Consider the following 802,012-nt stretch of genomic DNA (forward strand, 5'->3'; position numbering starts at 1 on the left):
GAGTCCGGGTGAAGCGCATTTTCTTGCTCTGTAACGATGGGCCACCCTCGCGGCGGTCAACCTCACCCTCGCCGAACGACGCGGCGCCCCCGGTACCGGACGGGTCTACACCGGCGACTCCCGGCAGCTACCCGCCCTACTACCACCACAGATACACGGCAAGGTCACCCTCGTCGTCACCTCACCGCCATACGGGCCCTCCACCCACGGCCAGGTCCGCACCTCCGGCCCCCGACACGGGAAGGTCCAAAGGTTCACCACCGCTACGGCACCAGCGACAACCTCGCCTACCGCGACCACGACACCCTCGCCACCGGCTTCACCGACATCCTCACCGGCTGCCGAACCGTCCTACGACCCGGCCGGACACCTCGTCATCACCGCCCGCCCCTACCGTAGCCACGGCGAACTCATCGACATCCCCGGCATGATCGTCGCCGCCGGACACACCGCCGGACTCGAACTCGTCAAAGAGTGCATCGCCCTCATCGCCGCCGTCCGCAACGGCCGGCTCATACCCCGCGCCTCCTTCTTCCAAATCAAAAACGTCGGCGACGCCATCGACCACGGCGACCCACAGTGGCTCGTCCAGCACGAAGACGTGATCATCTTCAAGGTGAAAGGCGAATATTGATGAGTGATCGCCTGCCGGAGCAGACGATCACGACCTCCGCGTCGAGACCAACACCGACCGTCGAGTTTCGTATCGAACCAGTGTTAGCCGACACCGTGGCCTGCGCGCTCCTGACCTTGCTGCAACGCTCGTCAGCGACGAATAGTCAGGGGCCCGCCGAGTCCACAGACGCTTGATCCCTTAATGCCGGTATGCGTTGATCTGATAGCGACACGTCCACGGTCACCCCATTCCCGGGTGACCGTGGACGCGCACCCCACAACACCCGAGAGGCACTCTTCGTGACCACCGACGTACCTCGCATCGAAGATGCGACTGCCACCCTCGCTGACCACGAACATCAACGGTTCGCGTTTTACGGCCGCGTTTCCACCGAGGACCAACAGGACCCTGTAGCCTCTAGGAACTGGCAGCGCAACCGCGTCACCGGCCTCATCGAACCGGCCAGCGGCATCATCGTCGCCGAATTCTTCGACGTCGGCCTGTCGCGCTCCCTGCCGTGGAAGCGCCGGCCTCAGGCCGCCAAGCTTCTGGACGTTCTCGCCGACCGTAACCGCGGTTCGACGCCGTCGTGATCGGTGAGCCCCAACGCGCGTTCTACGGCAACCAGTACAGCCTGACCATGCCCGTCTTCTCGCACTACGGCGTCGGCCTGTGGGTGCCGGAAGTCGGCGGCGCGATCGACCCTGAGTCCGAAGCCCATGACTTGATCATGAGCGTCTTCGGCGGTATGTCCAAAGGCGAACGAACTCGGGTGAAAGTCCGCGTCCGCACCGCAATGACCTCCCAGGCAAAAATCGAAGGCAGGTTCCTCGGCGGACGCCCACCCTACGGATACCGCCTCGCCGACGCCGGACCACACCCCAACCCAAGCAAAGCCGCCGACGGCCGCCGCCTACACAAGCTCGAACCCGACCCGACAACCGCACCCGTCGTACGCCGAATCTTCGCCATGTACCTCGCCAACAACGGCTACGTCGCCATCGCCGAGGCACTCACCCGCGACGGCATCGCCTCACCATCAGCCGCCGGCCCCGCCCGCAACCCCCACCGCACCGGCGAAGGCTGGGCCAAAAGCGCCGTCAAAAACATCCTGTCCAACCCCCGCTACACCGGCCGCCAGGTATGGAACAAACAACGCAAGGACGAGGTACTCCTCGACGTCAACGACGTCGCCCTCGGCTACGAAGCCCGCATGCGCTGGAACGACAAGAACTCGTGGGTATGGTCCGACACGATCGCCCACCCACCACTCGTCACCGTCAACGACTTCGAACTAGCCCAAACGATCATGAACGCCAGCGGCAGCGGCCGCACCAGTACCCAACCACGTAAAGCGCGCTACCCCTACATCCTTCGCGGACTCATGCTCTGCGGGCTGTGCGGACGCAAGATGCAGAGCCACCAGGCACACGAGACCGCCTACTACCGATGCCGCTATCCCAACGAGTACGCCCTGGCCAACCACATCCAGCACCCCCGCAACATCTACGTCGCAGAACGAGACATCGTCCCCGCACTCGACAACTGGCTCCTCACCGTGTTCGCCCCACACCGACTCACCGACACGATCCGCCGGCTCCACGCCGCCCAACCCCACACCGAACCCGACACCACCACCCCGAACATCACCGCCGCCAACAAGATCATCGCTGCGTGCGCCGCCAAACTCCTCCAGTACCGCGCCATCGCAGACGCCGGAGGCGACGCCACCACCATCGCCACCTGGATCGCCGAGGTCAACGCCCAGCGCGCCGCTGCCCTCGCCCAACGCGACACCGCAACCGCACAGAAACAGTCTCCTGACCGCCTCACCGAGAACGACATCCGACGCCTCGTCGGCAGCTTCGACAACATCCGCAACACCCTGCGCGACGCCCGCAGCGAGGACAAACGCACCGTCTACCGCGAGCTACGGCTCACCCTCACCTACAACCCCGGCCAAAACAAAATCAGCGTCGAGGCCAAGCCCGACGCTGATTACTGTGGAGTAACTGTACGTGTCCGAGGGGGGACTTGAACCCCCACGCCCTATACGGGCACTAGCACCTCAAGCTAGCGCGTCTGCCATTCCGCCACCCGGACTTGCCTCGTCCAGCCTACCGTCGATTACCGAAGTGATCTTCTCACCTGTCGGCTACCCGGCGGGCCGCACGAGGATTTACTGTACACCGCCCGGATGGATCATGCACATCGGCTCTCGGCGGGTGGCAATACCGGACAGGAGGGCTGTTGCAGTAGCGTCGGGGCACGTCGGGCCGGCAGCATGGCCACGTGTCGTATCCCTCGCCCTCTACCTTGGCCGCGGTGCAGCATCGGGCTCTCGCTCTGCGTCACGCCGGTGACCTGGCCGGCGCGCGTCAACTCCTCACCGACATGGTGGAGTCGGCCCATCCGCCACCGTACGGCCCGGATCATCCCGAGGTGCTCGGCGCCGCGCACCTCCTGGCGCGGCTGCACCGGGAGGCCGGCGACCCGAGCGCCGCCCGTCGGGTGTTGGAGGAGACCCTCGCGGCGGCCGAGCGTCTCCGGTCGGACACCGATCCCCTGTTGCTGGCGCTCGTCTTCGAGCTGGCGACCGTCGCGGACGAGCTCGGCAACCGACACGAGGCCCGCCGCAACTTCCACCGGATCTTGGCCACCGGTCCGGCCGCGCTCGGCGCCGACCATTCGTCGGTCCGCGCGGCGCGGGCCTACCTCGCCGAGGCCGGCCCAGCTGATGGCTCCGGTACCCCGAGCTCTCCGTACCCCGCGCAGCACAGCCCCGGGGGTCCGGGGGCCGGGATGGTCGCGGCGCCGCCCTCGGATGTTCGACGGACGCAGCCACCGGTTCCACCGGAGGCCGCGCCGGCTCGACCGGGTCTGTCTCCCAATCCTGCCGGCCCTGCGACACCGCAGCGGCCGACGGTCGGACCGAGACCGGACGGGCACGGCAGCAGGCGACGGCCCCGACCACACCAGCCTTGGGGACCGCGATCCACGTACGGCACCTCCGGTGCCCGCCCCGCACCTGGGGTTCCGGCCGGTGAACCCACGCCGGACCCACCCCGGATGATGATGGACGACACGGTGGTCGGTCTGCTGCCTGCCGCACCTCCGGCACCGGAGCCGCGGCGGCGCGGCCGGAACTGGACCGCGATGGTCGCGGTGCTCGCCGCGGCGGGCGTGGCCGCGGTGGCGATCGTCGGCACGGGTGTGGTGGTATTTCTTCGGACCGATCCGGCGGTCGCTCCGCTACCGGAGGCGCCGCGGGCGTCGGCGGCGGGAACGCCGAGCGGGGTGCCGAGTGCGCCGCCGCCGACGGAGCTGAGTTTGCGGGATGACCTGACCTCGGTGACTCTCACCTGGACCGACCCGTCCGGCGGCGTTGTTCCATTCGTGGTTGCCGCCGGTCAGGCGGGGCAGCAGTTGGGGGCGAAGGATCGGGTGGAGCCGGGGCGGACCAGCTACACGCTCAATGGCCTGAGTGCCGAGGTGGACTACTGCTTCACGGTGCTGGCGGTGTATTCCACGGAGACGTTCACCACCTCCGGGCAGGTGTGCACCAACCGCGAGCGGTAACTCGCCAGGAAGTACGCTGCGTGCACACAGGTGGACGGTACGGGTTCCCCCAGCGTTGCACGCCAAATAGGATGGCACCCGACTTCCGGGAGGGCCGCCATTTCGGACCCGTCACCTGCTCAAACGATACGGGGAGGCAGTTGGTTGTGGCCACCGTCAACGATGTCGGGACTCCACGCCGCCGGTTTCGTGGTGGGCTGGTCACCATCGCCACGGTGACGGCACTGCTGGCCGCGATGGGGCTTACTGTGCTCGGGGTGGGCGCCGCTGACAACGCGGTGGCCACCTTCGACGCCAGTTCCTGGCTGTGGAGCAGTGTTCGCGGTGAGTTGGCTCGGGTCAACGGGGTGACGGCGCGGGTGGACACCCGGCTGGAGGTTCCGGGTGCGCGGCAGCATCCGGTGCAGGTCGCCCAGAGCGACCGGCTGCTCGTTCTGCGGGATCTGAGCACGGGCCAGGTCAGCTCGCTGGACCTCGCCACGTTGCGGATCCTCGCGACCTCCCCCACCACGCCCGGTCTCGGGGTGAACGTCGTGCTGCACGAGGAGGCGGCGTTCGTGGTGGACGCGGTGCAGGGCGTTGTCCGGCAGCTCGATCCGCGGTCGCTGACACCGATCGGCAACTCGGTCCACTTTCCCCCCGGCATCACCGGTGGCTCATTTGATGGTGCGGGTCGCCTGTGGGTTGCGGTGCCGAGTGAGGGAACCGTCTCGGCGATCAGCGCCGCGCCGCTGCCGTCGCCGTCGGCCGCCGCCGAGGGGGGCCTGAACCCAGAGCTGATCGAGACGTACGACATCACCGAGCCGCAGCACGAGTTAATGGTCTCGGCGCTGGACGACGGGGTGGCGGTGCTCGACCGGACGGCGGGCTCACTGATCATGGTGCGCCACGGGGATGTGACGCGGACACCGCTGGTGACCTCCGCGCCGGCGGTGCTGCCCGCCCGTACCAACGGGTCGGCGGTGCCGGTGACGGTGCCGTCACAACGGCAGGTGCACGTGGTCAGCGGCGGGGTGGTCACGAACTTCACGGTGCCCGGCGATGGGGATGACCTCAGCCCGGCGGTGTCGTGGGCGGGTCGGTTCTACTGTGCCGACGAGGCCACCGGCACCGTGTATGTGCTCGACGAGTCCGGCCGGCTGGTCGATTCGATGTCCGGCGCACCGGCTGGTCCGCTTGAGCTGGAGGTTCGGGAGAACCACCTGTTCATCAATGCTCCGGACGCGTCGACCGCCCGGGTGGTGGACGACCGGCACCGGATGCGGGAGGTCGACAAGTACGCCAACGACGTGCTGGGTGGTGACCCGCCGCCCGCTCCCCCACCGCCGCCCCCGCCCCCGAAGAAGCCGAAGGAGAGCCGGCCGGGTCCACCGCAGGCGGTCACCGCGGCGGCCGGGGACGCCCAGGCCCGGGTGAGCTGGCGGGCTGCCGCCGCCAATAACGCCGAGATCATCAAGTACGTGGTGTCTGGCGGTGGGCAGCGCGTCGAGGTCGGCGCCAACCAGCGGGCGGTGGAGATCAAGGGGCTGACCAACGGGGAGACGTACGCGTTCTCGGTGTTCGCGGTCAACGCCAAGGGGGACGGTCCGGCCCGCACCAGTAACCCGGTGACACCGACGGCGGAGGTGCCGGACCCGCCGGCGAGCGCGACCGCCGAGGCGCGCCCGGACGGGACGGTCGTGGTGCGCTGGCCGGCGGCGAACGGGCAGGGCAACACGATCGACCGGTACGTGGTGACGGCCACCTCGGCCGGCACGAACTCCCTGGCCGGGGAGGCGACCGGGACGGAGCTGGTGGTGCCGGCGGGCGAGTTGGAGTTCGGCCGGCAGTACGCGTTCTCGGTCGTCGCGGTCAATGACAAGGGTGCGGGTTCGACGGCCTCGCCGGTGAGTAACACGGTGGTGCCCTACGCGCCGCCGGGGGAACCGGTGGAGTTGCAGGCCACGACGGTGGCGGAGCAGCCGGGGACGGTCGCGGTGCAGTGGGGGCCGGCGGCGGAGAACGGCCGGCCGGTGACGGCGTACCTGGTGGACGTGGGTGGTCAGCAGAGTGAGGTGACCGACACTCGGACGACGGTCGGCGGGCTGGGTGACGGGCAGCAGGTCACGGTCAAGGTGCGGGCGGTCAACGAGGCCGGGCCGGGGCCGGAGGCGACGGTCACCGCGCGGACCGTGGCCGTGCCGAAGGTGACGGTGACCGGTTCGTCGGCGACTGCCACCTCGGTGACGGTGAGTTTCACTGTGGATGCCGGTGGCGGCAAGGCGACCTGCGCGCTAAGCACCAGCGGTAAGCCGGCCACCTCCGGTCCGTGTTCCCGGATCACGTTGTCCGGGCTGACGCCGAGTACGGGGTACACGTTCACGGTGACGGCGACGAACGCGGCCGGCCCGGGCAGCGCGACCCGGGCGCAGTCGACCGCGGTGCTGTACGGGACGGCGACCTGCGAGAACGGCGACTCCGGGGACCAGGCGACCTACTGTGACGCCGACGTTGACGGCCGCAACGGTAACGAGATCTTCTCGGTGCCGCAGCAGGATGACCCCCGGCAGGTCGGGTGGGCCAAGCCGGGCACGCGGTTGAAGGCGTACTGCCGGCAGGCGGGCGAAGAGGTGTACGCCTACGTCTACAACGGGCACAAAGAAAGCACGTGGTGGGTGCAGGTCGACTTCCAGGGGCGCAACTACATTCCGTGGGCCTGGTTGAACCTCGACGGTGGTGACGACATCAACGTTCTGCCAACCTGCTGAACCGACGCCAGGCAAGGAGCACCAGCGTGAGTTCCCCCGAGTTGCTCAGTCAGTCGGAGGTGCAGGGCTTCGCCGCCCTCGCCGCCCGGCTGGCCGAGAACATCAACGCGGTTGTTCTGGGCAAGCCAGAGGTGGTCCGGTTGGCCCTGACGGCCCTCTTCGCGCGGGGTCATGTGCTGCTGGAGGATGTGCCGGGGGTCGGCAAGACGACGCTGGCCCGGGCGGTCGCCGCCACGGTGCAGGGGCAGTGGCGGCGGATCCAGTTCACTCCGGACCTGTTGCCGTCGGACGTGTCCGGGGTGACGATCTACAACCAGGCCAGCCGGGAGTTCGAGTTTCATCCGGGGCCGGTCTTCGCCAACATCGTCATCGCCGACGAGATCAACCGGGCGTCGCCGAAGACCCAGTCGGCGCTGCTGGAGGTGATGGAGGAGCGCACGGTGACCGTGGACGGGGTGCGCCATCCAGTTCCGCAGCCGTTCCTGGTGGTGGCTACCCAGAACCCGGTGGAGATGGACGGCACGTACCGGCTGCCGGAGGCGCAGTTGGACCGGTTCCTGGTGAAGTTGTCGGTCGGCTATCCGGATGAGGCGGTGGAGGTGGAGGTGCTGCGGGGCGCGACGGCGCGTTCTCCGGAGGCGCTGACCCCGGTCACCGACACCGCGACGGTCGAGGAGATGGTGCGGATGGCACGCCGGGTGCACATCGCCGAGCCGTTGTACGCGTACGCGGTGCGGATCGCCGCGGCGACCCGGGACCATCGGCAGGTTCGGGTGGGGGTGAGCCCGCGTGGGGTGATTGCGTTGACGCGGGCGGCCTGCGCCTACGCGCTGATCGATGGACGGGGTTGGATAATGCCGGAGGATCTGAAGCTGCTCACGGAGCCCGTCTTCGCGCATCGGCTGCTCCTGACCCCGGAGGCGCAGGTGCGGGGGGTGACCCCGACGGAGGTGCTGCGCCAAGCCGTCGCCTCGGTGCCGGTGCCGCTGCCGTCCGGGCAGGCCGCCGCGGTCCGCGGTTGAGCTGTGGGGGTTACTGCCCGGGGCGTCGGGCTGGGTGTCGCTGCCGCTGCGCTGCTGGCGGCAGGCTTCCGGTTCGCGTACCCGGAGTTGGCCTTGTTGGGTGCGGCGGGGGCGACCGCGGGCGGTTACGCGTTAGCGGTAGCCGCGTGGCGGCCCCGGTTGTCGGTGGTTCGCCGGGCCGAGCCGGACCGGGTGGGGCGCGGTGAGCCGGCGACGATGACGGTGACCGTTCACAACAGTGGCCGGCTCCGGTCGGCGAACCTGGTCGCCGAGGACCGCTGTGGCGGGCTGCCGGTGCCGGTGCCGGTGTTGCGGCTGCGGCCGGGGAAGGACACCACCGCGCGGTACGACGTGCCGACGACCCGCCGCGGTGTGGTCCCGGTGGGGCCGCTGCGAGTGACCCGGCGGGACCCGCTGGGGTTGGTGTCGTTGTCGCGCCCGTACGGCGAGACGGTGCCGGTGTGGGTACATCCGCGGGTCCATCCGCTGAACGTGATGCCCACCGGCGCGGGGCGCAGCCTGGATGGTCGGGTGGATTCCGTCCCCCACGGTTCGATCACCTTCGACTCGCTGCGGGAGTACGTGGTCGGGGACGAGCTGCGTCGGGTGCACTGGCGGACCAGCGCGCGGGTGGGTGAGCTGATGGTCCGGGAGAACGTGGATACCAGCCTGCCTCGCCTGGTGGTGTTGCTGGACAACCGGGCGGTGGCTCATCCGCGGCGGTCGGCGGGGCTGGCGGAGTCGTTCGAGTCGGCGTGTGAGGCGGCGGCGTCGGTGCTGACCGCCGCGTACCGGGCCGATCTGCCGGTGGTGCTGGTGCTGGTGGCTCCGGAGGAGGAGGCCGACGCGACGAGTGCCGGGGGGACCGGCGGGGAGCAGGAGGTCGGCGCGGCGGGTGCCGCGGTGGCGGGCCCGCTGGACCGGTTGGCCGCGGCGGAACTTGGTGCCGACACCCTGGACGCCACGCTGACCCGGCTCCGGGGGGATCGTCTCGGCGACACGCTGATCGCGCTCACCGGCCCGGGCGGGCGGGCCACGCTCGGCCGGTTCGGTGCGCTCCGCGGCGCGTACCCGTCGGTGGTTGTCGGGGTTTTCGGGGCGGCGGAGCCGGCACAGTCGCCAACGACCGGCCTGGTGGTGATCGACGCTGTGGACGGGGCCGCGTTCGCCGCCGAGTGGGATCGGGTGCGACGGTGGTGAGGATGTCCGAGCGCGGTGCCCGCCGCGATGCCGTTCTCCCCGCGGGCGGGAGCCGCGGGGTTGCACAGATGTCCACACCCGGGTCGTTCCTGACCTCGGAGCTGCCGCTGGCGGTGGTGCTGGTCGTGCTGGTGGCGCTGGCTGGGGTGGTCCTCGGGCGGATGTACGCCGGGGGTCTGCTCCCGCTGCTGGTTGTCGGTGCCGCGACCGGCTCGGTGCTGGTGGGGGTGCTCTGTCGGCGGCTGCCCTCGTGGCTGGTGGCGCCGCTGTCGGTCCTGGGCCTGGCGGCGTGGACGCTGTGGTCCCTGCGGCTCGCCGCTGATCGCGCCGACCTGCCCGGCCCGCTCGTGGAGGTCGCGGGCGAGGCGGCCCGCAACGCCATTCCCCGACTGTTGACCGCCATGATTCCGGTGGAGCCGACGCCGGACACGGTCCTCGTGCCGGTGGTGGCCGCCTGGCTGGCCGGGCTGGCCGCCAGCGAGGTGACGCTGCGGGCAGGTCGGGTGCTGCTCGGGTACCTGCCGCCGGTGCTGCTCTTCGCGGGCGCCGTCTACCTGGTCGGGCCGAACGCCGCGCCGGCGGTCGGGCCGACGCTGGTCTTCGTGGCGGTGGCGGCGCTCGGGCTCGCGTTGCCGGGACAGGTCCGGCCGGCCAGTGCGGATCGGATGGCGGGGCTGCCGCCGAAGGCGCGCGCGGCGGCGCGGGTCCGGCTCGTCGGGGCGTCCACCGCTGGTACGGCGGTCGTGGTGGCACTGGCGGTCCTGCTCGGTCCAGCGCTGGCCGGCATGATCGGCGGCCGGCCGGTCGATCCGCGCCGGTACGTGGAGCCGCCCCGCGTGGACTCGCTGGACGAGAATCCGTTGATCCGCATCTCGGGTTGGGCGCTCTATCCGGAGCAGGAGCTGCTGGATGTGACGACCCTCGCCACCGACGGGGCAGACCCGGCGGGCGCCGAGGCAGACCCGGCGGGTGCCGGGGCGCGGATCCGGCTGGCGGTGCTCAGTGACTATGACGGGGTTACCTGGCAGGTCGGCGCGACGTACCGCAACGCCGGCCGGATCCTCCCGGCGACGGACCCGGCCCCGGGGAGCATCGTCGAGACGGTCCGCCAGGAGCTCACCGTCGCCGAGTTGACCGGGCGGTTGTTACCGGCCGTCGCCACCCCGCGGGAGGTGGCCGGGGCGCGGGTGGCATACGACCCGGCGACCGGGACCCTGATCCACCCGGAAGGGCTGGCCCCGGGGCTGCGCTACACGGTGACGTCCGCCCGGGAGCGGCCGGAGGCCAACCTGCTGGCCATCGCGGATGTGCCGGCCGGCGCGGAGGTGGCGCGGGTGCTGCGGGTCGCCGACGGGGTGCCGGAGTCGCTGAGCCAGCTGGCGGAGCAGCTCGGCGAGTCGGCCGGCGCCCCGTACCAACGGGCTGTTGAGGTGGAGCAGTTCCTCGCCGAGCACTACCGGCTGGTTCCGGACGCCCCGAGCGGGCACGCGTACCCGAATCTGGAGTTCTTCCTGTTCGGCCCCCGCGACGCGGGTGGGCAGCGGGGAACGTCGGAGCAGTTCGCGGCGGCGTTCGCGGTGCTGGGCCGGCTGGTGGGGCTACCGACCCGGGTGGTGGTCGGTTTCCGGCCGTCGGGCGACGGGCCGGTGCGGGCCGGGGACGCGTACGCCTGGCCGGAGGTGTTGTTCGACGGGCTGGGCTGGGTGCCCTTCGATCCGCTGCCCCGGCCGGACACCGAGCCCCGGCCGGTCGAGGAGGGGTTGCGTCCCCCACCGGACGAGCCGCCGTCGCCGACGCCGACGCCGAGCACGGGGCCGACGGCCACTCCGCAGGCCGCCGACGCACCGGTGGGACCGGCGGACGCCGCCGGCGATTCACCGTCGGTGCTGCTGGTCGCGGGTGTTGCGGTCGGGGCTGGGCTGGCTCTGGCGGTGATGCTGCTGCTGACGCTGCTGTGGCTTCGCCGGGCGCTGAGCCGGGGCCGGTTGGAGCGGGGCTCCCCCGGCGGGCGGGTGGGTGGCGCCTGGCGGGAGGTGACCGACGCGCTGCGGCTCGCTGGGCAGCCGGCCACCGGTGATCTGGCCGCCACCGAGGTCGCCGTGGTGGCGCGGGACGTGTTGGTGAAAGCCCGCGGGGCCGACGGAGAGCCGCCACCGGTCGCGGCGGTGGGGGTCACCGAGTTGGCGGACCTGCTCAACCGGGTGGCCTTCGCTCCGGGCACGCTCACCGAGCAGCAGGCGGAGCGGGCCGCGGCGATCGCCCGGGCGTATGTCACGGCGCTGCGGGTGGCCCGTCCCTGGTGGCGCCGTCTGCTGTGGCCGGTCCACCCTGGTCCGCTGGTTCGGGAGCGGGCGGATCGGCGCCGGCGGAGTGCCCGGACCTGACTGTCGTCCCGGTCAGCCGGCGAACAAGTTTACGGAGCCCGGCCTGCCAGCCGTCGGGATCCTCCGCGCGGCGGCGGGCGTACTCGGCGACCTCCGGGTGGGGCAGGATCAGGAACCGTTCCTCGGCGAGCCCGATGACCACCGCGTCGGCCACCTGATCCGGGGTGAGCACCGTGCCGGAGGCGGCGACGACCCGGGCGGCGAGGTGCCCCGCGGCCAGCCCTTCGGAGAGCATCGGGGTGTCTACCCCCTGCGGGCACAGCGCACTGACCCGGATGCCCCGGTCTCGGTAGGTGATGGCGAGCCATTCGGCGAAGGCGACCGCGGCATGTTTCGTGGCGGCGTAGGGCGCGTCCCCCACCGCGGTCAGCACACCCGCGGCCGAACAGGTCATGAGCAGGTGCCCACCGCCGCGGGCGAGCATCGCCGGCAGCACCGTCCGGGCGGTGTAGACGTGGGAGAGCACGTTGACCCGCCAGGCCCGATCCCAGTCGCTGTCCGGGGCGGCCACTCCCCCGCCGGTAGCCACGCCCGCGTTGGCGCAGAACAGGTCGATCCGCCCGTAGCGTCGCTCGGTCTCGGCGACCAGCGCGTGGACCTGCTCCTCGTCGGTGACGTCCACCTGGACGGGCCGGGCGACGGGGCCGACCGCGTCGGCGACCGTGCGGGCGGCCGTGCGGTCCAGATCCGCTACCACCACGGCCGCCGCTCCCTCCGCCGCGAACCGCCGGGCCAGCGCGGACCCGATCCCCCCGGCCCCGCCGGTGATCACCGCCACCCGGTCGGTGAGGTTCATCGGAGCTCACCCCCACCCAGCCCGGCGAGCACGTTGAGGAGTGCCGCGGCGTCGCCGGCTGCCAGCTCGGGCGTTGGCAGCAGCGCCAGTACGGGGACGTCCACCCCGGCCGCGGCGTACCGCTGCACCTGGACCCGGCACTCCTGCGGGCTGCCGTGCAGGACGAGCGCGTCCACCACCTCGTCCGGCACCGCCGCCCCGGCGCCCCGCCGGTCTCCCGCGGCCCAGGCCGTCCACATCGGGTCGAAGATCTCGGCGCGCCCCAGCCAGCGGTGGAACTCCGCGTACGCCGGGACGGTCAGGTAGCTGGTGATGAGCCGGCGGCCCAGCGCGCGGGCGTACCCGGCGTCCGTGGTCGGGCAGACGAAGATCCGCGCGACGACCTCGAAGCCGGGGCGAGCCTGGCCGAGCGCGCCCAGCACCTGCGGCAGGTCGGTGGCGGCGAGCCAGTTGAGGATCACACCGTCGGCTTCGGCGGCGGCGAGCCGCAGCATGCCGGGGCGCAGCGCGGCGAGCAGCAGCGACGGGGGGACGGCCGGCGGGCGTTCCAGGGTGAAGCGCCGGACGGCGAAGGTGTCGTACGCTCCGTCTACTGTCTCTCCGGCCAGGGCGGCGCGCAGGAAGCGAAGCACGTCGCGGGTACGCCGGTACGGCTCGCTGAACTCGCCGGCGTTCCAGTCCCGGACGATCACCGGCGACGAGGCGCCGATGCCAAGGGCGAACCGATCGGGGGCGGTCTCGGCGAGCGCGGCGGCGCTCATCGCGAGCAGGGCCGGTCCGCGGGTGAAGACCGGTGTTATCGCGGTGCCCAGCCGCAGCCGCGGCGCCCAGGCGGCGGCCAGCGCCAGCGGGGTGAAGGCGTCCGCCCCGTTCACCTCGGCCGACCAGACGTCGGTGAAGCCGACCTGGTCGAGTGCGCGGTAGACCGCGGCGTGGTCGGCCAGCGGGATTCCGCTCAACGGTACCGTCATGCCCCATCGCGTCGTCATCGGTCGATGATGTCCGGCCGGCGGGCGGTGGGCAAGATCTGGTCTGGCCTCCCGGCCCGGTCACCGCGCTACGCTGCGGCTCGTGACCTTCTCCCTCGTCGCCCGCTCCGCCGACGGCCGGCTGCACGGAGTGGTCGTGGCCAGCAGGTTCCTCGCGGCCGGGGCGCTGGTGCCGGCCGCGGAGGCCGAGGTGGGCGCGATCGCCACCCAGGCGCACGTGAACCTGGCCTACCGGCCGCAGGGCCTGGCGCTGCTCCGGACCGGGGTTGGCGCGGCGGGCGTGGTCGCCGGGCTGGTCGCCGCCGACGACGAGCGCGACCATCGCCAGCTTGGTGTCGTGGGTGCGACCGGCTCGGGTGCCGGTTGGACCGGGCCGGCCTGCCGCCCCTGGGCGGGCGGGCAGTCCGGGGATGGCTGGGCCGCGCAGGGCAACATTCTCGCCGGTCCGCAGGTGATCGACGAGGTCCGCGACGGCTGGCTCGGTGGCGGGGGGCTGCCGTTCCCGCAGCGCCTTGTGGCCGCGTTGCGCGCCGGGGACGAGGCGGGTGGGGACCGGCGCGGGCGGCAGAGCGCCGGGCTGCTGGTCGTCGAGCGTGGCGCCGGGTACGCCGGCACCGGCGACATCCTGATCGATCTGCGGGTTGACGACCACCCGGATCCGGTCACCGAGCTGGGCCGGCTGCTCGCCGCCCACACCCGACTGTTCAGCCGTCCGGACCCGGGCACCCTGCTGGAGCTCACCGGGCCGCTCGCGGTCGAGGTGGCCGGCCTGCTCACCGCGCTCGGGCATTCCGCCGATCCGGAGGCTCCGCAGGAGGCGCTGGTCGCTTGGGCCGGTCTGGAGAACCTGGAGCGGCGACTGGTGCCGGGCCGGATCGACCCGGTCGTGCTGGAGGAGCTACGCCGGGCCGCCCCGCAGATTCCCGCGCCCCGCGCTGCCCGCGCCCGGCCCGCGTCCTGAGCGAGCTGGCGCCCGGCCCGCGTCCTGAGCGAGCTGGCGCCGAGCCCAGCAGCACGGCGGTCTGCGGGCTGATCCGGACGCGACTCCACCAGCGGAGGCCTGGGAGCTGCACCGGCAGCGCTCAGGGCGCGAAGCTCAGCCAGCGGAAGTCGACGGCGGCAACGGTGGCCTGCTCGCCGGGGGTCAACGGCGACCGGCCGGTCGCCTTGCGGATCAGGGTCTGCCGATCCCAACCCAGGGCGGCCGGCACTGGATGTCCACAAGTGAGCAGGTCGGCCACCACGGTGGCGGCGGCCGGGGTCAGCCACGGCCGCCGGTCCAGCGCCGCGGCCAGGTCCAGGCCATGCACCCCCACCTCGACCACCCGGGTACGCAGGAACTCCACCATCGTCATCGCGTCACCGTGCCGGGTGCGGACCAACCGGCCGGGGGGCTGCGCGGCGACGGCGTCGAGGGTGGCCAGCAGAGCCCGGTCCAGGTCGGCGGCGAGCGTCGTGGCATCCAGGGACCGTGCCGCTCGGTGGCCACCTTCGATGCGGTCGGCGTCTACCGGCGGGGTGAACTTGGCCGCGCCGAAGTAGCCGGCGGCGTCAACCTGCACCCGCGGCGGGGCGGGGGCGGCGAGCATCCCGGCGAGCCGACCGACCCCGGTGTGCACGTGGGCGAGCAGCTCGCGGACGGTCCACGGCGGGCAGTTGGTGGGCCGCTCCAGGTCGGTCTCGGTCAGATCCCGTAGCTCAGCAGCGAGCTGGACGCATTCATCCCGAAACGCCGCCCGTACCGGCGTGAGCTCCGGCGGGCTTCCGACGGCCGCCTCCACCATGGTCGGTTCCACCATGGCTCAGCCCGCGTTTCGGGGGATGAGGCGGTACGCACTGACCAGGACCAGGGCCATCACGATGGCCATCGTACCGGCGATCTCGGCGGCACCGCCCGCGTAGCCGGCGAGGAGGGGCCGGCGGGCCAACTCGTTCGGGGCGATCTGGGGGCCGTCGGCGAGCCAGGCCAGGGCGAGACCGCCGGCGACGACCGCGAGCAGGCCGCCCGTGCCGAGTAACACGGCGGCGAGCGGGTGCGCGTCGCCGGGGTCGACCTTCGCCCGTTCTCGCTGCATGATCAATAGCATCAGCCCACCGAGCGCCGCCCAGACCCCGACCACCAGGTACGCGGCGATCGCGTCGCTGGGTCGGTGCCATCCGGCGGAGACGGTGGCCACTCCGACGGCGGCGGCGTAGCCGGTGCCGAGCAACGCGCCCAGGACTCGGGCCGTCGGTGGCAGAACGAGGACCAGCGCCACCGCGAACGAGGCGGCGACGGTGGCGTGGCCGCTGGGCAGGCTGTTGCCGGCGAAGATCCGTTGCGGGTCGATGCCGAGGTCAGGCCGGGCGAGGCTGTACTTGAGCGCCTGGGTGGTGAGATTGGCGCCGACGATGAGCAGAGTTGCGGTGAGCGCGAGCGCGACCCGGCCACGGATCAACGCGATGAACCCGATCACGGCGGTGGCGCTCAGCAGCGCCGCCAGCGACATGGCGTTGAGGATGTGGTTGACCGGTCCGTCGATGCGGTCCTGGCCGATCCGGTTACCGGTGAGGGCAACCGTGTCGAGCCACTGGCCGAGCTCGGTGTGCACGGCGACGCGCCACACCACGATGAGGGCGACGGCCTGTGCCAGTGCCAGCACGGCCAACCAGACCGCCGTCCCACGCCTCGCCGTGTCGTGCACCCGCACAACCTAACGGCAGGCGACATCGACTGCCCGCATAACCCACACCGTTACGACTTTCACCTGTTCAGCGGAGAACGGCGGGAAGTCGGAGCGTCAGCAGCCGAGACCCCAGATAGTTGACCCATGTCAGATCCGGCCGTGCGCTCGCGCCCGAGTGAAGGGAGGGCACTGCTGTCGGGGCCAGACCCGCTGCTGCCCGCGGGGCCGCACGGCAGGTCGGGCCGCCGGTACCCGCGAACCAAACGTTGACGGGGGCCGCGATGCCTACTCGCCACGTCGGGACTCTGATCGCGGTGGTGGTGACCCTCGGGTGGCTCGTGATCGGCGGTGTGGCCCACTCGTTCCCCGGCCGCCTCGACCAGGTCGAGATCGACAACTTTCAGACGTTCCTGCCCGCTGATGCGGAGTCGCAGCAGGCGCAGCAGGACAGCCGTGACATCACCGGTGCGGACACCACGCCCGCCCTGGTGGTCTACGAGCGTTCGGCCGGGATCACCATTGATGACCAGGAACGGGCGGACTCAGACCTGACCCGCTTCGGTCAGGTGCGGTGGGTTGTCGGGCCCATCGCGCCCCCCGTCCAGAGCCAGGACGGGCAGGCCCTGCTGGTGGTCGTCCCGATCGACAACGCCGTGGGACAGGCGGAGAACGACGTCATCGATCAGTTGCGCGCGATCACCGGCGGCGACCAGGGCGGACTGACCATCGAGGTCACCGGCCCCGCCGCCCTACGGGGCGACCTGATCACGGTATTGGCCGGAGTGGGCGGCGAGCTGCTGGTCGTCACCCTGGGCGCGGTGCTGGTAGTCCTGCTGATCATCTACCGTAGTCCGGTCTTGTGGGCGCTTCCACTGATCGCCGCCGGGCTCTCGTACGTGTTGGCCACGGTCTTCGTGTACTGGCTGGCCGACGCGGATGTGATCAAGCTGAGTGGGGAGTCGCGGGGGATCCTCACCGTGCTCGTCTTCGGTGCGGGCACCGACTACGCGCTGCTGCTCATAGCGCGTTACCGCGAGGAGTTGACCAGGAGGGCACGCCCCGTTGACGCGATGAGGGTGGCGTGGCGCGGTGCCGCTCCGGCGATCATCGCCTCCGGCTCGACGGTCATCCTCGGCCTGCTCGCCCTGCTGTTGTCGGTGCTCAGCTCCACCCGCTCCCTCGGACCGGTCTCCGCCATCGGCATCGCCTGCACGCTGCTGGTGATGCTCACTTTCCTCCCCGCGCTGCTCGTCCTGGGTGGTCGACGGGTGTTCTGGCCGCGGACTCCGCGCCCGGAGCAGCGGGCCGCGACCACCTCGCACCGCCTCTGGACCCCGGTCGCCCGCCTCATCGGCCGACGAGACCGACTGGTGTGGGTGATCGCCGCCATCGGCCTCGGCGTGGCCGCGATCGGGGTCACCCAGCTCGGAAAGCAGGCAATCAACCAGGATGACCTGCTCTTCTCCGGAAACCGGTCGTCGGTCAGCGGGCAGCGTCTGCTTGACCAGCACTACCCCGGCGGCACCGGCAGCCCGGCCATCATCGTGACCAACGCGGAGACCATCGACCAGGTCGCCGGCGCGGCCCGCCAGGTGTCGGGAATCGCCTCCGTGGCACCGGTCACCGCGGCGGGTGGGGCCTCAACAACAGCTGCGGAAGCCGGGGCCGCACCGAAGGTCGTGAACGGACGGGCACAGCTCAACGCGACCATGAGCGACGCACCGGACGGTGACAGCGCTGAGCAGACCCTGCGGCGGCTCCGTACCGCCGTTCACGCGGTGCCCGGCTCCGACTCCGTGGTCGGTGGCTTCACGGCAACAAATGTGGACACGGCCAACGCCGCCGATCGGGATCAACAGGTCATCTTTCCGGTCGTCCTGGCCGTGATCCTGCTCTGCCTGGCGGTGTTGTTGCGCGCTCTGCTCGCACCGATACTCCTGGTCCTGACCGTGGTTCTCTCCTTTACCGCCACCGTGGGAATCTGCGTGCTGATCTTCCGGTATCTGCTCAACGTCCCCAAGGTAGACCCGGAGTTCCTCCTGTTCGCATTCGTCTTTCTGGTCGCCCTGGGGGTGGACTACAACGTCTTTCTGATGAGCCGGGTTCGGCAGGAGTCAGAGCGGCTGGGCACCCGGCGGGGCGTACTGTCCGCACTCACCGTAACCGGCGGGGTGATCACGTCGGCCGGTGTCGTGCTCGCGGCGACCTTCGCGGCGCTGACCGTGCTCCCGGTTCGGATCCTGGTGGAGCTGGGCATCGCCCTTCCGGTCGGGCTTCTCATCGACACCATCATCGTGCGCTCCCTGCTGGTGCCGGCCCTCACCCATGACATTGGTCGCCGAATCTGGTGGCCGAGCCGGCTCGAGCGAAGCGGCGGCGGCCCGCCGGGCACCGGCTGAGGTTGTGATCAGCTTCGTAGCCCCCGAATGAGAAGCGCGCGTCACCACGATCGGGACCGAGTGACCAAGTCGATCAAAACAGCGGCAAACGCGATGACGAAGAAGCAGATAATGACCGCCAGCGGAATTCGGAAGGCGAGGAGCCAGTCACCGGTTCGGTCCAGGCTGGTGAAGAGGGCGGTGCCGACGACGGCGACCCCGAACCCGCCCCCAAAGCGCTGCCCCGTCTGCAGCATCCCACCGGCACTGCCGCCCTGGGCCGGTGGCACGTGCGCCAGGGCCAGGGTCTGGTTCGGAGCAATGACCAACCCGCCCCCGACGCCGGCAGTGACCAGTCCACCGCCCAAGCCGGCCAGGAGCAGAGGCAGGGTGGCCGCGTGCGGGGAGCGTGGATCCGGTAGGAACAGGTCTGCGATCAACAGCATGGCGAGCCCGACTGCTCCACAGGCCAGCCCGGCGGCGATCAATGGCCGCCCGATCCGTCCGGCCTTGGCGCCAGCGGCCACCGAGCCAAGGGCCGTGCCCAGAGCCAACGGCATGAGAGCGATGCCCGCCACCAACTCGTCGTGCCCCAAACCTTGCTGCAGATACTCGGATACCAGGTAGTAGATGGCCTCGTAGCCGGCGAAGTAGAACGTGGCGATAAACGCGCCCAGGGCGAATGACCGGATCCGGAACAGGCCCAGGTTGAATATCGGCTCGCCGCGGCGGGCATAGGACCGTTCCCAGTAGAAGAAGGCGACCAGCGTCGCCAAGCCGGCCGGCAGGAGCAGCCAGCGGAGCAGCCCCGGCCACTGCTCTCCCTGCATCAGCCACAGCAGCCCCAACCCGCAGATCAGTAGGAGGGCACCAATCAGGTCCAGGTCGGGTCGCTTCCCCCGCTCGGCGACGGGAAACAGCCGCCACCCGAAGACGGCGACGACGGCCCCAAGCGGAACATTGATCAAAAAAATCCACCGCCAGCCCTGCTCGCCGCCGAGGGTAACCAAGGCCCCGCCGAGTATCGGACCGGCCAGTCGGGAGGTACTGACTCCGACGGCTAACAGCCCGAGCGGGCGTCCGCGGTCACGGGGCGAGAACATCCGTTGGACCGTCCCGAAAACCTGGGGTAGCGCGACGCCGACGCCAACTCCCTGCGCCAACCGAGCGATGATCAGCCATTTTCCGGAGGGGGCGAAGCCGGAAACCATGCTCGCCACGACGAACACCATGACGCCGGCCACGAGTATGTTGCGCCGGCCACGCTGGTCGCCGAACCGGCCGGCCGGCACCAGCGTCAGTCCGAACGTAAGAAAGTAGCCGGAGACCAGCCATTGCTGACCGCTCGGGCTCAGGTCGAACACATCTCGGATCGTCGGCAGAGCGATCACGATCAGGGAGATGTTCAACCCGCCCAGAAACACCGCCAGCAGCCCGACGGTCGCCGCCGACCATGGTCGGACCGGCCGCCCCGACCCGGTCCGGGGCGCTTCCCCCACACCCAGCTCACCCTCGTTCATCCGGCTGTCCGGCACCGGAGAAAACCATCGTGGTCAAACTCCCCGAAGCCCACCATATGGGGAAACCAGCAGACGGCCGGATCATCGGCACCGACTCACCCCAACGTGCGGGCGAAGCGATGGCGTGACACCTGACGTATCCACCGGCCCTGCGCGCTGCCGCAGCCCGGTGCCCGTCTAGGGAGCTGGCCAGCTACCCGGCGGTGACCACCGGGAGGCGATTGGCACTCGGTCCATAGAAGGGCTCCACTATAGAATCACGATCATGGAGATCCTACGGTTCGCCGCGTTCACCACCGATCCCGCCGGCGGCAATCCGGCCGGTGTGGTGTTGGACGCGACCGGCGCTGACGACGCGGAGATGCAGCGCGTCGCGGCCGAGGTCGGGTATTCCGAAACGGCGTTCCTCGTGCCCGGCGACGAGGGACAGTTCGCGGTTCGCTACTTCAGTCCGAAAGCGGAGGTCCCGTTCTGCGGCCACGCGACCATTGCGTCAGCCGCGGCGTATGCCGAGCGACACGGCCCAGGGGTGTTGTATCTGAACACCCGCGCCGGCCCGGTCGAGGTCTCCACCACGGTACGGGCGGACGGCACCATCACCGCGACGCTGGTCAGCGTCGAGCCGCGCACCCAACCGATCGCCGCGGACGACTTCACGGCGCTGCTCGAAGCGTTGCGCTGGAAGTCGGAGGAGCTGGCGACGACGCTGCCACCACGGGTCGCCTTCGCCGGGGCGTGGCACCCGATCATCGCCGCTGGAAGCCGAGCACGCCTGGCTGATCTCGACTATGACATGACGGCGCTGACCAGCCTGATGGCCGAGCGCGACTGGACCACGATCAATTTGGTGTACCGGGAGTCCGCACAGGTCATCCACGCGCGGAACCCGTTCCCCCCGGGGGGCGTCGTGGAGGACCCCGCCACCGGTGCGGCCGCCGCGGCGCTCGGTGGCTACCTACGCGAGCTCGGCCTGGTCGCGCCTCCCACGACGGTTACCGTGCACCAGGGTCAGGAGATGGGCCGTCCGAGCCTGCTCACCATCGACATCCCTGCCCGATCCGGAGCCGGGATCGCGGTGACCGGCGCCGCGGTGGCCCTGACCCCGCTCGGAGCTGCCGGTACCGGCGCAGCGACGGATGCGGGCGCAGCGACTCGGGGCCGAACCCCAGCATGACCGGAACCGCACTCAGCCCCGTGAGGCCGAGCTAGCCCGCTGAGCGCCTCGAGCGTCGGCCTCAGGCCGGCCTGGGGCGGCCAGGAGGCGGCACGCCACCTGGCCGGCCCAGCACCTCTGGATCCGACAAGTCAGGGCCATCGGCCCTGACTCCAGCGGCATGCCAGCCGAGCCGGGCGGCGAGTGCTGCGGGATACATCCCCCCGTTGCGCTCCGATTGGAGCTGATCCATCCCGCTGGCAAACCCCGTTCGGGTCAGCGCCCCGTCACCAGATAGCCCTGGAAACGTGCGTTCGGCCTGTGACACTTTCACTAAACACACGTTTCTCAGCGCAGAGTCGATCTTACGCTCACGTTCGGTACTCCTGTCAACACCCGTGTCGCAGGCACCCGCGGTCTCGACACTGTCGTTTACATCACCAAAGGCAAATGTCACAGTGGACAACTGACACGGGGAGCGAATGTTACCGTCCAGCCTGCCGCCCCTACACCTTGACGAGCAGCGCTTCTGCGCCGACCGGTCGGAATCCCGCCGCCTGGAACGCACGTACGCTGCGGGCGTTGCCCGCGGCCTGCTGCGCCCAGATCGGCTGCCCGGTCGGCACCAGGTGCCGTGCGGCCGTGGCCAACGCCCGTCCGAGGCCCGCTTCACGTCGCCCCTCGTCAACCTCGATCGCCGCCTCCCAGCGGCCAGCCACGCCCCGGCCGAGGATGATCAATCCCCCGTCGGCTGCCCAGATCCGGATATCGTCCCGACGCTGGCGTGCCCTGACTTCCCGGGGATGCGCTGCGTCAGCGAGCTCGGTCAGCCGTAGCGGGGGTGCACCCGCCAGTGGGCTCGCGACTGTCAGTAGGTCGATCGTGTCCATGCGACGTCCGGTGCGCTCGAGCAGCGCGCCCAGGAAGCGTGGATGCATCGTGGTTGCCAGGCGGTCGCAGTCGAGTGCGGCCAGAGTTCCCCGGACCCAACGCGGATCCTCGTCGGTGAAGACCACGGAGTGAGCGGTGAACGCGATCACCCCGACATCCCGTTCGCAGGGCTGCGGCAGCACGGTCGTCCCGCCGTCCGGCGGCGGAAAGCGCCCGGCGGCCGCGGCGTCCAGGATCTCGGCCAGCTCACTTCCCATGGTCATGTCCTTCCGACGCTGCGCGGCCCAGGCTGGGACGGTGACCGACCACGCCTCCCCGGGGCAGGGGCCAGCACGTCCGATCCGGACGCATTAGCCGATGATAGGCAGCCCTCCCCAGCTGAAGGGGCTTCGCAGCCCGGCCCATACGGGCGGGACACAGCGAAGGGCCCCGGGAGGGGCCCTTCGTGCTGTCGGCTTACGTCGACCGCGGCCACTAACCGCGAACCGACCGCCGGCCACTCACCGCTTGTCGTACGCCTCCATCACGCCAACCGGGATGCGTCCGCGGTCCGAAACCTGATACCCGTTGGCCCGCGCCCAGTCCCGGATCTCCTCGTTCCGCGCGCGGGTGGAACGCTGCGCGGTCGCGGCGGCTCCCCGTACCGCCCTAGTGATCCCGCCGTGGCCGCTGGCCCTGCCGACGCGCTGACCAACGGCGATATAGGGGGCGAGCGCCTGCCGAAGCGTGGATGCGTTCTCGTCCGACAGTTCGATGGTGTAGGCCCTGCCGTCGAGACCGAACTCAATCGTCTGGTCGGCCTCACCACCGGTTAGGTCGTCAATCAGTTGGGTGATTACCTGTCGCGCCATGCTCGGGTTAGCTCCATTTCATGAGTACGAAGACGAGGACATTAGCATCCAGACAGGGTGGTTGCTAAAGGACCCACACGCAGGTTTCGCTCGACCACCAAATCTTTCCCGTGGGTAGCGGTTACCGCACCCGCCGTGGCTGTTCCTCAGACCACCGATCCGGACGCCCGACCATCGGAGTCAAACTTTCTGGAAGCGTCTATCCCCGCCCACACCCCGGACCGTGTCGAGAGCCGAGGCCACCAATTGCGGGCACGGCCGCTTTTGTCGTCGAGGCGCGGCCTCACATTCCCGCCGACACCCCGCCACCGCCGCCAGCTCCCGGCCACCGCGGTTCGGTACCCAGCACAGCACCGCCACCGAACCCAGTTCGGCCTGCCGTCCGGACTGCCCCGGCCACCTCTAGATTACAACCACCTCTTAGATGATTTTCCTATATTGTCCGGTTATGCACTCCCGGTCCCTCCGGTCATCGCCGTCCCGACGGGCCGCCCTGATCAGCCTCTGTACCGCCGCCATGCTGGTGTGGCTCGCGTTCTCCAACCTCGGCGTGGCGTTGCCGACCATCGCCACTGAGCTGAACGTCAATCTGACCGATATGCAGTGGGCGAACAACGCCCTGAGCATCGCCTGCGGAACTCTCCTGCTGGCCGGCGGTCGCCTCACCGACCTACACGGTCATCGAAAGATGCTGCTGCTCGGCTTGGTGATCTTCGGTGTCGCCGCCCTGGCGACCGCCTTCACGCCCAACCTCGCCGGCCTCATCGCCGGCCGGGCGTTGATGGGCGCTGGTAGCGCACTCATCCTGCCCTCCACGCTGGCGATGATCCCGGCGCTCTTCAAGCGGACCGAGCAGCCCACGGCCTTCGCCGCATGGGCCGCGGCGACCTGGGCCGGGCAGGCAGTCGGGCCCGCCATCGGTGGCACCCTGACCACGCTGCTCGGCTGGCGGTCGCTGTTCTGGTTGACCGCACCGGTGGTAGTCGTCTTGTACATCGTGACCAAACAAAACGCACCCGAGGCGCAGAAGGGCCGGGGGCGGGTCGACCTGATCGGGCTGTTCACCGGGGCCGGGGCCGCACTGTGCCTGCTCTTCGCGCTGACCGAGGGGCAACAGGTCGGCTTCAACGATCCGCTGATCATTGCTCTCTTCGGCGCCACCGCGGTGCTCACCATGGCATTCGTCTTCGTCGAACTGAAAGTCGCCGACCCGCTGGTGGATCTACGGCTGTTCCGCACCCGCAGCTTTGACGGCGCTCTCATCGTCAACCTGACGATGAACATGTCCTTCGCCGGCGCCCTCTTCGTGCTCTCCCTCTACCTACAGGACGTCCGGGGCTACAGCGCGTTCGCGGCCGGCCTGCTCCTGGTTCCGGCCGCCGGAACGATCCTGATATTCAACGCCGTCGGCGCTCGGATCGTCACCCGGCACGACGCCCGCTCCCCCTCGGTCTGGGGCCTCGTCCTGGTCGGCGTCGGCAGCCTCGCCATCAGCGCCCTGCTGCCCTCCCTGTCGGTGCTCGCGGTGATCCTGGGCCTGCTCATCATCGGTGTCGGGCTGGGCATACTCTCCGTGCCCGTGGCCGACACCATCGTCGGTGGCCCACCGGTCGCCCTCGCCGGCGCCGCGTCCGGGCTCTACAAGACCAGCAGCATGCTGGGGGGCGCGCTCGGCGTCGTCCTGCTCACCGCCGCGACCACCCGCTTCGGTCGGGCCGACGCCGCCCCGGTGAGCACCGCGGCCGGGCTTACCGAAGCCGAGTCCACCCAGGTCGTCAACGCGCTGACCAACTCCCAGACGGCGACCGCCGTCCTCGACAAGCTGCCAGCGAGCGAGCGGAACCTGGTGATCGCGGCCTATCATCAGGCATTCTCGGACGGAGTGTCGACCGCCCTCGTGCTCGGTGGGCTGATCGCGGTGATCGGCGCGGTGCTGGCCGCCTGGATCTGGCCCCGCCAGCGAAAGGGCCGTAGCCCGCGGCAACCCCAGCAGACCTGACCGCTCAGCCCAGGTCCTGTCGGCGGACGCTAAGTCCCTTACCCCCGAACTCCTGACAGACGAAAGCAGGCTGGCGGGGCTTACTGAGAGCCGGTGCGTAGCGGTAGCCGATCTCGGCGAAGTCGACGATGTCCGCCGGGTTCTCCACCTGAGCGGTCAGCAGCCACCGGGCGAAGGCACCGCGGGCGATCTTGGCGTGCACGACAACGAACCGCGGCTCCCCGGTCTTCGGGTTGACGGTCAGGAAGCGGGGGCTGACGAACCGGTCGCGGGGCAGAAACCGGGTGACGGTCCGGTTGTACTCGACGGCGGCCAGATCAATGATGACGCCGGTCGACGGTAGGCACCGGGCAACGGCATCACCCCAGAACTGGTAGAGGTTGGCATACGGCGGGTCCGGTAGGCGATAGCCCATCTCCAGCCGGTAGGGCTGGATGCCATCGTCCGGGCGCAGGATGCCGTAGAGCCCGGAGAGGATTCGCAACCGACCGTCGGCGTACGCCCGGTCGGCAGGAGTGAGGTCGGAGGCGCGGAGCCCGCTGTAGATGTCACCGGCGAAGCTGTCGATCGCCGGTGACTGCCGCTGCGGGTCGGTGCCCCAGTCGGCGAAGAGCCCGTGCGTTCGGTCGGCCAGCTCCGGGGAGAGCGCCATGACGGTGGCGAGCTGCTCCACCGAGAGGGTCTTGAGGTACGCCGCCAACTCCTCGGCCCGGTCCCGTAGGGCGGGCACGGTGAGGGTCGCGCCGCCCTGGGGTGCCGGTCGCATCGCCTTGGAGGTGTGAATCAGAATGATCATTTTCGCCTCGTGCCGAGATCAAGATCCCCTGAGCATAGCGGCCCGATCGGCAACTCCGCGGCGGCGAACCGGGAGGGCAGGGCCGGCCGGCGAGTTCTCCCGGCCACCGCGCCGCACCACGCGGCGACAGCAGCCTCTTGGTACGCCGACGGGGATTCGCTACCAACAATCTTGGCAGCGCGGATACGAATCCGGAAAACGCACACCCGGTCCACCTCCAGGTGACAGCAAGCCCGTCGGCGAGATCTCTTGCGTTACTCGGGTTCTAATGTGTATTCGCCTTCACCTTCGACGGTAGTGGCGTTGAGATGAAATGACCTTCTGGAGGCAACCGTATGCCGGGAACAAACCTTCAGGAGCGTACGACGACCCCCGCCGCCTCGCCGCGGGTATTGCAGGCTGCCAACACAGTGACCGCGGTACGCACAATCGGCGCGGTCACGCTCGCGATCGCCGCGGCCGCCACCCGGGACCCGGTCCTGGCGGTAGCCGCATATCTTGTGTACTGGGTCGGCGACATGTTGGACGGCTGGACAGCCCGCCGACTGAACCAGGAGACCCGCTTCGGCGCGGTCTTCGACATCCTGGCCGATCGGCTCTGCTGCGTCCTCTGCATCATCCCGCTGCTGCAGGCGCGACCCGAGATGGTGGCTCCTATCGCGGTCTTTCTGCTGCAGTTTGTCGTCGTCGATCTGGCGCTCAGCCTGTCGTTTCTCCGTTTCGGGCTGCTTAGTCCGAACTATTTTTTCCGCGTACACCGTGGCGTCTTTCAGTGGAACTGGTCCCCGTTGGCCAAGGCCGCCAACACCAGCGCGCTGGTGCTGCTCGCGCTCTTCGTGCCGAGCCCCTGGCCAGCGCTCACGCTGGCCCTGGCGGTGACCGTGATCAAGGTCGTCTCCCTGGTGGTGGTAGGGCGGCTGGTTCCGGTCCCCGGGTACCGGGCCGCACCATGATCGAGGCCGGGGTCGCTACCTTCCTGATGGCGCTCGCCTCGGCCTTCATCCCGGCGGTGCCGGTGGAGCCGTACCTCATCGGTGCGGCCGCCGTAACCGGACAGCACGCCGTCCTGCTGGGTGTCACCGCCAGCGCCGGGCAGACCCTCGGCAAGGCGCTGATGCTGCTGGGCCTCCGCGGCACCCTCCGCTCCGTGCGGCTGCGCCGCTGGTCACAGCGGCACAGCGCCCGCTTTGCCCGGACGCCGGAGCCGGCCGGGGTGACCATGGCGAAAGTGCCGTACGGGACAGGGCCGAGCGATCTGGGTTTCGGCGCTGGGGACCCGGCGGCCGTGCCGCCCCGAGCGACCGTCCGGACGATCCTCCGCCGGTCGATCCCCGCCGTTGTCGCGGTGGCCCGCCGCTGGAACAACCGACTCATCGCCCTGCTCGACCGGCCTTTCGTGGCGGTGCCGGTGGTGTTGCTGAGCGCGGCGGTGGGCCTGCCCCCACTCCTACTGGTCGTCTTCTGCATCAGCTCGAGCCGAATGTCGGTGGGCATGTTCGCGGTCACCTGTTTCGTCGGCCGCACGGTTCGATTCGCCGCGGTCAGCATGTTGCCGGAGTTCGCCCGCTTCCTGGGATAGGGCGTGGGGGCATCCGCCGTCCGCCGGATACCCCCAAGGCCCCTGGTCAACGCCGACGCCGCGCACGACAGCTACCCACCCAGCCGTCGGAGCTGGCGGCGACGCTCAGTCCCGGGCCATCATGGCGGCCGCCTCCCGCTCGACGTCAACGTAGGCCTCACCGGAGACATCCGCGATGACCTGCTTGATCGTGGCACCGGTCAGCTTCCAGGGACGGGCACCGGAGTAGTCATAGGTGACGGGCGCACCGCGGTCCTGGCCGACGTTGAAGCCTTCCCCGGCGAGGGCGAACTTGCCGAGTTGGGTCTGCATCCCCTTGCACTCACCCACCTTCTTCTTGCCGATGAACAGCGAGGCGTTGCCGATGCAGGCACTGGGCTGGTCGGAGCCGGGTGGAGAAATTAACTTCTCCTTCTCGAACGCGACGCCGAGCACCGCCTTTCCCTTCGGCACATCGATGTTCGAGGAGATGACCTGCTCCTTCTCCCCCAGGTAGTTGTAGACGTACTTCAGCTTGCCGTCCTTGAGATAGAGGGCGTGCCCGCCGAAGTTGGAGCCCTGCGCGAAGAGGACGCCTTCCGCGTCGGGACCATCGATGACCACGTCGGCCGCCAGGATGTAGGACCGCCCCCGGATGTTGACCGCTACCGCCTCCGGCACCTCCAGCGTGTTCGGATAGTAGACGTAGTGATCTCGCGGTGGCGCCACCTGCGGTCGCGGCGTGCTGAGCAACTCGGCGATGGGCCGATCGTCCACCGGGAGACCAAAGAACATGCCGGCCTGGTGATACCAGAGCGCCGCCAACTCTGCGGCCAGCTCGGGGTGTTGGTCGGCCACGTTATGGATCTCGGCACGGTCGACATCGGTGTGGTAGAGCGCCCACTGGTCCAGACCGAAATGACCCCAGTCCGCCGGTGAGCTCGGGTGCAGGGCGTCGACCTTCCAGCCGTCCCGCCACAGCGCCCGGGTACCCAGCATCTGATAGAACTGGCTTTGCTTCGCGGTCTTGGCCTTCGGCTTTTCGAAGGTGTGTTTGAGGCTGGAGCCCTCCAGTGGCCACTGGTTGAAGCCCTTGACCGTCTCCGGCAACTCGATGCCGAGGCAGTCGTACACCGTGGGCACGATGTCGGTCACGTGCGCGTACTGGTCGCGTAGCTCGCCTTTTGCCTTGATCCCGGCCGGCCAGTGCACGATCATCGGGTCGCAGATTCCGCCCTCCCACGCGTCCTGCTTGAACAGCTTGAACGGGGTGTTGAAGGCGAAGGCCCAACCCGTCGAATAGTGGTTGTAGGTGCCGGGCGAGCCAAGAATATCGAGCATCTTGATATTCTCGTCGATATTGCTCGGGACACCGTTGAAGAACGTGTTCTCATTGACAGCGCCGTCCGCCCCGCCCTCACCTGATGCTCCGTTGTCTGAGATCACGAAGATGAGGGTGTTGTCCAGCTCTCCGGTGTCCTCGAGGTAGGAGATCAGCCGGCCGATCTCGTGGTCGGCGTAGCTGGAGAAGCCGGCAAAGACCTCCGCCATCCGGATCTGCAGCTTCTGCTCGTCGGCATTGAGCGAATCCCACGGCCGTACGTCGCTCTGGGCGGGCGAGGGTTTGCCGTCCGCGCTGCGTACGTCGCTGAGCGGGTTAATCGGCGAGAGCTCGCTCCCCTTCGGGAGGATCCCCATCTTGATCTGCTTCGCCAGGATCTTCTCGCGGATCGCCTCGTACCCCATGTCGAACTTGCCCTTGTACTTGTCGGCCCAGGCCTTCGGTACGTGGTGCGGGGCGTGGTTCGCCCCGGGGCAGAAGTACATGAAGAACGGCCGGTCCGGAGCGACCTGCTTGGCGTCGCCGATCATGCCGATCGCCCGGTCAACGAGGTCGGCGGTGAGCAGGTACCCGTCCTTGCCTTCCTTCCACTCGTCAATACTGACCGGGTCGGTGGGCTGGTCGATGAACTGCTGGTCCTGAACGAGGTTCGGGTAGTACTGGTTAGCCTCTCCACCAAGGAAGCCGTAGAAGCGTTCGAAGCCCCGGTGGGTGGGCCAGTTCCGTTTGGAGGAGGCCATATTGGTCTCGTCTTCGGCGACACAGTGCCACTTGCCCAGCGCGTAGGTGTTGTAGCCCCGGTCGCTGAGGATCTCCCCGATAAGAGCCGCCTCCCCGGGGATGTGCCCGTTCATCCCCGGGAATCCCTGGGTCGCCTCGGCGACGCAGGACATGCCGACGGTGGTGTGGTTGCGCCCGCTCAGCAGCGCGGCCCGGGTGGGCGAGCAGAGCGCGGTGGTGTGGAACTGGGTGTACTTCAGTCCGTTGTTGGCGAGCTTGCTCATGTTCGGCATCTCGATGGGCCCACCGAAGAAGTCCCAGGAGCCGAAGCCCGTGTCGTCCCAGACCAGGAACAACACGTTCGGCGCGCCCTTCGGGGCCTGGGGTTGGGCGTAGGGGTCCCAGTCCGGCGTCGAATCCTTGGCGCCCAGGTTGATAACGCCCTTGAATGCTTTACTCATGAACGACTTCCCCTTCTCCCGCGCCAAGGGCGGGAACGCGACCTGTCCGTACTTTCCCGATCAGCTCTTCGCGGTGTCGGATGGCGCCACCTGGCCGGTGACCAACATTCGGATGCTCACCAGGAGAACCCAGGCGGGGAAGATGAGCGTGAACCAGAGATTCTGGTTGGTGAAGATCAAGAGCAGCACGGCCAGAATGTAGGTCAGTATCCAGAGCCACTTCGGCATCAGGCGGGTCTTCATCCCCACCGTTCCGAGCGCGATCATGAACACCGCCGCCATTCGTACCGCGTAGATCCCACTCGCCTCGAGCATGATCGAGCGACCAAACCCGACCGTCTCGGTACCCAAGGACTGGGAGCCACCTTCGGGAACACCATCAACAATGGCTCCCGCCACCACGACAGCGACGAATATCATGGCCAGGAAGAGAACCCCGCTCCCGATGAGCAGAGTGGAGAAGAACCAGTCTCCCAAATTGCCCATGTACTCGCGCACCACGCCCATGAACCAGAGGAAGAAGATTCCGGCGAACGGGATCAGGAACAGGGCCACCCGCATCCGGCCAGCTTCTTGACGCACCCACTCCACATCGGCAAATGGCTCCTTCGGGAGCGCCGACCGAAGCAGTATGATACTGATGGCAAAGACCACGGCGAAAAGTATGCCCGCGATCGCTACCCCGCGCGGATTTCGGAGCGCCCGAAACGTTTCTTGATCAGAACTCTTGCCCATCGGCAACACCCTTCACCAGCCGTTTCAACGGTCCCATGGAATGCACACCCCTCCTTTTCTCGTTCTACCAGAGAACGGGGCGCCCAGTGGCCGGAATGCGTCCGGCCACGAGCTGGATTCGGGAGCGCAGCCTCATGCCCGCCCCGGACCACCGATTCCCTGCCGGTCCGGCACCACGGCCCGGTCGTGGTCGACCTTGCCCCCGAAGCTCGCGGCCAGGCTCTGGTCCAGCCGGTCAAGCTCGGCGTCCACCGCCGGTCGCCGGTCGGCCGGAAGCACCTCGCGAAGGTCTTCGAGCATGGCGCGGAGCCGCCGCAGCACCTGGACGGAGCTGGCCCCGTACTCGCGGATCTCGGTGACTGCGAGCGTGAGGTAGTCCTCCCACGTCCGGCCGGGCACAGTCAGCCGTGGCTGGCCGGATTCGTCGCAGTACCGCATCGTGCCGAGGGGCTGCGCCCCGATCATCCGGAGCAGCTCCTCCAGGTAGTCCATCATCTGCACCGCTGTTGTCGGATCGTTGATGGCCGGGGAGAGCGCCCGCGCCGCGCTGTCCACCAGAATCCGTACCGGAAAGGCCGGATCACGCTCGATTGTCCGCTCGATCCCCAGGGCCACCATGGCGTGGATCTGCTTGGTGGAGTCACCCGACGGCCTCGTCCCGAATATCTCCATCACCGGTTGCCCGGCGATGATGTAGTCGCCGGCCGCCACCTTTGACCGGAGCTGACAGCCGTGCTGGCTGGCCCAGCGGACCAGGGCTATCTCATTCAACGCCTGCACCGACCCGGATCGTTGGGCCTGGAGCACCAGAGTTGGCTCCCCGGCCGGCTCCTCCTTGGTCACCACCGACCCGCCCGACTGGTCGCGCGCCGCCATCAGCTTCCGGGCTGTCTTGGTCACGTCGGCCGCGACCGCCACCGGTCGGAGTTGATGCACCAGATGGTTGAGGAAGACCACGAAGAGCACGAAGCTAACGATGAGGAAAATCCCCGAGATGCCGACACCGAGCGGCGGGATCTCCGCGGACCCACCAAGAGCCAGGAGCGTGAAGGCGAAGGAGACCGTCCCGAGGATAAATGTCACGACGGCCAGGTGGAATCGGTCCCGGTACAACAATCGCAGGTAGCGCGGAAAACTGTCGGCATGGAGTTCGAGCACGACCACGCTCACGGCCACCACAAATCCGGCCAGCACCCCCGCGACCTCGACCACGATCGTGAGGAGTTCCTGTGCCGCGGACGGCTCGAACTCCCACGCCGACGGCAGGGTGATGACGGCGTCAATCTCGCGGACCACGAGGGCGAGCAGCCCTCCCACCACCAGCCCCAGCAGCGGGAAGAACCACATGCTTCCCACCAGGTTCTGGCGGATTCGGAAGAACTTTGCCCACAGCATCATCGAACTCCTCACCGCTTCGGGTAGGGACCCGACCGGAGCTGCTGACGACCCGCCGCCGAACTGCGTAAGGGCAACCCGTGTCTGCGGTTGTCCGCAGCGGGCCGGAACCAGCCCCGGGGCCAAGCGGCTGCCGTCTGTGAGCCTTCCACACGTTCTGGCTCGGCTTGGGCGGAACCGTCAATCCGAGCTGCGGTGAACGCCGTTCCGCGCACCGAGTCGACCCGCGCCACCGGTGTCGGTGCATTTGGCGATTCCCACGGCGAGGTATCGCATCGGTGCCAGACTGTGAACACGGAGTGAACGGAGGGTCCGGCTCCCTCCCGGCCCGGACCACACCGAGTGCGGAGGCAGGGGTGGCGGAGGAGACGGAGACCCGCTGGCGGCGCCGGTACGCCGAGCTGTTGCAGGAGCTGCGCATCGCCCAGATGGGGGTGCAGATCCTCTTCGCCTTCCTGCTCGCCCTCCCGTTCAGCTCCGCGTTCGGCGAGACCAACGCCTTCCAGCGGACGCTCTACATCATCTCGTTCCTCTCCACCGCCGCCGCGGCGGTGGCAACCATCGCCCCGGTGGCGTTCCACCGGGCGCTGTTCCGGCAGGGGCGTGGCCCGGAGCTGGCCCGCTTCACCCACTCGATGACCAACACCGGCTTGTTGCTGTTGATCCTGGCCGTGATCGTCGCGGTGCTCCTCATCACGGATTTCGTCCTCGAGCTGCCGATCGCGCTCGCGCTGACCGGCCTGATCCTGCTCTGGCTGCTGCTGCTCTGGGTGCTCGTGCCGATCGGCCGCAGTCGGACCGGCAGCGACTCCGGCACTACCGGATGACGCACCGGAAGCCGAGGTGGCAGGTCGAGGTGTCGATCGCTTCGCCCTGCCGGGCCGCCGGCCGATACCGCATGCAGTAGTTGGGGGCGCACAGGTGGGATCCGCCCTTGATGACATGGCGGGGAATGACCGCGCTCGGTCCGTCGGCGGTGACCGGCGTCGTACAGCACGCCTTCGCCGACGGGTCAGCGGGGTACGTGAAGACGTCCCGGGTCCATTCCCAGACGTTGCCGGCCATGTCGTAGAGGCGGTGACCGTTGGGCGGGAAGGCTCCCACCGGAGAGGTCCCCGCGTACCCGTCGAGGAGCAGGTTCTGCCAGGGAAACGCGCCCTGCCAGGTGTTGGCCATCATCTTGCCCTCGGGGGCGAACTCGTTGCCCCAGGTGAAGGCGGCACCATCGAGCCCGCCACGGGCGGCGAGTTCCCACTCAGACTCGGTCGGGAGTTCCTTGCCGGCCCAGGTCGCGAAGGCCACCGCGTCGGAGTACGCGACGTGGGTGACCGGGTGCAGGTCTCTGCCGTCGATGGTGCTACCTGGCCCCTCGGGCTGACGCCAGGTCGCGCCCGGTGTCCACGACCACCAGTTGCGGTAGTCGGCGAGGCTGACCGGCCCGGAGGCCTTGCGAAACACGAGGGAGCCTGGGACGAGCAGCTCCGGGTCGGCGTCGGGATAGTCCGCCGCCGTCGGTGCCACCTCGGCCATCGTCACATGGCCGGTCTCCCGGACGAATCGAGCGAAATCTCGGACGGTCACCAGGTACTGATCGATCCAGAACCCATCGACCTCAACCCATCGGACGGGTCCCTCTTCCGGGTAGAAATCGATTGATCCCATGCGAAACTGACCGCCCGGGATCCAGACCATCTCCGGCCCCGGACGGGTCGTCGCTGGGGAGCTGAGCGCCTCGTGCACCACGCCCCTCACCCTAAACCAGCCAAAGCATGACAACTTGGCGATTATCCGATCACCTGGATGAGCACGGTGTTGCCGGGCGGGAAATCCACCAGCGCCACCGAGATAGGCGATCGCGCCGATTTAGACCTGTTTTGTCCGGCTATCTGAGCCAAGCTGGGGGGCGAGTCATCCCATCGGGTGTTCTCGCGGCCACCGGTGAGGAATGAGGCGAATGACGGGCACGACAGAGCACGCGAGCCGGGCTTTGCTGGCCGTGGGCGGCCTGGTCCGCCAGGCCGAGGTCGCCCCCGACGGCCGGGCCCTCTACCAGGTCGGTGGGCGGGAGGCGGATGCCTTCTACCGAGACCGATGGTCGTACGACAAGGTGGTGCGCTCCACCCATGGCGTGAACTGCACCGGTTCGTGCTCCTGGAAGGTGTACGTCCGCGACGGCATCATCACCTGGGAACAGCAGCAGACCGACTACCCGAGTGTCGGCCCGGATCGGCCGGAGTACGAGCCGCGGGGCTGCCCACGGGGGGCGGCGTTCTCCTGGTACACCTACTCGCCGACGCGGGTGCGCTACCCGTACGCCCGGGGTGTGCTGATGGAGATGTACCGCGAGGCCCGGCAGCGGCTGGGTGATCCACTCGCGGCGTGGGCCGAGATTCAGGCCGACCCGCAGCGGCGACGTCGGTACCAACAGGCGCGGGGCAAGGGCGGCCTGGTCCGGATCTCCTGGGATGAGGCGCTGGAGCTGGTCGCCGCGGCGCATGTGCACACCATCGCCGAGTACGGACCGGATCGGATCGCCGGCTTCTCCCCCATCCCAGCGATGTCGATGGTGTCGCACGCGGTGGGAGCGCGGTTCCTGTCGCTGATCGGCGGATCGATGCTGTCGTTCTACGACTGGTACGCGGACCTGCCGGTGGCATCCCCGCAGATGTTCGGCGACCAGACCGACGTGCCGGAGTCCGGGGACTGGTGGGACGCCTCCTACTTCATCATGTGGGGCTCCAACGTGCCGGTGACCCGCACCCCGGATGCGCACTGGATGGCCGAGGCGCGCTACCGGGGCCAGAAGGTCGTGGTGGTGAGCCCGGACTTCGCCGACAACGTCAAGTTCGCCGACGAGTGGATGCCCGCCCAGCCCGGCACCGACGGAGCGCTGGCGATGGCGATGGGGCACGTCATCCTCAAGGAGTTCTTCGTCGACTGGAACACACCCCGGTTCTTCGACTACGTGCGCCGCTTCACGGACCTGCCGTACCTGGTCGGCCTGGAGCCGGCAGCCGACGGCGGCTACCGTCCGGGGAAGTTCGTCACCGCCGCCGACCTGGGGGAAGACGACAAGGAAGCGGCCTTCCGGCCGGTGCTGTGGGATTCCGTAACGGACGGGCCAGTGGTGCCGAACGGGTCGCTCGGGGACCGCTACCGCGAGACCGGCGTCGGCCGGTGGAACCTGGAACTGGGCGAGATCGTGCCCCGGCTGAGCTGTACCGGCGGCGAGGCGGTGGAGGTGGTGCTGCCCCGGTTCGACACCGACCAGCCGGCGGTGCTGCGACGCGGCGTGCCCACCGCCCGGGTCGGCGAACGGCTGGTCACCACCGTGTTCGACCTGATGCTCGCCCAGTACGGCGTCGCCCGTCCCGGCCTGCCCGGTAGCTGGCCGACCGGGTTCGACGACGCGGCCGAACCGTACACGCCGGCGTGGCAGGAGCCGATCACGGGCGTACCGGCGGCGCAGGTGGCCCGGGTGGCCCGGGAGTTCGCGGACAACGCCGAACGCTCCGGTGGCCGCTCGATGATCGTGATGGGGGCCGGCACGAACCACTGGTTCCACTCCGACACCACCTACCGGGCGATGCTGGCGCTGACCACGCTGACCGGCTGCCAGGGGGTCAACGGCGGCGGGTGGGCCCACTACGTGGGGCAGGAGAAGTGCCGGCCGGTGACCGGCTGGCAGCAGCTAGCGTTCGCGCTGGACTGGGTCCGCCCGCCCCGGCAGATGATCGGCACCGCCTTCTGGTACGTCCACACCGACCAGTGGCGCTACGACACGTACTCCGCCGACGCCCTCGCCGCTCCCACCGGCACCGGCGCCTTCGCCGGCAAGCACACCATCGACCTGTTGGCTCAGTCGACCCGGCTGGGCTGGATGCCGTCAATGCCCACCTTCGACCGTAACCCGCTTGATCTCGCCGACGAGGCGCTGGCCGCGAACCCCGACGACCCGGCGCGCTACGTCGCCGACGCACTGGTCGATGGCCGACTCGGCTTCGCCGGCACCGACCCGGACGCCCCGGAGAACTGGCCCCGGGTGTTGACGGTGTGGCGGGCGAACCTGCTCGGCTCCTCCGGCAAGGGCAACGAGTACTTCCTGCGTCACCTGCTCGGCACCGAGTCGAACCTGCGGGCGGAGCAGGCTCCGGCCGAGAATCGCCCGGCCGAGGTCGTGTGGCGCGACGAGGCCCCGGAGGGAAAGCTCGACCTGCTGCTGAGCCTCGACTTCCGGATGACCTCGACCACGCTCTTCTCCGACGTGGTGCTACCGGCGGCCACCTGGTACGAGAAGCATGATCTCAGCACCACCGACATGCACCCGTTCGTGAACGCCTTCACCCCGGCGATCAACCCACCGTGGCAGACCCGCACCGACTTCACCGCCTTCCACGGGATCGCCAAGGCCTTCTCCGCCCTGGCCCGCCGGCATCTCGGGGTGCGCAAGGACCTGGTGGCGACGTCCCTACTGCACGACACCCCGGACGCCATGGCTACCCCGGGTGGGGTGGTGCGCGACTGGAAAACCGGCGACGCGCCCGCGGTTCCGGGCAAGACGATGCCGAAGTTCGTGGTCGTGGAGCGGGACTACGGCGCGGTCGCCGACCAGATGGCCGCTCTCGGCCCCCTCCTGGACCGGCTGGGCACCACGAACAAGGCGGTCACCGTCGATGTCAACCGGGAGATCGACTACCTGCGGCGGGTCAACGGCGCGGTGCGGGGTGGCACAGCCGACGGCCAGCCCCGGCTGGACTCCGACATTCGCGCGTGTGAGGCCATCCTGGCGCTGTCGGGCACCACGAACGGCCGCATCGCCACCGAGGGCTTCCGCTTCCTGGAACGGCGTACCGGTCAACGCCTGGCGGACCTCGCCGCCGAGGCGGAGGGGAAGCAGATCACGTTCGCGGACACCCAGTCCCGCCCGGTTCCGGTGATCACGAGTCCGGAGTGGTCGGGCAGTGAGCACGGTGGTCGCCGGTACTCGGCGTTCACGATCAACACGGAGCGGCTGAAGCCGTGGCACACGTTGACCGGGCGGCAGCACTTCTTCCTGGACCACGACTGGATCCACGAGACGGGCGAGGCACTGCCGATCTTCCGGCCACCGTTGGACATCCACCGGCTCTTCGGCGAGCCGCGACTCGGCACCAACGGTGAGTTGGAGATCACCGTGCGGTATCTGACCCCGCACTCGAAGTGGGCTATCCACTCGGAGTACCAGGACAACCTGCTCATGCTGACGCTGTCCCGCGGTGGGCCGACGATGTGGATGAGTGAGGCGGACGCGGCGAAGATCGGGGTACGGGACAACGAGTGGATCGAGGCGGTCAACCGCAACGGTGTGCTGGTGTGCCGGGCGGTGGTCAGCTACAAGATGCCCGAGGGCACCGTCTACGTCTACCACGCGCAGGAACGGGTGATAGACGTGCCGAAGGCGCAGCTCAACGGCCGCCGCGGCGGGATACACAACTCGCTGACCCGGCTGCTGGTCAAACCCACCCACCTGATCGGCGGATACGCGCAGTTCGCCTTCGCGTTCAACTATCTCGGGCCGACCGGCAACCAGCGCGATGAGGTGACGGTGGTCCGACGCCGTTCGCAGGAGGTGCGGTACTGATGCGGGTGATGGCGCAGATGGCGATGGTGATGAACCTGGACAAGTGCATCGGGTGTCATACCTGCTCGGTGACCTGCAAGCAGGCGTGGACCAACCGATCCGGGGTGGAGTACGTCTGGTTCAACAACGTGGAGACCCGCCCCGGCCAGGGCTACCCGCGCACCTACGAGAACCAGCAGCGCTGGCAGGGCGGTTGGGTGCGCACCCGCTCCGGGCGGCTCAAGCCCCGCTCGGGCGGGCGCCTGAAGCGGATGTTCACCATCTTCGCCAACCCGAAGTTGCCCTCCATGCAGGACTACTACGAGCCCTGGACCTACGACTACGAGCACCTGATCACCGCGCCGTCCAGCGACGACATCCCGGTTGCCCGGCCGAAGTCCCTGCTCACCGGCGAGGACATGAAGATCACCTGGAGTGCGAACTGGGACGACTCCCTGGCCGGCGGAAACGAGATCACGGCGGGTGATCCGGTGTTGGCGAAGGTGTCCGAGCAGGTACGGCAGGAGTACGAGAAGACCTTCATGTTCTTCCTGCCCCGGATCTGTGAACACTGCCTCAACCCGTCCTGCGCCGCGTCCTGTCCCTCCGGGGCGATCTACAAACGCAGCGAGGACGGCATCGTGCTGGTCGATCAGGACCGCTGCCGCGGCTGGCGGATGTGCATCACCGGCTGCCCGTACAAGAAGGTGTACTTCAACCACCGCACCGGCAAGGCGGAGAAGTGCACGTTCTGTTTCCCCCGCATCGAGATCGGCCAGCCGACGATCTGCTCCGAGACCTGCGTCGGCCGGCTGCGCTACCTCGGCCTCCTGCTCTACGACAGCGACCGGGTGGCCGAGGCCGCCGCCACCGAAGCCGAAGCGGATCTCTACGCGGCGCAACGCTCGGTCTTCCTCGACCCCCACGACCCCGCCGTCGTGTCCGCCGCGCGGGCGGGCGGAATACCCGAGGACTGGATCGAGGCCGCCCAGCAGTCCCCGATCTGGGACCTGATCATGAAGTACGAGGTGGCGCTGCCACTGCACCCGGAGTATCGGACCATGCCGATGGTCTGGTACATCCCACCCCTGTCCCCCGTGGTGGACGTGCTGCGTGACACCGGCCACGACGGTGAGGAGGCCGGCAACCTCTTCGGCGCGATCGACGCTCTCCGCATCCCCGTCGACTACCTCGCGGAGCTCTTCACCGCCGGCGATCCGGCGCCCGTCCGCGCGGCGCTCGGCCGGCTCGCCGCCATGCGCGCCTACCAACGCCGCGGCAACCTCGGTGAGACACCGGACGATGCCATACCCGCCAGCGTCGGCATGACCACCGACGAGATGGACGACATGTACCGCCTCCTGGCGGTCGCCAAGTACGAGCAGCGCTACGTCATCCCCGCCGCCCACGCCGAGGACGCCCACCGGCTGGAGAAGATCGCCACCGAGTGCTCCCTGGACTACGAGGGCGGCCCCGGGATGGGCGGCGGCGGACCCTACGGACAGGGCCCCTTCGGGGAATCCTCCGGCACGCCCGTACCGATCCAGGTGGAGACCTTCGACGCGCAACGCAGCCGGCAACGGGCCGACTCCCTGACCGAGGCCGGCGACCCGGCCCAGCGGACCAACCTGATCGACGCCGGTGGTGCGGGCAGCCGGACCGGTGCCCGGCCGCAGAAGGACCCGGCCGGCGAGGGCGGCGACGTGACCAGCCCCGGCGTCCTCGACATCAACCGGGACCAGCCATGACGACCGAACCGACGACCTGGCGGCCCGTCGCCGCCCGCGCCGCCTCGCTACTGCTGCGCTACCCCGACGAGGAGGTCCTCGCCGCGCTGCCGATCATCCGGGCCGCCCTCGACGCACTCCCCGATGCCGTGGCGAAGCCACTTCGACAGGTGCTGACCCATCGGGAAGCAACCGCCCCCGGCGAGCTGCGCGCCGCGTACGTGCAGCTGTTCGACTTCCGCCGCCGGTGCTGCCTGCACCTGAGTTACTACACCTGTGGCGACACCCGCCGCCGCGGGGAGGCGCTCGTCGGCTTCGCCGCCGCGTACAAGGCCGCCGGCCTGGTGGTGGTCGATGGCGAGTTGCCCGACTATCTGCCGGCGCTGCTCGACCTCGCCGCCGAGGACGACAGCGGATGGCGGCTGCTGCACGACAACCGGGTCGGCCTCGACCTGCTCGCCGAGTCGCTGGGCAAGGAGGAGTCCCCGTACCGGCACGCGGTCGAGGCGATCCGGGCCACACTGCCCGCCCCGCGCCCCGCCGACCTCGCCGCCGCGCTCCGGCTGGCCCGCACCGGCCCACCGGTCGAAGAGGTTGGCCTCGAACCGTACGGACTCGTCGACACCACCGGGGGGCGCAGATGAACACGGTGCACGTGCTGCTCTGGGTGGTCTACCCGTACCTGGCCATCACGATCCTGATCGGAGGGCTGATCTGGCGCTATCGCTACGACAAGTTCGGCTGGACCACCCGCTCCACCCAGCTGTACGAGACCGCCTTGTTGCGCTGGGGCAGCCCGCTGTTCCACTTCGGCGTACTCATGGTGTTGATCGGGCATGTGGTCGGCCTCCTCATCCCCAAGTCCTGGACCGAGGCCGTCGGCATCACCGAGCACAACTACCACTTCATGGCCGTCTTCATCGGCACCGTCGCCGGCTTCTGCACCCTCGCCGGAATGGTCATCCTGATCGCCCGCCGCCGCTTCACCGGCCCCGTCTTCGCCGCCACCACCCGCAACGACAAAGCGATGTACGTGTTCCTCGCGGCCGTCATCGTGCTGGGGCTCTGGAACACGGTGCGGGGCAACATCACCGAAGGGGGCTACGACTACCGCGCGGACCTCTCGCCCTGGTTTCGGTCGTTGTTCTATTTCAGCCCCGATCCCGAACTCATGACCAGCGTGCCGATCGGCTTCCAACTCCACGTCGTGGCCGCGTTCGCCCTCTTCGCGTTCTGGCCGTTCACCCGGCTGGTGCACGCCTTCAGCGCGCCGATCGGCTACGTCACCCGGCCGTACGTCGTCTACCGCAGCTACGGGACCCGATCGCGCCCAGCTCGGCCGGGCTGGGAAGGGCCGCCGACGTTGCCAACCCGCTCCTCGTCCCGAAGCCGACGGTGACGAGCTCTGCGCAGGATCCAGGACCTTCGGCCCTGATCTGGGCCGTTGTGTGTCTGTTCGGTGGAACCAGGTCACGTTTCCGCAGACTCGTCCGGGAGGCGAGCCGCAGAAACCACGACCTCTACGCCGATCGATGCTCAAAGGAGTGGTCTTGCTCTCGCAATCCTCAGCAGCAGTGGTTACGGCGACCCTGCCCGCTGTGCAGGCGCACGGTGAAGCGATCACCAGCCGGTTCTACCAGCGAATGTTCAAGGCCCACCCGGAGCTACTGAACATCTTCAACAAGGGCCACCAGGCCACCGGGGAGCAGCCAGCCGCGCTCGCCGCCTCCGTGGTCGCCTACGCCGAGCACCTCATTGACGGCGGCGACGAGAAGTCGTGGGAGCTGATCCTGAGCCGGATCGCCCACAAACACGCCTCGCTCGGCATCACCGCCACCCAGTACACGATCGTCGGCCGCCACCTGCTCGCCGCGGTCGGCGAGGTGCTCGGTGCGGCCGTGACCGACGAGGTCGCAGCGGCCTGGGACGAGGTGTACTGGCTGCTCGCCTGCGAGCTGATCGCCCGCGAGGCCCGGCTCTACACCCAGGCCGGGGTGGGCGAGGACGGGTCGGTGTGGCGGCACTGGCAGGTCGTGGAGTGCATTCAGGAGACCGCGGATGTCATCTCCTTCCGCCTGGTCCCCGCCGACGGTGGCCCGCTACCCACCTTCACGCCCGGGCAGTACGTCTCCGTCGCGGTCGACCTGGACGGCGGGGGGCAGCAGATCCGCCAGTACAGCCTCTCCGGCCGACCCGGCGAAGCCTACTGGCAGATCACCGTCAAGCGGGTACGCGCCACCGGCGACGCCCCCGAAGGCGTGGTCTCGACCCTCCTGCACGACCGGGTGACCGCCGGCGACACGCTCCGCCTCAGCCCCCCGTTCGGCGAGGTCAGCGCGGTCGGGGATGGGGGGCCGCTGGTGCTGGTCAGCGCCGGCATCGGGCTCACCCCGGCGATGTCGGCCCTGCACCACCTGGCCGCGACCGAGACCGACCGGGAGGTGGTGCTGGTGCACGCCGACCGCAGCGCCGCCGCCCACGCCCGCCGCCACGAACTCCCCGATCTGGCGGAGCAGTTGCCGAACCTGTCGGTGCTGCTGTGGTACGAGGATGCCGCCGCCGGCGAGTTGGACCGGCTGAAGGCGGAGGTCACCGCCGGCCAGCTGGACCCGAGCCGGGTCCCACTACCGGCCGAGGCCGACATCCACCTCTGCGGGCCGGTGCCGTTCATGTACCAGGTCCGCGCCGAGCTCCTCCGCCGAGGCGTACCGAAGGACCGGATCGGCTACGACGTCTTCGGCCCGGGAATGCTGCGCGACTGACTCCTTCGGGCTGGATCCCATGGTGGGACCCGGACGGGTTGACCCCACGGCCGCGCGGCCGTGGGGTCAACTCGTCAGGAGACCAACACCAGCGTGCCGAACACCAGGACCGAGCAGGCGATCTCGATCATGCCAACCGGGGCGGGACGCAGCGCCCGGCCGGGCAGTAGCCACGCCCGGACCAACAACACCAAAAAGATCGGGGCGAGCCCCACGTCGAGCAGGGTCGCCACGACGAGCGCCACCAGGTGGAAGCCGATGGACAGGCGCCGGTAGGAAGTGCTGCCGCGCTCCCGGATCATGGTCTTGACGTAGCAGACGGTGCCGGTCAGGTAGAGCAACAGCACCACGAAGGCCGGGACAACCCGCTCCGGCGACACCCCCGCGACCGTGGCCACGACAAAGATCAGCAGGCAGCTCTGCAGCACTGAGGCGAGGTCGTTGAGCAGGGCCCGCTCGCGCCGGCGCCAGGCGTACCCGGCGTTGACCGCCAGCAGCGCCGCGAAGGCCGGGGCGTACCAGAGCACAGCCGGCCGGATGACCACCACCGTCAGCGCCAACGGCGCCGCGACCAGGGCGTAGAGCCGGATCTGGGCGAGATAGCGACGCGGTCGACGGCTCTTGATGGCCTGAAAGACGTAGTAGGAGAGCAGGTAGCCGGCCAACCAGGCGCCGAGCAGCGGCAGCTGCGGCCAGCCCGGTCCGACCACGGCGACCCCGACCAGGTACGGCAGGAGCAGCATCGCCCAGGCACCGTGCTGCGGCGGCAGATAGCGGCGGAGCAGCCGCTGGCGGTTCACGGGCCGGCGGGCGGTGGCGGAGCCGGTGGTCCCGGGCGCCGCCGGCGACTGGGTGCTCATACCGGCTGGGTGGCGTCAGTCGGGAGCGAGAGCCGCACCACGCAGGCGGTGGGCGCGCCGAACGGCTCCAGCACGGCGTCGCTCGCCGGGGCGCCCGCCTGCTCCAGCGCGCCCCGGACGACGCCGACGTGCAGCCCGCAGATGGCGTCCGGATTCTGACTCACCAGCTCGAGGAAGGGACAGGTGTGCAGGTGGATCTCGGTGTGCCCGTCCACCGTCTGCTTCAGGTCCGGGTCGAAACCCAGGCCGCGCAGCACCGCTATCGCGGTGTCGACCGGTTTCTCCCCTGGGGGTGTCGCCGCCGCGAGATGCCGCCCCCAGTCGTGGCCGGCGCGGGCGGCCTCGGCCCGGGCGTCGCCCCGGCTCTGCCGAGACAGGTGATCGAGCAGGGCCGCGGTGAGGGCGCGGTACGGCGCCGGCGCGGGGGCCTCCTCGGGCACCGTCCGGTAGCGCCAGGCCGGCCGTCCCGGCTGGCCCCCGCTGGCGCGGGCCTTGACCAGCAGACCGGCGTTGACGAGCCGGTCGAGGTGGCTGCGGGCGGTGGAGGGGTGCAGGCCGGTCCGCGCGCTGATCTCGGCGATGGTGAGGCCGCCTTCCGCAGCGCGGGTCAGTTCCAGGATTGACGCCCGGCTGACGGTGCCGAGCGCCCGATGCCGGGTGGTGTCGATGGCCTGCCCGGTCGGCCCGATGTTCGCGGTTGTCACGCTTGACAATGTTACAACGTCAAACATCGTCAAAACCCGGAGGCGAATCCGCCTCGGGACACCACCACCGGCCGGGGCCGGAAGTCGGGACGACCCGGCCCGGCCCGTTCGGGGCGGGGGCCGGGAAGCCGGGACAGGCCGGCGGGCTACGGTCGGAGGATCCGACGCGCGGAGGGGTGGGCCGGTGCGGCTACTCAGCTGGTTGTCCGAGTCCGTTGACGAGCGGCCGGGCGCGGTCCAGATCAACGACCGGGGCGTGTCCTGGGTTGAGCTGCGGCGGCTCGCCGCGGCCGTCGCCGACGACCTGCACGGCCTGGACCGGGTGGCCGTTGAGGCCAGCACAGATCTGGCGACGGTGGTCGGTGTGGCCGGGGCACTGCTGGCGGGCACGGCGGTCGTACCGGTGCCGCCGGACGCCGGGCCGCGGGAACGGGACCACATCCTGCGCGACTCGGGCGCCGAGGCGGTACTGGTGCCAACACCCGGGCAACGTCGGGGGGATTACCCCGACCGACCCCTCATCCCGGTCGACCTCACCCGCCGGGCGGACAGCAGCCGCCCGGAGCCCGACCCCGCCGACACCGCGCTGATCCTCTACACCAGCGGCACCACCGGGGCGCCGAAGGGGGTGGTGCTCTCCCGCCGGGCCATTGCCGCCTGCCTGGATGGGCTCGCCGACGCCTGGGGCTGGACCCCGGACGATCTGCTGGTGCACGGCCTGCCCCTGTTCCACGTGCACGGCCTGGTCCTCGGTGCGCTGGGCCCACTGCGGCTGGGCAGCCGACTGCACCACGTGGGGCGACCCACCCCGGAGCGGTACGCGGGCGCGGCCGGCTCGCTCTACTTCGGGGTGCCGACCATCTGGTCCCGGATCGCCGCGGCGCCGGCGGCCGCCCGGGCTCTGCGCTCGGCCCGGCTGCTGGTTTCGGGCAGCGCCGCCCTACCCACGGCCGTCGGCACCGGTCTCGCCACGCTGACCGGCCGCCGCGTCGTGCAACGGTACGGCATGACCGAGACGTTGATCACGGTCAGCGCCCACGCCGACGGTCCGCACCGGCCGGACGCGGTGGGGCTGCCGCTACCCGGGGTGCGTACCCGCCTGGTTGACGACGACGGTGCTCCGTTGCCCGCCGGTGGGGAGACGATGGGCGAGTTGCAGGTGCGCGGCCCCACTCTCTTCGACGGGTACCTGCACCGGCCGGAGGCCGATGCGGCCAGCCGCACATCCGACGGGTGGTTCCGCACCGGCGACGTGGCCACGATTGGTCCGGACGGCTGGCATCGGATCGTCGGCCGGGCCGCCACCGACCTGATCAAGAGTGGCGGCTATCGGATCGGGGCCGGCGAGGTGGAGGACGCACTGCTGGCCCATCCAGGGGTCCGGGAGGCCGCCGTGGTCGGCATCCCCGACTCCGATCTCGGCCAGCAGGTGACGGCGTACGTGGTGAGCGACGGCGTAGCGGAGTCGGAGTTGATCGACTTCGTGGCCCGGCAGCTGTCGGTACACAAGCGCCCGCGGCAGGTACGGCGGGTGGATGCCCTACCCCGCAACGCGCTGGGCAAAGTGCAGAAGTCTCGCCTGCCGGAGTGATCGGTGGCACCGGACGGCCCAGAATTCGATCTGGTTGAGGTGTGGAAGCCACTCCTGACGCCACTCAGATCAAATAAACGACAATTAAGATCGTTAATCTCAGCGCAATAAATAGAATTGACATACATGTAAACAATAAGTTAACTTAACCGTGAGAGCGCTCTCGTGATCCCACCGCCACCACCCCCTGGAGGAGGTCACGCGAATGAGCCGCAAGCTGAGCGCGTTGATGGGGCTCGCCCTCGGCACCTGTCTCGTTGTCACCGCCACCCCCGCCGCCGCCCGCCCGACCGTCATCCCACCCGCGGGCGCGTCCGCCACCTCAACGAACCCCACCACGCCGACCGCCGCACCGGCGATGGTCCCCGCCGGCCAACTCGATGCACTGCGCCGAGACCTCGGCCTGACCGCCGAGGAGTTGGCCGCGCGACTCGCCGTTGACGTCACCGCGACGTCGATCGAGCCGCTAATGCGGGCCGAGCTGGCCGAGGCGTACGCCGGGACCTGGGTCACCGCCGACGGACGCACCACGGTGGTCGGGTTGACCGACCCCACGCTCGCCGACAAGGTTCGCGCCGCCGGGGCGAAGCCCCGGATCGTCACCCGCAGCCTCGCCGAGCTGCGCGGGCTCACCACCAAGCTGGACCGGCGGGCGGCGCTCGCCGGCGCCGCGGTACATGCCTGGCACATCGCTCTGCCCAGCAACACCGTGTCGATTGAGACCAGCAGCGCCGCGGCGGCCACCACGTTCGCCCGCGCGGCAGGGCTGCCCGACGACGCGGTCTCGGTGGTGGCCGGCACCGAGGCCTACCGCCCGCTCTACGACATCCGCGGCGGCGACCAGTACGTCATCAACAGCCGCCTCATCTGCTCGATTGGCTTCGCGGTCGCTGGCGGGTTCGTCACCGCCGGACACTGCGGCAACGTCGGCGAACCCACCACCGGCTCCGGGGCCGCGCAGGGGATCATCCGGGGCTCCTCGTTCCCCGGCGACGACCTCGGCTGGATCGAAACCAACGCCAACTGGATCCCCCGGCCCTGGGTGTCCACCTACGACGGCAATGTGGTCACGGTGACCGGCTCGCAGGAAGCCGCGGTCGGTGCCGCGGTCTGTCGGTCTGGCCGGACCACCGGTTGGCAGTGCGGCACCATCACCGCCAAGAACGTCACCGTCAACTACTCCGCCGGACCCGTCTACGGGATGGTCCGCAGCACCGCCTGCGCCCAACCCGGCGACTCCGGCGGGTCCTTCGTCGCCGGCTCCCAGGCACAGGGCGTCACCTCGGGTGGCTCGGGCAACTGCACCACCGGTGGCAGCACCGTCTACCAGCCGGTCAACGAGATCCTGTCCCGCTACGGACTGTCACTGACCACGTCTGGTGGCGGATCAACCCACCGGATCATCGGGCTCGCCGACAAGTGCGTGGACGTGCCGGGCGCCAACGGGGCCGACGGGCAGTACCTGAACCTGTGGCACTGCAACGGCACCAACGCCCAGGACTGGACCTTCCCGGGCGACGGAACGATCCGGGCGTTCGGCCTCTGCATGGACGTGGCCTGGGGTTCGATCCAGAACGGCGCAGTGGTGCAACTGGCCTACTGCAGCGGCAACCCGGCCCAGCAGTGGGTGCTCACCGGCGCGGGAGAACTCGTCAACCCCCAGGCGAACAAGTGCCTTGATGTCAAGAACGGAAGCAGCGCCGACGGCGCTCGGTTGCAGACCTACCAGTGCCACGGTGGGGCCAATCAGCAGTGGCGCCTCGGATGAGGAAGTCCGCACTCCAGTTCGCTGATATTGCGACCGGTGGACGATAGGAGCGCGGAACCGCGGTGAACGCGCCCGCGTTCACCGCAGTTCCGCGTGGGGAATCACCGTGGTGATGTCCCGGTCACTTGACCGAGATCTGTCCCAACCGATCGATCTCGCCGCGCAGCGCGGCACGTACCGTCGCCCACGTCTCGTCGCCGGGATAGAGCGTGCTGCGTAGGTACGCCGCGGTGAGCCGCTGGACGAGGGCGACCCGCTCGGGGCTTTCGTCGGTCGTTTCCGTGACGGTGTAGCCGGCGATTCCACCCAGGGAGTGCTCCGCCCCGTACAGGGTGAGCAGGCTCTTGGGGCCAGGGCTCAGGTGGTACGGATCGGTGAACCAGTCCGGCCCACGCACGGAGAGCGGCGACTGGTCCTTGTCCCCCGCGACCACGAGCGCCGGTGTTGTCATCTCCGCGAAGCTCGGGCTCATGAAGGGGAAGTGCTCGGCCGCGAAGGGACTCAGGTCGGCCCCGCCGGTGCCGGTCGTGGAGAGCAGCACACCGGCGGTGACTCGCGGGTCGGACATGTTCTCGCCGGGAAGGCCATCAGCGCCGAGGACCCGCGCGCCCAGCAGCATGCCCACCGTCTGTCCACCCCAGGAGTGTCCAACCGCGGCGATCCGGCTACGGTCGAGTCGTCCGGCGAGACCGGGAACGGCGGCTTCGATGAGGTCGAGGTGGTCGAGCGTGCGCTTCAGGTCGGCGACGCGGAAGCGCCAGATCTCCGGGTGTCGGGGATCGTCGGGCGCGATGTTCAGCGTGCGGGAGTCGAGGTGGGTGGGCTGGGCCACCACAAAGCCATGCGCTGCCCAGTAGTCGACCAGCGGGGCGTATGCCTGCATCGACTTGCCGAAGCCGTGCGAGAAGATGAGGATTGGCAGTTCGCGCCCAGCCACGGGGGCCGAGATCCGGATCCGCAGGTCCTCGCCACGGTCCGCGGCCGGCAGGGTAACCGGGCTGACCGAGACGATCGGGGTGGGCGCTCCTGCCGCTACGTCGCTGTTGAACATGGATGAAGCTCCTTGAAGTGCTGGGTGAGGCGCATACGTGGACCTGAGCGATCGGTCCGACACACAAGCAAGCGGAACACTGTTCCGCATGCCCCGCAACAATACGGAACTCGGCTCCGTATACCATTGATTGTGATGGAGGTAACAGCATCGTGAGCGCATCCGACCACGGGCCGCAGACGTCCACGCGGAAGCGGGCCGATGCCCGACGCAACGAGCGGAGCCTGCTCGACGCGGCGGCCGCCGCCTTCCTCGCCGCCGGCGTGGACGTGCCGGTACGCGAGATCGCCGCCCGGGCCGGGGTGGGTGTCGGCACGATCTACCGCCACTTCCCGACGCGCGCCGACCTCGTCATCGCCGTCTACCGGCACCAGGTCGAAGCCGCCGCCGAGGCCGGCCCGACGCTGCTGGCGACGAGCGACACCCCGTCCGCCGCCCTCGCGCAGTGGATCGACCTCTTCGTCGACTTCCTGGTCACCAAGCACGGCCTCGCCGAAGCGCTCCAGTCCGACGACACCGCCTTCGAGGCGCTGCACGCCTACTTCCTCGACCGCCTCGTCCCCGTGTGCACCCGGCTACTCGACGCCGCGGCAGCCGCAGGGGAGGTCCGGCCCGACGTGGCGGCCTACGAACTCATGCGCGGCGTGGGCAACCTCTGCATCGGCGCCGGTCGGGACCCCCGCTACGACGCGCGCCGCCTGGTTGAGCTCCTCATCGCCGGGCTGCGCCCCTGACCTGGTCACTCCCGCCCACAACCGCGCACCGGGAACGCTGCCCCGCGCCGCCCGGCCAACCGGTGTCATTCGCCATCGGGGACGGCGAACTCCCGTAGCTGCCCGTCGTCGATCCGCAACCACCGCCGTACCCCGATCTCGGTGAGGAACCCTTCGTCGTGGCTGACCACCACGAACGCCCCCCGGTATGCCTGTAGCGCGGTCTCCAGCTGTCGAATGCTGACCAAGTCAAGGTTGTTGGTCGGCTCGTCGAGCAACAACAGGTGCGGAGCCGGCTCGGCGTACAGGACGCAGGCGAGCGTGGCGCGCAGCCGTTCCCCACCGGAGAGCACCCCGATCGGCAGGTGCGCCCGCGCTCCCCGGAACAGGAACCGGGCCAACAGGTTCATCCGTTCCGACTGCGGTCGGTCCGGCGCGTACCGGCCGAAGTTCTCCGCCACTGTCATGTCGGGGTCGAGTAGGTCGAGGCGCTGCGACAGGTAGGCCAGCCGACCGTCTGCCCACCGTAGAGTTCCCGCGTCCGGGGGCAGGGAGCCGTCCAGCAGACGCAGCAGGGTCGACTTACCGACGCCGTTCGGGCCGGTGAGCCCGATCCGCTCCGGGCCCCGGATGGTCAGGTCGACGCCCTCGCCGGCGAAGAGGCCGCGGACCCGCAGCCCCTTCGCCGCGACGAGGGTACGCCCGGCGGGCACCGCCGTGTCGGGTAGTTCGACGGTGATGCTGGCGTCGTCGCGCAGCGCGCGACTGGCCACGTCGAGGCGGGCGCGCGCGTCGGCGACCCGAGCGGCGTGCGTCTCGTCGGCCTTGCCGGCCGACTCCTGGGCACGCCGCTTGAGGCCACCGGCGATGACTTTGGGCAGTCCGGCGTTCTTGACGTTGCGCGCGGCGTTGTTGGAGCGGCGCTCGGCCCGCTCACGGGCCTGCTGCATCTCCCGCTTCTCCCGCCTGACCTCAAGTTCAGCGGAGCGGACCTGCCGTTGGGCGGCCTCCTGGGCGGCCTGCGTCGCCTCCTGATAGGCGGTGAAGTTCCCCCCGAAGAACCGGACCTCACCCGTGTTCAACTCGGCAATCCGCTCCATCTGGTCCAGCAGTGCCCGGTCGTGGCTGACCACCAGCAAGGACCCGGACCAGTCCCGCAGGACGGCGTACAGGCGGTGCCGGGCGTCGATGTCGAGGTTGTTGCTGGGCTCGTCGAGCAGCAGTACGTCGGGGCCACGCAGCAGCTGGGCGGCCAGCCCGAGGGCGACGATCTGGCCGCCGCTGAGCGTGCCCAGCTGGCGGTCGAGGGCGAGCTCGCCGAGCCCGACCCGGTCCAGCTCGGCGCGGCTGCGCTCCTCGACATCCCAGTCGTCGCCGACCGCGGCGAAGTGTTCCTCGCGAGCATCACCAGCTTCGATGGCGTGCAGGGCGGCGACGGTCGTGGCGACGCCGAGCACCTCCGCGACGGTCACGTCACCGGCCAGCGGCAGGTTCTGCGCCAGATAGCCGAGGGTGCCGTTGACCGTGACGTGGCCGGCAGTGGGGTCGAGTTCGCCGGCGATCAGCCGGAGCAGGGTGGTCTTGCCGGCCCCGTTGGGCGCGACCAGGCCGGTACGCCCGGCGCTGACGGAAAAGGACAGGTCCTGGAAGACGGTGGTGCCATCGGGCCAGGCGAAGGAGAGACGGGTGCAAACGACGGAAGCATCGGACATCGACAGGACCTCGCGGGGTGAGGTGGGCACGCCGGGGCTGCCCAGGGAAGGTTTAACGACGACGAGACAGCCAGGGCGGCGGTGCCACAGATGTGCACCTGCTCACTGGCTGGACACTCCGAGATCACCCGGAGATGTCGTCGTCACCTACCACGTCTGCGCTCCCTGGTCCGAGCCGACGACTACCGCGTCAGCCCGATTCGATGCCGGCCCGATCAGACGCCGGCCCCACTCGATGCCGGCCCATTGGGTACCGGCCCGATTCGATGTCCGCATCCTAACAGCGGCGGGCCGTCAGCGCTTCCCGCTGCACCGACGGCCCAACCGCGGCATGGTCCGTCCCCACGAGGGTGCCCTGGCTCAGGTGCCGGCCGACGCACCAGCCTCGGGCCGGTCTTCGGCGGCCGTGCTGGTGTTCGCGCGGGTGCTGTGCAGACTCCACCCCGATGGAGACCGCGATGGTCGCCACGATCACGCAAAGGGTGACCGGGATGGGTAGCTTGCCTTTCCCCCGAACTGCGCTCTAGTATTCACGAAAAGAAGTTCCCATGTCAACTCCGTCGAGCCGTGGCCACGATGCTGCATTCGTGTCTTCGGGTGCCTATATTGGCGAGCAGCACACCGGACAACGACGGGATAGTGATCATGGCGCAGGCGGCCCAGCCCAGGGCGACCGACGGGGCGAAGGGGTGGACCTTCCTGACCAATCACGCGCATGTACTGCTGGCCATCGCCCGAGAGCCGACGACGCGACTGCGCGATGTCGCCACCGCTGTCGGCATCACCGAACGCGCCGCGCAGGCCATCGTCGCCGACCTGGAAGCCGCCGGCTACCTGCACCGAGAGCGGGTTGGCCGGCGCAATGCGTACACCGTCAACCCAACCGGCCCGTTCCGGCACCCCGCCGAGGCCGACCACCGCATCGGCGAACTGATCGACCTGTTCACCGACGCACCGAACCCCTGACCCTCGCCCCCCACACCTGCCCGTCTCATCCCTCGCCCACCGGCCGGCCCAGACCCGAGGAGCACGTACGAGATGAGGATCGGGGTCTCCGGGACGCACGGAACCGGAAAGACGACACTGGTCGAGGCGCTGTGCACTCGATTGCCGGGCCACGTGGCGGTGGACGAGCCGTACTACCTGCTCGAGGAGGAGGGGTACGAGTTCCAGTACCCACCATCGCCAGCGGACCACCGGATGCTGATGGCACGATCGGCCCGAAGTCTCTGCTCGCCGCCGTCACCGTCCGCCACGATCTTCGACCGCACCCCGTTGGACTACCTGGCGTACCTGGTGGCGACCGGTGCGGACCCGTCGGAGGAGGCGGGTCAGGCGCCTCTCCGAGCCGCCTTCACCCACCTCGACCTGCTGGTCATCACGGTGATCACACCCGAGACGGAACGACTGCTCCCCGGAACGGAATGGCCCGGCCTCCGGGCACGAATGAACGACGCACTGCTGGAACTCGTCTACGCCGACCCGCTCGACGCCTGGCCGGACACACCGGTGCTGGAGCTCAACGGCCCGCTGGATGGCAGAGCCGACCTGGTCCTCGGCGCCGTCGCGCAGCTCGGCTAACCGGGATCGGGAGCGGCGCCGACCGGGCCGGCGAGGGAGACCAGTTTCCGCACCGTGTTCCAACTGCGCAGCGTCATGTTCGCGCCGAGCTTGTGGGCGCGGATCGCCTTGCCGAGGGGGGAGTTCTGGGGCCCGTCGGCGAACCACAGGTAGCACGTACCGTCGCGGACCATGATTCGATCCGCGCCGAGCGTCGTGGCGTCGATCGAGTCCAGGCGTTCCTGCGGCGGCGCGGGGTCACAGAATCCCACGTGGAAATAGCTCGGTGCACGCTCCGCCTCCTCGGGCATGGGGTTGCGCGCGATGACCGCCTCAACCAGGGCACGACTGCGCACCATGACGGCGATCGACAGACCGAACGAGTCGCTGATCCCCTTCTGGATCCTGCGCGCAACTTCGGCCGAGTCCGCGTCCGGCGTCGTGACCACGGCGTTCCCGCTGTTGAGCAAGGTCCGCACCTCCGTGTAGCCGAGGTCGGTGAGCAGGGCTTTGAACTCGGCCATCGCGATCCGGTTGTGCCTACCGACATTGATCCCCCGCAACAGGACGATGTGTCTGGCCATAGCTCCCTCGACTCGTCAGATGATGGCCGGGCTGCGGCGTTCCAACAGCACCACGTCGCGCCACCGGCCGCGCTGACGGCCGACCCGCTCCCGGGTGCCAACGACCCGGAAACCCATTCGGGCGTGCAGGGCCAGGCTGGCGACGTAGCGGTGCTCGGGCAGCCGGCCGGCATCAAACTCCCTCCAGGCCGGGGCCATGGTTTCGAAGCTGGCGTCGCCGGAGTCGAGGCCCGCCTGGTAGATCGCCAGGATGGCCTCCGCGTCATCGCGCCGCATGGGCCGGACAGCGACATCCTCCATCAGCACCCCTCGACCCGGTCCGCCCGACGGCCCGGATCAGGCCTCGGACCACGGATCATCCCGTAGGCGCCTTGCTAACGTCTATCGAACCAACGCGTGGCGGACTGACCCGCATGCAGGCTGACTCACTTGCAGGCTGATTCGAGAAGTGTCAACCTAGACGAATGCCGAAGCAAGGGACACCACTCCCCCACACCGTCCTGGGCAGCGACACTCCCTGCTGCCCGCCCCTGGCGCAGCAGCGCATTCCCGCGGAAGTCGCCACCGCACTCGCTCCGGCGTTCAAGGCGCTCGGGGACCCGGTGCGGCTCCAGCTTATGTCAATGATCGCTTCGGCCGAGAACGGCGAGGCGTGCGTGTGCGACCTGACTCCCGCGTTCGACCTGAGCGGGCCAACGATCTCGCACCACCTCCGGACCCTGCGCGAAGCGGGACTCGTGGACGCCGAGCGGCGGGGCACCTGGGTCTACTACCGGGCCCGGAAGGCCGTCCTCAGCCAACTGGCGGCGCTACTCGCGAGCGGCGGTGGGACGACGGCCCCGTAGGCCGGAAGCACCACCGCACACAGCTCGGCTCCACCACCACCTCCCCCTGACAACGCCGTCACCCAGTCGCGAAACCCCGCTACCAGAGTCGACAAACTTGTCACACTCTTCTCATCTGGGCATGAACACCCTTCAGATGAGGAGCAGCCATCGTGCGCGACTGGAGCCACCTGGTACCAGGCTGGGCACTGTTCCTCACCTTCCTGACGTTCTTCGTCGGAATCGCGGTGCTGGGTGTGCTCCTGCTGCACGGGCGAGCCAGGCGGACGTTCAGCGCCGAACCGAAATGGCTGAACCTCATCACGCACACCATCATGATCACCGGCACCTTCTACGCGCTCCTGCTCGCCCTGACCGCCTTCTCCGCGTACGGGACCTACACCCAGGCCGGCCTCGCGGTCGCTACCGAGGCGGCGGACCTGAGTGCCCTCTACCGCACGGTGTCCAAGCATCCCGAGCCCGCCCGAACTCAACTTCAGGGCCTGCTACACGCCCATGTCGACTTCATGGTCGACGAAGCCTGGCCCGCCTACCAGCGAGGACACAGCGCGGATGGCGAGCTCAAGGCAGAGAACAACGTCCACGACGTGTTGCTGACGTTCAATCCAGAGTCAGCGAAGGACGGGCAGCTCAACAGTCTCGCCCTGGCGGAGCTGGAAAAGTGGAGCGAAGCGCGCCAACTCCGCTACACCTACACCACCGCCGCACTTCCGACGACGCTGTGGTTCGCACTCCTGTTCGGCGCACTGGTCGTCATTCTGCTGTCCTGCCTGATCCCCACCCGGACCCGACGTGCTCTCATGATTCTCGTATGCGCCGTCGCCACCATGATCAGCCTTCTCCTCTTCGTGGTCGAGGGCATTGACGAGCCCTTCCGAGGGTCGATGATCGTTTCTGTTGATCCCTACCTCAAAGCCGGCCAAACATTCAACTAACCCCACGCAACGACCTCACCGACGCAGTCGAGACCTGCGGCCGGATGGAGTCGTTGTACAGGCCGTGGTCGGACGCGGCCGGTGGCGGAGAGACAGAGGGTAGGGGTCGGTGGAGATTTCCTGGACCGGCACGGTCGCGAACGTGAGAGGAAGCTGGGTCCGGCCCGCGACTCTGTGGGGGCTGTTCGCGGTGCCGCTGATGGTGGCGATCATGCTGGGCATAACCTCGGTCGGCGCGGCACCCGTGCTCGCGCAGCGCGTTCCGGCGGCGGCAGCAAGCCCACCTGGTACCGGCCTGGCCTGGGGCGACAACGCCGATAGCCAGTTAGGCGATGGGACCACCACCAACAGCAGCACCCCTGTTGTGGTGGATCTGCCGGCCGGCACCACGATCACCGCCGTCGCCGCCGGCCAAGGCCACAGTCTGGCGGTGACCTCCACCGGCACCGTACTGGCCTGGGGCGCCAACAGTTCCGGCCAGCTGGGCGACGGGACCACCACCCCCAGCAGCACCCCCGTTTCGGTGGACCTGCCGGCCGGCACCACGATCACTGCCGTCGCCGCCGGCGACCGCCACAGTCTGGCGGTGACCTCCACCGGCACCGTACTGGCCTGGGGCCTCAGCCTCACCGGCCAGTTAGGCGACGGGACCACCACCAACAGCAGCACCCCTGTCGCGGTGGACCTGCCGGCCGGCACCACGATCACCGCCGTCGCCGCCGGCAACGCCCACAGTCTGGCGCTGACCTCCACCGGCACCATGCTGGCCTGGGGCGCCAACAGTTCCGGCCAGCTGGGCGACGGGACCACCACCCCCAGCAGCACCCCCATTGCAGTAGACCTGCCAACCGCCACCACCATTACCGCAATCGCCGCCAGCAGCAGCAGCCACAGTCTGGCGGTGACCTCCACCGGCACCATGCTGGCCTGGGGCGCCAATTTCACTGGCCAATTGGGCAACGGGACCACCACCCCCAGCAGCACCCCCATTGCAGTAGACCTGCCAGCCGGCACCACTATCACCACCGTAGCCGCCGGCCAGGGCCACAGTCTGGCGCTGACCTCCACCGGCACCATGCTGGCCTGGGGCGGCAACGGTTCCGGCCAGCTGGGCGACGGGAGCACCACCACCAGCAACATCCCCATAGCGGTGGATCTGCCAGCCGGCACCACGATCACCGCCGTAGCCGCCGGGGCCGGCCACAGCCTGGCGCTGACCTCTACCGGCACCATACTGGCCTGGGGCTACAACGCCTCAGGCCAGCTGGGCGACGGGACCAACAGCAACAGCAGCACCCCCATTGCGGTGGACCTGCCAGCCGACACCACAACCACCGCCGTCACCGGCGGCAGCTTCCACAGCCTGGCTATCGTCCCATCGGCATCAACATCGACCACGACCCTGCAGGTCTCCCCACCGAACCCGACACCGGATCAACCCGTCACACTCACCGCTACCGCGACCTGCACCGGCAGCACCCCCACCGGAACCGTGACCTTCCTCGACGGCACGACGGTCCTGGGCACGGAACCCCTGTCCGGCAACCCCACCGCCACCGCAACCCTCACGGTCGCCCGCCTGGCACCCGGCACACACCGCATCCAGGCGCGCTACAACGGCGACAGCAACTGCCCCGCCTCAACATCCAACTCCACGACAGTCACCGTCCCAGAGCCCACCGTCCCAAAGCCCACCATCCCAGTAACCGGCACCAGCCTGCCCACCATCCTCACCGCCGGAATCCTGCTCACCCTCACCGGCACGGCCCTGACCCTTGCCACCCGCCGACGCCGACCAACACACCGGCCCTGAGGACCATCCATGCCGGCCCGGCCGCCGCGGCCGGAGCGCTGATGGAACGCGATCCCGCCGCGGCGCACCGGCATCTTCCAGCAGCACGATGTAGCGTCGAGGTAGCGGCCGTCACGGTCGAGCGTGATCAGACGCGGTACGCGCACACCGGCGGCGGCAGCGCCGCGTGGTTGGCCGCGAACAGTTCTACGACTGTCCGACGTTCTCTGACTACAGATAGCGGCCGAGGCTGGTGCGATAGGTCGCGAAGGTCCACACATGCCCCTGCGGGTCACGGCAGGTGAACTCGTAGGAATCGTGGGGCTTGACCTCCGGCTCGAGCAGGATCTCCGCGCCGGCAGCCACCGCCTTACGGTGCAGCTCGTTGACCTCCGCATCAGTCTCCCGACGGACGAAGGTGCCGGCCGACGCCGCACCGAGCGTCAACGGCTCGCCGATTCGCAGCGCCGAATTGACACCGTTAATCATGATCAGCGCCTGGTCGCCGACCTGAAGCTCGGCGTGGTAGACGTTGCCCTGCCCGTCGTCGAAGACAGCCAGCTCGGTAAAGCCAAACGCGCTGATCAGCCACTCGATGGCTTTCGCCGGATTCTCGTAGGCGAGGTACGGAGCGACTGTCGGTGTGACGGAACCATCAGCCATGAGACTCTCCTCGGACTATCGTCACGCCGGAACGACGACACTCTACGCCTGCTCCATTCGCCATGTGATACTCCGCGCCATTCAGGCATGGAGAACGATTTGTCCGCTTCAACGGCATGGTGCCTGGGTCCGTTGTGGAGCAGGGCCGGTAGCCGGCCCAGCCCTGGAAGCATGTCAGCGCCCATGACACGGGAAGGTACCCTGACTGACCGGTCGCAGGTTCCCGCCCACACCCACTCTCCACCACCCTCAGGAGGGCAACACATGACAGACCTACCGCCGCCTCAGCACTCCTCGCCGACGCCGAACCCGATGCCGGGCCACCCGCCGTATCCGCCCCATGCATACCCCGCGCCATTCAACACCTATGCGATTCTCGCTTTGGTCCTCGGCGCGATGGTGTTCCCGCCGCTGGGTATCTACTTTGCTAAGAAGGCCAAGGAGCAGATTGCCTGGACAGGGGAACGCGGGGCAGAGCTGGCCACCGCTGGTGCCGTGGTTGGTTGGATCTTCACCATCTTCTACGGGTTGATGATCGTCGTTTGGTGCGGCGCGGCCGCGGTCTTCCTCAGCTCCGAATAAGGGGTGCAAACCTGAGACAGATCGCCGGCAACGCCGAACCCTCCAGCGCTCACCCGCCCCCCACTTTGGTTGTTGTGAGCGGACCTCCCGGCTCAGGAAAGACCACCCTCGCGCACACACTTGCCCGGACGATCGGCGCTCCGGCGATCTGCCGGGACGAGATCAAGGAAGGAATGGTGCGCGCGTTGACGTCCGCCTCCGGCCTGTTTACGGCTGGAGCGGACGACGCGTTGGCTTTGCGGACCCTACCGACGTTCTTTGGCGTGTTGGAGTTGCTGCTTCGCGCCGGGGTGACGACCGTGGCGGAGGCCGCGTTCCAGGATCGGCTCTGGCGGCCGGGCCTGCAACCGTTGGGGGAGGTCGCGGAGCTTCGGGTCCTGCACTGCGTGGTCGACGCGAGCACGGCGTGGACCCGGATTCAACAGCGGTGGGAGTCGAATCCGCTCCGCCGCGCCCACACCGACCTGCAAGACCCCACTGACCACCCGCTTCGCCACACAAATTTCGCTCGCGTCGCGCTGGATGCTCCATTCCTGGAGGTCGACACCACAGACGGCTACCAACCCCCACTGCCGGAGATCGTCTCGTTTGTGGATAGCTCGAAGTAGATCCCGTCGCGGAAACAGGAGCGCCGCACATACGCGCCTTGGGCAGGGCAGATGCGGAAAGGCAGCGCACTCCGGCGTGTTGCCGGAGTGCGCTGCCGGAGAGCCTTCAGGTTGTGGTGGTAGATGATGCCCGCCGGACCCAGGTCTTGCACGAAGATACCGAGGCCGTGGTTGATCGAGCCGACCGGCTTGCGGATCTCGGCCAGCAACGGGACGGGGAGCAGTGCGCCGCAATAGGGGGCGGCGAAGAAGACGTGGGCGGGCGGTCGGTATCACCGAGTTTGCGGACGCTGGCGCTGGCCACCCATTCGCCGTGCTCATCATTCAGGCGCAGCTGCAGTCCGGCGAAGCCGGCGTCGACGAACGCCTCGATGGCCTTGTGTAGATCTGGCCGGTACGGCCCGGTGGTCGTCGGATTAGCCATGGCGGATGCTCCTCAGCGGCTGGTGGCGGTGATGTCGCCGTGGGTGGTGGTGGCGTGGATCTTCAGGCTGGCGGCAGCGCCGTCGGTGTTGCGCAGCGCGTTGTGGACCCGGCCCAAGCTGGTGCCGGCGTCCAGGGTGGCGGATGAGTCGCGGGCGGCCGCGACGGTGATGTCGCCCTGGTCGGTGCACAGCAAGACGGTGCCATCGGTGGCCTCGGCGATCCGAAGGTCGCCCTGGTGGGTGCGGATCTGCGCCGAGCCGTTCAGTCGCCCGACCGTGATGTCACCGCTGGCGAGGGTCAGTCGGGCGGTCGCGGTCTCGTCAACCTTGATCGAGCCGGCCGCGCCCTCGAAGGTGACGTCGCCAAGGCGCCCGACGCCGCGGATATCGGCGCTGGCCGTCTTGCCCTCGATGTTCGACCCGGCCGGCAGCTGGACGGTCACCTCCACCGAACCGGACGAGCCGCGGAGCGGGTTGCTGGGCTTCGCGGCCTCGATGCGCAGCACGCCGTCGGCGTAGTTGACCTGGACCCGTTCGGCCGCCGTCACGTCGCGGTTCTTCGCGGCGTCCGTGGGCCGGACCTCGACCGTGGTGTCGGCCCGGTCGGCGGCGATGATCTGAATGCGGCCGGCAGGGATCGCGAACGTCGCCGAGACGGGGATGGGGGTGTCGAACTTCCGCATGACCAGCTCCTTCACTGCTTATTTCTGACACCGGAAACGCTACGTTGCCTTCACGGGTACAGCAACAAGAAAGTTGCAACAACAGGCAATAACTGCAGGTCAAGCCCGATGAAAGATTGCAATGAGAGCTGAAGTCAACGCAACACACGAGCGATCATCGTTGCAATGAATGAGGAGTGAACGCTATCGTGGCGGCATCGACGACGAAGGGGGCCACGATGCCGGGGGGCAGGCTCACGCAGCAGGACCGCCAGCAGATCGCCGCCGGTCTGGCCGACGGCCTCACCTACGCGGAAATCGCCCGGCGTCTCGGCCGGCCGACCTCGACCATCACCCGGGAGGTCATACGTAACGGCGGCGCGACGGCCTATCGAGGCGACCTCGCCCACCACGCCACCGAGCGTCGCGCGCGCCGACGCCGGAGCACCTCGCCGATTCGTACGAGCAACCCGCCGGCAGCGCCCGGACGCGACATCGAGGCGGTGCGGGAATACGAGGAGACCTTCGCCGGCGTGTTCATAGCGTCTGGGCTGCCGAAGATGACCGCGCGGACGCTGGCCTGCCTCTTCACCACCGACGCCGGGAGCCTCACCGCCTCGCAGATCGCCGGACGGCTGCAGGTCAGCCCAGCTTCGGTCTCCAAGGCGATCGCGTTCCTGGAGAGCCAGGGGCTGGTCCGGCGGGAGCGCGACGAGCGGCGGCGGGAACGCTACGTGGTCGACAACGACGTGATGTACGAGTCCACGATGGCCAGTGCGAAGGCCACCGCCCACCTGGGCGAGATCGCCCGGCAGGGGGTGAACGTCCTGGGCCCGGGCAGCCCGGCCGCCGCCCGGCTGGAAAACATCGCCCGCTTCATCGACTTCGTCTCGGAGAGCATCGCCCGCGCCGCCGAGCAGGCACGCGAGATCCTGCACACCAGGATCGGGGCCCCTCCGTCGGAAGAGACGCGCTGAGCCACCCGCACGGCTACACCCACGCCAGGAACCGGCGATACAGATCCGCGTTCCTGCCGACTTGCGACAGCTGCCCGTCGGCCTCTGCCATCAGCGCCGCAAGGTAGACCCGTAACGCGATGCGGTCGTTGTGGTATTCGGCCAACAGGGCGAGGCGAGCAGCAGGGCAGGGCCAATCGGCCCGACAGGTGTCGCAGCCCCACAAGGGCCGCATCGGCAGATGCCGCTCATTCGCCATCAGGAGGTCCGCATCCGCGCCAGCGCGGCGAGCAGAACTACCCGCAACGCGCGCTCATCGACTGTCGGCGGATAGCCGACCTGGGCTACACCGACCGCCCGGCCAACCAATGGCAGACGATCTACCGGCTGGGCCATCACCGCAGCGCCCCGATCACAACGGCGACGACGACAATCACCACGATCAGGATGGCCACCGCCTTCTGCCTGGTAGTCGGTGGCGGGGTGGGCACCGACGGGACGGCTCGCCGTACCCGATCACCGTCGGCCAACGGCGGCGTCCCGTGCGGATCATGGCTGGCCCGCACCTCGGCAGGCTTGTCGTCGTCGGCCATCACAACCTCCGTAGCCCCGCCAGCACGGCCGCAAGCACGTCGTCACTCGGACACACACAGCCGACACCAACGCAGCCGACAACACTGCCAGCGAGTAGCCGTCGCTCCGAATCGACTCCGGTCACGACTGCGAGCTGACCGCTACCGGTCGAATCAGGCGACGCAGTTCGGCGTGCGCGCTGCGGCAGTCGATCGAGGGATAGGTACTCAGTAGCTGTCCTCATGCTGCTCCTGTTTGAAGGGCACACTGCGGTGCTTGCTTTACCCCCGGGCGGTGGCATCCACCACTGCCCTGTAGCCCACGATCAGTGCAATCAATCTCAGATGCAACGTCTCGAGCTACGAATCTCTATGCAGGACGGCACCTTTAGGGAATGATGCGAATGCCATCTCATGACATGCCCCGCCAGCGCATCAGGATGAGACAGGAGAGACCCACCAATGACCGACGTCGGATCGACAGTGCCGAGGCGGCAACTTGGCAGGCTGCTTCGACAGGCACGGGAACAGGCCAACATAGGGCTGGAAGCCGCTGCCGCTGATCTTGAATGGTCCCGCGCCAAGATGTATCGCATCGAGTCGGGGCAGGCGCCCATCCGCGTGTTGGACGTTGATCAAATGTGCCGGCTGTATGGCGCGTCAGCCGAAATGACGGAAGTCATGAAGAGCCTCGCCAAGGAGTCGAAGGGTAAGGGCTGGTATCACTCCTACGGCGAGGCGATCCCCCGCTGGTTCGAGCTGTATGTCGGGCTGGAGTCAGCGGCCAGCCGGATCCGGACCTACGAGCATGCTGTCGTGCCGGGGCTACTCCAGACGCCGACATACGCCGAGCAGGCCATTCGCACCGAGCCGGGCAACCCTCCGGAGGAGGTGGCGAAGCTCGTGGAGTTACGCGCCGAGCGGCAGCGCTTGCTGCACCGCAAGCGGCCCACCGCCCCAACCCTGGACGTCATCCTGGAAGAGGCGCTACTGCACAAGAACGTGCCCGGGATGCGTACGCAGATCGAACGACTGCTCGACGCCAGCACGGCCCCGAACATCTCCGTGCGGCTGATGCCCCTCGGCGGCAAGCTCAGCCCGATGGTGACCTCGGGAAGCTTTGTCATCCTGGACTTCCCCAAAATCGGGCTTCGGCCCGCCGAGCCGACGACGGTCTACAATGAAGGGCTGTCCGGTGCCCTCTACCTCGATCAAATAGCGGAGGTGCGGACGTACGCCGACGCCTGGAATGCGCTGACCGCGCACGCGCTGGACATCGACGACTCCCGGAAAGCCCTACTCACGATCAAGGAGAAGTACTATGACTAGGCTCAGTGACGCGATGTGGCGCAAGTCCGGCCGGAGCTCGGGCCACGGGAACTGTGTGGAGGTTGCCGACAACCTTCCGAGTGTCGTGGGTGTTCGGGACTCCAAGGACCCGAACGGGCCCGCCCTCACCTTCGGGCCGGCGGCATGGCGCCGGTTCGTCACCTTCACCAAAGAGCGCTGACCCGCAGCCAGAGAGCAGGCCCGGTCTCCCCAGGGGGAGGCCGGGCCTGCTACCGCACTACCTGAGCTGCTGATCGTCGGCTGGGGCGGGCCACCGAATGGCGTTCGGCGCCCCGCCCCAGCCGATTGGATCAGTAGACGTCGACGCCGTAGGCGTTCAGGGCTTCGACGACCGGCTGGAAGAAGGTCGTGCCACCGAAGAAGCAGTTGCCGCTGCCGCCGGAGGTGAGGCCGACCGCAGTGGAGCCACTGAACAACGCGCCACCGCTGTCGCCCCGCTCCGCGCAGACATTGGTGCGGATCAGGCCACGAACCGTGCCCTCGCGGTAGTTGACGGTGGCGTTGAGCCCGGTGACCGAGCCGCTGTGCAGACCGGTGGTCCGACCAGAACGCCGCACGGACTGGCCGACGAAGGCGTTACCGGCGGTGGTGATGTCCTGGTATCCGCCATTGTAGAGGTAGACATTGCCCGGCTCGTAGCCGCTGAGGCGCACGATGCCGTAGTCGTTGCCGGGGAAGCTGGACCCGACCGTGGGGCCGAGATAGGTGTTCTGCGCGCTGTCTTCGTACCAGTTCGAAACGACGTCGGTGCAGTGCCCGGCGGTAAGAGCGTAGTAGCTGCTGCCGCTCCGGACGTTGAAGCCGAGCGAGCACACACCGCCGCCGCCCCAGATCGCCTCGCCTCCGGAGATCTGGGTGCTGTACACACCCGTCTCCGACTCGATACGCACCGCGCCGCCGATGCGGGCCACAACGGCCTCGACCCGCGCCAACTTGGTGCCGGTCACCGTGCTGTCGACGGAGACGACGACCTGGTTGGTCTCCGGGTCCGTCCACCATGCGGTGCCGGGAATCTTGGTCAGGCTCTCCAGCTTGGCGGTGGCACGCCGCAGTTCGGCGCCATCCCGCTTGACGATCTTCGGGGTAGCGCCGGCCTTGGCGACCTGCTGGGCGGCGGCGTCGTCGGTCACCGCGATGGTGACTTGGCCATTGGCGTCGGCGAAGACACCGGCGGCGCGATCGCCGAGCTGCTCGGCGAGGTCGACGGCGACCTCCGGTGAAGCGTTGGGAGTCGCGTGCGCCGGGCTACCAATGAGCGCGCCGACCACCAGGGTTCCGGCCACGGCCACTGCCGCGGCCCGACGCAACATGAACCTCGTGGGTCGCATGTAGTACCTCCGGTTGGGGGTTAGGGAGGAACGGCCCCACCGAGGTCGGCGGAGCCGGTGAACAACCTGACCAAGTGGCTCGGCGGTCAGGCTGAATGAAGTATTCAGATGTTCACATTGCTTGGCAAGACTGTTGGTTTCTAATTTGGATGGCTCGGCACAGCACTTTGTTCCGTTATGACCTTGCGTGTGGCGAAAAATCACTGGGCCTCATGCGGCGAGACCGGCACCAGCTGGGGCCGCGGCTGTTACGACGAAGTTAATTCGCCGCCAACGGGGCAATATTTGACAAAAGCCAAGCCATCATTTGATCGTCTCTCCAATGTCGGAGGTCGATGTCTGGGCATGAAGAGAGGGCGGACCTGGCCGGCTGGGCCAGCTACAGCTACTGCGCCCCCTCCCGGTTCTCCTAGCGACTGCGGCTGCACCTGGTGTGCACCCCGACTGGGATGCCGATCCGGTGAGCACCGGCCAACCCGAAGATCGGCCAACGGGAAGTACTCGCTTCGATGCCGCAGGCCAAGGCAGGCGTGGTCGCCGAAGATGACGGGATCCTGCTGACCTCGGACAAGGGCTTCGCCTCCACGCCGTTCGCGCAGCAACCGGCCGATCAGGGCAATCGAGCTGTGTCCTACGTCACGCAACAGGAGAAGGCCCGCCACGGCGAGGCGACACTTACGAAGGTCCGCCAGTTGACCGAGTCGGTCAACGACACCTTCTGGCACGACAACACCGCCGGCGCCCCCGTCACCCTGCCACTGACCGCCTACGGCCCACCGAAGGACTTCGGAACAACTCGTCTAGGTTTGGAGGCCGGTCCGCTGATTCGCCACGTCAGCATGGTTGTCCGTGCTGGTCGCGACGACACGGGAGGAGAGAGAGTGGGCAGCACTTCGGAGCACCAGGCGCCGACACCGGAGCCGGAGTCCCTCACCGACCTACTCGGTGGGCGACGTGGCGCGATCGACGCTACCGTGCCGCCGGTGGCGTTCGCGGCCGGCTGGCTCCTCGGCGGCGAGTCGCTGCAGATCGGGGTCGGCGCGGCGCTGGTGACCGGTACGGCCGTGGCGGGCTGGCGCTGGCGCCGTGGACATCGACCCAGGTCAGTACTGGTGGGCCTGCTCGCCGTCTGCGTCGGCGCGCTGATCGCGCTTCGGACCGGACGAGCCGAGGACTTCTTCCTGGTGCAGCTCCTCGCGAACGCGGCCAGCGCACTCGCCTGGATGGTCAGCATCGTGATCCGCTGGCCACTGCTGGGAGTGGTCCTCGGCGGCGTGTTGCGCCAGCGGACCCGCTGGCGCCGAGACCCGGCGCTCCTACGGGCCTACGGGCGCGGCAGTTGGGTCTGGACCGCCAGCTTCCTGCTGCGGGTTTCGGTCTTCCTGCCGCTGTGGCTCGGCGGTCAGGTGGTCGCGCTGAGCGTGGCCCGAGTAGCGCTGAGCTGGCCGCTGGTCGCCGCCGTCCTCGGCGTGAGTTGGGTGGTGGTGCGCCGTTCGCTGCCGGCCGACCATCCGGGATTACGGCATCCGGTGCTTCCGGGCGAGGCATCGGCGCAGGCCGAACAGGCGGCACAGCGCGAGTCGGCGGACAGCCCGAGCTAGACAGAAAGGGAGAGGCCGCCACGGGGGGAGCGGCCTCTCCGGTGACGTACATTACCCCGTCGGGATCCGCTCCGCGCCCCCGGGGGCACACTAATTTTGGCCAGTTTGCAGATTAAGCACACTCAGGCCAATCGGGCGCCCCCGGACCGCCCCGCCTCCTCTCGTATCGACTCAGCGATCCGGGGGTAATGTCCGTTACGCCACTAATATGTAGTTAGTTGTTCGGAAAGAGCCGCCCAAAGTCGGCGTACGCCATCGCGACATCGGCCTGAGCCCAGAACCGGTGGTAGCGGAACGTCGGCTCGGGTCCGCCGTCCAGGTAGGCCTGGACCTTCGGCCAGTCCGGATCGTTGAGGTAGAACGACCGGATCTCGACGAAGCTCCTGCCCGCCTCGATCACGTCGCCGTTGGGCATCGCGCCCGTCCAGTCCGACGGCAGGTAGAGACCCTGCCCGGTGCTGGCGTCGTAGACATCGTCGAAGCGCTCGTAGTCGCCCCGAGTCTCCACTGTCGATACACCCAGGGCGTCGCTGGCGGCGTGTAGCGCGTCCAACAACCCCTTGGCCGTGTTCTTCGCGGCCACGTTCCCCGACCTCGCCGCGTACGCGGTCAGGGTCCGGGCGTAGGCCGCGGCGGCACCGACGTCCTGGCCGGTGTCGGCTACCTCGACGTGCAGGTCGGTGTTTGGCTCCGGGTTGGTCGGGTTCCACGTGTTCGGCTGGCCCGTCCAGGTGAGCTCGGCCGGGATCGACCAGTCGGCGCCCAGCGTGGTGTTGGCGATCGCCCACGGCACCCACCGGTCCAGCAACGCCTCGGCCCGGGCGTCACCGGTCTCGAGGTACAGCTCGGCGATCCGGTGCATCGACCAGACCTGCATGCCGAACCACTGGTTCGACGGCGGGTCGTGGTAGACCGGCTTCTCGTCGTAGAACATGCCGTAGAAGGTCGGTGTGCCCGCCGGCGGCTGGCCGTACCGGCCGCCCCAGCTGTTGGTCGCACCACCGGCGATCGCGCCCTCGGCGGACTGGAGCCAGGTATACAGCTCCAGCTGCCGCTCCAGACTCTGGGCCCAGTCGGTGGTTGCGCTCGGCGACCTCGGCTCCAGCTCCGGCACGGTGGTCAGGGCCCAGGCGGCGAAGGGGTTCTGGTAGCCGAAGTGATTGTGGCTCGAGCCGATCCGCCACGACCAGTTCTGACCCTGCTCGTACGCACCGCCCCAGGCGTAGTACCAGGACAGGAGGTAGTGCGCCGACTCCCGGCCACTGCCGGCGGGGCAGGTGGACGCCCCGACACAGTTGCCGATCTGCTTGAAGTACTTGTCGAACATCGCGTACCGCAGGTAGTCGCCCAGCTTGGCGGCCTTGGCCACGGTGTCCGCCACCTCCGCGGCCCGGCCCTGCTGCGTGGCCCAGGTCAACGCCCAGTAGGCGGCCTGCACCGCCCGCGCGTCGGCGTCCGGCGCATTGGTGTACTTCCACTGCTTCGCCGGCGCGTTCTGCTCCTCCACGGAGATGTCCAGGAAGCCGTACTGCCCGCCGTGGGTGAAGGTCTCACAGGACGGCTGCGGGACGGTCTCCCAGACCGACTCCTGCTGCCCGCGCTGGAAGGTGTTGATATACGCCGGCCGGGTGGTGCCATCGCCGCACCGACCGAAGCCGTAGGTGTTGTCCACGTCGAGCAACCAGTGCATGCCGTAGATGTCACCGGTGCCGTAGGTGGACTGGAGTTCGGCCCGCAACGGGTCCTGGCCGACCGGGACACTCGGTTGCAACTGCGCCGGGTACTGGCTGGGCAGGTCGTACTCGGCGGCGTACTGGGCGGTGCCCGGGGCGCCCGCGGTCGGCTGGTCAGCAGAGGAGGGGATGATGTAGTTCTCCAACACCGTCCAGGCGTTGTTGAACGGCGCCCAGTCCTCGGTCACCCGGCCGTACTGCGCCTCCAACCAGAGCCAGAAGCTGAATGCCTCACTCGTGGTCTCGTGACCGTGGTCCGGCGCCTCGACGATCAGGGTCTCGATGGAGTGGTACGGCACCCCCTCGGGGCTGAAGTACCCAGAGTTCTTGATCTTGCCGTACTGGGTGAGGAACCGCGCGATGTACTCGTTGTCGCCGCCGGGAACGTCGTTGTCAATCTCCGTTGCGGTAACCGTCAAAGCGGAGAGGCCGGCGGCGGAGGCGGTGATCGTCGCGCTCCCCCCGGCCGTGTCGGCGTCCTCGGCCGCCGACACGGTCACGTCGACACCGGTGTTCCAGTTCCCGGTGGTCAACGTCAGCGAGGTGGGGGCGACGGTGAGGTCGGAGTCACCGGTACGGCCGAGGCTCACCACGACGTTCGCGGCCGGCGCCGCACTCAACGTCAGGGTCACGGTGGCGCTGCCGCCCTCCGGTACGCCCACCGTCGCAGGGGTGGCGACCAGTTGCGGACCGGTGGCGGGCGCGACGGTAAAGGACTGCTCCGCGATCGCGCTGAGCCCGGTGTCGTCGTACGCCCTGGCCTGCACGGTGTAGGAGCCGGCCGGCAGCCCCGGCAGGGTGTACGCGTACGGGGCGGTGGTGTCGGTGTTGACCAGCAGACCGTTGCGGTAGAACTCGACCTTGCTGATGCTCCCGTCCGGGTCGCTGGCGGTGGCCGTCAGCGGCACGTCGGCCGGCGCCTCGAAGGGCCCCGCCGGCACGTTCAGCGTCACCGTCGGCGGCTGCGGCGCACCACCGCAGGGAACGCCGTTGACGGAGAACGAGGTCGGGTCGGCGTTGGTACCGCTGTACGCGGCGTTGAAGCCGATCTGCGCGGTGCCGCCGGTGCCGAGACTGCCGTTCCACGACTCGTTGGTGGCGGTGACGTCGTTGCCGCTCTGGCTCCACTGCGCCGACCAGCCGTGGGTGATGGTCTGGTTGCCGGCGAAGGAAAACCGTAGGGTCCAGCCCGTGATCGGGTCGCCGAGATTGGTGAGGGTGATGTTCGCGGTGAAGCCGCTGCCCCAGTCGTTGGTGGTGTAGCCGACGTCGCAGGCCGGCGCGGCCGACGCGGCCGGCGCGGGTAGGGCCGCCCCGCCGGCTACCGCCAGCACCGCCGCGGTGACTATCGCCCAGCCGCGGCGTCGGTTCATGGGTCTCATGCGCGGTGTCTCCTCGGACCAGGCCGGAGCCGAGACTCCGGCGGGGCGCCTGGCCGTTCTTCCTGCTGCGGGCGAGGCACCCGGGGTGAAGGGAACCCGGCCAAGGCCGGGGCCGGTGACGTGGCGTGGACGGGCACCGTCCACCTCGGGTGCCGCACCGGACGTCCCGGCTGCCCTCGGCCCCGCGTTCCCGCGACGGCGGCTCACCCCATCAGCTTGCCACGTCTGGAAACGCTCCCACAAGGAGTAGGTGAATCGATCCAGTCGGATATTTCAATTTTGTTAAGCCACTTTCACAAGGCAGTTACGAGACGTTACAGTCGCACCAATTGGGAGCGCTTCCACCTCGCCTCCCACTTCCATAGTGGAAGGAGGTGAATCCACAAGCTACTCGCGTGACCCGGCTCCCAGGTGACACGTCGGCCAGACGCCACCGTCCGGCCGGCGTGTCCAGCACCGATGGGGGCGGGGGCTGCCCTCCCCCGCCCCCATCCCGCACCCTGGCAACAGTGCGACCGGGGCGCACCGCCCCACACCCTGCCCAGAATCCCCTCGCTCCCGGACTCCCGCCGGGAGAACCGAAGGCGTACTCTGTCCTTGGGAGCGCTCCCGGTCCGGTTCAGAACTAGCAGAGGAGACTCCCCCGATGTCGACACTCCCCCACCCCGCGCAGCCCGACCGCTCGGAGCACCAGCCGGCGGGCACCCTGCGCTTCCCACCGAACTTTGGCTGGGGAGCCGCCACCTCCGCCTACCAGATCGAGGGCGCGGCCAAGGAGGACGGCCGGGGCGAGTCGATCTGGGACACGTTCAGCCACACCCCCGGCCGGACCCGTAACGGCGACACCGGTGACATCGCCGCGGACCACTACCACCGGTACGACGCGGACCTCGATCTCATGGCCGAGCTGGGCCTGCGCAGCTACCGGTTCTCCATCGCCTGGCCCCGCATCCAGGCCGACGGCACCGGTGCGCCCAACCAACGCGGACTGGACTTCTACCGGCGCCTGCTCGACGGACTACACGAACGCGGCATCCAACCGGTGGCGACACTGTTCCACTGGGACCTCCCCCAGGCCCTCCAGGACCGGGGCGGCTGGGAATCCCGGGAGGTCGCCTACCGCTTCGCCGACTTCGCCGAACACGTCTTCCAGGCCCTCGGGGACCGGGTGCCGACCTGGCTAACCATCAACGAACCGAAGACCGTCGTGCAGAACGGCTACCTCTCCGGCCACCACGCCCCCGGCCGCCAGGACCCGCAGGCCGCGTATCTGGTCGCGCACCACCTGCAGCTCGCGCACGGACTCGCCGTTCGGACGTACCGGGCCGTCGGTGGGACCGGGCGGATCGGCCCGGCGTTCAACCTGCACCCGTGCTACCCGGCCGACTCCTCCCCCGACGCGACCGAGGCCGCCTGGCGCTACGACGGCTACGAGAACCGGCTCTACCTCGACTCGACGCTCACCGGCCGCTACCCCCAGGACGTGCTCGACGACCTCGGGCCCGACCACCGCATGGTCCGCGGCATCCACGACGGCGACCTCGGCATCATCTCCGCCCCCGTTGACCTGTTGGCGGTGCAGTACTACACCCCGTACTACGTCACCGCCGCGGGCACAACCGTGCGCCGCTGGCCCACCTCCGAGGCCTCCTGGCAGCAGATCTACCCCGAGGGCATGTACGACATCCTCACCCGGGTCACTCGGGACTACGGCCAGATCCCGCTGACCGTCACCGAGAACGGCCTACCCACCCCGGACACCCTCGCCGCCGACGGAACGGTTGACGATGGCGGGCGGATCCAGTTCCTCCGCGACCACCTGGCTGCCGCGCACCGCGCCATCGCCGCCGGGGTACCGCTGGAGAGCTTCCACGTCTGGTCCCTGCTGGACAACTTCGAATGGGCCGAAGGCTACGACCAACGCTGGGGGCTGGTCTACGTGGACTACCCGACCCAACGTCGAGTGCCCAAGCGCAGCGCGCACTGGTACCGCGAGGTGATCGCGGCAGGCGGGTTCTGACCGCGGGGCGCGCAGCCCACGCCCCGCTCGGAGAAGGTGCAACGGCGTCGGTGGCGCGGAAGTCAGGAAGGAACGGTCCGCTCGCCGGTCCGGTCCAGGTCGGCGACGCCGGCTGCGTCGCCGATCCGACCAAGGGCTACCAGCGCCGCGCCGGTCGCGCCGATCTCCGGGTTCCGCTGATACCAGACCGACCGGGGAGCGAGGGCCACGGCGAAGGCCCGACGCCACCACTCGGACGCCGCCATCGCCCCACCGCCCAGGACCACCTCGACCGGCCGCGAGCCCAGCTCCGACTCCAGAGCGGCCAGGTCCACCGCGACCAGCTCACTCAGGCCCCGCATCAGGCCGGCCAGAATCTCCACGGCGGTGGTGCCGAAGCCGAGCCCGGCCAACGCTCCGGAACCCGCCGGAGCCAGTCCGGGCGGCCGGTCGCCCCCGAAACAGACGTCCGCCGCCGGGCCCCCGCCGACGACGGGCACCCGGGCCAGGGCCGCGTCCAGCTCGGCCCGGTCAGGGAGCCGCAGCTCCCGGTTGGCCCAGGCGAAGAGGTTGCCGCCGGCAGAGTAGGCCTTCCCGGTGACGATATGCCGCTGGTCAACCCGGTAGCGCCAGAGGCCCGCTGCCAGCCGGGGCAGCGGCTCCCCCGGCGTGACGGCCCGCACCACCCGGAACGCCGCCGAGGTACCCACCGTCACCGCCGCCCGTCCTGGATCAACGCAGCCCGAGCCGACGTTCGACGCGGCCCCGTCCCCGATCGGGGCCGTCCACCGCGCCCCGGCCAGCGGCGGCCAACGGCGGGCGTACTCCGAGCGCAGCCGACCGTGCCAGCCCACCGGCGCCAACTCCGGCAACTCGCCCGGGCCGATGCCGGCCAGCGCACACGCCTCCGGGTCCCAGTCCATCGTGCCCAGGTCGAGCAGGCCGGTGCCGGACGCCTGCGACACCGACATCGGGACCGGGCCCAGCAGCACGCCGAGGACGTACTCGGCCAGCCCGGCGAAGCGGGTGGCGTGGCCACCGACTCGCGCCCGCAGCCAGGGCAGCCGGACCGACCAGTAACAGCGATGCCACCAGGTACCGGTGCGCTGGTGGAAAGCCCCCGGGTCGACCGGGCCGGGTTGCCCGGGTGCCGGCGCCGGCCGGGTGTCCAGCCAGGTGAGCACCGGGCTGATCGGGGTCCCGTCAGCCTCGAGCGCGACCACCGAGTGCCACTGCGCGGAGATCGCCACCAGTTCGACGCCGTCCAGGTGCCCGCCGGCGGCCAACTCGTCCAGGCACTGCCCCAGGCAGGTGAGGTAGCCCTGCGCGTCCAGCGTGCCGGCGCCGTCCGCACCGACGGCGAGGCCCACCCGCCGCCGGGCCAACGCCCCGGGCAGCAGCCGGGCTGCCTCGTCGAGCACCAGGCCACGTACCGAAGAGGTGCCCAGATCCAGCGCGAGTGTGGTCATCGTCGGTCACGCTATCCGGCCCAGCGGGGTGAAGCTCTCGCTTCCGCTCTCGATGACAACGCGTTAGGGTGGTGCGCATGCTCGCGCACCCGCACCGCTGGTGGCCCGCCGACCCGGCGGCCACACTCCGCGCGTAGCTTCACGCGGCCGCCCGTCGAGGCGGCCGCCGGTCTCTGACCGGCACCGGACCGCCCATCGGGTGGCACCGGAACCGAGGAGACCCGATGACCCACCTTTCCCAGCTACTCGCCGCCGTCGCGGCCGGCACCGACCCCGGCCCGTTCGCGCTCGTCCGTCGCGAGGGCGCCGACCACCTCGACCTCTACACCGGGTCGGTACGGGTGGTAGAACGACTCGCCGACATCCCGCTGCCGACCGGGGCAGCGGGACCGGCCACCCTCGCGCTGGTGCCCTACCGGCAGGTGACCGAACGGGGCTTCGACTGCGTTGACGATGGCGCCCCACTGGAGTGCCTGGTAATCGACCGGCATGAGGAGATCGACCTCCCGGTGGCGCTGGCAGCGCTGCCAGACGCCGCGGTGGTGACCCGGAGGGCGGGCTTCGACAGCTCCGACGAGGAGTACGCGGCCACCGTTGACCGGGTCCTGGCCGACGAGATCGGGCAGGGCGCAGGCGCCAACTTCGTCATCCACCGCACCCTGCGCGCCACCGTGCAGGGTGCGCCGCTGCAAGCGGCGCTGGCGGCGCTGCGCTCGCTGTTGCTACGCGAACGCGGTGCCTACTGGACGTTCGTGGTGCACACCGGCGCTCGGACGCTGGTGGGGGCGAGCCCGGAGCGGCACGTCAGCGTGGACGACGGGCTGGTCCTGATGAACCCGATCAGCGGCACCTTCCGCCACACCGGCGCCGCTGCCGACCGGGCTGACCTACTGCGCTTCCTCGCCGACCCGAAGGAGATCGAGGAGCTGTACATGGTCCTCGACGAGGAGCTGAAGATGATGGCCTCGGTGGCCGAGCGGGGAGGCCAGGTGGTCGGCCCGTACCTGAAGGAGATGTCCCACCTCGCCCACACCGAGTACCTGCTGGCGGGGCGGGGCTCGAAGGACGTCCGGGACGTGCTGCGGGAGACGATGTTCGCCCCCACGGTGACCGGCAGCCCGATGGAGAACGCGTGCCGGGTCATCGCGCGACACGAGCGCACCGGGCGCGGCTACTACGCGGGCGTGCTGGCGCTGCTCGGTCGGGACGAGGGCGGCCGGCAGACCCTCGACGCCCCGATCCTGATCCGTACCGCCGAGCTCTCCCCCACCGGTGAGCTGCGGGTGTCGGTCGGGGCGACCCTGGTCCGCCACTCGGTCGCCGCCGCGGAGGTCGCGGAGACCCACGCCAAGGCCGCCGGGGTGCTCGCCGCGCTGGGCCTCGGCCCGCAAGCCCCCGCGGCAGCCGCGGGGGCGGTGCCCCGGCTCGCCGACGACCCGGAGGTACGCGCGGCGCTGGCCGCCCGCAACGCGCCGCTGGCCCGGTTCTGGCTGGACCAACGGCCGGAAGACAACCCCGGCCGTCCCGGGCTCGCCGGCCACCGGGCATTGATCGTGGACGGGGAGGACACCTTCACCGGCATGCTCGCCCACCAGCTACGCGCGCTCGGCCTCAGCGTTACCGTACGGCCGTGGGACGCGCCCGGCCCGCGGGACGGATACGACCTGGTGGTGGTCGGCCCCGGGCCCGGCGACCCGGCGGAGCTGACCCAGCCGAAGATGGCGGCGCTGCGCCGGCTGCTCACCGAACTCCTCGCCACCGGCCAGCCAACCCTCGCGGTCTGCCTCGGCCACCAGCTCCTCTGCGGGCTGCTCGGGCTGCCCCTACACCGACGGGACGCCCCGTACCAGGGGCTGCAGCGGGAGGTGGAAATCTTCGGCGTCCAGCGGCGAGTTGGCTTCTACTCGACCTTCACCGCCCAAGCGGACACGGACCGCCTACCCACCCCGTACGGCTCGATGGAGGTTGCCCGGGACGACACGAGCGGCGCAGTACACGCGCTGCGCGGAGCCACCGTGGCCGGGGTGCAGTTCCACCCCGAGTCGGTGCTCAGCCCGGACGGCGTCGATCTCCTCGCCGACCTGTTGGGCGACCTGCTTCCCGCGGCGAGCCGCCAGTGCGTCTAGCGACGGGAACGGCGGCGGGAACCCCACGCGGGTTAACCGACGTACGAAAGGGAAGTCCACCGCGCGTTCTGCCAGGACTCGGGGGGTGCCAGTGCGGGATCCAGAACCGACCGTCTCACCGGTTGTCGACGCATGGACCAAATCTCGGACGTCATCGGCGCAGGATTGGCACATCGAGCGGCTGATGGAGGCGAAGGGGGAGAACCGGGTCAGCGTGGTGCTACCCGCCTACAACGAGGAGGCGACCACCGGGGCGATCGTCTCGACGATCCGCGAACACCTGATGGAGCAGGTTCCCCTCGTGGATGAGCTCGTTGTGGTCGATTCCCGATCCACCGACCGCACCGCGGAGGTGGCTCGGGCCGCCGGCGCGGAGGTGGTCAGCCAGGACGAGATCACCCAGGGCCTGCCCCGGCTGGCCGGCAAGGGCGACGCGCTCTGGGCCGGCCTGGCCGCCACTGACGGTAACCTCGTTGCCTTCGTCGATGCTGACCTGCGCGAATTCCGGCCGCACTTCGTCCGTGGTCTGCTCGGCCCGTTGCTGACTAACCCGTCGATCGACTTCGTGAAGGGCTTCTACCACCGACCGCTGGAAGACCAGTCCGGTCCCGAGGAGGACAACGAGGGCGGGCGGGTGACGGAGCTGATGGTCCGGCCGCTACTGAACCTCTTCTGGCCGGAGCTGGCCGGCTTCGTGCAGCCCCTGGCCGGCGAATACGCAGGGCGACGTCAGGTGCTGGAACAGCTGCCGTTCGTCACCGGCTACGGAGTGGAGACGGCCATGCTGGTTGACCTGCTGGAACTGGTCGGCCTGGACGCGCTGTCCCAGGTTGACCTGGGCATCCGGAAGCACCGACACCAGGACACCGAGGCGTTGGGCCGGATGTCCGCCCAGATCATGCACACCGTCTGGGCACGGTTGCAGCAGCAGGGCTGGGCGTTGCCGGACACCAGCCCAGCTACCCTGCTGGCCCAATTCCGCCGCGGCGACTCGGAGGAGTTGCCCAACCTGGACCGGGAGATCGTCGTCAACGACGTGTCGGTGCAGGAGCGGGCACCCTTACGGGAGCTGCGGCACCTGGTGCCGCGCCGGTAACGGCGTAGCTCGGTCGGTTGGGTCAGGGGATCCGGACCAGCAGCAGCGCGGCCACGGCGCTACCAGCCGCGGCTCCCAGGAGAACCCGCATGATGCCGGTGGCGAGGTTGCCCTGCTCGATCAGCGTGCCGGCCGTCGCGATCGCGATGCCCGAGCCGGCGGAGAGGATCGAGAGCGTGGTCCCGGATGCCTCGCCGGCTCGCTCGGCCGGGACCATGGCCTGGGTGCCGAGGTTGGTCAGGGTCAGCCCGGTCCGGTAGCCGAACCCGGCGACAGCCAGACCGATCAGGTACAGCCAGATCTCCCCGCCAAAGGCCACCACGACCAGGCCGACCGCGCCGACCAGGGTGGCCGCGGCGATCAACCGACGCACCGCGATCCGTTGGCTGAGCCGACCCGCGAACGGACCGGCGATGCCACCGCTGATCGAGGCGGCGAGGACCGCCAGGCCCGCGACGAACGGAGAGTAGCCCCGGACCTGTTGTAGGTGGATGGTGGTGGCGAAGATCGTGACCACGAAGGCGATGTTGGCGACCAGCCCCATCAGGGTCACCGCCACGAACTTGGCGTCATGGAAGAGATCCAGCCGGACCAGTGGACTCTCCGCGGCCCGTTCCCGGAGCACGAACGCGGCCAGCAGCACCAGCCCACCGACAGCGAGGGCGGTGGCCACCACCGGCCGCCAGGCGTTCATCCGGTCCGCCGCCACGGTGATCGCGAGGATCCCGAGCACCACCACGACCAGACCCGCCAGGTCAACCGCCCGCGACACCGTGGGGTCCCGCGACTCCGGCAGCCAGGCCACGCTGGCGACGATGGCGACTACGCAGAGCGGCACGTTCACCAGGAGCACGCTGCGCCAGCTGAGCCACTCGGTGACCCCGCCGCCGAGCAGCGGCCCCAGCGCCAGCGCCACCGCCCCGATGCCGTAGGCGTTGCCGATCGCCCGCTTCGCCCGCTTCCCCGGGTAGGCCTCGGTGATCACCGCGAAGGCGAGGGGGAACACGATGCCCGAACCCATCCCCTGCACGGCCCGGAAAGCGATCACGATCGGCGGGTCGGAGCCCAGACCGGCACCGAGCGAAGCCGCCCCGAAGATGAGCAGGCCGACCACCAGCATGCGGCGGCGCCCGAGGATGTCGCCGAGCTTGCCACCGGGGAGGAGAAACGCCGCCTGGGCCAGGATGTAGCCGCTGACCACCCAGTGCAGATCGGTGGTGGTCGTCCCCAACTCCGCCGCCATCGTCGGCAAGGCGAGATTCAACGCATAGAAGTCCAGCTGCACGAGGAAGATGCAGGCAGCCGCCGCGATCATGGTCAGCTCACGCCGCGGCCGGTCCGCTTCCCCCGCCGAAGCGTCACCTCGGCCATGGGGCCGGGGCAGACGCGGACGGAACGACACACCGAACCGTACCATTTATACGAAAATGTCTTCCTTGTTTCGAGAGACTCTGTACGTCGCCTGCGGCCAGCACGACCCGGACACGAAACATCGACAACCCTTCTGGAACTCCCTCCGCCAGAAGGCTGCCGAATAGGCTTGAACGTGATCTGTACCAGGTGTAGGTGTGGCCTGCCGCAGCTCGGCCAGGCTGATGACATCCACCCGGACGGTTACCCGAGGAGGTGACAGTACCGGCACACCTGCCCCATGACCGGTTTCGCCATAGTGAGTCGACATTTGTACGCGATTCTGACGTGTGGATCGAAGGTCGCGGGGCGGGACGGCAAACTGAAAATAGGGGAAATGGAACTGGTCGAGCTCGCCAACTCCACTTCGATCTCGGTTCGCGGCAGGAGTTCGACCGGGCCGGAGTGAACGCCCAGAAACCTCATCGCACACCCGGGCCTGACCCGCGGCGACCTACAGCTCCACCCCGTCGAACAGGGTGGAGGCGATTGGATCGGCTCTTTCTTCGCCTGGATGACGGCGGGTCAGCCAACCCGGAAACTCCTCGCCAGGACAGTCGCGGCCACGGCACTGCCGACCGCGGTCCCCAGGAGAGCCCGCATGATGCCGGTGGCGAGGTCGCCCTGCTCAATCAGTGTGCCGACCACCGCGACGGCGATACCCGCGCCGGCGAAGAGGATTGTGAACGTCACTCCGGATGCCTCGCCGGCCCGCTCGGCCGGGACCATGGCCTGCGTACCCAGACTGGTCAAAGTATACCCACTCTGGTAACCGAACCCGGCGACCGCCAGCCCAAGCAGATACGGCCCGATCTCACCCCCGACGGCCACCACGAGCAGACCGAGGGCGCCGACCAGGATGGCGATGCCGATCAACCGACGCACCGCGAACCGTTGGCTGAACCGACCCACGAACGGACCGGCAATTCCACCACTGATCGAGGCGGTGAGAACCGCCAGGCCCGCAACGAACGGCGAGTAGCCCCGAACCTGCTGCAGATGAATGGTCGTGGCGAAGATCGTAACCACCAAGGCAATGTTTGCGACCAGCCCCAGCAAGGTCACCGCCACAAACTTGGCGTTTCTGAACAGATCCAGCCGGACCAGTGGACTGTCGGCCACCCGTTCCCGAAGCACGAACACGGCCAGCAGCACAAGCCCACCGACAGCGAGGACAGCGACCACCATCGGTCGCCAGGCGTTTATCCGGTCCGCGGCCACGGTGATCGCCACAATCCCGAGCACCACCACGACCAGACCCACCAGGTCAATCCGGCGCGACACCGTGGGGTCACGCGACTCTGGCAGCCAGGCGACGGCGGCCACGATCGCCACGAGGCAGAGTGGCACGTTCACCAGGAGCACGCTTCGCCAACTGATCAGCTCCGTCACCCCACCGCCGAGCAGCGGCCCAAACGCCAACGCCACCGCCCCGATGCCGTACGCGTTACCGATCGCCCGCTTCGCCCGCCGCCCTGGGAACGCCTCGGTGATCACCGCGAAGGCAAGCGGGTACATGACTCCGGATCCCATCCCCTGCACAACCCGAAAAGCGATCACGATCGGCGGATCGGAGCCCAGACCCGCACCAAGCGAGCCCAGCCCAAAGATCACCAAACCCACGACGAGCATGCGCCGACGACCGAGGATGTCGCCCAGCTTGCCGCCAGGAATGAGGACCGCCGCCTGAGCCAGGATGTAACCACTGACCACCCACTGCAGATCAGTAGTGGAGGAACCCAACTCCGCCGCCATCGCCGGCAACGCAAGATTCAACGCATAGAAATCCAACTGCACCAGGAAGATGCACGCGGCGGCCGCGACCAACGTCAGCCGCCGTCGCGGCCGCCCACCGTGTCCCACCGACGCGACACCACAACCGGGCAGCCGAGGAAACCGCGGGCGGAACGACACGCCGACAAAAATACCATTTGCCCCAAAAGTCTCCTCTATTCCATCCGGCTCCACCAAGAGGACGCGCCTGCGGCACCGCCGCCACGCCAAAGGCGAAGGGATTGCGTCGTGCGTCGCGGATGACTCGACACAAACACTCTGGACAAGAATAGTTAACAATCTTAATAATTAGGGGCGTCATGACGTAGCTGCCGATGAACGCCTGCCAGCCGTGGAGGCTCTCATGAAGCGTTCCAGTCCCCTGATCCTGTCCCTGGTCACCGTCCTGACCGTCGCGCTCGGCGCGGCCTGGCTCGCGAAACCGGCGCACGCCGCCGGCCCAACCGCGACCTTCGCCAAGGTCTCCGACTGGGGCACCGGGTGGGAGGGTAAGTACACGATCACCAACGAAGGCAGCAGCAGCCTGACCGGCTGGCGCCTCGCGTTCGACCTGCCCGCCGGCACGACAGTCGGCACCTACTGGGAGGCGCTGCTGCACTCCTCGGGCCAGCGGTACACCTTCAGCAACCAGTCCTGGAACGGCACCATCGCACCGGGCGCTTCGATCTCCTTCGGCTTCATCGGCAGCGGACCCGGCTCGCCGACCAACTGCCAGCTCAACGGCGCGGAGTGCGGCAGCGCACCGCCGCCCACCACGCCGCCACCCACCACCACCCCACCGACCACCGCGCCGCCCACCACCAGCCCACCGACCACCGCGCCGCCCACGACCCCACCACCCACCACCACTCCCCCGAATGACGACCTGCCCGCGCACATCCTCACCGGCTACTGGCACAACTTCGACAACCCGGCGGTCGAGCTGCGCCTGCGGGAGGTCCCCGCCGAGTACGACGTGGTCGCTGTCGCCTTCGCCGAGGCGACCACCACCCCCGGCGAGGTGACCTTCGCCATTGATCCGGGCCTCTCCGCTGCCCTGGGTGGCTACACCGACGCGGACTTCTCGGCCGACGTACAGACGCTCAGGAGCCAGGGCAGGAAGGTCATCATCTCGGTCGGCGGCGAGACCGGACGGGTTGCCGTCAACGACGCGGCCTCCGCGGTCGCCTTCGCCGACTCCGTGTACGCCCTGATCCAGCAGTACGGCTTCGACGGGGTGGACATCGACTTGGAGAACGGTCTCAATCCGACGTACATGGCGCAGGCCCTACGGTCCCTGCGGGCCCAGGTCGGTGCGGGACTGATCATCGCGATGGCGCCGCAAACCATCGACATGCAGAACCCGGCCACCAGCTACTTCAAGCTGGCGCTCGACATCCAGGACATCCTGACGGTGGTGAACACCCAGTTCTACAACTCCGGCGCGATGCTCGGCTGCGACCAGCGGTTCGCCTACAGCCAGGGAACGGTGAACTTCATCGTCGCGTTGGCCTGCATCCAGTTGGAGGCGGGGCTGCGGCCGGACCAGGTCGGGCTTGGCCTGCCAGCCGGCCCGGGGGCGGCCGGTGGTGGAGTCGTCGCGCCCAGTGTGGTCAACGCCGCGTTGGACTGCCTGACCAGGGGGACGAGTTGCGGCAGCTTCCAGCCACCCCGCACCTACCCGGGGCTACGAGGCGCGATGACCTGGTCGGTGAACTGGGACGTGACGAACGGCAACAGCTTCGCGCAGACGGTCGGCCCGCACCTGGACACCCTGCCCTGACTCCGCTGAGGCGGGCAGCGGACGCACGAGGGCCGGCACCGCCGAATCCGATGGTGCCGGCCCTCGTGTTCCCACTGCCTGGGTAGTCGGTGCGCTGATTCGGTCCGCCGACGTCAGGCGACGAAGCTGAGGTAGCCCAGGAGAGCGCCGTAGCCGATGAAGGCGGCGCCCAGGACCCGAAGCCCCTGCGCTGACCCGCGCCCCTGTTCCGCGGGTCGGAGCACCAGTTGGGGGATCCAGTAGTAGCTGACACCGCGCAGGGTGAAGAAGACTCCCAGCAGGGTCACCAGCACCTCCGGCAAGCCACCCCACTCGAAGTGGGTGACCAGTACGCCGAAGCCGACGAAGAGGTGCACCATGCCGGAGATATTCACCGCCATCAGATCCGACCGGTCAGCCCGCTGGGTGAGTCGCAGATAGAACTGGGTGGCCACGATGAACGCGACTCCGGAGGTCAACAGATACAGCGAGAGGATTCTTCCGAGCGTCTGGGTCAGGTCCATGTTCGCCGCCTCAGGGGGTGAGTAGCAATTGATCAGGTGCGAAAGATCCCGTCGCTGAGTAGCTCCGACGCAACGCGCCCGTACGTTGACTCCACCGCTGCCGCACCGTCGAGGGCGGTCAGGTCAACGCCGAGCAGCCGCTGCACGTGTTCGTGGAGCGCGAGTGCACCCAGGGACCAGATCGCGAGGAGCGCCGCCCGTTCGTAGGGGTGATCCGTCGGTCGGACCAGGCCCGACGCGACTCCGTCGGCGAGGTAGCCGACCGCGTCATTGACCATCTCGTCAACCAGCGCGGCCGTGTGCGGGGAGCCGTCGGCCAGCGCCCGGGCCAGGTATCGCAGCAGTGGCGGCGCGGGGCGCAGGTCACGCAGCTCCGCCGGGTCGATTCTGCCGGCCCGCATCACCTGCTGCTTGTGCTCCCGCACGAAGGCCGCGACATGCTTGTCGCAGGCCACCCGCAGCCCGTCCTTCGTACCGAAGTAATGAATGATCAGTGATGGGTGGACGTCGGCTGCCGCCGCTATGGCACGGACCCCGGTGGCCGCCACGCCCTGATCGGCGAAGAGCGTGATCGCGGCAGCAAGGATGCGATTCTTTGTGGAGGACTTGTCGCCTTTCGGCGGCGATTCATCGGACACAGCAGACAGACTAAACGAACGTTCGATTAATGTCCAGCGATAACAATGATCGCCATGATCATTTCCGCTGCTCATGCCGACTGGGGCCATCGGGCGTGGTTGACGTCGATCAGCACGCGGTGGGTGTGCACCCACGCCACTCCATTCCACTCGGCATCGACCAGGTGCGCGCGGTCAGCGTCAACGCCATGCTGGTGCCGGAATACTTCGCGAAGGCCAGCGGGCCAGAGCCAGCGGGCGGAGAGTCCCGCCCCGAGCACCAAGCCCGCCAGGAGCGCCCATGCCGCGGTCAAGCCGCCCCCCGCGCCAACCCAGCCGACGAGGGGGTAGGTGAGCAGCCAGCAGAGGTGGGACAGGGAGAACTGGGCGGCGAACAACGCCGGCCGGTCGGCGGCCGCCGACGAGGCGCGCAGCACCCGGTTGACCGTGACGACAATCAGGCCACCGGCGAAGCCGATGAGCGACCAGACACCCATCGCCAACGGCCAGGACGGCACCATCGACAGCAGCAGTGCGCCGAAGAGGGCGAGCAGCGCCGTGCCAGCACCGATGAGCAGCACAGCCCGATCCTTGCGTCGGCGCAGCAGCAGCGGCGCGCCGAGCGCCGCCGCGACGCTGCCGAGGCCGGAGCCGGCGAGCAGAAGTGGCACCTGCGCTTCGGTGGCGTTCAGCAGGTCACGCACCACGTTGACCGTGCTGACCAGGGTGACGGCGCCGGAGCCGGCGACCACCATGTTCAGCGCCAGCACCGCCCGCAACCGCGGCGTGCCCACGAACATCCGCATCCCCGCGAAAAGGCGCTCGGCGAACCGGACCCGGCTGCTACGTTGCGCCCTGGGCACCGTTGCCATGCTGACAAACAACGCGGATACGAGAAAACCCACCGCCGTCCCCACGAACAAGTCTGTAAACCTGAGAACGAGCAACAACGCGGCGGCGATTACCGGGCTGGCGATATTCTCCAGGGAGACCGCAAGTTGCGATGCGGAGAGCGCCTTCGTGTAGTCCTCCTCATCCGGAATGATATCCGGGAGCACGGACTGGAAGGTGGGCGTGAAAGTGGCCGACGCGGCCTGCAGTACCGCGATGAGTAGATAGATCTGCCAGATCGCCTCGACCCACGGCAGCAGCAGGACGACACCGAACCGGACCAGGTCGGCGCCCACCATCACCGCGCCCCGCGGCACCCGGTCCAGCACCGCTCCCACCAGCGGCGACACACACACGTACGCGGCCATCTTGATCGCCAACGCGGTGCCGAGGACCGCCCCGGCCCGCGCGCCCGCGAGGTCGTAGGCGAGCAGACCGAGCGCCACCGTCGCCAGACCGCTGCCGATGAGTGCGACTATCTGGGCAGCGAAAAGCCATCGATAGGCTGGATTGCACAGCAGTTCACGCACAATATATCTGTCGCCTTCCTGAATCTCCCCGCCGAGGAGATTACCGACAGAGTTTGAATGCGACAATGCGGCTGTTGCCAGTTTGGTGCAACGAATAATTTGGCGTAACTGCGGCCCACCCACCGCCACCGGCGACACCCGCGACGGCGACGCCGAGGTTTCGTCCGCCCCGCCGCTACGGGGCGGACCCCCTGGCGTTGACGAAACGGAACACCGATCCGTATAGTTGCGGAACAACGCTCCGCTTTGTTGCCCGGGGCGAGCCCACGCGGGCAGCCGAGACGGGCTATCCAACGAGAGGACCAGACGAGATGAGTGAGCCGACCCAGCCTGCCCACACGTTCGGTGTCACCCCCACCCCTGTGCTGTCCGTCAGTCCAGTAGTGCTGCCAGCTCCCGGCCGGGCCGTGGACTTGCAGGTACGCGTCTCCGCTCCCACGACCGGAGGCGAGCTACCGATCCTCCTCCTCTCACACGGGCACGGCCCCTCGCACCATCTGTCCTCACTGAACGGCTACGCCCCGCTCGCGAACTACTGGGCGGCGCACGGCTTCGTCGTCATCCAGCCCACCCACCTGAACTCGAGAACGCTGAACCTGAGCCCAGGTGATCCCGAGGCCCCCCTGTACTGGCGGTCGCGGGGTGAGGACATGAAACGTGTCCTCGACCAACTCGACCAGATCGAGGTCGCCGTCGGCCAGCTACCCGGGCGCCTGGACCGAGACCGCGTCGCCGTGGCCGGACACTCGATGGGCGGACACACCGCGAGCCTGCTGCTGGGCGCACGGCTGACCGACCCGCGCGACGGAACGGAGGTGGACCTCTCCGAACCCCGGATCAAGGCAGGTGTGCTGCTCGCCGCGCCCGGCAGGGGAGGCGACGCCCTCACCGACTTCACCCGCGACAACTACGCCTTCTTCTCGACCACCGACTTTTCCACGATGACGACACCCGCGCTCGTGGTCGCCGGCGACCACGACACCTCCGCCCACCTGACGGTCCTGGGCCCGCAGTGGCACACCGACCCCTACTTCCTCGCCCCCGGCCCCAAGTCCCTGCTCACTCTCTTCGGTGCGGAGCACGGACTCGGTGGCGTCGCTGGATACGACGTGGCCGAGACCACAGACGAGAGCCCCGAGCGGGTCGCCGCCGTCCAGCGGCTCACCGCGGCCTACCTCCGCTCGACCCTCTACCCCGGGGCACCAGCCTGGCAGGAGGCACAGGACGAACTGACCGCCGGGCCCGACCCGGTCGGCCGGATCGAGTCCAAGTCAACGCTCGCACGGTAGCCTCGGCGCGCTATCCCCGCGCCGCCAGCGGAACGGCCGCGATCTGCCGCCAGAGGTAGGTGTGGCCGTCCCGCCGCAGCTCGACCAGGCTGACGGTCTCGACCTGGACGGCTACCGGCGGCAACGACCGCGCGGTCGCCACCTGCTCGATGACCGGTTTCGCGACGGTGGGTCGACGGTTGTAGGCGACGCTGACGTGTGGATCGAAGGTCGTGGGGTGGTCAGGTACGGCCTCGGCGCCTCGCACGTGCGCGGTCGCGGCGACCACGGCCTGCCGGAGAAGGTGAAACGGCCGGTGCGGACCCACGTTCAAAAAGACCGAGTTCGCCGATCCGGTGAGGGGGCCGACTGTCGCGGCGAAAGGCCGGATGGACGCACACCGCTCGCTGGCCGCGGCGGCCACCGCGAGCGCCTGCGAGCTGGTGATCTCGTCGGTGAAGGAGACCCGTTGCACGGTCAGGTGCAGACTCCCGACGGGTACCAGATCCAGGGTTTCCAGGTTCCCCAGCCGGGCCTGACAGCGCTCGGCGAGTCGCTGGACCGCCGGGCGCTCGTCAAACCGAACAATCCAGTGGTAGGAGCGTCGGCCCGCCTCCCAGCCGGGCCGCTCCCAGTGGTTGACGAGCCGGTCCAGCTGTCGATAACGGTGCCAATCCGACCGGATGTACTCGTTCTCGTCCGGGCGATCCTCCACGCCCTCAGCCGGTCTCATCGGTGGGCCTCTCCGGGCCGGGCATGCCGCGCCGCGAGTACCGCACCGACCACGGCGCTGGTATCTCGGAGGTCGGGAAGAACCGCGTCGGCTCCGCTGGCGGCCAGGGATTCGACATCGTACTCGCCGGTGGCCACCCCCACCGTGAATGCGCCGCTGGAGCGGCCAGCCCTGACGTCACGTGGGGTGTCCCCGATCAGCACCGTGGGGGCCGGCGGGAATGGAATCCCGTACTTCGCCGTCGCCTTCCTGCGCGCGACCGGCACCAGGTCGGCACGCACCTCGGTGTCCGAGCCGTACGCGCCCACCTCGTAGTCGAGGGCGCCGGCCAACCCGAATACGGAAACCTTGATCTGGGCGTTGTGCCGCGTGTTTCCCGTCAGCACGGACTGGACGACGTCACCCCGCCCAGCCAACGCCGCGATGGCCGCCCGTGCCCCCATCTTGGCGTGTCCCCGTTCCGCCAGCCGCGACGTGAGCGATGCGAAGACCCTGTTCATCACGTCAACCGCCTGTTCCAGCACGTCCGGGGTGGCGTCGATGCCGTGCTGTCGCAGCACGAGCCGCAGGACCGCGGGATCGGTCCTGCCCGCGGGAACAATCGGGTGCTCCGGGGGGCGGCCGGTCAGCCGGGTGAAGGTCAACGCGTACGCCTCCTTGCTCACCCCACCGTTGTCGATCAGGGTGCCGTCGATGTCCCAGAGCACCAGCAGCGCGCTGGCGACACCGGGCGCCCCGCGAGCAGGTTCCCGTCCGGTGTGGTCACCGTGCTCGACGGCGGGCGTTCGCTCACCCCTGGCTGTCACATAAGTCGTTGTAACACCCGGCCTGCCAGTCCCCGCCCGACTTGCCACATACCCGGCCCACCGAGTGTCAAGTCACGCTACCCCCACAACCTCCCTTTTGCACGAATAGATCTTTTTAGTTATTACAGTGCGGTAAATCATATTCCGTAACCCGCCGTAAGCGGCCAACCAGGCAAGTCGTACGGTGGTCACCGGAGGTTCACATGCGCGTATCGGTATTTAGCACGAAGCCATACGATCGGGAGTTCCTGTCGACGGCCAACTCGGCCGGCGACCACGAACTGGAATTCCTCGAGCCCCGACTGACCCCGCAGACCGCCAAGCTCGCCAGCGGCGCAGCGGCGGTCTGCGCGTTCGTCAACGACGACCTCGGCACCGAGGTACTGGAGCGGCTGGCCGCCGACGGCGTCCGCCTGATCGCGCTCCGCTCCGCCGGCTTCAACCACGTGGACCTGGCCACCGCTCGCCGGCTCGGCCTCACCGTGGTCCGGGTACCGGAGTACTCCCCGTACGCCGTGGCCGAGCACACGGTTGCCCTGATCCTCGCCCTCAATCGCAAGGTCTACCGGGCCTACAACCGGGTCCGGGAGCACAACTTCGCGCTCACCGGGCTGCTCGGCTTCGACCTGCACGGCCGGACCGTCGGCGTCGTCGGCACCGGGAAGATCGGGTTCTGCGTGGCCCGCATCCTGTCCGGGTTCGGCTGCCGGGTCATCGCCAGCGACCCGTACCCGGACGACGCGGTGGCCGCGGCCGGGATCGAGTACGTGCCGCTGCCACGCCTGCTGAGCGACTCGGACGTGATCACCCTGCACTGCCCGCTGACCCCGGACACCGAGCACCTGATCAACCCCGAACGGATCGCCCAGATGCGCCGGGGGGCAATGCTGATCAATACCAGCCGTGGGGCGCTGGTGGACACCCGGGCGGTGATTGACGGGCTCAAGAACGGCCAGATCGGCTATCTCGGTCTCGACGTGTACGAGGAGGAGACCGACCTGTTCTTCGAGGATCTCTCCGACCGGGTCCTCGATGACGACGACTTCTCCCGGCTCAACACCTTCCCCAACGTGTTGATCACCGGCCACCAGGCCTTCTTCACCGAGGACGCGATGCGCAACATCGCCGCCACCACGATCGACAGTCTCAGCACCCTCGAGCGGGAGGGGGCGGACGCCGTCTCCCAGTCGGCCCGGGTCTGCTGAGCGCGCTAACCGCACACCGGTGCACTGTGCGATATTGACTGGCATGTCTGCACTGCGCACTCCGGACAGCCGGTTCACCAACCTGCCCGACTTCCCCTACGAGCCCCACTACGTCGACCTGGACGGCCTACGGATGGCCTACGTCACGGCCGGCCCGGCGGATGGGCAACCGGTGCTGCTCTTGCACGGGGAACCCAGCTGGTCATTCCTGTATCGGAAGGTCATCCCGGTGCTCGCCGAGGCCGGGCTGCGGGCCATCGCACCGGATCTCATCGGCTTCGGCCGGTCCGACAAGCCGGCCGAGCACGGCGAGCACAGCTACGCCCGACACGTCGAGTGGATCCGCAGCTTCGCCTTCGACAAGTTGGACCTGACCGGGGTGACGCTGGTCGGGCAGGACTGGGGCGGCCTGATCGGGCTCCGCCTGGTCGCCGAGCACCCGGACCGCTTCGCCCGGGTGGTCGCCGCCAACACCGGGCTGCCCACCGGTGACCAGCCGATGCCGGAGCTCTGGTGGCAGTTCCGGCGGATGGTCGAGACGGCCCCCGAGCTGACGGTGTCCCGGCTGGTGCAGTCGGGCTGCCAGAGTGAGCTCACCGAGGCGGAGCTGGCGGCCTACGACGCGCCGTTCCCGGACGAGTCCTACCTCGCCGGCGCCCGCACCATGCCCACCCTGGTGCCGACCGCACCCGACGATCCGGCCAGCACCGCCAACCGCGCCGCGTGGACCGAACTCTCCCGTTGGGAGCGCCCGTTCCTGGTGGCGTTCAGCGACCAGGATCCGATCACCGGGGGGATGGCGCCAGTGTTGCGCCGCACCGTGCCGGGGGCTGCCGGACTCGACCACCCGGTGATCAAGGGGGCCGGGCACTTCCTCCAGGAGGACGCGGGAGAGCAGCTCGGCAAGGTTATCGCGGAGTTCGTTCGGTCCGCCTCGACCGCATCCTAGCCGGGCACCATCTCATCGAGTGAGCGAACAGTTACCCAGAGCGCGCCAGGTGGACTAACCTTACCTGCGCGTTCGCCAGCGACGTCGACACGCCTCGGCCAACCCTGCCCGCCCGATCGGCCGGTTTTCCAGCGAACCCACGCCGCTGCGTCGCTGATTGGGCAGGATCGTCCGCAACAAGGAGGTGCCGTTGTGCAGGACACCCGCGCTGTCGCCCTGACCGTCAAGGTGAGCGGCCTGCCACCGGTCAAAGCCGAAGCGCTGTCCATCTTCGCCGCCGGGCATCGGCAGGCGATGAGGGTCCGCGCCCTACTACAAGCGGCCTGCGCGGCGGCTCAGCAGGCCGGCTGGACCCCACTGTCCGGGCCGATCGAAGTGGACCTCGTGCTGCGCTGCCCGCCGGGGCACCGCACATCCGACGCCAGCACGCTACTTGGCGGGGTATGTGCGGTGCTCCAGGACAAGAAGCGGGTGGCCAGCATCGGTCTGGCCCACCTCGGCGTCCTGGTGGACGTCGCACTTTACGACGATGACCGGCAGATCAGAGCAATGACGTACCGGGAGGAACCGGCGGAGGACTACTCGTACGAGGTGCGGGTCGCCGCCGTGCCGGCCGCGGTGTAACCGACGCCGACGGCGGGGTACCCGGTCGCCGAGAAAGGGAGCGCCGATGTCCGAGCCACACGTCACGCTGGAGCCTCGGGACCCGGTACAGAAGAAGCTGCGTGGCCCGCTGGAGGAGCAGCTGACCTCGGCGCTTCAGGCCGCCACCGACCGGGTCCGGGAAAGCTACGACGGCGAGCCGGTCGAGCAGGTCTGCCAGCGGCTGCTGGACGAGACCCGCGCCGGTCTGCACCCAGACATCGCGGCCGGGTTCCAGCCCGACATGGACGAGTTCTGTCGGGTGGCGGTGGCTATCGTCCGCGGCACGGACATGTGAACGCTCTTGGGCCTCAGATGTCGCTCTTGGGCCTCAGATGTCGCTTGGCGCTCCGCGTCAGAAGTGGTGCAGCAGGTCGGGGAAGGCGGTGAGGTGCAGCACCGCCGCGTCGTCGTGGTCCAGGGCGTCGTGCTCCAACACCCAGGTGTTCTCGTTCGGGACGTAGACGGCGTTCATCCCCGCCGCGCGGGCCGGCAGAATGTCTGACTTCGGCGAGTTCCCAATCATCCAGGCACGAGACGGCGCGAAGTCGTGCTCGTTGGCCAGCCACCGGTAGGTGGTCACGTCCTTCTCCGGCACGATGTGCGCGGCCCGGAAATGGTGCAGCAGGTCCGAGGCGTCCAGCTTCCGCTGCTGCTCCTCCCGGTCGCCCTTGGTGAGCAGAAACAGCTCGTGCCGGCCGGCCAACTCGTCCAACGCCGCGGCCACCCCCGGCATCAGCTCGACCCGGTGCTCGACCAGGGCGACGGCCAGCTCCTCGATTCCCCGCCGCTCGGCGGGCGTGGCCGGCCGCTCCCGCAGCCGCTCGAAACACTCACCGAGACTACGCAGAAAGACCTTGCTGCCGTAGCCGTGCGCGACGGCATTGGCCTGCTCGATGTCGTCGAGGATCGTACGGATCTCGGTGCGCTCCAACGTCGGGTGTGCCACCCAGGTCAGAAAGTCCTCGATGACCCGCTCGAAGACGATGTTGTTCTCCCAGAGTGTGTCGTCGGCATCGAAGATCAGCACCTGCCCGTGTCGGCGTGCACCTGCCATGTCGCCCTCCCGTCAACAGTCAGCGCCACCGTAGCGGCCGCCACCAACCCGATCACCTCATTTCCCGCCCCACCGCCGGGCGGCTGACGGCTGACGGCTGACGGCTGACGGCTGACGGCCGGATCCGAGCTCCTCCGGGCCGTACCGTCTCTTTCGGAGTGGGTGCGGTCCCGGGCGGTGCCACCACTGCACTACAGTGACGTAGCTTCTGCGCGTCCAGGATCCGGGGAGGGTGAGCGGGCATGATGGGACCGTCGCACGCGCTGTCTGGCGCGACGGTGTGGTTGGCCGGCTCCTGGGCCCTGGACCACTTCGCCGGCTACGAGCAGTCGCCGCTCGCACTCGCCGTCGGCACCGCGGTCTGCGCGGGAGGTGCGCTCTTTCCCGACCTCGACCTCTCCGGCAAGGTCACCCGAAACCAGGGTGGCGCCACGGTCGCCCGCACCTTCGGCGTCTTCTCCCTCTTCGTCGCCGAGGTGACCGAGAAGGTGTCGCTCGGCGTCTACTATGCGACGAAGTTGAGTCGGGACCCGCGCCGCACCAACGGACACCGCACCCTGACCCACACCATCCCCTTCACCGTACTGGTCGGCTGGGGCACCACCGCGCTCTGCGCCGCGTACGGCAAGTGGGCGGTGATCGGCATCCTCTTCTTCATGTTCGGTCTCGCCCTGCGCGGCCTCTTCGACGATTGGGCCGAACGCGCCGGCTGGCTCGTGGTGACCCTCGCCTCGCTCGCCGCGGCGTGGTTCACCTTCGCCACCCTTCCCGGGGACCGCGGCTATCCGATGATCGGACTGGCCGTCGGCGTCGGCTGCTTCGTCCACATCCTCGGCGACATGATCACCCGGGCCGGGGTACCGATCCTCTGGCCAATCCCGATCAAACGTCGGATGTGGCGGATGATCAGTCTGCCGGACTCGATCGCACTTCGGGCGGGCGGCAAGACCGAGGTGGTCTTCGTCCGGACCGCGCTCACCATCGTCTCGGTGCTCTCCGCCATCGGGCTGATCGCCCCGCACCTGCTCGATCGCTTCAACATCGGGGCCTGACGGCCGTGCCGGTGTCCACCGACGACGCCGACGACGCCGACGTCCCGGCGTTCTGGCAGGGGCTCGGCCTCCCCGGCCTCGCCGACGTACACGTGCACTTCCTCCCGCCCCGGTTGCTGCGTCGGGTGTGGGCGTACTTCGACGCGGCCGGCCCACTCCTCGGCACCACCTGGCCCATCCGCTACCGGTGGAGCGACGCGGAGCGGCTGGCGCACCTGCGCCGGATGGGCGTGCGGGCGTTCAGTGCCCTGGCGTACGCGCACCGCCCCGAGATGGCCGCCGACCTGAACGCCTGGACCCTCGACTTCGCCCGCGCGAACCCGGACTGTCTCCCCTCGGCCACGTTCTTCCCCGAGCCGGCGGCGCCCCGGTACGTCACCGAGGCGCTCACCGCCGGCGCCCGGGTGTTCAAGGTGCACGTGCAGGTCGGCGGGTTCGCCCCGACCGATCCGCTGCTCGATCCGGTGTGGGGGTTGCTCGCCGACGCCGGGGTGCCGGTGGTGGTGCACGCGGGACACGCGCCGGCCGGCACCGCACACACCGGCCCCGACCCCTTCGCCGCCCTACTCGCCCGGCACCCGCGGCTCGCCGCGGTGGTGGCACACCTCGGCGCACCGGACTACGAGGCCTTCCTCGACCTCACCGACCGGTACGAGAACGTGCGGCTGGACACCACCATGGCCTTCACCCCGTTCTTCGACCGGGCCGTGCCCTTCCCCACCGCGGAGCTGCCCCGGCTACGCGAGCTGGGCCTGGCCGGCAAGGTGCTGCACGGCAGCGACTTTCCCAACCTGCCCTACGCGTACGCGGCGCAGCTCACCGCGCTGGCCCAGCTCGACCTGGGCGACGCCTGGTTGCGGGCAGTGTGCTGGACCAACGCCGCCGACCTGTTCGATCTGCCGGGCTGACTATGCGCCGACCCGCTGCGGTGGGACGGTCAACCCGTACAGGGCCACCAGCTCCGGGCTGTCGACCCGACTGCCGTCGGCGACGGTGTCACAGGAGATGTCGACGATCTGGTCCTTGTGCGCCAGCAGGTACGGACGGGCGCCGACATCCGCGCTGGCCAGCGTGGCGATGCCGGACCAGTGCCGGCGGCCGAAGAGCATCGGGTAGCCGCGCAGTCCGCCGTAGGTCGCGCAGACCAGCACGTCCGGGTACGGCAGTGCGGCGACCCGCTGGACCGCCGCCGCGGTCAGGCCCGGCATGTCCACCGGAACGACGACCACCGCCTCGATGGCGTCGTCGTCGATGGCCGCGAGGCCGGCCTTGATCGAGGAGCCCACTCCGGTTCCCCAGGCCCGGTTCACCACCACGGTGGCTCGGGTGAGGTCAGCGGTTTCCTGTACCTGGTCGGCGGCGGCGCCGAGGACGACTACGATCTGCTCGCAGCCGGCCGCCGTCATCGTGTCGATCATCGTGCTCACCAGTGGTTTCTCGCCCTGGCACAGCAGCGCCTCGGGGCCACCGATCCGGCGCCCGCCACCCGCGGCGATGATCATTCCTGCGGTCCGGTTCAGCGGGGCCACCTCCATCTTGGTAACGGACCGGGCAGGCCACCTGCCCGGTCCGGGACGCACAACCGACCCAACGAGCAGTCAGCGTTCAGGTTCCGGGCATGAATCGGATATTCCGACCATCAGGGACAAAAGGCTTGAGTCAGGCGGGTGGCCTGGACTGGCGTTGCCCTACCGGGCTCGGGGCCGAACAGCAGCTCAGGACGCGTCGGCGTAGCACTCAACGGTGGAGAGATCGAGCGGGAAACGTACCGGCGTCTGCCCGAAGAGCAACGCGCTCGCCCGCTCCCCGCACCGGGTCACCGCCGCGGCGACCGCCGCGGCCCGCTCGGCGCGACAGTGCACGATCACCTCGTCGTGCTGAAAGAAGACCAGCTCGGCGTCGCTACCGGCCAGCCCCACGTCGCTACCGGCCGGCCGGGCGTCGCTACCGGCCAACTCCCCCCGGAGCGTGGCCAACAGCGTCGCCGCCCACTCTGCGGCGGTGGCCTGGATGACGAAGTTCCGGGTGAACCGGCCGCGCGCCCGGGCCCGCGCCGACCGACCTCCCTCGCCCCCGGCCGGTACCGGATCCGCCTCAGCAAGCTCGACCGAGCCCGGTGGGCAGGTACGGCCGAGCCAGGAACGAACCAACTCGCCGGCCTCGCCGCTGCGCGCGGCTGACTCCACATAGCCGAAGGCCGCCGGATAGTTACGCCGCAGCACCTCCAACGCCGGTGCCGCCGAACCGCCGGTCTGCCCGTACATGGCGCCGAGCAGGGCCACCTTCGCCCGCGCCCGATCCCCACCGAACGCATCGGCGGCCAAAGCGGCGTACAGGTCTCCCGCCCGGGCCGCGGCGGCGAGCCGGGTGTCGCCGGAGACCGCCGCCAGGATCCGCGGCTCGAGCTGCCCCGCGTCGGCGACCACGAACGTCCACCCCGGGTCCGCCACCACCGCCCGCCGGATCACCTTCGGGATCTGAAGCGCCCCGCCACCTCGGGTCGCCCACCGGCCGGAGACGACGCCGCCGGGAACATACTCCGGACGGAACCGCCCCTCCCGCACCCAGGCGTCCTGCCAGGCCCAGCCGTGCGCCGTCCAGATCCGGTAGAGCTCCTTGTACGCCAGGACCAGCGGCGCCGCGGGGTGGTCAACGCCACGCAGCACCCAGGACCGGGTGTTCGGCACCTCCACCCCCGCCCGGGCGAACGCCCGCACCAGCTCCAGCGGCGAATCGACGTGCAGCTGCGGCACGTTGAAAGCGGCCGCGATCCGGGCGGCCAGCTCCGCCAGCCGACGTGGCGGCCCACCCACCGGTGAGGGGCCACCGAGCAGCTCGCCGAGGAGGGCGTCATGCACATCCACCCGCCACGGCAGCCCCGCCGCCCCCAACTCGACGGCGATCAGCGCCCCCGCTGACTCGGCCGCGACCAACAGCCGAAATCGGCCCGGGTGCTCGGTGGCGGCGATCCGGGCGAGCTGGTCGGCGTAGACCCGGGTCAGGGCCGCGATGCCGGGACCCGGCGGAGCCGGCGGCGACTCGAAGAGGGCGCCCTGGCCGTGGCCCGGGGGCTCGGCCAACCGCGGCGGCGGATCGGGCGGCACCGGCGCGCCGGTCAGGCGCGCCCAGGCGGCGGCGAAGGAACGCGGCTCACCCCACCGACCCGCGTGACCGAGAAGCAACGCCTCGGTCAGCTCGATGTCGTGGCACCGGTCGACCCGGACCCCGGCGCGCAGCAACACGGGGTAGAGCGCCGCGCCGGACGCCCAGACCCAGCGGGGGCGCTCCCTTCGCTCGCGGTCGGCCAGCGCGACAGCCAGGTCGGCGACCTGCTCCGGCGGCCCGGTCGGCGTCCCGGCAGCGTCGAGCGGCTGCAGCACTCCCCCGCCGACCCCGGAGCCCGCCCCCGGAGCAGCGGGGAGTCGAGGGTCCGCACCCGCCACCACCGCCACCACCGCCGCCATGATCACGATTCTGCCCGCCCGGTACGACATCCCCGGCCAGCCCGGCGACAAATCAGTCGCGAGACTGGCCGGCAGCGGATCCGCTGGCTGGTGAGGCGGCGGCGACGGGCGGGCCGGATTCGCCGGGCGGTCGGCGGTGCGCCGAGTTGGCGGCGGGCTACTTGCTGATGCCCGCGGTCAAGCCCGACTGCACCTGGCGCTGGAAGACGATGTACACGATCAACACCGGCAACATCGCCATGGTGACCCCGGCGAAGAGGCCGGACCAGTCAGACTTGTACCCCTGATTGACCGACAGCTCGATCAGGCCCTGGGCGATGACCTGGTTCTTCGGCTCACCGTCTGCGGACTGCATCAGCAGCGTCGGCAGATACCACTGGTTCCACTGCCCGAGCACGTTGAAGATCCCGATGCTGATCAGGCCGGGCTTCGCCATCGGCAGCATCACGCTGAAGAAGAGCCGGGTGTGTGAGGCCCCGTCAACCAGCCCCGCCTCGGCGATCGCGTTCGGCAGGGTCCGGAAGAAGGAGTGCATGAAGAAGACCGTGAAGGCCAGTGACCATGCCGCGTACACCAGGATCAGCATCAGGTGCTTGTTCGGCCCGAGCGGCGGGAAGAGCACCCCGGTGTTGTAGACGCCCTTGAACAGCGGTACGGCGGCGAGGTAGATCGGCAGCGTAAGGCCGGACAGGAACATGTAGTAGATCAGTCGGTTACCGGGGAACTCGTAGCGCGCCAACACGTACGCGGCCATCGAGCCGAGCAGCATGGTCAGCGTGACGCTACCGGCCAGCACGAGCACGGTGTTGAGGAAGAAGTCGCCGAGTTGCCCCTCGGTCCAGGCCCGGCCGAAGTTCTCCCAACGCAGCGTCTCCGGGATCAGCGAGAGCGGCTGCCGGATAACCTCCGCGTCGCTCTTCAAGGCCGACATGACCACCCAGATCAGCGGGTAGACGACCATGATCGCCCAGACCAGCAGGAACAGGTGGGAGAAGCCGTTGAAGAACTGCGCGCCGGGCCGTCGGCCGCCGGACCCGAACCGGCCGGCCGACGTGGGGCGGGCCGGCGGAGCGAGATCCGGCCCGACGGGACCGGGGTCGTGGGTCACCGTACTCATCGTCGACTCCTCAGTACTCAATCCGCTCGCGGCGGGTGATCTTCAGCTGCGCCGCGGCCAGGAGGATCGTGAAGATCGCCAAAGCCACACCCATCGCGCAGGCGTAGCCGAACTGGCCCTTCTGGAAGGCGGTGAAGTTGAGCACCGACGCGAAAATCTCGCTGGCGTGGTTCGGGCCGCCCTGGCTGGGTGTCATCACGAAGACCAGGGCATACATGTCCAGGGCGATGAAGCCCAGATAGATCCAGGCGACCGAGACGGTGTCCCGCAGCAGCGGGAGCGTGATCCGGAAGAACGTGTGGAACCGACCGGCACCGTCGAGGATGGCCGCCTCGAAGACATCCTTCGGAATCGACTGCATCGCCGCGGAGAAGAGCACCATGTAGAACCCGGCGCCGCTCCAGACCGCGATCAGCAACAGCCACCAGAGCACCGCGGGGACGCCGAGGAAGGGCTCCGGGTCGAACGTGAACAGGATCGGGTCCTCCGGATCAACCAGCCCGATCTTCATCAACACACCGTTGATCAGACCCTGCCCGTCGGCCCGGTAGATCTGCTGCCACATAACGGCGACGACGACCAGGGACAGCACCTGCGGGAAGAAGAAGATGACCTTGTAAAGGCCGGAGCCGAAGACACCCCGGATGCCGGCCCTGTCCTCGCGCCCGCCCACGTTGAGCAGGAACGCGAGAAACAGAGCCAGCGCGATCGTGAACAGCGGCACGGTGATCAGGAAGAAGACGTTGTGCCAGAAGGCCTTCCTGATCAGCTCGTCGGAGAAGAGCCGGACGTAGTTCTCCAGCCCGACGAACTGCTGCCGGTCGGAGTAGCCACCCCAGTCGGTCAACGAGTAACCAGCCGCCTGGGCGAAGGGCCAGACCACGTAGAAGAGGTAGAGCGCGACCGGCAGGGCCAGGAAGCCCATGACGAAACGCGCGACACCATGCCGCATGGGACTCACTCTTTCCGTTCGGCTCAGGCGGAGCGGGTCTGCTTCTTGATCGACGAGTCACTGGCGACCTTGTCGGCGGCGCCCTGCATCCCGTCAACGAACTGCTGGGCGGTCAGCCGACCCGCCATCAGCTCCGCGGAGAGGTTCTGGCTCTCCTTGTCCAGGTCGGCGTAGAAGTCCCAGAACTTGACCAAAATGAGGTCCTCCGGAGCGTTGCTCATCAGCTCGTTGGCGCTGGTCAACGCCGAGTCCTGGACGTTGTCCCCGGAGCCCTTGGTGGAGGCGAGGGATTTGGTCAGCTCGGCGAACTTCGCCGAGCCCTCCTTGGAGAGCACCGCCCGCAGGAACTCCTTGGCGGCGGCCTTGTTCGGTGCCTTCGACGGCACGACGATGCCCTCGCCCGCACCGGCGTAGACGTCGTTCGGCGCCTTGTCGCCCGCCCCCAGGCTCCAGTAGTCCGACAGCTTCATCTCGAACCCGGGGGGAATGGTCTCCGCCATCTCGTTCTTGAGCCAGGTGCCGACCTGGATGAAGGCGGCCTTGCCGTCGAGCCACGCCTGCTGCGACTGGGTGTGGTCGAGCTGGCCGGGGAGCAGCAGCTTGTCCTTGACCAGCTTCTCCCACGCCTCCAGGGCCGGCAGCACCCCGTCGGCCTTCCAGGCGTTCTCCTTGAGGTTGTCGATGTCGATCACGGCCTGCTTGCCGGCGGACTTCCAGATCGTCGCCATCAGCGCCCAACGCGGGTAGTAGCCGTGCACCGCGTCGTAGACGTACGGGGCCATGCCCTTCGCCTTGATCTTCGGCGCGAGAGCGAAGAAGTCGTCGAAGGTCTTCGGCGGCTGCCAACCCTCCTTCTCGAAGAGGGCGGCGTTGTACCAGTTGCCCCAAACCGTGTAGGCGACGTTGACCACATAGAACTTGCCCTGGAAGGTGCCCTTGTCGATGGTCCCCGGCAGCAGGGTGTCCGCCACCGCACCCTCGCTGTCCCACGCCGGGGCGGCGAGCAGATCCTCCAGCGGCTCGATCGCACCCTCGTTGACCAGGGTGCTGATATCCATAAGGTCAGCGCCCGAATTCATGATGACGTCGCTGGGCTGGGTCGCCATCTTCGGCTGCTCTTCGGTCTTGATCTTCTGGGTCGAGGACATGTTGACCGTGACATTCGGATGCTTGGCCTTGAAGACGGCCTCGTCCTCCTTGGCCCACTGGTCGCCCAGCCCGCCGTCGAAGATGACCACCTTGACCGAGCTGCCGTCCTGGACGCCGAACGGGTTGTCCTTGCTCTTCGCGGCACCGGAGTTGTCGTCCTGGGCCGGGTCGCTGCCGGCGCAGGCGCTGAGCAGGCCGGCGGCCGGGAGGGTCAGCAGACCCGCGGCGGCGGCACGACGTAGCAGGGCCCGGCGGTTGAGGTCGGGGGTAGCGGACATTGCGACTCTCCTTAGCGGTAGATCGGGGGTACCACTGCGGGTTGGTGTATTCGGCGTACGGCCTCGGTGGTCAGCGGGACCGCTTCGGCGTACCGAGGTGCGTTAGTCATGGGCTGGCCTCCTTCGCCGCCTTATGCCCCGCAACGGCCTGGGCGGTACGTCGCAGGGCCGCGTGGGCTCGGTCGTGGGTGCGCTGGGCGACGGCGATGTAGAGCAGGTCGAGTACGACCAGTTGGGGGTGCCGGGCGGACAGCGCGTCGGGGCGGAAGGTGGTGGCACCGCTGGCGGTGAGCAGCACGATCTCCGCCAGCTCGGCGAGCGGCGAGCGGGCGAAACCGGTTACCGCGACGGTGGTCGCGCCCCGGCTACCGGCCTCCGCCAGCATCTCGATGGTCTCCCGGGTCCGGCCGCCGTGCGAGACGCCGAGGGCGACGTCGCCGGCCCCCAACAGGGCCGCCGAGGCCAGCCCTTCGTGCACGTCGTTCCAGGCCCAGGCGGCGACTCCGATGCGGTGCAGCATGAACTGCATCTCCTCGCCGACCAGGGCGCTACCGCTGGCGCCGAAGACGTTCACCCGGCCCGCGCCGGCGATTGCCGTGGCGGCCCGCTCCACCTCGGCGAGGTCGAGCAGGGCGGCGGTGTCGTGCATCGCCCGGGTGTCGGCGGCGATGATCTGTTCGAGCACCCGGCGCAGTGGATCGCCGGGCTGGATCTCCCGGCCGATGTCGATGCTCCAACCGGCCAGGCGGGCCCGACCGCTCTCGGCGGCGATGCCGAGCCGAAGGTCCGCATAGCCCTCGAAGCCCATCGCCCGGCAGAAACGGGTGATGGTGGCCGGGGAGGTGCCACTGCCCTCGGCCAGCTCGACGATGGTGGCGCGGGTGACGGCCTCCGGGTCGCTGAGCACGTGTTCGGCGACCCGGCGCAGGGCCCCGGTCAGGTCGCCCACCCCGGCCCGGACCCGGGCTAACACCCCGTCGGCCGCATCAGCACGGACGCCGCGGCGGTCAAACCCGTCGGCGTCGGCCACCACGGTCTCCACGGTGGTGCCCACCTCGTGATCAACCATCCGAGACTCTTTCCGCAAAGAAAGTTTACTGTTGGTAAAATTTCTTACTGGACCCCGCTTCATGTCAAGACCATGGATGAAGTTTTCAAAACGTTATCTTTGGCACCGACCCGCCCCGGGTCGGCCGACACCCTCCCCGGACCGCACCGACCCGGCGTGATCACATCCGGACAACTCGGCAGACACACGCGTGGGGATTCGACCCGTTCTTAGGCCCGATAGATGGTACGCGTGATTCATTCCCGTTTGGGGGGTGACCGGGGTCACAGTGGTGGTGGAATCCCGGCGGGCGTGGGGGCGTTACACCCTGCGTACGGCCGTGGAGGTGCCCCGCCGGTGGCGGATGGCACCGGGTGCGGGTCGCCGGGAATGCCGGTGGCCGGCCGGTCGTTACATCTGGACCCGGCGCCGTGCGTGTGCCTGTGAGCCCCGCGGCCGCCGAGGATCTTCTCTTCCCGCTACTTTGAGCGCCGGACGGTGCTTGCACCCTGTTGCCGCCTGACCCCCTTTCGGGCGTGCGTATGTGGGTGTCGATCCCCGAATGGAGCAACCCCCATGATGAACACGATTCTGCGTCGTAGTGTCCTTGGTTTCGCTGGTCTGGCCCTGTCCACCGGTGTCGTCGCCGGCCCCCTGGACACCCTCACCGACACCACCACCCCCGCCGCCGCTGCCGCTGGCGTGGTGCAGGCGGACAAGCCGGACAGCGGCATGCTGATCCCGCACGGCACCCAGGGTGAGCAGTCCCGCATCGACCTGGGCGACGAGCAGACCGGCAACGTGAAGGCCATCATCGAGGCCACCAAGAAGGCCGGCATGGACGAGCGCGCCGCCGTGGTGGCGATCGCCACCAGCCTGCAGGAGTCGAAGCTGGAGAACCTGGGACACCTGGGTGACCGCAACGACCACGACTCGCAGGGCCTGTTCCAGCAGCGCCCATCCTCTGGTTGGGGCAGCGTGGAGCAGATCACCGACCCCGAGTACTCCACCACCGCCTTCCTCAAGGGCCTCAAGCAGGTCGAGGGCTGGCAGGAACTCCCGTTGACCGAAGCCGCGCAGAAGGTGCAGGTGTCGGCGTTCCCGTTCCACTACGCCCAGTGGGAGACCCAGGCCGCCGACCTCGTCGCCGAGCACTGGACCAGCTGACCCACAACCCCAGACGTAACCACCCCCCGCCCACAGACCTAACCCAGCCAAGGGGGAAAGAAACTGTTGGCCGGCACCCGAACCAGGGTGCCGGCCAACAGCCGTCTCTGGGCGAACGCCGACCGGTGAGCGGCACCGTCCCCTACGCTTGCGCTCATGGGCCGCCTGCGCCGACTCGCCGAGGCGACACCGGCGAGCCGGAACCGCTACCTCGACCTGCTCCGGGCCCTCGCCATCATCATGGTCGTTCTCGGTCACTGGAGCGTCGTGGACATCGGGCACGACGCCTCCGGGCAGCCCACCGCGCGCTCCGCGCTGCCCGACCTCCCCTGGGCCTACCCACTGACCTGGGCGGTCCAGGTCATGCCGATCTTCTTCCTGGTCGGTGGGTACGCCAATGCCGCGTCCCTGAGCTCGCACCTCCATCGGGGCGGTGACGCCACCGGCTGGCTGCTCGGCCGCAGCGCCCGCCTGCTCCGGCCCACCAGCATGCTGATCCTCGTGCTCGCCGCCGTTGGCCTCGCCGCCCGGCTCGGTGGCGCCGACCCGTCGTTGGTCCGGACCGTGGTCTACTTCGCCACCATCCCGCTGTGGTTCCTCGCCGCGTACCTCCTCGTGGTGCCGCTGACCCCGATGATGTACGCGCTGCACCGGCGGTACGGGCTCCTCGTACCGGTGGCGCTGGCCGCCCTGGTCGCGGCGGGGGACCTGACCCGCGAACTCGGTCTGCACGACACCGCCCTGCCGAACTATCTCTTCGGCTGGCTGGCCATTCACCAGATCGGCTTCGCCTGGTACGACGCGGACAAGAACGACGCTGACACTGCGGCACCGCGCGGCCGCTCGGTGAAGCTCCGGACCCGGCGGCTACCGCTTTCCCGGCGGGCGGGCTGGACGGCGCTGCTCGGTGGGCTGGCGGTGGCGGTGCTGCTGACCGGCCCTGGCCCGTACCCGGTCAGCATGATCAATATTCCGGGTGAGCGGCTGAACAACGCCGCCCCGCCCAGCCTCGCGCTCCTGGCGGTGAGCACCGCACAGCTCGGGCTCCTCCTACTGCTGCGCCGACCGGCGCAGCGCTGGCTACGCCGCGACCGCCCCTGGATGGCGGTGATCGCGGTGAACAGCGTCGTACTGACGGTCTTCCTGTGGCACCTGAGCGCGGCGATCCTGGCGATCGGGGCCCTGGACGCGGTGGGGTTGCTACCGACCCCGGCCGCCGGCACGGCCGCCTGGCTGGCCTGGCGGATCCCCTGGGTCCTGATCCTCGCTGTGTTCCTGGCCGTCCTGGTCGCCATCTTCGGTCCGATCGAGGCGCGCACCGGCCGCCCCCCGGCCGCCCGAGGACCCGCCCCGCCGTCGGACGACCGGGCGGAGCACCACTGGTGGGTCACCGGCCGCAGCGTGCTCGCCGTCGCCGCCTTCGTCGCCGTCGTCGCCGCGCTCGTCGTCAACGCGACGGCCCCACGGGACGCCCCGCTGCTGCTCGGGCTGCCCGTCCCGGCGCTGGTGGCCTACCTGGCCGGGGCGGGCACCCTGCGGCTGCTCAGGTCTGGGTGGGGAACCCCAGGTTGACCCCACCGTGTCGGGGGTCCAGCCAGCGGCTGGTGACCACCTTGCCCCGGGTGAAGAAGCGCACCCCGTCCTCCCCGTGCGCGTGCAGGTCGCCGAAGAGCGACGCCTTCCAGCCGCCGAAGGAGTAGTACGCCATCGGCACCGGGATCGGCACGTTGATCCCCACCATGCCCACCTCCACCTCGTGCTGGTAACGCCGGGCGGCGCCCCCGTCATTGGTGAAGATGGCCGTCCCATTGCCGTACGGGTTGGTGTTGACCAGGTGGACGGCCTCCTCGTACGAACCGACCCGGACCACCGACAGCACCGGGCCGAAGATCTCGTCGGTGTAGACCGACATCTCCGGGGTGACCCGGTCGAACAGGGTCGGCCCCAACCAGTAGCCGTTCGGGTCCCCGTCCGGACGCACGTCCCGACCGTCCACCACCGGCACCGCGCCCGCCGCCACGCCCGCCTCGACGTACGAGCGCACCCGCTCGGCGTGCGCGGCGGTGACCAGCGGGCCCATGTCGCAGCCGCGCCGGCCGTCGCCGGTGCGCAGCCCCGCCATCCGCTCGGCGATCTTCGCGACCAGCGCGTCCGCGACCGGCTCCACCGCGACCAGCGCCGAGATCGCCATACAGCGCTCCCCCGCCGACCCGAACCCCGCGTTGACGGCGGCGTCGGCGGCCAGGTCCAGATCCGCGTCCGGGAGCACCACCATGTGGTTCTTCGCCCCACCGAGGGCCTGCACCCGCTTGCCCGCCAGCGACGCCCGCTGGTGCACGTGCCGGGCGACCGGCGTGGAGCCGACGAACGACACCGCCCGCACCGCCGGATGATCCAACAGGGCGTCCACGGCCTCCTTGTCCCCGTTGACCACGTTGAGCACCCCCGGCGGCAGGCCCGCCTCGGCGAACCACTCCGCCAGCAGCAGCGCCGCGCTCGGGTCCTTCTCGCTGGGCTTGAGCACCACCGCGTTGCCCGTGGCCACCGCGACCGGCACGAACCAGAGCGGCACCATCACCGGGAAGTTGAAGGGGCTGATCACCGCCACCACCCCGAGGGGCTGGCGCAGGTTGTAGGAGTCCACCTCGGTCGAGACGTTCTCGCTGAACCCGCCGCGCATCGCCGCGGGGATGCCGCAGGCGTACTCGATCACCTCCAGCCCGCGCTGCACCTCGCCGGCGGCGTCGGCGAGCACCTTGCCGTGCTCCGCGGTGATCACCTCGGCGAGCCGGTCGCGCCGGGCGTGGACCAGCTCGCGGAAGGCGAAGAGCACCGCCGTGCGCCGCGACAGGGAGGCGTCTCGCCAACTCCGCGCGGCCCGGTCGGCGGCATCAACCGCTGCCGCCACCTCCGCCGCAGAGGCCAGCTCGACCTCCGCGGTACGCGCGCCGGTGGCCGGGTCGAAGACGTCGCCGCGACGCACCGCCGTGCCGGTGAGCAGCTTGCCGTCCACGAAGTGCCCGATGAGACTCACGCCGCCACCTCCGCCGCGGTCCCGCCGGACCGGATCGCGTCCACCAGAATTGCCAGGCCCTCCCGGGCCTCCTCCTCGGTCAGGGTCAACGGCGGGCCCATCCGCACCACGTTCCCGTACAGGCCGCCCTTGCCGACGAGCAGGCCACCGGCCCGGCACGCCTCGAACACCTGGGTCGCGCGCCCGGGATCCGGGTCCGCGGTGCCCGGAAGGACGAACTCGACGCCGAGCATCAGCCCCTTGCCGCGTACCTCGGCGACCCCGGGGAGCCCGCCGACCGCGGCGCGCAGCCCCTCGTTGAGGATCGTGCCGACCCGGTCCGCGTTGGCCTGCAGATCGTTGTCGAGCAGGTAGTCGAGGACGGCGTTGCCGGCGGCGGCGGAGATTGGGTTGCCGCCGAAGGTGGAGAAGCTGATCGCCGGCACCGACTCGACCACCTCGGCCCGCCCGACCACACCGGCGAGCGCGAACCCGTTGCCGACGCCCTTGGCGAAGGTGATCATGTCCGGGGTCACGCCGTGGGCCTGGTAGCCCCAGAAGTGCGTGCCGGTCCGCCCCCAGCCGGTCTGCACCTCGTCCGAGATGAGCAGGATGCCGTGCTCGTCGAGCACCTTGCGCCAGCCGGCGAGCAGCCCGTCCGGGCCGTGCACGAATCCGCCGACGCCCTGAATCGGCTCGGCGATCAGACAGGCGACATCACCCGAGGTCTGGGTGGCCAGAACCTCCCGCAGGTCCTCCACCGCCGCGTCGATCCGATCCGCCTCGGGAAGCCGGGCCAGCAGGCCCCGCAGCCGCTCCCCCGAGTGCAGCCAGGCCACCTGCAACGGGTTCAGCGGACTCGCCGACCAGCCCCGGTTGCCGGTGACCCCGATGGTCGCGTACGACCGGCCGTGATAGCTGTTGCGCACGGCGAGGATCTGGTGCGAACGCCGATAGTTGGTGGCCATCAGCAACGCGGCCTCGTTGGCCTCGGTGCCGGAGTTGGTGAAGAAGACCCGCGCGTCCGGGATGCCGGACAGCCGGGCCACCTTCTCAGCCAACTCCACCTGCTGCCGGATCAGGTAGAGCGTCGAGGTGTGCACGAGCCCGGTAGCCAGCTGGCGCTCCACCGCCGCGCGGATCTCCGGAATGTCGTAACCGATGCTGTTGGTCAGCACGCCACCGAAGAAATCCAGGTACGTGCGGCCCTGCGCGTCGGTGACCCGGCGCCCCTGACCAGCGACGAGTTCGAGCGGTTCGTCGTAGTAGAGCGGCATCCAGGACGGGAGCACCGCCCGGTGCCGGGCCAGCAGATCGTCGGTGGTCATAGTGACACCTCTCAACGAAGCGGGTGATGACGGCACGCTCTCACCACCGCGCACCGCGAACAACTGGCACCGTGTAGCGTCACCGCACCGTCCACCTGACACCACGTCAACCGGCCGGCGGTTGTCGCGTCCCGTGCGGATTGAGGACCCCATGATTGTCGAGCCGCGAATTTTTCGAGCAGTCTGAGACAGGGCCGTGACGGCTGCGGGAAGCAGCACAACGGCTCCGGTCACCGCGAAACACCAGGCCAATGAGAGGGGGGACAGCAGCAGGCCGATCCCGGCCGACCCCGCGGCATTTCCCGTGTTGAAGGCAGTATTCACCCAGGTACCGGCCTCCGTACTGCGGGCCTGGGAATCCACTTCGCCGGCAATCAGATAGGCCGTGGTCAGCGTCGGTGCCATCAGAAACCCAACGGCACCGGCCAGCGCAACCAGCCCGACCATTCCAGTGGCCTGGCCGGACAGCACACAGAAAACTCCGACAAAAGCGGCCAGAATCGGCAGCCGGGTGCGTGTGGACAGCCGCCAGCGCACCGCACCGTAGAGCAGCCCGCCCAGCGCGCTGCTGACCGCCAGCGCCGCCGACACCCAGGACACGGAGGCAGCGGCGCCGTGCCGGTCCGCGAAGGCGACGGCCAGGAGATTGAAGGCCCCCAGGCAGGCCCCCAGCCCGGCGGTGGCAAGAACCGGATCGGCCAGGGACGTCCACCAGCGTGCGTCCCGGCGGGGCGGGGCGGCCCCCTGCTCGCCGCCGGTGTCGGGCTGCGGCGCGGCTGAACCGTGGAAGGAGGCGGCGACCGGGGAACCCGCGAGGACAGCCGTGCCGCCGAACAGCAGCACCGCGCTCAGCGCGACTCCGAGGGCGGGCTCCGCGAGCGCCGTGAGCACCCCGGCCAGCAGGGGCCCGACGACGTAGAGCAGCTCCTCCGCGACAGTGTCCAACGAGTAGGCCCGCTGAAGCAGTTGCTCGTCGTCGTCCGGGACCAGATCACGCCACAGGGTGCGCATGAACGGTCCCAGCGGGGGCGCGCACGCGCCGGCCCCGGTGCCGAGCACCCACAGCGCCACACCGGGGGCACCGGGCTGCCAGGCCACCGCCGCGATCAGGCCGAGCAGCGCCGCACATGCCGCCGCCATGGGCAGCAGCGCCCGGTGCACGCCGTGCCGGTCGATGAGGCGGGCGCGGTACGGGGCCAGCAGGGAACTGGCGAGTCCGAAGACGGCCAGGACACCACCGGCGACGGCGTACGACCCCGTCGCGTGTTCGACGGTGAGCACCAGCGCCAGGAAGACGATGCCGTAGGCGAACCGGGCGACGAGCGCGGCGCCGAACGTGCGGGCCGCCTGCGGTAGGCGGAGGACGGTGAGATAGGAGGGGGCATGCGCAGGGGATGCGGATGACACGGGGGACTCCTGCGGGTTCGCGCGTCCCGATGGCGGGCACGGGACGGGCTGCGGATTAGGGGGTGCGGGATCGCGGACGGCGGGGTTCGTCCGGGTCCGGGGGCGGCCGTGGGCGGCTACGGACGGGGGCCCGTGACGGCGCCGGACGGAGCACCCGGCAGACGGGCAAGGGACAGGGCCACGGCGGCCTTGAGGGCGTCGGCCGTAGCCGTGCCCAGGCCATGGCGATCCAGAGTGGCCAGCGCAGATGGCCGACGCAGCACCGTAGAGTACGAAGGATTCCCTAACCGGGAAGACATATGACGTTCCTCATCGAACGTGGCGCGCGTACGCGCGCCAAAGGCAGGTCAAAGACAGCAGGGCCCTGATCCGCACCAGGGCAGAGGCAGTCTTTGGTCTACGCACGAAGGAAGAACATTCCGGTGACAGTAGCAGCACCCACGGGGCCGGCCCCGACGACGGGGTGGCCGACCGCCGGAGCAGCGGGAGTTCGCTGACGCCATCACCGTCGGTGCGCCAGTCCGACACCCCGGTCCAGCAGCCTCGCAGCAACGTCCGTACCCGATGGGTGTTTTCCTCCCCTATCACCGGTGAGTACACGTCAATGGTCTCCGGAGTGCTAGCCCTGCGCGGAGGCATACGCCGGGCGGTCACCCACGACCTACTCGGAGCACCACGAATCGCAAGACAAACCCGCAATGATGGAGTTCCCTACCCGCCTGGTCGACCGGAGAAAGGGTCCCCCTCCTGGTGAGAGACTCCTATCGCTCCCGCCGCTTTTTCAGTTCTCCATCGACAATATTTAGAACACCACCGATTGTGATTACTCCGATCAGAGCAACGGAAAGCCAGGATGATCTGAATCCGTTTAAAGTCATGGAGGTGAACCAGAAGGCGCCCCCGGTCGTTATAAGGATCCTGGCAACGTGGTTCAGTCGTCCCATACCGCGCTCCTCCTCGGTGGGCGGACTATCCTCAGTAGCAGCCCTTGTCCCCACTGCCTGTCTGCCTGCCTGCCTGCCTGGGGCACCGTCTGTCCGGCCATCGGATCGATCCACGACCCACCAGGACCGCCCTCGATCTGCTACCGCCCAGCGGCCGAGCGGTGTGCACGGGGGCTCACCCCACGGCGGCGCTTGAAGGCGGTGCTGAGCGCGAAGGAGCTGCCGTAGCCCACCCGGCGGGCGACCGCACCGACGGTGGCGTGCGGCTCCCGAAGCAGGTCGGCGGCGAGACTCAACCGCCAGCCGGTCAGATAGGACATGGGCGGTTCACCAACCAGTGCGGTGAACCGCCGGGCAAACGCCGCCCGGGAGACTCCGGCTTCGGCGGCCAGAGATGCCACGGTCCACGGCCGGGCCGGGTCGTGGTGCAGCATTCGCAGGGCGGGGCCGACGACGGGATCGCTATGCGCCTGGTACCAGCCGGGGGGCTCGGCACCGGGACGGGCGAACCATTCCCGCAGCACGGCGATGAGCAGCAGGTCCAGCAGCCGGTCGAGAACCGCCTCCTGACCGGGGTCATCCTTGACGATCTCGTCGGCCAGCAGTGGGATCAACGGAGAGTCCCAGGAGTCGCCGGGCACGATGAGCAGCGGCGGCAGTGCGGTCAGCAGCCGTTGGCTGACCGCACCCCGCATCGGGTACGCACCGGTCAGCAGCATCGTCGGGCCGTCCGCGCTGTTGCCCCAGGTCCGCACCCCCCACTCACTCATTCCGCAGAGTTCCCCACCATCCGGGCCGGTGCAGCGTTGGCCAGGATGGATGACGGCCTGCGGTGCCGTGGAGAGGTCGTCGGCGACCCGGTACGGGGCGGGGCCGCGGACGATCGCGATGTCCCCCGGGTTCAGCCGGATCGCCGTGCCCTCCTCCGGCGCGACCCAAGCGTCACCTCGGACCAGGGCCACCAGGGTGAGGGGCGCCTCGTCCCGGATCGCCAGGGACCACGGCGGGGTCAGGACCGAGCGCAACAGGAACGCACCCTGGGCTCGGGGTCCATCAAGGAGACCTACGACTGCGTCCATGTAGACGATTGAACACAAGCTCGCGCGGATTAGCTATGTCCCGTCTCAGGCTGGGGCACTTCACTGGGCGTATGACAGACCAACGAAAGCAACGACACACCCTGGTCCTCGGCGGCACCGGCAAGACCGGCCGACGCATCGTGGCCCGGCTGCGAGATCAGGGCGTACCGGTGCGGGTTGGCTCCCGCACCGCCCGACAGCCCTTCGACTGGACCGACCCGGCGACCTGGGCACCGACCCTGCGGGACGTGAACGCCGTCTACCTCTCCTACCACCCGGACCTCGCCGAGCCGGGCGCGCTGAAGACGGTCGCCGCGTTCACCGATCTCGCGGTGGCGGCCGGGGTCTCCCGGCTGGTGCTGCTCTCCGGGCGCGGGGAGGAGATTGCCCGGTCCGCCGAGGAGCACGTCCAGGCCGCCGGGGTGGAGTGGACGGTCCTGCGGTCGAGCTGGTTCAACCAGAACTTCAGCGAGGACTACCTCCTGGAGCCGGTCCGCGGCGGTGAGGTCGTTCTCCCGGTCGGGGCCGTACCCGAGCCGTTCGTGGACGCCGACGACATCGCCGACGTGGCCGTGGCGGCACTCACCGGCCATGGGCACGCCGGGCAGCTCTACGAGCTGACCGGGCCCCGGCTGCTCACCTTCGGCGAGGCGATCGCCGACATCGCCACCAGCACGGGCCGGACCATCGAGCTCGTGCAGGTCTCCTCCACGGAGTACGCGGACGGACTCGCCGCCGCCGGTGTCCCGGCTGGCACGATCGAGTTGTTGACGTACCTCTTCACGACCCTGCTGGACGGGCGCAATGCCCGGCTGAGCGACGGTGTTACGCGGGCCCTCGGCCGGCCGCCGCGCGACTTCGCCGACTACGCCACGAGCACCGCGGCCACCGGCGTCTGGGGCGGGGCATAACCTGCGGTGCCATGCGGATCGACTCCGGCCACGCCGCTGAGGACAGCGGCCCTGAGTCGATCCGCGTGGATCCAGCGGCGGAGTCACCGCCAGGGTCAAGCGGCGAAGCCACCGTCCACAGCGATGGCGGCACCAGTGACATGGCGGCCAGCGTCACCCGCGAGGTGGGCGACGGTCGCGGCGACGTCCGACGACTGGCCGAAACGACCGAGTGCGGTGAAGCTCTGCTGCACATCGGCGCCCTCGGCGTCGGCGGGGTTCATGTCGGTCTCCGTCGGCCCGGGATGGACCAGGTTGGCGGTGATCCCCCTGGCACCCAGCTCGCGGGCCAACGACCTGGTCAGGCCGATCAACGCGGTCTTACTCGTCGAATACAGCGAGACACCGGGGAGCGGCACCCGCTCGGCCAGGCAACTGCCGATATTGATGATCCTTCCGCCTTCGGTCAGGTGCCGCACCGCCGCCTGGGAAGCCACGAAGGGTGCCCGGACATTGACGCTCAACACGCGGTCGATGTCCTCCAGTGACATGTCTTCGACCAGACCACGCACCAGAATCCCCGCGTTGTTGACCACGATGTCGAGCCGCCCGAACTCCGCCACGGCCTGATCCACGGCCGTGCGCACAGCAGTCGGGTCCGCACTATCAGCCTGGACCGCCCAGGCCCGGCGCCCCAGCGCCTTGATCCGGTCAACGACATCCGCCGCGCGCTCCGCACTGTCCCGGTAGGTCAACGCGACGTCGGCGCCATCCGCTGCCAGCCTCAGCGCCACGGCCTCGCCGATGCCACGGCTGCCGCCGGTCACGAATGCCACCTTGCCGCCAAGTACCGCACTCATGTTCGCTCATCTCTCCTGTCGTGTTCGTGAACAAAGTTAGGTTCACATGCTGCGGGCAGGGAGTCTGGCGGCAATCCGACGTCGCGTTTCGGCCGAGAAGTGCCGAGCACCACCCCTTAACGTGACGTGGCGTCTTCGTCTTCCAGATAGGCCGCGGCGATCAGGGCCACCACCGGGTCGTCGTCGCGGGACAACCGTCTCAGCACCGGCTGCGCAACAGTTCGAGGCAGCTCCAGGATGGCCTGGGTGAGGCGGCTGCGGGCGGCGGAGTCCGCGGTCGGGGCGGCGAGTTCGTCGGAGAGTGCACTCACGATCTGTTCAGCGCGGGCTGGCTCCTCGGCCAGGGCACCCAAGTGCTCGGCCGCCTCGACGTCGTGCCCGCCCTCGACCACCAGGTCGACGAGGGCGGGCACGGCCGCCACCTCGCCGTGCGCACCCAGCGCCAGGGCCGCGTGTCGGCGGACCGTCGGGTCCGGGTCGTCGAGGGCGTCCACGAGCACCTCGGTCGCCTCGTCATCGGTCAACTCGGCAACCGCCTGGATCGCGCGGCGGCGGGTGTCCACGTTCTCGGAGCTGGCGCCGGACGTCAGGGTTGCCAGGGCGTCGCCGTCCGCCCGCCCGAGCGCCCAGCGCAGCGCGCCGGCCACATTCGGGTCAGCCTCGGCGAGGACCGCGCCGGCCAGCAGCTCGGCGGGGACCCGTACCTCCGCGGTAGGGGCCAGGGCGCTCCGCTGGCGCAGGGCGGCGCTGGGTGAGTCGAGCCCGGCGATGAGTTCGGTGATACGCAGGACGTCCGGCCATCCGGTGGGCGCCGCGGCGGCAACCGTACGCAGCCGGTCGAGTAGCTCCCGTTCCCGGTCCAGCCGCTCCTCGGTCCAGCGGATGAGGTCGCGAACCAGACCGGCGGGCGTGCAGGTGGGATCCTGGAGCACCCGAGCGATCTGGCGCAGCGACAGCCCCAGCGACCGCAGGCCCTCCACGTGAAAGAGCCGCCGTACGTCCTCGTCGGAGTATTCGCGGTAGCCGCCCGCAGTGCGACCGGTCGGTCCTACCAGCCCCAGCGAGTCGTAGTGCCGAAGCATGCGGGTGCTCACTCCGGAGCGGCGGGCCACGTCGCCGATCAGCATGGCGGTTTCTTCTCCCTCCCCATCGGGTCCAGCTTGCCGGCGGCGAGCCGTCGCGCCTCCTCGGCGAGTTCGTCGTAGTCGGCCTCCGGGTCGCGTAGCAGCAGCAGCGTGGCGTGGGCGTGTTCCCGCGCCGTCGGCGCCGAGCTGTTGACGCTGGCGGCGAGGGCCGGCAGGGCCGCCGTACCGAGGCCGACCAGTGCCCGACTGAGGCTCAGCCGCACGTCCCGGTCCCCGCGGCCAAGCTGGCTGACCAGCTCCACGGCCAACGCCTCCTCCTTGTCTTCGGGGACGAGAGCGACAGCGGCCCGCCAGGCAGTCCGCGCGACCTCGTCGTCGGGGTCGCGCAGCAGAGTCCCGACGATCGAGGGGTACACGCTCCGGTTATTGATCTTGGAAAGCGAGTGCAGGGCCTGACTACGGGCCTGGGCCTGCTCAGATGTGAGCTCGGCGAGGAGTTTGGGCAGCGTGACCGCCTCCGGCAGGCGGGTGAGTGCCCAGGTGAGCATGTCCCGCACAAAGAAGTCCGGCTCGACCGCGCACCGCTGCACCAGCGCGGTGACAACACTCGGGTCGGGGTGCCCGCCGAGCAGCATGGCCGCCCGCAGCCGGGTTGACGACGCCTCGGCGCTCAGGGCCGCCACCGCGCGGCGGGTGTTCTGGACCGGGTTCATGGGTAGTACCACCTCCCGGCACAGTCAAGACCTTGTCACGGTGTCAAGGTCAAACGGATCGGTCGAGCCGCCTCGGCTTCACCTGGAAACTGTGACAGGCTGCCGCCGGCACACCCGGACGAGGAGGTGCGGTGACGGAGCAGCCGACATCGGTGCTGATGCTCTCCCTCGGCGGCACGATCGCCATGACCGGCGGCGCTGGCGGCGTCGTGCCGACCCTCACCGCCGAAGACCTCATCGCCGCCGTCCCCGGTGCCGCCGACACCGGCATCGACGTACAGGTCCAGACCTTCTGCCAGCTGCCGAGCGCCTCCCTGCGCCTCGACGACCTCACCGCGCTCGCCGCCCTGATCGCCGAACGCACCACGACCGGGGAAGTGGACGGCGTCGTGATCACCCAGGGCACCGACACCATCGAGGAGACCGCATACCTGCTCGACCTGCTGCACGGCGGCGACACGCCCATCGTGGTGACCGGGGCGATGCGCAACCCGACCCAGGCCGGTGCCGACGGGCCGGCCAACGTCCTCGCCGCGATCCACACCGCCGCCAGCCCCACCGCCCGCGGCCTCGGCGCGCTGGTGGTCTTCGCCGACGAGATCCACGCCGCGCGGTACGTCCGCAAGACGCACTCCACCAGTGGCGGCACCTTCCGCTCGCCGAACGCCGGCCCGCTCGGCCGCGTCGTTGAAGGCGCGGTTCGGCTGCTCGCCTACCCGCCCCACCGGCTGACCGTGCCGCTGGCTGCGGTCACCCGAACACCCCGGGTCGGGCTGCACACCGTCACCGTCGGCGACGACGGAGCCCTGCTGGCCGGCGCCGAGCACCTGGACGGTCTCGTCGTGGCCGGCTTCGGTGTCGGCCACGTACCCCAACTGCTCATCAACCAGCTCACCGCCCTCGCGGCGACGATCCCGGTCGTGCTCACCTCCCGCATCGGCGCCGGCCCGGTCCTGGAAGCCACCTACGCCTTCCCCGGCTCGGAGAGCGACCTGCGGCAGCGGGGACTGATCGGCGCGGGCTTCCTCGACAGCTACAAGGCACGTATCCTGCTGCACACCCTGCTCGCCGCCGGCGCCGACCGCGACATCATCGCCGCCGGGTTCGCCGCCGCCGGTGGCACCGGAGAGCCCGCCCACTGGCCCTGGGCCAGCACCCCTGACGTCGGCCGGATTCGATAGAGGGATGGCTCACTGCCCACTCCTTTATGGAATGAGCAGGCACTGATCAACCTTGTTATGCTCATCTGGATGAGCCCCGCGCGACTCGAAACCCCCAGGTTCCGACCTGAACCCAGGCTGGGTCAAGACGTCCGCCGCCTGGCGGGGCAGCCGGTTACGTGATTCTCTTGTCAGATTTTTGACAACTGAACCCGGGGGTAACATTCTCAAGTAGAGTGTGACGCCCGACACAGAATGTCGGGCGTCCACCAGAGATAATTCGCTGGTCTTTGTCATCTACCGACGTGGCTAGCCGGCACATTCGGACGTTACATCCTCAGAAGGGTGTAGGCGCTTTGGTTGCGAAGCAGGTCTACGGCCGCCTGGATGCTGTGACATTGGTTCGGGCCCTGATGGAACGACCTCTCAACGTAGGCGGTCGCCCCACCACCACAAGGTCTCCGGTAATTGTCCTCGAAGCCCCGGCAGGTGGCGGCAAAACAGCCCTACTGGAGGCGATGGCTGAACTACTTCATCAGCGCGTACCCTACGCTTTTGTTGATCTGACCACGGTTACCACCCGAGCCGACCGTGACGCCACTGTCACCAATCTCCTGTCCGCGCTTGCCTTCGAACTGTCACGCAGGTGCCACAGATACGGAACACTTCGCTTTCCTCGGTTCGTTGTCGGTCAACTCGTGATGAGACTCGACCTGTCCCGCGACGATCCTGGCTTGGCCCGTAAGCAGGCAACCGACGCGCTGAAGGCGCACCGCCGCCTCGACCAGATGCTCGATATTTTGGAGGAGGCGGCTGGCACGGTAACCGGCCTCACACCGATTCAGCCCCAAATACCGAGCAGCATGGTGCGTGGAACCCTTTCACTGCTGGTGGACGGCATGACCCGATGGCTCCCCCGGCTCACCCTCGGCCGCTTCCAGGACTGGTACGGCCACCGTGACCGCGGGCTCCAGGATGACCCGATCAGCACCCTGGTTGGGCTGAATCGCTGGGCTCACTCCCACGCCACCGGGGGTGCTCAACAGCGCATCGACAACCTGATGTCAGCGGCCTTTCTCGCCGACCTTCGACATGAGTTCGCCAGTAGCCGGCGAAGTGTGGGCTGGTCGCTCAACTGTGTCGCCCTGCTGGACAACGCCGACTCTGACCTGGCCCGCGACCTCCTCGAAACACTGGTTCGGGTACGCGGCGACGACCTCGATCACGGCTACGCCGTTCCCGACCCACTCACGGTCGTCGCCACCAGTAGGGGACGCCTCCTCGCCAAGGTCAACCGCGCCGACCAGGTAGCGCTGTCCATACCGTTGGTCGATAGCTACAAGGCCCTCAACCGGCGGGTACAGCCGTGGTGGCTGCGGTGCCGGCTAGACGATCTCACCGTCGACGAGGTCAACCTCATGGTGACGGATCTGTCGCTGGACCGCGACGATGATCATCAACTCGCGGCCCTGATCCACCAGTTCACCGGGGGTCACCCGGGGGCGACCCGGATCATGCTTGAGGCGATCACCGCCATCACTACCCGGTGGCGGTCGCTGGCCGAGGTACTCGACGGCGATTCCGGCGGGGTAGCAGTGGAGGAACGGCTACTACAGCTCTTCCTGGACGGGGTCCCCGACGAGGCGAGAGAGGATCTCATCACCTGCTCGGCGGCGCGCACCCGGCACCAGGCCATCGAACTGGCGGTCAGACGGCGGGACCTTTTCACCGCGCCGGATCTGGTCATCGGCGAGTTGCGGGAGTCACCGATGTGGCTCCCTCGGGACGAGTGGGGCCCCACCGTACTGCGCCGGCTGCTGCTGCGCCGGCTGGCCGGGCGGCGGGATGGGGCAGCGACCTGGTCGGTGGTCCACCGCTGGCTACGAGAGGCAAGCCCGCTCGAGCACCGGGACGAGCGGGACACCCGTACCGCTCTCACAGCCGAGCTCGCCTACGCCCTCGCGGACGGCGACATCGAATTCGTGACTCGCAAACTCGATCAACACGCGGTGGGTCGTGCCACGACCTGGCTGGCAATGGTGGAGGCCGTGACGTCGGTACCCGGTCGGTTGGACCCGTACGTCGAGCACACCGTGCAGGCGCGTGGCTTGACCAGCTGGCTCGGGCCCGGCGACGAACGGCAGCTGGCCTGCATCGCCGGGCTGGTGGCCCGGTTGTGGATCGCCGCCGACCCGTTCCGCGACACCGGCCGCCGCGGATTACACCGGCAGATAGCCCGGGACTATGACGAGTTAGCGCTCTATCACCCGGAATGGGACGACGAGCTGTACACGCAGAAAAACCGCCACCAGCAGTTGGCTCGCGTCTGGAGCGCCGGGCTGCACCAGAAGGAGACACCGTGACCAGGTCACCCATCGCGCGTGTCCGGCCGGACATCTTCGAGCCACCCACCACACCGCTGGAGAGAAGGCGGCGCAGGCGCAGGCGTATCGCCGCTGTCCTGGCCCTGGTGATCGTCGCGCCGAGTCTGCTGTGGGGCGGAACCCTCGCGTACCGGGATCTGTCCTGCGGACCAATCGGTAATGGGATTTCCCGAGTCGACGGGCAGTGCGTCGGAGTAACCGACGGATCCTTTGTCTTCCATCCGTACATCGAACAGATACAACAGAAAATCAGGAAGGAAAACGAGAAGGTACGCAATGGCGGGTACGGCAATCTGCCCTACGTGCGAATTGCCGTGCTGATGCCCATGACGGCGGACGACCACAGCGCGCTGACAATGGCCCGGATTCGGTACAGCCTGCAGGGGGCGTACGCGGCGCAGCGGCGGGCCAACGGCGGGGCGGACGACGGGTTCGGCGATCCGACACCGCTGATCCAGTTGTTGCTAGCCAACGAGGGCAGCAACCAGCAACAGTGGCGTCCGCCGGTCAGCCGGTTGACCAGCATGACCACGGGGGCGCACCCGCTGGTTGCGGTGGTCGGTCTGGGAGTGAGCATTCCCGCGACGCAACTCGCGGCCGAGGAGCTGTCGAGACACCAGGTGGCCACGGTCGGTGCGGTACTCACCGCGGACACATTGCGGGCGGACAGCTTTGTTCAGGTTTCGCCGTCTAACGGGCATTACGCACTGGCGTTGAGAAATTATCTCGACCAGGAGTACCCCGAGGGGCACAGCGATCGTCGCCGAGGAATCGTGGTCTACGACCAGAACTCCGACATGTACACCCGGACACTCCGGGAGGCGTACGAGCAACACCTGGAAGACTTCATGGTCGAAGGTCCCGCACAGCAGTTCAACGGAATTCTGAACGAGGAGGAGCCCGTTCCACTATTCGACCACGTCAGCACGCAGGTCTGTGCAGCGAAAGCAGTCCGGATCTTCTACGCCGGTCGAGTGAAGGAACTAAAGAGTCACTTTATTCCCAGCCTCGCCAGGAAACACTGCGCCGACCGTGAGGAAAATAATGAGCAACTAACCATCATGCTCGGCAGCACCGGCCTGTCCTCACTCCGGGACGAAGAGACCGTGGACCTGCTCAAGCAGCACCGAATTCGAGTTGTCTACGCATCGTCAATCGACTCTGACGGCTGGAACGGACGCGCCGACGAAGTGTTGGGAAACGAGCAGGAGGATGGGTTACCAGATGTGCTTACTGGTATGCCGGTCGGGTACCCGAGCTTCTACCAGAAGCTGCACGCACTGTTTTCCACCCAGGAGGCCGACGACGCGCTCGCCGACGGCTACGCGGCGATGCACCATGATGCGGTCGCCACGGCTGTCCTCGCGACCCGGCAGGCAGCTCGAGAACGGAAGGAATCCGTCCCCACCCACAAGCATGTCGCGTCGGCACTGTGGAAACTCAACATCCTCGGCGAGGTTCCAGCGGCTGGCGGAACCCTGAGCTTCAGCCCGGAAGGGCTGGGCTGGCCCAGCGGCAAACCCATTCCGATCCTTTCGATCCCACCAGACGCACAGCCACCCCTGCCAACATCGGAGCCCTACATCACCTGAGGTGTCGGACTCGACCCCGTTCCTCGACAGCGGGTGGTCCGGCAGCGCCGGGCCGAGCCACGACGGTAGAGCTCCTCGGCCTCAGTCGGCGGTGTCGCGGACCGCCTGGGCGAAGACCTCGGAGCGGTGCTCGAAGTTCCGGAACCGCCCGTAGCTCGGCGCCGCCGGTGACAGCAGCACCACCCCGCCGGCCGGCGTGACCCGCCGGGCCAGCCGAACCGCCTCGACCAGATCGTCGGTGACCTCGCACCGGACCTTCGGCAACCCGTCCAGCGCGGCGACGATCCGCGCCCCGCTGTCCGGTACGCCGATCACGGTGACCTCCCGCTCGGCGAGGTGATCGCGCAGCGGCGTGTAGTCCAGGCCCCGGTCGGCACCGCCGACGATCACGGTGAGCGGCCGCCCGTCGTACGCGTCGATCGCGTGCATGGCCGCGTACGGGCTGGTGGCGAGGGTGTCGTCGACGAAGGTGAGACCGGACGGGTCAACGATCTCGGTGAGCCGGTGGGCCAGCCCCTGGAACCCGGCGACGGCGACCGCCAGGGTGTCCCGGCGCGCGAGCACGTCAACACCGAGCACGTCGAGCACGGCCAGCGCCACGCAGAGGTTGCCCTCGTTGTGCCGTCCGACCAGCGGCAGCACCGCCCGGGGGAAGAGCGGCTGGTCGCCGAGGTGGAACCAGGGCGCGCCGTCCGGGCCGCCCGCCACATGGGTGGTGTCGGGGGTGCCGGCTCGCACCACGGGCCGGTCACCGAGTTCGGCGGCGAGCCGGGGGTCGGTACCGTTGACCACGACGGTCTCCGGGCCGTGGGCCAGCAGGTTGAGCTTGTCGCGGTAGTACTCCCGTTCGCCCCCGTGGGCGTCCAGGTGCTCGGGGAAGAGCGCGGTCACCACCGCGACCCGGGGTGAGTCGGTCAGGTCGCTGCACTGGTAGCTGGAGAGCTCCAGCACGTAGAGGTCGGCCGCGGGCAGGTCCAACGTCGGCACCCCGATGTTGCCGCCGAAGACGTTGGGCTGGTCCACCGCGGCGAGCAGGTGGCTGATCAGGCTGGACGTGGTGCTCTTGCCCTTGCTGCCGGTGACCCCGACGGTACGGGCGGCGTGGTCGGCCATCCAGAGCGCGGTGCCCTGGGTAACCGGCACCTGGCGCCGCCGCAGCTCGGCCAGCCACGGGTGGGTGTTCGGCACGCCCGGCGAGCGGACCACCACGTCGGCGGCGGCCAGCCGTCGCGCCCCCGCGTCACCGGTGACCAACGGTGCCGCCGTCGCCAGGAAGCCGTCCCAGGGCGGGCTGACCGTCGAGCCACCATCGTCCACGGCGACCAGGTCCGCCGGGCCGTGCGCGGCGATCGCGATCACCGCCGCTCGTCCCTCCCGGCCGGTCCCCCAGACCGCGACTTTGCGTCCGCGCAGGTCAGACAGGCGCACTGGCTCTCCCTCGGAATATATCGACGACGTCGGTGGGTGGTCCGGGCGCACTCGGGCACGGCGGACGAACCAGGGCCTAGTATGGCGTGTGCCCAACGAGCAGCTGCGGCGGATGGACGCCTTCACCTTCCCGTCCTACTCCTTCGACCTGTCCACCGGGGAGGCGTTGTTCGACTACGCCCTCACCGGGCCGGACGGCGAGCAACGTTTCACGGAGGTGATCACCCTCCCGCTGCCCGCGTCACCCCCCTCAGCTGAGCGGGTAGCCACTTTGGGGCGGGTCCTGGAGCTGCTGCACGTGATCGCCGGGGTCAGCTACTACAAGACCGCCGCCCCGCACCGGCTGGTGCTGCCGGCTCCGCTGGGGCCGGCCGCCGTCGCGCTGGTCACCGCCGTCTACACCAAGGGCCTCGGCGAGTACGCGTACCGCAACGCGCTGCCGCACGTGCTGCGGCTGCGTCCCGAGGTGCCGCCCGGTGAGGTCACCCCGCCGGTCGGCTACGACACCGACAACCGGCGACCACTGTCGGCGGTGGGGGGCGGCAAGGACTCGATCGTCAGCCTGGAGGCGCTGCGCCGGGACGGGCTGGACCCGTTGCCGTTCTCGGTCAACCCCAACCGGGTGATCGAGGCGGTCAACGTCGCCTCGGGGTTGCCGGCGCTGGCCGCCCGGCGGCGCATCGACCCGGTGCTGTTCGACCTGAACGCCGCCGGCGCGTTGAACGGCCACATTCCGGTTACCGCGATCAACTCGCTGATCGCGGTGGCCACCTCGGTGCTGAACGGGCTGGGCCCGGTGGTGATGTCCAACGAGCGCTCGGCGTCGGACCCGAACCTGGTCTGGGAGGAGCACCAGATCAATCACCAGTGGTCCAAGGGCGTCGAGGCGGAGGGGCTGCTGCGCGGGGCGCTCGAGGAGCACGCCGGTCTCACCGACCCGTACTTCTCCCTGCTGCGCCGGCTCTCGGAGCTGCACATCGCCCGGACCTTCGCCCAGATCGACGGCTACGACGCCGTCGTGACCAGCTGCAACGCCGCGTTCAAGCTGCGCGGTGCGAGTGATCGCTGGTGCCGGGACTGCCCCAAGTGCCGCTTCGTCTTCCTCGCCCTGGCGCCGTTCATGCCGCGCGAGCGGATCGCCGGGATCTTCGGTGGTGACCTGTTGGCCGACCCGGCGCAGCTACCCGGCTACCGGGAGCTGCTGGGCGTGGACGGGCACAAGCCGTTCGAGTGTGTCGGCGAGGTCGAGGAGTCGGTGGTGGCGCTGAGCCTGCTCGCGGAGCAGCCGGGGTGGCGCGCGGCGCCGGTGGTACGCGCGCTGGTCGAGGCGGTCCCGGAGTCGGCCTGGAAGACGGCGGCCAGCTCGGCCGTCTTCACGCCGGGGGGACCCAGCTTCGTCCCCACCCGGTACGCCGACGCTCTCGACTCCCTTACCGGGCGGGTTCGGAACCTGCCCGGGTGACGTTGGCCGCCACGGGCCGGCGGATCGCGTCCAGCGCCAGCAGTGCCACGTGCAGGCCGAGGCAGGCGTCAACCGAGTCGAGGTCCACGTCGAGGATTCGACCGATCCGGGCCAGGCGTTCGTAGAACGCCGGGCGGGACAGGTGCGCGGCGACGGCGCCGGCCGACTTGTTGCGGCCCTGTTCCAGGTACGCGCGCAGGGTGCCGAGTAGCTGTTCCCGGGGGTGCTGCGCGTCGTAGGAGAGCAGGGCGCCCAGTTCCCGCTCGACGAAGGTCTGTAGGGACGGCTCGTCGCGCAGCAGGTGCAGCAGGCCGGCGAGCCCGACGTGCGGCAGCCGGTAGATCGGCAGGTCCCGCCGGTCCCGGCGGGCCGCCTCGGCCACCTGCCGCGCCTCGACCAGGGAGCGGCGCGCCTCCCGCAGGCTGCCCACGCCCGAGCCGGCGCCGATCACGGCGGTGCCGGCCGGGTCCGGGCGGCCCGGGCTCCGCCCGCCGTCCCGTTGGGCGTTGACCGGTCCGGGGAAGACGTCCGGGCGGGCCCGGGTCAGGGCGGTGACAAAGGCAGTGAGCGCCCGCTCCTCGCCGGAGCGGTCCGGCAACGCGAGCAGCACGCCGACCGTCTGGTCGTCGAGCGCGCTGGTCAACGCGGTCAGCTGCGCCTCGTGCACGGCGTCGCCGACCGCCTCGGCGAGTTCCCGCAGCCGGGCCGAGCCAGCCCGCGGGCCTCCCCCGGGGACGTGACCACTCTCGTCTGACCTGGCCAGCGCCGGATCGTCGACCCGGTAGCGGACCACCACCCCCACCAGGTGCCGCCCCGCCAACGGCACGCCGAGGGCGCGGGCCCGCAGCGCCACCTCGTCCACCGGCCGGGAGTGGTCGAGCAGGGCCGCCAGCAGGGTGCGGTGTAACTGCCGTTCCAGGCCTTCGGCGTCGCGCCGGATCAGCCGGCCCAGGGCGAGGCTGGACGCTGCCCGTTCCACGAGGATGGTTAGTCGGGTGGGCGGGGTGTCCGACCGGTCCCCGGGGGTCGCCGCGCCGGCACCGAGCCACCGCACCAGCAGCCGCCCCCAGTCCTGCCCCCGGGCGCCGACCATGGTCACCAGCCAGCCGTTGTCCACGTCGTACGCGGTCCGGCCCGCCGGCAGGATCCGTCGGGAGAGCTGCTCCCAGCCGTCGAGCAGCAGGGCGGCACTGCCCCCCGCCGGGTCGTACGCGAGCACCTGCCGGGACAGGTTCTCCAGCACCACCGCGCAGCCGGAGAGTTCGGCCGCCTGCTGGACCACCTCCCCCGGTCCCGCGCCCTCCATCGAGAGCTCGGTGAAGCGCTGATGGATCTCCTCGGTGGCACGTAGCTCGGTCAGCTGGGCATCCACGATCAGCGCGTGCACCGCCTCGGTGACCCGCACGAAGGGGGTGGCTCGGCGCAGCTCAACCAGGGGCAGCCCGTGCCGGGCGGCGGCGGCGATCATCGCCCGGGGCACCCCGCCGAAGTAGCGGCGGCCCAGCTCGACGACGAGGCCGGCGACGCCTACGGCGGCCAGGTCGGCGATGAACGCGCGCAGCCCGGCGTTGTCGGCGGGCAGCCCGATCCCGGTGGTCAGGACCAGTTCCGAGCCGCCGAGCAGGGAGGCGATGTCGGGCACCTCGGCCACGTGCACCCAGCGGACCCGTCGGTCCAACGCGGCTTCACCGGCGACGAGGCGGGGCGCGCCGGAACGCACCGGCTCCAACGCGAGCACTTCCCGAATGGTGGGGAACACGGGCGACACGCTACCTCGTATGACGTTGGTCACTAAACTCCCGTGCCCGGCGGCGGCTGGGGTTGAACCGGGGCGAGCGGCGCGGTGCGGGGTGACCGTTACCGGTGGTCAGAGCGGATCGTCCCGGCCGAGTTCCCAGCAGGCGACGGCGGTGGCGGCGGCGACGTTGAGGGAGTCGACACCGCGTCGCATCGGGATCACCACGCGGACGTCACTGCCGTCCATCGCCTCCCGGGTCAGGCCGGCGCCCTCCGCGCCGAGCAGCAGCGCCGCCCGGGCCCGCTGGTCCGGTCCGAGGCGTTGGATCGGCACCGCGTCGGGGGCGGGGGTCAGGGCCAGCACGGAGAAGCCGGCGGCGCGGACCTCGGCGAGCGCGTCAGGCCAGGGGCCGAGGGTCGCGTAGGGCACGGCGAAGACCTCCCCCATGCTGACCCGGACGCTGCGGCGGTAGAGGGGGTCGGCGCAGGTCGGGGAGAGCAGCACCGCGTCTACGCCGAGCCCGGCGACGGCCCGAAAGATCGACCCGAGGTTGGTGTGGTTGTTCACGTCTTCGAGGATCACCACCCGGCGGGCGGTGGCGAGCACGTCGGCCGCCGTCGGCTGCGGCCGGCGACGGAACGACGCCAGCACCCCCCGGTGTACGTGGAAGCCGGTCACCTGGCGCAGCACGTCCGGAGTGGCGGCGTAGACCGGGGCGTCCCCGTTGCCCAGGTCGGCGATCTGCTCCACCCGCTTGGCGTCCACCAGGTAGGACCGCGCCGGGTAGCCGGCGCGCAGCGCACGCCGCAGCACCAGCTCGCCCTCGGCGATGAAGAGGCCGTGCGGTGGCTCCCAGCGGGTCCGCAGCTCCACGTCGGTGAGGGCGCGGTAGTCGGCGATCCGGTCGTCGTCGGGGTCGGTGATCTGGTGGACGGGCACCGGACGATTCTGCCGGACGACGCGGACGCCGCCCAGTCCACCCACCTTGCCCGAGGAGCACCCCCAACTGGTGGCGCAACCGACGCGGCGTAGGTGCCGAGTATCGCGCCCACCCGGCGGCGTCGGACTGCCGACGCGCGGATCGGGCGTCGCGGATGATGACATCCTCCTGGGTCCCCGGGACAGGCCACAGCACCGGCCATCGGTGACCGGAGTTCCGTTACGCTGATCGATAGCCGCGCCTGGGGAGGAGCTGCGAGGTGACGGAGCAACTCGGACCGCTCTTGCGCCAACTGCGGAATCAGGCGGGATTGACGCAGGAGGCGGTGGCGGAACGGTCCGGGGTGAGTGTCCGCACGATTCGCCGGCTGGAGTCGGCGAGAAACATTGATCATCGCTTGGGAACGCTGAACCTGTTGGCTGACGCGCTTGAGCTCGGGTCCGCGGACCGCGAGCTCCTGGCGGCGAAGCTGGCGAGAGCCGGCACCCCGTCCACGGCCATGACTCAGGCCGCCCCCACGACTCCTGGCCCAACTGAGTCGGCGAGCAAGTCACCCCGGTCACCGTCGGATCGGGCTCCCGTGTCGGCACCGCCGGCCGCCGTGCTGGCGGCTGCGGACGCGTTGGCGAGGGAAACTTGGCGGCGGTGGCGACGTGAGGAGGAGCGGCGCCAGGTCCACGACCCGTTTCCGTTGCCGTTGCGCTGGCGGTCGGCCCCCGCACCGCTGGTGGACTACGCGGCGAACATCCAGCGCCTTCCACCGGGAGCTACGACGCAGCTGAACCTCGATGGTGAGCTGCGAAGTATCGCCGAGGTCTACCGGAGGATCCGGTCCGGACGGTTGGTGATCCTGGGCCGGGCGGGTTCGGGCAAGTCGATCCTGTTGATCCGGCTTGTCCTGGATTCCCTTGCGACCCTCACTCTGCCCGATCGAGTGCCGCTGATCTTCAACATCGGCACCTGGGACGCGACGGCCACCACCCTGCGGGACTGGCTGATCGGTCAGCTGTTGCGGGACCACCCACACCTGGCCCGCCGGACTCCGGGCGGGCCGACGCTGGCCGCCGCACTGGTCGACGCGGATCTCATCCTGCCTGTCCTGGACGGGTTTGACGAGATCGCCGAAGGCCTACGGCGGGACGCGCTCGAAGCCCTCAACGCGACCTCACTGCCGCTGGTGCTGACCAGCCGCCGGGACGAGTACGCCGACGCGGTGCGGGGAGCCGGGGCGCCGCTGAACTGGGCCGCGAGCATCGAACTTGTTGACCTCACCCTCGACGATCTCACGGCCTACCTGCCCCGAACCGCCCGCCCGGCCGGCCGCGACGAGACCGGGGCGGGGTGGGATCCCGTACTGGAACAGCTGCAGGCCCAGCGGTCCCCGGCGGCCACGGTCCTCACGAAGGTTCTGACCACTCCCCTGATGGTCGCCCTGGCGCGGGCGATGTACAGCGAGGCACCGCACCGCGATCCGGTCGAACTGCTGGACAGCGCCCGTTTCCCCAGCGCGGAGTCCGTCGAGAAGCACCTGCTGGCCGGCTTCGTCTCGACGGTGTACCGACCATCGTTGCCGGGGCGCAACGCCGGTGGCCGCTGGCGACAGAGCTGGGACCCGCAGCGCGCGGCGCACTGGCTCGGCTACCTCGCCCACCAGTTGGTACGGCCCCACCAACTCCGGCGAGACCTCGCGTGGTGGCAGCTCGGTGACTCCCTTCGTCGTTCGACGCGGATCGGAGTCGCGACCGTCGTCTCCGCGCTGTGTGTCGCCGGATCAACCTGGACGATCGGGCTGGTCGCGGCCCAGGCCAGCCGTGGGCAGGTCCTGCTGGAAGGGGCCATGCTGGGGCTGTCGGCCGGCCTCGCGTTCGGGACTGTCTACGCGGCGATTATCGCCTTCGGCGGCACCTTCCAACCGGCCCACGTGCGGCTCCGGCTACGTCGCGGCCGAAGCGGCAGCGCCCGCCCGCCCGCTCGGGCGTTCTTGCTCCGGTTCGCGGTGGTCTTGCTGGGCGGATTCGTGATGGGCGTCGGCTGCGCCTGCGCCGTCGCCGTCATCCGCGCGCGGTACTGGGAGACCCCGCTCACCAGTCCCGAAGCGATCCGGGCCACCCTGATCAACATGCTGGTCTTCGGGCTGATCTTTGGCTTGGCGGTCGGGCTGGTGTTCGGGCTCCTGGCCGCGCTGGAGGTGCCGGTGGACGTGTCCTTCGCCGCCACTCCGGTCCACCTCCTGTCGGCGAACCGGACGACTGTGGGCCAACAGGTCCTCATTCTCGCCCCCATGCTCACTCTGGCCATCGCCTTCGGTGGACGGCTGGTCGTCAACCTGCTCCAGGGACCTCTCGGGCCACTGAGCTGGGAGCTACCCGACACGCTGCTCATCGGTGCCGCCGGTGGCCTGGGCAGCGCTTTGTCGTACGCGTTCTGCTTCACCGCCTGGGGGCAGTGGGTGGTCCTGTGCCGGGTGTGGCTGCCGCTGACCGGCCGGCTGCCGTGGAACACGATTGCCTTTCTGGAACACGCCTACTACCGAGGTGCGCTCCGGCAGAACGGTGCGGTCTATCAGTTCCGCCATTTCCGGCTTCAGGAGCACCTCAACCACTCGTACCGCAAGCAGTAGGCGCTACCGTCCACATTCACCCGCGCCCTACACCGCGCAAGCATAACTGACCAGCCGATCGTCAGCAATCTTGCAGTTAATTCCCACAAACAGCATTTGTCGTACGGTGGAATGGCACTCGACACAAGGAGGTCCACATGAGAGTCATTCCATTCGGTCGGCGAACGCGAGTTCGATGGCTGGGTGCAGTTTCCGTGGGGCTGCTACTCGGCAGCACCCTCGGTGTTGGCACCGCCAGTGCGGTACCAGAAAAGCGTGTCCACAACGCGATGCAGATCAGCTTCAGCCCGACTGCGCCGGACGATTTCTGCACGATCGGCGCGGTGGGCACCGACGACTACGGTCGGAAGATCGCAATCTCAGCCGGTCACTGCATTAACGACCCGGATTACGCCGATCGCGAGATCCACGAGAACATCGCTCCCGTCTACCATCGACAGGATCCGGAATTCGGCCCGATTGGCCACATTCGCTACTTCAAAGACCCAGAGGGGTCTGGTACGGGCCACCTGACCAAGGACTACATGATCATCGAACTAGTCCCGGAGGTGACCCTCTCCGCCCAGGGCCCGTACCTGAAACAGACGGGTGAGGTGGAGGTCCCGGGCGGCACGGCAAGCCCGAACGCGTTGAGCCCCGCGCTGGATAACGAACGGCTGCTCGGTGCCGGGTGGCTCAGCACCAATGAAATCATCGTCATGGGCCAGCTTGGCATCTGGTATGCCGGCATAACTCACAACACGAATGGTATCTACCGGTCCTGGGCCCAACACTGGCCAGGCGACTCGGGGGGTCCGACGATCTGGCACGTGCCGGGCAGCGCCTACCCGTCCGAGGAGAATGGATTCCAGGCCGAGGGGCCGTGGGCTGGCATCACCAAGGGGATGGGTCTGCAACTTCCGCCGTACCAATACACCAGCTCCGCCAACATCCTCGCCGACCTTCGCGCGCGAGACGCCGCCGACCCCGCGGACATCTACGGTGCCGGCTTCGAGGTGACCCACAACCCGTGACCCCCGTTGACCGGTGACACCGGTTCCAGAAACGACGCGCCCGCCCCGAGGGGCGGGCGCGTCGGCGTCGGGTCGGTCAGCTGCCGTCGGGGAGTCGGGTGACGAAGGCCCGCCACGCCGCCGGGCCGAAGACCAGCGCCGGGCCGGCCGGGTCCTTGGAGTCCCGGACGCCGACGACGCCGGGGAGATTGTCGGCGACCTCAACGCACGAGCCACCGTTGTTGCCGCTCTTGCTGCTTTTGCGCCATCGCGCACCGGTCAAGTCCATGATCCCGCCGCTTCTCTGATCAGCTCCAAGGAGGAAGCTCGGGGGAGGGATTCGCCCCTGATGCGCTCCCACCTTCGGCTCAGGGTAGCAACGTCGGCGGCCTGCCGGAGGATCTGCGCGGGCGCCTGACTGTCGACGTGGGCGACGTGCTCGACCTCGGGCAGTTCGGCGAGGATGAAGCCGCCGCCGAGCCCCGGATACATCCCGATGTCCTTGGGCACCAGGTGGACCTGCACCGTGTCGTCGGTGGCGCGCTCGGCGAGGAACTCAAGCTGTTCGCGCATCAGCCGGCGGTCGCCGTAGGCCGACTGGTAGAGCACCCCCTCGAAGATGACGGCGGTCAGCAGCGGGGGGCGGTCGGTGCGGAGGATGGCCTGTCGACTGATCCGGGAGGCGACGAGCTCGTCGACCTCGCCCGGGGTCAGCGCCTCGCCGGCGAGGGTCGCGCGGGCGTAGTCCTCCGTTTGGAGCAGGCCGGGAATCCAGGTGTGCTCGAACCAGCGCACCGCGACCGCTTCACGCTCCCAGTCAACCCATTCCCGCAACCACTCCGGCTCGCGACGTTTGACGACATCGGGCCAGAGCTCCTCAACCTCCCGACCGAGGATAGTGGCCACCTGGAGGCGGCGACGGGGCCGCGGAACTCGCCCCGGCGTAATCCAACGCGCCGCAGTTTTCGGGTCGACGCCGGTCTGGGCAGCCAGGCTCTCCGCGGTCTCCCCCGCCTCCACCATGGCCCGCTGCAATGCATAGTTCATCCTGCCTCCATTCAAGGATGTTCTCGGACGTCCCAACAACGTGCACAAATGCTGTGTCTTCATCCCATGGCGTGTTGACAGAGTGTGCGTCATGGAGGCGCGTTGGGGGAAGACCCAAATTTCGGCGGAGGCACGGGCGGGGCATCCGTACCCGGAATGGGTGTGGACAGTTCGATCTAGAACGGGAAGGCGAGGATGATCGATGAGACCAAAACTGTCGGCCGTCAGCCGTCGGCCGTCAGTCGAGACTGTCGAGCGCCGCGCGCAGCTGGCGAAGCCAATTCGCGCCGAGCTGGCGTCCATTGGGAAGTCGATCCGCTCGATCCCAACGCCATGCGGCGATCATCGCCAGCACCAGGATCCGGCACTCGCGGAGCAAACGATTGTCGACACCGGGATAGTGCTCGCCGACTTCCTCGGGCGCGTGGGCGAGGTCGAATTCGACCGGTCCCCGGCAGCACGTCTCCAAGTCAATAAACAGCACCCCGTCCCTTGTCGCCAACGCGTTACCCGGGTGCGGCTCGCCGTGCAGTAATTGCTCGGCGCTGCCGTGCTCGCGGACGGCCCGGCTCAAGCCGCGTAATGCGTTGCCGAGAAGTTCCCGGTCCATATCGGTGAGCATCGGCGCGCGATGGCGGCTCGCCACGAGTTCCTGGGCCTGCCGGACGCGGTCGGTGAAGTGCGGCGTGGGGACCTCGAGCGTACGCATGCCGGCGTGCAGCCGGTGCAGCGCACTCGCGTAGTCGGCCGGGGAGACCACTGCCGATGGCACCGGTTCGTAGTAGGTCCAGAACGTCACCGCGTAGCCATTCTGCGGGTAGACACGCGGCTCGACCCGAGGGTCAGGAACAGCCACCGGGCTCCCGAAATCTGCAAGCTGTTGCGCGAGCTCGATTTCGAGCCGCGCCTCCTGGTGCCCGCCAGGGCCTACTCGGGCCAGGACATCGCAGGGCAGCAGGCGCAGCGTGAGCCGGTTCGAAGCCTGCAGGACGACCGCGTCGTCGGCCTTCAAGCCCAGTGCCGAGGCGATCGACCTGGCCGCCGCCACCGCAGGTGGGACCGCTGACACCGACATCGTCGGGTAACCCTCTGTTGAGTACCGCCGCCACCACCCAGAGCCCAGCCGTCCCTTCCCTCCGGTGTTCCCGCGCTGGTGCTGATCGCCCAGCGCTCCGGCTTTGGCTGCCCGGAGCTCACCACTCGCCGGCAGGTCCTCGGTGACCGTCTCACCATCGCTGAGGTAGGTTCTGGCCACATACCCCTCCATGACGCATACGCCGATCAATTCTCCGAAGGACGATGCCACGCGGAGATCGCGGCCCCGGATGGCGGAGGGTGACTCGACCGCTACCACCTCTTCGGCTGACGGAGGCCTGATGGGCAGATATGTGATTACCGGGGCCACTGGCGGCATCGGCGGAGCCGTCGCGGAGCTGCTGCATGAGCAGGGGCATCAACTGGTCCTGGTGGGTAGCCACCGCGGGCGTCTCGACGCAGCGGCCGGGCGACTGGGCGGATGCGAGACCCTGGTGCTCGATTTGCTCGACGTGGAGGGCATCGCCGCTCACGGATCCGCGCTGGCCGCCAGAGACAGCCCCATCGATGGTCTCGTGCACAGCGCGGGTCTGGCCCAGCTGGGCTCCATCGCCGACTCCGAGACCAACAGTTGGATGGATCAGTACAAAGTCAACGTGGCAGGCCCAGCTGAGCTCACCCGTTGTCTGTTGCCTGCGCTCCGGACCGCGCGCGGCCAGGTGGTCTTTGTCAACTCCGGTCAGGGCCTTCGCACCAGCCCCGGGTGGGGCCCATACTCCGCGAGCAAGCACGCGGCCCGCGCACTAGCGCAGGCGTTGCGCGCGGAGGAGGGCCCGCACGGGATTCGCGTGACGAGCGTCTACCCCGGCAGGACAGCCACCGAGATGCAGCGAGCCATCCATCGGCAGGAGGGCGCCGAGTACGTGGCGCAGGCGTATATCCAGCCGCGCAGCGTAGCCCGGACCGTGCTGGCAGCGCTCATGTCGCCCCCTGACATGGAGATCACCGACGTGTCCGTGGCCGTTCCTGGCTCGTGACGGGAGACAGCAGCCCACCCGCTGGTTCCACCCGCACCTCGGGTTGCAGCGCCCGGTACCACGTGGAGCGGCCCCCACCGAGCGTGGTCATGGCGAGTCGACCGGCTGTAGCGGCAGCCCACCGATGGATTCCAGATCCAGGGGCGCGGTCAGACCCGACAGCTCGACCAGCCGGACGCCGTGGCTGTCGCCGTCCCCGTCCGACAACCGGATCCACGGGTCCGCACCGTCGAGGAGTGACTGCCAGGCCGCGCGGGTGGCCGCTGGGACCGCGACGTGAACGCGCGCGACCGAGGTGGCTCCGTTGGCGTGCACGACCCGCTCCGGCCGGGCTGACGGCCGGTAGGCGGACATGGCGAACGGCAGGCTCGGGTCCTGTGGCACAGCGAGCTGCCAGCGCAGGGTGACGCCGTCCGGGGTCGCCCTGCGCATGTTCAGAATCCGGCTCATCGGCACGCCCGCGGCGACGAGCCGATCCCGTTCGGCACCGATCGACTCGTCGTCGGTCTCGACGGACACATCGATCCACGAATGGTCCAGTCCGGCCCACCGTTCCACCCGCCGCCGCAGGCCACGGCCGCCGTATAGCTGGACCGCCCACCGTAGCGGTAGAGACAGCCGCGGAACCCGAACCAGCTCAATAAACGGGCCCTCCTCGAACCAGATCAGCGCATTCGAACTACGGTCGGGCCGCCGACCGTACACGACCGTGAACCCGACCTGCTGGAACGCTCGCACAGCGGCGTGGATGTCATCCACCCGGTGCAGGATGTGGCTGCAACGCATGCGATTTCCCTACGAAGAAGCGGTTAGGAATCGGACAATATGGTTACGAAATAGGGGTGATCATCGCCGATTTGGCCTAGGCCTGGACCGGCTCGGCGTGTTCGTGTTCGTGTAGGTCACCCAAGTCCCACTCGGGAAACGGGTCGGGCAGTGCCCGCCACAAGGATTCCCCGGCGGCGACCTCCGAATCGGTGAGCAGGCAGGCGGTCAGGGCAGCCCGCAGCCCTTCGCTGTCCAGGTTGACGCCGATGAGGACCAGTTCCTGCTGCCGGTCGCCGAACACCGGATGCCAGCGAGACTCCAATTCCGCCCGTTCGACCGGGTCCTCCGGCCACTCCCCGGACACCGCGATCGGCACGCCCGCCGGGTCGCACCGCCCGGACGCACCGGCCTGTGACCAGAGGGCCATCACGTCCGGCCGGCTGGCCAGCCACAGGAACCCTTTCGATCGCACCACCCCGAAGGTATCCAAGCCGTCGGCGAGCAGCTCCCACAGGCGCTGCGGGTGGAACGGCCGGTGGTCGCGGAACACGATGCTGGAGATGCCGTATTCCTCGGTCTCCGGCACGTGCTCGCCGTTGAGCTCAGCCACCCAACCGGGCGTGGTCTCCGCCCGCTCCAGGTCGAACCAGCCAGTATTGAGGATCATCGCTGGTGGTACCCGGCCGTGCATTGCACGGACCTGACGGGCGGCCGGGTTGAGTCGGGTCAGCAGAGCCTCCACGACCGTCAGGTCCTCCGAGGCCAACAGATCGGTCTTGTTCACCACCAGCACATCGGCGAACTCGATCTGGTCAACCAGCAGGTCGGCGATGCTCCGGTCATCACCCTCGTACGCGGCCAGGCCGCGCGACTCAAGTGTCTCCCCCGCCTCGATCCGAGCCAGCAGGCCAGCGGCATCGACCACAGTGACCGTGGTATCCAGCCGGGCCAGGTCGTCCAGGATCTGTCCGGCTTCCACGCCGAAGGCGAACGTGGCGGCCACCGGCATCGGTTCGGAGATCCCACTGGACTCGATCAGCAGATAGTCGAACCGGCCCAGGCGCGCCAGCCGCGCCACCTCGTCGAGCAGGTCGTCGCGCAGCGTGCAGCAGATGCAGCCGTTTGTCAGCTCCACCAGCCGCTCTTCGGTACGCGACAACGCACCGCCGTCGCGGACCAACGCGGCGTCAATGTTGATCTCACTCATGTCGTTGACGATCACCGCTACCCGCAGTCCGTCGCGGTTCGCCAGAACATGGTTGAGCAGGCTGGTCTTGCCAGCCCCGAGGAACCCCGACAGCACCGTCACCGGCAGCCGGTCACTCACGGCGTATCCACCACCTGGCGCCCCTTGTACAGGCCGCAGTGCGTGCACGCCCGGTGCGGCACCACCATCTCCTTGCGTGGACAGGGGCAGGGGGTCAACTGCGGCACGCTCGCCTTCCACTGCGCCCGCCGGTGCCGGGTGTTCGACCGCGACATCTTCCGCTTCGGAACGGCCATGAGGATCTCCTTCTTCGACAGGTCGCACCAGAGCCTATCGGTAACGGTTGTCGTTTCCATAACCGCTGGTTCCGATCTTCGGCGTGAGGTGGGACACCGCGGCGGTCATCACGCTGCGCGTCGAGATGGCGACGTTGGTGGCTGGCGCCGACGGCCCCTACGCCGCCACTGGCCCTGCGGGCACCGAAACCTCGTCCGTCCTGGTGATGGCCGCCTAGATCACCGAGGTGGAACGCGACCCAGGCATTCGACTGGATCCGACCAAGGCGGCCGTTGCGGCTTGCCCCGGACAGTCGCGGACCGCGTTCCGTTCAGCTGCGCTGCCAGGTGAACAGCGCCCGATCAAATCGACGGTCGGTGAAATCCTCGGGGCGGATGAGCCAGTAGAGCATGCCGGCGTCGCCCCACATCATGGTCGCCTTTGTCATCGCTGGCGATCTGGGCCAGTAGCAGCTCCCGAGCGGGCGCTGTCTCAGCCGCGGTTCAGCCAGCGACGCAACTCGGCGAAGGGACCACGGTCATCGCCGGGCTCCGGCTGCTCACGGTCCGGCTCCGGCCGTTCGACCGGGCGCTGTGGATCACCGACCAGTTCCGGACTGGGCGCGACGAACCCCTGCTCCGGCTCCCCCTGCACAGCGGTGGAGATCACCTCGGCGACCGCGTCGATCACCTGCGCCTGCACCGCGCTGCCGACCGCGTCGGTGGTGTCGTCGGGGTTCGCGGCGATGCCGGCGACCGCGATCTGCGGGGTGAAGCCGACGAAGCTCTCCGTGACCTCCCGGTCCGAGGTGCCGGTTTTGCCGGCGACCGGCCGGCCATCCAGGATCCGGTCCACCGAGGTGGCGGTGCCGCCGTTGCACTGGTTGGTCGAGGACTGCTGGCCGACCGGGCAGCGGGCGGCATCGGTGGCGGCCCGCGCCACCTCCGCGTCGAGCACCCGCTCGCAGGAGGGTGCGACCGGCACCGCCGAGCCATCCGGCGCGGTCACCGAGACCACCGGTAGCGGCTCGCAGTACGTCCCCTCGGCCGCGACCGTGGCGTACGCGTTGGCCAGGTCCAGCGGGGTGGCGGCGGCCACGCCGAGGGTGAACGAACCCCAGTTCTCCGCGTTGTTCTCGGCGAACGCCGCGTCCGCCTCGGATCGGAAGGTGATGCCGAGACGCTGCGCCATCTCCACCACCTTCTCCGGGCCGACCTGCTCGGAGAGCCAGACGAAGTACGTGTTCACCGAACGGCCGAAGCCGTCCCACATCATCCGGTAGCCGTCCATCCACGCCGGGTTGGCGTTGCCCGGGCACCAGCTTCCGTCGCAGCTCGCGTCGCCCTCGGCCGGGTACCGGGTGGGCAGCTGGCTGGGCGCGTCGAAGCCGGTGGCGAGCGGCATCCCCGCCTCCAGGGCGGCGAGCATGGTGAACAGCTTGAAGGTCGAACCGGCCTGGTAGCCGGCGATGCTGCCGCCGCCGGAGATGAGCGGGTTCACCGTGTTCGGGTAGTTCGGCTGCCCGGCCGGGTTCTCCGCCAGGCTGTAGTGCCGGTTCACCGCCATCGCGAGCACCCGGCCGGTGCCGGGCTCCACCGCCGCGAGCGGCAGCGCGCGCTCGTTGTCGTACCCGTAGACGCTGATGACCTGCTGCTGCGCCGTCGCCTGCAGCTCCGGGTCCAGCGAGGTGACCACCGTGTAGCCGCCCCGGCGCAGCGCCTGCTCCCGCTCCTCAACGGTCTCCCCGAAGGCCGGCTGGGTCAGCCACCACTGGCGTACGTAGTCGCAGAAGAAACCCCAGTCGTCCTCGCCGCCGGACGAGGCGGTGCAGCCGTTCGGCTGGGAGGTGGGGTTCAACGTCAGCGGCTCCACCTTCGCGGTGTCGGCCTCGGCAGCGGTGATCTCGCCGGTGGCGACCATCGCGTCGAGCACGTACGCCCGCCGGTCCAGCGCCGCCTCCTGGTCGCCGTCGATCGGGTTGTACGCCTCGGGCGACTGCACCAGGCCGGCGAGCAGCGCCGACTCGCTGAGGGTCAGCTCCGCCGGGGTCTTGGCGAAGTACCGCTGGCTGGCCGCCGAAACGCCGTACGCGCCGGAGCCGAAGTAGGCGATGTTCAGGTAGCGGTTGAGGATCTCGTCCTTGCTGAGCTGCTGCTCGAGCGCGTTGGCGTACCGGATCTCCTGGAGCTTGCGTTCGACGGTCTGCTCGGTGGCGGCGGCGCGCTCCTCGGCCGTCAGTCCGGGATCCGTCTTGAGTACGTTGCGGACGTACTGCATGGTCAGGGTCGAGCCGCCCTGCGAGGTCTCGCCGCCGGTCACGTTGGCGACCAGGGCCCGGACCATCCCCCGTAGGTCCACGCCGCCGTGGTCGTAGAAGCGGCGATCCTCGGCCGCCACGATCGCCGCCTGCAGCGACGGCGCGATCTCGTCCAGCCCCACGTCGGTGCGGTTGACGTCGTAGAAGCTCGCGATCAGCGTCGTGCCGTCGTTGGCATAGAGGTAGGAGCGCTGCGGGGTGGCGGGGGTCCGCAGCACGTCCGGCAGGGACGAGTAGCTCGCGAGCGCCGACCGGGCCGCGAACCCGAGCACCAGGTTGCCCGGCAGCACGGCGACCGCCAGGACGAGACCAGCGAGCAGGCCGGCGAGCAGCACGGTGAACAGCCGAGACAGCGGCGTACGGGGCAGGGCCATGGCGTCCAGGATTGCCAGGGAGGCGGCCAACCAGCCAATCTGAGCGGCGACTGTCAGCCAATTCACCGGCTACTGCCAGCTGTTTCCCAACCTAACCGCCCCGGGTTGTCGTTTGGGTGGAGGAAACAGGCAGTGGGGAGCACTCCCACGACAGCACCCAGTCGGGACCTTCGGGAACGCCTCGTCATCAACCTTCGGCCGAGCGTCAGTATGACCGAATATACCTACTAAACCGATGCAATGTACGATTGTTCTACCTTTCAATCCAAAAGGTGAAGTTTGACCTTTTCGCGAGTTTGATCTACCCAATCCAGCATGCTCACGCACCGGCTGCTCCGCACTGAGTGCGGGCGGCCTCCCAGATCCGCCTGCCGCCGAGCCGCCCGCTTCCTGGCGCGACCCGCCGCGATCGGATGCCGCAGGGCGGAAGGTGCTGCTTCTCGACGCTCATCAGCGACTATGTCCGAACCATGGCCCCGGCCGATCCGCCACCTGGTGCAGGCGTTGCGTCCCCAGCAATTCACTGCGCAGCCGTTGGGGCACATCGCTTGATACGTCGCGTTTGCGACATGGATCATGTGCATCAGGCCCATCTCCACACTCCTCTTGTGGGGACCCGAGTGACGAAATGACGGATGCGTTGGAAGCGCATCCCGATCACACGGGGCAGCTCGCGGCTTCGAGTCCGCGCGCGAGGAAGGAGAGGTGTGACTGTACTCCCGGTAACAAACACCGGCTGCGCCACTAACGGCGACCGATTCCGACGGCCGCCAACTGGCACCCGCCCACCCTGTTACCGCACCTGAGGCAGTCAATGCCGACGGATCCCGGGCGCTGTCGCTGCCGTGCGCCACCACGCACCGCGTCCGGAGCCAACGGAGGAACCGCATCCCGACCCCCCCCCATGGAGAATCCACATGTCGTCACACCCTGCCGCCGCACCCGGCCCCGAGACCGCCACTCCACTGCACACGCTGGCACCCGAGCTCACGTTTCCCCAGTTCGAGCGAGCCACCCCGTTCGACCCCCCGGAGGCCTACACCGAGCTCAGCGGCCGCTGCCCCGTGGCACCGGTCAGGATGGCCGACGGAAAGCCATCGTGGCTGATCACCAGCTTCGAAGGGGTTCGCGCGGCGCTCAGCGACCCTCGCCTCAGTTCCGACATGTCGCATCCGGGCTTTCCCAACCGGACTGGCAAACCGGTCGACGACCTCCTCAAGGACACCCTCGGCGCCATGGACGGCGAGCGGCACAGGTACTACCGCCGCATGCTGACCGGCGAACTCACTGTCCGGCGGGCGAAGGCCATGCGGCCGGTCATCACCCAGATCACCGACGAGGCACTCGACCAGCTGGCAGCGGCCGGGCCCGGCGCTGACCTCGTCAAGCATGTCGCGTTGGTAGTTCCGTCGCGGGTGGCCTGCCACCTCGTCGGCATCCCGCTCAGCGAATACGAACTGTTCACCGGCATGGCGGCCAAGCTGATGGAAGCGACCAGCAGCGCCGATCAAATCGCCGCCCTGCAGGACATGGTCTCCTACTTCGACAAGTTGGTGACCGACCGGGAGCACCACGACCGAGACGACCTGCTGGGACACATGGTGCGCCGCTACCTGTCCACCGGCGAGCTGACCCGGGAAATGCTGATCAGGCTGGCCTGGACCACCATGGCCGCTGGGCAGGAGACCACAGCGCACATGATCGGTTTGGGCGTCGCGGCGCTGCTACGCCACCCCGACCAGCTCGAACTGCTGCGGCGCGAGCCCCACCTGATGCCCGGCGCGGTGGACGAGCTGATGCGCTACCTGCCCATGATCCAATTCGGCATACCCCGGGTGGCCATGGACGACGTGGAAGTCGACGGCCAAACAGTGACTGCGGGCGAAGGGGTGGTGGCCCTGCCACCCCTCGCCAACCGCGATCCCGCGGTGTTCGAACGGCCGGACGAACTGGATGTGCGACGCAACGCACGCCAGCATCTGTCCTTCGGCTACGGCCCCCACCAGTGTCCGGCGCACGCCCTGGCCCGGCTGGAGCTCGAGGTGGTCTACAGCCGGTTGCTGGAACGCTTTCCCACCCTGCGCCTCGCCGACGGCGACGCCGACCTGAAGGTGCAGGACGAGGACATCATGTACAACGTGTCAGAGTTGGCGGTGGCGTGGTGAGGGTGAACCTCGATCGGGACCGGTGCTACGGCCTCGGACAGTGCGTTCTCGCCGCCCCGGACGTCTTCGACCAGGACGACGAAGGCATCGCTTGGCTACTCGTGGAAGAGCCGCGACCCGAGCAGCACGATGAGGTCCGGCAGGCGGCGATGGCCTGCCCCCGTCAGGCCATCGGTGTGGCCGACTGACCACGGCCGCCACGTCTGACCCGGGGCTTCCAGCGCCCACCCGAACCGCCGCCTGTTCGCATCCAGATCGAATACGCGGCGGTTCGGAGGTCGGTACCGGGAGTGCCACGAAGCGATCTCAGCGTCCAGATCAGCCACCGGTCGGATCCCGCGTGATCCCAGTCGAAGCAGGTCAGCCGGCGGCCAATGGTCCGCCGGTTCCGGCCGGGCCGCCGGCCGCCGGCGCGGCCGTGGGCAGACTGGCGTTGGCGGCGTCGCGAATGATGTCGCGGGGCAGCAGGCGGCCGGAACGGTAGCCGATGCCGATACCGGCGATCAGTGCGAAGATCGCGCCGAAGGTCTGCAACGAACCAATCAGCGAACCCGCCAGGCCAAGCAGCGGCGCCGCGATCATCAACATCACACCGTCGCCGATGCTGAACATGCCGGAACGGGCGACCGCCCAACCGGTGGCCAGCCAACCCAGGCCGTAGCAGGCGGAGCCGACCAGAACCACGACCCGGGCGGTGGTGCCGAAGACCGGGGTCTGCGCGGCCAAGCCGGCGAACGGCAACATCAACACCAGGCCCGTGATACTGAACAGGAGCCCGGTCACCGCGGCCCGTCGGCTCCGGGTCGCCGCCAGCAGAGCAGCCAGCGCGAGCACCGCGAGCAGTCCCAGCCAGGTCGCCAGCAACCAGCCCACCAGGTATAGCGGACGGCCATCGCTCGGGTACGGCGCGTTGCCGATGCCCCGGTCGCTCGCCATCGCGACGATCCCGTAGAGGATCGCGTACGCGGGCAGCAGCCACACCGCCGCGCGGGCCAGCCGACGGATCGACCACGCCCAGGTCGCGTCGGTAGCCGGCGCGCCCGGCGGCGGGTCCCCGATGAACGGCAACACTCCGAATCCACCACCGGCGCGGCGGGTGCCCAGTGGCGCGATCGGGTCGTGCGCCCCAACTTCCGCTGCCGCGGAGTGGCGTTGCCTGTCCGCCTTCTTCATCCGTCACCTCGCTCCGCCCGAGCGGTGCGGGACGCGCCGAGGCGCCCCGAAACCTGGTCACCACCCGCCTTACGACCGATGGTGGCAGGCACCGGAGCGCCACATGAGGTGTTCTCGCGTTATCGCGCGAGGTTGGCGGTCAGCCCCGCTCGCGCTGCTCGGTGGAGTCGTTCAGCAGGTTCTCCGCGGGGACCGGCTCGGGCGCGGGCAGTCCCTTCGGCTCCGCGCCTCCGGCGGCCTGCGCCTCGGCGACGCGTGCCTCGTCGTGGACCTGCCGCGCGGCGTCCGCGGCGGCCCGTGCGGCCTCGTCGGCCTCCCGCTCGACCTGGCTGGCCCCTTCCGAGGCCTCCGGTGACGGTGCGTCACCGACCATCTGGCTCAGGCCCCCCAACGCGCCGCCCATGCCCTCCAGCGCCTTGGTCAGCTCGGCCGGAACGATCCAGACCTTGTTGGCGGAGCCGTTCGCGATCTGCGGTAGCGCCTGCAGGTACTGGTAGGCGAGCACCTTCTGGCTCGGGTTCGCCTGGTGGATGGCGTCGAAGACGGTCCGGACCGCCTTCGCCTGCCCCTCGGCCTCCAGGATGCGGGCCTGCCGGTCACCGTCGGCGCGCAACACCGCCGCCTGCTTCTCGCCCTCGGCGGTGAGGATCTGCGACTCCTTGTGCCCCTCGGCGTTGAGGATCGCGGCCCGACGGTCCCGCTCGGCGCGCATCTGCTTCTCCATCGAGTCCCGGATGCTCGGCGGCGGCTCGATCGCCTTGATCTCCACCCGGGTCACCTTGATGCCCCAGCGGCCGGTGGTCTCGTCCAGCACACCGGAGAGGTGCCGGTTGATCTCCTCCCGGCTGGTCAGCGCCCGCTCCAGATCGAGAGAGCCGATGACATTACGCAGCGTGGTCACCGTGAGCTGCTCGATCGCCTGCAGGAAGTTCGAGATCTCGTACGTGGCGCGGACCGAGTCCACCACCTTGAAGTAGAGCACGGTGTCGATCGACACCACCAGGTTGTCCGAGGTGATGACCGGCTGCGGCGGGAAGCTGACCACCTGCTCACGCATGTCGACCTTGGTGCGCACCGAATCGACGAAGGGCACCAGCAGGTTCAGGCCCGGGTCCAGGGTGCGCTTGTATCGGCCGAGCCGCTCCACCACGTCCTGGCGCTGCTGCGGCACGATCCGCACCGCCTGGGCCAGGGTCACCACGCCGATGATCGCCAGAGCTATCAGTAGGACCGGCAACAGGAAGTCCATCTACTCACCTTTTCGTCTCAGGTAGCTCGCCGGGCCGGGAAACATCATCCCGCCAGACCTGCGCGGTGGCGCCGCGCACCTGGATCACCTGCACCCGGTCCCCCGGCGCGAAGACCTGGGTCGCATCGTAGGAACGGGCCTGCCACAACTCGCCGTCGATTTTGACGAGCCCGTTGTCGGCGTCGACCCGCTCCAGCACGAGGGCCGCGCTCCCCTCGATCGCGCCGACACCGAATGGTGATTCCTCGGTCGAGGTGAGGGTAATCCGACGCCGCAACGCCGGACGGGCACCCAGCACGGTCAGCGCCGAGACCACGGCGAAGACAACCGCCTGGATCTCCACGGGCGCCCCGAGCGCGGCTGCGCCGGCAGCCGCGAACGCCCCGACCGCAAACATGATCAGGAACAGCGTCGTCGTAAAGATCTCGGCGACGGCGAGCACCGCCCCGACGACAATCCACAGCACCGCGTCCACCCCACGATCGTGACACGCCGGTGCACGTGTCATCGAATTGCCGTCTCGCCGTAGCCCGGCAGCACTTGTGCACACCCGCCCCCGGTCGGGTCTGCTAACCCGAACCAGGTCAGCCCGGGACGCCCGCCGGAATCGGATGAACCGGCTGGGTCAGAGCGCCGCCGCCGGGCTCGGCTAGCGCCAGGCTCCAGCGCCGCCGGCTCAGGGCGCCGGCTCGGTCACAAAATCGATCAACCGCTCCATGGAGTTGATCAACGGCGTCTCGACATCGGCGAAAGAGTTCACCCGGGACAGGATCCGCCGCCACAGCCCGGCGGGCTCGGCCACCCCGAGCGCCGCGCAGACCCCCTCCTTCCAGGGCTGCCCGGGCGGCACCACCGGCCAGGCCGAGATGTTCAGTACGGCCGGCCGTACCGCCTGCCACACGTCCACGTAGGGATGCCCGGTCACCAGCACATGCGGCGAGCTCACCCGGGCCACCACCCGACTCTCCTTGGAACCGGGGACGAGGTGATCAACAAGTACGCCGAGCCGCCGGCCCGGGCCGGGGGCGAAGTCGCGTACCCGGGCATCGAGATCGTCGATCCCGTCCAGCGGCTCCACCACCACCCCCTCGACGCGCAGGTCGTCGCCCCAGATCCGCTCCACCAGGGCGGCGTCGTGCACCCCCTCCACCCAGATCCGGCTCGCCTTCGCCACCTGGGCGGGGACGTTGTCGACGGCGATCGACCCGGAGGCGGTCCGTCGCCGAGCCGCCGGCACCGTTGGACGGGAGGGGCGACGCAGCGTCACCGGCTCCCCATCAAGCAGGAACGCCGCCGGTAGCAGGGGAAAGGTACGCCGCCGTCGGTGCCGGTCCTCGAGCAGCACCGCGCCGGCCTCAAACCCGACCACCGCGCCGCAGAACCCCGAGTCGGCGTCCTCGACCACCAGGTCGAGCTCCGCGGCCACCTCCGGGGTGACCCGGCGCCGCCGCCAGTCCCCCGCCAACACGTCATGGTCGTAACGCCCTGCCATGCTGATCAAGCTAGCCCCAGCGGGCCCCCGCCGCCGACCCGGCACGCCGGTCGGGGTGCGGGACGGCTGGGGCGGCAGCCGAGACAGAGGTGGGCGGGAGGACGTACCCTTTCGGCATGTCCACCCCCGCAGCGGGCGCGGTCACGGTCGCGCCACGCCGGTCCAGCCGGTTCGTTGCCTGGGTGCGCGCGTGGCGTGCCGGGCTGGTGCCGTTCGACGAGGTCGCCGACGCCATCGCCGGCGACGAGGAGCACCTGGTCGCCGACGCACCCGGGACCTGGACCGATGTCGCCCTGCCCGAGGCGCTGCCCACGCTCGCCAAGCTCTCGCCCGACGTGATCCGCTTGGTGCTGCCCGCGCCCGGCGACCCGCGCGGGCTGCCTGGCCCGGGCGACTTCGCCGGTGCCGCTCTACTCGCGGGCGAGGGGGTGGTCGCGGGTTCGCTCGGCCTGGTCCCACAGCTGCGCACGCACACCTCCGGCTCCGGGGATGTCTTCGAGACCGTGCTGTGGCGGGTCTACCCGCTGCCGGCCGACGCGCCGGCCGCATCGCTCCACCTCCCCGGCGCGGCGGAGGCAGAGGCGGAGCTCGCCGCCGCCCTCGCCGAGACCACTGCCACGCTGACCCGACTCGACGTGGCCCAGTGGCGGCCGGAGCTGGCCGGGGCGTTGGAGGCGCTGCGCCGCCCCGACGGCACCACTGACCTGCCGCCCGGCTTCGACCCCCGCGCCCGCCGGCTCTTCGCCCGGGCCGCCGTGCTGGATCGGGTACTCGCCCTGGCGGGGCAGGCCGCCCCGGGGGGCGCGGTCAACAACTACGAGGCCCAGCAACGCGACGCGGCGCTGCGCCCGTTGACCAGCGCCTGTCGCCAGGCGCTGGCCGCCGCCTGCAACGCCCCGCTACGCCCATAGCGGGGCGGGTAGCCAGCCCCGGGGCCGCGGCACCGGCCGACCGCCACCGCGGCGGCCGGGGCTCAGATCTCGTCGATCAGGTCGGCCACCGAGGCCACGATCCGCGACGGCCGGTACGGGTAGCGCTCGGCCTCCGTCCGGCTGCTGATGCCGGTGAGCACCAGGATCGTCTCCAACCCCGCCTCCAGCCCGCAGAGGATGTCGGTGTCCATCCGGTCGCCGATCATCGCCGTTGACTCGGAGTGCGCGTCGATGGTGTTCAACGCCGACCGCATCATCATCGGATTCGGCTTCCCGACGAAGTACGGCTCCACGCCCGTCGCCTTCGACACCATCGCGGCGACCGAACCGGCGGCAGGCAGCGCGCCCTCCATCGACGGCCCGGTCACGTCGGGGTTCGTACAGATGAACCGGGCCCCGTCGTTGATCAGCCGGATCGCCTTGGTGATCGCCTCGAAGCTGTAGGTACGGGTCTCTCCCAGCACCACATAGTCGGGCGCGAAGTCACTGAGCACGTAGCCGACCGCGTGCAGCGCCGTGGTCAGCCCCGCTTCGCCGATCACGTACGCGGTGCCGCCCGGCCGCTGATCGGCCAGGAACTGCGCGGTGGCCAACGCGGACGACCAGATCGCGGACTCCGGCACGTCCAGCCCCATCCGAACCAACCGGGCCTGTAGATCGCGCGGCGTGTAGATGGAGTTGTTGGTCAACACCAGGAACGGCCTACCGGAGGAGCGCAGCCGGGCGATGAACTCCGGCGCGCCGGGCACCGGCTGGCCCTCGTGCACCAGCACCCCGTCCATGTCGGTGAGCCAGCTCTGGACGGGCTTACGATCATTCATCTCTCGGATCCCTGGTGTCGGGCCGCCGAAGCGGTCAGGAGGGGCGGCGGGCCGGAACGCAGCAGGCTGTCGGGCAGGTGTCCCACATCGGCAGGTCACCGAGGCGCCGGCGCAACGTCGCGCCAGCCGGATCGGCCCGTTCCCGGACCAGTTCGCGCACCATCGCCACGAACCGGGGATCGGTGCCCGGCGTGGCGGCGCGAACAAAGTCCAGACCGAGCTGCTTGGCGGTCTCCCGGGCTTCGGTGTCCAGATCCCACACCACCTCAAGGTGGTCGGAGACGAACCCGATCGGGCTGACCACCACCGCGGTGACGCCCTGCCCGGGCAACTCCGCCAGGTGGTCGTTGACGTCCGGCTCCAGCCAGGGTACCTGTGGGGGCCCGGAACGACTCTGCCATACCAGGTCGTAGGCGAGGTCGGGGGCCGCGGCGGCGTGCACCAGCCGGGCGGTCTCCGCCAACTGCGCCTCGTACCGGCCACCGTGCGGGCCGGCGGCTGCCGCCGCGGAGGTGGGAATCGAGTGGGCGGTGAAGAGGATCCGGGTGCTGTCCCGTCGCGCCGGGTCCAACTGGGCCAACGCCGTCCGCACCGCATCGACGTGCGGCTCGACGAACCCGGGGTGGTCCCAGAACTGGCGCAGTTTCTCGATCACCGGGGCGTCCGGGCCGACCGCCGCCCGGGCCGCGGCGATGTCCTCCTGGTACTGCCGGCAGGAGGAGTATCCGCCGAGGGCACTGGTCACGAACGCCAGGGCCCGCTCGACCCCGTCGTCGCGCATCCGCGCCACGGTGTCGGCGAGCATCGGGTCCCAGTTCCGGTTACCCCAGTAGACCGGCAGGTCAACACCGTTGGCGGCGAAGTCGTCCCGAATCGCGGCAAGCAGCTCCCGGCACTGCTGGTTGATCGGCGACACCCCGCCGAAGTGCTGGTAATGCTCGGCGACCTCGGCCAACCGTTCCGGCGGCACACCCCGGCCCCGGGTCACGTTCTGCAGGAACGGCATCACGTCCTCGGGCCGCTCGGGCCCGCCGAAAGAAACCAGCACCACCGCGTCGTACGCCATGGCCCCATTCTTCCCCGCAGCCTCGGTGACCTTACGACGGCCCCGGGCCACCTGGTGACCTGGCGACGGCCCCGGCCGGGGCCGTCGGCCGGATCAGGCGCCGATGGCGTGGTAGCCGCCATCGACATGGACGATCTCGCCGGTGGTCGCCGGGAACCAGTCGGAGAGCAGCGCCAGACAGGCTCGGGCGGCCGGCTCGGAGTCGGTGAGGTTCCACCCCAACGGTGCCCGCGCCGACCAGGCATCCTCGAACTGCTCGAAGCCCGGGATCGACTTCGCGGCGACGGTACGCAGCGGCCCGGCCGCGACCAGGTTGCTGCGGATGCCCTTCGGGCCCAGGTGCAGGGCCAGGTAGCGGCTGGCGGACTCCAGGCCGGCTTTGGCGACGCCCATCCAGTCGTACACCGGCCACGCCTTGGTGGCGTCGAAGGTGAGCCCGACCACCGAGCCTCCGGGCGCCATCAGCGGCAGCGCCGCGGTGGCGAGGGCCTGGTACGAGTAGGTCGAGACGTGCACGGCCGTCGCGACGTCCTCCCAGGGCGCGTCGAGGAAGCCACCGCCGAGGCAGCTCTGCGGGGCGAAGCCGATGGAGTGGACGATCCCGTCGAGGCCGTCGACGTGCTCCCGGACCCGGTCGCCGAGCCCGGCGAGGTGCTCGCGGTTGGTCACGTCCAGTTCGATTACCGGAGCTGGCTCGGGGAGCCGCTTGGCGATCCGCTCGACCAGGGAGAGCCGACCGTAGCCGGTGAGCACCACCTGCGCGCCGTTCTCCTGGGCGAGGCGTGCCACCGAGAAGGCGATCGAGGCGTCGGTGATGACGCCGGTGACCAGCAGCCGTTTACCGGCGAGCAATCCTGACATGTCGATGTCTCCTCTCAGTGCCCCATGCCGAGGCCACCGTCGACCGGGATGACCGCACCGCTGATGTAGCCGGCGGAGTCCCCCGCCAGCCAGGTGACGGCGCTGGCCACCTCGTCCGTGGCGGCGAAGCGGCCCGCCGGGATGGCCTTGCGGTATTCGGTCTTGCGGTCCTCGGGTAGCGCGGCGGTCATATCGGTCTCGACGTAGCCGGGCGCCACCACGTTCGCGGTGATGTTGCGACTTCCCAGCTCCCGCGTGATGGAGCGGGCGACGCCGACCAGGCCGGCCTTGCTGGCGGCGTAGTTGACCTGCCCCGGGCTGCCGTAGAGCCCGACCACCGAGGAGATGAAGATCATTCGACCCCACCGGGCCCGGAGCATCTTGGTCGAGGCGCGCTTGGCGCAGCGGAACGCGCCGGTCAGGTTGGTGTCCAGCACCCCGGTGAACTGGTCTTCGGACATGCGCAGCAGCAGCGTGTCGTCGGTGATGCCGGCGTTGGCCACCAGCACCTCGACCGGGCCGAGCTCCGCCTCGATGGCGGTGAACGCCGCGTCCACCGAGTCAGAATCCGTCACGTCGCAGCGGACGCCGAAGAGACGGCCACCTTCGGTCCCCGAGTCGGCCGCGTCGGCGCCGGGCGCCGCCCCACTCCGGTAGGTCACCGCCACCCGGTCGCCCTGCTTGACGAAGGCCTGAGCGATCGCCAGACCGATACCGCGGTTGCCCCCGGTCACCAGCACGGTACGGGCCACGATTCCCCCTCAGCTCAGAAGATCTCCACGTCGGGTCGGAGCCTAGGGGTTACCGGCAGGTAAGCGCTAACGCGCCACGGCGGTGACCGTCACCGACAAGGCGAAATCCACCGCAACCACCCGGCGACGGTCACCCCCACCCCGGCCCGCTTCGAGATCCCACCGACCAAGGTGTACGATGGCGCCGTTTTGCGAGCCCGCCTTACGACTCGCATCCCTGGGCCCCGCCGACCGCAGGAGGTGATCGCTGTGCGAGATAGCGATCCTCCGAGTCGTGGCCGGGCCGACCGGCAGCCCCGCTAAGTTCCGTTAGCACGGCTGACCAGACCCGCTCCCTCGCGCCACCGGATGCCGGCCCACACCGGACCGATCACGGGGTGACGATCGGAGCTGCCGGCCACGACTTTGTGTGCGCGTTCTGACCACCCTCCCGCGGGCCCCGACGCCCGCGCCCAGTCGCCACCGGAGCCACTTCCCATGAGCCGTTACGTCGCCCCCCTGGGCTTCACCCTGGCCGCGGTCTGGGTGGCCGTCCTCTTCGTCCTGGCCGGTGGCGGTCACTGACCGCCACCGAATCCCAGCTCGGCCCGTTCCGCCGGCAGCGGCGGCGTCAGACGATCCGAGACGACCACAACAGACTGGTTGCCCCGGCGCAGAGCGCCAGCAGCAGCGCCACCCCGGCGTACCACTGGGTGACCTCGCGCGGCTCGGTCCGGAACCCGATCGACGATCCCATGTCCTGGTACACCTGCTTCAGCTCGCTCACCGAGGCCGCCTCGTAGAAGTACCCGTCGGTCGTCGCCGCCAGATCCGCCAGGGCGAGTCGGTCCACCGGCACCCGTTGGCGTTGGCCGCCGATGTCGACCTGACCGCCGTCGGTCCCGAAGGCGATCGTGGAGACCGCCACGTTCGCGGCCTGCGCCGCCGCGGCGGCCTCCTCCACCGACCGACCCGACGTGCGATAGCCGTCGGAGAGCAACACGATCCGGGCCGGCGGAATCCCCGCCGCGCCGTCGGCCGGCACCGACCGGATCGCCTCGAGGCAGGTGAAGACCGCCTCCCCGGTCGCCGTCGACTCGGCCAGCGCCAAGCCGTTGATGGCGGTGACCACGGCCTGCCGGTCCTTGGTCGGCGGCACCAGCACATTGGCTGCCTTCGCGAACGAGACCAGCCCGAGGTTGTAGCTGGCCGGCAGCTCGGCGACGAACTGCTGCGCCGCCTCCTGGGCCGCCGCCAGCCGGTTCGGGGCCACATCGTCGGCCTGCATGGAGAGGGAGACGTCGACAGCGAGCATGACGGTAGCCCGTTCCAGGGGCTGCCGAGTGTCGATCGACGGCCGGGCCAGCGCCGTGGCGAGCACCAGCAGACAGAGGAGGAACGCGGTCGCCGGTACGTGCCGACGCCACCCGACGCCCTTCGGCGCGATCGTACGCAGTAGCTCCACGTTCCCGAACTGCAGCGCGTACGCCCGGCGGTGCAGCTGCCGCCACACGTACAGCCCGGCGAGGGCGAGGACCGGCAGCACGGCCAGGAGCCACCACGGTTGCAGAAAGCGAATCATCGTGTCGTCCCCCGGGTGCGGGTGTGCCGCTGCGCGGCGACGAAGCGCACCATGTCCAGCAGCCAGTCTCGGTCAGTGCGCAGTCTCAGGTGGGCGGCGCCCCCGGCACGTAGCGCCGCGGCGATCTCCGCCCGCTGGGCGGCAGCCGCCTCGGCGTAGCGGCGGCGCAGCCGCGGATCGCCGGTCCGTACCTCGTGCAGTTCGCCGGTCTCCGGGTCAACCACCGGCAGTACGCCCACGTCGGGCAGCTCCAGCTCCCGCGGATCGAGTACCTCGATGGCCAGCACGTCATGGCGTACTCGCAGCTTGCGCAGCGGCCGGGCCCACTGGGCCGGTGGCGCCAGGAAGTCGGAGACGACGACCGCCACCCCGCGCCGCCGCGGCGGCCGGTTCAACCGGTCGACCAGGGCGCCGAGGTCGCCCCGGCCGGGCCGGATCTCGGTGCCGGCGACGGCCCGGACCAGGGCCTGCACCTCCCGGCGACCCGAGCGAGCGGGCAGCCGGGTGAACCGGCCGGGCCCGGACCCCGGTGCACCCCGACCGGCGGCGGCCGGCTCGCTCCCGGTGCCGATCACCGCGCCGACCCGGTTGCCACCCCGGCTGGTCAGGTGAGCCAGTGCCGCGGCGGCGGCCACCGCCACGTCCCGCTTGAGCCAGCGGCCGGTACCGAAGTCGAGGCTGGCCGAGAGGTCCACCGCAAGCCACGTCTCCAGCTCCCGGTCGGCCACCGTGCGCCGCACGTGCGGCATCGTGGTGCGCGCCGTGACCGGCCAGTCCATTCGCCGCACGTCGTCGCCCGGGCGGTATTCGCGGGAGTCCCCCGCCTCACTGCCGGGACCGGGTAGCAGTCCGACGTAGTCGCCCTGGAGCAGACCGTCAAGCTTGCGGGTGACGAGCAGGTGCAGCCGGGACAGGGTGGCCTCGGTGCGCTTACGGACGGTGGGGTCGACGGGATCATGGCCGGCGGCGTCGGTTGACCGACGGGCGGGTGGGGTCACGGCTGCTGCCCAGGCCACCCGGGGCCGGGGGGCACAGCGGCCGGGGTGGCCTGCTGGCGCGGTGCCACCGCGGGCAGTGGGATCGTCGCCAGCACCCGGCCGACGATGTGGTCGGCCGGCACCTCGTCGGCGAGCGCGTCGTAGCTCAACACCAGCCGGTGCCGCAGGATGTCGGGCGCGATGTCCTGGATGTCCTGGGGTAGCGCGTAGTCCCGGCCGCGTAGCAGCGCCAGGGCTCGGGTGGCGCGGACCAGGCCGAGCGAGGCCCGCGGGCTCGCCCCGTACTGGATGTGCTGGGCGACGTCGGGCATGCCGTGCTCGGCGGGACTCCGGGTCGCCAGCACCAGCCGGACCGCGTAGTCAACCAGGGCATTGTGCACGAAGACCTGGTCCGCCTTGCGTTGTAACGCGACCAGGTCGGCGGTGGTGAACACCGGGTCGGGTTCCGGCGGTGCCACGCCCATCCGGTACACGATCTCCCGCTCCTCGGCGGCTGTCGGGTAGCCGACGACGATCTTCATGAGGAAGCGGTCCCGCTGCGCCTCCGGGAGCGGGTAGACACCCTCCTGCTCGATCGGGTTCTGGGTGGCCATCACGAGGAACGGGTCCGGTACCCGGTGCGTCTCGCCACCGATCGAGACCTGCCGCTCACTCATCACTTCCAGGAGCGCCGACTGCACCTTGGCGGGTGCCCGGTTGATCTCGTCGGCGAGCAGAAAGTTGACGAACACCGGCCCCAGTTCGACATCGAACTTCTCACTCGACTGTCGGTAGATCCGGGTGCCCATGATGTCGGCCGGCACCAGGTCGGGCGTGAACTGCACCCGGCCGAACGACCCGCCGACCACCGTGGCGAGGGTGTCCACGGCGAGCGTCTTCGCCACCCCCGGAACCCCCTCTAGCAGGCAGTGCCCCCGCGCGAGCAGCGCGACGACCATCCGCTCGACCATCCGGTCCTGCCCGACGATCACCCGCTTGACCTCGAACAGCGCCCGTTCCAGCAAGGTGGCGTCCGCGGCCGGAGTGCTCTGCGGAGACGGCGGGGGGGTCGACCCGTCGGAGGTCCTGGCATCGGGCGTGCTCGGCTGGGCCACCGGTCCTCCACAGCATGATCGGTACTCGGGCGTGGTGCGGTACAAGACTGACATGATCGGTGGCGGTGCGCGGCGGCGCGAGCCCCCGTTTCCCGCCCCGCGGGCCGATCCACCGAAATCGCCCGTCAGCGGGGTGGACAGCGATCGGTACGGAACGTGTACGATTCATCCCGTCGCCGGGCGGCTCCCCCCGTGGTCGCCCGGCGCTCAAACTCTCCCTCGGCCACCCTTAGACTTGCCGGGATGGATACCCCCGCAAACCCCGCCCTGGTCTGTTCAGCCCGTGGCTGCACGGCCCCCGCCCAGTGGGCGCTGCGGTGGAACAATCCCCGCCTACACGACGCGGCGCGACGTAAGACCTGGCTCGCCTGTCCCGAGCACCGGGTGACGCTCGGCGACTTCCTCGGCGCCCGGGGCTTCCTCCGCGAGGTTGTTCCGACGGAAGAATCGCCTACTCTCGACTCGTGAACGCGCACAACGGAACCACACGGTGACCGGCGACGACCAGGCCGGGCTCCCGCCCGCCGCCCCGCCCCCGACCGGTCCACACCCCGGTCCGCTGGAGCCCTGGCCGGAGACTGTCCGCTGGCGGTCCGTCTCCACCGACCTGATCTGGGTGGAGCTGCTGCGGCTGGCTGTGCTGATCGTCATCGTGCTGGCCGGGCTGGCAGTGGGGTGGGCAGTCAGCGGCCTGGGTGCGTTCGGCGTGGCCCTCGCCGGGGTGCTCCTGCTGACCGCGCTACGGACGATCACCATCGTGCGGGCCGTACGCGCGTGGGGGTACGCCGAACGCGAGGATGACCTTCTGGTCCGACACGGGTTGCTGGTGCGCCGGCTCTCCATCGTCCCGTACTCGCGGATGCAGTTCGTTGATGTCAGCGCCGGCCCGCTGGAGCGGGCCTTCAGCCTGGCTACCGTTCAACTACACACGGCGGCGGCGGCCACCGACGCTCGAGTGCCGGGGCTACGCCCGGCCGAGGCGTCCCGACTCCGCGACCGCCTCACCGCGCTCGGCCGCGACCGGGCGGAGGGCTTGTGAGCGAGCCGGCCGCGCGAGACCCAGAAGAGACCCGGCCGCCCGACCCACAGCCACAGCCCGGCGGATATCCGCCCACCCCGCCACCGCACCCCGGCTGGTACCCACCCGCCGGCATGCCCCCGCCGCACCCCGGCGGATATCCGCCCACCCCGCCACCGCACCCCGGCTGGTACCCACCGGCCGGCATGCCCACCCCACCGGTGCCCCCGAACGGCGCCGAACGGCGGCAGCGGCTACACCCGCTCTCCCCCGCGCTGCACGGTGCCAAGTCACTGGTCGTGGTCATCGCTGGGCTCTCCTGGTCCACGTTGTCCCGGGTCGGCGTGGGTTGGTTCGCCGTGATGGCGGTGGTGCTGGCACTCGGTGCGACCGTGCTCGCGGTGGTCAGCTGGTACAACACCGGCTATCACATCGTGGACCGCGAGCTCCGGGTGTACGAGGGCCTGCTCTGGCGACGCATCCGGGCGATCCCGCTGGAGCGGCTCCAGGCCGTGGAGGTGGTCCGACCGCTACTCGCCCAGCTCACCGGGTTGGCGGAGCTACGCCTCGAAGTGGTCGGTGGCGGCAAGACCGAGGCGCCGCTGGCCTATCTGAGCGTGGCGGACGCCGCCGCCCTGCGACAGCGGCTGCTCGCCCTGGCTGGTCCACAACCGAAGGCCACCGCACCGGCACCGGACGCGCCGTTGGTCCGGCCGGAGTCGGCTCCGCCCGGCCAACCGCTACACGCCGTCCGGAACCAGGACCTGTTACTAAGCCAGCTGCTCACCCCACAGGCCTTCATGATCCCGTTCGGGGTGGCCTTCGTCGCGACGCAGTTCCTCTCCGGGGACTCCTGGTCGTTCGTCGCGGTGGCGAGCACGTTGACCGCGATGGCCGGGGTGCTGCTCCAGCCCATCCGCCGCGTGCTCGACGACTGGAATTTCCAGCTGGCTCGCGCTGCCGACACCCTGCGGATCCGCAACGGTCTGCTGGAGACGCGAGCGCAGACCGTGCCACTGCACCGGGTGCAGACGGTCGGTGCCACCTGGCCGCTGTTGTGGCGGGCGAAGGGCTGGCTGCGGCTGCGGCTGGAGGTGGCCGGCTACTCGACGGGGGAAGCTGACGGGCGCAACCGACCAGACCAGCTTCTCCCGGTCGGCAGGCAAACAGTGGCCGAGGCGATCCTCGCCGAGGTGCTGCCCGGAGTACGCCTTGACGAGCTGCCGCTGACCGCACCGCCGTCCCGGGCCCGCTGGCTGAACCCGCTGAGTCAGCCGGTACTCGGTGCTGGGTTGCACGAGCGGGTGTTCGCGGTCCGCTCCGGCCTGCTCACCCGCCAGATCGTCGTCGTGCCGTACGCGAGGATCCAGAGCGTACGAGTGGTGCAGGGGCCGGTGCAGCGGCGGCTGGGGCTGGCGACGGTGCACGCGGACACCGCCGGCGGCGCCGGGGCCGCCGCCCCCGACCGAGCAGTCGCCGAGGCGTGGGCCCTGGCCGCCGAGCTGACCGTACGCGCGCACCAGGCACGCCGTGCCAGCCGACCGCGGTAGCGAGCAGCTGATCCAGGTAGCGACGCTCGGCGCCGATCAGCGACCCGGCCGCAGCGGCAACCGCCACCAACGCAGTGGGAGAGGTTGGCGTAGCGGCGGAGGCAGGAGGCCCTGGGCGGTTCGGCTCAAGCGTGACCGGCGCCCCATCCGACGCATAGGCTGGTGACCATGCAGGAGCCCTTCTCCCCGGGCTCGACCGCCCGGGTGGAGCTGATCGTCACCGATGCCGACACCGCCCAGGCCATTGGCTCGGGCGACGTGCCGGTCCTGGGCACGCCGCGAATTCTTGCCCTGGCCGAGGCGGCGACGGTCGCGGCGATCGCCCGCCAGCTCCCCGGTGGCACCACAACCGTGGGCGTCCGAATCGAGCTGGACCACCGCGCTGCCACCCCGGTCGGCCGGACCGTGGTGGCGCTGGCCCGGCTGACGGAGGTCCAGGACCGGCGGCTGCTCTTTGCGATCTCCGTCACCGAGGGCGGCGCCACCATTGCCGAGGGGCGGGTGGAACGACTCCTGGTTGACCGAGAGCGCTTCCTCGAGCGGGCCGGGCGGTCGTCATGACCCTCCGCTTCGTTGAAGTCGCCGACCGGGTGCACGTACTACGCGAGCCGCTGTTACAGGTCAACGTGACCCTGCTCGTCGGCGACGGCGCGGCCCTGCTCGTGGACACCCTCTCCACGGCCGGCCAGGCAGCGGAGTTGGCCCGGGCGGCGCGGGCCGTCACCCCACACCCGTGGGTACTGGTGAACACGCACCACCACTTCGACCACTGTTTCGGCAACGCCACTCTGGCCGGCGATCCACCCAGCCCGGTCTACGCGCACCCGCTCGCCGCCGCCGCCCTAAGCGACCCGGACCGGCTGCGCCGGGAAGCATCTGCGGAGATGCGCGACGAGCAGCCCTACCTCGCCGACGAGTTGCTCGACGCCGACGTACTGGCACCGACGCACCTGGTGGACCAGCGGGAGGTGCTCGACGTGGGTGGCCGCCAGGTCATCCTGCGGCACCTGGGGCGGGCGCACACCGCCGCGGACCTGGTGGTGCACGTACCCGACGTGGAGGTGCTCGTCGCCGGTGACCTCGTGGAACAGAGCGGCCCGCCGGCGTTCGAGGATTCGTACCCGTTGCGGTGGCCGGAGGCGGTCGCCGAGCTGCTGCGGATGACGACCCCGACCACAGTGGTGGTGCCGGGCCACGGCGATCTGGTTGACCAGGAGTTCGTACACGTCCAGCACGGTCTGCTCAGCGACCTGGCCTGGCAGATCCGGGCTGGCCATGCCGGTGGGACGCCAGCGGAGCGGGTGGCCGCGGAGGCACCCTTCGGTGCCCGTCCCGCGCTGATCGCCACCCGGCGCGGCTACGCCGAACTCAACGGCGAGCTATGACCGAAGGTTAATCCGAAGGGTCCAGCAGGTCTGCCAGGCAGGTCAGGTACGGAGTGGCCGCCACGACCGCCGCGCGCGCCTCGGGAGACAGCCGGGACACCGCGGTGCCGAGCAGTGCGGCGCGCTGCTGCTCGTGTTCTGCGATCCGAGCACGGGCGGCGTCGGTGAGGCGCAGCCGGGCGGTACGGCGGTCGGCCCTACCGCACTCGCGGTGCAGCAGTCCAGCGGCCACCAGGTCCCGGACGAGGGTGCTCACCGTGTTGGGTGCCGCGTGCAGGCGGCACGCGGCGTCCTTCACACTGACATCCGGATGGGCCCGGACCAGCAGGAGCAGCTCGACCTGCGCCTCCGGCAACGGGAGGCAGTTGGCGTCGCGGGCGGCCACGCGCCGCAGCCGGCGGTGCAGCTCGCCCACGACGGCACCCAGCGCCGCTGTCGAAGCGGGGTCGAGGCCCGGCACCGGCCGCGCCGTCACGTCCTCGGTCGCCACTGTGTCGCCCACCTCACGTAAAAAGACTCTGGATACAGAGCTAAGGTTAGCCGGTTGATCGGCGAATCCCAGGGGACCTCAGTGACGCAGAACGCACAATTGACCGCACCCGCCGCGACGGCTCCCGCCGGCCAGCCGCAGCCAGCGGGGGTCGGTGGTGGGCTCGGTCTGCTGCTCCTCCTCGGGGCGATCACCGCGATCGGCCCACTCTCCCTGGACATGTACCTGCCGGCGCTCCCCACCATGGCCCGCGACCTGGACGCGAGCCAGGCCCAGATCCAGCTCTCCCTCACCACCTGCCTGGTTGGGCTCGCCCTCGGACAGTTCGTCACCGGCCCACTCAGCGACCGCTGGGGCCGGCGCCGCCCGGTGCTGATCGGCCTCGCGGCGTACACCCTGCTCGCCCTGGCCTGCGCCGCGGCACCCAGCGCATCGACGTTCACCGTCTTGCGGTTCGCCCAGGGCTTCGCCGGCGGCATGGCCGCCGTGGTGACCCGTGCCATCGTTCGCGACCTCTACTCAGGTCGGGCGGCAGCGAAGTACTTCTCCCGGCTCACCCTGGTCTTCGGTCTCGCCCCGATCGCGGCGCCGACCGTCGGCAGCCTGGTGCTGCGCTTCGGATCGTGGCGAACCCTCTTCGTCCTCCTCGCTGTCATCGGCGCCCTGCTCACCGCGGTGGTGGCGGCCCGGCTACCCGAGACCCTGCCCGCGCACCGGCGCAGCCGCGACGGTCTCGGCGGCACCGTCCGGTCGCTTCGCGAACTCCTGACCGACCGGGTCTACCTGGGGTACACGCTGACCCAGGGGCTCGCCTTCGCCGGGCTGTTCGCGTACATCTCCGGTTCGTCGTTCGTCTTCCAGGACGTGTTCCACCTCTCGGCGAGCACATTCGGTCTGCTGTTCGGCCTCAACGCGTTGGCCTTCGTGGCGGTCGGGCAGGCCAACGTCCGCCTGCTGGACCGGTTCTCGCCCCGCACCCTGTTGGTCAGCACCCTCGGGGTGAGTGCGGTGGCGGCCGCGGCCGTGCTGGCCGGCGCGATCGCCACCAGCCAGCTACTCCTCACCGGCGCGTTGCTGATCTTCATCGCGTCACTGGGCATGGTGATGCCGAACGGCACGACCCTCGCCCTCGACCGACACGCGCACCACGCCGGGACCGCGGCGGCGCTGATGGGCGCCCTCCAGTCGGTGATCGGATCGCTCGCCGCGCCCCTGGTCGGGTTGGGCGGGGAAGGCAGCGCGGTGCCGATGGCAGCGGTGCTCGCGGCCTCAGCCGCACTGTCACTCACCGCCGTTGTCACCCTGGCCCGCCCGCGCCCCTGATCGAGCACTCGCGGCCGCGAGGTTCGCACCCCCGCTCCCGCGAACTGCGCCAACTGAAAAGGACATTGGCTGTCGACTATTGCGATCGAGTACTGCACCGTGTTGCGATAACGGCGCCGGACGACGCAGGGCTTTCCGTCGCCGGCTCGGGCTCCACGCGAGGGCATCGGTCCGAAGACGGACCACAGGTTCGCGTGCCCGTCACCCCGCGCACGCCGCCTACACCGTGACCGCTCGTCGCCGCGGGCCGGCCGGGTGCCGCCCCGCGCCCGTCACCCGCGCGGGGTGGTAGGCGCCCCGCGAGTCAGGAGCTCCCGTGTCCTCCTATCGAACCCGAACCGTCGCGCTCCTCGCCGCGGCCATGACGCTCCTCGCCGCCGTCGTGGTGCTCACCACCAGGTCCGAGCCGGCGGCGGCACACGGCGCCGCCATGGCCCCCGGCAGCCGTACCTTCCTGTGCTGGCGGGACGGGCTGAGCCCCACCGGTGAGATCCAACCGCACAACCCCGCCTGCTCGGCGGCGGTGGACCAGAGTGGGGCCAACTCGCTCTACAACTGGTTCAGCGTGCTGCGCTCCGACGCCGCCGGTCGTACCGTCGGATTCATTCCCGACGGCCAGCTGTGCAGCGGAGGAAACTCCGGCTTCCTGGGCTACGACCTGGCCCGCAACGACTGGCCACTGACGCACCTGACCGCTGGCCAGAGCATGGAGTTCCGCTACAGCAACTGGGCACACCACCCCGGGACGTTCTACTTCTACATCACCAAGGACAGCTGGAGCCCAACCCGCCCGCTGGCCTGGAACGACCTGGAGGAGCAACCGTTCCTGACCGTCACCAACCCACCCAACCGGGGCGGTCCAGGCACCAACGACGGGCACTACTACTTCACCGGTACGCTGCCGGCTGACAAGAGCGGCCGACACCTCATCTACTCCCGCTGGGTCCGTTCGGACAGCCCGGAGAACTTCTTCGGCTGCTCGGACGTCACGTTCGACGGAGGAAACGGTGAGGTGACCGGCATCGGCCCCGGTGGAACCCTCCCGCCACCTAGCCCCACAACCGCACCACCGAGCCCGACCACACCGCCGCCGAGCGGCGACTGCATGGCGGTCTACAAGGTGATCAACGCGTGGCCGGACGGCTTCCAGGGGGAGGTCGAAGTCATGAACCACACCGCCGCCACCTGGAGCGGATGGACAGCGAGCTGGACCTGGCCCAGCGGTCAGTCAATAACCCAGCTCTGGAATGGCACGCACACCAACTCGGGATCGGCGGTAACGGTGACCAACGTGTCGTACAACGGCACCGTGGCCCCAGGAGGTAGGACCACGTTCGGCTTCCTCGCCAGCCTCGCCGGCTCGAACACATCACCGACCGTGACCTGCAGCGGCAGCTGAACCGCGGATCACATCCGGCGGTCAGCGGCGACGGTCGGCGCCGCCCTGCGCCGCGGCGCAGGGCGGTGCCGACATCGCTACGGCCTGACCGCTCGGATCACAAGGTCGTCCACTCGGTACAGATCGGACCGGAGTCAGCCAGGGTGCAGACCAACCGAGCCGGTCCCGGTGCGGTGCCGTCCAGCATGAAGCGTCCCAGACTGTCCGCGTCGGTGCCGACGGTCGACTCCGAACCCGGCTGCTCTACCTGCACCCGAGCCGGCTGTGGCGGCACCAACTGACCGACGATCCGGAGCCGATCACGAACGGGGATGACCTCCACCTCTATCGTGATCGATTCTGCCCGAAAGGTCAGCAGCCGCGCCTCGTCGCCGCGGACCTCGGCCACCCCGGACATGCTCTCCACCAACTGGGCAAGCTCGGAATCGGGCGAGCGCCAGCTGTAGCTGGCGACCGCGGCGGCGCGTACCGACTCCGGAACTGAATCGACCTCAGCCAACAGGCTCCCCAGCCGGACAAGCAGCTCCTTTTCTGATGTGGTTAATCGGTCGTCACTCATGCGTACGCACGCTCCCCTAGGTACGTCGCTGCGGTGCTGGTTGATTCAGCAGTGCCCGAAGCCTCGCCAAGCACCGGGCGCGAGAAGGGCCAAGACTGCCGATGGGCACCGAGAGCGCCGCAGCAGCGATCGCATAGCTGCCCACCGGCTCGAACACCAACAACCGCAGTAGCTCCTGACAGCGTATCGGCAACTGACGGTACGCACGCCACAGCTCCGCATCAGTTTCCTCGGCGACCAGCCGCTGCCAAGGCTCCGGCTGTAGCTCGTCCATGAGCTCGGAATTGGTGAACTCCGGTGACGGCACCTCCCACCGGTTGCGCAGCAGGGCAAGGGCCTCTCGACGCGCGGTGGTCGCAAGCCACGCCCCCACCGATCCAGGATCACGTAACTTGTCCAGGTTTTCCACAAGCCGTAACCAGGTCGCCTGGCTAACGTCCGCGACATCAGCATCGTCGAGTCGGAATCCCCGCGCCACCGTGTACACCAGTCGGGCGTACCGGTCTACCAGCGCTTCCCACGCCGCCTGATCACCGTTGGCAGCAGCACGCACCAGCCGACCCGCGTCGTCGTCGCTCATAGACAAGCATCGTACAGCGCTACCTGAGCGCATCAGATCAGCCCGAGGTGGCCTCCAAACCGCTGGTTGGCCGTCCTCAGGTCGGCCATCAGCTGGTTGGCAGCGGTCACCGCCCCGACCTCCGAGTCGATCCGCGCGGAGAGTTCGGCAACCACTCGTGGCGCGGCGAACGAAGTTCCGCTCCATTGTGCCCACCCTTCGGGGAAGAGCGCGTGGTCGATGTACGTGCTTCGCACGTCCGCACCCGGCGCGACGACGCTGACCCACGGTCCGGCGTTACTCCAGGAACAGAGGTTGCTGCCGTCGTGCGCAGCGACCGCCAGGACCTGTCCGCTCCACGACTCACCGGCATCGGCGAAAGCCGCTGGCCAGAACGGGTCGCTGCGGTTGCCGTCGTTACCGGCGGCAGCGACCACCACCCGGTCGACCCCGGACAGGGCCTGCTCCAACGCCGCCCGTACGCCGAGCGGTGCGGACCCGTCGGCGGTGAACCCGCCGAGGGAGAGGTTGATCACCTTGGTGTCCGGGTGTAGCCGGCCAAGTGCGGCAATCAGCTCATCCTCCGTGCAGACACCAAAAGTGTTCAATGCCCGAATCACCCGCAACGCCGCACGGTCCGTGTGGTTCGCGATGACACCACCGATGAAGTTGGCGTGCCCCACATCGCCGTCGAGCAACCCATCCTCATCGACATCGGTTTCCGTCTCGACCTCCACGCCGTCCGCGGCGAGGTAGCCGGCCGGAAGCGGGGTCTCGGTCCAGAACCCGGTGTCAACGATGGACACCGCAACACGATCGGTTTCGGCCGGCATCTTCAACGTTGCCGCGGCGACGGGCGCCGGCGGCCCGAACGGACCTCCGTGGTTGAACGGACTGGACAGGAAGACGTGGTTGGGGCTGACCACCTGGTTGCCGGTCGGGCGACCCGAGCGCAGCGCGCGGACCGCAGCCGGCACGTCCAGTCCCGGCGCCCGGTAGCGACGCAGGCCCGGCAGCAGCTCCTCGTCACCGGAGCCGGGCTGCGCGGCCCGAGCACGGCCAAGATAGCGTTCGGCATCCCGGCGGCTGTCTTCAACGACCAACAGCTCGTCGGCGACGAACCACGCCCGGGCGCTCCCGCCGACGGCGGTGTGCGCGAGCTTTGGAAGACGCTCCAGCCGCGCCCGACGGCGAGCGGCGAATCGGTTGACGCGTTCCGAGGACGGAGGCATCCATCTCTCCTTCAGTAGGGGAATCGATCACCACCACCTGCCGGGAACCGGCATGCAGGCGGTCGCACAGGAGAGAATGGTTCGCGGCTCGTTGATACAAGTCGCGCGCAGCGAGTTGAGTCAGGAATCTGACTGACACCCACCCGAGCTGGGGATTGCCAGAGTGGACGAAACGGAAGCTGCGTCGGACGGCTGTTCGGTCGTTCACCGCTGTGCCAAAATTCTTAGGTGATGGGCAGCGCCAACCAGATGGACGACAGTCCAGCAGGCAGGGCGCTACACCTCGTCACCGCCGACCCGGCTCGCGCCACCGAGCTGGCCGATGCCGCGCTCGCCGCTGCCCGTGCTGCTGCGGATCCCGACCAGGAGACCGTGGCGCTGCGGGCACTCGGTCTCGCCGCGCGGGAGCAACACAACGCAGATCACGGGCTCCGCCACCTGCGCCGCGCACGCCGCGTGGCCGAGGCAGCCAAACTCCCGGTCCGCGCGGCCGAAGCCCGGATGAGCCTGGCGCTGGTCCTGGCCGAGGCCGGCCAGCCGCAACAGGCGCTGCGCGAGATCGACGCCGCATCACCAACCCTCCGTGGGCTGCCCGCCGCGCGCCTACAGATGCAGCGGGCGCTGATCCTCGACCGCCTCGGCCGCTTCGACGAGGCGATGGCCGGCTACACCGACGCGCTGGCCGCATTCCGACGGAGCGGGGACCGGCTGTGGCAAGCCCGTGCGCTCACCAACAGAGGGGTGCTGCACACCTACCGGGGGAGCCTGCGCCAGGCCGAGGCCGACCTGCGGGCCGCGGAGCAGGGCTACGCGGAGCTTGACCAGGAGCTGGCTCTCGCCCAGGTCCGCCACAACCTCGGTTTCGTGCTGTCCCGCGCGGGTGACATTCCTGGCGCGCTGCGCTGGTACGACCTGGCCGACCAGTACTTCGCCCGGACCTCCCGCCCGGCGATCGCCCTGATGGATCGAGGCGAACTGCTGCTGGGGGCCCGGCTACTGCCGGAGGCACGCGCCGCGGCCGAGGCCGCCCTGGACGCGGCCCGGGCAAGCCGAATGGGGCTCTACGAGGCGCAGGCCCGGCTGATGCTGGCCGAAGTCGCGCTTGCCGAGGCCGATCTGCCGACCGCCTCGAAGCAGGCGCAGGCCGCACACCGCCTGTTCAGTCAACAGAACCGACCGACCTGGGCGGCGCTGTCCCGATACGTCAAGCTGCGGGCCAGCTCGCCGGAGGAACCGGCGCACCTGCGACAGGCCCGCTCCGTGGCACGTGCGCTGGCGGCGAGTAGCTGGCCGATACCCGCACTCGACGCCCGCCTCTACGCCGCCCGAGTCGCCCTCGACCGGGCGCTTCGCTCCGGGCGACGCGCGAAGGCCGCAGCCATCGCCGGGGAGTTGAGTGCCATCCGCGCCGCCAGCCGTGGTGGACCGGCCCAGCTCCGGGCACGCGCCTGGCATGCCGAGGCACTCCGCCGAATCGCCACCGGCGACACCACCGGGGCACGCCGGGCCCTCAACGCGGGAATGGCACTGCTGGACCGCTACCAGGCAGCCCTCGGCGCCACGGAGCTGCGGGTGATGGCCGGGGTTTACGCCCTGGATCTGGCCAGCACCGGCCTTCGACTCGCGGTTCGGGGCGGTAAGGCTCAGGCGGTCCTCCGCTGGAGTGAGCGGTGGCGGGCCGCCGCGCTGCGGCTGCCCCCTGCCCGCCCGCCGGACGAAGCCGGGCTCGCCGCCGACCTGGCCGAGCTGCGCCGCACCGTTGATGAAGCCAACCACACGAGTGCCGCGTTGGGATCGACCCTGCTGCGTCGACAGCGGATGATCGAGGAACGGATCCGGACCCGTAGCTGGCAGGCCAGCGGCACCGAGTCTGGTGCGGCGAGCGGAATATCGCTGGACCGAATCGCGGTCGAGCTGGCCGACCAGACGCTGGTCGAGCTGATCGACGTTGACGGGACGCTACACATCGTCGTGGTGCACGGTGGCCGGTTTCACACCCGGGCGCTCGGTGCGCTCGCCACCGTCACCGACGAGCTCCAGGCACTGCGGTTTGCGCTGCGACGCATCCTGACCAGCCGTGGCACCGATGACTCCCGGGCGGCGGCAGCGACCGCGGCCCGATTCGCGGTGCACCAGCTGGACAACTTGATCTTCGGCGCGATCCAGCCGTGGCTCGGTGCCGGCGGGCTGGTCCTGGTGCCGGTCGGCGCACTGCACGCCATGCCCTGGGCGCTGCTACCGACCTGTGCCGGGCGTCCGGTCACGGTGGTGCCGTCAGCATCGGAGTGGCTCACCGCGTCGGCCCGCCGCCAGGCCGCCCACCCCACAACGACCGCTCCGCCCCACCAACGGAATCCGGTGCTGGTCGCCGGCCCCGGCCTCGCCTACGCCGAAGCAGAGGTGCAGCGGCTGGCGGGAACACTCGCTCCCGTCAAGATGCTCCTCGGCCCCGACGCGACCGCTGAGGCAGCGCTCGCGGCGCTGGATGGCGCTCCCCTCGCGCACCTCGCCGCACACGGCAGGTTCCGCACCGACAACCCCATGTTCTCGCACGTACGCCTCGCCGATGGTCCGTTGACCGTCTACGACCTGGAACGGCTCGCCTGTGCACCGGCCACGGTGGTCCTCTCCGCCTGCGACGTGGGGCTGTCCGCGGTGCACCCGGGTGAGGAGCTGATGGGGCTGTCGACCGCGCTGCTCCAGCTGGGAACGGCGACGGTACTGGCCAGTGTCCTGCCGGCGCTGGACTCCGCGGCACAGGAGCTGATGGTGGAGATGCATCGACGGCTGGCCACCGGCGATGCACCGGGTGTCGCCCTCGCCGGCGCGCAGGCGGAATTCGGTGCTGGCCTGGACGCCGGCACCGCCACCGCCGCCTCGTTCGTCTGCTTCGGCGCCGGCTGACCGACCTCCCCGGCTTCGGCCGCGGGAACGAGCCCGCCCTGATGGTAGGCCGTCGGCTACCCGGATGAACCCCTGCGAACACGCTCCGTCGATCCACAGCGGACCGAGCTGTCACGCGCCGATCTGATACGTCGCCTTCGCGACATGAAACGTATGCATCAGGCGCGCCCTTAGCCCGCTCTTATCGGGGAACCGCACGGGGGACGACGAACAAAACACATCCCATCGCGCCCGACAGCTCGCAGGTTCGAGTCCGCGCGCGACGAAGGAGAGGTGTGAACGTGCTCCAGCTAACCACCACCAGCAATGGTGCGAGCAGGGTCCGAAGCCGCACCGGTCCCCTCATCGTCGGCATCGGCGGCACCATGCGCCCCGGCTCCTCCACCGAGCAGGCAGTCCGGGCGGCGTTGTCCGCCGCCGAGCGGGCCGGGGCCCGGACGCACCTGCTCGGTGCCACCGCGCTACAGCTACCGCTGTACCTGCCCGGCGAGAGCCGGCGGACGGCGGCGGCTCGGCAACTCGTCAACGCCGTACGCATGGCCGACGGAATCGTGATCGGAACACCGGCATACCACGGAGGTATCTCCGGCCTGGTCAAGAATGCCCTCGACTACATCGAGGACCTGAGCGACGCACCCCGCCCCTACCTAGATGGTCGGGCCGTCGGCTGCCTGGTCACCGCTCGCGGGTCCCAGGCCGCTACCACCCTGACCAGCCTCCGGGCGGTGGTACACGCCCTCCGGGGCTGGCCCACGCCGCTCGGCGTCGCGGTCAACACGGAGAACGTCGCGTTCGCCTCCGACGGCACCAGCACGGATTCGCACATCTCCGCCCAGCTGTCCCTCATGGGAGAGCAAGTCGTCGAGTTCGCCCTCGCCCGATCCACCGCTGCCTGAACACCGGACTGATCTGAAGTGGAGTACGACATGTTGGACAACGAGCGCTCCGCCGCAACCGCGGAAGTAGCTGACGGCACCGTAGACAACCTGGCGCCGGCGGTTGCCACCACGACAGCCACGTCCGTAGCGAGCCAGCTGACCGACGCCTCGTCGATCGATTCCGACGTGGATGGGCTCGACGACCTGGACAACGTCGACTTCGACCTCGACGAGGTGGAAAACAAGATCGCACCGCTCGCCCTCGCGTCGAATGAGGCGATCCAGTGGCGCCGGTGACCGTGGCCACCGGTGCCGCCGTCCGGGTGGATATCAACACCGGCCCCGCCAGCTCCTATGTCGGGCTGCGCGAATGTATCGCCGCGCTCCGCGCGGCAGGTGCCAGCTTTGGTGAGCTACCCCACCGCCATGCCGCTGAATGGTCGGAGCTGGCCCCCGACGACAAGCCACAGGAGAACCCGCCACCACTGGGCGAGATCGCACTCGCCGCCTCCGAGCGGCGGCTCCACCGGGAGAGCGAGCAGGTGTACCGAGTTCTCTCGGTCGCTGCCGCCGCGCTCTGCGCCGGCACCGCGGAGTTGGGTCGTCCACTGCTCGTCAGCGGCGCCGGCGGCACCGACCTGTCGTCCCTGCGTGGGCTGATGCGGGCCGTGGAGCACTCACGGGTCCACCCCGGCGCGGCACTGCTGCTGGATCGCCCCGAGTCGGTTCGGGCGCCGCTTGGACCGCACGCCGACTACCGCGCCGAGCGGGCTCGCTGCCTCCGTCGCATGGACCTGCCCATCACCGTCGACGATCTCGTGCTGGACCTACCGTCGGTCGCGGCCACCGCGGTAGCACCCGCCTCCGAAGAGGGCAAGCTCTACCAGCGGGCACGCGACCAGGACAGCTCCGCCGTCGACCGGGTCGCCGCCGCCATGGCCTACTGCCGGCGGGCCTTCTTCTCCGCGAACTGGGAAGGAATGGCGGTCGTTGCCACCGAGGCGATCGAGCTCCTGCCCGGGGTCCCCACGCCCGCCCTTCCCGAGCTTCTGGCCAAGGCGGAACGCGAGGACAGCCTGGTCCACGCCATCGAATTCGAAACCACAATCCTGCGCAGCACCGCTGATATCCGCGGCTTCCTCCTCAAGGTAATCGGTATCCAGGCCGGCTTCCGCGGGGACCAGGACGCGGCTGTCACCGCCTTTCGTGCCATGCGCGAGCACGACGACGGACTCTCTCCGGAGATCCGCGCCCAGTCCCACCTGTACACCGCGCTCACCCTCTCCAAGCGCAAGAACCGCCTGGGCGAGGCGGTGGCCGAGGTCGAGCAGGGGTTCGAGGTCGTCCGGGAACGCCCGAACGAGGCCGACAGCGTCCGCCGGGAGCGGGGTTGGCTGCACAACCTGCGCGGGCTGACCCTCTTCGCCGAGCGACGACTCGGCCCGGCGTTCGAGCATGAGAAGAAGGCGCTCGCCTGCCTCACGGGCCTCAACGATGCCAGCTCCGCTCACCTGCGCATCAATCTGTACTCCAACATCAGTGTGCTGCAGGAGAAAGCCGGCAAGTACTCGTCCGCGCTGGCGACCTGGGACAAGTTCCGGCAGGCCACCGGCTCCTCAACGGCGGGCTTCGCCAAGCACCACTCGTATCGCAGCGCCGGGCTGCGGCTGCTGGTCGGTGACCGGGAAGCCGCTGTTAAGGAGATCGATACAACCCTCACCAACGCCGCCGGACTCAACGACATCTTCCATCAGACCGAGGTCCGCCTCGAGCTGGGCATGCTGCACGCCACCGCGGGCGACCGCGAGGCCGCGGTCGCGGAGTACGAGCTGGCCGAGCAGGATGCTCGACTGCTCGGCGACCCCTACCGGATCGCCCTCGCCCAGGCCGGACAGGTGATGACGGGGGGAGCCGGCGCGGATGTCCCGGCCACCGTGGCGAACGCGGCACTGAGCCTGACCCGTCCGGTCGAGGCGACGGCCCTCGCGAAGGCGGTGTCCAGCTCAGCGGAGCTCGCCGAGCTCCTGCCGAAGCCCCGCACAAAGCTCAACCGTCCCTTCGACCTGATCAACTTTCAGGACTGACGATGGCTGAGCAACCAACCCCCTGGCAGCTCTACCCGCGGCTGCTCCTCCGTCGGGCGGGCTTCGGCATCGAGCTGTTGACCGCTTTGGCCGATGAACCCACGCGAGCGGGCGCCGCGGAGTACCGCACGGCGGCGAAACAGTTCGGGCGGTGCCGCACCGAGTTGATCGAGGGCATCGCCCGGGCTGTCGCCCGGACCGATCGGCAGTCGGACCGGTCGCGGCTGCGGGCGCTGTCCCGGGCCCGTAGCCGGGCGGGACGTGGCCTGTCGGTGAACCCGGAACAGCTGAGCCCTGACCTGGTGCCAGCGGCGGTGGCCTACGGCACGGCGCAGGCCGAGCTGGAGCAGGCGGGCCAACAGCTGACCGGTGTCCTCGCCCAGGAGGCGTTGCGCCGACCGGGCCGGGTGCGCGCCCTGCTGGGCAACGATCGGGTCTGCGACGCGTTGCTTCAGCTCTCACCCTCGTTCTACGGCGAGGTCGTGCGCTGGCGGCAGGGGTGGGCCACCCGGGGTGACGAGACGAACCGGAACCGGGCCAAGGACCGCGCCTTCTACCGCCGTGCCTACCTCTACGGCCAGCGCCTGGCCGCGAAGAACGAGACAACAAGTTTCTTCGGTCCGCTGGTGCACGGGCAGATCGACCACACGGCCAACGGAATTGCGTTGGGCCCCGAGACCGAGTCGGGAGTCCAGACCACGGAGGCGCAGACCGCGTTCTGGGCCGTGTGCGAGCTCGCCCGCAACCTCGGCACCGATCCCGCCGTCCGCGACCAACTGCCGGTGACCTGGGTGCCGGCCTGCCGTCGGCGGGCGGAGGCCGAAGCCGGAACAGGCACGGTCCAGACCAGTGCCGGGCGCCGGATCCGGCTCTCCGGCACCCACTGGAGACTCGTTCGCGACATCAACGACCACCGTTCGGTACGGGACCTCGCGGACCTCGCCGGGATCGAGGTCGCCGAGGCGCGCGCGGCCCTGGATCGGCTTCGCCAGGTCGGTGCCGTACGGCTGTGGCCCGAGCCGCCGTCCACCACCGCCCGTCCGCTGGACTGGCTGGTGGGCTTCGCCCAGCAGCACGCCGGTGGCACCGAGTGGCCGGCGCGGCTGCGCGAGCTCGCCGCCCTGGCGGAGCGGTACGCAGCCGCAGTCGGGCACCACCACCGGGCGGCCGTGCTGACCGAGGTGGAAGCGGGCTTCTCGGCGTTGACCGCGACCGACGCCCGCCGGGCCGGCGGCCAAATGTACGCCGACCGGTTGGTGGTGTCGCTGGACGCCAAGGGTGATCAGTCTCCGGTGGTGGTCGGCGGCGACGTCGCCCGACGCTGGGAGGAGCAGCTCACCCCGGTGCTGGATGTCGCGGCCCGCTACGGCGAGCTCCAGCAACAGATCGCCGCGCGGCTGTGCGCCAGGGTTATCAGCGAGTCGGGGACCGGTTCGTTGCCCTATGACGAGTTGATCCGCCGGGTGCTACCAGCAGTTGAGGCGGGGGCGCTGACTGCCCTCTCCGACCCGGTGCGGGAGTTCACCCAGACCTACACCGAGCTGGTGCGCGCCGGTCTGCGTGGGCAGGAGGCCCGGTTGTCTCCCGCCGCCCTGGCGACACTGGCGCCCACCCCGGGCCGGGACCGGTTCGTCAGCCCGGACCTGATGCTGGAGCGGCAGCCGGACGGTAGCGACCTGCTGGTCCTGGGGGAGCTGCACCCCTACGTCTTCGCCTGGGGTTCGCAGGGGCTCTTCTGCGACGACCAGGAGCGGATGCTGGCCGACTTCACCGCCGGGCTCGAGCCGTGGGGCGGCCCCGACCAGCTCGCCACGGTCATCCGTCGACGACGGCACAAGGGCCTGGTCGCCGACTGGTTTCCGGGACGCTTCGTCGAGGTCACCTCCGTGGCCACCGACGACCGGAAGCGGACCGTGGCGCTCGCCGACCTGACCGCCGTCCTGGTAGACGGGGTGCCGCGGCTGCACGCACCCGACGGTGAGTTGACCCTCTACGCCGGTGAGGACGACCACGTCCACCTCCGGGCCTTCGCCGCGCCGGGTGTGGCCCTGCCCCTGATCCGATTCGGTGACTTCGCGCCGCGGATCCGCGTGGGGGAGGTCATCGTGCAGCGGGCCCGCTGGTGGTTCAGCGCCGCTGACCTTGGCGTCGCCGAGGTCCGGGATGCTGCCACCGCGTTCCTCGCGGTGCAGTCCCTACGCGCCCGGCACGGACTGCCCCGCTTCTGCTTCGTCTCGGCGGCGCACGAACCCAAGCCGGTCGGGGTTGACCTCGACAATCCGCTGGCCGTGGACGCGCTGCTGGCGTTGACCCTGGCCGGCGACGGAAAGGTCTCGCTGGCCGAGATGCGACCCGCGCCAGACGCCCTGTGGCTACACCACGGCGACAAACCCGTGACCGCCGAGTTCCGGATCGCTATGAGAAGGGCTTCGTCGTGACCGTCCCCACCAGTGCCGGCCCGGCCGACCCCAGCTGGGAGCTGTTGCCAGACCTCGTGCTGCGCAGCGCCGGCTTCCCCTGGCAGTTGATCGAGTCCCTGACCTATCGGCAGACCGCGGCGCTGCTCGACGAGTTGGCCGTCCTGGAGGGAAAGGCCGCCGAGGTGGCCACCCGGATGCGGACCTCGGCACGCCTGACCCGCGGCCAGCAGAGCAAACTACGCAATGTCCGGCCGCTACCCCCGGCGGACAATTTCGACCGCGACTGGCTCGCCGAGTGGAACGACCTCGCCGAGCAGGTGACGCGGACCCGAGAGCGACTGGAGCCGACCGTCGCAGCGGACGCGGCGAAGGTAAACGCCGCGCTCGCGGAGATCCGGACCGATCCGCGGATCAACGATGCCATCGTCTGCTCCTCCCCCGCCGTCCACCGGGATCTGGTTCGGGGGGCGACCGGGGGCAGGATCCGCCGCCAGCTCGCCGCGTACGCGCAGCGCCTGGCTGCGAAGAGCGAGACGATGAGCTTCTTCGGGCCGATCAACTACGGCCGGGTGGACACCAGCTCGGACGCACCAACGACGCTGTCCTGGGCGGGTCACCGGGAGATCCGGGTACGCCAGGCGCACTGCGCCGCCCGGGTCAACGACGCCGTGCAGGCGATGATCATCGGTGATGACTCGCTGGTGACGCACCTGGTCCCCCTCCGCAAGACCACGGCCCGTCCACCGCGCCGAGACGACCCGTCGGCCGAGTTGATCCGGGCGGTGGACGGCGACCGCACGATCGCTGAGCTCGCCGCGGCCGGCGGCGACGAGGTGACCCGTACGGTGGGGCTGTTCCGCACGGCCGTCGCCAAGGGGGTGCTGACGCACTCCTGGTGCCCGCCGGCGACGACGGTGGATCCGTTGCGCTGGACCCTGGAGCGGATCGACGAGGCCGGTGTCGAGGTCGCCGGCCGCGCGGCGGCTGTCCGGTCGCTGCTGGTCAAGGTGCTCGACCTCCTCGACAGCTACCCCTGGACCTCGCCGGAGCGCAAGCTGGGCATTCAGGCCGAGGTGGAGGCCCTGCTCCCCACCGGTGGGCCGACCAACCGCAGCCGCTTCTACAACGACCGGGTGATCATCCACGAGGCCGCGGTGGGGACCGCCCAGCTGGAGCTCCGTGGGCGGCTCGCCCACGACCTGCGGGCGGCGGCCGCCCCCATCCTGGACCTGCTCGCGCATGAGGCGGAGCTGACCCGGGTGCAGACCAACCGGGCCGTGGCGCGGCGGCTCGGCCCGGGCCGCACTCCGCTGCTGCGAGCGCTGAGCGCCTGCGCGGACATGTCCATCGAGTACGGCGGTCAGCTCAGCACGGAGCTGGCCCGCGTCGTCGGCGAAGCCGGACCGGAGGCGAGTGAGCTCGACGTCGCCGGGCTGCTGCCCACCGTGCCCGCCCCCACCGCACCAGTTCTGTGCTCCATTGACGTCCTGATCGGCACGGCCAACCTCGCCGACTACGACCCGGGTACGACTCCGTTGGTGCTCGGCGACATCCACGACGCGGCGCTGCTCACCCCGTGGGCCCTTCAGTTTCATCCGGCGGCGGCGGCGCTGCTGGCCGAGCGGGACGCCGCCGTCCGGCGGGCCCTCGGCGACCAGATAGCCGTCAACGTGATCTCCCGGCGGACGACTGGGCTACCGCCGCTGGAATTCCCCGGCGTCGTACTCGAACTGGGCGGCTCCGCCACGGCGGGTCGAGACCGGATCGGTCTGGATGAACTCTGGCTCGACAGTGACGGGGAGCAGGTGGTGCTCCGGGGAGCCAGCTTCCCTGGGCGGAGTCTGCTGTTACACAACGGCGAGCTCGACACCGCGGTGCACACCGCGCTCGCGCTGCCCCGCATTCGTCGCGCCGTCCTCCCGACGCTGCCGTACCTGCCGCGACTGCGCTGGGGCAACGCGGTCTTCTCCCGACGCCGCTGGCTGGTGCCGAGCGCCGAGGTACAGACGTTGCTCCGCGGCCAGCGGGACCTGGACCTGCTGCTCGGTGCCGCCCGGCTGGCCACCGAACGCGCCCTGCCGAACCGCTTCTTCGTCAAGTCGCCCGCCGAACGCAAGCCGGTGTATGTCGACACCGCGAGTCCCGACCTGCTGAAGGGGATGGCGCGGCTGGCGGCCACCGCCGACCACCTCGCCGTCACCGAGGCCCTGCCCGCGCCGACCGACGCCTGGCTTCGCGACGGTGACCTGCGGTTCGCCTCGGAGCTGCGCTGCGTCTACCTGCGGGGCGGTGGACAGTGATGCGCCGGGTGATCCTGCCGCCCCTGTACGACCTGAGCCTGGAACCGATCCTGGGGCCCGCAGACGAGCTCTTCGACGCCAACGCCGAATTCCTAGACCGGCTCTGCGCTCCGGTGAGCCTGCACGGTTTGGCCGAGTCCGCGGCACGGCAAACATCCGGTATGGCCACCGCCGAGACGGCTACCAAGGCACTCTTCGCCGCGGCCGCCGCGACGATTCTGGAGCGCGGGCGCTACGACTGGGGCCGGCTCCGGGCGATGGGTCTGGCCCTGCGGCTGACCGCCGAAGCAGACCCGACAATCCGGTTGGCCGTGGACGATGTCGAGCTGGTCAACGGAACCACCGAGTCGGGCGCCGACGTGGTGTCCGCCGCGACCGGGACAGCACTTTTCGCGCCGGAGGCCGACCGGGCCCGAACCTGGGTACCGGGGGCTCGGGTGCACCTGCTGGTCGAGACGGACCAGCAGCTTCCGGCCGCCGCCGCGTTGGCGGGGGCGCTGGGTCCGCACCGGGTCACCCTCTGCGGCCGGTTCGCCGCCGCGCACCGGAAGGCCCTGCGCACGCTCGCACCGTTCGCCGGCGCCGAGATCGATGACTGGTCGCCATCCTGGCGCCTGCGGCGAGAGTGGTCCCCGGCGGGCGAAGACATCCGCTGGGTACGCGACGCCCACCAGTGGCACCCCGGGCAGCCCTGGGCGGGTTGGCTCGCCCCCGAGCAGGCCGTGCTGCTGCCGGCCCGAGCCTGGCGGGACTGCCGCGGGGTGGCGCTGACCGTGGCCCGTTTCTCCGCCTGGTCGGCGGTGACGGGGGTGAGTGGCGTCGACACCGACCTGGAGACGGTACGCCGGCTCGTCGGCGACGACCGGCTGGCCGTCGAGTTACTGGTCGGTGCCCCCGGGCTGGACGCCGACGCGACCACGACCGCCGCCCGGCGGCTGCGCTCCGGGCCTGGACCGCGGTTGGCGGGACTGAGCCCGTTCCGGCTGGCCAGCCGCCGCGGTTCGCGCGAAGCGGCAACATGGGGTGGGGTGCCGCTGACCCGACAGGACGCGCCGCGGCACGATCTCCCTCGCTGGGATCGTTTTCACGAGCCGGGGTCGCTCGACGACGCCGATCGACAGCGCATCACCAGCACCCTGACCGCCGAGTTCGGCTCCGAAACCGAGCTGTATCCCGGTCGGCTCGCCTGCTGCGCGCTCGCGCCCGGAAGCCAGCCCTCCGCCACGTGGGAACCCGCCGCCGCGGTCGTCGAGGCCAGCGGGGCCGGGCCCGATGGGCGCGGACCCGGATCCTTCGTGGTGAACCTCCGCACGGGTAGCGCCTTTCGGCTGCACCCGAGACTGACGCCGGTCGTACGGCGGTTGGCGAACGGCGACGCTGCCGTCTGGCAGCACCTCAGTGACACGGTCCGTACAAAACTGTCCGGTCAGCTGGTCCGGGCCGGGGCAATCCGGAGTACACAATGACGAGAAACTGGCGCATTGGCCGCGAATTCATCGTGCGCCACGCGGGAATGCCGTTCGACTGGCTGGAGGAGCTTGGCGCCCCCGGCGACCTGTTGGAGCTGGCCGACGAGGTGGTCCGGCGGGAGGATGTCCTCCTGGCCAGCGTCTCGACGCACTTCACCGGCGATCGAGCCGCCGGGATCCGGGCCGACGTGCTGCACGGTCGAATCGATCAGCTCCCCCGCTCCGCCGGACCGGACTGGCGGGCGGCGATCGATGCCTGGGGGGAGGCGCTGGCCCAGTACGTCCGCGCCTACCGGGAAGCAGACGAGCAGGTCGGCAAAGAACTCCGGGAACTGCTGGCAACGTCCCAGGTCTCCGAAGCGGTCTTCCTGTCCAACCCGGATGCCTACCGCAACATGCTGCAACCATTCTTGGCGTACCAGGGTGCACTGAACTCACGCTGGCGGCGGGTACGCCGACAGATGTACACCTACGTGCAACGGTTCTGCGCCAAGAACGAAACCGTCAGCTTCTTCGGCCCGATGGCGTACGGCACGATGGGCCCCGGAGACGACGCCCAGCTCCGCCGAGACGTTCCCCGTACCCGCCGGGTGTTTCTGTCCCACTGGGCGGCCCGGTCCCTGGCGTTGGCCATCGCCCGGGACTCCGCGATCCTGCCGCACCTCCGCTTCCACCGGACCGGCCGCGGCGCCGACCCGGGTGAGCCGATCCTGGCCCGGGTGCTCCCCGGCGGCACAACCGTGCGGCAGCTGATCCAGCATTCCGGCCGCCCCGCCGCCGAGGTGGTGCGGACGCTGATGAAGCTGGTGGCGACCGAGCACCTCACGATCGGACTCGGCGGCGGCGACTACGACCTGGACCCCCTAACGACCCTGCGCGAACAACTCGCCGCGCTGCCGGCCACACCCGCCCGCGACCAATGGCTCGCCCGGCTCGGCGATCTCGCCGCGCTCCTGGCCGAGCTGGGGGAACAGCCGCTGGAACGCAAGATCACGACGGTAGCCGCGCTGGAGACCCGGTTCACCGAGATCACTGGCAAACCGGCCCGCCGGGGCGCGGGTGCCGCGTACGCCGACCGGGCGGTCTTCTTCGAGGAGTGCGCGTCCCCCTTCGCCCTCACCATCGGAGCCGATCTGATTCGGCGCTGGGAGGAGCAGCTCACCCCGCTGCTGGAGGCCTGTGTCACGCACGGTCAAGCCACCCAGGCCGCGGCGGCCGAGGCCGTCCGGAAGAGCTTCGCCGGCAACGGCCAGGACATCGAACTGAACCTCCTCGAGTACGCGACCCGGGCCGCCGCGGACCAGTCCGACTCCACCAGCACCTACCAGGCGACCTACGCGCCCAGCTACCCGGGTGAGGACTGGCGGTCCGAGCTGACCCAGCTCATCGGCCAGGCCAACACCCTCGACGGCGAGCGGTACGCCGTCATCGACCTCTGCCCCGCGGCGGCGGACGTGGCGGGGCTGGACGCGGCACCGTTGGTCTTGTCCCGCGCCCACCACCACCTGCTGGTTGACAGCTGGCTCGCCACCATGCACCCGGATCCGCGACGGTTCGGCGCAGCCGCCGCCGAATGGGTCGCCCGGCGAGCTGACGGCCTGGTCGGCCTAGACCTCGGTCGCCGGAACAAGGGCTACTACCGATTCCCCGGCCGGGAGATCGCGATGCGTCCGCTCTCCTGGACCGACGAGGGCCGACCGGACCTACTCAAACCCGAAGACCTCCGGGTCTCCATCACCTCCGATGCGGTCACCCTCCGGGACCCGGACGGTCGCGTTGTCACCGCGTACATTCCGCTCAGCGACTTCGTCAAGTACGCACCGCTCGCCGCGCTGTCACACCCACAGGTCCTGCACCCCACCTTCCGGACCGCCACCGGCGGCGCGCTGCCCGAGGTCGTACTGGGGGCGGTGACCCTGCAACGCGCCCGCTGGCGGGTACCAACCCAGACCTTGGCGGCGGCGGAGCCGCACACCCGGTTCCTCGGGCTGCGTCGGTTGGCCCGGGACACCAACGTCCGGTTCCTCTTCGGGCGCAGCGCCCACGAACGCAAGCCGTACCTGATCGATCTCGCCTCCCCACTCGCAGCTGATCTGGTCAACCACATCACCCGGGGCTGTGACGAGATCGACGTGGAGCGGATGGCGCCGGGACCGGAAGGGCTGTGGCTCCGCGACGCCGAAGGGCGGCGCTACACCAGCGAGCTGCGGATGCAGGTCGTTGGCGAAGGCGGGCAGGCATGACGCCGACGATCTGGTTCAGCGAACACTCCCTACGGCTGCGGGTTGACGTACGGCCGGACGGCTCGTTCCCGACCCAGCGCTCGGCCGCCCGCGGGATGAGTGTGGAGCGGCACCTCGGGGACGGCCGCACCGAACACCGGTTCAGCGACGGCGACGCACTGCTCCAGACCGGTTGCGCCGGGCTGGCCGCACCGGCCGCCGACGTCCTGCGCGAGGTCCAGGGCCGACCGGTGTTCGGGGTAGCAGCGCAGCACCGCGCCCTGCTCACCGCGATCGCCGCCGAGACCGGCGCCGAACTCGTTCTCGGCGTCGCGGAGCAGCACGTCGCCGCCGGAGACCCGGACCAGGTCCGCTCCGCCCACCGCTTCGTCGCGACGCTGCTGCTCACCCTGACCGGCGCGGACGGCACCCGGCACACGCAGTCAGTTCGGTGGAATCCGACCGACGATCCCAGCACGCTGGCGCTGGCGGCGCGGCAGATAGCCAGCCAGATGCGCGGCCGACTCGCGCTGCCGCTGGCCGAGGAGCTACCCGCGAACGCCGACCTCGTCCTGCTGCCGGGGTTCGCCGGGGCGTTCTTCCACGAGCTCGTCGGGCACCCAATGGAGGCCGACGTCGTCGCCTCCGGCACCAGCTACCTGGGCCAGCAGCTCGGGCAGCGGGTTGCCCCACCCTGGCTGTCCATCCTCGACGGCGGCCACCTCGCCGGCGCCGGCTATCGGAGTGCCTTTGACGACGAGGGAGCCGACTCGGTGACCACCCGCCTGATCGACCGGGGCGTGGTTGGTCGGCCGATGAACGACCTCGCCCTGGCCCAGCTCCTGAACACCACCCGAACTGGCCACGGACGCCGACAGAACTACCGACACCCGGCGATCCCACGAATGACGCACACCGCGGCGGTGCTGGAGCCCGGCGCCGAGGTCGAGGAGCCGGCCGGGGACTGGATCGCTCCCCGCGGCCTACGGCTGGAGATGATGAACATCGCCTCGGGCGCGTTCGTCTTCCACGCGCCGATCTCCGTACTGCACCGGGCCGACGGCACCACCGCCCGGCTCGGCCCCCTGCGCATCGTCGGCGACGGCGCGCGGGTGCTGGCGCGCCTACGGCCCTACGCACACCGGGTCAGGGGGTACCTCCGGGCCACCGGCGGCTGCGGCAAGCTTGGGCAGTATCCGGTCCTGGTGTCCTTCGCCAACGCGGGCCTCCGGCTCCCCGCGGGATCGGTCGGGATCCGGGCGGTGCGTCATGCCTGAGCTTCGGCTGCGCGCCTCCGGGCTACTCGCCCCCACCTCCGCCGGCCCCCGACTGACCGTGTCGCTGGACCTCGTGCGGCTACGCCGGGACGCCTCCGGCCGGGTGCTCGGCTCGGAGCGGGTGAGCGGATCCGCGGCCGACGCGGCAGCGAAGAACGTGGCGCTGCTGCTCACCGAGGCCACCGCCCGGATCGGTGGCGCCCTCGACGGGCTACAGAGCGCGGTCGCCACGATCCACGAGTGGCGAGCCGGTGCCGACCTGCCGGTGTCGGGCCGCAGTGACCTGCTGGTTCGGGTCGAGACCGCGGGTGGGCCCGTCGTACTCGGCACCGCCGGTCACGGCACACCGCTCGATTTGGTGTCGGCCGTCGCGAGGCAGGACCTGGCGGTGCTGGCGCACCCGCCCGCCGCCGAACCGCCGGCGGGGTGGCGGGATCGCCCGCTCATCCTGCGCCCGGCGCCCGCGGCCGTACTCGTCGCCGGCACCGCGTTCTCCCTCTCCTCGCGCAAGGGCCGGCGGAGCGCGGCGCAACTCGCCGGCCGCCGGGTGCTGCCCGCGCTGACCATCCGGGATCTCCCCGTGGTGCCGTCCGGGTACGACCGGGACGACCTCGGTGAGCCCGCCCAGGCCAGCACGCTGGTGGACGCCGGCCGCATCTGTCCCCCCGGGCGGTGGCGCGACGGTGTGCCGCTGGGCCGGGCGGTCTGGGATCACGACACCGCCGCCTGTGGTCCGCCCCCGATCGTCCGGCTCGAGCTCGACGGGCCCGATGCGGCAACACCGCCGAACGCCATCGAGCTGCAGTGGTGTGTCGAAGGGCTCCAGCGCTACCACAGCGACGGCACGATCCGAGTCCACTGTGTAGCACGCCCGGTCGACCGCCCGGAGGAGAGCTTCGTGGTCGTGCTGCACGGCAAGCCCATCCACCTGCTCCGTCACACCCGCGGTCTGACGGGCCCCCGATCGGCTGTCTACGGCGACAGCGACATAACCACCCGCTCGCTGGTACTCGCCAGCGCAGCCGAACTGGAAGGTGCCGGACATGCAGTCGTTACCGTCAACTCCTGACGTCGCCATCGTCGGCGGCGGAATAGTCGGTGCGTGCCTGGCGGAGGAGTTGAGCAGCCAGGGTGCCTCGGTCCTGGTGCTGGACGCCGGCGCCGAGCCCGGACACGCAACCCATCGCGCCGCCGGGGTGGCGGTGCCCTCCCTTCGCTACCTGGACGACCACGAGTTCTACTCCTGGTTACGGAGCGCGAAGCGGGATCTGGACGCCGACGTGGCCCGCCTGGAGCCGGAGTTCGGCGCCTTCAGCGTGGTACGGCCGATTCTGCGCGCCCTGCGCGAGCAGGACATCGAAGCCTACGGCCACCTGTTGACGGCAGCGGGGGCCGGGACTCAGGTCAGCGGGGACGACCTCGCCGCTGTCGCGACCGGCCTGAAGCTCCCTACCAGCCGACACTACCTGCACACCGAGGGCGGGCTCATGATCGACGGACGGCGGTATCTGGCCGCGGTCCGCGGCCGTTGCCGAGAGCAGGGGGTCAACTGGCGGCAGGACTGCCGGGTACGCGAGGTACGCGAGGACGGGCACCGGGTGGTGCTGCGTACGGACCAGGAGACACTGCACGCCGACCGGGTGGTGATCGCCGCTGGCGCGTGGAGCTCCGGCACCGGGCTGGCCGAGTCCACCGGGATTCGGCCGCAACGCGGTCAGATGGTGGTGCTGCGCACCGACGAGAAGCTGACCAGCATCCTCTCCTCCGCCTACTACCTGGCCCCGGGGGTCAACGGCGACATCCTCGTTGGCGCCACCGAGGAGGATGCCGGTTTCGCCGACCACGTCACCGCCCAGGGCGTCGGCGCACTGCTGCGGTTCGCCACCGCGGCGATGCCCGGCCTCGCCGCCTCCGTCCCGCTGGAGCTGCGGGCGGGGCTACGGCCGGTCTCCGACACGGGTCGGCCGTTGGCCGGGGCGCTGCCGGGTCAGGACCGGATCTTCATCTCGGCCGGACACGCCGGCCACGGGCTGCTCTCGGCCCGTACCACCGCGAAGGGGATGGCGGCCGGGCTGCTCGGCGACGACTGGGACGCCCTGCCGTACCGCATGTGCCCGACGCACGCACAGGGAGGCACCGCGTGATGCGCATCGACCACGTGATTCTCGGCGCCCGCACGATCGCCCCGCTCCGGGAGTTGCTGTGGGAGCGGCACGGCTTCGGGATCACCGACGGCAGCCCCAACCCGGACGGCACCGCGAGCTGGATCGTGCCGTTCGACACCCCCGATGTCCAGTATCTGGAGCTTCTCGTCACCGACAACGAGCGGGAACTGGGCAGCACTGACTTCGGCCGGGCCTTCCTGGAGCGGACCGCGGACGGGCCGGCCTTCCTCAACTGGGCGGTCCTCACCGACGACATCGCCGCCACCGCGCAGCGGGTGGAACAGGTCACCGGCACCGACCCCGGCCTGCTGCGGGGGGAGTCGGTACGCGCCGACGGCCAGCGGGTGCCGTGGGCGGAGGCCGCGTTCGACCTGTCCTGGCGCAGCCGGGTGCTGCCGTTCTTCCTGAGCTACGGCAATCCCGCGGACCGGGCGGACCGGGTGGCGGGTGACCTGCGGGCAGCCGGACACCGGGTACGGCCGACCGCCCTCGCGGGTCTGGCGACCGGCCCGGCGCGGGAACGAGACTGGGCGCCACAATGGCCCGGCCTGGCGGGGCTCGCGGTAACGGTCCACGACGACGCGGGCGCCGAGATCACCGCGGTCCGGGTCGAGACCGGCGCGGGCGAGACCGTGGTGCGACTGCCATGAGTCGAAGCCGATCCGCTCGCGGGTGCCCGCCGCTACTGTGGGCTCGCCGTCAACGTGCCCCGCGCCCGGTGCAGGTCCAGCAGCCGCTGCCGGGCCGAGGGGTCCTGGGCGGCCTGGGCGGCGGTCCAGGCCAGCGCGACGGCGCCCTGCAGCAACGCCCGATCAGCACCGGGGGCCACACAGGCGGCCGCGAACTCGGGCTGATGGTTGACGGCGTCGCCGCTGTCGATCCCGATGCTCGGGTGCAGGCTGGGCAGGGCGCGACTCACGTTGCCCATGTCGGTACTGCCGGTGGGCAGTTCCCGCTCCTGCTCGCGGGAGACCAGCGGGCGGCCCAGCTCGATCGCCGCCGAGCGGTAGGCCTCGGACAGGAAAGGGTCGTGCACCAGTTCCGCGTAGGCGGGGGTGGCGCTCACCTCGTGGGTGCAGCCGCTACCGACGGCACCCGCGGCGAAGCAGGCCCGGATCCGCGACTCGAGCCGGCTCAGGGACTCCATGTCAGCAGCCCGCAGGTTGTAGCGGGCACGGGTGTGCGCCGGGACCACGTTCGGCACGTCACCGCCGCGGGTAACGATGCCGTGCACCTGTTGGCGCGGCTCAAAGTGCTGGCGCCCGACCCCCACGGCAACCTCGGCGATGGTCAGGGCGTCCGCGGCGTTGACGCCCAGCTGCGGCGCGAGCGCGGAGTGGGACTCCCGTCCGGTGTAGGTGACCTCCAACTCGACCAGTGCCAGCGGGCGCGGGGTGCAGTTGTCCTCCGGCGCGGGGTGGACCAGCATGGCCATCGAGACCTCGTCGAAGACCCCGGCCTCCAGCAGAGTGATCTTGCCGCCTCCGTCCTCCTCGGCGGGCGTGCCGATGACCACAATCGTGAGGTCAAGCTCCGCCGCCACCTCCCGCAACGCCAGGGCCGCGCCGACCGAGGAAGCGGCGATGATGTTGTGTCCGCAGGCGTGACCGAGCCCCGGCAGCGCGTCGTACTCGGCGCACAGGCCGACCACCAGCGGACCGTCGCCGAAGCGGGCGGTGAAGGCGGTGTCGAGGCCACCAACGCCGACGTCCACCGCGAAGCCCTCGTCGCGCAGCAGATCACTCACCTTGGCCACGCTGCGATGCTCCCGGAACGCCGTCTCCGGCTCCGCGTGCAAGCTGCGCGACAGGGCGAGCAGTCGCTCCTCGGCTTGGTCAACAGCGTCCGCACACCGACGCCGGACCTCGGGGCTGAGCCTCATCTGCGGCATGTTCCCTCCCGTCGCACCGGCCGGGCCGCGGTGACGTACCCGGCTCCTTCCGTTCCTACCCGAGCCGGCAACCGAAAGCGAGACCAGTCAGGAGGCTCGAGATGGCAGCACTGACCTGGACGGTGCCAGCCGGGCGAGGAGAGTTGACCGTCGAGACCGTACCGTCGGCGCTGCTCCGCAGCACCGGCTTTCCGGTCCAGCTGGTGGCGGGGCTCGCCACCGCGAACCTCATCGCCGCGGCCGACCGGGTGTTCGCCGCGGAGCAGGAACTCGAGGCCGCTCGCGTCCACTTTCTGCACGAGTGCTGGCCCGTCGCCCGCGAGGCCGTCCGGGAACTCGAGCCCCGCCAACGATCCCTGCGCGCGTTGCAGAGCTGTCGCCGACGGATAGCGGCCGGGGCGCGGTTGGACGAGCGGGGTGTCGAAATCCTGGCAGCCACCGGAGTGCCGGGTTGGGCCTCGCGGTGGAACGCCCTGGTCGACACGCACGCCGAACACCTGGCGACCGTCCGGGCGGAATTCGACGGGGCACTGCGCCAGGCCCGGCTGCGCACCGCGCAGGCCGCCAGCTCCGACGCCTTCCGGCACGCCGTGTTCGTATCCAACCCGGGCTTCTTTCACTCCGCGCTGCGGACGCCGCCGCTGGAGCACCCCGGCTGGGACGGTTCCGCGGCGGGTACCGACCTACCGCGGGCGCTGCGCCGCCGGCTCGACACCCTGCACCGCTACCTTCGCCGCTTCGCCACCAAATGCGAGACGGTCTCGTTCTTCGGCCCGGTGCTGTTCAGCAAGCTTCGCCCGGAACAGGACCAGCCGGTCCGGGTCGGGACACCCGCGCCCGAGCGCGTCGTGGTGGAGGCCAGTGCCTGGCTGGTCGAACAGCTCCGCGAGCAGGCTGCCGACAGCACTCCACTGCGGACCCAACGGGCCTGGCCCAGTCCCTTGTTCCGCCAGCCGGGCCCGGAGCACGTGCTGGAACGGGTCGTGGACGGCCGCCGCTTCACCGTCGCCGCCGCCGCGCTGGCACTGTGGCAGGCGGCGACGGCCAGCCCCGGATCCCACCTGGCCGACCTGCTGGCCGCCACCGGGGCGACGGACCAGTCCGACGAACGCCTGGCGCGACTGGTCCGGGCACTGGGGCCGGCGCTGACCGTCTCGCCCTGGCGCCTCCCGGCCACCGAGCTCCACGCGTTGACCCGGCTCGCCGCCGAACACCCCACACCCACGGTTGTCGAACTCGCCGACTGTCGGGACAGGTACGCCCAGGCCGGGTGGCCGGACCGCGTTGCGCAGCTCACCGCGGCGCAGCAGGCCAGTGCCCGGGCCGGCGGGGACGCCTCCCGCAACAGTGGACAGCACTACGCCGATCGAGAACTGTTTCACGAGGACAGATCCAGTCCGTTGAGCGAGCAGGTCAGCCTCGGCGCCCCCATCGTTGACCGGATCCGTCAGGTCACCGAGGCCGTCTTCCCGCTGACCTTCCTGGCCGCCCTGCTCGCCCGTGAGGACGCCCGGGACGCGCTGTGTACCGCGCTGCGGGGTACGGCGGCCCCGCTCGCGGCCCTCGCCGCCCGGGAAATCCCGGCCCGTACGGATCGGCGGGACCAGCTGGATGCCATCCTGCACGAGCTGACCACGAAGGCCGTCGGCGACCTGACGGTGGTCGCCGACCGTCCACCGGTCGTCGAACTCGACCCACAGGTACTCGCCGACGCCCTCGCCCCGTTGTGGGAGCTGGTCTCCCTCGACCCGGACGACACCTGCCTGCCCAGCCCCGACCTGATGGTCGCCGGTCCGGACCCCGCCACCGCCCCCTGGGTGCTCTCGGAGCTGCACGACGACTGCAGCTCCATCTTCGGCGGGCTGGAGCGCCCCCTGCACAGCGATCCGGACGGGCTCTGGGCGGACTTCGTGGCCCGGGTCGAACAGGCGGTGTCGCCGCGGACGGCCGCGACAATCGTCTCCCGCCGCCGTAGCGCCCACGTCACCCCGGAGCTACCGGGGGTGGCGATCGAACTCAGCGGACTGTCGAGCAAGGACCGCGCCGAGGTGGTGCCGATCGCTGCGGCTCAGGTCCCCGCCACGGCAGATGCCGTCCTGATCGACGGCGAACGTCGCCTGCTGTGGCCGGGAGATCTCTCCTCCACCCTGCACCGGGCACTCTCCCGCCCGGCGCTCGGCCCGGTCTCGATCGACCTCGGCGCCTACACGCCGCGCGTCGTCGTCGCCGGCGTCGTGCTGCAACGCGCCCGGTGGCGGGTACGGCTCCCGGAACGCACCGACGACGCGTACGGGCAGTGGCTGGCGCTCCACCGCATCCGGGCGCAGCACCGGCTACCGCGCCACGTCTATGTCCGGCATCCCGCCGAACCGAAGCCGCTGTACGTCGACTTCGCCGACCCGATGGCGGTGCTCGACCTCGCCCGTCTCACCTCGGCCGACGTCGTGGTCTCCGAGATGCTGCCCACGCCGGAGCAGCTCTGGTGGCGCCCCGACGACCAGCCGCACTGCGCGGAGCTCCGCCTCGGCGCGGTGGTACGACCGACGGCCTCCGCCCGCACCGACAACGACGTCATCCCCACCACCCGTAGCCACCACCCGCGACAAGGAGAAGACCATGTCTGAACAGAGCGACCTCACCGCCCGCGTCCGGGACGCCTACGACAAGTCCGCCGACCAGTACGATTCGGCCGGCCAACTCGTCTTCCACCCACTGGGCAAGATGGTCGCCGACCAACTGGAACTCAAACCGGGTGAGCGGGTACTCGACCTCGGCTGCGGCCGGGGCGCCTGCCTGTTTCCCATCGCCGCCCAGGTCGGTGCCGAGGGCTTCGTGCTCGGCATCGACCAGGCGCCGGGCATGGTGGAGGCGTGTGGGGCCGACCTCGCGGCCCGCGGAATGGCCGACCGGGCACAGGTGCGGCTCGGTGACATTCAGAGCTTCACCGTGGACCAGCCCTTCGACGCGATCAGCGCTGGCATGGTCCTGTTCCTGCTACCGGCGCCGCAGCAGGCGTTGACCGCTGCCGCGGCGGCGCTGCGCGGCGGTGGACGGTTCGTCGCGACGACCTTCCCCACGGAGAACGGCCGACTCGCCGCCGGCTGGGAATCGGCGGAGATTCTGGCCGAGGTGTTGGCCACCTATCTCCCGGAGGGCGTGGACGACCCGTGGCGGCTTGTTCTCGGTCTCAACGGACCGTTGGTCTCCGAGGAGTCGACCGCCGCGGCGGTTCTGGCGGCGGGCTTCACCGAGGTCGAGATTCGGCACGTACCAGCGGAGTCCCGATTCGAGTCGGTCGACGACTACCTCGCCTGGACCTGGACGGTCACCCCGCGAATGTTGTGGGAGCTGGTACCGCAGGAGCGGCGGGCCGAGGCGACCGATGCGGCCCGGAGCGCGTTGCAGAGCCTGGCGAGCACCGACGGTTCGCTGGAGTTCTCCTGCCCAACCCGGACCATCCGCGCCCTCCGTTGACCGGCGTCGCCCGTTGACCGGCGTCGTCCGCCCACACCTACCCCCAGCTTAGGAAGCCGAAAGGTACGAAGACATGCGTAGCGAGTTGATCCGGCCGCTGTCCGAGCTACTCGGCGGACACGCCGTTCAGCGCGGAGACAAGATCGCATTCGCCGACGGTACGCGTGGCGTCAGCTACGCCGACCTCGATCAGCGGACCGCTCGACTGGCCGGGCACCTGGCCGCCCTGGGGTTGGAGACCGGTGGGCGAGCCGTGATCCTGATGGGTAACAGCGTCGAGGCGGTCGAGAGCTGCCTCGCGGTTATCCGGGCCGGCGGCATCGCGGTGCCGCTCAACCCACAGTCCGCCGCGGCGGAGCTCGACCACCTCCTTGACGACGCCGAACCGACGGTCATCGTGTGCGACCCAGCCCGCTTCGGCCAGGTGGGCCGGCGACACCAGCCGGGCCAACGGATCATTTGCACCGGCGAGGTCGGAGCAGCGGAGCACGCCGGAGCGGAGCCGGTGGGCTATGCCGAACTGATGGGCACCGAGCCGAGCGGGCCGGCCCCCGAGGAGGCCCCGCTGGATGCCCCGGCGTGGATGCTCTACACGTCGGGGACCACCGGCCGGCCAAAGGGGGTGCTGTACTCGCTGCGCAGTTCGTTGTGGCTGGTGGCAGCGGGCCATGCGCCGGTACTGGGGCTGTCGGAGCAGGATCGGCTGTTGTGGCCGATGCCGCTGTTCCACGGGCTCGGGCAGAACCTGTGCGTGCTGGGGGTGACGGCGGTTGGCGCGAGTGCGCGGCTGATGAGCGGCTTCGCGCCGTCCGAGGTGCGTGACCTCCTGCACGAGGAGGCCATCACCTTCCTGGCCGGGGTGCCGACCACCTACCACTACCTGTTGGACCAGGGCACCGAGGCCACCGCCGGCCTTTCCGCGCTACGACTCGGTTTCGTGGCGGGATCGGCGAGCGGCGCCGCGCTGGGCAGCCGCTTCGAGGAGGCGTTCGGGGTTCCCCTGGTGGACCAGTACGGATCCTCCGAGACCGGCGCCATCACCTCGAACCGGCCCTTCGGGGAGCGGGTTCCCGGCTCCGTGGGACCGCCGCTGCCCGGCGTGGACCTCCGCCTGGTCAACCCCGACACCGAGCAGGACGTGCCGAACGGGGAGGAAGGTGAGGTCTGGGTCGCCGGACCGAACCTCATGCTCGGCTACCACCGGCAGCCCGAAGCCACCGCCGCGGTCCTGCGCGACGGCTGGTACCGCACCGGTGACCTTGGACGGCGGGACGCCCTGGGGCACCTGACCCTGACCGGACGACGCAAGGAACTGATCATCCGTGGGGGCGAGAACATTCACCCAGTTGAGGTCGAGGAGGTGCTGCGGGCCGCCGCCGGGGTAGCCGACGTAGCGGTGGGCGCCGAGCCACACGACGTGCTCGGTGAGGTGCCGGTGGCCTATCTGGTACCGGGCCCGGAGGGCGTGGACGCGGCGGCGGTCTTCGCGCACTGCCGGCGGCTGCTCTCCTTCTTCAAGGTTCCCGAGAAGCTCTACACCATCGAGCGCGTCCCCCGGACCAGCACCGGCAAGATCACCCGACGCCTGCTGGCGGAGGCGAGCCCCCAACTGCTGGGCGTAGCCACGCCGGACGGCGAGCCCGACGAGGCCGGACCAATCGACGGTACGGAGTGGGCAGCACGGTTGCGGGAGATGCCGGCGAGCGAGCGAACCCGGAACGTCCTGGAGCTGGTGCGCGCCGAGGTGGCCCGTACCGTGGGGCTGGACACCCCCGAGCAGATCCGACCTGACCAGCCCTTCGTTGACCTCGGGCTCGGCTCCCTCGCCGTCGTCGGGGTTGGTCAGCGGATCTGTGCGCGAGTCGGGCTGCGGCTGCCAGCGACCATCGTCTTCGACCATCCGACGCCCACCGCCCTTGCGGCCCGGCTGGTCGCCGAGGTGAGCGGAACGAGCGCGCCGGCCGAAACCGCCACTCCGGAGCGGGCCAGCTGGGCCAACGCCGACGAGCCGATCGCCATCGTCGCGATGGCCTGCCGTTTCCCGGGCGGAGTCGAGGATCCGGACCAGCTCTGGAGGCTGATCGCCGAAGGACGGGACGCCACCACGGGGCTCCCGGAGGACCGGAACTGGCCGCTGGACACCCTCATCGACCCGGACCCGGACCACCTCGGCACCAGCTATGTGACCCGGGGCGGGTTTCTCGCCGACCCCGCCGGCTTCGACGCCGCCTTCTTCGGGATCAGCCCGCGGGAGGCGACCGCGATGGACCCACAGCAGCGGATCCTCCTGGAGATCGCCTGGGAGGCGTTCGAGCGCGCCGGAATCGATCCCACCCGGGTGGCCGGTTCGCCGACCGGTCTCTTCATCGGCACGAAGGGGCAGACGTACAGCTCCCTCGCCGCTCCGGCCTCGGAGTACGAGGGCTACCTGGGCTTCGCCACCTCCGGCAGTGTGCTGTCCGGACGCGTCGCCTACACCCTCGGGTTGGAGGGTCCGGCCATCACGGTGGACACCGCCTGCTCGGCCTCGTTGGTCGCGCTCCACCTGGCCTGTCAGTCGCTGCGCTCCGGGGAGTCCCGCCTCGCCCTCGCCGGTGGGGTCACGGTGATGGCCACACCCGATGATCTGATCACGTTCAGCCGGCAGCGTGGCCTCGCCGCGGATGGCCGGGTCAAGGCGTTTGCCGCGGGAGCAGACGGCACCGCCTTCGGTGAAGGTGCGGGGGTCGTGCTGCTGGAGCGCCTCTCGGACGCGCGTCGGGCGGGACGGAGGGTGCTCGCCGTCATCCGGGGCAGCGCGGTCAACCAGGACGGCACGTCGAACGGGCTCACCGCCCCCAACGGCCAGGCCCAGCAGCGGTTGATCCGGCAGGCTCTCGCCGCCGCCCGGCTCGGTCCCGCCGACATCGACCTGGTCGAGGCGCACGGCACCGGAACCGCGCTCGGTGACCCGATCGAAGCCGAGGCGATTCTCGCCACCTACGGGCAGGGGCGTGCACCCGAGCGGCCGGTGTGGCTCGGATCGGTCAAGTCCAACATCACCCACACCCAGGCGGCCGCCGGCGCCGCCGGTCTCATCAAGATCGTGCAGGCGATGCGCCATCGGACTCTCCCCGCCACACTCAACGTCGACCAACCGTCGCCGCACGTCGACTGGACCTCCGGCCAGGTACGCCTGGCGACCGAGCCCCAGCCCTGGCAGGTGGCCGGGCGACCCCGGCGGGCCGGGGTCTCCGCCTTCGGGATCAGCGGCACCAACGCGCACGTGGTCGTGGAGGAGAGCCCGGTCGAGCCGCCGGGGTCGGCAAGCGATGCCGAGTCCCGGCGCCCCGCCGTCGTTCCCTGGCTGCTCTCCGCCAAGTCGCCGGCGGCGCTGCGGACGCAGGCTGCCCGGCTCGCCTCGATGGCCCGCTCCGCGCCAGAGCTCAACCCGGTGGCCGTGGGCCGCGCGCTGGCTCGCTCGCGCGCGGGCCTGGACCATCGGGCGACGCTGGTGGGTACGGAGACCAAGCAGCTCCTGGCCGGCCTGGAGGCCCTCGCCTCGGACGCCCCGGCGGCCGGGCTGACGACGGCACGCGCGATACCCGGTCGAGCCGTCGCTGCGCTCTTCACCGGCCAGGGCGCGCAGTACCAGGGCATGGGCCGCCACCTCTATGACAGCTTCGATGTCTTCGCCGACAAGCTGGACGAGGTCTGCCGTTATCTGGCACCGGAGGTACGGCCGGCCCTGCTGACGCCCACCGGCGCGACGGACGACGAGTCGATCCACCAAACCGGTCTCGCCCAGCCGGCCCTCTTCGCGCTGGGGGTCGCCCAGTTCGCCCTGCTGCGTTCCTGGGGGGTGCACCCCAGTGTGCTCGCTGGGCACTCCATTGGCGAGCTCACCGCGGCACACGTGGCCGGGGTGCTCTCGCTGCCGGACGCGGCTCGCCTGGTCAGCGCCCGGGGTGCCCTGATGCAGGCGCTGCCCCCGGGCGGGGCGATGCTCGCGGTCAAAGCCACCGAGAAGGAGCTACTGCCCCTGCTCGCCGGGGAGGAGGCGCGGATCGGAATCGCCGCGGTCAACGCACCCCGGTCGGTCGTCGTCTCGGGCGACGAGGAGGCCGTGACCGCGCTCGCCACCCGGCTGGCCGAGCACGGGGTCCGGGCCACCCGCCTCCGGGTGAGCCATGCCTTCCACTCCGCTCGCATGGATCCTGTCCTGGACGACTTCCGCGCCGTCGCGGAGTCCCTGACCTACCAGCGACCGACAATTCCGATCGTCTCCACCGTGACCGGTGTGGCCGCAGGTCCGGAACTGCTCACACCGGAGTACTGGGTCGGGCAACTCCGCCAGCCGGTTCGCTTCGCACCCGCGGTACACGCGATTCGTACGCAGGGGACCGACACCTTCGTCGAACTCGGTCCGGACGGGGTACTGACCGCGCTGGTGCGGGAGACCCTCGGTGCGGACGAGCACCACGCGGTCCCGTTGTGCCGTCGTAGCCGCTCCGGTGCCGAGGTCGCTGCCCTGGCTGTCCTACACGCCCTCGGTGTCCCGGTGGAGTGGGAGGGCTTCTTCCCACCGACCGGCGAACCCGAGGTCGACCTACCCACCTACCCGTTCCAACGACGGCGCTACTGGCTCCCCCCGGCCGCCGTACCGCCGCCCACCCGCCCGGGTCCGGCCCCCCGCGAGTTGGTCGGTGGGGCCGACTCGCCCCGCCTCCCCGCCGGCACCCGGCGGTCAACCGACACCGGGCCGTCGGCTGGTGCCACGGCGACGACCAACGGCGCGCAGGTGGCGGGCACCATGCTCGCCGCTCGCCTCGGCGACCTGGGCGAGGAGGAGCAGTTCCTGCACCTGGTCCAGACCGTCCAGACTCTGGTCGCCGCCGTGCTCGGTCACACCGACCCGGACGAGCTCGATCCGGACGAGTCCCTGCTGGATCTGGGCTTCGACTCCCTCACCGCGGTGGAGCTGCGAAACCAGATCCGCGACCTCAGCGGGGTCAGCCTCCCCGCCTCGCTGGTCTTCGAATACCCCACCGTTGCGGTCCTCGCCGACCACCTGCTGAGCCGGGTGCTCCACGCGGCCGACGACGATGCGGAGCGGGTGGACTTCGCCGCCGAGGTAACCCTGGCCGCGGACATCGTCTGCGCGGACCAGGTCATCACCGCCGCCACCGAGCCCCGAGAGGTCCTCCTCACCGGAGCGACCGGCTTCCTCGGCGCCTTCCTGCTTCGCGACCTGATGCGGAGCACGAACGCCGTCGTGCACTGCCTCGTTCGGTCCACCGACGGGAAGCCGGCGCTGGACCGGCTGCGGGACAACCTCCAGTGGTACCAGCTCTGGGACGAGATCGATCCGAGCCGGTTGTCCGTGGTGGTCGGCGACCTGGCCACCCCTGGGTTCGGCCTGCCGAAGCAGCAGTACGACGAGCTGTCCCGCCGGGTTGACGCGGTCTACCACGCGGCTGCCACCGTCAACGGTCTCTACCCCTACGCCTCGCTGAAGGCAGCGAACGTGACCGGCACCGAGGAGATACTGCGGCTGGCCGCCCGGCACCGCAGCGTTCCGGTCCACCACGTGTCGTCCACGGGGGTCTTCTCCGCCGAGGTCGTACCGGGGGTGGCCCTGAAGTCGACCGACCCGCCGGGGCCCGCCGCGGCCCTCTCCTCCGGGTACCGACAGACCAAACTGGTCGCGGAGCAGATCATCGAGATCGCCCGGGAGCGCGGGCTGCCGGTGTCGATCTATCGGGTCGATGAGATCTCCGGTGACTCGGAGCTGGGCCGCTGCCAGCGGCACGACTTCGTGTGGCTGAGCATGAAGGGCATCCTGCAGGCGGAGGCGGTCCCGGCCGACCCGGCCGGGATCTTCCACCTCGTGCCCGTCGACTACGTCAGCTCGGCGATCCTGGGGTTGTCCCGGAACCCGGCCGCCGTCAACCGCAACCACCACCTCGCCAACAGCACGCATCTGCCGTTCGTCGAGATGATGGACGCGCTACGGGCGCGCGGCTATCGCCTCGACGAGTTGGGCTGGGACCCCTGGGTCAGGCGGGTGCGGTCTAACCCCGAGAACACCATGGTGGCGATGGTTGACAGCTTCGAGTCCACCATCTACAGCGGACGTAATCACTACCTGACGGTCGACACCGCCGAGACCCGCGCCCTGCTGGCCGGCACCGGCATCGACTGCCCGCCCATGACCCAGGACCTGTTCGACAAGTACGTCGACTTCTTCGTCCGGGTGGGCTACTTCCCGCCGCCCGGCGCGCACCCGGCGGCCTCCCCCAGCGGTCGCCTCCACATCCGCCCGGCAACCACCGCCGACCTGCCGCGGTTGGCCCAGATCTGCTACCAGGCATTCGAGGACACCAACGCCTCGCTGGGGCTACCACCCGAGTGGTCCTCGGAGCAGGCGGTGCTGGAGATGCTCCAGGGGCGACTCGCCGCACCGAGCTGCGTGAGTGAGGTAGCGGTCGATGCGACGGGCTCGGTGGTGGGCTCCAACTTCCTGGTGCTGGGTGAGGAGGTGGCCGCCTTCGGACCGGTGAGCGTCGCCCCCGACACCCAGGGAGGTGGGGTAGGCCGGCTGCTGATGGAGTCAATAGTCACCGCCAGCAAGCGGCGCGGCTGTTCCTCCGTACGGGCTGTCCAGGTCGCCAACAACACCTGGGCCTACCGGCTGTACTCATCGCTCGGCTTTGTGCCACAGGAACAGCTCTCCCTCATGGTGGGGTACGCCCCGCCGACCCCCGGCAACATGGCGGGCTTCGAGGTGCGTCCCATGACCGAGGCGGACGTCGCCGGCTGCCAGACCCTGTACCGCAAAATCAACGGCCACTCCCGGGACAGTGAGATCCACATGGCGGCCAAACGGGCATTCGAGTGGTCAATGCCGTACGTGGTGCTGGACAAAACCACCGGTGAGCTCTCCGGCTACACCACCGGCCTGGCCGACCTGGGCCACTTGGCAGCGACATCGGAGGCGGCGGCGCGAGCGCTGTACGCCGGCGCGGGCGAGCTGACGCGCCGCCAGGATCCCAATGGCCCGGCCCCCCGGCTGCGCATCCCGGGCCGCCTGGCACCAGACCTGCTCAGCTGGGCCGCCCGCACCCGAGGGGTCTCGCTGCTCCGCCTGGAGACGCTGATCTCGCTGGGCAGCTACACGCCACCAGAGGGCGGGGTGTACTGCCCCGGGCTGTCCTACTGAGCTGCGCGCAGCGGAGCACCCTTCGCGAAATGGAGCGGAGCAGATCAGCCCAGCGAAACGTCGGGGCGGCGTCGGGGCGGGGCTCGTGCAGCCGCCCCGACCAGCCGGACGCGCCGGCCCAGCATCCCCTGGGTCGACCCGGTACACCCCCGGGTCGACCCGACGCTCCGCCACCGCTCAGCGGACCATGCTGTCCACGACCGGCTTCGTCAGCGGACCATGCTGCCCACGACCGGCTTCGTCAGCAGGGCCGACTGGTTGCGCTGGATGCCGGGGTCGAGCGTCTTGGCGACGAAGATCGCGTGCCAGATACAGAAGATCAGCACCGTCCAGACCTTGCGGGAGTTGTCGGCCTCCTCCCGCTTGTGCTCATCGAGCAGCCGCAGCGCGTACGGCAGATCGATCAGGTCACCGGCGCCGGAGGTGGCCAGCATGTGCCGGGCCCACTCGTACATCTCGCCCCGCAGCCACACCCGCGTCGGAGTCGGGAAGCCGAGCTTCCGGCGGTTGACGATGGCCGGCGGGACCACGCCCTGCAGCGCCTGGCGCATCGCATACTTGGTGGCGTCGGAGCGTGGGGGCAGCCGGAGCTCGACCGGGATCCGCGACGCCACGTCGAAGACCGCCCGGTCGAGGAACGGCACCCGCACCTCCAGCGAGTGCGCCATCGAGATCCGGTCCGCCTTGACCAGGATGTCGCCACGCAGCCAGGTGTAGAGGTCCACGTACTGCATCTTGGTGACATCGTCGAGTTCGGTGCACTCGGCATAGATCGGGGCGGTGATGTCGGTGTAGCGCACCGAGGGGTCGTAGCGGCGTAGCAGGTGCTGCTTCTCCTCCTCGGTGAACATTCGGGCGTTGCCGTAGTAGCGTTCCTCGATCGGGGTGGTGCCGCGTTCCAGGAAGCTCTTGCCCTTGACCCCCTGCGGGATCGCCTTCGACACCGCCCGCAGCCCCTTCTGCACGCCGTCGGGCAACCCGTTGACCGAGCTCAGCGAGAGCGGTTCCCGGTAGATGGTGTAGCCGCCGAAGAACTCGTCGGCGCCCTCACCGGAAAGCACCACGGTGACGTGTTCGGCGGCCTTACGCGCCACGAAGTAGAGCGGCACCAAGGCCGGGTCGGCGACCGGGTCGTCCAGGTGCCAGACGATCTTCGGCAACGCCGAGATCATGTCCTGCGGCCCGATCTTGGTGGGAATGGTGGTGACATCAAGGTGGCGAGCCGACTCCTGGGCCACGTCGATCTCCGAGTAGCCGGGCACGTCGTAGCCGACCGTGAAGGTCAGAATGTTCGGGTTGAACTCCCGGGCCAGGGCCACCACCGCGGTGGAGTCAATTCCACTGGAGAGGAACGAACCGACCGGGACATCCGAACGCATGTGAATCCGGACGCTGTCCCGCAACGTTTCCCGGATCTCGTGGTAGAGCTTCTGCTCGTCCGGCACGGGAGCGGGCCGGAACATCGGGCGGTACCACCGACGCACATCGATCCGCCCGCCGGGCGTCCAGGTCAGGTACTCCCCCGAGCCGATTCGGCGGATCCCCTGGTGCAGGGTTCCGGGCTCCGGCACGTACTGCAACGTCAGGTAGTGGCTGAGGCTGGCCGTGTCGATACCGGCGTCACCCTGGTAGTTGGCCGGCGCGAACGGCAGCAGGGCCTTCTTCTCCGAAGCTAGGTAGAGCCCGTCGGCCGTCTCCAGGTAGTGCAGCGGCTTGATCCCGAAGTAGTCGCGCGCGCCGAACGCGCGTCGCTCCTGCCGGTCCCAGATGACGAAGGCGAACATCCCCCGTAGCCGGGTGAGCACCTGCTCACCCCAGTAGTGGTAGCCGGCGACGATCACCTCCCCATCACCTGAGGTCGCGAACTGCGCCCCGTAGGTGCGGGCCAGCTCCTCCCGCAACTCGATGTAGTTGTAGATCTCGCCGTTGAAGGTCAGCAGGTAGCGCCCGTTCGCGTAGGGCAGCGGCTCGTGGCTGGAGGCTACATCGATGATCGCCAACCGCTTGTGGGCGAACACGCCATCCGCGTACTGGCCCGACGCGTCGCCGACAACCTCAACCCCGGCCTCGTCCGGGCCACGATGGTGCAGGCATTCCAACGCGTTGGCGATGTGGTCGCGGTGAGCCGCGGCGTCTCCGCGCGCGCTGAAAAAGGCCAGGAGTCCGCACATAGTTGTCATCTTTTCACGCCCCGGTGGCGGCCGTAGCGGCCGTCCGCGCAACCAGCTTCAGCCGCCGGCCCGGCCCCGTCGGATACCGTCGAGACCAGCGACAACGCGAAGGGGGCGGAGATGACCGAGGAACGCATCCACCGCGACCCGGGAGGCACCGAGTCGCATGACCCGAACTTCCCGGCGGCGCTCCTGACGTTCATGCGGCAGGGCTGGCGGGACAGTCCGCTGCCGGCCGTCCCGCACCCGGCGGCACCGAACCACGCCAAGCGCCGGGCGGACCTCTCCGCGGCTTTCCCCGGCGAGACCCTGGTGATTCCCACCGGCGGCGAGCAGGTACGCGCCAACGACACCGCACACCGATTCCGTCCGGGCAGCGACTTCGCGTACCTGACCGGCGATTACGAGCCGGACAGCGTACTCCTGCTCCGTCCGACCGGTTCCGGACATGAGCCCCTCCTCTACCTACGGCCGCACGCGTCCCGGCAGACCGACGAATTCTTCCGGAGTCGGCACGGCGAGCTGTGGCTCGGTCGACGGGGCACCCTCGCGGAGAAGTCGAACGAGTTGGGCATGCCCACCGCCGACCTCGCTGACCTGGACGCCGCCCTGGCCGACCTCGCCCCGGCCCGAACCCGGGTGCTGCGCGGCTTCGACGCCCGGGTGGATGCGGCCGTGCGCCCCTACGACGGCCGGCGGGAACGGGGACAGCCGGCTCGCGATCGGGAGCTGGCCATCGCGATCTCGGAGCTACGGCTGGTCAAGGACCGGTGGGAGATCGCCCAGCTCCAGGACGCGGTGGACGCCACGGTCCGCGGCTTCGAAGATGTGGCGCGAGCGCTCCCGGCCGACCGGGGGGTCTCCGAGCGGCTACTCGAGGGCATCTTCGCGCTGCGGGCCCGGCACGACGGAAACGACGTCGGCTACGGCTCGATCGTCGGTGCCAGCGAGCACGCCACGATCCTGCACTGGGTGCACAATCGCGGCACGACCCGCCCGGGTGAACTACTGCTGATGGACATGGGTGTGGAGAACAACCACCTCTACACCGCCGACGTGACCCGAGTGCTCCCGGTGAGCGGCCGGTTCACCGCGCTACAGCGCCAGATCTACGACATCGTGTACGCCGCGCAGCAGGCCGGCATCGAGTTCATCCGGCCGGGCGTGGCGTTCAAGGACGTACACCTGACCTGCATGCGGGTTCTCGCTGAGGGCCTGACGGAGCTGGGCCTGCTACCGGTCAGCGTTGACGAGGCGATGGACGAGAGGTCGTCGGTGTACCGGCGGTGGACCCTGCACGGCTTCGGACACATGCTCGGCATCGACGTACACGACTGCGCGAACTCGCGCAGTACGGTCTACCGCGACGGCACCCTGGGCGAGGGCTACGTGCTCACCGTGGAGCCGGGCCTGTACTTCCAGCCCGAGGACGAGTTGGTACCGGAGGAGCTGCGCGGAATCGGCGTCCGGATCGAGGATGATGTCCTGGTTACGGCGACCGGCACCCGGAACCTCTCCGCCGGGCTCCCCCGCACCGCCGGCGACGTGGAGACCTGGCTGGCCGAACAACGGGAAGCGGGCCCGCGCCTGCCGAGCTGACCTCGACGACCAAGCTTCGGCCCCGCCGCTGTGCCGCCGACCCGTTCGGGTCACCGGCCAGCGGCGGGGCCTTTCGTCTAGGTAACCCCTTTCGAGCTGACCCGCGCCAGCTGCGCTAGCCGCCCTGAGATGAGCCGAATGTGGGGATTTTTCGGATACATCCCCTCCATGAAACATCTTCTCATACGGTGGTCATCGGAGGCTGCAACCGTTTTGTAGCAGTTCGCGCCACCTTCGTTCGGTGCGGACCGTCTGGTAGTCGAAAGGGCGGAATGCTCTGATGTCCATTGACGTAACAACTCCTGACGGCGGGAACAACGCCGACCCTCCGAACCGGGGACGGCGGACACTGTGGGTCGCGGCCGGTGTCGTTGGCCTGACCGGCGTCGTCGGGTTGGCCACCCTCGGTGGGGTCGCCGCCCGAGACAACGAGACGGCCGAAAACGCCGGCCGGGCGGAGACGCAGGCCAACATCCAACAGAAGGTCAGCGATGCCAACCCCGCTGAGACCATTCCCGCCGAGGGCGGCGCGGTCGGCGACAGCCAGGGCCAGTGGGGCGGCGGCGACAGCGAAGGCCAAGGCCAGTGGGGCGGCGGCGACAGCGAAGGCCAAGGCCAGTGGGGCGGCGACAGCAGCGGCCGAGAGAGCGACCGGAAGACTGCAGACCGCGCGAAAGCTGTCCCATGCAACAGCGACAAGCTGATCCAAGCAATCGTCCACGCCAACCAGAACCGCGGTGGCGTGCTGTCGCTCGCCAAGGGCTGCACCTACGAGTTGACCCGAGGCGAGCACGGTAACGGCCTTCCAGTGATCAAGGAACCGATCGTTCTCAACGGGTACGACACCACGATCGCTCGGGCGGCCAACGCCGCGCACTTCCGGATCTTCAATGTCGGGCACGATGGCCACCTGACCCTCAAGGGCATTACCGTCAAGGGCGGACAGACCACGCCCCGCTGGGCTTACTCAACGCCCGAGGCGCTGCCATCGCTCGACCTCTCGATGACGCACGAAGCTACCCAGGCAACTGAGCAGGCGATAGCTGAACCAACAATCACCGGCACGGCGGTCGCCCCCTACGGCGACGGCGACGGCGCGGGAATCCTGGTCCAACGTGGCGGCAAGGCCGACATCGAGAAGAGCTCGATCGTGCTGAACCACGGCCGAAACGGCGGTGGCGTTGCCAACTACGGCACGACCACCATCCGGGACTCCGCAGTCGAACACAACAGCGCCACCGAGTTCGGCGGCGGCGTCTTCAGCACCGGCATCCTAAGGATCGAGCGGTCCAAGATCGAACAGAACAACGCTCGCCAGGGTGGCGGCGGATTCGCCAACGGCTCGTTCAAACCCGGCGCCAAGGGAGGCACCGTCTGGGTATGGAGTAGCACGATCAGCCACAACCAGACCTCGGGCCTGGCCGGCGGCATCCTCGACCGCTCCGGCAACACGAGTGTTACCCGTAGCGAGGTCACGGACAACACCGCAGGGCAGGATGCCGGCGGCATGCTCGGTATCGACAAGTCCAGGTTGTACCTGGAGCAGGTGAAGATCGAGCGGAATGTCGCCACGAACGTTGCGGGTGGTCTCGCAGTAGCCAACAACTCCGACGCGGTCCTGGAGGAGAGCGTACTCAAGGAGAACGTGGCCGAGGGCACGGGCGGCGCTGGCCTGTTCAACATGAAGGCCTCCGTGACCCTGCGGAAGAGCGAAGTCGTCCGCAACCGGGCGGTCGGCCCCTTCGCGGTGGGCGGTGGCATCGTCAACGCCTACGGACAGGTCTCCCTGATCCAGAGCACGGTGTCCGAAAACTTCGCCACCACACCGCCGGGCGGCATCTTCACGACGAACGACGGGGTCAAGATCGACGAGAAGTCCGCGGTCAAGAAGAACCGGCCGACGAACTGCACGGGCAGCCCAGTCGTTCCGAAGCGCTGCTTCGGATGAGTCACCCCTGAGTGCACCACCACATAGATCGGGCTCCTCCGGCCGGGTACGGCCGGAGGAGCCCCAAATATGCCTGAAGACGAAGAGTTGTACTCGACGTCCCAATCCATCCCGGTGCGGGCCTAATGTGGGCTTCTTTCGCAAAAGACCTCGAGGTGAGAATGATTCCCATACGGTGTTTCTGGGAGCTACAACCGATTTGTAGTAGGGACACTCGTTCTCGAGCGAGGCGCCCCTGTCTGGTATGAGGAGAGGGTAGAGAGCTCCAATGTCCAACTACCAAGATCCAAACAACGCCACCGGCCCGGAGGCTGCGTCGAAACGACGACGCAAACTCTGGCTCGCCAGCGGCGTCGCCGGCGTGGTCAGCATCGCCGCGGTTGGTTTCACCGGGGCCGGAGCCGGCGCCCGGGACCTGGCCTGGAACACCGCTCAGATCACCACGAACGACGAGCAAGCAGCCGACGACCGAGGCGCGGGCCGCGAGGGCGACTGGGAAGCCAACCACAGGGGAAACTGGGACGGTAAGCAAAGCAAGGAGAGCCCCGGGAAGAAGCACGGAAAGGAGGTGCCCTGCCAGACCGACAAGCTGATCCAGGCGATCATTCACGCCAACAGCAACCAGGGCGGCGTGCTCAAGCTGGCGAAGGACTGCACCTACACGCTGACCCGGTCCGATGGCTACGGCAACGGCCTGCCGATCATCAAGGAACCGATCACCCTCATCGGGCAGAACACCAAGATCGCCCGGGACAGCCAGGCCGAGTTCTTCCGAATCCTCAACGTTGGCCGGGGCGGACACCTAAAGGCTCAGGGCCTGACCATCAAGGGCGGCAAAACCCTTGCGGACGAACGGGGCGCGAACAGCCCCGAGGCGGTGTGGTCACGCTTCTCGAACTCGGTCGCGGCGGGAGAGGCTGCCAAGGCTGGCCAGCCGTACCTACCGCTGTTCCAGGGCGAGCCGCAGGCCGCGGGAGCCGACACGACGACCCCGGCCACCACGGACAACCCCACGGCGAACACGGAGACCTCAGTCGACACGGCAGGGCCAGGACAGTGGTCAGGCGACGCGGCGACCGGAGACGCCAGCACTAACGGGGACGCCACGACGGACGACGCCGCGAATGTGGACGCCGCCGTCGTGGACGAGGCTGTCGTCACCGACGAGGCCACCACCGCCGACGACACCGTCGCCGACGAGGCCACCGCCACCGACGACACCGTCGCCACCGACGAGGCCACCACCGCCGACGACACCGTCGCCGACGAGGCCACCGCCACCGACGACACCGTCGCCACCGACGAGGCCACCACCGCCGACGACACCGTCGCCGACGAGGCCACCGCCACCGACGACACCGTCGCCACGGACGAGGCTGTCGCCGACGAGGCCACCGCCACCGACGAGGCTGTCGCCGACGAGGCCACCGCCACCGACGAGGCTGTCGCCGACGAGGCCACCGCCACCGACGAGGCTGTCGCCGACGAGGCCACCGCCACCGACGAGGCTGTCGCCGACGAGGCCACCGCCACCGACGAGGCTGTCGCCGACGAGGCCACCGCCACGGACGAGGCCACCGCCACGGACGAGGCTGTCGCCACGGACGAGGCTGTCGCCGACGAGGCCACCGCCACGGACGAGGCTGTCGCCACGGACGAGGCTGTCGCCGACGAGGCCACCGCCACGGACGAGGCCACCGCCACGGACGAGGCTGTCGCCACGGACGAGGCTGTCGCCGACGAGGCCACCGCCACCGACAAGGCTGTCGCCACGGACGAGGCTGTCGCCGACGAGGCCACCGACAACGGCGCCGCAAGCTGGAACCAGAACAGCGCCACCAGCACCGACGCCACCGACAACGGCGCCGCAAGCTGGAACCAGAACAGCGCCACCAGCACCGACGCCACCGACAACGGCGCCGCAAGCTGGAACCAGAACAGCGCCACCAGCACCGACGCCACCGACAACGGCGCCGCAAGCTGGAACCAGAACAGCGCCACCAGCACCGACGCCACCGACAACGGCGCCGCAAGCTGGAACCAGAACAGCGCCACCAGCACCGACGCCACCGACAACGGCGCCGCAAGCTGGAACCAGAACGACGCCACCAGCGTGGACGCCAACGTCGGCGGCCCAGCCGCCGCGTGGACGGCCCCTGCCGAGATGGCAGCTGAAGGCGCGGAGCACAAGTACTTCCCGCACCACAACACCAAGGACGGCGCTGGCGTCCTGGTGCAGGCAGGCGGCACCGCTGATTTCGAAAAGTCCTACCTGGAGCACAACCTCGCCGGTGGCGTCGGAGGTGGGATCGCCAACTTCGGCAAGACCAGCCTCTACCACACGACGCTGATCAAGAATGACGCCTTCCACTACGGTGGCGGCATCTTCAACGGCGGTGTCCTGCGGGTCTCCTCGTCCCGGGTGATGCAAAACGGCGCTACAGTCGGCGGCGGCGGTATCGCCAACGGGGCAGCCTTCCTGGACCGCAAGGACATCAAGGCCGGGATGGTCTCGGTCGAAAAGGCCGAGGTCACCGGTAACGACACACTTGGCTTCGGCGGCGGCCTGTTCGACCTCGGCGGCGACATGACGGTCAAGCAGACGATTGTTGCCCGGAACCTGGCGCTGCTCGCCGGCGGAGGAATCGGCGCGGCCGAGCGAGGCAGCCTCTACCTGCAGGAGGCGCAGCTCGTTGACAACGGCACCGTCGGTGACGGTGGAGGCATGGCGCTGGCACTTGGCGTGATTGCCAACGTCGACAAGAGCAACATCACGGACAACAAGGCCGGCGTCTTCGGGGGCGGTGTGTTCAACCTCCTCAGCGCGGTCACCTTCCGGAACAGCTCAATTTCCGAAAACCTCGCCGGCTTCTCCGGCGGCGGGATCTTCAACGTCCTGGGTAGCGTCGATCTGACTGCTTCCAAGGTGACGAAGAACCGCTCGACCTTCAAGCCGGGTGGCGTGTTCAGCGCACTGGGTAAGGTCACGGTCGACAACAAGTCCGCGATCAAGGGTAATGACCCGACCAACTGCCAGGGCAGCCCCGAGCCAATCGAGAACTGCTTCGGCTGATCGACCAGCTAGTCAGTCCGGCCCCCTCCGCGCCAGCGGAGGGGGCCGGACCAATTGTGTGTCACCGCTGCACGAAGACCGCCACGCTGCGGGCCGGAACCGTGAACGTGCCACTGTCGGACGCGAACGAGGGGGTTCGCAGGACTTCGTCAGCGGAGGTACGCAGCACCGGGTGCAAGGCCACGTCCGCTCCGCGCAGGTCGGTGAGCTGTTGGGTAGCTGCCTGAGGGGTGGCATTGAAGACCACCGTCACCGACTTCCACGGACCACCCAACCCGCGGCTGTCCAGCGTCATCGTCAGTACGCCCGGCTGCTCCGCGGGGCCTGACAACGGGAACGCCACCCGTTGCTGCACCTGCTCTGCCGTCCGTAACCCAAATACTGGGGACGATGAGCGGATCCGAAGCAACTCGGTGTGCCGGGTCCCGGCCAGGTCGATCGTCGCGCAGTCCGGCACCAAGCCCGGATCGGCAAGCAGGGGGCGAGCGTAGGGCCACTTGTCCTTGTTGTCCTGCTCGGACGGGAGTCCGATGCCAAACCCGTTGCCCTGGGTGCAGTCCCATCGGATCTGGTTGAACCAGTCACCAGAGTTGTACGAGTTACGGTCCAGCGACTTCGACCGCAGCCGCTCGCTGCCGGCGGTGGCGAATCCGGTGCCCTGCCCCAGCAGAGCGGTGGCGAGCGCGAGTACCTGCATCCGGGCTCGGTCTACCACCGTGGTGTCCTCCGGCAGCTTGTACGCCAACGCGTCGTACAGGATCTCGTTGTCATGGGCATCCACATAGGTGACCGCCTCCCCTGGTGCGGCGGTGTAGCCGGCCGGCGATCCGTTGTAGTCCACCTGCGCCCCGGTGACCTGCTCACCGACGGTGTTGGTGAATCGGTAGTCACGTAGGTTGCCGGTGAGCCCAACCTTGATCAGGTCGTGCTGGTGCAGCAGCTGGGCGCGTTGCTGCGCCGCTGACCCGTTCACCGGGTCATGGTTGGGGTCGGTGTACAGCCCGGAGGCGAAGCCCTGTCGACGTGGGTTGGCGTCGAAGGGACCGCCTCCGCGCACCGCGTCCCGAAGCCGGTCGTTGAAGGTGCCGATGCCGGTGCCGGCCAGGTTGGCCTGGGTTGCCTGAACGAACCGCGCGTCATCCGCTACCTCGCCGAAGTTCCAGCCCTCGCCGTAGAGCAGGATGGCCCGACCGTCCACTCCGTCGCGGGCGATGGTCAGCTCGTCGAGGGCGGCGCGGACGGCCAGCATGTTCGCCTTCGGGTGGTGACCCATCAGGTCGAACCGGAAGCCGTCTACCTTGTACTCCTTCGCCCAGGTGACCACCGAGTCGATCACGAGCTTGCCCATCATGGCGTGCTCGGGGGCGGTGTTGGCGCAGCAGGTTGAGGTGGCGACCGAGCCGTCTGCCAGCAGCCGGTGGTAGTAGCCGGGAACGACCTGGTCCAGCACCGAGTTCGGGTCGGTGCCGGCCGCCGAGGTGTGGTTGTAGACGACGTCGAGCACCACCCGCAGCCCCGCGCCGTTCACCCCGGCGACCATCCGCCGGAACTCGGTGGTCCGCGCCGCCCCGGTCGGGTCAACCGCGTAGCCGCCCTCCGGCACGGTGTAGTGCAGCGGGTCGTACCCCCAGTTGTAGCCGTCGGTGTCGGCGACTGCGGCGACGCATCGCTGCTGTTCGTCCGAGTCTGGCGGGAGCGCCGCCAGGTCGCAGGGGGGTTGCTGCTGGTCGGCGCGGCGTTCGGGAATCGTGGCGAAGTCGAATGCCGGAAGCAGGTGCAGGTGGGTCGTCCCGGCGTCGCCGAGCGCCCTCAGGTGTCGCATTCCGGCGGTGGCCGGGTCGGTGAAGGCCCGGAACGTGCCGCGTCGCTCGACCGGCACCGTGCTGTCCGCGATCGAGAAGTCCCGCACCGACAGCTCGGAGATATGCGCCTGCGTCGCGGGCACCGCCGCTGGCTTACGCAGCCGCGTCCACCCCGGTGGCGCGAGCCGCGGGTCGGCGAGATCGACGATCTGGCTGTGGGTGGAGTCGGGGGCGAGCGCCAGCGAGTACGGGTCGGTCACCGCCGCGGTGACCATCTGCTGCTCGGCCGGTTGCCAGGCCTCGACCTGGTAACGGTAGTACTTCCCAGTCCAGGACGGGGTTCCCCGCACCGACCACACACCGGTGCGGTTGTCCCGTTGCATGGGGACTGGCCGCGGTCGCGATGTCGGTGTGTCGAACAACTGCAGTGCCACCGTGCGGGCGGTGGGGGCCCAGACCGCGAGTGTCGGCGCCGCACCGGTGAAGGTCGGGCCGAGCCGCGCCTGGGTCGCCGGGGCGTAGACGTCGTCGAGCACACCTGGGAGCTGGACGCCGGTGGCCGCGCGCAGGGCGCCTTCGCCGTCCCGCTCGGTCACCACGAGTTGTCCGCGCAGCGCCGCCGGCACCCCGTCCAGGTGCTTTCGGTTTAGGGCGAGGGCCGCAAAGGCCGCCAGGTGCGGGAACCGCTCGCGTTGTGCCGCGGTGAGCCCATGCCGCCGGGCCTGCAGCGGGATCGACCGGTACGTCCCGGCGAGTTCGCCGTCAACCAGGGTCACCCCGCCGGCCGCGGCTGTCACCAGGGCGTACGTCGTGTCGTCCGGGATTTCGGTCGGCCAGGCGACAGTGCCGCGGTCAATCCAGTGCGCCTTCTGCGTGGTCAGGTCGAGGCCGGTGGTGGTCCCAGATTCGGGTTGGTGGCTACCGGCGGCGAGCAGCGTGGTGGCGAGGTGGTCGGCGGCCCACGGCTCGGCACCGGCCACGGCCGGCGCCTCGGTGTCGGCGGGTGGTTGGAGGTGAACGAAGGTGTTGGTGCCGGCGAGGGTGAGGGTCGCCAGCGAGGCGAGAGTGAGCAGCGCCTTGCGCGGGATCGGCGGGGGCTTCATCGACGGCCTTCCTCTGGTCGCTGATGAGCCGCACGCTAGCCGCCGTCGAAACTTTCTGCAATCCCTTGCAAGTTAAGTCGAAACTATGCAGACACCTTGCACAAGGTGAACCCGGGCGCCGCCCTCACTCCGCAGCGCCGCCTGAGATCGCCCCACCGTCCCAGAACGCCAGCGAATGGAAGATCTCGTAGCGGTCTGGGTCAGGCGGCAGGAACCAGTGGAAGCCCGCCTGGAGGAACACCACCACCAGGTTCGCCGCCACGATCACCAGGAACAGCCCGCAGACCACCTTTGACGGCCAACCGAACCGCACGCCCCGCGGTACCAGCGCGCGGGCGAAGATCAGACTCACCCCACAGAACACCAGCACCACGCAGAACGTGATAAATGCCCAGGTGTACAGGTGTAGCCCGAGAATGGGCGACCCGTAGCCGGGGTCGGGCGGCACGATGTGCAGCAGGATCTGGCGGACCGCGATGGCGGCACCGACGACGGCGGCGACGATACTCATCCCGTAGCCCATGGCGTAGTCGGCGAGCCGCACATCGCCACGGCGGGTCCGCACGATGATGTAGAGCGGCCCGAAGGCCACCAGCATCATCGCCATCCGTTGCAGGATGCAGAGCGGGCACGGGAGGTCGCCGGTCACGAACTGCACCGCGAACCCGCCGATCAGCACCCCGCAGTAGGCGAGGACGAAGAGGTGCGCGAGCCAGAAGCCCAGACGGCCGGTCATAACACCCTCACTCAATCAGAAGTTCAACGGCAGCTTCGCGCCCACGTGATAGTTGAAGAGCAGCAGGATGGCGACGAGCGAAACCGTCCACGCGGCGAGGACGGTCCCGCGTCCACTGCCCCGCACGATGAGCCAGCCGGCGACGAGGAGCACCGCGAAGAGAATCGTTGCCATTTGCTCAAAATAGTGGCCAAATCGGGAGCTCCGAGCCGGAATCAAGAACCAACTCGACCGTCGACCGGACATCGACCCGAACCGGCTACCCCCAACGCCGCCACAAGGGGGCGAGGCCACAACCCGGCGGCGCACCCGCGAGCACTCACCACCGCCACACCCACCCGACACCAGTGGCGAACCCGGCGCCCGCCGCGTGCCCGGGTCGAGGTTGCGCGAATAGCAAGACGGACGTACGGTTTGTACTCGCAGTTAATGCAGGTAAGGGCCACCTAAGCACCGCACCGCCCCCGCCGGTGCGACAGACTGCTCAGGACTGCTCACGGCCACTGGTGTGAAGGAGTACGACGTGGCGAGCCTCGACACCTTCGGTGCGAAGACCCAGCTACGCGTCGGCGACGCGAGCTACGAGATTTTCAAGATCAACAAGGTGGAGGGGCACGACCGACTCCCCTACAGCCTGAAAATCCTTCTGGAGAACCTGCTCCGGACTGAGGACGGCGCGAACATCACCGCCGACCACATCCGGCAACTCGGCGCCTGGGAGCCGGCCGCCGACCCGAGCGTGGAGATCCAGTTCACCCCGGCGCGGGTGCTGATGCAGGACTTCACCGGCGTACCTTGCGTGGTCGACCTGGCCACCATGCGTGAGGCCGTGCGGGACCTGGGCGGCGACCCGACCAGGGTCAACCCGCTCGCCCCGGCCGAGTTGGTCATCGACCACTCCGTCATCGCCGACCTGTTCGGCCGCGAGGACGCCTTCCAACGCAACGTGGAGCTGGAGTACGAGCGCAACAAGGAGCGCTACCAGTTCCTGCGCTGGGGTCAGACCGCCTTCAACGAGTTCAAGGTCGTCCCACCGGGCACCGGCATCGTGCACCAGGTCAACATCGAATACCTCGCCCGTACGGTGATGGAGCGCAACGGCCAGGCCTACCCGGACACGGTGGTCGGTACCGACTCGCACACCACGATGGTCAACGGCCTCGGCGTGCTCGGCTGGGGCGTCGGCGGCATCGAGGCCGAGGCGGCAATGCTCGGCCAGCCGGTCAGCATGCTCATCCCGCGGGTCGTCGGATTCAAGCTCTCCGGGGAGATGCCGGCCGGCACCACCGCTACCGACCTGGTCCTGACCATCACCGAGATGCTGCGCAAGCACGGTGTGGTCGGCAAGTTCGTCGAGTTCTACGGCCCGGGCGTCAGCGCGGTGCCACTGGCCAACCGGGCCACCATCGGCAACATGTCCCCGGAGTACGGCTCCACGGTCGCGATCTTCCCGATCGACGCCGAAACCGTGCGCTACCTGGAGCTGACCGGACGCGACCCGCAGCAGGTCGCGCTCGTCGAGGCGTACGCGAAGGAACAGGGCCTCTGGCACGACCCGGCCGCGGAGCCGAACTACTCGGAGCGGCTGGAGCTGGACCTGAGCAGCATCGAGCCGTCACTCGCCGGCCCGAAGCGGCCCCAGGACCGGGTGCCGCTGGGCAATGCCAAGACCTTGTTCCGGGCCGCACTCACCGACTACGTCGCCGTGGACGCGGCCAGCGGTGAGCCGCAGCAGGGCATCAGCGGCCCCGCCGACGAGGCCAGCGCCGAGTCCTTCCCGGCCAGTGATGCCCCCGCCAACGAGGTCACCGACCCCGCTGACGCCCCGCGCGATCTGGTAACCGCGGCAGTGGGCTCCGGCGGCCGGGCCACCAACCCGATCCGGGTCACCGGCGCCGACGGCACCGAGTTCGAGCTGGACCACGGCGCGGTGGTGATCGCTGCCATCACCTCCTGCACCAACACCTCCAACCCGCAGGTGATGATCGGCGCCGCGCTGCTGGCTCGTAACGCTGTGGAGCGGGGCCTGGCCCGCAAGCCGTGGGTGAAGACCACCCTCGCCCCGGGCTCGAAGGTCGTCATGGACTACTACGAGCGGGCCGGCCTCACCCCATACCTGGAGAAGCTCGGCTTCCACCTGGTCGGTTACGGCTGCACCACCTGCATCGGCAACTCCGGCCCACTGCCGGAGGAGATCTCCGCGGCGGTCAACGAGAAGGACCTCTCGGTCGTGTCGGTGCTCTCCGGCAACCGCAACTTCGAGGGCCGGATCAACCCGGACGTCAAGATGAACTACCTGGCGTCCCCGCCGCTGGTGGTCGCGTATGCGCTCGCCGGCACCATGGACATCGACCTGGCCAACGAGCCGATCGGCGAGGACGCCCAGGGGAGCCCGGTCTTCCTGCGCGACATCTGGCCGAGCAGCGCCGAGATCCAGGAGGTCATCGCCGCCGCGATCGGCGCCGGCGGCTTCAGCTCGGCGTACGCGGATGTCTTCGCCGGTGACGAGCGGTGGCAGTCGCTGCCGACGCCGACCGGCGACACCTTCGCCTGGGAGGGCGAGTCGACCTACGTCCGCAAGCCCCCGTACTTCGAGGGCATGCGGCGCGAGCCGGCGCCGGTCCGCGACATCGGGGCGGCGCGGGTCCTGGCCAAGCTTGGGGACTCGGTAACCACCGACCACATCTCGCCCGCTGGTGCGATCAAGGCCGACTCCCCCGCGGGTCGGTACCTCGCCGAGCACGGCGTCCCGCGGCACGAGTTCAACTCGTACGGCTCCCGCCGGGGTAACCACGAGGTGATGATTCGGGGCACCTTCGCCAACATCCGGCTGCGTAACCAGCTTCGGGTGCCCGGCGCCGACTCCGCTGCCGGGGCCGCGCTTCCCGAGGGCGGCTTCACGGTCAACCACCTGACCGGCGAGCAGAGCACCATCTACGACGCCGCGGTGGCCTACCAGGAGGCGGGGATCCCGCTGATCGTCCTGGCCGGCAAGGAGTACGGGTCGGGCTCGTCCCGGGACTGGGCTGCCAAGGGCACGATGCTGCTGGGCGTCAAGGCGGTCATCGCCGAGTCGTACGAGCGGATCCACCGCTCCAACCTGATCGGGATGGGCGTCCTGCCGCTGCAGTTCCCGGCCGGCGAGACCGCCGAGTCGCTGGGCCTGTGCGGCACCGAGTCCTTCTCCATCACCGGAGTCACCGCCCTCAACGAGGGCAACACCCCGCGGACCGTCCAGGTGACCACCGACACCGGAGTCGAGTTCGACGCGGTGGTCCGCATCGACACCCCAGGAGAGGCGGACTACTTCCGGCACGGCGGCATCCTGCAGTACGTGCTGCGCCGGATGATCGGCTGAGGCGGTAACGGACGGGGCCCCCACACCGGTGTGGGGGCCCCGTCGCGTTTCCACCTGGCGGTCGGGCCCGGGTTACCTACCCGAAGCGGCTGACCGGGCGTTGCCCCGAGACAGCAGCCCGATCCCGGGTGTGATCTCGCCATGCTGTGCCAGGCTCGTGGTCATGGACGACAAGACCATCCTGAAGCGCATCTCCGAGCTGGTTGACGAGGAACACCAGCTCCGCGGCGCGGCCCAGGCCAACGAGGAGGGCACCGACGACGAGAGCCGAGACCGGCTCCGAGATCTGTCGGCGTCGCTGGACCAGTGCTGGGACCTGCTGCGCCGGCGGCGCGCCGCCCGCTCCACCCACGGCGACCCGGACGCCCAGGGCGTGCGTCCGGCGCCGGAGGTGGCGCGCTACCTCCAGTAGGGCCCGGCTCGAGCAGTCCCGCTGGCCTCGGCCCAGGTTCCGCCGGAGTGTTCAACGCAGGCCCGCCTCGCGGAGTAGGTGTTCGGTGAGGGCGAGCGGTTCAGCCTGCGCCGCCGGCAGGCCGCGGGCGACGAACCAGGTGGCAACTACCCGTACGTCTCGGGCCAGGTACTCCGGCCCCTGCGGGTTGGCGACCAGATCCACGACCTGAGGCAGATCGATGAGCACCAGCCGCCCCTCGTGCACCAAGAGGTTGTAGGGCGACAGGTCACCGTGGGTGTGGCCAGCCCGAGCGAGTACCACCAGCGCCTCAACGAGTTGTCCCCACAGGTCACGCAGGTCGGCCTCCGCCGGCCGCAGCTGCGCCAGCCGTGGGGCGGCCTGCCCCTCGTCGTGGTCACCGAGAAACTCCAGCATCAACTCGGTGCCGCGGAGCTGAACCGGGTAGGGCACGGTGATCGTGCCGTACCGGGCACCGATCTCCCACAGGCGGCCGAGCACGGCGAACTCCGCCGCCGCCCACTGTCCAGCGATCATCTGCCGCCCGAACGCGGTTCGCCGGGTCATCGCCCGCATCTCCCGGGAGCGTCGGACGCGCCGTCCCTCCAGATATCCCGCGTCCCGGTGAAAGAGCCGGTGGTCGGCATCTCGGTATCGTTTGGCCACGAGCAGGCAGGACCGATCGGTGTCGGGCACGGCGCGGCGGACGAGATGGACGTCCGCCTCCTTGCCAGTCTTGAGCACGCCCAGTTCGGTGTCCTTGGCGGCCAGCTCCGTTACCAGCCAGGCCGGGTACGGCTCTGGGCCGTGGACGGCGTCGTCCCAGGACGACCAGGTCTGGGCATCCGGCAGTGGATCGGAGTCAGCGGGCTGCGGTCCGGTTTTCCGCCCGCGCTTGGTGAAGCGTGGTTCGTCATCGTCGAAGCGGCGTCTGCCGCGGGTCCGGCGCTCCGGCGCCGGAGAGTCGTGATCGCGCACTGCGGTGAGATCCCTCGGTCGAGGTCAATGGAGACAGCTGGAAGTGACCTGTGCAGACGGCCATGATCGGCCTCCTCTCCTCGACCGGGCCACTCGCCCGGGGTGCACCGTGCGGTCCCATGCTCACCGTCGGATCGCGGCGCGGCAACCGGTATTACGCCGCGAGCACCGCGGCGAGGGCGGCGATCAGACCGTCGACTGTGAAGGTGGGGGCGAACCGTCCGTCGGTCCAGGTGCGCCCCCGGTGCAGCCAGACGCTGGGCAGCCCCACAGCCGCGGCACCGCCGATGTCCGCCTCCGGGCCGTCGCCGACCACCCAGGCCCCGCGCAGCGGCATCCGAACCCGCTGCGCGGCCAGTGCGAAGATTCGCGGGTTCGGCTTGCTGACCCCGGCCGCCTCGGAGATCACCCAGTCGGCCAGGTAGCGGTCCAGCCCGGTCCGCCGGATCTTCTCCTCCTGCTGCCGTACCGCCCCATTGCAGACCACCACCGGTATCCACCCGGCGTCGCCGACGATCTGCAGCGCACATGCCACAAGTGGATCAAGTCGGGTGCCGGCGAGCACGCCGTCGTGCAGCTCCTCCACCAGGTCGACCGAGCGGACCGCCAGCGAGTAGCGGTTACGGATCGAGTCGGCCACATCCCACCGATCGGTAAGCCCGTCCGCGTCAACGGAGAGCAGCCAATCGAGGTCACCTGGCGGTGCACCGATCTTGACCAGGAAGCGCTCGCCCCAGGATCGGAACAAATTTTCTCGATCGAGCAGGGTGTTATCCAGGTCAAGAAGGAGCAGCGGCACTCCGGCACCTTACGGGACTGAGGCGTCGGTCCGACAGGCCCAAGCAACCAAATGGCCAGAAATTTATGACAAACGGATGAAGCAGCTGGTAGGGGGAATTCGCCGAAGAGAGCGGACGCGGGGTCGCCAGTCGACGGGCCAGACCGCAAGCCGTACGTACGGTTTGCAGGACGCCGGGTGGTTTGACACGATCGACCCGTGCCCAGAGTAAGTCAGGACCAACTCGACGCGCGCCGGCAGGAGATCCTCACCGCCGCCCGGGTCTGCTTCGCCCGACACGGGTACGAGGGCGCCACCGTGCGCCGTCTGGAGGAGGCGACCGGGCTGTCCCGTGGAGCGATCTTCCACCACTTCCGCGACAAGGACTCCCTCTTCCTCGCCGTGGCCGAGGACGATGCGGCGGCGATGGTGGAAACCGTCGCCCGCAATGGCCTGGTGCAGGTCATGCGAGACCTACTTGCCCGGGCTGCCTCCCCCGACACGACGGGCTGGCTGGGCAGCCAGCTGGAGGTCTCGCGCCGCCTCCGCACCGATCCCGCGTTCGCCCGGCGGTGGACCGAACGGTCCGCGGCGATCGCCGAAGCCACCCGCGACCGCCTACTCCGCCAGCGCGAGGCGGGCGTCCTGCGCGACGACGTCCCCATCGAAGTGCTCGCCCAGTTCCTGAAGCTGGCGTACGACGGTCTGGTCCTGCACCTGGCGATGGGACGCCCGGCCGACGACCTCGGACCGGTACTCAACCTGGTTGAGGAAGCCGTCCGTCGGCGTTGACCATCCCTGCCCATCCCCGCTCCGGCGGCCCTCCTTCCGTTGGCACAGGTGGCCCACAATGGGTTCCGTCCCCCACGACAGGAGTGTCCGATGGTCCTCCTCGCCGCCCCCAGCAACACCTGGGGCATTCCCGGCCCAGTTTTCCTCGGGCTTTACCTGGTGACCGCCGCCGTTCTCGTCGCCATCGCACTCCTACGTCGAAACGAGATACTAAACGGATCGACGTACGATGCCAGCCTGCTCAGCCCCCAGCAGGTCGCCTACCTCCGCGGTGGTGCGCCGCTGGCGGTCTGGGCAGCTCTCGCGGGACTCCGCAGCGCTGGTGCGATCAACGTGAACCCGGACCGGCGCTTGACCGCCAGCGGTTCGCCGCCCAGCAACAGCGCCGCGTTGGACCAGGCCATCCACCTCGCCGCCAGTCGGGGCCTACGTGCCCAGGAGCTCAGCAGAGACCGAGGAGTGCGACAGGCCGTCCACCAGCTCCGCGCTGACCTGGTGCGACACGGGTTGGCGCTGTCCGACGAGCAGCGGGCTACCCTGCGCAACACGGCACTGCTACTCACCGGCCTGTTCGCAATCGGCATGCTGCGGCTCGGGGCCGGTCTGGCGAACGAACGCCCCATCGGCTGGCTTTTTCTGGCCCAAGTCGCGCTGTTGGTCGTGATAGTTCTGCTCTTCCGGCGTCCCTGGCGCACCCGGACCGCCGACCGGGTTCTACGCCGGCTACGCCACCGGCACACGCACCTGGCACCCCACCACAATCCGGCCTATGCCACTTATGGCGCCGCCGGGGCGGCGATGGGCGTCGCCCTCTTCGGCACGGCCGCTCTGTGGGCCATGGATCCCGGCTTCGCCGAGCAGGCACAGATCCAGCAGCAGTTCCTGGCCGGTGGGTCGGCAGCCGGCGGGGGCGGGACCGCCGGCGTAGGTAACGGTGGTGATGGCGGCAGCTGTGGCGGTGGCGGTGGGTGCGGCGGATGACCGGTCCGGTCGGATTGGGCATCGGATGGCGGCCCGAGATCGCTGGCTTCGTCGCCGGGCTCCCCGGGCTACCGTTCGTCGAGGTGATCGCCGAATCGGTGCCGGCCGCCGGTCCGCTGCCGGCTGAGCTCACGGCGTTGCGGGAACGCGGCGTGGCCGTCGTGCCGCACGGGGTGCGGCTCTCCCTCGGCGGCGCCGAACCGGTCGACCCTGCCCGGGTAGCTCACCTGGCCGCGGTGGCTGAGCTGACCGACGCGGCCCTGGTGAGCGAGCACATCGCCTTCGTCCGGGCCGGCGGGTTGGAAGCTGGTCACCTGCTACCCCTACCGCGCAGCAGGGAGGCGGTGACGGCGGTCTGCGCCAACGTCGCCCGCGCGCAGGCCGAACTGCCGGTGCCAGTCGCGCTGGAGCCGGTCGCCGCGCTCTTCGACTGGCCCGACGACGAACTGGACGAGGCGGCGTTCCTCACCGAGATCCTGGACCGCACCGGTGCCCACCTGCTGCTCGACATCGCCAACGTCTACGCCAACGCCCGCAACCGCGGCGCCGACCCGCTCGATCTGCTGGACCGGCTGCCGCTGGAACGAGTCGCGTACGCGCACGTGGCCGGCGGGGCCGAACAGGACGGCTACTACCACGACACCCACACCAGCCCGGTGTCCCCGCCGGTACTCGACCTGGTAGGTGAGCTGTGCACTCGCCACAGACCACCGGCCCTGCTGCTGGAGCGGGACGGAAACTACCCCCCGGCCGCTGCCCTCCGCGCCGAGTTGGACGCGCTCGCCGCCGTCGGTGGCCTGCCGGTGGTCACATGAACCCCGCCAGCCCGGCGAACGTACCGGCGACGCGGCCCACCGACCCGACGGTGACCACGCTGGCCGCCCGGCAGGCCGCCCTCGTCGCCGCCCTGGTGGCCGGCGCCCCGCCGCCACCAGGTTTCGCTCCGGAGGCGCTGGCCGCGACCCGGACCGCCCTGCTGCGTAAGCGGGCCGGCGAGACGGCCCGGTACTGGCCACTGCTCGCCACCGGCCTGCACCCGCGGTGGCTGGAGGTGTTCCAGCACTGGGCCGCCGGGCGGCCGCCCGCCGGTGCCCTTTGCGAGGGTTGGGAGCTGGCCCGCCAGCTACAGCGCGCGGGCGAACTGCCGCCGTTGGGAGCGGACGAGTTGGCCTGCTGGCAGGCTGGCTACCACTACCCAGAGCCGGGACGCCCGCCCCGGCCGCGCCGCCTGCCGTCCTGGGGGCGGGTCGGCGGCGCCGTCGCGATCCAGTTCGCCGGGCGGGTACGCCTCCTGCGCTCCGCCCGCCGCCGCACCTAGCTCGCCCCGCCTGCGGGCGCCGAATACGGCAGGATCAGGGCATGGAGCTCGGCTTGAACGACCGCGTGTACGTGCTCACCGGCGCTTCCCGGGGCCTCGGCTACGCCACCGCCGAGGCGCTCGTCGCCGACGGGGCGCGCGTCGTCCTCGCCGCCCGGGACGCCGAGGCGGTGAGCGCCGCCGCCCACCGCCTCGGTGGCCCCGCGTGCGCCGTCGGCGTGCCCGCCGACCTGGCCGACCCGGAGCTGCCCGAACGGCTGACGGCGACCGCCCGGGAGGCGTTCGGGCGGCTGGACGGCGCGCTGGTGTCGGTCGGTGGCCCACCGCCGGGTAGCGCGGCCACCGTGAGCGACGAGCAGTGGCGCAGCTCCTTCGAAACAATCTTCCTCGGCACCGTCCGGATGGTCCGGACCGTCGCCGCCGCGCTGCCCGACGGCGGGGCGATCGGGCTGGTGCTGTCCATCACGGCGCGGGCGCCGCTGGCCGGCCTAGGCATCTCCAACGGCCTCCGGCCCGGCCTGGCCGGCGTCGCCAAGGACCTGGCCGACGAGTACGGCCCCCAGGGCGTCCGTGTGGTGGGGCTGCTGCCGGGGCGGATGCTGACCGACCGGAACGCGCAGCTCTTCGCCGCCGCCGGGGACCCCGAACAGGCCCGCGCCGCGGCGGAGGCGGAGATCCCGCTCCGCCGGCTGGGTGAGCCGGCGGAGTTCGGCCGGGTGGCGGCGTTCGTGCTCTCCCCCGCCGCCAGCTACCTGACCGGAATCACGCTACCGGTGGAGGGCGGCGCGCTGCGCGGGCTGTAGTCACCAGTCCCCGGGCAGTAGACGCCGGTCGGGGACACCGGATGTGGGCTAATTAGCGGCGGCCGGCGGCAACGCCTCCTCGGCGACGTAGGAGCGCATCGGCAGCGTCACCGGTTCCGGTCCGGTCGCGTCCTGGTACGGCGTGGGCGAGTCGGCGACCGCGAACTGCGTCCGGTACAGCTCGGCGTAGAGCCCGCCCAGGACAACCAGCTCCTCATGTCGCCCCCGCTCGACGATCCGCCCCTGATCGAGTACGAGAATCTGGTCGGCCTCTCGCACCGTGGAGAGCCGGTGCGCGATGACCAGCGCGGTCCGCCCCGTCAACGCGACCGAGAGCGCCTGCTGCACCGCTGCCTCGCTTTCCGAGTCCAGATGCGCGGTGGCCTCGTCCAGGATCACGATCGAGGGTGCCTTGAGCAGCACCCGGGCGATCGCGATGCGTTGCTTCTCCCCACCGGAGAAGCGGTAGCCGCGCTCCCCCACCACCGTGTCCAGGCCGTCGGGCAACGCCCGCACGAGGTCCGCCACCTGAGCACCGGCGAGGGCAGCCCAGAGTTCGTCGTCGGTGGCCGTCGGCTTGGCGTACCGCAGATTCTCGGCGATGGTCTCGTGGAACAGGTGTGAATCCTGGGTGACGACCCCGATCTCGTCGCGCAGCGAGTCCAGGCTGGCGTCCCGGACATCAACCCCGCCGACGAGCACCTGGCCGTCGGTGACGTCGTAGAGCCGAGAGATCAACATGGACAGCGTCGACTTGCCCGCGCCGGAGGGCCCGACCAGGGCGACCATCTGCCCCGGCTCGACGGTGAACGACACGCCCCGGAGCACCGGCTCGGTGGCGGTCCGATCGAGCGCGGCGACCTCCTCCAGGGAGGCCAGCGAGATCTCGGCGGCGCTCGGGTAGCGGAAATGCACCGACCGGAACTCGACCCGACCGTCGCCCCGCGGCACGGTGACAGCAGCGGCCTTCCCGGTGATGGCGGGTTGCAGGTCGAGCACCTCGTAGACCCGGTCGAAGGAGACCAACGCGCTCATCACGTCAACCCGGACGTTGGAGAGCGCGGTGAGTGGCCCGTAAAGCCGGGTGAGTAGTAGCGCGAGCGTGACGACGGTGCCGGCACTGACGCTGCCGGTGACCGCCAACCATCCGCCCAGCCCGTAGGTGAGCGCCTGCGCGAGCGAGGCGACCAGCAGCATGGCCACGAAGAAGGTCCGCGAGTACATCGCGGACTGGATGCCGATGTCCCGAACCCGCTCGGCCCGCGCGGCGAACCGGCGTGCCTCGTTGTCGGGCTGGCCGAAGAGCTTGACCAGCAGTGCTCCGGAGACGCCGAAGCGCTCGGTCATCGTCGCGTTCATCTTGGCGTCGAGGTTGTAGGACTCGCGGGTGATCTCGGCGAGGCGCCGCCCGACCCGGCGGGCCGGAATGATGAACACCGGTAGCAGCACCAGCGACAGTGCGGTGATCTGCCACGACAAGGTGAACATCACCGCCGCGGTGAGCACCAGCTGGATGACGTTGCTGACCACCCCGGACAGGGTCGAGGTGAACGCCCGCTGGGCCCCGAGTACGTCGTTGTTGAGTCGGCTGACCAGCGCGCCGGTCTGGGTCCGGCTGAAGAACTGCAACGGCATGCGCTGGACGTGGTCGTAGACGCGGGTCCGCAGGTCGAGGATGATGCCCTCACCGATGCGGGCCGAGTACCACCGCTGGGCGAGCGAGAGCAGCGCATCTGCCACCGCGAGCGCGGCGATGACCAGCGCCAGTCGAACGATCAGGGTGGATGCCTCGCTGCCACCCCGCGTGATGGCGTCGATCACCTTGCCGGCGAGCACCGGGGTGGCAACCCCGATCATCGCGGCCAGCACGACGGTGGCCAGGAAGACGACGATGTCCCGCCGGTAGGGCTGGGCGAAGCCGACGATCCGACGCGCCACCCCGCGCTGGAGCCGGTGCGCCGAGATCTCGTCGTGGCTCCGCATCGACCGGAGCATGCTCCAGCCGCCTATGCCGCCGCCGGACATCGGATTGGACACGGTCACCTCCGGGTCATCGGGCCGACCACAACCTCCGGGTCGATTCTCCCGACGCCTGTGACAACCCGGTAAGTAACCCGAATCTTCCCGTACGGCCCTTACGGGCGCTGACAGGTGCCAGCGCCCCGCCCGGTTATTCTCCCCGGCCGGCGAGTTCCCGCAGCCGCCGGGTCTGTGCCTCCCGCTCCGCCCGTTCCTGCTCGGCCGGGGTGCGGTCGGACGCGCCGGCGAGCAACGCCTTGATCTCTACGACCGCGTCCCGGTCGTTGGCGAGCAGCCCCGCCGTCAGGTCGCTGACCGCGCCGGCCAGCTCCCCGGTCGGCACGACCAGAGTCGCCAGCCCGATTCGGTCCGCCTCGGCAGCGTCCAACCGCCGCCCGGTGGCGCAGAGCTCCAGCGCGCGCGAGTAGCCCACAAGCTCGACCAGGCGCTTGGTGCCGGCCAGGTCGGGGACCAGGCCGAGTGTCACCTCCGCCATGGAAAACCGGGCATCCTCGGCGAGAACCCGCAGGTCGCAGGCGAGCGCCAGCTGAAACCCGGCACCGATCGCGTGCCCCTGCACCGCCGCAATCGACACCAGGTCGGGGCGATGCAACCAGGTGAAGGCATCCTGCAGCTCGGCGATCCGGTCCGCGCACTCCGGCTCGGGCAGGGTGGAAAGCTCGGCGAAGGAGCCCGGCCCGGAGGCACCGGCCACCGACAGGTCGAGGCCGGCGGAGAAGGCCCGGCCTTCACCGCGGACGACCACGACGCGCACGTCGCCGGGGAGCTTCCGGGAGAAGTCGCGCATCGCTTGCCACATCGCCGGAGTCTGCGCGTTGAGCACGTCGGGCCGGGCCAGGGTGACCGTAGCCACCGCACCGTCGCACTCCAGCCGGACCCCGGTCGCCGCGGCAGTCACCGGGCGGCCCGGGGAACGGTGTTGATGGGTGGCGCCGCTCGGCGGGTCACGCCTTCTTGCGACGCCGGGCGCCGCCGCGCTGCCGCAGCTGCACCCCGGACTCGGTGAGCACCCGGTGGATGAATCCGTAGGAGCGGCCGGTTGAGGCCGCGAGCGCACGGATGCTCTCCCCCGAGGTGTACCGCTTGACCAGGTCCTTGGCGAGCGTCTGACGCTCGGCCCCGACGATCCGGCGACCCTTCTCAGTGCTGGTGGCTGTGCCAGTGGCTGCCATGCTGTGTCCTCACGTCCCAGACTGTGCGGTTCGGATACGGTCCCACCTATTAGACCGTCTCGAACGATCATGCGCCAGATATCAACTAATCGCCAACCGACACGCTATGTAATGTCGGCTACCCGATAGGCAGAACTGGCGGCCCATGATCGGTCAGGCCAGCTCAACCAGCTCCAGGAGGTCGTCGCTCCAGGCGTCCTCGTCCCCGTCGGGCAGCAGGATGGCCCGGTCCGGCTTGAGTGCGGCTACCGCCCCCGGATCGTGCGTGACCAGCACGATCGCCCCGGGATAGCGAGCGATCGCGTCCAGCACCTGCTCCCGGCTGACCGGGTCGAGGTTGTTCGTCGGCTCGTCCAGTAGCAGCACGTTCGCCCCGGAGCAGACCAGAGTAGCCAGTGCCAGCCGGGTCTTTTCCCCACCGGAGAGCACCCCGGCGGGCTTCTCCACGTCCTCCCCGGAGAAGAGGAACGCACCCAGAATCCGGCGCAGGTCCGTGTCACTCTGCTCCGGCGCGGCGCTGCGCATGTGTTCCAGAATCGTCCGCTGGACGTCCAGGGTCTCGTGCTCCTGGGCGTAGTAGCCCAGCCGGAGCCCGTGTCCGGGCCGCACCTCGCCGGTGTCCGGTTCCAGCAGTCCACCGAGGATCCGCAGCAGGGTGGTCTTGCCGGCACCGTTGAGGCCAAGGATCGCCACCCGGGATCCGCGGTCGACCGCGACATCCACATCGGTGAAGATCTCCAACGATCCGTACGACTTCGACAGTCCACCCGCGGTCAGCGGGGTACGACCGCACGCCGCAGGCGTGGGGAAGCGCACCTTCGCCACCTTGTCGCCGACCCGCACCTCCTCCAAACCGGAGAGCAGCCGCTGGGCCCGACGGGCCATGTTCTGGGCGGCGACGGTCTTGGTGGCCTTGGCCCGCATCTTGTCCGCCTGCGCCATCAGCGCACCGGCCTTCTTCTCCGCGTTGGCCCGCTCCCGCCGGCGACGCCGCTCGTCGGTCTCCCGCGCCTCCAGGTACGCCTTCCAACCCAGGTTGTAGACGTCCACCACCGAACGGGTGGCGTCGAGGAACCAGACCTTGTTGACCACCGCCTCCAGCAGCGCGGCGTCGTGGGAGATCACGATCAGGCCGCCCTTATGGTTGGCGAGGAAGCCGCGCAGCCAGGTGATCGAGTCAGCGTCCAGGTGGTTGGTCGGCTCGTCGAGCAGCAGAATGCCGCCACCGTTCTCGCCCGCGTCGCGGAACAGGATCCGCGCCAGTTCGATCCGACGGCGCTGGCCGCCGGAGAGGGTGCCGATGGTCTGGGCCAGCGCCCGGTCGGGGAGCCCGAGGTTGGCGCAGATGCGGGCCGCCTCCGCCTCGGCCGCGTACCCGCCCAGCGAGGCGAACTGGTCCTCCAGCGCGCCGTAGCGGCGGACCAGCTTATCGTCGGGCGTCTCGGCGAGCTTCCCCTCCAGCTCGGTCATCCGGGCCATCAGCTGGTCGAGGCCGCGGGCGGAGAGGACCCGGTCGCGGCCGGTCACGTCGAGGTCACCGGTGCGTGGGTCCTGCGGCAGGTAGCCGATGTTGCTGCGACGGTCGAGCTGACCGGCGTACGGCTGCCCCTCGCCGGCCAGCACCTTCAGCGTCGTGGTCTTGCCGGCGCCGTTGCGGCCGACCAGGCCGATCCGGTCCCCCGGCTGTACCCGCAGCGTGGTGTCGGAGAGCAGGATTCGGGATCCGGCGCGGAGTTCCAGGCCGGTGGCAGTGATCATGTCGGATGACTCGCTCTCGGGGTGGAAAGGCTGACTCAGGGCACGCGAAAGCACCGGCGGGCCGGAGGACCGTCGGTGCGGGGCGGTTCAGCCTTCGCAGAGCAGCACGCGGCAAGTGTACCGGGACACGCCCCGCCCGGTCCTGCGGATTACCCCCGCCAAGATCACTGACCGGCCCGGGGCCGCCCGTCGTTGGCCGGCACCGACCACCGGTCAGGTGGCGGATCCGGCGTTGCGCGCGGTCCCCATCTCGGGATCACGGACGAGGATGTAGACGGCTCGGGCCGCGGGAATGGCGTCGAGCAACACGGCGCGGCGGGGCTCCGGCACGGTCAGCAGACGCTCGGCACGCAGCCCGACCAGCGGAGCCAGCCGACGATCCGCGAGCACCGTATCCACCGTCCGGCGATCCCCACCACAGACCAGGGCCGCGAGCGTCGGAGCCGCCGGCAGCAGCAGGCGCATAGCCAGCTCGACCGCGTCCGCCACCGCCGCCTTCGCCTGGTTCTCCCGCCGCCGGGCGAACCGCTGCTGCGACCAACCGCCGGCAGCTGTCCGGCCCTGCACGTAGTGCGTATCGACCTTCGACACGACCAGCTCCGTTCCCTCGGCGACGCCGAGGGCCACCGCACCCTTGCGGGCGAGCAGCAGGCCGATCCGCCGGGGCCGGGACACGGCCGCCAGGAACCCATCCAGGTCGACCGCGCCGGGAGCGCCGGGCGGGGTGTGCAACTCGGCGGTCGCACCGTCCGAGGCGGTTAACAGCAGCCCGTACTCCTGCGGGGTGGAGATCGACGGACCGTGCCGGTCGGCGAAGCCGGCAACCCAGCGAGCGGCCCGGCCCGGGTCCACCTCGACCCACCGGCCGCCTCCCGCTGCGGGCCTACTACGCACACCTCGAACCTACCGCTGCCCGCCGGCTCCCCTTCGTCGGGTCAGGCCGACACGAGCGTGACGACGACGAGCGCTCCGATGGTGCTGGATATCAGGGCCGTGCCGAGCCGGCCGCGCGGGCCGGCGAGGATCCGGCCGGCCAGCATGCCACCCCTGGCGACCACCAGTTGGCAACTCGCCGAGGCGAGAAACACCCCGAGCAGGAGCACCGCAGCGGCCGGCAGATCCGGGACAGCGGGGGCCCGGTAGCCGAGTACAAGCATCGCGAGATAGAACATGGACACGGGATTCAACAAGGTCAACATCAGTATCCAGACGAATACCCGCGGCCGCGGCTCCAAGTCCCCGCGGCCCACGACCGACCGGCCAACAATGTCGGGGGCGCCGGCCGTGGATGTAGCTTCGGCATCCGGGCCGGCAACCGCACCCGAGCGGGCGGAACGCCGCGTCGCGGCGTGGGTTGCCAAGGCGAGCAGTACCACCGCGGCGCCCACCCGCACTGGGCCGGCGGCCGAAGCGAGCACCCAGGCCAACGCGACACCGCCGAGGATCGCAACGGCCACGTACAGACCGTTGGCGAGGGCGACGTTGAAGGCCGCGGCCGTCTCCACCCGCGACGCGATCGGCGCGACCTGCAGGACAAGTACCGCGAAGACGCCGACCGGGATGGCCACGACCAGGTAGCCAAGACCCTCGGCTACAGCCGAAGCGGCTGCGAACAGGCCATCGGCCAGCACGACGCCGAGGGCCACGGCCACACCCACCCGCGACGCGGTCCGCCTGACCCGCCACAGGACGAGTACCGCGAAGACGCCGACCGGGATGAGCAGGCCGAAACCGGCGGCCAGACCTAACAGAAACGCATCGATCACACCGTGATCCTGCGTCGCCCCCAACGCCCGCGGCTATCGGCTTTCCGACGGAGGCGACGCAGCGCCTGGCACAGTGGATGCGGCGGAGGGCACCGTGGTCAGACGTTGAAGCCCAGCGCCCGAAGCTGCTCGCGCCCCTCGTCGGTGATCTTGTCTGGTCCCCACGGCGGAAGCCACACCCAGTTGATCCGCATCTCGTTGACCAGGCCGCCCCCCGGACCGGTGGTCAGGGCCGACCGCGCCTGGTCCTCGATGACGTCGGTCAGCGGGCAGGCCGCCGAGGTGAGCGTCATGTCCAGCGTGGCGACGTTGTCGTCGTCAACGTGGACGCCGTAGAGCAGGCCCAGGTCGACCACGTTGATGCCCAGCTCGGGGTCGACGACATCCTTCATCGCCTCCTCAACGTCGGCGACGGCGGCCTTGCCGGCCTTCGCGGCCGGCACGCCCGCCGGAGCCGCCGCACCGGTCGCCCCATCACCCGGGGCCGACGTGGCCTCGGTGGCAGTGTCCTCGCTCATCCCTGAACCTCCGTCGGGCTCGTGTCCACACCGGCGCGTGCCGCGGCGTCCTTGAACGCCATCCACGGCAACAGCGCGCACTTAACCCGGGCGGGGTAGCGGGCGACGCCCGCGAAAGCCACCCCGTCCCCGAGTACCTCCTCGTCCGGCGTGACCTCGCCCCGGCCGGACATCAACTCCACGAACGCCGCGTGCACCGCGAACGCCTCGGCGGCCGGACGGCCGGCGAGTAGCTCGTGCAGCACACTCGCCGAGGCCTGGCTGATCGAGCAGCCGTACCCGTCGTACGAGACATCGTGCAGCACCGCACCGTCGGTGGCGACCCGGACGGTCACCTCGTCCCCGCAGGTCGGGTTGACGTGGTGCGCCTCGGCGACGGAAGCCGCCGGGTCGTCCGCGTCGCGCAGCCCCCGGCCGTGCGGGTGCTTGTAGTGGTCCAGGATGATCTCCTGGTAGAGCTGGTCAACCTGCATCAGGCGAACACCTTCCGCACCTGCTCCAGCCCCGCCACCAGGGCGTCGATCTCCTCCGTGGTGGTGTAGAGGTAGAACGAGGCCCGGGTCATGGCCGGCACCCCGAACCGGGTGCAGACCGGGCGGGCACAGTGGTGACCGACCCGCACCTGCACGCCCAGCGAGTCGAGCACCTGCCCGACGTCGTGCGGATGGATGTCACCCAGCGCGAACGAGATCGTCCCGCCCCGGCCCACCGGAACGTTCGGCCCGAAGATCCGCAGCCCGGGCACCGTCGCCAGGGCGTCCAGGGCGTACGCGGTGAGTTGCTTCTCGTGCCACTGGATGGCCCGCATGCCGACCCCGGAGAGGTAGTCCACCGCCGCGCCCAGCGCGACCGCCTCGGCGATCGGGGGGGTACCCGCCTCGAACCGGGTCGGCGGCGGGGCGAAGGTCGACCCCGACATCGCCACCGTCTCGATCATCGACCCACCGCCGAGCACCGGCGGCATCGCCGCGAGCAACTCGGCGCGGCCCCAGAGCACGCCGATGCCGCTCGGGGCACACATCTTGTGCCCGGTGAAGACGATGAAGTCCGGGTCGTAGTCGACCACATCCATCGGCATGTGCGGCACCGACTGCGAGCAGTCGAGCAGCAGCAGCGCGCCGACCTCCCGGACCCGCTGCGTGATCCGGGACGTCGCGTTGACGGTGCCGAGAATGTTGGACATGTGCACCAGCGAGACGATCTTCGTCCGCTCGTTGACCAGGTCCGTCAAGCCCGACTCGTCCAGCCGACCGTGGTCGGTGACCGGGAACCAGCGCAGGGTGGCGCCGGTGCGCTCGCAGAGCAACTGCCAGGGGACGATGTTCGAGTGATGCTCCATCTCGGAGATCACCACCTCATCACCCGGGCCCAGCCGGAACCGCGGGTCGGCGTCGGGACGCAGCGACGCGTTCGAGAAGGCGTACGCCACGATGTTGATCGCCTCGGTGGAGTTCTTGGTGAACACCACCTCGTCCGGGCTCGGGGCGTTGATGAAGGCGGCGACCTTGGCGCGCGCGCCCTCGTACGCCTCGGTCGCCTCGGTGCCCAGCGTGTGCACCGAGCGCGACACGTTCGCGTTACGCCACTCGTAGTGCTCCCGCAGCACGTCGAGCACCTGCCGTGGCTTGTGCGACGTGTTCGCGCTGTCCAGGTAGACCAGCGGGTGCCCGTTGACCTTCCGGTCCAGGATCGGGAAGTCAGCGCGCACCGCCGCCACGTCGTAGCTTGGCACGTCGCCGTACTGCGGCATACCCGGTGGAATCGCGATGGTGGTCATCGTGACCGGCCTTTCCTTGAGGTCGTCAGGCCCGCGCCGAGCCGGCCCCGGCGACGTACCGCTCGTAACCCTCGTCCTCGAGCTTGTCGGCCAGCTCCGGGCCGCCCTCCTCGACGATCCGGCCGGCGACGAAGACGTGCACGTGGTCCGGCTTGATGTACCGCAGGATCCGGGTGTAGTGGGTGATCAGCAGCAGCCCGGTGTCGCCGGTCTCCCGGACCCGGTTTACGCCCTGGCTGACCACGCGGAGCGCGTCCACGTCGAGGCCGGAGTCGGTCTCGTCGAGGATCGCCACCTTCGGCTTGAGCAGCTCCAGCTGCACGATCTCGTGCCGCTTCTTCTCGCCGCCGGAGAAACCCTCGTTGACGTTGCGCTGGGCGAACGCCGGGTCCATCTGCAGGCGCTCCATGGAACCCCGCAGCTCACCCGCCCAGGTGCGCAGCTTCGGTGCCGCACCGTCGATCGCGGTCTTCGCGGTGCGCAGGAAGTTCGCCACCGACACCCCGGGAACCTCGACCGGGTACTGCATGGCCAGGAAGAGGCCGGCGCGGGCCCGCTCGTCCACGGACATCTCCAGGACGTCCGCGCCGTCGAGGGTCACCGAACCACCGGTGATCTCGTACTTCGGATGCCCGGCGACCGAGTAGGCCAGGGTGGACTTGCCGGAGCCGTTCGGGCCCATGATGGCGTGCGTCTCCCCCGACCGGACGGTCAGGTCGACACCGTGCAGGATCGGCTTGAGCTCACCCTCGGGCAGCTTGACCGACACCTGCAGGTCACGGATCTCAAGGGTGCTCATTATCGGGTCACTCCATTGCTTGGCATCGGGCGGCCGTCGGCGCCCACTGGGATGTAGATGTCGCCGTCGCGGATCTCGACGGGGTAGACGGGGACGGGTTCGGTGGCGGGTAGCCCGGTCGGCTCGCCGGTGCGCAGGTCGAACCGCGAACCGTGCAGCCAGCACTCCAGGGTGCAGCCCTCGACCTCCCCCTCGGAGAGGGCCACCGCGGCGTGCGAGCACTCGTCGTAGACGGCGTAGAAGGCGCCGTCCGCACCGTGCACGATCGCGATCTTCAGACCGTCAATGTCCGCGCTGACCACGCTGCCCTTCGGCACGTCCTCGGCGGAGCAGATGCGAATCATCACGCACCGGCCTTCGCGGCGTTGTCCCCGCTCACGTACGTGGGGTCGGCGAACTCGCTCTCCCCACTGGCCAGCCGGGCCTCGATCGCCGTGCCGAGGCGCTCCCGCAACGACTCGACCGGGATCTTGTTGAGCAGCTCGGCGAAGAAGCCGCGGACCACGAGGCGCCGCGCCTCGGCCTCCGGAATCCCCCGGGCCATCAGGTAGAACAGCTGCTCATCGTCGAAGCGACCGGTCGCGCTCGCGTGACCGGCGCCGGCGATCTCCCCGGTCTCAATCTCCAGATTGGGTACGGAGTCCGCCCGCGCCCCCTCGGTGAGCAGCAGGTTTCGGTTGATCTCGTAGGTGTCGGTGCCGGTCGCCTCGGCCCGGATCAGCACGTCGCCGACCCAGACAGTACGGGCGCTCTCGCCCTGCAGGGCACCCCGGTAGCCCACGTAGCTGCGGCAGTCCGGGACCGAGTGGTCCACCAGCTGCCGGTGCTCCAGGTGCTGCCCCTCGTCGGCGAAGTAGACCCCGTACAGCTCGGCCTCGCCGCCCCGCTCGGTGTACTCCACGGTGGTGTACTGCCGGACCAGGTCGCCGCCGAGGCTGACCTGGACGTGCAGTACCCGGGCGGCGCGCCCCAGCCGCACCTTCAGGTGCTGCGCCTGCACCGCGTCGTCGGCCCAGTCGGCGACGGTGACCAGGGTCAGCTTCGCGCCGTCGGCGACCGAGACCTCGACGTTGTCGGCGAGCGTCGCCGAACCGACGTGCTCGAGCACCAGCGTCGCTTCGGCGAACCGGCCCACCTCGACGAAGGTGTGCCCGAAGGTGAGTTCGTCGACGCCCTCGCCGACCACCCGCAGGGTCACCGGCTCGGCCAGTACGGCCTCATCGGCGATCCGCACCAGCTGCGCCTGCGCCGCACCTCGGTACGCGAGCGCACTGATCCGGTCCACCGGCACGAGTACGCTGCCGATCCGCGGATCGTCCTTCGCGACCGACTCGACGGTGACGCCCGTGGGCAGGTCGCCGTACTCGTGCCGGACCGCACCCGCGCTGGCCGGCACCTCGCCGGTCAGGCCCCGCAGACGGTTGAGTGGGGTGAAGCGCCACTCCTCCTCCAGGCCGGTGAGGGCCGAGAAGTCGGTGACATCGTATGAGCGCAGCGCCTGCGACTTGGTGCTGGGCGGCGCGGAAGCCTGGGTAGTCATCTCTTCCTTGGTTCTGTTCTGCGACGACGGTGTCAGTAACGGGGACGGGTCGGGTCCGTCACGGCCGCGGCGGCCTCAGCCGACCGCGCCCTCCATCTGCAGTTCGATCAGGCGGTTGAGCTCCAGGGCGTACTCCATCGGGAGCTCCTTGGCGATCGGCTCGATGAAGCCACGGACGATCATCGCCATCGCCTCGTCCTCGCTCAGCCCCCGGCTCATCAGGTAGAAGAGCTGGTCCTCGCTGACCTTCGATACGGTCGCCTCGTGCCCCATTGACACGTCGTCCTCGCGGATGTCGACGTACGGGTAGGTGTCCGAGCGGGAGATGGTGTCGACCAGCAGCGCGTCGCACTTCACGGTGCTCTTGCTGCTGTGTGAACCCTCCAACACCTGCACCAGACCGCGGTACGAGGTGCGACCGCCACCGCGGGCGATCGACTTCGAGACGATGGTGCTGCTGGTGCGCGGTGCGGCGTGCACCATCTTGGCACCGGCGTCCTGGTGCTGGCCTTCACCGGCCATGGCCACCGAGAGCACCTCACCCTTGGCGTGTTCGCCGGTCATGAAGACCGCCGGGTACTTCATCGTGACCTTGGAACCGATGTTGCCGTCGATCCACTCCATGGTCGCGCCCTCGTGGCACACCGCGCGCTTGGTGACCAGGTTGTAGACGTTGTTCGACCAGTTCTGGATGGTGGTGTAGCGGCAGCGGGCGTTCTTCTTAACGATGATCTCCACGACGGCGCTGTGCAGCGAGTCCGAGGAGTAGATGGGGGCGGTGCAGCCCTCGACGTAGTGCACGTACGCACCCTCGTCAACAATGATCAGGGTCCGCTCGAACTGGCCCATGTTCTCGGTGTTGATCCGAAAGTAGGCCTGGAGCGGGATCTCCACGTGCACGCCCTTCGGCACGTAGATGAAGGAGCCACCGGACCAGACCGCGGTGTTCAGGGCGGCGAACTTGTTGTCGCCGACCGGGATCACCGTGCCGAAGTACTCCTTGAAGAGGTCCTCGTGCTCCTTGAGCGCGGTGTCCGTGTCGAGGAAGACGACGCCCTGCTCCTCCAGGTCATCACGGATCTTGTGGTAGACGACCTCGGACTCGTACTGCGCCGCCACGCCCGCAACCAGCCGCTGCTTCTCCGCCTCGGGGATGCCCAGCTTGTCGTAGGTGTTCTTGATGTCCTCCGGCAGCTCCTCCCAGCTGGTCGCCTGCTTCTCGGTGGAGCGCACGAAGTACTTGATGTTGTCGAAGTCGATCCCGGTGAGGTCGGCGCCCCAGGCCGGCATTGGCTTGCGATCGAACAACCGCAGCCCCTTGCGCCGCAGGTCGAGCATCCAGGCCGGCTCAGCCTTCTTGGCCGAGATGTCCCGCACGACCGCCTCGTTGAGGCCACGCTGCGCGACGGCCCCGGCCGCGTCGGGGTCGGCCCAGCCGTACTCGTAGCGACCGAGGGCGGCGAGCTGCTCCTCCTGGGTCAGGGGCTGAACGGTCTGCTCGGTCATCTATCTGTCCTCACAGTGGTGACGGTCTTACTGGACTGAACATGCCCCGGCTGGGCCGGAATGTGCGTCGTGCACACCCCATCGCCATGCGCGATGGTCGCCAGGCGCTGCACGTGGGTGCCGACCAGCCGGGAGATCACCGCGGTCTCGGCCTCGCACAGCTGGGGGAACTCGGCGGCCACATGCGCCACCGGGCAGTGATGTTGGCACAGCTGCCCCCCCGAGGCGATCGTGGAGGCGTTGGCAGCGTAGCCCTCCGCGGTCAGGGCGGCGGCGAGTGCCTCCGCGCGGGCGAGCGGGTCGTCGCCGGCGTCTTCCATGGCCGCCAGACAGCGGGTCTCCAGGGCGGAGACCTGCTCGGCGGCGAAGGCCGCCACCGCCTCCGATCCCCCGCCACGGGCGATCCAACGCAGCGCGGCGGTGGCCATGTTGTCGTAGTGGTGGGTGCCGCAGCGACCGCGGGCCGCCTCGGTCAGCAGAAAGACCTTGGCCGGACGGCCGCGCCCGCGGTGACCTCGGACCGCCGGATCACGGGCGAGGACATCTCCCTCGGCGAGCATCGCGTCCAGGTGGCGTCGAATCGCGGCGGGGCTGAGCCCGAGCTCGCGCCCCAGCTGCGCGGCGGTGGTGGCACCCCGCTCCAGCAGCAGCTGGGTAACCCGATCCCGGGTTGACGGGTCGGCGACGGTCGACCCACCGGCGAGCCCGACAGGCGCCGGCTGGCGCCCCGATAGCCCCGCCGCGTTTTTCACAACGCCAACGTTACGTAATTCGCCGGAGGCCTGCAAACCCGGGGTCCGGTGATCCAAAACACCGTTGTGGCGAAGCCGCCCGAGGGGGCACCACTACGATGCGTAGGATTTGCGCCGTGACTGTCGCCGCCCGGTTCCCGGTCTCCACCACCATGCTGCGCCGGCTGGCGTTCGCCAACATTCTCGCGAACGTGCTGATCGTCGTTACCGGCGGGGCCGTCCGGCTGACCGCCTCCGGCCTGGGCTGCCCCACCTGGCCCCGCTGCACCGACGCGTCGTACACCGCCACGCCGGAGATGGGCCTGCACGGGGCGATCGAGTTCGGCAACCGGTTGCTCACCTTCGCGGTCGGCATCGTCGCCATCGCCGTGGTGGTGGCCGTCCTGCTACACCGACCACGCCGACCCGGCCTGCTGCCGCTCGCGGTCGCGGTCCTGCTCGGCATCCCGGCGCAGGCGGTGATCGGTGGGATCACCGTCCTCACCAAGCTCAACCCGTGGGTGGTCGGGCTGCACTTCCTCGCCTCGATGGTCGTGATCGCCCTCGCGTACACCCTCTGGCGCCGGATCGCGGAACCGGACGGCCCGACCGTGCCGGTGGTGCCCGGGCCACTGCGCACCCTCGCGGTGATCACGACCGTGGTCTGCGTGGCGGTACTCGTGGTCGGCACCTGGGTCACCGGCAGCGGCCCACACGCCGGTGACGGTGGGGCGGCCCGCAACGGCCTCGACGCCGAGCAGATCTCCCAGGTCCACGCCGATGGGGTGTTCCTGCTGATCGGCCTCTCGGTGGCCCTGGTCTTCGCGTTCCGGGCGGTGGGCGCCGCCCGCCCCGCCCGGGCCGCGCTGGTGTTGGTCGGGGTGGAGGCGGGGCAGGGTGTGATCGGCTACGTGCAGTACTTCACCAACCTGCCGGCGCTGCTCGTCGGCGCCCACATGCTCGGCTCCTGCCTGGTGCTGCTGGCCACCCTCGCGGTACTCCGGTCGACCCGGGAACGCCAACCGGCCGTCACCCCCACACCGACCAGCGCCCGCGACACCGCGACTGAGCCCTCGGTCCCCGTTCCCGCCGGAGTCGGTCCCGTCCAGGCCTGAATCGTCAGCCCCGGCCGATTGGCGAGGTCGGGGGAGCAGACGCCAACGTCGTCGGACCGCGAAGGGCGGTCCGACGACGTTGAGTGAGCGTGTTTCAGGGCTGGCGGTGCAGCTGGGTCAGGATGGCGTCCGCGAGACGATCCGGGGCGCCGTCGGCGTACCCGAGGAAGAGTGACGGCTCGGTCAGCTCCAACTCGACCAGGAGCGGCGCGTCGCCCTCGCCCGGGATCAGGTCAACCCGGGCGTAGAGCAGCCGCTCCGGTCCGCCCGGAACCTCGGCGAGGATCTTCTCCGCCACCGCCACCTGCTCCGCGGTGGCCGTGCGGGGGGTGATCCGCTCGATTTTACGGGGCTCCTCCGGCCCCAGGTCCGGGCCGGTCAGCATCGCGCCCTTACGGATCGCGTGACTGAAACGCAGGCCGTCCGGGCCAGCGAGAAAGAGCAGCGCGGTCTCGCCGTCGGTGTCAACAGCGGAGAGGTACGGCTGCACCATGGTCACTCGCCCGGCCGCGCCGAGGCGCCGCACATGCGCCTGGGCGAGTTCTCGGTGCTCGGGATCGGCCAGGTCGTACCGGCCGGTGTCCCGGCTGTCCCCGCTGACCGAGGGTTTGATGACGTACTCCCCGCGCTCCGCGGGATGCGACCACTGCTGCCCCGGCTGAATCCAGGTGGTGGGGACGGTGGCCACTCCGGCGGTGGAGAGCTGTTCGAGGTAGCGCTTGTCGGTGTTCCAGCGGACGACGTCCACCGGGTTGGCCAGGGCCGGCACCGTCGCCGCCCAGGCGATGAAGGCGTCCCGGCGAGCGGTGTAGTCCCACGGCGAACGGAGAACCACGAGGTCATAACCCGCCCAGTCAACGCCGGGATCATCCCAGATCACCGCCTCGGCGGTGACGCCACGAGCCGCGAGCGGCGCGTGGACGAGGCGGTCGTCATCCTCAAGGTCAGGAAAGGCGGCGCAGGTCACGAGGGCGACCCGGGCTTCCCGCCGGGCCGACTCGGGCGAAGTGATCACCATAACCGGGAACCTAACGAGCCATCGTGCGCCGGGCCATCGACCGCCAGAGGTCGTTACTCGGGCGCATCTGGTCCATCAGTTCACGCTCCCACGCATTCTCGACGGTGACGCCCGCCTTGGCACACGCCTGCCGCGCGACGACGGTGTCGTCCGCGAACTGGTCGCCCCAGACCCCGTCGGAGCCGACGAGGACGATGCGCGCACCGCGCTTGCCGACGTACTCGATGACCGCCTTTGCGCCGCCGTGACCGGCGGCGAACGACTTGATGCCGGCGACCAAGCCACTGGGGGCCGGGCCGTTGGGGGCCTGCTCGGCCGTCAGCGTCGTATCGGAACGATCTGCCATGACGCGAAGCCTAAGCAGAGTTCCCCCCATGCGGGCGAGTTCGGTGAACCTTTTGTGATGCCAGTTACCCCGAAAGCGTGACCGGAGATGCCCCTTTTGGCCTGATTTACCTGCATAATTTTCGCATTATCGGCAAGAGGATTTCCAAAACATAAACCACGCTGACGGATTTCCGACCAACCCGGAATTCCCGCACGTCAATGGTGAAGCCGGCAATCCCAATACCTTCGCCCTCGGTCCGAGGGGGCGGTCAGATCACCGCGTCCAGCGCAACCGCCGCGAAGACGACGGTCAGGTAGGTGGTGGACCAGTGGAACAGCCGCATCGGCTTGACCGCTTCCCCCCGCGCCGCCCGACGGCACAGCCGATGCGCCTCGACCAGGAAGACGACCCCCACGACGAGGGTCGGCAGTCCGTAGACCGGCCCGATCCCAGCCCCGAGCGGCCAGGCCGCCAGCGAAACCAGCACCGTCAGCCAGGCGAAGACAAGAATCTCGGCGTTGACCCGCCGGGTTGACGCCACCACCGGCAGCATCGGGATGCCCGCCCGGGCGTAGTCTTCCTTGTACTTCATCGCCAGCGGGTAGAAGTGCGGCATCTGCCAGAAGAAGACGACCCCGAAGAGCGCCCAGGCAGCCGGCGCGAGGGAACCGGTCACCGCGGCCCAGCCGATCAACACCGGCGCCGCCCCACAGGCCCCACCCCAGAAGGTGTTCGCCGGGGTGGTGCGCTTGAGCCAGGCGGTGTAAACCAGGTCGTAATAGAGAATCGCGGCCAGCGTCAACCCGGCGGCCAACGCATTGGTGAAGACAGCCAGCAGGGTGACCGAGACCACCGCCAGCACCAAGCCAAAGATCAGTGCACTCCGCGGTGCGACGGTGTGTGCCGGCAGCGGGCGACGCTTGGTGCGCCGCATCACCTGATCGATATCCCGGTCGATGTAGCAGTTCAGGACGCTGGCCGCGCCGGCCGCCAGCGACCCGCCGACCAGCACCACCGCCATCAGCCAGAGCGACGGCAGACCACCGTGCGCGAGCATCATCGCCGGCACGGTGGTGACCAGCAGCAGCTCAACAATCCGCGGCTTGGTCAACGCCACGTACGCCGCGACCACCGCCCGCGGGTCCCGCCGCGAGCCGACCGCCCCATCCCCCGTCGTGCCGACCGACTGCCCGGCGGTGTCGCTGACGGGGCGCTCGGTGATCATGCTCACGGATGCCACCTTCCGGCATGGGCGGGGGAGGTCGGAATGATCGGGCCCCACTCCGGGACCATCACCGCCCCACCCTACGCGCCGCCGTTGTGGCTGCCCTGGTGACCCGGCAACGGTGCGGGGCGTCACACTCGTACGCGACGAAGCGGCCGGAACCGGGAGAACAGCATGCACGGATCCGTCGGCGGACGTTTAGGGCCGCTCGATAGGGTCACCGGTGAGGGTTCCGCCCATCTGCCGAGGAGCACACCGAACGTGGCTGACAACCGACCCGAGCTTCCTGCACTCAACTGGTCCGACCTCGACCGTCGGGCGGTCGACACGGTCCGCGTGCTGGCCATGGATGCCGTTGAGAAATCCGGCAACGGCCATCCCGGCACCGCGATGAGCCTGGCGCCCGCGGCCTACCTACTCTTCAACCGGGTAATGCGCCACAACCCCGCCGACCCGAACTGGCCCGGCCGGGACCGCTTCGTCCTCTCCGCCGGGCACTCCAGCCTCAGCCTCTACATCCAGCTCTACTTCTCCGGCTACCCGATGAGCCTCGCCGACCTGGAAGGCCTGCGGCAGTGGGGCTCCCTCACCCCCGGCCACCCCGAGTACGGGCACACCCCGGGAGTGGAGACCACCACCGGCCCCCTCGGGCAGGGCCTGGGTAACGCGGTCGGGATGGCGATGGCCGCCCGCCGGGAACGCGGGTTGTTCGACCCCGAGCCGGAGCGCGGCACCTCGCTCTTCGACCACGACATCTGGTGCATCGCCTCCGACGGCGACATCGAGGAGGGGATCAGCCACGAGGCCAGCGCCCTCGCCGCTCACCAGCAGCTGGGCAACCTCTGCGTGATCTACGACGACAACGAGATCTCGATCGAGGACGACACCCGGATCGCCAAGAGCGAGGACGTCGTGGCCCGCTACCGGGCGTACGGGTGGCATGTGCAGACCGTCGACTGGCGACGCGGCGACGCGGACGAGGGCGACTACCACGAGGACGTGGCCACGCTGTACCGCGCGCTCCTGGCGGCCAAGGCGGAGACCGGCCGGCCGTCGTTCATCGCCCTGCGCACCATCATCGGCTGGCCGGCGCCGAACAAGCGCAACACCGGCAAGATCCATGGTTCGGCGCTCGGCGCCCCCGAGGTCGCGGCGACCAAGGAACTCCTCGGCTTCGACCCAGAGCGCACCTTCGAGGTTGACGAGGACGTCCTCAAGCACGCCCGCCAGGTACTGGAACGCGGCATCGCCTCCCAGCGCGAATGGACCGAGACCTTCGAGGCCTGGGGGCGGGCGAACCCGGAGCGGCGGGCGCTCTGGGACCGGCTGGCCCACCGGACCCTGCCGGCGGACTGGACGGACGTCCTACCCACGTTCCCCGCCGACGCCAAGGGCATCGCCACCCGCGCCGCCTCCGGCAAGGTCCTCGCCGCGCTCGCGCCGGTGCTGCCGGAGCTGTGGGGCGGCTCGGCCGATCTGGCGGACAGCAACAACACCACCATGAAGGGCGAGCCCTCCTTCATCCCGGCCGAGCACGCCACCAAGGACTTCCCGGGCAACGAGTACGGCCGCACGCTGCACTTCGGCATCCGCGAGCACGCGATGGCCGCCATCCTCAACGGAATCGCCCTGCACGGCGGCACCCGCCCGTACGGCGGCACCTTCCTCGTCTTCAGCGACTACATGCGCCCGTCGGTGCGCCTCGCGGCGATGATGAAGCTGCCGGTGACCTACGTCTGGACGCACGACTCGATCGGCCTCGGTGAGGACGGTCCGACCCACCAGCCGGTGGAGCAGCTGACCGCGCTGCGGGCCATCCCCGGACTGGACGTGGTACGCCCCGCCGACGCGAACGAGACGGCCTGGGCGTGGCGGCAGGTCCTGACGCACACCGACCGACCGGCCGCGTTGGCACTGAGCCGCCAGCCGTTGCCGACCCTGGATCGATCCGTGCTCAATAGCGCGGAAGGGGTGGCCCGCGGCGGGTACGTGCTGGCCGAGGCCACCGGCGGCAAGCCGCAGGTGATCCTCGTCGGCACCGGCTCTGAGGTGCAGCTCTGCCTCACCGCCCGGGAGCGGCTGGAGGCCGACGGCACCCCCACCCGTGTCGTCTCCATGCCCTGCCAGGAGTGGTTCCGGGCCCAGGATGAGGCGTACCAGGAGTCGGTCCTACCCCGTGGGGTAAGGGCACGGGTGAGCGTGGAGGCGGGTGTCGCGATGTCCTGGCGGGCCTTCGTCGGTGACTGCGGTGAGAGCATCAGCCTGGAGCACTTCGGGGCGAGTGCCCCGCACACCGTGCTCTTCGAGGAGTTCGGTTTCACCCCGGACCGGATCGTGGGTGCGGCGCACGCCACGCTGACCCGGGTCGGCGACATCATCGGTAATCCGACCGGCAACTGAGGGGAGCGCGACGGCATGACGGACAGGCTGGGTGAGCTCACCGCCGCGGGCGTGGCGGTCTGGCTCGATGATCTTTCACGGATGCGACTCAGCTCCGGCGGGCTGGACCGGCTGCGCCGGGAGAAGCACCTGGTTGGGGTGACCAGCAACCCGACGATCTTCGCCAAGGCCCTCGGCGACGCCGAGGAGTACGACTGGCAGCTACACGACCTCGCGATGCGCGGGGTGAGCGTCGAGGAGTCGGTCCGCACTCTCACCGCGTACGACGTGCGCTGGGCCTGTGACGTGATGCGACCGGCGTACGAGGCGTCGGCGGGGGTGGACGGCCGGGTCTCACTGGAGGTGGACCCGCGGCTGGCGTACGAGACCGACCAGACCATCGCCGAGGCGCGGGCGCTCTGGTGGCTGGTGGACCGGCCGAACCTGTTCATCAAGATCCCGGCCACCGAGGCCGGGTTGCCGGCGATCACCGCCGCCCTGGCCGAGGGGATCAGCGTGAACGTCACCCTGATCTTCGGGCTGGACCGTTACTCGGCGGTCATGGAGGCGTTCCTGACCGGCCTGGAACAGGCAAAGGCGAACGGCCACGACCTATCCAAGATCGGCTCGGTGGCGTCGTTCTTCGTCTCCCGGGTCGACACCGAGGTCGACAAGCGGCTGGAGAAGATCGGCTCGGAGCAGGCCAGCAAGCTGCGCGGTCGGGCCGCGATCGCCAATGCCCGGCTGGCCTACGAGCGCTACAGCCAGGTCTTCGCCTCTGACCGGTGGCAGGCCCTCGCCGACGCCGGGGCGCATCCGCAGCGACCGCTCTGGGCCTCCACATCGACGAAAAACCCGGACTATCGGGACGTGATCTACGTCGAGGAGCTGATCGCCCCCGGCACCGTCAACACGATGCCGGAACCGGTGATCAACGCTTATGCCGAGCACGGCGAGACCAGCGGCGACACCGTCACCGGCGGCTACGACGAGGCGCGGGAGGTCTTCGCGGGCCTGGCGGCGGCCGGGGTTGACCTGACCGATGTGATCGACACCCTGGAGCGCGAGGGGGTGGAGAAGTTCGAGGCGAGCTGGAAGGAACTCCTCGACGGTGTCCGCCGTTCCCTCGCCGCCGCGAACCGCGGCATGAACCACCCCGGCGACGCCGCCACGAAGAACGCGCGGGCCGCCGAGCGGGCGGGAGGCAACGCGTGAGCGAGTCTTTCGGACAGCCCGTTGAGGCCGCTGCCGGCCTCTCGGTGCGCGGGGCAGACGCGGTTGACCAGACCGGGGCCGCCTCCACCCGGACCGCGGTAACCACGGCCGGGATTCCGGGCCAGCTGGCCGCGAAGGATCCCACGCTCTGGGGGCCGGAGGCGGAGGCCGAGGCGCGGATTCGGCTGGGTTGGGTCGACACCCACACCCGTAGCCGGGATCTGCTTCCGCAACTCGCCGAGCTGACCTCGGAGCTGGCCGACCTGGATCACGTGGTGCTCTGCGGGATGGGCGGTTCGTCGCTGGCTCCCGAGGTGATCTCCCGGACGCTCGGCCGGCCGCTGACCATCCTGGACACCACCGATCCGGGCCAGATCCGGACGGCGCTCGCCGACCGCCTGGAGCGGACCGTCGTCGTGGTGGCCAGCAAGTCCGGTTCGACCGTGGAGACCGACAGCCAGCGACGCGCGTACTGGCAGGCGTTCCTCGACGCGGGGATGTCCGAGGCGGAGGCCGGGCGGCACTTCGTGATCGTCACCGACCCGGGCTCGCCGCTGGCGGCGACCGCGGCCGAGATGGGCGCGTTCACGGTGCTGGCCGATCCGAACGTCGGCGGGCGCTTCGCCGCGCTGACCGCGTTCGGACTCGTTCCGACGGCGCTGGCCGGGGTCGAGGTGGCCGAGCTGCTGGACCAGGCCGAGGCTTTCGCCGGGTCGTTGGCCACCGAGCGGGACAACCCGGCGCTGGCGCTGGGCGCCGCGCTGGGTGCGGCGGCCACCGCCGGCCGGGACAAGGTGGCGCTGGTCTCGGACGGCAGCGGAATCGACGGGCTCGGTGACTGGGCCGAGCAGTTGATCGCCGAGTCGACCGGCAAGTCCGGGAGCGGCATCCTGCCGGTCGTCGTCGAGTCGCCGACCAGCCCGGGCGCCACCGGCGAGGACATTCTCACCATCAGCTACGGCGGGGCGCTGACCGCCGGGGAACTGAGCGGCGGGGAAGGGCCGGGCAGCACGCCGGACGTGGCGGTCAACGGGCCGTTGGGGGCGCAGTTCCTCGCTTGGGAGTATGCGGTCGCGGTCGCCGGCGTGGTGCTCGGCATCGACGCGTTCAACCAACCGAACGTCACCGAGAGCAAGGAGAACACCAACAAGATCCTGGCCTCGGGCGCGCCGACGGAGCAGCCGTCCTTCACCGAGGGCGCGATCGAGGTGTACGCCCCGGCCGGGGTACCGAACGATCTGGCCGGCGCGGTGCGCTGGCTGATCGATGGCGTGGATGACGACGGCTACCTCGCGGTCATGGCGTACCTCGACCGCGGGGCCGATGCCGACGCGGCCCGGCTCCGCCCCGCGTTGGCCGAGGCGGCCGGCCCGCCGGTGACCTTCGGCTGGGGTCCCCGGTTCCTGCACTCCACCGGGCAATATCACAAGGGAGGCCCACAGGTGGGCAGCTTCCTCCAGCTAACCGGTACCGTCGACGTTGATCTGCCGGTGCCCGGGAAGCCGTACAGCTTCGGGGAACTGCAGGCGGCGCAGGCCGCCGGCGACCGGCAGGCCCTGGCGGACCGGAAGCGTCCGGTGCTGCGGCTGCACCTGACCGACCGGTCCGCGGGTGTGGCGCAGCTGTTGGAGGCGGCTGGCGCGCTACCCAAGCGACGATGACGGACAAAACAAAGCGGAGCGAGGAGATAGCGTGACAAACCCGTTACGCGACCCGCAGGATCGACGGCTGCCCCGCATCCCGGAACCCTGTGCTCTGGTCATCTTCGGCGTTACCGGCGACCTGGCCCGCAAGAAACTCCTACCGGCGGTGTACGACCTCGCCAACCGGGGGCTGCTGCCCCCGAGCTTCGTCGTGCTCGGCTTCGCCCGCCGGGACTGGGGAGACGGCGACTTCGAGTCCCTCGCCCAGGCGGCGGCGAAGGAACACGCCCGCACGCCCTGGCGGGAAGAGGTGTGGGCGCGGCTGGCCGGAAACATCAAGTTCGTCGGCGGGTCGTTCGACGACGACGAGGCCTTCGACCAGCTGGCGGGGGTGTTGGCAAAGCTACGCCAGACGCACGGCATCCCCGGCAACGCCGCCTTCTACTTCGCCATCCCCCCGCCGGCTTTCCCGGTGGTACTCAAACAGCTCGCCCGCACCGGAATGGCGGACAACGCCAGCTCCGGCGGGTGGCGACGAGTCGTGGTCGAAAAGCCCTTCGGGCACGACCTGCCCTCGGCCAAGGAACTCAACGACCTGGTGGACGATGTCTTCACCCGCCCGGACGTCTTCCGCATCGACCACTACCTGGGCAAGGAGACGGTTCAGAACATTCTCGCCCTGCGGTTCGCCAACAACCTCTTCGAACCGTTGTGGAACTCGAGATACGTCGACTCGGTGCAGATCACCATGGCCGAGGACGTGGGCATCGGCACCCGGGCCGGGTTCTACGATACCGCCGGTGCCGCCCGCGACGTGCTCCAGAACCATCTCCTTCAGCTCCTCGCGCTGGTGGCGATGGAGGAGCCCACCAGCTTCGCCGCCGACGAGATCCGCGCCGAGAAGCTCAAGGTACTCAAGGCCATCACCCTGCCATCCGACGTGGACCAGGGGACTGTACGGGGCCAGTACCTGCCCGGCTGGGTCGGCGGCGAACGCGCGCTCGGCTACCTGGACGAGAAGGGGGTCCCGGCGGACTCGACCACCGAGACCTACGTCGCGGTGCAGCTTGGCATCCAGAACCGACGGTGGGCGGGGGTGCCCTTCTACATCCGCGCCGGGAAGCGGATGCCCCGACAGGTGACCGAGGTCGCGATCATGTTCAAGCAGGCCCCACACCTACCGTTCAACGACGCCGATGTGGAGTCGCTGGGCAACAACCAGCTCGTCATCCGGGTCCAGCCGGACGAGGGCGTGGTCCTCAAGTTCGGCTCCAAGGTGCCCGGGACCGCGATGGAGGTCCGCGACATCGCGATGGACTTCCAGTACGGCGAGGCGTTCACCGAGGCGAGTCCGAAGGCCTACGAGCGGCTGGTGCTGGATGTCCTGATCGGCGACCGGACCCTCTTCCCGGACGCCGCCGAGGTCGAACAGAGCTGGCGCGTGGTGGACCCGCTGGAGCAGGCGTGGGCGGAGACGAAGCCGGAACCCTACCGGTCCGGTGAGTGGGGTCCTCGCCGCTCCGACGAGATGCTGGCTCGGACGGGCCGCGCCTGGCGGCGGGCGTGACGATCGAACGACGCGAGCAGACCGGGAGGCAGCGATGATCGGCCTGTGGGACACCACCGGCAACGAGGTGGTCAAGGCGCTCGCTGCCGAGCGGCGCAGCGCCGGCGGGGTGGCCAGTGGCATGGCACTCACCCTGATCGTGGTCGTGGACGAGAAGCGGGTCCGTGAGGCGGAGGCAGCGGCGACGATCGCTTCCGCCGCCCACCCGTGCCGACTGCTGATCGTGGTTCGTTCCGACGTGGATCGGGACCGGAACCGGCTGGATGCGGAGATCGTGGTGGGGGGCCGGCTTGGCCCCGGCGAGGCGGTGGTGGCCCGGATGCACGGGCGGCTGGCCCTACACGCCGAGTCGGTGGTGATGCCGCTGCTGGTGCCAGATGTACCGGTGGTGACCTGGTGGCACGGGGATCCGCCAGCCGAGATCGCCACCGACTTCCTGGGCGTGGTGGCCGACCGGCGCATCACCGACGCTGCGCAGGCCGACAACCCGATCGAGGCGTTACGGCAGCGGGCGCACGACTACGCACCCGGCGACACCGACTTGGCCTGGACCCGGGTCACGTTGTGGCGCACCCTGGTGGCAGGTGCCTTCGACACCACCGAGGCACAGGTCACCGCGGCGACCGTGGTGGCACCACCAACCGATCCGACGGCGGCGCTGATGCGCGGCTGGCTCGCCTCCCGACTGGGGATCGACCCCGAGTGGCGGCACACCGACCAGTACTCCCGGATGCATGAGGTGCAATTGCACTGCGCCAACGGCGACGAGCTGACCCTGACCCGCAACGACAGCATGGCGGTGTTTCGCCGCACCGGCCAGGAGGACCGTCTTCTGCCGCTGGTGCGCCGGCCGCTCGGCGACGAGCTGGCCGAGGAGTTACGCCGGCTCGACGCCGACCAGGTATACGCGGAGGCGCTCGGTGCCGCGGCAGGGCTCTCCGGGCTGGAACGCCGTCCCGCGCAGCGGATGCATGTCTGGAAGGACCCGGCTCAGGCCGAGCGGGCCGAGGCGGGGATCACTACGCACGCTGGGATCGCGCAGGCATGAGCGAGGCGAGTATCGCGGTCCACGCCGACGCCGAGCTGCTGGCGCAGGCCGTGGCCGCCCGGTTACTGGTCCGAATCCTCGATGCGCAGACCGGGCGCGGTCAGGCGTCGGTGGTCTTGACCGGCGGACGGATCGCCGCCGCCGTCTATCGGGCCCTGGCGGCGATGCCCGCCCGTGAGGCGGTCGACTGGTCCCGGGTGGACGTCTGGTGGGGCGACGAGCGGTTCCTGCCTGAGGGGGATCCGCAGCGCAACGCGACGCAGGCCCGAGCAGCGCTCTTGGACGTGGTGCCGCTGGACCCGGCCCGGGTGCACCCGATGCCGGCTTCGGACGATCCGACCGGCAGCGACCCAGAGGAGGCCGCCGCCCGGTACGCGGCGGAGCTGGCCCGGGCGGCCCGCCCCGGCACCGCCGTCCTCCCCCACTTCGACGTGCTCCTGCTGGGGGTGGGTGAGGACGGGCACGTCGCCTCGGTCTTCCCGGAACATCCGGTGCACTACGAGAGCCGGCCGGTCAGTGCGGTCCGGGGCAGCCCGAAGCCGCCGCCGATCCGGACCACCCTGACTCTGCCGACGATCAACACCGCGGAGGAGGTGTGGCTGGTCGCCAGCGGGACGGACAAAGCCCGCGCGGTCGGCCTGGCGCTGGCTGGTGCGGGGCCGGTGCAGCTACCGGCCGCAGGTGTGCGGGGCGTCAACCGCACCCTCTGGCTGCTGGATCGGAGCGCCGCCGCCGACCTGCCCGCCCGCTTCCGCAGCGTCCGCTGAGCTGTCGCCCGCGGCTGCTATACCGCCGCGGGCGACACCTCGGACACCTCAGCGGTAAACGAACCGCGCGCGGCTCGTCCGAAGACGAACCGCGCGCGGTTTTGACTCGACGTGCTGGGCTCAGCCGACGCTGGACTGCTGTAGCCGCAGCCAGAGCCCAAGTCCGACGATGCAGGCGAACCAGACGATGCCCACCAGAACGGTGTAGCGGTCCAGGTTCTTCTCGGCGACCGACGACCCAGCCAGGCTGGAGCTGACCCCGCCGCCGAACATGCTGGACATCCCACCACCTTTACCCCGGTGTAGCAGGATCAACAAAACGAGCATGAAGCTCGTTATGACCAGCAACACGATCAACGTGTACGCGAACCAGATCGGCATGGCGGGGGACAGTCCTCTCGTTGCGATCCTCGCCCGAGCAGAACGGGCACGGTGGCACCGACCGGCGGACGGGCGGAGTCAAGGATAGCGAAGCGATCAGCCGGTGGTGTGCTCCGGGAACCGGCAGATCTTCGCGAACTCCTCAGCGTCCAGGCTGGCGCCGCCGACAAGGGCGCCATCCACGTCCGGCTGAGCCATGATGGCGGCCACGTTCGACGACTTGACCGACCCGCCGTACAGGATCCGAACCCGGTCGGCCGTCTCCTGGCCGAAGTGCCCGGCGAGGCGCTCACGGAGCGCCCCACACACCTCCTGGGCGTCCTCCGGGGTGGCCGTCTTGCCGGTACCGATCGCCCAGACCGGCTCGTACGCGACGACAACCTCGGCCATCTGCTCGGCGGTGACCCCCTTGAGGGCGGCGTCGAGCTGGTCGTTGCAGTACGCCACCTGGCCGCCCTGCTCCCGAATGTCCAGCCCCTCACCCACGCAGAGGATCGGGATGAGGGCATGGGTGAGCGCCGCCTGCACCTTCGCGTTGACGATCGCGTCGTCCTCGTGATGGTTCGCCCGCCGCTCGGAGTGGCCGACCGCCACATAGGTGCAGCCCAGCTTGGTCAGCATCGGCCCGGCGATGTCACCGGTGTGCGCTCCCGACGCGTGCGGCGAGAGGTCCTGCGCGCCGTAGCCAACCAGCAGCTTGTCTCCGTCGACGGCGGTCTGCACCGTCCGTAGGTCGGTGAACGGCGGTAGCACCACCGTCTCGACATCGGTGAGCTGCTTCGCGGTGAGACTCGCGGCGAGCTTCTGCACCAGCAGATTCGCCTCGAGATGGTTGAGGTTCATCTTCCAGTTGCCGGCCATCAGTGGCCGGCGGGTGGGGTTGGCCATTCAGCTCTCCAAGGCCGCGATGCCGGGGAGGGTCTTGCCCTCCAGGTACTCAAGACTGGCTCCGCCGCCGGTCGAAATGTGGCTGAACGCCTGCTCGTCGAGGCCGAGGGCCCGCACCGCGGCGGCGGAGTCGCCGCCGCCGACCACGGTGAACGCGTCCGACTTCGCGATCGCCTCGGCGACGCCGCGGGTGCCGTGCGCGAAGGCCGCCATCTCGAACACGCCCATCGGGCCGTTCCAGAAGATCGTCCGAGCGTCCCGCAGCGCGGCGGCGAAACCTGCCACCGTCTCCGGGCCGATGTCGAGCCCGACCCGCTTGCTGGGGATCCCGTCGGCCCGCACCGTGTCGTGCGAAGCGTCGGGGGCGAACGCGTCCGCCGCCACCACGTCAACCGGAAGCATGATCTTGCCGTCGGCCCGCTCCAGCAGACTGCGGCAGGTCTCGACCATCTCCTCCTCCAACAGCGAGGAGCCCACCTCGTAGCCCTGGGCCTTGAGGAAGGTGAAGCACATGCCACCACCGACCAGCAGCCGGTCGACCTTCGGCAGCAACGCCTCGATCACCGCCAGCTTGTCGGAGACCTTCGACCCACCGAGCACCACCACGTACGGGCGGTCCGGTTCCCCGGTGAGGGTGCCGAGCACCTCCACCTCGCGCAACACCAGCCGGCCCGCCACGTGCGGCAGCCGGGCCGGCACGTCGTACACGCTGGCGTGCCGCCGGTGCACCGCACCGAACGCGTCGTCCACGTACGCGTCGGCGAGTGCGGCGAGCTGGTCGGCGAAGGCGCCCCGCTCCGCCTCGTCCTTGCTGGTCTCACCCGGGTTGAACCGAAGGTTTTCCAGCAGGGCGACCTGACCGTCGCCGAGGCCGGCCACGGTGGACCGGGCTGAGTCGCCAACCGTGTCCTCGGCGAAGTGCACCGGCGCGCCGAGCAGCTCACCGAGCCGCCCGGCGACCGCGCGCAGGCTGAACGCCGGGTCGGGGCTGCCCTTCGGCCGCCCCAGGTGGGAGCAGACAACCACCTTCGCGCCGGCCTGGACCAACGCGCCAAGGGTCGGCAGTACAGCCCGAATCCGGCCGTCGTCGGTGATTTGACCAGTCTGCTTGTCGAGCGGGACGTTCAGGTCCGCGCGGACCAACACCCGCCGACCCGTTACCTCCTCGGCGAGCAGGTCGTCGAGGGTGCGGATAGTCACCGGACCGACCTTCCCTTCGTCACCAGGCCCCCCGCGAGCTGCCTACGCGCACTCACAGCGACTGACCAACGAGCTTCACGAGATCCACCAGGCGGTTCGAGTAGCCCCACTCGTTGTCGTACCAGCCGACGATCTTGACCTGGTTGCCGATGACCTTGGTCAGCGGGGCGTCGAAGATGCAGGACGCCGGGTCGGTGACGATGTCGGCCGAGACGATCGGGTCCTCGTTGTAGGACAGGACGCCGTTGAGCGGGCCGTTGGCGGCCGCCTTCATCGCGGCGTTGACCTCGTCCGCGGTGGTCTCCCGGCCGACGGTGACGGTCAGGTCGGTGGCGGACCCGGTCGGGATCGGCACCCGCAGCGCGTAGCCGTCCAGCCGGCCCTTGAGCTCCGGCAGCACCAGGCCGATCGCCTTCGCCGCACCGGTGGAGGTCGGCACGATGTTCAGCGCGGCGGCACGGGCGCGACGCAGGTCCTTGTGCGGAGCGTCCTGGAGGTTCTGGTCCTGGGTGTAGGCGTGGATGGTGGTCATCAGGCCCTGCTCGATGCCGAACGTGTCCTGCAGGACCTTCGCCATCGGCGCCAGGCAGTTGGTGGTGCAGGAGGCGTTGGAGATGACGGTGTGCTTGGCCGGGTCGTACTCCGCGTGGTTGACGCCCATCACCACGGTGACGTCTTCGTTCTTCGCCGGCGCAGAAATAATCACCTTCTTGGCGCCGCCGTCAACGTGCGCCTTCGCCTTGGTGGCGTCGGTGAAGAGACCGGTGGACTCGATGACCACGTCCACGCCCACTTCACCCCAGGGCAGCTTCGCCGGGTCCTTCTCGGCGAACACCTTGATGGTCTTGCCACCCACGGTGATCTCGTCCGCGCTGGCCTTCACCTCGTGCGGCAGACGGCCGAGGATGCTGTCGTACTTGACAAGGTGGGCAAGCGTCGCGTTGTCGGTCAGGTCGTTGACCGCCACGACCTCGATGTCAGCGCCGGACGCCAGCACTGCCCGGAAGAAGTTACGGCCGATCCGGCCGAAGCCGTTGATGCCAACCCGGATGGTCACAGGTCCCATCTCCTCGCGTTCTAGTCCGCCGGCGTGATGACCCACGAGCCGGCGACTAGATCTGCGCCAGCCGGTGGAACCGGCCGTTTGACGGTTCATCTCGGCCGCCCCGCCGCGGTCCGAGGGACCGACCGCCCGAGGCGGTGCGCACGGCGAGGAATGCCGAGTGCCGGCTCCCTTGCCGTACGCAGCGACCCTATCCGAGCACGGGGGTTCACGCTGCGGCGGGTGGCGATCCTGCCGCCCCGTAAGCCGCCACTGTCCTATCAGACCACGAGCATGTCCGGCGTGACTGCCGCTTCGGTATCCGGGATGCCGAGATCGCGGGCTCGCTTGTCGGCGAGCGCGAGCAGCCGCCGGATCCGTCCGGCGATCGCATCCTTGGTCAACGGCGGCTCGGCGAGCGCGCCCAGCTCCTCCAGCGATGCCTGGCGGTGCTCCAGCCGCAGCCGCCCGGCCGAGGTCAGGTGGTTCGGCGCGTCCTCGGCGAGGATCTCCAGGGCCCGGGTGACCCGAGCGGCGGCGGCGACCGCCGCTCGCGCCGACCGACGCAGGTTCGCGTCGTCGAAGTTCGCCAACCGGTTCGCGGTGGCCCGCACCTCCCGCCGTACCCGACGTTCCTCCCAGGCCAACACGCTGGAGTGGGCACCGATCCGGGTGAGCAGGGCGGCGATGGCGTCGCCGTCCTTGACCACCACCCGGTCCACCCCGCGCACCTCGCGGTTCTTCGCCGCGATGCCGATCCGGCGGGCCGCGCCGACCAGGGCGAGTGCCGACTCCGGGCCGGGACAGGTGATCTCCATCGCACTGGAGCGGCCCGGCTCGGTCAACGAACCGTGTGCCATGAACGCGCCGCGCCACGCCGAGACCGCGCAGCAGACGTTGGCGGCCACCACGTGCGGCGGCAGGCCCCGTACCGGCCGACCGCGGACATCGAGCAGGCCGGTCTGGCGGGCGAGAAACTCGCCGTCCTTGACCACCCGCACGATGAAGTGACTGCCCTTACGCAGCCCACCGGAGGCGAGGACGTGGATCTCGCTGGGATAGCCGTAGACCTCGGCGATCTCCCGCCGCAGCCGTCGGGCCACCGCCCCGGTGTCCAGCTCGGCCTCCACGACCACCCGACCGGAGACGATGTGCAACCCGCCGGCGAAGCGCAGCAGCGCCGCCATCTCCGCCCGCCGGCAGCAGGGCTTGGGCACGTCAACCCGGCTCAGCTCGTCCTTGACCGCCGCCGTCATCGCCATTGTGCGTCCTCTCACGGACCGGTTCCGGCGTGTCGCCGGAGATTACGTACGTGTCTAACGAGCGGCGCCCAGGACCGGCACCAAAGCAGCGGCGAGAGCAGCCGAATCATGACAGGGCGTGCCGTCGTTAACCGCGACCGGGGCGAGGATCAGACGAGCACCCAGCGATTCTGCCGCACGTTCGACCGGATCGGGGTCACCCACGGCCTTGACGTCTCCAAGCACGCAGTCGACCCGCAACTTCGGCAGGTACCACCGCAGCTCAGCCAGGTGATCAGCGACGGAGAGCCCGAACGTCTCCTTCTCGGCGGCCAGGTTGAGGGTGACCAGCCGGCGGGCGGGGCTCGCGACGATGGCCGCGGCCAGCTCCGGCACCAAAAGGTGCGGCAGCACGCTGGTATACCAGCTGCCCGGGCCGAAGAGAAGCCAGTCGGCCGTGCCGATGGCGGCCAGCGCCTCGGGGCAGGCCGCCGGTGCCACCGGGCTCAGCCGCAGCGACTCGACCCGACCGGTGGTGACGGCCACCTGATGCTGGCCGCTGACGATACCGACCTCCGCCGGCCGGTCCGGGTCAACGCCCCGAACCCGCGCCTCGATCCCGACCGGCTCGCAGGACATCGGCAGTACCCGCCCGACCGTGCCCAACATCGCGCCGGCGTGCTCCAGCGCCGCCACCGGGTCGCCGAGCAGCTCCATCAGCCCGCAGAGCACGAGATTGCCGATAGCGTGCCCGGTCAGCCCGCCCGCCGCCGCCCGGTCGTCAATCGTCGAGGTCGGGACCGCGGCGAACCGGTGCTGGAAGAGCCCGGCGCTGCGCTTGGTGGCGGGGTGGTCTCCGGCCAGCGCGACGAGTGCCTGGCGCAGGTCCCCCGGCGGCAGTCCGCCCCGCTCCGCGCGCAGCCGGCCACTGGACCCACCGTCGTCGCCGACGGTCACCACGGCGGTCAGATCAAGGTCGAGTTCGGGAGCACAACGCCGCAGTGCCCGCAGCGAAGCGGAGAGTCCGTGCCCACCACCGAAGGCGACCACCCGGATGGCCGTCACTCGCGCCCCAGGTCCCGGTGCTGGGCGTTGGCGGCGAGGCCGGTCTGGCGCAGCCGCGCGGCCAACTCCTCGGCGATGGCGACGCTGCGGTGCTTGCCGCCGGTGCACCCGACGGCGGCGGTCAGGTACCGCTTGCCCTCCCGCTCGAACCCGGCGGTGGTGGCGTTGAGCAGGTCGGCGTAGGTAGCCACGAAGTCCTCGGCGCCGGCCTGGCCCAACACGTACGAACTGACCGCCTCCACCTGCCCGGTGTGCTCACGCAACTCTGGCACCCAGTACGGGTTCGGCAGAAACCGGGCGTCGCAGACGAAGTCAGCATCCGGCGGCACGCCGTACTTGAAGCCGAACGAGACCACGGTCACCCGTAGCTGACGGGCGTCCTCGGCGCCGAAGAGCTCCTCGATCCGCCGCCGCAGCTGGTTGACGTTGAGGTGGCTGGTGTCGACGAACACGTCGGCCTGGTCGCGGGCCCCCTCCAGCAGCCCACGTTCGACCGCGATGCCGTCGGCGAGCCGCCCGTCCCCCTGCAGCGGGTGCGAACGCCGGACGCTCTCAAAGCGCCGGATCAACACCTCGTCGTCGGCGTCGACAAAGACCACCCTCGGGCCGAAGCCCCGCTCCTTGAGCTCCCGGATCGCACCGGCCAGGTCGGTGGAGAACGCCCGGGAGCGCACGTCCAGCACCATCGCCGTACGCCGGGCGGCGCCACCGGCCTTCATCGCCAGCTCGGCCATATCCAGCATCAGCGCCTGGGGCAGGTTGTCCACCACGTAGTAGCCGACGTTCTCCAGGGCACGGGCAACAGTGCTGCGCCCACCGCCGGAGACCCCGGTCACCACCACGAGCGTGGTGTCGGTGCCCGACGGGTCGGGCCCACCTGGCACGCTCGTCTGCCCCTCGATCACCTGATCCCCCCAACGTGTGGCACCGCGACCGGAATCGGGCCACGGGTTCGAACAGCGACTCTAACCCGCCGAGCCACACAGATCTTCCGCGTCACATTCCCGACACCGGGACAGCTCACCCACCACCGGCCACCAGACCTCTCCGCCCGTTACGCACGGCCCGGGCGTGGGCCGGCGCGTCAGGGGCCACTCGTAGACTGCGCCCCATGCCCTCCCCCACCGACCAGCAGCCCGCCGCGCTGGAAACACTGCGGCGTGTCTTCGGCTACGACGCCTTCCGGGGCTTCCAGCAGGAGGTCATCGAGCACCTGGCGGCCGGCGGGGACGCCCTGGTGCTGATGCCCACCGGCGGCGGCAAGTCGCTCTGCTACCAGATCCCGGCGCTGCTGCGGGACGGGGTCGCGGTGGTCGTGTCACCGTTGATCGCGCTGATGCAGGACCAGGTCGACGCGCTGACCGCGGTCGGGGTCCGGGCCGGCTTCCTCAACTCGACGCTGGACCTCGACGCCCGCCGTGCCGTCGAGCGGGCCTTCGTCGCCGGGGAGCTGGATCTGCTCTACCTCGCCCCGGAGGCCCTCGGCACCCGGGGCGTGCAGCACCTGCTCGACCAGGGGCGGATCAGCCTCTTCGCGATCGACGAGGCGCACTGCGTGTCGCAGTGGGGGCACGACTTCCGCCCGGACTACCTGGCCCTGTCGATGCTGCACGAACGCTGGCCCGGGGTGCCCCGGGTGGCGTTGACCGCCACCGCGACCAGCGCCACCCGGGCCGAGATCGCCACCCGGCTTCAGCTCACCTCGGCCCGGCACTTCGTCGCCAGCTTCGACCGGCCCAACATCCAGTACCGCATCGCGGCGAAGCGGGAGCCGAAGCGGCAGCTGCTGGCCCTGCTCCGGGACGAGCACCCGGGGGACGCCGGCATCATCTACTGCCTCTCCCGGGCCAGCGTGGAGAAGACCGCGGAGTTCCTGGTCGACAACGGTATTGCCGCGTTGCCGTACCACGCCGGGCTGGACGCGGTCACCCGCGCCCGGCACCAGCAGCGTTTCCTGCGCGAGGACGGCCTGGTCATGGTCGCGACGATCGCGTTCGGAATGGGCATCGACAAGCCGGACGTACGGTTCGTCGCCCACCTTGACCTACCGAAGTCGGTGGAGGGCTACTACCAGGAGACCGGCCGCGCCGGACGGGACGGCCTGCCGGCGACAGCCTGGCTCGCCTACGGCCTGACGGATGTGGTGCAGCAGCGCCGGCTGATCGACACCTCGGAGGGGGACCTGGCGCACCGGCGTAACCTCGCCGCCCATCTGGAGGCGATGCTCGCGCTCTGCGAGACGGTCCGCTGCCGCCGGGTGCAGCTGCTGGACTACTTCGGCGAGACCGCCGCCGCCTGCGGCAACTGCGACACCTGCCTGCAGCCGCCCGAGTCCTGGGACGGCACGGTCGCCGCGCAGAAGCTGCTCTCCACGGTCTACCGGCTCGACCGGGAACGCAACCAGCGCTTCGGCGCCGGGCACTGCGTCGACATCCTGCTCGGCCGCGCCACCGACAAGATCCAGCAGCACCGGCACGACTCCCTGACGGTCTTCGGCATCGGCACCGAGCTGAGCGAGGCGGAGTGGCGGGGAGTGGTCCGACAGCTGCTCGCCGAGGGGCTGCTGGCGGTCGAGGGAGACTACGGCACCCTGGCCCTCACCGACACCAGCGCGGAGGTGCTGGGGCGGCGTCGCACCGTCATGCTCCGCCGCGAGCCGGCCCGGAAGGCCCGGCCGGCGAAGCCGCGCGGCGCGGCCACCGTGGTCGCCGAGTTGGCGCCGGCCGCCGCCGAGGCCTTCGAGCGGCTACGCGCCTGGCGGGCCACCACCGCCAAGGAGCAGGGCGTGCCGGCGTACGTGATCTTTCACGATGCCACGCTGCGGCAGATCGCCACCGACGCACCGGCCGCCCTGGCCGACCTGTCCCAGGTCAGTGGCGTCGGCGAGGCGAAGCTGGCGAAATACGGCGAGCAGGTGCTGGCCGTACTCGCCGACACCCCACACCCTGCTTAATCAACAGTGGGCAGCCGATCCGCTGCCCACCCAGGGGTCCGTGGGCTTAGTCGGGTGTGTGCAGGTCCGCGCTGGCGTCATCGGCGGTTCAGCCTCGGGCGATGAAGTCCGTCAGCACCGGGGCGAGGGTCTGCGGCGACGGTACGTGCCCCTCGCCGGGCAGCACCCGGTGCGTGCCCCGCGGCAGCGCCGCGGCGGCGGCGCGGGCCACCTCGATCATCCACTCCGGGCTCTCGCCGCCGCTGAGCACCAGCGCGGGCACGGAGACCCGGGCGGCGACCTCCACCGGCAGGATGCCGCCGCGGCTGCGGTCACCCATGACCGCCGAGTCGTAGGCGAGCGTCGGCGCGAGCGCCACCACGTCGGCCCACCACGGCTCGTGGCGCAGCTCGGCCACCGCCTCCGCCGGCACGCCGGTGGTCTGGAAGAACAGCGCCACAGCGTCGTCGCGTCGCCCCTCCGCCAGCAGCGTGGTCAGGGCCTCGGCGTAGTCGCGGGCCTCCTGGCGGTCCTCGTCGGTGTCCGCGCCGAAGGGTGGTTCGTGGAGCACGATCGCCCGGGCGGGCACCCCGGCGGCCGCGGCGTGCAGCACCAGTGCGGCACCGGATGAGTGCCCGTACAGGATGACGTCGGCACCGAGGTCGTTGACGAGGGCGGCGAGATCCTCGACCTCCCGCTCGACGGCGTACGGGCTGACGTCGCCGCTGTCGCCGCGACCACGGCGGTCGTAGTTGACGACCGGCAGGTGGGCCCCGAGTCCTTCGGCCAGTTCGCGGGTCTTCGCCCGGTCGCAGGTGGCGCCGCCGACCACGATCAGCGGATCCCCGCCGTGCTCTCCGCAGCGTTCGTACGCGATCGCCGTGCCGTCCGCCGATGTCACCTTCAGCATGCCCGTGCCAGACCCTTCTGTCAGAAACGCTCCGATTGACAGGTACTACGTGCGTGGTTCATCTGGCTCCGTCGAGTCGCCGAGTGCGGCGAGGATCGCCTCGGCGGTCCGCTTGCCGACCCCGGGGACCTCGGTGATCTCCTCCACCGAGGCGGCGGAGAGCCGCTTCAGCGAGCCGAAGTGGCGCAGCAGCGCCGTGCGCCGCACCTCGCCCAGCCCGGGCACCCGGTCCAGCGCCGACTCGGTCATCCGCCGGGAACGCCGCTGCCGGTGGAACGTGATGGCGAACCGGTGCGCCTCATCCCGTACTCGTTGCAGCAGATAGAGGCCCTCGGAAGTGCGCGGCAGGATGGCCGGGAAGTCGTCGTCGGGCAGCCACACCTCCTCCAGCCGCTTCGCCAGCCCGCACAGCGCCACATCATCGACACCCAACTCGGCGAGGGCCTGCGCCGCCGCCGCTACCTGCGGCGCTCCCCCGTCCACCACCACCAGCTGCGGTGGGTAGGCAAACCGGCGCGGCCGGCCGGTCGTCGGATCGACCAGGGTGCCGACCCGCGGCTCGTCGGCCACACCCGGCCCGGTCGAGGCCGGTCCGGTCGAAGCGGTCCCGGTCGAGGCCGGCCCGGCCGGGGCGACTGGTTCACCGGCCGACTCGACACCGGCCTCCCCCGTCTCGGCCCGGGCGTCCAGGTAGCGGGCGAACCGCCGCCGCAGCACCTCCGACATCGCCGAGAGGTCGTCGGTGGCGCCCCGGATGATGAACCGCCGGTACTCGCTTTTGCGCGGCAACCCGTCCTCGAAGACCACCATGCTGGCCACCACGTCGGTGCCCTGGATCTGGGAGATGTCGTAGCACTCGATGCGCAGCGGGGCCGTCTGCAGGCCCAACGTCTCGGCGATCTCGTCGAGGGCCTTGCTCCGGGTGGTCAGATCACCGGCGCGTTTGAGCTTGTGCCGGGCCAGGGCGTCGGTGGCGTTACGCGCGACCGTCTCCAGCAGGGCCCGCTTGTCGCCGCGCTGCGGCACCCGCAGCGTCACCCGGCTGCCGCGGTGGTCGGAGAGCCAGTCGGCGAGCGCCTCGGCATCGGCGGGCAGCTCGGGCACGAGCAGTTCCCGGGGGACATCGGCCTCACCCTGCTCCCCGCCGTACACCTGGGTGCAGAAGTGGTGGACGAGATCACCGATGGTCAGCTCCTCGGTCTTCTCGACCACCCAGCCGCGTTGGCCGCGGATGCGCCCGTCCCGCACGTGAAACACCTGCACGGCCGCCTCGAGCGGATCATCGGCGAAGGCGACCACGTCGGCGTCGGTGCCGTCGCCGAAGACCACGGTCTGCTTCTCCATCGCCCGGCGCAGGGCGGCCACGTCGTCACGGAGCCGGGCGGCCCGCTCGAACTCCAGCGCCGCGCTGGCGTCGGCCATCTCCCGTTCCAACCGACGGACCATGACGTCGGTCCGGCCGCCCATGAAGTCGCAGAAGCCGTCCACGATCGCCCGGTGCTCCTCGGCGGAGACGCTGCCGACGCAGGGCGCGGAGCACTTGTCGATATAGCCCAGCAGGCAGGGGCGGCCGACCTGACCGGCCCGCTTGAACACCCCCGACGAGCAGGTGCGCGCCGGAAAGACCCGAAGCAGCAGGTCGAGCGTCTCGCGGATCGCCCAGGCGTGCGAGTACGGCCCGAAGTAGCGCACGCCCTTGCGCTTCGACCCCCGCATGACCTGGAGTCGGGGGAACTCCTCGGCGACGGTGACCGCCAGGTACGGGTAGGACTTGTCGTCCCGGTAGCGGACGTTGAACCGCGGATCGTACTGCTTGATCTCGGTGAACTCCTGCTGGAGCGCCTCGACCTCGGTGGCGACGGAGATCCAGTCCACCGATTCGGCGGTGAAGACCATCTGCCGGGTGCGCTGGTGCAGATTGACCGGGTCGGCGAAGTAGGAGTTGAGCCGGTTGCGCAGGTTGCGCGCCTTGCCAACATAGATGACCCGGCCGGTGCCGTCGCGAAACCGGTAGACCCCAGGTGACTCCGGGATCGTGCCGGACGCGGGACGGTAGGACGAGGGATCAGCCACGTTCCGAGCCTAGTCGCCGGCTCCGACAACCTCCGGCCGCGCCCGCCGGCCCCGGTCGGCCCGACCGGGGCCGGCCAGGCCGACCACCGCCAGTCAGGCGAGCGAGATCTGGTCGCCGTTGACTTTGACATCCCGCGGGGCGAGGGGCTTGGTGGACGGGCCGGTCAGCACCGAGCCGTCCTCGATCGAGAACTTGCTCCCGTGACAGGTGCAGTTGATCGTGCCGCCGTCAACGTTCCCCACCGGACAGTTCTGGTGCGGGCAGATCGGGTCGAAGCCCTTGAACTCCCCCGCTGACGGTTGGGTGATGACAACTCCCTGCGCGGTGTAGACGACACCGCCCCCGACCGGGATGTCACTGGTCCGGGCCAGCGACTGGGCTCCCTCCCGATCGCCGCCACCCGGGTCGCCGCTCTCGGTCAGTGCCGGGCCGGGGCTGGCCTCGGCTTCACCGGTGGAGTTGTCGCCGCAGGCGGCCAGGGCCATCGCCGCGCCGACCGCACCCGCGCCGGCCAGCACGGCCCGCCGGGTCCGTACGCCGTCGCCAGTGCCGACCCCCGCACCGGTCCCCGTCTGCTCGTCACTCATTCCGCAATCTCCTCGGCCAACGAACCGCGCCGCCATGGTGGTGTGCCCCAGCCGGTCTCCCGGAACCAACGCGTCCCGTCGGTTCACCCGGTCCGCGCCCGGGGCCACCCGTGCGACCCTACCCGGCCGGCGAAGGTCACCGGCCTGGTCACCTGGCCGACCTGATCATTCACCGGTCCGTGTCGCCGCGGGTGACCCGGACCGGTGACGCAGGACAGTCACCGTGCCTTGGCGGCGGCTTTGCGGGGGGCACGGGTCTTCGCCCCGGCCACGCGGGTCTTCGCCCCGTTGGCCTTGGCCGCCCGGGAGGTGGCCTGCGCCGCGCCCTTCGCCGCACCATCGAGCTTGAGCACCTGCCGCACAAACTGGCCGGTGTGGCTCTCGGGCACCTCGGCGACCTCCTCCGGGGTGCCGGCCGCGAGGACCGTGCCGCCGCGGTGGCCGCCCTCCGGCCCCATGTCGATGATCCAGTCAGCGGTTTTGATCACGTCGAGGTTGTGCTCGATGGTGATCACGGTGTTGCCCTTGTCGACCAGCCCCTCCAACACCATCAGCAGCTTCCGGATGTCCTCGAAGTGCAGCCCGGTGGTGGGCTCGTCAAGCACGTAGACCGTCCGCCCGGTAGAGCGCTTCTGCAGCTCGGAGGCGAGCTTGACCCGCTGCGCCTCGCCCCCGGAGAGGGTCGGCGCGGGCTGGCCCAGCCGGACGTAGCCAAGCCCCACATCCACCAGCGTCCGAAGGTGCCGGTGGATGGCCGGAATGGCGGAGAAGAACTCCGCCGCCTCCTCGATCGGCATCTCCAGCACGTCCGAGACGGTCTTGCCCTTGTAGCGCACCTCCAGGGTCTCCCGGTTGTACCGAGCGCCCTTGCAGACCTCACACGGCACGTAGACGTCGGGCAGGAAGTTCATCTCAATCTTGATCGTGCCGTCGCCGGAGCAGGCCTCACACCGGCCCCCCTTGACGTTGAACGAGAACCGGCCCGGCCCGTAGCCCCGAACCTTGGCCTCGACCGTCTCGGCGAAGAGCTTGCGAACGTGGTCCCAGACACCGGTGTAGGTGGCCGGGTTGGACCGCGGGGTGCGGCCGATCGGCGACTGGTCCACCCCAACGACCTTGTCCACGTGTTCCAGACCGGCGACCCGGGTATGCCGGCCCGGCACCAGCCGCGCCCCGTTGATCTGGTTTGCCAGCACCGCGTACAGGATGTCGTTGACCAGGGTCGACTTGCCGGAGCCGCTGACCCCGGTGACGGCGATCAGTTGACCGAGCGGGAACGTCACGGTCAGGTTCCGCAGGTTGTGCTCGCGGGCCCCCCGCACCGTCAGCTCCCGGCCCGGCGTCTGCGGCCGGCGCCGCTCCGGCGTCGGGATCTCCTTCCGGCCGGCGAGGTACGCCCCGGTCACCGACTCCGGGTTCGCCAACAGCGCCGGGACCGACCCGCTGTGCACGATCTGGCCGCCGTGTTCGCCCGCCCCCGGGCCGATGTCGACGATCCAGTCCGCCGTACGGATGGTGTCCTCGTCGTGCTCGACGACGATCAACGTGTTGCCGAGCCCACGCAGGCGCAGCAACGTCTCGATCAGCCGGTGGTTGTCGCGCTGGTGCAGACCGATCGACGGCTCGTCCAGCACGTAGAGCACGCCGACCAGGCCGGAACCGATCTGGGTGGCCAGTCGGATGCGTTGCGCCTCACCACCGGAGAGGGTGCCGGCCGGGCGGTCCAGAGAGAGGTAGTCCAGCCCGACGTCGAGCAGGAACCGCAGCCGGGCGTTGATCTCCTTGAGGACCCGTTCGGCGATCAGCCGCTGCCGATCGGTCAACTCGACGCCGGCGAGCAGTTCGGCACACTCCCCGACGGACATCCCGCACACCTCGGCGATGCTCCGACCGGCGACGGTGACCGCCAACACCTCCGGTTTGAGCCGGGCACCACCGCAGGCGGCACAGGGCACGTCCCGCATGTAGCCCTCGTACTTCTCCCGGGACCACTCCGACTCGGTATCCGAGTGCCGGCGCTCGATCCACTGCATCACGCCCTCAAAGCCGGTGTAGTACGAGCGTTCCCGGCCGTACTTGTTGCGGTACCGCACGTGGACCTGGTCGTCGGCGCCGTGCAGGATCGTCTTCTGGATCCGGGCCGGCAGCGCCCGCCACGGCGTGTCGAGATCGAAGTGCTCCGCCTCGCCCAGCGCCCCCAGCAGGCGCAGGAAGTATTCCAGGGTGTGCCCGCCGGACCAGGGCTGGATCGCCCCCTCCCGCAGGGTGCGCTCCGGGTCGGGGATCACCAGCTCCGGGTCGACCTCCTTCTTCGTGCCCAGGCCGGTGCACTCCGGGCACGCACCGTAGGGGGCGTTGAAGGAGAAGACCCGGGGCTCCAGGTCCTCGATCGCGAGCTGGTGGTCGTTGGGGCAGGCCAGATGCTCCGAGTAGCGGCGCTCCCGCTCCGGGTCGTCCTCGGGCAGGTCGACGAAGTCCAGCAGCACCAGACCGCTGGAGAGCCCGAGCGCCGCCTCGACCGAGTCCGTCAGCCGCTGCTTGGCGGACGGCTTCACGGTGAGCCGGTCGATGACCACCTCGATGGTGTGCTTCTCCTGCTTCTTGAGCTTCGGTGGCTCGGTCAGCGGATGCACCACCCCGTCCACCCGGGCGCGGGCGTACCCCTTCGCCTGCAGCTCGGCGAAGAGGTCCACATATTCGCCCTTACGACCCCGGACGACCGGCGCGAGCACCATGAACCGGGTGCCCTCGGCCATGGCCAGGACCCGGTCAACGATCTGCTGCGGGGTCTGCCGGGAGATCCGCTCGCCGCAGACCGGGCAGTGCGGCTGGCCGATCCGGGCAAAGAGCAGACGCAGGTAGTCGTAGACCTCAGTGATCGTGCCCACGGTCGACCGGGGGTTACGCGAGGTCGACTTCTGGTCGATGGAGACGGCCGGGCTCAGCCCCTCGATGAAGTCCACATCCGGCTTGTCCATCTGGCCGAGGAACTGCCGCGCGTACGACGACAACGACTCGACGTAGCGCCGCTGCCCCTCGGCGAAGATGGTGTCGAAGGCCAGGCTCGACTTGCCGGAACCGGACAGCCCGGTGAACACGATGAGCGCGTCCCGCGGCAGGTCGAGACTGACGTCACGCAAGTTGTGCTCGCGCGCGCCACGGATGATGAGTCGGTCAACCACGGTGCGTGTACTCCCGGGGTGCGGATTGGTGGCAGCTGTCGCCCGACGGCCCGCCCGGGAGGTATGACCCCGGATGACGGCCAAGCGGTCGCGCTGTGCGGTTGTGTTGCCCGTTGGGCGTGGTGGTTACCTGGTCACTCTGGTCACCTTTGTTACCTGGTCACCTGGTTTCACCTGGTCTTGGTGTCACCTCGTCGCCTGGTTTCCCTGGTCGCCTGGTTTCCCTGGTTCCCTGGTCGCCAAAGCGCCAAAGAGCACCTCGGCAAGCCTAGCCCTGAGGTGTGACACTTCCCTTGGCCCGCGCATTCCCCCAGCTCAGATCGGTCAGCCGGGCACCACCCGTACCCCCGGGATCTTCACCACCGCGCCACCTCCCGGCACCGCCACCAGCACCGACCCAGCGGAGTTAGGTCGGCCCGCGCCGTCCACCCGCCGGCTCGCCGACGTCGGCAGCGTCACCGCGCCGGCCAGCGCGTTCACCAGACTCGACCGGCCCGCCCGGGACCGGCCGAGCAGGCCGAGGGTCCGACCCGGCGCCACCTCCGCGCGTAGCCGGTCGAGCCCATCACCTCGCTGCGCGCTCACCGGCAGCACCGGCACGCCCGGCGCCGCCGCCGCGACCTGCCGAACCACCGCAGCCGGATCGGCGACCAGGTCAGCTTTGGTCAGCACCAGCAGTGGCCGGGCTCCCGACTCCCGCGCGAGCGCCAGCAGGCACTCGATCCGTCCGAAGTCCGGCCCGGGACGCATCGGCTCGACCACCGCCGCGACGGTCAGGTTGGCCGCCAGCACCTGCCCGGGGCCGGCCTTGCCGGCGGTCCGGGACACCAACGCGGTACGCCGGGGCAGCACCGCCTCGACTGTGACATGACGGTCGGGCCAGGTGGCGAGCAGCACCCAGTCCCCCACGCACGGCAGGTACGTCCGGTCCCGGGCCGCCGTGGCCAGCACCGCCCCGCCGAGGGTGGCGCGGAGTGGGCCGGCAGCGCCGAGGACGGTGCACACCCCCCGCTCCACCCGAGCCACCCGGCCCGGCTGACAGTCGGCACGCCGTCGTGCGTCGGACGCCCAGTCGGCGTCCCAGCCCAGAGCCGTCAGGTCGATGGTCATGAAATCCACTACCTCCTCCGACCTCCCGGCCGCGCGTTGCCGCCGACCGTAGGGCGCACCGCCACGCACCCGAAACCAATTTCCCCGGCGACGAAGGGACGGCCCGACCACTAGGCTCGAGAGGTGACCTCCGATCCACTGCGGCTGACCGGCGAAGTGGACGACGCCACCGCCCGTCTCCTGCGCACCACGGCTGACCTCGACGAGCCAAGCCTGGCCACCGCGTCCCTGCTGCCCGGCTGGACCCGGGGACACGTCTTGGCCCACCTCGCCCGCAACGCCGACGGGTTCGTCAACCTGCTCACCGCCGCCCGCACCGGCGACCCCATCCCGATGTACGCGAGCCCCGCCGCCCGCTCCGCGGACATCGAGGCCGGCGCCGTCCGGCCACCCACAGCGCACCGGGACGACCTACGCCGCAGCGCGGACCGGTTCGCCGAGGCGGTGGCGGCGATGCCGGCCGAGGCGTGGGGCGCCACCGTCACCACCCGACGCGGGCCGTGGTCCGCGGCGAACCTCGTCTGGGGCCGACTCCGCGAGGTCGAGGTGCACCACGTGGACCTGGCCGTCGACTACCAGCCCGCCGACTGGCCGGAGGCGTTCGGCCACCGGCTCCTGCGCGAGGTCGCCACCGGCCTGGCCGGTCGCTCCGACGCGCCGCCGATGGTGCTGCGTTGCGACGGCAGAGAGCACGACCTGGTGGTCGGCGACCGTACCGCCGCCCCCACCGTGCGCGGCGCCGCGCCCCACCTCGCCGCCTGGCTGATCGGCCGCAGCCGCGGCACCCGGCTCACCGTCACCCCGGACGGCCCGCTACCAACCCCACCCGAATGGATCTGACCGACCAATGACCTACACCGGAGACGTCACCCCCGGCGGCCCACCAGCCACCCGCGAGTTGGGCCAGCTCACCATCACCAAAGTCTCGGTGGGCCCGATGGACAACAACGCCTACCTGCTGCGCTGCCGGACCAACGGCGAGCAGGTCCTGGTGGACGCGGCCAACGAGGCCCCCCGGCTACTCGACCTGATCGGCGCCGCCGGCCTCGCCGCGGTGGTCACCACCCACCAGCACATGGACCACTGGCTGGCACTCGAAGAGGTGGTGGCCGAGACCGGCGCCCGACCGCTGGCGCACGCCGAGGACGCGCCCGGGCTGCCGATCACCGTGGAGCCCCTCGCCGACGGCGACCGAATCCCGGTCGGCGACTGCACGCTGGAGGTGACTCACCTGCGCGGGCACACCCCCGGCTCGATCGCCCTGCTCTACCAGGACCCATCCGGCACCCCACACCTCTTCACCGGGGACAGCCTCTTCCCCGGTGGGGTAGGCAACACCGAGCAGGACCCGCAACGCTTCGCTCAGCTCATCAACGACGTTGAGCAGCGCCTCTTCGACCGGCTACCCGACAACACCTGGTTCTACCCAGGCCACGGCAAGGACTCCACGTTGGGCCGAGAACGTCCCGCCCTGCCCCAGTGGCGGGCCCGCGGCTGGTAATCCACAACAGCCACACCGCCAGCCGGGGCTTGGAGCCATACGACGCGGGGTGTCGCGCAGGACCAGCAATCCCATTTTGCAGCTGTCGACGGCACACGATCGCATCATGCGCCGCGACGCCCTGAGTTCCTTCAGCGACGGCTCAAGCCCAAAGACTCGGGAATTTCAGGGGTCTCGTAGTACAGCGCCTCGATATGCCGGGGAGCGATCTCTAGGGCCGCAGCGAAGCTGAGCCCTTCTGACAACTTGCGGTAAAGCACATGGGAGCCCGGCTCCCAACGCCCCATCCGCTCGTCTAGGTGGGCACTGATGCGAGACTCCACGTTGCACCCAGACTTGGAGAAGGCCAGTGTCAGGCGAAACTGTATCTCGTTCTCCAGGTACGGATCCATTGAGACCGGAATCCTGATCGTCTTACTGACTCCGACTCGCTGCCACACCTCATCACTGTCATGCAGGTCAAGGAAGGAATATGCTTCACTCTCGTCGCCGAAGTCATAGCACAGCCAGAAGTCAACTGTACATTTCTCTATTTCCAGCTGATACCGCCCCAGCGCGGCAAGCAGTTCGATAGCCGCACTCTCCACACTCACTCCCAACCTCCACGCGACAAGCTGTTGCCACTTTCCGGAAGGGCGCTTCACAGCTTTTGTTGTGCACCCACGACCTCGGACGCCCCTGCTAACCCATTCCAAATAACCATGAGACCAAAAACCAACATCAACCTCGGCTCACTTCTACCCAAGAGTCAGACAGAAAGCACTGACCAAAGCTAGCGATGATCCCATGCTTGACAACCCCAGGGAGTCTAGCCTAACTACCGTCAGAGTTTTCGGTCGCCGCCGCAATAGCATGCAAGCGGTAAATTCCGACAGATGATATTAGTCGCAAATAACCCTGGCGTGGGTCCACTCCTCCGACAGGGAGGGAGCCTCGAAGTCCCTCAGCCGATGAGAACGGTGACGTGAACAAGTCCCGGGTAGGGTGACGTAGGCCTACGAGATCAAGGATGGTGAGCTCACGGCTCAGCAGGAGATCGAGCTCAGCTAAGCCACGATTACCGTCGCGCGGCCGGAGCTGACCTGGCCGCACGACCGTCGACAGTGGCGCCCGGCCAGTACTGCGGCGATGCGGGTGGGGAGGCAACACATGCGGCTCCTCGAGCCGTTGCGGCACAAGGAATTTCGTGCGGCGTGGCTGGGGCAGACGATCAACATCTTCGGCGACGCGGTCTTCGGGGTCGCTATCGCACTGTTCCTGCTACCGCGACCCGATGCTGCCCGCGCCATCAGTCTGGTGCTGGCGATGGTCGCCCTGGGCGGCGTGGTGTCCGTTCTCGTCGGTGGCGTCCTCGCTGACCGCCGCCGCCGTACCATCATGATCATAATTTCTGATCTGATCCGGCTTACGGCCCTCGCGGCGATCCTGCTTGCCGGCCCAGCGGCTCCACTGCCCACCTTACTCACCGCGGCGCTCGTCATGGGTCTTGGTCTCGGGTTGTATCGGCCCGCTTACGGGGCGCTGCTTCCGTCTTTACTTCCACCCGCACTCATCGCACCGGGTAACGCGCTGCGGGCGATGTCGAATCGCATCGCCGCAGTGGCCGGAGCCGCAGCCGCAGGGGCCGCGGTGGCTGCGACATCGGCGCAGACCACGCTCATCATTGATCTGGCAACCTTCTTGATCAGCATCAGCACGTTGCTGGTGATTCGCGATGCCACACCTCACCTGGACCCGCGGCAGACGAGCGGGTGGCAAGACTTCCGCGAAGGGCTGCACCATGTGCGGACCAGACCATGGATGTCGTCCATCATGGTTCAGGGCACGGTGCAACTGGCGCTGGTCAACGGACCGTTGTACGTGCTGCTGCCGCTCGTGCTCGGCAGCGGAAGTGAACGGATATACGGTCTGGTGGTGGCGGCCGAAGCCGCTGGCTCACTGACCGGGGCCGCTTTCGCCGGTACCCGGCGTCCACGCCGGCCCGGCTACGCGGCGATGTTCTGCCTGTTGGCTCAGCTGCCCCAACTCGCGGGTTTGGCGTTGGGCGCCTCCGGCCACCTCATGGTGCCGCTCTCCTTTGTCGCCGGCGTTGGTCTCGGTGGGTTCGCGGTGCTGTGGCTCAGTGCGCTGCAGGCCTCAACGCCGAAGGACAAGCTCGGCCGCGTCATGTCGGTCGACTCCCTGGCCAACACCGCCTTCACGCCCATCGGCCTCGCCCTCGCCGGATGGCTCTTCACCATCGCGGGTCCCACCGCACTCGCCACCATCGCCGCAGTAGTTCTCGTGCTCTCCGTCGTCGTTGTCCTACCCATTCCTGGTGTCGCAGATTTGGGTGGCCCAGTCACGCCCCGCCCGAGGGACAACGCCACCATCGACACACCGGTCGCCTCCTGACCGTCGGCCACCCGTCCGTGCCACACCCCGTGTGGCAGCGGTCTGCCATGCGACACTCCGGACTATCCCCTCCCATTATCAGTCAAAAATCACTTTTCTTCCTTGCGTCGCCACTCGCACCCTGGACAGAACATCTTCATTCCGAGCAATTAACCACTCTGCTAGAGTTCGTCGATATTCGACACCAGGGGATCACTTTGACTTTCAATCGACTCGCCCTGCTGGCTCCAGCAGCGGTGACGCTAATCGCGATGTCCGGCTGCACCCCCAAGGATGATGACATCTCTTCGGCTGGATCGGCGCCGACTTCCACTCCAGCGACCACGGCACCTCCGCCGCCCACACCCGCCCCGGCGGGCCTCGACGCCAGCACCAAGGCCACCTGCGCCGCCGCGGAGGAGGACCTCAGCTCCGCGTTGAAAGAAGTCGCCAAAGCGGAGGAGATCGGCCCGCCGGCCGGGCACCTGGCAGTTAGCGCGCAGTACTCGGCCGGAGCGGCAGCCCTCTATGTGCACACCTTTACCGACAACGACCAGGTCAACGGCGCCGTCGATGAGGTCGCGAACGCGCTGGCCGACCTGGCCGACACCTGGGCCGAGGCGCCGGAGAAGGCACCGAGCACAACGGACCTCACCACCGCCCAGCAGAACCTGACCACGGCCTGCGCCGCTGGCCAGGGAAGCTGAGTGACGCCTCGACCTCACCACCGGTCGGTGCCGCAGGGCACCCGCCGAAGCCACCAGCTCGATCTACCCACTCCCGGGGCTGACCGCCGGATGCACCGCAACGCCGACGCCCGGAGCGTCTAGGAGGACGCCGGGATTGAGCACCCAGGACGGGTCCAGCGCGGTCTTCGCGGCGCGCAGCGCCAGCGCCACCGGCTCGGGGCGCTGCTGGTCGTACCAGGGGCGGTGGTCGCGACCGACGGCGTGGTGGTGGGTGATGGTGCCCCCGGCGGCGAGCAGCGCCGCGGAGACGGCGCACTTGATCTGATCCCACTGGGCGACGGTGCTACCCCACCGGCCGGCGGCGTAGACGCCGAAGTAGGGAGCCGGCCCGTCCGGATACACGTGGGTGAACCGGCAGGTGACCACGCCGGTCGCGCCGACCTCCCGCAGCGCCGCGCTCACCGCGTCGAGCACGGCGGCGCGCAACGCCGGATAGCGGTCCCAGGTGCAGGCGGTCTCGAAGGTCTCCACGATCATCGAACGGGCCGCAAGCGCATCCCGCTGGTACGGCATCCGCAGGAACGACGACCGCCAGGTGTCCGTGGCGCCACTCCCCCGGGACTCCGACGCGTCGCGCTCCCGGGGCGGCTCGGGCAGCGTCCCGCCGTGGTCCCGGCACAGTGCGACAGCCCGTTCCAGCGCGGGTCCGACCGGGTGGTCCGCGGACTCGAAGCCCAGCACGAGCACCCCACCGCCGGTGGCCGTGCCGGCGTTCAACAGCGCCTCCGCCGGGTCGAGCAGCCGGCAGTTGCTCGGGTGCAGCCCGGACTGGGCGATCGCCCGGGTCGCCGCGACGGCCGCATCGTGGTCGTCGAAGTGCACTGCCGCGTCCGCCCGCCACCGCGGCCGGTCCTGCACTCGAAGCCACGCCTCGGTGATGACGCCGAGCGTCCCCTCCGAGCCGAGGAAGAGCCGGTCCGGTGACGGTCCCGCGCCGGAGGCCGGCAACCGTCGGGACTGGCTGATGCCGGCGGGGGTGACCACCCGCAGCGCCTCCACCAGGTCGTCGATGTGGGTCAGGACCGTCGCGTAGTGTCCGCCCGCCCGCGTCGCGAGCCAGCCACCGAGGGTGGAGAACTCGAACGACTGCGGGAAGTGCCGCAGGGTGAGGTGCTGCGGGCGAAGGTGTTCCTCCAACGCCGGCCCGAACACGCCAGCCTGCACCCGCGCCGCCCGACTGGTCCGGTCGACCTCCAGCACCCGGTCGAGCCGGCCGAGGTCCAGGCTGACCGTGCCGGGATAGCCGTCGCCCACCCGGGGCTCCACCCCGCCGACCACCGAGGAGCCGCCACCGTACGGAACGACCGCCAACCCGGAGCGCGAGCACCAGTCCAGCAGGTCGACCACGTCCTGTTCGGAGGTGGGGCGGGCGACCAGGTCCGGCGGGTGCCGTACCTCGCCGTGCAGGTTCCGGACGACGTCCCGGAACGCCTTTCCGTGCGCGTGCGCCGCCCGGTCAGCCGGCTCAGCTGAGCAGAGGTGCGCCAGCGCCGCTGGCGGGGTGACCCGCGCCGGTGCCAGGTCCAGCTCGGCCACCGGCGGCGGTTCGTGCGGGGTCAGGTCAGTGTCGGGTAGCAGGGCGCGCACCCGGTCGGCCAGCCGCCCGGCCTCAACACCGGTGACCGCGTCCTCAACGTGGCCCCAGCCCCACCATGAACGACGCTTCCCGGGCATCCAGTCTCCCCACCGTCATCGCCGTCGATGCAGTGAACCTACTCGACTGACGACGTGACCGGTATCCCACGCCCCGCGCCGCAGACCCATCAGCCACGGTTGAGGCCGGACCCCTGCTCCGGTTCCGGTGCCCGGTGGAGGGACCCGGCTGGGGCCGGATGCCCGTCGTCGGGCAGTTCGGGCCGCAACCGATGCCGGGTCACCGCCAACACCCCGGTGGCGAGCAGCACCCCGACCACCATCGTCACCACCATCGGGCTGGGTGCGCCGGGCAGCAGCCCGGTGATCGACCGGGCTACCGTGCCCAACACCAGATAGAGCCCGCCCCACGCCGCCGCACCGAGCGCCGCAGAGCCCACAAACCGCCGGTACGGCATCCGCAGCCCACCGGCGACCAGCGGCAACAGCGCGTTGAAGACCGGCAGGAAGGGCGCCACCAGCACCATGTGGCCGCCGCTGCGGCGCAACATGTGCTCCGCCGCCGCCCACCGCTGTTCGCCGATCCAGTCACCGACTCGCCCATGCCGCAGTCGGTCAGCGAGGCGACGGCCGACCAGGAAGCTCAGTGACCAGCCAGCCAGGCAGCCGGCGACCACTGTGCCGAGTACGGCGAGGCCGGCGGCCGGGCCCTGCACCCCCACCGCCGCGAGGATCGCCACATCCCCAGGCACCAACACCCCCAGCAGCGGTACGGCATCGAGGATCATCACCAACCCGAGCGCCCCCAACAGCGGGAGAGTGGGAAGCTCTCCGATCTGGGCCAGCCAATCCATGCCCGACACGTTAGAACCACGCCGCCTCCCTGGATATCCGGAGTGCCCCCCAGCTCCCCCTGATTCCCGCTCAGGGTCACCGTCAGCGTCGGTCAGGCGGGCCGCAGCACCTGCACCCGCCGCACCCGGGAGTCGGCAGTCGGCTCGGTGGTCGGCACCAGATACTCGGCGACGATCGCCATCCCGTGGGCCGGTACGTGACCGCGTCCCGGCTCGCCGACCAGCACGTTGACCTCGGCGGACGCGGCGCGGCGGAGGAAGGGCAGCATCCGCACGGCCATCGCCCGGTCATACAGGACATCGCCGGCCACCAGCAGGTCCAGCTCGGCGGAGGTGTCGTCCAGCAGGTCCCGGTCGGTAGCCGCGATCCGCACGCCGTTGGCCCGCGCGTTGACCGTGACCGCGGCGACCGAGTACGGGTCGGTGTCGGCGGCCACGACCTCCGCTGCGCCGGCCAGCGCGGCGGCGACCGCGACCACGCCCGAGCCAGCGGCCAGATCGAGTACCCGGCGACCCGCCACCAGGTCGGGGTGGTCGAGCAGGTGCCGGGCGAGGGCCTGACCGCCGGGCCAGACCGACGCCCAGTACGGCGGGGGCAGCGCGTGCCCGGCCCGGGCCTCCATCCGCGCCCACCAGACGATCGGGTCCTCGGCGAGGTGCAGGTGCAGCTCGGGCACGAACGGCACGGGCAACAGTCGCAGCCGGTCGAGGCCATGGCCGGGCGCGGCGATCTCCCGTTCCAGGTCGACCAGCGCGGTCGCGGCTACGCCCACCGGGGCAGCATGACCCAGTCTGGTAGCCACCGTGCGGTGTTTGGCAGGTCCGCCCCGGACCGGTCATTTCGTTGCCTACGGCACTTCGTCCAGCAGATTGGCGCGCGGCCGGCTACTGTCGGGAAGGTACCGGGCGATCATCGGCCGCCGGCCGGGGGTCGCCCGCTTGGAACAGGGAGAGATGCATGGCAACCGGCACCGTCAAGTGGTTCAACGCGGAAAAGGGCTTCGGCTTCATCGAGCAGGATGGCGGGGGGCCGGACGTCTTCGTCCACTACTCGTCGATCTCGATGAGCGGTTACCGGGAGTTGAACGAAGGCCAGAAGGTCGACTTCGATGTAACCCAGGGCCAGAAGGGCCCGCAGGCGGATAACGTCCGCCCGGCGTGACCCGGCGCGGTGACGGCGGTCGGACCAACCGGCCGCCGTCACCGTAGTGTGCGACGCACTCCGCGGTGCAGCCACGCCGGAGCGCGTCAACCGGCGACAACCAGGGATTCTGACGGTGATTTGGCTGCTACCGAGCTGGCGCTCATCGATATTTCACGGTGGGTAGGACCAACGCCGACGGGTGCTGCGGATCGTGCAGGATCTCCCGCCATCCGGCTTGCAGCGTGACCGCGGTACCGAGCGGCTCGCCGGTGCCGGGATTGCGGGCGTACCGGGGATGGGCCCCGCCGCAGATCTGCACCCGCAGTCGGTGACCGGCGGCGAACCGGTGGGCCACCGGCCACAACGGCACCGCGACGCGGACCGCGCCGGTCGGATCGGCTACGAAGGCGGTTGGGCTGACCCGGACCAGCCCATCGCAGATGTTCCAGGAGCGACCCCGACGGTCCACGTCGCAGAGTCGCACGAAGACGTCGAGGTGAGGAAGCTCACTTCGGACGAAGATCTCCGCCTCGACCGGGCCGATGACCTCCATCGCCACCGGCAGGGCCGCGCTGGTCCAGGTCAGTACGTCCGGGCGAGCCTCAACGCGCCGGTTGTCGACCGGGCCGGCCTGCTGGGCCACCAGCAGCGGGCCCCCCACGGAGGGGGTGGGGTCGGCCGGGTCGTACCAGAAACCGTCCGGGGCTGAGGCCGGCGACGGCGCGGCGCGCAACACGCCCTCCGGGTGCAGGTACCAGGGAGTCGGCGTAGCCGGGGGCGGCCAGTCCGGCAACTCCCGCCAACCGCCACCGGACCCGCCGACGTGCAGGCGAACCGGGGCACGAGCGCATCCCGGGTAACCACCGAGGTGTTCGTCGAGCCAGTCCAGTCCATCCCGGAGCGCGGCGACGAAGAGCCCCGGACTGCCGTGCGTCCACGGCCCGACGATGAGCCGGGGCGCGGCACCGGCGTCTCGCAGGGCCGCGAAGTCACGCAGCTGGGCGGGGAGAAAGATGTCGTGCCAGCCACCGATCATGGATACCGGGGCACGCACCTCGGCGATCCGGTCGCCGAAGACCCGGGCCCGCCAGTAGGCCGCGTCGGGGGTGTGGTGGCGCAGCCACTCCTGGAAGAAGGGCACGGTCACCCCGGTTGCCACCCGGTCCGCCTCGGCCAACGGCAGGTGCGACAGGCCGGCGGCGAGCCGCGGCTGGCCACGCCGGAGTTCCCACTGTCGGGCGAGCCACCCGACGGTCTGTGCCTGGAGCAGCTCGACCCAGGTGAGCACGGTGTCCAGGGCGAAGGACTCACCCGGATACGTCGAGTCGCGGGTGCCGGAGGCGGTCACCACCGCGACCATCGCCCGGAGGTCCGCCTCCGCCTCGGCGGCGATCGCCCACTGGACGAAGCCCTGGTAGCTGACCCCGAACATGCCGAACTCACCGTTCCACCAGGGCTGTCGCCGTAGCCAGTCGAGGGTGTCGAGGCCATCCTCGCGCTCGTGGACCAGCGGGTCGAACCGGCTGTCCGAGCCACCGGTGCCCCGGCAGGACTGGATCACCACGTGGTAGCCCCGCTCGCCGATGAGCCGGCCGAGCAACCGCATCGGCCCGCCCCGCCCGTACGGGGTGCGGATCAGCACCGTCGGCGCGGCTGGGCGGTCCGGAGCGTAGTGGTCGGTGCGCAGCGACACGCCGTCGCGAACCCGGACCGGGAGGTCTCGGGTCAGGGTGACCTGGCGGGTACGCGGCGGCGGCAGGCGCAACACGGCCGTGGCCGCCCGGGTTGCCAGCGCCGCGAACACGGCCTCAGCCGTTCGCCCGGCGGGGGTCGGGGCGGGCGGCCCGGACCGCGTCGCGGTGTTCGCGGAGCGTGGCCCGGACGGCCGTAACGAAGCGGTGGACGGTCTCCAACTCGTCGTCGGTGAAGCCGAGCATCACCGCGTCGGTCCGGCGGCCGAGCGGTCGGAAGAACTCCCTCGCCACCTCGGCACCGCGGTCGGCGTAGTGCACCAGGACCTTACGCCGGTCGGTGGAGGTGCGGTCGCGGCGGACGTGACCGGCGCGTTCCAGCCGGTCGAGGAGGGCGGTGACCGACCCGGAGGAGAGGTCGAGTTGTTCGCCGAGGCGACCTGGGGTGATCGGGTCACCGTGTAGTTCGGCGTCCATGACGGCGATCAGGGCCTGCAGGTCGGTGGCGCCCAAGCCGTGCAGGTTGGCAAAGGCGTGGCCGACGTGTTGGGCGTCCACCGCATACCGCCGGAGCTCGTTGGTGATCTCCGCGATGAGTTGCTCGCGTCGGGTGTCGCGTCGCCGGTACATGCTCTGACCTGCCACGTCCCGATTTTCTCCTCGCCCTGGTGATGTAGTTGCAGCATAGCGGAGAGACCGATAATCTTGGCTATCAAGATACTCGTCAGCCACGAATTCCCGGCGTGAGTAACCGAGCCGTCGTCCCGTCGAGCCCACGAGGAAGAGATGTCCGTCTTCACCCACGTCGCCCGGGGCAGGTGGGCCGCGTGGCTCACCGTGCTCGCCGCGATCGTCCTCGGCGCCGCCGTCTTCGGGCTGCCGAAGCCCGACAACCCCGCCCCCGCGTCCGCCACCGGTCTCTCCGACCAATGGCAGTCCACCCAGGTCGAACGGCTCCAGGAACAGCTGCCCGCCAGCGAGGTCCAGCCGGCACTCATCGTCGTCAGCCGCACCGACGGCGGCGCGCTCACCGCCGGCGACCAGGAGACCCTCACCGGGCAGAGCAACGAACTTCGCCGGTTCGCGGTCAACGGGCAGGTGCCGCCACCGCAGGTGGCCCCGGACGGCTCGGTCGCCCTGATCGCCGTGCCGCTCTCCGCCACCGAGGGGCAGGAGCAAACCGTCGAGACCATTGACGAGCTGCGGGCCGTGCTTGCCGACACTCCGGGCGACCTCACCATCGAGGTCACCGGGGCGCCGGCCTTCACGACCGACCTGACCCGGGTCTTCGACGGCGCGGACACCACCCTGCTGGCGGTGACCGCCGCCGTGGTGGCGCTCCTGCTGCTGATCACCTACCGCAGCCCGGTCCTCTGGATGGTGCCGCTGGCGGTCGTCGCCGCCACCGAGCAGCTCACCCTGCGCGCGATCGAGACGATCGTGCCGGCGGTCGGGATCAACCTGCAGTCGGGAGCCGTCACCGGCATCGCCAGCGTCCTCGTCTTCGGCGCCGCCACCAACTACGCGCTACTGCTGATCGCCCGCTACCGGGAGGAGTTGCGCCGCGAGGCGGACCGCTTCACGGCGATGCGGACCGCCCTGCGCCGCACCGCCGAACCCATCCTGGCCAGCGGCTCCACCGTTGTCCTCGGCGTCCTCACCCTGCTGCTGTCCGAGCAGGAGAACAACCGGGCGCTCGCGGTGGCCTGCGCCACCGGCGTCGTGTTCGCCATGTTCTCCGCGCTCTTCGTGCTCCCGGCCGCCCTGGTGCTCTTCGGCCGTGGCCTGTTCTGGCCATTCGTCCCGCGCCTCGGCAGCGCGGTCACCGAGGGACGCCTGTGGGGCCGACTCGGCACCGTGGTCCTGCGCCGCCCGGCCTCCGTCGCGGTCCTGGCGACGCTGCTGCTGGCCGGTCTCGCCCTCGGCGGCCTGGGCATCCGCACCGGACTGTCGGAGACCGAGCAGTTCCGGGTCGAACCGGAGGCGGTCGCCGGAGCGCAGACCCTGGCCACCGCCTTCCCCGCCGGGACCACCCAGCCGGTCGCGGTGCTCACCAACCCGACCACCGTCGCCGCGGTCACCGCCGCGGCCACCACGGTGCCCGGCGTCGCCTCAGCCCGACCGGGTAGCACCGGCGCCACCGTCGCCCAGGTCGACGTGGTGCTGACCGCCGAGCCCGGCACCACCGCCTCCGACCAAGCGGTACGGGAGCTGCGCACGGCGGTCGCCGCAGTACCCGGCTCCGCCCCACCCGCGGTTGCCGGCACCGGCCCCTTCGACGGAGCCCTGGTCGGCGGCGCCGTCGCCGCCGGCTACGACACCGCCGAGGCCAACACGCTGGACCTGCGGCTAATCCTGCCAATCATCCTGCTGCTGGTCGCCGCCGTCCTGGTGCTGCTGCTGCGCGGCCTACTGGCCCCGGTACTGCTGGTACTCACCGTAATCGCGTCGTTCTTCGCCAGCCTCGGAGCGGCGTGGCTGCTCTTCGACCACGTCCTGGGCTTCCCCGCACTCGACAGCGGCGTACTCCTGCTCGCGTTCGTGTTCCTCGTCGCCCTCGGGGTGGACTACAACATCTTCCTGGTCACGCGGGCCCGGGAAGATGCCCGCCACACCGGGACCCGGGACGGGATGCTCTCGGCGCTCCGGGTTACCGGCGGCGTCATCACCAGCGCGGGGGTGCTACTCGCCGCGGTCTTCGCCGTCCTCGGTGTACTCCCGCTGATCCTGCTCACCCAGATCGGAGTCATCGTCTGCATCGGTGTCCTGCTCGACACCCTGCTCGTCCGGACGGTGCTGGTCCCCGCCCTCGTGTTCCTGCTCGGCGACCGGTTCTGGTGGCCCGGTCGCCCGCCGGCTGTGGCCCACGGGCCGACCCCGGCCGCGCCGGCGCGGGTCCCCGCCCACGACTGACTCCCCCGTTCGGGCGTCACCGCATGGGCGTGGCGCCCGAACCGTCAGTAGCCGAGACAGACGCACTCGGTCATCAGCGCGCGGACGTTGCCCACATACTGCGGATTCGGGATGGTGATCGGACCCTCCCCGCTCGCCACCGCGGCGTGGCCGTAGTTGTAACTGGCGATCACCGCGTTGAGCAGGCACGAGTTCAGCTCGGCCGAGCAGAGCGCGGCGTCCAGCCGATAGTCGCCGTCGAAGTACAGGTCGCCGATGTACTTGGTCAGCCAGGCCAGGTAATTCACGCCGAGATAGGCGTTGTCGCGGTAATCCCAGACGTCGTAGCTCTGCCCAAACCGTTGGTTCATCCAGTCGGCGGTGTCCGGCATCACCTGCATCAACCCGATGCCACCGTCACAGGCGACAATCGTGGACTGCCAGCCGCTCTCCTGCCACGCGGTCGCCTTTACCAGGGCCGACGGAATCCGAATGTCCGGTGCGGAGGTCGGCCAGTAGGTCTTCGCCGCGGCGTTGGTCAGTGCCGACCTCATCTGCGTGCGGGAAGCTGGTGAGCCCTCGTGGCGGGGTGGGCAGCTGGTCGGCTCCGACTTCGGCGGCGGAGGTGGGGCCTGCGTCTCCGGTACGGATTTCGTCGCCTCCGGAGACGACGTGGTGGCAGTGGGCTTCGACGCGGGCCGCACGCTGGGTGATCTGCTAGGTGCGGCGCTGAGGCTCGGCGCGTCACCCAGCTCCGTCCGCGCGAACGGGGTGGACGTGGTCGCAGTCGGGGACGCCGCCGGGGTGCTGGTCTCCCCGGTTGGACCGGTCGGACCGGCCGCCCTCGGGGCGTCCTCCCCCGCGCATCCCACGGTTAGCAGCGCAACAGCGAACGCGCTCATGCCGATCCGGAGCACCCTCATGCCTCCCCCTCCGACCGACGCAAGGTAGCAGTTGTTGACCCCTTCCGCCGTCCCGTCACCCGCCGGAGACCCCCTGCGGCGGGCGCGACTCGGATGCCGCCGCCTCCGGCGGGTCGACGGCGTCCGGGGCCACACCGACCGCCCGGTCTCGGGTCACCCACGCCACCATGAACACGGCCGTCCACGCCACCCCCAGCAACACCCCGGAAAGCGCGCTGCTGGCGGTACTCAGACCGAGGTAGAGCCGGGCGCCACCAACCCCCACCACCCCGGCGGCAGCGCCGGTCCAGGCGGCGACCGCAACCGGCCAACGGGCACCCCGGGACAGCAGCCACGCGAGAGTGCACAGGCTCGCGGCGATCACGGCGGTCTGGGTCGGAAACAAGACCGGCGGGCCGGACCGGTCGGGTTGAACCACGTCGGCGGCGACCGCCAGCACCACCAACGGCATGCAGGCGCCGACGGTACCCACCACGCTGAGCAGGTCCGCCCGCCAGGGTCGCTGCCGCCAGGCCACCCCCGCCGCCACCACCGACACAAACAGGATCACCACCGGGCCACGCAGCGCCGAGACCGCCGCCAGCGCCACCTCCACCGCCTCCGGCGTACGACGGGCGGCGAACCAGTCCGCGACGGCGCCATCCACCACCGACAGCCCGCTCCGCCGGACCACCGCGCCAAGCCCCCAGGCCACAGCGAGCCCGGCCAGGAACAGCAGCAGTAGGCCGGCGACCAGGTTCAGCAACAACGTCCACGCCGGACCGAGGGAGCGGGCCAGCAGGCTGAAAAGCACCCCGTAGCGGCGGGTCAGCCCGCGCACCGGAGGCAGGCCGCCGGCCCGGGACAACAGCGCCCGTACCGGGTCCGGGTTTCGACCCAGCCAACGCCCGGCCAGGAGCACCGCCAGCACCGCCCCGAGCAGCACCAGGACCGCGCCCGTGGCCCGGCCAAGCAAATGCGAGACCGTCTCGTACGACTCGCCGGCCAGGTTTCCGACGATCACCGAGCCGCCCACCCAGGTCACCACCCCACCCAGGTTCCAGGGCGCGAACCGTCGATACGGCATCTGCCCCGCCCCGGCCAGCCGGGGCACCAGGGTCCGGGCGAAGGCCACCCAGCGGGCGGTGAAGACCCCCCGCCCCCCCAGTCTTCCGAGCATCGCGTCGGCGCGGCGCCACCGGTGTGGCCCGACCCGGGCACCGAACCGGCTGGCCCGCAGCCGGGGTCCGTACCGGCGACCGGCCCGGAACGCCACCGCGTCTCCCAACACACCCGCGGCGATCATCACCAGCAGCGCCGGCCCGAGCGGCAGGGCGCCGGTGTAGGTGAGAAATCCGACCAGCAGCAAAGTGGCTTCCCCGGGCATCAACAACCCGAAGATCAACGCCGTCTCCGCAGCCACGATCAACGCCGCGACCAGCAGGATCAGCCCCGGCGGCAGCTCCTGCAGCCGGCTCAACAGCTCATCCACCGATACCCCCGGTCACGAGGGCCAGCTTGCCAGCGGCCGATCGCAACCAACAGTCGTTTGGTAGAGATCCGGGATACCCCTGGGGCGACCCGGGAAAGACCCCAGAATGACCCCGACGCCGCGCCGGATCCGCACAGGCGGAAGGATGGAGGCATGCAGCTTCGCACCGACCTCCGCAACGTCGCCATCATCGCCCACGTCGACCACGGCAAGACCACCCTGGTTGACGCCATGTTGCGGCAGGCTGGCGCCTACGGCGCCCGGGGTGAGGTGACCGAACGGGTGATGGACTCGATGGATCTCGAACGCGAGAAGGGCATCACCATTCTCGCGAAGAACACCGGCGTGCGGTACGTGCCGGCCGACGGCTCCGACCCGGTGACCATCAACATCATCGACACCCCGGGGCACGCCGACTTCGGCGGCGAGGTGGAGCGCGGTCTCACCATGGTCGACGGGGTCGTGCTGCTGGTGGACGCCAGTGAGGGCCCACTACCGCAGACCCGGTTCGTGCTCCGCAAGGCCCTCCGGGCGCGGATGCCGATCATCCTGGTCATCAACAAGGTGGACCGGCCCGACGCTCGGATCAAGGAGGTCGTGGACGACACCTACGAGCTCTTCCTCGATCTGGACGCCGACGACGCGCAGATCGACTTCCCGATCGTCTACGCCTGCGCCCGGGACGGGATCGCCTCCCTCACCCAGCCCGCCGACGGGGCTGTTCCGCAGGACAGCCAGAACCTCGAGCCGTTGTTCCGTACCCTGCTCGACACCATCCCGCCGCCCACGTTCGACGAGCAGGCCCCGCTCCAGGCGCACGTCACCAACCTGGACGCCTCGCCGTTCCTCGGCCGGCTCGCTCTGTGCCGGGTCCGGCAGGGCACGATCACCAAGGGCCAGACCGTCGCCTGGTGCCGCACCGACGGCAGCAGCCAGCGGGTGCGCATCTCCGAGATGCTGATGACCGAGGGCTTGGAGAACAAGCCGGCCGAATCCGCCGGGCCGGGCGACATCATCGCGGTCGCCGGCATTCCCGAGATCATGATCGGGGAGACGCTCGCTGACGCGGAGGACCCACGGCCGCTGCCACTGATCACGGTCGACGAGCCGGCCATCTCCATGACCATTGGCACCAACACCTCCCCGCTGGTGGGCCGGGCCAAGGGCGCCAAGGTCACCGCACGGATGGTCAAGGACCGGCTGGACCGGGAACTGATCGGCAACGTCTCCCTGCGGGTCCTGCCGACCGAGCGGCCCGACGCCTGGGAGGTACAGGGCCGCGGCGAGCTGGCCCTGGCCATCCTGGTCGAGCAGATGCGCCGCGAATCCTACGAGTTGACCGTCGGCAAGCCGCAGGTCGTCACGAAGGAAATCGACGGGAAGACCTGTGAGCCGGTGGAGCGGCTGACCATCGACGCGCCCGAGGAGTACCTGGGCGCGATCACCCAGCTGCTGGCCACCCGCAAGGGCCGGATGGAGCAGTTGGTCAACCACGGCACCGGCTGGATCCGAATGGAGTGGCTGGTCCCCGCACGAGGTCTAATCGGATTCCGCACCCAGTTCCTCACCGAGACCCGTGGCACCGGCATCCTGCACCACGTCTTCGAGTCGTACGAGCCCTGGTTCGGCGAGCTCCGGACCCGCAACAACGGCTCGCTGGTCGCGGACCGGACCGGCACCGCCACCTCGTTCGCGATGATGAACCTGCAGGAACGCGGCACCCTCTTCGTCGAGCCGAGCACCGAGGTGTACGAGGGCATGATCGTCGGGGAGAACTCCCGCTCCGACGACATGGATGTCAACATCACCAAGGAGAAGAAGCTCACCAACATGCGCTCGTCGACCGCCGACGAGACGGAGAAGCTGATCCCGCCCCGCAAGCTCTCCCTGGAGCAGGCCCTGGAGTTCTGCCGTGAGGACGAGTGCGTTGAGGTGACGCCAGCCGCGGTGCGGATCCGCAAGGTACTGCTCGACCAGACGCAGCGGGCCCGGGCGGCGGCCCGCCGTAAGCACTCCAGCTGAGGCCACGCCGGGGCGCCAACACCGCGAGACGCGCGGAGGGCGCCCCGGCCTACCAGCTACCCTCGGTGGGTGATCTTCGTCGGTCTAGACGCGGGCCTTGACCGGATTCCCGGTACCGTCTCGGCCTACCTGGCTCGCCTCGACGCCGGCCCCACCTGGACCCGGCACCCGGACACCACCCACTACGCGGCCAGCACGATGAAAATGGCCGTGCTGGTGGCGCTCTACCGCGCCCTGGAGGCCGAGCGTCTCGCCCCGGACACCGCGGTACCGGTCCGCAACGAGTTCGACTCGGCCCAGCCCGGCGCCGCTCGGTTCGCCTGCACCCGTCCCGCCCACAACGGCGACGACGTCTGGGACCGGCTCGGCGGTACCGCCTCGCTACGTTGGCTGGCCGAACGCATGATCGTCCGATCCAGCAACCTCGCCACCAACCTGCTCCTGGACCAGGTCGGCCTACCGGCCGTCGCCGACGTCTGGGCCCGGGCCGGAGCCCGGCACAGCGTCACCGGCCGCGGCATTGAGGACTTCGCCGCCCGTACGGCCGGCATCACCAACCTGGTCACCGCCGCCGACCTGGCCGCCCTCCTGCGCGACCTGGCGCTCGGCGCCACCCGCCCCGGCCCACTGGCGACGCCGGAGAGCTGTGCCGCCATGCTCGACATCCTCGTCGCGCAGGAACACCGCGAGGATCTCGCCGCCGGCCTGCCCGCCGGCACCCGGATCGCCCACAAGAACGGCTGGGTACGTGGGGTGCGGCACAGCGTTGGGGTCGTCTACCCCGACGACGCGCCCCCGTACGTCCTCGCCGTCTGCCACACCGGCGACCACCCCGACCGCAGCGCGGACACGGATGCCTGCCAGCTTCTCGCCGACGTCTCCGCCCACGCCTTCGCCCACCGCCACCAGCTCGGCTGAGCCGGGCGCCGCCGTTTCAGCGGGCAACCCCGTTCGCCCCGCCGGTGTGGGTCACTCCAACAGCCGTGCCCGCAACGCCGCAACCAGTTCGTCGTCCACCCCGAGCCCGTCACGCAGGTACGACCCGAACGACCCGTAGACCCGCCGCGCCTCGTCGTACCCGGCGTCCAGGTATTCGTCACGTACCTCCAGCACCGGCCGCACCGCGGTGACATCCAACTCCGGGCTCCGCCGACGCATCCCGGCGAGGAGCACTTCCCGCAGGCTCTCGGTGAGCGCGTTGTTGGCGAGGTAGTCGGCCCGAATGGTGGCCTCGTCCACCCCGAGGGCGTGCAGCAGTACCGCCGTCAACCAGCCGGTGCGGTCCTTACCGGCCGAGCAGTGGTAGAGCAGGGGTAGGTTCGCCGCCTCCGCCGCCAACCGCACCGCCGCGCCGTAGCCGGCCCGGGCCGACTCCCCGGTCACGAACCAGCGGTAGATGGATCGCATCGCCGCCGGAGTGCCCTCCTGCGCCAGCTCCGCATACGCGCTGAGGTCGTGACCAAGCAGCACCGCCGACACGTAGGTGAAGACTGGATGCGCCACGTCGTACACCGGCAGGTGGATCACCCGAGGTTCCCCCGGCAGCCGGTCCGGCGGGGCCACCACCGCCTCGGTGGCGTCCCGCAGGTCCACCACACAGGCCGGCATCAGCTTCGCCAGTACCGGTAGGTCCTCGTCAGTCAGGCGCCCCAGCGCCGGGGTGCGCAGGAGCACCCCGGCGCGCACCCGACGGCCCCCCGCAGCGACCAGACCGCCAAGGTCACGTGCGTTCGGCGCGCCCACCAGCGCCAGCTCCCGGCCGGTCATGCCGGTGTTCCACTCCGCCGGCGGGGCCCACTCGTCCGCACACCCGCCGCCAAAATCCGCTCGTCCACGCAGTCCCCAATCGCCCGCCGGTCCTCTCCAGGGTGCCCGATAACGATCACGGTGGTACACCCCGGCACGGCGGTACATTCCGACCCGGTGGTACACCCGGCATAGCGGGGCGGCACCGGCGGCAAGGGGCCGTTGCGCCGCGGAGCTGGACCGGGTCCCGAGGTCGGTCGGTTCTCAGTCGCGGACCTGGACCAGGTTCCGACGTCGGTCCCGGGACGACTTCACCAGGCTTGCCACCGTCGCCAGCGTCAAGGTACCCAGGATGACCGTCAACGAGAGCCAGGTCGGGATGTGCGGGGCCCACCCGACGTGCTCGCCTTCGTTGACGAACGGCAGGCTGTTGTCGGCCAGAGCTTCCAGCACCAGCTTGACGCCGATGAAGCCGAGCACCACCGCGAGGCCGTAGCTCAGGTAGATCAGCCGGTCCAGCAGGCCGCCGAGCAGGAAGTAGAGCTGCCGCAGACCCATCAGGGCGAAGACGTTCGCGGTGAACACCAGGTACGCCTCCGTGGTGATACCGAAGATCGCCGGGATCGAGTCGAGCGCGAAGATCAGATCCGTCGTGCCGATCGCGATCATCACGACCAGCATCGGGGTGAACACCCTTCGCCCCTGCTCGTACGTGGTGAGCTTCGCTCCGTCGTAGTCCCGCGAGATCGGCAGCGCCCGGCGGCTCCACCGGATCAGGAGGTTCTCGCTGAAATCATCCTCATCCGAATCACCCTGCCGAGCGAGGTTGATCGCCGTGTAGATGAGGAAGGCACCGAAGATATAGAAGACCCACGAGAACTGGGAGATCAACGCCGCGCCGGCGGCGATGAAGCCACCGCGCATCAACAACGCAAGGACGATGCCGATGAGCAGGACCTTCTGCTGGTAGATCCGGGGCACACCGAACCGGGCCATGATGATCACGAAGACGAAGAGGTTGTCCACCGAGAGGCTGTACTCGGTGAGCCAACCGGTGTAGAACTCCCCCGCCGCCTCCGCCCCGGAGAGGAGCCAGATTCCCACCCCGAAGATCAGGGCGAGGGCGACGTAGAAGCCGACCCAGAGACTCGACTCACGAATGCTGGGTTCGTGTGGGCGACGCCCAATGATCAACAGATCGATGATGAGAATCGCGGTCAGTGCGACGAGCGTCCCCGCCCACACCAGTCCGGACACGTCCAAGGCTCAACCTCCGGCAGACACGCAACAATCGGCACACCGTGTGCCCGAGAGGGGGTGGGTGTGCCGATGACGCCGACTATGGTGACTGTCGGAGGTCTCTTCCGCCACCTGCCCCTTCCGGGGCGATGACCGACGGGCCGGGTCAGGTCACCGGGTTCGGCAATCGACCGTGCTGACGACTCCGTCGCGGGGGAATACTCCCCTCCGCCGTTCATTGTCGCCCACCTCGCGTCGCCACCGCACGCTGGGCGGCCATAGTCCCCCTCACGCCCGCCAACTACCTGGTCACGGTGCCTGGCCGTGTGGGCGGTCGCCCTGCTGGCGTGCGGGGCGGTGTCCGTGCGGGCGTGCGGGGCGGTGTCCGTGCGGGGCGCGCGGGCGTGCGTGCGGGGCGCGCGGGCGGGCGGGGCGGGCGTGCGGGGCGGGCGGCTGTCGAGCTGCCCCACCAAGAAGACCGAGGAGCCCGGGCTGGTGGTCGGCAGCCGGCTCGCCCCCGCGGCCGATCTTGACTACCCGGCGGTGGGCCGGCGCAGGCACCGTGCGAAGCTGCTCACATGGTGCTCGAAGTCGCATTGATCGACGTACTGCCAGGACACGAAGACGCCTTCGCTGCCGCGTACGCGAAGGGACACCCAGAGGTCGCCGACACGCCTGGCTGCCGCTCGGTGCGAATGACTCGCGGAGTCGAGTCCCCGTCCCGATTCGTTCTACTGATCGAGTGGGACTCGGTCGAAGCGCACGAACAGAACTTTCGCGCCACCGACCGGTTTGTCCGGTGGCGGGAGCTGATCGGCCCGCACTTCGCCAAGCCGCCGCAGGTCGAACACTTCACCGACGTGCCAGGCGGACGATGACTGCCCCGACGACCGGGACATCAACGGCCGGGCCAGTCGGCAGGTGGACCACACAGTGAGCTGGGTGCGGCCAAGAATGTCGCACCCAGTGCTTACGGTAGCCGCACACGCGGCGGCCGCTGGCCCCGATGCGCTCGGGGGCATCGGGTCCGGTTGGTCGCGCCGTTTCCAATTGGCCGCGCCGTGTCCAACCAGAGCGCACACCGCTAACCCGATGACCCCGGCGTGACGCCGGCCGAGTCAAACCGGTTGGTCACGCCGTGCTCACCCAAGTGCACTCCGCTCACCCGGGTGAGCCGCGGTGTGACGCCCGCCGCTGCGGACAGGAATCACGACACCCCCGCGGCATCCATCCCGCGCAGTTCCTTCTTCAACTCCGAAACCTCGTCACGAATTCGCGCGGCCAACTCGAACTGCAACTCCCGTGCGGCGGCGAGCATCTGACCATTCAGCTCCTGAATCAGCTCAGCCAGCTCCGCCCGGGCCATTCCCTCCCGGGCCGGCCCGGCGGTGGCTCGGCTACGACTACGGGTCTCCTTCACCGGCGCCTTGCCACGAGAGAGCTGCCGAGCCGCTCCACCGACCCGGGTGTCGGTCTCCTCCGCCTCCCGGTAGATGTCGTCGAGAATGTCGTGGATCTTCTTGCGCAGCGGCTCCGGGCTGATGCCGTGCGCCTCGTTGTGCGCGATCTGTTTGGCCCGGCGCCGGTTGGTCTCCCCGACCGCCTCCGCCATCGACGGAGTGACCTTGTCGGCGTACATGTGCACCTGGCCGGAGACGTTACGCGCCGCCCGCCCGATCGTCTGGATCAACGACCGGCCGCTGCGCAGGAAGCCCTCCTTGTCCGCGTCAAGGATGGCGACCAGCGACACCTCCGGCAGGTCGAGCCCCTCCCGGAGCAGGTTGATGCCGACCAAAACGTCGTAGTCACCCTTACGGAGTTCCCGCAGCAGCTCGACGCGGCGCAGCGTGTCCACCTCGGAGTGCAGGTAACGCACCCGAATCCCGTTCTCCAGGAGATAGTCCGACAGGTCCTCGGCCATCTTCTTCGTCAACGTCGTGACCAGCACCCGCTCGTCGCGCTCGGTACGCAACTTGATCTCGTGCATGAGGTCATCGATCTGGCCCTTGGTCGGCTTGACCACCACCTCCGGGTCAACCAAGCCGGTCGGTCGGATGACCTGCTCCACATACTCGCCCTGCGCGTGCTCCAACTCCCAGGAGCCGGGGGTGGCCGAGAGGAAGACCATCTGGCCGACCCGCTCCAGAAACTCGTCAAAACGCAGCGGCCGGTTGTCGGCGGCGCTGGGCAGTCGGAAGCCGTGGTCGATCAGCATCCGCTTGCGGGACGCGTCGCCCTCGTACATCCCGCCGATCTGGGGGATCGTCACGTGCGACTCATCAACCACGGTGAGGAAGTCGTCCGGGAAGTAGTCAAGCAGGCAGTGTGGCGGGCTGCCGGGCAGTCGGCCGTCGATGTGCATCGAGTAGTTTTCGATGCCGGAGCAGAAGCCGACCTGCCGCATCATCTCGATGTCGTACGTCGTCCGCATCCGCAGCCGCTGCGCCTCCAGCAGGCTGCCCCGCTGTTCCAGCTCGGCCAGCCGCTCGCCCAGCTCAGCCTCGATGTCACGGATCGCCCGCTCCATTCGCGCCGGCCCGGCCGCGTAGTGCGTGGCGGGGAAGATCAGTAGGTGGTCGACCTCCCTGACCACATCGCCGGTGAGCGGGTTGAGGTAATAGAGCCGTTCCACCTCGTCCCCGAACAGCTCGATCCGGATCGCCAGCTCCTCGTAGGCGGGGATGATCTCCAAGGTGTCCCCCCGCACCCGGAATGTGCCCCGCTGGAAGGCCATGTCGTTGCGGGCGTAGTGAATGTCGACCAGCCGGCGCAGCAGCTGGTCGCGGTCCAGCTCCTGACCGGTCACCACCCGGACGGCCCGGTCCAGGTACTCCTCCGGAGTACCCAGGCCGTAGATCGCCGAGACGGTGGCGACCACCACCACATCCCGGCGGGTGAGCAGCGACATCGTGGCCGAGTGGCGCAGCCGCTCCACCTCCTCGTTAATCGAGGAGTCCTTCTCGATGTAGGTGTCGGTCTGCGGAATGTACGCCTCGGGCTGGTAGTAGTCGTAGTAGGAGACGAAATACTCCACCGCGTTGTTCGGCAGCAGCTCGCTGAACTCCTTGGCCAGCTGGGCGCAGAGTGTCTTGTTCGGCGCCAACACGAGCGTCGGGCGCTGCAACCGCTCAATCAACCACGCGGTGGTGGCGCTCTTGCCGGTGCCGGTCGCGCCGAGCAGCACCGTGTGCCGGTCACCACGCCGGACCCGCTTCTCCAGATCGTCGATCGCGGCCGGCTGATCACCGGCCGGCTGGAAGTCACTGACGACCTGGAAACGGCCGTCAAGCCGGGGAATGTCGAGCGCCATGGCCCCACCGTACGCTCGGTGGCTGACACTCCGGGACGACTACCAACCCTCGATGATCAGCTTCGATATTTTCGTTGTCGGCCCCCACCCGGCGAGCTACGCTTCTCGGGTAGGCCGCTCGCGGCGGCCGACCGGGCCGGCAACGGGCCTAGGACGGCCCCCAACCCCCGGCACGTGGTCGCAGCACCCGCTTCCGGCGTGCGCACCCGACGTGGTCGCGCTGACCGCGCTGACCGGCCGCCGCGAGCGCACATACGGGTCGGGAGTCGGCGGTGTCATCGTGACGCGTCCGGGCCAGCCGCCCCGAGCGCGCACACGCGTCACCAGGGACCGGCTGACGCCGTTCAACATCCCGTGGAGTCCTCCGCCCGCACCCGCCGTCCCCGCCGTGCCCCTCGGCATCGGCCCCCGCCCCGTACCCGGCCGACCTCGACCGCGTCCGACGACGCCCAGACCGGCCAGTTCCCCCGGGTCACCGGCCGCCGTCAGACCGTCCTCCGTACGCTCGCCGCGGTTGCCCTGCTCGCCGCCACCGCACTGGTCCTCGGGCTGAGTTGGGTACCCGACTCAGCCGAGCCATCCCGCCTGCCAACCGTTGACGAGCAAACCCGGCTCGCCGCGGTACGGGTCACCAACTACCGCGATCTGCGAGCCGGGGTGCACCTGACGGCGGGGACCGGAGCGGCCCGGACCGACCTGGTCGGCTGGGTCGACTGGTCCCGGCCACTGCTCTACCTCGATCTCGGTGGTCCGGGCGCGGGCGCCCACCGGGGTCTGCTCCAGGCGACGCCCACGGTGCTGCTGCTGCGCCCGAACCCCACCTCGGACCCCACCACCTCGGCGCCCCTGTCACCGGCACCCCTGTCACCGGCACCCCCGCCCCTGGTACCTCCCGCCGACGGGTGGCGGCTGGCGGCCCCGCCGGCTGTCGACCGCCTCCGGCCACTGCTCGACCTGCTCTTCGCGCTCGCCGCCGACCGGGCCGACCCACCCGTCAGTGAGGCGGCACGGTGGATCGCCAGCGCCGACGGGGCAGACATCCTCGCCGCCGGGCTGCCGCCGGCCCAACCCGGCGCGCCAACCCCGCCCGCCACCGAGGTCCACTGGTGGGTGGATCGGGAGGCGCGGCTGCACCGACTGGAGGCCCGGCTCCCCGACCTCGGCCCGGTCACCATACGGCTGAACCGCGCCGACCGACCGTCGCTACGTCCGGTCGAGGCCCTCGGCGGGCAGGCCGGCACCCCCCGGCCACTCAACGCCGCCGAACGCCACCGCCTGGCGGCACTCCCCACCCAACTCCGTAGCGTGGGCGAGGCGCCCGCCACGCTCACCGCCCTGCTCGGCTCAGCAGCCGCCCTTCAAGGGACGGGATGGATCAACTGGAGCCGACGCAGCGCGTACCTCGCGGTGGATGACCTTGACGACCCGCATCGGCGAACCCTGCTCCGGCACGAACGTGGGCGCACCACCCAAACCAGGCTGCCGGCAACCGTCAACACCGGCGTGGACCCCCTGCAGCCACCGCTGCCCGTCCCCACCACCGGCTGGGAACCCGCGCCCGACGCCGGGCTCGCGGCCCTGCTTGACGGCGCGCTGCGCGCGGCGACCCCCGCCGAGGAGGGCACGGCGCGACGGATTCGGAGCGATCGGTTGGCTGGCACTGAACTCGACGTGGTCGAGGTGGTGCCGGCCGCCGGCGAACCGACCCGCTACTGGCTCGACCGCTCCGGGCTCCCCCACCGGCTCCAGCTCCCGACGGCGACCGGGACCTGGGCGCAGGTGGACCTCACCTTCGAGGCGGGCAGCTGACCCCTCGATGCACACCCGGCCGGGCGATGCCCGTCACGACCGTCCGCCGGACCAGCCCGCCTCCCGGACATAGAGGCGCACCGGGCGAGCCGGGTCGGCGCTACCGTGCACCCGTTCCGGCCAGCGCGGCGCGTCCCGCCCCGTCTCGGGCAGGCAAGGAAACCCCGCCTCCGCGAGCTGTTCGGCCAGCACTCCGTCCGCGTCCCCGAGACGCCGCACGGTGAGCTGGATGTCGATCACGTCCACCGAGTCCGGTTCTGGCACCGCTGTGGAGCCGATGTGGTCGATCCGTAGATCGGCTGGGGTGACAGCGCGGTGGATCCGAGCGGCCAGCCGAGCGTACTGCTCGGGCCAGGTCGGGTCGGCCTCGACGCGGTCGGTTCGGGGCGGCTGGGCCACCTGCCGGTCGCGGAGGTTGACCGCGTAGGGCAGCAGTCGGTCAGCCCAGAGCGCGTCAACTGCGCGGTGCAGTTCGTCGCGGGTTCCGTCGTTGGTCAGCAACACGTCCGCTGCCGCGCGGCGGTGCACGTCGTCGGCCTGCGCGGCGATCCGCCGCCGCGCCTCGGCCGGCGCCATCCCCCGGTCGCGGGTCAACCGCTCCAATCGGATCGACAGGGCCGTCTGCACCACAACCACCAGGTGGTACGTGGGCCCGAGCCCCGACTCGACCAACAGTGGTACGTCGTTGACGACGACCGCGTCCGGTGGCGCCGCGGCTACCAGCTCGGCCGTGCGGGTCCGGACCCGCGGGTGGATGATCGCCTCCAGCGCACGGCGGCCCGCCTCATCGGTGAAGACCAGGGAGCCGAGTGCCGCCCGGTCGAGCGCCCCGTCCGGGCCGAGCACCCGATCACCGAAGGTGGCGACGATCTCCGCGAGCCCTTCGGTGCCCGGCGCCACCACCTCGCGGGAGAGTTGGTCGGCGTCCACGATCACCGCACCCAGCCCCGCCAGTCGGGCCGCTACGGCGCTCTTGCCCGAGCCGATCCCACCGGTCAGTCCCACCATCAACACCGGACCAGTCAACCGGATCACTCGCCGGCACGCCACACCGGTTCCGACTCACCACCGTCGGCATAAACGGCGGGACCCCGCCCGCGGCGATCTGTCGATCACCGGGACGGGGCCCGTCGTCAGTACCGGCTCCGGTTCGCCACAGGCGGCCCAAAGCCCTCGGATCACTTGCCGCCGGCGAGCTTCTCCCGCAGGGCGGCGAGCGCCTCGTCGGTGGCGAGGGTGCCAGCCGGCTCCTCCACCTGCCGGCTCGGAGCCGCGGTCGTCGTGGTGGTCGGACCAGCGGCCGGCGGGTTGGCCGCAGCCTCGGCGTCGGCGGCGCGGGATGCCTGCACCTGCTTCTGGTGGGCCTCCCAACGCTGACGCGCCTCGGCGTACTGCTGCTCCCAGGTCTCGCGCTGCTTCTCGTAGCCCTCGAGCCACTCGCCCGTCTCGGGGTCGAAGCCCTCGGGGTAGATGTAGTTGCCCTCGGCGTCGTAGGTCGCCGCCATGCCGTAGAGGGTCGGGTCGAAGTGCTCCTCGCCCTCGACGAAGCCCTCGTTGGCCTGCTTGAGCGACAGCGAGATCCGGCGCCGCTCCAGGTCGATGTCGATGACCTTGACCATGACCTCGGAGCCGACCTGGACGACCTGCTCCGGGATCTCCACGTGGCGCTCGGCCAGCTCGGAGATGTGAACCAGGCCCTCGATGCCGTCATCCACCCGGACAAACGCGCCGAACGGCACCAGCTTGGTGACCTTACCGGGCACGATCTGCTGGATCGCGTGGGTGCGGGCGAACTGACGCCACGGGTCCTCCTGGGTCGCCTTCAGCGACAGCGAGACCCGCTCGCGGTCCAGGTCGACGTCGAGGACCTCGACCTCGACCTCCTGGCCCACCTCAACCACCTCGGACGGGTGATCGATGTGCTTCCAGGACAGCTCGGAGACGTGCACCAGGCCGTCCACGCCGCCCAGGTCGACGAAGGCGCCGAAGTTGACGATCGAGGAGACAACGCCCTTCCGGACCTGCCCCTTCTGCAGCTTGTTGAGGAACTCGGTGCGCACCTCGGACTGCGTCTGCTCGAGCCAGGCCCGGCGGGACAGAACCACGTTGTTGCGGTTCTTGTCCAGCTCGATGATCTTGGCCTCGAGCTCACGGCCGACGTACGGCTGGAGGTCCCGCACCCGACGCATCTCGACCAGGGAGGCCGGCAGGAAGCCGCGCAGCCCGATGTCGAGGATCAGGCCACCCTTGACCACCTCGATGACCGAGCCACGGACCACGCCGTCCTCGTCCTTGATCTTCTCGATGGTGCCCCAGGCGCGCTCGTACTGCGCCCGCTTCTTCGAGAGGATCAGCCGCCCCTCCTTGTCCTCCTTCTGGAGAACAAGGGCCTCAATGTGGTCACCAACCGAGACGACCTCGGCGGGGTCCACGTCGTGCTTGATCGACAGCTCCCGAGAGGGGATGACGCCCTCGGTCTTGTAGCCGATGTCGAGCAGGACCTCGTCCCGATCGACCTTGACGACGGTGCCTTCGACAATGTCGCCGTCATTGAAGTACTTGATGGTCTCGTCGATCGCGGCGAGGAAAGCCTCTTCGCTGCCGAGATCGTCGACGGTGACCTTGGTGGCGCTCGAGGGGGCCTCGATGCTGCTCGTCATGTGGGCGGTTGCTCCGGTCGGATGGTTGTCATCACGGATGTGAGCCGCGGTGACCTGTTCGCGCAAACGGACCCGCCGCCGGACACACCGAACGATCACTGCGCGGGATCATGATGTGGCTCCGTCGACCGCGCACCTGCTCCCTACCGAGGCACACAATCCGCGAGCGCGTCGTCTAGCCTACCCTCTGCATTACCACAGCGTGCAAGGCCTCCCACCCGCTCACCATCGCGCCACCTGCAAAAGCGGATTATCGTCGAATAACGCGCCCGTCCTGTCACCCTAATCACACCGTCCCCACCGGCACCAGCCAACGGGCGCGCACTGCGGCACGGAGACCGCGCCCTCGCCCGCCGCCAAGACCAGGTGGCCGCCGCCGGGTCGTCAGGTGTCGGGCCGCCCGGCAACGAAGATGGCGGTGCCCGGGATCAGCCGGCCCCGCAACGGGCTCCACTGGCCCCAGGTTTCCTCGTGCCCCGGCGGCCACTCCGGTTCCACCAGGTCGCGAAGGACGAAGCCGGCAGCACTCAGTTCCCGGATCCGATCGCCGACGGTGCGGTGCGCCTCGATGTAGGTCGGCACTCCCGCCGAATCCTCTTCCACGTAAGGGCGACGGTCGAAGTAAGAGTGCACCGCGACCAAGCCGCCCTCGCCAGCGTCATCCAAAAAGACCCAGCGCAACGGATGGGTAACCGCGAAAACCCAGGTTCCGCCGGGTCGCAGCACCCGAAACACCTCGCGCATCAGCGTCGCCGAGTCCGCGACAAACGGAACCGCACCGAACGCGGAATGTACGGTGTCGAAGACGCCCGCGCCGAACGGCAACGCCAGGGCATCAGCCTGCACGAGTGGCACCGGCACGCCCGAGCGCTCGGCGGCCAGCCGAGCCTGCCGCAACATGCCGGCGGACAGGTCGAGAGCCGTGACCTTTGCCCCCTGCCCGTCCAGCCAGCGGGAGCCCGCGGCCGCACCACACCCCAACTCCAGGAGCCGAGACCCGGCAACCGCACCAAGCAGCCGCGCCTCCGCCTCCCGCAGCCCCTCAGGGCACCACACGAGATCAACATCCCCGAGGAAGGCGCCGTGCTCCGCCTGATAGCTGTCTGCGTCGTGGTCCCACCACCGTCGGCTCGCCGCCCGCCCCTCAGCCGGTGACACCACCCGGCGGGTGACCGCCGGTTCGGACTGCTGCATCCTGCCAACGGTACGGATCGTGGTAACCCGGGTCCGCAGCGGCCGTCGTTTTCGGCTAAGACTCCGCCGGTGGCGGTTGCCTAGCATGGGCGACGAGAATAAGGGCCGCTCACCGTACCGCCGCTGACTCGCCCCGGATCTGAACGAGGCGAACCGGCGCACCGCCGTCGGAGCTGTTTCCGCAGGTCCGGCTCGGGTATTCCGGACCGGACCGGACCGGACGGGAGGTGCTAGGCCGTGAGCCGTCGGAGCGACCCACAGCAGACATACCGAGACTTCACCGCAGCAGTGAATATGCGCCCCGGTGAACTGTCGGCCTGGTTGGAGACCGAGAAGTCCAAGCATGTGGGCTGGCGGAGACGGGGCGACCAGGGCGGCGAGACAGTCGGCCACCGCTCCGGGCGACGAATCCTCGACCTGCTCCGGCGGCGACGGGGCGACCTCTCCGAGGACGACTACCGACACATGCGGAAAGTCGTCGGCTATGTTCGCCGGCACATGGCGCAACGGCCCAGCGGCGACGTTCGGGACACCCGATGGCGGTACTCCCTGATGAACTGGGGGCACGACCCGGCCAAGGGCCCGCTGCCGCCACCGGGGGGCCCATCCCGCAAGGCGCTACGACGGCACGGCGCCCCGCCCAGAGAACGCCGGGGCCCCGGCCGGTAGCGGGTCGATCAGTGGTCAGCGCTGTTCCAGTCCCGTCCGTCGCCGACCGACACCTCCAGCGGCACGGACAGTGGGTACGCCCCGCCCATCTCCCGCCGGACCAACGTCTCCAGCACCTCCCGCTCCCCGGGGGCCACCTCGAAGACCAGTTCGTCGTGCACTTGGAGCAGCATCCGGGAACGCAGGCCGGCGTCGCGCAACGCCGCGTCCACGTTCATCATCGCCACCTTGATGACGTCGGCGGCAGAGCCCTGGATCGGAGCGTTGAGCGCCATCCGCTCGGCCATCTCCCGCCGCTGCCGGTTGTCGCTGACCAGGTCGGGCAGGTAGCGGCGACGGCCGAGGACGCTCTCGGTGTAGCCGTCGCGCCGGGCCCGGGCCACCACCTCCTGCAGGTAGTCACGCACCCCACCGAAACCGGCGAAGTAGGTCTCCATCAGCCCGCGAGCCTCCTCGGCGGTAACGCCGAGTTGCTGGGAGAGGCCGAACGCGCTCAGCCCGTAGGCCAGGCCGTAGTTCATCGCCTTGATCTTGCGCCGCTGGTCGGGGGTGACCGCTTCCACCGGCACTTGGAAGACCGACGAGGCGGTGGCGGCATGGAAGTCGCGGCCCGAGTTGAAGGCGTCGATCAGGGCCTCGTCCGCCGACAGGTGGGCCATGATCCGCATCTCGATCTGGCTGTAGTCGGCGGTGAGCAGGCTTTCATACCCGGCGCCGACCACGAACGCCCGGCGGATCCGTCGCCCCTCCTCGGTGCGGATCGGAATGTTCTGCAGGTTCGGCTCGGTGGAGGAGAGCCGGCCGGTGGCTGCCACGGTCTGGTTGAAGGTGGTATGGATTCGACCGTCGTCGGAGACCGACTTGAGTAGCCCGTCAACCGTGCTCTTCAGCTTCGCCACGTCTCGGTGCCGCAGCAGGTGCCCGAGCACCGGGTGCGGGTTCTGCCCGTGCAGCCACTGCAGGGCGTCCGCATCGGTGGTGTAACCGGTCTTGATCCGCTTGGTCTTGGGGAGTCCCAGCTCGCCGAAGAGGATCTCCTGCAACTGCTTCGGGGAGCCCAGGTTGAACTCCCGCCCGACGGCCTCGTAGGCACCCTGCGCGGCGGCCTTCACCTCCGCGGCGAAGTGCGCCTCCAACTCGGACAGGTACTGCGTGTCGGCGGCGATGCCGGTGCGCTCCATGCCAGCGAGAACCCGCATCAGCGGCAGCTCCACCTCAGCCATCAGCCGGGCCGACAGCTCACCGTCCCGCGACAACTCCGCGTCGATCGCCTCGGCGAGGTCGAGGGTAGCCCGAGCCCGCAGCATCAGGTTCTGCTCGGCCGCCCCGTCATCACCCAAGCCGTCGAGGGTGAGCTGACCGGTTTCCGGAAGGTCGACCCGCAGTTCCCGGTGCAGATAGCGCAGGGCCAGGTCAGTCAGGTCGTAGGAGCGCTGGTCGGGCCGGGCCAGGTAGGCGGCGATCTGCGTGTCTCTGGTGATACCCCGGATCGACCACCCGCGGGCGGCGAACGCGAGCACCGCCGGCTTGCTGTCGTGCAGCACCTTCGGTCGACTCACGTCAGCCAGCCACTCCGCCAGGGCGGCCTCGTCGGCGACGTCGAGTCGGCCGGGGTCGAACCAGGCCCCGGCCCCGGCGGCGGTCGCCAGCGCCATGCCGGTCACGTCGGCGAGGTGCCGCCGGTTGGGCCCGGTGTCGAGCGTGACCGCGAGGCCGACCGGCGTGTTCGGTGCCGTGTGCGCCCCCAGCCACGCGGCGAGCGCTCCCGGCTCGACGAGGAGCTCACCCGCCAGGTCGAAGCCCGCCTCGGCTTCCGGCTCAACAGCGTCCAGGTACTGGTAGAGCCGATCTCGAAGGATGCGGAACTCCAGCGTGTCGAAGACCTGGTGCACCGCCTCCCGGTCCCAGCCAGCCCAGCGTGTCTCCGCCAGTGGCAGGGGCAGCACCAGGTCGGTGACCAAGCCGTTGAGCTCGTGATTACGGATCACGTCGGCGAGTCGCTCCCGCAGATTCGCCCCGGCCTTACCCTTGATCTCGTCGGCCCGGGCGACGACACCCTCGACCCCGCCGTAGGCGGTGATCCATTTGGCGGCGGTCTTCGGGCCGACGCCGGGGACGCCGGGGAGGTTGTCGCTGGTCTCGCCGACCAAAGCGGCGAGGTCTCGATAGTGCTGCGGCGGCACCCCGTATTTCGCCGTCACCGCAGCCGGGTCCATTCGGGCCAGGTCGGAGACGCCCTTACGGGGATAGAGCACCGTGACGTCGTCATCAACGAGTTGGAAAGCGTCCCGGTCTCCGGTCGTGATCAGGACCGACATCCCCTGTTCGCGGGCCTGCCGGGTAAGCGTGGCGATCACGTCGTCCGCCTCGTAGCCCGCCATCTCCACCGCCGGGACCCGCAACGCCGCCAGAATCTCCTTGACCAGGCTGACCTGGCCCTTGAAGTCGCTCGGGGTCTCGCTGCGGCCCGCTTTGTACGCCGCGTACCGCTCGGTGCGGAAGGAGTGCCGGGAGACATCGAAGGCCACGGCGATGTGGGTCGGCTGCTCATCCCGAAGAACATTGATCAACATAGAGGTGAAGCCGTAGACCGCGTTGGTCGGTTGCCCCGTCGTGGTGGAGAAGTTCTCGACCGGCAGGGCGAAGAACGCCCGGTAGGCCAGGGAGTGTCCGTCAACGAGGAGCAGGCGCGGCTTCGTGGCTGTCACGGTGGCGACTCTAGTCCGTGCCGCCGACAGGGCCGGGCGGCGGCACCGGGACGCCGGCGCGGAAAGTTACTCCGGGGGCCGGCCACCCTCTGCGTGGAGATAGAGCCGTACCCGGCGCGGCGAGCGGCGGCCGGTCGTCCTGGGGCGGGACGACCGGCCGCGTGGGCAGTGCCGCCGGTCAGGCGACGCCCAGGTACGCCTCCTTGACCGATGGGTCGTGCAGCAGGTCCTGGCCGGATCCCTCCTTGACGATCCGGCCGGTCTCCAACACGTACCCCCGGTGTGCCCGGGAGAGCGCCTGCTGGGCGTTCTGCTCCACCAGGAGGACCGTGGTGCCCTGCTGGTTGATCTCCACGATGATGTCGAAGATCTGTTGAATGATCATCGGGGCGAGCCCCATCGACGGCTCATCCAACAGCAGCAGCTTCGGCCGAGCCATCAACGCCCGCCCAACCGCGAGCATCTGCTGTTCGCCACCGGAGAGCGTTCCCCCCAGCTGACGACGCCGCTCCGCCAGCCGCGGAAACAGCTCGAACACCCGCTTCAGGTCGGCGGCGATCCCCGCACTGTCCCGACGGGTGTACGCCCCCATGTCGAGGTTGTCCAGGACCGTCATCCCCGGGAAGATGCCCCGCCCCTCGGGCGACTGGCAGATGCCCCGCCGTACCCGCAGGTCGGCTCGGAGGTTGGTGATGTCCTCCCCGTTGAACCGGATCGCTCCCCGGCTCACCGGCCGGAGTCCGGAGATCGCCCGCATGGTGGTGGTCTTACCCGCGCCGTTCGCGCCGATGAGGGCTACCACCTCGCCCTCGTTCACGTGCAGGCTGATCCCGTGCAGCGCCTCGATCCGGCCGTACCGGAGGGTCAGATCGTCAATCTCAAGCAGCATCTGCGGGCTCCCCCAGGTACGCCGCGATCACCTTCGGGTCGTCCCGCACCTCGGCGGGCGCCCCCTCAGCGATCTTCTTTCCGAACTCCAGCACCACGATCCGGTCGGTGACCCCCATGACGAGGCGCATGTCGTGCTCGATGAGCAGCACCGTGAAACCGCGATCCCGGATCTTGCGGATCAGCTCGAGGAGTTCCTCCTTCTCCGCCGGGTTGAAGCCGGCGGCCGGCTCGTCCAGGCAGAGTAACTTCGGCTCGGTGGCCAGCGCCCGCGCGATCTCCAACCGACGTTGGTAACCGTACGGAAGGTTACGAGCCAGGTCGTTGGCGCGGTCGTCAATGCCGACGAAGCGCAGCAGTTCGTACGCCTTACGCTCGCCGGCACGCTCCTCGAGCGTATGCCGCGAGATGCCGAACACCTGAGCCGAGGAGCGCCGAACCTGCTGCCAGAACCGCACCAGCGCATTGGTCGAATCGACCGTGGGCAACTCCTCCGGCTTCGGCTTGACCCGGTACAGCCGGAACAACGCACCAACCACACTGGTGCGGTGCTGGGAGTCCGCACCCACCAGCACGTTCTCCAGCGCGGTCATCTCCGGGAAGAGCCGGATGTTCTGGAACGTCCGGGCGATTCCCAGCTGGTTGATCCGGTGCGGCTTCCGTCCGCTGACCTGCTGTCCGTCGAACCGAACCGCGCCGGAGGTCGGCCGGTAGACACCGGTCATCGCGTTGAAGCAGGTGGTCTTGCCGGCCCCGTTCGGACCGATGAGCCCGAGGATCTCGCCCTTGTAGAGGTTGAAACTCAGATTGTCCAGCGCCACCACGCCGCCAAAGCGGAGCGTGACCCCGGCCACCTCAAGCAGCACCTCGGGCTTGGCAGCGTCCTCGGGTGATGTCTTCTGCTTAGGCAACATTTACCGGAGCCTCCTTCGCCCTGTCCTGCAGCTCGCGCGTTCGTCGCCGACTCGGCAACAGACCCTGCGGGCGCAGCAGCATGATGAGCACCAATGCTAGGCCGAAGGCGAGGACCCGGTACTCCGAGAAGTCGCGGAACCGCTCCGGCAGGTACGCGAGCAGGAAGGCGCCGACCGCCACTCCCGCCATGTTGCCGGAGCCACCGACCACCACCATCGCGACGAACAGAATGGAGAGCTGGACGTTGAAGGTCTCGGGCTGAATGAAGGCCGACCGGCTGGCGAAGAGCAGACCGGAGAAGCCGCCCAGGGCGGCACCGATGGCGAACGCCCAGAGCTTGAACTTGAACGGGTAGACGCCCATCACCGCGGCGGCGTCCTCGTCCTCCCGGATGGCCAGCCACGACCGCCCCACCCGGCTGTGCTCCAGCCGCCGGACCAGCAGGACCATCAGCAGCACCACGCTCAACGCCAGCCAGTACCAGGGCTTGATGTCGAGTAGTCCGAAGACCTTGTTGTCGGGCGACGGCGGACCTTCCGGACCGGGAATGCCGGGCACGCCCTGCGCCTCGCCGGCCCACCCCGAGTTCTTCGCGACGATCCGAATGATCTCGCCGAAGCCCAGCGTCACGATGGCCAGGTAGTCACCCCGCAGCCGCAGCGTCGGCCAGCCGAGCAGGACGCCCGCGACCAACGAGAAGGCCAACGCGATCGGGATACAGATCGCCCACGCGATCGCCCAGTCCGAGGAGAGGCCGAACTGATCCTGCAACGCGCCCACAACCGGCGAGTCGGCCGACCCGAACAGCGCCACGCTGTAGGCGCCCACCGCGTAGAAGCCGACGTAGCCGAGGTCGAGCAGACCAGCCAGCCCGATCACGACGTTGAGCCCGATAGCCACCAGGACGTACAGGGCGCAGACGAAGAGCACCCCAGCCCAGTTGGCGCCGCCGTCGATGGAGTCGGTCCGGAACCAGTCCAGCCCCGGGATGATCAGGTTCGTCCCCGGGATGTCGCCGAGGAACGGCAGGTAGTAGAGGAAGGCAACGCCCGCGAGCAGGGTCAGCCAACGCTGCCAACGGGGTAGCGCCCGCCACCGGTCACCCATACCCCCCAGAACGTGTCGGCGCCGCTCGTTGAATTGTCGTAGTGCCTCTGTCATGCCCTCGCCTTTCCGAGAGACTCACCGAGCAGGCCGGTCGGGCGGAAGATCAGCACCACCACGAGCACCACGAAGGCGGCCACATCCTCCCAGGTGGATCGGGTCAACGTCGCCGCGTACACCTCGATGACCCCGAGTAGTAGGCCACCGAGCAGCGCGCCGCGGAGGTTACCGATACCACCGAGCACCGCCGCGGTGAACGCCTTCAGCCCGACCACGAAGCCGATGTCGAACTTGGTGATCCCGTACCGCATGTTCCACAACAGGGCCGCGGCGCCCGCCATCAGACCACCCAGGACGAAGACCAGCATGATCACTCGGTCCTGGTGCACCCCCATCAGGGCGGCGGTGTCTGGGCTCTGTGCCACGGCCCGCACGCCGCGGCCGTACCGCGTCCGGTTGATGAACTGGTCCAACCCGTAGAGCATCACGAGGGCGGAAGCCACCATGATGATCTGTACGTTGGTGATGTCCGCGCCCGCCACCGAGAGCACTGTCTCCTGCTTCAGCAGCGGCGGAATCCCGATCACGAGCCGGTTCTCGGTGAATCCGCGTCCCGAGAAGAACCCCGCCATCCACAGCGCAAAGATCTCCACCAGGACGAGCGAGAGCCCGATGGCGGTGATCAGGAAGATCAGCGGCGGCGCGTTCATCCGGCGTAGTCGCCGGTAGGCGACCCGTTCGACGGTGAGCGCGGTGGCACCCGAGGCCAGCGCACCGACCACCAGACCGATGAGCAGGTAGACGATCGCCATCCCGATCGGCGGGTTGTCGGCCACCCCGAGCAGCGACCAGGTACCGAGGATCGCGAAGGTACCCACCATGAAGATCTCAGAGTGCGCGAAGTTGATCAGACGGAGCACACCATAGACGAGCGTGTACCCCAAGGCGACGAGGGCATAGATCGCCCCCTTGGACAAGCCATCAACAGTGTGCTGGGCTAGGTCGCCGAATAAGGCATCGAAATTCACGGGTTTCTCCCCTTTGGCACCGTTACGCGGCCGGGGAAAACCCCGGCCGCGTAAGGGTCATCCTGGCTCAGCTGAGCTTGATCTCCTGCTGGGCCGTGATCTCACCATCCTTGATCTCGTAGGCCCAGATCACCACCCGGGACTCGTCCACGTCACCGCTGTCGGCGAACTTGAGGGACTTCGAGACTCCCTCCTTGTCGTAGGAGTCGACCCACGCCAGCAGATCCGCACGCGTGGTGTTGCCCTCGGCCAGGCCCTCGATCAGGACGTTCGCGGCGTCGAAACCCTCGGCACCGTAGGAACCCGGAGGCCCGCCGTACTCCGCCTCGAAGTCAGCCGCGAAGGTGCCACCGGCCTTGTCCGGCGGCAGGCACGGGCAGGTCACGATCACACCCTCGGCGCTGGCGCCGGCGCCCTTCGGGAAGGACGGGTCATAGAGACCGTCGAAGCCGAGGAAAGGCGTCGTGATACCGGCCTCCCGCAACTGCTTCACCAGCGGAGCCGCCTCGTTCGTGTAGCCGCCGTAGGCGATCGCGTCCGGCGCGGCAGCCTTGATCTTCGAAATGGTGGCGGCGAAGTTGACCTGCTTCTCCTGCACCTGGTCGGTGCCGCCCGCCAGCGCACCGAGGGACTTGGTCAGCTCGTCGGCGATGCCGGCGCCGTAGGTGGTGCCGTCATTGATCACGAAGACCTTCTTGGCCTGCGCGACGTCCCGAAGGTAGACGGCGGCGGCGGCCCCCTGGACGGCGTCGTTACCGACCACCCGGTGGAACACCTTGTTGCCGCCCGCGGTCAACTCGATCGCGGTCGCCGAAGGGCTGATCATCACCATCTCGGCCGCCTCGTAGACCGCCATCGTCGCCTTGCTCTCACCGGAGAACGCGCCACCGATGACGCCCAGGAAGGACTCGTCGCCGGTGACCTGGTTCGCGACCGGCGTGGCCTGGGTCGGATCGCCCTGGGTGTCGAACTCCTGCAACTCCACCTTGCAGTCCGGGTTCGCCTCGTTGTGCTGCTTCACCGCAAGCAGGGCGCCGTCGCGCGACGGAATCACCAGACCCGAGTTCGGGCCGCTGAAGGCACCGAAGATGGCGATCTTGCCACCGCAGTCACTGCTGCCGCCGGCGTTCTCCTCCTCCGCCTGACAGCCCGCAGCGCCGATGAGGGCCGCCGACAACCCAATGGCGCCGAGCGCCCGTACGTACTTACGCCTCACGGCTATAGACCTCCTCCAGTTGCAGGAGCCCGAGCACACCCCGAGGCAGGCAACCGCACCAGTACGGCAGCCTCCCCACCTCGATGTGAGCCCGCACACCTGCTACGGCTCGTGATGGCGGAGCGTACTGGGTCGATAGACGGTCCCGGAAGGCCTCGAAGCCACGCTTGTCAAACCGTTACGAATACAAACGCCGATACGACCCGAACCCGTAACATCCTTCACAGCTGGCCCGAGGCCGCGAGCGCACCGGCGATGACCAGCGCAGCCGGCCACCGCCAGCAACGCCGGCGGCCATCGATTCCGGCGGCGAGAAAGATCAACTTTGGCGTCGGGTCACGCCGGGGTGCACCCCGAACGTACCGAGGCCCCGGCGGCGCCAACCCTGGCCGCAGCGACCCTCGGGAGAGAAGCGGAAGCGGGACCGGACCTACTGGGCCGGACGGGGCACCTCGCCCCCGGCGGTCTCCTGGAGGATCCGCTCGGCGACCTCTTTCATGGTCATCCGATGGTCCATCGCGGTGCGCTGGATCCACTTGAAGGCTTGTGGTTCGGTCATCCCGTACGTGGTCATCAGCGCACCCTTGGCCCGCTCGATGATCTTGCGGATCTCCAACCGGTCGGTGAGGCCAGCAACCTCCGCCTCCAGGGCGGCGACCTCCGAGTAGCGCGACAACGCGATCTCTACCGCTGGGACCAGGTCGCTCTTCTGGAAGGGCTTGACCAGGTACGCCATCGCGCCGGCCGCCCGTGCCCGCTCCACCAGGTCCCGCTGGCTGAAGGCGGTCAGGATGATGACCGGAGCGATCCGCTCGCCAGCAATCCGCTCGGCAGCGGCCAGCCCGTCCATGATGGGCATCTTGATGTCGAGGATGACCAGGTCCGGCTTCAACTCGTTGGCGAGCCGAACGGCCGTCTCACCGTCACCGGCTTCTCCGACGACCTCGTAACCTTCCTCAACGAGCATCTCGGCGAGATCCAGCCGGATGAGCGCCTCGTCCTCGGCGATCAGTACTCGCCTGCGCTCAACGTCCGTCTGCGTCTCGGCCACGAGCAACTCCCACCAGTCCGTACCGACACCCGACCGGGTGCCGCGCCCCTTAGCCTAGTGGGTACTCTATAGGCCGACACCGAGGCTGTCGGCAGCACTGTCCCCGTATTCCAACCGGTAGAGAAACGGAGCTCAAACCTCCGACAGTGTGGGTTCGAATCCCACCGGGGACACCAAACCGTCGCGCGGGCGGCGGTCGGCACATCGCGAAGCGACGTAACGCTGCGGGCCACGGCCCCCAAGCGGGGAGCACAGCGACGGCCGCCCGGTCCGCCCGCTCCGTAGCAGGGCGAAGGGCCCTCGGCCGGCGACCGGCCGCCGCACCAGTCCCACCGACGGGCGTGCCGCTCGCCCGGCACCCCGACCACCACAACCGTCGCCGCTTCAGCATCTCCGCCACCGGGCGGGCGGCTGGGCCGTCGCACCGGCTCGAAGGGGCACCGTGTGACCTCGAAGGGGCACCGTGCGGGCTCGAAGGGGCACCGTGCGGGCTCGGAAGGGCTACTCGAAGGCCCCTTGATGGCCGGCGGAGTCGTCTCTGCCGATCCGTTCGGCTTCGGCACCCGGAGGCCATCACAACGAGAACTTTTGAATATTTGACTATAAAGCAGCCCTTCCTCCGAATCGGATGCAATGTCGCCACGTTGAAACTCACTAAAATTCGAGGGAGGATGCCGCCATGTCCTCTTCCCCGAATCCGGTCCAGCCCTATGCGAGCCTCGATGACACTGACCGCGCGATCCTGGCGGAGCTGGTCGCAGACGGCCGCCTCCCGAACAACGCCCTCGCCGAGCGAGTGGGGGTGGCGCCGTCAACCTGCCTCGCACGAACCAGGGCGCTACGCGGATGCGGGGCGATCCGCGGCTTCCACGCCGAGGTGGATCCGGCGGCCATGGGCCTGCCGTTACAGGCGCTGATCTCAGTACGACTCTCCGCCCACGAGCGGACCGTGGTGGACGCCTTCCGCGCCCGATCAGTACGCCTACCGGGGATGGTGGCGGTGTTCCACGTGGCCGGTGCGGACGACTACGTGCTGCACGTCCGGGCAGCCTCGGCGGACGCACTGCGGGACTTCGTACTCGACCACTTGGCAGTCGATCCGGCAGTGCAGCACACCCAGACCAGCCTGATCTTCGAGCAGGCCCGGGGCCTGGGGTAAGACGGATCACAGTCTCGGTGACGCCCTGAAACAGGATCTTCACGTCCGCGTCACGCCTGAGACGCGGACCGCGCCTAGTTTTGGTTCCGGTGGTGGTTGGCACTCCCGGTCGGGACGGGTCGGGAGCTGCCAGGTTGTGGCGCACCGGGCCGGGGTCGACGGATTCCGCGAAGCCGGTCCGGTGCCTCACGCTCGCGCCGACGAACGCTAGCGAACCAACCCAGAATCGGCCACCGCCTCCTCCCGGGACGGTTCGGTGGCACGCTCACCCCGGGTCGGCATGGCACCGCGGACACCGGCGACGACCGTCCGGGCTCGCCGGGCGCGGAGCAAGGCCCGGAGCGCGAACGCGAACGCGACACCCCAGGCGAACGCCAGCAGGGCATACCCCACGGGCCGCACGCCCCCACCGAGATCGAAAGCGTGCATCAACGTACGAGCGTTGGTCAGCACGATCACCCCGCCGACCACCGCGCCGAGCAGTTGGGCTGGGACAAGGCGCACCAGCCAGGCGGCCACCGGCGCCGCAATCAGACCACCGGCCAGTAGCGCGAGCACCATCGGCAGCAAAAAGCCCTCGGAGCCGAGCCCGATCAGGAAGCCGGCGCTGGCCGCACCGGCGACGAGGAACTCGGCGGTATCCACCGACCCGATCACCCTGCGGGGTTCCAGTCGTCCAGTGACCAGCAGCGCGGGGGTCGCCACCGGCCCCCACCCCCCGCCGCCGGTCGCGTCGACGAAGCCGGCGACCAGCCCCAGGGGACCGAGGAAGCGGCCGCGCAGTCGACCGGCCCGTCGTTCGGTGCGCAGCGGTCGGGCGAAGCGCACCAACAGGTACGCGCCGAGGGTGAACAAAATCGCCGCCATCCAGGGCGCGGCGGCAGCGGTGGAGAGAGCGGAGAGGAAGGTCGCTCCGGCAAACGCGCCGAGGGCACCGGGCACGGCGATACGCCCAACGACACGCCAGTCGACGTTGCCGAACCGCCAGTGCGCCACACCCGCCGCGAGCGTGGTGCCCACCTCGGCAAGGTGCACCGAAGCCGAGGCCGCGGCCGGCGCGACACCGGCGAGCAGGAGCAGCGTCGAGGAGGTCAACCCGTAAGCCATACCGAGGGCGCCGTCAACGAGCTGCGCGGCCAACCCGACGAGTGCGAGGACCAGCAGCTTACGCACCACGCCTCCCTAGTTTCGGATATCTCCTATCGACTTGGTCGACAATGCGGGATGAGTGGGGCCTGGGTCAACCATGTTCAAGGGCGAGTTTCGGCTCAGGTCGGGCGTGGCTGAGGTCGGGCGTGGCTCAGGTCGGGCGCGGCTCAGGTCCACGCGCGCGGGTCGGCGACCAGCTCGGTAACCCGCGCCGGAAGGGCACCGTCGGCGACATCCGCCACGGTGACCAGCTCAAGGATCTGGCGTTCGCTTGCCCGCAGGGCGATCCACACATCCTGCAGGGCCCGCGCGGCACCGTGGTAACCGAGCTGCTCCGGGCGCTGCCCACGGACATGGGCCAGCGGACCGTCGATCACCCGAATCACCTCGGCGAGGGAGATCTCGGCCGCCGGCCGTGCCAGCCAGTAGCCCCCTTCCGGGCCCCGCTGAGCCCGCACCACACCGCCGCGACGCAGCTGCAACAGGATGCTCTCCAGGAACTTCGGCGGGATTTCCTGGGCTCGGGCGATCTGGTCGGCTGTCACGAATCGCCCTCGACCGGTCGAGGCACCGCCGGTCACCGAGGCAAGTTCGGCGACCGCGCGGAGGGCATAGTCAACCCGGGCGGAGAGACGCATGGCAGACAGGCTAGCCGGCTTGGTTGCCAACGACCGAGCATCCCTCGGCCCATCGAGCCGGAAGCCTTGCCTCGGAACGTCCAGAGGTGACTGTTGGCCGGCACCCTGGTTCGGGTGCCGGCCAACAGTTTCTTTCCCCCTTGGCTGGGTTAGGTCTGTGGGCGGGGGTGGTTGCGGGTGGTGGGTCAGCTGGTCCAGTGCTCGGCGACGAGGTCGGCGGCCTGGGTCTCCCACTGGGCGTAGTGGAACGGGAACGCCGACACCTGCACCTTCTGCGCGGCTTCGGTCAACGGCAGTTCCTGCCAGCCCTCGACCTGCTTGAGGCCCTTGAGGAAGGCGGTGGTGGAGTAGGCGGGGTCGGTGATCTGCTCCACGCTGCCCCAACCAGAGGATGGGCGCTGCTGGAACAGGCCCTGCGAGTCGTGGTCGTTGCGCTCACCCAGGTGTCCCAGGTTCTCCAGCTTCGACTCCTGCAGGCTGGTGGCGATCGCCACCACGGCGGCGCGCTCGTCCATGCCGGCCTTCTTGGTGGCCTCGATGATGGCCTTCACGTTGCCGGTCTGCTCGTCGCCCAGGTCGATGCGCGACTGCGTGCCCTGGGTGCCGTGCGGGATCAGCGTGCCGCTGTCCGGCTTGTCCGCCTGCACCACGCCAGCGGCAGCGGCGGCGGGGGTGGTGGTGTCGGTGAGGGTGTCCAGGGGGCCGGCGACGACACCGGTGGACAGGGCCAGACCAGCGAAACCAAGCACACTACGACGCAGAATCGTGTTCATCATGGGGGTTGCTCCATTCGGGGATCGACACCCACATACGCACGCCCGAAAGGGGGTCAGGCGGCAACAGGGTGCAAGCACCGTCCGGCGCTCAAAAGTAGCGGGAAGAGAAGATCCTCGGCGGCCGCGGGGCTCACAGGCACACGCACGGCGCCGGGTCCAGATGTAACGACCGGCCGGCCACCAGCATTCCCGGGGGCTCACCCCCGGGAGGCATCCGCCACCGGCGGGGCACCTGCTCGGTCGTACGCAGGGTGTAACGCCCCCACGCCCGCCGGGATTCCACCACCACCGTGACCCCGGCCACACCCCAAACCGGCATCAAACCGTCAGCTGACGCATTCGTCGTGGACGGTTGGGGCCGGCCTTTTCAGCGATGAATCGGCTGAAAGGGCCGGCCCTCCCCAAGAACGAGTGAGTCAGGCGCCGACCTTACGCAGCAAGCCCTCCTGCACCGAGCTGGCGATCTGCCGGCCGTCCCGGGTGAACATCCGACCGGTCGCCAACCCGCGCGCTCCGGACGCCGACGGGCTCCAGCAGTCGTAGAGGAACCACTCGTCGGCGCGGAACGACCGATGGAACCAGAGGGCGTGATCGAGACTTGCGCCCACCACCCCGCCGGGCCCCCACACCTCTCCGTGCACCGAAAGCACCGAGTCCAGCAGGGTGAGGTCAGAGGCGTACGTCAGAGCGCAGGCGTGCAGCAGCGGATCATCCGGGAGTTTGCCGTCGATCCGCATCCACACCCGCTGGTTCGGCTCCGCCGGACGGTCGCCAGGGCGCACCCAGCCGGGCTCGCCGACATAGCGGACATCGATCGGCCGGGGGATCAGCGCCCAGATGCCCAGCCGTTCCGGGTAGCGGGCGAGCCGGTCGCTCATCGTCGGTACCTCGTCCGGGCCGGGCACGTCCGGCGGGGCGGGCGCGTGGTGGTCCAGCCCCTCCTCCTGACGCTGGAAGGACGCCGACATGAAGAAGATCGGTTTGTCGTGCTGCAGCGCCACTGACCGGCGGACGGAGAAGGAACGACCGTCACGGACGCACTCGACCTGATAGTCGATGGGCTCACTCGGATCCCCGGGTCGCACGAAGTAGCCGTGCAGGGAGTGCACGGAACGCTCCGGATCGACCGTCCGCCCGGCGGCGACCAGCGCCTGACCGGCGACCTGCCCCCCGTAGACCCGCTGCGGGCCGACCTGCGGGCTCATCCCCCGGAAGGCTCGCTCGCCGGTCGGGCTGAGGTCCAGCACCTCCAGCAGTTGATCGACCGCGGCCTGACCGACCACCGCGCCGGACTCGCTCACCGGACCTCCAGTCGCGACCACGGGGATCGCGAGCTCGGCTCGCTCCGAACGCTCACTGGAGCGCCCGGGCCGCAGCGAGGTCGACCAGCGACCCGAGTTGGTGCACGCGCAGGGTGTTGGTCGAGCCGGGGGTTCCGGGCGGGCTACCGGCGACGATCACGACGTAGTCGCCGGGGTTGGCCCGACCGAGGCCGAGCAGCGCCTCGTCGACCTGCCGAAACATGGCGTCGGTGTGCTCGACGAAGGGCATCAGGAACGTCTGCACCCCCCAGGAGAGGGCGAGTTGGTTGCGCACCTCCGGCACCGGAGTGAACGCGAGCAGCGGCAGGTCGCAGTGCAGCCGGGAGAGCCGCCGGACGGTGTCGCCGGTCTGCGAGAACGCCACCAGAGCCTTGGCGTCGATCGCCCGGGCGATCGACGATGCGGCGATGGTGAGCGCGCCGCCGTGGGTACGCGGATCGTGCTGGAGCCGCGGCACCCCGATCGAGCCCGCCTCCGTCGTCGCCACGATCTTTGCCATGGTGCTGACGGTGAGCACCGGGTACTTCCCGACGCTGGTCTCGCCGGAGAGCATCACCGCGTCCGCGCCATCGAGCACGGCGTTGGCCACGTCGGAGGCCTCGGCACGGGTGGGCCGGGAGTTCTCGATCATGGAGTCGAGCATCTGGGTGGCGACGATGACCGGCTTGGCGTTCTCCCGGCAGAGCTGCACTGCGCGCTTCTGAACCAGGGGCACCTGGTCCAGCGGCATCTCCACACCGAGGTCACCACGGGCCACCATGATCCCGTCGAAGGCCAGGACGATCGCCCCGAGCTGATCCACCGCCTCCGGCTTCTCCACCTTGGCCAGTACCGGCCGGTGCACACCCTCCTCGGCCATGATGGCGTGGACCAGCTTGATGTCGTCGGCGGAGCGGACGAAGGAGAGCGCCACCAGGTCGGCACCGAGGCCGAGGGCGAACCGCAGGTCCTCGGTGTCTTTCTCCGAGAGCGCGGGGACGCTGACCGCCACGTTTGGCAGCGACACACCCTTGTTGTTGGAGACCGGTCCGCCCTCGGTGACCAGGCAACGGATGTCGTTGCCGGTGACGTCGGTGACCTCGACCGCGACCCGGCCGTCGTCAATCAGCAGCCGGTCGCCGGGCTTTACCTCCTCGGGAAGTTTCCGGTAGGTGCAGGCGACCCGGTCCCGGGTCCCAAGAATGTCATCACTGGTGATCACCACCGAGTCACCGGTACGCCACTCGTGCGGGCCGTCGGCGAACCGACCGAGCCGGATCTTGGGACCCTGGAGATCGGCGAGAACCGCGACCGGCCTCCCCGCCGCCTCGGCCGCCTCCCGAACCAGCCGGCAAACCGCCTCGTGATCGGCGTGGCTGCCGTGGCTGAAGTTGAGCCTCGCCACATCCATTCCGGCCTCAACAAGGCCACGAATGCGCTCCGGCGAGGAGACAGCGGGGCCAAGTGTGCAAACGATCTTTGCGCGGCGTGTCACGCCCATCAGGCTAATCTCTCCTCCGGGCCGGTCCGCGGGCCGACCCCTGTCGCAATGCGAACACGTTCTCCGACGTTGCGCGGCTGCACGGCCGGCAGTGGATAACCGCCGGGAACGTCGTGGGGGGGCGGGCGTCGGCGACCGCGCGCCCCGAGATCGTACCGCCCGCGGTCAGCCCGGCAGAGAGGCATGGGTGAACAGCACAGAGACATTCCACTCGGTCGCTGGTTTTCCCGTGCCCCGCCCCGCTGCGACCAGGGAAGCGCACGCCTCGAGAGGGCCGAAGCAGCTCGGCCCGCGCCCGGGGAGACAAACCGGACCAGCCGGCACAGCCCGGTGGGGCGGTCGGCGTGCCGACCGCCCCACCGGGAAGGTCCCTAAACGGCCCAGCAGTTGGGGCGGATCGACTCGTCACGCAGCGCCTGGCGGATCACCGTGTACGTGGTCCCGTCCAGCGCCAGCCCGAGGTGGCCGACCAGCCGCAGCGGACACCGGGACTGGATCAGTACGTTTTTCGCCCCGTCAGCCAGCGCGGCATTGCCCACTGGCCGTACCAACTCGTCCTGCCACGTACGGATCGTGGTGTAGCTGACCGAGCCGGGGGTGTCGTCACCGGCGTTGAGATCGGCGAGGAAGTCCGAGCCGATCGTCATCTGCTGACAGGCCACGACACCGGCGCAGCTGCCGAGCCCGAGGAAGGCGACGATGTTGGCCACGTACGTCCCGTACTGCGGGCTGCCGAGGCTGACGTATCGGCCGACTGCTCCGGTGCCACCGAGCCGCTTCAGGTAGTAGCGGGCCACCAGGCCCCCCTCGGAGTGCCCCACCAAGTCCACCCGGGCCGCACCGGTGGTGGCGCGAACCTGGTCAACGTAGTCGGCGAAGGCGCGGGCCGAGGTCGGGATGTCGCCGAAGCCCAGCCCCGGCAGTTCGTAGACAAAGGGACGGAAGCCGTCGGCGTCCAGACGCGCGGCGAGCGGTCCATACGCGAAGGCGAAGCCGCTCAACCCACCAACGATGATCACGGGGTTGTCGGCTACCTCAGCCGGGCCGGCTGCGGCGGCACCGGAACTGCTCGCCGGGGCGGGGTCGGTGGACGTTTGCTCCGCCGTAGCACCGGCGGGTGCCGCACTGGCGGCGCCCTCCGGGACGGCGGGTGCTGCGCTGGCGGCGACGCCGGGGACGGTGAGCGTGGCGCCGAGCACGAACGCGAGCACGATGGCGGTCTTTCGAAGCAACATGGCTGCACCTCCGTGAGGGTGGTGGGTGCGGTGCGAGTCCGATCGACCGGTGCGAACGATGATGCGGGCCGAAATTCTCATTCGTCAATGCCTAGCTACCTCCCGGTAACCTGTTGTTCCATCAACGGCACACTCCGGCCACCCAGACAAAGGCCTCATAGGGGAAAGTGGCCCGCGGAGCCACCGCACCACGGCAAAGACACAGCCCTTCCCGGGGAGAGTTTCTATACCTAGGTCTGTAGTAGATGTGCTATCTTCCAGAGTATGACTACAGTCGAACGGCCGGAGGCTGTCGCGGCCCCCCGAAATCCCGACGACCATTTGGTCCTCGACGTTCGAGACCTACGCATGCGCTACGGCACCGTGGACGTGCTGAACGGCATCGACCTCACCGCCCAGCGAGGCGAGGTGATCGCACTACTCGGGCCGAACGGTGCCGGCAAGACGACCACCATCGAGATCCTTGAGGGATTCCGGCTGCCCTCAGCCGGCTCGGTCCGGGTCCTCGGCGTTGATCCCGCCCACGGCGACGAGCGGTGGCGTGCCCAGATCGGCGTGGTGCTCCAGTCCTGGCGTGACCACGGCCGGTGGCGGGTGCGGGACCTCCTCTCCCACCTCGGCGACTACTACGCGCCGTACGCGACCGACCAGATCCAACGCCCGTGGCCGGTGGACGACCTACTGGCGGCCGTCGGGCTGACCGCACACGCCAGCGCTCGGGTGTCCCGGCTTTCCGGCGGGCAACGGCGGCGGCTCGACGTGGCGGTCGGCATCGTGGGCCGGCCAGAGCTGCTCTTCCTGGACGAGCCGACGGTCGGCCTCGACCCAGCGGCCCGACGCGAGTTCCACGAGCTCGTGCACCGCCTCGCCGACCTGGACCACACCACCATCCTGCTGACCACCCACGACCTGGCCGAGGCGGAGAAGCTCGCCGACCTGATCGTCATCCTGGCCAACGGCCGGATCATCGCCCGGGGCTCGCCGGACCAGCTCTCCCGCCGGCTGACCACCGATGCGGAGATCCGCTGGACCTGCGACGGCCAACGCCACGTACACGCCACCATGGACGCCACCGGGTTCCTACGCGACCTGCTCCGTGACCACGGCGACGAGGTACAGGAACTGGAGGTACGCCGAGCCAACCTAGAGGACGCGTACCTGGCCCTGGTGCACGAGGAGGAGACCGGAATCCGTACCGGCTGGGCCGAACGGGTGTGGCAGGAGCAGGAGGAGACCCGATGAACCCGAAGACCACCGCACTCCGGGTCGGCCTGCAGCGCGGAGTGATCGAGTTGCGCAGCACCTTCACCAACGGCCAGGACCTGTGGAACTACTTCTTCCCCACGGCGGTGCTGCTGGTCGCCGTCTTCTTCATGCGGGGGGCGACCGTACCCGGCACCGACTTCTCCCTCGGTGCGCGGACACTGCCCAGCGCGCTCGGCATGGGCCTACTCTTCGGCGGGCTGCTCGGGTTGGCCCAGAACCTCGTCGTGGACCGGGAGGACGGCACCCTGCTGCGGGCTAAGGCCATCCCGAACGGGATGCTCGGCTACCTGGTCGGCAAGCTGGTGCTGGTCTCGTCGGTCGCGATGATCGGCCTGGCCATCCAACTGACCCCCGGGGTGTTCTTCCTCGACGGGCTCCGGCTGGGCGACCCCAGCGCCTGGTTCACTCTGGCCTGGGTGGTGCCGCTCGGGCTGGTGGCGACGCTCCCGCTGGGCGCGATGATCGGCTCCCTGATCGAGAACCCGCGCAACATGGGGCTGATAGTGCTGCCGGTGATGGGACTCATCGGCGTCTCCGGCATCTTCTACCCGATCACCGGCCTGCCCGACTGGCTCCAGGGCACCGCCCAGGTCTTCCCGCTCTACTGGCTAGGCTTGGGCATGCGTTCCGCGCTGCTTCCGGCTGACCTGGCGGCGGTCGAGATCGGCGAATCCTGGCGCCATCTGGAGATGGTTGCCGTCCTCGGGGCGTGGGCGGTGCTCGGACTCGTGCTGGCGCCGGTGCTGCTGCGACGGATGGCCCGCCGGGAGTCCGGCTCGCGGGTCGCGGCCCGACGGGAGCAGGCCATGCAGCGGGTCGGATGAGAGGGCATTGATGAGCGAGACCGTGCACAACCGAATCGCGGTGCTGCGCGCCGAACGGGGCATCTCCCGACGGCAACTCGCCGACGCGCTCGGAGTGCACTACCAGACGATCGGCTACCTGGAGCGGGGGGAGTTTCGGCCCAGCCTGCACCTGGCGCTGCGGATCGCCGCCTACTTCGAGGTGCCGGTCGAGGTGGTCTTCTCGATCGAACCGTTTCCCCGCATCGGTGATGCCGCTGCAGGAAACCGCCGTTCAGCGTGAACCAGGGGCAGCGGCCAGCACCGCCAGCGTCCGTACCTGCCCCCACGGCCGGCCGGCAGTCCACCAGGGACTGCCGACCGGCGAGCCGGTTCAGCCGGTGACGGCGTTCAGCGCCGGCAGGTAGCCGTCGCGGTAGCCCTCGTTGTTGGGGTGGTATGCCTCAATGATCCCGGTGACATCGTTGATCCAGGGCTCGTCGCCGCAGACGCCATGGCCGGCGAAGTAGGAACGGGGGTCGGCGAAGGTGGCACCGGCCGCGGCGGCGCGGCCGGCGGTGATGCTGTTGAGGAGATCAGCGGCCTCGTTGAGCTGCTGCCGCTTGGTGGCGCTCATCCCGAACAGGCCGCACCAGCCGGTCTCGAAGAGTCGCGGGTAGCCGAGCACGATCAGCTGGGCGTTCGGCGCCCGGTCCCGGATCGCCGCGTAGGTGGCGTCCAGCCGGCCAGGCAGGGTGGTCTGGGCGAAGTCCCTCGCCTCGTCGATGGCCTCCGAGCAGGACGAGGTGCTGCCGAACCGGCAGGTAAGCATCACGCTGGCGAAGCCGGTGTCATTACCACCGATGGTGACCGTCACCATCGTGGTGCTGGCGCTGAGCGAGTCGACCTGGCTGTTGATGACGTCGGCGGTGACCGCGCCACCACAGGCCGGGAACTGGAAGCTGGTCACCGCGTTCGCCGCGGCCCAGCGCGGGGCGTAGGACTTCTGACTGCGCAGGCAGATGGACCCGTCGTACGGGCCGGCGCCGACGCCGCTGGAGTACGAGTCGCCGAGCGCGACGTAGTTGATGGTCGCGGCCTGCGCGGCGCTGGGAACCAGCACTGCGCCGACGACGGCGACGCAGAGGGCGACCAGCGCCGCCAGGGCGCGGGCGGGTGCACGGGGTGGCATGTGGACCTCCACAGGGCCGGGGGTGGTGGAGCCCAGAGACCGCGCGCGTGGCCAGGGTAGAGCTTGTTACTAGCCGGTAATGCTACCGAAGCAATTCGCTAAAGTGAATGGGATGCGGCACCGCTCCGATCCCCGCAGCCGGCCGGCCGCAGCCCAGCCAACCGTCCTTAGCCCAGCCACGGCAGCCCGCCGTCCTCAGCCGGCCAGCGGCCGAGCGTCCGAACCCACCGGCGCCGGCAGCGAACCCCGCCCGTCCAGGTACGAGTGGATGGCGGCTGCGGCGGCCCGGCCCTCGGCGATCGCCCACACGATCAACGACGCGCCCCGGTGCATGTCCCCGGCGACGAAGACGCCGTCCACGTCGGTCTGCCAGTCCGAACGGGCCGCCACCGCGCCCCGCTCGTTGCGGGAAACCCCGAGCTGCTCAAGCAGCGGCTGCGGCTCGGTGCCGTCGAACCCGATCGCCAGCAGGACCAGGTCGGCCGGCAGCTCCCGCTCGGTGCCCGGCACTGGGGTGACGACCCGCCGGCCAGCACTCTTCTCCACCCTCACCTCGGCGATCCGGACCGCCCGCACCGCCCCGCTGCCGTCATCCACGAACTCCTGCACGGCGACGGCGAAGACCCGCTCCCCGCCCTCCTCGTGCGCCGGGTACTCCCGCAGGATCCACGGCCAGGTCGGCCACGGATCCCGCGCCTCGTCCCGTTCCCGGGACGGCTGCGGGTAGAGGTCGAGCTGGTACACCGCGGCGGCACCCTGCCGGTGGGCGACGCCGAGGCAGTCCGCACCGGTATCCCCGCCACCGATGATGACGACGTTCCGGCCAGCCGCGTCGATCGGCGTGCCGTCCGGCAGCACCGCGGCGGCCGGAGGATGGTCCCCCGCGGCGGCGACCACCCGGTTGGCCGCGACGAGGTGCCCCATCGCCTGGTGCACCCCGCGCAGCGATCGCCCGGGAGTTGCCGGGGTGTCCCGGCTGGCCAGGGCACCGCAGGCGAGCAGCACCGCATCGTGCTCGGCCCGCAGCTGCTCGGCGGTCACGTCGACACCGACCTCCACCCCGGTCCGGAAGCGCACCCCCTCAGCGGCGAGCTGCGCCAGCCGCCGGTCGATGTGGTGCTTCTCCAGCTTGAAGTCCGGGATGCCGTACCGCAGCAGGCCGCCGAGGGCGTCGTCCCGCTCGTACACGGTGACCGCGTGCCCGGCCCGGGCCAACTGCTGCGCGGCGGCGAGCCCGGCGGGCCCGGAGCCGACCACCGCCACCGACCGGCCACTGGCGGGCGGCACCGACCAGGGCCGTAGCCCGCCGCGGGCCACGGCGGCGTCGGCGATCTCCACCTCGACCTGTTTGATCGTGACCGGCTGCTGGCCGCCGAGGCCGAGTACGCAGGCCGCCTCGCAGGGCGCCGGGCAGAGCCGACCGGTGAACTCCGGAAAGTTGTTGGTGGCGTGCAGCGTCTCCACCGCCGCGTCCCAGCCACCGGTGCGGACCAGGTCATTCCAGTCCGGGATGCGGTTGCCCAGCGGGCAGCCGTCGTGGCAGAACGGGATGCCGCAGTCCATGCAGCGGGTGGCCTGCTCCCGGATCAGCTCCTCACCTGCCGGTGGGTAGACCTCCCGCCAGTCCATGATCCGCACCGGCACGGGCCGGCGGGCGGGAAGCTGCCGGTCGTACCGCAGGAAACCAAACGAATCAGGCACGAGCTACCTCCTGGACGGCCACCCGCGCGACGGGCGACACCGGCGTGGACGGTGCGGACGAGGCGGGCTCCGCTGCCGGCGCCGCCAGGGCGCTCATCACCGCGTCGTCCACGTCGTAGCCGGCGGCTTCGGCGGCCCGCATGATCTCCCGCACCCGGCGATAGTCCCGGGGCACCACGGCGGTGAACTCCGCCACCGCCTCCGACCAACGCTTGAGCAAGTCCTCGGCGACCGCGGAGTCGGTCTCGGTGTAGTGCCGCTGGACCAGGTCGTAGAGGGTTGCCTGCTCCTGCTCGCTCAGGGGTGTCAGGTCCACCAACTCCGTGTTGACCCGCCGACGATCCAGCCGCCACACGAAGGCGGTCCCACCGGACATCCCGGCCGCGAAGTTCCGCCCCGTCGACCCCAACACCACGACGGTACCGCCGGTCATGTACTCGCAGCCGTGGTCACCGACGCCCTCGACGACAGCAGCCGCCCCGGAGTTACGCACCGCGAACCGCTCCCCCGCCCGACCACGGAGGAAGACCTCACCCGCGGTGGCGCCGTAGAGGATGGTGTTGCCGGCGATGATCTGATCCTCCGCCCGCCGGCCCGGCACGGCCTCCGCGCTGACGAAGGGCGCGGCCCGGTCCGGACGGAGCACCAGCCGGCCACCGGAGAGGCCCTTGCCGACATAGTCATTGGCGTCGCCGTGCAGGCGCAGGGTGACGCCGGACGGCAGGAACGCACCGAACGACTGCCCGACGGTGCCGCGCAGGTCGAACTCGATCGTGTCGGTGGGCAGGCCGGCCCCGCCGTGGCGACGGACCACCTCGCCACCGAGCATCGCACCGACGCTGCGGTGCTCGTTACGCACCGACACCCGCGTCCGCACCCGAGTGCCGGAGCGCAGCGCCGGCTCGGCGAGCGCGATCAGCTCGTTGTCCAACGCCGCCCCGAGGCCGTGGTCCTGGGCACGAACACCCCGCCGCGCGGTCTCCTCGGGTAGCTCCGGCAGGCGCAGGACAGGGCTCAGGTCGATACCGGCCGCCTTCCAGTGGTCAACCGCGGGCGCGACATCGAGCAGTTCGGTCCGGCCGATCGCCTCGTCGATCGAGCGCAGACCCAACTCGGCGAGGTACCCACGGACCTCCTCGGCGAGGAAGAGGAAGAAGTTCTCCACGAACTCCGGCCGGCCGGTGAATCGCTCGCGCAGCACCGGGTTCTGGGTGGCGATGCCGACCGGGCAGGTGTCCAGGTGACAGACGCGCATCATCACGCAGCCCTCGACGATCAGCGGGGCGGTGGCGAAACCGAACTCCTCCGCCCCGAGCAGGGCCGCGACCAGCACGTCCCGACCGGTCTTGAGCTGGCCGTCCACCTGCACGGTGACCCGGTCCCGAAGCTTGTTGAGCAGCAGGGTCTGCTGCGCCTCGGCCAGGCCCAGCTCCCACGGTGTCCCCGCGTGCTTGAGCGAGTTCAGCGGGGACGCACCGGTACCGCCGTCGTGCCCGGAGATGAGAATGACGTCGGCCTTCAGCTTCGCCACACCCGCCGCCACCGTACCCACCCCGACCTCACTGACCAGCTTGACGTGCACCCGTGCCGCCGGGTTGACGCACTTGAGGTCGTGCACGAGCTGGGCCAGGTCCTCGATGGAGTAGATGTCGTGGTGTGGTGGCGGAGAGATCAGGCCGACGCCCGGGGTGGCGTGGCGGGTCCGGGCGATCCACGGCCAGACCTTGTTGCCGGGGAGTTGGCCGCCCTCGCCGGGCTTGGCGCCCTGCGCCATCTTGATCTGCAGGTCATCGGCGTTCACCAGGTACTCGGTGGTGACCCCGAACCGACCGCTGGCGATCTGCTTGACCGCGGAGCGGCGGGTCGGATCATGTAGTCGCTCGACGTCTTCACCACCCTCGCCGGTGTTGGACTTGCCGCCGAGCCGATTCATCGCGATCGCGAGGGTTTCGTGCGCCTCCACCGAGATCGATCCGTAGGACATGGCGCCGGTGGCGAAGCGCCGAACGATCTCGCTGGCCGGCTCGACCTCCTCGATCGGCACCGGCGGGCGCACTCCGGTACGGAGCGTGAACCGGCCCCGCAGCGCACCTCCCTGGGCGGCCAGCGCGTCAACCTTCGAGGTGTATGCCCGGAACACGTCGTACTGCCGGCTGCGGGTGGCGTGCTGGAGCAGGAAGACGGTCTCCGGGTTGAACAGGTGCAGTTCACCCTCACGCCGCCACTGGTACTCGCCGCCGACATCCAGCCGGTCGGTCGTCGCCGTCCCCGGCTCCGGCCAGGCGAAGGCGTGCCGAGCGGCGACCTCAACGTGGATCCCGTCCAGGTCAACCCCGCCGATCTTGCTGGGAGTGCCCCGGAAATACCGCTCGATCAGCTGGCTGTCCAGCCCAACCGCCTCAAAGACCTGGGCGCCGCAGTACGACGACACGGTCGAGATGCCCATCTTGGACATGATCTTCAAAACGCCCTTGCCGAGCGCCTTGACGTAGTTGCGAACCGCAGTGCCTGGCTCGACGCCGACCAGCGCCCCCGTCGAGATCATGTCTTCCACCGACTCGAATGCCAGGTACGGGTTGACCGCCGCCGCGCCGTACCCGACCAGCACGGCCGCGTGGTGCACCTCCCGGCAGTCGCCGGACTCCACGATCAGGTCCACCTGGGTCCGGGTCTGTTCCCGCACCAGATGCTGGTGCACCGCCGCGGTGAGCAGCAACGACGGGATCGGGGCGAGGTTGGCGTTGGAGTCCCGGTCGGAGAGGACCAGGATGCGTACGCCGTCCTCGATGGCCTCGGAGACGTGCCGACAGATCTCGGTCAGCCGCGCCCGGATGCCCGCGCCGCCCTCCCGGATCCGGTACAGGCCGGAGACCCGGACCGCCTTGAATCCGGGAAGGTTCCCGTCCTCGTCGATGGAGAGAATCTTCGCCAGCTCGTCGTTGTCGATCACCGGATAGGGGAGCACAAGCTGCCGGCAGCTCGCCGGCCCCGGCTCGAGCAGGTCGCCCTCCGGCCCGATCGTGGTCTGCAGACTGGTCACCAGCTCCTCTCGGATGGCGTCCAGCGGCGGGTTCGTGACCTGGGCGAAGAGCTGATGGAAGTAGTCGTAGAGCAGCCGGGGCCGGGTGGACAGCGGGGAGATCGGGGTATCCGTTCCCATCGACCCGATCGGCTCGGCCCCGACCCGCGCCATCGGCGCGAGGAGAATCTTCAGCTCCTCGTCGGTGTAACCGAACGCCTGCTGCCGGCGACGAACCGAGTCGTGGGTGTAGACGATGTGCTCCCGGGCCGGCAGGTCGGTCAGCTCGATGAGGCCGGCGTGGAGCCACTCCTCGTACGGCTGGGCCGCCGCCAGCTCGGCCTTGATCTCGTCGTCGTGCACGATCCGGCCGCCCACGGTGTCCACCAGGAACATCCGACCGGGCTGCAGGCGCCCCTTGGCGACCACGGTGGCCGGATCCAGATCCAGCACGCCCGCCTCGCTGCCGAGCACAACCAGCCCGTCGGAGGTCTGCCACCAACGGCCGGGACGGAGGCCGTTGCGGTCCAGCACCGCCCCGACGATCTCGCCGTCGGTGAACGCCACCGACGCCGGCCCGTCCCAGGGCTCCATCAGGCTGGCGTGGAACCGGTAGAAGGCCCGCTGGTCAGCGGGCATGTCCGGATCGTTCTCCCAGGCCTCCGGAATCATCATCAACACCGCGTTCGGCAGGCTTCGCCCCGCCAGGTGCAGCAGCTCCAAAACCTCGTCGAAGTTGGCCGAGTCGGATGCCCCCGGCGTGCAGACCGGAAAGATCCGACGAATGTTGCCGGGCAGCGCCGCACCGGCGCCACCAGCGAGCATCGACTCTCTCGCCTGCATCCAGTTGCGGTTGCCCCGGATGGTGTTGATCTCGCCGTTGTGGGCGATGAACCGGAACGGGTGCGCCAGGGGCCAGGACGGGAACGTGTTCGTGGAGAAGCGGGAGTGCACCAGCGCGATGGCGCTGCGCATCCGCTCGTCGGTCAGCTCCGGGTAGAACTCCGGCAGCTGGTCCGGGGTGAGCATGCCCTTCCAGACCATCGTGCGGCCGGAGAGCGACGGAAAATACGCCGGCACGCCGCGCTCCGCCGACTCCCGCTCGGCCTGCTTGCGGACGCAGTACGCCACCCGCTCCAGCTCGATGCCGGTCAACCGGGAACCAGCCCGGCCCGTCGCCGAGTCGGTGAGCCGGTGCGCGGTGACGAAGAGCTGCCGGACCCGGGGCATCGCCGCGAGCGCCGTCGCGCCCAAGCCCGCCGGATCCACCGGTACGTCCCGCCACCCAAGCAGGTCGGCGCCCTCGACCAACGCGTACTTCTCCACCACCCGGCGGGCCCGCAGCTCGGCCTCGTCGTCGTCGGGCAGGAAGACCAGGCCGGTCGCGTACTCACCGATCGGGGGCAGCGGGAAGTCCACCACCGCGCGCAGCAGCGCGTCCGGCACCTGAATCAGGATGCCCGCGCCGTCGCCGGTGTTCGGCTCCGCACCCCGGGCACCCCGGTGGTCCAACCGACGCAGCGCGGCGAGCCCATTCGCCACCACCTCGTGCGACCGCCGGCCGCGCAGGTCCGCCACGAACGCCACCCCGCACGCGTCTCGTTCGTACGCGGGGTCGTAGAGCCCGGCGGTGGACCCGTTCGGGCCGGAGTGCGGGACCTGCTGCGGGATGCGGTGCGGGTACGGAACGGCCACCCGGGCCTCCTGTCGTCACTCAGGCTGAAACTTGGTCGGGACGACGTCGGCCCTCAAGGGTCATTTGAGTCTACGTTAGGGGGGGCCACCCAAGGCCAGTGCAGATTGATCACACCTTCCAGAGTGTGAGAAATATACTCGCTCGCACCACCTCGGCCGGCTCCCCGGCCGGACGGCATCCGGACCTGGTCAGGACGGGGGATGCCACTGGTCAGCGGTGGTGCCGGCACGCCCCAGCAGCCGAGGGGTGAGGGCACCGAGGACAGCGTCGCGGGCGCGGAGCGCAAGCCGACCACGGGTCTGGAGCACCGCCGACATCCGTCGGGTCTGCCGAACCGTCGCCGCCACCCGGGGCCGTCGGGTCCGGTCGTAGGCGGCGACCGCGTCCGGCAGCCGGGACTCACGGAGTAGCGCGGCCAGGGTGGCGGCGTCCTCGAAGGCCAGGCAGGCCCCCTGCCCCAGGTGCGGGGGCATGCCGTGCGCCGCGTCACCGAGCAGCACCGCCCCGCCCGGACCGGTGGGGAAGCCGTACGTGCGGGGTAGCGGACGAAGTTCACGGATCTCGCGCTGGACCAAGTCGGCCGGGTCGGTGGCGTCGAGCAGCTCGGCGATGGGTGCGGGCCAGCCGGCGTACCAGCGACGCAGCAGGGCGAGCTGGGTCTCCGGCGACTCCGGCCGAGGCGCACCGGCGGCGGTGGCCACCCAGTAGATCCCGCCACGGCTGGAAGCCCCGGACGAGCCCCGTTCGCCCAGCGACACGTAGATGAAGCGGTATCCGGCACCGAGTATCTCCCCGGTTGGCGGCACGTCGGCGGAGAGTTGGGGCGCCCGGTACCACGGGATCACCGCCCGCCACGCGGCCGAGCCACAACTGACCACCGCCGCCTCCGGTGCGAGTTGCGCGCGAGCCACGCTGTCGAGGCCATCGGCGGCAACCACCAGGTCTGCCTCGTAGGTGTGCCGGCCGTCACCGACCGACGGACGGGCGCCCGGCTCCGCGCGAACCGAACGGAGGGTCACGCCGGTCCGCAACTCAACCCCCTCGCCCAGCCCGGCGATGAGCGCGTCGTGTAGGTCCTCCTGGTGCACCACCACCGGGCTTCGGTCCGCCGAGACCGGGCGGGGCCGCACCAGCTGGTGTCCGTCGGGTCGGCGCACTCCACTGCTCGACAGCGGGGTGGCGATCGCGTCGAGCCCGGCCCCGAGACCGAGGGCGTGCAGTGCGCGCACCCCGTTGGGCCAGAGCACCACCGCGGTGGGTTCCGGACGGATCCGGTCGGCGCGCTCGACCAACGTGACCTGCCAGCCGGAGCGCGCCAACGCACCCGCGACCGCAAGGCCACCGACACCGGCGCCGACCACGACCGCGCTACGCATGCGGCCCTCCTCGCTCAGCTGTCGCGTTGGTCGGCGGAGGGGGCGGCATCCGCCGACCGGTCAGTGGGCGGGTCGTCACCCGAGCCCCCGCTCTCCGGCCGCGACGCTGTCTCGCCCGTCTCCTGCCAGTGCCGGAACTGCTCCTCGTTGACCACCTGGTAGCCCTCCGGCGCCGCCGACCGGGCACTCGCCTCGCGAGCGGAGAGGTCGACCTGCGACACGTCGGACTCGGGGGCGGACGCCGGCACCTCGCGGATCGGGATCAGGTACTCGCGCGGTCCACGCACCCGCAGGAAGTAGATCAACGCAGCGAGGAAGACCACCGCCGCGGTCCAGACGTTCAGCCGTACGCCGAGGATCGTGTTCGCCTCGTCGGTGCGGATCATCTCGATCCAGAACCGGCCGGCCGTGTAGCCCAGCACGTAGAGCGCGAAGGCCCGGCCGCGGCCCAGCTTCAGCCGCCGGTCGAGGAGGAAGACGAGGGCGGCCACACCCAGGTTCCACAACGCCTCATAGGCGAACGTCGGATGGTAGAGACCCGCCTCGAGGATCGGTGTCCCGGCGTCGTCGCGCAGGGCCTGGCCCGCCTCCGGGTCCATCCGGTGGATCTCCAGGCCCCAGGGCAGGGTGGTGCGCCCGCCGTAGAGCTCGTTGTTGAACCAGTTGCCGAGCCGCCCGATCGCCTGGGCCAGCGGCAGTCCCGGGGCGAGGGCGTCCGCCACCACCACGAGCGGAATACCGAGCTGACGAGCGGCATACCACGCACCAAGCGCGCCACCGGCCACGGCACCCCAGATACCGAGACCTCCCTCCCAGATGGCGAAGGCCTTGAGCGGATCGCCACCGGTGCCGAAGTACTTCTCCGGTGAGGAGATCACGTGGTAGATCCGGGCGCCGATGATGCCGGCCGGCACCGCCCACACGGCGATGTCGAGCACCGCCCCCGGCGCCACCCCGCGCTGGCGCAGCCGTCGCTCGGTGACCCAGCAGGCCACCACGATGCCGAGGAGAATGCAAAGCGCGTACGCACGGATCGGCACCGGGCCCAGCTGCCACACCGCGGTGGTCGGACTGGGCAGGGCCGCCAAAGGGGTCTGCGAGGCGAGGGTCACGAGTGCACAGGCTACCGCCGTTCGGCCCTACCGTGGCACCCCGGCCCGCGGGGCCGGTGGCGCTCATCTCCGGAGTGCCGGGCCGGTGACCGCGGGGCGGGCGTCAGGAGGCCGGCTTCCGGACGCCCGCGGCGAGTTCGGCGCTCAGCTCCCGCAGGGCGGTCAGACCCGCCGGCAGACTCGCGGCATCGAGCAGGCAGCGAATCAGGGCACTGCCGACGATAACCCCGTCGGCGAATCCGGCCGCCGTACTGGCCTGCTCCCCGGTGCCGATCCCGAGGCCAACGCCGACCGGCAGATCGGTGACCGCCCGGACCCGGGACACCAGCACCGGAGCGGCCGCCGAAGCCTGCTCACGGGCCCCGGTGACCCCCATGATCGCGGTCGCGTACACGAATCCCCGGCAGTGCTCGACGGTCATCCGCAGCCGAGCGTCAGTGGAGGAGGGCGAGACGAGGAAGGTCCGGTCCAGCCCGTACGCGTCGGAGGCGGCCAGCCACTCCTGCGCCTCGTCGGGAATCAGGTCGGGCGTGATCAGCCCGGTGCCGCCCGCTGCGGCGAGGTCCCGGGCGAAGGCGTCAACGCCGTACTGCTCGACCGGGTTCCAGTAGGTCATCGTCACCACGGGCGCACCGGTGGCGGCGACCGCGTCAACAATGCGCAGCGTGTCGGCGACCCGGACCCCACCGGCCAGGGCGATGTCACTGGCCCGTTGGATCACCGGACCGTCCATCACCGGGTCGGAGTATGGAATCTCCACCTCGATGACGTCCACGCCCGCTTCGACCATGGCGGTCATCGCGGCGATGCTGCCCTCAACGGTCGGGAAACCGGCGGGCATACAGCCGACCAGGACGGCCCGGCCCTCGGCCCGGGCCCGGTCGAACGCAACCCCGATGCGACTCACGCTGTCACTCCTTGTCGAGGACGCCGAAGTACTCCCCGGCGGTGTGCACGTCCTTGTCACCACGGCCGGAGAGGTTAACCACCACGACCGGCTCCCGGCCCAGCTCGGCGGCGAGCTCCGGGGCGATCGCGACCGTGCCGGCCAGCGCGTGGGAGCTCTCGATCGCGGGGATGATGCCCTCGGTACGGCAGAGCAACTCGAAGGCGGCCATCGCATCGGCGTCGGTCACCGGCCGGTACGTCGCCCGGCCGGTGTCGTGCAGCCAGGCGTGCTCGGGCCCGACCCCCGGGTAGTCCAACCCGGCCGAGATCGAGTGCGACTCGATGGTCTGACCATCGGCGTCCTGAAGCACGTAGGTCCGGGTCCCGTGCAGCACACCCGAGGAACCACCGGTGATGCTGGCCGCGTGCCGGCCGGTCGCCGGCCCGTCCCCGCCGGCTTCGAAGCCGTACAGGCGCACACTCGGGTCGTCAACGAAGGCATGGAAGACGCCGAGCGCGTTGGAGCCGCCGCCGACGCAGGCGGTGACCGCGTCGGGCAGCGCACCGACCAGGTCAAGGCACTGCTGGCGGGCCTCGTCGCCGATGCCCCGGACGAAATCGCGGACCAGGGCGGGGAAGGGGTGTGGGCCGGCCGCCGTACCGATCAGGTAGTGGGTGTTGTCGACGTTGGCGACCCAGTCCCGCATCGCCTCGTTCATCGCGTCCTTGAGGGTGCGGGACCCGGTGGTGACCGGCACCACGGTGGCGCCCAGCATCCGCATGCGCGCCACGTTCAGCGCCTGCCGCTGGGTGTCCACCTCACCCATGTAGACCACACACTCGAGGTCGAACAGGGCGGCAGCGGTGGCGGTGGCCACCCCGTGCTGGCCGGCCCCGGTCTCGGCGATGACGCGCCGCTTGCCCATCCGCTTCGTCAGCAGCGCCTGGCCGAGCACGTTGCGCACCTTGTGCGCCCCGGTGTGGTTGAGGTCCTCCCGCTTCAACAGCACCTGGGCGCCGATCCTGGCGGAGAGCCGCCGGGCGGGGTAGAGCAACGAGGGGGCGCCGGCATAGTCGCGAAGCAGGGCGCCGAACTCGGTCTGGAACGACTCGTCCCCCATCGCGGTACGCCAGGCGCCGTCGAGCTCGTCCAACGCGGCCACCAGAGCCTCGGGGACGAACCGGCCGCCGAACCGGCCAAAGTGACCGGCAGCGTCCGGGTATCGGCCGGTCGCGGCGGGCGTGTCGACGCTCATCGCGGCTCCCTTCGTTCTGTTCGCCCAGCGCGTTCAGCGCACCGGACGGGGTGTCGCCGGGTGGTTACCAGCGTTGACCAGCTCGGCCACCGCCTCGCGGGGGCTCTTCTGGGTAACCAGGCCCTCGCCGACCAAGACCGCGTCGGCACCGGCCGACGCGTACCGGATGAGGTCGTGGGGCCCGCGCACTCCCGACTCAGCGATCTTGACAACGCTGCTGGGCAGGCCGGGCGCGATCCGCTCGAAGACCGAACGATCAACCTCCAGCGTACGCAGGTCGCGCGCGTTGACGCCGATCACCTGGGCGCCGGCCTCCAACGCCCGGTCCGCCTCCTCCTCGTCGTGCACCTCGACCAAGGCGGTCATGCCCAGCGACTCGATCCGCTCCAGCAGGCCAACCAGCACCTTCTGCTCCAACGCCGCCACGATCAGCAGCACCAGATCGGCGCCGTGCGCCCGCGCCTCATGCACCTGGTAGCTGGAGACCACGAAGTCCTTCCGCAGCACCGGTACATCGACCGCAGCCCGGACGGCGGCGAGGTCATCCAGCGAACCACCGAACCAGCGCCCCTCGGTGAGCACGCTGATCGCCCGGGCCCCACCGGCGGCGTAGTCGCTGGCGAGGTCGGACGGGTCGGCGATCTCCGCCAGCCGTCCCTTGGACGGCGAGGAGCGCTTCACCTCGGCAACCACCGCCACGCCGGGCCGACGCAGGGCCGCGTACGCATCAAGCGGCGGCGGAGCGGCAGCAGCCAGCTCTCGAATGCGGTCCAGCGGGACCTGCTCCTGCCGCCGAGCCACATCCTCGCGTACTCCGGCCAGAATCTCGTCCAGCACGCTGGGCTTCGCCGAACCGGCGTCGCTTCCTTCCGCGTGCGCATGCTCCGCAGTCACCAACGCTCCCCTCTCCGGGCGTCATGGGCCGATGCTAGGCGGCGTACCCGATGCAGGCCGCCGGGGGTATGGCGCTCCTCACGAATTGGCTTGCGGCATAATGCCCAACTTCCAGTGAAGGTGAGCTCACACACAGCCATCACCTCCGGGTCGCCGATCGAGGCCGATGATCATCGGCCGCGGTCATCCTGGGTATTGATGTGATCCTATCCGGCAGGCCGGGTAACCCGGGCCGGGGCTGTGAGCAAGCTCAAGGCCAATGGACTCTTCCCAGGTCAGGGCCACGGAGGCAGAGTTGACGCGGCGGACACCCCAACGAAACGTGAGTCGACGAGCATCTCCCTCGGGCAAACTCGACTCGGCATCCGCCCGCGCCACCCAACGATCTCCGGGATTGATCATGAGCACTGAGAGCATCGACCTCACCACCATCTCCCGTACGGTCGCCTCGCTCGCCGTCGGCGTGGTGCACACGCTCGAACGGGCCGTGGTCGGCGAGGCGCAGATGCGCACCGCACGAGGCAACGCGTGGGAGGCCGTCTGCGCCGACCGGGCCCGCGCCGACCAGCGGGCCGAGTTGGACCGGATCGTCGCCGAGCTCACCGCGAACCGCGACCCGCGGCCGATGGGCTGAGTCGGCGGTCAGCGTCAGTCGTCCGTCGGATCGGCACCCCGATCCAGCGCGTCCCAGGCGTCCCTGGTGCTCCGGCCCGGCACCGGGCCGGGCACCGACCCCGCCGACCGCTCGTATCGAGCGCCCATCACCAACCACCGGTCCCCCCGGGCCGCGGTCAGCACGCCGGCGGCCGCGGCGCATCCGCCGCCGATCAGGCAGAGCAGCGGCCACTGCCGACTGACCGCGCCGTTGAGCCCCCCGAGCAGGCCATATCCGCCACCGGCCGCCACCGCCACCGCAAGCCCGGTCAGCCCGCCGCCCAGGAGCCGCCGGACCCGCCCCCGGGTGGCCAGCACCGCACCCCATCCGGCGAGGGTGACCAGGGCCAGTGCGGGCAGCCAGGGAAGTAGCTGCGCACCGGTGCGGGCAACGCGGACCGGCGGCAACGGGGCGGGGCGGGGCGCCAGCTCGACCACCCAGGGTCGGGTCACCGCCCACATCGAAAGGCCCGCTCCGGCTACCCCGAGGAGCACGGCGTAGACCAGTTCCCGGCGGCCCGCCTGGGGCCGCCCCGGACCGGCCTCGCCCCGGGCAGTCACCGGGCCGGCCTCGTCCCGGGCACTCACCGGGCCGGCCTCGTCCCGGGCACTCACCGGGCCGCACGCAGAGTCTCGGCCGCGGCGATGGCGGCCAGCACGGCGGCAGCCTTGTTCCGCGTCTCCTGCTCCTCGGCGGCCGGATCCGAATCCGCCACCACGCCCGCGCCGGCCTGCACGTGGGCGCGCCCGCCGTGGATCAGGGCGGTACGGATCGCGATCGCCATGTCGAGGTCGCCGCCGAAGCCGAAGTAGCCCACGGTGCCGCCGTAGAGCCCCCGCCGTACCGGCTCCAACTCCTCGATCAACTCCATCGCCCGCACCTTGGGGGCACCGGAGAGGGTGCCCGCCGGGAAGGTCGCGACGAGCGCGTCAAAGGCGGTGCGGTCCGCGGCCAGTGTGCCGATCACCGTGGAGACGATGTGCATCACATGGCTGTACCGCTCGATCGTGGCGAACTCGGGCACCTCGACCGAGCCAGGTCGGCAGACCCGCCCCAGGTCGTTGCGGCCCAGGTCCACCAGCATCACGTGCTCCGAGCGCTCCTTCGGGTCGGCGAGCAGTTCGGCGGCGAGTTGGGCGTCGGCCTCCGGCGAGCTACCGCGCGGCCGGGTGCCGGCGATCGGATGCAGCAGGGCACGCCGCTCCCCGTCCACCTCGGTGGCCACCTTCAGGTGCGCCTCGGGAGAGGAACCGACGATGTCGAAGCCATCGAAGCGCAGCAGGTACATGTACGGGCTGGGGTTGGTGGTCCGCAGCACCCGGTACACGTCGAGCGGGTCGGCGTCGGTCGCCCGTTCGAAACGCTGCGACAGCACGATCTGGAAGCACTCACCGGTCCGGATCGCCTCCTTGGCCGCCACCACCGCCTTCTGGTAGCCACCCTCGGGCGTACGGCAGTGCACGTCCCCGACGGGTGCGGCGCCAACGGTGGAGGCCATCGGAGGAATCGGCCGGGACAGCGCGGCGGTCATCGCGTCCAGCCGCCCGACCGCGTGGTGGTACGCGGCGGTGGCCGCCGCCGCCCGATCCGGCGCCTCCGGCGGCGGGAGGATGGCGTTGGCCACCAGGAGCGCCGAGCCGTCATAGTGGTCGAGCACCACCAGATCAGTGGCGAGCATCATTCCCAGCGCCGGCAGGCCGAGGTCGTCCTCGGTGCGCTCGGGCAGCCGCTCGAAGTGCCGGACCAGGTCGTACCCGAGGTAGCCGACCATACCGCCGGTCAGCGGCGGCAGCCCGGCCGTGTCGTCGGGAGGTGGCCCGGCGAGGGCGGCGACGGTCTCTCGAAGCACTGCGACCGGGTCCCCGGTGGTGGGTAGCCCCGCGGGGGGCTGCCCTGTCCACACCGCCACGCCGGCGCGTTCGGTCAGTGTGGCCGCGCTGCGAACCCCGATGAAGGAGTACCGGGACCAGGTCATGCCGGTTGAACCCACGCCCTGCTCGGCAGATTCGAGGAGGAAGGTGCCCGGACCGCCGCCCAGCTTGCGGTAGACGCCGACCGGCGTCTCCGCGTCGGCGAGTAGCCGCCGGGTGACCGGCACGACCCGCCTCCCGGCGGCCTGCTCGGCGAAGGTCGTCGCGTCCGGACGGACGGTGCCGTCGGTCATGACTGGGCCTGCCGTTCGCCGGACCCGCCGGTGACCGGCAGGTCGTTGTGGAAGCAGCTTCGCCGGCCGGTGTGACACGCCGGGCCGACCTGGTCGACATCGACCAGCAGGGCGTCTCCGTCACAGTCGAGGGCGACGGCGCGGACGTACTGGTGATGGCCGGAGGTCGCGCCCTTGACCCAGTACTCACCGCGGCTGCGGGACCAGTAGGTGGCCCGGCCGGTGGTCAGCGTCCGATGTAGCGCCTCGTCATCCATCCAGGCGAGCATCAGCACCTCGGCGGAGCCGTGCTGGCGGACCACCGCGGCGAGGAGCCCGTCCGACGTCCGGCGCAGTCGCGCGGCGATGGTCGGGTCCAGGTGGGACGGCCGGGCCGGACCGCCGCTCGGGTCCGAGCCGGGCAGGGCGCCGGGCGACGGCGCGTCAGGTACGGGCATAGTCACCCATTCTCCGATACCCGACGGGCGGCGGGTAGGGGACCCATATGCCTTGCTCACCCAACAGAATTCAACTACTGTTGAGTTTAATAATTGATCTTTACCCGGAGGTGCGCAATGCAGGACGCCATCGCCCTTCGTGACCTGGTTGTCGACCGGGGCGGGCGACGGGTGCTAACCGGCATCAACGCCACCGTGCCGTGCGGGACGGTGACGGGCCTGCTCGGGCCGAGCGGCAGCGGAAAGACCACGCTCCTACGGGCACTGGTCGGGGTGCAGGTCGTCACCGCTGGCACGGTCACCGTCCTGGGCTACCCGGCCGGCGCCCCACAGCTACGCCGCCGGATCGGCTACCTGACCCAGGCGCCGAGCGTCTACGCGGACCTGACCGTCCGGGAGAACGCCCGCTACTTCGCCGCCCTGCAGGGGCGCGGCTCCGCCCAGGCCGACCAGGCCGTGACCGACGTCGGGCTGCGGGCAGCCGCCGGCCAGTTGGTCGCCACCCTCTCCGGCGGCCAACGCAGCCGCGCCTCACTGGCCTGCGCGCTGGTCGGCGACCCCGAGCTGCTCGTGCTCGACGAGCCGACCGTCGGTCAGGATCCGGTGCTACGAGCGGAACTCTGGGCCCGGTTCCACGCGATGGCCGCCGCCGGCACCACCCTGCTCATCTCCAGCCACGTGATGGACGAGGCCGCCCGCTGTGACCGACTCCTGCTGATCCGCGAGGGGCGGCTGATCGCGAACGACACCCCAGCAGCGGTACGCGCGGCGACCGGCGTGGACGACCTGGAGGAGGCGTTCCTACGAATGATCCAGGCAGGCGAGGCCGGCACGGCCGGGCAGGAGGCGTCGTGAATCCCCGGATCCTCGCCGCCACCACCGGCCGCATCCTGCGCCAACTGCGCCATGACCGGCGTACGGTCGCGCTGCTCGTGGTCGTACCCGCGGCGCTCCTCACGGTGGTCTACTACATGTACGTCGACCAGCCGACGCCACCGGGCCAGCCGGCGCCGTTCGATCGGATCGCGCTGGTGCTGCTGGGGTTCTTCCCCTTCATCATCATGTTCCTGGTGACCAGCATCGCCATGCTGCGCGAACGCACCAGCGGCACGCTGGAACGGCTACTGACCACCCCGTTGGGTAAACTCGACCTGCTCTTCGGGTACGGCATCGCGTTCGGTCTGGCCGCCGTGGTCCAGGCGGCGGTCGCAGCCGCCGTGGCCTACTGGCTGTTCGATCTCGACACCGCCGGTAGCAGCGGGCTGGTCATCCTGATCGCGGCGGTCAACGCTGTGCTCGCCGTCGCGCTCGGGCTCCTCTGCAGCGCCTTCGCCCGGACCGAGTTCCAGGCCGTACAGTTCATGCCGGTCGTGGTCGCCCCGCAGCTGCTGCTCTGCGGGCTCTTCGTCCCTCGCAACGAGATGGCCGGCTGGCTCCAGGCGGTCAGCGACGTCCTGCCCCTGTCGTACTCGGTCGAGGCGTTGCAGGAAGTCGGCTCAAGCGCCGAACCCACCGCAACGATGTGGCGCGACCTCGCGATCGTGGCCGGCGCTGCGGTGCTGGCGCTGGTACTCGCCGCCGCCACCCTGCGCCGACGCAGCGGCTGACCCGGCGACGGCACCGAACGGAAGGCGACGATGGTACGGCGGATCGGACGGCGACCCGGCAACCCGGACACCGGGGCGACGATCCTCGCGGCGGCCCGGGCCACCTTCGCCGAGCGGGGGTTCGACAAAGCCTCCATCCGTGCCATCGCCGCCACCGCCGGCGTGGACCCGGCGCTGGTGCACCACTACTTCGGCACTAAGGACAAGCTCTTCCTCGCCGCGATGAACGCCCCGGCCGACCCGGCCGAGGTGGTGCCGACGGTGCTCGCCGGGGACCCCGACCAGATCGGGGAACGGCTGGTCCGCGCCTTCCTCGGCATCTGGGACTCCCCCGCCGGCACCCCCGCGGTGGCGCTGCTGCGCTCGGCGGTCAGCAACGAGTGGACCGCTCGGCTGCTGCGCGAATTCCTCACCACACAGGTGCTGCGCCCGGTCCTCGACCACCTCGACGTGGATCCGGCGCAGGCACCGCTCCGCGGGGCGCTGGTGGCCAGCCAACTCTTCGGCCTGGCGATGGCACGCCACGTGCTCCGGCTCGAGCCCATCGCCAGCGCTGCCCCCGAAACACTCATCGGCTCCGTCGGCCCCACCATGCAGCGCTATCTCACCGCCCCGCTGGAGGGCTAGCCACCCCGGCGGCGGAGCTGAGTCGCCCCGCCGGAGGGCTGAGGGCCGGCGTGCCCCCCGCCGGAGGGCTGAGGGTCGACACCGGAGGGCTGAGGGTCGACGCGGCCCGCCGCAGTCACCGGGTCTGCTCCAGCCACGAGGCGTAGAGCTGCCCGTAAACCGACTCGGCGTCGCTGACCAGTTCCTCGTGCGCGCCCCGCTGCACGATCCGCCCTCGATCCACCACGATCACCTCGTCGGCGGCCTGCGCCGTGGAGAGCCGGTGCGCGATGGCGAGCGTTGTCCGGCCCCGGGTCACCGCATCCAAGGTGTGTTGCAGACGCACCTCGGTCGCCGGATCGACCGCGCTGGTCGCCTCGTCGAGCACCAGCAGATCCGGGTCGGCGACGTACGCGCGGGCGAGCGCGACCAACTGCCGCTCGCCCACACTCAACGCCTCACCGCGCTCCCCCACCGCGGTGTTCAGGCCCGCCGGGAGGCCATCCAGCCAGTCCGCCAGCCCCAGCTCCACGAAGGTGGCGGTGAGCTGCTCGTCAGTGAGGTCCGGCCGGGCGAAGCGAACATTCTCCGCGACCGTGGCGTCGAAGAGGAAGCCGTCCTGCGGGACCATCACCACCCGCGAACGCAGCGAGCCGAAACGCACCTCCCGCAACGGCACCCCGGAGAGCAGCACGTCCCCCTCGGTCGGATCCATCAGCCGGGTGAGCAGCTTCGCGAACGTCGTCTTCCCGCTGCCGGTCTCGCCGACCACCGCCACCCGGCTCTTCGCCGGAATCTCCACCGAGATGTCGTGCAGCACCGGTGCGCCGCCCGGATAGGCGAAGCCCACCCCGACGAAGCGGATGTCCAGCGGACCCGGTGGAAGCTCCCGCCCCGACTCGCCCGGGTCCGCGACATCCGGCTCGACATCCAACACGTCGAGCACCCGTCGCCAGCCGGCGATCGCGTTCTGCGCCTCGTTGAGCACCTCGGTGGCGATCTGTACCGGCTGCACGAAGAGGGTCACCAGGAACAGGAACGCGGTCACCTCACCGATGCTCAACGTACGGTCAGCGCCGAGCAGCACTCCCAGCACCACCACGCCGGCCAACGCCAACCCGGCCGCGATCTCCCCAACCGAGCTACCCAGGACGCTGATCCGGATAGCCCGTTGCTGAGCTCGCCGCTGGTTGTCGATCGCCTCGTCGAGCCGGCGCGCGGTGCGCCCGGAGATGCCGTACGCCCGGATCACCGACGCGCCCACCACGCTCTCGGCGATCGCACCGAGCAGCGCGCCGGTGCGCTCCCGCACCACCCCGTACGCGCCGGCGAGCCGCCGTTGGAGCAGTCGGATCACGAACACCGCCGGGCCGAACGCCGCGTACACCACCAGGGTCAGCTGCCAGGAGTACGCGAGCATGACCGCTGTGGTGACCACCAGCTGACCGAGGTTGATCAGCAGGATCACACCGCCCCACTGGAGGAACTGGGTGATCTGGTCAACGTCACTGGTCACCCGGGACACCAAGGACCCACGTCGCTCGGACTGCTGGTGCAGCATCGACAGGTCGTGGACGTGTCGGAAGGCGCGAATCCGCACGTTGGAGAGGGCGGTCTCGCTGACGGTGAACAACCGCCGCATCATGAGGTAGCCGCAGGTCGTGGTCACCACGAGCACCGCCGTGGTGACGGTCACCACCGTCCAGACCACATTCAGACGGAGGCCGCCGGCAATGCCATTGTCGATGCCCTGCTGCACCGCCACCGGCACGGCCGCCCGACCAACCATGTAGACCAGCGCCAGGCCGAGCGTGCCCGCCAACCCGACCCGCAGCTCCGGGGAGAGCGCCAAGCCCCGCCGCAGCGTCCGCCAGGTCGACTCAGCCGCCGCCTCCGAAGCCATGGTGCTACTACTCACTGGTCCACCTTTCGCTCGCGACTGCGGGGCTCGCAAGCTCACTCCTCGCACTCACCAGTCCCCCCCTCCGCTCGCGACTGCGGGGCTCGCAAGCTCACTCCTCGCACTCACCAGTCCCCCCCTCCGCTCGCGACTGCGGGGCTCGCAAGCTCACTCCTCGCACTCACCAGTCCCCCCTCCGCTCGCGACTGCGGGGCTCGCAAGCTCACTCCTCGCACTCACCGGTCCACCTCCAGTTCGAGGCCGGTTGTCAGCGGCGGCGGGACCTCGTCGTACCCCTGCTGCTGGGCCTGCTCCGCATCGGCCTGCTCGTAGGCGGTGACCAGATCGGCGTAGCCGGGCACGGTGGCGAGCAGGTCGGTGTGCGTGCCCCGGGCTACCACCCGCCCGTGCTCCAGGTAGACCACCTCGTCGGCGAGGGCGATGGTCGCCCGCCGGTAGGCGACCACAAGAATCGACGTCGCCGTCTTCCCCGGCTCCACGGCGCGCAGCCCGGCCAGGATCGCCGCCTCCACCCGCGGATCGACCGCGCTGGTCGCGTCATCCAGCACCAACAGGCGCGGCCGACCGACGAGGGCTCGGGCCAGGGTGAGCCGCTGCCGCTGCCCCCCGGACAGCGACGTACCCCGCTCACCGACCCGGGTATCCAGGCCGTCCGGGAGAGCGGCGACGAAGCCATCCGCCCCCGCCAACCGCAGCGCCGCCCAGACCTGTTCATCACCGAGACCGGGCCGATCCAGGGTGATATTCGCCCGCACCGAATCGTCAAAGACGAACGGCACCTGCGCCACGAGCGCGACCGTACGGGCCAGCGAGTCCGCGGTGAGGTCGCGAACGTCCACCCCGTCCACCTCAACGGCGCCCGCACGTGGATCAACCAGCCGAACAGCGAGCGAGGTAATGGTGGACTTCCCCGCACCGGTCGACCCGACCAGGGCGACGGTCCGCCCCGCCGGCACCGTGAAACCGACCTCACCCAGCACCTCGGCGCCGGGCAGGTGCGCCTCGGCCGGCTCGTACGCGAAGTGGACGTCGCGGAAGGTGAGCGTTGCCGGACCGGCGTCGTCGCGGTCAGGCGCCACCGGGCCGTACGGCATCTTGCCGGTGGCATCGAGTACCCGCCGGACCCGTTCCCAGCCGGCGACGCTGCGCGGCAACTCGGCCAGGACCCAGCCGATCGCGCGGACCGGGAACGCCAGCACGGTGAAGAGGAACGCGACGCTGACCAGTTCGGCCACGCTGATCGCGCCCTGCCGCAACCGAAGGGTGCCGACCACCAGTACGGCGAGCGTCCCAAGCCCGGGCAGGGTCTCCAGCATGGGGTCGAAAACGCCGCGCAGCCGCCCCACGGACACCAGCGCGTCCCGTAGTTCGCGGGCACGCGCAGCGAACCGCTCGGTCTCCTGCGCCTCCCGGCCCATCGTCTTGACCACCAGCGCGCCGTCAAAGCTCTCGTGGGCGATGCCGCTGACCTCAGCCCGCAGCCGCTGGGCCCGGGCCTGGCGGGGGGCCATCCGGCGGGAGTAGACGACGTTGAGCGCGAAGAGCGCCGGGAAGACACCCAACCCGACCAGGGCGAGCGCCCAGTCGGTGACGAAGAGCGAGATCACCGCACCGACCAGCATCACCAGGGTGCCCACGGCGAAGGGCAGCGGGGCCACCGGATGCCAGGCGGCCTCGACATCGGAGTTCGCGTTGGACAGCAGGGTGCCGGTGGCGTTGCGCTGGTGCCAGGAGAGCGGTAGGTCGAGGTACCGGCGGGTGACCCGACGGCGGTAGGCGGCCTGGAGCCGAAACTGCATGTAGCCGGCACCGAGCCGACGGCCGAGGATGGCAACCACCCGCAGCACGCTGAGCCCGAATAGCGCGGCGGCGGCCAGGGCGAGCGCAGCGGTGGGCACCGAACCTTCGGCGACCGCCGGCACCACCACGTCGCCGACCACCGCGCCCACCACGAATGCGCTGCTGACGACCAGCAAGCCGAAGAGCACACTGGAGCTCGCCGCGACCGCGAAGATCCTGGGTTGTTCCCGAATCGCCTGGCCGAGGACGGCCAACCCTCGCCAGAGCACGTCCCGACTTGTTCCGCTCGCCACGTTCTCCCCCGCCGTAAGTTGCCGCTGTCTCCCCCATCCTTACCTGCCGGAGCCAGGTCCGACGACTCGGAGGCCATTCTCATGCAGCGCGACCGAGGCATTCGGACGTGATGGGCCTACCATCAAGGGATGCCGAAGTACGCCCGTTCGGAGCGGGAAGCACTCGCCGAGCTGATGCAGACGCTGGGCCCGGACGCACCGACCCTCAACACGGGTTGGACCACCCGAGACCTCGCCGCCCACCTGGTGCTTCGGGAACGCCGCCCGGATGCCGCCGGGGGCATTCTGTTACCACCGCTACGCAGGTACGCCGAGGGGGTCCGCCGACAGCTCGCCGCCCGCCCCTGGGAGCGGCTGATCGACCAGGTACGTCGGCCACCGGTATGGAGCCCGATCAGCAATCCGCTGCTCGACGAGGCGGCCAACACGATGGAGTTCTTCATCCACCACGAGGACGTTCGCCGGGCACAAGCCGACTGGCAGCCCCGCGATCTGCCGGCGAGGCTGCAACAGGCGCTGTGGCAGCGGGCAAGCGGGCTAGCCCGGCTGACGCTGCGCCGCTTCCCAGCCGAGGTGCTGGTCCAAGCCCCGGGGTACGGGCAGCGAGCCGCCGGTCGGGGCGGCGAGCAGCTCCGGTTGGTGGGTGCCCCCGGTGAGTTGGTGCTCTTCCTGAGCGGACGGCAACGGGCGGCGCGGGTGCAGATCGACGGCCCGGCGGGCCCGGCGGACCGACTGCGCGACGCCCAGTTGGGGCTGTGAAACGCCCGCAGGTTCGAAAAGTTCCGCCGCACAGCCGCACCTGACCCGGTCGGACCGCGACATTCCGCCCTTCCGGGCTGGCGATACGGGAGTGGTCACAGGTTCCGGCCGCGCCACTCATCCTGCTTGGCCTCGGTCGCCAGCTGTTCTCGCAACGCCGTCTCCCGGATCTGATGCCGGTTCGACGCGTCCACGACGTACTGCACGATCAACAGCAACAGGCACACCGCCGACAGCAACACCAGGGCGAGCAGACCCGGCAGCCGGTGGGACAACGGAATCAGCGGGAGGAGCAGCGCGACCGCGGTGACCGGCGGCCAGCGGAGTTTGCGGGGTGCCACGGCGCCCAACGCGATCAGGGTGACCAGGTAAATGATCACACCGCCGTAGAGGCTCAGCGCCTCGATGACCGGCAGGGGCACCCCCCAGGCCGGCGTCTGCGGATCCGCCAGGTCATGCAGCAGCCGCTTCAGGGCTAGGGCGAACAGGATGATCCCCGCCACCAGCGGCAGATGTAGGTAGGTGTAGGCGTAGCGGGCTAGTCTGCGCCGTGCGTCCGGGTCCTGGGTCCGGTACAGGGCGTGCTCCATCCCGACCGCGAGACTGTCGAAGTACGCCCACCACAGCACGGCGATAATGGCGATACCCACCACCGCCGCCAGCACGACCGGCGCGGTCAACGGCAGGCGATCGGCGGCCAGGTTCGGTCCGAGCCCCAACGAAATGATCGACTCCCCCAAAGCGATCAACACGATCAGGCCGTACCGCTCCGCCCAGTGCGCGGCAGAGGTCACCGTCCCCCGCACACCCAGGCCGGCGCCGTACTCGACAACGATCGCGGCGATCCAGAATGTGAGCCGGAGCAGCCGCTCGGCATCCCCCTCGGCGAGGTGCTGCGGCACCAGCGCAGCGGCGACCAACAGGGCGGTGGCGGTCAGCGCCGGCGCGAGCAGCAGCAGCCAGCGCCGACGCAATTTCGGGTTTGACCGCGCCACCCAGCCGAAGACACCCACCTGGAGCAGCCGCACGAGGCAGTAGCAGGCCGCGAAGAGCAATGGACCGGCCAGGCCCTCGGGCATCGCCACAAACGCCGACGGGCTACTCAGCGCGAGTACGAAGACCGCGGCCGTGGTAACGAACCCGACCAGCGGGACGCTGCCCTGATCAACGCGGACCACGTTGCCGAGGGCGGCGAAACCCACCCAGCACCACCAGAGCAATGCCAGCACCAGCAGTGACCGCAGGAGGACGGGCACGCTGAGGTCGGTGGCGGCCAGCTCGGTGACGTTCAGAAACGCGAATACGAAGACCAGATCGTAGAAGAGCTCGAGCCGCGTGGTTCGGGAGCCGGGCGCTCCCGGCCGAACCGCCGGCGACCAGCGGACCCGGTTCTCGCGCTCCACCCGACCAGTTTCCCAGCGGGTCCGGCCACCACGGGTGGCTTCCGCCAGCGCTGCACGATCAGGCGATGACGGCCGGCTCCGACCACTGCGGCCGGCCGGCGCGGTCTAGGTCGTAGCGGACGGCGGCGATCCGGTCGACCGCCTCCACCAGATCGGCCTCGGGCAGGGTGAACGGCAACCGTAGGAAACGCTCCAGCGTCCCGTCCAGACCGAACCGGGGGCCGGGGGCGAGGCGCACGCCCACCTGTTCGGCGGCGCGGGCGAGTGCGCTGGAGATCGGACCGTCGAGCTCCGCCCAGAGGTTGACTCCGCCGTGCGGCACGCTCACCCGCCACTCGGGCAGGCGCTCGGTGAGGGCATCGAGCAGAACGTCCCGCTGGGCGGTGAGCTGGGCTCGCCGGGCGGCCACGATCGCCGGTCCCTGCGCCAGTAGGTGGACGGCGACCAGTTGGTCCAGCACTGGACTCGCCATGTCCACCCCGACCCGGACGGCGGCGAGCCGCTGCACCTGCGGCGCGGACGCACGGATCCAGCCGATCCGCAGCCCGCCCCAGTACGCCTTACTCATCCCCCCGACGGTGAGCACCCGGGAGTGTCGGTCGAAGCTGGCGGTGGGCGGGGGCATCACCCCGCCGGCCAGGGACAGGTCCACAAACGACTCATCGATCACGAGTTCGGAGCCGACGGCGTGAGCGGTGGCGACCAGCCGCTCCCGCAGCTGGGCCGACATCAGGTGTCCGGTCGGGTTCTGAAAGTCCGGGATCAGATAGGCCAGCTTGGGTCGCCCCTGGCGGAGGGCGCCAAGCAGGAGGTCAGCGTCCCAGCCGAGGGCATCCGGGGCGAGGCCGTGAGTGCTGATGCGGGCCCGCCGGGCGTGCAGCGCAGCCAGGGCGTTCGGGTAGCTGGGCGCCTCCACCAAGACACTACCGCCCGGACTGTGCGTGAGACGGAGCACCAGGTCCAGGGCGTGCTGGGTGCCATTGGTGACCATGACCTGCTCGGGTGAGGTGGGTAGGCCCCGTTCGTCGTACGTGCGGGCGATGGCCTCCCGCAGTTCGCTGATACCGGTCGGGTGGTAGCCCGCCCCACCCAGATAGCGGGGCAAGTCTGCGGCGGCCGCCTGGGCGGCGGGCAGCAGCTCGGGCGGGGCGGCAAGGGCCGCAACGCCAAGATCAAGCATCTCGCGGTCGTCGAGCGGGGTCCAGAGGCCGCTTCCCGCCATCCGATGGTTGCCGGGGAGCATGGTCCAGCTGCCAGCGCCGCGCCGGCTGGCGAGGTGGCCACTGTCACGAAGCTCCCGGTAGGCCGCGGTGACCGTGGTCCGGCTGATCCGCAGCGCCTCCGCCAGCTCCCGCTCGGCCGGCAGACGAACGCCCAGCGAGAGCCGCCCATCGGCGAGCAACCCCCGGATGGCCGCGGCCAGCGCCACGTAGTCGGGGCTGCGCCGGCGACCGGGGAGCGCATGCCACTGGCCGAGCAGCCGGGATAACTGGCTTCCACGCACCTGACTCTTCATGGGCCACTCCACCACAATTGGCTCTACTGGTCGCCTGATTGGTTACTAGATTGGCATGCGTGCAACAGATTGGCAATCTCAGCTACCGGCCCGCGCGACGGCTGACCCAGCTCTACGCTGGACTCGGCCTCTACGGCGTGAGCATGGCCCTGTTGATCCGCTCCGGCCTCGGCCTGGACCCCTGGGACGTCTTCCACCAAGGGATCGCCGGGCACACCGGGCTCTCCTTCGGCACGGTGACCATCGCGGTCGGGGCGCTGGTGCTGCTGCTGTGGATCCCGCTACGGCAGCGGCCGGGCCTCGGCACGGTCAGCAATGTGGTGGTGGTCGGGCTCGTGGTGGACGCCACCCTCGCCCTACTACCGGCGGACCTACCGCTCGCCACCCGAACCGCCCTACTCGTCGGCGGGATCGTCGCCAACGGCACGGCGAGCGGACTCTATCTCGGCTCCCGGCTCGGCCCCGGCCCCCGCGACGGCCTGATGACCGGGTTCGTCGCCCGCCGGCCACGATTCTCGATCCGGCTCGTCCGCACCACCATCGAGGTCGCCGTACTGGGGCTGGGCTGGCTGCTCGGCGGCGCGGTCGGCCCCGGCACGGTGGCGTATGCCCTGACCATCGGCCCGCTGACCCAGTTCGTGCTGCCCCGCGTGACGGTCCCTCCTCCGCCCAACCCCACCCCAGTCCCGACTCCCGGTTGAGCCGTGTGCTCCCGCGCACCGTCCCCGTCCCGCCGACCCCCCGGCGGCTATCCGGCTCACCGCTAGCGACGCAAAGGACGACCCGTTGTAGCCCAATGGGAGGAGGTGTTTCCTTTCCGGCGCGGGATCGGCACAATCTGGCCATGGGGGAGAGACAATGGCAGTGGACGGACGCTTGGATCTTCGTATCGCTGGTGATCGCAAACGGCGCCGGCCGGCATCGTCGCGCAGCGTCCAGCCGGCGGCCCCTGGGAGTCCGTCTCGCCGACGTTCTCTCCACCGCCGACCACCTCAACCGCGCGCTCCCCGAACGGCAGGAGGTCGAGGTCGCGATCCGTCGGTTGGTCGGCAGTGGCCTGGTCAGCGTCACCGACGGCTGGTTCCGGATCACGCCGGATGGGGAACGGCTCTGGCGTACCCGCCCGCACGCCGGCCTGGCCACCACGGTCGACACCGTGCAGGGCGCGTTGAGCCGTCAGCACGCCCCGGGCGACGCGGACTGGCATCTGGACGAGGCGGAGCACGCGGCGGCCGTTCAGGAGTACGCGGTCCGTTCCATCCCGTCACCGCGACGGTCCCCCAAGAACCACGCCCGCCGGGACTGACCGGCACAGCCCGCCGGCTGGCCGACGAGGCGGGTCAGCGAACCGGGTGACCCCCCTCGCGCAGTATGTCCTTGACGTCGCCGACGGTGAGCTGGCCGAAGTGAAAGACGCTCGCGGCGAGCACCGCGTCGGCACCGGCGTCAACCGCCGGCGGGAAGTGACTCGCCTCGCCCGCGCCCCCGCTGGCGACCACCGGCACGTTGACCACCGCCCGCACCGCGCGGATCAACTCCAGGTCAAAACCCGCCTTAGTGCCATCGACATCCATCGAGTTGAGCAGAATCTCACCCGCGCCCAGCTCGGCGCCGCGCCGCGCCCAGTCGATGGCGTCGATGCCGGTACCACGTCGGCCGCCGTGCGTGGTCACCTCGAACCCGCTGGTGGTGGCGGAGGAGGCGCGCCGCACATCGAGGGAGAGCACCAGCACCTGCCGGCCGAACCGCTCCGCGATCTCAGCGATCAGGTCGGGACGGGTGATCGCGGCGGTGTTCACGCCGACCTTGTCCGCCCCCGCGCGCAGCAACGCGTCAACGTCACTTACCTGCCGCACCCCACCACCGACGGTGAGCGGAATAAAGACTGACTCCGCGGTACGGCGGACCACGTCCAGCATCGTGCCGCGGTCGCTCACCGAGGCGGTGACATCCAGAAACGTCAGCTCGTCAGCGCCAGCCCGGTGGTACGCCGCGGCCCGCTCCACCGGGTCGCCCGCGTCCCGCAGGTTGAGGAAGTTGACGCCCTTGACCACCCGCCCGGCATCCACGTCGAGACAGGGAATCACACGTACGGCCAGGGACATGTTGTCAGCCTAGCCAACGCGATCCGCCGGCGTTCGTCGCGTGCGGCGCCACCGGGGGATCGCGTTGGACAAGATGCGTCCCTACCGCCGAGGCGAGGCGGGCTCCCTGCTCACACCCGGACCAGCATCTTGCCGAGGTTCTCGCCGCGGAGCAGGCCCAGGAAGGCCGCCGGGGCGTTCTCGATGCCGTCGATGATCGTCTCGTCGTAACTGAGCTTCCCGTCCCGGAGCCACCCGCCGACCTCCTGTGCGAACTGCTCGCCCAGCTTTCCGTAGTCGGAGACGATGAAGCCGCGCAGGGTGAGCCGCTTGCTGATGATCATCGCTAGGTTGCGCGGAGCGGCCGGCGGCTCGGTCGCGTTGTACTGCGCGATCATCCCGCAGATCGCGGCCCGGCCGTTCGGCCGCATCGCGCCGATCGCCGCCTCCAGGTGCTCGCCGCCCACGTTGTCGAAGTAGACGTCGATCCCCTCCGGCGCGGCGGAGTCCAGCGACTCCCGTACCGGGCCATCGTGGTAGTCGAAGGCGACGTCGAAACCGAGCGCCCGCAGCCGCTCAACCTTGGCCGGCGAGCCGGCGCTGCCGACCACTCGGCCGGCCCCGCGAAGCTTGGCGATCTGGCCGACCATGCTCCCCACCGCGCCAGCCGCCCCAGAGACGAAGACGGTCTCCCCGGGCTGCATGGCGGCGACCTCGAGCAATCCGGCGTAGGCGGTAAGCCCGGTCATTCCCAACACGCCGAGGTACGTGCTGACCGGGGCGAGGGCAGGATCGACCTTCCGGACGGTCGCTGCGTCCAGCAGCGCGTACTCCCGCCAGCCGAGCGCGTGGAGCACCGTGTCGCCGAGGGCGAAGCCGTCGGCCTCACTCGCCACCACCTCGCCGACCGCCCCGCCGTCGAGCGGCGCGTCCAGCGCGAACGGCGGGACGTAGGAGGCAACATCATTCATCCGCCCCCGCATGTACGGATCGACGGAGATGAAGGTGTTCCGAACCACGATCTGACCCGGGCCCGGGGTGGGGATGTCGGTGGAGACCAACCGGAAGTTCTCCTCGGTCGGCCACCCCTGCGGCCGCGAGGCTAGCTGGATCTCACGGTTGGCGGTCTTGCTCATGGTCACTGCTGCTCCTTGTGTTGGTGGATCGTTCTGGTGATCCGAGTGAGGGTGTCGCGTAGGACGACGAGATCGTCAGCACTGAGCCCGGTCGCCTGGGCCAACTGGCGGGGAACGTCAACCATGCGCCCACGCAGGGCCCGCCCCGCCGGGGTCAGCTCCACCGCCACCCGCCGTTCATCGGCCGGCGACCGCCGCCGGACCACCAGGCCCGCCGCCTCCAGCCGCTTGAGCAGTGGGGAGAGCGTTCCGGAATCCAGCTGCAGCCGGGCGCCGAGGCCAGAGACCGTCGGCGGCTGCTCCTGCTCGCCCTCCCAGAGCACCAGCAGCACGAGATACTGCGGATAGGTCAGCCCGAACCCGGCGAGGATGGGCCGGTAGACATCGGCCATGGCCCGTGAGGCGGTATATAGCGCGAAGCACACCTGCCGCCGCAGCACCAGATCATCGGTCACCCAAAAAGCGTAGCCCGCAGTTTAGTTGTGTACAACTAAACTGCGGGCTACGCGTCTTCCTGGCTTCGCAACCACCGGTACGAGGGACAACACACTCCGTCGGCCGACAATGCTGGCGGGGTGGCCACGCGGCAAGGACGCTGGTGAGAGATCAGACGTCGGCCAGGGTCCGCAACGCCTCGGCCACGGTGAAGGCACCCGCGTAGAGCGCCTTGCCGGCGATTACCCCCTCCACCCCGACCGGCTCCAGGGCAGCCAGCGCACGCAGGTCGGCCAGGGTCGAGACACCACCGGACGCAATCACCGGAGCGCTGGTGCGGGCACAGACCTCACGGAGCAGCCACAGGTTCGGCCCCCGCATCGTGCCGTCCTTGGTGATGTCGGTGACCACATACCGGGACGCGCCGGCCCGGTCCAGCCGCGCCAGCACCTCCCACAGGTCGCCACCGTCCCGGGTCCAACCCCGAGCGGACAGGGTCTGCCCTCGCACGTCGAGGCCGATCGCCACCCGGTCGCCGTACTCGCCGCAGACCCGATCGCACCACTCGGGATCCTCCAGCGCGGCGGTGCCGATATTGACCCGAGCGGCCCCGGTCGCCAGCGCGGCCTGTAACGACGCATCGTCCCGGACTCCGCCGGAGAGCTCCACCCGCACGTCCAGGCGACGGACCACGTCGGCGAGCAACTCCGCGTTGGAGCCCCGACCGAAGGCCGCATCCAGGTCAACCAGGTGAATCCACTCCGCCCCGTCGCGCTGCCAGGCCAACGCGGCATCGAAGGGATCACCGTAGCTGGTCTCGCTACCGGCGGCGCCCTGCACCAACCGGACGGCTTGCCCGTCAGCGACATCAACGGCGGGCAACAGGGTGAGGCTCACAGAAAATCTCCTCGGATCAGGAACGACGGTCCAAGGCGATCACCACGATCGCCGGCAGTACGAGCAGCAGGAGCGCGACCAGCCCGAACCGCAACGCAAGATCATCTACTAGGGTCCAGATCATCAGGATCACGGCCACCGTCGACAGCACGATCGCGGCGCGCTCGCCGCGGGTTCGCCGGGGCAGCCGGCCGACCCGCCCCCGGCGTATCGTCGGGGTCAGCCGGCGAAGCAGTGCGCGCCGCTGAGCCTGCCGGGCGCGCTGCCGCTGCCGCACCGCCCGCCGCTGCGCTGCCTCCGCCTCCCGAGCCGCCCGACGCCGCGCCCGTTCCTTGCTCACCGAAGCCCCCCAGCGAAGTGGCCGGTCGCCGGCTGGGCGCTCGACGAAAGTGTGCCCAACCAGTTTCGCAGCAACACGGCCCCCGTGTCGGCGGACTTCTCCGGATGGAACTGGACGGCGCTGAGTGGGCCCCGCTCCACAGCGGCCACGAACTCCGCACCATGGTGGGCGGTGGTCACGGCAGCGCCGGCAGCGGCCAGCGCGGCCACCCCGTCCGCCGCGTATGAGTGAACAAAATAGAACCGGCTCGGGGCCAGGCCGGCGAAGAGCACCGAACCAGCCGGCGGCGATACCGTGTTCCAGCCCATGTGCGGCAGCCGCGCAGCGGGGAGTTGACCCACCTGTCCGGGCAGCAGCCCAAGACCATCGGTCACCACCCCGTGCTCGGCGCCACGCTCGAAGAGCACCTGCATGCCGACGCAGATGCCGAGTACCGGACGGCCGGCGGCGACCCGCTCGACAATCACCGGACCGGCGCCCAGCGCCGCTATCCCTGCCATGCAGGCGGCGAAAGCCCCGACGCCGGGAACCACCAGACCATCCGCAGCAGCAGCAGCGGCCAAGTCGTCGGTCACCGTCACCTCCGCGCCGGCCGCCGCGAGGGCCCGCTCCACGGAGCGGAGATTCCCCGACCCATAGTCCAGCACCACAACCCGGCTCACGAACCCTCCCCCGGCAGCAACCACAGGCCCCCGGCGACCGCCGCCAACATGGCCAGCGCCGCGGTGGTAAGCACCACCCCACGCGGTACTCCCTGCCGATGCAACGAGAGCGCCCCGCCGACCAGCACCCCAGCCAGAATCAGCAGCAGGATCGGTAGCACCCCACCCATCAGCGCCACGCTCCACTCACGATCATGGTCCTCACAGTCTCCCCTTAGTGCTGGGCACCACGTCGGCGAACCGCGGGTCCACGGCTGTCGCCTCGCGCAACGCCCGGGACACCGCCTTGAACTGGGCCTCCACCACGTGGTGGGCGTCCGGGTGCCCGCCCGGCCGGGCCGCTCGCAGCACGTCAACGTGCAGCGTGACCCGGGCCGACTGGCCGAAGGACTCCCAAATGTGTCGGGTCATGCTGGTCGGGTAGACCGGTCCGATGTACGGGGCGAGCGTCGGCTCGTCGTGCACGACATACGGCCGACCCGAGAGGTCAACGGCGGCCCGGACCAACACCTCGTCCATCGGAACCGTGGCCGAGCCGTACCGCCGGATGCCGGCCCGGTCACCCAGCGCGCGATCAACCGCGGCGCCCAGCGCCAACGCCGTGTCCTCCATCGTGTGATGCGCGTCGATGTGAAGATCACCGACGGTGTGCACGGTGAGGTCAAACCCGCCGTGCCGGGCGATCTGGTGCAGCATGTGGTCATAGAAGCCAACACCGGTCTCGATATCGGCCTTACCGCTACCGTCGAGGTCAATCTCGACGAGAACCTTGGTTTCCTTGGTGACCCGCTCGACCCGGGCGGTACGACTCATGACGACAGCTTCTCCACAGCGATCAGGAAGGCATCGGTCTCGGCGGGAGTGCCGGCAGTGACCCGCAACCAGCCGGGCAGGCCGACATCACGAACCAGGACCCCGGCATCGAGCAGGACCTGCCATGCGGCGCGCTGGTCCCCACCGACCTCGAACAACACGAAATTGGCGTCGCTGTCGGCGACCCGGTGGCCGCGGGCACGGAGTTCGGTCACGATCCGATCCCGCTGCACCTTGATCGCCGAGACGGTGCTCAGCAGCTCGTCGCGATGCGCCAGGGCGGCCCGCGCCGCCGCCTGGGTCAGCGCGGACAGGTGGTAGGGCAGCCGGACGAGTTGCACGGCCGCCACCACCGCCGGGTCGGCGGCCAGGTAGCCCAGCCGTCCCCCGGCGAACCCGAACGCCTTGCTCATCGTACGGGTCACCACCAGCCGGGGGTGGTCACGCAACAGCGACAGGGCACTGACCGTGCCGGCTCGGGCGAACTCCGCGTACGCCTCGTCAACCACCACCATCCCCGGCGCCTCGGCCAGCACGGCGGTGACCACGGCCAGGTCCAGGACAGTGCCGGTGGGATTGTTCGGCGAGCAGAGGAAGACCACATCCGGACGGGACTCACGGACCTGCGCCACCGCCTCGGCAACGGTCAGCCCGAAGTCGACGCCGCGCCGGGCCGGCGCCCACCGGGTACCGGTGCCGAGCGCCAGCAGCGGATGCATCGAGTACGCCGGCAGGAAACCGAGCGCGGTCCGCCCCGGCCCGCCGAAGACCTGGAGCAGTTGCTGGTGGACCTCGTTGGAGCCGTTGGCAGCCCATATTTGATCAAGATTGAACCCCGCACCCAGGTACGCCGCCAAGTCGCCACGGAGCGCCACCGCGTCCCGGTCCGGGTACCGATTGAGGTCCCGCAGCTCGGCGGCGATCGCCCGGCCGATCGTCTCGGCCACCGCATCCGGCACCGGGTACGAGTTCTCATTCGTGTTCAACCGAACCGACACGTCCAGCTGCGGCGCCCCGTACGGGGTCAGCCCGCGTAGGTCCGCCCGGATCGGCAGATCGTCCAGGCCGGTCACGCTGCTCCCTCCGGCAGCCGGGCGGTGACCGCCTGACCGTGTGCCGGCAGGTCCTCCACTGTCGCCAGGGCCACCACGTGCGGCGCCACGTCCCGTAGCGCGTCCTGCGTGTACTCCACCAGGTGGACACCGCGCAGAAAGGACTGCACCGACAGGCCCGACGAGTGCCGGGCGCAGCCCCCGGTAGGTAGCACATGGTTGGAGCCGGCGCAGTAGTCGCCGAGCGACACCGGCGACCAGGCACCGACGAAGATCGCCCCGGCGTTGCGCACCCGCAGCGCCCACTCGCGGGCATTCTCGGTCTGGATCTCCAGGTGCTCGGCCGCGTAGGCGTCCACCACCCGCAGCCCAGCCGCCAGGTCCGCGACGAGGACGACGCCGCTCTGCTCTCCGGTGAGCGCGGTGCCGACCCGCTCGGTGTGCCGGGTCGCCGGTACCTGCCGGGCCAGCTCCTGGTCCACCGCGTCGGCCAGCTCCACCGACGGTGTGACCAGCACGCTCGCCGCGAGCGGGTCGTGCTCGGCCTGGCTGATCAGGTCGGCGGCCACGTGCACCGGATCGGCGGTGTGGTCGGCCAAGATCGCGATCTCGGTGGGGCCGGCCTCGGCGTCAATGCCGACCACGCCCCGCAGCAACCGCTTGGCGGCGGTGACCCAGATGTTGCCCGGTCCGGTGATCAGGTCAACCGGCGCACAGAAGTCGGTGCTGTCGGGGTCAACCGAACTGCCGTAGGCGAGCATCGCCACCGCCTGCGCGCCGCCGACGGCGTACACCTCGGTCACCCCGAGCAGGGCGCAGGCGGCGAGCACCCGCGGGTCGGGCAACCCGCCGTTGTCCTTGCGCGGTGGACTGGCCACGACCAACGAACGCACCCCGGCCTCCTGCGCGGGCACCACGTTCATGACCACCGTTGACGGGTACATCGCCAGGCCACCGGGCACATAAAGCCCGACCCGATCAACCGGCACCCAACGCTCGGTGACCGTGCCACCCGGTACGACCTGCGTGGTGTGATCGCTGCGACGCTGCGCGGCGTGCACCCGGCGGGCCCGGGCGATCGACTCCAACAACGCGGCGCGTACCTGCGGGTCGAGCTTCCCCTCGGCCTCGGCGATCACCTCCACCGGGACCCGCAGCACCTCCGGCGAGACCCCGTCGAACCGCTCGCTCGCCGCCCGGATCGCCGGGTAGCCATGCTCCCGTACCTCCGCCACAAGCGGACGGATCCGCTCGACCGCCGCGGAGACGTCGAGCCGGGCACGGGGCAGCAGGCGGCGCGGGTCACGAACCCCGCCACGTAGGTCGATCCGGTGCAACACCCTTGCGAGTCTAGGCGGCTCGGGTCCAGACTGACCGGCACCGCCCACACGACGAGACGATGAGCCGAGACACACCCTCCGGAGCCGGATCGGGCTACCCTCGACCCGTGACTGCGCGGCTGCCGGTGTTCCCGCTCGGGACCGTTCTCTTCCCCGGTCTGGTGCTGCCACTACACATCTTCGAAGACCGATACCGCGCACTGGTGCGCCACCTACTCACCCTCCCGGAGCAGCGACCACGCGAGTTCGGCGTGGTGGCGATCCGGACCGGTTGGGAAGTCGCTCCCACCGCGCCGGACGGCCGCCCGCTGCCCGAGGACGACGTCACGCTGCACGAGGTGGGCTGCACCGCCGAGCTGCGCCAGGTGACCGAGCTGCCGGACGGTGGCTACGACATCGTCACCGTGGGTCGGCAGCGGTTCCGGATAGACAGCGTCAACCGGGCCAGCGCGCCCTACCTGACCGCCGAGGTCGAGTGGTTGCCCGAGCCGCACCCCCCGGACGAGGCCGGGGAGCTGTCCGCCCGGGTGACCGCGGTCTTCCGGCAGTACCTGGGCCTGATCCGCGCCGACCCGGAGGAGGCCTCGGAGCAGCTCCCGGAGGATCCGACCGTCCTGTCGCACCTGGTCGCCGCGACGGCCGCGCTGACCCTCGCCGACCGACAGCGGCTACTCGCCATCAACGACACCGCTGACCGGCTCCGCGCCGAGCTGCGACTGCTCAGCCGCGAGGCGGCTCTGCTGCGCCAGGTCCGGGCGGTTCCGGTGCCGCTGAAGGAGCTGGCGTCTCCGCCGACGCCCAACTGACGCCCGGCCCGGTCGACCAGTCGGGTGCCGGCTCCGGACGCAACGACGGCCAACGGGACCAGCCCGCCAGCAGGGTGTAACCGACCGCCGCGCCAAACGCGGGCAGCAGCACGTTGCCGTACGGCACCGGCAGTGGACCCCACCACCCCACGCCCCCGGCCCGCAGTTGCGCGGGTTGGCCGAAGGTCTGCCCCTCCGCGGCGGTCGCCAACAGGTGCTCGAAGGTGGCCAGCCCCACCTGTTGGCCGACCTGCCAGGCGACCAGCGCCGCGCCCAGCGACCCGAGCACGGCGGCAGCCAGTCCGATCGGGCCCCGGTAACGGCGCAGCAGGAACCAGAGGCCGACCGCGACCAAGACGCCGAAGCCGAGACCGAGCAGGCTGAACCAACCGTCGGCAGCGATCGGCTGCTCCGGCTGCGACTCGCCGTAGACAGCGCCCGACGCGGTCTGCAGCACCGGGGTGTCGGGGGCCAGCGTGGCCCAGAGCAATCCCAGCGGGACCCCGAGGATCATCACCCCGAATGCTCCCGCCGCCGCCCACCCGAGCTGTGGCCGGAGCCGGGTACGCGGCACCTCGGCAACGGGCGGCGCCTCGTACCAGGTCAACGAGGCGGGCGGTACCGGCCCGATGGCCGAAGCACGATCCGGGTACGGCGAAACGGGGCCATCGCCCGGCGCCTCGCCGTACGGCGGTACGGCCCCGGAACTGGGCCGGTCGGGGTCGGGGGTGTCCGCGCTCACCCGGTGATCCTCTCAAGAGTGGCGGCGCCGTGGGGCGCCGGTGACGACACGCCCACTCAGCGGGCGAACGGCTCCAGCATCACCGCGGCGGCGCTCAACCACGCCTCCCGGGTCGCCGGCTGAAGCTGGTGGTACTCGATTGACGAGCCGGACTCCAGGATCGGGTCATACGGCACCACGGTCACCGCCCGAGTCCGGGTAGCGAAGTGTCGTTCCAGGTCTGCGCGGAGCTCACTGCGCCCCGGAGTCGGGCACGAGATCAGGGTCACCGCGTTGTCGGCCAACTCCCCCATGCCCACCTCGTGTAGCAGGTCGAGCATCCAGTCAGCGCTGAACGCGGCGTCCTCCCGCGGCACCGTGGTGACCACGAGTTGGTCGGCCGCCTGCATGACGGTACGCCAGTTGGGGCTCTCCACGTTGTTACCGGTGTCCACACAGATCACGTCGTGGGTACGGCGGAGCAGCTCCAGCACCCGCCGGACGGTGAACTGGTCGAGCCGCTGGGCGAACCGGGGACTCTCCTCACCCGCCAGCACGTCGTACGAGCCGTCCGCGGCGTGCCGGAGATAGTCGTCGAGCTGGTCCAGCAGCTCCGGCCCGTCCTTGATCTCGATGTGCGCCAGGTCGCTGATCAGGTGCCGGATCGTACGGGCGTGCCGGGCGCTGCCCGCACGCAGCCCCAGCGTGCCCCGTAGCTCGTTGTCGTCCCAGGCCAGCACGCCCCGGCCCCGTACGCTGCCGACGGTCGCGGCGGCCAGCACGGTCGCAGTGGTTTTGTGCACGCCACCCTTGGGATTCGCGAACGCCAGCACCCGGGGGCTACCGAGCTCCCCCCGAAGTACGGCGGCGGCACGTTCCGACCCACTTGTCGCTGCGGGCTGCCGCCACTCCACCCTGGCGTAGCCGCGGCTTACCGCGGGCGGGTACGCCGGCGCAGAGCGATATTCGTTCCCAGACCGATACCCGGGATCGGCTGGATAGGTTGGCTCTGGCCGATGGGCCGAATCAGACCGGTAGCCGTTCTCCGCTGGCGGGGCGTGCCGGTAACCATTGTCGAGCAGGGCGTAGCGGGACTGCGCCGGTGGTGACTCCGGTTCGGAGTAGCGGGGCTCCGGGCCCGGGGTCCGAGAGCCCAGATCAGCCCCATACGCCGGCTCGGTCGGTAAACCCCGCTCGCCCCGGTATGCCGGCTCACCTCGGTGCCCCGCTTCCCGCGGATCGGCCCCGTAGGTTCGCGCCTCCGGGCCATAGGACAACTCGGCGGGCGGCGAGCCGGGGCCTGGCACCTGCGACCCGGCTGCCGGCACGCGGGCCGCGTAGCCGCCGCCGGCCGCGTAGCCGCCGCCGGCCCGTCGCGGCAATGGCTCGGCTGGGGCCGCCGGCCCCGACCGGTCCGGCCCGGCTGGTTCAGCCGCACGGCTACCGAGCCGCGCCCGGTCGAGCAACGCCCGCCACCGCGGTGCCGGTTCGGCCGGCTGACCCCAGCCGGTCTCGCTGCCCTCCACGGCTCGCCCTCCCAAGCTCCATGCTGCCCCGCCTGACAGGCTACGAACGAAAGCCTATTAGGGCTATACCGGTCCGCCTGCCACCGGGCCAGCCTCACCTTCCGAAACCGGTTCGGAAGCGCCGCCGTAGACCGCGTTCGCCGAGGTAGCCGGCGTGGTTGGCACCTCAGCGGCGTAGCTGGAGCTTGGTGAAATCGAGGGCGACTTCCGGACGTCCGGAACTGGGTCGGAGGCCGGCTCCTCCGTCGGCGTCGGCGTCGGCGTCGGCGTCGGCGTCGGCGTCGGCGTCGGCGTCGGCGTCGGCGTCGGCGTTGACGCCGGCGGGCTGGAGGTGACCGGTTCGGGGTCCGGGGTGAGGGTGGCCGGAGCCGGGACGTACGGGGTGGGGGCGGCCGGCGTAGGAGTGGGGACCGGATCCGGGACCACCGGGTCGGGAACAACCGGGTCCGGAACACCCACATCCGGGACCACCGGATCAGGAACAACCGGATCGACCGGGTCGGGGGTGGTCAGATCAGAGTCCGTGAGGGGGTGCGCGACCACATCCTGCTCTGGCAGGGGCGGGGTGAAGACGGTACGGTCCAGCCGACGCACCTCCGGCGCGGGGTCAACGACCCGCACATCCGGCTGGGACGCCACCTGGCGCAGCTCGATCGGCTCTGCGCGAACGACCGCCGCATAGACACAGGCGCACCCACCCCGGTAGGCCTTGGCTTCGGCCTCCGCCATCTGCGCCGCGCTGAGGTAGAGCCCGCGCTGCTCGCGGTGCTCCGGTCTCCCGTCGCTGATCGCGTCGGCCCGGGCCCGATAGTCGCCCGCCTCCTGTTCCTTACGAGCCGCCAACTCGGCCATGGCGGTGATCACGTCACCTGGCAGGCCCGGCACGTCGATTCGGACAACCTCGGTCTGCCGCTCTGGTAACGGCACCCTACCGATGACAGCTGCGACCGGCACGTCATTGAAGACGTTGGCGGCCTGATACGGCGTCAGGTACGTCGCCAGCGAGACCAGCGCGAAGGTGCCGCTCTCCGGAGACGGGGACGCCGTCGGCAGGGCCGCCAAGTCGTCCGTGGCGTCCCGCAGATAGCCGGGGATTGACTCCCCGGCAGCCACCCCGACCCGGGTCACCTCGTCCGTGGTGGGGGCACTGGCCTGCGGAGCACCAATCCCCCACACCGCGGTGACCGTCACCGCAAGACAGGAGAGCAGCACAGCCGCGAGGAGGACCCCGGGTTGGGCAGGGCCCTGGGCCAGCCGATTCGCCGTGCCCAAGAGGTGGGGTAAGAGCCGCTGATCCAGCTGGCGCAGCAGGTCACCGGAGCGCACGGACGGAGATCCCCCTCGTCGCGTTGGATCGGTCAGGTCATCGCCACGCCTAGTCCCGCAATAGTCCCAGCGCGCGGTCCAGGTCGTCAGGGTAGTCGCTGACGAAGCAGACCTCCGCCCCTGTTCCGGGATGACGGAACCCCAACTCCCGGGCATGTAGCCACTGCCGATCCAGGCCGAGCCGCTTGGCGAGGGTGGGATCGGCTCCGTACGTGAGGTCGCCCACACATGGGTGACGCAACGTCGAGAAGTGCACTCGGATTTGGTGCGTACGGCCCGTCTCCAGCCGTACGTCCACCAGGCTGGCCGCCGGAAACGCCTCAAGCGTGTCGTAGTGGGTGATACTGGGCTTACCACCCGAGACCACCGCCCAGCGGTAGTCGTGGTGTGGGTGCCGATCGATCGGAGCATCGACGGTGCCGCGCAACGGATCGAGGTGCCCCTGCACCACGGCGTGGTAGCGCTTCTCCACCTCGCGGTACTTGAACGCCCGCTTCAGGGCGGTGTAAGCCTGCTCGCTCTTGGCCACCACCATGATCCCGGTCGTACCGACGTCGAGTCGATGCACCACGCCCTGCCGCTCGGCCGCGCCGCTGGTGGCGATCCGGTGGCCGATCGCAGCAAGCCCACCGATCACGGTCGGTCCGGTCCAACCGGGACTGGGATGGGCAGCCACACCGACCGGCTTGTCCACCACCACGATGTCGTCGTCGGCATACACGACGCGGAGGCCGGACACCGCCCGCGGCACGACGGCCGGCGGAGCCGCCGGCGCCGGCAGCGTCACCTCCAGCCAGGATCCCGCCCGAATCTTGTAGGAATTAGCCCGCACCGCGCCGTCAACCAGGGCAGCGCCCTCGTCAACCAGGGCCGCCGCGGTTGTCCGGGAGAGCCCGAAGAGCCGCGCGACGGCCTGGTCGAGGCGGAGTCCGTCGAGTCCGTCCGGGACGGGCAACGATCGTTGGCCACCGCCGGCCGCGTACGCCGCCGTCATGCCCGCTCCCGTGGCGCGGTGGGGGTCACCCGTCGTCCGTCCCGGCCGAGCCGGCTGCCGTCGCGCTGACGGCCGGTCAGTTCGAGGAACACCGCGAGGCAGACGCCACAGACCAGGGCGCTGTCGGCCACGTTGAACACCGGAAATGCCCGTCCGTACGGCTCGAGGACACTGATCATGTCAACCACGTGACCGACGAACCAGCCCGGTGCACGGAAGATCCGGTCCATCAGGTTACCGAGTGCCCCGCCAAGCACCAGCCCCAACGACACCGCCCAGGGCAGGGAGCGCAGGCGCAACGCCGCCCAGAGGATCCAGCCGATCACGAGGATGGTGATCAGCGAGAAGACCCAGGTGTGGTCGGCGCCGATGCTCCACGCCGCGCCGCTGTTGCGGGTGAGGCTGAGATAGACCAGGCCGCCCAGGAGCTCGACCGACTCCCGACCCTCCAGTGCCTGAAGTGCCAGCTGCTTGGTCACGAAGTCGAGCGCCAACACGGCGAAGCCGATGCCGAACAGGATCGACGCGGCGCGGCGGCGATTCGTCCCACCGCCGGTCGCTACGGGCCCATCCGCCACGACGGGCCGGTCCGGCTCGGCCGGCTTCTCCGCCGCGACGGGCCGGTCCGGCTCGACGGCACTGTCCGGCTCGGGGGCCGGGCTGCCCACCGGCTCGGCGGGCCCGGCCGCCTCGGCGCGGCCGGATCCCGGGGTCGGTCCTGCGGTCATCTGCTCCCCATCGACGCTCGCGGCGGCGGCGCCGCCTCACCGGGCTGCTGAGGAGCGAGGCCTCAGCGCCGCTCCGCCAGCTGCTTACAGGTCACACAGAGGGTCGCTGACGGGAAGGCGGCCAGCCGCTCCACCGGGATCGGGTTGCCGCACCGCTCGCACCAGCCGTAGCCACCCTCGTCGAGCCGCTCCAGTGCCCGCTCGACCTGCGTGATCCGTTCCAGGATGCTGTTGGCGAGGGAAATCTCCTGCTCCCGCTCGAACGTCTTGGTGCCGGTATCGGCCTGGTCGTCCCCGGCCGAGTCGGTCAGCCGGTCGCGCTGCAGCTCGGTGATCTCGCTCAACGTCTGATCATACTCGGCACGAAGCTCGTCCCGCCGTGCTGCCAGGGCTGCCCGGATCTTCTCGGTCTCCGCCGCGCTGCGGGTGGACTTGGCCGCCGGCTTACGGCCGGCGGTCCTGGTGTCGGCTGGCTTCGCCATCGTCGCTCCCTTAGCCGCGGAGCCGCGGAGGACCGCGGCACCTGGACAGAGGCCGCCGCGTTCGGCGCCCCCAGGTACAAAACGGGCGCGCAGCCACAGGGCCGCGCACTCCGGAGGTTCGCAAGGATACGGAACGTACAGGCGTCCGACAATGTGGCGCACCGACGCCCTGACGCCCACCCCGAATTAACTCATCTCGGGCAAAAGGAACGCTAGCAGACCGATCGCTCCAACCCTCGCCGTAATCACCAAACCCATACGCCGCCCTCCGCCGCCCGCCACCACTCCGCCTAGCTCCGCCGTCTCAGCACACCCCGGCGGCGCGGAAAGCGTCCCGGTGTCGCGGCAGCGTCCCAGAGTCTCGACAGTCTCCGGCGTCTCGAAGGCGTCCCGGCGTTCAGAAGCAGAAAGAGCAGACGGCCGCCGACCCTCGGCGGAAGTAGCGACCGCCGCCACCGCACCCAGCCAGCAGCACCTGTGGTCTGGGTCCAGGGCGGGGCGCAGGGCAACGGTCAGGAACCGCGGGCGGGGAACCGAGGGCGGGGCCGCACCAGACGCAAGGCCAGGGAACGCGTGGCAGCCGACCGCCTCATCCGTCGCGGAGCTGGTGCAGCTTCTGGGCGATCTCGGCGCTGACCCCACCGACATAAAAGATCTTGTTTCGACCAGCCGCCCCAGCGCCCAGTGAAACCGCTCCCCGCCGGACTCCAAGCGCCTCGGCGAGGGCACGGCGCGCCGCCTCGGTGGCCCGCCCGTCCACTGGGGGTGCCGTCACCGCGATAACCAGAGCAGGGCCGTAAGGACCCAGGTAGCGGCCCCCAACCCAGGACCGAGACGACCCCGGTTTGACCCGGACCGCGACGGTCAACGAGTCACCGCCACGGGCGTCTGGCGCCTCAGGCACCGGTCCCGCCGCTGGCGATCCGCCCTGCTCCGGTCAACAGGGCGGCGACCGGGGCGCAGTGCGCACAAGGAGTAAAGCCGAGGTCTACCGCCTCGGCGACGGGAAGCGGCTCGGGCTCGCCGAGCAGCCGGGAGCAGCTGGCCAGGTGATAGCGGGGGCGGGCGTCAACCACCCACACCTCGCGGTCGAGTCGGGCCAGCCACGCTGCCTCCACCGGGGAAACCAACTCGGGAGCTGGCTCGTCGTTCGCAACCGGTTTGGAGACTGCGACCGGCGGCCCGGGTGGTTGCCGCCACCCGGTGCCGCCATGGTCGATCGGGGGAACATGCTGGCCGGGAAGCACAAAGCCGCCCGGTTGCCGGTCGGCACTCCCGCCGCCTCGATCAGGCTCGGGCGGGGGCCGCTCCGCCGCGGCCCGGGCCGTGGCCGCCTGGCGGGCACCCACGACGAGCGCGACGGCGGCCAACAGACTGGCCGCGATGGAGACAACCAGCAGGAGGCTGGAGCCATCAGCGAGGCCAGCCACCAGCAGCACCACTGCAACGAGAATGAGCAGGATACTGGCGACTATCAAAGCCCACCCCCGCGTCTCGTTCCGAATCTGAGCGAGACCGGGCGACCGTCAGCGCGACGACCGCCGGCCAGTGTGGTCAGCGACCGGCCTCCAGCGCACCAGAGCGACCGCCACCGTAGGAGCCGGCGAGTCCGGCCGCGGCGAGGCCGTTGCCACCAGCGGCACGCCCCCCACCATCAGTCCGGTCAAGCTCGATCTCCGGGCCCTGCCCACGGCTGTCAAGGTCACGCAGCTGGCTCTCCAGGTACGCCTTGAGGCGGGTGCGGTACTCGCGCTCGAACTGCTTGAGCTCCTCAATGTGCTTCTGCAACGCGGTGCGCTTGGTGTCCAGGCCACCCATGGCCTCCTGATGCCGCTGGCGAGCGTCCCGCTCCAGGGCATCGGCCTTGGCCCGCGCCTCGCGGGTGACCTCTTCGGCCTTCGACCGAGCCTCAGAGAGCACCTGGTCGGCTTCCCGACGGGCGTCGGTGACGTGATCGTCAGCGGTCCGCTGGGCCATCATCAGCACCCGGAGCGCCTGCTGCTCGCCGTCGCCGCCGGCTGGCACGGCACCGGCGCCGCGGACCTGCTCCAGCTCCGCCTGCATCGCGCGAGCCGCCTGCTCGGCCCCGGCCTTGTCCCGCTGGACCCGGTCGAGCTGGGCCTTCACGTCGTTGAGCTCGGCGGCGAGCCGGGCGTCACCGCCGGGGCCGACCGGACCGGCGGGGCCACCGCCGCGCCCACCGCGCTCTACCTGAGCGCGCAGCTCGTTGTTCTCCTCGATCAGACGGGCCAGCTCACGCTCGACCTCGTCCAGGAAGGCATCGACCTCCTCCTCGTCGTACCCCCGCTTGCCGATCGGCGGCTTTTTGAAGGCGACGTTGTGGACGTCGGCCGGGGTCAGCGGCATCGAAACTCCTCGGGTCAGTTGCGGCCGCGAAAGCGCATCGGTCATCCAGCGGTCCTGGAGATCGACGGCCCTAACACGAACTCCATCAGCACGAACAGGATAACCAGGAGCACAAGGGAGGCCAGGTCGATGCTCACGGTACCAATTCGCAGCGGAGGGATCACACGCCTCAACGCGTGGAGCGGGGGATCAGTGACGCTCCACACGGTTTCCAGCCCCGCAGACGCCCCACGCCCTGGTTGCCAACGCCGGCCGTACTGGAGCACCGCACTCAACACAAATCGGGACAACAAGATTAGAAGAAAGACAAACAAGACCAGATAAAGAACCTGGAGCAGGATTGACAACACGCTAGTGACGTCCCTTGCACTCGGGCTGATCAACTGAGGCTGAAGAAGCCGCCCTCAGCGATCTTGGCTTTGTCCTCCGCGGTGACCTGGACATTGGCCGGCGAAAGCAGGAACACCCGGTTGGTCACGCGCTCGATCGTACCGCGCAGCCCGAACGCCAGCCCGGCGGCGAAATCGACCAGTCGCCGCGCATCCGCCTCATCCATCTCCGTCAGGTTGATGATGACGGGGACGCCGTCGCGGAAGTGCTCGCCAATCGTCCGCGCCTCCCGGTAGGTCGTCGGGTGCAGCGTGGTGATCTGGTAGCGCTGCTCCTCCTCCACCGGCACCCGCTCCCGGACCGGCGCCTGCGGCGCCAAGGCCAGATTGTCACGGGTGTGGTAGGTCAGGGCTCCAGACGACTCGGGGGCGGACCGGGTGATCGACCGGACGCTGGTGCGCTCGACCCGCTCCGACTCCTCACCCTCCTCGCGGTGATCCACGTCACTCGACCGCGCCGCAGCCCGCTCCAGGCGCCCCCGGTCGCCGATCCGCGAACGGGGCGGAGCGGCCTCCTCAACGTCGTCATCCTCTTCTCCGAAGTCCTCGGAGTATCGGCTCGACCGATACCGCGACTCGCGGTAGCCCCCCTTGTCGTAACCACCGTCGTCGTAAGCCCGCTCGTCGTCCTCCTCGACCAGACCGAGCCAGACCCCCGCCTTGCGCAGCGCACCCATCCCGCGCCCTTCCCGTCCGCCCTACGGCACGCACCCCCGTGCCATGTCGCCTGCCGCAAGTGGATCAATTTCTGCTCGTCGGATCGACACCCCCGGGCACGCGCTTCGCGTTGCGCGCCGTAACCCCGACGAGAGGAATGCCACTCCCACCAAACAACACCGATGTAATTTGCTCCTGGCGGTCAGGCTACCGCAGCGTGGGGCGCATTCCGAGTAACGCGCTGCCCACCCGGACATGTGTCGCGCCGTGCCGGATCGCCGATTCCAGGTCCCCACTCATGCCAGCCGACAAGAACCTCGCCTGCGGATGCTGGGCCCGGAACCCGGCCGCCACCTCCGCCAACCGGGCAAACGCCCGGTCCGCCTCCCAGCCCAGCGGTGCCACCGCCATCAACCCGCTGAGCCGCAGCCCGTCGGCACCGGCCACCACCTCAGCCACCGGATCGAGACCCGTGTCCGGGTCGGTGGAGTCGGGCAACGCACCGCCGCGACCCACCGCCCCGTCGATGCTGACCTGAAGGAGCACCTCCAACGGCCGGTCCCGTTCCGCCGCCGCGGCCCGATCCAACGCCCGGGCCAACCGGACGCTGTCGACCGACTGCACCACGTCGGCGTACCGGACCACCGACTTCGCCTTGTTCCGCTGCAGCTGGCCGATGAAGTGCCACCGGGGCGTCACGCCCGCCGCGGCCACCTCGGCGGCCTTCACCGCGGCCTCCTGGTCCCGGTTCTCCCCCACCTCGATGGCCCCGAGCCCCACCAGAGCGACAACGTCACTCGCCGGGTACGTCTTGGTCACCGCGATCATGGCCACCTCCCCCGGGTCCCGACCCGCCGCCGTACAGGCGTCGGCGATTCGGGTGCGGACTCGGGCGAGGCCAGCTGCGAGATCGGCGTTGCGGTTGGTGGGCACCGCGGCGGGGGTGTTGGTCATCGGCAGGACTCAGGAACCGTTCTTGAGGAAGTCGGGGACATCGACATCGTCGAAGAGAACCCGACGTGGCGACTGCTGCGGGGCGGGAGTGGTGGGCGGCGCCGGTACCGCTGGCGTGGCCGGTGCCGGCTGATTTTGATTCGTCTTACGGGCCGGCTCGGCCGCCTTGTAAGCGGGCGCGCCTCCGTCGAAGCCTGCGGCGATGACGGTGACCCGCACCTCGTCGCCGAGGGCGTCGTCGATAACCGCACCGAAGATGATGTTGGCCTCCGGGTGGGCCGCGTCGGTCACCAGTTGCGCCGCATCGTTGATCTCGAACAGTCCCAGGTCGGAACCGCCAGCGATCGAGAGCAACACGCCGCGCGCGCCATCCATGCTCTGCTCCAGCAGCGGGCTGGAGATGGCCGCCTCGGCCGCCTCCACCGCCCGGTTCTCACCCCGAGCACTACCGATTCCCATCAGGGCGCTGCCGGCACCGCTCATAACACTCTTGACGTCGGCGAAGTCCAGGTTGATCAGACCGGGAGTGGTGATCAGGTCGGTGATCCCCTGCACACCGGAGAGAAGCACCTGGTCCGCGGTGCGGAAGGCATCCATCATGGAGATGTTCCGGTCACCGAGCGCGAGGAGCCGATCGTTCGGAATCACGATCAGCGTGTCGCACTGGTTCCGCAGCTCGTCAATGCCGGCCTCAGCCTGCACCTGGCGGCGCTTGCCCTCGAACGAGAACGGCCGGGTGACCACGCCGATGGTGAGCGCGCCGAGCTTGCGGGCGATGTTCGCCACCACCGGAGCTCCGCCGGTGCCGGTGCCACCGCCCTCGCCGCAGGTCACGAAGACCATGTCGGCGCCCTTCAGAACCTCCTCGATCTCGTCGCGGTGGTCCTCAGCCGCGTTCTTTCCGACATCCGGGTTGGCACCGGCACCCAGACCGCGGGTCAGCTCCCGCCCCACATCGAGCTTGACATCGGCGTCACTCATCAGCAGTGCCTGTGCATCGGTGTTGATCGCGATGAACTCGACGCCCTTGAGCCCAACCTCGATCATTCGGTTGACGGCATTCACGCCGCCGCCACCGATACCGACGACCTTGATGACCGCCAGGTAGTTGTGCGGAGGTGTCATCTGAAGGTCCTTTCCCCCTCGAGATTGGCATGGGCCGCGCCACTCGGCTTGCCCAGGATCAACGGTTGACGACGCGGCCATCACCAGGGCTCGGGTGTTAACCCTCACCCTCTACTAGAGGGTTACATTTATGTCAACCACTGATCCTCTTCGGGGCAACGTAAGCGCCTCCGCCCCATGTGCCAAGCAACCCGGCGGCGTGTCGCCCCGGCGGGCAGATCACACATCACCGGACGGTCACCACGTCCGGAGCGCTGACATCGATCGTGGCCGCCGCCCCGTTCAGTAACGCGGTGGCAACCTGCGCCTTCTCTGCCCCCCGGCTCGCGTCCCCCCACACCACCCGCCGCTCATCGCGCAGGTGAAGCGTGAGTCGAGCCAGCCCTTCCACCGTGATGTCCACGAGCTCGGCCCGCAGCTGCGGGGTAAGCACGGCGAGCACCGCCAGGGCGGCCTGGGTCTCCGAATCGGCCGGGCCCGGCGCCGCCAGCCGAATCACCGGCAAGCCGTCGGGGGGAGCCGACAGCCGGCGGAAGACGACCCCAGCAGCATCCACCACGAGAAACTGCCCCTCCTGCGGCACCACCGCCGCACCGGTTCGCTCGGTCAACCGGACCACGAGGGCATCCGGCCAGTCCCGCGTCACGTCAACCCGCTCGACTGCCGGCAGGCCACCGATACGCTCCGCAGCGGCCGCGAGGTCCACCCGGGCCAGCGGCGTGCCGTCGGGCACACCGGCGACATCACGCACCTCGATCGAGGTCACCAACTCGGCGCCCTCCACCCGCACCTCACGCACCCCGAACAGGCCAGTGCCGACCAGCACCCAGCCGACCAACCCCGACAACGCCAGTCCGCCAGCCGCGAGCGCCCACGGCAGAACCGCGCGCATTCGGCGTCGCCGGGCCCGAGCCATGAATCGTCGAGTTGAGGCGGGAACCGCGTCCCGCCCGGCCCGAACCAGCTGCCAGCGACGGACCGCCGGCCCCCGGCGGCCGACACCCCCCTCCACCCCAGAGCTACGCCGACGCGTAGGCCCCGAACTCATCCGGCGGTGGAAGCATCAGGAGCGGAGCTACCCGGGAGGTCGGGAACGGTGCCCCCGATCGTCGTCGCACCCCCGACGTCACCGCCGGGCACGATGCCCGTGGGGCCCGCGGCACCCCGCTCCGACAACGCGTCGAGTAGCTGGTCGCCCAGGAGCGAACTCGGTGGCGCGCCCATCGTCACCACAACATCGCCCGGCTTGGCCCGGCGGGCCACCTCGACCGGAGCCGCCTCCCAGGAGTCCACGAAGACCTTCCGGTCGGCCGGCAGCGGTACCGCCTCGATCAGCGCCGCCGACCCCTCCCCCGGCTCCCGCAGTTCCCCGGGGCCGAAGACTTCCAGCAGCACCAACTCGTCGGCGATAGCGAGGGCCTCGGCGATCTCCGCCTGCAGATCCCGGGTGCGGTAGAGCCGATAGGGCTGGAACACCACGATCAGCCCTCCGTCACCGGCCACCTCCCGCAGCGTCCGCAGAGCCAGCGCAATAGGTGTCGGGTGGTAGGCGTACTCGTCGTAGACCAGCACATCGTCCGCGACGCCCTTACGCTCGAAGCGCCGCCGCACGCCGGGAAAGGTCGCGAGCGCGGCCTGCGCCGCCTCCAACGGCAGGTCCAACAGGTACTCGGCGAGTACCGCCGAGGCACTGTTGAGGCCCATGTGCCGCCCCGGCACCGGCAGCCGAAACTCCCCCAGCGACCGACCGTCGATCTCGGCGAGATACCGGATGCCCCGGGTGGATGAGGCCATCTCGGTCAGCCGTAGATCCGCGTCGGCCGAGGTGCCGTACGTGTACACCCGCCGTCCCTCGGCACGCAGCGTCTCGACCAGTCGCCGGCTACCCGCGTCGTCGGCGCAGGTGATGATGAAGCCGTCCGGGTCGGTGAGGCGGGCGAAGTCAGCGAAGGCCGCTTCCAGATTGGCCAGGTCACCGTAGGTGTTCAGGTGATCGGCCTCAATATTGGTGATGATCGAGACAAATGGTCGATAGATCAGGAAGGAGCGGTCGCTCTCGTCCGCTTCCACCACGAAGTACTCGCCCGTGCCGTGGTGCGCACCGGAACCGACCTCGGATATCTCCCCGCCGATCACGAAGGACGGATCCACCCCGGCTTGCTGGAGCACCATGGTCACCATTGAGGTGGTGGTGGTCTTGCCGTGAGTGCCCGCCACCGCGACCGTCCGCCGGCCCGTCATCGCCGCGGCAAGCGCCTCGGAGCGGTGCAGCACCCGCAGGCCACGACGGCGCGCCTCCACCAGTTCCAGGTGGTCAGGCGGGATTGCCGAGGAGTAGACGACGGTGTCCACACCGTCGAGGTTGCCCACCTCATGGCTCATGTGGATGGTGCCACCCAGGGCTCGCAGGCCCGCCAGGGATGGCCACTCGCGCAGTTCGCTGCCGGAGACCGAGATCCCGCGGGTAAGGAAGAGCCGGGCCAGGCCGCTCATCCCGACCCCACCCGCCCCAATCAGATGGATGGCGCCGAGATCCTCCGCAGTCAGCTGGCCGGCCGGCGAAAACTTCGCCGCACTCTTCCCACTCACCGGACCACCGCCTCATAGACAAAGTTGAGTAATGCTTCATCGCCGTCGCGATGCCCGTACGCGGCCGCGGCAGCCCCCATCGTGGCCAGCCGGTGCGGGTCACGGATCAGCGGGATCACCGTGCTCTCCACCCAGGCCGGCGTCAGCTCGGCGTCGTCAACGAGTAGCCCGCCCCCGGCCTCCACCACCGGCAACGCGTTACGTCGTTGCTCCTGGTTGCTGTGCGGATACGGCACATAGACCGTCGGCAGCCCGACCGCCGCCACCTCTGCGCAGGTCATCGCCCCGCCCCGGCCGAGCATCAGGTCGGCTGCGGCGTACCCCAGCTCCATCTGCGACAGGTAGGGCAAGGTCACGTACGGTGCGGGCAGGTCGGTCGGCACCGACACCGCCTCATTGCGGGCACCGACCACGTGCAGCACCTGCACGCCGTTCCGAGCCAGCTCCTTGGCCGCCCCGGTGACCGCAAGGTTGATCGAGCGGGCGCCCTGCGATCCGCCGGCGACGAAGAGCACCGGCAGGTCCGGACGGAGACCGAAGTGGGCGCGGGCGGCGGTACGCATGGCGGCCCGGTCCAGACCGGCGATGCCCCGGCGTAGTGGCACCCCCACCACCCGGGCCCCGCGCAGCGACTCGGCCTGCGTCGGCTGGTGTGGGAAGCCCACCGCGACGTGCTTGGTGAACTTCATGCCCAGCCGGTTGGCCACCCCCGGCGGCACATTGACCTCGTGGATGACGATCGGCAGCTCCCGTCGCCAGGCGGCGAGGTACGCCGGGACCGAGACGTATCCGCCGAACCCCACCACCGCATCGGCCTGCACCTCGTCAATGACCTTGCCGGCCGCCCGGGCGGCGGTCCACATCCGGCCCGGGGTCTTCACCAGGTCCAGATTGACCGAACGGGGCAGTTGGTGTGCGGGGATCTGACGCAGGTCGTACCCTGCGGGCGGGATCAGCTCGTTCTCCAGCCCCTTGGGCGTGCCCAGGCAGGTGATCCGGATACCGGAGTCGTGCCGGCGCAGGCAGTCGGCGAAGGCGAGTAGCGGGTAGATGTGCCCCCCGGTACCACCTCCCGCAAGCACCACCGAACGCAGCGGACCCATCACCGTCTCCTCTCCTCCGCCGACCCACGCCGGGTCCGGTTCGCCCGGACGGCACGCGGTGCGGCCTGGTCCTCTTCATGCCGCCCCCGGGGCGCCCGGGCCCGGGGAGCTGGTGGGGATCCCGGGCGGCGCCGGCCGGGGAGCGGCGGCAACGGGGCCCAGACTAGTCGGACCCATCGGGCCGGCGGACGGGCATGCAGGGCTCTCGCCGCATCAGGTTCGGCGCGCGCGAACGAGGCGAGCATGCCGACCGCGGCGAACGTGACCACCAGAGCCGTCCCGCCCTCGGAGATGAATGGCAGCGGCACGCCGGTCAGCGGCAGCAACCCGATCACGCCACCGATGTTGATCACTGCCTGGCCGATCAGCCAGGCGGTCGCCCCGGCGGCGGCGAGCTGCCGGAACCGGCCGGTCACCCGGCGGGCGATCCGCAACCCGGTGTACGCGAGCACCGCGAAGAGCGCTACGACCACACCGCACCCAACGGCACCCAGCTCCTCAGCGATGATCACGAAGATGAAGTCGTTCTCCGCCGCCGGAAGCGCACCCCATTTCAGGGAACCCTTGCCCAACCCGGTGCCGAACCAGCCACCGTGCTCGATCGCGTACCGAGCTTGGAGCATCTGGTAGCACTCGTGCGCCTTGCAGGTGTCGAGCGGCGGCGGGTCAAAGAAAGTCGTCAGCCGGAGCAGCCGGAAATTGGGCCCCTCCTCGCCCGACCCGGTCGATCCGGCGCCGAAGGAGGCGACCGCCACCAGCAAACCAATGCCGAGCAGGCCGATCGCGCCCAACACCGCGAAGACGCGCAACCGCACCCCGGCCGCCCACAACAGCCCGATGACCAGGGCCAGCAGACAGAGCAGCGTGCCCAGGTCGTTGTAGCCGACCAGCACGAACAGCAGCCCCAGCACCGGGAAGAGCGGCGTGGCCAACTCCCGCCACCAGCCGAGCCGGGCGCCCTTTCGGGCGAGCACGTCGGCCCCCCACAGGACGAGGGCGAACTTCGCGAGCTCGGAGGGTTGGACCTGGAGCGGCCCAAAGTACAGCCAGTTCCGGTCCGCGGAGAACGGGCCGACCTGTTCGACACCGGCCAGCGAGCTGACCACGAGCAAGAGATTTAGGAGCAGCAGCAACCCCACCGCCCCACCGAGGGCCGGCCAGGCGACCGCCTGGAAGGTGCGGACCGGCAGCCGCTGGCACGCCCAGAAGGCCAAGATCCCGAACACCGCGAAGATGGCCTGCTCGGTCAGGGACGCGGTGGCGTCGCCGCGTACGGCGAAGTCCTCCACGCTGGTCACCGAGAAGACCATGGTGAGACCGATCAGCAGCAGCAGGCCGACGCTGAACAGCAGAAGGTAGTAGGAGGCCAGCGGCCGGTCCAGCAGGCCACGTAGCGCGGCCAACCCGCCGGTGGCGCTCAGACCGTGCAGGGGCGGAGCGTCCGGAGCTTCCTCGGGTGGCCGCGCTGCCGGCGGAGCCTCGGCGGTACGCGTAGTCCCCGGCGGCCGACGCCGCCCCGCCCCCGGGCTGTCCTCTTCATCTGGTCCCTCCCCCACCCGCCCATCATCGCGGGTGGGGGAGGCGTGGCCCGCGCAACCGTCTCCTCGGCGTGTCGAGACGCTGGGTCCGGTCAACCGACGCGGGCGAGGAACTCGCTGTAGAACAGGCCCAGGGCGATCGCCACACCGATACCGGCGATGATCCAGAACCGCACCACGATGTTGACCTCGCTCCAGCCGGCGAGCTCGAAGTGGTGCTGCAGCGGTGACATCCGGAAGACCCGCTTGCCGGTGGTCCGGAAGGAGATGATCTGGATCACCACGGACATCGTGATGATGACGAAGAGCCCGCCGATGATCGGCAGCAGCAGAATCGTCCGGGTCGACATCGCCATCCCGGCGATCAGACCACCGAGGCCCAGCGCCCCGGTGTCTCCCATGAAGATCCTCGCTGGCGACGTGTTCCACCAGAGGAACCCGACGCAGGCACCGGCCGCCGCGCCAGCTATCAACGCGATCTCCAGCGGGTCCCGCACCGCGTAGCAGTACTCCTGGGTGTAGTTCGGGTCCGCGCACCAGTGCCGGTACTGCCAGAAGGCGATCAGCGCGTACGCCGCGAGCACCATCACCGAGGCGCCGGTGGCCAGACCGTCCAGACCGTCGGTGAGGTTGACGCCGTTGGTGGCGGCCATCACCACGAAGATGAAGACGATGACCGCACCGACCTTGGTGAGCTCCAACGCCGGGATGTCCCGGATGAAACTCAACGTCGTGCTGCCGACCGTCTCAGTGTTGGTCAACGTGCCCTGAGAGTCGGTCATGGTGCTTGGGAAGTAGAGCGCGATCACCCCGAACACCGCGCCGACCAGGATCTGGCCAAGCAGCTTGCCGCGCTTGTTGAGGCCGCCACTGTGCCGCTTGCGGACCTTCAGGAAGTCGTCAATGAAACCCACCGCGCCGGAGAACACCATCAGCCCCAGCAGCACCAGCGCCGTGATGGTCGGCTCGACCTGGGCGATCTGCGCGTCCGGCAGCGTGGTCAGGGCCAGGTGCCCGGCGACGTACGCGATGACGGTGGCCAGGATGAAGACCACCCCACCCATTGTCGGCGTGCCCTTCTTGCCCTGGTGCATCGCCGGCCCCTCGGCCCGAATGGGCTGGCCGGCCTTCAACCGGGTGAAGACCTTGATCGCAATCGGGGTGCAGAACAGCGAGACCAGGAAGGCCACCCCGACCGCGACGATGACTGCCCTCATGCCAGGCCACCGTCCGCCCCCGCGCCCTGGTCGGTCCCGGCGTCGGCGCGCAGCGCGTCCGCCACCTCCCAGGTGCGGTACCGCGAGCCCTTCACCAGCACGACGTCACCGGGCCGCAGGTCTCCCCGCAGCACCTCGACAGCGCCCGCCTGATCGGTGAGCTGCACCGATTCTCCTTCCCAGTCACGTACCGATGTTGCGCCCTGATGGATTGGAGCCGCCGCCTCGCCCACCACGAGCAGGCGGTCCACCCCGAGGTCGGCGGCGATTCGCCCGACCTCGACATGCCCGTCCTGCTCGTACGGCCCCAGTTCGGCCATGTAGCCGAGCACCGCGATGGTGCGCCGCCGCTCGAACCCGGCCAGCGCCCGCAGGGCGGCGGCCATCGAGGCGGGGTTGGCGTTGTACGAGTCGTCAATGACGGTGACCCCGTCCACCCGCTCGAAGACGTCCATCCGACGACTCGAGACCAGCCCGAGCTCGCCCAGGGCGGTCGCCAGCTCGGGCACCGGCATTCCCAGCTCCCGGGCCACCGCGGCGGCGGCGAGCGAGTTGGACACCTGGTGCCGGCCGGTCAGCCCGAGCCGCACCGGCGCGCGCCCCTCCGGTGTCACCAGCGTGAACGACGGCCGGCCCCGCTCGTCCAGCACCACGTCAACGGCGCGTACGTCCGCATCGGCCGCCTCGCCGAAGCGGACCACCCGCGCCCGGGTTCGCGTCGCCATCGCGGCGACGAGGTCATCGTCGGCATTGAGCACAGCCAGCCCCTCGGCCGGCAGCGCCGCCACCAGTTCCCCCTTCGCCAGGGCGATGGTCTCTCGGGAACCGAATTCGCCGATATGGGCCACGCCCACGTTGAGCACCACGGAGATCTGCGGCGGCACCACCTCGCAGAGGTAGCTGACGTGCCCCACCCCGCGGGCCCCCTTCTCCAGCACGAGGTAGCGGGTGCCCGGGTCGGCCTGGAGCGCGGTGTAGGGGTGCCCCAGCTCGTTGTTGAACGACCCCGGCGGGGCGACCGTCGGCCCGAGCCGAGCGGTGAGGGCAGCGATCAGATCCTTGGTGCTGGTCTTACCCGAGGAGCCGGTGAGGCCGACGACGGTCAGCTCGGGCAGCCGGTCCACCACCGCCCGGGCCAGTCGCCCCAGCGCCAGCCGGGCGTCAGCTACCAGCACCATCGGCACGCCGGGCAGTACCCGGGTGCCGAGCACCGCCACCGCACCTGTCCGGATCGCCCCTTCGGCGTAGTCGTGCCCATCCACCCGTTCCCCGGGGAAGGCGACGAAGAGCCCGCCGGGGCCGACCTTGCGGGAGTCAAACTCGACCGAGCCGGTGACCACGGCGCTCGGGTCAGCGGCGACCAACCGGCCGGCAACCGCTGCCGCTACCTCGGCCAGACTCAGCCGGATCACGGCTGCCCCGCCCGGTCGCCGAAGCGGGCCCGCAGCGCGGCGGCCAGCTCAGTGCGGTCATCGAAGGGATGCACCTGCCCACCAACCTCCTGCCCCTGCTCGTGCCCCTTGCCCAACAGCGCCACCACGTCCCCCGGCGCAGCGAGCTCGACCGCCTCCGCGATCGCCGCACGCCGACCGGGTACCTCCATGACCTGCACCTCGGTGTCGGCCCGGCGCACGCCGGCGAGCACCTCGGCCCGAATCTCGGCGGGATCCTCGGTCCGCGGGTTGTCGTCGGTCACCAGCACCACATCCGCTCCCTGGGCGGCGGCGATGCCCATCAGGGGCCGCTTGCCCCGGTCCCGGTCGCCGCCGGCGCCGAGTAGGCAGATCAGCCGCCCGGTGCTGAACTCCCGGAGGGCCGCCAGCGCGGCGACGATCGCATCGGTCTTGTGCGCGTAGTCGACGACACCGCGCACCGGGCCCGGGGACGGCACCAGCTCCAGCCGGCCGGGAACGCCGCCGCAGTCGGCCACCCCCGCGACGGCGGGCCGCGGCGCCACCCCGGCTGCCACCAGCAGGGCGACAGCGAGCAGCGCGTTGGCGACGTTGTGCCGACCGGGCAGGGCCACCCCGGCGGGCAGGGTCAGCTCGTCCGGGCCGTGCAGGGTGAAACGCTGTGCGTACCCCTCGCCACCGGCCTCATCGGCCCACCAGGTGGCGGAGCGGTCGCCGGCCGCGGAGTAGGTCACGGTGGCGGGCCGGCGCAGCGGGATCAGCGCCGGGTCGTCGTGGTTGAGCACCTCCACCTCGCAGCGGCCGTCGAAGAGCTTCGCCTTGGCGGCGAAGTAGTCCGCGGAGTCGGCGTGGAAGTCGAGGTGGTCCGAGCCGAAGTTGGTGTAGCCGCCGACGGTGAACCGGACGCCGCCGACCCGCCCCATCGCCAGGGCGTGGCTGGACACCTCCATGACCACGGCGGTGACGCCGCGCTCTCGGGCAGCGGCGAGCATGGCGTGCAGGTCGGTCGCCTCGGGCGTGGTCCGGACGCTGTCGATCACCAGATCCCCGAGGCGGGTCTCCACGGTGCCGATCAGGCCAGTGGTGTACCCGGCCGCCCGCAGCCCCGACTCGACCAGGTACGCCGTGGAGGTCTTGCCCGCGGTCCCGGTTATCCCGATCACCGTCAACCCGGCCGTCGGGTCGCCGTACACCACACTGGCAAGGTCACCCAGCACGGCCCGCGGGTTCGGCACCACCAGCATGGGCAGACCGGCTGCCGCGGTCGCCGCCACGCCATCCGGGTCGGTCAACACGGCCACCGCACCGGCCTGGGCCGCGGCCGAGACGAACTCGGCACCATGCCGCCGGGCACCGGGCAGGGCCGCGTATAGGTCGCCGGGGCGGACCTCCTGGCTGGCGTGCGTCACCCCGGTGATCGTCGGTTCCGCTGGACCGGACCGGAGGTCAACGGTGTCCGCACCGGGCTCGGCAGCGAGCCGAGCGGCGAGGTTACCGAGCCGGATTCCGGTCACGCTACGAGGGCGAGGATTGCCGGACACGGCGTCAGACCCTACCCGGTCGTCCGGTTCCGGCCACACAGCCGCCCCGGCGGTTCGTCGACACGCACCGATGATGTCCCGTCTACGCTGGTCAGCGGGGAAAGACGACAAAGTTAGGCGGTGGGGACGGCGACTGCGGCACCCGATAGTGCTGCAGGGTAAACCGCATCATGTCGGCGAACACCGGCGCGGCGATGTCGCCGCCCCCGCCACCCGGGGTCTGGGCGAAGACAGCGATCACGTAACGGGGCTTCTCCGCCGGGGCCATCCCGATGAACGACGCCACCCCGGGCTGCTTCTGCCCGTCAACCCACCGCAAGCCCGTGCCGCTCTTCCCGGCCACCCGGTATCCAGAGATCGCCGCGGCCTGACCGGTCGCGCCGTCAACGGTGGTCACCGCCTCCAGGATGGTACGCAGCTCGGCGGCGGTCTCCGGGGTCAGCACCTCCCGGGTCGTCGGCGCCTCCGGCGTTATCCGCTCTCCCTGCGGCCGGATGATCTCCTTCACCAGCCGCGGCGCGACGTACGTGCCGTCGTTGGCGATGGTGGCGTACGCGGCAGCCATCTGGATCGCAGTGGCGTCCACGCTGTGCCCGATCGGTACGGAGCCGTGCGACGAGTCGCTCCACTGGTCGGCGGGGAGCAGCCCGCCACTCGCCTCGCCGAGCAACCCGACACCGGTCGGCTCACCGAGCCCGAAGCGCTTCTGATAGTCGATGAGCCGGTCCGGACCGAGCTGGTCGGCGATGGCGATGGTGCCGACATTGGACGAGTACGCCATCATCCCCGCCAGGCTCATCCGTCGACCGTCCGCCTTGGTGGTGTCCTTGAACGTGGTGTCGCCGAGGCGGACGGTGTTGGGGACGGGCAGCGTGGTGTCCGGGGTGATGACGCCTTCCTGGAGAGCGGCGCCGAACGTGATCGCCTTGTGCACCGACCCCGGTTCGACCACGAACCCGGTCGCCACGTCGTCCCGGTCGGCCGGGTCGCTGTCGCGCCAGTTCGCGACGTCGTAGGTGGGGTAGGAGGCCTGGGCCAGCACCTCGCTGGTGCCCACCTCCAGGACGACCGCGGTGGCGGTCGAGCCGTTGACCGCTTCCATCGCCTCGGCCAGCTTGGCCTGGACCATGTACTGCAGGTCCCGGTCGAGGGTGAGGCAGAGCGAGCTGCCCGGCTTCGCCTCGGTCGTCTCGCTGAAGCCCCCGGGGATCTGCGCGCCCCACCCCGCCTCGTAGCGTTCTTTACCGTCCTTGCCGGCGAGCACCTTGTCGTAGCCGGCCTCGAGCCCTTCCAGGCCGACCATGTCGTCGCTGGTGAAGCCGATCAGGTTGGCGGCCAGGCCCCCGCCGGGGACCTCCCGTCCCTCATCACGTCGGGTGTCGACACCCTTCAGCTCAAGGTCCTCGATCTGCTCGGCCACGTCAATGTCCACCCCCCGTTTGAGGTACACGAACTCCAGTTCGTAGCCGTTGGGCTGCTTGCGCTTCCGCATCTTCTCGGCGAGTTCCGCCGCCGGGATGCCGAGCGGCTCGGAGAGCGCCTGCGCGGTGGTGACCGGGTCGTCGATCTGACTCGGGTCGGCGAAGACATACCGAGCCTCGACACTGTGCGCCAGCACCTCGCCGTCCCGGTCGTAGATCGAGCCACGAGGCGCCGGCAGGATGACGTTCCTCAGCCGGTCCTCGATTCCGGCACCGGCGTAATCCGGGTTCTCTACGACCTGCAGCACGACGAGTCGAATACCGATGACGGTGAACAGGGTCAGCGCCAGCGCGGTGCCGAGCCGCAGCCGACGGCCGGGGTCGGCCAGTCGGGGTGGCCTCAGCCGGCGGCGTCGGGTCGGCCGGGCTGAGGTTGAGCGCGGCGGGCGTCGCCGCGGTGGCGGCTCCTCCGCCGGTGAACGCCGGGGCACGGTGCGCACCACGGAGGTGCGACGTGGCGGGTTTGCCCGCCGGGCAGCGCTGGCCCGCCCACCGCTGAGTACCTGGAGTGCCGGACGGAACGGGTCACCGGAGCGACCGCGGTCTCCGCGCGGTGTCCGACGCGGCTCGGCGCGACCTCCGCGGGCATCCCCCAGCCGCTGCTCGCCGATGCTGCGACCGCGGGGGGTGTAGGCCCGGGCACCAGAGATGCCACCACCCGACTCTGCCGGGCGGGGATCAGCGGAACTATCGGTGCGGGACGGGCCGCGCCGAGACCCCTTGGCGTCCCGGCGCGGCTCCTCCGATCTCGGCGGCACAGCTACCCCCCGGTACCCGGCTGGCCGGCCCCCGAGGCGGGCCCACCGCCCGGCTGCGGCACATCAATGGCCGCGCCGCCGTCGGGGAGCTGGATGTAACCCGGTTCGAGCTCGACAAGACCAAGCTTGCGAGCGGCTTCGAGTAGATTGCCCGGCGCCTTCGCCTCGGTGATCTGTTGGTTCAGCTGCTGCTGCTCCAGGTTGAGGGTGGCCTGCTCCTTCTGGAGTTGAGACAGCCGAATCGCGTTCTCGTTGATTTTGGTGTTGACCAACAGGATGCCGAGCACCCCGCCGACCACCAGTACGACGATCAACGCGGCGAACGGTGCCCGCGGCACCGATACCGGAGCCGGTGGCGCCACCCGCAGCCGAGTCGTCCGGGTGTTGACAGTCCGCGCGCTCGGGCGCAGCGCCGCGGTGCCCTGGGTCGGGAACGCACGCGTGCCCCGCGCGCGGGTCGTCCCCGGCCGCCCCACCGGCAGCGTCTGGGTGCCGGTACGCGTGGCCCGCTCCGCCGCGACCCGGCCCCCCGGCCGCGGTGTGCGCTGCCCGCCGCCGGCCCCGTTCCGGCGGTCGCGCTTGTCAATCGTCATGTCCCTCCCCCTCATCATCCGTCCCTGTCCCGTCATCCCCCGAGGCAGACCGCCGCACGGCCGACCCCGTCCCCGGTTGGTGCATCGCTCGGACCCGCCGCCGGTACCGTTCGCGGTCGGTACGCTGGCGCTGCTGCAGGGTCGGGTCGAGCCGTTCGGCGGCCCGCAGCCGCACCGAGGCGGCCCGTGGGTTCACCGCGACCTCCGCCTCACCCGGCAGCTCCGCCCCTCGGCTGAGGAGCCGGAAGGTCGGGCCGGTCCCGGGCAGTTCGACCGGAAGGTCGATCGGACCCTTGCTGCGGACCCGGTCCGCGAGCGCCACCTTGGTGAGCCGGTCCTCCAACGAGTGGTAGGAGAGGACCACCATCCGACCCTCGATGGTGAGCCGGTCGAGCGCCGCCGGCAGCGCCGTCTCCAGCGCCGCCAGCTCTCGGTTCACCTCAATCCGCAGCGCCTGAAAGGTGCGCTTTGCCGGATGGCCACCGGTGCGTCGGGCCGGCGCGGGGATCGCCTGCCGGACCAAATCAGCCAGCCGCGCCGACGAGGTGATCGGGGTCCGTTCCCGCTCCCTAATGATCGCCGAAGCGATCCGCGGCGCGAACTTCTCCTCGCCGTAGACCCGCAGCACCCGGGCCAGTTCCGGGTGCGAGTAGGAATTGACCACCTCTTCGGCGGTCACTCCCCGGCTCTGGTCCATTCGCATGTCCAGCGGGGCGTCCTGCGCATAGGCGAACCCGCGGTCGGGCGCGTCAAGCTGCAACGAGGAGACCCCGAGGTCGAAGAGGATCCCGTCCACCACCGGATGGCCGAGCCGATCGAGCACCTCGGGCAACTCGTCGTAGACGGCGTGCTCCAAGTGGACCCGGTCAGCGAAGCGGGCCAGTCGCACGCGGGCGTGCGCCAGCGCCTCGGTATCCCGGTCCAGCCCCACCAGCATGGTCCGCGGATGTGCCGTCAGGATCGCCTCGGCGTGCCCGCCCAGCCCCAGCGTGGCATCGACGTAGACCGTCTGACCCGTCCGGTCCAGCGCGGGAGACAACAGCTCGAGACAACGCTCAAGCAGCACCGGCACATGCGCGCCGCGCAGCTCCCCCATGTCGCCCCCCACTGGTCCCGTCCCGTCTGTCGTGCCGTGCCTGTCGTTGGACGGTGCCCCCGCCGTCGTACCACCAGATCCCCATCCGCTCCCGCCCGCCTTCCGGCAACGGCCCCCGATCGGATTGCGCGCCTGGCACCGGGGAAGGGATGCCAGGAACTCAAAGCGGCTGGAGATCTCGCGGTACGCCAGGCGCCGTCGCGCCTACAGACCGGGCAGCACCCCCTCCTCGATGTCAGCGAATTCGTCTTCGCTCTCGGCGAGGTAGCTGTCCCAGGCGGCCCGGTCCCAGATCTCCACCCGGGTGTGCGCACCGATCACCACCAGATCCCGGTCAAGTGCGGCATACTCCCGCAGGTGACCCGGGATGGTCACCCGACCCTGCTTGTCGGGGACCTCGTCGTGCGCGCTGGCGAAGAAGACCCGACTGTAGGCCCGGGCCGCCTTGTGCGTCATCGGCTGCGCGCGTAACTGGTCCGCGATGTGCTGGAACTCCGGCGTCGGGAAGACATAGAGGCAACGCTCTTGCCCTTTGGTGATCACGACACCCCCCGCCAGCTCATCCCGGAACTTCGCCGGAAGGATCAGCCGACCCTTGTCATCCAGGCGTGGAGTGTGGGTGCCGAGGAACACGGCCCAAACCCCCTCGCCCTTCAAGCGGCGTTCGCGGCGCCGCTAACCCCCGGGCCGGTGGGCCCTCCCGGCCGCACCATCGGGCCCCACTCTACTCCACTTCCCTCCACCCGCAACCAGAAACGCCCGCGTGGCGCGGCTGCCGCCCCGCCAAAACCGCACGTCAAAGCGGGTGGAGCGGAGTGGAGGGCGGCATCGCCCCAGCGACCGCCCACCGTCCGACATAGATCGGCCCCACTCCCCGCCCCGATTCACCCGGCCGCGCCGGACAACGAGCCGAAGCGTTCCGCCCCAGCAGCGATCTGGAGAGCCCACCGGTGGAGTAACCTCGCTCGCGTGACGGACGCGAGAATGCCCCTACGGGCGAAGGTGGCCAGCTCTGTGTCGCGGACCGCCGCGGCCCTGTCGCGGGCCGCGGGCCGCGGGGACGGCTCGGTCATCGGTGGTTGGATCGGCCTCAAAATCGACCCGGAGCTCCTCGCGCACCTCGCCGCGGGCCGCGCCATCGCCCTGGTCTCCGGCACGAACGGCAAGACCACGACCACCCGACTCGCCACCGCGGCGGTCGGCGTGCTCGGCAAGGTCGCCACCAACTCGTTCGGCGCGAACATGCCCACCGGGCACACCTCGGCGCTCGCCAAGGCCGGCAGCACCCCGTACGCGGTACTCGAGGTGGACGAGCACTACCTCGCGCAGGTGCTAGACGCCACCGACGCCCACGTGGTGGCACTCCTCAACCTCTCCCGCGACCAGCTGGACCGGGCCCGGGAGGTCGCCATGATGGCGCAGCTCTGGCGGGCGGCGCTGATCCGCCACCCCGAGCTGCGGGTCATCGCCAACGCAGATGACCCGATGGTGGTCTGGGCCGCCAGCCCACCGGCCAACCACGACCAGCGGATCAGCCCGCCCCAGGTCGTCTGGTTCAGCGCGGGCCAACGTTGGCACGACGACTCCTGGGTCTGCCCCGAGTGCGGCTCGACCATCGCCCGACAGGACAACCAGTGGTGGTGCACCGGCTGCCCGCTGCGCCGACCGCAGCCGCAGTGGTCCGTTGAGGACGACGGTGTGATCGACCCGACCGGCGCCTGGCACAAGGTCCAGCTCCAACTCCCGGGCACGGTCAATCTCGGCAACGCCGCCACCGCCCTCGCCGTCGCGGCGGAATTCGGCGTACGACCGGTTGACGCCGTACTCCAGCTCGGCTCAGTCACCTCGATCGCCGGCCGGTACGCCCAGGTCGAGCGAGCCGGACGGCTGATCCGCCTGCTGCTGGCGAAGAACCCGGCCAGCTGGCTGGAGGCGTTCGACATGGCCGACGAGGCACCGACACTGCTCTCCATCAACGCCCGCGACCCAGACGGGCTGGACACCTCCTGGCTCTTTGACGTCGACTTCAGCCCCCTGCGGGGTCGGCAGGTGCTCATCACCGGCGACCGAGCGTTCGACCTGGCCGTCCGACTCGACGTGAACAACGTGCCGTTCCAGCACGTACGCACCTTCACCGAGGCGATCCAGTCGGTCCCACCGGGCCGGCTGGAAGTCATCGCGAACTACACCGCGTTCCAGGACATCCGAGCGGAGTTGGACCGTGTTCTCTGACAGCCTGTGCATCGTCTGGGTCTACCCGGATCTGCTCTCCACCTACGGTGACCGGGGCAACGCACTCATTCTGGCCAGCCGCGCCCAGCGACGCGGCTACCCGGTCGAGGTGCTGGAGGTCCGCTCCGACCAACCGCTGCCCGCAACCGCCGATATCTACCTGGTCGGCGGCGGTGAAGACGGCCCCCAGGCGCTCGGCGCGCAGCGGCTCATCGCCGACGGGGGCCTGCACCGCGCCGTCGCGCAGGGTTCGGTGGTCTTCGGCGTCTGCGCCGGCTACCAGATCCTCGGCTCCTCATTCTTCGCCAAGGGCACCAGGTACGCCGGCCTGGAGCTGTTGGACCTCTCCTCCGACCGGGGCCCCTCCCGCGCCATCGGTGAACTGGCCGGCAACATCGACCCCCGGCTGGGTCTGCCGCCGCTGTCCGGTTTCGAGAACCACGGTGGGCGTACCCACCTCGGCCCAGAGGTGTCTCCGCTGGCTCAGGTGACCGCCGGGATCGGTAACGACACCCGGACCGAAGGGGCCTGGCGGGGCAAGCTGCTCGGCACCTACTCGCACGGACCAGCCCTGGCTCGCAACCCGGCCCTGGCCGACCTGCTGCTGCGCTGGGCAGTCGGCGTCAACCAGCTCCCCCCGCTGGACGACACCTGGTCGGACCGGCTCCGCGCCGAACGCCACGCCGCAGTGGCCGCCGCCGCCCGACCATGACCCACAACGGCCGCCGCGACACCACCCCCCGCGGCGGCCACCACGATCCGGGCACCCCCCACCGCCCCGACCACCGGAGACCCCCCTCTTTGCCGCACCGCTGGTGGCGGGGGCAGGACCCGGCGGCCGGCCGGTTCGGCCTACTGCTGCTCCTGCTCGCCGGGTTCGGGGTGGCGCTGCTCGTGGTTCCCCGCCCGGACCCGACCGCCCTGCCCCACCTGGCCGACCAGTTGGGCGGGTACGCCCCGGTCACCGCGATTGGTGGCGGAGCGCTCCTGCTCGTCGCGCTGGTCCCCCGCACCTTCATCACCCTGGCCGCCGGTGCCCTCTTCGGCGCGGTGGAGGGGGCCGCGTACGCGCTCGGCGCGGCCCTACTGGCAGCCGCCATCGGTTTCACGGTGGGTCGGTTCCTCGGTCGGGAGTTCGTCGCCGGCCGGATTCGCGGTCGGCTAGCCCGGCTGGACGGCTGGTTCACCCGGCAGAACGTGCTCGGTGTCGTAACCGTACGACTGCTGCCGATCGCCGGCTTCGGCCTGGTCAGCTACGGCTACGGCACCACCGGGGCGCGGGTGTTGCCGTTCCTCGTCGGCAGCGTCGTCGCCTCCGCGCCGACCGCGTTCGGATACGCCGCCGTCGGCGCCGCGGTCGCCTCGCCCGGCGAGGTCAACTGGTTCGCCGCGGCCCCGGCCGGGCTCGGCCTGATCGCCAGCGCCGTGCTCATCCACCGCTGGTGGCGCGCCGAGCGGGCCAGGGCGGCACCCAACCCAGGACGGACTCGTAGCCGGTACTGACCAGGCGCACCCGGAGTTGTGGTGGGGCGGGCGCTCACCGGACCGGCACCCACCGGCACCACAACTCCGTGATCAGCAGTGCGGGAACGAGCGGACCTCAGGCCACGACGGAGACCATTCGGCCCCGGACCACAATGACCTTGCGGGGTTCCTTGCCGGCCAGCGAGGCGGCGACCGCCTCCAGCGCCGCCGCCCGGACGGTCTCCTCCGCCGCGTCGGCCGGCACCTCGATCCGACCCCGCACCTTGCCGTTGACCTGCACCGGGTACGTCACCGACTCGGCCACCAGCAGGGCCGGATCGGCGGCCGGGAAGTCGGCGTAGGTCAGCGAGGTCTCGTGGCCCAGCCGACGCCACAGCTCCTCGGCGACGTGCGGAGCAAACGGCGCCAGCATCAGCACCAGCGGTTCAGCCAACTCCCGCGGCGTCTCCGGCAGCCGAGTAACCGCGTTGGTCAGCTCGATCAGCTTCGCGATCGTGGTGTTGAAGCGCATCGCGTCCATGTCGCCCCGGACCCCGTCCACGATCCGGTGCAGCAGTCGACGGGTCGCCTCGTCGGCCGGGGCGTCCACTACCCGGGACGCGCCGGTGCGCTCGTCCACAATCGCCCGCCAGACCCGCTGCAGGAACCGGAACGAACCCACCACAGCCCGCGTCTCCCAGGGACGGGAGACCTCCAGCGGGCCCATCGACATCTCGTACACCCGGAACGTGTCCGCCCCGTAGGCGGCACACATCTCGTCCGGTGTCACCACGTTCCGCAGGGACTTGCCCATCTTGCCGTACTCGCGGTTGACCTGGACATCGCCCAGGTAGTAAGCGCCGGAGCGCTCGACCACCTCCTCCGCCGGGACGTACGCCCCACGCGCGTCGGTGTACGCGTACGCCTGGATGTAGCCCTGGTTAAACAGCTTGCGGAACGGCTCGAAGCTCGACACGTGCCCCAGGTCGTACAGCACCTTGTGCCAGAACCGGGCGTAGAGCAGGTGCAGTACGGCATGCTCGGCGCCGCCGACGTACAGGTCGGTGCCCCCGCAGTCGCCCTCGCCGCGCGGACCCATCCAGTACCGCTCGGTCTCCGGGTCAACGAAGCGGTCGGCGTTGGTCGGGTCCAGGTAACGCAGCTCGTACCAGCAGGAGCCGGCCCACTGCGGCATCACGTTGGTCTCCCGGGTGTAGCGCTTCGGACCATCACCCAGGTCCAGCTCCACCTCGACCCAGTCCCGCCGTCGCGACAGTGGCGTCTCCGGGTTCGACTCCGCATCCGCGGGATCGAAGGTGCGCGGCGAGAAGTCATCCACCTCGGGCAGTTCGACCGGCAGCAGTTCCTCCGGCAGGGCGATGGCAGCGCCGGTCTCGTCGTACACGATCGGGAACGGCTCACCCCAGTACCGCTGCCGGCTGAACAGCCAGTCCCGCAGCCGGTAGGTCACCGCGCCCGAGCCGTGGCCCTCCGCCTCCAGCCAGGCGATGGTCCGGGCCTTGGCCTCAACGACGCCCAGCCCGTTCAGGTCGAGGCCGCGTTCGGGCACGGCGCTGTTGATGGCCGGACCGTCCCCGGTGTACGCCTTACCGGCAAAGCCCTCGGCCGGCTGGACGGTACGGATGATGGGCAGGTCGAACACCTCGGCGAAGGCCCAGTCCCGCTCGTCCTGACCAGGCACCGCCATGATCGCGCCGGTGCCGTAGCCGGCCAGCACGTAGTCGGCGATGAAGATCGGAATCTGGGCCCCGGTGACCGGGTTGGTGGCGTACGCCCCGATGAAGACGCCGGTTTTCTCCTTCGTCTCGGCCTGCCGCTCGAGGTCGGTCTTCGCCGCGGCCACCTTGCGATAGCCGGCCACCGCCGCCCGTGGGCTGGCCTGCCCGCCGGTCCAGGCCTGGGGAATCCCCGCCGGCCAGGCCGTCGGTACCAGTTCGTCCACCAGGTCATGCTCGGGTGCCAGCACCAGGTAGGTGGCGCCGAAGATCGTGTCCGGCCGGGTGGTGAAGACGCTGATCCGCTGCTCGCCCCCCGAGTCCGGATCCGAGGCCAAGGCGGGGAACTCGATGTGCGCGCCGATCGAGCGGCCGATCCAGTTCCGCTGCATCAGCTTGATCGGCTCGGGCCAGTCCAGCTTCTCCAGGTCGTCCAGGAGCCGGTCACCGTACGCGGTGATCCGCATCATCCACTGCTTCAGGTTCCGCTTGAAGACGGGGAAGTTCCCCCGCTCAGAGCGACCGTCGGCGGTGACCTCCTCGTTGGCCAGCACGGTGCCCAGCCCCGGGCACCAGTTGACCGGGGCCTGCGAGACGTACGCCAACCGGTGTTGGTCAACAACGGCCCGCTGCTCGGCGTCGGTCAGCTCACCCCACGGTCGCCCGTCCGGGGTGCGCCGGGAACCGCCGGAGAACTCGGCGATCAGCTCGGCGATCGGGCGGGCCCGCTTCGCCTGACGGTCATACCAGGCGTTGTAGATCTGCAGGAAGACCCACTGGGTCCAGCGGTAGAAGTCGGTGTCGATGGTGGCCACCGAGCGGCGCTCGTCGTGGGCCAGCCCCAGCCGGCGCAGCTGCGCCTTGTACCGGGCGATGTTCGCCTCGGTGGTGGTACGCGGGTGGGTGCCGGTCTGCACCGCGTACTGCTCAGCGGGGAGCCCGAAGGCGTCGAAGCCCATCGCGTGCAGCACGTTCCGCCCGGCCATCCGCTGGTAGCGGGCGAAGCAGTCGGTGCCGATGTACCCCAGCGGGTGGCCGACGTGCAGCCCGGCACCCGACGGGTACGGGAACATGTCCAGTACGTACAGCTTCTCCGCTCCCGCCCGCGGATGCTCGGGGTCGGCCAGCGGGCCGGTCGGGTTGGGGGCGTGAAAGGTGCCCTCGCGTTCCCAGGTGTCCTGCCAACGGCGCTCGATCTCGTCGGCCAGGGCCGCCGTGTAGCGGAAGGGGGGAATCTCGCTGGCCGGTGCGGCTGCCTCAGTCATGGCTCTCCTCGCTTCAGTCGGCGCGGATGGTCTCGTGCGGTGTCGGTTCGGTGCTCGCCACCCGCCGGCGGGACCGGGCCGGCGACGGGCACAAAAAAGCCCCTCGCACAGGAGGGGCCGCCGTGCTGTCGCGCGTTCAGCGCATCAGCACGGCCCGGTAAGAAGCAGGAAGACTCCGGCCATGCCCCGGAGTGTACCCCGCCCCGCCGGCATCAAGGGAGCGCGCCCGCGGCCACCCGGGCTGGCTATCCCCGATCGGCCCGCCGGCGCGCCGCGGGGACCCGCCCACCGAGTTCGTCGTAGCGCGTGCTGTCGCCCAACGGGCTGCCCGCCCGGTAGGCGGCCCGGGCCAGGGCATACCCGCCGACCGGCGCCGAGACGAGTTGCAGCCCGATGGCGACCAGGCCCACCAGCACCGTCCGCGGGCCGGGCAGCAACAAAAGCACGGCCAGCAGGACGCAGATCAGGCCCAGGCTGCCGGACTTCGCGACGGCGTTCATCCGGTTGTAGACATCGGGCAGTCGGATCAGTCCGAGGGAGCTGATCCCGATCAGGCCGGCGCCGATGACCAGCAACGCGGAGGCGACCAGCATCCGGATCATGGCCGCCGCCGATGCACCAGGCGGGCCAACGCGACCGTGGCCAAGAAGCTGACCAGAGTGCCGGTGAGGACCAGATCCAACAGTCCGGGCGCGTCCAACCGAACCGCCAACACCGCCACCGCCGCCAGGAACACGAAGAAGCCGTGGTCGAGCGCGGCGGCGCGGTCGGCGTCAGTGGGACCGACGATCAGCCGGCCGAGCACCACGATCATCGACAGGGCGAGCACCACCAGCACCACGTCGAGCAGGAGCATCCGTCAGCCACCTCCCTCACTACCGATCCGGCCGCCGCCGACCGGTCGGACGGCAGCCAACAGCCGTCCCTCCAGCTCCGCCACGCCGCGGCGAAACGCCGTCGCGTCCGCGGCATACATGCCGTGCACCCACATCACCCGTGGGTCCCGCCGCACCGCCAGCGCGAGGGTGCCCGGGGTCAGGGTCACGAAGAGCGTGAGCAGGGCCACCTCGGTGTCGGTCCGGGCGCGCAGCGGGACCCGAACCACCGCGGGCTGCAGCCCCAGTCCCGGAGTGACGATCTCCCGGGCCACCACCAGGTTCGCCTGCACCAGCCGCCCCGCGAACCAGACCAGGAACCCCGCGACCCGCGCGCCCCGTACCGCGGCCCGCCGCACCACGCCACTCATCGTCCGTGCACCGCCCACCACCCCAGGTCGTTTCCCGAACGCCACACCGCGCCGCTCATCGTCCGCTCACCGCCCGCACGTACCCGGCCGGCTCCAGCAATCCCGCCGCGGCGGCGTCGGCCACCTGCAACAGCGGCCCGCCCAACGGCCCGAGCAGCAGCGCGCACCCGCCGAGCGCCAACGGCGGTCCGAGCAGCGCCAGACCGGGGCGGGCGGTTCCTTCCCGGGCCGCCCGCGGTGCCTCACCCCAGAACGCCACCCCCCAGATCTTCAGCATCGACAGCAGCGTCACCAGGCTGACCAGCACCGCCACCGTCAGCACGAGCCAGTCACCGGTCTCGTTGGCGGCCCGCAGCACCAGAAACTTGGCGAGGAACCCGCCGAACGGGGGCAGCCCGGCCAGGGACAGGGCGGCGACGCCGAAGGCCAACGCGAGCAGCGGGCTGGACGAGGCCAGCCCACCCAGCCGGCTCAACCGGTCGGTACCGCGGGTGGACCGCACCGCCGCCGCGCACAGGAACAGTGCCGCCTTCACCAGCACGTACTGGGCCAGGTAGAAGATGGCGGCGGCGAGACTCGCGGCGGTGAACAGGGCCAGCCCAAGCAGCACGTACCCGATCTGGCTCACCATGTGGAAGGACAACACCTTCCGCATCGAACCGACGCCGATCGCGCCGAGCACCCCGATCACCATGGACGCCAGCGCCACCGCCACCAGCAACGGGTGATACGCGGAGTCACCGCCGTACAACACGGCGTAGATCCGGATGATCGCGTACAGCCCCACCTTGGTAAGCAGACCGGAGAAGAGCGCGACGACCACCGGTGACGCGACCGGGTAGGCGCGGGGCAGCCAGTCGTGCAGCGGCACGAGCGCTCCCTTGAGCGCGAATGCCAGCAGCACGACACCGCCGGCGACTGCGGCGGCGGGGACCTCCCGGGCCACACCGGCGAGCTCCGCGAGCCCGACCGTACCGGTAACCCCGTAGAGCAGTCCGACACCGGCCAGCAGGATCGTGGAGCCGAGCAGGCTGGTGGTGATGTACACCCGGCCGGCGCCGGCCCGCCCGGGTCCGCCGGAGAGCGCCAGCAGCACGTAGGACGGAACGAGCATGACCTCGACCAGCACGAACAGGTTGAACAGGTCGGTGGTGAGGTAGGCGCCGTACGCACCCGCCGACAGCACCATCGTCAGCGGCAGGAAGGCCTGCCGGCGGTCATCACCGGTCCCGACGGCAGCCACCAGGCAGGCCAGCACCACCATCGCCGAGACCGTGACCAGCAACGCGCTCAGCGGGTCGGCCGCCAGGGTGATCGCGACCACCGGCGGCCAGTCGCCGACCCGGAACACCGGAACCTCGCCGTCGGAGGTCGCCACCAGCAGAACGACACCCACCGCGATGACGGCCGCCGTAGCGAGCAGCGCGACCACCCGTCGCAGCACCAGCCGGTCGGGGAGAGCGAGCAGCACGGCGGCGGCGAGGAGCGGGCCCGCCACCGGAACAATCAGCAGGATGCTCACCGCGGCCCCCCATCCCACGTCTCCGGTGGTCGACTCCCCCGCCGGGAGGCACGGCGCAGCAGCCGCAGCAGGTAGACGGTGATGCCGAAGGTGATCACAATCGCGGTCAGGATGAAGGCCTGGGGCAGCGGGTCGGCGCTCTCCGCGCCCCCGCCGTCAACCGGCGGCTCCCGCCGGTGCAGGCCGCCAGCGGCCAGCAGGAGCACGTTCACCGCGTGCCCGAGCAGCACGAAGCCGAGCACCAGCCGCAGCTGCCCGGGGCGGAGCAGAAGGAAGACGCCGGCCGCCACCAGCACCCCGACGATCAGCGGCCCGCTCATCGGACCCGCTCCCGAACCGGCCCGGGCGCGGGACCGGCGGGCGCGCTGTCCAGTCGGCGGACCGCCGCCACGACCAGGGCCAGCACCATCAGGTACACACCCAGGTCGAACAGGAGAGCCGACGACACCGAACCGACGCCGGGCAGGGGGAACTTGACCGGGGCCAGAAAGGCAAGGCCCCCGGCCAGCGGCACCAAGCCCGCGACGAGCGCCAGTAGCAGACCGACGGTGAGCAGCGGCGCTCCCCGAAGCCGGCCCAGCAGCGGCGCTCCCGCCGGGTGCGCCAGGTGACCGAGTCCGACCGCGGTACCGGCGAGCAGAGCGGCGATGAACCCGCCCCCGAGCTCCTGGTGGCCGCGGAGGAACAACACCGCGGACGCGACGAGCATGACCGGAGCCAGCACGCGGTACGCCAGCTCGAGCACCGGATCGACGGCATGCCGTACCGCGTCGGGAGGATTCGGTACGGCCCCGGCCGGCCGGGCGAGCCCGATCAGCCCAACCGCGACCACCGCGAGTACGACCGCCTCACCGAGGGTGTCCAGGGCCCGGACGTCAACGAGGATGGTGTTGACCAGATTCTGCCCCCCGGTCGCCGAGGACGCCTCCCGCAGGTACCAGTCGCCGGCGGGCGACAGGTCGCGGCGCCCGGTCAACGCCGCCGTCGCCGCCGTCGCCACCACCCCGGCGAGCACTGCCAGCCCGATGCCGGCGACGATCCCCACCCGACGGCCCGGCGCGACCAACCGGCCGGGCCGGCCCCGCAGGGCGAGCATGACCACCACCGTGGTGAGCACCTCGACCAGCATCAGGGTGAGCGCCACGTCCGGAGCCCCCGCGGTGAGAAACCAGACTGCCAGGATCAGGCCGACCGCACCGGTCAGCGCGACCGCCGCGAGCGCCGAACGGGTGGTGACCAGGCCGGCGAGGGTCACCAGGAGCAGCACGAGCACGAGCCAGTCCCCGGGCCGGGTGGCATCTGGGTGCCGGGTGGGTAGCGGGCCGAGGAGCAGCGCGGCGACCGCCGCCAGCGCCACCACGGCGAGCAGTGGCCGGGCCAGGTAGGGGGCGGGGGCCGTGACCTGTGCGGGTCGGGCCACGACCGCCCCGAAGCGCACCAACGCACGCCGCCACCGCTCGAGGTATCCGGTGAACGGAGGCGTGGTCGGTATCGCCGCGAGCACCGGATCGGTCCGGCGCCGGTACCAGAACAGCAGCGTCCCGAGCAGGACGGTGAGCGCGGAGAGCCCGAGCGCCGGAGTAAAGCCATGCCAGAAGGCCAGGTAGGGCGCCGGCCCCTGAGGCCGGGCATCGCTGGCGGCCCGCTCCACCATCGGGCTGAGGAGGGCGACGACGGGGCCGAGAGCGGTGGCGAGGAGCGCCGCGACAGCTGCCGGTGCCAGGAACGACCAGGCCGGTTCGTGCAGCTCACGCTGCCGGGTCGGGCCGGAGAGGACACCGTGTACCAGCCGCGCGGCGTACGCGAAGGTGAGCGTCGCGGCGAGCACCGCCAAGCCGGCGGCGACCCACCCGAGCAAGGGCACGTCGTCCACCGTTACGAGCGCCTCGAAGATCGCCTCTTTGCCGACGAAACCGATCGTCGGCGGCAGACCGGCCAACGACATGGCCGCCAACACGGTCAGCGTCACGGTGATCGGCATCGACCGCCGCAGCCCGGAGAGGGCCCGGATGTCCCGGCTGCCCGCCTGGCGGTCGATGATTCCCACCAACATGAACAGCGTCGCCTTGAACAAGGCGTGCGCGATCGTGTACAGGATCGCCGCCGCGTCCGAGGCGGGCGTGCCGACGCCGATGACGCTGACCAGCAGGCCGAGCTGGCTCACCGTGGAGTACGCGAGCAGGGCCTTGAGATCGTGTTGGCGGAGCGCCAACACCGCGCCGACGATCGCGGTGAGCAGCCCGAGGCCGATCAGCGTGAGGTCCCAGGGCCACCGACCGCCGAACAGCGCCGAGAAGCGCATCAGCAGGTAGATGCCCGCCTTCACCAGCGTGGCGGCGTGCAGGTAGGCGCTGACTGGGGTGAGGGCGACCATGGCACCGGGAAGCCAGAAGTGGAACGGCACCTGCGCCGACTTCGTGATGGCCGCGAAGATCACCAGGGCGCCCGCCGCCCAGGCGGGTCCGGTCGCCAGCCGGCCCGGATCGGCCAGGATCAGGTGGAGATCGCTGGTGCCGAAGCTCGCGATCAACACGACCACCGCCACCAGCAGCGCCACGCCACCGGTGGTGGTGACGACGAGGGCCTGGATCGCCGGCCCGCGAGCCTGCGAGCGACCGTCCTGCCCGATGAGGACGAACGACAGGATGCTCGCCAGCTCCCAGAAGACGAACAGCAGCAGCAGGTCGTCGGCGAGCACCAGACCCAGCATCGCCCCGGCGAAGAGGGTCATCGTCACGTACACCCGGGTGTGTCGGCTGCCCGGGCTCAGGTAACGCGGACAGTACGCCATCACGAACGCGCCCACTCCCAGCACCAGCAGGGCGAAGATGAGACTGAGCGCGTCCATCCGCAGCTCCGCGGAGATCCCCAGCGACGGTAGCCACGGCCAGTTGAGGATGATCGCCTCGTCGGCGAGGAGCGCGGGACGCTGGGAGAGGAGCATGCCCGCCCCGGTCAGGTAGCCGACGGCGAGCACGTACCCGGCGTTCCGCCCCAACCACCAGGTCAGCACCGGCGCCACGGCGGCGAGGAGGAACTGCCCGCCGAGGACGACAGCGAGAATCATGCCGGCCCGCAGCAGCCGGGCCGGCGTCGCCCACGAGCACCCGGCACCGCCACGGCCGCCATCGCCTTCTCCCTACTCCACCGACCGCGTCACTCCACCGACCGCGTCGGGGCTGCGGACTACCCGTTCGGCGTCCTTCGACACCTCCACCGACGGACGAATAATCCGGACGTATGTGATGGAACACCGGTGGCGGTCGGCTCCGGTGACAAACATCGCTAGCCTGAGAGGCCAGTGAGATTTCAGCGGCAGACGAGGTTTGCGCGTGACCACGCGAACCAACGGCGGTTCAGCCGCTCCGAACGGAGCCGCCGTCGAGGCGACGAGGAGGACGTCCGTGACCCAACAGACCCGGGACGAGGTGGGCGGTCTGCTGCCACACGATGAGTTCCGCGCCGCCGGGGACGCCATCGTGGCGAACATCGAACAGGTCATCGAGGGCAAGACCGCCACCGTGCAGCTCGCCCTCGCCGTTCTGCTCGCCGAGGGCCACCTACTCATTGAGGACGTACCCGGAGTCGGCAAGACCAAGCTGGCCAAGGCGCTGGCGCGCTCGATCGACTGCTCGGTACGCCGCATCCAGTTCACCCCCGACCTGCTGCCCAGCGACGTCACCGGGGTCAGCGTCTACAACCAGGAGACGCACGACTTCGAGTTCCGCCCCGGCGCGGTCTTCGCCAACCTGGTGGTCGGCGACGAGATCAACCGAGCCTCGCCGAAGACCCAGTCAGCGCTGCTGGAGTGCATGGAGGAGCGGCAGGTCACCGTGGATGGCGTGACCTACCCGCTGCAGACGCCATTCATGGTGGTCGCCACCCAGAACCCGATCGAGATGGAGGGCACGTACCCGCTGCCGGAGGCCCAGCGCGACCGCTTCACCGCCCGGATCGCGATGGGGTACCCGGATGCCGGGGCCGAGCTGGCGATGCTCGACGGGCACGGGGCCAGTGACCCGCTGGAGTCGCTACGGCCGGTCTCCGATGCCAGCACCGTCAACCGACTCATCACCCACGTCCGGCAGATTCACGTCGCCGACGCCGTCAAGCGGTACGCGGTGGAGCTGGTCACCGCCACCCGAGAGGCCCCCGACCTCCGCCTCGGCGCGTCGCCCCGCGCGACCCTCCAGTTGCTGCGCACCGCGCGCGCGGTCGCCGCGCTCGAGGGACGCGACTACGTCCTCCCCGACGATCTGCAGGTACTGGCCGTACCGGTGCTGGCGCACCGGATCATCCCGACCGCCGACGCCCAGCTGGCCCGACGCACCACCGACACGATCGTCTCCGATCTGGTGCACCGGCTGCCGCTGCCGCAGGAGCGCCGGCGTTCCTCGTACGACACCCGGCCCGTCACCGACAGCGCCCGCGCCCCGTACGAGCCGCGGAGGGCGTGAGGTGCGCGACGGGCTACGCGGGCTGACCACGCGGGGCCGGTCGTTCCTCGCCGCGGCGGTCGCGGCGGGGATCTCGGCCACCATCCTCGGTGAGCGGGACCTGCTCCGGGTCGCGGTACTGCTCACGGTCCTGCCGCTGTTGGCAGCGCTCTACGTCGGCCGCAGCCGGTACAAGCTGGCCTGCAATCGCTCGCTGGAGCCAGCGCGCGTACCCGCCGGCGCCAGCTCCCGGGTGGTGCTGCGCCTACAGAACCTGTCCCGCCTGCCCACCGGAACGCTCCTGCTGGAGGACCGGCTGCCGTACGCACTGGGCAGCCGGCCCCGGGTCGTGCTGGACCGGCTCGGCGCGCAGCAGGCCAGCTCGGTGGCGTACACGGTGCGGGCCGACGTACGCGGCCGATACAAGATCGGCCCACTGACGGTCCGGATAGCCGACCCGTTCGGTCTGTGCGAGGTAACCCGGGCCTTCCCCGGCACCGACCAGTTGACGGTGGTCCCGCAGGCCACTCCCCTGCCCACGGTCCGGCTTCCCAGCGAGTACGCGGGCAGTGGCGACAGCCGGGCCCGGTCGGTCGCGGTGCACGGCGAGGACGACGCGGCGACCCGGGAGTACCGGCTGGGCGACGACCTACGGCGGGTGCACTGGAAGTCAACCGCGCGCACCGGTGAGCTGATGGTCCGGCGCGAGGAGCAGCCCTGGGAGAGCCGCGCCACCGTGCTGCTGGACACCCGGGCGTACGGGCACTGCGGTGACGGGCCCACGGCCAGCTTCGAGTGGGCGGTCTCCGCCGCCGCGAGCATCGCCGTGCACCTGCGCCAGAGCGGCTATCGGCTGCGGCTGCTCACCGGCTCCGGTACGGACATCGACGCGACGGAGGCGACCGGGCACGGACTCCTCCTGGATAACCTCGCCGACGCACGCCTCGACCAGGGGACTGAGATCGCCACGCTGGTCCGGGCGGCTCGGCAACACGTCACCGGCGGTCTGATCATCGGTCTGTTCGGGACGCTGAGCACCGTTGAGGCAGAACTGCTGGCCGCGCTCCGTGGCAACGGCACCACCTGCGTGGCGTTGTTACAGAACAGCTCCACCTGGCTCACCCTGCCGGACAATGCCCGGGCCGAGGCCGACGACGCGTACGCCACCGCCGCGCTCGCGCTGGTACGAGGTGGCTGGCGGGTGATCGGCGTAGACCACGGCTCCCGGTTGCCGGTCCTGTGGCCGCAGGCCGGCCGGGGCTCGCAGGGCTTCGCCGTTCGGGCCGCGTCGGCCGAGACCGTGGCGAGCAGACGATGAACCGGAGGCCGCACGCATGATCTCCCACCGGAACCTCGGCCTGGTCGCTGCCGCCGCGACACTGCTCGCCGCGGCGCCGTTGTCGGCCGTCTTCGACCGCTGGACCTGGCTAGTCCAGTCGACCATGGCGGTCGCGATGGTGGCCGCGGTGGCCGCCCTGGCCCGGCTGGGGCGGGCCCCGCGGTGGGGACAGGTGCTGGCCATGCTCGGTGGCCTGTTACTCGCTCTGACGTGGCTCTTCCCCTCCGGTGCCGAGTTGCTGGGCGTGGTGCCGACCCCGGCCACCATCGGGCACTTCGGGGCGCTGGCGGAAGCGTCACTGGTAGACATGCGCACCTACCGCGTGAAGGTGCCCGACACCGACCCGATGCTCTTCCTCACGGTGCTCGGCATCGGCGGGGTCGCCGTGCTGGTTGATCTGCTGACGGTCGGGCTGCGCCGGCCCGCGCTCGCCGGCCTGCCGATGCTGGCCATCTACTCGGTCCCGGTGGCCATCTACGTGGACAGTGTCCCGCCGCTGCCGTTCGTCATCGGCGCGGCCGGTTACCTGTGGCTGCTGGCCGCCGACAACGTCGACCGGGTCCGGCGGTTCGGCCGGCGTTTCACCGGCGACGGCCGGGGGGTGGAAGGGTGGGAGAACTCCCCGCTTGCCGCCGCCGGTCGCCGGCTCGCGGCGGTGGGGGTCGCGGTCGCGGTCCTGCTGCCGCTGGCGGTGCCGGGGATGACCGGCGACCTACTCGACAGATTCGGCTCGGGTAGCGGGGAGGGCGCAGGTGGAGCGGGCCGGGGTACAACCGGCCAGGTTGACCTCTTCTCGGCCCTGCAGGGCCAGCTCAACCAGGGCGAGATCACTGACCTGGTGAAGGTGACCACCAATGCGCCGTCCCCCGCCTACCTCCGGTTCGGCACTGCCGACCAGTTGCGCAGCGACGGCTTCCGGCCACGGTCTCTCAGTGGCCCGTCGGCCAACCGGGAGTTCAACCCGACCGTGCCAGACCGGGAGGGAATCACCCGCGCCCGCTACCAGGCGACGGTGGAGGTGACGGAGAGTTTCGACATGCCGCTGCTGCCGGTGTACGCCGAGCTGGCGCGGTTGAACCTGAACGGCAGATGGTCCTACGACCCGTACCAACAGGTCGTCTTCTCCAATCGGGAGCATTCGGCGGGCAAGCGCTACGAGTTCGAGTACGTGCAGTCGACCTACTCCCCGACGGCCTTGCGGCAGGCCCGCCCGCTCCCGGCCGAGCACGGCCTCCGCCGGCAGACAGCCACGCCGACGGTGCCCGCGGTGGAGGAGCTGGTGCAGGAGCTCACCCAGGACCAAGGCACCGAGTACGACAAGGTACGGGCCATCTATGACCACTTCGCCACCGAGAACGGGTTCAGCTACGCCCTCAGCACCGAGGGGGGCACCAGCGGTCAGGAAATCGTCGACTTCCTCGCCAACAAGGTCGGGTTCTGTCAGCAGTACGCCGCCGCGATGGCGTGGTTGGTTCGGGCCGCCGACATTCCGGCTCGGGTCGCCTTCGGGTTCACCACCGGCAACAAATCCGACGGTGACACCTACGTACTGACCAACCGTAATCTGCATGCCTGGACCGAGGTCTACTTCGACGGGTTCGGCTGGGTTCCGTTCGATGCCACTCCCGCGTACGGCGTGCCGGGGTCCATCCGGTCCGACTGGGCCCCCGATCTTGAGGTGGAGGAGGAGGTTGCCCCGGGACCGAGCGCGACAGCGGGACCGACGGACTCGGGTTCCGGGACGGGTCAGAACCAGCTGGACGAAGGGCTGGAGGAAGAGCTGTCCGGGGAGTCGGGTAGCACCGGCATCCCCACCCGGCCCGGGTCATCCTGGCTCTGGTGGGCGATCGGGGCGCTGGCCCTGCTCGTGCTGTCTTCCGCCCCGGCGGTGCAGCGGTCCGCCCTACGCCGACGGCGCAGTGGCAGACGGATGCCCTCGGCCGTGCCGGCGGGGGTAGCCACGGGCGGAATGTCCTCCGGCGACCAGCGCATGGTGGTGCTGGCCGACGCGGACCGGGCTCGGGCCGACGCGCACGCGGCCTGGGACGAGTTGCTGGACACGTTGGTGGACTTCCGGCAACGGATCAACCGGGCGGAGACCCCGCGCGCCACCGCCAGCCGGCTCGCCCGAGACACCTTCCCGGCGGACAGCGAGGCCACAGCGGCGGTACGGCTGCTGGGCCGGGCCGAGGAACTCGCCCGCTATGCCCCGGATCCGCACCCCGGGGAACCGCTGCTGCCGGCCCTGCGCCGGGTCCGGGCCGCGCTCGTGGCGGAATCCGACCGCCGCACGCGCCTGCTGGCGGCAGTCCTGCCCCCGTCGATGCTGCTGCGTTGGCGGGTCGCCGTCGCAGACGCCTCGGCCCGCCTGGTGGCGTCCTACGGCCGGCTCCGGGCCGCGACCCTACGCTGGAGCCCGCGTCGGCTGTTCGCCGACCGCCACCCCCGTTGACCACACCCGCCCCAACCGGCGACGACCGGTTGGGGCGGGTGTGGTCAAGGGCTCAACGGCGCCCCTCTGGGCGCTGCCGCCACCGGTCCTCCATCCGGTCCAGAATTGACGGTCGACGACCCGACCGACCACGGGGCCGGCGGCGCGTCGTCGTCCCACCCACGACATGCAGGTCGGGGGACTGCGACCGCCGGTGTGACTGCGCCCCGAAGCCCAACGCGGCCAACATGACGACGAAACCCGCCACCGCTAGTGGCGGGGTCTTGATTACCGCGCCGTAAACCAGCAGGGACAGGCCGACGACGACCACGCCGGCAGCGATGAGCAGACGACGCCGCGCGTGGAAACGCGGGTCGCTGGCGCGCACGGCCGAGGCGAACTTAGGGTCCTCGGCAAGCGACCGCTCGATCTGATCGAACAGCCGCTGCTCGTGCTCCGAGAGCGGCACGGCACTCCTCCCCGGTCACGTTGGTCGGCCCGGGCGGCCGACAGACCGTGGCAGCCAACCAGCTGCTTACCCGCAAGTCTACGAGGGCCCTCGCGCGTCGGAAAGCGGGACGACCTATGGCCGGCGCTGATTTTCCCTCAGGTGCTGGTCACGGGCGCGCAACAGGCTGGCTGGACCGATGACGGACCGTCCGAAACGGGCCGCGGCGGCGTCAACGGCGCGTTCGGCTTCCCGCCATCCCCGCGCAGGCTCACCGAGGACGAGCTGCCGAGGTGCGTCCCGGACGGGCATGATCTGCTCGACCCGGATGCCGACCAGCCGAATCGGTTCCCCAGGGTCGAGTAGGGTGTAAAGCGCCCAGGCGGTGTCGAACATCTCCCGACCAACATCGGTCGGAACATCGAGACTACGGGAGCGGCTGACGGTACGGAAATCGGCCAGCCGCACCTTCAGCGCCACCGTCCGCCCCACCTGGCCGGAGTGGCGCAGCCGGGCACCGACCTTCTCGGCGAGCCCGAGCAGAGCCCGGCGGATCTCCCGCCGATCAGTCACGTCAACGTCGAACGTCACCTCCGCACCGACCGACTTCTCCCCCCGTTCCGGGGTGACCCGCCGCGGGTCTCGCCCCCACGCCAGCTCGTGCAGGTGCCGAGCCGCGGCAGTACCGAGCGCCTGCCGGAGCATCCCGTCCGGCGCCCGTGCCAGCTCACCGACGGTGACCAGGCCGAGCCGGCGCAGCGTCTCGGCCGACCGCTCCCCAACCCCCCAGAGCGCCTCCACCGGCAGCGGATGCAGGAAATCGAGCACCCGCGCGATCGGAACCACCAGCAGCCCGTCCGGTTTGGCCCGGGTCGAGCCGAGCTTCGCGACGAACTTGCTCGACGCCACCCCGACCGAGCAGGTGAGCCCCACCTCGGTCGCCACCCGCTCACGGATCAGTTGGGCGATCGCCGACGGCGGGCCGAACAGCCGCTGGGCGCCGGTCACGTCCAGGAAGGCCTCGTCCAGGGAGAGCGGCTCCACCAGCGGGGTGACATCCCGGAAGATCTGCATAACCCGGCGCGAGGCGGTCGTGTAGGCGGTGAAATCGGGTGCCAGGAAGACCGCGTGCGGGCAGAGTGCCCGGGCTCGCGCGGTCGGCATCGCGCTGTGGATGCCGTACCGTCGGGCCGGGTAGCTCGCCGAGCTGACCACCCCCCGCGGCCCGAGCCCGCCGACCACGACCGGCCGCCCGCGCAGCTCCGGCCGGCGGTGCACCTCGACAGCGGCGAAGAACGCGTCCATGTCAACGTGCAGCACTCGACATCCGGAGTCATCGGCGTCCGGCCCGAAACGTGGGTCGCCGCCGCGTGGCAACGACTGGCTGCGGCCCATACCCGGAAGGCTAGTGCGGGTGTCCCCGCCCTGGCCAGCGGCGCGACAGCGGACCCGCAGCTCAGCCCCGGACCACCAGCAGTGGGATCGTCATTTCGACCGCGGTGTCCGAACCGTGGTACGCCACCAGCCGACTCGCCATCGGCGGCTCGGACCGCGTGGCCAGCACGGCGTAGCTGCCGTTGCAGAGCACCACCACGTCCCCGATCCGGCCCAGGTGCTCCTCGGGCACCGGGCCGAACCAGCCAGCTGCCACCAGCTCCGCCCGGGTGGTGACCCGGGCAGCAGCGCCGAGCACGGCCGACCAGGTGGCCACCACGTCGTCCTGGGCACCGGGCCGCACGTGCAGGTAGCGAACTCGGGGCTCGCCGGCCACCACCGTCACGCCGGCGCGCAGGCGCGAGTCGGTGTCCAGGTCGAACCGGTGCTCGGCGGGAATGTCAAGCTGACCGTGGTCGGCGGTGACCAGCAACGCCGCGTCCGACGGCAGCCCTTCCACGAGACGAGCCAGCAACCGGTCGACATCGGCCGCGGCGGCGCGCCAGGGCGCCGAGTCGACCCCGCTGAAATGGCCGTGCCGATCGAGGTCCGGATGGTAGCCAGAGACCAGGGCGGGCCCGGGCCCGGCCGTCAGCGCGGCCAGCATCTCCCGACCCAGCTCGGCAACGCCCGCCGCGCCCCGGTAGTCGCCGCCCCGATTGGCCGCCAGCGTGAGGCCGCTGCCGCCGAACTCGGGCCGGCTCACCACTGTCGCCTGGACGCCGGCAGCCCGGGCCCACTCCAGTTGGGTGGGGACAGGCTGCCAGCGCAGCGGCTCCGGGTCGCCGGCCCAGTCAATGTGGTTGAGCACCTGGTCGGTGCCGGGAACCCGCAGGGTGAACCCGAGCACTCCGTGGGCACCGGGGGCAGTGCCCGTGCCCAGGGTCACCAGGCTGGTCGGGGTGGTAGACGGAAAGCCGGAGGTGAGCGGCCGGCCGGCGGTTACGGCCAGCCCAGCCAGATTCGGTGCGTACGGCGTGGCGGTGGGGATCTGATGCCAGCCGAGCCCGTCCACCAACAGCACAGCGATCCGGCGCACGCCGTCGAGCGCGGCGGTCAGGCCGAGCACGTCGGTCGCGCCGGGCACCCCCAACACCGCGAGCGCGGCGGGCAGGATGTCGGCGAGGCTCGCCGTGCCGTACCGGGGGGCGATGATCCCAAACGGATCGCTCGCCCCGAAGTCAGCGGCGGCGGGCGAACCGGCGCTGGACCACGGCGGCGCGGCGCCGGACCGGCGGGTCTGCTCCGGCGGGCCGGTCATGCTCGCCGACGGGCGAACAGGTGTAGCTGGGCGGCGAGGTCCCGCCAGGGCGGTTGGGCGGCGAGCGCCAGCTCCAGCTCCAGCAGGGCGGCGGGCTGGCCGTCGGCGACCGCGGCGGGCAGCAGGTCGGTGAGGACACGTACGCCGTGAATCTCCTCGACCTCCAGACCCGCGGCCGCGAGCAGCGCGGCCGCCTCATCGGCGGCGAAGCGCCGCCGCAGCGTGTCCCGGGGACCGGCGGCTCCGGAGGAGCCGGCGGCGAGTAGTGCGGCGGCATCCAACTGGCCGGTCATCGCCCGACCGAGCACGGCGGCGGCCCGCCCGGCGACCAGCGCGCTCGCGGCCCCGCCAGGGCGCAGCGCGCCGGCCAGTGCGGCGACCACCGCCGCCGGGTCGTCAACCACCTCCAGGACGGCGTGGCAGAGCACCAGGTCCACGCTGGCCGGCTCCACGAGCCCGGCGAGCGCGTCACCGTCGCCCTGCACCGCGCGCACCCGGTCGGCGACCCCGGCGTCAGTAGCGCGGCGGGTCAGCGCGGCGAGCGCGTCGGGATTGGCGTCCACGACGGTCACCCGGTGCCCAGCCTGGGCCAGGGGAACCGCAAAGCCGCCGGTGCCCCCACCCACGTCGAGTACGGTCAGGTCGGCGTCGGCACGGCGGTCCAGCTCGGCGCGCAGCACCGACCAGATGACGGCGGTACGCGGGGTCAGCGGCGGGCCAGCGAGCCGCCCTCGGGTCTGCTCCACCTCGACCAGCCTAGTCACCACGTCCAGTCCCGTGCGGAACGGCTGGCAGGGTCAGGATTCGCCGCCGGTGACGGCTTCCTCCTCGTGCCGCGAACGCACCGAGTTCGCCACCGGCCCCTCGGTGATCTCGTACTCCCGGGCCTCGGCGTGATGGGTGGGCACCCACCCGGCGCCGAGCCGGGTCCGGGTCGTGTTGGCCACCCCACCGTTGTAGGCGCGATTCCCCGTCATCGGTTCGTCCCCTCGTACCGCGCGGGCCACGTTGCCAACGCGGGCAGGAGTCTCCCGCCGCCCGAAGCGAAAAACCGTAACCCGAATCACTTGACGATCACCGAAAGTCGCGGGCGGGCTGCCGAACCTGGAGTTCAATCGGGTCCAGCCGGTCAGCGGTGAGATTGATCACCCCCTCGTGTCGGCGGAGGAGGCCCCGGACCACCAGCCCTCCGCTGTTCTTCGCCACCTGCCGATAGCGCTGCCACAACCCGGGGGAACAGGTGACATTGAGCATCCCCGTCTCGTCCTCCAGGTTGAGGAAGGTGACCCCGCCCGCGGTTGCCGGACGCTGCCGATGGGTGACGATCCCACCGACCCGAACCCGCCGGCCGGGCTCCACCCGCGCCAGCCGGGCGATCGGCACCGCCCCCAGGGCGTCGAGCTGGTCCCGGACGAACCGGGCCGGATGGCTCTCCGGCGACAGCCCGGTCGCCCAGACATCCGCGACGAGACGATCGACCGCCGCCATCCCGGGCAGCGTCGGCGCTACCGTGCCGGGCACGGTACCGGGCAGGCGGTCGGGATGTTCCTGGGCTGCCGCCCCGGCGCTCCAGAGCGCCTGCCGTCGGGTCACGCCGAAACACGCGAAGGCATCCGCGGTGGCCAGCGCCTCCAGTTGCGCGGCGGTCAGGCCCACCCGCCGAGCCAGATCTGACATGTCCCGATACGGCCCGCGTGCTGCCCGCTCGGTCTCGATCCGCTCGGCCACCTCCACGCCGAGCGTACGCACGCTGCCCAGCCCGAGCCGGACCGCCGGACCGCCCAGCCCCCACTCGTGCGGCGGCTCCCCCGGCTGACTTCCCCACCGGGTGTTCGGGGTGGACTCCAGGACCGCCCCGGCACCGCTGGCGTTGACATCCGGCCGGCGGACCTCCACCCCGTGCCGACGAGCGTCATCCACCAGGGTCTGCGGCGAGTAGAACCCCATCGGTTGGGCGTTAAGCAGGGCGGCCAGGAACGGTGCCGGGTGGTACCGCTTGAGCCAGGAGCTGGCGTAGACCAGGTAGGCGAAGCTCATCGCGTGGCTCTCCGGGAAGCCGTAGCTGGCGAACGCGGTGAGCTTGCGGTAGACATCGTCGGCCAGCTCACCGGTGATGCCCCGCTCGGCCATACCGGCATAGAGCCGATCGGCGATCCGGGCCATCCGCTCCGCCGACCGCTTGGCCCCCATCGCCCGACGCAGCTGGTCCGCCTCGGCCGCGTCGAAGCCGGCCAGGTCGATGGCGAGCTGCATGAGCTGCTCCTGGAACAGCGGCACGCCCAAGGTCTTCTCCAGCGCGTTGCGCATCAGCGGATGCGGGAAGGTGACCGGCTCCTGGCCGTTCTTACGCCGGATGTACGGATGCACCGAGCCGCCCTGGATCGGGCCCGGCCGGATCAACGCCACCTCCACCACCAGGTCGTAGAAGCAGCGGGGCTTGAGCCGGGGCAGGGTGGCCATCTGGGCGCGGCTCTCCACCTGGAACACCCCGACCGAGTCGGCCCGGCAAAGCATGTCGTAAACCTCGTCGTCGTCCAGGGTCATGTCGCCCAGCTCGAGCCGCGCCCCGATCAGGTCGTAGCCGTCGTGCAACGCGGCGAGCATGCCGAGGCCGAGCAGGTCGAACTTGACCAAACCGACGGCGGCACAGTCATCCTTGTCCCACTGGAGCACGCTCCGGCCGGGCATCCGCCCCCACTCCACCGGGCACACCTCGATCACCGGCCGGTCGCAGATCACCATGCCACCGGAGTGGATGCCCAGATGCCGGGGAAAGGTCTGCACCGCGTCGGCGTACGCCACCACCGACTCGGGGATGCCCTCGACATCGACCGCGGCGACCGAACCCCACCGATCGATCTGTTTGCTCCAGGCATCCTGCTGGCCGGGGGAGAATCCAAACGCCTTCGCCACGTCCCGCACCGCCGACCGGGGCCGGTACGAGATGACGTTGGCGACCTGAGCGGTGTGCTCCCGCCCGTACCGGGCGTAGACGTGTTGGATCACCTCCTCCCGCCGGGAGGACTCGATGTCCACGTCAATGTCCGGTGGCCCATCCCGCTCCGGGGCGAGGAAACGCTCGAAGAGCAGCCGGTGACGGACCGCGTCAACATTGGTGATCCGTAACGCGTAGCAGACCGCCGAGTTCGCCGCCGACCCCCGGCCCTGGCAGTAGATGTCCTGCTCACGGCAGAACGTGACGATGTCGTAGACCACCAGGAAGTAGCCGGAGAAGCCCAGCTTCTCGATCATGTTCAGCTCATGTTCAAGCTGCGCGTACGCCTCGGGGTGCGCCTCCGGTGGGCCGTAGCGCTCGCGTGCCCCCCGCGCCGTGAGATGACGCAGCCAGCTCATCTCGGTGTGCCCGGAGGCCACCGGATACGCCGGTAGCGCCGGGGCGACGAGCTGCAGGTCGAAAGCGAGTTCCGCACCAAACTCGGCGGCTCGGGCCACAGCCCCCGGATAGGCGGCGAACCGAGCCGCCATCTCGGCACCGCTGCGCAGGTGGGCGGTGCCGGCAGCGGGTAGCCAGCCATCGATCTCGTCCAGGCTGCGCCGGGCCCGGACCGCGGCGAGGGTGGTGGCCAGCCGACGCCGTCCCGGAGTGGCGTAGTGCACGTTGTTAGTGGCCACTGTCGGTAGCCCGGCGGCCTCCGCCAGCTCGGCGAGGGCGTCGTTGCGGTCGGTGTCAACCGGGTGGCCGTGGTCGGTCAACTCCACCGCGACCATCTCCGCGCCAAACAGCGCGGTCAGCTGATCCAGCTCCCGGGCCGCCGCGTCGACTCCCTCGGTGAGCAGCGCGGCCGGCACGTGGCCCTTGCGGCAACCGGTGAGCACCAGCACGTGGTCCCGCAACTCGGCCGCGACCTCCGCCAACTCCCCGTAGACCGGACGGCCCTTCTCGCCACCGCGCAGCTGGGCCCGGGAGATGGTGGCGGCCAACCGGGCGTACCCCTCGTGGCCGTGGGCGAGCAGCAACAGGTGCCGCCCGAGCGGGTCCGGCTCGCCGTTGGGCGCACCCGGCAGGTCGAGGGAGAGCTCCGCACCGAAGACCGTCGGCAGGTGCAGGGCACGCGCCGCCTCGGCGAAGCGCACCACGCCGTAGAAGCCGTCGTGGTCGGTCACCGCGAGCGCGGTGAGCCCCAGCCGGACGGCCTCCTCGGCCAGTTCCTCCGGGTGGCTGGCACCGTCGAGGAAGCTGAAGTTGGTGTGCGTGTGCAGCTCGGCATACGGCACCACATCATCCGGGCGGGCCGTCGCGGGCGGCGGATGGTACGGACGCCGACCGGCCCGCGCGGGGGCATCGCCGCCGTCGGCCTCCACCGCCAGCGGGTCCACCACGTGCAGATGCCGCTCGCCGTCGCGAGTACGACGTTGCCCCCGGGTGGATTCGCCGCTGAGCACCCGCTCCAGCTCCGACCACGGCAGGTCCGGGTTGTGGAAGCTCATCGGTGGCCGCCTGCGCCACTGAGACTCATCGGTGTCCCCCCTGCGCCACAGAGATCAGTCATAGCTCGCCTCCACCAGCCACCGGCCCCCCTCAACCGCGAGCAGCAGGGCGGCACCATCGGCGAGGCAGACCTGGAACCGGGCCCGCCGCCGGGCCTCCGCCGGTTCCCACCACCGCTCGTCAACCGGCCACGGACCAGTCCATCCGGTGATCGCCACCGGCTGGCCGACCCCGATGGTGAGCCACGCCGGTGCCGCACTCACCGCCAGACGTGCGCTGACCACGACGGGCTCCTCAACGGCGTCCTGCACGGCAGCGGCCAGCGGCTCGGGAAGCACCACCGCTGGCGCCGGCGGTGGAAGCCGGCCCGGCCACGGCGGCTCCCCCGGCCGGCCCGGCAACCACTCCGACGTGGGGGGCCCGGGGCGGGCCGACCGGCGTTCATCGCCCCACGGCACCAGGCGCACCTGGTCGGCCGGGGAACGCCCACCGCCGAGTACCGCGGTGACCACCGCCTCGGGGCCAAGGAGACCCTGGATCCGGCTCAACGCCCGATGCGCCCGGTCCCGCTCCTCCCCCGCCTCCCCCCACAGGCCGGGCTGTAGGCCCCCCAGCGCGACCACCCCGTCGGGCACCAGCCGTAGCCGGACGATGCCGGCGGTGGGCCGCACCGGTTCGGCACCCAACCGGCCGCCGGAGAGCCACCCGTCGAGCTGCCACCGCGTCCGGTCGGCGATGGCAGCGGCGGTGAGCAGACCGTCGTGCCGCCAGGTTCGGTGCAGTTCCTGACCGTGCGCGGTCACCGCCTCAATACCGAGGCGGGTGCAGGCCAGCCCGTACGCGGCGAGGCGGTCGTGCAGCCGCTCGGCCAGTGCGCGGGCGACGAAGGCCGCCGCGTCAACCCGGTCCAGCGGTTCGTCCTGGTCCGCGGTGACCGTCAGATCCACCGGAGGCCGCCGAACCGCGAGCGGGCGATGGTCCCGGCCCAGGGCCAACCGGTGGGCCAGCGCACCGTCGGCGCCGAATCGGGCCAGCACGTCGCCGGGGGACAGCGCGGCGAAGTCGCCGAGGGCGCAGATCCCGAGCCGACGCAGCAGGTCGGCCAGGGCCGGTCGGCCGAGTGCCTCGACCGGCTGGTCGGCGAGGAACCGCGGCGTCCCGCCCGGGGGGACCACCCGGCCACTGCGGGCAGCCAGCCCGGCGGCGAACTCCCCGTCAGCGATGCCGACCTGACTCTCCACCGCACAGGCCTGGGCGACGTGCTCGATGATTCGCTCCGCCGCCACCTCCTCACCGCCGAGGTGGCGGGCCGGGCCCCGGGCCGGTATCGCGCACATCCCGGGGCGAACCACCGCCACCCCGGCCACCAACTCCTCGACTGCGGCCACCACCGGCTCGAACACCCGGGTATCCCGGGCCGGATCGTGGGCGAGGACGGTGAGTCTGGGGCATCGACTCTGCGCCTCCCGCCGCCGTAATCCTCGACGCACTCCCTCGGCCCGGGCCGACTCGGAGCAGGCGACCACCCGATTGGCGTGCAGTACCGCGACCGGGTCGGTGGCGGACACTCCCTCCCCCAGCTCAGCAGCGACCACCGGCCAGTCCGGGCACCAGAGCACCATCGTGCGGAGCCCGGTCATGCCGAACCGGCCAGGGTGAGCGGCCTGGGCGCGTCGGTGGCCGGTGACACCGCGCGGAGTCGGCCGGCACCGGAACGCCCAGTGGGCGAAGCCGCCCGGGTACCACGGGTCGAATCCGGAACCACCTGGGTTGAACCAGCACCGGGCAGCCAGATCGTCACCTCCCGGGGACGGGTGGCGGCGCCCCGCCCCCGCGCCACCACGGTGACCTCCCGCCGCCGCAGCCGGCCCCGGCCGAGCCCGATTCCCTGCCAGACTCCCCGGGTCACCTGAAGGGTCAGGTCGGCACCGTCCCACCGTCCGTACGGGACGAGGACGCTGCCCCGTTGCCGGGCCCGAGCCGCCAGCCGGCTGGCGATCGATGTGGACGCTGTGGCCGGGACGGCGGCGACCACGACATCCACCCCGTCGATCAGCGTGGCGACGACGGTGGCCCACTCGGGCCCCGGATTCGGCACGAGGGCGAGCCGGTCCAGGGCGATCCCGAACTCGGCGGCGGCGACCGCCCCGAAGGTCGGCACCCCGACCACGGCGCACCACGAGCCGGCCCGGGACGCCTCGGCGAGCAGCGCCAGGACCAGGGAGGTGGCGCCGCTGCGCCGGGGCTGGCCAGCGGCGACCGAAATCGTGCTGCCGCGGCGTAGCCCCCGGTTGGGCAGCAGGCCGGTCAACTCGGGGGCCACCGGCAGCACCCGCTGCTCCTTGATCAGATCCGGCGCACTCGCCGAACGCACCAGACCCGCCAACGCGGCGGAACCGACCACCATGCGGCCCGCCATCGGACCTACCCCCTGTCGTGCTGTCGTGCTGATGGATCAGCGCATTCCAAATAGCTCAAGAACTCACAAAACGGACTTACTTGGAAGGATCCCTCCCCACCGCCGCCAGCACCTCCGGCGTCGCCGCGGCTCAAGCCGCCCGGCCCCCAAGGGACGGCGCTCGCGCCACCCCGAGCGCGGCCTCCACCACCAGCACGAACTCCTCGGCGGCGCGCAGCAGGTCGTCGGCCTCCCGAGAGGTGACGACCCGCGGGATGCCGGCCTCGGCAGCGGCGCGCTTACTGGCGGCCAAGGCAAAGAACTGGGCCCACTCGTCGAGCTCGGGGGCGACACCGGAGAGCAGGACCCAGACACTGGTAACCCGGCCACGCCGAGTCGGCACGGGGCGGGCACGGGCAGCGAGCAGCGCCGCGGCGGCCCGCAGAGCAGCCAGGTGGGCCGCCGCGTAGCGGAGACCGTCGGGGCCGGTACGGGCAGCTTCGACGAGCCCGCGACGGGCCACCGTGAGGAGCTGGACCGGGGTGCGCTGCGGCAACATGTGGGCCGGCACCGTCGGCGCCGGAGCTGGCTTGGTCGGCATGCGCTGTCTCCTCCTGGGGCCGAGGCGCCACCCGGCGGAACTGATCCGCCGACGGACCGCCGGGTCGACTGGTGCGGAGGAAGACGCACCGGTGGGGCCGACCGGGCATGGACGCTTCCCCACACCACACCCGGCCGGCATGACCGGCAGGGTCGTCGCCCGCCGCCGGGGGTCGAGGCGGCGGGCGACGCTCCCGCCTGACGGGCCAGGGCTCGCGACTGCCCACGACCCTGGGCGCGACCCCGCGGTGCCGCACCCGCCCGGAGCAGCGCCGCGAAACACCGCTCCGGCCGTCGGAACGGGCATGCGAGGCAGTCAATGCTCCAGCCACAATGCTCGAGTAAGCCAACCCGCGGGTAAGCCGACCGCAGATAGGCAAGCCCGCGGGTAAGCAAGCCCTCGGGTTAACAACCCTCGGCAATCGAACACCCGTTCTAACTACTGCTGACAGTACACCCTCCCGCCAACAAAAACACAACGTGTGCCGCGCGTCGCCGCACGTCGGCCGGCTCGAACGCCGCCGCACCACCGCAGTCAAACCTGGCGGCCCGACCGCCGTGGTCGCCACCTCGGGCTCCGCCGCACCGGCCGCCACCGCCGGGCGTGGCCAACGAAGGCGCCTCGGGGCGCACCGGGAAGAATGGCCGGATGTACCCACACCCGAAAGTACGAGCGACGCAGGAGGCGCTGGACGGCGCTGGCGCACTCGACGGCGCTGGCGCACTCAGCCTCGTTCGCCTGCTGCCCGACGCGGTCCACACCGCCGCGGCAGCCGCCGCCGCTCTCGATGTCGAGATCGGGCAGATCGCCAACTCCCTGGTCTTCGCGACCGCCGACGGGCCGCTGCTGGTGCTGACCTCCGGAGCGCACCGGGTCAACACCGTCAACCTCGCCGCGACGATCGGCGTCACTCGACTCCGGCGGGCCACGCCGGAATTCGTCCGCGAACACACCGGACAGGTCATCGGTGGAGTCGCCCCGGTCGGCCACCCCCGGCCCCTGCGCACCCTGGTGGACATCGCCCTCGACAAGTACGACGAGATCTGGGCCGCCGGCGGCGTACCCCGCGCGGTCTTCCCCACCACCTATCCTGAGCTGCTGCGGGTGACCAGCGGCACCCCGGCCGAGGTGGCGTGAGCGGGCTTGTCGAACGAGCCACGCCCGGTCAACCGCCGGGCGCCGGTCCCCGAGTTGGTCACTCTGCATGTGTGGCGGACCAGCCGAGCCGGGCTGCCCCGGGCGCTGGCCCGGATGGCGAGCGACCCGCGCCGGCTCCGCGCGCTGCCCGGCGTCCGCTTCGCCAAACTGCTCGGCACCGGGACTGGCACCGGCTTCGGCCCACGCGACGCGGACCTGACCCGGTGGGCGGCGCTGACCGTGTGGGACTCCCCCGCCGCGGCCACCGGTTTCACCGACTCCCCGGTGGGACGGGCCTGGGCACGCATCGCCCGCACCGCCGCCCGAATCGACCTACGCCCGCTCACCAGCCGGGGCGAATGGTCCGGCCGGCGGCCGTTCGGTGACCCACCAGGCGGGCGATCCAACGGCCCGGTGCTGGCACTGACCCGGGCCCGGCTCCGCCCCGCCCGAGCGGTCGCCTTCTGGCGGGCGGTGCCCCCGGTGGCCCACGCGCTACACACCGCACCTGGCCTGCTCGCCCGCTTCGGCGTCGGCGAGGCGCCGCTGGGCTGGCAGGGCACGGTCAGCGTGTGGCGCACCCCGGCGGAGCTGGTCGCATTCGCGTACCGTCACCCCGAGCATCGTGCCGCGATCAGGCGAACCCCCACCGAGGGGTGGTACGCGGAGGAACTCTTCGCCCGATTCGAGGTACGCGACGTGGTCGGTGACCGGACGGTGCTGGGCTGGACCACGGACGGCGGAACGAAGGTGGGGACGGCATGAGGCTGGTGCGGTGGACACCGGATGACCTCGTTCGGCGGTTGGACGACGTGGTGGCCGTCTACGGCGAGGCGATGGGGTACCGCGCCGATCTGCTCAGGGCGCGGCGCGGCTACATCGCCTCCCACGTCCGCCGCCCCGGCTTCCGCGCCGTCGCCAGCCTCACCTCCGAAGGCCACCTGGCCGGGTTCGGCTACGGATACCACGGGAAGCCCGGCCAGTGGTGGCACGACCAGGTGGGGCGGACGTTGGACCCGGCCACCCGCCGCCGCTGGTTGGCCAGCTGCTTCGAGGTGGTCGAGCTGCACGTCCGACCACCCGCACAGGGGCACGGGCTGGGCGCCGGCCAGCTGCGCGCCCTGCTCGGGATAGCGGAGGGGAGCACCACCCTGTTGTCCACCCCGGAGGCCGACGAGCAGCACTCCCGAGCCTGGCGACTGTACCGACGCTTCGGCTTCGTCGACGTCCTGCGCGACTTCCGCTTCCCCGGTGACGAGCGCCTGTTCGGGGTACTCGGCCGGGACCTGCCGCTCCCTCCCCCCGCCGGCTCCGGAAGGGTCCCCACATGACCCGGCCCATCGCCCTGCCGGGGCACACCCTCCGAAGCACCTGGGCACTGTTGGCCGTACTTGTGCTGGTGCAGATCTGCTACCCCCTGACCATGGGGCAGACCCGGGCCCGGCTAACCGTCGCCACAGTCCTGCTCGGCTACCTGCTCTCGGTCGGCCACGCGCTACTCAGCCGGGGTCCCCGGACGGCGGCGGCGTTACTCGTCGTGGTCACCGGCGGCGGCTTCGCCATCGAGGCGCTCGGAGTGGCCACCGGGTTCCCGTTCGGCAGCTACGACTACGCGGAGCAGCTCGGGCCGAAGCTGGCCGGGGTACCGCTGATCATCCCACTCGCCTGGACCTGGATGGCCTGGCCCGCCTGGCTGACCGCGGTCCACCTCACCGGCGGTGGGCCGACCGGGGGCACCGGGCCGGCTGTCCGCCGAATCGCGCTGGCAGCGGTCGGACTGGCCGCCTGGGATCTCTTCCTCGACCCGCAGATGGTCGCCGAGGGGCACTGGGCCTGGCGGAACGCCACTCCCGCGCTGCCCGGCCTGCCCGGCATCCCCATCAGCAACTACCTGGGCTGGCTGCTCTTCGCGGTGCTGGTGATGGCCGCCCTGCGGCCACTGGCCGGCACCGCCGTGGCCACCACCGACAGCCGCGACGCTCCGATGCTCGCGCTCTATCTGTGGACGTACGGCTCCAGCGTGCTGGCCCACGCCGTCTTCCTCGGCCTGCCCGCCTCGGCCGGGTGGGGGGCAGCGGTTATGGCGCTGACCGCGGTGCCGCTGGCGGTGACGCTGCTGCCCCGACACCTCCGGCCGACGCTGCTGCCCCGACGCGGCCGGAGGACACCAGCGGGCCGGCGGCGTCGCGCCGACACGTCGGTATGAGCGATCCCGCCCGGCGTCGCGCCGCCGGCCCCCACCGAGGCGGGGCGCCGACATGATCCTGTTGCTGGCGATCCTGGCCGGCGTGGCCACGCTGACCACACACACCCTGATCAACGCGGGCCGTTGGCTGCGCCGCCCGGTCGGGACGCCGGCGACGGTGACCGAACCGGTGGCGGTGCTGCTGCCGCTGCGCAACGAGGCCACCCGAGTCACCCCGTGCCTGCGCGCGCTGCTGGCCCAGCGCGGTGTGCCACAGCTACAGATCATGGTGCTCGACGACGGGTCAACCGACGGCACCCGCGAGGTTGTCCGCACGATCGCCGGCGACGACCCCCGGGTCACCCTGCTCGACGGCGACGCTCCACCGCCGGGTTGGCTGGGCAAGCCGCACGCCTGCTGGCAGCTCGCCGCCCGAGCTGACCCGGCCGCCACCGTACTGGTCTTCGTCGACGCCGACGTGGTGCTCGCCCCCCACGCCGTGGCCGCGGCGGTCGGCGAGCTACGGGCCGCGCGGGTAGCGCTGCTGTCGCCGTACCCCCGGATCCTGGTCACGACGGTGGCCGACCGGCTGGTTCAGCCGCTGTTGCAGTGGTTGTGGTTGACGTTCCTGCCGCTGCCCGCGATGGAGCGGTCGGCCCGGCCGTCCCTGGCCGCGGCCGGCGGGCAGTTCCTGGTCGTGGACCGGGCCGGGTACACCGCCGCCGGTGGACACGCGGCGGTGTCCGACCGGGTTCTGGAGGACGTCGAGTTGGCCCGAGCGGTCAAGCGGTCCGGCGGCCAGATCGCCCTCGCCGACGGCTCCCAGCTGGCCACCTGCCGGATGTACGACGACTGGCCACAGCTGCGCGACGGCTACTCGAAGTCGCTGTGGGCCTCGTTCGGTCGTCCCTCGGCGGCCGCCACGGTGGTCGCGCTGCTGCTGCTGCTCTACACCGCCCCGGCACTCGTCGCCATGGCCGCGCTGGTCGGCGGTGCGCCGGGGACAGCCGCCATCGCCGCTGGGGCCTACCTGCTCGGGGTCGCCGGACGGGTGGTCAGCGCCCGGGCGACCGGCGGTCGGTGGTGGCCGGACGCGTTGGGGCACCCCGCGTCGGTAGCGGTCCTCGGTTGGCTAACCCTGCGGTCGTACCATCTGCGGAAGCGACGGCGCCTGAGCTGGCGGGGCCGTCCGGTCAGCTAGGAGGCGCACCATGGCGCGGGTCGTGATCGTCGGCGCCGGGGTGGGTGGCCTGGCCACCGCCGCCTGGCTGGCCACCACCGGGCACCAGGTCACCCTCCTAGAGCAGGGGGACACGGTGGGCGGCAAGCTCGGCCGGTACATACACGACACGCCCGCCGGCCCCTTCCACTTCGACACCGGGCCCAGCCTGCTGACCCTGCCCCAGGTGTTCCACGACCTGTTCGAGGCCACCGGGGCGAAGCTCGACGAATACCTGGACCCGGTCCCGCTCGACCCGATCGTGCGACACGTCTTCCCCCAGGGAGGACCAACGCTCGACTCGTGTGCCGACTCCGACGAGTTCGCCGCCCGCATCGGTGCGGCCTTCGGCGAGCGGGCCGCCGTCCAGTGGCGGCGCCTCTGGCAGCGTGCCGAGCGGGTCTGGACAGCCTCGGAACGGGATGTCCTGCGCCGCCGGGTCGACTCGCCCCGGGACCTGGCGATGCTGGCCTGGCGGCTGGGTGACCTGGCCGCGATCGGGCCGGGCCGCACACTACGTGGACTCGGCCGCGCCCACCTGTCCGACCCCCGGCTCCGGATGCTGCTCGACCGGTACGCGACGTACGCCGGGACTGACCCGCGCCGGGCGCCGGCGGCCCTCGTCGCGGTCCCGTACGCCGAGCTGGCCTTCGGCGGCTGGTACCTCCGCGGTGGCCTGGGCACCCTCGCCGATGCCCTGCTGACCCGCTGCCTGGATCTTGGGGTGGTGGTACGGACCGGCGTCCGGGTCACCCGGATCGACGCGGCGGGCGGACGGGTGCACGGTGTACGCCTCGCCGGCGTAGACGCCCCCGTGCCGGCCGATGTGGTGGTGTCCAACGTTGACGCACTCACCCTCTACCGGGACCTGCTGCCCACCCCACGACGACTGGCCACGCTGACCGACCGCAGCCTCGCCGGCTTCGTGCTGCTGCTCGGCGTACGCGGGGACTCTGGGCTGGCCCACCACAACGTCTTCTTCCCCGACAGCTACGACAGCGAGTTCGACGCGGTCTTCGGGGCGCCCGGGCGGGGGGTTCGAGCGCGCCCGGCCCCGGACCCGACGGTCTTCGTCACCGTGGCCGCCGACGAAACGGTCCACCCGGCTGGACACGAGGCGTGGTTCGTGCTGGTCAACGCCGCACGGCAGGGCACCGCCGCCGATGCTGTCGACTGGCGGCGCCCCGGCCTGGCCGAGGCGTACGCGGACCGGATCCTGGACGTGTTGGCCGCGCGCGGGGTGGAGGTACGGGACCGGCTGCTGTTCCGGGAGATTCGTACCCCGGCCGACCTGGGCACTGCGACGGGCACACCGGGCGGAGCGATCTACGGCACCACGGGCGGCCTGCTCCGCCCGCCAAATCGGGGACCGGTCCGCGGGCTGTGGCTGGTCGGTGGCTCCTGTCATCCGGGCGGGGGGCTGCCGATGGTCGCCCTCTCCGCCCAGATCGTCGCCGACTCCATCGGCCCTGCGTGGTAGCGGGTAGGCCCGGTCCACCGACACGTACTCGCGACGTCACGGCTTCGCCGGCGGCTCCCGTGGGCCGCGGGCGTCAGCTGGCATTGATCAGTGCGCCCCGGACGGCGGCCAGTAGCTGTCCGAGGCCGAAGCCGGCCAGCAATGCCCAGACCGCGCTCGCCACGGTGATGGTGCCCGCGGCCAGGTCCGGCTCGATCAACCCGGCCAGCCCGGCCAACAGCAGGCCGACGAGGGCCACCACGACCCGGGTTGGCCGCTCCCCCACGGTCACCGCACCGATCTCTCGCATACCGGCGGAGGTCGCCCGGGCACGCACGTACTCGTGCAGCCAGGAGAGCGCACCACCAGCGGCCACCAGCGCGCCGGGCGCGCCGAGCAGCCAGAACGCGACCAGCCAGGCCGCCTCACCGAGCCGGTCAGCCACCGAGTCGTAGACGTACCCGAGCCGGGTGGTGCGGTTGCTCGCCACCGCGACCGCGCCGTCGAGGCTGTCCGCCACCGAGGCGAGCAGCACCAGCAGCGCGCCGAGGAAGGGCCCGTCCTGCGGGCGTACCGCGACCAGTGGCACGCCGAGGCAGAGCAGCACCCCGGCGACCGTCACCGCGGTCGGGGTGACCCGCAGCCGACCCAGCACGTAGCCCCCGTGGTACGCGAGGCGCAGCCAGGCACGGACGGGCGGGGCCGCGGCGCGCGGATCGAACCCACCGTGCAGGCGCGCCCAGGCCGTGGCGTACTGGTCCCAGTTCAGCTGTCTGCCCACCACGGATCAACCGTCGCACCGATCGCGCGGTGTCGTGGCGCGTCTGGTCACCCGGGGGTGCTAACTCGCAGATTCCGCCAGATCTCCCGGGTCGCCGTGGACCGGTTGAAGGTAATGAAGTGGATGCCGGGAACCCCCTCATCCAGCAGCCGCTGACACATCTCGCTGGCCTGCTCGACGCCGAGCTCGCGGACCGCCTCCGGGTCGTCCGCGACCCGCTCGAAGCGCGCGGCCAGGGCCCGCGGGAAGGGCGCACCGGAGAGCTGCTCCGACCGCTCAATGGTGCTGACCTTCGTTACCGGCATTACACCGGGGATGATCGGCGTGTCACAGCCCGCCGCGACCACCCGGTCCCGCAGCCGAAGGTACTCATCAGCGTCGAAGAACATCTGAGTGATCGCGAACTCGGCGCCGGCCCGGCACTTGCGGACAAAGTACGCCGTGTCGGAGTCGATGTCGGGCGAACGAGGGTGCTTGTACGGGAAGGCGGCGACGCCGACGCTGAAATCACCCGCGTCGCGGACCAGGCGGACCAGGTCCTCCGCGTAGTCCACGCCGTCCGGGTGTGGGATCCACTCGCCGGTGGGATCACCGGGTGGATCGCCACGCACGGCGAGCACGTTACGCACACCCGCAGCGGCCAACCGCCCGATCACGTGCCGCAGCTCGGCCACCGAGTGGTTGACCGCGGTCAGGTGCGCCATCGGCAGCAGCGTGGTCTCGGTGGCGACCCGTTCGGTAACCGCCACGGTCGTGTCTCGGGTTGAGCCACCGGCGCCGTAGGTGATTGAGACGAACGACGGGCGCAGCGACTCCAGCTCCCGGATGGCCTGCCAGAGCAGCCGCTCACCCTCCGCTGTCTTCGGGGGCATGAACTCGAAGGAGAAGGTCGGCCGGCGGTCGCGGATCAGCTCCCCGATCGCCGGCTGCGGATTGGGGAGAACCGATGGAAGACCAAGCGCCACGCCCTGACTCTAGCGGCGTACGGCCGCGATCCCTAGACCTTCCCCCGCCGCAAACGGTGACAAGGGGCATGGCACGGTCGACACCCCCCAACCCGGCAAAGTCGACACCGTGCGGTAGGGGACGGCGCGTCGCCAGGCCGCCGGTGCGTCGCCAGCCGTCGCGACCGGCTAGCGTCAAGGCGTGACCTACGCTGCTCCTGTCTCCCCGGTGGACCGTGCCGGGCTTCGGCAACGCGTCAACAAGGCACTGGCCGACTTCCTGGTCAGTCGACGTGCCTGGATGACGGAGGTTGACGCCTCCCTCGCCCCGTTGGCCGACGCGGTCGAGGCATTCGTCCTCGGCGGCGGCAAACGGCTGCGGCCCGCCTTCGCCTACTGGGGCTACCGGGGCGCCGGTGGAATCGACACCGAAGAGGTCGCGACCGCCCTGGCCGCGTTGGAGTTCGTGCAGGCCAGCGCGTTGATACACGATGACCTGATCGATCGTTCGGACACCCGGCGGGGGGAACCGGCGGTGCACCTACGGTTCGCCGCCCGGCATAGGTCGGCGGACTGGGACGGAGACCCGGACGGATTCGGTGACGCGGCAGCCATTCTCCTGGGTGACCTGTGCCTCGTCTGGTCGGATGAGCTGCTGCACTCCGCCGGACTGGACCCGCACACCATCGCCCGGGCGCGGCCCGTGTTCGACCAGATGCGGACCGAGGTCACCGTGGGCCAGTACCTCGACGTGCTGACCCAGGCCACCGGGGACACGTCGGTCGAGCGGGCCGGACAGGTTGCCCGCTACAAGTCGGCGAAGTACACCGTCGAACGCCCGTTGTTACTCGGCGCCGCACTGGCCGACGCCACCCCCGAGGTCCACGCGGCGTACTCGGCGTACGGGCTGCCGCTGGGTGAGGCCTTCCAGCTCCGCGATGACGTGCTGGGGATCTTTGGTGACCCGGCACAGACCGGTAAACCAGCCGGCGACGATCTCCGCGAGGGAAAGCGGACATACCTGGTGGCGGCGGCGTTGGAGATGGTCGGCACCGCCGACCGGGAGGTGCTGCTCGACGGCCTCGGCGACTCCGACCTCGACGACGCCGGGGTGGCCCGGCTGCGGGAGCTGATCGGAGCCAGCGGCGCGCTCGGCCGTGCCGAGCAGCGGATCCAGGAGCTCACCGACACCGCGCTCGCCGCGCTCTCCACCGTTGACCTCGACACCGAGGCGCACCAGGCCCTGGCGGACCTCGCGATCGCTGCCACCCGCCGCCCTGCCTGACCCCGCCCCATCCGGCCACCTGAGCCGGACCGGGCGGGGACGCCGAGGTCAGAAACCGAGGGCTTGGGCGCGGCGTTTGACCTCACGGGCCTGATCGCCAGCCAGCGCCGCGGCGGCGGTGCCGCCGGGCAGGGTGTCGTCGGGCTGGTAGAGCCAGCGCAGGATCTCCTCATCGTCGTAGCCGGCGTCGGTGAGAAGATTCAGCACCCCGGGTAGATGCTTGAGCATCCCTCCGGTCGCCACCAGGTCCGCCGGTACCCGACGGGCACCGTCTCGGCGGACCGCGATCAGCTCCCGGTCCCGGATCATCTGGTGGACCTTGCTGATTGTCAGGTCAAGGCGCTCGGCGACAGCCGGTAGGGTCAGCCACGCAGTCGGTTCGGCGACAGGGCTCACGGCGGGCTCGCCAGCGGGAACGGAGTCGGTCACCCAACCACCCTGCCACGCCGCCCCGACATCGGGCGAAGGCCCCCACGACACCGGACCATTGCCGTCGTGCACCGACTGGAGCTGCGGAAACGGCTGTCCGGTGAGTCTCCGGATTCAAAAGGTCACTGAAGGCCTGTAGCATCGGTGTTCAACCACCTACCCCTGGACACATAGACTCCCTGCCAATGGACACACAGGTCGCCGACACGTTGCTGGGCTCACTGATTGACGGGCGCTACCGCATCCGCGGTCGGGTCGCCCGGGGTGGCATGGCGACTGTATACACCGCAACCGACGAACGCCTCGATCGCACCGTCGCACTTAAGATCATTCATCCCACGCCGGGCCCCGAGGCCCAGGGACAGACAACGGGCTTCGTGGAACGTTTCGCCGACGAGGCGAAGACCATCGCCCGGCTGACCCACCCCAACGTTGTCGCGGTCTACGACCAGGGCATCCACGCTGACCGGCCCTACCTGGTCATGGAGTACGTGCGCGGTCGCACGCTGCGCGACGTGCTCGCCGAACGGCACCGGCTCAACCCCGACGAGGCGCTCGCGATCACCGAACAGATGCTCGCCGCGATCGCCGCCGCGCACCGGGCCGGGCTCGTCCACCGGGATGTCAAACCAGAGAACGTGCTGGTCGCCGAGGCACCGACCGGAGGTGCCGCCAACCTGGTCGACAGCGTGGTCAAGGTCGCCGATTTCGGATTGGCCCAGGCGGTGGAGGCGAGCGCCCACGACGCACAGGCCAACCAGCTGATGGCCACGATCGCCTATGTCGCACCGGAGCTGGTGACCGACGGGCACGCCGACCCGCGCACCGACGTCTATTCGGCGGGCATCGTGCTGTTCGAGATGCTCACCGGCCGCGTGCCGTACGACGGCCATCGCCCGGCCGAGGTGGCCTGGCAGCATGTGCGACAGGACGTGCCGGCACCGTCAACCCTGGTGCCAGGACTTCCGAAGCCCCTTGACGACCTGGTCCTCCGCGCTACCCGGCGCGATCCCGGCGCCCGCCCAGCCGACGCCGGTGCACTGCTCGCCCAGGTACAGGTGGCTCGGGAGGGGTTGGGCAACCCAAATACCCACACCACGGTGCTACGCCGGGTGACCGAGAAGCCCCCGGTGAGCGAGCCGACCATGGTGGTCGCGGCCGTACAGCCGGCGCAGCGCCCCGCCTGGTCCCGGTTACCCGAGGAGGCGGCACCACGGGGCGGCCGACGACGGGCGGCTGACAACGAGAGTGTCTGGTCCCGGTTGGGACCGCGGCCCGGTCGGCTCATGGGTAAGCAGCGCGGCCGGCTCGCGGTGGCCGCTGTCGTCGTGATGCTCGGGCTGATCGCCGCGGTGGGTGGCTGGTGGTTCGGGGTCGGCCGATACACACAGGCCCCAGAGTTGGTGAGCCTGGATCAGGCCGCCGCGGAAGCGCAGGCGAGGCGGGCCGGTCTGGTCCTCCAATACGCGGACCCGCGCCACGACGATCAGGTACCGAAGGACGCCGTCCTGTTCCAGGATCCGGCCTCTGCGTCCCGCATCGTGAAGGGCGGCACGATCACCCTCACCCTCTCGCTGGGCCCCGAGCAGTTCGCGGTGCCGGATGTCGTCGGCAAAGAGTTCGAGTTGGCCGCGACCGACCTGACCGAGGCCGGCCTGAAGGTGGTCAAGGGCTCCGCCAGCTACCACAACAGCCTTCCGGAGGGCATGGTGGTCGCCACCGACCCGAAGGCGGGCGCCGAAGTCAAGCCCGGACAAGAGGTCACGGTAACGCTGAGCAAAGGCAGGGCGCCGATCTCGGTGCCGAATCTGGTCGGTAAGTCTCTGGACGAGGCCCGTTCGATCCTGAATCAGCTCGGGCTGGTACTAGCTGAGCCGCCGACGGTGAAGGAGTCCGACAAGCCCAAGAACGAGGTCATCGGGCAGAGTCCAGCCGACGGCGACGGCGTGGAAAAGGGAACGGAGGTCAGCCTGGAGGTGAGCCAGGGCCCACCGCAGGTTGTCATCCCCCGCGTGATCGGCATGCCGTGCCAGCAGGCCAAACAGGTGTTGGAGGGGCAGTCCTTCCCGGTCGCGGTGCAGTTCAACCAGAACGGCACCGTGCGGTTCCAGAGCCCCGGAGAGAACTCCCAGGTGCCGCCGGGTACCCAGATCACCCTCGGTTGCCTGTGATGGCGACGATGCGACCGGTCGGTGCGCACACACCGACCGGGGGCGGGCTGGCGAAAGCCGCCCTGCCCTACCTGGATGCGACGGGCGCCGAGGTGGCCCAGATCTACGTGTCCAACTCACGGGGCTGGGCCTTGCCGCCCGGCGACCCGGCGCAGGACGCACTTTTTCGCGACGGCTGTGCCGAACGTGGCGTCCCGGTATTCATCCACGCGTCCCTACTGGTCAACCTCGGCTCGCCCACGGCGGCGACGGTGGAGCGGTCAGCGCTGACGCTGGCGCACGCGCTACGCCGAGGGGAGGCGATCGGCGCCCAGGGGGTGGTGTTCCACGCCGGTAGCGCGGTCGACGCCGGATACGCCGACACGGCGATGCGCCAGGTCCGGGAGGTGCTCCTTCCGCTGCTGGACACCGCCGGTGACACGAACGGACCGATGCTGCTGGTCGAACCGAGCGCCGGCGGCGGGCGCTCCCTCGCCGCCCGGGTAGAACAGCTCGGCCCTTACCTGGATGCCGTCGACCGACACCCGGGGCTCGGCGTCTGCCTCGACACCTGCCATGCCTGGGCCGCCGGGCACGAACTGGCCGTTGAAGGTGGCATGACCGCCATGCTCGACACCCTGGTGGACACCGTGGGGGCGGACCGGCTACGGCTGGTGCACGCCAACGACTCGAAGGACCTCTGCGGCTCCACCCGGGACCGGCACGAAAACATCGGCAAGGGCACCATCGGGGAGCCCGCCTTCGCCGAGCTGATGCGCCACCCGGCGACCTCCGGGGTACCGACGGTGGTGGAGACCCCGACCGAGAAGCACGTGGGCCACGCCGGCGACGTGGCCGTTCTCAAGCGGCTACGGGCCTGACCCCCCGGTCCGCGGTGCGAATCAGGTACGCAAGACCCGGGTGAGGACGTCGATCGCACGGCTGATCGCCGCGTCGTCCACCCCGAGATGGGTGACCAGGCGGGCAGTACGCGGGCCGAGCACACTGACCAGCACCCCTTCCGCACGGGCCGCGGCGGCGAAGGTGTGGGCGTCCATCGGTGCCTTGGTGAGATCCAACGGGACCAGGTTGGTACGCACCTCGGCCGCCAAAACCCCGAACGGTGCAACCGCATCGGCGAGCCGGGTCGCCCGCACATGGTCCTCGGCGAGCCGCTGCACCTGGTTTGCCAGGGCGTACCGGCCGGCAGCGGCGAGGATCCCGGCCTGCCGCATACCGCCGCCCATCCGCTTACGGATGAACCGGGCTCGTTCGATCTTGTCGGCACTGCCTACCACGAGCGAGCCGACCGGCGCGCCGAGCCCCTTGGAGAGGCAGACCGACAGGGTGTCGAAGAGCATGCCGTAGGTGGCCAGCGGCACCCCGTCGGCGATGTGCGCGTGCCAGATCCGAGCACCGTCGCAGTGCACCGCGACCTGGGCACCGTCGGCGACCCGACGCAGCTCACGCAGAGCCGCCAGCGGGATCACCCCACCACCGCCCCGATTGTGGGTCTGCTCCACGGCGATCGCCCGGGTGGGCACCGCAAAGTAGCCATCGGGCCGAATCATGCCAGCGACCACGTCCGGGTCCACCGCCGCGCCGACCGCCGGCCAGGTCCGCGACGAAATGCCACCATAGACGGCAGCCGCACCGATCTCGTACGTCACCACATGCGCGTCCGCGTCGCAGAGCAGTTCGCCGCCGGGTGGCACCAACAACTGCAGCGAAATCTGGTTGGCCATCGTCCCGGTCGGGCAGAACAGCGCCGCCTCGTGGCCGAAGAGCGCCGCAACCTCGGCTTCGAGGGCGTTGACGGTAGGGTCCTCGCCGTAGACGTCGTCGCCCACCTCGGCGACGGCCATCGCCTCCCGCATTCCCGCGGTCGGGCGGGTGACGGTGTCCGAGCGCAGATCGATCATGATGTCCTCACTCCTCGCGTCAACCACAACGCCCCTTCCCGGCCGCCGACTGCGGGGCTCGCAAGCTCACTGCTCGCGTCAACCACCAACATCCCTTCCCGGCCGCCGACTGCGGGGCTCGCAAGCTCACTCCTCGCGTCAGCCACGGAGCATCTCGGCTACCAGGAACGCCAACTCCAGCGACTGCTGGGTGTTCAGCCGTGGGTCGCAGGCGGTCTCGTACCGGTCGGGCAAATCGACATCGCCGATGCCCTGGGCACCGCCGAGGCACTCGGTGACATCTTCCCCAGTGAGCTCGACATGTAGCCCACCGGGGTGGGTTTCCAGGCCACGGTGCACCTCGAAGTAACCCAACACCTCGTCTACGATCCGGTCGAAGTGCCGGGTCTTGTAGCCGTTGGACGATTCATGGGTGTTGCCGTGCATCGGGTCGCACTGCCACACCACCTTGGCACCGGCGGCGGTGACCTTGGCGACGAGTGACGGCAGGACATCCCGGACCCGGTGGTTGCCCATCCGGCTGATCAGGGTCAGCCGGCCCGGAACATTGTTCGGGTTGAGCTTCTCGCACAGCTCGATGACATCGTCTGGCTTCGTCGTCGGGCCGAGCTTCACTCCAATCGGGTTCGCGATCCGGGAGATGAAGTCAAGATGCGCCCCGTCGAGCTGCCGGGTACGCTCGCCCACCCAGAGCAGGTGCCCGGAGAGCCCGTACGCTCGGCTGTCGGAGACCCGGGTCAACGCCCGGTCATACTCCAAGGCCAGCGCCTCGTGGGAGCAGTAGAGGGTGACGGTCCGCAACGCCTCGTCCTCGGTCAACCCGCAGGCCTGGATGAAGGCCAACGCTCGGTCGATCTCCCGGGCGATCGCCTCGTACCGCTCGCCGGCCGGCGAGTTTCGCACGAAGCCCTTGTTCCAGTCGTGCACCGCGTGCAGGTCCGCCAGCCCGCCAGCAAGGTAGGCACGGAGCATGTTCATCGCGGCGGCGGAGTTCGCGTACGCCCGGATCATGCGTTGCGGGTCGGCAACCCGCGCCTCCGGCGTCGCATCCAAGGAGTTGATCATGTCACCCCGGTAGGCCGGCAGGCCACGCGCGTCGGTCGGCAGCGACCGGGGTTTGGTGTACTGACCGGCCACCCGGGCGACCTTGACCACCGGCAACGAGGCGCCGTAGGTCAGCACGATCGCCATCTGCAGCAAGGTACGGGCGTTGGCGAGCAGGTGGCTCTCGGTGTTGTCGGCGAAGGTCTCCGCGCAATCCCCGCCCTGGAGCAGGAACGCCTTACCCTCGCAGACCAGTGCGAGTTGGCGCCGCAACTGATCGACCTCGTACGGGGCCACGACCGATGGGACGTTCTCCAGCACCTTGCAGACCTCGGCGACCTGGGCACCGTCCGGCCAAGGCGGGGTCTGGGCACGCGGCAGGTCCCGCCAACGGTCCAGGCCGAGGGCAGCGTCCTCGGCGGAATCGATGGTTGGCCGGCTGGTCTGCAGCACCGGACTACCGACAGCGGGATGGCTCAGCTGATGCCACTCATGGCGCATGCCAGAAAGCCTACGGCGACGGACCCGGCACCAAACCCGCGAGGGGGGCCGTTCCGGCAGGTGAGAGATCCGTCACCGACATCGATCTGAATCGGGCGCAGGGCGCCGGCCGCGGGGACGCCCGGATCAGGGGGTTTCGGTTGGCTCAGGAGTCCCGGTCGAGGGGGCCGTGTTGCCGAGTGTCTCACTCGCGATACACCAGTCAGCCCCGTCCCGGGTGACGGTGAACAGCAGCGGGCGGACCAACGCCTCCGCACCGGAGGACACCGACACCGTCGCGCTGACCTCCTCGCCCCGCGGACCGGGCTCGACCTCGTTGATCTGTGCCTGCGACACCTCAAAGTGGTCGGCGAAATCCCCACTCGGTCCGGTGGCGACAGCGTCGAACGCCGGATGCATCACGGCGCAGAACTGACTACGCCCGGCAGCCACGTCCTTGGCCGCTACCGCATCGAGGTACGCCTGCACCCGCTCCCGCGCCTTGGTCGCGCTCTCCACCGCGGGCGCCTCCTCGGGGGACTCCGTCGGCTCGTCTGCGCTGCAACCGAGGAGGGTCACCAGCAAACTCCCGCCGAGCACGCCGAGCCCCATTCTCCGGTACGCCGTACGCATGCCACCTCCGAACGCCATGGATTCCGACCGTCGACCGGCGAGTCTGTCACATCGGCCGGAGCGCCGGCCCAACCGACACGGGCGGGGAGGGAGCGTTCCGCGGCCCCTCCCCCGTCCGTGTCGATCGGGTGTCGGCCGCGGTGCTAGCCGAGGCCACTATCGATGGCGCTGATCAGCTCCCCGTTGGTCGTGTCGCCGGAGAGTTCCCAGAAGAACGCGCCGCCGAGGCCCTCGTTCTTCGCGTAGGTCATCTTGCCGCCGATGGTGGTCGGGGTGTCGTAGCTCCACCAGTTGTTGCCACACTTGGCGTACGCTGTGCCCCCGACCGTCCCGGTTACCGGACAGCTGTTCTTCAGAACCTTGTAGTCATCGAAGCCCGGTTCGTAGGTGCCGGGGGCGGGTCCGGTGGCGGTGCCACCTGGCGCGGTCTGGGTGACCCCGGTCCAACCTCGACCGTAGAAGCCGATACCGAGCAGCAGTTTGTCGGCCGAAACCCCCTTGTTCTTGAGCTTCTGGATCGCCGCATCGGACCAGAAGCCTTGCTGCGGAATGCCGGAGTACGAGTAGAGCGGCGAGTGCGGGGCGGTCGGACCCTGCGGGCTGAAGGCGCCGAAGTAGTCGTAGGTCATCGCCATGATCCAGTCAAGGTTGGCCGCGGCGCCGGCGTAGTCGGCAGCGTCGATCCGACCACCGTTGCTGGCGTCACCGGTGATCGCGGCGGTGACCAGGGCCGACGGACCAAACCGGGAACGTAGCGCGTCCACCACGTTCTTGAATGCCGCCGGCCCGCTGGAGTCACAGGTGAGACCGCAGGCATTCGGGTACTCCCAGTCGATGTCGATGCCGTCGAAGACATCCGCCCAGCGCGGGTCCTCGACCAGGTTGTAGCAGCTCTCGGCGAAGGCGGCCGGGTTCTGCGCCGCCTGGGTGAACCCACCGGACCAGGTCCAGCCGCCGAACGACCAGACCACCTTGAGGTGCGGATACATCGCTTTGAGCTTGCGCAACTGGTTGAAGTTCCCCCGCAACGGCTGGTTCCACGTGTCGGCGACGCCGTCCACGCTGCCCGCCGCGGTGTACGCCTTCTCGTAGTCGGCGTAGCTGTCGCCGATCCCGCAGCGCCCGCCCTCCGTCTTGCCGAACGCGTACATGATGTGGGTCAGCTTCGATGCCGAGCCACTAGTGTGAATATTCTTCACGTGGTAATTGCGGTCGTAGACGCCCCACTGAGTGAAGTAGCCAACGAGCTTGTGCTCACCACTGGGCGGCGCGGTGGTTGGCGGTGCGGTGGTTGGCGGTGCGGTGGTTGGCGGTGACGTGGTCGGCGGCGCGGTCGTCGGAGGGGACGTGGTCGGGGGTGAGGTGGTCGGCGGCGCGGATCCGCCGGAACAGGCAGCACCGTTGATCGTGCAGTTCATTGGCGCCCGATAGGGGCCGGTCCCGTTGTACCCCCACCTGAAGCTGGCGCCTGGGGCGAGCGGCCCGGCCCAGCTCTTCTTGACCGCGACGTAGTGGTTGCCGGTTCGGGTGACGTCGGCGTCCCAGAAGACGCCGATACTGGTCCCAGCGGGAAGATCAAACTCGATCCGCCAGGTACTCAGCGACTCATTCGAGCCATTAGTGACCGTCACCTCCGCCTGATGACCGGTCCCCCAGTCCTGCACCTTGTCGAACGTGGCGGTGACGCTGCCGGCACCGTACGCCGAGGCCATCGGGACAGCCGCGGCGGCCAGCACGACTACGACACCGGCCCAGAGAGCCCGCCGAAGTGATCTCTTCATGCAACACTCCTCAAACAGTTAGGAAACTTTTTAATTGTTAATGAGACGTTACTCACAGGTTCGCAAATTCGTCAAGGCGTTCACACACATCAAAGGGAAGAGTCCGGATAACACCGACGAACCGGCCATACTTCCTGTTGATCAAAATGCCGACACAATCACGGGGACATATACCATTGAATCGAGGTATATCGCCTGAAAACAGTTTCCCGCGCCCGGAACGACCATCAGTGCGAATGGCTAACAGTCGCCGCCCCAGTGGCCGTCTGCGGAACGGCCCGAAGACACCCGACGCCGCCGGCATGCGCGCCCTCCGCCGCCGGCCGATTTCCAACAGTGGCGGCCGGCCCGGACCCACCTTTCCGCACCCACAGGAAGCCCTGCGCAGTACGCTGCGGTTTGGTTCGCAGTGGAGTGACTGGTAAAATCCGGCTATCTGAGTGACTATTCGCGATTGTCACGGTGGGTGGTCACGGCGGCACGCCGGAAGGCCGAGAACGCAGTTCTGGCCCATGCGCGACAGCGCGACCAGCGGAACATTTTCGGGCTAGCCCACCGATCCGGCGACACGGGCCGAAAAGGACGGCGCATGCTGCATCACCCGGCCAAACTTCCCCCGCCTCGGCGGCCCACGATGGTGGATGTCGCACGACGTGCCGGTGTGAGTCTCAAGACCGTCTCCCGCGTGGTCAACAACGAGCCAGCCGTCGGTCCCGAACTTGCCGGACGAGTAATGACCGCCATCTCCGAGCTGGGCTTCCGGCGCAACGGCATCGCCCGAAATCTCCGATCCCGGCAGCTCAGCGCCACGATCGGCCTACTCATCGAAGAAATCGCCAATCCGTTCTACGCGACGGTCGCGGGTGTCGCGGCGGAGGTCGCGGCGGCACACCAGACACTGCTGATCACCGCCTCTTCGGAGGAGGATCCGGACCGCGAACGCACGCTGTTGCTGGAGCTGGTCCAGCGCCGGGTGGACGGCCTACTCGTGGTTCCCGCTGGAACAGACCACTCCTTTCTTCGGCGGGAGGTGGAAATGGGCCTTCCGGCGGTGTTTATCGACCGACCGCCGGGGCAGCTCCTCGCCGATGTGGTGCTCCTGGACAACCAAGGCGGAAGTCGCGCCGGAATCCGCTCACTACTCGACGCGGGACACCGACGGATCGGCATATTGCTGGGTTCCTTGGACGTATACACAATGCGGGAGCGACTGGCCGGCGTACAGGCCGAGTTGTCGGGTTCCGGTATCCCGTACGACGAGGCGTTGGTGCGGAGTGGAATAGAGGGCCCCGAGCAGGCCAGCCGGGCGGTGGCAGACATGTTCGGCCTCGCCGACCAACCCACCGCCTTCTTCTGCGCCAACAACCGACTGACCCTCGGCGCGCTTCAGGAGCTTCATGGCCGAGGTAGCGACGCGGCGTTGGTCGGTTTCGACGATTTTGAACTGTCCCATCTGATGCCCCGACCGTTGACCGTCATCGCCTACGACCAACGCGAACTGGCGCGGATCGCGACGGAACAACTGTTTGAACGCATCGGTGGGGACCGGTCGTGGCCGTCAACCTCGGTCCTGCCGACGCAGTTGGTTCAACGGGGCCTGCGCTGACACCGCCCCACCCCGGGGCCCGCCGATCAGCACCCGGTGTCCGGCCGACGCTTCCGCGCCGGCCGGACCAAGATCGCTACGCTGACCCCGTGGGGAACGCCGCGACGGCATCGGCGAGCGTGGGTGGATCAGCCCCCCGCCGGCCACAGGTGAGCGCCGCGATGGTGCTGGCCTGATGCAGCCCCTGGCGCCACTGACTCGGGGTGACGGCAGCGAGACGGGCACCGGGCTGGTCACCGAGCGCACCGAAGTCCGCGAGGGCGGCGAGCAGGCCGCCGGTGAACGAATCGCCCGCACCGACGGTATCGACCACCTCGCCCCGCCGGGCTGGCTGTCGGTACATCGCCCCGTCCGGAGCCAGCAGACAGCTGCCGGCAGCGCCGCGCGTCACCACCGCGCAGGCCACCCCGGCAGCCCGCCACTCGGCCATGACCTGTTCAATGGTGCGGTCCGGGTAGAGCCAGTCAAGGTCCTCCTCGCTCGCCTTGACAAGGTGCGCGGAGCGCACCTGCCGCTCGACCCGGCGCTGCTCCCCAACGCGGTCGGGGACGATGGTGGGGCGCAGGTTGAGGTCGATCGACAGGGTGAGCGCCCCGCGGTCTCGTTCCCGGGCGAAGAGCTCTTCTACGACCGCCGCGCCCGGTGCCAGGGCGAGCGCCAGGGAGCCGGAGTGCAGAGCGGTCAGCCCGGTGTCGGCGAAGCTCGGTAGCTCGGCCGTGGTCCACTGCCAGTCGGCGGTCCCGGTCAGGTAGCACTGGTAGGTGGCCTGGCCGGAGTCGTCGAGCGTGGCGACCACCAGTGAGGTTGACTCACCCGCAGAAACCGCCCAGGTCAGGTCGACTCCGTTGGCGTGCAGGTGGCCCCGGATCCGCTGGCCGAAGCCGTCGCTGCCGAGCCGGGCGAGCAGCCGAACCGGCTGCTCGAGCCGGGCCAGGGTGAGTGCGACATTGGCGGGTGAACCGCCGGGCACGGCGCGGTAGCTACCGGCCGTGTCCTCCGCGACCAGGTCGATCAGCGCTTCGCCAACAACCGCGATCACCGGCCTACCTCCGCCTGATTCGTTCCCACGGGGGCGTACAGACCCGCGAGGCTGGGCTTGATCGGTGACTGGGACAGTAGGACGGCCTGGTACGCGTGGTAGACATCGGGGCGGCCCTGCCAGACCCGGTTCGCCGGCTGGTTCAGCTCGTCCAGCTCGTGGTGCCACTCTCCGGTCTTCGCATCAATGAGGTGGCGGAGAGCGTAGTCCCAGAAGATCTGGTACCAATGCTCGTAGTAGTGGTCACCGGTGCGCCGCCACAGCGTCGCTGCCGCCCCGATCGCCTCGGCCAGCACCCAGTGCATCCGGGATCTAACCACTGGCCGGTCCGACCAGTCGAGGGTGTAGACAAATCCGTCCGCCCCGTCAACCGACCAGCCACGGGTGACCGCTGCGGTGAAGAGCGCACGCGCGTCATCGAGAAGCCATCGGGGCGGTGCTACGAGCGCGGTCTCCAGGTGCAGCAGCAGTCGTGCCCACTCCAGCCAGTGCCCCACCGTGGACCCGTACGGCCGGAAGGGGTCCGCGGGCTGGTCGAGGTTGTAGTCCAGCTGCACCTCCCAGTCGGCGGTGAAGTGCTCGGGCAGCCGCCAGTCGTGTCGGGCGGCCACGTCGTGCACCAGGTGCTCACAGATCGCCAGCGCGCGTTGCCCCCAGCGACGGTCCCCGGTGACCTCACCGACGGCCAGGAACGCCTCAACCATGTGCATGCTGCTGTTCGCACCACGGTAGGGCTCCAGCTCGGAGAAGTCCCGGCTCCACGACTCCCGGGTCCGACCGGCGGTCTCGTCCCAGAACCGGTCGCCTACCACCTCGATCGCCTCGGCCAGGAGTTGGTCGGCACCCGGCCGACCCGCGCGGGTCGCGCTACTCGCGGCCAGTAGGACAAAGGCGTGCTCGTACGCGGACTTCCGGTCAGTGACCGGTTCCCCACCCAGTTCCACGGCGCTGAACCAACCGCCGTGCCGCGCGTCCCGCAGGGTACTGCGCAGCATGGTGACGCCGTGGTCAACCGCGTCGGCGGTGTCGGGGATCTGTTGCAGATGCGCCAGGGCGAAGACGTGGGTCATTCGACAGGCGATCCAGGTGTGCAGCGGCTGGCGTGGGTCGGGTTCGCCCCGCTCGCCCAACCACCAGAACCCGCCCTCGGGCCGAACCGAGGTGCGGGCGGCCCGCAGCAGCGCGTCGCGTTGGTTGGCGAGGAGCTGCTGATGGGCGGCGTCCGGATTCGGGCCGGTTCGCGTCGGCCGCCGGCCGGAGAGATGTTCGGTCATGTCAGCTCTTCACCGATCCCGCCATGAGGCCACCGATGAACCAGCGACCCAGAAATACGTAGACAACCAGCGTGGGCAGCGAGGTGATCAACGCCCCGGCCATTGAGGCCGCGTAGTCGGGGGACTGAGCTCCCGCGAGCGCATTGAGCGCGATCGTGATCGGCCCATTACGGGTATTGGAAAGGAAGATCGCGAACAGGTAGTCGTTCCACGCAGAGGTGAACTGCCAGATCACGGCGACCACGAAGCCCGGAATCGACACCGGCAGGATGATCGACCGGAAGGTACGGATGAGGCCCGCACCATCGACCCACGCGGCCTCGACCATCTCCACCGGCACCGTGGTGGCGTAGTAGTTACGGAAGATGAGCGTGCAGATCGGGATGCCGTAGACGCAGTGCACGAAGATCAGCGTAGGAATACCCGGCGCGATACCGAGGGTGCTGACCACGTCCCGCAACGGAATCATCACCGCCTGGTAGGGGATGAACATCCCGAACAGGATCAGGGTGAACACGACATCCGCACCGGGAAACCGCCACCGGGACAGAACGAAACCATTCGCCGCGCCGAGCAGCGAGGAGATCAACGCGACCGGAATGGCGAGCTGGAAGGTCCGCACAAACGACGGGCCGAGGGCCGTCCACGCTTTGGCCCACGATTCGGTGCTCCACTGCTCGGGCAGATTCCACTGCCCGTTCACGCCGATGTCAGAGCCGGACTTGAAGCTGGTCACGACGAGGACGTACGCCGGCATCAGAACGATGAGCAGGAAGAGCAGCAGCAGGCAGTACCGGAAGGTACGCCCGATCACGCCAGTGGTGGGGCCGCGACGCTTTCGGGGCGGCGCCGCGACGGCCGGTGGGGGCGTCCGCCGAGTGGTCGTGGTGGTCACGAACGTCGCTCCGTTCTCATCGTCTGCACCAGGTAGGGCACGATGACCAGCGCGACCAGCAACAGCAAGATCACCGAGATCGCCGAGGCCTTGGCGTAGTCACTGGTCAGCAGGGTCTGCCAGACGTAGACGGCCGGTACCTCGGTCAGCCACTGGGCACCGGAGACAGACATGATCAGGTCGAACATCTTCATGGACATGTGCCCGACGATGATCAACGCGGAGAGCGCCACCGGAGTCAGCTGCGGAAAGAGGACCCGCCGGTAGAGCTGGAAGGTGCTGGCTCCATCGACCGCCGCCGCCTCGCGAAGCTCCGCCGGAATGCCGCGGAACCCAGCCAGGAACAGCGCCATGACATAGCCGGAGAGCTGCCAGATCGCCGGGACCGCCATGGCGACCATGCCCCATTCCGGGTCGGTCCACCAAGGATTTTGCAGGAAGCCAAGATTCAGCTGTCCAAAGATCGCGTTCAGGCCACCAGCGTCGTCGCCCTGCCCGGAGTTCATCAGCCATCGCCAGACCACACCGGAGGCGACGAACGAGACCGCCATGGGGAACAGGTAGACGGTCCGGAACAGCCCCTCGGCCCGGACCCCGCGCTCTAGGAGGAACGCCCAGAGCAGGCCCAGCAGCATCGTGCCGAGCAGGAAGACGACAGTAAAGATCAGCAGATTCCGCAGTGAGTGCAGGAACCGGCCGTTGATGTCGTTGGTGAACAGGTCGACATAGTTACTCAGGCCGACAAATCCGTCCGACTCGGCGGCGGTGTGCCGATCCGACATCGAGACCTTTATCGTCCAACCAATGAGGCCGTAGACGAACACTCCAAGCAGGAGTAACGAGGGGGAAATCAGCAGAAGGCCGGGTCCCCATCGCCGGACGCGAGTAAGCATGGCAGATTCCTGGTGGTTTCGGGCGGACGGATGTCAACCGGGACCGGTAACCGCACGACCGAGCGAGAGCGCCAGCCGTGCGGTTACCGAAACTGCGAGCCGTTCTAGTTCTTGCCGAGCGCGGCGGCAGCGGACATCGCCTTCTGCAGTCCCGCCAGGTCCTGGTCGCTGGAGAACTTGCCGATCGCGGAGTTCGCCGCCTCAACGGCGCCCTGCGAGCAGGCCGCACCGTGGGCGCAGGACGGGACCTGCGTGCCGGTCTTCCATGCCTGAATGGCCGACTGCTGGTAGGCGGGGTAGTCGGCCTCGGTGACGTCGGTACGGGCGGGGATGGAGCCCTTCTTGATGTTGAACGACTGCTGCCCCTCAGCGCTGCCGACGGTCTTCAGCCAGCACTTGGTGCCCTCGGGGTTCTTGGCACCCTGCGGCAACACGAAGGAGTCGGCGAGCCACTGGAAGGTGTCCCCGTTGCCCGGGAACGCGATGTGGTCGAAGTCGGTGAAACCCTTGGTCTCGAAGTCGCTCGGCGCCCAGTCCCCCATCAGGAAGAAACCGGCCTTGCCGTCCATGAGGAGCTTGCCGGCGTCGGTCCAGTCGTAGGTGTCCCGGTCCGCGTTGGTGTAGCTGAGCAGCCGCTTGTAGTTCTCCAGGCCCTGGGTGACCTCGGGGCTGTTCCAGTCGGTCGCACCGGTCCAGAGGCCGGTGAAGCTCTCCGGGCCGAGGTCGCTGATCAGGACCGCCTCCAGCAGCATCAGCTGGGACCAGTCCTTGCCAATCGCGAGCGGCGCGTTGATGCCCGCGGTCTTGAGCGTGTCGAGCGCGGCGAAAAGGTCGGCCAGCGTCGTCGGCGCGGCCGTGACACCGGCATCGGCCAGGACCGACTTGTTCGTCCAGAGCACGTTTGACCGGTGGATGTTCACCGGCACCGAGTAGACCTTGCCGTCCACGCTGAGGTTGTCGATCAGGCCCGGCGGCAGCGCCTCGGTGAGACCCCACTCCTCGTACAGGGCGCTGAGATCCTCGATCTGGCCGGCCGCAATGTAGTCCGACAGCTCGGCACCGGCGTGGGCCTGGAAGGTGTCCGGCGCGTCGCCCTGCTGGAGCCGGGAGGCCAGCACCTGCTTGGCGTTCGAACCGGCGCCGCCCGCCACCGCCCCATTCACGAACGAGTAGTCACACTGCTCGTCAAAGGCGGCGACCAGACCGTCGAGGCCTGCTTTCTCGCCCCCGTCGGCCCACCAGGTGAAGACCTCCACCTCCTGGTCGGCCCCGCTGTCGGCACCACCGCAAGCGGCGGGCGACAGCAACGCGAGCGCCCCGACCGCGGCGACGGCCGCCCTACGCATCCTGCCCATGCTTCCTCCCGCTAGGGATGACATCGTTGTCTGAGAGCCACCACACTTTCGCTGCGCCTAGTTTTCGTCAACATCAACCCAGCTACGAAAAAGTAACGATGACATCACGAGACGACCCACCAAAAACCACTTAACTCTCCTATTGCAGCCACTCTGACCCGGCGATCATGAATTACGCCACCGGAGGCTCACCCGAAACGATCATCAACCTATTGACAACGTTGTCTCCTGCCGACACGCTTTCTCCGACCCTCAAGCGTGACCCCCCGCACGCTTGACGACCCCCTGGAGGATCACGTGGGCAGACACCGGAGGGCGATCGCCACCGTGCTCGCGGTTGGCCTGGCGATACCGGGCACCCAACTGCCAGCAGCAGCGACACCATCGCTCGACACCAACTTCTTCTCCTCGTTCGATTCCGACGATTCGCATCCGACGTGGACCAACACCGTAGAAACCGACGCAGCCGGAAAACCCAAGATGTCCGGCGTAACCGGAAATCCAGATTCCGGCGGAATCCCCGGCAACATCAATGACACGATCGCCGAGGTAACCGCCAACGGCGACAACCCGCCCAACGAAACCGTCCGACGGGTCATCGACAATGACCCGTCCACCAAGTGGCTGGTCTTCGAGCCCACCGGCTGGGTACAGGCCCAACTCGAGACCCCGGCGACGGTGTTGCACTACGCGCTCACCTCCGCCAACGACGTACCGGAGCGGGACCCACAGGACTGGGAGCTACAGGGGTCGGCCGACGGCGACACCTGGGTCACCCTCGACGCCCAGACCGGGCAGGACTTCCCCGAACGTTTCCAGACCAAGGAGTACCGGTTCAGCAACAACACCGAGTACTCGCACTACCGCCTGGACATCACGGCCAACCACGGCGCAGACATCGTCCAGCTGGCGGATCTCCAGCTCTCCAACGGCGACACCACCCCAAAGCCGCCGACACCGATGTACAGCGTCGTTGACAACGGGCCCGCGGGAAGCCCCACCGCCAAGGCCAACGCCGGCTGGAGCGGCGAACACGCACTGCGCTACTCGGGGGGACAGACCGTTGACGGACGCGGCTACGCCTACAACAAGATTTTCGATGTTGACATCGACGTCACCGCGACCAGCGAACTGTCGTACCTGATCTTCCCTGAGCTGACCCAGGGCGATCTCGACTATCCGAGCACCTACGCCGCGGTCGACCTGGCCTTCGACGACGGCACCTACCTCAGCGACCTGAACGCGGTTGACCAGTACGGCTTCGGTCTACACCCATCGAAGCAGGGGACCACCAAGTCGCTCTACGCCGACCAGTGGAACAGCAAACGATCGTCCCTCGGTGAGGTGGCCGCGGGGAAGCGGATCGATCGGATTCTGATCGGGTACGACAGCGACATCGGCCCGGCCACCTTCCGGGGCTGGGTGGACGACATCCGAGTGACCGGGAGCCCCGAGCACCCCGCCTACGACCGGCTCTCCGACTACGCGTTGACCACCCGTGGGACGAACTCCACCGGAGACTTCTCCCGGGGAAACACCTTCCCGGCGACCGCGGTGCCGCACGGCTTCAACTTCTGGACGCCGATGACCGACGCCGGCTCGAACAGCTGGGTCTACCAATACCAACGGGACAACAACGCCGACAACCGGCCGACGATCCAGGCGTTCACCGCCAGCCACGAGCCCAGTCCATGGATCGGTGACCGGCAGACCTTCCAGGTCATGCCCGCGGTCACCAGCGACAAACCGAACGCCAACAGAACGGCGCGGGCGCTGGCCTTCCAACATGTCAACGAGACCGCCAAGCCCCACTACTACGGCGTGACCTTTGACAACGGGCTCAAGACGGAGATCGCTCCCACCGACCACGCTGCGATGTTCCGATTCACCTTCACCGGGGACCGTGGCAACCTGATCTTCGACAACCTCAACAACCAGGGCGGCCTGACCCTCAACCCCGACGGCACCGTGACCGGCTACTCCGACACCCGGCTGGGCAGCGGCGCCACCCGGATGTTCGTCTATGGCACGGTGGACCGCCCCGTCGTCGCCCACGGTGGGTTGACCGGTGGCGGTGGCGACGACGTGACCGGCTACCTTGCCTTCGACACCTCAACGTCGAAGGTCGTAACGCTGCGGATCGCCACCTCGCTGATCTCCCTCGACCAGGCTCGGAAGAACCTGGCGCTGGAGATCGCTGAAGACGACACCTTCGACACCGTCCGCGCCCGCGCCCAGGACCTCTGGGATGACAAGCTCGATGTCATTGAGGTCGAAGGCGCTACCGACGAGCAGCTCGTGACCCTGTACTCCAACCTCTACCGGCTCTTCCTCTACCCGAACTCCGCACATGAGAACGTCGGAACGGCAACCGCTCCGGTGTGGAAGCACGCGGTGCAGTCGTCCACCTCGAGCACCCTGCCACCGGGGACCACACCAACCGAGACCGGCGCGGACGTGGTAGCTGGAAAGGTGTACGTCAACAACGGCTTCTGGGACACCTACCGCACCACCTGGCCGGCGTATGCGCTGTTCAGCCCCACCACCGCCGGTGAACTTGTTGACGGCTTCGTCCAGCAGTACCGGGACGGTGGTTGGGTGTCGCGGTGGTCGGCCCCCGGCTACCGGAACCTGATGACCGGCACCAGCTCGGATGTCTCGTTCGCCGACGCGTACGTCAAGGGGGTGCGCAACTTCGACGTACGGGCCGCGTACGACGCGGCGGTGCGCAACGCCACCGTCGTGCCGCCCGGGAACGCCAACAACAGCAGCGTTGGCCGGAAGGGCCTACCGGAATCGATCTTCCACGGGTACACCTCGACCGCGGTCTCCGAAGGCGTCTCCTGGGCGTTGGAGGGCTACATCAACGACTTCGGTATCGCGAACATGGCCGCCGAACTGGCCGAGGACCCGGACACCCCGGAAGCCGACCGGGCCCGCTACCGGGAGGAGGCGGAGTACTTCCGCAGCCGGGCGCTGAACTACACGCACGCCTTCGACCCGGCGATCGAGTTCTTCCAGGGGCGCGACGCGTCCGGGCGGTGGAAGTCGACGCCCGAGACGTACGAGCCGCACGTGTGGGGGCACGAGCACGACTACACCGAGACCAACGGGTGGAACTTCGCCTTCCACGTCCCGCACGACGGCGAAGGCCTCGCCAACCTGTACGGAGGGCGGGAGGCGCTGGCCGAGAAGCTGGACGAGTTCTTCGCCACGCCGGAGACGGGGACCTTCCCCGGCTCGTACGGCCGGATCATCCACGAGATGCGGGAGGCGCGGGACGTCCGGATGGGCATGTGGGGCTTCAGCAACCAGGTATCGCACCACATTCCCTGGATGTACAACTACGCCGGCCAGCCGGCCAAGACGCAGAAAATCGTCCGAGAGGTGCTGTCCCGGCTGTACATCGGCAGTGAGATCGGCCAGGGGTACGCCGGCGACGAGGACAACGGTGAGACCTCGGCGTGGTACCTGTTCAGCGCGCTGGGCTTCTACCCGCTCCAGGTGGGTAGCGAGAACTACGTGATCGGCTCACCGCTGTTCACGAAGGCCACCGTGCACCTGGACAACGGCAAAAAGATCGTCGTCAACGCGCCGAACAACAGCGCCGACAACGTCTACGTGCAGGGCCTCAAGGTCAACGGGAAGCCGTACCACCAGACCTCGATCTCACACGAGGTGCTGGCCGGTGGCGCGGTGCTGGACTTCACCATGGGCTCGCAACCGTCTTCCTGGGGCAGCGGCGAAGCGGACCTCCCCCCGTCCCTCACCCCCTCCGGTGAAACCCCCCGACCGATGTCCGACATCGCGGTGACCGGTGGTCCGGCGGCGCTGGCCGACAACACCTCCACCACCTCGGCTCCGGTGGCGGCGCCGCTGCAGTGGGCGGTAGCGGGTGCCCCGGAGCGGGTCACCCACTACACCCTCACATCGGGGCCGGACACCGGGACCGACCCGGTGGGCTGGCAACTGCAGGGCTCCTACGACGGAGACACCTGGACCACCATCGACAGTCGTGCCGCTGAGGAGTTCACCTGGCGACTGCAGACCCGGTCCTTCGCCGTGGACCGGCCCGGGCGGTACCTGCACTACCGGCTCACGCCCGAGGGCGGCGACTCCATCCCCGTCCTCGCCGAGGTCGAGTTGCTCGCCACGACCCCTCCCTCGTGTACGAAGACGGTGAGCGGCAACGTCAACGGGCCGCTGAAGGTCGACTCCGGGGTGACGTGCCTGTCCGAGGCAACCGTCAACGGGCCGGTGACGGTGCGATCCGGTGCCGTGCTCCACGCGGTCGACTCGACCATCTCCGGTCCGGTTGCCGCCAACGGGGCCGAGGCGGTGGTGCTCCGGGAGGTTCAGCTCGGAGGGCCGCTGACGGTGTCCCACGTGACCGGCGAGGTGAGCATCGAACGCACCACCGTCGCCGGACCGACGGTCCTGACGCGGAACCAGGCGCCGGTGATCGCGGCGGCGTCGGTCGGCGGACCCCTGTCGTGCTCCCGCAACACCGTCGCGCCCACCGACAATGGGGTGCCGAACTCGGTGCAGGGACCTGCCTCCGGGCAGTGTAAGGACCTGTAACGATTCCGGGGTCGGCCGCTGGCACAGTGGCCGACCCCGCTGCCGGCCCCGAGGGTGCCCCTCGGGGCCACTCCCGTCCCGGCGGCGCTCAGCACGGCCGGCCTGCTCCCGGTGCGGCGTCCCACCGCTCCGTTGCCGCTCAGTCGGCTTGGGCGGCCAGTTCCCCGGCCCGGTCCCGGGCCGCCTCCAGGGCGGCCAACAGCGCCGCCCGCACCCCGTGCTTCTCCAATTCGCGGACGGCGGAGATGGTGGTGCCGGCGGGCGAGGTCACCGCCTCCCGCAGCTTGACCGGGTGCTCGCCGGAGTCGCGCAGCATGACCGCGGACCCGATCGCGGTCTGCACGATCAACTCGTGGGCGACCTGCCGGGGCAGGCCGAGCAGGATGCCCGCGTCGACCATCGCCTCAACCAGCAAATAGAAGTACGCCGGCCCGGAACCCGACAACGCGGTCACCGCGTCCTGCTGCGACTCGGGGACCCGTAGCGTCCCGCCGAGTGGGGTGAACATCTCCTCGGCCAGGGCTAGGTGCGCGTCGGTGGCGTGCTCTCCGGCGGAGATCGCCGACATCGCCTCGTCAACCAGAGCCGGAGTGTTGGTCATCACCCGCACCACCGGGGTGCCGGCGGCCAACCGCCGGCTGAAGAAGCTGGTGGGCAGGCCGGCGCAGAGCGAGATGACCAGCTTGTCGGCCGGAATCTTCGGGCCGATCTCGTCCAGCAACGCCGCCGCGTCCTGCGGCTTGACCGCGATCGCGAGCACCTCGGCCTCGGCCACCGCGGTGTGGTTGTCAACCACCCGTACGCCGTAGCGGAGGGCCAGTTCCTCGGCCCGCGCCTGCCGCCGGGTGGTGGCCAACAGCCGCTCCGCCGGCCAGCCCGAGCGCAGCAGGCCGGAGAGCACCAGCTCGCCGATCTTGCCAGCCCCAATGACCGCGACCGGGTGCACGGTTTCCGCCATCGGCCGTACCTCTTCCCGCGTAGGCCGGTGCGCGGTGGGCCGGGGCCCACCGCGCACCGGTTGAACGATCAGCTACCGAAGAAGACCTCAGCCTCGGCGTACCGCTCCAGCGGCACGGTCTTCAGCTCGCGGGTGGCCTCGGCCAGCGGCACGCGGACAATGTCCGTGCTCTGCATCGCCACCATCTTGCCCCAGTCGCCCTCATGCACCGCGTCGATCGCCTGGAGACCGAGCCGGGTGGCGAGCACCCGGTCGAAGGCGGTCGGGGTGCCCCCGCGCTGGATGTGGCCGAGCACGACGGTACGGGCTTCCTTGCCGGTCTTGGCTTCGAGCTGCTCGGCAAGCCACTGGCCGACGCCCCCGAGGCGGACGTGGCCGAAGGCGTCCAGCTCCTGGTTGTGCAGGACCATCTGCCCCTCGAGCGGGTGGGCGCCCTCGGCGACCACGACGATCGGGGCGTACTGGTGCTGGAAACGCTTCTCGACGTAGCCGGCGACCTGGTTCACATCGAACTGCCGCTCCGGCAGCAGGATCACATTGGCGCCACCGGCGAGACCGGCGTGCAGGGCAATCCAGCCAGCGTGCCGGCCCATCACCTCGACCACCAGGGTGCGGTGGTGACTCTCGGCGGTGGTGTGCAGCCGGTCGATCGCCTCCATCGCGATGTTGACCGCGGTGTCGAAGCCGAAGGTGTAGTCGGTGGCGCCGAGGTCGTTGTCGATCGTCTTCGGCACGCCGATCACGTTGACGCCGAGTTCGTGCAGCTTGGTGGCGACACCAAGGGTGTCCTCGCCGCCGATCGCGATCAGCGCGTCAACGCCCTGCGCGGCGAGGTTCTCCTTGATCCGCTCAACGCCGTTCTCAATCTTGAACGGGTTGGTCCGGGAGGAGCCCAGGATCGTACCGCCACGCGGCAGGATACCCCGCACCTCCGCGATCCCCAGCGGGCGGGAAAGCCCCTCGAGCGGGCCCTTCCAGCCATCCCGGAAGCCCACGAACTCGTGACCGTAGTTGGCCACGCCCTTCCGAACCACCGCCCGGATGACCGCGTTGAGACCGGGGCAGTCGCCGCCGCCGGTGAGCACGCCGATACGCATGATCTGCTCATCCTCCTGGGAACATTGGGTAAAGCCCGGTTAAGCCCCAGGATATGTGTCGAATCAGACCATCGGCGCCATTGCCGGCCCGGGGCGGGCCGTCATTGCGAACTGTAGTCCCGTCCGGTATGCGCCGACACCGCACCCCGGCTACCAAGTGGTAGGCAGTCCCCGGAGCGAACCCGATCAACGTCGACCCGACCCCGTCCGACCCGATCCTGTCATGGCCTGCCACCGAGCCAGGTTGTGCCGCGCGTCCACCAGCGCATCATGCCGAGCCGCGTCCGCGTCCGGCAGCGGCGGACGACCCCGGTCATCCCAGAGCTGGCGCAGGTCCTTGGTGAAGCGCGGGATCTGACGAGGCAACGCCGTCATCGCCCCCCACAGCTGCGCCAGCGACACGTGGTCGTACGCCGCGTACCACGCCCACAGCTCCAGCTGCTCGCCGGGACGGCCCCGGACCGGTTCCAACAGGAACTCCTCCAGCTCGTCCCGGATCCGCGCGCGGGACCGCCACGCCCGATCCGCCGGCGACGGCAGCTGACTCAGCACATTACGACGCACCCAGGGCACCGCCCGGGAGTCGTCGAACTCGGTGGAGACGGCGTAGAAGTCACGACCGTACTCATCGACGACGCCGATCGACACCAGGTCGATGGTGCGGCCATCCTCGATGAACTCGCAGTCATAGAAGTAGCGATAAACCATCACCGCCATCCTGGCGTATGCCGTCACGACCGCACCGGGGTGGGTGCCGCCGGCCCGGGCGCTCCGCGTCCTCGCAGGTCAGAACTGGTATCGGATAGGTCTCGAAGGTCACGCAAACGAATTGAGGGGTGTACAGCAAGCGACCAGGCCGTCATGATCTGATGTGTACCGCTACCGGAGGCATCGGAGCACCTTGGCAGTCCCTGTCAGGTTCACCCGGTGAGCGAGTCAGGGGTCCTTGACCGGGGGAGGGGTTGGGACGTGGAGGTGCGCCTACCGGAGCCAGGTGACGCGCTGACGGGCGTCGAGATGTTCGCCGGCCTCGAGCCAGAAGCTCGGCAACGAGTAATCGCGGCGGCGGTGCCACGCACCTACCGCAAGGGACAGCTGCTCTTCGTGGAGAACGACCCGGGCGAGTCCCTGATCGTGCTACGCCGCGGCGCGGTGGCCGTCTTTCGCACGGCTCCCACCGGTGAGCGGGCAGTGCTGTCGGTGATCCGGCCGCCGGAGGTGCTGGGCGAAGTCTCACTGCTGGACGCCTCCACCCGGTCGGCATCCGCCGAGGCCATCGAGGACTGCGCGGCCCTCGCCCTGTCCCGGGGCGCCTTCATGGAGCTGGTGCACTCAAACCCGCGCATCCTTGACGCGGTGATGCGCTCCCTCGGCAGCCTAATCCGCCGGCTGACCGAGCAGAACGCCGACCATGTCTTCCTCGATTTGCCCGGAAGGGTGGCCAAGACGCTGGTCCGCCTGGCCGGTGAAAGCCAGGCGCCCATGATCACAATTGAGCTCAACCAGAGCCAGCTCGCCGAGATGGCCGGCGGCTCCCGGCAGAGCGTCAACCAGGCGATCGGCTCCTTCGCCAGCCGAGGCTGGCTGCGCACCGAGGGCCGCCGGATCGTGGTGACCGACGTGGCGTCGCTGCGTCGCCGCGCCGGCATGAGCGAGCGCTGACGGCACGTACGATCGGGGTCGGGGCGGGCGATCGGCCCCGGCCGGGGCGCGCCCCGGCGACTGTTCCGATCGCAAGACGCGACCGAACGCACTCCCGCAACCGGTCCCCGGCGTGTCACGATTCAAGGCACGGCGGGCACAGACGCCGAGAGGCTTCGGGAGCGCGCCCCCGGCGCGCGATGAGGAGGTTGTCCGGTGTCAGCGGGTGGGGCCCGCCGGGGACGGCGGGACAACGGGATCGACGCAAGCGAGTACGCGGTCGCCGGCGATGTGGATCCCCGGGTGGGTGAGCATCTTCTGGACGTGCTCGCCGCCGGCGGCATCGCCGCCTACCTACAACCCTCGGCCGACCTCAACCCGGTCACCCGCACCACCACGGTCCCGCCCCGGCCGATCGATCGGCTGTACGTGGACCGCTCCCACCTCCGAACCGCTCGGGACTACCTGACCCAGCTCGCCGACGAAGGCGCCACCGACCGGACCCGGGACAACGAACCCGACATCGAGGCCGAATGGGCGCGGATAGTCGCCGGGTTCCACACCACCTCCGCCAGTGGTGGTGACAACCGGTGGCCCGCCGCGGAGGACGTGGACGAGGATCGGGCCGGCCGGACCTCCACCGAAACCCGACGACTGCCCTACGCGGCGGACGTCTCCGGTGTCTCCGTCAGCCAGGGGCGGGAGGAGGAGCCATCGCTCCTTGACGGGTTGGACACCTTCGGCGCGGACCTGCCCGACGACGACGAGGAGACCGAGCGGTACACGCCACCCCCGCCCCCACCGTTGCCCCGCATCTCCAAGTACGCGGCGCTCGGCATCTTGGCCATCGTGGTCGGCTTCCTGCTCTTCCTCTACCCGTCGCTACTTCCGGTGGACCCGGGGATTGTCACCCTGCTCGGCTTCACCGGCATCCTCGCCGGCTTCGTCACCCTGGTTTGCCGGCTCCGCCCCGGCGACCGGGACGAACACGACCCGGACGACGGCGCCGTCGTCTGATCTGATCTGGCGCTTCCTGGGCCCATCACGGAGCCGCACCACCCGGCGCGCCCACCGCGGCTCGCCCACCGGCTACGGGGCCCCACCGGTCACAAACCCAGCTCGCCCCACCGGTTACGGCCGCCCACCGGTTACGGATCCCCCTACCGGTTACGGGCCGCCCGGGCCGCCCCGAAGCGGGGGCGTAACATTGGTGTAACTTACGGTTAGTAGGAATACTGCTGTCCGTCATTCCCCCTCCGCCGGCTGCCGGCCCTATCCCCCTGTTGCGGCGGTCTCCGGCAGATCGGAAACGTCCGAAGTGCGACAGAGTTCCCTGGTGGTGGTCGCCAACCGCCTTCCCATCGACGACAGTACGGCGCCCGACGGTGCCTGCGAGTGGCGCCGCCGCCCCGGCGGCCTGGTCAGCGCCTTGCACTCCCCACTACGGCAGACACCCGCCACCTGGGTGGGGTGGGCGGGTGGCACCGGGCCGGCACCGGCGCTGCCCGACGTTGACGGGGTCCGAATGCACACGGTGCCGCTCACCGCCGACGACCTACGTGACCACTACGAGGGCTTCGCCAACGCCACGCTCTGGCCGCTCTACCACGACGCCGTCGAACAGCCGGAGCACCACCGCCGCTGGTGGGAGGCGTACCAGCGGGTCAACCAACGGTTCGCGACAGCCGCCGCTGAGGTGGCCGAGCCCGGCGCCGTGGTCTGGGTGCAGGACTACCACCTACAGCTCGTGCCCGGCCTGCTCCGGGCGCTCCGTCCGGACCTGCGAATCGGCTTCTTCCTCCACGTGGCGTTCCCGCCGCCGGAGCTGTTCATGCAGCTCCCCCGGCGAGCCGAGCTCCTGCGGGGAATGCTCGGTGCCGACCTCGTCGGCTTCCAACGGGCCCAGGCGGCACACAACTTCGCCCAACTCGCCGACCGGGTGCTCGGGCTGCCGGCCACCGACCACCGAATCGCCGTTGACGGCCGGGTCGTACGCATCGGTTCGTTCCCGGTCTCCATCGACACCGCCGAGATGGCCGCCCTGGCCGACCGGCCCGAGGTCGCCGACCGCGCCAGCCGGCTTCGCCGTGACCTGGGCAGCCCGGGACACGTGATCCTCAGCGTCGACCGGATGGACTACACCAAGGGCATCGAGCAGCGCCTCAAGGCGTACAGCGAGCTGATCGCCGACGGACACGTCAAGGTGCAGGACACTGTCCTGGTCCAGGTGGCGGTCCCCAGCCGCGAGCGGGTGGGGCAGTACCAAATCCTCCGCAGACGGGTCGAGCGCGAGGTTGGCCGGATCAATGGCGAATTCGGCCGTGTCGGCGAGCCGGCCATCCACTACCTGACCCAGCCCTTCGACCGCGCCGAGTTGGCCGCGCTCTACCGGATCGCGGACGTGATGGCGGTGACCCCACTCCGGGACGGCATGAACCTGGTCGCCAAAGAGTACGTAGCCGCCCGGGTAGACGACACCGGCGCGCTGCTGCTCAGCGAGTTCGCCGGCGCCGCCGCCGAGCTACCCCAGGCGTACCTGGTGAACCCGCACGATCTGGAAGGCCTCAAGCAGGGCCTGCTCGCGGCGCTGCGGGCCCGACCGGATCAGGTCCGCGAGCGGATGCGGAAGATGCGGACGCACCTGCGCCAGCACGACATCCACGCCTGGGCTCGCTCCTACCTGGCCGCTCTGGACCAGGACAGCGCCCTGCTCAGTCGACTCGGTACGAGCCGCTGACCGACCCACCCGGGCTCAGCCGGCGGACGGCTCCTTCTCCAGCCAGTCGAGGATCGCGTCGATCGGTTCCCGCCACCCGGCGTCCAGCATCAGGTCGTGGCCCATACCGGGGAAGAGCAGCGGGGCCGAGGCGTACCGTCGGGCAGCCCGGGTGAGCGCCGAGCGCGGCACAATCCGATCCTCCGGGCTACCGAGCACCAACACCGGTGGGTCGCCCACAGCCGGCTCGGGCTCTCGCCCGAACAGCAGCTGCCACTGGGCACGTCGGGCCGGGCGGCCCAGCCGGGACAGGTGCCGCCGCGCCTCATCACGGGGCAGTTCCGGACCGAACAACTGGGCGCGGCTGCACCGCAGCCGACCGCCGACGAGCGCCGGCAACGTACCCAGGGGGTTGCGGCGCAGCGCCGTGACCGCCGTTGCCCAACCACCGAAGACTGGGGCCACCAGCACGGCGGCGCGGGCCGGGTAGCGGGCCAGGGCGTGCGCAACCACCAGCGCCCCAGCGCCATGCCCGACCAGCACCGCCCGGCGGGGCAGCCCCGCGGCCACCTGCACCACGTCATGGGCGTACGCCCCCAGCGTGGCCTCCGGTGCCGGTCCGCTGCCAGACTGCCCACGCAGACTCAACGCGTACCCGGAGAAGCCACGCTCGACGGCGTGCCCCAGCCAGTGCTCGGCAAATGCCCAGGCGCCGTGACCGAAGCCAGGAACGAACAACAGCGGCGGCCGACCCTCATCCAGCCCGGGGACGGCCTCGAGCACCTCGCGCCGAACCGGACGGACCGGGCGAGCCCACTCCCGTCCCCGGATGACCCGTACCTGCTGGCTCACCGGGTAAACCCTCCGCTCGCGACTGCGGGGCTCGCAAGCTCACTCCTCGCACTCACCACGCCCACCCTCCGCTCGCGACTGCGGGGCTCGCAAGCTCACTCCTCGCACTCACCACGCCCACCCTCCGCTCGCGACTGCGGGGCTCGCAAGCTCACTCCTCGCACTCACTTGGCCTCCAGGTCGTGCAGGGCGCGCTGCAGGGCGCGCAGGTAGTCGGCGTGACCGACCTCGAACCAGTGCCGGCTGCTCTCCTTGACCGGCCCCGCGTAGCGCTCCCCCGCCCGCGCCGTCACCGTGGCGGCGAAGGCTGCCGCCTTGCTGGGCCGGGTCTCCCGCAGTCGCAGCAACCGGGCGAAGAGCACGCTCTGCCAGTGAGACAGCGGGAAGATACCGGAATCCGGTTGCACCAGGCCGGCCACGGCGAGGGTCGGATGATTCGGCACAAAGGCGTTGAGCCACAGCGCCGGACGCCCGGCCCCGCCATCGTCGCCAAGGATCTTCGGGTCGAGAAACTCGAACCGGGGCAGGTAGCCGGTGGCGAACACGACCAGCTCCGGATCGACCTTCCGGCCGTCCGCCAACTCGACGGAGTCCGGGTGGAAGCGGACGGCGTCCGGCACCGGAGTGACCCGGCCATGGCCCAGATAGTAGACAAGCTGACTGTTCACGATCGGATGCGTCTCCAGCATCCGGTGGTCGGGCTGCGGCAGACCGAAACGGGTCAGATCCCCCACACTCACCCGGAGGAGGCGGTGAAAGAGCCACTGACGGAGCCGCCGGGGCAACCGCAGCGCCAGCAACAGGTCGTTGAGCTGGTCAGCCGGACGGCCGAGGAGATACTTCGGTGCGTACCAGTAGCCACGGCGCGTGGAGTGCCAGCAGTGGGCGGCCTGCTGGGCCGCCTCGGCGGCGATGTCGCAGCCGGTGTTGCCGGCACCGACCACCAGCACCCGCCTGCCCCGCAGCTGCGCCGGATCCTGGTAGGACGAGGCGTGCATGACCTCACCCCGGAACTCGGCAAGGCCCTCGTGGTTGGGCAGCTTCGGCGACCAGTTGTGGCCGTTGGCGACCACAACCGCGGCGTACCGGGAGGTCCGTTCCGGGCCGTAGCCGCCGGTGCTGCGGGTCGTGACGTCCCACCGGTCGCCATCCGCCGGCTCGACCCGCACCACCTCCGTGCCGAACCAGACGTGCCGGCGCAGGTCGAAGTGGTCCGCATACCGCTCGAGGTAGGAGAGCAACTGGCTGTGATGCGGGTAGTCCGGCCAGTCGTCCGGCATCGGGAAATCGGGGAACTGGGTTAACGGACGCGACGAGATCAGGTGGGTGCTGGCGTAGACCGGGCTGCGGTCGTGCCGCCAGTTCCACACCCCGCCGACTCCGGTCTCCCGCTCGTAGCAGTCGACGCCGAACCCGTGCTCGGTCAAATTCTTGATCGCGGTCAGCCCACTTGGGCCCGCCCCGATCACGCAGACCGTCTCACCGCGGTCGGAGACGGAGCGGCCGTCACGGTTCAGGTCGAGGGCACTCGACGCCGGGTCGGGCCAGCCGTGATCGGTGGAGGTGGTCACCGAGGCATCTCCTTAGGTGCGGCACGGATGCCGGGTCGCGCAGCATCCTGCCCACATCGGATGCACAATGTCCAGCCCGGCCCGGCGCCGGCCCGCGTCCTAGATCTGACGGGCGAGGTCGGCAGCGCCGATGAGACCGGCGTTGTTGCCGAGCTTGGCGGGACAGATCTCCGCCACCGGCAGCCGACCCCGCTGCGCGAGCGCCTCGGTGAAGGCGGAGCGAGCCGGTCCCAGCAGCAGATCGCCGGCTTCGACGACGCCACCGCCGACCACCAACACCTGTGGGTCCAGGATCTGTGCCAGGTCGGCGAGGCCGTTGCCGAGCCAGTGGCCGACCTGGGCGAAAGCCTCCGTGGAAACCGGGTCACCGTCCTGCGCCGCGGCGGTGATCATCCGGCCGGTGATCGCGTCAACGTCGCCACCGGCGCACGCCAGCAGGCCGGCAGCGCGGTGCGGTTCCTGGCGGGCCGCGGCGCGGGCGAACCGCACCAGGGCGCTTCCGCTGGCGTACTGCTCGATGCAGCCCAGCCGGCCGCAGCCGCACTGGTGCCCGTCCGGCACGCTGAGCATGTGTCCCAGCTCGGCGGCGATGCCGTGCGCGCCACGCACCAACTCGCCGCCGAGCACGATCCCGCCGCCAACCCCGGTGCCGATGGTGAACATGACCATCGAGTCCTCGGCATCGCGGGCCGCGCCGTAGCGGAACTCCGCCCAGGCGGCCACGTTGGCGTCGTTCTCCACGATCACCGGCAGGTTGGTGGCTCCGTTGACGAACTCGCGCAGCGGCTCGTCCCGCCAGGCGAGGTTCGGGGCGAAGAGCACAGTCGAACGACTGGCGTCGATCCAGCCGGCCGCGCCGATGCCGACGCCCTCGATCGCCCGGCCCTCGGCCAGTTCTCGGATCACCTCAACGATGAGGTCGCAGGTCTTGCCGACGTCATCCGCGGGAGTGTCCCGTCGGGTCTGCACGAGCACCGTGCCCGTGTCGTCCACGACGCCGGCTGCGACCTTCGTGCCACCGACGTCCACTCCGATGGTCAGCGTCACCGCTGCCACTCCCCTCTGCTGTGCTGCCCGACCCGGGGCGTCGCGCCGGTCGGGTCGGGGGTACTGGGTCAGGCCCCTCGGGCGCTCTCGCCCATGTCGCCGGGTGCCCGCGCGGCGGGCACGACGGGACGGTCAGCCATCGCCGGCACCTTCTCTGTCGCGGCCGGCCCGGCGGCGTTGCCGGGCGGTGCGGCGGCCGGGACGGGGGCCTCCTCCGCCCGAGTCGCGGCGGACCAGGCATCCCCCTCGGGCGCCGACGGAGAATCATGCCTGCTCCGGGTAGCTGCCTGCCACACCGGGGTTGACCGCCCCGATGCCGCGGCTTCCGCGGTGGGGTCCGCCGCCGAAGTGGGGGCCGCCTGCGCCGAGGCGAATGCTCGGAGCAGGCTCGCCACTCCGGCAGCCAGATCACCGGCTCCGGTGGCGAGCCGCTCGGCGAATTCCGGACTCGGGTCCCGTAAGGCGACAATCGCCCGGCAGAGCGGGCAGATGCAGCACTCCGCCGTACCGGTCGACAGACCGGCACCGGTCGAGTTCCCAGCGTGACCGAGAACACTCGAGACGACCCCACCGAGCGGACCCCAGGAGGTGCCACCCTCCGCGCCGGCCGCGGCGAGCCGCACCGCGGCCAACAGGGTCGCGACCAGTCGTTCCGCCTCTTCCCGGGCCGAGCCCGGATCCGTTGCCGTCATGATCGGCTCCTCCACGAAACGGCCGCGTCACTGCGGCACGTCAGATGCTTTCTACCCGGCGCTTGAGCTGCTTCAACGCAGCTTCCATGATCATTCTCTCCGCCTTACGGCGAAACATGCCAAGCATCCCGACCGACAGCTCGACCTCCAGCGTGTACGTCACCGTGGTCGTGCCGTCGGCGTTGCCGACCAGGTCGTACGAACCGCGCTGGGTGCGTTGCATTCGAGAGGGCTCCGCCAAGTGCCACCCGATCCGGCTGAGGTCGTCTGCGTACTCGTAGACCAGCACATACTCGTCCACCAGAACTCCGGCGTCGAGGGTGAACCGCACCTGACGGGCGGAGCCGTCGGCGTACTCCTCCAGGACCTCCACCTGCCGCAACGTATCGGTCCATTCGGGGTAGCTCGGAAGGTCACAAATGACCGCCGCCACCCTTTCCGGTGCCGCACCGATCGTGATCGACTGGGTGGAAGAGTCCGCCATGGGGGCAGGCTACCGGGCTATGTGACGAACCTGTCTGCACCACCCTCGGCGTCGGACGGGTAGGTTGCGACTGAGCCGACCGCGAGGGCGGCCTGCCCGGCCAGCGTGAACACGAGGAGAGTGCAGGTGCGCGAGTTCTCCGTCCCACCGATCGTCACTGTCGGCGACTCGGCCAATCTAACCGATCCGGTCTGGGAAAACGCTGAGGTCGCCCCAGACGTGGTGCAGTTCATCCGTGCGGGCGCCGACGACGCCTGGGTCGACGTGACCTGCCGCCAGTTCCGCGACGAGGTGATCGCGGTGGCACGCGGCCTGGTCGCGGCCGGGGTACAGCCCGGCGACCGGGTCGGGCTGATGAGCCGCACCCGGTACGAGTGGACGCTCTTCGACTACGCGATCTGGGCGGCCGGCGCGGTCACCGTGCCGATTTACGAGACCTCCAGCGCCGAGCAGACCGCCTGGATCCTGTCCGACTCGGGGGCGGTCGGCGTCCTGGTGGAGACGGACACGCACGCCGCGGTGGTCGCCGGCGTCCGAGACCGGGTACCTGAGCTGGCGCACGTGTGGCAGATCGACCGTGGCGGAATGGACGAGTTGGTCACCGCCGGTGAGTCGGTTGACCCGACCGAGATCGAGCAGCGCCGCGCGGCCGTGCGAGCCGACGATATCGCCACCCTCGTCTACACCAGCGGCACCACCGGCCGCCCCAAGGGGTGCATGCTGACCCACCGCAGCATGTTCGCTGACATCGCCAACGCCGTGCCCGTACTGCCCAACCTGTTCGGCCCGGGCGCCTCCACCCTGCTGTTCCTGCCACTCGCCCACGTCTTCGCCCGGCTGATCCAGATCGGTGTGGTGCAGGCCCGCGCCACCATGGCCCACTGCCCGGACACCAGCGAACTACTCCCCCGGCTGCAGGCGGTTCGCCCCACGTTCGTGCTCTCCGTCCCCCGGGTCTTCGAGAAGGTCTACAACAGCGCCAAGCAGAAGGCCGACGCCTCCGGCAAGGGTCGGATCTTCGCCCGTGCCGAGGCCGTCGCGATCGCGTACAGCGAGGCGCTGGAGACCTCAACCGGGCCGGGCCTGGCGCTCCGGATTCAGCACGCGCTCTTCGACCGTCTGGTCTACCGCAAGCTGCGGGCCGCGCTCGGTGGACGGTGCAACGATGCGATCTCCGGCGGGGCGCCACTCGGCGCGCGACTTGGGCACTTCTTCCGCGGCGTGGGGGTGACCATCTACGAGGGATACGGGCTGACCGAAACCTCCCCCGCCGCCTCCACCAACCTGCCCGACGCCATCCGGATCGGCAGTGTCGGACGCCCCCTGCCCGGGGTGACCATCCGGATCGACGACGACGGCGAAATCCTCGTCGCCGGAGACCTGGTCTTCCGGGGTTACTGGCGCAACGAGGCCGCCAGCGCGGATGTGCTCACCACCGACGGCTGGTTCCGCACCGGCGATCTGGGCCAACTCGACAGCGACGGCTACCTGCGGATCACCGGCCGGAAGAAGGAGATCATCGTGACCGCGGGCGGCAAGAACGTCGCTCCGGCGGTCCTTGAGGATCAGGTCCGGTCGCACCCGCTGGTCAGCCAGTGCGTGGTGGTCGGCGACCGGCAGCCCTTTGTCGCGGCGCTGGTCACCGTGGACGAGGAGGCGCTGCCGGCGTGGTTGGAGGAGGCCGGTCTGCCCGCGACCACCCCGGTCGAGCAGCTCCGCGAACACGAGGGGCTGCGGTCCGAGATCCAGTCCGCGATCGACACGGCCAACCAGGCCGTGTCCCGGGCCGAGGCCATCCGAGTCTTCCGAATCCTGCCTCGGGACTTCACCGAGACGACCGGCGAGCTGACCCCCTCCCTCAAAGTAAAACGACAAATCGTGCACAAGTCGTACGCCACAGAAATCGCTGATATCTACCGAAGCTGACTACCATCCGTCACGTGCCCGCCTCCACTCCGAAACTGCCCCGACCGCATCCCCTCGCCGCTGCCGCGCGCGTGGTGATGCTGGCCCTGGTGGCGGTACTGAGCCTGCTCGCCACGCACGACCTCGCCCAACTGTGGTGGATCGCGCTCCTGGCGGCGGCGGGCCTGCCGGCGCTGCTCGCACCGACACACGACCGGCTCGGGCCGCTAAGCCGGGGCGCCGAGGTGGTGGTGCTGGGGCTCGCCACCAGCCACGTCGCCTCGGTGGCGACGATCGGCGTCCAGAACGCCGGGCTGGGCGCCTCCGCGGTGCTGCCATACCTGACCGTCCCGGTCACCGTCACCGCCCTGCGCCGACGCTTCCGCGAGGGCGCAGGGCTGCTGGCGATCATCGGTCTCACCCTGCTGCTGGCCGGGGCACTGACCGAGGTCGACGGCCAACGGCAGCTCTTCCAGGTCGGCTACCTGGCGGTCAGCGCCCAGTGGCTGGCCCTCTCCGGCCTCGGGCTCTACGCGGCGCGAACCCTGCACCGGGTCATCCGGGCCCGCGGCGACAGCAAGCCCCAGCCGTACGCGGAGGCGACCCGCCTGCTAACCCAGCTACGCACAGTGGCTCGAAAGCTCCCTGGAGCCACGCTGGACCCGGGTGGCATCTCCGAGCACCTGCTGGAGGAGCTGCGGACGCTGGCCCGGGCGGACCGGGGGGCCGTCCTGTCGGCCAGTGGTGGTGGCCGGCTGGTGGTCCTGGCCCAGTGCGGGACCGACCGGGTGGACTGGGAGACCACACTGGATGCGGACTCGGCGATCGCCGACGCGTGGGCCAGCCAGCAGCCGCAGACCGCCGCACACTCGCAGGTCCGCTCGCCCGTCGGTGGGGAGGTCTCCGCGCTGATCCTGCCGCTGGTCGCCGGGGTGCGTACGGTCGGGTTGGTGGTGTTGGAGGCGGATGTCGTACGCGCGTACCCGCCCGCGGTCGTCGCCCGGGCAACCGGGCTGACCTCCCCCGCCGCGCTGCGCCTGGAGGCAGCCCTACTCTTCGACGAGGTGCGCTCCCTGGCCACCAACGAAGAACGGCAACGGCTCGCCCGGGAGATCCACGACGGGGTGGCCCAGGAGCTGGTGATGGTCGGCTACGGCATCGACAACGCCCTCGCCACGCTGCACGAGGACACCGAGGAGACCGCTGAGTCGCTGCGTGCACTACGTCAGGAGGTCACGCGGGTCATCACCGAGCTGCGACTCAGCCTCTTCGAGCTGCGCAGCGAGGTGGACCGGCACGGGGGCCTCGCCGCCGCCATCGCCGAGTACGCGCGCACCGTCGGGGTCTCCGGCGGCCTGCGGGTACACCTGTCGCTGGACGAGTCGACCGCCCGGCTACCCGCCGCCACCGAGGCCGAGCTCCTGCGGATCGCCCAGGAGGCGGTGGCCAACGCCCGCAAGCACGCTGGCGCCTCGAACCTCTGGGTCACCTGTGCCGTGGACCCGCCGTACGCCCAGATCGAAGTGTCGGATGACGGTCACGGGATCTCCGACCAGCCTGCGGACGGGCACTACGGTCTTGCGATCATGGCGGAGAGGGCGGAACGTATCCGAGGTCGACTGGAGATTCGGCCGCGGCAGCCGAGCGGCACAACGGTGGCCGTGGTGGTTGGTTCGTCACCCCAGCGCGATAACGTGCGTGGCAGTACCGCAGCAGAAGGGGAGTAACCCGAGGATGACCACACCGACACCCGCCACTCGCACCAAGGTCCTCCTTGTGGACGATCACGACCTGATTCGCAAAGGGCTACGGCACGCCTTCGAGCGCGACCGGCAGTTCGAGGTTGTCGGCGAGGCTGCCACCGCGGCCGAGGGGGTCCGCCAAGCCGGCGCCCTCCAACCAGACGTGGTCATCATGGACCTGCGACTGCCCGACGGCAGCGGCCTCGAGGCCACCCGCGCACTGCGCAAGTCCAGCACCACGATGGGTATCGTCGTGTTGACCATGTATGCGGGCGACGACCAGCTCTTTGGCGCGCTCGAGGCGGGTGCGAGCGCCTTCGTCCCGAAGACCGCCCCGGCGGACGAGGTGGTTGCTGCCGCCCGGCACGCCGCCTCCTCGCCCAGCGCGTTCACCGCCGCCGACCTGGCCGAGGCGATGAAGCGCCGGCTGGCGCCGTCCGGGCCGCAACTCTCCCCACGCGAAGGACAGGTGCTACGCCTGCTCGCCGACGGAATGAGCGTGGCCGGCATCGCCAAGCAGCTCTTCGTCAGTGAGTCCACTGCGAAGACCCACATTTCCAAACTCTACGAGAAGCTCGGCGCCGCCAATCGCGCCCAGGCGTTGATGACAGCGCTCCGGCTCGGTCTGCTCGAGGCCCCCGATGCGCCCAAGTTCTGATCTCCCTGTCAGCTAACGAGCGGACAACTTCTCATTGACGACAGTGTCGGCCGGCGCGATGTCGCGCTAAGGTCTCCCCCGGCGGAGGGGTGGTCTGCAGGGGCGTGCCCCGTGCGCACGAAGAGGTGAGGCATGCGACGGCCGGACTGGGCACCCGACGAAATCGACATCGAGCGTCCCAGCGTCGCCCGCATGTACGACTACTACCTCGGCGGTTCCCACAACTTTGCGGTGGACCGGGCAGCAGCGCAGGCCATGGTCGCGGCAGTTCCCGAGGCCCCGCTGATGGCCCAGGCAAACCGCGCTTTCCTGCGCCGGGCGGTGCACTTCCTGGCCGATGCCGGGGTTCGGCAGTTCCTCGACATCGGCTCCGGAATCCCCACTGTCGGCAACGTGCACGAGATCGTCCAGCAGGTCGCGCCGGACTCCCGGGTCGTCTACGTCGACACCGACCCGGTGGCGGTGGCGCACAGCCAGGAGATTCTCGCTGACAATGACCAGGCGACCGTCATCCAGGAGGACCTGCGGCACCCCGACCGAATCCTCCGCCACCCCGAGCTCCGTCGGCTGCTCAACCTCAATGAGCCGACCGCGGTACTCATCGTCGCCGTGCTGCACTTCGTCCCCGACGACGACCGCCCCGCCGAGCTGCTGCGAACCCTGTACGACGCCCTCACTCCCGGCAGCTGGCTGGTGCTGTCACAGGCCAGCGACGAGGGCCGGGCGGAGACCGAGCGAAGCGACGCCGAGATGGTGTACCAACGTACCGGCAGTCCACTATGGTTTCGCAATCGATCCGAGCTGACCACGCTCTTCGACGGTTTTGAGCTGGTCGAGCCCGGGGTGGTATGGGTTCCGCAGTGGCGCCCGGAGACACCGGAGAGCAGTGTGAACGCCGAGACATCGGGTTTCCTTGGCGGCGTGGGGCGGATCGGTGACTAGCCCAGCCACCGCGACGCAGCCGAGCGGCGCCAACTCCGGCATAGCGGCCTTTACTCAGGAGTGGGCTAACGCGCTCACCGGGACAAGCTACCTGCCCATGACCCAGGCACAGCTCAAGCAGTTGCTCAACCGCCTCGCCCGGCAACTGGCGGGGGCCCTGCTCGCCGAGCCGTTCGACCTGCGAGCCGGTCAGCGCGTCGGCACCGAGCTGGTCGCCGCACACATCGCCTCCGCCGAGGCACTGGGGCGTACCGTCGAGGTCGTTCAGCTCCGCCTGGTACGCGACCTGGGCCTGGTCGCCGAAGATGTAGCGGACCGGCTGGCCCGGCTGCTCGCCGCCGTGACCACCGGATACACCCGGGCGCTGCGCGACCGCACGCTGGACGAGCAGGAGTCCATCCGGCGGGCCGCGATGGCGCAGCGGTCAAAGGCCGAAGAGGCGCTTCGGGCCAGTGAGGCCCGCTTCCGGCACCAGGCCACCCATGACGCGCTCACCGACCTGCCAAACCGGAATCTCTTTACCGAGCGGCTCACCACGGCGCTGGCGGCGCCCCGGCGGGATACAGACCGGGTCGGCCTCTGCTTTCTCGACCTCGACCAGTTCAAGCGGGTCAACGACCAGCACGGGCATCAGGCCGGTGACCGGGTCCTCACCGAGGTGGCCAACCGGCTGCGGCAGGCCCTCACCGGGCATCTGGTCGCCCGGCTCGGCGGCGACGCGTTCGTCATCCTGATCGAACGCACCGGCGGCACGCGGGACGTGATCGCGGTGGCGGAGGCGGCCTTGGCCGCCGTACACGAACCGGCTGCGGTGGCGGGCCACGAAGTGACAGTGCGGACCAGCATCGGCATCGTGGAGCGGCAGGTCGCGGGCACCTCGGCGAACGAGCTGATGCGGGCCGCCGACTGCACCCTGCACTGGGCCAAGGCAGCCGGCGGTGGTCGCTGGATGCTCTACGATGCCGAGCGCGACCGCCGAGAGCTGACCCGCCAGGCGCTGACCGCAGCGATCCCAGCCGGACTGGACCGGGGCGAGTTCTACCTCGACTACCAACCGCTTGCCTCCCTGAGTGACGGCCGGCTGCTGGGCGTGGAGGCGTTGGTGCGCTGGCGGCATCCGGAGTTGGGCGTCCTCCGCCCGGACCGTTTCATCGGCCTCGCCGAAGAGACCGGACTGATCGTCCCGCTCGGCGGGTGGGTGCTCGCCGAAGCCTGCCGGGCAGCGGGCAGTTGGTCGGTGACCGGCGGGACCCCGTTCGTCAGCGTCAACCTGGCCGTCCGGCAGGTGCACCGGCCAGACCTGGTGCAGGACGTCCGAAACATCCTGGAGCGCACCGGGCTGCCGCCGGAACGTCTCCAGCTGGAGATCACCGAGAGCGCCATGATGAACCCCGCCGACGAGCCGGTCCGGGCGCTACGCCGCCTCGCCGACCTCGGTGTCCGTATCGCCATTGACGACTTCGGCACCGGCTACAGCAACCTGGCGTACCTGCGCGACCTGCCGGTAACCGAGTTGAAGGTGGCGGGGGAGTTCGTTGCCGGGCTGCGTGCCCAGGAGCCCCAGGCAGACGAACGGATCGTCGCGTCGTTGGTCTCGCTGGCCCACGCGCTCGACCTGACCGTCACCGCCGAGGGGGTGGAGACGGCCGGGCAGGCCGAACGGTTGCGGGCCATCGGCTGCGACGCCGGCCAGGGCTGGCACTTCGGCCGTCCAGAACCTGCTGACCGGATCCTGGCCCGACTGTCCTGACTGAGCACCGGAGACCGGGGCTGAACCGGTCTCCCGGCCCCACCGCGTCGCTCAGGCCTGCAGGAGACTACTCATCCGGGCGGCCTGGGTCTCCCAGCGCCACTCGCGTTCGACCCAGGCCCGACCGGCGGCACCGAACTGACGGGCCAGGTCCCGGTCGGCGAGCAGGGTTGCTACCCGGTCGGCGAGCTGGGCCACGTCCCGCCCCCGCACCACGAAGCCGGTCTCGCCGTCGCGCACCGCATCCGGTGCACCCCCCGAGTCGCCGGCCACCACGGGCAGCCCGGTCGCGGAGGCTTCCAGGTAGACGATGCCCAGCCCCTCCACGTCCAGACCCCGGTTCCGGGTGCGGCACGGCATCGCGTACACGTCGCCGGCCGCATAGTGCGCGGGCAGCTCCGCCGCCGGCACCGTGCCGGTGAAGACCACGTCCCGCTCGACGCCGACCTGTCGGGCCAGCTTGCCCAGCCCGTTCCGGTACGGCCCACCTCCGACGATCAGCAGTGCCGTGTCCGGGACCCGGCGGCGGATCTCCGGCAACGCCCGGATCAGCGTGTCCTGCCCCTTTCGCGGCACCAGCCGGGACACACAGACCACGACCGGTCGGTCGACCAGCCCCAGCCGCGCCCGCACCGAATCACCCTGGACGGTCGGGTGGTAGGTGTCGAGGTCAACACCGGGCGCCAGCCGACTCAGCTGGGTTACCCCACGCAGGGCCCGGTCCAGCCGGAGCCGGGTGTACTCCCCCAGGTACGTGGTCACGTCAACGTCTCGGCCGATCCGGCGTAGCGCGGAACGGGCACCGGGCAGCGCTGCCCAGCCAATCTCATGCCCATGGGTCTGCGCCACCACCCGCCGGACTCCGGCCCGACGTCGCAGGCCGGCTGCGAGCAGCCCAAGTGGTGCCGCCGCACCGAACCAGACCGTGTCGCAGTCGTGTGCCCGGGCGAGCTGGGTGACCCGCCGGGCCACCGACGGGGTGGGCAGCAGCACCTTGGTTTCTTCCCGCACCACCTCGAAGGGCTGGTCGGCGTCGAACTTCTCGGCGCCGCGCCAACTCGAGGCGTAGACCACCAGCGAGCCCACGGGCTGGCGCACCGCGAGGCCATGCACGAAAGACTGGATCCCCCCGGGCCGGGGCGGGAAGTCGTTCGTGACAAGCAACGTCCGGCTCTCGCTCATCGGCTGGTCTTCCTGGCGTAGGCGCGGGCGGCGGCGATCCGCTCCACGGTGGACGGGTGACTGGCGGAGTAGAGGTATCCCAGCCGGGGTGGGTCGGGGTCGGCGAGGTTGACGCCGGCGAGTCGGCGCTGCATCGCCACAAAGGCGCCCGGATCCTTGGTCAGCGCCAACGCGTGTTGGTCGGCCCGCGCCTCAATCCGGCGGGAGATCAACGCCTGTGCCGGCGTGGCGACCAAGCCGGCCACCGTCACCAGCGCCAACAGCAACGGGAAGGCGCGCGGTTGGTCGATCGAGTCGACTCCGGCCATCCGCAACAACGGCGGGACGAACCCGAGCAGGTAGAGCGCCACCACCAGCACCGCCGCGCCGAGCGCGCCGGTCAGCGTGCCAATCACCACGTCCCGGTCCTTGGCATGCCCCAACTCGTGGGCCACCACCGCGGTCACCTCCTCCGGGGTGGCTTCGCGCAGCAGGGTGTCATAGACGACGATCCGACGGGTTGGCCCCATCCCGGAGACGTAGGCGTTGACGGCGCGGGTGCGACGGGAGGCGTCGGCCACCAACACGTCCCGGACCGGCACCCCGTCGCGGGCCGCCAGGTCCATCAACTCGGTCCGCAGTGGGCTCGGCTCCAACGGGGTGAACCGGTTGAACACCGGTTCCACCAGCACCGGGAAGACGAACGACAGGAGCATCACCAAGCCGGCTGCCCCGGCCGCACCGAGCGCCCACCACCAGCGCGGCGCCAGCCGAATCACGGTGTAGAAGCCACCCAGGGCCACTGCCCCGATAACCGCGCTGACCGCGTACGACCTGAGCAGGTCAACAGTCCAGCCACCCCAACTGTTGGTGGCCAGCCCGTACCGGGTGAGCACGGTGTGTCGCCAGGCGGCGAAGGGCAGGGTCATCAGGTCGGCCACGAACAGCACGGTGAGCCCGCCGAGCACCGCCTGCGCGGCCCAGTGTCCACCGAACGGACGGCCGACCAACTCGACGAAGCGGCTGCCCAGCGGCGTGAGCCCAAGCGCGAGCGCCACCAGCAGGCCGACGCCGAGCGCCGCCCAGCCGCCGGGCCGCAGTGCCGCCCGGAACTCCCGCCCCCGACTCACCTGTTCTCCTGGCAGCTCGTCCAAGGCGGCGAGTTGGTCGGCCCGCGGGGCGGGCGGACGCTGCCACGGGATCAGCACGGCGGCGGTTACGGCCAGCGCAGCGACCAAGCCGACCAGGGTTAGCAGAGCCCAACCACGCGGGCTCACCGGATCGCCGCCCGGCCCACGAGGCCGGTGGTCGCGACGGACCCGCCCGCAGCGCGCCATTCCCGCGTCATGCCACTCCTCCCGCTGTGCGCGCCCATCGTAGTGGCCGCCCGGTCACGACGGGCGGGGTGCACACACCATCGGCGACAACCGGATGATCGCGGCGGGAGCTCCGTGGGGCGCCACGCGGCTCCCGCCCCGCGGGCGCCACGTGGCCTGCCCCGTAGGTCAAGCCACCCGATGGTGGCGGTCGGGCCGGTGCACCGGGGGCCGGGACTCCGGCAGCACCTGCACGTCGAACCCGGCCCGAGCGAACACCTCGATCGCCCGCATCTCGGCGGCACCGCACTCCACGGGCTCCTCGAGCAGAGCGGTCACCAGGCAACCCGAACAGCCGTCTGCCCGGCCCGCGCACCCGTCACAGTCGATCAACATCACGCCTCCCGCCGCGCCGGCGGTGATCGGGCCAGCAGGTCGCTTCCTGGTCACGCCCCACCCCACCGCTGCGAGGTCTGCCCAACACCGTCGGTCACATCGACGCTAGACACAACGTATGACAGAACCCGGACAACTCGATCAACTCACCGCCGATCCGCCCCGGGGACAAGCCGACCCAGGGTCCCGCCCAGGCTGAGACCGCCCGGCCGGTCAGGACCGAGCCAGCCGGCGCAGCAGCGCGTCGGCGCCCAGCGGGTAGGCACCGTGTCGACGTACGCCATCGGCCACCTCCCGGTCTGCGGAGATCACCACCACCGGCCGACCCGACGGCTCGGCTCGGACCAGCCGCCGGATCAGCTCGTCGGCCGTCTCTCCCTTACGGGAAAAGAGCACCCGTACGCCGCGCGGACTCGGCGGCAGGCCATGCATCCGCTCGGCGCCATCGAAGACCACGGTTACCTCGTCGCCGGTCTGCGCGGCGATCCCACCCAGCCCCGTGATCAACCGCTTGCGCTGCTGCTCCAGTGACATTTCGCCGAAGCCCCGCTTGGTGACGTTGTAGCCATCGACCACCAGATGCGCCCGGGGCAGCGCGAGCAGCTGGTCCAGCCGGGCCGGATCGTCGGAGTCCCGGGCTCGGGTGGCGACACCCGCCACGGGAGCGCCGGACTGGTCGGCGAAGGCGTCGGCGACGAAGTCGGCCGGCAACCTGTCCGCCGGATCCAACGCCAACTCCCGCCGCAGGCCCACCGCGGCCTGACCGATCGTCTCCAGCAACAGCCACAACCGGGCGTCGTCAACCGACCTGGACTCCTTGGCGCTGGCCCGGGCCACCCCGGCCGCCGCCTCGGCCTCGGCCAGCCGGGCCCGGGCCCGACGAAGCTCCGCCTCCGCGTCCGCCGTCGCGCGTGTCGCCCGGCCACGCTCAGTGGCGAGCAGCTCGCTCGCCCGGCGCTCTCGAGCCTGCGTCTCGCGCAACGACCGGCCGAGTTGCCGCGACTCCTCCCGGAGTTGGCCGAGCTCCTCGCGGACCCGGGCCAGCTCGTCGCGGAGCTTGTCTGCCTCGACCCGAGCCACCGCACGGTCGTGCTCTGCCCGGGTAGCCCGCTGCTCGGCCTCTCGGACCAGCTCGGCGACGACTGCGCTGTCCGCCTCGGCCCGGACCGCCGCGCCGCTGGACTCGATGAGGTCCCGCCACCCCTGCGGACGCGCTAGGTACGCCAGTGCGGCAACCTCCACCGGGTCGGCGGCGGCCGGCGCGGCGCCCCCGACCACCGCCGCGCCGAGGTCACCGGCGTCGGCAAGCACCCGCGCGGCCACCCGCTGGCGAAACAGTGGGTCGCCGGTCAACTGGGTCGCGATCATCGGCGCGCCGAGCCGGGCCCGCCGGTTGGGCGCGAACTTGGCCACCCGGCGCAGCGGGACCGGCACCTCATCCGCGGGCAGGCCGGGCAGCACCGCGGCAGCCAGCGCCACGATCCGCTGCCGGACCGGCTCCGGCAGCACCGGCTCCGGACCGCCCTCCGCTGCGGGATCATCGGCGGACGGCGCGGGGTCGGCCCCGCTGCGGGGTCCGGAACCGGACGCACCGGCGGTGCCGGTGACAGCCGGGTTGGCGGTGGACGCGGTGGCGCCAGCGGCAACCGGATCATCGAGAGTGCCCCCCGTACCCTCGATGCCCGGCTCCGACGCAGCGGCGACCGACTCCTCCGCGGGGCGGTGGTCGTCGTCGTACGGCTCGGCGAGGGGCATACGGCAAGTCTCCCACTGTCGCCCGGCCCATCGCCGAGCGAGTGAGCCAATATCTCATCGCAGGACCGTTGTCAACGCTCTGCCGCCCGCTGGAGTCGGCGGTTCCCGGGGGACGCGATGGCGCAGTCGGCGCAGCCCGGCGGGTACGGTGTCGGACCGGGCCGTTAGCGTGCCCGCCGATGGCACCGCAGAAATATGTCCAGGAGTTGTTAGCCGGCCTCGACCCCGCTGTCGGCGGCGTTGACCCGGCCCTACCGCTCTACGCGACCACCTTCGTCGTGGTCGACCTCGAGACCACGGGCGGCGCACCGGACGGCGGCGGCATCACCGAGATCGGCGCGGTGAAGGTCCGTGGCGGTGAGCAGCTCGGCGTGCTCGCCACCCTGGTCAATCCCGGCACCCCAGTCCCGCCCTTCGTCACCGTGCTCACCGGCATCACCCAGGCGATGCTGCTGCCCGCCCCGCCGATCGCTGAGGTCCTGCCGAGCTTCCTCGAGTTCCTCTCCACCGACGCGGTCCTGGTCGCCCACAACGCCCCGTACGACGTGGGATTTCTCAAGGCGGCCTGCGCGGCGCACGGCTACCGCTGGCCGAATCCGCGAGTGCTGGACACGGCGGCGCTGGCCCGACGGGTGCTGACTCGCGACGAGGTGCCCAACCGCCGGCTCGGCACCCTCGCGGCATACTTCCGCACCGCCACCCGGCCCACCCACCGGGCGTTGGACGATGCGTTGGCCACCGTTGACGTGCTCCACGGGTTGATCGCCCGGCTCGGCGGGCACCGGGTGCACACGATCGGCGAGGCGATCGAATTCGCCCGGGCAGTCACCCCGACACAGCGCCGCAAGCGGCACCTCGCCGAGGGCCTGCCCCACTCGCCCGGGGTTTACGTGTTCCGGGGCACCGACGACCGCCCGCTTTACGTCGGCACCTCGGTCAACATCGCCAACCGGGTCCGCAGCTACTTCACGGCCGGGGAGAAGCGGGCCCGCATCTCGGAGATGCTCGCCGCCGCCGAGCGGGTGGAGGCGGTGGAGTGCGCCCATTCGCTCGAGGCGGAGGTGCGGGAGCTGCGTCTGATCGGGACACACGCTCCGCCGTACAACCGACGGTCGAAGTTCCCCGAACGGGTGGTCTGGCTGAAGCTGACCGACGAGGCGTACCCACGGTTGTCGGTGGTGCGAAACCTGACCCCGGAGGACGAAACCTACCTCGGGCCCTTCACCTCCCGCCGCGCCGCGGAGCTCGCCGCGGCCGGCTTCCACGACGCGATGCCGCTGCGGCAGTGCACGCACCGGCTGTCACTTCGGAAGGTCACGCCGGCCTGCGCCGTGGCCGAACTGGGTCGCTGCCCGGCCCCCTGCGAGCACCGAATCACCCCGGCGGAGTACGCGGACCGCGCGACGACGCCCTTCCGGGTGGTGTGCGGCGGCGATCCCCAGGGTGTGGTGGATGCCTTGCTTGACCGGATCGGGACGCTTTCGGCGGGACAACGCTACGAGGAGGCCGCGGTGGTGCGATCCCGGCTGACCGCCGTGCTCCGCGCGATCATCCGGATGCAGCGACTCACTGCGCTCACCGGGATCGCCGAGGTGGTGGCAGCCCGGCCAGCACCGGACGGAGGCTGGGAGTTGGCGCTGGTGCGGCATGGACGGTTGGCCGGTGCCGGCGTGTCTCCGCCTGGGATCCACCCACGACCGACGATCGCCACGATCCGGGCGACCGCGGAGACCGTCGTGCCGGGTCACGGACCCACTCCGGCCACCAGCGCCGAGGAGACCGAGCGCGTGCTGTCCTGGTTGGAGCGTCCGGAGACCCGGCTGGTGGAGATGTCGTCCGCCTGGGCTTCCCCGATTGCCGGGACGGGCCGGTTCCGAGCCCTGCTAACGAAGGCGACAAACGCGGCTTCCCACCAATTCTCGACCGAAAGCCCGAGACCAACCACCTGATCGGATGACGCCGACTCGCATAAGCTGTTAACAAGTGCAGTCCTGCCCGTTCACTGGGCCTGCTCCCGGCACCGGAAACGGTGACCTGGGGGCCGGGGTGAGGAGGTATCCCTCGTGGATGTCGACGCCGGACACGGCGCCGCCTTGGAGGGCGCGCTTCCGCCCCAACCAGCGGAGCTGCCCCTGACCCGCCGACTGCGCACGCTGCTGGCGTGGTCCACCGCCGAAACCGAACCGGTTGGTGAGCTGGTCCGCACCCACCGGAGCATCCACTCCGGAACGGATCCGTCATTGCTGCGTCGGGCGTACACGATCGCCGAGACGATGCACCGTGGGCAGTTCCGCAAGAGCGGCGAGCCCTACATCACCCACCCGCTCGCGGTCGCCCAGATCTGCGCCGGGCTCGGCATGGACGCGACCACCCTGGTTGCGGCGCTACTGCACGACACCGTCGAGGACACCCGCTACACCCTCCAAGCCCTCGCCGACGACTTCGGGCCGGAGGTCGCCCACCTGGTTGATGGAGTAACCAAGTTCGACAAGGCGTTCTACGGTAAGGCCGCTGAGGCCGAGACGATCCGGAAGATGATCATAGCGGCCGGCAAGGACGTCCGAGTATTGATCATCAAACTGGCGGACCGGCTGCACAACATGCGCACGCTCGGGGTTCGCTCCGCCGCGTCCCGGGAACGCATCGCCCGAAAGACCCAGGAGGTACTCGTTCCGCTCTGCGACCGCCTGGGCATCCAGAAGCTCAAGCGAGAGCTGGATGACATCGTGCTGATGCACCTGGAGCCGGAAGAACACGACCGCATCTCCCGGCACCTGCACGACCGGCCCGGCTGGGACGCGTATCTGGCGGAGGTCGTCGCCCGGGCGAAGACGGCGCTCCGCCGCAGCCGGGTCAACGCCGACGTGAGCCCTCGTCCGCGCCACCTCTACTCGATCTGGAAGGACACTCTGGCCGGCGATTACGCCGCCCCATGTGACCTACCTCGGGTCGTGATCGTCGTGAACGGCCCGGCCACCGACTGCTACGCGGCTCTCGGCGCCATCCACGGCACCTGGCCCCCGGTGCCCGGCCGGTTCAAGGACTACATCGCCTCCCCGAAGAACAACCTCTACCGCTCCCTCCACACCAGCGTTCGCGGGCTGAAAGATCGCACGGTGGAGGTGCTGATCCGCACCGAGGAGATGCACCGCTGCGCGGAGTACGGCATCGCCGCCAGCTACCGCTTTCCCCGCGCCCGGGTGGACCAGTCCGTCCGGGACGAACAACTGGACTGGCTACGACGCGTACTGGACTGGGAACAGGAGACCGCCGACCCGGCGCAGTTCCTGGAGTCACTACGCAGCGACCTCGCCGAGGCGCAGATCCAGGTCTTCGCCGAGGGGCGACAGGTGGTGCTGCCCGCCGGGGCCACCCCGGTCGACCTCGCGTACGAACTCGACACCGAGCGCGGCGACCACTGCCTGGCGGCCCGGATAAACGGTCGACTCGCCCCGCTCTCCTCCTGCCTCGAGGACGGCGATGTCGTGGAGATCTTCACCGAGACAGAACGGACGCCCGACGGCTTCGACGCGGCCCCACGCGGTCCCCGCCGGGAATGGCTCGGCTTCGTCAAGTCCCCACAAGCCCAGATGCAGATCAACCGATGGTTCGCCGACCACACCGAACCCGGAATCTCCATCGCCGACAAGGTCCGCCTCGGTCGGGCCGCCGTCGGGCTGGCCCTGCGCAAGCACGACCGTGGTCTCGCCAGCGACCTGCCCCTACTCCGGCTCTCCGAGGAGCTCGGCTACCCCGACCTGGAGACGATGCTCGTCGCGGTCTTCGACCGGGCAATCGCACCGGACACGGTGGTGAAGCAGCTCATCGACCTGGTTGACCACCGGCAGCGATGACTGGGCTGGCCCCAGGCCGGCGGGGATTCACCCGACGGCATTAGCCTGGAAGCATGATCTGCCGCTCGCGGACAATCGTACGTGCCGTCGCATACCAGGTCTTCTACCGGCTCCCGCTGCCCGTGCGGCGTCGCCTGGTCCGGTTGACCGTGCCGAAGTACATCGTCGGTGCGGTCACCCTCGTTCGCGACAGCGAGGCCGAGGGGGCCGGACGGCTGCTCCTGCTGCGCCAGCCGCCCGGCCGGGGGTGGACGCTCCCGGCGGGGCTGCTGCAGAAGCGGGAGGCGCCGGTGGTCGGGGCGTGCCGCGAACTGTACGAGGAGACGGGCATCCGGCTCTCCCCCCGCGAGCTGACCCCGGCAGTACCGAACGCGGTCGTCCACGACAAGGGTTGGGTGGACGTGGTATTCACCGCGGCGGTGCCGGCGTCAACGACCACCCTGCGGGTGGATGGTGCGGAGGTCTTCGAGGCCGCCTGGCACCCGCTGGACGCCCTGCCCAAATTAACCTGGCCCACGGCCCGCCTGCTCGGCTACTTCGACATCGGACCGTTGGCGGGGCAGTTCCCGCCAGTGCTGCCCGAGCCCCAGCAGTGACCCCCGCCGACATCTGCGCGGTGGTCCTCGCTGCCGGCGAGGGCAGCCGACTGCGTCCGCTGACGGAGCGGGTACCCAAAGCGCTCTGTCCGGTCGGGAACATCCCGCTACTCGACCGGGCGCTCACGCGGCTCGCCGGGATCGGCCTGACCGGGGCGAGTCGGGTGGCGGTCAACGCCAGCTACCTCGCCGAGCAGGTGATCGCGCACGTCGGGGACCGGGCCCACCGGTCGGTGGAGCCCGACGGCCCGCTCGGCACCGCCGGCGGCCTGGCGAAGCTACGCGACTGGATCGACGGGCGCGGTGTCCTGGTCGGGAACGCCGACGCCTACCTCGCCGACCCGGACCGTCCGCCGGGGCCGGACATCGCCGCCCTACTGCAGGACTGGGACGGCGAGACGGTACGGCTGCTGGGCCAGCCCGCCGTGAACCCAACGGCACCCGGCACCTTCGACGGCCATGCCTTCACCGGGTTCTCCCTGCTGCCGTGGCAGCGAGTACGGAACCTGCCGCTGGAGTTCGGCGATCTGGTGCGAACGGTCTGGCGTCCGGCGGAGGCAGCCGGCGAGCTGACGGTGGTCCCCTATCCCGGCACGTTCTACGACACCGGCACACCCGCGGACTACCTCACCGCCAACCTGCACGCCACTGGCGGCGACACCCTGGTTGACCCCACGGCGCTGGTAACCGGCCCGTGCCGGTCGGCGGTGATCGGAGCGGGTGCGCGGGTGCACGGGGCGGTCACCGGGGCCGTAGTCTGGCCGGGCGCCACTGTGGGGGCGGAGGAGCACGTTCAGCATGCGATCCGCGCGGGGACCGATCTCACCGTCGTAGTCAGCGAACCCACCGCTGCTGGGAACGGCTAGCATGAGCGGCGAAGCCGACGAACGGAGCGACTCCCGTGATCACCGCGATTGTGCTGATCGACTGCGCCACCGACTCGATCCCTGAGGTGGCCGAGGCACTCGCCGCACTGCCCGGGGTCAGCGAGGTCTACTCGGTGGCCGGCCAGGTCGACCTGGTCGCGATAGTCCGGGTCCGCGAGTTCGAACAGATCGCTGAGGTGATCGCGGGGCGCATCTCCAAGGTGTCGGGTGTGCTGAACACCGACTCCCACATCGCGTTCCGCGCGTACTCGCAGCACGACCTCGAGCAGACGTTCGCGATCGGCCTCGGCACCGCCGACTGACCGGCGGCAGCACGGCCGGCGCCAGTCGACGGCCGGTCCACCCCAGTGGGGTGACACGGCCGTCGACTATCTCACCGTGGTCAGCTAACGCCCGGAGCCGGTGTGCCGGTGCCGCCGCCCGGAGCCGGTGACTCGGTGGTGCTACCCGGAGCCGGGCTCTCGCTGGTGGTGCCGGGGCCCGGAGTGGTCATACCCGGGCTCGGGGTGCCGGTGCCGCTGCTCTGCGGTACTGGGACACCCAGCTGGTTCGCCAACTCGACCAACTCGTCGTAGTGGGTCTGCAGGGTCGGCAGCGCGGTCTGCGCAAGCTCGATCACCGACGAGTCGGAACCCTGTGAGATCTCCGTCTGGGTGGCCTGGATGGCCTGGACGTGGGCGGTCAGGTTACTGGTCACCCAGAGCTGGTCGAATTCCTCGCCACTGGCGTTGTTCATCTGGTCGGTGGCGTCCTGCTGGTCGGCCGTCAGCTCGCTCGTCAACTCGACACCGAGCTGATTGGCGACCTGTTGGACCGTCTCGTCCAGCTGGGTGTGGTCAGTCCCGATCTGTTGGCCCAGATTCTTGACCCCCTGGTCCTGGCCCTTCTGCCCGGCCAGCTCCCCCTTGCTGATCTCAAACAGATTCACCTGGTGAATGGCCTGCAGGTACTGGGTGTCCTGCTGTGACGGCTGCGCCGCGGCGTGGGCAGCCGCGGCGGGTGCGATACCCACCAGCACCAGCGCGGCCAGCAGGCCCAGGCGTTTGAATCCCAACATTCGTCCTCCCCTAGAGACGTTGGACCGCACGGATACCCGGCTGGCCGGGGTTATTCCTCTGTCCCAGCCCAGGTATGCCCAACAGACGTGGCGCCCACCGGAGTTCTCCGGCGGGCGCCACGTGCGGTTACGTCGCGGGTGAGGTCAGCGGCGCTCGCCGCTGGAGATCTCCGATCGCTCGGTGTCCGAATCGACCGGGGGTGCCGGCGACACCGGCGCCTCGGCGGGCTTCTCGATCGGGTAGAAGAAGCCCCGGATCGCCGGGCCGAGCGCGCCGAGCCGGTTCATCTTCTTCGGCACCACCCAGCCGACGTACTCCAGTTCGCCGTCCTCCCGGTGGAGTGGCTGGTGCACCTCGACGAACCGACCGTCCGGCAGCCGCCGGATGATGCCGGTCTCGACCCCGTGCGCCAGAACCTCCCGGTCGTGCTGCTGGAGCCCCAGACAGATCCGGTAGGTGACGAAGTACGCCAACGGCGGGAGGAGCAGCAGACCGATCCGGCCACCCCAGGTCATCGCGTTCAGGCTGATATTGAACTTGTCGGCGATGACATCGTTCGCCCCGGAGAGCGCCAGCACCAGGTAGAAGGTGACGGCCATGGCACCCAGCCCGCTCCGCGCCGGAACGTCCCGCGGCCGCTGGAGCAGGTTGTGGCTACGGAAGTCCTTGAGGCGCCGGGCCTCAATGAACGGATAGAGCACGGACATACCCACCAACACTCCGGGCAGCACGACCGTTGGCCAGAACAGCGGCGGAATGACGTACCCATCGCCGATCGGAATGTAGATCTCCCAGGCGGGCATCAGCCGGGTAGAGCCGTCGAGGAACATGACGTACCAGTCGGGCTGGCTGGCAGCCGAAACTACCCACGCCTCGTACGGCCCGAACAACCAGATCGGGTTGATCTGGAACAGGCCGGCCATCAGCGCGATCACCCCGAAGACGACCATGAAGAAGCCGCCCTGCTTCAACGCGTACCGCGGGAACATCCGCTCGCCGACCACGTTGTCGTTGGTCCGGCCGGGGCCGGGCCACTGGGTGTGCTTCTGCTTGAAGACCAGCCCCAGGTGGGCACCGATCAGGGCGAGCAGCAAGCCGGGGATGAGCAGTACGTGCGCGATGTAGAACCGGCTGATGATGATCGTTCCGGGGAACTCGCCGTCGAAGATCGAGGACGTGAGCCAGGAGCCGATCACCGGAATCGACAACATGATGCCGGAGGCGATCCGGAGCCCGGTGCCGGAGAGGCCGTCGTCCGGCAGGGAGTAGCCGGTGAAACCGGCCAGGAAGCCCACCCAGAACAGTAGCGAACCAATGATCCAGTTGGCCTCCCGCGGCTTGCGGAACGCGCCGGTGAAGAAGACCCGCAGCATGTGCACCACGATCGCGGCCATGAACAGCAAGGCCGCCCAGTGGTGCATCTGCCGCATGATCAGGCCACCCCGGACGTCGAACGTGATGTCCAGACTGGAGGCGTACGCGGCGGACATCGGCGTGCCCCGGAGCGGGGCGTAGCTGCCGTTGTAGATCACCTCGGTCATCGCCGGCTCGAAGAAGAAGGTCAGGAAGACCCCGGTGAGCAGCAGGACGATGAACGAGAAGAGCGCGATCTCACCCAGCAGGAAGGACCAGTGGTCCGGGAAGACCTTGTTCAGCAGCCGACGGAGCGGGGTGGCCACCTGAAAGCGGTCGTCCACCCCCCGGGCCGCGTTGCCCGGGACGGCTGCCATCTCAAACTTTCGCCGCTTCACGGCCGCTCCCAGAAGTCGGGTCCGACGGTCTCGGTGTAGTCGGACGTGGCCACGAAGTAACCCTCGTCGTCAACGAAGATCGGCAACTGCGGCAGCCGACGGCTGGCGGGACCGAAGATGGGCTTCGCGTTGTCGGTGATCAGGAACTGCGACTGGTGACACGGGCAGAGCAGCCGGTTGGTCTGCTGCTCGTAGAGGCTGGCGGGGCAGCCGGCGTGCGTGCAGATCTTCGAGTAGGCGGCGAAGTTGCCCCACATGAAGTCGTCGTGGCCGATCCGCACGTTGGCCTCGCGGGCCTCCAGCGCATCCGCGTCCCGAAGGTGGATCAACAACGCCGGCGAGTCCGCGTACTTGTTACTCACCCCGTGGTCGATACCGGGGAAGACGGTGATCTGGCCACCGGCGCTGATGTCCGCCGGGCGAATCGGGCGGCCGTCCTCACGGACCAGCCGAACCTTCTGCCCGCCCTCCATCGGCGCGAAACCCGTGGTGAACATCTGGTTGTTCTTGTGCGGCTGCGAGATCAGGCCACCCACCAGCGGCGCCGCGGCCACCGCGCCGACCGGCGCGAGACCGGCCAGCAGCGAGACTCCCAGCAGCGGCCGGCGCTTCACGCCCAGCTCATCGGCCATGTAGAGCATCGTCTGTCCGGTGATCGTGCGGTCCCGCTCGTTCACCACGCCCTCATGCCGGTCCTGGACCGAGACCTCCTTGGGCAGCAGCTTCTTGCCCCAGGTGAGAACGCCGAAGCCGATGCCGAGCAGGGAGATACCCAGGGTCACACCCAGCAGCGGCGTGTACCACTTGTCGCCGCCGTGGCCCAGCTCGTACTCCCAGGGCCACCAGATGTAGATCGCCAGGAAGGCGGTCGCGGAGGCGCCGGTCAGCAGGAAGAACGAGGCGACCGTACGGCTCAGGCGTCGCTCGGCCTTGCTGCCCGGCACGACCTGCGGCTCGTAGTGGACGATCTCGATGTCGTCCTCACGGGCACCCGCACGGACGATGTCGAAGCGACTGAGATCCGGATCGTCCAGGTCGACCGGCTGGTCGCCGCCCGCGTTTCCAGGGTGAGTGGTGGTCATGCCGTCACCTCGCTGTGGGCGGTGCCGACCCGCGACACCGGCGCAATGTTGGTCAGGAACCGCCCGGTCACGACTTACCCGCAATCCACAGGGTGGTAAAGACCAGCGCGACGATGCCGACCAGGAAGATCGCCAGGCCCTCGGTCGAGGGACCGTAGCGGCCGAGGTTGAAGCCACCCGGGTCCTGGTTGTGGTTCAGGGTCTCCTGGATGTAGGCGATGATGTCCGCCTTCTGCTCGGGCGTGATCTGGTTGTCCCCGAACACCGGCATGTTCTGCGGACCGCTGAGCATCGCGGCGTAAATCTGACGATCGGTGGCGGGCTTCAGGGTCGGCGCGTACTTACCCGAGGAGAGGGCTCCACCGCCGCCGCCGAAGGCGTGACACTGCGAGCAGTTGATCCGGAACAGCTCACCACCGGCGGCGAGGTTGCCGTCCTTGTGGAGATCCTCGCCGGCCGGCACCTCCGGGCCACCACCAAGCTCCTGGATGTACTGTCCGAGCTGACGGATCTCATCGTCGTTGAAGACCGGAGGCTTGCGGGGCGCCTGGGCCTCCTGCCGGACCATCGGCATGCGGCCGCTGCCCACCTGGAACTCGACCGAGGCGGAGCCAACGCCGACCAGACTCGGGCCGCGCCCCTCGACGCCCTGCGCGTTGCGACCGTGGCAGCTCACACAGCTCTCGTTGAACAGCGCCTTGCCGTCCGTGGCGGCGCTAGACATCGGTGTGTCCTGCGCCTGCACGCTGGGGGCGAAAGCCGTGTAGGCACCGCCGGCCAGCATCAGCGCTGCCAGCAGCCGGACCGCGGCACCCAGCCGGCGGCGGCCCCTGCTGCGCGACGCGGGCCGCCCGCGCAGCCGCGCGAGCAGACCGCGTCGGCGGTCGTTGTCAGAAGTCATGACCTGTGTCCTTAACCGGTTGGACCTTGCCTGAGGGGACGAAGCAGCGGCGCGATTCGGGGCGCGCCAAGATCACTGAAGCCAGTAGATCATGGCGTAGAGCGCGATCCACACCACATCGACGAAGTGCCAGTAGTACGACACCACGATCGCCGATGTCGCCTGCGCCGGCGTGAACCGACCCATGGTGGTGCGAATCATGAAGATGACGAAGGCGACCAGACCGCCCGCCACGTGGAGACCGTGGAAGCCGGTGGTGAGGTAGAACATCGACCCATAGCCATCTTCGTTGATCTTGACGCCCTCGTGGATCAGCTCCCGGTACTCGTTCAGCTGGCCGAGTACGAAGATCAGTCCCATCACGAAGGTGATCGTGAACCAACGCCGTAGGGCGTGCACGTCCCCCTTCTCCGCGGCGAACACGCCGATCTGGCAGGTCACCGACGAGAGCACCAAAATCACCGTGAACGTCGTCGCGTACGGAACATTCAGGTGCGGAGTGTGCTCCGCCCACTGCTCCGGCGCCGCGGCACGGATCGAGAAGTACATCGCGAACAGCGCCGCGAAGAACATGAGTTCACTGGAGAGCCACACGATCGTCCCGACGCTGACCATGTTGGGTCGCGTCAGGGAGTGGATCCGGCTCTTGTCAATCGCTGGGGCCGCAGTCACGCGGTCATTATTGCCGTTAAGCGAGGCCGGCGATCAGCGGGGGCCCAAACCGGTGCTCCGGGCAGCCCGATCGGGGGGGTCCGTTTAGCCTCACCTAGGGTGAAAACGTGCAGCGCGTCGATCCACTCTCCATTGCTACCGAAGTCGCCGCACCAGCTGCGACCTCGGTCGCCGTACCGGCAGCACCCGCGGCCATCCCGCCGCCATTCACCCTCACGTCGATCTTCACCGAGGTGCAGCCAGTCAGCTGGATCGCGGTCGGCTTGGCTCTCGCAGCTGGACTCTACCTCTACGGCGTACGCCGGCTCCGGGTGCGCGGCGACCGCTGGCCGGTGGTCCGAACGCTGCTCTTCCTCGGCCCCGGCCTCGGCGGCATCGCCACGGTGACCCTCAGCGGACTGGCGGCCTACGACACCACGTTGCTGTCGGTCTACCTGACGCAGCACCTGGTGCTCTCCATGGTGGCACCGATCTTCCTGGCCCTGGGCGCCCCTATCACGCTGGCGCTACAGGCGTTGCCACCGCACCCGCGCGAGCGGCTGCGGACGCTCCTACACAGCCGCATCGCCCGGCTCTGCAGCTACCCTCTGGTCGCCTTCGCGATCTTCATGGTCACCCCGTTCGCCCTCTACTTCACTGACCTGTACCGCTACACGCTCGAACACGCCTGGGCGCACGGGTTGGTCCAGGCACACGTTCTCCTGATCGGATGCGTCTTCTTCTGGCCGTTACTCGGGCTCGACCCGCTGCCCAACCGCTGGCCCTACCCGGGCTGGGCGCTGCTGATGCTGCTCTCCGTGCCGTTCTACACCGTGCTCGGGCTCACCATCATGCAGTCGACCGCCCTCTTCGGTGGCGACTGGCACTCCTCGCTCGGCCTGACCTGGGCCGACCCATGGGAGGACCAGGTGATCGCCGGTGGGATCCTCTGGGGCGGCGGCGAGCTCGTCAGCGTCACCATGTTGGCGGTGCTGGTCGTGCGATGGATGCGCCAGGCCGAGCGGGAGGCCCGCCGGATCGACCGCGAGCTGGACCGCCAGGAGGCCGAACAGCGGGCCAACCCGGCGGTCGGCTGACTGCCCGGCCGGGGAGCACCGCCCGCGGAAGCCCTGCTGGGTAGGACCGGTACGATCGGCAGATAGCTACGAGGTGGGAGCCAGTTAAGCAATGAGCGATCGTCGGTGCACTGTCCTGCTCTACAGTGACGACCCACAGGTCCGGGATCGGATGCGACTCGCCGTCGGCAACCGGCCCGCACCCGGCCTCAAGGTTGAGTTCGTTGACGCGTCCGACTACGCCGAGTGCATCCGGCTGGTTGACGACTACGAGATTGATCTCCTACTCCTGGACGGCGAGGCACACCCGGGCGGTGGCCTCGGCATCGCCCGGCAGATCAAGGACGACCGGGCCGATCCCCCACCCACCTGCGTGGTGCTCGCTCGCGCCGCCGACCGATGGCTCGCCGCCTACGCCGAGGTTGATGCCACCCTGGTGCATCCGCTCGATCCGGTGACCACCGGCACGACCGTCGCCGAAGTGCTGCGGACCCACGCACCGACCTGACGTCCCCCTCCGGCACCGCTTCGGCGCCGGGTCCGCCGGCGCCGGATCCTAACCCCTGGACCGCTCGGGAGGCCCCCATGGGCGAACGGACCTGGCCGCACCTGCTCGCCGCGCTGCTGCGCGGCGACGAGCTATCCACCGCCGACACTGCCTGGGCGATGGGTGAGATCATGTCCGGATCGGCGGGCCCAGCGCAGGTCGCCGGCTTCGCCGTCGCGCTGCGGGCCAAGGGTGAGACCCCCGCCGAGCTCTCCGGCCTGGTCGAGGCGATGCTCACCCACGCCGTTCCGGTCGATCTGCCCGCGGAGCTGCGCGCAACCGCCGTGGATGTGGTGGGCACCGGTGGCGATCTCGCGCACACCGTGAACATCTCCACCATGGCCTCCCTGGTGGTCGCCGGCGCCGGCGTACGGGTCGTCAAGCACGGCAACCGAGCCGCTTCCTCCTCCTGCGGCACCGCGGACGTACTGGAGTTCCTCGGCCTGCCGCTGGAACTCGGCCCCGAGGCGGTGGCGACCTGCGTCGCCGAGGCGGGGATTGGCTTCTGCTTCGCCGCCCGGTTCCACCCCGGGATGCGCCACGCTGGCCCGGTGCGTCGAGAGCTGGGCGTACCCACCGCCTTCAACTTCCTCGGCCCGCTCACCAACCCGGCTCGTCCGCGAGCCGGCGCAGTCGGCTGCTTCGACGCCCGGATGGCGCCGGTCATGGCCGCGGTCTTCGCCGCTCGCGGTGACTCGGCGCTCGTCCTGCGCGGCGAGGACGGGCTCGACGAGTTCACCACCGCCGCCCCCACCCGCGTCTGGGCGGCGCAGGGCGGCACGGTCTCCGAGGCGCTGCTCGACGCGACGGACCTTGGGATACCCCGGGCCACCCTCGCCGACCTACGCGGCGGCGACGTCGCCTACAACGCCGACGCGGTACGCCGCCTGCTCGCCGGGGAGACCGGGCCGGTGCGAGACGCGGTGCTGGTCAACGCCGCCGCGGCGCTCGCCACCCAGGGGCCCCTGCACACGGACCTGACCGAGGCGCTGCGGGCCGGCCTCCTCCGCGCCGCCGATTCGATCGACTCCGGGGCCGCGGCCCGCACGCTGGACCGCTGGATCGAGGTCGCCCAAACCGTAAGGCCGGCTACCGTCTGAGCCAACACCAGAGCGGCCCCGCCGACGGCGAGCTGGTCCAGCCCCCGGCACCGCTGGGGAGGACCACTTGCCACCGGAGGCCAGTCGGGCAGGTTGGGACGATCAACCGACGTGGCCGACGGCCCACACCGCAATCGCCTCCACACGGCGAACGGCCCGCTCCCTGCCGGGAGCGGGCCGTTCGCCTAATTGTGGATCAGTGCTCGGCAGTGCGCCGGGTACCGCTGTAGTACTCGAAGAGCAGGCCACAGGCGGCGAAGACGACCGCTACCAGGCCGACAGCCAGCAGCCAGAGCTGCCAGAACACGAGGCCGAGACCGGCGATCGTGGCCGCCAGCGCGATCCCGAACGGCCAGTAGCTGCCCGGGCTGAAGAAGCCCACCTCACCCGCGCCATCAGCGATTTCCGCATCAGCCCGGTCCTCGGGGCGCAGATCGATCCGCCGGGCGACAAACCAGAAGAAGCCGCCGCACATCAGGCAGAGCGCGAAGCTCAACAGCAGGGCGATGGTGCCAACCCATTCGATCTGGCCGCCGTCGCCGTAGGTCCAGCCTCCGTAGAGTGCCGAGGCAAAGAGCAGGAACCCGGCGATGATGAGGAAGATACGCCACTCGGTCTTCATGCCTGCTCCCTCAGTTACCCACGCCGCTAGCCGACTTGTCGGGGTTGAAGTTCGACTCGGTGCGTCGCGTGTCGAACGGCTCCGTGGTCGTCGCGTAGGGGTCTTCACCGATCGCGGTCAGCGCCTCCTGCGTGGACCGTCCATCCTGCTTGGCGGCGAGGAACTGGTCGTACTTCTCCGGCGAGACAACCCGCAGCTCGAAGTTCATGAAGGCGTGGTAGGTGCCGCACAGCTCCGCGCAGCGGCCCACGTACGCACCCTCGCCCTCGAGCTTGGAGACCTCGAAGACATTGCGAATGCTACCGGGGAAGACATCACGCTTGAACAGCATCTCCGGCACCCAGAACGAGTGGATGACGTCGCGGCTGGTCTCCTCGAAGCGGATCGACCGGTCCGAGGGCAACACCAGGATCGGGATGACCTCGCTGGTGCCGAGGACCGAAGCGACCGTGTTGGCCTCCACGCCCTGGCCGTCGCGGTAGTTGAACTGCCAGTTCCACTTGAAGGCGACCACCTCGACGGTGACATCCGGGTCCCGGGAGGTCTTCCCCACATCGGTCTGCACGATCGCCGTGTAGTAGAAGAGCACGGCGACGATCAGAATCGGGGCGATGGTGTAGAGGAACTCCATCGGCAGGTTGTAGCGAGTCTGCACCGGCAGCTCGTTGCCCCGCTTCCGGTAGCGCACCACGCACCAGAAGATGAGGCCCCACACGAACACGCCGACCGCGAGCGCCGCGATGCACGAGGCGATCCACAGGTCGTACATCCGGTTCGCCTCAGGGGTGATGCCGCCCTGCGGCCAGCCGAAGCCGCCGAACGCGGCACCGACATCGCAGCCCGTGAGCAGGACCAACAGTGCCGCTCCGCCGAGACCGAGCCCAGCCAGCCGGCCGGCACCCCGCACCCGGCGCCCACCGGCTTCCGGGTAGGCGCTGTGCCGTACGGCCGACGGCCGTACCTCCGAACTCCTTGCGACCACCTGGTCCTGCCTCCCTAGCGCGCCGCCGTGTCATCTGATCTGCCGGCCTCCGCCGGTGGAGCTTCAACACCGGCGGCAAAGGGGTCACCGACGGTCGCAGATTACTCGACTAGGACCGGCTGGACCTGATTGGGGTGGTTGTCCGCCCCCATCGGGGTGATCACAAGACAGGGGAGGCGATATCGTGGAGCTCCGTGAACGCCTCTCCGGTCTACCTGGACGCCGCCTCCGCCGCGCCGCTGCACCCCGTCGCCCGACAGGCGCTACTGGCCGCCCTGGACGACGGCTGGGCCGACCCACAACGGCTCTACGCCCCAGCTCGGCGTGCGCGTCAACTCCTGGACGCGGCGCGGGAGGCCGCCGCGGACACGCTCGGCGTCCGACCGGACGAGCTCTCCTTCACCCCAAGCGGTACGGCGGCTGCGCACTCGGCCGTCCTCGGCGGGCTCGTCGGACGGCGCCGGGCCGGGTCCGGCCTGGTGCACTCCGCTATCGAACACTCGGCGGTGCTGCACGCCGCCGAGCGACACGTGGCTGCTGGCGGCACGGCGACATCGGTCCCGGTCGACCGGGTTGGCCGAATCGATCTGGACGCCTGGTCAACGGCGGTCGGGGCACGCGGGACCGCGCTCGCGGCCCTGATCGGCGCGAGCCACGAGGTGGGCACCGTGCAGCCGGTCGCCGAGGCCGGTGCCGCCTGCGCCGCCGCCGGAGTGCCGCTCTACGTCGACGCGGCACAGGTGGTCGGGCACGCACCGGTGCCGGTGGGCTGGTCGATCCTGACCGCGAGCGCCCACAAGTGGGGCGGACCGCCGGGGGTCGGGTTGCTGGTGGTCCGCAAGGGCACCCGCTGGGAGTCGCCGTGGCCGATGGACGAACGCGAGGCAGGGCGGGCCCCGGGGGTGGTGAACCTACCAGCGGTCGTCGCGGCGGCGGCGAGTCTGCGTGCGGTGGCGGCCGACGCGGCGGCACGGGGGGCCCGACTCGCCCGCCTGGTGGACCGGATCCGGGCCCGGGTGGCGACCGAGGTGCCGGATGTGGAGGTGGTCGGTGATCCAGAAGATCGACTTCCGCACCTGGTGACCTTCTCCTGCCTGTACGTCGATGGTGAGGCGCTGCTCCACGCGTTGGACCGGCGCGGCTTCGCCGTCTCCTCCGGGTCGTCGTGCACGTCGTCAACGCTGCGCCCGTCGCACGTGCTGGCGGCGATGGGAGTGTTGTCACACGGCAATGTGCGGGTCTCGCTGCACCGGGACACGACCGAGGCCGACGTGGAGCGGTTCCTGACCGAGCTGCCGGGGATCGTGACCGCGTTGCGGACCGAGGCGGGCGTGGTGGGGCTGTGACGGCGCCCGAGGTACTCGACTGCCGGGGGCAGCGCTGCCCGCTGCCGGTGATCGCGGTAGCCCGCCGCCTGCCCGAGCTGCCGGTGGGCGCCCTCGTCCGGGTGCTGGCCGACGATCCGGCCGCCGCGGTGGACCTGCCTGCCTGGTGTCGGCTTCGAGGTCAGGAGTTCGTGGGCCGGGTGGACGGTCCCGACGGCCCGGGATTCGACGTTCGCCGCCGGCACTGACCCCCGAGCCCCGGGGGGCAGTGCCGGCGTCGGCTCACGGCACCAGGTGCGGACGGACCTCATCGGCAGCCGCATCGCCGTACGAGTCGGCGAGCCGCTTGACGAAGAGGTCCCGGTGGAGCTGGTATTCCTGGGTGCCGACCGCCTCCAGCACCAGGGTGGCGAGCAACGAGCCGACCTGGGCGGCCCGTTCCAGGCCGAGGCCCCAGGAGAGCCCGGCGAAGAAGCCGGCCCGGAATCCGTCGCCGACCCCGGTCGGGTCAACGGCGCGGATCTCGCGGGCGATCGGCACATGGATCGGGTCGATGTCCCGTCCGGCGATCTCCACGCCCTGCTTGCCAAGGGTGGTCACCCGCACCTTGACCAGGTCGAGCAGTTGCGCGTCGCTGAGACGGGCCTTGCTCTGCAGCAGCGACTTCTCGTACTCGTTGGTCATCAGGTAATCGGCGCCCTGAATCAGCGCGACGACGTCCTCACCCGGCATCCGAGCAAGCTGCTGGGAGGGGTCGGCGGCGAACGCGTACCCCCGCTCCCGGCACTCGGCGGAGTGGCGCAACATCGCCTCCGGGTCGTTGGCGCCGACCAACACCAGGTCGAGGCCGCTGGTCCGCTGGGCGATCGGCTCCAGCTCGATGTTGCGCGCCTCGCTCATCGCCCCGGCGTAGAAGGAGGCGATCTGGCACATCTCGGTGTCGGTGGTGCAGACGAAACGGGCAGTGTGGGCGATCTCGCTCACGTGCACGGAGTCGCAGTCAACGCCGTGCCGCTCCAGCCAGGAACGGTAGTCGGCGAAGTCGGCACCCACCGCGCCCACCAGAACCGGGCGCAGGCCGAGCTGGCCCATGCCGAAGGCGATGTTGGCGGCCACCCCGCCCCGTCGTAGCACAAGGTCGTCCACCAGGAAGGAGAGTGACACCTTGTCGAGCTGGTCGGCGATGAGCTGCTCGGCGAAACGGCCGGGGAAGCTCATTAGGTGGTCAGTCGCGATCGAGCCGGTCACGGCGATCTTCATGTCATCCCTTGGGGTGTCGGGAGCGGGGCGTCGGTCAGCCTACCGCTCCGGCTACCCCGAGGTAACCGTTCAGTTGAACCATCAGCAACTCCCGTACCAACCACCGGGGGCCGGCCCTCTTGGTGAAAAACCGGGGCCGGCCCGCCGGTCGGCGGTCAGCTGAACGAGTCGCCGCAGGCGCAGGAGTTTCCCGCGTTCGGGTTGTCGATCGTGAAGCCCTGCGCGTCGATCCGGTCGGCGAAGTCGATGGTGGCGCCACCCAGGTAGGGGGCGCTCATCCGGTCAACGACGACCTCCACGCCATCGAAATCGGTGATTACATCGCCGTCGAGCGACCGCTCGTCGAAGAAGAGCTGGTACCGCAGGCCGGAGCAGCCGCCCGGCTGCACCGCGACCCGGAGCCGCAGGTCGTCACGGCCCTCCTGCTCGATCAGAGCCTTGACCTTCTGGGCCGCGACATCGGTCAGGATCACGGTCGTGGGGGCCTCGGTCGACTCGGTCTGCGCTGGCGTGGTCACGTGGAATCTCCCTGCACACGTAAGGTGTGGTCGTCGTAGCCAACACCGTCGGTCAACGATTCCCACTGCGGTCCGGCTTCGATTGTAGGCCGCCCGCCACCGGGCCACCCAGGTGACGGGGGCCGCACCCGGCCGGTCAGCGACTCCACTGCCGGGCCAGCCGGGCCGCCAGGGTCCGCAGCCCGTTGACCGGCTGGCCGATCGCCGCCTCCACCCCGCCGTGTTCCGCCCCGCCGTAGTGCTCGACGAGGCTGTGTGCCTCGGTGACGCCCGCCGCGGCCGCCTCCCGCCGGCCCGCGCCCACCTGCCCCGCCAGCACCACGCACGGCACGCCCCGGTCCCGGGCCGCGCCGGCCACCCCAGCGACCACCTTGCCGCACAGGGACTGCTGATCAAACGAACCCTCGCCGGTGATCACCAGGTCGACGGAGTCCAGCGCGGTCTCCAGCCCGACGGCGCGGGCGACCAGGCCGATCCCCGACTCGCACCGGCCGCCGAGGGCGAGCACCGCCGCGCCCAGCCCACCGGCCGCCCCGCCACCGGGTAGGGCGCCCAGGCCACCGGGGCAGCCGGACAGGTCCCGTTCAAGGACCGCGGCGAACCGCTCCAACGCGGCGTCGAGCAGCAGCACGTCCGCCCGGTCGGCGCCTTTCTGCGGTCCGAAGACATTGCTCGCCCCGTGCACCCCGAGTAACGGGTTGTCCACATCCGTGGCAGCGACCAACCGGGCGTCCCGCAACCGTGGCGCCCCGTCCAGCGCCGCGACGGCGGCCAGCGCCGCTCCCCCGTACGGCAGGGCCACCCCAGCGCCGTCCAGCGGTGTCACGCCGAGGGCGGCGAGCAGGCCCGCGCCCGCGTCATTGGTGGCCGAGCCACCGAGCCCGAGCACCACCTCGGAAGCGCCGCACTCGACGGCGGCGGCCACCAGCAGCCCCACTCCGTACGAGGTGGTGCGTCTCGGGTCGCGCTCGGCCGGGGCGAGCAGCTGCAGACCGCAGGCCTGAGCGCTCTCCACGTACCCCGTACCGCCCGGGGTGAGCAGGATCTCAGCGGAGGTTGGACGGCCAAGGGGGTCAACGGTCGGCACCGGCACCCGACGGGCGTCCACCGCCCCGGCCAATACCTCCAGGAACCCGGGACCACCGTCAGCGAGGGGGTGCACGAGCAGGTCGTCGTCCGGCGCCACCGATCGCCAACCGGCGACCATGGCACTGGCCACCGCCGGCGCCGACAGGGTGCCGGCGAACTTGTCCGGGCAGAGCAGCACACGCATGCCGAGCAGTGTGGCAGCACACACCGGCACGCGCCGCAACGGAGCGGCGCTGTGGAACCATAGGGGGCGTGACGTCGACCTGGGTTGAACCTTCCGCCACCGCCACCGCGCTCCTCCTGCTCGGGCGGGGTAGCGATCCGGCTACCGAACGGGGAGTCGAGTGTCCTGGCGAACTGCCGGCACCGAGCGACCCCGAGCTGGTGGCCCGGGCGGCGGCGGCGAAGGCACAACTCGGTGACCGGGTCTTCGTGCTGGGCCACCACTACCAACGCGACGAGGTGATCCAGTTCGCCGACGTCACGGGCGACTCGTTCAAGCTGGCCCGGGAGGCAGCGGCCCGGCCAACCGCGGAGTACGTCGTCTTCTGCGGCGTGCACTTCATGGCCGAGAGCGCCGACATCCTCACCACGGACCAACAGCGGGTTGTCCTGCCCGACCTGGCCGCCGGTTGTTCGATGGCGGACATGGCGGCGCTCCCGCAGGTCGAGGCCGCCTGGGAGACCCTGGCCGACCTCGACCTCACCGAAGGCACCGTCCCGGTCACCTACATGAACTCCTCGGCTGACATCAAGGGTTTCGTCGGGCGCAACGGCGGTGTCGTCTGCACCTCGTCGAACGCCAAGCGGGCGCTGGAGTGGGCGTATCAGCAGGGTCAGCGGGTACTCTTCCTCCCCGACCAGCACCTGGGCCGGAACACCGCCGTTCTGGAGCTGGGTTTCTCGCTGGACGACTGCGTGCTCTACGACCCGCACAAGCCGAACGGCGGGCTCACCGCTGGGCAGCTCCGCGATGCTCGGATGATTCTCTGGCGGGGGCACTGCTCGGTCCACGGCCGGTTCACCCTCGACAGCGTCAACGAGGTACGCGAGCGGGTTCCGGGCGTCAATGTGCTGGTGCACCCCGAGTGCCGGCACGAGGTGGTCCGCGCTGCTGATTTCGTCGGCTCCACGGAATACATCATCAAGACGATCGAGGCGGCACCGGCCGGCTCGGCGTGGGCGGTGGGCACGGAGCTGAACCTGGTCCGCCGGCTGGCGCTGGCCAACCCGGACAAGCAGGTCATGTTCCTGGACCGCGCGGTCTGCTACTGCTCGACGATGAACCGCATCGATTTGCCTCATCTGGTGTGGGCGCTGGAGGAGCTGGTCGCTGGCCGGGTGGTGAACCAGATCACGGTGGATGCGGAGACGGCACACCAGGCGCGGGCGGCGCTGGACCAGATGCTGGCCCTGCCGGGAACGGAGAACCGGCCGCCGAGCGAAGCGCGATAACTATCCGTAGCGGCTCTGGCGCAAAAAGTGCTAGAACGCCGATAAATACCGCCAAGGGCGATCTGACCGAGTCCGCCTTCGTCACAGAGGGCTATGCTGCCCTGGGCGACGACACGTGGATGTCCCGGTCACCGACCCCTGTTACCGCGGACCGCCGGACATCCAACCCCACCGATACCCGGCACCACTCGACGCGCTGGAGGTTGCGTTGACCGACGACGTCCTGGTCGTACACGGAGGCACTCCGCTGGAAGGGCGAATTCGCGTACGCGGCGCGAAGAACCTCGTCTCCAAGGCGATGGTCGCCGCGCTACTCGGCGACAGCCCGAGCCGGCTCTACGACCTACCGAAGATCCGTGACGTCGAGGTCGTCCGTGGCCTGCTCGGCGTACACGGAGTCAAGGTCACTGATGGCGACGAGGACGGCGCACTGGTCCTCGACCCCGCCAACGTGGAGAGCGCCAGCACCGACCAGATCAACGTGCACGCCGGTTCAAGCCGGATCCCGATCCTGTTCTGCGGGCCACTGCTACACCGGCTTGGCCACGCCTTCATCCCCGACCTCGGCGGTTGCCACATCGGCCCCCGCCCGATCGACTTTCACCTCCAGGCGCTGCGCGAGTTCGGGGCGACCGTCGAGAAGCAGCCGGAGGGCCTACACCTGTCGGCCCCGAACGGCCTACACGGCACGAAGTTCGCACTGCCCTACCCGAGCGTCGGCGCCACCGAGCAGGTGCTGCTGACCGCGGTGATGGCCGAGGGCGTCACCGAGCTGCGTAACGCGGCGGTCGAGCCGGAGATCGTCGACCTGATCTGCGTCCTCCAGAAGATGGGCGCGATCATCAAGGTGCACACCGACCGGGTGATCGAGATTCAGGGCGTGCCGAAGCTCCACGGCTACTCGCACCGCCCGATCCCGGACCGGATCGAGGCAGCCAGCTGGGCCGCCGCCGCGCTGGCCACCCGCGGCCACGTCGAGGTGCTCGGCGCGGAGCAGGCCGACATGATGACGTTCCTGAACATCTTCCGCTCGGTTGGCGGCGAGTACGAGGTCACGGACGCCCGCCCACCCCGGCTGAACGACCCGGGTCAGGAGGGCGGCATCCGATTCTGGCACCCGGGCGGGGAGCTGAAGTCGGTCGCGCTGGAGACCGACGTGCACCCGGGTTTCATGACCGACTGGCAGCAACCATTGGTCGTGGCGCTGACCCAGGCCCGCGGCCTCTCGATCGTGCACGAAACTGTGTACGAACAGCGACTCGGCTACACCTCGGCGCTGAACTCGATGGGTGCGAACATCCAGGTCTACCGGGACTGCCTGGGCGGCACGCCGTGTCGCTTCGGCCGGCGCAACTTCAAGCACTCGGCGGTCATCGCCGGGCCGAGTAAGTTGCACGCCGCCGATCTGGTCATCCCCGACCTACGGGCCGGGTTCAGCCACCTGATCGCGGCGCTCGCCGCGGAGGGCACCTCCCGGGTGTACGGCGTCGACCTCATCAACCGTGGCTACGAGGACTTCGAGGCGAAGCTCGCCGACCTGGGCGCGCACGTCGAACGACCGTGACCCACACCATTCCGGGCGGCGATACCCGCTCCTGACGTCCGCGCCCGGCGCACCGCGATGTGCACCGGGCGCGGACATTTGGCTACGCTTGCCACGTGCCCCTGTTTCGTCGCAAAGCCACTGACCTGCTCGACGAGTCCACCAAGTCGGTGACACCCGAGGAGGAGCCCGCCGCCGCCCCCCGGGGCTACACGCCGGCGAAAGGGCGCGAGACGCCCAAGCGGCCCAGCATCGGGCGGCGCCCCACCACGGTGGTCAAGTCGCTGAGCAAGGAGGAGCGACGCGCGGAGCGCCGCCGACTGCGCGCCGAGTCGGCCGCGGAGTTCCGCCGCGAGGGCGGCCCCCGCGACCGGGGGCCGGAGCGGCTACTGGCCCGCAACGTGGTCGACTCCCGACGCACAGTGGGCACCTGGTTCTTCGGCGGCGCGCTGATCGTGTTACTCGGCTCGAACCAGGCGATGCCGCCGGAGGTCCGACTCGGCTCCAACATCCTGTGGGTGGTGCTCGCGATCGCCCTGATCATCGACTCGGTCCTGATCTCACGGAAGATCAAGAAGCTGGTCCGGGAGCGTTTCCCGAACACCGGGCAACGGATGGGCTCGCTCTACCTCTACGCGATCATGCGGTCGATCACCTTCCGCCGGATGCGGGCCCCCGTACCCCGCGTCGCCATCGGCGACCCGGTCTGACGGCACCCGCCGCCGGGCACCCCGCTCGCCTCCTCCGACACCTCGATCCCACGGCCGCAACGCACCCGGCGGCGCGCTGACGCCGCCGGGCCCCGGCAGCTACGAAGACCGGTGGTCAGCTGTCCGGATGCCCAAACCCTGTTCCGGATATAACCCATATATCCGGAACATGGGATAACGTTTGGGTCCCGCGCGGGCGCCACAGTGGCGGCGACCGAGCCCACGCCGCTACCCTGCTTCCGCAGCTACACCTTGCTGAACGGAAGAAGCTACGGCCGGCGGGTGCCCAGCGCGACAATGTGCAACGAGGTGACAATCGCCGTGAGCGAGCGGACGCGAGCCGGTCATCGGGGCGCGCCCGAACGCAATCGGACGCCCCCGCCAGGTCCCGCCCACCCCCTGCGTGTGATCCGGGGTAACCCCCTCAGCCAAGCCGGCGACAGGGCGCGCGGATGAGTCGCGGCAGCTACGGCGACCCGTGGCACCACTCCGCCGAGCCGACCTGGATGGTCGAGCCGACGAGCGAGTGGCATCCGCAGTTCCCCGGCCAGCGCTACCCCGGCGACATCGGGATCGAGCACACCCAGCCGCCCGCCGCGCACGCGCGACCTGCCGTTGTCGGCCGGGCCACGGTGCCCCCGCTGGCGCCGACCCGCCCCGACGGGACCTACACCGGCCGCTCCTGGAATGAAGCGGACGAGAACCATGCCCGCCAGGACGAGGAGCTGCGCCGCCGACGGCCCGGCGAGGTGCCCCAGGGGGCCGACCGAAGCTGGCGGCCGGCGCCGCGCGATATTCGGGACGGCGACCCCGGTTGGGAACGGGACAGCCACCGCACCAGCTCCGGATACGGCCAGTACCCCCGCCCAGACCGGTTCGACGACCGGAGTTCGTGGCACGAGCCCGGGGGGCGGAATCAGCCGGTCTCCCCCGCCCGGCACCCAGAACCGGGCTGGATTCCCGAACCGGACGAAGAGCGACCCCAGGGACACGGCCGCTACCCCCTCGGTCGGGAGGGCGGGGGGTCGCCACCTCGGACCCGCTACCCGTGGGGGCGGTCAAGCGACAACAATCATGGTCGGCCCGGCGGACCGCCGGAGAGCGACGGTGGACCTCTGCGGCCGGATGGGGCCCGGGCGAACCGGGATGGGCGCGAGGACCCGTTCCCACGACGGCATTCGGGTAGCCCCGGCCACCCGAATGCCCCTGGTCCCTCGGCTGGCCCCGGCCCCTCGGTTGAACACGGCACCGTCCACCCGCACCGCAACGGGGCACCCGGACCAGTACGGCACCCCGACCGGCACCCAGCCCAGCAACCGCACCCCCACCGTCGGCCCAGTACCGGACGCCCCTGGCCCCCGCCCCAGTCGGGCCCGAACCAGGAGCACCCCCGGCGCGGCGGGCCACACCTGCCGCCACCCCACCGACCGCCGCAGGGCAGTACCCCGACCAGCACGTCGGCGCCCCCGTACGGCCGGCCCGTCTCCGGCGCCCCCAGCCGACCAGTCTCTGGCGGCGCCGGCACGGCCCCGCCACCACATCCGCACCCGGAACGCCCGGTAACCGGCGCACCTCCCGGACCGAAGACGCCACCGCCCGAGGCGGCCGGACCAGCACCAGCCACCAGTCCACCGCAGCCGCGGCGGTACGTTCCGCCACCGCCCACCCCCGAACCCGTCCGGCCGGCGCCAAGTCCGAGTGGGCCAAACGCCTGGTTCGGACCGGCCACCGCCCCCGCCGAGCCGACCCCACCCGCCGAGCCGCTCAGGCCCTCCGCCGAGCCAGCCCCGTCCAACACCGACGCGCTGTCGCCGGCCGCCGCACCCGACCAGCCCGACGACACGCCACCCGCCGCGTCACCGCCCTCGGCGGAGCCAGCCAGCGCCACGCCCGAGTACGCGGAACCCGCGAGCAACCCCGAGGAGGAGGCGGAGCCCGCCAGCATCGCAGCGGAGGAGGCCGAGCCAGCCGATGCCGCACCGACCGCCGGTGGCATCCTCGACAGCGGCGACGAAGCCCCGGACGAGGATTCAGCCCAGTTAACAGACGCTGCCCCGACAGCGGACCCAGACCCGGCACAAGCCGACGCGGACCTGAAAGGGGCGCCAGCGGCGGGACCCGCTCCCATCGCCGAGCCCGCCTCGTCGGAATCGGAGACCGCAACGCCACCTGTCTCACTCGATCAGGACCCGGAGCCAGAACCGGAGCCAGAACCGGAGCCAGAGCCAGAGCCAGAACCGGAGCCAGAACCGGGACCGGAGACTGGGACGGCATCGGTGCCGACGGACCCGGCTGCGGTGACCATGGAGGCGGCCAAACCGGAGCCGGAGCCAGCCCAGGTACTCCCCGCACCACCCACACCGCGACCGGCGCCCGACCCAGCGGAACCCGACCTAGCAGAGGCGGAAGCGGAAGCAGAAGCGAAGGAAGCGGAAGCGTCCACGACGGAGCCGAGGGAAGGCCCCGCACCGAAGAGAGCGGCTACTCCCCTGCCGGATCCGGCAGCCACTCCCGCGCCGGAGACGGCCACTGTGGACCGGAGCGACGCACCGGATGCCGTGGGCGCCGACGACACCGCTCCGCCGGGTGACCCCGAACGAGTGCTGGCCAATCTCCCCTGGCGACTGGACCCGGCCACGCTCCGCGAGGTCATCCCCGACCCGGAGCAGTTCCGGAATATCCGACGCCGGCTGACCGAGAAGCTCGGCACGGCCATGGACAACCGATCCCGGGCCCGGCTGCTCAGTCTGCGGGCTGTGGCGTCCCGGGCAGCTGGTGACCTGGACGACGCGCTGGCAGACGGCCGGCTGGCCCTGACCTACGCGGAGGCCACCGGCGAGTTGCGACGGTCCGCTCTCGCGCAGGCCCGGCTGGCACACGTGCTGCGGTGGCGGGGTGAGTACGACGAAGCCGACCGCCTCTTCGCCCAGGCGAACTCACCGGAACTGCCCGACCGGCTACGGGTGGCGCTGCACGAACATGCGGGACGGTGTTGCGTTGACCAAGGTCGACTGATCGAGGCCTGCCTTCACTTCGAGCGAGCGTTGGACCTACGCGGTACCGCCGACGCGGAGCTGCTGGACCGGGTACGGGTGAGTCTGGACGCGGTCGCCGACCGGGCCGCCAAGGCCGGCTTCGGGCCGTACCCCCGCCGTAGGGCGGAGTTGCTGGAGCCGGACCAGCCGCCGGTGCCGGCGCGCGACGGCGATCTCTGGGGGTACGCCAACCCGGAAGGTGATCTGGTCATCGCGGCGGAGTACGCGGAGGCACAGCCGTTCCGAGAGGGCCTGGCCTGGGTCCGCCGCCCGGACGACCAACGGTGGTCGCTGCTCGATCGAGCTGGCAGCACCGTGTTGCCAGCGTCCTGGCTGGTGGTCCGCCCGTTCGCCGACGGACTGGCCTGGGTGTCCCAGGGCGAGCCCGGTGGCTGGCGCGCTATTGACCCGCAGGGCGAGGTCGTGGTGGCACCGGGCTTCGCCGACGTGCGCCCGTTCCGACACGGGATCGCCGTGGTCCGGCGCGAGGGGTGGGGCGCGGTGGACCGCACCGGCCGGCTGGTGGTGCCGACCCGGTACCACGGGTTCGCCACCATGCTCGTTGCCGGCGGGAAGGTGGATGGCTTCACCGAGGAGGGGTTGGCCGTCGTTGACCTGGCCGGGCGGTACGGCGTGGTGGACCGGACCGGCCGGGTGATCGTGCCACCGGTACACCCGGCGTTGGTGGTGCACCCCGTGGCCTACCTGGTAGCCACCGCCGCCGGCCGGTGGGGAGCGTTGGATCGGCAGAGCCGGCCGCTGATCGAGCCGACGCATCCCGATCAGGCCGGGGTGCTCGCCGAGATCGAACAGCTGCTCACCGACGCCGTGCCACTGCTCTGACCTGGTCATACCGGAATGGCAGCCGGCAATGGCTCGGTGACCGGCCCAGCTGGTGCACCGGGTCGGCGAGCCGAACCATGTCCTTCGTGGGCGACGTACCACCGAGCTAAGGTCAGGGGATGGAATTCCGACACCTGGGCCGTTCCGGCCTGATAGTCAGCGAGATCTCGTACGGAAACTGGATCACCCACGGCTCCCAGGTTGAGGAGGAGTCGGCCTTCGCCTGTGTCCGGGCCGCCCTGGACGCCGGTATCACCACCTTCGACACCGCGGACGCGTACGCGGGCACCCGGGCGGAGGAGGTGCTCGGCCGGGCGCTGAAAGACGAACGGCGGGCCGGACTCGAGTTGTTCACGAAGGTGTTCTGGCCGACCGGTCCGGGTCGCAACGACCGGGGCTTGTCCCGCAAGCACATCATGGAGTCGATCGACGGTTCCCTGCGCCGGCTGGGCACCGACTACGTCGACCTCTACCAGGCGCACCGGTACGACCACAGCACCCCGATCGAAGAGACGATGGAGGCGTTCGCCGATGTTGTCCGCGCCGGGAAGGCCCTCTACATCGGGGTTTCGGAGTGGACGGCGGCGGAGCTGCGCCAGGCCCACCAGCTCGCCCGTGAGCTGCGGATTCCGCTAATCTCCAACCAACCCCAGTACTCGATGCTCTGGCGGGTCATCGAGGCTGAGGTGGTGCCGGCCAGCGAGGAGTTGGGCGTCGGTCAGATCGTCTGGTCCCCGATGGCCCAGGGGGTGCTGACCGGTAAGTACCAGCCGGGTCACCCCCCACCCGCGGGCTCCCGGGCCACCGACGAGAAGTCCGGCGCGGGCTTCATCGCCAAGTGGCTCAGCGACGACGTGCTGACCCGGGTGCAGCAGCTCAAGCCGCTCGCCGAGCAGGCGGGGCTGAGCATGGCCCAGCTCGCCATCGCCTGGGTGTTGCAGAACCCGAACGTCTCCTCGGCGATCATCGGCGCCTCCCGCCCCGAGCAGGTGCACGACAACGTCAAGGCAGCCGGGGTACGGCTCGACGCCGACCTGCTTAAGGCCATCGATGACATCGTCGAGCCGGTCGTCGAGCGGGACCCGGCCCGGACCGAGTCCCCCGCGCAGCGGCCCTGACCCGACCACGGTGGTGGGCTGGTCGGAATACCGGCTCACCGCCGTGCGGGCTGACCGACCCGGCGGCGTGGGGAGTGAGGCGTCCCACCGCTGGCCGGAGTGACCGGGGTGCCACGCGGGGCTCAGCCCTGCCAGAAACGGACCAGATCCAGGCCGAGCCCGTACAGGCCCGGCGGTAGGCCCAGCGCGTCGCCGACGGCGAAGACCGTCCCGAAGAACCAGCCGTTGATCCGGGGGTTCCACAGCAGCGCGAAGAGCAGGAGAAAGCCGTACGGCGCGAAGAGGTCGTACACCCGCCGGTACGGCGGGGAGAGCCAGGGCTGGATCATGTTGCCGCCGTCCAGGCCCGGCACCGGAAGCAGGTTGAGCAGGCTCGCCGTGAGTTGGAGGAAGGCGAGCAGTGCCACGGCAGCCCAGAACTGCACCGGCCCGCCGCCGCCCGCCGCCAGCCGGACCGCGATGACCAGCACCAGCGTGAACACCACGTTCGTGGCCGGGCCGGCGAGACTGACCAGGGTGTGCCGTAGCCGCCCCGGAATGGCGTGCCGGTCCACCCAGACTGCGCCGCCGGGCAGGCCGATACCACCGAGCAGAACCACCAGCACCGGTAGCGCGATCGACAGCAGCGGATGGCTGTACTTCAGTGGGTTGAGGGTGAGGTAGCCCTGGTGCGCGACGCTGCGGTCACCGGCGCGGAACGCCACCAGCGCGTGCGCGTACTCGTGCAGGCAGAGTGAGACCAGCCACCCGGAGACGACGAAAAGGAACACGTTGACCCGGATGTTGCCGCTTTCCTGCCAGGTCAGGACTCCGCTGAGTACGAAGAGTGCGACCAGCCCGAGGAAGACCGGGCTGGGCCGGAACGCTGCCCGGGGCACGCCCAGTACCAGCGGCCCGCCCCCAGCCCGGTCTCCGGTCATCATTCCGCCGGGGGCTGCAGACTCATCCGGTACTCCACGCGGTCGTCCTCGACAAGCAGGACCGCGAGCACGCCGGCCGCCGCGAGTTCCCGCCAGGTCTGGCCGATCCAGGACTCGGCGTCCGCCTGGCTACTGAACGACTCGGCCGGCCCCGACGCCGGTTCGCCGTTCTCGCCCTCGTACTGCCAGCTCCACGCCATCTGCGTGTCTCCCCTCGCCGCTGATCTCCCGTCAGCCTAGTCCGCCGCGCGGCCGACGGCTGCACGTCCAGCCCTCGCATGATCGTTTCGAGGATGTGAGCAGCTCCGGGAGGAGCGGGGCGGGAGACGGGCGGGCACCGGGCGGCCTTAAGGTACGGGCATGTCCATTGACGGGTGGAACACGGTCCTGGTGCTCGGCGGAATCCGGTCGGGAAAGTCCGAGTTCGCCGAGGCCCTGGTGGCTGACGCGCCGACGGTCCGGTATCTGGCCACCGCCGCCGACACCAGCGCCGACGACGAGGAGTGGGCGACCCGCCTCGAAGCTCACCGCGCTCGCCGGCCGACGACGTGGACCACGGAGGAAACCGCGGGGCAGCCACGCCGGCTGGCGGAGCTGCTGGCCACCGCGCAGCCCGGCGAGACACTACTCGTTGATGATCTCGGTGGCTGGGTGACGGCCCTCCTCGACCCCGCCCACCAGCCGGCCGACGCCACGGCCACCATTGCCGAGCTGGCCGCGGCGGTCCGCTTCTGCCCCGCCCGACTGGTGCTGGTGAGCGCCGAGGTCGGCCTCTCGCTGGTGCCGACGACCCCGCTCGGCCGGGCCTTCGCCGACGCGCTCGGCACCGCCAACCGGGCGGTCGCCGACGCGGTTGACACGGTCGTGCTGGTGGTCGCCGGCCAGCCCTGCTGGCTTAAACCGCCCCCGCCGCCCCGCCCGGCCGCCGTCCCAGCGCAGATCACGCCGGCCGCCGCCGGCAGCAGGGTCGCTACCGGCCCGGCCCTCGCACCGACGCCGCTACCGGAGGTGCTGGCCCCGAGCGCCCCGCCCACGCCGGCCGAACTCGCCTCCGGCGCCGGCGCCCCCAGGTTGGCGCCGCCGGTGACCGCGACCGGCCTGGCCATCGAGCCGGGCCTGGAGTTGCCCATGCCCGACGAGGACGCCGGGTCGCAGGCAGTGGAGCGGATGGCTACCCGGGACCTGCCCGGCGCCGGTTTCGGCGGGCTCACCCAGCTGGTCGAGTTCGCCGCCGCCACCCAGGGCGCTCCGCGGCCCGCCCCCTGGGACAGCACCCGAGTGCTGCTGGTGCATGGTGACCACACGGGCGGCGCCGCCGCCGGCACTACCCCCGGTGACTCCGCCCGCCGGGCCCGGGAGGCCCGGGACGGCCAGGGTGTGTGGGCCCGCCTCGCCGCTGAGGCTGGGGCCGAGCTGCAGGTGGTTGACGCTCCCGCCGCCGACCCGATCGAGACCGACCCGGCGCTCCCCCTCAACCAGGTCGAGGCGGCGTTGCAGCTCGGCTGGCGACTCGCCGACCAGGCCGCCGACGCGGATGTACGGCTGCTGGTGCTGGGGGCCTGCGGCGCCGGCACCGACGCCGCCGCGGCAGCCGTGCTCGCCGTCACGGCCGGCGCCGAACCGCCCGCCGTACTCGCCCGGGTACGCACCGAGGCTGGCGAGTACGACGATGCCGCGTGGATGGTTCGCTGTGCGGCCGTCCGGGATGGGCTGCACCGCAGCCGCCACTCGTCCCGCGAGCCCAAGGAGATCCTCGCCGAGGTGGGCGGCGGCGACATCGCGGTCGCCACCGGCGTGCTACTCGGCGCTGCCGCGCGGCGGCTGCCGGTGCTCCTGGACGGACCGGTCGGGGTAGCGGCCGGTCTGGTCAGCCGCGATCTGGCGGGACCGGCCCGGCACTGGTGCCTGCTCGCCGACCACGGCGGGCACCCCGGTGTCCAACTCGCCGCCGACGTGCTCGGCCTCACTCCCCTGCTCGATCTGCGCCTGGACCTGGGCGAGGGCGGGAACGCACTGGTGGCGCTGCCGCTGCTGCGGTCGGCGCTGGCCTTGGCCGCGGCCCTGCCGGCGCACCCGTCGCTACGGGTCGAGTCGGGCGACACCGCGTCGGGCAAGGCCGAATCGGACGAAGCCGCGCCGGACAAGGCCGCGTCGGACGTGGTCGAGTTGACGACGGAGCCGGCGGCCGCCGACTCGTTGACAAACGAACCAGACGAGGCCAAGCCACCGATGGAGGAGTCGGCACCGGCGACGGAGCAACCGGAGCCGGCGACGCCGACGGACGACGAGCCGGACTTCCGCGAGCCAGAACCGGCCGGACCGGGGCCCACCAGCACCGACCCGGAGTCCACACCGCTGGATTCGTCCGGCCGGCGTGCCGGCTGAACCGCGGCTCGCCGCCGGGGCCCGGCTGGCGCTGACCACGTTCACCACGTTGCCGGTGCGGGCCGGCCGGATCGACCGGGCCGTGGCTGGCACCGCGATGGCCCTAGCCCCGGCCGTCGGCGCGCTGCTCGGCGCCCTCCTCACCGGAGTGCTGCTACTCACCGGCGGTTTCGCGCCGCCACTGGTAGCCGCCGGCGTCACGGTCGGTGCCGGCGCATTGCTGACCCGGGGGCTGCACCTCGACGGGCTCGCCGACACCGTGGACGCACTCGGCTCGTACCAGCGTGGGCCGGCCGCGCTGGAGATCATGAAGAAGCCGGATGTCGGCCCGTTCGGGGTAGCCGCGCTGGTGGTCACCCTCCTGGTGCAGGCGGCGGCGCTCGCGGAGGTGGCTGAATGGTCGGCGCCGACCGTGCTCGTGGCGGTGGTGTCCGCCACCGCAGCCGGTCGGCTCGGAGTCGCGCTGGCCTGCCGGCGAGGGGTGCCGGCAGCCCGACCGGACGGGCTGGGAGCCCTGGTAGCCGGGACTGTCGGGCCGGGTGCCCTCGTCATCGGGACCACCGCGGTGGCGCTACTGGCGCTCGCCGCCGTGCCGGGCCGTCCGTGGCAGGGACCACTCGTCGTCATCGCCGCCCTCACCACCGCGGTCTGGCTGCTCCGGCACGTGGTACGACGTCTCGGTGGGATCACCGGCGACGTGCTCGGCGCCACCGTCGAAGTGGTCACCACCCTCGTCTACCTGGGACTGGTCTTGTCCGGCTGAGCTCCGCCCACACCGACGGGTAGCGTTGCGCACGACAACACACCGGCACGGCCCATCCGGGAGACCCCATGCTCATCACGGACGACTTCCTGCCCGTACCGGTCCCGGAAACGCTGGACGCGACCTACCTGGTGCCGATGGCTGGACTGCCGAAGGTGGGCACCAAGACCGCGTTACAGCAGCTCACCGGGCGCCTCGCCGAACCGGTGCACGCACTCGCCCGGCAGATGCTGGACAGTCCGTTGATGAGCGTGGACACCCGACCGATCCACGAGTTCCCGGAGCTGCCGCCGGACCTACTCACCGCCTTCGGCGCGACCGAGGCCCAGCTGTCCCGCCTGGCGGCGGCGACCCACCTGGTCGTGGTGCAGGCCGAGTACCGACCCGGCTGGCCGCCAGCGCACGAGTGGGCGGCGCGGGCGGTGGCGGCGGCGGTCGCCGACACGGCCGGCGGTGACGTGGTGGATGTCTTCGGGCTCCAGTTCCTCGACCCGACGACGGCGCTGCGGTCCCTGCCGGACGAGCAGGGCCGGATCCGGCTCGTCGACTGGGTACTGGTGCCGTACTCGTCCGATGCCGACGGGCTCTGGTTCACTACCAAGGGGCTGCGCCGGTTCGGGCTGTTGGAGCTTCAGGCACAGGGCGTGCCGGACCACCTGACCCGGGCTTGGGGCGCGGTGATGACCGGCACGGCGCGGCGGCTGCTGCGGGCGTGGACCGACGGCCTGGCCGGCGAGGAGCTGCCTGCGTTCGTGCAGCTACCCGTACTGGCCACGGTCACCGGAGGGGACATCGCGGTGGCGTACGGCAACCCGGAGCAGCATGGGGCCACCGCCCCGGTGCTGCTTCGGCTGGAACTGGACCCGGCGACGGACCCGGAGGCGGATTCGTTCCTCACCCTGCGCCCGCCGGCCGGCTTCTCCGGGCCGGACGGCCGCTACTACGCCTCGGCCTGTGGAACCCTCTTCACCGGCATCGCACCAGACGTGCGCTACACCCGCTCCGGCGATGCGATGAGCCAGGCGGTCGCCACCGCCCGGGCCTCGCTGGGCGAGATCCGGGCCCGCTTCCTCGCCGGGGCGCTACCACCGGAGACGCAGCTGGTGGTGAAGTACGGACTTCCCGGCGAGGACGGCCCGGAGTACGTGTGGGCCGGGGTGACCTCCTGGCCGACACCGGAGCAGATCGAGGGCGCCAGCGCCAGCGACGCCCACACAGATCCGGCCGTACGGATCGGCTCCGCGGTGGTCGTGGAAGCGACCGACGTGGTCGACTGGGCGGTCCTGGACGGCACCGGGGTCCGTGAGGGCGGCTGGACCCAGGCTGTCCTGGATGCCGGCGAACGCCCCGCCCCGCCGGTCTGACCCGCCCGCCACCCCGCCGGTCGGCGGGGGCGGCGCGGGCGCTGACCGATGGCGAGCTACCGAACCGAGGGGTTGACGAACGGCGGGCGGACCAGGCTCACCGCTGCCCGGCGTCCTCGGATATCGACCTCGAGCTCGGCCCCGTCGGCCAGGGCCGGCTCGGTGTCGATCAGGGCCAGGGCGATGCCCTGCTTTCGAGTCGGGCTGAACGTACCGCTGGTGACCGTGCCCACCGGCGTCTCACCGTGGTAGACGACCATGTCGGGACGCGGGATGGCCCGATCGACCGCCACCAGGCCGCGCAACCGGCGCCGAGGACCGGCGGCCTTCTCCGCGAGTAGTGCCGCGCGTCCCCAGAAGGCGGGCTTGTCCCAGCCGACCGCCCAGCCGGAACGGCCCTGCACCGGAGTGATCTCCAGCGACAGGTCCTGCCCGTGCAGCGGGTAGCCCATCTCGGTACGCAGGGTGTCCCGGGCGGCCAGGCCGCACGCCTGCAGCTGCTCATCGGCGGCGAAGAGCGCGTCCCAGACTGCGCCAGCCGCCGCGGCGGGCAGGATCAGCTCATAGCCCAGTTCGCCGGTGTAGCCGGTGCGGCACACGGTCACGCTGGCCCCGGCCAGCGTGCCCTCCGCGAAGCTCATGTAGCCGTGCTCCGTGGGCAGGCCCAGCGCGCCGAGCAGGTCGGCCGAGCGCGGACCCTGCACCGCGAGGATCGCGTACGCCTCGTGCTCGTCACTGATCGTGACCGTTGGTGGCGCGGCGGCCCGTAGCCGGCGCACCACCTCGGCGGTGTTCGCGGCGTTGGGGATCAGGAAGACGTGGTCGTCGGCGTACAGGTAGGCGATGATGTCGTCCACCACACCACCGGTGGCATCATCGCAGCAGAGGGTGTACTGCGCCTGGCCCGGCCCGATCCGGGCCAGGTCGTTGCTGAGACAGGCGTTGACGAACTCCGCCGCCCCCGCGCCAGTGACCCGCACCTTGCCCAGGTGCGACACGTCGAAGACGCCAACCGCGTCCCGGACCGCCGAGTGCTCCTTGCGCACCCCGCCCCCGGCGTACTCAAGCGGCATCTCCCACCCGCCGAAGAGGGCGAACTTGGCGCCGGCAGCGACGTGCCGGTCGTGCAACGGAGAGTGGCGCAGCCGGGTTTCGGCGGAGCCGGAGGTCACGTCGGTCATGGGTGGCAACTTACCGGCACCACCCCGGCTGGTTAGCATCGGCGGGACCCGCCGACACCACTGGCGGGACAGCCCTGGTCAACGGCGGGTACGGTCCGCCGGAGACCTTCATCGCTGGTACGCGACGACGCGACCAGCCCGGCCCGCCCGGAGTAGCTTCAGTGACATCGCCCACCATTTCCCTCAGCCTTGTCGACACCGACCCCGCCGAGCTCGCCGTTGACGCGATCGTCATCGGCGTGCACAGCCAGACCGGAGAGCCGGCCGGCGGCCTCGTCGGCACCCTGTTGCTGGCCAGCGGCGCGGAGAGCATCGCCGCGGCCTTCGATGGAAAACTGACCGAGACGCTGGCGTTGCTCGGCGCAACCGGAGGCCCGGGCGAGGTGATCAAGCTCGCCACGCTCGGCACGGTTACCGCACCGGTGATCGCCGCGGTGGGTCTCGGACCGGAGCCGACCGGCGCCGCCCCCGCCCCGGAGACCCTGCGCCGGGCGGCCGGTGCCGCGGTGCGGGCGCTGGCCGGCTCGGCCCGAGTCGCGCTGGCCCTGCCGCTGCCGGATGACGCCGACGCGCCGGCCGCGCTGCGCGCGGTCGCCGAGGGGGGCTTGCTGGGCGGCTACCGGTTCGCCGGCTACAAGACCCGCCCGCAGCCGGCCCGGCGGGAGCCGGTCACGGAGGTGCTGGTCGCGGTCCCGGACGCGGGTGACGCCACCGCTACGGCCGAGGTTGCCCGGGCGCAGGCGGTGGCCAACGCGGTCCGCTCCTCCCGGGACTGGGTCAACGCCGCCCCCAACGAGCTGCGCCCGCCGGCCTTCGCCGACTCGGTGGCGACCGCCGCCCGCGCCGCCGGGATGGAGGTGGAGGTGCTTGACGAGGTCGCCCTGCGCGAGGGCGGCTACGGGGGCATCACCGCCGTCGGGCAGGGGTCGCAGGCCCCGCCGCGGCTGGTGCGGATCAGCTACACCCCGGCCGGCGGCGGCAACGGCAAGCGGGTCGCCCTGGTCGGCAAGGGCATCACCTTCGACAGCGGCGGCGTCTCGATCAAGCCGTCGCAGGGTATGTGGGAGATGAAGGCCGACATGGCCGGGGCCGGCGCCGTCGCCGCCGCGATGCTGGCGGTCGCGGAGCTTGCGCCCGCCGTGTCAGTGACCGCGTACGTGCCGATGGCGGAGAACATGCCCTCCGGTACGGCCTACCGGCCGGGCGATGTCATCACGATGTTCGACGGCAAGCGCGTTGAGGTGCTCAACACCGACGCCGAGGGGCGGATGATCCTCGCCGACGCGATCGCCCGGGCCTGCGCGGACGGCTGCGACTACCTGCTGGAGACCTCCACCCTCACCGGCGGCCAGGTGGTCGCGCTGGGCAAGAAGGTCGCCGGGGTGATGGGCACGCCGGAGCTGTGCGAGCGGGTGCGGACCGCCGGCGAGGCCGTCGGCGAGCCGACCTGGCCGATGCCGCTGCCGGAGGACGTGCGCAAGGGCATGGACTCCGAGGTCGCCGACATCTCCCAGGTCAACGCGGGGATGGACCGGGCGGGTCACATGCTCCAGGGCGGTGTGTTCCTGCGTGAGTTCGTCACCGAGGAGGTCGCCTGGGCGCACATCGACATCGCCGGCCCCGGCTACCACACGGGTGAGCCGACGGGCTACTGGACCAAGGGCGGCACCGGAGTGCCCGTCCGTACCCTGCTGCACCTGATCGAGGACATCGCCAGCCAGGGCTGACCTGTCAGCAGGGGCCCTCGTACCCGCCGGGCGGGTACGAGGGCCCCTGCGCACCACCCGCCGAGTCGGTGCGGTTTCAGAACAACTCGGGGCGACGCTTGCGGCGTTCGTTGTAGTCCCGCATCCGCTGCGGGTAGCCCATCAGGCTCACGTCGTAGATCGGGATGCCCAGCCGGTGGGCGAAGCGCCGCGCGCCGTCCGGGCCGTCAATCCGGCGGCGAGTCCACTCCCCGTCGTCGGCGATCAGCATGACCGTGGTCTCGGTCATGGTCGTCCGGGGCTCGATGTACGCCTCGACTCCCCGCCGAGTCCGCACGAAGTTCTCCAGGTGGCCCAGATCGCCCCGGTCAACCCCGCGATCCTGACTGACCGGACGCGCCTTCTTCCGTCGGAACAGTCCCACCGGCCGTCTCCCCACACCCGCACCATCGAAGCTGATGCCAAGGGTACGTGTCTCGGACGTGTCGTTGGGCACCTCGTTACCCGTGCCGGGCGTGGTGGTGACAAGATGACCGAGGTGGGGTGTGTCCGCATTACCCCACCGTGACCCCCCGATGCAGCCAGGCGACCTGGGAGTTGGACGTGAGCGAGCCGAACGAGACCTTCGACATCGTCATCCTCGGAGGTGGCAGCGGTGGCTACGCAGCGGCGCTGCGCGCCGCCGAGCTGGGCCTCTCCGTTGCGTTGGTCGAGAAGGGCAAGCTCGGCGGCACCTGCCTGCACAACGGCTGCATCCCGACCAAGGCGTTGCTGCACGCCGCCGAGGTCGCCGACCAGACCCGGGAATCGGAGCAGTTCGGCGTCAAGGCCGAGCTGGTCGGTATCGACATGTCGGCGGTCAACTCGTACAAGGACGGGGTGGTCGCGCGGCTGTACAAGGGCCTGCAGGGCATGCTGCGCGGCGCGAAGAACATCACCATCGTGGCCGGCGCTGGCCGGCTGGTCGCGCCGAACACCGTTGAGGTCGACGGGAAGCGGTACACCGGCCGTAACATCATCCTGGCCTCCGGTTCGTACGCGAAGAGCCTGCCCGGCCTGGAGGTCGACGGCGAGCGGATCATCACGAGCGACCACGCGCTGGTGATGGACCGGGTCCCCGCGTCGGTGATCGTGCTCGGTGGCGGCGTCATCGGGGTGGAGTTCGCCAGCGTGTGGAAGTCCTTCGGAGCGGACGTCACGATCATTGAGGCGCTGCCCCGGCTGGTCGCCGCCGAGGACGCGGAGTCGTCGAAGGCGCTGGAGCGGGCCTTCCGGAAGCGGAAGATCAACTTCAAGGTCGGCAAGCCGTTCGAGAAGGTCGAGAAGACCGACAGCGGCGTCCGCGTGACCATCGCCGGCGGTGAGACCGTCGAGGCCGAGCTGCTGCTGGTCGCGGTCGGTCGGGGCCCGAACACCACCGGCCTCGGCTACGAGGAGCAGGGCGTCCGGATGGACCGGGGCTACGTGCTGACCGACGAGCGGCAGCGCACGAGCGTGCCGAACGTCTACGCGGTCGGCGACATCGTGCCCGGCCTCCAGCTGGCACACCGCGGCTTCCAGCAGGGAATCTTCGTCGCCGAGGAGATCGCCGGAGAGAACCCGGCCGTCATTGACGAGGCCGGCATTCCTCGGGTCACCTACTCTGACCCCGAGCTGGCGTCGGTGGGCCTGACCGAGGCGAAGGCCAAGGAGCAGTACGGCGCCGACAAGATCAAGACCTACAACTACAACCTGGGCGGCAACGGCAAGAGCCAGATCCTCAAGACGTCCGGCTTCGTCAAGCTGGTCCGGGTCGAGGACGGCCCGGTCGTTGGCTTGCACATGGTGGGTGCTCGGGTCGGTGAGCTGATCGGTGAGGCCCAGCTCATCTATAACTGGGAGGCGTACCCCGCCGAGGTGGCACAGCTCGTACACGCCCACCCGACCCAGAACGAGGCGCTGGGTGAGGCACACCTGGCCCTCGCCGGCAAGCCGCTGCACGCGCACGCCTGACACGACAACCACGGCGTCCGGCGACGGACGACGATCCCATCAGGGGAATGAAGGAGTCTGGAGAAAATGCCGGTATCGGTCACCATGCCCCGGCTCGGTGAGAGCGTCACCGAGGGCACCGTCACGCGCTGGCTCAAGCAGGAGGGCGACACCGTCGAGGTTGACGAGCCGCTGCTCGAGGTGTCGACCGACAAGGTGGACACCGAGATCCCGTCCCCCGCGGCCGGTGTGCTGACCCGCATCGTGGTCGGCGAGGACGAGACCGCCGAGGTCGGCAGCGAGCTGGCGACGATCGGCGATGAGGCGTCGGGCGACGGCGGGGCGGCGGGCGGCGGCGAGGCCGAGCCGCGGCAGTCGGCGCCCGAGCCGACCGCCGCCGCCGAGGGCACCGGCCCGGAGCCGGAGCAGAAGCAGCCGGCTCCCGCGCCCTCCGGCGAGGGCAACTCGTCGGGCGAAGGCAGCCCGGTGACGATGCCGGCCCTCGGCGAGAGTGTCACCGAGGGCACGGTCACCCGCTGGCTCAAGCAGGTCGGCGACACCGTCGAGGTTGACGAGCCGCTGCTCGAGGTGTCGACCGACAAGGTCGACACCGAGATCCCCTCGCCGGTCGCCGGGACCGTCCTGGAGATCACCGTGGCGGAGGACGAGACCGCCGATGTCGGCGCGACGCTGGCGATCGTCGGCACCGCCGGTGCGGCGGCGAAGCCCAAGCCGGAGCCGGAGCCGGCGCCCAAGCCCGAGGCGAAGCCGGCACCCAAGCCGGAGCCGAAGCCCGAGCCGAAGGTCACCGAGCCGACCCCGGGCGCCTCCTACAACGAGCCGGCGGCCGAAGCCGAGAGCGCCCCCGACCCGGCGAAGGCCGAGCGGGCCTCCGCCCCGTCCGCGCCCGCCCCCCGGCCGGCGACGACCGGTGGCACGGAGAACGCCGGCTACGTCACCCCGCTGGTCCGCAAGCTCGCCGGCGAGCACGGGGTTGACCTCGCCACGGTCAACGGCACCGGCGTTGGTGGCCGGATCCGCAAGCAGGACGTGCTCGACGCGGCCGAGCAGGCCCGCGCCGCCAAGGCGGCTCCGGCACCGGCGGCGCAGCCGGCCGCCCCCGCGGCGAAGCCGGCGGCCCGGCCCGCGCCCAGCAGCAAGCGGGGCAGCACCGAGAAGCTGCCGCGGATCCGTACGACCATCGCGAAGCGGATGCACGAGTCGCTGCACGAGATGGCGCAGCTCACCACCGTGGTCGAGGTCGACGTGACCCGGATCGCCAAGCTGCGGGCGCGGGCGAAGGACGCCTTCCAGCAGCGGCACGGCGTGAAGCTCTCCTTCCTGCCGTTCTTCGCCCTGGCGGCCGTCGAGGCGTTGCAGGCGTTCCCGATCGTCAACGCCCAGATGGACCTGGGGGCCGGGACGATCACCTACCCGGAGGCGGAGCACCTCGGCGTCGCCGTGGACACCGAGCGGGGCCTGATGGTGCCGGTCATCCACAACGCCGGCGACCTCAACCTGGGCGGTATCGCCAAGCGGGTCGCCGACCTGGCCGAGCGCACCCGGACCAACAAGATCAGCCCGGATGAGCTCGCCGGTGCGACGTTCACGCTGACCAACACCGGCAGCCGGGGCGCCCTCTTCGACACCCCGATCGTGCCGTCGCCGCAGTCGGCGATGCTCGGCACGGGTGCCGTGGTCAAGCGTCCGGTCGTTGTCAACGATCCGGAACTGGGCGAGGTCGTGGCCGTCCGATCGATGATCTACCTGGCCCTGTCGTACGACCACCGACTGATCGACGGCGCCGACGCGGCCCGTTTCCTTGGCGCGATCAAGGAGCGGCTGGAGGCCGGCAACTTCGAGGCCGAACTGGGCCGGTAACACCCGACCCGACGACGGTGGGCTGCCCGGAGATCCGGGCAGCCCACCGTCGTCTCAGGGGTCCGGCTGCTCGGCGACGAGGACACCGATGCCGTGGACTCCCTCGACGAACCCTTGCGTCTGGAGCACCAGGATCGCCTGGCGCACGACCGTCTGCGACCCGCCATGCTCCTGCTTGAGCTGCGCCGTTGACGGCAACTTCTCCCCCGGCGCCCACTCCCCGGACTCGATCCGCGCACGGACATGGGCGGCGAGCTTCGCCCACTTGGGCTTGGCGGGCATCCGCCTACCTGGCGCCGGTCTCGGCTGGCTCCCCGGCCTGCGACCGGGCTGGCCACTCCATACTGCGGGAGCGGAAGCTGGACTGATGGGATTCCGATGTGCCACTCGTAGAGTTCACATTCCAAATAAGTCGCATTGGTGTTCCGAGATGGGTAACTCGGCTACTACACTGAGTCGATGGTCGCAGAGGTGTCCACGTCCGGAACGCGCAACCGTACTCGGCGAGCCATCCTCAACGCCGCAGCGTCGGTCTTCGCGCACAACCGTTCGGCAACCCTGGCCGACGTCGCGGTGGCGGCCGACGTGGGTCGTAGCACCCTGCACCGTTACTTCCCCGACCGCGATGAGCTGATCAACTCGGTGGTCGGCGACTGTTACACGGCGATCGAGCGATCCGTGGTTGACGCGCACGTCGAGCGAGGCAAGCCGCTCGACGCCATGCGCCGCCTGGTGGCGGCCATGGTGGAGCTCGGCGACCGGCTGCTGTTCCTGTTCGGCGACCCACGGCTGGCGGAGGAGTTCGCCAACCGGGAGCCCAAAAAGCCGCCGATCGTGCAGCCGGTCATCCTGCTGATCGAGCGTGGTCAGCGGGAGGGGATCTTCGATCCCGCCGTCAGCGCGCAGTGGATCCAGCACGTCCTGTGGTCACTGGTCTATACCGGCTGCGAAATGTCCGGCCAAGGCATGATGTCGCGGCACGAGGTCACCTCAACGGTCATCCGCACGTTCGAGCGTGGTGTCGTCCGCGACGAGTGAGCGCGAACGGACCCACCACCCCTGCCAGCTATTGGGAGCAATGATGAGGATCCTTGTGACCGGTGCGACGGGATACGTCGGCCGCAACGTCCTGCCGCAGTTGGTGTCCGCCGGGGTTGACGTCCGCGCGCTGACCCGCGACCCGGCCAGGGCAAAGGTGCCGGCCGGCGTGGAGCTGGTCCGCGGCGACCTGAACCGGCCGGACTCGTTGACCGAGGCGCTCGAGGGCGTCGAGCGGATGTACCTCTTCCCAGCACCGGAGACCACGCGTGAGGTGGTCGCCCGCGCCGTGAAGGCCGGCGTGCGGCGTATCGTCGTGCTGTCGTCGGGGGCGGTGACCACGGGCTACGACACCGACTTCCACCTGCCGGTCGAGCGGGCAGTCGAGGAGTCCGGCCTGGAGTGGACCCATGTCCGGCCCGGTGAGTTCGCGACCAACACCCTGCACCTCTGGGCGCCGTCGATCCGTACCGAGAACGCGGTGTACGACCCGCATCCGGGCGCCGTCGGCGTGCCGACGCACGAGCGTGACATCGCCGACACCGCTGCACTCGCGCTACTCGAAGACGGGCACACAGGTAAGGCCTACACCATCGTCGGGCCGCAGCCGCTCACTCACGCCGAGCAGCTAGCCGCGATCGCCGCGGCGGTCGGGCGGAAACTGTCCTTCAAGGACGTCACCGCGCAGGAGGCCCTGGCGTACTACCAGGCGCTCGGTGGCTGGGCAGCAGCGAACGCACCATTCCTACTCGGTCTCGTCACGTACTCCAACGAGGAGACGACGCCGGAGGCCGAGCACCAGCAGGACAAGGACACGGTGGAGCAGCACCCCACGGCCGAGAGCCTCACCAACCGGCCCGGACGCACGTTCGCGCAGTGGGCGCAGGACCACGCCGACGACTTCCGCTGAGAAGCCCCGGCGCGCTTCAAGCCGGCCACCGGGCTCGCTCCTAGCGTCGCCGCAGGCGGGTACCGTCGAACGTACGAACGGCGGCGGGAATGCCCCCGTCGAAACACGTCGCCAACGAGGTCCGGAGCGGGTAGTCGTTTCGATACGCTACGTATGTGTGGTCGCGACACGTCCGTGCCCTGGAGTGGCTTCGGCAACGGGATCCGGACTACTGCGCTATCCGCCATGCGGCCCGGGTGACCCTCGTCGCGTGCCTCCTCTTCTACGGCTTCCGGTACGGCCTGAACAGCACGATCATGGCCACATACGCGCTCTTCGGCACCATCGCCGCCGGCATCTTCGCCCAGCTGCCGGGCGGGCCGGCGCACCGGGCCCGGACGCTGCTCGCCGCCCTGCCGGTCATCTGGGTCCTGATCGCCGTCGGGACCGTGCTGGCGGTGAGCACCTGGGCCGCCACGATCGGCATGCTCGTGATCGGGTTCGCCGTGGCGTTCGCCGGTGTCGGCGGGCCTCGCCTGATCGGCCTCGTCGGCGCGCTACAGATCTCCTACATTCTGGCCAGCTTTCCCCCGTACCAACCCGACACCCTGCCGGAGCGGCTGGCCGGAGTGACGCTCGCCGTCGTTCTGATCGCGGCAGCCGAGGTGTGGCTCTGGCCCGGGCCGGCGCCGGCAACCAGCGCCCAGCGCCTGGGCGGGGCCGCGCGGAGTATCGCCTCGTTCGTCGCCGCGCTCGCGGACCTGCTGGATGGGCAGCCAGCTGCGGGCGAAGCGGCCCGACGGCGCCGGGCCACGGCGGCCGACGCGGTCACGCAGACCCAGATGTGGCGGCTGCCGCCATCCGAGCGGGCATCATCGGCGAGCCGGCGAGACCACGCGCTGCGGGACGCGGCTACCGACCTACACCAGACATTCCGGCACGCCGACTGGCTCCTGCAGGCCCACCCCACGACCACCGACGTCGGCGCGGCGAGGTCACTACGGGGCTGCGCGGCGTCCCTGCGCCACTCCGGCGACGCGCTGTTGGGAACGGAGCGGGCGTCCCCCGACCGGGCCGTTTCCAGCGAGCACCAGCAGCCGGACGGCGGCCGATCAGCCACCACCGAGCAGCTCCGCGTTGCCATGATCGTCCGGTCGCTGACCCGGCACACGGATTTCGTCGCGACCGCCGTCCGAATCGCCGGAGGACACTCTGACACCACCGGTCAACCGGGAGGAGGACCGCACAGCTTCTGGTATCTCCGGCGGAGCACCCCGTCGCTGTACTGGCAACGGCTGCGGATACACCTCACCCCACGCTCTGTGTTCTTCCAGCGGGCCCTCCGACTCGCCGTCGCTCTCGCCGCCGCCCGGTTCGTCGCCGGTGCGCTGGATCTGGAGCACGGCTTCTGGGTGCTCCTGGCCACCCTCAGCCTCCTGCGGACCTCTGCGGCGGAGACGTGGGCCACGTTCCGCCGGGCCCTGGCCGGCACCCTCGTCGGCGCCGCTGCCGGGGCCCTGTTGCTGCTGGCCTCTCCCGGGCAGGAGACATACGCGGCGATCCTGCCCCTGGCGATGGGGCTGGCCCTGTGGGCGGGGCCGCTACTCGGGCTCGCCTGGGCGCAGGCGTTTCTCACGCTGGTGCTGATCGCCGCCTTCGCTCAGCTAACCCCGACGGACTGGCATCTGGCCGGTGTCCGCCTGCTGGACGTCCTGATTGGCGCGGCGATCGGCCTCGTCGCCGGCGTACTCATGTGGCCAAAGGGTGGCGGTGGTGAGCTCCGCCGGTACACGGCGGCCTATCTCGACGCGGGTGCCGAGGCGATCGAGGAGACGGTCCTGAAGGTGGCCGGACGAGTCCGGGGCCAGCACGCGCTTGCGGCGGCGCACCGGGCGCAGGTCCTCACCGACGCGTCGTTCTGCCAGTACCACCTGGAGCACACCGCTCCGCGCCCCACCGACGTGGACTGGGAGGCGGCCCTGTCCGCGGGGCATCGCATCGTCCGCGGTGCGGAGCGACTCGCCACCGGCGACCAGGACGGGATGCTGGCGCACCGGTGGCCCGGGCCCACCGGCCAGCTCGTACGCCGGGCTCAACGGCTGCGGTCCGACTACGCCGACCTGGCCAGCCGCATGGCGCGGGGTCGCCTGCACGGTGCGGCTCCCGTCGCGCAACCAACGACGGGTGTCGTGGAACAGGTCCACGAGATCATTCAGGGTGACAACCGACGGGCCGACGTCCTGCACCTGATCGAGGTCGACCACTGGCTGGCCGACCTCGGTCGAAACCTCAACCGAATTCCCGCGCCGGCCCAGCCGGGCCAGGGGCACGGTCCACCCGAACCGTCGGGCAGCTAGCACGGACGCCCGTGGTGGTCGTAGGAACGAATCTTCGCCCGCCGGTGATCGCGGCCGCGCGACCGTCCCGGTGCCGGTAGACCTCGGCCGAATCGGTCAGGTGACCAACTCAACGCATCTATTGGTCACCCGTGTCCGAGAATATGGGCATGCGGATTCTGATGGCCGGCGCGTCCGGCTTCCTCGGCACCCGGCTTGCCGACCGACTCAGCGCGGCCGGGCACCATGTGACCCGGCTGGTCCGTCGGCCGCCGCACGGCGCCGACGAACGGCAGTGGAACCCGACCGCGGCCCAGCTCGACCCGGCGGTGGTGGCGGAGGCTGACGCCGTGGTCAACCTGGCCGGTGCGGGGGTCGGTGACCGCCGGTGGAACGACGACTACCGGCGGGTCATCCGCTCCAGTCGGGTGGACACCACCACCACACTGGCGATCACGATCGCCGGGCTGCCGGCCGCCGACCGCCCGGAGGTGCTGGTCAACTCGTCGGCGGTGGGGTGGTACGGCAACACCGGCGACCGGGCCGTTGACGAGGAGGTGGCAGCCGGCGAGGGCTTCCTGGCCGATGTCTGCCGGGCGTGGGAGGCCGCGAGCCGGCCGGCCGAGGACGCCGGGGTACGTGTGGTCCGGCTGCGGACCGGGTTGCCGCTGCACCGCGAGGGCGGGCTACTCAAGCCGCAGTTGCTGCCGTTCCGGCTCGGCATCGCGGGGCGGTTGGGCAGCGGCCGGCAGTGGCTGCCCTGGATCGCGATGGTGGACTGGCTGGACGCCGCCGCCCTCGCCATCGACCGTGCCGACCTCACCGGCCCGGTCAACGCGGTCGGGCCAGCACCGGTGACCAACGCCGAGTTCACCCGGGAACTGGCCCGGCAACTGCACCGTCCGGCGATCATCCCGATCCCGGCGCTGGCGCTCAAGGTGGCGCTCGGTGGCTTCGCCCAGGAGGCGCTGACCAGCGCCCGGGTCCTGCCGGGGGCGCTGACCCGAGCGGGGTTCACCTACCGTCACCCGGATCTGGCCAGCGCCCTGCACGCCGCGCTCGCGGCGGAACCGGACCGATGAACGGTGAGCCGGTGCGGGGCACGGCGACAGCGACAGCGACCGGCTTTAACGAACTCTTCCGCGCAGGTCTGACCGGCGCGTCCGGCTCCGGTTGGTAACGTCCGCTCCGTGTCAACCTCGCCGTCCGTGTCCACGCCGAACCCGCCCGCCCGCATTCGCGGTAACCGCCGGGCAGATCTGCTCGTGGTGCTCATCGCGCTCGCCCTCGCGGTCTGGGTGACCAGCGGGCTCTGGCGAGACCCGAACGGTCGCACGATCATGGTCAACTCCAGCGACCAGGCGCTGTTCGAATGGCTACTGGCCTTCGGCGGGCACTCCCTCACCCACGGGCAGAACCCGCTCTTCACCTACATGATCAACGTGCCTGACGGGGTCAACCTCGCGGTCAACACGTCGATCACCGTGTACGCGGCGCTCTTCGCGCCCCTGACGTACCTGATCGGGCCACCGGCCACCTTCCTGGTGATCCTCACGCTCAACCTCGCCGCCACCGCGATCGCCTGGTACTGGCTGCTCAACCGCCAGTTCGCCCGCAGTCCGCTCGCCGCCGGGCTGGGTGGCCTCTTCATCGGCTTCTCCCCCGGCATGGTCTCGCACGCCAACGCCCACCTGAACTGGACCGCCGGTTGGTTGGTGCCGCTGCTGATCTGGCGCGTCTTCGCGCTACGCCGGAGCGGGCATCGGATCCGGGACGGCGTCATCCTCGGTGTGCTGGTCGCGGTGGCGTTCTCCATCGCCGCCGAAGGGCTCTTCTTCACCGCGATCGCCCTCGGCCTCTTCGTCGCCGTCTGGGCGCTGCACCCGGCCAGCCGCGCCGAGGCGCGCGCGGTGCTGCCGGGCTTCCTCGGCGGGCTCGCGGTGACCGCGCTGGTGGCGGGGGTGCTGCTGGCGTACCCGCTGTGGCTGCACTTCGCCGGCCCACAACGCTTCGACGGCACCGGCTTCGACCCGGTGATCCACTCCGAGAACATCGCCGCGTACGGCGCGTACCCTCGGCGCTCGATCGCCGGCGAGGTCGGGCTCCGGACCGGCCTCGCCCCGAACCCCACCGAGGAGAACTCGTTCTTCGGGCTACCGTTGCTGCTGCTCAGCATCGCCGCCTTCGTCCTGCTGTGGCGGCGCGTCCAGCAGGCACCCCAACGGGCCACACTCTGGGCACTCGGGGCGGTGGCGGTGGTCTTCACCGTACTGTCGTTCGGGCCCCAGGCCAGGTTCGCCGGCCGCGACTTCGACCTGCCGATGCCCTTCGACCTGTTGGCTCACCTACCGGTGGTGAACGCCGCGCTGCCCGCCCGGTTGGCGCTGGTCGTGGCGCCGGTGATCGGGGTACTGCTGGCGTACACGGTGGATGCGCTCCGAGCCGAACCACCGCGCTCCCGGCCAGCCCGCCTCGCCTGGCTGGCGGCGTTCGCCGTGGCGCTGGTTCCGCTGACGCCGACCCCGCTGATCACCATCGAGCGGGAGCCGATCCCGCGCTTCTTCACCTCCGGCACCTGGCGGGACTACGTCTCACCGGGCGGGGTCCTCACGCCGATCCCGCTGACGGTGGACGTGTACCCGGACGGGCAGCGGTGGCAGGCGCACGTTCTCGCGGACCGGCAGGGCGAGTTCCGGATCCCGTCCGGGTTCTTCCTCGGCCCGGGCGGTCCGGACGGACGCGGTCGGATCGGTCCGGTGCCCCGGCCGCTGAGCGCCATCCTCGACGAGGCCGCCCGCCTGGGTGTGGTGCCGATCGTCACCGAGGGCACTCGGGCAGATGTCGAAGCCGACCTGCGGCACTGGCAGATCGAGACGGTGGTGCTCCCGGACCAGGTACACGGCGCGAAGTGGGCCGTCGATGAGGAGGCGCTCCGGGAGACCGCCACCGAACTGTTCGGTGAGCCGGAGCGGGTCGAGGACGTCTGGGTCTGGCGGATCCCGCCCGGCTGAGCCGCGAGGCGGGGTACCGGTGAGTCGGATCACGAGCCGAGGTGACCGGCGGGTACGGGACTAGGCTGGTCCCGTGAGCACGACTACCCCGGACCTGACCATTGTCCGCGCCGGCACTCTCGGCTACGAGGCCGCGTGGGAGGAGCAGCGCCGGCTGCACGAATCGGTGATCACCGACGGGGGTGGCGACGCGGTGCTGCTGTTGGAGCATCCCAGCGTCTACACCGCGGGCAAACGCACCGAGCCGTGGGACCGACCGATGGACGGCACGCCGGTCATCGACGTTGACCGGGGCGGAAAAATCACCTGGCATGGTCCGGGCCAGCTCGTCGGCTATCCGATCCTGCGCCTGCCCAACCCGGTCGACGTCGTCGCGTACGTGCGCCGGGTCGAGCAGATGCTGATCGATGTCTGTGCCGAGTTCGGGCTGACGGCCGGCCGGGTCGAGGGGCGGAGCGGGGTCTGGGTGCCGGCGGACAACCGCGGGCCCGCGCGCAAGGTCGCCGCCATCGGCATCCGGGTCGCCCGCGGAGTCACCCTGCACGGCTTCTCGCTGAACTGTGACTGCGACCTGACGTACTACGACCGGATCGTGCCGTGCGGCATCAGCGACGCCGGGGTGACCTCGCTCGCCGCCGAGCTGGGCCGGCCGGTGACCGTGGCGGACGCCCTGCCGGTGGTCGAGCGGCACCTGCCGACCCTCGTCGGATCCTGAGCCCACCGCACCGGGCCCGGTCCCGCCGAAGCCCTGCCTCACCACGGTCCCGCCAGACCCGACGACACATCGATCGCCAACAACGGCCAGGGTCCACTCATCGCAGGAATGCCCACCCAGGCGTCTATTGAGCGACGGTTTGATCCGCAATAGGCTCGAACCGTCGATCAAGCGATCGGGTGTGGCATGCCGAATATCTATGTCGAGACGATGATCACGACATCTGTGGACGAGGTGTGGCGGACGACGCAGGACCCTGCCGAGCACCGCCGCTGGGACGCTCGCTTCGGCCACATCGACCCGATACCCGGAAGCTCACCGGCCCGCTTCCGGTATGCCACGACCGTGGCCCCCGGGCTGACCGTCAGCGGCTGGGGAGTCCACGCCGGAGAACGCGACCGGCCGGACGGCAGCCGCAGCTCGGCGCTGCGCTTCGGGTCGGACGACCCACGCTCACTGATCGCCGCGGGGGCCGGCTACTGGCGCTACCTGCCCACCCCGTCCGGTGTGCGGTTTCTGACCGGCTACAACTACACGCCGCGCTGGGGGCGGTTAGGGCGGGCCTTCGACCTCGCCTTCCGCCCACTCTTCGGATGGACCACCGCCTGGTCATTCGATCGACTGCGGATCTGGCTGGAGCACGGCATCTCCCCCGAACAAGCCCGGCGCAACGCGGCACACGAGGCACTCGCCCGCCTACTCGGGCTCGCGGGGGTGGGGGCCGGCGCGGCGGCACTCGGCGGAACGGCGCCCGTCGTCGCTCTCCTCACCGCGATGGCCGCAGTGGCCGCGGTGGCCCTGCCCCCGCGGCCACATACACCGGCAGCCCGCCGCTGCCGTCGCCGGCCGCCGAAGCATCGTTCTGCCCAGCCCCCGGAGGAGTTGGACACGCTGTGAACCCTGTCTTCCGCACTGCCCTCGGGGCGGACTTCGACCGACTCCACCCGGAGTTGCAGCGCCGCTTCGACCTCGACGGCGACACCCATCTGGGATGCGTCGGTAGCGGCGTGATGGACCGGATCTGGCGCGGTGCCGCCTTCACCCGCCCGTTTCTGTATCTCGGCACCTTCCGCCACATCCTCTTTCCGGAGACCGGCACAGATGTCCCCTTCACCATCGAGAACTACGCCTACTCCGACTCCTTCGGCCGGCCGACACTGAGCTTCGTCCGCACCTTCCAGCTCGCACCGGGTCGACGACGCCGCTTCGACGCGACGATGGTCTGGAGCGCCCGTCGCGGAGTTCTGGTCGACTACCTCGGGACGCACCAACACCTGGCGGTCGACCTGCACCTCGAAGTCGACCCCACCGGCGCGCTCACCATCCGAAGCGGCGGCTATCGGTGGCGCAACGGCTTGCGCTGCCCGTCGTTGATAACCGGTGCGGCCCGCCTGCGTGAGTGGTACGACGATCGGGCCGGCCGGTTTCGGATCGAGGTGACGGTGGCGAATCGCCAGTTCGGCCCGCTCTTCGGCTACTCGGGCAGCTTTACCGTCCGCTACCTGCGCCCCGACTGCGCACTGGTTCCAGCCGCCGCCTATCCGGTGCGAGAGAACCTTCGGGACTGAGGTCATCGCGGCGGCGCGGGTTCCACGGTGTCCGGGCTCACCGCACCAACGGCGTGATGCCCGTCGCCCAACGTGCATCGACGGTGGGCGACGGGCGTAGGCTCGACTTCGTGACGATCGAGCACTCCGCGCCGACGAATGGTCCGGCAGCGCGTACCGCGACGCCCGCTCCCGAGGGGCGGCGCCTCCTGCGGGTCGAGGCGCGCAACGCTGAGACGCCGATCGAGCGGAAACCACCGTGGATCAAGGTCAAGGCCAAGATGGGCCCGGAGTACACCCAGCTGCGCGGGCTCGTCACGCGGGAGGGGTTGCACACCGTCTGCCAGGAGGCCGGCTGCCCGAACATCTACGAGTGTTGGGAGGACCGGGAGGCCACCTTCCTCATCGGCGGCGACCAGTGCACCCGCCGCTGCGACTTCTGCCAGATCGACACCGGCAAGCCGGCCGAGTTCGACGCCGACGAGCCCCGCCGCGTCGGTGAGTCGGTGGTGTCGATGGGGCTGCGCTACGCGACCATCACCGGAGTCGCCCGCGACGACCTGCCCGACGGCGGCGCCTGGCTCTACGCGGAGACCGTCCGGCAGATTCATGCCCTCCAGCCGGGCTGCGGGGTCGAGCTGTTGATTCCCGACTTCAACGCCGTCCCCGAGCAGCTCGCCGAGGTCTTCGGAGCGCGGCCGGAGGTGCTCGGGCACAACGTCGAGACCGTGCCGCGGATCTTCAAGCGGATCCGGCCGGCGTTCCGCTACGAGCGGTCGCTGGACGTGATCCGGCAGGCCCGCGCCGCCGGCCTAGTCACCAAGAGCAACCTGATCCTCGGCATGGGCGAAGAGCGCGCCGAGATCTCCCAGGCTCTCCGGGACCTGCACGAGGCGGGTTGCGAGCTGATCACCATCACGCAGTATCTGCGTCCCTCTCCCCGCCACCACCCCGTCGAACGCTGGGTCAAGCCGGAGGAGTTCGTCGAGCTCCGGGAGGAGGCCGAGGAGATCGGCTATGCCGGCGTGATGAGCGGGCCGCTGGTCCGCTCGTCGTACCGCGCCGGCCGCCTCTACCGGCAGGCCCTCGCGGCCCGCGGCGACGCCCCGGTCGACGCCTGAACTCCGACCTGGCCGCTTTCACGATTCGGCGCCGCCGCCGGCGTTCGGCCGAAGGTCACCCCATCAGGTGACGCCAACCTGGAACACATAACCTAAAGTCGGACAAATGCCATGATCCGCCCATGGCCATTGATGCCGGCGAGCGGCACCCGGTCACACTGCCGGTCGCCGGCCGGCCCCGACTGCCCACCACGCTCGCCGGCACGGCTCTCATCGCCGGCGTGGCCTACCGCCTCCTCCTGCTGCTGACCGACACGCCCCCCACAAACAGCGACGAGGCGACGATGGGCCTCGCCGCCCTGCACATCGGGCAGGGGCAGGAGTTTCCGATCTGGTTCTACGGCCAGGCGTACATGGGGACGCTGGAGGCGTACCTGGCGGCACCGCTGGTCGCGCTCACCGGCCCGTCAACGCTGGCGTTACGTCTCCCCACCCTGGCCCTGTACGCCGTCTTCGCCCTACTAGCCTGGCGACTCACGCTCCGCCTCACCGGGGACCACTGGTACGCGCTCCTGGTCACCGTGCTGCTCGCGTACGGATCCGACCGAATCGTGAAGAACCAGCTGATCGCCGGTGGCGGGTACCCGGAGATGAACGCCGCCGGGGTGGCGCTCGCGCTACTCGCGTACGACCTGGCGGCCGGCCGGCAGGGTTACCGGGCGGCCCGCTGGACCGGATGGGGGCTCCTCGCCGGGCTGATGGCCTGGGTGGATCCCCTGGTCCTGCCCTACGTGGTCGGCACCGGGGCGGTGCTGCTGGCGTTCCGGTGGCGGGAGCTATGGGGACGGGCTGGCGCGCTACTCGGCGTCGGCGCGCTGGTCGGGGCGACACCGCTGCTGCTGGACAGCTTCCTCACGGGACGCAGCCCGTTGACCGCGGTGCTCGCCGCCAGCGGCGCCGGGGAGTCGACCAGTTGGGCGGAGCGGCTGCACGGAGGGCTGGTGCTCGGCCCGGCGCTGGGCATGGGCTTCTGCTCCCCCAGCGCCTGTGCGCGCTGGCAACTCTGGTGGTCCGTCGCCCTGCCGCTACTCTTGCTCGCCACTGCCGTGATCGCGTGGCGGCAGCTCCGGGGATACCGACGGTCCGCGTCCGCCCGGAACGGCCCCCCTCGGTTCACTGACGCGACGGCGGCGGCTATCTCCCTAGCCCTGGTCGCGGCGGCGGCGGTGACGCTGGCCAGCTTTGCGACCAGCAGTGCCGCCGGGCGCAGCCCGGTGGAGAGCTCCCGCTATCTGTCCTGCCTACTCATCTCCGTACCGGTGCTGCTCTGGCCGGCGTGGAACGCGGCCCGACGGCGGTCGCCAGGACTACCGGATCCGGCTCGCGCCGCCGCGATCGGGGTGCTCGCCGGGACACTCGGGACCGCTGCCATCGCCACCGGGGCAACCATCGCCGCCGTACCTGCCTACCGGACTGTTCAGGCCCAGCACGCCGAGTTGGTGGCGACCCTGCGGGTGCTGGAGGTGCGGCATGTGTACAGCGACTACTGGACCTGCAATCGCCTCACCTTCGCCAGTGCGGAGGAGATCGTCTGCGCCGTCGTGAACGACGACCTGAGTCCGGGCCACGACCGCTACCCGGCCTACCGAAGGGCGGTCGCCGCCGCCGCCAGCCCCACCTGGGTCGCGCCAGCCGGTTCGCCGCTGGCTGCCCGCCTGCAGGAGCAGGTGCGCGGTGGCGCCCTCACGCTGCGCCACATCCCCGGCTGGCACGTCTTCCTTTCTCGCAAGTGAAGTCACATCGCTTCGACCTTCCCCCTCGAGCCCGGGTGCCTACGCGGATCCTCCACGCGAATCCGGTATGCCCTAGAATCAGTCAGCTGTGGAAGCGGCCACCGGCACCCGAACGACTCACTTCCGCCCAAGTCCGTCAACGTTAGGGCTAAGGAACAAGCCTTAGTCATCTTCACTCGGCAAGAGCCGGCGTCCGGCATCCTCACAGCACCAAACCACAGGTCAGTGGCCGGCAATCCGGCCACTGACCCGATAGCAGCGAATTCACCTATTGACATACGCGGAACCCCCAGGAACTCTAGGGCTGCAGCCGATCACACGATCGTGATCGAGGAGCGAAGGCCCCGGAGGGCAGATTAGAGAAGCCAGAACAACCGCGCGTAGCGCTGCTCCCTGCCCAATCAATAGAAATAAGGAGATCAGTGGCCCTCGGCAGCGCCGCCAGCGGATACAGCCCGGTGGGCAGTCCCACAAGCCAGACCACCACACCCTCAGCCGAAGTCGCGGAGGACCCTTCAAGCGAGGCAGTCGAGTTCATCTCGGCCTACTATGCAGAGCGGAAGATGCCGCGCGCCGCCGACCGCATCGCCGCCATTCTCGGCGAGATCGCCGCCACCGGCACCTACTGGCAGACACCAGACGAGCTGGCCCACGGCGCGAAAGTAGCATGGCGGCAGTCGGTACGGTGCATTGGTCGAGTCCGCTGGGCTGGCCTCAAGATCCGGGACCGGCGCACGGTTACCACCACCACTGGTATCGCCAGCGAATTGGCCGAGCACCTCCGAGTGGCCGACAACGGGGGACGAATCCGCTCCGTCCTCACCGTGTTCGCAGCCGATCACCCCCGGACCGGACCACGCGCACGCATCTGGAACGACCAACTCATCCGGTACGGCGGGTGGCAGCTGAACGACGAAGTAATCGGCGATCCAGCCCAACTGGAGATGACCAGTGCGGCAGTGAAGCTTGGCTGGCAGCCACCCTCCACCCCCGGCAGGTTCGACCTACTTCCCTGGGTGGTTGAGACTGCGACCGAAGAACCGACACTTGTGGACGCTCCGCGTCACCTGGTACGAGAGGTAGCGCTGACCCACCCCGATCACCCCTGGTTCGCGGACCTTCAGCTGCGGTGGCACGCACTCCCGGTGATCGCGAACATGCGCTTACGCATCGGCGGCGTGAATTACAGCTGCGCTCCGTTCAACGGGCACTATCTCGGCGATGAGATCGGTACTCGAAACATGTGCGACGCCGACCGGTACAACCAGCTCCGGCCCGTCGCCGCCGGGCTAGGTCTCGACACCGAGGACGAGTCCTCCCTCTGGCGAGAGCATGCCGCGCTACTCATTAATCAAGCTGTACTACACAGCTTTCGCGCCGCCGGCGTCCGAATCTCCATTCCGAACGACGAGTCGGAAATGTTCATGCGCTTCTGCGAAGGTGAAGAGCGGGCAGGACGGCCCGTCTACGGCGACTGGTCGTGGATCAATGGCTCGGTCGGGTGGGCCGCCCTCCACGCCGTGCACCATCGCTACTACGACACCCGGGTACCCAACCCTAACTTTTGGCCGGCGCCGCGCACACCATTCTTCTCGGAACCAAACCTACGCGAGCGCCACGCTGCGTCTCGGCAGGAGGGTTAAAGGGTGGATGTTGCCGCACTACGGTGGAGCTGGAATCGAGTCGCCGCGGCTGGCCCAAGGGCAGCGAGGCACTTCTACGCAACACTATTCGTGATCGCCCCGGAAACCCGCACTATGTTTCCCACCAACATGCAGTATCAGGAGGACAAGCTCCTCGCCGCACTTGGACACATCATTACGAACATTGATAACAGCGATGCGCTCGCCGCGTTCGCGCATCACCTGGGGGCCGATCATCGCCGGTTCTACGGACTCGACGTGGAGGAGCGACCGGTGCCACTGGCGGAGCGCCATTACATCTGGGTCGGCCAGGCCCTTTTGGCAACGCTAGCGGACTTCGTCGGATCCGAGTGGACCCCGAGCCTCCGGGCCGACTGGGCCGCAGCATACGAATTCGTTGCCAAGTTGATGCTCACCGGCGCCGCCGACTCGGAGCAGCTGACGCCCCCGTTCTGGCAGGCTGAGGTGATCGGTGTAGAGCGACGCCGCTCCGATGTCTGCGTACTCACCGTCCGTCCGAACTACCTCTGCAACTATCTGCCCGGACAATCCTTACCCACGCAGGTACCCACCCTGCGCACCTGGCGGTACCTTTCGCCGGCCAACGCACCCCGCCCCGACGGGACGCTCGAGTTCCATGTTCGCGCGGCGGGTCGGTTCTCGACCCACCTGGTACGGCGGATCGCCGTTGGCGAGGTTCTCCGATTAGGACATCCAACTGGAACAGCGCTGTCGGCGTACAACCGCGCGCCGCACCGGCCGCTTCTCCTGATCGCCGGCGGCACCGGAGTAGCGCCGCTGCGCGCGATTCTGGAAGAACTCCAGCAGGGCAGCGGCCGACCCACCACCCTGGTAGTAGGGGGTAAGTCCCCCGATGATCTATATGATCATCAGGCACTCTTGAAGCTAGCCGCGTCGACACCAGCCATGAACGCCACCGCCAGCAGCTCTGCGCCCTGGTTACGCTACGTGCCAACGGTAGAGATCGGATGGGACTGGGACGGCGAGGTAGGCCGGGCGGCCGACACCGCCCTGCGTATCGGCCCCTCAAAAGACGCCGATGTTCTCGTCTGTGGATCACCCACAATGACGCGAGCAACGGTTGCTGCCCTCAGTGCTAACGGCATCGATTCCGACCGCTTACTGGTGGAGAGATTCGACCATTCCGTCTATCCGCTCCTAGCTTCAGCCGACACCGACAGCCAAAAAACGACCTAGGCAGCCGATGACCAGCGACGATACCGTCCCCCCCGCGCAAGATGCTGACCAACCACAACCAGGCGAAGTCACCCAACGCCTCAAACTGCTGACGACCCGCCGCTTCCGCCGCGAGTGGTGGCACTCAGCCACCGAGGTGGCGGCAGTGACTCGATTCGCCGATGACCAGATCACGCTGTTGCGTGGCGAAATCGAACGCGGAGGGCGCGAGATTCGAGGCCTCCTCAACCAGATCGAGATGCTCCGCCACGGATCCCTGCCAAGCACCGCACCACAGGGGGCGGACCCAGTTGCTGTCGCGCTGACCATGCGTGTACAGGAAGAGGCCAATCGCACGATCAGTGATGCCAACGAGGAGGGCACGGAGATCCTTGCCGAGGCACGACGCCAGGCGGAGGACATCCTCACCCTCGCCCACCAGCAGGCCAGTCGAACCACCACTCACAATGACCCCCGGGTCGCTGAACTCGAGCAAAAAGTCAAGGACCTACAAGCAAGGCATCAGGCAATGGTTGACGCTACCTGGAATGCACACCAAAACCTTTCCCAGTGGCAGTCGCGGCTTTCTGAGCAGGCGGAGCAGTTGCGGACCAGCGCACAGGCCCTCGGAAAGGTCAGCGACAATATTGGACAAACCGTCAAGGAGCAGTAAGAACGGATTCTTAATGGCGCCGCCACTCGACGCCCTGGGTGCAACGCTGGTGTAGTGCCAGGAGGCGGTGATCAGCCGCCCGTGCCGGCCGCTGAGAAAGGACCAGCCCAACCAGGTTCCGTCGGCAGGCAGTCGCGGCCCCGGGAAGGCTGCAGGTGGGGCCCGGACAGCCGCCGATGCCGGCCGCCAAGCAGCGAGTGATTCGCCGCCCACTAGACTCGAGGGCATGGCAAAGCCCCAGGAGAAGGTCTCGTTCGGCCAACGGCTGAAGCAGATCGGGATGGTGTTTCGGTTCACCGCCAAGCAGGACCGGTGGTTTGCGCCCCTGGCCTTCGCCGCGGTGGTCATTCCACTCGCCCTGACCGTGGTGGCGTTCTTCGTGTGGGGCTGGCTCTGGATCCCACTTGGCATCCTGTTGACGCTGCTCTCCCTGCTGATCGTGCTCAACCTGCGCTCCAACCGGGCGATGATGAACGCCGCTGAGGGCCAGCCGGGCGCGGCCGCGCAGATCATCGAGAACATGCGCGGCGACTGGCGGGTCACCCCGGCGGTGAGCTCGACCACGCAGATGGACATGGTGCACCTGGTCATCGGCCGTTCGGGAGTGATCCTGCTGGCTGAGGGGAACCCACAGCGGGTGCGCGGCCTGCTCGGCCAGGAGAAGCGTCGGTTGGCCAAGGTGATCGGCTCGGCGCCGCTCTACGACTACGTGATCGGCCAGGAGGAGGGCGAATTGCCGGTCCGCAAGCTGCGGATGACGCTGATGCGGTTGCCGCGCAAGCTCAGTGGCCGGGATGTCAACGCGCTGGACAAGCGCCTCAAGGCGCTCAGTGCCCGTCCACAGCTACCCAAGGGCGCCATCCCGAAGAACATGCGTCCCCCGAAGGGCGCCTTCCGCCAGGCCCGCGGTCGCTGACTGCGGCTACGCGGCGGATCGTCCGCTGATCCCGAGCCGGGTCAGCGGACGACGGGGGTGACGACCGAGCCCGCCGCCCGGTCGTGCAGGCCACGGCGGTCGGCATCCATGATCAGGGCAGGTATCACGAGCGCGAGCATGCCACCGCGGAGCAACGCGCGGAGCACCCCGAGCCGACCACCGCTGCTCCAGTCGACACAGCGGATCCGGGTGAGGTACATCCCGGGGGTCTGGGCGAAGAGACCGATGAAGAAGCCGTACTCGGCGACGAGCACGAGCACCGGGGCCCACCCGTCGTGGACCGGATCGGCGAAGATACTGGCGACCAGTACGCAGAGCACCCAGTCGATCACCAAAGCGCCGAAACGTGGACCGAGGCCCCGACTGGCGGAGACGCTGGAACGGGGCGGTACGGGCTGGTCAGCCGAGGTCGTCACAGCGCCCAAGGGTAGCCAGTGCCGCAGACGACTACACGCCGACCTACATCACAAAAAGGGACCAAGCGTCGCAAGTTTCACTACACTGGCACACTGGCCCCTCCCGGGAGCACCAGGACCGACCGCTCCAGGCAGCGAAGGCTTGTGGAGCCCCGGCAGGGGACGTAACACGGCAGAAACATTGAAGACATGGCCGGGCAACCGCCCGGCCATAGCGTCGCCAGCAGCCTAGCCACTTCAGTGGACGAGCCAGGAGGACGAGTGTTCGCCAATCCCGAGGAACTCCTGCGTTACCTCAAGAACGAGGACGTGAAGTTCGTCGACGTACGTTTCTGTGATCTGCCCGGCGTGATGCAGCACTTCAACCTGCCCGCCGAGTCGGTTGACGACGAGCTCCTCACCGACGGCCTCGCATTCGACGGGTCGTCCATCCGCGGTTTCCAGGCGATCCACGAGTCGGACATGCTCCTACTCCCGGACGTCGCCACCGCGTTCATCGACCCCTTCCGCGCGCAGAAGACCCTCGCGCTCAACTTCTTCATCCACGACCCGTTCACCCGCGAGGCCTACTCCCGCGACCCCCGGAACGTGGCGAAGAAGGCCGAGGCGTACCTGGCGGCCAGCGGCATCGCCGACACCGCCTACTTCGGCGCGGAGGCCGAGTTCTACATCTTCGACTCGATCCGCCACGAGACCTCGGCGCACCAGTCGTACTACTACATCGACTCGGTCGAAGGCTGGTGGAACACCGGCCGCGACGAGGAGGGTGGCAACCGCGGCTACAAGACCGCGTACAAGGGCGGCTACTTCCCGGTGCCACCGGTTGACCACTACGCCGACCTGCGCGACAAGATCGTCCGTCGGCTGATCGACGCCGGCTACACCGTGGAGCGCTCGCACCACGAGGTCGGCACCGCCGGCCAGGCTGAGATCAACTACAAGTTCTCGACCCTGCTGCACGCCGCGGACCAGCTCCAGCTCTTCAAGTACATCGTGAAGAACGAGACCTGGGTCAACGGCAAAACCGCCACCTTCATGCCGAAGCCGCTCTTCGGTGACAACGGTTCGGGCATGCACACCCACCAGAGCCTGTGGTTGAACGGTGATCCGCTCTTCTACGACGAGACCGGCTACGCCGGCCTCTCCGACACCGCGCGCTGGTACATCGGCGGCCTGCTGCAGCACGCGCCGTCGCTGCTGGCCTTCACCAACCCGACGGTGAACTCGTACCGCCGGCTGGTGCCGGGCTTTGAGGCGCCGGTCAACCTGGTCTACTCGCAGCGCAACCGCTCCGCCTGCACCCGCATCCCGGTCACCGGGAGCAACCCGAAGGCCAAGCGGGTCGAGTTCCGCGTGCCGGACCCGTCGGCCAACGTCTACCTGGCCTTCTCGGCGATGCTGATGGCCGGCCTCGACGGCATCAAGAACAAGACCGAGCCGCCGACTCCGATCGACAAGGATCTGTACGACCTGCCGCCGGAGGAGTGGGGCGACGTCAAGCAGGTGCCGGGCTCGCTGCCGGCGGTGCTCGACTCCCTCGAGGCCGACCACGACTACCTGCTCGACGGCGGCGTCTTCACGCCGGACCTGATCTCCACCTGGATCGACTGGAAGCGGACCAACGAGGTCGACCCGGTGCGACTGCGCCCGACCCCGCACGAGTTCGCGATGTACTTCGACTGCTGAACCCCTGCAGCGACCGGCCGGGTGCCGCCGCAACGTTGCGGCGGCACCCGGCCGGTTTGGTTCAGAGCGACGTGAACGGGGATCGGCCGAACCGGGACCGCCACAGCCGCGGTACCCCCCACACGGCAGCCACCACCACCAACCCGGTCATCACCAGAGCCCCCGGAGCCTTCACCAGCCGGGCCAGGTTCATGCCGTCCGGCAACGTGAGAAAGGCCGCCGCCGCGCAGGGCAGCACGAACCAGGTCGTCCGCGTCGCGGCCACCGCGAGCAGGACCAACGGCCAGGTCGCATACCAGGGGTGGAAGACGGGGGCGAGCACCACCGTGGCGACCAGCGCCAGGCCGGCACCGAGCAGGGCCACCCGGGGCCGAGCCGCCTCCAGCCGGACCACCCGCCGCCGGACGTCATTCAGCGCGCGCAGCGCCGACCAGGCCCGCCACCACAGCACCGCCAGGACCAACACCAGCAACGCCAACGCCAACGCCCGGACCACCGGCACCGCCACGGGACGCCCGCCAAAGAGCTCACCGGCGTAGTCCAGGACCATGCCGACCGCCGTGGGCGGCGATGTCCACTGCTCCAGGTCGCCGCTGCGGCGCAACCCGCTCACCCAGCCCAGGCCGAGGCCGGAGAACAGCGACAAGCCCCCCAAGGCGATCAGAGTGCCCATGGCCAGCCAGCCGCCATCGCGCAGCAGCGACCGCACGGTGAACCGACCGAGCACCGCGGCGAGCGCCGCGAACGGCAGCACCACCACAGCGGTCGCCTTCACCCCCACCGCCAGCCCGAGCAGCGCCCCCGCCACCAGCAGCGGCCACGGTCGACCCGGGAACCGCACCACCACCAGCAGGCCGAGCAGCAGCAGCCCGAGCATCACCGCGTCGTTGTGCGCGCCCGCCACCAGATGCACCCCCACCAGCGGACAAGCCAGCGCCAGCCAGACCGCCCGCCGAGTCGGCACCCCCGCCGCCCGCGCCAACCCGAGCAGACACACCGCGACGAGCAGCACCCCGGCCACCGCGATCAGCCGCAAGACCACCACCACGCCGACCAACCCACCACCGAGCGCCACCGCCAGCGCGGCGAGCAACAGGAAGCCCGGCCCGTACGGCGCGGGCGTGTCCCGCCAGATCGGCGCGACCGCATCCACCCAGGGACAGCCCGCCGCCGCCACCCCGACCGCGTACGGGTCAACGTCCTGCCCGTACATCCAGCCCTGGCAGGCGTACGAGTAGACATCCCGGCTACCCAGCGGCGGCGCGACGAGCAGCGGCATCGACCACAGCCCGGCAGTGCGGTACGCCCACCCGGTTGATGGCGTACCGTGCCGTAGCACCCACCACGCGCCGGTCAGCAGGCCGGTGCCGACCAGCCAGAGCAGGACGGTCAACGGACCGCCGGCGGTGTGCCACACCCGCTCGAGGGTCGCACCGGGCAACGCTCCCCCGACGTACCCGGCGACGGCCAGCAGCACCGCACCGACGAGACCGACGTAGCGGACCGTTCTCGCCTGGAACGGTGGCCGCACAGCCCCACGCGGGGGCACATCCGCGCCGGTCACCGGGGCGCCCCGGCAGTGGGGAGGGTCGTCGCGCCGGTCCCGGCGACGAGGTGGATAGGCACGGAAGAACATGCTGCCAGTACCGTGGGCGCGGATACGGAGGTAGGCATGCGGGGCACACGGACGGTGGTGGCGACGGCCGCCACGTTGGCCGTGCTGCTCGGCGGGACGTACCTGCTGTTGCCGCCGATGGGCTCGGACCTCGCCGCCCAGGTGGCGCGAGCCGATTTTTTCGCCGCCCACGGCGCCACCCCGGTCGACCTACGGTGGTACGGCGGGGTCAACCAGTTCGGCTACAGCCTGCTCTCCCAGCCGGTGATGGCGCTGCTCGGCGTCCGGGTGACGGGGGTGCTCGCGCTGGTGGCGTCGACCGTCGCCTTCGCTGCCCTGCTGTGCCGAGTTGACGTACCCCGGCCGTTGGCCGGCGCTCTGGTGGGGGTGGTCACCTTCGCCGGCAACCTGGTCGCCGGCCGGGTCACGTACGGGCTCGGGGTGGCCTTCGGTCTCACCGCCCTCCTCGCTCTCACCCTGCCGGCCGGCCGACGACGACTCGTGCTGGCCATGGCGGGAGCGCTGCTGGCCGCCGCGACCAGCCCGGTGGCCGGGCTCTTCGTCGGGCTCGCCGGTGCCGCGCTACTGCTCGGCCGCCGCTACGTTGACGGCCTCGCCCTGGGGCTGGCGGCAGCGCTGCCGCTCGGGTTCACCGCCCTACTCTTCGGTGACGGCGGCTGGATGAACATCAGCCGCACCGACACCGTGCGGGCGATGGGGAGCAGCCTGCTGGTGGCGGTGCTGGTGGCGTACCGGCCGGTGCGGATCGGGGCGCTGCTCGCCGCGGCCGGGGTGCTCGCGGCGTCGCTGCTGCACACCCCGGTCGGTCTGAACGCGACCCGCCTGTCGGCGATGTTCGCGCTTCCCCTGCTGGCCGCCGCCGCCACCGTCGGCAGCGGCCGCTGGTCGCCGCGGCACACCGGCGAGGGAACTCACCTCCGTTGGCCGGCCCGACTCGTTCCTGCCAGCGGCACCGGGCTGGGCCGACGGCGGGTCAGCGGCGGACTCACCCTGCTCGTTCTTCTCGCCGCCGTGTTCTGGTGGCAGCCACCGGTTGTCCCGGCGGACCTGCGCAGTACCACCGACCCGGCCGCCCGCCCCGCCTACTTCGCTCCCCTGCGCGACTTCCTCGCCACCCAACAGCTCACCGGGCGGGTGGAGATCCCACCGACCCGCACCTATCGGGAGTCGGCGGCGCTGGGCGAGGTCCCGCTGGCGCGGGGCTGGCTGCGGCAGGCGGACATCGACCGCAATCCGCTCTTCTTCACCACGGTTCCGGGTGCCACCGGCACCGGGGTTCCGCTGACCCCCCAGGCCTACCACGGCTGGCTGCAGACGAACGCGGTGCAGTTCGTGGCCGTACCCGATGCGCCACTGTCCTGGGTCGGCCGGGCCGAGGCGGAGCTGGTCCGCGACGGCCTGCCCTACCTGCGCGAGGTGTGGTCCGACCCGCACTGGCGGGTCTGGGCGGTGGCCGAGCCGACACCCCTGGTTGGCGCCCCCGGCACGATCCTGGCGGCCGACGGCGCGACCGTGACGTTCCGGACCGACGGGCCCGCCACTGTCCCGGTGCGCGTCCGACACAGCCGCTGGCTGACCGCCACCGGCGGTACTGTCACGGCAGCCGGCGAGTGGACTGCTGTCACCGTCCCGCGCGCCGGGGTGTGGACCCTAGGCAGCTGAGATGAGCCGCCGCTCGCCACCCGGCCGACGGCGAGACCGCCGGGTCTGCTGCGTCCCGGCGCGCTCGGGGCCGTCCTCAGAGCTCGAAGACGCGTTGCATGGCGGCACGGGAACGGCGACCGGTGCGCAGATAGTCGTCGAGGAACTCACCCGGATCCTCGTGGCCGAGGAGCCGAACCACCCCCGCCAGCTCCGCCCCGTGCCGAGGAAGCTGATCAGCAGCCCGGCCACGCACCAGCATCAGGGCGTTGCGGACCTGCGCGGCGAGGGTCCAGCCGGCTGCCATCGCCGCGGCGTCGTCCGGGTCCACCAGGCCCGCGTCCCGGGCTGCCGTGAGGGCATCGAGGGTACGCGTGCCCCGCAGTTGGGGCAGTTGCCCGGCGTGCCGGAGCTGAAGCAGCTGCACCGCCCACTCGACATCGGCCAGCCCGCCCCGACCCAGCTTGGTGTGGGTAGCCGGGTCGGCGCCTCGGGGCATCCGCTCGGTCTCGACCCGTGCCTTGATCCGCCGGATCTCGACGACCTGCTCCCAGGTCAGGCCCGCCGCCGGATGACGAAGCGGCTCGACCAGCGCCAGGAACTCGGCGCCCAGTTCCTCGTCACCGCAGACGAACCGGGCCCGCAGCAGTGCCTGCGCCTCCCACACCCGCGACCAACGGGCGTAGTACTGCTGGTAGGCGGCGAGGCTGCGGACCAGCGGCCCCTGCCGCCCCTCGGGGCGTAGGTCGGCGTCAACGCCGAGCGCCGGGTCGGGCGCGGGCATCCCGAGCAGTCGACGCAACTCCTCGGCGATCGCCCGCGCGGCGGCGCTCGCCGTGCTCTCGTCCATCCCGGCCGGCGGATCGTGGACGAAGAGCACATCGGCGTCGGAGAGATAGTTGGACTCGTACCCGCCGAGCCGACCCATGCCGATCACGGCGAAGCGCAGACCCGGCATCAGCGGCTGGGACGCCCGAGCGGCGCGCAGGGCCGCGGCCAGGGTGGCGTCGGTGACATCCGCCAGCGCGGTACCGACCGCGCCCACGTCCGTCAGGGCCGGAGCGGCCCGCCCCTGCGTGCTGGGCGGCGACGGGGTCAGCGAGCCGGCCCGGCTCAGCACGTCGGCACAGGCGAGGCGGAGTAGCTCCCGACGGCGCAGCGCGCGGACCGCCCGGATCGCCTCCACCGGGTCGCCGGCGTGTCGGGCCGCCGCCGCCGCGAAGCCCTCGCAGAGCACCGTGCGGGGCCGCGGGGCCAGCTCGCTCTCCTGCGCGAGCAAGCGCAGCGCCTCCGGCTCGCGGGCGAGCAGGTCGGTGGCGTACCGGGAGGAGGAGAGCACGCGCGCCAGCCGGCGGGCCACCGGCCCCTCGTCGCGCAGCAGGCGCAGGTACCAGGGGGTGCCGCCAAGCTTCTCGGAGACCTTCCGGTAGCTGAGCAGCCCGCGGTCCGGTTCGGGAGCGTCGGCGAACTCGCTGAGCAACACCGGCAGCAGGGTGCGCTGAATGGCCGCGGTGCGGCTTACCCCGCCGGTGAGGGTCTGCAGGTGGCGCAGCGCCCCGCCCGGGTCCGCGAAGCCGAGGATCTCCAGCCGGTTACGGGCCGCCGCCGGGGTGAGTCGCAGCCCATCGGCGGGCACCCGGGCGACCGACTCCAGCAGCGGCCGGTAGAGCAGCTTGGCGTGCAGCCGGCGTACCTCGGCGGCGTGGGTGACCCGCTCGATTCGGAACGCCTCAACGGCGCTGCGCCCCGGTGCCGCCGAGTAGCCGAGCGCCACCGCCAACCAGCGCAACGCGTCCGGGTCGGTGGGTACGGTGTGGGTCCGGCGCAGCCCCTGCAACTGCAGCCGGTGCTCGACGGCGCGCAGAAAGTGGTAGCCGCGTAGCAGCGCCTCCCCGTCCACCCGCCCGACGTAACCGCCGCTGACCAACGCCCGCAGAGCGGGAATGGTGCCCGGCACCCGCAGCGCCTCGTCGCCACGGCCGTGCACCAGCTGCAGCAACTGCACCGCGAACTCGATGTCGCGCAGCCCACCCGGGCCGCGCTTGATCTCGCGCTCCTGTTCCGCCGGCGGAATGTGATCGATGATTTTGCGCCGCATGGCCCGGACATCCTCGACCGCCTCCGGGCGCTCCGCGGCCCGCCAGAGCAGTGGCGCGAGCTGCTCGATCCACTCCTGGCCCAGCGCCAGGTCGCCGGCGGCCGGCCGGGCCTTGAGCAGTGCCTGAAACTCCCAGGTCCGGGCCCACCGTCGGTAGTAGGCGAGATGGCTGGCGAGGGTGCGCACCAGCGGGCCCCGCTTCCCCTCGGGGCGCAGCGCGGCGTCTACCGGCCAGGCGACCAGGCCACAGACGTGAATCAGGCGGGTGGCGATGGCGGTGGCCGCGGGGAGGTCGTCATCCTCGGCCGCGACGAAGATCACATCGACGTCGGAGACATAGTTCAACTCGTCGCCGCCGCACTTACCCATCGCCACCACGGCCAACCGTGGCCGAGGCGTTCCCTCCGGCAGCTCGCCCTGCGCGAGGTCGTAGGCAGCGGTGAGAGTCGCATCGGCCAGCGCGGAGAGCGCGGCCATCGTCTGCTCCATGCCCCGGTTGCCGGTCAGGTCGGCCGCGGCGATCCGGAGCAACGCCAGCCGGTACGCCGACCGCAGCTGGGCGATCGAGGCGCCCCCGCCGGTCAGCTTGAGCCGGCCATCGGCGGTGGGTGCCAATCCATCCGGGGTGCTCCGGAGGTCCGCCCACTGGCCCGGGTTGGCGACCAGGTGGTCGCCGAGCGCCGAGGAGGCGCCGAGGACGGCGACCAACCGCCGCCGTAGCCCCGGGTCGTCGTACAGGTCGGCGAGGAGCACAGACCCGGCACCGACACCCACCGGGTCAGCGCCATTGGCTGTCCCACTGGCTCCCGCGGCCCGATGTTCGGCCTCCACCAGCCGGTGCAGCTGGCGCAGCGCCAGGTCCGGGTCGGCGGCCCGAGACAGCGCGGCGAGTAGCTCCGCCGCCCGCTGGTCCACGGGTTCCTGCGTCTCCGGCTGCCACAGCGCCAGACCCGTGGGGCCGAGTAGGTCCCCCGCGCGGGCGCTGTTGTCGCTGGTGCCGAAGCCGTAGCGGGCGAGCCGTCCCGCGGCCCGGGTCGGCCGTTTCATTCCTGCCCGAGCAGCGGCAGGCTACGGCGGGCCCCCTCGTCCAACTCGCCGCGAGCCAGGGCGGCGAACCGCGCCGCGAAGGGCTGCCAGACCTCCTCAACATCAACCATCAACGCGGCGCAGGCGGCGACGACCACCTCCGGGTCGTAGCCCAGCTCGCCGAGCAGGGTCGACTCCGCCACCCAGTCGGCGATCATCGCGGTGTCGCATTCGATGTGGAACTGCAGGCCCCAGGCCCGGTCACCGAGGCGGAAGGCCTGATGCGGGTAGCGGGTGGAGGCGGCCAGCAGGGTCGCCCCGACCGGCAGTTCGGTGATCTCGTCGGCGTGCCACTGGAACACGTCCGGGATCAGCGGCACGTACTTGAAGAGCGGATCCGTCTCGGCAGCGTCCCGGCGGCCCACGACCGCGGGACCGATCTCCGGCCCGGACTGGCTGCGCTCGACCGTCCCGGCGTGCGCGGTCGCGAGCAGTTGCGCGCCGAGGCCGATCGCCAGGGTCGGCACCCGGTGCCGGACCGCCTTCCGCGACAACGCCTCCACCTGCGGAAGCCAGGATGCCGACGGCTCGCCGTCGGGGAGTGGGTACGCCTGCTGCCCGCCGCCGAGGACGACCAGCGCCGCGTATCCGTCCAGGTCGGGCGGGAGCTCGTCGCCGGCGTGCGGCCGGGCGAGGTGCAGCCGCAGCCCGGCTTCGGTCAGCCACTCCCCGAGCCGACGCGCGTCTTCGGTCGGGTCATTCTCGATCACCAACGCGGTTGCCACGCCGTCGAGGCTATCCCGTGCGACCACCAGAAGGCTGGTTAGGCTCGACTGTTGTGATCACCGACGAGGTACTCCGTCCGCCCGCGCTGCGGCCGGGCGACACCGTGCTCCTGGTGTCGCCGTCCGGACCCACCCGGCCGGAGCGGGTCGCCCGCGGCATCGAGTTGCTGACCAGCTGGGGTCTGCGGCCGGTGCCCGCCCCGAACGCGTACGCCCGGCAGGGCTATCTCGCCGGCGCGGACGAGCTGCGGGCGGCGGACCTGAACGCCGCCTTCGCTGACCCCGTCGTCCGAGGGATCATCTGCACCCGGGGTGGGTACGGTGCGCAACGCATGGTGGACGCGATCGACATGGCAGCCGTACGCCGGGACCCGAAGGTGGTGGCCGGCTTCTCCGACATCACCGCCCTCCAGTTCGCGCTCTGGCGGGGTGCCCGGTTGGCGGGGCTACACGGCCCCGGCGCGGCGTGGCGGGACGAACGGACGGCGTTGGGCTCCGCGCAGTCGCTGCACGCCGCGCTGACCACTACCGAACCGGTGACGGTGGCCGCCCGGGAGGACGAGGAGACCTTCCGCGTCCGGGTCCCGGGCCGGGCCAGGGGCCGGCTGCTCGGTGGCAACCTCTGCCTGATCGTGGCGTCGATCGGCACGGTGGACCTGCCGGACCTGACCGGGGCGGTGCTGTTGCTCGAGGAGGTACAGGAGCCCCCCTACAAGATCGACCGAATGCTCACCCAACTTCGCCGGGCCGGGGTGCTGGCCGGGCTGGCGGCGGTGGCGGTCGGGCAGTTCACCGACTGCGCCGACGGGTGGGCGGTAGACGTCGCCGATGTGCTCACCGACCGCCTGGGGGACCTCGGCGTCCCCGTACTCGGTGGGTTGCCGATCGGGCACGGGGTGGGCCAGCTCACTGTTCCGGTCGGCACCGAGGCGCTCCTGGACGCGGACGCCGGCACTCTCACCGTCGCCTCGGCTGTCCGCTGACCCGGCTGTCCGCTGATCCGCCGGAGCAGTGGTCGGTTCGACCGCCCGGGCGGTCGCCCAGATTGCCAGCTGGCTCATAGCTTCGCCACGGTGTTCCTCCAGCGGGCGCGGTCACCGTCGAGCAGGTAACGCACCACCTGACGAGTTGGAGGATCATCATGTCCCGCACGATTCGTAGGAAGCACCTGCTGGCCGGGCTCGCCGCGGCGGGCGTGCTCGGCGTCGGCGTGGCCGCACCGACCATGGCCATGGCCGCTGACAACGCCTCGCCCTCCCCGAGCGCCAGCGCCAGCGCCGACGCCGAGAAGGGCACAGACAAGGCGCAGCAGCGCTCCGACCGGCAGGCCGCGTTCGCCGAGGCGCTCGCCGAGAAGCTCGGCGTTGAGGTAGACGAGGTAACCACGGCGCTGGAGGAGCTGCACGAACAGCGGGCGGCTGAGCGGGGCGACCGGTCCGAACGCCCGGACTCCGCTGACCGGCAGGAGGCGCTCGCGCAGCGTCTGGCGCAGGCGGTTGAGGACGGCAAGCTCACTCAGGAGCAGGCCGACGCGATCAGTGCGGCGACCGAGTCCGGCGTCCTCCAGGGCCCGGGCGGGCACGGCGGACCGGGCCGCTCCATGGGTAAGTAGTTCGACCCGCCTGACGGCGGACTTCACGGGCGGCGTGCCGGTAACCCGGCGCGCCGCCCGTTCGCGGGAATGAGCCGCGGCACCTCGCCCGCACCGCGGTCATCGTCGAGGTGGTGGCCCGGGAGGCTGGCGTGGTCGTCGAGTCCCGGTCGGGCCGGCCCGCACGCTGGCCGACGCCAGGAGCGGGGCCAGTCGGAGCCGGAGATCACAGCGAGAGGTAGTGCTGCCGCTCGTACGGCGTGACCTCGCGGCGGTACTGCTCCCACTCGGACCGCTTGTTGCGCAGGAAGAAGTCGAAGACGTGCTCGCCGAGCACCTCGGCGACCAGTTCGGAGCCGGCCATCACGTCGATCGCCTCGGCGAGGTTCTCGGGCAGCGGCTCGTACCCCATCGCCCGACGCTCGGCGCTGGTCAGCGACCAGACGTCGTCCTCCGCGCCCGGCGGTAGCTCGTACCCCTCCTCGATTCCCTTGAGGCCGGCACCGAGCATCACCGCGAAGGCCAGGTACGGGTTGGTCGCCGAGTCGGGCGACCGGACCTCGACCCGGGCCGAGTTCGGCTTACCGTACGCCGGGACCCGGACCAGCGCGGAGCGGTTCAGGTGCCCCCAGCAGACGTACGCGGGGCTCTCGGTGACCCGGTTCGGCAGGGCCTGCGGGAAGAGCCGTTTGAACGAGTTGACCCACTGGTTGGTGACCGCCGTGTACTCCCGGGCGTGCACCAGCAGACCGGCGATGAACGCCCGGGCGACTTTGGAAAGCTTCATCGGGTCACCGGAGTCGTGGAACGCGTTGCGCTCCCCCTCGAACAACGAGAGGTGGGTGTGCATGCCACTGCCCGGCTGGTCGGTGAAGGGCTTCGGCATGAAGGTGGCCTGCACGCCGGTGGAGAGCGCCACCTCCTTGACCACGTGCCGGAACGTCATGATGTTGTCGGCGGTGCTGAGGGCGTCGGCGTAGCGCAGGTCGATCTCCTGCTGACCGGGGGCGACCTCGTGGTGGCTGAACTCGACGGAGATTCCGATGCGTTCGAGCGCGAGTACCGCTTGTCGGCGGAAGTCCCGGGCGACCGCGTGGGTGGTGTGCTCGAAGTAGCCGCCGGTGTCGACTGGGATCGGCACCGAGCCGTCCGGGGCGCCATCCTCCAGCAGGTAGAACTCGATCTCCGGATGGGTGTAGTAGGTGAAGCCCTTCTCCGCTGCCCGGGACAACGCCCGCCGCAGTACGTGACGCGGGTCGGCCCAGGACGGGCTGCCGTCGGGCAACAGGATGTCGCAGAACATCCGGGCGCTCTCGCCGCTGACCCCGCCCTCGAACGGGAAGACCTGGAAGGTCGTCGGGTCCGGCATCGCCACCATGTCAGACTCGACGACCCGGGCGAACCCCTCGATCGCCGAACCGTCGAACCCGATGCCCTCCGCGAAGGCGGACTCCAGCTCCGCGGGGGCCACCGACACGCTCTTCAGCGTGCCCAGCACGTCGGTGAACCACAGCCGGACGAACCGGATGTCCCGCTCTTCCAGCGTACGGAGGACGAACTCCTGCTGACGGTCCACTTCCACCCCTCACGACCCTATTGTCCGCCTTCGGCCCGCGGACGACCCGGCCTGGCCGACCAGTCTCCTCCGGCCTCGTTACGCCGACGTTACGCGACCTTCCCGCGCCCGCATCGGCCTGTCCCATCCCCACCACAACCGACTGAAAGCGCCTCTCCCAGCACGCGCCAGACCCGGCTCGGACCGCTACGGCAAGATAAGGACATGACCACCCTGCGTCTCGCACTCTGCCAGGTCAACCCGATCGTCGGCGACCTCGCCGGCAACGCCACCATCATCCGCGAATGGGCCCGCCGCGCCGCCGACGCCGGCGCCCAACTGGCCGCCTTCCCGGAGCTGGCCCTGACCGGCTACCCGGTTGAGGACCTGGTCTTCCGCCGCTCCTTCATGACGGCATCGAGGGCGGCGCTGGACGGGCTCGCCACCGACCTCGCCGCAGACGGGCTGGGCGACCTGCCGGTGGTGGTCGGCTACCTGGACGCGGACGGCCCACCACAGGTCAACGGCGACGCTGAGCCGGGGCACGGGGCGCGTAACGCGGCGGCCCTGTTGCACGGCGGGAAAACCGTGGCCACCTACTTCAAACACCACCTGCCGAACTACGGCGTCTTCGACGAGGACCGCTACTTCGTGCCGGGCGAGACGCTGTCCGTGATACGAATCGGCGGGGTGGATGTCACGCTGACCATCTGTGAGGACCTGTGGCAGGTCGGGGGGCCCTTCACCGCCGCCCGGCAGGCCAACGTCGGCCTCGTCATCAACATCAACGGCTCGCCGTACGAACTGAAGAAGGACGACGTCCGGCTCCCACTGGTCCGGCGCCGGGCCGCCGAGGCCAAGGCGACCATCGCGTACGTCAACATGGTCGGCGGCCAGGACGAGCTGGTGTACGAGGGCGACTCCATGATCGTGACAGCCGAGGGGGAGCTGCTCGCCCGGGCGCCGCAGTTCGTTGAGCACCTGCTGGTACACGACGTGGATCTCCCCGCCGCCGACGACGGTCCGCCCGCCGACATCGAGCTGGCCGACGGGATGCGGGTACTCCACCGCCACGTTGAATCGCTGCCGGCCACGCCCACCGAGAAGTCCGCGACTGGTGACCTGATCGAACCGGCGGCCGACGAGGCGGAGGTGTGGCGGGCGCTCCTACTGGGTCTGCGCGACTACGTCGACAAGAACCGCTTCCCCTCGGTGGTGCTCGGCCTCTCCGGCGGCATCGACTCGTCGGTCGTCGCTGCTCTGGCGGTGGACGCGCTCGGTGCGGACCGGGTGGTCGGGGTGTCGCTGCCGAGCCAGCACTCCTCCGCGCACTCCCGGGAAGACGCGGCGGAGTTGGCCAAGCGCACCGGCCTGGACTACCGGATCGAACCGATCCAGCCGATCGTCGACACCTTCCTGGCCAACCTGTCGATCTCCGGTCTCTCGGTGGAGAACCTCCAGGCCCGGGTCCGCGGGGTGATCCTGATGGCCCTGTCGAACCAGGAAGGCCACCTGGTGCTCACCACCGGCAACAAGAGCGAACTGGCAGTCGGCTACTCCACCCTGTACGGCGACTCCGTCGGCGGCTTCAACCCGGTCAAGGACGTCTGGAAGACCCTGATCTGGCAGCTCGCCCGGTGGCGAAACGCGGAAGCGGTCCGGCGCGGCGAGACCCCACCGATCCCGGAGAGCTCAATCAACAAGCCTCCGTCGGCCGAGCTGAGCCCCGGCCAACTGGACTCCGACACACTTCCCGAGTACGACCTGCTCGACCCGATCCTCATCGGCTACATCGACAGCGACCTGGGCCGGGACGGGCTGATCGAGGCCGGCCACGACCCGGCGCTCGTGGACCAGGTGCTGCGGATGGTGGATACCGCCGAGTACAAGCGGCGCCAGTCCGCACCCGGCACGAAGATCTCGATGAAGGCCTTCGGGCGAGACCGCCGCCTGCCGATCACCAACCGCTGGCGCGAGGACGGCCGAGTGGCCGGAGTAGCGGAGCGGCTCGGGGGCGAATAGGTGACTCGGGGCGGAGTGACGCCTCCGGCGGGGGCGGGTGAACGACCCGGGAGTGACATCCTGCACTGCCCCCTGCCGCGAACCGCCGTGCGGTGCGACGATCGCGGCAGAGCCCGGGGACCGCGTACGCGGCCTCGAGGAAGGAGAAAGCCATGCTGGAATCCAGCCCAGCCGAGGTGACCGCCCTTTACGGCGGACCGGCAACCCGACGGGTCCGCGCCCGTGACCTGCTCGCCGCGAAGGAGCGTGGCGAGCGGTGGGCGATGCTCACCTCGTACGACCAGTACACGGCGGGGATCTTCGACGCCGCCGGCATCCCGGTGCTGCTGGTCGGAGACTCGGCCGCGAACAACGTCTACGGCTACGACACGACGTTACCGGTGACCCCGGACGAGCTGCTGCCCCTGGTCCGGGCCGTGGTCCGGGCCACCCGGCAGACGCTGGTCGTCGGCGACCTGCCGTTCGGCTCCTATGAGGAGGGCCCCACCGCGGCCCTGCGCACCGCCGTACGGTTCATGAAGGAAGGCGGCTGCCACGCGGTCAAACTGGAGGGTGGCCGCCACTGTGCGGAACAGATCGCCGCAATCGTTCGAGCCGGTATCCCGGTGATGGCGCACATCGGCTTCACGCCACAACGGGAACACACCCTCGGTGGTTACCGGGTCCAGGGCCGGGGCGACACCGCCGAGGAGGTGCTCGCCGACGCCCACGCGGTCGCTGAGGCGGGAGCCTTCGCGGTGGTGCTGGAGATGGTCCCCGGCGACGTGGCGAAACGGGTGACCGCCGAGCTGACCATCCCGACCGTGGGCATCGGCGCCGGTCCGGACACCGACGCCCAGGTGCTGGTCTGGCAGGACATGGCGGGTCTCCGTACCGGCCGGATGCCCCGCTTCGTGAAGCGCTACGCCAACCTCGCCGACACCCTGGGCGAGGCGACCCGTCGCTTCGCCGACGAGGTCCGCGACGGCGGTTTCCCCACCGCCGAGCACACCTTCTGACCGGGCTGGCGGTGGCCCGGCCAACGCCGGGCCGCCGCCATGCAGGCGCTGAGCGCGGAGGCCGAGAAGACGGCTGCCGACCCGAGCCTGGAGCCCACATCGCTCACCGGCCTCCACTGGTGACCAACCGAGTAGGATTCCTCTTCGTGCATAAGACAACCCTCTTCCGGGCTCTGCTGGTCCCTGCCGCCGTCCTCGCTCTCACCGCCTGCGGCGGCGGGGACGACACGGAGCCAACCGCGTCCGCACCATCGACCACCGACCCCACGACGGCCTCCTCTTCAGCGCCACCGGCGGCGGAGGCCGCGAAGGGCGACAAGGAACTCTGCGACGCGGCCAACAAGGTCAGCTTGGAGCTCCGGCAGACCCTGCTCGACGCTGTGTCGGCAGGCCAGGAGCCGACGACGGAGATGTTCCAGGAGATCTTCACCGGGTTGGCGACGGAGTTCGCCACCATCGCCGCCACTGGAGAGGCCGACAGTGCGGTCGCCGCCGCGCTGACCACGTACAGCGAGGAGGCCGGCAAGGCGGCTGCCGCCGCAAGCCCGGAAGCCGCCGACAACCCCGCCTTCGACAAGGCCACCGACACCGCCACCGAGGCCTGCCAGGCGGTTGGTGTTTCGGTCGACTTCTGACCCCACGACAACTGGGGCTAACCGACGAACATCCGCCAGTTAGTTATGGCCCGGTAGGACATCCGTGCGGCCCGCTGGAAGCCCAGCGGGCCGTATCACCTTTTCGCCCAACCTCCGAACGCTTCCCCGATGGAGGGGCGGATCCCGTCCGGACCCGCACCACCCTTCAGAGGTCGGTGACGCGGATACCGGCGTGGGCCTTGTACCGCTTGTTGATGGCGATCAGGTTCGCCGTGAAAGCCTCGATCTGGTGGGCGTTCCGCAGGCGACCGGCGTAGATGCCACGCATACCGGGAATCCGGGCGGCGAGAGCACCGACAATGCCAGCCAGTTCCCGCTCCTCGGTGCAGATCAGCACGTCCAGCTCGATCCGGTCGATCTGCGGATCCGCCAGCAACGGGGCACTGACGTGGTTGAACGCCGCGCAAACCCGAGACTGCGGCAGCAACGCGGCAGCCTGCTGGACGGCGCTGCCCTCCGCCACGGTGAGGGCATAGGGGCCCTGCTTGTCGAAGCCGAGCGGGTTGACGCAGTCGACGACAATCTTGCCGGCGAGGGGTTCGGCGAGGGCGCCGACGATGCTGGCGTGGCCATCCCAGGGCACCGCGATTACCACCACATCGCTGCGCCGGGCGACCTCCTCGTTGGCGGCTCCGGTGACGCTCGCGCCGGCGGGCACCCCGGGCAGGGCGGCGATCTCCGCAGCGGACTGGGCAGCGCGCTCGGCCGAGCGGGAACCGATCAGCACGGCCTGGCCGGCACGGGCGAACCGGTAGGCGAGACCACGCCCCTGGTCGCCCGTGCCGCCGACGATACCGACAGTTAGCCCGGACACATCGGGTAGGTTGCTCGCGTCGTAAGCCATGCGAACATCCTCGCAAACCGCCGATGCACGAGCAGCAGTCGATGCTGTGACAATCCCCGCTGGGGTCAGGCCCGCTCCACCGGAATCCACAACTCGGACTCCGCGGTCGCACCGTCCGCCGCGACACTAGTGCGGGAGATCTCTGGACCCGGACGACTACGGTACGGGTTAGCCGGGAACCACAGGGTGAAGACGTCCCGCCACAGGTGCTGGACGGTCTGCGGGAACGGACCGGAGGTGGTGAAGACCGCCCACTTGCCGGCGGGCACCGCCATCGCGTCGAGCCCCTTCGGCGCGCTCGCGCCGGTGACCACACCGTGCCAGTAGTCCAGCTCACCGCCCTCCGCCCGACCGTCTGCGATCTTGGTGCTGACGTTGACGATGCCCTTTGGTTCCTGGTCGGACAGCGCCGCCATCCGGTTGACTGTCGCCTGGTCGATACTCCGGACGAACTCAACGATCGCTGGGTTCATCCCCTCGTGCACCAGGGGCACTCGGGCTCGCCGGCCCACCAGGTGGAAACCATCCTTGTCCACGATTCGGTAGTCCATACTGCCACTCCCATCAACGGTGAGACGGAAGGAGATCCGGGGCTGGGCGCGCAGAGTCGCCCCCGTACGGCGGGCCTCGCCTGGGCTGACGCCGTGCACGGCCTGAAACGCCCGGCCAAACGCCTCGGTGGAGCCATAGCCGTACCGCACCGCGATATCGAGCAGCGACTGCTCCCCCGACAGCACCTCCGCCGCGGCGACGGTCAGTCGCCGACGGCGGACGTACTCGGACAGACCGACCCCTGCCAACGCGGAGAACAGCCGCCGCAGGTGGTACTCCGACGTCGCGGCGATCCGGGCCAGCTCGGCTACATCGACCGGCTGGTCGAGTTGCTGCTCGAGGTGGGCCATGACATCGTTGAGCCGCTTCAGCACCCGGCCCTCCTTCCCTTGCGCCCACGACGCTAGGGCCACGCGGGCAGCACTAACCCGACAAGCTATGCCAGATTCGATCAGGTCATCCCCGGACCGCTGCGGTGGCTACCGGTCGGCGCCACCACTCGTGGCGGGACCAAGCTCCGGCGCACCGTTCCAGTCGACGAGCTGGACGATGACACCATTCGGATCGCGGACCTGGAAGGCGCGCTCGCCCCACTCCTCGGTGGTCAGCGGCATGGTGATCTTGACACCCTCGGCCTGCAGCCGCGCCAGCTCGCCCTCAAGGTCGTCAACCACGAACGCCAGGATCACACCGCGGGCATGGTCGTCCCGCTGGTCATCGGGGAGGGTAGTGAGTCCACGCCGCAGGAAGACAACATGGACACCGGCGTCGTCGCGGGTCAGCGAGGCAAACCCGTCCGCGGCCATCTCCTGACGAAACCCGAAGTGCTCGGTCAGGAAGGCGGCAGCGGCGGAGACATCCTCGACATTGAGTGATACGGCAGTGGAGGTGATCTTCATGGAAGAGTCCTTCTCGCGATGATCCGATATACCTCGTACGTCGTACGCTATACATTGTACATCGTACAGCGTACGGAGAAATTGCGGAGATGACTATGCATATATCTGACGTAACCAGCGCCGGCGACCCCACGCGTACGCTCGCCCTGCTCTGGCGGGAGCCATCGACGGCAGCGCGCCGAGGCCCGCAACGCGGCCTCAACCTGGACGCGGTGATCGAAGCGGCGACCGCCGTCACCGACACCGAGGGGCTGACCGGTCTGACCATGCGTCGCGTCGCCCAGGAGCTGCGGGTCTCCCCCATGACCCTCTACACATACGTGCCCGGCAAGGCGGAGCTACTCGACGTAATGCTCGACGCCGCGTACGGCCGGATGTCGCGCACCGACACCACCGGACAACCCTGGCGAGTACGGCTGACTGCCGTGGCCGAGGAGAATCGGACGCTCTTCACGACCCATCCGTGGACCGCCACGGTCTCGACGTTGCGGCCCCCGCTCGGACCGGGCGCGATCGCCAAGTACGAGCACGAGCTGACCGCGCTGGACGGCTTGGGCCTCGACGACGTCGAGATGGACGACTGCCTGACCCTCCTGCTGAGCTTCGTCCAGGCCAATGCCAGAGTCGCCGCCGATGCCCGGGCTACTGCCCAGCTCACCACCATGACCGACGAGCAGTGGTGGGCGGCCGCCGGGCCGCTGCTGGCCCGGGTCCTCGACCCCGCGGCCTACCCGCTGGCCACCCGGGTCGGCAGTGCCGCCGGCACGGCTCACGGCAGCGCCCACGACCCCGCCCACGCCTACGAGTTCGGCCTCCACCGCCTCCTGGACGGGCTCGCCACCCTCATCGAACGCGCAACACCCGCAGCATCAGGGGGCTCCTGAGGCTGCTCCAGGATGGTCAACTACTGGTGATGTTCCGAATGTTCACTCGGCGGGGCGCCGGAGCAGAGTGACGGCGAAGTCACTCTCCTCCCGCCACGGGCGCAGATCCCAGGTGGCGAAACGGTGCTCCCGGCGTAGCCCGGCAGCAGCCGAATCCTCGTCGAAGGCCGACAGCGGGTAGCCCCGGTCAGTGCCGAAACCAACCGCCACGATGCCGTCGGGGCGCACGTGGGCCGCGATCCGGCGGAGCACGTCGGCTTCGGTGCCCGCAGCGACGAAGGTCATCACATTGCCGGCGACCACGGCGGCGTCGAAAGGTTCCGGCTCGTCGGCGGCGGCCAGATCGAGCTCCGCCAGGTCGGCCATGAGCCAGCGCGGACCGGGATAGGCGGCCCCCGCCGCCTCGATCAACATGGGATCGGCGTCAACACCCACGACGGTGTGACCCCGCAAGGCCAGCGCGGCCGCGACCCGACCAGTGCCGCAGCCGGCGTCAAGGACCCGGGAACCCGGCGCTACCAGGGCGTCGATCAGCCGGGCCTCACCGGCGAGGTCTGCCCCCTCCGCCGCCAACCGACGGAAACGGTCGATGTACCACTGGGAGTGCTCTGGGCCGGTGTCGGTCACCCATCGGGTCGGCTTTGCCATGACGACAACCGTATCCCCTGGGTCCTTCGCTCAATCCGGCACCGGTCACCGCCGAACCGGCCCCAACCAGCGGCTTCCCGTAGCAAGCCGGTCGCCCGTGGCGAGCCTGGGTGCGTTCGCCGGAGACGGCTGTTGGCCGGCACCCGGTTCGGGTGCCGGCCAACAGCTTCTTTCCCCCTTGTACGGGTTAGGTCTTAGGTGCGGTGGTGTGGGTGGGGTCAGCTGGTCCAGTGCTCGGCGACGAGGTCGGCGGCCTGGGTCTCCCACTGGGCGTAGTGGAACGGGAACGCCGACACCTGCACCTTCTGCGCGGCCTCGGTCAACGGCAGTTCCTGCCAGCCCTCGACCTGCTTGAGGCCCTTGAGGAAGGCGGTGGTGGAGTACTCGGGGTCGGTGATCTGCTCCACGCTGCCCCAACCAGAGGACGGGCGCTGCTGGAACAGGCCCTGCGAGTCGTGGTCGTTGCGCTCACCCAGGTGTCCCAGGTTCTCCAGCTTCGACTCCTGCAGGCTGGTGGCGATCGCCACCACGGCGGCCCGCTCATCCATGCCGGCCTTCTTAGTGGCCTCGATGATGGCCTTCACGTTGCCGGTCTGCTCATCACCCAGATCGATGCGCGACTGCGTGCCCTGGGTGCCGTGCGGGATCAGCGTGCCGCTGTCCGGCTTGTCCGCCTGCACCGCAGCCGCAGCAGCGGCGGGGGTGGTGGTGTCGGTGAGGGTGGCCAGGGGGCCGGCGACGACACCGGTGGACAGGGCCAGACCAGCGAAACCAAGCACACTACGACGCAGAATCGTGTTCATCATGGGGGTTGCTCCATTCGGGGATCGACACCCACATACGCACGCCCGAAAGGGGGTCAGGCGGCAACAGGGTGCAAGCACCGTCCGGCGCTCAAAAGTAGCGGGAAGAGAAGATCCTCGGCGGCCGCGGGGCTCACAGGCACACGCACGGCGCCGGGTCCAGATGTAACGACCGGCCGGCCGCCAGCATTCCCGGGGGCTCACCCCCGGGAGGCATCCGCCACCGGCGGGGCACCTGCTCGGTCGTACGCAAGGTGTAACGCCTCGACGGCGGCCGGGATTCCACCACCACGATGCCCGCAGTCACACCGCGAACGGGAATTCATCAGACATTAGCGACAAATAATCCCAGGCAGCCATGGTGCCCTTTCTGCGCCGCAGCGACACGGAAGAACGCAGTATCCTACCGCTGGAAAGCTACATAGTTGACACAACTGACAAATCAACCGCTAACCAAATCAAGGACAGACATCGGCCCGGCTGCTCACTATCATGTCCGGGATGCAGGCACGGACGCCCACTCTGGCAGCCTTTCGGCGCGCATCGCAGAGAACAGCTGCCTCCTTGGTGGCGGCCGCCTGGGCAACTCTTGGCTACGGCCTGCTGCCCTTCGCGTCTAACATGCAGGCATGGGGTGAACTGGAGGCTGGCGGTAGACTTACCGCCAACCTCACAATTTATCTGCCGTATTTTGCCCTCACACCGCCGGTATCCGTCGCGGTCGCACTCGGCCTGTGCTGGCGGCACAGCCTGGCGTCCGCCCTACTAACGTTGACCGCTATCACTATCGCTGGCTTCGCCTACTGGACAACGCTCCAGGACTTCTTCCTGGAGGCTCAGCCGCAGCTCAGGACATCTGCTGTATGGTGCATCGCAGTCGATATCGCCGCCTTCTTGGCGCTTTTCGCTGTATGGCTTACAGGTCCACAGAAACAGCCCTAGCCCGCTGATGTCCCGTCGCTGGGCCGCCAGAATGCCATCTGTCGGCCCACCTCAGCCGATATCTGGCTTCGGCAGATAGGCCGCGATCCAGTCCCGCAGGCGTTTCATCACCAGAGGATGCACATCAACCAGGAGCTCAATCCGCCCGGCGACCGCATCCGGCCTGACCAAGCCCGCCCGGAGCAGCGCGTCAGCGAACAGGGTGTCCTTCGACTCCACCAGCACCAGCCGATTGCGCCAGCCGTCGGGCAGCACCGCAGTCGACACACTCACACCCTGGGCGTAATAGCCGTAGGTCTCGTGGAATTGCGAGAACTCGCCGATGAACGCGTCAACCTGGTCGGCCTTCTGAGAACGTTCCGATCAACGACAATCCGACCCGTCGATCTCAGTACGTGCTCCAACTCTGCACGCCTCACGCCTCACGCCTCACGCCGCCCGCTCCCAGCCCCGACGCTTGAAGGACCCAAGAACTGTCCCACGCTGCGCCTGCGAGAGCACACCAGGCCGCCTGCCACAGCCTGGTGCAGCCACAGCGACTTGAGCTGATCACGGGTCAACGGCTGTCTTGGGCGCAACAGCGCCTCGACGTGCTCCCGCCGGACCTTGCGGTGCGCGCCCACCCGCACGAACGGCAAGTCGCCACGCTCACACAGGTTGACCACCTGCTGACGCGAAGAACCCAGCAGCTTGGCCGCCCGACCAGTGCTCAGCAATTCCCCACCCACAGTCGCCATACTTGCCAGCATCGGCCAGAAACACCAAAACGCAACTGGACGGCAGCGTACGTGCTGCTCAAGCAGCACCAGCCGGCAGGAAGAGGCCGTCAATCACTTTGCGGGGTGCGTGTTCCGGCGCCTCTACCGCTGGATGCCGGCTCTTGTCGTCGAAGGCCGCCCACTCGATCGCACCCTTGAGGTGGCGGGAAGAGCAGTAGCAGGATCACCGGTTGACGCTTCCAAGATCAGGCCGTGGCCAGGCTGTCAGACGCCACCCAACAATAGCCAAGATCAACCAATGGCACCCGACAAAAGACCAGCTCAGAGCCTTGATCGGGTCTCTGAGCTGGTGGGCGACGGACGAGTCGACCTGTACGCCGGATTCTGTGCGCGACGCGAGCCCGAGGGCACGCGCCGGCGGCGGCCATCCATCTCGGCCTGCCGTCGCCGGCAAGCTCCAGCGGCCTACCCGCAGACATCGGGCGGGCCGCCCTCGATCGCCTGCGCGGGTCGTCGTCTCAGCTGATGACGCCCCTTCTTGGCCTTGCTCCGGGTGGGGTTTACCGAGCCACCCCGGTCACCCGGGGTGCTGGTGGGCTCTTACCCCACCGTTTCACCCTTACCGTCCCCGTCCGGAGACGGCGGTCTGTTTTCTGTGGCACTGTCCCGCGGGTCGCCCCGGGTTGCCGTTAGCAACCACCCTGCCCTGTGGAGTCCGGACGTTCCTCGACGGCAGGTCGAAAACCCGCCGACGCGACCGCCCGGTCGACTCGTCCGTCGCGCACTCATCCTAACGACGCGGTCGCCGTACCCATTTCCGCCCCAACCACCACACCTACGCCCTGCACCGGGTGCCGCGGGTGGGCAGGTTCTTGGGGCCTACTAGCCTGCCTGAACATGCATATCGCCGACGCCGCGCTGCTCCTCCCCGCCGGCCTCGCCGCCGGCATGCTCAACGCGGTAGCCGGTGGGGGTTCGCTGATCACCTTTCCGGCGATGATCGCCGCCGGGTTGCCGCCGGTATCGGCGAACGTGAGCAACTCGGTGTCGGCCTTCCCCGGGTACGCGGCGAGCGTCGCCGGCAGTCGCGCGGAGCTGCCGCATAATCGGGAGCTGTTGGCCCTGCTGCCCACCACCGTCCTCGGCACGGTCGCCGGTACCGTGCTCCTGTTGGCCACGCCGGCCCGGGCGTTTGAGTTGGTCGTACCGTTTCTGGTGCTCGGGGCGACGGCGGTGCTGGCGTTCCAGGGGCCGCTGCGCCGGTTCGTCGGGCACCCCCGTGACCGGTCGAGGGGGCACCGTAGCGTCTCGGTGCAGGCCATGGTCGCGCTTGCCGCGGTGTACGGCGGCTACTTCGGCGCGGCGCTGGGGGTGATGTTGGTGGCGGGCCTCGCGCTGATGCTGGACGCGTCGCTGGTCCGGGTCAGCGCCATCAAGAACCTGCTCTCGGCGGTGATCGGGCTCACCACGCTGGTGGTGTTCGCGCTGTTCGGGCCGGTGAACTGGGCGGCGGTTGCCGTGGTCGCACCGGCAACGCTGGTCGGCGGGTACGCGGGCGCGCGGCTGCTCCCCCGGCTGCCACCGATGGTGCTCAGAACGGTGATCGTGGCGTTCGGGACGGTCATCGGCCTGTATCTGCTCTGGCGGACCAGAAGCTGAATGGACCAGCTGCTGAACCGAACAGCCAACTGAGGGCCTGAGGCTGAGGAGGCCAGCAGCCGGGTTGATCAGCTGGACGGGAGGTGGGCGGTGTCGTTGACAGAGCGTACGGCCACTCCGCCGTCGGGCCACAGGTCCACCACGGAGATTCCCGCCGCATCGAGGAACAGCCGATGCAGCAGCGTGTCTCCGCCCCCGAGAGCATCCCGCAGGATCAGTTTGATCGGCGAGACGTGCGAAACCACCACGACGGTCTCCCCCGGGTACGCCGTCCGCAACTCGTCGACCGCCCGTCGGCTACGCGTGGCGACGTCGGCGAATGACTCTCCGCCGGGCGGGGCGACCGTCGTGGCGGCGAGCCACGCGTCCATCTCTCCGGCCCAGCGCTCCCGTACCTCCGCGAAGGTGCGGCCGTCCCAGGCCCCGAAGTCACACTCGACGAGGTCGTGGTTGTCGCGGACCGGCTTTCCCCCGAGCGCCGCGGCGATGGCCTCGGCGGTGTCCCGGCACCGACTCAGGGGGGAGCTGACCACAGCCGCGGCCGACGGGGCCAGCACGGCCACCCGGCCGGCGGTGGCTTCGGCCTGAGCCCGACCGTGGTCGGAGAGGGGCACGTCCACCCGGCCGGAGTAGCGACGCTGTTCGGTGTACTCGGTCGCCCCATGCCGGACGAGGAGCAGCCGGGTCGCGGTGAAGCTGGGCCGCGGCTCCCAGGAGGCGGGGGCGGTGGCCGGGTCGGTGCCGCTGGTTCGGGCGGTGGCGGCGCGGGCCGCGGCCTCGCGGGCCGCCGCCCGGGCGGGCGAGTCGGCGGCGGCCACCGGTCGGGGTTCCTCGGCTGCTCGCTTCGCTGGCCGGGCTGGTGCTCCGGCGGCGGCGTCCATGGCGGCGTTGGCCAGGGCGTCGGCGTGCCGGTTGCGGTCCCGTGGAATCCAGGTGAACCGGACGGCGGCGAACTTGCCGACCAGCCCGGCTGCCTGCGCGGCGAGCGGACGCAGACCCGGGTTTTTGATCTGCCATCGGCCGCACATCTGCTCGACCACGAGCTTGGAGTCCAACCGGGCTTCCACCTCGGCGGCCCCCAGCTCGGCGGCGGCCTCCAGGCCGGCGATCAGGCCGCGGTACTCGGCGACGTTGTTGGTGGCGGTGCCGATCGCCGCTGAGCGTTCGGCGAGCACCTCGCCGGTGCCGGGGTCGCGGAGCACCGCGCCGTACCCGGCCGGACCGGGGTTGCCCCGAGATCCACCGTCGGCCTCGACGACGACGACACGCGGCGCCACGACTACAGTCCGGACTCGTTGGTACGGATCATGATCCGGCGACACTCCTCACAGCGCACCACGTCGTCCGGATCCGCCGCGCGGATTCGGGCCCGGTCCGCGCCGGAGAGCTCCAGCCGGCACCCGCCGCACCGACCGGCGGTGAGCAGGGCCGCACCGAGTCCGCTCGCCGCCCGAATCTTGTCGTAGAGCGTGACCAGTTCACCGGGAAGGTCGGCGGCGAGGGGCTGGCGGGCGCCGCGCTTGAACTCCTCCTCCTTGGTGATCTCGTTCAGGCTGTCATCGCGGCGCTGCTCGACGGCATCCCGCTTCTCCCGGGCCTCGGTGATCCGCTTCTCGATCCCGGTCAGGACGCCCTGCGCGGTCTCCCGCTGCTCCATCAACTCCAGTTCGGCGTCCTCGAGGTCGCCCTGGCGGCGGTTGAGGGAGGCCAACTCGTGCTGAAGCGCCTCCAACTCCCGGGCCGGGCCGACGCCGGCGGCAAGGCGGTCCTCGTCCTTGCGCTTGCGGGCTCGCACCTGGTCAACGTCCTGTTCCAGCCGGTCGATGTCCCGGTCCAGGTCATCGATGGCCACCTGGGCGCGGGCGCGTTCGTCCTCCAGCGCGGACAGCTCCCGGGCGAGGGCGTCCAGTTCGGCCCGCTCTGGCAGCGTCCGACGGCGGTGGGCGAGTTGGGCGAGGGTGGTGTCGATCCCGGCCAGGTCGAGCAGGCGGCGCTGGACTAACGGTTCAGCCTTCATGGTCGGGCTCCTTGTCGTCCGCCGCGGGCGGGGCGGCATGTACGGTCCACGGGTCAGTCTCCAGGTCGGACACGAGCGTCGCTACGCCCATCGTCTCCCGCAGGGCGGCGGCCAGGTCGTCCAGCCACGGGCGTTCGGTCGCCCAGTGCGCGGCGTCGAGCAGCGCCGGACCGCCGGTCGCCAGGTGCTCGCTGGTGGGGTGGTGCCGCAGGTCGGCGGTGAGGTACGCGTCCACCCCGGCGCTTGTCGCGGCGGTGAGGAAGCTGTCGCCCGATCCGCCGCTGACGGCGAGCGTACGCACCGTCCGGTGCGGGTCACCGGCGGCGCGTACGCCCCAGGCGGTGGCGGGAAGCACGGCGGCGGCGTGCCGGGTCAGCTCGGCGAGGGTCATCGGCTCCGGGAGCTCGCCGATGCGGCCGATCCCCCGGCCGGCACCGTGTGCGGGTGCGCCGACGGCGGGGGGTGCCAGCGGCCGGAGCCCGGTCAGCCCGAATCGGGCGGCCAGTGCGTCGGAAACGCCGGGTTCGGCGACGTCCGCGTTGGTGTGCGCCACGTACAGCGCGACATCGGATTTGATCAGCTGGTGAACAATCCGCCCCTTATAGGTGGTCGGGGCGACCGACGACACCCCCCGCAGGAACAGCGGATGATGCGCCACGACCAGGTCGGCCCGAGCCTCAATCGCCTCGGCGACGGTCTCCGGCACCACGTCCACCACGCAGAGCACCCGGCGGACCGGCGCGTTCGGGTCGCCGAGGACCAGACCGACGCGGTCCCACTCCTGCGCCCACGCCGGTGGGTAGCGCCGCTCCAACTCGGCCACCACGTCGGCGACCGTCGGCGGGATTTCGGGTGTCCTCACGGCGGGCCAGCTTACCGGCGGGGGTGGGGACAGAACGCGTCGCCACCCAGGCGGACGGTCAGGCGACCGTGGTCGCCGCCGATGGTGCCGGCAACGCCGCCACCACCGCCTCCCAGGGGAAGGCGGTTAGGTGACGCTCACCGGATCCGGGTGGGTGCAGCGGGACGACGTGGTCGCCGAAGAGCACCGTGACCCCCCACTCGGAGAGCCGGCCGAGGGCCGCCTGGAACGCCGGGTGGGCGGCCATCGCCGCGTTGGTGAAGGGGACCGCGACCAGCGGCACCCCCCGGCCCTGCGCCTCCACGAGCAGGCCGAGGGGGAGGGTGTCGGCCATCCCCACCGCCCATTTGGTGACCGTGTTCACCGTGGCCGGGCAGACGATCATCGCGTCCGCCGGCGGCAGGACATCCGGGTCACCCGGGTTCTTGTAGTGGCTTCGGACCGGATAGCCGGTCTGTCGGACCAGCGCCGGCCGGTCAACGAACCTGGCCCCGTCGGGGGTGGTGACGACGCAGACCTCCCACCCGGCCTGCTGGGCCAGTTCGACGAGCCGGCCGACGCGACGGGCCAGTGGCGAACCACAGGCGAGCACGTAGAGAACCCGGCGATCACCGCCGGTCGGCTGCGACGTGGCCAGCGGAGCGTCCACACTCATATTCCGACTCCCATGTGTTCAGCCAACTCCGCGATCGAGGCGGACGGGGTGCCCCGGGTGCGACGCAGGATGTCGGACATCACCTCGTGGGCGATCGGCCGGCAACGGATCTCGGACGGAGCGAGCCGGTCGCCTTGCAGCAGCATCTCGCCGGCGTTCACCACATCCCCAACCTGTGCGTAGCCCCGGGCGATGTCGAGCAGGTGGTGAGCACGGCGCTCGGGTAGCAGGGCGTTGAACTCCGGGCCGATGCGCTGGTGGACCTCCACTGCGCGGCCGCCGTCGCCAAGCTCTACGGCCGCTGCGGCACGGTGCAACTCCACGTTGGTGGGCCCGAAGGAGGTCCAGTAGTGGTTCTGGTCGCCACCGAGCAGGGTGGCCGCCTCGTCGGCGCCGCCCAGGAGGTCATCCACTGTGGCGGTGTCACCGATCCGAGAGGCGGCCATCGCCCCCTGGAGCAGCAGCATGCCGTAGACCGACAGCCGATCCGGGGTAGCGTCGTTGTCACCTCCCGGGGCCAACCGGTTCGCGATTGCGACGTTTACCTCCAGGGCCGGGAAGGGGCGCCCCATCGCCACCAGGGCGTTACCGACCCGGGCGGTGGCGATGCCGGCCAGCAGCGGATCGTCGGCTCGTTGGGCTACCGCCATCGCCCGATCGGCGGCGAGCCACGCCAGGTCGCACTCCCCCAGCTTGCGCAGGACCGACGAGGCGATCTGGTAGACCTGCCCGAGCAGGTGCGCCGCCTCACGGTTGTCGTCGCCACCGAAGCCGGCGTCGGCCGCCTGAGCGTCCCGCAGCAGCTTGGGCAGCGAGCGAGTCAGCATCCCGTAGCGACCGTACTGATAGGTCAACCAGGCGTGGGTGACGGCCTTGCGCATGTCGGGCAGGGGCGGCGGGTACGGTGCCGCGTCGAAGTAGGCGCTCATCGCGTCGTACCGCTCCAGCGCCGCGCGAATCTCCTGCACCTCGGTCTGGTCGATGCAGTTCAGCGCATCAGACCGCCGTTCCGGGTCCTTGCCGAGCAGTAGCTGCACGTCAACCCGGAGGGTGTCGGCGATCTCGTAGATGACGGAGAACTTGTCCAGCCGACGTACCCCGCGCTCGACCTTGTCCACCCAGCTCTTCGACTTTCCCAGCCGGTCCGCGAAGACCTGCTGGGACATCTTGCGTCGCCCCCGCCAGTAGGCCACCCGACGCCCGATGGGTAGCTCGTCCATGTCCCGTCCCTTCCCACACGTCCTTCCGACCGATGAGCCGGATTTGTCGCGGGCACGGCGCTTTGTTCAGGTTTCTTCCTGGTCGCACAGCATGTACGTCAGCTGATCAGCCGACGCTCCTAGCGTTCATGCAAGTTGCATCGACCGTTCGTCAACTCAACGATCGCGGATCGAGGCAGTGACGGTGCTCGACAGACGCCACCGGCACGACCGGATCCGGCGAGGGGAGATGGCACATATGTGGGGGAATATCGGACCGCGGGTCGCTGAGCTGTCACCCCTGGAGCGGGTACGGCTGCGCCGCGTCGCCGTGCGCTACGCGCTGCATGGCTGGGAGGTGACCCCCGGCGCGTGCCTGGCCCGCAGCCGCTTCGTCTGCGGGCGGGCGGGCTGCCCCACCGTCGGCTGCCACCCCGCGCTGGTGGATTGGGAGCACTCCGCCAGTGCCGACCCGGCCCGGATCGCGACGTGGTGGCGGACCCGGCCACACGGCGTTCTGCTACCCACCGGGCGGGCCTTCGACGTCCTGGAAGTGCCGGCCCACATCGGACGAGACGTACTCCTCGCGGTCCAGAACCATCCAGCCGGCCCGGGAGTACGCGGGCCGGTGCTCTCCACCCCCACCGGCCGGTGGATGTTCCTGGTCCGACCCGGCGACCCGCTTCGACCCGAACTTGAACACTGCTTCCACGTGGTGCGGCACGGCCCGGGTTCGTGGATCCCGGCCCCACCGACACGGCTACCCGAAGGTGCCGTGCGCTGGGTGGTCGCCCCGGAGCAGGCGCGCTGGCAGCTCCCCGACTCGTACCTGGTGCAGAACAGCCTGATCGCGGAGTTACAGGCGAGCGGAGTGCCACTGGCAGCGGAGCAGCTGGTCCCCGGCCACCTGCCGCTTCCTCGGCAGGGACGCTGACCGGCACCGCACCGACCAGCCGGAGCGCGGTGGGCCGCCTCCCCCAGCCAAACCGCCGGCGAGCTGCTGACCGGCACCCAGCTGGCAGCTCAGCTGAGCCCCCTCCAACGGCCATCGACGCACCCGTCGCACTGCCCATCGCGCCCTCCGGACAGACGGTACTCACCAGGTTGAAAGCCTACTCTTTAGGTCAATACCTACCCTAGGGGTTCCAAGGCATCCACAAGGGAATTGAGCCCTCCCCAAAGGCACTGAACCAGACAAAAGGCCCAATCGAACTGGCCGCCGGCCCCGAGCTACCGCCGAACCGCCGCCGCGCCACCGCCGAGCCGCCGAGCCGCCGAACCGCCGCCGCCGAGCCGCTGACCCAGGGCATGGCGGCCAAAGCCGCAGGGCGCCAACAACGTAGCCACGCAACTCCGGGCAGCGCCAGACCCGGTGCGTCGGAAAGTGTCAGCAGGAGGAGCGTGATCCGCTACCGCAGCGGGTATGCGCGGCGAACCGCTGAACACGTGAGGGGAAGGCACATGCTCAGCAAAGAGGATCAGCGCAGATTCGAGCAGATCACCCGCAACCTCCGGGAGAGCGACCCGGCATTCTTCGCCCGGCTGGACCATCGGGCGAAGGGCCACCGCGGCCGGTGGTTGATGCTGTTGACCATCGTGCTCTGGGCGGCGCTCCCGGCGACGACCGTGCTTGCCGGCCCGACGGCTGGTGCGGTCTGCGCGGTGGTCCTGGTAGCCAACGCCGTGGTCATGTGGCGCTTCCGGCGCCGCTGGCTATGAATCACCCGGCCTTCCGCCACCGACGGTCAGCCGGTGCCCTGCCCGCCGAGCCGCCGATACGCCCGGCGTAGTCGCTCCACCAGCCCCGGGCCACCGATGGCCGGGGCCGGCGCACCGAGCTGCCGCAGCAGCAGCTCAGTCCCGGTCGCCAAGGTCGGCGGTCGGTCGGGCAGCGGAACCGGCGCGGTCCAGAACCGGTCCACCGCATCGGCCAGCGACGCCGCCGGCAGACCCGCCACCGACCGCGCGGCACCGGTCACCGGCGCCGACGACACATCGTCCGAACTGGCGCTTTCGGGTGCGGCGCCGGCAGCACCCCGGCGCACCCGCAGCCGGTCCAGCAACTCGTCGCGACCACGGCCGCGCCAGTGCAGCAACGCGAACGGGTCGGCGTCGAACGCCTCGGCGAGAAGGTAGAAGGTCGCGGCGAGATGCTTACACGGCACTGCGCCGTCGGGGCAGTTGCACCACTGGCCCAGCTCGGCCAGGTCGGCGGGGAACAGCGGCGCACCGGCAGCGGTGAAAAGCTCCTCCAGCTCGGCGGGGAGATCACCGGCGAGTAGGCGAGCGCTGAAGAAGGCCTGCGCGGCCAACTCCTCCTCCACCCGGGACCAGAGCGTCGCCGGGAAGGGCGCCAGCGTGATCCGCACCTCGTACGGCCGGGATCGCGAGCCCTGCACCACTGCCGTTACCTCGCCCGGCATCACCTCCAGCCGCAGCACCTGCCCCGCCCGGGCATACGACCGACCACGGGTGAGACGGGTGCCCAACGCGAAGGACTCCAACACCTCCAGGAACCGGCGGGACCACCAGGAGGTGCCGATCGCGCCACGGGTACTGCGCGCACGTAATCCCCCGGCGACCCGACGCGGTGGACCGTAGTCGGCGAACCGGTCGGCCCGGCGGGCCGGCTTGTCACTGCCAGCGGCCCGGGGGCTCACTCGACCACCGCCCCGGCCTCTAGCTGGAACAGCTCCCGCAGCTGCGCCGTGGACAGCTCGGTCACCCACTGCTCACCGGCGCCCACCACGGTCGAGGCGAGCCGGCGCTTGTCGGCGATGAGGGCGGCGACCTTCTCCTCCACGGTGCCGGCGCAGACGAATTTTCGGACCTGCACGCGCCGCCGCTGCCCGATGCGGAACGCCCGGTCCGTGGCCTGATCCTCCACCGCCGGATTCCACCAGCGGTCAACGTGCACGACGTGGTTGGCCGCGGTCAGGGTGAGACCGGTACCACCGGCCTTGAGCGAGAGTACGAAGAGCGCGGGGCCGCCCGGGGACTGGAACCGGGTCACCATCGCATCCCGGTCGGCCTTACCGAGGCCGCCGTGCAGGAACAGCGTCTCCTGTCCGAACCGCGCCGACAGGTGGCCGCGCAGCATGCCGCCGAACTCGGCGTACTGGGTGAAGAGCAGGGCCTTCTCCCCCGCGGCAAGCACCTCGTCGAGGATCTCCTCCAACCGGGCCAGCTTGCCGGAGCGGCCGGCCAGCGCCGAGTTGTCCCGCAGCAGGTGCGCCGGATGGTTACAGACCTGCTTGAGCCGGGTCATGGCGGCCAGCACGAGCCCGCGCCGCTCGATGCCCTCGCTGGACTCGATCTGGGCCATCATGTCGTCCACCACCGCGCGGTAGAGGGCCGCCTGTTCCCCGGTCAGATTGCACACCACCTCCATCTCCAGCTTCGCTGGCAGGTCGGAGATGATCGACGAGTCGGTCTTGAGCCGACGCAGCACGAACGGGCCGGTGATCCGGCGCAGCCGCTCGGCCGCTTCCGCGTCGCCGTGCCGCTCGATCGGTTCGGCGTACCGCTTCTTGAACTCGGCGGCCGGACCGAGCAGGCCGGGATTGGCGAACTGCATGATCGACCAGAGGTCAGCGAGCCGATTCTCCACCGGGGTGCCGGTGACCGCGATCCGATGCCGGGCGGGCAACGCGCGGACCGCCTCGGCTTGCCGGGTCGAGGCGTTCTTGATCGCCTGCGCCTCGTCCACCACCACCCGATGCCAGTCGACCCCGGCCAGCTCCCCCGCATCCCGGGCCGCCACCGTGTACGTGGTGAGGACCAGGTCCGCGCCCGCCACCGCCGCGGTGAACGCCTCCCCCCGGGCCCGCTCGGCGCCGTGATGCACATGGACCCGTATGCCCGGGGTGAAGGTCGCCGCCTCCCGCTGCCAGTTACCGACCAGTGACATCGGCGAGACCAACAGGGTCGGGCCGACGCCCGGCGGATCGCCGGCGAGCAACGCGAGTAGCTGCACCGTCTTGCCGAGACCCATGTCGTCGGCGAGCACCCCGCCCAGGCCGAGAGACTGGAGGAAGGAGAGCCAGGCCAGTCCTCGCCGCTGGTAGGGGCGGAGCACGCCGCGGAACGACGGGGCCGGGTCCACCGGGGTGAGTTGCCGCTCCACGGCTCCGGCGAGCAGCTCCCCCAACGCACCGTCGGCCGCCACCTCGAGCACCGGCAGCGCGTCGGCGGCGGGGTCGGCGAGGCCCTGCCGCAGCAGGTCACCGACGGTCAGCTCGCCGGTGGAGCGGAGCAGCCGCAGGCCGGCGGCGAGACGCTTCGGGTCCAGCTCCACCCAGCGCCCCCGCAGCTGGACCAGCGGCGACTTCAGCGCGGCCAGCGCTTCCAACTCCTCGGCGGTCAGCGGCTGGTCGCCGAGGGACACCTCCCAGCGGTAGTCGACCAGGGCCTCCAGGCCCACCCCACCGCCCGCCCCGGCCACGGTGCCCGGGGCGGTGCGGCTCTGGGCCTGTAGTCGAGCGCCGAGCCGGGATGAGGGACGCCGCCACCACGAGGGCAGCAGCACCGCGAACCCGGCCGCGTGCAGCACCGGCGCGCCGTCGCGGAGAAAGCGGTGCGCGCCCGCTGTGTCCAGCTCCAGCGCCTCCGGAGTAGCGGTACGCAGGGACGAGTTCAGCTCCGGCCAGAGCCGGCTCGCCCGCCCCAACTCGGCCAACAGGGCCTCCTGCGGAGCGGCCGGGCCGGGTAGGGCCACCGGCTCGTGCCAGATTCGCGCCGCTTCAACATGCAGGCCGGGCTGGTCAGCGGGCTGTAGGCCGAACTCGACCCGCCACGGCCCCTCGGCCGCGACCAGACCACCGGCCGTCGCCTCGAACAACCCATCCGGTGGCGGCTCCACCAGCCGAAAGCTGGCCCGGACCGACCCTCCCACCGCATCGCGCTGCCAGGCGTCCAGCTCGCCGCGCAAGGTGTCGAGCTCCATCGAGTCGGCGACGAAATCACGACGCGGGCCGGTGAGCGCCGCCAACCACGCCGTGACCGCACCCCGCGGACGAGTTCCCCGGGCAAGGGCGGTCTCCGCGAGGGCGGTCCGGACAGCCGCGTCGGTGAGCGCGTCGAGCGCCTCGGCCACCAGTTCCCCGGGCTCCGCGACGGACGCCGTCGGTCGCCTCGTACCCCGAGCCCGCGGCGATGCACCACCGTCGTCGGGCACTTCTGCTCCGCTGGTTACGGGTGTTTCCGGTGCGCCGGTCGCGGTGAGCGGATCCGGTTCGATCTCGACGGCGGCGCGGGCGGCGGGCGGCAGGGCGAGCGCGAGGGCACGGGCCCACCCGGCGTCCACGCCGGTGAGCAGCGGCCGCCACACCGCCCACGCGGCGGCGCTGCCCCGCTCCCCCGAAGGCGGCGTCAACCGGGCCGGGGCGGCTCGACCGGCGCGGGTGGCGCCCGTGCGTTGCCGCCGTGTCTCCGAGACCGGCCGCGGTTCACCTCCGGGCTCTGGCCGGACGCCGGGCAGGACCCGACCGCGGGCGGCGAGGTCCACGGCGAAGGCCGCCAGCTCCGCAAGGTGACGCAGGGTGGCACCGGGTACGGCGTCCGGTAGCGCGCCGGCCGCGGTGATCCGCGAGAGCAGCGACAGGGCGGTGTCCGGGGCGTACACCAGGGCGGGCACCCGCCACCCGGCCAACGTGACCGGCCCACGGAGCGGTTCGACCGGCGCGGTGCGGACCAGTTCCGGCGAGTCCAGCGGCGAACCGGCTCGGGTGGGCAGGGTGAGCAGCGCGGTGCCGGGCGCGGTCGGCTCGGCGACCTCGGCCAGGGCTGCGGCGAGCACGGGGTGACCGGCGGCGAACGGGTGTGGTCGTTCGCGGGGCGCCCGCCCGGCCCGGCGGGGTGCCCGCGGCGGCGACGTGCTGTCCTCGGCCCAGATGGCGAGCCCGCTGCCGAGTCGCCACGACCCGTGGACAACCAGCACGCGACCTCCCCTCGTTGGCGCCCCGGCCCAGGATAGGCGGGGTGGCAGCGAGGCTCGTCACCGCTGTAGCAGACCCGTTCCTGACCCGTATCCGTTTGCCGGGGCCGACGCTTCCGCTCCGTCGGCCCGCCGGTCGGGGCAGGATGGGCGCATGGCGCCAACCGTGGAGATTCCGCTGGCCGGTGGTTCGTCCGACGGGCAGACCGTCACCGTCGAACTGGACCCGAACGGTCGCCCACCGCTGACCCACCACCACCTCGGCGACGGCGGACTCGCCGACGCCGAGATCTACGAGTTGGAGACGGTGGGGGGAGATGCCAGGAGGTGGCGCTACTGCTGGCGGGGTCCGGCGGTCTGACCGGCTCACCCGTCCACGGAGACCATCGACTGGGTCCGGAGACTCTCCAGCACCACCCGGGTCACCTTCGAGGTGCCCCGGGCCTCCTCGCACACCTCGGCGACCCGCCGGGCGGTGGCCTCGGCGCGCTGCTCCCGCTCGTCCCACAGCCGGTCGACCTCGGCCAGTAGCGGGCCCTCGACCTCCCGCTCCACCCCGCGCAGGGCGGGGACGCCGAGGCGCTGGGCCAGGTCGAAGACCTTGCCGGCGTACGGGAGGGGAAGAAACGGGGTGTTCACCATCGCAGCGAAGATCAGAAAGTGCAGCCGCATGCCGACCGCCAGGTCGAAGTGGCGCATCAGGCCGAGCACCTGCTGGGGCGAGTAGCTGCCGTGCAGGATGCGCCCTCGTTCTGCGGCGACCATGTGCGACAGCACGCCGTGGGAGTGCCGGATGTCGTCCCGTTCCATCGGGACAAACAGAACATCAGCGTCGATTCGGTGCACCAAGAAGTCACCGATCTGGGCCAGGAGCCGGTGATAGCCGTCCACATCGAGCCGTTCGGCGGCCCGCCCCGGTTCACGCACACTCATTCCGACCAGATGCCGACCCGCCGGCACTCCCTCCTCCCGAAGCAGGTGTACGGGGAACTCCTCAGGCTCCAGGAGAAACGCCGGATCCGCGGTGACCGTGATCGGATTGAGCAGCCCAGCCTCCTCCAGAAGCATCCGAGACTCCTGGTCCCGCACCGTGACCTGGGTCGCCCCGGCCAGCGTCTCGCGAACCATCCCGGTGTCCACCATCTCGCTGAGCGGGCCGACGCCCACCGCGTAGGTGAGCAGCGGCAGGCCGCGCTCCTGGGCGACCCGAACAACCCGCAGGTAGCGGCGGGCCTCCTGGTCGTAGAGGATGCCGCCGCCCCCCAGGATGAGCAGATCGAGCTGAGCGAGCATCGGGGACGAGTCGGTGCGGCTCACCCCCTCCCACGGCACCGCCTCCACATCCGGGTGCGCCGCCCGGGTGTGATCGGGGTTGCGGGAGAAGACGATGATCCGGGCGTTCGGCTCCTGCTCCCGCAGGTCGGCCAGGAGACCGGTGAGGATCGCCTCGTCACCGAGGTTGCGACCGCCGTACGAGCCGAGCACGCCGATGGTCAGGCCGGTGCCAGCTGTCATCCGTCGCTCCTCCCCGGGTGCGTCCATGCGGACTTCCCGGTACGCCGAGGAACAGTCCTGCCCCGCGCGACGGGTGGGGACCCGGCGGCCGGGCGGACAGCGGCGGCGGCCGGACGGCGGGGTTCGGCGCCCGGACGGCGGGTGCGGCGTCGCCGGGCCGGGGCTGGCGTCAGCCGGGCGGGCCGGCGGGGTGGGTGAGGAAGGGCAGCACCGCTGCCGGCAGGGCCGGAGACGAGAGAATGTCATAGTGGGTGAGGCCGGGCAGGACCGCCAACCGGGCGGCCGACCGACCGGTGCCGTCCCAGCCGGCGTCCCGGTGCCCGCCACCGAGCAGCCCGAAGAACTCCACCATGTGCGCGGTGGTCACCGAATCCGCGTCGGCGAAGACCAGCAACGTGGGCAGGACGAGGGCGGCCACCTCCGCCGACCAGTCGTACTCGCGCCGCAGCAGCTCCCCCGACTTCGCCCACAGCCGGGGCCACTGGTCCGGCTGTGGCGCGATGCGGAGGTAACGCCGGTGCGCCGGGGTGCCCCGCATCCGCTCCCCCACCGCCTCGTCCTGCTGGGCCATCTCGGCGCGGGTCTCTCGATACCAGCCCTGCTGGCGGCAGGGCGCGGAGACCACCACCAGCCGGCTGACCAGGTCCGGATGCTGGATCGCGGTACGCAGCCCCACCCCGCCGCCCAGCGAGTATCCGAGCACGTCCACCTCAGCCAGACCAAGCTTCGTAAGCAACGCGGCGACATCATCGGCCAATGTCTCGTACCGGAGCGGACGATCCACATCGGCGGTACGGCCATGCCCCTGAAGATCCACCGCCAGGACGCTGCGCCGCTCCGTCAGGGCCGGCAGGAGCGGGGCGAACAGCTCGGTCGACCCGAAGCCGCCGTGCAGCAACACCAGCGGGTGCCCGGTTCCGTGCCACTCGTACCACATTCGAAGCCCGTTGACATCGACGTAGCTCACAGTTCCCCACCCGACCTCCGGCGGCCCGCACCACCGTGCATACCGGTGATCCTATTGCGTGGGTGTCGCCGTCGGTGCTGGCTGTTCCAGTTCTGTCGCGGAACCGTTCCGACTGCCTGCCTGTGTCCTGGCGGCTCTGGTGACGGAAACGCCGTTGGGCGTCATCTCGCCCGGAACTGCTCGGCGCACCGTGCGCGAGCGGGGTCGATAGAACGCGATGGCTGCAGCGGCGAGACAAACCCCCGCCGCGGCTGCGAGTGGGACCGTGCTGCCGAGCTGAACAGCCGCGGCACCGAACGGAATCGCGAACGCAACAGGCCCGAACATCGCCATGTTGACCAGGCCGGATACTCGGCCGAGCACTCCCGCCGGAGTGTGCCGTTGGGTCGCGGTCACCGCTGCTACCAGCGTCCAGGGCAAGCCGACTCCCACTGCCACGGAGGCCACGAACATCGCCGGCGACCACGGCAGGCAACGACCGAGGCAGCCAACGGCGAACAAGGCCGTACCGGCTATGCCGACAGCGACCGTCCCCCCTCGGGTGATTAATCGGCCCACGATCAGTCCACCAAGGATGGAACCCAGCCCCTGAACACCGGCGAGAACCCCCAGAAACGTCGCCGGCAGATTCAGCTCGGTGGTGACCATCGCGTAGTAGCCGGCTGTCGTAAAGCCTGACATCGCAATCGAGACGGATGCGAGGGAAACCGGGACCCGAATCCCGCCACGCCCGAGCAGAACGGCAAGCCCCGCGCGAGGGCTCCGCTGCCGAGCGGGTGTTCTTTCGGGTGGCGCCGGAGGCAACCGCAGGCCGGCATAGAGGGCGGCGACCAAAGCTGGTACGACCGCGAGCGCCCCGACCGCGCGACCACCCTGCCACGAGTAGAGCCCGATGCCGGCCAACGGAGCCACGAGCTTCATGCCTTCCTTAGCGCTGGACCGCCAGCCGTTGACGCTTCCGAGCTGCCGTGCGGAAAACGCAACTGGCAGAAGCGCCGTCTCGCCCGCATCAACCAATGTGCGGCTAACACCGAAAGCGAAAAGAACAGCGAATATGAGCCAGATTTGGTGCGGCCCCTGCACGGCAAACAGGCAGGAAAGGGCCACCGCCAAGGAGATATTCACTCTGATGAGTAGTGGCCGTCTGAGCGTTCGGTCAAGCAGGCCGCCCAGGCAGGGAGCACCCAACACCGGGGCGTACAGGAAGAGTTGCGCCAGCGCGGCGAGGCTACTGGAATCGGTGAGGTCGAGGATCCAGATTCCGGGCACCAGAGACAGGACTCCACCAACAAGGCCCGACAGCCCGGAAATCGCCACAAAGAGCCCAACATTGCGCTGCATTGACCCCCCAAGGTTGAGCTTCGGCGACTCACATCCTCAATCCTTGAGCTGAGTTCAAGCAAGACTGGCTGGGAACGTCAAGCTTCTGTTGACATCGCGACCTCGATCCTGCGGGCAGCCGCTTGAACCGGTAGCGGCAGTCGGGCCACCCCCACCTCCGCCAGGTCAGCAACGAGGTGCCGGGCCAAGGCGTACAGCGCGCCCGGCGCTGAATCCAACGCATGCGCTGCCGTCCCGCGCACCAGCGCCGCCGCCGGAAACCGGCCATCCCAGCCCCGATCAGCGTCAATCCACCGTTGAAGATCAGCTACCGCCACCCGCAACGCCGCGATCCGGGCGGAGTAGCGACGATCGAGCGCTTGCCGCCGGGACCGTCGGGCCACTGCGAGACGTTGGCGGCGCTGCTCCGCTGCCTGCCGGCTACGCAAGCCCAACGCTGCGGCTATCTCCGCCCAGGTGACGCCCGCATGACGGGCACGGTCGATGAGCTCCAACTCCCGCTCATCGAGGTGGACTCGCGCGTTCCTGACGTCGGCCAACTGTGCGATCGCTGAGGTCACCTGTCAACACTACGTTGACGTAGAAGGCATCGCCCTTCCACGTTGGAACTCGTAGGTCTCAGCCGTCGGTCACCAACCCCCACCGAAGCGCCATCAAGCGATCCACGTCCTTCGATCAGACCGCCCTGAAGTCACCCGTTCGACCGCTGCCACCCGACATGACACGTCCACCAAAACCAGGCGAGGCGCCGTCCGGGCCACGCAAGAGCCCTCGCGCCTCGGCAAAACTCGAACCTGCCTCACGTTGATGGGTATGATCCGTAAATGACAGGCAGGCCGGAGGCGACTGACGGTCGGAAACGACCAACACAATTAGTCAGTCGCAGAAAACTGATGGCGCTGGCTGGCGTCGGAACGCTTGGCGGGCTAACCGCCCTCATTGGGACGAAGATTGCCCCTCGGTGGACTGACCGTAGCGCCCACGGAATCGATCCCGCCTGGATAGAGCCCGTCGAGGTCAGCGCCACCCCCGCGCCACCGACACCGCCACCGACGGCTACCGGCACCGGCACGCTACCGTCCCGAGAAGAGATCATCAGCCAGTACGGTGCCCGGACACCACGCTACTGGGGATTACACCCGGACAGCTCCTGGTCGACATTTCCGACCGACACCTCACTGACTCACAACTCCGTCTGCCTGACGTTCGATGCTTGCAGCGACAGCAGCGGTTACGACGAACGGCTGATCAACACGCTGCGGGCGCAGCGCATACCGGCGACGCTGTTTGTCAACCAGCGCTGGGCAACCACTCATCGACAGGAATTCGAAAGCCTGGTGGCTGACCCCCTGTTCGAGATCGGCAACCACGGCACCAAACATCGTCCATTGTCGGTCTCCGGTCGCTCTGCGTACGGAATCGCCGGCACGAAGAACGTTGGCGAGGTGTACGACGAAATCGCCGGCATGCACACGTGGATGGCCACCAACTACGACCTCCAGCCAAAGTTCTTCCGTCCTGGAACAGCCCACGCCGACAACGTGGCCACGCAGGTGTCCCGAGCGATGGGCGAATGGATCGTGATGTTCAGCGTCAACGGCGACTCCGGCGCCACCGCAAGCGCCGACCAGGTCTACCAGCAGTTCCTGCGGCTCCGCCCCGGCGGAATCCTGCTGGCACACTTCAACCGCCCTGGATCGGAGACAGCTGCCGGGGTCGAACGCGCGCTTCCGGTTCTCATAGCACGCGGCTTGCGTTTCCGAAGACTCGACGAAGTACTCCCTGCTGCGACTTCTCCGGAGCAGCCTCCCCGTTGGTGAACCGTCCGCACAGACCAGTCGCCGATGCCACGACGTCGCTCGTCGTCGCACGTGCGTGGCACCCATCGACTGGCGCCCCGCGGTCGGCCATCCCACAAAACTCGTCCGCTTCGGTCGACTGAGGGCGGTTTCGCCACGCACTCCGCCCCGCCGGGTGACGATCAGTGTGCGGATCCAGCGGGGGGCGGGGGTGACGTGACGCAGGCGGGCGGAAGGCCGAGACACCGGTATCGGCGGGACAGCGAGATGTCCCGGGACACCGCCCGGGTGGAGGCCTTCAGCGACGCCGTGATCGCCGTCGCACTGACTCTGATGGCGGTGGAGCTGCTCCAGTTCAACCCAGAGGGAGCGGCCGACACCGATCTGGTGTCGCGGCTCCGACAGGAGTGGCGAGCTTTCCTCGCCTACATCATCACCTTCGCTGTCGTCGGCCAGATCTGGCTGGCCCACCACAACAGTTGGCGATACGTGGTCCGGGTTGACCAGATGCTCTTGGTGCTGAACCTGCTGATGCTGATGTTCGTGGCGGCCATCCCGTTCACGGCCAACCAGCTCTCGGACCACCTTCGCGGCAGCGATGTGGACCAGCAGTTGTCGGCCGCGATCTACGTCGGCGCCGTGCTCGGCGAAGCGCTGTTCTTCAACCTGGCCTGGTGGTGGGCACGCTGGCGTGGACTGCTCAACCCGGATCTCGATCCGCAACTGGCGGCGTCGGTCTCCCGCCGGTACCTCATCCGCCCGCTGCTCTACCTATTCGCCTTCGCCATCGTCTTCATCAACCCGATCCTCAGTCTGCTCGCCTACCTACTGCTGGTGGCGATCTACCTGATCCGCGGCCCGGGTGACCTCCCGCCTGCCGGACGGGCGGAAGACGAGTGTGGCTAGCCTTCCTCGTCAGCCGCGCCGAAACGGGCAACACCGGTAGCGGCGGCCCACCGGCCCACACGTTCATGCCCCATCCATGAGGGCAGCTCGACAGCGCGCGCCAACCCGGATCGACCCCGGACTCGTTCGAGCGTTCGTAGACGTGCTGACCGCGGTCCACATCGATGGCCGGCTTTCTTAACCGCCGTTACTGTCACGCCTGGGGGTCGGCCATCGTCAGTGCCGGTGGTACGGGGTGGGCGCGGCAGGTTTCGAACCTGCGACCCCTCGCTTGTAAGGCGAGTGCTCTCCCACTGAGCTACGCGCCCCGGGCGCCGGTGAGACGGGCCGGAGGCTGGCAAGCTTACCCTGCCGCCACCGGCCCCGCCCCCGACGGTCGACCAGGTGTCAGACGGCCGCAACCTCAGCCAGCGCCTTGCGCCAGCCCTGCTGGTCACGGGCCTCACCCGGCGAGTTCATCTCGGCGAAGCGGACCACGCCCGCCTTGTCGATGACGAAGGTGCCCCGGTTGGCGATGCCGGCGACATCGTTGAAGACCCCGTAGGCCTGGGCGACTGCGCCGTGCGGCCAGAAGTCGGCGAGCAGCGGGAACTGGTAGCCCTCCCGATCGGCCCAGATCTTGTGGGCGTACACCGAGTCAACGCTGACGGTGAGCACCTGAACGTCGTCATTGACGTACTGGTTCAGGTTGTCCCGTACCTCACACAGTTCACCCTGACAGACACCGGTGAAGGCGAGTGGGTAGAAGACCAGGAGCACCGCGCGCTTGTCACGGAAATCGGCGAGCCGAACCTCCTGGTTGTTCTGGTCCTTGAGCACGAAGTCCGGCGCCTGCGCGCCAACCTCGATGGGCATGCGGAACTCCTTGCGGTCGGGTCAACGTCAGGAAAGCCTGCCATACGGCAGGAGCTGAGCGGTACGGCGTCAGTTACTTCTTGCTCTTCGAACCGCGGCGCAGCACCAGCCGGGCGCCACTCCAGTCCCGGCCAGCATTGATCGTGGAGGTCTGCTGCAGACCCGCGGTGGGTGCGGACTCGGCGATCTCGCTGGGCTCCACGTGCCCCTCACGTCCGGCCTTCGGCGTCAGTAGCCACACGATTCCGCTGTCCGCCAGCGGGCCGAGGGCATCAACGAGCAGCTCGAAAAGGTCACCGTCGCCGTCCCGGTACCACACCAGTACCGCGTCGACCACCTCGTCGGTGTCTTCGTCAACCAGTTCCCCACAGCGGTCGGTCAGGGCGTCTCGGAGATCTTGGTCGACGTCGTCGTCGTACCCCATCTCCATGACGACCATCCCCGGCTCGATTCCGAACCGGTCCGCCAGGCTGCGTACCCCGTCGGCGGCCTGACCAGCGGTCGCGCTCACTGTCGCGTGCCTCCTCTTTCATCCAGCTCACGGCGTCGGTCAACGCCGTGAGCCAAGTCCACACAGTTGCGGCTCGGCGCGCAAGTGGCACACCGGGTGGAACGGAATTTACCCTGCCAGAAGCGTGCGGGCACCCTGGGTGATGGCATCCTCGGTGACCAGTACCTGACGGGCCGCCGGGCCTAATGGTACGAACGAGTCAACTGCCGCAACACGCCGCACTGCTCCGACGTAGCCGGCATCGACCAAGGTCGCGATGACCCCCTCCCCCACGCCGCCGGACCGCCGGGTCTCGTCCACGACCAGAACCCGGCCGGTGGCGGTGGCCTCCCGGATCAGGTCGGCGACCGGCAGCGGCGCCAGCCAGCGCAGGTCAACCACACGGCTGCCGACCCCCTCCTCGGCGAGCACCGCGGCGGCACGCAGCGACAACCGCACCCCGTTACCGAAGGTGATGATCGTAATGTCTCCGGCCGAGCCGACACCGTAACCGCGAGCTCGGCCGATCGGCACCTGCGCGCTCGCCCAGGAGCCCGGCCCCGCGTACTCGGCAAGCCACTCCCCGTCGCCCTCCGTGCGCAGGTCACGCGTGTGGTAGAGGGCGATGGGCTCCAGGAAGACGCAGACGCTGCCATCCACCGCCGCGCTGGCCAGGCAGGTGCGCAGCATGGCCGCGGCGTCGTCCGGCCGCGCCGGCACCGCGACCACCAGGCCAGGGATGTCCCGGAGTACGGAGACCGAGTTGTCGTTGTGGAAGTGACCACCGAACTCCTGCTGGTAGGCCAGCCCGCCGATCCGGACCACCATCGGATTTCGGTAGGCGCCCTGGGCGAAGAACTGCATGGTGGCGGCCTCGCCGCGTAGCTGGTCCTCGCCGCTGTGCAGATACCCGAGGTACTGAATCTCCGGCACCGGCAGCATCCCGGCCAGCCCGGCGCCCAGTCCGAGCCCGAGGAGCGAGGTCTCGTCGAGCAGAGTGTCGAAGACCCGGGCTGCTCCGAAGCGCTCCCGTAGCCCCTTCGTCACCCCGTACCGCCCGCCCTTCGCCCCGACGTCCTCCCCGAACACGGCCATTCGTGGGTGGTCGAGCAGACCGTCGGCCAGGGCGGCGTTGATGCTCTGCGCGAGAGTCAGCGGGCCGGCCAGTTCGGGCACCTCTCCGCCGAAGGCCGCGGCTCGGGCCGCGGCGCCGGTGCCTTCGGCGCGGGCCGCGGCCGCGGCGACGGCCCGGGCGACCCGGCCCGGCCGCCGTGGTGCCAGCGGGGCGAGGACCTCCGCCGGGCCGGCCAGCTTCGGCTCCGCCAACACCTCCTCGGCGATCCGGCGGACCTGCCAGCCGATCTCGTCGTACCGGGTCAGCAGGGCCGCGCCGGTGGCGACGCCCGCCCCGGTGAGCAATCGCGCGGTAACCTGCAGCGGATCCCGCTCGAGGTCGTCGGCGATCTCGTCGGTGGTGCGGTACGCGCTCTGCGCGTCCGTACCGGCGTTCCCCATCAGTCGGACGGTCGACAGGTGCAGCACGGCCGGCCGACGATGTCGACGGACCCACCGCACCGCCTCGGCCGCCACCGCGTACGTCTCGACCAGGTCGGTCCCGTCGGCGGTGAAGTAGCGGACTCCCGGCTTCGCACGCAGGACCGCCCCGACCCAGCCCTGTGGTGACCGCACGCTGGCGCCGGGGCCGTTGTCCTCGCAGAGGAACAGGACGGGCAGACGTAGCCCGGTGTGGTCGTACCAGCCGGCGGTGTTCAGGGCGGCGGTGGCGCTGGCATGGTTCACCGACGCGTCGCCGAAGGAGCAGAGCACAACGGCCTCTGGCGGCCATGGCCCGCGGTCGGGGAGGGTGTGCTGGTCCGCCCCGTCGAGCCGGCGCGACCGCTCCAGCGCCAGCCCCAGGCCGACCGCGCGGGGCAGGTGCGAGGCGACGGTGGAGGTGGTTGGCACGACGGCGAGGTCGGCGCGGCCGAAGACCTTGTCCCGGCCGCCGGCGATCGGCTCCCGAGCCGAGGCCACCATCCCGCGCAGCACGTCGCGGGCCGCTTCGGCGTACCCGGGGGCGAGGGAGCGTGCGCCGTCTGCCAGCGCGACCCCGGGGCCCGCGACCGCGCCTGCCGGGGCGGTGGCAGCGGGGAGGTCGCGGGCGTTCGGGTTGCGATCACCGTTGAGCTGGGCAGCGCGGACGCAGTAGAACGCGCCGGAGCGGTAGTGCAGCAGGGCCGGGTCGGTCGGCGCCAGCGCGGCGGCGACGGCGGCGTTACCCTCGTGGCCGGCCGAGCCGACGGTGTAGAAGCCCTCGCCGAAGCTGCGGAGCCAGCGGCCGGCCAGATCAAGCTGGCGGCTGACGATTTGGGCGTCGAACAGTTCCAGAACCCGCACGCCGGTCAGCGGCGCTCCCTCGCGGACCGGCCGGGAGGGGTCCCGACGATGCCCGGCGGCGACCAGTGCCCCCACAGTCACGCGGAGCCGCTCGTCAAGGTCGTACTGGGTGGTCACGTCGGACAGCATTACCGACCGGAGCCCGGCGTGCCCAGTGGGACACGACGGGGGCGGCCCGGTCCACTCCGTCGCGCCGACTTCCGGGCCGGTCAGCCGGGCAGGAAGGAGAAGCGGACCTGGCGGGTCGGGTTGTCCCCGTTCGGGTCAACCAGACACAGCGACTGCCAGGTACCGAGCATGAGCTGCCCGGCACACACCGGCAGCGTCGCGTACGGCGGCAGGAAGGCGGGCAGCAGATGGTCCCGCCCGTGGCCGGGGCTCCCGTGCCGGTGTCGCCATCGGTCGTCGGCGGGCAGTAGGTCGTTGAGCACCCGGCGTAGGTCGTCGTCGGACCCGGAGCCGAGTTCGATGAGCGCGAGCCCGGCGGTGGTGTGGGGTACAAAGACGTGCAGCAGGCCGTCCCCCTGCCCGACCACGAACCGGTCCGCCTCGGTGGTGATGTTCCGGACGGTAAGACGCGACCCGGTTTGCACGGTTATCACTTCGGTACGCATGTCTGGATTCTGCCCGCGGCCGCGCCGGGCCAACCCGGGACACCGAGACATCGCGGGCCACCCCGGACGAGGTTACCGACGAGTACCTGTGTCGAGCGTCGCGTCTCCTGCGGGTGAAGTGACGGGGAGTGCCCCGAGAAGGCAGGATGGCGCTATAACCTGACCAAAATCCAACCGAGGGAACGCCTGTGGCCACGGAACGCAAGCGCCCGGTGATCAGTGCCGGTCTGCCGAGCCAGCTTCCGGACATCGACCCGGACGAGACCGGCGAATGGGTCGAGTCGCTCGACGGTGTCATTGACGAGCGCGGGACGAAGCGCGCCCGCTACGTCATGCTGCGTCTGCTGGAACGAGCCCGCGAGCGTCAGGTCGGGGTGCCATCCCTGACGACCACGGACTACATCAACACCATCGCACCGGAGCAGGAGCCCTGGTTCCCCGGCGACGAACACGTCGAGCGGCGCATCCGGGCCTACATCCGGTGGAACGCCGCGATGTTGGTGCACCGGGCCCAGCGGCCGGAGATCGGCGTCGGCGGGCACATCTCGACGTTCGCCAGCTCGGCATCGCTCTACGAGGTCGGCTTCAACCACTTCTTCCGGGGTAAGGACCACCCGGGGGGCGGGGACCACCTCTTCTACCAGGGGCACGCCTCCCCCGGCATGTACGCGCGGGCGTTTCTCGAGGGTCGGCTCAGCGAGCACCAGCTCGACGGGTTCCGCCAGGAGCTGTCACACCCGGGCGGCGGGCTGCCGTCGTACCCGCACCCCCGGCTGATGCCGGACTTCTGGGAGTTCCCCACCGTTTCGATGGGCCTCGGCGGCGTCAACGCCATCTACCAGGCCCGATTCAACCGCTACCTGCACCACCGCGGCATCAAGGACACCTCCGACCAGAACGTGTGGGCGTTCCTCGGCGACGGTGAGATGGACGAGCCGGAGACGCTGGGCGCGATCGGTACGGCCGCCCGGGAGGAGCTGGACAACCTCACCTTCGTCATCAACTGCAACCTGCAACGCCTGGACGGACCGGTCCGCGGCAACGGCAAGGTCATGCAGGAACTGGAGGCGTTCTTCCGGGGTGCGGGTTGGAACGTCATCAAGGTTGTCTGGGGTCGCGAGTGGGACCCGCTGCTCGCCCGGGACACCGACGGCGCGCTCGTCAACCTGATGAACACCACGCCCGACGGTGACTACCAGACCTACAAGGCGGAGTCCGGGGCGTACATCCGGGAGCACTTCTTCGGCCGCGACCCGCGGACCCGCAAGATGGTCGATCACCTCAGCGACGACGAGATCTGGAACCTGAAGCGGGGTGGCCACGACTACCGGAAGCTCTACGCGGCGTACAAGGCCGCGGTGGAGCACACCGGGCAGCCGACGGTGATCCTGGCCAAGACCATCAAGGGGTGGACGCTCGGCTCGCACTTCGAGGGGCGCAACGCCACCCACCAGATGAAGAAGCTGACGCTGGATGACCTGAAAACCTTCCGCGACCGGCTCTACCTGGACATCCCGGACAAGGCGCTGGAGGAGAACCCCTACCTGCCGCCGTACTACCGGCCAGAGGCGAAGTCCGACGAGATCGAGTACCTGCACGAGCGGCGCCGGCAGCTCGGCGGCTACCTGCCCTCGCGGCGGTCCGGCACGAAGCGCCTCGCCATCCCGGGCCCCAAGAACTTCGCCGATGTGAAGCGTGGTTCCGGCAAGCAGAAGGTGGCCACCACGATGGCCTTCGTCCGGCTGCTCAAGGACCTGATGAAGGACAAGGAGTTCGGCCGACGCTGGGTACCGATCATCCCGGACGAGGCCCGCACCTTCGGGATGGACTCACTCTTCCCGACGCGGAAGATCTACTCGCCGCACGGCCAGCGCTACACCTCGGTTGACCGGGAACTGTTCCTGTCGTACAAGGAGGCGACCAGCGGGCAGATCCTGCACGAGGGCATCAACGAGGTCGGCTCGGTCGCCTCCTTCACCGCGGCCGGCTCCGCGTACGCCACGCACAACGAGCCGATGATCCCGGTGTACATCTTCTACTCAATGTTCGGGTTCCAGCGGACCGCGGACGGGCTCTGGGCGGCGGCCGACCAGATGGCCCGCGGCTTCCTGCTCGGCGCTACCGCCGGCCGGACCACGCTCAACGGCGAGGGCCTCCAGCACGAGGACGGTCACTCGCTGTTGATCGCCGCCACCAACCCGGCGGTGGTCGCCTACGACCCGGCGTTCGCCTTCGAGATCGCGCACATCGTGGAGAACGGCCTGCACCGCATGTACGGCGAGGCGCAGGAGAACGTCTTCTACTACCTGACGATCTACAACGAGCCGATCGTGCAGCCGGCGGAGCCGGCGGAGGTCGACGTCGAGGGCATCCTGAAGGGCATCTACCGGTACGCGCCGGCGCCCCAGGTAGACGGCCCGGCGGCACAGCTGCTCGCCTCCGGCACCGGCGTGCAGTGGGCGCTCAAGGCGCAGGACCTGCTCGCCCGGGACTGGGGGGTGGCCGCCAGCGTCTGGTCCGTGACCTCCTGGACCGAGCTGCGCCGCGACGCGGTCCAGGCGGAGGAGCACAACCTGCTCAACCCGACCGAGGAGCAGCAGGTCCCGTACGTGACGGCCAAGCTGGCCGACGCCGACGGACCGAAGGTCGCGGTCAGCGACTGGATGCGTGCGGTGCCGGATCTGATCTCCCGCTGGGTGCCCGGCGACTACACCTCGCTCGGCACCTGCGGGTTCGGCATGTCGGACACCCGGCACGCGCTGCGTCGGTACTTCCACGTGGACGCGGAGTCGATTGTGGTCGCGACGTTGCGGCAGCTCGCGCTCCGCGGCGCGGTCCCGGCGGGGGTTCCCGCCGAGGCGGCCAAGAAGTACGCAATCAATGACATCGGAGCGGCCCCGGTCGGTGAGACCGGCGGCGACAGCTGACCGACGGTCACGGCCGGCCCGGCGTGGAGTGTTCCGCGCCGGGCCGGCCTCGTCTCTCGGGTGTTCCGTCCGCATCCCCCTCGTGCGGCTACTGACGACACCGCACCCCGGGGTGGGGAGCCCACACGGTGGCGGTGGCCCGGATCCCTGGCTAGGACCTCAGGCCACCGCCGGAACGGGTTGACGCCAGGACGAGCCGGTCAGCCGACGGCGGCCAGGTCGGTCAGCCGGGCGAGCGAGTCCTCCAGGTCGGCGCCGACCCGACGCAGACCGAGCCGAAGCAGGGCGGCCTTGACCGGGCCAGCCGGCCAGCGTACGACGATCAGCCGCACGACCGTCCCGCCCTCCACCTCGTCAGCGGTGAGCTGGACGTAGATCTCGGTGCGCGCCTCCGCTCGGGCACCGGCGCCCTTGGCACGTTCCCGCCAGCCGATCAGGGTCGGCTCCTGGTAGGCGATCACCTCGGCCTCATGGGCCGCGCCGCGCCCCGCCTGGACCCGCTGCCGCCGGCCGAAGCCCTCCCCGGAGAGCACTTCCGCCGCCCGTACCCCGGCCAGCCAGGCCGGTAGCTGTTCAGCCCGCTGCACGACACCCCAGACCGCTTCGATCGGCGCGGTTACGTGCGAGCTGCGTTCCACGAGGATCATTTTCCGTCTTCCTCCAGTGCGAACAACCCACGATATCGGCACTCTATGCGCTATTTCGGACTTAATCGGACAGCTGGGTCCAAGACACGCCGAAAACCCTTGCCTCCATCCGTGCGATACGGGTATGGCCACCACCGATGGCGAGGGGCCCTGCCGGACGCCGGTACGGCCGGCCGTAGGCTGGGGGCGTGACGGTACGTGTACGCTTCGCCCCCTCCCCGACCGGAATGTTCCACGTCGGTGGCGCCCGCTCAGCCCTACAGTGCTGGATCTTCGCCAAGCAGCAGGGCGGGGCGTTCGTACTCCGGGTCGAGGACACGGACGCGGCCCGCAACAAGCCCGAGTGGACCGAGGGCATTCTGGCGGCGCTGGATTGGATCGGCATCGCGCGCGGCAGCTACGAAGGGCCTTACTTCCAGTCCTCGTACGCGACCGAGCATCGCGCCGCCGCCCGCCGGCTACACGAGGCCGGACGGGCCTACTACTGCGACTGCACCCGGGAGGCCGTACAGGCCCGTACCGGTTCAGCACACACCGGCTACGACGGCTTCTGCCGGGATCGGAATCTGGAGCCGGGTGCCGGCCGCGCCCTCCGCTTCCGGACCCCGGACGAAGGCACGACCGTGGTGGTTGACCTGATCCGTGGTGAGCCCACCTTCGACAACGGGCTGATCGAGGACTTCGTGATCGCCCGGAGCGACGGTTCCCCGGTCTTCCTGCTCGCCAACGTGGTGGACGACATGACGATGGGGATCACCCACGTCATCCGGGCCGAAGAGCACCTACCCAACACGCCGAAGCAACAGTTGCTCTGGGAGGCGCTCGGCGTGAAGCCGCCGGTGTGGGCGCACGTCCCGGTCGTCGTCAACGAGAAGCGGCAGAAGCTGTCCAAGCGCCGCGACAAGGTGGCCCTGGAGGCGTACCGCGACGAGGGCTATCTAGCCGACGCGATGTGCAACTACCTGATGCTGCTCGGCTGGTCGCCGGCCGGCGACCGGGAGATCGTGCCCTGGCCGGTGATTGAGGAGGAGTTCCGGCTGGAGGAGGTGAATCCCTCCTCGGCCTTCTTCGACGAGAAGAAGCTACGCGCGTTCAACGGCGAGTACATCCGAGCGCTGCCGGTCGCCGACTTCATCGCGGCATGCCAGCCGTGGTTGACCGGCACCGCGACCATCGCGCCTCCGCCGTGGCAGCCGGACGAGTTCGACGCCGAGATGTTCGCCGCGGTGGCACCGCTGGCGCAAACCCGGATCGCGGTACTCAGCGAGATCGTGCCCAACGTGGACTTCCTCTTCCTCGACTCGCCCCTGATCGACGAGGGAGCGTGGGCAAAGGCGATGAAGGAGGGCGCGGGCGACCTACTCGACGCGGCGATCGCCGCCTTCACCGCGGTGCCTTCGTGGGACGCGGACTCGACCAAGTCGACACTGGAGGCGGTCGGCGCAGAGCACGGCCTGAAGCTGGGCAAGGCCCAGGCACCCGTCCGGGTCGCGGTGACCGGCCGCCGGGTCGGTCTCCCCCTCTTCGAGTCGCTTGAGGTCCTGGGCCGCGAACGCACCCTGACCCGCCTACGGGCTGCCCGGCTCCGTCTCCCCTGAGGGAAAGGTACCTACCCTGCCGTCCGATTGTCCGGCGCGGTAGGTAAAATGCGCGGGTCGACCGACCGCGATCGGTGACTCCTCGGTGGAAGATCACAGATAGCTGAAATTTCTTCACCAGGAGGTGTGGCCAGCTGTCGCGTGACGGAGTCTATTGAGGTGGGGGCGTCCGGCCTAGCATCCGGGCACGGCGATTCGCGTGCACGAAGCCGCGGCGATGCCATCCATCGAACGGGGGCGAGGAGGCAGCGATGGTCCGTAGGATTCGGCGCTTGGTCGTGATCATGGCCAGTGGTCTCGCGGCGGGAGTGCTCGCACTCGGCCTGACCACACCCGCATCGGCGACGACGTCGAAGCCACCGCCCGCTGGCGTGGATATCACCGGTGCCGGAATAGCCGAGCCGCTACACCTACGCGCCGACACCCAGCCGAGCCAGCTGGCGGCCGTCATCGACCAGGTCAACTTCCTCGGTGGCGCTGGCCAGAGCAGCGAACCGAAGAAGGCCGACCTCGGTCCGAAGTACACCATCGTCGTGCTCTCCGGCGACGAGCCCAAGCAGACCTTCGACCTGTACCCGAAGGCCACCGGCGGGCCCCGCATCTACCGACCAGCCAAGCAGCCGGGCTCTCAGCAGACCACCGCCGGCTGGTTCTTCGGCCGGCTCACCATGTCGGAGACGCTGCGGAAAGCTGGCGTGCCGTTGGAACGGCAGGTGGACACGGTCGGCGGTGGGGCCGGCGGCAGCGAACGGATGATCCCGGAAGATTCGCTTGACCCCGCTGGAAACATCGACGAGGCCTTCAGCGGGTTTCCCCGGCTGCTCCTGGTCAACGTAGCCGTCGTGCTGACAATCACCCTCGGGCTGGCCGGGATCGCACTGCTGATCCGGCGTCGGACCCGCTGACGCCTTCGGGCTGACTCCGGTGCCGCGCCCGTGAGTGCGGCTGTTCCGGTCAACGACCGGAACAGCCGCTGGGTCAGCACCAGCGGCTGGGCGGTCGACCCGGTCGCCCGGCTCGCGATCGGGGTCGAACCGGGCCGTGCCGGTGCGCCCCCGCCCAGCCCGGCAGGCCACTGAGACAGCCCTGAACCGGGCCCGGCGGCGAACCGAGCGACTCCGCGGCCCGTTGCCGCGGCACCGCGGAATCGTCGTCAACGCGCTCCGGTAGGGGGCCGCTCGGTGTCTCGCCCGGCGCACCGCCGCCAAGCCACCGGTGGTTCTTGGTTGCCGGCAACTCGTGGTGGCCCGGCCGACAATGCCCGTCCTGGGCACAGCCGCGCTCGGCCTCCCCGTGCGCCATCCAGGTCTCCTCACCCTCGCCGTCGCCCACCGGCGCTGCCCGGCGTGCCCTGTCACCGTACTGGCCGGGACCGACGGGCGGTGCGGCACAGGTACCAGGTCACATTTGGAATCGACGCGAATCACCGAGCTCGGGCGAACCGACCAGGTGGGTCATCGAGGCGGGGCGCGGCCGACGCCAGCGCCACGGGGAAGGTCGACCACGGCCGCCGCAGCCCGCTCACCCGGCACAACACCACAGGTGACGACGTGTCAGGCTAGGGCGGTGAACGAGCCGGGAACCGAGCTGGCGGCCACGCTGCGCCGGATCGAGCGGGCGGCGGGAGCGCTCGCCACCGCCAGCGTGGCGCGGATGGACGAGACACTGCCCTGGTTCCGCGAGCTCCCGGCCGACCAACGCTCCTGGGTCATGTTGGTGGCGCAGGCGGGCGCCCGCTCCCTGGTGCAGTGGCTGCGCGCGGGCGGCGGCACCGCGGACAGCACCCAGGAGGTCTCGGACGAGGTCTTCGCGACCGCACCGCAAGCCCTGGCCCGTTCCATCAGCCTCCAGCAGACGGTAGCCCTGATCAAGGTGACCATCGACGTGGTGGAGGAACGGGTCCCGACCCTCGCCGCTCCCGGCGAGGAGCAGCAGTTACGGGATGTGGTGCTGCGCTACTCCCGGGAGATCGCGTTCGCCGCCGCCCGGGTCTACGCGCGGGCCGCCGAGTCACGGGGTTCCTGGGATGCCCGGCTCCAGGCCCTACTGGTTGACGCGCTGCTACGTGGCGACTCGCCCGACGTGTTGGCCAGCCGGGCGGCGGCGCTGGGCTGGGCGGACGCACCCCCGGTGGCGGTGGCGGTAGGCCGTTCCCCCGGCGGGGAGGTCTCCGCCGTGCTGCACACCGTCTACCGGTTGGCCCGGCGAATCGGCGCCGAGGTGATTGGCGGCGTGCACGGCGACCGCCTGGTCATCGTGCTCGGCGGGGTGGCCGATCCGATGGCCGCCACCGGCAAGCTACTCGACGCCTTCGGTGCCGGCCCGGTCGTGGTGGGCCCGGCTGTGCCGAGCCTGGACGAGGCCACCGACTCCGCCCGGGCCGCTCTCGCCGGGTTCCGAGCCGCCCCTGCCTGGCCGGCCGCGCCCCGACCGGTGCCCGCCGCCGACCTGCTACCGGAGCGGGCGCTCGCCGGAGATGCCGAGGCCCGCCGCCGGCTGCGGCACGATGTCTACGCCCCGCTGGCCCGCTCCGGCGGGGAGCTGCTCGAGACCCTGGATGCCTTCTTCACCGCCAGCGGCACCCTGGAGAGCGCCGCCCGGGCGCTCTTCGTGCACCCGAACACGGTGCGGTACCGGCTGCGCCGCGTGGCGGAGGTGACCGGGCTCTCTCCCCTCGCGGCCCGGGACGCGTACGCGCTCCAGGTGGCGCTCACCGTCGGCCGGCTCGACCCGGTAGTTGCCCTGACACCGAATCGGACAACAACCCCGGGTACTCCCAAAGCGGGGCAATAAGCTGGCCGTGTCGGTGGATCTTTGTAGGATTCCTCCAAAGGTTCTAGTGCGGTTTGGTGCAAGGCGGCACAGCGATACCCGCGCGAATCCGGGAGAGTCGTATCCGTGCTCGCCGTACTCTCCCCCGGCCAGGGTTCACAGAAACCCGGCTTCCTGACCCCTTGGCTCGACCTGCCCGGAACCGAGGCGCGGTTGCGCTGGTGGTCCGCGCTCGCCGGGGTCGACCTGGTGTATCTCGGCACGGCCGCGGACGCTGACGAGATCAAGGACACCGCCCGCACCCAGCCGCTGCTCGTCGCGGCGGCGCTGCTCGCCGCCGAGCACCTGCCGATGCACGATGTCACGCTCACCGCCGGCCACAGCGTCGGCGAGCTGGGCGCGACCTCGCTGGCCGGAGTACTCACGCCGGAGGCCGCGATCACTCTGGCCGCCGTCCGGGGGCGCGAGATGGCAGCTGCCTGCGCGCTGGAACCGACCGGGATGGCTGCACTGCTCGGCGGCGACCCCGACGAGGTGCTCGCGACCATCGAGAGACACGGGCTGCACCCGGCCAACCGCAACGGCACCGGCCAGGTCGTTGCCGCCGGCTCCCTTGGCGGGCTGGAGAAGCTCGCCGCTGAGCCCCCCGCCCGCGCCCGCGTCCGCCAGCTACAGGTGGCCGGCGCCTTCCACACGCCGTACATGGCCCCGGCCGAGGCCGCCCTGGCCACCGTGGCTGCCGGCGTCACCCCCACTGATCCGACTCACATCCTGCTGTCAAACCTCGACGGTGCCGCCGTGAACCACGGCCGGGAGATGGTGCAGCGGCTGATCCGCCAGGTCACCGCCCCAGTCCGTTGGGACCTGTGCCTGCGCACCCTCGCCGACCTCGGCGTGACCGGGGTCATTGAGCTGCCCCCGGCCGGGACCCTCGCCGGCCTGGTCAAGCGGGAGCTGAAGGGCGAGGCCGCCCCGGAGATCGTCACCCTCAACACCCCGGACGACCTGCCCGCCGCACGAGACCTGATCGCCCGGCACAGCGGCCTCGGTGGCCACGAGCCGACCATCCAGTTCCGGGTCGTGGTCTCCCCTGCCGCCGGCACCTTCGTCCCCGCTGATGAGCTGGCCGAGGGCGTTGACCTGCGCGCTGGTCAGATCATTGGCCACGTCGCCACCCGGCAGGGCTCGGTCGAGGTCACCGCCCACGACAGCGGCCTGCTCACCGAGTGGCTCCCCCACCACGACGACCCGGTAGCCCCGGGCCAGCCGCTGGCCCGAATCGGCGGCCACACATGACATCGCGGTACGCATGGCCGTATAGGGAAGGACAGCCTTGATGAGGACGGGCAGCCGGATCGTCGCGCTCGGCCACTACCAGCCATCCCGGGTGGTAACCAACGACGAAATCGCCCAGCTGGTGGAGACCAGCGACGAGTGGATCCGCGACCGGGTCGGCATCGCCAGCCGCCGGATCGCCGACGGCGAGACGGTCACCGACATGGCCGCCGCCGCCGCTGGCAAGGCGCTGGCCGGCTCCGGCCTGACCGCCGCCGACATCGACCTCGTCGTGGTGGCCACCTGCACCTCAGTCGATCGCAGCCCGAACGTCGCCTCCCGGGTCGCGGCCCGGCTCGGGATCACCTCGCCCGGCGCGTTCGACCTCAACACCGCCTGCTCCGGCTTCACGTACGCCCTCGGCACGGTCGACCACGCTGTTCGGGCCGGCGCAGCGCGGAACGCCATCGTCATCGGCGCGGAGAAGCTCTCCGACTTCACCGACTGGACGGACCGTTCGACCTGCATCATCTTTGGTGACGGGGCGGGAGCCGCAGTGGTCACCGCCACCGAGGCGGATGAGCCGGCCGGCATCGGCCCGGTGCTGTGGGGCTCGGTGCCAGAGCGCGGCGACGCGGTCCGGATCGAGGGATGGCGCCCGTACGTGCGGCAGGAGGGACAGGCTGTCTTCCGCTGGGCCACCACCGCGCTGGCGCCGCTGGCACTACAGGCGTGCGAGCAGGCCGGAGTCGCCCCGTCGGAGCTGGCGGCGTTCGTGCCGCACCAGGCCAACACCCGCATCATCGACGGCATCGTCAAGCGACTCGGCATCCCGCAGGCGATCGTCGCGAAGGATCTGGTCGAATCCGGCAACACCTCGGCGGCGAGCATTCCCCTGGCCCTGTCGAAGCTGGTGGAGCGGCGTGAGGTCCCCTCCGGCGCGCCAGTGCTGCTGTTCGGCTTCGGCGGTGGCCTGACCTACGCCGGTCAGGTCATCCGCTGCCCCTGAGACCCGGCGTGCCTCGCCACGCCACCCTTCGCCACCGCGGCGAAGTAACCCCGATGAGAGGAACCAACAGCAATGACCCGTGACGAGATCACCACCGGCCTCGCCGAAATCCTCGAAGAGGTTGCCGGGGTGACCCCGGACGACGTGGCCGAGGGCAAGTCCTTCACCGACGACCTGGATGTCGACTCGCTGTCGATGGTGGAGGTCGTGGTGGCCGCCGAGGAGAAGTTCGGCGTGAAGATCCCGGACAACGAGGTGCAGAACCTGAAGACCGTCGGGGACGCCGTCAGCTACATCGAGGCGCAGTCCTGACCATGGCCCACACCGACGTCGTCGTCACCGGTCTCGGCGCGACCACCCCGCTGGGCGGGGACGTCGCGTCAACCTGGGACGCCATGCTCAATGGCCAGTCCGGGGTGAGCGCGCTCACCCCGGACTGGGCCGAACAGCTACCGGTCCGGATCGCGGCCCAGCTCGCGGTCGAACCGGCTGAGCTGCTGGACCGGGTCAAGTTGCGCCGGCTGGACCGCTCCGAGGCGATAGCGATCATCGCCGCGAACCAGGCTTGGGCGGATGCCGGTCTCGCCGACTCCGGGCTGGACCCGGAGCGGCTCGGCGTCAGCGTCGGCTCGGGCATCGGCGGCGCACTGACCCTGCTCTCCCAGGACGACATCCTGGAGGCCTCCGGCCCACGGCGGGTCTCCCCGCACACCATTCCGATGCTGATGCCGAATGGCCCCGCTGCCTGGGTCGGCCTGGAGTTGGGCGCCCGCGCGGGTGTGCACAGCGTGGCCAGCGCCTGCGCCACCGGCGCAGAGGCGATCACCCTCGGCATGGACATGATCCGCGCCGGGCGCGCCGATGTGGTGCTGGCCGGCGGCACCGAGGCGGTCATCCACCAGCTGCCGATCGCTGGCTTCTCCTCGATGCGGGCGATGTCCACCCGCAACGACGAGCCGGAGAAGGCCTCTCGCCCCTGGGACAAGGCCCGCGACGGCTTCGTGCTCGGCGAGGGTGCCGGGGCGATCGTGCTGGAACGCGCCGACCACGCCGCGGCCCGCGGTGCCCGGGTGTACGCACGGCTCGCCGGCGCCGGAATAACCTCCGACGGCTACGACATCGTGCAGCCGCACCCGGAGGGTATCGGCGCGGTCCGGGCTATCGCGAAGGCGATCGCCGACGCGGACATCGACCGGAACGACATCATGCACGTCAATGCGCACGCCACGTCAACCCCGGTCGGCGATATGGCCGAGATCAAGGCTCTGCGCCAGGCGCTGGGCGACCACCCCGTCCTGACGGCGACGAAGTCGATGTCCGGGCACCTGCTCGGCGCGGCCGGCGCCCTAGAGTCGATCGCCACAATCCTGGCGATTCGGGATGGTGTGGTGCCACCCACGATCAACCTGGACGACCCGGATGACGGTCTCGACCTGGATGTGGCCGCTAACAAGGCGCGTCACCTGGAGATCCCCGCTGCGCTGAACAACTCCTTCGGCTTCGGCGGGCACAACGTGGCTCTCGTCTTCACGCGGGCCTGAGAGGAGGCTCACGTGACCACCACTGTTGCCGGCCCCGAAACGTCCACCGTGGACTACCGGGATCCGGAGCTGCGGCTCCGGTCCCTGTTCGACGCGGGCACGCTCCGCCTACTCGCCCCACGAGACACCTCCGGTGTGCTCTGCGCCCGCGGCGAGATCGAGGGCACACCGGCCATCGCGTACGCCACCGACGCCACGAAGATGGGCGGCGCGATGGGCATTGACGGCTGCCGACACATCGTTGACGCGATTGACACCGCCGTCCGCGAACGGGTGCCCGTCCTCGGGCTCTGGCACTCCGGCGGAGCCCGGCTCGCCGAGGGCGTGGTCGCGCTCGACGCGGTCGGTCAGGTCTTCGCCGCCATGGTCCGCGCCTCCGGCCGGGTACCACAGATCTCCGTCGTGCTCGGTCCCGCCGCGGGGGGTGCCGCCTACGGGCCGGCGCTCACCGACATCGTGGTGATGAGCGGTGCCGGCCGGATCTTCGTGACCGGCCCGGAGGTCGTCCGCAGCGTCACCGGCGAGCAGGTCGACATGGCCCGCCTCGGTGGCCCCGAGCCGCACGGCCGACGCTCCGGCGTCGTCCACGTGACGTGCCGGGACGACGAGGAGGCGCTGGCCCAGTCGCGCCGACTCACAGCCCTCCTCGGCCACCAGGGCCGACTCTGCCCAGACGACGTGCCGGCCACCGCCGAGGAGGGGCACGACCTGGCCGCGAAGATGCCGGCCGAGACCAACCGGGCGTACGACGTCAAGCCGGTGGTCAAGGCACTGCTTGACGCGCCCGGTGTCGAGCTGCACGCCAAGTGGGCCCCGAACATCGTCACCACCCTAGGGCGCTTCGCCGGCCGGACGGTCGGCGTCATCGCCAACAACCCACTGCGGCTCGGCGGCTGCCTCGACGCCTCCAGCGCCGAGAAGGCGGCCCGCTTCGTGCGGATGTGCGACTCGCTCGGCGTACCGCTGATCGTGCTCGTTGACGTCCCCGGCTACCTGCCCGGGCTGGGCCAGGAGTGGGACGGGGTGGTCCGGCGTGGGGCGAAGCTGCTGCACGCCTTCGCCGAGGCGGTCGTGCCGCGGGTGACGCTGGTGACCCGCAAGGCGTACGGCGGCGCGTACATCGCGATGAACTCCCGTTCCCTCGGTGCGACCGCGGTCTTCGCCTGGCCGAACGCGGAGGTCGCGGTGATGGGTGCCAGCGCGGCGGTGAACATCCTGCACCGCAAGAAGCTGGCGGCCGCGCCACCGGAGGAGCGCGAGGCGCTGCGCGCCGAGCTGATCGAGGAGCAGATCCGGGTCGCGGGTGGAGTGAACCGGGCGTTGGAGATCGGTGTGGTCGACAACGTCATCAAGCCGGCCGAGACCCGCCGACAGATCGCTGAGGCGCTCGCGGCGGCACCGGCCGGTCGTGGCGCGCACGGCAACATCCCGCTCTAGCGGAGATCCGACGGCCCCCGGGTACCGCCGACCGCGGTGTCCGGGGGCCGCCGCATATCTCTATCCCGGTGGGTGGCCGGTACGCTGCGCGGCGTCGGTCCAATTCGATCCTCGGGATGTGTACTGTGCGGCGTCATCGTCTACCGGCCACGCTGGCCGTTCTCGCCCTCCTGGTCCCGGCGGGCTGCGGCGCGGAGAAGGAGGAGCCGGCCGACGCCGGCTCGTCGGTCGAGAACACGGCTGTCGGCGAGCCCTGGTACGACGAGATCGCCCCGGCCAGCGCCGACGGTGCCGCCGGTGGCGCGGACGGGCCGTGCCCGCTGCCGGTCACCTTCCCGGTCGCCGCGGGCTGGCAGGCCGAGACCGTCGAGTTGGACCCGGCGACCGCCGCTGATCCGGAGCTGGCCGCCGAGATGGCGGCGATGATGATGCTCCGCGGTGGCGCCACCGCCCGGTGCGAGGTGGACGGCCGCGATGCAGGCGGCGGTTTCCTCCGGGTCTGGACCACCGAGCAGGGTGTCCCGCCTCGGGCGGCCCTGGACGCCTACCTAGCCGACACGTCACTCGAGCAGGCCACCGAGGCGCAGTTCCGCGACCTGACCGCCGGTGACGTCACCGGTGTGGAGGCGACCTGGGTCAGCCACAACGACCTACTCGACGAGGTCAGCCGGAGTTGGGCAGCGGCCATACCGGCGGATGGGCAGTCCCTGCTGTTCACGGTCAACGAGAGTCTCATCGCCGAGGCATCCGATGTGCTGCCGGCGTACCGGTTGACGGTACAGGGGCTACGAACGACGGACTGACGCGTCGACCGGCTGGCCTCGGCTGGCCAGGTGACTCAGCTGCCGCAGGTTGTGGCCGGCAGGCCGGATACCGGCACCGGTGTGCGGCCGGCGGGGGTGACCTCGCCGGCCAGCACCCGCGCCAGCCCGGTCATCGACGCCTGGCTCGACGAGTAGGTCGCCAGCAACGCCGGGGAGTCCGCCTCGGCCAGCAGGTACGGGGTGTCCATGGCGACGGTCACGGCGGCGTCGGCGCTCAGATCGTCGGCGCTGTCGCCGTAGCCGACCAGGTGGACCACGGCACCGCCGGTGTCGGCCACCGGCACCCCGGCCGCGGTCAGCTTCTCGATCAGCGTCGCCCGGGTGTGCTCCCGGCCGGCGGAAGCGGTCACGGTGACCGGCCCGGAGACCGGGCTGCCACACGGGCCGCGCAGCGCGGTCACCGCGGCGGTGGCGAGTTCGGTGGCCGCCGCCTGGTGGGCCGGCGCGCCGACGACGTCCAGTTCCGGGGTGGCCGCACCGGCCAGGGTGAACTTCATGGTCAGCACCCGGGTCACCGCCTCCACCAGCCGGGTTCGGGGCAGCGAGCCGTCGCGCAGTGCGGCGAGCAGCCCGTCGTACGCCTGGCCGACGTTCGGCGGCATGAGAATCAGGTCGTTCCCGGCGTTCAACGCACGGACCGCGGCCTCGCCGGGCGACCAGCGCTTGGCCGGAGCCATGTTCATCCCGTCGGTGATCACCACACCCTGGAAGCCGAGTTCGCCGCGGAGCACCTCGGTGAGCAGGGTATGCGAGAACGTCGCCGGGGTGCCCGGGTCGACCGCGCGAACGTCGAGGTGCCCGGACATCACGGCGAGGGCGCCGGACCCGATACCGGCCGCGAAGGGACGCCAGGCCTCCAACTCGAGCACGGTGCGGGGCTGCGGCAGCACCGGCAACTCCTCGTGCGAGTCGGTGGCGCTGTGCCCGTGGCCGGGAAAGTGTTTCAGGGTTGCCGCGACGCCGGTCGCCTGCAGACCACTCACCACCGCACTGACCTGCTCGGCCACCATCGACGGGTCGGCGCCGTACGACCGGGACCCGATCACGGTGCTGGGGGTGACCAGCACGTCGGCGACGGGAGCGAAGTCCACGTTGACGCCCATCGCGGCGAGTTCGGTGCCGGCGGCCCGCCAGGCAGCCTCAGTCAGCTCGGGTCTGCCGGCCGCACCCGCGGCCAACGCGCTGGGCAGCATGGTGACCCCGTCGGTGATCCGGGTAACCACCCCGTACTCCTGATCGGTGCCGATCAGAAACGGCGCCTCGCCGGTGGCCAGGCCGGCGGCGGCGGACCGCAGCCCGGTGGTCAGCTCCCGGACCTGTTCCGGGCTGTCGACGTTGGTGGTCTCCTGGTTGCCGCTGGTCGGGTCGTCCGCGCTGAAGCCGACGAGAATGAGCCCACCGAGGCGGTACTTCGCGATCATTTGGGCGGGGGTGTCGACGCCGGCCAGTTCCTGGTTGCCGGCGGCCGAGCCAGCCGAGACCTGATCAGCGGCGGCACCGTAGGCGTACGGCATCAACACCTGGCCGACGAGGTCCTCATCCGCCAGCGTGCTGGCCAGGGCGGCGGCACTGGCCGCCGGGTCCTCGACCGGGCCGGTGGGCGGCGGGCCGGCCGCCGGGCCACTCGTCGCCCGGGTCGGCTGCGCGCGCCCCGGCCCGCCAGTGCAGCCAGCAAGAAGCAGGGCAGTGAGTGCGGCCAGCGCGATGACCGCGACACCGCCCCGTCGTGCAGGTATCGACACGCGAGCCATCCCACTCTCTCGACGCCGGTCGGGGCAAGTCGACCCTACCCGCGCCGAATGGCCGCCGCCGAAACACGTGACGCCCTCACCTTCGTGGGTGCAGCCCTCAGCCGACGCGGGTGAGCAACGTCACCGGAGCGCCGTCGCCGGCGTACCGGTAGGGCTCCAACTCGGCGTCCCAGGCCGCGCCGAGGGCCTTCTCCAAAGCGTGCGCGAGGGCCTCAGGCGCCCGGGCATCGGCCATGATGCTGCGCAACCGGTCCTCACCGAGCTGGATGTCGCCGGCCGCGCCGATGGTTGCCTGGAAGAGCCCGCGGCCCGGGACGTACATGAAGCGCTCTCCGTCGGTGCCGGGACTCGGCTCCTCCGTGACCTCGAAACGAATCATGGGCCACTGCCGGAGGGCAGCAGCCAGCTCGGCGCCCGTTCCAGGGCGACCGGTCCACCCGCACTCCGCCCGGCGGGCGCCGGGGTCGACGGGCTGAGCTGTCCACTGCAGGTTGACCGGCGCCGCAAGGACGCGCGCGATCGCCCACTCGACGTGCGAGCACACGGCGAGCGGGGTCGAGTGGACGTATACGACGCCACGCGTTGGCACGGTGACCTCCCGGGGAGCGAGGTGCGTCTTCCCCTACGACCTCGTCGCGCCAGGTGGCTACCGGGGCACATCATGACTGGTGTGACGGATGGTGCGCCAGGGATTCGGAAAATCCGGGTCTCGGAATAGCCGGTCGGGTGAGCCCGTTGGACCAGCCCGAGGCGGTGGCCAACCCGGCCGTACGCTCGTGTACAGTTCCATTGGCGGCCTGTGCCGCGAACTTCTCCGCGGGATCACCCATCGGGTGAGGTCCGCACCAGCCCCCGGACGTCTTACCCGCGTCCTCCCGTACGTCTGCAAGGAGTACCTCCGTGGCGAGCAACACCTCGAAGACCGCGCGCGCGTCTGTCCGGGCCGGCCAGGCTGGCCAGGGTGGTGCCCTCAGCGTGCTGGGCGAGTTCAAGTACGTGATCCCACTCAACGGCGGCCGGAACGCATACGTGCGTAACCTGACCAACGGCAAGACCGCGCACCTGCGCACCGACTCCGACGCTTTCGTCGAGGAGATCCGGACGCTGGCCGCCGCAGGTCACTCCGCCAAGATCCGGGCGGAGCTGAACTCCCTCAACACCACCCACCCGGGTGACGGCTGGGACGCCACCGAGAAGCGCCTCGTTGAGGCCGGCGTCTTCGAGGGCTGACCCTCCCGCCAGCCAGCTGCCCCACTCGGGGAGCAACGAACGATAGTGGGCCCGTCGGGATCTCCCGGCGGGCCACATCGTGCTAGCCAAGCGCCGCGCTACCCGGCCGCCGTGTCACTCGGCCCGCGGAGCGCCGTGCTACTTGCTACTCGGCCCGCCGAGCGCCGTGCTACCCGGACCGGAGGCCGTCTTCCTCCGGCAGCTGTCCCGTGGTGTCATGACAGGTAGCCGGTGTTGCCACCGGGTACCGCCGGGTGACGGATCCGCGCGGCCCAGGGAGGCGGCGATGCCGGACGTACAGGAACTCCGCCTCACGGACGCTGTTCGCCTGCACATCGAAACCGACGGTCCGGTTGACGCCGAGGTGACCGCCGTGCTGCTACACGGCTGGACGCTGGACGGAACCATCTGGCACCGGCAGGTCGCCGAGTTACGAGACCGCTTCGGCGCTCAGGTACGGGTGGTGACCTACGACGCGCGCGGGCACGGGCGATCCAGCTGTATGACGCTGCCCACCGCCACCCTGGCCCAGCTCGGCGACGATCTCGCGGCAGTACTGGATGCGGTCATCCCAACCGGGCGGGTGGTGCTCATCGGCCACTCCATGGGCGGAATGACGATCATGGAGTACGCTCACCGCCACCCCACGCACTTCGCCGCCCGCGTCGCCGGTCTGGTCTTCGTCTCCACCACCGCCGAGGGGCACACGCACACCGTCTATGGCCTGTCACCCCGGGTCGCCCGGTTGATCCGGCTCGCGGAGAGCACCGGCGCCGGACTCCTAGCCCGCTGCGGATCCCGGCCGCCGCCCCGGCCGTTACTCCGCGCCCTCCGGCCCAGCCTCCGCTGGATACTCTTCGGCGACCGGTACAACCCGGCCGACCTTCACCTGGTCACCCACGCCGTTGCCCACGCGTCGCTCCGCTCGATCGGCGGGTTCCGCGCCTCGATCGGAGCCCAACACCGGCTGGCGACCCTGACCGCCCTGGCGCACCTGCCGAGCGCCACGCTGGTCGGCGACCGAGACCGGCTAACCCCGCTGCCGTGTACCGAGTCCATCGCGGCCGCACTGCCGAGAACCCGACGGCTCGTGTGCCCCGGGGCGGGTCACCTGCTGATGCTGGAACGCCCCGGCGCGGTGAACGCCGCCCTGGCCGGGGTGCTGGGCCAGGTTCTCGACGGCCTCACGCCGGTCATCCGGTAGGGCCGCACCGAACCTGAAACACGCGGGACACGGCCGGGGCGTACTCTCGTGCGGTTGACCACCGCGCTGGTCACCGACGCCAGGAGGAACGAACGTTGACCGACCGGACCGAGCTGGAGCAGGAGATCGCCGTCGAGCAGCGGCACCTGGACCGGGTGTACGCACGCCTCGCCGAGCTGCGCCAAGCGGCGGTCCGCGCCGAGTCCGACGGCTATCGTCTGGCCCGGGTCGGCAACTTCGGCGCGCTGGTCGAGCGGGATGCGATGGTCTTCCACGCGGCGCAGCGCCGGTACCTGCTCGACGCTGAGCACGAGGGGCTCGTCTTCGGTCGACTCGACCTGCACAACCGGCAGGTGCTGCACATCGGCCGCCTCGGCATCCGGGACGAGAATGCCGGGACGTTGGTGGTGGACTGGCGGGCCCCGGCCGCCGCCGCCTTCTACCAGGCGACCCCGGCGCAGCCGCTGGGCGTGATTCGCCGCCGCATGATCTCCTCGAGCGGAGAGCGGGTAACCGGGGTCGAGGACGACCTGCTCGACCCGGCTGCCACTCCACCGGAGATGACGACGGTCGGCGACGGCGCCCTGCTGGCCGCCCTGTCCCAGGCGACCGGACGAGGTATGCGGGACATTGTGGCGACCATTCAGCGGGAGCAGGACGAGGCGATTCGCTCCCCGGGCTCCGGTGTCACCGTGGTCGCCGGGGGCCCCGGGACCGGCAAGACGGCGGTGGCCCTGCACCGCGCGGCGTACCTGCTCTACACCGACCGCAGCCGGTACGCCGGCGGGGGCATTCTGGTGGTCGGGCCGTCGGCGGTGTTCGTCGACTACATCGGGTCGGTGCTGCCGTCGCTGGGCGAGGAGACCGCCACCCTGGCCGCGCTCGGTGGGCTCTTCCCGGGGCTGCGTGCGACCCGTACCGACCCACCGGAGGTCGCCGCGGTGAAGGGCTCGCTGCGGATGCGGCGGGTCTTGGAGCGGGCCGCCCGGGACGCGGCGCCGGGCACCCCGGACGAGCTGCGGCTGCTCTACCGGGGCGAGCTACTGCGGGTGGACTGTCGCGAGCTGAACGCGATCCGCGATCGGGCGTTGCGGCGGGGTGCGCGGCGCAACGAGGTACGCCGGGTCGGCTTCGACGGCGTCTTCGCCGCGCTCTGGGCGCAGGCCCGGCAGCTGGGCATTCCCGGTCTGCCGCAGCAGCGGGCGTTCGAGGACGAGCTGGCCGACCGGACGGACTTCCGCGAGTTCCTCAAGGCGTGGTGGCCGCGGCTACACCCGCGGCACGTACTCGGCTGGCTGGCCGAGCCCGAGCGGCTGCGCCGGTACGCCGCCGGCGTGCTCTCCGCCGACGAGGTCCGGCTGCTCGGCGACGCGTACCGGGCCGGGGCCGCCCTTGGGTTGACCGTGGCCGACGTCGCGCTGCTCGATGAGTTGGACGCCCGGTTGGGCAAGCCGATGCAGCCGGCCCGGCCCCGGCGGGACCCGTTCCAGCTAGCGGGCGGGGTACGCGAACTGAGCACGTTCGCCGATCGGCAGCGCGCCGCCCGAGCGGCGGCCCGGGAACGCCCTGAGGACTATCGCGAGTACACGCACGTGGTGGTGGACGAGTCCCAGGATGTGTCGCCGATGCAGTGGCGCATGATCGGCCGCCGGGGGCGGTTGGCCTCGTGGACCGTCGTCGGCGACCCCGCGCAGACGGCGTGGACCGGCGACCCGGCGGAGTTGGTTCAAGCCCGCGACCAGGCGCTCGGGCGGCGCGCGCGGCACCACTTCACCCTAACCACCAACTACCGCAACCCGGCGGAGATCTTCGCGGTGGCGGCGGCCGAGATCCGACAGGTTGACCCGGACCTACCGCTGCCGACCGCCGTCCGCTCCACCGGGGTTGACCCGGTGCGGCTGAGCGTACCGCCGGCGGAGCTGGAGACTACCGTGCTGGCAGCGGTCAACACCCTGCTCGCCGAGGTCCCCGGCACGGTCGGCGTGATCACGCCGGTGCCGCGCCGGGCCGAGGTCGCCGGTTGGTTGGACGGGCTCGACGCGCCCCGGTTGCAGGTGGTGACGAGCCTGGAGGCCAAGGGCATGGAGTACGACGGCGTCGTCCTGGTCGCCCCGGGCGAGATCCGCGCGGAGCCGGGGTCGGGCGTGCGGACGTTGTACGTCGCGCTGTCCCGCGCCACCCAGCGACTCACCACGGTCGACCTGTCCGACTGAAACGACCCACCACGGTCGACCTGTCCGACTGACCGGTGCTCGACCGTTTTGCACCGCCCAGGGGAAGGTTGCTTCACACGTCGCGATGTGAACATAGGTTGGGCACAGGACCGGACAGCCGGCGGAAGGTGTCCGAGTGGGTGCAGCACACAACCACCACGGGGCGGTAGCCAACGCGGGGCAACGGCACCGGGGGCGCCTCTGGGCCGCTTTCGCCCTGCTCGCCGCCCTGATGGTAGCGGAGGCGGTGACTGCCGTCCGCACCGGATCCCTGGCCCTGCTCAGCGACGCCGGACACATGTTCACCGACGTCCTCGGGATCGGCATGGCCCTCGCCGCACTGACCGCTACCCGGCGCCGGGGCGGGGATCCGCAGCGCACCTTCGGGCTCTACCGGCTGGAGGTGCTGGCCGCCCTCGCCAACGCCCTGCTCCTCTCCGCCGTCTCGGTCTATGTACTGGTGGAGGCCGTCCGCCGCTTCGGCGATCCGCCCGAGGTAAGCACTGGGCCCATGCTGGTGGTGGCCACCCTGGGCCTTCTCGCCAACGTCGTCGCCTTCGCGCTGCTGCGTCCGGGCGCAAAGGAGAGCATCAACATCCAGGGCGCCTACCTCGAGGTGTTGGGCGATCTGCTCGGCAGCCTCGGCGTGATCGCGGCAGCACTGGTCATCGCCGGCACCGGCTGGCGGTGGGCTGATCCGCTCGTAGCAGTGGCGATCGGCGTGTTCATCCTGCCGCGGACCTGGCGGCTGGGCCGGGCAGCCCTACGAATCCTGGTCCAGGCCGCGCCGGAACACCTCAAAGTCACCGCGGTCCATGACCGGCTGGTCGCCGTACCCGGAGTGAACGAGGTGCACGACCTGCACATCTGGACTCTCACCTCCGGCATGGAGGTAACCTCCGCGCACCTCACCGTCGCCCCCGCCGCCGACGTCGGCACGGTCCTGGGCGCTGCCCGGACCGTGCTGAAGGAGGACTTCCGAATCGAGCACACGACGCTACAGGTCGAGTCGGGGCCGGAGAGCGGGAGCTGCGGGTCCGTTGAGTGGTAGCAACTCCTGCTCAACTGCCGAGTACACCCGCCCCAGGAACACCGGCTAGGCTCTGAGCCGGCCTGCGCCAGGCGGCACCCACCGGTGCCGGCGGGGCCGCTGCCTAATCACCCGCCAGGGTGAACCGGGGAACCAGGTACCTTGGGGTGCATCCGCGTCAGCGGTAGGGATCTTCCGTCCCGAACCCGTCAGCTAACCCGGTCGGTGGTTGACGGAAGGACATCTGCATATGCCAGCAGTGGCACCCGCACGACATCGCGCCACCCGAGTGGCGATCCTGATCATCGTGGCCCTCACCCTCAGTGCCGGCCTCGCCCCGGCCGGCCCCGCGGTAGCCGCTCCCTCCGCCCGCCAGAACGCGGTGACCGACGACCCGGAGGGCGGCACCCCGGCCCTTCGCGCCGAGCTGGAGGCAGCCAGCAAGGGATACCTGGACGCCAAGCGGGCGCTGACCGAGTCGGTGCAGCGGCAGCAGCAACTCGCCGCCCAACTCAAGACCACCAAGGCCGAGCACGCCGAGCGCACCAAGCTGGTGGAGCAGATCGCCGACCAGACCTATCGCACTGGTCCGCTGCGCACGGCGTCGGTGCTACTTGACAACACCTCATCGGCGGACTTCCTGGACCGCGTCACCGGGCTGGAGGGGGTGGTCGCCAACGAAAACCGGGCCCTTCAGGAGTTGCAGGAGACCCAGGAGCAGATCGTCCAGGACACTCGCGCGGTCGAAGCCGAGATCATCGAACAGCGCAAGCAAGAGGCCCTGATGGCCAAGCGCAAAGAGCAGGCAGAAAATGCGTTGACGGTCGCCAATGAGAAGGCCCGCGCCGCAGCCGCAGCCGCAGCGGCCGCCAACACCAGCACCACCCAGAGCTCGGCCCAGGCGGCCCCGGCCCCACGCAACCCGGATGGCTCCTGGCCGGCCGAAACGTGCAGCGTCAATGACCCCACCCCGGCGAATGGCTGCATTACCCCGCGAACCCTGCATGCGCTGAACGAGGCCAAGGCGGCCGGTTTTACCCGCTACGTGTCCTGCTTCCGCTCCGGCAGCTCCGGTGAGCACCCAAAGGGCCGGGCCTGCGACTTCGCCGCTCAACCGGACGGCTTCGGCGGAGACGCCACCGGCGGCGACCGAACATACGGCAACAACCTGGCGGCGTTCCTGGTGGACAACGCCGACGAGCTCGCGGTGCTCTACGTGATCTGGTATCGGCAGATCTGGCTGCCCAGCAGTGGGTGGCAGTCGTACAGCGGGGCCGCCGGCGACCCGTCCAGCGACCACACCAACCACGTGCACCTGTCGGTCTACTAACCCGGGTGTTCGGGTCGGGAGCCCTCCGCTGGCGAACAACTCCCGGCCCGAACACCGCCTGGGACAAGCTGACTCAGGCCCCCGGCAGGACCTCCGGGGCCGCCGCCCCCTCGATGTAGGGCTCGGGGGCGCCGAAAAGGCCGAGTAGACCAGCAACCCAGAGCTGCCGGTGCACGAAGCGGCTCGGCTCGGTCATCACCAACTTCACGCCGCTCACCTCTGCGGTCTGGAAGCCGGCGACCATCGCGCTGATGCCGACAGAGTCGATAAAGGTCACCAGCCGCATGTTCAGCTCGATGCGGCGAGGACGGCCTTTCGCCAGGACCTCAGCGACCGCCTCACGTACCTCGTACGCGGTGTCGACATCGATCTCACCACGCGGCGAGATCTCCATGACGCTCCCGGGTAGGACCGCCTTAACGATCGACAGGCTCACGTGAGCACCTCCACTCGCCCACCAACAGGCACCTCATCAGTACGCGGGCCGCGACCGAGAGTATTCCTCCGACACGCTCGGTCGCCACCCCCTGGGATGAGCAATTCTTGGGGTTCGAATGCCAGGCCGCTCTTATCCGAATATTTCACCCTCCGGTTACAGAGCTGACCTTTAACTGGAACAGCTCCCAACCTGACCATCTCCCATCCGGAACGGCTCACAACCCGAACAGCTCAAACCCGAACAGTCGTCAACCCGAACAGTTCTCAACCCCACCAGTCAAGGGCCGGAGTACCCGAGCCCCGAAACAGTCACGGCCCAATGTAGCGGCCCGATGCGACGAAACGCGCAGACCCCGGCCGCCCGGCGTGGTCGCGGGCACGCGGGCCTCGGCCCGCCCACAACCAGCTCATCGCGCGGGCGCTGCACGGTCGGGAACCATCCGGGCCGGGTGAGCTGCCCTCACCCCGCCACCAGCGACAGTGGGAGTTATGACCGATCCGAACGTGCCGACCTGGTCGGCACGCGGCAACTGTTGGGTGGTGCGGTGATGACGACCCCACACCAGTTCACCCCACTCCTCCGAACCCCGGTGACGGAAGGCGACCACGTCCGGGGACCGGTGGACGCGCCGGTGACGCTCGTTGAGTACGCGGACTTCCAGTGCCAGTTCTGTGGGGTGGCCTACGCCAACCTCACCGAACTACTCCGCCAGCGGACCGACCTGGTCCGGCTGGTCTACCGACACTTCCCGATCTCCAACCTGCACCCGTACGCGGAGAATGCTGCCCACGCCACCGAGGCGGCCGGCAGCCGGGGACGGTTCTGGGACATGCACGACTGGTTGTACGAACACCAGGACCAACTCGACCCGGTGCACCTCTCGCTCGGCGTCGGACAGCTCGGCCTCTCCGCTGCCGAAATCGATGCCGAGACCGAACAGCAGGCCCACGGCGACCGGGTCCGGCGAGACTTCGTCGGCGGCATCCGCAGCGGCGTGGAGGCCACCCCGACCCTGTTCGTCAACGGCGCCCGGCACAACGGCGGGTACGAGCTCGCCGACCTGCTGGCCGCGGTTGACGCCGCCTGCCGGGAATGATCGGCGTGCTTCGCCGATGCTGGCCGCCGCCCGCGGCGGCGGCCAGCAGCAGATGCAGCTGGGGGCTCAGAACGGGGACACGATCCGGAAGCGGTCTGGGGCCGCTGTCAGATCAGCCGCAGGTCCCGAGCCCGGCGGACGGCCTCGCGGCGACGGGTAGCGTCGAGTTTGCGGTAGATATTCCGTACGTGGGTCTTCACTGTGTTGATCGACAACGACAGCTCGGCCGCGATCTCCACGTTGGAGAGGATGCTCTGGAGATAGCGCAGGATGGTCACCTCACGCTCGGTCAGCGGCTCGGCCAGCGCAGCCCCGGCAGACTCGGCAGGCTCTGCCGATTCGTCCGGCTCCGCCGCCCCGCGCACCAACTCGCTCACCGCCGACCAGTGCGCCGTACCCGTGTCCAGATGGGCTGTCAGCAGGTCCCATACCTCCGGATCACCGCGCGTAAACGGCCGCCGGACCCCCTCCGTGCCAGCCAGGTCGAGGGCCACCTCCAGGGTTCGGTGCGCCCGTCGGGTATCCCCCGCCCGCTCGGCCAGCACCGCGTTCAGTACCGCGGCCTCCACCCGTACCGGCAACGGCCAGTCCGCCGCCGCGGCTGCCTGCCAGTCGGGCAGGGCCACCTCGGCCGTCCGGTCATCCCCGGCCCGCAGCTCCACCCGAGCGAGGCCGACCGCGAGTTCGGGGCCCGCCCCGGCGAGCAGCGCCCGGGCCGTGTCCAGGTCACCCCGCGCCGCGCGCAGGTCGGCCTCGGCAGCCCGCAGCCACCGGTCCAGGTCTCCCCGAGGGCCCCCCAGCTGCTCCCGGGCAGCGACGAGCAGTCGGTATCCGCCCGCGAGGTCACCGGCGTCCCGTAACAGGTGGGATCGGCACAGCGCCGCCACCGCCCCGGCGGCGGGCTCCCCGGTCGCCGGCTCCGCCAACGCCAGGTTCGCCGCTGCCTCCTCCCGCTGGTCCCGCAGCAGCGCCACCACGGCCAGCGCCAGGTACGCGTACCCGCAGTCGGTCCGGCAGGACCAGCCCCGGCCGGGCGGGAGGGCGAGCGCGGATTGGGCCCCCGTCTCCGCCTGCCGCAGGTCACCGCGGATCGCGCGCAGCAGCGCCATCCGGCTGGTAGCGGCCAGCTCGGTTCGTACCCATCCGGCGGTCCGGGCGGCCACGGATGCCGCCGCCAGTTGTCGCTCCGCGCTGTCCAGCTCGCCTACGGCGACATCGAGCAAGCCGAGCGCGGTGCCCGCCACCGCCCATCCGTCGGCGTCCTCAACGGCGGTGTCGCGCGGCTCGGCGACGACCGGCGCAACGGGCCGGCGGTCTTGACTCCCGGATGCCCGCGTTGCCGAGTGGGTGGCGAGCAACCGGGCGGCGGCGGCGCGCACCGCCGGAACATCGTCGGACCAGCGGACCACCGCAAGCTCCACCGCGGCGACCAACCGGGCCAAGCCCTCCCCGCAGGGCACCGACACCTCATCGGCCCGGGCTCGCTCGCCGGCCCCCACCGCCCCGGCCAAGCGCAGGTACCCCTCGGCGGCCGAGAGGTCCCCCGCGTACGCCCGTTCCGCCGCGCACGCCAGGGCCAGCTCCGGATCCCGCGCCATGGTCTCGGCCGGTGGTGGCGGTGGCGCGACCGCACCCTCCCGGTCGTACGGCGCCAGCTCCGGCCAGGTCGTGCGGAACAGCTCGGTGGCCCCGGCCCAGTCGCCACCCACGAGCGCGTGCCGCAGGCCGTCGGCGGGCCGCCCGTTGTCGGCGTACCAACCGGCGGCACGCCGGTGCAGCTCCCGCAGGTCAACGGCGGGTAGCCGGGCCAGCTCGGCGCGGAGCAGGTCAGCCAGGAGCGGATGGCAGCGGTACCAGGGGGGACGGCCGTCGTCGTGCCGCAGTACCCCGCCGACGCCGGCCAGCTCAGCCAGCCTCGCCCCGGTGTCCGGCCGTCCGGTCACCGCTTCGGCGAGGCCAGCGCAGACGGCGTCCGCCACCGCCGTGCTCCGCAGCAGCTCCCGGTCGTCCGAATCCAGCCCGCCAAGGACCTCCTCCCGCAGGTAGCCGGCGATGTCCGGCTGGTCGCCGCCGAGCTGCCCCACCCACCGGGCCGGGTCCGGCTGCCCGGGCAGGGCGAGCGCGGCGAACCGGAGCGCCGCCGGCCAACCACCGGTGCGCTCACGCAGCCGCCGGACCCCCTCCGCCGGAAGGGCCGTGCCGTGTGCGGTCAGCAGGTCGGCGACCTCGTCGCCGGTGAAGGCCAGGTCGTCTGGGCCGAGCTCGGTCAGCTCGCCGGCCAGCCGCCACCGGTGCACCGCCAGCGGCACCCCGGCGCGAGCCCCGGCCACCAGACGCAGCCGCTGCTCACAGTGGCGGAGCAGGAACTCCAATCCGGCGATCGCCGCCGGGTCGGTGATCCGATGCAGGTCGTCCAGGACCAGTAGCACCGGCCGCTCCCGGGCGGCAAGTGCCGCGGCCAACACCTCCAGCTGGTCGGGACGGGGCGGGCCGTCCAGCGCCGCCGAGCGCGGCGGCCCCACCGCGGGTCGCAGTGCCGCCGCCAGGTACGACCAGAGGCGTTCGCCGTCGTCACCAGCCTCCACCGAGACCCAGCCCAGGTCCGGCCGGTCCCGGCCGGCCCCCGACTCGGACAGGTCCGGCTCCCCCGACTCAGACAGGTCCGGCTCCCCCGTCCCGACGCTCGTCGGCGATCCGGCCCGACCCCCCTCGGCAGCGCGGGTCACCGGCCCGCCCCGGACCGGGTCACCGCTGATGACGGCCTGATACCAGGAGGTGAGCAACGTGGTCTTGCCCCAGCCCGCCGGTGCCGCGACGAGAGTCACCGGTACGGCGGTCCCCTCGTCGAGCCGCCGCAGCAACCGGGGCCGGAGCACCACCGGTCCGGGCAGTGGACCCGGGGCCAGCCGGGACGCCAGTAGTGGCGTGCCCGGTCCCATGGCCACCGTGGTCTGCCGTCGCTCCTGCGGCATCGGCCCACCCCCATCGGACACGTTCTCCCCCGGCCCTGCGGTTACCCGGCCGGTGGCGGTTCACCCCTTCCGGGGGAACCCGCTTCACCCAGGCTGAGCCGATGCTGGCAAGAACGGCGTGAGACCGGGTGACGGACGGACCGGGTGACGGACGGACCGGGTGACGGACGGACGGGAGGCGCGGGTGAGACACAGCACGAGGCGGGCCGGGACCGCCGCCGAGATGCTGGCGAGACTCGCCGCTGCCCGACGGCGGGGCCGCCCGGTTGACCCGCGTCCCGATACCCGGCCGACCGGCGGCTGGGAGGTGGTGACGGTAGACCGGCCAGCCAACGAGGTGCTGCCCGGGGGGCGATGGCCGGAACCGCTTCGCCGACTCGGCCGCGCCATCCAGGTGGACAGCCGGCCCGCACCTGCGGGCCGCGGCACCGAACTGGCCGCGCGGATCCGTCCTGGTGCGACCCTTCCGGGCCTCGCCGCACACGTGGCCGGCGACCACCCGAACCGGGTGGTACGGGCCGCGTTGCGGCAGACCAAGCAGCTCACCGAGACCGGCGAGGTGCTCCGCGCCGACCGGGGGCCGACCGACCGGGGGCCGGCCGACCGGGGGCCGGCCGGATGAGGGCGCTGTGCTGGACGGGCGCAGACCAGGTCGCGGTCCGGCAGGTGCCGGACCCGGAACTGCGTAACGGCCACGACGCGATCGTGCGAGTACGCCTGAGCGCCACCTGCGGCGGGGACCTGCCCCTCCTGGCCGGTCGAACACCGTACCGGGCCGACGGGGATGTGCTCGGGCACGAGTTCCTGGGCGAGGTCGTCGCGGTGGGGCCGCAGGTACACCGGCACCGGGTCGGCGACCGGGTGGTGGTCAGCTCCACCGTGGCCTGCGGCTCCTGCTGGCAGTGCCGCTCCGGCGCACCGTGGTGCTGCGACAACGGAAACCCGGCACCGGAGGCGAGCGAGCTGGCGTACGGGCAAGCCGTGCCCGGCGCCTTCGGGCGACCCACCGCTGCGGGCGGGTTCGCCGGTGGTCATGCCGAGTACGTCCGCGTCCCGTACGCCGATGTCGGCGCGTACGCGATCCCCGACGCGGTCAGCGATGAACGGGCGCTCTTCGCCGCGGACGCCGCCCCCGCCGGTTGGCTCGCCGCCGAGTTGGGTGGGGTCCGCCCTGGAGCGGTGGTGGCGGTCTGGGGTGCTGGGGCGGTTGGTCAACTCACCGCCCGCGCGGCCATCCTGCTCGGCGCCGACCGGGTGCTAATCATGGATCCGCAAGCGGACCGGTTGCGGATGGCACGGCGGTACACGGACGCGGAGACGGTCGACCCAAGGCACACGAACATCCCCGCTGAGCTGCGCGAACGAACCGGCGGGCGGGGGCCGGACGTCTGCGTGGAGGCGGTCGGACCGGCCTGGAACGGACGGCCGCGCTCCCTGGCCGAGCGGTTCACCGGCGCGGCGGAGCGCCCCCCGGCGGTCCGCGAAGCGGTGTACGCCTGCCGCAAGGGCGGCACCGTGGTCGTGCTCGGCGAGTTCACCGGGCACGTGGACGCCTTCCCGCTGGAAGCGGTCGGGGCCAAGGGGTTGCGGGTGCGGGGTGTGCGACAGCACGGGGCCGGGCAGGTACCGACGCTGCTGGAGCGGATGGCGCGCGACGAGTTGCGGACCGAGCACCTGGCCACCCACCGACTGCCGCTGGAGGAGGGGGCACGCGGGTACACGCTGTTCCGGGACCGACGGGACGACTGCGTCCGGGCCGTCTTCAGTCCGGATTTTCCCCCTGCCGGATGAGCATGTCAGGTGGCAGACTCAGCAGATGCCTCCGGAGCGGACGTACGACCTCGTCCTGTTCGGCGCCACCGGCTTCACCGGGCGCCTGACCGCCGAATACCTGGCCCAACACGCGCCGCCCGGGCTGCGCTGGGCGCTGGCCGGGCGGAACCCGGACAAGCTCGCCGCCGTCCGGAGTCGACTCGCCGCTATCGATTCAACGCTGACCGAGCTGCCCTTGCTCACCGCCGATGTCACGGACCCCGCGTCGCTGCGGACGGTAGCCGAGTGCGCCCGGGTGGTCGCCTCCACCGTGGGCCCGTACATCCACCACGGCGAGCCGCTGGTGGCCGCCTGCGCCGCGGCCGGCACCGACTATCTGGACATCACCGGCGAACCGGAGTTCGTCGACCTGATGTACGTACGACACCACGAGACGGCGCAACGCACCGGCGCCCGCCTGGTGCACACCTGCGGTTTTGACTCGATCCCGTACGACCTGGGTGTGTGGTTCACGCTCAAGCAGCTCCCGACGGGGGCGCCGATCAGCGTTGACGGCCTCGTCCGGGCTGGAGGGCGCTTCTCCGGCGGCACCTACCACTCGGCCCTGACCGCGTTCTCGCGGACCGGCGAGACCAGCCGGGCCGCCGCGGCCCGGCGGGCGGTCGAGCCGCGGCCGGAGGGCCGGCGGGTCCGGGCGGTGTCCGGCCGGATCGCCCGCTCCCCCGAACTCGGCATGTGGATGGTGCCGCTGCCGACGATCGACCCCCAGGTGGTCCGCCGCTCGGCAGCCGCCCGCCCGGAGTACGGGCCGGATTTCCGCTACCGGCACTTCGCGGCGGTCCGGCGGCTCCCCACCCTGCTCGCCGGGGCCGCCGGGATCGCCGCCGTGACGGTGCTGGTGAAGCTGCCGCCGACCCGGCGCTGGCTGTTCGGTCGGCTCAGCCCCGGGCAGGGCCCGAGCCCCGAACGACGGGCCCGGTCCTGGTTCCAGCTGCAGTTCCTGGCCGAGAGCGGTGGGCAACAGGTGCGCACCGAGGTGGCGGGCGGTGACCCCGGCTACGACGAGACGGCGAAGATGCTCGCCGAGTCGGCGCTCTGCCTCGCCCTGGACGACCTACCAGCGACCACCGGCCAGGTCACCCCGGTCACCGCGATGGGCGATGCCCTGCTCGACCGGCTCCAGCGCGCCGGCATCACCTTCCGCGTGCGGTAGCCGGAGCCGACGCTGAGGGCAGGCCGGGGGCGGTGGGCCCGCGACGGTAGCATCTGGTGGTCCACCTGATATCCGGACGGAGGCGTACGGAGCAGCATGCTCGACATGGAGTTGATCCGGAAAGATCGCGACGCGGTGGCGTCCGCGCTGGCCAAGCGACTGGACCCGGCGGAGGTGAGCCAGGCGCTGGACGAGCTGTCGCAGCTTGACCAGCAGCGGCGCAGTCTGATCTCCGAGATCGACGGCGAGCGGCAGCGCCGCAAGGCGGAAGCCCGGGCGTACGCGGAGGCCAAGCGGGCCGGCCGCGAGCCGGAGCCGACGGTGGCCGAGGCCGGTCGTCGGCAACTCGCCGAGTTGGAGACCGAGCTGGGCGAGGTGCAGGAGCAGCTCCGGGCGCGGATGAGCGAGCTGCCGAACCTGCCCGCCGCGGACGTGGTGCCCGGCGGCAAGGAGGCCAACCGGGTGGTGAAGACCTTCGGCGAGCCACCGGCGATCGAGAAGGTGCGCGACCACGTCGAGCTGAGCCGGCTGTTGGGCCTGGTTGACCACGAGCGGGGCGTGAAGCTCGGCGGCTCCGGCTTCTGGATGTACACCGGCCTGGGCGCCCGCCTGGAGTGGGCGCTGGTCAACTGGCTGATCGACCAGAACATCGCGGCCGGCTACGAGTTCCTACTCCCACCGCACCTGCTGCTGGAGACCGCCGGCTTCGCCGCCGGGCAGTTCCCCAAGTTCTACGACGACGTCTACCACCTGGGCCGGCAGTCCGCCCCCCGCGGTCAGTTCCTGCTGCCGACCGCCGAGACGGCGATCCTCGGGGCGTACCAGAACGAGATCCTGGACGCCACGAAGCTGCCGCTGAAGGTGTTCGCGTACACCCCGTGCTACCGCCGGGAGGCGGCCGGGTCGCACTCGGACGAGCGCGGCACCGTGCGCGGTCACCAGTTCAACAAGGTGGAGATCTTCCAATTCGTCCTGCCGGAGCAGGCCGACGCGGCGCTGGAGGCGATGGTCACCCACGCCGAGGGCCTGGTGGAGCGGTTGGGCCTGCACTACCAGCGCAGCCTGCTCGCGGCCGGCGACTCGAGCGCCGCGATGCGCAAGACCCTCGACATCGAGGTCTGGATGCCGAGCACCGGAAAATACAAGGAGGTCTCGTCGGTCTCCTGGGGCGGTGACTACCAGGCCCTGCGGGCGGCGATCCGCTACCGCGAGCCGGGCGGCAAGCAGACCCGCTTCGTGCACACGCTGAACGGCTCGGCGCTGGCCACCAGCCGCCTCTTCCCGGCGATCCTGGAGCAGTTCCAGCAGCCGGACGGGAGCGTCCTGGTGCCGGAGGTGCTGCGGGACCGCCTCGGCACCGACCGGCTCACCCCGCGCTGAGGCCGCCGGGATCACCGCCGCCGACCACGCCGGGCAGAGGCCCCGGCGTGGTCGGGCCAGAGCCGGCAGCGGCGGGCTTGACCTCAACCGAGATTTAGGTTGAACCCTGGTCGGGATGCTGTCTGTCCCAAAGGGGTGCTACTTACACATGCGCGCAATCCAGGTAGCCGCATTCGGCGGTCCAGAGGTGCTGTCGCCTGCGGAACTGCCCGACCCGAAGCCCGGTCCCGGCCAGGTTGTCGTCGCCCTGGCCGCGGCGGATGTCATCTTCCTCGACACCCTGCTGCGCAGCGGCTGGGGACAGGACTTCTTCCCCCGCACGTTGCCCTATGTGCCGGGTGGCGGCGGGGCAGGCGTAGTCGTGCAGACCGGCGACGGGGTGGACCCGGCATGGATTGGCCGGCGGGTGGTCGTACAGACCAGCACCGGCTACGCCGAACGAGTCGCCGCGCACGTCGAGGAGATCCTGCCAGTTCCCGACGGCCTGGCCATCGAGGCGGCCGCGGCGCTGGTGCACGACGGCGTGACCGCGCTCCGCCTGGACCAACTGGGCACACCGCGAAAGAGAGAGTGGGTACTGGTCTCCGCTGCCGCTGGTGGAGCCGGCTCACTGCTGGTGCAACTAGCCGTCCACGCCGGAGCGCGGGTGGTAGCCGCCGCTTCCACCGAGGCCAAGCTGGCGCTGGCCCGCCAACTGGGCGCGGAGATCGCTGTCGACTACACCGGACCGGACTGGATCGATCGGGTGCGGGAAGCAACAGGCGGCGGTGTCGCGCTGGTTTACGACGGGGCTGGTGGCCCAACCGGCACGGCCACCCTGGATGCGGTCGCCGACGGCGGACGGCTCGTCACCTACGGCACCGCCGACGGCCTCGCGACCCCAGACCCCGAATTGGCCGCGGGCCGCGGCATTCGGATCTTCGCACCGTTGTTGGACGGCCCGCCGGGCCGGCAGACCGTACGCGAACTGTTGGGCCTGGCCTTGGAGTGGACCATGCGGGGACGCATGCAGCCGGTGATCGGCGCCACCTACCCGCTGGAACAGGCCGCTGATGCTCACCGCGCACTGGCCATGCGTGCCACGGTCGGTAAGTCGCTGTTGCTGATGCGATCGACCTCCCAGTAGCTGGCGGGACCACGGGTGTCGACCCGCTTCCCACGGGTGCCGCTGCCACGCCTGACGCCCCCGGCGACTGCCGGGGGCGTCAGCTCTGGTGGATCGGTCAGCCGAAGCAGGTGGGTACGGGGTTGGGGCTGCCGACGCAGTTGGTGGGTCGGTTGTTGATGATGATGACCTTGCCGAAAACGTTGATCACGCCGCCGTTGTAGACGCCGCCGGGTTCGTTCTGGGCGAGGTTGTCGGTGACGCGGACGTCGGTGAGGGTGAGGACGGTGGTCTCGTTGAATGGGTTGAAGAAGATGCCACCGGCGGCTTCCCCGGCCTGGTTGCCGGAGACGGTGGTACGGCGCAGGGCCACCACGGGGTCGCCGTCTTCCACGCCGACGATGGCGATGCCGCCGCCGTCGCCGCTGGTGGCGGTGTTGTAAACAATCTTACTGTCCTCAATGGTGGCGCCGATGTCCTCCACGAGGTAGAGCCCGCCGCCGGAGGTGGCGGTGTTGTCGGTGACCTTGACGTGCTGGAGCAGGAGGGATTCGTCGCCGTCGTCGTAGATGCCGCCGCCGAGGCCGCTGGCGGTGTTGCGGGTGATGGTGCTGTGGACGATCTCGGTGAGGTCGCCGTCGCCGTGCACGCCGCCGCCGTCGACCGCGGTGTTGTCGCTGATCACGACGTGGCTCACGGTCGCGTTTCCGTCGTCGTTGACCAAGCCGCCGCCTTCGTCACCAGCGGTGTTGTGGGTCACCTTCGATTTGCTGATCGAGACAGCAGCGTTGTCGTTGTAGAAGCCGCCGCCGTCGCCGCCGACGGTGTTGCGGGTGATGGTGCTCTTGGTGATCGTGACCTTGCTCCGGTCACTGTAGATTCCGCCACCTTCGCTGGCCTCACCGGTGGCGATGTTGTCGCGGACGGTGACCCGTTCGAGGGTCAGTCGGGTGCCTTCGCCAGCCGTGATACCGCCGCCGTCGAGGTCCATAACCTGTCCGCCAGCGACGGTGAGGTCTTTGAGGGTGAGGTCGCCGCCGGTGACGACCTCGAAGATGCGGAAGTTGTCGGCGGCGGCGGCCCGGACGATGGTGGCGCCCTGGCCATAGATCGTGATGGGTTGGAAGACCTGGGGTAGCCCGTTGTCGTCCTGGTTGACGGTGAGGGTGTAGGTGCACTTCTCGGCCAGGCGGAGCGTGCCGCCGCCGGCCTGGTTCGCCGCGGTGATCGCGGCGATCAGCGCGTTGGGGTCGCAGGGCACCGGGGTGCCCTTGTCCTTCCCGTCACCGTGCGCATCCCGCTTCCAACCCGGGTTGCCGGCGGCGCTCTTGTCACCGCCCTGGTCACTGTTTGCGGAGCCGCTTCGGTGCTGCTCCGGGCCGCCCTTGCCGGGGGCGCTGCCGCCGTCGCTCCCGAGGAGCGCAGCCCGGGCGAACGCCCCTGGGGCCTGGGCGAGGCTCATGGATCCGGTGGCGGCCACGGTCGCGAAGCCAGCGAGAGTCGCCACCCCCAGCGTCGTCGCGGTCCGGGTGAGGCGCCGCCGACGGGGCCTTCCCGCTGGGCGTGCATGGTCCAGCATCGTGATCTACCTTCGTGTCGGTCGGTCCGCGCTCCTGGTGAAGCGGTAGGGCGGCCGTCCAGCCGCACAAACAGTTAAAGCTGACGAAACCGAATAATGAGGCCTTTTCACCGCAAAATTCCTCATATCGGTACAAGGGTCCCGTCGCGCCAACCCCGAGGCCGACCGTCTTCGAGTCGACGACCGATGTCCACTTTGAGTAAGTTTCGAGATTCATGTCTCTTTCTAGCGATCGTGCGGCTAACGTGCGGTGGCTGCCACCAACACTTCGATCGCCGAGGAGGCCACCCGGTCCGTCGGCTCTCGTCGCTGACGGGAAGGACACGACACCGTGATGCACCATCAGGACACCCACGAACTCGAAGCCGACCGCTGCAACAGGGACCGGCCAAGGTCACGGCGGCGCTGGTGGACGGCCGGGCTGGCCGGTGTGACCGGCCTCGCCCTCACCACCGTCGGCGTCGCCGCCCCAGCGGCCGACGCCGCCGTGCGTGCCCGGACCACTGCCGACGACCACAGCAAGCGCAGCAGCGGCAAGACTGATGCCCGGCACGACCACGGCAAGACCAACGACGGGCGCGACCGTGCCGACAAGGGCAAGCCCGGAGGCGGCACACCAGTCTCCTGCGACACGGATGCGCTGATTGCCGCGATCACCCTCGCCAATGCCCGCGGCGGCGCCGCCCTCGACCTCGCCAAGGACTGCACCTATCTCCTCACCGCCGACCTCGGCGGCGCCGGCCTGCCCGCAGTCACCACCCCCATCACCCTCAACGGCGGCAAACACACCACCATCGAACGCGCCGCCGCCGCCGACCCGTTCCGCATTCTGATCGTCGAGGCCGGCGGCGACCTCACCCTCAACCACGTCACCATCACCGGCGGCGAAACCGAAATGTTCGACGACGGTGGGGGGATCCTCGCCAACAGCGGCAGCACCCTCGCGATCAACCACAGCGTGATCAAAAAGAATATCGGCAACAACGGCGGCGGGGTGGCCAGCTTCGGCACGACCACCGTCAAGCACTCCACGGTTAGCGGGAACACTGCACGGGCCAGCGCCGGCGGCCTCCAGAATGTGGCGGGCCTGCTCACCATCGGCCACTCCACCATCACCGACAACACCGCCACCGGACTTGCGATCGGCGGGGGAGTCGGCAGCATCAATAATGCGACCACACGCATCAGTCACAGCAGTATCACCCACAACTATTCCGGACTAGCCGGCGGAGGAGTCGGCGACTTCGATGCCATCAGCATTGTTACCGACTCCACCATCAGCCACAACACCGCGGAGAACTCGGGGGGCGGCATCTTCGAGGAGGGGCAACTCACCCTGCGACGCGTCAAGCTCACGGACAACAACGCCCCCGGCGATGGCGCTGGCGGCCTCGAAATTCAGAACGTTCTCGGCGGGAGCGCCGCAACCATCGAGGACAGTGAAATCACCAACAACCGGGCGCCACGGGGCGGTGGAATTCGCAACCTCGCCGCACCAGTCGTGCTCCGAAACACCCGCATCGCCGGAAATCAGGCCGACACCGGCGGCGGCGTCTTCAACAACGACAACGCCATCCTCAGCCTCTTCGCCACCAAAATCGTCAAGAACACAGCCGTCACCGACGGCGGGGGCATCCTCAACATTGCGGGCGGCACCGTGAATCTGAATACCGCCACCGGCACCGTTGTGGTCAAGAACCGGCCCAACAACTGCGTCAACGTCCCGGGCTGCTCGGGCTGACCTCCCACCGGCCCGCGCCACCAGGGGTTTGGCCCCACCGCCTGTCGGGGGTGGGGCCAAACCCTCCCCGTACGATCTCGCGACGGCCAGTGGCCTTTCGCCGCTGGCATGGGGACAGGGTCCAGGGGTATGACCGGAAGATGAGGGCAAGCTTCCGGCTCGGCCGGATCGTGGGCGTACCAGTCGGGGTCAACTGGAGTGTCCTGGTCATCTTCCTGGTGATCGCCTGGGCGCTCTCCGCCAACCAGTTCCCCCGCACCTACCCGGACCAGCCGGGGATCGCGTACCTGCTCGCCGGCCTCGCCGCCGCCGTGGTCTTCTTCCTCGGCCTGCTCGCCCACGAGGTCTCCCACGCGGTCGTCGCCAAACGCAACGGGCTCGAGGTCGGCGGCATCACGCTGTGGCTCTTCGGCGGTGTCGCCGAGCTGAAGGGCGAGGCGCCGAACCCGGGCGCCGAGCTGCGCATCGCCGGGGTCGGACCGCTGGTGAGCCTGCTGATCGGCGTCTTCTTCGGCGCCATCGCGGCCGGAGTGGCGATGACCGGGTACGACGGGCTGTGGCTCGGCGCGCTGGCCTGGCTCGCCGGCATCAACGTGCTGCTAGCCGTCTTCAACGTGCTGCCCGCCGCCCCGCTGGACGGCGGGCGGCTGCTGCGGGCGGCGATCTGGAAGGCCACCGGGGACCGGACCAAGGCTTCGGTGGTGGCCGCCCGGGCCGGCTGGGTCCTCGGGGCGATCCTGATCGGCCTGGGGTTCTGGCAGTTGTTCGCCGGCGGCGGGTTCGGCGGCCTGTGGCTGATCCTGATCGGTTGGTTCCTGATCGGCGCCGCGACGATGGAGCAGCGGCAGGCCCAGATGGGCAGCGCCCTGAGCGGTATCCGGATCGCCGAGGTGATGACCCCGGAGCCCCAGACCGCCGCCGGCGACATGACCGTGGCCGACTTCATCGAGCACTACCTCTTCGCCTACCGGTACTCGACGCTGCCGCTGGTCGCCGACGACCGACCGGTCGGGCTGATCACCCTCGACCGGATCCGGCGGGTACCGGCCGATCGGCGGTCCACCACCACCCTCGCCGAGGTCGCCTGCCGCACCGACGAGTTGGTACTCGCCGCTCCGGATGAGTCACTCAACGAACTCCTGCCCCGGCTCACCGACTGCGCCGACGGGCGAGCGCTGGTGGTGAAGGACGGGCGGCTGGTCGGGATCGTGTCGCCCAGCGACATCAGCCGGGCGGCGCAGCGCGGCAGCATGCGGGAGCAGTTGGCCGGACGGCCGGGTTCCTGACCGGTACGGTTACCGCCGACCGGGCGGGGAACTCCCGGTTGATGAGCAGCCACCATGTTCCGGCGCCACCGACCACGCCGGGCCCCCAGCCCACCCCGACACCGCCGCCAGCGCCGACTCCGGTGCCGCACCCCGGGCCGCCGCCGCGCACCAGGCCGACCGGCGCCGACCGGGCCACCGCGCACCAGGCCGGCTCATCCCGAGTCGGCGGCGCGGACCGCGCCCCTCAGACGTACGGCCGGGTGGTGTAGGCCGTCTTGAGTGCGGCCAGGCCGACGTCCTTCGGCACCAGCCGACCCCAGCCGGAGTTGAAGTAGTTCGTCCGCACGATCCGTGGCCCCCGCTCCGCGTTGAGCGCGGCGACGGCGGCCGGCACGGTCCCGATCCACGCCGCCTGATCGGGAAGCTCCGCCGACCGGACCCCCCACTCCGCGATCAGGACCGGGCGGGAGAGGGCGATCGGGCCGAGGTCGTCGACCGCCCAGTCCTTGGTACGGCGAAACCGGGCCAGCGCGGTGTGCGTGGCGCTGGTGGCGTAGACATTCCACTGCAGGAAGTCGAGCTTCGCCATCAGCGCCTCTGGGTGGGTGCGCTGATAGCAGGCCCGGTCGAAGCCGCCCGTCCCCACCGAGAAGGTGGTGTCGGCGGGCAGGCCCCGGGCCTTGAACCAGGTAACGATGTATGTCAACGCCGCCACCGCCCGGGCGTCGGACTCCACCCAGGTGTACGCGCTACCTGCCTCAGTGGTACCGAACTCGTGGTCGGTGTCCAGCTCCGAGGCGAGTTGGAGGTTCATCCCAACGCCCATCTCCTGATACTGCGCCAGCGCTCGCGCGAACAGCCCGTCGCACTGCCCGGAGAGCACCTGGTCGTACCCGTATGCCCGGGGCCAGGTCGTACCCGGCCGCTGTTGGATGGTCATCGCCGGAGCCGGAACCGTGTACGTCCGGCCGTTGACCCGGAACGTCTGCTCCCGGTCGTGCGGGGCGCCGTAGTGCTTCAGCTCCAACACCATATTGATCTTCATCCCGGCCCTGCAGAGCTCCGTCAACCAGGGCTTGTTCCACCCCGGGAAGAGGTAGCCGTCGGCGAAGCTGCGGTACTGGGTCAGCGATCGAATGTTTCCGCCTGCCAGGTCGGCCACCGGATTTCCGTTGCCGGAGAGGTAGTAGCCCCCCAGGACGGGCGAGCTGAGTTGGTAGTCGGCGGTCGTGGTGGCGGTGCGCCCGCCGGAGTCGCGCACCGTGACGGTGACCCGGGGCATCACGCCACCGCCCGGTAGTCGGCCACAGCGCCGTTGTCCGACAGCTTCGTCCAGGCGCGACCGGAGTCATCGGTGACAGTGAGGGTGAGCGGGTCGATAACCGCGGTGACCTGCGCGGGGGCGCTGCTGTGGCCGCGCACGTCGGTGACCACCACGGTGACGGTCACCGGCCGGGTATCGGCGTCGCTGTAGGTGACGGTCATTCTCATGTCATCACCGGGAGCGTAGACCGCCGCGTTCAGGGCGACGGTCACGGTGGGAGCAGCCATTGGTCGGCTCCTTCCAAGCGTGGGTGGGCGGGCCGACGGCGCAGGTCGCGTCAGCGACGACGCTCGCGCCGGGCTCGGTGGCGGCGGTGCCGACCGATACGCTGCTGGCACCGCCAGGCCCGAGGATCGGGATGTGGCCCGCCATCCACGCCTCTCACCTGCTATAACAGTGCGTCGACGCGGCGCCCGGCGTCCTGTCCGTTAGCCGATCAGCCGGCTGTCGCGCACCTGCTTGACCCCTCCCCGACCGCCGTGGCACCCGTTGCCGGTCACAGTCCGTGTCGACGCTCGCCCGCCACCAACTCGGCGACCCGCGCCTCGGACCTGCCCGAGAACGGGTGCCGCAGGGCGGCGACCGCCTGGCGGGTCTCCGCAGCGATCAGGTCAGCGTTGATCGCGGCTCCGGCGACAGCGCCGCCAGCTGCGGCGGCCCCCACCTGGGCCGCCAGGTCGGTGACGTTGCCCGCCGCCCAGACCCCCTCCACCTCGGTCCGCCCGGCCGGATCGGCGGGGATGTGCTCGCCGAGCCCGCTCGGGTGCTCGACCGCCCGTAGCCCGAGTCCGGCCAGAAACCCGGCCCGCGCCACCATCCGCGGCCCGACCCCCAAAGCGGTCCGGGGTACGACCGTGCCGTCAACCAGCCGTACCCCGACAAGTCGGTCGTCGGCGATCTCCAGGGCCCCCACCGTGCCGGTGACCACCCGTACGCCCCGGGCCTCAAGCTGCTCCGCCTGCTCCTCGTCGGGCCCGGCGGACATGTGGGTGAAGTAGCTGATGTCGGCGCTGAGCTGGCGGAAGAGCAGAGCCTGGTGCACCGAGCGCGGACCGGTGGCGAGCACGCCGATGGCCTGGTCCCGCACCTCCCAGCCGTGGCAGTACGGGCAGTGGAGAACGTCTCGGCCCCAGCGTTCGCGTAGCCCGGGAATGCTCGGTAGCAGGTCGACCAGTCCCGTGGTGACCAGCAGGCGACGGGCCCGCACCGAGCGGCCGTCGGCCACGGTCACGACGAAGCCGGCACCGTCCCGAGCCGCGGTCGCGATCTCAGCGGTCACGACGTGGCCACCGTAGCCGCGTACCTCGGCCCGGCCGCGCCGGAGGAGCTCGGCCGGCGGCATGTCCTCGCGGCCCAACAGCCCGTGCACGCCCTCGGCCGGGGCGTTGCGTGGGGTGCCCGAGTCGAGAACCACCACCGATCGACGCGACCGGGCGAGCATCACCGCCCCGTTCAGGCCAGCGGCACCGCCACCGGCCACCACCACGTCGTAGCTCTCCCTCAGTTGATCGGTCATTTGACCACCTCCCGCGGCCACGGTGCCCCCAGCCCACCGAAACCAGCAAACCCTATTGCTGATGTGGCAAACTACTGGTCATGGACGGTGACCTGAACCAGGCTCTCGACGCGGTCGGCCCCCGACTGCGCGCCCTGCGCCGCCAGCGCGGCACCACCCTGACCGACCTCTCGGCAGAGACCGGCGTTTCGGTGAGCACCCTCTCCCGGCTCGAATCGGGCACCCGCCGGCCAACCCTCGAGTTGCTCCTCCCCCTCGCCCGCGCCCACGGCGTCACCCTCGACGCACTCGTCGGAGCACCGCCCACCGGCGACCCCCGCATCCACCTGCGCCCGGTCACCCGCCACGGCATGACCGTGCTGCCGCTGACCCGACGAGTCGGCGGCATCCAGGCCTTCAAGCTGGTCATCCCGATCAGCAAGCGGGAGCCAGACCCCAAAACCCACGACGGGTACGAGTGGCTCTATGTCCTCAACGGGCGCCTACGACTCCTGCTCGGCGAGCATGATCTCGTGCTGGCACCCGGCGAGGCAGCCGAGTTCGACACCCGGGTCCCGCACTGGTTCGGCGTCGCCGAAGACCAGCCGGTCGAAATCCTCAGCCTCTTCGGCCAGCAGGGAGAGCGTGCCCACCTCCGCGCCCGGCCCAAGGCCCAACCAGCTTCGGAATGAGGCGACCGGCCCACCCACCCGATCGGACCCGCACGCCGACCTGGCCGACGGGCCCCGACCACACCAGCCAATGATCGGCGACGATGGGTACTGTGCGATTGACCCCCGCCAGTAGGGGTATAACGGACAGGTAGGTCTGCCGCCACCCACCGCCGAGACGAGGGGACCCCCCGCATGTCACCGCACGCCAGCAACCAGCCGGTCAAGGCCTCCGGTACCTACCGCATCGGTGGCGACCTCCCGGTCGACCGACTCGGGTACGGATCCATGCAGCTCGCCGGCCCGGGAGTTTGGGATATGCCGGACGATCCGGCGAAAGCGGTCCAGGTACTCCGCCGCGCCGTCGAGCTCGGGGTGACGTTCATCGACACCGCCGACTCGTACGGGCCGTTTGTCTGCGAGATGCTGATCAAGGAGGCGCTACACCCGTACGCCGATAATCTGGTCATCGCGACCAAGGCGGGGCTGGTCCGGGGCGGGCCGAACGACTGGAAGCCGCTGGGGCTCCCGAGGTACCTGCGGCAGCAGTGCGAGATGAGCCTTCGCTACCTCAACCTGGACTGCATTCCGCTGTACCAGCTGCACCGCATCGACCCAGAGGTGCCCCTTGAGGACCAGCTCGGCGAGTTGGTCCGGCTTCAGCAGGAGGGCAAAATCCGGCACATCGGCCTCTCCGAGGTGACCGTCGAGCAGATCGAGGCAGCACGGCAGATCACCCCGATCGCCACCGTGCAGAACCTCTACAACGTGAGCAAGCGGGACGCCGAGCCGGTGCTGGAGTACTGCGAGCGCAACGACCTCGGGTTCATCCCCTGGTACCCGATCGCCACCGGTGACCTCGCCCGCCCCGGCGGCCCGCTGCAAGCAATGAGTGCCGAGTACGGCGCGACGCCCGTGCAGCTCGCCCTGGCGTGGCTGCTGCGCCGCTCGCCGGTCATGCTGCCGATTCCGGGCACCTCTTCGATGGCGCATCTGGAGGAGAATCTCGCCAGCGCCGAGGTGGAGCTCACTGACGACCGGTTCGAGGCCCTGACCCAGGCCGCCTAACCCTAATCATGACGAGAACTACTTTATAGGGCACTTTCGCCTGGTTTGGGCAACTTCTTCGGGTTCATAATTATTCGGGGTTTGTGTCGGTTTACCGTGCGGGTGGCTGCTACCGCCCGCACGGTAGCCGAGGACGACACCGACCCGGTCCGCCCCGGGGCTGGCGCCTCCTCGCCACTCACGGGGGAAGGACACCGGCACCGCGATGAACCAGCAGGACCACATCCACGAGCCCGAACCGGGCCGCCCCGGCGGACACGAGACGAGGTCACCGCGGCGCTGGTGGGCCGTCGGCCTCGCCGGCGTTACCGGACTCGCCCTCACCACCGTCGGCATCGCCGCCACTCCGGCCGCCGACGCCATTGGACGTGCCCTCACCACCGACAACCACACCGGCAACCCCCACCCGCCCAACAGCGACAACCGCGGCGGCTACCAGGGCCAACACGACGACAGGGGCACAGGCAAGGGCGAGAAGGAGAAGAAGCCGCCGGGCACACCCGTGCCCTGCGACGCCGACGCCCTGATCGCCGCGATCACCCTCGCCAACGCCCACGGCGGCGCGGTGCTCGACCTCGCCAGCAAGTGCACCTACCTGCTCACCGCCAACCTCGACGGTAGTGGCCTCCCCGCCATCACCACCCCCATCACCCTCAACGGCGACAAACACACCACCATCAAACGCGCCGCCGCCGTCGAACAGTTCAGAATCCTCACTGTCAACGTCGGCGGCGACCTCACCCTCAACCACCTCACCATCGCCGGCGGCCGGACCGGCAGCGACGGCGGCGGAATCCTCGTTGACCCCGGTGGCACCCTCACCACCAAACACAGCACCATCACCCGCAACATCGCCGCCACCGCAGGAGGCGGCATCGGCAACAACGGCACCACGACCGTCACACACTCCACCATCAACCGAAACACCGCAGGTACTCCTGGCGGCGGCATCTGGAACACCGGCCTACTCACCGTGACCAAATCCGACATCACCGCGAACCTCAGCGGCGCTTCCGGCGGCGGCATCCAGAGCACCAACGGAACATTGTTGGTCGACCACAGTCGAATAAACGCTAACCAGTCCGTAACCGCCGGCGGCGGCCTGGAAGCGTTCAACGGAAGCGGCACGATCACGAACACCGAGATCGCTGGCAACACTGGCCGTGCGGCAGGTGGCGCTACAGTAAGCCAAGGGCAACTCACCTTCCGAAATGTCCTCATCGCCAGCAACACAACAACGATGGCGCTAGCCGGCGGCCTGAACGTAAACCCCGACACAGTCGTCACGGTCGAGGACAGCACCATCAAGAACAACACCGCCGTCGCTAATGGCGGCGGCATCTTCAACTTCGACTTACTGGTGCTGCGCAACACGAAGGTATTCGGGAACCAGTCCGGCAACCAGGGGGGCGGGATCTACAACAACTTCACCGGAGCCCTGACCCTCTTCAATAGCCAGGTGGTTGAGAATATTGCCACTACCGACGGTGGGGGCATCTTCAACAATGCAATTGGCGTGGTAGACCTGAACCCCGCCACCGGCACGGTTGTCACCAAGAACCGGCCCAACAACTGCGTAAACGTTCCCGGCTGCGCGGGCTAGCCCAGCGCCTGACCGTCACGAGGGGTTCTGCCCCGGCCGCTGTTGGCGGCAGGGCGGAACCCCTCGCCCTCCTCCCCAACCCACCGGCCGTGCTCAGGTGGCCTGTACAAGCTGGATCAGATTGCCGCAGGTGTCGTCGAGGACCGCCGTGGTGACCGCACCCATCTGCAGGGGCTCCTGGGTAAACCGGACCCCCAAGCCGTGAAGTCGTTTGACTTCTGCGCGGACATCCTCAACGGCGAAAGAGGCAGCCGGAATCCCATCGTTGACCAGCGCCTCCTTCCACGGCGTGGCCGCGGGGTGGGCCTCCGGTTCGAGCAGCAGCTCGCAGCCGCCCGGATCCTCCGGCGAGACGACCGTGAGCCAGCGATAGTCGCCGAGCGGAACCTCCGTCTTCTTCACGAATCCCAGCACCTGCGTATAGAACCGCAGTGCCACCTCCTGGTCGTGCACCAGAACGCTGGTGAGGTAGATGCGCATCAGCTCTCCTTCGCTTCGCGGTTGCGCCATCGATCGGTAAGGCGCTCTAAGGGCTCGGTGTTGAGGTGGTGAAACTTGTAACGACCCGCCCGGCGGCTGGCGACCAGGTCGGCCCTGATCAGCACCTCCAGGTGCTGTGAGATCGCCTGACGGGACGAACCGAGCTGGTGCTTCATGGCCAGTCGTGAGCAGATCTCGAACAACGTCTGGCCGTCCCGCTCCGCCAGCTCGTCGAGGATCTTTCGGCGGGTCGGGTCGGCCAACGCCTTGAAGACGTCGCCCGCTTCAGCCGGGTGGCCCTTGTCTGCGCCAGCGTCACTCACCCGCCAATAATAGGCAAGCAGCTACTTGCCTATCAAGCCGCCACCCCGGCCCCAGCCACACCGCCACCATCGCTGGTGATCCGCTCCCGCTACGCCCGCGCCGCTCCTGAGCCTGATCGATAGTTCAAGGCCAAACGTTGGAGCAGCTGACGAGCAGCCCGGGCGAGCTTGTACAATTTATTGTACGTAACGTGTGGGAGGCAGCAGCATGCGCACCGTTCCCTACTCAGAAGTCCGCCAGAACCTGGCCAAGATGCTCGACCATGTCGTGGACGACGCCGAGGAAGTGGTGGTCACCCGCTCCGGCCGGGAGGCCGCGGTCATCATCTCGCTGCGCGAGTACGAGTCGTTGAAGGAGACGGCCTACCTGATGGCCAGCCCCGCCAACGCGCGCCGTCTGAACGAAGCCGTCGAGGAGCTGCGCAACGGCGGTGGGGAGACGCACGACCTGATCGACCCCGACGCCAGTGCCGGCGAGGCCTCAGCGGCGTGAAGGTCCAGTTCGCCGGCCGAGGCTGGGAAGATTATCTGACCTGGCAGCGAGATCGCCAGATGCTCAAACGAGTGAACGCCTTGATCGAGGACATCCGACGCAACGGCCACCAAGGCATCGGCAAACCGGAGCAGCTCCGCGGAAACTGGGCGGGATTCTGGTCGAGGCGCATCGACCAGGAACACCGCCTCGTGTACCGGATCATGGACGACACAGTGCAGATAGCACAGTGCCGCTACCACTACGAATGAGGTAGCGGACCCCCTCCACCGAGGGGCACCGACCAGAGGGTGAATGGGCTGATTGTCTCCCGGTAATGGGCATGACCTGGTTGGACATGCCACATGGCAGCGCTTGATCCACTTAGGTCACCGCTCGGCCGACTGATCGACCAACTGATCGCCAAGAGGGCTGCGCCGATACAGCACATGCCGCCCGTCGCGGGCACGAGTGATCATGCCTGTCGCGTGGAGAACCTGTAGGTGTTGTGACACGGCGCTGGGTGTCACGGTGAGCCGGCGAGCGATCTCGACCGTCGGCAGCGGCTCGGCAAGGAGGTGGAGCAGTCGCGCTCTGGGCGCGCCGAGGAGCGACGTGAGAGCAGTCGCGTCGGCGGTCGGTGTTGGTGTTGGTGCCCACAGCGTCGCTACTCCGCGGCAGGGGTATGCCAACGATGGTGGTCCCTGCGGCGACCTCCCAATAGCGCTGCAACTGGTAGCAGATGGTGTCGCGGAGCCGGACCACGGGCGCGTCGTCGGCTGCGTCGATCTCCTGCAGGATGTCCGGCAGCCGGCCACGAACGTACACGGCCGCCACGTCGCGGCGAACGACATCTGGTGGTGTCCCGCGGACGGCGGCCAGTTCTTCCTCGAACGTCGCGGCGAACTTCGCGGGTCGGGGGGTGAGGAAGTCCGGGACGGCGCGATGCGGCCCGACCAAGGACATCAGCAGATCGGCGCCGGGCGGATCGAGTCTGCCGAGCACCGACCTGCGCCAGGGAAGGTGCAGCGCGTACAAGCCGGGCTCGCGCAGTACCCGCAGGCTGAGCACGGTTTCGTTGATCGGCGATATCGCGAAGCGGGTGTCCGCGAGGTCCTCAACGCCGAGCGCGAAGATGATCATTAAGCGATAAGCTACACCGTTTGACGGTCGTCGCCCCGTGCCGTGGACTCTCCGGCATGACACACCAGATCAGTGATCGACCTTGGCGAGGAAGACTGCGCCGGCACCGTGGACACCATCATCCACGACGGCGGAACATCAGCGGCGTTCGCTGCCGACGTCAACGACGAGACGGCCGTGGCCACCGCGGTCGCCCGGATCGCCGCCGAGTTGGGACCGCCCACGGTGCTGATCAACAACGCCGGCATCGGCGGTCCCAACGCTGGCGTCGAGGAGACGAGCACCGAGCAGTGGGACGCGGTCACGGGGGTGAGTCTGCGAGGGGCGTTCTTCCTCACCCGCGCCGCTACCCCATACATGATGGCGGCCGGCTGGGGACGAATCGTCAACATGTCGAGTATCTCCGCGCTCGGCGATTCCGGCCGCGTCGACTACGCCGCCGCGAAGGCCGGTCTGATCGGCTTCACCAAGTCGCTCGCTCTCCGGCTCGGACGCCATGGCGTGACCGCCAACGCCATCGCCCCAGGCTTCGTGGTGAGCGACATCACCAGGATCGGGGCGCAGCGGCGAGGCCGTAGCTTCGACGAGCACCAGCGGATCGTGGCGGAGACGATCCCGGTCGGCCGGGTCGGCCAGCCCGAGGACATCGGACACACCGCGTCATACCTCGTCAGCCCTGAGGCCGGGTTCGTCTCCGGCCAGGTCATCTATGTAGCCGGCGGACCGGTGGACTGACGTGACCGAGGACCCCGGACGGGCCGCGCGCCCGTGCACCGCCGGCTGCTGTTACTCCTCACCCTCACCTGCGGGCTCACCGTCGGGACCGTCTACTTTCCACAAACAATCAGCCCAATGGTCATCGCGGGTCTGCACGTCAGCCCCGACTTGGCTGCGGTGGTGGTGGCCGCGGTGCAGTTCGGCTACGCTGCCGGGATTTTCCTGCTGGTGCCGCTCGGCGACCGGTTGCCGCACTGCCCGCTGATCGTCACCTCACCGGGCTCCGTCGTAACCATGTCGACTGGGGTTCGCTTGCGACTGTCGAGCCACTCGGCGACATCTTTGGCGGCGAAGAGGTCGGCGGGCACGGTGCTAACGGGGTCGGTCAACGAATGAGGAGGGGTTCTCCATGCCGGAGCGGGTCACCAAGGAAAAGGTTCTCTGCTACATCGTACGAGACGGCAAGCTGCTGGTCTTCCGGCACACCGATCACAGCTACGAGGAAGTCGGTATCCAGGTTCCGGCCGGCAGCGTCCGCCCGGGCGAGACGCCGGAGGCGGCGGCCCTGCGCGAGGCCCGTGAGGAGACCGGCCTGAAGGACTTCAAGGTCGTGCGGAAGCTCGGCGAGACCGAGTACGACATCAGCCCGTACCGGTTCGAGCTCCAGCGTCGCCACGTCTTCCACCTGGAACTGACCGAGCCGACATCGGAGCGGTGGATGAGCCAGGAGGACCACGACGGGGAGCAGGAGCCGACGCACTTCGAATGCTTCTGGATTCCGCTGGAGGCCGCCCACATCCTCCAGTCCGGCCAGGGCACCCTGCTGGGACGCCTCTACGGCTGATCCCCGCCCGGTCACGCCCACCCTGGGAGGCAGCCGATGCACGGCACCACCGGTCAGCACGACCCGATGGCCCACCTGTACCGCGGCCTAGATGTCGAAGACGCCGCGCCGCTCCGATGACAAGGTGCTCGCCGGACAGTCGGTCGTGACCTGTGCCGACTCGATGGCTTGATGCCTACGGCAGTTCGGGGTCAGCGGCTTTTCGTGAATCTTGCAGAATGCCACTATCGTGCAGCTAGGTGATCGGAGCCGCGATGCAATCCGACTTGGACAGTTCGGCGCCACCCCAACCCGTCGCCAAGAGCAACACCTCCCACCGGGCGACGCTCGCCGGCGCCTGCATCCTCGCTCTGGGCGGGTGCGCAGTCTTTCCGGTCCGACCGGAGTCGCCTTGGCGCACGGCGGTCGTCGGCATGGTCGCTGTGGTGGTGGTGGCCTGCGCGCTGATTTTGCGATCGCCGGCATCGATCCGCGCGTCGGCGTTCATCGGCACGCTGTTCGGCTGTTTCGCGGTGGGAATTCACTTCGGCTGGCCCCCGGCCATCACCACGGCTCTGGTCTGTGTCCTCCCGCTGGGGTGCTTGCTGATCGTTGGTCGCCGCCCGTCCCTGGGGGCGGCTGCCCCCTGGCTGAGACGCGGCTCGATCACGCCCGAGATCTTCTGGCTGGGGCTGGTCACCGTGGTCCTCGGCGGAGTGGCCCTCGTTGTGTGGGCGCTCATTGTGCGGCCTGAGCCCGCCGAGTATCTCAGTGGGCTGCAACGCCTGCCGCTCTGGCTCGCGATCCTCGGCACCGTGGCGTTCGCGCTGGTCAATCCGATCTGGGAAGAGATGCTCTTCCGTGGGGTGCTGCTCACCGAACTGGCCTCGGTCTGGGGCACCAGGGCCGCCGTGGTGCTGCAAGCCATGTTGTTCGGAGTCGCGCATTCCGCAGGCTTTCCGTCCGGTGTCGCAGGAATGGTCATGGCGATGTCCTGGGGGTTCGTCCTCGGCGTGATCCGCGCGCGCAGCGGCGGCATCCTGATGACCTACCTTGTGCACGTGACCGCGAACGCGGTGATCGGGGTACTCGCCGTGCTGATCCTGGTTTGATCGGGCCTTACTGTCTAGCGTTCAACACCCGACAGGAACCCTTACCCGTCCTACGAAACGGGCGCATTTCGGTTGCCCAGCGCTCGGCCGCGGATACCTTCACGGCACAGCACGGTGCGCTGCAACTTTTGAAGCGCCGTGCCCGGTTCCATGCCGAGTTGGTCCAGCATCGCGGAGCGGATGTTGTTGTACGCCCGGAGCGCATCAGCCGGCCGACCATGGTTGTGGAGTGCCGTAATCAAGGACTCACTCAGTTTCTCGTGCATAGGGTATTCGGCCGTGAGCGCGTAGAGCTCACTGATCACGTCACCGTCCCGGCCGAGTTCGAGGTCGATTCGCATCCGCCGCTCATACCGTGGCAATGTACAGCTCGTCCAACCGGCGCGCCTCGGCCTCCAGCGCCGGGCCGCCGTCGCAGATGTCAGACAGGGCCGGACCGCGCCAGAGAGTGAGCATCTCGGCGAGTAAATCCGACGCGGCCTCCAGTTCGCCGGCCTTCTCCGCCTGACGGGCTGAATTCAGTCCTTCGGTGAACTGCGGCGAAACGAACTCGCGTTCATCGACCTCGACCATGTATCCGGGTGGGCGAGTGACTATGTTCGCCACGATCGGCGCAAGCGATGAATTTTTAGCTACTTTCGCAGGTTGGAGACGTAGACCTGGAGTGCCACACGGTGGGGCCGGCGCCGTGCTGTGTGCGGCGTCGTGGTCGTCCCACGTACCCGTCGTCGCGGCCTATCGGGGGCTACCCGCCAAACTGAGGTAGTTGCCAGTCTTTTGCAACAAGCTGTCGGCGTGCCAGGATGTGACCATGGGCGTCGCGTTCCGTGTTCGGTCGGCAGGCTCGGCCTCGGGTCATCCGCCCGGCCGGTCGAGGACGCCGGGACGGCTCGCGCCGCACCCTCAGCCGGACGTCCCGGCGCCGACGTCGCCGTCCATGTTGGTCCCGCCGTCGGCCGTCCTCCACCGGGGACGCCGGTGTGGCGGGTTGTCGCAGTTGGGGTATTGATGGGGGATCCTCATGCCGGTCGCGTCCGGTCGACTCCGTCCGGTGAGAGCGCTCAGGGAGGCGGTGTCGGGGCTCCCCAGGGAGTTCTGGTGGCTCTGGACGAGCACACTGATCAACCGCCTCGGCGGCTTCGTCACCACGTTCCTGTCGCTCTACCTGACTGCCGAGCAGGGCTACTCGCCGAGCTTCGCCGGCCTGGTGGCCGCCATGTACGGCCTCGGTGGGGCCATCTCGGCGGTGGTGGCCGGCGTGCTCGCCGACCGGTTCGGCCGACGGCCCACACTCCTGGTGTCGCAGCTCGCGACCGCGGCGGCCATGGCGACTCTCGGCCTGATGCAGCACCCGGTCGCCATCGTGGTGGTCGCCACCATCCTGGGCCTGACCGCCAACGCCTCGCGGCCCTGCATCCAGGCCGTCATCGCCGACCTGGTACCGCCGGCCGACCAGGTGCGGGCATTCTCGTTGAACTACTGGGCGATCAATATCGGCTTCGCGGCGGCGTCGGCCGGCGCCGGCTTCATCGCCGAGAGCGACTACCTCTTCCTGTTCTTTGGTAACGCCGCCTCCGTGCTGGTCTGCGCGTTGCTCATCTACCTCAAGGTGCCCGAGACCCGGCCGGAGCACCCGGCCCGGCCGGTCGACGAGGCCGAAAAGTCGGTGGGCCGGCAGGCAGGTCGCCCGTCGAGCGGGCTGGGCGAGGTGCTGCGCGACGGCAGGTTCATGGTGGCGGTGGGGCTGGCGTTCCTACTCGCGATGGTGTTGATGCAGTACACGACGTCGCTGCCGGTGAGCATGGGCCGCAACGGCTTCTCCAGCGCCGACTACGGGCTGGTCATCAGCATGAACGGATTGATGGTCATGCTGGCGACGATCCCGCTGACCCGGGCGATCAAGCACCGGGACCCCGTGCGCGTGCTGGTCGTGGCCGCCCTGCTCTCCGGTTGGGGGTTCGGGCTGACCGCGTTCGCGGACTCGGTGCCGCTCTATATCGCCACCGTCTGTATCTGGACGGTGGGCGAGATCCTGAACTCGCCCACCAGCATGGCCCTCGTCGCCCGCCTCTCGCCCGCCCACGCCCGGGGGCGCTACCAGGGCATGCACACCTTCGCCTGGTCGGCGGCCACCTTCGCCGGCCCGCTGCTGGGCGGCCTCATCATCGACCACCTCGGCGACCGGTCGCTCTGGCTCTCCTGCGCCGCGCTGGGCACGGTGGTGGCCGTGGGCTACCACCTGATGCGCAACACGCTGAACGCCGTGCCGAGCCCGCAGGCGGCAGCGTGGGGCGTCACCGTGGAGCGGGAACTGGCCCGCGAGCCCCAGGGCTGACGGCGGTGCGTGGACGGCCGGGCTTCGGGGCGTGGCCCATCAACGGCTCCCCGGCGTCCGGTGCGCCGGCGCGGGGTGTCGCCCCCGTCAGGGTCTGTCGTCCGCGGACAGCATCGTGCCTGTTCACAACCGGTGGACAGGTCCACCACCGGGACGCCTGAGGCGTCCACCCGACCCGCTCGGCGACCAGGCCGTCCAGGCCCAGCAGCCGGGTCGTATCGTTGACCACGCTCACAGCCATCCACTTGTGTATATCCAATCTAGACACTCAGCTGATCATTGATGAGCTGCAAGCCCTCACTCTCGGGCCGACCTCAGTCGCGAACCACGCTCAACTTCGAAGAGCCGTGAAAGCGTTGGCCCCTTAAGAGCGACCGGCAATGAGATGACCTCAACAAGAGTCCGGTAGGTATCGGTATTCGTAATGGATGAGGTGGAGGGCGGCGCGGACGATGTTTCCGAGGCTGCGCGGGCTGGCGGTCGACGGTGGCGCGGGTGCGCGGGTTGCGCCGGTCTTCCACCTAGGCGAGGAAGCGCGTACGGGCCTTCTCGGCTTCCTTCCGGGCGGTCGGGCCGGGCGGGACGGTCTCGGTCAGGCGGTGCCGCTTCTTGGTAATGGGGTCGATGCCCGCGTAGACCTTCACCCGGAGTGAGCCGCTGGGAACCTCTTCGATCTCGCCACGTTGGCGCTTTGCGCGCCCGTTCACCGTCGCCATGGAGCCGACCGAAGCGCGCTCGCACCACGAATAGCCCCACGCAAAGATCGGCGATCTAGCGTTTGTGCTGGTGGGGCGGGCGGGACTTGAACCCGCGACCGAGGGATTATGAGTCCCCTGCTCTGACCAGCTGAGCTACCGCCCCAGTACCGCGCTGGATCGTACCCGCCTGGTTGATCAGTGGCCAGCATGAACCAGCTTCCCTCGGTCACGGCGTCAGGCGCTGTAGCACGATGGGCAACGCGAGGATAACAGTGCGCTCCCAACCTGTTTGGCCGAGGAGCCGTCAGGCCGCCGACCGCAGGTACGCGAGGACCCCGCCGGCGGTACGCCAGCCGCTGGCCAGCGCCCCCTGGATCGACGGGCTGTCCCGGTGGTCGCCCGCGACGAAGAGGCCGTCTCCGAGCGCGACCGGCCGCCGCAGCCGACCCTGCGGCGGTGGCGCGGCGGGGAGCGCCCCGGCGATGGTGACGGTGCTCAGGTGCTCCCAGTCGGCGGTGGACTGTCCGTAGAGGCGGGCCAGCTCGGTTCGGATCACCGGCTCGGGCGGTACGGTCGGGCCCACCACCGAGGTGGCGACGAGGTGCTGCCCCTTCGGCGCGTACGTCGGGGAAGCCTGGCTGACCACGACGGTGTTGGTGATCAGTTCGTGGCGGTCACCGTCAACGAGCAGGATCGGCTCCGTCAGCGGCGCCGTCTCGGTCGCGTGGTACCAGGTCGTGTAGCTGTGCATGCGGACCGCGGGGAGCCCCGGCAGCAGGGTGGTCGCCGTGGGTGGGTCGACCGCGACCACGACAGCCCGGGCGGTGATGGCACCGGCCGGGGTCCGCACCCGACCGGGCGCGACGTGGTCGACCGGGGTGTCCAGGTTGATCAGGTCGGCGGGGAGCGGGGCGGCGATCGCGTACGGCAGCGCGGCCATCCCCTCGGCGGGCAGGCCGATGCGGCCCCGGACGAAGGAGCGCAGCACCAGCGCGAAGACGTGACTGGAGGTATCCAGCTCGCGTTCCAGGAACACACCGGATAGAAACGGCCGCAGCAGCTGCTCGATGATGGTGTCGGAGAGGCCGGCGCGACGCAGGGCCGCCTCGGTGGTGGTCTCCGGGGCGTTGAGTAGCTGCCGCGCGGGCAGCGTGGCGGCGCCGGTGGCGAGCGCGGCGAAGCGGAGTCGGTCGCGCAGCGACCCGACCTCGGCGAGCAGGGTGGTGGGGGCGCCGACAGGTTCGCGGAGCGGGTTGACCAGTCTGCTGCGGGTGTCGCCGTGGCGCACCAGCACCCCCGGGACGAGGTAGCCGAGGTCGAGCTGGTTGACGTCCAGCAGGGTGCCGAGCCGCGGGTATGCCGTGTTGAGCACCTGGAAGCCCCGGTCGAGCCGGAACCCGTCAACGAGGTCGGTGCCGACCCGGCCGCCGAGCCGGCCGCTGGCTTCGAGGAGCCGCCAGGGCACCCCGGCGCGGTGCAGCCGGCGGGCCGCCGCCAGCCCGGCCAGGCCACCACCGACGATCACCACATCGGTATCAACCGGCATCGCGCGCCTCCCGCCCGCCGTCGGTCCGGGCCAGCCGGCTCGGCCACCAGATCTTCGACCCGATGTCGTACGCGAGGGCGGGCACCAGCAGCGAACGGACGACGATCGTGTCGATCAGGACGCCCACGGCGACCGCCACCCCCAGTTCGATGAGCACCACCAGCGGGAGTACGGCCAGTGCGCTGAACGTCGCGGCGAGCACGATGCCGGCGGAGGTGATGACGCCGCCGGTGACGACGAGCCCGTACCGCACTCCGGAGCGGGTACCCCGCCGCACCGCTTCCTGCCGGATCCGGCTCATCAGGAAGATGTTGTAGTCGATGCCGAGGGCGACCAGAAAGACGAAGGCGAACAGGGGGAAGGAGGCGTCCACCCCGGGGAAGTCGAAGAGGTACTTGAAGATCAGCGCACAGAGGCCGAGCGTGGCGCCGTACGAGAGCAGCACGGTGGCAACGAGGAGCAGCGGGGCGAGCAGGGCGCGCAGCAGCAGCGCCAGAATGACGGCGATGACGCTGAGGACCACCGGGATGATGACGTTGCGGTCTCGGGTGGAGGCGTCCGCGGTGTCGATGTTGATCGCGGTGAGGCCGCCGACGACCGCGTCGGCGTCGGGTACGGCGTGGACCGCCACCCGTAGGTCGCGAATGGTCTCTTCGGCGCCGTCGGAGTCGGGTGCGTCGGCGAGGGTCGCCTCGAGCTGCACGATGCCGTCAACGACTTTCGGCGGCGCGGTCGGTGCCGCACCGCCGTCCGAGTCCGAGCCGGCACCGGGACGGCCGGTGACCGGTCGGACCGCAACGACGCCGGGCGTCTCCTGGGCGACGGCGGCGACCTGCTCGGCGGTCTGCTGGCGGGTGAAGATGACGGCGGGGCTACCGGTGCCGGCCGGGTAGTGGCGGGCGATCGCCTCCTGGCCCGCGACCGAGTCCGTCTGCTCGGTAAACAGGTCGCTCTCGCCCAGGGTGGTCGCCCCCAGCTGGGTGAGGCCGAAGGAGAGCGCGGCCAGCGCGAGCGCGGTGACCAGCCACACCGGTCGGGACCGGCGGGCTACGAACCCCGCGACGCGACCCCAGATGCCGTGTTCGGTCTGCGGCTCGGCGTGGTCGAGTCGCGGCTGTCTCGGCCAGAACACCCGGCGCCCGCCGAGCACGAGCAGCGCGGGTAGGAGGGTGAGCATCACCAGCAGGGTCGCGCCGATGCCGATGGCGGCGACCGGCCCGAGTGCCTGGTTGGAGCTCAGGCTGGAGAGCAGTAGGCAGAGCAGGCTGGCGATGGTGGTGCCGGCGGAGGCGGCGATCGCCGGGGCGGCGCCGCGCCAGGCCGCCAGCATGGCGGCGGCGGGCTTGTCGTGCTGGTGTAGCTCCTCCCGGTACCGGGCGACCAGGAGCAGGGCGTAGTCGGTGCCGGCGCCGAAGACCAGCACGGTGAGGATGCCCTGCGCCTGCCCGTCGAGGGTCAGGATGTCGGCCTCGGCGAGCCGGTAGACGATCGCCGTGGCCAGCGAGAAGGACATCCCGGCGGCGAGCAGCGGGAAGATCCACAGCACCGGGCTGCGGTAGACGACCAGCAGGATGAGGAGCACTACGCAGAGTGTGACCAGCAGCAGCGTGCCGTCGATCGCCGAGAAGACATCGATCAGGTCGGCGAGCAGGCCGGCCGGCCCGGTGACGTTGACGGTGAGCCCGTCTCGGTCCGCATCAACGATGGTGCGCAGCTCCGCCACGACGGTGGCGATCTCCTCGCCCCGCTCGTCGTCGACCGGGACAATCAGCTGGACCGCCTGCCCGTCCGCGCTGGGGAGCGGCGGCGGCAGCGGGCCGACCACGCCGGGCAGTTCGGCGATCTCGGCCGTGTCCGCGGCGATCTGCTGTTGGTCGGCCTCGGTGATGCCGCTGGTGCGTTCGTAGATGATGAGCGCCGGGGTGGTCGGTTGGTCCACGAAGAGTTCGGAGAGGTCCTGGGCCCGGGTCGCCTCGGCCTCGGTGGGGAGGAAGGCGGCGCTGTCGTTGGTGCTGACCTCACTGAGTCTGCCGCTGTACGGCCCGGCGAGGCCGCCGACCACCAGCCAGGCGAGCGCGATGAGCAGGGCGACCAGCGTGCCCCGGCCGGCGGCACCTTTCCCGGACATCCGCACCCACCCGATGCGCCTTCCGACGCGTTAGGGATCTTGGTCAACGTCTCCCATCCTGCCCTCCGGCTCCGGTTCCGGTACCAGAAACGAAGGAAGCCCACCGACCTGGGCCGGTGGGCTTGATGGGGAGGGAGCTCCCCCGTTTGGACTCGAACCAAAAACCTGCCGGTTAACAGCCGGCTGCTCTGCCAATTGAGCTACGGGGGATCGTGCCGTCGCCCGGCCTCCCGGAGCTCCGGTTCACCGTGCGACGGGACAAGAGTACAGGACTACCGGCGGTCCCAGTCGAGGGGGTTACCGCGCCGTTGCGGGTGCTACCGCGGTCATTCCCACCCAATATTCAGGATGTTCCGGATAAATCAGTGTCAGGGCACCCGGAGGCCGGCGCGGGGAGCAGGATGGGGAGTTAGCACGTTAGGTACGGAAGGAGCCGCCATGCGCGGAAAGATCATGTTCCTTGGCGGGATGGCGGTGGGGTTCGTCCTGGGCTCCCGCGCCGGTCGGGAAGCGTACGAGGAGCTGGTGGTGTGGGGTCGCAAGATCGTCGACCACCCGACTGTCCAGGAGGCGGCGGGGGTGGCACAGGCACAGGCGAACCGGTTCTACAGCGAGAGCCGCGACAAGCTCGGTCAGTCCAAGCTGGGCGAGCCCTTCGGCGGCAACGGCCAGCGACGGAGCCCGGCGGCCGCGGACGATCCCTTCGCCGGCACACCGGTTACCGGTAGAGCAGCCGACTCATCCGGCGGGACGCGATAAAGAGGCCGATGGCCAGGACCAGCAGCAGGTATCCGAGGTCGAGCAGCCACGTCCAGCCACCGCCGCCGACGGTGATCCCCCGGACCAGGTGCACCGCGCGGTAGAGCGGAGTCACCTCGACCAGCCAGCGCAGCAGCGTCGGGTAGGCCTGCGCCGGGACGAACGTGCCGGAGAAGAGGAAGAGCACGAACTGCGCCGACGCCAACACGTCGAAGTCCTGCCAGCTCCGCATGAAGGTGGCGATCGTCATGCCGATCGCCCCGAACGTGAAACCGACCAGCACCGCCGCCGGGAAGGCGACCGCCGCCCGGGCGGCGGTGGTCAGATCCATCACGACCATCACCACGAGGAACGCGCCGGAGTAGGCACTGCCCCGGAGCATCGCCCAGGCCAGCTCACCGAGGGCGATCTCGAACGGCTGCACCGGAGTGGCGATGACCCCGTCGTACAGCTTCATGTACTTCATCTTGCCGAAGAAGTTGAAGGTGGTCTCCGCGAACGCCCCGGTCATCGCCGACGAGGCGAGCATCGCGGGCGCGACGAACGCCGCATAGCTGACGACGGCCCCGTTCGACAGCGTCAGGTCACCGACCAACGCCCCCACCCCAACCCCGATGGAGAAGAGGTAGAGCAGCGGCTCGATGAAGCCGGAGACCAACAACAGCCAGTAGATCGACTTCAGGGCCGAGACGTTCCGTTCGGCCACTGCGGCCGACCGTCGCGACGCCGCCGACACATCCATCAGCCGAGGCAGCACCAGAGCGACCATGACGCCCCTTCCTAGACGACGAGCTTGCGGCGCAGGGCACGGTGGGCGAGCAACCACCCGCCGACCGCCCAGGCGGCGAGGTAGAGCAGATGGCCGGTGACCGACCAGACCGGCGCAGTGCCGAGCGTGGCTGCCCGGCTCAGGTCAACCGCGTGCCAGAGCGGCGTCGCGTACGCCAGCCAGCGCAGCCCCACCGGCAGCGACTCCACCGGGAAGAAGACCCCGGCGAAGAGCGTCATCGGGATCACCGCGAACCGGAACAGCAGGGCGAGCCAGCTGTCGCTGGAGGCCGTTGCCGCGTACGCGTAGGTGGGCGCGGCAACGGCCAGGCCGAGCAGCACCGCCACCGGTAGGGCCAGCACCGCCCACGGCGAGCGCAGGGCCCCCAACACTCCGGTCACCAGCAGAAAAGCCGCGGCCGAGGCCAGCACCCGGAACAGCACGAACGCCAGCTGACCAGCCATGATGTCCGCTACCCGCAGCGGTGCCGCGTACTGGGCGAAGTAGATTTTGGTCCACTGAAGGCTGCTGTAGACCGGCCAGGTGGACTCGGCGATCGCCACCTGCAACGCGGTTGACGCGAGCAGTCCGCCGACGATCCACTCCAGGTAGGAGACGCCATCAACGCCCTGGTCGATGAAGGCCCCGACGCCCACGCCGAAGCCGAGCACGGTCAGCGTGGGGAGCAGAAACGACGAGAACACCCCGCCCCGCCAGGTACGTCGGTAACCGACCAGGTGGTATTGCAACACCGCCAATGCCGGTGCCCGGACCGGACCGCGTCGGGCCCACTTGGCCGCGAGTTGTGTCATGCCTTCGCTCCCCATCCGCCCGGCCCTCCGGCCCGACTGCTCGCGGCCTCAGTCGATCAAAGTGCGGCCGGTGAGGTGCAGGAAGACGTCCTCCAGGCCGCTGCGCCGCACCAGCACGTTGATCGGATGCAGGCCGAGCGCGGTTACCTGGGCCACCGCCGCGTCGCCGTCGGGCACGTAGAGCAGGATCCGGTCGGGCAACACCTCGACCCGTTCGCCGAGCTGGTCGAGTTTGCTGGCGAACGGCTCCTGCGACTCGCCCGCGAAGCGCAGCTCGACCACCTCGCGAGTGGAGTGCTGCTCGATCAGCACGCGGGGGGAGCCTTCGGCGACGATCCGCCCGCCGTCCATCACCACCAGCCGGTCGCAGAGCTGCTCGGCCTCGTCCATGTAGTGCGTGGTGAGCACCAACGTGACACCTTGCTGCTTGAGCTGGAACAGCCGCTCCCAGACCAGGTGCCGGGCCTGCGGGTCGAGACCGGTGGTCGGCTCGTCCAGGAGCACGATCTCGGGCTCGTTGACGAGCGCACGGGCGATGGTGAGCCGTCGCTTCATGCCGCCGGAGAGCGGCTCCACCTTGCTGTCGGCCCGCTCGCTGAGCTGCACGAAATCGAGGAGCTCGGCGGCGCGCAGCCGGGCCACTCGGCGGGGGATGCCGAAGTAGCGGGCGTAGGTGACCAGATTTTCGCGGACGGTCAACTCCGGATCGAGTGTGTCGAGCTGCGGGCAGACCCCGAGGCGGGCCCGGATTGCCGGCCCGTCTCGCACCGGATCCATGCCGAGGATGCGTAGCTCCCCGCCGCTGGGCGGCGAGACACAACCGATCATGCGCATAGTGGACGACTTGCCGGCGCCGTTGGGCCCGAGGAAGCCGAACGCCTCCCCGGCCCGAACCGCAACGTCGATGGCGTCGACCGCGGTGAAGCTGCCAAACCGCTTCACCAGCCCCCGCGCCTGGATGAGTGGTTGAGCCGTGGTCACCCCCTGACCCTAGCCACCCGGTCCGACACTCCCCACCGGGTTTTCGTCCGGCCGGCCGGTCCCATGGCGGGCCCCGCCGCCCCCGGGCCGTGTTGTCACGCCTCCGGGGCGGTGATTGCGGCGCGGGCCGCGGCAACCAGGCGCCCGGTCTCCGCACGGACCGCCGGATCGTCGACCGGGGTACCCGGCTCGTACCGGACAGTCCAGGTCAGCCCATCAACCCCCGGCACCCGCCGGGCGACCACCCGGCCCGCACCGCCCGGCACCGGGTGCGCCTCGGTGAACGCCACCGAGCGGGTCACCCGTTCCCGCACCTGGTGCGGCAACTCCCCCGGGTCGAGCAACGGGTAGGTCTCGGTGGGGCGGTCTGCCACCACCAGGTAGTCGTCCCGCTCCACGACGGGCTCGGCGGCGGTGACCACCAACTCCTGCCCAGACCAGACCGCCCGGAGGATGTCGTGCCAGCCCAGTCGTTCCCCGCGCCGGGGTAACCAGAGCCCGAGGTTGGTGGCGACCAGTACGGTGCCCTCCGCACAACCACCGGCGGCGGCCCAGGCGAGCACCCGTTCCCCGGCGACGAGCGGTGGACGGTCTGCCGGCGACAGTTTCGGCCGGCGGCGGAACAACCCCATCTAGCACCCTCCCACGGCTACCGGTCTCCGCACCTGCCGGCGGTCGGTCTCACAGCCCACCCGCGGCCTGCTCACGCAACGCTCGGGCATGTTGCTCGAGGGACAGCAATTCGCCGAAGGCGGCGAAGTACTCGTCCTTGGTGCTAACCGGATTTATCCGCTGAATTCTCGACTTGAGCTCCCGGATCCGGCCGGTCACCGCCCCCCACTGGAGGCGGGCCATCGTCACCGACACATAGCGCGGATCGAGCTCCCCGTCGATTCGCAACGGCTCGACGGCCAGCTCACCGACGAGCGCCTGGGCGGCGAGGTCCGTGCAGGCGTGGCGGACCGACTCGATCCAGACCGCACCGCCGGTGGCCGCCGCCGCTCCCCCGGCCGCCGCCACCGCCGCCCGGACCGCGACGTGCACCGGATGGCGGTACTCCGTGGCCTCCACGGCGTCGAACATCGGCCCGGCGAGCACCGGCGCCTGCAGGGCCAGCTTCAACGCCTCCCGCTCGACCGCCGCCTGCGGGCTCTCCGCTGGTGACTGCGGTGGCGCCGGAGCCCCACCGGGCGCGGCGTTGGCTTTGCCGGAGACGGTGTTGGCTTTGCCAGCCACGGTGTTGGCCTTGCCGGGGGTGTGGGCGGCAGCCAGCACGGCCCGCTGCACCGGCTCGATCTCCATGCCGAGGTCCCCGGCGAGCTTGCGGACGTACTCCGGGCGTTTCTCCCGGTCTTTGATTTTGGCGACCAGCGGGGCCGCCCGACGCATCGCCTCCACCCGACCATCGACGGTGTCGAGGTCGTGCCGGCCGATCACGTGCCGCAGCGCGAAGTCGACCAGCGGTTCACGGCGCGCGATCAGATCCCGAACGGCCAGCTCCCCCTTGGCCAACCGCAGCTCGCAGGGGTCCATACCGTCCGGGCTGACGGCGATGAAGGTACGCCCGACGAAACGCTGATCGTCGTCGAAGGCGCGCAGCGCCGCCTTCTGCCCAGCCGCGTCCCCGTCGAAGGTGAAGATGATCTCCCCAGCGACGGCTTCGGTGTCCAGCAGCAGCCGGCGCAGCACCCCGATGTGGTCACCGCCGAAAGCGGTGCCACAGGTCGCCACCGCGGTCGGCACCCCGGCCAGGTGACAGGCCATCACGTCGGTGTAGCCCTCGACCACGACCACCTTGCCCTGCTTGGCGATCTCACGCTTTGCCTGGTCGATGCCGTAGAGGACGTGGGACTTCTTGTAGATCGGGGTCTCGGGGGTGTTCAGATATTTCGGGCTGTCGTCGTCGTCAAAGAGCTTGCGGGCGCCGAAGCCGACGACGTCACCGGCCAGATCCCGAATGGGCCAGAGCAGTCGGCGACGGAACCGGTCGATTAGGCTGCCCGAGCGGGCCGGCCGGGACAGCCCGGCGGTAACCAACTCGTCGTGACTGAAACCCTGCTGGCGCAGGTGACGGGTCAACAGGTCCCACCCGTCGGGCGCGAAGCCGCAGGCATACCGCTCGGCGGCGGCCTTGTCGAAGCCGCGTTGGGCGAGGAACTCGCGGGCCGGCCGGGCTCCGGCGGTGGTCAACTGCGCCCGGTAGAACTCGACCGCGGCGGCGTGCGCGGCGATCAACCGCTGCTTCTGCCCCTGCTGCGGCCGGGCACGGGGGGTGGTGTGGTCGTTGGCCACATAGCGGAGCTGAAGTCCGGCGCGGCCGGCCAATCGTTCGACAGACTCGACGAAGCTGAGGTGCTCGGCATCCATCAGGAACTTGATGGCGTCCCCGCCGGCACCGCAGCCGAAGCAATACCAGACGTTACGGGCCGGTGACACGTTAAACGACGGGCTCTTCTCGTCGTGGAACGGACAGAGCCCCTTGAGGTTTCCCCCACCCGCGGACCGCAGCGTGACCGTCTCAGAGATGATCTCCGCGATCGAGGTGCGCTCACGGACCAACGCGATGTCCTCGTCCCGGATCCGCCCCGTCATCTCCGCCACCTCCTCGCCGTACATCCTGCCCTGTCCGACCGACGTCCCGGTGGCCGGGGGACGCGGGCACGGCGACCACCACCGCTTCCCAACGCGGGATCCACGGCGCGAGACAAGGATGGCGGGGTTCTACTCCTCCGCTTCCTTGGTCGAGCGGGCGTGGCGGCCCTCCTCCCTGGTCGAGCGGGCGCGGTCGAGGGCCTCGGCCAGCCCGTGCTGGTGGGGCGGACGGGCCCGCACCGCCGGATCTTCAAGCATCTCCTTGACCAGCGACACGGCGAGGCCGAGCATCACCACCACGAACGGCAACGCCACCATGATCGTCGCCTGTTGGAGCGCGCTCAGCCCGCCGGCCAGCAGCAGCACCGCGGCGGTTCCACCGATGAGTACACCCCAGATGATGACGATCACCTGGCGCGGGCGCAGGGCGCCTCGGGAGGTCAGCGACGCGAGCACGAGGGAGGCGGAGTCGGCACTGGTGACGAAGTAGAGCGTCACCAGCACCATGGCCAGCACGCTGGCCACCACACCCAGCGGCAGCGCCTCGAGTAGCCCGAAGAGCGCGTTCTCGGTGCCGGCGGCGGTCTCGGCGACCAGGTCCGCGGCGCCGGTGGCCTGCACCCGCAGCGCGCTACCCCCCAGGACCGCGAACCAGACCACACTGGCCCCGCTGGGCACCAGCAGCACGCCGATCAGGAACTGACGCACCGTACGGCCACGGGAGATACGGGCGATGAAGGTGCCGACGAACGGCGCCCAGGAGATCCACCAGGCCCAGTAGAAGATCGTCCAGGAACCCAACCAGGACGACTCGGAGAAGGCTCCGGTCCGGGTCGACATGAAGATCAGGTTGCTGAGGTAGTCGCCGATCGAGGCGGGCAACACATCGAGGATGTAGACAGTCGGACCGACCACGAAGACGAAGAGCATCAGTAACACCGCCAGCACCACGTTGGTGGTGGACAGCCACTTGATGCCCCGGTGCAGCCCGGAGAAGGCCGAGACGACGAAGGCCAGGGTCAACGCGCCGATCACTACCAGCTCCACCGCCCTGCTGCTGGGGATACCGGCGACCCGGTCCAGGCCCGCGGTGACCTGGAGCGCGCCGAGGCCGAGGCTGGTCGCCGAGCCGAAGACCGTGGCGAAGACCGACAGCAGGTCGATCACCCGCCCGACCGCGCCATCGGCCTGGGAGCCGAGTACCGGGCGAAACACCGCCGAGATCCGGTTCTCCCGCCCCTTGCGAAAGGTCGAGTACGCCAGGGCGAGCGCCACCACCGCGTAGATCGCCCACGGGTGCAGCGTCCAGTGGAAGAGGGTGAACTGCAGGGCGACCGAGGCGGCGGCGCCGGTCTCCGGCTCCGCCGCGGTGGCCGGCGGCGGCGAGGCATAGTGCTGGATCGGCTCGGCCACGGCGAAGAACACCAAGCCGATCCCCATGCCGGCGCTGAACATCATGGCGACCCAGGCCAGGGTGGTGAACTCCGGCCGCTCGGTCTCGGCCCCCAGCCGAATGGTGCCGAACCGGGAGAACGCCAGCACGAAGGTCAGTACCAGGAAGACATTCGCCGCGACGACGAACAACCAGCCGAACGTGGTGATGACCCAACTCAGCCCGGACCCACCGACATTGGAGACCGAATCAGGTGCCAGGACGCCCCAGACCACGACGGCCAGCACAACGCCCACGGCGAGGCCCAGCAAAGGGCGGTCCACACTCCCGCTGGCGGGTCGTTGCCCAGTCGCCTCGCCCATCTTCGCCCCTTCCGCTGCCCGCCGGTCCACCGATGACCCTCTGTCATCCTGCGGGTGGTGGGGGCGGCGCCGGGGCGAAACGGGAACAGTCGTCAGGTTGAGGTGGCGACGAACTCCTCGGCCTCGACTTGCCGGTTCCACTCCGCCTTGCCGGCCCGCCAGCCCTCGTCGTCCACGCCGCGACGCCAGTAGCCGGAGATGGAGAGCCGCTCGCGCGGGACTTTCCGCTCCACCCGCAGCAGCCGGCGCAGCTCCCGGACGAAGGTCGCCTCACCGTGCACGAAGGCGTGCACCCCGGGTGGGAAGTCCAGCGCCCGGACCGCCGCGACCAGCGCCGCGCCAACCGGCCGGTCATCCCGGTGCAGCCAGGTCAGCCGTACCTGCCCCGGGCTGGGCAGCGGCTGCTCCTCGGCCGGTCCACTGATCTCGACGAGGACGGTGGCCGGCGCGCCGGCGGGCAGCCGTTCCAGGGCGACGGCGATGGCCGGTAGGGCGCTCTCGTCGCCGACCAGCAGGTGCCAGTCGGCGTCGGGGCTCGGGGCGTACGCCCCACCCGGGCCGGTGAAGTGCACCGGGTCACCGGGGCGCAACGTCGCGACCCACGGTCCGACCAGCCCCTCATCGCCGTGATACACCACGTCCACGGTCAGCTCGCCGGCGTCGGCGTCGAAGGCCCGTACGGTGTACGCGCGCAGCCGCGGCCACTGCGCGGCCGGCAGATCCCGGCGGATCGCGGCCAGGTCGATCGGTTCCGGGTACACCGCCCCGGGCACCGGGAAGAGGATCTTGATGTAATGGTCGGTGAACTCGCCGACCGGCAGGCCGGCCAGCTCGTCTCCGCCGAGGACCAACCGAACGACGTGCGGGGTGGGCCGTCCGATCCGGACGACGCGGGTGGACGTGACCTTCTTCGGACGATCCGTCATGCGGTTAGGTTAACCTAAGTCAGCTGACCCCGACGGCACCGGTCGGGCCACCGAAGAGCCGGGCATGCCACTGCACCGCCGTCGGATCCGTCAACGACGCCACCTGATCAACCACCACCCGCAGCCGGGCCGCGTCGTCTCCGGCGGCCCGCCACAACGGGGCGAACACCGCGTCCAATGCGTCAGGAGCCCGATCGGCCAGGCCCGTTACCAGGCCGGCGAGAAGCTGCCGCTGCCGCTCGTGCCGGGCAGTGGAGCCAGGGCGACGCAGCACGTACCGCAGGGCGATCCCCTTGAGTAGCGCGCAGCGGGCCCGGACCTCGCGCGGCACAACCAGGTCGGCGGCGTACCGCCGGTGCGGGCCGGGCCCGAACCGGCACCGGGTGGCGGCCACGGCGGCGGCGACGAAGCGACCGGTCAGCACGCTGGTGGTCGCCTTCAGCGCAGCCTGCGCCCGGTGACTCCCGTCGTAGCCGGCCAGCGCCGTGAGCAGCGGATCAGCCATCAGGTCAACCAGCGCCTCAGCGAGGTCGGACGGGGACTCGCTGGAGTAGGTCGCCGCGACATCGGCACCCAGCGCCGTCCGCTCGTCGGCGTCGACCAGCAGCGGACCCAGCGTCACATACCCACCGTGGATACCGTCCTCGACGTCGTGCACCGAGTACGCGACGTCGTCGGCCCAGTCCATCACCTGCGCCTCCAGACACCGCCGTCCGTCCGGCACGTTGACGCGCAGCCACTCGAAGACCGGGCGATCGTCGGCGTACACGCCGAACTTGCGCTCTCCCGGCCGGCGCGGCCACGGATACTTGCTGACCGCGTCGAGGGTGGCCCGGGTGAGATTCAGCCCGGCGGAGGCGCCGGCCGGGCTGATCACCTTCGCCTCCAGGCGGGTGAGCACGCGCAGCGTCTGCGCGTTGCCCTCGAAGCCACCGCAGGTTGCGGCGAGGGCGTCCAGCGCCTCCTCCCCGCTGTGCCCGAACGGCGGGTGCCCGAGGTCGTGGGCGAGCCCGGCGGTGTCCACCACGTCGGGGTCGCAGCCGAGCCGGCTGCCCATCTCGCGGGCAACCTGGGCGACCTCCAACGAGTGCGTCAACCGGGTGCGGAGGAAGTCGTCGGTGCCGGCCGTGTGGACCTGGGTCTTGGCGGCGAGCCGCCGGAAGGCCGCCGAGTGCAGCACCCGGGCGCGGTCTCGCTCGAACGCCGACCGGCCCTGCCCGGTGTCCTTCGCGGGTTCGTCCACCCACCGCCGCTGGTCCGGGCCGACCGGATTCATGCCGTCAGGCTACGCCCGCCGGCCGGTGACCGGCGGGTCGTAGCCGGCCACCCCACACCGCCCACCACGTCAGCGGCTGTCCGACCCGGTGGTCTCCACGGCGGCCCGCCCCGCCTCCAACCGGGCGACCGGCACCCGGAACGGCGAGCACGAGACGTAGTCCAGCCCCACCTCGTGGAAGAAGTGCACCGAGTCCGGGTCACCGCCGTGCTCGCCGCAGACGCCGAGCTTCAGCTCCGACCGGGCGGCCCGCCCCTCCTCGGCGGCGATCCGCACCAGCCGGCCCACCCCGTCCCGGTCGATCGACTCGAACGGCGAGATGCCGAAGATGCCCAGCTCGAGATAGCGCCAGAAGAAGGCTCCCTCCACGTCGTCACGGGAGAAGCCCCACGCCATCTGGGTCAGGTCGTTGGTGCCGAACGAGAAGAACTGCGCCGCCTCGGCGATCTCGCCGGCGGTCAACGCCGCCCGCGGCACCTCGATCATTGTGCCGATCAACACCTCGACACCGCTGCCGCCGACCACCTCGGCGATGATCTTCTCGGCTTCGGTGCGTACCGTCTCCAGCTCCTGCACCGCACCGACCAGCGGGACCATGATCTCCGGGAAGGCGGACCCGCCGGACTTGGTGACCGCGACGGCGGCCTCCGTAATCGCGCGGACCTGCATGGCGAAGAGGCCGGGAATGACCAGGCCGAGCCGGACCCCACGCAGGCCGAGCATCGGGTTCTCCTCATGCATCCGCCGGACGGCGGCCAGCAACGCCTCCTCCCGGGCCGCGGCCTCGCCCCGCTCCTGGGCCACCGCCACGTTGACCGCCAACTGCTCCAGCGGGGGCAGGAATTCGTGCAGCGGCGGGTCGATCAACCGCACCGTGACCGGCAGCCCGTCCATCTCGCGGAAGATCTCGACGAAGTCCGCCCGTTGCAACGGCAGCAACGCGGCCAGCGCCTGCTCCCGGTCGGCGTCGGTAGAGGCGAGGATGAGCCGCTCGACCAGTTCGCGCCGGTCGCCGAGGAACATGTGCTCGGTGCGGCACAGGCCGATCCCCTGCGCGCCGAAGCGCCGGGCCCGCGCCGCGTCCGCCTTGGTGTCCGCGTTCGTCCGCACGGCCAACCGCCGCCGGTCGTCGGCGTGGGTCATGATCCGGTGTACGGCCCGCACCAGTACGTCGTCGGCCTGCTCCGGGTCGAGGGTGCCCTCGAAGTACCGCACCACCTCGGACGGCATCACCGGTACCTCACCCAGGTAGACCTTTCCGGTGGTGCCGTCGATCGACACCACGTCGCCCTCGTTGACGGTCTCTCCGGCCACGGTGAACCGCTTCGCCGGGATGTCCACGCCGATTTGGTCGGCACCGGAGACACAGGTCTTGCCCATGCCGCGGGCCACCACCGCGGCGTGGCTGGTCTTACCGCCCCGCGAGGTGAGGATGCCCTGCGCGGCGATCATGCCGTTGAGGTCGTCCGGGTTGGTCTCCCGGCGGACCAGGATCACCGCCTCGCCCTGGCCGGCCAGCTCCACCGCGCGGGCAGAGGTGAAGACCACCTTGCCGACGGCCGCGCCCGGTGAGGCGCCGATACCGGTGGCGACCGGCTGGAACTCGTGGTCCAGGTTGAAGCGCGGGAACATCAGCTGGGCGAGCTGGGCCCCGTTGACCCGGTGCAGCGCCTCGTCCAGGTCGATGAGGCCCTCGTCCACGAGTTGCCCGGCGATGTTGAACGCGGCGGCGGCGGTGCGCTTACCGACCCGGGTCTGGAGCATCCACAGCTTGCCCCGCTCGATGGTGAACTCGATGTCGCAGAGATCCTTGTAGTGCCGCTCGAGCCGGGCCATGTAGTCGAGCAGTTCGTCGTAGGATTTCTTGTCGATCCGCTCGAGCTCCTGCAGTGGCACGGTGTTGCGGATCCCGGAGACGACATCCTCGCCCTGCGCGTTGGCCAGGTAGTCGCCGTAGATGCCCTGGGCCCCGCTAGCCGGGTCACGGGTGAAGGCGACGCCGGTCCCCGAGTCCGTACCGAGGTTGCCGAAGACCATGGCGACCACGTTCACCGCGGTGCCCGCCTCGGCGGGAAGTCGCTCCTGGCGGCGATAGATCACCGCCCGCTCGGCGTTCCACGACTCGAAGACCGCCCGGATCGCGAGGTCCAACTGCTCCCGCGGCTCCTGCGGGAAGTCCCGGCCGGTGTGCCGGCGGAAGATTTCCTTGTAGGTGCCAACCAATGCGCGGAGATCGTCGGCGGTCAGGTCCAGGTCCAGGTCGCTGTCCTTGGCCCGCTTGGCGTCGTCAAGGGCGTGCTCGAAGTCCTCCCCCGGCACATCGCAGACGGTCTTGCCGAACATCTGGATCAGGCGACGGTAGGAGTCCCAGGCGAACCGGTCGCTGTCGCTGGTGGAGTCGGGGCCCGCCGAGCCGCCGGCCTGTCGGGCCAGCCCTACGACGCTCCGGTCGTTGAGGCCGACGTTGAGGACGGTCTCCATCATGCCCGGCATCGAGAACTTGGCGCCGGAGCGCACCGAGACCAGCAACGGGTCCTCCGGGTCACCGAGGGTTCGCCCCATCGCCTGTTCCAGGGCGTCGAGGTGGGAGCCGACCTGGCCGGCGAGGCCGGCCGGCTCGCTACCGGTGGCGAGGTACGCCTGACACGCCGAGGTGGTGATCGTGAATCCGGGCGGCACCGGCAGTCCGAGGTTGGTCATCTCAGCCAGGTTGGCGCCCTTGCCGCCGAGGAGCTCCTTCTGGTCCTTGTTCCCCTCGGCGAAGTCATAGACGTACTTGTGATCGACTGTCTCCTGCGCTGCCACCAGAGCCTCCCACGCACGTCGAATGTGTCACTTGACGAAGGTTCAGCTGCCACCGGGCCGACCCGGTCGCCGCCGGTCCGTGGCCACGCTGCCGACCGTGGGGCGAAGGTTAGGCGAACATCGGACCCCCAGGGACCGTTCGGTGACAATCGGCACAGCCGTCCCCACTTTCCGTGTTCGTACCCGAGTTTGGAAGCGCTTCCACGCGCACGATCACGCATCCGCCGCACCGCCGTACCCTTGATGCAACGCTCTCGGTGAAGCCTTGCCACAACCGCCGCGAATACACCCCCGAAAGGCAGCTCCGTGCACCCCACCCCCGCCACCTCGCCGCAGCAGCCGGAACACCGGCCCGCCCCCGCGACCTCGGGCGCGACGGGCACCGTGCCGGCCACCGACGGCGACGCGAACACCCCGACGACATCCATCCCAGCCCCGGTCCAGCCGGCAGCGGGCGAGCTGGCCCGACTGGCGGCCCACGAAGCCGGCACCCGACTCGCCCCCGCCCCGGTCCGGCTGGACGACGTGGTGCCCGCACCCGAACAGGTGCGCCCGGAGCCCCGCGCCGACTTCACGCTGACAGCCGACACGGCGGTGCGGGTCAGCCCCGACCCCGCCGCGCGGGCCGTCGCCGAGCGCCTCGCCGACCTGCTCCGGCCGGCCACCGGATATCGGTTCGAGATCGCCGAGGCCCCGCACCCCGAGCTGGCCGACGGCATCGCGCTCGTCCTCGCCGAGCAGCCCGACCTCGGCCCCGAGGGCTACCGACTCGACGTGACACCCGCCGGCGTCCGGATCAGCGCCGCCACCGCGACCGGGCTCCACCACGGCACCCAAACCCTGCGCCAGCTTCTCCCGGCCGCGATCGAGAGCAGCACGCCGGTCCGCGCCACCTGGACGCTGCCCGGTGGCTCGATCCTCGACCGGCCGCGCTTCCCGTACCGGGGCGCCATGCTCGACGTGGCCCGGCACTTCTTCGGGGTGGACGACGTGCTGCGGGTGATCGACCACCTCGTCCGCTACAAGCTCAACCACCTACACCTGCACCTCACCGATGACCAGGGGTGGCGGATCGGGATCGAGTCCCGACCGCGACTGACCACGATCGGCGGAAACACGGCGGTCGGTGGCGCCCCCGGCGGGTGGTACACCCCGGCCGACTATCAACGGATCGTGACGTACGCGGCCGAGCGGCACCTCACCGTCGTCCCGGAGATCGACCTGCCGGGGCACACCAACGCCGCGCTGACCGCCTACCCGGAGCTGGCCCCGGACGGGACCACACCGGCGCCCTACACCGGCACCGAGGTCGGCTTCAGCTACCTGGACCCCGCCAACGCGCAGACGTACGAGTTCGTCGCCGACGTGCTGGGGGAAGTCGCCGCGCGCACCCCCGGACCATTCCTGCACATCGGCGGGGATGAGGCCTTCAAGGTGAAGGGAGCGGCGTACACCGGATTCGTCGAACGGGCGCAGCGCATCGTGGCCAAGCTCGGCAAGACGGTGGTGGGCTGGCACCAGTTGGCTCCGGCCGCCCACATCGAGGGACGGGTACTCCAGTGGTGGGGCACCGACGGCGTCGACCCGACCACCGCCGACGCGGTCCGCCGCGGCGCTCGACTGATCCTCTCCCCCGGCAACCATGCGTATCTGGACATGAAGTACACCTCCGACACCCCGATCGGACATGACTGGGCGGGCCTGATCGACGTACGGCGGGCGTACGACTGGGATCCGGCGACGCAGGTGACGGAGGTGCCGGCGGAATCGGTGTTGGGGGTGGAGGCCCCGCTCTGGACCGAGTCGGTCACCTCGCTGGCGGAGATCGAGTTCATGCTCCTGCCCCGGTTGCCCGCCATCGCGGAGCTGGGCTGGTCACCGCGGGCCACTCACGACTGGGCGGCGTTTCGTACCCGGTTGGCCGGGCAGGGCCCCCGCTGGACGGCGGCCGGTATCGCCTTCCACCGCTCCGCTGAGGTCCCCTGGCCCGCGACGCCCGCTGACCGGCCGACGGCTCAGGTCGCGGGCTCCGTACCACGCCCCAGGACGACATAGCGGAGCGGGCGGGTCCGGGGGTCGCGGTGTCACCGACTCGCCGGTCTGGGTCGATGGTCCGGTTCCGCCGCAGGCCGGAGCGGGGAGATGCCAGACCGATCGACCGCTCTGGGTGATTTGTCGGGTGGTGTGGGTCACAGTCGGCGGGGAATCGGCGCCGGGGGCCGGTGGTTATACCTGGCGTAACCATGCGGGGTAGCCGTGAGCGCCCCGCCGGACCGCCGGCAACCGGTGGTCGCCCGCCCCGGAATGCCGTGGGGCCGGCGTTGGTTACATCCCCCGGGCCGCCCGAGTAGCACCCCCGGCCGGGCGAACCCCCTCTTTCGATTTCTTCTCGAACCACCTCGTGCGACCCGCTGGCGCGCCCCCTGCGCCCGCGGCACCCCCGAGCGGAAGGCTTCGATCATCATGCGTACCGACATCCTTCGTAAGACCGCCCTGACCGCTGCTGGCCTGATCGCCACCGGTGGCGCCATCGCCGCCCCCGCGACCGCCGCCTTCGCCGCCCCCACCGCGGCCCCCACCGCGCAGAGCGAGCGCGACGGCACCCGCGTACTCTCGGTCGACTACGAGGCCCAGCCGAACTTCTACTACTGCGGCCCCGCCGCCGCCCGTAACGCCCTGTCCGTGCAGGACAAGGACATCGACGTCTACTCGATGGCCGAGCGGATGGGCACCACCGAGTCCGGCACCGACTCCATCAACGACATCACCCCGGTGCTGAACACCGAGACCGGCCGCGACGTGTACCGCAGCGTCGAGATCTCCACCCCCGAGGCCGACGACAAGCAGACCGACACCCTGCGCGAGGACATCATCCGCACCGTCGATGACGGCCGCGCCGTCGTAGCCAACATCGCCGGCACCGCCACCGACACCAACGGCGAGAGCCACTCCTTCGCCGGCGGCCACTACATCGCCGTCAACGGCTACCGCGACGCCGGCGACCAGGTGAAGATCGCCGACTCGGCGAACCCGAACACCGCCGAGTACTGGATCACCACCGAAGACCTCGCCGACTGGATCGCCACCCGCGGCTACTCCACCAGCTGACCACCAACCACACCGACCAGGGCCGGCCCCCACCCGGGGGCCGGCCCTGGTCGTCGTCTTTCGAGGCCCGGTTCAGCCGCCCGAGTCAGCCAACTCCGCGCCCTGCGGCACCGTGTCGTCGTCCCGGCTGTCCAGCCACCCGTTCGGCAGGAAGACCTTGCCCGGGGAGTTGGTCCGGCCACGGGGCTGGCCCAGCGTCTCCACCGGGAACGGCGCCGCCGGGTCCAGCTTGCCGAGCAGATCGTCGAGCTGCGCCAAGCTGTCAATCATCGCGAGCGACCGACGTAGCTCGCTGCCGACCGGAAAGCCCTTCAGGTACCAGGCGACGTGCTTCCGGAAGTCGGTGCAGCCGTCCCGTTCACCGCGCGCCGCGTCCCGGGCGCCGACGGTGAACTGCTCGACCAACAGCTCCGCGTGCCGGCGCATGGTCGTGGCCACCTCCCCCAACGTGGGCAACCGCCGGTGCGGCGAACCGGTGAAGGCCGCCTCCAGATCGGCGAAGAGCCACGGCCGGCCCAGGCAGCCCCGCCCCACCACGACCCCGTCGACTCCGGTGTGCGCCACCATCCGCAGCGCGTCGTCCGCCTCCCAGATGTCGCCGTTGCCCAGCACCGGTACGTCCAGCGCCGCCTTCAGCGTCGCGATGGCGTCCCAGTCGGCGGTCCCCGAATACCGTTGGGCAGCCGTACGCCCGTGCAGCGCCACCGCCGCGACCCCAGCATCCTGGGCGGCGAGGCCCGCCTCCACGTACGTCAGGTGATCGTCGTCGATGCCCTTGCGCATCTTCACCGTTACCGGTACCCCGGCGGGTGACGCGGCATCCACCGCGGCCCGCACCAACCGGGCGAAGAGCCGACGCCGCCACGGCAGGGCGGCACCACCGCCCCTGCGGGTCACCTTCGGGACCGGGCAACCGAAGTTCAGGTCGATATGGTCGGCGAGGTCCCGCTCGACGACGATCCGCACCGCGGCGGCGGTGGTGTCGGGGTCGGTGCCGTAGAGCTGGAGGCTGCGTGGTGACTCCCCGGAGCCAAAGGCGATCATGCGCAGCGTCTTGGGGTTCCGCTCGACCAGCGCGACCGTCGTGATCATCTCGCAGACGTAGATGCCACCGCCCTGTTCCCGGCAGAGCTGGCGAAAGCCAACGTTGGTGATGCCCGCCATCGGTGCCAGGACCACCGGCGGCCACACCTGGTGCCGCCCGATGGTCAGCGGGCGGGGCGGGACGGCCTTCGTCGTGGTCACCACTCCAGTGTAAGGAGGCTGTGGCCCTCCCTCCGCCGGCCCACCAGCGGAGGGAGGGCCACCCTACAGCTCAGCAGCCGGGGAGGCGCTCGATCAGGTACCGCTCGACCTGGTCCAGGGAGATCCGCTCCTGGGCCATCGTGTCCCGGTTCCGCACGGTCACCGCGTCGTCATCGAGGGTGTCGAAGTCGACCGTCACGCAGTACGGGGTGCCGATCTCGTCCTGCCGGCGGTAACGGCGACCGATGGCCTGCGAGTCGTCGAACTCCACCACCCAGCGCTTGCGCAGGTCGGCGGCGAGCTTCCGGGCCTTCGGCGAGAGCGCCTCGTTACGGGACAGCGGCAGCACCGCCACCTTCACCGGCGCGAGCCGCGGGTCGAAGCGCATCACCGTGCGCTTGTCCACGCCACCCTTGGTGTTCGGCGCCTCGTCCTCGTCGTACGCCTCGAGCAGGAACGCCAGCACCGCACGGGTGAGACCGGCCGCCGGCTCGATCACGTACGGGACCCAGCGCTCGCCCTTGGCCTGGTCGAAGTAGGACAGGTCGACACCGGAGTGCTTGCTGTGCGTGGCGAGGTCGAAGTCGGTGCGGTTGGCGATGCCCTCCAGCTCCGCGAACTCGGTGCCACCGAACTGGAACCGGTACTCGATGTCGACCGTGCGCTTCGAGTAGTGGGAGAGCTTCTCCTGCGGGTGTTCATAGCGACGCAGGTTGTGCTCGCTGAGGCCGAGATCGAGGTACCAGTTCCAGCGCTCGGTGAGCCAGTACTCGTGCCAGCCCTCGTCCGTGCCCGGTTCGACGAAGAACTCCATCTCCATCTGCTCGAACTCGCGGGTCCGGAAGATGAAGTTCCCCGGGGTGATCTCGTTGCGGAACGACTTGCCGGTCTGGGCGATGCCGAACGGCGGCTTCTTACGCGCCACCGTCTCGACGTTCTTGTAGTTGACGAAGATGCCCTGCGCGGTCTCCGGTCGCAGGTAGTGCAGGCCCTCGTCGCTCTCCACCGGGCCCAGGTGGGTCTTCATCAGACCGTTGAACATCCGCGGTTCGGTGAAGGTGCCCCGGTTTCCGCAGTTCGGGCAGTTCAGCTCGGTCAACGAGGCCGGCGGACGACCATGCTTGGCCTCGTACGCCTCCTCCAGGTGGTCGGCCCGGAACCGCTTGTGGCAGGACTGGCACTCGGTCAGCGGGTCCACGAACGCGTCCAGGTGGCCGGAGGCGGCCCAGACATCACGGGCCAGAATCACCGCGGAGTCGAGGCCCACCACGTCGTCGCGCTGCTGGACCATGCTCCGCCACCACTGCCGGCGGACGTTCTCCTTCAGCTCCACACCGAGCGGGCCGTAGTCCCACGCCGAACGGGTACCCCCGTAGATCTCGCTGGACGGGAAGACGAAACCCCGTCGCTTGGCGAGGCTGACGACGGAGTCGATACGGTCTGCAGGCATTTTTCCTCCTACGCCGGCTGGCGGTCGGCGGGGACAGTACGGGATGGAGCGAGGCTCGGGACAACGGTACGACCGGCGATGTCCTGAGCCCAGGAGAATACCGGGAGCGGTTCAGCTGACCCCGCACACCTCCAGTGCGCCGGTCTGCTCGTTCTGCTCGAGGTTCACCAGTTGGCGTTCGCGGTCGCCGCCACTGAAGGTGACCTCGACCGGCACGGTCAGACTGGCCTGGTTGAGCTCGCCGACCTGGAACGAGTTCACCTGCGGCCCACTGGCGGCCCGCCGTTCGAAACCCCGCCGCGACTCCTGCTGCCGCACCCGCGCACAGAGCTGGTCGTACGCGGCACCGTACTCTCGTTCCACCAGCGCCTGGTAGTAGTTGGTGGAGACGGTGCGCCCCTGCTCGTCGATCGCCTCCGCGCCGGCCACCAGCAGCCCGAGCACCGCCGCACCCCCGCCGCCGCAGCAGAGCGTCAGTGCGAGCGCCCCGGCGCCGAGCCCCAGCCAGAGCCGGGTGCGACGGCCCTCGACCGGCGGCGCCGCGAACGGTGGTGCGACACCGGGACCGGCGGGCGGATTCGGCACTCCCGGCCCGGGAGGTGGGCCGGGCACGGCAGGGGGTGCGGCGCCGTCGCGCGGGCCGGGTGCGGCGTTGTCCGACGGGCCGGGCACGGCAGGGGGTGCGGCGCCGTCTGGCGGGCCGGGCACCGACGGGTGCGGCGAGGGAGCGGCCGGTCCGGGAGCGGTCATGAGATCAATGTAGTGCGTATCGCTCACCGGTACGGATCGGCTGCCCGATCGCTCGCCGCCACAACCACGTCAGCGCCGGGCGCGGCGGTGGCGAGAGCCTCGTAGGCCGACGGTTCGTCGACCGACTCGGCGAGCAGCGGAACCGCGGTGACCTTGACGTCGAAGCCGCCGAGCGCTCGCCGGTAGGTGCCGACCGACTCCCACTCGGTGAGCAGACACCAGTAGCGCGGGTCGTCCAACGCGCGGACGAGTTGCCCACGCAGGTATCCGGGGCGGGCCGCGAGCGCCGCGAGCGCGGCGTGCGCCCGCGCGGTGAAGTCGTCAACGACATCGACCTCGACCACGAACCGGTTGGTGACCAACACCGGCAACCTCCTCGTAGAGTCTGTGGGATGCAGCGTACGCAGCACCGGTTAGCGAGCCGGTTGGCCCGGGCAAACCCGACGGCGGTCTTCCTGATCACCCTGGTGGTGGTGCTGGTCGCTCTCTTCACTCCAGGGGTGATCGGCGGGCTACTCACCCTCACCCTCGCGGCGGTCGTGGCCACGCTGGTGGTCACCACGGGGACGAGCCAGCCGGCACGGCTACGAGTGGTCCGGCTCCTGGTGCTGACGCTGCTGATCGTCGCCGGGCTGGTCAAGCTATTCTGACATGCACTTATGCGTTTTTGACAATCATTATCACTGTTGCGGACAGTTGCCTGTATGAACTACCGCCGCGCTCCGCGCGCCTTAGCCGCCGCCTCCGCCGCCCTGCTCGCCCTCGGCACGGCCGCCTGCTCCGACGAGCCAGTCGACGCAGACCCGCAGCGGGTTGAAGTCGTCGCTGCGTTCTACCCACTTCAGTTCCTGGCCCAGCAGATCGGCGGCGACGCGGTAACTGTCAGCAACCTGGTGAAGCCTGGTGCTGAGCCCCACGATGTCGAGCTGAGCCCGAGCCAGGTTGGGGACGTGGCCGGGGCGGAGCTGATCGTCTACCTCAAGGGTTTCCAGCCTCAGGTCGACGATGCGGTGCAGCAGAACTCGGCCGACCGGGCATTCGACGTCGCCACGGTCGAGCCACTGCTCGACGCCACCGGCGATGGCCACGATCACGATCACGGGCACGAGGGCGAAGAAGCGCACGAGGGCGAAGAAGCACACGAGGGCGAAGAAGCACACGAGGGCGAAGAAGCACACGAGGGCGAAGAAGCACACGAGCTGGCAGAGGCCGGCAGCAAGGACCCGCACCTGTGGCTGGATCCCACCCGGCTCGCCACCGTCGGTGACCAGCTCGCCGACCGACTCGCCGAGGCCGACCCCGATCACGCCGACGGGTACGCCAGCCGAGCAAAGGAGCTCCGGACCGAACTGGAACAGCTCGACACGGAGTTCACCGCCGGTCTGGAGACCTGCCAGCGCCGGGAGATCGTGGTCAGCCACACCGCCTTCGGCTACCTGACCGCGCGTTACCAGCTGGAGCAGATCGGCATCTCCGGGCTGAGCCCGGAGCACGAGCCGTCGCCGCAGCGGCTGGCCAAGGTGATCGAGGAGGCCAAGGAGCACCAAGCCACCACGATCTTCTTCGAGACGCTGGTCAGCCCGAAGGTCGCCGAGACCATCGCCGCCCAGGTCGGAGCCGAGACCGCGGTGCTCGACCCACTCGAGGGGCTCGGCGCCGACAACAACGGAGACTACTTCTCGGTGATGCGGACCAACCTCACGAACCTGCAAACGGCGCTGGGCTGCTCATGACCACTCCCGTCATCACTGTCACACACGCGGCGATGGGCTACGAGGGCCGGACCGTGCTGCGGGACGTCTCGCTAACCGTCGCCGCTGGTGAGGTGGTGGCGGTGCTCGGTGCCAACGGCTCCGGCAAATCCACCCTGATCCGGGCCGTACTCGGACTCGTTCCGCTCAGCTCCGGGTCGGTCGCGCTCTTCGACCGGCCCGGGCGGCGGTTCCGGCAGTGGCACCGCATTGGATACGTCCCGCAACGCCTCGGTGCCAGCGGCGGCGTACCGGCCACCGTCCGCGAGGTGGTGGCGGCTGGCCGGCTGGCCCGTCGGGGCATCCTGCGCCCGCCCGGCCGCGCGGACCGGATGGCGGTGGCCACCGCGCTGGCGGCAGTCGGCCTCGCCGACCGAACCAGCGACCCGGTCTCCACTCTCTCCGGCGGCCAGCAGCAGCGCGTTCTCATCGCGCGGGCCCTGGCCGGCGAGCCGGACCTGCTGATCCTCGATGAGCCAACCGCCGGCGTGGACGCGGCGAGCCAGGAGGCATTCGCTGGAGCGCTCAAGGAATTCGTCGCCGGCGGTGGCACCGTCCTGCTGGTCGCACATGAGCTGGGACCGCTGCGGCCGTTGATCTCCCGAGCCGTCGTCGTCCACGCCGGCGGGATCGTTCACGACGGCCCGGTACCCGAGCCGGCCGGCCACCACGCCGACCCCGACCACGACCACGTGCACCCGCACGGTCCCAACGAACCCGCCGGTCTCTGGAGCGCGTGAGATGGAACTCTTCCAGTACCCGTACATGCAGCGTGCCCTGATCGGTGCGCTGATCATCGGCCTGGCCGCCCCGGCGCTCGGCATCTACCTGGTTCAGCGACGGCTGGCACTGATCGGCGACGGCCTCGGGCACGTGGCGCTCACCGGCGTCGGTGCCGGCCTGCTATTCAACCGCTCGCCGGTCTTGGCCGCGGTGATCGCGGCGAGCCTCGGCGCAATCATGATCGAACTGGTCCGAGCCCGCGGCCGCACCTCCGGTGACCTGGCGCTCGCCCTGCTCTTCTACGGCGGCATCGCCGGGGGTGTGATGCTCGTCGGGCTCTCCGACAGCACCAGCGCGAGCCTCCACGCCTACCTCTTCGGCTCCCTGTCCACCATCAGCCCGGCTGACCTGACCACGATCGTGGTGCTCGGCGTGGCGATCCTGGTCACCATGCTGGCGCTCTACCCGGCGCTCTTCGCGATCGGCCACGACGAGGAGTACGCCCGGGTCTCCGGGCTGCCCGTTCGCGCCCTCAACCTGCTCCTCGCGGTCGCCACCGCGGTCACCGTCACCATCGCGATGCGCGCGGTGGGCGTCCTGCTGATCAGCGCACTGATGGTGGTGCCGGTCGCCGCCGCACAGCAGGTCACCCGCGGCTTCCGCAGCACGATGACGGCCGCCATGGCGCTCGGCCTCTTCGCCGCCGGGTCGGGTGTGTACGTGGCGGCCAACGCCGACACCGCCCCCGGCGCGTCGGTGGTGCTGATGGCGATCGCCTCGTTCGCGGTGATCGCGCTCGGCGGCGTGGGCTGGCGGACGCTACGACGACGGCGGGTCGCCGCACCGGGCACACCGGCCGTGGAGCCGCACGAGGTGGTGCTCAGCCAGTCCTGACCCACGGCGCGCCCCTGGGGTTGGTTACCGTTACCCCTGTGAGCAGCGAGTCCGGCTACGACACCTTCGCGGGGGCGAGTGAGCTGCTGCGCGCCCTCTCCGCCCCGATCCGGCTGGCCATCGTCAGCCAACTCGCCGAGGGCGAACGGTGCGTACACGAGCTGGTTGACCAGCTCGGTGCGGCGCAGCCGCTGGTCTCCCAACACCTACGGGTGCTCCGCGGGGCCGGGGTGGTGCGCGGTTCCCGGCGCGGACGGGAGATTGCCTACACGCTGGTTGACGAGCACGTCGCACACATCGTGGCGGACGCGGTCAGCCACGCCGGCGAGCACAACACCCCCACCTGAGGGCTCACCTCGGGTCCCGGGCCCGGGCCAGAATCGCGTCGGCGAGCGGCGCTGGCGCCCGATCCGGGATCCAGTGACTCACGCCGGTCAGCTCGACGAAACGGTAGTCCCCGGTCACGTGGGCGGCGCAGGCCACGGCGGCGGTGCGACCGATCGCGATGTCCCGGTCACTCCAGACGTACGTCGTCGGCACCGACACCGGTCCGACGGCCGCCAGGTCCCCCCGGGACATCGCCCGGTACCAGTTCAGGGCGGCACTCAACGCACCCGGAGCGCGCATCGGTTCGACGTACGCGGCCACCCGGTCGGCGTCGCCGGCTCCGGCCAGCATCCGGCGCAGCCCGGTCGCCCGCAGGGACAGCAACACCGCCTCCGCCGTCCTTTCCCGCCGGAACAGCCGCATGTACGCCGAGCGGGCCCGCTGGGACCGATCGGTGCGCAGGGCGTGGGCCATGGCCCCCGGATGCGGCACGGAGACCGCGGTCAGCGAGTGAACCCGGGCCGGATGCCCGGCAGCGAGCGCCCAGCTGACCACCGCGCCCCAGTCATGCCCGACCACGTGCGCAGCGGCGACGCCGAGGTGGTCCAGCACCGCCACCGCATCGCCGACCAGCTCACCGAGGCGGTACGCGGAGACCAGCGCCGGGCGGGCACCGGGCGAGTAGCCGCGCTGGTCGAGTGCGTACGTGCGCAGCCCGGCGGCGTGCAGGAGCGGCACCACGTCGGCCCACTCCCCACTGTGCTGGGGGAAGCCGTGCAGCAGAAGCACCGGCGGACCGGCCGCCGGGCCACCGACGCGGACATCGAAGGCAAAACCACGGACATCGACACCCATAAGCGCAGCCTACCCGGACTCAACCGAAGGAGCCCCGGTCAACCTGCACCGATGTCACTTTGTTGAAAGATCTTCGGAGGTGCTAGCGTCGGTGACACATTTTCACCTCCGACAGGGGAGCGCACAGCGCTGAGAGTGTGGGCAACGCCCCACAGACCCTCGAACCTGATCTGGGTAATGCCAGCGCAGGGAGTTCGGTCGGCCTCCAGTCGCGCCATCGTCCGGCCGCACCGGACGTAGACACGCCTCTCCTGTTTCCCGGAGCAGACAGGAAAGACCGATGAAAAAAGTCAATGTAACGACCAACCGCTGGCGCACCGTCGATGTCGTCGTCGCCGCTGTCATCGCCGTCACCTTCGGCGTCATCTTCTGGGCCTGGGGGCTGCTCTGGAGCGTCGCCAGCCCGGTGTTCGCCTTCTTCCCGCCGGCCCAGGCCATCATGTACGGCGTCTGGCTGATCCCGGCGGTGCTCGGCGGCCTGGTGATCCGCCGCCCCGGTGCGGCGCTCTTCTGCGAAATGGTGGCCGCGACTGTCTCCACCCTGCTCGGCTCCGAGTGGGGCAGCATCACCCTCCTCCAGGGGCTGGCCCAGGGGATCGGCGCCGAGTTGGCTTTCGCCGCCTTCCGCTACCGCTCCTTCCGGCTACCCACGGCACTGCTGGCGGGTGCACTGACCGGCCTCAGCGCGGCCCTCTTCGACTTCTTCGTCTGGAACGGCGAGTACGCGCTGGGCAGTTACCGGATCCCGTACGCGCTGCTGACGATCGCCAGCGCCACCGCCATCGCCGGGTTCGGCGCCGAGAGCCTGACCCGGGCCCTGGCCCGGACGGGCGTGCTGGCCCTGTTCCCCGCCGGCCGCGAACGCACCACCATCTGAACGCCGTGTCGATCGGGAGGTTGGGACCGCGGATCGCGGGTCAGCATCCAGCTTTGGGGCGGCGTCGGTGAGCGCGGTCCGGTTGCGGGACTTCGGGTGGCGGCACGCGGGGCGGAAACGGTGGGCCGTACGCGGGCTCGACCTGCGGATCGAGCACGGCGAACGGGTCCTCCTGTTAGGGGCCTCCGGGGCGGGTAAGAGCACCCTGCTCGCCGCGCTGGCCGGGCTGCTACCGGAGGACTCCGGCGAGCAGGAGGGCACGGTCGAGGTTGACGGCCGGGACCCGCGCAGGGCTCGAGAAGAGGTCGGCCTGCTCTTCCAGGACCCGGAGACGCAGCTGGTAATGGCGCGCTGCGGCGACGATGTCGCCTTCGGCCCCGAGAACCGCGGGCTACCGGCCGAGCAGATCTGGCCCCGAGTGGACGAGGCCCTGCGTCGGGTTGGTTTCCGCTACGGCCGGGACCGGCCGACCGCCGCCCTCTCCGGCGGCGAACAGCAGCGCCTCGCCTTCGCCGGGGTGCTCGCGCTCCGCCCGCGCCTGCTGCTGCTCGACGAGCCGACCGCCAACCTGGACCCGGCCGGTGCGGCGCTGATCCGCGACGCGGTCGCCGCGGCGCTCGATGCCGACACCACCCTGCTCCTCGTCGAGCACCGGCTCGCCGAGGCGCTGCCGCTGGTCGACCGGGTGGTCGTGCTGGCACCCGGCGGCGGTGTCCAGGCCGACGGCACCCCGCAGGCGGTCTTCGCCGCGCACGGCGAGGCGCTCGCCGCCGAGGGGGTCTGGGTGCCGGGCCATCCGGTACCGGCGCGGCCGGCCGCCACCACCGCCGGGGAGACGTTGCTCACCGCCGACGAGCTCGCTCTGCCGCCCCGGCTGGCCAGCGTCTCCCTCACCGTACGGGCCGGCGAGGCGCTCGCCGTCCACGGACCCAACGGGGCCGGGAAGTCCACCCTGGCGCTCCTGCTGGGTGGGCTGCTCGCACCGGCGGCGGGCCGGGTCACCGCGACGGCGGAGCTGGCCGGCGGGGACGCCCGCGTCCCACCGCACCGGTGGCGGGCGCCGGCGCTGGTGGGCCGGATCGGTACGGTCTTCCAGGACCCGGAACACCAGTTCGTCACCGCCGCCGTCGCCGACGAGTTGGCACTGGGACCACGCCGCACCGGCCGAACCGAGGCGCAGGTCCGCGCCACCGTGGACACGCTGCTCGACCGGCTCCGCCTGACGGCGCTCGCCGAGGCCAACCCGTACACCCTCTCCGGTGGCGAGGCGCGGCGGCTAAGCGTCGCGACGGCCCTGGCCACCGCGCCCCGCCTGCTCGTCTGCGACGAGCCCACCTTCGGCCAGGACCGGCGGACCTGGCAGGAGCTGGTGGAGCTCTTCGCCGAGCTACGCGACAACGGGCACGGGCTGGTCACGGTGACCCACGACCCGGAGTTCATCGCCGCGCTCGCCGACCGCCGGGTACGGCTCGACCAGCCGCGGAGCGTCCCGTGATCGACCTCGAACCGGTGACCCGACCAGACGCCCCACTGGCCCGGCGCAACCCGGTGGCCAAGCTGGCGGCAGCGCTGCTCTGCTCGGTCATCCTGATCGCCACCCTCGACCCGGTGGCGCCGGCCATCGCCATCGCCTTCGAGCTGGCCCTGCTGCCGCTGTTCGGCATACGGCTCCGGGTGCTCGCCCGCCGGGCCATGCCGCTGCTGGTCGGCGCGGTCGGCGTCCTCGTCACGCTGGTGCTCTTCGCCGCCGACCGCTCCGGGCGGATCCTGATCGAGGCCGGCCCGTTCCTGGTCACCTCCGGCGTGCTGATCACCGCGCTCGGTCTGGTGTTGCGCATGTTCGCGGTAGCCCTGCCGGGATTGATCGTGGTGGCGACCACCGACCCGACCGACCTGGCCGACGCGCTGGTGCAGAACGCCAGACTGTCCGCCCGCTTCGCCTACGGGGCGCTGGCGGCGTTCCGGTTGGTGCCGCTACTCGCCCAGGAGTGGCAGATGATCAGCATGGCGCGGCGGGCCCGGGGCATCGACGCCGGCCGTGACCCGCTGGCCCGGCTCCGGCTCTTCGGGTCGACCGCGTTCACCCTGCTGGTCGGCGCAATCCGCCGCGGGACCCGACTCGCGGTGGCGATGGACGCCAGAGGCTTCGACGCCACGACCCCCCGATCGATGGCCCGCCGCCAACACTTCGGCCACGCCGACGGTCTCCTGATCGCCGGTGCGGCGGTACTGGCCGGTGCCGCGCTCGCGGTCAGCGTCGCCGTCGGCACGTTCCGCCCCCTGATCGGCTGACTGCCGGACCAGAACAACACCCCGGTGGAGTGGCCGCGGACCAGCGGAACGTGGAGCGCGATACGGTCACAGGCGAACTTCGAGGTGGAGGTGGCGGGGATGAGCGGGCAGGCACAGATCGGCGTTACCGGGCTGGCGGTGATGGGCCGCAATCTCGCCCGGAACCTGGCCCGCAACGGCTTCGTCGTGGCGGTGCACAACCGCTCTCCAGAACGGACCCGCCGGCTGGTCGCCGAGCACGGCGAGGAGGGGCGGTTCGTCCCCACCGACTCGCTGGCCGACTTCGTCGCCGCGTTGGAGCGCCCCCGGGCGGTCATCACGATGGTCAAGGCCGGCGCCCCGACCGACGCCGTCATTGACGAGTTGGTACCGCTGCTCGATGCCGGTGACATCATCGTCGACTGTGGCAACGCCCACTTCGCCGACACCCGACGGCGCGAGGAGGCGCTGCGCAAGCAGGGACTGCACTTCGTCGGCACCGGTGTCTCCGGCGGCGAGGAGGGCGCGTTGTGGGGGCCGAGCATCATGCCGGGCGGCTCCGCCGAGTCCTACCAGAAGCTGGGGCCGATCTTCGAACGGATCGCGGCGCAGGTGGACGGTGAGCCCTGCTGCCGGCACATCGGGCCGGACGGTGCCGGCCACTTCGTCAAGATGGTCCACAACGGCATCGAGTACGCCGACATGCAGCTCATCGCCGAGGCGTACGACCTGCTGCGGGTTGGACTGAACGCGACCCCGGCCGAGTTGGCGGAGATCTTCCGACAGTGGAACTCCAGCGAGCTGGAGTCGTACCTCATCGAGATCACCGCTGACGTGCTCGGGCACACCGACGCCAGCACCGGGCGGGCCTTCGTGGACATCGTGCTCGACCAGGCGGAGCAGAAGGGCACCGGACGCTGGACCGTGCAGAACGCCCTGGACCTCGGCATCCCGATCACCGGCATCGCCGAGGCGACGTTCGCGCGTTCCCTCTCCGGGCACGCCGACCAGCGCGCGGCCGTCCGCCATGCCTTCGGCGACCCGGGCCCGACCTGGGAGGTTCCGGATCGGGACGCCTTTGTCGAGGACGTCCGGCGCGCGCTGCTGGCCACCAAGATCATCGCGTATGCGCAGGGCTTCGACCAGATTCGGGCCGGCAGCCAGGAGTACGACTGGGACATCGACCTGGGCGGCACCGCCACGATCTGGCGCGGCGGATGCATCATCCGGGCCCGCTTCCTCGACCGGATCCGGCAGGCCTACGACGACCAGCCCGACCTGCCCACGCTGCTGGTGGCGCCGTGGTTCGCCGACGCCGTACGCGCCGGGTTGTCGGGCTGGCGGCGCGTGGTCGCCGAGGCTGCCCACGCCGGTGTGCCCACCCCCGCGTTCGCCTCGTCCCTGTCCTACTTCGACGCGCTACGCGCGGACCGGCTACCGGCGGCCCTGATCCAGGGCCTGCGGGACAACTTCGGCGCCCACACCTACCGCCGGGTTGACCGCGACGGTTCCTTCCACACCCTCTGGGCTGGCGACCGCGGTGAGGTCGAAGCCTGACCCCGGGCGCTCGGGGTCAGGTGGTCGGCGCCACCGGGTTCGGTAGCGCTCCGCCAAACCGGCGGTCCCGCTGGGCGTAGAGCTCACAGGCGTACCAGAGGTGCCGGCGGTCGAAGTCCGGCCAGAGTGTGTCCAGGAAGACCAGTTCGGCGTAGGCGCTCTGCCAGAGCATGAAGTTCGAGGTGCGTTGCTCTCCGGAGGGGCGCAGGAAGAGATCCACGTCGGGGACCTCCGGGTGGTAGAGATGGCGGGCCAGGGTCTTCTCGGTGACCTTGGCTGGGTCGAGCCGGCCGGCGGCCACCTCCCGGGCGATCGCGGCGGCGGCGTCGGCGATCTCGGCCTGCCCGCCATAGTTGACGCAGAACTGCAGGGTGAGCGTGGAGTTGCCGCGGGACATCTCCTCGGCCGCCTGCAACTCCGAGATGACGCTCTTCCACAGCCGCCCGGACCGGCCGGACCAGACAACCCGTACGCCCAGGTCGACAAGCTGGTCACGGCGGCGGCGGAGCACATCCCGGTTGAAGCCCATCAGGAAGCGCACCTCGTCCGGCGAACGCCGCCAGTTCTCCGTCGAGAACGCGTACGCCGACAGGTACGGAATGCCCAGCTCGATCGCGCCCTGAACGGCGTCGAAGAGGGAGAACTCTCCCGCCTCATGCCCTTTTGTACGCGGAAGCCCGCGTTCCTTGGCCCACCGGCCGTTGCCGTCCATCACCACCGCGACGTGCCGCGGCAACGCCTCGGCGGGCAGCGCCGGTGGCCGGGCACCGGACGGGTGGGGGGTGGGCGGCACCGGCGTACGGCCGGGGCGCCTGATCGATCGGATCACTCGGTCTACTCCCTGTCCACGCCGGCCACGGCCGGCCCGACTCCGCCGGCCGGCGTCCCGACCGCGCCGGCGGCCGGACCGCCCCGGTCCACCAGCGGCAGCGAGCGTAACGCGCGCTCCAGATGCCACTGCAGGTGCGCCGCGACCAGCCCGCTGCACTCTCGACGAACACCGTTCTCGGCGGCGTCGGCAACCCGCCAGTCACCGCTGGTGAGCGCGGTCATCAGGTCAATGGTGGCCGGTGCGGGGTGGGCCGCGCCGGGCGGCCGACAGTCGAGGCAGACGGCACCGCCGGCCGGGACGGAGAAGGCCCGGTGCCGCCCCGGCGTGCCGCAGACCGCGCAGCCGGCCAGCGCCGGCGCCCACCCAGCCAGGGCCATGCCACGCAGCAGGTACGCGTCCAGCACCAGGGTCGCCGCGTGCTCCCCGTCGGCCAGCGCACGCAGCGCCCCCAGGGTTAGTTGGAACAACCGCAGCGACGGTTCCCGCTCGACCGGGGTGAGCCGCTCCGCGGTCTCGCAGACCGCACTCGCCGCTGTGTAGCGGGGGTAGTCGCCGAGGAGGCGCTTGCCGTACAGGTCAATGCCCTCGACCTGGCTGACCGTGTGCAGCGAGCTGCCCTGCTGGCCCTTCGGGTCGCCGGCGAGTTGCAGGTCGATATGGCCGAAGGGCTCCAGCCGGGCGCCGAACTTGCTGGTGATCCGGCGCACTCCGCGGGCCACCGCGCGCAGCCGCCCGTGCCGACGGCTGAGCAGGGTGATGATGCGATCCGACTCGCCGAGCTTCTGCACGCGCAGCACCACCGCGTCGTCACGGTAGAGCTGTCGGCGGTACCCGGCCATCGGATCATTCTCCCTCAGGGTGACAGCTCCGGGCGGGCTCGGGGTGGACGCGGCGCCGGATGGTCATCGTGCGTTGCTCTCGACGCTCCCAGTCTGTACGCGCTCGCTCTCCGCCGACCGGGGCGCCGGCACCACCGGCTGCTTCCGCGCCGTCCCGGCCTGGTCCGCCGAATCGACCGCGGCCTGCTTCGCCGCCCCCCCGGGCGTGGCTGCCGCCCCCTCAGACCTAGCTGCCGCCCCCTCGGGCGTAGTTGTCGTTCGCCGTCCGAAACCGGGGATCAACTCGGGCCGGCGCCGGGCCGCGACGTCCTCAACCCAGCCGACAAGCAGGATGACGACCCCGAGCAGGGCGAATACCAGCACGACCCGGATGGCCAGGCCGAGCAGATTCTGGTGCGACCAACCAACCACGTCCACCAGCGGGGTGAGCGCTGCCACGAAGGCCATGTGCCACAGGTACACGGTGAGTGCGCGCCGGTTGACCAGGGTGACCAGCCGACTGAAGAACGCGTTGCGGTCGATCCACGCTGTTCTCGCCGGCTCCCGCCCGAGCACGACCAGGATGACACCGGCCGACCAGAGGGCGTTGGCGAGCGGATTTCCGTTGAGGTCGAGCCCCTTGGTACCGGGCTGGGTCAGGTTCCACCAGCCGCCGAGGGCGACCAGAGCGATCGCGGTCGGCCACAGGACGCGGTTGGCGAGTCGGCGCAGCATCCCCGCCTGGTGGGCGAAGCCCAACATCCACGCCCCGAAGTACAGGCCGAACTGCTGCACCACCATCGGCGGATTCGGGTACACCCCCAGTTCGATCGCCACCGTCAGCGCGTACGGGGCGATCAGGGTGGGCAGCGGGAACCGACGGAACAACCACAACGCCAGCGGCGAGACGAGGACAAACCAGAGGTAGTTGCGCAGGTACCAGATCGGGCCCAGCACCGGTATTCCCCAGTCGTTCCGCGGTGGGTCGGCTACCGGGAAGAGCCAGAGCAGGAGCTTTGGGGTGAACGCCAGGCCGCTGAGCAGCATCGCGGGCACCAAGATCGCGCCGAGCACCCAGAACGACGGCAGCAGCCGCCGCAACCGACGACCGACCGCCGCCGTCCCGAACCGATACAGGGACGCCGCCATCAGCGATCCAGCCAGCGCGAACATCACCGACATCGCGGGAAAGACCAGCGTCATGGTGGCCCACCCGGTTACGTGGTAGACCACGACCCGGACAACGGCGAGGGCACGCAGCAGATCTAGGTAACGATTTCGCATCAGCTCGCTACTGGTTTCGGACGAGGGGAGGGAAACACAATCCCCTACCCTCCGCCCGTGACCTGGAATGCGCGAGACCCGCCGGCGGAAAAGTGAAATTCCTCATCGGTACCACCGAAGGCTGACAAGCCACTCGGAACACTCGGCCACAAGCCGGGCGCCCCGGCTAGAAGCCGAGCTTACGGAGCTGTTTCGGGTCCCGCTGCCAGTCCTTCGCCACCCGTACGTGCAGGTCGAGGTAGACCCGGGTGCCGAGCAGCTCCTCGATCTGCCGCCGCGCCCGGATGCCGACATCCCGAAGCCGGCTGGCCCGGTGCCCGATCACGATCGCCTTCTGGCTCGGCCGCTCGACGTACACATCGGCGTAGATCTTGATGACCCGTTCCGCGGGGATCATCTCCTCCACCACCACCGCGATGGAGTGGGGCAACTCGTCACGCACCCCCTCCAGCGCCGCCTCCCGGATCAGCTCGGCGACCAACACCTGCTCCGGTTCCTCGGTGAGCATGTCGTCCGGGTAGAGCTGTGGTGACTCCGGCAGGTAGCGGGTCATCACGTCCACCAGCGTGTCGACCTGATGCCCGGAGACCGCACTGACCGGCACGACCTCCGCGAAGTCCGCCAGTTCACTCACCGCGACCAGCTGCTTGGCCAGCTGCTCCCGGTCGACCAGGTCGGTCTTCGTCACCACCGCGAGCACGGTCGCCTTCAGCTCGGCCAACTCGCCGGAGATGAAGCGGTCGCCCCGGCCGATCGGCTCGTCCGCCGGGATGCAGAGGCCGATCACGTCAACCTCGCTCCACGTCTGCCGCACCAGATCGTTGAGGCGCTCGCCGAGCAGCGTCCGGGGCCGGTGCAGGCCCGGCGTGTCAACCAGCACGAGCTGCGAGTCGGGCCGGTGCAGCACCGCCCGAATAACGTGCCGGGTTGTCTGCGGCTTACTCGAGGTGATGGCGATCTTCTGCCCGACGATCGCGTTGGTCAACGTCGACTTACCGGCGTTTGGCCGTCCCACGAAGCAGCCAAAGCCCGCCCGGTACGGCTGCCGAGGGTTCACGGAAGTCACTCGGCCACCGTCCCGAGGAGCGTGCCGTCCGGAGCCGCCACGTGGATCGGCGCGTCGGCGGCGAGGTCACGGACCGCCGCGTGGCCAGCACCGTCCAGCGTTGACGCCTCGGTCACCACCGCCGCGGCCTCCAGCCGGGTACAGCCAGCCGCCGCCGCCGAGCCCACCGCGAGCTGAAGCGCGGTCAACGCCAGCGAAGGCAGCGAGACGCTCGCCGCGGCGTATGTCCGACCGTCCTGGTCCCGGACCGCGGCACCTTCGACGGCACCGATCCGGCCGCGCGCCCCCCGGGCCAGGACGACCAGTTTGGCGTCCTCGGCGGTCAGCTCCACCGGGGTGGCCCCGGTAGTCGGTACGGCGGGTGACTCAGGCATCGGCGGGTTGCCTCTCCTCGGCTTGGTCGGTGTCGCCCGGGGCGTCGGCGGACTCACCACGTCCCGGATCGTGCTGTTGGTCGGCCGGCTCCACCCGGCGCACCAGGACCGTGTCGATCCGATTGCGCCGCCCGGTGGTGCCCTCAGCGAGCAGCCGCAGACCGGCCACCTCAACCTGGGCGCCGGGGATCGGGACCCGGCCCAGGGACTGCGCGAGCAGGCCACCCACCGTCTCCACCTCATCGCTGGGCAGCTCGGTGTCGAACAACTCGCCGAGGTCCTCCACGGGTAGCCGCGCGGTGACCCGCACCGCGTCGTCGTCGAGGTGCTCGACCGGCGGACGCTCAACATCGTACTCGTCGGTGATCTCGCCGACGATCTCCTCCAGGATGTCCTCGATGGTGACCAGCCCGCCGGTCCCGCCGTACTCGTCAACGACGATCACCAGGTGGTTCCGGGCAGCCTGCATCTCCGAGAGGAGATCATCAACCGGCTTGGACTCCGGCACGAAGGTGGCCGGACGCATCAGCTCGGCCACCGGGAGACGCCGGTCCTCCGGGGCACCGCCCTGCGTACGCCGGATCAGATCCTTCAGGTAGAGCACGCCGAGCACATCGTCAACGCTCTCGCCGATGACCGGAATGCGGGAGAAACCGGACCGCAGAAAGAGCGCCAAGGCCTGGGAGAGCATCTTGTGCCGCTCGATCCAGACCATCTCGGTGCGCGGCACCATCACCTCGCGGACGATGGTGTCACCGAGCGCGAAAACCGAGTGGATCATCTGCCGCTCGCCATGCTCCACCACGCCGCGCTGCTCGGCCAGATCGACCAGCTCGCGCAGCTCCACCTGGGTGGCGAAGGGACCCTCCCGGAAACCGCGCCCCGGGGTGACCGCGTTACCGATCAGGATCAACAATGAGGCGAGGGGGTTGAGTGCCCGACCCAGCCAACGCACCAGCGGCGCCACCCCGCGACCCACCGCGTAGGCATGCTGCCGGCCGATGGTGCGCGGCCCGACGCCGACCACCACGAAGCTGACCACGGTCATCGCCCCGGCCGTCACCACCGCGGCCAGCCAACCGGCGCCGAGCGAGTCAACCGCAACCAGGGCTACCAGGGTGGTCGCGCTCAACTCGGCGAGCAACCGCAACAGCAGCAGCAGGTTGAGGTGCCGGACCACGTCCCCGGCGACGGACTGTAACGCTCGGGCGCCCCGGGCTCCGTCGCGGACCAACTCGGCCGCCCGGGCCGGCGAGACAGCGGCGAGCGCCGCCTCGGTCATCGCGATCAGGCCGGCGAGGACCACCAGCCCGGCCGCGAGGAGAACCAACTGCACGTCGGGGAGGCCGGACGTACCGGCCGTCGCTGCGGCAAGAGAGGCCATCATCGTGACCGGGTCGACCGCCAGCTCACCAGCAGCCGGGCTTGGAGGGCGAACATCTCCCGCTCCTCCTCCGGCTCGGCGTGGTCGTAGCCGAGCAGGTGCAACACCCCGTGCACGGTGAGTAGGTGCAGCTCATCGGCGGTGGAGTGACCCGCGGTGGTCGCCTGCTTCGCGGCCACCTCGGGGCAGAGCACGATGTCACCGAGCAACGCCGGCTCGGCACCGACGGTGGCGCTCTCCCCCGGCCCGTGGTCAACGCTGCCCTCGTCCATCGGGAAGGCGAGGACATCGGTCGGGCCGTCCCCGCCCATCCAGCGGTGGTTCAACTCAGCCATGTAGTCGATATCGACAAGCAGCACGGACAGCTCGGCGAGCTGGTTGACCCCCATTTCGTCGAGGGCGTGCCGGGCGACGGCGAGTATCGCGTCGGTGTCGACGTCAACCCCGGACTCATTGGCAATCTCGATGGACACTTTCTTCCTTCGCTTCGTTAGCGACGCCGACCGGCGCGGCCACCCTGGGTGGGCCGCCCGGGCACCGCTTGCACGCTCTTCGCCTGCTGATTTTCCCGCTCCACGTCCCAGCGGGCGTACGCGTCAACGATCTCTCCGACCAGCCGGTGTCGGACCACATCCGAGCTGGAGAGCTGGGCGAAGTGCACATCCGCCACGTCGGTGAGGATCTCCCGGACGACCCGCAGGCCACTGGTCGTCCCGCCGGGAAGGTCCACCTGAGTGATGTCACCGGTAACAACGATCTTGGAACCGAAGCCGAGCCGGGTGAGGAACATCTTCATCTGCTCAGGCGTGGTGTTCTGCGCCTCGTCCAGGATGATGAACGCGTCATTGAGCGTACGACCCCGCATGTACGCCAACGGCGCCACCTCGATCGTGCCCGCCGCCATCAGCTTCGGGATCGACTCCGGGTCAAGCATGTCGTGCAACGCGTCGTAAAGCGGCCGCAGATACGGGTCGATCTTCTCGTTCAGGGTGCCCGGCAGGAAGCCCAGCCGCTCACCCGCCTCGACCGCCGGCCGGGTGAGAATGATCCGGTTGACCTGCTTGGCTTGCAGCGCCTGGACCGCCTTCGCCATCGCCAGGTAGGTCTTGCCGGTACCGGCGGGACCGATGCCGAAGACGATGGTGTGCCCGTCAATGGCGTCCACGTAGCGCTTCTGCCCGAGGGTCTTGGGACGAATGGTGCGACCACGCCGGGAGAGGATGTCGAGCGTCAGAACCTCGGCGGGCCGCTCGGCGCTGCCCTGCTCGAGCATGCCGACGGTGCGCCGAACGGCGTCGGTGGTCAGCGTCTCACCTTTCTCGATGAGTTCGATCAATTCGCCGAAGAGCCGCTCGGCGAGAGCGTTGTCCGCGGGCGCGCCGGTGATCGTGATCTCGTTACCCCGGACATGCACGTCGCTACTCACGGAGCGCTCGACCAGTCGCAGGATCTCGTCCCCCGCACCGAGGAGATTGACCATGATCTTCGGTTCCGGGACGGTGATCCTGGTTTGTACCTGGGGCGGGCCGGGAGGCGGGGTACTGGTCATAGGTTGGGCCGAGTGGCCCTGAGCCACCTGCTCTCGATCTCGGCGCCGGGCCGATCGCCGCGGCGTGCTGGGCGTTGCCCCCATCGTATCGGGTCAACCGCCGCGGCACCTCGCCCAATTCCCCTGCCGGCCACCGGTCGGCCGGTCCGCACGGCCGTCAGCCGGCGTTACCGGTCAGCATCGGCCCGAGCGGCGCACCACCGAGCAGGTGCGCGTGGACGTGGAAGACCTCCTGGCCGCCGTACGCCCCGGTGTTGAAGAGCAGCCGGAAGCCGTCACCGAGCAGCCCCTCCTCCTCGGCCACCGCGGCGGCGGTGGCGAGCACCTCAGCGGCGAGCCCCGGGTCCCCCTCCGCCAGGGTGGCCACGTCGGCATAGTGCTCCTTCGGGATCACCAGCACGTGCACTGGAGCCTTCGGACCGATGTCACGGAACGCGAGGGTTGTCGGAGTTTCCCGGACAACAGTGGCGGGAATCTCACCGGCGACGATCCGGCAGAACAGACAGTCAGTTGTGCTCACCGGAGCAGTGTAGGGAAAGGCTCCGGTCGCCGCCGCCCAGAGCGGGAGAACCTGCGCTACCAACGGCCAAGACGGGCAGCGAGCACTGCGAGCGCCGCCACTCCGGCGGTGGAGGTACGCAGCACCGACGGGCCCAGCCGTACCGTCCGGGCTCCGGCTTCGGTGAAGGCGGCCAGCTCGGCCGGGGCAACGCCGCCCTCGGGGCCGACCACCAGCATGATCTCGCCGCGGTCTGGCAGCTCCGCGGTGACCAGACGCTCCTCCGCCTGCTCGTGCAGGACGAACGCCGCCGCAGCGCCGGCGATCCGGCGGGCCACCTCGGAGGTGGCTTCGGCCGGTGCGCCGGTCACCACCGGCAGCCAGGCCCGCCGGGCCTGCTTCGCGGCCTCCCGCGCGGTGGCGACCCACTTCCCCCGGGCACGTGCCCCCCGGTCGCCCCGCCACTGGGTGACCGAGCGCGCGGCCGTCCAGGGCACGATCGCATCCACCCCGACCTCGGTCATCGCCTGCACGGCCAGCTCGCCCCGCTCCCCCTTGGCCAGCCCCTGAACGACGACGAGCTGGTGGGCGGGGGCGGCCAGATGGTCCCGGGAGGTGATCTGAAGGTCGAGCACGCCCTTTCCCACCGCCGTGACCACGGCGGCGGCCGTGCCACCACGGCCGTCAGCGAGCAGCAACTCCTCGCCGGCTCGCAACCGCTGCACAGTCGCGGCGTGATGCCCCTCCGGCCCGTCCAGGGTCGCCGTCTCGGCGGTGGGCAACGACTCGACCAGGAACAGCGGCGCGGACACGGTGCCAGGCTAGCGGCCGTCCCGGCGTCCCGGCCCGCAGGCCTGGGACACCGGGACGGGTCGAGTCAGGCGTGGCCGTTGAAGGCGTCACGCATCCGAGAGAAGAAGCCGCCCTGCTTGGTCAGCTCGGCGACCTCCTCGCCCCGGGTCTGGGCGAACTCGCGCAGCATCTGTTCCTGATCGGCGTCCAGCTTGGTCGGCGTCCGCACGTCCAGGTGGACGAACAGATCACCCCGGCCGGTCCCACGCAGGTGCGGCACACCGCGGGCGCGGAGCCGCAGCATGCTGCCGGGCTGGGTACCGGGCTTGACGTCCACCGGCTCCTCGCTGTCCAGCGTCTTGATGGTCAGGCGGGTGCCGAGCGCCGCCGTCGTCATCGGGACAGCCACCCGGCAGTGCAGATCATCGCCCTTGCGGGAGAAGACATCGTGCGGGCGTTCGTGGATCTCCACGTAGAGATCACCTGCGGTGCCACCGCCAGGGCCCACCTCGCCCTGCTGGGCCAGCCGAATCCGCATCCCGTCCTCGACCCCGGCGGGGATCTTGACGGTCAGCGAACGCCGGGTCCGCACCCGGCCGTCCCCGGCACAGGTGGGGCAGGGGTTCGGAATCGTGGTGCCGTAGCCCTGGCAGGCGGCACACGGGCGAGCCGTAACCACCTGCCCAAGGAAGGTGCGCTGCACCGACTGCACCTCGCCCCGCCCGCCGCACGCCTCGCAGCTCTCCGGATGGGTGCCGGCTGCGGTGCCCGCACCGGAGCAGGTGGTACAGAGCACGGCGGTGTCGACCGTGATCGGTGCCTCCACGCCGAACGCGGTCTCGGGCAGGTCCAGTTCGAGGCGCAGGATCGCGTCGGAGCCCGGCCGGGTGCGGGGGCGCGGCCCTCGCCCACCGCCGCTGGCGGCCCCCCCGAAGAAGGCGTCCATGATGTCCTGGAAGCCGACGAATGGACCGGCTTCGCCGGGTCCACCCGGGCCGCCACCCCCACCGCCGGGGGCGAGCGGGTCGCCACCGAGGTCAACGATCTGCCGCTTCCGGTCGTCGGAGAGGACCTCGTACGCGGCGTTGATGTCCTTGAACTTCTCTTGCGCCTCCACGTCCGGATTCACGTCCGGGTGGTACTTGCGCGCGAGCTTGCGGTAGGCGCGCTTGATCTCGTCGTCGGAGGCTTCCCGGCTCACGCCGAGGATGCCGTAGTAGTCCTTGGCCACTGCGTTCGGTGTCCTCATGTTCGTCTCGCTTGCGCCGACCGCCGGCCCGATCCGGCCGGACGGTAATGCCTAGTTCTGGGCCAGCAGGTCGCCCACGTAGCGTGCCACGGCCCGAACCGTGGCGATGGTGCTGGGATAGTCCATCCGAGTCGGCCCGACCACTCCGAGACCACCCAGGATGGTCACCCCCGGTCCGTAACCGGTGCTCACCACGGAGGTAGCGCGGAGATTGTCGATTTCGTTCTCGTCGCCGATCCGGACGCGCATCGCGCTCGGCTCGACCTCCCCGATGAGTTTGAGGAGGACCACCTCCTCCTCCAGTGCCTCCAGGATGGGGCGCAACGACCCCTGGAAGTCGAGCAGGCCACCGCGGGTGAGATTGGCGGTGCCGGCGAGGGCGATACGCTCCTCGTGCCGCTCGACCAACGTCTCCAGCAGGACGGTGGAGAGAGTGACCATGGCCGGTCGCAGCTCCCCGCTCACCTCGTCAACCAACGCCTGCACCAGCGGCGGCGTGTCGGCGAGCCGGGTACCGACCAGCCTCTCGTTGACCAGCTGACGCAGATCGATCACGTCGTCTGGGGGGATCGGCCCGGGTAGCTCGACGAGCCGCTGCTCGACCCGACCCGTGTCGGCGATCATGACAAGCATCAGCCGGGTGGTGGAGATCGGCACCAGCTCCAGGTGCCGAACCGAGGACCGGGCCAGCGACGGGTACTGCACGACGGCGACCTGCCGGGTCAGCTGGGCCAGCAGCCGGACCGTGCGGTGCACCACGTCGTCGAGGTCGACCGCGCCGACCAGGAAGCGCTCGATCGCCCGGCGCTCGGCCGGGGTGAGCGGCTTCACCCGGGAGAGCCGGTCCACGAAGAGCCGATAGCCACGGTCGGTGGGCACCCGGCCCGCGCTGGTGTGCGGCTGCTGAATGTAGCCCTCCTCCTCCAGGACCGCCATGTCGTTGCGGACGGTCGCTGGAGAGACCCCGAGTTGGTGGCGCTCGACCAGCATCTTGCTGCCGACGGGCTCCTGCGTGGCGACGTAGTCCTCGACGATCGCGCGCAGCACCGCTAGTTTGCGGTCGTCGAGACCCATCCTTCCCCCCTCCTCCCACAGCGCGTCGGCCGTCGAGGCGCTTCCTGGCACTCGACTCTAGCGAGTGCCAGTCTACGTCGGCACGCCCGGCAACGCGATGATCAACAAATATCGAGCGCCGTCAGCGAATGATGACGCTGGGCCTGCTGCCCGATCCGACGACCCCGGCCTAACGTGATCATCTGGACAGCCGGGGGCGGCGCACTGGGGCTCGTGGTCCGCTGCGCCTACGGTGACCTCATGACGGAACCACCTCGCCCTCCCACCGGCGGAGAGCCTGGGCCAGCCGGTCCGGGCCCCGACGACCCCACCACCCCGATGCCCGGAACACCCGACCCGGGTAGCTTTCCGCCACCGGGCAGCTACCCACCCCCCGGCGCCATGCCGCCGCCCGGCGGCTACCCACCCGGCGGCGGCTACCCACCCAGCGGTGGATACGGCCCACCCAGCGGTGGATACGGCCCACCCAGCGGCGGCTACCCACCCGGCGGTGGATACGGCCCACCCGGCGGCGGGTACGGCCCGCCCAGCGGTTACGGAAACAGCGGGGACCGGATGTGGGTCCTCGGCGCGCACCTCGGCGGCGCGGTCGGCGCACTGATCAGCTTTGGTCTGTTCGGGTTCATCGCCCCACTGGTCGCCTACCTGGCCCGCGGCAACCAGTCACCGACCGTCCGCGCGCACGCCCAAGCGGCGCTCAACTTCCAGATCACCTGGTCCTTGATCGCCTTCGTTCTACTCTTCGTGGGCGTGTGCCTGCTGTTCCTGCCGAACTTCGTCGCAGTGGCGATCCAGATCGTGTTCGGCATCATCGCCGCCCTGCGGGCGAATGAGGGCCGGCAGTACCGCTACCCGATGTCGGTCAACCTCATCAAGTGAAGCCCGACTGGCCGGATCCCGACTGACCGGGCTCCGGCCGGCCGGCTCCGCTGCTGCCCGGTCCCATCGCCGTCGCGGTCCACGCCGGCGCCGATCAACCGAGCAGGTCCCGCACCACCGCGTCCGCGAGCAGCCGACCGCGCAGGGTCAACACCGCCCGACCGTCGCCGTACGCCGCCTCGGCCAGCAGACCGGCCGCCCGCGCCCGATCGGCACCGGCGCGACCGGCGGGATCCAACACGTCCAGCGGCAGGCCCGCGGCGAGCCGGAGCCGCAGCATGACGTCCTCCAGGTGCGCCTCGTCGGCGGTCAGCACCTCCCGGGCCAGGCCCGGCGACGCCCCCGCCGCGAGCCGCTGTGCGTACGCCGTGGGGTGTTTGACGTTCCACCAGCGCACCCCACCGACGTGGCTGTGCGCCCCCGGGCCGAGGCCCCACCAGTCGCCGCCGGTCCAGTACAAGAGGTTGTGCCGGCACCGGGCGGCCGGGGTCCGCGCCCAGTTGGAGACCTCGTACCAGGAGAACCCGGCGGCGTCGAGGGCCGCCTCCGCGGCCAGGTAACGGTCCGCGGCGACGTCGTCGGAGGGCTGTGCCAACTCGCCCCGCCGCACCTGGGCCGCGAGCCGGGTCCCCTCCTCCACGATCAGGGAGTACGCGCTGACGTGGTCCACCCCCGCGGCGACCACCTCGTCGAGCGAGGCGGCGAAGTCGGCCGAGCTTTCCCCCGGCGTCCCGTAGATCAGGTCCAGGTTGACGTGGTCGAACCCGGCCTCCCGGGCCTCCCGGGCGGCGGCGACGGCGCGGCCGGCGCTGTGCCGCCGGTCCAGGATCGCGAGCACTCCGGGCGACGCGGACTGCATGCCCAGCGAGATCCTCGTGTAGCCGGCGGCCCGCAGCGCGGCCAGGGATCGCGGCGTGACCGACTCCGGGTTGGCCTCCGTGGTGATCTCCGCGTCGGCGGCCAGCCCCCAGGTGCGGTCGATGGCGTCGAGGATCCGGGCGAGGTCCGCGGCGGGCAGCAGAGTAGGGGTGCCACCGCCGACGAAGACCGTGTCGACCCGGGGCGGAGGGTTCTCGCGCAGCACCCGGGCGGCCAGCGCGAGTTCGGCGAGTACGGTGTCGGCGTACTCCTCCCGGCTGGCGCCACCCCCCAACTCGGCGGACGTGTAGGTGTTGAAGTCGCAGTACCCGCACCGACTGGCGCAGAAGGGGACGTGGACGTACACGCCGAACCCCCGCGTTCCCACCGAGGTCAGGGCGGTTGTGGGCAGCGATCCATCCACCGGGATGCGCTCGCCTTCTGGTAGGACACCGGGCATGGCCACTAGTGTGCCCGCATGACCTCTCCCGACGCGCTGGTGCGGGCCGCCACGGCCGGCGGGGTGACCACCCTCACCCTGAACAGCCCACACAACCGCAACGCGCTCTCCACCCCGCTGATGACCCAGCTGCTCGACGGACTCGCCGCGGCGGTCGCCGACGACACCGTACGCGCGGTCGTGCTGGACCACTCCGGGCCAGTCTTCTGCTCCGGTGCCGACCTGAAGGAGACCGCCGCCGCGTACGCCAGCGGCACGGTGCCGGCCGGGATGCTCGGTGACGTGCTCGCGGCCGTAGTGGAATGCCCGAAGCCGGTGGTGGCGCGGGTGGCCGGGCCGGCACGAGCCGGCGGGCTGGGCCTGATCGCCGCGGCCGATCTGGCGATCTGCGCCCGGGAGGCGACGTTCGCCTTCACCGAGGTCCGAATCGGGGTGATCCCGGCGGTGATCTCGGCGACGGTGCTGCCCCGACTGCGGCCCCGCGCCGCGGCCGAGCTCTACCTGACCGGGGATACCTTCGACGGGCAGCGGGCCGCCGAAGTCGGTTTGGTCACCACGGCGGTGCCGCTGGCGGAGTTGGACGCCGTGGTCGCCCGCTACTGCGATTCGCTGGTCCGGGGCGCACCCGGCGCACTGGCCGGGGCCAAACAGCTGCTCCGCCGCCCCGCCGCGACCGATCTGCGGGGCGAACTCGCCGACCTGGCCGCCCTCTCCACCAACTACTTTCTCTCCGCGGAGGGGCTGGAGGGCGTCTCGGCATTCCGGGAGAAGCGGCCGGCGAGCTGGGTACCGGGCGAGTAACGGGCTTTTCTGGCCGGACCGGCACGGCGGTAGGCCCGGGTTTCTGGGCGGCTCGGCACGGGAAGTCGGTGACGCCCACCGCCGCCTCGACCGACCGGCAGCCGACCGACCGAACGCCCGGGCAGCGCCGCCCCGGCTGCCCGGCGGCTCACCGGGACACGGGGCTTACGCTTGTCGGACTCGTCGAATCAGGGGGTGCAGGTGCGGATTCGGGCAGTCGTGGCGACTGGCATCGTTCTGGCGCTCGTCGCCATGGTCGGGCTCTTCGTCACCTTCCGGCATATCGCGGATGGACTTCGGCTCCCGTTCGCCGGGCGGAGCTGCACTGTGCAGGCAGACGGCCAGGTCGAGCTGGATGCCGGCCAGATGGCCAACGCGGCGACGATCGCGGCCATCGGGGCGCAACGCGGCATGCCGGAACGGGCGGTGGTGGTGGCGCTGGCGACCGCGTACCAGGAGTCGGGGCTGCGCAACCTGGCCGGCGGCGACCGGGACTCGGTGGGCCTGTTCCAGCAACGGCCCAGCCAGGGCTGGGGCTCGCCAGCCGAGATCCGGGACCCGCGGTACGCGACGAACACCTTCTACGCCGCGCTGGCGAAGGTGCGCGACTGGGAAGAGATGCGGGTGACCGACGCCGCCCAGACGGTACAGCGCTCGGCCTTCCCGGAGGCATACCAGAAGTGGGCCGACGAGTCGGAGGTGCTGAGCCGGGCCCTGCTCGGTCAGGCCAGCGGAGCGGTGGCCTGCGCCGTCAACGACGATCCGCAGCACCGAGGGGCCGCGGCGACCGCGGCGCTGGCCCAGGGGCTCGCCCTGGACTGGGGGCTCGCCCCCGAGGCCGCGGCGGCCGGCCCGACCCAGCTGACCGTGACCGTGGACGACGAGCAGGGCGGCTGGCGGTACGCGCACTGGTTGGTGTCACACGCCCAGGACAACGGGGTCCAGCTAGTGCACTTCCAAGGGCTGCGGTGGACCGCGGAGGAGGGGGTCTGGACCCCGATAGCCGGCAAGCAGAGCCCCACCCGAGTGATCGCCGAGGTCCTCGACGCCCCCTGAGGAGCCGGATCACCGGCGGGCGCTGCCACCGTGCCAGCCCACGCGCGCCACCACGGCCACCGCGATGGCGGCGAAGACAACCTGGAGCAGCAGCTGACGCCAATCGAATCCGTCGGCTTCGGCGAAGCCGACGGAGCGAGCGACGATCGCCCCGAGCAGCGCGGCACCGACACCGATCAACAGGTGCAGCCAGCCCGGCATGTCCTGCCGACCCGGCACGACCAGCCGACCCAGCGCCCCGACGATAAGACCGACGAGCAGCGTGGTGAGGATGCCGGAGACGTCCACGGTCGTTCTCCTCTGCCGGGAAGGGCGAGTCCGGTGTGACCGGCGGCGGTGTGCACCGTTCCCGACCTGAGAAGCCTCAAACCGCCCGCCTATGGCCAGACGCGGGGTGCCCGCTCCGCCGCGGCAGCCGTACTCACTTCTTACCGGACGTCTTGCCGCCGCCCCCGGAGTCCGAGGAGAGCGCGGCGATGAATGCCTCCTGCGGCACCTCGACCCGGCCCACCATCTTCATCCGCTTCTTGCCCTCCTTCTGCTTCTCCAGCAACTTGCGCTTCCGGCTGATGTCACCGCCGTAGCACTTCGCCAGGACGTCCTTGCGGATCGCGCGGATCGTCTCCCGGGCGATCACGCGACTGCCGATCGCCGCCTGGATCGGCACCTCGAACTGCTGGCGGGGGATCAGGGAGCGCAGCTTCGCGGCGATGGTGGTGCCGTAGGCGTACGCCTTGTCCTTGTGCACGATCGCGCTGAACGCGTCGACCGGCTCGCCGTGCAGCAGGATGTCCACCTTGACCAGGTCGGAGGCCTGCTCGCCGGAGGGCTCGTAGTCCAACGACGCGTACCCCTTGGTGCGGCTCTTGAGCTGGTCGAAGAAGTCGAAAATAATCTCCGCCAACGGCAGCGTGTAGCGCAGCTCCACCCGGTCGGCGGAGAGGTAGTCCATGCCGAGCAGCGTGCCCCGGCGGCCCTGGCAGAGCTCCATGACCGCGCCGACGAAGTCGTTCGGGGTCAACACCGTGGCGCGCACCACCGGCTCATACACTTCGGCGATCTTGCCGGTCGGGTACTCGCTCGGGTTGGTGACCACGACCTCCTCGCCGTCCTCGTTGATGGCCCGGTAGACCACGTTCGGCGCGGTGGAGATCAGGTCGAGGTTGAACTCCCGCTCCAGCCGCTCCCGGATGATCTCGAGGTGCAGCAGGCCGAGGAAGCCGCAGCGAAAGCCGAAACCGAGCGCACCGGAGGTCTCCGGCTCGTAGGTCAGGGCCGCGTCATTGAGCTTGAGCTTGTCCAACGCGTCCCGCAGGTTCGGGTAGTCCGACCCGTCGATCGGGTAGAGGCCGGAGTAGACCATCGGCTTCGGGTCCTTGTACCCGCCGAGCGGCTCGTCCGCCGGCCGCGCGTTGATGGTGACGGTGTCACCGACCCGGGACTGCCGGACATCCTTCACGCCGGTGATCAGATATCCGACCTCGCCGACACCGAGGGCGTCCGCCTTGACCATCTCCGGGGAGATCACCCCGATCTCCAGCAGTTCGTGGACCGCACCGGTGGACATCATCTTGATCCGGTCCCGGGCGTTGATCTGCCCGTCAACCACCCGGACGTAGGTGACCACGCCCCGGTATACGTCGTACACCGAGTCGAAGATCATTGCTCGGGCCGACGACTCCGCCACACCGACCGGCGGGGTGAACTGCCGGACGATCTCGTCGAGCAGGTGCGGCACGCCGTCGCCGGTCTTGCCGGAGACCCGGATGCAGTCCGCCGGATCGCCGCCGATCAGGTGGGCCAGCTCCTCGGCGTACTTCTCCGGCTGCGCCGCCGGCAGGTCGATCTTGTTGAGCACCGGAATGATGTGCAGATCGTTCTCGAGCGCCAGGTAGAGGTTGGCCAGGGTCTGCGCCTCGATGCCCTGGGCGGCGTCGACCAACAGGATCGCGCCCTCGCAGGCCGCCAGGGAGCGGGAGACCTCGTAGCTGAAGTCAACGTGCCCGGGGGTGTCGATCATGTTGAGCACGGCGCTCTCGCCGGCCCGCTCCCCCTCCCGAATCGCCCACGGCATCCGGACGGCCTGACTCTTGATGGTGATCCCGCGCTCCCGCTCGATGTCCATCCGATCGAGGTATTGCGCCCGCATCTGCCGGGGGTCGACCACCCCGGTGAGCTGCAGCATCCGGTCGGCCAGGGTCGACTTCCCATGATCGATGTGGGCGATGATGCAGAAGTTCCGGATACGCGCCGGTTCGGTGGCACCAGGAGTGTTCGCGCCGGAATCGAGCGTCGGTGGCACAGCGGTCCGTTCTGGTCGACTGACGTTGAGCGGGCCGGCGCGGCACCGGCCCCCTCTATGCTCCCACGCCACGCTCGCGGGTCCGCTGCGCGGGCAAACCCGAGCACGCCCCGCCGACGAACCGGGCCTCCTCAGCGGCAGGCCGGGCTGCTCGCCCGACAGCCAGCGGATCACTAGTAACTGGACGAATCCGATTATTCGCCTGGTGGCTCGACGAAGAGGGCGGCGAGCTTCGGGAGCCGGCGGCGAGCCTCATCCGCGTCGTCGAAATCCCAGAAGTCATTCAGGTCCGGCACCGGAACTGGGTCCCGGTCCGCCGGCAGCTCGGCCGCGGTCGCCTTCCGGTACGCCTCCCACGGCACAGCCAACATTCGGGCGCAGGCGAACTCCTCACCCGACAACGATGCGCTCCGCACCGGCGACAGATCGGCCAGCGAGTCCGGCTCGGCGACGGCACGCGCGAACACCTCGCGCCCCTGGGTCATCAGCCAGCCGCGGAAGTCGTGGAAGCCGTCGTCGGAGATCCCTCCGTTGATCAGGTACGCCGCACCCCAGAGGTCCACCTGATGCGAGGCGGCCAGCACCCGGGCCTGATGGCGCGTGTATCCGAGGATCTCCTCCGGCTCCCGCGCCGCGAGCAGGGCCACGGCCCGAACGGCGACCGCGTCCGGCGCTCCCCCGCCCCCGGTCCGGGCCTCGTCAATCAGCTGCCAGAAGTCGTCGGTCCGCATGGCCCGCCAGTCTTCCAGAACCCGCCGGGCACGGACGTCCAACCACCTTCCCGAACCGCCGGGCAGAGACGTCCAACCACCATCCCGAACCCGCTGGCCACGGCGGGCCGACGGCATCGGCCGTTCCTACGTCGACACGTTGCCTGCTTTGCCCGGTGGGCTGGCAAATCCGTACGACACTGGAAAGATGCCGAGTTCACCCCCGCGCCCCGTGACCACCCGCCGGCCCGGCTGGTCCGACCTGCCAGTGGGTCTGCGGGCAGCCCTCGCCGACCGCCTCGGCGCCCCCGTGGTCGCCACCCGCATCGCGACCGACGGCTTCACCCGAGGCTTCGCCGGAGTGCTCTCCGCCGCCGACGATGGCCGGGTTTTCGTCAAGGCCGCGCCCCGCGACTCCCACCTGGCCAACTGGTACTGGCAAGAGGCCACGGTCCTGGACCGGCTCCCACCCGGGCTGCCGGCACCCCGAACCCGCTGGACGCTGGCGGAGTCCGGCTGGTTCGCCGTCGCCCTCGACGTGGTTGACGGCTATCCACCCGGACAGCCGTGGGAGCCGTCGGAGCTGACCAGCACCCTGACCGCGTACGCGGAGGTCGCCGCCGCCCTGGACCCACCGCCCAGCGACCTCGCCGCGCTCAACCCGCCGCACCTGGCCGAGCTGGCCCAAGCCGACATCCTCCGCTGGGGTGACGTGGCAGCAGGCCGGGAGCCCGTTCCGCCACTGCCGGCCGGGCTCGAGCAGCGGCTGCCCGAACTGGTCGGGCTCGAGTCCCGACTCCCGGGGTACCTCGCCCCGGCGTCCGGATTGATCCACGGTGACCTGCGGCCGGACAACGTGCTACTCACCGCGCACGGGCAGGTGTGGTTCTGTGACTGGACCTGGCTCTGCCGCGGTCCGGCCTGGTTCGACCTGGTCACGCTCCTCCTCGGGGGGCAGGCCGTGGAGCAGCAGGAGGTCACCGTCGCGGCGCTGGCCGGGACCGGCGGCGCAAGCTCCCCGACCGAGCCCGCGACCTCCCCCTTCCCGGAGTCCGTCTCTCCCTTCCCGGAGTCCGCCGTCGGAGCCGCACCAGCCCTGACCACCGATTGGCTGGACGCCGCCTTCGCGGCCCACCCGACTGCCGCCGATGCCCCGCCGGATGCCCTGGATGTCACGCTGGCGGCGCTGGCCGGCTACTTCCTCACCACCGCGGCCACGGTTCCGGAGACCGCGACCGAGCAGCTCGCGGCCCACCAGCGCCGCAGCGGCGAGTACGCGCTCGACTGGCTCGCCCGTCGCCAGGGCTGGAGCTGAGCCCCGCCGGATGGAAAGCTCCGCCGCCCCGCACCGGGAGCGTTGGTGGTTGGGAGGCGGCTTTTGGCGCTGCCCGAGCCACCTGATAGCCTGGCACTTCGCGCGACGATGACGCATGCTCGCCGCGCGGATGCAGACCAACCCGAGCTATCAGACGAGGCTGTCGCGTGGCGAACATCAAGTCCCAGATCAAGCGCAACCGGCAGAACGAGAAGCGCCGGCTGCGTAACAAGTCGGTCAAGTCGTCGCTGAAGACCGCGATCCGCAAGTTCCACGAGGCCGCCGAGACCGGCGACGTGGATAAGGCGACGGTTCTCATGCGCGATGCCGCTCGCAAGCTGGACAAGGCGGCCAGCAAGGGCGTCATCCACGCCAACCAGGCCGCGAACCGCAAGTCGGCTATCGCCAAGCGCGTGGCGTCGTTCTCCGCCTGACCCGGCCACACCAGGTTAGGACGAAACCCCGGCCCGATCCGGTCCGGGGTTTTGTGCTGCCCGCCGCAGGGCTTCAGATGCTGACTTCGGCAGCGGTCGCGCCGCCGAGGTCAGCGCTCGGCTTGGGGCGCTCCGGTCGGGGGCAACTCCCGCGCTGCGGCCGAAGCCAGTTCCCCGGGACGCCCGGGAGCGGACCTTACGACGACGCCGGGCACGCTGTGCCAGATCCAGCCAACCCGCGCGGTGCCGACTACCGGCTCCATCTGGTGGCGAAAGCGGTCCCGCTCCTGGTCGGGCACGAGCGCCGCGGAGCGGACGACCCGCGCCGCCACCACGTCGTTGATTTTCACCATCACCGCAACCATCGCCGGCAGCACCAGCACAGACCACCAGCTGACCAGTTCAGCGAGCGCCAGTAGCGCCGCCAGCGCGACAGCCCCCTCGAAGAAGACGAAGCAGAGCACCCCACCGGGGTTGACGAACCGCAGCCCCAGGAGGCGGGCGTACAACGGCCGGTAGCGCTCCTCCTCCGCCACCAGGGTGGCCCAGGACCTCGGTCCGGTCACCGGCCGCCGCCCTGCCGCGCCGCTGCCACCGAGAAGACGGCCCGCTCCAGCGCGTACGCCCGGTCGTCCGAGCCCCCCTTCACGGCCGCGTTGCACTCGGCCGCGGCCCGCATGGCCTGCACCAGCCCTTCCGGCGTCCAACCGCGGCTCTGCCGCTGCGCCCGCTCAATCTTCCAGGCCGGCATGCCGAGAGTGCTGGCCAGTTGGTAGGGGCTCCCCCGCCCGGCGGAGGCGACCCGGGCCACGGTACGGACGCCGTCGGCGAGCGCATCAGCAATGGGCACCGGGTCAACACCGACGTGCAGCGCCCAACGCAGGGCCTCCAACGCAGCCGGCACGTCGCCCACCATCGTCGCATCGGCGACGGTGAAGCCAGACACCTCGACCCGCCCCCGGTAGTACCGGGCCACCGTCTCCGGGCTGATCTTCCCGTCGGTGTCGGCCAGCAACTGCGAGCAGGCGGCGGCGAGCTCGCGCAGGTCATTACCGACCGCCGCGATGAGCGCCTCGGCGGCGGAGTCGGTACACCGACCACCGGCCCGCCGGAACTCGTCGCGGACGAACGCCACCCGCTCCCGGTGCCCCTTCAGTCGGGCAGCCGGAACAACGGTCGCGCCGGCCGCCTTCAGTCCGTCCGCGAACGCCTTGCCCTTGGCCGCACCGAGGTGGAGCACGACCAGCTGCACCTCGGGGTCGGGGTTCTTCGCGTAGGCGAGCAGGGCCGCCGCCAGATCCTTACGCGCGTCCTGGCCGGACCGCAGGATCAGCAGCCGCCGTCCGCCGAAGAGCGACGGACTAAGCATCTCCGCGATCTCACCGACAGTTAGGGAGCCGGCTTGATATTCGCGGACGTCCACCTCCGGATCCACACTCCGACTCTGGGCGACCGCCTCGGTGACCGCTCGAGTAGCGAGAAGTTCCTCGTCACCGAGGACGAGCAGAATCGGGGGGAGGCTGGCGGCGGTCACGCCGCCCATATTCGCATGGTCAGCCGAGCACGCCAGCCCGGTCGCCCGCCCTCCGATGTCAGAGCCCGCACTCAGCGCAAATCACAACTTTTACGCTATTACGCCTTTAAACCTGACATACCGAGCGGCTGGGGCGGCTCTCGACGCCCCGAATGACGACGGCAGCGCCACGGAGCACCCGCGGCCAATCACCACCCGAACCCAACACGTCGTAGCCACGGCCCGGCACGTCCAGCAGATGCACGTCCGCAAGGAGCCCTCTTCACCTTCGCCCTCGCCTACGTGGTACTCAACGTAGGTGCTCGGTGACGCCTCGCCCTTGGCTGGCCCGGCGGCGCGGCAGCGACCAGGCGCCAGCTCGGGCAGGAGGCCCAGGGAGCGGGCCACCCGGCTTCGCCCCTCTGTCCCGCGGCCCGCGGCCCGCGGTTGCCTACGACGGCCTGTTGGCCCAGCCCGAGCAGTGGTACGTCCAACCCGCATCGCCACCAGCACCATGCTCGGCCTGATCATCGCCCTACCACCCACAGTGGTAGTCGCGCTACAAATCTTGACAGACCCGGTCATTGGAGTTCATACGCAGCACCGTACTGTTGATGCGCATACCGGTTACTGCCCAGCACCAGGCTGCAGGAGGATGAGTGCGGTTACAGGGTAGACGGGGCATTCAGCTGGGGAAAATCGGGCTGTGGACTGCCGTTACTGCTGTCGTGGCGCTGCAGGTGACCGGAGCGCTGAATCGTCCGGTCCGGGATCGCCTAGCCGACCTCCACGTCTACTGGGGTTCCGTACAGATCCTTTTGGACGGTGGCAGCCTCTACGACTTCGCCGCCTGGAACGACGCTCCCTTCACCTACCCACCGTTTGCAGGCCTGCTGTTCGCGCCCCTGGCACTGATCGCGGAGGACCCGCTACGGATCCTCTGGACCGCAGTGACCCTCGGGGTGGTAATCGGCCTGGCGCTGCTCGTCCGGCACTCAAACGGGTTGCGCCCGGTCCGGCCGGCACTGCGCGTGCCTGTCGTGGCCCTGCTGCTCTTCGGTTCCGCACCAATATCGAGCAACCTCCGCTTCGGGCAGCTCAGTGTGGCACTGGTGGCTTTGGTGCTGGTGGACTGCCTGGGGGTGGTGCCGGCACGCTACCGGGGCGCGCTCACCGGCTTCGCGGCGGCGATAAAGCTCACTCCTATGATCTTTGTGGTGTATTGGTGGGTCTCCGGGCAGCGGCGGACCGCAATCAATGCCATGGCAGCCTTCGCCGGTTGTACCGCGCTAGCTTGGCTGGTCCTGCCGGGCGAATCGGTCCGGTACTGGTTTACCGAGCTTTGGAATTTCGATCGCGTCGGCAACATCGCCACCAGCGGTAACCAGTCCCTGAACGGGGCACTGCTCCGGATGGATGTGCCGGACACCTGGCGTACCGCACTGGCTGCCGTCATCGGCTTGGCCGTGGTGGCGGTGGCACTGGTCCGGGGGTCGCGGGCCTACCGCGGTGGAGACCCGTTCGCTGCCGTGGTAATCATCGGTGCCGCCGGTCTGGTCTTTTCACCGGTCTCCTGGACCCACCATCAGATATGGCTGGTCCTCGCCGGTCTACTCACGGTTGGCGGGCGGCGAGCAAGTTATGCCTGGTTCGCGCTGGTGACGGCCGTCATGGTCCTGCCCGTGACATCGCTCGGGGCGGCGCTGCCGACCGAAGCCCTCACTGGTAATGCTCGTCTCCTTCTCGCGATCGCCGTATCATGTGTGGTCCCGTTCACCGCCCTCAAGGCAGGGCAACCAGACGAAGAGGCAGTCCACCCGGCGGCGCTGCCCGTCAATCAGACCGGACAGCCTCGCTCGCCGTATCCACAAGCAACTCAGGCACCGGCCACCACCACGCAGACCGCGACCGTGAGCAGCCCAGCCGATGGCTAGCAGGCCACGCGGGTTCCGGGGATCGGACACCGTGGCCAACACGTACAGCGATGGAGTTGGGCGGCAGCGTCGACGATCTCGTCCTCGTCGGCGCTGAACTCGCCGGACTCCTTCTGGGCGCAGCGGGACAGGCCCACGGTGGGTTCGCCAGCAAACGCAGCCCCTGCCCGGCCCGCCAGGAGCCGCACCGACGAGGCCCCACATCGCGCAAACCCCGGTCTCCTGCGACATCCGGACCTACATCGTGGTCCGCTTACCCCTCGCCCCCAGGTCCTCGATGACCAGCGGGGACAACCCGAGCAACCGTTCGTTCGAGGCCGTCTTCTATCCCACACAGGAACAACGGCACCCGCCACCCGCTGTCACCACCGAAGGTGAGACGGGCGGACTTTTCGCACAGGCCCGGCTACGGAAGATCGACGACCTCGTCGCAGCAGTCTGGCCGTCCTCCACTTCGAAACGACCGGACCACCGGAAACGGACGTCACACGCGATCACATTCCTCTACTTGGAGAGGTTCACTATCGATTGGAGGGCGTTTACGATTCCTCCACCAGCGCTCAGCGATGCTGACGAGCGCAAAAGTCCCGAGGACATAGGCCCATCCGACGAAAACATCGATCACATAGTGCTCACCCGAGTACACAAGAGTGAACGTCATCGCTAACGGGTAGAGCAGCAGAATGAGCGAATACCGCTTCCGAATCCGCGTTACAAAGAACAGGACCACAAAAAGCGCGAAGGCGGTGTGCAACGACGGAATTGCCGCCACCGGGTTCGCAGCGTTCTGTCCCAGCCGGATAATACTGAAGGCACCGTGCATGCCGAACTCGGCACCACCACGCAGGCTTAACCTCTCCACCGGTTCGAGGTAGCCGTTGACCGCCGCCCACCACGGCGGGGCCGCCGGATACAGGAAGTAAGTGATTAAGCCGGCGAGGCTGAGGACGAAGAAGCGGCGCATGAAGGCCGCCCACCGGGGCCGCGCGGTGAGCCACAGCCACGCCGCGACCCCGAGAGCTACCACAAAATGGGAGAAGTAGATGTAGGTAACTAGGACCTCCCACCACTGGATGCGGGTAGGATCGTACAGATTTTCCTGCAGCCAGATGGTGGGAATCTTGCCATCTGTCAGCCAACCAAACATCGCCAGGTCTGCGTTGATCAGCTCGGTGACGTGTGGCGCGCGGATTTCATCAGCGAAACCGCGTGAAAGGTTGTAGACCGTCAGCAGTGCGACTACCGGTAGCCAGTCCCGAGCAAAGAGCAGATGCGAGCGCAGCGGCTGATCGATCCGCCACGCCACCGCAAGGGCCCACAGCCAGATAAAAGCGTATCCAGGGTCGGTCGGAAGACCGAAGGCCAAGAAAAATACCACGAAAAGCGCAGCCCAGACCCCGACCGCTTGACTACGGCTGACGGGGAAGCGCCGACTGAGGCCCTTATCGGTTTCAGGGCGCTGCGGGGTATCCACTACTCCTCGGGGAGGGGTGTGAGGCGAACGGCTGGTCATGGTGAGTAAGCCTAACCTCATGCCTTCATGAAGGGTCGTTGTGGTGGCGGGTCGAAAACGTGAAGGCGCGCCCTGGACTGCTGGAAGGATGGGACATGCTGAGGGTCTCAACCATTCGCCACGGAGGGTAATTTCTAGATGCAGGCTACCGGGTCGGTGGGTAGCGGTGGGTACCAGGCTTGGTGCAGACCCCGCGCAGTTCGGCACGCTGGGTGGCGTTGAACGTGTCCGAGCTGTCGATCTTGGTAGCGCGCGGGGGCGATCAGTCGGTCGCGGATGGCGGCGTCACGCTGGGACGGGGCCCGCCGATTCGGCGGCGGGCACATTATTCGCTGTCCGTGTTGGACGCCAGCTCCGGCGTGGTCCTGGCTCAGGTCGCGGTCATGGCGACGGCTACTAGCGTCTGATCGGGTCCTCGGCACCGCGGGTGACGACGGCCAGCCCGGACGGTCGGGTCACCACCGCAACGTCCCCATCGAGGTCGGTGCGGAGGATCCGGGCTCCGCCGCGGGCAAGACGGCCCAGTACCGATGCATCCGGATGCCCATAGGTGTTCTCCCGGCCGACCGGGACCACCGCCACCAACGGACGGACCGCGTCAAGAAAAGCAGGGTCCTGATACGCCGAACCGTGATGGGCGACCTTCAACACGTGCGCGCGGAGGCCGCCGTCCGGCACCCGGTCAAGCAGAGCCTGCTGCTCCTCGATCTCGGCATCTCCGGTCAACAGGATCCGCACCCCGTTGACGGTGGCCACCAGGACCAGCGAATTGTTGTTCGGATCGGAACGGGTACCCCGCAGCGGCACCGAGGGACCGATCACCGTCAACTCCACCGCACCGGCTCGGTAGCCCCAACCGGCCGGCGCAGAAAACATCTCGACGGAGCCCGCCGCCGCCGCAACCTGGACCAGGTCCCGACCGAACGCCGGCTCTGACCACGACGGGGCAAGCACCGCCGCGACCCGCCGCCCCCGGAAGACACCGGCCACCCCACCCACATGATCGTGATGGAAGTGGCTGATCACCAGCAGCGGCACCTCCCAGATACCGATCCGACGTAGGCAACGATCCACCAACCCCGGCTCCGCCCCGGCATCCACCACCACACCCCGCCCCGGACCAGCCGACAGGACCAGCGCATCACCCTGACCAACCGCACACGCCACAACCACCCAACCCGCCGGCGGCCAACCAGCAGCCAGGAGGCGCACCGGCAACGCACCGAGCACGGCCGCAACCGCGGTCACCGCCACCAGCCGCCGCACCACCCGGCGACGGACCGCCACCAGCAACGCCAGAGTCAACCCCGCCAACAGCAACGCACCCCCGGCCCCCGCCGGCCAGGGCAACGCCCCCGCCGGCGCCCGCGCCCCGTAGTGCGCCACAGTGACCAGCCACCACGCCGGCCAACTGGCCAGCCAGGCCAGAAACTCCGCACCCGCCGACCACAGCGGCGACAGCCCCGCCGCCACAACACCAAGCACCGTGGCCGGCGCGATCGCCGGCGCCACCAACAGATTCGCCGGCACCGCGACCAAACTGACCGTGCCCGAAATCCCCGCGACGACCGGCGCGCAGGCCACCTGCGCAGCCGCCGGCACCGCCAGCGCCTCAGCAACCCCCACCGGCACCCGACGACGACGCAACGCATCCCGCCACCGCGGCGCCAACAACAACAACCCACCCGTAGCGAGCACAGAGAGCGCGAAACCGAAATCCCCCGCCAGCTCAGGATCGACAAGCACCAGCACAGTGACCGCCGCGGCCAAAGCCGGCAACGCCGCCCGCGGCCGGCCCACGGCGAGCGCGGCCAACCCAATCGCGCCCATCGCAGCCGCCCGCACCACACTCGGCGACGGACGGACCAAGATCACAAAACCTATTAATGCAACCGCACAGAGCCCCGCGGCGAGCCAGGGACCAGCCCGACCCCAACGAGCAAGTAGCAACACCGCACCAACGACGATCGCTACGTTGGACCCAGATACCGCTGTCAAGTGGGTCATCCCGGTGTCGAGAAAATTCTCCCGTACTGAATCGGGCAGCCGGCTCGTGTCGCCCACCACCAGGCCGGGCAGCAGGCCACCCCGCTCGTCCGGTAGCGGCTCGCAGGCTTCCTGGAGGCCGGCGCGGAGCATGCCGGCGGCACGCTGCAAGCCCGGCGGCGGCCCGTGTGGGAGCGGGGCCTGGGTTGACCACAGGACCGCAGCGGTCAGATCGCCGCCCCGCGGAGCAGCAAGCCGACCTTCGGCGGTCAGCCGCTGCCCCGGCAACAGCGCTCGCCAGGCCGGGTCGGTGGCGAGGACCAGCATCCGGACCTGCGCCTCGACCCGGTGCCCGGCAAGGCCACTGATACGGACCGACTCCGCTGCCACCAACAGCGTGGCGGGTCGCCCGGAACCAGACCGGACCAGCCGGGGGTCGTCCCGGACGACCAGGTCGACGGTTACGGTGGCCCGCTCCTCAACGAGGGCACGCAGCGGGCTAGCGTCCCGCACCGCGACCCGGGCGGCGGTGACGCTCGCTCCGCACACCACCCCGAGCAGGACGGCGACGGCCGCCCAGCCGTGCCGGCGGACAGATGCAGGTGGCCGGCCGAGAAGTCCAGACAGGTAGACCCCACCCCCGATGGCCGCCACAGCGGCGATCGCGGCGACGAGCAGCGACGCCCTGGCGGGCAGGTACAGGCCGGCCAACGCGGCCAGCCACGCGGCGACGGCCAAGCCAGCCAGCCGCAGATCCGGCGGGTCGGATGCGCTCGGTGCCCCCCGAACGGGCCCGGGGCGCTGCCCGTCGCGATGCTTTCTCACACCGTCACCAGGTCCTTGAGCTGCTCGTACCGGGTGTCGCCGATGCCGCCAACCTGGCGCAGGTCGCTCACCGACCGGAAGCCGCCATGCTCCGCACGGTGGTCGAGGATGCGCTGCGCGAGCACCGGTCCGACTCCGGGCAGCGTGTCGAGCTGCGCCAGGGTGGCGGTGTTGAGGTTGACCTTGCCGCCGCCGGGCACCACTCCTGTCTCCCCACCGGCGGGGGCCACCCCCGGTGGCGCGGTGACACCGATCAGGATGAGTTCCCCATCGGCTATCTTCCGAGCCGGATTGAACAGGGCGACATCAACGCCGGGCAGCGCCCCGCCGGCCGCCTGTACCGCGTCGGCGACCCGGGCACCGGCCGGCACCCGGACAAGCCCGGGCCGGCGGACCTTGCCGGCGACCGCCACCACCAGCTCACCGTCCGCCTCTGTCGGGTCAACGGAGGCGGACGGAGCGACCGGTGTCACCGCTGCGACCGACTCGACCGGCTCAACCTGAGGCCGGGACTGCCACGCCCAGAAGCCCGCCCCGAGCACCACCAGCACGGCGACGAGAGCCAATGCCCGCACCCCTCGCCGCCCCGGATCGAAAGCGCCCGGCCCCGACAAGACTCGGCTCGATGGCTCTCCGTCCAGTTGGGCGGAGGAGACCGGCACCACCTCCGACCCGTCAGGTGGGGTGCGTCGCGGACCCTCCGGCGCCTCCGGGGGCGCCATCACCGCCCGTCGCGTCACCACCGCTGGGGCCGCCGCCATCGGCTGACCGGCGCCGGACAGCTCGCCTGCCGGCAACACTCGATGCAGGCGGTCCCGGACCACCCTCTCCTCGTCGTATGGCACGGCGCGACGCTAGGCCGACGGGCGGAATGAGTACCCGCCGCACAAGGCTCCGCTGTGGATAAGAGCGGGTTTGTGGACAGCCCCCTGATCATGGTCGCGATGTGCTACCGATCGCGGCTGCGACAGCCCCGCCAGAGCGGGAAGTAGCTGGGTCAGCCGTCGGCAGGCGGACGGCGGTGCACGACCACGCACGCCAGGCCGGGCCCCGCATGCGCGGCAACCACCGCACCGGCCTCAGAGACGTACGTGCTCCGCAAGCGGTCACCGAGCCGCGCCGCCAACGCCACCTGGAGTGCCTCGGCGCGCTGCGGCGCGGCGAGGTGATGCAGAGCCAGGTCAACGTCGGCGTCCCCGGCGGCCCCGACAGCGAGGTCCACCAGGCGGGCGACGCCCCGGCTGGCGGTACGCACCCGGTCCCGGAGGACAATCAGGCCATCCGGCATATGCATGATCGGCTTTACCGAGAGAGCAGTGCCGAGCAAGGCCGAGGCGGCGTTGATCCGGCCGCCCCGACGGAGGAACTCCAGCGTGTCGACGTAGAAGTAGATGGTGGTCCGCGCCACGGCCTGCTGGGCGGCGGCGTGAGCCGCGGTCAGGTCGGCCCCGGCTGCCGCGGCCTCGGCAGCGACCACCGCGGGGAATCCGATGCCCATGCCGCAGGAGCGGCTGTCCAACACCGCCACTCGGTCGCCGAACTCCGCGGCGGCCAGGCGCGCGGACTCGACCGTGCCGGAGAGCCCTGCGGACAGGTGCACCGAGACGATGCCGTCGGCACCGCCATCGAGAAGCCGGTGGTACGTGCGCACAAACTGCGCGGGGGCCGGCCGGGAGGTACTGACTGACACCCGCCGCCCACTCAGGGCCTGGGTAGCGTCGGCGGGAAAGGTGTCCACCCCCTCGCGCCCTTCCGTGCCGTTGAGCACGACGGTCAAGGGCACCACCGTTAGCTGGTGCGTGGCCAGCAGCCCAGGGGGAAGGTAGGCGGTGGAGTCGGTGACAACCGCGATGGGCATGCCGGAACGCTAACCGATGCCGACCGGCGCCGCAGAGGCAGAATCAGGTCAGAAACCGCCGGAGACGGCTGTTGGCCGGCACCCTGGTTCGGGTGCCGGCCAACAGCTTCTTTCCCCCTTGGCTGGGTTAGGTCTGTGGGCGGGGGTGGTTGCGGGTGGTGGGTCAGCTGGTCCAGTGCTCGGCGACGAGGTCGGCGGCCTGGGTCTCCCACTGGGCGTAGTGGAACGGGAACGCCGACACCTGCACCTTCTGCGCGGCTTCGGTCAACGGCAGTTCCTGCCAGCCCTCGACCTGCTTGAGGCCCTTGAGGAAGGCGGTGGTGGAGTACTCGGGGTCGGTGATCTGCTCCACGCTGCCCCAACCAGAGGACGGGCGCTGCTGGAACAGGCCCTGCGAGTCGTGGTCGTTGCGCTCACCCAGGTGTCCCAGGTTCTCCAGCTTCGACTCCTGCAGGCTGGTGGCGATCGCCACCACGGCGGCGCGCTCGTCCATGCCGGCCTTCTTGGTGGCCTCGATGATGGCCTTCACGTTGCCGGTCTGCTCATCGCCCAGATCGATGCGCGACTGCGTGCCCTGCGGGATCAGCGTGCCGCTGTCCGGCTTGTCGGCCTGCACGGCAGCGGCAGCAGCGGCGGGGGTGGTGTCGGTGAGGGTGTCCAGGGGGCCGGCGACGACACCGGTGGACAGGGCCAGACCAGCGAAACCAAGCACACTACGACGCAGAATCGTGTTCATCATGGGGGTTGCTCCATTCGGGGATCGACACCCACATACGCACGCCCGAAAGGGGGTCAGGCGGCAACAGGGTGCAAGCACCGTCCGGCGCTCAAAGAACAGGGAGAAGAAGGTCGGCGGCCGCGGGGCTCACAGGCACACGCACGGCGCCGGGTCCAGATGTAACGACCGGCCGGCCACCGGCATTCCCGGCGACCCGCACCCGGTGCCATCCGCCACCGGCGGGGCACCTCCACGGCCGTACGCAGGGTGTAACGCCCCCACGCCCGCCGGGATTCCACCACCACCGCGCCCCGAAGTGACCTCAAAAACTCCCAAATCCGACGATCAGCCGCTTAACGGATAAACACCCTGAAGCCGGAGCTGCTATCGGTGGCTACCAATGGAGTCGACGTCGTAACGGGGCCCGATGTTGTGTGCTCGCAGGCGCCAACCCCGCAGTTCGTCGTGCCACAATTCGGTCCAGTGGCAGTTGCGTAGCGAGTCGATCGTACGCAGCACGGCGGGCTCCCAGCCGAGTAGCTGACCGATGCCCTGTCGGGCGGCACCAGCATGGGTGGCGACCACCACCGTCCCACCGGCGACGGTATCGGCAGCCTCCTGGAACGCGACCCCCAGCCGCTTACCGACGTCATCCAAGGTTTCGATGCCGGCACCAGGGTCTGGGTCACCGGCCCGCCAACGGGCATACTCGTCCGGGTACTGTTCGGCCGCCTCGGTGAGCCGCAGCCCCTGCCAGGGCCCGAAGTGCCGTTCCCGCAGCCGTACGTCGGTGTGGACCGGCAGCCCGGTGAGGGCGGCCAGAGCGGCGGCCGTGTCCGCCGCGCGCCGAAGGTCGCTTGCGAAGATCGCGTCGGGGTGGAACCCGGTGAGCAGCTGGGCGGCAGCCCCGGCCTGCTCCCGACCGAGGTCGTTCAGACCGATATCAGTCTGCCCCTGCACCCGGCCGCTGGCGTTCCAGTCGGTGTTGCCATGTCGCCAGACAATCAGCCGAGTCATTCGGCGGTGCCGGGCTCAGCGGCGGCGAGGTCACGGTCGACGAAGGGAATCTGCGGGCAGTCCTTCCAGAGCCGGTCCAGCGCGTAGAACTCGCGCTCCTCGGTGTGCTGGACATGCACGACGATGTCCACGTAGTCGAGCAGCACCCAACGACCGCCCCGCTCCCCCTCACGCCGGACCGGCTTGGCCTTCTCCGGCAGCTGGAGCAGGCGCTCCTCGATCGCGTCAACGATGGCGAGCACCTGACGCTCGTTGGGGGCGGCGGCGAGCAGGAACGCGTCGGTGATGGCGAGCTGATCACCCACATCAATGATGACGATGTCCTGCGCCCTCTTGTCGGCGGCGGCCTGGGCGGCGGCGGTCGCCAGCTCGTGTGCGCGTTCGGAAACTGTCACCGTTCTCCTTCGATCATGCGTGCGACCCCCCAAGCGTCTCACATGAGAGGGCGACACGGCCGGTCGGTTACGGCGCGTCCGGGCAGGAACGGCCACAGGCCGGGACAGATCACTGCTGGTAGAGCCGCCGTTTTGCGATGTACTGCACCACACCGTCAGGCACCAAGTACCACAGCGGCGCGCTCCGGGAGACCCGGGCGCGGCAGTCGGTGGAGGAGATCGCCATCGCGGGCACCTGCACCAGGCTCACCGTGTCGGCGGGCAGGTGCGCGTCGGACAACCTGAAGCCGGGCCGAGTCACCCCGATGAAATGGGCCAACTCGAAGGCCTCGTCCAGGTCCTTCCAGGAAAGGATCTTCGCTAAGGCGTCGGCGCCGGTGATGAAGAAGAGCTGCACCTTGGCGCCGTACACGGCCCGCAGGTCACGCAGAGTGTCGATGGTGTAGGTGGGACCACCGCGGTCGATGTCGGCCCGACTGACCTGGAAGCGAGGGTTGGAGGCGGTGGCGATGACCGTCATCAGGTATCGGTCCTCGGCGGGACTGACCGGCTCGTCCTCCTTCTGCCACGGCCGCCCGGTGGGGACGAAGATCACCTCGTCCAGCCCGAACCGGTCAGCCACCTCACTCGCCGCGACCAGATGCCCGTGATGGATCGGGTCGAACGTGCCGCCCATGATCCCCACCCGCCGGATGTCTTCCTCCACCCCGCGATTTTAGGCCGACCGCGGCCAGCGTCGTCCTCGCCCCAGCTTCCCCGCCCCCCTGGTGCCAAAGCGGATCCGCCCAGCGATGAGATTTGCGCCCAGTCGGAAGACGTCTGCGCCCACGCCGGCAGCCGGGCCCGCGCTCCTCAGGCGTCCACCGCCGCGACGGCGGTCCGGGCGATCAGCGCCCGGCGCATGTCGTCGTCCGCGTCGATCAACGTCCGACGAAGGCCCCAGGTCAGATCCTCCCGGGTAAGCAACGCCGCGACGCCTTCCCGAGTGCTCTGCGCGACCGCATAGCGCGGGAACGCCCGCTCCGCGATCCGCTCCGCCACCCACGGCGTACGCAACCGCGAGGCGATCGGCATGTCGGCAAGGTACCGCCCGACGTACGGGGCGGTCAGCGTCGCCTGCTCCGGCTGCCAGAAGCCCTTCGCGGTCGCCTCAACCAGGCGGTTGGAGCACTCCGTGTCCGCCACGATGATCTCCCAGGCAGCCTCTTTGGCAGCCGGGTCGGGCAGGGCCGCGCGACAGCGGGCGGCCCGCTCGGCCCCGGTGGCGCTCGGGTCGGCTGCCGCCTCGGCGGCGATCTCCGCCACACCGGCCCCACCCAGCGCGACCAGCCGCCCCAGCACCGCCCACCGCAGCTCCGTATCGATCGCGAGCCCCGGCGGCCTGCCCTGGCCGGCCAGCCAACCGGTCAGTCGGTCCACGTTGTCGGTCGCGGCGACCCACCCTCGGGCCGCGGCGAGCTGAAGCGAACCACCGGGCGGCGCGGTGTCGAGCAGCTGCCCGGTGGCGACGGCGACCTGGGCCAGGGCCGCCTCTCGGGCGCGGGGGGTGAGGTAGCGGTCGATCAGCGATCGGCTGATCGCGACCACATCCTCGACGATCACCACCTCGTTCTCGGCCGGCAATGCGGCGGTGATCAGCTGCACCAGCTCCAGCACCGGCCGCTCCCCATCGGTGACGGCGTCCAGCTCAGCTCCCCAGAGCAGCGCCCGCGCGAGCGAGTCGGTCAGGCGGGGCAGCAACAGCGGTACCGCGTCCGCCGAGGCCGGATCCAGTCGGATCTTGGCATAGGTCAGGTCGCCGGCGTTCGGCAACAGCAGCTGGGCGGCCACCTGCCCGGCCAGCTCCGTGAGCACCGTGCGACCACCGTCAACGGAAGGTTCAAGGTCCACCAGGCGGTGCTGCACGGTGCCGTCGGCGGCGTACCGGGCGACACCGACCCGGTGCGGGCGCAGCACCGGGTGGGATTCCGGCGCGCTCTGCACCAGGGCCACCTCGGTGTATCGACCATCGGCATCGAGCGCTACCTCCGCCCGCAACGTGTTGACCTGCGCGGTACGCAGCCAGCACCGGGCCCATCCGGTCAGGTCGCGCCCGCTGGCCTTGGTCAGGCTGGCCAGCAGGTCCGCCAGGGTGGCGTTGCCGAACCGGTGCTCGGCGAAGTACGCGTTCAGCCCGGCCAGGAAGTCGTCGTCGCCGAGCCAGGCCACGAGTTGGCGCAGCACCGCGGCGCCCTTCGCGTACGAGATGCCATCGAAGTTGAGCAAGGCCTGGGCGGCGTCGGTCACCTCCGCCGGGGCGACCGGGTGGGTCGACGGACGCTGGTCGGCCGCGTACCCCCAGATCTTGCGCCGCATCGCGAAGCTCGTCCAGCCACGATCGAAGCGGGTGGCCTCCGCGGTCACCCGGGTGGCCAGGTACTCGGCGAACGACTCGTTCAACCACAGGTCGTCCCACCACCGCATGGTGACCAGGTCCCCGAACCACATGTGCGCCATCTCGTGCGCGATGGTGCTGGCCCGCCACTCGCGCTCGCTCTCGGTGACCGCGGACCGGAAGACGTAGTCGTCCCGGATGGTCACCAGCCCCGGATTCTCCATGGCCCCGGCATTGAACTCCGGTACGAACGCCTGGTCGTACTTACCGAACGGGTACCGCTGCGCAAAGAGCTGGTGATACCGGTCCAGACACTGCTTCGTGACCGTGAGGATCTCGTCGATCTCCGCGTCCAGGTGCGTCGCGAGCGACCGACGACACCAGACGCCGAGCGGGATGCCGTCATGCTCGTCCCGGTGGACGTACCAGGGCCCGGCGATCAACGAGACCAGGTACGTGGCCAGCGGTTCGGTCGGGGCGAACTCCCACCGCCCTGGACGTGGCGAGGCAGCCAGTACGCCGTTCGCAGCGACGGTCCAGTGCTCGGGGGCGGTCACCGTGAGGGTGACCGGGGCCTTGAGGTCGGGTTGGTCGAAGGCGGCGAAGATGCGCTGGGCATGGTCGAGGAAGGACATCGCGTACAGGTAGGTCTCCCCGTCGGCCGGGTCGACAAAGCGGTGCATCCCCTCAGCGGTGTTGGTGTACGCCATCTCCGCCTCGACCGTCAGCGTGTTCCGCTCGGCGAGGCCGGTCAGTGGCAGCCGGTTGTCGACCAGCAGGGCGGGGTCGAGGTCGGTGTCGTTGATCCGGACCGAGCGCAACGTCTGCGGCTGGCACTCGACGAATGTCCGGGTACCGGGGGTCGCCCGAAAGCGGATGGTGACCCGCGAACAAAACCCTTCGTCGCCGGTCACGTCGAGGTCCACCTGATAGGACTCGACGGAAATCACAGCGGCGCGCGCGGTCGCCTCTACGCGGGTAAGGCTCGGCATCCGCTTATCCTGCCCGATGGAACAATACAAATTTGCCCCCAACCCACGGCACTGGAGGATTGCACCATGACGACGCACCCCAAAGGCGACTTCGATGTCTCGCGGGCCGTCTGGCAGCGAGCCGAGGGCGACACCTCCGAGGCCGCCGTCGAGGTCGCGTTCGTCGACGACCTGATCGGCATGCGGAACTCCGCCGAGCCGAACGGGCCGGTACTCGTGTTCACCCAGGCCGAGTGGGACGCCTTCGTCGCCGGCGCCCAAGACGGCGAGTTCGACCTGGACTGAGTCGGCTGGACCGCCTCGGCCTGGATCGACGGTCCGGGTCGAGGCGCTGCGTCCACCCCCCCCTTCGCCCGCACACCCGGGTCCGGCCGGCTACCGGTGTGATCCACCGTTTGGCTGCGGAGTCCGCTGGTGGGACCGGACAATGATGGACTGTCGGGTCGGGGGCGAGCCCGCGCCACGGCGCCATGGGCCGCGGATCGACGGAGGTGCAGGCATGGCAGAGCACGCACGAGCGCGGTCGCGGACCGGGCTCCAGGTCGCGGCCCTCGCCGTGGCGGGAATCCTCCTCCTACTGGGAGTACTCGGGTTCGTGCCCGGGATCACCACCGACTATGCCGAGTTACGGTTCGCCGGGCCAGACTCCGAAGCACAGCTGTTTGGCCTGTTCCAGGTCTCTTTCCTGCACAACATCCTGCTCCTGGGCTCCGGCCTGGCCGGCCTGGTGCTGGCCCGCCGGGTAGGCGGGGCGCGGGTCTTCCTCACCGTGGGTGGTGCGCTCACCCTCGCCCTGTGGATCTATGGACTCGTGATTGACCGGTCTAGCTCAGCCAACGTGATCCCGGTGAACGACGCCGACAACTGGCTTCACCTCGGGCTCGGCTTCGCGATGCTCGTGCTCGGCCTGCTCCTGTCCAACCAGAAAGGCACCGGGGGACGACTCGACACTCCCCTGGACCGGCCCTGACCCCTCCGCTGGCCCGACTGCCCGCCGCGCCAACGTGGCCCGCACCCGGTGCGGCTGCCCGCCACCGCCCCACGGCCACCCCAACTGGCCCTCGCCCGGTGCGAAGGCCCGGGCGATCAACCGGTGCGGTCGGTCACTCCGCGTCGTCGCCGACCGGCTCGCCGGTTTCGGCCTCGTCGTCCGGGCGCTGCCGGCGGGCCTTACGGGCGGCCAGCCGGTCGGCGGCCGACGGCCGCTGCGACTGCTCCGCCATCCGCTGGTCACCACCGCGTATCCCGGGGACGAAGTCGGTGTACAGCGTCGGCTGCCAGTCGAACTCGCGTTCGCCGATGCGGACCAGGTCGCCCGCCTGCGCACCGGCCTTGCCAAGCTTCTCCTCGACGCCGAGCCGGGCCAGCCGGTCAGCCAGGTAGCCGACCGCCTCCTCGTTATCGAAGTTCGTCTGCCGGACCCACCGCTCCGGGCGGGTACCCCGCACCACCCAGGCACCGCCGGGCGCAGTCTCCACGGTGAAGCCCGCGTCGTCTACCGCCTTGGGACGGATCACGATCCGGGCGGGCTCCGCCGGCGGTGCCGCCGCACGCGCCGCCGCCACCAGCTCGCCCATGGCGTACATCAGTTCCTTGAGCCCGGCCCGGGTGGCCGCCGAGACCTCGAAGACGCGGAAGCCGCGAGCCTCCAGGTCCGGCCGAACGATCTCGGCCAGGTCCCGCCCATCCGGCACGTCGACCTTGTTGAGGGCGACCAGGCGCGGCCGATCAACCAGCCCACCGTACGCGGCCAGCTCCGCCTCGAGGGCGTCGATGTCGGCCACCGGGTCGCGCTCCGTCTCCAGGGCCGCGGTGTCGACGATATGCACGAGCACAGCGCAGCGCTCGATGTGCCGAAGGAACTCCAGACCGAGCCCCTTGCCGGTGGCCGCGCCCGGAATCAGGCCGGGTACGTCGGCGACGGTGAAGGTGTGGTTGTCCGCTCGGACCACGCCGAGGTTCGGCACCAAGGTGGTGAACGGGTAGTCAGCGATCTTCGGCTTCGCAGCGGAGATCACCGAGATCAGCGATGACTTACCCGCGGACGGATAGCCGACCAGACCGACGTCGGCGACGCTCTTCAGCTCCAGTACCACGTCCATCTGGTCGCCGGGCTCACCCAGCTCGGCGAAGCCCGGCGCCTTGCGGCGGGCGTTGGCCAGCGAGGCGTTACCCCGGCCACCGCGGCCGCCCCGGGCCACCTCGAAGGTCGTCCCGGCACCTACCAGGTCGGCGAGCACCGTACCGTCGGCGGTCTGCACGACAGTGCCGTTGGGAACCTTGAGGACCAGGTCGGCACCGTTCGCGCCGTCCCGGTTCGACCCGGCCCCGCCCCGGCCGTTGGCGGCCTTGACGTGCGGACGGAAGTGGAAGTCGAGCAGCGTGTGCACCTGTGGGTCAACCACCAGCGAGACGCTGCCGCCATGCCCACCGTTACCCCCGTCCGGACCGCCGAACGGCTTGAACTTCTCCCGGTGGACCGAGACACAGCCGTGCCCGCCGTCGCCGGCCTGCAGGTGTAGGACGACCCGGTCAACGAACGTCGTCACGCCACCAATCCTTCCAGCGGGAGTCGTACTGAACACAAGAAAGCCGAAGCGGGCCGGGACACCAGGTCCGCGGCCCGCTTCGCCGGAGATCCTATTACTGCGGAACGATGCTGACGGTCTTGCGACCGCGCTTGGTACCGAACTGGACCGAACCGGCGGACAGCGCGAAGAGCGTGTCATCGCCGCCCCGGCCGACCAGGTCACCCGGGTGGAACTTGGTGCCACGCTGGCGGATGATGATCTCGCCCGCGCTGACGAGCTGACCACCGAAGCGCTTCACGCCGAGCCGCTGGGCCGCAGACTCACGACCGTTACGCGAGCTGGACGCACCCTTTTTGTGAGCCATTAGAGGACGACCTACTTCCCGCTGGAGATGCCGGTCACCTTCACCTGGGTCAACGGCTGGCGGTGACCCTGGCGCTTGTGGTAGCCGGTCTTGTTCTTGAACTTGTGGATCCGGATCTTCGGGCCCTTGGTGTGCGCGGCGATCTCACCGGACACCTCGACCTTGGCAAGCTTCGCCGCGTCGGTCACCAGGTCGTCACCGTCGACGAGGAGCACCGCGGCAAGCTGCACCGCGTCACCGGGGGCACCGGCGAGCTTCTCGACCTCGATCACGTCGCCCTCGGCGACCTTGTACTGCTTGCCGCCGGTCTTGACGATCGCGTACATCGGAGGCGGACTCCCTGTCGTTGAGGCTGCTGGCGGTCGTTCCCACGGCGGCTCGCCGGATGACACAAGGCACGGCGGCGCGGGCACGCGGGAGGTCGGCACACCAAAGTGCGCCGCCGGCAAGCGTACGCCATGGTCCGGAGCTCCCCCAAACCGGCCGGCCAAAACGCCCAACCCTACCCGGCATGAGGGTGCGCCGACCGGAACCGCAGGGCGGTTCCGGTCGGCACGGCACAGCCGTCAGAGGCGGGTACGGCGCGCTGTCAGAGGCGGGTACGGCGCGCTGTCAGGGGCGGGTACGGCGCCGCGCACCGCCCCGCCGGGAGCGCCGCCGGCCGCCGGCCTCGGGCTCCTCGCCGTCCTCGCCGCCCACCGCGTCCGGGTCGTCAGGTGCCGCGAGCCGGGCCATGTCGCCGCTCTGGCTCGCTACCACGCTCGGAGCCACCGGTGTTTCCACCTCATACCGGGACAGGTCATAGCCCATCGTGTCGTAATAGTCAGCACCGGGCGTCGTGGACGCGACCTCCGGGGTGGTGGTGGCACCAGCGCCCCGCGCCTCCTCGCTCTCGGCCCCGGTCCGCTCGGCGGCGGCGGTCCCCTTCCGCGCCCGCCGGCGGGACGACCCGCTCGCCTCGGCCGGCGCCACCGCCTTGACCTTCTCTCCGCTGCCGCCGGCCCGCGGCTTCTCCGGCACCGGCTCGGTGTGCAGGATCAACCCACGACCCTTGCAGCACTCACAGGTCTCGCTGAACGCCTCCAGCAGGCCGGCACCGATCCGCTTCCGGGTCATCTGCACCAGCCCAAGCGAGGTGATCTCCGTCACCTGGTGCTTGGTGCGGTCCCGCCCGAGGCACTCGGTCAGCCGACGCAGCACCAACTCCCGGTTCGACTCCAGGACCATGTCGATGAAGTCGATGACCACGATGCCGCCGATGTCGCGCAGCCGCAGCTGACGGACGATCTCCTCGGCGGCCTCCAGGTTGTTCCGGGTAACCGTCTCCTCCAGGTTCCCGCCGGCACCGGTGTACTTACCGGTGTTCACGTCAACCACGGTCATCGCCTCGGTACGGTCGATCACCAGGTGTCCTCCGGAGGGGAGGAAGACCTTTCGGTCCAGACCCTTCAGGATCTGCTCGTCGATCCGGTACTCGGTGAAGACGTCCGTGGTGCCCACGTGCCGGCGCAGCCGGGCGACCAGGTCCGGCGAGACGTGCGACAGGTAGGACTCGACCAGGTCGTACGCGCCCTCACCCTCAATCACCAGCTCCCGGAAATCCTCGTTGAAGAGGTCCCGGACAACCCGGATGACCAGATCCGGCTCCTCGTAGAGCAGCACCGGTGCACCGCCTCGGCCCGCCTTCGCCTGGATGTCCTCCCACTGCGCCTGCAACCGCTTGACATCCCGCGCCAACTCGTCCTCGGTGGCGCCCTCAGCGGCGGTACGGACGATCACGCCCGCTCCCTCCGGAACCAGCTTCTTCAGCGCGTCCCGCAGGCGCTTGCGCTCGTTGTCCGGCAGCTTGCGGCTGATCCCGGAGGCGTTGCCGCCCGGCACGTAGACCAGGTGCCGGCCGGAGAGCGCCACGTGGCTGGTCAGCCGTGCGCCCTTGTGTCCGATCGGGTCCTTGGTGACCTGCACCAGGACCGAATCACCGGATTTAAGGGCCTGCTCGATCGAGCGGGCTCGCCCTTCCAGCCCGGTGGCGTCCCAGTTGACCTCACCCGCGTAGAGCACGGCGTTGCGGCCGCGCCCGATGTCGACGAACGCCGCCTCCATGCTGGGCAGGACGTTCTGCACCTTGCCCAGATAGACGTTGCCGGCCATGGTGACCGCCGAGTTACGGGTGACGTAGTGCTCGACCAGCACGCCGTCCTCCAGTACGGCGATCTGTGTCCGGTCGCCCCGCTGCCGGACCGCCATCACCCGATCCACCGCTTCCCGGCGGGCCAGGAACTCCGCCTCGCTGAGGATCGGCGGCCGGGTGCGGCGCTGCTCACGGCCATCCCGGCGGCGCTGGCGCTTGGCCTCCAGCCGGGTCGAGCCAGAGACGCCCTGCACCTCGTCAACGGTGCGACGCGGCTCACGGATCTTGACGACCGTGGGCACCCCGTCCTCTGCGGCGGCCTCCACGTCTCCGGCACCACGCCGGCGCCGACGACGGCGGCGCCGGGTCAGTCCGTCGCCTCCGCCGGCCTCGGCCTCGGCCTCATCGTCCTCCTCGGCCTCCGGCTCCACCGCCTCAGCCGGGGCAACGGCCTCCTCAGCCTCCTGCTCCTCGGCCTCGTCGGCGCCCCCCTTGCCCCGGCCACGACCGCGCCGGCCCCGCCGACGGCGCCGCCGGCCACCGATGGTGTCGTCTTCGTCCTCGCCCTCGGGGGTCTCCTCGGCCTCCCCGGCTTCCTCGAGTTCCTCGGTCTCCCGGGCCTCCGCGGTCTCGGCCTCCGCGGTCTCGGCCTCCGCGGTCAACTCGCCGTTGCGGCGGCCCCGCCGGCGGCGACGCGAGGTCTCGACCGGCTCCTCCGCGGTTGGCTCGGCTGCGGCCGGTTCCTCGGCGGCCCGTGCCGGCACCGACTCCTCGGGCAGCGGCGCCATGAACAGCACCGTTGGGGCGGAGAGCCGGGCACGTCGGCCACGGGTCGGGCGCTCCGGCTCGACCGGCTCGGCCACCGCCACCCCGGGCGGCACCTCCCCCACCGCGGCACCGCCGGGTGGAGTCGACTCGGCCTGCTCCTGTTCAGTCGCGGCAACCGGTTCGGTCGTAGCAGGCTCGACCGGAGCGTCAGTCGGCTCGGCCGGAGCAATCGGGTCAACCGGATCCGCCGCCTCGGCCGGAGCAGCCGAGTCAGCCGGCGTGGAGGTGGGCTCGACCGGCGCGGGGGCGGCCTTCTTGCGGCGGGTCCGCGTCGCCTTCACCGGCGCAACGATGTCCGCCGCCGCCTCCTCCTGCTCGCCGGAGGCCGGCACCGGCTCCGCCGGAGCCTTGGCCGTCGTAGCCTTCCGCCGACGACGCGTCGCCTTCGTCGGCGGCTCGCCGTCGCCCGCGATCGGGGCAAGCACCTCGGCCTGGGGCGCCTCGCCCGCCCCCGGCACGGCGGCGCTACCCGCCTCGACCGGCGCCTCGGTCTGTTCCGGTCGGCTGACCGGGGTCACCCGCTTCCGGCTGGCCCGCTTGCGGACCCGAGCCGCCGGCTCGGCCGCGCCGGTGGCCGCCGCCTCGCTCGTCGCTGGGTCGGCCGACCCCGGAGCGCCCCCGGCGGGTTCCCGGATGGCTCTGTCGCCCCCCTCCGACGTGCTGTTCGCGGAGGAGGCACTGTCGCTAACACGGTGTTCGGCGGTCTCGCCATCCGGATGGAAGCCGGTGCGTTCGCCGCCCTCGGGCTCGTTCTCGAGCATGGACGTTCTCCAGTTCTGGCTACCCCGGGCGCGGGTGAGCGCTGCCACGCAGGGTCGCCGCAAAAGGTGTTTCCGCAAGTCGCGATCGGCGCGACCGGCGAAGTCTGCCTAGCCAGGCACCGACCGTCGGTCAGCGCCCACCGATAACTGCCCCGTCGCGGCCCGCGTCCAACGGATCCGCGATCGCACCCTGCGCGGTCAGCGTGCCCTGAGCCAGCCGGGTCACGCGCGGCGACACCGGCGGCTCCAGGTCGGCCACCACGCGGAGGCCGGAAAGGACGTCATCGGGTCGAACGGCGGGAGTGACCTGCCGCACGACCAGCTCGAGTATCGCACACGGTACTGCCACGGCCTCGGAAGGTGCCTCATCCGGCATGATCACATTGATATCGATAACAGCTGCGCGAGCGTCAAAGGTCCGCCGGCCCTGCTTGGTCATCCGCTCGACGAAGACCTCGTCCGCAGCGGTGAAGGCGGTCACCGCCGCACCCACCACCTCCGGGTCCGCCCCCGGCAACTCGATCCGCCAGTGCGCCGCCTCAATCCGGTCGACGAGGCTGCCGCCGGTCGCCACCACCGCATCCAGCACATCAAGTCCGGGCGAGAGGGCCGCGTCCAGCGCAGCCCGCAACGCTGCCGGGTCGACTGACTCACGCAACCCAATCTCCAGGTACTCGGCCTCGCTCGCCACACCGGTGGGCGCGGCGCTGGCGTAGGAGATCTTCGGGTGCGGGGTGAAGCCCTGGGAGTACGCCATCGGCACGCCGGCCCGACGCAGCGCCCGCTCGAAGGCACGCGCGAAGTCTCGGTGCGAGGTGAACCGCAGTGGCCCCCGCTTGGCGTACCGGAGGCGGATCCGCTGGACGACCGGCGCCTGCCCGCCCTCCGGCTGTCGTTTCCTACTGATCGTTGCGCTCCTCGGTTTCAGGCCGACGACGGTCGCCGGTCCCCGGGACCTACTACTGCTGGGCGCCGCTAGGGACCCGCAGTCCGTTGACCGGGGTCAACGGGAGTAGCTTCCTACCCGTCGGGCCGATCTGGATCTCGGTGTCCATAGCCGGGCAGACACCGCAGTCGAAGCACGGCGTCCACCGGCAGTCATCCTGCTCGTACTCGCCCAGAGCGTCCTGCCAGTCCTGCCAGAGCCAGTCTTTGTCCAGGCCCGAGTCCAGGTGGTCCCAGGGTAGGACCTCCAACTCGTCGCGCTCCCGGGTGGTGTACCAGTCAAGGTCGACGCCGAAGTCGGGCAGCACCTCCGCGGCGGCCTCCACCCAACGCTGGTACGAGAAGTGCTCGCTCCAACCGTCGAACCGGCCGCCGTTCTCCCAGACCCGCCGGATCACCGCGCTGACCCGGCGGTCACCGCGGGAGAGCAGGCCCTCGATCAGCGACGGCTCGCCGTCGTGGTAGCGGAAGCCGATCGCCCGGCCCAGCGAGCGATCCGCGTTGACGGCCTGCTTGAGTAGCCGCAGCCGATTGTCGATGACGTCCGGCGGAGCCATCGCGGCCCACTGGAACGGGGTGTGGGGCTTCGGCACGAACCCACCGATGGAGACCGTGCAGCGGATGTCCCGGCTGCCGGTCGCCGCCCGGCCGGCCCGGATCACCTCGTGCGCCATCTCCGCGATCTCGAGGACGTCCTCGTCGGTCTCGGTCGGCAGGCCGCACATGAAGTAGAGCTTCACCTGCCGCCAGCCGTTGGTGTAGGCGGTGACCACAGTCCGGATGAGGTCTTCCTTCGACACCATCTTGTTGATCACCTTGCGAATCCGCTCCGACCCGCCCTCCGGGGCGAAGGTCAGTCCGGTCCGCCGGCCGTTGCGGGCCAACTCCTGCGCCAGATCGATGTTGAACGCGTCCACCCGGGTGGACGGCAGCGAGAGCGACACGTTGGTGCCCTCGTACTGCTGGGCCAGGCCGGAGCACATGTCGCCGATCTCCGAGTGGTCAGCCGAGGAGAGCGAAAGCAAGCCCACCTCATGGAAGCCGGAGAACTCCAGCCCCTCCCGCACCATCTGCCCCACCGTGGTGATCGAACGCTCCCGCACCGGACGGGTGATCATGCCGGCCTGGCAGAACCGGCAGCCCCGGGTGCAGCCCCGGAAGATCTCCACCGCGTACCGCTCGTGGACCGTCTCCGCCAGTGGCACGAGCGGCTTCTTCGGGTACGGCCACGCGTCCAGGTCCATCGTCGTGCGCTTGTGCACCCGAAACGGCACGTCCGGGCGGTTCGGCACGACCCGCTGAATTCGGCCGTCGGGCAGGTAGTCCACGTCGTAGAAGCGCGGCACGTAGACGCTCTCGGTGCGGGCGAGCCGCAGCAGCAACTCGTCCCGGCCACCGGGGGAGCCCTCGGCCTTCCACTCCCGAACGATCGTGGTGATCTCCAGGACCGCCTCCTCGCCATCACCGAGCACCGCGGCGTCAACGAAGGCGGCGATCGGCTCCGGGTTGAACGCGGCGTGCCCACCGGCGACAACCACCGGATCGGCGTCGCCACGGTCGGCGGCCAGGAGCGGGATTCCCGCCAGGTCGATCGCGGTGAGCAGGTTCGTGTAGCCCAGCTCGGTGGCGAAGGAGACGCCGAAGACATCAAAGTCCCGCACCGGACGGTGCGCGTCAATGGTGAACTGCGGCACCTGGTGGGCGCGCATCAGCCGTTCCAGGTCCGGCCAGACGGCGTACGTCCGCTCGGCAAGCACGTCGGGCTGCTCGTTGAGCACCTCGTACAGGATCTGCACGCCCTGGTTGGGCAGGCCGACCTCGTACGCGTCGGGGTACATCAGGGCCCAGCGCACGGCCGCGGTGTCCCAGTCCTTGACCACCGCCCCCAACTCACCGCCGACGTACTGGATGGGCTTGGCGACCTGAGGCAGCAACGGCTCGAGCCGGGGCCACACGGAGTTGGCCACGGCGCTGCGCGGCGTGATGGACGGGGCACTCATGATGCCCAAGAGTACGCGCCCGACGACGAGCCGACCGGCAGTGGCTCACGGACGCGAGTATGCCGGTACTAGCCTCGGGTCGGCGAGAGGAGATTGACACGATGCCGGAGCCGACCAACGGCGAACCGGGCGGCCCGACCGGTACTCAGCGGTTCCGGGCAGACGAGACCGCCCAACCACCGGCTCCCACCAGGAGCGGGCCCGCTGCCGCGCCGCTGCCGCGCCGGCAACCCCGGAACGAGTCGGTCGAGCCCGCTGCGCCGGCGGGGCGCCCGGAGGCACCGGAGGACCGGACCCCCGTCGACCCGTGGGCCGGCACCGACACCACCGGCTGGGACTTGCTCTCCATCGAGCTGCCGCCCCTGCCGCCGATCCCACCGGACCGGTCGGGCCCGTCCACCCCGGCCCCGTTCCCGTCGTCGACCCCGCGGCAGCCGCAGCCGCCCTCCGCCGGCCCGACGGAGCCGGCGTCACCGCCAACCGGACACCCGGCCGTCCCGCCGGCCGCACCGGCCCCCACCGGCGTTCCCGCCGCACCTCCCAACAGCTGTCCGGTCCCGTCGCCCGACGACTCCGCCCGCCCAGCAGCGCCCGCTCGGCCGACGTCGAAGGCAACCGGCGCGGCACCGAGACGCAGCCGCCGGAAGTGGCCCTGGGTGCTGCTGTTCGTCATCGCGTGCTGCTGCGGCGGCCCGGTCTACTGGGCGGCACCGATACTCAGCCAGTTCCCAGCGCACGCTGCCCTTCCGACCGAGTTCAGAGACCTGCGGCTACGCGACGACCACAGCAGCAGGCAGACGGCGACGGAGTTGGCGCAGCGGGTCGACGAGGCGCACTGGACGGCCACCGATACCTTCGCCGGCATATACCAGACCCGTGCGGGCAAACAGGTGACCGTCTTCGGTGGCACCGGAATCTGGCTCACGCCGAAGTCGGCGGCAGAAGACGAGATGGAGCGGCTCACCGGCCAGTACGCCCTCGGTGCGTCGCAGGTCGTCGGAACCGGGGTCCGCGGCCGGCACGGACGATGCGCTCTTGGTCAGGACGACGGCGCCGACGTGGTGGTCTGCACCTCCGTCGACCACAGCAGCATCGCCACCGCCGTCTTCACCCGACTCTCGGTGGCGGACAGCGCCACCCTGCTCGGCGCCCTGCGGAAGCAGATCGTCGACCAGTCGGACTGACCCCTCCGGCGTCCGTTCCCACGACTCGGCTGCCCGGGCTGGGCCTACCAGCCGGCACGTCCGCTACCGAGCGTCAGTTCAGAGCGCGCCTAACTCCCCGTCCGCCGGCGGACGTCCACGTGCCGGCGCGTACCGCGGGACATACTCCTGACCGGTGAGCTTCTGGATCTCGCCCATCACCTCATCGGTCATGACCCGCAGCGAGGTACGGTCGTCCGACCGCCCGGTGAAGTCCAACGGTTTGCCGAACCGAACGGTGATCCGCCCGGTGAAGGGGCGAGGCATCCGCGCACCGATCGGCTGCACCTTGTCGGTGCCGATCATGCCGACCGGGATGATCGGCACACCCGCCGCCACCGCCAGCCGGACCGCGCCGGTGCGTCCACGGTAGAGCCGCCCGTCCGGGGAGCGCGTCCCCTCCGGGTAGACGACGACGAGGTCGCCGGCGCGGAGCGCGGGGATCGCCGCATCGAACGCCGACAGCGCCGCGCGCCCGCCGCCGCGCTCAACCGGGATGGCGCCGAGACCGGTGAGCACGAACTTGGAGAATCGCCCTTTCAGACCGGTGCCCTTGAAGTACTCGGACTTGGCCCAGAAGGCCAGGTGCCGGGGGACGGTCGTGCCGAGGAAGAGCTCGTCGGCGACCGAGAGGTGGTTGCCGGCGAAGATTGCGCCGCCGGTCTCCGGCACGTACTCCAGCCCTTCCACGGTCGGACGGAAGCCCAACCGAAGCGCGGGCGCCAAGGTGAGCTTGCCGATGGTGTAGAGCAGCGGCACTGGTCCTCCGGCAGTTCGAGTACGGGTACAGGGGCGGTGTCACGGTAGCGGACCCCCACCAGGCACCCCGCGCGAGGTGCAGCGGGTCCGCTGACCGAGTGACTGAATTTAAGATCAACTTGAGGGGGTGGGGTGAGGAAGGACACGCTCGCACCGTCGCCGGCGTCGGCCGGGCCCTTCCGCGCCTCTTCTAAACCCGACGGACGGTCACCGCAACCTGCTCACCGTCGCCCACCTCACCGGTGAACCCCGCCAGTCCCGGGCTGAGCTCCACCGAATCGGCCAGCACCTCCCGGGCCACCATCTCGCGGTACGCGGAGACCGCCGCCCACACCTGCTCGGAAGCGGCGAGCGCGACCACGATCCGCTCCGAGACGTCCAGGTCGGCGTCCCGGCGGGCCTGCTGCACCACCCGGATCACATCCCGGGCCAGCCCCTCCGCGGCCAGCTCCGGAGTGACCTCCGTGTCCAGGACAACCACGCCCTCACCGCCGGGCAGCGGCGCCGACTGCTCAGCGTCGGCGGCGACCAGCCGCAGCTCGTACTCGCCCTCGGCGAGAGTGACTCCGGCGGCGACCGGCGCGCCGTTGACCAGCTCCCACTCGCCGGCCTTGACCGCCCTGATCACCTGCTGGACCGCCTTACCGACCCGCGGGCCAAGCACCCGGGGCACCACTGTCAACACCTGCTCGCAGTAGCTGCCCAGCTCGTCGGTGAACTCGACCCGCTTCACGTTGACCTCGTCGGCGACCAGGTCGGCGAAGGGCCGCAGCGCGGCGGCGGCCGGCGTGGCGACGGTCAACACCGACAGCGGCAGCCGCACCCGCAGTCCCCGCGCCTTACGCAACGACAACGCCGCTGAGGCGACCCCCCGCACGGCGTCCATCGCGGCGACCAGGTCATGGTCGGCGGGGAACTCCTCCGCCGCCGGCCAGTCGGTCAGGTGCACCGAACGCTCACCGGTCAGGCCCCGCCAGATCTCCTCGGCCGTCAGCGGTGCCAGCGGCGCGACCACCCGGCAGAGCGTCTCCAACACCGTCCACAAGGTGCCGAAAGCGTCCTCGTCGCCGGACCAGAACCGGTCCCGCGAACGGCGTACGTACCAGTTGGTCAACGCATCCAGGTAGGACCGAACGGTGGCGCAGGCACCGGAGATGTCGTACCCGTCCAGCTGCGCCTGCACCGTCGACACCAGCTCGTTCGACTTCGCCAGCACGTACCGGTCCAGCAGGTGCGCCGAGGTGGTGCTCCGCCGGGCCTGACGCCCGTCGGCGTTGGCGTAGAGCGAGAAGAAATACCAGACGTTCCAGAGCGGCAGCAACACCTGCCGGACCGCATCCCGGATGCCGGCCTCGTGCACCGCCATGTCACCACCGCGCAGCACCGGGGAGGACATCAGCATCCAGCGCATCGCGTCCGAGCCGTACGTGTCAAAGATGTGATAAACATCCGGGTAGTTGCGCAGGCTCTTGGACATCTTGCGCCCATCCGACCCGAGCAGGATGCCGTGACTCAGACAGTTACGGAAGGCGGGCCGGTCGAACAGCGCCGTGGCGAGCACGTGCATCGTGTAGAACCAGCCGCGGGTCTGCCCGATGTACTCGACAATGAAGTCACCCGGGTAGTGGGACTCAAACCAGTCGGCGTTCTCGAACGGGTAGTGCACCTGGGCGAACGGCATCGCACCGGACTCGAACCAGCAGTCCAGCACCTCCGGGACCCGGCGCATCATGGACTTCCCGGTCGGGTCGTCCGGGTTGGGGCGGACCAGCTCGTCCACCGCCGGCCGGTGCAGGTCGGTTAGGCGTACGCCGAAGTCCCGCTCCAGTTCGGCGAGGGAGCCGTAGACATCCACCCGCGGATAGGCCGGGTTGTCGGATCTCCACACCGGGATCGGCGAGCCCCAGAACCGGTTCCGGCTGATCGACCAGTCCCGGGCGTTGGCCAGCCACTTGCCGAACGAGCCCTCCTTGATGTGCCCCGGAGTCCAGTTGATCTGCTGGTTGAGCTCGACCATCCGATCCTTGAACCGGGTCACCGCGACGAACCAGGACGACACCGCCTTGTAGACCAGCGGGGTGTCGCAGCGCCAACAGTGTGGGTACGCGTGGGTGTAGGTGTCCTGCCGGAGCACCACGCCCCGTTCCTTCAGCTCTCGGATCACCGGCTTGTTGACGTCGAAGACCTGCTCCCCCTGGTACGGCGGGACCAGCGCGGTGAACCGGGTCCGCTCGTCCACCGTGACGACGGTCGGGATGCCAGCGGCATTACAGGTGTTCTGGTCGTCCTCGCCGAACGCCGGCGCCAGGTGCACGATCCCGGTGCCGTCCTCGGTGGTCACGAAGTCCGCGCCGAGCACCTGGTACGCGTGCTCACCCGCCGGCTCGACCAGGAAGTCGTACAGCGGGGTGTACCGGCGCCCGACCAGGTCCCGGCCGTACACGGTGCCGACCTGCTGGTACCCCTCCAGCTCCTTGGCGTACGCGGCAACGCGGGCGGCGCCCAGGACGTAGCGCTGCCCGTCCCGCTCCAACACCGCGTACTCGATGTCCGGGCCGACGGCGAGCGCCAGGTTGGACGGCAACGTCCACGGCGTGGTGGTCCAGACCCCCAGCGCGACGGCGCCACGCAGCAGCTCCGGCGCGCTGGAGTCCGGGGTGAGCGTCAACCACACGCTGAGCGTCGGGTCGTGCCGATCCCGGTAGACGTCATCCATCCGGGTCTCGGTGTTCGACAGCGGCGTCTCACACCGCCAGCAGTAGGCGAGCACCCGGAAACCCTCGTAGACCAGGCCCTTGTCGTGCAGGCTCTTGAAGGCCCACAGGACGCTCTCCATGTAGTCCAGGTCCAGCGTCTTGTAGTCACTGGAGAAGTCCACCCAACGGGCCTGACGGGTGACGTAGCGCTCCCAGTCCTGGGTGAACTCCAGCACCGAACTCCGGCAGGCCTCGTTGAACCGGTCCACTCCCAGGTCGAGGATCTCCGCCTTGCTGGTGATCCCGAGCTGCTTCTCGGCGACCACCTCGGCGGGCAGTCCGTGACAGTCCCAGCCGAACCGACGCTCCACCCGCCGGCCACGCATGGTCTGGTAGCGCGGCACCACGTCCTTGACGTAGCCGGTGAAGAGGTGGCCATAGTGCGGCAGACCGTTGGCGAACGGCGGACCGTCGTAGAAGACGTACTCGTTGTCGGCGGGGGCTCCGTCGGCGACGACGCCGTCCACCGATCGGCGGGAGGCCGGCCGGGCCTCCACGGAGGCCTCGAAGGTCTTGTCGGCCGTCCAGTGCTCCAGGACCCGGCGCTCGATCGCGGGCAGGTCCGGGCTCGCGGGGACTCCGGTCGCGGTCGGGTCATGCAACGGATAGGCCATCGGGGCGTCGCGCTCCTTCGCAGCTCACTCTTCGTGGGTCTGCGAGGACGAACCCGCTCCGGACGCCGTCGGCGTGCCGGGGCCGGGCCCGCGGTACCACCCCGCTTGGCGGCCAGGATCGACCGCCCGCTCGTTGGCCGGCTGTGACGGGCCGGGCCCGTCCGGTTCTACTCGGGCGCGGAGGCCCTTTCTTCCGGAGGCTCACCGGTGATAGCCGGGTCGTCGCCGTGTGGTCGCCAACCCTACCCGACCCCAGGCAGAGATCGCCGCCCACTTCCCCACCGCCGAACCAGCCGATCATGAAGCTCCGACCAGCTCCATGATCGGCCGGCGTGGTCATCGCGGAGCGGGAAGCGTGATGCTCCAGAGCGAGTTGCCGGCGCGGTCCCGCAGGTGGACCGTGCAGGCGCCGCTGTCGGCGTCGATACGCACCTCGCCGAAGTGCTGGAAGCCCACCGCGGGGCTGGTGTTCGCGCTGGGCGGCGCATTGACGAAAACCGCCTGCGGGCCGAACGTGCCATCCAGCTGGTTGGGGCCGAAGGCGCCGGCGTGCGCCGGGCCGGAGACGAACTCCCAGAACGGCGTGAAGTCGCCGATCGCCGCCCGGGCGGGGTCATAGTGGTGGGCGGCGGTGTAGTGGACATCGGCGGTGAGGAAGAAGATACCGGTCACCCCGGCGCGATGGGCCGCCCGGAGCACCTCGGCGAACTCCAGCTCCCGGCCCGCCGGTGCCCCCGGGTCGCCCTGCGCCACGCCCTCCTGGGCCGAACCGTCCGGCACCACCAACCCGAGCGGCAGGTCGGCCGCGATCACCTTCCACGTCGCCCGGGAACGGCTCAATTCGCGAATCAGCCACTCCCGCTGCTCCCGGCCGAGCAGCCCCCGGTCCGGGTCCGGGTAGGTGTTCCCGTCGTTCGGGTCCTTGTGCGTACGCATGTCCAGCACGAAGACGTCCAACAACGGCCCGTACGCCAGCCGCCGGTAGCGGGGGCCCCGGATCGGGGTGGGCAGCCACTCGTCGAACGCCTGCCGGGCGCGGGCGGCGAGCACGTCAACCCGCTTTTCCGTGTAGCGGTCATCGGCCAGTACCTCGCCCGGGTACCAGTTGTTCGTCACCTCGTGGTCGTCCCACTGGTTGACCTGGGGCACCTCGGCCGCGAACGCCCGCAGGTGCTCGTCGAGCAGGTTGTACGCGTACTGCCCCCGGAACTCCGCCAGGGTCTCGGCCACCTTGCTCTTCTCCGGGGTGACGAGGTTGCGCCAGACCCGCCCGTCCGGCAGCGACACCGTCTCGGTCAACGGGTTGTCGGCGTACACCGTGTCACCGCTACAGAGGAAGAAGTCGGGTTCGGCGGCGCGCATGGCGGCGAAGATGGACATTCCGCCGAAGTCAGGGGCGATGCCCCAGCCCTGCCCAGCGATATCTGCGGTCCAGACAAACCGGATGTCGCGCCGCGGGCGTGGACCGGGGGCGGTCCGCAGCGAGCCGGTCAGCGGCTCACTGCACAACCCTGGCCGGTCCAGGCTCTCTGCCCGGACCCGGTAGTGCCAGCGCTCACCGGCGGGCAGCCCGCGCAGTCGTACCTTCCCGGTGAAGTCCCCGGCCGGATCCAGGACCGGCCCGCGCAGCCGCCGGGCGTCCCGCAGGTCCGGCCGGCGGCTGACCTCCACCAGCATCCGGCTGGGTCGATCAGCCCGGGTCCACACCACCGCTGACTCGGCGGAGACGTCGCCGCTCTGCACCCCGTGCGTCAGAACAGGACGACCGGCTGGGCGCCAACCCGCGGTTACGGGCCCGGCGATGCCGCCGACACCCCCCAGGAGCGCTCCGCCAGCGGCTCCCGCACCCACGGCAAGGCCGGTCCGCAGAAGCGTACGTCGATCGAACTCGGTCATGGTTCCTCCCGGATCGGGGACTTACCCCGCCGGTCTATCGAACCGACATGACCTTTCCCCGCGGCCTGGGTGACCAACCCGGGAACAACCGATGACCGACCGCGACGCGGGCCCGGCAGCACCCCGCACCGCGGGCGGTAACGCGTGGGCCGCGGTCCTCAGGCCAGCTCCGGGAACCAGAGCCCAATCTCGCGCTTCGCGCTGTCGACGGAGTCGGAGGCGTGCACCAGGTTCTCCCGGTTCGACAGCGACAGGTCGCCCCGGATGGTGCCGGCCGCGGCCCGCCGACCGTCGGTGGCGCCGATCATGCCACGCACCACCTCGATGACCTGGTCGCCCGAGAGCACGAGCGCGACCAGCGGGCCACTGGTCATGAAGGCCTTCAGCGGCGGGTAGAAGGGCTTGTCGACGTGCTCGGCGTAGTGCTGATCGGCGAAGTCCTCGTCCAGTGTCCGCTGCACCATCGCGTCCAGCCGCAGGCCCTTACCCTCGAATCGGGAGATAATCTCGCCGACCAGCCCACGGCGAACCGCGTCGGGCTTGATCAATACGAGCGTACGCTCCTCCGGACTACTGCTGGACACGCTGTTCCTCCTGTACACCGAAGGCGACTGGGCTGGGTACGGTCAGCGTATCGGCCCGGTCTCGGCGCCGGCGCGGCGGTCGGTCCTTCCCCTGGCGGCCGAGCCGGCCTAGCCTGACCCCTACCCCCCAGGAGGTCCACAGTGGCGAATGGCGGTAGCCGCCCGATCGCGCCGGTCCGCAAACTGGTCGGCGCGGCGCTGGGCACGGTCGCTACGTTCGTGGTCTTGTTCGGTCTGGGTATGCCGAGTTGGTCGATCGTGGCGCTCGGCGGAGCCATCCTGGTGCTGGCCCTCGCTCTCGCCACGGTTCGGGCCGGTGGGCGCACCTGGGTCATCGGTGAAGGGACCGTGCACACCGTCTCCGAGCCGCCAACCCAGTACGCGTTCGGCCGGTGCGAGTTACAGCTCTTCATCGACGCACCCGGGCTACCACCACGATCTAAAAAGATCATCGAACCGCGGGTGCCCGTCGCCAAGTGGCCGGCGCCGGGCCAGACCCTACCGATCCGGGTGGCGCTCGACGACCAGCGGCACGTTCGCGTTCTCTGGGACGAGGTGCTGACCCACACCGAAGCCGCGCGGGTCAGCGGGGCGGACCTGCCCCCGCACCACTCCGACCCGGACCTACCGGTAGAGGAGCTCCTGATCCAGCAGGAGGCACCGCCGTGGGCCGGCCGGGCTGCCGACGACGAGTTCCGGGACCCGTACGGCGACCCGGTCCCGCCACCGACCGAGCCCAGCACGGTCGTCGTACACCAGGTCCCCGGCGGCCCAACGGTTCTCGACGGGGAACTGGTCAACCCGCCCGCCCCGGGCGACCTACCGCGCCGCGCCGCGCCGAGCCCCCGGCCCCCCGCCGAAGAACGATTCGACCCGGCGGCCGAGGCAGCACCGTTCCAGGCGGCAGCATTCGAGGCCACCTCCGCCGCCACGCCAGCTCGACCGACCGCCGAAGAGGCCGGAGGGGCTGCCGACGCGTTCCGGGTACCCGCCCCGGCGGACCCGGTCGACCTGCCCTTGGACGACCCGCTGCCGCCATACGCCGAGGAACCGGTGATCCCGGACCTGGACGAGGCGATCTTCGGGGAGCCCGCCGGCGACCCACCGATCGCCGGGGTGGGATTCACCTTGCTCGTCACCGACCTGGCCCGGTCGCTCACCTTCTACCGGGAGCTTGGCTTCACCGAAGTTGACCGGGGCTCCGGTAACGCGGTGCTCGCCTCCGGGGCGACCCGCCTGGTGCTCCGGGAGGCCACCGAGGCCGTCCCGATCAGCCGTCGGCTCGTGCATGTCAACCTTGAGGTTGACGACATCGAAGACGCGTACGCGCGGCTGCGCGAATCCGGCGTCCGCTTCACCTATCCGCCCCGGGTTGTCAACCGCGGGTCGAAGCTGGAGGTGTGGGCGGCCGCCTTCCGCGACCCGGACGGGCACGGCATCGCCCTCACCCAGTGGCGGGAACGCGCCGAAGCCTGAGGGGGTCGGTCAGCCGAGGATCACCCGCCGCACGTGCAGGGCGTACGCCCACACCAACGCGAAGATGACCCCGAGCACCAGCAGCGACCAGTGCAACGCACCGGCGAGCAGCAACGCGCCCTGCAGAACGATCCCCGCCGACCAGGCCCAGGCACGACGGATCACTCCGGCCAGCAGCACCGCCACCACCGCCAGCGCCACCACAGCCGCGATCGCGGCAGCACTCAGCCCGCCGTCGACCACCCGCATCGGCTGGATGGCCAGCACCAGGACCAGGGCCTCCAGGCTCAGGAGCCCGGCACCGAGACCGGCCACCGCCCGCTGCGGATTACGCAACCCGGAGCGGCGCGGCGGCACCCCCGAGCCCTTCGACAGCCCGGCCGCCGGCTCCGACCCCGGGGACAGCCCGGTCGCCGGTCCTGAGCCCTTCGGCAGCCCGGCCGCCGGCCCCGAGCCGGTTGGACGCCCGGCGGCGGTCATCGCTTCAGCAGCCGGCGGGCGTCGGCCACGGTCACCACCGAACCGGTGACGAGTACGCCGATCCCGGCCAGCTCACCCGGGACATCCTGCTCGGCCAGCGCCACCGCCGCCTCAATGGCGTCCGGCATCTGCTCCGCCACCACCACTCGATCTGGGCCGAAGACATCGACGGCGAGCGTCGCCAACTCCCGGGTCGGCATCGCCCGCGGCGAACTGTTGCGGGTGACCACCAACTGGTCAACCACCGGTTCCAGCAGTTCGAGCAGACCGAACGCGTCCTTGTCACCGAGGACGCCGAGGACGGCTACCAGTTTGCTGAACGCGAACTCCTCCTGCAGCGCGGTGACCGTGGCCGCCATGCCCTGCGGGTTGTGCGCGCCGTCGAGCAGTACGGTCGGCGCGGTACGGACCCGCTCCAACCGCCCCGGCGAGCTCACCGCGGCGAACCCCTCCCGGACCGTCTCGACGTCCAGTTGGCGGCGGGCCCCCGCGCCGAGGAAGGCCTCCACGGCCGCGAGCGCCACGGCGGCGTTCTGCGCCTGGTGGGCACCGTGCAACGGGACGAAGAGCTCCTCGTACTGCCCGCCGAGCCCCTGCAGGGTGAGTACCTGGCCACCAACCGCGACGGCCCGACGCAGCACGCCAAACTCGGCGCCCTCTCGGGCGATCGTCGCGCCGACCTCGGCGCAGCGCTCGAGCACCGGACGCGCCGCCTCCTCCTCCTGCCCGGCCGAGATCACCGTCGCGCCCTTGTGAATGATGCCCGCCTTGTGCAGCGCGATGTCGGCGATCGTGTCGCCGAGCCATTCGGTGTGGTCGAGCCCGATCGGGGTTAACACCGTGACGCCGGCCTGAAGGACGTTGGTCGAGTCCTCCGCCCCACCGAGGCCCACCTCGACGACGGCGACATCCACCGGTGCGTCGGCGAAGGTGGCGAACGCCAGCGCCGTGGTCAGGTCGAAGTAGGTCAGGGGCTCCGCGGAGCGCTGGTCAACGAGTCGGGCCAGCGGCGCCACCTCGCGGTAGGTGTTGACGAACCGCTGTTCGTCAACCGGCTCACCGTCCAGGCTGATCCGCTCGCGAACGGTCTCCAGGTGTGGGCTGGTGTACCGCCCGGTACGCAGCCCGAACGCCCGCAGCAGCGAGTCGATCATCCGGGCTGTCGAGGTCTTTCCGTTGGTGCCGGTGAGGTGGATCGACGGGTACGCCCGCTGTGGGCTCCCGAGCAGGTCCAGCAACATCTCGATGCGGTCCAGCTCGAAGACCATCCGGGTGAACCCCCGAGTGGCGAGTTCCGCCTCGACGGCAGCGAAGTCAGTCTGCTCGGTCACGAGGAGAGGGCCTCCAAAGCTGTATCGATTCGCACCAGGTCGGCCTCGGCGGCGGCGAGCCGGTCCCGGATCTTCTGCACCACCGGCTCGGGCGCCTTCCCCACGAACGCCGGGTTGTCGAGCTTCGTCCGGGCCTGTCCGGCCTCCTTCGCCGCCGCCGCCCGGTCCTTGGTCAACCGCGCCCGCTCGGCCGCCACGTCGATCGACCCACGGGTGTCCAACGCGACGCCCACCTCACCGGGCAGGGTGAGAGTGGCACTGGCCTGGAAGTCCGAGCCCGCCGCGTCGAGGCGCACCAGCGACCGGATCAGCGGTTCGTGCCCGGCGATGCCGGCGCCGGCCAACCCGTCGAGCCGGGCCACGACCCGCTGGGTCGGACGCAGCCCCTGGTCGGAGCGGAACCGCCGGATCTCGGTGACCACCCGCTGGAGCGTGCCGACCTCCGACTCCGCGGCCGGGTCAACCAACGCCCGGTCGGCGGCCGGCCAAGCTGCCGTCATAACCGTCTCACCGCCGGTCAAGGCGATCCACAACTCGTCGGTAATGAACGGGATCACCGGGTGCAGTAGCCGCAGCAGGTGGTCCAGCACCTGCCCGAGGACGCGCCGGGTGGCGTCCGCAGCCGGCCCACCGGCGGCCAGGAGCGGTTTGGTCAACTCCACGTACCAGTCGCAGACCTCATCCCACGCGAAGTGGTAGAGCAGGTCACAGACCTTTGCGAACTCGTACGCCTCGAACTGCTCGGTCGCCTCCGCGGTGACGCGCGCGAGCCGGGACAGAATCCACCGGTCGACTGTTGACAGCTCCGTCGCCGGCGGTAGCGCCCCCTGGGTGTGCGCGCCATTCAACAAGGCGAACCGGGTCGCGTTCCAGAGCTTGTTGCAGAAGTTGCGGGAGCCCTGGCACCACTCTTCGCTGACGGCGACGTCCCCACCAGGGTTCGCACCACGGGCCAAGGTGAACCGGGTGGCGTCGGCGCCGAACCGATCAATCCAGTCCAGCGGATCGACCACGTTGCCGAACGACTTCGACATCTTCTTGCCGTGCTCGTCGCGGACCATGCCGTGCAGCGCCACCACATCGAAGGGCTGCCGGCCGTCCATCGCGTACAGGCCGAACATCATCATCCGGGCGACCCAGAAGAAGAGGATGTCGTAGCCGGTGACCAGGACGCTCGTCGGGTAGAACTTGGCCAGCTCCGGAGTCTGCTCCGGCCAGCCGAGGGTGGAGAAGGGCCACAGGCCGCTGGAGAACCAGGTGTCCAGGACATCCTCGTCCTGGCGCCAACCGTCGCCGGCCGGCGGCGTCTCATCCGGGCCGACGCAGACGACCTCACCGGCCGGGCCGTACCAGACCGGGATGCGGTGCCCCCACCACAGCTGGCGGGAGATGCACCAGTCGTGCATGTTGTCGACCCAGGCGAAATAACGCTTGGCCAGCTCCGCCGGCTCAATCTTCACCCGTCCGTCCCGCACCGCGTCACCAGCCGCCTTGGCCAACGGCGAGGTGTTGATGAACCACTGCAACGACAGGCGGGGCTCCACCGTGGTGCGGCAGCGCGAGCAGTGACCGACCGCATGCGTGTACGGGCGCTTCTCGGCCACAATCCGGCCCTGTTCACGCAGGGCGGCGACGATAGCGGGGCGCGCCTCGTACCGGTCCAGGCCCGCGAACGGCCCGGGCGCCGTGATGACCCCCCGCTCGTCCATGATCGTGTGAGACGGCAGGTCGTGTCGCTGGCCGATCTCAAAGTCGTTCGGGTCGTGGGCCGGGGTCACCTTCACCATGCCGGTGCCGAAGGTCGGGTCAACGTGCTCGTCCCCGACGATCGGAATGCGCCGGCCGGTCAGCGGCAGCTCGACCTCGGTGCCGATCAGGTGTTGGTAGCGCTCGTCCTCGGGGTGCACCGCGATGGCGGTGTCACCGAGCATCGTCTCCGCTCGGGTGGTCGCCACCACGACCTCGTCGCTGTATCGGATCGACACCAGCTCACCGTCGTCGTCCGTGTGCTCCACCTCAATGTCCGACAGCGCGGTGAGGCAGCGCGGACACCAGTTGATGATCCGCTCGGCCCGGTAGATCAACCCGTCGTCGTACAGCGCCTTGAACATCGTTTGGACGGCCCGCGACAGGCCCTCGTCCATGGTGAAGCGCTCCCGCTCCCAGTCCACGGAGTCGCCGAGGCGGCGCATCTGCCCGAGGATCGCACCCCCGGACTCGGCCTTCCACTGCCAGACCCGCTCCACGAACGCCTCTCGGCCGAGGTCATGCCGGGACAGGCCCTGCTCGCCCAGCTGCCGCTCCACGACGTTCTGGGTGGCGATACCGGCATGGTCCATGCCGGGCAGCCAGAGCGTCTCGTAGCCCTGCATGCGCTTACGCCGGACCAGCGCGTCCTGCATCGTGTGGTCCAGCGCGTGCCCCATGTGCAGCGAGCCGGTGACGTTCGGTGGCGGAATGACGATGGTGTACGGGGGCTTGTCGCTCTCCGCCGACGCGCGGAAGTGTCCGCCGGCTACCCACTGCTCGTACCGTCGCTGCTCCACCTCGCCCGGCAGGTACTGGCCGGCAAGGGTCGGGGCGTCGGGGCGTCGGGCATCCAGTCTCTCGGTCACCCCTGGAAGTCTACGGAGAGCTTCCGCGGACCTTACGTGCGCCACCAGGGCTTCGCGTACGGTGTCGGTTATGTCCAACGGGCACCTCAGTGAGCGCGCCGTCGACGGGGCCCCCGAGCCAGTCAACCTAACCGAAGAGCCGATCCGCCTCAATGGCGAGGATCCGGCGCTGAGGCCCAAACAAGCGGGTGTCCAAGCTCGTCGCCGCCGGGTGGCGTGGCTGCTCGCAAGCGCCGTGGGCCTCGCTGGCGCCGGGGCGTTCGGCGCCCTGGCCTGGCCCATCCTCCAGCAGCGGGACGCCACGGTAACCAGCCCCGCGCAGCTGGCCGGGTTGAGCCGGGACGACAGCGAGCCGGCCCGCAGCACCGCCGACTATCTCCGGAACGGGTTCGCGGCCAACATCGAGTTGGACCAGAGCTTCGGAACCGTCTACCGGGATCCGGCCGGCGAACGCCGCCCGGTGCTCGTCTTCGGCGGCACCACGCTGCTCTGGCAACCCGAACGCGACCTGGACAGCCTCTTCGGGCTGATGGCCGACGAGACTGGTCAGGTGAGTGGGCTGCGGAGCCTCTCCCCGGGCCCTCTTGGTGGCGTCCTGAAGTGTGGCACTACCAGCGGCGTGGGTGGGGAGTTCGCCGTGTGTGGCTGGGCAGATCATGGAAGCGTGGTGATGGGCCTGTTTCCGGATCATCCGGCGGTGGAAGCCGGGGACCTGTTCCGGAAGATGCGCAACGAAATGCAGACCCGCTGATCGGAGGCGGCGCGCCAACCCAGGTACGGAGGTCGTTGGCTGCGGCGGCCTTGAGATTGGCCAGCTGTCGTGGCTGTTGTTGTGGGGGAATGCTTTGTTGGCTGGAAATGCGTTGAGGGCCGACCCGGGTAGGGTCGGCCCTCAACTGAAGTTTTGCCCGGCGGTGTCCTACTCTCCCACACCCTCCCGAGTGCAGTACCATCGGCGCTGGAGGGCTTAGCTTCCGGGTTCGGAATGTAACCGGGCGTTTCCCCTCCGCCATGACCGCCGTAACACTTATCGACATATCAAACACACCCAACACCACAGGCAATGTTTGTTTGCCAAGAGTTACACAGTGGACGCGCAGCAACTTAGTAATCAAGTCCTCGGCCTATTAGTACCGGTCAACTGAACCCGTTACCGAGCTTACATTTCCGGCCTATCAACCCAGTCGTCTAGCTGGGGGCCTTACCCCACCAAAGGTGGATGGGATACCTCATCTTGAAGCAGGCTTCCCGCTTAGATGCTTTCAGCGGTTATCCCTTCCGAACGTAGCTAACCAGCCGTGCCCCTGGCGGGACAACTGGCACACCAGAGGTTCGTCCGTCCCGGTCCTCTCGTACTAGGGACAGCCCTTCTCAAGTATCCTACGCGCACGGCGGATAGGGACCGAACTGTCTCACGACGTTCTAAACCCAGCTCGCGTACCGCTTTAATGGGCGAACAGCCCAACCCTTGGGACCTGCTACAGCCCCAGGATGCGACGAGCCGACATCGAGGTGCCAAACCATCCCGTCGATATGGACTCTTGGGGAAGATCAGCCTGTTATCCCCGGGGTACCTTTTATCCGTTGAGCGACACCGCTTCCATTCGCCAGTGCCGGATCACTAGTCCCGACTTTCGTCCCTGCTCGACCCGTCAGTCTCACAGTCAAGCTCCCTTGTGCACTTACACTCAACACCTGATTGCCAACCAGGCTGAGGGAACCTTTGGGCGCCTCCGTTACCCTTTAGGAGGCAACCGCCCCAGTTAAACTACCCACCAGACACTGTCCCTGAACCGGATAACGGTCCGAAGTTAGATACCCAAACCAACCAGAGTGGTATTTCAAGATTGCCTCCACATGCACTGGCGTGCACACTTCACCGGCTCCCACCTATCCTACACAAGCTAATTCAGATACCAATGTCAAGCTATAGTAAAGGTCCCGGGGTCTTTCCGTCCTGCCGCGCGTAACGAGCATCTTTACTCGTAATGCAATTTCGCCGGGCCTGTGGTTGAGACAGTGGGGAAGTCGTTACGCCATTCGTGCAGGTCGGAACTTACCCGACAAGGAATTTCGCTACCTTAGGATGGTTATAGTTACCACCGCCGTTTACTGGCGCTTAAGTTCTCCGCTTCGCCCCGAAAGACTAACAGGTCCCCTTAACGTTCCAGCACCGGGCAGGCGTCAGTCCATATACATCGAATTACTTCTTCGCATGGACCTGTGTTTTTAGTAAACAGTCGCTTCCCCCTGCTCTCTGCGGCCATACAACGCTCCAGCAGCACGTGCCTTCACGTCTCCGGCCCCCCTTCTCCCAAAGTTACGGGGGCAATTTGCCGAGTTCCTTAACCACAGTTCACCCGATCGCCTTGGTATTCTCTACCTGACCACCTGTGTCGGTTTAGGGTACGGGCCGCTCGGAACTCGCTAGAGGCTTTTCTCGACAGCATAGGATCACTGACTTCACCTGAATCGGCTCGGCATCACGTCTCAGCCACACGCGCCGCGGATTTACCTACGACACAGCCTACACGCTTACCCCGGCACAACCACCGGCCGGGCTCAGCTACCTTCCTGCGTCACCCCATCGCTTGACTACTACCCGCCAGGTTCCCACGCTCCCCCAGCACAGTCCGAAGACCACACCAAGCTCGGATGGTTAGCACAACGAGGTTCATCAGGGACGCTCCTTCGCGGGTACGGGAATATCAACCCGTTATCCATCGACTACGCCTCTCGGCCTCGCCTTAGGCCCCGACTCACCCAGGGCGGATTAACCTGGCCCTGGAACCCTTGGTCATCCGGCGGAAGGGTTTCTCACCCTTCTTTCGCTACTCATGCCTGCATTCTCACTCGCACCGTGTCCACAACTCGATCACTCGGCTGCTTCACCCCCGGCACGACGCTCCCCTACCCATCCACACACCTACACACAACCCAAAGGCCATGCGAAGTACACGCGTGAATGCCACAGCTTCGGCGGTGTGCTTGAGCCCCGCTACATTGTCGGCGCGGAACCACTTGACCAGTGAGCTATTACGCACTCTTTCAAGGATGGCTGCTTCTAAGCCAACCTCCTGGTTGTCTATGCGACCCCACATCCTTTTCCACTTAGCACACGCTTAGGGGCCTTAGCTGGTGATCTGGGCTGTTTCCCTCTCGACTACGAAGCTTATCCCCCGCAGTCTCACTGCCGCGCTCTCACTTACCGGCATTCGGAGTTTGGCTGATTTCGGTAAGCTTGTAGGCCCCCTAGACCATCCAGTGCTCTACCTCCGGCAAGAAACACACGACGCTGCACCTAAATGCATTTCGGGGAGAACCAGCTATCACGGAGTTTGATTGGCCTTTCACCCCTAACCACAGGTCATCCCCCAACTTTTCAACGTTGGTGGGTTCGGCCCTCCACGCAGTCTTACCCACGCTTCAGCCTGCCCATGGCTAGATCACTCCGCTTCGGGTCTAGGACACGCGACTCTAACGCCCTATTCAGACTCGCTTTCGCTACGGCTCCCCCACCCGGGTTAACCTCGCCACATGCCACTAACTCGCAGGCTCATTCTTCAAAAGGCACGCCGTCACCCCTAAAGGCTCCGACGGATTGTAGGCGAACGGTTTCAGGTACTATTTCACTCCCCTCCCGGGGTACTTTTCACCATTCCCTCACGGTACTATCCGCTATCGGTCACCAGGAAGTATTTAGGCTTACCAGATGGTCCTGGCAGATTCACGGCAGATTACAGGAGTCCGCCGCTACTCGGGAACACCCACAGGAGACTGGCAGTTTTCACCTACCGGACTTTCACCGTCTACGGTCAGCCATTCCAGACTGTTCAACTAACCACCAGCTTTATCACTCCCCACACGAGTGTCAGCCCGTGTCGCAGGATCCCACAACCCCGACCACGCAACCCCTGACAGGTATCACACGCCGCCGGTTTAGCCCCAATCCGCTTTCGCTCGCCACTACTCACGGAATCACATATTGTTTTCTCTTCCTACGGGTACTGAGATGTTTCACTTCCCCGCGTTCCCTCCACACACCCTATGAGTTCAGGTGCAGGTGACATCACATGACTGATGCCAGGTTTCCCCATTCGGACATCCTGGGATCACAGCTCGGTTGACAACTCCCCCAGGCCTTTCGCGGCCTCCCACGTCCTTCATCGGCTCCTGGTGCCAAGGCATCCACCGTTCGCCCTTGACAACTTGACCACAAAGATGCTCGCGTCCACTGTGTAATTCTCAACAAACAACCAACCCGCAACCACCACCCCGCACCAGCAACACCAACCCCACCCCACAAGGGCAGAACCAGCACCCGGTATACGAGACAAGCCACGCCAGGCAACACCGCCACCCCCGCAACACCACCAACCGGCGACATCACAGGAACAACGGCCCAAGAAACAACCACACGGTCATTCCTTCAGGACCCAACAGGGTGTCCAACGCCAACCCCAGCCGCATCATCAAACCCCTTCCAACCACCCCCCAAACAGGGAGCGTGTACAAGAGCATCAAACCGCTGCCAAAACTGACTAGCCAGTGTCTCCGACCAATGAGCACCCCATCACCCAACACAGGCAACCGAGGCTCCATACCGCCCTTCGACGGATGGCGCTCCTTAGAAAGGAGGTGATCCAGCCGCACCTTCCGGTACGGCTACCTTGTTACGACTTCGTCCCAATCGCCAGCCCCACCTTCGACGGCTCCCCCCACAAGGGTTAGGCCACCGGCTTCGGGTGTTGCCGACTTTCGTGACGTGACGGGCGGTGTGTACAAGGCCCGGGAACGTATTCACCGCAGCGTTGCTGATCTGCGATTACTAGCGACTCCGGCTTCACGGGGTCGAGTTGCAGACCCCGATCCGAACTGAGACCGGCTTTTTGGGATTCGCTCCACCTCACGGTATCGCAGCCCATTGTACCGGCCATTGTAGCATGCGTGAAGCCCTGGACATAAGGGGCATGATGACTTGACGTCATCCCCACCTTCCTCCGAGTTGACCCCGGCAGTCTTCGATGAGTCCCCGCCATAACGCGCTGGCAACATCGAACAAGGGTTGCGCTCGTTGCGGGACTTAACCCAACATCTCACGACACGAGCTGACGACAGCCATGCACCACCTGTCACCGGCCCCGAAGGACCCCCCATCTCTGAAGGATTTCCGGCGATGTCAAACCCAGGTAAGGTTCTTCGCGTTGCATCGAATTAATCCGCATGCTCCGCCGCTTGTGCGGGCCCCCGTCAATTCCTTTGAGTTTTAGCCTTGCGGCCGTACTCCCCAGGCGGGGCGCTTAATGCGTTAGCTGCGGCACAGAGAACCGGAGAGGCCCCCCACACCTAGCGCCCAACGTTTACAGCGTGGACTACCAGGGTATCTAATCCTGTTCGCTCCCCACGCTTTCGCTCCTCAGCGTCAGTATCGGCCCAGAGACCCGCCTTCGCCACCGGTGTTCCTCCTGATATCTGCGCATTTCACCGCTACACCAGGAATTCCAGTCTCCCCTACCGAACTCTAGCCTGCCCGTATCGACTGCAAGCCCGAAGTTGAGCCACGGGTTTTCACAGTCGACGCGACAAGCCGCCTACGAGCTCTTTACGCCCAATAAATCCGGACAACGCTCGCGCCCTACGTCTTACCGCGGCTGCTGGCACGTAGTTGGCCGGCGCTTCTTCTGCAGGTACCGTCACAAACGCTTCGTCCCTGCTGAAAGAGGTTTACAACCCGAAGGCCGTCATCCCTCACGCGGCGTCGCTGCATCAGGCTTCCGCCCATTGTGCAAGATTCCCCACTGCTGCCTCCCGTAGGAGTCTGGGCCGTGTCTCAGTCCCAGTGTGGCCGGTCGCCCTCTCAGGCCGGCTACCCGTCGCCGCCTTGGTAGGCCATTACCCCACCAACAAGCTGATAGGCCGCGAGTCCATCCCAAGCCGAAAAATCTTTCCACCAACCACCATGCGGCAGCCAGTCATATCCGGTATTAGCCCCGGTTTCCCGGGGTTATCCCAAAGCCTGGGGCAGGTTACTCACGTGTTACTCACCCGTTCGCCGCTCGAGTACCCCGAAGGGCCTTTCCGCTCGACTTGCATGTGTTAAGCACGCCGCCAGCGTTCGTCCTGAGCCAGGATCAAACTCTCCAACAAAAACTTGAAGAAAATCCCAGCAACAAAAAACAATTTGCTGCCAAATTCAAGCCCAAGCCAACCCACCAAACAGCAGGCCAACCCAGACCAAAACGGCACTGGCTTTCCAAACACCCTGTTGAGTTCTCAAAGAACAACCACACACCATCAGAACCCCAAACCAGGGCCCCTCCGGAGGCAACCGCTCTAAACTACCCGGACTATTCCGTGATCGTCAACCTGACGTTTCAGGCGACAAACTCGTCCTTTGCCGGCCCACAATCACGCACGCTAACTTCGCGGTCGCTACTATTGTGGGAATCGACAGACCGGCCGACGTCCGCTTCGCGGCCATCCGCCCGGCTCCTGCCGGCTTCAGTACTCTACCCGGTCGGCTTCGTGATTGCAACTCCGTCTCCGGAAGTTCCTCACACCGCCCGCGCCCCAGCCCCGCTCGGCTATATCGCCACGGCCCTGGTGCCCGCTCTCTGCCGGTTTGCCCCGGCTTCCCGCGTGCAGAGAGAAAGTTACGCGGTCGCTCCGCAGAAGGCAAATCAAGATCCATCACTGGTGCCAGTCGGCCGTGGCAAACCTCCGGCAACCACCCACTCAACCGTGTGCGGAGGACCCGGAACCGCCCATCCGTGGGAGAGTGTCTGCATGGCCGAGCTGACAGCGACCCCGGTGCTGGCCAAGGACACGCTGCTCGGCCTACTCCTGCCGTTCTGGCAACTCGTCATCGGCGCCGTCGTACTCGTCGTCCTGGTCCTGTCCATCGGCCGGCTCGCTCGCCGGGGACCGTCCCGAATGACGACGGCCCTCCTGGTCACGGCCGCTGCCATCGTCGGCCTCGCAACGATCGGTGTACTGCTCCAGGGCTGAGGATGGCCTTCAACGGACGGTCTTCAACGAACAGCCGCCCCACCGACGAGCCGCTCACCGCCGGCGACTCCGAACGCGCGGACGGGCTCAGAAAGCTAGAGACGACGGTTGGCCAGGCTCGGCAACTCGGCCCGGACCGTTCGCAGCCGCTCCAGGTCGAGGTCGACAATCGCGAGGCCAGCACCATCCGGCACCTGGGCGAGCACCGTCCCCCAGGGATCTATCACCATGCTGCGCCCAAAGCAGGTGCGGCTCGGCTCGTGGTCCCCCGTCTGTGCGGCAGCCGCAACGAAGCACTGGTTCTCGATGGCGCGGGCGCGCAACAGCACCTCCCAGTGGTCCCGCCCCGTGTGCAACATGAAAGCTGCCGGGACAAGGAGTAGGTCTGCCTCGCCGTCCGTGACGAGCTGGCGATAGAGCTCGGGGAAACGAAGGTCGTAGCAGATCGACAGCCCGACCCGAATGCCCTCCACGTCAACGACGACCGGCTGCGAGCCGGCAGCGACCGTGGCTGACTCCAGGTACGACACGCGCCCGGGAATCTCCACGTCGTACAGGTGGATCTTGCGGTAGCTGGCAGCGAGCGCCCCGGAACGGTCGAACACCAGGCAGGTGTTGTACGAATGCTCCGGGTCCGGACCCCGCTCGTGGATCGAGCCAACGACGACCCAGATGCCGAGCCGCTGCGCGACGTCGGCGAAGAACTGCCCGACCTCCCCGTCCACCGGCTCCGCGTCCGGTTGCCCCACGACCGGACCGAGATAGTCGACGTACTCGGGGAGGATCGCGAGATCGGCACCACCGGCTGCCGCCCGCTTCAGCAGGGCCTCGGCGGCAGCCAGATTCGTCTCTCGGTCATCCCGGGCGTTCAACTGGCAGACCGCGACACGCATGGACCCAGGTTACGGGCAGGGAAGTCAACGGAACAGGAGCAGGACTACGGCCACGTCAAAGTCGGCAACAGCGGAGCGCCCAGAACCTCGAGGGCCCGGTTAGACCCCAGCGTGAGTCAGCTCGATCACGCCGACTTCTCCTCACGCTCCCGCCGCGCCCGACGGCTGGTGAACTCACGCGGAACGATCGTTGGGTTCACGTTCTCCAACACCACTTCACGATTGATCAGAACGCGGGCCGCGTCGGGGTTGCTGGGCACCTCGTACATCACGGAGAGCAGCACCTCCTCCATGATCGCGCGGAGTCCGCGGGCGCCGGTGCCGCGGAGCATCGCCTGGTCGGCGATCGCCTCCAGGGCCGACTGCTCGAACTCCAGCTCGACGCCGTCCAACTCGAAGAGGCGCTGGTACTGCCGGACGAGCGCATTGCGCGGCTCGGTGAGGATCTGCACCAGGGCCTCACGGTCGAGGCTGCGAACGTTGGTGATCACCGGGAGCCGACCGATGAACTCGGGGATCAGGCCGAACTTCAGCATGTCCTCCGGCATCACCTGGCTGAAGGTGTCGTCGGTCGAACGCTCCGAGACCGCCCGTAGCCGGGCACCGAAACCCGTCCCACCGTGACCGGTACGCGCCTCAATGATCTGGTCGAGGCCCGCGAAGGCACCGCCGCAGATGAAGAGCACGTTGGTGGTGTCGATCTGAATGAACTCCTGATGTGGATGCTTACGGCCGCCCTGGGGCGGAACGTTCGCAACCGTCCCCTCCAGCATCTTGAGCAGCGCCTGCTGCACACCCTCGCCGGAGACATCGCGAGTGATCGACGGATTCTCCGACTTACGCGCGATCTTGTCGACCTCGTCGATATAGATGATCCCGGTCTCGGCGCGTTTGATGTCGTAGTCGGCGGCCTGGATCAGCTTGAGGAGGATGTTCTCGACATCCTCCCCGACGTATCCGGCCTCGGTCAGGGCCGTGGCGTCCGCGATGGCGAATGGCACGTTGAGCATCCGGGCCAGGGTCTGTGCCAGGTGGGTCTTGCCGCATCCCGTGGGGCCGAGCAGCAGGATGTTGGACTTGGCCAACTCAACGCTGTCCGCGCTGGGCGCGCCGGCCGCCTCGGCCTGAATTCGCTTGTAGTGGTTGTAGACCGCGACGGCGAGAGCTTTCTTGGCCTGAGCCTGACCCACGACGTAACTATCGAGGAACTGGCAGATCTCCATCGGCTTGGGAAGCTCTTCCCACTTCACTTCGCCCGACTCGGCTAGCTCTTCCTCGATGATCTCGTTACAGAGATCGATACACTCGTCGCAGATATAGACGCCGGGACCAGCGATAAGCTTCTTGACCTGCTTCTGCGATTTCCCACAAAAGGAGCACTTCAGTAGGTCGCCGCCGTCACCGATCCGTGCCACCCACAGTCTCCCTGCACTCGTCGGCCAGCGATCCGGCCATGGCCCCGGACACCGCGCGCCGCCCATCTCAGCTACCTGCCGGATCGACCGGCGAAGCGGTACAGACCCGACGTTACCCGCTGGCGCGGGTTTCTCCGACCCCTAAAACGGGTGTGTCAGAGGTCGGTCGAGGCTACCCCCGGCCGACCTCTGACCTGATCCGGCTCAGTTGGCGGCGTTAGCGGCCAGTAAGCCCTTCTTACGGCTGGTGAGGATGGTGTCGACCAGCCCGTACTCACGGGACTCCTCGGCCGTCATAATCTTATCCCGATCGATATCCTTACGGACCTTCTCCACCGGCTGGTTGCAGTGCCGGGAGAGCATCTCTTCCAGCTGGGTACGCATCCGCAGAATCTCCCGGGCCTGGATCTCGATATCCGAGCCCTGCCCGTAGCCCCCTTCAGTGGCAGGCTGGTGGATGATGATCCGCGAATTCGGCAGCGCCATCCGCTTACCGGGCGTGCCGGCCGAGAGCAGCACCGCCGCCGCACTGGCCGCCTGCCCCAGGCAGACCGTCTGGATATCCGGCCGCACGTACTGCATGGTGTCGTAGATCGCCGTCATGGCCGTGAACGAGCCGCCCGGCGAGTTGATGTACATGATGATGTCGCGGTCCGGGTCGGTGCCCTCCAGCGTGAGCAGCTGGGCCATCACGTCGTTGGCCGACGCGTCATCCACCTGGACCCCGAGGAAGATGATCCGATCCTCGAAGAGCTTGTTGTACGGGTTGGATTCCTTCACCCCGTACGACGTGCGCTCGACGAACGACGGCAGGACATAGCGGTTGTGCACGGCCGCGAACTGCGGCGGCAGGCTCAGGTCGGTCATCGTCAGCTCCTCGCTCAGCTCAGGGTCCCGGCGCCTTCCGGAACCTGAGCGGCCCCGGTGATCACCTTGTCGATGAAGCCGTACTCCATGGCCTCCTGGGCGGTGAACCAACGGTCACGGTCCGAGTCCGCCTCGATCTCCGCCTGAGTCTGGCCGGTGTGGAAAGCGACCCGCTCCTGGAACATCCGCTTGGTGTAGAGCATCTGCTCCGCCTGGATAGCAATGTCCGAGGCAGTACCGCCCATGCCACCCGATGGCTGGTGCATCATGATCCGGGCATGCGGCAGGGCGTACCGCTTGCCCTTGGTGCCGGCGCAGAGCAGAAGCTGACCCATTGAGGCCGCCATGCCCATCGCCACCGTGGACACGTCATTGTCGATGAACTGCATCGTGTCGTAGATCGCCATGCCCGAGTAGACCGAGCCGCCCGGCGAGTTGATCCAGAGGTTGATGTCGCGGTCCGGGTCCTCCGCGGCGAGCAGCAGCAGCTGCGCGCAGATGCGGTTGGCGACCTGGTCAGTCACCTCGCTGCCCAGGAAGATGATCCGCTCCTTGAGCAACCGGTTGTAGACCGAGTCGTCGAGGTTGCCAATGTTGTCGCCACCGCGGGCGTCGATCGCCCGGAGCGGCGTCGGCGGGATGTGCATGTCGGTCATGGCAGCCCTTCGCTCTCCGTACCGTCCTACCCGACACTAACGGCTCGACCGAGTGGCAGAACCCCGGTCGGGGCACTGTTCGCTCTCAGCGCAGCCCGGTCAGGCGTACCCAAAAACAGGTTTCGGCCGTCGCCCCAGCCAAACGGCAGGGACGGCGGCCGAAACCTACGATCATTCCGCGTGAGCGTGCGCGGCCTCGTTCTCGGCGCGCAGGGCGTCGAGGCTTACCGCCTCGCCGGTAGCGTCCTTGATCGTGATGTGATCCATGATCGAAGCCAGGGCCTTGCCCCGCCGGACGTCACCGTAGACCGCGCCGGCGGCACCGGAGCGGACCAGCTGGTCGTAGAACTGCTGCGGCGCCACCCCGGCCCGCTGCGCCCGGTGCACGATCTCGTGGCCGAACTCGTCGTCGGAGACCTGAATCTCCTGCGCGTCGGCGACGGTGTCCAGCAGGAGCTGAATCTTCACGCCCTGGGTGGCCGCCTCGGTCAGCTCGGTGTTGATCTGCTCCTCGGTCTTCTCCTCGGCCGCGAGGTACTCCTCCATCGAGGCACCGATCCGCTCGAGCTGATCCACCATCGACGCCTTGCGGCTCTCGACCTCCTCGCGGACAACACCCTCCGGCGCCGGCACCTCGGCCGCCTCAACAATCTGCTCAAGGGCCTTGTCCCGGGCGGCGTAGATCTGCTCGACCTGCTTGCTCCGGGTCACCCGCTCGCGGACGTCGTCGCGAAGCTCCGCCATGGTGTCGAACTCACTCGCCAGCTCGGCGAACTCGTCGTCCAGCTCCGGCAGCTCCTTCTCCTTGACCGTGCGGACCGTCACCGAGACCTCGGCGTCGCGACCGGCGTAGTCCCCGCCGACGAGCTGTGTGGTGAAGGTGGTGCTCGCGTCGGCCGCCAATCCGACGACGGCCTCGTCCAGGCCCGGCAGGAGCTGCTTGCTGCCGACCTCGTGCGAGAGGTTGGTCGCCGAGCCCCCCGGGACCTCCTCGCCGTCAACGGTCGCGTTCAGGTCGATCTGCACGAAGTCGCCCTCGGCGGCAGCCCGCTCGACGGTCTTCAGCGTCGCGAACCGCTCCCGCAGGCTCTGCACCTGCTCATCGAGCTCGCTGTCATCGATCTTCAGCTCGTCAACAGTCACCTCGACCGTCGACAGGTCGGGAAGGTTGAGCTCCGGCCGGATGTCCACCTCGGCGGTGAAGTTGAGCGAGTCGCCGTCCGCGAACTCGGTGATCTCGACCTCGGGACGACCCAGCGTCTTCAGGTCGTGCTCGCGCACCGCCGAGAGGATGTTCTGCGGGATGGCCTCCTGGACCGCCTCGTTGAGCACGGTGCCCCGGCCGACCCGCTGATCGATCACGGCAGCCGGAACCTTCCCCCGACGGAAGCCGGGAACCTGGACCTGCTGGCCGATCTCCCGGTACGCCTTCTTGAGGCTCGGCTCGAGCTCGACGAACGGCACCTCGATGGCGAGCCGCACGCGCGTCGGGCTCAGAGTCTCGACGGTGCTCTTCACAGGCGTACTCCTTGACGGATCTTGGTGGTCTGGGCGCTTCTTCAGCCCATCGAGTGTAGGCGAGCCGGTACGGCCTGCAGGCAGTGCCCGGGAACCACGCGTAGAACGGCGGCGCCCGGGTCGACCCGGCCGCGAACGACAGTCGGGGTGGCGGGATTTGAACCCACGGCCCCTCGCTCCCAAAGCGAGTGCGCTACCAAGCTGCGCCACACCCCGTGGCGGGATGCAGTCTATGCCGTCCACGCCCACGCACACTTCCCCGGGGCCACATCCGATCGCGTGTTCCGCCGTTGGGTCGACCGACGGAGCCCACCGGCCGGCTCGTGGCGGACGGCAACAGCAACCCGTCCGGTCGCACCGCACCCCCCAGGAGCAGCACTGTCCCGAGCGCACCCGGACCGGGCCCGAGGCTCGTTCCCGACCACAGCCATGGGCAGGCTGCGCGGAGATCGGCGGCATTGGGTACGCTGTCGGCGCGCCTCCACACGGAGGCCGTCGCGGGCGTAGCTCAATGGTAGAGCTTCAGTCTTCCAAACTGACGGTGCGGGTTCGATTCCCGTCGCCCGCTCCACCGCACTCCGGCCCAGGTCAACGGCACGATCGCCGAACCTGGGCCGTTCTCGTTCAGCTTTCTTTGATCTTGCATGCCATTCGCGTGCCAATAGCACCGGCCGTGCCGCCCGAGGCCGCTTCACGTGCCGTCCGCCCGGTCTTGCCCTTGGCTGCCTTCCGCTTCGTCGACTCGTCGCCGGCCCCGCCTGACTGCGTCGGCCCGTCCCCGGCCGCCGTGGTCGGCTTGCCCTTGATCGATTGCATCAGGGTCCCGGGGGCTCGCCCGGTCGCCGCCGCCAGGTTGTTGCCCGTGTGCCGCAGGTCGTGAGTGGAATTGGGGGGGCATGCCAGCCGCCCGCAGCGCCATTGCCCAATCGACCGCGGCCGAAAGTTGCCGGAACGCAGCACCGCCCCCTGTCCCCGGTAAAGACCAGCGCTTCCGACCCTTCCCCACGAACTCGTCCAGGTGATCGGCCAACACGAGCCGAGCCGCCGCCGGCAGCGTCACCACCCGATTGCCCTCCTCCGGCTTCGGCGGCCCGAACTCCATCCGGTTTGCGCAACGCCGCCAGCTCACCCCAGCGCAGCCCGGAGTACTCGGCGACGATCACCAACGCGGAGAACCGGACCGGCATCCGGTCCGCGAGCGCGAGCGCCTGGACTACGGTCACCGCCGGCCGCTCCGACGTGTGATAGCGGTCATAACCCGGATACGGCACGGGTTATGCCGGATCAGCTCGTCTTCCTGCACAGCGGTGAGGATCGCTCGCAGCAGCGAGTGCGCCTCGACCGCCTGCGGTTCGCTCGTGCCGCCGTCGAGCAACGTGCGCCGCCAGGTAGGGATGGTCGGCGGCTTGACCGCACCCAGGGCGAGCCCGCCGAGGTGCGGACCCTAAGCCGACACTTCCGGATGCCGCTCGGCCTGGGCAATACGAGCACACCGCGTCGGAATCTCGGGCCATAGAGTTGCGCCAGGCATCTTAAAGGTAGTACTCCGTCTCGTAATAGCGCCGGAATCCACTCGGGAGGGATTCGCTCGGAACCCACTCCGCAATCACGTCACTGAGCGCAAAACCAACCGTCATGCTGGGCATTACGAGCGCATCTGCTGCCCGCTGATAGGAAGCAAACTCTAGATGCTTACGAATCTCACCCTCGACGCTAGCTAAACCTTCAATCATATTTGGCGGCTTCGTTCGCGTGCGACCGGAGGAATCTCTGGCCAAGTCCTCAAATACTCGCTTCGCATCAGTCGACACCTTATCGGTCGTTATCACGAAGGCCTCATCGGCCCCGTATCTGACCCTTCGATAGTTGAATGGATGGGCATCCCCCGGCCCGAATTCTCGATCTTTAAGTTCAAAGATCCACAACTTACTCATGAACTCGATGATGATGTCAACTTCCTCACCCGAGTCCTCAAGGTTCCAGACTATGGAGCGGGTCGGGATGCCTAGGTCTACCAGTCGCTTAGTCACCCATACCGTCATCCAATGAGACCCCTGCGCCAACGAGCGCCCGAGTGTAGATACGCTGTATCCTTCACTCAAAAGTTCCTGCGAGTAGGTTCGCGCACATTTGCCGCACCTAATATTTGCGATGGGTGCCGTTTGTGTCTCGTTGGCATTCGAGAAACGTGCCAGCGGGGCAGAGGTACCCTTGCAGGCAAGTAGAAACTCAGTGGAGGTTAGTCCGGCAGACGCAAGATCGGTAAGCGCTGCCTGCACTACTTCCCGCTTAGCGCCTCGCCGAGCAAGGATGTCCGATTCCCTTCCGAACCCGGCTTCACTCAACTCCCTTAGCAGTTCACGGTTCGCCTGAATGCTCAAAACATCGGCGCCCTTTACCGTCTCACCACCAAGATCGGGGCTGGAAAAACGAGCGGCAGTCGCTTCCGAGGCCAGCTTTTCAAGAAGCCTCTCTAAGCGCGGCGACTCAAGGTCCACCTCCTCCCATTTAAGGGAAGCCGAACCCTTCGAGTGTTTAGCCACTTGCTCCTCGAAGGCTTCAAGGAAGTCCTTCAAGATCTCATCCGAATCTGCACTCTCCTTCGCCACGACCCCAATTAAAATGCTCCGCCTTAGCTTTTTACGTCGAATCGCCGGAGAGTATTCCATGACCTCGTAATTGTAGAAATCTTCTGGGTGGTTCGACTCTCGAACGTTGGTTATCGAGATAATCGCATCATCTTTGAAGAAGACGTCGCCAGCACCCCCCGCAGACGCTCCAGCCGCGCCACGATAGCGACCCAGTGAAATTCGCATTGATTTTATGCTGGCCAGTCCTGCCATTCGGGCAAACGATCTCTCTGCTGCTAGCGCCGCGGGCTGCCAACGCTTTTGCTCAAGCATTCCGTCTAAATACTTCCGAAAGTTTTCCTGCGTGACATCGTGTCGCGCATACATGTAACTTACTTTAAGCATGTACCTCTCCACGCCTTGGGGTTCGGCAACTGTAATTGAAGAACAATGGTGCCGCAATTGCGCAAATCCGCCGAACGACTGCCAGCACTTAACTTTCCGCCATTTTGGGTACTTTGCGACTAGCAGGTGTCTACAAGCTGACAGATTGGCGAAGGGTCGGCGTGTGAACCTAGCGGTTAGAAGCTAGGAGTCCTAGAATAGTTTCTGCGTCCCGCAGAGGTGCATGGTAGGCAGCGAGCCCTACCTGATAGGTAATCATCTCGGCAGGGTCACCGGAGTAGGTTGGCCGATGCTTCAACCCCCGTCGCAACTTCGACGCTTACGCCTCGACCTGTACGTATTCCATGTGATCGGTCACTGCCGAAACGTTCTCGAAGGATCAAGGCACGGCGCTGGCCCGCCGAAAGGCGTACAGATCGGCGAGGAAGTCGTCCAACTCTTCGTCGGACTCGACAGGTCCGGCCGGGCCAGGTCGTCAACGGAGGCGACCGGCCGCACACCCTGCCGGCGGGCCAACTCCTCCGCCGGCACATGCTCAGCGGTCGGCCACTCGGGCTTGAGCCGCACCAAGGAACGTTGGACAGCAGTGGCGCCCCACGGCTGCTGTTGGTTCCGTCGGCGGACGCCAACCTGGGCACGGCAGCTGAGTATCAGAACAAGGTCGATGGCCGCCACTCCATCGTCCTGCTGTCGCTGGACTCGCTCCGGGAGCCACCGGAGAAGGCTATTCGAGTGCTTGCTACGTATGCAGGACAGCGGTTCATCAACGGAACCCCGGACCCCGCAGTAGAGACGGAATCTCCCGGCATCCCGCCCGACCTGAGCTAGGCGATAACCCGGGCTCGCAGCTACCCCCACGCTCCAGCCTGACTTCTCCGGTCGGCCAGATCTCGGCCACGCCGGACGTCTCACCCAGCCTGAGCCTCACACTTGCCAACGGATCAAACGGAGTCAGCAGTTCGTCCCGGAGCTGCACCCCATGCCTCTTGGCTGATTCCGCCCAGGGCCCAGCCTCGCTTGAGGAATCTGCACAACTCGACAATGGCAGGTAGGTCGAGCGGGTCCATGACTGCACCGTACGGCGGTGGGCCGGGATGACCGCGAGGGCCTTCAACCGCCGCTTCTGATCATGGTTGGCGCGGTAGGGTCTCGCCGTGACCGTCAACACCATCGATCGGCTTGCCGCCGCTGTTGCCGCCCGTAGGCCGATCAACGGCATCCGCATCGTAGGCATCGACGGCCCGAGCGGCTCCGGAAAGAGCCACCTTGCCCGTGACCTCTCGACGGCGCTCCACGCGCCGATCATCGAGATCGACGACTTCGTATCGTGGGACAACTTCGCCGGCTGGTGGCCTCGCTTCGAGGCCCAGGTACTCACCCCGCTGCTTGACGGCCAGGATGCCCACTATCAAGCGCGGGACTGGACGGACTGGTACGGCAACAGGCTCGGCGAGTGGAAGACCCAGCCCTGGGTACCGGTCGTGATCTTCGAAGGACTCACCTGCACCCGTCGCGACACGATCGGTCGGCTCGCCTACGCGGTCTGGGTCGACGCTCCGGCACCGTTACGGCTGGCGCGCGGCCTCGCCCGCGACTGCTCCTTCGCCGGTGCCGCGCAGCTCTGGCAGAAGTGGATGGCCGAGGAGGAGAAGTTCTTCGCCGCCGACGGCACCCGTGATCGCGCCGACCTCGTCATCGACACCGCACACCGCACACCGCACACCGAGGCTGACCGCTAACGCACATCTGGGGCTACCCCCCGTTCCCGGTGAAGGCCTGTCTCGTGGTATCGGGCGGGCCGGCCGGTCTCACTTCGTCTTCCTGGGCTCCCGCGGCGAGCGGGTGAAGGAGATCGCGGCGATGGCGAACAGCGCGCCGCCGGAGAGCCAGACCGGGTCCCAGAGGAACAGGTGCCAGGGCAGCGCCGAGCCGAGCCCGGCGGGCAGATCGACCACCCCGGCCACGATCAGTAGGTGCTGCGCCAGGTTCGCCACGCCATACAGGGACAGCAGCGCGGCGGTGCCCCACCCGGCGAGCAGCAGCACCCAGCGCGGCGTCCGGCGGGGGCGTCCGGTCGCCAGGGCCAGGCCGAGCGGCGCGGCGATCAGCTTCAGCACCGCCGTTGTCCAGAGCAGAGCGACGAACGCCGGTTCCCGGGCCAGCGCCGGCCCTTCAACGGCCGGTCCGAACGTGCCCTGTCCCAACAGGCCGCCAGCCGCCCAGTGGAAGCTCAACCCGGCGAACGACAGCGACCAGAGGCCGGCGCCGTAGCCGGCCCAGGAGCCCCGTCGCCCCCCAACCGTGCCGGCGGTGCCCCCGCCGCGCCGGTCATCGGTGTTCACGGCGCTCCGGCTCACGTTGCCCTCCCGGTGAATCGACCCCGGTGTGGTAGCACTGTGCGGTCCCAGCACGGACCGACCGGCCCGATGCTGACGGGTCCAATGCTGCCACTCAGGTGGCTCGGGCCTACCATTCGCCGGGATGGGCGCTGGCACATTCCCCGTACCCCGCCGACACCACCGTCGAAGTTCGCGGTCCTGCTGGTCACCACCGGGATCAACCAGGTGTGGAAGCTCAGCGCGCATGCCGCGGTGTCAGCCGGCTCCGCTGGTGTGCTCATCAACGTCTTCGGCCCGGCACTACTCGTCGTCGTCCCGGTGGTGGCGCTGGTCGCCTGGTCGCGGGTCCGGCTCCGCGATCACACCACCAGCCAGGTCCTCGCCGGAGCCGCCGTGGGTGTGCTGGTCGCGGTCCCGACGTTCCTCGTACTCTCGTGATCCGGCCCGCCCAGGGCTGGCGTGCGGTGCGACGTCGAACGAGGGGCAACCGGCCGGTCAGACGGTGATGACGACCTTTCCCCGGGCGTGGCCCTCCTCGAGGTAGCTGATCGCCTCGGGCACCTCGCTCAGGGGATAGGTCCGGTCCAGGACCGGGGTGACCTTTCCGGATTCGAAGAGATCGCACAGCTCTGCCAGGTCGTCCCGGTTGGGACTCGCCACGAAGAACACCAGGCGTTGCCGTACGAACGGCGACAGAGCGAGCCCACGGAGTACGCGAGCCAGCGGGCCGAGCAGCCCGTCGCCAGTACCGCTGTTCAGGATGAGTGTGCCCCGCGGGGTGAGCATGCGTCGGCAGGCGAGGAGCGAGTGGTTACCGACGTTGTCGAGGAGCAGGTCGTAGCGTCGTCCGCCGCGGGTGAACTCCGCCGTGGTGTAGTCGATGACGTGGTCGGCACCCAGGTCGCGGACCAGCTCGACGTTTCGGCTGCTGCAGACCCCGGTCACCTCGGCTCCCAGCGCCTTGCCGATCTGTACGGCGAAGGTGCCCACGCCGCCCGCCGCGCCGTTGACCAGGAGCCGCTGACCGGGTTGCAGCCGGCCGTGGTGACGTAGCGCCTGGTAGGCGGTGAGGGCGGCCACCGGCACGGAGGCGGCCTGTTCCAGGGTCAGGCTGGCCGGCTTTTTCAGCACTCCGGCGTCGTGGCGCATCGTGACGTACTCGGCGAACGCTCCCTGCTGTAGGGCGAACACCTCGTCTCCCACCTGGAGCGTGGTGACGTTGCTGCCGACTGCTTCGACCTGCCCGGCCAGGTCGTGCCCGAGCGTGTTGGCCTTGGGGCGGGTCAGCCCACCCTGCGCCCGGGTGATGTACGGGCTGCCGCGCATGAGGTGCCAGTCCACCGGGTTGACCGAGGCGGCCCGCACCCGGACCAGCACGTCGTCGGCACCGACGGCCGGCATATCAAGATCTTCAAGGGTGAGGACCTCGGGCGAGCCGTACGCGTAGAAACGGATTCCTTTCATCGGTTCCCTCTCATTCCACGCTGCGGAGGATGTGTTCGATCGATGCCGTTCGGGTTCGTAGTTCGGCGAGGTCGACGGCGCTTCGCTGCTGGGCGTCGAGGGTGTTCTCGGCGAGCTTCTCGAACCGGTGCACGAGCTGACGCAGGTCGTCTGCGCGGGCAGCGGCCCGCTTCTCTTTCCGGCCTTCGAACAGCCCGACGATGACCAGGGCGACCAGGAAGGCCGCCACGATGACCACGACCAGCAGGAAGACTGTCGTTGGCCAGGACATTTCCCCTCCAAGTGGGTCCATTACGTTGACTCCTTGGGCGCGGGACCCTTTCCTGGGTCCGGCCGGGTGAGGGTCTGGGCCGCCTCGGCCACTGCCGATGCGGTCAGGTGCAGGTCGAAATCGGTGACTTCGTAGTACTTCATGGCTTTGCCATCGTCGGAGAGCTCGAGCCGGCCGGTGATCAGGCCTGCCGCCTCCAGCCGCCGTAGATGCATGTGCAGGAGTGGACGGCTCACTCCAAGCTCGCGGGCCAGTTGACTCACGTAGTCACGACGGCCGGCCAGGGTCGCGACGATGCGTAGTCGAATCGGATTGGCCAGAGCCGCCAGCATCTCGACCAGGTCGTCTCCGGTCGGTCCGCTCACTGCCACAAGACCCCTTCACGTGTCATTTTTTTCTTACACGTGAACCGTAGCAGTCACCACCCCCGCCGGCAATGCCCACCGCTGTTCGCCCCGGAGCTACAGCAACAACTGCCCGATCGGCCAGGCCCAGGTGCGGTGTGGCCAGTGGTGAACAGGAGGTAGATGAGCCGACCCAGGGTCGAACTCAACGCCGACCAAGGTCAGCGGAAGGAAGGTCCGGGTCAGCTGTTGGTAATCCAGCTCCAGAACGAAACCACCCACTCGGTCTGCTTGAGCCACCCGAAGCCGAGACTGACGAGAAAGACGGCCGTCACCAGGTGCGCGCCGCGGGCACCGCGCCGCACCCGGCCCAGACGCTGCTCCAGCACCACCCGGCCAACCAGCCGGGCGAGGGCGAAGAGCCCAACCGCGACCAGCAGACTCAGTAGGAAGATCAACAGTGGTGCGGCGAGGTTGCCGCCACCCGAAATCGCCCAGATCCCCCAACAGACGAACGCGAAGAGCGCTCCGCCGGCGCTCCACTCCCGGCCCGGGCGGAGCTGCGCGAGGTGCCAGCTCATCGGCCGACGCGAAGCCCGCGCCTCCGGCCAGCCCGCCTCCGCCTCCGCCTGCTCCACCACCGGGAACGGCGTGGTTCGAGGGGCACTGGTCTCCCCTACCGAGGCCACCCCCCGCTGGAAGGCATCCGGCTGCGGCGGCACCCCGGCCCCCGGCTGCGGTGGCACCGCAGCTCCCCACTGCGGCGGCACCCCGACGCCTGACTGCGGCGGCACCTCGACGGTCCGCTCGGCCCACGGTTGCGTCTGGTCGGCCATGTCGTCCCTCCCCTGGACCAGACGGGGACCGGCGGGCCCCGTCTGACTATCGAGGGTAGCCAGCACACAAATGTGGGTCCGCTACGGACCGCCGGGCCGGCCGACCCCAGCGCAGTGCGCTAGACACGAAGACATGACCTTCGTACCGAACTTCGGTGTCGCCCGTACCGAAGAGCTCGAGGAGTTGGGTGAACTGCTCAACAGCCTCTTCCACAGCAGCTTGGACGCCGAGTCACAGGCCATCCAGCAGAGCACCCTGGAGCCCGAACGCACCCTGGTCGTCCGCGACGACACCGAGCTGGTGGCGACCGCCACCGCCTTCACCCGCGACCTGACCGTACCGGGGGCGTGTCTGCCCGCGGCACACGTCAGCGGGGTTGCGGTGGCGCCGACACACCGCCGCCGCGGTCTGCTCACCGAGTTGATGCGGCGGCAGCTCCGCGACGTACGCGACGCCGGCACCGAGCCGGTCGCGCTGCTGTGGGCCAGCGAGGGGCGGATCTACCCACGCTTCGGCTACGGCCTGGCCTGCCAGCAGTTGGTGGTGGAGTGCGAGACCACTGAGCTACGCCTGCCCGATCCCACCGCCGCTGAGAGTCGTCTCCGCCTGGCCGAACCGGCGCACTGCCGGGGCGAGCTGGCCCGGGTGTACGACCGGGTTCGGCCCGACCGGCCCGGCTGGTCCAGCCGCAACGAGGTGTGGTGGAACTATGTCCTCGCCGATCCGGCCGCCCGCCGGGAGGGAGCCACCGAACGTCGAGCTCTGCTGCACGAGGGCCCCGACGGCGTCAACGGATACGCGCTGTTCCGCACCCGCAACGCCTGGGACGCGGTCGGGCCGAAAGCCGTCACCATGGTTGACGAGGTGGTGAGCAGCGACCCGGCCGCCAATCTGGCGATGTGGCACCTGCTGCTCGCCCTCGACCTGACCCGCCGGCTCACGCTGCGCGGCGTACCGCTGGACGACCCGCTGCTGCGGCTGGTCAACGAGCCACGCCGGCTCGAGGCACGGCTGACCGATGCGCTCTGGCTGCGGGTGGTGGACCTGCCGGCGGCCCTCTCCGCCCGACGGTACGCGACCCCGATTGACGTGGTGCTGGAGGTCACCGACGAACTGCTGGCGGAGAACGCCGGTCGGTGGCGGCTTACCGGCGGGCTGGACGGGGCCAGCTGCGTACCCAGCGCCGGGGCGGCCGACCTGGCCTGCGACATCCGGGCCCTCGGTGAGCTGTACCTGGGCGGCACCGGTCTGGGCGAGCTAGCGGCTGCCGGCCGGGTTCGGGAGCTGCGACCCGGCGCCCTGGCCGCGGCCGGGCCGGCCTTCGGTTGGCACCGGGCTCCCGCTGCCATGGAGATCTTCTGACCCCACGGGGTACGGTCGGTTGGTGGGTGACGTGGAACGACGACGGCGGCGGCAGCGGCAGCCCGCCGACCGCACCACCGAGAGCCCGAGCCCGGCCCGGACAGCGGCCGGGGGGCCGAGCGGCGGCCGGCCGGCCCGAGTCCGCCGGGGCGGCGCCGAGGAGAGCGAGCGCGGGCTGCGGGGCCTGGTCGGCTCTGGCTCGTCGCAGGTGAGCGTGACCGCGGCGATGCGGGCCCGGGACGCCACCCGACCGACGGAGCAGGACCTGGCGGAGGCGGAGGCCCGGATAGTCCTGGTCCGCCGGAACTGGGTTCCGCGCGAGGACCTCCCCCGTCGGTGAACGGCCCGGTTCAGGGCAGGTCGGGAAGCTTCCGGGTGCGCTCGTAGTCGGCCACCTGGTTGATGCGGCGGGTGTGCCGTTGATTTCCGGAGAACGGGGTGGTCAGGAACGCCTCGACGATAGCGGTGGCCTCATCGAGGGTGTGCTGCCGCGCGCCGATCGCGACGATGTTGGCGTTGTTGTGCTCCCGGGCCAGGTGCGCGGTATCGATACTCCAGGCCAGCGCGGCCCGAACACCGTCGATCTTGTTCGCGGCGATCTGCTCACCATTACCGGATCCCCCGATAACCACGCCGAGGCTACCCCCGTCGGCAACCACCCGGTCGCCGGTGTGTAGGCAGAATGCCGGGTAGTCGTCGTCCGGGTCGTAGGCGTGCGGGCCGACGTCAACCACGTCGTACCCCTCCTTGGCCAGGTGGTTGGCCAAGTGCGCCTTCAGCTCGAAACCGGCGTGGTCGGATCCCAGGTAGACACGCATACCGGGCAGTCTGACAGGGCCGGTCTCCGACCGACGCTCGCGGGTCGGTCGGAGACAACTTCAGCACACTCCGGGAAGACGTCAGCACAGTCCGGGAGGCGTCAGACCCCCCCCGGAGGGTGCCTACCCGCCGCCCGGTCCGGACAGCAACTCGGCGACGACCAGTCCACCGCGGGCCTTCGGGGTGAACCAGGTGCTCTTGCGCGGCATCTTCTCCCGCGCCAGGTTCACCGCGACGAAGTCGTCAACGGTCACCGGTGCGACGAGGACGGCCAGCTCGGCGCGGCCGGCGTCAACCTCACCGGTGAGCCAGCTCGCCGGATAGTCGCCGCCGACGTAGGTGATCCGCTTGTCACCCGGGTCCAGCCCCAGCGCGTCCCGCAGCAGCAACCGCTCGACCAGGGCATGGTCCAGGTTCTCCAGGCGCCCCCCGCCAACCTGGGGCAGGCGTACGGCGTACGCCGCATCGGGGAGCCGGAGGTGGATGGTGCCGCCGGCCGCCGGGACCTCGACCGGGCCGTCAATCGGCTCGACCTGGGCGCCGGCGGCGCGAAGCCGGTCGATCAGCTCCTCTGGGCTGGTGGTGAGCTCGTCAACCAACCGGTTGTACGGGGCGATGGCGACCGAGGCCGGCGTGGTGACCACGGCCAGGAAGCGCGGTAGCCCGCCGGTCTGGGCCGCCAGACTGCGGTGGTTACCGTCGGCGACGACCAGCTCGCCACCGCCGGCCAGAGCGGTCAGCTCGTCCTGCTGCTCGCCCGGACCGACCAGCCAGATGGCGTGCGTCCGCCCGGCCTGGTCGGTGTCGGTCGCAGCCGGCACCCCGGCTCGGTCGGCCGCCGCCGCGAGGGCGGTGTGCAGCTCCTCGCCCCGACCGGTCTGCAGCAGGAGCACCGGCGACAGCAGATGCCCCAGCGCCTCGGCCAAGGCCACCCGCTCGCGCACCTTGGCGATGAAGACATCCTCGTTGCGGATGACCAGACCCGGCTCGGCGGCGCTGGTGGAGATCTGGTCGGTATCGACCATGACGAACAGCCCGTACCCGGGCTCCTCCTGCGGGGCACTGATCCGGTAGAGGACCACCACCTGCTCGGCGGGGGTGTAGCTGCCCGCCGCCTTCGCCTCGGCGAGCCGGGCTACCGCCTCCGGGAGCGCTTCGAGAAAGGCCTTCCCCCGGCTCTCCGGGGCCCGATGCGGCATCTCGATGCCGAGGGCGCTGTGCGGATTCACCTCAATGATCGAGGTGATCTCCGCCTCGTCGGCGAACTCGTCGTAGTTCTGCGCGCCGGTGCCGCCAGTGGTGATCCAGGCCCGGGCGATTGGATGGGCGACCGTCATGCCCGCTGACGCTACCGGTATCGCTCACCCCCGGTGTCCGGGCCCACCCGCCCTGCACCGGAGCAACCCGCCGGCACCGGCGGTACGCGGGCCCCTGCCACCCGCCAGCGGGACGGCGGGGCCCCGCCTCGCACTCAGTCGAAGATGGGGCCGACCTCGCGGGAGCGCTTGAGTTCGAAGAACCCCGGCGTTCCGGCGACCAGCAGAACACCGTCCCACAGCCGGCCGGCGGCCTCGCCCCGAGGAGCCGGGGTGACGACCGGGCCGAAGAAGGCGACCGGGTTCCCGTCCGGGCCCGGGGCGTGGATGACGGGGGTACCGACGTCGGTGCCGACCGGCCGCATACCCGCCTCGTGGCTGGCGCGTAGCGCTCCGTCGAACTCGGTGCTGTCGGCGGCCCCGGCCAACTCCGGATCCAGTCCGGCGTCGGTCAGGGCAGCGGTGAACAGTTCCCCGGTGAGCTGTTCGGACTGCAGATGGATCCGGTTACCGAGCGCGGTGTACAGGTCCCGCAGCGCCCCGGTGCCGTACCGCTGCTCGGCGGCGACACAAACCCGAACCGGGCCCCATCCGGACTTCATCAACCCCTGGTACTCCGCGGGCAGGTCCCGACCCTCGTTGAGCACGGACAGGCTCATCACGTGGAAACGGATCTCCACGTCCCGGACCCGCTCGACCTCCAACAGCCAACGAGAGGTGATCCACGCCCACGGGCAGATCGGGTCGAACCACATGTCGACGGCGACACGCTCACTCACGGTGAAGTCCCTTCACGACAGCTGCGCCGATTCTCGGCGCCGGTACCGATCCTCGCCGGAAGTTCCCAGGTACAACACGGAATGAGACCGTGACCTGGCCCACCCGCCGACCCGGGTGCGTGTAAGACTCGACTCGCGCGACCGCTACGAGCGGTTGCCCGACGACGCCGCGGTCGGCGTGCGGCGAGACGAGAGATGGAGACGAACAGTGCCGGGAGTGCGCAACCTGACGCAGGCGGAGGCCACCGAGCGAAGCCGGCTACTCGACGTGACCGGGTACGACATCAACCTGGACTTGTCGAGCGCCGTGCAGGCCGAGGGCCACACGTTCCGGTCCCGGACCGAGGTCCGGTTCCGATGCAGTGAGCCGGGTGCGAGTACCTTCATCGAGGTCGCCGCGGATTCGGTACGGTCGGCCACCCTGAACGGCAGCCCGCTGGAGCTGGGTGGCTGGTCGGCGGAGACAGGGCTCACCCTGCCCGACCTGGCCGCCGAGAACACCCTCGTGGTGGATGCGGACTTCGCGTACTCCAACAGCGGTCAGGGGCTACACCGCACGGTGGATCCGGTTGACGGCGAGACCTACCTCTACAGCCAGTTCGAGACGGCGGACGCGCAACGGGTCTACGCGGCCTTCGACCAACCCGACCTGAAGAGTGTCTACACCTGGCACGCCACCGTGCCGGAGCACTGGAAGGTCGTCTCCAACATGCCGGTGGAGCGGGAGGAGCCGGCCGGCGAGGGCGGCAAGACGGTCCACTTCGTGGAGTCGGTGCGGATGAGCACCTACATCACCGCGCTCTGCGCCGGGCCCTACCACGAGGTGCGGGACAGCCACGACGGCATCGACCTGGGCGTCTTCGTCCGCGCATCAATGGCGCAGTACCTGGACGCCGACGACCTCTTCCTGATCACGAAGCAGGGCTTCGACTTCTTCCACGCCCAGTTCGACATTCGATACCCGCTGCCCAAGTACGACCAGCTCTGGGTGCCGGACTTCAACGCGGGCGCGATGGAGAACTTCGGCTGTGTCACGCACGCCGAGTCGCTGTTCATCTTCCGGTCGCAGGTCACCGACTTCGAGTACGAGCAGCGCGCCAACACGATCCTGCACGAGCTGGCGCACATGTGGTTCGGTGATCTGGTCACCATGCGCTGGTGGAACGACCTCTGGCTGAACGAGTCGTTCGCCGAGTGGGCCAGCCACTGGTGCAACACCCACGCGACCCGCTTCGCCGAGGCGTGGACCACCTTCCTCTCCGTCCGGAAGAACTGGGGTTACCGACAGGACCAGCTCTCCTCCACCCACCCGGTCTACTGCGAGATGCCGGACCTGGAGGCGGTCGAGGTCAACTTCGACGGGATCACGTACGCCAAGGGTGCGAGCGTGCTCAAGCAGCTCGTCGCGTACGTAGGCGAGGAGCCGTTCCTGGCCGGGCTCCGGTCGTACTTCCGCAAGCATGCCTGGGGTAACGCCACCTTCGACGACCTGCTCTCCGAGCTGGAGGCGGCCTCCGGGCGCGAGCTGCGCAAGTTCGCCGCACAGTGGCTGGAGACCGCCCAGGTGAACACGCTGCGCCCAGAGCTGACGATCGGCGCCGACGGCAACTACCAGCGGGTCGTGGTCCGTCAGGAGGCGCCGGCCGACCACCCGACCCTGCGCACCCACCGGATCGGCGTCGGCCTCTACGACCGCACCGATGGCCGGCTGGTCCGCCGCTCGCGGTTGGAGGTTGACGTCGTCGGCGAGACGACCGAGCTGACCGAGCTGGCCGGGGTTCCCGCCGCGGACGTGCTACTGCTCAACGACGACGACCTGACCTACACCAAGCTGCGGCTCGACGAGCGGTCGATGGCCACCGTGGTGCAGCACATCACCGGCTTCGAGTCGTCGCTGGCGCGGGCGCTGTGCTGGACTGCCGCGTGGGACATGATCCGCGACGCCGAGCTGGCCGCGCGGGACTACGTGGCGCTGGTGCTCGCCGGCCTCCCCGCCGAGACCGACATCAATCTGGTCACCGCCACCCTGCGGCAGGCCACCACCGCGCTCACCTTCTACGCCGACCCGACGTGGGCACCGAGCGGCTGGGCCGACCTGGCCCGGACGGCGAAGACCGCCCTCGCCGCCGCCGAGCCGGGCAGCGGCTTCCAGCTCGCCTGGGCTCGGGCGTACGCCTCCGCCGGTCGGTCGGCTGAGGACCTGGCGACGTTGCGGGGCTGGCTGGAGGGGAACGGGGTCCCGTCCGGCCTGCGCATGGACACCGAGCTGCGGTGGGTGGTGCTCACCGCGCTGGTGACCAACGGCGCGGCGGGTCCCGACGACATCGAGGCGGAGCTGGCCACCGACCGCACCGCCAGCGGCGAGCGGGAAGCCGCGCACGCGCACGCGCTCGTGCCGACGCCGGAGAACAAGGCAGCCGTCTGGGCCAGGTTGACCGGTCCGGAGCCGCTGCCGAACTGGCGGCACCGCGCACTGTTGCGGGGCTTCGCCCACCCGACGCAGGTCGAGCTGGTCCGCCCCTACCGGGAGCGGTACTTCGCCACCATCGCGCAGGTCTGGGCCAGCCGGGACAGTGAGCCGGCGCAGGAGTTCGTCCTGCTGGCTTACCCGGCGTACCTGGTTGAGGAGGAGACCGTGACGGCGACCGACGAGTGGCTGGCCGGCGCGGGCCAACCGGCACCACTACGGCGGCTGGTCGCCGAGGGCCGCGACGGCGTCGTCCGGGCCCTCAAGGCCCGGGAGCGGGACGCCCGAAGCGGCTGACATGCGACGGCCCGGGGCCGGTGCGAAGCGAACGCTTCGCACCGGCCCCGGGCCGAGTGCTTGCCGGGTGTCAGCAGCCCTTACCGGCGTGGCTGGCCAGCTGGTCGAGGCCGGTGACGATGCCACCGGTGAGGTCGCCGCCACCGAAGGCCGCCACCATCGACAGCGCGGCGAGCCGCGCGTACGTGTCCGGGATGCGCCGGCGGGCGTGCTGGCCGGTGACGATCTCCAGCTGCCGCTGGTTCGGCGAGATCGCGATCAGGACCGACCGGTCGGGGTCGGCGAGCTGGCGGTGCCGCCGCTCGGCGTCCTCCCGGACCGGCTCGTCGAGACCACCGACGAAAATCGAGAAGGTCAGCCCGGTGCTCTCGTCGGCCAGGCGCATGGCCTCGTCAACGCGGAGCAGCTGGCGGGTCGAGAACGGGCCGTCCAGCTCCGGCGGGGCCGCCGTCTCGGACGACGACTGCAGCTCACCAACGGTCACTTGCGCCTCCGGTTCCACCGGCCGGCACCTGCTGGCCGGCCTGCTCCTGCTTACGGCCCGTCAGCGCGGGCGCCTGGGCGCCGGCGGTCAGTGCGGTGCCCGCCGCGTCGGCCAGCTCCTCCGGACTACTCAAGAACCAGACCGGAGTGAAGTCGAAGGGCCGGCCGGGCCGGTAGCGCTTACCACCGCCACCAACGCCGCGGCTGCTGGCGGCGTATGCCACACCAGCGATTACCAGCGCTGCTACCGCCGGGATTCCGACGAAGACCAGCAACGTATCGGTTACAGACAATCCCAACGCCCCCAGGCGAAAGAGAGACCAGGAATCCGGGTCGGGTGGACGGTCAGGTGGACGATTCCCCGACTCCGCTTGTGGTATTCACGTTAGCGGAGTCAACCGCCCGCCAGATTGCGGGGTGGTGATCCCATCCCCCACTGAGCTGCTCCAGCTGGGCAGCGGCGGCGAGCAGCCGCGCGTCGTCGCCCTGCCGGCCGCTGAGGAGGACCCCGACCGGCAGCCCGTCGGCGGTGGCACCCACCGGGAGCGACACCGAGGGGTCACCCGTGACGTTAAAGATGGCGCAATACGGTGAAAAACGTCGTTGACGGTCGAAGTCGTCCGCCGGGTCACGAACATCGGTAAACCAGCCCACCGGCGCCTGCGGCGCGGCGAGCGTGGGACAGAGCAGCAGATCGCAGCCGGCGGTCCGGCGTAACCCGAGCCGGACCTGCGCCTGGAGCTCGCCGAGCGCGGCGGTGAGGCTGGCGGCGGAGATCGCCGCCCCGCGGTCCCGCAGCAGCCGGGTCAACGGCAGCAGCTGACGCTCTCGCTCGGGCGGCACCGGGGCGAGCGAGAGCACGTACCAGACGGTCTCGAACAGCGGCCAGGCCGTCGGCGTCAACGGCGGCGGCACCTCGACCACCTCATGCCCAGCGGCGGTGAACAGTGCGGCGGCCTGGTCCACGGCGGCGACACAGTCCGGGTGGACCGGCTCATCGGCGAGCATCGGGGTGGTGAAGCGGCCGATCCGCAGTCGGCCCGGCGTCGCGGTCCGGGCCGCCGCGAGCCAGCCCCCAGCCGGCGGTGGCGGCGCCAGGTAGGGCTCACCGGGAACCGGCTGAGCCAACACGTCGAGCAACGCGGCCACGTCGGCCACGGTCCGCCCGATCGGGCCGCTGGTCGGCAGGCCGTACGCGCCGAAGCCGACCGGACCGCCGGAGACCACCCCGCGGCTGGGTTTGTAGCCGACCAACCCGCACATCGAGGCGGGGATACGCAGCGAGCCGCCGCCGTCGGAGCCCTGAGCCACCGGAAGGAGACCGGCCGCCACTGCGGCCGCCGCACCACCGCTGGAGCCACCGGCGGTGTAGGACAGATCCCACGGGTTACGGGCCGGCGGAGCGACCCGCCCCTCGGAGTAGAGCGAGCAGCCCAACTCGGAGGTGGTGGTCTTGCCGAGGCTGACCAGGCCGGCGGCCCGGATGAATCGGACCACGTCCGCGTCGACCGGCGGTACGAAGTCGGCGAAGGCAGCGGAGCCGAAGGTCGTGCGCACACCGGCGGTGAGGGTCAGATCCTTGATCGCCGTCGGCACGCCGTGCAACGGCCCCCGCGCGGGGAGCGGCACGGCGTCAGCCGCGTCGGCGGCGGCGAGAGCCGCCTCCGGGGTCACGGTGACGAACGCGCCGACGGTGTCACCGAGCGCCGCCACCCGGGTCAGATGGTGTTCGACCAGTTCCCGGCTGGTCCGCTCGCCGCTAGCGATCGCGGCGGCCTGCTCCAGTGCGGTCAGATCGTGCGCCTCGGTCATACCGTTATCCTGCCCGCTGCCCGATCGGGCCACTGCCCCGACAGGCCGTACGGGTCGGCTGTGGTGGGTTCGCCCTGCCCCCGGGGGGAGAGAAAGCGCAGTGCGTTACCGCCGAGCAGGCCGGCGCGTTGGTCCGGAGTGAGGAAATCGGAGCGGTGCACGACCGCGCCGACCGGCCGCTCCCCCAACGGATATGGATAGTCGCTGCCGAGCAGCACCTGGTCAACGCCGATCGTGTCGACCAACAGCCGCAGCGCCGGCGGTTCGAACACCACCGAGTCGACGAAGAACCGGTCCACGTACGAGCTGGGGGGCCGGGACGAGGCGCCGCGGACCAGATTCCCGCGACGGTGCCAGGCGTTGTCCGCGCGGCCCAACCAGAACGGGAAGCTGCCGCCCCCGTGCGCGAAGCAGATCCGCAATGTCTCCGGCACCCGGTCGAAGACCCCGCCGAGGATCATTGCCAGCACCGACAGGTGGGTCTCGGCCGGCATCCCGGTAAGCCACCGCGCCATCCACCGATCCAGCCGCGGCCCGCCGGGCATGTCCCACGGATGGACGAAGACCGGCGCGCCGACCTCGGCGCAGTGGGTGAGGAACTCGACGATGCCGCTGTCGTCCAGGTCAAGGTCGCCGACGTGGTTGCCGATCTCCACCCCGGCGTGTCCGGCGGCGAGACAACGGTCCAGCTCGGCGCTGGCGACCTCCGGGTCCTGCAACGGCACCTGGCAGAACGGAACCAACCGGCCAGCGCCGGCGGCCGTGATCTCCAGCATTCGGTCGTTGAAGATCCGAGCCACCCTGACCGCCTGGGCGGCGGGGCGGTCGTAGCAGAAGAAGACGGGCGTGGGCGAGACCACCTGCACGTCGACACCGTCGGCGGCCATGTCCGCCAATCGGATCGCCGGGTCCCAACACTCCGCGCCGACCGGGCGGAACTCCATCTCGCCGACCATGATCATCGCGGCGCGCTCGGAGTCGACCCGTAGCCAGGGCCAGCCAGAGCCGCCGCAGGCCGCGGCGAGATCCGGCCAACCCCGCGGTACGGCGTGCGAGTGCACGTCAATGACGGGGTTACCCATCAGCCCTTGCCCGGATGCAGCGTGCCGCACTGGTCACAGGTCCGCGCCGCCTCGTCGGCGTAGAAGGTGGCGAAGACCGGAGGCAGGTCGGCGGCGATATCCCGGACCTGCAACTCCACCTCGTGCACCTTGTTGGTGCACTCGGGGCAGTACCACTGGAACCGTTCCAGGGTGCCCTCCGCACGGACCCGCTCGATCACCAAACCGATCGAGCCGGCCTCCGGCCGCTGCGGTGAGTGCGGAACTCCGCGCGGCAGCATCCACATCTGCCCCTCGCGGATGTGTACCGTCTGCGGCCCGTCCGGGAGCATCAGGTTGACGTGCATGCCCCCCTTGACCTGGTAAAAGAACTCTTCGTACGGCTCAACGTGATAATCGGTGCGCTGGTTCGGCCCGCCGACGACCATGACGATGAAGTCGGAACTGCCGGGGAGCAGCTCCTTGTTGCCCACCGGCGGCTTCAGCAGGTGCTGGTTGTCCACGATCCAACCGGGAAAGCTGAACGGCTCAGCGATCTCGCTCATAACGGGCCTCCTTCGGGGCGCAGGGCGACGGCCTGCATTTCGATCAACAGGTGTGGGTGCGGTAGCTGGTGGACCGCCACGGTGGTCCGAGTCGGTCCGCTCGCGTCGAAGAACTCTGCCCACACCTCGTTGTAGCCACCGAAGTCGTTCATGTTGACCAGGTAGCTGGTCACCTGCACCAGGTCGGCCAGCCCGGCACCGACCGGTTGGAGCAGATCCCGGATGTTCGCGATCACCGCCCGGGTCTGAGCCCGGATATCGAGGTCGGTGGTGCCGAACCCGTCAACGGCGACACCCGCGAAGGTGTTGTCCGGACGGCGGGAAGAGGTGCCGGAGACGAAGATGAAGCCACCGGCGACCTTGACGTGCGGGAACGCCCCACGCGGCACGGCCTTCCCCGCCACCACCCGGGCGGCTGCCCGCGCGCCGAGCTGCGGCGCCGGTGGCGCCCCGCCGGTCACGCCGCCGCCCGCAGCGACGCGGTCCCGAGCTTCTCCACCACCGCGCGGACGTGCGCGCCGGGTCGCAGGGCGACGGCGGCCGTTGCGGCGCCGGCCAGAAAGACCCAGCCCGGGTGGAGCCGAACCCCACGCTGGCCGGCGAGGCGGACCCCCTCGTCGAAGGCGCGGCGTGGGTCGCCGAGGATCGCCGCGGTTGACCCCACCTGGGCGACCTGACCATCGATCTCCAGCAACACGCCAAGATTGTCCAGGCCATCCGGAACCGGGCACCACGGCCCCACCACGAAAGCCCCCGCCGACGTGTTGTCGGCGATGACATCCGGCAGGGAGAAGGTGAAGTCCGCGTACCGGGAGTCGATCAGCTCGATGGCCGGGGCGACCGCGCGGACCGCGGTGGCGAACTCCGCGACCGGCTCGCCCGGCTCGGGCTGCCGGTCCAGCAGGAAGGCGACCTCCGGCTCCACCCGCGGATGGATGAAGTCTCCGACGGAGACGGTCCCGCCGTCGGCGACCCGCATCCGGTCGGTGAGCCGGCCCCAGATCACCTCGTCCACCCCGACCTGGGCCATCTTCGCCTTACTGGTCAGCCCCATCTTCAGGCCCACCAGCTGCTCACCCCGGTCCAGCCGGCGCCGCACCAACTCGGCCTGCACCGCGTACGCGGCGTCAACGTCGAGCCCGGTCTCGGCGGCGAGCTGGCCGATCGCCGTACCCCGGTCAGCCGCCGCGACCAGTTGGCCGGCGATCCCGGCGATATCTACTCCGATCACGTCTCCTCCTTGCCGGCCAGGTCCAGCGCCACATCCACGATCATGTCCTCCTGGCCACCGACCATCTGACGCCGGCCCAACTCGACCAGGATCGAGCGGACATCCACGCCGTAGCGTTCGGAAGCCCGCTCGGCGTGCCGCAGGAAACTGGAGTAGACGCCGGCGTAGCCCAACGAGAGCGTCTCCCGGTCCACCCGCACCGGTCGGTCCTGCAACGGCCGGACCACGTCCTCCGCCGCGTCCATCAACGCGAAGACATCACAGCCGTGCTCCCAGCCGTGCAACTCGGCGACCGCGACGAAGACCTCCAGCGGCGCGTTGCCCGCGCCCGCGCCCTGCCCGGCGAGGGAGGCGTCAACCCGGACGGTTCGGCCGGCCGGCGAGTCCAGCGGCCCATCGCCGAGGATCCGGCCGTGCTCCACCGCGACCACACTGTTCGCCACCCCGAGCGAGAGGTTGTGGTGGGCGTGGATGCCGATCTGTGTCTCCGGTTCGAGCACCTGACGGTAGGCGTCAACCCGCTCGGCCACATCGGACATCAGCAGCCGACCGCCGGAGTCGGTGACGTAGACGCAGTGCGCCCCGTACGACTCCATGAGCTTGGCCTGCGCCGCGAGGGCGGCCGGGTCGTTCATGTGGGCCATCATCAGGAACCCGGAGACGTCCATCCCGTTCTCCCGGGCCCAGCCGATGTGCTGGGCGGAGATGTCGGCCTCGGTGCAGTGGGTGGCGATCCGAACACTGGTCACGCCGAGGGCCCGCGCCGCCCTCAGGTCGGCGATGGTGCCGATTCCGGGGACCAGCAGCGTGGTCAGCCGCGCGGTGGTCAGCACCTCGGCCGCCGCCGCGATCCACTCCGCGTCACTCGCCGCACCGTGCCCGTAGTTGACACTCGACCCGGCCAGCCCATCGCCGTGCGCCACCTCGATCGCCGCGATTCCGGCGCTGTCGAGGGCGGCGGCGATCGTGCGCACCTGGTCAACGGTGTAGCGGTGGGCGATGGCGTGCATCCCGTCCCGCAGCGTCACATCCTGGAGGTAGAGCTGAGTCATGCCGTCACCGCCCGCCGGACGATCAGCCGCTCCGCGGTGCGCAGCGCGGCCGAGGTCATGATGTCCAGGTTGCCCGCGTACGTGGGCAGGTAGTGCCCGGCGCCGGAGACCTCCAGGAACGCCGAGACCTGCAGGCCGGTGAGGCGTCGACCGAGCGCCGGTAGATAGCTGTCCACCCGGTCGAACTGCACATCCTGTTTCAGGCGGTAACCGGGGACGTACTCCTGTACGTCCCGGACCATGTCGGCGATGGCGGTGGCGATCGCGGCGCGGTCCGCGTCGGGGTCCGGGCAGAGGCAGTACACGGTGTCCCGCATCAGCAGCGGCGGATCGGCCGGGTTGAGCACGATGATGGCCTTGCCCAGCTCGGCGCCGCCGACCACCTCGATCGCCCGGGCGGTGGTCTCGGTGAACTCGTCGATGTTGGCCCGGGTACCCGGCCCGGCCGACTTCGCGGAGATTGAGGCGACGATCTCCCCGTACGCGACTGGGGTGACCCGGTCGACAGCGGCGACGATCGGCACGGTCGCCTGCCCGCCGCAGGTGACCATGTTGACGTTGGTTTCCTGCAGGTGTTCGTCCAGATTGACCGGCGGCACCACGTACGGACCGACCGCGGCGGGGGTCAGGTCGACCACGGTCCGACCGTGGGCGCGCAGCACGGCGTCGTGGTGTCGGTGCGCCCCGGCCGAGGTGGCGTCGAAAACCAGCGCCACGTCGGTGAACTCCGGCAGCGCCACGAGCCCCGCCACCCCCTCGGCGGTGGTGGTGACACCAAGCCGCCGGGCCCGGGCCAGTCCGTCGGAGTCTGGGTCGATGCCCGCCATGGCGACCATCCGCAGACTGTCACTGAGTCGCAAAACTTTGATCATCAAGTCGGTCCCGATGTTCCCGGAACCGAGCACTGCCACCCCGACGCTCACTCCTCGACCTCCTTCGCAAAGCAGGTACGTACCGATCCGAGGCCGGAAATCCGCGCCTCATATGCGGCGCCGGGCGTCACCGGCACCAACGGGCCAAGGGCCCCGGAGAGCACCACGTCGCCCGCCCGCAGCGGATCACCGGAGCGGGCGAGGGTCCGGGCCAGCCAGGCCAGCGCGTGCAGCGGGTTGCCGAGACAGGCCGCCGCGGCACCGACCGAGACCGGCTCCCCGGCCTGCTCCAGCACCATGCCGGCGAGACGCAGGTCCACATCGGCGAGCCGGCGGGGCGTGGTACCCAACACGAACAGCCCGCTGGAGGCGTTGTCCGCGATGGTGTCCACGATGGCGATGTCCCAGCCGGCTATCCGGGAGTCGACAATCTCGATCGCCGGCAACAGGTGATCGACCGCCCGGATCAGGTCGGCGGTAGTGATCCGCTCGTCCGTTAGGTCCGCGCCGAGCACGAACGCGATCTCGGCCTCCACCCGGGGCTGGAGCAGCCGACCAGGTGGCACCTCCACCCCGTCGGGCACCGCCGTGGCCTCGGTCAGCACCCCGAAGTCCGGCTGGTAGACGCCAAGGCTCTCCTGTACGGCCGCGGAGGTCAGACCAATCTTGGCGCCGATTCGCCGGTGCCCCCGCCGCAGCCACTGGCGTACCTGCGCCTGTTGCACGAGGTACGCCGAGTCAATGTCCCCGTCGGGGATGAGCCGCCCGCGCAACGGCGGGCAGGGTTTGCCGCTCTCCCGAGCCTCGATGAGCTCCCGGGCGGCGGTCTCGTAGTCGACGGTCATGTCAGGTCCACACAGACGTTGGTGAGCTCGGAATAGAAACCCAGCGAATGAATGCCACCCTCGCGGCCGACGCCGGAGGCCTTCACCCCGCCGAACGGGGTACGCAGATCACGCAGATACCAGGTGTTGACCCAGACGATCCCCGCGTCCAACCGGGCACCGGCCCGGTGGGCCCGACCCACGTCCCGGGTCCACACCGCCGCCGCCAGGCCGTACTCGGTGCCGTTGGCCAACGCGTACGCCTCCTCCTCGTCGTCGAAGGGCGCCACGTGCACGACCGGGCCGAAGATCTCCTCCCGGTTGGTCCGCGCATCCGGGCCGAGCCCGGTGAGCACCGTCGGCTGGATGTACGCGCCGCCATCACGGGCGTCGCCGAAGTGGGGCGTACTCCCGCCGGCGAGGACCTCCGCCCCGTCGGTGCGGGCCAGCTCGTAGTGGCCGAGCACCTTCTTCCGGTGGGTAGGCGAGATCAGCGGCATGTTCATCGTGGCCTCGTCGGCGGGCCACCCGTACGGCAGTGCGGCGGCCCGCTCGGCCAGCCGGGCGGTGAACTCCGCGAAGACCGGACGCTGCACATAGATGCGTTCGGTGCAGAGGCAGACCTGGCCACCGTTGGTGAAGCTGGACCGCACCGAGCCATCCACCGCCGCCGACAGGTCGGCGTCGGCGAAGACCAGCCCGGCGTTCTTGCCGCCCAGCTCGAAGGAGACCGCCTTCACCCCGTCGGCGGCGGCCCGCATGATGGCTCCGCCGGTGGTCGACTCGCCGGTGAAGGTGATCGCGTCGACGTCCGGGTGCCGGGTGAGGAACTCCCCCGCCGAGCCGGGCCCGAAGCCGTGGACGACGTTGAAGACGCCCTCGGGCACGCCGGCGGCGGCCATCACCTCGGCGAGCAGGGTCGCCGAGGCGGGTGTCTCCTCACTGGGCTTGACCACCACCGCGTTGCCGCACGCCAACGCGGGCGCGACCTTCCAGGTGAGCAGGAGCAGCGGCAGGTTCCACGGGACGATCACGGCGACCACGCCCACCGGCTTGCGCAGGGCGTAGTTCAGCGCCTGGCCACCGGAGGGGGTACGGGTGCTGAACGACTCGGTCGGTGTGGTCGCGGCGATCTCGGCGAAGGCACGGAAGTTGGCCGCGCCGCGCGGGATGTCCAGCGTGCGGGCCTGCGAAATCGGCTTACCGGTGTCGGCCACCTCCGCGGTGACCAGGTCATCGAAGCGGCGCTCCAGCTCGTCGGCGACCCGGAGCAGCACCTCGGCGCGCTCTCGTTCGCCGAGCCGGCCCCACGGGCCGCGCAGCGCGGCGCGGGCGGCGGCCACCGCGTCGTCCACTCCGGCCTGATCCGCGGCGACGACCTCGAAGATCGGCTCCCCGGTGACCGGGCTGTGCTTGGTGAAGCGGCGACCAGCGGCAACGAACTCGCCGGCGATGAAGTTGGGCAGCAGGGCCGGCCCATCCGGTGCCCGGCCCGTCATCTGGCGCGCATCCCACCGGGTCATCCGCGCCTCCCTCGGCGGAGCGCAGCCCCGACCACTCCGGCCAGCAGGGCCGCCGCGCCCCCGGCCACCACCCCCAGCAGCTGGTGCTGGCGACGGACTCGACGGCGCACCTGCGCGTACGGGGTGGTCGAGAAGGAGACCAGCTCGTACCGGGACACGTATCGCCCGGGCAGCGCCCGCTCCAGCGCCTGCTCCACCCGTCGGCTGAGCTGGAACAGCGGCGAGGCGACCCGGTCGCGCATCTCGACGAAGTTGGTCAGCGCCATCTGGGCGATCGCCTCGGCGTTGGCCTGCCGGCGGCGTTGGTACAGCGGTAGCGCCGCGGACCAGTCGTCGGCACACTCGTCGAGGCAGCGGTCCAGCTCCACCACGTCCTCGAAGGCGCAGTTGGCGCCCTGACCGTAGAACGGCACGATGGCGTGCGCCGCGTCGCCGAGCAACCCGACTCTCCCGTTCACCTGCCAGGGGTCACAGCGGACGGTGCCGAGGACTCCCACCGGATTGTGCAGATAGTCGTCCACCAGGGTCGGCGCGAGAGGGAGCAGATCCGGGTAGTGCTGCGCGAAGTGTCGCTCGATCGCCGCCTGGCTGCCCAGTGAGGCGAAGCTCGTGGTGCCGTGGGTGGGCCAGAAGAGCGTACAGGTGAAGGAGCGGTCCGGGTTCGGCAACGCGATCATCATCGAGGTGCCCCGCGGCCAGATGTGCAGTGCCTCCGGGTCGAGCGCGAAGGCGCCGCCCATGGGCGGAATGGTCAGCTCCTTGTAGCCGTAGTCGAGAAAGTCCAGGCTCTCCCGCAGCAGGCCGTGGCCGAGTAGCTGGCCACGGACCGCCGAACCGGCGCCATCGGCGCCCAGGACCACCGAGGCGGTATCCGTGACCTTCCCTTGTGGAGTTTCAAAGGTCATTTCTCCGGTGGCCGGGTCGAGGTCGACCAACCGGTGGTCGAAGGCGACCCGCACGCCCGGCAACGCGGCGGCTGCGGAGAGCAGGGCGTTGTTCAGCGCCCCCCGACTGATCGAGTTGATCGCCCGGTCCCCGGCCGCGCTGTAGCCCTGAAACTGTGGCTCGCCGTCCACCGGATGAATCATCCGGCCCCGCATCGGCAACGCGTCGGCCATCACCCGGGCGTCCAGGCCGATCCGGCGCAGCGCGTCCAGCCCTCGTTCGGAGAGCGCCAGGTTGATGGAGCGACCCCGCTCAACCCGACCAGCCCGGGGGTCGGGGCGGCGTTCGTAGAGGGCGACCGGATAACCCCGCCGGGCCAGGAAGGCAGCGAGCAGGCAGCCGGAGAGTCCGGCACCGACGACGGCGACCTCAGCGCGCTCTGTGCTCATCAGTGCACCTCCACCGTAGCGGCCAACGCGTTGGCCACCCGCCAGCAATCGTGGTACGTCGAGTAAAGCGGCACCGGTGCGAAGCGGACAACATCTGGCTCCCGCGCATCTGCGACAACCCCGTGCTCCAACCGCAGCCGCTTCGCCAGGTCGGCGGCGCTCCCAGTGCCGATCCGCACCGACAGTTGTGCGCCTCGACGGGCCGGATCGCGTGGAGTGACCACCGCCAGGGGCCGCCCCGGGGTGACCTGGTCCAGTAGCCACTCGAGGTAGCCGGTGAGCCGGATACTGCGCTCCCGCAACGCCGTCATGCCGACCGAGTCGAAGAGCTCCAGCGACGTACGTACCGGCCCCATCGCGAAGATCGGTGGGTTGGAGACCTGCCAGGCCTCCGCCGTCGCCGGCGGCCGGGCCACCGGCGACATCTCGAACCGGGTAGCCGCCTCGGTGCTCCACCAGCCCTCAAACCGGGGCAGCGTCGGATCGGCGAGGTGGCGCTCGTGGACGAACACCCCGGAGAGCCCGCCCGGCCCGGAGTTCAGGTACTTGTAGGAGCACCACGCCGCGAAGTCGACATCCCAGTCGTGCAGCGCCAGTGGGACGTTTCCCGCGGCGTGCGCCAGATCCCAGCCGACCACCGCGCCGGCCGCCCGGCCGGCGGCGGTGATCTCCGGGATCTCCATCAGCTCGCCGGTCAGGTAGTTGACGCCGCCGAGCAGCACCAACGCGATCGTGTCCCCCTCCGTCGCGAGCAGGTCAAGCACGTCGGCCGTACGCAGGGTGTCCTCGCCGGGACGGGGAGCCAGGCGTAGCACCGCGGTATCCGGGTCAAGGCCGTGGAACCGGGCCTGGCTCCGGACGGCGTAGCTGTCCGAAGGAAAGGCGCTGTCCTCGATGACGATCCGGGTACGGGTGCCGGTCGGCCGGTAGAAGCTCACCATCAGCAGGTGCAGGTTGACGGTGAGGGAGTTCATCACCACCACCTCCGCCGGCCGGGCGCCGACCAGCCGGGCGGTCGGCCCGGTCAACAACTCGTGGTAGGGCAGCCACGGTCGACCGGCCGCCAGGTGTCCCTCCACCCCGAGACGGCGCCACGCCTCCAGGTCGGCGAGCAACTCGTCCCTCGTTGCCCGAGGTTGCAGGCCCAGCGAGTTTCCGGCCAGGTATGCCGCCTGCTGGTAGCGACCGCCGTCGGCGGGGGGTACGTGGAACAGGTGCCGATGGCCGGGGTCAGCGGTGTCCAACCGGTTCGCCGACTTCTCCTCCTGGCTCAGCTCTTCCTTGTGCATGCGTTCGCTCCGCTCCCCGCTCACATCTCGGTCCGGGCTGACCACAGCTCCGGGAAGACCACCCGGGCCATGCTCCGCTGCAGCCAGGCCAGGCCGGCGGAGCCACCGCTGCCGACCTTGGCGCCCATCGTCCGCTGCACCGCCTTGACGTGGTGCCAGCGCCAGTCGCCGAACCCCTCGGCCACCTCGGTCAGTGCCTCGCCCAGCAGCCGAAACTGGTCGTCGGGGCGGGCGGCGTAGATCCGCACCCAGGCCGCCTCCACCGCCGGATGCGGCTGGTGCTCCTCGGCGACGTCCCGATTGAGGAGTTCCGGAGGAAGCTCGTGACCGTGCCGGGCGAGCAGCGCGAGCACGTCGTCCCAGAGGCTGGGGGCGTTCAGGGCAGCGGTCAGTTCGGCATGCACCTCGACCTGCCGACGGAACGGGCGAATCAGGGCCGGATCGCGCAAGCCGAGCAGGAGCTCGACGTGGCGATACATCGCCGACTGGAAACCCGAGCCCTCGCCGAGGAGGTTACGGAACCGGTTGAAGTCGGCGGGGGTCATCCAACGCAGGCTCCGCCAGGCGGCGTTCAGCCCTTCCAGGTGCAGAGCGGCACGACGCAGCGGCGCCTGGGTGTCTGGAATCCGGTCCGCCCGCAGCAGCCGCTGGGTCTCGCGCAGTTCGTGACAGGTCAGGTTGAAGTACAGCTCCATGATCTGGCTGGTCACGAGGAAGGACATCTCGCCCGGATCGCTACTCAGCGGCGTCTGCAACCGGTGCAGAGTGCTGGCCTGCACGTAGGCGTCGTACGGAATCCGCCCAGTGAACTCCAGGGTCGGCTCACCGCCGTTGCGGGCTGCTCGGGTGGCGCGTTGTCGCGGGGTTACCGGCCGCACCTCCGCCGAGGTGGCCGCCCGTAGTTCTGTTCGTTCCACCAGTCCGCTCCCTCCGCTCGAGCTGGCCATCCGGCCGTACTGCGGTAGCGGTCATGATGCCGCGACAAGTCGCACCAGTGGAATGCCGAGACAACGGCTCTCACGGCGGTACACCTATCAATCGCAAGGCGATACCCCAGATTCGGTTGGAGAACGTAAGGTTCCCCAGTGTGGACGAGATGGACTGGGCGCTGCTGCGCGAACTACAGGCCGACGCCCGGCTGTCGTACAGCGAGTTGTCCCGACGGGTACACCTCTCCCCACCGGCGGTAGCCGAGCGCGTACGTCGGCTCGAGGAGACCGGTGTCATCACCGGCTACCACGCGCACGTGGACCCGGCCCGAGCCGGGCGAACGGTGATCGCGCTGATCCGCATGTCCTGCTACGGGGCCCGCTGCATCCTCAACAGCCCGGAGACCACGGCCTGGCCGGAGATCATGCAGATCCATCGGATCACCGGCGACGCGTGCAGCATGCTGACCGTCACCGCCGGCTCGATCGAGGAGTTCGAGGCGGTCATTGATCGGCTCGCTCCGTACGGCCAGCCGTCCAGCACGATGGTGCTCTCCACCCCACTCGGCTGGCGTCCGATCCCTCCACCCGGCTCCGGTAACAGCGAGCCGGCTCCATCCCGCCGCCGCCGCTGACCCCCCGCGGGGGTTTGCCCGGAAGCCAGCGGGAAAGCAGTCCGCGGTACCCGGGGAGGGTCCGGTGGTCGACACCGGGAGGGGGAATCATGCGGCGTCATCGCGTACTCGCCATGCTGGCCTTGGTGGCGGCGTTCGTCCTGTTCGGGGGCGCGCCTGCCAGCGCCGGTGAGCACACCTTCATCGAGGTCACGCCGAACCCGGCGCAGGCCGGCACCCGTGTTGACCTCCGGGCCAGCTGCGACAGGGACAACAACCGTCAGGCGACGGTGCACTCGGGCGCCTTCGATGGTCAGGTCTTCCTCCGACCCGACAACGGCTTCCTCACCGGCCACGCCACCATCCCGAGCAACAAGGAGGCCGGCGACTACCGGGTCGACCTGCGCTGCGAAAACAACAAGACCGCCAGCACGACACTGACAGTACTCAACATGTCCCAGCCGACGAAGGGACCGGCGACCGGTGCCGGCGGCACCGCGGTCGGTCGCACCGGCTCCTACCTCCTGGTCGGGGGCGTGGTGGCGGTGGCGCTGGCCATCGGCTTCGGCTTCTTCGGGAACCGCCGCACCGGAAACGGTTCCTGACCCGACCGCCACCATGGCCCGAGCAGACAGACGTACTCGACAGCGGGCGGTCCGGGCCGGCACCCGGCGCGCGGTGTCGGCCGCTGCCCGGCTGGCCGCCGGGACCGCCCGCCGGCTGCGCCGAGCCGCCGGGCAGGCGTCCGCGGCGAGCGTCGTCACCACCGACCCGGCCACCGAGCCGCTACCCCCGCATCCACGGCGGCGGTGGGTACCGGCCCGGCGGCGGCTGGGGTTCTCCCGCAGCCCCGGGATACCCGTACTGGCCATCGGAACCCTAATGATGCTGATCATCGCCATGCTCGGGGTGGAACAGGTGACCGGCATCAGTGTCCTCCCGGAGCGGTTCACCGCCGGTCTGCGACCACCACCGAAGAAGTTTCCGGTGCTACCAGCGAGCGATCCGGTCGCCGTAGAGATCGATGCCATCGATGTCGCGGCCCCGGTGCACAGCGTCGGGCTGGCACCGGACGGCACTATCGCGGCGCCGGACGCGGCTCGCGCCCAGGAGGCGGGCTGGTACGACCAGGGCCCCACACCCGGGCAGTACGGTCCGGCGGTCCTCGTCGGGCATGTGGACACCGACACGGGGCCTGCGGTGTTCCAGGAACTGCGGAACCTCCGCGCCGGCGACCGGGTCGAGGTGGACCGGACCGATGGGCAGGTCGCGGTCTTTGAGGTCAACTCGGTGGAGCGGTTCGCCAAGGAACGATTCCCGACCGACCAGGTGTTCGGAGATTTCGACCGACCGAACCTGCGGCTGGTGACCTGCGGTGGCCAATGGGTTGGCGGTCAGACCGGCTACGCCGACAATGTGGTGGTCTTCGCCTCCCTGGTCGAGGCGCGGAGCGGCTGAGCCACCGGGCGAGGCCGCTCAGGCGGCTTCGGGCTCGCGCAGGTCGAGCCAGTCGACCCAACGCGGGTCGGGAGGTCGGTGGCCGAGCACCCGCCACGCGATACCCTTCGGTGCCGTCGGCGGGGCAGGGAGCCGCCAGCCCAACTCGGCCGGGGTCTTATCGCCCTTGGTGTGGTTGCACCGGGCGCACGCCGCCACCACGTTCTCCCAGGAGTGCCGACCACCGCGGCTCCGCGGGAGGACGTGATCGATGGTCTCCGCGGGGCCCCGGCAGTAGGCGCACCGCCACCCGTCCCGCGCGAAAATGGCCCGCCGGGACAGCCCGACGTGGGCCCGAAAAGGCACCCGGACGAAGTGGGTGAGCCGCACGACCGAGGGCACCGGCAGCGAGTCCCGGGCGCTGTGCAGGACACCCTCACCATCGGCGACGCAGACAGCCTTGGCGGTGAGCACCAGGATGGCGGCACGCCGAACAGACACGACACACAGCGGCTCGTAGGTGGCGTTGAGGACCAGCGCGCCGGAGCCCACCGTGGGTCGTATGTCAGGCATCGCGCTCACCCCTCCGGTTCAGCGCCCCTCGCTCGCACCACCGGACGGAAACGGGCGCAGCGACCCACCGGCCGGACGTCGGCCCCCAGATCATCGCCGTCCGTGCGCCAATCGTCCCTGATAAGGCTCGGGATTGCACGTGTTAATCGGGGGTACCCCGCTGGGGGCTGGCCGGAACGACCCGGCCTGGGCCCGCCGGCCGCCTTTCACCGTCGTCGGCGGGCCGCGCGCGGCGACCGGAGCCGGCTGCGGTACGAAGGCAGGGTGGATGTCTCCATCGTTCCGGCCGCGACCACCGACTCCCTCGCTACGGATGAGCCCAGCGCGACGTGTCTCGAGGAGCCGCTCTGCGCCGTTCTCCACGACCTGACCGGCGCCGTGTGGTTCGCCGAGGGCAGCTACTGGATTTTGATCAAGCCACTCCGGATCGCACTGATTCTGGTGCTGGCCCTGGTGGCCCGGTGGCTGATCAGCCGGACGATCAAGCGCCTGGTCCGTAGCACCAGCAGCGCGGGCATGCCGACGATGCTGCGACCGTTGCGGGAACGAATCCCCGCCACGGCCACCGAGCCGGGTGAGTTCGTGCCGGAGCGGCGCCGACAGCGCGCCGAGGCGATCGGCTCGGTGTTGCGCAGCCTCTCCACGGCATTCATCTTCGGCATCGCGTTGCTGATGGTGCTCAAGGAATTCAGCTTCGAACTGGCGCCGCTGCTCGCCAGCGCCGGCATCGTCGGGGTGGCCTTGGGCTTCGGCGCGCAGAGTCTGGTGAAGGACCTGATCGCCGGGCTGTTCATGCTGATCGAGGATCAATACGGCGTCGGGGACACGGTCGACTTCGGTGAGGCGACCGGCTTTGTGGAGTCGGTCGGCCTGCGGGTGACGACGGTACGCGACGCACGCGGGGTCCTCTGGTACATCCGCAACGGAGAAATCATCCGGGTCGGCAACAAGAGTCAGGGCTGGGCGCTGGTCGTGGTGGACCTGCCGATTGGCTTCGCCAGCACCGAGGAGGCGACAGCGGTGCTGCGGGAGGCGGCCGCATCGGTCGCGGTAGACCCGGAGTTGGCGGCGGAGGTCATCGAACCGCCCGACGTCTTGGGTGTCGAGCAGATGACGATGGACGGCGCGGTGATCCGCACCGTGGTGAAGACAACGGCGGAGGGTCAGTTCGCCGTCGGCCGGGAACTGCGTCGCCGTTTGGCCGGCGCGCTGGAGAATTCCGGCTTCACCGATAAGATCGCCGCAGCCCGGTTCCCGGGCCTACCGGCGCAGGCGTCCCGGGTCGGCGATGCCAGCGGCGCGCCGTGACCGAAGCGGCGGTTTCGGTCGACTACCCCTTCGACTATCCTCCTTTCGTTCAGTCGGCGATCCGACGATCAACCATTTCACCCTGGCTGCTCGTCGGTGATTCCGGCAGAATCCGATACAGCTCCCCGACAGCGGAGAAATTTCCTCGCTGATCGACGAATCGGACGATGCTTCTCGGCTCGGCAACTCAGAAGTGCCTGGTCTGGGAATGATGGAGGCGATGGTGCCCAACGGCCAACCTTCTCCGGCCCGTCCGGCCACCTTCAGGGAGGTGTTCGCCCAGCGCGAGTACCGATTTGTTCTGACGGCCGGAGTCCTCTCCTGGGTTGGTGACTACCTCGCGAAGGCTGCGGTGACCCTCCTGGTCTATCGGGAGACCGAGTCGGTAGCCCTCTCCGCGGCGGCATTCGCCATCAGCTACCTGCCCTGGCTGGTCGGCGGTCCGCTGCTCGCGACCGTCGCCGAACGGCATCCCCACCGAGCCGTGATGGTCACCTGCGACCTGATCCGGATGGTACTACTGCTGGTCATCGCGGTACCCGGGATGCCGACTCCGCTGATTCTGGCGCTCCTCTTCACCGCCACCCTCGCCAACCCACCGGGCCAGGCCGCCCGGTCGGCGCTGCTGCCACGGATCCTGACCGGTGATCGCCTCGTGGTCGGAATGTCGATCAACGCCAGCGTCGGTCAGGCCGCGCAGGTGGTTGGCTACCTGCTTGGCGCGGCGATCGCGGCGGCCAGCCCCACCCTCGCCCTACTGGTCACCTCGGCGACCTACGCCGTGTCCGCCACGCTGATCCGCCTCGGGGTGATCGCCCGCCCAACGGCGATGAAGGCTGCGCACCGCAGCCACCTGCTGCGGGAGACCGGCGAGGGATTCCGCATCGTCTTCGGCCAGCCCGTGTTACGTGCCATCGCGATCCTCGTGTTCAGCGCCATGCTCTTCTCCATCGTCCCGGAGGGGCTGGCGGCGGCGTGGGCCGGCCAGCACGCCGACGACATGGATCAGGGCCTCGCCCAGGCGGTCATCATGGCCGCCGTCCCGGCCGGGTACATCCTCGGCGGCCTGGTCGTCGGCCGCCTGGTCGCACCGGCCCGACGGATCGCCCTGATGCGCCCACTGGCAGTGCTCGCTCCGCTGCTTCTGGTTCCCACCCTGCTCGACCCGTCACCGATAGTGGTGGCGCTACTGGCCGCCGGGTGCGGATTCGCCGTCGCCGGGCTGCTGCCAACGGCGAACGGCCTGTTCGTCCAGGCGCTGCCGGACGGCTTCCGAGCTCGTGCCTTCGGGGTCATGGCCTCCGGCATGCAGGTGATCCAGGGCCTGGCGGTTCTGGTAACCGGGCTGCTCGCCGAGCGTTTCTCCATCCCGCTCGTGGTCGGCCTCTGGAGCAGCGCCGGGGTGCTACTGATGACCGCCGTGGTGCTGTCGTGGCCGAGTCAGGCGAAGGTTGACGCCGCGATCGAAGCGACTTCGCGAGCTGACGCACCCGATCCGGCACCGCCCGCCCCCCGTCCGGGACCGGACCACCCTGGTGACCAGCCGGTCAACAGCCCCGCCGGGGGCCAGCGGGACGCCCGGGAACGGCACCGCGACACGGTGTCCTGACCGGTTCGGAGACAGGGCGGGGAGGTGATTCGGCCCACGCCCGGCCAGCGTCGGACGGCCGCCGGAACCTGGCAGGATGGGGCCGTGCATCCCGCGAGCGAATCGGGCAACCCCGCCCCCTCAACGAGTTTCTTCGACGCGGTTGGCGGCGAGCCCACCTTCCGCAGGCTGGTGGACGAGTTCTATGCCGGCATCGCCGACGATCCGCTGCTGCGTCCGATGTACCCAGAGGAGGATCTGGGGCCCGCCGCGGAGCGGCTCACCCTGTTCCTGATGCAGTACTGGGGCGGACCGAACACCTACTCCGCCCAGCGGGGGCACCCTCGCCTGCGGATGCGGCACGCACCGTTTCGGATCGGCGCAGCGGAACGAGACGCCTGGCTGCGGCACATGCGGCAGGCGGTGGACCGGCTGGGCCTCCCCCCGGAGCTCACCACCGCGCTCTGGGACTACCTGGAGCGAGCGGCGTACTTCATGGTGAACACGCTGGAGGACCCGGCCACGCCGGCGTGACCCAGGAGACCGGGCGGCCACCGCAGGACGGTCAGAGTAGGGCGCCCTCGTCATGCAGCCAGTCAACGAAGCTGGTGGCTACCGCCGCCCCACAGTCGATCATTTCGACCAGGAGCGCGTCGTGCACGCCAGCGGCGAACGGCACCTGTAGCTCGGCATAGATCGGGAGCTGGCCGCGTTCGGAGGGATCTCCGATGTACGCCTTACAGAAGCGACGAGTGTGGTTCCACTCGTTGACGACCCGGTAGGCTCGATCCTCCCAATCCGGCGGAACGGTCGCGTGCGGCCGAACGCGCAGCACCAGGATCTCGTCGTCCGGGCCTTCGAGCGCGACCAGAACCGCGTGCCGCTCCCACATCGCCAGTAGGTTTCCGTCGCCGTCGGCCAGGTAGCGCACGTCGAGCCGGTCGAGCGCGGCGCTGATCCGGCTGAGCGTGACCGGTGCGACCGTGGCAGACGCGTCCGGGACAGCTGCGTCTGTGGCCGGAGAACGGTCGACTCCGGTAAAACTGTCGCCCGGTTGTCGGGGAGCCGGTGGACTGACCCGGACCGTGTCCTCCACTGTGACCCTGCTCCGGCTGTCCGGCTCACCGCCGTCAGCGGAACCGGGGCGCCACGACCACCACGGCATCGCTCACCCACCTCACTCCCCAGCGGATCCAGCCCTTAACGCTGCGTTGGATCCGAGGATGGACGGTACCCGGACAGCCGGGAAGAAGCACCCCCCTAATCAGCTCCCCAGAACAGAAGGACGACGGGGGATCACCCGGACTGCTGACCAAGGATAGGGCGAACGGTTAGATCTGTCACCCTCTGCAACCATACTGCCCCGTAGGGACCAACTAGACCGACCCATCGGCCGGCCGCCCGAACCTGCACGCCCCCCGACGCCTCCGGCGCACCGAGAAAGCCCATCCGCACCAGGCCCTGGACCAACCGCTGAGGCACCTCGACCGGCGCGGCGGGAGAGTCATCCGGAGTGACGACCACCGGCACATGATCCAGGAGAGCATCACGCATCGCCCGCTCCCCGAGCGCTCTGCCCCCCACTCCACGCCCGGCAGCATCCCTGAGCGCCGCCGCCGCGGCTTCGGCCACCCGCCGCAACTCGGCCGCGGGGAGCGTCTCCACCCGCCGGCTGGCAGGCGGCGGCAGCGGCCAGCGCCACTGTGCGTCCCGGCGCACGGGCAGCGCCGAGCCGCCCGCAGTCAACTCCGCCAGAAGCTCACCGGCGGCAACAGTGGCGTCACCGGGGCCACCGCCGGCCACCGTGTGGACCACCAGCACCCCCCACGGCAGCCGCGCCCAGAGGGCGGTCCGTTCCGACCCACTGGCGGTTCGCAACCGCACCAACGCCCCCCGGTCCAGCCGGACCAGCCGGGCCAGGAACGCGCCCGCATCAGCGACACCAGTCAGCCCATGACCCACCGCACCCGGCACCGGGTTCGGGTGGCCATCCCGCCCGACGGTGTCCGGGCCGGTCACGCCGCCCCTTCCGGGATGAGGTAGGTGCGCAGGAAGGCCCGCTCCTCGGCGGAGAGGCGGCGCGGCAGCTGCCGGCTCAGGTCAAACGGCACCAGCACCGACCGAGCCCGGCTGACCAACAAGTCACCGTCGTACATCTCGTAGTCGACGGTAACGGAGGCGGCCCGGATCTCCGATACCCAGAGCTCGATCCGGACGGTCGGGGCCGATTCCGCAGTGGCCCGACCGAGCGCGTAGTCGACCGGCCGCAGGTAGTCGACCTCGTGCCGCCGAATCACCACACCATCGGCGAACGAGCCAACGCCCCAAGCCCGACCCCCGGCGAACATCAGGGCCACCCGCGCCTCCTCGTAGAGGGTGAGGAAGCGCGAGTTGTTGATGTGCCCGTACGCGTCCAGGTCAGACCAGCGGAGCGTGCATTGGTAGACGAATCGGTCCGCCATGTCTCAGTCGCGGGTGAGCTTGCGGTAGGTGACCCGGTGCGGCCGGGCCGCCTCGGCGCCGAGCCGCTCGATCTTGTTCTTCTCGTACGCTTCGAAGTTGCCCTCGAACCAGAACCACCTCGCCGGGTTCTGGTCATCCCCCTCCCAGGCCAGGATGTGGGTGGCGACCCGGTCCAGGAACATCCGGTCGTGGGAGATGACCACGGCGCAGCCGGGGAAGTCCAGCAACGCGTTCTCCAGGCTGGAGAGGGTCTCCACGTCCAGGTCGTTGGTCGGCTCGTCCAGCAGGATCACGTTTCCGCCGATCTTGAGCGTCAACGCCAGGTTGAGCCGGTTGCGCTCGCCCCCGGAGAGGACCTTGGTCGGCTTCTGCTGGTCCGGCCCCTTGAAACCGAAAGCAGCGATGTACGCCCGCGACGGCATCTCGACCTTGCCCACCATCAGGTGGTCCAGGCCGTCGGAGACGACCTCCCAGACGGTCTTGTCCCCGGCCAGACCCGCCCGGGTCTGGTCCACGTACGACAGGGAGACGGTGTCACCGACCTTCACGCTGCCCGTGGTCGGCTGCTCCAGCCCGACGATGGTCTTGAAGAGGGTCGTCTTCCCGACGCCGTTCGGGCCGATGATGCCGACGATGCCGTTGCGCGGCAGCGAGAAGCTCAGGTCGTCGATCAGCACCCGGTCGCCGAAGCCCTTGGTGAGGTTCTGCGCCTCGATCACGGAGCTACCCAGACGCGGACCCGGTGGGATCTGGATCTCCTCGAAGTCCAGCTTGCGGGTCTTGTCCGCCTCGGCGGCCATCTCGTCGTACCGGTCGAGACGGGCCTTGGACTTGGTCTGGCGTGCCTTGGCGTTGGAGCGGACCCACTCCAACTCATCGGAGAGCCGCTTCTTCATCTTGGCGTCCCGCCGGCCTTCGACCGCCAGCCGGGCCGCCTTCTTCTCCAGGTAGGTGGAGTAGTTGCCCTCGTAGCCGACGGCCCGACCCCGGTCCAGCTCCAGGATCCAGCCGGCCACGTTGTCCAGGAAGTAACGGTCGTGCGTGATCGCGATGACGGTGCCGGCGTACTTGGCCAGGTGCTGCTCCAGCCACTGCACGCTCTCCGCGTCGAGGTGGTTGGTGGGCTCGTCGAGCAGGAGCAGGTCGGGTGTCTCCAGCAGCAGCTTGCAGAGGGCGACCCGACGCCGCTCCCCACCGGAGAGCTGGGTCACGTCGGCGTCCGGCGGCGGACAGCGCAACGCGTCCATGGCCAGTTCGAGCTTGGAGTCGATGTCCCACGCGTCGGCGTGGTCCAGCTCCTCCTGGAGGCGGCCCATCTCCGCCATCAACTCGTCGGAGTAGTCGGTGGCCATCTGCTCGGCGATCTTGTTGAACCGTTCCAGCTTGGCCTTGGTCTCCGCGACCGCCTCCTCAACGTTGCCGAGGACCGTCTTCGCGTCGTTGAGCGGCGGCTCCTGGGCCAGCATGCCGACGGTGTAGCCGGGCATCAGCCGAGCCTCACCGTTACTCGGCCGGTCCAGCCCCGCCATGATCTTCAGCAGGCTGGACTTACCGGCGCCGTTCGGGCCGACCACACCGATCTTGGCACCCGGCAGGAAGCTCAGCGTCACGTTGTCGAGCACGACCTTGTCGCCGTGCGCCTTGCGCGCCTTTTCCAGGACGTAGATGTACTGGGCCACGGTGCGGGCTACCCTCCATCGATCAACGGGTGTGGTCTAACGCGGGCGGGCCGGCCGCGGATGCGGAGCCGAGGTCGCCCGTCGGCGGGGCCGATCATTCCGGCCCGCCGTCAATCCTGACAGGTCACCCCCGCTGCGCCCACATCACCCCGCCGGGCTGGCGCCCGGTCGTGCCGCCCGCCAGTCCCACAGAATTGTCAACAAGATCACGTTTGGGGTTCAGTGCCGACAAGCGGGTGAGCTAAGTCCGGCACGGTACACCAGACGCCGCGGCTACGCTCAGTACGCTCGTCGCGGGGGATTCGTCAGCACCCGGAGGTGGCCCAACGTGACCGTCCGCAGCTCCTTTGTCGTAGTGGCCAATCGACTGCCCGTTGACGAGGTGAGCACACCCGAGGGACGGCAGTGGCGACGTAGCCCGGGTGGGCTCGTGACCGCACTGCATCCTGTCCTCGCCGAGCACCACGGCACCTGGGTGGGCTGGGCCGGCGGTAAGGGGGCCGCGCCGGAGCCGTTCGATCTGGAGGGCATCCGGCTGCATCCGGTGCCGTTGAGCTCGGAGGAGTTGGAGCGCTACTACGAGGGGCAGTCCAACGCCATGATCTGGCCGCTGTACCACGACGCGGTCGAGACCCCGGTTTACAAGCGCCGCTGGCGGGAGACCTACCGGCTGGTGAACGCCCGTTTCGCGGAGGCGGCATCGGATGTCGCGGCGGAGGGTGCCACGGTCTGGGTGCAGGACTACCAGCTCCAGCTCGTGCCGGCGATGCTCCGCGAGCTCCGCCCCGACCTACGGATCGGCTTCTTCCTGCACATCCCGTTCCCGCCGATCGAGCTGTTCATGCAGATGCCGTTCCGCACCGAGATCCTCCGCGGGCTACTCGGCTCCGATCTGGTGGGCTTCCAGCAGCGGCTGGCGGCGCAGAACTTCGTCCGACTCGCCCGGCACCTGCTCGGGCTGCGCTACGAGGGGCAGATGATCCAGGTCGACGGCCGCCGGGTGAAGGCGGGCGCGTTCCCCATCTCCATCGACACGCAGGAGATGGAGCGACTCGCGGTGGATCCGGCGATCCGGGCGCGGGCGGAGGAGATCCGCGAGGAGCTGGGGAACCCACGCACGATCATCCTGGGGGTCGACCGGCTCGACTACACCAAGGGCATCGAGTTACGACTCAAAGCCTTCCGCGAGCTGCTCTCTGACGGAAAGTTGACAGTTCCGGATGCGGTTATGGTGCAGGTGGCGACGCCGAGCCGGGAACGGGTGGAGCACTACCAGGCACTTCGCGTCAAGGTGGAGCGCGAGGTTGGTCGGATAAATGGCGAATTTGGCCGGGTTGGGGTACCGGCGGTGCATTATCTGCACCAGTCGTACAGTCGCACCGAACTGGCCGCGATGTACGTCGCCGCCGACGTGATGATGGTGACCCCGCTGCGAGACGGAATGAATCTGGTGGCCAAGGAGTACGTAGCAGCGCGCGCCGACCGGGGTGGCGCGCTCGTGCTGAGTGAATTCGCCGGCGCAGCCACCGAGCTGCGCCAGTCGTTCCTGTGTAACCCGCACGACCCGGACGCGGTCAAGGAGGCCCTGCTGCGGGCCGTACACGTGGAGAAGCCGGAGGCCCGTCGCCGCATGCGGACAATGCAACGTCATCTGCGCACCCACGACGTGGGGCACTGGGCGAAGTCCTTCCTCACCGAACTCGGCGTACCGGGACCGGATGCCTCGTGAGCACCGGCACCACACTCAACAACCCGGTCGGTGGCGGCCTGGAGCAGGAGCTGCGCACCGCGATCGGTCGCATCGCCCGCGTCCCCCAGCTGCTGATCGCCTGTGACTACGACGGCACCCTCGCCCCGATCGTTGAGGACCCGAGCCGGGCCGTACCGCTGCCGGAGGCCGCGGCGGCGGTGCGGGCACTCGCCTCGCTACCGCAGACCAACGTGGCGGTCGTCTCCGGGCGGGCGCTACGTGACCTGGCCGCCCTGTCCCGGCTGCCCAGCGAGGTCCATCTCGTCGGCAGCCACGGCTCCGAGTTCGACATCGGCTTCGTCGAACGGCTCTCGCCCGAGTTGGTCGCCGTCCGCACCCGGCTCCGCGAAGCGCTGCACGAGATCGTCGCCGCCCACCCCGGGATTCGGCTGGAGCGCAAACCGGCCAGTGTCGCCGTACACACCCGCGGGGTTGACCCGCAGGTCGCCGCCGCAGCCGTCGAGGCGGTCCGCAACGGCCCCGCGACCTGGGACGACGTCACCGTCACCCAGGGCAAGGAGGTCATCGAGCTGTCGGTGGTCGCCACCCACAAAGGCACCGCCGTTGACCAGCTGCGTACCCAGCTCTCCGCCAGCGCGGTGCTGTTCATCGGCGATGATGTCACCGACGAGAACGCCTTCGGCAACCTGCACGGACCAGATGTCGGCATCAAGATCGGGCCCGGCGAGACCAAGGCGCAGTATCGGGTAGCCGAGCCGATCGAGGCCGCCCGCGCCCTCGGCCTGCTACTGGAGACCCGACGGAACTGGCTCTTCGGCGAGCGGGCGGTGCCGATCGAGCGGCACTCGATGCTGGCCAACGGCCGCACAGTCGCGCTCCTCACCCCCGAAGCCAAGGTCACCTGGCTGTGCAATCCCAAGCCCGACTCGGCGGCGATCTTCGCCGACCTGGTCGGCGGCAGCCCCGCCGGCTACTTCAGCGTCATGCCGGAGCGCGGTGGCATCCCACTCGGCCAGCGCTACCGCCCGAACACGATGACCGTGGAGACCCGGTGGTCCGGCCTGACCGTGACCGACTGGCTGGACACCCCGGACACCGAGACCACACCGGACGGACCGGCGATCGTCAGCGCCGACTCGGCCCTGGTCCGGGTGCTCACCGGACGCGGCCGGGCGCAGCTGGAGTTCGCCCCCCGGCCCGAGTTCGGCCAGGTCGCCGTCCAGCTCCAACCGCTCGACGACGGGCTGCTGGTACTCGGCTCCAACCACCCGGTCGCGCTCTACTCCCCCGGCGTCACCTGGGAGGTGGTCGGCGACGGCGTATACGAGACGGCGAAGGCCGTCGTTGACCTCGCCGCCGCCAATGGGCCGATCGTGCTGGAGATGCGCTTCGGCACCCACAGCCTGGAACACCACCGGCAGCCGATTCACGAACGGCAGGCCGCGGCGGAGCAGCCCTGGAAGGACTGGGTGGCCACCCTGCGGCTGCCGACCACCGGCCGGGACCTGGTCGCCCGCAGCGCGCTCACCCTCCGCGGGCTGTGCCACCAGCCAAGCGGGTCGATCCTGGCCGCCGCCACCACCTCCCTCCCCGAGGAGCTGGGCGGCGTGCGCAACTGGGACTACCGCTACTGCTGGCTCCGGGACGCGGCGCTGACCGCCCGCGCTCTGGTCGACCTCGGCTCCACCGAGGAGGCCGAGGCGCTGCTGCGCTGGATCGACGGAGTCGTTGACCGCACCGGTGGGCACCCCGAACGGCTACACCCGCTCTACACGGTTGACGGTTACGAACTGGGCGCCGAGGCGGTCATCGACACCCTGCCCGGCTACGCCGGCTCCCGGCCCGTCCGGGTCGGCAACCTCGCCAACCACCAGCTCCAACTCGACGTCTTCGGTCCGATCGCCGACCTGATCGCGGCCGTGGCCGACGCTCGTGGCTCCGTCCGGGACGACGAGTGGCGGGTCCTGGAGAACATGGTGGAGGCGGTCCGCCGCCGCTGGCACGAGCCGGACCACGGCATCTGGGAGGCGCGCCTGGCGCCCCGACACCACATCTTCTCGAAGGTGATGTGCTGGCTGACCGTCGACCGGGCGCTGCACGTCGTCCGCAAGCACGGCGGTGAGGAGCAGCCCGAGTGGGTGGAGCTACGGGACCGGATCGGCGCCAACGTGCTCGAGTTCGGCTGGCACGAGCAGGCCGAGGCCTACAGCGTCGCGTACGGGCATGAGGACAGTGACGCCTCCTCGCTCTGGATCGGCCTCTCCGGCCTGCTCCCCGGGGACGACCCCCGGTTCGTCTCCACTGTCCTCAAGATCGAGGCAGATCTGCGCAGCGGCCCGGTGGTCTACCGCTACCACTGGGAGGACGGCCTACCCGGCCGGGAGGGCGGCTTCCACATCTGCACCTCGTGGCTGATCGAGGCGTACCTGCGTACGGGCCGCCGCGGCGACGCGGAGGAGCTGTTCTCCCAAATGATCGACACTGCTGGACCAACCGGGCTGCTGCCCGAGCAGTACGACCCACTGACCGAGCGCGGGCTGGGCAACCATCCACAGGCCTACAGCCACCTCGGCGTGATCCGCTGCGCTCTACTGTTGGACAACATGCTCAAGCAGTGAGCCGCGGCCCCGACAGCCGGCGCACCCCACGTCGGTCGGGTCTCCTCGTGGTGGCGGCCCGCACCGGGCCGTCACCACGAGCGCCGGCCGTCACCACGAGCGCCGGGCCGCCAACACGAGCGTCCGGCCGCCCTCAGGAGTCCAGCGCCCCGACCACGTCGCCAACGACCACGACCGCCGGGGGGCGGATGCCCGCCGCAGCCACGTCGGCCGCCACCACGCCGAGCGTCGAGCGGATCGTACGCTGAGCGCCGGTCGTGCCCTCCTGCACGACCACGGCCGGGGTCTGGGCCGAGCGACCGTGGGAGACCAGCGTCGCGGAGATCGCCGCCAGATTCTTCAGTCCCATCAGAATCACCAACGTGCCACGCAGCCCGGCGAGGTGCTCCCACCGCACCATTGAGGCGGACGAATCCGGCGGAACGTGCCCGGAGACCACGGTGAACTCGTGTGCGACCGCCCGGTGGGTCACCGGGACGCCGGCCCCGGCCGCGGCGGCGATGGCGCTGGTCACTCCGGGTACCACCGTCACCGGTACGCCCGCCTCGGCGCAGGCCAGCAGCTCCTCGCCACCGCGACCGAAGACGTACGGGTCGCCCCCCTTGAGCCGGACCACGGCCCTGCCGGCCAGGGCCCGGTCCACCAGGATCCGGTTGATCTCCTCCTGGGTACGGGCCGGGCCGTAGGGAATCTTGGTCGCGTCCACCAACTCCACCTCGGGGCCCAGCTCGTCCAGGAGCAGCCCGGGCACGAGCCGGTCGGTGACCACCACCTCCGCCTCGGTGAGCAGCCGCCGCCCCTTGACAGTGATCAGCTCCGGGTCACCCGGTCCCGCGCCGACCAGGGCGACGTGCCCAGGGCGGCGGGTTGGGTGCACCGGCCCCGGGGCCTCGCCGGCATCGGCATCGGCATCGGCCGGCGGCGGGGCCAGCCGACCCGGCCCGGCGGCGAGCAGATCTCGGACGGCGTCCCGGACGGCCATCGATCGGCGGGGGTCACCGCCGCCGAGAACCGCCACCGTCACCGGGCCCTGCCGGGTCACCGCCGGCGTCCACGCGGTGGCGGCGGCGCGATCATCGGCCCGAACACAGAAGATCCGCCGCTCGTCGGCCACCGCGCTGATCGCGGCGGCGGCGCCCGGGTCATCGACTGCGACCTGCACCAGCCAGGCATCTTCGAGGTCATCCGCGGCGAACCGCCGCCGCTGCCAGCGCAGCCGACCGGCGTCGGCGTGGGCGCGTAGCGCCGGGGTCAGCTCCGGCGCTACCAGGAGGACATCCGCGCCCGCGTCGAGCAACGCCGGCACCCGGCGGGTGGCCACGACTCCGCCACCGACGACGACCACCCGCCGGCCGGCCAGCCGCAGACCGAGTGGGTACGGGTTGCCGCTCACGCCGCCGTCCCGTCCGGCCGGACGGGCAGTGCACTCATTTCTGCGCCACCCCCGCCGAGTCGAAGGTGGCGACCTCGTGCAGCACGCGGACGGCCCCTGCGACCACCGGTAGGGCCAGCAGCGCTCCGGTGCCCTCCCCGAGGCGCAGCCCGAGGTCGACCAGGGGGGTCAGCCCCAGTCGGCGCAGCGCCACCGTGGCTCCCGGCTCGACCGAGCGGTGGCCGGCCACCATCGCGCCGGTGGCGGCCGGGGCGAAGGCCGCGGCCGCCAGCGCGGCCGAGTCGGCGATGACGCCGTCGAGCAGCACCGGCACCCGGCGGGCGGCGGCGCCCAGGATCAACCCGGTGAGGGCGGCGTGTTCGAGGCCGCCGACCGCGGCCAGCACGCCCAGCGGGTCCGTCGGGTCCGGCTGATGCCGGCGCAGCGCCGCCCGGACCACCTCGATCTTGCGCTGGTGCGTCGGATCGTCCACTCCGGTGCCGCGGCCGGTCACCGCGGCGGGGTCGGCCTCGGCGAAGACCGCGATCAGCGCGGCGGCCGGCGTGGTGTTACCGATACCCATATCCCCGGTGAGCAGGATGGCGGCTCCGGCATCGACGAGTTCACCGGCGACCTGAATGCCCGTCTCCACCGCGGCCCGGGCCTCATCGCGGGTGAGGGCGGCGGTGACGGCCAGATCCCGGGTGCCGCGCCGGACGTTCGCCTCGACCAACCGGGGTCCGGCTCCGCCGGCCGGAGCCGGGCCGGGCGGCACGGCCGTACTGGGTGTTGGGGGCGTGGCGACCCCGACGTCAACGACGGTGACCGCGGCGCCGGCCTGCCGGGCGAAGGCGTTGACCACCGCCCCGCCGGCAAGGAAGTTGCCGATCATCTGCCCGGTGACCTCCTGCGGCCAGGGCGTCACGCCCTGGGCGTGCACCCCGTGGTCGCCGGCGAAGATGGCCACCGCGGCCGGCTCGGGTAGCGGCGGTGGGCAGGCGCCGGCCAGGCCGGCGAGGCGAAGGGAGAGGTCTTCCAGCACCCCGAGGGAGCCCGCGGGTTTGGTCAGCCGGCGCTGCAGGTCCGCGGCGGCAGCCATCGCCTGCTCGTCGAGCGGTGCGATCGCCGCCCTCGTCGTCTCCAGCATCATCCCTCCAGAATCTCGGCCAGCACGGTGGTAAAGGCGTCGGTCGTCGCCGGATCGCGGACCGCGATCCGCAGCCAGTCCGGGCCCAGCCCGGGGAAGGTGTCGCCGCGGCGTACTGCCCAGCCTCGATCACGCAGGGTACGGCGTACCGCGTCGGCGCCCGGGTGGTGGACGAGGACGAAGGCGCTCGCTGGCCGGCCGACGACGCGTACCCCGGGTATGGCCGCCAGGCGGGCGAGGAGGTGGTCGCGGTCGGTGGCGAGGTCGGCCGCGATCTGGCGCTCAGCTCGCACCGCTTCGGGACCGGCGCAGGCCGTCGCGGCAGCGAGGGCCGGGGTGGAGACCGGCCACAGCGGCTGTACGGCGGCCAGGCGGTCCAGCAGGTCCGCTGCACCGAGCAGGTAGCCGACGCGCAGCCCGGCCAGCCCCCACGTCTTGGTGAGGCTCCGCACCACCAGCAGGCCGGGCAGGTCGGACCGGGCAGCAAGCGACTCCGGCTCGCCGGCGACTCCGGGCGCGAGGGTGGTGTCGGCGAACGCCTCGTCCACCACGAGCACCCGGCCGGGCCGGGCGAGCGCGGCCAGGTCGACGGCCGGGTGCAGCACCGAGGTCGGGTTCGTCGGGTTACCGATCAGGACCAGGTCGGCATCGGCCGGTACCCGGGCGGGGTCGAGCCGGAATCCGTCGTCGGGGTCGAGCAGCACCCGCTCGACCCGGTGTCCGGCCGCACGCAGCGCCGCCTCCGCCTCGGTGAACTGCGGGTGCACCACCACCGGGCGGCGGACCCCACGCAGCGCCTGGGCGATCAACACGAATCCCTCGGCCGCACCGGCGGTGAGCAGCACCTGCGCCGGTGGTCGACCGTGCCGGGCGGCGACGGCGGCCCGCGCCGCAGCGGAGTGCGGGTACCGGGCCAGGTCACCGAGGGCAGCGGTGATCGGGTCGGCCAGCCAGTCCGGCATCGGAGCCTGGCGCACGTTCACCGCGAGGTCGATCAGACCGGGTACGGCCTCGACATCTCCATGGTGCCCAAGATCGGGTTCGGGCGCCGCCGGACTGTCCGCCGGACTACCCGGCAGGGTGTCCGACGGCAGGGCCCCTCCCCTGCTCGACTGCGTACGCATGACCGCGATCCTGCCGGGAAGGGGGCGCGTGGCACAGCGGATCGCGACGTGGGCCGCGTCACGAACGACGGGTTAATGAATATTTCTCTAGTACGAATCGGAAATGTCATAACTTGGCCCTGTGAGCAACCGTCCCCTTGCTGCCGCCGGTCGTCTCGTCCCACTTCTCCGCGCCGGGCTCATCGCCGGCATCATCATCGCCGCCCTGGCCTACCCGATCGCCGCCGCAGCCGGCCTCGGCGCCAAGGTCACGGCGCATGCGATGGAACACAAGGCCAAGATCCTCAAAACGGCCCTGCCAGCCGAGACCTCGTACCTGTACGCGCCGGACGGCAAGACCGTCCTGACGATGTTCTACGAGGAGTACCGGCAGTACACAAAGCTCGGCGACGTGTCGCCGAACATCCAGCACGCCATCATCGCCGCCGAGGACGCCCGCTTCTACCAACACAGCGGCGTCGACCCCAAGGGCATCGCCCGCGCCTTCGTGGCCAACGCCCGCTCCAACGGCATCTCCCAGGGCGCCTCCACCATCACGATGCAGTACGTCCGGATGGCCCTGCGGGACAGCGCCACCACCCCGAAGGAGGTACAGGAGGCGACCCAGCAGACCAGCCTGCGCAAGATCCGGGAGATGCGGCTGGCCATGGACCTGGAGAAGGAGCTGACCAAGGAGCAGATCCTGGAGCGATACCTCAACTCCGCATACTTCGGGCATCGCGCCTACGGCATCTACGCCGCCAGCGAGATCTACTTCTCCAAGACCCCGAAGGACCTCACCGTGGTCGAGGCCGCCACCCTCGCCGGACTGGTCAAGTCGCCATCCCGGTTTGACCCGGCCAGCTCCGACCAGAAGGAGGCGACCGCCCGCCGCAACTACATCCTGGACCGGATGACCGACCTCGGATACCTCTCACCGGACGCCGCCGCCAGCACCAAGTCCGAACCGATCGAGCTGACCCTGAGCTACCCGTCCAACGACTGCGCGTCGGTGCCCCAGGAGTGGAACAGCTGGGGATTCATCTGCGACTACGTGAAGAACTGGTGGAGTGCGCAGCCCGCGTTCGGCGAGAACCGCCTGGAGCGGATGGACAAGCTGCGTCGGGGCGGGTACCGGATCGTGCTCAGCGTGGACCCGAAGATTCAGGAGGCGGCGGAGAAGAACGTCGGCACGAAGGGGAGAACGGGCAGCCCGTACGCCAACGGCATCGTGCTCACGGAGCCCGGCACCGGGCGGCTCAAGGCGATGGCGGTGAACCGGACGTACTCCCTGAACCTGGACGGGAATCCGCTCAGCTCCAACCCGGAGGCCGGCCCGAAGGTCAAGGCCAACTACCCGAACACGGTCGCACCCCTGCTTGGCGGCGGTGACCTCCCCGGCTACCAGGCGGGATCAACCTTCAAGATGTTCCCGCTGCTCGCCGCCCTCGATTCGGGTATGACCCTGAACACCACCTTCAACGCGCCGTACCGGTACCGGTCGGAGGTCTACAACGGCTGGGCCCCGTCGAACGCGAGCGGCGCCATGTCCGGAATGCAGACCATGTGGTCCGGCTTCGGCAAATCGGTCAACACGTACTTCGTCTGGCTTGAGGAGCAAGTCGGGGCAGACCGGGCGGTACGCCTCGCCGAACAACTGGGGCTGCGTTGGCGCACCGATGTGGACCGACACCACGCCGCTCCGGCGAACGCGAAGACCTGGGGCGCGTTCACCCTGGGGGTCTCTGACGCCACCCCACTGGAAATGGCGAACGCCTACGGTGCCGTCGCCGCCGAGGGCCGCTACTGCGAGGCGATCCCGGTGCAGGCGATCTACGACCGGGACGGCACACCGGCGATCTACCGGACTGCGGGCGGAATCGAGCGGGAGGTCGCCAAGCCCCGCTGTCGCCAGGTGGTCAGCGCTGACGCCGCCCGGGCCGCCACCGACGCCGCCCGGTGCCCCACCGGCGACTCCCCGGCCCGGGGCGGCTGCGGCGGCTGGTCAACGGCGGACAGCGTCCGGGGCACCGTGGGCCGTCCGGTGGCCGGCAAGACCGGTACCACCGACAGCACCCGGTCGGCCTGGTTCGTCGGATTCACGCCCGAACTGGCCGCGGCCAGCTTCATCTCCGATCCGGACAACCCCTTCAACGCCGTCGGTGACGGTCAGTCGCAGATTCCCATCCACGCGGTCGCGAACACCCTGCGCGACGCACTTGAGGACAAACCAACCCGCGACTTCACACCTCCCTCGGACGCGATTGTCGGCTGACCTGGGGTGCCGACCCGGGCCGGGTGGCGACCACCGGTGGTCGCACCGATCAACCCGCTACGGCTACGGGTAACCTCATGGCCGTGTACCGGTTCCTCTTGACGCCACGCTGGCTGGGCGCGCTCGCGCTGACCCTGGTCGCGGCGGTGATCATGGTGTTGCTCGCCGACTGGCAACTGGCTCGCTACCACGACCGCACCGCGATCAACGAACGGATTGACGCCGGCCAGCGGATGGACCCGGTACCACTGTCCGAGGCGGTAGCCGCCCCAACCGGGAACCCCGGCACCGTCGGGCCCGCCCCCACCACCGAACGAACCTGGACGAAGGTCAACGTCACCGGGCGGTACGACACCGCGAACGTGATCCTGGTCCGCGGGCGCTCACTGGACCGCACGGTCGGCTTCGAGGTACTGACCCCACTGCTGCTAACCGATGGCACGGCCGTGTTGGTCAACCGGGGCTGGGTCCCGCCCCCGTCGGGCGGTGACGCCACCGCCCAACCGACCGTGCCCGCGGCTCCCGCCGGCACAGTCACCGTGACCGGCCGGATCCGCCTCGGTGAGGGCGGTTCGCTTCCGGTCACCCGCCGCGACGGCAAACTGGAGACCCGCCGCGTCAGCCTGTCCCAGCTGGGCGGGGAGCTGCCGTACCCGATCTACGGCGGGTATGTGCTGCTCGATCAGCAAACCCCGACCGCCGATTCGACCTTCAAGCCGGTCCCGGTCGGCTACACGAACAACTGGCAGAACTACGGGTACGTGGTGCAGTGGTGGATCTTCGCCGGGATGACGCTGCTGGGCTTCGGCTACTTCGCCCGGCGGGAGGCCCAGCGACGGTCCGGAACGGTGCGCGAACGTCCCACCGACCGGACGGCCGAAGCAGCCTCCACCTGAGCCTGCGTACGGCGTCCGCGCCGCCACACCGGCACCACTGGCGGGCGGCGCAGCCCGGCGTCAGACCGAGACGGGCTCCTCGATGCGCAGTCCCCGGGCGCGCACCCCGTCAGCGACCCGAGCGAGCGTCGAATCGAGTGCGACCAGCGCGACAGAGAGCTGACCGAGCCGCTCTTTGAGTGACTCATCGGACCACGCGGAGACGTCAACGTCCCCCAAAGCACTGACGGCGGCCTCCAGGCGGGCCATCACCTCGTTCGTACTCATGTACGAAGGCTATACCACCCGGGTGACCGACACGCCGGAAACGCCCAGCCAGAACAGGACGTTATGGTTCCGACACTCGGGACGGCTGGGACGCGCCTGCGGGGCGACCACCCACCGCCGGCGCGTCCGCCTGCAGACCCGCTCGGAACGCCGAGCGCTGCCGGACCGACCTGGAGGCACCCAGGGCCAGCCCAGCAGGGGGTCAGTCCTGCTGGGAGCCAGGTCCCTGCTGAAGCCAGGTCCCGGCTGGAGCTCAGTCCCGGCCAGCGCTGGAGCTCAGTCCTGACCAGCCGTGGCGACGTTACGCAACAACAGCGCCTCGGCCAGGCACACCCGGGCGAACTCCCCCAGGTGCAGGCTCTCGTTCGGGCCGTGTGCCTGGGCGTACGGATCTTCCACGCCGGTCACCAGGATCGCCGCCTGCGGGAACATCTCCTGGAACGTGGCGATGAACGGGATCGAACCGCCGACCCCGATGTCCACGGGGTCCGTGCCGTCCCAGGCGGTACGGAACGCGGAGCGGGCCGCGTCGAACATCGGGCCGGAGGCGTCGATGTGGCTCGGGTCGCCATCGTGCTCCAGGGTGACCGACACCTGCGCGCCCCACGGAGCGTGCTTGCTCAGGTGCGCTCGAAGCGCCGCGTACGCCCGCTTGGGGTCATCACCCGGTGCCAGCCGCAGGCTCAGCTTGGCCTTCGCGGCCGGGACCAGGGCGTTCGGCGCCTCCCCGGTGGCCGGCGCGTCGATACCGAGTACCGCCAGGGCCGGCTTGGTCCAGAGCCGGTCCGTGATCCGATCGGTGCCGATGAACTGCACGCCCTCCGCCAGCCCCGCCTCGGCGCGGAAGCGGTCCTCCGGATAGTCCACCGCCGCACCGCCGCGACTGACCAGCCCGTCCACGGCCACGTTCCCGGCGTCGTCGTGCAGGGTGGCGAGCAGCCGGGCCAGCGCGGTCAGCCCGTCCGGCACCGGGCCGCCGTACATGCCGCTGTGTACGGCGTGCTCCAGCGTGCGGACCTCGACGAAGCAGTTCACGATCCCACGCAGCGACGTGGTCAGTGCCGGCACGCCGATGTCCCAGTTGGTGGAGTCGGCGATCACGATGACGTCCGAGGCGATCTCGTCCCGGTACTCGGTGAGCAGCCCCGCCAGCGAGTCGGAGCCGTACTCCTCCTCGCCCTCGATGAACAGCACGACGCCCACCGGCAGCGAGTCACCGAATGCCCGCAGCGCCGCGATGTGCGCCATGATGCCCGCCTTGTCGTCGGCGGCGCCGCGGCCATAGAGGCGGCCGTCCCGCTCCACCGGCTCGAACGGGTCCGACTCCCACAGCGACCGGTCGCCGACCGGCTGCACGTCGTGGTGGGCGTAGAGCAGCACGGTCGGGGCACCGGGCGGCGCCGCCTTCGTCCCGATCACGGCCGGCTGCCCACCGGAGCGGGCCAGCCGCACCTCGAGGCCGCAGTCCCGCAGCAGCTCCGCGACCGCTGCCGCGGAACGCTCCACGTGGGTGTGGTCGAAGCCGTCGAACGCGATACTCGGGATCCGGACAAGACGCTCGAGGTCCGCCCGGACACCGGGCAGCTCCCGCTCGAGCGCGGCCCGCAGGTCAGACTCGGACATGATCGGTGTTGTCATGACCGGCATCGTATGCCGCCCTTACCGACCGGCCGCGCCGCAGGTAGTACCGGGCGCGGTCGTGGGGCAACACCGGCGCGCCGTCCACCACCAGATCCGCCCGGCTGCAGGTGCCGTCGGCGGCGAAGTGGACCCGCTCACCCGCGTGCCAGCGACGCAGCTCCGGCAGAATCCCCGGGCCGTCCCGGGTCACCGCCCGGGTGAGCCGCAGCTGCTCCGGGGCGGTCACGAACACGGCGAGGCTCAACTCCGGCGCCACCGCGGCCCGCGCCGCGCTCACCCCCTCCAGCAGCAGGACCGGTGACACCGGCACCGGCACCGGGCGGGGCAGGAATGACCGCCGGACCCAGCTGAACCGCCGGTACTCCCCCGCCCGCCCCGCCCGCACCGGCGCCAGCACCCACTCCTCCAGCCGGGACCAGAAGGTGAGCTGGTCAGCCCAGCCGTCGAGCAGGTCGTCGGTGTGGATCACCGCCGGGCGGGCCCGGCCGGGCCCGGCGGCGAGCGCATCGGCGAGCCGCGCCGTGAACCAGCTCTTGCCCGCACCGCTGGGTCCGTCCACAGCCACCAGCCGGGTCTTCCCCAACCGCGCCGGCGCCGCATACACCCGCTCTGCCAGCCGGGCGTACGACTCCATCACCGCTACCGCCACGGCCTGACCGTATCCGGCGGCGGAGCCGCGCCACCTCGGTCCGTCGCCCGTTCGGGCGGTCGTGCCGCTGGCCGACGCCGTTCGACCCCGCGTCGTCGGGCGCGGGCGGCATGATCGGCTGGTGTCCCACAGCGTGATGAGTCCAGGCGTTGATGCCCTGTTGGAGCAGGCCCGCGCCGGGGTGCGCCGGCTGACCCCGCACCAGGCCGTCGAGGCGATCCGCGCCGGGGCGTTGCTGATCGACACCCGCGCCGAACGGCAGCGGGCAGAACAGGGTGAGCTGCCCGGTGCGATCGTCATCGAGCGGGCGGTGCTGGAGTGGCGGCTGGACCCGGCCAGTACCTGGCGGATCCCGGAGGCCACCCGGTACGACCGGGAGGTCGTGGTGGTGTGCCGGGAGGGTTACAGCTCCAGTCTGGCCGTGGCGGGCCTACGCGCGCTGGGCCTACGTCACGCCACGGACATCATCGGAGGGGTGCAGGCCTGGCGGGAGGCGGGACTCCCGATCTCCGACCGCCCCGCCGACGTCCGCGAGTGACACTGGGACTAACTCCCCGCCAGACGGCCGGGCCATCGTCAGACGGGTCACCGTCGGGCGACTGCCGGTCAGGCGACTGGATCCCCGGCGGGTGCGCCCGGCGGAATGAACGGCAGGCCCGACGGCGGTCCGGTTTCGATCAGCCGCCACAGTGCGACCGTGTCCAGGTGCTCCTCGACCAGGTCCCCGAGCAGGTCCAGGGAGCGTTCGCGGGCGCCGGCGAAGGAGATGTCCGGGGCCGCTCGGAACCCATGGCGGCCCGCTTGCCGGGCCACCTCGGTCAGGAACCGGCGGCGGAACCCGTCCGACTCGAAGGCGCCATGCCAGTGGGTGCCGTACACCGCCCCGGCGATCGCGCCCTCACCGGTGCCGTCGGCGTACGCGAAGAGCGGGGAGAGGTCGGGGTCGGCGGCCGAGACGTACCCGTGGTGAATCTCGTAACCGCGGACCGGGACACCATCCCACCCGGTGCCGGCCGACTGCCGGACCGTCTTGCTCGGGTCGAAGGTGACCTCGACCGGCAGCAACCCCAGACCGGGTACGCTGCCCTCCCCGCTCTCCACTGGATCGTTGATGCGGCGGCCGAGCATCTGGAAGCCTCCGCAGATGCCGAGCAGGGGCCGTCCGGCGGCGGCGTGGGCGAGCACGGCATCCGCGAGGCCGGTCTGGCGCAGCCAGGCCAGATCCGCCACCGTCGCCTTGGAACCAGGTAGCACAACCAGGTCGGCGGCGGCGAGCTCGGCGGGCTCGACGGTGAGGCGCACCCGCACACCCGGCTCGGTGGCGAGCGCTTCGACGTCGGTGGCATTGCTGATCCGGGGCAGCCGGACCACGGCCACGTCCAGCCAGTCGCTGCCGCGGGGTGCGGCCGGACGGCCGAGTACCCGCCCGTACGCCAGCGAGTCCTCCGCGTCGAGCCAGAGGTCGAGCGACCAGGGCAGCACCCCGTAGGTGGGCCTTCCGGTGACCTGGTGCAGCATGTCCAGGCCCGGCGCCAGCAGGCCCAGATCGCCGCGAAACTTGTTGATGACGAATCCGGCGACCAACGCCTGATCGGCCGGTTCCAGCAGGGCCACCGTGCCGAACATGGAGGCGAACACCCCACCCCGGTCGATGTCCCCGACCACGATCGCGGGCAGCTCGGCGTGCCGGGCCAGCCCCATGTTGACGTAGTCCCCGGCCCGAAGGTTGATCTCCGCCGGGCTACCTGCTCCCTCGCAGATCACCACGTCGTAGGCCGCCCGCAGGTCAGCCAGGGCCGCGTACGCGGTTTCGGCGAGGCGGGGTCGAAGCTGCCGGAACGAGCCGGCGGTGAGGGTGTCGACCGCCTCGCCGAGCAGCACCACCTGGCTGCTCCGGTCGCTGCCCGGCTTGAGTAGCACCGGGTTGAACCGCAGCTCCGGGGCGAGACCACAGGCCGCGGCCTGCATCGCCTGCGCCCGTCCGATCTCACCGCCGCGCCCGTCCGTCCCGACCACGACTGCCGAGTTGTTGGACATGTTCTGCGCCTTGAACGGCGCCACCCGTACGCCCTGCCGGTGCAGCCAGCGGCAGATTCCGGCGGTGAGGACGCTCTTGCCGGCGTCCGAGGTGGTCCCGGTGACCACCAGTCCGCCGCTCACCGCCGCCGCCCGCGCAGGGCCCGTTGGCTGCCGCCGCTCATCGCCCGGCGACCCACGGCGGAGAGCAGACGCCCCGCGGTCAGCGGGTACGCCGCGGCGAGCCCGAGCGTGGCGAGCCCGACGGCGGCGGAGATCCGGGCCACCCGGGGCAGGTGTCCCGCGTCTGGGCGTGGGCCGTCGCCGAGGAACGGACGCACCTCGACCCGGCCGGCGTAGATGTTGCGCCCGCCGAGCCGGACACCGAGCGCCCCGGCGACCGCCGCTTCGCACTGCCCGGCGTTGGGGCTGGGGTGGTCGTTCCGGTCCCGGCGCCAGACCCGCCAGGCCCGACCCCGGTCCCCTTGGGCCAGCGGCGCCACGGCGACCGTCAGCAGCCCGGTCAACCGGGATGGAACAAAGTTGAGCAGGTCATCGAGGCGGGCCGCGGGGGTGCCGAAACGCGCGTACCGGGAGGAGCGGTGGCCAACCATCGCGTCGAGGGTGTTCGCCGCCCGGTAGCCCAGCAGCCCGGGTAGGCCAGCGACCGCGCCCCAGAGCAGCGGGGCGACGACGGCGTCGGAGGTGTTCTCGGCGACCGACTCGACGGCGGCGCGGGCCAGCTCCGGCTCGTCCAGCGTTGACGGGTCCCGCCCGCAGAGGTGTCCCAGGCGTTGCCGCGCGGACGGCAGGTCGCCATCGGCCAGCGACGCACCGAGCACCGCCGCCTCCCGGCGCAACGTGCGCCCGCCGAGCACGGCCCAGGTGCCGGCAGCCACGACCGCGCCCCGCGCCAAGGGGCGCCCTCGGGTGGCGACCATCGCCGCGGCGCCGAGCGCCACCGGCGCTCCCACCGACAGCGCGGTGTAGGCCGCGCCGGCCGCCCGGTCCGGCCGGTAGATCCGCCGCTCCAGGGCACTCGCCGCGCGGCCGAACCCGGCTACCGGATGCCACCGGCGAGGGTCACCGACCAGCGCGTCCACCGCGTACCCCGCGACGAGCCCCGCTACCGTCGCCTGCCGCAACGCCCATCACCTCCGGCCGGTCAGCGTAGCCGAGCCCCATGTCCGGCCCGCCCGACCGTCTCGCTAGCTCCTTCGGCGGTGGACGGAGCCGGGCGGCGACCCGGACGAAGGGTGCCGGGTGGGTTGCAGCCCGGTGGACGTGCGGGGTGACCGCCGGTGGCAGTTGTGGGGTGACCACCCGGTGGACGCACGGGGTGACGGCTACGCCAGCCGGCACCCCGCCCCCGTCACGCCCTTTCCCACCAGACCCTTTCGCCGGCCGACACGAACCACCGCCCGAGGCTGGTTGACGTCAGGCGGACACCCGCCCTCGGGCCCGCCGAACCCGGTTACCGCTGGGTGCCGACTCGGCACCCAGGCCGGCCGGATCGACTTGGCTGGCTCCGTCGGCCGCCTCCGCTGGCGGGTGCGGGATCCCGGCGGCGGACCCGTCGGTCTGACCAGAACCAGCGTCGCCGCGGCCCGGGTCAGCAGTCGGAGCGTCCGGGAGACCCAGGTCAGCACCGGCAACGGGCGGGGGGCCGGGCAGTGCAGGCAGCTCAATCCCCTCGGCGACTTGCTGGTCGGCTTGCTGGTCGGCGGGAGCAACCGATGCCGACTCGATCTGCGCATCGGGCACCTGTAGCTCTGCTGCGGGGTCCACCGTGGGATCGGCTGTGGGATCCGCCGTAGTGCCGGTCGTGGCCACTGGTCGGTTGCGTAGGAACCGACCCCGACCGCGGGACAGGTCGTGCCCGACCGCGACGGCCTCCAGTTCGTAGTGGGTCCGGTGGCTGCCGGCATCGTCGGTCCAGTCCCGGGTATGGATCCGCCCCGAGACGATCACCGGGTCGCCGACCATCACCGAGGTCACGACCCCCTCGGCGAGCCGACGCCAGCAGTTGACCCGAAGGCGGAGGCTGTTGCCGTCAACCCAGCGACCGCTCTCGCGGTCCAGTCGGCGCGCGGTGGAGGCCACCTTGAAGTTGGCCACCAGGGTCTGGCTCTGGTTGGTGCGCCGCCACTCGGGCGCGGTCACCGCAGTGCCGATCACCGTGACGTGGGTGTCGAACATCGTCCCTCCCGGGTCAGGTTGTTATCGCGATTGCTCGACCTGAGCCTGTCCGGCGCCGTCCGGCACTGCCATCGCACGGGGGCGAGCTGTGGACAACGGAGCAGGGTGTGGACAACAACCTGTTCAAAGGCCCGTGTGCTAGGGGCCTCTGGCCCTGGGACAGCAGCGGAGCAAGCAGCAGAATTGACCATGTTCCGGAACGCAAGAAGTTGGGTACACGTAGATCAGAAGGAACGTAACCGGACGAAGGGGTCAGTGATCATGATGACGATCACCACCGGCACCGGCCAGGCGCAGTCATGAGCGGGGTCACCAACCCGGCCACCGTCAACGAGTGCCTCCGGATGGGGGCCGGCTTCGCGCAGGGCGACCGGGCCTGGATCGCCGACCATTTCGGGATGCTCGATGCCCGGCTCGCCAGCTTCCACGCCGACGCCACCGAGCTGGAGGTGTCGGTCAAGAACCGGGAGACGAAGGGCCAGAAGGTCACCCTGGAGTGCTGGATCGCCGGCCGGCAGAAGATCGTCACCACCTCCGCGGAGGAGGACCTGCAGGCGGCACTCAACGACGTCCGGGACGACCTGCGCCGCCGCCTCAACGACGCGAAGACCCGACAGGAGCCCCGGCACAACAAGCACCTGCGCGAGACCGGCCCACCGCCCAAGGCAGCACAGGACCCCGACGACTGACGGTCCGCACCACCACCAGCTCGGACGTACCCGGCCCTCCTCCCGCACAAGGCCGGGAGGAGGGCTACCGTCCGGTAGCTGGCCGGCGTACCGTCGCAGTCGTGGAACCGGACGTGCTGGGGCCGCCCTACGAGCGGCACACGATCGACCTGGGCACCGACGACGAGGGGCCGGTGGTGGCGACCCTGGTGCGCCGCCGCGCCGAGCGGCCCACCAACCGTGCGGTGCTCTACGTGCACGGATATGTCGACTACTTCTTCCAGACCCACGTCGCCGATCACTTCGCCGCCCAGGGCTGGGACTTCTACGCCCTGGACCTGCGCAAGTACGGTCGCAGCCTGCTCCCGCACCAGACGGCGAACTTCTGCCTGGACCTCGGTGACTACTTCGCGGAGCTGGACGCCGCCGTAAAGATCATCAGATCGGACGACGGGCATGACACCCTACTCGGTATGGGCCACTCCACCGGTGGCCTGATCATCTCGCTCTGGGCGAACGCCCGGCGGGAGGCCGGTGTGGTTGACGGACTCTTCCTCAACAGCCCCTTCTTCGACCTGAACCTCCCCTGGGTGCTGCGGCGCCCCGGAGCGGCGGCCGTCGCCCGCCTGGCCCACCGGTCACCCAAGCGCACCCTCGCCAACGGCCTCAGCACCGTCTACGGCGAGAGCCTGCACGCCACCCACCGCGGCGAGTGGAACTACGACCTCGCCTGGAAGCCACTCGGCGGCTTCCCGATCCGGGCGGGCTGGCTGGCCGCGGTCCGGCGGGGCCAGCAACAGCTCCGCGCCGGGCTGAACATCCCGGCACCGATGCTCGTCGCCGCCTCAACGCGCAGTTTCAAGGGACTGAAGTGGCGGGAGGCGGCCGCCAGCGCCGACTCGGTGCTGGATGTGGAGCACATGGCGCGCTGGGCGCCCCGGCTCGGCCGGCACGTCACCCTGCTCCGGGTTGACGGTGGGCTGCACGACCTCACGCTCTCCGCGCCCACCGTCCGCGACAGAGTCCTGACGGAGGTCGGACGATGGACCGACGGATTCCTCGGCGCCGGAAGAATCGACCCCAGCCGCCTAACAGCGCAGGCGGCACCACCGACGCCCGACCAGACCGCCGAGGCAAAGTCGACGGCGCCGCAGGCCTGATTGCCGCCGGGAGCGGTCACCGCCACCCGCTCCCCCGCCGATCGGGCCCGCGGCGGTACCCTTCTCGGGCGACATTCCATGGCACGCGCCCGTAGCTCAGCGGATAGAGCAGGGGACTTCTAATCCCAAGGCCGCAGGTTCGAATCCTGCCGGGCGCACAGGCACCTCTTCGATCGGAGTGGCGTTGTCAGGCTGTTCGTGGCGTGCCGCAGGTCGTGCCGCCGCAGCCTGTCGAGGCCGGCCGGCAATCGGCGAAGCCAGGTAGCACGGTCGGGCGAAGCGTCACCTTCGCCGGAAGAGGAAGTCTGCCCTCAGGGCCTCATTGAACTTGGAGTCTGCGGCCGTTCCCACCGACAAACCCTGTCGTTCGAAGGGAACTCCGGCACGCCAGAGAAGTAGGAACGCGCCGGCCAGCATGACCAACGAAAGCCAAGCGTAGGAGAAGACCGCATCTGCCAAGCTGATGTCATCAGCAAGCGCAACGACGGCGAACGGCACCAACTGTGGCACGGGGGCCAGCCGCCCCAGCCACAAGGCCGATTGGTACGCCGGTCGCCGGCGGATGACGGCCAAGTCCTCGTCGCTCATCGTCACAGGTCGACGGTAGGCGACTGCCGCAACAAGCGACCGGGCCGGGGCAGGTACCTGACCAGCCCATCCGCGACCTGCTTAAATTCTCCGATGGCGGACATCGACAGGCTACTGCCATGCCCACGCACACCGCGGGACTACCTGGACCTCGTAACGGACTCCCGCGTCGATCAGGACGGGCTGCACGCTCTCGCCCATTGTCCCTACTCCTTCGTGCGGTTGGCTGTCGCAAAGGACATCCGCACCAGTACGACGACCCTGGCCGAGATGCTGGCCGGCGAGTTCGACCAGTGGGAACGCAACAACTTCCTCCGGCTCGTCGCGCAACACGCACATGCGGACCGAGGGGTTCTACTCAGGGTCCTACGGGAGACCGAGGCCCTGCTCCGTCAGCCCGACGTGCGACCGTACGCCGCAGCGATCGCCCTGGCCGGTCGACAAGAGTTGGAAATTCATGAGGTCCGTCGCCTATCTGGCCTACCGGGCGCGTCGAAACGGATGCGCCGAGGCGTAGCGCGGGCACTCCTTCGACGGGGCACCCGATGAGGTACTCAGCCTGGGCATCTGACGTTTCGCGGCCGGATGGCCAAATGCGGCCGACAGCGCGGCAGAGGGGCGCTAAGTCGACCCCTCCTCTGGAGATAGCCCGAATCTTCTTTCCACCTCGTCACCGGAGCACGCCGATTACCACAGCGACAACAACGATCACCACCACCAGTACTGCTGTCAGTTTCCGTCGGGTTGTGAGCCGGTTCGGGTCCGGAGGGCGACTCGCGCGCACCCAGCGGCCATCGGGCAGTGGGGGCGTCCCGGACGGATCGCGGGTTGGGGTGCAGCTCGGACGGTCTCCGGTCGTCGGTCATCACAGCCTCCGCAGCCCAGCAAGCACAGCTTGAAGCATCTCCCCGCGAGTATGAAAGACACGCACTCTCCCCATCGCCCGGCCACCAGCCCTCACGCTCGGCAAGCGCGCGGACTCGACTTCAGACACGGCAGGTTTGGTTTGATTCAAGCTGATCGAACCTGCGGACGCAGCCCGACTCTTTCGCTGCGGCAAATCTGGGCCAACTACTGTCGTCACGACGACACTCCCACATCTGAATGAACATTGGTAACGTCGCCCTCGCCTGAACTCCTTAAGCGAAGGGCGACCCCACGGCGCCGTCGGTGGCCCCGGATGCCCCCACCGACTATTTCCCTAACTCCAGGTTGCACACCACAGCCCTGGGACTACCAGATGAGTGGGTCCGCTGGGCCGCCGTGGGCTAACGCCAGTCCGCCAGGTAGCGAGATGGGTAGTCGATCACCGAATTTGAGGAGTGCTGAATGACCGATGTGCCAGGGCCAATCGCCGACTTCATCGTGAGTGAGATTCGCCGGGCCAGGGGCGCGGCGGGCTTGACGCAGGAGGCCTTCGGGCGGGCTGCCGGATACACCGCCTCCCACGTCAGCGCCGTGGAGAACGGCAGCCGCGCGCTCACCATCGACTTCATCCGGGGGACCGACCGCGCGCTCAGGACCGGCGGGCTGTTCGAGCGGCTGGCCTCCAAGCTGGGTACCCCGTCCTGGTTCCTGCCGTGGCTGGACGCGGAGCGCACCGCGACCCAACTTCGCTACTTCGAGCCGATCCTGATTCCCGGCCTGCTCCAGACGGAGCACTATGCCCGGACGGTTCTGCGCACCGACGACAGCCTCAGCGACGGTGAGGTTGACCAGTTGACCGCCGCGCGGATGGAGCGACAAAAGATCCTGAGAAACGATCACCCGCCGCAACTCGTTGCTGTGCTGGACGAGGGGGCCCTTCGGCGCACCGGCGACAGCTTCAGCGGGATCATGGCACAGCAGATCGCCCATTTGATCTCCATGACCGAGTTGCCGCACGTACACGTACTGATCGTCCCCGTCGCGAGCGGCATCCACATCGGGCTGTCGGGTCCGTTCGCGCTGGCCCGATCGACTGAGGGGCGGTGGATCGGCCACCTGGAAAATCAGCTTGGTGGAGAGGTGGTCGACAAGGACCAGGGAGTGGCTAAGCTGCACATGATGTGGGAGAGCGTTCGCAATGAGGCTCTGCCGCGCAACCCGTCCGTCGACCTGTTAAAGGAAGTAGAGACCTACCATGGACCTCAATTACGCCCGGTGGAAGAAGTCCACCCGTAGCGGGGCGAGCGGCGGCAACTGCGTCGAGGTCGCCGACAACCTGCCGGGAGTCGTCGGCGTCCGGGATTCCAAGGACCCGAGCGGTCCGGCGCTGGCATTCGGGCCCACGGCGTGGCGTGCGTTTGTCGCGCAGCTCCCCGAGCAGCCCTGACCCCTCACCCAGGGCAGACCCCGACGCGACGAGAATCCCCAGTCCACGTCCGGCCGGGCTGGGCTTTCTCGGCGGCGACGGGAGGCTAGCAAGAAAGCGCGGCCCGGGCAATTGCGTCCGCATTCTCGAGAATCGCGGAACCGACGCCAGGCCGGATTGTTTCGTTCAGCGACCAGGAAACCGACTCGATCGGCGGCCCGTAGGCGAAACGGTTCGGATGGGGGACACCGGCGGTGTCAATCAGCCGAAATGGTCGTGGAGTAACGTCGAGCCCACCACTCTCGTAGGCACCGCTGGCGTCTGGAATACGGTATGGCCGACACTTGCCGGCATCGAGCAGGGAACGTAGCAGCGGGTTGGCGCTGTGCGGTAGGTCTGGCTTGGGAATGCGCGCCTCTATCAGTGCCGTGGTCCGGGTTGGCCGCCCCGGGATCATGGTGGACCGCACGGTGAAACAGCCACCTTGCGGATCTGTTCGTATCTCCGGCTCGGGGCCCACCACCTGCAGCAAGCCGCACTCGATGAGCGCCACCATCTGCTCGACCCGCAACGGCGGCGGACCGGCGGAAAAAAGGGTGCTCAGCGGCGTGAACCAGTGGACCACCTCGTCGCGATACGAGGACCCGGTGACTCCGGACAGGTCGATGGCCAGTCGGATCTCCCCGTGTAGGTCGCGTATCACATCCAGTGCGGTTTTTATGGGGTCGTCAATATTGCCGACCTTGGCCCGGTCGATATCCTTGCGGAGGTGATCAAGCAGCCAATGATTAAAGTCAGCCCGTTCGGGGAAATCGCGCGAACGCCACGGCCGGCCGACGTTCTCCCAACTCCACTCGTCCGACTCGGTCACGCCGTACCGCCGAAGAATTCCGGAGTCATCCGGCGCCGAAAAGTACTCTTCCTGAAATTCGCTGGCGGCTGCTGGTCCATGGCGTTGCGTAACGAGAGCCACGTAGTAAACCATGCGAACCTCCGCATCCAGCAGGGGCCACACGTCTTGCCGGAAGGTGGATTCTGGAGCTTCACGAATACGATGGGCCGCGCTGGCGGTCAGGAACCGGGGGTTGTGCTTGCCCGCAGCACCCTTCTGGTTCCGCCCCCGGGTATAGTCCGGAATACCGTGATGCGCCCCGGCATAAAGAACCGGTTCCCGACCGGAGGGTTCATACCGTAACCCCTCGTCCAGCGGTGTGAACCGGCCACCACGCCCCTCCGTGACCAGGGCAAGAACGTCGAAGAAGGCAAGCCCGAGCCCCCGGACGGCGACCGCCTCCCCGGCATCGATTCCATCCAGGTCGAAATCCGCCGGATTTCCGGGCGGGAAGTAACGCAGACCGTGACTCTCGGCGAAATCCGCCAGCTCACGCTCATCACCCGTGAGTTCGGTGTCGAGATGACCGAGCGACAGCACCACGGCGTCCATGTCCGGCAGGCGATCCCCGTTATCCAGCGTGACGCACTGACCGTCACTCCCGTCCTCCAACGCCACTGCGGTGGCGCGGTGAACATTAACGCGGACGGTGTCGGGAGCGCCAGACACCACGCGTTCAAAAGCCCATCTCAGATAGCGGCCGTACAATCTCCGCGAGGAGTATTCGTCCGGTCCCCGGTGCCCCTGGTCCGCCCCGGCGGCACGGCTGTCCATCCAACCGTGCAGACTCGGACCCGGCCTGATCGGACCCGCGCAGTTGACACTCTCATCGGTAAACTGACTCACCTGGGCGGTAACCGTGTTCATCAACAGATGGGGTGACTGCTGCTCTCGCCATATTCTTCCCGACCCCGGCGGAAAGGGATCCACCAGGTGGAGCACCAACTCGTTCTCACCATCGTGGTTGGCACACAGTCGCTCCAGGACCGCGAGCCCCCGCGGGCCCATCCCCACCAGGCAGATCTTTCTGGTACGCACCGCGTGAACCTTTCATGTTTTCTGACCTACCCAGAGGGCAGGAGGGAGCTCACAGCGCCTCTCAACTTACCGCTCCTGCCCCGTGTCGCAGCCCAAACCCATGAACCGGAGATATTCGCGTCTCTTCGCCAGGATCGTGATTGACAGTTGGTCTGTAGGGCCTGGTTGACGACCTCGGACCGGTGTCATTTCCCGATTTCCAGCTGGTCCACAGGCCGCGCACAGTCACCACCTGAAATCAGCGGCCACAGTAGTGGCATGACTTCTCCTCAACACGGTTCTGGTCGACCCCCCCGCCGCGTCTTCCTGCTCGGTGGGCTCGGCGCCGCCCTCGGGGTCTCGGCGTGTGGCCGGACGACGGTCACCGGGGTCAACGACCCCTCGACGTCCGCCACCCCCGTCGACGCGCCGTCCACCCCGGTGTCAACCGAGCTGACGGGCAACTACTCGATCGCCGACAGCGCCACCGGGACCCAGATCGACGTGACGGTAACCGGGGACAGCCGAATCATCCGCGCCAACGGACTGCCGAACCACCCGAGGGGCAGGTTCCCGAACGCCCACAACCCCCACACCGTCTCGGCCCAGGCGTACGAGTTCCAGCTCCCGCTGAACGGCACCCAGGCCAGCCGCGCCACCCCACTCGTCCTGCCGCAACCCTTCGGCATCGCGATCAACGGGGTCCCCTTCGACCCGCTCGCCGCCGAGTGGTATCAACGGGACCCGGCCTCCGGCTGGACAGTCGAGGCGATCAGCCCCAAGACGAATCTCGGTTTGGATGACAACAACGCGCATGTCCAGCCGACCGGGGCTTACCACTACCACGGCCTACCGACGGCAGTGGCCGGCCAGCGGGACGCGAGCCGCCACTCCCCGCTGCTCGGCTGGGCCGGCGACGGCTTCCCCGTCTACGCGGGACTCGGTTACGCCGACGCGACGGACCCGGCCTCCGGCATCACCGAGTTGACCTCCTCGTACCGACTCCGCTCCGGTGTCCGACCGGACGGCCCGGGCGGGGCATACGACGGCACCTACACCGAGGACTTCGAGTTCGTGGCGGGCCACGGCGTGCTGGACGCGGCCAACGGCCGACACGGAGTCACGCCCGAGTATCCCGACGGCACCTACTACTACGTCCTCACCGACACGTTCCCGTTCATCCCGCGACAACTCGTCGGCACCCTCGCGGAGAGCTTCCGCCACTCCGGACCCGGCGGTAGGCCCCGGTAGCCGCCGGCCGCGTACGTCGGCTCCCGGTGACGGCCCGGGCCTCCGCTACCCGCGTGGCCTGGAGCCGTTTGTCATACCAGGGCTCGACAATCAGCCATCCGGTACGACGGCCGAGGAGATCTGCATGCGTAAGCTCGTGCTCTACACACTGATGTCAATGGATGGGGTGGTGGAGGCACCCGACCGCTACATTTTCGACTTCGACGAGGTGATGTACGCCAATCTCGCCCGCACGATCAAGGCCCAGGACACGGTGCTGCTCGGCCGACGGACCTACGACGAGTGGGCGCCGTACTGGCCGACGGCGGAGGAGCAGCCCTTTGCCGACTTCATCAACGAGGTGCCAAAGTTTCTGATCAGCTCGGCGACTCCGACCGTGCCGTGGGCCAACACCACGGTCGTCTCGAGTCCGGTCGCCGAGCTCGTTCGCCGGCTCAAGGAGCGTCCCGGCGGCGACATCGGCGTCCACGGCAGCATTCGCCTCGCCCAGTCCCTCCTGGCGGACAATCTGGTTGACGAGCTCCGACTCGTCATTGCCCCGGCGGTGCTGGGCTCCGGGCGACGACTACTCGGCGAGGGTGACGAGCAGCTACGGCAGTGGAATCTGCTGCGGCTGGAGGGAACCCCCTCCGGCGCCGTGCTCGCCGACTACGAGCTCAACCGAACCCGCTGACGACCCACCTCCGCCGCCCGACCGAGGGGTTACCTGCTCGCCACCGCCACGAAGGCGGGTGGGGGCCGCGTCCACTCCGAAGCAATTTCGCCCGTGGGCGGCTCAGGAGCGATCCAGGGTGCCCGCCTCGGCGGGGGTGGGTGCGCTGCCGCCCAGGTGCGCCGGGAGCCACCAGGTGTCGTCGGGGCCGGCGGGGCGCTCCGGGTACTCCCGTTGGTTCCGGTCGACCAGTGCGCTCAGCCGCTCGGCCAGGTCGGAGGTCATCGCGTTCGCGTCCGGGTAGGCGGCCGGTTTCATCGGCTCCCCGATCAGGATGGTGATCGGGGTGTGCCGCCGACCGAGGGTGCGCGGCCGTCCCTTGGTCCACAGCCGCTGGGTTCCCCAGACCGCCACCGGCAGCACCGGCACGTCGGCTTCCCGGGCCATCCGGGTCGCACCGCTCTTGAGCTGCTTGACGGTGAACGACCGGCTGATCGTCGCCTCGGGGAAGACCCCGACCACCTCGCCCCGCCGCAGCGCGGCGACCGCCTCGACAAAGGAACCGGTTCCGGCCCGGCGGTCGACCGGGATGTGCCGCATGCCCCGCATCAACGGCCCGGAGATCCGGTGCGTGAACACGGACTTCTTGGCCATGAACCGGACCAGCCGCTTCGACTCGCGCGCGCCCAGGCCACAGAAGATGAAGTCGAGGTAGCTGACGTGGTTGCTGGCGAGGACCGCGCCGCCGGTCCGCGGTACGTGGTGGGCACCCTCAATGGTGATCTTCAGGTCGAGTACCCGGAACATTGTCTTGGCGGCGGCGATCACGGGCGGATACACGAGTTCCGGCATCCGCCGACCTTACCCCGGTTTCGGTGGCCGCTCGGCGGGTGGAAGCCCCCATTGTTGCTACCGTCCGCCTTCCCCCGGCCCGGGGTCGGGCTGGGCCGGCTCACCTGACTCGCCGCGCCGCCGCAGGTCGGGCTGGGCCGGCTCACCTCACTCGCCGCGCCGCCGCAGGTCGAGCCGGCCGCGGGCGAACGCGTCCACCCGACCCCACCGGCCCGGAATATCCAGCACCTCGATCCGCCCCATCCCCGCTGGCAGGCGCGGCTCGACAACCAGGTGGCCCTGGTGTGGCTCCAGCCCGAGCATCGTCCGCAGCAGCAACAGTGGGGCGCCGGTGGACCAGGCCTGGGGCGTACACGCGGTCGGGTATTCGACCGGGAACTTGGTCAGCTCCCGTGGGTAGCCGCCGAACGCCTCCGGCAGCCGACCGTCGAAGTAGCGGGCGGCGTCGAGGATGCCGTTGGCGACCGTCGCCGCCTCCTCCGCGAAGCCATACTTGCGCAGGCCCCAGGCGACGAACGAGTTGTCGAACGGCCAGATGGTGCCGTTGTGATAGCCGATCGGGTTGTATCGGGCCTCTCCCCTGGCCAGCGTCCGCACCCCCCAGCCGGAGAAGAGCCGTGGCCCCACCAGGTGTTCGGCGATTCTCGGGGCTCGCTCGTCGTCGACGATTCCGCTCCAGAGCAGATGCCCGAGGTTGGAACTGAGCACGTCGCACTGCCGGCCGTCCGGGTCCAGGGCGAGCGCATAGTACTCACCGTCCTCCACCCACCACTCCCGGTTGAACCGTTCCTTGAGGTCGGCCGCCTCCCGCTCCAGTTGCTCGGCGTAGGCCGGGTCGTCCCAGAACTCGCGGGCCAGCCGCGCGGCCCGCATCTTCGCGTCGTACGCGTATCCCTGCACCTCGCAGGTGGCGCGGGGGAACGGTGGCAGGGTGCCGTCGCGGTAGGAGATGGAGTCCCAGGAGTCCTTCCAGCACTGGTTCTCCAGCCCGGTGTCGGTGTTGCGTCGTTCGTACCAGATGTAACCGTTGCCCACCAGGTCGGCGCAGCTATCGATCCATTTCAACGCAGCCCGACACTCGACCTGCAGCGCCCGTACCAGATCGGCGTCTCCGCTCCACCGCTCGTACTCGTCGAGGAGCACGATGAACAGCGGGGTCGCGTCCACCGAGCCGTAGTACGGCGAGTGGGGCTGCTCCTCGAAGGCGGCCGTCTCGCCGTACCGCATCTCGTGCAGAATCCGGCCCGGGTCCTCCTCCCGGAAGTCGTCGAACCGGGTGCCCTGAAGGGCGGCGAGGATCTGTAGCGTCGTCTTGGCGAGTTCCGGGGTGAACGGCAGTACCTGCAGGCAGGTCAGGATGCTGTCCCGGCCGAACATGGTCATGAACCACGGCAGGCCGGCGGCCGGTAGCGCCGCCCCACCCAGCGAGAACGGAACGAAGCGCAGCGCCGCCAGGTCGACCAGGCAGCGGTGGTATGTCGCGGTCAGATCCTCGCGTTCACTGTTGACCTTGGGAGCGTTCGCGATCCACTCCTTGAGGTCCTGTTCCAGGGCGAGCCGCTCGTCGCCGTGCGCACGCAACCCCCTGCGCAGGTCCCGGCCGCTGGGGCCGAGGGTCAGGGTCCGGACGTCGATCTCCGCCACCCACTGCTCATTCGCCGCCAGATCGATGGTGTACGCGAAGCCGCCCTGGTCGAACCGGGCGGGCACCGACGAGGTGATCATGGTTTCGCGCCGGAAGTTGCCGCGCCGGTAGCCCAACCGCAGCCGGTCCGACTCGGCCTCGGTGTAGAGCTCGCCCTTCTTGTTCAGCTGGTCGTCCTTGATCTCGAACAGGTCGGCGAAGTCGGCTGCCGCCGCCATCCGAACCTCCAGCTCGACCGGATTCTCGTCGTGATTGAGAATGGTGAGCGTCTCCCGAAAACTTCCCCCCACCGCCCGTTCCCGGATCACCGAGAGCTTGGCGTCCACGTAGTGCGTCGCCGCCCCCGGCACCAGGAAGAACCGCGCCTCGTAGTACTGCAGGTCGTCATAGGAGAGCGGGTTGAGCCGTTCGCCGTTGACCGTCAGCACCCAGGTGGACAGGAAGCGGGTGTCGAGGGAGAAGAGACCGGTCGGCTCGTTCGGCGTCGCCTCGATGTCCCCACTCTCCGCAGAGACCACGAAGGTATTGCCGTCGAGGATGCGTACCGTGTTACCCGGCATCAACGAACCTCCCGCTCGAAGGCTCGACGCGGTCCACGCGCGCGTGGGTCGCCCGGGAAGAGCCGCTCCACCTGGACGAAGAGCCGTGGATCACCGCTGACCCTCAGGTCTCCCCGCAGGCTGGCCGCGATGGCGTGTTCTCGACCGGCGGCCAACTCCTCAAAGAGCGCCGGGCTGAGCCCGATGACCGCGTCGGCCTCCAGGTCCTCCCGGCTCACCCGCAACCGCCCCCGGTCGATCCGGAGGAACCAGTGCGTCGTGTGCGCCCCCTCGTGCAGGTCGAACCGGACCGTCGCGGTGGCCCGCATCAGCAGCGGCTCGTAGCCCCGCCGGTCGAGATCCTTGAAGAAGGCCGTGGTCGCTTCCGACATGGGTCCCACCTCCCGCCGGCCCGTCCGTACGCGCGACTGGGCTGCCCATGGCACCACCCCAACGTCGTGCCATCGCCTCCGGGCACGGGTCCCCCGATCCGGAGCGGTCAACCTCGCCCGGATCGGGTGAGACCTAGCCAGGCCGAGACCTGGCCGGGCCGCGCTAGTTGTTCGGGTCGTCCGCGCTGATGTCCGCGAGCACCGACTGTGGTTCGCGCTCCACCGCCAGGTCCCCCATCGACACCAGGCCGATCAGCTGCCCGTCCTCGACCACCGGCAGCCGACGCACCGCGTACGTCCGCATCAGGTCGGCGGCGGCCACGGCGTCGTCGTGCTGACTGACCGTGATCACATCCCGGGTGGTGATCTCGTTCAACCGGGTCGAGGCCGGATTCATGTTCTCCGCCACCGCCCGAACGGTAATGTCACGATCTGTTACGATGCCAACGACATCGTCACCATCGGTGACCACAACGTCCCCGATGGCGCAGTCCCGCATCTCCTGGGCGGCCGCGATGAGCGTGTCGTTGCCGTCCATCGTCACCAACCGGGTCGTCATGAATTCTTCGACCGTTGTCATGGTGCTCCCCTCTCGCTGTCGGCACCGCGGACTACCCCCACCGGGGCGGCAGGTAACGAGCCCGGACGCGATGGGGTGGCCGTTCAGCCGCGCGGGGGCAGGCCGTAGACACGCTCGACGTGCAGTCGCAACACCAGCCGGCGCTGCGCCACCATCTCCCGGCGGAAGTCGTCCCAGTCCGGGTGTTCACCCTGCATCGCCCGGTAGAGGGCGACCAGCTCCTCGACCGTGGGATCGTCCGGGCGCTCGGCGACCGGAGTCAGCTCGGCCCGCCCCTCGGCGACCGCGTACGACCAGCCGGCCCCGCTGCTGACGTGGAAGCTGGCCCGCGGGTCCCGGCGCAGGTTGGCGACCTTGGCCCGGTTGTCGGTGACCGAGCTCCGGATCAGCCCGGCCGCCGGGTCGTACTGGTAGAGCACGGTGGAGAGCTGCGCCGGCCCGTCCCGCCGCAGCGTCGCCAACACACCCATCCGGTGCTCCGCGAGGAGCTCGAGCAGCGGCGCCTGGCTCTGGTCGGTCACGGTTGCCTCCCTCGTCGGGTCACCCACAATCCAAACACGTTCGGCGCCGCCCCGGGGGTATGAGCGGCGCCGACGGTGTGGCTCAGGCGCGCTCGGCGGCGACCAGTTCGGCGATCTGTACGGCGTTGAGCGCCGCCCCCTTCCGCAGGTTGTCGTTGGCGCAGAAGAGGGCGAGACCATGTTCGACGGTCTGGTCGGCGCGGATTCGGCCCACATAGGTCGGGTCCTGACCGGCGGCCTGCAGCGGCGTGGGCACCTCGGAGAGGGCGACGCCGGGCGCGTCAGCGAGCAGCTCCCGGGCCCGCTGCGGGGTGATCGGCCGGGCGAAGCGCGCGTTGACCTGAAGTGAGTGGCCGGTGAAGACGGGTACCCGGACGCAGGTGCCGGAGACCTTGAGCCCGGGGATCTCGAGGATCTTGCGGCTCTCGTTCCGCAGCTTCTGCTCCTCGTCGGTCTCCTCGGACCCGTCGTCAACGATCGAACCGGCGAGCGGGAGCACGTTGAACGCGATCGACTGGGCGAATGACCGGGACACCGGGAAGTCCACGGCTGCGCCGTCGAAGGTGAGGCCGCTCGCGTGCTCGGCCACCTTCCGGACCTGCTCGTCCAACTCAGCCACGCCGGCGAGGCCGGCCCCGGAGACGGCCTGATAGGTCGAGACGACGAGACTCACCAGCTCCGCCTCGGCGTGCAGCGGACGCAGCACCGGCATCGCGGCCATCGTGGTGCAGTTCGGGTTGGCGATGATCCCGCGGGGTCGTTGCCGCGCAGCGTGCGGATTCACCTCGGCGACGACGAGCGGCACCGCCGGGTCCATCCGAAAAGCCGACGAGTTGTCGATCACCACAGCTCCGGCTTCGGCGACCCGGGGGGCCAGGTCCCGGGCGGATTCCTTGCCGGCCGAGAAGAGAACGATGTCCAGCCCCGAGTAGTCGGCGGCGGCGGCGTCCTCCACCGTCAACTCGCCGCCGCGCCAGGGCAGGGTCCGCCCCGCCGACCGCGCGGAGGCGAACAGCCGAACCTGTTCCGCGGGGAACTCCCGCTCCGCCAACACCTGCCGCATTACCCCACCGACCTGGCCGGTGGCCCCCACAATGCCGATCCTCATACCCGCGAGGCTACCCAGCGGAACCCGCCAACCAAGAATCCTTTCCCACCGCCCGGACCTGGTGATCCGGGCGGCGGGCGGTCAGCGTGGCGGTGGGCGGTCAGCGTGTGCTGGTGCTGACCTCCCCCAGGCCGGTCGCCGCCAGCTCGGCCTGGATCAGGGCGGCGTCCCCCTCGACCACCAGGGTCAGCTCCTCCGGGTGCAGGTGCGCGGCGGCGGCCGCCGAGACCTCCTCGACCTCGGCGGCGAGCAGCGCCGTACGCAGCCGGGCGTGGTAGTCGTCAGGCAGGTCGTGGACGACCAGCGTGGTCAGCGCCGCGGCGATCGCCCGCGGGGTCTGCAACTCGACCGAGAGCTGGCCGGCCAGCCAGGAGCGGGCCACCGCCAGCTCCGGCTCGGTCACCCCGGTCTGCTGGGTACGGGTGATCTCGCTGACCGCCTCGACCAACGCGGGCGCGGTCACCGCGGTCTGCACGCCGGAGCTGACCGCGAACCGCCCGAACCGACGCGACGACACGAAGTCACCCCGGATCCCGTACGTGTAGCCCCGCACCTCACGGATCAGATGGTTGAGCCGGGAGGTGAAGGCGCCACCGAGAACGGTGCCGGCGAGCCGCATCGGCACATGGTCGGGGTGTGCGCGGTGCGGCGACGGATGCCCGAGCCGCAGCGTCGACTGCACCGAACCCGGCCGGTCCACCAAGATGATCTTGCGGCCCTGTCGCGGGGTTAACTGGACCGGGCCACCCCGGTCCACCGCGCCGCCACCGGTGCCGGCGAACGCCGTCGCCGCGAGCGCGTCCAGGTCGAGGCGCTCCAGGTCCCCGACGACGATCAGAGTGCCCGGCCGAAGGAACCACTCCGAGTGGAAGATGCGGATGTCCTCGACCTCCAGCGCGGCCACCGTCTCCGGGTCGCCGTACAGCGGTCGGCCCCAGCGGTTCTCGACACCGAACAGGTCAGCCCGCAGCGCCGCATCGGCCCGCGGGCCCGGATTCGCCCAATCCATGCGCTGGGCGGTCGCCTCGTCGTCGCGGACCCGCCGGACGTCGTCCGGTTCCAGCCGCGGCGTACGCACCGCCTCCGCCAACAGCTCCACGGCGGCGGGCAGCCGATCCACCGGCGCCTGCACGCTCACCTGGAAGGAGTCCCAGTCCAGGCCGGCCACCAGCTCGGTGCCGAGCGCCTCGATTGCCAGCGCGTACGACGTCGCGTCCCGCTGCGCTGTCCCCTCTTCCAGCGCCTTGGCGAGCACCGCGCCCAGCCCCTCCCGCCCCGGTGATTCGCGGCCGGCGCCGGCGTCGAGCAGCAACAGCGCCACCGCCAGCGACTGCCCCGGCAGGTGCGCGGCGACCAGCTGCCCACCCGCGACACCGCGGCGGACCACCTGCGGAAACCGGTACGGTCGGGCGGCCCCCGGACCGGGCCGGGTGCTGATCAGCGTCATGAGCTCTCCTCGGGCAGGTAGGTCAGGGTCACCCGGTCGGCCGGGGCGAGCACCTCGGCGGCTACCGCCGCGATTTGCTCGGCGGTCACCGCCAGCCACGCCGGCAGCCGCTCGGCCGCCCGGCGCGGGTCACCGAACTGTGTCGCGTACCGGCCGAGGGTGTCGGCCCGGCCCTCCACCGTCGACATCTGCCGCCACCAGGCGGTGCTGAGCAGCGCCTTGGCCCGGTCCAACTCCGCGGCGGTAACCGGCACGGTGGCCAACTCGTCAACGACCTCGCCCAACCCGGCAGCCAACCGCTCGGCCGACACCCCGGGGCGGGCGGTGGCGGTGGCGATCAACGGCGCTGGGGCATACGCCAGGTCCACCCCGTACGCCCCGACCAGGTCCGGCTGCGCGATCCGTTCCCCGTCGGCGAGCCGCTGGTAGAGCCGGCTGCCCCGCCCGCTGCCGAGGACGGTGGCGAGCACGCTGGTCACGTCGTAGCCGGCGGTGCCGAACGGGTGGGTCCGGTGCGCGACGTACACCCGGGGGGCGGGCACCTCGGTGACGACCGACTCCGTCGTCGCCACGCCGCTGCCGGGAACGTGCTGGCCGTCCGGCGCGGCGGGGATCTCCGATCGGGCCGGGATCGCGCCGAAGTACTTCTCGGCCAGGGCGAACACCTCGTCGGCGGAGGTGTCGCCGACGACCGTCAGAACAGCGTTGTTCGGCGCGTAGTACGCGGAGTGGAACGCCTGGAAGGTGGGGAGGTCGGCGGCGTTCAAATCGGCCATCGAGCCGATCGTCGCATGGTGATAGGGGTGGCCCGGCGGGTAGAGCAGTGGTAGCAGCCGCAGCCAGGCGTCGCCGTACGGGACGTTCTCGTAGCGCTGCCGTCGCTCGTTCTTGACCACGTCCCGCTGGTTGTCCAGCGTCTCCTGGGTCAACGCCGGCACCAACCCGCCCATCCGGTCGGCTTCGAGCCAGAGGGCCAGCTCAAGGTGCTCGGCGGGGACCGTCTCGAAGTAGTTGGTGCGGTCCGGGTTGGTGGTGGCGTTGAGGGACCCACCACACCCCTGGACCAGCTTCATGTGTTCGGTCTTCGCCACGTTTGTCGAGCCCTCGAACATCAGGTGCTCGAAGAGGTGGGCGAAGCCGGTCTGCCCCTCCGGTTCGTGCCGGGAGCCGATGTCGTACCAGAGGTTCACGGCCACGGCCGGGGCGGTTCGATCCTCGCTCACCACCACGCGCAGGCCGTTGTCCAGTCGGGTTGTCTCGATGGGCCAGGGAAAACCGCTGTCGGGCATGGGAGGACGCTATCCGATCTCCGGGGCGCGTGGACGGTGCGCCGCGGGACGGGCCCGACGCGGGGACCGTCCGCCGCAGGACAGGGCCCGAAGCGGGGACCGTCCGCCGCGGGACGGGGCCCGAAGCGGGGACCGTCCGCCGCGGGACGGGGCCCGACGCGCCGGTTCGGCCGCGGGCCCCGCCGGCTCGCTCAGCGGAACGGGCCGCGCACCTCGTAGGTGATGCCACCGGAGGACGATCCGGAGGTGCCGCGCTGGGACGAGAAGTAGAACCGGGTGCCGTCGGGGGAGAACGCCGGACCACAGATCTCCGACCGGGACTGACCGGTGATCCGCAGGAACGGGGCGACGACCTCGTCCGGGGTAATTATGTTGATCTCCATGTTGCCGCCGTCCTCGGCGACGTAGAGGTCACCGCCGGCGGTACCGGTGATGTTGTCCACCCCGGTCAGCGGGGCGGTGCCGGAGACCAACGAGTCGTCGTACGCCAGGTCGATCCGCTCGTTGACCGCGTCGTACGCCCAGACCCGGTTGTCCCCCTTCGTGGTGAACCAACAGGTCCCGTCGGCGTACCAACAGCCCTCCCCGCCGTTGAACCGCTTCGCCCCGGAGACCTGGTCACGCGTGTACGTCGGCGATCCGTCTGGGTCGGGCACCGGGGCCCAGGACACCGGGCCGCTGGTGGCGGCGCCGCCCACCAGCACCTCCAGGGTGCCGGCCGAGAGGTCGCCCCAGGTCGTCGGCCGGAACCGGTAGAGGCAGCCGTCCCGCTCATCCTCGGTGAGGTAGATCACCTGGCGACTTGGATCGCAGGCGGCGGCCTCATGCTTGAACAAACCCATCGCATCCCGCCGCAGGGCGTTCGCGCCACCGGTCGGGTAGGTCTCGTAGACGTAGCCCCGGCTGACCTCCTCGCAGGAGAGCCACGTCTCCCACGGTGTCGCCCCGCCGGCGCAGTTCTGCCGGGTGCCCGACAGGATCTGGTAGGCCGAGGCGATGCTGCCGTCAGCGTTGAACCGGACCGCCGACGCGCCACCACCCGGGGTGATCTCCGAGTTGGAGACGTAGATCCAGCCGGCACCGGCGGCGAAGCAGGCGCCACCGTCGGGTGCGTCGTGCCAGGTGTAGGCGGTACCGGTGACGGCCTGCCGGGAACGGGCCACGATCCGACTGGTGAATCCCACGGGCAGCTGGATACCCAGGGCGTCGGCCGACCGTAGGGGCCCGTAGGGGCTCTCCCCGGGCTGGGCGGGATCGGCCAGCGCGGCGCCAGCCCAGAGACTGCCGGAGAAGGCGGCGGCGCCACCGGCGACGCCAGCGCGGAGCAGAGTACGACGATCCATCGAAAACCTCCGGGAGAGGGAGTGGTCGGTCGTTGGCGCCACAAACCTATCGATATCGCCATCGAAGCTGGTGAAAATCAGATGAGTACTTCCGTACGGGCAGGTGGCCATTGCCGTCGAGTCAGGTAGACTCAGCGACGTGACACACTCGTATCGATGGTTTAGGCAGCCGGCTCTCCCGCCGGTGACCTCATCGTGAGCTGAAGTCACCCGCACGAGCCGGCAAGGCAGGAGCTTCCGCTCCTGCCTTTTTGCGTACGAGCAGCCGGCTCTCCCGGGCACCGGCCCCGGGCACGGTCGGCGAAGGGAAGCCCACCGTGAACACCTCCGAGACGAACCGGCTCAGCGACCAGCGGATCGACCGCGTGGTGCCGCTGACCACCCCGGCCCTGCTACACCACGAGCTCCCCCTGGACAGCTCGCTCACCTCGGCCGTACTTACTGGCAGACGGGCCGTCAGCCGAGTGTTGGACCGCGCGGACGACCGCCTCCTAGTGGTGGTCGGCCCCTGCTCTGTACATGATCCGGTCGCCGCGCTCGCCTACGCGCACCGGCTCCGCGAGCTCGCCGATCGGCTCGCCGACGACCTGCTCGTGGTGATGCGGGTCTACTTCGAGAAGCCGCGCTCGACCGTCGGCTGGAAAGGGCTGATCAACGACCCCGGGCTGGACGGCTCCGGTGATGTGAACACCGGCCTGCGTCGGGCCCGGGCACTCCTGATTGACGTGCTGCGCCTGGGTCTTCCGGTCGGCTGCGAGTTCCTGGACCCGATCACCCCGCAGTACATCGCCGACACGGTGGCGTGGGGCGCGATCGGCGCCCGGACGGTGGAGAGCCAGGTGCACCGCCAGCTCGCCTCCGGCCTGTCGATGCCGATCGGCATGAAGAACCGTCCCGACGGCAGCATCTCCACCGCAACGGACGCCATCCGAGCGGCCGGGGTGCCGCACGTCTTCCCCGGCATCGACAACTCCGGCACCCCGGCGATCATGCACACCCGCGGTAACACCGACGGCCACCTGGTGCTACGCGGTGGCGGCAACCAGCCGAACTACGACGCCGAGTCGGTGAGCGACGCGCTGGCGCTGCTGCGCGCCGCCGGGCTTCCCGAACGACTGGTCATCGACGCCAGCCACGCCAACAGCGGCAAGGACCACCGCAACCAGCCGCTCGTCGCCGCCGACGTGGCCGCCCAACTCGCCGGCGGCCAGCACGGCATCGTCGGCGTCATGCTGGAGAGCTTCCTGCTTGCGGGTCGGCAGGACCTGGACCCGACCCGCGAGCTGACGTACGGACAGTCGATCACCGACGCCTGCATCGGCTGGGACACCACGGAGGAGGTCCTGGCTGACCTGGCGGCCGCCGTACGCACCCGGCGTCGGGCTCCGGCCGTCACCCCTGCCTGACGCCGGGCGGGGTGGTTTACGGGGTACGGCCCCGGGTAGGTGGGCGCCGTGACCGACAACCCACCCGTAACCGCGGTGCCCAAGACCGAGTCGGACCTGCGCCGTCTCGACGACCTACTCGAGGAGCTCTACCGCGGCCAGGAACGGATCAGCCAGGGCGACATCTACCGGCGGGCGGTAGCCGCCGAGATGCCGGCGGCGCTCCTCACCCGTATCGGCGGACTACCCGAGGGCGAGTACTCCGTGGATGAGGCGGCCGACCTGCTGGGCGGATCGGCCGCCTGACCGGGCTGCCGCCGAGGAGCCGGTCCGGGTGGTCCGGCGACGCACGGGTCGGGGCGCCCAGCCCGGTGATCCGACGTGAAGGAGAGTGACATGTCCCAGCCCGCCCGGCGACGCTCGGAGCAACAGGAACAGCTCGCGGCCCTCGGCCAGCCGCCGGAGGGTCGGGACACGCTACCGGAGCCGGACTTCGCCCGGGAGCACGATGTCACGGCGGTTGATCGAGACATCATCACCGGCGCGGACGCCGACGAGCGGGAGGCGGAGTCTCCCCGAGGTTGGTCGGGGGAGGAGAGCTGAGAGCCTGCTGCTTCGGTCGGCGTGGGGCACCACCAGAACACCCGCCCGGTCGCGGGCGGGCCGGTAGCCCGGCCCCGCCCGCGACCGGGCGACGGATGTGCTCGTTCGGCTGGGCTGACTAACCCTCGCTCCGCTCGGCGCCCTGCTGCGCTGTCGCGTACGCCAGCTGAATGAAGTCCGAGGCCGTCATGGCGGTGAGCGCCGTGGCGACGAGACGGGTCAGCCGCGGCGCCAGCACCAGCCCTCCGGTGAGCCCGGTGGCCACCCAGACAGCCAGGCAGAACGGGCAACTGAGCAGCTCACCGACGGCGTGCCGGGTGGGACTGCCCGAGTCGCGCACCTCCTCCATCACCTCGCCGCTGCCGATCGGCCGGGCGTAGCGGGTGAACGGCGCCCGCACCGGGCTGGTCACGGCTTTCTTGGAGAGCAACCGGCTGAGCTTGTGGGTTGCGATGGCCAGCAGGACCACGTCGGCCGTCGCCGGTCGCTCCGGCAGCGGCCGGCGAGTCACCTTCACCAGCCCGACGATCGCGGCCGTCACCCCGGTGTAGGCACCCATGGCCACGAGGTAGCCGCCGAGTGGCCGGTACTCGTGCGGCGCGTAGGCCCGACGCAGGCGGGTCACCTTCGCCTTCAACTTGGTCACCGCTCCCTCGGTCTGGTCGCCGAGCCGAACGGCTCGACGGTTGCCCCCGGCTCAACCCGCCTGCAGGTTGTCGGCCACCGCTTCGGCAAGGTCTGCCAACGCCTCGTCCACCAGCCGGTCGGCGGTACCACCGGTCAGGTCGAGCCGGATCCACGCCCCGCCGGCATCTGCCGGGTCAACCCGGATCTCGGCGGTCCAGTCCCCGGTGGCCCGCCAGCGGGCCGTCAGCTCCGCCGGACGGATGTCCGTAGCCGGCCGGCCGCCGGCGCGAAGCGGCTCGGGGAGCCACGCCGACATCCGGTCCGGGTCGATCGCCGTGTTGAACACGACCTCCGGGGGGGCCGACATACCCCGCTCGGCTGACGCCATCACGACCCCCGCAGTCGGCTCGGGTCAACCTCCCGCCCCGGACGCCGGGCGAGGTACTCGGTCTCGAGCTCGGCGGTCCGACGCAGGTGGGTGGCGAGCGCCGCGTCGGCGGCGTGCCGCAGGGTGTCCAGCCGCGTTCGGTGCAGGCTGTGCAACTCACGGATCAGGTCAGCCTCGCCGAGTTCGGCAGGGTCGACGCCGAGCGCCTCGCCGTCGGAGTCCGCGGTGCCGGAGGCCCGGTCGTGCAGGTGGTCTCCATCCCATTCGGGCATCCGCTGCTCCGGGCTCTGGTACTCATCCCGCCGCACGGATCCGGTCATCATCGCCTCCTTCGCTGTTCTGGGCTGGCGTCTAGCCGGATGCCCACCCGAGGTGCCGACAAACCAGCCCGCCGCCAGGACACGGCTGTCGGAACGCGCCCCCGTCCCCGGTACTCTCGAGGCTATGAAGCGGCTCTGGACCCCGGCGTGGATCGTGCGCCATGTGGCCATGGTCGTGCTCGTCGTAGGCTTCCTCGGGCTCGGCTGGTGGCAGCTCAGCCGCGCGGCCGGCGGCAATCCAATCAGCTGGGGATACGCCGTGGAGTGGCCGGTTTTCGCCGGGTTCGTCGTCTTCGTCTGGTGGCGGGAGGTCCGCCAAGAGCTCCGCGGGCCCGAGGCGCCGGGCGTAGCGGCGGAAAGCACCGAGTCGTCCGCGACCACCGAGCCCACCCAGCTGGCGGTGCGCCGGCCGGTACGGGTCAGCCGTACGGCGACCACCGTGTCGGACAGTGACGATCCGGAGCTCAGCGCCTACAACCGCTACCTGCGGTGGTTGACCGACAATCCGGGTGCTCGGCCCGGCGACTACCCCGGCTAGGCCGGGTCGGAAGGACGGACGACGGTGGGCGCAGCCCTGACCCGGTACCGCGTGATCGCCTGGATCGTCGGCGTGGTGCTGATCCTGCTCATGGTGATCGGAATGCCGCTCAAGTACGGGTTCGACTATCCGATTGTGGTGGAAACGGTGGGCCAGGCCCACGGCTTCCTCTACATGGTCTACCTGGTGGCCGCCTTCGACCTGTCCCGGCGGGCCGGCTGGCCGTTGTCACGCATGATCTTGGTGATGTTGGCGGGAACCGTTCCGTTCGTCTCCTTCTTCGCCGAGCGGCGGGTGAGCAGGTGGGTGACCGGACAGGCCGCGATTCCGGAGCCGGTGGCCAGCACCCCGGTCCGATAGAAGTTCACATACTTCCGTTCAGCAACAATCGCCTCGACTTCCCCTGCGGTTCACTCCTGCCCCGGGTTACCTTGTCCAGGTCGGCCCGCCCAACGCCGTCCGTCCGGAGGGCACGGGCCCGGCGCCGCTGGGCCTCCGCCCCCACCCGGTGGCTGGTGGGAGAAGGAGCCGTCGCACTTGTCGTCCATCCGGAAACGACTACCCGCCCTCGCCGTCGCGGCGATCTTGGCCACGCTGGTCGCACCGGTCACGCCCGCCCAGGCCGAGCCCTCCCCCGCCGAGCTGACCCGGCGGATCGAGAAAGCCTCCACCGAGCTGGAGCAGGTCGTGGAGGCGCACAACACCCTTGCCGAAGGCCTCAAGGCGAACAAAGCCACCCTGGCCCGGTTGACCGCCCAGCTGGGCCCGCTGGAAGAACAGGTCGCGCAGCACCGGGCCGAGGCCAGCCAGCTGGCGGTGGCCGCGTACAAGACCGGTGAACTCGGCACCGCCACCGCATTGCTGAGCCCAGACGACAGCACGACCCTGGTCAACCGGCTCACCACCGTCGACAAACTCGCCCGGGAGCGGCAGAAGCGAATCACCGCCTTCACCAACGACCAGCGTCAACTCCTCGCGCAACGGAGCCGGGTGGAGACGACCGTGGAGAAGGCGACAGCGCAGGCCCGAGGGCTGGCCAGCAGCCGCAAGCGGATCGAGCGCGACTTGGCCGACCTGTACGAACTGCGACGGCAGGCGTACGGCCGGGCAACCGAACGCTCCACGGCCAGCGCAGACGACGTCCAAGCGGCACCATCAGTCTCCGGCGCGGCCGGGGTGGCGGTGCGGTACGCGTACGGGGCGCTGGGCAAGCCCTACCGGTGGGGTGGGGACGGCGGCGCCGGTTACGACTGCTCGGGCCTGACCTCGGCGGCGTGGCGAGCGGCCGGAAAATCGCTTCCGCACAGCACCCGCCGGCAGTGGGGGGTGGTGGCGCACATCAAACGCCACGACCTGAGTCCCGGCGATCTGGTCTTCTACCGCGGGCTCGGACATGTCGCCCTCTACGTGGGCAATGGTCAGATCATTGACGCCCCCACCGCCGGGCGCAATGTACTCAAACGCGACATGAACATCATGCCGATCGTGGGGTACGGCCGGGTCCGCTGACCAGCCCACCCGAGTAGGGCCGGGCCAGCGTCCCAGCGGACGCCGGCCCGGTACCACTCAGGCTGCTGCCTGGAGCCCCTCGGCGCGGGCCAGCTCGCGCAGCCGGCCGAGCGCCTGAATCTCCAGCTGTCGGATCCGCTCCCGCGAGAGCGAAAAGCGTGAGGCCACCTCGGTCAGCGAATGCTCCCGACCGTCCTCAAGGCCGTACCGGGCGCGCATGATGCCCGCCGACCGGTCGTCCAGGTGACTGAGGAGGCCCTCGATGCGCTGCCGTTCCAGACCGGTGAGGACAATATCCTCGGGGGACGGCGCATCGCTGTCAGCGACCAGGTCACCGAGGTTGGTGTCGCCGTCGTCACCGACCGGGGTATCCAACGACACGGTGTCCTGCGACCAGCGAACCAGCTCGTTGACCCGCTCGACAGTGACGCCGAGGGCCGTGGCGATCTGCTCCGGCTCCGGGTCGCTGCCGAGCTCACGGGTGAGCTGGCGGGCCACGTTCCGCATCCGGTTGACATCCTCCACCAGGTGCACCGGCAGCCGCACGGTGCGCTCCTGCTGGGCGATCGCCCGGCTGATCGCCTGGCGGATCCACCAGGTCGCGTAGGTGGAAAACTTGAAGCCACGCTCGTAGTCGAACTTCTCCACCGCCCGGACCAGACCGGTGTTGCCCTCCTGGATCAGATCCAACATGGGCATCCCGGAACGGACATACCGTCGGGCGATCGACACGACCAGTCGCAGGTTGGCCCGGATGAACAGGTCCTTGGCCCGCACCCCCTCGGCGACCAGCCGTTGGAGGTCCGCTTTCTCCACGCCGGCCGGGACGCGATCCTCGTCGAGCAGATGCTCTGCGTAGAGGCCAGCCTCGATCGCCTTGGAAAGATCGACCTCCGTGGCGGCGTCCAGCAACGGCGTCCGGGAAATCTCGTGAAGGTAGACGCCGACCAGATCGCGCTCCTCGGCGACCTCGTCGGTCCGCATGCCGATATTCTTGTCCACGTTGCCCACGGTCCCCTCGCTCGCGCCGGTTGCCCGGTTCCTTGCCATCCCCACGTCCGCCAGCTCCCTCCCCGTACCCTCCGCTGCTGCTCATCGGCGCTGACACCTGCACAACAGTTGAGACGCGTCAGGGATTCCATATCGTGAGTCGAACGTGTCACGAATGCCTGATAATTTGCTGAGAGCACGATCCATATTTGCTGTCAGCACCTCAGGTGGCAGCCCTGAGCTGAGCACGACGTCCGTTTAGCCTGGATCGACGGCCACCGGGCCTGGGTTAATGGCAACACCACCCCGACCAAGGGCACAGCGACCCGGGTCACCACCGAACTGCGATCCTGGTCACGCCCAGTTCTGCCACGGCGGCCCGGTCGGTTCATCCACGCCCGTGGTGATACCCCGCGCCCGGGTGAACAATCCGCGGGCAGGGTCCATGCCGGGCCAGGGCCAGCCCGACAGCCACCCCACCATTCGTGCCGATCATCGAGGCAGCGGAACCGGAGCGGACTCCGGCGCCGCGCCCCACCAACTGCGCAGGTGCTCCCTGATCTGCTGGCTCACCTCGTCCGCCGGACGGTCCGCATCCACCAGCACGAAGGTGGAGTGCTCTGGCAAGCTCCGGTACGCGCGATCCGCCGCGATCAGGTATCGCATGCTCTCGTGGTCAGTGCCGCGCCGCTCGATCCGCCGGTACGCCTCAGCGGGATTGACCGCCAGCAGGAACGTTACCTGCGGCCGGGGAAAGACCCGGTAGCCGAGCCGGGCCAGCCGCTCCCACCGGTGACCGCCGTGCGCCCGAATGCTCGCGTACTGGCAGGCGGAGTAGCGGTCCATCACCGCGACCCGGCCGGTCAGCCGACGCACCAGCAGGGCGGCGGCGATAGCGAGCCACCGCAGGACAGACTCCGCGACCAGGAGGCCGGCCCGCCCGAGGAGTCGCTGCGCGTCCCGCCGACCCAGCCGCCGCGCCATCCGGCCGAGGAAACGCCGGCCACCGGCGTTGCGATGGTAGGTGGCGGGCAGCCCGACCGCGGTCAGCGCGGCAGCCAACCGGTGGGCTTGCGTCGTTTTCCCCGAACCGTCGATGCCGATCAGGGCGACGGCACGCAGTCGGGCCCTGCCGCGTCGCGATCGGGCCCTGCCGGGTCGCGCCCCATTGAGATCGGCCATCCTGCACACGCTATCCGACCCGCGCTCCCACTCTGTCGGCCTATCCACCACTTTTGGTGGCAGTTGACGCTTTCCCGCGCGCTGCGCCAGGTGTGGCAGACCACGATGCCGGGTACCGACCTGACAACTCCTCCCGACCACCAGGAACGGAGAGCCAAATGGCCGAGCGCGGGGCCGAAACCCTGGTGCACACGCTGAAGAAGGTCGCCGCCGTGCTCAAACAGGAAGACATCCCCTTCGCGCTCGGCGGCAGCTTCGCGGTCTACGCGCACGGCGGCCACTCCAGCGAACACGACGTCGACTTCCTGATCCGGGAGGTAGACGTTGACCACGCCCTGGGTGCCCTGGTCGCGGCCGGCTTCCTCGCCGAGCGCCCGCCCGAGGACTGGCTGGTCAAGGTCTTCGACGACGACCGCGCGGTGGATTTGATCCACCGACCCGTCGAAACACCGGTGACGGACAAGACCTTCGTCGAGACCATCGTCCGGCCGGTGGACGCGATCCACATGCCGGTGCTCTCGGCGACCCAGTTGATGGTGCACAAGCTGCTCAGCTTCTCGCAGCACTACTGCGACTTCACCCGGGGCCTGCCCCTGGCTCGCTCGCTGCGCGAGCAGATCGACTGGGAACGGGTATGCCGGGACACGCGCCACTCGCCGTACGCCGAGGCGTTTCTGGTGCTGCTGGACCGGCTTGAGGTGGTGGCGTACGCCGGCACCCCGGAACGAGAGGGGACACCGTGACCGAACACCACGACGTTGCCACGCGACGAGCGACCGACGCGTACGTGGCAGCCGAGATTCACCGGCTCCTCGCCGAGGACCCCGACGTGGCCGAGCAGGGCATCACCGTGGTCCGCCGGGAGCTCGGCCTGGTGCTGCACGGCGAGGTGGAGAGCGCACAGCGCCGGGACGAGATTCTCCGGCGGGTCGCCGAGCACTTCCCGGAACTGGCGGTCACCAGCGACATCGGGGTAATCCGCGCGCACCCGCCCACGGAAATCGAACAACTGCCCTGAGGGAGACCCGATGGTGATCCGAATCGCCGCCGTGGGCGACGTGCATCTGGACGAGGACGTGGTTGGCCGCTTCCGGCCGGCCCTTGAGGAGCTGCCGAACCACGCCGACGTGCTGCTGCTCGCCGGTGATCTGACCCGCCACGGCACCGAGGCGGAGGCGCGGTGTGTGGCACGCGAGTTCGGTGGCCTGGGGGTGCCGGTGGTGACCGTACTCGGCAACCATGACTACCAGTGCAACGAGGTACCGCGGGTGGTGGAGGTACTCGAGGCCGCTGGCATCACCGTGCTGGAGGGGAACGGGACAGTGTTGGACTGCGGCGGCAGCCGGCTCGGCGTGGCCGGGGCTAAGGGGTTCGGTGGTGGCTTCGCCGGGCGGTGCGCCGCGGACTTCGGCGAACCGGAGATGAAGGCGTTCGTGCGGGCCAGCACCGAGAGCGCGGACGCGCTCAAGTCCGCCCTACATTCCCTCGACTGCGACCTGCTGGTGGCCCTGACCCACTACTCCCCGGTGCCCGACACGCTGGCCGGCGAGCCGCCGGAGATCTATGCCTTCCTCGGCTGCTACCAGCTGGGCCAGGCGATCGACTCAGCCCCCACCACACTCGCCCTACATGGACATGCTCACCACGGGACCGAACGCGGCACCACCCCCGGAGGAGTACGGGTGCGTAACGTGGCACACCCGGTGATCAAACAGGCGTACAGCGTGTTCCACCTGGGTGAGCACCTCGAACCGGGCGAGGTTTCCCGGATGGGCAGCCTGGGTACTCGACCGGCGTGGAGCTGATTCTCTGGCTGATCTCGGTCGTCCTGGTGGTGACCGGCATTGTCGCCCTGTTCCGGCAGCGGATCCTGTGGGGAGTCGTCCTCATCGTCGGTGGCCTGCTGGTCGGACCGGGTGGGGTCAACGCCATCAGCTGACGGTGGAGCGGAACCACTCCCGGGTGCGCCAGAGCGCGCGTAACTCCGAGGCCCCCCGCGGTCGACGCCGCTGGTGGGCCCTCCTCGGCTTCGGCGCGGCCGTCTGCTGCGCTGCCGCGATCGGCGGGCTGGCAGCCCGCGACAGCAGCGCCGACTACGCCGGCCTCGAGCAGCCGGTCTGGGCTCCCCCGGCGGAAGTCTTCGGCCCGGTCTGGACGGTGCTCTACGCGATGATCGCGGTCTCCGGCTGGCTGGTCTGGCGGCGCGGCGGCTTCGGCTCCGCGCTCTCGGCGTGGGGTGCGCAGCTGGTGCTCAACGCGGTGTGGAGCCCCCTCTTCTTCGGAGCTGGCCAGTATGGACTGGCATTCGTCGATATCGTGCTGTTGTGGTCGGCGATCGGCGGTACCGTCCTGCTCTCCTCCCGGATCTCCCGGGTCGCCGCGATCCTGCTGCTGCCGTACTGGGCCTGGGTCTCCTATGCCGCCCTACTCAACCTCGCGATCTGGCAGCTCAACGCCTGATCGGTCCGGCCACCGCATCGACTTTCTCAGATCGTTACCCGCTCGTGTCGTCTTCGGGGTAGACCACACCGGCTGCAAACGCTTTCGTGTGGAGCACGCCCATCGGACCGGCGCCAGGTCTGTCGCACTGACCCGCGCCGGCCAGGAAGGAGGACGGCATGGCGGTCTTCGCCAGACCACGCCAAGCCTTCGTATTAGCTGGCGTGCTCGGCCTGGCCGTCGGCGCCACCGCCTGCGGTAGCGACGACGGCGACAACCTCAGCGCCGATTCGCCGGAATGCGCGGTATACGAGCAGTACCAGGGCAACGGCGGCACCGAGGTCTCCATCTACGCATCCATCCGCGATGCCGAGGCGGACCTGCTCGAGCAGTCATGGGAGCAGTTCGCCGACTGCACCGGCATCGAGATCGACTACGAGGGCAGCGGCGAGTTCGAGGCACAGCTCCAGGTCCGGGTGGACGGCGGCAACGCGCCAGACATCGCCTTCATCCCACAGCCGGGCCTACTGAACCGCTTCGCGCAGGCCGGCAAGCTCAAGCCGGCATCGGCCGAGACCAAGGCGATGGCCGAGGAGAACTACGCTGCCGACTGGCTGCAGTACAGCACCGTAAACGGCGAGTTCTACGGCGCTCCGCTGGGCTCGAACGTCAAGTCATTCGTCTGGTACTCCCCGAAGATGTTCCAGCAGCAGGGCTGGTCGGTGCCGACCAGCTGGGACGATCTGATCCAACTCAGTGACCAGGCCGCTGCCGACGGCATCACGCCGTGGTGCGTCGGCATCGAGTCCGGTGACGCCACCGGCTGGCCAGCCACGGACTGGATCGAGGACGTACTGCTGCGGACGCAGACCCCCGAGGTCTACAACCAGTGGACCACCCACGCCATCCCCTTCAACGACCCACGCGTCGTGGACGCCGTCGACCGCGCCGGCACCATCCTGCGAAACGACAAGTACGTCAACGGCGGCTACGGCGGCGTGAAGAGTATCGCCACCACCTCGTTCCAGGAGGCCGGCCTGCCGATCCTCCAGGAGGAATGTGCCCTGCACCGACAGGCGTCGTTCTACGCCAACCAGTGGCCCGAGGAGAGCGAGGTCGCCGAGGACGGCGATATCTTCGCGTTCTACTTCCCGCCCATCGATCCAGCCAAGGGCAAGCCGGTATTGGGCGGCGGCGAGTTCACCGTCGCCTTCGAGGACCGCCCGGAGGTCCAGGCGGTGCAGACGTACCTCGCCTCTGGTGAGTACGCCAACAGCCGGGCCAAGCTGGGCAACTGGGTGTCGGCGAACATGAAGCTCGACCTCTCGAACGTGACCAATCCGATCGACCGGCTCTCGGTCGAGCTCCTTCAGGACACGCAGACGGTCTTCCGCTTCGACGGCTCCGACCTGATGCCCGCCGCCGTCGGCGCCGGAACGTTCTGGAAGGAGATGGTGTCCTGGATCAGCGGCAAGGACACCGCGGCGGCCCTGGCCGCCATCGAAAGTTCCTGGCCCAGCTGAGCAACCCGCCCCGGTGGCCCGGCCGTGTGGTCGGGCCACCGGCAGCGCACGCATCCCCCGGAGGGCGGATGAACTTCGACTTCGCCGACGAGGCGCCAAAGCTCGCCATGTTGCTGTACGGGGTGGTCGCCTTCGTGGTGGTGGTCGGTGGCCTCCTGCTGCTAATCGACGTCGTCCCCACCTGGCTCACCCGCCGTCGACAGGCCCGGCTCACCGCGACCGTCGCCGCCGGGACGCCGCTCGAGCCGGGCCGGCGCCGCTCCCGCGAGGGCTTGTTCGCCCTCTTCTTTCTGCTACCCACAGTCATGATGCTCGGGATCGGGCTGGTCATCCCCGCGATCCGCACCCTCGTGCTGTCGCTCAAGAACGGCGACAGCACGCAATGGGTCGGGCTGCGCAACTACGCCTGGATGGTTGACCGGCCCGAGATCGTCGATATCCTGTGGAACACCGCGCTCTGGGTACTGCTGGTGCCGCTGCTGGCCACCTCGGTCGGCCTAATCTACGCGGTGCTCGTTGACCGCGCCCGCCTCGAGACCCTGGCCAAATCGCTGATCTTCCTGCCGATGGCGATCTCGTTCGTCGGCGCCGGCATCATCTGGAAGTTCGTCTACGCGTTCCGGCCCGCGGAGGCGGACCAGATCGGCCTGTTGAACCAGATCTGGGTGTGGCTCGGCGGCGAGCCCCAGCAGTGGCTGGCGAACCCGCCGCTGAACACCCTGCTGCTGATCGTGGTGATGATCTGGATCCAGGCTGGTTTCGCCATGGTGGTGCTCTCGGCCGCCATCAAGGCCATCCCACCGGACATGATCGAAGCCGCTCGCATCGATGGCGTGAACGCCTGGCAGCAGTTCTGGCGGATCACCCTGCCGGGCATCCGGCCCGCCCTGGTCGTGGTGGTGGTGACCATCTCGATCGCCACGCTGAAACTCTTCGACATCGTGCGCACGATGACGAACGGCAACTTCAACACCAACGTGATCGCGACCGAGATGTACAACCAGGCCTTCCGGTACGGGCAGACCGGCCAGGGCTCGGCCCTCGCCGTCGTCCTGTTCATCCTGGTCATTCCCATCGTCATCTACCAGGTACGCAGCCTGCGCCGGCAGCGGGAGGTATGACCCCGTGACCACAACCACCCCGACGCGGGCCGGAACCGAGGCGCCGCCGACCATCGCCGGCCGCGTCCGGCGGCGGCTCAACACCCGCTGGGCGACCGCTGCCTCAATCGTGATCGCGATCGTCTGGACCATCCCGACCTTCGGACTCCTCATCTCGTCCTTCCGACCCGAGGACCAGATCAAGACGACCGGCTGGTGGACGTTCTTCGCTGATCCGCAGCTGACGCTGGAGAACTACGAGCAGGTACTCTTCGGCCGCTCCTCGTCGGCCGGCCAGTTGGCCAGCTACTTCCTCAACTCGATCGTCATCACGCTGCCGTCGGTGTTGTTCCCGTTGGCCTTCGCGGCGTTGGCCGCGTACGCGCTGGCGTGGATCAACTTCCGGGGACGGGACTGGATCTACATCGGCATCTTCGCGTTGCAGATCGTCCCGCTGCAGATGGCCCTGGTCCCACTGCTCAGCTTCTTCTCCCAGGGCATCAGTGTCGGCGGCATCGACCTCCTGCCCGCCTGGAACCTCGACGACGAGCAGCGCTTCATCCAGGTCTGGTTCGCCCACACCTGCTTCGCGCTGCCCCTGGGTGTCTTCCTGCTGCACAACTTCGTGTCTCAGCTGCCCCGAGACCTGATGGAAGCGGCCCGGGTCGACGGCGCCACCCACCCGAGGATCTTCCGTACGGTCGTGCTGCCGCTGATCACCCCGGCGCTGGCCGCGTACGGCATCTTCCAGTTCCTCTGGGTCTGGAACGACCTGCTCGTCGCGTTGATCTTCGCGGGTGGCGGGGACGAGACCGCTCCGCTCACCGTCCGTCTCGCCGAGCTGGCCGGAACCCGGGGCAACGAGTGGCAACGCCTCACCTCCGGCGCGTTCGTCGCGATCGTCGTGCCGCTGCTCGTCTTTCTGTCGTTACAGCGCTACTTCGTCCGCGGGCTACTCGCCGGCAGCGTCAAGGGGTGAACCACGCCCGTACCGCATCCGCTTGGCGCGGGTGCGGAGCAGGACCCGCACCGCGGCGATGTCCCGAGGGGAGTTGCGAGCGGCGAGCCAGTACATGATCCCGGTTGGCACGAAGAACAGCTGGAACGCGGCGAGCCCGACCGCGTAGTTCAACGGCGGCGGGAAGGCCTCCCGCAGCCCACGGAACACCACCCCGACCAGCCCGTTCCCGGCCGCCCGGCCGACCCCGTTAGCCAGGTTGCCGAGACTGTACACAGTGCCGCGATGCTCCGGCGGGTTGACATCGGCGATCAGGGCGAACCAGTTCGGCGAGTTGGCCGAGGTCAGGGCGAGCGCCAGCAACGCCGTGAGCAGACTCAGCCCGACCGTCGGCTCGGTCAGCACACTCGCCAGCACCGCCCGGACGATGGCGCCCGAACCGGCTCCGTCCGGCACATCAATGCGAATCGGCACGAAGAAGAGCACCAGATAGAACGGCAGCGCCGCGAGGATCCCGACCGCGGCGACTGTCGCCCGGCCGGACGGGGTACGACGTTGCACCGCATCGCCGACCAACCCGCCGACGATGGAGAAGACCCCGCCGAGCTGGAACAGGGTGGTGAAGACGCTGCCTACCACGATCGCCGTCGCGGCCGAGTAGCCCTGTGCCTCGGCCCGCTCGATGAAGAGCACCGGCAGCCAGACCAGCGAGCCGAACGCGGCCTGCGCGGTAACCCCCTGCAGGATCAGCCAGCGATTCGTCCGTCGGCCCAGGATCCGCGGCAGGTCAGCCCGGCTGATCCGGTGGTCGTACTCAGCACCGCCGGCCAACCGGTCGGCCAGCTCCGGTTCGCTCTGACCCCGCTGGATGTCGAAGGTGAACAGGTAGGCCGCGGTGGCACCGAGCCCCACGACGGTGAGCACCAGGAACGGACGTCGCCAGTCCGCCGCCCCGAGCAGGCCACCCACCAGGGTGCCGGCCAGCGTGCCGACCCCCTGGGACAGCCCCCAGAAGCTCATCACCAGACCCCGCCGGCGGGGTGAGATCAAATCGGTGACCACCGAGAAGCCCACCGAGCCAACGGCACCGAGCCCCACCGCACCGACCACCTGGGCGGCCCAAAAGGCCGGATAGCTGCCCGCCACCGCGCTGCCACCAGTGCCGAACGCCCAGATCAGCGTGCCGACCATGAGCAGCGGCTTACGGTTGGTGCGGTCCCCGACGTAGGCCCAGCCCACCGCCGCCACCGCGCTGACCAGGAAGTTGGTCGCGGTGACCAGGCCGAGTAGGCGCCGCGACACATCGAGCGCGTCGGCGATCGAGCCGTACAGCGGAGGCACCAGGCCGATCGCCACGTTGTCCAGGGAGGCGAGCAGCACGAACACCACGACGCTGTAGAACCGGTGCGCCGGGCTGCCACCCCACGCCCGCACCGGACCGCCGGTGGCCAAGGTCATACCGGCAGCCAACCAGGGCCGGCCCACCGCCCGGTCACCGGGGTGGCGACGGTGCGCTCCCCTGGTCGAGGAGGCGCTCCCGGGCCTGCGCGTACCGAGCCCGAATCGCCGGCACCGGATCCGCCTCGTAGGTCCGCGACCCGGTCACGGTCCACCTCGGCGGCTGCACTCCGCCCAGGGCAGCCCAGGCGGCCTGACGGGCGGCGCCGTCGGCGGCGTACTCGCCTGGGGGCGGCACCACCACCGGAACACCGAAAACCTGTGGAGCGATCCGTCGTACGGCGGCGGAGCGGGCACCACCACCAACCAGAATCACCCGCCGGACGGCGACGCCCTGCGCGACAAGGGCATCCAGGCCGTCGGCGAGCGCGCAGAGCATCCCCTCGACGGCCGCGCGGGCCAGATGCGCCGGGGTGGCGGTACGCAGCGTCAGCCCGTGCACCGCGCCGCTGGCGTCCGGCCGATTCGGGGTCCGCTCCCCCGCCAGGTAGGGCACCAGGACCAGGCCGTCCGCCCCGGCTGGCGCGGACAACGCCAGGTCGGCCAGCTCAGCGAGGCCGACTCCGAGCAGCGTGGCGGCGGCGTCGAGCACCCGGGCCGCGTTGAGCGTACAGACCAACGGCAGGTATCGACCGGTGATGTCGGCGAAGCCGGCGACGCTTCCCGTCGGGTCCGCCGTCGGCTGCTCCGCGACGCCGCACACGGTTCCGGAGGTGCCGATCGAGACGACCACGTCGCCGGGGCCCGCCCCGACCCCGAACGCGGCGGCGGCGTTGTCACCTGCCCCGGGGCCGAGCGAGACCGCCGGCAGCTCCGGGGCTCCCGCGAGCACGGCCGGGTCGAGTCGGCCGGCCAACTCCACCGGCCCGAGTACCCGGGGCACGGTCACCATCCGGCCGAACGCCTGCTCGACCAGGTCCCGGCGGTACGTTGCGCTGGCTGGGGACCAGTAGCCGGTGCCGCTGGCGTCGCTGCGGTCCGTGCGCAGCGCCGCCAGGCCGGGGGCGCCGGCGAGGCGCCAGGTAAGCCAGTCGTGCGGCAGGCAGACAGCGGCCACCCGGGCGGCGTTGCCCGGCTCATGCCGGGCCAACCAACGCAGCTTGGTGACGGTGAGGCTGGCGACCGGGACCACGCCCACCGCGTCCGCCCAGAACCGCCGCCCGGTGTCGCCCTCGCCCGCCTCGGCCACCAGGTCGGCGGCGGCGCCGGCGGAGCGGGTGTCGTTCCAGAGCAGCGCGGGGCGGACCACCGCGCCGGCATCGTCGAGGCAGACCATGCCGTGCTGCTGCCCGGCGACCGAGACCGCCTCGACATCGGTTAGCCCGCCGGCGGCCGACACCGCCGCACCCAGCGCGGACCACCAGGCCGCCGGGTCAACCTCGGTACCGTCCGGGTGCGGCGCCCGACCCTGACGAACCAGGGCACCGCTCTCCGCGTCCCGAATGACGAGCTTGCAGGACTGGGTCGAAGAGTCGACCCCGGCGACGAGCGGCACTCCGGCCCGCCTTCAGCGCGCACCGAGCAGATGCTCGACGGCGAGTTGGTTGAGCCGTACAAAGTGGTAGCCGCGGGCACCGGCAGCGGCCACGTCGTACTCCTCGAAGGCAGTGCGGTCGGCGCGGAGCCCGACGTGGGTCTCGCCCGGGGCGAGGGTCGGTGTTGCCAGCTCATCCACCCGGCTCGCGGCCAGCGCCGCGGTCACCTCCGGGTCTGCCCGGAACGCCGCAGCCCGCTCCTTGAGTAGCAGGTAGGTGCGCATGTTCGCCTCGGCCGAGGCCCACACCCCCGTCCGGTCCTCGGTGCGAGACGGCTTGTAGTCGAAGTGCCGGGGACCATCGTAGGCTGGCCCGCCACCCGGACCGCCGTTCTCGAGGAGGTCGACCAGGGCGAAGGCGTTGAGCAGATCACCATGGCCGAAGACCAGGTCCTGGTCGTACTTGACCCCACGCTGGCCGTTGAGGTCAAGGTGGAACAGCTTGCCCTGCCAGAGCGCCTGAGCGATGCCGTGGGCGAAGTTGAGCCCGGCCATCTGCTCATGGCCGACCTCCGGGTTGAGACCGACCAGCTCCGGGCGGGCCAGGGTGGCGATGAAGGCGAGCGCGTGCCCGACGGTGGGCAGCAGGATGTCGCCGCGCGGCTCGTTGGGCTTGGGCTCGATCGCGAACCGCAGGTCGTATCCCTGCGCCACCACGTACTGACAGAGCAGGTCAACCGCCTCGCGGTAGCGGTCCAGCGCGGCGCGGACATCCTTGACGACGTCGTACTCGGCGCCCTCTCGGCCGCCCCACAGGACGAAGGTGCGCGCGCCCAACTGCGCGGCGAGGTCCACGGCGTGCAGCGCCTTGCGGAGCGCGTACCGCCGAACATCCCGGTCGTTACTGGTGAAGCCGCCGTCCTTGAACACGGGATGGGTGAAGAGATTGCTGGTGACCATCGGAACCACCAGGCCGCTCTCGTCAAGGGCCCGACGAAAGCGGGTGAGGTGGGCGTCGCGGGTGACAGCGTCCGCCCCGAAGGGGAGCAGGTCGTCATCGTGGAAGGTGATGCCGTACGCCCCCAACTCGGCGAGGCGGTGCACCGCCTCGACCGCGTCCAGCGCCGGTCGGGTGGCGTCACCGAACGGGTCCCGGGCCTGCCAGCCCACCGTCCAGAGGCCGAAGGAGAACTTGTCGGCAGGGGTGGGACGGGGCGCCATGCCAGCCTCCGGGTGTCGTCCGCCAGGTTCTGTGGTTGGTTTACCAGACCGAGGCCGAAACGCCCACCACGCACGCCAACCCGGAGCCACGAGGGTGCGGCCACCGAAGACTCCTAGTACGCGCCGCGGCGGTTGAACACCGCGCCGAAGGTCTTCCACAGGATGGTCAGATCGGCAGCGAGGGACCAGTTCTCCACGTAGTAGAGGTCGAGCCGGACGCCGTCCTCCCAGCTCAGGTCCGACCGGCCACTGATCTGCCAGAGGCCGGTCATGCCGGGCTTGACCAGCAGCCGCCGGGCGACATCGCCGTCATACCGGGCGACCTCCGAGGGTAGCGGCGGGCGGGGGCCGACCAGGCTCATCTGCCCACACAGGACGTTGACCAGCTGTGGCAGCTCGTCCAGGGACCATTTGCGCAGTAGTCGGCCGACGCGGGTCACCCGGGGGTCGTCACGCAGTTTGAACAACAGGCCGTCGGATTCGTTCCGCGCCGCCAGCTCCGCCAGCAAGGCGTCGGCGTTGACCACCATCGTGCGGAACTTCCACACCCCGAACTCCCGGCCCCCCTGCCCGACCCGGGTCTGCCGAAACAGCACCGGGCCCCGGCTGTCGGCCAGCACGGTCAACGCGATTACCACCAGCAGCGGCGACAGCAGGGTCAGGGCGAAGAGCGCGGATGCCCGGTCAACCAGTCCTTTCACCAGTTTGCGGGTGCCTCGGAACTCCGGGGCCTCGACGTGGATCAGCGGCAGCCCGGCCACCGGGCGGGTGTGGATCCGGGGTCCCGCGACATCGGTTAGTGCCGGCGCGACCACCAGATCAACGCCGGTGCTCTCCAACTGCCAGCCGAGCCGACGTAGTCGGGTGGCGGTCAGCTCTCCGGAGGCGGTCACCGCCACGGTGTCGGCGCCAATGGCGGTGGCAGCCGCAGGGATGCCCCGAAACGAGCCCACCACGGGCACGTCCCCCAGCTGCTGTGGAACCGGAGCGAGCAACACATCTGGGATGCAGGCCCCGACTACCTGATAGCCCGCGTACGGCTCGCGCCGCAGCGTGTGCACCAACTCCAGAACGTGCGCGGTGTCGCCGACCGCAAGGACCTTCCGGGACCAACCGCGGCCCCGTGACCGGAAGCGATGCAGTCTCTTGCGGGCAGCGAAACGGGCCAACGCGAGCCCGACAACGCCGGCGGCGAAGGAGGTGACGAGGAAGCCCCGGGGGACACCGACATCCAGGCCCCAGCCGGCGATCACGATCCCACCGGCAAGGCGCAGGCTGGCCACGCTCACCCGCCGATACTCGTCGGCACCGTAGCCGACGACCCGATCGTCGTAGCAGCGAAACGCCTTGAGCGAGATTAGCCACGCCAGCACCAGGCCGGGCGCCAACAGGATGTGGGGGAGGTCGGTGCCACCGGGAGAACCGACGCCGAAGCCGGCGAGGTACCCCACGAGAACGGCGAGGCTCAGCACCGCGGTGTCGAGCACCAACAGGGCCCGGAGGTAGGACCGCAGGGCGGCACGCGTCCTCGGCGGGGGCAGCCCGCCCGCCGTTGACGGGCCGAGGGTCAACAGCGTCGCCGAGTTCACCGGCCCTCCCCACCTCACCTCGCCCCCGGTGGTCACGGCCGGGGACGGCCCGGTGGTCCGAGCCGAGGATGGCCTGGTTCCGCCGGAACAAGAACATCCTGCCCGAGCATTGTGGACAAGAATTCTTTCCGACGTATTGCCGTCACTTTGCGCGCCGCCCCGGCCGACTCAGACCCGCCGCCCCGACCTCAACGCCGGCGGCGGACTTGATGCCGGGAGCGGGACTTGATGCCGGCAGCGGACTTGACGCTGAGCCCCCGGGTCAGGAATCCGTCTCGCGCAGCGCAATGGCCTTCAGGAAGATGTCACCAATCTTGGTCGGATCCTCGGTGATGAAGGAGCCGCCGCCGGTAACCTTCGTGATCGACTCCAGCTCTGTCTTGCTGACGTCCGCGCCGATCCCGATCAGAACCACCTGTACCGGCCGCTCCGGGTCCTTGACCCGCTCCAGTTCGGCGATCAGTTGCTGCTGGCTGATGCCGTTGTCGTCGTCGTTCTTACCGTCGGTGAAGAGCACGATCGAGTTGACCTGCCCCTGTTCCCAGTCCTCCTGGACCGTCTCGTACGCCGCCAGCACGGTGTCGAAGAGACCGGTGTCACCCCGGGTCGGCTGGATCTGGGCCAACGCCGCCTCAAGCTCGCTCCGCTGACTACTCAGTGGACCGATCTCGACCAGCCGCCGGTAGTCCCGCCCGCTGCCCAAGTTGGTCGAGAACTCCCATAGCCCGATCTGCCAGCTGTCATCGAAGAGGTCGAGCCCACGCCCCGCGGCTTCCAGGGTGACCTGCTGGCGGCTCGCGCCGTTGGCGCTCGCCACTGACTCCCGCATCGAGCCGGAGACGTCGATGACACAGAGCATTCGGCCGGACTGGGTGGCAATCGACCAGCTGGAGACCGCTCGCTCGACCGTCAGCGGATCTACCTTGCCACCGTCGGCCGCCGGGCTCGGCGCCCCTTCGGGCGCGCTGAAACCGGCACCCCAGGTACCGTCCGGCGCTCGCAGCGACAACGACGCCAACCGATCCTTGAAGCCAACCGTGGTGAGCACGTCGAACAGCATCCGGGCAGCTGACGCCTTGACCGACCCGATCCCCGGCAGCACCGCGTACGGATAGTCCAACGGCGTCGCCGTCGGTTTCGGGTAGAGCGCGGCCAGCGGCACCGCCGGCTTCCCGGCGTTATAGGAGAGCAGGTCCTCCTCCGACAACGCTGCGGCGCCGAGACTCTGGGCCATCGTGGTGGGATCGGACGAGGTAGGGAACTTCGCGAACAGGTCCTGGCGCCGATCCGCACTGCTGGTTGACAACGCACGCAACGCGCCGACGGTTGCTGCCTGACCGCCCTCCCCAGCCGCGGCGGCGGCACTCAACGCGAGAAGCCCGGAGAGTCCGGCGGCATCCTGCGTCGGGTTCACGGTGCCGGCCTTGAGCGGCTCAACGTTGTTGACCTGGCTGACCAGCGCGGACCAGGTGAACTCCTGCTCCGGCCAGCCAAGCTGGGAGGCGATCGGCTCGGGTACACCCACCACCACCGGGCTGTGCGCGATCGATGCTCCGTTGCCCGGGTTGAACTCGGAGGCTCCACCGCTCTTCAGTCGCAGCAGCCACGCCGACGAATCCGGCACCCAGACATCCGGGCTTACCGCGGCACCGCTGACCTGACTCACCCCCGGCAGGACGGCACCGTGTTTGGCGGCGACGGTGGCGGCGACCCCGACCGGCTCAGACGCGGTCACGCTCACCTCAACGCAGGTGCCGTCTACCGCCGCACCCGCCTTCTCCCACTCAGTCGCCGCGACATCGACCGCCGGTGCAAGCTCAGCCGCGACCGCTACTGCCAGCTCGATTGAGCCGGAGCAGCCCGGCGCCGCGAGCTGCCGGTAGCCAAAGTATCCACCAGCAGCGACGACCAACACGCCGACGGCTGCGACGACGCTGGCGACATGGATGTTCGTTCGGATGCGATGGCGACCTGCAGACACGAAATCATCTTCCGACCGCTGGCGAGTAACGGCTACCTCCGTTCAGCTTTAGTTACGCAGAAGCAACAAATACCCCCACTTTGACTACTTTCCGTGAACAGAGGAACTCCGTGCGCCGTACTCCTCCGTCCAGGGCAGGACACAGGTGGGGCTCCGGACCCCAACCGCCTCGCTGACCAGCGACGGCACGCCGGTCGCCGGGTTGATCCGGAACACGCCGATCAGGTCGGCCCGCTCGTCCGCGACGTACAGGTGGGCCCCGACCCGCGCGAAATGCCGGGGCCACTCCCCGCCGGAGTCCACCTCGGCGACCAGCACCGGCAACTCGCCGTCGAGCGCGAAGACAGCGATCGTGCCGACACCCCGGTTCGCTACGTAGAGGAACTGCCCCTCCGGCCCGACCGCGACCTCCGAAGGCTGCACCGGCCCCGGCCGCCCGCTGGCCGGAACCCGACCCCGGAACCGCAGAGAAGCGTCAGTGGTGACCTCGTAGGCCAGGACCGAGCCGTCCAACTCCCCGACCAGCCAGCAGCGTCTTCCGTCCGGGTGACGGGCCAGATGTCGGGGGCCGACACCAGCCGGGACACGCACCCGTGGAGCCCGTGCCACCAACCGCCCCGTCCCGGCGTCGAGCTCGTATCGATAGACCGAGTCGGTGCCGAGGTCAACCACGAGCAGCGGTCCTCCGTTTCGGCCCGGAACGACCATGTGGGTGTGCGCCCGCTCCTGCCGCTGTGGGTCCGGACCGTGGCCCTCATGCCGGACCCGGTCGGTGCTCTCTCCGGGCACCCCCTGCCCGTCAAGCGGGAACACCGTCACGCTCCCGTCGCCGTAGTTGGCCACGAAGAGATGCCGACCATCACCGGCGACTGCGAGATGGCACGGGTCGGCGCCACCGGTGGGCCGGCTGCCCAGCGCGGTGAGATCCCCATCCGCGGCGACGCGGAACGCACTGACCCCGCCGTCGGTCACCTCGTTGACCGCGTACAGGACTGGCAGGTCCGGATGCCGGGCGAGGAACGACGGTGCCGGGGTGACCGCGGCCGCGCCAAGTGGGGTGAGCGCACCCGAATCCGGCTCCCGCTGCGCGACGACGATCCCCTCGCCGCGGCCGCCGGCGCCCGTTGTGTAGCAACCGAGATGGACGAACGCACCCTGAGCCATCACCGGACCACCCTCCGCGCCGACTCCTCCGATCCAACCAGAGGTTCACCCGAGCCGTGGCGCATCACGCCGGAACGCTACAGCGCGGTTCCACGCCCGGAGCCGGCTACCGCGCTGGCCGGCAGCTCACCGCAGCGAGCCGGGGTGCCCATCCCGGCCCGCACCGGGTCAGACCGGCACCCGCTCCCCATGCTGCCGGGCCACATGTTCGACAAGCGCGATCAACACCTGCTTGCCGGACTGCCGTTCCCGGGCGTCGCAGAGCAGCATCGGCACGTCGCGGTCGAGGTCCAACGCCTCCCGTACGGTCTCCAGGCTGAACCGGCGTGCCCCGTCGAAACAGTTGACACCGACCACGAACGGAATACCCCGCTGTTCGAAGTAGCCGATGGACGGGAAGCAGTCGGCGAGTCGCCGGGTATCGGCGAGCACCACCGCGCCCAGCGCCCCGAAGGCCAACTCGTCCCAGAGGAACCAGAACCGGTCCTGTCCGGGCGTACCGAAGAGGTAGACCAGGAGATCTTCGTTAATGGTGATTCGCCCGAAGTCCATCGCCACCGTGGTAGTGGATTTCGCCTCCACCCCGGCGAGGTCGTCGGTGCCGATCCCGGCGTCGGTCAACATCTCCTCGGTCTGGAGCGGACGAACCTCACTCAACGCGCTCACCAGCGTCGTCTTCCCCGCACCGAAACCCCCAGCAATGAGGATCTTGAGCGCGATCGGGATGTGGGCACCGGTTCTTGGGAGTTCAGAGCGCACGGAGTCCACTGACCACCGCCTTGAGAATGTCGTTGTCGGGCAGGTATGGGCCGGCCGCGGGCTGGTGGACTGTCACCAGACCACGATCCACCAGATCGCCGAGCAGCACCCGGACGACGCCAACCGCCAGGTCGAGGCCGGTCGCCAACTCGGCCACCGGGACCGGCCGGGCAGCCAGCGCCACCAGCCGCCGGTGCTCGGGGTGCAGGTCGAGATGTACGGCGGGCTGGGCATTCCGGTCGGCGAGGACGTACGCGACCAGGTCGAAACCACCGGCAGCCTGAACGCGCCCCCCGGTCAGCGTGTAGGGGCGCACCACCGGACCGGCATCGGCATCCAGCCACTCATGCGGCGTGCCGGACTCAGCCCACATCGCGGGTGCCCGCCGTTGGCCGAGCCGGGATACTCATCGTCTCACCCACCCGGGTCACCAACATCGCCATCTCGTACGCCACCAGCCCAATGTCGGCCTCTGCGTCACTGACCACAGCGAGGCACGCGCCCTGGCCGGCCGTGGTCACGAACAGAAATGCCGATTCCATCTCGACGACAGTCTGCCGGACGGGACCACCGGTCACATGCCGGCTCGTGCCCCGGGCCAGGCTGGAGAGACCAGAGGCGAGAGCGCACAGATGCTCCGCGTCGTCCCGTTCCTGCCCCGCGGACGCCCCCAGCAGCAGCCCGTCGGCGGAGAGCACCACCGCCCGCCGGGCCGGCGGCACCCGCTCCACCAGTTCGTCGAGCAACCAGTCGAGATCAACATTCTGCCTGGCAGACTGCAGCATCACGCGTCCCTCTCAGTTGCGGTCGGGGATTCGAGATCGTCCGACAGATCGACCGGCCGAGGGCCGGGTCCAGCTTCGGACATTGTTACCTGGGCGGCGGCGACCCGACGTCCCCTCGCCGTGCCGGCTTGTAGCTGCGCCATGATCCGGCGGGCTTCCTCCGGTGAGCGGGGGGTCGGGTCCGACGATGGTGACTGCCGAGCGCCCACGACTGGCTGCCGCACCGTCGGCCCATCCACTGGCCTGGACCGCTGGGCGTCAGCGGTCACCCCGTCTGGCCCGCTCGTGAAGCGAGACCCGCCGTGCACGTCGGCTCCGGCCACACCCGCCGATTCCGGCCTGGGCAGTCGTTGTTGCCCGGGCTCACCTGGGACGCCAGCGGGCGGCACCGTCGCACCCACCTGGCTCCGCGGCCCCACCCCCGGCCGACGGCGGACCCGCCGCGGCAGCCCATCGATCTCGCCAGCCACCTCAACGGGTACCGGGCCGACATCGACCACGGCCGGCTCGCCAGCAGTCGGGGCCGACGGGTTGCCGGCGAGCGCCACCGGCTCCGACCCGATGGGCAGCGAACCCGGTGTCTCCTGGCGGGCCGCCGGGGGCCCCACACGCCCCCGCTCACCGGGCGGCGCACCCGAGGGCAGTGGCTCCTCGGCGACCAACTCGTCCGGGATATGGACCACGGCGATCAGACCAGCCGCGCCGGATCGACGCAACCGGACTCCCACCCCGTGCCGGGCGGCCAGCCGGGCCACCACGAAGAGCCCGAGCCGGTCGGTCCGGGTTGGGTCGAACTCGGGCGACGAGGCCAACAACGAGTTGGCGTCCGTCAACGCCTCAGTTGGCATACCGATACCCTGGTCGGTGATCTCGAAAAGGTAACCGTCGCCCCTGCGCACCCCGGTGACCCGAACCCGGGTCCCTGGTGGCGAGAACCTGGTAGCGTTCTCGATCAACTCGGCGAGCAGGTGGATCAGGTCACCCACGGTCCGGCCGACGAGGCCCGCCGACTGCACGCCGCCGATGTCAACCCGCTTGTACGCCTCGACCTCGGACAGCGCCCCCCGAATCAGGTCGACCATGGCGACCGGGTTGCGCCAGCCCCGGCTCGGAGCCGAGCCAGCCAGAATCACCAGGTCCTCCGCGTGCCGCCGCAGCCGGGTGGCAAGGTGATCGACCTGGAAAAGATCAGCCAGTTCGTCCGGGTTATCGGTGCGTCGCTCCATCCGATCGAGCAGGGCGAGCTGGCGGTGCACCAGCCCCTGGCTGCGCCGGGCGATGTTGAGGAAGACCTCGTTGAGGCCACGGCGCAGGTTTACCTCACCCTCGGCAGACCGGATGGCGGTCCGTCGCACCGCGGTGAAGGCGCGCCCCACCTGGCCGATCTCGTCCGTACCGAAATCGACCGACGGTGCCTCCCGTTCCACATCCACGGTCTCACCGTGGCGCATCCGCGCCACCAGCTCGGGCAGCTGACGTTCTGCCCGTTCGAGTACGGTGTGCAACCCGGCCAGCCGGCTCGCCAGGGAACGGCCAACCCGAACCGCCACCACCAGGGAGACAACGACTGCGATGAGGCCCAGCAACCCGGCGGACGCAAGCAGCAGAAAGACGCGTATGGCCAGGGGCTTCGACCGATCAGCCAAGCCATCGGCCTGGTTCAACTCGTAGTCCCGCATCGCCTGCTGGACCGTGTTGTAGTCGGCCTGCCAGTTTGCAGCCACTACCGGCAGGCCGTCGGCGGAGTTCTCGATCAGGAGTTCCTGCATCTGGCCCAGTCGGCGGAACTCCGCCTGCTCGGTCAACTGCTGATAGGCGCCACGTTCCGCCGCCGGCAGGTCGGCTACCGCCGAATCAGCGAGGAACCGCTGATTCATGATCATCTGTACGAGCTTTCGATGCTCGCCCTCGGCGAAGCTGCCCGAGACGAATGCCCCGGCCAACACGGCATCGGCCTGACCGAGCAACTCACGGGAGTGGCCAAGCGCGGTTACCGCCAACGCCTCCCGGTGCAGCTCGGGGTCCGGCAGCGCGGACAGCGCCGCGAAGGCCTGGAAAGCCGACGAGATCATTCCGCTGTAGAGGTCAACGACGTCGGACCGGTCCGCCTCTCCCCGGTCGATCTGACCACGCCCGGCTGACAACGCATCCAAGGCGACGAGGAGCCGGTCCAACCGAACATCCAACAGGTCGCTGGTGGCGTCCCGAAGGTCGTCGCCAGCAGCTCGACGACGTAGATCGGCGATCACCTCGTCCGTTTTCCTCCGCTGCTCATCGAGGCCGACCTCAGCAGACTCGGCAGCCAGGTACACGACCGAGAGCCGACGCTCGCGTTGCAGCTCGGCAACGACCTTCTCACCGGGCCGTCCGAACTCATTGAGCAGAGTATGGGCGGAGAGCAGACTCTGCGCGGGACCAAAGGTGAGCGCGGTGGCGAAGATCCAAAGTGCGAGGAGCGCGGTCACCGGCGCCACGACCAGTGCGGTCAGCTTGGAGCGGATCGGCCAATCGCGGGTGTTCAATCAGGACCTCGTCCAGCTGGTGGGGGCTGCGGGGACGTCGGCGCATGCCGGGCAGCACCCGCCGGGGCGCGCCCCAAAGTCGTGCCGGGACGTCATCGGCGGTCGCCTTGGGCAGAATACGGAATCTACGCCAAATACACTACCGCCCGTCAAGGTCTCGCCACATAAGACGGACGTCGTTCAGCCCCGAGCGCCGGAGCGGGCAACGTGTCCGCTCCGGCGCCAGCGGTGAGCGCACAGCCACGGCAGACCACCCGTGGGGCCGCCCTCAACGCTCGACCTCAACGCGCCATCCGTCCACTTTCACCCCTCCTAGCGCTTTTGTCGGTACGCCACCGTTATAGGTGATTTCTCGGTACGACACCGAAAAGTGCGCCGGACCGGGATTGATGAGCTGCATCAGGTGGGAATACCCAGGGCAGCGGAGGAGCCAGGGTGAGGAGACGAGAATGCGCCGAGACGAGCAGCAGGCCGACACTGAGCACCCGGAGGCCGCACCCTTCGCAGCCGAACCAGCGCGACCGAAGGGTGGCCAACCGACGACCGCCGACAAAGACGACCAGCGCATCGCCGCGGACAGGAACCGGGACGACCGGCCCGAATTCCACCGGCCCGGACCGGTCCCGAGCGCCCTCGGTGCACCCTCGGTCGGCGGGGCGGTCGCCGCGTCCGCGCTGGCCGGCGGGGAGGAAGAGGCTCCAGACGTGCGCGACGAGTCAACCGCCCGGCCCGGCGACGGTGCCGTTGACGTTGCGCGAGAAGGCTGGCGGGCGGACCCTACAGCCGAATTCCGCGGCGGCCCGGGGTGGGTGCAGCGGCGGGCCGAGCGAGCCTCCACAGCTGCCGAGCCTCCCACCGCTGAAAGCCACCGCGAGCAGCGGGGAGACGGCGCGACCCGGACCGCCGGCTCCGCCGCTGAGCCAGGACCCGATGCAGGTGGCATGGCACCCGATGCACGGGGTACGCGGGAAGGTAGCGCACGTACGGACGGGAGGGCGACACCATGACCGATCGTGACCGGTACCGACCGTTGGAGGAGAGCGCTGAGGCAGCCGCGGCGGTCGAGGACGACACCGGCGTCCCCCAGCTGATGACCGACGGGGGTGGCGACCAGAACACCCCCACTTTCGCCGCTGCGGGGGAGCAGGCCGACGGCGGTGCGTTGACCGAGGATTTCCTTGGCGATCCATACCGCGCCGGGGCCGGCGAGGACACCATCCGCACCGGAGCGGAACAGCCGTGGGAGCCGGAGGATCTGGTGGCGGCGCGCGGTCAGGACCTGACCCCGGAGAATGTTGAGCGGGCCCGCCGAGACCTGGTCGAGAAGGGTCAGGCAGCGATCGAACGTACGGTTCCCTGACCCGTAGCCGCCGGCGCCCCGGACCCGATCGAGCTGATCGGGTCCGGGACTCGGGGAACCCGCCGCCCAAGCGCCTCACAACCCCAGCGGCTGGGTTCCAAATCAGGGCAGTGGCGGATGGGCGTTCTGCATGAGCTGCTGGAACTGGGCCGGGAACCAGGCACCGGAGATCGGCGCATCGGGCAGGGCCCCGGTGGGGTTGAAGCCGTTCCGGGCGTTGCCCTCGTACGTCGGGTCGCACATCCGGTCAAAGCCCTTGCCATCGTCGTTCGGGATCTCCTCGCTGGAGCCGTCCGACTCGCCGGGAGGCTTCACCCAGACATAGGCATCGATTCCCGGCTCCGGCGCGGCCTGCGGCCGCTCGCCCAGACCCGCGCCTGATTGGTTGCACCAGTTGCCGGCGTGGATTCGCCGATCAACCCGACCGCCATCGACGTAACTGTCGACATCGGTCATCGGCCCGGGGCCGGCTGGTCGGGCGCTACCACCCCAGCCGTTTCGGGAGGTGTCAATCAACATTCCCACTTCTGAGTCGAAGCCCTTGCCAACCAGTTCGTCCCGGAACGCCTGCGCAAACGTCAGCTCGTCTACGTACTGGTTCCAGTCCACCCACGTGGACTGGCGGATCGTCTGACCGTTGACCGTGTCGGTGATCTCGAAGTAGGGCTCGCGCAGCGCCGAGTAGTTGGCAGTGTTGACGATGAAGCCGTGCACGTCGTCGACCGTGCTGCCGGAGGCGGTAGCGGCTTCCTGCAGGAGCAGGGCGACCGGGCTGAAGTTGGAGTCCCAGCCGATCCAGCCGTGGTGGGCGGCGTCCACGTAGTTGTAGACGTTGCTGATCGCACCCAACGTGGCCAGCGCGTAGCCGATGCCGTTGACGTAGGCGCCGTTCTGCTTGACCAGGTCACAGGTCGGAGTGGCGCCCGGATTGCTGCCAGTGTTGGCGTGCAGGTTCGGCAGCGAGTCGATCTCGATGATGTTGATAATCCGGAGGTCCTGATACGCCGGGTCACTCTGGATTGCCGCGATCGGATCGATGAACTCGGCCTTGTAACGGGGCAACTCGTCCGGTTCCAGTTCACCGTTCGAGGCGAGTGCAGCGCAGTCCCGGCCGGGCAGGTTGTAGACGACGAACTGGATGTAGTCCGCCCCCTGGCTCAACGCCTCGTCCAGGTGATCCCGCACGCCCATCGGTCCGTTGGACTGGCTGTCGTCAGTGCCCTCGATGGCGGCGATCCGGTCGATCCAGACGGCGGTCGACGTATCCGAAACCCGATCGCCCCCGGGCACCGACTCGGCCTTGGCTTTCCACTCCGGATTCACGTAGCCCACTGCGTTCAGGTACGGATTATCGACCCGGCTTCCGGGCGGGGAGGTGGTGGGGGGTGGGGTGGTCGGCGGTGGGGTGGTCGGCGGCGCCGTGGTGGGAGGTGGGGTGGTCGGCGGCGCCGTGGTGGGTCCACCACCACCGCTGCAGGCCACATCGTTGAGGGTGAACGACGTCGGTTTGGGGTTGCTACCACTCCACGAGCCGTTGAAGCCGATATCGATCGTGGCGCCGCTGGCTACCGAACCGTTGTACGACTCGTTCTCTGCGGTGACGTTCTGCCCGGACTGGCTATACCGGGCCGACCAGCCGTGCACAACCTGCTGACTGCTGTTCGGGAAGGTAAAGCGAAGGGTCCAGCCGTCGAGCGCCTCCCCGGTGTTCTTGATACTGAGGGAGGCGGTGAAACCGCCGGGCCAGTCATTCGTGGTATACGACACCTCGCACTGGGTCGCGGCGTGGGCCATGGTGACTGGCAGGGTCACCAACCCACCTACGACCAGGATGCCCGCGCCGGCCAGCGCGAGGGACGGGCGCGGGCCGGCGAGTCTTCTCCACACATTCATGCCACAGATCTCCTTGGGCGAGACCGTTCCGCGGAGGGCCCGGCCGACTGGCTCGGTGGATGCCGACGTGGCCAGCCATCGATGCCAGCGGATGCTTCCGGGGCCGCCCTGGACCGGGTGGTGGTGGTCTTTGCAGACCTGCGATGCAGGTCGGTCGGATCGGCAGGATGATCGTCCGGCGAACCGGTTGCCCTCGATGCCCCTGCCGCTGCTGGGTGGCTCCCTAGGTACGCCGATTCTCCCATGGGAGCGCTTCCATCGCAATCCTTCGACGGGATCGGCTCCGACCGTCAGCCGCAGGAATAGAAGTGCGCAACGCGGGAAGGACCACACCAGCCATCAGGGCCGAAGGTCATCAAACTCTACATAGCCCCTAAAGCCGGGAAATACGAATTTTCTCCTTCATAGGTTGTGAAACGGACTAACGTCTGCCCTAGCTCGGTTGTCACCGAGTTCAGGACAACAGGGGATGGAGTGACGCACGTTATGGCAAAGAAGCTGCTCGGGAAGGTCGTGGCAGGTGCGGCCCTCGGTGGCGCCTCCCTGCTCGTGTGCGCGCCGGGTATCGCGGTCGCGGACGATCATCACCGGGGTGATGAAGGCAGGGTCCAAGCCAAGCCGCACGCGGTCGAGGCCGGCCACGAGGTCAAGCTGCTCCAGTTCTGCCCGACGCCACAGGAGCACGCCTATGTCTGGTCGAAGGTGACCGGCAAGGTCCCGCTCCGGCCAGTTGAGGACCAGCGGGACGGCAAGGACAACCGGGGCAAGGGCGGTCACGACCGGGAAGACAAGGGCTACGACTACAAGGGCGACTGGGGCTCCAAGGGCCACGACTACAAGGGCTACGACTACAAGGGCTACGAGTCAAAGGGCCACGACTACAAGGGCTACGAGTCCGAAGGCGGCTGGGGCAGCGACGCCCGCGAAGGCTCCGAGTCCGAAGGCGGCTGGGGCAGCAGCGAAGGCCACGACTACAAGCGCCACGACTACAAGGGCTACGAGTCCAAGGGCCACGACTACAAGCGCCACGACTACAAGGGCCACGAGTCCGAAGGCGGCTGGGGCAGCGAGTCCGAAGGCGGCTGGGGCAGCGAGTCCGAGGGCGGCTGGGGCAGCGAAGCCCGCGAAAGCAGCGAAGGCCACGACTACAAGCGCCACGACTACAAGGGCCACGACTACAAGCGCCACGAGTCCGAAGGCGGCTGGGGCAGCGAGTCCGAAGGCGGCTGGGGCAGCGAAGCCCGCGAAAGCAGCGAAGGCCACGACTACAAGCGCCACGACTACAAGGGCCACGAGTCC

Annotated in this window: 704 protein-coding genes, 8 tRNA genes, 3 rRNA genes, 1 other RNA gene, 6 pseudogenes and 2 riboswitches; of the genes and pseudogenes, 301 read left to right on the plus strand and 421 right to left on the minus strand. The window is 69.9% G+C overall.

From position 1 onward, the window contains the following. Positions 1-34 precede the first annotated feature (34 nt). The 3 genes and pseudogenes from SALPAC4_RS25890 to SALPAC4_RS25895 form a co-directional block, all read left to right on the plus strand. Positions 35-634, plus strand: a pseudogene (locus SALPAC4_RS25890) (site-specific DNA-methyltransferase); the annotation flags it as partial. Between the two features lie 281 nt (positions 635-915). Further along, complete coding sequence (locus tag SALPAC4_RS28170; protein ID WP_027644681.1) at positions 916-1,209, plus strand: recombinase family protein; 294 nt, start codon at positions 916-918, stop codon at positions 1,207-1,209. After that, on the plus strand, positions 1,206-2,654 hold the full coding sequence (locus SALPAC4_RS25895) for a recombinase family protein (RefSeq protein WP_223874676.1): 1,449 nt from the start codon (positions 1,206-1,208) through the stop codon (positions 2,652-2,654). Before SALPAC4_RS28170 ends, SALPAC4_RS25895 begins: the two co-directional genes overlap by 4 nt. Here the strand turns inward: SALPAC4_RS25895 and SALPAC4_RS0100175 are convergent. After that, a tRNA-Leu gene (locus tag SALPAC4_RS0100175) sits at positions 2,636-2,719 on the minus strand. The two genes, SALPAC4_RS25895 and SALPAC4_RS0100175, sit on opposite strands and share 19 nt — an antisense overlap. 213 nt (positions 2,720-2,932) lie before the next feature. On the opposite strand from SALPAC4_RS0100175, the gene SALPAC4_RS0100180 reads away from it, so the two are divergent. The 5 genes from SALPAC4_RS0100180 to SALPAC4_RS0100200 all read left to right on the plus strand — a co-directional run bounded on the left by SALPAC4_RS0100180 (position 2,933) and on the right by SALPAC4_RS0100200 (position 11,548). After that, complete coding sequence (locus tag SALPAC4_RS0100180; RefSeq protein ID WP_027644679.1) at positions 2,933-4,195, plus strand: fibronectin type III domain-containing protein; 1,263 nt, start codon at positions 2,933-2,935, stop codon at positions 4,193-4,195. A gap of 146 nt (positions 4,196-4,341) precedes the next feature. Beyond that, complete coding sequence (locus SALPAC4_RS0100185) at positions 4,342-6,942, plus strand: fibronectin type III domain-containing protein (RefSeq protein WP_019868636.1); 2,601 nt, start codon at positions 4,342-4,344, stop codon at positions 6,940-6,942. A 26-nt stretch (positions 6,943-6,968) separates the two neighbouring features. After that, complete coding sequence (locus SALPAC4_RS0100190; RefSeq protein WP_019868637.1) at positions 6,969-7,964, plus strand: AAA family ATPase; 996 nt, start codon at positions 6,969-6,971, stop codon at positions 7,962-7,964. Between the two features lie 3 nt (positions 7,965-7,967). Beyond that, entirely contained in the window at positions 7,968-9,164 is a 1,197-nt protein-coding gene (locus tag SALPAC4_RS0100195) for a DUF58 domain-containing protein (RefSeq protein WP_019868638.1), read from the plus strand. Positions 9,165-9,232: 68 nt separating this feature from the next. Beyond that, the gene (locus tag SALPAC4_RS0100200) at positions 9,233-11,548 is read left to right on the plus strand and encodes a transglutaminaseTgpA domain-containing protein (RefSeq protein ID WP_019868639.1); all 2,316 of its coding nucleotides are present in this window, start codon (positions 9,233-9,235) and stop codon (positions 11,546-11,548) included. On the opposite strand, the gene SALPAC4_RS0100205 is transcribed toward SALPAC4_RS0100200, so the two are convergent. Next, positions 11,436-12,344 carry an SDR family oxidoreductase gene (locus SALPAC4_RS0100205; protein ID WP_019868640.1) on the minus strand — a complete coding sequence of 303 codons (909 nt, stop codon included), beginning with the start codon at positions 12,342-12,344 and terminating at the stop codon, positions 11,436-11,438. The genes SALPAC4_RS0100200 and SALPAC4_RS0100205 overlap by 113 nt on opposite strands. After that, complete coding sequence (locus tag SALPAC4_RS0100210) at positions 12,341-13,315, minus strand: LLM class F420-dependent oxidoreductase (protein ID WP_019868641.1); 975 nt, start codon at positions 13,313-13,315, stop codon at positions 12,341-12,343. Before SALPAC4_RS0100210 ends, SALPAC4_RS0100205 begins: the two co-directional genes overlap by 4 nt. Before the next feature lie 100 nt (positions 13,316-13,415). On the opposite strand from SALPAC4_RS0100210, the gene SALPAC4_RS0100215 reads away from it, so the two are divergent. Continuing rightward, positions 13,416-14,294 (plus strand): DUF1028 domain-containing protein, encoded by an 879-nt coding sequence (locus SALPAC4_RS0100215; protein WP_018732363.1) that lies wholly within the window; start codon positions 13,416-13,418, stop codon positions 14,292-14,294. A gap of 121 nt (positions 14,295-14,415) precedes the next feature. On the opposite strand, the gene SALPAC4_RS0100220 is transcribed toward SALPAC4_RS0100215, so the two are convergent. Together SALPAC4_RS0100220 and SALPAC4_RS0100230 are read right to left on the minus strand one after the other, a co-directional pair. Further along, entirely contained in the window at positions 14,416-15,132 is a 717-nt protein-coding gene (locus SALPAC4_RS0100220; protein WP_019868642.1) for a maleylpyruvate isomerase N-terminal domain-containing protein, read from the minus strand. Between the two features lie 3 nt (positions 15,133-15,135). Then, positions 15,136-16,023, minus strand: a complete 888-nt coding sequence (locus SALPAC4_RS0100230; protein ID WP_019868643.1) for a phosphatase PAP2 family protein — start codon at positions 16,021-16,023, stop codon at positions 15,136-15,138. A 257-nt stretch (positions 16,024-16,280) separates the two neighbouring features. On the opposite strand from SALPAC4_RS0100230, the gene SALPAC4_RS0100235 reads away from it, so the two are divergent. Then, positions 16,281-18,398 (plus strand): MMPL family transporter, encoded by a 2,118-nt coding sequence (locus SALPAC4_RS0100235; RefSeq protein ID WP_027644677.1) that lies wholly within the window; start codon positions 16,281-16,283, stop codon positions 18,396-18,398. Positions 18,399-18,439: 41 nt separating this feature from the next. Here SALPAC4_RS0100235 and SALPAC4_RS0100240 read toward each other — a convergent pair whose 3' ends face one another. Beyond that, entirely contained in the window at positions 18,440-19,897 is a 1,458-nt protein-coding gene (locus SALPAC4_RS0100240) for an MFS transporter (protein WP_019868645.1), read from the minus strand. A 265-nt stretch (positions 19,898-20,162) separates the two neighbouring features. On the opposite strand from SALPAC4_RS0100240, the gene SALPAC4_RS0100245 reads away from it, so the two are divergent. Beyond that, the gene (locus SALPAC4_RS0100245) at positions 20,163-21,071 is read left to right on the plus strand and encodes a PhzF family phenazine biosynthesis protein (protein WP_019868646.1); all 909 of its coding nucleotides are present in this window, start codon (positions 20,163-20,165) and stop codon (positions 21,069-21,071) included. A 485-nt stretch (positions 21,072-21,556) separates the two neighbouring features. Here SALPAC4_RS0100245 and SALPAC4_RS0100250 read toward each other — a convergent pair whose 3' ends face one another. Together SALPAC4_RS0100250 and SALPAC4_RS0100255 are read right to left on the minus strand one after the other, a co-directional pair. Next, entirely contained in the window at positions 21,557-22,198 is a 642-nt protein-coding gene (locus tag SALPAC4_RS0100250; protein ID WP_027644676.1) for a hypothetical protein, read from the minus strand. 243 nt (positions 22,199-22,441) lie between these two features. Next, a complete protein-coding gene (locus SALPAC4_RS0100255) occupies positions 22,442-22,792 on the minus strand; it encodes a histone-like nucleoid-structuring protein Lsr2 (protein ID WP_018251410.1) in 351 nt (116 codons plus the stop codon). Positions 22,793-23,240: 448 nt separating this feature from the next. Here SALPAC4_RS0100255 and SALPAC4_RS0100260 point away from each other — a divergent pair, with 448 nt between their 5' ends. Next, a complete protein-coding gene (locus tag SALPAC4_RS0100260; RefSeq protein ID WP_019868648.1) occupies positions 23,241-24,791 on the plus strand; it encodes an MFS transporter in 1,551 nt (516 codons plus the stop codon). 4 nt (positions 24,792-24,795) lie between these two features. Here the strand turns inward: SALPAC4_RS0100260 and SALPAC4_RS0100265 are convergent, their stop codons facing one another. Next, positions 24,796-25,587, minus strand: a complete 792-nt coding sequence (locus tag SALPAC4_RS0100265) for a YaaA family protein (protein WP_019868649.1) — start codon at positions 25,585-25,587, stop codon at positions 24,796-24,798. A gap of 335 nt (positions 25,588-25,922) precedes the next feature. On the opposite strand from SALPAC4_RS0100265, the gene SALPAC4_RS0100270 reads away from it, so the two are divergent. Together SALPAC4_RS0100270 and SALPAC4_RS0100275 are read left to right on the plus strand one after the other, a co-directional pair. Continuing rightward, entirely contained in the window at positions 25,923-26,540 is a 618-nt protein-coding gene (locus tag SALPAC4_RS0100270) for a CDP-alcohol phosphatidyltransferase family protein (protein WP_027644675.1), read from the plus strand. Then, positions 26,537-27,166 (plus strand): hypothetical protein, encoded by a 630-nt coding sequence (locus SALPAC4_RS0100275; RefSeq protein WP_019868651.1) that lies wholly within the window; start codon positions 26,537-26,539, stop codon positions 27,164-27,166. The genes SALPAC4_RS0100270 and SALPAC4_RS0100275 overlap by 4 nt, the downstream gene beginning before the upstream one ends. 105 nt (positions 27,167-27,271) lie before the next feature. Here the strand turns inward: SALPAC4_RS0100275 and SALPAC4_RS0100280 are convergent, their stop codons facing one another. The 3 genes from SALPAC4_RS0100280 to SALPAC4_RS0100290 form a co-directional block, all read right to left on the minus strand. Then, positions 27,272-29,668, minus strand: coding sequence for an arylsulfatase (locus tag SALPAC4_RS0100280; RefSeq protein WP_019868652.1), 2,397 nt, complete (start codon positions 29,666-29,668; stop codon positions 27,272-27,274). Positions 29,669-29,728: 60 nt separating this feature from the next. Next, positions 29,729-30,403, minus strand: a complete 675-nt coding sequence (locus SALPAC4_RS0100285; protein WP_027644674.1) for a hypothetical protein — start codon at positions 30,401-30,403, stop codon at positions 29,729-29,731. A gap of 132 nt (positions 30,404-30,535) precedes the next feature. After that, on the minus strand, positions 30,536-31,801 hold the full coding sequence (locus tag SALPAC4_RS0100290) for a DUF2254 domain-containing protein (protein WP_027644673.1): 1,266 nt from the start codon (positions 31,799-31,801) through the stop codon (positions 30,536-30,538). A gap of 353 nt (positions 31,802-32,154) precedes the next feature. Between SALPAC4_RS0100290 and SALPAC4_RS0100295 the strand changes: the two genes are divergently transcribed. Further along, on the plus strand, positions 32,155-32,625 hold the full coding sequence (locus SALPAC4_RS0100295; protein ID WP_019868655.1) for a DUF6328 family protein: 471 nt from the start codon (positions 32,155-32,157) through the stop codon (positions 32,623-32,625). On the opposite strand, the gene SALPAC4_RS0100300 is transcribed toward SALPAC4_RS0100295, so the two are convergent. Next, positions 32,615-33,550: a formylglycine-generating enzyme family protein gene (locus SALPAC4_RS0100300; RefSeq protein ID WP_026323597.1), complete on the minus strand. Its 936-nt coding sequence runs from the start codon at positions 33,548-33,550 to the stop codon at positions 32,615-32,617. The genes SALPAC4_RS0100295 and SALPAC4_RS0100300 overlap by 11 nt on opposite strands. A 202-nt stretch (positions 33,551-33,752) precedes the next feature. On the opposite strand from SALPAC4_RS0100300, the gene SALPAC4_RS0100305 reads away from it, so the two are divergent. The 5 genes from SALPAC4_RS0100305 to SALPAC4_RS0100325 all read left to right on the plus strand — a co-directional run bounded on the left by SALPAC4_RS0100305 (position 33,753) and on the right by SALPAC4_RS0100325 (position 41,886). Then, complete coding sequence (locus SALPAC4_RS0100305) at positions 33,753-37,418, plus strand: nitrate reductase subunit alpha (RefSeq protein WP_019868656.1); 3,666 nt, start codon at positions 33,753-33,755, stop codon at positions 37,416-37,418. Further along, the gene (gene narH, locus SALPAC4_RS0100310; RefSeq protein WP_019868657.1) at positions 37,418-39,145 is read left to right on the plus strand and encodes a nitrate reductase subunit beta; all 1,728 of its coding nucleotides are present in this window, start codon (positions 37,418-37,420) and stop codon (positions 39,143-39,145) included. Before SALPAC4_RS0100305 ends, narH begins: the two co-directional genes overlap by 1 nt. Further along, complete coding sequence (gene narJ / locus SALPAC4_RS0100315) at positions 39,142-39,768, plus strand: nitrate reductase molybdenum cofactor assembly chaperone (RefSeq protein WP_018734820.1); 627 nt, start codon at positions 39,142-39,144, stop codon at positions 39,766-39,768. Before narH ends, narJ begins: the two co-directional genes overlap by 4 nt. Continuing rightward, positions 39,765-40,523, plus strand: a complete 759-nt coding sequence (narI, locus tag SALPAC4_RS0100320; protein ID WP_019868658.1) for a respiratory nitrate reductase subunit gamma — start codon at positions 39,765-39,767, stop codon at positions 40,521-40,523. The genes narJ and narI overlap by 4 nt, the downstream gene beginning before the upstream one ends. A gap of 145 nt (positions 40,524-40,668) precedes the next feature. After that, a complete protein-coding gene (locus SALPAC4_RS0100325; RefSeq protein WP_019868659.1) occupies positions 40,669-41,886 on the plus strand; it encodes a globin domain-containing protein in 1,218 nt (405 codons plus the stop codon). 74 nt (positions 41,887-41,960) lie between these two features. On the opposite strand, the gene SALPAC4_RS0100330 is transcribed toward SALPAC4_RS0100325, so the two are convergent. Next, positions 41,961-42,746 carry a YwiC-like family protein gene (locus SALPAC4_RS0100330; RefSeq protein ID WP_019868660.1) on the minus strand — a complete coding sequence of 262 codons (786 nt, stop codon included), beginning with the start codon at positions 42,744-42,746 and terminating at the stop codon, positions 41,961-41,963. Continuing rightward, positions 42,743-43,477 (minus strand): helix-turn-helix transcriptional regulator, encoded by a 735-nt coding sequence (locus SALPAC4_RS0100335; protein WP_050564964.1) that lies wholly within the window; start codon positions 43,475-43,477, stop codon positions 42,743-42,745. The genes SALPAC4_RS0100330 and SALPAC4_RS0100335 overlap by 4 nt, the downstream gene beginning before the upstream one ends. A 157-nt stretch (positions 43,478-43,634) precedes the next feature. Here SALPAC4_RS0100335 and SALPAC4_RS0100340 point away from each other — a divergent pair, with 157 nt between their 5' ends. Then, the gene (locus tag SALPAC4_RS0100340) at positions 43,635-45,041 is read left to right on the plus strand and encodes an acyl-CoA synthetase (protein WP_019868662.1); all 1,407 of its coding nucleotides are present in this window, start codon (positions 43,635-43,637) and stop codon (positions 45,039-45,041) included. Between the two features lie 205 nt (positions 45,042-45,246). Then, on the plus strand, positions 45,247-46,809 hold the full coding sequence (locus SALPAC4_RS0100345) for a ricin-type beta-trefoil lectin domain protein (protein ID WP_019868663.1): 1,563 nt from the start codon (positions 45,247-45,249) through the stop codon (positions 46,807-46,809). Between the two features lie 121 nt (positions 46,810-46,930). Here the strand turns inward: SALPAC4_RS0100345 and SALPAC4_RS0100350 are convergent, their stop codons facing one another. Then, positions 46,931-47,860 carry an alpha/beta hydrolase family protein gene (locus SALPAC4_RS0100350; RefSeq protein ID WP_019868664.1) on the minus strand — a complete coding sequence of 310 codons (930 nt, stop codon included), beginning with the start codon at positions 47,858-47,860 and terminating at the stop codon, positions 46,931-46,933. 152 nt (positions 47,861-48,012) lie between these two features. On the opposite strand from SALPAC4_RS0100350, the gene SALPAC4_RS0100355 reads away from it, so the two are divergent. Continuing rightward, entirely contained in the window at positions 48,013-48,594 is a 582-nt protein-coding gene (locus SALPAC4_RS0100355; RefSeq protein WP_018741308.1) for a TetR/AcrR family transcriptional regulator, read from the plus strand. A 65-nt stretch (positions 48,595-48,659) separates the two neighbouring features. On the opposite strand, the gene SALPAC4_RS0100360 is transcribed toward SALPAC4_RS0100355, so the two are convergent. Continuing rightward, entirely contained in the window at positions 48,660-50,285 is a 1,626-nt protein-coding gene (locus tag SALPAC4_RS0100360; protein ID WP_027644671.1) for an ABC-F family ATP-binding cassette domain-containing protein, read from the minus strand. 360 nt (positions 50,286-50,645) lie between these two features. Beyond that, a pseudogene (locus tag SALPAC4_RS28870) lies at positions 50,646-50,790 on the minus strand (tellurium resistance protein TerC); the annotation flags it as partial. A 131-nt stretch (positions 50,791-50,921) separates the two neighbouring features. Here SALPAC4_RS28870 and SALPAC4_RS0100365 point away from each other — a divergent pair. Together SALPAC4_RS0100365 and SALPAC4_RS0100370 are read left to right on the plus strand one after the other, a co-directional pair. Then, positions 50,922-51,251 carry a helix-turn-helix transcriptional regulator gene (locus SALPAC4_RS0100365; RefSeq protein WP_027644670.1) on the plus strand — a complete coding sequence of 110 codons (330 nt, stop codon included), beginning with the start codon at positions 50,922-50,924 and terminating at the stop codon, positions 51,249-51,251. 72 nt (positions 51,252-51,323) lie between these two features. Then, positions 51,324-51,866 carry an AAA family ATPase gene (locus SALPAC4_RS0100370; RefSeq protein WP_019868667.1) on the plus strand — a complete coding sequence of 181 codons (543 nt, stop codon included), beginning with the start codon at positions 51,324-51,326 and terminating at the stop codon, positions 51,864-51,866. On the opposite strand, the gene SALPAC4_RS0100375 is transcribed toward SALPAC4_RS0100370, so the two are convergent. Both SALPAC4_RS0100375 and SALPAC4_RS0100380 read right to left on the minus strand, forming a co-directional pair. After that, positions 51,863-52,429 (minus strand): DUF1697 domain-containing protein, encoded by a 567-nt coding sequence (locus SALPAC4_RS0100375; protein ID WP_019868668.1) that lies wholly within the window; start codon positions 52,427-52,429, stop codon positions 51,863-51,865. The genes SALPAC4_RS0100370 and SALPAC4_RS0100375 overlap by 4 nt on opposite strands. Before the next feature lie 15 nt (positions 52,430-52,444). After that, positions 52,445-52,729, minus strand: a complete 285-nt coding sequence (locus SALPAC4_RS0100380) for a GNAT family N-acetyltransferase (RefSeq protein ID WP_027644669.1) — start codon at positions 52,727-52,729, stop codon at positions 52,445-52,447. 164 nt (positions 52,730-52,893) lie between these two features. Between SALPAC4_RS0100380 and SALPAC4_RS0100385 the strand changes: the two genes are divergently transcribed. The 3 genes from SALPAC4_RS0100385 (at position 52,894) to SALPAC4_RS0100395 (ending at position 56,022) form a co-directional block, all read left to right on the plus strand. Then, positions 52,894-53,274 (plus strand): ArsR/SmtB family transcription factor, encoded by a 381-nt coding sequence (locus SALPAC4_RS0100385; RefSeq protein WP_019868670.1) that lies wholly within the window; start codon positions 52,894-52,896, stop codon positions 53,272-53,274. A 152-nt stretch (positions 53,275-53,426) separates the two neighbouring features. Further along, a complete protein-coding gene (locus SALPAC4_RS0100390; protein ID WP_019868671.1) occupies positions 53,427-54,209 on the plus strand; it encodes a bestrophin-like domain in 783 nt (260 codons plus the stop codon). Between the two features lie 109 nt (positions 54,210-54,318). After that, positions 54,319-56,022 carry an RCC1 domain-containing protein gene (locus SALPAC4_RS0100395; RefSeq protein ID WP_019868672.1) on the plus strand — a complete coding sequence of 568 codons (1,704 nt, stop codon included), beginning with the start codon at positions 54,319-54,321 and terminating at the stop codon, positions 56,020-56,022. 210 nt (positions 56,023-56,232) lie between these two features. Here the strand turns inward: SALPAC4_RS0100395 and SALPAC4_RS0100400 are convergent, their stop codons facing one another. Continuing rightward, a complete protein-coding gene (locus SALPAC4_RS0100400; RefSeq protein WP_019868673.1) occupies positions 56,233-56,664 on the minus strand; it encodes a VOC family protein in 432 nt (143 codons plus the stop codon). Between the two features lie 312 nt (positions 56,665-56,976). Here SALPAC4_RS0100400 and SALPAC4_RS0100405 point away from each other — a divergent pair, with 312 nt between their 5' ends. Further along, positions 56,977-57,246: a DUF4190 domain-containing protein gene (locus SALPAC4_RS0100405; RefSeq protein WP_019868674.1), complete on the plus strand. Its 270-nt coding sequence runs from the start codon at positions 56,977-56,979 to the stop codon at positions 57,244-57,246. Between the two features lie 74 nt (positions 57,247-57,320). Then, entirely contained in the window at positions 57,321-57,854 is a 534-nt protein-coding gene (locus SALPAC4_RS0100410) for an AAA family ATPase (RefSeq protein WP_019868675.1), read from the plus strand. Positions 57,855-58,290: 436 nt separating this feature from the next. On the opposite strand, the gene SALPAC4_RS0100415 is transcribed toward SALPAC4_RS0100410, so the two are convergent. After that, positions 58,291-58,962 (minus strand): DUF4097 family beta strand repeat-containing protein, encoded by a 672-nt coding sequence (locus SALPAC4_RS0100415; protein ID WP_027644668.1) that lies wholly within the window; start codon positions 58,960-58,962, stop codon positions 58,291-58,293. 218 nt (positions 58,963-59,180) lie between these two features. On the opposite strand from SALPAC4_RS0100415, the gene SALPAC4_RS0100420 reads away from it, so the two are divergent. Then, positions 59,181-59,918 carry a helix-turn-helix domain-containing protein gene (locus SALPAC4_RS0100420; protein ID WP_019868677.1) on the plus strand — a complete coding sequence of 246 codons (738 nt, stop codon included), beginning with the start codon at positions 59,181-59,183 and terminating at the stop codon, positions 59,916-59,918. 13 nt (positions 59,919-59,931) lie between these two features. On the opposite strand, the gene SALPAC4_RS0100425 is transcribed toward SALPAC4_RS0100420, so the two are convergent. The 3 genes from SALPAC4_RS0100425 to SALPAC4_RS0100435 are packed head-to-tail and all read right to left on the minus strand — an operon-like array spanning position 59,932 to position 60,490. Continuing rightward, positions 59,932-60,156, minus strand: coding sequence for a hypothetical protein (locus SALPAC4_RS0100425; RefSeq protein WP_027644667.1), 225 nt, complete (start codon positions 60,154-60,156; stop codon positions 59,932-59,934). Beyond that, the gene (locus tag SALPAC4_RS27680; protein ID WP_019868679.1) at positions 60,156-60,293 is read right to left on the minus strand and encodes a hypothetical protein; all 138 of its coding nucleotides are present in this window, start codon (positions 60,291-60,293) and stop codon (positions 60,156-60,158) included. Before SALPAC4_RS27680 ends, SALPAC4_RS0100425 begins: the two co-directional genes overlap by 1 nt. Next, positions 60,293-60,490, minus strand: coding sequence for a hypothetical protein (locus SALPAC4_RS0100435; protein ID WP_019868680.1), 198 nt, complete (start codon positions 60,488-60,490; stop codon positions 60,293-60,295). The genes SALPAC4_RS27680 and SALPAC4_RS0100435 overlap by 1 nt, the downstream gene beginning before the upstream one ends. 441 nt (positions 60,491-60,931) lie before the next feature. Between SALPAC4_RS0100435 and SALPAC4_RS0100440 the strand changes: the two genes are divergently transcribed. Then, the gene (locus SALPAC4_RS0100440) at positions 60,932-61,798 is read left to right on the plus strand and encodes a helix-turn-helix domain-containing protein (protein ID WP_080640827.1); all 867 of its coding nucleotides are present in this window, start codon (positions 60,932-60,934) and stop codon (positions 61,796-61,798) included. Between the two features lie 13 nt (positions 61,799-61,811). Then, the gene (locus SALPAC4_RS25005; protein WP_019868682.1) at positions 61,812-61,979 is read left to right on the plus strand and encodes a DUF397 domain-containing protein; all 168 of its coding nucleotides are present in this window, start codon (positions 61,812-61,814) and stop codon (positions 61,977-61,979) included. A 130-nt stretch (positions 61,980-62,109) separates the two neighbouring features. Here the strand turns inward: SALPAC4_RS25005 and SALPAC4_RS0100450 are convergent, their stop codons facing one another. After that, complete coding sequence (locus tag SALPAC4_RS0100450; RefSeq protein WP_027644665.1) at positions 62,110-63,147, minus strand: S1 family peptidase; 1,038 nt, start codon at positions 63,145-63,147, stop codon at positions 62,110-62,112. An 881-nt stretch (positions 63,148-64,028) separates the two neighbouring features. On the opposite strand from SALPAC4_RS0100450, the gene SALPAC4_RS0100455 reads away from it, so the two are divergent. Then, a complete protein-coding gene (locus tag SALPAC4_RS0100455; protein WP_027644664.1) occupies positions 64,029-64,748 on the plus strand; it encodes a DUF3159 domain-containing protein in 720 nt (239 codons plus the stop codon). 214 nt (positions 64,749-64,962) lie between these two features. Here SALPAC4_RS0100455 and SALPAC4_RS0100460 read toward each other — a convergent pair whose 3' ends face one another. Next, complete coding sequence (locus tag SALPAC4_RS0100460) at positions 64,963-67,854, minus strand: glycoside hydrolase family 48 protein (protein WP_019868685.1); 2,892 nt, start codon at positions 67,852-67,854, stop codon at positions 64,963-64,965. Positions 67,855-68,509: 655 nt separating this feature from the next. Between SALPAC4_RS0100460 and SALPAC4_RS0100465 the strand changes: the two genes are divergently transcribed. Next, positions 68,510-69,883: a GH1 family beta-glucosidase gene (locus SALPAC4_RS0100465; protein WP_019868686.1), complete on the plus strand. Its 1,374-nt coding sequence runs from the start codon at positions 68,510-68,512 to the stop codon at positions 69,881-69,883. 62 nt (positions 69,884-69,945) lie between these two features. Here the strand turns inward: SALPAC4_RS0100465 and SALPAC4_RS0100470 are convergent, their stop codons facing one another. Next, positions 69,946-71,331 carry an FGGY family carbohydrate kinase gene (locus tag SALPAC4_RS0100470; RefSeq protein WP_019868687.1) on the minus strand — a complete coding sequence of 462 codons (1,386 nt, stop codon included), beginning with the start codon at positions 71,329-71,331 and terminating at the stop codon, positions 69,946-69,948. 224 nt (positions 71,332-71,555) lie between these two features. On the opposite strand from SALPAC4_RS0100470, the gene SALPAC4_RS0100475 reads away from it, so the two are divergent. Together SALPAC4_RS0100475 and SALPAC4_RS0100480 are read left to right on the plus strand one after the other, a co-directional pair. Beyond that, entirely contained in the window at positions 71,556-73,457 is a 1,902-nt protein-coding gene (locus tag SALPAC4_RS0100475; protein ID WP_019868688.1) for a chorismate-binding protein, read from the plus strand. Between the two features lie 91 nt (positions 73,458-73,548). Further along, positions 73,549-74,553, plus strand: a complete 1,005-nt coding sequence (locus SALPAC4_RS0100480) for a glucosyl-3-phosphoglycerate synthase (protein ID WP_033664960.1) — start codon at positions 73,549-73,551, stop codon at positions 74,551-74,553. 22 nt (positions 74,554-74,575) lie between these two features. Here the strand turns inward: SALPAC4_RS0100480 and SALPAC4_RS0100485 are convergent, their stop codons facing one another. Further along, entirely contained in the window at positions 74,576-75,970 is a 1,395-nt protein-coding gene (locus SALPAC4_RS0100485; RefSeq protein ID WP_019868690.1) for an MFS transporter, read from the minus strand. Positions 75,971-76,326: 356 nt separating this feature from the next. Between SALPAC4_RS0100485 and SALPAC4_RS28175 the strand changes: the two are divergent. Continuing rightward, a pseudogene (locus tag SALPAC4_RS28175) lies at positions 76,327-76,480 on the plus strand (short-chain dehydrogenase); the annotation flags it as partial. A gap of 8 nt (positions 76,481-76,488) precedes the next feature. Here SALPAC4_RS28175 and SALPAC4_RS0100490 read toward each other — a convergent pair. Further along, complete coding sequence (locus SALPAC4_RS0100490) at positions 76,489-77,877, minus strand: MFS transporter (RefSeq protein WP_027644663.1); 1,389 nt, start codon at positions 77,875-77,877, stop codon at positions 76,489-76,491. Positions 77,878-78,100: 223 nt separating this feature from the next. On the opposite strand from SALPAC4_RS0100490, the gene SALPAC4_RS0100495 reads away from it, so the two are divergent. Beyond that, complete coding sequence (locus SALPAC4_RS0100495; protein WP_019868692.1) at positions 78,101-79,519, plus strand: chitinase; 1,419 nt, start codon at positions 78,101-78,103, stop codon at positions 79,517-79,519. A 113-nt stretch (positions 79,520-79,632) separates the two neighbouring features. Here the strand turns inward: SALPAC4_RS0100495 and SALPAC4_RS0100500 are convergent, their stop codons facing one another. From SALPAC4_RS0100500 to SALPAC4_RS0100510, 3 genes are all read right to left on the minus strand, one after another. Next, positions 79,633-80,022: a hypothetical protein gene (locus SALPAC4_RS0100500; protein ID WP_018732308.1), complete on the minus strand. Its 390-nt coding sequence runs from the start codon at positions 80,020-80,022 to the stop codon at positions 79,633-79,635. A gap of 32 nt (positions 80,023-80,054) precedes the next feature. Further along, positions 80,055-80,660, minus strand: a complete 606-nt coding sequence (locus SALPAC4_RS0100505) for a TetR family transcriptional regulator (RefSeq protein WP_019868693.1) — start codon at positions 80,658-80,660, stop codon at positions 80,055-80,057. Between the two features lie 71 nt (positions 80,661-80,731). After that, positions 80,732-82,060 carry an MFS transporter gene (locus SALPAC4_RS0100510; protein ID WP_019868694.1) on the minus strand — a complete coding sequence of 443 codons (1,329 nt, stop codon included), beginning with the start codon at positions 82,058-82,060 and terminating at the stop codon, positions 80,732-80,734. A gap of 311 nt (positions 82,061-82,371) precedes the next feature. Between SALPAC4_RS0100510 and SALPAC4_RS0100515 the strand changes: the two genes are divergently transcribed. Further along, positions 82,372-83,349 carry an alpha/beta hydrolase family protein gene (locus SALPAC4_RS0100515; protein WP_027644661.1) on the plus strand — a complete coding sequence of 326 codons (978 nt, stop codon included), beginning with the start codon at positions 82,372-82,374 and terminating at the stop codon, positions 83,347-83,349. A 10-nt stretch (positions 83,350-83,359) separates the two neighbouring features. Here the strand turns inward: SALPAC4_RS0100515 and SALPAC4_RS0100520 are convergent, their stop codons facing one another. Then, entirely contained in the window at positions 83,360-84,061 is a 702-nt protein-coding gene (locus SALPAC4_RS0100520; RefSeq protein WP_027644660.1) for a 2'-5' RNA ligase family protein, read from the minus strand. Further along, positions 84,058-84,867: an HAD family hydrolase gene (locus tag SALPAC4_RS0100525; RefSeq protein WP_019868697.1), complete on the minus strand. Its 810-nt coding sequence runs from the start codon at positions 84,865-84,867 to the stop codon at positions 84,058-84,060. Before SALPAC4_RS0100525 ends, SALPAC4_RS0100520 begins: the two co-directional genes overlap by 4 nt. Positions 84,868-85,070: 203 nt before the next feature. Between SALPAC4_RS0100525 and SALPAC4_RS0100530 the strand changes: the two genes are divergently transcribed. From SALPAC4_RS0100530 to SALPAC4_RS0100545, 4 genes are all read left to right on the plus strand, one after another. Next, positions 85,071-86,072 (plus strand): 2-hydroxyacid dehydrogenase, encoded by a 1,002-nt coding sequence (locus SALPAC4_RS0100530; protein WP_019868698.1) that lies wholly within the window; start codon positions 85,071-85,073, stop codon positions 86,070-86,072. Between the two features lie 43 nt (positions 86,073-86,115). Beyond that, positions 86,116-87,021, plus strand: a complete 906-nt coding sequence (locus tag SALPAC4_RS0100535; RefSeq protein ID WP_019868699.1) for a haloalkane dehalogenase — start codon at positions 86,116-86,118, stop codon at positions 87,019-87,021. Positions 87,022-87,213: 192 nt separating this feature from the next. Further along, positions 87,214-87,645: a RusA family crossover junction endodeoxyribonuclease gene (locus tag SALPAC4_RS0100540; protein ID WP_019868700.1), complete on the plus strand. Its 432-nt coding sequence runs from the start codon at positions 87,214-87,216 to the stop codon at positions 87,643-87,645. Positions 87,646-87,691: 46 nt separating this feature from the next. Next, positions 87,692-87,961, plus strand: a complete 270-nt coding sequence (locus SALPAC4_RS0100545) for a hypothetical protein (RefSeq protein WP_019868701.1) — start codon at positions 87,692-87,694, stop codon at positions 87,959-87,961. Positions 87,962-88,018: 57 nt separating this feature from the next. On the opposite strand, the gene SALPAC4_RS0100550 is transcribed toward SALPAC4_RS0100545, so the two are convergent. Next, positions 88,019-88,720 carry an HAD family hydrolase gene (locus SALPAC4_RS0100550; protein ID WP_018738953.1) on the minus strand — a complete coding sequence of 234 codons (702 nt, stop codon included), beginning with the start codon at positions 88,718-88,720 and terminating at the stop codon, positions 88,019-88,021. Between the two features lie 242 nt (positions 88,721-88,962). On the opposite strand from SALPAC4_RS0100550, the gene SALPAC4_RS0100555 reads away from it, so the two are divergent. Further along, a complete protein-coding gene (locus SALPAC4_RS0100555; RefSeq protein ID WP_027644659.1) occupies positions 88,963-89,772 on the plus strand; it encodes a metal-dependent hydrolase in 810 nt (269 codons plus the stop codon). Between the two features lie 5 nt (positions 89,773-89,777). Further along, positions 89,778-90,680, plus strand: a complete 903-nt coding sequence (locus SALPAC4_RS0100560) for an amidohydrolase family protein (RefSeq protein ID WP_019868704.1) — start codon at positions 89,778-89,780, stop codon at positions 90,678-90,680. Here SALPAC4_RS0100560 and SALPAC4_RS0100565 read toward each other — a convergent pair whose 3' ends face one another. The 6 genes from SALPAC4_RS0100565 to SALPAC4_RS0100595 form a co-directional block, all read right to left on the minus strand. Next, positions 90,681-91,274 (minus strand): nucleotidyltransferase family protein, encoded by a 594-nt coding sequence (locus SALPAC4_RS0100565; RefSeq protein ID WP_018745412.1) that lies wholly within the window; start codon positions 91,272-91,274, stop codon positions 90,681-90,683. It lies immediately after the preceding gene. Between the two features lie 213 nt (positions 91,275-91,487). Further along, positions 91,488-93,266 carry a bifunctional 3'-5' exonuclease/DNA polymerase gene (locus SALPAC4_RS0100570; protein ID WP_019868705.1) on the minus strand — a complete coding sequence of 593 codons (1,779 nt, stop codon included), beginning with the start codon at positions 93,264-93,266 and terminating at the stop codon, positions 91,488-91,490. Between the two features lie 127 nt (positions 93,267-93,393). Next, a complete protein-coding gene (locus SALPAC4_RS0100575; protein ID WP_019868706.1) occupies positions 93,394-94,353 on the minus strand; it encodes a carbohydrate ABC transporter permease in 960 nt (319 codons plus the stop codon). A 10-nt stretch (positions 94,354-94,363) separates the two neighbouring features. Then, a complete protein-coding gene (locus SALPAC4_RS0100580) occupies positions 94,364-95,305 on the minus strand; it encodes a carbohydrate ABC transporter permease (RefSeq protein WP_019868707.1) in 942 nt (313 codons plus the stop codon). 23 nt (positions 95,306-95,328) lie between these two features. Further along, positions 95,329-96,732, minus strand: a complete 1,404-nt coding sequence (gene ngcE, locus SALPAC4_RS0100585) for an N-acetylglucosamine/diacetylchitobiose ABC transporter substrate-binding protein (RefSeq protein ID WP_019868708.1) — start codon at positions 96,730-96,732, stop codon at positions 95,329-95,331. Positions 96,733-96,838: 106 nt separating this feature from the next. Beyond that, on the minus strand, positions 96,839-97,801 hold the full coding sequence (locus SALPAC4_RS0100595; RefSeq protein ID WP_019868709.1) for a MurR/RpiR family transcriptional regulator: 963 nt from the start codon (positions 97,799-97,801) through the stop codon (positions 96,839-96,841). A 558-nt stretch (positions 97,802-98,359) separates the two neighbouring features. Here SALPAC4_RS0100595 and SALPAC4_RS0100600 point away from each other — a divergent pair. Continuing rightward, on the plus strand, positions 98,360-98,947 hold the full coding sequence (locus SALPAC4_RS0100600; protein WP_029126503.1) for a hypothetical protein: 588 nt from the start codon (positions 98,360-98,362) through the stop codon (positions 98,945-98,947). Between the two features lie 156 nt (positions 98,948-99,103). Next, entirely contained in the window at positions 99,104-100,519 is a 1,416-nt protein-coding gene (locus SALPAC4_RS0100605) for an acyltransferase family protein (protein WP_019868711.1), read from the plus strand. Here the strand turns inward: SALPAC4_RS0100605 and SALPAC4_RS0100610 are convergent. The 4 genes and pseudogenes from SALPAC4_RS0100610 to SALPAC4_RS0100625 form a co-directional block, all read right to left on the minus strand. Next, complete coding sequence (locus SALPAC4_RS0100610; protein WP_019868712.1) at positions 100,491-101,981, minus strand: CoA-acylating methylmalonate-semialdehyde dehydrogenase; 1,491 nt, start codon at positions 101,979-101,981, stop codon at positions 100,491-100,493. The genes SALPAC4_RS0100605 and SALPAC4_RS0100610 overlap by 29 nt on opposite strands. Further along, positions 101,978-103,288 (minus strand): aspartate aminotransferase family protein, encoded by a 1,311-nt coding sequence (locus tag SALPAC4_RS0100615; protein ID WP_027644811.1) that lies wholly within the window; start codon positions 103,286-103,288, stop codon positions 101,978-101,980. The genes SALPAC4_RS0100610 and SALPAC4_RS0100615 overlap by 4 nt, the downstream gene beginning before the upstream one ends. A gap of 639 nt (positions 103,289-103,927) precedes the next feature. Next, positions 103,928-104,695 (minus strand): annotated as a pseudogene (locus tag SALPAC4_RS29065) (MFS transporter); the annotation flags it as partial. A gap of 1,084 nt (positions 104,696-105,779) precedes the next feature. Next, positions 105,780-106,718: an AraC family transcriptional regulator gene (locus SALPAC4_RS0100625; RefSeq protein WP_019868714.1), complete on the minus strand. Its 939-nt coding sequence runs from the start codon at positions 106,716-106,718 to the stop codon at positions 105,780-105,782. Positions 106,719-106,789: 71 nt separating this feature from the next. Here SALPAC4_RS0100625 and SALPAC4_RS0100630 point away from each other — a divergent pair, with 71 nt between their 5' ends. After that, positions 106,790-107,629 carry an NAD(P)H-binding protein gene (locus tag SALPAC4_RS0100630; RefSeq protein WP_019868715.1) on the plus strand — a complete coding sequence of 280 codons (840 nt, stop codon included), beginning with the start codon at positions 106,790-106,792 and terminating at the stop codon, positions 107,627-107,629. A 95-nt stretch (positions 107,630-107,724) separates the two neighbouring features. On the opposite strand, the gene SALPAC4_RS0100635 is transcribed toward SALPAC4_RS0100630, so the two are convergent. From SALPAC4_RS0100635 to SALPAC4_RS0100645, 3 genes are all read right to left on the minus strand, one after another. Beyond that, positions 107,725-108,468, minus strand: coding sequence for a 3-oxoacyl-ACP reductase family protein (locus SALPAC4_RS0100635; RefSeq protein WP_019868716.1), 744 nt, complete (start codon positions 108,466-108,468; stop codon positions 107,725-107,727). A gap of 116 nt (positions 108,469-108,584) precedes the next feature. Next, on the minus strand, positions 108,585-109,595 hold the full coding sequence (locus SALPAC4_RS0100640) for a MerR family transcriptional regulator (RefSeq protein ID WP_019868717.1): 1,011 nt from the start codon (positions 109,593-109,595) through the stop codon (positions 108,585-108,587). After that, entirely contained in the window at positions 109,589-110,266 is a 678-nt protein-coding gene (locus tag SALPAC4_RS0100645; RefSeq protein ID WP_019868718.1) for a HEAT repeat domain-containing protein, read from the minus strand. Before SALPAC4_RS0100645 ends, SALPAC4_RS0100640 begins: the two co-directional genes overlap by 7 nt. A gap of 131 nt (positions 110,267-110,397) precedes the next feature. Here SALPAC4_RS0100645 and SALPAC4_RS0100650 point away from each other — a divergent pair, with 131 nt between their 5' ends. From SALPAC4_RS0100650 to SALPAC4_RS0100660, 3 genes are all read left to right on the plus strand, one after another. Beyond that, positions 110,398-111,447 (plus strand): asparaginase, encoded by a 1,050-nt coding sequence (locus SALPAC4_RS0100650; RefSeq protein ID WP_019868719.1) that lies wholly within the window; start codon positions 110,398-110,400, stop codon positions 111,445-111,447. A 680-nt stretch (positions 111,448-112,127) separates the two neighbouring features. After that, a complete protein-coding gene (locus SALPAC4_RS0100655) occupies positions 112,128-113,789 on the plus strand; it encodes a hypothetical protein (protein WP_019868720.1) in 1,662 nt (553 codons plus the stop codon). Then, positions 113,786-115,402 (plus strand): hypothetical protein, encoded by a 1,617-nt coding sequence (locus tag SALPAC4_RS0100660; RefSeq protein WP_027644809.1) that lies wholly within the window; start codon positions 113,786-113,788, stop codon positions 115,400-115,402. Before SALPAC4_RS0100655 ends, SALPAC4_RS0100660 begins: the two co-directional genes overlap by 4 nt. 81 nt (positions 115,403-115,483) lie before the next feature. Here SALPAC4_RS0100660 and murD read toward each other — a convergent pair whose 3' ends face one another. After that, positions 115,484-116,830, minus strand: coding sequence for a UDP-N-acetylmuramoyl-L-alanine--D-glutamate ligase (murD, locus tag SALPAC4_RS0100665; RefSeq protein WP_019868722.1), 1,347 nt, complete (start codon positions 116,828-116,830; stop codon positions 115,484-115,486). Between the two features lie 88 nt (positions 116,831-116,918). Here murD and SALPAC4_RS0100670 point away from each other — a divergent pair, with 88 nt between their 5' ends. Then, entirely contained in the window at positions 116,919-118,292 is a 1,374-nt protein-coding gene (locus tag SALPAC4_RS0100670; RefSeq protein WP_019868723.1) for a hypothetical protein, read from the plus strand. Here SALPAC4_RS0100670 and SALPAC4_RS0100675 read toward each other — a convergent pair. Both SALPAC4_RS0100675 and SALPAC4_RS0100680 read right to left on the minus strand, forming a co-directional pair. Further along, positions 118,261-120,051 carry a PucR family transcriptional regulator gene (locus SALPAC4_RS0100675; protein ID WP_019868724.1) on the minus strand — a complete coding sequence of 597 codons (1,791 nt, stop codon included), beginning with the start codon at positions 120,049-120,051 and terminating at the stop codon, positions 118,261-118,263. The two genes, SALPAC4_RS0100670 and SALPAC4_RS0100675, sit on opposite strands and share 32 nt — an antisense overlap. A 108-nt stretch (positions 120,052-120,159) precedes the next feature. Further along, the gene (locus tag SALPAC4_RS0100680; RefSeq protein WP_027644808.1) at positions 120,160-120,969 is read right to left on the minus strand and encodes a TrmH family RNA methyltransferase; all 810 of its coding nucleotides are present in this window, start codon (positions 120,967-120,969) and stop codon (positions 120,160-120,162) included. Positions 120,970-121,229: 260 nt separating this feature from the next. Between SALPAC4_RS0100680 and SALPAC4_RS0100685 the strand changes: the two genes are divergently transcribed. Further along, complete coding sequence (locus tag SALPAC4_RS0100685) at positions 121,230-123,590, plus strand: helix-turn-helix domain-containing protein (RefSeq protein ID WP_019868726.1); 2,361 nt, start codon at positions 121,230-121,232, stop codon at positions 123,588-123,590. A gap of 137 nt (positions 123,591-123,727) precedes the next feature. Continuing rightward, positions 123,728-124,603 carry a hypothetical protein gene (locus SALPAC4_RS0100690; RefSeq protein WP_027644807.1) on the plus strand — a complete coding sequence of 292 codons (876 nt, stop codon included), beginning with the start codon at positions 123,728-123,730 and terminating at the stop codon, positions 124,601-124,603. 76 nt (positions 124,604-124,679) lie between these two features. Here SALPAC4_RS0100690 and SALPAC4_RS0100695 read toward each other — a convergent pair whose 3' ends face one another. The 3 genes from SALPAC4_RS0100695 to SALPAC4_RS0100705 form a co-directional block, all read right to left on the minus strand. Next, positions 124,680-124,871 (minus strand): DUF397 domain-containing protein, encoded by a 192-nt coding sequence (locus SALPAC4_RS0100695; protein WP_018223455.1) that lies wholly within the window; start codon positions 124,869-124,871, stop codon positions 124,680-124,682. Further along, complete coding sequence (locus SALPAC4_RS0100700) at positions 124,862-125,629, minus strand: DUF5753 domain-containing protein (RefSeq protein WP_018827423.1); 768 nt, start codon at positions 125,627-125,629, stop codon at positions 124,862-124,864. The genes SALPAC4_RS0100695 and SALPAC4_RS0100700 overlap by 10 nt, the downstream gene beginning before the upstream one ends. 238 nt (positions 125,630-125,867) lie before the next feature. Next, complete coding sequence (locus SALPAC4_RS0100705; protein ID WP_223874678.1) at positions 125,868-126,935, minus strand: phosphotransferase family protein; 1,068 nt, start codon at positions 126,933-126,935, stop codon at positions 125,868-125,870. A gap of 70 nt (positions 126,936-127,005) precedes the next feature. Here SALPAC4_RS0100705 and SALPAC4_RS0100710 point away from each other — a divergent pair, with 70 nt between their 5' ends. Further along, on the plus strand, positions 127,006-127,701 hold the full coding sequence (locus SALPAC4_RS0100710; protein WP_033664988.1) for an SDR family oxidoreductase: 696 nt from the start codon (positions 127,006-127,008) through the stop codon (positions 127,699-127,701). Between the two features lie 87 nt (positions 127,702-127,788). Here the strand turns inward: SALPAC4_RS0100710 and SALPAC4_RS0100715 are convergent, their stop codons facing one another. The 3 genes from SALPAC4_RS0100715 to rpmF form a co-directional block, all read right to left on the minus strand. Further along, a complete protein-coding gene (locus SALPAC4_RS0100715) occupies positions 127,789-128,487 on the minus strand; it encodes a VOC family protein (RefSeq protein ID WP_019868730.1) in 699 nt (232 codons plus the stop codon). 76 nt (positions 128,488-128,563) lie between these two features. Next, positions 128,564-129,796, minus strand: a complete 1,233-nt coding sequence (locus tag SALPAC4_RS0100720) for a GTP-binding protein (protein WP_019868731.1) — start codon at positions 129,794-129,796, stop codon at positions 128,564-128,566. Beyond that, complete coding sequence (gene rpmF, locus SALPAC4_RS0100725) at positions 129,793-129,972, minus strand: 50S ribosomal protein L32 (RefSeq protein ID WP_026273465.1); 180 nt, start codon at positions 129,970-129,972, stop codon at positions 129,793-129,795. Before rpmF ends, SALPAC4_RS0100720 begins: the two co-directional genes overlap by 4 nt. 83 nt (positions 129,973-130,055) lie before the next feature. Between rpmF and SALPAC4_RS28785 the strand changes: the two genes are divergently transcribed. Then, positions 130,056-130,190, plus strand: a complete 135-nt coding sequence (locus tag SALPAC4_RS28785) for a hypothetical protein (protein ID WP_019868733.1) — start codon at positions 130,056-130,058, stop codon at positions 130,188-130,190. A gap of 93 nt (positions 130,191-130,283) precedes the next feature. Here SALPAC4_RS28785 and SALPAC4_RS25915 read toward each other — a convergent pair whose 3' ends face one another. Together SALPAC4_RS25915 and SALPAC4_RS0100740 are read right to left on the minus strand one after the other, a co-directional pair. Continuing rightward, a complete protein-coding gene (locus SALPAC4_RS25915; protein WP_019868734.1) occupies positions 130,284-130,400 on the minus strand; it encodes a DUF1963 domain-containing protein in 117 nt (38 codons plus the stop codon). 44 nt (positions 130,401-130,444) lie between these two features. Then, positions 130,445-132,709 (minus strand): transglycosylase domain-containing protein, encoded by a 2,265-nt coding sequence (locus SALPAC4_RS0100740; protein WP_019868735.1) that lies wholly within the window; start codon positions 132,707-132,709, stop codon positions 130,445-130,447. Between the two features lie 851 nt (positions 132,710-133,560). On the opposite strand from SALPAC4_RS0100740, the gene SALPAC4_RS0100745 reads away from it, so the two are divergent. Both SALPAC4_RS0100745 and SALPAC4_RS0100750 read left to right on the plus strand, forming a co-directional pair. Further along, positions 133,561-134,808 carry a cytochrome P450 gene (locus SALPAC4_RS0100745; protein WP_019868736.1) on the plus strand — a complete coding sequence of 416 codons (1,248 nt, stop codon included), beginning with the start codon at positions 133,561-133,563 and terminating at the stop codon, positions 134,806-134,808. Beyond that, positions 134,802-134,996, plus strand: a complete 195-nt coding sequence (locus SALPAC4_RS0100750; protein WP_027644804.1) for a ferredoxin — start codon at positions 134,802-134,804, stop codon at positions 134,994-134,996. The genes SALPAC4_RS0100745 and SALPAC4_RS0100750 overlap by 7 nt, the downstream gene beginning before the upstream one ends. 172 nt (positions 134,997-135,168) lie before the next feature. Here SALPAC4_RS0100750 and SALPAC4_RS0100755 read toward each other — a convergent pair whose 3' ends face one another. From SALPAC4_RS0100755 to SALPAC4_RS0100770, 4 genes are all read right to left on the minus strand, one after another. Further along, entirely contained in the window at positions 135,169-135,981 is an 813-nt protein-coding gene (locus SALPAC4_RS0100755) for a hypothetical protein (RefSeq protein WP_019868738.1), read from the minus strand. A gap of 139 nt (positions 135,982-136,120) precedes the next feature. Then, complete coding sequence (locus SALPAC4_RS0100760; protein WP_019868739.1) at positions 136,121-137,230, minus strand: SPFH domain-containing protein; 1,110 nt, start codon at positions 137,228-137,230, stop codon at positions 136,121-136,123. A gap of 4 nt (positions 137,231-137,234) precedes the next feature. Continuing rightward, complete coding sequence (locus SALPAC4_RS0100765; protein ID WP_019868740.1) at positions 137,235-137,705, minus strand: NfeD family protein; 471 nt, start codon at positions 137,703-137,705, stop codon at positions 137,235-137,237. A gap of 201 nt (positions 137,706-137,906) precedes the next feature. Further along, positions 137,907-138,722 (minus strand): DUF3097 domain-containing protein, encoded by an 816-nt coding sequence (locus SALPAC4_RS0100770; RefSeq protein WP_019868741.1) that lies wholly within the window; start codon positions 138,720-138,722, stop codon positions 137,907-137,909. Between the two features lie 116 nt (positions 138,723-138,838). Between SALPAC4_RS0100770 and SALPAC4_RS0100775 the strand changes: the two genes are divergently transcribed. Beyond that, positions 138,839-139,633 carry a hypothetical protein gene (locus SALPAC4_RS0100775; protein WP_018731718.1) on the plus strand — a complete coding sequence of 265 codons (795 nt, stop codon included), beginning with the start codon at positions 138,839-138,841 and terminating at the stop codon, positions 139,631-139,633. A 62-nt stretch (positions 139,634-139,695) separates the two neighbouring features. On the opposite strand, the gene SALPAC4_RS0100780 is transcribed toward SALPAC4_RS0100775, so the two are convergent. The 7 genes from SALPAC4_RS0100780 to SALPAC4_RS0100815 all read right to left on the minus strand — a co-directional run bounded on the left by SALPAC4_RS0100780 (position 139,696) and on the right by SALPAC4_RS0100815 (position 146,807). Then, the gene (locus SALPAC4_RS0100780; RefSeq protein WP_018731717.1) at positions 139,696-140,475 is read right to left on the minus strand and encodes an HAD-IIA family hydrolase; all 780 of its coding nucleotides are present in this window, start codon (positions 140,473-140,475) and stop codon (positions 139,696-139,698) included. A gap of 34 nt (positions 140,476-140,509) precedes the next feature. Next, positions 140,510-141,541 carry a ferrochelatase gene (locus tag SALPAC4_RS0100785; RefSeq protein WP_019868742.1) on the minus strand — a complete coding sequence of 344 codons (1,032 nt, stop codon included), beginning with the start codon at positions 141,539-141,541 and terminating at the stop codon, positions 140,510-140,512. A 93-nt stretch (positions 141,542-141,634) separates the two neighbouring features. Continuing rightward, positions 141,635-142,402: an enoyl-ACP reductase FabI gene (gene fabI / locus SALPAC4_RS0100790; RefSeq protein ID WP_019868743.1), complete on the minus strand. Its 768-nt coding sequence runs from the start codon at positions 142,400-142,402 to the stop codon at positions 141,635-141,637. 14 nt (positions 142,403-142,416) lie between these two features. Then, positions 142,417-143,154, minus strand: a complete 738-nt coding sequence (gene fabG, locus SALPAC4_RS0100795) for a 3-oxoacyl-[acyl-carrier-protein] reductase (protein ID WP_019868744.1) — start codon at positions 143,152-143,154, stop codon at positions 142,417-142,419. A gap of 610 nt (positions 143,155-143,764) precedes the next feature. Beyond that, positions 143,765-144,715 carry a VWA domain-containing protein gene (locus tag SALPAC4_RS0100805; protein WP_019868745.1) on the minus strand — a complete coding sequence of 317 codons (951 nt, stop codon included), beginning with the start codon at positions 144,713-144,715 and terminating at the stop codon, positions 143,765-143,767. Further along, positions 144,712-145,731, minus strand: coding sequence for a DUF58 domain-containing protein (locus tag SALPAC4_RS0100810; protein ID WP_019868746.1), 1,020 nt, complete (start codon positions 145,729-145,731; stop codon positions 144,712-144,714). Before SALPAC4_RS0100810 ends, SALPAC4_RS0100805 begins: the two co-directional genes overlap by 4 nt. After that, complete coding sequence (locus SALPAC4_RS0100815; RefSeq protein WP_019868747.1) at positions 145,710-146,807, minus strand: AAA family ATPase; 1,098 nt, start codon at positions 146,805-146,807, stop codon at positions 145,710-145,712. Before SALPAC4_RS0100815 ends, SALPAC4_RS0100810 begins: the two co-directional genes overlap by 22 nt. Before the next feature lie 243 nt (positions 146,808-147,050). Here SALPAC4_RS0100815 and SALPAC4_RS25930 point away from each other — a divergent pair, with 243 nt between their 5' ends. The 5 genes from SALPAC4_RS25930 to SALPAC4_RS0100835 all read left to right on the plus strand — a co-directional run bounded on the left by SALPAC4_RS25930 (position 147,051) and on the right by SALPAC4_RS0100835 (position 150,760). Further along, the gene (locus SALPAC4_RS25930) at positions 147,051-147,275 is read left to right on the plus strand and encodes a hypothetical protein (protein ID WP_080638668.1); all 225 of its coding nucleotides are present in this window, start codon (positions 147,051-147,053) and stop codon (positions 147,273-147,275) included. Positions 147,276-147,297: 22 nt separating this feature from the next. Next, positions 147,298-147,846 carry a PH domain-containing protein gene (locus SALPAC4_RS0100820; RefSeq protein ID WP_019868748.1) on the plus strand — a complete coding sequence of 183 codons (549 nt, stop codon included), beginning with the start codon at positions 147,298-147,300 and terminating at the stop codon, positions 147,844-147,846. Beyond that, positions 147,843-149,375, plus strand: a complete 1,533-nt coding sequence (locus tag SALPAC4_RS0100825; protein ID WP_080640829.1) for a PH domain-containing protein — start codon at positions 147,843-147,845, stop codon at positions 149,373-149,375. The genes SALPAC4_RS0100820 and SALPAC4_RS0100825 overlap by 4 nt, the downstream gene beginning before the upstream one ends. A 168-nt stretch (positions 149,376-149,543) precedes the next feature. Further along, complete coding sequence (locus SALPAC4_RS0100830) at positions 149,544-149,936, plus strand: thioesterase family protein (protein ID WP_027644803.1); 393 nt, start codon at positions 149,544-149,546, stop codon at positions 149,934-149,936. Then, on the plus strand, positions 149,933-150,760 hold the full coding sequence (locus SALPAC4_RS0100835; RefSeq protein ID WP_019868751.1) for an MBL fold metallo-hydrolase: 828 nt from the start codon (positions 149,933-149,935) through the stop codon (positions 150,758-150,760). The genes SALPAC4_RS0100830 and SALPAC4_RS0100835 overlap by 4 nt, the downstream gene beginning before the upstream one ends. Positions 150,761-150,767: 7 nt before the next feature. On the opposite strand, the gene SALPAC4_RS0100840 is transcribed toward SALPAC4_RS0100835, so the two are convergent. Beyond that, a complete protein-coding gene (locus tag SALPAC4_RS0100840) occupies positions 150,768-151,262 on the minus strand; it encodes a MarR family winged helix-turn-helix transcriptional regulator (protein ID WP_027644802.1) in 495 nt (164 codons plus the stop codon). Between the two features lie 69 nt (positions 151,263-151,331). Between SALPAC4_RS0100840 and SALPAC4_RS0100845 the strand changes: the two genes are divergently transcribed. Both SALPAC4_RS0100845 and SALPAC4_RS0100850 read left to right on the plus strand, forming a co-directional pair. Further along, entirely contained in the window at positions 151,332-152,573 is a 1,242-nt protein-coding gene (locus SALPAC4_RS0100845) for a multidrug effflux MFS transporter (RefSeq protein WP_019868753.1), read from the plus strand. A gap of 361 nt (positions 152,574-152,934) precedes the next feature. Beyond that, positions 152,935-153,972, plus strand: a complete 1,038-nt coding sequence (locus SALPAC4_RS0100850) for a lytic polysaccharide monooxygenase auxiliary activity family 9 protein (RefSeq protein WP_019868754.1) — start codon at positions 152,935-152,937, stop codon at positions 153,970-153,972. A 97-nt stretch (positions 153,973-154,069) separates the two neighbouring features. Here SALPAC4_RS0100850 and SALPAC4_RS0100855 read toward each other — a convergent pair whose 3' ends face one another. The 3 genes from SALPAC4_RS0100855 to SALPAC4_RS0100865 are packed head-to-tail and all read right to left on the minus strand — an operon-like array spanning position 154,070 to position 156,322. Continuing rightward, positions 154,070-154,531 (minus strand): hypothetical protein, encoded by a 462-nt coding sequence (locus SALPAC4_RS0100855; protein ID WP_019868755.1) that lies wholly within the window; start codon positions 154,529-154,531, stop codon positions 154,070-154,072. A gap of 16 nt (positions 154,532-154,547) precedes the next feature. After that, entirely contained in the window at positions 154,548-155,111 is a 564-nt protein-coding gene (locus SALPAC4_RS0100860; protein WP_018744301.1) for an RNA polymerase sigma factor, read from the minus strand. A 32-nt stretch (positions 155,112-155,143) separates the two neighbouring features. Next, positions 155,144-156,322 carry a S8 family peptidase gene (locus tag SALPAC4_RS0100865; RefSeq protein WP_019868756.1) on the minus strand — a complete coding sequence of 393 codons (1,179 nt, stop codon included), beginning with the start codon at positions 156,320-156,322 and terminating at the stop codon, positions 155,144-155,146. Positions 156,323-156,553: 231 nt separating this feature from the next. Between SALPAC4_RS0100865 and SALPAC4_RS0100870 the strand changes: the two genes are divergently transcribed. The 12 genes from SALPAC4_RS0100870 (at position 156,554) to SALPAC4_RS0100925 (ending at position 174,691) form a co-directional block, all read left to right on the plus strand. Beyond that, positions 156,554-159,226 (plus strand): CHAT domain-containing protein, encoded by a 2,673-nt coding sequence (locus tag SALPAC4_RS0100870; RefSeq protein WP_027644800.1) that lies wholly within the window; start codon positions 156,554-156,556, stop codon positions 159,224-159,226. Between the two features lie 275 nt (positions 159,227-159,501). After that, on the plus strand, positions 159,502-160,122 hold the full coding sequence (locus tag SALPAC4_RS0100875) for an NADPH-dependent FMN reductase (protein WP_019868759.1): 621 nt from the start codon (positions 159,502-159,504) through the stop codon (positions 160,120-160,122). Positions 160,123-160,140: 18 nt separating this feature from the next. Then, on the plus strand, positions 160,141-160,401 hold the full coding sequence (locus SALPAC4_RS0100880) for a lymphostin biosynthesis Trp-donating RiPP (RefSeq protein WP_019868760.1): 261 nt from the start codon (positions 160,141-160,143) through the stop codon (positions 160,399-160,401). Continuing rightward, positions 160,389-162,188, plus strand: coding sequence for a hypothetical protein (locus tag SALPAC4_RS0100885; RefSeq protein WP_019868761.1), 1,800 nt, complete (start codon positions 160,389-160,391; stop codon positions 162,186-162,188). The genes SALPAC4_RS0100880 and SALPAC4_RS0100885 overlap by 13 nt, the downstream gene beginning before the upstream one ends. A 2-nt stretch (positions 162,189-162,190) precedes the next feature. Next, positions 162,191-164,626, plus strand: a complete 2,436-nt coding sequence (locus SALPAC4_RS0100890) for a lantibiotic dehydratase (protein ID WP_019868762.1) — start codon at positions 162,191-162,193, stop codon at positions 164,624-164,626. Continuing rightward, positions 164,623-166,908, plus strand: a complete 2,286-nt coding sequence (locus tag SALPAC4_RS0100895) for a lantibiotic dehydratase (protein WP_019868763.1) — start codon at positions 164,623-164,625, stop codon at positions 166,906-166,908. Before SALPAC4_RS0100890 ends, SALPAC4_RS0100895 begins: the two co-directional genes overlap by 4 nt. Next, positions 166,905-168,374 carry a hypothetical protein gene (locus SALPAC4_RS0100900; RefSeq protein ID WP_019868764.1) on the plus strand — a complete coding sequence of 490 codons (1,470 nt, stop codon included), beginning with the start codon at positions 166,905-166,907 and terminating at the stop codon, positions 168,372-168,374. The genes SALPAC4_RS0100895 and SALPAC4_RS0100900 overlap by 4 nt, the downstream gene beginning before the upstream one ends. After that, positions 168,371-170,620 carry a lantibiotic dehydratase gene (locus tag SALPAC4_RS0100905; protein ID WP_027644799.1) on the plus strand — a complete coding sequence of 750 codons (2,250 nt, stop codon included), beginning with the start codon at positions 168,371-168,373 and terminating at the stop codon, positions 170,618-170,620. Before SALPAC4_RS0100900 ends, SALPAC4_RS0100905 begins: the two co-directional genes overlap by 4 nt. Next, positions 170,617-171,876 (plus strand): metallopeptidase TldD-related protein, encoded by a 1,260-nt coding sequence (locus SALPAC4_RS0100910; RefSeq protein ID WP_019868766.1) that lies wholly within the window; start codon positions 170,617-170,619, stop codon positions 171,874-171,876. The genes SALPAC4_RS0100905 and SALPAC4_RS0100910 overlap by 4 nt, the downstream gene beginning before the upstream one ends. Further along, positions 171,869-172,945: a hypothetical protein gene (locus tag SALPAC4_RS0100915; RefSeq protein WP_019868767.1), complete on the plus strand. Its 1,077-nt coding sequence runs from the start codon at positions 171,869-171,871 to the stop codon at positions 172,943-172,945. Before SALPAC4_RS0100910 ends, SALPAC4_RS0100915 begins: the two co-directional genes overlap by 8 nt. After that, positions 172,920-174,020, plus strand: a complete 1,101-nt coding sequence (locus tag SALPAC4_RS0100920) for an NAD(P)/FAD-dependent oxidoreductase (protein ID WP_027644798.1) — start codon at positions 172,920-172,922, stop codon at positions 174,018-174,020. The genes SALPAC4_RS0100915 and SALPAC4_RS0100920 overlap by 26 nt, the downstream gene beginning before the upstream one ends. Next, the gene (locus SALPAC4_RS0100925) at positions 174,020-174,691 is read left to right on the plus strand and encodes a VOC family protein (protein ID WP_019868769.1); all 672 of its coding nucleotides are present in this window, start codon (positions 174,020-174,022) and stop codon (positions 174,689-174,691) included. Before SALPAC4_RS0100920 ends, SALPAC4_RS0100925 begins: the two co-directional genes overlap by 1 nt. A gap of 32 nt (positions 174,692-174,723) precedes the next feature. On the opposite strand, the gene SALPAC4_RS0100930 is transcribed toward SALPAC4_RS0100925, so the two are convergent. Next, positions 174,724-175,932 carry a M20 family metallopeptidase gene (locus SALPAC4_RS0100930; RefSeq protein WP_019868770.1) on the minus strand — a complete coding sequence of 403 codons (1,209 nt, stop codon included), beginning with the start codon at positions 175,930-175,932 and terminating at the stop codon, positions 174,724-174,726. 101 nt (positions 175,933-176,033) lie between these two features. Here SALPAC4_RS0100930 and SALPAC4_RS0100935 point away from each other — a divergent pair, with 101 nt between their 5' ends. The 3 genes from SALPAC4_RS0100935 (at position 176,034) to SALPAC4_RS0100945 (ending at position 186,607) form a co-directional block, all read left to right on the plus strand. Next, complete coding sequence (locus tag SALPAC4_RS0100935) at positions 176,034-178,556, plus strand: lantibiotic dehydratase (RefSeq protein ID WP_019868771.1); 2,523 nt, start codon at positions 176,034-176,036, stop codon at positions 178,554-178,556. Further along, positions 178,549-179,406, plus strand: coding sequence for a methyltransferase domain-containing protein (locus tag SALPAC4_RS0100940; protein ID WP_019868772.1), 858 nt, complete (start codon positions 178,549-178,551; stop codon positions 179,404-179,406). Before SALPAC4_RS0100935 ends, SALPAC4_RS0100940 begins: the two co-directional genes overlap by 8 nt. Positions 179,407-179,479: 73 nt before the next feature. Beyond that, positions 179,480-186,607, plus strand: coding sequence for a type I polyketide synthase (locus SALPAC4_RS0100945; RefSeq protein WP_027644797.1), 7,128 nt, complete (start codon positions 179,480-179,482; stop codon positions 186,605-186,607). Between the two features lie 209 nt (positions 186,608-186,816). Here the strand turns inward: SALPAC4_RS0100945 and asnB are convergent, their stop codons facing one another. Next, complete coding sequence (gene asnB, locus SALPAC4_RS0100950; protein ID WP_019868773.1) at positions 186,817-188,778, minus strand: asparagine synthase (glutamine-hydrolyzing); 1,962 nt, start codon at positions 188,776-188,778, stop codon at positions 186,817-186,819. 120 nt (positions 188,779-188,898) lie between these two features. On the opposite strand from asnB, the gene SALPAC4_RS0100955 reads away from it, so the two are divergent. The 3 genes from SALPAC4_RS0100955 to SALPAC4_RS0100965 all read left to right on the plus strand — a co-directional run bounded on the left by SALPAC4_RS0100955 (position 188,899) and on the right by SALPAC4_RS0100965 (position 195,398). Then, on the plus strand, positions 188,899-190,377 hold the full coding sequence (locus tag SALPAC4_RS0100955) for an aminopeptidase P family protein (RefSeq protein WP_019868774.1): 1,479 nt from the start codon (positions 188,899-188,901) through the stop codon (positions 190,375-190,377). Positions 190,378-190,657: 280 nt separating this feature from the next. Next, on the plus strand, positions 190,658-192,325 hold the full coding sequence (locus tag SALPAC4_RS0100960; protein WP_019868775.1) for a right-handed parallel beta-helix repeat-containing protein: 1,668 nt from the start codon (positions 190,658-190,660) through the stop codon (positions 192,323-192,325). A gap of 268 nt (positions 192,326-192,593) precedes the next feature. Further along, positions 192,594-195,398: a midas domain-containing protein gene (locus SALPAC4_RS0100965; protein ID WP_020113437.1), complete on the plus strand. Its 2,805-nt coding sequence runs from the start codon at positions 192,594-192,596 to the stop codon at positions 195,396-195,398. A gap of 61 nt (positions 195,399-195,459) precedes the next feature. On the opposite strand, the gene pulA is transcribed toward SALPAC4_RS0100965, so the two are convergent. The 3 genes from pulA to SALPAC4_RS27870 form a co-directional block, all read right to left on the minus strand. Then, positions 195,460-198,303 (minus strand): pullulanase-type alpha-1,6-glucosidase, encoded by a 2,844-nt coding sequence (gene pulA / locus SALPAC4_RS0100970; RefSeq protein WP_019868778.1) that lies wholly within the window; start codon positions 198,301-198,303, stop codon positions 195,460-195,462. 124 nt (positions 198,304-198,427) lie between these two features. Beyond that, the gene (locus SALPAC4_RS0100975) at positions 198,428-199,039 is read right to left on the minus strand and encodes a disulfide bond formation protein B (protein ID WP_019868779.1); all 612 of its coding nucleotides are present in this window, start codon (positions 199,037-199,039) and stop codon (positions 198,428-198,430) included. Positions 199,040-199,054: 15 nt separating this feature from the next. Further along, a complete protein-coding gene (locus tag SALPAC4_RS27870) occupies positions 199,055-199,213 on the minus strand; it encodes a DUF5993 family protein (protein WP_018727353.1) in 159 nt (52 codons plus the stop codon). Between the two features lie 334 nt (positions 199,214-199,547). On the opposite strand from SALPAC4_RS27870, the gene SALPAC4_RS0100985 reads away from it, so the two are divergent. Both SALPAC4_RS0100985 and SALPAC4_RS0100990 read left to right on the plus strand, forming a co-directional pair. Then, a complete protein-coding gene (locus SALPAC4_RS0100985; RefSeq protein ID WP_019868780.1) occupies positions 199,548-202,397 on the plus strand; it encodes an aconitate hydratase in 2,850 nt (949 codons plus the stop codon). A gap of 163 nt (positions 202,398-202,560) precedes the next feature. Then, on the plus strand, positions 202,561-202,809 hold the full coding sequence (locus SALPAC4_RS0100990) for a DUF2630 family protein (RefSeq protein ID WP_033664338.1): 249 nt from the start codon (positions 202,561-202,563) through the stop codon (positions 202,807-202,809). A gap of 51 nt (positions 202,810-202,860) precedes the next feature. On the opposite strand, the gene SALPAC4_RS0100995 is transcribed toward SALPAC4_RS0100990, so the two are convergent. Together SALPAC4_RS0100995 and SALPAC4_RS0101000 are read right to left on the minus strand one after the other, a co-directional pair. Next, complete coding sequence (locus SALPAC4_RS0100995; RefSeq protein ID WP_019868781.1) at positions 202,861-203,787, minus strand: serine protein kinase RIO; 927 nt, start codon at positions 203,785-203,787, stop codon at positions 202,861-202,863. A gap of 154 nt (positions 203,788-203,941) precedes the next feature. Then, entirely contained in the window at positions 203,942-204,586 is a 645-nt protein-coding gene (locus tag SALPAC4_RS0101000; protein ID WP_019868782.1) for an HAD family hydrolase, read from the minus strand. Between the two features lie 198 nt (positions 204,587-204,784). Between SALPAC4_RS0101000 and SALPAC4_RS0101005 the strand changes: the two genes are divergently transcribed. The 5 genes from SALPAC4_RS0101005 (at position 204,785) to SALPAC4_RS0101025 (ending at position 208,459) form a co-directional block, all read left to right on the plus strand. Continuing rightward, entirely contained in the window at positions 204,785-205,357 is a 573-nt protein-coding gene (locus SALPAC4_RS0101005; RefSeq protein WP_018731671.1) for a TetR/AcrR family transcriptional regulator, read from the plus strand. 90 nt (positions 205,358-205,447) lie between these two features. Next, positions 205,448-206,338 carry a TIGR04222 domain-containing membrane protein gene (locus SALPAC4_RS0101010; protein WP_019868783.1) on the plus strand — a complete coding sequence of 297 codons (891 nt, stop codon included), beginning with the start codon at positions 205,448-205,450 and terminating at the stop codon, positions 206,336-206,338. Further along, the gene (locus tag SALPAC4_RS0101015) at positions 206,335-207,153 is read left to right on the plus strand and encodes a DUF692 domain-containing protein (protein ID WP_027644757.1); all 819 of its coding nucleotides are present in this window, start codon (positions 206,335-206,337) and stop codon (positions 207,151-207,153) included. The genes SALPAC4_RS0101010 and SALPAC4_RS0101015 overlap by 4 nt, the downstream gene beginning before the upstream one ends. Beyond that, on the plus strand, positions 207,150-207,656 hold the full coding sequence (locus SALPAC4_RS0101020) for a hypothetical protein (protein ID WP_019868785.1): 507 nt from the start codon (positions 207,150-207,152) through the stop codon (positions 207,654-207,656). Before SALPAC4_RS0101015 ends, SALPAC4_RS0101020 begins: the two co-directional genes overlap by 4 nt. A gap of 41 nt (positions 207,657-207,697) precedes the next feature. Further along, entirely contained in the window at positions 207,698-208,459 is a 762-nt protein-coding gene (locus tag SALPAC4_RS0101025) for an SDR family oxidoreductase (RefSeq protein WP_019868786.1), read from the plus strand. A 48-nt stretch (positions 208,460-208,507) separates the two neighbouring features. On the opposite strand, the gene SALPAC4_RS0101030 is transcribed toward SALPAC4_RS0101025, so the two are convergent. The 14 genes from SALPAC4_RS0101030 to SALPAC4_RS0101095 form a co-directional block, all read right to left on the minus strand. Then, entirely contained in the window at positions 208,508-210,484 is a 1,977-nt protein-coding gene (locus SALPAC4_RS0101030) for an ABC transporter ATP-binding protein (RefSeq protein WP_033664975.1), read from the minus strand. 145 nt (positions 210,485-210,629) lie between these two features. Further along, a complete protein-coding gene (locus SALPAC4_RS0101035) occupies positions 210,630-211,397 on the minus strand; it encodes an enoyl-CoA hydratase/isomerase family protein (protein ID WP_019868788.1) in 768 nt (255 codons plus the stop codon). 46 nt (positions 211,398-211,443) lie between these two features. After that, complete coding sequence (locus tag SALPAC4_RS0101040) at positions 211,444-211,671, minus strand: helix-turn-helix domain-containing protein (RefSeq protein ID WP_007462679.1); 228 nt, start codon at positions 211,669-211,671, stop codon at positions 211,444-211,446. 153 nt (positions 211,672-211,824) lie between these two features. After that, the gene (locus SALPAC4_RS0101045) at positions 211,825-213,429 is read right to left on the minus strand and encodes an ABC-F family ATP-binding cassette domain-containing protein (RefSeq protein WP_018731667.1); all 1,605 of its coding nucleotides are present in this window, start codon (positions 213,427-213,429) and stop codon (positions 211,825-211,827) included. Between the two features lie 213 nt (positions 213,430-213,642). Next, positions 213,643-214,323: an acVLRF1 family peptidyl-tRNA hydrolase gene (locus SALPAC4_RS0101050; protein WP_263404813.1), complete on the minus strand. Its 681-nt coding sequence runs from the start codon at positions 214,321-214,323 to the stop codon at positions 213,643-213,645. 41 nt (positions 214,324-214,364) lie between these two features. Further along, a complete protein-coding gene (locus SALPAC4_RS0101055) occupies positions 214,365-215,057 on the minus strand; it encodes a hypothetical protein (protein WP_397537978.1) in 693 nt (230 codons plus the stop codon). Between the two features lie 236 nt (positions 215,058-215,293). Further along, on the minus strand, positions 215,294-215,713 hold the full coding sequence (locus SALPAC4_RS0101060; protein WP_018744265.1) for a metal-sulfur cluster assembly factor: 420 nt from the start codon (positions 215,711-215,713) through the stop codon (positions 215,294-215,296). Further along, positions 215,710-216,186 carry a Fe-S cluster assembly sulfur transfer protein SufU gene (gene sufU / locus SALPAC4_RS0101065; RefSeq protein ID WP_018216245.1) on the minus strand — a complete coding sequence of 159 codons (477 nt, stop codon included), beginning with the start codon at positions 216,184-216,186 and terminating at the stop codon, positions 215,710-215,712. Before sufU ends, SALPAC4_RS0101060 begins: the two co-directional genes overlap by 4 nt. Next, positions 216,186-217,490: a cysteine desulfurase gene (locus tag SALPAC4_RS0101070; protein WP_019868791.1), complete on the minus strand. Its 1,305-nt coding sequence runs from the start codon at positions 217,488-217,490 to the stop codon at positions 216,186-216,188. The genes sufU and SALPAC4_RS0101070 overlap by 1 nt, the downstream gene beginning before the upstream one ends. Before the next feature lie 25 nt (positions 217,491-217,515). Then, positions 217,516-218,289 (minus strand): Fe-S cluster assembly ATPase SufC, encoded by a 774-nt coding sequence (gene sufC, locus SALPAC4_RS0101075; protein ID WP_018731662.1) that lies wholly within the window; start codon positions 218,287-218,289, stop codon positions 217,516-217,518. After that, positions 218,289-218,633 (minus strand): non-heme iron oxygenase ferredoxin subunit, encoded by a 345-nt coding sequence (locus tag SALPAC4_RS0101080; RefSeq protein WP_027644760.1) that lies wholly within the window; start codon positions 218,631-218,633, stop codon positions 218,289-218,291. The genes sufC and SALPAC4_RS0101080 overlap by 1 nt, the downstream gene beginning before the upstream one ends. Continuing rightward, positions 218,633-219,829, minus strand: coding sequence for a Fe-S cluster assembly protein SufD (gene sufD / locus SALPAC4_RS0101085; protein WP_019868793.1), 1,197 nt, complete (start codon positions 219,827-219,829; stop codon positions 218,633-218,635). The genes SALPAC4_RS0101080 and sufD overlap by 1 nt, the downstream gene beginning before the upstream one ends. Positions 219,830-219,904: 75 nt before the next feature. Beyond that, positions 219,905-221,335 carry a Fe-S cluster assembly protein SufB gene (sufB, locus tag SALPAC4_RS0101090; protein WP_012014297.1) on the minus strand — a complete coding sequence of 477 codons (1,431 nt, stop codon included), beginning with the start codon at positions 221,333-221,335 and terminating at the stop codon, positions 219,905-219,907. Continuing rightward, positions 221,332-222,087 carry a helix-turn-helix transcriptional regulator gene (locus SALPAC4_RS0101095; RefSeq protein ID WP_018731659.1) on the minus strand — a complete coding sequence of 252 codons (756 nt, stop codon included), beginning with the start codon at positions 222,085-222,087 and terminating at the stop codon, positions 221,332-221,334. Before SALPAC4_RS0101095 ends, sufB begins: the two co-directional genes overlap by 4 nt. A 98-nt stretch (positions 222,088-222,185) precedes the next feature. Here SALPAC4_RS0101095 and SALPAC4_RS0101100 point away from each other — a divergent pair, with 98 nt between their 5' ends. Next, the gene (locus SALPAC4_RS0101100) at positions 222,186-223,181 is read left to right on the plus strand and encodes a COX15/CtaA family protein (RefSeq protein WP_033664335.1); all 996 of its coding nucleotides are present in this window, start codon (positions 222,186-222,188) and stop codon (positions 223,179-223,181) included. A gap of 94 nt (positions 223,182-223,275) precedes the next feature. Here the strand turns inward: SALPAC4_RS0101100 and SALPAC4_RS0101105 are convergent, their stop codons facing one another. From SALPAC4_RS0101105 to SALPAC4_RS0101115, 3 genes are all read right to left on the minus strand, one after another. Next, a complete protein-coding gene (locus SALPAC4_RS0101105) occupies positions 223,276-224,199 on the minus strand; it encodes an ATP-grasp domain-containing protein (protein ID WP_019868795.1) in 924 nt (307 codons plus the stop codon). A gap of 10 nt (positions 224,200-224,209) precedes the next feature. Continuing rightward, positions 224,210-224,545: a hypothetical protein gene (locus SALPAC4_RS0101110; protein ID WP_018731656.1), complete on the minus strand. Its 336-nt coding sequence runs from the start codon at positions 224,543-224,545 to the stop codon at positions 224,210-224,212. Positions 224,546-224,795: 250 nt separating this feature from the next. Further along, entirely contained in the window at positions 224,796-225,758 is a 963-nt protein-coding gene (locus tag SALPAC4_RS0101115) for a heme o synthase (RefSeq protein WP_018737020.1), read from the minus strand. A 255-nt stretch (positions 225,759-226,013) separates the two neighbouring features. Here SALPAC4_RS0101115 and tkt point away from each other — a divergent pair, with 255 nt between their 5' ends. Genes tkt through pgl form a run of 6 tightly spaced genes read left to right on the plus strand, consistent with a single transcriptional unit; the run spans position 226,014 to position 234,371 of the window. Beyond that, positions 226,014-228,152 (plus strand): transketolase, encoded by a 2,139-nt coding sequence (tkt, locus tag SALPAC4_RS0101120; RefSeq protein WP_019868796.1) that lies wholly within the window; start codon positions 226,014-226,016, stop codon positions 228,150-228,152. Positions 228,153-228,167: 15 nt separating this feature from the next. Beyond that, positions 228,168-229,346, plus strand: coding sequence for a transaldolase (gene tal / locus SALPAC4_RS0101125; RefSeq protein ID WP_019868797.1), 1,179 nt, complete (start codon positions 228,168-228,170; stop codon positions 229,344-229,346). Beyond that, a complete protein-coding gene (locus SALPAC4_RS0101130) occupies positions 229,343-231,007 on the plus strand; it encodes a glucose-6-phosphate isomerase (protein ID WP_019868798.1) in 1,665 nt (554 codons plus the stop codon). The genes tal and SALPAC4_RS0101130 overlap by 4 nt, the downstream gene beginning before the upstream one ends. A 31-nt stretch (positions 231,008-231,038) precedes the next feature. After that, positions 231,039-232,556, plus strand: coding sequence for a glucose-6-phosphate dehydrogenase (zwf, locus tag SALPAC4_RS0101135; protein WP_019868799.1), 1,518 nt, complete (start codon positions 231,039-231,041; stop codon positions 232,554-232,556). Positions 232,557-232,590: 34 nt separating this feature from the next. After that, on the plus strand, positions 232,591-233,604 hold the full coding sequence (locus tag SALPAC4_RS0101140; RefSeq protein ID WP_019868800.1) for a glucose-6-phosphate dehydrogenase assembly protein OpcA: 1,014 nt from the start codon (positions 232,591-232,593) through the stop codon (positions 233,602-233,604). Then, complete coding sequence (gene pgl, locus SALPAC4_RS0101145) at positions 233,601-234,371, plus strand: 6-phosphogluconolactonase (RefSeq protein ID WP_019868801.1); 771 nt, start codon at positions 233,601-233,603, stop codon at positions 234,369-234,371. The genes SALPAC4_RS0101140 and pgl overlap by 4 nt, the downstream gene beginning before the upstream one ends. Before the next feature lie 120 nt (positions 234,372-234,491). On the opposite strand, the gene secG is transcribed toward pgl, so the two are convergent. The 7 genes from secG to rapZ all read right to left on the minus strand — a co-directional run bounded on the left by secG (position 234,492) and on the right by rapZ (position 241,093). Continuing rightward, positions 234,492-234,752, minus strand: a complete 261-nt coding sequence (secG, locus tag SALPAC4_RS0101150) for a preprotein translocase subunit SecG (protein ID WP_019868802.1) — start codon at positions 234,750-234,752, stop codon at positions 234,492-234,494. Positions 234,753-234,848: 96 nt separating this feature from the next. Continuing rightward, positions 234,849-235,640 (minus strand): triose-phosphate isomerase, encoded by a 792-nt coding sequence (tpiA, locus tag SALPAC4_RS28180; protein ID WP_019868803.1) that lies wholly within the window; start codon positions 235,638-235,640, stop codon positions 234,849-234,851. Further along, on the minus strand, positions 235,641-236,840 hold the full coding sequence (locus SALPAC4_RS28185) for a phosphoglycerate kinase (protein ID WP_019868804.1): 1,200 nt from the start codon (positions 236,838-236,840) through the stop codon (positions 235,641-235,643). A 52-nt stretch (positions 236,841-236,892) separates the two neighbouring features. Further along, positions 236,893-237,897: a type I glyceraldehyde-3-phosphate dehydrogenase gene (gene gap, locus SALPAC4_RS0101165; RefSeq protein WP_019868805.1), complete on the minus strand. Its 1,005-nt coding sequence runs from the start codon at positions 237,895-237,897 to the stop codon at positions 236,893-236,895. 266 nt (positions 237,898-238,163) lie between these two features. Next, positions 238,164-239,144, minus strand: a complete 981-nt coding sequence (whiA, locus tag SALPAC4_RS0101170; protein ID WP_018731644.1) for a DNA-binding protein WhiA — start codon at positions 239,142-239,144, stop codon at positions 238,164-238,166. 54 nt (positions 239,145-239,198) lie between these two features. Continuing rightward, positions 239,199-240,188: a gluconeogenesis factor YvcK family protein gene (locus SALPAC4_RS0101175; protein WP_019868806.1), complete on the minus strand. Its 990-nt coding sequence runs from the start codon at positions 240,186-240,188 to the stop codon at positions 239,199-239,201. Then, positions 240,185-241,093, minus strand: a complete 909-nt coding sequence (gene rapZ, locus SALPAC4_RS0101180) for an RNase adapter RapZ (RefSeq protein ID WP_019868807.1) — start codon at positions 241,091-241,093, stop codon at positions 240,185-240,187. Before rapZ ends, SALPAC4_RS0101175 begins: the two co-directional genes overlap by 4 nt. 206 nt (positions 241,094-241,299) lie before the next feature. On the opposite strand from rapZ, the gene recQ reads away from it, so the two are divergent. Continuing rightward, a complete protein-coding gene (gene recQ / locus SALPAC4_RS0101185) occupies positions 241,300-243,141 on the plus strand; it encodes a DNA helicase RecQ (RefSeq protein WP_018731636.1) in 1,842 nt (613 codons plus the stop codon). Between the two features lie 88 nt (positions 243,142-243,229). On the opposite strand, the gene SALPAC4_RS0101190 is transcribed toward recQ, so the two are convergent. The 5 genes from SALPAC4_RS0101190 to rsgA form a co-directional block, all read right to left on the minus strand. Beyond that, positions 243,230-244,030, minus strand: a complete 801-nt coding sequence (locus SALPAC4_RS0101190; protein WP_019868808.1) for an alpha/beta fold hydrolase — start codon at positions 244,028-244,030, stop codon at positions 243,230-243,232. 45 nt (positions 244,031-244,075) lie between these two features. Next, the gene (gene uvrC, locus SALPAC4_RS0101195; RefSeq protein WP_019868809.1) at positions 244,076-246,103 is read right to left on the minus strand and encodes an excinuclease ABC subunit UvrC; all 2,028 of its coding nucleotides are present in this window, start codon (positions 246,101-246,103) and stop codon (positions 244,076-244,078) included. A gap of 93 nt (positions 246,104-246,196) precedes the next feature. Further along, positions 246,197-246,691, minus strand: coding sequence for a Rieske (2Fe-2S) protein (locus tag SALPAC4_RS0101200; protein ID WP_027644761.1), 495 nt, complete (start codon positions 246,689-246,691; stop codon positions 246,197-246,199). A gap of 218 nt (positions 246,692-246,909) precedes the next feature. Further along, positions 246,910-249,873, minus strand: a complete 2,964-nt coding sequence (gene uvrA, locus SALPAC4_RS0101205) for an excinuclease ABC subunit UvrA (protein WP_019868811.1) — start codon at positions 249,871-249,873, stop codon at positions 246,910-246,912. 324 nt (positions 249,874-250,197) lie between these two features. After that, positions 250,198-250,992: a GTPase RsgA gene (gene rsgA, locus SALPAC4_RS0101210; protein ID WP_019868812.1), complete on the minus strand. Its 795-nt coding sequence runs from the start codon at positions 250,990-250,992 to the stop codon at positions 250,198-250,200. 114 nt (positions 250,993-251,106) lie between these two features. On the opposite strand from rsgA, the gene SALPAC4_RS0101215 reads away from it, so the two are divergent. Together SALPAC4_RS0101215 and SALPAC4_RS0101220 are read left to right on the plus strand one after the other, a co-directional pair. Continuing rightward, positions 251,107-251,823, plus strand: a complete 717-nt coding sequence (locus SALPAC4_RS0101215) for a maleylpyruvate isomerase family mycothiol-dependent enzyme (RefSeq protein ID WP_019868813.1) — start codon at positions 251,107-251,109, stop codon at positions 251,821-251,823. A gap of 7 nt (positions 251,824-251,830) precedes the next feature. Beyond that, positions 251,831-252,484 carry an MBL fold metallo-hydrolase gene (locus SALPAC4_RS0101220; RefSeq protein ID WP_019868814.1) on the plus strand — a complete coding sequence of 218 codons (654 nt, stop codon included), beginning with the start codon at positions 251,831-251,833 and terminating at the stop codon, positions 252,482-252,484. Between the two features lie 131 nt (positions 252,485-252,615). On the opposite strand, the gene SALPAC4_RS0101225 is transcribed toward SALPAC4_RS0101220, so the two are convergent. Beyond that, a complete protein-coding gene (locus tag SALPAC4_RS0101225) occupies positions 252,616-253,077 on the minus strand; it encodes a hypothetical protein (protein ID WP_019868815.1) in 462 nt (153 codons plus the stop codon). Positions 253,078-253,633: 556 nt separating this feature from the next. Here SALPAC4_RS0101225 and SALPAC4_RS0101230 point away from each other — a divergent pair. Together SALPAC4_RS0101230 and SALPAC4_RS0101235 are read left to right on the plus strand one after the other, a co-directional pair. Beyond that, on the plus strand, positions 253,634-254,878 hold the full coding sequence (locus SALPAC4_RS0101230) for an MFS transporter (RefSeq protein ID WP_019868816.1): 1,245 nt from the start codon (positions 253,634-253,636) through the stop codon (positions 254,876-254,878). A gap of 236 nt (positions 254,879-255,114) precedes the next feature. Beyond that, the gene (locus SALPAC4_RS0101235) at positions 255,115-255,564 is read left to right on the plus strand and encodes a hypothetical protein (RefSeq protein WP_019868817.1); all 450 of its coding nucleotides are present in this window, start codon (positions 255,115-255,117) and stop codon (positions 255,562-255,564) included. 63 nt (positions 255,565-255,627) lie between these two features. On the opposite strand, the gene SALPAC4_RS0101240 is transcribed toward SALPAC4_RS0101235, so the two are convergent. The 3 genes from SALPAC4_RS0101240 to SALPAC4_RS0101250 all read right to left on the minus strand — a co-directional run bounded on the left by SALPAC4_RS0101240 (position 255,628) and on the right by SALPAC4_RS0101250 (position 258,826). Continuing rightward, complete coding sequence (locus SALPAC4_RS0101240; protein WP_019868818.1) at positions 255,628-257,280, minus strand: FAD-binding oxidoreductase; 1,653 nt, start codon at positions 257,278-257,280, stop codon at positions 255,628-255,630. A gap of 89 nt (positions 257,281-257,369) precedes the next feature. After that, positions 257,370-258,053, minus strand: coding sequence for a DedA family protein (locus SALPAC4_RS0101245; RefSeq protein WP_027644762.1), 684 nt, complete (start codon positions 258,051-258,053; stop codon positions 257,370-257,372). A 92-nt stretch (positions 258,054-258,145) separates the two neighbouring features. After that, complete coding sequence (locus SALPAC4_RS0101250) at positions 258,146-258,826, minus strand: class I SAM-dependent methyltransferase (protein WP_019868820.1); 681 nt, start codon at positions 258,824-258,826, stop codon at positions 258,146-258,148. 185 nt (positions 258,827-259,011) lie between these two features. Here SALPAC4_RS0101250 and SALPAC4_RS0101255 point away from each other — a divergent pair, with 185 nt between their 5' ends. Next, on the plus strand, positions 259,012-259,215 hold the full coding sequence (locus tag SALPAC4_RS0101255) for a cold-shock protein (RefSeq protein ID WP_018733338.1): 204 nt from the start codon (positions 259,012-259,014) through the stop codon (positions 259,213-259,215). A gap of 142 nt (positions 259,216-259,357) precedes the next feature. Here SALPAC4_RS0101255 and SALPAC4_RS0101260 read toward each other — a convergent pair whose 3' ends face one another. Together SALPAC4_RS0101260 and SALPAC4_RS0101265 are read right to left on the minus strand one after the other, a co-directional pair. Beyond that, positions 259,358-261,001: a CocE/NonD family hydrolase gene (locus tag SALPAC4_RS0101260; protein ID WP_019868821.1), complete on the minus strand. Its 1,644-nt coding sequence runs from the start codon at positions 260,999-261,001 to the stop codon at positions 259,358-259,360. A 4-nt stretch (positions 261,002-261,005) separates the two neighbouring features. Then, positions 261,006-261,518 (minus strand): MarR family winged helix-turn-helix transcriptional regulator, encoded by a 513-nt coding sequence (locus SALPAC4_RS0101265; protein ID WP_018742743.1) that lies wholly within the window; start codon positions 261,516-261,518, stop codon positions 261,006-261,008. A gap of 156 nt (positions 261,519-261,674) precedes the next feature. Between SALPAC4_RS0101265 and SALPAC4_RS0101270 the strand changes: the two genes are divergently transcribed. After that, on the plus strand, positions 261,675-263,801 hold the full coding sequence (locus tag SALPAC4_RS0101270; protein WP_019868822.1) for an MMPL family transporter: 2,127 nt from the start codon (positions 261,675-261,677) through the stop codon (positions 263,799-263,801). 44 nt (positions 263,802-263,845) lie between these two features. Here SALPAC4_RS0101270 and SALPAC4_RS29070 read toward each other — a convergent pair whose 3' ends face one another. Next, positions 263,846-264,334, minus strand: a complete 489-nt coding sequence (locus tag SALPAC4_RS29070; protein WP_019868823.1) for a lytic transglycosylase domain-containing protein — start codon at positions 264,332-264,334, stop codon at positions 263,846-263,848. Between SALPAC4_RS29070 and SALPAC4_RS29075 the strand changes: the two genes are divergently transcribed. Beyond that, positions 264,315-264,731, plus strand: coding sequence for a hypothetical protein (locus SALPAC4_RS29075; protein WP_397537976.1), 417 nt, complete (start codon positions 264,315-264,317; stop codon positions 264,729-264,731). The genes SALPAC4_RS29070 and SALPAC4_RS29075 overlap by 20 nt on opposite strands. Positions 264,732-264,758: 27 nt before the next feature. Here the strand turns inward: SALPAC4_RS29075 and SALPAC4_RS0101285 are convergent, their stop codons facing one another. Then, positions 264,759-266,174, minus strand: coding sequence for a DedA family protein (locus SALPAC4_RS0101285; protein WP_019868825.1), 1,416 nt, complete (start codon positions 266,172-266,174; stop codon positions 264,759-264,761). A gap of 153 nt (positions 266,175-266,327) precedes the next feature. Between SALPAC4_RS0101285 and typA the strand changes: the two genes are divergently transcribed. Together typA and SALPAC4_RS0101295 are read left to right on the plus strand one after the other, a co-directional pair. Next, positions 266,328-268,196: a translational GTPase TypA gene (typA, locus tag SALPAC4_RS0101290; RefSeq protein ID WP_019868826.1), complete on the plus strand. Its 1,869-nt coding sequence runs from the start codon at positions 266,328-266,330 to the stop codon at positions 268,194-268,196. 69 nt (positions 268,197-268,265) lie between these two features. Then, positions 268,266-269,114, plus strand: coding sequence for a serine hydrolase (locus SALPAC4_RS0101295; RefSeq protein WP_019868827.1), 849 nt, complete (start codon positions 268,266-268,268; stop codon positions 269,112-269,114). A 51-nt stretch (positions 269,115-269,165) separates the two neighbouring features. Here the strand turns inward: SALPAC4_RS0101295 and SALPAC4_RS0101300 are convergent, their stop codons facing one another. Both SALPAC4_RS0101300 and SALPAC4_RS0101305 read right to left on the minus strand, forming a co-directional pair. After that, positions 269,166-269,963 (minus strand): tyrosine-protein phosphatase, encoded by a 798-nt coding sequence (locus tag SALPAC4_RS0101300; RefSeq protein WP_018733329.1) that lies wholly within the window; start codon positions 269,961-269,963, stop codon positions 269,166-269,168. A gap of 243 nt (positions 269,964-270,206) precedes the next feature. Continuing rightward, the gene (locus SALPAC4_RS0101305; protein ID WP_027644764.1) at positions 270,207-271,205 is read right to left on the minus strand and encodes a TerC family protein; all 999 of its coding nucleotides are present in this window, start codon (positions 271,203-271,205) and stop codon (positions 270,207-270,209) included. Between the two features lie 554 nt (positions 271,206-271,759). Here SALPAC4_RS0101305 and SALPAC4_RS0101315 point away from each other — a divergent pair. Further along, positions 271,760-272,059 carry an antibiotic biosynthesis monooxygenase family protein gene (locus SALPAC4_RS0101315; protein WP_019868829.1) on the plus strand — a complete coding sequence of 100 codons (300 nt, stop codon included), beginning with the start codon at positions 271,760-271,762 and terminating at the stop codon, positions 272,057-272,059. A 329-nt stretch (positions 272,060-272,388) separates the two neighbouring features. Here SALPAC4_RS0101315 and uvrB read toward each other — a convergent pair whose 3' ends face one another. Next, on the minus strand, positions 272,389-274,491 hold the full coding sequence (gene uvrB / locus SALPAC4_RS0101320) for an excinuclease ABC subunit UvrB (protein ID WP_019868830.1): 2,103 nt from the start codon (positions 274,489-274,491) through the stop codon (positions 272,389-272,391). A gap of 354 nt (positions 274,492-274,845) precedes the next feature. Here uvrB and SALPAC4_RS0101325 point away from each other — a divergent pair, with 354 nt between their 5' ends. Next, on the plus strand, positions 274,846-276,300 hold the full coding sequence (locus SALPAC4_RS0101325; protein ID WP_019868831.1) for a hypothetical protein: 1,455 nt from the start codon (positions 274,846-274,848) through the stop codon (positions 276,298-276,300). 33 nt (positions 276,301-276,333) lie between these two features. Here SALPAC4_RS0101325 and coaE read toward each other — a convergent pair whose 3' ends face one another. The 3 genes from coaE to SALPAC4_RS0101340 all read right to left on the minus strand — a co-directional run bounded on the left by coaE (position 276,334) and on the right by SALPAC4_RS0101340 (position 280,154). Beyond that, the gene (coaE, locus tag SALPAC4_RS0101330; RefSeq protein WP_188116839.1) at positions 276,334-277,314 is read right to left on the minus strand and encodes a dephospho-CoA kinase; all 981 of its coding nucleotides are present in this window, start codon (positions 277,312-277,314) and stop codon (positions 276,334-276,336) included. Positions 277,315-277,478: 164 nt separating this feature from the next. Continuing rightward, positions 277,479-279,059: a 30S ribosomal protein S1 gene (gene rpsA / locus SALPAC4_RS0101335; RefSeq protein ID WP_018742755.1), complete on the minus strand. Its 1,581-nt coding sequence runs from the start codon at positions 279,057-279,059 to the stop codon at positions 277,479-277,481. Between the two features lie 285 nt (positions 279,060-279,344). Then, positions 279,345-280,154, minus strand: coding sequence for a class I SAM-dependent methyltransferase (locus tag SALPAC4_RS0101340; RefSeq protein ID WP_019868833.1), 810 nt, complete (start codon positions 280,152-280,154; stop codon positions 279,345-279,347). A 237-nt stretch (positions 280,155-280,391) separates the two neighbouring features. Between SALPAC4_RS0101340 and SALPAC4_RS0101345 the strand changes: the two genes are divergently transcribed. After that, positions 280,392-280,823, plus strand: a complete 432-nt coding sequence (locus SALPAC4_RS0101345; protein WP_027644765.1) for a DUF3140 domain-containing protein — start codon at positions 280,392-280,394, stop codon at positions 280,821-280,823. Between the two features lie 8 nt (positions 280,824-280,831). Here the strand turns inward: SALPAC4_RS0101345 and polA are convergent, their stop codons facing one another. The 7 genes from polA to SALPAC4_RS0101380 form a co-directional block, all read right to left on the minus strand. After that, positions 280,832-283,531, minus strand: coding sequence for a DNA polymerase I (gene polA, locus SALPAC4_RS0101350; RefSeq protein ID WP_019868834.1), 2,700 nt, complete (start codon positions 283,529-283,531; stop codon positions 280,832-280,834). Positions 283,532-283,709: 178 nt separating this feature from the next. After that, the gene (locus SALPAC4_RS0101355; RefSeq protein WP_018742760.1) at positions 283,710-284,420 is read right to left on the minus strand and encodes an ABC transporter ATP-binding protein; all 711 of its coding nucleotides are present in this window, start codon (positions 284,418-284,420) and stop codon (positions 283,710-283,712) included. Then, on the minus strand, positions 284,410-285,333 hold the full coding sequence (locus tag SALPAC4_RS0101360; RefSeq protein ID WP_018733318.1) for an ABC transporter ATP-binding protein: 924 nt from the start codon (positions 285,331-285,333) through the stop codon (positions 284,410-284,412). Before SALPAC4_RS0101360 ends, SALPAC4_RS0101355 begins: the two co-directional genes overlap by 11 nt. Then, positions 285,323-286,495, minus strand: a complete 1,173-nt coding sequence (locus SALPAC4_RS0101365; RefSeq protein ID WP_033664333.1) for a branched-chain amino acid ABC transporter permease — start codon at positions 286,493-286,495, stop codon at positions 285,323-285,325. The genes SALPAC4_RS0101360 and SALPAC4_RS0101365 overlap by 11 nt, the downstream gene beginning before the upstream one ends. Further along, entirely contained in the window at positions 286,492-287,466 is a 975-nt protein-coding gene (locus SALPAC4_RS0101370; RefSeq protein ID WP_027644766.1) for a branched-chain amino acid ABC transporter permease, read from the minus strand. Before SALPAC4_RS0101370 ends, SALPAC4_RS0101365 begins: the two co-directional genes overlap by 4 nt. 67 nt (positions 287,467-287,533) lie before the next feature. Further along, a complete protein-coding gene (locus SALPAC4_RS0101375) occupies positions 287,534-288,682 on the minus strand; it encodes a branched-chain amino acid ABC transporter substrate-binding protein (RefSeq protein WP_019868837.1) in 1,149 nt (382 codons plus the stop codon). A gap of 430 nt (positions 288,683-289,112) precedes the next feature. Continuing rightward, positions 289,113-289,733 carry an ANTAR domain-containing response regulator gene (locus tag SALPAC4_RS0101380; protein WP_019868840.1) on the minus strand — a complete coding sequence of 207 codons (621 nt, stop codon included), beginning with the start codon at positions 289,731-289,733 and terminating at the stop codon, positions 289,113-289,115. Between the two features lie 99 nt (positions 289,734-289,832). Here SALPAC4_RS0101380 and SALPAC4_RS0101385 point away from each other — a divergent pair. After that, positions 289,833-289,909, plus strand: a tRNA-Leu gene (locus SALPAC4_RS0101385). A gap of 503 nt (positions 289,910-290,412) precedes the next feature. Next, positions 290,413-290,892 (plus strand): Lrp/AsnC family transcriptional regulator, encoded by a 480-nt coding sequence (locus tag SALPAC4_RS0101390; protein WP_019868841.1) that lies wholly within the window; start codon positions 290,413-290,415, stop codon positions 290,890-290,892. 207 nt (positions 290,893-291,099) lie between these two features. On the opposite strand, the gene SALPAC4_RS0101395 is transcribed toward SALPAC4_RS0101390, so the two are convergent. The 6 genes from SALPAC4_RS0101395 to SALPAC4_RS0101420 form a co-directional block, all read right to left on the minus strand. Next, entirely contained in the window at positions 291,100-292,065 is a 966-nt protein-coding gene (locus SALPAC4_RS0101395) for a sulfite exporter TauE/SafE family protein (RefSeq protein WP_027644768.1), read from the minus strand. Positions 292,066-292,208: 143 nt separating this feature from the next. After that, positions 292,209-292,679 (minus strand): RrF2 family transcriptional regulator, encoded by a 471-nt coding sequence (locus SALPAC4_RS0101400; RefSeq protein WP_018735199.1) that lies wholly within the window; start codon positions 292,677-292,679, stop codon positions 292,209-292,211. 185 nt (positions 292,680-292,864) lie between these two features. Continuing rightward, on the minus strand, positions 292,865-293,455 hold the full coding sequence (locus SALPAC4_RS0101405; RefSeq protein WP_019869127.1) for a hypothetical protein: 591 nt from the start codon (positions 293,453-293,455) through the stop codon (positions 292,865-292,867). Positions 293,456-293,871: 416 nt separating this feature from the next. Next, positions 293,872-294,756 carry an acyl-CoA thioesterase gene (locus tag SALPAC4_RS0101410; protein ID WP_027644866.1) on the minus strand — a complete coding sequence of 295 codons (885 nt, stop codon included), beginning with the start codon at positions 294,754-294,756 and terminating at the stop codon, positions 293,872-293,874. Between the two features lie 52 nt (positions 294,757-294,808). Continuing rightward, on the minus strand, positions 294,809-296,257 hold the full coding sequence (gene pyk / locus SALPAC4_RS0101415) for a pyruvate kinase (protein ID WP_027644867.1): 1,449 nt from the start codon (positions 296,255-296,257) through the stop codon (positions 294,809-294,811). A gap of 371 nt (positions 296,258-296,628) precedes the next feature. After that, a complete protein-coding gene (locus SALPAC4_RS0101420; protein WP_019868846.1) occupies positions 296,629-297,492 on the minus strand; it encodes an esterase/lipase family protein in 864 nt (287 codons plus the stop codon). Between the two features lie 264 nt (positions 297,493-297,756). On the opposite strand from SALPAC4_RS0101420, the gene SALPAC4_RS0101425 reads away from it, so the two are divergent. Genes SALPAC4_RS0101425 through SALPAC4_RS0101435 form a run of 3 tightly spaced genes read left to right on the plus strand, consistent with a single transcriptional unit; the run spans position 297,757 to position 299,844 of the window. Continuing rightward, positions 297,757-298,734: an ABC transporter ATP-binding protein gene (locus SALPAC4_RS0101425; protein WP_027644868.1), complete on the plus strand. Its 978-nt coding sequence runs from the start codon at positions 297,757-297,759 to the stop codon at positions 298,732-298,734. Beyond that, the gene (locus tag SALPAC4_RS0101430) at positions 298,731-299,582 is read left to right on the plus strand and encodes an ABC transporter permease (RefSeq protein ID WP_019868848.1); all 852 of its coding nucleotides are present in this window, start codon (positions 298,731-298,733) and stop codon (positions 299,580-299,582) included. The genes SALPAC4_RS0101425 and SALPAC4_RS0101430 overlap by 4 nt, the downstream gene beginning before the upstream one ends. Positions 299,583-299,592: 10 nt before the next feature. Next, a complete protein-coding gene (locus SALPAC4_RS0101435) occupies positions 299,593-299,844 on the plus strand; it encodes a helix-turn-helix transcriptional regulator (protein WP_018730788.1) in 252 nt (83 codons plus the stop codon). A gap of 90 nt (positions 299,845-299,934) precedes the next feature. Here SALPAC4_RS0101435 and SALPAC4_RS0101440 read toward each other — a convergent pair whose 3' ends face one another. The 8 genes from SALPAC4_RS0101440 to trpC all read right to left on the minus strand — a co-directional run bounded on the left by SALPAC4_RS0101440 (position 299,935) and on the right by trpC (position 312,617). Beyond that, positions 299,935-300,732, minus strand: a complete 798-nt coding sequence (locus SALPAC4_RS0101440) for an SGNH/GDSL hydrolase family protein (protein ID WP_027644869.1) — start codon at positions 300,730-300,732, stop codon at positions 299,935-299,937. A gap of 195 nt (positions 300,733-300,927) precedes the next feature. Then, positions 300,928-302,433 (minus strand): glutamate synthase subunit beta, encoded by a 1,506-nt coding sequence (locus SALPAC4_RS0101445; protein WP_019868850.1) that lies wholly within the window; start codon positions 302,431-302,433, stop codon positions 300,928-300,930. After that, on the minus strand, positions 302,426-307,147 hold the full coding sequence (gene gltB / locus SALPAC4_RS0101450) for a glutamate synthase large subunit (protein ID WP_019868851.1): 4,722 nt from the start codon (positions 307,145-307,147) through the stop codon (positions 302,426-302,428). The genes SALPAC4_RS0101445 and gltB overlap by 8 nt, the downstream gene beginning before the upstream one ends. A gap of 189 nt (positions 307,148-307,336) precedes the next feature. Next, a complete protein-coding gene (locus tag SALPAC4_RS0101455; RefSeq protein WP_019868852.1) occupies positions 307,337-308,524 on the minus strand; it encodes an FAD-dependent oxidoreductase in 1,188 nt (395 codons plus the stop codon). 14 nt (positions 308,525-308,538) lie between these two features. Beyond that, complete coding sequence (gene lgt, locus SALPAC4_RS0101460; RefSeq protein WP_019868853.1) at positions 308,539-309,636, minus strand: prolipoprotein diacylglyceryl transferase; 1,098 nt, start codon at positions 309,634-309,636, stop codon at positions 308,539-308,541. 103 nt (positions 309,637-309,739) lie between these two features. After that, on the minus strand, positions 309,740-310,543 hold the full coding sequence (trpA, locus tag SALPAC4_RS0101465) for a tryptophan synthase subunit alpha (protein WP_019868854.1): 804 nt from the start codon (positions 310,541-310,543) through the stop codon (positions 309,740-309,742). Between the two features lie 4 nt (positions 310,544-310,547). Next, a complete protein-coding gene (gene trpB / locus SALPAC4_RS0101470) occupies positions 310,548-311,780 on the minus strand; it encodes a tryptophan synthase subunit beta (protein ID WP_018736226.1) in 1,233 nt (410 codons plus the stop codon). 33 nt (positions 311,781-311,813) lie between these two features. After that, complete coding sequence (gene trpC / locus SALPAC4_RS0101475) at positions 311,814-312,617, minus strand: indole-3-glycerol phosphate synthase TrpC (RefSeq protein WP_027644870.1); 804 nt, start codon at positions 312,615-312,617, stop codon at positions 311,814-311,816. Between the two features lie 457 nt (positions 312,618-313,074). Here trpC and SALPAC4_RS0101480 point away from each other — a divergent pair, with 457 nt between their 5' ends. After that, positions 313,075-313,308, plus strand: coding sequence for a hypothetical protein (locus tag SALPAC4_RS0101480; protein WP_018730779.1), 234 nt, complete (start codon positions 313,075-313,077; stop codon positions 313,306-313,308). 14 nt (positions 313,309-313,322) lie between these two features. Here the strand turns inward: SALPAC4_RS0101480 and SALPAC4_RS0101485 are convergent, their stop codons facing one another. From SALPAC4_RS0101485 to hisI, 3 genes are read right to left on the minus strand one after another with little or no spacing between them, the layout of a single operon-like run. Beyond that, a complete protein-coding gene (locus tag SALPAC4_RS0101485; RefSeq protein ID WP_050565010.1) occupies positions 313,323-313,916 on the minus strand; it encodes a Trp biosynthesis-associated membrane protein in 594 nt (197 codons plus the stop codon). Between the two features lie 23 nt (positions 313,917-313,939). Next, on the minus strand, positions 313,940-315,493 hold the full coding sequence (locus SALPAC4_RS0101490; protein ID WP_019868857.1) for an anthranilate synthase component I: 1,554 nt from the start codon (positions 315,491-315,493) through the stop codon (positions 313,940-313,942). Continuing rightward, positions 315,490-315,930: a phosphoribosyl-AMP cyclohydrolase gene (gene hisI / locus SALPAC4_RS0101495; protein WP_019868858.1), complete on the minus strand. Its 441-nt coding sequence runs from the start codon at positions 315,928-315,930 to the stop codon at positions 315,490-315,492. Before hisI ends, SALPAC4_RS0101490 begins: the two co-directional genes overlap by 4 nt. Before the next feature lie 117 nt (positions 315,931-316,047). Here hisI and SALPAC4_RS0101500 point away from each other — a divergent pair, with 117 nt between their 5' ends. Genes SALPAC4_RS0101500 through SALPAC4_RS0101510 form a run of 3 tightly spaced genes read left to right on the plus strand, consistent with a single transcriptional unit; the run spans position 316,048 to position 318,164 of the window. Then, positions 316,048-316,785, plus strand: a complete 738-nt coding sequence (locus tag SALPAC4_RS0101500; RefSeq protein WP_019868859.1) for an ABC transporter ATP-binding protein — start codon at positions 316,048-316,050, stop codon at positions 316,783-316,785. Further along, a complete protein-coding gene (locus tag SALPAC4_RS0101505) occupies positions 316,782-317,537 on the plus strand; it encodes an ABC transporter permease (RefSeq protein WP_019868860.1) in 756 nt (251 codons plus the stop codon). Before SALPAC4_RS0101500 ends, SALPAC4_RS0101505 begins: the two co-directional genes overlap by 4 nt. A gap of 30 nt (positions 317,538-317,567) precedes the next feature. Next, the gene (locus tag SALPAC4_RS0101510) at positions 317,568-318,164 is read left to right on the plus strand and encodes a TetR/AcrR family transcriptional regulator (RefSeq protein ID WP_019868861.1); all 597 of its coding nucleotides are present in this window, start codon (positions 317,568-317,570) and stop codon (positions 318,162-318,164) included. A 115-nt stretch (positions 318,165-318,279) separates the two neighbouring features. Here SALPAC4_RS0101510 and SALPAC4_RS0101515 read toward each other — a convergent pair whose 3' ends face one another. After that, a complete protein-coding gene (locus tag SALPAC4_RS0101515; protein WP_019868862.1) occupies positions 318,280-320,046 on the minus strand; it encodes an ABC transporter ATP-binding protein in 1,767 nt (588 codons plus the stop codon). 233 nt (positions 320,047-320,279) lie between these two features. After that, positions 320,280-322,157, minus strand: a complete 1,878-nt coding sequence (locus SALPAC4_RS0101520; RefSeq protein ID WP_050564965.1) for an ABC transporter ATP-binding protein — start codon at positions 322,155-322,157, stop codon at positions 320,280-320,282. Between the two features lie 129 nt (positions 322,158-322,286). On the opposite strand from SALPAC4_RS0101520, the gene SALPAC4_RS0101525 reads away from it, so the two are divergent. Continuing rightward, positions 322,287-322,916 (plus strand): TIGR03085 family metal-binding protein, encoded by a 630-nt coding sequence (locus tag SALPAC4_RS0101525; RefSeq protein ID WP_019868864.1) that lies wholly within the window; start codon positions 322,287-322,289, stop codon positions 322,914-322,916. A gap of 95 nt (positions 322,917-323,011) precedes the next feature. Here the strand turns inward: SALPAC4_RS0101525 and SALPAC4_RS0101530 are convergent, their stop codons facing one another. Together SALPAC4_RS0101530 and yczR are read right to left on the minus strand one after the other, a co-directional pair. Continuing rightward, positions 323,012-324,319 carry a low temperature requirement protein A gene (locus tag SALPAC4_RS0101530; protein ID WP_019868865.1) on the minus strand — a complete coding sequence of 436 codons (1,308 nt, stop codon included), beginning with the start codon at positions 324,317-324,319 and terminating at the stop codon, positions 323,012-323,014. 58 nt (positions 324,320-324,377) lie between these two features. Further along, positions 324,378-325,835 (minus strand): MocR-like transcription factor YczR, encoded by a 1,458-nt coding sequence (yczR, locus tag SALPAC4_RS0101535; protein ID WP_027644627.1) that lies wholly within the window; start codon positions 325,833-325,835, stop codon positions 324,378-324,380. Between the two features lie 59 nt (positions 325,836-325,894). Here yczR and yczE point away from each other — a divergent pair, with 59 nt between their 5' ends. Both yczE and SALPAC4_RS0101545 read left to right on the plus strand, forming a co-directional pair. After that, a complete protein-coding gene (gene yczE / locus SALPAC4_RS0101540; protein ID WP_019868867.1) occupies positions 325,895-326,536 on the plus strand; it encodes a membrane protein YczE in 642 nt (213 codons plus the stop codon). A 143-nt stretch (positions 326,537-326,679) separates the two neighbouring features. Further along, entirely contained in the window at positions 326,680-327,141 is a 462-nt protein-coding gene (locus tag SALPAC4_RS0101545; RefSeq protein ID WP_019868868.1) for a hypothetical protein, read from the plus strand. A 34-nt stretch (positions 327,142-327,175) separates the two neighbouring features. Here SALPAC4_RS0101545 and hisF read toward each other — a convergent pair whose 3' ends face one another. From hisF to hisD, 10 genes are all read right to left on the minus strand, one after another. After that, on the minus strand, positions 327,176-327,940 hold the full coding sequence (gene hisF / locus SALPAC4_RS0101550) for an imidazole glycerol phosphate synthase subunit HisF (protein WP_019868869.1): 765 nt from the start codon (positions 327,938-327,940) through the stop codon (positions 327,176-327,178). Between the two features lie 110 nt (positions 327,941-328,050). Continuing rightward, positions 328,051-329,055, minus strand: a complete 1,005-nt coding sequence (locus SALPAC4_RS0101555; RefSeq protein WP_027644626.1) for an NADP-dependent oxidoreductase — start codon at positions 329,053-329,055, stop codon at positions 328,051-328,053. Between the two features lie 2 nt (positions 329,056-329,057). Next, entirely contained in the window at positions 329,058-329,510 is a 453-nt protein-coding gene (locus SALPAC4_RS0101560) for a MarR family winged helix-turn-helix transcriptional regulator (protein ID WP_019868871.1), read from the minus strand. A gap of 151 nt (positions 329,511-329,661) precedes the next feature. Further along, positions 329,662-330,387: a bifunctional 1-(5-phosphoribosyl)-5-((5-phosphoribosylamino)methylideneamino)imidazole-4-carboxamide isomerase/phosphoribosylanthranilate isomerase PriA gene (priA, locus tag SALPAC4_RS0101565; protein WP_019868872.1), complete on the minus strand. Its 726-nt coding sequence runs from the start codon at positions 330,385-330,387 to the stop codon at positions 329,662-329,664. Between the two features lie 16 nt (positions 330,388-330,403). Continuing rightward, positions 330,404-330,727 carry a hypothetical protein gene (locus tag SALPAC4_RS0101570; protein ID WP_019868873.1) on the minus strand — a complete coding sequence of 108 codons (324 nt, stop codon included), beginning with the start codon at positions 330,725-330,727 and terminating at the stop codon, positions 330,404-330,406. Continuing rightward, on the minus strand, positions 330,724-331,389 hold the full coding sequence (gene hisH / locus SALPAC4_RS0101575) for an imidazole glycerol phosphate synthase subunit HisH (RefSeq protein ID WP_019868874.1): 666 nt from the start codon (positions 331,387-331,389) through the stop codon (positions 330,724-330,726). Before hisH ends, SALPAC4_RS0101570 begins: the two co-directional genes overlap by 4 nt. Continuing rightward, the gene (locus SALPAC4_RS27880) at positions 331,386-331,559 is read right to left on the minus strand and encodes a hypothetical protein (protein ID WP_018730760.1); all 174 of its coding nucleotides are present in this window, start codon (positions 331,557-331,559) and stop codon (positions 331,386-331,388) included. The genes hisH and SALPAC4_RS27880 overlap by 4 nt, the downstream gene beginning before the upstream one ends. Positions 331,560-331,590: 31 nt before the next feature. Further along, complete coding sequence (hisB, locus tag SALPAC4_RS0101585) at positions 331,591-332,202, minus strand: imidazoleglycerol-phosphate dehydratase HisB (protein WP_018730759.1); 612 nt, start codon at positions 332,200-332,202, stop codon at positions 331,591-331,593. Beyond that, positions 332,199-333,275 (minus strand): histidinol-phosphate transaminase, encoded by a 1,077-nt coding sequence (locus SALPAC4_RS0101590; RefSeq protein WP_019868875.1) that lies wholly within the window; start codon positions 333,273-333,275, stop codon positions 332,199-332,201. Before SALPAC4_RS0101590 ends, hisB begins: the two co-directional genes overlap by 4 nt. After that, positions 333,272-334,594, minus strand: a complete 1,323-nt coding sequence (gene hisD / locus SALPAC4_RS0101595) for a histidinol dehydrogenase (RefSeq protein WP_019868876.1) — start codon at positions 334,592-334,594, stop codon at positions 333,272-333,274. The genes SALPAC4_RS0101590 and hisD overlap by 4 nt, the downstream gene beginning before the upstream one ends. 107 nt (positions 334,595-334,701) lie before the next feature. Between hisD and SALPAC4_RS0101600 the strand changes: the two genes are divergently transcribed. Further along, complete coding sequence (locus tag SALPAC4_RS0101600; protein ID WP_019868877.1) at positions 334,702-335,400, plus strand: LON peptidase substrate-binding domain-containing protein; 699 nt, start codon at positions 334,702-334,704, stop codon at positions 335,398-335,400. Here the strand turns inward: SALPAC4_RS0101600 and SALPAC4_RS0101605 are convergent. The 24 genes from SALPAC4_RS0101605 to mraZ form a co-directional block, all read right to left on the minus strand. Continuing rightward, positions 335,315-336,142 (minus strand): DUF2567 domain-containing protein, encoded by an 828-nt coding sequence (locus tag SALPAC4_RS0101605; RefSeq protein WP_019868878.1) that lies wholly within the window; start codon positions 336,140-336,142, stop codon positions 335,315-335,317. The two genes, SALPAC4_RS0101600 and SALPAC4_RS0101605, sit on opposite strands and share 86 nt — an antisense overlap. A gap of 56 nt (positions 336,143-336,198) precedes the next feature. Further along, complete coding sequence (locus tag SALPAC4_RS0101610; RefSeq protein WP_019868879.1) at positions 336,199-337,647, minus strand: AAA family ATPase; 1,449 nt, start codon at positions 337,645-337,647, stop codon at positions 336,199-336,201. 63 nt (positions 337,648-337,710) lie between these two features. Further along, positions 337,711-338,973, minus strand: coding sequence for a hypothetical protein (locus SALPAC4_RS0101615; RefSeq protein ID WP_019868880.1), 1,263 nt, complete (start codon positions 338,971-338,973; stop codon positions 337,711-337,713). 49 nt (positions 338,974-339,022) lie between these two features. After that, positions 339,023-339,967: an RluA family pseudouridine synthase gene (locus SALPAC4_RS0101620; RefSeq protein ID WP_018730752.1), complete on the minus strand. Its 945-nt coding sequence runs from the start codon at positions 339,965-339,967 to the stop codon at positions 339,023-339,025. Next, positions 339,964-340,695 carry a signal peptidase II gene (gene lspA / locus SALPAC4_RS0101625; RefSeq protein ID WP_019868881.1) on the minus strand — a complete coding sequence of 244 codons (732 nt, stop codon included), beginning with the start codon at positions 340,693-340,695 and terminating at the stop codon, positions 339,964-339,966. Before lspA ends, SALPAC4_RS0101620 begins: the two co-directional genes overlap by 4 nt. Positions 340,696-340,757: 62 nt before the next feature. Further along, positions 340,758-341,177: a TraR/DksA family transcriptional regulator gene (locus SALPAC4_RS0101630; RefSeq protein WP_012183523.1), complete on the minus strand. Its 420-nt coding sequence runs from the start codon at positions 341,175-341,177 to the stop codon at positions 340,758-340,760. A gap of 589 nt (positions 341,178-341,766) precedes the next feature. Continuing rightward, positions 341,767-342,081 (minus strand): DUF167 domain-containing protein, encoded by a 315-nt coding sequence (locus SALPAC4_RS0101635; RefSeq protein ID WP_026323388.1) that lies wholly within the window; start codon positions 342,079-342,081, stop codon positions 341,767-341,769. Then, entirely contained in the window at positions 342,074-342,619 is a 546-nt protein-coding gene (locus tag SALPAC4_RS0101640; RefSeq protein WP_019868882.1) for a hypothetical protein, read from the minus strand. Before SALPAC4_RS0101640 ends, SALPAC4_RS0101635 begins: the two co-directional genes overlap by 8 nt. 112 nt (positions 342,620-342,731) lie before the next feature. Then, complete coding sequence (locus SALPAC4_RS0101645; RefSeq protein ID WP_019868883.1) at positions 342,732-343,544, minus strand: DivIVA domain-containing protein; 813 nt, start codon at positions 343,542-343,544, stop codon at positions 342,732-342,734. Between the two features lie 41 nt (positions 343,545-343,585). Next, complete coding sequence (locus tag SALPAC4_RS0101650) at positions 343,586-343,894, minus strand: YggT family protein (protein WP_019868884.1); 309 nt, start codon at positions 343,892-343,894, stop codon at positions 343,586-343,588. A 29-nt stretch (positions 343,895-343,923) separates the two neighbouring features. Beyond that, positions 343,924-344,610: a cell division protein SepF gene (locus SALPAC4_RS0101655; protein ID WP_019868885.1), complete on the minus strand. Its 687-nt coding sequence runs from the start codon at positions 344,608-344,610 to the stop codon at positions 343,924-343,926. A 187-nt stretch (positions 344,611-344,797) separates the two neighbouring features. Further along, positions 344,798-345,544, minus strand: a complete 747-nt coding sequence (locus tag SALPAC4_RS0101660) for a YggS family pyridoxal phosphate-dependent enzyme (protein ID WP_019868886.1) — start codon at positions 345,542-345,544, stop codon at positions 344,798-344,800. 9 nt (positions 345,545-345,553) lie between these two features. Further along, positions 345,554-346,669, minus strand: a complete 1,116-nt coding sequence (ftsZ, locus tag SALPAC4_RS0101665; protein WP_018730744.1) for a cell division protein FtsZ — start codon at positions 346,667-346,669, stop codon at positions 345,554-345,556. 226 nt (positions 346,670-346,895) lie between these two features. Continuing rightward, positions 346,896-347,681: a cell division protein FtsQ/DivIB gene (locus SALPAC4_RS0101670; protein ID WP_027644624.1), complete on the minus strand. Its 786-nt coding sequence runs from the start codon at positions 347,679-347,681 to the stop codon at positions 346,896-346,898. 32 nt (positions 347,682-347,713) lie between these two features. Continuing rightward, positions 347,714-349,258, minus strand: a complete 1,545-nt coding sequence (murC, locus tag SALPAC4_RS0101675; protein WP_019868888.1) for a UDP-N-acetylmuramate--L-alanine ligase — start codon at positions 349,256-349,258, stop codon at positions 347,714-347,716. Next, positions 349,255-350,361 carry an undecaprenyldiphospho-muramoylpentapeptide beta-N-acetylglucosaminyltransferase gene (gene murG / locus SALPAC4_RS0101680; protein ID WP_020608467.1) on the minus strand — a complete coding sequence of 369 codons (1,107 nt, stop codon included), beginning with the start codon at positions 350,359-350,361 and terminating at the stop codon, positions 349,255-349,257. The genes murC and murG overlap by 4 nt, the downstream gene beginning before the upstream one ends. Further along, complete coding sequence (locus SALPAC4_RS0101685) at positions 350,361-351,791, minus strand: FtsW/RodA/SpoVE family cell cycle protein (protein ID WP_050565011.1); 1,431 nt, start codon at positions 351,789-351,791, stop codon at positions 350,361-350,363. The genes murG and SALPAC4_RS0101685 overlap by 1 nt, the downstream gene beginning before the upstream one ends. 200 nt (positions 351,792-351,991) lie before the next feature. Then, positions 351,992-353,116 (minus strand): phospho-N-acetylmuramoyl-pentapeptide-transferase, encoded by a 1,125-nt coding sequence (gene mraY, locus SALPAC4_RS0101690; protein WP_019868891.1) that lies wholly within the window; start codon positions 353,114-353,116, stop codon positions 351,992-351,994. Beyond that, positions 353,113-354,528, minus strand: coding sequence for a UDP-N-acetylmuramoyl-tripeptide--D-alanyl-D-alanine ligase (locus SALPAC4_RS0101695; RefSeq protein WP_019868892.1), 1,416 nt, complete (start codon positions 354,526-354,528; stop codon positions 353,113-353,115). Before SALPAC4_RS0101695 ends, mraY begins: the two co-directional genes overlap by 4 nt. Continuing rightward, positions 354,525-356,069 carry a UDP-N-acetylmuramoyl-L-alanyl-D-glutamate--2,6-diaminopimelate ligase gene (locus SALPAC4_RS0101700; protein WP_449619066.1) on the minus strand — a complete coding sequence of 515 codons (1,545 nt, stop codon included), beginning with the start codon at positions 356,067-356,069 and terminating at the stop codon, positions 354,525-354,527. The genes SALPAC4_RS0101695 and SALPAC4_RS0101700 overlap by 4 nt, the downstream gene beginning before the upstream one ends. Before the next feature lie 91 nt (positions 356,070-356,160). After that, a complete protein-coding gene (locus tag SALPAC4_RS0101705) occupies positions 356,161-358,308 on the minus strand; it encodes a peptidoglycan D,D-transpeptidase FtsI family protein (RefSeq protein ID WP_027644623.1) in 2,148 nt (715 codons plus the stop codon). 2 nt (positions 358,309-358,310) lie between these two features. Next, on the minus strand, positions 358,311-358,901 hold the full coding sequence (locus tag SALPAC4_RS0101710; protein ID WP_019868895.1) for a hypothetical protein: 591 nt from the start codon (positions 358,899-358,901) through the stop codon (positions 358,311-358,313). After that, the gene (gene rsmH, locus SALPAC4_RS0101715; RefSeq protein WP_019868896.1) at positions 358,891-359,997 is read right to left on the minus strand and encodes a 16S rRNA (cytosine(1402)-N(4))-methyltransferase RsmH; all 1,107 of its coding nucleotides are present in this window, start codon (positions 359,995-359,997) and stop codon (positions 358,891-358,893) included. The genes SALPAC4_RS0101710 and rsmH overlap by 11 nt, the downstream gene beginning before the upstream one ends. Before the next feature lie 204 nt (positions 359,998-360,201). Then, complete coding sequence (gene mraZ / locus SALPAC4_RS0101720; RefSeq protein WP_019868897.1) at positions 360,202-360,630, minus strand: division/cell wall cluster transcriptional repressor MraZ; 429 nt, start codon at positions 360,628-360,630, stop codon at positions 360,202-360,204. A gap of 351 nt (positions 360,631-360,981) precedes the next feature. On the opposite strand from mraZ, the gene SALPAC4_RS0101730 reads away from it, so the two are divergent. From SALPAC4_RS0101730 to SALPAC4_RS0101740, 3 genes are read left to right on the plus strand one after another with little or no spacing between them, the layout of a single operon-like run. Continuing rightward, positions 360,982-362,229 (plus strand): Mur ligase family protein, encoded by a 1,248-nt coding sequence (locus SALPAC4_RS0101730; RefSeq protein WP_027644621.1) that lies wholly within the window; start codon positions 360,982-360,984, stop codon positions 362,227-362,229. After that, a complete protein-coding gene (locus SALPAC4_RS0101735; RefSeq protein WP_019868900.1) occupies positions 362,219-362,941 on the plus strand; it encodes a type 1 glutamine amidotransferase in 723 nt (240 codons plus the stop codon). Before SALPAC4_RS0101730 ends, SALPAC4_RS0101735 begins: the two co-directional genes overlap by 11 nt. Next, the gene (locus SALPAC4_RS0101740; RefSeq protein ID WP_019868901.1) at positions 362,938-363,732 is read left to right on the plus strand and encodes a TVP38/TMEM64 family protein; all 795 of its coding nucleotides are present in this window, start codon (positions 362,938-362,940) and stop codon (positions 363,730-363,732) included. The genes SALPAC4_RS0101735 and SALPAC4_RS0101740 overlap by 4 nt, the downstream gene beginning before the upstream one ends. Positions 363,733-363,829: 97 nt before the next feature. Here SALPAC4_RS0101740 and leuS read toward each other — a convergent pair whose 3' ends face one another. The 7 genes from leuS to mbhE all read right to left on the minus strand — a co-directional run bounded on the left by leuS (position 363,830) and on the right by mbhE (position 372,529). After that, the gene (leuS, locus tag SALPAC4_RS0101745; protein WP_019868902.1) at positions 363,830-366,694 is read right to left on the minus strand and encodes a leucine--tRNA ligase; all 2,865 of its coding nucleotides are present in this window, start codon (positions 366,692-366,694) and stop codon (positions 363,830-363,832) included. Between the two features lie 245 nt (positions 366,695-366,939). Then, on the minus strand, positions 366,940-367,296 hold the full coding sequence (gene mnhG / locus SALPAC4_RS0101750) for a monovalent cation/H(+) antiporter subunit G (RefSeq protein WP_019868903.1): 357 nt from the start codon (positions 367,294-367,296) through the stop codon (positions 366,940-366,942). Beyond that, complete coding sequence (locus tag SALPAC4_RS0101755) at positions 367,293-367,550, minus strand: monovalent cation/H+ antiporter complex subunit F (protein ID WP_018730727.1); 258 nt, start codon at positions 367,548-367,550, stop codon at positions 367,293-367,295. Before SALPAC4_RS0101755 ends, mnhG begins: the two co-directional genes overlap by 4 nt. 3 nt (positions 367,551-367,553) lie before the next feature. Continuing rightward, entirely contained in the window at positions 367,554-367,940 is a 387-nt protein-coding gene (locus SALPAC4_RS0101760; protein ID WP_019868904.1) for a Na+/H+ antiporter subunit E, read from the minus strand. Positions 367,941-367,995: 55 nt separating this feature from the next. Continuing rightward, on the minus strand, positions 367,996-369,480 hold the full coding sequence (locus SALPAC4_RS0101765) for a monovalent cation/H+ antiporter subunit D family protein (RefSeq protein ID WP_019868905.1): 1,485 nt from the start codon (positions 369,478-369,480) through the stop codon (positions 367,996-367,998). Next, positions 369,459-369,782, minus strand: a complete 324-nt coding sequence (locus SALPAC4_RS0101770; RefSeq protein WP_018730724.1) for a sodium:proton antiporter — start codon at positions 369,780-369,782, stop codon at positions 369,459-369,461. The genes SALPAC4_RS0101765 and SALPAC4_RS0101770 overlap by 22 nt, the downstream gene beginning before the upstream one ends. After that, positions 369,779-372,529 (minus strand): hydrogen gas-evolving membrane-bound hydrogenase subunit E, encoded by a 2,751-nt coding sequence (gene mbhE / locus SALPAC4_RS0101775; protein WP_019868906.1) that lies wholly within the window; start codon positions 372,527-372,529, stop codon positions 369,779-369,781. The genes SALPAC4_RS0101770 and mbhE overlap by 4 nt, the downstream gene beginning before the upstream one ends. A gap of 337 nt (positions 372,530-372,866) precedes the next feature. Between mbhE and SALPAC4_RS0101780 the strand changes: the two genes are divergently transcribed. Genes SALPAC4_RS0101780 through SALPAC4_RS0101790 form a run of 3 tightly spaced genes read left to right on the plus strand, consistent with a single transcriptional unit; the run spans position 372,867 to position 377,689 of the window. Further along, entirely contained in the window at positions 372,867-373,919 is a 1,053-nt protein-coding gene (locus SALPAC4_RS0101780; protein ID WP_019868908.1) for an AAA family ATPase, read from the plus strand. 1 nt (position 373,920) lies between these two features. Further along, positions 373,921-375,216, plus strand: a complete 1,296-nt coding sequence (locus tag SALPAC4_RS0101785; RefSeq protein ID WP_019868909.1) for a DUF58 domain-containing protein — start codon at positions 373,921-373,923, stop codon at positions 375,214-375,216. A gap of 16 nt (positions 375,217-375,232) precedes the next feature. Then, entirely contained in the window at positions 375,233-377,689 is a 2,457-nt protein-coding gene (locus SALPAC4_RS0101790) for a transglutaminase family protein (protein WP_019868910.1), read from the plus strand. Between the two features lie 52 nt (positions 377,690-377,741). Here the strand turns inward: SALPAC4_RS0101790 and SALPAC4_RS0101795 are convergent, their stop codons facing one another. From SALPAC4_RS0101795 to SALPAC4_RS0101835, 9 genes are all read right to left on the minus strand, one after another. Further along, positions 377,742-378,137, minus strand: a complete 396-nt coding sequence (locus tag SALPAC4_RS0101795) for a DUF3040 domain-containing protein (protein WP_018730718.1) — start codon at positions 378,135-378,137, stop codon at positions 377,742-377,744. Between the two features lie 114 nt (positions 378,138-378,251). Beyond that, positions 378,252-379,511, minus strand: a complete 1,260-nt coding sequence (locus SALPAC4_RS0101800) for a DNA polymerase IV (RefSeq protein ID WP_027644620.1) — start codon at positions 379,509-379,511, stop codon at positions 378,252-378,254. Between the two features lie 61 nt (positions 379,512-379,572). After that, positions 379,573-380,811: an alkaline phosphatase family protein gene (locus SALPAC4_RS0101805; RefSeq protein ID WP_019868912.1), complete on the minus strand. Its 1,239-nt coding sequence runs from the start codon at positions 380,809-380,811 to the stop codon at positions 379,573-379,575. Next, positions 380,808-381,578, minus strand: a complete 771-nt coding sequence (locus SALPAC4_RS0101810; RefSeq protein WP_019868913.1) for a class I SAM-dependent methyltransferase — start codon at positions 381,576-381,578, stop codon at positions 380,808-380,810. Before SALPAC4_RS0101810 ends, SALPAC4_RS0101805 begins: the two co-directional genes overlap by 4 nt. A gap of 30 nt (positions 381,579-381,608) precedes the next feature. Next, positions 381,609-381,788, minus strand: coding sequence for a hypothetical protein (locus SALPAC4_RS0101815; RefSeq protein WP_019868914.1), 180 nt, complete (start codon positions 381,786-381,788; stop codon positions 381,609-381,611). 97 nt (positions 381,789-381,885) lie between these two features. Then, positions 381,886-385,260, minus strand: a complete 3,375-nt coding sequence (locus SALPAC4_RS0101820) for an error-prone DNA polymerase (protein ID WP_019868915.1) — start codon at positions 385,258-385,260, stop codon at positions 381,886-381,888. A gap of 54 nt (positions 385,261-385,314) precedes the next feature. Then, entirely contained in the window at positions 385,315-386,901 is a 1,587-nt protein-coding gene (locus SALPAC4_RS0101825) for a DNA polymerase Y family protein (RefSeq protein ID WP_019868916.1), read from the minus strand. Continuing rightward, complete coding sequence (locus SALPAC4_RS0101830) at positions 386,898-387,680, minus strand: hypothetical protein (RefSeq protein WP_027644618.1); 783 nt, start codon at positions 387,678-387,680, stop codon at positions 386,898-386,900. Before SALPAC4_RS0101830 ends, SALPAC4_RS0101825 begins: the two co-directional genes overlap by 4 nt. A gap of 130 nt (positions 387,681-387,810) precedes the next feature. Continuing rightward, the gene (locus SALPAC4_RS0101835) at positions 387,811-388,260 is read right to left on the minus strand and encodes an SAV_6107 family HEPN domain-containing protein (protein ID WP_027644617.1); all 450 of its coding nucleotides are present in this window, start codon (positions 388,258-388,260) and stop codon (positions 387,811-387,813) included. 648 nt (positions 388,261-388,908) lie between these two features. Between SALPAC4_RS0101835 and SALPAC4_RS0101840 the strand changes: the two genes are divergently transcribed. The 6 genes from SALPAC4_RS0101840 to SALPAC4_RS0101865 are packed head-to-tail and all read left to right on the plus strand — an operon-like array spanning position 388,909 to position 394,281. Then, positions 388,909-389,397 carry a YbaK/EbsC family protein gene (locus SALPAC4_RS0101840; RefSeq protein WP_019868919.1) on the plus strand — a complete coding sequence of 163 codons (489 nt, stop codon included), beginning with the start codon at positions 388,909-388,911 and terminating at the stop codon, positions 389,395-389,397. Positions 389,398-389,403: 6 nt separating this feature from the next. After that, positions 389,404-390,162, plus strand: a complete 759-nt coding sequence (locus SALPAC4_RS0101845) for a hypothetical protein (protein ID WP_019868920.1) — start codon at positions 389,404-389,406, stop codon at positions 390,160-390,162. Further along, a complete protein-coding gene (locus SALPAC4_RS0101850) occupies positions 390,159-390,728 on the plus strand; it encodes a GNAT family N-acetyltransferase (protein WP_019868921.1) in 570 nt (189 codons plus the stop codon). The genes SALPAC4_RS0101845 and SALPAC4_RS0101850 overlap by 4 nt, the downstream gene beginning before the upstream one ends. Continuing rightward, positions 390,725-391,603 (plus strand): carotenoid biosynthesis protein, encoded by an 879-nt coding sequence (locus SALPAC4_RS0101855; protein WP_019868922.1) that lies wholly within the window; start codon positions 390,725-390,727, stop codon positions 391,601-391,603. The genes SALPAC4_RS0101850 and SALPAC4_RS0101855 overlap by 4 nt, the downstream gene beginning before the upstream one ends. Before the next feature lie 52 nt (positions 391,604-391,655). After that, positions 391,656-392,783 (plus strand): glycosyltransferase, encoded by a 1,128-nt coding sequence (locus tag SALPAC4_RS0101860; protein ID WP_019868923.1) that lies wholly within the window; start codon positions 391,656-391,658, stop codon positions 392,781-392,783. Between the two features lie 10 nt (positions 392,784-392,793). Continuing rightward, a complete protein-coding gene (locus tag SALPAC4_RS0101865; RefSeq protein WP_019868924.1) occupies positions 392,794-394,281 on the plus strand; it encodes a phytoene desaturase family protein in 1,488 nt (495 codons plus the stop codon). A gap of 73 nt (positions 394,282-394,354) precedes the next feature. Here SALPAC4_RS0101865 and SALPAC4_RS0101870 read toward each other — a convergent pair whose 3' ends face one another. Together SALPAC4_RS0101870 and metF are read right to left on the minus strand one after the other, a co-directional pair. Next, on the minus strand, positions 394,355-395,044 hold the full coding sequence (locus SALPAC4_RS0101870) for a CDP-alcohol phosphatidyltransferase family protein (RefSeq protein ID WP_019868925.1): 690 nt from the start codon (positions 395,042-395,044) through the stop codon (positions 394,355-394,357). A gap of 44 nt (positions 395,045-395,088) precedes the next feature. Next, the gene (gene metF / locus SALPAC4_RS0101875) at positions 395,089-396,006 is read right to left on the minus strand and encodes a methylenetetrahydrofolate reductase [NAD(P)H] (protein WP_019868926.1); all 918 of its coding nucleotides are present in this window, start codon (positions 396,004-396,006) and stop codon (positions 395,089-395,091) included. A 181-nt stretch (positions 396,007-396,187) separates the two neighbouring features. Here metF and SALPAC4_RS0101880 point away from each other — a divergent pair, with 181 nt between their 5' ends. Then, positions 396,188-397,270 carry a polyprenyl synthetase family protein gene (locus SALPAC4_RS0101880; RefSeq protein ID WP_019868927.1) on the plus strand — a complete coding sequence of 361 codons (1,083 nt, stop codon included), beginning with the start codon at positions 396,188-396,190 and terminating at the stop codon, positions 397,268-397,270. A 48-nt stretch (positions 397,271-397,318) separates the two neighbouring features. Here SALPAC4_RS0101880 and SALPAC4_RS0101885 read toward each other — a convergent pair whose 3' ends face one another. Then, positions 397,319-397,699 (minus strand): Rv2175c family DNA-binding protein, encoded by a 381-nt coding sequence (locus SALPAC4_RS0101885; RefSeq protein WP_019868928.1) that lies wholly within the window; start codon positions 397,697-397,699, stop codon positions 397,319-397,321. 185 nt (positions 397,700-397,884) lie between these two features. Between SALPAC4_RS0101885 and pknB the strand changes: the two genes are divergently transcribed. Together pknB and SALPAC4_RS0101895 are read left to right on the plus strand one after the other, a co-directional pair. Then, positions 397,885-399,870 carry a Stk1 family PASTA domain-containing Ser/Thr kinase gene (gene pknB / locus SALPAC4_RS0101890; protein ID WP_019868929.1) on the plus strand — a complete coding sequence of 662 codons (1,986 nt, stop codon included), beginning with the start codon at positions 397,885-397,887 and terminating at the stop codon, positions 399,868-399,870. Beyond that, complete coding sequence (locus SALPAC4_RS0101895) at positions 399,867-400,730, plus strand: deoxyribonuclease IV (protein ID WP_027644616.1); 864 nt, start codon at positions 399,867-399,869, stop codon at positions 400,728-400,730. Before pknB ends, SALPAC4_RS0101895 begins: the two co-directional genes overlap by 4 nt. A gap of 21 nt (positions 400,731-400,751) precedes the next feature. Here SALPAC4_RS0101895 and SALPAC4_RS0101900 read toward each other — a convergent pair whose 3' ends face one another. The 4 genes from SALPAC4_RS0101900 to SALPAC4_RS0101915 form a co-directional block, all read right to left on the minus strand. Then, positions 400,752-401,771 (minus strand): threonine aldolase family protein, encoded by a 1,020-nt coding sequence (locus SALPAC4_RS0101900; protein ID WP_019868931.1) that lies wholly within the window; start codon positions 401,769-401,771, stop codon positions 400,752-400,754. Between the two features lie 138 nt (positions 401,772-401,909). After that, positions 401,910-403,316, minus strand: coding sequence for a class II 3-deoxy-7-phosphoheptulonate synthase (locus SALPAC4_RS0101905; RefSeq protein ID WP_019868932.1), 1,407 nt, complete (start codon positions 403,314-403,316; stop codon positions 401,910-401,912). Between the two features lie 126 nt (positions 403,317-403,442). Beyond that, positions 403,443-403,928 (minus strand): hypothetical protein, encoded by a 486-nt coding sequence (locus SALPAC4_RS0101910; protein WP_027644615.1) that lies wholly within the window; start codon positions 403,926-403,928, stop codon positions 403,443-403,445. 143 nt (positions 403,929-404,071) lie between these two features. Continuing rightward, entirely contained in the window at positions 404,072-405,709 is a 1,638-nt protein-coding gene (locus tag SALPAC4_RS0101915; RefSeq protein WP_027644614.1) for a glycosyl hydrolase family 18 protein, read from the minus strand. A 589-nt stretch (positions 405,710-406,298) separates the two neighbouring features. Here SALPAC4_RS0101915 and SALPAC4_RS0101920 point away from each other — a divergent pair. Further along, positions 406,299-407,315, plus strand: a complete 1,017-nt coding sequence (locus SALPAC4_RS0101920; RefSeq protein ID WP_019868935.1) for a LacI family DNA-binding transcriptional regulator — start codon at positions 406,299-406,301, stop codon at positions 407,313-407,315. Positions 407,316-407,391: 76 nt separating this feature from the next. On the opposite strand, the gene SALPAC4_RS0101925 is transcribed toward SALPAC4_RS0101920, so the two are convergent. The 5 genes from SALPAC4_RS0101925 to SALPAC4_RS0101945 all read right to left on the minus strand — a co-directional run bounded on the left by SALPAC4_RS0101925 (position 407,392) and on the right by SALPAC4_RS0101945 (position 412,762). Further along, complete coding sequence (locus SALPAC4_RS0101925; protein WP_019868936.1) at positions 407,392-408,354, minus strand: carbohydrate kinase family protein; 963 nt, start codon at positions 408,352-408,354, stop codon at positions 407,392-407,394. Further along, entirely contained in the window at positions 408,351-409,628 is a 1,278-nt protein-coding gene (locus SALPAC4_RS0101930) for an AGE family epimerase/isomerase (protein ID WP_019868937.1), read from the minus strand. The genes SALPAC4_RS0101925 and SALPAC4_RS0101930 overlap by 4 nt, the downstream gene beginning before the upstream one ends. A 1-nt stretch (position 409,629) precedes the next feature. After that, positions 409,630-410,523, minus strand: a complete 894-nt coding sequence (locus SALPAC4_RS0101935) for a carbohydrate ABC transporter permease (RefSeq protein ID WP_019868938.1) — start codon at positions 410,521-410,523, stop codon at positions 409,630-409,632. Continuing rightward, positions 410,520-411,416: a carbohydrate ABC transporter permease gene (locus tag SALPAC4_RS0101940; protein ID WP_026323380.1), complete on the minus strand. Its 897-nt coding sequence runs from the start codon at positions 411,414-411,416 to the stop codon at positions 410,520-410,522. Before SALPAC4_RS0101940 ends, SALPAC4_RS0101935 begins: the two co-directional genes overlap by 4 nt. A 104-nt stretch (positions 411,417-411,520) precedes the next feature. After that, positions 411,521-412,762: an ABC transporter substrate-binding protein gene (locus tag SALPAC4_RS0101945; protein WP_019868939.1), complete on the minus strand. Its 1,242-nt coding sequence runs from the start codon at positions 412,760-412,762 to the stop codon at positions 411,521-411,523. 306 nt (positions 412,763-413,068) lie between these two features. Between SALPAC4_RS0101945 and SALPAC4_RS0101950 the strand changes: the two genes are divergently transcribed. After that, positions 413,069-417,352, plus strand: a complete 4,284-nt coding sequence (locus tag SALPAC4_RS0101950; RefSeq protein WP_027644613.1) for a GH92 family glycosyl hydrolase — start codon at positions 413,069-413,071, stop codon at positions 417,350-417,352. Positions 417,353-417,491: 139 nt separating this feature from the next. Here the strand turns inward: SALPAC4_RS0101950 and proC are convergent, their stop codons facing one another. From proC to SALPAC4_RS0101965, 3 genes are all read right to left on the minus strand, one after another. Next, positions 417,492-418,310: a pyrroline-5-carboxylate reductase gene (gene proC, locus SALPAC4_RS0101955; RefSeq protein ID WP_019868941.1), complete on the minus strand. Its 819-nt coding sequence runs from the start codon at positions 418,308-418,310 to the stop codon at positions 417,492-417,494. 68 nt (positions 418,311-418,378) lie between these two features. Next, the gene (locus SALPAC4_RS0101960; protein ID WP_018730685.1) at positions 418,379-419,407 is read right to left on the minus strand and encodes a 6-phosphofructokinase; all 1,029 of its coding nucleotides are present in this window, start codon (positions 419,405-419,407) and stop codon (positions 418,379-418,381) included. Between the two features lie 186 nt (positions 419,408-419,593). Then, positions 419,594-420,115: a polyadenylate-specific 3'-exoribonuclease AS gene (locus tag SALPAC4_RS0101965; RefSeq protein ID WP_018730684.1), complete on the minus strand. Its 522-nt coding sequence runs from the start codon at positions 420,113-420,115 to the stop codon at positions 419,594-419,596. A gap of 261 nt (positions 420,116-420,376) precedes the next feature. On the opposite strand from SALPAC4_RS0101965, the gene SALPAC4_RS0101970 reads away from it, so the two are divergent. The 3 genes from SALPAC4_RS0101970 to SALPAC4_RS0101980 all read left to right on the plus strand — a co-directional run bounded on the left by SALPAC4_RS0101970 (position 420,377) and on the right by SALPAC4_RS0101980 (position 423,785). After that, positions 420,377-421,069, plus strand: coding sequence for a Crp/Fnr family transcriptional regulator (locus SALPAC4_RS0101970; RefSeq protein WP_012014480.1), 693 nt, complete (start codon positions 420,377-420,379; stop codon positions 421,067-421,069). A gap of 195 nt (positions 421,070-421,264) precedes the next feature. Next, positions 421,265-422,065, plus strand: coding sequence for a DUF308 domain-containing protein (locus tag SALPAC4_RS0101975; protein ID WP_019868942.1), 801 nt, complete (start codon positions 421,265-421,267; stop codon positions 422,063-422,065). A 301-nt stretch (positions 422,066-422,366) separates the two neighbouring features. Next, a complete protein-coding gene (locus SALPAC4_RS0101980) occupies positions 422,367-423,785 on the plus strand; it encodes an alpha,alpha-trehalose-phosphate synthase (UDP-forming) (protein ID WP_019868943.1) in 1,419 nt (472 codons plus the stop codon). Between the two features lie 15 nt (positions 423,786-423,800). Here the strand turns inward: SALPAC4_RS0101980 and SALPAC4_RS0101985 are convergent, their stop codons facing one another. The 5 genes from SALPAC4_RS0101985 to SALPAC4_RS0102005 form a co-directional block, all read right to left on the minus strand. Continuing rightward, on the minus strand, positions 423,801-424,616 hold the full coding sequence (locus SALPAC4_RS0101985; RefSeq protein ID WP_019868944.1) for an alpha/beta hydrolase: 816 nt from the start codon (positions 424,614-424,616) through the stop codon (positions 423,801-423,803). 164 nt (positions 424,617-424,780) lie between these two features. Beyond that, positions 424,781-426,187, minus strand: coding sequence for a flavin-containing monooxygenase (locus tag SALPAC4_RS0101990; RefSeq protein ID WP_019868945.1), 1,407 nt, complete (start codon positions 426,185-426,187; stop codon positions 424,781-424,783). 99 nt (positions 426,188-426,286) lie between these two features. Beyond that, complete coding sequence (locus SALPAC4_RS0101995) at positions 426,287-427,243, minus strand: ROK family glucokinase (RefSeq protein ID WP_019868946.1); 957 nt, start codon at positions 427,241-427,243, stop codon at positions 426,287-426,289. A 59-nt stretch (positions 427,244-427,302) separates the two neighbouring features. After that, positions 427,303-427,926 (minus strand): hypothetical protein, encoded by a 624-nt coding sequence (locus tag SALPAC4_RS0102000; RefSeq protein WP_027644611.1) that lies wholly within the window; start codon positions 427,924-427,926, stop codon positions 427,303-427,305. Between the two features lie 40 nt (positions 427,927-427,966). After that, positions 427,967-428,410 (minus strand): SRPBCC family protein, encoded by a 444-nt coding sequence (locus tag SALPAC4_RS0102005; RefSeq protein ID WP_027644610.1) that lies wholly within the window; start codon positions 428,408-428,410, stop codon positions 427,967-427,969. A gap of 126 nt (positions 428,411-428,536) precedes the next feature. On the opposite strand from SALPAC4_RS0102005, the gene SALPAC4_RS0102015 reads away from it, so the two are divergent. From SALPAC4_RS0102015 to SALPAC4_RS0102035, 5 genes are all read left to right on the plus strand, one after another. Continuing rightward, positions 428,537-430,336: an AMP-dependent synthetase/ligase gene (locus tag SALPAC4_RS0102015; RefSeq protein WP_033664235.1), complete on the plus strand. Its 1,800-nt coding sequence runs from the start codon at positions 428,537-428,539 to the stop codon at positions 430,334-430,336. 14 nt (positions 430,337-430,350) lie between these two features. Further along, the gene (locus SALPAC4_RS0102020; RefSeq protein WP_033664952.1) at positions 430,351-432,042 is read left to right on the plus strand and encodes a GAF domain-containing sensor histidine kinase; all 1,692 of its coding nucleotides are present in this window, start codon (positions 430,351-430,353) and stop codon (positions 432,040-432,042) included. 7 nt (positions 432,043-432,049) lie between these two features. Next, positions 432,050-432,715: a response regulator transcription factor gene (locus tag SALPAC4_RS0102025; RefSeq protein WP_018251742.1), complete on the plus strand. Its 666-nt coding sequence runs from the start codon at positions 432,050-432,052 to the stop codon at positions 432,713-432,715. 132 nt (positions 432,716-432,847) lie between these two features. Further along, positions 432,848-433,657 carry an SAM-dependent methyltransferase gene (locus tag SALPAC4_RS0102030; protein WP_019868952.1) on the plus strand — a complete coding sequence of 270 codons (810 nt, stop codon included), beginning with the start codon at positions 432,848-432,850 and terminating at the stop codon, positions 433,655-433,657. 97 nt (positions 433,658-433,754) lie between these two features. Then, entirely contained in the window at positions 433,755-435,407 is a 1,653-nt protein-coding gene (locus SALPAC4_RS0102035) for a putative bifunctional diguanylate cyclase/phosphodiesterase (protein ID WP_019868953.1), read from the plus strand. 51 nt (positions 435,408-435,458) lie between these two features. On the opposite strand, the gene SALPAC4_RS0102040 is transcribed toward SALPAC4_RS0102035, so the two are convergent. The 4 genes from SALPAC4_RS0102040 to SALPAC4_RS0102055 form a co-directional block, all read right to left on the minus strand. Next, positions 435,459-436,589: a glycosyltransferase family 4 protein gene (locus SALPAC4_RS0102040; RefSeq protein WP_027644608.1), complete on the minus strand. Its 1,131-nt coding sequence runs from the start codon at positions 436,587-436,589 to the stop codon at positions 435,459-435,461. Beyond that, complete coding sequence (locus tag SALPAC4_RS0102045; protein WP_019868955.1) at positions 436,586-437,845, minus strand: M48 family metallopeptidase; 1,260 nt, start codon at positions 437,843-437,845, stop codon at positions 436,586-436,588. Before SALPAC4_RS0102045 ends, SALPAC4_RS0102040 begins: the two co-directional genes overlap by 4 nt. A 228-nt stretch (positions 437,846-438,073) precedes the next feature. Further along, positions 438,074-438,280: a hypothetical protein gene (locus SALPAC4_RS0102050; RefSeq protein ID WP_019868956.1), complete on the minus strand. Its 207-nt coding sequence runs from the start codon at positions 438,278-438,280 to the stop codon at positions 438,074-438,076. A gap of 213 nt (positions 438,281-438,493) precedes the next feature. Beyond that, entirely contained in the window at positions 438,494-440,035 is a 1,542-nt protein-coding gene (locus SALPAC4_RS0102055) for an NYN domain-containing protein (protein ID WP_019868957.1), read from the minus strand. A 179-nt stretch (positions 440,036-440,214) separates the two neighbouring features. Between SALPAC4_RS0102055 and SALPAC4_RS0102060 the strand changes: the two genes are divergently transcribed. From SALPAC4_RS0102060 to SALPAC4_RS0102080, 5 genes are all read left to right on the plus strand, one after another. Then, on the plus strand, positions 440,215-441,984 hold the full coding sequence (locus SALPAC4_RS0102060; protein ID WP_019868958.1) for a DEDD exonuclease domain-containing protein: 1,770 nt from the start codon (positions 440,215-440,217) through the stop codon (positions 441,982-441,984). Between the two features lie 114 nt (positions 441,985-442,098). Further along, on the plus strand, positions 442,099-443,889 hold the full coding sequence (locus SALPAC4_RS0102065; protein WP_019868959.1) for a RelA/SpoT family protein: 1,791 nt from the start codon (positions 442,099-442,101) through the stop codon (positions 443,887-443,889). Positions 443,890-443,942: 53 nt separating this feature from the next. Next, positions 443,943-444,485 carry an NUDIX hydrolase gene (locus SALPAC4_RS0102070; RefSeq protein ID WP_019868960.1) on the plus strand — a complete coding sequence of 181 codons (543 nt, stop codon included), beginning with the start codon at positions 443,943-443,945 and terminating at the stop codon, positions 444,483-444,485. Next, complete coding sequence (locus SALPAC4_RS0102075; protein ID WP_019868961.1) at positions 444,482-445,351, plus strand: sugar phosphate nucleotidyltransferase; 870 nt, start codon at positions 444,482-444,484, stop codon at positions 445,349-445,351. Before SALPAC4_RS0102070 ends, SALPAC4_RS0102075 begins: the two co-directional genes overlap by 4 nt. 35 nt (positions 445,352-445,386) lie before the next feature. Further along, the gene (locus SALPAC4_RS0102080) at positions 445,387-445,674 is read left to right on the plus strand and encodes an Lrp/AsnC family transcriptional regulator (RefSeq protein ID WP_018223191.1); all 288 of its coding nucleotides are present in this window, start codon (positions 445,387-445,389) and stop codon (positions 445,672-445,674) included. Positions 445,675-445,754: 80 nt separating this feature from the next. On the opposite strand, the gene SALPAC4_RS0102085 is transcribed toward SALPAC4_RS0102080, so the two are convergent. From SALPAC4_RS0102085 to ctaE, 5 genes are all read right to left on the minus strand, one after another. After that, positions 445,755-446,429 (minus strand): DUF4142 domain-containing protein, encoded by a 675-nt coding sequence (locus SALPAC4_RS0102085; RefSeq protein WP_019868962.1) that lies wholly within the window; start codon positions 446,427-446,429, stop codon positions 445,755-445,757. 144 nt (positions 446,430-446,573) lie between these two features. Next, positions 446,574-448,181, minus strand: a complete 1,608-nt coding sequence (qcrB, locus tag SALPAC4_RS0102090; RefSeq protein WP_018736135.1) for a cytochrome bc1 complex cytochrome b subunit — start codon at positions 448,179-448,181, stop codon at positions 446,574-446,576. Continuing rightward, entirely contained in the window at positions 448,178-449,263 is a 1,086-nt protein-coding gene (gene qcrA / locus SALPAC4_RS0102095; RefSeq protein ID WP_018736134.1) for a cytochrome bc1 complex Rieske iron-sulfur subunit, read from the minus strand. Before qcrA ends, qcrB begins: the two co-directional genes overlap by 4 nt. Positions 449,264-449,330: 67 nt before the next feature. After that, positions 449,331-450,164, minus strand: a complete 834-nt coding sequence (qcrC, locus tag SALPAC4_RS0102100; RefSeq protein ID WP_019868963.1) for a cytochrome bc1 complex diheme cytochrome c subunit — start codon at positions 450,162-450,164, stop codon at positions 449,331-449,333. 72 nt (positions 450,165-450,236) lie between these two features. Beyond that, complete coding sequence (gene ctaE, locus SALPAC4_RS0102105; RefSeq protein WP_018730660.1) at positions 450,237-450,836, minus strand: aa3-type cytochrome oxidase subunit III; 600 nt, start codon at positions 450,834-450,836, stop codon at positions 450,237-450,239. 107 nt (positions 450,837-450,943) lie between these two features. On the opposite strand from ctaE, the gene SALPAC4_RS0102110 reads away from it, so the two are divergent. From SALPAC4_RS0102110 to trpD, 3 genes are all read left to right on the plus strand, one after another. Continuing rightward, complete coding sequence (locus SALPAC4_RS0102110) at positions 450,944-451,912, plus strand: cytochrome c oxidase assembly protein (RefSeq protein WP_019868964.1); 969 nt, start codon at positions 450,944-450,946, stop codon at positions 451,910-451,912. Between the two features lie 91 nt (positions 451,913-452,003). Continuing rightward, a complete protein-coding gene (locus tag SALPAC4_RS0102115; RefSeq protein WP_019868965.1) occupies positions 452,004-452,399 on the plus strand; it encodes a response regulator in 396 nt (131 codons plus the stop codon). A 77-nt stretch (positions 452,400-452,476) separates the two neighbouring features. Continuing rightward, a complete protein-coding gene (gene trpD, locus SALPAC4_RS0102120; protein ID WP_019868966.1) occupies positions 452,477-453,538 on the plus strand; it encodes an anthranilate phosphoribosyltransferase in 1,062 nt (353 codons plus the stop codon). A 196-nt stretch (positions 453,539-453,734) separates the two neighbouring features. Here trpD and SALPAC4_RS0102125 read toward each other — a convergent pair whose 3' ends face one another. Next, a complete protein-coding gene (locus SALPAC4_RS0102125; RefSeq protein WP_018730656.1) occupies positions 453,735-454,160 on the minus strand; it encodes a cytochrome c oxidase subunit 4 in 426 nt (141 codons plus the stop codon). A 10-nt stretch (positions 454,161-454,170) separates the two neighbouring features. Then, positions 454,171-455,142: an aa3-type cytochrome oxidase subunit II gene (ctaC, locus tag SALPAC4_RS0102130; RefSeq protein ID WP_027644607.1), complete on the minus strand. Its 972-nt coding sequence runs from the start codon at positions 455,140-455,142 to the stop codon at positions 454,171-454,173. A gap of 194 nt (positions 455,143-455,336) precedes the next feature. Between ctaC and SALPAC4_RS0102135 the strand changes: the two genes are divergently transcribed. Both SALPAC4_RS0102135 and SALPAC4_RS0102140 read left to right on the plus strand, forming a co-directional pair. After that, positions 455,337-456,488 carry a cysteine desulfurase family protein gene (locus tag SALPAC4_RS0102135; protein WP_019868968.1) on the plus strand — a complete coding sequence of 384 codons (1,152 nt, stop codon included), beginning with the start codon at positions 455,337-455,339 and terminating at the stop codon, positions 456,486-456,488. Next, positions 456,485-456,715, plus strand: coding sequence for a sulfurtransferase TusA family protein (locus SALPAC4_RS0102140; RefSeq protein ID WP_018730653.1), 231 nt, complete (start codon positions 456,485-456,487; stop codon positions 456,713-456,715). The genes SALPAC4_RS0102135 and SALPAC4_RS0102140 overlap by 4 nt, the downstream gene beginning before the upstream one ends. Positions 456,716-456,749: 34 nt before the next feature. Here SALPAC4_RS0102140 and SALPAC4_RS0102145 read toward each other — a convergent pair whose 3' ends face one another. The 3 genes from SALPAC4_RS0102145 to SALPAC4_RS0102155 all read right to left on the minus strand — a co-directional run bounded on the left by SALPAC4_RS0102145 (position 456,750) and on the right by SALPAC4_RS0102155 (position 459,518). Beyond that, positions 456,750-457,727 carry a carbohydrate kinase family protein gene (locus SALPAC4_RS0102145; protein WP_019868969.1) on the minus strand — a complete coding sequence of 326 codons (978 nt, stop codon included), beginning with the start codon at positions 457,725-457,727 and terminating at the stop codon, positions 456,750-456,752. Between the two features lie 155 nt (positions 457,728-457,882). Next, positions 457,883-458,245 (minus strand): iron-sulfur cluster insertion protein ErpA, encoded by a 363-nt coding sequence (erpA, locus tag SALPAC4_RS0102150; protein ID WP_019868970.1) that lies wholly within the window; start codon positions 458,243-458,245, stop codon positions 457,883-457,885. 136 nt (positions 458,246-458,381) lie between these two features. Continuing rightward, positions 458,382-459,518 (minus strand): glycerate kinase family protein, encoded by a 1,137-nt coding sequence (locus tag SALPAC4_RS0102155; protein ID WP_019868971.1) that lies wholly within the window; start codon positions 459,516-459,518, stop codon positions 458,382-458,384. A gap of 68 nt (positions 459,519-459,586) precedes the next feature. Here SALPAC4_RS0102155 and nadA point away from each other — a divergent pair, with 68 nt between their 5' ends. The 3 genes from nadA to SALPAC4_RS0102170 all read left to right on the plus strand — a co-directional run bounded on the left by nadA (position 459,587) and on the right by SALPAC4_RS0102170 (position 463,042). Then, complete coding sequence (gene nadA, locus SALPAC4_RS0102160; RefSeq protein WP_019868972.1) at positions 459,587-460,789, plus strand: quinolinate synthase NadA; 1,203 nt, start codon at positions 459,587-459,589, stop codon at positions 460,787-460,789. A gap of 115 nt (positions 460,790-460,904) precedes the next feature. Beyond that, the gene (gene murA / locus SALPAC4_RS0102165) at positions 460,905-462,353 is read left to right on the plus strand and encodes a UDP-N-acetylglucosamine 1-carboxyvinyltransferase (protein ID WP_018730649.1); all 1,449 of its coding nucleotides are present in this window, start codon (positions 460,905-460,907) and stop codon (positions 462,351-462,353) included. Between the two features lie 95 nt (positions 462,354-462,448). Further along, a complete protein-coding gene (locus SALPAC4_RS0102170) occupies positions 462,449-463,042 on the plus strand; it encodes a DUF3043 domain-containing protein (protein ID WP_019868974.1) in 594 nt (197 codons plus the stop codon). Between the two features lie 1,058 nt (positions 463,043-464,100). On the opposite strand, the gene SALPAC4_RS28875 is transcribed toward SALPAC4_RS0102170, so the two are convergent. Next, complete coding sequence (locus SALPAC4_RS28875; protein ID WP_080640959.1) at positions 464,101-464,364, minus strand: hypothetical protein; 264 nt, start codon at positions 464,362-464,364, stop codon at positions 464,101-464,103. Positions 464,365-464,451: 87 nt separating this feature from the next. On the opposite strand from SALPAC4_RS28875, the gene SALPAC4_RS25960 reads away from it, so the two are divergent. Together SALPAC4_RS25960 and SALPAC4_RS0102180 are read left to right on the plus strand one after the other, a co-directional pair. After that, positions 464,452-466,920, plus strand: a complete 2,469-nt coding sequence (locus SALPAC4_RS25960; RefSeq protein WP_317888992.1) for a WG repeat-containing protein — start codon at positions 464,452-464,454, stop codon at positions 466,918-466,920. A 119-nt stretch (positions 466,921-467,039) separates the two neighbouring features. Beyond that, positions 467,040-468,038: an aldo/keto reductase family protein gene (locus SALPAC4_RS0102180; protein WP_019868976.1), complete on the plus strand. Its 999-nt coding sequence runs from the start codon at positions 467,040-467,042 to the stop codon at positions 468,036-468,038. Between the two features lie 122 nt (positions 468,039-468,160). Here SALPAC4_RS0102180 and SALPAC4_RS0102185 read toward each other — a convergent pair whose 3' ends face one another. Both SALPAC4_RS0102185 and SALPAC4_RS0102190 read right to left on the minus strand, forming a co-directional pair. Beyond that, a complete protein-coding gene (locus tag SALPAC4_RS0102185; RefSeq protein ID WP_018730644.1) occupies positions 468,161-468,958 on the minus strand; it encodes a site-2 protease family protein in 798 nt (265 codons plus the stop codon). Continuing rightward, positions 468,958-469,158 carry a hypothetical protein gene (locus SALPAC4_RS0102190; RefSeq protein WP_018736125.1) on the minus strand — a complete coding sequence of 67 codons (201 nt, stop codon included), beginning with the start codon at positions 469,156-469,158 and terminating at the stop codon, positions 468,958-468,960. The genes SALPAC4_RS0102185 and SALPAC4_RS0102190 overlap by 1 nt, the downstream gene beginning before the upstream one ends. A 160-nt stretch (positions 469,159-469,318) precedes the next feature. On the opposite strand from SALPAC4_RS0102190, the gene SALPAC4_RS0102195 reads away from it, so the two are divergent. The 3 genes from SALPAC4_RS0102195 to SALPAC4_RS0102205 all read left to right on the plus strand — a co-directional run bounded on the left by SALPAC4_RS0102195 (position 469,319) and on the right by SALPAC4_RS0102205 (position 473,470). Next, positions 469,319-471,343 (plus strand): bifunctional adenosylcobinamide kinase/adenosylcobinamide-phosphate guanylyltransferase, encoded by a 2,025-nt coding sequence (locus SALPAC4_RS0102195; RefSeq protein WP_019868977.1) that lies wholly within the window; start codon positions 469,319-469,321, stop codon positions 471,341-471,343. After that, positions 471,333-472,106, plus strand: coding sequence for an adenosylcobinamide-GDP ribazoletransferase (locus SALPAC4_RS0102200; RefSeq protein ID WP_019868978.1), 774 nt, complete (start codon positions 471,333-471,335; stop codon positions 472,104-472,106). The genes SALPAC4_RS0102195 and SALPAC4_RS0102200 overlap by 11 nt, the downstream gene beginning before the upstream one ends. Before the next feature lie 68 nt (positions 472,107-472,174). Next, a complete protein-coding gene (locus SALPAC4_RS0102205) occupies positions 472,175-473,470 on the plus strand; it encodes a hypothetical protein (RefSeq protein ID WP_019868979.1) in 1,296 nt (431 codons plus the stop codon). A 56-nt stretch (positions 473,471-473,526) separates the two neighbouring features. Here SALPAC4_RS0102205 and gcvT read toward each other — a convergent pair whose 3' ends face one another. Continuing rightward, entirely contained in the window at positions 473,527-474,651 is a 1,125-nt protein-coding gene (gene gcvT / locus SALPAC4_RS0102210; RefSeq protein ID WP_019868980.1) for a glycine cleavage system aminomethyltransferase GcvT, read from the minus strand. Between the two features lie 161 nt (positions 474,652-474,812). On the opposite strand from gcvT, the gene SALPAC4_RS0102215 reads away from it, so the two are divergent. Continuing rightward, on the plus strand, positions 474,813-476,378 hold the full coding sequence (locus SALPAC4_RS0102215) for a leucyl aminopeptidase (RefSeq protein WP_019868981.1): 1,566 nt from the start codon (positions 474,813-474,815) through the stop codon (positions 476,376-476,378). 76 nt (positions 476,379-476,454) lie between these two features. Here the strand turns inward: SALPAC4_RS0102215 and SALPAC4_RS0102220 are convergent, their stop codons facing one another. Beyond that, positions 476,455-476,781, minus strand: coding sequence for a hypothetical protein (locus SALPAC4_RS0102220; protein ID WP_019868982.1), 327 nt, complete (start codon positions 476,779-476,781; stop codon positions 476,455-476,457). Between the two features lie 140 nt (positions 476,782-476,921). Between SALPAC4_RS0102220 and lpdA the strand changes: the two genes are divergently transcribed. Together lpdA and sucB are read left to right on the plus strand one after the other, a co-directional pair. Next, positions 476,922-478,349, plus strand: coding sequence for a dihydrolipoyl dehydrogenase (lpdA, locus tag SALPAC4_RS0102225; protein WP_027644605.1), 1,428 nt, complete (start codon positions 476,922-476,924; stop codon positions 478,347-478,349). Between the two features lie 66 nt (positions 478,350-478,415). After that, positions 478,416-480,209, plus strand: a complete 1,794-nt coding sequence (gene sucB, locus SALPAC4_RS0102230) for a 2-oxoglutarate dehydrogenase, E2 component, dihydrolipoamide succinyltransferase (RefSeq protein ID WP_019868984.1) — start codon at positions 478,416-478,418, stop codon at positions 480,207-480,209. 54 nt (positions 480,210-480,263) lie between these two features. Here the strand turns inward: sucB and SALPAC4_RS0102235 are convergent, their stop codons facing one another. Then, positions 480,264-480,491: a GntR family transcriptional regulator gene (locus SALPAC4_RS0102235; protein WP_019868985.1), complete on the minus strand. Its 228-nt coding sequence runs from the start codon at positions 480,489-480,491 to the stop codon at positions 480,264-480,266. Positions 480,492-480,668: 177 nt separating this feature from the next. On the opposite strand from SALPAC4_RS0102235, the gene SALPAC4_RS0102240 reads away from it, so the two are divergent. The 14 genes from SALPAC4_RS0102240 (at position 480,669) to SALPAC4_RS0102305 (ending at position 497,028) form a co-directional block, all read left to right on the plus strand. Beyond that, complete coding sequence (locus SALPAC4_RS0102240) at positions 480,669-481,247, plus strand: TetR/AcrR family transcriptional regulator (protein ID WP_027644604.1); 579 nt, start codon at positions 480,669-480,671, stop codon at positions 481,245-481,247. A 43-nt stretch (positions 481,248-481,290) separates the two neighbouring features. After that, the gene (locus SALPAC4_RS0102245; protein WP_033664951.1) at positions 481,291-482,157 is read left to right on the plus strand and encodes an NAD(P)H-binding protein; all 867 of its coding nucleotides are present in this window, start codon (positions 481,291-481,293) and stop codon (positions 482,155-482,157) included. A 155-nt stretch (positions 482,158-482,312) separates the two neighbouring features. Further along, positions 482,313-484,493 carry an FUSC family protein gene (locus tag SALPAC4_RS0102250; RefSeq protein WP_019868988.1) on the plus strand — a complete coding sequence of 727 codons (2,181 nt, stop codon included), beginning with the start codon at positions 482,313-482,315 and terminating at the stop codon, positions 484,491-484,493. A gap of 149 nt (positions 484,494-484,642) precedes the next feature. Next, entirely contained in the window at positions 484,643-485,554 is a 912-nt protein-coding gene (locus SALPAC4_RS0102255; RefSeq protein ID WP_019868989.1) for a TIGR01777 family oxidoreductase, read from the plus strand. 108 nt (positions 485,555-485,662) lie between these two features. Beyond that, positions 485,663-487,483 carry a class-II aminoacyl-tRNA synthetase family protein gene (locus tag SALPAC4_RS0102260; protein WP_027644603.1) on the plus strand — a complete coding sequence of 607 codons (1,821 nt, stop codon included), beginning with the start codon at positions 485,663-485,665 and terminating at the stop codon, positions 487,481-487,483. A gap of 73 nt (positions 487,484-487,556) precedes the next feature. Then, entirely contained in the window at positions 487,557-488,198 is a 642-nt protein-coding gene (gene lipB / locus SALPAC4_RS0102265) for a lipoyl(octanoyl) transferase LipB (RefSeq protein ID WP_019868991.1), read from the plus strand. Positions 488,199-488,384: 186 nt separating this feature from the next. Then, positions 488,385-489,095 carry a hypothetical protein gene (locus tag SALPAC4_RS0102270; RefSeq protein WP_019868992.1) on the plus strand — a complete coding sequence of 237 codons (711 nt, stop codon included), beginning with the start codon at positions 488,385-488,387 and terminating at the stop codon, positions 489,093-489,095. Beyond that, positions 489,092-489,766 (plus strand): DUF4166 domain-containing protein, encoded by a 675-nt coding sequence (locus tag SALPAC4_RS0102275; RefSeq protein ID WP_019868993.1) that lies wholly within the window; start codon positions 489,092-489,094, stop codon positions 489,764-489,766. The genes SALPAC4_RS0102270 and SALPAC4_RS0102275 overlap by 4 nt, the downstream gene beginning before the upstream one ends. Positions 489,767-489,822: 56 nt before the next feature. Further along, entirely contained in the window at positions 489,823-490,866 is a 1,044-nt protein-coding gene (gene lipA, locus SALPAC4_RS0102280) for a lipoyl synthase (RefSeq protein WP_080640832.1), read from the plus strand. A 122-nt stretch (positions 490,867-490,988) separates the two neighbouring features. Further along, a complete protein-coding gene (locus SALPAC4_RS0102285; RefSeq protein ID WP_019868995.1) occupies positions 490,989-492,599 on the plus strand; it encodes a hypothetical protein in 1,611 nt (536 codons plus the stop codon). 458 nt (positions 492,600-493,057) lie between these two features. Further along, a complete protein-coding gene (locus SALPAC4_RS0102290; protein WP_050565012.1) occupies positions 493,058-494,242 on the plus strand; it encodes a nitric oxide synthase oxygenase in 1,185 nt (394 codons plus the stop codon). Positions 494,243-494,245: 3 nt separating this feature from the next. Continuing rightward, positions 494,246-495,460 (plus strand): globin domain-containing protein, encoded by a 1,215-nt coding sequence (locus SALPAC4_RS0102295; RefSeq protein ID WP_027644601.1) that lies wholly within the window; start codon positions 494,246-494,248, stop codon positions 495,458-495,460. 7 nt (positions 495,461-495,467) lie between these two features. After that, positions 495,468-496,112, plus strand: a complete 645-nt coding sequence (locus SALPAC4_RS0102300; protein WP_019868998.1) for a hypothetical protein — start codon at positions 495,468-495,470, stop codon at positions 496,110-496,112. A gap of 226 nt (positions 496,113-496,338) precedes the next feature. Continuing rightward, positions 496,339-497,028 (plus strand): DUF4191 domain-containing protein, encoded by a 690-nt coding sequence (locus tag SALPAC4_RS0102305; RefSeq protein ID WP_018223149.1) that lies wholly within the window; start codon positions 496,339-496,341, stop codon positions 497,026-497,028. A gap of 41 nt (positions 497,029-497,069) precedes the next feature. Here the strand turns inward: SALPAC4_RS0102305 and SALPAC4_RS0102310 are convergent, their stop codons facing one another. Continuing rightward, positions 497,070-497,465, minus strand: coding sequence for an RDD family protein (locus SALPAC4_RS0102310; RefSeq protein WP_027644600.1), 396 nt, complete (start codon positions 497,463-497,465; stop codon positions 497,070-497,072). Positions 497,466-497,726: 261 nt separating this feature from the next. Between SALPAC4_RS0102310 and glnA (SALPAC4_RS0102315) the strand changes: the two genes are divergently transcribed. Then, positions 497,727-499,151, plus strand: a complete 1,425-nt coding sequence (gene glnA / locus SALPAC4_RS0102315; protein ID WP_018730622.1) for a type I glutamate--ammonia ligase — start codon at positions 497,727-497,729, stop codon at positions 499,149-499,151. 61 nt (positions 499,152-499,212) lie between these two features. On the opposite strand, the gene mptB is transcribed toward glnA (SALPAC4_RS0102315), so the two are convergent. Continuing rightward, complete coding sequence (gene mptB, locus SALPAC4_RS0102320; protein WP_033664950.1) at positions 499,213-500,715, minus strand: polyprenol phosphomannose-dependent alpha 1,6 mannosyltransferase MptB; 1,503 nt, start codon at positions 500,713-500,715, stop codon at positions 499,213-499,215. A 108-nt stretch (positions 500,716-500,823) separates the two neighbouring features. On the opposite strand from mptB, the gene SALPAC4_RS0102325 reads away from it, so the two are divergent. Continuing rightward, positions 500,824-502,449, plus strand: a complete 1,626-nt coding sequence (locus SALPAC4_RS0102325) for a hypothetical protein (RefSeq protein WP_019869001.1) — start codon at positions 500,824-500,826, stop codon at positions 502,447-502,449. Positions 502,450-502,525: 76 nt separating this feature from the next. On the opposite strand, the gene SALPAC4_RS0102330 is transcribed toward SALPAC4_RS0102325, so the two are convergent. After that, on the minus strand, positions 502,526-505,573 hold the full coding sequence (locus SALPAC4_RS0102330; protein WP_019869002.1) for a bifunctional [glutamine synthetase] adenylyltransferase/[glutamine synthetase]-adenylyl-L-tyrosine phosphorylase: 3,048 nt from the start codon (positions 505,571-505,573) through the stop codon (positions 502,526-502,528). Next, positions 505,570-506,364, minus strand: a complete 795-nt coding sequence (locus tag SALPAC4_RS0102335) for a type 1 glutamine amidotransferase (protein ID WP_019869003.1) — start codon at positions 506,362-506,364, stop codon at positions 505,570-505,572. The genes SALPAC4_RS0102330 and SALPAC4_RS0102335 overlap by 4 nt, the downstream gene beginning before the upstream one ends. Positions 506,365-506,390: 26 nt before the next feature. On the opposite strand from SALPAC4_RS0102335, the gene SALPAC4_RS0102340 reads away from it, so the two are divergent. Together SALPAC4_RS0102340 and SALPAC4_RS0102345 are read left to right on the plus strand one after the other, a co-directional pair. Continuing rightward, positions 506,391-507,320 carry a S66 peptidase family protein gene (locus SALPAC4_RS0102340; RefSeq protein WP_019869004.1) on the plus strand — a complete coding sequence of 310 codons (930 nt, stop codon included), beginning with the start codon at positions 506,391-506,393 and terminating at the stop codon, positions 507,318-507,320. A gap of 158 nt (positions 507,321-507,478) precedes the next feature. After that, entirely contained in the window at positions 507,479-507,949 is a 471-nt protein-coding gene (locus SALPAC4_RS0102345; protein WP_019869005.1) for a hypothetical protein, read from the plus strand. Between the two features lie 205 nt (positions 507,950-508,154). Here SALPAC4_RS0102345 and glnA (SALPAC4_RS0102350) read toward each other — a convergent pair whose 3' ends face one another. Beyond that, positions 508,155-509,504 carry a type I glutamate--ammonia ligase gene (gene glnA, locus SALPAC4_RS0102350; RefSeq protein ID WP_018730615.1) on the minus strand — a complete coding sequence of 450 codons (1,350 nt, stop codon included), beginning with the start codon at positions 509,502-509,504 and terminating at the stop codon, positions 508,155-508,157. A gap of 204 nt (positions 509,505-509,708) precedes the next feature. Here glnA (SALPAC4_RS0102350) and SALPAC4_RS0102355 point away from each other — a divergent pair, with 204 nt between their 5' ends. From SALPAC4_RS0102355 to SALPAC4_RS0102370, 3 genes are all read left to right on the plus strand, one after another. Beyond that, complete coding sequence (locus tag SALPAC4_RS0102355) at positions 509,709-511,505, plus strand: NAD+ synthase (protein ID WP_019869006.1); 1,797 nt, start codon at positions 509,709-509,711, stop codon at positions 511,503-511,505. Between the two features lie 152 nt (positions 511,506-511,657). Beyond that, positions 511,658-512,503 (plus strand): 3-methyl-2-oxobutanoate hydroxymethyltransferase, encoded by an 846-nt coding sequence (gene panB / locus SALPAC4_RS0102360; protein ID WP_019869007.1) that lies wholly within the window; start codon positions 511,658-511,660, stop codon positions 512,501-512,503. 146 nt (positions 512,504-512,649) lie between these two features. Further along, positions 512,650-513,138, plus strand: coding sequence for a hypothetical protein (locus tag SALPAC4_RS0102370; RefSeq protein ID WP_027644599.1), 489 nt, complete (start codon positions 512,650-512,652; stop codon positions 513,136-513,138). Between the two features lie 166 nt (positions 513,139-513,304). Here SALPAC4_RS0102370 and npdG read toward each other — a convergent pair whose 3' ends face one another. The 3 genes from npdG to SALPAC4_RS0102385 form a co-directional block, all read right to left on the minus strand. Further along, a complete protein-coding gene (gene npdG, locus SALPAC4_RS0102375) occupies positions 513,305-514,003 on the minus strand; it encodes an NADPH-dependent F420 reductase (protein WP_018730611.1) in 699 nt (232 codons plus the stop codon). Positions 514,004-514,068: 65 nt separating this feature from the next. After that, positions 514,069-514,929 (minus strand): AraC family transcriptional regulator, encoded by an 861-nt coding sequence (locus tag SALPAC4_RS0102380; protein WP_027644598.1) that lies wholly within the window; start codon positions 514,927-514,929, stop codon positions 514,069-514,071. A gap of 105 nt (positions 514,930-515,034) precedes the next feature. Further along, the gene (locus tag SALPAC4_RS0102385) at positions 515,035-515,454 is read right to left on the minus strand and encodes a VOC family protein (RefSeq protein ID WP_019869010.1); all 420 of its coding nucleotides are present in this window, start codon (positions 515,452-515,454) and stop codon (positions 515,035-515,037) included. A gap of 95 nt (positions 515,455-515,549) precedes the next feature. Here SALPAC4_RS0102385 and SALPAC4_RS0102390 point away from each other — a divergent pair, with 95 nt between their 5' ends. Continuing rightward, positions 515,550-516,338 carry a TetR/AcrR family transcriptional regulator gene (locus SALPAC4_RS0102390; protein WP_027644597.1) on the plus strand — a complete coding sequence of 263 codons (789 nt, stop codon included), beginning with the start codon at positions 515,550-515,552 and terminating at the stop codon, positions 516,336-516,338. 42 nt (positions 516,339-516,380) lie between these two features. Here the strand turns inward: SALPAC4_RS0102390 and SALPAC4_RS0102395 are convergent, their stop codons facing one another. Beyond that, positions 516,381-516,986: a class I SAM-dependent methyltransferase gene (locus SALPAC4_RS0102395; RefSeq protein ID WP_019869012.1), complete on the minus strand. Its 606-nt coding sequence runs from the start codon at positions 516,984-516,986 to the stop codon at positions 516,381-516,383. Positions 516,987-517,204: 218 nt separating this feature from the next. Continuing rightward, positions 517,205-517,792 carry a hypothetical protein gene (locus SALPAC4_RS0102400; protein ID WP_020113439.1) on the minus strand — a complete coding sequence of 196 codons (588 nt, stop codon included), beginning with the start codon at positions 517,790-517,792 and terminating at the stop codon, positions 517,205-517,207. A gap of 498 nt (positions 517,793-518,290) precedes the next feature. Between SALPAC4_RS0102400 and SALPAC4_RS25970 the strand changes: the two genes are divergently transcribed. Next, on the plus strand, positions 518,291-518,731 hold the full coding sequence (locus SALPAC4_RS25970; RefSeq protein WP_223874680.1) for a hypothetical protein: 441 nt from the start codon (positions 518,291-518,293) through the stop codon (positions 518,729-518,731). Between the two features lie 51 nt (positions 518,732-518,782). Here the strand turns inward: SALPAC4_RS25970 and SALPAC4_RS0102405 are convergent, their stop codons facing one another. From SALPAC4_RS0102405 to rnpB, 3 genes are all read right to left on the minus strand, one after another. Continuing rightward, positions 518,783-518,998, minus strand: coding sequence for a hypothetical protein (locus SALPAC4_RS0102405; protein WP_223874681.1), 216 nt, complete (start codon positions 518,996-518,998; stop codon positions 518,783-518,785). Positions 518,999-519,153: 155 nt separating this feature from the next. Further along, complete coding sequence (locus SALPAC4_RS25020; protein WP_317889023.1) at positions 519,154-519,480, minus strand: helix-turn-helix domain-containing protein; 327 nt, start codon at positions 519,478-519,480, stop codon at positions 519,154-519,156. A 327-nt stretch (positions 519,481-519,807) separates the two neighbouring features. Continuing rightward, an RNA gene (gene rnpB, locus SALPAC4_RS25785) (RNase P RNA component class A) lies at positions 519,808-520,223 on the minus strand. Positions 520,224-520,347: 124 nt separating this feature from the next. On the opposite strand from rnpB, the gene SALPAC4_RS0102410 reads away from it, so the two are divergent. Next, positions 520,348-521,109: a sulfite exporter TauE/SafE family protein gene (locus SALPAC4_RS0102410; RefSeq protein ID WP_019869016.1), complete on the plus strand. Its 762-nt coding sequence runs from the start codon at positions 520,348-520,350 to the stop codon at positions 521,107-521,109. 68 nt (positions 521,110-521,177) lie between these two features. On the opposite strand, the gene SALPAC4_RS0102415 is transcribed toward SALPAC4_RS0102410, so the two are convergent. From SALPAC4_RS0102415 to SALPAC4_RS0102435, 5 genes are read right to left on the minus strand one after another with little or no spacing between them, the layout of a single operon-like run. After that, positions 521,178-522,386, minus strand: coding sequence for a bifunctional RNase H/acid phosphatase (locus SALPAC4_RS0102415; protein ID WP_019869017.1), 1,209 nt, complete (start codon positions 522,384-522,386; stop codon positions 521,178-521,180). 2 nt (positions 522,387-522,388) lie between these two features. Next, positions 522,389-523,126, minus strand: a complete 738-nt coding sequence (locus tag SALPAC4_RS0102420; protein WP_019869018.1) for a zinc ribbon domain-containing protein — start codon at positions 523,124-523,126, stop codon at positions 522,389-522,391. Then, positions 523,116-523,988 (minus strand): Nif3-like dinuclear metal center hexameric protein, encoded by an 873-nt coding sequence (locus tag SALPAC4_RS0102425; protein ID WP_033664978.1) that lies wholly within the window; start codon positions 523,986-523,988, stop codon positions 523,116-523,118. Before SALPAC4_RS0102425 ends, SALPAC4_RS0102420 begins: the two co-directional genes overlap by 11 nt. A 58-nt stretch (positions 523,989-524,046) precedes the next feature. Continuing rightward, a complete protein-coding gene (locus SALPAC4_RS0102430) occupies positions 524,047-524,643 on the minus strand; it encodes a flavoprotein (protein ID WP_019869020.1) in 597 nt (198 codons plus the stop codon). Beyond that, complete coding sequence (locus tag SALPAC4_RS0102435; protein WP_018739162.1) at positions 524,640-525,863, minus strand: helix-turn-helix domain-containing protein; 1,224 nt, start codon at positions 525,861-525,863, stop codon at positions 524,640-524,642. The genes SALPAC4_RS0102430 and SALPAC4_RS0102435 overlap by 4 nt, the downstream gene beginning before the upstream one ends. A gap of 229 nt (positions 525,864-526,092) precedes the next feature. On the opposite strand from SALPAC4_RS0102435, the gene SALPAC4_RS0102440 reads away from it, so the two are divergent. After that, positions 526,093-526,776, plus strand: a complete 684-nt coding sequence (locus SALPAC4_RS0102440) for a bifunctional DNA primase/polymerase (protein WP_026323646.1) — start codon at positions 526,093-526,095, stop codon at positions 526,774-526,776. Between the two features lie 527 nt (positions 526,777-527,303). Next, the gene (locus SALPAC4_RS0102445; RefSeq protein WP_018216509.1) at positions 527,304-527,561 is read left to right on the plus strand and encodes a DUF3040 domain-containing protein; all 258 of its coding nucleotides are present in this window, start codon (positions 527,304-527,306) and stop codon (positions 527,559-527,561) included. A 26-nt stretch (positions 527,562-527,587) separates the two neighbouring features. Here SALPAC4_RS0102445 and SALPAC4_RS0102450 read toward each other — a convergent pair whose 3' ends face one another. Together SALPAC4_RS0102450 and SALPAC4_RS0102455 are read right to left on the minus strand one after the other, a co-directional pair. After that, positions 527,588-528,502, minus strand: coding sequence for an SWIM zinc finger family protein (locus SALPAC4_RS0102450; RefSeq protein ID WP_019869022.1), 915 nt, complete (start codon positions 528,500-528,502; stop codon positions 527,588-527,590). After that, a complete protein-coding gene (locus SALPAC4_RS0102455; RefSeq protein WP_019869023.1) occupies positions 528,499-531,780 on the minus strand; it encodes a DEAD/DEAH box helicase in 3,282 nt (1,093 codons plus the stop codon). The genes SALPAC4_RS0102450 and SALPAC4_RS0102455 overlap by 4 nt, the downstream gene beginning before the upstream one ends. A gap of 151 nt (positions 531,781-531,931) precedes the next feature. Here SALPAC4_RS0102455 and SALPAC4_RS0102460 point away from each other — a divergent pair, with 151 nt between their 5' ends. Continuing rightward, complete coding sequence (locus SALPAC4_RS0102460; protein ID WP_018216512.1) at positions 531,932-532,138, plus strand: hypothetical protein; 207 nt, start codon at positions 531,932-531,934, stop codon at positions 532,136-532,138. Positions 532,139-532,143: 5 nt separating this feature from the next. On the opposite strand, the gene SALPAC4_RS0102465 is transcribed toward SALPAC4_RS0102460, so the two are convergent. From SALPAC4_RS0102465 to SALPAC4_RS0102480, 4 genes are all read right to left on the minus strand, one after another. After that, a complete protein-coding gene (locus SALPAC4_RS0102465) occupies positions 532,144-533,292 on the minus strand; it encodes a polysaccharide pyruvyl transferase family protein (protein ID WP_027644774.1) in 1,149 nt (382 codons plus the stop codon). A 169-nt stretch (positions 533,293-533,461) separates the two neighbouring features. After that, entirely contained in the window at positions 533,462-534,259 is a 798-nt protein-coding gene (locus tag SALPAC4_RS0102470) for an alpha/beta fold hydrolase (RefSeq protein ID WP_027644773.1), read from the minus strand. A 51-nt stretch (positions 534,260-534,310) separates the two neighbouring features. Next, complete coding sequence (locus SALPAC4_RS0102475) at positions 534,311-535,600, minus strand: MFS transporter (protein WP_019869026.1); 1,290 nt, start codon at positions 535,598-535,600, stop codon at positions 534,311-534,313. Between the two features lie 77 nt (positions 535,601-535,677). After that, positions 535,678-536,160 (minus strand): hypothetical protein, encoded by a 483-nt coding sequence (locus SALPAC4_RS0102480; protein ID WP_019869027.1) that lies wholly within the window; start codon positions 536,158-536,160, stop codon positions 535,678-535,680. A gap of 333 nt (positions 536,161-536,493) precedes the next feature. On the opposite strand from SALPAC4_RS0102480, the gene SALPAC4_RS0102485 reads away from it, so the two are divergent. After that, positions 536,494-537,420, plus strand: coding sequence for a polysaccharide deacetylase family protein (locus SALPAC4_RS0102485; RefSeq protein ID WP_019869028.1), 927 nt, complete (start codon positions 536,494-536,496; stop codon positions 537,418-537,420). Between the two features lie 246 nt (positions 537,421-537,666). Further along, positions 537,667-538,305: a TMEM175 family protein gene (locus SALPAC4_RS0102490; protein WP_019869029.1), complete on the plus strand. Its 639-nt coding sequence runs from the start codon at positions 537,667-537,669 to the stop codon at positions 538,303-538,305. A 236-nt stretch (positions 538,306-538,541) separates the two neighbouring features. On the opposite strand, the gene SALPAC4_RS0102495 is transcribed toward SALPAC4_RS0102490, so the two are convergent. The 5 genes from SALPAC4_RS0102495 to SALPAC4_RS0102515 form a co-directional block, all read right to left on the minus strand. Continuing rightward, positions 538,542-538,613, minus strand: a tRNA-Val gene (locus SALPAC4_RS0102495). A 79-nt stretch (positions 538,614-538,692) separates the two neighbouring features. Further along, positions 538,693-539,160, minus strand: coding sequence for a peroxiredoxin (locus SALPAC4_RS0102500; RefSeq protein WP_019869030.1), 468 nt, complete (start codon positions 539,158-539,160; stop codon positions 538,693-538,695). Between the two features lie 73 nt (positions 539,161-539,233). After that, on the minus strand, positions 539,234-539,671 hold the full coding sequence (locus SALPAC4_RS0102505; protein WP_018216517.1) for a DUF3052 domain-containing protein: 438 nt from the start codon (positions 539,669-539,671) through the stop codon (positions 539,234-539,236). A 108-nt stretch (positions 539,672-539,779) separates the two neighbouring features. Then, positions 539,780-542,176, minus strand: coding sequence for a transketolase C-terminal domain-containing protein (locus tag SALPAC4_RS0102510; protein WP_019869031.1), 2,397 nt, complete (start codon positions 542,174-542,176; stop codon positions 539,780-539,782). An 80-nt stretch (positions 542,177-542,256) separates the two neighbouring features. After that, a complete protein-coding gene (locus SALPAC4_RS0102515) occupies positions 542,257-542,661 on the minus strand; it encodes a YjbQ family protein (protein WP_018744731.1) in 405 nt (134 codons plus the stop codon). 188 nt (positions 542,662-542,849) lie between these two features. Between SALPAC4_RS0102515 and aceE the strand changes: the two genes are divergently transcribed. Continuing rightward, complete coding sequence (gene aceE / locus SALPAC4_RS0102520) at positions 542,850-545,588, plus strand: pyruvate dehydrogenase (acetyl-transferring), homodimeric type (RefSeq protein ID WP_019869032.1); 2,739 nt, start codon at positions 542,850-542,852, stop codon at positions 545,586-545,588. A gap of 200 nt (positions 545,589-545,788) precedes the next feature. Here aceE and SALPAC4_RS0102525 read toward each other — a convergent pair whose 3' ends face one another. After that, entirely contained in the window at positions 545,789-546,235 is a 447-nt protein-coding gene (locus SALPAC4_RS0102525; RefSeq protein ID WP_018732846.1) for an SRPBCC family protein, read from the minus strand. Between the two features lie 188 nt (positions 546,236-546,423). Here SALPAC4_RS0102525 and gltX point away from each other — a divergent pair, with 188 nt between their 5' ends. Continuing rightward, on the plus strand, positions 546,424-547,833 hold the full coding sequence (gltX, locus tag SALPAC4_RS0102530; protein ID WP_027644772.1) for a glutamate--tRNA ligase: 1,410 nt from the start codon (positions 546,424-546,426) through the stop codon (positions 547,831-547,833). Positions 547,834-548,084: 251 nt separating this feature from the next. Then, positions 548,085-548,738, plus strand: coding sequence for a hypothetical protein (locus SALPAC4_RS0102535; RefSeq protein WP_019869034.1), 654 nt, complete (start codon positions 548,085-548,087; stop codon positions 548,736-548,738). 73 nt (positions 548,739-548,811) lie between these two features. On the opposite strand, the gene SALPAC4_RS28190 is transcribed toward SALPAC4_RS0102535, so the two are convergent. Beyond that, a complete protein-coding gene (locus SALPAC4_RS28190; RefSeq protein WP_026271615.1) occupies positions 548,812-549,135 on the minus strand; it encodes a hypothetical protein in 324 nt (107 codons plus the stop codon). Positions 549,136-549,255: 120 nt separating this feature from the next. Between SALPAC4_RS28190 and SALPAC4_RS0102545 the strand changes: the two genes are divergently transcribed. From SALPAC4_RS0102545 to SALPAC4_RS0102575, 7 genes are all read left to right on the plus strand, one after another. Then, positions 549,256-550,626 carry a PucR family transcriptional regulator gene (locus SALPAC4_RS0102545; RefSeq protein ID WP_397537981.1) on the plus strand — a complete coding sequence of 457 codons (1,371 nt, stop codon included), beginning with the start codon at positions 549,256-549,258 and terminating at the stop codon, positions 550,624-550,626. A 105-nt stretch (positions 550,627-550,731) separates the two neighbouring features. Beyond that, positions 550,732-551,901 carry an acyltransferase domain-containing protein gene (locus SALPAC4_RS0102550; protein WP_020113440.1) on the plus strand — a complete coding sequence of 390 codons (1,170 nt, stop codon included), beginning with the start codon at positions 550,732-550,734 and terminating at the stop codon, positions 551,899-551,901. Positions 551,902-551,941: 40 nt separating this feature from the next. Further along, a complete protein-coding gene (locus tag SALPAC4_RS0102555) occupies positions 551,942-552,889 on the plus strand; it encodes a beta-ketoacyl-ACP synthase III (RefSeq protein ID WP_019869038.1) in 948 nt (315 codons plus the stop codon). Between the two features lie 72 nt (positions 552,890-552,961). Further along, positions 552,962-553,201 (plus strand): acyl carrier protein, encoded by a 240-nt coding sequence (locus SALPAC4_RS0102560; RefSeq protein WP_012183711.1) that lies wholly within the window; start codon positions 552,962-552,964, stop codon positions 553,199-553,201. A 2-nt stretch (positions 553,202-553,203) separates the two neighbouring features. Continuing rightward, on the plus strand, positions 553,204-554,430 hold the full coding sequence (gene fabF, locus SALPAC4_RS0102565) for a beta-ketoacyl-ACP synthase II (protein ID WP_019869039.1): 1,227 nt from the start codon (positions 553,204-553,206) through the stop codon (positions 554,428-554,430). A gap of 12 nt (positions 554,431-554,442) precedes the next feature. Continuing rightward, entirely contained in the window at positions 554,443-555,867 is a 1,425-nt protein-coding gene (locus tag SALPAC4_RS0102570) for an acyl-CoA carboxylase subunit beta (RefSeq protein ID WP_019869040.1), read from the plus strand. A gap of 116 nt (positions 555,868-555,983) precedes the next feature. Beyond that, a complete protein-coding gene (locus SALPAC4_RS0102575) occupies positions 555,984-556,670 on the plus strand; it encodes a lipoprotein (protein ID WP_188116840.1) in 687 nt (228 codons plus the stop codon). Positions 556,671-556,705: 35 nt separating this feature from the next. On the opposite strand, the gene SALPAC4_RS0102580 is transcribed toward SALPAC4_RS0102575, so the two are convergent. Both SALPAC4_RS0102580 and SALPAC4_RS0102585 read right to left on the minus strand, forming a co-directional pair. Continuing rightward, positions 556,706-558,442 (minus strand): glycoside hydrolase family 3 protein, encoded by a 1,737-nt coding sequence (locus tag SALPAC4_RS0102580; RefSeq protein ID WP_019869042.1) that lies wholly within the window; start codon positions 558,440-558,442, stop codon positions 556,706-556,708. Between the two features lie 97 nt (positions 558,443-558,539). Next, positions 558,540-559,031, minus strand: a complete 492-nt coding sequence (locus SALPAC4_RS0102585; protein WP_018732856.1) for a DUF3145 domain-containing protein — start codon at positions 559,029-559,031, stop codon at positions 558,540-558,542. A 311-nt stretch (positions 559,032-559,342) separates the two neighbouring features. Here SALPAC4_RS0102585 and SALPAC4_RS0102590 point away from each other — a divergent pair, with 311 nt between their 5' ends. The 5 genes from SALPAC4_RS0102590 (at position 559,343) to SALPAC4_RS0102610 (ending at position 565,449) form a co-directional block, all read left to right on the plus strand. Next, positions 559,343-559,672: a hypothetical protein gene (locus SALPAC4_RS0102590; RefSeq protein ID WP_018732857.1), complete on the plus strand. Its 330-nt coding sequence runs from the start codon at positions 559,343-559,345 to the stop codon at positions 559,670-559,672. A 286-nt stretch (positions 559,673-559,958) separates the two neighbouring features. After that, positions 559,959-560,876 (plus strand): alpha/beta fold hydrolase, encoded by a 918-nt coding sequence (locus SALPAC4_RS0102595; protein ID WP_019869043.1) that lies wholly within the window; start codon positions 559,959-559,961, stop codon positions 560,874-560,876. Positions 560,877-560,971: 95 nt separating this feature from the next. Then, a complete protein-coding gene (locus tag SALPAC4_RS0102600) occupies positions 560,972-563,089 on the plus strand; it encodes a HelD family protein (RefSeq protein WP_019869044.1) in 2,118 nt (705 codons plus the stop codon). 136 nt (positions 563,090-563,225) lie between these two features. After that, positions 563,226-564,140, plus strand: coding sequence for a cation diffusion facilitator family transporter (locus SALPAC4_RS0102605; RefSeq protein WP_019869045.1), 915 nt, complete (start codon positions 563,226-563,228; stop codon positions 564,138-564,140). 90 nt (positions 564,141-564,230) lie between these two features. Beyond that, a riboswitch (cyclic di-AMP (ydaO/yuaA leader) is annotated at positions 564,231-564,363 on the plus strand. A 15-nt stretch (positions 564,364-564,378) separates the two neighbouring features. Beyond that, positions 564,379-565,449, plus strand: a complete 1,071-nt coding sequence (locus SALPAC4_RS0102610) for a coiled-coil domain-containing protein (protein WP_223874850.1) — start codon at positions 564,379-564,381, stop codon at positions 565,447-565,449. Positions 565,450-565,522: 73 nt separating this feature from the next. On the opposite strand, the gene SALPAC4_RS0102615 is transcribed toward SALPAC4_RS0102610, so the two are convergent. Further along, a complete protein-coding gene (locus SALPAC4_RS0102615; protein ID WP_018732862.1) occupies positions 565,523-565,885 on the minus strand; it encodes an STAS domain-containing protein in 363 nt (120 codons plus the stop codon). 550 nt (positions 565,886-566,435) lie between these two features. On the opposite strand from SALPAC4_RS0102615, the gene SALPAC4_RS0102620 reads away from it, so the two are divergent. After that, positions 566,436-566,984: a DsbA family protein gene (locus tag SALPAC4_RS0102620; protein WP_019869047.1), complete on the plus strand. Its 549-nt coding sequence runs from the start codon at positions 566,436-566,438 to the stop codon at positions 566,982-566,984. A 107-nt stretch (positions 566,985-567,091) separates the two neighbouring features. Here SALPAC4_RS0102620 and SALPAC4_RS0102625 read toward each other — a convergent pair whose 3' ends face one another. Beyond that, a complete protein-coding gene (locus SALPAC4_RS0102625; RefSeq protein ID WP_019869048.1) occupies positions 567,092-569,956 on the minus strand; it encodes a LuxR C-terminal-related transcriptional regulator in 2,865 nt (954 codons plus the stop codon). Positions 569,957-570,140: 184 nt separating this feature from the next. On the opposite strand from SALPAC4_RS0102625, the gene SALPAC4_RS0102630 reads away from it, so the two are divergent. From SALPAC4_RS0102630 to SALPAC4_RS0102650, 5 genes are all read left to right on the plus strand, one after another. Then, positions 570,141-570,578: a hypothetical protein gene (locus SALPAC4_RS0102630; protein ID WP_027644771.1), complete on the plus strand. Its 438-nt coding sequence runs from the start codon at positions 570,141-570,143 to the stop codon at positions 570,576-570,578. Next, positions 570,575-571,747, plus strand: coding sequence for an alcohol dehydrogenase catalytic domain-containing protein (locus SALPAC4_RS0102635; protein ID WP_019869050.1), 1,173 nt, complete (start codon positions 570,575-570,577; stop codon positions 571,745-571,747). Before SALPAC4_RS0102630 ends, SALPAC4_RS0102635 begins: the two co-directional genes overlap by 4 nt. Before the next feature lie 25 nt (positions 571,748-571,772). Further along, positions 571,773-572,942 carry a saccharopine dehydrogenase family protein gene (locus SALPAC4_RS0102640; RefSeq protein WP_019869051.1) on the plus strand — a complete coding sequence of 390 codons (1,170 nt, stop codon included), beginning with the start codon at positions 571,773-571,775 and terminating at the stop codon, positions 572,940-572,942. Positions 572,943-573,038: 96 nt separating this feature from the next. Then, complete coding sequence (gene serS, locus SALPAC4_RS0102645) at positions 573,039-574,322, plus strand: serine--tRNA ligase (RefSeq protein ID WP_019869052.1); 1,284 nt, start codon at positions 573,039-573,041, stop codon at positions 574,320-574,322. A gap of 148 nt (positions 574,323-574,470) precedes the next feature. Continuing rightward, positions 574,471-575,448, plus strand: coding sequence for a zinc-binding dehydrogenase (locus SALPAC4_RS0102650; RefSeq protein ID WP_019869053.1), 978 nt, complete (start codon positions 574,471-574,473; stop codon positions 575,446-575,448). Positions 575,449-575,545: 97 nt separating this feature from the next. Here the strand turns inward: SALPAC4_RS0102650 and SALPAC4_RS0102655 are convergent, their stop codons facing one another. Next, positions 575,546-576,934 carry a right-handed parallel beta-helix repeat-containing protein gene (locus tag SALPAC4_RS0102655; RefSeq protein WP_019869054.1) on the minus strand — a complete coding sequence of 463 codons (1,389 nt, stop codon included), beginning with the start codon at positions 576,932-576,934 and terminating at the stop codon, positions 575,546-575,548. 406 nt (positions 576,935-577,340) lie between these two features. Between SALPAC4_RS0102655 and SALPAC4_RS0102660 the strand changes: the two genes are divergently transcribed. Both SALPAC4_RS0102660 and SALPAC4_RS0102665 read left to right on the plus strand, forming a co-directional pair. After that, entirely contained in the window at positions 577,341-578,747 is a 1,407-nt protein-coding gene (locus tag SALPAC4_RS0102660; RefSeq protein WP_019869055.1) for a hypothetical protein, read from the plus strand. Between the two features lie 140 nt (positions 578,748-578,887). Continuing rightward, positions 578,888-580,033 carry a site-2 protease family protein gene (locus SALPAC4_RS0102665; RefSeq protein WP_019869056.1) on the plus strand — a complete coding sequence of 382 codons (1,146 nt, stop codon included), beginning with the start codon at positions 578,888-578,890 and terminating at the stop codon, positions 580,031-580,033. Positions 580,034-580,259: 226 nt separating this feature from the next. Here the strand turns inward: SALPAC4_RS0102665 and SALPAC4_RS0102670 are convergent, their stop codons facing one another. From SALPAC4_RS0102670 to SALPAC4_RS0102680, 3 genes are all read right to left on the minus strand, one after another. Continuing rightward, positions 580,260-581,297 (minus strand): hypothetical protein, encoded by a 1,038-nt coding sequence (locus SALPAC4_RS0102670; protein WP_019869057.1) that lies wholly within the window; start codon positions 581,295-581,297, stop codon positions 580,260-580,262. Next, on the minus strand, positions 581,297-581,566 hold the full coding sequence (locus tag SALPAC4_RS0102675; protein ID WP_019869058.1) for a hypothetical protein: 270 nt from the start codon (positions 581,564-581,566) through the stop codon (positions 581,297-581,299). Before SALPAC4_RS0102675 ends, SALPAC4_RS0102670 begins: the two co-directional genes overlap by 1 nt. 269 nt (positions 581,567-581,835) lie before the next feature. Then, on the minus strand, positions 581,836-582,855 hold the full coding sequence (locus SALPAC4_RS0102680; RefSeq protein ID WP_019869059.1) for an NAD(P)/FAD-dependent oxidoreductase: 1,020 nt from the start codon (positions 582,853-582,855) through the stop codon (positions 581,836-581,838). An 80-nt stretch (positions 582,856-582,935) separates the two neighbouring features. Here SALPAC4_RS0102680 and SALPAC4_RS0102685 point away from each other — a divergent pair, with 80 nt between their 5' ends. The 3 genes from SALPAC4_RS0102685 (at position 582,936) to SALPAC4_RS0102695 (ending at position 586,176) form a co-directional block, all read left to right on the plus strand. After that, a complete protein-coding gene (locus tag SALPAC4_RS0102685) occupies positions 582,936-583,526 on the plus strand; it encodes a helix-turn-helix domain-containing protein (RefSeq protein WP_019869060.1) in 591 nt (196 codons plus the stop codon). A 174-nt stretch (positions 583,527-583,700) separates the two neighbouring features. Further along, positions 583,701-584,573 (plus strand): aldo/keto reductase, encoded by an 873-nt coding sequence (locus tag SALPAC4_RS0102690; RefSeq protein WP_019869061.1) that lies wholly within the window; start codon positions 583,701-583,703, stop codon positions 584,571-584,573. Positions 584,574-584,778: 205 nt separating this feature from the next. Next, positions 584,779-586,176, plus strand: a complete 1,398-nt coding sequence (locus SALPAC4_RS0102695; RefSeq protein WP_019869062.1) for a hypothetical protein — start codon at positions 584,779-584,781, stop codon at positions 586,174-586,176. A 93-nt stretch (positions 586,177-586,269) separates the two neighbouring features. Here the strand turns inward: SALPAC4_RS0102695 and SALPAC4_RS0102700 are convergent, their stop codons facing one another. Next, on the minus strand, positions 586,270-586,656 hold the full coding sequence (locus SALPAC4_RS0102700) for a VOC family protein (RefSeq protein WP_019869063.1): 387 nt from the start codon (positions 586,654-586,656) through the stop codon (positions 586,270-586,272). Next, the gene (locus SALPAC4_RS0102705) at positions 586,656-586,979 is read right to left on the minus strand and encodes an ArsR/SmtB family transcription factor (protein ID WP_019869064.1); all 324 of its coding nucleotides are present in this window, start codon (positions 586,977-586,979) and stop codon (positions 586,656-586,658) included. The genes SALPAC4_RS0102700 and SALPAC4_RS0102705 overlap by 1 nt, the downstream gene beginning before the upstream one ends. A gap of 208 nt (positions 586,980-587,187) precedes the next feature. On the opposite strand from SALPAC4_RS0102705, the gene SALPAC4_RS0102710 reads away from it, so the two are divergent. Then, positions 587,188-587,472, plus strand: a complete 285-nt coding sequence (locus SALPAC4_RS0102710; protein ID WP_019869065.1) for a type II toxin-antitoxin system Phd/YefM family antitoxin — start codon at positions 587,188-587,190, stop codon at positions 587,470-587,472. Continuing rightward, the gene (locus tag SALPAC4_RS0102715; protein WP_018216555.1) at positions 587,469-587,723 is read left to right on the plus strand and encodes a Txe/YoeB family addiction module toxin; all 255 of its coding nucleotides are present in this window, start codon (positions 587,469-587,471) and stop codon (positions 587,721-587,723) included. Before SALPAC4_RS0102710 ends, SALPAC4_RS0102715 begins: the two co-directional genes overlap by 4 nt. A gap of 117 nt (positions 587,724-587,840) precedes the next feature. On the opposite strand, the gene SALPAC4_RS28195 is transcribed toward SALPAC4_RS0102715, so the two are convergent. Continuing rightward, positions 587,841-588,143, minus strand: a complete 303-nt coding sequence (locus tag SALPAC4_RS28195; RefSeq protein ID WP_223874683.1) for an ArsR/SmtB family transcription factor — start codon at positions 588,141-588,143, stop codon at positions 587,841-587,843. On the opposite strand from SALPAC4_RS28195, the gene SALPAC4_RS28200 reads away from it, so the two are divergent. The 5 genes from SALPAC4_RS28200 to SALPAC4_RS0102745 all read left to right on the plus strand — a co-directional run bounded on the left by SALPAC4_RS28200 (position 588,067) and on the right by SALPAC4_RS0102745 (position 591,246). Beyond that, the gene (locus SALPAC4_RS28200) at positions 588,067-588,597 is read left to right on the plus strand and encodes a hypothetical protein (RefSeq protein ID WP_020113442.1); all 531 of its coding nucleotides are present in this window, start codon (positions 588,067-588,069) and stop codon (positions 588,595-588,597) included. The genes SALPAC4_RS28195 and SALPAC4_RS28200 overlap by 77 nt on opposite strands. Before the next feature lie 69 nt (positions 588,598-588,666). Next, the gene (locus SALPAC4_RS0102725) at positions 588,667-589,329 is read left to right on the plus strand and encodes an SDR family NAD(P)-dependent oxidoreductase (RefSeq protein ID WP_019869066.1); all 663 of its coding nucleotides are present in this window, start codon (positions 588,667-588,669) and stop codon (positions 589,327-589,329) included. Positions 589,330-589,362: 33 nt separating this feature from the next. Then, the gene (locus tag SALPAC4_RS0102730; RefSeq protein ID WP_019869067.1) at positions 589,363-589,707 is read left to right on the plus strand and encodes a hypothetical protein; all 345 of its coding nucleotides are present in this window, start codon (positions 589,363-589,365) and stop codon (positions 589,705-589,707) included. A gap of 13 nt (positions 589,708-589,720) precedes the next feature. After that, on the plus strand, positions 589,721-590,155 hold the full coding sequence (locus SALPAC4_RS0102735) for an NUDIX hydrolase (RefSeq protein WP_019869068.1): 435 nt from the start codon (positions 589,721-589,723) through the stop codon (positions 590,153-590,155). A gap of 413 nt (positions 590,156-590,568) precedes the next feature. After that, a complete protein-coding gene (locus SALPAC4_RS0102745; protein WP_019869070.1) occupies positions 590,569-591,246 on the plus strand; it encodes a CPBP family intramembrane glutamic endopeptidase in 678 nt (225 codons plus the stop codon). A gap of 50 nt (positions 591,247-591,296) precedes the next feature. On the opposite strand, the gene SALPAC4_RS0102750 is transcribed toward SALPAC4_RS0102745, so the two are convergent. Continuing rightward, positions 591,297-591,587 carry a BTAD domain-containing putative transcriptional regulator gene (locus tag SALPAC4_RS0102750; protein WP_019869071.1) on the minus strand — a complete coding sequence of 97 codons (291 nt, stop codon included), beginning with the start codon at positions 591,585-591,587 and terminating at the stop codon, positions 591,297-591,299. Between the two features lie 7 nt (positions 591,588-591,594). After that, on the minus strand, positions 591,595-591,819 hold the full coding sequence (locus SALPAC4_RS28790) for a BTAD domain-containing putative transcriptional regulator (protein WP_019869072.1): 225 nt from the start codon (positions 591,817-591,819) through the stop codon (positions 591,595-591,597). A gap of 478 nt (positions 591,820-592,297) precedes the next feature. Between SALPAC4_RS28790 and SALPAC4_RS0102760 the strand changes: the two genes are divergently transcribed. Then, positions 592,298-593,581: an MDR family MFS transporter gene (locus SALPAC4_RS0102760; RefSeq protein WP_223874684.1), complete on the plus strand. Its 1,284-nt coding sequence runs from the start codon at positions 592,298-592,300 to the stop codon at positions 593,579-593,581. Positions 593,582-594,102: 521 nt separating this feature from the next. Here the strand turns inward: SALPAC4_RS0102760 and SALPAC4_RS0102765 are convergent. From SALPAC4_RS0102765 to SALPAC4_RS0102785, 5 genes are all read right to left on the minus strand, one after another. Beyond that, positions 594,103-594,288, minus strand: a complete 186-nt coding sequence (locus tag SALPAC4_RS0102765) for a hypothetical protein (RefSeq protein ID WP_317888995.1) — start codon at positions 594,286-594,288, stop codon at positions 594,103-594,105. Between the two features lie 77 nt (positions 594,289-594,365). Beyond that, positions 594,366-594,442, minus strand: a tRNA-Ile gene (locus SALPAC4_RS0102770). 141 nt (positions 594,443-594,583) lie between these two features. Next, positions 594,584-595,825, minus strand: coding sequence for an NAD(P)/FAD-dependent oxidoreductase (locus tag SALPAC4_RS0102775; protein WP_019869075.1), 1,242 nt, complete (start codon positions 595,823-595,825; stop codon positions 594,584-594,586). Next, complete coding sequence (locus tag SALPAC4_RS0102780) at positions 595,815-597,953, minus strand: MMPL family transporter (RefSeq protein ID WP_019869076.1); 2,139 nt, start codon at positions 597,951-597,953, stop codon at positions 595,815-595,817. Before SALPAC4_RS0102780 ends, SALPAC4_RS0102775 begins: the two co-directional genes overlap by 11 nt. 137 nt (positions 597,954-598,090) lie before the next feature. After that, positions 598,091-598,163 (minus strand) — tRNA-Asn (locus tag SALPAC4_RS0102785). A gap of 228 nt (positions 598,164-598,391) precedes the next feature. On the opposite strand from SALPAC4_RS0102785, the gene SALPAC4_RS0102790 reads away from it, so the two are divergent. Continuing rightward, positions 598,392-598,712 (plus strand): hypothetical protein, encoded by a 321-nt coding sequence (locus tag SALPAC4_RS0102790; protein WP_019869077.1) that lies wholly within the window; start codon positions 598,392-598,394, stop codon positions 598,710-598,712. Here the strand turns inward: SALPAC4_RS0102790 and SALPAC4_RS0102795 are convergent. From SALPAC4_RS0102795 to ppdK, 9 genes are all read right to left on the minus strand, one after another. Then, a complete protein-coding gene (locus SALPAC4_RS0102795) occupies positions 598,672-599,481 on the minus strand; it encodes an ABC transporter permease (RefSeq protein ID WP_019869078.1) in 810 nt (269 codons plus the stop codon). The genes SALPAC4_RS0102790 and SALPAC4_RS0102795 overlap by 41 nt on opposite strands. An 11-nt stretch (positions 599,482-599,492) precedes the next feature. Further along, positions 599,493-600,293: an ABC transporter permease gene (locus SALPAC4_RS0102800; protein WP_019869079.1), complete on the minus strand. Its 801-nt coding sequence runs from the start codon at positions 600,291-600,293 to the stop codon at positions 599,493-599,495. Positions 600,294-600,341: 48 nt separating this feature from the next. Beyond that, positions 600,342-601,274, minus strand: coding sequence for an ABC transporter ATP-binding protein (locus SALPAC4_RS0102805; protein WP_019869080.1), 933 nt, complete (start codon positions 601,272-601,274; stop codon positions 600,342-600,344). A 95-nt stretch (positions 601,275-601,369) separates the two neighbouring features. Next, the gene (locus SALPAC4_RS0102810) at positions 601,370-601,906 is read right to left on the minus strand and encodes a hypothetical protein (protein WP_019869081.1); all 537 of its coding nucleotides are present in this window, start codon (positions 601,904-601,906) and stop codon (positions 601,370-601,372) included. A 49-nt stretch (positions 601,907-601,955) separates the two neighbouring features. Next, positions 601,956-603,890, minus strand: a complete 1,935-nt coding sequence (dnaG, locus tag SALPAC4_RS0102815) for a DNA primase (protein WP_019869082.1) — start codon at positions 603,888-603,890, stop codon at positions 601,956-601,958. A gap of 105 nt (positions 603,891-603,995) precedes the next feature. Beyond that, positions 603,996-605,621 (minus strand): BCCT family transporter, encoded by a 1,626-nt coding sequence (locus SALPAC4_RS0102820; RefSeq protein ID WP_027644769.1) that lies wholly within the window; start codon positions 605,619-605,621, stop codon positions 603,996-603,998. 92 nt (positions 605,622-605,713) lie between these two features. Continuing rightward, a complete protein-coding gene (locus SALPAC4_RS0102825; protein ID WP_019869084.1) occupies positions 605,714-606,547 on the minus strand; it encodes a siderophore-interacting protein in 834 nt (277 codons plus the stop codon). A gap of 19 nt (positions 606,548-606,566) precedes the next feature. Continuing rightward, positions 606,567-607,823 (minus strand): deoxyguanosinetriphosphate triphosphohydrolase, encoded by a 1,257-nt coding sequence (locus SALPAC4_RS0102830; protein WP_019869085.1) that lies wholly within the window; start codon positions 607,821-607,823, stop codon positions 606,567-606,569. Positions 607,824-607,892: 69 nt separating this feature from the next. Then, on the minus strand, positions 607,893-610,628 hold the full coding sequence (gene ppdK, locus SALPAC4_RS0102835; protein ID WP_019869086.1) for a pyruvate, phosphate dikinase: 2,736 nt from the start codon (positions 610,626-610,628) through the stop codon (positions 607,893-607,895). 306 nt (positions 610,629-610,934) lie between these two features. On the opposite strand from ppdK, the gene SALPAC4_RS0102840 reads away from it, so the two are divergent. After that, the gene (locus SALPAC4_RS0102840) at positions 610,935-612,683 is read left to right on the plus strand and encodes a beta-N-acetylhexosaminidase (protein WP_019869087.1); all 1,749 of its coding nucleotides are present in this window, start codon (positions 610,935-610,937) and stop codon (positions 612,681-612,683) included. Between the two features lie 408 nt (positions 612,684-613,091). Further along, positions 613,092-613,736 carry a C39 family peptidase gene (locus SALPAC4_RS0102845; protein WP_019869088.1) on the plus strand — a complete coding sequence of 215 codons (645 nt, stop codon included), beginning with the start codon at positions 613,092-613,094 and terminating at the stop codon, positions 613,734-613,736. Between the two features lie 72 nt (positions 613,737-613,808). Here SALPAC4_RS0102845 and dusB read toward each other — a convergent pair whose 3' ends face one another. The 4 genes from dusB to SALPAC4_RS0102865 form a co-directional block, all read right to left on the minus strand. Next, positions 613,809-614,984, minus strand: coding sequence for a tRNA dihydrouridine synthase DusB (gene dusB, locus SALPAC4_RS0102850; RefSeq protein WP_019869089.1), 1,176 nt, complete (start codon positions 614,982-614,984; stop codon positions 613,809-613,811). 67 nt (positions 614,985-615,051) lie between these two features. Next, positions 615,052-616,431 (minus strand): glycine--tRNA ligase, encoded by a 1,380-nt coding sequence (locus tag SALPAC4_RS0102855; RefSeq protein ID WP_019869090.1) that lies wholly within the window; start codon positions 616,429-616,431, stop codon positions 615,052-615,054. Between the two features lie 111 nt (positions 616,432-616,542). Beyond that, complete coding sequence (locus SALPAC4_RS0102860; protein WP_019869091.1) at positions 616,543-617,016, minus strand: hypothetical protein; 474 nt, start codon at positions 617,014-617,016, stop codon at positions 616,543-616,545. 188 nt (positions 617,017-617,204) lie between these two features. Next, the gene (locus tag SALPAC4_RS0102865; protein ID WP_018733230.1) at positions 617,205-617,546 is read right to left on the minus strand and encodes an antibiotic biosynthesis monooxygenase; all 342 of its coding nucleotides are present in this window, start codon (positions 617,544-617,546) and stop codon (positions 617,205-617,207) included. 27 nt (positions 617,547-617,573) lie between these two features. Here SALPAC4_RS0102865 and SALPAC4_RS0102870 point away from each other — a divergent pair, with 27 nt between their 5' ends. From SALPAC4_RS0102870 to SALPAC4_RS0102890, 5 genes are read left to right on the plus strand one after another with little or no spacing between them, the layout of a single operon-like run. Further along, positions 617,574-617,831: a hypothetical protein gene (locus SALPAC4_RS0102870; RefSeq protein ID WP_019869092.1), complete on the plus strand. Its 258-nt coding sequence runs from the start codon at positions 617,574-617,576 to the stop codon at positions 617,829-617,831. Between the two features lie 54 nt (positions 617,832-617,885). Further along, positions 617,886-618,914, plus strand: coding sequence for a metal ABC transporter substrate-binding protein (locus SALPAC4_RS0102875; RefSeq protein WP_019869093.1), 1,029 nt, complete (start codon positions 617,886-617,888; stop codon positions 618,912-618,914). After that, complete coding sequence (locus SALPAC4_RS0102880; RefSeq protein WP_019869094.1) at positions 618,911-619,672, plus strand: metal ABC transporter ATP-binding protein; 762 nt, start codon at positions 618,911-618,913, stop codon at positions 619,670-619,672. Before SALPAC4_RS0102875 ends, SALPAC4_RS0102880 begins: the two co-directional genes overlap by 4 nt. A gap of 1 nt (position 619,673) precedes the next feature. Then, entirely contained in the window at positions 619,674-620,549 is an 876-nt protein-coding gene (locus SALPAC4_RS0102885) for a metal ABC transporter permease (RefSeq protein ID WP_019869095.1), read from the plus strand. A 38-nt stretch (positions 620,550-620,587) separates the two neighbouring features. Further along, positions 620,588-620,896, plus strand: a complete 309-nt coding sequence (locus tag SALPAC4_RS0102890) for an ArsR/SmtB family transcription factor (protein WP_019869096.1) — start codon at positions 620,588-620,590, stop codon at positions 620,894-620,896. Between the two features lie 4 nt (positions 620,897-620,900). Here SALPAC4_RS0102890 and SALPAC4_RS0102895 read toward each other — a convergent pair whose 3' ends face one another. Further along, positions 620,901-621,731 (minus strand): alpha/beta fold hydrolase, encoded by an 831-nt coding sequence (locus tag SALPAC4_RS0102895; protein ID WP_019869097.1) that lies wholly within the window; start codon positions 621,729-621,731, stop codon positions 620,901-620,903. Positions 621,732-621,834: 103 nt separating this feature from the next. Beyond that, positions 621,835-621,941, plus strand: a riboswitch (TPP riboswitch). Between the two features lie 70 nt (positions 621,942-622,011). Here SALPAC4_RS0102895 and SALPAC4_RS0102900 point away from each other — a divergent pair. The 4 genes from SALPAC4_RS0102900 to gndA all read left to right on the plus strand — a co-directional run bounded on the left by SALPAC4_RS0102900 (position 622,012) and on the right by gndA (position 626,436). Beyond that, on the plus strand, positions 622,012-622,608 hold the full coding sequence (locus SALPAC4_RS0102900) for an ECF transporter S component (protein WP_019869098.1): 597 nt from the start codon (positions 622,012-622,014) through the stop codon (positions 622,606-622,608). A gap of 67 nt (positions 622,609-622,675) precedes the next feature. Then, positions 622,676-624,103, plus strand: coding sequence for an ABC transporter ATP-binding protein (locus tag SALPAC4_RS0102905; RefSeq protein ID WP_027644849.1), 1,428 nt, complete (start codon positions 622,676-622,678; stop codon positions 624,101-624,103). After that, positions 624,100-624,900: an energy-coupling factor transporter transmembrane component T family protein gene (locus SALPAC4_RS0102910; protein ID WP_019869100.1), complete on the plus strand. Its 801-nt coding sequence runs from the start codon at positions 624,100-624,102 to the stop codon at positions 624,898-624,900. The genes SALPAC4_RS0102905 and SALPAC4_RS0102910 overlap by 4 nt, the downstream gene beginning before the upstream one ends. 99 nt (positions 624,901-624,999) lie before the next feature. Further along, positions 625,000-626,436: an NADP-dependent phosphogluconate dehydrogenase gene (gndA, locus tag SALPAC4_RS0102915; RefSeq protein WP_027644850.1), complete on the plus strand. Its 1,437-nt coding sequence runs from the start codon at positions 625,000-625,002 to the stop codon at positions 626,434-626,436. Between the two features lie 16 nt (positions 626,437-626,452). Here gndA and SALPAC4_RS0102920 read toward each other — a convergent pair whose 3' ends face one another. The 12 genes from SALPAC4_RS0102920 to hrcA all read right to left on the minus strand — a co-directional run bounded on the left by SALPAC4_RS0102920 (position 626,453) and on the right by hrcA (position 637,357). Next, the gene (locus tag SALPAC4_RS0102920) at positions 626,453-627,229 is read right to left on the minus strand and encodes an isoprenyl transferase (protein WP_018733241.1); all 777 of its coding nucleotides are present in this window, start codon (positions 627,227-627,229) and stop codon (positions 626,453-626,455) included. A 41-nt stretch (positions 627,230-627,270) separates the two neighbouring features. Further along, positions 627,271-628,107 carry a DNA repair protein RecO gene (recO, locus tag SALPAC4_RS0102925; protein WP_019869102.1) on the minus strand — a complete coding sequence of 279 codons (837 nt, stop codon included), beginning with the start codon at positions 628,105-628,107 and terminating at the stop codon, positions 627,271-627,273. Positions 628,108-628,170: 63 nt separating this feature from the next. Further along, positions 628,171-629,370, minus strand: coding sequence for an acyltransferase family protein (locus SALPAC4_RS0102930; protein WP_019869103.1), 1,200 nt, complete (start codon positions 629,368-629,370; stop codon positions 628,171-628,173). A gap of 166 nt (positions 629,371-629,536) precedes the next feature. Beyond that, positions 629,537-630,436, minus strand: a complete 900-nt coding sequence (gene era / locus SALPAC4_RS0102935) for a GTPase Era (protein ID WP_019869104.1) — start codon at positions 630,434-630,436, stop codon at positions 629,537-629,539. Next, complete coding sequence (locus SALPAC4_RS0102940) at positions 630,433-630,810, minus strand: cytidine/deoxycytidylate deaminase family protein (RefSeq protein ID WP_018741536.1); 378 nt, start codon at positions 630,808-630,810, stop codon at positions 630,433-630,435. Before SALPAC4_RS0102940 ends, era begins: the two co-directional genes overlap by 4 nt. Further along, the gene (locus SALPAC4_RS0102945; RefSeq protein WP_027644852.1) at positions 630,803-632,218 is read right to left on the minus strand and encodes a hemolysin family protein; all 1,416 of its coding nucleotides are present in this window, start codon (positions 632,216-632,218) and stop codon (positions 630,803-630,805) included. The genes SALPAC4_RS0102940 and SALPAC4_RS0102945 overlap by 8 nt, the downstream gene beginning before the upstream one ends. Further along, positions 632,194-632,667, minus strand: a complete 474-nt coding sequence (gene ybeY / locus SALPAC4_RS0102950; RefSeq protein ID WP_019869106.1) for an rRNA maturation RNase YbeY — start codon at positions 632,665-632,667, stop codon at positions 632,194-632,196. The genes SALPAC4_RS0102945 and ybeY overlap by 25 nt, the downstream gene beginning before the upstream one ends. A 17-nt stretch (positions 632,668-632,684) precedes the next feature. After that, positions 632,685-633,743, minus strand: coding sequence for a PhoH family protein (locus tag SALPAC4_RS0102955; RefSeq protein ID WP_019869107.1), 1,059 nt, complete (start codon positions 633,741-633,743; stop codon positions 632,685-632,687). Positions 633,744-633,900: 157 nt separating this feature from the next. Next, entirely contained in the window at positions 633,901-634,263 is a 363-nt protein-coding gene (locus SALPAC4_RS0102960) for a histidine triad nucleotide-binding protein (protein WP_019869108.1), read from the minus strand. A 56-nt stretch (positions 634,264-634,319) separates the two neighbouring features. Then, entirely contained in the window at positions 634,320-635,054 is a 735-nt protein-coding gene (locus SALPAC4_RS0102965) for a 16S rRNA (uracil(1498)-N(3))-methyltransferase (RefSeq protein ID WP_019869109.1), read from the minus strand. A 65-nt stretch (positions 635,055-635,119) separates the two neighbouring features. Further along, positions 635,120-636,265 carry a molecular chaperone DnaJ gene (dnaJ, locus tag SALPAC4_RS0102970; RefSeq protein WP_019869110.1) on the minus strand — a complete coding sequence of 382 codons (1,146 nt, stop codon included), beginning with the start codon at positions 636,263-636,265 and terminating at the stop codon, positions 635,120-635,122. Positions 636,266-636,334: 69 nt separating this feature from the next. Further along, entirely contained in the window at positions 636,335-637,357 is a 1,023-nt protein-coding gene (hrcA, locus tag SALPAC4_RS0102975; RefSeq protein WP_019869111.1) for a heat-inducible transcriptional repressor HrcA, read from the minus strand. 240 nt (positions 637,358-637,597) lie between these two features. On the opposite strand from hrcA, the gene SALPAC4_RS28205 reads away from it, so the two are divergent. Next, positions 637,598-638,236, plus strand: coding sequence for a DUF4870 domain-containing protein (locus SALPAC4_RS28205; RefSeq protein WP_223874685.1), 639 nt, complete (start codon positions 637,598-637,600; stop codon positions 638,234-638,236). Between the two features lie 94 nt (positions 638,237-638,330). Here SALPAC4_RS28205 and hemW read toward each other — a convergent pair whose 3' ends face one another. Continuing rightward, positions 638,331-639,554 (minus strand): radical SAM family heme chaperone HemW, encoded by a 1,224-nt coding sequence (hemW, locus tag SALPAC4_RS0102985; protein ID WP_033664539.1) that lies wholly within the window; start codon positions 639,552-639,554, stop codon positions 638,331-638,333. Between the two features lie 18 nt (positions 639,555-639,572). Here hemW and SALPAC4_RS0102990 point away from each other — a divergent pair, with 18 nt between their 5' ends. Together SALPAC4_RS0102990 and SALPAC4_RS0102995 are read left to right on the plus strand one after the other, a co-directional pair. After that, positions 639,573-640,355 carry an enoyl-CoA hydratase-related protein gene (locus SALPAC4_RS0102990; RefSeq protein WP_019869114.1) on the plus strand — a complete coding sequence of 261 codons (783 nt, stop codon included), beginning with the start codon at positions 639,573-639,575 and terminating at the stop codon, positions 640,353-640,355. A 195-nt stretch (positions 640,356-640,550) separates the two neighbouring features. Next, positions 640,551-641,411 carry a hypothetical protein gene (locus tag SALPAC4_RS0102995; protein ID WP_019869115.1) on the plus strand — a complete coding sequence of 287 codons (861 nt, stop codon included), beginning with the start codon at positions 640,551-640,553 and terminating at the stop codon, positions 641,409-641,411. 9 nt (positions 641,412-641,420) lie between these two features. Here SALPAC4_RS0102995 and SALPAC4_RS0103000 read toward each other — a convergent pair whose 3' ends face one another. The 3 genes from SALPAC4_RS0103000 to SALPAC4_RS0103010 form a co-directional block, all read right to left on the minus strand. Next, positions 641,421-641,699 carry a GlsB/YeaQ/YmgE family stress response membrane protein gene (locus SALPAC4_RS0103000; RefSeq protein ID WP_019869116.1) on the minus strand — a complete coding sequence of 93 codons (279 nt, stop codon included), beginning with the start codon at positions 641,697-641,699 and terminating at the stop codon, positions 641,421-641,423. 133 nt (positions 641,700-641,832) lie between these two features. Then, positions 641,833-643,713 (minus strand): translation elongation factor 4, encoded by a 1,881-nt coding sequence (lepA, locus tag SALPAC4_RS0103005; protein ID WP_018738861.1) that lies wholly within the window; start codon positions 643,711-643,713, stop codon positions 641,833-641,835. 194 nt (positions 643,714-643,907) lie between these two features. Beyond that, positions 643,908-644,444, minus strand: a complete 537-nt coding sequence (locus SALPAC4_RS0103010) for a DUF4240 domain-containing protein (protein WP_019869117.1) — start codon at positions 644,442-644,444, stop codon at positions 643,908-643,910. A 211-nt stretch (positions 644,445-644,655) separates the two neighbouring features. On the opposite strand from SALPAC4_RS0103010, the gene SALPAC4_RS0103015 reads away from it, so the two are divergent. Both SALPAC4_RS0103015 and rpsT read left to right on the plus strand, forming a co-directional pair. Then, positions 644,656-645,738 (plus strand): phosphotransferase family protein, encoded by a 1,083-nt coding sequence (locus SALPAC4_RS0103015; RefSeq protein ID WP_019869118.1) that lies wholly within the window; start codon positions 644,656-644,658, stop codon positions 645,736-645,738. 167 nt (positions 645,739-645,905) lie between these two features. Beyond that, on the plus strand, positions 645,906-646,172 hold the full coding sequence (rpsT, locus tag SALPAC4_RS0103020) for a 30S ribosomal protein S20 (RefSeq protein WP_018733261.1): 267 nt from the start codon (positions 645,906-645,908) through the stop codon (positions 646,170-646,172). 110 nt (positions 646,173-646,282) lie between these two features. Here the strand turns inward: rpsT and SALPAC4_RS0103025 are convergent, their stop codons facing one another. Together SALPAC4_RS0103025 and holA are read right to left on the minus strand one after the other, a co-directional pair. After that, entirely contained in the window at positions 646,283-646,738 is a 456-nt protein-coding gene (locus SALPAC4_RS0103025) for a hypothetical protein (RefSeq protein WP_019869119.1), read from the minus strand. After that, the gene (gene holA / locus SALPAC4_RS0103030) at positions 646,735-647,715 is read right to left on the minus strand and encodes a DNA polymerase III subunit delta (protein WP_019869120.1); all 981 of its coding nucleotides are present in this window, start codon (positions 647,713-647,715) and stop codon (positions 646,735-646,737) included. Before holA ends, SALPAC4_RS0103025 begins: the two co-directional genes overlap by 4 nt. Positions 647,716-648,413: 698 nt before the next feature. Here holA and SALPAC4_RS0103035 point away from each other — a divergent pair. Continuing rightward, positions 648,414-649,619, plus strand: a complete 1,206-nt coding sequence (locus SALPAC4_RS0103035; RefSeq protein WP_019869121.1) for a glycosyltransferase 87 family protein — start codon at positions 648,414-648,416, stop codon at positions 649,617-649,619. A 484-nt stretch (positions 649,620-650,103) separates the two neighbouring features. Here the strand turns inward: SALPAC4_RS0103035 and SALPAC4_RS0103045 are convergent, their stop codons facing one another. From SALPAC4_RS0103045 to pepN (SALPAC4_RS0103090), 9 genes are all read right to left on the minus strand, one after another. Continuing rightward, positions 650,104-651,132 carry a phosphatase PAP2 family protein gene (locus tag SALPAC4_RS0103045; protein ID WP_397537989.1) on the minus strand — a complete coding sequence of 343 codons (1,029 nt, stop codon included), beginning with the start codon at positions 651,130-651,132 and terminating at the stop codon, positions 650,104-650,106. Between the two features lie 396 nt (positions 651,133-651,528). Then, a complete protein-coding gene (locus SALPAC4_RS0103055; RefSeq protein WP_027644854.1) occupies positions 651,529-653,943 on the minus strand; it encodes a ComEC/Rec2 family competence protein in 2,415 nt (804 codons plus the stop codon). Continuing rightward, positions 653,940-654,788: a ComEA family DNA-binding protein gene (locus SALPAC4_RS0103060; RefSeq protein ID WP_019869125.1), complete on the minus strand. Its 849-nt coding sequence runs from the start codon at positions 654,786-654,788 to the stop codon at positions 653,940-653,942. Before SALPAC4_RS0103060 ends, SALPAC4_RS0103055 begins: the two co-directional genes overlap by 4 nt. A 152-nt stretch (positions 654,789-654,940) precedes the next feature. After that, positions 654,941-655,801 carry a DegV family protein gene (locus SALPAC4_RS0103065; protein WP_019869126.1) on the minus strand — a complete coding sequence of 287 codons (861 nt, stop codon included), beginning with the start codon at positions 655,799-655,801 and terminating at the stop codon, positions 654,941-654,943. Between the two features lie 163 nt (positions 655,802-655,964). Next, entirely contained in the window at positions 655,965-656,540 is a 576-nt protein-coding gene (locus SALPAC4_RS0103070) for a hypothetical protein (protein WP_020113444.1), read from the minus strand. Between the two features lie 363 nt (positions 656,541-656,903). Further along, the gene (locus SALPAC4_RS0103075; protein ID WP_019869128.1) at positions 656,904-657,536 is read right to left on the minus strand and encodes a histidine phosphatase family protein; all 633 of its coding nucleotides are present in this window, start codon (positions 657,534-657,536) and stop codon (positions 656,904-656,906) included. Beyond that, complete coding sequence (gene rsfS / locus SALPAC4_RS0103080) at positions 657,533-657,931, minus strand: ribosome silencing factor (RefSeq protein ID WP_018733493.1); 399 nt, start codon at positions 657,929-657,931, stop codon at positions 657,533-657,535. Before rsfS ends, SALPAC4_RS0103075 begins: the two co-directional genes overlap by 4 nt. A gap of 109 nt (positions 657,932-658,040) precedes the next feature. Continuing rightward, positions 658,041-658,637: a nicotinate-nucleotide adenylyltransferase gene (nadD, locus tag SALPAC4_RS0103085; RefSeq protein WP_018739116.1), complete on the minus strand. Its 597-nt coding sequence runs from the start codon at positions 658,635-658,637 to the stop codon at positions 658,041-658,043. 146 nt (positions 658,638-658,783) lie between these two features. Further along, a complete protein-coding gene (gene pepN, locus SALPAC4_RS0103090; protein ID WP_019869129.1) occupies positions 658,784-661,297 on the minus strand; it encodes an aminopeptidase N in 2,514 nt (837 codons plus the stop codon). Positions 661,298-661,363: 66 nt separating this feature from the next. Here pepN (SALPAC4_RS0103090) and SALPAC4_RS0103095 point away from each other — a divergent pair, with 66 nt between their 5' ends. Continuing rightward, positions 661,364-661,582: a DUF397 domain-containing protein gene (locus SALPAC4_RS0103095; RefSeq protein ID WP_019869130.1), complete on the plus strand. Its 219-nt coding sequence runs from the start codon at positions 661,364-661,366 to the stop codon at positions 661,580-661,582. A 214-nt stretch (positions 661,583-661,796) separates the two neighbouring features. Next, positions 661,797-662,267 (plus strand): DUF4383 domain-containing protein, encoded by a 471-nt coding sequence (locus SALPAC4_RS0103100; protein ID WP_019869131.1) that lies wholly within the window; start codon positions 661,797-661,799, stop codon positions 662,265-662,267. Positions 662,268-662,400: 133 nt separating this feature from the next. Here SALPAC4_RS0103100 and obgE read toward each other — a convergent pair whose 3' ends face one another. The 6 genes from obgE to SALPAC4_RS0103130 all read right to left on the minus strand — a co-directional run bounded on the left by obgE (position 662,401) and on the right by SALPAC4_RS0103130 (position 670,857). Beyond that, entirely contained in the window at positions 662,401-663,846 is a 1,446-nt protein-coding gene (obgE, locus tag SALPAC4_RS0103105; protein ID WP_019869132.1) for a GTPase ObgE, read from the minus strand. Between the two features lie 94 nt (positions 663,847-663,940). After that, complete coding sequence (gene rpmA, locus SALPAC4_RS0103110; protein ID WP_026271766.1) at positions 663,941-664,192, minus strand: 50S ribosomal protein L27; 252 nt, start codon at positions 664,190-664,192, stop codon at positions 663,941-663,943. An 11-nt stretch (positions 664,193-664,203) separates the two neighbouring features. Then, entirely contained in the window at positions 664,204-664,518 is a 315-nt protein-coding gene (gene rplU, locus SALPAC4_RS0103115; protein WP_018223008.1) for a 50S ribosomal protein L21, read from the minus strand. 286 nt (positions 664,519-664,804) lie between these two features. Next, positions 664,805-667,912: an Rne/Rng family ribonuclease gene (locus SALPAC4_RS0103120; RefSeq protein WP_019869133.1), complete on the minus strand. Its 3,108-nt coding sequence runs from the start codon at positions 667,910-667,912 to the stop codon at positions 664,805-664,807. Between the two features lie 130 nt (positions 667,913-668,042). After that, complete coding sequence (locus SALPAC4_RS0103125; RefSeq protein WP_080640836.1) at positions 668,043-668,768, minus strand: TIGR03936 family radical SAM-associated protein; 726 nt, start codon at positions 668,766-668,768, stop codon at positions 668,043-668,045. 103 nt (positions 668,769-668,871) lie between these two features. Beyond that, positions 668,872-670,857 (minus strand): TIGR03960 family B12-binding radical SAM protein, encoded by a 1,986-nt coding sequence (locus tag SALPAC4_RS0103130; RefSeq protein WP_019869135.1) that lies wholly within the window; start codon positions 670,855-670,857, stop codon positions 668,872-668,874. Positions 670,858-670,958: 101 nt separating this feature from the next. Here SALPAC4_RS0103130 and SALPAC4_RS0103135 point away from each other — a divergent pair, with 101 nt between their 5' ends. After that, entirely contained in the window at positions 670,959-672,041 is a 1,083-nt protein-coding gene (locus SALPAC4_RS0103135; protein ID WP_027644864.1) for a hypothetical protein, read from the plus strand. A 78-nt stretch (positions 672,042-672,119) separates the two neighbouring features. On the opposite strand, the gene SALPAC4_RS0103140 is transcribed toward SALPAC4_RS0103135, so the two are convergent. From SALPAC4_RS0103140 to ndk, 4 genes are all read right to left on the minus strand, one after another. After that, a complete protein-coding gene (locus SALPAC4_RS0103140) occupies positions 672,120-672,818 on the minus strand; it encodes a lysophospholipid acyltransferase family protein (RefSeq protein ID WP_019869136.1) in 699 nt (232 codons plus the stop codon). A gap of 190 nt (positions 672,819-673,008) precedes the next feature. Further along, positions 673,009-676,188, minus strand: a complete 3,180-nt coding sequence (gene ileS / locus SALPAC4_RS0103145; RefSeq protein ID WP_019869137.1) for an isoleucine--tRNA ligase — start codon at positions 676,186-676,188, stop codon at positions 673,009-673,011. Positions 676,189-676,524: 336 nt separating this feature from the next. Continuing rightward, on the minus strand, positions 676,525-678,084 hold the full coding sequence (locus tag SALPAC4_RS0103150) for an alkaline phosphatase D family protein (RefSeq protein WP_019869138.1): 1,560 nt from the start codon (positions 678,082-678,084) through the stop codon (positions 676,525-676,527). Positions 678,085-678,242: 158 nt separating this feature from the next. Continuing rightward, complete coding sequence (gene ndk, locus SALPAC4_RS0103155; protein ID WP_027644865.1) at positions 678,243-678,668, minus strand: nucleoside-diphosphate kinase; 426 nt, start codon at positions 678,666-678,668, stop codon at positions 678,243-678,245. 141 nt (positions 678,669-678,809) lie between these two features. Between ndk and SALPAC4_RS0103160 the strand changes: the two genes are divergently transcribed. After that, a complete protein-coding gene (locus SALPAC4_RS0103160) occupies positions 678,810-680,144 on the plus strand; it encodes a VOC family protein (protein ID WP_019869140.1) in 1,335 nt (444 codons plus the stop codon). Positions 680,145-680,153: 9 nt separating this feature from the next. Here SALPAC4_RS0103160 and SALPAC4_RS0103165 read toward each other — a convergent pair whose 3' ends face one another. The 3 genes from SALPAC4_RS0103165 to SALPAC4_RS0103175 are packed head-to-tail and all read right to left on the minus strand — an operon-like array spanning position 680,154 to position 684,570. Beyond that, positions 680,154-680,624 carry a DUF4233 domain-containing protein gene (locus SALPAC4_RS0103165; RefSeq protein WP_019869141.1) on the minus strand — a complete coding sequence of 157 codons (471 nt, stop codon included), beginning with the start codon at positions 680,622-680,624 and terminating at the stop codon, positions 680,154-680,156. After that, entirely contained in the window at positions 680,621-681,955 is a 1,335-nt protein-coding gene (locus SALPAC4_RS0103170; RefSeq protein ID WP_018733478.1) for a bifunctional folylpolyglutamate synthase/dihydrofolate synthase, read from the minus strand. The genes SALPAC4_RS0103165 and SALPAC4_RS0103170 overlap by 4 nt, the downstream gene beginning before the upstream one ends. Beyond that, complete coding sequence (locus tag SALPAC4_RS0103175; protein ID WP_019869142.1) at positions 681,952-684,570, minus strand: valine--tRNA ligase; 2,619 nt, start codon at positions 684,568-684,570, stop codon at positions 681,952-681,954. Before SALPAC4_RS0103175 ends, SALPAC4_RS0103170 begins: the two co-directional genes overlap by 4 nt. Before the next feature lie 70 nt (positions 684,571-684,640). On the opposite strand from SALPAC4_RS0103175, the gene SALPAC4_RS0103180 reads away from it, so the two are divergent. Continuing rightward, entirely contained in the window at positions 684,641-685,321 is a 681-nt protein-coding gene (locus SALPAC4_RS0103180; RefSeq protein WP_019869143.1) for a hypothetical protein, read from the plus strand. Positions 685,322-685,476: 155 nt separating this feature from the next. Here the strand turns inward: SALPAC4_RS0103180 and rrf are convergent. The 3 genes from rrf to SALPAC4_RS0103200 form a co-directional block, all read right to left on the minus strand. Further along, positions 685,477-685,593: ribosomal RNA gene (gene rrf / locus SALPAC4_RS0103185) — 5S ribosomal RNA — on the minus strand. 84 nt (positions 685,594-685,677) lie between these two features. Next, positions 685,678-688,785 (minus strand): 23S ribosomal RNA (locus SALPAC4_RS0103190). Between the two features lie 416 nt (positions 688,786-689,201). Beyond that, a 16S ribosomal RNA gene (locus tag SALPAC4_RS0103200) occupies positions 689,202-690,717 on the minus strand. Together the 16S, 23S and 5S rRNA genes form the textbook arrangement of a ribosomal RNA operon. Positions 690,718-691,356: 639 nt before the next feature. Between SALPAC4_RS0103200 and SALPAC4_RS0103205 the strand changes: the two genes are divergently transcribed. Beyond that, positions 691,357-691,578: a hypothetical protein gene (locus SALPAC4_RS0103205; protein WP_018732818.1), complete on the plus strand. Its 222-nt coding sequence runs from the start codon at positions 691,357-691,359 to the stop codon at positions 691,576-691,578. Positions 691,579-691,673: 95 nt separating this feature from the next. On the opposite strand, the gene SALPAC4_RS0103210 is transcribed toward SALPAC4_RS0103205, so the two are convergent. The 6 genes from SALPAC4_RS0103210 to SALPAC4_RS0103235 all read right to left on the minus strand — a co-directional run bounded on the left by SALPAC4_RS0103210 (position 691,674) and on the right by SALPAC4_RS0103235 (position 697,143). Beyond that, positions 691,674-692,471 carry a carbon-nitrogen hydrolase family protein gene (locus tag SALPAC4_RS0103210; RefSeq protein WP_019869145.1) on the minus strand — a complete coding sequence of 266 codons (798 nt, stop codon included), beginning with the start codon at positions 692,469-692,471 and terminating at the stop codon, positions 691,674-691,676. A 125-nt stretch (positions 692,472-692,596) separates the two neighbouring features. Further along, the gene (gene clpX / locus SALPAC4_RS0103215) at positions 692,597-693,886 is read right to left on the minus strand and encodes an ATP-dependent Clp protease ATP-binding subunit ClpX (protein WP_019869146.1); all 1,290 of its coding nucleotides are present in this window, start codon (positions 693,884-693,886) and stop codon (positions 692,597-692,599) included. Between the two features lie 204 nt (positions 693,887-694,090). Continuing rightward, a complete protein-coding gene (locus SALPAC4_RS0103220) occupies positions 694,091-694,753 on the minus strand; it encodes an ATP-dependent Clp protease proteolytic subunit (protein ID WP_018216646.1) in 663 nt (220 codons plus the stop codon). A gap of 14 nt (positions 694,754-694,767) precedes the next feature. Then, positions 694,768-695,409: an ATP-dependent Clp protease proteolytic subunit gene (locus tag SALPAC4_RS0103225; RefSeq protein WP_018216647.1), complete on the minus strand. Its 642-nt coding sequence runs from the start codon at positions 695,407-695,409 to the stop codon at positions 694,768-694,770. A gap of 171 nt (positions 695,410-695,580) precedes the next feature. Next, positions 695,581-696,927, minus strand: coding sequence for a trigger factor (gene tig / locus SALPAC4_RS0103230; RefSeq protein ID WP_019869147.1), 1,347 nt, complete (start codon positions 696,925-696,927; stop codon positions 695,581-695,583). 142 nt (positions 696,928-697,069) lie between these two features. Next, positions 697,070-697,143, minus strand: a tRNA-Pro gene (locus SALPAC4_RS0103235). A 281-nt stretch (positions 697,144-697,424) separates the two neighbouring features. Between SALPAC4_RS0103235 and SALPAC4_RS0103240 the strand changes: the two genes are divergently transcribed. After that, positions 697,425-697,498, plus strand: a tRNA-Gly gene (locus SALPAC4_RS0103240). A 53-nt stretch (positions 697,499-697,551) separates the two neighbouring features. Here the strand turns inward: SALPAC4_RS0103240 and SALPAC4_RS28210 are convergent. After that, entirely contained in the window at positions 697,552-697,743 is a 192-nt protein-coding gene (locus tag SALPAC4_RS28210) for a hypothetical protein (protein ID WP_109746112.1), read from the minus strand. Positions 697,744-698,459: 716 nt separating this feature from the next. After that, positions 698,460-699,902 carry a hypothetical protein gene (locus SALPAC4_RS27685; protein ID WP_162562139.1) on the minus strand — a complete coding sequence of 481 codons (1,443 nt, stop codon included), beginning with the start codon at positions 699,900-699,902 and terminating at the stop codon, positions 698,460-698,462. Positions 699,903-700,478: 576 nt separating this feature from the next. Here SALPAC4_RS27685 and SALPAC4_RS0103255 point away from each other — a divergent pair. Beyond that, entirely contained in the window at positions 700,479-700,730 is a 252-nt protein-coding gene (locus SALPAC4_RS0103255; RefSeq protein ID WP_223874686.1) for a hypothetical protein, read from the plus strand. A 326-nt stretch (positions 700,731-701,056) separates the two neighbouring features. After that, positions 701,057-701,641 carry a uridine kinase family protein gene (locus SALPAC4_RS0103260; protein ID WP_019869151.1) on the plus strand — a complete coding sequence of 195 codons (585 nt, stop codon included), beginning with the start codon at positions 701,057-701,059 and terminating at the stop codon, positions 701,639-701,641. Between the two features lie 69 nt (positions 701,642-701,710). On the opposite strand, the gene SALPAC4_RS0103265 is transcribed toward SALPAC4_RS0103260, so the two are convergent. After that, positions 701,711-702,259, minus strand: a complete 549-nt coding sequence (locus SALPAC4_RS0103265; protein WP_109746111.1) for a DUF3995 domain-containing protein — start codon at positions 702,257-702,259, stop codon at positions 701,711-701,713. A gap of 84 nt (positions 702,260-702,343) precedes the next feature. Between SALPAC4_RS0103265 and SALPAC4_RS0103270 the strand changes: the two genes are divergently transcribed. Beyond that, positions 702,344-702,679 carry a phosphatase PAP2 family protein gene (locus tag SALPAC4_RS0103270; RefSeq protein ID WP_223874687.1) on the plus strand — a complete coding sequence of 112 codons (336 nt, stop codon included), beginning with the start codon at positions 702,344-702,346 and terminating at the stop codon, positions 702,677-702,679. A 57-nt stretch (positions 702,680-702,736) separates the two neighbouring features. Here the strand turns inward: SALPAC4_RS0103270 and SALPAC4_RS0103275 are convergent, their stop codons facing one another. The 4 genes from SALPAC4_RS0103275 to SALPAC4_RS0103290 all read right to left on the minus strand — a co-directional run bounded on the left by SALPAC4_RS0103275 (position 702,737) and on the right by SALPAC4_RS0103290 (position 705,156). Beyond that, positions 702,737-703,705, minus strand: a complete 969-nt coding sequence (locus tag SALPAC4_RS0103275; protein ID WP_019869154.1) for an NAD(P)-dependent alcohol dehydrogenase — start codon at positions 703,703-703,705, stop codon at positions 702,737-702,739. 10 nt (positions 703,706-703,715) lie between these two features. Then, complete coding sequence (locus SALPAC4_RS0103280; protein ID WP_033660542.1) at positions 703,716-703,997, minus strand: hypothetical protein; 282 nt, start codon at positions 703,995-703,997, stop codon at positions 703,716-703,718. Further along, positions 703,997-704,347 (minus strand): ArsR/SmtB family transcription factor, encoded by a 351-nt coding sequence (locus SALPAC4_RS0103285; RefSeq protein WP_050564032.1) that lies wholly within the window; start codon positions 704,345-704,347, stop codon positions 703,997-703,999. Before SALPAC4_RS0103285 ends, SALPAC4_RS0103280 begins: the two co-directional genes overlap by 1 nt. 215 nt (positions 704,348-704,562) lie before the next feature. Further along, positions 704,563-705,156 (minus strand): hypothetical protein, encoded by a 594-nt coding sequence (locus SALPAC4_RS0103290; protein ID WP_019869155.1) that lies wholly within the window; start codon positions 705,154-705,156, stop codon positions 704,563-704,565. Positions 705,157-705,289: 133 nt separating this feature from the next. Between SALPAC4_RS0103290 and SALPAC4_RS0103295 the strand changes: the two genes are divergently transcribed. After that, the gene (locus SALPAC4_RS0103295; protein WP_019869156.1) at positions 705,290-706,519 is read left to right on the plus strand and encodes a GNAT family N-acetyltransferase; all 1,230 of its coding nucleotides are present in this window, start codon (positions 705,290-705,292) and stop codon (positions 706,517-706,519) included. A 22-nt stretch (positions 706,520-706,541) separates the two neighbouring features. Further along, entirely contained in the window at positions 706,542-706,859 is a 318-nt protein-coding gene (locus SALPAC4_RS0103300) for a hypothetical protein (protein ID WP_019869157.1), read from the plus strand. Positions 706,860-706,869: 10 nt separating this feature from the next. Here SALPAC4_RS0103300 and SALPAC4_RS0103305 read toward each other — a convergent pair whose 3' ends face one another. From SALPAC4_RS0103305 to SALPAC4_RS0103315, 3 genes are all read right to left on the minus strand, one after another. Next, complete coding sequence (locus tag SALPAC4_RS0103305) at positions 706,870-707,337, minus strand: ribose-5-phosphate isomerase (protein ID WP_018732803.1); 468 nt, start codon at positions 707,335-707,337, stop codon at positions 706,870-706,872. Between the two features lie 123 nt (positions 707,338-707,460). Next, positions 707,461-708,675, minus strand: a complete 1,215-nt coding sequence (locus SALPAC4_RS0103310; protein WP_019869158.1) for a DUF1015 family protein — start codon at positions 708,673-708,675, stop codon at positions 707,461-707,463. 134 nt (positions 708,676-708,809) lie between these two features. After that, positions 708,810-709,433, minus strand: coding sequence for a mycothiol-dependent nitroreductase Rv2466c family protein (locus SALPAC4_RS0103315; RefSeq protein ID WP_019869159.1), 624 nt, complete (start codon positions 709,431-709,433; stop codon positions 708,810-708,812). A gap of 217 nt (positions 709,434-709,650) precedes the next feature. On the opposite strand from SALPAC4_RS0103315, the gene pepN (SALPAC4_RS0103320) reads away from it, so the two are divergent. Further along, on the plus strand, positions 709,651-712,197 hold the full coding sequence (gene pepN / locus SALPAC4_RS0103320; protein ID WP_019869160.1) for an aminopeptidase N: 2,547 nt from the start codon (positions 709,651-709,653) through the stop codon (positions 712,195-712,197). A gap of 70 nt (positions 712,198-712,267) precedes the next feature. Here the strand turns inward: pepN (SALPAC4_RS0103320) and SALPAC4_RS0103325 are convergent, their stop codons facing one another. From SALPAC4_RS0103325 to SALPAC4_RS0103390, 14 genes are read right to left on the minus strand one after another with little or no spacing between them, the layout of a single operon-like run. Further along, positions 712,268-712,681 carry a DUF5130 family protein gene (locus tag SALPAC4_RS0103325; RefSeq protein ID WP_018216662.1) on the minus strand — a complete coding sequence of 138 codons (414 nt, stop codon included), beginning with the start codon at positions 712,679-712,681 and terminating at the stop codon, positions 712,268-712,270. After that, positions 712,668-712,973, minus strand: a complete 306-nt coding sequence (gene ctaJ, locus SALPAC4_RS0103330; protein WP_449619067.1) for an aa3-type cytochrome oxidase subunit CtaJ — start codon at positions 712,971-712,973, stop codon at positions 712,668-712,670. The genes SALPAC4_RS0103325 and ctaJ overlap by 14 nt, the downstream gene beginning before the upstream one ends. A gap of 52 nt (positions 712,974-713,025) precedes the next feature. After that, complete coding sequence (locus SALPAC4_RS0103335) at positions 713,026-714,492, minus strand: amidase (RefSeq protein WP_019869161.1); 1,467 nt, start codon at positions 714,490-714,492, stop codon at positions 713,026-713,028. Further along, positions 714,489-715,574, minus strand: a complete 1,086-nt coding sequence (locus SALPAC4_RS0103340) for an amidohydrolase family protein (RefSeq protein ID WP_019869162.1) — start codon at positions 715,572-715,574, stop codon at positions 714,489-714,491. Before SALPAC4_RS0103340 ends, SALPAC4_RS0103335 begins: the two co-directional genes overlap by 4 nt. Then, entirely contained in the window at positions 715,574-716,098 is a 525-nt protein-coding gene (locus tag SALPAC4_RS0103345; protein ID WP_018734789.1) for a 3-hydroxyanthranilate 3,4-dioxygenase, read from the minus strand. The genes SALPAC4_RS0103340 and SALPAC4_RS0103345 overlap by 1 nt, the downstream gene beginning before the upstream one ends. Next, positions 716,095-716,559, minus strand: a complete 465-nt coding sequence (locus tag SALPAC4_RS0103350; protein WP_018737744.1) for a RidA family protein — start codon at positions 716,557-716,559, stop codon at positions 716,095-716,097. Before SALPAC4_RS0103350 ends, SALPAC4_RS0103345 begins: the two co-directional genes overlap by 4 nt. Continuing rightward, positions 716,556-717,329: a 2-keto-4-pentenoate hydratase gene (locus tag SALPAC4_RS0103355; RefSeq protein ID WP_018732793.1), complete on the minus strand. Its 774-nt coding sequence runs from the start codon at positions 717,327-717,329 to the stop codon at positions 716,556-716,558. Before SALPAC4_RS0103355 ends, SALPAC4_RS0103350 begins: the two co-directional genes overlap by 4 nt. After that, entirely contained in the window at positions 717,326-718,381 is a 1,056-nt protein-coding gene (gene dmpG, locus SALPAC4_RS0103360) for a 4-hydroxy-2-oxovalerate aldolase (protein WP_019869163.1), read from the minus strand. The genes SALPAC4_RS0103355 and dmpG overlap by 4 nt, the downstream gene beginning before the upstream one ends. Continuing rightward, positions 718,378-719,304: an acetaldehyde dehydrogenase (acetylating) gene (locus tag SALPAC4_RS0103365; protein WP_018732791.1), complete on the minus strand. Its 927-nt coding sequence runs from the start codon at positions 719,302-719,304 to the stop codon at positions 718,378-718,380. The genes dmpG and SALPAC4_RS0103365 overlap by 4 nt, the downstream gene beginning before the upstream one ends. Continuing rightward, positions 719,301-720,098 carry a 2-keto-4-pentenoate hydratase gene (locus SALPAC4_RS0103370; protein ID WP_019869164.1) on the minus strand — a complete coding sequence of 266 codons (798 nt, stop codon included), beginning with the start codon at positions 720,096-720,098 and terminating at the stop codon, positions 719,301-719,303. Before SALPAC4_RS0103370 ends, SALPAC4_RS0103365 begins: the two co-directional genes overlap by 4 nt. Next, entirely contained in the window at positions 720,095-721,576 is a 1,482-nt protein-coding gene (locus SALPAC4_RS0103375; protein ID WP_019869165.1) for a 2-hydroxymuconic semialdehyde dehydrogenase, read from the minus strand. The genes SALPAC4_RS0103370 and SALPAC4_RS0103375 overlap by 4 nt, the downstream gene beginning before the upstream one ends. A gap of 20 nt (positions 721,577-721,596) precedes the next feature. Further along, complete coding sequence (locus tag SALPAC4_RS0103380) at positions 721,597-722,934, minus strand: FAD-dependent oxidoreductase (RefSeq protein WP_019869166.1); 1,338 nt, start codon at positions 722,932-722,934, stop codon at positions 721,597-721,599. Continuing rightward, positions 722,934-724,223, minus strand: coding sequence for a kynureninase (gene kynU / locus SALPAC4_RS0103385; RefSeq protein WP_019869167.1), 1,290 nt, complete (start codon positions 724,221-724,223; stop codon positions 722,934-722,936). Before kynU ends, SALPAC4_RS0103380 begins: the two co-directional genes overlap by 1 nt. A gap of 20 nt (positions 724,224-724,243) precedes the next feature. Continuing rightward, complete coding sequence (locus SALPAC4_RS0103390; protein ID WP_018737739.1) at positions 724,244-725,140, minus strand: tryptophan 2,3-dioxygenase; 897 nt, start codon at positions 725,138-725,140, stop codon at positions 724,244-724,246. A 170-nt stretch (positions 725,141-725,310) separates the two neighbouring features. Between SALPAC4_RS0103390 and SALPAC4_RS0103395 the strand changes: the two genes are divergently transcribed. The 3 genes from SALPAC4_RS0103395 (at position 725,311) to SALPAC4_RS0103405 (ending at position 727,224) form a co-directional block, all read left to right on the plus strand. Beyond that, on the plus strand, positions 725,311-725,787 hold the full coding sequence (locus SALPAC4_RS0103395) for an Lrp/AsnC family transcriptional regulator (protein ID WP_019869168.1): 477 nt from the start codon (positions 725,311-725,313) through the stop codon (positions 725,785-725,787). A gap of 113 nt (positions 725,788-725,900) precedes the next feature. Then, positions 725,901-726,371: a hypothetical protein gene (locus tag SALPAC4_RS0103400; protein ID WP_027644740.1), complete on the plus strand. Its 471-nt coding sequence runs from the start codon at positions 725,901-725,903 to the stop codon at positions 726,369-726,371. Between the two features lie 13 nt (positions 726,372-726,384). Continuing rightward, positions 726,385-727,224, plus strand: coding sequence for a class F sortase (locus SALPAC4_RS0103405; RefSeq protein WP_027644739.1), 840 nt, complete (start codon positions 726,385-726,387; stop codon positions 727,222-727,224). Between the two features lie 18 nt (positions 727,225-727,242). On the opposite strand, the gene SALPAC4_RS0103410 is transcribed toward SALPAC4_RS0103405, so the two are convergent. Beyond that, positions 727,243-727,776: an HNH endonuclease gene (locus tag SALPAC4_RS0103410; protein ID WP_027644738.1), complete on the minus strand. Its 534-nt coding sequence runs from the start codon at positions 727,774-727,776 to the stop codon at positions 727,243-727,245. 264 nt (positions 727,777-728,040) lie between these two features. Between SALPAC4_RS0103410 and SALPAC4_RS0103415 the strand changes: the two genes are divergently transcribed. From SALPAC4_RS0103415 to SALPAC4_RS0103425, 3 genes are all read left to right on the plus strand, one after another. Beyond that, on the plus strand, positions 728,041-729,084 hold the full coding sequence (locus SALPAC4_RS0103415; RefSeq protein WP_019869172.1) for a mechanosensitive ion channel family protein: 1,044 nt from the start codon (positions 728,041-728,043) through the stop codon (positions 729,082-729,084). A 220-nt stretch (positions 729,085-729,304) separates the two neighbouring features. After that, positions 729,305-730,693 (plus strand): MFS transporter, encoded by a 1,389-nt coding sequence (locus tag SALPAC4_RS0103420; protein WP_027644737.1) that lies wholly within the window; start codon positions 729,305-729,307, stop codon positions 730,691-730,693. A 24-nt stretch (positions 730,694-730,717) separates the two neighbouring features. Beyond that, the gene (locus SALPAC4_RS0103425) at positions 730,718-731,206 is read left to right on the plus strand and encodes a globin (RefSeq protein WP_019869174.1); all 489 of its coding nucleotides are present in this window, start codon (positions 730,718-730,720) and stop codon (positions 731,204-731,206) included. 31 nt (positions 731,207-731,237) lie between these two features. Here the strand turns inward: SALPAC4_RS0103425 and SALPAC4_RS0103430 are convergent, their stop codons facing one another. The 4 genes from SALPAC4_RS0103430 to ettA form a co-directional block, all read right to left on the minus strand. Beyond that, positions 731,238-731,837: a type III secretion system chaperone family protein gene (locus SALPAC4_RS0103430; RefSeq protein ID WP_018732778.1), complete on the minus strand. Its 600-nt coding sequence runs from the start codon at positions 731,835-731,837 to the stop codon at positions 731,238-731,240. Positions 731,838-731,968: 131 nt separating this feature from the next. Next, a complete protein-coding gene (locus SALPAC4_RS0103435; RefSeq protein WP_019869175.1) occupies positions 731,969-732,691 on the minus strand; it encodes a hypothetical protein in 723 nt (240 codons plus the stop codon). Next, positions 732,688-733,134: an acyl-CoA thioesterase gene (locus tag SALPAC4_RS0103440; RefSeq protein ID WP_019869176.1), complete on the minus strand. Its 447-nt coding sequence runs from the start codon at positions 733,132-733,134 to the stop codon at positions 732,688-732,690. Before SALPAC4_RS0103440 ends, SALPAC4_RS0103435 begins: the two co-directional genes overlap by 4 nt. A gap of 3 nt (positions 733,135-733,137) precedes the next feature. Continuing rightward, positions 733,138-734,814 (minus strand): energy-dependent translational throttle protein EttA, encoded by a 1,677-nt coding sequence (gene ettA, locus SALPAC4_RS0103445; protein ID WP_019869177.1) that lies wholly within the window; start codon positions 734,812-734,814, stop codon positions 733,138-733,140. Between the two features lie 328 nt (positions 734,815-735,142). Between ettA and SALPAC4_RS0103450 the strand changes: the two genes are divergently transcribed. Together SALPAC4_RS0103450 and otsB are read left to right on the plus strand one after the other, a co-directional pair. Next, positions 735,143-736,543, plus strand: coding sequence for an alpha,alpha-trehalose-phosphate synthase (UDP-forming) (locus tag SALPAC4_RS0103450; protein ID WP_018732775.1), 1,401 nt, complete (start codon positions 735,143-735,145; stop codon positions 736,541-736,543). After that, positions 736,540-739,143: a trehalose-phosphatase gene (gene otsB / locus SALPAC4_RS0103455; RefSeq protein ID WP_019869178.1), complete on the plus strand. Its 2,604-nt coding sequence runs from the start codon at positions 736,540-736,542 to the stop codon at positions 739,141-739,143. The genes SALPAC4_RS0103450 and otsB overlap by 4 nt, the downstream gene beginning before the upstream one ends. Before the next feature lie 133 nt (positions 739,144-739,276). Here the strand turns inward: otsB and cobA are convergent, their stop codons facing one another. The 3 genes from cobA to cobC are packed head-to-tail and all read right to left on the minus strand — an operon-like array spanning position 739,277 to position 742,786. After that, positions 739,277-740,536 (minus strand): uroporphyrinogen-III C-methyltransferase, encoded by a 1,260-nt coding sequence (cobA, locus tag SALPAC4_RS0103460; RefSeq protein WP_019869179.1) that lies wholly within the window; start codon positions 740,534-740,536, stop codon positions 739,277-739,279. A 34-nt stretch (positions 740,537-740,570) separates the two neighbouring features. Next, a complete protein-coding gene (cobT, locus tag SALPAC4_RS0103465; RefSeq protein WP_019869180.1) occupies positions 740,571-741,662 on the minus strand; it encodes a nicotinate-nucleotide--dimethylbenzimidazole phosphoribosyltransferase in 1,092 nt (363 codons plus the stop codon). Then, the gene (gene cobC / locus SALPAC4_RS0103470) at positions 741,662-742,786 is read right to left on the minus strand and encodes an Rv2231c family pyridoxal phosphate-dependent protein CobC (protein WP_019869181.1); all 1,125 of its coding nucleotides are present in this window, start codon (positions 742,784-742,786) and stop codon (positions 741,662-741,664) included. Before cobC ends, cobT begins: the two co-directional genes overlap by 1 nt. A gap of 121 nt (positions 742,787-742,907) precedes the next feature. On the opposite strand from cobC, the gene SALPAC4_RS0103475 reads away from it, so the two are divergent. Continuing rightward, on the plus strand, positions 742,908-745,040 hold the full coding sequence (locus tag SALPAC4_RS0103475; RefSeq protein ID WP_019869182.1) for a transglycosylase domain-containing protein: 2,133 nt from the start codon (positions 742,908-742,910) through the stop codon (positions 745,038-745,040). A gap of 77 nt (positions 745,041-745,117) precedes the next feature. After that, on the plus strand, positions 745,118-745,936 hold the full coding sequence (locus SALPAC4_RS0103480) for an SURF1 family cytochrome oxidase biogenesis protein (protein ID WP_019869183.1): 819 nt from the start codon (positions 745,118-745,120) through the stop codon (positions 745,934-745,936). Between the two features lie 60 nt (positions 745,937-745,996). Here the strand turns inward: SALPAC4_RS0103480 and SALPAC4_RS0103485 are convergent, their stop codons facing one another. The 3 genes from SALPAC4_RS0103485 to SALPAC4_RS0103495 all read right to left on the minus strand — a co-directional run bounded on the left by SALPAC4_RS0103485 (position 745,997) and on the right by SALPAC4_RS0103495 (position 748,493). Continuing rightward, the gene (locus tag SALPAC4_RS0103485) at positions 745,997-746,203 is read right to left on the minus strand and encodes a hypothetical protein (protein WP_018252110.1); all 207 of its coding nucleotides are present in this window, start codon (positions 746,201-746,203) and stop codon (positions 745,997-745,999) included. Positions 746,204-746,479: 276 nt separating this feature from the next. Next, complete coding sequence (locus SALPAC4_RS0103490; protein ID WP_019869184.1) at positions 746,480-747,826, minus strand: dipeptidase; 1,347 nt, start codon at positions 747,824-747,826, stop codon at positions 746,480-746,482. Further along, entirely contained in the window at positions 747,813-748,493 is a 681-nt protein-coding gene (locus SALPAC4_RS0103495; RefSeq protein WP_019869185.1) for a uridine kinase family protein, read from the minus strand. Before SALPAC4_RS0103495 ends, SALPAC4_RS0103490 begins: the two co-directional genes overlap by 14 nt. Before the next feature lie 61 nt (positions 748,494-748,554). Between SALPAC4_RS0103495 and SALPAC4_RS0103500 the strand changes: the two genes are divergently transcribed. Continuing rightward, positions 748,555-749,031 carry a rhodanese-like domain-containing protein gene (locus SALPAC4_RS0103500; RefSeq protein ID WP_018732765.1) on the plus strand — a complete coding sequence of 159 codons (477 nt, stop codon included), beginning with the start codon at positions 748,555-748,557 and terminating at the stop codon, positions 749,029-749,031. 68 nt (positions 749,032-749,099) lie between these two features. On the opposite strand, the gene SALPAC4_RS0103505 is transcribed toward SALPAC4_RS0103500, so the two are convergent. From SALPAC4_RS0103505 to SALPAC4_RS0103515, 3 genes are all read right to left on the minus strand, one after another. Next, positions 749,100-750,653: a cobyric acid synthase gene (locus tag SALPAC4_RS0103505; protein WP_019869186.1), complete on the minus strand. Its 1,554-nt coding sequence runs from the start codon at positions 750,651-750,653 to the stop codon at positions 749,100-749,102. Further along, positions 750,650-751,654 (minus strand): cobalamin biosynthesis protein, encoded by a 1,005-nt coding sequence (locus tag SALPAC4_RS0103510; RefSeq protein WP_019869187.1) that lies wholly within the window; start codon positions 751,652-751,654, stop codon positions 750,650-750,652. Before SALPAC4_RS0103510 ends, SALPAC4_RS0103505 begins: the two co-directional genes overlap by 4 nt. Before the next feature lie 292 nt (positions 751,655-751,946). Next, positions 751,947-752,708, minus strand: coding sequence for a single-stranded DNA-binding protein (locus tag SALPAC4_RS0103515; RefSeq protein ID WP_019869188.1), 762 nt, complete (start codon positions 752,706-752,708; stop codon positions 751,947-751,949). A 299-nt stretch (positions 752,709-753,007) separates the two neighbouring features. Between SALPAC4_RS0103515 and SALPAC4_RS0103520 the strand changes: the two genes are divergently transcribed. The 3 genes from SALPAC4_RS0103520 (at position 753,008) to SALPAC4_RS0103530 (ending at position 754,694) form a co-directional block, all read left to right on the plus strand. After that, complete coding sequence (locus SALPAC4_RS0103520; protein ID WP_019869189.1) at positions 753,008-753,397, plus strand: HPF/RaiA family ribosome-associated protein; 390 nt, start codon at positions 753,008-753,010, stop codon at positions 753,395-753,397. 101 nt (positions 753,398-753,498) lie between these two features. Next, positions 753,499-754,536, plus strand: coding sequence for an alpha/beta hydrolase (locus SALPAC4_RS0103525; protein WP_019869190.1), 1,038 nt, complete (start codon positions 753,499-753,501; stop codon positions 754,534-754,536). Positions 754,537-754,621: 85 nt separating this feature from the next. Further along, a tRNA-Arg gene (locus tag SALPAC4_RS0103530) sits at positions 754,622-754,694 on the plus strand. Between the two features lie 124 nt (positions 754,695-754,818). Here SALPAC4_RS0103530 and SALPAC4_RS0103535 read toward each other — a convergent pair. After that, complete coding sequence (locus tag SALPAC4_RS0103535; protein WP_019869191.1) at positions 754,819-755,130, minus strand: hypothetical protein; 312 nt, start codon at positions 755,128-755,130, stop codon at positions 754,819-754,821. 87 nt (positions 755,131-755,217) lie between these two features. Between SALPAC4_RS0103535 and SALPAC4_RS0103540 the strand changes: the two genes are divergently transcribed. Further along, positions 755,218-755,673, plus strand: coding sequence for a hypothetical protein (locus SALPAC4_RS0103540; protein ID WP_019869192.1), 456 nt, complete (start codon positions 755,218-755,220; stop codon positions 755,671-755,673). A gap of 121 nt (positions 755,674-755,794) precedes the next feature. Here the strand turns inward: SALPAC4_RS0103540 and SALPAC4_RS28215 are convergent. After that, a pseudogene (locus SALPAC4_RS28215) lies at positions 755,795-755,990 on the minus strand (hypothetical protein). A gap of 463 nt (positions 755,991-756,453) precedes the next feature. On the opposite strand from SALPAC4_RS28215, the gene SALPAC4_RS0103550 reads away from it, so the two are divergent. Next, positions 756,454-757,287 carry a helix-turn-helix domain-containing protein gene (locus SALPAC4_RS0103550; RefSeq protein WP_019869193.1) on the plus strand — a complete coding sequence of 278 codons (834 nt, stop codon included), beginning with the start codon at positions 756,454-756,456 and terminating at the stop codon, positions 757,285-757,287. Continuing rightward, positions 757,247-757,438: a DUF397 domain-containing protein gene (locus tag SALPAC4_RS26005; RefSeq protein WP_027644734.1), complete on the plus strand. Its 192-nt coding sequence runs from the start codon at positions 757,247-757,249 to the stop codon at positions 757,436-757,438. Before SALPAC4_RS0103550 ends, SALPAC4_RS26005 begins: the two co-directional genes overlap by 41 nt. An 85-nt stretch (positions 757,439-757,523) precedes the next feature. Here the strand turns inward: SALPAC4_RS26005 and SALPAC4_RS0103560 are convergent, their stop codons facing one another. Next, complete coding sequence (locus SALPAC4_RS0103560) at positions 757,524-759,317, minus strand: FAD/NAD(P)-binding protein (RefSeq protein WP_080640838.1); 1,794 nt, start codon at positions 759,315-759,317, stop codon at positions 757,524-757,526. Between the two features lie 288 nt (positions 759,318-759,605). On the opposite strand from SALPAC4_RS0103560, the gene SALPAC4_RS0103565 reads away from it, so the two are divergent. Together SALPAC4_RS0103565 and SALPAC4_RS0103570 are read left to right on the plus strand one after the other, a co-directional pair. Continuing rightward, a complete protein-coding gene (locus SALPAC4_RS0103565; RefSeq protein WP_020113447.1) occupies positions 759,606-760,577 on the plus strand; it encodes a YHYH protein in 972 nt (323 codons plus the stop codon). A gap of 124 nt (positions 760,578-760,701) precedes the next feature. Further along, positions 760,702-761,250 (plus strand): dihydrofolate reductase family protein, encoded by a 549-nt coding sequence (locus tag SALPAC4_RS0103570; protein WP_019869196.1) that lies wholly within the window; start codon positions 760,702-760,704, stop codon positions 761,248-761,250. A 102-nt stretch (positions 761,251-761,352) separates the two neighbouring features. On the opposite strand, the gene SALPAC4_RS0103575 is transcribed toward SALPAC4_RS0103570, so the two are convergent. From SALPAC4_RS0103575 to SALPAC4_RS0103620, 9 genes are all read right to left on the minus strand, one after another. Next, on the minus strand, positions 761,353-762,081 hold the full coding sequence (locus SALPAC4_RS0103575) for a lysophospholipid acyltransferase family protein (protein WP_019869197.1): 729 nt from the start codon (positions 762,079-762,081) through the stop codon (positions 761,353-761,355). Positions 762,082-762,228: 147 nt separating this feature from the next. Then, positions 762,229-764,286 (minus strand): amylo-alpha-1,6-glucosidase, encoded by a 2,058-nt coding sequence (locus SALPAC4_RS0103580; RefSeq protein ID WP_019869198.1) that lies wholly within the window; start codon positions 764,284-764,286, stop codon positions 762,229-762,231. Then, on the minus strand, positions 764,286-764,657 hold the full coding sequence (locus SALPAC4_RS0103585) for an SCP2 sterol-binding domain-containing protein (RefSeq protein ID WP_018732752.1): 372 nt from the start codon (positions 764,655-764,657) through the stop codon (positions 764,286-764,288). Before SALPAC4_RS0103585 ends, SALPAC4_RS0103580 begins: the two co-directional genes overlap by 1 nt. A 163-nt stretch (positions 764,658-764,820) precedes the next feature. Further along, complete coding sequence (locus SALPAC4_RS0103590) at positions 764,821-765,237, minus strand: CBS domain-containing protein (RefSeq protein ID WP_018222920.1); 417 nt, start codon at positions 765,235-765,237, stop codon at positions 764,821-764,823. 83 nt (positions 765,238-765,320) lie between these two features. After that, the gene (locus SALPAC4_RS0103595) at positions 765,321-765,758 is read right to left on the minus strand and encodes a PPOX class F420-dependent oxidoreductase (RefSeq protein WP_018734776.1); all 438 of its coding nucleotides are present in this window, start codon (positions 765,756-765,758) and stop codon (positions 765,321-765,323) included. Between the two features lie 82 nt (positions 765,759-765,840). Then, a complete protein-coding gene (locus tag SALPAC4_RS0103600) occupies positions 765,841-766,866 on the minus strand; it encodes an aspartate-semialdehyde dehydrogenase (RefSeq protein WP_018737712.1) in 1,026 nt (341 codons plus the stop codon). A 100-nt stretch (positions 766,867-766,966) separates the two neighbouring features. Continuing rightward, positions 766,967-768,313 carry a M16 family metallopeptidase gene (locus SALPAC4_RS0103605; protein WP_019869199.1) on the minus strand — a complete coding sequence of 449 codons (1,347 nt, stop codon included), beginning with the start codon at positions 768,311-768,313 and terminating at the stop codon, positions 766,967-766,969. Continuing rightward, positions 768,310-769,602, minus strand: a complete 1,293-nt coding sequence (locus SALPAC4_RS0103610) for a M16 family metallopeptidase (RefSeq protein WP_019869200.1) — start codon at positions 769,600-769,602, stop codon at positions 768,310-768,312. Before SALPAC4_RS0103610 ends, SALPAC4_RS0103605 begins: the two co-directional genes overlap by 4 nt. Before the next feature lie 191 nt (positions 769,603-769,793). Beyond that, entirely contained in the window at positions 769,794-770,945 is a 1,152-nt protein-coding gene (locus SALPAC4_RS0103620) for an alkaline phosphatase PhoX (protein ID WP_019869201.1), read from the minus strand. Between the two features lie 317 nt (positions 770,946-771,262). On the opposite strand from SALPAC4_RS0103620, the gene SALPAC4_RS0103625 reads away from it, so the two are divergent. The 3 genes from SALPAC4_RS0103625 (at position 771,263) to SALPAC4_RS0103635 (ending at position 772,933) form a co-directional block, all read left to right on the plus strand. Continuing rightward, positions 771,263-772,351 carry a 3-deoxy-7-phosphoheptulonate synthase gene (locus SALPAC4_RS0103625; RefSeq protein WP_019869202.1) on the plus strand — a complete coding sequence of 363 codons (1,089 nt, stop codon included), beginning with the start codon at positions 771,263-771,265 and terminating at the stop codon, positions 772,349-772,351. Between the two features lie 48 nt (positions 772,352-772,399). Then, a complete protein-coding gene (locus SALPAC4_RS0103630) occupies positions 772,400-772,636 on the plus strand; it encodes a hypothetical protein (protein WP_019869203.1) in 237 nt (78 codons plus the stop codon). Between the two features lie 90 nt (positions 772,637-772,726). Further along, positions 772,727-772,933: a hypothetical protein gene (locus SALPAC4_RS0103635; protein ID WP_019869204.1), complete on the plus strand. Its 207-nt coding sequence runs from the start codon at positions 772,727-772,729 to the stop codon at positions 772,931-772,933. Between the two features lie 118 nt (positions 772,934-773,051). Here the strand turns inward: SALPAC4_RS0103635 and SALPAC4_RS0103640 are convergent, their stop codons facing one another. Genes SALPAC4_RS0103640 through SALPAC4_RS0103650 form a run of 3 tightly spaced genes read right to left on the minus strand, consistent with a single transcriptional unit; the run spans position 773,052 to position 774,271 of the window. Continuing rightward, entirely contained in the window at positions 773,052-773,579 is a 528-nt protein-coding gene (locus tag SALPAC4_RS0103640; RefSeq protein ID WP_019869205.1) for a DUF1360 domain-containing protein, read from the minus strand. A 51-nt stretch (positions 773,580-773,630) separates the two neighbouring features. Further along, the gene (locus tag SALPAC4_RS0103645; RefSeq protein ID WP_018814746.1) at positions 773,631-773,948 is read right to left on the minus strand and encodes a hypothetical protein; all 318 of its coding nucleotides are present in this window, start codon (positions 773,946-773,948) and stop codon (positions 773,631-773,633) included. Then, positions 773,948-774,271 carry a DUF6158 family protein gene (locus SALPAC4_RS0103650; protein WP_018732741.1) on the minus strand — a complete coding sequence of 108 codons (324 nt, stop codon included), beginning with the start codon at positions 774,269-774,271 and terminating at the stop codon, positions 773,948-773,950. The genes SALPAC4_RS0103645 and SALPAC4_RS0103650 overlap by 1 nt, the downstream gene beginning before the upstream one ends. Before the next feature lie 121 nt (positions 774,272-774,392). On the opposite strand from SALPAC4_RS0103650, the gene SALPAC4_RS0103655 reads away from it, so the two are divergent. The 3 genes from SALPAC4_RS0103655 (at position 774,393) to SALPAC4_RS0103665 (ending at position 776,315) form a co-directional block, all read left to right on the plus strand. Beyond that, the gene (locus SALPAC4_RS0103655) at positions 774,393-774,806 is read left to right on the plus strand and encodes a hypothetical protein (protein WP_018732740.1); all 414 of its coding nucleotides are present in this window, start codon (positions 774,393-774,395) and stop codon (positions 774,804-774,806) included. A gap of 24 nt (positions 774,807-774,830) precedes the next feature. Continuing rightward, entirely contained in the window at positions 774,831-775,166 is a 336-nt protein-coding gene (locus SALPAC4_RS0103660) for a DUF3817 domain-containing protein (protein ID WP_019869206.1), read from the plus strand. Between the two features lie 177 nt (positions 775,167-775,343). Next, positions 775,344-776,315: a C40 family peptidase gene (locus tag SALPAC4_RS0103665; protein ID WP_019869207.1), complete on the plus strand. Its 972-nt coding sequence runs from the start codon at positions 775,344-775,346 to the stop codon at positions 776,313-776,315. Positions 776,316-776,372: 57 nt separating this feature from the next. On the opposite strand, the gene SALPAC4_RS0103670 is transcribed toward SALPAC4_RS0103665, so the two are convergent. Beyond that, positions 776,373-777,365, minus strand: coding sequence for a sigma-70 family RNA polymerase sigma factor (locus SALPAC4_RS0103670; protein WP_027644733.1), 993 nt, complete (start codon positions 777,363-777,365; stop codon positions 776,373-776,375). Positions 777,366-777,797: 432 nt separating this feature from the next. After that, positions 777,798-778,487 carry a dTMP kinase gene (locus tag SALPAC4_RS0103675; protein ID WP_027644741.1) on the minus strand — a complete coding sequence of 230 codons (690 nt, stop codon included), beginning with the start codon at positions 778,485-778,487 and terminating at the stop codon, positions 777,798-777,800. A 158-nt stretch (positions 778,488-778,645) separates the two neighbouring features. Between SALPAC4_RS0103675 and SALPAC4_RS0103685 the strand changes: the two genes are divergently transcribed. The 8 genes from SALPAC4_RS0103685 to SALPAC4_RS0103720 all read left to right on the plus strand — a co-directional run bounded on the left by SALPAC4_RS0103685 (position 778,646) and on the right by SALPAC4_RS0103720 (position 784,528). Beyond that, a complete protein-coding gene (locus SALPAC4_RS0103685) occupies positions 778,646-779,230 on the plus strand; it encodes a nucleotidyltransferase family protein (protein ID WP_019869210.1) in 585 nt (194 codons plus the stop codon). Then, positions 779,227-779,505: a hypothetical protein gene (locus SALPAC4_RS0103690; protein ID WP_019869211.1), complete on the plus strand. Its 279-nt coding sequence runs from the start codon at positions 779,227-779,229 to the stop codon at positions 779,503-779,505. The genes SALPAC4_RS0103685 and SALPAC4_RS0103690 overlap by 4 nt, the downstream gene beginning before the upstream one ends. Positions 779,506-779,515: 10 nt before the next feature. Next, complete coding sequence (locus SALPAC4_RS0103695) at positions 779,516-780,292, plus strand: metallophosphoesterase family protein (protein ID WP_019869212.1); 777 nt, start codon at positions 779,516-779,518, stop codon at positions 780,290-780,292. Then, the gene (locus tag SALPAC4_RS27890; protein ID WP_019869213.1) at positions 780,283-780,426 is read left to right on the plus strand and encodes a GPGG-motif small membrane protein; all 144 of its coding nucleotides are present in this window, start codon (positions 780,283-780,285) and stop codon (positions 780,424-780,426) included. Before SALPAC4_RS0103695 ends, SALPAC4_RS27890 begins: the two co-directional genes overlap by 10 nt. 2 nt (positions 780,427-780,428) lie before the next feature. Beyond that, entirely contained in the window at positions 780,429-780,947 is a 519-nt protein-coding gene (locus SALPAC4_RS0103705) for a TspO/MBR family protein (protein WP_019869214.1), read from the plus strand. Positions 780,948-781,105: 158 nt separating this feature from the next. Next, a complete protein-coding gene (locus tag SALPAC4_RS0103710; RefSeq protein ID WP_027644732.1) occupies positions 781,106-782,449 on the plus strand; it encodes an ABC transporter substrate-binding protein in 1,344 nt (447 codons plus the stop codon). A gap of 68 nt (positions 782,450-782,517) precedes the next feature. Further along, positions 782,518-783,570, plus strand: a complete 1,053-nt coding sequence (locus SALPAC4_RS0103715) for a carbohydrate ABC transporter permease (RefSeq protein ID WP_019869216.1) — start codon at positions 782,518-782,520, stop codon at positions 783,568-783,570. Between the two features lie 4 nt (positions 783,571-783,574). Next, positions 783,575-784,528 carry a carbohydrate ABC transporter permease gene (locus SALPAC4_RS0103720; protein WP_018737700.1) on the plus strand — a complete coding sequence of 318 codons (954 nt, stop codon included), beginning with the start codon at positions 783,575-783,577 and terminating at the stop codon, positions 784,526-784,528. On the opposite strand, the gene SALPAC4_RS0103725 is transcribed toward SALPAC4_RS0103720, so the two are convergent. From SALPAC4_RS0103725 to SALPAC4_RS0103770, 10 genes are all read right to left on the minus strand, one after another. Beyond that, positions 784,502-785,965, minus strand: coding sequence for an MFS transporter (locus SALPAC4_RS0103725; RefSeq protein WP_019869217.1), 1,464 nt, complete (start codon positions 785,963-785,965; stop codon positions 784,502-784,504). The two genes, SALPAC4_RS0103720 and SALPAC4_RS0103725, sit on opposite strands and share 27 nt — an antisense overlap. A 34-nt stretch (positions 785,966-785,999) precedes the next feature. Further along, positions 786,000-787,460, minus strand: a complete 1,461-nt coding sequence (gene xylB / locus SALPAC4_RS0103730) for a xylulokinase (RefSeq protein WP_019869218.1) — start codon at positions 787,458-787,460, stop codon at positions 786,000-786,002. Between the two features lie 12 nt (positions 787,461-787,472). Continuing rightward, positions 787,473-788,660, minus strand: coding sequence for a xylose isomerase (gene xylA, locus SALPAC4_RS0103735; RefSeq protein ID WP_019869219.1), 1,188 nt, complete (start codon positions 788,658-788,660; stop codon positions 787,473-787,475). A 113-nt stretch (positions 788,661-788,773) separates the two neighbouring features. After that, positions 788,774-790,249, minus strand: a complete 1,476-nt coding sequence (locus SALPAC4_RS0103740; protein ID WP_020113448.1) for a sugar transferase — start codon at positions 790,247-790,249, stop codon at positions 788,774-788,776. A gap of 262 nt (positions 790,250-790,511) precedes the next feature. Further along, positions 790,512-792,230, minus strand: a complete 1,719-nt coding sequence (locus SALPAC4_RS0103745) for a VWA domain-containing protein (protein ID WP_027644731.1) — start codon at positions 792,228-792,230, stop codon at positions 790,512-790,514. 84 nt (positions 792,231-792,314) lie between these two features. Next, entirely contained in the window at positions 792,315-793,394 is a 1,080-nt protein-coding gene (locus tag SALPAC4_RS0103750) for a lactonase family protein (RefSeq protein WP_019869222.1), read from the minus strand. Between the two features lie 168 nt (positions 793,395-793,562). Beyond that, positions 793,563-794,162 (minus strand): GTP-binding protein, encoded by a 600-nt coding sequence (locus SALPAC4_RS0103755; protein WP_018732721.1) that lies wholly within the window; start codon positions 794,160-794,162, stop codon positions 793,563-793,565. After that, on the minus strand, positions 794,143-794,526 hold the full coding sequence (locus SALPAC4_RS0103760) for a DUF742 domain-containing protein (protein ID WP_018740925.1): 384 nt from the start codon (positions 794,524-794,526) through the stop codon (positions 794,143-794,145). Before SALPAC4_RS0103760 ends, SALPAC4_RS0103755 begins: the two co-directional genes overlap by 20 nt. Continuing rightward, positions 794,516-794,941 carry a roadblock/LC7 domain-containing protein gene (locus SALPAC4_RS0103765; RefSeq protein ID WP_019869223.1) on the minus strand — a complete coding sequence of 142 codons (426 nt, stop codon included), beginning with the start codon at positions 794,939-794,941 and terminating at the stop codon, positions 794,516-794,518. The genes SALPAC4_RS0103760 and SALPAC4_RS0103765 overlap by 11 nt, the downstream gene beginning before the upstream one ends. Then, positions 794,938-797,460, minus strand: coding sequence for a sensor histidine kinase (locus SALPAC4_RS0103770; protein ID WP_019869224.1), 2,523 nt, complete (start codon positions 797,458-797,460; stop codon positions 794,938-794,940). Before SALPAC4_RS0103770 ends, SALPAC4_RS0103765 begins: the two co-directional genes overlap by 4 nt. 449 nt (positions 797,461-797,909) lie before the next feature. Between SALPAC4_RS0103770 and SALPAC4_RS29080 the strand changes: the two genes are divergently transcribed. Together SALPAC4_RS29080 and SALPAC4_RS0103780 are read left to right on the plus strand one after the other, a co-directional pair. Next, on the plus strand, positions 797,910-798,467 hold the full coding sequence (locus SALPAC4_RS29080) for a hypothetical protein (RefSeq protein WP_027644730.1): 558 nt from the start codon (positions 797,910-797,912) through the stop codon (positions 798,465-798,467). Next, positions 798,464-798,820 (plus strand): hypothetical protein, encoded by a 357-nt coding sequence (locus SALPAC4_RS0103780; RefSeq protein WP_019869225.1) that lies wholly within the window; start codon positions 798,464-798,466, stop codon positions 798,818-798,820. Before SALPAC4_RS29080 ends, SALPAC4_RS0103780 begins: the two co-directional genes overlap by 4 nt. Before the next feature lie 102 nt (positions 798,821-798,922). Here the strand turns inward: SALPAC4_RS0103780 and SALPAC4_RS0103785 are convergent, their stop codons facing one another. Continuing rightward, entirely contained in the window at positions 798,923-800,713 is a 1,791-nt protein-coding gene (locus SALPAC4_RS0103785) for a glycoside hydrolase family 6 protein (protein WP_027644729.1), read from the minus strand. A gap of 486 nt (positions 800,714-801,199) precedes the next feature. Between SALPAC4_RS0103785 and SALPAC4_RS25040 the strand changes: the two are divergent. Further along, positions 801,200-802,012: pseudogene (locus tag SALPAC4_RS25040) on the plus strand (hypothetical protein); the annotation flags it as partial.

This window comes from Salinispora oceanensis, assembly GCF_000383575.1.
In the GTDB taxonomy this organism is placed as follows: domain Bacteria; phylum Actinomycetota; class Actinomycetes; order Mycobacteriales; family Micromonosporaceae; genus Micromonospora; species Micromonospora oceanensis.

What these genes read in the sequence shown, in the direction of transcription:
- SALPAC4_RS0100380 (WP_027644669.1), bottom strand. Translation starts at nt 52,729, where the DNA reads ATGGAGGATGTCGCTGTCCGGCCCATGCGGCGCGATGACGCGGAGGCC.
- SALPAC4_RS0103515 (WP_019869188.1), bottom strand. Translation starts at nt 752,708, where the DNA reads ATGTTCGACACCCACGTCACGGTGATCGGCACTGCGGTGACCGCGCCC.
- SALPAC4_RS0101360 (WP_018733318.1), bottom strand. Translation starts at nt 285,333, where the DNA reads ATGTTGCCTAAGCAGAAGACATCACCCGAGGACGCTGCCAAGCCCGAG.
- SALPAC4_RS0100940 (WP_019868772.1), top strand. Translation starts at nt 178,549, where the DNA reads ATGTCTGAACAGAGCGACCTCACCGCCCGCGTCCGGGACGCCTACGAC.
- SALPAC4_RS0102440 (WP_026323646.1), top strand. Translation starts at nt 526,093, where the DNA reads ATGGCACATATGTGGGGGAATATCGGACCGCGGGTCGCTGAGCTGTCA.
- SALPAC4_RS0101355 (WP_018742760.1), bottom strand. Translation starts at nt 284,420, where the DNA reads ATGCTGCTTGAGATTGACGATCTGACCCTCCGGTACGGCCGGATCGAG.
- SALPAC4_RS0103650 (WP_018732741.1), bottom strand. Translation starts at nt 774,271, where the DNA reads ATGATGACCGGATCCGTGCGGCGGGATGAGTACCAGAGCCCGGAGCAG.
- SALPAC4_RS0103540 (WP_019869192.1), top strand. Translation starts at nt 755,218, where the DNA reads ATGGCGGACATCGACAGGCTACTGCCATGCCCACGCACACCGCGGGAC.
- rplU (WP_018223008.1), bottom strand. Translation starts at nt 664,518, where the DNA reads ATGTACGCGATCGTCAAGACCGGCGGCAAGCAGTACAAGGTCGCCGAG.
- SALPAC4_RS0100245 (WP_019868646.1), top strand. Translation starts at nt 20,163, where the DNA reads ATGGAGATCCTACGGTTCGCCGCGTTCACCACCGATCCCGCCGGCGGC.
- SALPAC4_RS0102750 (WP_019869071.1), bottom strand. Translation starts at nt 591,587, where the DNA reads ATGCGAATCGACCTCGAACTCGGCCGGGACGGTGACGTGATCAGTGAG.
- cobT (WP_019869180.1), bottom strand. Translation starts at nt 741,662, where the DNA reads ATGCTGGAGACGACGAGGGCGGCGATCGCACCGCTCGACGAGCAGGCG.
- SALPAC4_RS0100775 (WP_018731718.1), top strand. Translation starts at nt 138,839, where the DNA reads ATGTCCACCCCCGCAGCGGGCGCGGTCACGGTCGCGCCACGCCGGTCC.
- SALPAC4_RS0103165 (WP_019869141.1), bottom strand. Translation starts at nt 680,624, where the DNA reads ATGACCGCCGCCGGGCGTCCAACCGGCTCGGGGCCGGCGGCCGGGCTG.
- SALPAC4_RS0101940 (WP_026323380.1), bottom strand. Translation starts at nt 411,416, where the DNA reads ATGCTTACTCGCGTCCGGCGATGGGGACCCGGCCTTCTGCTGATTTCC.
- trpD (WP_019868966.1), top strand. Translation starts at nt 452,477, where the DNA reads ATGGGCGAACGGACCTGGCCGCACCTGCTCGCCGCGCTGCTGCGCGGC.
- SALPAC4_RS0103135 (WP_027644864.1), top strand. Translation starts at nt 670,959, where the DNA reads ATGCCGGAGCCGACCAACGGCGAACCGGGCGGCCCGACCGGTACTCAG.
- rpmA (WP_026271766.1), bottom strand. Translation starts at nt 664,192, where the DNA reads ATGGCTCACAAAAAGGGTGCGTCCAGCTCGCGTAACGGTCGTGAGTCT.
- SALPAC4_RS0100285 (WP_027644674.1), bottom strand. Translation starts at nt 30,403, where the DNA reads ATGGGCAAGAGTTCTGATCAAGAAACGTTTCGGGCGCTCCGAAATCCG.
- SALPAC4_RS0102205 (WP_019868979.1), top strand. Translation starts at nt 472,175, where the DNA reads ATGCTCATCACGGACGACTTCCTGCCCGTACCGGTCCCGGAAACGCTG.
- SALPAC4_RS0103600 (WP_018737712.1), bottom strand. Translation starts at nt 766,866, where the DNA reads ATGAGGATCGGCATTGTGGGGGCCACCGGCCAGGTCGGTGGGGTAATG.
- SALPAC4_RS0102830 (WP_019869085.1), bottom strand. Translation starts at nt 607,823, where the DNA reads ATGAATCCGGTCGGCCCGGACCAGCGGCGGTGGGTGGACGAACCCGCG.
- SALPAC4_RS0102025 (WP_018251742.1), top strand. Translation starts at nt 432,050, where the DNA reads ATGACCACACCGACACCCGCCACTCGCACCAAGGTCCTCCTTGTGGAC.
- SALPAC4_RS0101510 (WP_019868861.1), top strand. Translation starts at nt 317,568, where the DNA reads ATGGTACGGCGGATCGGACGGCGACCCGGCAACCCGGACACCGGGGCG.
- SALPAC4_RS0103575 (WP_019869197.1), bottom strand. Translation starts at nt 762,081, where the DNA reads ATGCCGGAACTCGTGTATCCGCCCGTGATCGCCGCCGCCAAGACAATG.
- uvrB (WP_019868830.1), bottom strand. Translation starts at nt 274,491, where the DNA reads ATGGCGCTCGACATTCCCCGGCTTGACGGCCGTTTCCAGGTCGTCAGT.
- SALPAC4_RS0103490 (WP_019869184.1), bottom strand. Translation starts at nt 747,826, where the DNA reads ATGTCCGAGTCTGACCTGCGGGCCGCGCTCGAGCGGGAGCTGCCCGGT.
- SALPAC4_RS0102185 (WP_018730644.1), bottom strand. Translation starts at nt 468,958, where the DNA reads ATGACCGGAGACCGGGCTGGGGGCGGGCCGCTGGTACTGGGCGTGCCC.
- SALPAC4_RS0101830 (WP_027644618.1), bottom strand. Translation starts at nt 387,680, where the DNA reads ATGGCGGGCCGCATGGTGGTCGGTTCCGCCGCGTTGGCGGGTCTGGTG.
- mbhE (WP_019868906.1), bottom strand. Translation starts at nt 372,529, where the DNA reads ATGATTCTCGCTGTCGTCCTCGGCGGGCAGTTCCTCCTCGCCGCCGTG.
- SALPAC4_RS0103610 (WP_019869200.1), bottom strand. Translation starts at nt 769,602, where the DNA reads ATGCCCGACAGCGGTTTTCCCTGGCCCATCGAGACAACCCGACTGGAC.
- SALPAC4_RS0102675 (WP_019869058.1), bottom strand. Translation starts at nt 581,566, where the DNA reads ATGGCTGCTCCCACCGTGACCGTCGCCCTGAACGCGGCGGTCTACGCT.
- SALPAC4_RS0102870 (WP_019869092.1), top strand. Translation starts at nt 617,574, where the DNA reads ATGCAGCGTACGCAGCACCGGTTAGCGAGCCGGTTGGCCCGGGCAAAC.
- SALPAC4_RS0103305 (WP_018732803.1), bottom strand. Translation starts at nt 707,337, where the DNA reads ATGCGTGTCTACCTGGGATCCGACCACGCCGGTTTCGAGCTGAAGGCG.
- SALPAC4_RS0100860 (WP_018744301.1), bottom strand. Translation starts at nt 155,111, where the DNA reads ATGAGCGACGACGACGCGGGTCGGCTGGTGCGTGCTGCTGCCAACGGT.
- SALPAC4_RS0100580 (WP_019868707.1), bottom strand. Translation starts at nt 95,305, where the DNA reads ATGCGGCATGGTGTCGCGCGTTTCGTCATGGGCTTCCTGGCCCTGCCG.
- SALPAC4_RS0102235 (WP_019868985.1), bottom strand. Translation starts at nt 480,491, where the DNA reads ATGCCCGCCAAGCCCAAGTGGGCGAAGCTCGCCGCCCATGTCCGTGCG.
- SALPAC4_RS0103275 (WP_019869154.1), bottom strand. Translation starts at nt 703,705, where the DNA reads ATGAAAGGAATCCGTTTCTACGCGTACGGCTCGCCCGAGGTCCTCACC.
- SALPAC4_RS0100955 (WP_019868774.1), top strand. Translation starts at nt 188,899, where the DNA reads ATGACCGAGGAACGCATCCACCGCGACCCGGGAGGCACCGAGTCGCAT.
- SALPAC4_RS0100255 (WP_018251410.1), bottom strand. Translation starts at nt 22,792, where the DNA reads ATGGCGCGACAGGTAATCACCCAACTGATTGACGACCTAACCGGTGGT.
- SALPAC4_RS0100515 (WP_027644661.1), top strand. Translation starts at nt 82,372, where the DNA reads ATGAGTGAGCCGACCCAGCCTGCCCACACGTTCGGTGTCACCCCCACC.
- SALPAC4_RS0101245 (WP_027644762.1), bottom strand. Translation starts at nt 258,053, where the DNA reads ATGGATTGGCTGGCCCAGATCGGAGAGCTTCCCACTCTCCCGCTGTTG.
- SALPAC4_RS0102485 (WP_019869028.1), top strand. Translation starts at nt 536,494, where the DNA reads ATGGCGCTGGCTGGCGTCGGAACGCTTGGCGGGCTAACCGCCCTCATT.
- SALPAC4_RS0102510 (WP_019869031.1), bottom strand. Translation starts at nt 542,176, where the DNA reads ATGCTGTCCGACGTGACCACCCAGTACGACCTTGACGAGCGGCTCCGC.
- SALPAC4_RS0103585 (WP_018732752.1), bottom strand. Translation starts at nt 764,657, where the DNA reads ATGTCGGAAGCGACCACGGCCTTCTTCAAGGATCTCGACCGGCGGGGC.
- SALPAC4_RS0102845 (WP_019869088.1), top strand. Translation starts at nt 613,092, where the DNA reads ATGCGTACCGACATCCTTCGTAAGACCGCCCTGACCGCTGCTGGCCTG.
- SALPAC4_RS0102040 (WP_027644608.1), bottom strand. Translation starts at nt 436,589, where the DNA reads ATGAGCGAGAGCCGGACGTTGCTTGTCACGAACGACTTCCCGCCCCGG.
- SALPAC4_RS0102500 (WP_019869030.1), bottom strand. Translation starts at nt 539,160, where the DNA reads ATGCCCATCGAGGTTGGCGCGCAGGCGCCGGACTTCGTGCTCAAGGAC.
- sufC (WP_018731662.1), bottom strand. Translation starts at nt 218,289, where the DNA reads ATGAGCACCCTTGAGATCCGTGACCTGCAGGTGTCGGTCAAGCTGCCC.
- sufU (WP_018216245.1), bottom strand. Translation starts at nt 216,186, where the DNA reads ATGCAGGTTGACCAGCTCTACCAGGAGATCATCCTGGACCACTACAAG.
- SALPAC4_RS0100520 (WP_027644660.1), bottom strand. Translation starts at nt 84,061, where the DNA reads ATGAGACCGGCTGAGGGCGTGGAGGATCGCCCGGACGAGAACGAGTAC.
- SALPAC4_RS0101790 (WP_019868910.1), top strand. Translation starts at nt 375,233, where the DNA reads ATGATCTCCCACCGGAACCTCGGCCTGGTCGCTGCCGCCGCGACACTG.
- SALPAC4_RS29070 (WP_019868823.1), bottom strand. Translation starts at nt 264,334, where the DNA reads ATGAGGTCGGCACTGACCAACGCCGCGGCGAAGACCTACTGGCCGACC.
- SALPAC4_RS0100915 (WP_019868767.1), top strand. Translation starts at nt 171,869, where the DNA reads ATGCCTGAGCTTCGGCTGCGCGCCTCCGGGCTACTCGCCCCCACCTCC.
- SALPAC4_RS0102955 (WP_019869107.1), bottom strand. Translation starts at nt 633,743, where the DNA reads ATGACCAGTACCCCGCCTCCCGGCCCGCCCCAGGTACAAACCAGGATC.
- SALPAC4_RS0102885 (WP_019869095.1), top strand. Translation starts at nt 619,674, where the DNA reads ATGGAACTCTTCCAGTACCCGTACATGCAGCGTGCCCTGATCGGTGCG.
- hrcA (WP_019869111.1), bottom strand. Translation starts at nt 637,357, where the DNA reads ATGGGTCTCGACGACCGCAAACTAGCGGTGCTGCGCGCGATCGTCGAG.
- SALPAC4_RS0100965 (WP_020113437.1), top strand. Translation starts at nt 192,594, where the DNA reads ATGTCCAACTACCAAGATCCAAACAACGCCACCGGCCCGGAGGCTGCG.
- SALPAC4_RS0102800 (WP_019869079.1), bottom strand. Translation starts at nt 600,293, where the DNA reads ATGACACAACTCGCGGCCAAGTGGGCCCGACGCGGTCCGGTCCGGGCA.
- SALPAC4_RS0100655 (WP_019868720.1), top strand. Translation starts at nt 112,128, where the DNA reads ATGAGACTCGACCTGTCCCGCGACGATCCTGGCTTGGCCCGTAAGCAG.
- SALPAC4_RS0102305 (WP_018223149.1), top strand. Translation starts at nt 496,339, where the DNA reads ATGGCAAAGCCCCAGGAGAAGGTCTCGTTCGGCCAACGGCTGAAGCAG.
- fabI (WP_019868743.1), bottom strand. Translation starts at nt 142,402, where the DNA reads ATGTCAGGATTGCTCGCCGGTAAACGGCTGCTGGTCACCGGCGTCATC.
- SALPAC4_RS0101340 (WP_019868833.1), bottom strand. Translation starts at nt 280,154, where the DNA reads ATGCAGCAGTCCGAACCGGCGGTCACCCGCCGGGTGGTGTCACCGGCT.
- SALPAC4_RS25930 (WP_080638668.1), top strand. Translation starts at nt 147,051, where the DNA reads ATGGATACCCCCGCAAACCCCGCCCTGGTCTGTTCAGCCCGTGGCTGC.
- SALPAC4_RS0103645 (WP_018814746.1), bottom strand. Translation starts at nt 773,948, where the DNA reads ATGGCGTCAGCCGAGCGGGGTATGTCGGCCCCCCCGGAGGTCGTGTTC.
- SALPAC4_RS25020 (WP_317889023.1), bottom strand. Translation starts at nt 519,480, where the DNA reads ATGCTGGCAAGTATGGCGACTGTGGGTGGGGAATTGCTGAGCACTGGT.
- SALPAC4_RS0100625 (WP_019868714.1), bottom strand. Translation starts at nt 106,718, where the DNA reads ATGGACGCAGTCGTAGGTCTCCTTGATGGACCCCGAGCCCAGGGTGCG.
- SALPAC4_RS0103120 (WP_019869133.1), bottom strand. Translation starts at nt 667,912, where the DNA reads ATGCTCGAGAACGAGCCCGAGGGCGGCGAACGCACCGGCTTCCATCCG.
- SALPAC4_RS0100205 (WP_019868640.1), bottom strand. Translation starts at nt 12,344, where the DNA reads ATGAACCTCACCGACCGGGTGGCGGTGATCACCGGCGGGGCCGGGGGG.
- SALPAC4_RS0102300 (WP_019868998.1), top strand. Translation starts at nt 495,468, where the DNA reads ATGACCAGCGACGATACCGTCCCCCCCGCGCAAGATGCTGACCAACCA.
- SALPAC4_RS0101910 (WP_027644615.1), bottom strand. Translation starts at nt 403,928, where the DNA reads ATGCGTACGGCGTACCGGAGAATGGGGCTCGGCGTGCTCGGCGGGAGT.
- SALPAC4_RS0100595 (WP_019868709.1), bottom strand. Translation starts at nt 97,801, where the DNA reads ATGGTTGATCACGAGGTGGGCACCACCGTGGAGACCGTGGTGGCCGAC.
- SALPAC4_RS0100910 (WP_019868766.1), top strand. Translation starts at nt 170,617, where the DNA reads ATGACGCCGACGATCTGGTTCAGCGAACACTCCCTACGGCTGCGGGTT.
- SALPAC4_RS0101815 (WP_019868914.1), bottom strand. Translation starts at nt 381,788, where the DNA reads ATGACGGGGAATCGCGCCTACAACGGTGGGGTGGCCAACACGACCCGG.
- SALPAC4_RS0102560 (WP_012183711.1), top strand. Translation starts at nt 552,962, where the DNA reads ATGACCCGTGACGAGATCACCACCGGCCTCGCCGAAATCCTCGAAGAG.
- qcrC (WP_019868963.1), bottom strand. Translation starts at nt 450,164, where the DNA reads ATGACTTCTGACAACGACCGCCGACGCGGTCTGCTCGCGCGGCTGCGC.
- SALPAC4_RS0100975 (WP_019868779.1), bottom strand. Translation starts at nt 199,039, where the DNA reads ATGACCGGCCGTCTGGGCTTCTGGCTCGCGCACCTCTTCGTCCTCGCC.
- SALPAC4_RS0100695 (WP_018223455.1), bottom strand. Translation starts at nt 124,871, where the DNA reads ATGGACTTGACCGGTGCGCGATGGCGCAAAAGCAGCAAGAGCGGCAAC.
- SALPAC4_RS0100360 (WP_027644671.1), bottom strand. Translation starts at nt 50,285, where the DNA reads ATGTCCGATGCTTCCGTCGTTTGCACCCGTCTCTCCTTCGCCTGGCCC.
- SALPAC4_RS0102255 (WP_019868989.1), top strand. Translation starts at nt 484,643, where the DNA reads ATGCGGATTCTGATGGCCGGCGCGTCCGGCTTCCTCGGCACCCGGCTT.
- SALPAC4_RS27880 (WP_018730760.1), bottom strand. Translation starts at nt 331,559, where the DNA reads ATGGGTGGGGTGCTACCGATCCTGCTGCTGATTCTGGCTGGGGTGCTG.
- SALPAC4_RS0101860 (WP_019868923.1), top strand. Translation starts at nt 391,656, where the DNA reads ATGATCCTGTTGCTGGCGATCCTGGCCGGCGTGGCCACGCTGACCACA.
- SALPAC4_RS0103670 (WP_027644733.1), bottom strand. Translation starts at nt 777,365, where the DNA reads ATGGCAAGGAACCGGGCAACCGGCGCGAGCGAGGGGACCGTGGGCAAC.
- SALPAC4_RS0103605 (WP_019869199.1), bottom strand. Translation starts at nt 768,313, where the DNA reads ATGACGCTGATCAGCACCCGGCCCGGTCCGGGGGCCGCCCGACCGTAC.
- sufB (WP_012014297.1), bottom strand. Translation starts at nt 221,335, where the DNA reads ATGACCGAGCAGACCGTTCAGCCCCTGACCCAGGAGGAGCAGCTCGCC.
- SALPAC4_RS0101760 (WP_019868904.1), bottom strand. Translation starts at nt 367,940, where the DNA reads ATGAGTGGCGTGGTGCGGCGGGCCGCGGTACGGGGCGCGCGGGTCGCG.
- SALPAC4_RS0102810 (WP_019869081.1), bottom strand. Translation starts at nt 601,906, where the DNA reads ATGGGGTTGTTCCGCCGCCGGCCGAAACTGTCGCCGGCAGACCGTCCA.
- narJ (WP_018734820.1), top strand. Translation starts at nt 39,142, where the DNA reads ATGACGACCGAACCGACGACCTGGCGGCCCGTCGCCGCCCGCGCCGCC.
- SALPAC4_RS0101030 (WP_033664975.1), bottom strand. Translation starts at nt 210,484, where the DNA reads ATGTCCGGCGGCGGCATAGGCGGCTGGAGCATGCTCCGGTCGATGCGG.
- SALPAC4_RS0102400 (WP_020113439.1), bottom strand. Translation starts at nt 517,792, where the DNA reads ATGATGAACACGATTCTGCGTCGTAGTGTGCTTGGTTTCGCTGGTCTG.
- SALPAC4_RS0100780 (WP_018731717.1), bottom strand. Translation starts at nt 140,475, where the DNA reads ATGAATGATCGTAAGCCCGTCCAGAGCTGGCTCACCGACATGGACGGG.
- npdG (WP_018730611.1), bottom strand. Translation starts at nt 514,003, where the DNA reads ATGGCTTACGACGCGAGCAACCTACCCGATGTGTCCGGGCTAACTGTC.
- SALPAC4_RS0100700 (WP_018827423.1), bottom strand. Translation starts at nt 125,629, where the DNA reads ATGAACTATGCATTGCAGCGGGCCATGGTGGAGGCGGGGGAGACCGCG.
- SALPAC4_RS0100640 (WP_019868717.1), bottom strand. Translation starts at nt 109,595, where the DNA reads ATGCTGATCGGCGACGTGGCCCGCCGCTCCGGAGTGAGCACCCGCATG.
- SALPAC4_RS0102035 (WP_019868953.1), top strand. Translation starts at nt 433,755, where the DNA reads ATGACCCAGGCACAGCTCAAGCAGTTGCTCAACCGCCTCGCCCGGCAA.
- SALPAC4_RS0102390 (WP_027644597.1), top strand. Translation starts at nt 515,550, where the DNA reads ATGCATATATCTGACGTAACCAGCGCCGGCGACCCCACGCGTACGCTC.
- SALPAC4_RS0100760 (WP_019868739.1), bottom strand. Translation starts at nt 137,230, where the DNA reads ATGGACTTCCTGTTGCCGGTCCTACTGATAGCTCTGGCGATCATCGGC.
- recQ (WP_018731636.1), top strand. Translation starts at nt 241,300, where the DNA reads ATGCCCTCCCCCACCGACCAGCAGCCCGCCGCGCTGGAAACACTGCGG.
- SALPAC4_RS0102070 (WP_019868960.1), top strand. Translation starts at nt 443,943, where the DNA reads ATGATCTGCCGCTCGCGGACAATCGTACGTGCCGTCGCATACCAGGTC.
- SALPAC4_RS0103310 (WP_019869158.1), bottom strand. Translation starts at nt 708,675, where the DNA reads ATGACGGTCGCCCATCCAATCGCCCGGGCCTGGATCACCACTGGCGGC.
- SALPAC4_RS0100405 (WP_019868674.1), top strand. Translation starts at nt 56,977, where the DNA reads ATGCCGGGCCACCCGCCGTATCCGCCCCATGCATACCCCGCGCCATTC.
- SALPAC4_RS0101430 (WP_019868848.1), top strand. Translation starts at nt 298,731, where the DNA reads ATGAACCCGAAGACCACCGCACTCCGGGTCGGCCTGCAGCGCGGAGTG.
- SALPAC4_RS0100645 (WP_019868718.1), bottom strand. Translation starts at nt 110,266, where the DNA reads ATGAACCCGGTCCAGAACACCCGCCGCGCGGTGGCGGCCCTGAGCGCC.
- SALPAC4_RS0102245 (WP_033664951.1), top strand. Translation starts at nt 481,291, where the DNA reads ATGAGGATCCTTGTGACCGGTGCGACGGGATACGTCGGCCGCAACGTC.
- SALPAC4_RS0102735 (WP_019869068.1), top strand. Translation starts at nt 589,721, where the DNA reads ATGCCGGAGCGGGTCACCAAGGAAAAGGTTCTCTGCTACATCGTACGA.
- SALPAC4_RS0103270 (WP_223874687.1), top strand. Translation starts at nt 702,344, where the DNA reads ATGCTGCCACTCAGGTGGCTCGGGCCTACCATTCGCCGGGATGGGCGC.
- pgl (WP_019868801.1), top strand. Translation starts at nt 233,601, where the DNA reads ATGAGCGAGGCGAGTATCGCGGTCCACGCCGACGCCGAGCTGCTGGCG.
- SALPAC4_RS0102635 (WP_019869050.1), top strand. Translation starts at nt 570,575, where the DNA reads ATGAGGGCGCTGTGCTGGACGGGCGCAGACCAGGTCGCGGTCCGGCAG.
- SALPAC4_RS0100565 (WP_018745412.1), bottom strand. Translation starts at nt 91,274, where the DNA reads ATGATCATCGCCGCGGGTGGCGGGCGCCGGATCGGTGGCCCCGAGGCG.
- SALPAC4_RS0101070 (WP_019868791.1), bottom strand. Translation starts at nt 217,490, where the DNA reads ATGACCACCATCGCGATTCCACCGGGTATGCCGCAGTACGGCGACGTG.
- SALPAC4_RS0100250 (WP_027644676.1), bottom strand. Translation starts at nt 22,198, where the DNA reads ATGGGAAGTGAGCTGGCCGAGATCCTGGACGCCGCGGCCGCCGGGCGC.
- SALPAC4_RS0102420 (WP_019869018.1), bottom strand. Translation starts at nt 523,126, where the DNA reads ATGAAGGCTGAACCGTTAGTCCAGCGCCGCCTGCTCGACCTGGCCGGG.
- SALPAC4_RS0100350 (WP_019868664.1), bottom strand. Translation starts at nt 47,860, where the DNA reads ATGTTCAACAGCGACGTAGCGGCAGGAGCGCCCACCCCGATCGTCTCG.
- SALPAC4_RS0101080 (WP_027644760.1), bottom strand. Translation starts at nt 218,633, where the DNA reads ATGATTCGCATCTGCTCCGCCGAGGACGTGCCGAAGGGCAGCGTGGTC.
- SALPAC4_RS0103675 (WP_027644741.1), bottom strand. Translation starts at nt 778,487, where the DNA reads ATGGCCGATCTCAATGGGGCGCGACCCGGCAGGGCCCGATCGCGACGC.
- SALPAC4_RS0103440 (WP_019869176.1), bottom strand. Translation starts at nt 733,134, where the DNA reads ATGGCGGACCGATTCGTCTACCAATGCACGCTCCGCTGGTCTGACCTG.
- SALPAC4_RS26005 (WP_027644734.1), top strand. Translation starts at nt 757,247, where the DNA reads ATGGACCTCAATTACGCCCGGTGGAAGAAGTCCACCCGTAGCGGGGCG.
- SALPAC4_RS0102880 (WP_019869094.1), top strand. Translation starts at nt 618,911, where the DNA reads ATGACCACTCCCGTCATCACTGTCACACACGCGGCGATGGGCTACGAG.
- kynU (WP_019869167.1), bottom strand. Translation starts at nt 724,223, where the DNA reads ATGCACAAGGAAGAGCTGAGCCAGGAGGAGAAGTCGGCGAACCGGTTG.
- SALPAC4_RS0100855 (WP_019868755.1), bottom strand. Translation starts at nt 154,531, where the DNA reads ATGAGTGACGACCGATTAACCACATCAGAAAAGGAGCTGCTTGTCCGG.
- SALPAC4_RS0100345 (WP_019868663.1), top strand. Translation starts at nt 45,247, where the DNA reads ATGAGCCGCAAGCTGAGCGCGTTGATGGGGCTCGCCCTCGGCACCTGT.
- pulA (WP_019868778.1), bottom strand. Translation starts at nt 198,303, where the DNA reads ATGAAGCCCCCGCCGATCCCGCGCAAGGCGCTGCTCACTCTCGCCTCG.
- recO (WP_019869102.1), bottom strand. Translation starts at nt 628,107, where the DNA reads ATGGCCGGGTACCGCCGACAGCTCTACCGTGACGACGCGGTGGTGCTG.
- SALPAC4_RS0102620 (WP_019869047.1), top strand. Translation starts at nt 566,436, where the DNA reads ATGACGACCCCACACCAGTTCACCCCACTCCTCCGAACCCCGGTGACG.
- hemW (WP_033664539.1), bottom strand. Translation starts at nt 639,554, where the DNA reads ATGCCCGGTGTCCTACCAGAAGGCGAGCGCATCCCGGTGGATGGATCG.
- SALPAC4_RS0102430 (WP_019869020.1), bottom strand. Translation starts at nt 524,643, where the DNA reads ATGAGTGTGGACGCTCCGCTGGCCACGTCGCAGCCGACCGGCGGTGAT.
- sufD (WP_019868793.1), bottom strand. Translation starts at nt 219,829, where the DNA reads ATGACTACCCAGGCTTCCGCGCCGCCCAGCACCAAGTCGCAGGCGCTG.
- yczR (WP_027644627.1), bottom strand. Translation starts at nt 325,835, where the DNA reads ATGAAGAGTCAGGTGCGTGGAAGCCAGTTATCCCGGCTGCTCGGCCAG.
- SALPAC4_RS0102395 (WP_019869012.1), bottom strand. Translation starts at nt 516,986, where the DNA reads ATGGCAAAGCCGACCCGATGGGTGACCGACACCGGCCCAGAGCACTCC.
- SALPAC4_RS25005 (WP_019868682.1), top strand. Translation starts at nt 61,812, where the DNA reads ATGTGGCGCAAGTCCGGCCGGAGCTCGGGCCACGGGAACTGTGTGGAG.
- SALPAC4_RS0102580 (WP_019869042.1), bottom strand. Translation starts at nt 558,442, where the DNA reads ATGGCTCGCGTGTCGATACCTGCACGACGGGGCGGTGTCGCGGTCATC.
- SALPAC4_RS0102700 (WP_019869063.1), bottom strand. Translation starts at nt 586,656, where the DNA reads ATGCGCATCTACCTCACCAGCGTTCTGGTGCACGACCAGGAGGTGGCA.
- SALPAC4_RS0100220 (WP_019868642.1), bottom strand. Translation starts at nt 15,132, where the DNA reads ATGGTGGAACCGACCATGGTGGAGGCGGCCGTCGGAAGCCCGCCGGAG.
- lspA (WP_019868881.1), bottom strand. Translation starts at nt 340,695, where the DNA reads ATGACCGCAGGACCGACCCCGGGATCCGGCCGCGCCGAGGCGGCCGGG.
- SALPAC4_RS0102625 (WP_019869048.1), bottom strand. Translation starts at nt 569,956, where the DNA reads ATGCCGCAGGAGCGACGGCAGACCACGGTGGCCATGGGACCGGGCACG.
- SALPAC4_RS0100385 (WP_019868670.1), top strand. Translation starts at nt 52,894, where the DNA reads ATGCCGAAGCAAGGGACACCACTCCCCCACACCGTCCTGGGCAGCGAC.
- SALPAC4_RS0102465 (WP_027644774.1), bottom strand. Translation starts at nt 533,292, where the DNA reads ATGACAGCTGGCACCGGCCTGACCATCGGCGTGCTCGGCTCGTACGGC.
- SALPAC4_RS0102005 (WP_027644610.1), bottom strand. Translation starts at nt 428,410, where the DNA reads ATGGCGGACTCTTCCACCCAGTCGATCACGATCGGTGCGGCACCGGAA.
- SALPAC4_RS0103430 (WP_018732778.1), bottom strand. Translation starts at nt 731,837, where the DNA reads ATGCCGTGGTGGTCGTGGCGCCCCGGTTCCGCTGACGGCGGTGAGCCG.
- SALPAC4_RS0101900 (WP_019868931.1), bottom strand. Translation starts at nt 401,771, where the DNA reads ATGATCGATCTGCGCTCGGACACCGTCACCCGCCCGACCGCGGGAATG.
- SALPAC4_RS0101140 (WP_019868800.1), top strand. Translation starts at nt 232,591, where the DNA reads ATGATCGGCCTGTGGGACACCACCGGCAACGAGGTGGTCAAGGCGCTC.
- SALPAC4_RS0100470 (WP_019868687.1), bottom strand. Translation starts at nt 71,331, where the DNA reads ATGACCACACTCGCGCTGGATCTGGGCACCTCTTCGGTACGTGGCCTG.
- SALPAC4_RS0102690 (WP_019869061.1), top strand. Translation starts at nt 583,701, where the DNA reads ATGTCACCGCACGCCAGCAACCAGCCGGTCAAGGCCTCCGGTACCTAC.
- SALPAC4_RS0101525 (WP_019868864.1), top strand. Translation starts at nt 322,287, where the DNA reads ATGCCGAAGTACGCCCGTTCGGAGCGGGAAGCACTCGCCGAGCTGATG.
- SALPAC4_RS0101365 (WP_033664333.1), bottom strand. Translation starts at nt 286,495, where the DNA reads ATGACAGAGGCACTACGACAATTCAACGAGCGGCGCCGACACGTTCTG.
- SALPAC4_RS0103420 (WP_027644737.1), top strand. Translation starts at nt 729,305, where the DNA reads ATGGTGCCCAACGGCCAACCTTCTCCGGCCCGTCCGGCCACCTTCAGG.
- pyk (WP_027644867.1), bottom strand. Translation starts at nt 296,257, where the DNA reads ATGGGCGTGACACGCCGCGCAAAGATCGTTTGCACACTTGGCCCCGCT.
- SALPAC4_RS0100960 (WP_019868775.1), top strand. Translation starts at nt 190,658, where the DNA reads ATGTCCATTGACGTAACAACTCCTGACGGCGGGAACAACGCCGACCCT.
- SALPAC4_RS0101390 (WP_019868841.1), top strand. Translation starts at nt 290,413, where the DNA reads ATGTCCTCTTCCCCGAATCCGGTCCAGCCCTATGCGAGCCTCGATGAC.
- SALPAC4_RS0101730 (WP_027644621.1), top strand. Translation starts at nt 360,982, where the DNA reads ATGCCCCTACGGGCGAAGGTGGCCAGCTCTGTGTCGCGGACCGCCGCG.
- SALPAC4_RS0103485 (WP_018252110.1), bottom strand. Translation starts at nt 746,203, where the DNA reads ATGAGTACGAACGAGGTGATGGCCCGCCTGGAGGCCGCCGTCAGTGCT.
- SALPAC4_RS0102640 (WP_019869051.1), top strand. Translation starts at nt 571,773, where the DNA reads ATGCCTCCGGAGCGGACGTACGACCTCGTCCTGTTCGGCGCCACCGGC.
- SALPAC4_RS0101865 (WP_019868924.1), top strand. Translation starts at nt 392,794, where the DNA reads ATGGCGCGGGTCGTGATCGTCGGCGCCGGGGTGGGTGGCCTGGCCACC.
- hisB (WP_018730759.1), bottom strand. Translation starts at nt 332,202, where the DNA reads ATGAGTCGTACCGCCCGGGTCGAGCGGGTCACCAAGGAAACCAAGGTT.
- SALPAC4_RS0101100 (WP_033664335.1), top strand. Translation starts at nt 222,186, where the DNA reads ATGCGTAGGATTTGCGCCGTGACTGTCGCCGCCCGGTTCCCGGTCTCC.
- SALPAC4_RS0102285 (WP_019868995.1), top strand. Translation starts at nt 490,989, where the DNA reads ATGGCCATTGATGCCGGCGAGCGGCACCCGGTCACACTGCCGGTCGCC.
- SALPAC4_RS0100905 (WP_027644799.1), top strand. Translation starts at nt 168,371, where the DNA reads ATGACGAGAAACTGGCGCATTGGCCGCGAATTCATCGTGCGCCACGCG.
- SALPAC4_RS0100420 (WP_019868677.1), top strand. Translation starts at nt 59,181, where the DNA reads ATGCCGGGGGGCAGGCTCACGCAGCAGGACCGCCAGCAGATCGCCGCC.
- SALPAC4_RS0102145 (WP_019868969.1), bottom strand. Translation starts at nt 457,727, where the DNA reads ATGAAGATCGCCGTGACCGGCTCGATCGCGACTGACCACCTAATGAGC.
- SALPAC4_RS0102780 (WP_019869076.1), bottom strand. Translation starts at nt 597,953, where the DNA reads ATGTCCGGGAAAGGTGCCGCCGGCCGGGGCACGCTGGTCGCCCTGCTC.
- SALPAC4_RS0103220 (WP_018216646.1), bottom strand. Translation starts at nt 694,753, where the DNA reads ATGACCGACCTGAGCCTGCCGCCGCAGTTCGCGGCCGTGCACAACCGC.
- SALPAC4_RS0102670 (WP_019869057.1), bottom strand. Translation starts at nt 581,297, where the DNA reads ATGCCCCGGGTCACCGTCACGGTGCGCGACTCCGGCGGGCGCACCGCC.
- SALPAC4_RS0100270 (WP_027644675.1), top strand. Translation starts at nt 25,923, where the DNA reads ATGCCGGGAACAAACCTTCAGGAGCGTACGACGACCCCCGCCGCCTCG.
- SALPAC4_RS0101620 (WP_018730752.1), bottom strand. Translation starts at nt 339,967, where the DNA reads ATGACGGCGGCGTACGCGGCCGGCGGTGGCCAACGATCGTTGCCCGTC.
- SALPAC4_RS0100850 (WP_019868754.1), top strand. Translation starts at nt 152,935, where the DNA reads ATGACGCTCCTCGCCGCCGTCGTGGTGCTCACCACCAGGTCCGAGCCG.
- SALPAC4_RS0101270 (WP_019868822.1), top strand. Translation starts at nt 261,675, where the DNA reads ATGTCCGTCTTCACCCACGTCGCCCGGGGCAGGTGGGCCGCGTGGCTC.
- SALPAC4_RS0102085 (WP_019868962.1), bottom strand. Translation starts at nt 446,429, where the DNA reads ATGTTGGGATTCAAACGCCTGGGCCTGCTGGCCGCGCTGGTGCTGGTG.
- SALPAC4_RS0102665 (WP_019869056.1), top strand. Translation starts at nt 578,888, where the DNA reads ATGAGGGCAAGCTTCCGGCTCGGCCGGATCGTGGGCGTACCAGTCGGG.
- SALPAC4_RS0100745 (WP_019868736.1), top strand. Translation starts at nt 133,561, where the DNA reads ATGTCGTCACACCCTGCCGCCGCACCCGGCCCCGAGACCGCCACTCCA.
- SALPAC4_RS0100605 (WP_019868711.1), top strand. Translation starts at nt 99,104, where the DNA reads ATGGGCCGCCTGCGCCGACTCGCCGAGGCGACACCGGCGAGCCGGAAC.
- SALPAC4_RS0100755 (WP_019868738.1), bottom strand. Translation starts at nt 135,981, where the DNA reads ATGAAGAAGGCGGACAGGCAACGCCACTCCGCGGCAGCGGAAGTTGGG.
- SALPAC4_RS0100550 (WP_018738953.1), bottom strand. Translation starts at nt 88,720, where the DNA reads ATGGCAGGTGCACGCCGACACGGGCAGGTGCTGATCTTCGATGCCGAC.
- SALPAC4_RS0102055 (WP_019868957.1), bottom strand. Translation starts at nt 440,035, where the DNA reads ATGCCCCTCGCCGAGCCGTACGACGACGACCACCGCCCCGCGGAGGAG.
- mraY (WP_019868891.1), bottom strand. Translation starts at nt 353,116, where the DNA reads ATGAGGGCAGTCATCGTCGCGGTCGGGGTGGCCTTCCTGGTCTCGCTG.
- SALPAC4_RS0100370 (WP_019868667.1), top strand. Translation starts at nt 51,324, where the DNA reads ATGAGGATCGGGGTCTCCGGGACGCACGGAACCGGAAAGACGACACTG.
- SALPAC4_RS0102685 (WP_019869060.1), top strand. Translation starts at nt 582,936, where the DNA reads ATGGACGGTGACCTGAACCAGGCTCTCGACGCGGTCGGCCCCCGACTG.
- SALPAC4_RS0100450 (WP_027644665.1), bottom strand. Translation starts at nt 63,147, where the DNA reads ATGCGACCCACGAGGTTCATGTTGCGTCGGGCCGCGGCAGTGGCCGTG.
- SALPAC4_RS0100475 (WP_019868688.1), top strand. Translation starts at nt 71,556, where the DNA reads ATGACCCACCTTTCCCAGCTACTCGCCGCCGTCGCGGCCGGCACCGAC.
- SALPAC4_RS0103335 (WP_019869161.1), bottom strand. Translation starts at nt 714,492, where the DNA reads ATGACCGAGGCGCACGATCTGACCGCACTGGAGCAGGCCGCCGCGATC.
- SALPAC4_RS0101440 (WP_027644869.1), bottom strand. Translation starts at nt 300,732, where the DNA reads ATGCCACCCCGTGCACCCGCCCGCGCCCTGGCGGCGCTGGTCGCCCTC.
- SALPAC4_RS0102745 (WP_019869070.1), top strand. Translation starts at nt 590,569, where the DNA reads ATGGTCGCTGTGGTGGTGGTGGCCTGCGCGCTGATTTTGCGATCGCCG.
- SALPAC4_RS0102710 (WP_019869065.1), top strand. Translation starts at nt 587,188, where the DNA reads ATGCGCACCGTTCCCTACTCAGAAGTCCGCCAGAACCTGGCCAAGATG.
- SALPAC4_RS29080 (WP_027644730.1), top strand. Translation starts at nt 797,910, where the DNA reads ATGCGCCGAGACGAGCAGCAGGCCGACACTGAGCACCCGGAGGCCGCA.
- SALPAC4_RS0103520 (WP_019869189.1), top strand. Translation starts at nt 753,008, where the DNA reads ATGAGCGGGGTCACCAACCCGGCCACCGTCAACGAGTGCCTCCGGATG.
- SALPAC4_RS0100235 (WP_027644677.1), top strand. Translation starts at nt 16,281, where the DNA reads ATGCCTACTCGCCACGTCGGGACTCTGATCGCGGTGGTGGTGACCCTC.
- SALPAC4_RS0103580 (WP_019869198.1), bottom strand. Translation starts at nt 764,286, where the DNA reads ATGCCGGGTAACACGGTACGCATCCTCGACGGCAATACCTTCGTGGTC.
- SALPAC4_RS0103095 (WP_019869130.1), top strand. Translation starts at nt 661,364, where the DNA reads ATGACGACGCACCCCAAAGGCGACTTCGATGTCTCGCGGGCCGTCTGG.
- SALPAC4_RS0100615 (WP_027644811.1), bottom strand. Translation starts at nt 103,288, where the DNA reads ATGACCACCGACGATCTGCTGGCCCGGCACCGGGCGGTGCTCCCGTCC.
- SALPAC4_RS0100945 (WP_027644797.1), top strand. Translation starts at nt 179,480, where the DNA reads ATGCGTAGCGAGTTGATCCGGCCGCTGTCCGAGCTACTCGGCGGACAC.
- SALPAC4_RS27680 (WP_019868679.1), bottom strand. Translation starts at nt 60,293, where the DNA reads ATGGCCCAGCCGGTAGATCGTCTGCCATTGGTTGGCCGGGCGGTCGGT.
- SALPAC4_RS28210 (WP_109746112.1), bottom strand. Translation starts at nt 697,743, where the DNA reads ATGCAATCGATCAAGGGCAAGCCGACCACGGCGGCCGGGGACGGGCCG.
- SALPAC4_RS0101920 (WP_019868935.1), top strand. Translation starts at nt 406,299, where the DNA reads ATGCTGCATCACCCGGCCAAACTTCCCCCGCCTCGGCGGCCCACGATG.
- SALPAC4_RS0101425 (WP_027644868.1), top strand. Translation starts at nt 297,757, where the DNA reads ATGACTACAGTCGAACGGCCGGAGGCTGTCGCGGCCCCCCGAAATCCC.
- SALPAC4_RS0100435 (WP_019868680.1), bottom strand. Translation starts at nt 60,490, where the DNA reads ATGGCCGACGACGACAAGCCTGCCGAGGTGCGGGCCAGCCATGATCCG.
- secG (WP_019868802.1), bottom strand. Translation starts at nt 234,752, where the DNA reads ATGCCGATCTGGTTCGCGTACACGTTGATCGTGTTGCTGGTCATAACG.
- SALPAC4_RS28190 (WP_026271615.1), bottom strand. Translation starts at nt 549,135, where the DNA reads ATGGCGCACGGGGAGGCCGAGCGCGGCTGTGCCCAGGACGGGCATTGT.
- SALPAC4_RS0100830 (WP_027644803.1), top strand. Translation starts at nt 149,544, where the DNA reads ATGCAGGAGCCCTTCTCCCCGGGCTCGACCGCCCGGGTGGAGCTGATC.
- SALPAC4_RS0102900 (WP_019869098.1), top strand. Translation starts at nt 622,012, where the DNA reads ATGAAAAAAGTCAATGTAACGACCAACCGCTGGCGCACCGTCGATGTC.
- tal (WP_019868797.1), top strand. Translation starts at nt 228,168, where the DNA reads ATGACGGACAGGCTGGGTGAGCTCACCGCCGCGGGCGTGGCGGTCTGG.
- SALPAC4_RS0101200 (WP_027644761.1), bottom strand. Translation starts at nt 246,691, where the DNA reads ATGAGTGACGAGCAGACGGGGACCGGTGCGGGGGTCGGCACTGGCGAC.
- SALPAC4_RS0101020 (WP_019868785.1), top strand. Translation starts at nt 207,150, where the DNA reads ATGAACCCCGCCAGCCCGGCGAACGTACCGGCGACGCGGCCCACCGAC.
- SALPAC4_RS0103405 (WP_027644739.1), top strand. Translation starts at nt 726,385, where the DNA reads ATGGCCCGAGCAGACAGACGTACTCGACAGCGGGCGGTCCGGGCCGGC.
- SALPAC4_RS0102435 (WP_018739162.1), bottom strand. Translation starts at nt 525,863, where the DNA reads ATGGACGAGCTACCCATCGGGCGTCGGGTGGCCTACTGGCGGGGGCGA.
- hisI (WP_019868858.1), bottom strand. Translation starts at nt 315,930, where the DNA reads ATGCCCGTACCTGACGCGCCGTCGCCCGGCGCCCTGCCCGGCTCGGAC.
- SALPAC4_RS27685 (WP_162562139.1), bottom strand. Translation starts at nt 699,902, where the DNA reads ATGCTTAAAGTAAGTTACATGTATGCGCGACACGATGTCACGCAGGAA.
- ileS (WP_019869137.1), bottom strand. Translation starts at nt 676,188, where the DNA reads ATGGCCTATCCGTTGCATGACCCGACCGCGACCGGAGTCCCCGCGAGC.
- SALPAC4_RS0100545 (WP_019868701.1), top strand. Translation starts at nt 87,692, where the DNA reads ATGTCCGAGCCACACGTCACGCTGGAGCCTCGGGACCCGGTACAGAAG.
- SALPAC4_RS0101915 (WP_027644614.1), bottom strand. Translation starts at nt 405,709, where the DNA reads ATGAAGAGATCACTTCGGCGGGCTCTCTGGGCCGGTGTCGTAGTCGTG.
- SALPAC4_RS0101400 (WP_018735199.1), bottom strand. Translation starts at nt 292,679, where the DNA reads ATGCGTCTCTCCGCCCGGGTTGACTATGCCCTCCGCGCGGTCGCCGAA.
- SALPAC4_RS0103340 (WP_019869162.1), bottom strand. Translation starts at nt 715,574, where the DNA reads ATGGGTAACCCCGTCATTGACGTGCACTCGCACGCCGTACCGCGGGGT.
- pknB (WP_019868929.1), top strand. Translation starts at nt 397,885, where the DNA reads ATGGACACACAGGTCGCCGACACGTTGCTGGGCTCACTGATTGACGGG.
- qcrA (WP_018736134.1), bottom strand. Translation starts at nt 449,263, where the DNA reads ATGACCACCACTCACCCTGGAAACGCGGGCGGCGACCAGCCGGTCGAC.
- gcvT (WP_019868980.1), bottom strand. Translation starts at nt 474,651, where the DNA reads ATGACCGACGTGACCTCCGGCTCCGCCGAAACCCGGCTGCGCCACTCT.
- SALPAC4_RS0100865 (WP_019868756.1), bottom strand. Translation starts at nt 156,322, where the DNA reads ATGCCTCCGTCCTCGGAACGCGTCAACCGATTCGCCGCTCGCCGTCGG.
- SALPAC4_RS0101045 (WP_018731667.1), bottom strand. Translation starts at nt 213,429, where the DNA reads ATGATCACTGCCACCGGCCTGGAACTCCGCGCCGGATCCCGAATCCTG.
- SALPAC4_RS0102355 (WP_019869006.1), top strand. Translation starts at nt 509,709, where the DNA reads ATGACCACCCTGCGTCTCGCACTCTGCCAGGTCAACCCGATCGTCGGC.
- SALPAC4_RS0102555 (WP_019869038.1), top strand. Translation starts at nt 551,942, where the DNA reads ATGAGGACGGGCAGCCGGATCGTCGCGCTCGGCCACTACCAGCCATCC.
- typA (WP_019868826.1), top strand. Translation starts at nt 266,328, where the DNA reads ATGCAGCTTCGCACCGACCTCCGCAACGTCGCCATCATCGCCCACGTC.
- SALPAC4_RS0100930 (WP_019868770.1), bottom strand. Translation starts at nt 175,932, where the DNA reads ATGCCGCAGATGAGGCTCAGCCCCGAGGTCCGGCGTCGGTGTGCGGAC.
- SALPAC4_RS27870 (WP_018727353.1), bottom strand. Translation starts at nt 199,213, where the DNA reads ATGGCAACGATTCTCTTCGCGGTGCTCCTCGTCGCCGGCTGGCTCATC.
- sucB (WP_019868984.1), top strand. Translation starts at nt 478,416, where the DNA reads ATGCCGGTATCGGTCACCATGCCCCGGCTCGGTGAGAGCGTCACCGAG.
- trpB (WP_018736226.1), bottom strand. Translation starts at nt 311,780, where the DNA reads ATGAGCGTCGACACGCCCGCCGCGACCGGCCGATACCCGGACGCTGCC.
- SALPAC4_RS0101190 (WP_019868808.1), bottom strand. Translation starts at nt 244,030, where the DNA reads ATGCTGAAGGTGACATCGGCGGACGGCACGGCGATCGCGTACGAACGC.
- SALPAC4_RS0100920 (WP_027644798.1), top strand. Translation starts at nt 172,920, where the DNA reads ATGCAGTCGTTACCGTCAACTCCTGACGTCGCCATCGTCGGCGGCGGA.
- SALPAC4_RS0101500 (WP_019868859.1), top strand. Translation starts at nt 316,048, where the DNA reads ATGCAGGACGCCATCGCCCTTCGTGACCTGGTTGTCGACCGGGGCGGG.
- SALPAC4_RS0102535 (WP_019869034.1), top strand. Translation starts at nt 548,085, where the DNA reads ATGGTCCGTAGGATTCGGCGCTTGGTCGTGATCATGGCCAGTGGTCTC.
- SALPAC4_RS0102660 (WP_019869055.1), top strand. Translation starts at nt 577,341, where the DNA reads ATGCACCATCAGGACACCCACGAACTCGAAGCCGACCGCTGCAACAGG.
- SALPAC4_RS0102190 (WP_018736125.1), bottom strand. Translation starts at nt 469,158, where the DNA reads ATGGCGTGGAGCTGGCAGTACGAGGGCGAGAACGGCGAACCGGCGTCG.
- SALPAC4_RS0100400 (WP_019868673.1), bottom strand. Translation starts at nt 56,664, where the DNA reads ATGGCTGATGGTTCCGTCACACCGACAGTCGCTCCGTACCTCGCCTAC.
- SALPAC4_RS0100375 (WP_019868668.1), bottom strand. Translation starts at nt 52,429, where the DNA reads ATGGCCAGACACATCGTCCTGTTGCGGGGGATCAATGTCGGTAGGCAC.
- SALPAC4_RS0102490 (WP_019869029.1), top strand. Translation starts at nt 537,667, where the DNA reads ATGTCCCGGGACACCGCCCGGGTGGAGGCCTTCAGCGACGCCGTGATC.
- SALPAC4_RS0100805 (WP_019868745.1), bottom strand. Translation starts at nt 144,715, where the DNA reads ATGATTCGCTTTCTGCAACCGTGGTGGCTCCTGGCCGTGCTGCCGGTC.
- SALPAC4_RS0100500 (WP_018732308.1), bottom strand. Translation starts at nt 80,022, where the DNA reads ATGGACCTGACCCAGACGCTCGGAAGAATCCTCTCGCTGTATCTGTTG.
- SALPAC4_RS0102345 (WP_019869005.1), top strand. Translation starts at nt 507,479, where the DNA reads ATGTCCCGCACGATTCGTAGGAAGCACCTGCTGGCCGGGCTCGCCGCG.
- SALPAC4_RS0103130 (WP_019869135.1), bottom strand. Translation starts at nt 670,857, where the DNA reads ATGAGTGCCCCGTCCATCACGCCGCGCAGCGCCGTGGCCAACTCCGTG.
- whiA (WP_018731644.1), bottom strand. Translation starts at nt 239,144, where the DNA reads ATGGCGATGACGGCGGCGGTCAAGGACGAGCTGAGCCGGGTTGACGTG.
- SALPAC4_RS0103780 (WP_019869225.1), top strand. Translation starts at nt 798,464, where the DNA reads ATGACCGATCGTGACCGGTACCGACCGTTGGAGGAGAGCGCTGAGGCA.
- mnhG (WP_019868903.1), bottom strand. Translation starts at nt 367,296, where the DNA reads ATGATCCGGATGCTGGTCGCCTCCGCGTTGCTGGTCATCGGCGCCGGC.
- SALPAC4_RS0103100 (WP_019869131.1), top strand. Translation starts at nt 661,797, where the DNA reads ATGGCAGAGCACGCACGAGCGCGGTCGCGGACCGGGCTCCAGGTCGCG.
- SALPAC4_RS0102525 (WP_018732846.1), bottom strand. Translation starts at nt 546,235, where the DNA reads ATGATCCTCGTGGAACGCAGCTCGCACGTAACCGCGCCGATCGAAGCG.
- SALPAC4_RS0101905 (WP_019868932.1), bottom strand. Translation starts at nt 403,316, where the DNA reads ATGCGCCATGAGTGGCATCAGCTGAGCCATCCCGCTGTCGGTAGTCCG.
- SALPAC4_RS0102195 (WP_019868977.1), top strand. Translation starts at nt 469,319, where the DNA reads ATGTCCATTGACGGGTGGAACACGGTCCTGGTGCTCGGCGGAATCCGG.
- SALPAC4_RS0102855 (WP_019869090.1), bottom strand. Translation starts at nt 616,431, where the DNA reads ATGCCTGCAGACCGTATCGACTCCGTCGTCAGCCTCGCCAAGCGACGG.
- SALPAC4_RS0102775 (WP_019869075.1), bottom strand. Translation starts at nt 595,825, where the DNA reads ATGCCGGTTGATACCGATGTGGTGATCGTCGGTGGTGGCCTGGCCGGG.
- SALPAC4_RS0102895 (WP_019869097.1), bottom strand. Translation starts at nt 621,731, where the DNA reads ATGGGTGTCGATGTCCGTGGTTTTGCCTTCGATGTCCGCGTCGGTGGC.
- SALPAC4_RS0102030 (WP_019868952.1), top strand. Translation starts at nt 432,848, where the DNA reads ATGCGACGGCCGGACTGGGCACCCGACGAAATCGACATCGAGCGTCCC.
- SALPAC4_RS0100530 (WP_019868698.1), top strand. Translation starts at nt 85,071, where the DNA reads ATGCGCGTATCGGTATTTAGCACGAAGCCATACGATCGGGAGTTCCTG.
- SALPAC4_RS0101655 (WP_019868885.1), bottom strand. Translation starts at nt 344,610, where the DNA reads ATGGGTGCGCTGCGCAAGGCGGGGGTCTGGCTCGGTCTGGTCGAGGAG.
- SALPAC4_RS0100990 (WP_033664338.1), top strand. Translation starts at nt 202,561, where the DNA reads ATGGACGACAAGACCATCCTGAAGCGCATCTCCGAGCTGGTTGACGAG.
- SALPAC4_RS0103380 (WP_019869166.1), bottom strand. Translation starts at nt 722,934, where the DNA reads ATGAGCACAGAGCGCGCTGAGGTCGCCGTCGTCGGTGCCGGACTCTCC.
- SALPAC4_RS0102990 (WP_019869114.1), top strand. Translation starts at nt 639,573, where the DNA reads ATGACCTCTCCCGACGCGCTGGTGCGGGCCGCCACGGCCGGCGGGGTG.
- SALPAC4_RS0102445 (WP_018216509.1), top strand. Translation starts at nt 527,304, where the DNA reads ATGCTCAGCAAAGAGGATCAGCGCAGATTCGAGCAGATCACCCGCAAC.
- SALPAC4_RS0101515 (WP_019868862.1), bottom strand. Translation starts at nt 320,046, where the DNA reads ATGGCTTCGGAGGCGGCGGCTGAGTCGACCTGGCGGACGCTGCGGCGG.
- SALPAC4_RS0100935 (WP_019868771.1), top strand. Translation starts at nt 176,034, where the DNA reads ATGGCAGCACTGACCTGGACGGTGCCAGCCGGGCGAGGAGAGTTGACC.
- SALPAC4_RS0100290 (WP_027644673.1), bottom strand. Translation starts at nt 31,801, where the DNA reads ATGATGCTGTGGGCAAAGTTCTTCCGAATCCGCCAGAACCTGGTGGGA.
- SALPAC4_RS0100415 (WP_027644668.1), bottom strand. Translation starts at nt 58,962, where the DNA reads ATGCGGAAGTTCGACACCCCCATCCCCGTCTCGGCGACGTTCGCGATC.
- SALPAC4_RS0101740 (WP_019868901.1), top strand. Translation starts at nt 362,938, where the DNA reads ATGACCCACAACGGCCGCCGCGACACCACCCCCCGCGGCGGCCACCAC.
- SALPAC4_RS0101945 (WP_019868939.1), bottom strand. Translation starts at nt 412,762, where the DNA reads ATGCGTAGGGCGGCCGTCGCCGCGGTCGGGGCGCTCGCGTTGCTGTCG.
- narH (WP_019868657.1), top strand. Translation starts at nt 37,418, where the DNA reads ATGCGGGTGATGGCGCAGATGGCGATGGTGATGAACCTGGACAAGTGC.
- SALPAC4_RS0103695 (WP_019869212.1), top strand. Translation starts at nt 779,516, where the DNA reads ATGGTGATCCGAATCGCCGCCGTGGGCGACGTGCATCTGGACGAGGAC.
- SALPAC4_RS0101405 (WP_019869127.1), bottom strand. Translation starts at nt 293,455, where the DNA reads ATGATGAACACGATTCTGCGTCGTAGTGTGCTTGGTTTCGCTGGTCTG.
- SALPAC4_RS0101855 (WP_019868922.1), top strand. Translation starts at nt 390,725, where the DNA reads ATGACCCGGCCCATCGCCCTGCCGGGGCACACCCTCCGAAGCACCTGG.
- SALPAC4_RS25915 (WP_019868734.1), bottom strand. Translation starts at nt 130,400, where the DNA reads ATGACAAAGGCGACCATGATGTGGGGCGACGCCGGCATGCTCTACTGG.
- SALPAC4_RS0102410 (WP_019869016.1), top strand. Translation starts at nt 520,348, where the DNA reads ATGCATATCGCCGACGCCGCGCTGCTCCTCCCCGCCGGCCTCGCCGCC.
- SALPAC4_RS0103150 (WP_019869138.1), bottom strand. Translation starts at nt 678,084, where the DNA reads ATGACCGAGTTCGATCGACGTACGCTTCTGCGGACCGGCCTTGCCGTG.
- SALPAC4_RS0101060 (WP_018744265.1), bottom strand. Translation starts at nt 215,713, where the DNA reads ATGAGCGAGGACACTGCCACCGAGGCCACGTCGGCCCCGGGTGATGGG.
- SALPAC4_RS0101710 (WP_019868895.1), bottom strand. Translation starts at nt 358,901, where the DNA reads ATGACGATTGACAAGCGCGACCGCCGGAACGGGGCCGGCGGCGGGCAG.
- SALPAC4_RS0101960 (WP_018730685.1), bottom strand. Translation starts at nt 419,407, where the DNA reads ATGCGTATCGGCGTGCTCACCGGCGGCGGCGACTGCCCCGGTCTCAAC.
- holA (WP_019869120.1), bottom strand. Translation starts at nt 647,715, where the DNA reads ATGGGCGGCGTGACCGCCGCCAGCCTCCCCCCGATTCTGCTCGTCCTC.
- SALPAC4_RS0102695 (WP_019869062.1), top strand. Translation starts at nt 584,779, where the DNA reads ATGAACCAGCAGGACCACATCCACGAGCCCGAACCGGGCCGCCCCGGC.
- SALPAC4_RS0102825 (WP_019869084.1), bottom strand. Translation starts at nt 606,547, where the DNA reads ATGACGGATCGTCCGAAGAAGGTCACGTCCACCCGCGTCGTCCGGATC.
- SALPAC4_RS0101025 (WP_019868786.1), top strand. Translation starts at nt 207,698, where the DNA reads ATGGAGCTCGGCTTGAACGACCGCGTGTACGTGCTCACCGGCGCTTCC.
- SALPAC4_RS0103785 (WP_027644729.1), bottom strand. Translation starts at nt 800,713, where the DNA reads ATGAATGTGTGGAGAAGACTCGCCGGCCCGCGCCCGTCCCTCGCGCTG.
- SALPAC4_RS0102270 (WP_019868992.1), top strand. Translation starts at nt 488,385, where the DNA reads ATGCCGAATATCTATGTCGAGACGATGATCACGACATCTGTGGACGAG.
- dnaG (WP_019869082.1), bottom strand. Translation starts at nt 603,890, where the DNA reads ATGTACGGCGAGGAGGTGGCGGAGATGACGGGGCGGATCCGGGACGAG.
- SALPAC4_RS0100635 (WP_019868716.1), bottom strand. Translation starts at nt 108,468, where the DNA reads ATGAGTGCGGTACTTGGCGGCAAGGTGGCATTCGTGACCGGCGGCAGC.
- SALPAC4_RS0100555 (WP_027644659.1), top strand. Translation starts at nt 88,963, where the DNA reads ATGATGGGACCGTCGCACGCGCTGTCTGGCGCGACGGTGTGGTTGGCC.
- SALPAC4_RS0100440 (WP_080640827.1), top strand. Translation starts at nt 60,932, where the DNA reads ATGACCGACGTCGGATCGACAGTGCCGAGGCGGCAACTTGGCAGGCTG.
- SALPAC4_RS0103480 (WP_019869183.1), top strand. Translation starts at nt 745,118, where the DNA reads ATGGCCGTGTACCGGTTCCTCTTGACGCCACGCTGGCTGGGCGCGCTC.
- SALPAC4_RS0103180 (WP_019869143.1), top strand. Translation starts at nt 684,641, where the DNA reads ATGTCCAACGGGCACCTCAGTGAGCGCGCCGTCGACGGGGCCCCCGAG.
- SALPAC4_RS0102475 (WP_019869026.1), bottom strand. Translation starts at nt 535,600, where the DNA reads ATGCAGCGCAATGTTGGGCTCTTTGTGGCGATTTCCGGGCTGTCGGGC.
- SALPAC4_RS0101455 (WP_019868852.1), bottom strand. Translation starts at nt 308,524, where the DNA reads ATGCGTAGCGCGGTCGTGGTCGGCGCCGGTGTCGGTGGCCTTGCGGTC.
- SALPAC4_RS0101755 (WP_018730727.1), bottom strand. Translation starts at nt 367,550, where the DNA reads ATGCTCCTGCTCGACGTGGTGCTGGTGGTGCTCGCCCTGTCGATGATC.
- SALPAC4_RS0101435 (WP_018730788.1), top strand. Translation starts at nt 299,593, where the DNA reads ATGAGCGAGACCGTGCACAACCGAATCGCGGTGCTGCGCGCCGAACGG.
- SALPAC4_RS0101420 (WP_019868846.1), bottom strand. Translation starts at nt 297,492, where the DNA reads ATGTTGCTTCGAAAGACCGCCATCGTGCTCGCGTTCGTGCTCGGCGCC.
- SALPAC4_RS0103565 (WP_020113447.1), top strand. Translation starts at nt 759,606, where the DNA reads ATGACTTCTCCTCAACACGGTTCTGGTCGACCCCCCCGCCGCGTCTTC.
- SALPAC4_RS0102155 (WP_019868971.1), bottom strand. Translation starts at nt 459,518, where the DNA reads ATGCGTGTGCTGCTCTGCCCGGACAAGTTCGCCGGCACCCTGTCGGCG.
- SALPAC4_RS0100265 (WP_019868649.1), bottom strand. Translation starts at nt 25,587, where the DNA reads ATGATCATTCTGATTCACACCTCCAAGGCGATGCGACCGGCACCCCAG.
- SALPAC4_RS0100575 (WP_019868706.1), bottom strand. Translation starts at nt 94,353, where the DNA reads ATGAGTACGGTGACCCACGACCCCGGTCCCGTCGGGCCGGATCTCGCT.
- SALPAC4_RS0103205 (WP_018732818.1), top strand. Translation starts at nt 691,357, where the DNA reads ATGGCCGAGCTGACAGCGACCCCGGTGCTGGCCAAGGACACGCTGCTC.
- SALPAC4_RS0102115 (WP_019868965.1), top strand. Translation starts at nt 452,004, where the DNA reads ATGAGCGATCGTCGGTGCACTGTCCTGCTCTACAGTGACGACCCACAG.
- SALPAC4_RS0102325 (WP_019869001.1), top strand. Translation starts at nt 500,824, where the DNA reads ATGCGGGGCACACGGACGGTGGTGGCGACGGCCGCCACGTTGGCCGTG.
- SALPAC4_RS0101555 (WP_027644626.1), bottom strand. Translation starts at nt 329,055, where the DNA reads ATGAGCAAGACCGCCAACCGTGAGATCCAGCTAGCCTCGCGGCCGCAG.
- SALPAC4_RS0103280 (WP_033660542.1), bottom strand. Translation starts at nt 703,997, where the DNA reads ATGGACCCACTTGGAGGGGAAATGTCCTGGCCAACGACAGTCTTCCTG.
- SALPAC4_RS0102790 (WP_019869077.1), top strand. Translation starts at nt 598,392, where the DNA reads ATGCGCGGAAAGATCATGTTCCTTGGCGGGATGGCGGTGGGGTTCGTC.
- SALPAC4_RS0101240 (WP_019868818.1), bottom strand. Translation starts at nt 257,280, where the DNA reads ATGCCCGGGAAGCGTCGTTCATGGTGGGGCTGGGGCCACGTTGAGGAC.
- lipA (WP_080640832.1), top strand. Translation starts at nt 489,823, where the DNA reads ATGCCCGTCGCCCAACGTGCATCGACGGTGGGCGACGGGCGTAGGCTC.
- leuS (WP_019868902.1), bottom strand. Translation starts at nt 366,694, where the DNA reads ATGACTGAGGCAGCCGCACCGGCCAGCGAGATTCCCCCCTTCCGCTAC.
- SALPAC4_RS0101490 (WP_019868857.1), bottom strand. Translation starts at nt 315,493, where the DNA reads ATGACCGACGGCACCGTCCGTCCGGACGCGACGACCTTCGCCGAGCAG.
- SALPAC4_RS0103570 (WP_019869196.1), top strand. Translation starts at nt 760,702, where the DNA reads ATGCGTAAGCTCGTGCTCTACACACTGATGTCAATGGATGGGGTGGTG.
- SALPAC4_RS0103685 (WP_019869210.1), top strand. Translation starts at nt 778,646, where the DNA reads ATGGCCGAGCGCGGGGCCGAAACCCTGGTGCACACGCTGAAGAAGGTC.
- SALPAC4_RS0102595 (WP_019869043.1), top strand. Translation starts at nt 559,959, where the DNA reads ATGCCGGACGTACAGGAACTCCGCCTCACGGACGCTGTTCGCCTGCAC.
- SALPAC4_RS0101315 (WP_019868829.1), top strand. Translation starts at nt 271,760, where the DNA reads ATGGTGCTCGAAGTCGCATTGATCGACGTACTGCCAGGACACGAAGAC.
- SALPAC4_RS0100770 (WP_019868741.1), bottom strand. Translation starts at nt 138,722, where the DNA reads ATGGCAGGGCGTTACGACCATGACGTGTTGGCGGGGGACTGGCGGCGG.
- SALPAC4_RS0103710 (WP_027644732.1), top strand. Translation starts at nt 781,106, where the DNA reads ATGGCGGTCTTCGCCAGACCACGCCAAGCCTTCGTATTAGCTGGCGTG.
- SALPAC4_RS0100715 (WP_019868730.1), bottom strand. Translation starts at nt 128,487, where the DNA reads ATGCGTTGCAGCCACATCCTGCACCGGGTGGATGACATCCACGCCGCT.
- SALPAC4_RS0101835 (WP_027644617.1), bottom strand. Translation starts at nt 388,260, where the DNA reads ATGCCGACCAAGCCAGCTCCGGCGCCGACGGTGCCGGCCCACATGTTG.
- SALPAC4_RS0103725 (WP_019869217.1), bottom strand. Translation starts at nt 785,965, where the DNA reads ATGACCTTGGCCACCGGCGGTCCGGTGCGGGCGTGGGGTGGCAGCCCG.
- SALPAC4_RS0100870 (WP_027644800.1), top strand. Translation starts at nt 156,554, where the DNA reads ATGGGCAGCGCCAACCAGATGGACGACAGTCCAGCAGGCAGGGCGCTA.
- SALPAC4_RS0101965 (WP_018730684.1), bottom strand. Translation starts at nt 420,115, where the DNA reads ATGGTTTATCGCTACTTCTATGACTGCGAGTTCATCGAGGATGGCCGC.
- SALPAC4_RS0101850 (WP_019868921.1), top strand. Translation starts at nt 390,159, where the DNA reads ATGAGGCTGGTGCGGTGGACACCGGATGACCTCGTTCGGCGGTTGGAC.
- SALPAC4_RS0101265 (WP_018742743.1), bottom strand. Translation starts at nt 261,518, where the DNA reads ATGTACCGGCGACGCGACACCCGACGCGAGCAACTCATCGCGGAGATC.
- SALPAC4_RS0102650 (WP_019869053.1), top strand. Translation starts at nt 574,471, where the DNA reads ATGCGCGCAATCCAGGTAGCCGCATTCGGCGGTCCAGAGGTGCTGTCG.
- SALPAC4_RS0103065 (WP_019869126.1), bottom strand. Translation starts at nt 655,801, where the DNA reads ATGCCCATCGCGGTTGTCACCGACTCCACCGCCTACCTTCCCCCTGGG.
- SALPAC4_RS0103290 (WP_019869155.1), bottom strand. Translation starts at nt 705,156, where the DNA reads ATGGCCGACCAGACGCAACCGTGGGCCGAGCGGACCGTCGAGGTGCCG.
- SALPAC4_RS0100200 (WP_019868639.1), top strand. Translation starts at nt 9,233, where the DNA reads ATGTCCACACCCGGGTCGTTCCTGACCTCGGAGCTGCCGCTGGCGGTG.
- SALPAC4_RS0100240 (WP_019868645.1), bottom strand. Translation starts at nt 19,897, where the DNA reads ATGAACGAGGGTGAGCTGGGTGTGGGGGAAGCGCCCCGGACCGGGTCG.
- SALPAC4_RS0102940 (WP_018741536.1), bottom strand. Translation starts at nt 630,810, where the DNA reads ATGCCTGAGTCACCCGCCGTACCGACTACCGGGGCCACCCCGGTGGAG.
- SALPAC4_RS0100465 (WP_019868686.1), top strand. Translation starts at nt 68,510, where the DNA reads ATGTCGACACTCCCCCACCCCGCGCAGCCCGACCGCTCGGAGCACCAG.
- gndA (WP_027644850.1), top strand. Translation starts at nt 625,000, where the DNA reads ATGAGCGGGCAGGCACAGATCGGCGTTACCGGGCTGGCGGTGATGGGC.
- SALPAC4_RS0103620 (WP_019869201.1), bottom strand. Translation starts at nt 770,945, where the DNA reads ATGGATCGTCGTACTCTGCTCCGCGCTGGCGTCGCCGGTGGCGCCGCC.
- SALPAC4_RS0101930 (WP_019868937.1), bottom strand. Translation starts at nt 409,628, where the DNA reads ATGACCGAACATCTCTCCGGCCGGCGGCCGACGCGAACCGGCCCGAAT.
- SALPAC4_RS0101800 (WP_027644620.1), bottom strand. Translation starts at nt 379,511, where the DNA reads ATGGGCCGCAGCCAGTCGTTGCCACGCGGCGGCGACCCACGTTTCGGG.
- SALPAC4_RS0103295 (WP_019869156.1), top strand. Translation starts at nt 705,290, where the DNA reads ATGACCTTCGTACCGAACTTCGGTGTCGCCCGTACCGAAGAGCTCGAG.
- SALPAC4_RS25970 (WP_223874680.1), top strand. Translation starts at nt 518,291, where the DNA reads ATGCAGGCACGGACGCCCACTCTGGCAGCCTTTCGGCGCGCATCGCAG.
- cobC (WP_019869181.1), bottom strand. Translation starts at nt 742,786, where the DNA reads ATGCGTACGCAGTCGAGCAGGGGAGGGGCCCTGCCGTCGGACACCCTG.
- panB (WP_019869007.1), top strand. Translation starts at nt 511,658, where the DNA reads ATGCTGGAATCCAGCCCAGCCGAGGTGACCGCCCTTTACGGCGGACCG.
- xylA (WP_019869219.1), bottom strand. Translation starts at nt 788,660, where the DNA reads ATGGCGCCCCGTCCCACCCCTGCCGACAAGTTCTCCTTCGGCCTCTGG.
- SALPAC4_RS0100330 (WP_019868660.1), bottom strand. Translation starts at nt 42,746, where the DNA reads ATGAGCACCCAGTCGCCGGCGGCGCCCGGGACCACCGGCTCCGCCACC.
- SALPAC4_RS28790 (WP_019869072.1), bottom strand. Translation starts at nt 591,819, where the DNA reads ATGGTCGAGGTCGATGAACGCGAGTTCGTTTCGCCGCAGTTCACCGAA.
- SALPAC4_RS0102575 (WP_188116840.1), top strand. Translation starts at nt 555,984, where the DNA reads ATGTGTACTGTGCGGCGTCATCGTCTACCGGCCACGCTGGCCGTTCTC.
- SALPAC4_RS0102180 (WP_019868976.1), top strand. Translation starts at nt 467,040, where the DNA reads ATGGAATTCCGACACCTGGGCCGTTCCGGCCTGATAGTCAGCGAGATC.
- pepN (WP_019869129.1), bottom strand. Translation starts at nt 661,297, where the DNA reads ATGCCGAGCCTTACCCGCGTAGAGGCGACCGCGCGCGCCGCTGTGATT.
- SALPAC4_RS28205 (WP_223874685.1), top strand. Translation starts at nt 637,598, where the DNA reads ATGACGGAACCACCTCGCCCTCCCACCGGCGGAGAGCCTGGGCCAGCC.
- SALPAC4_RS0100495 (WP_019868692.1), top strand. Translation starts at nt 78,101, where the DNA reads ATGAAGCGTTCCAGTCCCCTGATCCTGTCCCTGGTCACCGTCCTGACC.
- SALPAC4_RS0103410 (WP_027644738.1), bottom strand. Translation starts at nt 727,776, where the DNA reads ATGCCTGACATACGACCCACGGTGGGCTCCGGCGCGCTGGTCCTCAAC.
- SALPAC4_RS0103655 (WP_018732740.1), top strand. Translation starts at nt 774,393, where the DNA reads ATGAAGCGGCTCTGGACCCCGGCGTGGATCGTGCGCCATGTGGCCATG.
- SALPAC4_RS0102385 (WP_019869010.1), bottom strand. Translation starts at nt 515,454, where the DNA reads ATGAAGATCACCTCCACTGCCGTATCACTCAATGTCGAGGATGTCTCC.
- SALPAC4_RS0103715 (WP_019869216.1), top strand. Translation starts at nt 782,518, where the DNA reads ATGAACTTCGACTTCGCCGACGAGGCGCCAAAGCTCGCCATGTTGCTG.
- SALPAC4_RS0103045 (WP_397537989.1), bottom strand. Translation starts at nt 651,132, where the DNA reads ATGACCAGCCGTTCGCCTCACACCCCTCCCCGAGGAGTAGTGGATACC.
- SALPAC4_RS0100600 (WP_029126503.1), top strand. Translation starts at nt 98,360, where the DNA reads ATGAACACGATTCTGCGTCGTAGTGTCCTTGGTTTCGCTGGTCTGGCC.
- rsmH (WP_019868896.1), bottom strand. Translation starts at nt 359,997, where the DNA reads ATGGGGGAGCTGCGCGGCGCGCATGTGCCGGTGCTGCTTGAGCGTTGT.
- SALPAC4_RS0100425 (WP_027644667.1), bottom strand. Translation starts at nt 60,156, where the DNA reads ATGGCGAATGAGCGGCATCTGCCGATGCGGCCCTTGTGGGGCTGCGAC.
- SALPAC4_RS0100260 (WP_019868648.1), top strand. Translation starts at nt 23,241, where the DNA reads ATGCACTCCCGGTCCCTCCGGTCATCGCCGTCCCGACGGGCCGCCCTG.
- SALPAC4_RS0100785 (WP_019868742.1), bottom strand. Translation starts at nt 141,541, where the DNA reads ATGGCGTACGACGCGGTGGTGCTGGTTTCTTTCGGCGGGCCCGAGCGG.
- SALPAC4_RS0100460 (WP_019868685.1), bottom strand. Translation starts at nt 67,854, where the DNA reads ATGAACCGACGCCGCGGCTGGGCGATAGTCACCGCGGCGGTGCTGGCG.
- SALPAC4_RS0101010 (WP_019868783.1), top strand. Translation starts at nt 205,448, where the DNA reads ATGGTCCTCCTCGCCGCCCCCAGCAACACCTGGGGCATTCCCGGCCCA.
- asnB (WP_019868773.1), bottom strand. Translation starts at nt 188,778, where the DNA reads ATGTGCGGACTCCTGGCCTTTTTCAGCGCGCGCGGAGACGCCGCGGCT.
- SALPAC4_RS0103590 (WP_018222920.1), bottom strand. Translation starts at nt 765,237, where the DNA reads ATGACAACGGTCGAAGAATTCATGACGACCCGGTTGGTGACGATGGAC.
- SALPAC4_RS0101545 (WP_019868868.1), top strand. Translation starts at nt 326,680, where the DNA reads ATGGGGGAGAGACAATGGCAGTGGACGGACGCTTGGATCTTCGTATCG.
- SALPAC4_RS0102680 (WP_019869059.1), bottom strand. Translation starts at nt 582,855, where the DNA reads ATGACCGATCAACTGAGGGAGAGCTACGACGTGGTGGTGGCCGGTGGC.
- SALPAC4_RS0100210 (WP_019868641.1), bottom strand. Translation starts at nt 13,315, where the DNA reads ATGACGGTACCGTTGAGCGGAATCCCGCTGGCCGACCACGCCGCGGTC.
- SALPAC4_RS0103010 (WP_019869117.1), bottom strand. Translation starts at nt 644,444, where the DNA reads ATGCGGACCGACGACTTCTGGCAGCTGATTGACGAGGCCCGGACCGGG.
- SALPAC4_RS0100275 (WP_019868651.1), top strand. Translation starts at nt 26,537, where the DNA reads ATGATCGAGGCCGGGGTCGCTACCTTCCTGATGGCGCTCGCCTCGGCC.
- SALPAC4_RS0101805 (WP_019868912.1), bottom strand. Translation starts at nt 380,811, where the DNA reads ATGACCGGCCCGCCGGAGCAGACCCGCCGGTCCGGCGCCGCGCCGCCG.
- SALPAC4_RS0101480 (WP_018730779.1), top strand. Translation starts at nt 313,075, where the DNA reads ATGAGCACTGAGAGCATCGACCTCACCACCATCTCCCGTACGGTCGCC.
- SALPAC4_RS0102515 (WP_018744731.1), bottom strand. Translation starts at nt 542,661, where the DNA reads ATGCGTACCGAAGTGATAACCGTGCAAACCGGGTCGCGTCTTACCGTC.
- ngcE (WP_019868708.1), bottom strand. Translation starts at nt 96,732, where the DNA reads ATGTCCGCTACCCCCGACCTCAACCGCCGGGCCCTGCTACGTCGTGCC.
- narI (WP_019868658.1), top strand. Translation starts at nt 39,765, where the DNA reads ATGAACACGGTGCACGTGCTGCTCTGGGTGGTCTACCCGTACCTGGCC.
- SALPAC4_RS0103075 (WP_019869128.1), bottom strand. Translation starts at nt 657,536, where the DNA reads ATGACTCGGCTGATTGTCTGGCGACATGGCAACACCGACTGGAACGCC.
- SALPAC4_RS0102875 (WP_019869093.1), top strand. Translation starts at nt 617,886, where the DNA reads ATGAACTACCGCCGCGCTCCGCGCGCCTTAGCCGCCGCCTCCGCCGCC.
- SALPAC4_RS0100570 (WP_019868705.1), bottom strand. Translation starts at nt 93,266, where the DNA reads ATGTCGTACCGGGCGGGCAGAATCGTGATCATGGCGGCGGTGGTGGCG.
- SALPAC4_RS0100535 (WP_019868699.1), top strand. Translation starts at nt 86,116, where the DNA reads ATGTCTGCACTGCGCACTCCGGACAGCCGGTTCACCAACCTGCCCGAC.
- SALPAC4_RS0103750 (WP_019869222.1), bottom strand. Translation starts at nt 793,394, where the DNA reads ATGGCTCAGGGTGCGTTCGTCCATCTCGGTTGCTACACAACGGGCGCC.
- SALPAC4_RS0102060 (WP_019868958.1), top strand. Translation starts at nt 440,215, where the DNA reads ATGGCACCGCAGAAATATGTCCAGGAGTTGTTAGCCGGCCTCGACCCC.
- SALPAC4_RS0100890 (WP_019868762.1), top strand. Translation starts at nt 162,191, where the DNA reads ATGGCTGAGCAACCAACCCCCTGGCAGCTCTACCCGCGGCTGCTCCTC.
- SALPAC4_RS0102795 (WP_019869078.1), bottom strand. Translation starts at nt 599,481, where the DNA reads ATGGTCGCTCTGGTGCTGCCTCGGCTGATGGATGTGTCGGCGGCGTCG.
- SALPAC4_RS0100835 (WP_019868751.1), top strand. Translation starts at nt 149,933, where the DNA reads ATGACCCTCCGCTTCGTTGAAGTCGCCGACCGGGTGCACGTACTACGC.
- SALPAC4_RS0101840 (WP_019868919.1), top strand. Translation starts at nt 388,909, where the DNA reads ATGTACCCACACCCGAAAGTACGAGCGACGCAGGAGGCGCTGGACGGC.
- SALPAC4_RS0101300 (WP_018733329.1), bottom strand. Translation starts at nt 269,963, where the DNA reads ATGACCGGCCGGGAGCTGGCGCTGGTGGGCGCGCCGAACGCACGTGAC.
- SALPAC4_RS0102125 (WP_018730656.1), bottom strand. Translation starts at nt 454,160, where the DNA reads ATGAAGACCGAGTGGCGTATCTTCCTCATCATCGCCGGGTTCCTGCTC.
- hisF (WP_019868869.1), bottom strand. Translation starts at nt 327,940, where the DNA reads ATGTCCCTGGCCGTACGTGTGATTCCCTGTCTCGACGTGGATGCCGGG.
- SALPAC4_RS0101105 (WP_019868795.1), bottom strand. Translation starts at nt 224,199, where the DNA reads ATGGTGATCACTTCGCCCGAGTCGGCCCGGCGGGAAGCCCGGGTCGCC.
- tpiA (WP_019868803.1), bottom strand. Translation starts at nt 235,640, where the DNA reads ATGGCCAACCCCACCCGCCGGCCACTGATGGCCGGCAACTGGAAGATG.
- SALPAC4_RS0102930 (WP_019869103.1), bottom strand. Translation starts at nt 629,370, where the DNA reads ATGCGAAATCGTTACCTAGATCTGCTGCGTGCCCTCGCCGTTGTCCGG.
- SALPAC4_RS0100280 (WP_019868652.1), bottom strand. Translation starts at nt 29,668, where the DNA reads ATGAGTAAAGCATTCAAGGGCGTTATCAACCTGGGCGCCAAGGATTCG.
- SALPAC4_RS0102330 (WP_019869002.1), bottom strand. Translation starts at nt 505,573, where the DNA reads ATGAAACGGCCGACCCGGGCCGCGGGACGGCTCGCCCGCTACGGCTTC.
- SALPAC4_RS0103225 (WP_018216647.1), bottom strand. Translation starts at nt 695,409, where the DNA reads ATGACCGACATGCACATCCCGCCGACGCCGCTCCGGGCGATCGACGCC.
- dmpG (WP_019869163.1), bottom strand. Translation starts at nt 718,381, where the DNA reads ATGACTCAGCTCTACCTCCAGGATGTGACGCTGCGGGACGGGATGCAC.
- SALPAC4_RS0103375 (WP_019869165.1), bottom strand. Translation starts at nt 721,576, where the DNA reads ATGACGGGCCGGGCACCGGATGGGCCGGCCCTGCTGCCCAACTTCATC.
- SALPAC4_RS0101110 (WP_018731656.1), bottom strand. Translation starts at nt 224,545, where the DNA reads ATGGCAGATCGTTCCGATACGACGCTGACGGCCGAGCAGGCCCCCAAC.
- SALPAC4_RS0101230 (WP_019868816.1), top strand. Translation starts at nt 253,634, where the DNA reads ATGCGGCTCCTCGAGCCGTTGCGGCACAAGGAATTTCGTGCGGCGTGG.
- rpmF (WP_026273465.1), bottom strand. Translation starts at nt 129,972, where the DNA reads ATGGCCGTTCCGAAGCGGAAGATGTCGCGGTCGAACACCCGGCACCGG.
- serS (WP_019869052.1), top strand. Translation starts at nt 573,039, where the DNA reads ATGCTCGACATGGAGTTGATCCGGAAAGATCGCGACGCGGTGGCGTCC.
- SALPAC4_RS0100925 (WP_019868769.1), top strand. Translation starts at nt 174,020, where the DNA reads ATGCGCATCGACCACGTGATTCTCGGCGCCCGCACGATCGCCCCGCTC.
- SALPAC4_RS0101770 (WP_018730724.1), bottom strand. Translation starts at nt 369,782, where the DNA reads ATGAGCGGGCCGCTGATCGTCGGGGTGCTGGTGGCGGCCGGCGTCTTC.
- SALPAC4_RS0103550 (WP_019869193.1), top strand. Translation starts at nt 756,454, where the DNA reads ATGACCGATGTGCCAGGGCCAATCGCCGACTTCATCGTGAGTGAGATT.
- SALPAC4_RS0101825 (WP_019868916.1), bottom strand. Translation starts at nt 386,901, where the DNA reads ATGACCGGGCTCCGCACGATGGTGCTCTGGTGCCCGGACTGGCCGGTG.
- SALPAC4_RS0103370 (WP_019869164.1), bottom strand. Translation starts at nt 720,098, where the DNA reads ATGACCGTCGACTACGAGACCGCCGCCCGGGAGCTCATCGAGGCTCGG.
- SALPAC4_RS0101040 (WP_007462679.1), bottom strand. Translation starts at nt 211,671, where the DNA reads ATGGCAGCCACTGGCACAGCCACCAGCACTGAGAAGGGTCGCCGGATC.
- SALPAC4_RS0103760 (WP_018740925.1), bottom strand. Translation starts at nt 794,526, where the DNA reads ATGTGGGCTGAGTCCGGCACGCCGCATGAGTGGCTGGATGCCGATGCC.
- SALPAC4_RS0101630 (WP_012183523.1), bottom strand. Translation starts at nt 341,177, where the DNA reads ATGGCGAAGCCAGCCGACACCAGGACCGCCGGCCGTAAGCCGGCGGCC.
- SALPAC4_RS0103635 (WP_019869204.1), top strand. Translation starts at nt 772,727, where the DNA reads ATGTCCCAGCCCGCCCGGCGACGCTCGGAGCAACAGGAACAGCTCGCG.
- SALPAC4_RS0103560 (WP_080640838.1), bottom strand. Translation starts at nt 759,317, where the DNA reads ATGGGCCCGCGGGGGCTCGCGGTCCTGGAGCGACTGTGTGCCAACCAC.
- SALPAC4_RS0102000 (WP_027644611.1), bottom strand. Translation starts at nt 427,926, where the DNA reads ATGACGGCAACGGATCCGGGCTCGGCCCGGGAAGAGGCGGAACGACTG.
- SALPAC4_RS0101255 (WP_018733338.1), top strand. Translation starts at nt 259,012, where the DNA reads ATGGCAACCGGCACCGTCAAGTGGTTCAACGCGGAAAAGGGCTTCGGC.
- murG (WP_020608467.1), bottom strand. Translation starts at nt 350,361, where the DNA reads ATGGGTCCGCTGCGTTCGGTGGTGCTTGCGGGAGGTGGTACCGGGGGG.
- SALPAC4_RS0102820 (WP_027644769.1), bottom strand. Translation starts at nt 605,621, where the DNA reads ATGGGCGAGGCGACTGGGCAACGACCCGCCAGCGGGAGTGTGGACCGC.
- SALPAC4_RS0103070 (WP_020113444.1), bottom strand. Translation starts at nt 656,540, where the DNA reads ATGATGAACACGATTCTGCGTCGTAGTGTGCTTGGTTTCGCTGGTCTG.
- proC (WP_019868941.1), bottom strand. Translation starts at nt 418,310, where the DNA reads ATGGCGGAAACCGTGCACCCGGTCGCGGTCATTGGGGCTGGCAAGATC.
- SALPAC4_RS0101220 (WP_019868814.1), top strand. Translation starts at nt 251,831, where the DNA reads ATGACCTACACCGGAGACGTCACCCCCGGCGGCCCACCAGCCACCCGC.
- SALPAC4_RS0100305 (WP_019868656.1), top strand. Translation starts at nt 33,753, where the DNA reads ATGACGGGCACGACAGAGCACGCGAGCCGGGCTTTGCTGGCCGTGGGC.
- ftsZ (WP_018730744.1), bottom strand. Translation starts at nt 346,669, where the DNA reads ATGACACCTCCGCACAACTACCTGGCGGTCATCAAGGTCGTCGGTATC.
- SALPAC4_RS0100335 (WP_050564964.1), bottom strand. Translation starts at nt 43,477, where the DNA reads ATGTTTGACGTTGTAACATTGTCAAGCGTGACAACCGCGAACATCGGG.
- SALPAC4_RS0100630 (WP_019868715.1), top strand. Translation starts at nt 106,790, where the DNA reads ATGACAGACCAACGAAAGCAACGACACACCCTGGTCCTCGGCGGCACC.
- SALPAC4_RS0100710 (WP_033664988.1), top strand. Translation starts at nt 127,006, where the DNA reads ATGGGCAGATATGTGATTACCGGGGCCACTGGCGGCATCGGCGGAGCC.
- SALPAC4_RS0101660 (WP_019868886.1), bottom strand. Translation starts at nt 345,544, where the DNA reads ATGACCAACACCCCCGCCGCGGTGCCCACCAACCGCAACGCCGATCTC.
- fabF (WP_019869039.1), top strand. Translation starts at nt 553,204, where the DNA reads ATGGCCCACACCGACGTCGTCGTCACCGGTCTCGGCGCGACCACCCCG.
- SALPAC4_RS0100485 (WP_019868690.1), bottom strand. Translation starts at nt 75,970, where the DNA reads ATGGTACGGTTCGGTGTGTCGTTCCGTCCGCGTCTGCCCCGGCCCCAT.
- SALPAC4_RS0103210 (WP_019869145.1), bottom strand. Translation starts at nt 692,471, where the DNA reads ATGCGTGTCGCGGTCTGCCAGTTGAACGCCCGGGATGACCGAGAGACG.
- SALPAC4_RS0101820 (WP_019868915.1), bottom strand. Translation starts at nt 385,260, where the DNA reads ATGAGCTTCCACAACCCGGACCTGCCGTGGTCGGAGCTGGAGCGGGTG.
- SALPAC4_RS0100690 (WP_027644807.1), top strand. Translation starts at nt 123,728, where the DNA reads ATGAGAGTCATTCCATTCGGTCGGCGAACGCGAGTTCGATGGCTGGGT.
- SALPAC4_RS0103345 (WP_018734789.1), bottom strand. Translation starts at nt 716,098, where the DNA reads ATGAGCGAGATCGCTGAGCCGTTCAGCTTTCCCGGTTGGATCGTGGAC.
- SALPAC4_RS0102460 (WP_018216512.1), top strand. Translation starts at nt 531,932, where the DNA reads ATGGCGCCAACCGTGGAGATTCCGCTGGCCGGTGGTTCGTCCGACGGG.
- SALPAC4_RS0101015 (WP_027644757.1), top strand. Translation starts at nt 206,335, where the DNA reads ATGACCGGTCCGGTCGGATTGGGCATCGGATGGCGGCCCGAGATCGCT.
- SALPAC4_RS0101645 (WP_019868883.1), bottom strand. Translation starts at nt 343,544, where the DNA reads ATGCCGCTGACCCCGGCCGACGTCCACAACGTCGCCTTCAAAAAGCCG.
- SALPAC4_RS0103400 (WP_027644740.1), top strand. Translation starts at nt 725,901, where the DNA reads ATGCTGGCCTTGGTGGCGGCGTTCGTCCTGTTCGGGGGCGCGCCTGCC.
- SALPAC4_RS0102240 (WP_027644604.1), top strand. Translation starts at nt 480,669, where the DNA reads ATGGTCGCAGAGGTGTCCACGTCCGGAACGCGCAACCGTACTCGGCGA.
- SALPAC4_RS0102050 (WP_019868956.1), bottom strand. Translation starts at nt 438,280, where the DNA reads ATGTTGATCGACTGTGACGGGTGCGCGGGCCGGGCAGACGGCTGTTCG.